The organism is Gymnodinialimonas sp. (assembly GCF_059726805.1).
The window spans coordinates 3594655-4489937 of the sequence record NZ_AP041059.1; the positions used below are offsets into that span (position 1 = coordinate 3594655).

General features: G+C 62.5%; 939 protein-coding genes, 5 tRNA genes, 1 other RNA gene, 11 pseudogenes and 1 riboswitch (2 of these 957 only partly in view). Of the genes and pseudogenes, 443 read left to right on the plus strand and 513 right to left on the minus strand.

What is annotated here, in order from left to right; all coding sequences use genetic code 11:
• Both AC6I9R_RS17410 and AC6I9R_RS17415 read right to left on the minus strand, forming a co-directional pair.
• Positions 1-387, minus strand: partial view of a hypothetical protein gene (locus tag AC6I9R_RS17410; RefSeq protein ID WP_461427209.1) — the 5' end (the start) only. It extends 3084 nt beyond the left edge of the window; the window shows 387 of its 3471 coding nt (coding positions 1-387); its start codon is at positions 385-387; its stop codon lies off the left edge, out of view.
• A 478-nt stretch (positions 388-865) separates the two neighbouring features.
• On the minus strand, positions 866-1165 hold the full coding sequence (locus AC6I9R_RS17415; protein WP_461427208.1) for a DDE-type integrase/transposase/recombinase: 300 nt from the start codon (positions 1163-1165) through the stop codon (positions 866-868).
• Positions 1166-1442: 277 nt separating this feature from the next.
• On the opposite strand from AC6I9R_RS17415, the gene AC6I9R_RS17420 reads away from it, so the two are divergent.
• From AC6I9R_RS17420 to AC6I9R_RS17445, 6 genes are all read left to right on the plus strand, one after another.
• The gene (locus AC6I9R_RS17420; protein ID WP_461427207.1) at positions 1443-2231 is read left to right on the plus strand and encodes a hypothetical protein; all 789 of its coding nucleotides are present in this window, start codon (positions 1443-1445) and stop codon (positions 2229-2231) included.
• Positions 2200-2493 (plus strand): PqqD family protein, encoded by a 294-nt coding sequence (locus AC6I9R_RS17425; protein WP_461427206.1) that lies wholly within the window; start codon positions 2200-2202, stop codon positions 2491-2493. Before AC6I9R_RS17420 ends, AC6I9R_RS17425 begins: the two co-directional genes overlap by 32 nt.
• Positions 2494-2663: 170 nt before the next feature.
• Positions 2664-4445, plus strand: coding sequence for an asparagine synthase-related protein (locus tag AC6I9R_RS17430; RefSeq protein WP_497863114.1), 1782 nt, complete (start codon positions 2664-2666; stop codon positions 4443-4445).
• A 31-nt stretch (positions 4446-4476) separates the two neighbouring features.
• On the plus strand, positions 4477-4602 hold the full coding sequence (locus AC6I9R_RS17435) for a hypothetical protein (RefSeq protein WP_461427204.1): 126 nt from the start codon (positions 4477-4479) through the stop codon (positions 4600-4602).
• A gap of 416 nt (positions 4603-5018) precedes the next feature.
• A complete protein-coding gene (locus AC6I9R_RS17440; protein WP_497863115.1) occupies positions 5019-6575 on the plus strand; it encodes an O-linked N-acetylglucosamine transferase, SPINDLY family protein in 1557 nt (518 codons plus the stop codon).
• Positions 6572-7531 (plus strand): NAD-dependent epimerase/dehydratase family protein, encoded by a 960-nt coding sequence (locus AC6I9R_RS17445; RefSeq protein ID WP_461427202.1) that lies wholly within the window; start codon positions 6572-6574, stop codon positions 7529-7531. The genes AC6I9R_RS17440 and AC6I9R_RS17445 overlap by 4 nt, the downstream gene beginning before the upstream one ends.
• 52 nt (positions 7532-7583) lie before the next feature.
• Here AC6I9R_RS17445 and AC6I9R_RS17450 read toward each other — a convergent pair.
• A pseudogene (locus AC6I9R_RS17450) lies at positions 7584-7860 on the minus strand (transposase family protein); the annotation flags it as partial.
• 539 nt (positions 7861-8399) lie between these two features.
• Between AC6I9R_RS17450 and AC6I9R_RS17455 the strand changes: the two are divergent.
• Together AC6I9R_RS17455 and AC6I9R_RS17460 are read left to right on the plus strand one after the other, a co-directional pair.
• Entirely contained in the window at positions 8400-8645 is a 246-nt protein-coding gene (locus AC6I9R_RS17455) for a hypothetical protein (protein ID WP_461427201.1), read from the plus strand.
• Positions 8638-9186, plus strand: a pseudogene (locus AC6I9R_RS17460) (IS3 family transposase); the annotation flags it as partial. The gene AC6I9R_RS17455 and the pseudogene AC6I9R_RS17460, both read left to right, overlap by 8 nt.
• A gap of 143 nt (positions 9187-9329) precedes the next feature.
• Here the strand turns inward: AC6I9R_RS17460 and AC6I9R_RS17465 are convergent.
• Positions 9330-9593 (minus strand): hypothetical protein, encoded by a 264-nt coding sequence (locus AC6I9R_RS17465; RefSeq protein WP_461427200.1) that lies wholly within the window; start codon positions 9591-9593, stop codon positions 9330-9332.
• 873 nt (positions 9594-10466) lie between these two features.
• Here AC6I9R_RS17465 and AC6I9R_RS17470 point away from each other — a divergent pair.
• Positions 10467-10748, plus strand: a complete 282-nt coding sequence (locus AC6I9R_RS17470; RefSeq protein ID WP_461427199.1) for a hypothetical protein — start codon at positions 10467-10469, stop codon at positions 10746-10748.
• Between the two features lie 201 nt (positions 10749-10949).
• Here AC6I9R_RS17470 and AC6I9R_RS17475 read toward each other — a convergent pair whose 3' ends face one another.
• The 3 genes from AC6I9R_RS17475 to AC6I9R_RS17485 all read right to left on the minus strand — a co-directional run bounded on the left by AC6I9R_RS17475 (position 10950) and on the right by AC6I9R_RS17485 (position 12587).
• Positions 10950-11648 (minus strand): sensor histidine kinase, encoded by a 699-nt coding sequence (locus AC6I9R_RS17475; RefSeq protein WP_461427198.1) that lies wholly within the window; start codon positions 11646-11648, stop codon positions 10950-10952.
• Positions 11649-11651: 3 nt separating this feature from the next.
• The gene (locus tag AC6I9R_RS17480; RefSeq protein WP_461427197.1) at positions 11652-12257 is read right to left on the minus strand and encodes a hypothetical protein; all 606 of its coding nucleotides are present in this window, start codon (positions 12255-12257) and stop codon (positions 11652-11654) included.
• A gap of 138 nt (positions 12258-12395) precedes the next feature.
• Positions 12396-12587 (minus strand): HGGxSTG domain-containing protein, encoded by a 192-nt coding sequence (locus tag AC6I9R_RS17485; RefSeq protein WP_497862970.1) that lies wholly within the window; start codon positions 12585-12587, stop codon positions 12396-12398.
• 770 nt (positions 12588-13357) lie between these two features.
• Between AC6I9R_RS17485 and AC6I9R_RS17490 the strand changes: the two genes are divergently transcribed.
• A complete protein-coding gene (locus AC6I9R_RS17490; RefSeq protein ID WP_461427196.1) occupies positions 13358-14356 on the plus strand; it encodes a Hint domain-containing protein in 999 nt (332 codons plus the stop codon).
• A gap of 401 nt (positions 14357-14757) precedes the next feature.
• Here AC6I9R_RS17490 and AC6I9R_RS17495 read toward each other — a convergent pair.
• Both AC6I9R_RS17495 and AC6I9R_RS17500 read right to left on the minus strand, forming a co-directional pair.
• Positions 14758-15825: pseudogene (locus AC6I9R_RS17495) on the minus strand (IS3 family transposase).
• Positions 15826-16077: 252 nt separating this feature from the next.
• Positions 16078-16956 carry a calcium-binding protein gene (locus AC6I9R_RS17500; protein ID WP_461427195.1) on the minus strand — a complete coding sequence of 293 codons (879 nt, stop codon included), beginning with the start codon at positions 16954-16956 and terminating at the stop codon, positions 16078-16080.
• Positions 16957-17180: 224 nt separating this feature from the next.
• Between AC6I9R_RS17500 and AC6I9R_RS17505 the strand changes: the two are divergent.
• The 3 genes and pseudogenes from AC6I9R_RS17505 to AC6I9R_RS17515 form a co-directional block, all read left to right on the plus strand.
• Positions 17181-17472, plus strand: a pseudogene (locus AC6I9R_RS17505) (transposase); the annotation flags it as partial.
• A gap of 68 nt (positions 17473-17540) precedes the next feature.
• A pseudogene (locus AC6I9R_RS17510) lies at positions 17541-18102 on the plus strand (transposase family protein); the annotation flags it as partial.
• A 155-nt stretch (positions 18103-18257) separates the two neighbouring features.
• The gene (locus tag AC6I9R_RS17515; protein WP_461427194.1) at positions 18258-18467 is read left to right on the plus strand and encodes a hypothetical protein; all 210 of its coding nucleotides are present in this window, start codon (positions 18258-18260) and stop codon (positions 18465-18467) included.
• A 1165-nt stretch (positions 18468-19632) separates the two neighbouring features.
• Here AC6I9R_RS17515 and AC6I9R_RS17520 read toward each other — a convergent pair.
• The 3 genes and pseudogenes from AC6I9R_RS17520 to AC6I9R_RS17530 all read right to left on the minus strand — a co-directional run.
• Positions 19633-20442, minus strand: a complete 810-nt coding sequence (locus AC6I9R_RS17520) for an IS3 family transposase (RefSeq protein WP_497863116.1) — start codon at positions 20440-20442, stop codon at positions 19633-19635.
• Positions 20439-20588, minus strand: a pseudogene (locus AC6I9R_RS17525) (IS3 family transposase); the annotation flags it as partial. The pseudogene AC6I9R_RS17525 and the gene AC6I9R_RS17520, both read right to left, overlap by 4 nt.
• Positions 20589-20603: 15 nt before the next feature.
• Positions 20604-20806: pseudogene (locus tag AC6I9R_RS17530) on the minus strand (IS3 family transposase); the annotation flags it as partial.
• Between the two features lie 440 nt (positions 20807-21246).
• On the opposite strand from AC6I9R_RS17530, the gene AC6I9R_RS17535 reads away from it, so the two are divergent.
• The 3 genes and pseudogenes from AC6I9R_RS17535 to AC6I9R_RS17545 all read left to right on the plus strand — a co-directional run bounded on the left by AC6I9R_RS17535 (position 21247) and on the right by AC6I9R_RS17545 (position 25552).
• Positions 21247-23874, plus strand: a complete 2628-nt coding sequence (locus AC6I9R_RS17535; RefSeq protein ID WP_461427193.1) for a calcium-binding protein — start codon at positions 21247-21249, stop codon at positions 23872-23874.
• Between the two features lie 130 nt (positions 23875-24004).
• Positions 24005-25133, plus strand: a pseudogene (locus AC6I9R_RS17540) (IS3 family transposase).
• 233 nt (positions 25134-25366) lie between these two features.
• Entirely contained in the window at positions 25367-25552 is a 186-nt protein-coding gene (locus AC6I9R_RS17545; RefSeq protein WP_461427192.1) for a hypothetical protein, read from the plus strand.
• Positions 25553-26079: 527 nt separating this feature from the next.
• Here AC6I9R_RS17545 and AC6I9R_RS17550 read toward each other — a convergent pair.
• The gene (locus tag AC6I9R_RS17550) at positions 26080-26619 is read right to left on the minus strand and encodes a hypothetical protein (RefSeq protein ID WP_461427191.1); all 540 of its coding nucleotides are present in this window, start codon (positions 26617-26619) and stop codon (positions 26080-26082) included.
• 927 nt (positions 26620-27546) lie between these two features.
• Between AC6I9R_RS17550 and AC6I9R_RS17555 the strand changes: the two genes are divergently transcribed.
• A complete protein-coding gene (locus AC6I9R_RS17555) occupies positions 27547-29505 on the plus strand; it encodes a putative bifunctional diguanylate cyclase/phosphodiesterase (protein ID WP_461427190.1) in 1959 nt (652 codons plus the stop codon).
• A gap of 94 nt (positions 29506-29599) precedes the next feature.
• A complete protein-coding gene (locus tag AC6I9R_RS17560; protein ID WP_461427189.1) occupies positions 29600-30058 on the plus strand; it encodes an STAS/SEC14 domain-containing protein in 459 nt (152 codons plus the stop codon).
• Between the two features lie 548 nt (positions 30059-30606).
• Here AC6I9R_RS17560 and AC6I9R_RS17565 read toward each other — a convergent pair.
• Positions 30607-30786 (minus strand): hypothetical protein, encoded by a 180-nt coding sequence (locus AC6I9R_RS17565; RefSeq protein WP_461427188.1) that lies wholly within the window; start codon positions 30784-30786, stop codon positions 30607-30609.
• Positions 30787-31038: 252 nt separating this feature from the next.
• Between AC6I9R_RS17565 and AC6I9R_RS17570 the strand changes: the two genes are divergently transcribed.
• A complete protein-coding gene (locus AC6I9R_RS17570; RefSeq protein WP_461427187.1) occupies positions 31039-31428 on the plus strand; it encodes a thermonuclease family protein in 390 nt (129 codons plus the stop codon).
• Between the two features lie 57 nt (positions 31429-31485).
• On the opposite strand, the gene AC6I9R_RS17575 is transcribed toward AC6I9R_RS17570, so the two are convergent.
• The 7 genes from AC6I9R_RS17575 to AC6I9R_RS17605 all read right to left on the minus strand — a co-directional run bounded on the left by AC6I9R_RS17575 (position 31486) and on the right by AC6I9R_RS17605 (position 36410).
• Positions 31486-31791, minus strand: a complete 306-nt coding sequence (locus AC6I9R_RS17575; RefSeq protein ID WP_461427186.1) for a hypothetical protein — start codon at positions 31789-31791, stop codon at positions 31486-31488.
• Positions 31792-32228: 437 nt separating this feature from the next.
• On the minus strand, positions 32229-33305 hold the full coding sequence (locus AC6I9R_RS17580) for a site-specific integrase (protein WP_461427185.1): 1077 nt from the start codon (positions 33303-33305) through the stop codon (positions 32229-32231).
• Positions 33306-33329: 24 nt separating this feature from the next.
• Positions 33330-33752, minus strand: a complete 423-nt coding sequence (locus AC6I9R_RS17585) for a helix-turn-helix domain-containing protein (RefSeq protein WP_461427184.1) — start codon at positions 33750-33752, stop codon at positions 33330-33332.
• Complete coding sequence (locus AC6I9R_RS17590; protein WP_461427183.1) at positions 33752-33961, minus strand: MerR family transcriptional regulator; 210 nt, start codon at positions 33959-33961, stop codon at positions 33752-33754. The genes AC6I9R_RS17585 and AC6I9R_RS17590 overlap by 1 nt, the downstream gene beginning before the upstream one ends.
• Positions 33962-34094: 133 nt before the next feature.
• Positions 34095-34856 (minus strand): hypothetical protein, encoded by a 762-nt coding sequence (locus AC6I9R_RS17595; protein ID WP_461427182.1) that lies wholly within the window; start codon positions 34854-34856, stop codon positions 34095-34097.
• 107 nt (positions 34857-34963) lie between these two features.
• Entirely contained in the window at positions 34964-36178 is a 1215-nt protein-coding gene (locus AC6I9R_RS17600) for a tyrosine-type recombinase/integrase (protein ID WP_461427181.1), read from the minus strand.
• Positions 36179-36320: 142 nt separating this feature from the next.
• Positions 36321-36410: transfer RNA gene (locus AC6I9R_RS17605), tRNA-Ser, on the minus strand.
• 258 nt (positions 36411-36668) lie between these two features.
• Here AC6I9R_RS17605 and AC6I9R_RS17610 point away from each other — a divergent pair.
• The 7 genes from AC6I9R_RS17610 to AC6I9R_RS17640 all read left to right on the plus strand — a co-directional run bounded on the left by AC6I9R_RS17610 (position 36669) and on the right by AC6I9R_RS17640 (position 43334).
• Entirely contained in the window at positions 36669-37553 is an 885-nt protein-coding gene (locus tag AC6I9R_RS17610) for an SPOR domain-containing protein (RefSeq protein ID WP_461427180.1), read from the plus strand.
• 6 nt (positions 37554-37559) lie between these two features.
• Positions 37560-38750, plus strand: a complete 1191-nt coding sequence (locus AC6I9R_RS17615; protein WP_461427179.1) for a D-alanyl-D-alanine carboxypeptidase family protein — start codon at positions 37560-37562, stop codon at positions 38748-38750.
• A gap of 235 nt (positions 38751-38985) precedes the next feature.
• Complete coding sequence (gene tmk, locus AC6I9R_RS17620; RefSeq protein WP_461427178.1) at positions 38986-39609, plus strand: dTMP kinase; 624 nt, start codon at positions 38986-38988, stop codon at positions 39607-39609.
• Between the two features lie 83 nt (positions 39610-39692).
• Positions 39693-40817: a DNA polymerase III subunit delta' gene (locus tag AC6I9R_RS17625; protein ID WP_461427177.1), complete on the plus strand. Its 1125-nt coding sequence runs from the start codon at positions 39693-39695 to the stop codon at positions 40815-40817.
• Between the two features lie 7 nt (positions 40818-40824).
• Positions 40825-41610, plus strand: coding sequence for a TatD family hydrolase (locus tag AC6I9R_RS17630; protein ID WP_461427176.1), 786 nt, complete (start codon positions 40825-40827; stop codon positions 41608-41610).
• Entirely contained in the window at positions 41610-42407 is a 798-nt protein-coding gene (locus tag AC6I9R_RS17635; protein WP_461427175.1) for an MBL fold metallo-hydrolase, read from the plus strand. Before AC6I9R_RS17630 ends, AC6I9R_RS17635 begins: the two co-directional genes overlap by 1 nt.
• Positions 42408-43334, plus strand: coding sequence for an AEC family transporter (locus tag AC6I9R_RS17640; protein ID WP_461427174.1), 927 nt, complete (start codon positions 42408-42410; stop codon positions 43332-43334).
• Here AC6I9R_RS17640 and AC6I9R_RS17645 read toward each other — a convergent pair.
• The 6 genes from AC6I9R_RS17645 to AC6I9R_RS17670 all read right to left on the minus strand — a co-directional run bounded on the left by AC6I9R_RS17645 (position 43331) and on the right by AC6I9R_RS17670 (position 49859).
• Positions 43331-44383 carry a Hint domain-containing protein gene (locus AC6I9R_RS17645; protein ID WP_461427173.1) on the minus strand — a complete coding sequence of 351 codons (1053 nt, stop codon included), beginning with the start codon at positions 44381-44383 and terminating at the stop codon, positions 43331-43333. The genes AC6I9R_RS17640 and AC6I9R_RS17645 overlap by 4 nt on opposite strands.
• A 166-nt stretch (positions 44384-44549) precedes the next feature.
• A complete protein-coding gene (locus AC6I9R_RS17650) occupies positions 44550-45563 on the minus strand; it encodes an ABC transporter permease (RefSeq protein WP_461427172.1) in 1014 nt (337 codons plus the stop codon).
• 4 nt (positions 45564-45567) lie between these two features.
• The gene (locus AC6I9R_RS17655) at positions 45568-47181 is read right to left on the minus strand and encodes an ABC transporter permease (RefSeq protein WP_461427171.1); all 1614 of its coding nucleotides are present in this window, start codon (positions 47179-47181) and stop codon (positions 45568-45570) included.
• A gap of 1 nt (position 47182) precedes the next feature.
• Positions 47183-47470: a DUF1330 domain-containing protein gene (locus tag AC6I9R_RS17660; protein ID WP_461427170.1), complete on the minus strand. Its 288-nt coding sequence runs from the start codon at positions 47468-47470 to the stop codon at positions 47183-47185.
• A 96-nt stretch (positions 47471-47566) separates the two neighbouring features.
• Positions 47567-48682 carry an ABC transporter substrate-binding protein gene (locus AC6I9R_RS17665; RefSeq protein ID WP_461427169.1) on the minus strand — a complete coding sequence of 372 codons (1116 nt, stop codon included), beginning with the start codon at positions 48680-48682 and terminating at the stop codon, positions 47567-47569.
• Between the two features lie 79 nt (positions 48683-48761).
• Positions 48762-49859, minus strand: a complete 1098-nt coding sequence (locus AC6I9R_RS17670) for an ABC transporter ATP-binding protein (RefSeq protein ID WP_461427168.1) — start codon at positions 49857-49859, stop codon at positions 48762-48764.
• Positions 49860-50171: 312 nt separating this feature from the next.
• Between AC6I9R_RS17670 and AC6I9R_RS17675 the strand changes: the two genes are divergently transcribed.
• Positions 50172-51944, plus strand: a complete 1773-nt coding sequence (locus AC6I9R_RS17675) for an ABC transporter ATP-binding protein (RefSeq protein ID WP_497862971.1) — start codon at positions 50172-50174, stop codon at positions 51942-51944.
• On the opposite strand, the gene AC6I9R_RS17680 is transcribed toward AC6I9R_RS17675, so the two are convergent.
• On the minus strand, positions 51941-52804 hold the full coding sequence (locus AC6I9R_RS17680; RefSeq protein ID WP_461427166.1) for a LysR family transcriptional regulator: 864 nt from the start codon (positions 52802-52804) through the stop codon (positions 51941-51943). The genes AC6I9R_RS17675 and AC6I9R_RS17680 overlap by 4 nt on opposite strands.
• 108 nt (positions 52805-52912) lie before the next feature.
• Between AC6I9R_RS17680 and acdA the strand changes: the two genes are divergently transcribed.
• A complete protein-coding gene (gene acdA / locus AC6I9R_RS17685; protein ID WP_461427165.1) occupies positions 52913-54112 on the plus strand; it encodes a 3-sulfinopropanoyl-CoA desulfinase in 1200 nt (399 codons plus the stop codon).
• On the opposite strand, the gene AC6I9R_RS17690 is transcribed toward acdA, so the two are convergent.
• Genes AC6I9R_RS17690 through AC6I9R_RS17700 form a run of 3 tightly spaced genes read right to left on the minus strand, consistent with a single transcriptional unit; the run spans position 54113 to position 58139 of the window.
• The gene (locus tag AC6I9R_RS17690) at positions 54113-54904 is read right to left on the minus strand and encodes an HvfC/BufC family peptide modification chaperone (protein ID WP_461427164.1); all 792 of its coding nucleotides are present in this window, start codon (positions 54902-54904) and stop codon (positions 54113-54115) included.
• The gene (gene bufB / locus AC6I9R_RS17695; RefSeq protein WP_461427163.1) at positions 54901-55851 is read right to left on the minus strand and encodes an MNIO family bufferin maturase; all 951 of its coding nucleotides are present in this window, start codon (positions 55849-55851) and stop codon (positions 54901-54903) included. Before bufB ends, AC6I9R_RS17690 begins: the two co-directional genes overlap by 4 nt.
• Positions 55848-58139: a ferritin-like domain-containing protein gene (locus AC6I9R_RS17700; RefSeq protein WP_461427162.1), complete on the minus strand. Its 2292-nt coding sequence runs from the start codon at positions 58137-58139 to the stop codon at positions 55848-55850. Before AC6I9R_RS17700 ends, bufB begins: the two co-directional genes overlap by 4 nt.
• A 286-nt stretch (positions 58140-58425) precedes the next feature.
• Here AC6I9R_RS17700 and AC6I9R_RS17705 point away from each other — a divergent pair, with 286 nt between their 5' ends.
• A complete protein-coding gene (locus tag AC6I9R_RS17705) occupies positions 58426-59352 on the plus strand; it encodes a relaxase/mobilization nuclease domain-containing protein (RefSeq protein WP_497862972.1) in 927 nt (308 codons plus the stop codon).
• Here AC6I9R_RS17705 and AC6I9R_RS17710 read toward each other — a convergent pair.
• The 3 genes from AC6I9R_RS17710 to AC6I9R_RS17720 form a co-directional block, all read right to left on the minus strand.
• Positions 59273-60100 carry a TIR domain-containing protein gene (locus AC6I9R_RS17710; RefSeq protein ID WP_497862973.1) on the minus strand — a complete coding sequence of 276 codons (828 nt, stop codon included), beginning with the start codon at positions 60098-60100 and terminating at the stop codon, positions 59273-59275. The genes AC6I9R_RS17705 and AC6I9R_RS17710 overlap by 80 nt on opposite strands.
• A 394-nt stretch (positions 60101-60494) precedes the next feature.
• Positions 60495-60815, minus strand: a complete 321-nt coding sequence (locus tag AC6I9R_RS17715; RefSeq protein ID WP_461427159.1) for an H-NS histone family protein — start codon at positions 60813-60815, stop codon at positions 60495-60497.
• Positions 60816-60917: 102 nt separating this feature from the next.
• Complete coding sequence (locus AC6I9R_RS17720; RefSeq protein WP_461427158.1) at positions 60918-61424, minus strand: antirestriction protein ArdA; 507 nt, start codon at positions 61422-61424, stop codon at positions 60918-60920.
• 705 nt (positions 61425-62129) lie between these two features.
• On the opposite strand from AC6I9R_RS17720, the gene AC6I9R_RS17725 reads away from it, so the two are divergent.
• From AC6I9R_RS17725 to AC6I9R_RS17740, 4 genes are all read left to right on the plus strand, one after another.
• On the plus strand, positions 62130-63287 hold the full coding sequence (locus tag AC6I9R_RS17725; protein ID WP_461427157.1) for a histidine kinase: 1158 nt from the start codon (positions 62130-62132) through the stop codon (positions 63285-63287).
• A 1-nt stretch (position 63288) separates the two neighbouring features.
• On the plus strand, positions 63289-64233 hold the full coding sequence (locus AC6I9R_RS17730; RefSeq protein WP_461427156.1) for a hypothetical protein: 945 nt from the start codon (positions 63289-63291) through the stop codon (positions 64231-64233).
• The gene (locus AC6I9R_RS17735) at positions 64223-64888 is read left to right on the plus strand and encodes a hypothetical protein (protein ID WP_461427155.1); all 666 of its coding nucleotides are present in this window, start codon (positions 64223-64225) and stop codon (positions 64886-64888) included. Before AC6I9R_RS17730 ends, AC6I9R_RS17735 begins: the two co-directional genes overlap by 11 nt.
• A 773-nt stretch (positions 64889-65661) precedes the next feature.
• Positions 65662-66591, plus strand: coding sequence for a hypothetical protein (locus AC6I9R_RS17740; RefSeq protein ID WP_461427154.1), 930 nt, complete (start codon positions 65662-65664; stop codon positions 66589-66591).
• Between the two features lie 39 nt (positions 66592-66630).
• Here AC6I9R_RS17740 and AC6I9R_RS17745 read toward each other — a convergent pair whose 3' ends face one another.
• Positions 66631-67287 (minus strand): hypothetical protein, encoded by a 657-nt coding sequence (locus tag AC6I9R_RS17745; RefSeq protein WP_461427153.1) that lies wholly within the window; start codon positions 67285-67287, stop codon positions 66631-66633.
• Positions 67288-67511: 224 nt separating this feature from the next.
• Between AC6I9R_RS17745 and AC6I9R_RS17750 the strand changes: the two genes are divergently transcribed.
• A complete protein-coding gene (locus AC6I9R_RS17750; RefSeq protein WP_461427152.1) occupies positions 67512-67841 on the plus strand; it encodes a hypothetical protein in 330 nt (109 codons plus the stop codon).
• 36 nt (positions 67842-67877) lie between these two features.
• Here the strand turns inward: AC6I9R_RS17750 and AC6I9R_RS17755 are convergent, their stop codons facing one another.
• From AC6I9R_RS17755 to AC6I9R_RS17770, 4 genes are all read right to left on the minus strand, one after another.
• Positions 67878-68549, minus strand: a complete 672-nt coding sequence (locus AC6I9R_RS17755) for a hypothetical protein (protein ID WP_461427151.1) — start codon at positions 68547-68549, stop codon at positions 67878-67880.
• 817 nt (positions 68550-69366) lie between these two features.
• Positions 69367-69453: transfer RNA gene (locus AC6I9R_RS17760), tRNA-Leu, on the minus strand.
• A gap of 168 nt (positions 69454-69621) precedes the next feature.
• Positions 69622-71034, minus strand: a complete 1413-nt coding sequence (locus tag AC6I9R_RS17765; RefSeq protein ID WP_461427150.1) for a peptidoglycan-binding domain-containing protein — start codon at positions 71032-71034, stop codon at positions 69622-69624.
• Positions 71035-71146: 112 nt separating this feature from the next.
• A complete protein-coding gene (locus AC6I9R_RS17770; RefSeq protein ID WP_461427149.1) occupies positions 71147-71650 on the minus strand; it encodes a DUF2306 domain-containing protein in 504 nt (167 codons plus the stop codon).
• On the opposite strand from AC6I9R_RS17770, the gene AC6I9R_RS17775 reads away from it, so the two are divergent.
• The 3 genes from AC6I9R_RS17775 to AC6I9R_RS17785 all read left to right on the plus strand — a co-directional run bounded on the left by AC6I9R_RS17775 (position 71644) and on the right by AC6I9R_RS17785 (position 73921).
• A complete protein-coding gene (locus tag AC6I9R_RS17775; protein WP_461427148.1) occupies positions 71644-72504 on the plus strand; it encodes a LytTR family DNA-binding domain-containing protein in 861 nt (286 codons plus the stop codon). The genes AC6I9R_RS17770 and AC6I9R_RS17775 overlap by 7 nt on opposite strands.
• Positions 72505-72534: 30 nt before the next feature.
• The gene (lipB, locus tag AC6I9R_RS17780; protein WP_461427147.1) at positions 72535-73194 is read left to right on the plus strand and encodes a lipoyl(octanoyl) transferase LipB; all 660 of its coding nucleotides are present in this window, start codon (positions 72535-72537) and stop codon (positions 73192-73194) included.
• A gap of 115 nt (positions 73195-73309) precedes the next feature.
• A complete protein-coding gene (locus AC6I9R_RS17785) occupies positions 73310-73921 on the plus strand; it encodes a class I SAM-dependent methyltransferase (RefSeq protein ID WP_461427146.1) in 612 nt (203 codons plus the stop codon).
• A gap of 137 nt (positions 73922-74058) precedes the next feature.
• On the opposite strand, the gene AC6I9R_RS17790 is transcribed toward AC6I9R_RS17785, so the two are convergent.
• The 4 genes from AC6I9R_RS17790 to AC6I9R_RS17805 all read right to left on the minus strand — a co-directional run bounded on the left by AC6I9R_RS17790 (position 74059) and on the right by AC6I9R_RS17805 (position 80100).
• Entirely contained in the window at positions 74059-75276 is a 1218-nt protein-coding gene (locus tag AC6I9R_RS17790) for an NAD(P)/FAD-dependent oxidoreductase (RefSeq protein WP_461427145.1), read from the minus strand.
• On the minus strand, positions 75276-76985 hold the full coding sequence (locus tag AC6I9R_RS17795; protein ID WP_461427144.1) for a hydantoinase B/oxoprolinase family protein: 1710 nt from the start codon (positions 76983-76985) through the stop codon (positions 75276-75278). The genes AC6I9R_RS17790 and AC6I9R_RS17795 overlap by 1 nt, the downstream gene beginning before the upstream one ends.
• On the minus strand, positions 76982-79069 hold the full coding sequence (locus AC6I9R_RS17800; RefSeq protein ID WP_461427463.1) for a hydantoinase/oxoprolinase family protein: 2088 nt from the start codon (positions 79067-79069) through the stop codon (positions 76982-76984). The genes AC6I9R_RS17795 and AC6I9R_RS17800 overlap by 4 nt, the downstream gene beginning before the upstream one ends.
• A 119-nt stretch (positions 79070-79188) precedes the next feature.
• Positions 79189-80100 carry a LysR family transcriptional regulator gene (locus AC6I9R_RS17805; protein ID WP_461427143.1) on the minus strand — a complete coding sequence of 304 codons (912 nt, stop codon included), beginning with the start codon at positions 80098-80100 and terminating at the stop codon, positions 79189-79191.
• Between the two features lie 305 nt (positions 80101-80405).
• Here AC6I9R_RS17805 and AC6I9R_RS17810 point away from each other — a divergent pair, with 305 nt between their 5' ends.
• The 3 genes from AC6I9R_RS17810 to AC6I9R_RS17820 all read left to right on the plus strand — a co-directional run bounded on the left by AC6I9R_RS17810 (position 80406) and on the right by AC6I9R_RS17820 (position 83525).
• The gene (locus AC6I9R_RS17810) at positions 80406-82295 is read left to right on the plus strand and encodes a cytochrome c oxidase subunit I (protein WP_461427142.1); all 1890 of its coding nucleotides are present in this window, start codon (positions 80406-80408) and stop codon (positions 82293-82295) included.
• Between the two features lie 74 nt (positions 82296-82369).
• Entirely contained in the window at positions 82370-82786 is a 417-nt protein-coding gene (locus AC6I9R_RS17815) for a VOC family protein (protein ID WP_461427141.1), read from the plus strand.
• Positions 82787-83030: 244 nt separating this feature from the next.
• Complete coding sequence (locus AC6I9R_RS17820; RefSeq protein WP_461427140.1) at positions 83031-83525, plus strand: DUF2244 domain-containing protein; 495 nt, start codon at positions 83031-83033, stop codon at positions 83523-83525.
• A gap of 119 nt (positions 83526-83644) precedes the next feature.
• Here AC6I9R_RS17820 and AC6I9R_RS17825 read toward each other — a convergent pair whose 3' ends face one another.
• Complete coding sequence (locus AC6I9R_RS17825) at positions 83645-84103, minus strand: GatB/YqeY domain-containing protein (protein WP_461427139.1); 459 nt, start codon at positions 84101-84103, stop codon at positions 83645-83647.
• Positions 84104-84254: 151 nt separating this feature from the next.
• On the opposite strand from AC6I9R_RS17825, the gene carA reads away from it, so the two are divergent.
• Entirely contained in the window at positions 84255-85409 is a 1155-nt protein-coding gene (gene carA, locus AC6I9R_RS17830; RefSeq protein ID WP_461427138.1) for a glutamine-hydrolyzing carbamoyl-phosphate synthase small subunit, read from the plus strand.
• Positions 85410-85526: 117 nt separating this feature from the next.
• On the plus strand, positions 85527-87473 hold the full coding sequence (locus tag AC6I9R_RS17835; RefSeq protein WP_461427137.1) for a glycosyltransferase: 1947 nt from the start codon (positions 85527-85529) through the stop codon (positions 87471-87473).
• Here AC6I9R_RS17835 and AC6I9R_RS17840 read toward each other — a convergent pair.
• Positions 87470-88105 (minus strand): GntR family transcriptional regulator, encoded by a 636-nt coding sequence (locus AC6I9R_RS17840; protein WP_461427136.1) that lies wholly within the window; start codon positions 88103-88105, stop codon positions 87470-87472. The two genes, AC6I9R_RS17835 and AC6I9R_RS17840, sit on opposite strands and share 4 nt — an antisense overlap.
• Positions 88106-88216: 111 nt before the next feature.
• Between AC6I9R_RS17840 and AC6I9R_RS17845 the strand changes: the two genes are divergently transcribed.
• Together AC6I9R_RS17845 and AC6I9R_RS17850 are read left to right on the plus strand one after the other, a co-directional pair.
• Positions 88217-88858 carry a pyrimidine 5'-nucleotidase gene (locus tag AC6I9R_RS17845; RefSeq protein WP_461427135.1) on the plus strand — a complete coding sequence of 214 codons (642 nt, stop codon included), beginning with the start codon at positions 88217-88219 and terminating at the stop codon, positions 88856-88858.
• A 136-nt stretch (positions 88859-88994) separates the two neighbouring features.
• Entirely contained in the window at positions 88995-90200 is a 1206-nt protein-coding gene (locus AC6I9R_RS17850) for a UbiH/UbiF family hydroxylase (protein WP_461427134.1), read from the plus strand.
• 3 nt (positions 90201-90203) lie between these two features.
• On the opposite strand, the gene AC6I9R_RS17855 is transcribed toward AC6I9R_RS17850, so the two are convergent.
• From AC6I9R_RS17855 to AC6I9R_RS17865, 3 genes are read right to left on the minus strand one after another with little or no spacing between them, the layout of a single operon-like run.
• Positions 90204-91334 carry an aminotransferase class V-fold PLP-dependent enzyme gene (locus AC6I9R_RS17855; RefSeq protein ID WP_461427133.1) on the minus strand — a complete coding sequence of 377 codons (1131 nt, stop codon included), beginning with the start codon at positions 91332-91334 and terminating at the stop codon, positions 90204-90206.
• 60 nt (positions 91335-91394) lie between these two features.
• Positions 91395-91850 (minus strand): Lrp/AsnC family transcriptional regulator, encoded by a 456-nt coding sequence (locus AC6I9R_RS17860; protein WP_461427132.1) that lies wholly within the window; start codon positions 91848-91850, stop codon positions 91395-91397.
• Positions 91847-92302 carry an Lrp/AsnC family transcriptional regulator gene (locus AC6I9R_RS17865; RefSeq protein ID WP_461427131.1) on the minus strand — a complete coding sequence of 152 codons (456 nt, stop codon included), beginning with the start codon at positions 92300-92302 and terminating at the stop codon, positions 91847-91849. Before AC6I9R_RS17865 ends, AC6I9R_RS17860 begins: the two co-directional genes overlap by 4 nt.
• Before the next feature lie 131 nt (positions 92303-92433).
• Here AC6I9R_RS17865 and ilvC point away from each other — a divergent pair, with 131 nt between their 5' ends.
• The 3 genes from ilvC (at position 92434) to AC6I9R_RS17880 (ending at position 95026) form a co-directional block, all read left to right on the plus strand.
• The gene (ilvC, locus tag AC6I9R_RS17870) at positions 92434-93456 is read left to right on the plus strand and encodes a ketol-acid reductoisomerase (protein ID WP_497862977.1); all 1023 of its coding nucleotides are present in this window, start codon (positions 92434-92436) and stop codon (positions 93454-93456) included.
• 96 nt (positions 93457-93552) lie between these two features.
• Positions 93553-94014, plus strand: coding sequence for a GyrI-like domain-containing protein (locus tag AC6I9R_RS17875; RefSeq protein WP_461428804.1), 462 nt, complete (start codon positions 93553-93555; stop codon positions 94012-94014).
• A gap of 88 nt (positions 94015-94102) precedes the next feature.
• Positions 94103-95026 (plus strand): DMT family transporter, encoded by a 924-nt coding sequence (locus tag AC6I9R_RS17880; protein WP_461428805.1) that lies wholly within the window; start codon positions 94103-94105, stop codon positions 95024-95026.
• Here AC6I9R_RS17880 and AC6I9R_RS17885 read toward each other — a convergent pair.
• The 4 genes from AC6I9R_RS17885 to AC6I9R_RS17900 all read right to left on the minus strand — a co-directional run bounded on the left by AC6I9R_RS17885 (position 94993) and on the right by AC6I9R_RS17900 (position 98256).
• Entirely contained in the window at positions 94993-95469 is a 477-nt protein-coding gene (locus tag AC6I9R_RS17885; protein WP_461428806.1) for a CAP domain-containing protein, read from the minus strand. The genes AC6I9R_RS17880 and AC6I9R_RS17885 overlap by 34 nt on opposite strands.
• A 192-nt stretch (positions 95470-95661) precedes the next feature.
• Complete coding sequence (locus AC6I9R_RS17890) at positions 95662-97005, minus strand: 8-oxoguanine deaminase (protein ID WP_461428807.1); 1344 nt, start codon at positions 97003-97005, stop codon at positions 95662-95664.
• Complete coding sequence (gene hisN, locus AC6I9R_RS17895) at positions 96998-97795, minus strand: histidinol-phosphatase (RefSeq protein ID WP_461428808.1); 798 nt, start codon at positions 97793-97795, stop codon at positions 96998-97000. Before hisN ends, AC6I9R_RS17890 begins: the two co-directional genes overlap by 8 nt.
• A gap of 80 nt (positions 97796-97875) precedes the next feature.
• The gene (locus tag AC6I9R_RS17900) at positions 97876-98256 is read right to left on the minus strand and encodes a helix-turn-helix domain-containing protein (RefSeq protein WP_461428809.1); all 381 of its coding nucleotides are present in this window, start codon (positions 98254-98256) and stop codon (positions 97876-97878) included.
• A 212-nt stretch (positions 98257-98468) separates the two neighbouring features.
• Between AC6I9R_RS17900 and AC6I9R_RS17905 the strand changes: the two genes are divergently transcribed.
• Complete coding sequence (locus AC6I9R_RS17905; protein WP_461428810.1) at positions 98469-99437, plus strand: NADPH:quinone oxidoreductase family protein; 969 nt, start codon at positions 98469-98471, stop codon at positions 99435-99437.
• 22 nt (positions 99438-99459) lie between these two features.
• Here AC6I9R_RS17905 and AC6I9R_RS17910 read toward each other — a convergent pair whose 3' ends face one another.
• On the minus strand, positions 99460-100314 hold the full coding sequence (locus tag AC6I9R_RS17910) for a LysR family transcriptional regulator (RefSeq protein WP_461428811.1): 855 nt from the start codon (positions 100312-100314) through the stop codon (positions 99460-99462).
• A gap of 122 nt (positions 100315-100436) precedes the next feature.
• Between AC6I9R_RS17910 and AC6I9R_RS17915 the strand changes: the two genes are divergently transcribed.
• The 4 genes from AC6I9R_RS17915 (at position 100437) to AC6I9R_RS17930 (ending at position 102554) form a co-directional block, all read left to right on the plus strand.
• Positions 100437-100673 (plus strand): DUF1127 domain-containing protein, encoded by a 237-nt coding sequence (locus AC6I9R_RS17915; RefSeq protein ID WP_461428812.1) that lies wholly within the window; start codon positions 100437-100439, stop codon positions 100671-100673.
• 145 nt (positions 100674-100818) lie between these two features.
• On the plus strand, positions 100819-101577 hold the full coding sequence (locus AC6I9R_RS17920) for a Bax inhibitor-1/YccA family protein (protein ID WP_461428813.1): 759 nt from the start codon (positions 100819-100821) through the stop codon (positions 101575-101577).
• 186 nt (positions 101578-101763) lie between these two features.
• Positions 101764-101931 (plus strand): 50S ribosomal protein L33, encoded by a 168-nt coding sequence (gene rpmG / locus AC6I9R_RS17925; RefSeq protein ID WP_068362429.1) that lies wholly within the window; start codon positions 101764-101766, stop codon positions 101929-101931.
• A 119-nt stretch (positions 101932-102050) separates the two neighbouring features.
• Entirely contained in the window at positions 102051-102554 is a 504-nt protein-coding gene (locus AC6I9R_RS17930; protein ID WP_461428814.1) for a GNAT family N-acetyltransferase, read from the plus strand.
• An 82-nt stretch (positions 102555-102636) separates the two neighbouring features.
• Here the strand turns inward: AC6I9R_RS17930 and AC6I9R_RS17935 are convergent, their stop codons facing one another.
• A complete protein-coding gene (locus AC6I9R_RS17935; RefSeq protein WP_461428815.1) occupies positions 102637-102870 on the minus strand; it encodes a hypothetical protein in 234 nt (77 codons plus the stop codon).
• A 160-nt stretch (positions 102871-103030) separates the two neighbouring features.
• Here AC6I9R_RS17935 and gatC point away from each other — a divergent pair, with 160 nt between their 5' ends.
• From gatC to rnpB, 5 genes are all read left to right on the plus strand, one after another.
• A complete protein-coding gene (gene gatC, locus AC6I9R_RS17940) occupies positions 103031-103318 on the plus strand; it encodes an Asp-tRNA(Asn)/Glu-tRNA(Gln) amidotransferase subunit GatC (RefSeq protein ID WP_461428816.1) in 288 nt (95 codons plus the stop codon).
• Positions 103318-104802: an Asp-tRNA(Asn)/Glu-tRNA(Gln) amidotransferase subunit GatA gene (gatA, locus tag AC6I9R_RS17945; RefSeq protein WP_461428817.1), complete on the plus strand. Its 1485-nt coding sequence runs from the start codon at positions 103318-103320 to the stop codon at positions 104800-104802. The genes gatC and gatA overlap by 1 nt, the downstream gene beginning before the upstream one ends.
• Before the next feature lie 35 nt (positions 104803-104837).
• Complete coding sequence (locus tag AC6I9R_RS17950) at positions 104838-105470, plus strand: hypothetical protein (protein ID WP_497862978.1); 633 nt, start codon at positions 104838-104840, stop codon at positions 105468-105470.
• Positions 105471-105521: 51 nt separating this feature from the next.
• On the plus strand, positions 105522-106193 hold the full coding sequence (locus AC6I9R_RS17955; RefSeq protein ID WP_461428819.1) for an N-acetylmuramoyl-L-alanine amidase: 672 nt from the start codon (positions 105522-105524) through the stop codon (positions 106191-106193).
• 12 nt (positions 106194-106205) lie between these two features.
• Positions 106206-106627: RNase P RNA component class A (gene rnpB / locus AC6I9R_RS17960), an RNA gene on the plus strand.
• Positions 106628-106731: 104 nt separating this feature from the next.
• Here rnpB and AC6I9R_RS17965 read toward each other — a convergent pair.
• Positions 106732-107181, minus strand: coding sequence for a nucleoside deaminase (locus AC6I9R_RS17965; protein WP_461428820.1), 450 nt, complete (start codon positions 107179-107181; stop codon positions 106732-106734).
• A gap of 51 nt (positions 107182-107232) precedes the next feature.
• On the opposite strand from AC6I9R_RS17965, the gene AC6I9R_RS17970 reads away from it, so the two are divergent.
• Entirely contained in the window at positions 107233-108096 is an 864-nt protein-coding gene (locus AC6I9R_RS17970; protein WP_461428821.1) for a pseudouridine synthase, read from the plus strand.
• Here AC6I9R_RS17970 and AC6I9R_RS17975 read toward each other — a convergent pair.
• The 3 genes from AC6I9R_RS17975 to ftsY all read right to left on the minus strand — a co-directional run bounded on the left by AC6I9R_RS17975 (position 108068) and on the right by ftsY (position 110851).
• The gene (locus AC6I9R_RS17975) at positions 108068-108673 is read right to left on the minus strand and encodes an inner membrane-spanning protein YciB (protein ID WP_461428822.1); all 606 of its coding nucleotides are present in this window, start codon (positions 108671-108673) and stop codon (positions 108068-108070) included. The two genes, AC6I9R_RS17970 and AC6I9R_RS17975, sit on opposite strands and share 29 nt — an antisense overlap.
• 63 nt (positions 108674-108736) lie before the next feature.
• Entirely contained in the window at positions 108737-109639 is a 903-nt protein-coding gene (locus AC6I9R_RS17980) for an EamA family transporter (RefSeq protein ID WP_461429028.1), read from the minus strand.
• 27 nt (positions 109640-109666) lie between these two features.
• Positions 109667-110851 (minus strand): signal recognition particle-docking protein FtsY, encoded by a 1185-nt coding sequence (gene ftsY, locus AC6I9R_RS17985; RefSeq protein WP_461428823.1) that lies wholly within the window; start codon positions 110849-110851, stop codon positions 109667-109669.
• A gap of 142 nt (positions 110852-110993) precedes the next feature.
• Between ftsY and AC6I9R_RS17990 the strand changes: the two genes are divergently transcribed.
• On the plus strand, positions 110994-112274 hold the full coding sequence (locus tag AC6I9R_RS17990; RefSeq protein WP_461428824.1) for an alkane 1-monooxygenase: 1281 nt from the start codon (positions 110994-110996) through the stop codon (positions 112272-112274).
• 65 nt (positions 112275-112339) lie between these two features.
• On the opposite strand, the gene AC6I9R_RS17995 is transcribed toward AC6I9R_RS17990, so the two are convergent.
• The 6 genes from AC6I9R_RS17995 to AC6I9R_RS18020 all read right to left on the minus strand — a co-directional run bounded on the left by AC6I9R_RS17995 (position 112340) and on the right by AC6I9R_RS18020 (position 116982).
• Entirely contained in the window at positions 112340-113185 is an 846-nt protein-coding gene (locus AC6I9R_RS17995; RefSeq protein WP_461428825.1) for an ATP-binding protein, read from the minus strand.
• A gap of 3 nt (positions 113186-113188) precedes the next feature.
• Positions 113189-114094 (minus strand): twin-arginine translocase subunit TatC, encoded by a 906-nt coding sequence (tatC, locus tag AC6I9R_RS18000; protein ID WP_461428826.1) that lies wholly within the window; start codon positions 114092-114094, stop codon positions 113189-113191.
• Positions 114091-114621, minus strand: coding sequence for a Sec-independent protein translocase protein TatB (gene tatB / locus AC6I9R_RS18005; protein WP_461428827.1), 531 nt, complete (start codon positions 114619-114621; stop codon positions 114091-114093). The genes tatC and tatB overlap by 4 nt, the downstream gene beginning before the upstream one ends.
• Before the next feature lie 34 nt (positions 114622-114655).
• Positions 114656-114889, minus strand: coding sequence for a twin-arginine translocase TatA/TatE family subunit (locus tag AC6I9R_RS18010; protein WP_461428828.1), 234 nt, complete (start codon positions 114887-114889; stop codon positions 114656-114658).
• Positions 114890-115041: 152 nt separating this feature from the next.
• A complete protein-coding gene (locus tag AC6I9R_RS18015) occupies positions 115042-116121 on the minus strand; it encodes an ABC transporter ATP-binding protein (protein ID WP_461428829.1) in 1080 nt (359 codons plus the stop codon).
• Positions 116122-116202: 81 nt separating this feature from the next.
• Positions 116203-116982: an SDR family oxidoreductase gene (locus AC6I9R_RS18020; protein WP_461428830.1), complete on the minus strand. Its 780-nt coding sequence runs from the start codon at positions 116980-116982 to the stop codon at positions 116203-116205.
• A gap of 124 nt (positions 116983-117106) precedes the next feature.
• Here AC6I9R_RS18020 and AC6I9R_RS18025 point away from each other — a divergent pair, with 124 nt between their 5' ends.
• Positions 117107-118105 (plus strand): Hint domain-containing protein, encoded by a 999-nt coding sequence (locus AC6I9R_RS18025; RefSeq protein WP_461428831.1) that lies wholly within the window; start codon positions 117107-117109, stop codon positions 118103-118105.
• Here the strand turns inward: AC6I9R_RS18025 and AC6I9R_RS18030 are convergent, their stop codons facing one another.
• Positions 118106-118474, minus strand: coding sequence for a SnoaL-like domain-containing protein (locus AC6I9R_RS18030; RefSeq protein WP_461428832.1), 369 nt, complete (start codon positions 118472-118474; stop codon positions 118106-118108).
• Between the two features lie 164 nt (positions 118475-118638).
• Between AC6I9R_RS18030 and AC6I9R_RS18035 the strand changes: the two genes are divergently transcribed.
• Complete coding sequence (locus AC6I9R_RS18035; protein ID WP_461428833.1) at positions 118639-118983, plus strand: hypothetical protein; 345 nt, start codon at positions 118639-118641, stop codon at positions 118981-118983.
• A gap of 56 nt (positions 118984-119039) precedes the next feature.
• Entirely contained in the window at positions 119040-120650 is a 1611-nt protein-coding gene (locus AC6I9R_RS18040) for a peptide chain release factor 3 (RefSeq protein ID WP_461428834.1), read from the plus strand.
• A gap of 47 nt (positions 120651-120697) precedes the next feature.
• Here AC6I9R_RS18040 and AC6I9R_RS18045 read toward each other — a convergent pair whose 3' ends face one another.
• Complete coding sequence (locus tag AC6I9R_RS18045) at positions 120698-120955, minus strand: hypothetical protein (protein ID WP_461428835.1); 258 nt, start codon at positions 120953-120955, stop codon at positions 120698-120700.
• Between the two features lie 140 nt (positions 120956-121095).
• On the opposite strand from AC6I9R_RS18045, the gene AC6I9R_RS18050 reads away from it, so the two are divergent.
• From AC6I9R_RS18050 to AC6I9R_RS18060, 3 genes are all read left to right on the plus strand, one after another.
• Positions 121096-121707 carry a hypothetical protein gene (locus tag AC6I9R_RS18050; protein WP_461428836.1) on the plus strand — a complete coding sequence of 204 codons (612 nt, stop codon included), beginning with the start codon at positions 121096-121098 and terminating at the stop codon, positions 121705-121707.
• Positions 121708-121730: 23 nt separating this feature from the next.
• Positions 121731-122210 carry a hypothetical protein gene (locus AC6I9R_RS18055; protein WP_461428837.1) on the plus strand — a complete coding sequence of 160 codons (480 nt, stop codon included), beginning with the start codon at positions 121731-121733 and terminating at the stop codon, positions 122208-122210.
• Between the two features lie 145 nt (positions 122211-122355).
• Positions 122356-124200 (plus strand): DEAD/DEAH box helicase, encoded by a 1845-nt coding sequence (locus AC6I9R_RS18060; RefSeq protein WP_461428838.1) that lies wholly within the window; start codon positions 122356-122358, stop codon positions 124198-124200.
• 76 nt (positions 124201-124276) lie between these two features.
• On the opposite strand, the gene AC6I9R_RS18065 is transcribed toward AC6I9R_RS18060, so the two are convergent.
• The 31 genes from AC6I9R_RS18065 to AC6I9R_RS18215 all read right to left on the minus strand — a co-directional run bounded on the left by AC6I9R_RS18065 (position 124277) and on the right by AC6I9R_RS18215 (position 149448).
• Positions 124277-125953 carry a ribonuclease J gene (locus tag AC6I9R_RS18065; RefSeq protein WP_461428839.1) on the minus strand — a complete coding sequence of 559 codons (1677 nt, stop codon included), beginning with the start codon at positions 125951-125953 and terminating at the stop codon, positions 124277-124279.
• Positions 125950-126729 (minus strand): type III pantothenate kinase, encoded by a 780-nt coding sequence (locus AC6I9R_RS18070; RefSeq protein ID WP_461428840.1) that lies wholly within the window; start codon positions 126727-126729, stop codon positions 125950-125952. The genes AC6I9R_RS18065 and AC6I9R_RS18070 overlap by 4 nt, the downstream gene beginning before the upstream one ends.
• Before the next feature lie 12 nt (positions 126730-126741).
• Positions 126742-127482 carry a biotin--[acetyl-CoA-carboxylase] ligase gene (locus AC6I9R_RS18075; RefSeq protein WP_461428841.1) on the minus strand — a complete coding sequence of 247 codons (741 nt, stop codon included), beginning with the start codon at positions 127480-127482 and terminating at the stop codon, positions 126742-126744.
• Positions 127483-128934 carry an NADH-quinone oxidoreductase subunit NuoN gene (gene nuoN / locus AC6I9R_RS18080; protein WP_461428842.1) on the minus strand — a complete coding sequence of 484 codons (1452 nt, stop codon included), beginning with the start codon at positions 128932-128934 and terminating at the stop codon, positions 127483-127485.
• A gap of 11 nt (positions 128935-128945) precedes the next feature.
• On the minus strand, positions 128946-130490 hold the full coding sequence (locus tag AC6I9R_RS18085; protein WP_461428843.1) for an NADH-quinone oxidoreductase subunit M: 1545 nt from the start codon (positions 130488-130490) through the stop codon (positions 128946-128948).
• 6 nt (positions 130491-130496) lie between these two features.
• A complete protein-coding gene (gene nuoL, locus AC6I9R_RS18090; protein WP_461428844.1) occupies positions 130497-132623 on the minus strand; it encodes an NADH-quinone oxidoreductase subunit L in 2127 nt (708 codons plus the stop codon).
• 6 nt (positions 132624-132629) lie between these two features.
• A complete protein-coding gene (gene nuoK, locus AC6I9R_RS18095) occupies positions 132630-132938 on the minus strand; it encodes an NADH-quinone oxidoreductase subunit NuoK (RefSeq protein ID WP_461428845.1) in 309 nt (102 codons plus the stop codon).
• 58 nt (positions 132939-132996) lie between these two features.
• Positions 132997-133611 carry an NADH-quinone oxidoreductase subunit J gene (locus tag AC6I9R_RS18100; RefSeq protein ID WP_461428846.1) on the minus strand — a complete coding sequence of 205 codons (615 nt, stop codon included), beginning with the start codon at positions 133609-133611 and terminating at the stop codon, positions 132997-132999.
• 1 nt (position 133612) lies between these two features.
• The gene (locus tag AC6I9R_RS18105; protein ID WP_461428847.1) at positions 133613-134017 is read right to left on the minus strand and encodes a carboxymuconolactone decarboxylase family protein; all 405 of its coding nucleotides are present in this window, start codon (positions 134015-134017) and stop codon (positions 133613-133615) included.
• Complete coding sequence (gene nuoI / locus AC6I9R_RS18110) at positions 134014-134508, minus strand: NADH-quinone oxidoreductase subunit NuoI (RefSeq protein WP_461428848.1); 495 nt, start codon at positions 134506-134508, stop codon at positions 134014-134016. The genes AC6I9R_RS18105 and nuoI overlap by 4 nt, the downstream gene beginning before the upstream one ends.
• Positions 134505-134726, minus strand: a complete 222-nt coding sequence (locus AC6I9R_RS18115) for a hypothetical protein (protein ID WP_461428849.1) — start codon at positions 134724-134726, stop codon at positions 134505-134507. The genes nuoI and AC6I9R_RS18115 overlap by 4 nt, the downstream gene beginning before the upstream one ends.
• A 3-nt stretch (positions 134727-134729) precedes the next feature.
• Positions 134730-135770 (minus strand): NADH-quinone oxidoreductase subunit NuoH, encoded by a 1041-nt coding sequence (gene nuoH, locus AC6I9R_RS18120; protein ID WP_461428850.1) that lies wholly within the window; start codon positions 135768-135770, stop codon positions 134730-134732.
• A gap of 10 nt (positions 135771-135780) precedes the next feature.
• Positions 135781-136203, minus strand: a complete 423-nt coding sequence (locus AC6I9R_RS18125; RefSeq protein ID WP_461428851.1) for a YNQ4 family lipoprotein — start codon at positions 136201-136203, stop codon at positions 135781-135783.
• A 6-nt stretch (positions 136204-136209) separates the two neighbouring features.
• On the minus strand, positions 136210-138234 hold the full coding sequence (nuoG, locus tag AC6I9R_RS18130; protein ID WP_461428852.1) for an NADH-quinone oxidoreductase subunit NuoG: 2025 nt from the start codon (positions 138232-138234) through the stop codon (positions 136210-136212).
• Positions 138235-138293: 59 nt separating this feature from the next.
• Positions 138294-138719: a DUF5333 domain-containing protein gene (locus tag AC6I9R_RS18135; RefSeq protein WP_461428853.1), complete on the minus strand. Its 426-nt coding sequence runs from the start codon at positions 138717-138719 to the stop codon at positions 138294-138296.
• A 121-nt stretch (positions 138720-138840) separates the two neighbouring features.
• Complete coding sequence (locus tag AC6I9R_RS18140; protein WP_461428854.1) at positions 138841-139206, minus strand: hypothetical protein; 366 nt, start codon at positions 139204-139206, stop codon at positions 138841-138843.
• Positions 139203-139460, minus strand: coding sequence for a hypothetical protein (locus AC6I9R_RS18145; RefSeq protein ID WP_461428855.1), 258 nt, complete (start codon positions 139458-139460; stop codon positions 139203-139205). Before AC6I9R_RS18145 ends, AC6I9R_RS18140 begins: the two co-directional genes overlap by 4 nt.
• 159 nt (positions 139461-139619) lie before the next feature.
• On the minus strand, positions 139620-140192 hold the full coding sequence (locus AC6I9R_RS18150; RefSeq protein ID WP_461428856.1) for a hypothetical protein: 573 nt from the start codon (positions 140190-140192) through the stop codon (positions 139620-139622).
• A gap of 86 nt (positions 140193-140278) precedes the next feature.
• On the minus strand, positions 140279-140470 hold the full coding sequence (locus AC6I9R_RS18155) for a hypothetical protein (protein WP_461428857.1): 192 nt from the start codon (positions 140468-140470) through the stop codon (positions 140279-140281).
• Between the two features lie 13 nt (positions 140471-140483).
• Complete coding sequence (locus tag AC6I9R_RS18160) at positions 140484-140933, minus strand: DUF3291 domain-containing protein (protein WP_461428858.1); 450 nt, start codon at positions 140931-140933, stop codon at positions 140484-140486.
• Entirely contained in the window at positions 140930-142225 is a 1296-nt protein-coding gene (gene nuoF, locus AC6I9R_RS18165) for an NADH-quinone oxidoreductase subunit NuoF (RefSeq protein ID WP_461428859.1), read from the minus strand. Before nuoF ends, AC6I9R_RS18160 begins: the two co-directional genes overlap by 4 nt.
• Positions 142226-142231: 6 nt before the next feature.
• Positions 142232-142543: a DUF5337 domain-containing protein gene (locus AC6I9R_RS18170; RefSeq protein WP_461428860.1), complete on the minus strand. Its 312-nt coding sequence runs from the start codon at positions 142541-142543 to the stop codon at positions 142232-142234.
• A 21-nt stretch (positions 142544-142564) separates the two neighbouring features.
• A complete protein-coding gene (locus AC6I9R_RS18175) occupies positions 142565-143341 on the minus strand; it encodes a helix-hairpin-helix domain-containing protein (RefSeq protein WP_461428861.1) in 777 nt (258 codons plus the stop codon).
• A gap of 133 nt (positions 143342-143474) precedes the next feature.
• The gene (locus tag AC6I9R_RS18180) at positions 143475-144647 is read right to left on the minus strand and encodes an NADH-quinone oxidoreductase subunit E (RefSeq protein WP_461428862.1); all 1173 of its coding nucleotides are present in this window, start codon (positions 144645-144647) and stop codon (positions 143475-143477) included.
• 120 nt (positions 144648-144767) lie between these two features.
• Entirely contained in the window at positions 144768-145586 is an 819-nt protein-coding gene (locus tag AC6I9R_RS18185; protein WP_461428863.1) for a hypothetical protein, read from the minus strand.
• A 285-nt stretch (positions 145587-145871) separates the two neighbouring features.
• Positions 145872-146213 (minus strand): hypothetical protein, encoded by a 342-nt coding sequence (locus tag AC6I9R_RS18190; RefSeq protein ID WP_461428864.1) that lies wholly within the window; start codon positions 146211-146213, stop codon positions 145872-145874.
• 113 nt (positions 146214-146326) lie between these two features.
• Positions 146327-147565, minus strand: coding sequence for an NADH-quinone oxidoreductase subunit D (locus AC6I9R_RS18195; RefSeq protein WP_461428865.1), 1239 nt, complete (start codon positions 147563-147565; stop codon positions 146327-146329).
• Positions 147562-147990: a GFA family protein gene (locus tag AC6I9R_RS18200; RefSeq protein ID WP_461428866.1), complete on the minus strand. Its 429-nt coding sequence runs from the start codon at positions 147988-147990 to the stop codon at positions 147562-147564. The genes AC6I9R_RS18195 and AC6I9R_RS18200 overlap by 4 nt, the downstream gene beginning before the upstream one ends.
• On the minus strand, positions 147987-148598 hold the full coding sequence (locus tag AC6I9R_RS18205) for an NADH-quinone oxidoreductase subunit C (protein WP_461428867.1): 612 nt from the start codon (positions 148596-148598) through the stop codon (positions 147987-147989). The genes AC6I9R_RS18200 and AC6I9R_RS18205 overlap by 4 nt, the downstream gene beginning before the upstream one ends.
• Positions 148598-148918 carry an antibiotic biosynthesis monooxygenase gene (locus AC6I9R_RS18210; RefSeq protein ID WP_461428868.1) on the minus strand — a complete coding sequence of 107 codons (321 nt, stop codon included), beginning with the start codon at positions 148916-148918 and terminating at the stop codon, positions 148598-148600. Before AC6I9R_RS18210 ends, AC6I9R_RS18205 begins: the two co-directional genes overlap by 1 nt.
• Positions 148915-149448: a NuoB/complex I 20 kDa subunit family protein gene (locus tag AC6I9R_RS18215; RefSeq protein WP_461428869.1), complete on the minus strand. Its 534-nt coding sequence runs from the start codon at positions 149446-149448 to the stop codon at positions 148915-148917. Before AC6I9R_RS18215 ends, AC6I9R_RS18210 begins: the two co-directional genes overlap by 4 nt.
• A 230-nt stretch (positions 149449-149678) precedes the next feature.
• Between AC6I9R_RS18215 and AC6I9R_RS18220 the strand changes: the two genes are divergently transcribed.
• The 3 genes from AC6I9R_RS18220 (at position 149679) to AC6I9R_RS18230 (ending at position 151871) form a co-directional block, all read left to right on the plus strand.
• A complete protein-coding gene (locus AC6I9R_RS18220; RefSeq protein ID WP_461428870.1) occupies positions 149679-150665 on the plus strand; it encodes a DUF3137 domain-containing protein in 987 nt (328 codons plus the stop codon).
• 320 nt (positions 150666-150985) lie between these two features.
• On the plus strand, positions 150986-151525 hold the full coding sequence (locus AC6I9R_RS18225; RefSeq protein ID WP_461428872.1) for an SRPBCC family protein: 540 nt from the start codon (positions 150986-150988) through the stop codon (positions 151523-151525).
• Between the two features lie 172 nt (positions 151526-151697).
• Positions 151698-151871, plus strand: a complete 174-nt coding sequence (locus tag AC6I9R_RS18230; protein WP_461428873.1) for a hypothetical protein — start codon at positions 151698-151700, stop codon at positions 151869-151871.
• A 60-nt stretch (positions 151872-151931) separates the two neighbouring features.
• Here AC6I9R_RS18230 and AC6I9R_RS18235 read toward each other — a convergent pair whose 3' ends face one another.
• The 16 genes from AC6I9R_RS18235 to AC6I9R_RS18310 form a co-directional block, all read right to left on the minus strand.
• A complete protein-coding gene (locus AC6I9R_RS18235) occupies positions 151932-152459 on the minus strand; it encodes a phytanoyl-CoA dioxygenase family protein (protein WP_461428874.1) in 528 nt (175 codons plus the stop codon).
• A 478-nt stretch (positions 152460-152937) separates the two neighbouring features.
• Positions 152938-153303, minus strand: a complete 366-nt coding sequence (locus AC6I9R_RS18240; RefSeq protein WP_461428875.1) for an NADH-quinone oxidoreductase subunit A — start codon at positions 153301-153303, stop codon at positions 152938-152940.
• A gap of 98 nt (positions 153304-153401) precedes the next feature.
• A complete protein-coding gene (locus tag AC6I9R_RS18245; protein WP_461428876.1) occupies positions 153402-154646 on the minus strand; it encodes a flavin monoamine oxidase family protein in 1245 nt (414 codons plus the stop codon).
• Positions 154643-156187 carry an AMP-binding protein gene (locus tag AC6I9R_RS18250; protein ID WP_461428877.1) on the minus strand — a complete coding sequence of 515 codons (1545 nt, stop codon included), beginning with the start codon at positions 156185-156187 and terminating at the stop codon, positions 154643-154645. The genes AC6I9R_RS18245 and AC6I9R_RS18250 overlap by 4 nt, the downstream gene beginning before the upstream one ends.
• A gap of 109 nt (positions 156188-156296) precedes the next feature.
• A complete protein-coding gene (locus AC6I9R_RS18255) occupies positions 156297-157070 on the minus strand; it encodes a crotonase/enoyl-CoA hydratase family protein (RefSeq protein ID WP_461428878.1) in 774 nt (257 codons plus the stop codon).
• The gene (locus AC6I9R_RS18260; protein WP_461428879.1) at positions 157057-157917 is read right to left on the minus strand and encodes a hydroxymethylglutaryl-CoA lyase; all 861 of its coding nucleotides are present in this window, start codon (positions 157915-157917) and stop codon (positions 157057-157059) included. Before AC6I9R_RS18260 ends, AC6I9R_RS18255 begins: the two co-directional genes overlap by 14 nt.
• Entirely contained in the window at positions 157910-158569 is a 660-nt protein-coding gene (locus tag AC6I9R_RS18265; RefSeq protein ID WP_461428880.1) for a glutathione S-transferase family protein, read from the minus strand. The genes AC6I9R_RS18260 and AC6I9R_RS18265 overlap by 8 nt, the downstream gene beginning before the upstream one ends.
• Before the next feature lie 121 nt (positions 158570-158690).
• Entirely contained in the window at positions 158691-160619 is a 1929-nt protein-coding gene (locus AC6I9R_RS18270; protein WP_461428881.1) for an acetyl/propionyl/methylcrotonyl-CoA carboxylase subunit alpha, read from the minus strand.
• Positions 160609-161145 carry a macro domain-containing protein gene (locus AC6I9R_RS18275; RefSeq protein WP_461428882.1) on the minus strand — a complete coding sequence of 179 codons (537 nt, stop codon included), beginning with the start codon at positions 161143-161145 and terminating at the stop codon, positions 160609-160611. The genes AC6I9R_RS18270 and AC6I9R_RS18275 overlap by 11 nt, the downstream gene beginning before the upstream one ends.
• Positions 161146-161175: 30 nt before the next feature.
• Positions 161176-161601: an ASCH domain-containing protein gene (locus AC6I9R_RS18280; RefSeq protein WP_461428883.1), complete on the minus strand. Its 426-nt coding sequence runs from the start codon at positions 161599-161601 to the stop codon at positions 161176-161178.
• A gap of 120 nt (positions 161602-161721) precedes the next feature.
• On the minus strand, positions 161722-163305 hold the full coding sequence (locus AC6I9R_RS18285; RefSeq protein ID WP_461429029.1) for a carboxyl transferase domain-containing protein: 1584 nt from the start codon (positions 163303-163305) through the stop codon (positions 161722-161724).
• 17 nt (positions 163306-163322) lie between these two features.
• On the minus strand, positions 163323-163877 hold the full coding sequence (locus AC6I9R_RS18290) for a hypothetical protein (protein ID WP_461428884.1): 555 nt from the start codon (positions 163875-163877) through the stop codon (positions 163323-163325).
• 2 nt (positions 163878-163879) lie between these two features.
• The gene (locus AC6I9R_RS18295) at positions 163880-164431 is read right to left on the minus strand and encodes a hypothetical protein (protein WP_461428885.1); all 552 of its coding nucleotides are present in this window, start codon (positions 164429-164431) and stop codon (positions 163880-163882) included.
• A complete protein-coding gene (locus tag AC6I9R_RS18300; RefSeq protein WP_461428886.1) occupies positions 164428-164730 on the minus strand; it encodes a hypothetical protein in 303 nt (100 codons plus the stop codon). The genes AC6I9R_RS18295 and AC6I9R_RS18300 overlap by 4 nt, the downstream gene beginning before the upstream one ends.
• A complete protein-coding gene (locus AC6I9R_RS18305) occupies positions 164727-165134 on the minus strand; it encodes a lysozyme inhibitor LprI family protein (RefSeq protein ID WP_461428887.1) in 408 nt (135 codons plus the stop codon). Before AC6I9R_RS18305 ends, AC6I9R_RS18300 begins: the two co-directional genes overlap by 4 nt.
• Before the next feature lie 37 nt (positions 165135-165171).
• Entirely contained in the window at positions 165172-166332 is a 1161-nt protein-coding gene (locus AC6I9R_RS18310) for an isovaleryl-CoA dehydrogenase (RefSeq protein WP_461428888.1), read from the minus strand.
• 275 nt (positions 166333-166607) lie between these two features.
• On the opposite strand from AC6I9R_RS18310, the gene AC6I9R_RS18315 reads away from it, so the two are divergent.
• From AC6I9R_RS18315 to AC6I9R_RS18405, 19 genes are all read left to right on the plus strand, one after another.
• On the plus strand, positions 166608-167558 hold the full coding sequence (locus tag AC6I9R_RS18315; RefSeq protein ID WP_461428889.1) for an isopenicillin N synthase family dioxygenase: 951 nt from the start codon (positions 166608-166610) through the stop codon (positions 167556-167558).
• 302 nt (positions 167559-167860) lie between these two features.
• On the plus strand, positions 167861-168805 hold the full coding sequence (locus AC6I9R_RS18320) for a PhzF family phenazine biosynthesis protein (RefSeq protein ID WP_461428890.1): 945 nt from the start codon (positions 167861-167863) through the stop codon (positions 168803-168805).
• Between the two features lie 131 nt (positions 168806-168936).
• On the plus strand, positions 168937-169377 hold the full coding sequence (locus AC6I9R_RS18325) for a tellurite resistance TerB family protein (protein WP_461428891.1): 441 nt from the start codon (positions 168937-168939) through the stop codon (positions 169375-169377).
• A gap of 24 nt (positions 169378-169401) precedes the next feature.
• The gene (locus tag AC6I9R_RS18330; RefSeq protein ID WP_461428892.1) at positions 169402-170178 is read left to right on the plus strand and encodes a phosphate/phosphite/phosphonate ABC transporter substrate-binding protein; all 777 of its coding nucleotides are present in this window, start codon (positions 169402-169404) and stop codon (positions 170176-170178) included.
• A gap of 95 nt (positions 170179-170273) precedes the next feature.
• Positions 170274-171053: an ABC transporter ATP-binding protein gene (locus AC6I9R_RS18335; RefSeq protein ID WP_461428893.1), complete on the plus strand. Its 780-nt coding sequence runs from the start codon at positions 170274-170276 to the stop codon at positions 171051-171053.
• A 4-nt stretch (positions 171054-171057) separates the two neighbouring features.
• Positions 171058-171813, plus strand: coding sequence for a substrate-binding periplasmic protein (locus tag AC6I9R_RS18340; RefSeq protein WP_497862988.1), 756 nt, complete (start codon positions 171058-171060; stop codon positions 171811-171813).
• A gap of 35 nt (positions 171814-171848) precedes the next feature.
• On the plus strand, positions 171849-172577 hold the full coding sequence (locus AC6I9R_RS18345) for a transporter substrate-binding domain-containing protein (RefSeq protein ID WP_461428895.1): 729 nt from the start codon (positions 171849-171851) through the stop codon (positions 172575-172577).
• Between the two features lie 337 nt (positions 172578-172914).
• Positions 172915-173799, plus strand: coding sequence for an ABC transporter permease (locus AC6I9R_RS18350; RefSeq protein ID WP_461428896.1), 885 nt, complete (start codon positions 172915-172917; stop codon positions 173797-173799).
• Positions 173800-173929: 130 nt separating this feature from the next.
• Complete coding sequence (locus tag AC6I9R_RS18355; protein WP_461428897.1) at positions 173930-174769, plus strand: ABC transporter permease; 840 nt, start codon at positions 173930-173932, stop codon at positions 174767-174769.
• A 74-nt stretch (positions 174770-174843) separates the two neighbouring features.
• Positions 174844-176196, plus strand: a complete 1353-nt coding sequence (locus tag AC6I9R_RS18360) for a glutamine synthetase family protein (protein WP_461428898.1) — start codon at positions 174844-174846, stop codon at positions 176194-176196.
• A 134-nt stretch (positions 176197-176330) separates the two neighbouring features.
• Positions 176331-177044 (plus strand): type 1 glutamine amidotransferase, encoded by a 714-nt coding sequence (locus tag AC6I9R_RS18365; protein ID WP_461428899.1) that lies wholly within the window; start codon positions 176331-176333, stop codon positions 177042-177044.
• Entirely contained in the window at positions 177041-178402 is a 1362-nt protein-coding gene (locus AC6I9R_RS18370; protein WP_461428900.1) for a glutamine synthetase family protein, read from the plus strand. The genes AC6I9R_RS18365 and AC6I9R_RS18370 overlap by 4 nt, the downstream gene beginning before the upstream one ends.
• Complete coding sequence (locus tag AC6I9R_RS18375; protein WP_461428901.1) at positions 178395-178586, plus strand: hypothetical protein; 192 nt, start codon at positions 178395-178397, stop codon at positions 178584-178586. The genes AC6I9R_RS18370 and AC6I9R_RS18375 overlap by 8 nt, the downstream gene beginning before the upstream one ends.
• Positions 178583-178879 (plus strand): hypothetical protein, encoded by a 297-nt coding sequence (locus tag AC6I9R_RS18380; RefSeq protein ID WP_461428902.1) that lies wholly within the window; start codon positions 178583-178585, stop codon positions 178877-178879. Before AC6I9R_RS18375 ends, AC6I9R_RS18380 begins: the two co-directional genes overlap by 4 nt.
• Positions 178876-180171, plus strand: a complete 1296-nt coding sequence (locus AC6I9R_RS18385) for an NAD(P)/FAD-dependent oxidoreductase (protein ID WP_461428903.1) — start codon at positions 178876-178878, stop codon at positions 180169-180171. Before AC6I9R_RS18380 ends, AC6I9R_RS18385 begins: the two co-directional genes overlap by 4 nt.
• Before the next feature lie 105 nt (positions 180172-180276).
• Positions 180277-181485 (plus strand): DegT/DnrJ/EryC1/StrS family aminotransferase, encoded by a 1209-nt coding sequence (locus AC6I9R_RS18390; protein WP_461428904.1) that lies wholly within the window; start codon positions 180277-180279, stop codon positions 181483-181485.
• 31 nt (positions 181486-181516) lie between these two features.
• Positions 181517-182416 carry an aminotransferase class IV gene (locus tag AC6I9R_RS18395; protein ID WP_461428905.1) on the plus strand — a complete coding sequence of 300 codons (900 nt, stop codon included), beginning with the start codon at positions 181517-181519 and terminating at the stop codon, positions 182414-182416.
• Positions 182417-182462: 46 nt separating this feature from the next.
• Entirely contained in the window at positions 182463-183824 is a 1362-nt protein-coding gene (locus tag AC6I9R_RS18400) for an aminotransferase (RefSeq protein ID WP_461428906.1), read from the plus strand.
• Positions 183821-184381: a GNAT family N-acetyltransferase gene (locus AC6I9R_RS18405; RefSeq protein WP_461428907.1), complete on the plus strand. Its 561-nt coding sequence runs from the start codon at positions 183821-183823 to the stop codon at positions 184379-184381. Before AC6I9R_RS18400 ends, AC6I9R_RS18405 begins: the two co-directional genes overlap by 4 nt.
• Here the strand turns inward: AC6I9R_RS18405 and AC6I9R_RS18410 are convergent.
• Both AC6I9R_RS18410 and phaR read right to left on the minus strand, forming a co-directional pair.
• Positions 184367-184693 (minus strand): hypothetical protein, encoded by a 327-nt coding sequence (locus AC6I9R_RS18410; protein ID WP_461428908.1) that lies wholly within the window; start codon positions 184691-184693, stop codon positions 184367-184369. The genes AC6I9R_RS18405 and AC6I9R_RS18410 overlap by 15 nt on opposite strands.
• A gap of 5 nt (positions 184694-184698) precedes the next feature.
• The gene (phaR, locus tag AC6I9R_RS18415; RefSeq protein ID WP_461428909.1) at positions 184699-185247 is read right to left on the minus strand and encodes a polyhydroxyalkanoate synthesis repressor PhaR; all 549 of its coding nucleotides are present in this window, start codon (positions 185245-185247) and stop codon (positions 184699-184701) included.
• Between the two features lie 143 nt (positions 185248-185390).
• On the opposite strand from phaR, the gene AC6I9R_RS18420 reads away from it, so the two are divergent.
• The gene (locus tag AC6I9R_RS18420; protein ID WP_461428910.1) at positions 185391-185831 is read left to right on the plus strand and encodes a GNAT family N-acetyltransferase; all 441 of its coding nucleotides are present in this window, start codon (positions 185391-185393) and stop codon (positions 185829-185831) included.
• Between the two features lie 130 nt (positions 185832-185961).
• On the opposite strand, the gene AC6I9R_RS18425 is transcribed toward AC6I9R_RS18420, so the two are convergent.
• Both AC6I9R_RS18425 and AC6I9R_RS18430 read right to left on the minus strand, forming a co-directional pair.
• Positions 185962-186417, minus strand: a complete 456-nt coding sequence (locus AC6I9R_RS18425; RefSeq protein ID WP_461428911.1) for a phasin family protein — start codon at positions 186415-186417, stop codon at positions 185962-185964.
• Between the two features lie 134 nt (positions 186418-186551).
• Positions 186552-188306, minus strand: coding sequence for a PHA/PHB synthase family protein (locus tag AC6I9R_RS18430; RefSeq protein WP_461429030.1), 1755 nt, complete (start codon positions 188304-188306; stop codon positions 186552-186554).
• A gap of 194 nt (positions 188307-188500) precedes the next feature.
• On the opposite strand from AC6I9R_RS18430, the gene phaZ reads away from it, so the two are divergent.
• On the plus strand, positions 188501-189799 hold the full coding sequence (gene phaZ / locus AC6I9R_RS18435; RefSeq protein WP_461428912.1) for a polyhydroxyalkanoate depolymerase: 1299 nt from the start codon (positions 188501-188503) through the stop codon (positions 189797-189799).
• A gap of 5 nt (positions 189800-189804) precedes the next feature.
• Positions 189805-190371 carry a DUF6151 family protein gene (locus AC6I9R_RS18440; protein ID WP_461428913.1) on the plus strand — a complete coding sequence of 189 codons (567 nt, stop codon included), beginning with the start codon at positions 189805-189807 and terminating at the stop codon, positions 190369-190371.
• A gap of 61 nt (positions 190372-190432) precedes the next feature.
• Here the strand turns inward: AC6I9R_RS18440 and AC6I9R_RS18445 are convergent, their stop codons facing one another.
• From AC6I9R_RS18445 to AC6I9R_RS18525, 17 genes are all read right to left on the minus strand, one after another.
• A complete protein-coding gene (locus AC6I9R_RS18445) occupies positions 190433-191563 on the minus strand; it encodes a cobalamin-independent methionine synthase II family protein (RefSeq protein WP_461428914.1) in 1131 nt (376 codons plus the stop codon).
• A 19-nt stretch (positions 191564-191582) separates the two neighbouring features.
• Complete coding sequence (locus AC6I9R_RS18450) at positions 191583-192551, minus strand: hypothetical protein (protein ID WP_461428915.1); 969 nt, start codon at positions 192549-192551, stop codon at positions 191583-191585.
• Positions 192548-193516 carry a cupin domain-containing protein gene (locus tag AC6I9R_RS18455; RefSeq protein ID WP_461428916.1) on the minus strand — a complete coding sequence of 323 codons (969 nt, stop codon included), beginning with the start codon at positions 193514-193516 and terminating at the stop codon, positions 192548-192550. The genes AC6I9R_RS18450 and AC6I9R_RS18455 overlap by 4 nt, the downstream gene beginning before the upstream one ends.
• The gene (locus AC6I9R_RS18460; protein ID WP_461428917.1) at positions 193513-194121 is read right to left on the minus strand and encodes a pyridoxamine 5'-phosphate oxidase family protein; all 609 of its coding nucleotides are present in this window, start codon (positions 194119-194121) and stop codon (positions 193513-193515) included. Before AC6I9R_RS18460 ends, AC6I9R_RS18455 begins: the two co-directional genes overlap by 4 nt.
• 20 nt (positions 194122-194141) lie before the next feature.
• On the minus strand, positions 194142-195125 hold the full coding sequence (locus AC6I9R_RS18465) for an ester cyclase (protein ID WP_461428918.1): 984 nt from the start codon (positions 195123-195125) through the stop codon (positions 194142-194144).
• A complete protein-coding gene (locus AC6I9R_RS18470; RefSeq protein ID WP_461428919.1) occupies positions 195122-196159 on the minus strand; it encodes a LacI family DNA-binding transcriptional regulator in 1038 nt (345 codons plus the stop codon). Before AC6I9R_RS18470 ends, AC6I9R_RS18465 begins: the two co-directional genes overlap by 4 nt.
• Complete coding sequence (locus AC6I9R_RS18475; RefSeq protein WP_461428920.1) at positions 196156-196911, minus strand: SDR family NAD(P)-dependent oxidoreductase; 756 nt, start codon at positions 196909-196911, stop codon at positions 196156-196158. The genes AC6I9R_RS18470 and AC6I9R_RS18475 overlap by 4 nt, the downstream gene beginning before the upstream one ends.
• A gap of 100 nt (positions 196912-197011) precedes the next feature.
• A complete protein-coding gene (locus tag AC6I9R_RS18480) occupies positions 197012-197962 on the minus strand; it encodes an ester cyclase (RefSeq protein ID WP_461428921.1) in 951 nt (316 codons plus the stop codon).
• Positions 197963-198122: 160 nt separating this feature from the next.
• On the minus strand, positions 198123-199448 hold the full coding sequence (gene hisD, locus AC6I9R_RS18485; RefSeq protein WP_461428922.1) for a histidinol dehydrogenase: 1326 nt from the start codon (positions 199446-199448) through the stop codon (positions 198123-198125).
• 80 nt (positions 199449-199528) lie between these two features.
• Entirely contained in the window at positions 199529-200557 is a 1029-nt protein-coding gene (locus AC6I9R_RS18490) for an ABC transporter ATP-binding protein (protein WP_461428923.1), read from the minus strand.
• Positions 200557-201843, minus strand: coding sequence for an MGH1-like glycoside hydrolase domain-containing protein (locus AC6I9R_RS18495; RefSeq protein ID WP_461428924.1), 1287 nt, complete (start codon positions 201841-201843; stop codon positions 200557-200559). Before AC6I9R_RS18495 ends, AC6I9R_RS18490 begins: the two co-directional genes overlap by 1 nt.
• Before the next feature lie 5 nt (positions 201844-201848).
• A complete protein-coding gene (locus AC6I9R_RS18500) occupies positions 201849-203063 on the minus strand; it encodes a carbohydrate ABC transporter permease (RefSeq protein ID WP_461428925.1) in 1215 nt (404 codons plus the stop codon).
• Between the two features lie 328 nt (positions 203064-203391).
• Positions 203392-204651: a carbohydrate ABC transporter permease gene (locus tag AC6I9R_RS18505; protein ID WP_461428926.1), complete on the minus strand. Its 1260-nt coding sequence runs from the start codon at positions 204649-204651 to the stop codon at positions 203392-203394.
• Positions 204652-204757: 106 nt separating this feature from the next.
• The gene (locus AC6I9R_RS18510) at positions 204758-206116 is read right to left on the minus strand and encodes an ABC transporter substrate-binding protein (protein ID WP_461428927.1); all 1359 of its coding nucleotides are present in this window, start codon (positions 206114-206116) and stop codon (positions 204758-204760) included.
• 22 nt (positions 206117-206138) lie between these two features.
• Positions 206139-207227 (minus strand): LacI family DNA-binding transcriptional regulator, encoded by a 1089-nt coding sequence (locus tag AC6I9R_RS18515; RefSeq protein ID WP_461428928.1) that lies wholly within the window; start codon positions 207225-207227, stop codon positions 206139-206141.
• 82 nt (positions 207228-207309) lie between these two features.
• Positions 207310-208296, minus strand: a complete 987-nt coding sequence (locus AC6I9R_RS18520; RefSeq protein WP_461428929.1) for an alpha/beta hydrolase — start codon at positions 208294-208296, stop codon at positions 207310-207312.
• Positions 208289-209038, minus strand: a complete 750-nt coding sequence (locus tag AC6I9R_RS18525) for an alpha/beta hydrolase (protein WP_461429031.1) — start codon at positions 209036-209038, stop codon at positions 208289-208291. The genes AC6I9R_RS18520 and AC6I9R_RS18525 overlap by 8 nt, the downstream gene beginning before the upstream one ends.
• A gap of 157 nt (positions 209039-209195) precedes the next feature.
• On the opposite strand from AC6I9R_RS18525, the gene AC6I9R_RS18530 reads away from it, so the two are divergent.
• From AC6I9R_RS18530 to AC6I9R_RS18545, 4 genes are all read left to right on the plus strand, one after another.
• Positions 209196-209951 carry an ArsR/SmtB family transcription factor gene (locus tag AC6I9R_RS18530; protein WP_461428930.1) on the plus strand — a complete coding sequence of 252 codons (756 nt, stop codon included), beginning with the start codon at positions 209196-209198 and terminating at the stop codon, positions 209949-209951.
• Entirely contained in the window at positions 209951-210361 is a 411-nt protein-coding gene (locus AC6I9R_RS18535) for an MAPEG family protein (protein ID WP_461428931.1), read from the plus strand. The genes AC6I9R_RS18530 and AC6I9R_RS18535 overlap by 1 nt, the downstream gene beginning before the upstream one ends.
• A gap of 191 nt (positions 210362-210552) precedes the next feature.
• A complete protein-coding gene (thrS, locus tag AC6I9R_RS18540; protein WP_461428932.1) occupies positions 210553-212499 on the plus strand; it encodes a threonine--tRNA ligase in 1947 nt (648 codons plus the stop codon).
• A 157-nt stretch (positions 212500-212656) separates the two neighbouring features.
• Positions 212657-213253 carry a Hint domain-containing protein gene (locus AC6I9R_RS18545; RefSeq protein ID WP_461428933.1) on the plus strand — a complete coding sequence of 199 codons (597 nt, stop codon included), beginning with the start codon at positions 212657-212659 and terminating at the stop codon, positions 213251-213253.
• 93 nt (positions 213254-213346) lie between these two features.
• Here the strand turns inward: AC6I9R_RS18545 and AC6I9R_RS18550 are convergent, their stop codons facing one another.
• A complete protein-coding gene (locus AC6I9R_RS18550) occupies positions 213347-213715 on the minus strand; it encodes a hypothetical protein (protein WP_461428934.1) in 369 nt (122 codons plus the stop codon).
• Between the two features lie 142 nt (positions 213716-213857).
• The gene (locus AC6I9R_RS18555) at positions 213858-214169 is read right to left on the minus strand and encodes an arsenate reductase family protein (RefSeq protein ID WP_461428935.1); all 312 of its coding nucleotides are present in this window, start codon (positions 214167-214169) and stop codon (positions 213858-213860) included.
• 200 nt (positions 214170-214369) lie between these two features.
• Between AC6I9R_RS18555 and AC6I9R_RS18560 the strand changes: the two genes are divergently transcribed.
• The gene (locus AC6I9R_RS18560; protein WP_461428936.1) at positions 214370-214576 is read left to right on the plus strand and encodes a cold-shock protein; all 207 of its coding nucleotides are present in this window, start codon (positions 214370-214372) and stop codon (positions 214574-214576) included.
• 179 nt (positions 214577-214755) lie between these two features.
• Entirely contained in the window at positions 214756-214986 is a 231-nt protein-coding gene (locus AC6I9R_RS18565) for a hypothetical protein (protein WP_461428937.1), read from the plus strand.
• 646 nt (positions 214987-215632) lie between these two features.
• Here the strand turns inward: AC6I9R_RS18565 and AC6I9R_RS18570 are convergent.
• Positions 215633-216844 carry a DUF4062 domain-containing protein gene (locus AC6I9R_RS18570; protein WP_461428938.1) on the minus strand — a complete coding sequence of 404 codons (1212 nt, stop codon included), beginning with the start codon at positions 216842-216844 and terminating at the stop codon, positions 215633-215635.
• Positions 216814-217734 carry an FAD-dependent thymidylate synthase gene (thyX, locus tag AC6I9R_RS18575; protein WP_461428939.1) on the minus strand — a complete coding sequence of 307 codons (921 nt, stop codon included), beginning with the start codon at positions 217732-217734 and terminating at the stop codon, positions 216814-216816. The genes AC6I9R_RS18570 and thyX overlap by 31 nt, the downstream gene beginning before the upstream one ends.
• A 93-nt stretch (positions 217735-217827) precedes the next feature.
• Between thyX and AC6I9R_RS18580 the strand changes: the two genes are divergently transcribed.
• From AC6I9R_RS18580 to AC6I9R_RS18590, 3 genes are all read left to right on the plus strand, one after another.
• Positions 217828-218673, plus strand: a complete 846-nt coding sequence (locus tag AC6I9R_RS18580; RefSeq protein WP_461428940.1) for a DUF817 domain-containing protein — start codon at positions 217828-217830, stop codon at positions 218671-218673.
• Positions 218674-218736: 63 nt separating this feature from the next.
• Complete coding sequence (locus AC6I9R_RS18585; protein WP_461428941.1) at positions 218737-219165, plus strand: VOC family protein; 429 nt, start codon at positions 218737-218739, stop codon at positions 219163-219165.
• The gene (locus AC6I9R_RS18590) at positions 219165-219890 is read left to right on the plus strand and encodes a DUF1194 domain-containing protein (RefSeq protein ID WP_461428942.1); all 726 of its coding nucleotides are present in this window, start codon (positions 219165-219167) and stop codon (positions 219888-219890) included. Before AC6I9R_RS18585 ends, AC6I9R_RS18590 begins: the two co-directional genes overlap by 1 nt.
• On the opposite strand, the gene AC6I9R_RS18595 is transcribed toward AC6I9R_RS18590, so the two are convergent.
• The 5 genes from AC6I9R_RS18595 to yajC all read right to left on the minus strand — a co-directional run bounded on the left by AC6I9R_RS18595 (position 219887) and on the right by yajC (position 224026).
• Positions 219887-220240 (minus strand): Mth938-like domain-containing protein, encoded by a 354-nt coding sequence (locus tag AC6I9R_RS18595; protein WP_461428943.1) that lies wholly within the window; start codon positions 220238-220240, stop codon positions 219887-219889. The genes AC6I9R_RS18590 and AC6I9R_RS18595 overlap by 4 nt on opposite strands.
• A gap of 62 nt (positions 220241-220302) precedes the next feature.
• A complete protein-coding gene (locus tag AC6I9R_RS18600; RefSeq protein WP_461428944.1) occupies positions 220303-221055 on the minus strand; it encodes a sulfite exporter TauE/SafE family protein in 753 nt (250 codons plus the stop codon).
• Positions 221048-222034 carry a protein translocase subunit SecF gene (gene secF / locus AC6I9R_RS18605; RefSeq protein ID WP_461428945.1) on the minus strand — a complete coding sequence of 329 codons (987 nt, stop codon included), beginning with the start codon at positions 222032-222034 and terminating at the stop codon, positions 221048-221050. Before secF ends, AC6I9R_RS18600 begins: the two co-directional genes overlap by 8 nt.
• 3 nt (positions 222035-222037) lie before the next feature.
• Complete coding sequence (secD, locus tag AC6I9R_RS18610; RefSeq protein WP_461428946.1) at positions 222038-223708, minus strand: protein translocase subunit SecD; 1671 nt, start codon at positions 223706-223708, stop codon at positions 222038-222040.
• 36 nt (positions 223709-223744) lie between these two features.
• Positions 223745-224026, minus strand: coding sequence for a preprotein translocase subunit YajC (yajC, locus tag AC6I9R_RS18615; RefSeq protein WP_461428947.1), 282 nt, complete (start codon positions 224024-224026; stop codon positions 223745-223747).
• 215 nt (positions 224027-224241) lie between these two features.
• On the opposite strand from yajC, the gene AC6I9R_RS18620 reads away from it, so the two are divergent.
• Positions 224242-225651, plus strand: a complete 1410-nt coding sequence (locus AC6I9R_RS18620) for a pentapeptide repeat-containing protein (protein WP_461428948.1) — start codon at positions 224242-224244, stop codon at positions 225649-225651.
• A 128-nt stretch (positions 225652-225779) separates the two neighbouring features.
• Here AC6I9R_RS18620 and AC6I9R_RS18625 read toward each other — a convergent pair whose 3' ends face one another.
• On the minus strand, positions 225780-226970 hold the full coding sequence (locus tag AC6I9R_RS18625) for a cytochrome P450 (RefSeq protein WP_461428949.1): 1191 nt from the start codon (positions 226968-226970) through the stop codon (positions 225780-225782).
• Positions 226971-227125: 155 nt separating this feature from the next.
• Between AC6I9R_RS18625 and serS the strand changes: the two genes are divergently transcribed.
• From serS to AC6I9R_RS18670, 9 genes are all read left to right on the plus strand, one after another.
• Positions 227126-228418 (plus strand): serine--tRNA ligase, encoded by a 1293-nt coding sequence (gene serS, locus AC6I9R_RS18630; protein ID WP_461428950.1) that lies wholly within the window; start codon positions 227126-227128, stop codon positions 228416-228418.
• 1 nt (position 228419) lies between these two features.
• Positions 228420-229148, plus strand: a complete 729-nt coding sequence (locus tag AC6I9R_RS18635) for a TspO-related membrane protein (RefSeq protein ID WP_461428951.1) — start codon at positions 228420-228422, stop codon at positions 229146-229148.
• Between the two features lie 201 nt (positions 229149-229349).
• Complete coding sequence (gene surE / locus AC6I9R_RS18640) at positions 229350-230141, plus strand: 5'/3'-nucleotidase SurE (protein ID WP_461428952.1); 792 nt, start codon at positions 229350-229352, stop codon at positions 230139-230141.
• The gene (locus AC6I9R_RS18645; protein ID WP_461428953.1) at positions 230138-230803 is read left to right on the plus strand and encodes a protein-L-isoaspartate(D-aspartate) O-methyltransferase; all 666 of its coding nucleotides are present in this window, start codon (positions 230138-230140) and stop codon (positions 230801-230803) included. Before surE ends, AC6I9R_RS18645 begins: the two co-directional genes overlap by 4 nt.
• A 63-nt stretch (positions 230804-230866) precedes the next feature.
• Positions 230867-231919 carry a COG3904 family protein gene (locus AC6I9R_RS18650; RefSeq protein WP_461428954.1) on the plus strand — a complete coding sequence of 351 codons (1053 nt, stop codon included), beginning with the start codon at positions 230867-230869 and terminating at the stop codon, positions 231917-231919.
• On the plus strand, positions 231919-232353 hold the full coding sequence (locus AC6I9R_RS18655; protein ID WP_461428955.1) for a hypothetical protein: 435 nt from the start codon (positions 231919-231921) through the stop codon (positions 232351-232353). The genes AC6I9R_RS18650 and AC6I9R_RS18655 overlap by 1 nt, the downstream gene beginning before the upstream one ends.
• A complete protein-coding gene (locus AC6I9R_RS18660; protein WP_461428956.1) occupies positions 232340-232885 on the plus strand; it encodes a hypothetical protein in 546 nt (181 codons plus the stop codon). The genes AC6I9R_RS18655 and AC6I9R_RS18660 overlap by 14 nt, the downstream gene beginning before the upstream one ends.
• 144 nt (positions 232886-233029) lie before the next feature.
• Positions 233030-234160, plus strand: a complete 1131-nt coding sequence (locus AC6I9R_RS18665; protein ID WP_461428957.1) for a peptidoglycan DD-metalloendopeptidase family protein — start codon at positions 233030-233032, stop codon at positions 234158-234160.
• 404 nt (positions 234161-234564) lie between these two features.
• Positions 234565-235803: a class I SAM-dependent methyltransferase gene (locus AC6I9R_RS18670; RefSeq protein ID WP_461428958.1), complete on the plus strand. Its 1239-nt coding sequence runs from the start codon at positions 234565-234567 to the stop codon at positions 235801-235803.
• Positions 235804-235820: 17 nt separating this feature from the next.
• Here AC6I9R_RS18670 and AC6I9R_RS18675 read toward each other — a convergent pair whose 3' ends face one another.
• Complete coding sequence (locus AC6I9R_RS18675; protein WP_461428959.1) at positions 235821-236498, minus strand: HAD-IA family hydrolase; 678 nt, start codon at positions 236496-236498, stop codon at positions 235821-235823.
• A gap of 219 nt (positions 236499-236717) precedes the next feature.
• Here AC6I9R_RS18675 and carB point away from each other — a divergent pair, with 219 nt between their 5' ends.
• Complete coding sequence (carB, locus tag AC6I9R_RS18680; RefSeq protein WP_461428960.1) at positions 236718-240092, plus strand: carbamoyl-phosphate synthase large subunit; 3375 nt, start codon at positions 236718-236720, stop codon at positions 240090-240092.
• Here the strand turns inward: carB and AC6I9R_RS18685 are convergent.
• The 3 genes from AC6I9R_RS18685 to AC6I9R_RS18695 form a co-directional block, all read right to left on the minus strand.
• Positions 240083-240514: a hypothetical protein gene (locus AC6I9R_RS18685; RefSeq protein ID WP_461428961.1), complete on the minus strand. Its 432-nt coding sequence runs from the start codon at positions 240512-240514 to the stop codon at positions 240083-240085. The genes carB and AC6I9R_RS18685 overlap by 10 nt on opposite strands.
• A gap of 20 nt (positions 240515-240534) precedes the next feature.
• Positions 240535-241452: a hypothetical protein gene (locus AC6I9R_RS18690; protein WP_461428962.1), complete on the minus strand. Its 918-nt coding sequence runs from the start codon at positions 241450-241452 to the stop codon at positions 240535-240537.
• Between the two features lie 276 nt (positions 241453-241728).
• A complete protein-coding gene (locus AC6I9R_RS18695) occupies positions 241729-242124 on the minus strand; it encodes a BrnA antitoxin family protein (protein WP_461428963.1) in 396 nt (131 codons plus the stop codon).
• A 222-nt stretch (positions 242125-242346) separates the two neighbouring features.
• Here AC6I9R_RS18695 and AC6I9R_RS18700 point away from each other — a divergent pair, with 222 nt between their 5' ends.
• Positions 242347-243552: a trypsin-like serine peptidase gene (locus tag AC6I9R_RS18700; RefSeq protein ID WP_461428964.1), complete on the plus strand. Its 1206-nt coding sequence runs from the start codon at positions 242347-242349 to the stop codon at positions 243550-243552.
• Positions 243553-243653: 101 nt separating this feature from the next.
• On the plus strand, positions 243654-244856 hold the full coding sequence (locus tag AC6I9R_RS18705) for a trypsin-like serine peptidase (RefSeq protein ID WP_461428965.1): 1203 nt from the start codon (positions 243654-243656) through the stop codon (positions 244854-244856).
• 58 nt (positions 244857-244914) lie between these two features.
• On the opposite strand, the gene AC6I9R_RS18710 is transcribed toward AC6I9R_RS18705, so the two are convergent.
• From AC6I9R_RS18710 to AC6I9R_RS18750, 9 genes are all read right to left on the minus strand, one after another.
• On the minus strand, positions 244915-245055 hold the full coding sequence (locus tag AC6I9R_RS18710) for a hypothetical protein (protein WP_461428966.1): 141 nt from the start codon (positions 245053-245055) through the stop codon (positions 244915-244917).
• A gap of 96 nt (positions 245056-245151) precedes the next feature.
• Entirely contained in the window at positions 245152-246510 is a 1359-nt protein-coding gene (proS, locus tag AC6I9R_RS18715; RefSeq protein WP_461428967.1) for a proline--tRNA ligase, read from the minus strand.
• Between the two features lie 70 nt (positions 246511-246580).
• Positions 246581-246796, minus strand: a complete 216-nt coding sequence (locus tag AC6I9R_RS18720) for a hypothetical protein (protein ID WP_461428968.1) — start codon at positions 246794-246796, stop codon at positions 246581-246583.
• A gap of 390 nt (positions 246797-247186) precedes the next feature.
• Complete coding sequence (locus AC6I9R_RS18725) at positions 247187-248743, minus strand: Ppx/GppA family phosphatase (RefSeq protein ID WP_461428969.1); 1557 nt, start codon at positions 248741-248743, stop codon at positions 247187-247189.
• Between the two features lie 69 nt (positions 248744-248812).
• Positions 248813-250987 (minus strand): RNA degradosome polyphosphate kinase, encoded by a 2175-nt coding sequence (locus AC6I9R_RS18730; protein WP_461428970.1) that lies wholly within the window; start codon positions 250985-250987, stop codon positions 248813-248815.
• A 28-nt stretch (positions 250988-251015) separates the two neighbouring features.
• On the minus strand, positions 251016-251717 hold the full coding sequence (locus AC6I9R_RS18735) for a P-loop NTPase family protein (protein ID WP_461428971.1): 702 nt from the start codon (positions 251715-251717) through the stop codon (positions 251016-251018).
• Complete coding sequence (locus AC6I9R_RS18740; RefSeq protein ID WP_461428972.1) at positions 251717-252811, minus strand: AI-2E family transporter; 1095 nt, start codon at positions 252809-252811, stop codon at positions 251717-251719. The genes AC6I9R_RS18735 and AC6I9R_RS18740 overlap by 1 nt, the downstream gene beginning before the upstream one ends.
• 163 nt (positions 252812-252974) lie before the next feature.
• Complete coding sequence (locus tag AC6I9R_RS18745; RefSeq protein ID WP_497862999.1) at positions 252975-253691, minus strand: alpha/beta fold hydrolase; 717 nt, start codon at positions 253689-253691, stop codon at positions 252975-252977.
• A gap of 56 nt (positions 253692-253747) precedes the next feature.
• Positions 253748-254347 (minus strand): 2-hydroxychromene-2-carboxylate isomerase, encoded by a 600-nt coding sequence (locus tag AC6I9R_RS18750; protein WP_461428974.1) that lies wholly within the window; start codon positions 254345-254347, stop codon positions 253748-253750.
• Positions 254348-254479: 132 nt separating this feature from the next.
• On the opposite strand from AC6I9R_RS18750, the gene AC6I9R_RS18755 reads away from it, so the two are divergent.
• On the plus strand, positions 254480-255508 hold the full coding sequence (locus AC6I9R_RS18755; RefSeq protein WP_461428975.1) for a ribose-phosphate pyrophosphokinase: 1029 nt from the start codon (positions 254480-254482) through the stop codon (positions 255506-255508).
• Here the strand turns inward: AC6I9R_RS18755 and AC6I9R_RS18760 are convergent.
• The 9 genes from AC6I9R_RS18760 to AC6I9R_RS18800 form a co-directional block, all read right to left on the minus strand.
• Complete coding sequence (locus AC6I9R_RS18760; RefSeq protein WP_461428976.1) at positions 255505-256065, minus strand: hypothetical protein; 561 nt, start codon at positions 256063-256065, stop codon at positions 255505-255507. The genes AC6I9R_RS18755 and AC6I9R_RS18760 overlap by 4 nt on opposite strands.
• Positions 256066-256148: 83 nt before the next feature.
• Positions 256149-256499: an H-type lectin domain-containing protein gene (locus tag AC6I9R_RS18765; RefSeq protein WP_461428977.1), complete on the minus strand. Its 351-nt coding sequence runs from the start codon at positions 256497-256499 to the stop codon at positions 256149-256151.
• A 148-nt stretch (positions 256500-256647) separates the two neighbouring features.
• On the minus strand, positions 256648-257046 hold the full coding sequence (locus AC6I9R_RS18770) for a F0F1 ATP synthase subunit epsilon (protein ID WP_461428978.1): 399 nt from the start codon (positions 257044-257046) through the stop codon (positions 256648-256650).
• Positions 257047-257134: 88 nt separating this feature from the next.
• Positions 257135-258559, minus strand: a complete 1425-nt coding sequence (atpD, locus tag AC6I9R_RS18775; RefSeq protein WP_461428979.1) for a F0F1 ATP synthase subunit beta — start codon at positions 258557-258559, stop codon at positions 257135-257137.
• 38 nt (positions 258560-258597) lie between these two features.
• Positions 258598-258843 (minus strand): hypothetical protein, encoded by a 246-nt coding sequence (locus AC6I9R_RS18780; RefSeq protein ID WP_461428980.1) that lies wholly within the window; start codon positions 258841-258843, stop codon positions 258598-258600.
• A gap of 4 nt (positions 258844-258847) precedes the next feature.
• On the minus strand, positions 258848-259723 hold the full coding sequence (locus tag AC6I9R_RS18785; RefSeq protein WP_461428981.1) for a F0F1 ATP synthase subunit gamma: 876 nt from the start codon (positions 259721-259723) through the stop codon (positions 258848-258850).
• A gap of 12 nt (positions 259724-259735) precedes the next feature.
• On the minus strand, positions 259736-261274 hold the full coding sequence (gene atpA, locus AC6I9R_RS18790; protein ID WP_461428982.1) for a F0F1 ATP synthase subunit alpha: 1539 nt from the start codon (positions 261272-261274) through the stop codon (positions 259736-259738).
• A complete protein-coding gene (locus tag AC6I9R_RS18795; RefSeq protein ID WP_461428983.1) occupies positions 261274-261834 on the minus strand; it encodes a F0F1 ATP synthase subunit delta in 561 nt (186 codons plus the stop codon). The genes atpA and AC6I9R_RS18795 overlap by 1 nt, the downstream gene beginning before the upstream one ends.
• A gap of 527 nt (positions 261835-262361) precedes the next feature.
• Positions 262362-263120: a methyltransferase domain-containing protein gene (locus AC6I9R_RS18800; protein ID WP_461428984.1), complete on the minus strand. Its 759-nt coding sequence runs from the start codon at positions 263118-263120 to the stop codon at positions 262362-262364.
• A gap of 76 nt (positions 263121-263196) precedes the next feature.
• Here AC6I9R_RS18800 and gloB point away from each other — a divergent pair, with 76 nt between their 5' ends.
• From gloB to AC6I9R_RS18815, 3 genes are all read left to right on the plus strand, one after another.
• On the plus strand, positions 263197-263967 hold the full coding sequence (gene gloB, locus AC6I9R_RS18805; RefSeq protein ID WP_461428985.1) for a hydroxyacylglutathione hydrolase: 771 nt from the start codon (positions 263197-263199) through the stop codon (positions 263965-263967).
• Between the two features lie 197 nt (positions 263968-264164).
• Positions 264165-266498, plus strand: coding sequence for an ATP-dependent Clp protease ATP-binding subunit ClpA (gene clpA, locus AC6I9R_RS18810; protein ID WP_461428986.1), 2334 nt, complete (start codon positions 264165-264167; stop codon positions 266496-266498).
• A gap of 171 nt (positions 266499-266669) precedes the next feature.
• Positions 266670-267617, plus strand: a complete 948-nt coding sequence (locus tag AC6I9R_RS18815; RefSeq protein ID WP_461428987.1) for a M23 family metallopeptidase — start codon at positions 266670-266672, stop codon at positions 267615-267617.
• On the opposite strand, the gene AC6I9R_RS18820 is transcribed toward AC6I9R_RS18815, so the two are convergent.
• From AC6I9R_RS18820 to AC6I9R_RS18830, 3 genes are all read right to left on the minus strand, one after another.
• Complete coding sequence (locus AC6I9R_RS18820) at positions 267614-270013, minus strand: peptidoglycan -binding protein (RefSeq protein ID WP_461428988.1); 2400 nt, start codon at positions 270011-270013, stop codon at positions 267614-267616. The two genes, AC6I9R_RS18815 and AC6I9R_RS18820, sit on opposite strands and share 4 nt — an antisense overlap.
• Positions 270014-270016: 3 nt before the next feature.
• Positions 270017-271216, minus strand: coding sequence for a biopolymer transporter ExbB (locus AC6I9R_RS18825; RefSeq protein ID WP_461428989.1), 1200 nt, complete (start codon positions 271214-271216; stop codon positions 270017-270019).
• Positions 271217-271293: 77 nt separating this feature from the next.
• Positions 271294-271836, minus strand: coding sequence for a gamma-glutamylcyclotransferase (locus AC6I9R_RS18830; RefSeq protein ID WP_461428990.1), 543 nt, complete (start codon positions 271834-271836; stop codon positions 271294-271296).
• 59 nt (positions 271837-271895) lie between these two features.
• On the opposite strand from AC6I9R_RS18830, the gene AC6I9R_RS18835 reads away from it, so the two are divergent.
• Positions 271896-272912 (plus strand): DUF2125 domain-containing protein, encoded by a 1017-nt coding sequence (locus AC6I9R_RS18835; RefSeq protein WP_461428991.1) that lies wholly within the window; start codon positions 271896-271898, stop codon positions 272910-272912.
• Positions 272913-272922: 10 nt separating this feature from the next.
• Here AC6I9R_RS18835 and AC6I9R_RS18840 read toward each other — a convergent pair whose 3' ends face one another.
• The 4 genes from AC6I9R_RS18840 to AC6I9R_RS18855 all read right to left on the minus strand — a co-directional run bounded on the left by AC6I9R_RS18840 (position 272923) and on the right by AC6I9R_RS18855 (position 278145).
• Positions 272923-273879 (minus strand): extensin-like domain-containing protein, encoded by a 957-nt coding sequence (locus AC6I9R_RS18840; protein WP_461428992.1) that lies wholly within the window; start codon positions 273877-273879, stop codon positions 272923-272925.
• The gene (locus tag AC6I9R_RS18845) at positions 273876-274808 is read right to left on the minus strand and encodes a prephenate/arogenate dehydrogenase family protein (protein WP_461428993.1); all 933 of its coding nucleotides are present in this window, start codon (positions 274806-274808) and stop codon (positions 273876-273878) included. Before AC6I9R_RS18845 ends, AC6I9R_RS18840 begins: the two co-directional genes overlap by 4 nt.
• Entirely contained in the window at positions 274805-275887 is a 1083-nt protein-coding gene (hisC, locus tag AC6I9R_RS18850) for a histidinol-phosphate transaminase (protein WP_461428994.1), read from the minus strand. Before hisC ends, AC6I9R_RS18845 begins: the two co-directional genes overlap by 4 nt.
• A gap of 68 nt (positions 275888-275955) precedes the next feature.
• Complete coding sequence (locus AC6I9R_RS18855) at positions 275956-278145, minus strand: primosomal protein N' (RefSeq protein ID WP_461428995.1); 2190 nt, start codon at positions 278143-278145, stop codon at positions 275956-275958.
• Between the two features lie 108 nt (positions 278146-278253).
• Between AC6I9R_RS18855 and fsa the strand changes: the two genes are divergently transcribed.
• From fsa to AC6I9R_RS18885, 6 genes are all read left to right on the plus strand, one after another.
• Positions 278254-278907 (plus strand): fructose-6-phosphate aldolase, encoded by a 654-nt coding sequence (gene fsa, locus AC6I9R_RS18860; protein ID WP_461428996.1) that lies wholly within the window; start codon positions 278254-278256, stop codon positions 278905-278907.
• Complete coding sequence (locus AC6I9R_RS18865; protein ID WP_461428997.1) at positions 278900-279268, plus strand: hypothetical protein; 369 nt, start codon at positions 278900-278902, stop codon at positions 279266-279268. Before fsa ends, AC6I9R_RS18865 begins: the two co-directional genes overlap by 8 nt.
• A gap of 130 nt (positions 279269-279398) precedes the next feature.
• On the plus strand, positions 279399-280088 hold the full coding sequence (locus tag AC6I9R_RS18870; RefSeq protein WP_461428998.1) for a DUF484 family protein: 690 nt from the start codon (positions 279399-279401) through the stop codon (positions 280086-280088).
• Positions 280088-281011 (plus strand): tyrosine recombinase XerC, encoded by a 924-nt coding sequence (locus tag AC6I9R_RS18875; RefSeq protein WP_461428999.1) that lies wholly within the window; start codon positions 280088-280090, stop codon positions 281009-281011. The genes AC6I9R_RS18870 and AC6I9R_RS18875 overlap by 1 nt, the downstream gene beginning before the upstream one ends.
• Positions 281012-281187: 176 nt before the next feature.
• The gene (locus AC6I9R_RS18880; RefSeq protein ID WP_461429000.1) at positions 281188-281556 is read left to right on the plus strand and encodes a YybH family protein; all 369 of its coding nucleotides are present in this window, start codon (positions 281188-281190) and stop codon (positions 281554-281556) included.
• A gap of 109 nt (positions 281557-281665) precedes the next feature.
• Positions 281666-282361, plus strand: coding sequence for a CDP-alcohol phosphatidyltransferase family protein (locus AC6I9R_RS18885; protein ID WP_461429001.1), 696 nt, complete (start codon positions 281666-281668; stop codon positions 282359-282361).
• A 50-nt stretch (positions 282362-282411) separates the two neighbouring features.
• Here the strand turns inward: AC6I9R_RS18885 and AC6I9R_RS18890 are convergent, their stop codons facing one another.
• Positions 282412-283206 carry an inositol monophosphatase family protein gene (locus tag AC6I9R_RS18890; protein ID WP_461429032.1) on the minus strand — a complete coding sequence of 265 codons (795 nt, stop codon included), beginning with the start codon at positions 283204-283206 and terminating at the stop codon, positions 282412-282414.
• Positions 283207-283319: 113 nt separating this feature from the next.
• Positions 283320-284228, minus strand: a complete 909-nt coding sequence (locus AC6I9R_RS18895) for a LysR family transcriptional regulator (RefSeq protein WP_461429002.1) — start codon at positions 284226-284228, stop codon at positions 283320-283322.
• 94 nt (positions 284229-284322) lie between these two features.
• On the opposite strand from AC6I9R_RS18895, the gene metF reads away from it, so the two are divergent.
• The 9 genes from metF to AC6I9R_RS18940 all read left to right on the plus strand — a co-directional run bounded on the left by metF (position 284323) and on the right by AC6I9R_RS18940 (position 291725).
• Positions 284323-285189 carry a methylenetetrahydrofolate reductase [NAD(P)H] gene (gene metF / locus AC6I9R_RS18900; RefSeq protein WP_461429003.1) on the plus strand — a complete coding sequence of 289 codons (867 nt, stop codon included), beginning with the start codon at positions 284323-284325 and terminating at the stop codon, positions 285187-285189.
• 294 nt (positions 285190-285483) lie between these two features.
• Positions 285484-285924 (plus strand): PaaI family thioesterase, encoded by a 441-nt coding sequence (locus AC6I9R_RS18905; protein ID WP_461429033.1) that lies wholly within the window; start codon positions 285484-285486, stop codon positions 285922-285924.
• A gap of 81 nt (positions 285925-286005) precedes the next feature.
• Positions 286006-287190: an aspartate aminotransferase family protein gene (locus AC6I9R_RS18910; RefSeq protein WP_461429034.1), complete on the plus strand. Its 1185-nt coding sequence runs from the start codon at positions 286006-286008 to the stop codon at positions 287188-287190.
• A gap of 82 nt (positions 287191-287272) precedes the next feature.
• The gene (argF, locus tag AC6I9R_RS18915; RefSeq protein WP_461429004.1) at positions 287273-288199 is read left to right on the plus strand and encodes an ornithine carbamoyltransferase; all 927 of its coding nucleotides are present in this window, start codon (positions 287273-287275) and stop codon (positions 288197-288199) included.
• Positions 288192-289169, plus strand: coding sequence for an alpha/beta hydrolase (locus AC6I9R_RS18920; protein WP_461429005.1), 978 nt, complete (start codon positions 288192-288194; stop codon positions 289167-289169). Before argF ends, AC6I9R_RS18920 begins: the two co-directional genes overlap by 8 nt.
• A 50-nt stretch (positions 289170-289219) precedes the next feature.
• Positions 289220-290065: a DMT family transporter gene (locus AC6I9R_RS18925; RefSeq protein ID WP_461429035.1), complete on the plus strand. Its 846-nt coding sequence runs from the start codon at positions 289220-289222 to the stop codon at positions 290063-290065.
• Between the two features lie 134 nt (positions 290066-290199).
• Entirely contained in the window at positions 290200-290778 is a 579-nt protein-coding gene (locus AC6I9R_RS18930) for a GcrA family cell cycle regulator (protein ID WP_461429006.1), read from the plus strand.
• Between the two features lie 20 nt (positions 290779-290798).
• Positions 290799-291155 (plus strand): glyoxalase superfamily protein, encoded by a 357-nt coding sequence (locus AC6I9R_RS18935; protein ID WP_461429007.1) that lies wholly within the window; start codon positions 290799-290801, stop codon positions 291153-291155.
• A gap of 78 nt (positions 291156-291233) precedes the next feature.
• Positions 291234-291725 carry a hypothetical protein gene (locus tag AC6I9R_RS18940; protein WP_461429008.1) on the plus strand — a complete coding sequence of 164 codons (492 nt, stop codon included), beginning with the start codon at positions 291234-291236 and terminating at the stop codon, positions 291723-291725.
• 65 nt (positions 291726-291790) lie between these two features.
• Here the strand turns inward: AC6I9R_RS18940 and AC6I9R_RS18945 are convergent, their stop codons facing one another.
• From AC6I9R_RS18945 to AC6I9R_RS18955, 3 genes are read right to left on the minus strand one after another with little or no spacing between them, the layout of a single operon-like run.
• Complete coding sequence (locus AC6I9R_RS18945) at positions 291791-293533, minus strand: hypothetical protein (RefSeq protein WP_461429009.1); 1743 nt, start codon at positions 293531-293533, stop codon at positions 291791-291793.
• 38 nt (positions 293534-293571) lie between these two features.
• Positions 293572-294078, minus strand: a complete 507-nt coding sequence (locus AC6I9R_RS18950; RefSeq protein WP_461429010.1) for a transglycosylase SLT domain-containing protein — start codon at positions 294076-294078, stop codon at positions 293572-293574.
• Between the two features lie 13 nt (positions 294079-294091).
• A complete protein-coding gene (locus AC6I9R_RS18955; RefSeq protein ID WP_461429011.1) occupies positions 294092-296056 on the minus strand; it encodes an AsmA family protein in 1965 nt (654 codons plus the stop codon).
• A gap of 139 nt (positions 296057-296195) precedes the next feature.
• Between AC6I9R_RS18955 and rimO the strand changes: the two genes are divergently transcribed.
• Entirely contained in the window at positions 296196-297578 is a 1383-nt protein-coding gene (rimO, locus tag AC6I9R_RS18960) for a 30S ribosomal protein S12 methylthiotransferase RimO (RefSeq protein WP_461429012.1), read from the plus strand.
• On the opposite strand, the gene AC6I9R_RS18965 is transcribed toward rimO, so the two are convergent.
• Positions 297575-297925: a hypothetical protein gene (locus AC6I9R_RS18965; RefSeq protein WP_461429013.1), complete on the minus strand. Its 351-nt coding sequence runs from the start codon at positions 297923-297925 to the stop codon at positions 297575-297577. The two genes, rimO and AC6I9R_RS18965, sit on opposite strands and share 4 nt — an antisense overlap.
• A gap of 93 nt (positions 297926-298018) precedes the next feature.
• Positions 298019-298720, minus strand: a complete 702-nt coding sequence (locus tag AC6I9R_RS18970) for a M48 family metallopeptidase (RefSeq protein ID WP_461429014.1) — start codon at positions 298718-298720, stop codon at positions 298019-298021.
• Between the two features lie 109 nt (positions 298721-298829).
• On the opposite strand from AC6I9R_RS18970, the gene AC6I9R_RS18975 reads away from it, so the two are divergent.
• The 3 genes from AC6I9R_RS18975 (at position 298830) to AC6I9R_RS18985 (ending at position 300672) form a co-directional block, all read left to right on the plus strand.
• Positions 298830-299216 carry a thiol-disulfide oxidoreductase DCC family protein gene (locus AC6I9R_RS18975; protein WP_461429015.1) on the plus strand — a complete coding sequence of 129 codons (387 nt, stop codon included), beginning with the start codon at positions 298830-298832 and terminating at the stop codon, positions 299214-299216.
• 10 nt (positions 299217-299226) lie between these two features.
• On the plus strand, positions 299227-299463 hold the full coding sequence (locus AC6I9R_RS18980; RefSeq protein ID WP_461429016.1) for a DUF8831 family protein: 237 nt from the start codon (positions 299227-299229) through the stop codon (positions 299461-299463).
• Between the two features lie 108 nt (positions 299464-299571).
• Positions 299572-300672, plus strand: coding sequence for a class II histone deacetylase (locus tag AC6I9R_RS18985; protein ID WP_461429017.1), 1101 nt, complete (start codon positions 299572-299574; stop codon positions 300670-300672).
• Here AC6I9R_RS18985 and AC6I9R_RS18990 read toward each other — a convergent pair.
• Positions 300669-301115 carry a MarR family winged helix-turn-helix transcriptional regulator gene (locus AC6I9R_RS18990; protein WP_461429018.1) on the minus strand — a complete coding sequence of 149 codons (447 nt, stop codon included), beginning with the start codon at positions 301113-301115 and terminating at the stop codon, positions 300669-300671. The genes AC6I9R_RS18985 and AC6I9R_RS18990 overlap by 4 nt on opposite strands.
• Before the next feature lie 99 nt (positions 301116-301214).
• On the opposite strand from AC6I9R_RS18990, the gene AC6I9R_RS18995 reads away from it, so the two are divergent.
• The 8 genes from AC6I9R_RS18995 to AC6I9R_RS19030 all read left to right on the plus strand — a co-directional run bounded on the left by AC6I9R_RS18995 (position 301215) and on the right by AC6I9R_RS19030 (position 306118).
• Positions 301215-301796, plus strand: a complete 582-nt coding sequence (locus tag AC6I9R_RS18995) for an SRPBCC family protein (RefSeq protein ID WP_461429019.1) — start codon at positions 301215-301217, stop codon at positions 301794-301796.
• A 68-nt stretch (positions 301797-301864) separates the two neighbouring features.
• Positions 301865-302560 carry a CoA transferase subunit A gene (locus AC6I9R_RS19000; protein WP_461429020.1) on the plus strand — a complete coding sequence of 232 codons (696 nt, stop codon included), beginning with the start codon at positions 301865-301867 and terminating at the stop codon, positions 302558-302560.
• A complete protein-coding gene (locus AC6I9R_RS19005; protein ID WP_461429021.1) occupies positions 302561-302956 on the plus strand; it encodes a VOC family protein in 396 nt (131 codons plus the stop codon).
• Positions 302953-304047, plus strand: coding sequence for a GSCFA domain-containing protein (locus AC6I9R_RS19010; protein WP_461429022.1), 1095 nt, complete (start codon positions 302953-302955; stop codon positions 304045-304047). Before AC6I9R_RS19005 ends, AC6I9R_RS19010 begins: the two co-directional genes overlap by 4 nt.
• On the plus strand, positions 304044-304817 hold the full coding sequence (locus tag AC6I9R_RS19015; protein ID WP_461429023.1) for a hypothetical protein: 774 nt from the start codon (positions 304044-304046) through the stop codon (positions 304815-304817). Before AC6I9R_RS19010 ends, AC6I9R_RS19015 begins: the two co-directional genes overlap by 4 nt.
• 12 nt (positions 304818-304829) lie before the next feature.
• Entirely contained in the window at positions 304830-305453 is a 624-nt protein-coding gene (locus AC6I9R_RS19020) for a 3-oxoacid CoA-transferase subunit B (RefSeq protein ID WP_461429024.1), read from the plus strand.
• On the plus strand, positions 305446-305844 hold the full coding sequence (locus tag AC6I9R_RS19025) for an acyl-CoA thioesterase (RefSeq protein ID WP_461429025.1): 399 nt from the start codon (positions 305446-305448) through the stop codon (positions 305842-305844). Before AC6I9R_RS19020 ends, AC6I9R_RS19025 begins: the two co-directional genes overlap by 8 nt.
• Positions 305837-306118, plus strand: a complete 282-nt coding sequence (locus AC6I9R_RS19030; RefSeq protein ID WP_461429026.1) for a GNAT family N-acetyltransferase — start codon at positions 305837-305839, stop codon at positions 306116-306118. Before AC6I9R_RS19025 ends, AC6I9R_RS19030 begins: the two co-directional genes overlap by 8 nt.
• Here the strand turns inward: AC6I9R_RS19030 and AC6I9R_RS19035 are convergent.
• Positions 306115-306930: a lytic transglycosylase domain-containing protein gene (locus AC6I9R_RS19035; protein ID WP_461429027.1), complete on the minus strand. Its 816-nt coding sequence runs from the start codon at positions 306928-306930 to the stop codon at positions 306115-306117. The genes AC6I9R_RS19030 and AC6I9R_RS19035 overlap by 4 nt on opposite strands.
• A gap of 245 nt (positions 306931-307175) precedes the next feature.
• On the opposite strand from AC6I9R_RS19035, the gene AC6I9R_RS19040 reads away from it, so the two are divergent.
• The 17 genes from AC6I9R_RS19040 (at position 307176) to pdeM (ending at position 324094) form a co-directional block, all read left to right on the plus strand.
• On the plus strand, positions 307176-307391 hold the full coding sequence (locus AC6I9R_RS19040; RefSeq protein WP_497863004.1) for a pilus assembly protein: 216 nt from the start codon (positions 307176-307178) through the stop codon (positions 307389-307391).
• Between the two features lie 261 nt (positions 307392-307652).
• On the plus strand, positions 307653-307868 hold the full coding sequence (locus AC6I9R_RS19045; RefSeq protein ID WP_497863004.1) for a pilus assembly protein: 216 nt from the start codon (positions 307653-307655) through the stop codon (positions 307866-307868).
• 275 nt (positions 307869-308143) lie between these two features.
• Entirely contained in the window at positions 308144-308359 is a 216-nt protein-coding gene (locus AC6I9R_RS19050; protein ID WP_497863004.1) for a pilus assembly protein, read from the plus strand.
• Positions 308360-308663: 304 nt separating this feature from the next.
• Positions 308664-308882: a hypothetical protein gene (locus tag AC6I9R_RS19055; RefSeq protein ID WP_461428560.1), complete on the plus strand. Its 219-nt coding sequence runs from the start codon at positions 308664-308666 to the stop codon at positions 308880-308882.
• 232 nt (positions 308883-309114) lie between these two features.
• Positions 309115-309939, plus strand: coding sequence for a Flp pilus assembly protein CpaB (gene cpaB / locus AC6I9R_RS19060; protein ID WP_461428559.1), 825 nt, complete (start codon positions 309115-309117; stop codon positions 309937-309939).
• Between the two features lie 225 nt (positions 309940-310164).
• Positions 310165-311568 carry a type II and III secretion system protein family protein gene (locus tag AC6I9R_RS19065; protein ID WP_461428558.1) on the plus strand — a complete coding sequence of 468 codons (1404 nt, stop codon included), beginning with the start codon at positions 310165-310167 and terminating at the stop codon, positions 311566-311568.
• A 15-nt stretch (positions 311569-311583) separates the two neighbouring features.
• Positions 311584-312234 carry an OmpA family protein gene (locus AC6I9R_RS19070; RefSeq protein ID WP_461428557.1) on the plus strand — a complete coding sequence of 217 codons (651 nt, stop codon included), beginning with the start codon at positions 311584-311586 and terminating at the stop codon, positions 312232-312234.
• A gap of 306 nt (positions 312235-312540) precedes the next feature.
• Complete coding sequence (locus AC6I9R_RS19075) at positions 312541-313800, plus strand: CpaE/TadZ family protein (protein ID WP_461428556.1); 1260 nt, start codon at positions 312541-312543, stop codon at positions 313798-313800.
• Positions 313801-313804: 4 nt separating this feature from the next.
• Positions 313805-315301 (plus strand): TadA family conjugal transfer-associated ATPase, encoded by a 1497-nt coding sequence (locus tag AC6I9R_RS19080; protein ID WP_461428555.1) that lies wholly within the window; start codon positions 313805-313807, stop codon positions 315299-315301.
• 14 nt (positions 315302-315315) lie between these two features.
• A complete protein-coding gene (locus AC6I9R_RS19085) occupies positions 315316-316284 on the plus strand; it encodes a type II secretion system F family protein (RefSeq protein WP_461428554.1) in 969 nt (322 codons plus the stop codon).
• 60 nt (positions 316285-316344) lie between these two features.
• On the plus strand, positions 316345-317319 hold the full coding sequence (locus tag AC6I9R_RS19090) for a type II secretion system F family protein (RefSeq protein WP_461428553.1): 975 nt from the start codon (positions 316345-316347) through the stop codon (positions 317317-317319).
• An 82-nt stretch (positions 317320-317401) separates the two neighbouring features.
• On the plus strand, positions 317402-317992 hold the full coding sequence (locus tag AC6I9R_RS19095) for a tetratricopeptide repeat protein (protein WP_461428552.1): 591 nt from the start codon (positions 317402-317404) through the stop codon (positions 317990-317992).
• 66 nt (positions 317993-318058) lie between these two features.
• On the plus strand, positions 318059-318901 hold the full coding sequence (locus AC6I9R_RS19100; RefSeq protein WP_461428551.1) for a tetratricopeptide repeat protein: 843 nt from the start codon (positions 318059-318061) through the stop codon (positions 318899-318901).
• Positions 318902-318916: 15 nt separating this feature from the next.
• Positions 318917-319420 (plus strand): prepilin peptidase, encoded by a 504-nt coding sequence (locus AC6I9R_RS19105; protein WP_461428550.1) that lies wholly within the window; start codon positions 318917-318919, stop codon positions 319418-319420.
• 69 nt (positions 319421-319489) lie between these two features.
• Complete coding sequence (locus tag AC6I9R_RS19110; protein ID WP_461428549.1) at positions 319490-320815, plus strand: DUF8689 domain-containing protein; 1326 nt, start codon at positions 319490-319492, stop codon at positions 320813-320815.
• Between the two features lie 114 nt (positions 320816-320929).
• Positions 320930-323356: a ligase-associated DNA damage response DEXH box helicase gene (locus AC6I9R_RS19115; RefSeq protein WP_461428548.1), complete on the plus strand. Its 2427-nt coding sequence runs from the start codon at positions 320930-320932 to the stop codon at positions 323354-323356.
• Positions 323357-323398: 42 nt separating this feature from the next.
• Positions 323399-324094, plus strand: a complete 696-nt coding sequence (gene pdeM / locus AC6I9R_RS19120) for a ligase-associated DNA damage response endonuclease PdeM (protein WP_461428547.1) — start codon at positions 323399-323401, stop codon at positions 324092-324094.
• Here pdeM and AC6I9R_RS19125 read toward each other — a convergent pair.
• The gene (locus AC6I9R_RS19125; RefSeq protein WP_461428546.1) at positions 324069-324566 is read right to left on the minus strand and encodes a LytTR family DNA-binding domain-containing protein; all 498 of its coding nucleotides are present in this window, start codon (positions 324564-324566) and stop codon (positions 324069-324071) included. The two genes, pdeM and AC6I9R_RS19125, sit on opposite strands and share 26 nt — an antisense overlap.
• A 408-nt stretch (positions 324567-324974) precedes the next feature.
• Here AC6I9R_RS19125 and AC6I9R_RS19130 point away from each other — a divergent pair, with 408 nt between their 5' ends.
• Complete coding sequence (locus AC6I9R_RS19130; RefSeq protein WP_461428545.1) at positions 324975-325391, plus strand: PaaI family thioesterase; 417 nt, start codon at positions 324975-324977, stop codon at positions 325389-325391.
• 51 nt (positions 325392-325442) lie between these two features.
• On the opposite strand, the gene folD is transcribed toward AC6I9R_RS19130, so the two are convergent.
• From folD to AC6I9R_RS19145, 3 genes are read right to left on the minus strand one after another with little or no spacing between them, the layout of a single operon-like run.
• Entirely contained in the window at positions 325443-326342 is a 900-nt protein-coding gene (folD, locus tag AC6I9R_RS19135) for a bifunctional methylenetetrahydrofolate dehydrogenase/methenyltetrahydrofolate cyclohydrolase FolD (RefSeq protein ID WP_461428544.1), read from the minus strand.
• Entirely contained in the window at positions 326339-326794 is a 456-nt protein-coding gene (locus AC6I9R_RS19140) for an OsmC family protein (protein ID WP_461428543.1), read from the minus strand. The genes folD and AC6I9R_RS19140 overlap by 4 nt, the downstream gene beginning before the upstream one ends.
• Positions 326795-326797: 3 nt before the next feature.
• Positions 326798-328474 (minus strand): formate--tetrahydrofolate ligase, encoded by a 1677-nt coding sequence (locus AC6I9R_RS19145; RefSeq protein ID WP_461428542.1) that lies wholly within the window; start codon positions 328472-328474, stop codon positions 326798-326800.
• A 378-nt stretch (positions 328475-328852) separates the two neighbouring features.
• Between AC6I9R_RS19145 and AC6I9R_RS19150 the strand changes: the two genes are divergently transcribed.
• Positions 328853-329146, plus strand: coding sequence for a sll1863 family stress response protein (locus AC6I9R_RS19150; protein ID WP_461428541.1), 294 nt, complete (start codon positions 328853-328855; stop codon positions 329144-329146).
• 132 nt (positions 329147-329278) lie between these two features.
• Here the strand turns inward: AC6I9R_RS19150 and ftsH are convergent, their stop codons facing one another.
• The 15 genes from ftsH to ruvC all read right to left on the minus strand — a co-directional run bounded on the left by ftsH (position 329279) and on the right by ruvC (position 343140).
• Positions 329279-331192 carry an ATP-dependent zinc metalloprotease FtsH gene (gene ftsH / locus AC6I9R_RS19155; protein ID WP_461428540.1) on the minus strand — a complete coding sequence of 638 codons (1914 nt, stop codon included), beginning with the start codon at positions 331190-331192 and terminating at the stop codon, positions 329279-329281.
• Between the two features lie 75 nt (positions 331193-331267).
• Positions 331268-332527, minus strand: a complete 1260-nt coding sequence (tilS, locus tag AC6I9R_RS19160; protein ID WP_461428539.1) for a tRNA lysidine(34) synthetase TilS — start codon at positions 332525-332527, stop codon at positions 331268-331270.
• Positions 332524-333357, minus strand: a complete 834-nt coding sequence (ybgF, locus tag AC6I9R_RS19165; protein WP_461428538.1) for a tol-pal system protein YbgF — start codon at positions 333355-333357, stop codon at positions 332524-332526. Before ybgF ends, tilS begins: the two co-directional genes overlap by 4 nt.
• 1 nt (position 333358) lies before the next feature.
• A complete protein-coding gene (gene pal, locus AC6I9R_RS19170; protein ID WP_461428537.1) occupies positions 333359-333877 on the minus strand; it encodes a peptidoglycan-associated lipoprotein Pal in 519 nt (172 codons plus the stop codon).
• A gap of 76 nt (positions 333878-333953) precedes the next feature.
• Positions 333954-335291, minus strand: a complete 1338-nt coding sequence (gene tolB, locus AC6I9R_RS19175) for a Tol-Pal system beta propeller repeat protein TolB (protein WP_461428536.1) — start codon at positions 335289-335291, stop codon at positions 333954-333956.
• 37 nt (positions 335292-335328) lie between these two features.
• Positions 335329-336954 (minus strand): hypothetical protein, encoded by a 1626-nt coding sequence (locus AC6I9R_RS19180; RefSeq protein ID WP_461428535.1) that lies wholly within the window; start codon positions 336952-336954, stop codon positions 335329-335331.
• Positions 336951-337406: a cell envelope integrity protein TolA gene (gene tolA / locus AC6I9R_RS19185; protein ID WP_461428534.1), complete on the minus strand. Its 456-nt coding sequence runs from the start codon at positions 337404-337406 to the stop codon at positions 336951-336953. The genes AC6I9R_RS19180 and tolA (AC6I9R_RS19185) overlap by 4 nt, the downstream gene beginning before the upstream one ends.
• Entirely contained in the window at positions 337403-338566 is a 1164-nt protein-coding gene (gene tolA, locus AC6I9R_RS19190) for a cell envelope integrity protein TolA (RefSeq protein WP_461428533.1), read from the minus strand. The genes tolA (AC6I9R_RS19185) and tolA (AC6I9R_RS19190) overlap by 4 nt, the downstream gene beginning before the upstream one ends.
• Positions 338541-339032: a protein TolR gene (gene tolR / locus AC6I9R_RS19195; protein WP_461428532.1), complete on the minus strand. Its 492-nt coding sequence runs from the start codon at positions 339030-339032 to the stop codon at positions 338541-338543. The genes tolA (AC6I9R_RS19190) and tolR overlap by 26 nt, the downstream gene beginning before the upstream one ends.
• Positions 339032-339724 carry a protein TolQ gene (gene tolQ / locus AC6I9R_RS19200; RefSeq protein WP_461428531.1) on the minus strand — a complete coding sequence of 231 codons (693 nt, stop codon included), beginning with the start codon at positions 339722-339724 and terminating at the stop codon, positions 339032-339034. Before tolQ ends, tolR begins: the two co-directional genes overlap by 1 nt.
• A 121-nt stretch (positions 339725-339845) precedes the next feature.
• Positions 339846-340256 (minus strand): tol-pal system-associated acyl-CoA thioesterase, encoded by a 411-nt coding sequence (gene ybgC / locus AC6I9R_RS19205; protein ID WP_461428530.1) that lies wholly within the window; start codon positions 340254-340256, stop codon positions 339846-339848.
• A complete protein-coding gene (locus AC6I9R_RS19210; protein ID WP_461428529.1) occupies positions 340253-340891 on the minus strand; it encodes a hypothetical protein in 639 nt (212 codons plus the stop codon). The genes ybgC and AC6I9R_RS19210 overlap by 4 nt, the downstream gene beginning before the upstream one ends.
• Before the next feature lie 39 nt (positions 340892-340930).
• Positions 340931-341944, minus strand: a complete 1014-nt coding sequence (gene ruvB / locus AC6I9R_RS19215; protein WP_461428528.1) for a Holliday junction branch migration DNA helicase RuvB — start codon at positions 341942-341944, stop codon at positions 340931-340933.
• 42 nt (positions 341945-341986) lie between these two features.
• The gene (gene ruvA / locus AC6I9R_RS19220) at positions 341987-342640 is read right to left on the minus strand and encodes a Holliday junction branch migration protein RuvA (protein WP_461428527.1); all 654 of its coding nucleotides are present in this window, start codon (positions 342638-342640) and stop codon (positions 341987-341989) included.
• Complete coding sequence (ruvC, locus tag AC6I9R_RS19225; protein WP_461428526.1) at positions 342637-343140, minus strand: crossover junction endodeoxyribonuclease RuvC; 504 nt, start codon at positions 343138-343140, stop codon at positions 342637-342639. The genes ruvA and ruvC overlap by 4 nt, the downstream gene beginning before the upstream one ends.
• Positions 343141-343510: 370 nt before the next feature.
• Between ruvC and AC6I9R_RS19230 the strand changes: the two genes are divergently transcribed.
• Complete coding sequence (locus AC6I9R_RS19230) at positions 343511-343714, plus strand: DUF1127 domain-containing protein (protein WP_461428525.1); 204 nt, start codon at positions 343511-343513, stop codon at positions 343712-343714.
• Positions 343715-343895: 181 nt separating this feature from the next.
• Here AC6I9R_RS19230 and AC6I9R_RS19235 read toward each other — a convergent pair whose 3' ends face one another.
• Both AC6I9R_RS19235 and AC6I9R_RS19240 read right to left on the minus strand, forming a co-directional pair.
• A complete protein-coding gene (locus AC6I9R_RS19235) occupies positions 343896-344285 on the minus strand; it encodes a hypothetical protein (protein WP_461428524.1) in 390 nt (129 codons plus the stop codon).
• 107 nt (positions 344286-344392) lie between these two features.
• Positions 344393-345265 carry a 50S ribosomal protein L11 methyltransferase gene (locus tag AC6I9R_RS19240; RefSeq protein WP_461428523.1) on the minus strand — a complete coding sequence of 291 codons (873 nt, stop codon included), beginning with the start codon at positions 345263-345265 and terminating at the stop codon, positions 344393-344395.
• A 148-nt stretch (positions 345266-345413) separates the two neighbouring features.
• Here AC6I9R_RS19240 and AC6I9R_RS19245 point away from each other — a divergent pair, with 148 nt between their 5' ends.
• Both AC6I9R_RS19245 and AC6I9R_RS19250 read left to right on the plus strand, forming a co-directional pair.
• On the plus strand, positions 345414-345833 hold the full coding sequence (locus AC6I9R_RS19245; RefSeq protein ID WP_461428522.1) for a hypothetical protein: 420 nt from the start codon (positions 345414-345416) through the stop codon (positions 345831-345833).
• Positions 345826-346284, plus strand: a complete 459-nt coding sequence (locus AC6I9R_RS19250; RefSeq protein WP_461428521.1) for a hypothetical protein — start codon at positions 345826-345828, stop codon at positions 346282-346284. The genes AC6I9R_RS19245 and AC6I9R_RS19250 overlap by 8 nt, the downstream gene beginning before the upstream one ends.
• A gap of 1 nt (position 346285) precedes the next feature.
• Here the strand turns inward: AC6I9R_RS19250 and AC6I9R_RS19255 are convergent, their stop codons facing one another.
• Positions 346286-347533: an MFS transporter gene (locus AC6I9R_RS19255; protein WP_461428520.1), complete on the minus strand. Its 1248-nt coding sequence runs from the start codon at positions 347531-347533 to the stop codon at positions 346286-346288.
• A 245-nt stretch (positions 347534-347778) separates the two neighbouring features.
• On the opposite strand from AC6I9R_RS19255, the gene AC6I9R_RS19260 reads away from it, so the two are divergent.
• Positions 347779-349920 carry a hypothetical protein gene (locus tag AC6I9R_RS19260; RefSeq protein ID WP_461428519.1) on the plus strand — a complete coding sequence of 714 codons (2142 nt, stop codon included), beginning with the start codon at positions 347779-347781 and terminating at the stop codon, positions 349918-349920.
• 301 nt (positions 349921-350221) lie between these two features.
• On the opposite strand, the gene AC6I9R_RS19265 is transcribed toward AC6I9R_RS19260, so the two are convergent.
• Complete coding sequence (locus tag AC6I9R_RS19265) at positions 350222-351643, minus strand: homospermidine synthase (protein ID WP_461428570.1); 1422 nt, start codon at positions 351641-351643, stop codon at positions 350222-350224.
• Positions 351644-351817: 174 nt separating this feature from the next.
• Between AC6I9R_RS19265 and AC6I9R_RS19270 the strand changes: the two genes are divergently transcribed.
• From AC6I9R_RS19270 to AC6I9R_RS19280, 3 genes are all read left to right on the plus strand, one after another.
• Positions 351818-352258 (plus strand): DUF4399 domain-containing protein, encoded by a 441-nt coding sequence (locus tag AC6I9R_RS19270; protein WP_461428518.1) that lies wholly within the window; start codon positions 351818-351820, stop codon positions 352256-352258.
• Between the two features lie 102 nt (positions 352259-352360).
• The gene (locus AC6I9R_RS19275; RefSeq protein ID WP_461428517.1) at positions 352361-353878 is read left to right on the plus strand and encodes a winged helix-turn-helix domain-containing tetratricopeptide repeat protein; all 1518 of its coding nucleotides are present in this window, start codon (positions 352361-352363) and stop codon (positions 353876-353878) included.
• A gap of 2 nt (positions 353879-353880) precedes the next feature.
• On the plus strand, positions 353881-355383 hold the full coding sequence (locus AC6I9R_RS19280) for a tetratricopeptide repeat protein (protein WP_461428516.1): 1503 nt from the start codon (positions 353881-353883) through the stop codon (positions 355381-355383).
• On the opposite strand, the gene AC6I9R_RS19285 is transcribed toward AC6I9R_RS19280, so the two are convergent.
• On the minus strand, positions 355380-355586 hold the full coding sequence (locus tag AC6I9R_RS19285) for a hypothetical protein (protein ID WP_461428515.1): 207 nt from the start codon (positions 355584-355586) through the stop codon (positions 355380-355382). The genes AC6I9R_RS19280 and AC6I9R_RS19285 overlap by 4 nt on opposite strands.
• Positions 355587-355745: 159 nt before the next feature.
• On the opposite strand from AC6I9R_RS19285, the gene AC6I9R_RS19290 reads away from it, so the two are divergent.
• The 3 genes from AC6I9R_RS19290 to AC6I9R_RS19300 all read left to right on the plus strand — a co-directional run bounded on the left by AC6I9R_RS19290 (position 355746) and on the right by AC6I9R_RS19300 (position 358435).
• On the plus strand, positions 355746-356186 hold the full coding sequence (locus AC6I9R_RS19290) for a GFA family protein (protein WP_461428514.1): 441 nt from the start codon (positions 355746-355748) through the stop codon (positions 356184-356186).
• On the plus strand, positions 356183-357163 hold the full coding sequence (locus tag AC6I9R_RS19295) for a sterol desaturase family protein (RefSeq protein WP_461428513.1): 981 nt from the start codon (positions 356183-356185) through the stop codon (positions 357161-357163). Before AC6I9R_RS19290 ends, AC6I9R_RS19295 begins: the two co-directional genes overlap by 4 nt.
• A gap of 87 nt (positions 357164-357250) precedes the next feature.
• Positions 357251-358435, plus strand: a complete 1185-nt coding sequence (locus tag AC6I9R_RS19300) for a tetratricopeptide repeat protein (protein ID WP_461428512.1) — start codon at positions 357251-357253, stop codon at positions 358433-358435.
• Positions 358436-358515: 80 nt separating this feature from the next.
• On the opposite strand, the gene rpsD is transcribed toward AC6I9R_RS19300, so the two are convergent.
• The 3 genes from rpsD to AC6I9R_RS19315 all read right to left on the minus strand — a co-directional run bounded on the left by rpsD (position 358516) and on the right by AC6I9R_RS19315 (position 361491).
• Complete coding sequence (rpsD, locus tag AC6I9R_RS19305) at positions 358516-359136, minus strand: 30S ribosomal protein S4 (RefSeq protein ID WP_461428511.1); 621 nt, start codon at positions 359134-359136, stop codon at positions 358516-358518.
• 185 nt (positions 359137-359321) lie between these two features.
• Complete coding sequence (locus AC6I9R_RS19310; protein WP_461428510.1) at positions 359322-360416, minus strand: Hint domain-containing protein; 1095 nt, start codon at positions 360414-360416, stop codon at positions 359322-359324.
• Between the two features lie 139 nt (positions 360417-360555).
• Complete coding sequence (locus AC6I9R_RS19315) at positions 360556-361491, minus strand: lipid A-modifier LpxR family protein (protein WP_461428509.1); 936 nt, start codon at positions 361489-361491, stop codon at positions 360556-360558.
• Positions 361492-361679: 188 nt separating this feature from the next.
• Here AC6I9R_RS19315 and AC6I9R_RS19320 point away from each other — a divergent pair, with 188 nt between their 5' ends.
• On the plus strand, positions 361680-361931 hold the full coding sequence (locus AC6I9R_RS19320) for a hypothetical protein (protein ID WP_461428508.1): 252 nt from the start codon (positions 361680-361682) through the stop codon (positions 361929-361931).
• 291 nt (positions 361932-362222) lie between these two features.
• Here the strand turns inward: AC6I9R_RS19320 and AC6I9R_RS19325 are convergent, their stop codons facing one another.
• On the minus strand, positions 362223-362606 hold the full coding sequence (locus AC6I9R_RS19325) for a hypothetical protein (RefSeq protein ID WP_461428507.1): 384 nt from the start codon (positions 362604-362606) through the stop codon (positions 362223-362225).
• A gap of 89 nt (positions 362607-362695) precedes the next feature.
• Between AC6I9R_RS19325 and AC6I9R_RS19330 the strand changes: the two genes are divergently transcribed.
• From AC6I9R_RS19330 to AC6I9R_RS19340, 3 genes are read left to right on the plus strand one after another with little or no spacing between them, the layout of a single operon-like run.
• The gene (locus tag AC6I9R_RS19330) at positions 362696-364252 is read left to right on the plus strand and encodes a recombinase family protein (protein WP_461428506.1); all 1557 of its coding nucleotides are present in this window, start codon (positions 362696-362698) and stop codon (positions 364250-364252) included.
• Positions 364252-365151, plus strand: a complete 900-nt coding sequence (locus AC6I9R_RS19335; protein ID WP_461428505.1) for a plasmid partitioning protein RepB C-terminal domain-containing protein — start codon at positions 364252-364254, stop codon at positions 365149-365151. Before AC6I9R_RS19330 ends, AC6I9R_RS19335 begins: the two co-directional genes overlap by 1 nt.
• On the plus strand, positions 365148-366047 hold the full coding sequence (locus tag AC6I9R_RS19340; protein WP_461428504.1) for a plasmid partitioning protein RepB C-terminal domain-containing protein: 900 nt from the start codon (positions 365148-365150) through the stop codon (positions 366045-366047). The genes AC6I9R_RS19335 and AC6I9R_RS19340 overlap by 4 nt, the downstream gene beginning before the upstream one ends.
• Positions 366048-366374: 327 nt before the next feature.
• Here AC6I9R_RS19340 and AC6I9R_RS19345 read toward each other — a convergent pair whose 3' ends face one another.
• Positions 366375-366620, minus strand: coding sequence for a type II toxin-antitoxin system Phd/YefM family antitoxin (locus AC6I9R_RS19345; RefSeq protein ID WP_461428503.1), 246 nt, complete (start codon positions 366618-366620; stop codon positions 366375-366377).
• A 344-nt stretch (positions 366621-366964) separates the two neighbouring features.
• Between AC6I9R_RS19345 and AC6I9R_RS19350 the strand changes: the two genes are divergently transcribed.
• The gene (locus AC6I9R_RS19350; RefSeq protein ID WP_461428502.1) at positions 366965-367534 is read left to right on the plus strand and encodes a metallophosphoesterase; all 570 of its coding nucleotides are present in this window, start codon (positions 366965-366967) and stop codon (positions 367532-367534) included.
• 10 nt (positions 367535-367544) lie between these two features.
• Here AC6I9R_RS19350 and AC6I9R_RS19355 read toward each other — a convergent pair whose 3' ends face one another.
• The 8 genes from AC6I9R_RS19355 to AC6I9R_RS19390 form a co-directional block, all read right to left on the minus strand.
• Positions 367545-369359, minus strand: a complete 1815-nt coding sequence (locus tag AC6I9R_RS19355) for a TniQ family protein (RefSeq protein WP_461428501.1) — start codon at positions 369357-369359, stop codon at positions 367545-367547.
• Positions 369356-370372 carry a TniB family NTP-binding protein gene (locus AC6I9R_RS19360; RefSeq protein ID WP_461428500.1) on the minus strand — a complete coding sequence of 339 codons (1017 nt, stop codon included), beginning with the start codon at positions 370370-370372 and terminating at the stop codon, positions 369356-369358. The genes AC6I9R_RS19355 and AC6I9R_RS19360 overlap by 4 nt, the downstream gene beginning before the upstream one ends.
• Complete coding sequence (locus tag AC6I9R_RS19365; RefSeq protein WP_461428499.1) at positions 370365-372500, minus strand: TnsB C-terminal domain-containing protein; 2136 nt, start codon at positions 372498-372500, stop codon at positions 370365-370367. Before AC6I9R_RS19365 ends, AC6I9R_RS19360 begins: the two co-directional genes overlap by 8 nt.
• On the minus strand, positions 372497-373195 hold the full coding sequence (locus tag AC6I9R_RS19370) for a TnsA endonuclease N-terminal domain-containing protein (protein WP_461428498.1): 699 nt from the start codon (positions 373193-373195) through the stop codon (positions 372497-372499). The genes AC6I9R_RS19365 and AC6I9R_RS19370 overlap by 4 nt, the downstream gene beginning before the upstream one ends.
• A gap of 175 nt (positions 373196-373370) precedes the next feature.
• Positions 373371-373637, minus strand: a complete 267-nt coding sequence (locus tag AC6I9R_RS19375) for a helix-turn-helix domain-containing protein (RefSeq protein WP_461428497.1) — start codon at positions 373635-373637, stop codon at positions 373371-373373.
• 440 nt (positions 373638-374077) lie between these two features.
• Positions 374078-374920, minus strand: a complete 843-nt coding sequence (locus AC6I9R_RS19380) for a protein NO VEIN domain-containing protein (RefSeq protein WP_461428496.1) — start codon at positions 374918-374920, stop codon at positions 374078-374080.
• Positions 374921-375138: 218 nt separating this feature from the next.
• A complete protein-coding gene (locus tag AC6I9R_RS19385; RefSeq protein ID WP_497863015.1) occupies positions 375139-375495 on the minus strand; it encodes a very short patch repair endonuclease in 357 nt (118 codons plus the stop codon).
• 44 nt (positions 375496-375539) lie between these two features.
• Entirely contained in the window at positions 375540-376691 is a 1152-nt protein-coding gene (locus tag AC6I9R_RS19390) for a DNA cytosine methyltransferase (protein WP_461428495.1), read from the minus strand.
• 406 nt (positions 376692-377097) lie between these two features.
• Between AC6I9R_RS19390 and AC6I9R_RS19395 the strand changes: the two genes are divergently transcribed.
• From AC6I9R_RS19395 to drmB, 4 genes are read left to right on the plus strand one after another with little or no spacing between them, the layout of a single operon-like run.
• Positions 377098-380373, plus strand: coding sequence for a DISARM anti-phage system protein DrmE domain-containing protein (locus AC6I9R_RS19395; protein ID WP_461428494.1), 3276 nt, complete (start codon positions 377098-377100; stop codon positions 380371-380373).
• Entirely contained in the window at positions 380370-382115 is a 1746-nt protein-coding gene (locus AC6I9R_RS19400) for a nuclease-related domain-containing DEAD/DEAH box helicase (protein WP_461428493.1), read from the plus strand. Before AC6I9R_RS19395 ends, AC6I9R_RS19400 begins: the two co-directional genes overlap by 4 nt.
• 2 nt (positions 382116-382117) lie before the next feature.
• Entirely contained in the window at positions 382118-385393 is a 3276-nt protein-coding gene (locus AC6I9R_RS19405) for a helicase-related protein (protein ID WP_461428492.1), read from the plus strand.
• 1 nt (position 385394) lies between these two features.
• On the plus strand, positions 385395-387254 hold the full coding sequence (gene drmB / locus AC6I9R_RS19410) for a DrmB family protein (protein WP_461428491.1): 1860 nt from the start codon (positions 385395-385397) through the stop codon (positions 387252-387254).
• Positions 387255-387799: 545 nt separating this feature from the next.
• On the opposite strand, the gene AC6I9R_RS19415 is transcribed toward drmB, so the two are convergent.
• A complete protein-coding gene (locus AC6I9R_RS19415) occupies positions 387800-390061 on the minus strand; it encodes an adenosylcobalamin-dependent ribonucleoside-diphosphate reductase (protein WP_461428490.1) in 2262 nt (753 codons plus the stop codon).
• Positions 390062-390187: 126 nt separating this feature from the next.
• On the opposite strand from AC6I9R_RS19415, the gene AC6I9R_RS19420 reads away from it, so the two are divergent.
• Positions 390188-390880 carry a phytanoyl-CoA dioxygenase family protein gene (locus AC6I9R_RS19420; protein ID WP_461428489.1) on the plus strand — a complete coding sequence of 231 codons (693 nt, stop codon included), beginning with the start codon at positions 390188-390190 and terminating at the stop codon, positions 390878-390880.
• Between the two features lie 61 nt (positions 390881-390941).
• Positions 390942-391373: a DUF1489 family protein gene (locus AC6I9R_RS19425; protein WP_461428488.1), complete on the plus strand. Its 432-nt coding sequence runs from the start codon at positions 390942-390944 to the stop codon at positions 391371-391373.
• Between the two features lie 61 nt (positions 391374-391434).
• Here AC6I9R_RS19425 and AC6I9R_RS19430 read toward each other — a convergent pair whose 3' ends face one another.
• The 4 genes from AC6I9R_RS19430 to hisS form a co-directional block, all read right to left on the minus strand.
• A complete protein-coding gene (locus tag AC6I9R_RS19430; RefSeq protein WP_461428487.1) occupies positions 391435-392418 on the minus strand; it encodes a porin in 984 nt (327 codons plus the stop codon).
• Positions 392419-392608: 190 nt separating this feature from the next.
• Complete coding sequence (hisG, locus tag AC6I9R_RS19435) at positions 392609-393307, minus strand: ATP phosphoribosyltransferase (protein ID WP_461428486.1); 699 nt, start codon at positions 393305-393307, stop codon at positions 392609-392611.
• Complete coding sequence (locus AC6I9R_RS19440; RefSeq protein ID WP_461428485.1) at positions 393304-394401, minus strand: ATP phosphoribosyltransferase regulatory subunit; 1098 nt, start codon at positions 394399-394401, stop codon at positions 393304-393306. Before AC6I9R_RS19440 ends, hisG begins: the two co-directional genes overlap by 4 nt.
• Entirely contained in the window at positions 394398-395876 is a 1479-nt protein-coding gene (hisS, locus tag AC6I9R_RS19445; protein ID WP_461428484.1) for a histidine--tRNA ligase, read from the minus strand. Before hisS ends, AC6I9R_RS19440 begins: the two co-directional genes overlap by 4 nt.
• A 69-nt stretch (positions 395877-395945) precedes the next feature.
• On the opposite strand from hisS, the gene AC6I9R_RS19450 reads away from it, so the two are divergent.
• Complete coding sequence (locus AC6I9R_RS19450) at positions 395946-396158, plus strand: SlyX family protein (RefSeq protein WP_461428483.1); 213 nt, start codon at positions 395946-395948, stop codon at positions 396156-396158.
• Positions 396159-396220: 62 nt separating this feature from the next.
• Here the strand turns inward: AC6I9R_RS19450 and AC6I9R_RS19455 are convergent, their stop codons facing one another.
• Positions 396221-397444: an MFS transporter gene (locus AC6I9R_RS19455; RefSeq protein WP_461428482.1), complete on the minus strand. Its 1224-nt coding sequence runs from the start codon at positions 397442-397444 to the stop codon at positions 396221-396223.
• Between the two features lie 149 nt (positions 397445-397593).
• Between AC6I9R_RS19455 and AC6I9R_RS19460 the strand changes: the two genes are divergently transcribed.
• Entirely contained in the window at positions 397594-398022 is a 429-nt protein-coding gene (locus tag AC6I9R_RS19460; RefSeq protein WP_461428481.1) for a hypothetical protein, read from the plus strand.
• 77 nt (positions 398023-398099) lie between these two features.
• On the opposite strand, the gene AC6I9R_RS19465 is transcribed toward AC6I9R_RS19460, so the two are convergent.
• Positions 398100-398558, minus strand: a complete 459-nt coding sequence (locus AC6I9R_RS19465) for a GFA family protein (protein ID WP_461428480.1) — start codon at positions 398556-398558, stop codon at positions 398100-398102.
• Positions 398559-398636: 78 nt separating this feature from the next.
• Positions 398637-402173: a DNA polymerase III subunit alpha gene (dnaE, locus tag AC6I9R_RS19470; protein ID WP_461428479.1), complete on the minus strand. Its 3537-nt coding sequence runs from the start codon at positions 402171-402173 to the stop codon at positions 398637-398639.
• A gap of 116 nt (positions 402174-402289) precedes the next feature.
• Here dnaE and AC6I9R_RS19475 point away from each other — a divergent pair, with 116 nt between their 5' ends.
• The 16 genes from AC6I9R_RS19475 (at position 402290) to AC6I9R_RS19550 (ending at position 418840) form a co-directional block, all read left to right on the plus strand.
• A complete protein-coding gene (locus AC6I9R_RS19475) occupies positions 402290-402610 on the plus strand; it encodes an ArsR/SmtB family transcription factor (RefSeq protein WP_461428478.1) in 321 nt (106 codons plus the stop codon).
• Complete coding sequence (locus tag AC6I9R_RS19480) at positions 402607-403050, plus strand: SRPBCC family protein (RefSeq protein WP_461428477.1); 444 nt, start codon at positions 402607-402609, stop codon at positions 403048-403050. The genes AC6I9R_RS19475 and AC6I9R_RS19480 overlap by 4 nt, the downstream gene beginning before the upstream one ends.
• A 151-nt stretch (positions 403051-403201) precedes the next feature.
• A complete protein-coding gene (xdhA, locus tag AC6I9R_RS19485; RefSeq protein WP_461428476.1) occupies positions 403202-404647 on the plus strand; it encodes a xanthine dehydrogenase small subunit in 1446 nt (481 codons plus the stop codon).
• Positions 404644-407082 (plus strand): xanthine dehydrogenase molybdopterin binding subunit, encoded by a 2439-nt coding sequence (xdhB, locus tag AC6I9R_RS19490; protein WP_461428475.1) that lies wholly within the window; start codon positions 404644-404646, stop codon positions 407080-407082. The genes xdhA and xdhB overlap by 4 nt, the downstream gene beginning before the upstream one ends.
• The gene (gene xdhC, locus AC6I9R_RS19495; protein WP_461428474.1) at positions 407079-408011 is read left to right on the plus strand and encodes a xanthine dehydrogenase accessory protein XdhC; all 933 of its coding nucleotides are present in this window, start codon (positions 407079-407081) and stop codon (positions 408009-408011) included. The genes xdhB and xdhC overlap by 4 nt, the downstream gene beginning before the upstream one ends.
• Positions 408008-409537 (plus strand): ABC transporter ATP-binding protein, encoded by a 1530-nt coding sequence (locus AC6I9R_RS19500; RefSeq protein WP_461428473.1) that lies wholly within the window; start codon positions 408008-408010, stop codon positions 409535-409537. Before xdhC ends, AC6I9R_RS19500 begins: the two co-directional genes overlap by 4 nt.
• The gene (locus AC6I9R_RS19505) at positions 409534-410619 is read left to right on the plus strand and encodes an ABC transporter permease (protein WP_461428472.1); all 1086 of its coding nucleotides are present in this window, start codon (positions 409534-409536) and stop codon (positions 410617-410619) included. Before AC6I9R_RS19500 ends, AC6I9R_RS19505 begins: the two co-directional genes overlap by 4 nt.
• On the plus strand, positions 410616-411011 hold the full coding sequence (locus AC6I9R_RS19510; RefSeq protein WP_461428471.1) for a hypothetical protein: 396 nt from the start codon (positions 410616-410618) through the stop codon (positions 411009-411011). Before AC6I9R_RS19505 ends, AC6I9R_RS19510 begins: the two co-directional genes overlap by 4 nt.
• Entirely contained in the window at positions 411008-411928 is a 921-nt protein-coding gene (locus AC6I9R_RS19515; RefSeq protein WP_461428470.1) for an ABC transporter permease, read from the plus strand. Before AC6I9R_RS19510 ends, AC6I9R_RS19515 begins: the two co-directional genes overlap by 4 nt.
• 4 nt (positions 411929-411932) lie before the next feature.
• A complete protein-coding gene (locus AC6I9R_RS19520; protein WP_461428469.1) occupies positions 411933-412682 on the plus strand; it encodes an ion transporter in 750 nt (249 codons plus the stop codon).
• Positions 412679-413761: a BMP family ABC transporter substrate-binding protein gene (locus AC6I9R_RS19525; RefSeq protein WP_461428468.1), complete on the plus strand. Its 1083-nt coding sequence runs from the start codon at positions 412679-412681 to the stop codon at positions 413759-413761. The genes AC6I9R_RS19520 and AC6I9R_RS19525 overlap by 4 nt, the downstream gene beginning before the upstream one ends.
• A 439-nt stretch (positions 413762-414200) precedes the next feature.
• Positions 414201-415277 (plus strand): NAD(P)/FAD-dependent oxidoreductase, encoded by a 1077-nt coding sequence (locus tag AC6I9R_RS19530; protein ID WP_461428467.1) that lies wholly within the window; start codon positions 414201-414203, stop codon positions 415275-415277.
• Between the two features lie 74 nt (positions 415278-415351).
• Positions 415352-415807, plus strand: a complete 456-nt coding sequence (locus tag AC6I9R_RS19535; RefSeq protein ID WP_461428466.1) for a hypothetical protein — start codon at positions 415352-415354, stop codon at positions 415805-415807.
• The gene (locus AC6I9R_RS19540; protein WP_461428465.1) at positions 415804-416256 is read left to right on the plus strand and encodes a hypothetical protein; all 453 of its coding nucleotides are present in this window, start codon (positions 415804-415806) and stop codon (positions 416254-416256) included. The genes AC6I9R_RS19535 and AC6I9R_RS19540 overlap by 4 nt, the downstream gene beginning before the upstream one ends.
• A complete protein-coding gene (locus AC6I9R_RS19545; RefSeq protein WP_461428464.1) occupies positions 416256-416933 on the plus strand; it encodes a DUF938 domain-containing protein in 678 nt (225 codons plus the stop codon). Before AC6I9R_RS19540 ends, AC6I9R_RS19545 begins: the two co-directional genes overlap by 1 nt.
• Positions 416934-417040: 107 nt before the next feature.
• Complete coding sequence (locus tag AC6I9R_RS19550; RefSeq protein WP_461428463.1) at positions 417041-418840, plus strand: patatin-like phospholipase family protein; 1800 nt, start codon at positions 417041-417043, stop codon at positions 418838-418840.
• Here the strand turns inward: AC6I9R_RS19550 and AC6I9R_RS19555 are convergent.
• On the minus strand, positions 418833-419096 hold the full coding sequence (locus AC6I9R_RS19555; protein ID WP_461428462.1) for a hypothetical protein: 264 nt from the start codon (positions 419094-419096) through the stop codon (positions 418833-418835). The genes AC6I9R_RS19550 and AC6I9R_RS19555 overlap by 8 nt on opposite strands.
• A gap of 309 nt (positions 419097-419405) precedes the next feature.
• Between AC6I9R_RS19555 and AC6I9R_RS19560 the strand changes: the two genes are divergently transcribed.
• The gene (locus tag AC6I9R_RS19560; protein ID WP_461428461.1) at positions 419406-419957 is read left to right on the plus strand and encodes a dihydrofolate reductase family protein; all 552 of its coding nucleotides are present in this window, start codon (positions 419406-419408) and stop codon (positions 419955-419957) included.
• Between the two features lie 110 nt (positions 419958-420067).
• On the opposite strand, the gene AC6I9R_RS19565 is transcribed toward AC6I9R_RS19560, so the two are convergent.
• Positions 420068-422578, minus strand: a complete 2511-nt coding sequence (locus AC6I9R_RS19565) for a GcvT family protein (RefSeq protein ID WP_461428460.1) — start codon at positions 422576-422578, stop codon at positions 420068-420070.
• A gap of 177 nt (positions 422579-422755) precedes the next feature.
• On the opposite strand from AC6I9R_RS19565, the gene AC6I9R_RS19570 reads away from it, so the two are divergent.
• Positions 422756-423391 carry an alpha/beta hydrolase family protein gene (locus AC6I9R_RS19570; protein WP_461428459.1) on the plus strand — a complete coding sequence of 212 codons (636 nt, stop codon included), beginning with the start codon at positions 422756-422758 and terminating at the stop codon, positions 423389-423391.
• On the opposite strand, the gene AC6I9R_RS19575 is transcribed toward AC6I9R_RS19570, so the two are convergent.
• Together AC6I9R_RS19575 and AC6I9R_RS19580 are read right to left on the minus strand one after the other, a co-directional pair.
• Positions 423388-424335, minus strand: a complete 948-nt coding sequence (locus AC6I9R_RS19575; RefSeq protein ID WP_461428458.1) for a hypothetical protein — start codon at positions 424333-424335, stop codon at positions 423388-423390. The two genes, AC6I9R_RS19570 and AC6I9R_RS19575, sit on opposite strands and share 4 nt — an antisense overlap.
• Complete coding sequence (locus AC6I9R_RS19580) at positions 424332-425318, minus strand: 2-hydroxyacid dehydrogenase (RefSeq protein WP_461428457.1); 987 nt, start codon at positions 425316-425318, stop codon at positions 424332-424334. The genes AC6I9R_RS19575 and AC6I9R_RS19580 overlap by 4 nt, the downstream gene beginning before the upstream one ends.
• Positions 425319-425447: 129 nt before the next feature.
• Here AC6I9R_RS19580 and AC6I9R_RS19585 point away from each other — a divergent pair, with 129 nt between their 5' ends.
• Positions 425448-425984: an SH3 domain-containing protein gene (locus AC6I9R_RS19585; RefSeq protein ID WP_461428456.1), complete on the plus strand. Its 537-nt coding sequence runs from the start codon at positions 425448-425450 to the stop codon at positions 425982-425984.
• Positions 425985-426114: 130 nt separating this feature from the next.
• On the opposite strand, the gene AC6I9R_RS19590 is transcribed toward AC6I9R_RS19585, so the two are convergent.
• The 8 genes from AC6I9R_RS19590 to AC6I9R_RS19625 all read right to left on the minus strand — a co-directional run bounded on the left by AC6I9R_RS19590 (position 426115) and on the right by AC6I9R_RS19625 (position 434541).
• Positions 426115-428133, minus strand: a complete 2019-nt coding sequence (locus AC6I9R_RS19590; protein WP_461428455.1) for a M3 family metallopeptidase — start codon at positions 428131-428133, stop codon at positions 426115-426117.
• 120 nt (positions 428134-428253) lie between these two features.
• Positions 428254-429051, minus strand: coding sequence for an amino acid ABC transporter permease (locus tag AC6I9R_RS19595; protein WP_461428454.1), 798 nt, complete (start codon positions 429049-429051; stop codon positions 428254-428256).
• A gap of 42 nt (positions 429052-429093) precedes the next feature.
• Positions 429094-429882 carry a substrate-binding periplasmic protein gene (locus AC6I9R_RS19600; RefSeq protein WP_461428453.1) on the minus strand — a complete coding sequence of 263 codons (789 nt, stop codon included), beginning with the start codon at positions 429880-429882 and terminating at the stop codon, positions 429094-429096.
• A gap of 62 nt (positions 429883-429944) precedes the next feature.
• Entirely contained in the window at positions 429945-430997 is a 1053-nt protein-coding gene (locus AC6I9R_RS19605; protein ID WP_461428452.1) for a HesA/MoeB/ThiF family protein, read from the minus strand.
• Entirely contained in the window at positions 430997-431449 is a 453-nt protein-coding gene (dut, locus tag AC6I9R_RS19610; protein WP_461428451.1) for a dUTP diphosphatase, read from the minus strand. Before dut ends, AC6I9R_RS19605 begins: the two co-directional genes overlap by 1 nt.
• A 48-nt stretch (positions 431450-431497) precedes the next feature.
• Positions 431498-432700 carry a bifunctional phosphopantothenoylcysteine decarboxylase/phosphopantothenate--cysteine ligase CoaBC gene (coaBC, locus tag AC6I9R_RS19615; protein ID WP_461428450.1) on the minus strand — a complete coding sequence of 401 codons (1203 nt, stop codon included), beginning with the start codon at positions 432698-432700 and terminating at the stop codon, positions 431498-431500.
• A 51-nt stretch (positions 432701-432751) separates the two neighbouring features.
• On the minus strand, positions 432752-433507 hold the full coding sequence (locus AC6I9R_RS19620; RefSeq protein WP_461428449.1) for a hypothetical protein: 756 nt from the start codon (positions 433505-433507) through the stop codon (positions 432752-432754).
• 152 nt (positions 433508-433659) lie between these two features.
• Positions 433660-434541: an RNA polymerase factor sigma-32 gene (locus AC6I9R_RS19625; protein ID WP_461428448.1), complete on the minus strand. Its 882-nt coding sequence runs from the start codon at positions 434539-434541 to the stop codon at positions 433660-433662.
• A gap of 102 nt (positions 434542-434643) precedes the next feature.
• Here AC6I9R_RS19625 and cobU point away from each other — a divergent pair, with 102 nt between their 5' ends.
• The 5 genes and pseudogenes from cobU (at position 434644) to AC6I9R_RS19650 (ending at position 438072) form a co-directional block, all read left to right on the plus strand.
• On the plus strand, positions 434644-435195 hold the full coding sequence (gene cobU / locus AC6I9R_RS19630; protein ID WP_461428447.1) for a bifunctional adenosylcobinamide kinase/adenosylcobinamide-phosphate guanylyltransferase: 552 nt from the start codon (positions 434644-434646) through the stop codon (positions 435193-435195).
• The gene (locus tag AC6I9R_RS19635; protein WP_461428446.1) at positions 435192-435767 is read left to right on the plus strand and encodes a histidine phosphatase family protein; all 576 of its coding nucleotides are present in this window, start codon (positions 435192-435194) and stop codon (positions 435765-435767) included. The genes cobU and AC6I9R_RS19635 overlap by 4 nt, the downstream gene beginning before the upstream one ends.
• A gap of 84 nt (positions 435768-435851) precedes the next feature.
• Positions 435852-436535, plus strand: coding sequence for a glutathione S-transferase (locus AC6I9R_RS19640; protein ID WP_461428445.1), 684 nt, complete (start codon positions 435852-435854; stop codon positions 436533-436535).
• Positions 436536-436591: 56 nt separating this feature from the next.
• Positions 436592-437533 (plus strand): annotated as a pseudogene (locus AC6I9R_RS19645) (YifB family Mg chelatase-like AAA ATPase); the annotation flags it as partial.
• 68 nt (positions 437534-437601) lie between these two features.
• Entirely contained in the window at positions 437602-438072 is a 471-nt protein-coding gene (locus AC6I9R_RS19650; RefSeq protein ID WP_461428444.1) for a hypothetical protein, read from the plus strand.
• 17 nt (positions 438073-438089) lie between these two features.
• Here AC6I9R_RS19650 and AC6I9R_RS19655 read toward each other — a convergent pair whose 3' ends face one another.
• Positions 438090-438284: a hypothetical protein gene (locus AC6I9R_RS19655; protein ID WP_461428443.1), complete on the minus strand. Its 195-nt coding sequence runs from the start codon at positions 438282-438284 to the stop codon at positions 438090-438092.
• Between the two features lie 363 nt (positions 438285-438647).
• Between AC6I9R_RS19655 and AC6I9R_RS19660 the strand changes: the two genes are divergently transcribed.
• Entirely contained in the window at positions 438648-439364 is a 717-nt protein-coding gene (locus tag AC6I9R_RS19660) for a hypothetical protein (protein ID WP_461428442.1), read from the plus strand.
• On the opposite strand, the gene AC6I9R_RS19665 is transcribed toward AC6I9R_RS19660, so the two are convergent.
• Positions 439361-440320 carry an IS1595 family transposase gene (locus AC6I9R_RS19665; protein WP_461428441.1) on the minus strand — a complete coding sequence of 320 codons (960 nt, stop codon included), beginning with the start codon at positions 440318-440320 and terminating at the stop codon, positions 439361-439363. The two genes, AC6I9R_RS19660 and AC6I9R_RS19665, sit on opposite strands and share 4 nt — an antisense overlap.
• A gap of 103 nt (positions 440321-440423) precedes the next feature.
• Here AC6I9R_RS19665 and AC6I9R_RS19670 point away from each other — a divergent pair, with 103 nt between their 5' ends.
• The gene (locus tag AC6I9R_RS19670; RefSeq protein ID WP_497863020.1) at positions 440424-440696 is read left to right on the plus strand and encodes a DUF6471 domain-containing protein; all 273 of its coding nucleotides are present in this window, start codon (positions 440424-440426) and stop codon (positions 440694-440696) included.
• Between the two features lie 742 nt (positions 440697-441438).
• Positions 441439-442050, plus strand: a pseudogene (locus AC6I9R_RS19675) (ATP-binding protein); the annotation flags it as partial.
• Here AC6I9R_RS19675 and AC6I9R_RS19680 read toward each other — a convergent pair.
• The 4 genes from AC6I9R_RS19680 to rsmI form a co-directional block, all read right to left on the minus strand.
• Positions 442027-442932 (minus strand): alpha/beta hydrolase, encoded by a 906-nt coding sequence (locus AC6I9R_RS19680; RefSeq protein ID WP_461428439.1) that lies wholly within the window; start codon positions 442930-442932, stop codon positions 442027-442029. The pseudogene AC6I9R_RS19675 and the gene AC6I9R_RS19680 sit on opposite strands and share 24 nt — an antisense overlap.
• Positions 442929-443867, minus strand: coding sequence for a glutathione synthase (gene gshB / locus AC6I9R_RS19685; RefSeq protein ID WP_461428438.1), 939 nt, complete (start codon positions 443865-443867; stop codon positions 442929-442931). The genes AC6I9R_RS19680 and gshB overlap by 4 nt, the downstream gene beginning before the upstream one ends.
• A gap of 75 nt (positions 443868-443942) precedes the next feature.
• Positions 443943-444296, minus strand: coding sequence for a YraN family protein (locus AC6I9R_RS19690; protein WP_497863117.1), 354 nt, complete (start codon positions 444294-444296; stop codon positions 443943-443945).
• The gene (rsmI, locus tag AC6I9R_RS19695) at positions 444293-445150 is read right to left on the minus strand and encodes a 16S rRNA (cytidine(1402)-2'-O)-methyltransferase (RefSeq protein WP_461428437.1); all 858 of its coding nucleotides are present in this window, start codon (positions 445148-445150) and stop codon (positions 444293-444295) included. Before rsmI ends, AC6I9R_RS19690 begins: the two co-directional genes overlap by 4 nt.
• A gap of 255 nt (positions 445151-445405) precedes the next feature.
• Here rsmI and AC6I9R_RS19700 point away from each other — a divergent pair, with 255 nt between their 5' ends.
• The 3 genes from AC6I9R_RS19700 to murJ are packed head-to-tail and all read left to right on the plus strand — an operon-like array spanning position 445406 to position 450958.
• Positions 445406-446518: a penicillin-binding protein activator gene (locus AC6I9R_RS19700; RefSeq protein WP_461428436.1), complete on the plus strand. Its 1113-nt coding sequence runs from the start codon at positions 445406-445408 to the stop codon at positions 446516-446518.
• Positions 446478-449321: a [protein-PII] uridylyltransferase gene (locus AC6I9R_RS19705; RefSeq protein WP_461428435.1), complete on the plus strand. Its 2844-nt coding sequence runs from the start codon at positions 446478-446480 to the stop codon at positions 449319-449321. The genes AC6I9R_RS19700 and AC6I9R_RS19705 overlap by 41 nt, the downstream gene beginning before the upstream one ends.
• Positions 449318-450958: a murein biosynthesis integral membrane protein MurJ gene (gene murJ / locus AC6I9R_RS19710; RefSeq protein WP_461428434.1), complete on the plus strand. Its 1641-nt coding sequence runs from the start codon at positions 449318-449320 to the stop codon at positions 450956-450958. The genes AC6I9R_RS19705 and murJ overlap by 4 nt, the downstream gene beginning before the upstream one ends.
• A gap of 4 nt (positions 450959-450962) precedes the next feature.
• Here murJ and AC6I9R_RS19715 read toward each other — a convergent pair whose 3' ends face one another.
• Entirely contained in the window at positions 450963-451382 is a 420-nt protein-coding gene (locus AC6I9R_RS19715) for a hypothetical protein (protein ID WP_461428433.1), read from the minus strand.
• An 11-nt stretch (positions 451383-451393) separates the two neighbouring features.
• Complete coding sequence (locus tag AC6I9R_RS19720; protein ID WP_461428432.1) at positions 451394-452077, minus strand: rhomboid family intramembrane serine protease; 684 nt, start codon at positions 452075-452077, stop codon at positions 451394-451396.
• Between the two features lie 95 nt (positions 452078-452172).
• Between AC6I9R_RS19720 and trpS the strand changes: the two genes are divergently transcribed.
• The 4 genes from trpS to AC6I9R_RS19740 all read left to right on the plus strand — a co-directional run bounded on the left by trpS (position 452173) and on the right by AC6I9R_RS19740 (position 455047).
• Positions 452173-453198 carry a tryptophan--tRNA ligase gene (gene trpS / locus AC6I9R_RS19725; protein ID WP_461428431.1) on the plus strand — a complete coding sequence of 342 codons (1026 nt, stop codon included), beginning with the start codon at positions 452173-452175 and terminating at the stop codon, positions 453196-453198.
• A 96-nt stretch (positions 453199-453294) separates the two neighbouring features.
• Entirely contained in the window at positions 453295-453825 is a 531-nt protein-coding gene (locus AC6I9R_RS19730; protein WP_461428430.1) for a VOC family protein, read from the plus strand.
• A gap of 115 nt (positions 453826-453940) precedes the next feature.
• Positions 453941-454141: a hypothetical protein gene (locus AC6I9R_RS19735; RefSeq protein ID WP_461428429.1), complete on the plus strand. Its 201-nt coding sequence runs from the start codon at positions 453941-453943 to the stop codon at positions 454139-454141.
• 42 nt (positions 454142-454183) lie between these two features.
• Positions 454184-455047, plus strand: coding sequence for a branched-chain amino acid aminotransferase (locus tag AC6I9R_RS19740; protein WP_461428428.1), 864 nt, complete (start codon positions 454184-454186; stop codon positions 455045-455047).
• On the opposite strand, the gene AC6I9R_RS19745 is transcribed toward AC6I9R_RS19740, so the two are convergent.
• Positions 455044-455319 (minus strand): hypothetical protein, encoded by a 276-nt coding sequence (locus AC6I9R_RS19745; protein ID WP_461428427.1) that lies wholly within the window; start codon positions 455317-455319, stop codon positions 455044-455046. The two genes, AC6I9R_RS19740 and AC6I9R_RS19745, sit on opposite strands and share 4 nt — an antisense overlap.
• Before the next feature lie 111 nt (positions 455320-455430).
• Here AC6I9R_RS19745 and AC6I9R_RS19750 point away from each other — a divergent pair, with 111 nt between their 5' ends.
• The 11 genes from AC6I9R_RS19750 to AC6I9R_RS19800 all read left to right on the plus strand — a co-directional run bounded on the left by AC6I9R_RS19750 (position 455431) and on the right by AC6I9R_RS19800 (position 464243).
• Entirely contained in the window at positions 455431-455886 is a 456-nt protein-coding gene (locus tag AC6I9R_RS19750) for a universal stress protein (protein WP_461428426.1), read from the plus strand.
• A gap of 123 nt (positions 455887-456009) precedes the next feature.
• On the plus strand, positions 456010-456573 hold the full coding sequence (locus tag AC6I9R_RS19755) for a NifU family protein (RefSeq protein ID WP_461428425.1): 564 nt from the start codon (positions 456010-456012) through the stop codon (positions 456571-456573).
• Positions 456574-456595: 22 nt separating this feature from the next.
• Entirely contained in the window at positions 456596-457015 is a 420-nt protein-coding gene (locus AC6I9R_RS19760) for a GFA family protein (protein WP_497863118.1), read from the plus strand.
• 9 nt (positions 457016-457024) lie between these two features.
• Entirely contained in the window at positions 457025-457660 is a 636-nt protein-coding gene (tsaB, locus tag AC6I9R_RS19765) for a tRNA (adenosine(37)-N6)-threonylcarbamoyltransferase complex dimerization subunit type 1 TsaB (RefSeq protein ID WP_461428424.1), read from the plus strand.
• Positions 457657-458076 (plus strand): GNAT family N-acetyltransferase, encoded by a 420-nt coding sequence (locus AC6I9R_RS19770; RefSeq protein WP_461428423.1) that lies wholly within the window; start codon positions 457657-457659, stop codon positions 458074-458076. Before tsaB ends, AC6I9R_RS19770 begins: the two co-directional genes overlap by 4 nt.
• A gap of 175 nt (positions 458077-458251) precedes the next feature.
• On the plus strand, positions 458252-459250 hold the full coding sequence (locus AC6I9R_RS19775; protein WP_461428422.1) for a BMP family lipoprotein: 999 nt from the start codon (positions 458252-458254) through the stop codon (positions 459248-459250).
• A gap of 112 nt (positions 459251-459362) precedes the next feature.
• Complete coding sequence (locus tag AC6I9R_RS19780; protein ID WP_461428421.1) at positions 459363-460910, plus strand: ABC transporter ATP-binding protein; 1548 nt, start codon at positions 459363-459365, stop codon at positions 460908-460910.
• Positions 460910-461998: an ABC transporter permease gene (locus AC6I9R_RS19785; RefSeq protein ID WP_461428420.1), complete on the plus strand. Its 1089-nt coding sequence runs from the start codon at positions 460910-460912 to the stop codon at positions 461996-461998. Before AC6I9R_RS19780 ends, AC6I9R_RS19785 begins: the two co-directional genes overlap by 1 nt.
• A 4-nt stretch (positions 461999-462002) precedes the next feature.
• Positions 462003-462638 (plus strand): LysE family translocator, encoded by a 636-nt coding sequence (locus AC6I9R_RS19790; protein ID WP_461428419.1) that lies wholly within the window; start codon positions 462003-462005, stop codon positions 462636-462638.
• Positions 462635-463261: a LysE family translocator gene (locus AC6I9R_RS19795; RefSeq protein WP_461428418.1), complete on the plus strand. Its 627-nt coding sequence runs from the start codon at positions 462635-462637 to the stop codon at positions 463259-463261. Before AC6I9R_RS19790 ends, AC6I9R_RS19795 begins: the two co-directional genes overlap by 4 nt.
• 4 nt (positions 463262-463265) lie before the next feature.
• On the plus strand, positions 463266-464243 hold the full coding sequence (locus tag AC6I9R_RS19800; RefSeq protein WP_461428417.1) for an ABC transporter permease: 978 nt from the start codon (positions 463266-463268) through the stop codon (positions 464241-464243).
• A 369-nt stretch (positions 464244-464612) separates the two neighbouring features.
• Here the strand turns inward: AC6I9R_RS19800 and AC6I9R_RS19805 are convergent, their stop codons facing one another.
• Genes AC6I9R_RS19805 through AC6I9R_RS19825 form a run of 5 tightly spaced genes read right to left on the minus strand, consistent with a single transcriptional unit; the run spans position 464613 to position 468545 of the window.
• On the minus strand, positions 464613-466214 hold the full coding sequence (locus AC6I9R_RS19805) for a polyamine aminopropyltransferase (protein WP_461428416.1): 1602 nt from the start codon (positions 466212-466214) through the stop codon (positions 464613-464615).
• The gene (locus tag AC6I9R_RS19810) at positions 466211-466429 is read right to left on the minus strand and encodes a DUF350 domain-containing protein (RefSeq protein ID WP_461428415.1); all 219 of its coding nucleotides are present in this window, start codon (positions 466427-466429) and stop codon (positions 466211-466213) included. Before AC6I9R_RS19810 ends, AC6I9R_RS19805 begins: the two co-directional genes overlap by 4 nt.
• A gap of 30 nt (positions 466430-466459) precedes the next feature.
• Entirely contained in the window at positions 466460-466639 is a 180-nt protein-coding gene (locus AC6I9R_RS19815) for a hypothetical protein (RefSeq protein ID WP_461428414.1), read from the minus strand.
• Positions 466639-467913 (minus strand): DUF4178 domain-containing protein, encoded by a 1275-nt coding sequence (locus tag AC6I9R_RS19820; protein ID WP_461428413.1) that lies wholly within the window; start codon positions 467911-467913, stop codon positions 466639-466641. Before AC6I9R_RS19820 ends, AC6I9R_RS19815 begins: the two co-directional genes overlap by 1 nt.
• Positions 467910-468545: a DUF4178 domain-containing protein gene (locus AC6I9R_RS19825; protein WP_461428412.1), complete on the minus strand. Its 636-nt coding sequence runs from the start codon at positions 468543-468545 to the stop codon at positions 467910-467912. The genes AC6I9R_RS19820 and AC6I9R_RS19825 overlap by 4 nt, the downstream gene beginning before the upstream one ends.
• 253 nt (positions 468546-468798) lie before the next feature.
• On the opposite strand from AC6I9R_RS19825, the gene AC6I9R_RS19830 reads away from it, so the two are divergent.
• Positions 468799-469332 carry a hypothetical protein gene (locus tag AC6I9R_RS19830; RefSeq protein WP_461428411.1) on the plus strand — a complete coding sequence of 178 codons (534 nt, stop codon included), beginning with the start codon at positions 468799-468801 and terminating at the stop codon, positions 469330-469332.
• 30 nt (positions 469333-469362) lie between these two features.
• Here the strand turns inward: AC6I9R_RS19830 and AC6I9R_RS19835 are convergent, their stop codons facing one another.
• Positions 469363-469884, minus strand: coding sequence for a flavodoxin domain-containing protein (locus AC6I9R_RS19835; RefSeq protein ID WP_461428410.1), 522 nt, complete (start codon positions 469882-469884; stop codon positions 469363-469365).
• Between the two features lie 114 nt (positions 469885-469998).
• A complete protein-coding gene (locus AC6I9R_RS19840; protein ID WP_461428409.1) occupies positions 469999-471369 on the minus strand; it encodes an aminotransferase class III-fold pyridoxal phosphate-dependent enzyme in 1371 nt (456 codons plus the stop codon).
• A gap of 172 nt (positions 471370-471541) precedes the next feature.
• Between AC6I9R_RS19840 and AC6I9R_RS19845 the strand changes: the two genes are divergently transcribed.
• The 6 genes from AC6I9R_RS19845 to AC6I9R_RS19870 all read left to right on the plus strand — a co-directional run bounded on the left by AC6I9R_RS19845 (position 471542) and on the right by AC6I9R_RS19870 (position 477284).
• Positions 471542-472048 carry a hypothetical protein gene (locus AC6I9R_RS19845; protein ID WP_461428408.1) on the plus strand — a complete coding sequence of 169 codons (507 nt, stop codon included), beginning with the start codon at positions 471542-471544 and terminating at the stop codon, positions 472046-472048.
• Positions 472049-472145: 97 nt separating this feature from the next.
• Positions 472146-473324: a M24 family metallopeptidase gene (locus AC6I9R_RS19850; RefSeq protein WP_461428407.1), complete on the plus strand. Its 1179-nt coding sequence runs from the start codon at positions 472146-472148 to the stop codon at positions 473322-473324.
• A gap of 61 nt (positions 473325-473385) precedes the next feature.
• Positions 473386-474378: an N-alpha-acetyl diaminobutyric acid deacetylase DoeB gene (locus AC6I9R_RS19855; protein ID WP_461428406.1), complete on the plus strand. Its 993-nt coding sequence runs from the start codon at positions 473386-473388 to the stop codon at positions 474376-474378.
• 172 nt (positions 474379-474550) lie between these two features.
• Positions 474551-474853: a hypothetical protein gene (locus tag AC6I9R_RS19860; protein ID WP_461428405.1), complete on the plus strand. Its 303-nt coding sequence runs from the start codon at positions 474551-474553 to the stop codon at positions 474851-474853.
• Positions 474854-474906: 53 nt separating this feature from the next.
• Entirely contained in the window at positions 474907-476454 is a 1548-nt protein-coding gene (locus AC6I9R_RS19865) for an ATP-dependent DNA helicase (RefSeq protein WP_461428404.1), read from the plus strand.
• A gap of 101 nt (positions 476455-476555) precedes the next feature.
• Positions 476556-477284 carry an SDR family oxidoreductase gene (locus tag AC6I9R_RS19870; RefSeq protein WP_461428403.1) on the plus strand — a complete coding sequence of 243 codons (729 nt, stop codon included), beginning with the start codon at positions 476556-476558 and terminating at the stop codon, positions 477282-477284.
• Positions 477285-477367: 83 nt separating this feature from the next.
• Here AC6I9R_RS19870 and AC6I9R_RS19875 read toward each other — a convergent pair whose 3' ends face one another.
• The 3 genes from AC6I9R_RS19875 to AC6I9R_RS19885 are packed head-to-tail and all read right to left on the minus strand — an operon-like array spanning position 477368 to position 479426.
• A complete protein-coding gene (locus AC6I9R_RS19875) occupies positions 477368-477754 on the minus strand; it encodes a nuclear transport factor 2 family protein (RefSeq protein ID WP_461428402.1) in 387 nt (128 codons plus the stop codon).
• Positions 477751-478506 (minus strand): TIGR02186 family protein, encoded by a 756-nt coding sequence (locus tag AC6I9R_RS19880; RefSeq protein ID WP_461428401.1) that lies wholly within the window; start codon positions 478504-478506, stop codon positions 477751-477753. The genes AC6I9R_RS19875 and AC6I9R_RS19880 overlap by 4 nt, the downstream gene beginning before the upstream one ends.
• Positions 478503-479426 (minus strand): sulfite exporter TauE/SafE family protein, encoded by a 924-nt coding sequence (locus tag AC6I9R_RS19885; RefSeq protein WP_461428400.1) that lies wholly within the window; start codon positions 479424-479426, stop codon positions 478503-478505. Before AC6I9R_RS19885 ends, AC6I9R_RS19880 begins: the two co-directional genes overlap by 4 nt.
• Before the next feature lie 242 nt (positions 479427-479668).
• On the opposite strand from AC6I9R_RS19885, the gene AC6I9R_RS19890 reads away from it, so the two are divergent.
• The 3 genes from AC6I9R_RS19890 to AC6I9R_RS19900 all read left to right on the plus strand — a co-directional run bounded on the left by AC6I9R_RS19890 (position 479669) and on the right by AC6I9R_RS19900 (position 483597).
• Complete coding sequence (locus tag AC6I9R_RS19890; protein ID WP_497863027.1) at positions 479669-480214, plus strand: RNA polymerase sigma factor; 546 nt, start codon at positions 479669-479671, stop codon at positions 480212-480214.
• Positions 480211-482280: a vWA domain-containing protein gene (locus AC6I9R_RS19895; protein WP_461428398.1), complete on the plus strand. Its 2070-nt coding sequence runs from the start codon at positions 480211-480213 to the stop codon at positions 482278-482280. The genes AC6I9R_RS19890 and AC6I9R_RS19895 overlap by 4 nt, the downstream gene beginning before the upstream one ends.
• A 111-nt stretch (positions 482281-482391) precedes the next feature.
• Positions 482392-483597 (plus strand): hypothetical protein, encoded by a 1206-nt coding sequence (locus tag AC6I9R_RS19900; RefSeq protein WP_461428397.1) that lies wholly within the window; start codon positions 482392-482394, stop codon positions 483595-483597.
• A gap of 286 nt (positions 483598-483883) precedes the next feature.
• Here the strand turns inward: AC6I9R_RS19900 and AC6I9R_RS19905 are convergent.
• Both AC6I9R_RS19905 and AC6I9R_RS19910 read right to left on the minus strand, forming a co-directional pair.
• Positions 483884-483959: transfer RNA gene (locus AC6I9R_RS19905), tRNA-Ala, on the minus strand.
• A gap of 92 nt (positions 483960-484051) precedes the next feature.
• Positions 484052-484387, minus strand: a complete 336-nt coding sequence (locus tag AC6I9R_RS19910) for an FYDLN acid domain-containing protein (RefSeq protein ID WP_461428396.1) — start codon at positions 484385-484387, stop codon at positions 484052-484054.
• A 113-nt stretch (positions 484388-484500) separates the two neighbouring features.
• On the opposite strand from AC6I9R_RS19910, the gene AC6I9R_RS19915 reads away from it, so the two are divergent.
• Both AC6I9R_RS19915 and AC6I9R_RS19920 read left to right on the plus strand, forming a co-directional pair.
• Positions 484501-485214, plus strand: coding sequence for a M48 family metallopeptidase (locus AC6I9R_RS19915; RefSeq protein ID WP_461428395.1), 714 nt, complete (start codon positions 484501-484503; stop codon positions 485212-485214).
• Between the two features lie 4 nt (positions 485215-485218).
• Positions 485219-485872, plus strand: coding sequence for a GntR family transcriptional regulator (locus AC6I9R_RS19920; protein WP_461428394.1), 654 nt, complete (start codon positions 485219-485221; stop codon positions 485870-485872).
• A gap of 44 nt (positions 485873-485916) precedes the next feature.
• Here AC6I9R_RS19920 and AC6I9R_RS19925 read toward each other — a convergent pair whose 3' ends face one another.
• The 22 genes from AC6I9R_RS19925 to AC6I9R_RS20030 form a co-directional block, all read right to left on the minus strand.
• A complete protein-coding gene (locus AC6I9R_RS19925; protein ID WP_461428393.1) occupies positions 485917-487923 on the minus strand; it encodes a hypothetical protein in 2007 nt (668 codons plus the stop codon).
• Positions 487924-488074: 151 nt separating this feature from the next.
• Complete coding sequence (gene lpdA, locus AC6I9R_RS19930) at positions 488075-489463, minus strand: dihydrolipoyl dehydrogenase (RefSeq protein WP_461428392.1); 1389 nt, start codon at positions 489461-489463, stop codon at positions 488075-488077.
• A 117-nt stretch (positions 489464-489580) separates the two neighbouring features.
• Positions 489581-489991, minus strand: coding sequence for an MAPEG family protein (locus tag AC6I9R_RS19935; protein ID WP_461428566.1), 411 nt, complete (start codon positions 489989-489991; stop codon positions 489581-489583).
• Positions 489992-490080: 89 nt separating this feature from the next.
• Positions 490081-490629 (minus strand): peptide-methionine (R)-S-oxide reductase, encoded by a 549-nt coding sequence (locus AC6I9R_RS19940; protein WP_461428391.1) that lies wholly within the window; start codon positions 490627-490629, stop codon positions 490081-490083.
• A 104-nt stretch (positions 490630-490733) separates the two neighbouring features.
• Positions 490734-491036, minus strand: a complete 303-nt coding sequence (locus AC6I9R_RS19945; protein WP_497863030.1) for a hypothetical protein — start codon at positions 491034-491036, stop codon at positions 490734-490736.
• A gap of 133 nt (positions 491037-491169) precedes the next feature.
• Complete coding sequence (odhB, locus tag AC6I9R_RS19950; RefSeq protein WP_461428389.1) at positions 491170-492666, minus strand: 2-oxoglutarate dehydrogenase complex dihydrolipoyllysine-residue succinyltransferase; 1497 nt, start codon at positions 492664-492666, stop codon at positions 491170-491172.
• A gap of 6 nt (positions 492667-492672) precedes the next feature.
• The gene (locus AC6I9R_RS19955) at positions 492673-495630 is read right to left on the minus strand and encodes a 2-oxoglutarate dehydrogenase E1 component (RefSeq protein ID WP_461428388.1); all 2958 of its coding nucleotides are present in this window, start codon (positions 495628-495630) and stop codon (positions 492673-492675) included.
• A 58-nt stretch (positions 495631-495688) separates the two neighbouring features.
• On the minus strand, positions 495689-496276 hold the full coding sequence (locus AC6I9R_RS19960) for a hypothetical protein (protein ID WP_461428387.1): 588 nt from the start codon (positions 496274-496276) through the stop codon (positions 495689-495691).
• A gap of 26 nt (positions 496277-496302) precedes the next feature.
• On the minus strand, positions 496303-496722 hold the full coding sequence (locus AC6I9R_RS19965) for a DUF805 domain-containing protein (protein ID WP_461428386.1): 420 nt from the start codon (positions 496720-496722) through the stop codon (positions 496303-496305).
• The gene (locus AC6I9R_RS19970) at positions 496719-497303 is read right to left on the minus strand and encodes a DUF805 domain-containing protein (protein WP_461428385.1); all 585 of its coding nucleotides are present in this window, start codon (positions 497301-497303) and stop codon (positions 496719-496721) included. Before AC6I9R_RS19970 ends, AC6I9R_RS19965 begins: the two co-directional genes overlap by 4 nt.
• A 94-nt stretch (positions 497304-497397) precedes the next feature.
• The gene (locus AC6I9R_RS19975; protein WP_461428384.1) at positions 497398-497829 is read right to left on the minus strand and encodes a hypothetical protein; all 432 of its coding nucleotides are present in this window, start codon (positions 497827-497829) and stop codon (positions 497398-497400) included.
• Positions 497830-497907: 78 nt separating this feature from the next.
• Positions 497908-498789 carry a succinate--CoA ligase subunit alpha gene (gene sucD, locus AC6I9R_RS19980; RefSeq protein WP_461428383.1) on the minus strand — a complete coding sequence of 294 codons (882 nt, stop codon included), beginning with the start codon at positions 498787-498789 and terminating at the stop codon, positions 497908-497910.
• A 156-nt stretch (positions 498790-498945) separates the two neighbouring features.
• On the minus strand, positions 498946-499497 hold the full coding sequence (locus AC6I9R_RS19985) for a succinyl-CoA synthetase subunit beta (RefSeq protein ID WP_461428382.1): 552 nt from the start codon (positions 499495-499497) through the stop codon (positions 498946-498948).
• Positions 499494-500279 (minus strand): class I SAM-dependent methyltransferase, encoded by a 786-nt coding sequence (locus AC6I9R_RS19990; RefSeq protein WP_461428381.1) that lies wholly within the window; start codon positions 500277-500279, stop codon positions 499494-499496. The genes AC6I9R_RS19985 and AC6I9R_RS19990 overlap by 4 nt, the downstream gene beginning before the upstream one ends.
• A gap of 17 nt (positions 500280-500296) precedes the next feature.
• Positions 500297-500728 carry a hypothetical protein gene (locus AC6I9R_RS19995; RefSeq protein WP_461428380.1) on the minus strand — a complete coding sequence of 144 codons (432 nt, stop codon included), beginning with the start codon at positions 500726-500728 and terminating at the stop codon, positions 500297-500299.
• A gap of 3 nt (positions 500729-500731) precedes the next feature.
• Positions 500732-501295: a hypothetical protein gene (locus tag AC6I9R_RS20000; RefSeq protein WP_461428379.1), complete on the minus strand. Its 564-nt coding sequence runs from the start codon at positions 501293-501295 to the stop codon at positions 500732-500734.
• An 86-nt stretch (positions 501296-501381) separates the two neighbouring features.
• Positions 501382-502059 carry a class I SAM-dependent methyltransferase gene (locus AC6I9R_RS20005; protein WP_461428378.1) on the minus strand — a complete coding sequence of 226 codons (678 nt, stop codon included), beginning with the start codon at positions 502057-502059 and terminating at the stop codon, positions 501382-501384.
• Positions 502060-502062: 3 nt separating this feature from the next.
• Positions 502063-503256 (minus strand): ADP-forming succinate--CoA ligase subunit beta, encoded by a 1194-nt coding sequence (gene sucC / locus AC6I9R_RS20010; RefSeq protein WP_461428377.1) that lies wholly within the window; start codon positions 503254-503256, stop codon positions 502063-502065.
• 204 nt (positions 503257-503460) lie between these two features.
• On the minus strand, positions 503461-504339 hold the full coding sequence (locus AC6I9R_RS20015; RefSeq protein WP_461428376.1) for a LicD family protein: 879 nt from the start codon (positions 504337-504339) through the stop codon (positions 503461-503463).
• 4 nt (positions 504340-504343) lie between these two features.
• On the minus strand, positions 504344-504802 hold the full coding sequence (locus AC6I9R_RS20020) for an FAD synthase family protein (RefSeq protein ID WP_461428375.1): 459 nt from the start codon (positions 504800-504802) through the stop codon (positions 504344-504346).
• A gap of 138 nt (positions 504803-504940) precedes the next feature.
• Positions 504941-505903 carry a malate dehydrogenase gene (mdh, locus tag AC6I9R_RS20025; protein WP_461428374.1) on the minus strand — a complete coding sequence of 321 codons (963 nt, stop codon included), beginning with the start codon at positions 505901-505903 and terminating at the stop codon, positions 504941-504943.
• A gap of 116 nt (positions 505904-506019) precedes the next feature.
• Positions 506020-506334, minus strand: coding sequence for a hypothetical protein (locus tag AC6I9R_RS20030; RefSeq protein WP_461428373.1), 315 nt, complete (start codon positions 506332-506334; stop codon positions 506020-506022).
• 204 nt (positions 506335-506538) lie between these two features.
• Between AC6I9R_RS20030 and AC6I9R_RS20035 the strand changes: the two genes are divergently transcribed.
• Genes AC6I9R_RS20035 through AC6I9R_RS20050 form a run of 4 tightly spaced genes read left to right on the plus strand, consistent with a single transcriptional unit; the run spans position 506539 to position 509240 of the window.
• Positions 506539-507438, plus strand: a complete 900-nt coding sequence (locus AC6I9R_RS20035; protein WP_497863033.1) for an HpcH/HpaI aldolase/citrate lyase family protein — start codon at positions 506539-506541, stop codon at positions 507436-507438.
• On the plus strand, positions 507438-508004 hold the full coding sequence (locus AC6I9R_RS20040) for an NnrU family protein (RefSeq protein ID WP_461428371.1): 567 nt from the start codon (positions 507438-507440) through the stop codon (positions 508002-508004). The genes AC6I9R_RS20035 and AC6I9R_RS20040 overlap by 1 nt, the downstream gene beginning before the upstream one ends.
• 4 nt (positions 508005-508008) lie before the next feature.
• Positions 508009-508212 carry a DUF1737 domain-containing protein gene (locus AC6I9R_RS20045; RefSeq protein ID WP_461428370.1) on the plus strand — a complete coding sequence of 68 codons (204 nt, stop codon included), beginning with the start codon at positions 508009-508011 and terminating at the stop codon, positions 508210-508212.
• Complete coding sequence (locus AC6I9R_RS20050) at positions 508212-509240, plus strand: MaoC family dehydratase (protein ID WP_461428369.1); 1029 nt, start codon at positions 508212-508214, stop codon at positions 509238-509240. The genes AC6I9R_RS20045 and AC6I9R_RS20050 overlap by 1 nt, the downstream gene beginning before the upstream one ends.
• A 15-nt stretch (positions 509241-509255) precedes the next feature.
• Here the strand turns inward: AC6I9R_RS20050 and AC6I9R_RS20055 are convergent, their stop codons facing one another.
• Positions 509256-509948, minus strand: a complete 693-nt coding sequence (locus AC6I9R_RS20055) for a hypothetical protein (RefSeq protein ID WP_461428368.1) — start codon at positions 509946-509948, stop codon at positions 509256-509258.
• A gap of 277 nt (positions 509949-510225) precedes the next feature.
• Between AC6I9R_RS20055 and sdhC the strand changes: the two genes are divergently transcribed.
• Genes sdhC through AC6I9R_RS20100 form a run of 9 tightly spaced genes read left to right on the plus strand, consistent with a single transcriptional unit; the run spans position 510226 to position 515405 of the window.
• Complete coding sequence (gene sdhC / locus AC6I9R_RS20060; RefSeq protein WP_461428367.1) at positions 510226-510609, plus strand: succinate dehydrogenase, cytochrome b556 subunit; 384 nt, start codon at positions 510226-510228, stop codon at positions 510607-510609.
• A gap of 11 nt (positions 510610-510620) precedes the next feature.
• Positions 510621-510992, plus strand: a complete 372-nt coding sequence (gene sdhD, locus AC6I9R_RS20065; protein WP_461428366.1) for a succinate dehydrogenase, hydrophobic membrane anchor protein — start codon at positions 510621-510623, stop codon at positions 510990-510992.
• Between the two features lie 10 nt (positions 510993-511002).
• Complete coding sequence (sdhA, locus tag AC6I9R_RS20070) at positions 511003-512823, plus strand: succinate dehydrogenase flavoprotein subunit (protein ID WP_461428365.1); 1821 nt, start codon at positions 511003-511005, stop codon at positions 512821-512823.
• On the plus strand, positions 512823-513104 hold the full coding sequence (locus AC6I9R_RS20075) for a hypothetical protein (RefSeq protein WP_461428364.1): 282 nt from the start codon (positions 512823-512825) through the stop codon (positions 513102-513104). Before sdhA ends, AC6I9R_RS20075 begins: the two co-directional genes overlap by 1 nt.
• Positions 513101-513283, plus strand: a complete 183-nt coding sequence (locus AC6I9R_RS20080) for a hypothetical protein (protein WP_461428363.1) — start codon at positions 513101-513103, stop codon at positions 513281-513283. Before AC6I9R_RS20075 ends, AC6I9R_RS20080 begins: the two co-directional genes overlap by 4 nt.
• Positions 513280-513612, plus strand: coding sequence for a succinate dehydrogenase (locus AC6I9R_RS20085; protein ID WP_461428362.1), 333 nt, complete (start codon positions 513280-513282; stop codon positions 513610-513612). Before AC6I9R_RS20080 ends, AC6I9R_RS20085 begins: the two co-directional genes overlap by 4 nt.
• Positions 513612-513932: a hypothetical protein gene (locus AC6I9R_RS20090; RefSeq protein ID WP_461428361.1), complete on the plus strand. Its 321-nt coding sequence runs from the start codon at positions 513612-513614 to the stop codon at positions 513930-513932. The genes AC6I9R_RS20085 and AC6I9R_RS20090 overlap by 1 nt, the downstream gene beginning before the upstream one ends.
• Positions 513933-513965: 33 nt before the next feature.
• Positions 513966-514760, plus strand: coding sequence for a succinate dehydrogenase iron-sulfur subunit (locus AC6I9R_RS20095; protein WP_461428360.1), 795 nt, complete (start codon positions 513966-513968; stop codon positions 514758-514760).
• A 12-nt stretch (positions 514761-514772) separates the two neighbouring features.
• Positions 514773-515405, plus strand: a complete 633-nt coding sequence (locus tag AC6I9R_RS20100; RefSeq protein WP_461428359.1) for a hypothetical protein — start codon at positions 514773-514775, stop codon at positions 515403-515405.
• A 52-nt stretch (positions 515406-515457) separates the two neighbouring features.
• Here the strand turns inward: AC6I9R_RS20100 and AC6I9R_RS20105 are convergent, their stop codons facing one another.
• Both AC6I9R_RS20105 and AC6I9R_RS20110 read right to left on the minus strand, forming a co-directional pair.
• Complete coding sequence (locus AC6I9R_RS20105; RefSeq protein ID WP_461428358.1) at positions 515458-516579, minus strand: Hint domain-containing protein; 1122 nt, start codon at positions 516577-516579, stop codon at positions 515458-515460.
• A gap of 173 nt (positions 516580-516752) precedes the next feature.
• Positions 516753-517436 carry a DUF1868 domain-containing protein gene (locus tag AC6I9R_RS20110; RefSeq protein ID WP_461428357.1) on the minus strand — a complete coding sequence of 228 codons (684 nt, stop codon included), beginning with the start codon at positions 517434-517436 and terminating at the stop codon, positions 516753-516755.
• Between the two features lie 55 nt (positions 517437-517491).
• Here AC6I9R_RS20110 and AC6I9R_RS20115 point away from each other — a divergent pair, with 55 nt between their 5' ends.
• A complete protein-coding gene (locus tag AC6I9R_RS20115; RefSeq protein WP_461428356.1) occupies positions 517492-518346 on the plus strand; it encodes an urea carboxylase-associated family protein in 855 nt (284 codons plus the stop codon).
• A 336-nt stretch (positions 518347-518682) separates the two neighbouring features.
• Positions 518683-519864, plus strand: coding sequence for a type III PLP-dependent enzyme (locus tag AC6I9R_RS20120; RefSeq protein ID WP_461428355.1), 1182 nt, complete (start codon positions 518683-518685; stop codon positions 519862-519864).
• Between the two features lie 85 nt (positions 519865-519949).
• Here AC6I9R_RS20120 and AC6I9R_RS20125 read toward each other — a convergent pair whose 3' ends face one another.
• From AC6I9R_RS20125 to AC6I9R_RS20140, 4 genes are all read right to left on the minus strand, one after another.
• On the minus strand, positions 519950-520921 hold the full coding sequence (locus AC6I9R_RS20125; RefSeq protein ID WP_461428354.1) for an aldo/keto reductase: 972 nt from the start codon (positions 520919-520921) through the stop codon (positions 519950-519952).
• Positions 520918-521622 carry a purine-nucleoside phosphorylase gene (gene deoD / locus AC6I9R_RS20130; protein WP_461428353.1) on the minus strand — a complete coding sequence of 235 codons (705 nt, stop codon included), beginning with the start codon at positions 521620-521622 and terminating at the stop codon, positions 520918-520920. Before deoD ends, AC6I9R_RS20125 begins: the two co-directional genes overlap by 4 nt.
• Positions 521622-521918, minus strand: a complete 297-nt coding sequence (locus AC6I9R_RS20135) for an H-NS histone family protein (protein ID WP_461428352.1) — start codon at positions 521916-521918, stop codon at positions 521622-521624. The genes deoD and AC6I9R_RS20135 overlap by 1 nt, the downstream gene beginning before the upstream one ends.
• A 137-nt stretch (positions 521919-522055) precedes the next feature.
• Positions 522056-524029, minus strand: coding sequence for a protein meaA (locus AC6I9R_RS20140; protein WP_461428351.1), 1974 nt, complete (start codon positions 524027-524029; stop codon positions 522056-522058).
• Between the two features lie 288 nt (positions 524030-524317).
• On the opposite strand from AC6I9R_RS20140, the gene AC6I9R_RS20145 reads away from it, so the two are divergent.
• From AC6I9R_RS20145 to ccrA, 3 genes are all read left to right on the plus strand, one after another.
• Positions 524318-525724 (plus strand): 1-acyl-sn-glycerol-3-phosphate acyltransferase, encoded by a 1407-nt coding sequence (locus AC6I9R_RS20145; RefSeq protein ID WP_461428350.1) that lies wholly within the window; start codon positions 524318-524320, stop codon positions 525722-525724.
• Positions 525699-526160: a hypothetical protein gene (locus tag AC6I9R_RS20150; protein ID WP_461428349.1), complete on the plus strand. Its 462-nt coding sequence runs from the start codon at positions 525699-525701 to the stop codon at positions 526158-526160. The genes AC6I9R_RS20145 and AC6I9R_RS20150 overlap by 26 nt, the downstream gene beginning before the upstream one ends.
• A 187-nt stretch (positions 526161-526347) precedes the next feature.
• Entirely contained in the window at positions 526348-527634 is a 1287-nt protein-coding gene (gene ccrA, locus AC6I9R_RS20155; protein ID WP_461428565.1) for a crotonyl-CoA carboxylase/reductase, read from the plus strand.
• A gap of 87 nt (positions 527635-527721) precedes the next feature.
• Here the strand turns inward: ccrA and AC6I9R_RS20160 are convergent, their stop codons facing one another.
• Together AC6I9R_RS20160 and AC6I9R_RS20165 are read right to left on the minus strand one after the other, a co-directional pair.
• Positions 527722-527946, minus strand: a complete 225-nt coding sequence (locus tag AC6I9R_RS20160; RefSeq protein WP_461428348.1) for a hypothetical protein — start codon at positions 527944-527946, stop codon at positions 527722-527724.
• A 127-nt stretch (positions 527947-528073) separates the two neighbouring features.
• Entirely contained in the window at positions 528074-528961 is an 888-nt protein-coding gene (locus AC6I9R_RS20165) for a sulfotransferase (protein WP_461428347.1), read from the minus strand.
• 156 nt (positions 528962-529117) lie between these two features.
• On the opposite strand from AC6I9R_RS20165, the gene AC6I9R_RS20170 reads away from it, so the two are divergent.
• Positions 529118-531007: an SLC13 family permease gene (locus tag AC6I9R_RS20170; RefSeq protein ID WP_461428346.1), complete on the plus strand. Its 1890-nt coding sequence runs from the start codon at positions 529118-529120 to the stop codon at positions 531005-531007.
• Positions 531008-531014: 7 nt separating this feature from the next.
• Here the strand turns inward: AC6I9R_RS20170 and AC6I9R_RS20175 are convergent, their stop codons facing one another.
• Positions 531015-531530, minus strand: a complete 516-nt coding sequence (locus tag AC6I9R_RS20175) for a GNAT family N-acetyltransferase (protein WP_461428345.1) — start codon at positions 531528-531530, stop codon at positions 531015-531017.
• A 213-nt stretch (positions 531531-531743) separates the two neighbouring features.
• On the opposite strand from AC6I9R_RS20175, the gene AC6I9R_RS20180 reads away from it, so the two are divergent.
• On the plus strand, positions 531744-532427 hold the full coding sequence (locus AC6I9R_RS20180) for a thermonuclease family protein (protein WP_461428564.1): 684 nt from the start codon (positions 531744-531746) through the stop codon (positions 532425-532427).
• Between the two features lie 82 nt (positions 532428-532509).
• On the opposite strand, the gene rpe is transcribed toward AC6I9R_RS20180, so the two are convergent.
• Positions 532510-533190 (minus strand): ribulose-phosphate 3-epimerase, encoded by a 681-nt coding sequence (gene rpe, locus AC6I9R_RS20185; RefSeq protein WP_461428344.1) that lies wholly within the window; start codon positions 533188-533190, stop codon positions 532510-532512.
• A 103-nt stretch (positions 533191-533293) separates the two neighbouring features.
• Between rpe and AC6I9R_RS20190 the strand changes: the two genes are divergently transcribed.
• From AC6I9R_RS20190 to AC6I9R_RS20210, 5 genes are all read left to right on the plus strand, one after another.
• Positions 533294-533740, plus strand: a complete 447-nt coding sequence (locus AC6I9R_RS20190; RefSeq protein ID WP_497863036.1) for a DMT family transporter — start codon at positions 533294-533296, stop codon at positions 533738-533740.
• Between the two features lie 74 nt (positions 533741-533814).
• The gene (gene deoC / locus AC6I9R_RS20195) at positions 533815-534813 is read left to right on the plus strand and encodes a deoxyribose-phosphate aldolase (protein ID WP_461428342.1); all 999 of its coding nucleotides are present in this window, start codon (positions 533815-533817) and stop codon (positions 534811-534813) included.
• A gap of 229 nt (positions 534814-535042) precedes the next feature.
• Positions 535043-535318, plus strand: coding sequence for a hypothetical protein (locus AC6I9R_RS20200; protein WP_461428341.1), 276 nt, complete (start codon positions 535043-535045; stop codon positions 535316-535318).
• An 18-nt stretch (positions 535319-535336) separates the two neighbouring features.
• Positions 535337-535648: a hypothetical protein gene (locus AC6I9R_RS20205; protein ID WP_461428340.1), complete on the plus strand. Its 312-nt coding sequence runs from the start codon at positions 535337-535339 to the stop codon at positions 535646-535648.
• A gap of 18 nt (positions 535649-535666) precedes the next feature.
• Complete coding sequence (locus AC6I9R_RS20210) at positions 535667-538006, plus strand: aldehyde dehydrogenase family protein (RefSeq protein ID WP_461428339.1); 2340 nt, start codon at positions 535667-535669, stop codon at positions 538004-538006.
• Positions 538007-538113: 107 nt separating this feature from the next.
• On the opposite strand, the gene AC6I9R_RS20215 is transcribed toward AC6I9R_RS20210, so the two are convergent.
• The 3 genes from AC6I9R_RS20215 to AC6I9R_RS20225 all read right to left on the minus strand — a co-directional run bounded on the left by AC6I9R_RS20215 (position 538114) and on the right by AC6I9R_RS20225 (position 539626).
• Positions 538114-538722, minus strand: coding sequence for a DUF1523 family protein (locus AC6I9R_RS20215; protein ID WP_461428338.1), 609 nt, complete (start codon positions 538720-538722; stop codon positions 538114-538116).
• Between the two features lie 13 nt (positions 538723-538735).
• On the minus strand, positions 538736-538996 hold the full coding sequence (locus tag AC6I9R_RS20220; RefSeq protein ID WP_461428337.1) for a hypothetical protein: 261 nt from the start codon (positions 538994-538996) through the stop codon (positions 538736-538738).
• Between the two features lie 438 nt (positions 538997-539434).
• Positions 539435-539626: a hypothetical protein gene (locus tag AC6I9R_RS20225; protein WP_461428336.1), complete on the minus strand. Its 192-nt coding sequence runs from the start codon at positions 539624-539626 to the stop codon at positions 539435-539437.
• A 200-nt stretch (positions 539627-539826) separates the two neighbouring features.
• Here AC6I9R_RS20225 and AC6I9R_RS20230 point away from each other — a divergent pair, with 200 nt between their 5' ends.
• The 4 genes from AC6I9R_RS20230 (at position 539827) to AC6I9R_RS20245 (ending at position 544735) form a co-directional block, all read left to right on the plus strand.
• A complete protein-coding gene (locus AC6I9R_RS20230; protein ID WP_461428335.1) occupies positions 539827-540687 on the plus strand; it encodes a sulfotransferase in 861 nt (286 codons plus the stop codon).
• Positions 540688-540754: 67 nt separating this feature from the next.
• Entirely contained in the window at positions 540755-542227 is a 1473-nt protein-coding gene (locus AC6I9R_RS20235; RefSeq protein ID WP_461428334.1) for an ABC transporter substrate-binding protein, read from the plus strand.
• A 56-nt stretch (positions 542228-542283) separates the two neighbouring features.
• Complete coding sequence (locus tag AC6I9R_RS20240) at positions 542284-543243, plus strand: hypothetical protein (RefSeq protein ID WP_461428333.1); 960 nt, start codon at positions 542284-542286, stop codon at positions 543241-543243.
• A gap of 85 nt (positions 543244-543328) precedes the next feature.
• Complete coding sequence (locus AC6I9R_RS20245) at positions 543329-544735, plus strand: right-handed parallel beta-helix repeat-containing protein (protein ID WP_461428332.1); 1407 nt, start codon at positions 543329-543331, stop codon at positions 544733-544735.
• A 137-nt stretch (positions 544736-544872) separates the two neighbouring features.
• On the opposite strand, the gene AC6I9R_RS20250 is transcribed toward AC6I9R_RS20245, so the two are convergent.
• Positions 544873-546078 (minus strand): aminopeptidase P family protein, encoded by a 1206-nt coding sequence (locus AC6I9R_RS20250; protein ID WP_497863037.1) that lies wholly within the window; start codon positions 546076-546078, stop codon positions 544873-544875.
• A gap of 123 nt (positions 546079-546201) precedes the next feature.
• Positions 546202-547212 (minus strand): Hint domain-containing protein, encoded by a 1011-nt coding sequence (locus AC6I9R_RS20255; protein ID WP_461428330.1) that lies wholly within the window; start codon positions 547210-547212, stop codon positions 546202-546204.
• Positions 547213-547423: 211 nt separating this feature from the next.
• Between AC6I9R_RS20255 and AC6I9R_RS20260 the strand changes: the two genes are divergently transcribed.
• The 10 genes from AC6I9R_RS20260 (at position 547424) to AC6I9R_RS20305 (ending at position 556119) form a co-directional block, all read left to right on the plus strand.
• Entirely contained in the window at positions 547424-548365 is a 942-nt protein-coding gene (locus tag AC6I9R_RS20260; RefSeq protein WP_461428329.1) for an ABC transporter permease, read from the plus strand.
• Positions 548362-549186 carry an ABC transporter permease gene (locus AC6I9R_RS20265; protein WP_461428328.1) on the plus strand — a complete coding sequence of 275 codons (825 nt, stop codon included), beginning with the start codon at positions 548362-548364 and terminating at the stop codon, positions 549184-549186. The genes AC6I9R_RS20260 and AC6I9R_RS20265 overlap by 4 nt, the downstream gene beginning before the upstream one ends.
• Positions 549183-550754 carry an ABC transporter ATP-binding protein gene (locus tag AC6I9R_RS20270; RefSeq protein ID WP_461428327.1) on the plus strand — a complete coding sequence of 524 codons (1572 nt, stop codon included), beginning with the start codon at positions 549183-549185 and terminating at the stop codon, positions 550752-550754. Before AC6I9R_RS20265 ends, AC6I9R_RS20270 begins: the two co-directional genes overlap by 4 nt.
• On the plus strand, positions 550708-552177 hold the full coding sequence (locus AC6I9R_RS20275) for an aldehyde dehydrogenase family protein (RefSeq protein WP_461428326.1): 1470 nt from the start codon (positions 550708-550710) through the stop codon (positions 552175-552177). Before AC6I9R_RS20270 ends, AC6I9R_RS20275 begins: the two co-directional genes overlap by 47 nt.
• Before the next feature lie 139 nt (positions 552178-552316).
• Positions 552317-552871 carry a hypothetical protein gene (locus AC6I9R_RS20280; RefSeq protein ID WP_461428325.1) on the plus strand — a complete coding sequence of 185 codons (555 nt, stop codon included), beginning with the start codon at positions 552317-552319 and terminating at the stop codon, positions 552869-552871.
• On the plus strand, positions 552861-553601 hold the full coding sequence (locus AC6I9R_RS20285; RefSeq protein ID WP_461428324.1) for a glucose 1-dehydrogenase: 741 nt from the start codon (positions 552861-552863) through the stop codon (positions 553599-553601). Before AC6I9R_RS20280 ends, AC6I9R_RS20285 begins: the two co-directional genes overlap by 11 nt.
• On the plus strand, positions 553598-553948 hold the full coding sequence (locus tag AC6I9R_RS20290; protein WP_461428323.1) for a cupin domain-containing protein: 351 nt from the start codon (positions 553598-553600) through the stop codon (positions 553946-553948). Before AC6I9R_RS20285 ends, AC6I9R_RS20290 begins: the two co-directional genes overlap by 4 nt.
• Positions 553945-554277: a hypothetical protein gene (locus tag AC6I9R_RS20295; protein WP_461428322.1), complete on the plus strand. Its 333-nt coding sequence runs from the start codon at positions 553945-553947 to the stop codon at positions 554275-554277. The genes AC6I9R_RS20290 and AC6I9R_RS20295 overlap by 4 nt, the downstream gene beginning before the upstream one ends.
• Positions 554277-555251: a P1 family peptidase gene (locus AC6I9R_RS20300; RefSeq protein WP_461428563.1), complete on the plus strand. Its 975-nt coding sequence runs from the start codon at positions 554277-554279 to the stop codon at positions 555249-555251. Before AC6I9R_RS20295 ends, AC6I9R_RS20300 begins: the two co-directional genes overlap by 1 nt.
• A gap of 310 nt (positions 555252-555561) precedes the next feature.
• Positions 555562-556119 carry a hypothetical protein gene (locus tag AC6I9R_RS20305; RefSeq protein WP_461428321.1) on the plus strand — a complete coding sequence of 186 codons (558 nt, stop codon included), beginning with the start codon at positions 555562-555564 and terminating at the stop codon, positions 556117-556119.
• Positions 556120-556200: 81 nt separating this feature from the next.
• Here AC6I9R_RS20305 and AC6I9R_RS20310 read toward each other — a convergent pair whose 3' ends face one another.
• The 5 genes from AC6I9R_RS20310 to AC6I9R_RS20330 all read right to left on the minus strand — a co-directional run bounded on the left by AC6I9R_RS20310 (position 556201) and on the right by AC6I9R_RS20330 (position 558955).
• The gene (locus AC6I9R_RS20310) at positions 556201-556764 is read right to left on the minus strand and encodes a F0F1 ATP synthase subunit B (RefSeq protein WP_461428320.1); all 564 of its coding nucleotides are present in this window, start codon (positions 556762-556764) and stop codon (positions 556201-556203) included.
• Positions 556765-556768: 4 nt separating this feature from the next.
• Positions 556769-557350, minus strand: a complete 582-nt coding sequence (locus tag AC6I9R_RS20315; protein ID WP_461428319.1) for a F0F1 ATP synthase subunit B' — start codon at positions 557348-557350, stop codon at positions 556769-556771.
• 104 nt (positions 557351-557454) lie between these two features.
• Positions 557455-557691, minus strand: a complete 237-nt coding sequence (locus AC6I9R_RS20320; RefSeq protein WP_011453893.1) for a F0F1 ATP synthase subunit C — start codon at positions 557689-557691, stop codon at positions 557455-557457.
• Positions 557692-557754: 63 nt separating this feature from the next.
• Positions 557755-558603, minus strand: a complete 849-nt coding sequence (locus AC6I9R_RS20325; RefSeq protein WP_461428318.1) for a F0F1 ATP synthase subunit A — start codon at positions 558601-558603, stop codon at positions 557755-557757.
• Positions 558593-558955, minus strand: coding sequence for an AtpZ/AtpI family protein (locus AC6I9R_RS20330; RefSeq protein ID WP_461428317.1), 363 nt, complete (start codon positions 558953-558955; stop codon positions 558593-558595). Before AC6I9R_RS20330 ends, AC6I9R_RS20325 begins: the two co-directional genes overlap by 11 nt.
• A 197-nt stretch (positions 558956-559152) precedes the next feature.
• Here AC6I9R_RS20330 and AC6I9R_RS20335 point away from each other — a divergent pair, with 197 nt between their 5' ends.
• Positions 559153-559491: an ArsR/SmtB family transcription factor gene (locus AC6I9R_RS20335; protein ID WP_461428316.1), complete on the plus strand. Its 339-nt coding sequence runs from the start codon at positions 559153-559155 to the stop codon at positions 559489-559491.
• Between the two features lie 59 nt (positions 559492-559550).
• Positions 559551-560180 carry a hypothetical protein gene (locus AC6I9R_RS20340; protein WP_461428315.1) on the plus strand — a complete coding sequence of 210 codons (630 nt, stop codon included), beginning with the start codon at positions 559551-559553 and terminating at the stop codon, positions 560178-560180.
• Here AC6I9R_RS20340 and AC6I9R_RS20345 read toward each other — a convergent pair.
• The 3 genes from AC6I9R_RS20345 to AC6I9R_RS20355 form a co-directional block, all read right to left on the minus strand.
• Positions 560177-560662: a ClbS/DfsB family four-helix bundle protein gene (locus AC6I9R_RS20345; protein ID WP_461428314.1), complete on the minus strand. Its 486-nt coding sequence runs from the start codon at positions 560660-560662 to the stop codon at positions 560177-560179. The genes AC6I9R_RS20340 and AC6I9R_RS20345 overlap by 4 nt on opposite strands.
• A gap of 149 nt (positions 560663-560811) precedes the next feature.
• Positions 560812-561657, minus strand: a complete 846-nt coding sequence (locus tag AC6I9R_RS20350; RefSeq protein ID WP_461428562.1) for a DMT family transporter — start codon at positions 561655-561657, stop codon at positions 560812-560814.
• 176 nt (positions 561658-561833) lie between these two features.
• Positions 561834-562712, minus strand: coding sequence for a LysR family transcriptional regulator (locus tag AC6I9R_RS20355; protein ID WP_461428313.1), 879 nt, complete (start codon positions 562710-562712; stop codon positions 561834-561836).
• A 186-nt stretch (positions 562713-562898) separates the two neighbouring features.
• Between AC6I9R_RS20355 and AC6I9R_RS20360 the strand changes: the two genes are divergently transcribed.
• From AC6I9R_RS20360 to rimM, 15 genes are all read left to right on the plus strand, one after another.
• Positions 562899-563477 (plus strand): FMN-dependent NADH-azoreductase, encoded by a 579-nt coding sequence (locus tag AC6I9R_RS20360; RefSeq protein WP_461428312.1) that lies wholly within the window; start codon positions 562899-562901, stop codon positions 563475-563477.
• An 18-nt stretch (positions 563478-563495) separates the two neighbouring features.
• Positions 563496-563849, plus strand: coding sequence for a DoxX family protein (locus AC6I9R_RS20365; RefSeq protein WP_461428311.1), 354 nt, complete (start codon positions 563496-563498; stop codon positions 563847-563849).
• 83 nt (positions 563850-563932) lie between these two features.
• Positions 563933-564415 carry a hypothetical protein gene (locus AC6I9R_RS20370; protein ID WP_461428310.1) on the plus strand — a complete coding sequence of 161 codons (483 nt, stop codon included), beginning with the start codon at positions 563933-563935 and terminating at the stop codon, positions 564413-564415.
• 31 nt (positions 564416-564446) lie between these two features.
• On the plus strand, positions 564447-564962 hold the full coding sequence (locus AC6I9R_RS20375) for a hypothetical protein (RefSeq protein WP_461428309.1): 516 nt from the start codon (positions 564447-564449) through the stop codon (positions 564960-564962).
• Between the two features lie 7 nt (positions 564963-564969).
• The gene (locus tag AC6I9R_RS20380; protein WP_461428308.1) at positions 564970-565479 is read left to right on the plus strand and encodes a hypothetical protein; all 510 of its coding nucleotides are present in this window, start codon (positions 564970-564972) and stop codon (positions 565477-565479) included.
• Positions 565480-565724: 245 nt separating this feature from the next.
• Positions 565725-567230 carry a signal recognition particle protein gene (gene ffh, locus AC6I9R_RS20385; protein WP_461428307.1) on the plus strand — a complete coding sequence of 502 codons (1506 nt, stop codon included), beginning with the start codon at positions 565725-565727 and terminating at the stop codon, positions 567228-567230.
• On the plus strand, positions 567227-568156 hold the full coding sequence (locus AC6I9R_RS20390; protein WP_461428306.1) for a hypothetical protein: 930 nt from the start codon (positions 567227-567229) through the stop codon (positions 568154-568156). Before ffh ends, AC6I9R_RS20390 begins: the two co-directional genes overlap by 4 nt.
• Positions 568153-568692 carry a GNAT family N-acetyltransferase gene (locus AC6I9R_RS20395; RefSeq protein ID WP_461428305.1) on the plus strand — a complete coding sequence of 180 codons (540 nt, stop codon included), beginning with the start codon at positions 568153-568155 and terminating at the stop codon, positions 568690-568692. The genes AC6I9R_RS20390 and AC6I9R_RS20395 overlap by 4 nt, the downstream gene beginning before the upstream one ends.
• Positions 568689-569213, plus strand: coding sequence for a GNAT family N-acetyltransferase (locus tag AC6I9R_RS20400; RefSeq protein WP_461428304.1), 525 nt, complete (start codon positions 568689-568691; stop codon positions 569211-569213). The genes AC6I9R_RS20395 and AC6I9R_RS20400 overlap by 4 nt, the downstream gene beginning before the upstream one ends.
• Positions 569210-569716 (plus strand): GNAT family N-acetyltransferase, encoded by a 507-nt coding sequence (locus AC6I9R_RS20405; RefSeq protein ID WP_461428303.1) that lies wholly within the window; start codon positions 569210-569212, stop codon positions 569714-569716. Before AC6I9R_RS20400 ends, AC6I9R_RS20405 begins: the two co-directional genes overlap by 4 nt.
• Positions 569713-570207 (plus strand): GNAT family N-acetyltransferase, encoded by a 495-nt coding sequence (locus tag AC6I9R_RS20410; protein WP_461428302.1) that lies wholly within the window; start codon positions 569713-569715, stop codon positions 570205-570207. Before AC6I9R_RS20405 ends, AC6I9R_RS20410 begins: the two co-directional genes overlap by 4 nt.
• A complete protein-coding gene (locus AC6I9R_RS20415) occupies positions 570204-570500 on the plus strand; it encodes a chorismate mutase (RefSeq protein WP_461428301.1) in 297 nt (98 codons plus the stop codon). The genes AC6I9R_RS20410 and AC6I9R_RS20415 overlap by 4 nt, the downstream gene beginning before the upstream one ends.
• An 87-nt stretch (positions 570501-570587) precedes the next feature.
• Positions 570588-570992, plus strand: coding sequence for a 30S ribosomal protein S16 (rpsP, locus tag AC6I9R_RS20420; RefSeq protein ID WP_461428300.1), 405 nt, complete (start codon positions 570588-570590; stop codon positions 570990-570992).
• A gap of 5 nt (positions 570993-570997) precedes the next feature.
• The gene (locus AC6I9R_RS20425; protein WP_461428299.1) at positions 570998-571204 is read left to right on the plus strand and encodes a hypothetical protein; all 207 of its coding nucleotides are present in this window, start codon (positions 570998-571000) and stop codon (positions 571202-571204) included.
• 7 nt (positions 571205-571211) lie between these two features.
• Positions 571212-571778, plus strand: a complete 567-nt coding sequence (gene rimM, locus AC6I9R_RS20430; protein ID WP_461428298.1) for a ribosome maturation factor RimM — start codon at positions 571212-571214, stop codon at positions 571776-571778.
• A 227-nt stretch (positions 571779-572005) separates the two neighbouring features.
• On the opposite strand, the gene AC6I9R_RS20435 is transcribed toward rimM, so the two are convergent.
• Positions 572006-572767: an ABC transporter permease gene (locus AC6I9R_RS20435; RefSeq protein WP_461428297.1), complete on the minus strand. Its 762-nt coding sequence runs from the start codon at positions 572765-572767 to the stop codon at positions 572006-572008.
• Entirely contained in the window at positions 572764-573699 is a 936-nt protein-coding gene (locus AC6I9R_RS20440) for an ABC transporter ATP-binding protein (protein ID WP_461428296.1), read from the minus strand. Before AC6I9R_RS20440 ends, AC6I9R_RS20435 begins: the two co-directional genes overlap by 4 nt.
• Here AC6I9R_RS20440 and AC6I9R_RS20445 point away from each other — a divergent pair.
• Together AC6I9R_RS20445 and trmD are read left to right on the plus strand one after the other, a co-directional pair.
• Complete coding sequence (locus tag AC6I9R_RS20445; RefSeq protein ID WP_461428295.1) at positions 573686-573970, plus strand: hypothetical protein; 285 nt, start codon at positions 573686-573688, stop codon at positions 573968-573970. The genes AC6I9R_RS20440 and AC6I9R_RS20445 overlap by 14 nt on opposite strands.
• A 31-nt stretch (positions 573971-574001) precedes the next feature.
• Entirely contained in the window at positions 574002-574805 is an 804-nt protein-coding gene (gene trmD / locus AC6I9R_RS20450) for a tRNA (guanosine(37)-N1)-methyltransferase TrmD (protein ID WP_461428294.1), read from the plus strand.
• A gap of 85 nt (positions 574806-574890) precedes the next feature.
• On the opposite strand, the gene AC6I9R_RS20455 is transcribed toward trmD, so the two are convergent.
• Positions 574891-575709 carry a hypothetical protein gene (locus AC6I9R_RS20455; RefSeq protein WP_461428293.1) on the minus strand — a complete coding sequence of 273 codons (819 nt, stop codon included), beginning with the start codon at positions 575707-575709 and terminating at the stop codon, positions 574891-574893.
• Positions 575696-576163 carry an ABA4-like family protein gene (locus AC6I9R_RS20460; protein WP_461428292.1) on the minus strand — a complete coding sequence of 156 codons (468 nt, stop codon included), beginning with the start codon at positions 576161-576163 and terminating at the stop codon, positions 575696-575698. Before AC6I9R_RS20460 ends, AC6I9R_RS20455 begins: the two co-directional genes overlap by 14 nt.
• 99 nt (positions 576164-576262) lie before the next feature.
• On the opposite strand from AC6I9R_RS20460, the gene AC6I9R_RS20465 reads away from it, so the two are divergent.
• Positions 576263-576910, plus strand: a complete 648-nt coding sequence (locus tag AC6I9R_RS20465) for a TetR/AcrR family transcriptional regulator (RefSeq protein WP_461428291.1) — start codon at positions 576263-576265, stop codon at positions 576908-576910.
• Between the two features lie 9 nt (positions 576911-576919).
• On the opposite strand, the gene AC6I9R_RS20470 is transcribed toward AC6I9R_RS20465, so the two are convergent.
• Entirely contained in the window at positions 576920-577939 is a 1020-nt protein-coding gene (locus AC6I9R_RS20470; RefSeq protein WP_461428290.1) for a permease, read from the minus strand.
• An 85-nt stretch (positions 577940-578024) separates the two neighbouring features.
• Between AC6I9R_RS20470 and AC6I9R_RS20475 the strand changes: the two genes are divergently transcribed.
• The 3 genes from AC6I9R_RS20475 to rpmE all read left to right on the plus strand — a co-directional run bounded on the left by AC6I9R_RS20475 (position 578025) and on the right by rpmE (position 579810).
• Positions 578025-578882, plus strand: coding sequence for a LysR family transcriptional regulator (locus AC6I9R_RS20475; RefSeq protein WP_461428289.1), 858 nt, complete (start codon positions 578025-578027; stop codon positions 578880-578882).
• Positions 578883-579194: 312 nt separating this feature from the next.
• Positions 579195-579575 (plus strand): 50S ribosomal protein L19, encoded by a 381-nt coding sequence (gene rplS, locus AC6I9R_RS20480; RefSeq protein WP_461428288.1) that lies wholly within the window; start codon positions 579195-579197, stop codon positions 579573-579575.
• A 13-nt stretch (positions 579576-579588) separates the two neighbouring features.
• On the plus strand, positions 579589-579810 hold the full coding sequence (gene rpmE / locus AC6I9R_RS20485; protein ID WP_461428287.1) for a 50S ribosomal protein L31: 222 nt from the start codon (positions 579589-579591) through the stop codon (positions 579808-579810).
• 289 nt (positions 579811-580099) lie between these two features.
• On the opposite strand, the gene AC6I9R_RS20490 is transcribed toward rpmE, so the two are convergent.
• The 4 genes from AC6I9R_RS20490 to AC6I9R_RS20505 all read right to left on the minus strand — a co-directional run bounded on the left by AC6I9R_RS20490 (position 580100) and on the right by AC6I9R_RS20505 (position 584255).
• Positions 580100-581122, minus strand: coding sequence for a hypothetical protein (locus AC6I9R_RS20490; protein WP_461428286.1), 1023 nt, complete (start codon positions 581120-581122; stop codon positions 580100-580102).
• A gap of 98 nt (positions 581123-581220) precedes the next feature.
• Positions 581221-581634 (minus strand): hypothetical protein, encoded by a 414-nt coding sequence (locus AC6I9R_RS20495; RefSeq protein WP_461428285.1) that lies wholly within the window; start codon positions 581632-581634, stop codon positions 581221-581223.
• A gap of 441 nt (positions 581635-582075) precedes the next feature.
• Entirely contained in the window at positions 582076-582978 is a 903-nt protein-coding gene (locus AC6I9R_RS20500; protein WP_461428284.1) for a homocysteine S-methyltransferase family protein, read from the minus strand.
• On the minus strand, positions 582975-584255 hold the full coding sequence (locus AC6I9R_RS20505; protein ID WP_461428283.1) for a tetratricopeptide repeat protein: 1281 nt from the start codon (positions 584253-584255) through the stop codon (positions 582975-582977). Before AC6I9R_RS20505 ends, AC6I9R_RS20500 begins: the two co-directional genes overlap by 4 nt.
• Before the next feature lie 161 nt (positions 584256-584416).
• Here AC6I9R_RS20505 and AC6I9R_RS20510 point away from each other — a divergent pair, with 161 nt between their 5' ends.
• Positions 584417-585226, plus strand: a complete 810-nt coding sequence (locus AC6I9R_RS20510; RefSeq protein WP_461428282.1) for a division plane positioning ATPase MipZ — start codon at positions 584417-584419, stop codon at positions 585224-585226.
• A 147-nt stretch (positions 585227-585373) separates the two neighbouring features.
• Here AC6I9R_RS20510 and AC6I9R_RS20515 read toward each other — a convergent pair whose 3' ends face one another.
• The 3 genes from AC6I9R_RS20515 to AC6I9R_RS20525 are packed head-to-tail and all read right to left on the minus strand — an operon-like array spanning position 585374 to position 588384.
• Positions 585374-586387 (minus strand): cytochrome d ubiquinol oxidase subunit II, encoded by a 1014-nt coding sequence (locus AC6I9R_RS20515; protein WP_461428281.1) that lies wholly within the window; start codon positions 586385-586387, stop codon positions 585374-585376.
• A 4-nt stretch (positions 586388-586391) separates the two neighbouring features.
• Positions 586392-587828 carry a cytochrome ubiquinol oxidase subunit I gene (locus tag AC6I9R_RS20520; RefSeq protein WP_461428280.1) on the minus strand — a complete coding sequence of 479 codons (1437 nt, stop codon included), beginning with the start codon at positions 587826-587828 and terminating at the stop codon, positions 586392-586394.
• A gap of 4 nt (positions 587829-587832) precedes the next feature.
• Entirely contained in the window at positions 587833-588384 is a 552-nt protein-coding gene (locus AC6I9R_RS20525; protein ID WP_461428279.1) for a GbsR/MarR family transcriptional regulator, read from the minus strand.
• Between the two features lie 223 nt (positions 588385-588607).
• Here AC6I9R_RS20525 and AC6I9R_RS20530 point away from each other — a divergent pair, with 223 nt between their 5' ends.
• Positions 588608-588784, plus strand: a complete 177-nt coding sequence (locus AC6I9R_RS20530; protein WP_461428278.1) for a hypothetical protein — start codon at positions 588608-588610, stop codon at positions 588782-588784.
• Here the strand turns inward: AC6I9R_RS20530 and AC6I9R_RS20535 are convergent.
• The 3 genes from AC6I9R_RS20535 to AC6I9R_RS20545 form a co-directional block, all read right to left on the minus strand.
• Complete coding sequence (locus tag AC6I9R_RS20535; RefSeq protein WP_461428277.1) at positions 588781-590289, minus strand: winged helix-turn-helix domain-containing protein; 1509 nt, start codon at positions 590287-590289, stop codon at positions 588781-588783. The genes AC6I9R_RS20530 and AC6I9R_RS20535 overlap by 4 nt on opposite strands.
• Before the next feature lie 59 nt (positions 590290-590348).
• Positions 590349-591590: an Hsp70 family protein gene (locus tag AC6I9R_RS20540; RefSeq protein WP_461428276.1), complete on the minus strand. Its 1242-nt coding sequence runs from the start codon at positions 591588-591590 to the stop codon at positions 590349-590351.
• 78 nt (positions 591591-591668) lie between these two features.
• On the minus strand, positions 591669-592691 hold the full coding sequence (locus tag AC6I9R_RS20545) for an alpha/beta hydrolase family protein (protein WP_461428275.1): 1023 nt from the start codon (positions 592689-592691) through the stop codon (positions 591669-591671).
• Positions 592692-592846: 155 nt separating this feature from the next.
• Between AC6I9R_RS20545 and AC6I9R_RS20550 the strand changes: the two genes are divergently transcribed.
• Positions 592847-593863: a helix-turn-helix transcriptional regulator gene (locus tag AC6I9R_RS20550; protein WP_461428274.1), complete on the plus strand. Its 1017-nt coding sequence runs from the start codon at positions 592847-592849 to the stop codon at positions 593861-593863.
• Here the strand turns inward: AC6I9R_RS20550 and AC6I9R_RS20555 are convergent.
• Positions 593860-594711: an MBL fold metallo-hydrolase gene (locus AC6I9R_RS20555; protein ID WP_461428273.1), complete on the minus strand. Its 852-nt coding sequence runs from the start codon at positions 594709-594711 to the stop codon at positions 593860-593862. The genes AC6I9R_RS20550 and AC6I9R_RS20555 overlap by 4 nt on opposite strands.
• 123 nt (positions 594712-594834) lie before the next feature.
• Here AC6I9R_RS20555 and AC6I9R_RS20560 point away from each other — a divergent pair, with 123 nt between their 5' ends.
• Positions 594835-595761: an ADP-ribosylglycohydrolase family protein gene (locus AC6I9R_RS20560; protein ID WP_461428272.1), complete on the plus strand. Its 927-nt coding sequence runs from the start codon at positions 594835-594837 to the stop codon at positions 595759-595761.
• 274 nt (positions 595762-596035) lie between these two features.
• Here AC6I9R_RS20560 and AC6I9R_RS20565 read toward each other — a convergent pair whose 3' ends face one another.
• Together AC6I9R_RS20565 and AC6I9R_RS20570 are read right to left on the minus strand one after the other, a co-directional pair.
• Positions 596036-597217 carry a hypothetical protein gene (locus tag AC6I9R_RS20565; RefSeq protein WP_461428271.1) on the minus strand — a complete coding sequence of 394 codons (1182 nt, stop codon included), beginning with the start codon at positions 597215-597217 and terminating at the stop codon, positions 596036-596038.
• Positions 597218-597392: 175 nt separating this feature from the next.
• On the minus strand, positions 597393-597788 hold the full coding sequence (locus tag AC6I9R_RS20570; RefSeq protein ID WP_461428270.1) for a RidA family protein: 396 nt from the start codon (positions 597786-597788) through the stop codon (positions 597393-597395).
• 88 nt (positions 597789-597876) lie between these two features.
• On the opposite strand from AC6I9R_RS20570, the gene AC6I9R_RS20575 reads away from it, so the two are divergent.
• Complete coding sequence (locus AC6I9R_RS20575; RefSeq protein ID WP_461428269.1) at positions 597877-598596, plus strand: helix-turn-helix transcriptional regulator; 720 nt, start codon at positions 597877-597879, stop codon at positions 598594-598596.
• Between the two features lie 175 nt (positions 598597-598771).
• Here the strand turns inward: AC6I9R_RS20575 and rpsA are convergent, their stop codons facing one another.
• Positions 598772-600448 (minus strand): 30S ribosomal protein S1, encoded by a 1677-nt coding sequence (gene rpsA / locus AC6I9R_RS20580; RefSeq protein WP_461428268.1) that lies wholly within the window; start codon positions 600446-600448, stop codon positions 598772-598774.
• 664 nt (positions 600449-601112) lie between these two features.
• Between rpsA and AC6I9R_RS20585 the strand changes: the two genes are divergently transcribed.
• Positions 601113-601748: a hypothetical protein gene (locus AC6I9R_RS20585; protein ID WP_497863038.1), complete on the plus strand. Its 636-nt coding sequence runs from the start codon at positions 601113-601115 to the stop codon at positions 601746-601748.
• A gap of 124 nt (positions 601749-601872) precedes the next feature.
• Here the strand turns inward: AC6I9R_RS20585 and AC6I9R_RS20590 are convergent, their stop codons facing one another.
• Positions 601873-602175 (minus strand): P-loop NTPase fold protein, encoded by a 303-nt coding sequence (locus AC6I9R_RS20590; protein ID WP_461428266.1) that lies wholly within the window; start codon positions 602173-602175, stop codon positions 601873-601875.
• A gap of 503 nt (positions 602176-602678) precedes the next feature.
• Here AC6I9R_RS20590 and AC6I9R_RS20595 point away from each other — a divergent pair.
• Complete coding sequence (locus tag AC6I9R_RS20595) at positions 602679-604046, plus strand: hypothetical protein (protein ID WP_461428265.1); 1368 nt, start codon at positions 602679-602681, stop codon at positions 604044-604046.
• Positions 604047-604124: 78 nt separating this feature from the next.
• Here the strand turns inward: AC6I9R_RS20595 and AC6I9R_RS20600 are convergent, their stop codons facing one another.
• Positions 604125-604565 (minus strand): hypothetical protein, encoded by a 441-nt coding sequence (locus AC6I9R_RS20600; protein WP_461428264.1) that lies wholly within the window; start codon positions 604563-604565, stop codon positions 604125-604127.
• A gap of 39 nt (positions 604566-604604) precedes the next feature.
• Here AC6I9R_RS20600 and AC6I9R_RS20605 point away from each other — a divergent pair, with 39 nt between their 5' ends.
• Complete coding sequence (locus AC6I9R_RS20605) at positions 604605-606353, plus strand: AAA family ATPase (protein WP_461428263.1); 1749 nt, start codon at positions 604605-604607, stop codon at positions 606351-606353.
• Entirely contained in the window at positions 606350-607267 is a 918-nt protein-coding gene (locus AC6I9R_RS20610; RefSeq protein WP_461428262.1) for an HNH endonuclease, read from the plus strand. The genes AC6I9R_RS20605 and AC6I9R_RS20610 overlap by 4 nt, the downstream gene beginning before the upstream one ends.
• Before the next feature lie 40 nt (positions 607268-607307).
• Here AC6I9R_RS20610 and AC6I9R_RS20615 read toward each other — a convergent pair whose 3' ends face one another.
• The 7 genes from AC6I9R_RS20615 to AC6I9R_RS20645 all read right to left on the minus strand — a co-directional run bounded on the left by AC6I9R_RS20615 (position 607308) and on the right by AC6I9R_RS20645 (position 612259).
• Positions 607308-609296 (minus strand): acyltransferase family protein, encoded by a 1989-nt coding sequence (locus AC6I9R_RS20615; RefSeq protein WP_461428261.1) that lies wholly within the window; start codon positions 609294-609296, stop codon positions 607308-607310.
• Between the two features lie 97 nt (positions 609297-609393).
• Positions 609394-609933: a hypothetical protein gene (locus tag AC6I9R_RS20620; protein WP_461428260.1), complete on the minus strand. Its 540-nt coding sequence runs from the start codon at positions 609931-609933 to the stop codon at positions 609394-609396.
• A 99-nt stretch (positions 609934-610032) separates the two neighbouring features.
• Positions 610033-610344: a hypothetical protein gene (locus AC6I9R_RS20625; protein WP_461428259.1), complete on the minus strand. Its 312-nt coding sequence runs from the start codon at positions 610342-610344 to the stop codon at positions 610033-610035.
• Positions 610341-610952, minus strand: a complete 612-nt coding sequence (locus AC6I9R_RS20630) for a (d)CMP kinase (protein WP_461428258.1) — start codon at positions 610950-610952, stop codon at positions 610341-610343. The genes AC6I9R_RS20625 and AC6I9R_RS20630 overlap by 4 nt, the downstream gene beginning before the upstream one ends.
• A complete protein-coding gene (locus tag AC6I9R_RS20635) occupies positions 610949-611440 on the minus strand; it encodes a hypothetical protein (protein WP_461428257.1) in 492 nt (163 codons plus the stop codon). Before AC6I9R_RS20635 ends, AC6I9R_RS20630 begins: the two co-directional genes overlap by 4 nt.
• Positions 611437-611847: a GFA family protein gene (locus AC6I9R_RS20640; RefSeq protein ID WP_461428256.1), complete on the minus strand. Its 411-nt coding sequence runs from the start codon at positions 611845-611847 to the stop codon at positions 611437-611439. The genes AC6I9R_RS20635 and AC6I9R_RS20640 overlap by 4 nt, the downstream gene beginning before the upstream one ends.
• 55 nt (positions 611848-611902) lie before the next feature.
• Positions 611903-612259, minus strand: coding sequence for a metalloregulator ArsR/SmtB family transcription factor (locus tag AC6I9R_RS20645; RefSeq protein ID WP_461428255.1), 357 nt, complete (start codon positions 612257-612259; stop codon positions 611903-611905).
• A 75-nt stretch (positions 612260-612334) separates the two neighbouring features.
• On the opposite strand from AC6I9R_RS20645, the gene AC6I9R_RS20650 reads away from it, so the two are divergent.
• The 4 genes from AC6I9R_RS20650 to AC6I9R_RS20665 are packed head-to-tail and all read left to right on the plus strand — an operon-like array spanning position 612335 to position 615438.
• Entirely contained in the window at positions 612335-613234 is a 900-nt protein-coding gene (locus AC6I9R_RS20650) for an acyl-CoA desaturase (protein ID WP_461428254.1), read from the plus strand.
• Positions 613231-614178, plus strand: a complete 948-nt coding sequence (locus AC6I9R_RS20655) for an acyl-CoA desaturase (protein ID WP_461428253.1) — start codon at positions 613231-613233, stop codon at positions 614176-614178. The genes AC6I9R_RS20650 and AC6I9R_RS20655 overlap by 4 nt, the downstream gene beginning before the upstream one ends.
• Positions 614168-614581: a hypothetical protein gene (locus tag AC6I9R_RS20660; protein ID WP_461428252.1), complete on the plus strand. Its 414-nt coding sequence runs from the start codon at positions 614168-614170 to the stop codon at positions 614579-614581. The genes AC6I9R_RS20655 and AC6I9R_RS20660 overlap by 11 nt, the downstream gene beginning before the upstream one ends.
• Positions 614578-615438 carry a hypothetical protein gene (locus AC6I9R_RS20665; RefSeq protein ID WP_461428251.1) on the plus strand — a complete coding sequence of 287 codons (861 nt, stop codon included), beginning with the start codon at positions 614578-614580 and terminating at the stop codon, positions 615436-615438. Before AC6I9R_RS20660 ends, AC6I9R_RS20665 begins: the two co-directional genes overlap by 4 nt.
• Here the strand turns inward: AC6I9R_RS20665 and aroA are convergent.
• The 6 genes from aroA to ybeY all read right to left on the minus strand — a co-directional run bounded on the left by aroA (position 615435) and on the right by ybeY (position 621907).
• Positions 615435-616787 carry a 3-phosphoshikimate 1-carboxyvinyltransferase gene (gene aroA / locus AC6I9R_RS20670; RefSeq protein WP_461428250.1) on the minus strand — a complete coding sequence of 451 codons (1353 nt, stop codon included), beginning with the start codon at positions 616785-616787 and terminating at the stop codon, positions 615435-615437. The two genes, AC6I9R_RS20665 and aroA, sit on opposite strands and share 4 nt — an antisense overlap.
• Positions 616788-616949: 162 nt before the next feature.
• Positions 616950-617657 (minus strand): tRNA (guanine(46)-N(7))-methyltransferase TrmB, encoded by a 708-nt coding sequence (gene trmB / locus AC6I9R_RS20675; protein WP_461428249.1) that lies wholly within the window; start codon positions 617655-617657, stop codon positions 616950-616952.
• Positions 617658-617706: 49 nt separating this feature from the next.
• Positions 617707-618888 carry a methionine adenosyltransferase gene (metK, locus tag AC6I9R_RS20680; protein WP_461428248.1) on the minus strand — a complete coding sequence of 394 codons (1182 nt, stop codon included), beginning with the start codon at positions 618886-618888 and terminating at the stop codon, positions 617707-617709.
• Positions 618889-618894: 6 nt separating this feature from the next.
• Positions 618895-618941, minus strand: a riboswitch (SAM-SAH riboswitch).
• A gap of 31 nt (positions 618942-618972) precedes the next feature.
• Positions 618973-620475 carry an apolipoprotein N-acyltransferase gene (lnt, locus tag AC6I9R_RS20685; RefSeq protein WP_461428247.1) on the minus strand — a complete coding sequence of 501 codons (1503 nt, stop codon included), beginning with the start codon at positions 620473-620475 and terminating at the stop codon, positions 618973-618975.
• Complete coding sequence (locus AC6I9R_RS20690; protein ID WP_461428246.1) at positions 620472-621380, minus strand: transporter associated domain-containing protein; 909 nt, start codon at positions 621378-621380, stop codon at positions 620472-620474. The genes lnt and AC6I9R_RS20690 overlap by 4 nt, the downstream gene beginning before the upstream one ends.
• 44 nt (positions 621381-621424) lie before the next feature.
• A complete protein-coding gene (gene ybeY, locus AC6I9R_RS20695; RefSeq protein ID WP_461428245.1) occupies positions 621425-621907 on the minus strand; it encodes an rRNA maturation RNase YbeY in 483 nt (160 codons plus the stop codon).
• A 145-nt stretch (positions 621908-622052) separates the two neighbouring features.
• Here ybeY and AC6I9R_RS20700 point away from each other — a divergent pair, with 145 nt between their 5' ends.
• Complete coding sequence (locus tag AC6I9R_RS20700; RefSeq protein WP_461428244.1) at positions 622053-622190, plus strand: hypothetical protein; 138 nt, start codon at positions 622053-622055, stop codon at positions 622188-622190.
• Positions 622191-622194: 4 nt separating this feature from the next.
• Here AC6I9R_RS20700 and AC6I9R_RS20705 read toward each other — a convergent pair whose 3' ends face one another.
• The 4 genes from AC6I9R_RS20705 to AC6I9R_RS20720 all read right to left on the minus strand — a co-directional run bounded on the left by AC6I9R_RS20705 (position 622195) and on the right by AC6I9R_RS20720 (position 625010).
• Positions 622195-622758: a YdeI/OmpD-associated family protein gene (locus AC6I9R_RS20705; RefSeq protein ID WP_461428243.1), complete on the minus strand. Its 564-nt coding sequence runs from the start codon at positions 622756-622758 to the stop codon at positions 622195-622197.
• 24 nt (positions 622759-622782) lie between these two features.
• Positions 622783-623811, minus strand: coding sequence for a PhoH family protein (locus tag AC6I9R_RS20710; RefSeq protein WP_461428242.1), 1029 nt, complete (start codon positions 623809-623811; stop codon positions 622783-622785).
• A 233-nt stretch (positions 623812-624044) separates the two neighbouring features.
• Entirely contained in the window at positions 624045-624395 is a 351-nt protein-coding gene (locus AC6I9R_RS20715; RefSeq protein ID WP_497863039.1) for a hypothetical protein, read from the minus strand.
• A 27-nt stretch (positions 624396-624422) separates the two neighbouring features.
• On the minus strand, positions 624423-625010 hold the full coding sequence (locus AC6I9R_RS20720; RefSeq protein ID WP_461428240.1) for an OmpA family protein: 588 nt from the start codon (positions 625008-625010) through the stop codon (positions 624423-624425).
• 477 nt (positions 625011-625487) lie between these two features.
• On the opposite strand from AC6I9R_RS20720, the gene AC6I9R_RS20725 reads away from it, so the two are divergent.
• Entirely contained in the window at positions 625488-625811 is a 324-nt protein-coding gene (locus tag AC6I9R_RS20725; protein WP_461428239.1) for a hypothetical protein, read from the plus strand.
• A 28-nt stretch (positions 625812-625839) separates the two neighbouring features.
• Here the strand turns inward: AC6I9R_RS20725 and miaB are convergent, their stop codons facing one another.
• Positions 625840-627141 (minus strand): tRNA (N6-isopentenyl adenosine(37)-C2)-methylthiotransferase MiaB, encoded by a 1302-nt coding sequence (miaB, locus tag AC6I9R_RS20730; RefSeq protein WP_461428238.1) that lies wholly within the window; start codon positions 627139-627141, stop codon positions 625840-625842.
• Positions 627142-627282: 141 nt separating this feature from the next.
• Between miaB and AC6I9R_RS20735 the strand changes: the two genes are divergently transcribed.
• Together AC6I9R_RS20735 and AC6I9R_RS20740 are read left to right on the plus strand one after the other, a co-directional pair.
• On the plus strand, positions 627283-628161 hold the full coding sequence (locus AC6I9R_RS20735; protein ID WP_461428237.1) for a hypothetical protein: 879 nt from the start codon (positions 627283-627285) through the stop codon (positions 628159-628161).
• A 100-nt stretch (positions 628162-628261) separates the two neighbouring features.
• Complete coding sequence (locus AC6I9R_RS20740) at positions 628262-629740, plus strand: Hint domain-containing protein (RefSeq protein ID WP_461428236.1); 1479 nt, start codon at positions 628262-628264, stop codon at positions 629738-629740.
• A gap of 49 nt (positions 629741-629789) precedes the next feature.
• On the opposite strand, the gene AC6I9R_RS20745 is transcribed toward AC6I9R_RS20740, so the two are convergent.
• The 5 genes from AC6I9R_RS20745 to AC6I9R_RS20765 form a co-directional block, all read right to left on the minus strand.
• Positions 629790-630251 (minus strand): Hsp20 family protein, encoded by a 462-nt coding sequence (locus AC6I9R_RS20745; protein WP_461428235.1) that lies wholly within the window; start codon positions 630249-630251, stop codon positions 629790-629792.
• Between the two features lie 142 nt (positions 630252-630393).
• Positions 630394-631263, minus strand: a complete 870-nt coding sequence (locus AC6I9R_RS20750; protein ID WP_461428234.1) for a trypsin-like serine peptidase — start codon at positions 631261-631263, stop codon at positions 630394-630396.
• A 137-nt stretch (positions 631264-631400) separates the two neighbouring features.
• The gene (glcF, locus tag AC6I9R_RS20755; protein WP_461428233.1) at positions 631401-632729 is read right to left on the minus strand and encodes a glycolate oxidase subunit GlcF; all 1329 of its coding nucleotides are present in this window, start codon (positions 632727-632729) and stop codon (positions 631401-631403) included.
• A gap of 1 nt (position 632730) precedes the next feature.
• The gene (locus tag AC6I9R_RS20760; protein WP_461428232.1) at positions 632731-633879 is read right to left on the minus strand and encodes an FAD-binding protein; all 1149 of its coding nucleotides are present in this window, start codon (positions 633877-633879) and stop codon (positions 632731-632733) included.
• 89 nt (positions 633880-633968) lie between these two features.
• A complete protein-coding gene (locus tag AC6I9R_RS20765) occupies positions 633969-635423 on the minus strand; it encodes an FAD-linked oxidase C-terminal domain-containing protein (RefSeq protein ID WP_461428231.1) in 1455 nt (484 codons plus the stop codon).
• A 139-nt stretch (positions 635424-635562) separates the two neighbouring features.
• Here AC6I9R_RS20765 and AC6I9R_RS20770 point away from each other — a divergent pair, with 139 nt between their 5' ends.
• Both AC6I9R_RS20770 and AC6I9R_RS20775 read left to right on the plus strand, forming a co-directional pair.
• Positions 635563-635973 (plus strand): CopD family protein, encoded by a 411-nt coding sequence (locus AC6I9R_RS20770; RefSeq protein WP_461428230.1) that lies wholly within the window; start codon positions 635563-635565, stop codon positions 635971-635973.
• Positions 635974-636026: 53 nt separating this feature from the next.
• The gene (locus AC6I9R_RS20775; RefSeq protein ID WP_461428229.1) at positions 636027-636380 is read left to right on the plus strand and encodes a hypothetical protein; all 354 of its coding nucleotides are present in this window, start codon (positions 636027-636029) and stop codon (positions 636378-636380) included.
• Between the two features lie 90 nt (positions 636381-636470).
• Here AC6I9R_RS20775 and AC6I9R_RS20780 read toward each other — a convergent pair whose 3' ends face one another.
• The 4 genes from AC6I9R_RS20780 to AC6I9R_RS20795 are packed head-to-tail and all read right to left on the minus strand — an operon-like array spanning position 636471 to position 643190.
• On the minus strand, positions 636471-638537 hold the full coding sequence (locus tag AC6I9R_RS20780; RefSeq protein WP_461428228.1) for a hypothetical protein: 2067 nt from the start codon (positions 638535-638537) through the stop codon (positions 636471-636473).
• A 2-nt stretch (positions 638538-638539) separates the two neighbouring features.
• Positions 638540-641299, minus strand: coding sequence for a DUF4159 domain-containing protein (locus AC6I9R_RS20785; protein ID WP_461428227.1), 2760 nt, complete (start codon positions 641297-641299; stop codon positions 638540-638542).
• Positions 641299-642186, minus strand: coding sequence for a DUF58 domain-containing protein (locus tag AC6I9R_RS20790; protein WP_461428226.1), 888 nt, complete (start codon positions 642184-642186; stop codon positions 641299-641301). Before AC6I9R_RS20790 ends, AC6I9R_RS20785 begins: the two co-directional genes overlap by 1 nt.
• Positions 642183-643190 (minus strand): AAA family ATPase, encoded by a 1008-nt coding sequence (locus AC6I9R_RS20795; RefSeq protein ID WP_461428225.1) that lies wholly within the window; start codon positions 643188-643190, stop codon positions 642183-642185. The genes AC6I9R_RS20790 and AC6I9R_RS20795 overlap by 4 nt, the downstream gene beginning before the upstream one ends.
• Before the next feature lie 159 nt (positions 643191-643349).
• On the opposite strand from AC6I9R_RS20795, the gene AC6I9R_RS20800 reads away from it, so the two are divergent.
• The 3 genes from AC6I9R_RS20800 to AC6I9R_RS20810 all read left to right on the plus strand — a co-directional run bounded on the left by AC6I9R_RS20800 (position 643350) and on the right by AC6I9R_RS20810 (position 645253).
• On the plus strand, positions 643350-643910 hold the full coding sequence (locus AC6I9R_RS20800; RefSeq protein ID WP_461428224.1) for a DUF1285 domain-containing protein: 561 nt from the start codon (positions 643350-643352) through the stop codon (positions 643908-643910).
• Positions 643911-643997: 87 nt separating this feature from the next.
• Entirely contained in the window at positions 643998-644369 is a 372-nt protein-coding gene (locus AC6I9R_RS20805) for a VOC family protein (RefSeq protein ID WP_461428223.1), read from the plus strand.
• A gap of 170 nt (positions 644370-644539) precedes the next feature.
• A complete protein-coding gene (locus tag AC6I9R_RS20810; protein ID WP_461428222.1) occupies positions 644540-645253 on the plus strand; it encodes a helix-turn-helix transcriptional regulator in 714 nt (237 codons plus the stop codon).
• A 78-nt stretch (positions 645254-645331) separates the two neighbouring features.
• Here the strand turns inward: AC6I9R_RS20810 and AC6I9R_RS20815 are convergent, their stop codons facing one another.
• Entirely contained in the window at positions 645332-646153 is an 822-nt protein-coding gene (locus AC6I9R_RS20815) for a cobalamin B12-binding domain-containing protein (protein WP_461428221.1), read from the minus strand.
• A 442-nt stretch (positions 646154-646595) separates the two neighbouring features.
• Between AC6I9R_RS20815 and AC6I9R_RS20820 the strand changes: the two genes are divergently transcribed.
• On the plus strand, positions 646596-647804 hold the full coding sequence (locus tag AC6I9R_RS20820; RefSeq protein WP_461428220.1) for a cytochrome P450: 1209 nt from the start codon (positions 646596-646598) through the stop codon (positions 647802-647804).
• 54 nt (positions 647805-647858) lie between these two features.
• On the opposite strand, the gene AC6I9R_RS20825 is transcribed toward AC6I9R_RS20820, so the two are convergent.
• From AC6I9R_RS20825 to AC6I9R_RS20905, 17 genes are all read right to left on the minus strand, one after another.
• Positions 647859-649922: a 3-hydroxyacyl-CoA dehydrogenase NAD-binding domain-containing protein gene (locus tag AC6I9R_RS20825; RefSeq protein ID WP_461428219.1), complete on the minus strand. Its 2064-nt coding sequence runs from the start codon at positions 649920-649922 to the stop codon at positions 647859-647861.
• Positions 649919-650812 (minus strand): helix-turn-helix transcriptional regulator, encoded by an 894-nt coding sequence (locus tag AC6I9R_RS20830; protein ID WP_461428218.1) that lies wholly within the window; start codon positions 650810-650812, stop codon positions 649919-649921. The genes AC6I9R_RS20825 and AC6I9R_RS20830 overlap by 4 nt, the downstream gene beginning before the upstream one ends.
• A gap of 3 nt (positions 650813-650815) precedes the next feature.
• Complete coding sequence (locus tag AC6I9R_RS20835) at positions 650816-651247, minus strand: acyl-CoA thioesterase (protein ID WP_461428217.1); 432 nt, start codon at positions 651245-651247, stop codon at positions 650816-650818.
• Positions 651247-651705 (minus strand): flavodoxin domain-containing protein, encoded by a 459-nt coding sequence (locus tag AC6I9R_RS20840; protein WP_461428216.1) that lies wholly within the window; start codon positions 651703-651705, stop codon positions 651247-651249. The genes AC6I9R_RS20835 and AC6I9R_RS20840 overlap by 1 nt, the downstream gene beginning before the upstream one ends.
• A 57-nt stretch (positions 651706-651762) precedes the next feature.
• Positions 651763-652083 carry a hypothetical protein gene (locus AC6I9R_RS20845; RefSeq protein WP_461428215.1) on the minus strand — a complete coding sequence of 107 codons (321 nt, stop codon included), beginning with the start codon at positions 652081-652083 and terminating at the stop codon, positions 651763-651765.
• A gap of 21 nt (positions 652084-652104) precedes the next feature.
• Positions 652105-653553, minus strand: a complete 1449-nt coding sequence (boxB, locus tag AC6I9R_RS20850) for a benzoyl-CoA 2,3-epoxidase subunit BoxB (protein ID WP_461428214.1) — start codon at positions 653551-653553, stop codon at positions 652105-652107.
• Positions 653554-653639: 86 nt separating this feature from the next.
• Complete coding sequence (gene boxC / locus AC6I9R_RS20855) at positions 653640-655283, minus strand: 2,3-epoxybenzoyl-CoA dihydrolase (protein ID WP_461428213.1); 1644 nt, start codon at positions 655281-655283, stop codon at positions 653640-653642.
• 66 nt (positions 655284-655349) lie between these two features.
• Positions 655350-656165: an alpha/beta fold hydrolase gene (locus AC6I9R_RS20860; protein ID WP_497863040.1), complete on the minus strand. Its 816-nt coding sequence runs from the start codon at positions 656163-656165 to the stop codon at positions 655350-655352.
• Positions 656162-657673: a benzoate-CoA ligase family protein gene (locus AC6I9R_RS20865; protein ID WP_461428211.1), complete on the minus strand. Its 1512-nt coding sequence runs from the start codon at positions 657671-657673 to the stop codon at positions 656162-656164. Before AC6I9R_RS20865 ends, AC6I9R_RS20860 begins: the two co-directional genes overlap by 4 nt.
• A gap of 50 nt (positions 657674-657723) precedes the next feature.
• Positions 657724-658905, minus strand: a complete 1182-nt coding sequence (locus AC6I9R_RS20870; RefSeq protein WP_461428210.1) for a thiolase family protein — start codon at positions 658903-658905, stop codon at positions 657724-657726.
• Complete coding sequence (locus AC6I9R_RS20875) at positions 658905-660587, minus strand: feruloyl-CoA synthase (RefSeq protein ID WP_461428209.1); 1683 nt, start codon at positions 660585-660587, stop codon at positions 658905-658907. The genes AC6I9R_RS20870 and AC6I9R_RS20875 overlap by 1 nt, the downstream gene beginning before the upstream one ends.
• Before the next feature lies 1 nt (position 660588).
• The gene (locus AC6I9R_RS20880; RefSeq protein ID WP_461428208.1) at positions 660589-661065 is read right to left on the minus strand and encodes a MarR family winged helix-turn-helix transcriptional regulator; all 477 of its coding nucleotides are present in this window, start codon (positions 661063-661065) and stop codon (positions 660589-660591) included.
• Positions 661062-661814, minus strand: coding sequence for a crotonase/enoyl-CoA hydratase family protein (locus AC6I9R_RS20885; RefSeq protein ID WP_461428207.1), 753 nt, complete (start codon positions 661812-661814; stop codon positions 661062-661064). Before AC6I9R_RS20885 ends, AC6I9R_RS20880 begins: the two co-directional genes overlap by 4 nt.
• Complete coding sequence (locus AC6I9R_RS20890; RefSeq protein WP_461428206.1) at positions 661811-662575, minus strand: SDR family NAD(P)-dependent oxidoreductase; 765 nt, start codon at positions 662573-662575, stop codon at positions 661811-661813. The genes AC6I9R_RS20885 and AC6I9R_RS20890 overlap by 4 nt, the downstream gene beginning before the upstream one ends.
• A 142-nt stretch (positions 662576-662717) precedes the next feature.
• On the minus strand, positions 662718-664319 hold the full coding sequence (locus AC6I9R_RS20895; RefSeq protein WP_461428205.1) for a TRAP transporter large permease: 1602 nt from the start codon (positions 664317-664319) through the stop codon (positions 662718-662720).
• A complete protein-coding gene (locus AC6I9R_RS20900) occupies positions 664316-664900 on the minus strand; it encodes a TRAP transporter small permease (RefSeq protein WP_461428204.1) in 585 nt (194 codons plus the stop codon). Before AC6I9R_RS20900 ends, AC6I9R_RS20895 begins: the two co-directional genes overlap by 4 nt.
• A gap of 71 nt (positions 664901-664971) precedes the next feature.
• Positions 664972-665997 carry a TRAP transporter substrate-binding protein gene (locus AC6I9R_RS20905; protein WP_461428203.1) on the minus strand — a complete coding sequence of 342 codons (1026 nt, stop codon included), beginning with the start codon at positions 665995-665997 and terminating at the stop codon, positions 664972-664974.
• 235 nt (positions 665998-666232) lie between these two features.
• On the opposite strand from AC6I9R_RS20905, the gene AC6I9R_RS20910 reads away from it, so the two are divergent.
• Positions 666233-666709 carry a MarR family winged helix-turn-helix transcriptional regulator gene (locus tag AC6I9R_RS20910; protein ID WP_461428202.1) on the plus strand — a complete coding sequence of 159 codons (477 nt, stop codon included), beginning with the start codon at positions 666233-666235 and terminating at the stop codon, positions 666707-666709.
• Here AC6I9R_RS20910 and AC6I9R_RS20915 read toward each other — a convergent pair.
• Both AC6I9R_RS20915 and paaZ read right to left on the minus strand, forming a co-directional pair.
• A complete protein-coding gene (locus tag AC6I9R_RS20915) occupies positions 666694-667467 on the minus strand; it encodes a hypothetical protein (protein ID WP_461428201.1) in 774 nt (257 codons plus the stop codon). The genes AC6I9R_RS20910 and AC6I9R_RS20915 overlap by 16 nt on opposite strands.
• Positions 667464-669458, minus strand: a complete 1995-nt coding sequence (gene paaZ, locus AC6I9R_RS20920; protein WP_461428200.1) for a phenylacetic acid degradation bifunctional protein PaaZ — start codon at positions 669456-669458, stop codon at positions 667464-667466. Before paaZ ends, AC6I9R_RS20915 begins: the two co-directional genes overlap by 4 nt.
• 130 nt (positions 669459-669588) lie before the next feature.
• On the opposite strand from paaZ, the gene paaI reads away from it, so the two are divergent.
• The 7 genes from paaI (at position 669589) to AC6I9R_RS20955 (ending at position 675183) form a co-directional block, all read left to right on the plus strand.
• Positions 669589-670014, plus strand: coding sequence for a hydroxyphenylacetyl-CoA thioesterase PaaI (gene paaI / locus AC6I9R_RS20925; RefSeq protein WP_461428199.1), 426 nt, complete (start codon positions 669589-669591; stop codon positions 670012-670014).
• A 3-nt stretch (positions 670015-670017) separates the two neighbouring features.
• A complete protein-coding gene (paaK, locus tag AC6I9R_RS20930) occupies positions 670018-671322 on the plus strand; it encodes a phenylacetate--CoA ligase PaaK (RefSeq protein WP_461428198.1) in 1305 nt (434 codons plus the stop codon).
• A 194-nt stretch (positions 671323-671516) separates the two neighbouring features.
• A complete protein-coding gene (gene paaA, locus AC6I9R_RS20935; RefSeq protein ID WP_461428197.1) occupies positions 671517-672494 on the plus strand; it encodes a 1,2-phenylacetyl-CoA epoxidase subunit PaaA in 978 nt (325 codons plus the stop codon).
• A 121-nt stretch (positions 672495-672615) separates the two neighbouring features.
• Positions 672616-672906, plus strand: coding sequence for a 1,2-phenylacetyl-CoA epoxidase subunit PaaB (gene paaB / locus AC6I9R_RS20940; protein WP_461428196.1), 291 nt, complete (start codon positions 672616-672618; stop codon positions 672904-672906).
• Positions 672906-673658: a 1,2-phenylacetyl-CoA epoxidase subunit PaaC gene (paaC, locus tag AC6I9R_RS20945; protein WP_461428195.1), complete on the plus strand. Its 753-nt coding sequence runs from the start codon at positions 672906-672908 to the stop codon at positions 673656-673658. The genes paaB and paaC overlap by 1 nt, the downstream gene beginning before the upstream one ends.
• A gap of 7 nt (positions 673659-673665) precedes the next feature.
• Positions 673666-674121 carry a 1,2-phenylacetyl-CoA epoxidase subunit PaaD gene (paaD, locus tag AC6I9R_RS20950; protein WP_461428194.1) on the plus strand — a complete coding sequence of 152 codons (456 nt, stop codon included), beginning with the start codon at positions 673666-673668 and terminating at the stop codon, positions 674119-674121.
• Positions 674122-675183 carry a 2Fe-2S iron-sulfur cluster-binding protein gene (locus tag AC6I9R_RS20955; protein ID WP_461428193.1) on the plus strand — a complete coding sequence of 354 codons (1062 nt, stop codon included), beginning with the start codon at positions 674122-674124 and terminating at the stop codon, positions 675181-675183.
• Between the two features lie 75 nt (positions 675184-675258).
• Here the strand turns inward: AC6I9R_RS20955 and pcaF are convergent, their stop codons facing one another.
• Positions 675259-676464, minus strand: a complete 1206-nt coding sequence (gene pcaF / locus AC6I9R_RS20960) for a 3-oxoadipyl-CoA thiolase (RefSeq protein WP_461428192.1) — start codon at positions 676462-676464, stop codon at positions 675259-675261.
• A 276-nt stretch (positions 676465-676740) separates the two neighbouring features.
• On the opposite strand from pcaF, the gene AC6I9R_RS20965 reads away from it, so the two are divergent.
• Positions 676741-678105, plus strand: a complete 1365-nt coding sequence (locus AC6I9R_RS20965; RefSeq protein WP_497863041.1) for a polysaccharide biosynthesis/export family protein — start codon at positions 676741-676743, stop codon at positions 678103-678105.
• A gap of 169 nt (positions 678106-678274) precedes the next feature.
• Here the strand turns inward: AC6I9R_RS20965 and AC6I9R_RS20970 are convergent, their stop codons facing one another.
• Positions 678275-678484 carry a hypothetical protein gene (locus AC6I9R_RS20970; protein ID WP_461429323.1) on the minus strand — a complete coding sequence of 70 codons (210 nt, stop codon included), beginning with the start codon at positions 678482-678484 and terminating at the stop codon, positions 678275-678277.
• 313 nt (positions 678485-678797) lie between these two features.
• Between AC6I9R_RS20970 and AC6I9R_RS20975 the strand changes: the two genes are divergently transcribed.
• The 3 genes from AC6I9R_RS20975 to AC6I9R_RS20985 all read left to right on the plus strand — a co-directional run bounded on the left by AC6I9R_RS20975 (position 678798) and on the right by AC6I9R_RS20985 (position 683734).
• Positions 678798-680249: a hypothetical protein gene (locus tag AC6I9R_RS20975; RefSeq protein ID WP_461429322.1), complete on the plus strand. Its 1452-nt coding sequence runs from the start codon at positions 678798-678800 to the stop codon at positions 680247-680249.
• 200 nt (positions 680250-680449) lie between these two features.
• Positions 680450-681409 carry a glycosyltransferase gene (locus AC6I9R_RS20980; protein ID WP_461429321.1) on the plus strand — a complete coding sequence of 320 codons (960 nt, stop codon included), beginning with the start codon at positions 680450-680452 and terminating at the stop codon, positions 681407-681409.
• A 24-nt stretch (positions 681410-681433) separates the two neighbouring features.
• Positions 681434-683734, plus strand: a complete 2301-nt coding sequence (locus AC6I9R_RS20985; protein WP_461429320.1) for a DUF6365 family protein — start codon at positions 681434-681436, stop codon at positions 683732-683734.
• Here the strand turns inward: AC6I9R_RS20985 and AC6I9R_RS20990 are convergent.
• The 3 genes from AC6I9R_RS20990 to AC6I9R_RS21000 are packed head-to-tail and all read right to left on the minus strand — an operon-like array spanning position 683703 to position 687164.
• Positions 683703-684851 carry a phosphotransferase family protein gene (locus AC6I9R_RS20990; RefSeq protein WP_461429319.1) on the minus strand — a complete coding sequence of 383 codons (1149 nt, stop codon included), beginning with the start codon at positions 684849-684851 and terminating at the stop codon, positions 683703-683705. The two genes, AC6I9R_RS20985 and AC6I9R_RS20990, sit on opposite strands and share 32 nt — an antisense overlap.
• 31 nt (positions 684852-684882) lie before the next feature.
• Positions 684883-686295 carry a radical SAM protein gene (locus AC6I9R_RS20995; protein ID WP_461429318.1) on the minus strand — a complete coding sequence of 471 codons (1413 nt, stop codon included), beginning with the start codon at positions 686293-686295 and terminating at the stop codon, positions 684883-684885.
• On the minus strand, positions 686292-687164 hold the full coding sequence (locus AC6I9R_RS21000; protein ID WP_461429317.1) for a radical SAM/SPASM domain-containing protein: 873 nt from the start codon (positions 687162-687164) through the stop codon (positions 686292-686294). Before AC6I9R_RS21000 ends, AC6I9R_RS20995 begins: the two co-directional genes overlap by 4 nt.
• 440 nt (positions 687165-687604) lie before the next feature.
• On the opposite strand from AC6I9R_RS21000, the gene AC6I9R_RS21005 reads away from it, so the two are divergent.
• The 6 genes from AC6I9R_RS21005 to AC6I9R_RS21030 all read left to right on the plus strand — a co-directional run bounded on the left by AC6I9R_RS21005 (position 687605) and on the right by AC6I9R_RS21030 (position 692903).
• Positions 687605-688498, plus strand: coding sequence for a glycosyltransferase family 2 protein (locus AC6I9R_RS21005; RefSeq protein WP_461429316.1), 894 nt, complete (start codon positions 687605-687607; stop codon positions 688496-688498).
• Positions 688495-689337 carry a sulfotransferase family protein gene (locus tag AC6I9R_RS21010; RefSeq protein ID WP_461429315.1) on the plus strand — a complete coding sequence of 281 codons (843 nt, stop codon included), beginning with the start codon at positions 688495-688497 and terminating at the stop codon, positions 689335-689337. Before AC6I9R_RS21005 ends, AC6I9R_RS21010 begins: the two co-directional genes overlap by 4 nt.
• Before the next feature lie 2 nt (positions 689338-689339).
• Positions 689340-690311, plus strand: coding sequence for a glycosyltransferase family 2 protein (locus tag AC6I9R_RS21015; protein ID WP_461429314.1), 972 nt, complete (start codon positions 689340-689342; stop codon positions 690309-690311).
• Positions 690312-690350: 39 nt separating this feature from the next.
• The gene (locus tag AC6I9R_RS21020) at positions 690351-690926 is read left to right on the plus strand and encodes a methyltransferase domain-containing protein (RefSeq protein WP_461429313.1); all 576 of its coding nucleotides are present in this window, start codon (positions 690351-690353) and stop codon (positions 690924-690926) included.
• Entirely contained in the window at positions 690926-691825 is a 900-nt protein-coding gene (locus tag AC6I9R_RS21025) for a class I SAM-dependent methyltransferase (RefSeq protein ID WP_461429312.1), read from the plus strand. The genes AC6I9R_RS21020 and AC6I9R_RS21025 overlap by 1 nt, the downstream gene beginning before the upstream one ends.
• A gap of 79 nt (positions 691826-691904) precedes the next feature.
• Positions 691905-692903: a hypothetical protein gene (locus AC6I9R_RS21030; RefSeq protein WP_461429311.1), complete on the plus strand. Its 999-nt coding sequence runs from the start codon at positions 691905-691907 to the stop codon at positions 692901-692903.
• Between the two features lie 84 nt (positions 692904-692987).
• Here AC6I9R_RS21030 and AC6I9R_RS21035 read toward each other — a convergent pair whose 3' ends face one another.
• The 3 genes from AC6I9R_RS21035 to AC6I9R_RS21045 all read right to left on the minus strand — a co-directional run bounded on the left by AC6I9R_RS21035 (position 692988) and on the right by AC6I9R_RS21045 (position 696773).
• Entirely contained in the window at positions 692988-694037 is a 1050-nt protein-coding gene (locus AC6I9R_RS21035; RefSeq protein WP_461429310.1) for a sulfotransferase family protein, read from the minus strand.
• Positions 694024-695694, minus strand: a complete 1671-nt coding sequence (locus AC6I9R_RS21040; RefSeq protein ID WP_461429309.1) for an ABC transporter ATP-binding protein — start codon at positions 695692-695694, stop codon at positions 694024-694026. Before AC6I9R_RS21040 ends, AC6I9R_RS21035 begins: the two co-directional genes overlap by 14 nt.
• Positions 695695-695828: 134 nt before the next feature.
• Positions 695829-696773, minus strand: a complete 945-nt coding sequence (locus AC6I9R_RS21045; protein WP_461429308.1) for a glycosyltransferase family 2 protein — start codon at positions 696771-696773, stop codon at positions 695829-695831.
• A gap of 780 nt (positions 696774-697553) precedes the next feature.
• On the opposite strand from AC6I9R_RS21045, the gene AC6I9R_RS21050 reads away from it, so the two are divergent.
• The 7 genes from AC6I9R_RS21050 to AC6I9R_RS21080 all read left to right on the plus strand — a co-directional run bounded on the left by AC6I9R_RS21050 (position 697554) and on the right by AC6I9R_RS21080 (position 704082).
• Positions 697554-698552 (plus strand): AraC family transcriptional regulator, encoded by a 999-nt coding sequence (locus tag AC6I9R_RS21050; protein ID WP_461429307.1) that lies wholly within the window; start codon positions 697554-697556, stop codon positions 698550-698552.
• A 117-nt stretch (positions 698553-698669) separates the two neighbouring features.
• Entirely contained in the window at positions 698670-698957 is a 288-nt protein-coding gene (locus AC6I9R_RS21055; RefSeq protein ID WP_461429306.1) for a DUF1330 domain-containing protein, read from the plus strand.
• Between the two features lie 186 nt (positions 698958-699143).
• Positions 699144-699971, plus strand: coding sequence for a Rossmann-fold NAD(P)-binding domain-containing protein (locus tag AC6I9R_RS21060; RefSeq protein WP_461429305.1), 828 nt, complete (start codon positions 699144-699146; stop codon positions 699969-699971).
• 66 nt (positions 699972-700037) lie between these two features.
• Positions 700038-700547, plus strand: coding sequence for an anthrone oxygenase family protein (locus AC6I9R_RS21065; protein ID WP_461429304.1), 510 nt, complete (start codon positions 700038-700040; stop codon positions 700545-700547).
• A 92-nt stretch (positions 700548-700639) separates the two neighbouring features.
• Positions 700640-701323, plus strand: coding sequence for a hypothetical protein (locus tag AC6I9R_RS21070; RefSeq protein WP_461429303.1), 684 nt, complete (start codon positions 700640-700642; stop codon positions 701321-701323).
• 607 nt (positions 701324-701930) lie between these two features.
• Positions 701931-702947 carry an AraC family transcriptional regulator gene (locus AC6I9R_RS21075; protein ID WP_461429302.1) on the plus strand — a complete coding sequence of 339 codons (1017 nt, stop codon included), beginning with the start codon at positions 701931-701933 and terminating at the stop codon, positions 702945-702947.
• A 145-nt stretch (positions 702948-703092) separates the two neighbouring features.
• A complete protein-coding gene (locus tag AC6I9R_RS21080; RefSeq protein ID WP_461429301.1) occupies positions 703093-704082 on the plus strand; it encodes an alpha/beta hydrolase in 990 nt (329 codons plus the stop codon).
• A gap of 309 nt (positions 704083-704391) precedes the next feature.
• On the opposite strand, the gene AC6I9R_RS21085 is transcribed toward AC6I9R_RS21080, so the two are convergent.
• From AC6I9R_RS21085 to AC6I9R_RS21095, 3 genes are all read right to left on the minus strand, one after another.
• Positions 704392-705426 carry a hypothetical protein gene (locus AC6I9R_RS21085; RefSeq protein ID WP_461429300.1) on the minus strand — a complete coding sequence of 345 codons (1035 nt, stop codon included), beginning with the start codon at positions 705424-705426 and terminating at the stop codon, positions 704392-704394.
• Between the two features lie 147 nt (positions 705427-705573).
• Complete coding sequence (locus tag AC6I9R_RS21090; protein ID WP_461429299.1) at positions 705574-706248, minus strand: TetR/AcrR family transcriptional regulator; 675 nt, start codon at positions 706246-706248, stop codon at positions 705574-705576.
• Positions 706245-707243, minus strand: coding sequence for an NAD(P)-dependent alcohol dehydrogenase (locus tag AC6I9R_RS21095; RefSeq protein WP_461429298.1), 999 nt, complete (start codon positions 707241-707243; stop codon positions 706245-706247). Before AC6I9R_RS21095 ends, AC6I9R_RS21090 begins: the two co-directional genes overlap by 4 nt.
• A gap of 667 nt (positions 707244-707910) precedes the next feature.
• On the opposite strand from AC6I9R_RS21095, the gene AC6I9R_RS21100 reads away from it, so the two are divergent.
• The 8 genes and pseudogenes from AC6I9R_RS21100 (at position 707911) to AC6I9R_RS21135 (ending at position 715273) form a co-directional block, all read left to right on the plus strand.
• Entirely contained in the window at positions 707911-708936 is a 1026-nt protein-coding gene (locus AC6I9R_RS21100) for an AraC family transcriptional regulator (RefSeq protein ID WP_461429297.1), read from the plus strand.
• 107 nt (positions 708937-709043) lie between these two features.
• The gene (locus AC6I9R_RS21105; protein ID WP_461429296.1) at positions 709044-709400 is read left to right on the plus strand and encodes a glycine zipper family protein; all 357 of its coding nucleotides are present in this window, start codon (positions 709044-709046) and stop codon (positions 709398-709400) included.
• Between the two features lie 10 nt (positions 709401-709410).
• Entirely contained in the window at positions 709411-710304 is an 894-nt protein-coding gene (locus tag AC6I9R_RS21110; protein WP_461429295.1) for an SDR family oxidoreductase, read from the plus strand.
• Positions 710301-710981 carry a hypothetical protein gene (locus AC6I9R_RS21115; RefSeq protein WP_461429294.1) on the plus strand — a complete coding sequence of 227 codons (681 nt, stop codon included), beginning with the start codon at positions 710301-710303 and terminating at the stop codon, positions 710979-710981. Before AC6I9R_RS21110 ends, AC6I9R_RS21115 begins: the two co-directional genes overlap by 4 nt.
• A 27-nt stretch (positions 710982-711008) precedes the next feature.
• The gene (locus AC6I9R_RS21120; RefSeq protein ID WP_461429293.1) at positions 711009-712043 is read left to right on the plus strand and encodes a serine hydrolase domain-containing protein; all 1035 of its coding nucleotides are present in this window, start codon (positions 711009-711011) and stop codon (positions 712041-712043) included.
• Positions 712040-713041, plus strand: coding sequence for an alpha/beta fold hydrolase (locus AC6I9R_RS21125; RefSeq protein ID WP_461429292.1), 1002 nt, complete (start codon positions 712040-712042; stop codon positions 713039-713041). Before AC6I9R_RS21120 ends, AC6I9R_RS21125 begins: the two co-directional genes overlap by 4 nt.
• On the plus strand, positions 713041-714108 hold the full coding sequence (locus AC6I9R_RS21130) for a serine hydrolase domain-containing protein (protein ID WP_461429291.1): 1068 nt from the start codon (positions 713041-713043) through the stop codon (positions 714106-714108). The genes AC6I9R_RS21125 and AC6I9R_RS21130 overlap by 1 nt, the downstream gene beginning before the upstream one ends.
• Before the next feature lie 532 nt (positions 714109-714640).
• Positions 714641-715273, plus strand: a pseudogene (locus tag AC6I9R_RS21135) (tyrosine-type recombinase/integrase).
• Between the two features lie 375 nt (positions 715274-715648).
• Here the strand turns inward: AC6I9R_RS21135 and AC6I9R_RS21140 are convergent.
• The 5 genes from AC6I9R_RS21140 to AC6I9R_RS21160 all read right to left on the minus strand — a co-directional run bounded on the left by AC6I9R_RS21140 (position 715649) and on the right by AC6I9R_RS21160 (position 720966).
• Positions 715649-717859, minus strand: a complete 2211-nt coding sequence (locus tag AC6I9R_RS21140; RefSeq protein WP_461429290.1) for a serine hydrolase domain-containing protein — start codon at positions 717857-717859, stop codon at positions 715649-715651.
• Between the two features lie 27 nt (positions 717860-717886).
• Positions 717887-718897: an AraC family transcriptional regulator gene (locus tag AC6I9R_RS21145; protein ID WP_461429289.1), complete on the minus strand. Its 1011-nt coding sequence runs from the start codon at positions 718895-718897 to the stop codon at positions 717887-717889.
• 342 nt (positions 718898-719239) lie between these two features.
• Complete coding sequence (locus AC6I9R_RS21150; protein ID WP_461429288.1) at positions 719240-720067, minus strand: alpha/beta fold hydrolase; 828 nt, start codon at positions 720065-720067, stop codon at positions 719240-719242.
• 36 nt (positions 720068-720103) lie between these two features.
• Positions 720104-720229 (minus strand): hypothetical protein, encoded by a 126-nt coding sequence (locus AC6I9R_RS21155; protein WP_461429287.1) that lies wholly within the window; start codon positions 720227-720229, stop codon positions 720104-720106.
• A gap of 191 nt (positions 720230-720420) precedes the next feature.
• The gene (locus AC6I9R_RS21160; protein ID WP_461429286.1) at positions 720421-720966 is read right to left on the minus strand and encodes a hypothetical protein; all 546 of its coding nucleotides are present in this window, start codon (positions 720964-720966) and stop codon (positions 720421-720423) included.
• Positions 720967-721046: 80 nt separating this feature from the next.
• Here AC6I9R_RS21160 and AC6I9R_RS21165 point away from each other — a divergent pair, with 80 nt between their 5' ends.
• Positions 721047-721622, plus strand: coding sequence for a Crp/Fnr family transcriptional regulator (locus AC6I9R_RS21165; RefSeq protein ID WP_461429285.1), 576 nt, complete (start codon positions 721047-721049; stop codon positions 721620-721622).
• 347 nt (positions 721623-721969) lie between these two features.
• On the opposite strand, the gene AC6I9R_RS21170 is transcribed toward AC6I9R_RS21165, so the two are convergent.
• The 9 genes from AC6I9R_RS21170 to AC6I9R_RS21210 form a co-directional block, all read right to left on the minus strand.
• Positions 721970-722485 (minus strand): hypothetical protein, encoded by a 516-nt coding sequence (locus tag AC6I9R_RS21170; protein ID WP_461429284.1) that lies wholly within the window; start codon positions 722483-722485, stop codon positions 721970-721972.
• 29 nt (positions 722486-722514) lie between these two features.
• A complete protein-coding gene (locus AC6I9R_RS21175; protein ID WP_497863042.1) occupies positions 722515-722934 on the minus strand; it encodes a helix-turn-helix domain-containing protein in 420 nt (139 codons plus the stop codon).
• A gap of 586 nt (positions 722935-723520) precedes the next feature.
• Positions 723521-723730 (minus strand): MerR family transcriptional regulator, encoded by a 210-nt coding sequence (locus AC6I9R_RS21180; RefSeq protein WP_461429282.1) that lies wholly within the window; start codon positions 723728-723730, stop codon positions 723521-723523.
• 212 nt (positions 723731-723942) lie between these two features.
• Positions 723943-724899: a hypothetical protein gene (locus AC6I9R_RS21185; protein ID WP_461429281.1), complete on the minus strand. Its 957-nt coding sequence runs from the start codon at positions 724897-724899 to the stop codon at positions 723943-723945.
• On the minus strand, positions 724899-726107 hold the full coding sequence (locus tag AC6I9R_RS21190) for a tyrosine-type recombinase/integrase (protein ID WP_461429280.1): 1209 nt from the start codon (positions 726105-726107) through the stop codon (positions 724899-724901). The genes AC6I9R_RS21185 and AC6I9R_RS21190 overlap by 1 nt, the downstream gene beginning before the upstream one ends.
• Positions 726108-726244: 137 nt before the next feature.
• Positions 726245-726321: transfer RNA gene (locus AC6I9R_RS21195), tRNA-Arg, on the minus strand.
• 46 nt (positions 726322-726367) lie between these two features.
• Positions 726368-727753, minus strand: coding sequence for a sensor histidine kinase (locus AC6I9R_RS21200; protein ID WP_461429279.1), 1386 nt, complete (start codon positions 727751-727753; stop codon positions 726368-726370).
• A 39-nt stretch (positions 727754-727792) separates the two neighbouring features.
• Positions 727793-729211 (minus strand): dihydrolipoyl dehydrogenase family protein, encoded by a 1419-nt coding sequence (locus AC6I9R_RS21205; protein WP_461429278.1) that lies wholly within the window; start codon positions 729209-729211, stop codon positions 727793-727795.
• A gap of 3 nt (positions 729212-729214) precedes the next feature.
• A complete protein-coding gene (locus AC6I9R_RS21210; RefSeq protein WP_461429277.1) occupies positions 729215-729949 on the minus strand; it encodes a TVP38/TMEM64 family protein in 735 nt (244 codons plus the stop codon).
• A 175-nt stretch (positions 729950-730124) separates the two neighbouring features.
• Between AC6I9R_RS21210 and AC6I9R_RS21215 the strand changes: the two genes are divergently transcribed.
• From AC6I9R_RS21215 to yidD, 4 genes are all read left to right on the plus strand, one after another.
• Complete coding sequence (locus tag AC6I9R_RS21215) at positions 730125-730628, plus strand: 2-thiouracil desulfurase family protein (protein ID WP_461429276.1); 504 nt, start codon at positions 730125-730127, stop codon at positions 730626-730628.
• 121 nt (positions 730629-730749) lie between these two features.
• Positions 730750-730887: a 50S ribosomal protein L34 gene (rpmH, locus tag AC6I9R_RS21220; RefSeq protein ID WP_011453767.1), complete on the plus strand. Its 138-nt coding sequence runs from the start codon at positions 730750-730752 to the stop codon at positions 730885-730887.
• An 11-nt stretch (positions 730888-730898) separates the two neighbouring features.
• Positions 730899-731297 (plus strand): ribonuclease P protein component, encoded by a 399-nt coding sequence (rnpA, locus tag AC6I9R_RS21225; RefSeq protein ID WP_461429275.1) that lies wholly within the window; start codon positions 730899-730901, stop codon positions 731295-731297.
• 8 nt (positions 731298-731305) lie between these two features.
• Complete coding sequence (yidD, locus tag AC6I9R_RS21230; protein WP_461429328.1) at positions 731306-731527, plus strand: membrane protein insertion efficiency factor YidD; 222 nt, start codon at positions 731306-731308, stop codon at positions 731525-731527.
• Between the two features lie 7 nt (positions 731528-731534).
• Here yidD and AC6I9R_RS21235 read toward each other — a convergent pair whose 3' ends face one another.
• Positions 731535-732062 carry a DUF3833 domain-containing protein gene (locus AC6I9R_RS21235; protein ID WP_461429274.1) on the minus strand — a complete coding sequence of 176 codons (528 nt, stop codon included), beginning with the start codon at positions 732060-732062 and terminating at the stop codon, positions 731535-731537.
• A 149-nt stretch (positions 732063-732211) separates the two neighbouring features.
• Here AC6I9R_RS21235 and AC6I9R_RS21240 point away from each other — a divergent pair, with 149 nt between their 5' ends.
• The 8 genes from AC6I9R_RS21240 (at position 732212) to AC6I9R_RS21275 (ending at position 740166) form a co-directional block, all read left to right on the plus strand.
• The gene (locus tag AC6I9R_RS21240; protein ID WP_461429273.1) at positions 732212-733765 is read left to right on the plus strand and encodes an EAL domain-containing protein; all 1554 of its coding nucleotides are present in this window, start codon (positions 732212-732214) and stop codon (positions 733763-733765) included.
• Between the two features lie 325 nt (positions 733766-734090).
• Positions 734091-735977: a membrane protein insertase YidC gene (gene yidC, locus AC6I9R_RS21245; RefSeq protein ID WP_461429272.1), complete on the plus strand. Its 1887-nt coding sequence runs from the start codon at positions 734091-734093 to the stop codon at positions 735975-735977.
• Positions 735974-736735: an MOSC domain-containing protein gene (locus tag AC6I9R_RS21250; protein ID WP_461429271.1), complete on the plus strand. Its 762-nt coding sequence runs from the start codon at positions 735974-735976 to the stop codon at positions 736733-736735. The genes yidC and AC6I9R_RS21250 overlap by 4 nt, the downstream gene beginning before the upstream one ends.
• On the plus strand, positions 736732-737376 hold the full coding sequence (locus AC6I9R_RS21255) for a CatB-related O-acetyltransferase (RefSeq protein ID WP_461429270.1): 645 nt from the start codon (positions 736732-736734) through the stop codon (positions 737374-737376). The genes AC6I9R_RS21250 and AC6I9R_RS21255 overlap by 4 nt, the downstream gene beginning before the upstream one ends.
• Entirely contained in the window at positions 737373-738029 is a 657-nt protein-coding gene (gene yihA, locus AC6I9R_RS21260; RefSeq protein WP_461429269.1) for a ribosome biogenesis GTP-binding protein YihA/YsxC, read from the plus strand. Before AC6I9R_RS21255 ends, yihA begins: the two co-directional genes overlap by 4 nt.
• Positions 738030-738146: 117 nt before the next feature.
• Positions 738147-739004: an acetylglutamate kinase gene (gene argB / locus AC6I9R_RS21265; RefSeq protein ID WP_461429268.1), complete on the plus strand. Its 858-nt coding sequence runs from the start codon at positions 738147-738149 to the stop codon at positions 739002-739004.
• 3 nt (positions 739005-739007) lie between these two features.
• Entirely contained in the window at positions 739008-739655 is a 648-nt protein-coding gene (locus tag AC6I9R_RS21270; protein WP_461429267.1) for a ferredoxin, read from the plus strand.
• Between the two features lie 13 nt (positions 739656-739668).
• Entirely contained in the window at positions 739669-740166 is a 498-nt protein-coding gene (locus AC6I9R_RS21275; RefSeq protein WP_461429266.1) for a SixA phosphatase family protein, read from the plus strand.
• 177 nt (positions 740167-740343) lie between these two features.
• Here the strand turns inward: AC6I9R_RS21275 and AC6I9R_RS21280 are convergent, their stop codons facing one another.
• The 12 genes from AC6I9R_RS21280 to AC6I9R_RS21335 form a co-directional block, all read right to left on the minus strand.
• The gene (locus tag AC6I9R_RS21280; RefSeq protein WP_461429265.1) at positions 740344-741135 is read right to left on the minus strand and encodes an amino acid ABC transporter ATP-binding protein; all 792 of its coding nucleotides are present in this window, start codon (positions 741133-741135) and stop codon (positions 740344-740346) included.
• A gap of 26 nt (positions 741136-741161) precedes the next feature.
• Positions 741162-742937: an amino acid ABC transporter permease gene (locus AC6I9R_RS21285; protein WP_461429264.1), complete on the minus strand. Its 1776-nt coding sequence runs from the start codon at positions 742935-742937 to the stop codon at positions 741162-741164.
• 1 nt (position 742938) lies between these two features.
• Positions 742939-744477, minus strand: a complete 1539-nt coding sequence (locus AC6I9R_RS21290; RefSeq protein ID WP_461429263.1) for an amino acid ABC transporter permease — start codon at positions 744475-744477, stop codon at positions 742939-742941.
• A gap of 147 nt (positions 744478-744624) precedes the next feature.
• Complete coding sequence (locus AC6I9R_RS21295) at positions 744625-745656, minus strand: amino acid ABC transporter substrate-binding protein (protein WP_461429327.1); 1032 nt, start codon at positions 745654-745656, stop codon at positions 744625-744627.
• A gap of 235 nt (positions 745657-745891) precedes the next feature.
• Positions 745892-746605 (minus strand): ATP12 family chaperone protein, encoded by a 714-nt coding sequence (locus AC6I9R_RS21300; protein ID WP_461429262.1) that lies wholly within the window; start codon positions 746603-746605, stop codon positions 745892-745894.
• Complete coding sequence (locus AC6I9R_RS21305; RefSeq protein ID WP_461429326.1) at positions 746602-747258, minus strand: HAD-IA family hydrolase; 657 nt, start codon at positions 747256-747258, stop codon at positions 746602-746604. The genes AC6I9R_RS21300 and AC6I9R_RS21305 overlap by 4 nt, the downstream gene beginning before the upstream one ends.
• Positions 747259-747263: 5 nt before the next feature.
• A complete protein-coding gene (locus AC6I9R_RS21310) occupies positions 747264-748328 on the minus strand; it encodes an RluA family pseudouridine synthase (RefSeq protein WP_461429261.1) in 1065 nt (354 codons plus the stop codon).
• On the minus strand, positions 748325-748702 hold the full coding sequence (gene crcB, locus AC6I9R_RS21315; RefSeq protein ID WP_461429260.1) for a fluoride efflux transporter CrcB: 378 nt from the start codon (positions 748700-748702) through the stop codon (positions 748325-748327). Before crcB ends, AC6I9R_RS21310 begins: the two co-directional genes overlap by 4 nt.
• A gap of 285 nt (positions 748703-748987) precedes the next feature.
• Entirely contained in the window at positions 748988-750316 is a 1329-nt protein-coding gene (locus AC6I9R_RS21320; RefSeq protein ID WP_461429259.1) for a replication-associated recombination protein A, read from the minus strand.
• Between the two features lie 49 nt (positions 750317-750365).
• Entirely contained in the window at positions 750366-751058 is a 693-nt protein-coding gene (locus tag AC6I9R_RS21325; RefSeq protein WP_461429258.1) for a hypothetical protein, read from the minus strand.
• Positions 751059-751174: 116 nt separating this feature from the next.
• Positions 751175-751756, minus strand: a complete 582-nt coding sequence (locus AC6I9R_RS21330) for an acyl-homoserine-lactone synthase (RefSeq protein ID WP_461429257.1) — start codon at positions 751754-751756, stop codon at positions 751175-751177.
• 86 nt (positions 751757-751842) lie between these two features.
• Positions 751843-752454, minus strand: coding sequence for a helix-turn-helix transcriptional regulator (locus AC6I9R_RS21335; protein WP_461429325.1), 612 nt, complete (start codon positions 752452-752454; stop codon positions 751843-751845).
• 207 nt (positions 752455-752661) lie between these two features.
• Between AC6I9R_RS21335 and AC6I9R_RS21340 the strand changes: the two genes are divergently transcribed.
• The gene (locus AC6I9R_RS21340) at positions 752662-752832 is read left to right on the plus strand and encodes a hypothetical protein (RefSeq protein ID WP_461429256.1); all 171 of its coding nucleotides are present in this window, start codon (positions 752662-752664) and stop codon (positions 752830-752832) included.
• A gap of 78 nt (positions 752833-752910) precedes the next feature.
• On the opposite strand, the gene rplQ is transcribed toward AC6I9R_RS21340, so the two are convergent.
• The 8 genes from rplQ to rplO all read right to left on the minus strand — a co-directional run bounded on the left by rplQ (position 752911) and on the right by rplO (position 758804).
• Positions 752911-753327, minus strand: coding sequence for a 50S ribosomal protein L17 (gene rplQ, locus AC6I9R_RS21345; protein ID WP_461429255.1), 417 nt, complete (start codon positions 753325-753327; stop codon positions 752911-752913).
• Positions 753328-753520: 193 nt separating this feature from the next.
• Positions 753521-754537 (minus strand): DNA-directed RNA polymerase subunit alpha, encoded by a 1017-nt coding sequence (locus tag AC6I9R_RS21350; protein ID WP_461429254.1) that lies wholly within the window; start codon positions 754535-754537, stop codon positions 753521-753523.
• A 111-nt stretch (positions 754538-754648) separates the two neighbouring features.
• The gene (gene rpsK, locus AC6I9R_RS21355) at positions 754649-755038 is read right to left on the minus strand and encodes a 30S ribosomal protein S11 (protein ID WP_461429253.1); all 390 of its coding nucleotides are present in this window, start codon (positions 755036-755038) and stop codon (positions 754649-754651) included.
• Positions 755039-755053: 15 nt separating this feature from the next.
• Positions 755054-755422, minus strand: coding sequence for a 30S ribosomal protein S13 (gene rpsM / locus AC6I9R_RS21360; protein WP_011453740.1), 369 nt, complete (start codon positions 755420-755422; stop codon positions 755054-755056).
• 180 nt (positions 755423-755602) lie between these two features.
• A complete protein-coding gene (locus AC6I9R_RS21365) occupies positions 755603-756079 on the minus strand; it encodes a DUF4760 domain-containing protein (RefSeq protein ID WP_461429252.1) in 477 nt (158 codons plus the stop codon).
• Positions 756080-756252: 173 nt separating this feature from the next.
• The gene (locus AC6I9R_RS21370) at positions 756253-756828 is read right to left on the minus strand and encodes an adenylate kinase (RefSeq protein WP_461429251.1); all 576 of its coding nucleotides are present in this window, start codon (positions 756826-756828) and stop codon (positions 756253-756255) included.
• Complete coding sequence (gene secY / locus AC6I9R_RS21375; protein ID WP_461429250.1) at positions 756825-758195, minus strand: preprotein translocase subunit SecY; 1371 nt, start codon at positions 758193-758195, stop codon at positions 756825-756827. The genes AC6I9R_RS21370 and secY overlap by 4 nt, the downstream gene beginning before the upstream one ends.
• Positions 758196-758330: 135 nt before the next feature.
• Positions 758331-758804: a 50S ribosomal protein L15 gene (gene rplO / locus AC6I9R_RS21380; RefSeq protein WP_461429249.1), complete on the minus strand. Its 474-nt coding sequence runs from the start codon at positions 758802-758804 to the stop codon at positions 758331-758333.
• Positions 758805-758947: 143 nt separating this feature from the next.
• Here rplO and AC6I9R_RS21385 point away from each other — a divergent pair, with 143 nt between their 5' ends.
• Positions 758948-759496 (plus strand): hypothetical protein, encoded by a 549-nt coding sequence (locus AC6I9R_RS21385; protein ID WP_461429248.1) that lies wholly within the window; start codon positions 758948-758950, stop codon positions 759494-759496.
• Here the strand turns inward: AC6I9R_RS21385 and AC6I9R_RS21390 are convergent.
• The 13 genes from AC6I9R_RS21390 to AC6I9R_RS21450 all read right to left on the minus strand — a co-directional run bounded on the left by AC6I9R_RS21390 (position 759493) and on the right by AC6I9R_RS21450 (position 765813).
• The gene (locus tag AC6I9R_RS21390; protein ID WP_461429247.1) at positions 759493-759957 is read right to left on the minus strand and encodes a hypothetical protein; all 465 of its coding nucleotides are present in this window, start codon (positions 759955-759957) and stop codon (positions 759493-759495) included. The genes AC6I9R_RS21385 and AC6I9R_RS21390 overlap by 4 nt on opposite strands.
• Before the next feature lie 157 nt (positions 759958-760114).
• The gene (gene rpmD / locus AC6I9R_RS21395) at positions 760115-760303 is read right to left on the minus strand and encodes a 50S ribosomal protein L30 (RefSeq protein ID WP_461429246.1); all 189 of its coding nucleotides are present in this window, start codon (positions 760301-760303) and stop codon (positions 760115-760117) included.
• 3 nt (positions 760304-760306) lie between these two features.
• Positions 760307-760888: a 30S ribosomal protein S5 gene (gene rpsE, locus AC6I9R_RS21400; protein WP_461429245.1), complete on the minus strand. Its 582-nt coding sequence runs from the start codon at positions 760886-760888 to the stop codon at positions 760307-760309.
• Positions 760889-761059: 171 nt separating this feature from the next.
• Positions 761060-761419 carry a 50S ribosomal protein L18 gene (gene rplR, locus AC6I9R_RS21405; protein WP_461429244.1) on the minus strand — a complete coding sequence of 120 codons (360 nt, stop codon included), beginning with the start codon at positions 761417-761419 and terminating at the stop codon, positions 761060-761062.
• An 11-nt stretch (positions 761420-761430) separates the two neighbouring features.
• On the minus strand, positions 761431-761964 hold the full coding sequence (gene rplF / locus AC6I9R_RS21410; protein WP_461429243.1) for a 50S ribosomal protein L6: 534 nt from the start codon (positions 761962-761964) through the stop codon (positions 761431-761433).
• A gap of 10 nt (positions 761965-761974) precedes the next feature.
• Positions 761975-762367, minus strand: a complete 393-nt coding sequence (gene rpsH, locus AC6I9R_RS21415; RefSeq protein ID WP_461429242.1) for a 30S ribosomal protein S8 — start codon at positions 762365-762367, stop codon at positions 761975-761977.
• 12 nt (positions 762368-762379) lie between these two features.
• Positions 762380-762685 (minus strand): 30S ribosomal protein S14, encoded by a 306-nt coding sequence (rpsN, locus tag AC6I9R_RS21420; protein WP_461429241.1) that lies wholly within the window; start codon positions 762683-762685, stop codon positions 762380-762382.
• Between the two features lie 18 nt (positions 762686-762703).
• Entirely contained in the window at positions 762704-763264 is a 561-nt protein-coding gene (gene rplE, locus AC6I9R_RS21425; RefSeq protein WP_461429240.1) for a 50S ribosomal protein L5, read from the minus strand.
• On the minus strand, positions 763264-763569 hold the full coding sequence (gene rplX / locus AC6I9R_RS21430) for a 50S ribosomal protein L24 (RefSeq protein WP_461429239.1): 306 nt from the start codon (positions 763567-763569) through the stop codon (positions 763264-763266). Before rplX ends, rplE begins: the two co-directional genes overlap by 1 nt.
• Before the next feature lies 1 nt (position 763570).
• Positions 763571-763939 (minus strand): 50S ribosomal protein L14, encoded by a 369-nt coding sequence (gene rplN / locus AC6I9R_RS21435; RefSeq protein ID WP_461429238.1) that lies wholly within the window; start codon positions 763937-763939, stop codon positions 763571-763573.
• A gap of 80 nt (positions 763940-764019) precedes the next feature.
• Positions 764020-764250, minus strand: coding sequence for a 30S ribosomal protein S17 (rpsQ, locus tag AC6I9R_RS21440; protein ID WP_461429237.1), 231 nt, complete (start codon positions 764248-764250; stop codon positions 764020-764022).
• A 3-nt stretch (positions 764251-764253) separates the two neighbouring features.
• Entirely contained in the window at positions 764254-764490 is a 237-nt protein-coding gene (rpmC, locus tag AC6I9R_RS21445) for a 50S ribosomal protein L29 (protein WP_461429236.1), read from the minus strand.
• Between the two features lie 120 nt (positions 764491-764610).
• Positions 764611-765813, minus strand: a complete 1203-nt coding sequence (locus AC6I9R_RS21450) for an ATP-binding protein (protein WP_497863119.1) — start codon at positions 765811-765813, stop codon at positions 764611-764613.
• A 120-nt stretch (positions 765814-765933) separates the two neighbouring features.
• Here AC6I9R_RS21450 and AC6I9R_RS21455 point away from each other — a divergent pair, with 120 nt between their 5' ends.
• Entirely contained in the window at positions 765934-766719 is a 786-nt protein-coding gene (locus tag AC6I9R_RS21455; protein WP_461429235.1) for an FkbM family methyltransferase, read from the plus strand.
• Positions 766720-766838: 119 nt separating this feature from the next.
• Here the strand turns inward: AC6I9R_RS21455 and AC6I9R_RS21460 are convergent, their stop codons facing one another.
• Positions 766839-767498 carry a class I SAM-dependent methyltransferase gene (locus tag AC6I9R_RS21460; RefSeq protein ID WP_461429234.1) on the minus strand — a complete coding sequence of 220 codons (660 nt, stop codon included), beginning with the start codon at positions 767496-767498 and terminating at the stop codon, positions 766839-766841.
• An 89-nt stretch (positions 767499-767587) separates the two neighbouring features.
• The gene (locus AC6I9R_RS21465) at positions 767588-768208 is read right to left on the minus strand and encodes a 2OG-Fe(II) oxygenase family protein (RefSeq protein WP_461429233.1); all 621 of its coding nucleotides are present in this window, start codon (positions 768206-768208) and stop codon (positions 767588-767590) included.
• Between the two features lie 94 nt (positions 768209-768302).
• Here AC6I9R_RS21465 and AC6I9R_RS21470 point away from each other — a divergent pair, with 94 nt between their 5' ends.
• Positions 768303-769061, plus strand: coding sequence for a hypothetical protein (locus tag AC6I9R_RS21470; protein ID WP_461429232.1), 759 nt, complete (start codon positions 768303-768305; stop codon positions 769059-769061).
• Positions 769062-769109: 48 nt separating this feature from the next.
• Positions 769110-769544, plus strand: coding sequence for a DUF1569 domain-containing protein (locus AC6I9R_RS21475; RefSeq protein ID WP_461429231.1), 435 nt, complete (start codon positions 769110-769112; stop codon positions 769542-769544).
• A 22-nt stretch (positions 769545-769566) separates the two neighbouring features.
• Here the strand turns inward: AC6I9R_RS21475 and AC6I9R_RS21480 are convergent, their stop codons facing one another.
• From AC6I9R_RS21480 to rpsJ, 12 genes are all read right to left on the minus strand, one after another.
• Positions 769567-769992: a hypothetical protein gene (locus AC6I9R_RS21480; RefSeq protein ID WP_461429230.1), complete on the minus strand. Its 426-nt coding sequence runs from the start codon at positions 769990-769992 to the stop codon at positions 769567-769569.
• A 119-nt stretch (positions 769993-770111) separates the two neighbouring features.
• Positions 770112-770525, minus strand: a complete 414-nt coding sequence (gene rplP / locus AC6I9R_RS21485) for a 50S ribosomal protein L16 (protein WP_461429229.1) — start codon at positions 770523-770525, stop codon at positions 770112-770114.
• 13 nt (positions 770526-770538) lie between these two features.
• Positions 770539-771282, minus strand: a complete 744-nt coding sequence (rpsC, locus tag AC6I9R_RS21490) for a 30S ribosomal protein S3 (protein ID WP_257894201.1) — start codon at positions 771280-771282, stop codon at positions 770539-770541.
• Entirely contained in the window at positions 771282-771662 is a 381-nt protein-coding gene (rplV, locus tag AC6I9R_RS21495; protein WP_461429228.1) for a 50S ribosomal protein L22, read from the minus strand. The genes rpsC and rplV overlap by 1 nt, the downstream gene beginning before the upstream one ends.
• Positions 771659-771937: a 30S ribosomal protein S19 gene (rpsS, locus tag AC6I9R_RS21500; RefSeq protein ID WP_461429227.1), complete on the minus strand. Its 279-nt coding sequence runs from the start codon at positions 771935-771937 to the stop codon at positions 771659-771661. Before rpsS ends, rplV begins: the two co-directional genes overlap by 4 nt.
• A gap of 3 nt (positions 771938-771940) precedes the next feature.
• Positions 771941-772783 carry a 50S ribosomal protein L2 gene (rplB, locus tag AC6I9R_RS21505; RefSeq protein WP_461429226.1) on the minus strand — a complete coding sequence of 281 codons (843 nt, stop codon included), beginning with the start codon at positions 772781-772783 and terminating at the stop codon, positions 771941-771943.
• 247 nt (positions 772784-773030) lie between these two features.
• Positions 773031-773489, minus strand: a complete 459-nt coding sequence (locus AC6I9R_RS21510; protein ID WP_461429225.1) for a hypothetical protein — start codon at positions 773487-773489, stop codon at positions 773031-773033.
• Between the two features lie 284 nt (positions 773490-773773).
• Entirely contained in the window at positions 773774-774451 is a 678-nt protein-coding gene (locus tag AC6I9R_RS21515; RefSeq protein ID WP_461429224.1) for a hypothetical protein, read from the minus strand.
• Between the two features lie 71 nt (positions 774452-774522).
• The gene (locus AC6I9R_RS21520; RefSeq protein WP_461429223.1) at positions 774523-774819 is read right to left on the minus strand and encodes a 50S ribosomal protein L23; all 297 of its coding nucleotides are present in this window, start codon (positions 774817-774819) and stop codon (positions 774523-774525) included.
• Positions 774816-775436 carry a 50S ribosomal protein L4 gene (gene rplD / locus AC6I9R_RS21525; RefSeq protein ID WP_461429222.1) on the minus strand — a complete coding sequence of 207 codons (621 nt, stop codon included), beginning with the start codon at positions 775434-775436 and terminating at the stop codon, positions 774816-774818. The genes AC6I9R_RS21520 and rplD overlap by 4 nt, the downstream gene beginning before the upstream one ends.
• Position 775437: 1 nt before the next feature.
• Positions 775438-776274: a 50S ribosomal protein L3 gene (gene rplC / locus AC6I9R_RS21530; protein ID WP_461429221.1), complete on the minus strand. Its 837-nt coding sequence runs from the start codon at positions 776272-776274 to the stop codon at positions 775438-775440.
• 15 nt (positions 776275-776289) lie between these two features.
• On the minus strand, positions 776290-776604 hold the full coding sequence (rpsJ, locus tag AC6I9R_RS21535) for a 30S ribosomal protein S10 (protein WP_068361016.1): 315 nt from the start codon (positions 776602-776604) through the stop codon (positions 776290-776292).
• A gap of 362 nt (positions 776605-776966) precedes the next feature.
• Between rpsJ and AC6I9R_RS21540 the strand changes: the two genes are divergently transcribed.
• From AC6I9R_RS21540 to AC6I9R_RS21550, 3 genes are all read left to right on the plus strand, one after another.
• Positions 776967-777530 carry a hypothetical protein gene (locus AC6I9R_RS21540; protein ID WP_461429220.1) on the plus strand — a complete coding sequence of 188 codons (564 nt, stop codon included), beginning with the start codon at positions 776967-776969 and terminating at the stop codon, positions 777528-777530.
• A gap of 325 nt (positions 777531-777855) precedes the next feature.
• Complete coding sequence (locus AC6I9R_RS21545) at positions 777856-779130, plus strand: ATP-grasp domain-containing protein (RefSeq protein ID WP_461429219.1); 1275 nt, start codon at positions 777856-777858, stop codon at positions 779128-779130.
• Positions 779131-779233: 103 nt separating this feature from the next.
• Positions 779234-779746 (plus strand): class I SAM-dependent methyltransferase, encoded by a 513-nt coding sequence (locus tag AC6I9R_RS21550; RefSeq protein WP_461429218.1) that lies wholly within the window; start codon positions 779234-779236, stop codon positions 779744-779746.
• Positions 779747-780214: 468 nt separating this feature from the next.
• Here AC6I9R_RS21550 and tuf (AC6I9R_RS21555) read toward each other — a convergent pair whose 3' ends face one another.
• The 9 genes from tuf (AC6I9R_RS21555) to AC6I9R_RS21595 all read right to left on the minus strand — a co-directional run bounded on the left by tuf (AC6I9R_RS21555) (position 780215) and on the right by AC6I9R_RS21595 (position 788245).
• Entirely contained in the window at positions 780215-781390 is a 1176-nt protein-coding gene (gene tuf / locus AC6I9R_RS21555; protein WP_497863043.1) for an elongation factor Tu, read from the minus strand.
• Positions 781391-781472: 82 nt separating this feature from the next.
• On the minus strand, positions 781473-783590 hold the full coding sequence (fusA, locus tag AC6I9R_RS21560) for an elongation factor G (protein WP_461429400.1): 2118 nt from the start codon (positions 783588-783590) through the stop codon (positions 781473-781475).
• A 96-nt stretch (positions 783591-783686) separates the two neighbouring features.
• On the minus strand, positions 783687-784157 hold the full coding sequence (gene rpsG, locus AC6I9R_RS21565) for a 30S ribosomal protein S7 (RefSeq protein WP_341863531.1): 471 nt from the start codon (positions 784155-784157) through the stop codon (positions 783687-783689).
• 15 nt (positions 784158-784172) lie between these two features.
• A complete protein-coding gene (gene rpsL, locus AC6I9R_RS21570) occupies positions 784173-784544 on the minus strand; it encodes a 30S ribosomal protein S12 (protein WP_461429399.1) in 372 nt (123 codons plus the stop codon).
• A 256-nt stretch (positions 784545-784800) separates the two neighbouring features.
• On the minus strand, positions 784801-785628 hold the full coding sequence (locus tag AC6I9R_RS21575) for a putative rhamnosyl transferase (RefSeq protein WP_461429398.1): 828 nt from the start codon (positions 785626-785628) through the stop codon (positions 784801-784803).
• Positions 785621-786487, minus strand: a complete 867-nt coding sequence (locus AC6I9R_RS21580; protein WP_461429397.1) for a DMT family transporter — start codon at positions 786485-786487, stop codon at positions 785621-785623. The genes AC6I9R_RS21575 and AC6I9R_RS21580 overlap by 8 nt, the downstream gene beginning before the upstream one ends.
• Positions 786484-787404, minus strand: a complete 921-nt coding sequence (locus tag AC6I9R_RS21585) for a glycosyltransferase (protein ID WP_461429396.1) — start codon at positions 787402-787404, stop codon at positions 786484-786486. The genes AC6I9R_RS21580 and AC6I9R_RS21585 overlap by 4 nt, the downstream gene beginning before the upstream one ends.
• A gap of 183 nt (positions 787405-787587) precedes the next feature.
• Positions 787588-787899, minus strand: a complete 312-nt coding sequence (locus AC6I9R_RS21590) for a DUF1801 domain-containing protein (RefSeq protein WP_461429395.1) — start codon at positions 787897-787899, stop codon at positions 787588-787590.
• The gene (locus AC6I9R_RS21595; protein ID WP_461429394.1) at positions 787892-788245 is read right to left on the minus strand and encodes a VOC family protein; all 354 of its coding nucleotides are present in this window, start codon (positions 788243-788245) and stop codon (positions 787892-787894) included. The genes AC6I9R_RS21590 and AC6I9R_RS21595 overlap by 8 nt, the downstream gene beginning before the upstream one ends.
• 150 nt (positions 788246-788395) lie before the next feature.
• On the opposite strand from AC6I9R_RS21595, the gene AC6I9R_RS21600 reads away from it, so the two are divergent.
• Complete coding sequence (locus tag AC6I9R_RS21600) at positions 788396-789052, plus strand: hypothetical protein (RefSeq protein WP_461429393.1); 657 nt, start codon at positions 788396-788398, stop codon at positions 789050-789052.
• A 61-nt stretch (positions 789053-789113) separates the two neighbouring features.
• On the opposite strand, the gene rpoC is transcribed toward AC6I9R_RS21600, so the two are convergent.
• From rpoC to AC6I9R_RS21645, 9 genes are all read right to left on the minus strand, one after another.
• Positions 789114-793325 (minus strand): DNA-directed RNA polymerase subunit beta', encoded by a 4212-nt coding sequence (rpoC, locus tag AC6I9R_RS21605; RefSeq protein WP_461429392.1) that lies wholly within the window; start codon positions 793323-793325, stop codon positions 789114-789116.
• A gap of 69 nt (positions 793326-793394) precedes the next feature.
• The gene (gene rpoB, locus AC6I9R_RS21610; RefSeq protein WP_461429391.1) at positions 793395-797552 is read right to left on the minus strand and encodes a DNA-directed RNA polymerase subunit beta; all 4158 of its coding nucleotides are present in this window, start codon (positions 797550-797552) and stop codon (positions 793395-793397) included.
• Between the two features lie 297 nt (positions 797553-797849).
• A complete protein-coding gene (gene rplL / locus AC6I9R_RS21615; RefSeq protein WP_461429390.1) occupies positions 797850-798224 on the minus strand; it encodes a 50S ribosomal protein L7/L12 in 375 nt (124 codons plus the stop codon).
• A gap of 62 nt (positions 798225-798286) precedes the next feature.
• On the minus strand, positions 798287-798799 hold the full coding sequence (gene rplJ, locus AC6I9R_RS21620) for a 50S ribosomal protein L10 (RefSeq protein ID WP_461429389.1): 513 nt from the start codon (positions 798797-798799) through the stop codon (positions 798287-798289).
• Positions 798800-799126: 327 nt separating this feature from the next.
• On the minus strand, positions 799127-799363 hold the full coding sequence (locus AC6I9R_RS21625) for a hypothetical protein (RefSeq protein ID WP_461429388.1): 237 nt from the start codon (positions 799361-799363) through the stop codon (positions 799127-799129).
• 24 nt (positions 799364-799387) lie between these two features.
• Positions 799388-800191 carry a hypothetical protein gene (locus AC6I9R_RS21630; RefSeq protein ID WP_461429387.1) on the minus strand — a complete coding sequence of 268 codons (804 nt, stop codon included), beginning with the start codon at positions 800189-800191 and terminating at the stop codon, positions 799388-799390.
• A gap of 187 nt (positions 800192-800378) precedes the next feature.
• Entirely contained in the window at positions 800379-801077 is a 699-nt protein-coding gene (gene rplA, locus AC6I9R_RS21635; protein WP_461429386.1) for a 50S ribosomal protein L1, read from the minus strand.
• A 3-nt stretch (positions 801078-801080) separates the two neighbouring features.
• Positions 801081-801533: a 50S ribosomal protein L11 gene (rplK, locus tag AC6I9R_RS21640; RefSeq protein ID WP_461429385.1), complete on the minus strand. Its 453-nt coding sequence runs from the start codon at positions 801531-801533 to the stop codon at positions 801081-801083.
• A gap of 170 nt (positions 801534-801703) precedes the next feature.
• Complete coding sequence (locus AC6I9R_RS21645) at positions 801704-802882, minus strand: hypothetical protein (RefSeq protein ID WP_461429384.1); 1179 nt, start codon at positions 802880-802882, stop codon at positions 801704-801706.
• 121 nt (positions 802883-803003) lie between these two features.
• Here AC6I9R_RS21645 and AC6I9R_RS21650 point away from each other — a divergent pair, with 121 nt between their 5' ends.
• Positions 803004-804590, plus strand: a complete 1587-nt coding sequence (locus AC6I9R_RS21650) for a hypothetical protein (protein WP_461429383.1) — start codon at positions 803004-803006, stop codon at positions 804588-804590.
• A 452-nt stretch (positions 804591-805042) separates the two neighbouring features.
• Here the strand turns inward: AC6I9R_RS21650 and nusG are convergent, their stop codons facing one another.
• Complete coding sequence (nusG, locus tag AC6I9R_RS21655) at positions 805043-805576, minus strand: transcription termination/antitermination protein NusG (RefSeq protein ID WP_461429382.1); 534 nt, start codon at positions 805574-805576, stop codon at positions 805043-805045.
• 177 nt (positions 805577-805753) lie between these two features.
• Positions 805754-805945, minus strand: coding sequence for a preprotein translocase subunit SecE (gene secE / locus AC6I9R_RS21660; RefSeq protein WP_461429381.1), 192 nt, complete (start codon positions 805943-805945; stop codon positions 805754-805756).
• Between the two features lie 74 nt (positions 805946-806019).
• Here secE and AC6I9R_RS21665 point away from each other — a divergent pair, with 74 nt between their 5' ends.
• A complete protein-coding gene (locus AC6I9R_RS21665) occupies positions 806020-806481 on the plus strand; it encodes a YdcF family protein (protein WP_461429380.1) in 462 nt (153 codons plus the stop codon).
• Here AC6I9R_RS21665 and AC6I9R_RS21670 read toward each other — a convergent pair.
• Both AC6I9R_RS21670 and AC6I9R_RS21675 read right to left on the minus strand, forming a co-directional pair.
• Positions 806478-806858, minus strand: a complete 381-nt coding sequence (locus AC6I9R_RS21670; RefSeq protein ID WP_461429379.1) for a hypothetical protein — start codon at positions 806856-806858, stop codon at positions 806478-806480. The genes AC6I9R_RS21665 and AC6I9R_RS21670 overlap by 4 nt on opposite strands.
• A gap of 79 nt (positions 806859-806937) precedes the next feature.
• Positions 806938-807013: transfer RNA gene (locus AC6I9R_RS21675), tRNA-Trp, on the minus strand.
• 127 nt (positions 807014-807140) lie between these two features.
• Between AC6I9R_RS21675 and AC6I9R_RS21680 the strand changes: the two genes are divergently transcribed.
• Positions 807141-807410, plus strand: a complete 270-nt coding sequence (locus tag AC6I9R_RS21680) for a hypothetical protein (RefSeq protein WP_497863044.1) — start codon at positions 807141-807143, stop codon at positions 807408-807410.
• Between the two features lie 67 nt (positions 807411-807477).
• Here the strand turns inward: AC6I9R_RS21680 and AC6I9R_RS21685 are convergent, their stop codons facing one another.
• Positions 807478-808155, minus strand: a complete 678-nt coding sequence (locus tag AC6I9R_RS21685; protein WP_461429377.1) for a dimethylsulfonioproprionate lyase family protein — start codon at positions 808153-808155, stop codon at positions 807478-807480.
• 234 nt (positions 808156-808389) lie between these two features.
• Here AC6I9R_RS21685 and AC6I9R_RS21690 point away from each other — a divergent pair, with 234 nt between their 5' ends.
• The gene (locus AC6I9R_RS21690; protein WP_461429376.1) at positions 808390-809202 is read left to right on the plus strand and encodes a methyltransferase domain-containing protein; all 813 of its coding nucleotides are present in this window, start codon (positions 808390-808392) and stop codon (positions 809200-809202) included.
• Between the two features lie 263 nt (positions 809203-809465).
• On the opposite strand, the gene AC6I9R_RS21695 is transcribed toward AC6I9R_RS21690, so the two are convergent.
• From AC6I9R_RS21695 to AC6I9R_RS21705, 3 genes are all read right to left on the minus strand, one after another.
• Positions 809466-809975 carry a YdeI/OmpD-associated family protein gene (locus AC6I9R_RS21695; RefSeq protein ID WP_461429375.1) on the minus strand — a complete coding sequence of 170 codons (510 nt, stop codon included), beginning with the start codon at positions 809973-809975 and terminating at the stop codon, positions 809466-809468.
• Positions 809976-810562: 587 nt separating this feature from the next.
• Positions 810563-811738 carry an elongation factor Tu gene (gene tuf, locus AC6I9R_RS21700; RefSeq protein WP_497863043.1) on the minus strand — a complete coding sequence of 392 codons (1176 nt, stop codon included), beginning with the start codon at positions 811736-811738 and terminating at the stop codon, positions 810563-810565.
• Positions 811739-811853: 115 nt separating this feature from the next.
• Positions 811854-812543 carry a hypothetical protein gene (locus tag AC6I9R_RS21705; protein WP_461428571.1) on the minus strand — a complete coding sequence of 230 codons (690 nt, stop codon included), beginning with the start codon at positions 812541-812543 and terminating at the stop codon, positions 811854-811856.
• A 145-nt stretch (positions 812544-812688) separates the two neighbouring features.
• Between AC6I9R_RS21705 and AC6I9R_RS21710 the strand changes: the two genes are divergently transcribed.
• Positions 812689-813387: a class I SAM-dependent methyltransferase gene (locus tag AC6I9R_RS21710; protein ID WP_461428572.1), complete on the plus strand. Its 699-nt coding sequence runs from the start codon at positions 812689-812691 to the stop codon at positions 813385-813387.
• A gap of 4 nt (positions 813388-813391) precedes the next feature.
• Here AC6I9R_RS21710 and parC read toward each other — a convergent pair whose 3' ends face one another.
• The gene (parC, locus tag AC6I9R_RS21715) at positions 813392-815707 is read right to left on the minus strand and encodes a DNA topoisomerase IV subunit A (RefSeq protein WP_461428573.1); all 2316 of its coding nucleotides are present in this window, start codon (positions 815705-815707) and stop codon (positions 813392-813394) included.
• 150 nt (positions 815708-815857) lie between these two features.
• Here parC and AC6I9R_RS21720 point away from each other — a divergent pair, with 150 nt between their 5' ends.
• The 4 genes from AC6I9R_RS21720 to AC6I9R_RS21735 all read left to right on the plus strand — a co-directional run bounded on the left by AC6I9R_RS21720 (position 815858) and on the right by AC6I9R_RS21735 (position 818208).
• The gene (locus tag AC6I9R_RS21720; protein WP_461428574.1) at positions 815858-816454 is read left to right on the plus strand and encodes an SH3 domain-containing protein; all 597 of its coding nucleotides are present in this window, start codon (positions 815858-815860) and stop codon (positions 816452-816454) included.
• Between the two features lie 72 nt (positions 816455-816526).
• Positions 816527-817354 carry an SDR family NAD(P)-dependent oxidoreductase gene (locus AC6I9R_RS21725; RefSeq protein WP_461428575.1) on the plus strand — a complete coding sequence of 276 codons (828 nt, stop codon included), beginning with the start codon at positions 816527-816529 and terminating at the stop codon, positions 817352-817354.
• A 67-nt stretch (positions 817355-817421) separates the two neighbouring features.
• Entirely contained in the window at positions 817422-817631 is a 210-nt protein-coding gene (locus tag AC6I9R_RS21730; protein ID WP_461428576.1) for a twin transmembrane helix small protein, read from the plus strand.
• Positions 817632-817635: 4 nt separating this feature from the next.
• Complete coding sequence (locus AC6I9R_RS21735; protein ID WP_461428577.1) at positions 817636-818208, plus strand: cob(I)yrinic acid a,c-diamide adenosyltransferase; 573 nt, start codon at positions 817636-817638, stop codon at positions 818206-818208.
• Positions 818209-818283: 75 nt separating this feature from the next.
• Here AC6I9R_RS21735 and AC6I9R_RS21740 read toward each other — a convergent pair whose 3' ends face one another.
• A complete protein-coding gene (locus AC6I9R_RS21740; protein WP_461428578.1) occupies positions 818284-819162 on the minus strand; it encodes a hypothetical protein in 879 nt (292 codons plus the stop codon).
• A 129-nt stretch (positions 819163-819291) separates the two neighbouring features.
• On the opposite strand from AC6I9R_RS21740, the gene trhA reads away from it, so the two are divergent.
• From trhA to AC6I9R_RS21755, 3 genes are all read left to right on the plus strand, one after another.
• Positions 819292-819951 (plus strand): PAQR family membrane homeostasis protein TrhA, encoded by a 660-nt coding sequence (trhA, locus tag AC6I9R_RS21745; RefSeq protein ID WP_461428579.1) that lies wholly within the window; start codon positions 819292-819294, stop codon positions 819949-819951.
• 133 nt (positions 819952-820084) lie between these two features.
• Positions 820085-820846, plus strand: coding sequence for an electron transfer flavoprotein subunit beta/FixA family protein (locus AC6I9R_RS21750; protein WP_461428580.1), 762 nt, complete (start codon positions 820085-820087; stop codon positions 820844-820846).
• On the plus strand, positions 820847-821773 hold the full coding sequence (locus tag AC6I9R_RS21755) for an electron transfer flavoprotein subunit alpha/FixB family protein (RefSeq protein ID WP_461428581.1): 927 nt from the start codon (positions 820847-820849) through the stop codon (positions 821771-821773). It abuts the gene before it with no gap.
• A gap of 67 nt (positions 821774-821840) precedes the next feature.
• Here AC6I9R_RS21755 and AC6I9R_RS21760 read toward each other — a convergent pair whose 3' ends face one another.
• Positions 821841-822659: a DUF6473 family protein gene (locus AC6I9R_RS21760; RefSeq protein ID WP_461428582.1), complete on the minus strand. Its 819-nt coding sequence runs from the start codon at positions 822657-822659 to the stop codon at positions 821841-821843.
• Between the two features lie 203 nt (positions 822660-822862).
• Between AC6I9R_RS21760 and AC6I9R_RS21765 the strand changes: the two genes are divergently transcribed.
• Positions 822863-823741 carry a 3-hydroxybutyryl-CoA dehydrogenase gene (locus AC6I9R_RS21765; RefSeq protein WP_461428583.1) on the plus strand — a complete coding sequence of 293 codons (879 nt, stop codon included), beginning with the start codon at positions 822863-822865 and terminating at the stop codon, positions 823739-823741.
• Between the two features lie 77 nt (positions 823742-823818).
• Here AC6I9R_RS21765 and AC6I9R_RS21770 read toward each other — a convergent pair whose 3' ends face one another.
• The 7 genes from AC6I9R_RS21770 to AC6I9R_RS21800 are packed head-to-tail and all read right to left on the minus strand — an operon-like array spanning position 823819 to position 829337.
• Positions 823819-824748: a lysophospholipid acyltransferase family protein gene (locus tag AC6I9R_RS21770; protein WP_461428584.1), complete on the minus strand. Its 930-nt coding sequence runs from the start codon at positions 824746-824748 to the stop codon at positions 823819-823821.
• Positions 824749-824760: 12 nt separating this feature from the next.
• Complete coding sequence (locus AC6I9R_RS21775; RefSeq protein WP_461428585.1) at positions 824761-825042, minus strand: HPr family phosphocarrier protein; 282 nt, start codon at positions 825040-825042, stop codon at positions 824761-824763.
• Positions 825043-825059: 17 nt separating this feature from the next.
• On the minus strand, positions 825060-825452 hold the full coding sequence (locus tag AC6I9R_RS21780; RefSeq protein WP_461428586.1) for a PTS sugar transporter subunit IIA: 393 nt from the start codon (positions 825450-825452) through the stop codon (positions 825060-825062).
• Complete coding sequence (gene rapZ, locus AC6I9R_RS21785; protein WP_461428587.1) at positions 825449-826399, minus strand: RNase adapter RapZ; 951 nt, start codon at positions 826397-826399, stop codon at positions 825449-825451. Before rapZ ends, AC6I9R_RS21780 begins: the two co-directional genes overlap by 4 nt.
• A gap of 16 nt (positions 826400-826415) precedes the next feature.
• Entirely contained in the window at positions 826416-826898 is a 483-nt protein-coding gene (locus AC6I9R_RS21790) for an HPr kinase/phosphorylase (protein ID WP_461428588.1), read from the minus strand.
• 3 nt (positions 826899-826901) lie between these two features.
• Positions 826902-828608: a sensor N-terminal transmembrane domain-containing protein gene (locus tag AC6I9R_RS21795; RefSeq protein WP_461428797.1), complete on the minus strand. Its 1707-nt coding sequence runs from the start codon at positions 828606-828608 to the stop codon at positions 826902-826904.
• Between the two features lie 27 nt (positions 828609-828635).
• Positions 828636-829337 (minus strand): response regulator transcription factor, encoded by a 702-nt coding sequence (locus tag AC6I9R_RS21800; RefSeq protein ID WP_011453662.1) that lies wholly within the window; start codon positions 829335-829337, stop codon positions 828636-828638.
• A 358-nt stretch (positions 829338-829695) separates the two neighbouring features.
• Between AC6I9R_RS21800 and AC6I9R_RS21805 the strand changes: the two genes are divergently transcribed.
• From AC6I9R_RS21805 to AC6I9R_RS21825, 5 genes are all read left to right on the plus strand, one after another.
• Positions 829696-831291, plus strand: coding sequence for a phosphoenolpyruvate carboxykinase (locus tag AC6I9R_RS21805; protein ID WP_461428589.1), 1596 nt, complete (start codon positions 829696-829698; stop codon positions 831289-831291).
• 1 nt (position 831292) lies between these two features.
• Positions 831293-831820, plus strand: coding sequence for a DUF3859 domain-containing protein (locus AC6I9R_RS21810; protein ID WP_461428590.1), 528 nt, complete (start codon positions 831293-831295; stop codon positions 831818-831820).
• A 142-nt stretch (positions 831821-831962) separates the two neighbouring features.
• A complete protein-coding gene (locus AC6I9R_RS21815; RefSeq protein ID WP_461428591.1) occupies positions 831963-832490 on the plus strand; it encodes a DUF3859 domain-containing protein in 528 nt (175 codons plus the stop codon).
• A gap of 16 nt (positions 832491-832506) precedes the next feature.
• Positions 832507-833061, plus strand: coding sequence for a DUF3859 domain-containing protein (locus tag AC6I9R_RS21820; RefSeq protein ID WP_461428592.1), 555 nt, complete (start codon positions 832507-832509; stop codon positions 833059-833061).
• Between the two features lie 72 nt (positions 833062-833133).
• Positions 833134-834138, plus strand: coding sequence for a hypothetical protein (locus AC6I9R_RS21825; protein WP_461428593.1), 1005 nt, complete (start codon positions 833134-833136; stop codon positions 834136-834138).
• Here AC6I9R_RS21825 and AC6I9R_RS21830 read toward each other — a convergent pair.
• Positions 834077-834850 carry a sulfite exporter TauE/SafE family protein gene (locus tag AC6I9R_RS21830; RefSeq protein ID WP_461428594.1) on the minus strand — a complete coding sequence of 258 codons (774 nt, stop codon included), beginning with the start codon at positions 834848-834850 and terminating at the stop codon, positions 834077-834079. The genes AC6I9R_RS21825 and AC6I9R_RS21830 overlap by 62 nt on opposite strands.
• Positions 834851-835013: 163 nt before the next feature.
• On the opposite strand from AC6I9R_RS21830, the gene AC6I9R_RS21835 reads away from it, so the two are divergent.
• The 3 genes from AC6I9R_RS21835 (at position 835014) to thpR (ending at position 838375) form a co-directional block, all read left to right on the plus strand.
• On the plus strand, positions 835014-836696 hold the full coding sequence (locus AC6I9R_RS21835; protein WP_461428595.1) for an acyl-CoA dehydrogenase family protein: 1683 nt from the start codon (positions 835014-835016) through the stop codon (positions 836694-836696).
• Positions 836697-836841: 145 nt separating this feature from the next.
• Entirely contained in the window at positions 836842-837837 is a 996-nt protein-coding gene (locus tag AC6I9R_RS21840; protein ID WP_461428596.1) for an NAD-dependent epimerase/dehydratase family protein, read from the plus strand.
• A gap of 1 nt (position 837838) precedes the next feature.
• Positions 837839-838375, plus strand: coding sequence for an RNA 2',3'-cyclic phosphodiesterase (gene thpR / locus AC6I9R_RS21845; RefSeq protein ID WP_461428597.1), 537 nt, complete (start codon positions 837839-837841; stop codon positions 838373-838375).
• Here thpR and recO read toward each other — a convergent pair.
• Entirely contained in the window at positions 838360-839091 is a 732-nt protein-coding gene (gene recO / locus AC6I9R_RS21850; RefSeq protein ID WP_461428798.1) for a DNA repair protein RecO, read from the minus strand. The genes thpR and recO overlap by 16 nt on opposite strands.
• Before the next feature lie 92 nt (positions 839092-839183).
• Here recO and AC6I9R_RS21855 point away from each other — a divergent pair, with 92 nt between their 5' ends.
• Positions 839184-839798 (plus strand): Pr6Pr family membrane protein, encoded by a 615-nt coding sequence (locus AC6I9R_RS21855; protein WP_461428598.1) that lies wholly within the window; start codon positions 839184-839186, stop codon positions 839796-839798.
• Between the two features lie 25 nt (positions 839799-839823).
• Here AC6I9R_RS21855 and AC6I9R_RS21860 read toward each other — a convergent pair whose 3' ends face one another.
• The 12 genes from AC6I9R_RS21860 to folK form a co-directional block, all read right to left on the minus strand.
• Positions 839824-840156 (minus strand): DUF1491 family protein, encoded by a 333-nt coding sequence (locus AC6I9R_RS21860; RefSeq protein ID WP_461428599.1) that lies wholly within the window; start codon positions 840154-840156, stop codon positions 839824-839826.
• Complete coding sequence (era, locus tag AC6I9R_RS21865; protein ID WP_461428600.1) at positions 840153-841061, minus strand: GTPase Era; 909 nt, start codon at positions 841059-841061, stop codon at positions 840153-840155. Before era ends, AC6I9R_RS21860 begins: the two co-directional genes overlap by 4 nt.
• Positions 841062-841296: 235 nt before the next feature.
• Positions 841297-841983, minus strand: coding sequence for a ribonuclease III (gene rnc, locus AC6I9R_RS21870; RefSeq protein WP_461428601.1), 687 nt, complete (start codon positions 841981-841983; stop codon positions 841297-841299).
• A gap of 4 nt (positions 841984-841987) precedes the next feature.
• Positions 841988-842767 (minus strand): signal peptidase I, encoded by a 780-nt coding sequence (lepB, locus tag AC6I9R_RS21875; RefSeq protein WP_461428602.1) that lies wholly within the window; start codon positions 842765-842767, stop codon positions 841988-841990.
• Positions 842768-842989: 222 nt separating this feature from the next.
• On the minus strand, positions 842990-843442 hold the full coding sequence (gene acpS, locus AC6I9R_RS21880; RefSeq protein WP_461428603.1) for a holo-ACP synthase: 453 nt from the start codon (positions 843440-843442) through the stop codon (positions 842990-842992).
• Positions 843439-844065 (minus strand): LysE family translocator, encoded by a 627-nt coding sequence (locus AC6I9R_RS21885; RefSeq protein ID WP_461428604.1) that lies wholly within the window; start codon positions 844063-844065, stop codon positions 843439-843441. Before AC6I9R_RS21885 ends, acpS begins: the two co-directional genes overlap by 4 nt.
• A complete protein-coding gene (locus tag AC6I9R_RS21890) occupies positions 844062-844496 on the minus strand; it encodes a hypothetical protein (protein WP_461428605.1) in 435 nt (144 codons plus the stop codon). Before AC6I9R_RS21890 ends, AC6I9R_RS21885 begins: the two co-directional genes overlap by 4 nt.
• 19 nt (positions 844497-844515) lie before the next feature.
• Entirely contained in the window at positions 844516-845256 is a 741-nt protein-coding gene (locus AC6I9R_RS21895; RefSeq protein WP_461428606.1) for a pyridoxine 5'-phosphate synthase, read from the minus strand.
• Between the two features lie 243 nt (positions 845257-845499).
• Complete coding sequence (locus tag AC6I9R_RS21900) at positions 845500-846132, minus strand: DUF2062 domain-containing protein (protein ID WP_461428607.1); 633 nt, start codon at positions 846130-846132, stop codon at positions 845500-845502.
• 62 nt (positions 846133-846194) lie between these two features.
• Positions 846195-848363: a RelA/SpoT family protein gene (locus tag AC6I9R_RS21905; protein ID WP_461428608.1), complete on the minus strand. Its 2169-nt coding sequence runs from the start codon at positions 848361-848363 to the stop codon at positions 846195-846197.
• A gap of 5 nt (positions 848364-848368) precedes the next feature.
• Positions 848369-848722 carry a DNA-directed RNA polymerase subunit omega gene (rpoZ, locus tag AC6I9R_RS21910; RefSeq protein ID WP_461428609.1) on the minus strand — a complete coding sequence of 118 codons (354 nt, stop codon included), beginning with the start codon at positions 848720-848722 and terminating at the stop codon, positions 848369-848371.
• Between the two features lie 96 nt (positions 848723-848818).
• Complete coding sequence (folK, locus tag AC6I9R_RS21915; RefSeq protein ID WP_461428610.1) at positions 848819-849421, minus strand: 2-amino-4-hydroxy-6-hydroxymethyldihydropteridine diphosphokinase; 603 nt, start codon at positions 849419-849421, stop codon at positions 848819-848821.
• A gap of 125 nt (positions 849422-849546) precedes the next feature.
• Between folK and AC6I9R_RS21920 the strand changes: the two genes are divergently transcribed.
• A complete protein-coding gene (locus AC6I9R_RS21920) occupies positions 849547-850122 on the plus strand; it encodes a LabA-like NYN domain-containing protein (protein ID WP_461428611.1) in 576 nt (191 codons plus the stop codon).
• Here the strand turns inward: AC6I9R_RS21920 and AC6I9R_RS21925 are convergent, their stop codons facing one another.
• A complete protein-coding gene (locus AC6I9R_RS21925) occupies positions 850123-850632 on the minus strand; it encodes an anthrone oxygenase family protein (protein ID WP_461428612.1) in 510 nt (169 codons plus the stop codon). It abuts the gene before it with no gap.
• Positions 850633-850738: 106 nt separating this feature from the next.
• Between AC6I9R_RS21925 and AC6I9R_RS21930 the strand changes: the two genes are divergently transcribed.
• From AC6I9R_RS21930 to AC6I9R_RS21940, 3 genes are read left to right on the plus strand one after another with little or no spacing between them, the layout of a single operon-like run.
• Entirely contained in the window at positions 850739-851314 is a 576-nt protein-coding gene (locus AC6I9R_RS21930; RefSeq protein ID WP_461428613.1) for a TetR/AcrR family transcriptional regulator, read from the plus strand.
• 32 nt (positions 851315-851346) lie between these two features.
• On the plus strand, positions 851347-851688 hold the full coding sequence (locus AC6I9R_RS21935; protein WP_461428614.1) for a hypothetical protein: 342 nt from the start codon (positions 851347-851349) through the stop codon (positions 851686-851688).
• A 19-nt stretch (positions 851689-851707) separates the two neighbouring features.
• Positions 851708-852322 carry a 4Fe-4S dicluster domain-containing protein gene (locus AC6I9R_RS21940; protein WP_461428615.1) on the plus strand — a complete coding sequence of 205 codons (615 nt, stop codon included), beginning with the start codon at positions 851708-851710 and terminating at the stop codon, positions 852320-852322.
• Between the two features lie 4 nt (positions 852323-852326).
• Here the strand turns inward: AC6I9R_RS21940 and AC6I9R_RS21945 are convergent, their stop codons facing one another.
• On the minus strand, positions 852327-852851 hold the full coding sequence (locus tag AC6I9R_RS21945; protein WP_461428616.1) for a cytochrome b: 525 nt from the start codon (positions 852849-852851) through the stop codon (positions 852327-852329).
• Positions 852852-852921: 70 nt separating this feature from the next.
• Between AC6I9R_RS21945 and AC6I9R_RS21950 the strand changes: the two genes are divergently transcribed.
• Positions 852922-853383, plus strand: coding sequence for a MarR family winged helix-turn-helix transcriptional regulator (locus tag AC6I9R_RS21950; protein ID WP_461428617.1), 462 nt, complete (start codon positions 852922-852924; stop codon positions 853381-853383).
• Positions 853384-853467: 84 nt separating this feature from the next.
• Here AC6I9R_RS21950 and AC6I9R_RS21955 read toward each other — a convergent pair whose 3' ends face one another.
• Entirely contained in the window at positions 853468-854004 is a 537-nt protein-coding gene (locus tag AC6I9R_RS21955) for a peroxiredoxin-like family protein (protein ID WP_461428618.1), read from the minus strand.
• 280 nt (positions 854005-854284) lie between these two features.
• Here AC6I9R_RS21955 and ispH point away from each other — a divergent pair, with 280 nt between their 5' ends.
• Positions 854285-855235, plus strand: coding sequence for a 4-hydroxy-3-methylbut-2-enyl diphosphate reductase (ispH, locus tag AC6I9R_RS21960; RefSeq protein ID WP_461428619.1), 951 nt, complete (start codon positions 854285-854287; stop codon positions 855233-855235).
• Between the two features lie 60 nt (positions 855236-855295).
• Here ispH and AC6I9R_RS21965 read toward each other — a convergent pair whose 3' ends face one another.
• Positions 855296-855637: a hypothetical protein gene (locus AC6I9R_RS21965; protein ID WP_461428620.1), complete on the minus strand. Its 342-nt coding sequence runs from the start codon at positions 855635-855637 to the stop codon at positions 855296-855298.
• Positions 855638-855840: 203 nt separating this feature from the next.
• Between AC6I9R_RS21965 and AC6I9R_RS21970 the strand changes: the two genes are divergently transcribed.
• From AC6I9R_RS21970 to AC6I9R_RS22000, 7 genes are all read left to right on the plus strand, one after another.
• Positions 855841-856248 (plus strand): GNAT family N-acetyltransferase, encoded by a 408-nt coding sequence (locus AC6I9R_RS21970; RefSeq protein ID WP_461428621.1) that lies wholly within the window; start codon positions 855841-855843, stop codon positions 856246-856248.
• A 617-nt stretch (positions 856249-856865) separates the two neighbouring features.
• Positions 856866-857546 (plus strand): adenylate kinase, encoded by a 681-nt coding sequence (locus tag AC6I9R_RS21975; RefSeq protein ID WP_461428622.1) that lies wholly within the window; start codon positions 856866-856868, stop codon positions 857544-857546.
• Between the two features lie 81 nt (positions 857547-857627).
• Positions 857628-857915, plus strand: coding sequence for a DUF4212 domain-containing protein (locus AC6I9R_RS21980; protein WP_461428623.1), 288 nt, complete (start codon positions 857628-857630; stop codon positions 857913-857915).
• A gap of 6 nt (positions 857916-857921) precedes the next feature.
• Positions 857922-859703, plus strand: a complete 1782-nt coding sequence (locus AC6I9R_RS21985) for a sodium:solute symporter family protein (RefSeq protein WP_461428624.1) — start codon at positions 857922-857924, stop codon at positions 859701-859703.
• Positions 859704-859781: 78 nt separating this feature from the next.
• Entirely contained in the window at positions 859782-861602 is a 1821-nt protein-coding gene (locus AC6I9R_RS21990) for a DUF294 nucleotidyltransferase-like domain-containing protein (protein WP_461428625.1), read from the plus strand.
• Entirely contained in the window at positions 861602-862120 is a 519-nt protein-coding gene (locus tag AC6I9R_RS21995; RefSeq protein WP_461428626.1) for a hypothetical protein, read from the plus strand. The genes AC6I9R_RS21990 and AC6I9R_RS21995 overlap by 1 nt, the downstream gene beginning before the upstream one ends.
• A gap of 1 nt (position 862121) precedes the next feature.
• Entirely contained in the window at positions 862122-863534 is a 1413-nt protein-coding gene (locus AC6I9R_RS22000) for a 3'-5' exonuclease (protein ID WP_461428627.1), read from the plus strand.
• 21 nt (positions 863535-863555) lie between these two features.
• On the opposite strand, the gene AC6I9R_RS22005 is transcribed toward AC6I9R_RS22000, so the two are convergent.
• The gene (locus tag AC6I9R_RS22005; protein ID WP_461428628.1) at positions 863556-863948 is read right to left on the minus strand and encodes a DUF2147 domain-containing protein; all 393 of its coding nucleotides are present in this window, start codon (positions 863946-863948) and stop codon (positions 863556-863558) included.
• Positions 863949-863959: 11 nt separating this feature from the next.
• Positions 863960-865462, minus strand: coding sequence for a sensor histidine kinase (locus AC6I9R_RS22010; protein ID WP_461428629.1), 1503 nt, complete (start codon positions 865460-865462; stop codon positions 863960-863962).
• Between the two features lie 65 nt (positions 865463-865527).
• On the opposite strand from AC6I9R_RS22010, the gene AC6I9R_RS22015 reads away from it, so the two are divergent.
• The 3 genes from AC6I9R_RS22015 (at position 865528) to AC6I9R_RS22025 (ending at position 868053) form a co-directional block, all read left to right on the plus strand.
• On the plus strand, positions 865528-866175 hold the full coding sequence (locus AC6I9R_RS22015; RefSeq protein ID WP_461428630.1) for a response regulator: 648 nt from the start codon (positions 865528-865530) through the stop codon (positions 866173-866175).
• A gap of 172 nt (positions 866176-866347) precedes the next feature.
• A complete protein-coding gene (locus tag AC6I9R_RS22020; protein ID WP_461428631.1) occupies positions 866348-866770 on the plus strand; it encodes a hypothetical protein in 423 nt (140 codons plus the stop codon).
• 146 nt (positions 866771-866916) lie between these two features.
• Positions 866917-868053, plus strand: coding sequence for an amidohydrolase (locus AC6I9R_RS22025; RefSeq protein WP_461428632.1), 1137 nt, complete (start codon positions 866917-866919; stop codon positions 868051-868053).
• 7 nt (positions 868054-868060) lie between these two features.
• Here the strand turns inward: AC6I9R_RS22025 and AC6I9R_RS22030 are convergent, their stop codons facing one another.
• Positions 868061-868924, minus strand: coding sequence for a LysR family transcriptional regulator (locus tag AC6I9R_RS22030; RefSeq protein ID WP_461428633.1), 864 nt, complete (start codon positions 868922-868924; stop codon positions 868061-868063).
• Between the two features lie 102 nt (positions 868925-869026).
• Between AC6I9R_RS22030 and AC6I9R_RS22035 the strand changes: the two genes are divergently transcribed.
• Genes AC6I9R_RS22035 through AC6I9R_RS22050 form a run of 4 tightly spaced genes read left to right on the plus strand, consistent with a single transcriptional unit; the run spans position 869027 to position 872849 of the window.
• Positions 869027-869626 (plus strand): amino acid synthesis family protein, encoded by a 600-nt coding sequence (locus AC6I9R_RS22035; RefSeq protein ID WP_461428634.1) that lies wholly within the window; start codon positions 869027-869029, stop codon positions 869624-869626.
• Complete coding sequence (locus AC6I9R_RS22040; RefSeq protein WP_461428635.1) at positions 869598-870341, plus strand: alpha/beta fold hydrolase; 744 nt, start codon at positions 869598-869600, stop codon at positions 870339-870341. Before AC6I9R_RS22035 ends, AC6I9R_RS22040 begins: the two co-directional genes overlap by 29 nt.
• Positions 870342-870344: 3 nt before the next feature.
• The gene (locus tag AC6I9R_RS22045) at positions 870345-871376 is read left to right on the plus strand and encodes an LLM class flavin-dependent oxidoreductase (RefSeq protein WP_461428636.1); all 1032 of its coding nucleotides are present in this window, start codon (positions 870345-870347) and stop codon (positions 871374-871376) included.
• A gap of 9 nt (positions 871377-871385) precedes the next feature.
• A complete protein-coding gene (locus tag AC6I9R_RS22050) occupies positions 871386-872849 on the plus strand; it encodes an aldehyde dehydrogenase (protein ID WP_461428637.1) in 1464 nt (487 codons plus the stop codon).
• On the opposite strand, the gene AC6I9R_RS22055 is transcribed toward AC6I9R_RS22050, so the two are convergent.
• Genes AC6I9R_RS22055 through AC6I9R_RS22065 form a run of 3 tightly spaced genes read right to left on the minus strand, consistent with a single transcriptional unit; the run spans position 872839 to position 875080 of the window.
• Positions 872839-873408 carry a TetR/AcrR family transcriptional regulator gene (locus AC6I9R_RS22055; protein WP_461428638.1) on the minus strand — a complete coding sequence of 190 codons (570 nt, stop codon included), beginning with the start codon at positions 873406-873408 and terminating at the stop codon, positions 872839-872841. The two genes, AC6I9R_RS22050 and AC6I9R_RS22055, sit on opposite strands and share 11 nt — an antisense overlap.
• Positions 873405-874436, minus strand: coding sequence for a flavin monoamine oxidase family protein (locus AC6I9R_RS22060; RefSeq protein WP_461428639.1), 1032 nt, complete (start codon positions 874434-874436; stop codon positions 873405-873407). The genes AC6I9R_RS22055 and AC6I9R_RS22060 overlap by 4 nt, the downstream gene beginning before the upstream one ends.
• Positions 874433-875080: a cupin domain-containing protein gene (locus AC6I9R_RS22065; RefSeq protein WP_461428640.1), complete on the minus strand. Its 648-nt coding sequence runs from the start codon at positions 875078-875080 to the stop codon at positions 874433-874435. Before AC6I9R_RS22065 ends, AC6I9R_RS22060 begins: the two co-directional genes overlap by 4 nt.
• A 131-nt stretch (positions 875081-875211) precedes the next feature.
• Here AC6I9R_RS22065 and AC6I9R_RS22070 point away from each other — a divergent pair, with 131 nt between their 5' ends.
• Positions 875212-875562, plus strand: coding sequence for a Lin0512 family protein (locus AC6I9R_RS22070; protein WP_461428641.1), 351 nt, complete (start codon positions 875212-875214; stop codon positions 875560-875562).
• Positions 875559-875906: a Lin0512 family protein gene (locus AC6I9R_RS22075; protein WP_461428642.1), complete on the plus strand. Its 348-nt coding sequence runs from the start codon at positions 875559-875561 to the stop codon at positions 875904-875906. Before AC6I9R_RS22070 ends, AC6I9R_RS22075 begins: the two co-directional genes overlap by 4 nt.
• Here AC6I9R_RS22075 and pcaQ read toward each other — a convergent pair.
• Complete coding sequence (pcaQ, locus tag AC6I9R_RS22080; protein WP_461428643.1) at positions 875903-876796, minus strand: pca operon transcription factor PcaQ; 894 nt, start codon at positions 876794-876796, stop codon at positions 875903-875905. The genes AC6I9R_RS22075 and pcaQ overlap by 4 nt on opposite strands.
• Positions 876797-876884: 88 nt before the next feature.
• Between pcaQ and pobA the strand changes: the two genes are divergently transcribed.
• The 16 genes from pobA (at position 876885) to AC6I9R_RS22160 (ending at position 892302) form a co-directional block, all read left to right on the plus strand.
• Positions 876885-878054 carry a 4-hydroxybenzoate 3-monooxygenase gene (gene pobA, locus AC6I9R_RS22085; protein ID WP_461428644.1) on the plus strand — a complete coding sequence of 390 codons (1170 nt, stop codon included), beginning with the start codon at positions 876885-876887 and terminating at the stop codon, positions 878052-878054.
• Positions 878055-878066: 12 nt separating this feature from the next.
• Positions 878067-878447 (plus strand): 4-carboxymuconolactone decarboxylase, encoded by a 381-nt coding sequence (gene pcaC, locus AC6I9R_RS22090; RefSeq protein WP_461428645.1) that lies wholly within the window; start codon positions 878067-878069, stop codon positions 878445-878447.
• Positions 878444-879160: a protocatechuate 3,4-dioxygenase subunit beta gene (gene pcaH, locus AC6I9R_RS22095; protein ID WP_461428646.1), complete on the plus strand. Its 717-nt coding sequence runs from the start codon at positions 878444-878446 to the stop codon at positions 879158-879160. Before pcaC ends, pcaH begins: the two co-directional genes overlap by 4 nt.
• Complete coding sequence (pcaG, locus tag AC6I9R_RS22100; protein WP_461428647.1) at positions 879160-879702, plus strand: protocatechuate 3,4-dioxygenase subunit alpha; 543 nt, start codon at positions 879160-879162, stop codon at positions 879700-879702. The genes pcaH and pcaG overlap by 1 nt, the downstream gene beginning before the upstream one ends.
• Positions 879695-880528: a 3-oxoadipate:acetyl-CoA acetyltransferase gene (locus AC6I9R_RS22105; protein ID WP_461428648.1), complete on the plus strand. Its 834-nt coding sequence runs from the start codon at positions 879695-879697 to the stop codon at positions 880526-880528. Before pcaG ends, AC6I9R_RS22105 begins: the two co-directional genes overlap by 8 nt.
• Positions 880529-880579: 51 nt before the next feature.
• Positions 880580-881146: a TetR/AcrR family transcriptional regulator gene (locus AC6I9R_RS22110; protein ID WP_461428649.1), complete on the plus strand. Its 567-nt coding sequence runs from the start codon at positions 880580-880582 to the stop codon at positions 881144-881146.
• 78 nt (positions 881147-881224) lie between these two features.
• Complete coding sequence (locus tag AC6I9R_RS22115) at positions 881225-881683, plus strand: (2Fe-2S)-binding protein (protein ID WP_461428650.1); 459 nt, start codon at positions 881225-881227, stop codon at positions 881681-881683.
• A 3-nt stretch (positions 881684-881686) separates the two neighbouring features.
• The gene (locus AC6I9R_RS22120) at positions 881687-883927 is read left to right on the plus strand and encodes a xanthine dehydrogenase family protein molybdopterin-binding subunit (protein WP_461428651.1); all 2241 of its coding nucleotides are present in this window, start codon (positions 881687-881689) and stop codon (positions 883925-883927) included.
• Between the two features lie 9 nt (positions 883928-883936).
• Positions 883937-884542 (plus strand): hypothetical protein, encoded by a 606-nt coding sequence (locus AC6I9R_RS22125; RefSeq protein ID WP_461428652.1) that lies wholly within the window; start codon positions 883937-883939, stop codon positions 884540-884542.
• Between the two features lie 77 nt (positions 884543-884619).
• Positions 884620-885390, plus strand: coding sequence for a sterol desaturase family protein (locus tag AC6I9R_RS22130; RefSeq protein WP_461428653.1), 771 nt, complete (start codon positions 884620-884622; stop codon positions 885388-885390).
• Complete coding sequence (locus tag AC6I9R_RS22135; RefSeq protein WP_461428654.1) at positions 885387-886361, plus strand: cyclic nucleotide-binding domain-containing protein; 975 nt, start codon at positions 885387-885389, stop codon at positions 886359-886361. The genes AC6I9R_RS22130 and AC6I9R_RS22135 overlap by 4 nt, the downstream gene beginning before the upstream one ends.
• Positions 886362-886406: 45 nt before the next feature.
• On the plus strand, positions 886407-887261 hold the full coding sequence (locus AC6I9R_RS22140; RefSeq protein ID WP_497863045.1) for a flagellar motor protein MotB: 855 nt from the start codon (positions 886407-886409) through the stop codon (positions 887259-887261).
• 120 nt (positions 887262-887381) lie between these two features.
• Positions 887382-888701, plus strand: a complete 1320-nt coding sequence (locus AC6I9R_RS22145) for a flagellar hook protein FlgE (protein WP_461428656.1) — start codon at positions 887382-887384, stop codon at positions 888699-888701.
• Positions 888702-888731: 30 nt separating this feature from the next.
• Complete coding sequence (gene flgK, locus AC6I9R_RS22150; protein WP_461428657.1) at positions 888732-890195, plus strand: flagellar hook-associated protein FlgK; 1464 nt, start codon at positions 888732-888734, stop codon at positions 890193-890195.
• Complete coding sequence (locus AC6I9R_RS22155; RefSeq protein WP_461428658.1) at positions 890192-891202, plus strand: flagellin; 1011 nt, start codon at positions 890192-890194, stop codon at positions 891200-891202. Before flgK ends, AC6I9R_RS22155 begins: the two co-directional genes overlap by 4 nt.
• A gap of 26 nt (positions 891203-891228) precedes the next feature.
• A complete protein-coding gene (locus AC6I9R_RS22160) occupies positions 891229-892302 on the plus strand; it encodes a flagellar basal body P-ring protein FlgI (protein ID WP_497863046.1) in 1074 nt (357 codons plus the stop codon).
• Between the two features lie 96 nt (positions 892303-892398).
• Here AC6I9R_RS22160 and AC6I9R_RS22165 read toward each other — a convergent pair whose 3' ends face one another.
• The 5 genes in view from AC6I9R_RS22165 to fliF are tightly spaced (at most 24 nt apart) and all read right to left on the minus strand, a layout consistent with a single transcriptional unit that may run on beyond the window.
• Positions 892399-892881, minus strand: a complete 483-nt coding sequence (locus tag AC6I9R_RS22165; protein WP_461428660.1) for a hypothetical protein — start codon at positions 892879-892881, stop codon at positions 892399-892401.
• Between the two features lie 24 nt (positions 892882-892905).
• The gene (fliP, locus tag AC6I9R_RS22170; RefSeq protein WP_461428661.1) at positions 892906-893634 is read right to left on the minus strand and encodes a flagellar type III secretion system pore protein FliP; all 729 of its coding nucleotides are present in this window, start codon (positions 893632-893634) and stop codon (positions 892906-892908) included.
• Positions 893621-893905 carry a FliM/FliN family flagellar motor switch protein gene (locus AC6I9R_RS22175; RefSeq protein ID WP_461428662.1) on the minus strand — a complete coding sequence of 95 codons (285 nt, stop codon included), beginning with the start codon at positions 893903-893905 and terminating at the stop codon, positions 893621-893623. The genes fliP and AC6I9R_RS22175 overlap by 14 nt, the downstream gene beginning before the upstream one ends.
• Positions 893905-894540: a FliH/SctL family protein gene (locus AC6I9R_RS22180; RefSeq protein WP_461428663.1), complete on the minus strand. Its 636-nt coding sequence runs from the start codon at positions 894538-894540 to the stop codon at positions 893905-893907. Before AC6I9R_RS22180 ends, AC6I9R_RS22175 begins: the two co-directional genes overlap by 1 nt.
• Positions 894537-895283, minus strand: the 3' portion of a protein-coding gene (gene fliF, locus AC6I9R_RS22185) for a flagellar basal-body MS-ring/collar protein FliF (RefSeq protein WP_461428664.1). It continues 1002 nt past the right edge of the window; the window shows 747 of its 1749 coding nt (coding positions 1003-1749); its start codon lies beyond the right edge, outside the window — the gene reads right to left on this strand; its stop codon occupies positions 894537-894539. Before fliF ends, AC6I9R_RS22180 begins: the two co-directional genes overlap by 4 nt.

An 895283-nucleotide genomic window follows, 5' to 3' on the forward strand; every position in this document is an offset into this window, starting at 1 on the left:
CGGAGACGCAAGCCTGAAATCAATGTCGACCGGCGCTCCTTCGTCGCCAAAGGAGATTTGGGTAGCAACATCCAACACACGCGGATTTCGCAACAACTGATCGATCTGTGCATCGGTCAGCGTCACATTCGACCGCAACTTAAGCTCACACTGTTGTCCCGGCTCAATTACTGTTGCGTACCTCTCGCTTCCCCGCGGATCCACCAGTATCGCACTAAGCCACTCGTATCCCTCAACTTTTTTATTGACGGTCACCGTCGCGGCAGGACCTTCGGACGGCGCTTTCAAATTGGCGACCAGGCTGATAGCATCGCGATCAACAAAAACAGCCTCAGCACCCACCGGCGTGAGTTCTTTTATGCTCGGGACCAAGGCGATGGATTTCATGGCAACTCGACACTTATTCTCTAAAATTTAGCCAACGCGACAACAACACGATTCTCTTTGCAACAGCAATCGATGAACCGAGTCCGAACAATTATTTCAAAAATCACTTCCTCTTACTTCCCCCCGACTTTCCTCTATCATTCAAGGCCCGGCTGAGTTACGCTTTGGCCTCTGGATAGGATCCGGCGTAGTGTGGGCTTCTCTTTTGCTCAGACTGATCGTGTTGGGTTTCTTCTTTTCCCAGCAAATGGACCACAGATCTTGGTTTGACGCAGAAGGCGGACCGTCAGCGCTTTTGACTGTAGAACTCAAACCAAGTTCCGACACTAGCTTCGGGCCCTGATCATTTCTCCCAAGCAAGCAGGTAGACACGTTCCTATTCCAGGCTGCGCCTTAAGGGTTCCATGAAGATGTTGTCGAGGAACCGCCCTTTTCCGTCCATCGAGATGCCTACACTGGAGCACCGCAGACGATCGGTCTAGGCGAACGACGTGGACTTGGAGCCTTGATCGGTGTTCATGACCTCGGTCGGGCCGAAACGGTGGATCGCTTTGTTCAGCGCCTTGCCGTAAAAGTCGGCCTCTATCGTCTTGGATATCCGCCAGGTCGGGACCTTGCGGGTGTGCAAGTCCATGATGGCGACCAGGTAAAGGAAGCCACGTCGCATCGGCAGATAGCCACCGCAAAGGCCGCGCCACTCGACGAGAGCAGCGGTGCGGCTACTCTTGAAATTGTCGAGCCTGTCGATGCCTTGAGGGAGGCAGGTGTTGCGAAGCATCTGTCCCCCAAAATCACATGCCCAAAGGGCGCTTGCCTCCACCGAACATCTCTTTAGGAGTCTGCTGGCATCAATGCATTGAGCTTCCATGACCCGCACAGCCAGAATCGGCGACCCGCCTCAGTTTTCCTATCGGTCATGGGGTCTTACGATCCTATCGGACCTCGAATGCCCCGAGTTGCCCGCTGCAGACGTGTCTGCCCCAGATAGGTTACGGCAGACGCCTGATGTTCATATTGAGGTAGGGCCGCCGCCAAGACCCATGGAGACTCCGCTATTGGATGATGGGTTTAGCCTAGCCGCCCCTGACCAGTATCAGTTGCGACTTCCGGACGTCGGCGATTTTGCCGTGACCAATGGGCAAAGGATCATCGTTGCGCCGCGACCCGGTTGCCGCGACGAACTCGCGCGGCTGTATCTCTGTTCGCAGTGTTTTGGCGCACTGTTTCTACAAAGACGCCAGCTCGTCTTGCACGCCAGCGCCATCGAAACAAGCAAGGGCGCTCTGATCTTCCTCGGGCCGTCCGGGGCGGGCAAATCCACGCTGGCGGCGGGGTTCGCGAACCAGGGCTACAAACTCCTGTCCGAGGACATGTGCGTGCTGAGGCGTGCGTCCAGCGGCGGATTTGAAGTGTTGCCGGGTCCCATGCAACTTCGCCTGTGGCGGGGTTCGGCAGAGCTTTTGGGGTACGATCCAAACGATATGCAGAAGGTTTGGCACCTCGAAGATAAGCTCTATGCGGTACTGCCACCTGAAGCCGACGCTCAACCTGTCCCTGTCGGCGGGCTCTACCTGCTTGGTGTCGGAGGGGTACAAGCCGTCACGCGGGCTCGGAAGTCAAAACCGGAACAGATCGCGGCTTTGCTCACTAATGTGTTCCGTGGCGAGTATGCGGCCGCGCTCGGGGCGAGGCCTGCGTTGCTTGAGGCAGCCGCGGCGCTTCTGAACGGCACCGAGGTGTTTGGTTTGTCACGGCCCGCGAAAGGGTTCACAGTGCAAGAGCAAATCGCGTTTCTCCAAAAGGTTCACGGCCATGAGCACCCCTGCCCACAAGATTTCCGTTGAAACGGTCGTCGCGCGCAAAGGCGACATTGTTGTCGCACCGTTGGGCGATGAAATCGTCACCATGAGTATGGCGACGGACAGTTACAACGTCATCAACCCGGTCGGCACCGATATCTGGCGCCTGCTTGAAGAGCCAATGTCGGTCGCCGCAATCTGCGCCGCGTTGCAAGAAGACTACGAGATTGATGACGAAACATGCTTGGAAGACACCTGTGCCTTCGTAGAGCGCCTTATCGAAGAGTCGATGATCATCGTGGTTTGATGTGTGCCGTTCGACCCAGGGATGACGACATGGCAACCATTGGCAATTGGAAGGCGCTGTAACCCGGAATGGGCGGGCTCTTTGGGATAATTGCGAAAGACGCATCTGCGATGGATCCAGATGCTCTCTCGGCCATGTCGGGGGTGATGGACCTTTGGGCGCATGTGGGAATGCACCACGCCAAAGCGGACCGCGCGCTCCTGGGCTTTGTACAGATGAAAACGGATGCCGCGCCAAGAGCCCCGAGTTACCCAACCCGGTTGGAGCCGCAGTCAGACGCTTGGATCGTAGCCGACGCCCGGCTCGACAATAGAGGCGAGCTTTGTGAACAGCTCGGGCTAGAGGCTGGCCGCCGGGACACGCTGACGAATGAGACGCTCATTCTGATGGCCTACCAGAAATGGGGAACGGCCTGTGCAGACCGGCTTCTTGGGGCATTTGCGTTCATCATTTGCGACACAGTGCGGGGACGGATCTTCTGTTGCCGCGATCACATGGGGTTTCGACCGTTCTTTTACCACAATGGTCCGGATGCCTTCGTCTTTGCCTCAGATCTCGAAGCGGTCTTGGCATGCCCCCTGGTGCCAAAGCGACGAAACATGCCCCTCGTAGCCGCTTTTCTGCAAGAGGACACGTATTACGCCGAGAAACGGCAAACGTTCTGGCAGGACATCGTCAAGATACCGCCCGCCCATCATGTGACGGTGCAGGGCAGCACAGAGGCGCTGGTACGGCATTGGTCACTGGACGACGTGGCACCCGTCCGGATGGCGCGCCATGCGGACTATGTTGACGCCCTGTCTGATATCCTGGGCAATGCCGTTGCCTGCCGACTGTCAGACGCCTTGCCTATGGGCTGTCACATCAGCGGCGGGCTGGATTCTTCGGTCGTGGCTGGCATCGCAACCGGTATTCTCGCCCCCCAGGGCCGGTCTTTGGCCGGATACTCCTGGTCTCCCGACCCAAAGACGCTGCGCGGCACAGAGCACGAGCTGATCGACCTTTTGTGCAATCACCTTTCGATAAAGTGCAACTACATCGACCTGACGCCCGAGCATTTCGCCGCGTGCTACAGCAAGGACTTCACGCGCGTTCCCCAAGAGATGATGCTGCGTGAATCGCTGGTGCAGGACCAAGCCATTGCAGATGGGACCCAGGTGATCCTGTCCGGTTGGGGCGGGGACGAATGCATCACCGGGCACGGTTGGGGGCTTGAGGCCGAACTCCTCCTGTCGGGCAAGCTTCCAACCCTTTGGTCCGAATTCATGGCGAGCAAACGGGCCAGCGCGGCTCGATTTCCGCGGACCTGGTATCAAATTTTGGGAAGGCTTTGGCGCACCATCAGTCTTCCGATGCTCCCTGACGGTGCCGCACGGTGGATCATGGGAACCACGCTTTCAAAGAATGCCATGTGTTTCCTGCAACCAGACATCATCCAACGCTATGCTGCCGATATGGAAGCGATGCGGGGCCGCACGCTGCGCCCAAGGCCCGGTGTCCAACGCAACCAATGGACATGGCTCGACAACGGCCACCTGACCCGAAGGATTGAGGCCTGGGCGATTAACGGCGCGCGTAGGGGCGTAGACTATCGCTATCCGTTGCTGGATCGGCGGGTGCTTGAGTTTGGGCTTGGCCTACCCGGGACTCAGTTCATCCGGAACGGAAAGAAACGTGCCATCATGCGGGATGTTGCGCGCCAGGTCACACCGCCGGAGTTGGTGACAAGAATATCCAAGATCGAGACCGCCGCGTTCGAGACGATCGAACACGCGTATGACGCCGGGGCCAAACAGATGGTTGCAACCTTTCTGGGCAAGAACGACCTAGAAAACATTCATGAAGTCATTGACTTGGAAGCGGTTGAAGCTGCGGCGAGGACTGAGAGCCTTGATCCGCGGTCCGCGGATAGTATCGCCATAACAATTGCGACCGCATTGACGCTGTGCTAGCAAAAACCATCACTAAATCGAGGTCGCTACGATGGAAAAGAAACTGAACAGTCAAAAGACTTGGCAAAAGCCTGCGATGGAGAAGATCGACATCAAAGATACGGCTGCCGGGTTCGCTGCTCCTGCCCCAGAGGGTGGCGCCTGCGTTCCTTCTTGAGGCGCGTTGGGCTGGCTGTTTTGTTGGTGGTATTGCCGCAGACCAACTAGAAATTCAGAGCTATACGTGCCGGTGAGCCGGTTTTCGAACGGGAATGGATGGACACGATGGAAAAGAAACAGAACGGTCAAAAGACTTGGCAAAAGCCTGCGATGGAGAAAATCGACATCAAAGATACGGCTGCCGGGCCCTTTCTTGTTAATCCAGAGACTGGCGCCTGTAGGCCGTCTTGAGGCTCGTTTGGCTGGCTGTACCTTTGGCGTCTTTGCCGCAGTTTAGCTGAAATTTCAAAGCGATACGTGCCGGTGGGTCGGTTCTCGAATGGGAATGTTTTGAAGGTGGACAGCAGTACACTTTCCACACTTTTCCAGCAGGCAGAGGCGCTTATCTCGGCACCAAGAGACCCTCGTCTGAGCGTGCTCTCATTAGGACTCTACCAACGGGCGCTTCACTTGGCGCCCGACGTACATGAAACCTACCTTCGGATGGCCCGAGCCCATGCGCGGCTTGGGCAGACAGACGAAGCGCTGGCATGTTGTGACCAGCTTCTGAGCCGGGACCCCGGGTGTCTTGCCGCACATTTTGCCGCTTGCATGATCCAATGCCCAATCCTCTACCGCGCCGATACGCAGATGCTCTGGCGACGGCACGCTTACGGGGTTGCATTGGCCAATCTCGAAGCGCGTTTGCGTGACGCGCCCGATAAAGAAGTGGCCCAGATCGCCCCTTGGGTTGGACGGTTCACGCCGTTCTATTTGATCTACCAGGGGCTCGATTGCACGGATCTCCAACGCGTCTATGGCCGAATACTGTGCCGCATTATGGCGGCGCGCTATCCGGATTGGTCCTGGGACCGTGCGCCACAGCGTCCGCCAAGCGATGGCCCCATTCGTATCGCCATCGCCTCAGCGACGTTTCGCAATCACTCGGTTTGGAAAATGGTGATGAAAGGGTGGCTGCGCACGTTGGACCCGGACAAGTTTCAGCTGTTTGGCTTCTCGTTCTCGGACCTGGAAGACGCGGAAACAGCCCAAGCGCGGGCCTCCATGACATCCTTTGTCACAGGGGCGCGTTCGGTCGAAAATTGGGCTAAGGAAATCTATGCCGTCCGGCCGCATATCCTTTTGTACCCGGAAGTGAGTATGAACCAAACCGCCATTAAACTGTCGGCTCTGCGCATCGCGCCGGTGCAATGCACAACGTGGGCGACCTATGTGACCAGTGGGTTGCCCACAATGGACTATTTTCTCAGCGGGGATGCGATGGAGGTCCCTGACGCCCAAGATCACTATAGCGAACAGCTGATACGCCTTCCGGGCCTTTCGGTGATGTTTGAGCCACCAACCGTCCAGCCAAACACCCTCGCCCGCGAAGACTTGTCCTTGCGCCCTGGAGCGGTCGTCTACCTCTGCATTCAATCCTTGTTTAAGTATCTGCCTTTCTACGATCACCTCATTGCGCGGATTGCGGAAGAAACTGGCGATTGCCAGTTCGTATTCCTCGCGGATAAGGCGGCGCATACCGTTACCCAAGCCTTCGAAAATAGACTGCGCACTGCATTTGAGGCGAAGGGACTTGTCTACACAGATCACGTTGTCGTGCTGCCCACCCTATCTGACGCGGGATTTCACAGATTGCTTCAACTCGGCGACGTCTTCCTGGACAGCATCGGCGTCGGTGGAAGCACCACGACGTTTGAGGCCTTGGCCCATGACGCACCGATTGTAACCTGCCCCGTCGAGACGCTATGCAGTCGCGTGTCTGCCGCCGCCCTCACCCGGATGGGTTTGTCCGAAACGATCGCGCGCGATCCGGACCACTTTGTTGACCTTGCCGTCGGATTGGGCAGATCGCCCCATGACAGGGATCGGATCCGAAAGCGCACAAGGGCGGCCAAATCGAGCGTTTTTTCTGACCGGAAGGTTGGGGCGAGCTTGCAAGAAGCCCTTCGGTCAATGGTCGAACGCCCGTGACCGAGACCCTCGCCGGAAAACCAGTTTTGGTCACGGGCGCAAGTGGGTTCCTTGGCGGCCATCTTTGCCGCGCTTTGGCAAACCTTGGCGCCGACGTCACGGGACTTGGCCGGCGCCCCTGCAAGCCCGAGACGTATGAATATCTCGCCCTGCCCTTCGACGCCCGTGAGTTTGAAGAATTTCTCGCCTCCCGAAGGTTCGACTATGTCTTTCACTTGGCGGGCTGGCCCTATGCGACGCAATCGGTGACGCAACCAGGTTTGGATTTTGAAAGCAACTATCTGGCCACGGCTCAACTCTTCCGCGCACTGCAGAGATCGGGCTTTGCGGGCGCTCTGGTATACGTCTCGTCTGGCGCAGTCTACGGCGAGATGGGTCCTACGCCATTCTCCGAACACGATGTGCCACGCCCAATGTCGCCATACGCGCAGAGTAAACTCCGCGCAGAACAACTCTTGCGAAGCCCGCCGAGACCCTTCCGTTTCAGAAGCGCCGTAGCACGTCTGTTTTCAGTCTATGGCCCGGGTCAGACGAAACAGGTCATTTACGATGTAATGTGCAAAGCGAGCCAAGCTGGCGAAACGATTGATCTCTTGGGCTCCGGAAAAGAAGTGCGCGACTTTCTGTATGTCGACGACGCTATCCGCGGTCTCCTGACGCTGGCGAACCACGCGAGTGAGGACACGCCGGTGTTCAACATTTGCTCTGGGCACGGTGTCGCGATCGAGGTTGTTGCGGCAAGGGTCCTCAATGCTATGGGATCAAGTCATGTGTCCGCCGTCTTCAGGGGTCAGAACCGAGAAGGCGAAGCCGCGTCTCTCATCGGCGACTGCAACAGGTTGAAGACGGTCGGTTTCTTGCCCGAGACTTCGTTTGGCGAGGGCCTTCAGAAAACCGCTGAATGGTTTTCGGAGTGCTGTCAGACGAATTTGAACCAATCTCAGCTACGACAGTGAGGCTGTCTGTTTCCAATACCTCACCTTCATGGTCCACCGTACACCACAATTAATGAAATTCTCCTCTGATTTTCACGATTACCTCGTCCAGGTGCCAACGCCATCGGCTCGATTTCAGCCCTACGATCCGCCGTTTCTTGATTTCAAACGCAAACATCGAATCGAAGCCATCAGTTTCGGACGCTCTCGTAGCTCACATCGGCACCACGCTCATGCAGCAGATCTTCGACGTTCCGAAACGACAGTGGAAAACGAACGTGCTTAATCACTGCAAGACGGATGATCACGGGACTGGTTTTGAAGTACTTGAAAAGGGGGCGTTTGGTCAGTTCTCAACGCTATGAGATCGCCCTGCTCCGCTCAATCGAAGCTCTTTTGACAATGCCCCGCACGGAACCCACGACTCCATTCTTCCTTGTTAATTCCCTGTAACCGCGAGAGTCGCACCGCGATCAATGGCCAACTGAGACGAAGCGGGTTGGGGCCGCATTCATGGCCAAGGCGGTGCGTCTCAGCCGATGAATAGCCGTGAAGCAGCTTTGATTACGCGGGATAATCACGACACAAACGGTCATCGCAAAGTGAGACCCGGGTCGCTGGCGGAGGAGGTGTCCGCCGCTCTTACTTAACAAAATATTGATAATACTTATGATTTAGAATCCAAATAAAAAACGTACCACACTTAATACCACTTAACCTTCTAGAAGGGCGGGAAACATACGTAATTGGGCTGACCCTGCACTGTGGTCGAGCTCCCGATAGACTCACAGGATAGCTGTGAACAAGGGAGACAGATCATGGAATACTATGTTGGACTAGACGTGTCACTTCGGTCGTGCGCGCTTTGCATTGTCGATGGGAAGGGAAGGTGCACCTGGAACGCGAGTTGCCGTGCGAAGTTGATGACATCGCTGATTGCCTCGCCCACTTCGGCCAATCTATTGAACGGGTCGAGTTCGAGGCAGGTGCATTGAGCCAACACTTGTTCTTCGGCATGCAGGAGAAGGGCTTCGACGTCGTCTGTTTGGAAGCCAGGCAGGTCAGCGCGGCGTTGTCAGCCATGCGGAACAAGACTGACAAAACGGATGCAAAGGGTATAGCGCATGACCGTTAGCAACCACGCCTTCAACACTGCGCCGAACCTGCTGAACCGGGACTTCCATGCGGACGGGCTCGATCAGAAATGGGCCGGAAACACTAGCTATGTTTGGACACGAGAAGGCTGGCTGTACTTGGCTGTGATCCTGGAACTGCATTCCCGTCGCGTTGTCGGCTGGGCCTTCAGCAATCGGATGCAACGCGACCTGGCGATCCGAGCATTGGAAATGGCGATTGCCTTCCGTGTGCCACCCAAAGGCTGCATGCAACACACCGCTCGTGGCGGCCAATACTGTGCGCACGATTACCGGAAGCTAATGCGCCAGCATGGCTTCCAGGTATCGATGAGCGGCAAGGGGACTTATTACGATAACTCTGCCGTCGAGACCTTCTTCACAACGATCAAGGCAGAGCTGATCTGGCGAAGGTCCTGGCACACGCGCAAGGAGGCACAATAGGCTACCTTCCAATACATCAACGGCTTTTACAAGCCGCGCCGACGGCACTCAGCACTCCGCTGGAAAAGCCCAGCCGCCTTGGAATGGAAAGTAGCCTAAACGAGCAAATGGGGCGGCACTAAGACGAGACAGGTCCATGTCCAAACTCGGCGAGATTTTAGTGCGAGACAATCTTGCTCGCTACTGGCCCAATGGTGATAATCCTTGGTACAACTGACCAAATCTACACCATCCGTTGTGGCTCAGTTTGCCCGTAAGAGATGTATATAGTCGTCCAAACGGACAACGTTGTTTTTTATCCTTCTGTGCCTTGGATCTTGGAGCATTCTCTCCACTAGGAGCGATTCAACTTCTCGCTTTGCCATCCCGCTATCGGCGCTAAGAGCAACCACGAAATCATCGAAATTCCGCAGCGCCTCCGAGGCTTCCTTAGGCTCGCCATCAAGCAAAACGTCGGCCACGACATCCAATACAAGACTGGAAATACCCACTTTGTCCTCCTTCATCCTTATCTGTCGGCAGTCAGGGTTGAACCGCTTTGGTTAACAAATCGCTAACCAGAATGAAGACTCGTCAGAGCAACGTGAACCTATGCATCACCGCGCCCATTGTGAGATGTGGGCTCATTTCGCTGAGCGCGCTGCTTTCGCGCAAAAGCCTTCAGACGCTCTTGCTCGGTTAGAATAAGACGCTCCAAGGCACGCCCTGTATGCACGTACCCTAGGTCTCTGGCAGTTTGGGCTGCGCAGGTAAGCTTGGCTAAGTGATCTGTTAAATGTGGCATGACGTTCCTTTCCCCTGTTAGGTCTTGGATCGCTAATCTTCGTTAACAAAGAGTTAAGGTCTATCTTACGTAAGCGAATTCTAGCCGATATCTGGTGCTTTTTTGTGCAGACACCCCAACCAGTTCTATTGACGTTACGTCACACATCTTGGACACACTTCAGGTGAATTAGGCCTGGATTATGCCGCTCGAATTCTCAATGATTAGCAAATTTGGTAGTTTTGACATGTCTGCTTCGAGCATCTCTAAAGCTACTCTCCGACGCGCCATTGAAGTGAGTCGAGAGGCCTGCCTAAGCGTCTTGGAGGCTGTGGTCTACGGCAGGCCCCACGACAAAACGGTGCGTCTATCCTCAAGTTCTTTTGGACCTCACCCAAAGCACGAACCGCGTAAGGCAGCGCGCGAAGGAATTATCCTTTGCGATCAAACAAGCGAGCAACATGAAGAGACCTACGAGGGGCATAGATGAGAACCTTCGAACACTCAGGTTGCGCAATGAGGAATCTCGCTAACCGAATCCTGGCAACCGCTTGGGGCGGGTGGACTCTCTGAAATCTTCCTGTGAGGCTAAGGGCAGATCATCGGGGATGCGGACATGAGTGAAGTTGAGAGGCTACGCAAAGCAATTGACGCGTCAAACGCGAAAATAAGCGCTGAGCGGTTGGTGACGAAACTAATCCTCCAAACCATGCTGGCAAGAATAGCAAGGATGGATGTTGATCCTGAGCAACACATCATGACGTTGATTGCTCCGATAGTTGAGGGGATTGATGGTTCGGAGCCGAAAGACGACTTGCAGAAGATAGTCTTTTCACATGCAACGGAATTCGCACAGGAGATTGAGGCTGCGGCTATTGCCCAACTCAAGGTGACATGACTTCGGCTCAAAAGAGTATTCGGATCGGTGCATTTGGCTCAAATCCCCCGTCACTTGGGGAAGAGACCGCGCAGTTGAGTGGCCCACAGCCCCTGTGACACTTTTGACATTGCTGTCCCAATTGTCCTTCTAAACTGTTCGTCACAGACTGAACCAAACCCTTCGATTAGAGCCCAGGTCTTCCTGCACGTGAGGAAAGCATCAAGTCTGTAGCGGAAAGATGAGTGACACGGATGTTCCAGATTTCGTGCCATCGATTTCCATCTTTCCTCCACTTTCCGTGGCGAACCCACTCACCATGGAAAGTCTAAGGCCAGTGCCTTTCCCAGGTTCCTTTGTGGTGAAGAACGGGTCCGAGACGTTACCAAGAATTTCAGGAAGAATGCCTGATCCTGTATCAAACATGTTGAAGATAGCATACTTTCCATTGCGCAGCACACTTTCACTTACGTTTGTCGGAGACTCCATTGTGTTGCTTATCGCTAGACTAACAACAATGGTGCCATTGGTTTCGATGGCATCTACTGAGTTCTTCAAGAGGTTCAGAAGCGCAGCCGACAGCTGACGATGATCGACTTCAATCATCACCGGGAACGGTAATATGGTGACTTCAAGTTGTATGCGTTCGGGAACCATCGTTCGGCCAAGGGCTGCCAATGCCTCCAATGCGTCATTGGCATCCATCTTGCGAGATTTTGAAGGTGCCTTGCCGGCGTAGATCAGTAGCTGTTCAATGACGCCCTCGGCACGCTCAGCGGCAAGTAGAGCTTCTGACATCACCTCCCGCCGCTCGCTTGCCTCATGGATCTCGTTGAACAACTCCAAATTTCCTTTGATTACCGTGAGTGCGTTGTTGAAATCATGAGCGACGCCACCTGCCAGCTTCCTAATAGCCGACATTTTCTATTCTTGTGCAAGAATGGCGGAAGCTTGAATGATTTCAAGGCGCCTATGATGGGCGCCGAGCATCGTTACCGAGATGAAAATGACGGCAAACACAGTGACCATCACGACGCCCGCTTGAACAATCGGATCTTCGCTTCTTTCGATGCATGTATATGAGATGTAGGTGAGCGAAGCTGCAAAAACGGTGATTTGTGTGACGACAAGCCACTTGGACCGGTCAGCCCGCCGAACGTGATACATTGCCGTAATTACAAAAACCATCATTCCGATCAGCATCAGACTCGGATCTTCGCCTGCGGCCAACGCAGTAGGTAACCACAAAAAAGAGATTTGCACTGCGATGAAGAGTGCACTACCGACAAGCGCATCACGCTGAGTTGCAACGTTCTTGCGCAGTGTAAGAAATGGCCACTGTACGGCGTGGACCCCTGCAAAGAGCATAGCCCAAAGAACGGTGGCAAACCATCCCGTATATAGGTGGAGAAGAAGCGCGCCCAATGGGACACAAAGTCCGCGCAATAGAATGTCAACTGGATCGCCGTACTTAGCCTGATACAATTCTTCCAGTTCTTCACACGGATCGATCAAGTCTTCGGAATGCACGTTTGTTGCAGCGTTGTTATACTCGTTGGTAGCGAGGTATGCACTTCAATCGTCGGTAAGCAAGATATTTCAAAAGGAGTTGGATCGTTCATTGATTTTCACCATTCTTTCGGCGCGCCACCTCTCCCAACGCTTTTGCTAGGCAAAGGAGATCAGGTTGCGCGCCCCTTGCGTCCTGGGGCAGGTGCTAAGGGCACCGTGAAGCCTACAACGCTTGCGCCCAGGTTCACTTTTTTCCCGGCAAGTGTGCCCCGCCCAAGTCTTGGCCCCGCACACTTTCCAGGGCTTCTCATCATCCACTTTTCGGTAGCTACGATGAGCAACAAGCACTCCCTTATCACATTGCCCTAATTGGACCCATAGATACTGACGTCAGACAAGCTCCGATTTTCGACGGGCCCACTAACACGACTGGTCAGCAGGAAATCAAACGGTAGAAAAAGAGAGACCCGGACCTGCTGCATCGTACGCGCCACGCACGAACGAAAGAAACTCTGCCTTGCAGCAGAGTTACTTTTGTTTTTGGCGAGGAATCAGAATTACCTGAAGCGTGGGTGCTGCTGACCTAACCCGATGCATTCATGACGACACCCGTTGCCACGGGAGCCCGAACAACTTCACACCGTCCGACGTCTACTTCGGCCGCGACAAAGCCATTCTACAACAAAGAGGAAGGATCGAACGAGAGACGCTTGAAGCGCAACGCTTGCATCACCGCAAACACGCCGCATAGTCAAACCAAACATATGAGCCGAACTCCCAACCAGTTTAGGCCGCTTTTGGACCCCAAAACCCTGACGACGGACACTGTAGATAGGTACTTAGTTATGGCTCGTAGCGAGTGGCGACGGCGGCTGCATTTCATTATTGGATAGTCGCACGGCAGATTCTGTTCCGCCAAACTCCACTTGATCACCGCGAGCCGCCGGTCAAGGGGCTCTCATCTAGATGTTTATTCTCTCATATTTCAGAGCCATCTTCCGCGCGTTTCTCTCAAATTTTGTTGGAATTTGGAGATAAAATCTCACTCTCTTTAACGTTAATGATTTCTTGGATTTGGCAAATTATGGCTTGGTCGACACAACCAACTTGGTGACCACATGCCGACCAGTTTCACAGACCAATTTTTCACGTTTGATCCTGCAGACCCACCGGATCCAGGAACAGTTGTAACTGCCCAACAATTCACCCTCACCGACCAAAATGATGATGGTGACATTGATGAGTTTGACGATGATGCAGTCGCAGGTCTAGATGTCACGGCTTCTTGGCCCGGGGATACCGTTACAATCTCCGTTCCTGGGGTTGGCGACGTAACGTACGTGGGCACGACAATCTACATCAGTGATGGCAGTATCATTTTCACTCCAACGGATGGACAAGTACTATCTGAAGGGGAATTCGTTTCCTCGACGTATGTGTTGACCCAAGGGCCACTCCTGACTAACCAACTTGGTCCACCATGTTTCCTTCCTGGAACTCTAATTTCCACTCCAGTTGGTTCGAGGAAAATTGAAGATCTCCGTGTTGGTGATCTTGTTTGTACACCCGGCGGTGGCGCCAAACCGATTGCCTTTGTTCGGCATCGCAGGGTCTCAACACTGCATTTGCGCAACAACCCGAGGCATGCCCCGATTAGAATACCGAGAGGGGCGTTCTCCCATACCTCCAAAAACGGGGACTTACTTGTCTCACCGCAGCACCGGATGCTGATCCGGTCAAAAATTGTCCAGAGAATGTATGGTACCCAGGAGATCCTTGCGCCAGCAGCGCAGTTAATCGGTTTCAAGGGAATACACCGCGTGGAAGCAAAAAATCCGTTCTCCTACACACACTTGCTGCTTAGTGAACATTCGATAATTGAAGCAAATGGAATCAGAACGGAAAGTCTCTTCTTGGGCCGAAGCGCTCTTGCTGACCTTAGTCGTTCAGAAATGAGAAGCATAAGGAAGACGCTCAAGTCGTCGGAAATCTTTGCTATGAAACCTGCCAGGGTCTTCGCCAATGGTAAAAAATTGAAGCAACTTCTGCTGCGGCATCAGAAGAATGGAACGTTGCTTTGCGAAGAACCCCAGCAAAAAATGCCGAACGTTGCGTAGGTTGGTATGCATTCAGGGTTGTCTCGGAGAACTGCGGTTTGGCACGAGTGATCCGAGCCTTTGTATGGATAAGGCCAGGTGCCTTCTCTATCCTCGCAACGCAATTAGTTTTCCCGTCGCACTTCGCGCCAGCAGCACTTATTTTATCGATCCACTTGTTGTTTCGCCCGTCGTTCAAACCTTCGAAAGCCGATAACAACGACTGCTACTGTAATTGCGATGAAATCCCACGCGTTGTTCATCACAAAGTTGATGATTTCGTTCATGACTTCCATACCTCAGTCAGGCCAATGTTTGCGTTCGAAGAGCCCTGCTAGCACTGTGACTCGAAGCTGAGGCACTTGACTAGAGCCTTTCTAAACGGCTTTTTCGAGAATGTTTCTAGACGAAGACTTCGTTGTTTAGCCCCCTGTGTCTGGGCCACTGATTTGGGCTTTCTCTAAAATGGTTTCTGGCACGGGCGGACGCATGTTTAGCGCCTGATGAGGGCGGGTGTGATTGCATTTCTTGAGCCAATGATTGATGACGATCTGCGCGTGCTTGGTTGTTGTGAACCATTCCGCGTTGAGAACTTCTCGGCGCAGCGTGCCATTAGACCGCTCGTTGTATGCGTTCTCCCAGGGCGATCCGGGATAGATACGGATTGGCTTGATGCTAACTCTTCGAAGCCAGTCTTGCGTTGCTTCGGCAGCAAACTTGGTGTCGTTGTCAGAGACAATTCTAGCCGGTTTGCCTTAGAGTCGGACCAGCGCATCCAGTTCCCGCGCGACACGGGCACTCAAGATGCTGGTATCGGCCATTAGACACAGGTTCTCGCGGCAGCAATCATCGTTCACAGCCAAGATGCGGAACCGGCGTGATGCCCCGAATGTGTCCGACAGGAAGTCCAGGGACCAGCCTCCATCTAGCCTCAGCGCCACCGACATCGGTGTTCGAGCCCCACGCGCCCGTTTGCGGCCCCGTCGTCGCCTGACGCCAGTTTTTCCTCACTGTACAACCGATACAGCTTCTTGTGGTTCATGATCATTCCCTTGCCCCCCAGCATCACACCGATCCGCCGGTAGCCAAACCGGCGGCGCTTGGCAGCGACGGCCTTCATCTCTGCCCTGATCTCAGGGTTGTCCGGCGGGCGTTCGCGCCGGACGGTCTTTGGATCGACCCCGACAAGTCGGCAGGCCCGGCGTTGCGAGATGTCGTGATCCCGCATCGCCCTAAGCGCTGCCTCTCGCCGCTCATTCGGCGTCGTCAGTTCTTTCCCAGCAGATCCCTCAGAACAGCATTGTCCAGCATCGTATCGGCCAGCAAGCGCTTGAGCCTAGCATTCTCGTCTTCCATCGCCCTCAACTTGGCGACTTCAGACACCTCCATGCCGCCATACTTCGATATGTATTTGTAAAACGTGCCCTGGCTTAGAGCGTGCTTGCGGCACACCTCCGCCGTCGGCATTCTAGCTCCTGCTCCTTGATCATCCCGATGATCTGTGCCTCGGTGAAACGGCTCTTTCGCGTTTGTTTGCTCCTTCAAAAGGTTGAGCAAACCCTACGTGACAATGCGGGAGATTTCGAGGGCAGGTCATCGACAATAGCGCGTGTTGGGGCAGACCCATTTTCAGCTGGACCGAACAGCCGTCATGCGTCTAGTCCAAAATACCTGGTCCCGACTCTTCAGAGGCAGATAGCGGCGCCACAATGCAGCTTCTTCAAGACTTACACAGAGCGCAGTCAATAACCCACACTTCTCGCTTGAATGTTGAGCTCCGAAACGTCTTCAACTCCTTCAAGGAAAACAACTGGTATGCCGTTCACGATCACCTCCACTCCAGCTTCGACTTGCCGTAGATCGAAATCAAGATCGCCACCCATTTGATCGTCCCTGATTTCGACCAATAGCGACTCTGTCGACGCATCGAAATCGAAAATATGCGAAATTGCGCCAGGCTCTCCATCACCGGAGAAAACGTGGAAGAAATCAATACCTTCTCCTCCAACCAGAAGGTCGTCGTTTTCCCCTATGAGGGTATCATTTCCTTCGCCACCGTGGAGCTCTGAGGCAGCAGCTTCATCTCCAAGAAACGGATTGGCGACTGCGACAACTAGATCATCTCCTTCGCCACCCCATAAAGTATCGGATCCCTGCCCACCAAAAAGAAAATCACTTCCCGCACCACCATTCACTAGGTCTGAGGAGTACCCTCCAACGAGCAAGTCGCTACCTTCCGTGCCAGCGATATTATTGTCGATGTCTTCCGCAAATTCGACTTTCACAAACGCACTCAAATCAAAGTCGTTTTCGTATGGAGCATTGGATGCGCGAGGTTGATTGAATTCCTCTCCTTCCGCATTCAAGTCAACTAGATCAGGCACAGCGGGTTCTAAATCAAGGTCAGCCGGCGCGTTCTCAGTGAACTCTTCATCGAAACCCGGCGGCACGAAGTCAAGGAGGTCAGTCTGGTCAGGTGAGCCACTAGATCCGTGATGCTTCAAGAAATCGTCATCAGGCTCAAGGTTTCCATCTGGCACCTGGGCATCGTCTTCAGCGCCATCTGGCAGCATGAAAGACACACCGATACCCATCGCCAATAATGCAAGAATACCAATCATTATCTTTCTTTCGCTAGCGAGAAAACCCTCTTTCTTGTAACATAAGAAAAGGGCTTGACGACCGATAGTTGGAAGCTTGGTTAACGCGCTTCGTAGCCTTGACAGACATGTCTGGTGGAATTGGACTAACCTTAGCCTTAGCCCCCTCTACCAATAGCCTCGCTCGTCTGAGCCTCCCCCAAAGAAGTGGTTCGCCCCATAATTTGGAATGCGGAGGACCTGAAATGGCGATTAGGAGGCTCAAGTCCGAGGGAATTGTCGCAAAGTCACGTCAGGTTGAATTTCTAATGGCGCAAGGCATGCCCCAGATTGATGCGATCCGTCAGATTGGTTTGGCTCAGCAAACCTATTACCACTAGAAGAATAAGTACGGCGGAATGGGCGCGGAACAACTGAAGGAATTGAAGCGACTACAGAAGGAGAATGAGCGCCTTCTTCGTGCCGTTTCCGATTTTACATTGGACAAGCCGATCCTCTTGGAAGCCGTACGGGAAACTTCGTAGCCCCTCGCGTCGTCCATTGCCCGGCAGGCGATTGCAAAGCAATCTACCGAGAGGGGCGCCTGCTTCAACCTGATCCGCAGCCAAATGAAGGTTTCTGAGCGACGGGTTTGCCGTGTTCTGGATCAGCACCGGTCCACACGACGGCGATTGCCCGTTGGTCGTGCTGACGAAGAACGTCTGATCGCGGACATGATCGAGCAGATGCGCTAGCATGGCGGACATAGCCATCCCCGGTTTGCTATCCTGCTTAGGACTGCGGGCTGGCAGGAGAACGACAAACGTGTCGAACGTCTGTGGCGGCGCCATGGGCCGAAGGTGCCAATGAAACGAACAAAGAAGGGGCGGTTCTGGCTTAACGGTGGATTATGTATCCGGCTTCGCCCCGAGTATTACAATCACGTCTGGTCATACGACTTTGTGCATCACAGAACGGACGATGGCCGCGCATTCAGGACATTGAACAATCTGGACGAACACAGCCCGGAAAGTCTGGCGATCCGGGAGAAGCGGAAGCTGAATTCAACCGAGATCATCGACGCGTTGACCGGCCAGTTCATCTTGCGCGGCATTCCGACCTATTTCTGTGTCAGACAATGGTCTCGAGTTCAATGCCGAGGCTATCAGAGGGTGGATTACAGCAGTTGTACGAGCGTCGTGAATGCACTTGACGGTGTCGACAAAAGTCTTTCGGCGTCGATCACTCTTCAAGTGAGCGGGCCCAATTTTGGCCAGAATTAAAGAGTTCACTAAACCTTGAGACTCGATGCGCACTATCCAAGTGTCCCAAGGAAACAGAAAATGTCGCAAGAGACCATGCTGGATGTTGTTGCTGATCTCCTTGAAGCGGCAAAGCACCACGACTTCCCAATTTCTAGTTGTTTTCAAGTTAAGCTCATCGAAGCTTTCCTGCTGGACATCGGGAAATCTGAAGAGGAAGTCAATGAGATCCTCGGCTTTCAAGCGATGAATACGCGGCGCATCGTTGCTCCAAGTGACCTGTTCTTCTGAAAAGTCCGAAGGGCATTGTCAGAAGAACTTCGCTTGAGCGGGGCAGGTCGGTCTCATAGCGTTGAGAAATGAACTAACGCTCCCCTTTCAAGTTGGACCTGTCTCGTTTTACTGCCGCCCTAGTTGCTCGTTTATCCGTTCTCCCATGCACTGCCCGTGAGGGCATCGCATGGCGATGTCCCGAGAGCGGTGACCCCGGCTCGACGAATGCTGTTTTGGCCCCAACTTGCTGTCATCCACCCACTGATAGCCTCAGGCGTCAGATTCAGATGGCCGATCACTCCGCGAGAATGGCATTACTTCAGCCGCCTCGTGTGAATAGCCTAGTGGCAGTTTCTCATTTCTCCAGCGAGGGTGATTGTTTTCAAGCGTTGTCATTCAGCGCTACGGCACTGGCAGCAAGGTCGGGGTCGAGACAAATCTTGGACCGCAACGTCCCTTTTCTCTCGGCTAGGCTGTGGCCCTGAATTTTGGGTCACGGATGTCATCCCAATGCCCCGCTAGGAAACTAGCGGTAATCTGATGCCCATGAGTCAGTTCGAGGCTGAATATGTCAGCCGACAAGACCGCGATCACACGGTAGATGTCCGGAGCCGATGGAAAGCCGGGTGCCCCATTAACACCTAGGCTGACTTCGAGGTTTGAAGCTACAGATGCGAGTGTGAAGCAGATACTGAGGGCGGGCAGGTTCGGGAAACAATCGGCTAGTTCTCGAGCAACTACACAAATGGATTTGCGACGCACGATCAAGTGCTCGGCTGCAAACGCCTCCATGAGCGTCAAATCTCGCACCGTGCTTCGCAACAAACTGGACCAACCTAGTTACCAAATAGCCGTTAACACATACTAACAAAAATGGACTAGGGATTGTTCTCGCGGAGCATCGGCCATCAAGGCGGCGGTACACGGCTGGACGGTGCAGTTGGAGGAAACTGACTTGAGCGGGGCGGGGCGTTCCCATAGCCCTACGGGATGAACAGTTGACCGCCATTCTAGTACTTCAATACGAGCCCAGTGACCTGCCCCCCGAAACACAGCCCGTTGTGTACAGGGATTGTGGTTCGTCTAGACTATTGATTCCTGTGTCAGCGTCAACGGCGCTCGAAAACGAAAGTGTCTAGCCCCCTTTTTCTGGGCCACTGATCGAGGGTTTCTCTAAAAGGGTTTACGGAACAGGCGGACGCATGTTGAGCGCCTGATGCGGCCGGATGTGATTGTACTGCTTGAGCCAGTGATTGATGACGATCTGAGCCTGGTCGGTCGTCGTGAACCACTCCGCATTGAGAACCTCTCGGCGCAGCGTGCCGTTAAACCGCTCGTAGTATGCGTTCTCCCAGGGCGATCCGGGATAGATACGGATCGGCTTGATACCAACTCTTCGAAGCCATGCTTGCATCGCTTCGGCAGCGAACTCAGGCCCGTTGTTTGATCGAAAGAACTCTGGGGTACCATGCTTCATAAGCAGTGGATAAAGCACTTCGAGGACATCGTCGGCTCCCATTCTAGTGCGCACCGTTACCGTCAAGGCTTGCCGCGTGAACTCGTCGAGAACCGTGAGCATCTTGTAGCTCCGAGCATTGCAGAACTTGTCGTGGACGAAGTCAATGGCCCAGACATGGTTCGGATGCGTGGGCCGCATTCGGATGATCGAGCTGTCCTTGTGATAGAGCCGTTTGCGCTTCTTGTGCCGTTGTGGAAGCTGCAATCCTTCCTCGCGCCACAGCCGCTCGACCTTCTTGTGATTAACCCGCCAGCCCTCAACGTGAAGCAGCTCAGTGATTTTGCGATAGCCATACCGACCGTACTGCTTCGCCAGCCGTATGATTGCTAGCCGCAGTGCATCGTCATCTCTCGGTGTCGGCCAATATTGCAGGGAGCTTCGCGCGACGCCAATCACCCGACACGCCCGCCGCTCAGACGTGGCGAACTTCTGGCGTGTGTGAATGACGGCCTGACGAAGCTCCTCTGTGGTCAGGCCCTGGGCTTTAGATGGTTCAGGCTTTCCTTGAGAATGAGCTTGTCCAGTTCGAGCTCGGCGACGATCTTCTTCAGCCGCGCGTTCTCTTTCTCCAAGCTCTTCAGTTCTGTCAACTGCGAACGTCCCATCCCACCGAACCGCTTCCGCCAGTTGTATTATGTGGCATCGCTGATCCCGACAAGTCGGCAGGCCCGGCGTTGCGAGATGTCGTGATCCCGCATCGCACTAAGCGCTGCCTCTCGCCGCTCATTCGGCGTCGTCAGTTCTTTCCCAGCAGATCCCTCAGAACGGCATTGTCCAGCATCGTATCGGTCAGCAAGCGCTTGAGCCTAGCATGCTCGTCTTCCATCGCCCTCAGCTTATGGATGGCAAGGTTCGGTTCGTCGACAACATCTCTTAGAGCGGCTGTGGCAGTCCCTGAATTACGAATGCGTCTACGTGCACACCTAGGAGTCCGGATTAGAGGTACAGGCTCCCGTCAGGAAGTGGATGTAATTCTACAATCAGAAGCGACCACATTCAGCACTTGGCGGCAAGCCACCTGCCGTCGTCTATTGGAAGCGAAACGAAACAACCAACCCCGATCAGCAAGGGCAAGAGGTAACCCAATTTACGCCAGTTCTTGTCCAAGAAATGGAGACCAGCTCACTAGTGTTACCCTTGCTCACCACCTTTAAGAAAAATTTTCAACTTAGATCTCATTTCAGCCATCTCTCATCGCTCTTCTGACAAGGTTGTGTCACGCTGAAGGCCTTCACCCCTCCCATCGTCAGCTCCAATAAGTGCATACTGGAGCTCCCGATGATCGATCTCACAATCACAAAAAAGACTCACACAGGTGGTACTCTCAACGAAGAACTCTTTAATGTGAATGTCCTTGTCGGAGCGCATACTGGCGAAACACCTTGGGGCGGAAATGAAGGAAATGAACTAGGCTTTCTAACCAACGAAGCCCTTGCCGCATTGGAAAAGCTTGGCGTCTCGTCAGTACGTTTCCCGGCCGGCCAAGACAAAGCGATCTTCTCTGAAACTGGGATGCTTGTCGACGGTGATTTACCACCGTTCTTGCGGAACTTCTTAGAACATGCTCAAGAGCTAGGAATTAGTGTGAATCTTGTTCTGCCAGTTGAATCTTTGGAGAAATTTGGCGGCCCAAACCAAGCCGAAATTCTAAATGGGATTGAGAAAATTGCTTCCATCGTGGCGCGAGATTTCCCAGACACAGTTACTGGTTACGAACTAGGCAACGAATATTGGGGTGGGCGCACTCCGGGAGACGAGTCGCGCGAGACTGCTTATGGAGAAGCCGCTGGTATGGCTGCAGTGGCGATCCACAACGGCGCTTCCGAGTTTGGCATGGATCCGCACATCATTCTTCAAGCTAGCGGCAACCTGGGCGGAGCATTCGGTAATTCCCTATCGACTGCCAATATGGCTATACAGGAAGCCTTTGCATCCGTAAATGGCGCCATGGAAACGGTCGATGGTGTGCTTCGGAACTTCTATTGGCGTGACGGTAATGCAGGTGCATTTGATAACGACTCGGGAATATTTGCAGAAGATCGCGGGCTCGACGAAAATCTGAATGGTTGGGGAAACGCAAATTGGGATACCTGGGCTGGCAAGGATCTAGAGACGTATGTGGGTGAATACAATATCACGAACCTTTTGTCCTTTTCTGAAAGTGGTTTGGATCTTGGGATACATGGTGCATCGTTTTTCCTTGAGCATCTAACAAACATGGTTGAGGCAGGTGTCGACACTGCCTTCGCGTGGCCGTTCTTACATGCAACTCGAAATTCCTTCCTGCTTCAACACGAGGACATTGAGGTCACCTCCATCCATGGAATGGAAATAATGACCAACACAACTCGAGGTGCGATGTTTGATCTTTTGCGTCAGTCCGTGGTTGGTGATGAACTCCTTGACCTTGAATGGGAAACTGACAGTTCCGTAGAAGTCACCGCATTCCAGGACGTTGCAGAATCTGTGAACGGTGTTACCGTTAACTCGTATACTCAGACTGTCTTTTTTAGCTCACGCAATGACCAGTTTGAGACGCTTGATGTCGATCTTTCTGCGCTTGTCTCAGGATATTCCCATGTTAGTGGCCTAAGCATATTTTATAATGAAGTGAACAATCATCACCGAGATGCAATTATTACTGAGGTAACAAGCATTGACAAAAACTTGGACGGAATTTTTAGTCTCGATTTGAAACCCTACGAGGTTGTCCAGCTGACCTTTCACTATGGTCACGCAATGGCTCCGGATGGGGCTATAGTGTTTACTCAAGGCTCCACCGTTCACAAAGGCACTGACGCCGACGAGAAGCTTATGCTTTACGATGGTGATGATACCATTCATGGCGGAGGCGGCGACGATTTGATTGATGGGGGGAATGGCGCCGATCTTCTTTATGGAGGCGGGGGTAACGATACGTTGGTTGGCGGCGGTTTCGCAGACACGATCTTCGGTGGACACGGCGACGATCTAATTCATGGAAACTGGGGACGCGACGTTATCTCTGGCGGTGAAGGTAATGACACCATCTACAGTGGAACTATGGATGACGCGGTGTATGGTGATGACGGCGATGATCTGGTGAAGGCTTCAAGTGGGAACGATAGTATCTGGGGAGGCAGTGGCCAAGACAGTCTTTATGGCTACGATGGAAACGATCAGATTGCAGGTGGTATTGGTGCTGATTTCATCGACGGGGGCCGCGGGAACGATTTCCTGAACGGAGGCGACCAAGAGGACTTAATCTACGGGGGAGGCGGCCGTGATGAGATCTGGGGCGGCAATCAGGGTGACACCATCTACGGCGGCGCAGGCGTGGACACCATCCGCGGCGGTCAGGGCGAGGACCTGATTTTTGGCGGCAATGAACGCGACATTATACTGGGCGACAACAGCAACGACACACTTTACGGCGAAGACGGTAACGACGTGGTACGCGGCGGCAATGGCCAAGACCTGATCTATGGCGGCGTAGGCAATGACCGTCTTTTCGGGGCCAATCACGATGACACTATCTACGCCGGCGAAGGCAATGATCTGGTGCGCGCCGGGTTCCAGTCCGATTGGGTCCATGGCGGCGCGGGGAATGACTACATAGTGGGCGGCGGTGGGTTTGACACGCTGATCGGCGGAGAGGGCAACGACACGATGGAAGGCAATTTCAACGCCGACCGCTTCGTGTTTGAGGATGGTCACGGCAACGACGTAATCCTTGATTTCGATGCCAGCAATGATGCTGAAAAAATATCCTTTAACGACTTGTCGACTATTGACACCTACGAAGATGTCATGGCGGCAGCAGTGCAGCAAAGCGAGGGCGTGCTAATCTCGACATCTGCTGACAGTAGCATTTTTTTGGTCGGCGTGAATCTACTTGATCTCGGGTCTGAAGACTTTGTGTTTTGACTATGCAGTTGCTCTTTGTAGCATCATCCTACTAGCCGCTTCGGTTTTAGTTCACTTCAATCAAAAGTGGACCTGTCTCGGTTTGATGCCGCTCCTTTGATAGCATTTACTGCAACAAAGGAGACTGACCATGGGACTGAACCGGACAGACGAATTCCGTGCTGATGCGGTGCATATTGCACTGACAAGTGGACTTACGCGTAAGCACGTGCCTGAAGATCTTGGTGTCGGCAGGTCGACACTCAACAAGTGGATCGCGGCACATCGAGACATCGATTGGGTTTCGAAAGAGAATTTGGACCTTGCCAAAGAGAACGATCGGCTTCGGCGCGAGAACCGGCTTCTCAAGGAGGAAAGGGAGACCTTAAAAAAGGCCACCCAGTTCTTCGCGGGCCTAAAACAATGAGGTTTAGCTTTGTCGAAGAACACCGAGGCCATTTCCCCGCTAACCGGTTGTGCGACGTTGTTGGCGTCAGTGCGCGTGGATTACGTGCATTCCGCAATCGCCCTGCCAGTCGAAGACAACGGTCTGATATGGTCACTCTGGAACACATCAAAGAACAGTCCCGCCTGAGCCTTGGTAGCTACGGCAGGCCGCGAATGACCGAAGAGTTGAAAGAGATCGGTGTGGATGTTGGCCATCGTCGCGTTGGCCGTTTGATGCGCCAGAACGGAATTTACGTCGTCAGAAACCGCAAACATGAGGTCACAACCGATAGCGATCAAAAGTTCAATATTGCGCCAAACCTGCTCAACCGCGACATTGCGGCTGATCTACCGAGCCAGAAGTGGGCCGGTGACATTAGCTATGTCTGGACGCGCGAAGGCTGGCTGTACTTGGCTGTGATCCTGGATTGCATTCCCGTCGCGTTGTCGGCTGGGCCGTCAGCAATCGGATAAAATGCGACCTGGCGATCCGGGTACTGAAAATGCCGTTTGCCTTCCGTGCGCCACCCAAAGGCTGCATCCACCACACGGATCGTGCGTCGCAATATTGCTCTCACGACTACCAGAAGATCTTGCGCCAGAACGGCTTCAAGGTGTCGATGAGCGGCAAAGGTAATTGTTACGGCAATACCGCTGTTGAGACCTTCTTCAAGACCATCAAAGCCGAACTGATATGGCGGCGGTGATGGGAAACGCGCAGGCAGGCCAAGTTGGCAATCTTTGAGTACATTAACGGCTTCTACAATCTGCGCCGACGGCACTCAGCACTCCGCTGGAAAAGCCCAGCCGACTTCAAACGGAAAGTAGCCTAAACGAGCAACTGGGGCGGCACTAAAACGAGACAGGTCCAAAATGATTGCTCAGGAAAAACAAGGATGCGTGCTTCGCTTCAGTTCCTAGGGGACAATCCGCCCCCTCTACGCAAAGAGTCTGAGGCAAGCTAAAGGCGCTGTTAGAAACAGTCTGCCTGAGCTCCGTGCCGAAGAATTAGCGTTTTGTTAACCTATCTCTGCGGATACCTGCTTGTCATCTTGAGGAGAAGGGCATGACATACTCTGTAGCTGTCTTCGACACGGTCGAGGCTCTGTTGGTTTCTCAAAAACCGCCGAAACAGGACAAAGCACTTCTCGGGATGGATGACTACGTCATCATGTTAAGCATGGATTGCGCGCTAGCAATGGACGACGTGCGAACTCGTTTGAAAGACCGAATGAAACTGGCGCGGGGATAATTTAACCTGCAGTTAATACTGCATCCCTAGACTCAGTTTGAGCAGTCACTAAACTTATCAACTCAAGAATCTTAAATGATTGCGTTTCCCGATGAGGGATCGCCTAGGCTATCCACTTCGACGCCGCTCCTGAAAAAGGGCGGCGTTTGTGCTGCTAGCAAGTACTGCCTGTTCTTGATCGGCATCACGTGTTCCTAGGGTGCGCTTAGGTGATCTAAAGACTTGTGAGCACTGTTAGGTGTTCAAATCCGAAATTCAGCTTTCAGAATGTCGTGGCATTCGATGCCGTTGTTACTTTGAGCCCATCGTAGCTTGGACCCAACAGAGCAGTAATTCGGATTCTCAACGTGAGCGGCAGAAAAGTCCGCGTTGCAGTCATTCATCCTTACTCCAATTGTGCTAGTTTAGCGAATGGCTGGTTCAAGGGGCTGCACCGCAGCATTAACATCAAGCGCCGGTGGTCTGATATGGGCCGCGCGTGTCGATGGTCGGTGGCAAGGCTGACTGGAGACTGGCACGCGCCCGGTTTACTGGCCTGGCAGCAGCGGTAGGGTCAGGTACGGGGCGCGACGAATGTCGTATTGCGGCTCAACGGACATGCCGTAGAGCGTGTAGGCGCAGGTGAGCTGATGAACCTGCCTTGTATCTGCATCGACCACATAGCCAACCGACAGCTCGGGGCCAAATTGCGGGGTCGGGCCGATCATGCCCTCGATCCGTTCGGTCCCATCTATATTGGCTGTGCAGGTGGCCGACAGCACGCCTTGCGCCATGCTTTGTCGCTGCGCCTCGATGCCAGCGGCGGCGTCTTCGGCATCCATCTGCCACGCCAGTGTCCAACCGCACGCGCCATCGCTGTTCCAAGCGCCGCCTTGGTAATGCAGCGTGTCGGGCTGGCCCTCCGGGCTGATCGTCTCCACAAGAAAGTGACCGTCAGGCAAGAAGGACTGCCGATAGACTTGCTCGGCCCCCGCCATTCGGTTCAAGTTCTCTGCAATATAGGGTCCATCAGCAGTCAGGTCTGTCGTCAGCAGCGTTTGCAGCCCTTGGACGCAGTCATCGGCCAACGCTGGGGCAGCGAAAGGGTGAGGAAGAGGGCAAGAAATGGGCGCATTGCAAAGGCTCAGGCAGTTAAAAGGTGCAATCACCATAACACACCTTGCACGCCTATGAGCGAGTGCGGAAATCAATAGTCGACTGCACGGCTTATTAGATGGGCGAATGGCAGCCATCCGCTGGATGACGAACCGACGGCTGCTGTGCGGGCCTCACTGCTCGTTACTAAAGATGCAGCATCGCCTCCGCGTCCACTTAGAGCCCGGCTTGTCGGCTTGCTTCGACGCAGCTAACGTCCGCTTTCGGAAGTCAGATATTTGAAGCTCACCGCGAGCGGATTAAAGTTCTCAATCCCTGAGAGGAACTGCTGCCGTCTGAAGCTGTCACGACGCAAATTGTCACGGCCAAGTGCGGCACCTGGTGCTAACAGCGCTTGGGCATTAACCATTCGTTAACCATCTGCCCTTAGGTAGTGCTCATCTGCAACGGTAGTTTTAGCGAGGAGAAATGCACGAGCTTCATAAAGTGAGACTGCGCAGAGTTGTGGTTTGTTTCTGCCGAGCCTCCAAGAGGATGCGACAGAATGCTAGTACTTCGCAGGTAAAAGTTCTTAGAAAGCAAATAGGTAAGGCGGGGCCTTTCATCAAGATCATCGACCTACAGACTGATACACTATCATGAGAAGTGGTCATCATGCGACCCGTGACGTCGCACTCAATGCAAGCGACCGAACTTTGCCAACTAAGCAGGACATCGGCCAACTTGAATTCATCACTTCGGACTTTCTAAACCCACGGTTGGATAGTCAGAGGATCTTAGCAGCCTTCCTCAGTCACCCTTCCCCCATAGCATTGTTCGACGCTCATACAAGGCTCCTAGCCTGCAACAGTGCTTACAAGTCATCCATGGCAAGGGCACCAAGTTCAATCACTCCAGGAATGACGCTCGAAGAGATCGCTAGGACAGCGCTGAGGGATGGCTTATTGAAACATGTGTCCCCTGACGGCCGAACTTCAGTCCAAGACTATCTGAAAGCATCAGACCCCTCGATACCTTTTCAAGATCTCGAATTCGAAGGGGATATCCACCACCGTGTCATACGAAGCGTCACTCCGCTTGGTGATACCATGATCACAAGGCTAGATTCTACGGCCCTAGTTCGGGAAAGGAGGAACGCCGAAAAAGCACATAGCCGGCTTCTGTCGGCATTGAATGCTTATCCATTTCCCTTTGCCATCTACGACGAAACGGATTGCATTGTCATCTGGAACGCAGCGTACGAGCATTCCATGAGTCGCACTAACGGGTTTATCAAGACTGGCATGCATCGAACCGTCATTGCCGAGCACGCAATCCGCTCAGGCCTTATCGCAGATGCCGTAGGCAATGAAGATGCCTGGTCTTCCCTCCAACACCAGGAGCAACATGTTCGCAGGCCAGTGCAGGACTTGAGGCTTGATGGCGACATTCATCACAGGCTCTATCGAACTAGAGCTCCAAACGGCGACCTTGTGATTTTGAGAGTAGACATCACGGAACTAGTAAATAAAACGCGAGAAGTGGAAGCTTACGCGAAGGACTTAGAACTCGCTAATGCTGAGATCGTGCACCAGGCCAACCATGACCAACTAACTGGACTCGCAAATCGTCGCCTGCTGAGTGCCGAAGTCGAGAAACTTAAATCGCGACCCAATAACTCACCAAGTAGAATGGCGGCGTTGGCTATCGATCTCGACCACTTCAAATTGATCAATGATAGTTTGGGTCACGCTGCCGGCGACGAGATTCTGTCTGCAGTTGGAATGGTCCTGCTTGAGGAAGCCTGTGAGGCTGATTTGGTCGCTCGAGTTGGGGGAGACGAATATATCATTCTCGTGAACCAACTCGCGGACGGTCGGCGGGCCGAAGACTTGGCGCAAAGGATTATAGGACGGCTCGAGGAAGATATAGATCTTCGTTTTGAACACTGCCGCGTCGGTGCGTCCATTGGTGTAGCTTCTGAACCATCTTCGAGTACTGGCGACCTCCTCCTGCATGCAGACGTCGCACTCAATCGCGCAAAGTCAGAAGGGCGTGGACGCGTCAACCGGTTCCATCAAAAAGATTTGGACGCGATATTGGAGCGCCGCTCGATGTGCGTTGACATGGAGCGGGCCATTCTGGGACATGAATTCCAACCATATTTTCAGCCACAGATAGATGCGAAGACAAAGCGGTTAGTGAGCGTGGAAGTATTGGCGCGCTGGGACCACCCAAGACTTGGGCTGGTCGGGCCAAGTTTTTTTCTGTCCCAGGCTGAAGAACTAGGCCTGCTAGCCAAGATTGATGGCTCAATATTTGACGCAGCGATGAGACAGGCGGCTGAGTGGTTGATCATTACCGACAGGCCGCCGAACCTATCATTCAATATTGGCTCCGAACGAATACGCATAAGCATGGGCGAGATTATTGAACGCTCAAATAATTATCCAGGCACGGTATCCCTTGAGGTGCTGGAAACTGTGTTTATCGAAGAAGAGAGCAGAAGTTTTTTTCGTTGTCTTAAACATGCTCGAGCGGCTGGGATTCAAATCGAAGTTGACGATTTCGGCAGCGGCCGAACATCAATCCTCGCGTTGCAAAAGCTGTCGCCAGATGCAGTGAAAATCGATGGTCGTATCGTAAGGCGGCTAGGAATTGACCAAAATTCCAGAGAACTATTGCGGGCCATTGTTAATATAGGCCGCATTTTCGGTGCGTGCGTAACCGCCGAAGGTGTTGAAACTGAAGCTCAGGCAGAAGCGCTAGTAGAACTGGGCTGCGACGTACTTCAAGGCTACTTCTTTGCGGCGCCGATGAATGGAGCAGAATTTACAGAGTACTTGCAGTTAGAAGAATCCAGGCGTTTCGCCTCATGAGCGTTTCCGCCTTTTTGGAGTGGCACTATCTATCTTCGAGTATAAAGGGTGAAGTGATTTGCCAGTTTCGTACAAGATTTATCGCGAACTCAGATTGAAATATGTCAAAGTTAGTGGAAGAACGGATTTGACAGAAATGAAAACTGCTGCCTTAAATTTTTTTGAAGATCCAGAATTCAGAAAAGACATTCGGTTTTTAGTCGACCTAGATGAGCTTTCTGACGCACGGGCACGCTTCAGGGATGTCTTTTCCTTGAAGGGGTTCTACCAGCGAGGCTTTGGCAAACTTGACCGCCCCGTCGACGTTGCCATTGCGGCACCGAGCGATCTTGGATACGGAATATCTCACATGTTCTACATGCTCATGTTAGATCATAAGACCATGAACGTGAGAATTTTTTCTTCCATTTCTGAGGCGTTGACTTGGCTACAAGTAGACCGCATGGAGTTTGAGTCATTCAAACGACGTGATTTTTTGGGGTCGAGAGAAAAAGACAAATCGCTCCAGGCATTGCCTTCTTTGAAACGCGAATTGCCAGTTTCCGACACCTAACGATCCTGTTTGGAAACCTCGCATTAGGCATTCTGTTTGGCATTTCTCGCCTCCTTACGCCATGCAACACAGCTACTTGGTTCGTAGTAAACTACGACATTTACAGATCGAAAAGCGGTCGTTAGAGCGTCAGCAGTCAAGGGCGGCTTCGTCCCGAACTGCTTCTCGGCGATCAATAGTTACCGGGAACGCCGAGGCTTGAACTCCACAACAGAACAGTCAGGCTCATCGAGAGCTGGCCGCCGCCGCAGCGCATTGTAGTCAACGGGAAGCATTGCTGCCAAACGAATGCGGGCTTCTTTCCTTGGCAAACCTGTGTCTAGGCTTAGAGCAATGACCAGATCTTCAAAAACCCTCATGGGATCGGCAGTTGAACTGTTCTCCGCCGAACACACAATGTCGGCTGCAACGCCGAAAACCGAATCCGAATATCCCAAGACATTCTCCCCGTTGTGACACGGTCAGTATCTGTGGATATTGGTTAACAAACACCTAACCACCAAAAATGATGAGCAAAGCGTAGTTCTGCCGAGGCATTATGCGGACATTTAACTTTCACGGGCAGCTGGTGAGGCAAAAGCGCCTCCCGGTCGCATCGTTGCTTTGAGACGCGCCTTTTCTTCTGCAATCATGCGATCCAGTGCGCGACATGTATGCACATATCCAAGGTCGCGCGCCGTGCCGGCAGCACAGGTGAGTTTTGTTAGGTGGTCTGTCAGATGGGTCATGACGTTCCTTTCCTATCGATGTCTGGAGAATCGTCAATCTTCGTTAATGAAGAGTTAATCGTTGGATCACATAAGCGGGATCTAGCCGATATCTTGTAGGGGTGGGTGCACATACCCCAAGCTAGTCCGTTGACCTTAAGTAAAGAAAGCGACCCGCTAGAAGACCTTTTCCTGCCCCCTGATTGCTTGCACATCCTCTTCGGTGGGGCCACCTTTGGCCGCTCTGAGTCAACGATAGTGGGACACCAACCGATGCGATACGCCATTGCATTCGCTCTCTTCCTCTTAGCCGTGCAAGTACAGGCGCAGGTGCAAATCCGCGATGCCGACACAATCGTTGTCTCTGGCACTCCCGTGCGCCTGAACGGAGTAGACGCTCCGGAATTGGGCACACAAGCAGGGAGAGATGCCCGTCGATGGATGGTCAATTACCTCTCTGGGCGAGCGGTGGATTGCGATCTCAATGGCGAGCGGACCCATGACCGCTGGGTGGGCGTCTGTTTCGCCGACGGCGAGGACATCGGTGCAGCGCTTATCGCTGCAGGACACGCACTGGATTGTCGCCGGTATTCGGGCGGCCGATATGCGCACCTCGAGACGGCAGCGGCTCGATCACGGATTAGGCGAGCAAACTATTGCTGAGGTGTTGCGCCGCCTAGCAACTGCGTCACGTGGGGCTGCGCTCATTGGTCTGAGTTATCAGTTTTCCAGACCATTTTTCGTATCGTGATCATGAAGGTTGATGATCGTTGATCTTTCAACGAAGCCGTTTGGAGTAATGTCATGCCGCAAAGGTGCTGTCTGGCGACCCAGCCAGAAAGGAGAGACAACCAGAAGGAAGATGAAGACCACAAACGACGCGCCGAACGACAATGACACGCAAAACAGAAGAATTGCCAAAAAAGAGTAGCCCGTCAGAACTGAAGCAACTCCCACGACAGATAAGCCAACTACCGCAGTCACTAGTAATGGACCATTTAAGACCATGTTTCGAGCTTCGTTCATCTTGGTTAAAAATTGGTAAACGCCGACTAAATGTCACTGACGGGTGCTAAGGACAGAGATGCGTTGGTCCACTTGGGGAGTTCTCTCTCAACAAAGACCGTCAGATTGCGCGCCTAACTCAGAGCTTCGTGAATCACTTCTCCCACACGACACGCTCCCTTGCGATCCAAAGGCGCTCTGGATCGGCGCTTACGCTTGATTGAGGAACGCCCGACAGCTCTGCTGCTTCCGCAGCTGTATTAGCTACCGCCCATCCCCGAACTGATGAAACTCGCCCACCGTCAGCGGGCACACTGATTTTCCAAACTTGAAGCATGGCTGTTTGTGGCACGACACGGTTAACAATCAATTACCTCAAATCCGTTCGCCAAGGTTGGCTTTGGAGACACCACGATGCTGCAAGCAGGTTACAACCAACTTCCGTTTTGGGCCGATTGCTACTTCGTTTCAGAGCTTTTCAACGATTGCCCGAGAGCAAACCCCTTCATTACCTCGCCCTGCCGCTCGCGAGTTACGGGCAGGTAGCTGTTTACCGTCGTCGCCAGATGCGAGTGCCCCATGTTCATCGACCATGCCTTGTGTTGCTCCATCGAGCTGCAAACCCCATCGCCATACCTTACCAGCGTCTTACGGAACGCATGCGGCGTGAAAGGGTGCATCTGGACCCACCGAAAAGCCGCTTTGATGATCGCGTTGAGCGGCGCGCCCGATGCATAGCCTTCTCGAGCAAACCCGACCTTGGCGAACCGCTTGTCCACCATCCCCATCGCCGCCTTGGGAAAAACGGCATCCGTATCCCCGAACAGTTCCACTTCGCGCAGATAGGTGATCCACCGCTCAAGGCATTCCCGATAGAGCGGGTCCACCGGGAAGAACCACGTGTCGATCAGCTTGCCGTTCTTCGTCGCCACATCGCGCGGGTCTTGGAACACATGCCCATCGAACAGGTTCACGTGCTTTAGAAGCAGGCTCGCCACCGCCCCATCGCGCGCGCCCGTCAGCATGAAGAAGGCAAAGAGCGCCTTGTCCCGCCGTTCGTATTGGTCGCCCTCCGGCATCGCCTGAAACGCATGCAGCGCCTGATCCATCGAAGGATACGGCACGGGCCGCGCCGCATGGGCCACGCGCCTGCACTTTCGCGAGTTGTTGAAATAGGCCGCATCCGAATGGCTGATCCGCGACTTGTACCCCGGCTGGTCCGCAAGCCATTTTACGAAGCCCTTCACATAGGCCAGCATTGCATCCACGGTAGAGGGTGACAAAGGCTTCTTCGTCCGCTTGTTCCGCGCCTTGGCGAGGTGCGCTTTGAACCTTTCCCCCCAGCCGCGATGAAACTGCTTGAAGTCCTTCCCGCCGACCGCTTTCTCAAATGCCGTCAGCGCCGCCGCGACTTTATCGAGCGTCTTTTCATCCTTGCCATCGGCCTGCTTCAGCCAGTCCAGATATTTGTGCTTTGTCCGCACGTTCGATGCGTGTTTTCCAGGCATATTCTGCGCCCCCATTGAAGTGATCATTTCAGTTGAGCCGGAAAGGTTCGCTTATGCGTATTCCTGCATGTTGGGCGCGAAACCGTATTTGACGCTCCATTTGCGCAAATCGGATCGCTTGATGATCCGCCTGGTCAGCCGTTCGCAGGTCGGGCAGATCGCCATGATCCGGTCGCGCTTGGCATCCATTGGCTCCGCATCCACAAGCCCCGGTTGCGGGGTTTGTGCAGTCTTGCAGCCCAGGCAATAGACTTCGAAGGCCTGTAAGCTGGTCTTCTTCCGGGCCAGCTTTTCGGCGTGGAATTCGTGGAAATCCTGCCCCTCGATCAGGAAAGGCCGCTTGTCGGTCAGGCAGTACAAACCACGTTTGCACCAACGCCGGACCGTGCCCACCGTCACCTCCAAAAGATCGGCAAGTTGCTGGATTGTGTAGCTGCGATGCATCTTGACCCGCCGGGCCTGCACCCGCGCCATCAGCCCCGCCCCCGTGCGGGCTCGACCCGCTTGGCATCCGCCCAGGCGTTCAGGTCTTCGCCCCGGTAGATGATCTTGCGACCAAGACGATAGAACGCGGGGCCTGTGCCCTTGTGCCTCCACTGCGCCAACTTCTCGCGTGGGCCGATGACGTCCAGTTCAGGATCGCCAAGGACGTAGTTGCGGTTTTGCTCGAAAAGGTTTGCCATGATGTGCCTCCAGGAACGTGACATGAGGCAAACAGACGACAGCCAGCCCAACTGAGAAAGGCCAACCCGAAGCCAAATTCAATGCTGAAAGAAGAGGGAAAATCCTTCGACTTTTTTGATCTGTGGCGGGCCTTCAGTCGCCGAAACTGTCACCCCGAGAAGTGGCTGGAGGCAAACCCAAAAGACCGCCAAGGAGCAGACTTGGCTTTTGAAGATCGTCTTCGGACAACTGTGTGATTGCCCAATCCGCCATATTCCGCACGTTCGCCCTAACATCGAGGATTTCGAATACCTCTTGAAGCGCGCGTGTGAAATCAGTGGAAGGATAACCTCCTTCACCTGACACGCCGGATGTCGGCATTTCACCCACCTCCTTGCAATAGTGGCGTGCAAACCGAAGAGCGATGGCGCGGGCAAAGTGATTTGGCGGTCTGGAATGTCCGCTCCAATAGTCGCGTTCTTGGTCCGCCAAGTTCTGCAAGCGGTCTGATAACGCTCGCTTAAATGCATGGAGCGCAAACGCGAGGTTCGTCGTCAACCCGTTATCAACCATGCCCTTTAAGACAAAGGTCGGGATCGTATCTGGCTTCTTCCGTTGCTGGTCCAATTGACGATTGTAGTCCACGAAACCGCATATTCTGGCTGCTGCGAGGGAGTCTGTGTGACCGTTGCCAGTGTGCCCCGAAATAAGGAGGTCAAGAATACCCTCGGAACGCTCAAGTGCAGCTTCGGTGGCAGCTTTTTCCACCAAGAATTCAGACTTTGAGTCGTGAAAGTTTGGTTTCGTAACATCAAAGGGAGCACCCATCTTGAAAGAGGACGGCTGCTTGCCCCGTGCGATAAGCATGCGGTCAACTGCATCGTGCAGGCGCTGGTCTCGCTCACTTAACTCCATGAAAAGATATCGTGACGGAGGGGCTTTTTTTGGTCAAGGGGTTTGTTTCGGTTTTGTTCACTCTTTGAAGGTGAATAAAAAGGCGAATTTTCACCGACCTTATACGCTTAGGTTTTGCGCTTTCCTCTTTGCCCAAATTGGACGATCTCCCCGCCCGCACCCGTCACATATTCCGACCACCACTCCATGAGAACCCGCCGCCGGTCAAGCAAATCACTTCGCGCATAGGCCTGCTCCACTTCAGACCCAACCTTGTGCGCAAGGCTTATTTCCGCAACCTCACGCGGCGCGCCCGCCACCTCGCCCGCCCAATCGCGGAACGTGGACCGGAAACCGTGGACCGTGACGCCCTCCACCCCCATCCGGCGTAGAAGCATCAGCATCGCCATGTTCGACAAAGGCCGGTGCCGCTTTTGCCCCTCGAACACCACTTCCGACTCCAACGCCTTCAACGGCTCCAACACTTCGATCATTGCATCCGTCAACGGAATCCGATGATCCTCGCCACCCTTCATCCGCTCCGCCGGGCAGGTCCAGAGGCGCGCGTCGAAGTCCACTTCTTCCCAGCGCATCTTCAACACCTCGCTGGTCCGCGACCCGGTCAGGCAGGTGAACATCAGCGCTTTCGCCGCCATGGCTGACCGCTCCTGCACATCCGCGCAAAAGCTCGGCACGTCCTGCCAGCGCATTGCCTTGTGATGATTCACCTTCTTCTTCACCTTCGGCAGAACATGGCCATCCCTGATTGCCACAACCGGGTTTTCGCCCTCGCGGAACCCTTTGGACCGCGCCACGTCTAAAACGGTCTTGATCCGTTGCGACAATCGCCGTGCCGTCTCGTGCTTCTCCGTCCAGATTGGCGATAGGCACATCAGCACCTCCGGCTGGCCAATGCCATCAATCGGCATTCGCCCGATCTTGGGAAAGGCGTAGTCGCGCAGGGTGTTGATCCATTGCTGGCCATGCTTTTGGTTTTTCCACGTCGGCATCCGGTCAATATGCACTTGCTGGGCGATTTCTTCGAACGTGGGAATGTCCCGCATCGCGTTGAAGCGGGGGTTGACGCCCTGCTTGGCCATTCGACGATACTCCAGCGCCCGGTCGCGCGCTTGATAGAGCGTCACCACGTCAGCGCCGCCCAAACCGAAGTCAGTGCGGAGAGGCGCGCCTTTGGCGTTCTTCTGGCCCTTCACCGTCACCCGGACGATCCACCGCCGCGCGCCTGACGGGTCCACGACGAGGTAGAGGCCACTGCCATCCCCGTGCCGACCCGGCCCAAGGTTCTCCACAAGCTTCTTCGTTAACTTACCTGTCAGCGCCATACCACATTCCATACCACACAAGATACAAAACTAGATAAGAACGAAAGAAGCCCAAGGCAATGATCGACACAAAGAAAATCCAGCAATACAAAGCAAAAGGGCCACACAAAGCGACCCGATCAAACTCACGAAAATGGTACGTTGGCGGAGGAGGTGGGATTCGAACCCACGGTACGCTTTCACGCACGCCGGTTTTCAAGACCGGTGCATTCGACCACTCTGCCACTCCTCCGGGAACGATCAGCGGGCTGATCTCCAGGGTCTGGGCACCGCGATAATGGGACGGGTGTGATTCTGAAACCCACTCTGGGCAGGGTTCTGCACAAGGCGGCTTTTCAGACGCGAATCAGTGGTGTATCATCTGTGTCAATACAGGCGTGGTCCGTCCAATCGGATCACATACCGGCAGCGACCGGTCCGGCAACGTCCGGGAACGTTAACAATCACCTGCGCGCATGACGCGTGGGGACAGAGTGCAGAGAAGAGCAGCATGACCCTAATCCGCCCCCCGTTCCACTCGTCGTCCCGAATCCGTGCGATGTCACTCGCGCTTGTTCCTGTTATCGCCCTGTCGGGCTGCGTTGGGGAAGGCGAAGGCCTCCTCAGCTCACGCGATGCCGATGCCGACGGGCCCGCCCCAATCGGCGCGACGCGGCTGGTCGAGCGCGACGTCGAAGCGCCGGAAATCTTCGAGGCCACGACCGAAGGCCTCTGGGATGGCCGCCCGTCGCTGGGTGGGGTCTGGGTGGCGCACCCCGACGTCACGGACCCCGAGCGGGTGATCATCCGCAATGACGAAAACGGACGCTTCGTGATCGGCGCGCTGTTCCGGCGCGAGCGGGATAACCCCGGGCCGGACCTGCAGATCTCGTCCGATGCCGCTGCCGCCATCGGCGCTTTGGCGGGTGATCCGACGATGCTGAACGTCACCGCCCTGCGCCGCGAAGAAGTGGCGGAGACCGCCGACGCCGCGCCTGACAGCTTCGCCCCCGGCACCGAGATCGCGGCCACGGCTGTCGCGGCCGAGATCACCTCGGCGCCGCTCGACGGGGCCGACAGCACCATCGCAGCGGCCGCCGCGGCCATCGAAGCAGCCCCCACCCCGCAGCCTGCTGTTGCCCGCGCCCCTGCCGCTGGCGCGCCTGAGCGGGCTTACGTCCAAATCGGCATCTTCTCTGTGCAAGAAAACGCCACCAACACCGGGCAGGCCTTGCGCAGCGTCGGGCTAGAGCCCACAATCTATGATCAGTCAACCAACGGTCGCCAGTTCTGGCGCGTCGTGGTGGGGCCCGCTGACAGCGAGGAAACCCGCGATGCGATCCTGGCAAATGTCCGAGAGCTTGGCTTTGATGATGCCTTTTTCGTAAGACGTTAGGACGCCATGCCCATCGCTTCTTTCTTCAAGACCGCCGCGACCCTGATCGCGGCGGTTTTCGTTTCAACCGCTGCCTTGGCGCAAGGCTACGAGACCGAGGCCCGCGCGGCCTATGTCTATGACCATGCCTCTGGCCAGGTGCTTCTGGCGCTGAATGCCGACGAAAGTCTGCCGCCTGCTTCCATGTCCAAACTGATGACGCTCCTGATGGCGTTTGAAGCCCTGCGCGACGGTCGCCTGACGCTGGAGACGCGGGTGCCCGTGTCCGCCCATGCGATGAGCTTTGGCGGGTCGACCATGTTTCTCAACACCCAGGATCGTCCGACGATTGAAGAGCTGATCCGGGGCATCGTGATCGTGTCCGGCAATGACGCGTCCGTCGCCTTGGGCGAGGCGCTCAGCCCCGATGGCACGGAAGAGGGTTTCGCCGCGCTGATGACACAGCGGGCGCGGCAGTTGGGGATGATGAATTCGACCTTCGTCAATGCCTCGGGCTGGCCCGCCGAGGGCCACCGTATGTCGATGCGCGATCTGGGCATTCTGTCGGTACGCCTGATCGAGGAGTTCCCGGAATACTACGCCTACTTCCAGGAAACCGAGTTCGACTACGAGGGCCGCAGCCCCGCCAACCGCTTCAACCGCAACCCGTTGTTAGGCCTCGGGATCGGGGCGGATGGGCTGAAGACCGGCCACACACAAGAGGCCGGGTTTGGGCTTGCAGGCTCGGCCCTTCAGGGCGACCGGCGGGTGAGTTTCGTGATCACGGGCCTGCCGTCGTCAGATGCCCGCGCGGCGGAGGCAGAGCGGATCGTGACATGGGCGTTCCGGCAATTCGTTATGCGCGACGTGGTAGAGCCCGGCGTGGAGCTGGCCCGTGTGCCGGTGTTCCTGGGCAGCGAGGAAACCGTGGGCCTCGCCCCATCAGAGGGGATCGAAATGTTGCTTCCGGCGCTGCTTGACCCAGAGATTGAGGCCAACTTGACCTACACCACGCCCCTGCCCGCGCCGATCAGCGCGGGCGATGTGGTCGGCGAATTACACGTCGTGCAAGGCGTGCATGGGTTCGAGGCCCGCGTGCCGCTGGTGGTGATGGAAGACGTGACGCGGGGCGGCCCCCTGGTGCGGATCGGCACGGCCTGGTCCGATGTCATGGGCCTGATCTCGGGCGGGGATGGGGACGGCGCGCCCGCCTCCTGAACGGCACACCCGGATTGATCCCAGGCGCTCCCGTGTTGGCGCTTTGCCCTGGCGGGCATAGCCCTGCACGTTGGGCCGGGCGCCTCGCGACCTTCGGTCGCTCGGCGGGCGCGCGCTCCCTCAGACCTTTGTGATCTTGGCAGGTCGGGGGCGCCTTTGGCCCGCGCCTTGCCCTGCCCTTCCCGCCGTGCAAAACCAGAGGGCAGACGACCCAGACCGAGAGCGCCGACCCGCGATGCCCCCCCTTTTCATCAGCCTTGAAGGCATCGACGGCTCTGGCAAATCTACGCAGGCGGCACGGCTGGTGGATTGGTTGCAGACGAAAGGACGCAACCCACTGCGCACCCGCGAGCCGGGGGGCTCGGACGGGGCCGAAGAAATCCGGCGTCTGCTGGTCGAAGGCAACCCCGACCGCTGGAGCGCGGAGACCGAGATCCTTCTGTTCACCGCCGCGCGCCGCGATCATCTGGAGCGCACGATCCGCCCCGCCCTGGCCCAGGGCCGCGACGTGGTGACGGACCGTTTCGCCGACAGCACCCGCGTCTACCAAGGCGCCACACGGGGCGAGTTGCGCGGCCTCGTGGATCGCATCCACGCCGAGGCCATCGGAGTGGAACCGGACCTGACCCTGATCCTGGACATGGATCCCGAACTGGCCCTCGCCCGCGGCCTTGCCCGCGACAGCGGTGAAGACCGGTTCGAGGATTTCGGCCTGCCGTTTCAGCAAAAGCTGCGCGCGGGGTTTCGGGCCTTGGCCCAGGAATACCCCGATCGCTGCCACCTCGTGGATGCCTCCGCTGACCCATCTACCGTCACTACGACACTCCTGCAGATCGTGGACAACCGTCTGAACGCATGACCCGCGCGCGGCCTGCCTTATTCAAATTGATATACCATTGATCTACCCTGCACCCCGCCGTCGCCCCATGCTACACCTGCGCCATGGCCGATGATCTGCTTCCCGAATCCGACCGCGAAGGCGACGCGCCGCACCCCCGCGACACCGCGCGCCTCTTCGGCCACGCCGCGCCCGAGGCTGAATTTCTGACCGCTGCCACCTCGGGTCGCCTGCCCCACGGGTGGCTGCTGACCGGACCCAAGGGCGTCGGCAAGGCCACTTTCGCCTGGCGCGCTGCACGCTTCCTGCTGGCCACGCCGCCGCCCGGCGGTGACGACATGTTTGGCACCCCACCGCCGCCGGAAACCCTTGATATCGCAGCAGATCACCCGGTGGCTCGCCGCATGGCGGCCCTCAGCGAACCGGGGCTTTTCCTGTTGCGCCGCCCGGTGGATGAGAAGGACCAAAAGAAACTCAAGACCGTCATCACCGTGGACGAAGTGCGCGGTCTCAAAGGGTTTTTTCAGATGTCGGCGGGGGATCACCGCCGCGTCGTGATCGTCGACAGCGCGGACGAGATGAATTCCTCGGCCGCCAACGCGCTGCTGAAAGAGCTGGAGGAACCGCCCGAAGGCGCGGTTCTGTTCCTGATCTCTCACCGTCCTTCAGGCCTTCTGCCGACTATTCGTTCGCGCTGCCGGACCCTGCGGTTCAACCCGCTGCAAGACGCGGATCTCGCCTCGGCGCTGATGCAGGCAGGCGCCGAGCCGCCTGAGGGCGCGGCGTTGGCGACCCTCGCCCAGGGCTCGGTCGGGGCGGCAATGTCGCTGGCCGAACAGGGCGGGCCGCAACTCTACGCCGATATCGCCAAGCTTCTGGGAACGCTGCCAAATATGGACCGACAGTTGGCCCTTCGCCTGGCCGACGCAACCGCTGGCAAGGCTAATGAGGCGCGCTTTACGCTGACCCTCTCGCTCCTCGACACAGCCCTCGCCCGGGCCGCGCGCCTGGGCGCCACCGGCCAAACGCCCGCGGAAATCACCCCGAACGAGGCCGCCACGCTGGCCCGCCTCGCCCCCTCGCCCCAGCACGCCCGCGAATGGGCGGCGCTGGCGCAATCGCTGACGGCACGCGCGCGCCGTGGCAAGGCGGTCAACCTTGACCCTGCGAGCCTGGTGTTTGATATCTTCCTGGACCTGGACCGGATGGCGGCCCGGCTGGCCGCATGAGACCTAAATGACCCCTCCCACAATCGTCGACAGCCACTGCCACCTCGATTTCGACAGCCTCGCGTCTGAACTGCCCGAGGTCGTCGCGCGCGCCCTGGAGGCAGGCGTCACACGGATGGTCACGATCTGTACACGCCTGAAGAACGCCGCCTCAGTGCAAGCGATTGCCGAGGCGCACGCGCCGGTCTTCTGGGCAGGGGGCACCCATCCGATGTCCGTCGCGGAAGAGCCGATGGCGACGCTCAACCAGCTGGAAACGCTGGCAAAACACCCCAAGTTCGTGGGTATCGGAGAGACTGGACTCGACTATCACTACACCTCGGAAAGCGCGCAGGTCCAGCAGGACAGCCTGCGCCTGCATATCGAGGCCGCGCGTCGGACGAAGTTGCCCCTGATCATCCATTCCAGGGATGCCGATGATGACATAGCCCGCATCCTGACCGAGGAATACGCGAACGGCGCCTTCACCTGCGTCATGCATTGCTTCAGCTCGTCGCCCGCGCTGGCCAAGGCCGCGCTGGACCTCGGGTTCTATTTGTCGATGTCCGGCATCACCGCCTTCCCCAAGTCCCAGCCGCTGCGCGACATCTTCGCAAGCGCGCCGCTCGACCGGATCCTGGTGGAGACCGACAGCCCCTACCTCGCCCCCCCGCCCCATCGCGGCAAACGCAATGAGCCTGCTTTCACGGCCCACACCGCACGCGTCGCGGCGGAGACGTTCGGCGTCAGCTATGAGGACTTCGCCGCCCAGACCACCTCGAACTTCGACCGCCTGTTCTGGAAGGCGGCCTGATGGCGGAGGTGCGATTCACCATCCTCGGCTGCGGCTCGTCAGGCGGCGTGCCGCGCCTGGGCGGCCATTGGGGCGACTGCGACCCGGAGAACCCGCGCAACATGCGGCGGCGGTGCTCGCTCCTAGTTGAAAAAGAAGGGGAAAACGGGACGACGACGGTTCTGATCGACACCTCCCCCGACCTGCGGGCGCAGCTGCTGGAGGCCGAAATCGGGCGGCTCGATGCGGTGCTTTACACCCATTCCCATGCCGATCACGTCCATGGCCTCGATGACCTGCGGATGATCGTTTACAACATGCGGGCGCGCCTGCCGGTCTACGCCGATGGGCCGACCACAAACGACCTTCTCAACCGCTTCGGATACGCCTTTGTGCAGCCGCCAGGCTCGGCCTATCCGCCGATCCTCGACATCCATTCGATTGACGGCGATGTCACGATTGACGGTGACGGCGGCCCGATCACCTTCACCCCGTTTGAGGTAACCCACGGCAATATCGACGCGCTGGGGTTCCGCATTGGTGATGTCGCGTATTTGCCCGATGTCTCCGATATCCCCGAGGCCGTCTGGCCCCTGCTCGACGGGCTGGACACCTGGATCCTCGACGCGCTGCGCTACACACCGCATCCCAGCCATAGCCATCTGGAAAACTCCCTGGCCTGGATCGAGCGGGCCAAGCCCCGCCGCGCCGTCCTGACAAATATGCATATTGATCTGGATTATCAGACGGTTGCCGATGAGACGCCGTGGCACGTGACCCCCGCCTACGATGGGCTGACCCTGACGTACCAGGTCTAGATGGGCGATCTACTCGCCATCGTCCTGCCCGTCTTCCTCGTTGTGGGCGCAGGCTACGTGGCGGTCTGGCGTGGGCTTTTCAAAGACAGCGCCGTGGACGGGCTGATGTCCTTCACGCAGAAATTCGCCATCCCCTGCCTGCTGTTCACCGCGATTGCCACGCTGGACATCAGCGCCGAGTTCAACCTCTGGCTGCTGGCCGCCTATTTTGGCGGCGCGGTCGCGTGTTTCATCCTCGGCATCTTCGGCGCGCGCTGGCTCTTTGCCCGCCCCTGGCCCGACTGCATCGCCATGGGCTTCACCGCGATGCTGGCCAACACGGTGCTTCTGGGCCTGCCCGTGACCGAGCGCGCCTTCGGGGTTGAGGCGCTTGGCCCCAACTACGCGATCATCCTGTTCAACGCCGGCGTCTGCTACCTGATCGGCATCACCACGATGGAGATCGTTCTGGCCAATGAGCGCGGCGGCAGGCTCGTCACCACGGTCGTAAAGGCGATGTTCCAGAACTCCCTGATGATCGGGATTGGTGCGGGGTTCATCGTCAATGTCACGGGCATTCCGGTGCCCACAGTGGCCCAGGACGCGCTGGATCTGATGATCCGCGCCGCCCTTCCCGCCGCCCTTTTCGGCCTGGGCGGCGTGCTTTACCGCTACAAGCCCGAGGGGGATGTGGGCGCGATTGCGATGCTCTGTGTGCTAACCCTTGCCATTCACCCGGCCATCACCTGGACCATCGGGACGCTCGGCGGGCTCAGCACCGGGCAGATGCGCAGCGCTGTGATCACGGCGGCCATGGCGCCGGGGATCAACACCTACATCTTCGCGGATATGTACGGCGTCGCGCGCCGCGTCGTGGCCTCCACGGTGTTGATCGGCACGGCGCTGACCGTGATCGGCGCGTCGGTCTGGCTGCTGGTCCTGCCTTAGGCCGCGAAGGCCGCGCGGGCCTCGATCGCGCGCAGGGCAAGACGAGACGTCTTGCGGTGGCTCAAGCGCTCCAACTCCGGGAACATGGCAAAAAGCTCGGCCTCCGCCGAGGCGCCCAGGTTACACAGAGCCACGTCCCCGGGGTGCAGGCTTTCGGCAGGCACACCCTCGGCAAATAGCGTGCGGTGGCCTTCCAGTAGGACGTGGAAGTAGGTGACCGTCCCGCCTTCGGCGATGCGCACGCCGGGTTGATCCAAGAAGTAGGCGGCGGGCACCCAGACGGCGTCCTCGCCAAAAAACAACTCGGCCCGCCACCCCGTCAGCAGCAGGCGGTGCTGGCGAGAGACGCGCAGGGTGCGGGTGTTGCCGATGGCGCCGGGGGCGAACTCGACCGGGGCGAAGTGCGACTTGGCGGGGAAGGTCTTGCTGCCGATCCATCGAATGGGCTCTGCCCCGTGATCGGCGGTGTCGACCATGGCACCCACTGCCAGATCCTCGACCGCGACAGGGCCGGACGGCGTGGCAATCAGCGTCCCTTCGGCAAAACAGATCGGCGTGGCATAGCTGGAGGCCGCGATGTTCGGGCCTTCCTGGTTGCTGATCACCGTGAGCCCATCGCCAATTGGCGGGAAGCCCCCTTGCGGGCCGATGAACGCCAACCCCTCCACGTCGCCGTAAGAGTTCGTGTCGCCGGACTGGCGGATGTTGAAGGCGATCAGCTGGTACTGAATGCCGTTGGAATCCTCGACGATGACGCCGTATTCGGCCTCGACAATGGAGTTGGCGGGGAAGGTCTCTCCCCCAAAACTTTCGGTGTTCACCAACCGTTGGCTGCTGTCGCTGTCACCGAAATCATCGTCGCCAGCGTTGTCGTTGATCTCGATCTCTTCCCAGGCGTTGGAATTTAGCGTGATCACGGCCCCCGGGTTGCCGTTGGCCGGCGCCAAATGCACGCCAGACCCCTGGTCCTCTCCGTCGAGGCCATTTCCCCCGTTGGTCCCGGTCACAGTGATCAGGCCTTCGGGCAGCATATAGATAGTGTAGGGCATAGATCTTCCTTGGACGCAGGGGCGCGCGCCCGGGCGTAACCAGCCGATGTGGCCGTTCCTAGGGGAAAATGTGTCAACAAGATGCAGAAGCCCGCGGGTCCGCGGGATCACGCCTTAATGCGGCGCAATTCCGCGCAATGTCAGTGTTGCGCGCTGCCGCGCACCATCAATGTGGCGCGATCCCGCGCAGGCGCTCAGAGCGTTGCCGCAACAGCTCCACCACCGTCAGCAGAATGACTGAGATCGCCACCAGCACCGTTGCTGCCGCCAGGATCGTTGGGCTGATCTGCTCTCGCAGGCCGGTGAACATCTGCCACGGCAGGGTCTGCTGCCCGGCAGAGCCCACGAAGATCACCACGACCACCTCGTCAAACGAAGTGATGAAGGCGAAGAGCCCACCCGAAATCACACCCGGCAGGATCAGGGGCATCTGGATCCGGAAGAACGTCGTCACCGGGTTTGCGCCGAGGTTCGCCGCCGCGCGCGTGAGCGAGCGGTCAAAGCCCACCAGCGTCGCCGTCACCGTGATGATCACAAACGGAATGCCCAGGGCTGCGTGGGCCAGAACGACGCCCATGAACGTGCCCTGCAGGCCGATGCGCGAATAGAAGAAGTACATCCCCGCGGCCGAGATGATCAGCGGTACGATCATCGGCGAAATCAGGATCGCCATGATCGCGCCCTTGAACGGCACGTGGCTTTGCGAGAGGCCAATCGCCGCCAGCGTCCCGAAACCCACCGACAGCAGCGTCGCGACTGGCGCAATCCGCAAGGAGTTTCGCATGGGCGTCATCCACTCCTCCCCCTCCAGGCCCGTCAGCTTGCCGACGATCAGGCCGAGGATCGCGAAGATCAGGATGGGGAAATAGTTGGTGGTTTCCTTCCAGACTTTCAGCACGACGGTGATCGCCACCCCCAACCCCAGGCCGATCAGCAGACCAATCCACGGATAGCCCCCGTCGCCAAAGAACGACCGGTAGTGCCTCAGGCTGTAGGCCTCTGGATCAAGCGCCAGCATGCCTGGCGTGAAGGTGAAGAAATCCTCGGCGTTGAAGCTGAGCGGGATGATGGTGAGGATCGGCGCGATCAGGAAGAAGAAGATCAAGCCGCAGATGACGCGGAAGCCATAGAACCAGAGGCGCTGACCGAACGTGGCATAGGGGGGGAGTTTGGTATCCATGATCTTATCCCAACTTCACGTTGTCGATGCCGACGATGCGGTCATAAAGCCAGTAGAGCGCCATCACCAATGCCAGCAGAAGCGAGCCAAGCGCCGCCGCAAGGCCCCAGTTGAGGCTTTGGCTGATGTGATAGGCGATCCGGTTGGAGATGAACGTACCGGTCCGACCGCCGACGATCTCGGGCGTGATGTAGTAGCCGATGGAGAGAATGAACACGAGGATACACCCCGCCCCGATCCCCGGAATGGACTGCGGGAAATACACGCGGCGGAACGCGGTGAAATTCGTGGCACCCAGGGATTTCGCCGCCCGCACGTAGCTGGGGGGGATGGTTTTCATCACCGAGAATAGCGGCAGGATCATGAACGGCAGCAGAATGTGCGTCATGGCAATGATCGTGCCCAATTGGTTGTTGATCAGCGCCAGCCGCGCATCATCGGCCACAAGGCCAATCCACACCAGGATGTCGTTGATCACCCCTTGCTGTTGCAGCAGCACCTTCCAGGCCGACGTCCGCACCAGAAGCGAGGTCCAGAACGGCAGCAGAACAAGGATCAGCAACAGGTTGGACGAGCGCGACGGCAGGTTCGACAGCAGATAGGCGATCGGGTAGCCCAACAGCACGCACATCAGCGTAATCATCGCCGACATGAAGATCGTGCGCCAGAACAGCAGAACGTAAATGCGCTGCTCTTCCGGTTGCGCTTCGATCCCGTCCGGCGTCAGGCGCAGGTCGACCGAGGTCAGGAAGTATCCGGCAGTGTAAGGGTCCGAGAACGCCTCGATGGTGGCCCAAACGTTGGTATCGCCCCAGTCCTCGTTGACCTCCAACCATTGCTCACGCGGGGACATGCCGGTGAAGGTGTTCACCGCGCCGTTGGCTTCGGCGACAAGGTCCGCGTGCGGCCCGGCATAGGCCGACGCGTCCAGCCGGGTTAGGTCGCGGTAAAGGGCCATGTAGACGGTGAACCACGGCTCTTCCGCCGTCGGGTTGTCGTCATCGGCCTCCTGCGCGGTACGCGCGAAGCTGCGGTAGGCGTCGGCGGTCTCGGGGAAGGATTCCCGGGCGGCGACGGACAGCTCAAACCGGGGCCCCGTGCCATCGGCGCCCATCGCGCCGGAGACCCAATCAGGCGAGCCCATGATTTCGGCCCAGACGACCGGGTCTTCCCAAGCCTCATTCAGCTCGATGAACTGATCGGCGAAATCTTCGCCGATCTCATCCACACCGCGCCCGGATTGGCGGAACAGCGACGACATCCCCGTCGTCTCGTAGTTCAGGCGAGAGCCCAGGCGCGTGTGCAGGCGACGCTCAGCCGCTTCCATGAAGTCATAGGCCAGCGCGGCGAAGGTATCATCGTCCGGCAGGTCCGCCGGGTCCCATTCCTCCAGGGCCAGGACGGTGCGCGGCAAGGTCTCGGATGTGATCTGGTTCTCGACCGAGCGGAACAGCATGTCGACGATGGGCGCAATGAAGGCGACCATGATGAAGATCAGAAGCGGCGCGATCAGCATCAGCGCGCGGAGTTTCTGGGCCCGCAACGCGCGCCCAAGGCTGCGCTTCAGCGGGGTGCCATCGGCGGCGAGGACGGGACCATCGGTCGTGGCGTCGGACATATCAGACGCCCTCCACAACCAGGATCACACTGTCGGCAGTGCGGCGGCGGATCTCGGCAACCTCTTGATATTCCGGGTCATTATAGGCAGCCATGGCGGCCTCATAACTCTCAAATTCAAAGACGACGTGGCGCTGAAACGTTTCGCCTTCCAGAACCTCGGCCTTGCCCCCACGGACAATCGGACGCGCGCCGTGGCTCAACAGGATCGGCGTGTCACGCTCGATGTATTCCTTGTAAGCCTCGGGGTCGTTCACCGTGATATGGCCGATGATATAGCCTTTGGGCATCGTGCGCCGCCTTCTTCGAAGTTGGGTTGGACGGGCCGAAAAACGGCCCGCCCTGTTACCGGCGTAGGGTGGGTGAAACCCACCACTCAGCTCAGATTACTGAGCCAGCCACGCCTGGAAGCGTGCGTCCATGTCGTCGCGGTAGTCAGCCCACCACTCGTAGTTGAACAGGAACGTCCGCTCGGAGTTGGCCGGGTCGGTCGGCATATGCGGCGCCATGTCGATGCCCAACGTGGCGTGCTGACCCACCAGCGGTGCGGAGCTTGCGCGCGCCGGACCGTAGGAGATGTAGAGGGCCTGATCCGCCAGACGCTGGGTGTCCGTGGCGAAGTAGATGAAGTCCAGCGCGCGGGCCAGACGGTCCTCGGGCAGGCCTTCAGGGATGATCCAACCGTCAAGGTCAAACACCTGCGCGTCCCACAGCATGGCGACGGGCTGGTTCTGCTCTTCGATCAGAGAGAACAGACGACCGTTGTAGGTGGAGCCCATGACAACTTCGCCATCGGCCAGCAGCTGGGGCGTGTCGGCGCCAGCGGTCCACCAGACGGTTTGGTCCTGGATGCTGTCGAGCATGGCAAGCGCCTGGGCGACACCTTCTTCCGTCTCCAGCACGTCATAGACGTCTTCCATGGCGACGCCGTCACACATCAGCGCCCATTCCAGGTTGCCGATCGGACGACGCTCCAGCGAGCGCTGGCCGGGGAAGTTTTCGGTGTCGAAGATGGCGCAAATGTCAGTCGGCACGTTGCCGTTCCACTCCGCCACGTCGGTGCGGTAACCCACGGTGGTGGAATACACGATCTGCGGGATGAAGCAGTCGGACACGATCAGATCGCCGAAGTCCTCGGACGCGGGCGTGCCATCGGGGGCGGGGGCCAGCATCTCGTCGTGGTCGATTTCCATCGCCAGACCTTCGTCGCAGAGGCGCATGGCGTCGGCGGCCACAACGTCAACGACGTCCCAGGTGATGTTGCCCGCCTCGTTCATGGCGCGCAGACGGGCCACGGCTTCGGCCGAGCTTTCGTCCCAGATCACTTCCAGGCCGTCATGCATGGCGGCATAGGGATCGGAATAGGCGTTGATTTGGCTCTGCTGGTAGGCGCCGCCCCAGGACACGAGGGTCATGGAGTTGGCCATATGGCCATCGGCCATCGCGCCGGTGGCGGCCATGCTGGCGCCGGTTGTCAGGAGCATAAGGCTCTTGAGGTTCATATTGTCTCTCCTTGGTTGAACTTCGGTCGGGGTTTGTCCCCGAGGTTTTTGCGGCAGCGCCCGTTTTGGGTGCCGGCCGTTATGCATCAAGCGCGCGGCAATCCTGCGGACGCCAGCCGATCTCGATGCTCTCCCCCGGTTTCAGCCTGCGCTGATCGGGGGCATTTCGTGTTTTGATGATGAAATCGTCGATCCCTGCCACGGCCAGCCGCGTGCGGTAGATATCGCCCATATAGACGAATTCCTTGACCTCCGCCTTCAGGGTATGGGCGCCGGGTGACAGGCGGGTCGGGTCCATCTCGACCCGCTCTGGCCGGATCGAGACTTGCGTCTTCTCGCCCACCGTCGTGACGTTCACCGGCAGCGCGTCGATGATCGAGCCATCGGCCAGCGTCACCTCGCACATGTCGCCGTCCATCTTGGAAACCGTGCCTTGCAGCGTGTTGTTCTCGCCAATGAACTGGGCCACGAAACTGTTCTGCGGCTCTTCATATAGCTCATCAGGCGGGGCCAACTGCTGAATGCGGCCATCGTCGAAAACCGCGACGCGGTCGGACATCGTCAGGGCTTCGGTCTGGTCGTGGGTCACGTAGACGGTTGTGATGCCAAGCTCATGGGCCAGGTTTGTGATCTCGAACTGCAACGTCTCGCGCAGCTGCTTGTCCAGCGCCCCCAGCGGCTCGTCCATCAGCACCAGTTCGGGCTCAAACACCAGCGCACGGCTCAGCGCGATGCGCTGTTGCTGACCGCCAGAGAGTTGAGCCGGGCGACGGTTGATGAAATCGCCCATCTGCACCATGTCGAGCGCGCGCTTGATCTTGCCCTCCCGCTCGGACTTGGCCATGCCGCGCACTTCCAGCGGAAACGACAGGTTCTCGCCGACCGTCATATGCGGGAACAGCGCGTAATTCTGGAACACCATGCCAATGCCGCGCTTGTGCGGCGGGATGTTGTTGATTGGCTTGCCGTCGAGCGTGATCTCGCCGTGGGTGGCGGTCTCGAACCCCGCCAGCATCATCAGGCAGGTGGTCTTGCCAGAGCCTGACGGCCCAAGCATCGTCAGAAACTCGCCGCGACCGATATGCAGGTTAAGATCTTTGACGACGAGGATTTCCCCGTCATAGCTTTTCTGGACGCGGTCGAACGATACGAACGCTTGCGATCCGTCTGAGGTCAAACCCCACTCCTTGTTGTATTGCTTTAGTGTCTCCGATCAGTCGACCGGGCCCAAGCTTATGGCGCGTAGCCTAGACGCAGCTTGCTCCGGGTTTCAACCATTGGGTGTCCAGATACCCAAATCAAAGGCGGATTTCCTGAGATGACCGGTCGATTCCAGCAATTTGGGCCGCCTCCGGCGCCCTAAAAGGCAGTCTGGCCAGTTCTTGTGCTGGTAACAGACTTCGCATAACCCTTGATCCGCTGCTGGACGCCTTGCGCTTTTGGCACATCCAAAGGAGGCACGCGTGCCGCACCCCGTCGCCCTGACCACTTGGAAAACACCCCTGTGACCGCCGCCGATCTGGACCAAGCCCCTACCCCGCGCCGCCTATTGCGGCGGTTGTGGCGCGACCATGTGGCGCGGTTCTGGCCCGTGATCGCGCTCGCCGTGGTTCTGATGAGCATTGAGGGCGCGGCCATCGGCGCCTTCGCCTGGCTGGTGCAGCCGCTTTTCGACACGCTGTTCACGGCCGCCTCCATGGAGGGTGTCACCTGGGTGGCGCTGGCCATCGGCGGGCTCTTCACCATCCGCGCCACGGCAGGCTTTTTGCAACGCGTCCTGATGGTCGGCGTGGGCCTCAAGGTCATCACCGAGTTGCAGACCCGGTTGGTGAGCCATTTCCTCACCCTGGACATGAGCTTTTTTCAGGCCAACGCGCCCGGCGCGTTGATCGAGCGGGTGCGCGGGGACACCACCGCCCTGCAATCACTGTCGTCCTCGGTTCTGGTCTCGCTTGGCCGCGACACCGTCACGCTGGTCTCTCTTCTGGCGGTGATGCTGTGGACGGACTGGCAATGGACGCTGTTTGCGCTGATCGGCCTGCCGGTCCTGATCCTGCCGCTGCTGGCCGTTCAGGCCTTCATCCGCCGCACCGCCGTCGCCGCGCGCGAGGCCGCCGCGCGCCTTTCGACCAGGCTGGATGAGTTGTTCCACGGCGTCCAGACCATCAAGCTCAACCGGTTGGAGACCAACGAGACGACGCGTTTCAGGGATGAGATCCGCCAGTTCCTGCGCCCCTCCATCAAGGCCCAGATCGGTGTCGCCGCGAACCCCGCGATGATCGATATCATCGCCGCCGCGGGCTTTGTCGCCGTCCTCTATTTCGGCGGTCATGACATCATCAGCGGCGAAAAGACGGTGGGCGAGTTCATGTCGTTCTTCACCGCGCTCGGTCTGCTCTTTGAACCCCTGCGCCGCCTGTCGTCCATCGCGGGCCAGGTGCAGGCCGCCAGCGCCTCGCTCGAGCGGATCTATGCGGTGTTTGAAACCGCGCCCACGATCCTGCCGCCCACCACGCCACGCCCGCTGGCCGAGGGCGACATCACCTTCGCCGATGTCAACTTCGCCTATGATGACGCGCCCGTCCTGAACGGCCTTACGTTTACGGCCAAGGCGGGCGAAACCACCGCCCTTGTTGGCGCCTCCGGCGCGGGCAAGACCACCGTTTTCGCGGCCCTCACCCGCCTTTTCGACCCCCAATCGGGCGCCATTCGCATTGGCGATGTCGCCGTGGACGAGGCCGATATCGCGGCGCTCCGCGACACCATCGCCGTTGTGGGCCAGGACACGGCGCTGTTTGATGAGACCATTGCCGCGAACATCCGCATGGGCGACCTGAAGGCCTCGGACGCCGCCGTGCGGGAGGCCGCGCGCAACGCCTCCGTGTCCGACTTCGCCCAGACCCTGCCCCAGGGCCTGGACACCGCCGTGGGCCCGCGCGGTGCCAACCTGTCGGGCGGGCAACGCCAACGTGTCGCCATCGCCCGCGCGATGCTGAAAAGCGCGCCGATCCTGCTGCTGGACGAGCCGACCTCGGCGCTGGACGCGCAATCGGAAAAGGTCGTGGGCGCCGCGCTGGACCGCCTTGCCGAAGGCCGCACGACCCTGGTCATCGCCCATCGTCTCGCCACCATCCGCAACGCCCACAAGATCGTCGTGATGGAAGCCGGGCGCGTGATCGAGGAAGGCACCCACGACGCGCTTCTTGCGCAAGGCGGTGCCTACGCTCGCCTCCATGAGCTACAGATCAACGGTCAAACCTAGTCCGTCCCGAAGAGCCCGCGCAGCGCCCCCAGGCGAGAGGCCAAAGCCCCATCGCGCTGGATCGCAAGGACCAGCTTGCGCTCAAGTCCGCTTGGTGCGGGCAAGGTCTCGACCTGCCGCGTCAGATACCGCTCCACATCCGGCACCGGCAACAGCGTGAACCCAAGTCCCGCCGCGACGCATTCCATGATCGCCTCCAGATCATCCAACACGATGGACGGCGCACCCTCGGGCCGGGCCTGATCCAGCATCGCCCGCGCGATCAGCTTGCCGATACCGGTGTCCGGCATGAAGTGAAAGAACGTCCGCCGCGCCATCAGCCCCGCCAACCCGTCGGCCATCAGATCACCGTGGGCGGCGAAAACGAACGGCTCGCGCCGCAGCAGGCTGGACGCCAATTGCGGCGGCAGCCCGTCCGCATCTGTGACCACCGCCGCATCGATCTGTCCGTTCAAGACCTTCTCTTGCAGCACCGCCGACAGGCCGGTCTCCACCTCAAACGTGGCCAGGGGCGCCGCCGTCTGCGCGGTTTTCAGGACCTCCGGCAACAGGCGCACGGCGGCCGTTGTCACGAACCCCAGTTTGTAATGCCCCACCAGGGTCTCGCTCGGGCGGCACAGCTCCACCAGGCTGTCTTCCCGGCGCAGCATCTCGCGCGCCTCGGCCACCACCGACGCGCCCACCGGCGTCAGGCGCGGCGGGCGGTGGGTGCGGTCAAACAGCGCCACCCCCAACTCGGCCTCCAGCGCTTTCATCTGCATCGACAGCGCCGAAAGCGTGATCCCCAACTGGTCCGCCGACTGCACGAAAGATCCGACAGACGCGATTTTGACCAATCCTCGAAGCGCACGTGTTTGCATAACTTCAGTAATCCTGTAGATAAGATCAAATCTTATACGATGGTAATGAACTACACGGACCCATATGGTCAAGACATCACGAACCCGTGATCGCTGCCGGAGATCTCCATGACCCACCCTCTCGTCGCCAAAGCCATTGACCTCGCCCCCACCTTCGCCAGCCGTGCCGCCCATTGGGACCGCACGCGCAGCTATTGCTGGAGCAACGTGAAGGATCTGGCGGACGCGGGCATCATGGGCATGTCGATCCCCAAGGAGTACGGCGGCCAGGGCGCCAGCTTTCTGGATGTCGCCATGGTGGTCGAGGAAATCGCCAAGGCCTGCACCCTGACCGCGCGGGTGGTGGTAGAGGCCAACATGGGCGGCATCAGCGCCGTCATGGCTTACGGGACCGAGGAGCAGAAGGCCTTCTGCGCCCCCATCGTTCTGGCCGGCGACAAGCCCGCGATCTGCATCACCGAACCCGAGGCAGGCTCTGCCGCGACGCAGATGCGGACCACGGCGCAAAAGCGCGGCGACACCTATATCCTGAACGGCACCAAGCATTGGATCACCGGCGGTGGCGTCTCCAAACTGCACCTGATCTTTGCCCAGGTGCTGGACGAAGGCGGCATGCCCCAGGGTATCGGCGGTTTCATCGTCCACGTCGACGATCACGACGCCCCGCCCAAGGGCTTCACCGTCGCGCGGCGCGAGCACACCATGGGCCTCTGCGGGATGCCCGAGGCGGAGCTGCATTTCGATGATCTGGAGGTGGACGCCAAGTGGCTGGTCACCCCACCCTCGGGCCTCAAACGCGGCTTTGCCGACCTGATGAATGCCTATAATTCCCAGCGCGTCGGCGCGGGCACCATTGCCCTGGGCGTCGCCGCAGGCGCGCTCGACCACGCCAAGCGCTACCTGAATGAACGCCACCAGTTCGGCCGCCCCCTGGCCGAGTTCCAGGGCCTGCAATGGATGGTCGCCGACATGGACACGCAAGTTCACGCCGCCCGCCTGATGCTGCACGACGCCGCCCGCTGTGACGGCGCCTTCCCCGATATGACCAAAGCCGCCCGCGCCAAGCTGTTCGCGTCCGAGATGGGGATCAAGGTGGTCAACGACGCCCTGCAAATGTTCGGCGCGCGGGGCTATGGCGATCAGGAACCGTTAGAGCGGATGTACCGCGACGTACGCATGTTCACCATCGGGGGCGGCACCGCACAGATCCTGCGCACCCAGATTGCGGGCGCGGCACTTGGCATCAAAACGCCGCAAACCCGCGACGGCTACACGCCCCCGGCCCCGCTGCAAATCGCCGCCGAATAGCTACGCCCCGCGCACCGCAAAGAACCGGTTGCCGATCCACCGCGTGCGGATCTGCGTGGCCCAGGCCGCGCGCACCTGATCCTCGGGCGCGCCCTCGCGTGCCGCCAGAAGCGCCAGGGCCGCGTCTACGTCCCCCGTCTCCTGCAGGGCGCTCAGCAGCCCGTAATGCAGGCGAGAGATCGGGAAAGATGAGGTCACGTAATCGTACCGCGCCAGCGCCACATAGCTGTCGATCATCGGCGGCAGGCTCGGCTCGGCCTGATCGGTGACGCTGTGGTAGTATTGTGCGACCGGAAAGCGGTAGGCCCCCAGCGCGAAGCACGGCTGAAGGACCAGATCGGCGTCGGGCGTATCGGGTGTTGGCCACGCCTTCCCCTCGTGCCCGGGCGCGTCGAACAGGACGAACAGCGTCCGTTCGTACCGGGCCAGATCCAGCATGAAATCCACCCAGGGCTCCGGCGCCTCGGCATCGGGGCGCGAGGCCTCCAGGAACGCGGGAAACCGACGCCCCAACTCGTAAAGCGTGTAACTGTCAGAGGGCTCCTCCGCCAAATAGACCCGCGCGAATTGATCGAACAGCGCAGGCCCCAGCGCGTGGCGCGAGGCCGGGAATTGCTCCGCCAGACAGGCGCAGAGCCGGGTGATGTAGCTGCGCTGGTAAATCCCCAACCGCTGAGCGGCGGACAATCGGTTTGACGGCACCAGCCGAGCCGCCACGTCCTCCACCTGCACCCCGCGCGGGTTGACCAGCGCGTCCTGCATCCACGCCTGCATGTCGCGCAGGGACGTCATGCGTCCAGCTTCGAATGCCCGCGCACCGAGGGTACGATGTGGTCCACCGGATTAGACACCCGCGCCGATTCATGCGCCGCAGCATCCTCGTAAAGGTGCATCGCCTTCACCGCGCCCGCCATGAAGGCCCGCGCCTTCAGGACCTCGGCGTGCAGATCCTCAAACGCAGGCACATCGCCGTCCCATTCCAACAGGGTCGAGGCCCCGCCGGTGCGCTGCCAGGCCATCCGAAACAGCTCCCACACGCCGCGCGTGACGGGTTTGTCGTGGGTATCCAGTAGGTAATCCCCGCAATGAGTATGGCCCGCCAGATGCATCTGCACCACCCGGTCGAAGGGAATTTGCTCAAGGTAATCAAGCGGATCCGTGCCGTCGTTGAAGCAGGAGACATAGACGTTATTCACATCCAGCAGCAGCCCGCAGCCCGTGGCGTCTGACAGCGCGCGCAGGAACTGCGGCTCGGGAATGTCCGAGTTCTGGAATGCGGCGTAGGTCGATGGGTTCTCCAGTATCAGGGGCCTGCCCAAGACCTCTTGGACGCGATGAACGCGCGCAATCACATGGTCCAAGGTCTCCCGGTTCAGGGGCAGTGGCAACAGATCGTGGCTGTTGACGCTCAGCACGCCGGTCCAACAGAGGTGATCGCTGACCCAACACGCCTGCACATCATCGGCCAGGACCCTCAGCTTGCGCAAATACTCTTCATTCAACGGATCCGTGCTGCCAATCGACATCGAGACACCGTGGAGCACCACCGGATAGTGCTCGGCGATCTGGCGGATCACCCAGCCGGGGCGACCGCCAGAATCCATGAAGTTTTCGGAAATCGCCTCGAACCAATCCACATCCGGGTGCCTGTCCAGGATCTGGCTGAAATGCTCATTGCGCAAGCCCACACCCAGCCCAAGTTTGGGCAGGGCGCGGACGGCATCGGCAAAGGCGCTCAAGCGCAGCTTCCCGCGCCGCTCATCCCGCTGGACCCGCAGGCCGTCATCCCCTCGCCACTGGCATTGGCGATCCACTCGATCGTGGGGCCATTGGCAAACAACTCAGGGTTGGCGGGGTAGTTTTGACCATCGCCGGGCATCTCCTGGCTGCCGTGGCCCGAGGCGTCAAGGGTCGGCCAGACCGTCGTGGCAAAGTGCGCCCGCGCCTGTTTCCACACGCTCTTGGTGCGGTTCTCCCCCTCGGTGATGAAGCGCTCGGCGTTGATCGGCGTGGCGCAGGATCCCATGGTCTGGCAGGCATTGCCGCCGGGCTCGTTCAGCTCATCCTCGGTGCCGTAAAGCCCGCAGCCGCCCTGCCCCTGACAATTGTTCTTCACGTGGCAGGTGTGGTCGGAGACGAGCGGCACCGCCGGGTTCGACGGATTGTACCCCAGCGACGTCGCGCACCAACCCTGGGCCGCGCAATCGTTATTCAACGTCCGGCCCTGGTTCTTGCACGAATTCAAGCCCATGCAGGCATGGCGCACCCAATTGCCCACCCCGGCGGCGGCATCAAGCTTGGCATCGGTCGGCGGCGTTTCCGGGAACTTCTGCGTCCCCTGATAGATGGGGTGAGAGGCATCGATGGTCGCCCCCGCCGCCGCAGGCCCTGCGTTGGCCTGGTCGGGCTTTACCTGCGGCACATCCGGCGGCGTCAGGTAGGAGGGCAGCGGGTTCGGCACGACGCCCTTGTCACAATTCCAGAACGGCGAGACATCGGGCAAAGCGGCAATGTCTGTCAGGTTCCATCCGATGGACGCATAATTCTGCATCGAAGCGGCTTGGGCCTGACACTCCACCACCAGTTCCAGCAAGGCCGCAAAGGCGGTCTCACGGGTCGTGCCGGTCGGGAACGGGTTCTCGAACGTGGGCACAATGGCCTGGCCGCGATCTTGCAAGTGCCTCATATCCTGGAAGAACTTGTCCATCACCCAGATCATCGACTGATGCATCGTCTTGTTGAAATAGAGCTTCTGCTGCGCGGGCGGGATCAGCAGGGTCGTCTCGGACATGATCAGCATGTACTGGAACAGGCCGTTGGCCACATCGACGACGGATTTGGCGGCGGTGCTATAGTCGCTCGCCTTGGGGTTCGTCGGGAAATCATAGACGAACTTCGCACCCAGATCCGTGATCTGCGGTGTCACAGCGGCCGGTGCCGCCATCCCCGCCACCTGCGGCGGCGTCTGCATCTGGGCCGGATAGCCATCCAACTGCGCGCAGAGCGACCAGAACTTGTAGTAGTGGGATTCCTCCAACTCGTCAGGCTCCACATAGCCGGTGAAATCGGCCCCCTCGCCCTGTTCACAAATGGTGTTGATGGCGGAAACCGCGTCATCGGCGCTGGCGATCACGAACAGCGCGTCCGCGCCCTCGTGGTCATGATTATCGTCATTCTCGAACTGCGCCACGGTCGAGGCCGCGACCTCGGACGGCGGGTTGGCGGTGCCGACGGGGGGCGGGTTGTCGAAGGTGAACCACTTGGCACCCGACGACAGCGTGTCGATGCTGCTGGCCGAGTAATTGTCGCTTCCAATCTGCCGCGTCCCGCCCTTCTGGAACACGGTGTCATCCATCGGGGCGCCGCTGTTGCCCAGTTGGATCAATGCCTTGGCGTAATCATAGACCTCGCCGATGGTGGCCCATTCCGGTGCTGCGGGGTCGATCACCACCGAGACGGCGTCCTTCTTGCCCGGATACTCAATCCGCATGAAATGCTGCAACTGATCGAGGCTCAGCTTGGCCAGGGGGATCTCCAGCGCGTTGCCGGTGATGTTCTCCACTGGAAGCCCGCCCGGGGTGCGTCCGGTATTCGGTGTCAGCGTGCTCAGCGCGGGCAAGACGATGCCGCCCGTGTTGCCAAACGTCAGCCCATCATAAATCTGCGGCAGGGTTTCATCGGCATCCAGCATCGAGGACAGCAGGTTCATCGCCAGTGACATGTGCAGCATTTCTTCAACTGCCACACTCATGATCACCGCGCCCGCCTCATTGCCGTAAAGCGCGCCGGGCAGGGGGAAGGCCTCGGACGGCGGCACGGGTTGGCTGGGGTCAGTGGCAGGGTCCTTGCGGCCCGGTTTCCGGCACACCGAGTAATAGGTGTAGAGGTAGATCGGGATCGTCGCCATCTCCAGCTTGACCGCCGCGCGCAGCACGGTTTTCAACTCGGCCACCGCCTCGGGCTGCGCCATCGCCTTGATCGCGGCCAGGGTTTGGGCGGGAACGGATGTGGGATCAGTTGTCGTCATGAAAAACCTCCTGAAATAACTAAACCCAGAGTTGCAGAGCCAGGGCCGCCTTGGCCAGAAATTTCCCATGCAAGGCGCGCTTGCGTGCTTCGTCCACTCCTGCGTTGCCATATTTCAGAGCAAAAGATCACGTAGCCATGCACGCCCAAGTTGCGCGAAAAGACTGATTTTGCGGGGGTTCGTGATGCCTCGGGTCAGGCATGCAGAATCGATAGGATCGCTCACCTGCCCAAGGATAGTTCACAAACGCCACAGCCCAGAGCGGGAAACGCTAAATTGCCAAGAAATGCGATCAGCCTCAAGCGGCCCAGAGGAGGTGAGCCGACCAGGCCTACGCGACGTCTCACGTGACTTGTTTCTCGATCATGGATGGGAATTGCCAAAAGGACTGCAGACCTACGGAAAGAAGAACCCACTGAACTTCACCCTAGCTGAGTGGCAACAAGCGCAAAGAACGGGTGTTGACCCGCGCGAGGTGAAGCAGTTGTTCCAAGCGGCTTGGCAGCAATCCGATGATCTCCGATCTTATCAAACTGCTCTTGAAGACAAAGGCCTGTATCTGGCCAAAGGGGACCGGCGCGGGTTTGTTGCTTTAGACGTCCAAGGCAACGTTCACGCCATCGGAAAATGGACAGGTCTGAAAGAAAAAGATGTTAAGGCACGCCTGGGAGATCCTAGCAGTCTTCCGAGCGTCGATACGGTCGCGAAAGCCCTTCGATCAAAGGTCAACGCACAGGTTCTGGGCTATGTCCGTCAGGTCAAAGCTCAACACGACGAAGAGCTAAGGCCGTATCGCGATCAACGCGACGCAATGGTTGCCTCGCAAAGAGAAGAACGCGGCAAACTTAGAGCGAAGCAAGATCAACGGTGGGATGAAGAAACCAAGGCGCGGATGTCACGGCTCAACGGCGGGTTGCGGGGGCTATTTGATCGACTGACAGGATCACATCAGGCCGCGCAGAGGCGCAATGAAACAGAAACAGTTGCCAGTGCGAAGCGCGATCAGGACCAGCGCAATCGGTTGGTCGAAGCTCAGATGGAAGACCGACTAGATCTACAGATAAGAGTGCGCAACTTAATGCTCAGACATGTTGATGAACGAAGGCACATGGCGAAAATGGTCGTGAACTACGTCAAACGCCCACAGACGCCCAAACAGGAAGACGTTGAACACCGAATTGATAAACCCCGCGCGCCAACCTTGGAGCGATAAAGGTTGAAAGCGAAAGCCTACGGATAGTGCAGCAAGATATCGCTGCATAGGGAAAGGGCATGCTTCCAACCACTGCGTTGTCCATGTCCTCCCAAACCACGCCTGCAAAGTCACTTGGGATTTCGACCGCACCCTTCTTCAGCGCGCAGACCTTGTCACGTCCAAGTTTTCCAATGAAGTATCCTAATTCGAGCAGAACATTCTGCCTTGCGCGCGGCTCTAGCTCATCCCTCGCCACCGCGCGACCCAAGTCGTCGGGAGTGAGGAGTACGATAGCAAAGCCAATTTCCGAGTTCGCCTCGACATTTTCAATTACGGTGCGCCCTTTGTTCGCTTGCTCATGCAAGATGATCGCTGAAAGACCCAACTTCTCCACAAAGCGCGCTACCGTTTCTCTGGCTTCACCGTCGTGACCATGCACGATGAAGATTTTGTTTGATTTCACTGACACCACGAGGGAGCTGTTGGGGTTGCCATTGGTTTCAACGTATTCTCGATAATAACGTGCAAAGGGGATGATGAGTTGCGCTACTAGTTGTTGCACGTCCCTCATAAACTTATTGCTATGGCTGACGTAGAAAGTCCCGGCGAATTGTATTGTCCAATCGGGATCGGCACACAAACGTTGGACTAGCAATAGTTGGGTGCCGAGTATCTCTCGTTCATCAGTTGGCCAGTCTAAAGTTGCACTTCCGACCATACTTCCTCCACTCGCGTGGCCCTTCTCCAGGAATTCTTCAATGTCCAATCCCTGGGTCAACTCAGCATTGATGGGCGCAAGATCGCTACTCGCAAGTATCCTACCGATCTTTGCAAGTGGTTTCGCAAAGTACTGGTAGTCAGATCCTTGCAAATCTAATACTGCGTTATTTAGCTGGCGAAACAGGCCCTTACTCGAGGCAATTCGAAGGGATGGTTGCTCGTGAGAATGCACAGCAGATGATGTGTGCCATTATGCCAGGTGATCGCTGCCCGGTGTCAGGCAACGTGGCCCTGATCACCTATCTCGGGCTTATTCTCGCGGGTGTGGGTGTTGTCGTGCTCGTGGCAGGTCAGCCAAAGGCGTCTGCCTAAGAGATCGTCATCGATGCAAGTTAGTATAGCAGAGCGCCGCCGCATATTATTGCGGCGGCGATTTTCGTTTAGATCGCGAAGTCATCCAATGACTTACCTGCTCCAAGCGCTTCCTTGATCCAATTGGGCTGACGGCCCCGCCCGGTCCAAGTCTTTTCGGGGTTCTCAGGATGGCGATACTTAGCAGGCCCAGACGTCTTTGCCTTCTTGCTCACCTTGCCACCGACAAGATCCGCCAGCTTATAGCCGTGCTTGGCTGCGACAGTTTCTAATTCTGCGATGGCCTCAGCGCGCTTACGATCTTCAAAGCTCGCGATGGCAGCGGCGGTTTCTTTCTGCAGATATTTGAGCTCTTCAACGGACAGCTTTTCGAGATTGGTCTGTGCCATGGTGGGGATCGTCCTTGTTAATTCCTTGTTCGCTGTAACTCCAAACCTTCTCCCCCGCAATGCGGGGGAGCGAAAAGACGTTCACCGGCCAAAACCAACCGATCACCCACATCGGTAAATCAAGCACTCATTTGCGATGATGGTTTCCGTGTAGTCCACAGACAAATCACGGGCTAGAGCCTCATAGTCAAAATAGCCTAGAAGGTTATCAGGGATATCTCCCATGATGCCCTTTTCTACAGACTCAATCGCTAGAGCTCGCATTGAGGCCAGATGGTAGATATCGACCTCCAATTCACTTGGGTCATCTTTGCCAATTTCAAAGGCATAGCCGCATTCGCCAATAGCGATGATAGCTCGGAGCTTTTCGTCTTTGCTCCATTCGTCCACAGCATCGAGATAGGCCCCCATGCTTGCTTGATACAATCCAAGCACGTCGGCCAAGGCCGCATCGATGGCCTCGCCATCAATGAACTGGATTTCGAATTCTTCAACTGGCTGCCCGTAGTCATTGCGCAGCTTTGCCGCCTTGTTTTGATACTCCTCCAGGCTCCCAAAGTAGAACCCCGTGGCTGATAGGTCATATGGTTGTGCGTGTAATTGTGTCATCTTGTTTGTCCCTTTCTGTCTGACTGGTTGCGCATGCAACCGGTCTGCCCCTCTGGCGAAGAGCGGGGGTGCAAGGGACAAAGGCGGTGTCAGCGGTTGCGGAAACCACAGAGCATTTTTTAGACGCCGGGACCGGAGCCACGCGCAGCTGCAGGGAGAGAAACGACCGAAGCGAGCATGGCGACGACCCACCCTTTGCCTCGCGCCAGGGGCAGCAGCCCCAAGCAAGGCCTCAGGGCCGTTTGAACGGAGCGTCAGCTCTTACAAGAATCTAACCAGAAAGCTCTCCGAGCAATCTCAACAATAAAAATATAGCTCTACAGTGAAACGTCATGTACGCTCCTAGTTGACAGTAACCAGCTCAGACTAAACCTACGGGGACAATGAATGATCAGCCCAGGTTGGACAAAGGGGACCGGGTTTGTACTAAAGGCGTACAGCGTTCAAGATCGCCCGTTGGCGACTACTAGATTTCAGCAAAGTCAGATTTCAGACGAAGTCTTTATTCATCTGAACGGGTTTTCTATATCCAATAGAATAGCGATATTTAATGCCACTTGGCCGACAGTCTTAGCCTGGCATCAGCTTCGCTCAAATGACGTTCGGCAGCAGATAGATGGACTCCTAGCATTCTTGTCTTCCGCCGTTGGGGATCAAAAAATATATTGGCTTGAAACTCCCAACACTGAAAGCCTCAAAAAAGGAATGAAAGCCGATAGATACTACTTACAATCTAGCCTCTCTCGCGGACAAATTAAAAATGTACCTAGAGCAGATTTTGTTGCAGCATCAAGATTGGAACGCGACGACTTTTCTTGGTTTTCGGAAAAACTTCAGCGCGGAGAATGTAACCGTAGCAGTAACCCTCCTGCGTCTGTGGATCCGTTGGCTTTGAGTATGTGTAAAATTAGCTACGATGGGCCCAATCACTTTTTTTCAGCAATTCTCGCCTATAAAGAAAGCGTCGAACTGCCAAGTATGGAATTGGAATCCTTACTGAGGGCGGTAAAAAATGGATTGGCAATATGTCATAATTATTTGGACCACGACATTGCCATTAGAGGCGCGATGCGTCATCAAATCAGCCCCGTAGCCGCTGGAATTGCAAAATCAATCGAGTTTATACGTGATAATACCTCTATATCATTACCAAAGGATGTAGAAGTTGAAAAAAAGTTCCTAGAACTTCAACGACAAAATAAGAAAATTCGCTTAAGAATAAATAGACTTGCGCGAACAACTCTGGACCATAAATGGGAGAGAGAATCTTTTGATCCCAAGTCCGAAAAAACATGGCAACTGGACGACGCTATTATTCAACCTGAACGTGAAGAGCACTCGATTCTGGAACGCATGCGTGAAGCACGAAGGTTGGCGCAAACGGACCAAAGCGCAATAATCCGCATTCGCTGTGAGCCAAAAAAACTTCAAATTCTCACTAGACTACCAAAGAGGTTTTTGACTGAGATTTATGAGGAGCTCTTGCTGAATGCTACCAAGTATAAATATCCAGATACCAATATTGTAATGTACAGCCACCTTGATCGGGTGGGGCGCCCAACAACATATGTATTAAATCAAACACCTAAAGTTCCTATCTCAGAAATCCCTAAACTCACCCGATTAGGCTTTAGGGGTGAAGAGTTCTCCGGGAGCAAGCCGGGAACAGGCTTAGGGCTGGCACGAGTTAGTGATCTATGTAGGGAATTAGGACTGAGGTTTCGAGTCAGTACCAAACCCAGTAACGAAGCCCCCTTTCTCGCAGCAAAGGAGTTAGGATTGGAGCAAGCGGATGGTATCGACTTGTTTTTTGTTAAGATTGGCTTTAACGGAGAACAAACGCTGGTTAGGGGTGGAAAATAGAATGAACAAGCACAGCCCGTTTGAGGGTGATGGTTCCGTTAAGGCGCTGTTTCCACTTCTTGAAGACGACAGCGAAACAGTTGATGCGGAAGTGGATTTTCTTTCGTCGAGGCTTGTGGCAACTGAGATACTGCAAAGTACCGAGGAGTTTGTTGACGTCGCACGCGGGTTTGGGAGCCCTAGCGACGCTACGCCACAAAGTGGGGAAGCGTTGATCGGCCTTGGAATCGACGTCAATCTTGATGGGGTCGATTACATCCAAGCCTACGATGGCTCCATGGTCGCTACGGATGGTGGTAGGCTTGCAGGCATCTTACTGGTCGAAAATCGAATTCTTCAGCACATGCAAGCGGGTGACATTCCGTGTGTTCCAATTATTTATCTAAGTGCGAATCCTGATGATAAGGTTTTCGAGTCAGTACGAAAGATTTCGGGCATTACACCTGCATTTGCATGTCTCAAGGAAATTGTTGACGGAAGTAGAGTTTCGCACTACCCTAGTAAAGTTTTGGAAAACTTTAGAGACGTTATTGATGATTTGCTACATGATGGTATTGAGCCTGGACTAGAGTTTTCTGATGGTGGCGTAGACCTAGAAATTATGGCAGATCTTGGAGAGGTATTTACGAAAGCTTGTGAATACCTAATGATTCCAAACGAAAAGAGGTCGCTAATCCTGGGTTTTAACGAATTAAGCACTCCCGTAGGTGAGTATTTCCTGGGAAATTCAAGTTTTCCAAGTCGAGATTGGCCCGACAGGCTCAGGTTATTTCTTGAACTACGTGGTAATGCTCATCAACTCCTTGGAGGAGATGAAACAACCGTTAGAGAATGGTTCTGGAACGAGAAGTTGTTTTCCGACGGACAGACGGCTGCAGATGCTTTTCTTCACGGTTCTTTAAGAACTGCTCGAGCAGTTGTTTGGCATTCAAAAAATGTCCTTTGATCCTGGTGCCGTTGTCGCTGGCGCTCCGAGTTCGTCGCGAAGTTATGTCGCTGTACGAAGTGCGTTTGTCCCAGATCGAAATGCGGGGTCGGCCGGACTACAGGTTAGTGATAAGGAAAAGGCGACCGTTGCGAATTTCTTAGCGGCGAAGAGTTCTAAGAAGACTCAATACTTCAAAAATAGAGAGCTCGCTGCTGAACATCTTGATGATGCATTTGACCTTGATCCAGCTCCAACGGAACGGTTCAACGTTAGGACTCATGCATTCTACACTTCGTTATTCGAGGAAACAGCATATGCAGAACGTGAGATGTTACTCCGTCGGCGCATGAAGAAGTATCCCAAATTAAGCCTGTACCGCTGCTCTTATGCTACCTTTGAGTACAATATTGACGGTTGCACACTTAATCTGAAGCGCTTTTTTATCAACCATCGTAAAGCTTTTGTGAGTGGCCATCGGGAATGTCAAGAAATCGGGGCTGTGGTCCAAGGTAAGCCTCTAGACAATATCCTGTTCCCATCTGCAAGATTCCATCCCGGCCTAAATCTTTGTAGTTTCTACCATTCTCAGATTAGTGCTGTTGGTATGCTTCGAAACACTACTTATGAAGTTGACGCAAGCCAAGGTTCGGTTTCAATCGTAGAACAATCATGAATAGAATACTTGCCTCGTGACCTCCTTCGATCTTTGTAACTACACTTGTATTCATCGCTTTTAACTTTTTTTCGATTTATATTGGTACGAGTTATAAAGTAGATTCAAAAATTCACTTTTTCTGATTTATTTCCGTAGTAAAAACTTATCATTCCGATTGAAAATTGCCTGCAAGCGCAATTATTGCCCTTAATGGTTCTCAAATTGGTCCATAAGGGGAGTCATGGTATTGCACCTCCTAACTAGAGATCCATCGGCAACATAACGTCGCACACCTAAGCGGCGCACGATTGGTCGGGTTTCCAAGGCGGATGACATCCAATTGGGCTATGGGTGGTTCAGGAAGGGACAGATGCCATCTCCCTTCTGGTCGCGCTGAAAGCGTCACCATGAAATGGTCTGGGGTCTTGGGAGCAGGAACGCCGCCCAAGGCGATGGGTGCAGGGAGAGCGACGTCTCCCTGCTCGGGATCAAACCACGACTGGGTTGCATGATGTGAGAGAGGCTACAGGCCGCTCTCACATCATTGGCTTGGGGGATAGAACGGGGGAGCGCAAAGACGAAGTCTTGGAGCGTCCCCCTTCTCAAGAGGTGTGGTTGGTACGACCACACACATCTTGCGATAGCGCTTAACTCGACACCTGCACCCAACTGACACCTTTCTGACCAGGGCAGTTCCAGGTCACGGTGCTTTCATGTAGACGTCAATACAAACACCCAAAGCCCATCTTGAGGACGCATTCTCAACAGCCCTCGCCCAATACGCGGAGACGATGGGCGAAGCGTTTCCGGTCATGCCGATACTCGACGTGATCGAGGATGACGGCTTCTGGGCCTTGGCGGAGATGGTCGAGGGCGATTTCATCATTCGGGTGCCAACGGGGATTGTCACGACGATTGACGGCCTCTGGCGGTCAGCAATCGGCGACCCTGATTTCGCTCATGGTATCGGGGGTGAAATCCAGGCAAGCGCCGAGGACTTAACACATGTTGGGCTAGTCTGGCTGATGCTTCATGAGCTGCATCACTACGAGATGGGACATTTCAAATTCGTTGGACGCGCCTATCTCACCGAGACTTTTTCTGCTCATCGGTTTGCCATTGCAACGCGGTCGGCTGCTCCACCGCCGACTGTTGCAAGCTTGAACCCTGAAGACGCCGCGAACGTCGAACCCTGCTTGGAGATGCAGGCTGACCATGATGCCATCGATATGTTGCTCGATGCATATTCACCTGAAGAGTGGTCATCGCTTCGCGCTCGCGTGACATCGATTGCGGCGATCATGATGCTCATAGAGTTGGCTGATGCGAAGCCACTTGGGGATGAGCCATCTTCCCACCCCAAGGCTGCCACCCGCATTTTTCAGCTCCTCGGTCACGTTGTACAGATGCCGCTGATCCAAGCGATGTTGGCTCGACGTTCCCCGGAACTAGGCATAGATCCAATGATCCCATCTAAAGAAGAGCAAGCTGCGTTTCGCAAAGAGGTCGTTATTCCATGCTTCTTGGATGCCGTAAATCTTGCCCGTGTATCTGATGCAGAGGTCATCCGCGAAGATCTGGGTGAGCCAGAGGATTTCTTTAGTGATGTCGGTATCGCGCTTAGCGATGTGTCCGGTGCACCGGTCAGTATCAAAACTGCTGGCGCTGCACAGTGGGCAAACCTAATGATGTTCAACGACAAACTATTGGGACAGCACTAGAAGAAGTTGCACACGAATTCCGTAGTTGGCTTCGAATGATCACAGTATCCCAAAGACCTCTGACGCCAAGTAGATGACCCCTAACACAATGGCAACCTTAGCAAGGCCCTTAAGAGAACCCACCAAAAGAGCGCCCAAAAAGGGTAATCCTCCCTCTCGCAAGTTCCCACCATATTCGTTCAACGTAGCCCTCGAATCTATGAACTGGGTCCGGGCTCCGTGACGGAAACCAAGAAAAGAGGCAAGGATGAAGGCAAAAGCTTCGATCCCCCATGCGACAAGCAAATATGAACCTGTAATACTGAAACCTGAATCCATCACTAGGTTTCTCGCGTCGTTGAAGATCGTGAAGCTCATTTGCTGCGAAATGGAGCGAATTTCCGCGAATACTTCCACTGGACCCGAACTAAATATCTCAATTGCGACATCGCTGCCCCAAAGGATGGAAAAGTAGGTGAACCAAATTACACTCACATTCAGGGAAACAGATGCAATACACACGCAACCACGGAAGCTCGCACTCCCCTTTTGGACAGACTGAAAAATGAAAATTGTTCCACAAGCCAAGCCTAGCGAGACCAGCGTTCCAAAGGCCAAAACTGGGATGAAGTGTGCGCCAAAAACATAGCCTGCACTCAATAGAGCACCGACAGTGAGCGCAACAAATGCCAATCCATAACTGTTTTCTACCTTCAAAGCGTTAGCCCCCTGATTAACAACTGATACTGTAATCCATCCATAAAATGGGTTGTGCGATCATGGTAAGAAATCGTCGGTATTAAAGTACTACGAATTTTTGTGCGATGTCATTAGAGGTTATGGGCAGCGTGATCGACTGTTAGGGCGATCACAACACCAACAGCGTCGCCATGTGCGTGTGCAATTTGTAATGATGTCGCGCAGTATGTTAAGATTATTGAATGAATTTAGACCCTTGGCGGGAGCACTTCGATACAGATCCGCGAGAAAAGATAGGGCGCTACGTGCCAGACACGTTCGGTAATCCCATTATCGTGCGGCTTGCGCGGATATCTTGGGCGTATCTCTATTGGCTTGATGAAAACTTCGAGCGAGACGGGGATGAATTCTTCTCGGAAAACCACCGCCTCCACGATCCCCGCGAAGAAGATTGGGATGAGTGGATGGAGGGGGCCGTGAGCAAAACCTACCTCCACCACGAAAAGCGCGGAAGCCCCCGCCCTGCATGGTGTCCACCAGCAGAGAAGTGGCAGCTCATGGGCCTCGAATGATTTCACTTAGTAGTTCGCTTATGTATGAGATGCACATTAATTGGAAATCAAGACTCGTGTTCTGTAAGTTATTACGTCGTATGTCCTTCCGTATCTGGCAATACTTGCTCGATCAACCAATGGCATTGGCCCGAATAATAGTACGAATACAAAGGTGTGAACACCTAGGTCGTCGTATTCTGCAACACCTATAGGGCTTCCGTTTGAGCTTTGAGGCACCACCACGGAGCCTTGATGAAGTTTGATCCTAATGCTGGATTCACCTTGCCCAAGCGCCAATGGATACCATTCTCCAGCGTAGCTCTCGAACGCCAACGCATAGCAAGGCTTGGGTACTTTTAGAGCAAAACCGAACTCTTGCCCCAAGCGGAATCGCATCGCCCCCCTTTTAGGTGGTGTACGACGGGCGATACCAAGCTGACCAAATGGGATAGCTGTGACGCCGCCCTCGACCAAGTGTTCTTCGATAAACTGATCCCACTCCGTTACGCGCCGATACTGGAAGAGTTCCGGCGCTTCGCTTTGCGCAAACTCAAAGTCGATGCGCGCGATCCACTCGTGATTGGCTCGGGTCTTGGTTTTGTCATAGACGCCACGCTTGATTTTGCTGAAAGGATCCGCCGTTTCAGATAACGGGCCACCCTGAGCCTCCTCAACCAGATCGTGAAACCGGCCACCAATCGTTTTGTGCAGCGCTCTCAAGGTCACCTAAAGCTGTTTCGTCGGCTTCCGCCGCTCCTCTGACGATAGCTGTATCCAGTCGATTTCTGTTTGATCCATGCTGAATAGATACCCCTCTGATGCGACTGTGCAAACGTAGATTTCATCACCCGTAATCACCCCCGCATCACCCGAGATGGCCACAGACCTACCATGCTAAGGACAGGCTAAGCGCTTTAGATCATTGCAAAATAATCTTGCGCGCACAAGAGATGTGCGTCATGTTTGTTCTTTATTTGTTCTCTTTCTGCCTGACGTGGATGGGACAGTCAGAACGAAAACATGATCCCCAAAACCAAAAGAAGAAAGGACCGCCATGTCCCAGCCATCAACAGCCGACGAAAGGATTGGTCACAATCGCCACTCGGATGTTCCAAGACGCTTGGGCGATGCGGACTGAGCAAGCCAAGGCGAAAGTTCAATCTGCTAAACGCCAAATCGCAAAGCTAGAGGCTGAGATTGATCAAATCCTGACTCGGATCGTGGAAGCGACGAACGTGACAGTCATCGGAGCTTACGAAAACAAGATCGCAAAGCTTGAACGTGACAAGGCTCGGCTCACCGAAAATATGACAAATCAGGTGCCGTCTCAGGGCGTGTTCGAAGAAAAACTAGAACTCGCCCTGCGATTCCTCTCAAACCCTTGGAAGCTCTGGGAAAGTGGCCAGGTGCGAACGCAACGATTGGTCCTCAATCTCGCGTTCCAGAGCCCTATCTCATACGACCGAAATGAGGGACCTAGAACTCCCAAAATATCCATACCCTTCAAGGCGTTAAAGGGTGTTTTGGGGAGTGATTTGAAGAATGGTGCGCTCGGCGAGACTCGAACTCGCACGGGTGTTACCCCACAGCGACCTCAACGCTGCGCGTCTACCAATTCCGCCACGAGCGCACGTGATCAGGTAGTGCGCGGTCTCTAGCGGCTTGGAGGGGCCTTGTGAAGGGGGGCAACGCGCCAGATGCAGGTTTTTTCGCGGTCCCGCAAGACGCCTCCGCGCGGATGGCAAAACGGCGGGCCCCGATGGGACCCGCCGCCTAAGTCTTGTGTCGCCAGGGTGACTTACTGGTTGACCTGGAAGGTCGGCAGCGCGCCTTGTGCGGCGGGCGCGGCCGGGGCTGCGGCGGGCACGGGCACCGGCTGGCCGCCCAGCGTCATCGCCACGGCCTGGCGGATCAGGGGCAAGCGGCCGGGGTCGGCGGGGTTGAAGACGGCGGGCGCCCCGGATTCCACGGCTGTCAGCGAGATGTCGTACCAATCGCCAGCGCTCGCGCCGTTGGCCGCGATGCCGAAGCCTTCGCGCAGGTGGTGGCCGATCAACTCGCCATAGGCAGGCTCGCCCGAGGCGACCAGCATCAGGGCCGAGCCCATGGCCATGTCCAGATCATCGGCGCCGTAGCCCACGCCCAGGCACACGCGGGCGGTTCCGGCCAGTTCGGCCTGGGGGATCCCGGTGGTGTAGGCAAACCCCTGGGCCGAGCCCATGGCCTGCTGCGGGGTCATCGTGCCGATCACGGCGGTTTGGGCTGCAATCGCCTCCGAGAAGCCCTCACACTGAACGGTGATATCGGCGAGGCTGAGGTTGGGAATGGCCTGGGTCAGATCCTGGCCCTGGCTGACGGCACTGGCGCGGGCGGCGCAGAATTGCTCGGACAGCGCGAAGCCGGGGTTGGACAGGGTGCTGAGTGTCATCGGGCCGCCATTGGCCTGGCCCTGGAGGGCCACCGCATCGCAGCGCGAGGACAGCGAGGGCGTTGTAGAGGCGCCTGCAAAGAGGTTCGGAACACCGCCACCGGATGTCGCCGCGACGACCTGAACCGGGCCGTTCGTACCCGGCGCGGGCAGGACCGTTGTGGTCCCCACGGGCGTGGGCGCGGGGTTCACGATGACCGTGGTGGTCGTGGTGGCACCGGCTGGGACCGCGCTGGGGATCGGCTGCGGCGTGGGGGGCGCCAGCGTGCCCGCCAGATGCTGCGCGTATGCCGCCAGCAAGGCCTGGCGCTGCAGGCCGGTTTGGGCGGAGCCGCCGTTGGTGGCCCACTGGTAGGCCTGGATCAGGTGGACGGCCTGGGGCTCGGGGAACGAGCGGCCGTTGACGGGGTAGTTCTGGAACGCCTGATAGCGCTCAACTGCGGCGCGGGTGGCGGGGCCGACCTGGCCATCCACAAAGCCCGCGTCAAAGCCGAAGTAGTTCAGCGCGGTCTGGACCTGACGCCCGGCTTCCGTCGCAGGGATCGCGGGGCGCACGACGCGCGGCTGGCTGGGGCGTGAGGGTTGCGCCTGGGGCTGTGCGGGCTGGGTCTGCGGCTGTTGCGGGACGATCACGCGGGTGCGCGGCTGGCTGGCTGCGCCAATCGCAACACCGATGGCACCGCCCAAAAGCAGGCCGCCGATCACGTCACGGGCGTCTTGCGCCTGGGCCGGGACCGACGCGATGGGGGTAAGGGCCACGGCAGCGACCAGGGACGATGTCATCAAATATTTGGCAAACATGAATAATTTCTCCGCAGACAAGAAGGGGGGTCTCTCACTTTCCCCGACGTTAGCAGAAGAGGATCGATTCGCTCATAGGGGAATACCCTACCTTTCAGGCGGCCCTGCCCCGCGCCCGCCCCCTCAGGCGGCTGGCGATGACCACCGCCGCCACCAGGCCCACCGCCGCGATCACCCACAGCCCCCGTTCCTCCGTGCCGTCAAACAGCACCGCATTCAACCGCCGCCCTGGCATCAGCGTCAGCAGCCCCGCAATCCCCAGCGCCTGCCAGTAAAGCGCGCGCATCACCGCCTGGTGCTTCGCCACGTCGCGGCGCAGGATCGCGGCCATCCCCTGCACCAGCGAAATCAACGCCCAGACCGAGAACAGATGGATCGGTCCAAACGGGCCCACCAGCGGCAGGACCGAGGCCTCGATAAAGAGCCCCGACACCGCCAGCACCGCCATCGCGACGACCCATAGGCGCCCCAGGACCTTGTGCAGCAGGTCGCGCCGGGGCCGGTAGAGGGCGACCGGGCCAATCAAGATCGCGCAGGCGGCGGCGACCAGATGCAGCTGGATGGCGGCGGGCGCCGTTGCGAGGGGCTCGAATGTCATGGAAGGCTCCTTACATATCGCTTGGGTTGAGCTTGCCCGACCGCTCTGGCACCCTTCCCGCAGCCCGGCGCAACCGCGTCTTCGTCAATCACCGCGAGGCCTCCGTGACCGACACCTCCCCGTCATCCGCGCTTCGTGAATGGCGACGGCATATGACCCACCCGAAGGTGGTCCTGGCGCTCTTGGGCGTCGGCGCAATCCTGGCGCTGACGGGGCCGTTCGGGACGGCGGGCACCATGCCCTGGCCCGCGCGCATCGCCTATTGGGGCGCGGTCCCGGCCCTGACCTATGGCATTGGCTACCTGATTCACACCTGCGCCTGGCCCTTCCTGGCCGCGCGCCTCACGCCCGCCCTCTCCCGCGCCGTGATCGTCATCGCCACGGGCCTTGCGATCTGCGCCACGGTCTTCGGCCTCAACGCGCTGGTCTTCGGCCTCCGCCCCGATCTGGCCAGCGCGCTTATCCTTTTCGCCATCACGCTGCTCGTCTCAGCGATGCTGGAACTGTTGCCCCGTGACACACCCGCAACCCCCGACACGCCGCCCCTTCTCGACCGTCTCCCCCTCGACAAACGCGGGCCACTCATCTCGCTGTCGGTCGAAGATCACTACGTCCGCATCCGCACCACAAAGGGGGAAGAGATGGTCTTGCTGCGCCTCTCCGACGCGATCCGCGAGGTTGGTGGCACCGAAGGTCTGCGCGTCCACCGGTCCCACTGGGTGGCGCTGGACAAGGTCACGGCCGTGGCCCGCAAGGGCGACGGCGCGCTGCTGAGCATGGCGCAAGGCCCCGACATCCCGGTCAGCCGCGCCAACATGGCCGCGATCCGCACCGCCGGGCTGCTGCCCAAATGAGCCCCACCCCCCGCAAACCCGAGCACGCCCATGGTTGAATGGATCACCTCCGACGCCCCCGTCCCCTACCCCCTCGCCGTGGGCGAGATGGAGGCGCGCGCCAACGCCATCGCGCGGGGCGAGGCGGGCGAAGCCGTGTGGCTGCTGGAACATCCGCCGCTTTACACGGCAGGCACCTCCTCCAAGCCCGCCGACCTGATCGACCCGAACCGCTTTCCGGTGTTCGAGACCCGGCGCGGCGGACAATACACCTACCACGGCCCCGGCCAGCGCGTGGCCTACGTGATGCTCAACCTCAACACGCGCGGCAAAGACGTGCGCGCTTACGTCCAGAAGCTGGAGGCCTGGGTGATCGCCGCCCTCGATGAGTTCAACGTGAAAGGCGAGATCCGTGAGGGCCGCGTCGGCGTCTGGGTCGAACGCCCCGAAAAGGCCCCGCTGCCGGACGGCACGCCACGCGAAGACAAAATCGCCGCCATCGGCGTGCGCCTGCGCAAATGGGTCAGCTTCCACGGCATCTCCCTGAACGTCGAGCCGGACCTGAGCCACTTCGACGGCATCGTTCCCTGCGGCATCGAAGGCCATGGCGTCACCAGCCTGGTGGACCTGGGCCTGCCCGTGACGATGGACGACGTGGACGTCGCCCTGAAACGTCAGTTCTTTGAGGTGTTTGGGAACGTGACGGCCTAAACGCCTTGTTCGACGTCTCCCGCTCGGGTGGGCGCTGGCGTTCGGATTTGAGACCACACCTAAGACAAGGGCACTTGATGCCCTTATACTTGGATGACAAGGCACGGGGCATGGCATGAGAAGTGACATTCTGAAGGGCTACGAGGAAGCCGCAAAAGGCGACTTCATTGCGCGGGTTGAAGCAATATCGTCAGCCGAGCTACTCGCGCCTGCAATCAAGCACATTCCAACGACCCCGTGCCGCATTCTGGATGTTGGCGCAGGAACGGGACGGGATGCGGCTTGGTTCGCCTCACTTTCTCACACGGTCAGCGCGGTCGAGCCCGTCGACGCTCTGAGGCAAGCGGGCATGGCGAAACACACGTCACCCAATATTTCATGGGTAAAGGATGCGTTGCCGGAACTCCCATACATGGTTTCAGTGGAGCAGACGTTCGACATCGTTCTCTTAAGTGCCGTGTGGCAGCACCTTGATGCTGCCGACCGTCGAATTGCACTTCCGGCTCTGCGATCTGTGACCGTCAATGGCGGCAAGGTTATCATGTCGGTCAGGCACGGGGCAGGCGCGCCGACGCGACCCGTGTTTCCGGCCAATATAGACGATACAGTGAGATGGTCGGAAGGCGTGGGGCTGTTTCTTGTGGATCAAGCAACGACCCAATCGGTACAACCCGGCAATCACAAAGCCGGCGTCACGTGGACTTGGCTGGTGCTGCAAGCCCAATGAGGCCTTAGATGTAGCGCCCAGTTGTAGCCTGCGATGGCCACAACCTCCGCCGCAAAACTCCTGCAAAGGCTATCCACAGACCAGGTTTTTCTCCCTTGCCGCAGGGGCGAGGGTAAAGGGATTTTCGGCGAGCCCCCTCAGATCACCGCCTTCTCAATGATCGGCCTGTTCGCAGGGATGCGCGCATAGTTGAACGGGCTCATGTCCAGCGCGCGGTAGGCGCCATAGGTCAGCCATTCCGCCGTGCCGCGCCCCATCGCCGGGGCCTGTTGCAGCCCGTGGCCGGAGAACCCGTTGAGGAAGATGAAATTTGTCACCTCCGTATGCGGCCCCATGATCGCGTTGTGATCAAAGGTGTTCATCGCGTAGTGCCCGGCCCATTCAGATTGCACCTTGATCGCTTCGAACTGCGGGATCCGCGTGGCCAGGATCGGCCAGACGTGGCTTTCCCAAAGGGTGAAGTCCATAGCGTAATCGTCATAATCCACCGCCGGATCGTGGTCCGCGTGCCCGCCACATTGATACGTCCCGCCGCCATTTTCGCGCACGTGAACGCCGGATGGATCAATGGTCAGCGGCAGGTCCATCTCCAACGGCGCTTCGGCCTTGAAGATCCACGAATAGCGCTTGCGCGGCTCCACCGGCACGTCGATGCCCGCCATCTGCGCCGTAGCCGCCGCACGGGGACCGGCGGCGTTCACCACCTGGCCGCAGGCGATCACCTCCCCCGATTTCAGCGTCACGCTTTCCACCTTGTCACCGCCCGCGTTGCGGGTGATCGCGACGACTTCGTTCTCCACATATTCCACACCGCGCTCGCGCGATTGCCGCCGCCACCAGTCATTGACCGCAACCGCGTCCCAATAGCCCTCGTCGACGGTATTGATGGAGCCCAGCACGATGTCGTCCACGTTGTAGAACGGATAGCGGCGCTGGATCTCATCCGGCGACAGAAGCTCGGTCGCGGCGCCATTGGCGCGTTGCACCTGCTGGCTTTCGCGCAGAACATTGGCAAAGGCCTCATCCTCGGCCAGGTACATGTAGCCGAAGTTGCGGATCGACAGCTCCGGCACGCGGTCGTCGCCGCCCATATAGCGGCGGATATTCTTGACGAAATCCGCCGCGAACTGGCTGATCCGCACGTTCAGATCGGTCGAGAACTGCTGCCGCATGCACGAATTGGTGTGGGTGGTGGAGCAGGCCTCGAACGTCAGATCACGCTCCACCACCAGGACGGAGCCGTCGAAATCGGCGTTGTCCGACAGGAACCACGCCGTCGACGCGCCCATGATCGCGCCCCCGATGATGATCACGTCGTAGCTGGAATTCGCCGGGGCCTGGGTTTGCCCGGCCATCAGATCGCCTCTCCCCGCCGCACTTTCGCCGCGACCTCGTTGATGTCCTCTGCCGACAGCCCGTAATCCCGCACCGCCGTCTCGGCCGAGATATAGCCCCGCGCAAGGTCGCGTTTGACCTGCGCCGGATCCCGCTCGGACGGCGCGCCGTAGCCCGCGCCGCCGGGAAACGCCATGAGGACCCGCGCGCCGTGGGGCACGAACTGTTTGCCCTTCACATGCATCGCCTCGCCATCGCTGCGCACGATGGTGGTGTTGGCGCCGCTCAAGCCGCCGCGACGGCCCCGCGCAGGGTGATCGCCCCGGTCAAACATCGCCTGGATGTCAAACTCATGCCCCTCCTGCGCGCCGACCTCCATGTATTGGCCCAGCCCGCCCCGGGTCTTGCCCGCGCCGCCGCTGTCGGGCCGCAGCTCTTTGCGCCAGATGATCACCGGGCCCGCATGTTCCGTGGCCTCAATCGGCATCGTCATCACGCCCGACGGAAACGCCGTGGCGTTCAAGCCATCGTGCTCAGGCCGCGCGCCGGACCCGCCGGAGTTGAACGTCAACACTTCCGAGCGCCGCGCGCCCGCGGGCGCCGGGCCATCCATGCGTGGCCGCAAGGACACCTGGAAATTGCACAAACACCCCGCCCCTTCGGCGGGCACGAGGCCCGGCACGATCTTGTCGAACGCATCGAACACCGCGTCCGGCACAAAATGCCCCACGATATGGCGCAAGGCGACCGGCGCGGGGTGCAGCGCGTTGACGATGGTGTTCTCCGGCGCCGTCACCTCGAACGGCGCCAGCGAGGCTGCATTGTTGGGGATCTCCGGCGCGATGGCCACTTTCAACGCATAACAAGCATAGGCCTTCGTGTAGACCATCGGGCAGTTGATGCCTTTCTTGTCGACGCCACTCGACCCGCTGAAATCCGACACGATCCGGTCGCCCTCCACGCTGACCCTGACCTTCAGCGTGATGGGCGTCTCAAACCCGTCCATCGTCATCTCACCCGTCGCCGATTGCTGCGGCAGGGCGGCGATGCGCTCGATGGTCGCCCGGCGAGAATTTTCCAGAATGAACCCCGCGATCCCGTCCAGATCCTCCAGCCCGAACTCTTCCATCATGTCGATCAACCGACGATGCCCAATCTCATTGCACGTCGCCAGCGCATAAATGTCCCCGATCAACTGATCGGGCTCGCGCACATTGCCGCGAATGATCCGCACCAGCGTCTGATCCACATCACCCTTCATGGCAAACTTCATGATCGGGATATAGAGCCCTTCCTCATAAACACTCTGCGCATCCGCCCCAAACCCGCGCCCGCCAATATCCACGATATGCGCGGTGCAGGCGAAAAACCCGACCAACACGCCCTTATAGAACGACGGCGTGACCATGGTGATGTCATGCAGGTGCCCCGTTCCCTCCCAGGGGTCATTGGTGATGTAGACGTCGCCGTCGAACATGTTCTGCCGCCCAATGCGGCGGATGAAATGCGCCACCGCATCGGCCATCGCGTTCACATGCCCCGGCGTGCCGGTTACCGCCTGGGCCAGCATCTGCCCATGGGTGTCATAGACCCCCGCCGACAGGTCCCCGGCTTCCCTCACAGATGTCGAGAATGCCGTGCGCACCAGCGCCTGGGCCTGCTCTTCAACGACCGAAATCAGGCGGTTCCACATGACCTGGTAGGCGACGTTTGACGGATCCTGGCTCATTGGGCGGCCCCCTTGTTCACAACGTCAATACAGCCATCCGGCTGGCGGATCGCGTCCCGGCTGGCGGGCACGATGATGGTCGTCTCTTCCTCGGTCACCGCCGCAGGGCCCGCCGCGCGCTGGCCCGCCGCCATGGCGTCGCGCAGCACCACGTCGGCGTCGAGGTATTTGGCCGAGGCCGGGTCAAACAACCGGCGGGTACTGTCTGCCATGGCCACACCCGCGCCCTCGGCCACCGCCACCCGTGCGACCTCCTCGGGCGGGGTCGTGGCATTGACCGACCAAACGGTGATCTCCACATCCATCCCCGCAACGGGCCGTCCGAAAAGCTTGGTGTAATCCTCCTCGAACCGCGCCTGAAAGACCGCCGGGTCGGGGTTCATCGCCTGATCTTCCGTCAACTCAATCGGAATCTCCCACCCCTGCCCGGTGTAGCGCATGTACACCTTGAACTCCGACAGGATCGGGCTGACCTCATCACAGGTCCGCACAAACCCCGTCGCTTCGGCCTTCAGATCGCCGAGCAAGCCCTTGATCTTCTCGCCATCAAAATCGCTCAGCTTCATATAGACGGAGCGGTTGGCCTCAAAACTGAACGGCGCGCGCAGGAACCCGATGGCGCTGCCGACGCCTGCGCCGGGCGGCACAAGGCACCGCGCGATCCCCAGTTTCTCGCAGAGCCGCCCGGCGTGCAGCGGCGCCGCGCCGCCAAAGGCGATCATCGTGTATTCGCTGAGGTCCTCGCCGTTCTCCACCGCGTGGACCCGCGCGGCATTGGCCATGTTCTCATCCACCACCTCGGCCACGCCGAACGCGGCCTCAACCGCGTCCATGTCCAGCGCAGATGCGATGACGTCCGTCAGGACGGAAGAGGATGCGGCGGCGTCCAGGGCAATCGAGCCGCCGGCGAAATTGTCAGGGTCCAACTTGCCCAGGACCAGATCCGCATCGGTCACAGCAGGCCGCGCACCACCTCGCCCGTAACACGCAGGCCCGGGCTCGGACCCCGCGCTTTCCGGCCCCACCCGGATCTGGCGCATCGCGTCCACATGCGCCAGGCTGCCACCCCCGGCCCCAATCTCCACCATATCGATCACCGGGATCGAAATCGGCATGCCAGAGCCTTTCTTGAACCGATAGGTCCGCGCCACCTCGAACACGCGAGAGGTTTTGGGCGTCTGGTTCTTGATCAGGCAAATCTTCGCCGTGGTCCCGCCCATGTCAAACGACAGCACCTTGTCGAGCCCATAGCGCCCCGCAATATGGGCGGCAAAAACCGCACCGCCTGCAGGGCCGGATTCCACCAACCGCACCGGGAACTCCGCCGCGTTCTGGATCGAGATGATGCCCCCGCCCGAATGCATCAGGAAGATGCGACACGCCACGCCTTCGGCCTTCAAACGGTCCTCCAGACGGCCCAGATAAGACGCCATCAGCGGCTTGATATAGGCGTTGGCGACGACGGTGTTGAACCGCTCATATTCGCGCATCTGCGGCGACACCTCGGAGGAAATCGACACCGACACCTCCGGCAGCTTTTCCGCCAGAACCTCGCGCACCAGCTCCTCATGGGCGGGGTTGAGGTAGGAGTGGATCAGCCCCACCGCGACGCTTTCAAACCCGGCCTCGGCGATCCGGTCCACCACGGCTTCCACCTCGGCCCGGTCGATATCGACCAGCACTGCGCCGTTGGCATCGACCCGGCCTTTCACCGTGAACCGCATCTGACGCGGCAACAGCGGGTCGGGCAGGTTCAGGTTCAGATCATACTGCTCGAACCGAGATTCCGTGCGCATCTCGATCACATCGCGAAAACCTTCGGTCGTGATCAGCGCGGTCTTGGCCCCCCGCCGCTCGATCAGCGCGTTGGTCGCCAGCGTCGTGCCATGGATGATCTGCCCAATCGCGGCGGGCGTGATCCCCGCCTTGGCGCAGACCTGATGCATGCCCTCGATAATCGCGTTTTCCGGGGCAGCGTAAGTGGTTAGGACCTTGGTCGAAAAGCTCTCACCCTGCTTTTCAAGCACCACATCGGTGAAGGTGCCACCGATATCCACGCCCATCCTGATCGAAGAAGATTTCATCATCAGCCTCTGTTTCCCTGAATGTCGAACGGCGATGCGCTTTTGGCGTTCAACGTCTCGCGCCGCAACGGTTGAGGAGGCGCGAGGAAAACGCAAATCGTTTTAGTTTTTCGACCTGATCAATTTTTTCTATGCTCGGGCGGCCTCAGGTCATGGGCAATCTCGCAGGCGCGGCGCACAAACCGCGGTGTCCGCTCGGCATCAAAGCGGGCAAAAAAGCGTAACGGATCAATGTGCCAGTCCGAGTGTTGCACCAGCAAAGCGCCCGACGTGATCTCGGCCTGCACCAGCGACCGGGGCAGCAGTCCGATCCCAAGCCCCTCGCGCGCCATCGGAATGCAGGCCGACAGCGCGTTGGAATGCACGATCCTCTCGGTATCCAGCCCCCGTTCCGCCGCCATCGCGTGCAGCGCCCGCCCCGCATCGGTGTGTTTCGCGTGGGTGAGGACGGCGGCGGCAAAGAATCGCTCGACGCTATCGCCCTTGGAAAGAGTCGCAGCAGTGGCGGCATTGGCGACCCAGACATACGCCTCGCGCGCCAGCTCGCGCGTGCCCTCCAGCTCGGATTTGAACGGCCCGTTCTGGATCGCGAGGTCCAGCTCCCCCTCTTGCAGCTGTTCGTCGATGCGCGAGGAAAGATCGACCGTCAGTTCAACCCGCAGGTTCGGGTATTCCTGTTTCAGCGCGCGCAGGAACGCCTGCAACCAGGTGCAGGCGACCAGTTCCGTCACGCCCAGGCGCAGCCGTTCCTCGATCATGTCCTGGCGCCCGGCCGCCTCAATCAACGCCTCTCCGGCGCGCAGAACCTCCCGCGTCTGCGCCAGCAGCGCCCGCCCCTTGGCCGTCAACCGGACCGAGCCCGCATCGCGGTACAGCAGCGTCACGTCCAGAACGCTCTCCAGCACCGCGATGCGCGCGGAGATGTTGGGCTGCGTTGTGCCCAACGCCGTCGCCGCCGCCCGGAAGGTCCCGGTGTCGACGACATAGGCAAAGGCCTCCAACTGCTTCAACGTCACGCAGCTTTTGATCATACGGCACCCATAGCATCACAGAAATTGATGCAGCCCGGCTACACCATCGCTCGAGCCATGAAAATGGCCCCGGCCCCGCAACACGCCCTCCCCGCCCTCCGAATGCATTATATCGCCACAACCCCGCCGCCGCCCCGGAGCTGCGCCAATTTTACCCACCATGAAACTCACATCAGCGCGAGATGTCGCGTTGCTCTGTGCCCCGTGGCGCACTACACCCCTTTCAGGACAGAGATTTTCGGCGCCGGATTCCGGGGTCGTGCGTGCATCAAGACGCGCATCAAAGACGCGAACAGGAGACGACCATGGCAGACGCCACCCTTACCGGGCATGACGGTCACGACGACCGCGGGTTCTTCACCCGCTGGTTCATGTCGACCAACCACAAAGACATCGGCATCCTCTATTTGTTCACCGCAGGCCTCGTCGGTCTGATCTCGGTGGCCTTCACCGTTTACATGCGGATGGAGCTGATGGAGCCCGGCGTTCAGTACATGTACGACGCCTTCGTGGGCTCCGCCGACGGCGTCACCGCGATGTTCGCCCGCCTGTCCGAGGCGCTTGCCGCCGCCGGGGGCGGCACCAACGCCTTCGCGGATCAACTTGCCACGATGGAAGGCGATATCCTGGCCTCGGCAAGCGGCGATGTCATTGAAATCACGGGCGGTTTGCGCGCCGACGTGGTCGCTGGCTTTGAAACCATGCTGGCCACCGCCAACCCGGCAGAGGCCCAGGCCCTCCTGGGCACGATGGACCAGCTCGACGGTAACCCCGATGGGCACCTGTGGAACGTGATGATCACGGGCCACGGCGTCCTAATGATGTTCTTTGTCGTCATCCCCGCGCTTTTCGGTGGCTTCGGCAACTACTTCATGCCGCTGATGATCGGCGCACCGGACATGGCGTTCCCGCGCCTCAACAACCTGTCCTACTGGATGTATGTCGCAGGCACCTGCCTCGCCTTCTGCTCGGTCTTCATCGACGGCGGCGCGGGCCCGGGGTGGACGTTCTATCCGCCGATCTCGGCCCAGGGGGTTGAGACCTCCCGCGCCGTGGACTTCGCGATTTTTGCTGTCCACGTCTCGGGCGCCTCATCGATCCTCGGCTCGATCAACTTCATCACCACGTTCCTCAACATGCGCGCGCCGGGCATGACGCTGCACAAAGTGCCGCTCTTTGCCTGGTCGGTGTTCGTGACCGCCTGGCTGCTTCTGTTGTCCCTGCCCGTTCTGGCAGGCGCCATCACCATGCTGCTGACGGACCGGAACTTCGGCACGACCTTCTTCGACCCGGCGGGCGGCGGTGACCCGATCCTGTTCCAGCACATCTTCTGGTTCTTCGGCCACCCCGAGGTCTACATCGTGATCCTGCCCGCCTTCGGCGTGATCTCCCACATCGTGGCGACCTTCTCCAAGAAGCCGATCTTCGGCTACCTGCCGATGGTCTACGCGCTGGTGGCGATCGGTGGTCTGGGCTTCGTCGTCTGGGCGCACCACATGTACACGGTGGGCATGACGCTGACGCAGCAGGCCTACTTCATGGTGGCCACGATGGTGATCGCGGTGCCCACGGGCATCAAGATTTTCTCCTGGGTGGCGACGATGTGGATGGGATCCATCAGCTTCAAGACGCCCATGATGTTCGCCATCGGCTTCATCTTCCTCTTCACGCTTGGCGGCACGACGGGCATCATCCTGTCCCAGGCCGGTGTGGACCGCGCCTATCACGACACCTACTACGTCGTGGCGCACTTCCACTATGTGATGAGCCTCGGCGCCGTCTTCGGCATCTTCGCCGCGGTCTACTACTGGATTGGCAAGATGTCGGGCCGCCAATACCCCGAATGGGCAGGCCAGCTGCACTTCTGGGTGTTCTTCATCGGCACCAACATCACCTTCTTCCCGCAGCACTTCCTGGGCCGCCAGGGCATGCCGCGCCGCTATATCGACTACCCCGATGCCTTCGCGCTCTGGAACTATGTGTCGTCGATCGGTGCGTTCATCTCTTTCGCGTCGTTCCTCTTCTTCATCGGCGTGGTGTTCTACACCCTGCGCGCCGGTGCCCGCGTGACCGAGCCCGCCTATTGGGGCGAGCATGCGGACACGCTGGAGTGGACCCTGCCCAACCCGCCGCCGGAGCACACGTTTGAAGAGCTGCCGACCCGCGACATGTGGGACAAGCAGCCGGGCCACTAACCGCCCGACATCTCCGAAGGGCGCCCCAACCGGGCGCCCTTTTTCCATTGCAGACCTGCCGGGAATTCGCCGCCATGAAACTGGAATTTCACCACATCAACTTCGTCTCGAAGGACGTGGACGGGATGCATGACTTCTACACCGATGTGCTGGGGCTGGCGGATATTCCCTCTGAGAACTTCCCCCGCACAGAGGCCACGGAGGACGCAGGGTTCAACGGCAAGATCCGCTTCGCGACCGATGGCGCGATGCAGATGCATCTGGCCGAGCGTGATCTGAACGTCGCCTTCCGCAACGGCAAAACGATCAACCCCGTAGACCGGGGCCACATCGCCTTTCGCACCGACGACATCGCCGCCTTCCTGGCCCTGCTCGACGCCCGCGGCATCCCCTATTCTGACTATGGCACCGCCTTCGCGGCGGAATGGCATCAGGTGTTTTTCCACGACCCCGAGGGCAATGTGATCGAGGTACACCAGCAGGTCGGCTGAGGGCGCGCCTTGTGCCGCCGCAGGGATGTCGCCGCCTGACGGCGTCGACCAAGTGGGGGGCTAGCCCCCCCTGCGACTTTTCCAAAGAAAAAGGTCACATTCCCCCCCAGAGTTTCCCTGGCAAGATGAAGGGGAGCCCTTTTGGCAAGGGATTGGCGCTACGGCCACCCTCTGCGGCGGTCCGTCCCTTGTCGGATGGGTGCAGCGCTTTATCCTGCAGGATGAGAAAGTTCCGAGACGCCCGATGCCGATAACCCAAGCCGATCCCTTTACCACCCCACGTGGCACGCCGCGCCTGTCGCTGCGTTTGACGCCGTATAAATCCCTCACGCCGGAGGGCTTCGTGTGGTTTATTGCGGTCACGGCGGGTCTGATCTCGCTGCCGCTGTTCTCGATCCTGGGAACGTCGGTGTTCTGGGCGCTTTTGCCGTTTCTGGTGGCCGCGATCTGGGGGGTCTGGGCGGCGCTGCGGCGGTCGTGGCGGGACATGGATCTTTACGAGGACGTGATGATCTGGGACGATCTGATCCGGGTGGAGCGCCACGAGCGCAAGCGCGCGCCCAAGGATTGGGAGGCCAACCCCTATTGGGTGCGCATGGTGCTGCACGACAAGGGCGGGCCAGTGCCGAATTACCTGACGCTGCAGGGCGGCCCGCGCGAGGTGGAATTGGGCGCCTTCCTGACGCCGCCCGAGCGGGTTGAGTTGAAGCGCTTGCTGGACCGTAATCTCAGGGTGTGAGGTAGGCAGAGGGCGCGGGTGGGTAGGTTAACAAACCCTTAACAAAAAAGGGAATGTGCTTTTTTATCAACAGGTTGAGTAGGGTGCTCAAGCTTGAGCACCCCCCGATCATAGCAGATTCAGCCCAGTCGATCTTTCACCAGCGGCCCGACGGTGCCGAAATCCATCCGGCCTGCATATTTGCCCTTCAGCGCGCCCATCACCCGGCCCATATCGCGGATGCTGCTCGCACCCGCCTCGGCAATCGCCGCGTCGACGGCCTTGGCGACCTCCTCCTCGGACAGCTGGCGGGGAAGGAACTCTTCGATGACGGCGATTTCCGCCTGCTCCTGCTCGGCCAACTCCAGGCGCCCGCCCTCTTCATAGACGCGCGCGCTTTCCTGGCGCTGCTTGACCATCTTGGCCATGATCGCGAGGACTTCAGCCTCGTCCACGCCGTCGGCGTTGCCCTTGGCCCGGGCGGCGATATCCTGGTCTTTCACGGCAGCATTGATCAGCCGCAGCGTCGACAGACGCACGGTATCCTTCTCGCGCATCGCGCCTTTGATGCCTTCGGTGATTTTCGTTCGCAAGCCCATGGTCGCACCCCATGTTTGAATGGTTCAAGCGGCCTAGGTAAGCGATCAGCGGGTTTGCAACAAGGTGTAGCTTGACCGCGGGACCGCCCCCCCCTACACCACCAAAAGTTTGCCCACGCGCCCGTCCCTGCCTCAACCCGGAGCCGTCCCCATGTCAGATCACCCCACCGCCTGCCTCGTCCTCGCCGATGGCACCATCTTCTACGGAAAAGGATTTGGCGCGACGGGCATGCGCGTGGCCGAGCTGTGCTTCAACACGGCGATGACCGGCTATCAAGAGATCATGACTGACCCGTCCTACGCAGGCCAGATCGTGACCTTCACCTTCCCCCACATCGGCAACACCGGCACCAACACCGACGACGACGAGACGGCAGATCCGGTGGCCGAGGGGATGGTGGTGAAGTGGGACGTGACCGAGCCGTCGAACTGGCGCGCCCAGGCGCATCTGGTGGATTGGCTGGCGCGCACGGGCCGGGTCGGCATCGGCGGCATCGACACGCGGCGGCTGACGCGCGAAATCCGCCAGCAGGGCGCGCCCCACGTGGCGCTGGCCCATGACCCCGAGGGCAACTTCGATATCGAGGCGATGGTGAAGGCCGCTCGCGAGTTCAACGGGTTGGAGGGCGTGGACCTGGCCAAGGACGTCACCTGCGCCCAGTCCTACCGCTGGGATGAGATGCGGTGGGCCTGGCCCGAGGGCTACACCCGGCGCGAAGGTCCCGCCCCCAAGGTCGTGGCCTTGGATTACGGCGCGAAACGCAACATCCTGCGGTGCCTCGCCAGCGCGGGCATGGACGTCACGGTCATGCCCGCGACGACCACCGCGGAAGAGGTTTTGGCCCAGTCGCCTGACGGGGTTTTCCTGTCCAACGGCCCGGGTGACCCTGCAGCCACCGGCGAATACGCCGTGCCTATGATCAAGGGCGTTCTGGAGGCCGAGATCCCTGTCTTCGGCATCTGCCTCGGCCACCAGATGCTGGCCCTGGCGCTTGGCGCAAAGACCGTGAAGATGAACCACGGCCACCATGGCGCCAACCATCCGGTCAAGGATCAGACCACGGGCAAGGTCGAGATCACCTCGATGAACCACGGCTTCACGGTCGATAGCCAAAGCCTGCCCGCCGGCGTGACGGAAACTCACGTCAGCCTGTTTGACGGCTCCAACTGTGGCATCGCGGTCGAGGGAAAACCGATCTTTTCGGTCCAACACCACCCCGAGGCCAGCCCCGGCCCGCAGGACAGCTTCTACCTGTTCGAGCGTTTTGCGGACGCCGTGAAGCAGCGCACAAAAACAACCGCTTAAGCACCCTCGGCCACCGCGTTGCGCCGCCCGTTTACGATTTCTTAACCTGTTCCGTCGAAAGCTGAGGGGGCGCGTTTTGCGCCCGCCTGGAAGGGCAGACGGAAGGAATTGTAACACGTGGACGGGGACCCTCCGCACGTCACCCGGCCCGAGTGGGCCCCCACGACCGAGCCTTTGGAGCCGGGCGCGCCGTCGGCGCGGCCGCATGTTGTCGACGCCCCGTCAAAACCGCCCCGGAATGAAGCCAAGGAACTGAGCCGCTTGTTGCTGATGCGCGGCCTCGTCACGGCACCGCAGATGCGGGACGCGGAAAAGGCCCTGCGCGGGACGCCTTTGTCTTTGGGGCAGGTCCTGACCACGCGGGGCGCGGTCAGCGAGGCAGAGCTTCTGTCTGCGCTGGCACAGATCTACAGCGTCGGGATTGCCGATCTTTCAAGCGACCGGCCTGACGTGTCCCTGGCCCCGCTTTTGCCCGCCCGCGCCGCTATCACGGCAGAGGCGGTGATCTGGAAGCGCGCGGGATCGGCCCTCGTGATTGCGACCGCGCGGCCCGACCGCTGCCAGGCCCTGCGCGCACTATTGCCTGACGGCCAGCGCATCGTGACGGTTCTGGCGTCGCGCAATCAGATTACCGAGGCGCACCGCAGGCTCTACGGCGCGGATCTGGCCCGCGAAGCTGAAGGCCGGGCCCCCGAACGCCACTCCTGCAGGTCATGGCGCGGCGGCGCCTTGGGCCGCTGCATCATCGCCGTCGCCGTGATCGCGTTGTTCACGGCGCTCTTGGCCCCCATCGTGCTGGCCAAGGCCTTGTTTGGAATCGCGATTGTGGTGTTCACCGCAAACTGCATCCTGAAGTTCGCGGCCTTCGCGCAATCCCTGCGCGGCGCGGCAGAGCCGCCGCCAGACCCCAGGGCAGAGGCGCACATTCTGCATAAGCCCACCGTCTCGATCATCGTGCCGCTCTTTCGCGAGCCCGAGGTCGCGGGCGCGCTGGTGGATCGCCTGCGCCGGATCGACTACCCACGCGAGCGGCTGGACCTGATCCTCGCGGTGGAAGAGGCTGACCCCCTCACCCTAGAGGCCCTGCAAGCAGGTAGCTTGCCGCCCTGGATGCGCGCGGTGATCGTGCCCACGGGCAGCCCGCAGACCAAACCGCGCGCGCTCAACTACGTGCTGAACTACGCGCGCGGCGACATTGTCGGCATCTATGATGCCGAGGACAGGCCTGAACCGGACCAGATCCACCGCGTCGTCCAACGCTTTTCCGAGGTCCCGCCCGACGTCGCCTGCCTGCAGGGGCGGCTCGATTATTACAACGCCCGCCATAATTGGCTGAGCCGCATGTTCACCGTGGAATATGCGGCGTGGTTTCGCGTGCTTCTGCCGGGAGTGCAGCGCATGGGCCTTGTGGTGCCGCTGGGTGGCACAACCCTTTTCCTGCGCCGCAACGTGTTGGAGGCCGTCGGCGCCTGGGACGCCCACAACGTGACCGAGGACGCCGAATTGGGCCTTCGGCTGGCCCGCGCCGGGTACCAGACCGAGATTGTCGAAACCACGACCTTTGAAGAGGCGAACGCCGCCGCGCTGCCCTGGATCAAACAACGCTCGCGGTGGTTGAAGGGGTATCTGATGACCTGGGGCGCTGCGATGCGCCGCCCCCGGGTCTTGCTGAATGAGTTGGGCGCCTGGCGCTTTTTCTGGTTGCAGATCCAGTTCGGCGGCGCTGTCCTCGGCTTTCTGACTGCCCCGTTGCTGTGGAGCTTCATGCTCAAGCCCTTCGGTGTCTGGCACCCCCTCGACACGGTGATGTCGCCTTTCGCCTATGGGCTTCTGGCGATGGTCATGTTGACCGGGCTCTTCGGGTCCATCGCCATTTCGCTTTACGCCTGTCGCGCCAAGCACCTGCGCCATTTGCGCCCGATCTCGCCACTGGTGGAGCCCTATTATCTGTTCGGCACCATCGCCGCCTGGATCGGATTGTTCGAGCTGATGGCAAAGCCGTTCTTCTGGGCCAAGACCGCCCATGGCCGCTATGGCGCAGCCCAGATCGAGCGGGAGGACTAGCTTCGCTGCGCTTCTTCGCGCAGTCGCACCTTGAAGGCCGTCGAAAGATGCGACTTCAAGGCGTCGGCCGCCCGGTCGCCGTCGCGCGCGGCAATCGCATCGACGATCGCCGCATGTTCGGCCATCGCGTCCTCACCCCGCCCCGCCGCCGCCAGCGACGTGCGTGCCATCAGCGCCATGGAGCGATAGACAAGGTCCAGCTGCTGGACCAGGAAACGGTTGTGGGAGGCCAGGTGGATCTGGTGATGGAAACGTCGGTTGGCGCGTGCGAGCGCTTCGGGGTCGCCCAGAAGGGCGCGGTCCTGCGCCACCATATCGTGGAGCACGGCGATCTCTTCGGTGGCTGCGTGCTGAGCGGCCAGCCGCGCGGCAAGGCCCTCTAGCTCCTGACGCACAGCGTAAAGCTCAGCCATCTGCGCATGATCGAGCGAGGCCACGATCAACGACCGCCCGTCGCGCGTCAGAAGCGATTGCGTCTCCAGCCGCTGCAACGCCTCGCGGATCGGCGTGCGGCTGACGCCGAACCTGTCGGCCAGTTCACTCTCTACCAGTCGGGACCCGGGGCGATAGACGCCGCCGTCGATGGCCTCCAGGATCATTGCATAAGCGTCTTTTTGCGCCACATCCGTCATCGCGAAATCGTCCCCTTAACAAGGACATGGACGCTAAGGGGCGGCCCGGGGCCTGTCTAGGGGCGTCTCTAGGGGATTGCGCGTCTGCACGAGGCGTCATACCCCACACCTATGGCTCAACTGACTGACATAGAAACCTGGGTGTTCGACCTCGACAACACGCTTTACCCGCCGCAGATGGCGTTGTTTCCGCAGGTGAATGCGAAGATGGCGGCCTATGTGCGCGACATGCTCGGCGTGTCCCAGGCCGAGGCTGACGCGCTGCGCCACGACTATTACACCGAGCACGGCACCACGCTGGCAGGCCTCATGGTGCACCACGATATTGACCCCGACCCCTACCTTGTCGCCGTTCATGATATTGATTTCACGGTTCTTTCGCCGGACCCGGATCTTGCAGCCGCGATCAAGGCGCTGCCCGGTCGCAAGATCATCTACACCAACGGCACCGCGCCCTATGCCGAGGCCGTGACAGCGGCGCGCGGGCTCAGCGGGCTATTCGACGCAATCTACGGCGTGGAACACGCCGATTATCACCCCAAACCCTCCGCCGAGGCCTTCCACACGGTCTTTGGCAAGGAGGCCCTTACCCCGACCCGCGCGGCGATGTTCGAGGATGAGGCCCGCAACCTGCGCGTCCCCAATGCCCTGGGCCTCACCACGGTGCATGTGGCACCCGAGCCTGCGCAGGACGACCACATCCACCACGGCACGCAAGATCTGACGCAGTTCCTGCAACGCCTGCCGCTCTGATGGCCGCTGGCCACGTGCGCGCGGGGCGATGGGCGCGGCGGGTGGGTGGGCGGGGCCGCGTCCATCGCCCCTGCAACATCTGCCCCGAGACAGAACGTCGCTTTCCCCCTGGCCTGGCGCGACATACATCTCTCCCATGACTGACGTTCAAGACACCGATATTTTCGTCTCCGGCGGCGGCGTCGCGGGCCTGGCGGCCACAATCGCCTTTGCCCAGGCCGGATCTTCCGTGGTCTGCGCCGATCCCGCCCCGCCGATCACCGCGCGTGACGTGGCGGGCGCCGATCTGCGCACCACCGCGTTCCTGCAACCGGCCCAGGCGTTTCTCGCCAAGATCGGCCTCTGGCCTGCCTTCGCGCCCCATGCCACGCCGTTGCAGGTCATGCGCATCGTCGATGCGGGCGGCGATTTGCCCGAGCCGCGGGCCTCGCACGACTTCAACGCCGCCGACATCTCGGACCTGCCGTTTGGCTGGAACCTGCCCAACTGGCTGTTGCGCCGCGAAATGGTGGCCCACATCGCCACGCTTCCCGGCGCCACCTTTCTTCCCGGCACCGGCACGGCGCACGTCCTGACCCGCCAGAAAGAGGCCCGCGTGACATTAACCGACGGCCAGCGCCTGCGCGCCAAACTGATCATCGCTGCCGATGGCCGCGCCTCTCCGGTGCGCGAGGCGGTCGGTATTCCCGTCACCACCACGCGCTATGGCCAGAAGGCGCTGGCCTTCGCTGTGACCCACGCCGCGCCGCACGACAACATTTCGACCGAGGTGCATCGCACCGGGGGGCCGTTCACGCTGGTGCCCTTGCCGGATCACGAGGGAAAGCCCTGTTCCGCGATTGTCTGGATGGATCGCGGACCCGAGATTGCGCGGCTGGCCGCCTTGCCTGAACCCGCGTTCGAGGCGGAAATGACGGAACGTTCCGCCGGCCTCTACGGTCCCTTGACCCTGGCCTCGCGCCGTACCGTGTGGCCGATCATCAGCCAGATCGCCGAGCGTATGGTCGGTGAGCGCACCGCGTTGGTTGCAGAGGCCGCCCATGTGGTCCCGCCCATCGGCGCGCAGGGGCTGAACATGAGCCTTGCCGACATCGCAACCCTTTTGGAGATCACCTCCAAACACCCACAGGACCCCGGCGCCGCAGCGGGGCTGGAGCGCTATGCCCGCGCCCGCCACCTTGAAATCAAGGCGCGGGTCACGGGTGTGGACGCGCTCAACCGCGCCTCCATGGCCGACGCGCAGGGGCTTCGCGACATGCGGTTGCGGGCGCTGAATGGGCTTTATTCCGTCGCCCCCGTCCGCCGCGTTTTGATGCGGGCGGGCCTGGGGGCCACGGGGTAGGCCCTAGCCGAAGACCTCGTCAATCGGACCTTGCAGGCGCGACAGCGCCGCGTCGACGTCATAGAGTTTGTCGAGCCCGAAGAGGCCCAGGCGGAAGGTCATGAAATCGGCGGGCTCGTCCACCTGCAGGGGCACGCCCGCCGCGATCTGCATGCCGAGGGCAGCGAATTTGGCGCCGGATTTGATCTCTGGATCCGTGGTGTAGGACACGACAACGCCGGGCGCACCGAAGCCCTCGGCAGCGACCGATTGCACGCCTTTTGCCTTGAGCATCGCACGGACGCCATTACCGAGCGCCCATTGGGCGTCCTTGAGCTTCTCGAACCCATAATCGCGGGTCTCCAGCATTGTGTCGCGGAACACGCGGAGCGCGTCGGTGGGCATCGTGGCGAGGTAGGCGTGGCCGCCGTTCTCATAGGCCAGCATGATCTTGTGCCAGGCCTTCAGGTCGCCCGCGAAGGAGTTCGAAGTGGTTTCCTCCATCCGCGCGACGGCGCGGTCCGACATCATCACCAGACCCGCGCAGGGTTGCGCAGACCAGCCCTTTTGCGGGGCGGAGATCAGCACATCGACGCCGGTATCCTTCATGTCGACCCAGGCGCAGCCGGACGCGATGCAGTCGAGGACCATCAGCGCGCCAACCTCGTGGGCGGCCTCGGATAAAGCCTTGATATAGGCGTCGGGCAGGATCACGCCGGCGGAGGTCTCCACATGGGGGGCGAAAACGATGCCGGGCTTGGCGTCGCGGATCTTGGCGGTGACCTCGTCGATCGGCGCGGGCGCATAGGGGGATTGCGACGCGTTGCCCTGGGGCCGCGCTTTCATGACCGTCACATCGCCCGCAAACCCGCCCGCGTCGAGGATCTGCGACCAGCGGAAGGAGAACCAGCCGTTGCGCACCACAAGCACGTCTTCGTTTTGGGCGAACTGACGCGCGACAGCCTCCATACCGAAGGAACCGCCGCCGGGCACAAGGGCCACGTGGTCGGCGGCATAGACCTCTTTCAACATCGACGAGACGTCGGTCATCACCGCGCGGAAACTGGCGGACATGTGGTTGAGGGAGCGGTCGGTAAAGACGACCGAATATTCCAGCAGGCCGTCGGGATCGATGGTGTCGAGCAAAGCGTTCATGGCATGTTTCCTCTTGCTGCCGTCTGGTTAAGGCGCGGGTGCGGGCGCTTCAAGCCAAGGTTATAGCGGGCCGGGGCGTTGTTCCTCGGACAAAAGCACGTTGGCCTCTACATTTCCGACGCTTGGCAGTGTCATGATCCGGCGGCGCAGGACCCGTTCGAAATCCGCTAGATCGCGGGCGACGACGCGCAGGCGGTAGTCGTAGAGGCCGAGGACATGTTCGACCGTTTGCACCTCGGGGATGGCGGTGATGGCGCGTTCGAAATCCTCCAAGCTGACGCGGGATTTGGTGGCGAGTTTGACGCCCAGAAAGACGGTCACGCCAAAGCCCAATGCCGCGGCGTCTAGGTCGAGGCGGCGGCCCGCGATGATCCCCGCCTCCGTCAGCCGTCTGATCCGGCGCCAAGCCGCGGGTTGGCTGAGGTCCACGCGGCGGCCTATCTCGGAGGCCTTCAGCGTCGCATCCTGGGACAGGAGTTTGAGGATCGCGTGGTCTTTGGCGTCAAGCTCGGTCACAGCGGGTAGCTCGTGGAGTTTTTGATCGTGGCGACCTGCATCAGCGCCTCGATATCGGCCATATGGGGCAGCGTCAGGATGGCGTTGCGGTAGACCTGCTGGTAGGCGGCGAGGTCACGGGCGATGACCTTGAGGCGCGCGTCAACGCGACCGAGGAAGGTCTGGATCTCGATGACTTCGGGCACCTCGCGGGCGGCGGCGAGGAATTCATCGAAGGCGCGGGGGTTGGTTTTGTCCAAAGTGATGCGCAGCGAGACCTCCACTTCAAACCCAAGGGCGCGCCAGTCAATCACAGCGCGCTGGCCGCGCAGAACGCCGCTGGCCTGGAGGCGTTCGAGGCGCTTGTAGGTGCTCGCCAGCGGCACGCGGGCGGCCTCGGCCAGGTCACCGATGGCTTGCGAGGGGTCGGCCTGAAGGTGGCGAAGGATGCGCCTGTCAGTGTCGTCGAGCATGTATATTTACCCCAACGGATAATGACGCATGAAATTCTCATATAGAGGCGAAATTTCTCCGAAGTAAACGGCGAAATCTCACGGTGGCTGGCCTACACAGCGGTCAGAATTCAATTCGAAGGGAGAAAGACATGCGCGTTTACTACGATCGCGATTGCGATGTGAACCTGATCAAGGACATGAAAGTGGCGATTTTGGGCTATGGCAGCCAGGGCCACGCCCACGCGCTGAACCTGCGTGACAGCGGTGCCAAGAACGTCGTCGTCGCCCTGCGCGAGGGCTCTGCGTCGAAGGCGAAGGCCGAGGGCGAAGGCCTGCAGGTCATGGAAATCGCCGAGGCCGCGGCCTGGGCCGACCTGATCATGTTCACCATGCCCGATGAACTGCAGGCCGAAACTTACAAGAAGTACGTCAAGGACAACATCCGCGACGGCGCGGCGATTGCCTTTGCCCACGGCCTCAACGTGCACTTCGGCCTGATCGAGGCCTCCGACAAGGTCGACGTCATCATGATGGCACCCAAGGGCCCCGGCCACACGGTGCGCGGCGAATACACCAAAGGTGGCGGCGTGCCCTGCCTGGTGGCGGTCCACAACGACGCGTCGGGCAAGGCTTTGGAAATCGGCCTGTCCTATTGCTCCGCCATCGGCGGCGGCCGCTCGGGCATCATCGAGACGAACTTCCGTGAGGAATGCGAAACCGACCTGTTCGGGGAGCAGGCGGTTCTGTGTGGTGGCCTCGTTGAGCTGATCCGCATGGGCTTTGAGACGCTGGTGGAAGCCGGTTACGCGCCAGAGATGGCCTACTTCGAGTGCCTGCACGAGGTGAAGCTGATCGTGGACCTGATCTACGAGGGCGGCATTGCGAACATGAACTACTCGATCTCCAACACCGCCGAGTACGGCGAGTATGTCTCCGGCCCCCGCATCCTGCCCTACGACGAGACCAAGGCGCGGATGAAAGCGGTTCTGCGCGACATCCAGACCGGCGCGTTTGTGCGGGACTTCATGCAGGAAAACGCCGCGGGTCAGCCCTACTTCAAAGGCACCCGCCGCCTGAACGACGAGCATCAGATCGAGCAAGTGGGTGAGACCCTGCGCGGCATGATGCCTTGGATCTCTGCCGGGAAGATGGTCGACAAAGCCAAGAACTAAGCGCCCTCTCAAGCGCTAAGCGGAAGGCAGGCCCATCGCGGCCTGCCTTTTTCGTTCAATCTAGGGTAGAATGGGCGGCGCAAAAGGAGCAACGCCATGGACTTCACCCGCAAAACCCTGCCCGCCCAATCCTACATCTACGTGGACCGCGAATGCCCCTACGGCCCCGAAATCGCGGAGGCCATGGGATCGGCCTTCGGGGAGGTCTTTGGCTTCGTCGGGCAGGCAGCCATCACGCCCCTATCCATGCCAATGTCGGTCTACACCGGGATGGACCCGAAAATCCTGCGCTTCAGGGGCGGCGTGATCGTCTCGGCGGAGGATGCCGCCAAAGCCTCGGGCGCGATCAAATCTGACACCCTTGCCGAAGGCGACGTCATGCATGTCATCCACAAGGGCGCCTATGACACCATGAACCTGACCCACAAAGCGCTTTGGGATCACATGGAGACCGAAGGCATCCCCGGCACGATGCCGGTCTGGGAGATCTACGTCGACGATCCCGGTGACACCGCGCCCGAGGATCTGCGGACCGAGATCTACTGTAGTATCGGCTAGATCATCGCCCGTGGTTGACGCTCCGCCTTGAGCGGGCCAAGTCATGGGGCATGAATGATTTTTTCAGCCCCCCGGTCATGGAACGCCCATGACCGCCGCCTCCCCCACCAGCCCCGGCCTGACGAATTGGCTGCTGATCATCAGCCTCGGGGTGATCTGGGGCACCGTGTTCATGGGCACGTCGCTGGCGCTTGAAGGGATCAGCATCTGGTGGGTGGCCGCCGGGCGGCTGGCGGTGGCGGCGGCGTTTCTGCTTCCGCTTGGGGCGCTCATGGGGCAAGGCCTAGGGACCATCAGGGGCGCGCGGGCCTGGGGGTTCTCGACCGTGATCGGGGTCGGCGCCTATGCGCTGCCGATGACGCTGCTGGCCTGGGGGCTGACCTATGTGCCCTCGGCCTTTGCGGGCGTCGCGATGGGGGCCATCCCGCTGATGGTGCTGCCGCTGGTGGCGATCTTTTCGCGTGAGGAAGGGATCGGCCCGCGGCGGATCATCGGCGTCTGCTTGGGCTTTATCGGCTTGGTTCTGCTGGTTGGTCCCGGCGCGCTGGAGGACGGGACGCTGACGGGGCGTCTGGCCTGCATCGGCGGCGCGGCCTGCTATGCGGCGGGCTCTATTATGACCCGGCGCGCACCGAAAATGCCGCCCGTGGCCTTTGCCGGGGCGACGCTTTTGATGGGTGCGGTGGCGATGGTGCCCCTGGCCTGGGTCATCGACGGGCCGCCGCACGTCACCCAAGCCTCTGCCGCTTGGGCGCTACTCTATACGGCCATTTTCCCCACGGCATTGGCGGCGATCCTGCGGGTGCGCGTGATCACCACGGCAGGGTCGCTGTTCATGTCGTTCACCAGCTACATGATCCCGGTCTGGGCGGTCCTTTTGGGCGTCACCTTGATGGGCGAGTCCCTACCGCCGCAGCTTTTCTGGGCGCTCGGGCTGATCCTGGCGGGCATCGGCATCAGCCAATCCCGCACGCTCCTTCAGCAACTGCGCCCAAGGACGAGGACGGAGTAGCCGCCGGCGCGCGCGAAGCCGAACTGCGTGGCCTCCACCGCCAAGATGTTACGGCGATGGCCGCTGGAGCCCATCCAATCCTCAAACACCTCTGCCGTGTTGGCTTGGCCAGCGGCGATGTTTTCGGCTGCGAAGCACGCCGAATATCCGGATGCGCGCACGCGCGACGTCAAGGTCGATCCGTTCGATCCGGTGTGGGACAGGTTGCCTGATTGGGCCATGTCATCGACATGGGCCTGGGCGGCCGCCTGCAACGCGGCGGAATGGCCGAGGGGCCGGGCCAAGCCTTGCTGTGCCCGCAGGGCCGACAGGCGCGTGCCCACCGCGGCGATGTCGACACTTTCGCCAAGGCTGAGGCGTTGGACGCCGCCTACGCCGGTCGGAGAACAGGCCGCCAGCGCCAGGGACAGGGCCAAGAGCCCACTTGCAAGATGGAACTTCATGGTCCCGATCCTTTTTGGTTTTTGCTCGATGTGCGAGAGCATGCCTGAGCCGGGCCGCCGCTTCAAGTGGGGCAGATCGCGCGGGATTTGGGTTGTGGATAAGACTGTGGATATAAATTGAATAGATTGGGAAAATGGAAGCATCCCAGGCGAGTAAAGGTACTCCAACCTCCCATGATCGCAAAAAGGCAATCAGCCTGCCTCAGCAAGTCCCCGCGCAAGGTCGCGTTGGCGCGCGATGTGCGGCGCCAGATCCAGCGATGCCATCCGACCGTCCCGGACCACAATTCGGCCCTCCACGATGAGGTCCCGCACCCGGCGCGGGCCAGCCAAGAGCAATGCGGCAGGGTCCCAACTGCCCGCCGTCTCCACCCCCGACATGTCCCAGATCGCCAGGTCCGCGCGGAACCCCGGTGCGATCTGCCCAAGCTCTGCCCCGCGTCCCAAGACCTGCGCCCCGCCTCGCGTGGCAATGCGCAACGCCTCGCGAGCAGACATGGCATCGGGTCCACGGGCGACCCGCTGTAACAGAAGCGTCTGGCGGGCCTCGTCAATCAACGATCCCGCGTCATTCGAGGCTGATCCATCGACGCCCAAACCGAGCTTCACCCCCGCATCCCGCATCGCGCGGACCGGTGCGATGCCCGACGCGAGGCGGCAGTTGGAGCAGGGACAATGGGCGACCCCGGTGCCGGAACGTGCGAACAGATCAATCTCCGCCCCGTCCAGCTTCACGCAATGGGCGTGCCAGACATCGTCGCCGGTCCAGCCCAGGTCCTCGGCGTATTGCCCGGGGCGGCAGCCGAACTTTTCCAGGGAATAGGCGATGTCCTCGTCATTCTCGGCCAGATGGGTATGCAGCATCACGCCCTTGTCGCGGGCCAGGATCGCGGCATCGCGCATCAGCTCGCGGCTGACGGAAAAGGGCGAACATGGGGCCACGCCGACCCGGCACATCGACGCCGGGGATGGATCGTGGAAGGCGTCGATCACCCGCAGGCAGTCCTCCAGGATCGCCGCCTCATCCTCGACCAGCGCATCGGGCGGCAGGCCGCCGTCCGAGACGCCGATGGACATTGCGCCGCGCGTGGGGTGGAACCGCAGGCCCACCTGCGCAGCGGCAGCGATGGAATCGTCCAATCGGGACCCGTTGGGGAACAGGTACATGTGATCGGAAGAGGTCGTGCAGCCCGACAGGGCCAGTTCCGCCAGACCGATCACGGCCGAGGTCTCCATATGGTCCGGGGTGAACCGCGACCAGATGGGGTAGAGCGTTTGCAGCCAGCCAAAGAGCGCGGCGTCTTGCGCGCCGGGCACTGCACGGGTGAGCGTCTGGAACAGGTGGTGATGGGTGTTCACAAGGCCTGGCGTCACCAGGCAGTCGCTGCAATCAAGCGACGGCGCGCCCGTCGCAAGCCCTTTCCCCACCTCAACAATCTGCCCATCCCGCAGAAGGATATCCACATCGCTAAGCTCAGTGCCCGCGTCATCCATCGTCAGGCAATGGGAGACATTGCGCAGGACCAGATCAGCCATCCAGAGCCTCTCTTACCAAAGCCATCGCCTCCGCGTGCAACGCGGCCGAGGCCGCCGCGATGACGCGCCCCCCCTCGTGGACCGACCCGCCTTCCCAATCGGTGATGACGCCGCCCGCTGCCTGGATCAGCCCCACCGGCGCCGCGATATCATAGCTTTGCAAACCCGCTTCAATCACCAGATCGATCTGACCCGCTGCCAGCAGGGCGTAGGCATAGCAATCGCAGCCATAACGGGTGAGTTGCACGCGGTCGCGCACGGCATCGAACGCCAGCCGCTCGGCTGCGGAGCCCACCTCGGGGAACGTGGTGAACAAAGTGGCCTCGGCCAGTGACGTCGCCGGGGACACAGCCAAAGGCTTCTGCCCAAGTGGCCCCGAAACCTGCGCGCGTCCAAAGCCGCCCTCAAACCGCTCGCCGATGTAGGGTTGGTCGATGATACTGTAGACGGGGCCGTCGGCGGTGCAGAGCGCGATCAACACGCCCCAGGTCGGCGTGCCAGAGACGAAGCCGCGCGTGCCATCGATGGGGTCCAGCACCCAGGTCAGGCCACTGGTGCCCGGCTGCGCGCCCTCTTCCTCGCCCAAAATCGCGTCGTCGGGGCGTCGTTCGGCCAAAATCGCCCGCATCGCCGCCTCTGACGCGCGGTCAGCGACGGTCACGGGGTCATAGCTGTCCGCTTCTTTGGAGGTCGTCCCCAAGGCCGCTTGCCGGAAATGCGGCAAGATCGCCGCGCGGGCGGCGTCTGCCATGGCGTGGGCCGTGTCCATCAACGCTTCTTGATCCACCATCACGGCCCCTCCCGATCCATTCCGGATCGGGCGTGACACGCCGCGCGCGCGCGCGTCAAGGGCGTGAAGTGCGCGGAGGCTCAGGCGGCGGCGTCCGAAAGTACCCGCGCCAGATCGAACAGGCGACGGCGCTGGTTTTCAGGGATCGCGTAATACGAGCGGACCAGTTCCAGCGCTTCACGGTCTGCCAGAAGATCGCCGGGCAAGGCCGTTCCGGGGGCGCTTTCAGCGGCTTCTTCCTCTTGACCCATACCCTCGAAGAAATAGGCCACCGGCACCTCCAGCGCCTCGCCGATATCCCACAGGCGCGAGGCCGAGACGCGGTTCATCCCGGTCTCATACTTCTGGATCTGTTGGAACTTGATACCGACGCTTTCAGCCAGTTGTTGCTGGGTCCGACCGACCATCCACCGACGATGACGGATGCGTTTGCCAACATGTACGTCCACGGGGTGTGTCATGGGCGCCTCCCTTTCAAAAGGGCGATGATCGTTGCTTCTGGGGCCGTCGGTTCAAAGCGCGATTGTCTGAGGATCACGCCGTCTTACGTAGCTTAGGGTAGTACGGGACCATAGCAGTTCAATGGCAGGTTGTGTGAAAAAGTGCAGGCATCTGGCGGCGCGGCACACAACCCGTTAGGACCATGGGACATTCTCTGCGACAGGAGGCGGACATGCGCGCATTTGTGGTACGCGAACACGGGGTGCCCCCGAAGGTTGAGGACGTGGCCGACCCCACGCCCGGGCCCGGCCAGGTGCGCATCCGCATCCATGCCTGCGGCGTCAACTTTGGCGATCTTTTGATCGTGAAAGGCACCTATCAGGACATTCCCGCCCTGCCCTTCACCTTGGGTATGGAGATTGCCGGCGTGGTGGAAGCGTTGGGCGACGGCGTCACGTCACCCGCCATTGGCACCCGCGTTGCCGTGTTCGAGGGCGCAGGCGGAATGGCGGAGGCGGGCGTTTTCTCGGCCGCGCGCTGCGTGGAGATCCCCGACACGATGCCGTTTGAGGAAGCGGCGGGGTTCATTGTTGCCTACGGAACCTCTCACCTGGCCCTGACGGACCGCGCGCGCTTGCAGAAGGGCGAGCGCTTGTTGGTCCTGGGGGCTGCGGGCGGTGTCGGACTGACGGCTGTTGAATTGGGCGCCGCGATGGGGGCCGAGGTGATCGCCGTTGCGCGCGGGGCCGACAAGCTGGCCGTCGCCAAGGCAGCGGGCGCGCCCCATGTGCTGGATAGCGACACGGTAGACCTGCGCGCCGAGGTAAAGGCGCTTGGCGGCGCGGATGTGGTCTATGACGCGGTTGGCGGCGACGGATTCAAGGCGGCGATGCGCGCCACGAACCCCGGTGGGCGGATCATTGTGATCGGGTTTGCCAGCGGCGACGTTCCGCAAATCCCCGCCAATCATCTGTTGGTCAAGAACGTCGACGCGATTGGGTTCTACTGGGGCGGCTACCTGAAATGGGCGCCCGAGCGGTTGGCCGCGAGCCTTGGCGCGCTGATGGACATGTATGAAGCCGGGCAACTGTCGCCGCATATCGGTGCGACGCGTCCCCTGGCCGAGGCTGCCGATGCGTTGGAGCTTTTGCGGTCCCGCAACGTGGCGGGCAAGGTCGTCGTGACGATGGGGGACGGGTAGACCCGGGCCGTTGCGCGTTCCTTCAGATCGCGTGATAGGCCTGCCGGATCAGCCCCACCAAGGCGTCCACCGGCTCGGACCGCGACAGGTCTGAGCGGTACATGTTGATGCGAATACGCGGCAAGCTTGGCAGGGCGCCGTTGTGCTGGATCATGGTGGTGTAGGGCGATTCCGTGCCCTCGATCACCGCATGCACGGCCAGATCGGCGCTGACCGAGGCCTCGACGGTGCGAATCGAATCCGCCTCTACCGCGATCTCCCACGACACCCCGGCGGCATCCAGCGCGGACAAGGCCGGGCCGCGAAAGATGCAGGCGTCTTCCAATGCCAAACGAAGCGGGCGTTGCTTCCAGATCTGTCCGTCCTGGGCCCCAACCCAGACCATGGGACGCTCCAGAAGGGTCTCGCCGCCCCGGTCCACGTCTTCTTCGGTGGTCAGGATCACGTCGACCTCTCCCCGCTCAAACGCGGCCTTGAGGTTGATTGTCCCCATCGACAAAAGCTGCACCCGCATCCGGGGATATGCCTTGTTGAAGCGTTGCAGAACCTCGGGGATGGCGGGGTAGACGACGTCATGGGGCACGCCGAGCAGGATCTCGCCCTCATATTCCTTGGCCGTCAGACGGCCCAGAACCTCGTCATTCAGCTCCAGCATGCGGCGCGCGTATCCCAGCATTTGCTCGCCCGCGCCGGTCAGGAGCAACTTGCGTGTCGTACGGTCAAAGAGTGCCACATCCAACGCTTCCTCCAGGCGCTTGAGCTGCATCGAGACGGCCGATTGCGTCAGGTTCAAAAAGCCCGAGGCTTTGGTGACGCCACCGGCGTCCACAACTGTCACGAACGCCCGCAAGGAGGTGAGATCAAGGTTCCGCGCCATCCATCAATTCCCGTGATGATATTCTTCAAGAACATTCACTATCAAAATGTGAAGCACTCGTCCATATATCACGTATCGGAATGACGAAGAGCATATTCGTCACAAAATCGAAAGGAAACGCCATGGCTCATCTGCCCCTCTCCCGCCCCCACCAGGCACCTCTCTCCCGTGTCGTGGCGACCTGCGCTCCCAAGGTCGAACTGACGCTGTTGCAGCGCATTTTCGGGGTTTGGCGCCAGCGCCAGCACCTTGATCGCCTGCCCGCGCACATGCGCCGCGACATCGGGTTGAGCGATGCTGAAATCGCCCATGAAGTGCAGCGCCCGATCTGGGATGTGCCGCAAACCTGGCGGTACTAGGCGACCAAAAGACCCTTCATAGGAAAAAACTATCGACCCTCGCAGCACCTGCGGGGGGTCGTTTGCTTGAAAAAGGCCCCAACCTACCCGATATTCCTACGCAAGAGGTCCGATCACCGGACCCAACAGTTATTTGGAGGTTCCCATGGCTGAATATCAGACGATGCGTTCCCAAGGCATGGCCGGCTCCGCCGCGGAGATCGACCAAGGCCTTCGGGCCCACATGAACAAGGTCTACGGCACGATGTCTGTCGGCCTGTTGATCACATTCCTTGCAGCTTGGGCAATCGGGTCAAACCCGATGCTGCTGCAATACCTGAACGACCCCGTCACGTTCCAACCCACGATCCTGGGCTGGATCGCGATGTTTGCACCCCTTGGCATGATCTTCGCGTTCGGCGCGGTCATCACCAAGGCCTCGGCCGCCGCGGCGCAGACGTTCTTCTACGCCTTCGCCGCCGTGATGGGCATCTCGATCGCCTACATCTTCGCGGTCTACACCGGCGCGTCGATCGTGCAGGCCTTCCTGGTCACGTCCGTCGCCTTCGCGGGTCTCAGCCTTTGGGGCTACACGACCGGCAAGGACATCTCTGGTTGGGGCGCGTTCCTGATCATGGGTTTGATCGGTGGCATCGTGTTGATGCTGGTCTCCTTCGCCATGTCGGCGATCTGGGGCATCGTGATCCCCGGCTTTGATCTGGCGCTTTCGGCGCTGCTTCTGTTGGTGTTCGCGGGTCTCACCGCCTACCACACGCAGATGATCAAGCAGGACTACGTGGATCACGCACAGCACGGCGACAGCGAGTGGCTGGCGAAGTCCGCGATCATGGGCGCGCTGAACCTCTACATGTCGTTCATCAACATGTTCCTGATCATCCTCAGCTTCCTGGGCAACCGCGAGTAAGCTGACGGAAACACACTTCCGGAAGGGCCGCCGATGCGCGGCCCTTTTTCGTTTAGGACAGCGCATTCCCCCGCACTGCGCATTTGAGTGTTGACTCCCCCCATGGCCGGGGTACAAGGCCCGCTCAACCACCGAACACTGCGTGAGCGGCACCAGCCCTCCGCCCCGACACTAAGGAGCCTCTCCATGGCGAAGCCAACCACGATCAAAATCCGTCTCAACTCGTCCGCGGGCACGGGTCACTTCTACGTGGCCAAAAAGAACGCGCGTACGATGACCGAGAAAATGGTGGTCCGAAAGTATGACCCCGTGGTGCGCAAGCATGTCGAGTACAAAGAAGGCAAGATCAAGTAAGTCTTCTTCGAACCAACAGACATCCAGGGCCGCGCCGAGCAATCGACGCGGCCCTTTTTCTTTGTCCGCAAGCGTCCCACGACGCGGAAGACAGCCAAGGCCAATGGAAGGATCTCGCAATGGTGCATGAAATGACGATACGGGCCACGAACACGGGCGATCTGGGCCGTGTGGATGCTCTGCTAGAGGCGAGCTACCCGGTACTTCTCAAGCCCCATTACGCGCCTTCCGTCCTGGTCACATGCCTGCCGCTGATCACCCGGGCGCAACCGGCGTTGTTGCGGTCCGGCACCTACTACATTGCCGAGGATGAGGACGGCCCGCTGGCGGCGGGCGGCTGGACCCACGGCGCGCCGCAAGGGGGTGTGGGCCCCCGCGACGTTGGGCATATCCGCCACGTCGTCACCCATCCCAAGGCCCTGCGCCGGGGGCTGGCGCGGGCGCTTTTGGAGCGGAGTTTCCGGGCCGCGCGCACCTCGGGCGTGCGCTGGATGATGTGCCAATCGACCCTCACGGCCGAGCCCTTCTATGCCACCATGGGCTTCCAGCGGCGCGGCGAGATCGACATCCGCCTTCGCCCCGGGATCAGCTTTCCTGCGGTCGAAATGATCCGGGCTTTGTGAGGCCAAGGTGGGATGACAAAGGCCTCGGTGGAATGATCCATCGAGGCCGGGTGCGGTGCGCTTTGACGTTTAGTGAAGGCGTCTATTCAGCAGGATGCATCTGCGGGGCCGAGGCCGCGCGGGGCCGCGTCAGCAGGCTGATAACCACCGCAAGAACGCCGGTGGCAGCCACGCCGATGTAGAGGTACGTCGGGAAGCTCACGCCCATGTTGATGAGTTGCGGCAGAAGAAGGAAATGAACCAAAAGGTAGGACACCGTTCCAGACAGCAACACGCGGGCCAGATCTCGCAAATCGATTTCAGATTTCGGTGTCATTTCGGTCCCATTTCTTGGCTGTGACCCAGACCGAATGCCCCCGCAATCGGACCAAACTGGGGCAAGGATGTGAAAATCGTGGGAAAGGCCCGCGCGCTGCGCTTGCGACACCCCGCACGCCCTAGTAAACCGCCCATGATTTCACGAGAGGATTTGGCCGATGTCCATCGATGTTGCGACCGCCGCAAAGGTCGCCAAGCTTGCCCGCATCAAGGTTGAAGACGACGCCCTGCCCGCCCTGGCGCAGGAGTTCAACGCGATCCTGGGGTTCATCGAACAGCTTGAGGAAGTGGACGTCGACGGCGTGGAGCCCATGGTCTCGGTCACGCCGATGGCCCTGCCCCGGCGCGCGGATGAGGTGACGGACGGCAGCCAGCAGGCCCGCGTCCTGTCCAACGCGCCGGATGCGCGCGAAGGCTTCTTCTCGGTCCCGAAGGTGGTGGAATAATGTCTAATTTGAACACCTTGACCATCGCCGCCGCCCGCGACGCCCTCCGCAATGGAGAGGTGACCTCGGTCGAGCTGACCCAGGCCTGCCTCAGCGCGATTGACGGCGCGGATGCCTTGGGCGCCTTCGCGCACAAAACACCGGAACTGGCGCTGGAGCGCGCCGCCGCCGCCGATGCGCGGATCGCCGAAGGCGAGGCGCCGGATATGTGCGGCATCCCCGTGGGCATCAAGGATTTGTTCTGTACCGAGGGCGTGGCCTCACAGGCGGCGTCGAAGATCCTCGAAGGCTTCACCCCGGAGTACGAATCCACCGTCTCGGGCAAATTGCGCGATGCGGGTGCGGTGATGCTCGGCAAGCTGAACATGGATGAATTCGCCATGGGCTCGTCGAACGAGACCTCTGTTTATGGCAACGCGGTCAACCCTTGGCGCGCGGGCAATTCCGATGCGGCGCTGACGCCGGGTGGATCCTCGGGCGGGTCGGCCACGGCGGTCGCCGCCGACTTGTGCCTGGCCGCAACGGGCACGGACACCGGCGGATCGATCCGCCAGCCTGCGGCCTTCACCGGGACCGTGGGCCTAAAGCCCACCTACGGGCGCTGTTCGCGCTGGGGCATCGTGGCCTTTGCCTCGTCGCTGGATCAGGCGGGCCCGATGACCAAAACGGTGCGCGATGCGGCGATCATGGGCCGCGCGATGATGGGCTATGACGCCAAAGACAGCACCTCGGCCAACCGCGACGTGCCGGATTTCGAGGCCATGCTGACCGGCGACATTCGCGGCAAAGTCATCGGTATTCCCAAGGAGTACCGGATGGACGGGATGCCCGACGAGATCGAGCAGCTGTGGTCTGAGGGCACCGCGATGCTGCGCGACGCGGGCGCTGAGATCCGGGATATCACCCTGCCCCACACCAAATACGCCCTGCCCGCCTACTACGTGATTGCGCCGGCCGAGGCGTCCTCGAACCTCGCGCGCTATGACGGCGTGCGGTTTGGCTACCGCGCCAAGATGGCGCCGGGCGATGGCATCACCGAGATGTATGAGAAGACCCGCGCGGAAGGCTTCGGCGCGGAAGTTCAGCGCCGCGTCATGATCGGCACCTATGTGCTGTCCGCCGGCTTCTACGACGCCTACTACAACCGCGCCCGCCGGGTGCGCGCGCTGATCAAGCGCGATTTCGATGTGGTCTTTGCCGACGGCGTCGACGCGATCCTGACCCCCGCCACCCCAAGTGCTGCGTTCGAATTGGGCAAAGAGGTCAGCGACCCGGTGGAAATGTACCTCAACGACGTGTTCACCGTGACGGTGAACCTCGCGGGTCTGCCCGGCATTGCGGTGCCCACGGGCGTTGACGCGACGGGCCTGCCCCTTGGACTGCAGTTGATTGGCAAGCCCTGGGAAGAGGGCGAATTGCTGAACACCGCCTACGCGTTGGAGAACGCGGCAGGCTTTGTGGAAAAGCCCGCGCGTTGGTGGTAAGCTGCCCGCCAACAACAAGACATGAGGCTTGAGTAATGGTTTCCTTGCGTTTTCTCGCGGTTGCGTGCCTGGCCCTTTCGGGCTGTGCGGCTGTGCCCAATGACGTGTCACCGGGGCAGCAGACGCTGGATCAGCAAGGCCTTGAGGGGCGGCAAGCGGCGCTGAACGGTCAGATCTCGACGGCAGTGATCGACACGCCAACGCCCGGTGTCGGGGTTGAGGCGGGCGCAACGGGCGATGTGACGTTCCTGGATCCGACAAGCCTTGAGGCCATCGCCGAGGGCGCGATCGCAGAATCAGAGCAAGCCGCCGCCGGGACAACCGGCGGCGTGTTCGACAACATCCAGCCGCAGCAAGCCAGTGACGTGCTGCCCCCACCGCTGATCCCCCGCGTGGCGGCGTTCGCGTTGCGCACGACGCATCTGCCCGGACAACGCCAGTGGCGGCGCAATCCGTTGCGCGCCGACGGGCAAGCCATGTGCGCGCAGTTCGAGACCCGCGACCATGCCCAGGACCGGTTCCTGCGCGATGGTGGGCCTGAGCGTGATCCCAACGGGCTCGACCCCGATGGCGACGGATTTGTCTGCGGCTTTGACCCTGCGGCGCTGCGGGCCTCGGCCAATGCGCCTGCCGAGACATTCGAGACGTTGCCCGCGATTGACGGGTAGCGCAGATCCTCTTTGGCGGGGGTGCTCAAGCTTGAGCAGGCATGTAAGAAGTTGAAAAGTAATAATTTTACTGAAAGACGTGACGGACGCACCCCGGAATTGGTCGTCCTTCACTATACGGCGATGAAGGATTGCGCGGCGGCGGCGCGGGTGTTGTGCGACCCTGAGCGCGAGGTCTCGGCCCATTATCTGATCGGGCGCGACGGGGAGGTGCTGAACCTTGTTCCCGAGGAGATGAGGGCCTGGCACGCCGGTAAGGGCGCTTGGCGGGGCAGCGGTGACGTGAATTCCCGCTCGATCGGGATTGAGTTGGATAACGACGGGCTTTCCCCTTTTTCTGAGCCCTTGATGAGGGCGCTCGAAACCCTCCTCGGCTCACGCCTCCTCGCAGCTTGGGGGATCGGGCCGGAGGGGGTGATTGGACATTCCGACATGGCGCCGGGGCGCAAGATCGATCCGGGGCGGCGGTTTGATTGGCAGCGCCTTGCGCGGCAGGGCTTGGCTGTTTGGTCGGATGCGAGAGGCGGGGCGGTGGATGCGGCGCAGTTTCGGGCCAATGCCATGGCGTTTGGCTACCCAGATGTCGAGGATGCGCTGCTGCTGGAGGTTGTGCGGATGCGGTTCCGGCCCTGGGCGCGGGGGCCGCTTGATGGCGATGATTGCGCGGTGATGGCTGATCTGGCGGCGCGCTATGGGCTTGACCGGACCGCCTGCGCGCCGTAGCGGGAGCCCTGCGTGGAGGGCTGGATGGCCGCTTTGGCATCTTTCGCTTGCGAAAGAGCCAGAGAGGAAAGTCCGGACTCCCTGAAGGAGAGGTGCCGGGTAATGCCCGGGCCTGGCTGATTTGGGCTTGCCCAAACGAGCCGGGACGGAAAGCGCCACAGAAAACAAACCGCTCCTGCGTTTGCGTCGCAAACTGCTGGAGCAAGGGTGAAACGGTGGGGTAAGAGCCCACCGGGGGGCTGGCAACAGCGCCCGCATGGCAAGCCCCACCTGGGAGCAATGCCGAATAGGGACCGCGATATGGGGCACTTCACCTCTGCGGTCCGGGTTGGCAGCTAGAGTTTGCGGGCAACCGTAGACCGAGAGGAATGGTCATCCAGGTTGGGGTTCGCGCCCCGATTGGACAGAATCCGGCTTACAGGCCCTTCACGCATTTCCCGCCGATGGCGCGCCCTGTCGGCAATTGTTGCGCCCGGTATCGGCGGCGGGATTGAGTTGTATTTGGCAAGATGAAGGGGGGAGCCGGTGTGCGCCCGGATCAGCGTTTGGCGCTGAAGAAACGCCGCAGGAGGGCGGCGGATTGGTCTTCCAAGAGGCCCGCGTAGATTTCCGGCACGTGGTGGGCTTGGGGGTGGGTGAAGATCTTGGGGCCTTGGGCGATGCCGCCGGATTTGGGATCGGCGGCCGCGTAGTAGAGGCGTTTGAGGCGCGCGGCGGAGATCATGGCGGCACAGGCCGGGCACGGCTCTAGCGTGACCCAGAGGTCGCAATCGGGCAGGCGCTGGGACTTTAGCGCGGCACACGCGGCGCGGATCGCGAGGATTTCGGCATGGGCGGAGGGGTCATGCAGTTCCCGCGTGCGGTTGCCGGCCTGGGCGACGATCTGGCCATCGCGGGTTATAACGGCCCCCACCGGCACCTCGCCGCGCGCGGCGGCGGCGCGCGCCTGCTCAAGTGCCGTTTCCATGAACGAAGTGAATTGGGTCATACCTGTTCGTTGCCGCTTTCCACGGCGCTGTCAAACTTGTAGCGGTGAGGCATGGTTGATGGTGAGCGCATAGCAAAGCGGCTGAGCCGCGCGGGGGTCGCCTCGCGCCGAGAGGCGGAGCGGATGATCGAGGCGGGCCGGGTGCGCGTGAATGGCGCGGTGATCGAGAGCCCGGCGTTGAACGTGACCGAGGCCGATGTGATCCTGGTCGACGATGCGCCGCTGCCCGAGATCGAGCGGCCGCGTGTTTGGTTGTACCACAAGCCCACGGGCCTGGTGACCAGCAATGCCGACGAAAAGGGCCGCGAGACGGTGTTCGACAAGCTGCCCGAGGGCCTGCCGCGCGTTATGTCGGTGGGGCGGCTCGACATGAACTCCGAAGGGTTGTTGTTGCTGACGAACGATGGGGGCGTGAAGCGGAAGCTGGAACTGCCCTCCACCGGCTGGTTGCGCAAGTACCGCGTGCGGATGAAGGGCGCGCCGAAGGATGAGGATTTCGCGCCGTTGCGACGGGGTATTGTCGCCGAGGGGGAGCGGTTCCAGCCGATGGACGTGACGCTCGACCGGATCCAAGGCGCCAATGCCTGGATCACCGTGGGCCTGCGCGAGGGCAAGAACCGGGAGATCCGGCGCGCTATGGCAGAGCTGGGGTTCGAGGTGAACCGGTTGATCCGCGTGTCTTACGGGCCGTTCCGCTTGGGAGAGTTGAAGCAGGGCGAAGTTGAGGAAATCCGCCCGCGCGTGTTGCGCGACCAGTTGGGTCTGGAGGCCGCAACCGAAGGCCACGCGGAACAGAAGGAGAAGCCTGCGTTCAAGGGCAAGCGCAAGAAGCGGCCCGATCCGCTGAAAAGCGGTGAGCGGCTGGCGGCCCGGCGCGGGGCAAAAACTACTCGTCCGCCTCGTCGGAAAGGCTGAAACGCTCGATCAGGGGCGCTTGCGACATGAAGACGACGAAGAGGAACGCGGGCAGCGCGAAGGTCTCGAACGTGACCCAGAATTGATCTGACTGGGTGCGCCAGACGACCTCGTTCGTGATGCCCATGGCGACAAAGGCCAGCGCGAGGCGATTGGTCATGATCATCCAGCCCTCATCGGCCATCGGCAGGCGGTCGCCCATCAGATATTTCAGGTAGGACCGTCCTTGCAGCAGGCCGATGCCAAGGGCGCCGGCAAAGAAGGCGTAGACGATGGTGGTCTTCATCTTGAAGAAGCGGTCGTCGTTGAACCAGATCGTCAGCGCGCCGAAGAATACGACAAGGATCGCGGTGAAGACCTGGATGCGGGAAATCACGCCGGTCAGCTTCCACAGGATCGCGGTAGAGGCGAGCAGGATGGGCACGAAGATTGCGGTGGCAAGGATGAAGCCGTCGTATTCGGTGCCCGCGACGGTCACGGTGCGGTCTTGCAGGCGCAGGTAGGCCACGAAGAACAGGATCGGCGGGCCGAGTTCGAGGCCGTTCTTCAGCCAGGGATTGATCTGTCGCTCAGCCATGATTGTCCTTTGATCCGCGCAGGATGATCCGAAAACCGGTATCCACTTTTCGGCCCGCGCTTTCTATCCACCTGCCTCAACTATCACCGCGCCCGCTGCGATCAAGGCCATAAGGGCGGCGCGGATCCATCCGACGTGCTCTTTCAGGAACAACCAGCCGATCAGCGCGGCGAAGACGGTGGAGGTCTCGCGCAGGACCGCGGCTTCGCCCACCTGGTCGAGGCGCGTGGCGAGCATGATGGAGCCGAAGGAGGCGAAGGCCACGAACCCGCCGAGGATGCCCCGGGCCGCGAGGGGGGCGAGCGTGGGTTTGTCGGGCATGCGCACGTAGAACCGCGCGGCAAGGACGGGGAAGAGTAGTCCGTCGATGAAGAAGAACCAGGCCAGGAACGTGAAGGGGTCCGCCGTGGCGCGGATGCCGTAGGCGTCGTAGGTGGTGTAGAGCGCCACGAAGAGGCCCGTGAGCACCGCGAAGAGAAGCGCGTTCACCAGCGTGTCGCGCGCCACCGTGACCTTCGCCATGTTGTAGGCCGCGAGGCCGTAGAGGCCCGCGAGAAGGACGATGACGCCGAGCCATTGGGTCAGGCTGAAGGTCTCGCCAAAAATCAGCCCGGCCCCAATGACGGTGAAGAGCGGCCCGGTGCCTCGCATCACCGGGTAGACCACGGTGAAGGCCCCGCGACGAAACGCGGCGAGGACGGCGAGCTTGTAGCCCGCGTGGATCACGAAGGCGCCCGCAAAGATCGGCCACATATGCGGCTCGGGCCAGGGAACAACGAAGAGCGCGATGGGCGCGGCCATTAGGCCGTAGCTCGCATCGATGGCACCCCGGGCCAGCAGCGGATCATGGCGGCCCTTTTGAAGCGCACCGAAAACGGCATGCAGAACCGCGGCGGTCAGCGCGAGGATCAGGGCGACCGTTGATCCCTCTGGCGTGCCCTCAATCGAGGTTATCCACAGGCTCAGACTATCCACAGGGGGTGTGGGTCGATGTCATGAACGGTCAAGGCCGACCAGGGCATCGGCAAATTCATCCGGGTCGAAAGGTTGCAAATCATCAATCTGCTCCCCAACACCAATCGCATGAATGGGCAGACCGAATTTATCGGCCAAAGCGACCAGCACGCCGCCCTTTGCGGTGCCGTCGAGCTTCGTCATCACCAGGCCCGAGACGTCGGCCATCTGGCCGAACAGCTCCACCTGGCGCAGGGCGTTCTGGCCGGTGGTCGCATCAAGGACCAGCAAGGTGTTATGCGGCGCGTCGGGGTCCTTCTTGCGGATGACGCGAACGATTTTGGCCAGCTCTTCCATCAGATCGGTCCGGTTCTGCAAACGGCCCGCCGTATCGATCATCAACAGATCTGCGCCGTCCGCCTCGGCCTTGACCATGGCGTCAAAGGCGAGCGCTGCGGGGTCCGAGCCTTCGGGGGCGGTCAACACGGGCACGCCCGCACGCTCGCCCCAGACCTGAAGCTGCTCGACCGCCGCCGCGCGGAATGTATCCCCGGCGGCAATCACCACCTTCTTGCCCGCGGCACGGAACTGGCTGGAAAGCTTGCCGATGGTCGTCGTCTTGCCCGAGCCATTCACGCCCACCACCAGCACCACCTGAGGCGTCTTGGGATAGATCGGCAAGGGCCGCGCAACGGGTTCCATCACGCGGGTGATCTCGGCGGACAGAAGCTCTTTGATCTCGGTTGCGGACAACAGCTTGCCATAGCGCCCTTCGGCCATGTTGGCGGTCACGCGAAGGGCAATATCGACGCCCATGTCGGAGGCAATCAACAGCTCTTCCAGCTGTTCCAGCATCTCGTCATCCAACGCGCGCTTGGGCTCGGACGTACGGCCCATGAGGCGGCCCAGAAGACCGGGTTTTTTCGGCGCGGGCTCAGGCGCCGGGACTGGCGCGGCGGGCTCTGGTGCGGGGGTTGGCGTGGCCTCAGGGGCGGGCGCCGGGGCAGGCGTTGGAGCCGGTTCGGGCGCAACCTCAGGCGCCGTTTCGGGTATGAACTCGGGCGCGACCTCTAAGGGAGCCTCCGGCGCGCCCTCCGCAACCGGCTCAGCCGCCGGGACATCAGCCGCCTCTGCGGCCCCCTCTTCAATGATCGCATCCAGCCCCTCGTCGAGTTTCGACGAGGATTTGAACATCCGTTCCTTCATTTTGCGGAAAAAGGACATGGGCACCCTATGTTTTGCCTTGCCCGTCTCACCTAATACCCAATGACGCGCTTGGAAAGGCCATGCGCCTGCGCCATGCTTTTGCCAAATTGCCCAGCTATGCTGTGCGCGACCAAAAACCGACCCGAGGACACCTGACCCCATGCCCGTCATCGCCCGCTACGCCGCGATTACACTGCCGCCGATGTTCCTGCTGTTGCTGGCGGGCACCGCGTGGGGCGGCTTTGCCTGGGTCGCGCTGCTTTGGTTAACCTTGGTCACCGCCGTCGCCGACCGCCTGCTGGAGCCGCCAACCGTTACGCCCGATGACGAAGACACCGTGCCCTGGTCTGACACGCTGTCTGTGGGGCTGGCCTGCGGGCATCTGTTGATCCTTCTGTCCACCGCCTCGGCGCTCACATCCGGCGCGCTGACGTTTGGCCAATCCATAGCCCTGTTCCTGGCGACCGCGTCCTTCTTCGGCCAGGTCAGCCATCCGAACGCCCATGAGTTGATCCACCGCGCGGCCCTGCCGCTTCGGGCCCTGGGGGCGGCGGTCTACACGTCTGTCGGCTTCGGGCACCACGTCTCGGCCCACCGGCTGGTGCATCACCGCCATGTCGGCACCGACGCAGACCCCAACACGCCTTTGCCGGGGGAAAGCTTCTGGGCCTATCTGCCCCGCGCCTGGCGCGGATCGTTTGAGGCCGGGGCCGAACAGGAGGTCGAAAGGCTGGAGCGTAAGGGGCGCGGACCCAACCACATCAGCAACCCCTATTGGATCTGGCTCGGGGGGGCGGCGGTGACGCTGGTCATCGTGACGCTGATGGCAGGGGTCGGCGGCGCCCTGGTGCTGGTGGGCCTCGCCGCCTTGACCGGTGCGCAAATCCTGATGTCGGACTACGTGCAACACTATGGGTTGCAACGACTTTTGCTACCAAGCGGTCGGTTTGAGCCCGTCGCCGCACACCACAGCTGGAACGCCCCCAAGGGCTTCTCGTCCTACCTGATGATGAACGCGCCCGCCCATTCCGAGCATCACATGCACCCCGACCGCCCCTATGAGCGCCTCGATCCAGAGGCCTCGGTCCCCACCCTGCCCTTGTCGATGCCCATGATGGCCATGGTCGCCATGGTCCCCAGCCTCTGGGCCCGGATGATGGACCGACGCGCGCTGAAGGTGATGGAGGCGGCAGAAGCGACCCATATGGCGGGCCCCGCGCCCGTCCAGGCAGCACCAACACCTCCACCCCAGCCCAAGCGCCCCAATGCGGTACGCGATCAGGTGCAAGGTCCGGCGGCCCCGGTCGTCGGGCGGGTCCCAAAGGATCAGGTTCCGCCAGCCTCCGTCGCCGCCCCCACAGCGGTCACCCCAACCGAACCCGAAGCGGTGGACGACGAAGATGAGGACCTGCTGAGAAAAATCCGCGCGGCCACGCAATAAGCACGCCGCCCGAGGCGGGGCCGCTCCTTCATCTTGCCCGAAAAACTCCCCCCGGAGGGTCCACCCTATGGGTCCAGCACCACGCCCCGGCGACCTGCGAGGTCGGTGAAGTACTGCCACGCCACCCGGCCCGAGCGTGAGCCGCGGGTTGCTTGCCATTCCACCGCCTCTGCGCGCATCTCGGCGTCAGAGATCTCCACCCCGTAAGCGTCGCAATAGCCCCGGATCATCGTCAGGTAGGCGTCCTGGTCGCAGCTGTGGAACCCGAGCCACAGGCCGAACCGGTCGGACAAAGACACCTTTTCTTCCACCGCTTCCGCCGGGTTGATCGCTGATCCCCGCTCATTCTCGATCATGTCGCGGGGCATCAGGTGGCGGCGATTGGACGTGGCGTAGAATACCACGTTGTCCGGGCGGCCCGTCACGCCGCCGTCCAGCACGGCTTTCAAAGATTTGTAGTGCTGGTCATCGTGGCTGAACGACAGGTCATCGCAATACAGGATCACCCGGGCGTCGAGCCCGCGCAGCACGGCCAGCAGACGCCCCACTGAGGGCAGATCCTCGCGTTGGATTTCCACCAGCTTCAAGCCCGCCTCTTCCGCGCAAATGGCGCCGTGGACGGCCTTGACCAGAGACGACTTCCCCATCCCCCGCGCGCCCCAGAGAAGCGCGTTGTTGGCGGGCAATCCGCGCGCGAACTGGCGGGTGTTGGCCATCAGCGTATCGCGGGCGCGGTCGATGCCGTGAAGAAGGCTCAGGTCTACGCGGTTGACCTTGGCCACCGGTTCCAAGCCGTCGGGCTCTGCGTGCCAGACAAAGGCCTCTGCGGCGGTCAGGTCGGGGATTTTAGCAGGGGGCGGGCGCAGACGCTCCAGCGCGTCGGCGATCCGGGACAGGTCGGGGTCGGACACCGCTCAGAGTTCCTCGTCTTCGCCCAGGATCCCCTCTGCGCGCAACCGCTTGTTGCGGGAATATTCGACCCAACGGACCAACTGAATGGAGATCTCGTAGAGGCCGTAGACCACCGTGAACAGGATCACCTGGGTGATCACATCGGGCGGTGTCACCAGGGCGGCGAGGGTCAGGATGCCAACAACAGCCCATTTGCGCACGTCCGCAAGACCTTGGGAGGACACCAGGCCCGCCTTGCCCATCAGGGTCAGAAGGACCGGCAGTTGGAAGCAGAGGCCAAAGGCGAAGATGAACTTCAGCGCGAGGTCAAGCGACTCGCGGACAGAGCCGAGGAAGATCGTTTGTATCTCGCTATCGCTATTGGGGTTCTCAAACGTGCCCTCGCCGGCGATCAGGTTGGCCAGCGCCGGGATCGCGTCGGAAAAGCCGATGAAGAAATTCATCGCCAGCGGTGTCACGACGTAGTGGGCGAAGGCCGCGCCGATGGTGAACAGAACGGGCGAGGCGATCAGGAAAGGCAGGATCGCGCCCTTCTCGGACTTGTAGAGGCCGGGCGCCACGAACCGCCAAAGCTGATGCGCGATGACCGGGAAAGAGACCGCGAACCCCATGATGATGGAGATGCGGATCAAGACGAAGAACTTCTCTTGCGGCGCCGTGAAGATCAGCCGCGCATCCTCGCCGCGCCCGCGCAGCACGTCCGCCAAGGGTTGCGAGATGAAATTCAGGATCGGCTCAGCCACCGTGAACATCACGATGATGCCCACAACAAACGCCAAGACAGAACGGATCAGCCGGGTGCGCAGTTCCGTCAGATGCTCCACAAGGGGGGCGGCAGAGCCTTCCAGCTCGTCGTCTTCGTCGACCTCATTGGTCCCGATTTGAGCCTGCGCGTCGGTCTGGGTCATGAACGTGTCGCCTGTGGCTCTGGCTCGGACGGCGCTTCGACATCTGCGGGGCCGGGATCGGCGTGGGCGGCTTCGGCGGGCGCGGGGTCCGCGGCGGGGGCTTCCTCGGGCTCACCGCTCAACTCGGCGGCGCGGGCGTCACGCTCGGCACGGGCCGCGCGTGCGGCGGCGGCGCGTTCCTTCGCCTCTTTCTGCGCGCTGGCCTTCTTCTCGGCGATGATGCGCGTGGCCGAGCCTTCTTCGTATTTCGACGGATCGATGTCTTCCATGACATCGCCCATCATCTCTTTCGCCATTGCCTTGGGGTTGGTGAACTTGGCCGCCGAGCGGAGGTCGCGGTTCATCTCGGACATGCCGGTATCGTCGGCGGCGGCGTTCATCGCGTTGGTGAATTCACGGCCCATGGCGCGCACGCGGGCAACCATCTGCCCGAGCTTCTTGAACATGCCGGGCAGGTCTTTCGGGCCCACGACGATCAACGCCACGATCCCGATAACCAATAGCTCCATTCCGCCGATATCAGGCATACGCCATTAACCCCTTTGCCGTCTTGTCAGGGGATCAGGCGTTGTCGCGCTCGGTGCGCTCTTCCGGCGTAACGTCGCGTGCGGCTGTCGCGTCTGCCGTGGTCGAGGCGTCCTCGATCTCGGGATCGGGCGATTTGACGCCGTCTTTGAACGCGGTGATGCCTTTGCCGACTTCGCCCATGAGGCCTGCAATTTTGCCCCGGCCAAACAGCACAAGCACGACGACAGCGATCAGGATAAGACCAGCGGGTCCGATGTTATTGAGCATGATGTTCTCCCTTGTTCAGGCGTGCGCACGCCCGATGTTCCGTAAAGCTGGTGCATAGGTATGATCTTGCAGCGCCAGATCAAAGCCCAAAAACGTAAATCCTTGTGATGCCTCACAGGATTACACAAAAATTCCGAACCCAATGTGCGATGTCAGGCCTGTTTTGGGAAGACGAAACAACGGTCGCGCCGGATCGTGAGCCACAGGGGCGTGCCGGGTTTGGGCAGAAACACGGCGGGAACGGTGGCTTTCACAATGCCGCCGTCAAAGTCCATCTTGAACTCCACCAGGCTCTCATGACCCATGAAGCGCGCGCGTTTGACGAAGCCGCGCGCGGGCACGCCGTCCTGGGGCGTGGGATTGGGGCCACGCCCGCCGCGATCGAAGTCGATCTTGACGTGTTGGGGGCGGAAGACGATGTCGACCGCGCCACCGTCCGGCACCCCGGGGGCCAGGAACTGGCCAAAGGGGGTTTCGATCAACGCGCCGTGGACCTCGCCCGTGATCACATTGATATCACTGAAAAAAGACGCGGCCGCCTTGTCGCAAGGGCTGGTGTAGATGTTGTAGGGCGCGCCGGTCTGGACCACGCCACCATCGCGCATCAGCGCGATCTGATCGGCCATGCGCATCGCCTCATCCGGCTCGTGCGTCACGAGGACCACGGCGGTGCCTTCCTCTTTCAACAGCGCCAGGGTCTCATCCCGGATGCCGTCGCGCAGGCGGTTGTCGAGGCCCGAGAACGGCTCATCCATCAACATGATGCGCGGACGCGGCGCCAGTGCGCGGGCCAGCGCGACGCGCTGCTGCTCGCCGCCCGACAACATGTGAGGCGGCGTATCGGCATAGCCCTGCAGATCCACACGCTCCAGCAACTCGTCCACCCGCGCGCGCGTTTCCGTCGCAGTGCCGCGCAGGCCAAAGGCGATGTTCTGCGCAACGCTCAGGTGCGGAAAAAGCGCGAAATCCTGGAAGATCAGCCCGATTCCCCGCGCTTCGGGCGGCAGATGGGTCTGCGGGTCTGACAGCACCTCGCCATCGGCGCGGATCGTGCCCGCGCTGGGGCGCTCGATCCCTGCGATCATGCGCAGGGTCGTGGATTTGCCGCAGCCGGAGGGGCCAAGCAGGCACAGAACCTCTCCGGCGCGCACGGTCAGGTCGATGCCGCACACGACCTCTCGCCCCTCAAAGTGGCAACAGACATGCTCTATCTGAAGGCGGGGGGCAGACATTCAGGTATTCCCGATGAATTCACTCGGGAACGGGAGGTAACAGGTTCCCCACCGCTCGCCAAGGACCCTTGAATAGGGGGCTTAGATGGTCGCGTTGGTGCCGCCACCGTCGCACAGGATGTTCTGCCCGACGATGAAGCCCGCATGGGCCGAGCACAGGAACGCACACATCGCGCCGAACTCTGCCGCCGTGCCGTAGCGGCGCGCGGGAATGGTCAACTCGCGTTTGGCCTTGGCCTCTGCCGCGCTGATCCCCTCTTTCTGGGACACCCCGCCATCCAGCTGGATCGCCCGGTCCGTGGCATGAATGCCGGGAAGCATGTTGTTCACGTTCACGCCAAATTGCGCCACCTGCCGGGCGGTGCCCGCGACATAGCCCGTCAGGCCCGTGCGCGCGGCGTTTGACAGGCCCAGGGCCGGGATCGGCGCCTTCACCGATTGCGAGGTGATGTTGACGACGCGGCCCCAGCCCTTGTCGATCATCGCGGGCATCAAGGCGGTCATCAGCGCGATGGGCGTCAGCATGTTGGCGTCCAGCGCGGCGATGAAATCATCGCGTCCCCAGTCCGACCAAAGGCCCGGAGGAGGTCCGCCCGCGTTCGTCACCAGGATGTCAACGTCGCCCGCCACTCCCAGCACCTGCGCGCGGCCAGCCTCGGACGTGATATCGGCGGCCACGGCGGTCACGGACACGCCGTAGGTCTCGCGGATCGCCTGCGCGGTTTCTTCCAAGGCCTCGGCCCCGCGGGCGTTCAGCACCAGGTCCACGCCCGCCTCGGCCAGTGCTTCGGCGCAGCCCCGGCCCAGGCCTTTTGAGCTTGCACATACCAGGGCGCGGCGGCCCTTAATCCCCAAATCCATCGTCAGATCCTCCCCGAATGTCTCTGTTTTGCCTTGCCTAGCAGCCCCTCCCGCGGGCCACCAGCCTTGACCCTCTCGCACGGCCCTTGTCTAAGCAAGGAACACACCCGCAAAGGACGCTCCGTTGTCAGCCCACCCGCCCCTGTTCCGCTTCCAGACCTACCCCAGCCGCGCGTTGCGGGTCGTCTCGGGCGCCAATATCGGCGATGGAATCGGGCTGGAGGACGACGCGTTGCCCGGTGACATCTACCGCCTGGCGACAGGCCACGGGACACGGCGGTTGGCGATTTCCGATGCCGGCGAGGGCGGACAGCCCTGCGTCGCCGATGGCTCGGAAGTGGGCGCGCCCGGGGAAGCCCTGGCCATTTCGGCCTGCCATATGCTCATGGGGCCCTCAGGCGAAGTGGTGGAGGTGCTGATCCTAACCCACCAGTCCGAGGCCGGGGCACAGTTGCACATCCTGCCGCTATCGACCGTGAAGGAAGACACCGAATATGAGTTGGTCGGCACCGAAGTCGCCAGCGCGCCCGAGCGCTTTGCGGACATCGCCAGCGTCAGCTTCCTGGCGGGCACGCATCTGACGCTGGCCAATGGCAAGCAGATCCCGGTGGAACACCTGAGCGTTGGCGATGTCGTTCTGACGCGCGAGAATGGGCCGCAGCCCGTGCGCTGGATCGGCTTCCAGACCCGCCGCGCCGTGGGGGCCGCGGCACCTGTTCGGATCAAGGAAGGCACGCTCAACACTTCCCGCGATCTGCGCCTGTCGCCGCAGCATCGCCTGTTCATCTGGCAGCGCCGCGATGAATTGGGCACGGGCCGCGCCGAGGTGATGGTCAAGGCCGAGTTATTGGTGAACGGCGACACGGTCGTGCGCGAAGAAGGTGGGCACGTTGACAGCTATCAGATCGTGTTTTCCGGCCACGAGATCATCTACGCCGAGGGGATCGCCGTCGAAAGCCTGCTGGTCACGGGCCAGACACGGGCGCTTTTGCCGCAAGATCTGGACCTGAGCGGATCCGCTGACGCCGCCGCCAGCGCCGCCGCGATGGAGCTTGGCGACGACGCCGGAGAGAACGTGGTGGAACGGCTGTCGCGCGCGTCCAAGGGTGGCAGTGACGGGTAGTTACCCGGTCCCGAAGAACTCTTCGCGCACGATCTTTCCGTCCGCGGCCGTGTAAATCGCCACTTCCGTCATATCCATCCGCTCGCCCGTGGCATTCTCGGTGCATTCGATCGAGAAGACGACCGCAAACCGGTCTTCGCCGTGCAGATAGGGGCCCTGGACGTCTCCGCCGTGGACCTCGAAGGTCTCATTCCACCAGGCGTGTTTGCCGCGTATCCCCTCCACGCCCTTGGTCTCGCGTCCCATCCCGGAATAGTCAGCCGCCTCCACGGAAACCACATCAGGGTGATAGTGGTTCTCCAATAGCGCCGCTTCGCCCTGGGTGCGGCATGCGGTGACGAGTGTCTCGGCCAATGTCTTCAGATCCATGTGATGTCTCCCTTCGTAAAGGCTCATCATGCCCCATGGAATCGATCCTGTCAGCGGGATCGGCGCCGACCCGCCGACCATGGCGGTAAACCGGCATTTAGCGCTCAGCGGCCATATCGTAATCCTTTGGCAAGGGACGCATTCTGACCCGAAGGATAGTTCATATGACGAAGTTTGCGACACTGAGCCTGCTGGCCGTTCTGGCCACCACCCCCGCCTTTGCCCAGGATACCCGAGGCGAAAACCGCCCCGGCGCAGAGAGTTTTTCTGCGGCTGAGGAAGGCGAGACGATCCGTCCCCGGATGCAGCCCACGGCCGAGCAACCGCGCCGGTCAGCCGCGCGTACCTTGCGGCTGGTGGATCAAGGTACCGGAGATCCCCTGGAAATGTCCGCGGCAGAGGCCAGCGATTGGGCTGACATGCTGTGCGAAGGCGACAGCCTCATCTGGTACGATGAAGACGAAAACGGGCAACCGGTCGATGGCACCATCGAGTTCGAATGTCTCTGACGCCGATCCCGTCAAAGGCGATTGTCCCTTGCGCCTGAGCGCCATATACCGCGCCCATGTTGGACAATCGCCCCACCCTTCCGCCCGAGATCGCCCGCAGGCGCACGTTTGCGATCATCTCGCACCCCGATGCGGGCAAAACGACCCTGACCGAGAAGTTCCTGCTTTACGGCGGCGCCATCCAGATGGCGGGCCAAGTGCGCGCCAAGGGCGAGGCGCGGCGCACGCGGTCGGACTTCATGCAGATGGAGAAGGACCGGGGGATTTCTGTCAGCGCCTCGGCCATGTCGTTCGATTTCCAGACGCCCGACGTGAACTTCCGCTTCAACCTGGTGGACACGCCCGGCCACAGCGATTTCTCCGAGGATACCTATCGCACGCTGACCGCCGTGGACGCGGCGATCATGGTGATCGACGGTGCCAAGGGCGTGGAAAGCCAGACCCAGAAGCTGTTCGAGGTCTGCCGGTTGCGCGACCTGCCGATCCTGACGTTCTGCAACAAGATGGACCGCGAAAGCCGCGATACGTTTGAGATCATTGACGAGATTCAGGAGAATCTGGCGATTGATGTGACACCGGCCTCCTGGCCCATCGGCGTCGGGCGCGATTTCCTCGGCTGTTATGACCTGATCCACGACCGGCTGGAGCTGATGGACCGCGCCGACCGCAACAAGGTCGCGGAATCGGTGAAGCTGCAGGGGCTGGACGACCCGGCGCTCGGCCAGCATGTGCCTGCCAATCTGCTCGATAAGCTGCGTGAAGAGGTTGAAATGGCGCGCGAATTGCTGCCCGCCATGGATATCGAGGCGTTCCAGCAGGGCACACTGACGCCGATTTGGTTCGGCTCTGCCATGAACTCGTTCGGCGTGAAGGAGTTGATGGACGGCATCGCCGAATACGGGCCAGAGCCGCAGATCCAGAACGCCGATCCGCGACAAGTGGCACCGGATGAGAAGAAGGTCTCGGGCTTTGTCTTCAAGGTGCAGGCCAATATGGACCCCAAGCACCGCGACCGCGTGGCGTTCGTGCGGTTGGTCTCTGGCCACTTCAACCGGGGCATGAAGCTCACGCACGTTCGGTCCAAGAAACCGATGGCGATCAGCAATCCGGTGATGTTTCTGGCCTCCGACCGGGAACTGGCGGAAGAGGCCTGGGCCGGCGATATCATCGGCATCCCCAACCACGGGCAGTTGCGCATCGGCGATGCGTTGACCGAAGGCGAAGCGCTGCGCTTCACGGGCATTCCGTCCTTCGCGCCGGAACTCTTGCAAAGCTGCCGCGCGGGCGATCCGCTGAAGGCCAAGCATCTGGACAAGGCCTTGATGCAATTCGCAGAAGAGGGCGCGGCCAAGGTGTTCAAGTCGACCTTCGGCTCGGGCTTCATTGTCGGTGTCGTCGGCGCGCTTCAGTTCGAAGTCCTCGCCAGTCGGATCGAGCTGGAATACGGCCTGCCGGTTCGGTTTGAGGCGTCACAATTCACCTCTGCCCGCTGGGTCCACGGCGAAAAGGACGCGGTGGATGCCTTTTCCAACGCCAACAAACAGCACATCGCCACCGATAACGATGGCGATCCCGTCTATCTGACGCGCCTGCAGTGGGACATCGACCGTGTGGGCCGCGATTATCCCGACATCACGCTGTCATCGACGAAAGAACTGATGGTCTGAGTGGGCCAAGGCCCCCGCCTCCCCTGAAAGATGCGGGAGCCCAGAGGTTATTTGCGGCGGGCCGACTGGGTCATGTCCATCGGCGGGGGCAAGGTGATGGGCTCACCGGAGCGTTGCCGCGCGCGCGCGGCCCGCTCACCCGAACTGCCGGACCACACAAGGAAGGCCGCACAGCCCGCCAGCAGGATCAAGCCTGCGGTCAACGGGTCTAGGTTGGCCAAATAGACCGGGATCTCGGAAATCGAGGTGGGGAAGCTGGCACTGCCGTAGGCATGGCCGCTTAGATCGCTTAGTCTCTGGGTCACTGGTTACACTTTCTGCTCTGAAAAGTTGCTTCTCTGTTTTGGTCGTTCGGATACAATCGATGCCAACTTGGCCGATTGTTCGTTAAAAAGCGTCAAATTTTGGGGAGACTTCGGCGGGGCGCGACAGATTTGAGGCACAATTGACCCTACGGAACCGTGTCCTGCCCGACGGGCGCATCGTGGCGCATCCCGCGCGTGGCACGTTCACGGGCAACCGCGGGATCCTGGTGGCGCCGGACGGCCGCATGATGGAACGTCAATGGGCCGGGAAGGCCTGGATCACCTGCCTGTTGGCGTTTCGCGGGCGCAAGCGTCCTCTCGCCCAACCCCGCACCTGGACCGAGTTGTTCTTTCTGGATGAGGCCGTGGCCTTCGCCGCTGGTCACCGTCCCTGCGCCTATTGCAGGCGTAAGGATTACCTCGCTTATCGGGACGCGTTTCCCGGCGCGCCCAAGGCCGTAGAGATGGACGCCATCCTCCATCATGAACGCCTTGAAGGGCGCGAGAAACGGCTCCATCCCGTCCACATGGATGACTTGCCCAACGGTGCGTTCATCGACCACGACGGCGCGCCGCATCTGGTGAAGGGCGGCAGCCTGTTCCGCTATGCCCCCGAAGGATATTCCCCGGCGATCCCGAGGCCCTCGGGCCCGGCGCTGGCTTTGACCCCGCCGTGCAGCCTGGCGGTCCTGTCCAACGGATATCGCCCGGTGCTGCACGCCACGGCGCGCCCGCCATTAACCGCGCCTTAACAAAGACCTTCTAGTTTGACGCGATGTTGCGCCTTCTGTGCCTTTTGACCCTTGTGGTGGCCTGCACCCCCCAAACCGGGGTGGTGCATTCATCCCATGCGGGGTTGGAAGGCGCCTATACCCGGCAGATCGTGATCTCGGACCATGCCCATCACGTTCTGATGGGGCATCTGATCGACGGCACCCAGGCCGGAGAGCGTCAGCGCATGCTGGTTATTGGCGCACGCCGCGATGGGGTCCATCGCCTCGTGATGCGGGAAGTCTGGTCCAACGGGGTCGAGCTGCCTTTCGTTCCAACAAACAGGCGCTTTGACGGCTGCACCCATGGCCATTGCCGGGACCGTGCCGTCGGGCTGATCGTCCTGTCGGACGCGCTTTTTGCCCATGCAGCACAGCATGGGCTTTCGGCAGTGCTGATCGGTTCTGCCCACAGCGTCGAGATTAACGTCCCACCCGCGTTGTTTTCCGAGTTGCCGGAATATCGCGTGTCCCTACCCGAATAAAACGTCGGTTTGACGACTCCTGATGAATGGAATAAGTGCGAGGTCAGTCCGCGATCCGCGCGGACAGCTATCGCGGAGCGCGTTGTCAGGTTGCGCTCCATCACCCCGCCGAACGGCCCTTGAGCCTCGGCAAGATTGGACGCCCATGACGACTTTCGCTGACCTCGACCTCAATCCAAAAGTGCAAAAAGCCATCGTTGAAGCGGGCTATGAAACGCCCACCCCGATCCAGGCCGGCGCGATCCCGCCGGCCCTTCTGGGCCGCGACGTTCTGGGCATCGCCCAAACCGGCACCGGCAAGACCGCCTCTTTCACGCTTCCGATGATCACCATGCTTGCCCGGGGCCGCGCCCGCGCGCGGATGCCGCGCAGCCTGGTCCTTTGCCCCACGCGCGAACTTGCCGCGCAAGTTGCTGAGAACTTTGATATTTACGCCAAACACGTGAAGCTCACCAAGGCGCTGCTGATCGGCGGCGTGTCCTTCAAGGAACAAGAGCAAGCCATCGACAAGGGCGTCGACGTGCTGATCGCCACCCCCGGCCGCCTGCTTGATCATTTTGAGCGCGGCAAACTGATCCTGAACGACGTGAAAGTCATGGTCGTCGATGAGGCTGACCGGATGCTCGACATGGGTTTCATCCCGGATATCGAGCGGATTTTCGGCCTCGTCCCCTTCACCCGCCAGACTCTGTTCTTCTCCGCCACCATGGCGCCCGAGATCGAGCGGATCACCAACACGTTCCTGTCGAACCCCGAAAAGATCGAAGTGGAACGTCAGTCCACGACGTCCGACACGATCGAGCAGCGCCTGATCGAATTCCGAGCCCCGCGTCGGGACGCCCAAGCCAAAATGAAGCGCGACATGCTGCGCGCCGCGATCACCGCTGAGGGCGACGCGTTCCGCAACGCGATCATCTTTTGCAACCGGAAGGTCGACGTGGACATCGTCGCCAAGTCCTTGAAAAAGCACGGGCTTAATGCCGAGCCGATCCACGGCGACCTGGACCAATCCCACCGTATGCGCACGCTTGCGGGCTTCCGCGACGGCTCGATCACCTTCCTTGTGGCCTCCGATGTGGCCGCTCGCGGCCTCGACATCCCGAACGTCAGCCACGTATTCAACTACGACGTCCCCTCTCACGCCGAGGACTATGTGCACCGCATCGGGCGCACGGGCCGCGCGGGCAAGACGGGCGTCGCCATCACGCTTTGCGTGCCCTCGGATGAAAAATACCTGAGCGCCATTGAAGGGCTGATCAAACAGCCCATCCCGCGCGCGGATGCGCCGATGGACGCGGGCAAAGCGCCGGAGGCGAAAGCTGGCGACGAGGAAAAGCCGCGCCGTTCCCGCCGAGGCGGACGCCGTTCGGAAGAGCCGAAGGTCGAAGAACCGAAGGCCGAGGCCGCGCCGGAACCCGCGCGCGAAGAGCCGAAGCCAGAGCCACAGCCACAGCAGCCCCGCCGCGAGCGGAGCGAGCGTGGGGGCCGAGGTCGCGGACGCGACCGGGGCGGTGACCGTGGACCGCGCGTCGTGGGTATGGGCGAATTCACCCCTGATTTCATTGGCTTGAGCTTTGATGAACGCCGGGGCGGCCCCGCCCGCGAGATGAACCTGGACGACGACGAACCGGTCATCGACGCGCCAGAGGCGGAAGCCGAGGCGCCCGCCGAAAAGCCCAAACGCCGCCTTGCGCGCAAACCGAAGGCGGAGCCTGAGGCCACCGCCGAGGCGACAGCCGAGGCACCCGAAGCCTCCGAGGAGCAGGCGGAGCCTGCACCCGAGGAGAAGCCCAAACGCCGCCGCGCGCCGCGCAAGAAGAAGACCGACGACGCCCCCGCCGCCGAGGCGGACGCCGAGGCCACCCCCTCCGCTGACGCGGATGCGGAAGCGGCCCCCGAGGAAAAGCCCAAGCGTCGCCGTGCCCCGCGCAAAAAGAAGACCGATGAGGCAGCGACCGAGCCCGCCGAAGACACGCAGGCGCCTGAGTAAACCTCAGGACTCCAGACACGGAAACGCCGCGCGAAGCTTTAGCCTCGCGCGGCGTTTTGCGTTTCAAAGCAAGGACTTACTCCGCCATCAGGCGGCTCACCAATAGCGTGACTTCCGGCTTCTTGCCGATCTCCTGAAGGCAGACCTTTCGCGCCACGCGCTTCACCGCCTCCTCCAGCTTGTCGTCGTCGTCGATGACCTTCGCATCCAGGCGCGGCAGCAGCCGGGCGATGTCATCTTCCACCAGCTCCTGCAACGGCGCGCCCGAGGATCCGACCTCTGGCAAGCCTTTCAGCTGCACCCAGGCATCCTCCAGGACTTCATCGCCCTCATCCACAATCAGCGCGACAACGACCATCCCGTTCATGGCCATCTTCATCCGCTCGCGGATGACACCGTCGTATTGACCCACGAAGGCGTCGCCATCCAGGTAGGTGCGCCCGATCTCGAAATGTTCGGTCACGCCGGGGGCGTTGCCGGTCAGTTCCACCAGCATACCATTGGCCGCGACGACCCCCGTCATGCCCTTGCCCATTGCCAGCCGGGCGTGCTCGCGCAGATGGCGGAATTCACCGTGGCAAGGCACCACGACCTGCGGTTTCAGCACCTCGTGCATGAACTCGATATCCGGCCGGTTTGCGTGGCCCGAGACGTGGTAGAAACCGGAGTGATCGTCAACAATCTCGACCCCGATCTCGGCCAAAGCGTTCTGGATGTAGCCGACAGAAACCTCGTTGCCGGGGATCGTCTTGGAGGAAAAGAGGAACGTGTCCCCCTCTTTCAACTCGTGACCCAGGTACTTGCCCCGCGACAGCGAGGCCGAGGCCGCGCGGCGTTCGCCTTGCGAGCCCGTCACGATCAGCATCAGGCTTTCGCGAGGGATATCAAGGGCTTCCTCGGGCGACACGGTAGAGGGAAAGTCGGTCAGCACGCCGGCCTCTCGGCCCGCTTTGACCATCCGCTGCATGGCGCGGCCCATCAGGCAGATCGAGCGTCCAGCGGCGATGCCCGCGTCCGCCAGGGTCTGCAATCGCGCGATGTTGGAGGCAAATGTCGTGGCCACAACCATCCCGCGCGCATTCGCCACCAGCTCGGTGATCTGCGGCGGCAGCTCGGATTCCGAGCGGCCCGGGTGGCGTGAAAACACGTTGGTCGAATCGCAGACATAGGCCAGCACGCCGTCTGCGGCGATCTGGCGCCACATGTCCTCGTCAAAGGCCTCGCCCACGACCGGGTTGCGGTCGATCTTGAAATCGCCCGAGTGGATCACCCGGCCCGCCGCCGTGTCGATCACCAGGCCCGAGGCCTCGGGGATCGAGTGCGATACCGGCGCAAAAGACACCGTGAACGGCCCCACCTCAACCACCGCCGGGTAAGCCTCCACCACATGCACATGGGTCAGGTCATGCCCGCGTTCGTCCATCTTGCGCATCGCGTGGATCGCGGTGAATTTGCGGCAATAGACAGGGGCTTCCAACCGTTCCCACAGGTGCCCTATGGCACCCACGTGGTCTTCATGGGCGTGGGTGATGAAAATGCCGTCGATCCGGTCCTTGCGGTCCTCCAGCCATTCGACGTCCGGCAGGATCAGATCCACCCCCGGCTGGCCGTCCATATCGGGAAACGCCACGCCCGTGTCGACCACGATCAACCGCTCCTGCCCCTCCGGTCCATAGCCGTAGACATAACAGTTCATCCCGATCTCCCCGGCGCCGCCGATGGGGAGGTAGATGAGGCGATTGGCACTACTCATGAGGGGTTTTTATCCTTGTTGTATTTATGGATGACGGTCAGGCCGTACATCGTCAAATCTTCTTCGATGGTGTCAAATAACAGTTCGCCCTGCGCAAACAAGGGGGCGAGGCCACCGGTGCCGATGACCTTCATCGGCTTGCCGTACTCCGCCTTGATCCGCGCGGTGATCCCCTCGATCAGGCCGACGTAGCCCCAGAACACGCCGGACTGGATGCAGCCCACGGTATTGGTGCCGATGACCTTCTCGGGCTTGGTGATGTCCACATGCGGCAGGGCTGCGGCGCCAAGCGCCAGCGCCTCCAGGCTCAGGTTCACCCCGGGCGCGATCACGCCGCCCACGTAGGCACCATCCTCGGCCACGACGTCAAAGTTCGTGGCCGTGCCGAAATCCACCACCACACAGTCGCCGCCGTGGCGGTCAAACGCCGCCGCCGCGTTGGCCAGGCGGTCCGGGCCGACGCCGGTGCCATAGTCCACGCGGGGCGGGATCGGTAGCTCGCAATCGGGCTTGCCCACGACCCAGGGCCGCAATCCGAAGAACCGGTCGCAGAAGACCCGCAGGTTGAACACGACGCGCGGGACGGTGGTGGAGATGATGACATCCTCGATCTGCGGCTCGATCCCGTAATGGGTCAGCAGCGTCGAGAACCAGGTGAAATAGGCGTCCGCCGTGCGCGAATGGTGGGTGGAGGTGCGCAGGGTGCACAGCCACTCCTCCCCGTTCCAGATGGAGAAGACAGTGTTGGTGTTGCCGCAATCGATGCAGAGGAGCATGGGGCCTCTCCCTTAGAAATAGATATCCGCCGCCGCGATGGCGCGGGTGCCATGGGCGGTGTCGAGGATCAGGTTGCCGTCCTCGTCGATGGTGCGAAAGGTGCCGGTGACCTCTTCAGTCGGCAGGCGGGCAGTGATGACCTCCCCCAGCTTTGCCGCATGGGCGAGCCACTCGGTCCGCGTGGGGCCGAAGCCGTAGGTGGCAAGACTGTGCTCGCGGGTGGCGAAGGCGGGGGCGAGCACGTCCAGCAGCGCCTCAGGGGTGACCGGCAGGCCAAGTGCTGCGGGGCGCAGGGCCTGGGGCTCCACCTGCCCCGGATCAGGGGCATGGGCCAGGTTTACGCCAATCCCGATGATCAGGTGCGCGACCCCGCCGCGCCCGTCGCCGAGGCTTTCCAGCAGGATCCCCGCCAGTTTTCCGCCCCTAAGCAGGACATCGTTGGGCCATTTCAGCGACAGATCCTCGGCCGGGCAGCCCAAAGTGATCAACGCGTCGCGCAAGGCGTTGGCCGCCACGAAAGACCGTAACGCGATCTGCGCGACATCGCCCGGGGGGCGGAAGGTCAGCGAGGCGGCGAAGTTGCCGTCAGGCATGGACCACGCCCGGCCCCGGCGGCCCTTGGCGGCGGTTTGCTGTAAGGCCAACACCCACTCCGGCCCCGCCAGCGTGGGGGCCATGCGGGCGGCCTCGGCCATGGTGCTGTCGGTCGTTGACAGGACACGACGGCCCACACCTGCGGGCCAGTCGGCCATTTAGCGGGTAAGCATCGCGGCGGCGGTTTGCGCCGGTGCCTCGATCCCGAAGAGGTTCACACCCGGCACCCAGCCCAGGCCGATGACCACGGCCATGCCGATCAGGCCGACGTAGGGCACCAGCCCCATCTTCCCGTCGAGCGCACCTTCGCCTGCCTCCCCGAAATACATCAGGTAGATGATGCGGATGTAGTAGAACGCGCCGATGACAGACGCGATGACACCAGCAACCGCAAGCCACACAAGGCCCGCATCCACGGCGGCCACCAGCACGGCGTATTTGCCGAAGAAGCCCAGAAGCGGCGGCACGCCGGCCAGCGAGAACATCAGGACCAGGATCGCCAGCGCCTTCGTCGGTTCCTTGGTGGCGAAGGCCGACAGCGACGAGATTTCCGTCACATGGCGCCCGTCCCGCTCCATCGTCAGGATGAAGGCGAAGGTCCCGATGTTCATCGCCACGTAGATCGCCATGTAGATCAGCATCGCCTCCACGCCCTGCGCGGTGCCTGCCGACAGGCCCATCAGCGCAAAGCCCATGTGGCTGATCGAGGAATAGGCCATCAGGCGCTTGATGTCCGTCTGCCCGATCGCCGCGATCGCGCCGAGGAACATGGAGACGACGGCAAGGAACGCCACGATCTGCTGCCAATCGCCGATGACACCGCCGAAGGCGTCATGGACGACGCGGGCAAAGAGCGCCATCGCGGCAACCTTGGGGGCCGTGGCGAAGAGCGCGGTGATCGGCGTCGGAGAGCCCTCGTACACGTCCGGCGTCCACATGTGGAACGGCGCGGCAGAGACCTTGAAGGCGAGGCCCGCGGTGATGAACACAAGGCCGAAGAGCAGACCCAAAGGCATGTCGCCGCCCTGTGCCGCCTCAATGATGCCCGCGAATTGCGTGGTGCCTGCGAACCCATAGGTCAGCGACGCACCATAGAGCAGCAGGCCCGACGACAATGCGCCCAGGACGAAGTACTTCAGGCCCGCTTCCGTGGACCGGACCGAGTCGCGGCGCATTGCGGCCACGACGTAAAGCGCCAGCGATTGCAGCTCCAACCCCATGTAAAGCGCGATCAGGTCTCCGGCGGAGACCATCATCATCATGCCCACGACGGCGAGGATGATCAGGACCGGGAACTCGAACCGCAGCAAATCCGCCTTCGCCATATAGTCCTGCGAAATCATCAGGATCGCGGCGGCAGACAGAAGGATGGTGATCTTGGCAAAGCGCGAGAAGGCGTCATCCACGAACATGCCGTTGAACGCCACGTTCTCGCCGCCGCCCGTCACGCCGATGTAGAACGCCATGATGATGAACAGCGCCGCCGTGCCCCAGCACATGGCGGACGCCAGCGCGTCCTTAGACGTGTAAACGGCCCCCAGAAGCCCCGCCATCGCGAACAGCGACAGGACAATCTCGGGCGTCAGAATGGCAAGATCAGCGGAGATCATGGCGCGGGTCCTTAATGGCTGGCGGCGACTTGGGTGTGGGACGCAAAGTCCGCCACGGCCAGGTCATAGTTATCAACGAGGGCGCTGACCGAGGGGCCGATGATGTCGGTCACAAGGCTCGGGTAGACGCCCAAAAGCAGGGTCATGACGATCAGCGGCGCGAAGATGGCGCGCTCGCGGGATGTCATGTCGGTGATGGATTTCAGGCTCTCCTTGATCAGGTCGCCGAAGACAACCCGGCGGTAGAGCCATAGCGCATAGGACGCCGACAGGATCACGCCGGTACAGGCCAGAAGGCCGACCCAGGTGTTGACCTGGAAGACGCCAATGAGCGTGAGGAATTCGCCGACAAACCCGGAGGTGCCCGGCAGGCCGACGTTGGCCATGGTGAAGAGCATGAAGACGGCGGCATAGGCGGGCATCCGGACGACGAGGCCGCCGTAGGCGTCGATATCGCGGGTGTGCATCCGATCGTAAATCACGCCGACGCACAGGAACAACGCGCCCGAGATGAACCCGTGGCTGATCATCTGGAAGATCGCTCCATCCACCCCATTCTGGTTTGCCGCAAAGATGCCCATGGTCACGAAACCCATGTGCGCCACAGACGAATAGGCTATCAGCTTCTTCATGTCCTCTTGGACCATCGCCACCAGCGAGGTGTAGATGATCGCAATCACGCTCAGCCACAGGATCAGCGGCGCAAAGATGTCGGAGGCGACGGGGAACATCGGCAAGCTGAAGCGCAGGAAGCCGTAGCCGCCCATCTTCAACAGGATCGCCGCCAGCACGACGGAACCCGCCGTGGGCGCCTGCACGTGCGCGTCGGGCAGCCAGGTGTGGACGGGCCACATCGGCATCTTCACCGCGAAGCTCGCGAAGAAGGCGAGGAACAGCATCGTTTGCAAGCCGCCGACGACGGTGAAGCCCGCGACTCTGAAGGTCTCCGTGCCGAAGTTGTGGTTCAGAAGCGTCGGGATGTCCGTGGTGCCCGCATCTACATACATCGCCACCATGGCGACCAGCATCAGGACGGAGCCGAGGAAGGTGTAGAGGAAGAACTTGAAGGACGCGTAGATCCGGTTCGCCCCGCCCCAGATGCCGATGATCAGGAACATCGGGATCAGGCCCGCCTCGAAGAACAGGTAGAACAGCACCATGTCGAGTGCCACGAAAACGCCGATCATCAGCGTCTCCAGGATCAGAAGCGCGATCATATACTCCTTCACGCGCGTCTTCACGCCCCAGCAGGCCGCGATGGTGATCGGCATCAGGAACGTGGTCAGCATCACGAAGAGGATCGAGATGCCATCGACGCCGACCTTGTAGGTCAGACCAAAGAGCCACGGCGCCTCTTCCACCAGTTGGAAGCCGGTGTTGGACGGATCGAACTGCACCAGCAAGAAAATCGACACCAGGAACGTCGCAGCCGTCGCGGCCAGGGCAAGGCGCTTGGCGTTCATCTGCGCGGCCTCATCCTCGCCGCGCAGGAACACGGCCATGATCAGCGCTGCCACCAGTGGCAGGAATGTGACGATGGAGATCAGGTTATCCATGATGCCTTACCCCGCGCTCAAGGTGACGAAGGTGATGAGGACAACGATCCCCACGACCATCGCAAACGCGTAATGGAAGATGTAGCCAGACTGCGCACGGCCCGCGAGGCGGGTGAAGAAGGGGATGATCCCCATCGCCAAACCGTTGATCCCGCCGTCGATGGTGTCGGTATCCCCGCGCTTCCACAGGAAGCGACCCAGCCACTGGGCGGGCTTGAGGAAGAGGAAATCATAGGCCTCGTCAAAATACCATTTGTTCAGCAGGAAGTTGTAGAGCGGCTTTTGCTGCTGCGCGAGGCGGCCCGGGATCGACGGGTTGTGGATGTAGAACAGATATGCCGTCGCAAACCCAAGCAGCATCGCGAAAAACGGCGATAGCTTGACCCAGGTCGGCACGGAGTGCGCATCGTTCAACACGTGGTTGTCAGGCGCATGGTGGATCGCGCCCTCGCCCGGGGCGCCGGTGAAGACGTAGTGCGTCTCGCCGTGGCTTTCCTCGGCATGGTCGTCGCCGTGGCCGTCATCGGCGTGCTCTTCATCACCGTGGCCCGCATCCGCATGCTCCTCATGATGCTCTTCAACCGCGTAGGGCACGCCGAAGAACTGCGCGACGTAGTTGGTTTTTCCAAAGAAGCTGCCGTACCAGACCATGCCCGCCAGCACCGCCCCCACGGCCAGCGCGCCAAGCGGCACGGTCATGGTCCAGGGGCTTTCATGGGCGTGCTCATGGGTATGCTTGTTGCCCCGCGCCTCGCCGTAGAAGGTCATGAACATCAGGCGCCAGGAGTAGAAGCTGGTGAAGAGCGCGCCGATGACCAGCGCCCAGAAAGCGAACTGGCCGAGGTCGCCGCCGAAGGCGTAAGCGCTCTCGATGACTGCGTCTTTGGACACGAAGCCCGCGAAGCCCACCGGGAAGCCGATGTAAAGGAGCGGAATACCGACACCGGTGATCGCCAGGGTTCCGATCATCATCGCGCCAAAGGTATAGGGGATCCTTTTCCGCAGCCCGCCATAGTTTCGCATATCCTGCTCGTGGTGCATCGCGTGGATGACCGAGCCCGCCCCGAGGAACAGCATCGCCTTGAAAAACGCGTGGGTCAGCAGGTGGAACATCGCGACCGAGTAGACGCCGACGCCCGCGGCCACGAACATGTAGCCAAGCTGGGACATGGTCGAATAGGCAATCACGCGTTTGATGTCGTTCTGCACCAGGCCGATAGTCGCCGCCACGAAGGCCGACAAAGCCCCCACGATGATGATGAAGTTCCCCGCCAACGGCGCGTATTCAATGATCGGCGACATGCGGCAGACGAGGAACACACCCGCCGTCACCATGGTCGCGGCGTGGATCAGCGCCGACACCGGCGTCGGGCCTTCCATCGCGTCCGGCAGCCAGACGTGCAGCAAAAGCTGCGCCGACTTGCCCATCGCACCGATGAACAGCAGGAAGGCGATGGTCTCAGCCGCATTCATCTCCCACCCCAGGAAGGTGATCGACATCTCAGCGAGCTCTGCGCCCATGCCCAGGACGACGTCGAACTGGATGCTGTCGGTCATCCAGAACAGGGCGAAAATGCCCAGAAGGAAGCCGAAATCGCCCACGCGGTTGACGATGAAGGCCTTCATCGCCGCCGCCCCAGCGGAGGGTTTGCGGAAGTAGAACCCGATCAACAGGTACGAGGCCACGCCCACGCCTTCCCAGCCGAAGAACAGCTGCAACAGGTTGTCCGCTGTGACCAGCATCAACATCGTGAAGGTGAAGAACGACAGGTAGGCGAAGAACCTCGGGCGGTAGCTTTCGCCGTCCTTGAAGTTCTCGTCATGGGCCATGTAGCCGAAGGAATAGAGGTGAACCAAGGCGGACACGGAGGTGATCACGATCAGCATGATCGCCGTCAAACGATCCACACGGATCGCCCAATCGGTGAACAGCGTCCCGCTCTCGATCCAGGTAAACAGCGACCGCGTATAGGTCTCTCCATCGAAGCCGATAAAGACGATCCACGACAGAAGGCACGACAGGAACAGGAAGCCCGTCGCCACGACACAGGCCGCTTGTTCCCCGATCAACCGCCAGGAGAAGCCGCAAATGATCGCACCGACGAGAGGCGCGAAGAGGAGGATCGTTTCCATATGCCCTTACCCCTTCATCGTCGCGACGTCTTCGACGTCGACGGTGCCGCGGTTGCGGAAGTAACACACCAGGATGGCCAGGCCGATGGCGGCCTCGGCCGCGGCGACCGTCAGGATGAACAGCGTGAACACCTGCCCCGTCAGATCGCCCAGGAACGACGAGAACGCGACCATGTTGATGTTCACCGACAGCAACATCAGTTCCAGCGACATCAGGATGATGATGACGTTTTTGCGGTTCAGGAAGATCCCGAAAATGCCGATCACAAACAGGGCCGCGGCCACCGTCAGATAATGTTCAAGACCTATGGTCATTCTCGTTGTCCCTCCGCGGTATGTCCGCGATTTGTCTCTTTGCGTCCGGGTCCGGGCCTTAGAGGCCCTGCCCCGGTTTCACATCTTTCAGTTCCATCGCCTTGGCCGGATCGCGCATCATCTGGGCCACGACATCCTGCCGCTTCACGTCCACCCGGTGGCGCAGGGTCAGCACGATTGCCCCCACCATGGCGACCAGCAGGATCAGGCCCGACAGCTGGAACACCAGGAAATACTGGTCATAGACGATCAGGCCCAGGGCCTGGGTGTTGTGGGCCACATCAAGCGGCGGCGCGGGGTTGCCCAGGCGGCTGTCCACCCCCTCGGAATAGGTCCAGGACCCGAACGCCAGGGTCAGCTGCATCAGAAGGATCACGCCAATCAGCCCGCCCAGGGGCACGTATTTGGCCATCTCCGCCTTCAACTCGGCGAAATCCACGTCCAGCATCATCACCACGAACAGGAACAAAACCGCGACCGCGCCGACGTAGACGATGATCATCAGCATCGCCACGAACTCTGCGCCCAAAAGCACGAAGAGGCCCGCCGAGGACAGGAACGCCAGGATCAGCCACAGGACCGAATGCACCGGGTTTTTCGAGGTCACGGTAAACAGCCCGCCCGCGACCACCGACAGCGCGAAGAGGTAGAAGGTGAAATCCGCAATGGTCATCTCAGTCGTCCTCTCCGTCATCGATGGCCTGTTTGGCCAGCTCCATCGCCTTGTTCATCGCGGGCATCCCGCCGAAGAGGCTGGCAAGCCCAATCGTCTCCGCAATCTCCTGCGGCGTGGCACCCACGGAAATCGCCTGGCGCACGGTCAGGCGGATCTGAGGCTCAGCCACCGCGCCCTGAATGGTCAGCCCCTGCAGGGTCAGCAACAACCGCGTCTTGGCGTCGAGCCCTTCGGGGTTGAACTGCTTGCCCAAAAACGCTTCCAGCATCTCTGCGGGAACCTCGGGCCACATCTTCTCGAACTGGCCGGATGACATGGCGGGCGCCGCCGCCTTCAGCCACGCCTCGGTCATGTCCTGGGTCTGCTTGAACAGCGCCTCGAAGGGGTTGGATGCGTCGGTCATCGGTACGGCGCGTCCAGTTCAAGGTTATGAGCAATCGCCGATTCCCAGCGCTCGCCGTTGGCCAGCAGCTTTTCCTTGTCGTAGTACAGCTCTTCGCGGGTCTCGGTCGCGAACTCGAAGTTCGGGCCTTCCACGATGGCATCCACCGGGCAGGCTTCCTGGCAAAAGCCGCAGTAGATGCACTTGGTCATGTCGATGTCGTAGCGCGTGGTGCGGCGGGACCCGTCTTCGCGCGGCTCGGCGTCAATGGTGATCGCCTGCGCCGGGCACACAGCCTCGCACAGCTTACAGGCGATGCAGCGCTCTTCCCCGTTCGGGTAGCGGCGCAAGGCATGCTCGCCGCGGAACCGAGGCGACAGAGGCCCTTTCTCGTGCGGGTAGTTGATCGTCACCTTGGGGGCGAAGAAGTACTTCATCCCCAGCTTGAAGCCCTTGAAGAAGTCCGCCAGCAGGAAGTACTTCGCGGCGCGAGTGTAGTCGATTTGGGTCATTTATCCGTCCCACTTACTACCATTTGTTTGACCTGATCCGAAGCGAAGCCCCTCAAAAACCTCGCTAGGCCAACTGGAGTCAGATCGCCTTCTTCGTCGACCTCTTGTTTCTCAAACAGCAGCTGCATTGCAGAATTGCTATAAATGTCTTCCGAAAAGGCTTGAAGCTCTTGCTCACTGGCAGAGTTCAGCGCAACCCAAATGCGGTTTACGACCATCCCTCAGCCCCCCACGGCCCAGCGGGCCCAGAAGCCGCCAAGCACTTCGTAGCGGGCCATGAAGGCCACGAAGACAACCCAGAAGAGCGAGAATGGCAGGAACACCTTCCACCCCAGGCGCATCAGCTGATCATAGCGGTAGCGCGGCACAATCGCCTTCACCATCGAGAACATGAAGAACACCGCCAGCATTTTCAGGATCATCCAGAAGACCCCATCGGGCAGGCCCGGGATCGGCGACAGCCAGCCGCCGAAGAACAACAGGACGGTCAGCGCGCACATCAAGACGACGGCGACGAGCTCTCCGATCATGAACAGCAGGAACGGGGTGGAGGAGTATTCCACCTGGTAGCCCGCGACGAGTTCGGCCTCGGCCTCGGGCAGGTCAAACGGCGGGCGGTTCGTCTCGGCGAGCGCCGAGATAAAGAACAGGAACAACATCGGGAAGTGCGGCAGGAAGTACCAGTTCAGGATGCCGTAGCTGCCATCCTGCGCGGCCACGATGGCCTCAAAGTTCATCGAGCCTGTCGAGATGATCACCCCGATGATGATCAAGCCAATCGACACCTCATAGGAAATCATCTGCGCCGCAGACCGCAAAGACCCCAGGAACGGGTACTTGGAGTTCGATGCCCATCCGCCCATGATCACGCCGTAAACCTCCAGCGAGGACACGGCGAAGACGTACAAAACGGCCACGTTCAGCGAGGACAACACCCAGCCATCGTTGAACGGAATAACCGCCCAGGCGATCAGCGCCATCACCAGGCTGACAATCGGCGCCAGGAAGTACACCGCCCGGTCCGCGCCCGCGGGCACCACGATTTCCTTGACGATATACTTCAGGAAATCCGCAAAAGACTGCAGCAGACCAAACGCGCCCACCACGTTGGGGCCCTTGCGCATCATCACCGCGGCCCAGATCTTGCGGTCGGCATACATCAGAAACGCCAAGGCCACCAACAAGGGCACAACCAGAAGCAGACACTGCAACAGGATCAGCAGGCCCATGCCCAACGTCGTCTGCGTGAAAAATTCAACCATGGGGCGTCCCTTAAACCGTCGGTATCCCTTGCTCAGCGCAATCGGCCGCAACTACTTCTGCTTCAAGGGTCTGCAACCCACGCGGGAGGTCCGGCGAGATGGTGTAAACCGCATCTGCGGCCCAAACGCCACCCTCTTCGGTGATACTTGTGCGCACATGTCGCGCAAAGGAATAACCTCGGATCAGCGTGTATTGGGCCGCCGCACATCGCGCATAGGCGTTCAGATCGGCGCGCGAGGCGACGCCCGTCATCTGGGCGCGGAAATTCACCAGATCCTCATCCAGAAGCCGCGTCTGCACCCCATCATAACTCGCCGGAGGGGCCTCTTGCAGCGTCGGGCCGTCATCGACAGGCTGACAGGCCACCAAAACGACTGCGATGACACCCGTCAGGGTGGAAGAGGGGGCGACGCGCAGCGGAGCGATCCGCACGGGACGCTACTCCGCCGCGATCTTGGCGCTACCGCGCGCCTTCGCGCCCGCGCTCAACTCGGCCATCAACTTGGAGGCCCGCGCGATGGGATTGGTCAGGTAATGGTCCGTGACCGGCGACACGAAGGCCCCCTCGCCCATCTCCGCCAACTCCAGCGCGTCGCCCTCGTTCTCGATCACCTCGTCGATCATCTTCAGATGCGGCGCATCCGCCACCATCGCCTGGCGCAGCGCGCCAATCGTGTCGAACGGCAGCGTCGCGCCAACCTCGGCCGACAGCGCCCGCAGGATCGCCCAGTTCTCACGCGCATCGCCCGGCGGGAAGCCCGCCCGCTGCGCCAATTGCACCCGGCCATCGGTGTTCACAAACGTGCCCGTCTCTTCCGTGTAGGCCGCGCCTGGCAGGATCACATCGGCGCGGTGCGCGCCCCGATCCCCGTGGGAGCCCTGGTAAACAACAAACGCGCCCGCGGGCACATCCATCTCATCGGCGCCCAGGTTGTAGACCACATCCGCGCCGTCCAACGCCGCCTCCACGCCGCCTTCGGTCACCGCGCCCACATCCATCGCGCCAACCCGGCCCGCCGCCGTGTGCAGGACCAACAGGCCGGCACCGGCCTCGGTCGCAATCCGTTGGGCCTGGGCCAGCACAGCCAAACCGTCGTCTCCGATCAGGGCACCCTGCCCCACGATAACGACGCCACGCCCCCCCTTCTGCATATTCTCAACCGCGCAATCCGCCCATTTTGCCAGGTCGCCACGGCCGGGCCCGAAATGCGCATACTCATAGGTCAGGTCGACAGCCTCGCCCACAAGGGCGACGTTGGCACCTTTGCTCCAGGCTTTTCGGATCCGAGCGTTGAAAACCGGCGCTTCCGCGCGCGGGTTCGTTCCGATCAGAAGGATGTCGCTCGCGTCATCAAGGTCTTCAATGCTCGCCGTGCCAACATAAGCGGCCCGGTTGCCCGCAGGCAGTTTCGCGCCGTCGGTGCGGCACTCAACAGCGCCACCTTGGCCCTCGACCAGCGATTTCAGCGCAAACGCCGCCTCGGTGGAGGCCAGATCACCGACCAGACCCGCCAACTTGCTGGCCCCTTTGATCTTCTCAGCCGCCAGGCCCATCGCCTCGCCCCAGGATGCAGGGCGCAGCTTGCCGTTCTCGCGCACGTAGGGCTGATCCAACCGCTGGCGCTTCAACCCGTCCCACACATACCGAGACTTGTCGCTCAGCCATTCCTCGTTCACGCCGTCATGGTTGCGCGGCAGGATGCGCATCACTTCGCGTCCCTTGGTGTCGATCCGGATGTTGGAGCCCAACGCATCCATCACGTCGATGCTCTCGGTCTTGGTCAACTCCCACGGACGGGCCGTGAAGCTGTAGGGCTTATTCGTCAAAGCCCCCACCGGGCACAGGTCCACGATATTGCCCTGCATCTCTGATTCGAGCGTCGCGCCCAGATACGAGGTGATCTCCGCATCCTCGCCCCGGCCCGTCTGGCCCATCTCGGGCATGCCCGCGACCTCGCTGATGAAGCGCACACAACGCGTGCAGGAGATGCAGCGCGTCATCGCGGTGCCCACCAGCGGCCCCAACTCCAGATTATCCACAGCGCGCTTCGGCTCGCGGAAGCGCGAGAAATCAACACCGTAGGCCATCGCCTGATCCTGCAAATCACACTCGCCACCCTGATCGCAGATCGGGCAATCGAGCGGGTGGTTGATCAGCAGAAACTCCATCACGCCCTCGCGGGCCTTCTTCACCATCGGCGAATTCGTCTTGACCACCGGCGGCGCCCCCTCGGGCCCGGGGCGCAGATCCTTCACCTGCATCGCGCAGCTTGCTGCGGGCTTGGGCGGGCCGCCCACGACCTCGACCAAGCACATGCGGCAGTTGCCGGCGATGGTCAGACGCTCGTGATAGCAGAAACGCGGGATCTCGATCCCGGCCTGCTCACAGGCCTGGATCAGGGTCATGGCGGGATCGACCTCTACCTCATTGTCGTCGATGATGATCGTGCGCAGGTCGGTCATGGGTCGGTCCCTCATATCATTCGCGCACATCCGCGCGACCGTCAGACCCGCTTCTACCCCTACCGGAGCAATCTGCCAATTGGCGTGCCTGCGGTAATTTCGTCGCGCCCTATGCGACAGACGGCCTCTGCATCGGTATGGCTGACACCGCGCGCCGCAAACCAGCCGTGCATCACCTCGCGGTAGCGCTGCTGTTCGCCGCGATCGTCAATGAATGCGTAGATGTCGCTGCGCGAAACACCCAGCTCCAGGCCCCGGTCGCCCAATCCTTCGGCGAATCCCAGCGCGCGCATCAGGCGCGGGCTGATGTCATCGCAGACGTTCTGGATATGGCGGCCCACGGCAATAACCGTCAGGCCCTGGTGGATCTCGGGGTCATCGCGCAGCACCTGCCAGCGGTCGGCTTGGGCGTGGCCCAGTGTCGTGAAAAGACCGGTCGCCAAAAGTACGCCAGCGACGGCCACAATACGGAAGGGAGTAATCATCTTTTTTTGGTTCCTTGAAGGTCTCTGCCCGTCTTCCCGACGCCTTCAATGCAGCCAAGTTCTGCGGTTATTCAATGTCACAAAGCAGTTATTGCCCGGATCGGCGCTATTCCGCCCCGGATCAGCCGCCTGCGGCACCGTCCAGCACGTCGCAGCCCGCCGCCGACCAAACGCCCGCGTCGCCCGACTCTCTCCAGCCGAAAAACAGCGGCACCTGGGGGGTCGCTTGATCGAGGCAATGGGCCTCCAGCGCCTCAAGCGCCGCGTCGCGCGCCTCAAACGGCACCGCACGGCCATTGACCGTGCGCACGACCAGCCCGCCCTGAATGGGCGTCGGCTCGATCACTGTGCCATCGGGCAAGGCCACGGGATTGAAGATCGTCACATCGGCGTCCGGGACGACGCGCAGCGGACCGATGGATGTCACATAGACCTGGGGCGTCACGCAGGCGGCCAGCACCAGCGGAGCTGCCCAGGCCAATCTCATAGCCGCACGCCCCAGAAGGTAACGATCAGCCAGACCAAAAGGGTCAGGAACAACAGCGCCAGCACGATGTAGATCGCTGATTCCATCCGCTCAGGCGTGTTGAGGACAATCGCGATGCCCGAGGCGACCATGCCGCCGACAACCGCGCCCAGAATGCCGCCCCCCAAACCCCATTGCCCATAAAAGATCGCCGCGCCCAGAACGGCGCAGGTGAGGTAGATCAATGCCAGAGAATACCAGTAAACACGCACCATCGCGCTGCCCTTTGCCCTTTACCTCGCCGGGTCAATGCGCGCACGCTCGCCCGGTCATTCTGGGGCAAATGTACGAAAATCAGGGAATCTCAGCAAGATGACGCGGATTTGGGCCGCCCGGGGGTGAGTCCGTGCGGCCACAGGCGGCCCGTATTGGCCTCAGTTGCTCGCCACGGTGGGGAAGGCGAAGAAGGCCAGGTCGATGCCGTCGCGCAGGTCGTGGTCAATTGCGCTGACCCATTCGGTCATCGGCTCATCCGCGATCAGCAGGGCCAAGGTGCCCGAAGGGTCCTCGCTGAGCATGAGGGTGCCGTCCATTTCAATATCGACCGTTTGATACGGCACTATGCCAAAATCGAATCCGTCGCCGGTTTCGTTGTCGTTGGCCGTTGCCACCAGCAGCATTTGCACCGGCTCCGAGAACAGCAGCGTGATGTTGGACCCGGTATGGATCGCGTCGTAGTCTTGGCCCAGGTCGTCGAAGCCCTGATCGTTATCCATGTTGGTGTATCCGGTGAAAATCCCGTCACCGTTGGTGGAATTGGCGATATATTCGATGCCGTTCGAGGTGCCCATGGCCTGCTCCACAAAGTTGACGCGCACAGGATCGCCCAATTGATCCAGAGTGAAGGTCAACTCGCGCTGCAACAGATCCTCAATCGATTGCGCCTGGGCGGCGGCAGACAGCGATAAAAGGGCGGCAGTGGCGGCGATGAAGGGGGAAACGCGCATAAGAACCTCTTTGAATTGGTGTTTCAATGGGCGCAAACTATCAAAGTGATTGGCGCTTTCAGCTACGGAAATCCGGAAGGCCTGAGCTAGGCCTTCACCCGCGTTTGCGTCAGCCGGGACAGGCCCGCCACAAGGCGCGCCCAGACCCCGGCCAAACCGCCCATCAGTTCCGGCGGCAGCGCGCCACTTGGGGCGGTGTCCGCCGCAGCGGCGGTCACGCGCACGCGGTCCTCCGCCTCGCGCATCAACAACTTCGCATCCAAAGAACCATGGCACATCGGCGCGCTCCCTTCAGGCTGGCACGGTCAATGAAAAGGTGCCCGGAAGCGGCGCGCCGGCGATCTGGGCCTCGTACCGGCTGCGTGCCTCGGCCATGCTCGGCAATTGGCCTGCGGGCACAGGCCACAGAACATGGCCGCGGTTTTCACTGGGCTCAAACCACGCATCGCCCCGTTTGAAGAAGGCGCCATGCACGGTCTGATAAACAAACGCCCGCAGATGCTCGACGCTTTCCCAGACAGAGAATGAGGCGATCAGGCGCGGATTTTCTTCGAAAATCGTCCACCCCGCTGCGCGCGCCACCGCGCCTTCATCGACCTGGCGCCAGACAAACCCGGGGCTGCGCTCGGCCAGGGGATTGACCTTGGGCACGGCGCTGACGAAGGGCTCCACCAGCGGGTCGCCGATGGGCGCGCGCAGGGTGGCCCAGTTGAGGTGGGCGATATGCGTATCGCCGCTCACTCCGCCGCGATCTCGACCGTGCCGCCGCGCTTGACGCGGATGCGGTCCTCGATCTCGTCGCGGAAGTTGCGGATCAGGCCCTGGATCGGCCAGGCCGCCGCGTCGCCGAGCGCGCAGATCGTGTGGCCTTCGACCTGCTTGGTGACGTCGAAGAGCATGTCGATTTCCTCAACCTGCGCCTCCCCCTTCACCAGACGCTCCATCACCCGCATCATCCAGCCGGTGCCTTCGCGGCAGGGCGTGCACTGGCCGCACGACTCGTGCTTGTAGAAGGCCGCGAGCCGCCAGATCGCCTTGATCATGTCCGTCGAGTTATCCATCACGATCACCGCCGCCGTGCCCAGGCCCGATTGCAGATCGTTGCGCAGGTAGTCGAAATCCATGATCGCGTCGCGCATGTTCTCACCGCGCACACACGGCACGGAGGAGCCACCTGGGATCACCGCCTTGAGGTTGTCCCAGCCGCCCCGGATGCCGCCGCAGTGGGTCTCGATCAGCTCTTCAAACGAGATGCTCATCGCCTCTTCCACGACGCAGGGCTGGTTTACGTGGCCGGAGATCGCGAACAGCTTCGTGCCCGCATTGTTCGGCCGGCCGAAGCCCGCAAACCACTCCGCACCGCGACGCAGGATGGTGGGGACGACGGCGATTGATTCGACGTTGTTGACCGTGGTGGGGCACCCATAGAGACCCGCGCCCGCCGGGAACGGCGGCTTCATCCGGGGCATGCCCTTGCGGCCTTCCAGCGATTCCAGAAGCGCCGTTTCCTCACCGCAGATATACGCCCCCGCGCCGTGGGCGAGGTACAGGTCAAAGTCCCAGCCGGACTTCGCGGCGTTCTTGCCAAGAAGCCCGTCCTCATAGGCCTCGTCAATCGCGGCCTGCAGCGCCTCCCGCTCGCGGATATACTCGCCGCGAATGTAGATGTAGCAAGCGTTGGCGTTCATCGCGAAGCTCGCGATCAGGCAGCCCTCGATCAGCGTGTGGGGATCATTGCGCATGATCTCCCGATCCTTACAGGTCCCGGGCTCGCTCTCGTCAGCGTTCACCACCAGATAAGCCGGGCGCCCGTCGCTTTCCTTGGGCATGAACGACCACTTCAGACCCGTCGGGAAACCCGCGCCGCCGCGACCGCGCAGGCCCGACGCCTTCATGATCTCCACGATCTTGTCGCGCCCCAGACCGATCAGATCCTTCGTGCCGTCCCAATGGCCCCGGGCCTTGGCCCCCGCAAGGGTGCGGTCGTGCATGCCGTAGATATTGGTGAAAATCCGGTCTTTATCCTGCAACATCGGCTGTCATCCCTGGTCGTCGCGCGTGCGCTTGCGTTCTCGGTACACCCAATACGTCACGACGAGCGCCCAGACCAGTGCCGCAAACGCCGCAATGTCGAAGAGGAACAGGAACCGCACCGGCCATTCCATCTCGCCACCGATGTATTGCAGACCCATCCACAGGATCATCGTGACCGCCATAACAACTGCCGCCCGCCTGATTTGGCGCACCAACGCGTGCTCACGCTCGGATGGGGGTTTGCTGTTTGGCATCGCGGGGCAGCCTACTGCGGCGGGCCATGGGGCGGGAGGGGGATGCGCGACTTGGCCGCACATCCTATCGGTGGTCGTGGCGGGTCAATAGACGTCGCCGTCGTCGACCTTCTTGGAGAACTCCGTCTCGCCGCCCGAGGCAAGAAGCTTGGCCTGATCAACCCAGGTATCGCGGGTCACGCGGCCCTTGAAGCCTTCCAGGTTCTGATCCACCCAGCGCACCTCTTCCGCGGTCCAGGCGGCGATTTGATCAAAGTGGTAGAAGCCCAAGGAGTTGCACAGCTTCTCCATCTTCGGGCCCACGCCCTTGATCCGCTTGAGGTCATCCGCCGTGCCGCCACGCGGGCCGTCCAGGGCCTCGGGACGGGTGCCTTCGCCCCCGGCATCCGCCTCATCCGCAGCGGCAGGCGTAGCGGCGGCGCTGGCTGCGGCAGCAGCGGCGGCATCGGCCTCCGCCTTGGCGGCGGCATCGGCTTCGGCTTTTGCCGCGGCAGCGGCCCGGTCAGCTTCCGCTTTCGCCGCAGCCGCATCAGCCGCAGAGGTATCGGCGGCAGGTGCTGCCGCAGGTGCCGGTGCCGGTGCTGGAGTGGATGCCAGAGTGGATGCCGGTGCAGCCGCAGCCGTCGCCCCGGCGGATCCATTCACGCCCGCCGATCCCGCCTGGACCGGCCCCGCGGACCCTCGGCACATCATCAACGTCAGCAGGGCACCCAGGATCAGGAAACACAAAACGCCCATGAAAGCGCCCTGCATGAAGCTCCAGCCGCCCAGGCCCCACAGGGCCGCCGCCGCAAAACAGCCCACCAGAAGGGCAATGCCCCACGTCCACGCCAGGCATTCCACCCCATTGGATTTGTTCATGATTTGACCCCCAAGTTCGCCAATCGTTATTTGTCGAACACGACACTAGCGCACGATGGCGCGGGAGTCTTCCACCGAGTTGACATTTTGCCGCAGGCCCTGTGGGCGCTTGGGCACACCTATGAGCCGGCGCTCAGGCCTCGGCCGCGAACGCCGCCGCCTGGCTGACCCAATCGTCGCGCTCGATCCGGCCCTTGAACTTCAGGCGCGCATCAACCCAGGCGATTTCCGAGGGGCCCCAGGCCGCGATCTGGTCGAAGTGGTAGAAGCCCAACTCATTGAGCACGCCCTCCAGCTTCGGCCCAACGCCCGAGATCCGCTTGAGGTCATCGGCCCCGCCCGCGCGGGCCTCCGTCAACAACTCCGGCGCCTGCTCTTCCACCTCAGCCGCAGGGGCAGGCGCCGCCTTGGGCGTCGCGGCAGCCTTGGGCTTGGCGGCGGCCTTTGTTGCGGCGTCAGGCTCGGATTTCGACACCGGCTTTGCCGCTGATTTGGCCGGGGCCTCGGCCTTCGTCGCCCCCGTTGCATCCGCCGGGCGGTCCTTGGCGCGGTTTGCGGGCGTGGGGCGCTCTGCCACCTCCGGCAAGCCGTCGCCCGACTGCCGCCCCCAGGGCGCCAGCAACGGCACCTCTGTCCCGTCGATGCGCTTGATCGTATCGCCCAAGTCTTCCGCCATCCGCGCCGAGATGTTCAACGCGTCGCGCCCGGCCTCATGCTCGGTCAAAGATGTCAGCCCGCCCTCAGGCTCCGAGGCATAGCGCCCGTTCTGCGGCCCCGGTGTCGGCACCTCACCGCGCGCCATGGCGTCGATGATCCCGGCGAAGCTTTCCGCCGTCAGATCCTCATAGTAATCCTTGCCGATCTGGGCCATCGGCGCGTTGGAACACGCCCCCAGACACTCGACCTCTTCCCAGCTGAACTTGCCGTCCGCGCTGATCTGATGGGGCTTGGCGGCGATCTTCTCCTTCGCCACCGCCACCAGGTCCTCGGCCCCGCAGATCATGCACGACAGGGTCCCGCAGATCTGGATATGCGCCACCGCGCCCACGGGCGCGAGCTGGAACATGAAGTAGAACGTCGCCACCTCCAGCGCACGAATATGCGCGAGGTCCAGCATGTCGGCCACGGTTTCAATCGCCGGACGGGTCAACCACCCCTCCTGCTCCTGCGCACGCCACAACAGAGGAATGATCGCCGAGGCCTGGCGCCCCTCGGGATACTTGGTGATCTGAGCCTCCGCCCAAGCCTGATTTTCAGGCGTGAAAGCAAAGCTATCGGGTTGCTCGGGGTGGAGGCGTCGCAGCATCTTTGTCGTCCCTGGCGGTCAGTCGTCGGGGATGGTTTCGCGCAAACGCGCCGGGATGTCCATGCGCGCCGCAGCCGCAGGCGCGCAGATTGCGCGGGAACGGCCCGGCCGTGCCGCGCCTCAGGGCAGTGCCGCCACCATCTCCCGCCGTTCCGCGGCTGTGGCCGCGCACACGGCCTCGGGGGCGACAAAGACCTGGCCGACCAACTCGATCAGACCCGCATCAACCAAAGGCGTCTCGACGCTGGCGAAGGGATCTTCCAGTTCCAGGTCAAAAAGGCCCCGCAAAAGGTCGTCGGTCAGCGCCTGACACTCCCGACCCACAACCGCCTCCAGCATCAGCACCCGCGCGCCCGTCAGGTTTACGATGAAATCCAGACGGTTCAGCCTGCCAAGCTCCAGCATATCCGGCACCTGCGACGCAAACCGGACCAGGGTCGGGTCGGTGGCGTTACACACCCGGTCCGAGGCGACAACGCCGCCCAAGTCGCCGATAATGCGTACGAAATGCAGCTCATCAAGCGTCGCAAGATGCCCCATGATCTCGGCCCTAGGGCCCAGCGGCTCCAGCAGGTCATCGGCCTGCACCTCGCTGATCATGCAACCGTTGTCGCGGATCGCAGTCATCGTGGCCACCAGGCTTGGCGAGGCCTCCGGCAGATCCGCCACCTGATCGGCGCAAGATCCCCCGGTGATCACCAGGCTGTTGCCCGCAAGCTGGATCAGCCCGGCGTTCAGCAATTCGTCGCCCACCGCATTGGCCGTCAACCCGCGCGCCTCAATGGCCGCCAGAAACTCCGCCTCCCGGTCCTGGGTCACGACGCAGCCCCCCTCGGCCAATTCTTCCATAATCTCCAGCGCGGCCGCCGATTGGGCCTGCGCCAGGGAAGGGAGGAGGCCAGCACAAAGCAGCCCGGCAAAAACAGAAGCAAATCGCATGGAAGGGGAACCTTTTGGGAAAACAGTAGTCGCAAAATAAGTAGGGCGTCTTTCTTGACGCAATGCAAGAAAGACGCCCTCGCCCGGGCCGGACCCCTTCTTTCCGCCGGGCTAACGGGGGCGAACCTTTCGGGACGTCGGAAGAGGTGCCGCCGCAAACCGTAACCGCTTATGGCGGGGGCTTGCGGGAAGGGGATGGCGCTTCCGGATCGTCGTCAGGCTCGGGTATCTCTGGGTCCAATCTGACCGCAGCGGGCCCCGCCCACAACTAAGGGATTCCGTAGCTTACTCGGCCTGGGCCGGCGTGGTCTCATCCCCCGGTTGCGCGTCCAGCGCCGCGCCGGTGCACAGCCCCCACCCCGTCAGGGTCATCGTCCCCTCCCCGCTCGGGCGCAGATAGCCGTCGCGCATCAGCGGCACCGCCATCTGCGGAAACTGAGCATTCTCCAGCCCCGCCGCTTCCAACAACGGGTTCACATCGTCCTGGTGCAGCACACAGCCCTGCGCGGCGATGGCCTCGGCCAGCACGAAACCGGGATGATCCGCGGGCACCACGGCCTGGGCGCTAACAGCAAACGGAGCACCTGCGAGGAGCGCAGCGAGGAGGGGGTGAAAAAATCGGGTCAAAGCGAGGCGTCCTTCATCTGGGGTCGCGCCAACTCTACCACGCCGCCCCAATAGCAAAAGGGCAGGCAACCCTCCGGTCCCCTGCCCTTCTAAATCACAAAGCCGTAAGGCACTTACCTGTCGACTTCCCCAAACACGATGTCGAGCGAGCCCAACACAGCCGACACATCCGCCAGCTGGTGCCCTTTGCACAGGTGATCCATCGCCTGCAGATGCGCGAACCCCGGCGCGCGCAGCTTGGCGCGGTAGGGCTTGTTGGTGCCATCGGCCACCAGGAACACGCCGAACTCGCCCTTGGGCGCTTCGACACAGGCGTAGATCTCGCCCTCGGGCACGTGGAAGCCTTCGGTATAAAGCTTGAAGTGGTGGATCAGCGCCTCCATCGAGGTCTTCATGTCCCCCCGCGTCGGCGGCGACATCTTGCCCCGCGCCATCACCTCGCCGGGCTCATTGCGCAGCTTTTCCACCGCCTGATGGATGATCTTCGTCGATTCGCGCATCTCCGCCATCCGGCAGAGGTAGCGGTCATAACAATCGCCGTTCTTGCCCACCGGGATCTGGAACTCGAACTCGTCATAGCACTCATAGGGCTGCGCGCGGCGCAGGTCCCAGGCAAAGCCCGAGCCGCGCACCATCACGCCCGAGAACCCCCAGTTCTGGATGTCTTCCTCCGTCACCACGCCGATATCAACGTTGCGCTGCTTGAAGATCCGGTTCTCCGAGAGCAGCCCGTCGATATCGTCGAGCATCTGCGGAAATTCCGTGGCCCAGGTATCGATGTCCTCGATCAACTCGGGCGGCAGGTCACGATGCACGCCGCCGGGCCGGAAATACGCCGCGTGCAGACGCGCGCCGGAGGCCCGCTCGTAGAACACCATCAGCTTCTCACGCTCTTCAAAGCCCCAAAGCGGCGGCGTCAGCGCGCCCACGTCGAGCGCCTGTGTCGTCACGTTCAGCAGGTGGTTCAGGATCCGCCCGATCTCGCAATAGAGCACCCGGATCAATTGCGCGCGGCGCGGCACCTCGGTGCCCGTCATCCGCTCAATCGCCAGACACCAGGCATGCTCCTGGTTCATCGTGCCCACGTAATCCAGCCGGTCGAAATACGGCAGGTTCTGCAGATACGTCCGGCTCTCCATCAACTTCTCGGTGCCCCGGTGCAGCAGCCCGATGTGCGGATCACAGCGCTCGCAAATCTCACCGTCCAGCTCCAGCACCAGACGCAACACGCCATGGGCGGCGGGGTGCTGGGGGCCGAAGTTGATGTTGAAGTTGCGGATCTTCTGTTCGCCGGTCTCAAAATCAGTCGAGCCGTCGTCATAGGTGTTCGTGCGGATATCGCCGTCCATCATGTCGCATCCTCCTGCGGGGCGAACATGGCGAACACCTCCGCTTCGGTCATGGTTTTGCGCTGGCCCTCCAGCGCATAATTCGAAGGCTTCCGGTCGATAAAGACCTCGATGCCGATATTGAATTGAGATGGGTCTTCAAAGCATTGGATCGACACATGCTGGTTCGCGCCGTCCTGCGTCTGCCACAGCATGGAGGAGCCGCATTCGCCGCAGAACAGCCGCTCGCCCCATTCGCTGCCCTTGTAGCTCTTGACCGGTGTCCCTTCGGCAAATTGCACGCTATCGGCGCAATCGACCGACAGGTAGATGCCGCCGGTCCACTTCCGGCACATGCCGCAGTGGCACGCGCCCGCCCCCATGGGCCCGAGCGTGGCGGTGAAACGACACGCGCCGCACATGCAGCTGCCTGTCAGCGTCTCGCTCACGCCTTTTCCTCCGCCTTCTCGTCACCCGGCAGCACGTATTGCGCGCCCTCCCAGGGCGACATGAAATCAAACTGGCGGTACTCCTGCACCAGCGACACCGGCTCATAGACCACGCGCTTGAGTTCCTCGTCGTAGCGCACCTCGGTGTAGCCCGTCGTCGGGAAATCCTTGCGCAGCGGGTGGCCGCGGAAGCCGTAGTCCGTCAGCAGGCGGCGCAGGTCGGCGTGGCCGGTGAAGAGGATCCCGAACATGTCGTAGACCTCCCGCTCGTACCAACCGGCCCCGGGGTGCACGCCCGAGATCGACGGCAACGTGTCCTCTTCTCGGATCGCCGCGCGCACGCGGATCCGGTGGTTCTGGTACATGCTCAGGAAGTGGTAGACGACGTCAAACCGCCGGTCACGGCTTGGGTAATCCACCCCGGTGATGTCGATGAGCGTCGAGAACCGGCAGGTGCGGTCAGTCTTCAGGAAGTCGACAAACTCCACCATCTGCGCGGGCGCCACGGTGACGCTCAACTCGCCCATGGCGTTGATGTCGGTGGACACCACGTCGTCAGGGCGTTTCTCCGTCAGGTACTCGGCCAGTTCTTGCAGGGCTTGGGTCATCAGGCTGTCTCCAGCAACAATCGGTCATGGAACGTGGCGCGGGCGTCATGGGTGGCAAAGAACGGCACCATGAAATCCGGCAGGACAGTCTTGGCCGGATCCTCGCCCGCGAAACGGCGGATCGCGTCCATGCTCTCCCAGGTCATCAAAACGGTCACGCGGCAGGGATCGGCCTCGCGCTCGGCCAGGAACGTCACGTCGCGAAACCCCTCGACGCGGCGCACCGCCTCCAGGACGCGGGCGCGGTACGTCTGCACCCATTGCGCCAGGTTGGCCCGCGCCACGGTCGCTTCCCATTTGCGCACCACGACGTCGCTCATCGCGCAATCGTCCCGGTGCGGCGGATCTTCCGCTGCAACTGCAGGATGCCGTAAAGCAGCGCCTCTGCCGTCGGCGGGCAGCCGGGCACATAGATGTCCACCGGCACGATCCGGTCGCAGCCCCGCACGACGCTGTAGCTGTAGTGATAATACCCGCCGCCATTCGCGCAGGACCCCATGGAGATCACGTAGCGCGGCTCGGGCATCTGGTCGTAAACCTTGCGCAGCGCGGGTGCCATCTTGTTGGTCAGCGTGCCCGCCACGATCATCACGTCCGACTGACGAGGAGAGGCACGCGGCGCGATCCCAAACCGCTCGGCGTCGTAGCGGGGCATCGACGTGTGCATCATCTCCACCGCGCAACACGCCAGACCAAAGGTCATCCAGTGCAAGGATCCCGTGCGCGCCCAGTTGATGATGTCCTCGGACGAGGTCACCAGGAACCCCTTGTCCTGAAGCTCTGCGTTCAGGGCCTGGGTGGCGACCTCACGGTCAGCCCCTGCGGTGTTCGGAGTGGTTGCTACGCCCATCGTGGCTCATCCCTCAGTATCATTCGCTAAAGGGGATACGGCTGCAGCGCCCCGGGGTCAACGAGAGGCGGGCCTTTGGGCGGCGTGACCTTGTCGCACCCATGCCGCGATCCACTGCGGGAAACCCTGCCTTTGCCCCGCGTCCAAATCTGCGCAAACATCGCCCTATTCCCAACGGGCGGGTCCCCCTTCGCCCTTCACATCCCCCCGTTTTCCCAAGGCATCTTTCCATGAATTTCACCGAACGCAGCCCGCTGGAGCAGGGCTTCGCCCAAGTCTTCGCCGATGACGTCCAACCCACGCTCAACGAATTCGAGTTCGAGCGGAAGGCCGTCCTGAAAAAGACCTACCTCACCCTGGCCGCGATCTTTCTGCTCGCCGTGGCCGCCGTGGGCCTCGCCTATGTGATCTGGCAAGACCGCTACGTCGTCCCCGCCGTGCTGCTTTCGGCGATCTTCGGCGGGGCTGCGATGGTGGCCTCCTGGGGGCAGGCAGGCGGCACCTGGGGCGCGAAGATCAAGGACGTCGTCATGCCCGCGATCTGCACCCATGTGGGTGATCTGACCTACACGGCAGGCGGCAGCGCATTTTCCCTGCACACGATGAAGGACCTGCGCCTTCTGCCCAAACACGACAAAGCCGCGCTGCGCAGCCTTCTGCAAGGCACCCACAATGGCACCGGGTTCGAGATGGTCCACGCCACCCTCACCAGCACCTACACCGATCACAACGACCGCCGCCGCACGACCACCGACTTCCAGGGCCTGCTCTTTCGGATCGATCTGCCGGAACGCGCCCCCGGCCGCATCGCCCTGATGCGCGACCGCGGCGCCATCGGCAACAAACTGGCCGAAAAACTGGCCTTCGGCTCCACCCGCTCGCTTCCCAAAGTCACCTTCGACCACGCCGCTTTCGAGGCCGCATTCGAAGTTTACGCAGACGAGCCGGACGCCGCGAAAACCTTCCTCCCGGATCCCATGCTCGACGCGCTCCTGCAGATCGGCGACGCCCACGGACAGGGCCTCGGCGCAAAATCCTACGTCGCCGGGTTCCAGGGCCACTCCTTCTACATGGCCCTGCAACGGCAAGGCAGCTTCATGAAAATGGGCCGCCTGACCGAACCCGTGGACGAGATCGAGGACGACCTGCACGGCATCTTCGACGACATCGCCCTCGGCCACCAAATCATCGACCGCCTGACCCTAGCGGGGGCTTGAGGGGCAAAACACCCATCACACTCACCAGAAGCCCGTACCCCAAAGAAAGCGCGCGACGTATGATGCGGCGTCGGTGACGGCTATGCGGGACAAAACTGCCGTTCACTCTGGCGGCGGCGAACATGTGTCTCGCAAAGAATTTCATATCGTATGCCGATTGCCAGGATCTGACATGAGCACCGGGATCGGATCGCTGGTCAAACACCAATGGCAACTGCCCTATGCAAATCGGGATCTAGACCATATTACTAGGGTGTTTGAACCCGTCGCCTTGCCCGGGAACTGGCAATGGCGCGCAGTTTTGAAAGGTCAGTTCGGCCATGCGTGAGCAGTCAGATCAGCGCTCAGAAAGCGTGGATTTCGACATGACGACGGAATGGACCTTTCGGGTGGAGCCCGAAGAACTGACGGCAATTGTTCTCGACCCGGAGCGGCTCGATCAGTGGTGTTCCAGAGTTTTCCTGAAAGCTGACGTGATCGAGAAGGGGCGCCCGGACGGATTGGGCATGAAGATGCATCTGCATGCGAAAGGGAAGTTGCCATTTTCTTTCGATTTTTTTGCAGAGATCACCGAACTGGTTCGCCACAAGTCCATGACAATCACACTGAACGGTGACTTCGAAGGCGTGGGCGAATCCCGCAGCGAGCCTATTGGCGACGGATTGTGCATTTCAAAAATGCGTTGGAAAGTGGATGTGCACCAACGGCAAATCAAACCCTTCCTTTTCATTCTGAAGCCGATCGGCAGACTAAATCACGATTGGGCTGTTCGGCGTGTCTGTATGCAACTTCAGAAAGAAATCGACAGGCGACGCGACGAATCGAAACTGCTCGAAAGAACGGAAGCGACGTCTCCTTAAGGTCATCCGAACTTTCGGCAATTCTGATGAACGGCCGCCTATGCAAAGTCAGCGCCGAACTTAGTTTGCGAGAACGAGACCAATCCACAGTTCTCGGTTGCTGTGGGCTCCAACCTAACATTCGACACTTCCTTCGGCTTACAGTGCCGACGCATCCTAAGGAGCAAAAAACATGGGCGAATTGCACGACCATCTGGCGGAAGTGGCCATGTCCCAGACCGGATACAACCATGAGCAGGCCTTTGCGTCGCTCATCCTGGCGGCAAAGGCAGTTGCGCGGGATAACAGGTTACCGCCCAGGCAGATGGTGCAGCTAGCCGCGAGAATAATCGACGAGAGTTCGTGACTGGAGCGCTGGGGGCAGCTCTGCGCGACGGATCCGCCGCTCCGCTTTCGGCCGCGGATATCAGACCTCGGCAGCCTGCCCGAGCCACGACAATGGGTGCGGCAACTCGGAACAAGAAAAATCAACCCGCAACACTCTTCGGCCGGACTGTCTTTGGGCAGGCTTGGAGCAATGCAGGGTAAGCATTTTGAGGATCAGCACATCCCCGCGTTTGGCCTCACATATCTCGGTTGGATAGGAATTGGCCGCGCTTTCTGCTTTCGCAGAAGGAACGACGCCACCCGCATGGCTTCCAAGGGCAATCTCCATCGCGCCATTTGATCGATCAGTGTCGTCGAGGTGGACGCGCACGAACAGCATCTGGTCCAAGACAGACTGCGGGGGTTCACAGTGCCAAGTGCCTGATTTCTTGGTCCAATTGTGATAGCCTGTGACATCTGACCGCTCGGCAACAGCGATGACCCGGTCCTGATGCCAGGGCACGCCCCAATTCGCACTTTCTGATTTATTGAATGCAACCACACGCACCGGCATCGCCCCGGGCGCTTGCTGCCGGATGGCGCGGACCAAGGAGCCGTCGGCGGACATCGCAGTATTCAATGCGGCTGAATTCTCAAGTCTTTGCCCCGGTTTGGAGGGGTCGGCTACAGCGCGATCAAGCAGCGCAAGGTCGCTACCCGAGATGGCGCCTCTCAGCCAAATCCGACCGCTCCTTTCAAACTCATGGTTTGGTGATTGATCGGACAAGATCCATACCTGCTCTCAACTTAGCCCATGAAACAGACCCTAGCTGCGTCGCCGAATGATGTCACTCTGGGCTCAAACCTGTTCCCTGCAATCGGATGCGCCTTGGCGCTCCGCCTCTCTGGGGCCAGCATGCGAAAGGCGGATCGCCCCATGCAGCGGCTTGGTCACGCGCTGTTAGGACGTTGGGGTGGGACCGGTTGCGACCCGGGGGCAGCGCGCAAATAAGGGGTTAACAAAGTGTAAACGAAATCGGCTTTATCGTTTTTGATCAATCACATAACGACTATGCTCAAGCTTGAGCACCCCGTCCGGGACAGGGCTACTCCCAGTCCAGCGCGCCCTTTTTCCACTCGTAGGCGAAGCCGATGGTCAGCACGCCCAGGAAGACCATCATCGACCAGAACGCGAGGTCGCTGAGGTCCGGGAAGGCGGTGGCCCAGGGGAACAGGAAGGCGATTTCCAGGTCGAAGATGATGAACAGGATCGCCACCAGATAGAACCGCACGTCAAACTTCATCCGCGCGTCGTCGAAGGCGTTGAACCCGCATTCGTAGGCGCTGACCTTTTCCGGGTCCGGATTGCTCACCGCCACGACCACCGCCGCCAGGATCAGCACCAGCGACAGGCCGATGGCCAGCCCGAGGAAGATCAGGATCGGGGCGTATTCAGTCAGCAGATCAGTCATGGTCGCTCCATGGAGGTGGTCTGAGCAACGGTTTACGCCGCGCGCCCGGGGCGGTCAACGGGCCGGGCTGCGGCAAAACACGCCCCCGGCACGGTCCGTCAAGCGGGATAGGCCCGGTCCAGCACGGCCACGGCACGCGCCAAGACCTCATCGTCCGGCAAGGCGGCGAGATCTCGCGCCGGCCTCGCGCCGTTGAAGGCCATCAAGACCGGGACGCCCAGAACCTTGTAGAGGTTCAGCCACTGATTGAACTGCCCCCGCGCCAGCCCGGTATCCGGCGTGATGATCCACGTCGTGTCGTCCCAGAACCGGGCCTCGAACCGCAGGAAGACCTTGTCCAACAGCCCCATCCCCAAACGATCCACCGCCCCCTGGTGCGCCTCGGGCAGCGGCGGATCGAAGGCAATCCGCCCGGCCTGCAACACCCCAAGGGGCACCGTCACGATGACCGCATCATATCGGTCGAAACCGCCCCCCGCATAGTCGATCCGCACGCCGCCGTCGCGCAGGGCGATCCCCGAGACTTCTGCGTTGAGGTAGATGTCCAGATCCTGCGCCAGATGCGTGATCAGCGGCCCGTAGCCCCCGGCCAGAACCGCGTCCGCGCCGCCGTAGTCGCCTTGGGCGAAATAGGCATTGCCGTTGATCTGCGCCCGATCCGCCCCCGCCGAATGCTGCACCTCGACGACATCGCGCACCCAATCGGGCATCTCGGCCCAGGCCATCACCCGCCCGGCGCCGCGCGGGGTGGCATCGTCATCGGTCACGACCAAGTCCATGCCAAGCCTGTCGGTCAGTTCGGTCAGCGGATTGCCCCTGAGCCCGTGTACCCACGATGCCCCCAAATCGAGCGGCATCCCGAGCGCGTCGCTGGTCCAGATCCGCCCGCCCAAACGCCCGCGCGCCTCGATCACATCAACCGGCACGCCCTCGGCCCCCAGCGCCTGCGCCGTGGCCAGGCCCGAGATCCCGGCGCCGATCACCGCCACCTCCCAGGCGCCGCTTTCCAACACCGCCTCTGCGGCGATGGCGCCGGTCTCGTAGGCGGCGTGGACGGTGGAATTGTAGTTCGGATGCGTGGCCTCTCCGGCGAAGAAAATGCGCCCGTCGATGGGTGCTGCCAGGGCCCGGCTATCGCGCCGGCGCGCGCCGTTGGCGACAAAGGAATAGGACCCCAGCGTGAAGGGATCGCGGCTCCAATTCGTGCGCAGATATCCGGTGGGCTGCCGCAGCCCCTGGGCGCGCGCGGGCACGGGCTGGAGCCCTGCCAATCCTGCTGCGAGCCCTCCCGCCAAAAGCGCGCGGCGCGCGACCCGCGTGGAAGGATCGTCGCCGTCCGTCACAAAGCGTCGCGCAGCTCGCGGCGCAGGATCTTGCCGCTGGCGGATTTCGGCACCGATGCGACGAAGCGGTATTCCACCGGGTGCTTGTAATGGGCGAGGCAGCCCTCGCAGTGGGCGCGCAGGGCGGCTTCATCGGCGCCGGGGGCGACGACGAAGGCAATCGGAACCTCCCCCGCTTCCGGATCGTTGCGGCCAATGACGGCGGCATCCGTGACGCCTTCGCAGGAACAAAGCGCCGCTTCCACCTCGGCGGGTGCAACCTGGAAACCCTTGTATTTGATCAACTCTTTCAGCCGGTCGCGGATGAACATGAAGCCATCCTCGTCGATCTCGGCCAAATCCCCCGTCCGTAGCCAGCCGCCCTCGGCCATGGTCTCGGCGGTCGCCTCGGGGTTGTTCAGATAGCCCTTCATCACCTGCGGGCCGCGGATCCACAGCTCTCCCTCCAGGCCTGCGGGCAGGTCCTCCAGCGTCTCTGGGTCCACGATCCGGCATTCGGTCGAGGGCACCGCCTGCCCGCTGGAGCCGTGGCGCATGTCATCGGCGCCGGTCAAATGGCTGATCGGGCTCAACTCGGTCATGCCGTAGGCCTGAACCGATTGCGCCCCGAACCGCGTGCCCGCGGCGGTCTCGATCTCGGCCCCCAAGGGCGCCGCGCCCGAGATGATCTGCTGGACGGAAGACACGTCATACTCCTCCACCATCGGGTGCTTGGCCAAGGCCAGCGCCACCGGGGGCACGATGTAGAGCCGTGTGGCCCGATGCTCCTGGATCAGGCGCAGATACATCTCCAGATCAAAACGCGGCATGGTGATGATCGTCGCGCGCTGGTTCAGGAACAGGTTCATCAGCACGGTCATGCCGTAAATGTGGAAGAACGGCAGGAAGGCGATGGCCTTGTCGTCCGGCGTGATCCCCGACACGGCGGCCCCTTGCGTGACATTGGCCACGAGGTTGCGGTGGGTCAGCATCACCCCCTTGGGCCGCCCGGTTGTGCCGCTGGAATACGGCAGGACGACCACGTCATTGGCCCAATCGCCGGGCACCTGCGCGGGCAGTTCCTCGCCCATGACGTCCGCCATGCCAAGCGCGCCATTGCCGCCGCCGTCCAGCACCACGAGGTCCTTGCACCCGGTGCCCTCCATGGCCGTGCGCGCCGCCTCTTCAAACATCGAGATCGTGATCAGCATCACCGCGCCTGCGTCCTGCAACTGGTGCTGGATTTCCGGCGCGGTGTAGGTGGGGTTGATCGTCGTCACCGTGCCGCCGCCCCAGGCCACGCCGTGGAAGACCACCGGATATTCGGGGATATTCGGGGCGAGGATCGCGATGGTGCCCCCGGGCAACACGCCGCGCGCGGTCAGCCCGCCGGCCAGCGCCTTGATCTGAGACATCAAGTCACCCGCCGTCATGGTCCGCCCCGAGGGTCCGTCGACGATGGCCACCTGGTCTTCACGCCCCAGCAGGCCCTCAAAAAGGGTTTGCGTCACCGAGGTGTCCGGCGCCGTAATCGGGGCGCGGGTGCTTTCGAAAATCGCCATGAGGTCTCTCCCTGATCCGGCAGCTCTGACGGCGCCGATAAGGGCCTACGATGGGCGAAATGCCTGCATGCTGTCCATAGGGATCGCGCGCTGCAACGCGGCATGGGCCTTAGGGCTTGGACTTGCGCTTATTCAGGAACGCAGCGATGCCCGCGGCGGCCTCATCACTTTCCCAACGCGTGACCAGCGCCTGGATTGTCAGGTCCACGTCCGCCTCCGACACCGGCTTGGCGAGTGCCGCGACAAGCGCCTTAGCCTCGGCCACGGCCCCCGGGGCCGCTGCCAGGTAGGGGGCGATCTCGGATTGCACCGCGTCATCGAGCGCCTCCGCCGGGACAGCCTTGGCCAAGAGGCCAAGCTCCACCGCCTCCGCCGCGTCGAATACCCGACCCGAGAAAAACACCCGCCGCGCCCGTGCCGCGCCCATTCGCGCCACGACATAGGGCCCGATGGTGGCCGGGATCAGCCCCAGCCGCACCTCTGTCAGCCCGAACTTTGCGCCCTCGACCCCCACGGCCACATCGCAGACCGACATCAGCCCGACGCCGCCCCCGAACGCCTGCCCCTGGATGCGCCCGATCAGCGGTTTGGGCATCCTGTCCAGCGCCCCCAACATCGCCGCCAGTGCCCGCGCCTCACGCGCCCGCGCGCTGCCATCGGCCTCCATCTGCGCCTGCATCCAGCCCAGATCGCCGCCCGCACAAAAGCTGGCGTCCGTTCCGGTCAACACCACGGCCCGCACCGCCGGGTCGCGACCCAGCTGGCCCGCGGCTGCCGTCAGCTCTGCAATCATCGCGGCATCCATGGCGTTGTGGACCTCGGGGCGGTTCAGCCGCAGGGTGGCCACGCCGCGCGCATCGACGCTCAGATCAATCGTTTCCATTCACCAGCTCCCGTGCCAATTGCGCCGCCTGCGCCAGAACGCCCGCGTCCAACCCCGTCTCAAACCCCCGCATCCGCAGATGCGCGTCCAGCGCCTCGGTCGCGACATTGCCCTCTGCCCCCGGCGCATAGGGGCAACCGCCCAACCCGCCCACCGCCGCGTCGAACACGCGCACCCCGCGCGCGAGCGCCACGTCCACGTTTTCCAACGCGCGCCCGGCGGTGTTGTGGAAATGCCCGGCCAACATGTCCGCCCCGGCAACGTTCAGAACCGCGTCCAGCATCGCGTCGACGGCCTCGGGCCGACCGCGCCCGATGGTGTCGCCCAGGCTGATCTCATAGCAGCCCATCGCCTTGAGCGCGCTGGCCACCACGGCCACCTGGGCGGGCGGGGTCGGGCCGTCAAAAGGACAATCGGTGACGCAAGAGATATAGCCCCGCACGCGCATCCCATCGGCTTTTGCCGCCTGAACCACGTCCCAAAAGCGCCCAAGGCTGTCGAGGACGGAGGCATTCAGATTGGCTTTGGAGAACCCCTCAGAGGCCGAGGCGAAGACCGCAATCTCATCGGCCCTGGCCGCTTTGGCGCCAAGGTAGCCGCGCATGTTGGGGGTCAGCGCCGCGTAGGACAGACCCGGCGCGCGGGTGATGCCCGCCAGAACCTCGGCACCATCGGCCATCTGGGGAACCCACTTGGGGCTGACAAAGGACGCCACCTCGATCCGGGCAAACCCTGCCGTCGACAGAAGGTCCACCAAGGCGATCTTGTCAGCCGCGGCGATCATCCGCGCCTCATTCTGCAATCCGTCCCGGGGTCCGACCTCGAAAATCTCGACCCGCTCAGCCATCCTCGGGCACCTCGTAGAAGTCCTTGGCGTAGAAACCCTGCGGCCCCTCGATCTCTGCTGCCGCCTTGTAGGCGGGCCGCGCCTGCAGCCGGGCGCGATAGGCCTGCAGGTTCGGCCAGGGATCAAGCCGGACGTAGTAGGGCGCGGCAAACAGGTTGAACCCCAGCATCGCATCGGCGGCGGAAAAGCCCGACGGCAACAGGTACTCGCCCGTGATCATCCCGTCCAACGCGCGCAACGTGTCAGCCAAACGCAGGGTGTTGAGCTTGATCACAACGGCCGAGGGCTTGGCGGGCGGGCGCAGGAACAGGTGGTTGAGGTTGAGCTGTTCGATCAGCGACGCCATCGTCTCGGCAAACCCCAGGGCCTCCAGATAGGCCACCCGGTCGGGGTGGCCGGGCGGGCGGCCAAACCCATGCTCCGGACGGCTTTCGCAGAGGTACTGCAGGATCGCGGCGCTCTCGAAAACGGTGATGCCGTCGATCTCCAGGGCCGGGATCCGACCGGCGGGGGAGTGCGCCAGAAACTCCGGCGCGCGCATGCCCTTGGTGCCGATCTGATAATGTGCGATTTCCGGGGTGATCCCCATCTCCTGCAAAAGCCACAGGACCCGGAACGACCGCCCCCAGGGGACATGGTGCAACCGGATCATGGCGCGACCTTTCGGGGGCGGGCCAAATTCCTTGCAAGGAATTTGCCAGAGCCTTGCAAGGCTCTGGAAGCGCGCTTGCGCAAGCGCGCGCGCAGACTTTTGCAAAAGTCTGATCCCCGGCTCATCGCTCGTCCTCCAACACAATCAGGGGCGCTCCGGCATCGACCTGGGCGCCTGCCACCGCCAGCACCTCGGCCACGACCCCGTCGCGTCCCGCCGTCAGCCCATGCTCCATCTTCATCGCCTCCAGTACCGCCAAACGGTCCCCTGCGGCCACCTTGTCGCCTGTTGCGACAAAAACGGCCTTCACCAAACCCGGCATCGGCGCCACGATCCGGCCAGCCGAAACACCCGGTCCCACCGCCACATCGAGCGGGTCCGGCACGGTGAAATGGTAATTGTTCCCCCAGAACACCGAAAGACCCGCCGCGTGCTCCACGACCTCCGCCCCGACAGCAACGCCATCGACGCTCCACTTTTGCTCCGTAAATGTCACCTCATGGGTCCCCGCAGCGCCGCGCACCACGGCGGCCCCGGGCCCCGTTACCGCCACCTTCAAAACCTCAACCGCGTCGCCGTGCCCCAAGGCAACCGAGCGCTCCAACGGCGCCCAAAGGCTGAACCCGTCCACATCGGAGCCCGCCAGGCCCATCGCGCCCACCGCCGCGATGGCGCGGCAGCGCGAACAGGGCACCGGGCTCTGCGACAAGGTCTCCACCTCGCGGTCGATCAACCCCGTGTCGACCTCGCCGCGCCCGAACCCGGCGTGCCGGGCCAGGGCGCGCAGAAACGCAAGGTTCGTGACCGAACCCGCAACTTGCGTGCTGGACAGGGCCTGGTCCAACCGCGCCAAGGCGATCTCTCGCGTCGGCCCGTGGACGATCAGCTTGGCAATCATCGGGTCATACCAGGGGCTGATCTCATCGCCCGCCCGCACGCCCGTATCAGCCCGCGCGCCCCGCGGGAACGCCAGATGCGCCAGCCTTCCAGTGGCTGGCAAAAAACCTTTCGGCACATCCTCGGCATAGAGCCGCGCCTCAAAGGAATGCCCCTCAATCGACAGGTCTTCCTGGCCCATCGGCAGCGGCTCACCGCTGGCCACCCGCAGCTGCCATGCCACCAGATCAACCCCGGTGATCGCCTCCGTCACCGGATGCTCCACCTGCAGGCGCGTGTTCATCTCCATGAAATAGAACCGATCCGCGCGCAGTCCGTCGGAGGCGTCCACGATGAACTCCACCGTCCCCGCGCCCTTGTAGCCGATGGCCTCGGCCGCCCGAACGGCGGCCTGCCCCATGGCCTCGCGCATCTCTGGCGTCATGCCCGGCGCGGGCGCCTCTTCGATGACCTTCTGGTGGCGCCGCTGAAGCGAGCAATCGCGCTCGAACAGATGCACCGCACGCTGGCCGTCCCCAAACACCTGCACCTCGATGTGGCGCGGGGTGGAGACATATTTCTCGATCAGAACCGCATCGTTGCCGAAAGCCGTCAGAGCCTCGCCCTGCGCGCTCGCCAGCGCCTCCTCAAAGCCCTCCGCCGCCTCGACCCGCCGCATCCCCTTGCCGCCGCCGCCCGCCACGGCCTTGATCAGCACCGGATAGCCAATCTCACTCGCGCGCGCGGCCAAGCCGTCTTGCGACGCGCCATGGTATCCCGGCACCACCGGCACGCCCGCTTCTTCCATCAACGCCTTGGCGGCGTCCTTCAGCCCCATCGCGCGGATCGCCTGGGCGCTCGGGCCGATGAACACCAATCCCGCCGCCTCCACGGCCTCCACAAATTCGGGGTTCTCGCTTAGAAAGCCGTAGCCCGGATGTACCGCCTCCGCGCCCTTTTCCAGCGCCGCCGCGATGATCACCTCGCCGCGCAAGTAGCTCTCTGCGGGGGCGGAGCCGCCAATCCACACCGCCTCGTCCGCCATCGCCACATGGCGCGCGCCCGCGTCGGCGTCGGAATAGACCGCCACCGTCCGCACGCCCAACGCGCGGGCCGTCTCGATCACCCTGCAGGCAATCTCGCCGCGATTGGCAATCAGGATCTTACGAAACATCCAAACCCACCCTCTTTGCTGCGCGCCGCAGGACGCCAGCGGCCTTTGCATCAATCGCGGCCATGATGATCAGTTGCACAGAACGAAGCCCTGGCCGCGCTTCCGCAATCGCCCCAAATGCCACCTCCGAGGCCGCGTCGGCCGGATAGCTGTAAGCCCCGGTGGATAGCATCGGGAAGGCGATGCTTTCGGCCCCCTTGGCCTCGGCCAACTCAAGCGCACGTCCATAACACCGCGCCAAAAGTGCCGCCTCCTGCGCCTTGCCGCCGCGCCAGATCGGGCCGACCGCATGGACAATCCAACGCGCATTCAAACCATAGGCCCCGGTGATCTTGGCATCACCGGTGTCACACCCGCCCAGCCCCTTACACTCCAACAAAAGGTCAGGTCCCGCCGCGCGATGGATCACCCCATCGACGCCTCCTCCGCCCATCAAGGACCGGTTGGCGGCATTCACCACGACTTCAGCACCGGTCTTGGCGATGCTCATCTGCCGGATGTGGATCTGACAAAGGCCTACCTCCATGGCGCCGGCCTCCCTGCACGACCCATTGGCTCACCCCAAGTCATCCAAAGCCCCCAAATCTTGCACCACCTCAAACCGCTCCCAAATCAACTCCATCTCCCAATCAAACACACCCAACCGCCGGTAGTACCGCTCATGCCCCGCGCGCCATCCCTCCAGCGTCTCATCCTCGCCCTCCGCCAAGGCCATCGCTTCCGTCATGTCGCAAAACCGCACCAACCTCAGCTCCACCGTCCGGTTCACCAACGCCGGCCGTCCGTCAAACGTGGTCGCCACATCGCAGCGCCCGATCTGCGGCAGCGCCTCTCCGCGCGCCACCTCGGCCATGCTCAAACACGTCGCCCGCTTGCGCCCCTCGCGCACCAACCCCAGCAACTGCGCCGACAACGCCGCGCTATCGCCAAACACATAGGCCTCCGCACCCGGATACCGGGCCCTCACTTCATCCAATGTCACCACCTGCCCCTTTCCCCGTTCTCCAAATATCCCGGGGGTGTGGGGGCTGGCCCCCACTGGAACGTGTGTGGGGGGGCCAGCCCCCACGAATAGCCATGTATGGGAGCCACCCCCAACACCTCACATCCGGAAGACGCCAAAGCGCGTCTCCTCAATCGGCGCATTCAAAGCCGCCGCCAGGCTCAACCCCAACACCTCGCGCGACTTCCTCGGGTCCACCACCCCGTCATCCCAAAGCCGCGCCGAGGCGTACAATGGATGCGACTGCGCCTCGAACATGTCGATCGTGGGCTGCTTGAAGGCCGCCTCCGCCTCGGAGGACCATTCCTCTCCGGCACGCTCCAGCGCATCGCGCTTGACCGTCGCCAGGACCCCCGCCGCCTGGGCTCCGCCCATGACCGAGATCCGAGAATTCGGCCAGGCCCACAGGAACCGCGGCGAATAGGCCCGCCCTGCCATCCCGTAGTTCCCGGCCCCGAAAGAGCCGCCGACCAGCATCGTCACCTTAGGCACCGCCGTCGTCGCCACCGCCGTCACCATCTTGGCGCCGTGGCGCGCGATCCCCTCATTCTCGTACTTCCGCCCGACCATGAACCCGGTGATGTTCTGCAAGAACACCAGCGGGATCTTCCGCGAGGAACAGAGCTCCACAAAATGCGCCGCCTTCTGCGCGGCCTCGGAAAACAACACGCCGTTGTTGGCGATGATCCCCACCGGCAGCCCCATGACCTCCGCAAAGCCGCAAACAATCGTCTCGCCAAACCGCGCCTTGAACTCGTCGAAATAACTGTCGTCCACGACCCGCGCGATCACCTCCCGGATGTCGTAGGGCGTGGTGAGCGACGCGGGCACGACCCCCAGCAACTCCTCCGGGTCATAGGCCGGGGCCCGCCCGCCGAGCGTCACGCCAGACCGCGCGCCCACCCCCGCCAAAGAGGCCACGGCGCGGCGCGCCAGCGCCAGGGCATGGGCGTCGTCTTCGGCCAGGTAATCCGCCACGCCCGACAGGCGCGTGTGGACATCGCCGCCGCCCAGATCCTCGGCGCTCACCACTTCCCCGGTCGCCGCCTTCACCAACGGCGGCCCCGCCAGAAAGATCGTCCCCTGCTCCTTCACGATGATCGAGACATCGGCCATCGCCGGCACATAAGCCCCCCCGGCGGTGCACGATCCCATCACGACGGCGATCTGCGCGATCCCCTTGGCGCTCATCTGCGCCTGGTTATAGAAGATGCGCCCGAAATGGTCGCGATCGGGGAACACCTCGTCCTGATTGGGCAGGTTCGCCCCGCCGCTGTCGACCAGATAGACACAGGGCAGCCCGCATTGCTCCGCAATCTCCTGGGCGCGCAGGTGCTTTTTCACGGTGATCGGATAATAGGTGCCGCCCTTCACCGTCGCATCATTGCACACCACCATGACCTCGCGCCCATGGACGCGGCCCACCCCGGCGATCATCCCGCCACAGGGCGCCGCGCCGTCATACATCCCGTGCCCCGCCAGCGCGCCCACCTCCAGAAACGGCGAGCCGGGGTCCAGCAGGTTCGCCACCCGCTCGCGCGGCAACATCTTGCCGCGGCTCACATGCCGCTCGCGGGAGCGTTCGCCGCCGCCCAGGGCCGCCGCGTCCGCCACTTCGCGCACGACCCGCAAGGCCTCCAGATGCGCCGCGCGGTTGGCGCGCGCGTCCTCGGAGCCCGCCATATGGGTTGATTTCAATCTCACCTGAGTATCTCCAAATCCACAGGGGCGTGGCCCTCCAGGGGCACTGCCCCCTCCTGCCGCGCCAACCGCCAGGCGACGTAGGCATCCTCCAGCGCCAGACCTTCCGAGACCACGACACAATACCGCGTGCGCTCCGCCTCGGTCATCTCGGAACAACTGGCCTCGCTGGCCGGGGCGGCGGCATATTCCAGCGCGCGCGCAAAGCCCTCGGCGCGCTCTGGCGCATCGTTTTCCAACGCCTCCGGCAGGTCGGCCACGATGGCGGCCCGCGCCTCCCGCGTCCAGGTCGCCAGATCGGCCAGACAGGCCGCCCCGTCGCCCTGCCCCTCACAGATCTCCATCGCCAGGCCAAGGCATTCGAACGTCGCCACGCTGAACACGCCTTCCAGCACGCCGCGATCCGCCTCGCTTACGCCATCGCCCAGGGATTGCTCGAAGGCCGCGTCCCCTTGGCTCAAACACATCTCCGCAACCGTGATGGCGGCACTTTGCGCCAGCGCGGAAGTCGCGCCCACCAGACAACAGCCGAAAGCAAGCCACGCGCCGCGCATCCTCACTCCTCCCCCAGATCGGCCATCTCGGCCCAATCCAGCGGCCCCATGACCCCCATCAGCCGCGCGACCTGCCAGGCCCAGACCGCTTCCTCAAACTTCAGCGCCGACTGGAACGAGGCGCACCAAAGCTGGCGCCGATAGGTCTCTCCTGCGCAATCATCGCCCGCGTTGGAGCCTTGGGCCAGCGCGTAAACCCTCGCGTACAAAGGCGCCAAAGCACCCTCCACCGTGTCCGGCGCGGGAAGCAAGGCGCGCATCTCTGCGGCCCGGTCCACGAAAGCCGCGCGTAAGCGGCGCTGACAGATCAATGAGTTGTCCGAGACCTCGCAGATCCCCATCGCCAGATAGCCGCAGTGCTGCACCCAGTGGACGTTGAACGCATCCACCTGCCAATCCGCCCCATATCCCGGCGTCAGCAATGCCGCCTCGAACGCGTCCATCTGCTCGGGCAGGCAGACCTCGAACCTCGGCACATCGGGCGCGCCGTCGCCCCAGCTTTGCGCCGCCAAGGGCCCCGAAACCAGGGCAAGAAGCATAGCCAGAACCCTCACGTCGCGTCCTCCCCGAAGACCAAGGCGTCATCCACCACCTCTCCGCGCGCGTCCACGGCGCGGTACCAGGCTTCCGAGCCCTCGGCCTCGCAAATCACGATCATCCGCACCCCTTCGACGCCCGCAGGCACCGCGTAGCAATCGGTCCGCGCGCCGCCGGTCTCCGCCACATAGGCCGCCGCATACCGCTCGATGATCTCGCTCTCGCTCACCGGGGCCGAAGCGAGGCCCAAATACAGCCCAAACAACCCCGCCACGGCCAGGATCAGCGCAAGCGGCAAGGCGATCTGACGCATCATTCCAACACCTCCAGCCAATGCTCCAACCGCAATGCATGGGCGGCGGTCAGGGCCATCCGGCACTCGGCCCAGGCCTCGCCGGACCCGCTCATGCCGGGCCAAAGCACGCCCGCTGCCTCGCACGTCGCGGCGCGGTGCGCCTCGAACGCGCCCGCCACCGCGTCGAGATCTGCAGCACCGCTGGCCCCGGGCGGCACCTGGGCCAGCGCGTCCATCGCCATGGCGATCCGCGCCTCCCACGCTTGCGTCTCTTGCCCGAAACACACGCCGGCGCTGTGATGGTCCACGACGCCGTCCACTTCCATACAGGCCCGCGCCTGCGCACCGACAGACACATCCTCCGCCAAGGCCTGCACCGCCATCGGACCTGCGAGAGCCCACGCCAGAACCAGGCTCCCTTTCATCTTGCTAAAAAAACTCAAATCCGACCCCAACCCAGCGTCACATCATCCCCATCAACTCGCGTCCGACCAGCATACGCCGAATTTCGCTCGTGCCCGCCCCAATTTCCATCAGTTTCGCATCCCGAAACATCCGCGACACCGCAGAATCGTTCATGAACCCTGCCCCGCCCATCGCCTGCACCGCCTGGTGGGCCACTTTCATGCCCTCCTCACTGGCATAGAGCACGCAAGCCGCCGCGTCTTGCCGCGTGACCTGCCCCCGGTCGCAGGCCTTGGCGACCTCATAGGCATAGGCGCGCGCCGAGTTCATCGAGGTATACATATCCGCGATCTTGCCCTGCATCAGTTGGAAATCCCCAATCGGCTGCCCGAACTGCTTGCGCTCCTTGAGGTAGGGCATCACCTCGTCCAGACAGCCCGCCATGATGCCGATGTTCACGCCGCTAAGCACCACGCGCTCATAGTCCAGCCCGCTCATCAACACGCGCACCCCGCGCCCCTCTTCGCCCAGCACGTTCTCGAACGGTACTTCCACGTCCTCGAAGATCAGCTCCGCCGTGTTCGACCCGCGCATCCCCATTTTGTCGAAATGGGGCGAGGTGCTGAACCCGACCATTTCTTTTTCTATAAGAAAGGCGGTGATCCCCTTGCTGCCCGCCTCCGGGTCGGTCTTGGCATAGACCACCAGCGTATCGGCGTCCGGTCCGTTGGTGATCCAGTATTTCGTCCCGTTCAACACGTAGCGGTCATTGCGCTTCTCGGCCCGCAAAGACATCGACACCACGTCTGATCCGGCGCTGGCCTCAGACATCGCCAAGGCACCCACATGCGCGCCACTGACAAGACGCGGCAAATATTTTGCCTTCTGCTCCGGCGTGCCGTTCAGCTTGATCTGATTGACGCAGAGGTTGGAATGCGCCCCGTAGCTCAGCCCGACTGAGGCCGAGACGCGGCTGATCTCTTCCACCGCCACCAGATGCGCCAGGTAGCCCATCCCCGCGCCGCCATATTCCTCATCCACTGTGACGCCCAGCAGGCCCAGCTCTCCCATCTCGGGCCACAGCTCGTTGGGAAAGGCGTTGTTCCGGTCGACCTCAGCGGCCAGGGGCTTCACCCGCTCCTGTGCCCAGCCATGCACCATATCGCGCAGGGCGGCGACGTCTTCGCCCAGATCAAACCCCATCGAGCCCAGAAACATCGCCGCGCCTCCCCTTAATTGAACACTTGTTCATTTAACGGAGAGTGCGGCCTGAGTCAAAACCGTTCTTACGCGGCCCCATGCGCACGTGTGATTTGGCGCGGCTCTTGACAGGCAGGCCCCGCGCGCCGCCTACTCCGCCCATGATCGTCACGCCAAAATTTCTCCACCTGGTCGTGCTGGAGCGTCACAGCGCGCATCGGCGCAAGCGGTTTGCCGGATAGCCGGGGCCCCGCCTCGCCCTTCCCCCAAACCTGACCCTTCGGAGATTTCCCATGACGGATTTCACACAGATCCCCGTGCTTGACGTGTCCCCGCTGATCGCGGGCCAACCCACTGCCGCCCTCGCCACCGCCTTTGCCAAAGCCTATGGCGGTACCGGATTTGCCTATATCGTGGGCCATGGCATCGCCCCCGCCCTGCGCGCCGCGGTCTTTGATGCCTCCCGCCGCTTCCACGCCCTGCCGGAGACCATGAAACAAGCCATCGCGCTCAATGACATCCACCGCGGCTACATCGCGATCAACACCTCCACGGACGTGAATTCGGATCTGGCCGAGGTCACAAGGCCAAACCAATCCGCCTCCTTCATGGCCATGCGGGAGGATGCGCAGGCCGATCCCGCCACTTACCTGTCGGGTCCCAATCAATGGCCCGACCTGCCCGGATTTCGGGACGCCTGTGAGGCCTATGTCACCGCGATGACCAGCCTGGGGCGCGCCCTCATGGGCCTGGCGCTCGACGCCATCGGCGCCACGGATCGCACTTTTTTGAATGCCTTCGACACCCCCACCACCTGGCTGCGGCTGCTGCATTACCCGCCGCAATCGCCGCAGGCCCCGTCCGATCTCTACGGCTCCGCCCCGCACAAGGATTTCGGGTGCCTGACGCTTTTGGCCCAGGACGACGTCGGCGGGCTGCAGGTACAAACCCCGGGCGGCGCCTGGGTCGACGCGCCCCCCATGGCGGACGCTTTCATCGTCAACGTGGGCGACATGCTGCACCGCCTGTCCAACGGGCGCCTGCTGTCGACGCCCCACCGCGTGATCAACGCCACGGGGCGGGAGAGGTATTCGGTGCCGTTCTTTTTCGACCCCCATGTCTCTGCGTCGATTGCGCCCCTGCCCGGCACCGGGGCACCCCGGTTCGCGCCGCTCAACTTCGGTGACTTCCTGCGCGCCGTGCTGGAGGCTGGCTACGACGCCCATAAGCCCCCAGCCCCCTAGCGCGCGCATGTTCGGCGATTCGCGCAACACCCCCCATAACCGCGCTATACCCTTGCCTCGATGATCATCAATCGCCCGACGTGACCCCTCAAAAGGCACCTTGGGCAAAGCCAGACGGATGCGTCGGACGCCTCAGACCACCTCCTCAAAAGGTGCAGGTTCCCGGCAGGATCGCGCAAAATACCCTGCCCCCGGCCTATCAACCCGGCGGGCTGCACTCCCGTTGTCCCAAGCGGCGCCGCTTACCTTAACTCCGGCCCCTTTCGACACGCCCAAGATCACGGGCCGCAGCATGGCCCATCATGGATCTTCATGGCCCGCCCCTTGCCCTCGCGGCGCGGGCGCGCAACCCTGTTTGCAAACACGCAAACGGGGCCGAAATGCTGACCTTCCACATCTATGACGTCTTCACCGACACGCCCTTCACCGGCAACCCCCTGGCGATTGTCGAAGGGGCGGACGCGCTCAGCACCGCGCAGATGCAAACCATCGCGCGGCAGTTCAACCTGTCCGAGACGATCTTCGTGCAAACCCCCGATGATCCCGCCCACACGGCAAAGGTCCGCATCTTTTTTCCGACGGCCGAAATCCCCTTCGCGGGCCACCCCACCATCGGCTGCGCCCTGCATCTGGCCAAAGGCGCGGCGCAGGTGACGCTTGAAGAAGTCGCGGGCCTCGTACCCGTGACGATTTCCGAGGGCACCGCCGAGTTCACCGCCCCCGTGCTGCCCAAACCCCTGCCCGATGTCCCCACTGCGGCCAAGATCGCAGCGGCCATTGGGCTCTCGCCCGCGCAGCTGACCCAGACCCCCATCGGTAATTTCAAAGGCGGCCCCAGCTTCCTCTTTGCCGAGGTCACCAGCCTGGAGGCCCTGGCCGAGACGCGGCTCAGCGAGCCTGCGTTCACCCAAGCCACCGATGCCGCCGGGCCGACCGATGCGATCTACGCCTATGTGATGACCGGCGCACGCACGGCCCAGGCGCGGATGTTCGCCCCCCACGCCGGCATCGGCGAAGACCCGGCCACGGGCTCTGCCACCGCGATCTTCGCCGCACAGCTGAATGCCACGGGGCACCTGCCACTGGACGGGACCACGACACTGGACCTGAAACAGGGGGTGGAGATGGGCCGCCCCTCGGCCCTACGCCTGAGCATCGACACCGAAGGCGGCGCGCTGACGGCGATCCGCGTGGCGGGCCGGGCCGTTCCCGTGGCCAACGGCCAGATCCGCGTGCCCCGGCCCTGAGCGGCGCGCCAAATCCTTGCAAGGATTTGACCAGAGCCTTGAAAGGCTCTGACGCCCTTCCTCACAGAGGAAGGGCGCAAGGCTTTTGCAAAAGCCTTCCCCTGCCCCGAGCAAGCCCTTATATCACTTCCATGATTGCAGATATCCTCAAACGCCTCTCCGCGCCCGCCCCCGAACCCCTGACCCCCGCCGACGCGCGTCTGGCGCTGGCCGCCCTTCTGGTGCGCATCGCGCGCTCCGATGGCGACTATGCCGCGGTCGAGATTTCGCGCATCGACGCGCTTCTGGCCGACCGCTACGGGTTGTTGCCGGGCCAGGCCAAGACCCTGCGCGCCCAGGCCGAAGCGCTGGAGGCCCAGGCGCCGGACACGGTCCGCTTCACCCGCGCCATCAAGGATGCCGTCGACCATGACGACCGCCTCGATGTGGTCGAGGCGCTTTGGCACGTGGTCCTGGCCGATGGCGAACGCGACGAGGATGAGGACGCGCTGATGCGCCTTGTGGCACCGATGCTCGGGATCAACGACCGCGACAGCAATCTGGCCCGCCAGCGGGTTGAGGCAAACCTCTAACACCCCGCCGGGTAAGGCCTTTTCATGCTCGCCACCCTGCCGATGTACCTGCGTGCCGAGACGCGGGCCGCCCACGATGCGCTCTGGGTCCTGACCCGCGATGCCCTGCGCGATCATGGCCACGCGGCACCCGATGCGCTCGATCACACCACGCCGCACCACACCACCTGGACCCGGCCGGATCTTCTGCTGGGGCAGATCTGCAATCTGCCCTACCGCGCCCTTGCCCACGCCGCGACGCAGCGCATCGGCACATGCAACTACGGCCTGCAGGACTGTGCGCCGGGCCACTACTTTTCCCACTTCGTCATCCGCGCCGACGACCCGCGCGCGGTGCCCGCCGCCTTCGCCACCGCGCGCCTGGCAGTCAACGAAGTCGACAGCCACTCCGGCTGGGGCGCGGCCTGGACCTACGCCCGCGCCCAGGGCTTTGCCTTCACCAACGCCATCCTCACCGGCTCCCACAGCGCCTCGGCCCGCGCCATCGCCGAAGGCCGGGCCGACATCGCCGCCATCGACGCGATCAGCTGGCAGCTGATCCAGCGCTATGATCCTGCTGCGCGCCACCTCCGCGTCATTGCCCGCACCGCGGCCTCTCCCGGGCAGACGCTGATCACCGCCAAAACCAACGACCCCGCCCCTCTGCGCCGCGCCGTCGCCCAAGCGCTCACCGCCCTGCCGCGCGCGCATCAGGACACGCTTCTGCTGCGTACGATCACCGACTTGCCGGACGCCGCCTATTTTGATCTTCCCCTGCCCGATCCCGCGCCAATCGCTCAAATCCAGCCCAAAATCGCCTGATCTGCCCGCTTTCCCTTGCGGAAGCGGCACCTTGACCGTTGCAATCGCGCGCCGCTTCGGCACAACTCTCCCGAACATTTTAGGGAACTGCCCCCGTGACCAACGCCACCCCTCCCGTGATCGAGATCACTGGCCTGCACAAAAGCTTCGGCGCGCTGGAGGTGCTGAAAGGCGTTGATCTGACCGCGCGGGCGGGCGACGTCGTGGCGCTGATCGGCTCGTCGGGCTCGGGCAAATCCACGCTCCTGCGCTGCGCCAATCTTCTGGAGGACAGCCAGCAGGGCGAGATCATATTTGAGGGCGATCCGATCCGCTGGAAGGGCACAGGCCACGCCCGTCGCCCCGCCGATGCAGAACAAATCCGCCTGATCCGCACCAACCTGTCGATGGTGTTCCAAAGCTTCAACCTCTGGTCGCACATGACGATCCTGCAAAACGTCATGGAGGCGCCGGTCACGGTTCTGGGCGAAGAAAAGGCGCTTGTCGAAGATCGCGCCCGCGCCCTTCTCGACAAGGTCGGCATCGGCGCGAAATGCGACGCCTGGCCGTCCGAGCTGTCGGGCGGCCAACAGCAGCGCGCCGCCATCGCCCGCGCGCTCTGCATGGAGCCGCGCGCGCTTTTGTTTGATGAGCCGACCTCGGCCCTCGATCCAGAGCTGGAGCAGGAAGTGATCCAGGTCATCCGCGGTCTGGCCGAGGAGGGCCGCACGATGATTCTCGTGACCCACGACATGCGCATGGCCCGCGATCTCTCGACCCACACGATCTTCCTGCACCAGGGCCTTATCGAGGAACAGGGCCCCCCCGCGCAGCTCTTCGGCCATGCCGAAAGCGCCCGTCTGCGTCAGTTCCTTAGCCACTCCGGCACCGGGTGACGCGATGCGGGCCGTTGTCCTTGCGCTTCTTTGTGCCTCTGCCGTGCCGGCCACAGCCCAACAGGTGGTCATCGGCACCTCCGCCTCCTACCCGCCGATTATCATCCACGACGGCGCTGCCCCGGTCAGCGGCCTTGAGGGCGATCTGATGGCGCAGATCTGCGCCCGCGCGGCATGGAGCTGCACCTGGGAATTCATGCCCTTCGACATGATCTTCGCCGCCCTTGAAGCGGGCCGCATCGACATCGCCGCCAATTCCCTTGGCCACACAGCCGAACGGGCCGCGCGGGTCCATATGACCTGCCCCTACCGCCCCATTGCGCCCGGCGACATGCGCGGCACGTTCTTCACCCTCGACCCTTCGCACGCCCCCCGCTCGGGCCCGATTGCCGTGCTGCGCGGGACGATCCACCACACGGCCCTGGTCGAAGCCGGGCTGGACGCGCGGCTTTTTTCCGAGGATCGGGCGGCGCTCGACGCCGTTCTGGCGGGCGATCTTCCAGCCTATTTCGGCCCGGCCCCGGCGGTGGAAAACCACCCCTCCGCCCCGTCATTTGCGCGCGCGGGCGAGATGGAGATCCAAAGCGGCGGCACCGCCCTGGCCGTATCCCCCCACCGCCCCGACCTTGCCGACGCCCTTGCGATCCAGCTCGTGGCCCTGTCGCGCGACGGGACAATCACCGCACTGACCCGCCAGTGGATCGGCGAGGGCGTAGACGACCCAATCGCACTGTGCGAAACAAGCCCACCGATAAGCTAAACGACCCAAAGACTAACCAACGGGAGAGACCCAAAATGAAAAAACTGATCCTTGCCACCACCGCCCTGACGCTCACCGCAGGCATGGCCCTGGCCGATGGCCACTCCGTCGTGCGCATGGGCACCGAAGGCGCCTATGAGCCCTATAACTTCATCAACGACGCCGGCGAAGTCGACGGGTTCGAGCGCGACCTGGGCGATGAGCTGTGCGCCCGAGCCGAGCTGACCTGCGAGTGGGTGACCAACGATTGGGACAGCATCATCCCCAACCTCACCTCCGGCAACTACGACACCATCATCGCGGGCATGTCGATCACCGACGAGCGTGACGAAGTCATCGACTTCACCCAGGCCTACTACCCGCCCTCGGCCTCGCTGTTCATGGGCACCGATGAGGATATGTCCCTCGACGGCGCGGTGATCGCGGCCCAGACCAACACGATCCAGGCGGGCCACGTCGCCTCGCTGGAAGGCGTGACCCTGGTCGAATTCGCCACCCCCGATGAGACCGTCGCCGCCGTACGCAACGGCGAAGCCGATGCGGTCCTGGCCGACAGCGACTTCCTGCTGCAGATCGCGGCCGATGACGCCGACCTGATGATCGTGATGGATCCCGTGCCCCTGGGCGGCGGCATCGGCATGGGCCTGCGCGAAGGCGACGAGCTGATCGCGACGTTCGACGCGGCGATCACCTCGATGAAGGAAGACGGCACGCTCAACGCGCTGATCGTCGAGTGGTTCGGCGACGACGCCGCAACCTGGTAAAGCGGTGACGGAACCCTGGAAGCGCGGGCTGCTGAAAGCCTGGCTCGCGCTTTCACTCCTTTGGGCGGTGGCTTTCACCCTTTTCGTTGTCGTGGGCTCTCTCGGAGTGTTCGAGAATGCACCACGTTGGCAGACTAGGGGCATTGCTACCGCAACCATACTGCTATTTGCGCTTCCCCTCGCCGCCCTGCCACCGCTGCTTATCCTCGCCTTGGGATCGCTTATCGTCTGGATCATCGACCGCTACACCTCCCGTACCGCCGACGAGTAAACGCCACCGCTCCCCCCTTCATCTTGCCAAATACAACTCAACCCTTAGGCCCGCCACAAACACCCCATGTTCAGCTTCTGTGAAGACCCCTCCACCCTCGCCACCTTCCAATGGTTCAGCTGCTACCTGACCAATGGCGTGCATATGCTGTTCTACCAAAGCTTCCTGACGGTCGCCCTGCTGCTCGCCATCGCGGCCCCCCTGTCACTGGCAATGGGTTTTGCCGCGGCCACCGCCTCGCGCGCCCGCACGTTGCCCCTGCGCCTGATCGGCAAGGGCTACACGTCGATGGTCCGCGGCATCCCCGACATCGTTTTCTTCCTGTTCTTCGTCCTCGTCCTGGATCAGGGCATCGAGTTCATCCGCCACACCATCGCCTGTCCCGATTGGGACGAGCCAATCCGCCAGGGCGCCAACTTCCTGGTCTGCGACGCCGCCCGCACGCCCCAGGGCAACGCCCCGCAATGGGTGCACGAGGCCTATAACTTCAGCCTCGCCGCCTTCACCTATGCCATTGTTTTCGGAGCCTTTTGCGGAAATGTCCTCTTTGGCGCCATGAACGCCGTGCCCAAACCCCAGCTGGAAACCGCGGCCGCCTACGGCATGTCCCAGCGCCAGATCTTCTGGCGCATCCTGGTGCCGCAGATGTGGGTCTACGCGCTGCCGGGCCTCAGCAACATCTGGATGATCCTGATCAAGGCGACGCCGCTTCTGTTCCTTCTGGGGATTGAGGATATCGTCTACTGGGCCCGCGAAATCGGCGGCTCGCGCAATTCCCGTTTCGCCTACCCGCACCCCGATTGGCGCTTCTGGTACTTCCTGGGTCTCCTGATCTTCTACCTCGCCTTCACCCGCGTATCCGAAATCGTGCTCGCCCGCCTCACCCGCCGCCTGTCGCGCGGGCAAGCCACCGCAGGCGGCATGGCGCAACGTGCGGAGGCCCCGACATGAGCCTCCTCATCATTTTCCATCACCCCACCCCCATTTCCCCGTTCTCCAAATATCCCGGGGGGCAAGGGGGCAGAGCCCCCAAAGGGGCGGGTGGGTGGGCCCACCCGCCCCTACAAAAAAGAACGCACCCATGAGCTGCGCGGAAACCATCCAATCCTACGCCCTGCGCTCGCTCGGCATCGGCGAGCGGGCGCTGCCCCAGGGCGAGGTCACGCTCTGCGAACAGATCGTCCTCATCGGCTCGGGCATGATCTGGAACGTCTACTTCGGCGTGCTCGCCCTGTCGCTCGGGTTCTTCTTCGCCGTCTCACTCGCCGTGGCCAAAGCCTCGCCCCGGCGCCTCCTGCGCAAACCGGCCGAATGGTTCATCTTCCTCTTCCGCGGCTCGCCGCTCTTCATCCAGTTCTTCATGGCCTACGAGGCCTTCGTCATGCTGCCGCGCCTCGGCTATGAGTTCGAGCTCTTCGGCATAGCGATCGAGGCAGAGACCCGCTGGCTCGCCCGCGCCTGGCTCGGCGCTTTGATCGTGCTGTTCCTCAACACCTCCGCCTATGCCGCCGAGATCTTCTACGGCGCGCTGCGCTCAGTGCCCAAGGGCGATCTGGAAGCAGCCGACGCCTATGGCCTCACCGGTTGGAAGAAGTTCCGCCGCATCATTTTTCCCACCACAATGCGCCTGGCCTGGCCCGCCTATACCAACGAGGCGATCTTCATGTTCCACGCCACGGCACTTGTCTTTTTCAGCTCTTTCCCCGCGTTCCAACAACGCGGCGACGCGCTTTATTACGCGTCCTATTTCGCAGATCGAACCTATAACCCGTTTATCCCCTACCCCATCGTGGCGGTCTATTTCGTCATCCTGACCCTCTGCGTGATCACCCTCTTCGGGCTGATCAACCGCCGCCTGAACCGGCATCTGCCGTCCGACCAACGCCGCCGCCTGCGCATCCGCCCCAACCTCATCCGATAGCAAACGCCGCTTGCGAGGCCCCGCGCACGGGCGTATGGCGAATGCAGCGCAACCCTTCTCAACCCGTGTGTCCCATGACCGCTTCCCAGTCGCCCGCCGACTACCTCCACGACAACCCGCAAATCAAATCCATCCGCATGGTCGCCTCTGACCTCAACGGCCAGGCGCGGGGCAAACGCATCGCCCGCCGCTTCGCGGGCAAGGCGATCAAGGACGGCACGCGGTTCCCCTATTCCGTCCTCAACCTCGACATCTGGGGCGAAGATATCGACGACAGCCCCCTGGTGTTTGAGGCGGGCGATCCCGACGGCATCCTCTATCCGACCGAGCGCGGGCTCGTCCCGGTGCCCTGGCTCGACACGCCCACAGCGATCCTGCCGATCTGGATGTTCCACGACGATGGCACGCCCTACATGGGCGACCCGCGCCACGCGCTCGCCCGCGTGGTCGACCGCTACAGGGCCCGCGGCCTGACGCCCGTCGTCGCCACCGAGCTGGAATTCTACATAATCGATGACCGCGGCCGCGAATTGCGCGTGCCGCCCTCGCCCCGCTCCGGCATCCGTCGCCAACAGGCCGAGATCCTGGCGCTGCGCCAGCTCGATGCGTTTGATACCTTCCTCACCGCGCTCTATGACGCCTGCGAGGCGATGGACATCCCCGCCGATACGATGATCTCGGAAGCGGGCCCCGGCCAGTTCGAGATCAACATGGACCACCAACCGGATGCCCTGAAAGCCGCCGACGACGCCTGGCTCTTCAAGGTGCTGACCCGCGGCCTCGCCCGCTCCCACGGCTTCGCGGCCAGCTTCATGGCCAAACCCTACCCCGACTATGCGGGCAACGGGTTGCACACCCACTTCTCCGTCCTCGACCAGGACGGGCAGAACATCTTCGACAACGACACGGCGGAAGGCTCCCAAACCCTGCACCACGCCATCGCCGGATGCCTCCAGGCGATGCCCGGCTCCATGCTGATCTTCGCCCCCCATGCCACGTCCTACGACCGCTTCGTGGAAGGCGCCCATGCGCCGACCGCCGCCGCCTGGGCCTACGAGAACCGCACCACCGCGCTGCGCATCCCCGCCGGAAACCCCGCCGCGCGCCGCATCGAACACCGCGTGGCGGGCGGCGATATCAACCCCTACCTCTTCCTCGCCGCCGTCCTGGGCGCGGCACTCGACGGGATCGAACAGGGCCAAGCCCCCGCGCCGGCCATCACCGGCAGCGCCTATGGCGCCGATCTGCCGCAACTCCCGCTCACCTGGGCCGACGCCATCGACGCCTTCGACCAAAGCCCCGAGATCGCGCGCATCTTCGCCCCCGAATTGCGCGAGACCCTCCTGGCCACCAAACGCCAGGAACTGCGCTACATGGCCGAGCTGTCGCCCGAGGAACAACAGGAACTCTACCTCGACACGGTCTGACCGCCACGCCCCACCGCCGCCGCCAAGACCCGCTCCCCCTCATTCCCCGTTCTTAAAATATCCCGGGGGGCTTGGGGGGCTGGCCCCCCAAATGCTACATCATTGCCACGACACCTCCGCCCGAAAGGCACCCCATGCACCTCGGCATCCTGCAAACCGGCCACGTCCCCGCTGAAGTCGCCGCCACCGACGGCCCCTATGGCACGCTCTTTGCCAACCTCTTCGCGCACCGGGGCTACACCCAAACGCTCTGGTCCGTGGTCGACGGTGAATTCCCCGACAGCGTGCATGCCGCCGATGCCTGGCTGGTGACCGGCTCCAAACACGGCGCCTATGAGGATCACGCCTGGATCCCGCCGCTGGAGGCATTCATCCGCGCGATCCGCGATGCCGACATCCCCCTTGTCGGCTCTTGCTTCGGGCACCAGATCATCGCCCAGGCCCTGGGCGGCACGGTCGAAAAGTTCGAGAACGGCTGGTCCGTCGGCCACACGGAATACAAGGTCGGCGAGCGCAGTCTGGCGCTGAATGCCTGGCACCAGGATCAGGTCACGCGGCTGCCTAAGGGTGCGACGGTCCATGCCACCTCGGACTTCTGCGCCAATGCGATCATCGCCATTGGCCCGCGCATCCTCAGCACGCAGCCGCATCCTGAGTTTGAAAACTCGGTGATCGAAACCCTCATTTCCATCAAAGGCGACCTCGTGGAGCCCGACCGCGTCGCGCAGGCACAAAAGCAGCTGACCCAGCCCAACGACAACCGGCTGATCGCCGATTGGCTGGCCGATGTGCTGGAAGGCGCGGACGCGACGCAGCCGCCCGCCTTTGCGCGAAAGGCCTCCGCATGATCCCGCCCGAGTTCCACGCCAAACTGCCCGACATCGCCCGCGCCTACCTGGACGGGCGCACGCTGGATGAGGTGGAATGCATCGTGTCCGACCTGGCAGGCGTGGCGCGGGGCAAGGCGATGCCCGGCGCGAAGTTCGCGCGCCAGGCGCAATTCTATCTGCCAAACTCGATCTTTTTCCAAACCATTACAGGGGATTGGGCCGACGACGTGGGCGATGGCTTCACCGAGCCCGACATGACCCTGACCCCTGATTTTGACACCGCGCTCCCCGCGCCCTGGACCGCCGATTGGACGCTTCAGGTGATCCACGACATCCATGACCAGAACGGCGACCCGGTCAGCTTTGCGCCGCGCAATGTCCTCAAACGCTTGGTCGACCTCTATAACGCGCGGGGCTGGAAACCGATCGTGGCGCCCGAGATGGAGTTCTACCTGGTCGCCCCCAACACCGACCCCGCGCGCGAGATCGAGCCGCCGATGGGACGCTCGGGCAGGCGCGCCGCCGCGCGGCAGGCGTATTCGATGTCTGCGGTGGACGAATACGGCCAAGTCATTGACGACATTTACGATTTCGCCGACGCCATGGGGCTTGAGATTGACGGCATCCTGCAAGAAGGCGGCGCGGGGCAGATCGAGTTGAACCTGCGCCACGGCGATCCGGTGAAACTGGCTGACGAGATGTTCTACTTCAAACGGATGATCCGAGAGGCCGCGCTGCGCCACGACATGTACGCGACGTTCATGGCAAAACCCATCGCCGGAGAGCCCGGCAGCGCCATGCACATCCACCATTCCGTCGTGGATGCGAACACGGGGCAAAACATCTTCTCGGACCCAAGCGGCGCCGAGACGCCCGCGTTCCTGCATTTCATCGGCGGCATGCAGCGCCACATGCCCGCCGTGATCGCGCTGCTGGCCCCTTACGTGAACAGCTACCGCCGCTATGTGCCTGATTTCGCAGCGCCTATTAACCTGGAATGGGGGCGGGATAACCGCACCACGGGGCTGCGCGTGCCGGTCAGCGACGCCAGCGCACGGCGGGTCGAAAACCGCCTGCCGGGGATGGATTGCAACCCCTATCTGGGCATCGCCGCGAGCCTTGCGACGGGCTATCTGGGCCTGATGGAGGGCGAAGGCCCCTCCGACGAATTCAAGGGCGACGCCTATTCCGCCGAGTCCGGCGTGCCCCGCGGATTGGGCGACGCGCTGGGGCTATTGGAGACGAACCTGGGCGTGCAGCAGGTGCTGGGGGAAGACTTCTGCCGCGTCTATACCGCCGTCAAGCAATTGGAATATAATGAGTTTCTCCATGTCATCAGCCCCTGGGAACGGGAGCATTTGTTGCTGAATGTCTGAGCCGCAGACAAAACGCTGGTGGGCCGTAACCCTGGGCATTCCCGTCCTGGGCCTGGCGCTGGTCTATGAGATCAACAGCGCCCGCAGCGACGTCGTCGACCCGCGCGAGGCCATAGCCGCCATCGCGCAAAGCGCGATTTGGGAGACGACGGGCGACGGCGGACGGCGGGGCACGGCCCCATGAGGCGCGCAGTGCCCGGCTCGCTCCGCTGGTGGCAGGACACGGCCCTGATCACGCTGGCGGGCGTGGCGCTGGCGGTGTGGCTCTGGGACGGTTGGCCGTTTGCATTCGTCTGGATCGATACCGCCGTGGCCGATCCGCCTCAGGTGGATCTGGGCGATTACTTCGACGCGGGCTGCCTGACAGCCGAGAACCTGCGCGCGATGGCCGAGGGGCAAGCCACCCGCGTGCGCTGCCCCGATACGCGCGTCCTTGAAACGGTCGACGGCCCGCCGCAAAACAGGCTGTTCCCATGAGCGCGCTTTATCGCAACGACCGCCCCGGCCACCACGCGCCGTCTGTCTATGCGGCGGAACTGGAGACGCCGGATCACAGGCCGCTGACCGGGTCCGTGAAGGCCGATGTGGCCGTGATCGGCGCCGGGTTCACCGGGCTTTGGGCGGCGCTGACCCTCGCCGAGGCGGGGCGGTCTGTGGTGGTTCTGGATGCGCACCGCGTGGGCTTCGGCGCCTCGGGGCGCAACGGCGGGCAGGTGCATTCGGGGTTCAACATGGGGCAGCGGAAGCTGGAAGAGCGCTTGGGCCGCGACCGCGCCCGGGCGCTGTGGGATCTGGCGGAGGAGGGCAAGGCGCAACTGCGCGCGGTCTGCGACGCCGCGCCCGAGACGCATTATCGCCCAGGCATCGCCCATGGCGAATATTCCGCGCTGGACCTCGCCGATGCGCGGTTCGAGGTGGAGCATATGGCGCGCCACTACGACGTTGACATCGAGGTCATGGGCCAGGCCGCCTTCGCCGATCTGGTCAAAGCACCCGCCTATGTGGGCGGCACGTTGGACGAAAGCGGCGGGCATTTGCAGCCAATGGCCTATGCCATGGCGCTTCTGCGCCGGGCCGAAGCGGCGGGCGCCGTGATCCATGGGCGGACCGAGGTGACAGAGGTCGTGCTTGGCACCCGCGCGGTCCTTCACACCCCGCGCGGGCGCGTCGATGCGGGCCATGTGATCGTGGCGGGCAACGGGTATCTGCCAAATATCCTGCCGCAAGTGAACCGGCGGGTGATGCCGATTAACTCTTTCATCGCCGCGACCGAGCCCCTGCCCGAGCGTTGGCAAGAGGTTCTGGCCCGCGATATCGCGGTGGCCGACAGCAAGTTCGTGGTGAATTACTACCGCTTCGACCACGCGAAACGGTTCCTGTTCGGCGGGCGCGAAAGCTATGGGATCGGCTTTCCAAGCGACATCAAGACCGCGCTTGTGGCGCGGATGGAGCGGCTGTTTCCGCAGCTCGCGGGCGTGCGGGTGGATTATGTTTGGGGCGGGTCCCTGGGCATCACGCCGCCGCGCCTGCCCCATGTGGCGCGGGTGGCGCCCAACGTGCTGTCGGGGGCCGGATTCTCGGGCCAGGGTGTCGCGTTGAGCGGTATGGCGGGCCGGGTGATGGCCGAGGCGGTTCTGGGCCAGGACAACGGCGTGACCACGTTTGAGGCCCTGAAAATCCCTGCGTTTCCAGGGGGAACGGCGCTGCGCGCGCCGATCCTGACCCTCGCGATGTCGTGGTTCGCGTTGCGCGACCGCATCGGTTTTTAGGCGAAATTCCGTCAGATCCGGCCAGCCGCGCGGTTGTCACTTTTCTGTGACCTCCTTCTGACTTAATAAGCAAAACAAAATGTCAGATTTTGAAATGGTGAATCTATGAACGTCTCATCCGCTCCGAATGTCTATGATGCCGAGCCTATCCCCGCAGCCGCCCGCGCCGAGATCGACCGGTTGCTGCAAAGCGGTGACCTGTTCCGCTACACCGCGCCGGAAGACGCGCCCGTGGCCCTGTTGGAGCGTGAATTCGCCGCGATGATGGGCGTGAAATACGCCCTCGCAGTCTCCAGCTGCTCCGCCGCGCTGTTCCTGTCGCTGGAGGCCCTGGGCCTGCCCAAGGGCGCGAAGATCATGATCCCCGCGTTTACCTTTGCCGCGGTGCCTTCATCGATTGTTCATGCGGGCATGCAGCCGGTCCTGTGCGAAGTGGCCGAGAACTACCGCGTGGATATGGTTGATTTCATGGCGAAATTGCCCGGCGTCGATGCGGTATTGATCAGCCACATGCGCGGCCATACCTCGGACATGGACGCGATTGCGGCGGCCTGTGAGGCGGCGGGCGTGCCGCTGATCGAGGACGCGGCGCATTCGCTGGGGACCGAATGGCACGGACGCAAGATCGGTACGATCGGGCGCGTCGGGTGCTTCAGTTTCCAGTCCTACAAGCTGGTGAACGCGGGCGAAGGCGGCATTCTGATCACCGATGACGCGGATCTGGTGGCGCGCGCCGTGATCATGTCGGGCGCCTATGAGCATACCTGGAAAAAGCACAAGGGCGCGGGGCTGGAGGCGGCCTTTGCGCGCTGGCAGAACCAGCTGCCGCTCTACAATCTGCGGATGCAGAACCTGAGCGCCGCCGTCATCCGCCCGCAACTGGGCGAAGTGGCCCGCCGGGTGCGCGACGGGCGTGCGAACCACGATTATGTGGCGGGCCAGCTGAACACCTCGACCTGGCTGACGGTGCCCGACCCGCTGGGGCCGGAAGAACGCGCGCCGGATTCGATCCAGTTCAACCTGCAGGGGTTCGACAGTGACGCCGAGGCGCGCGCCTTTGCCGATGCCGCCTCCGCGCGCGGAGTGAAGGTGCAGATCTTCGGGCTGTCGACGGACAACGCCCGCGCGTTCTGGAATTGGCAGTTCATCCCCGGTGAGGTGCCCGATCTGCCCCAGACCCGCGCCATGCTGATGCGCGCTTGCGACGTGCGCCTGCCCGCGCGGCTGACCCGCGAAGATCTAGATTACATCGCAGGAGCGCTTCTGGCCGCCGCCGATGAGGTGAAAGCCGAGCAGCGCGCCTACGGCACTTGAACCGCCGCGGGGCCTGGGCCACCCTCGCCCGATGAGCGATTTATCAAACGGCGCGGCCTGGATAGAGGGCCGTGTGATCCCGATCTCCGACGCCGCGATCCCGGTCACCGACTGGGGTGTGACGCATTCGGACATCGCCTATGACGTGGTGCCGGTCTGGCAAGGCGCGTTCTTCCGGCTGGACGATTACGTGACGCGGTTCATGGCCTCGGTCGCTGCGTTGCGGATGGACATCGACCGGGACGCGGATGGCGTGAAAGCGGCGCTGGCGCAGATGGTCGCGGCCAGCGGGTTGCAGGACGCCTACGTTGCCATGGTCGCGGCGCGCGGGCGCAACCCGGTGCCGGGATCGCGCGACCCCAGGGATTGTGCGAACCACTTCTACGCCTGGGCCGTGCCCTATGTGCATATCGTGAAGCCGGAGGCGGCGATGGCGGGCACGTCGGTGTGGGTGGCCAAACGGGTGCGGCGCATTCCGGCCGATAGCGTTGATCCTAAAGTGAAAAACTACCATTGGGGCGACTTCACCGGCGGGCTGTTCGAGGCCAAGGACAACGGGTTCGAGACGGTCCTGCTGCTGGATCACGAGGGGAATGTGACCGAGGGGCCGGGGTTCAACGTGTTTGCGGTCTTCGGCGACCGGATCGTGACGTCGGACCACGGGGTGTTGCACGGAATCTCTCGCAAGACCGTGTTGGAGATGGCGGTAGAGGCGGGCTTGCGGGTAGAGACGCGGGCCCTGCCGCTGGACGAATTTCTGGAGGCCGATGAGGTGTTCCTGTCGTCGTCCGGCGGCGGCGTGATCCCGGTTGCGCGGGTGGATGAGCGCCGGTTCTCCAATGGCGCGGTGGGGCCCGTCGCTTTGGACCTGCGGGCGCGGTATTTTGACTGGATCACCCGGCCCGAGCACCGGACCCAGATCGCCTATTGAGAGGCGCCCGGCGCGGGCGTAGCGTGGGGCGGAACGGAGGTCCCACATGAACACGCATCAGCCCAATTCCTGGGAGGCCCGGGCCGAGGAATTCTCGCTTTACGGCTTCACCGATCTGCCCTCGGTCAAGGAGCGGGGGACGGTTGTCGTAACCCATGGCGAGGGGCCGTATATCTTTGATACGAATGGGAAAAAGTACCTGGATTCCAATTCGGGTCTTTGGAACATGGTGGCGGGATTTGACCACAAGGGCCTGGCCGAGGCCGCCAAGGCGCAATACGACCGCTTCCCCGGCTACCACGCGTTTTTCGGGCGGATGTCGGACCAGACGGTTGAGCTTTCGGAGCGGTTGATTGACGTCTCGCCCTGGGACCGGGGGAAGGTCTTCTACACGAACTCGGGCTCTGAGGCGAATGACACCATGGTTAAGATGCTGTGGTTCATGGGCCGCGCGGAAGGGGCGCCGGGGAAGCGCAAGATCCTGACGCGGGGCAATGCGTATCACGGGGTGACGGCGGTGGCCGCCTCGATGACCGCGAAGCCTTACAATGAGGTGTTCGGGCTGCCGATGGAGGGGTTCATCCACCTGACCTGCCCGCACTATTGGCGCGAGGGGCGCGCGGGGGAGAGTGAGGCGGACTTCACGGCGCGGCTGGCGGCGGAATTGGAAGACGTCATCGCGCGCGAGGGGGCTGAGACGATTGCGGGGTTCTTTGCGGAGCCGGTGCTTGGTGCGGGCGGGGTGATCCCGCCGCCCGAGGGGTATTTTCAGGCGATGCAGGCGGTGCTTCGGAAGCACGGGATTCCGTTGATTTCCGACGAGGTGATCTGCGGGTTCGGGCGCACGGGGAACACCTGGGGGTGTGAGACCTATGACTTCGTGCCGGACGCCATCATCTCCTCCAAGGCCTTGACGGCAGGGTATTTTCCCATGGGTGCGGTGATGTTGGGGCCGGAGATGACGGACCGGTTGCAGGCCGCGATTGACCCGATTGAGGAGTTCCCCCACGGCTTCACCGCCTCGGGCCATCCGGTGGGCTGCGCGGTGGCGTTGAAGGCCATCGACGTGGTGCTGGACGAGGGGCTGTTGGACCGCGTGCGCGCGGGGGCGGGACGGATGGAGGCAGGTTTGTCCGAAGTCGCAAAGCACCCCAACATCGGCGAGTTGCGCGGCGTGGGATACATGTGGGCGCTGGAGGCGGTGCGCGAGGCGAAGGTGCCGTTTGAGGGGCATTTGTCCGTCAGCGAGCGGATCGCCAACACCTGCACGGACCACGGGTTGATCTGCCGCCCGCTGGGGCAATCGGTGGTGCTGTGCCCGGCGTTCACGCTGACGGACGGGCAGATGGACGAGATGTGCGAGAAGCTCGATGCCGCGTTGCGGCAAGTGTTTTCAGAGATCACATGAGCGACGCCCGCGCGCTGCCCGGTGGCTTTGACGTCATCCCGCTGGAGAGCGAGAGCTTGCACCTGCGCCCAATGGGTGCGGGGGATTTCGCGGCCCTGACGATGGCCGCCAGCGACCCTGGGATCTGGGCCGGGCATCCGTCTACGGACCGCTATAAGCCAGAGGTGTTTCGCCCGTATTTTGAGGCGCTTCTGGCCGCCGGGGGCACCTTGATTGCGCAAGGCCCTGACGGGCAAGCCATTGGAATGTCGCGCTATTATGCCTCTGCCGATGCGCCTGGGGGGATTGGGATTGGCTTTACGTTTCTGGTGCGCGCCCACTGGGGCGGGCAGACGAATTTCGAGATGAAGCGCCTGATGCTTGACCATTTGTTTGGGGCGGTGGAGGAGGCGTGGTTTCACATCGCACCCACAAACATCCGGTCGCAGAAGGCGACGGGCAAACTGGGGGCTGAGCGGATGGATGACCGGGTTCTGGACCTGGGGACGGGGCCCGCGGATTGGGTGCGGATGCGCCTGACGCGGCCGCAATGGCAGGCGCGTTTAGCGAGCCGATAGCACCGCTTGGCAGCGATCATGGGCGGCGACGACGCGGTCCATTTCGTAGAAATGGTCCGGGTTGGACGGCTGATCGACGGCGGACATGGTGCCCGCGGCGGCCGCCAGGCGGGCAGCGGCGGCGGCACGCTCGGACGCGCTGGGGGCCGTTTCACAGAGCGAAAAATCCGCCATCGCCGCCTGGTAGGGGCTGGCATCCTCGGCCCTATCGCCAAAACCACCGCCGCCAAAAAGCGGCGCCAGGATCGAACAGGAGGCGGTCGTGGAAACCACGAGAGCGGCGGAGAGAACGGCGGTCAGACTACGGGGCACGGCAATCACATCTTACTGAGTTTGTTCTGTAATTCTGCAAGCTGACGCTTGATGGCGTCAAGCTCTTCCGCCGGGGCGGTGTCGCCCTCGGGCGGATCAGCGTCGCCGGATTGCGCGCCCATGCCGCCGGTCATGGCGTTGAAAAACGCCTGTTGCTGCGCGCGCATCGCCTCAAACCCGGGCATGGAGGCCATGGGGTGGATGGCGGCCATATTGTCCATCATCTTGGATTGGCCCTGCTGCAACATCTCGAAGCTGGAGGCCAGGAATTCGGGCACCACCGACTGGGCCTGGGTCGTGTAGCTGCGCACCAGATCGGTCAGCACGGCAATCGGCAGCACCGATTCCCCGCGCGATTCGTGGTCGGCCACGATCTGCAGAAGGTATTGCCGCGTCAGGTCATCGCCGGATTTCAGATCGACGATCTGCACTTCGCGCCCGTCGCGGATGAAGCCCGCGATATCCTCCAGCGTCACGTAATCAGAGGTTTCCGTGTTATACAGCCTACGGCTGGCATAGCGCTTGATGAGAAGCGGCTGGGGTGTGTCGGTCATCGCGCTGGCCCTCCTCTGACGCCCTCACACGGGCTTTTGCGGTGCAGCATTGGTAGCCTACGCTGCTTGTGCAGAAAAGCAAACGGGCGTTTTCTTTCAACAGATCGAGCCGGTGCAGAAATCTTCTAAAAGAAAGTGATGCGATGGAGTTTGAAACTGAAAGACTTAGGGTCCGCCCCTGGTCCAGCGCCCATTCCAGTGAGGCCTTGGCCGCGGTTCTGACACCTGCGGTTCTGGCGCCTTTGCCGCCGCCGTTGCAGAAGATGGATCCAGAGGCCTGGATCGCTGAGCGCCTGGCCGAAAGCGATGTCTATGCGGTGGAGGCCGAGGGGCGTTTGATTGGGGTGATGCTGCTGGCGCCGTTGGAGGTGCCGCATCTGGGCTACCTGTTGGCAGAGCACGCCTGGGGCAAGGGCTATGCCACGGAACTGGTGCGCGGCGTGGCGGCCGCGATCCCCGGCGGCGCGCTGAGGGCGGGTGTGGCGCGGGACAATCCGGCTTCCATCCGGGTGCTGGAGAAGGCGGGGTTCACCCCGTGCGATGCGGGGCCAGAACGGCTGATGTTTGAGTTGACCCGCCCGTGACACAGCAAAAAAGGCGGACCGAAGTTCATCGATCCGCCTTTTCAAAGGTCCGCGACGGTCCGGTGGGGAGGGCCCCGCCGTCGCGGTATGAGAAAGCCTTCGCGCCTATGGAGGCAGACGCGATCCGCGCTTACTTGGCGGTTGCGGCTTTCTTGGCAGCGGTCGTCACGTCAGCGGTTGCTTTCTTGACGGCGGCGGTTGCTTCCTCGGACGCTTCTTTGCCGGCAGCCATCATCAGCTCGACCGTTTCCATCTGCACTTTTTTCGCGATCTCGGCGAAGGCAGCCATGTTCTCGGCGGCCATCTCGGCCTGAGCGGAGGCGAAGTCGGTCATGGATTTGGTGTAGTCGGCGGGCTCGTCCTTGGCAGCGGAGACGTCGCCAACTTTGGCGATGGTGTCTTTGGTCCACTTGGAGGAAATCTCGGTGGATTTCTCAGCGGCTTCGAGAACCACTTTGGACATCTTCTCGGACACGGCGGCCTGAGTTTTGAACGCGTCGTTCATGGCGGACATGTCCATGGGGAACGATGCCATCATTTCGGTCATGTACTTCGAGAAGTCGGGGGTTGCAGCTGCTTTAGCCATTGGAAGTCTCCGGTTTGTGTTACCCGTGTCGGGCGGTGTGTTGATGAGGGATATATGAATGCTGCAGTGCAGAAAGTCAATGCTTTTTCTGCACTGCAGCATAAATCACCCTCAAACCGGAAAGGCCAATAATATCAGTGTTCTTTGCCCTCTTTGACGTAGGTGCCGGGGGCCGGTGCCAGAATGTCGCGCCCCCCCTGGCCTGGTGCACGTGCAGCAATCTGCGCGCCAGAGCGCTTGGAAAGCCAGGCGTCCCAGCGGGGCCACCATGACCCTTCGTGGTAATCGGCCCCCTCCAGCCAGGCCGGGGCGTCACCTTTGACGTCGGGGTTGGTGAAGTGGCCGTATTTCTTTTTCGACGGCGGGTTCACGATGCCCGCGATGTGGCCCGACTCCGACAGGATGAAGGTCTTGTTGCGCGAGCCCATCTTGGTCACGCCCCGGAAGCAATCGACCCATGGGGCAATATGGTCCGTCTTGCAGGCCACGGCGCAGAGCGGCACGGTCACGTCCTTGAGCGACAGGCTTTCGCCGCACAGTTCAAACCCGTCATCCGCCAGAAGGTTCCCCTGACACAGGCCGCGCAGATATTGCTTGGTCATCTTGCCGGGCAGGTTCGTGCTGTCGCCGTTCCAGTAGAGCAGGTCGAAGGCGGGCGGCGCCTCGCCCATCATGTAGGAACGCACGGCGGGGCCATAGATTAGATCCTTAGAGCGCAGGAACGACATGGTCTTGGACATGAAGTAGCTGTTGAGCACGCCGTCCTGATCGATCTGGCGTTCGATGGCATCGACGAAATCGTCCTGCAGGAAAGGCGTGAACTCTCCCTGCTGCGAGAAGTCGGTGAGGGTGGTGAAGAAGGTGGCCGATTTGATCGACTTGTCGCCGCGCTTTTTCATCAGCGCGAGGGTCAGATTGAGCGTGGTGCCCGCGATGCAATAGCCCACCGCGTTGACTTGCTTTTCGCCGGTGATTTCCTTCACCTGGTTGACGGCGGTCAGGTAGCCATCCTCGATGTAATCCTCCAGCCCGATGTCGGCATAGGTTTCATCGGGGTTCTTCCAGCTGACCACGAACAGGGTGTAGCCCTGATCGACCGCCCATTTGATCAGGCTGTTTTGCGGTTTGAGATCAAGGATATAGAACTTGTTGATCCAAGGCGGGAAGATCACCAGCGGGGTCTTGTGGACCGTTTCGGTGGTCGGGGCGTATTGGATCAGCTCCATCATGTGGTTGCGGTAGACGACGCTGCCCACCGAGGTGCCGATATTGGTGCCGACCTCGAACGCCTCGGGATCGGCGAGGGTTGGCAGAAGCTCTCCGCCATGGGCTTCGATGTCGCGCACCAGGTTTTCCAGCCCGTGGACGAGGCTTTCGCCTTCCGTCTCGACGGCCTTTTCCAGGGCATCGGGGTTGGTGGCAAAGTAGTTGGTGGGCGAGAACAGCTCGATCACCTGCGAGGCGAAGAATTCGACGCGCTGCTTGTCCTTGTCCTCCAGCCCCTCCAGCTCGGACACCGCTTTGCGGATCGCGTCCGAGCCCATGACGTATTGGTGGCGCACGAAGTTGAAATAGGGATGGGTGCGCCAAAGCGGGTTGGCGAAGCGTTTGTCGTCGGGCAGGTCGTCGTCATCCACAAGCGGCATCTTCCCGGTGGTGATCGCGTCCTGCATCTCCATGAACTGGGTCATGGCCTGGGCCCAGTATTGTGTCTGCTGTTCCAGAAGCTTGGTCGGGTTGGCGATGGCGTCGGCCCAATAGGCCGCGCCCGCCTTCATGTAGAGATCTTGGCTGGGACCGGAGAGGCCCTGATCGGCCGGCGTGCGCTGGCCCATCGCGGCCACAAGGCGCTTGGACAACCCCTCAACTTTGGCGAGGTTTGCGTTCATTCTGGCAAGGGCTTCCGCGCCGTCGGGGGCTGTTGCCTCCGCGTTAACTTCTTTGTCGGACTTATCTGGCACCTTGATTTCCCCGGCTCAATGCTGCATCTGCATAATGACTATGTTTACGGGGACCAGGGTGAGGCGGTCCACGCGACGAAATGATCCGGGCCGTATGGCTGGGACCGACGCTTGGAGTACTTATGCGACAGCTTCTCACCTATGACCTAATGGAATCGCTACGGGTTACCAACCAATGGATGGGCGCCTCAGCCCGCGCGATGTGCAGCTACCCCCAGTTGGGCCTTGCTGCGAACCCCTTCATCCAGCTGACAGCCGCCTGGGGCGAAGTGACGGAACGCAGCTTTGCGCGCATGGCCGCCAAGCCCGATTGGGGCATCACGTCGATCCCCGGCACCGATGGCCGCGACCATGTCATCAGCATCGAGACGGTGGTGGAGCGTCCGTTCGGCGACCTGATCCGCTTTGACGTTCAGGGGCGCGAGCCCACAGGCCGCAAGATCCTGCTGGTCGCGCCGATGTCAGGCCACTACGCGACGCTGCTGCGCAAAACGGTGCTGTCGCTGCTGCCCGATGCCGACGTCTACATCACCGATTGGCACAACGCGCGCGACATTCCTGTCAGCGTGGGCAAGTTCGATATCGAGGATTACACCCATTACCTGGTCGACTTCATGCGCGAGATGGGGCCCGACACCAACGTGATCGCCGTGTGCCAGCCCGCGCCCCTGGCGCTGGCCGCCACGGCCTATCTGGCCGAGGAAGACCCCAAGGCACAGCCGCGCACGCTGACCCTGATCGGCGGGCCGATTGACCCCGACGCCGCCGCCACCGACGTGACCGACTTCGGGCGTCGCGTGACCATGGGGCATCTGGAAAAGTTCGTCATTCAGCGCGTCGGCTTCAAATACGCGGGCGCGGGGCGTCTGGTCTATCCCGGCATCCAACAGCTCGCCTCGTTCATGGCGATGAACGCCGAGACCCACGCGAAGGCGTTCAGCGACCAGGTCGTTGCCGTCTCGAAGGGGGAGGCCAGCGACCACGACAAGCACAACGTGTTCTACGATGAATACCTGGCTGTTATGGACATGACGTCCGAGTTCTACCTGACGACCGTGGAGCGGATCTTCAAGAACCGCGAGATTGCCAAGAACATCTTCGTGGTGGACGGCAAGCAGGTGGATATCGGCAAGATCACCACGGTGGCCGTGAAGACGGTTGAAGGCGGCAAGGACGACATCTCGGCCCCCGGCCAATGCGTCGCCGCTTTGGACATGTTGACGGGCCTGCCGGACGCCAAGAAGGCGTCGTACCTGGAGCCCGAGGCCGGGCACTATGGCATCTTCGCGGGCAAGTCCTGGCGCAACAATATCCGGCCCCTTGTGCTGGAATTCATCGACGCCAACGCGGGCGACAAAACCGCCAAGCGCGCGAAGCCGACGCTGGTCGAAGACCCGCCCGTCGACAACGTCGCGGTCTAGCCGCCTTGGCCGCCGCGACAGCCCTGCCATGGTCGTGCCGGTGCGGGGCGGTCCATGGCGTACTGGCGGTGGAACACGGCTCGGGAACCCCGATCATCTGCCACTGCGACAGCTGCGTGCGGGCACAGCGCCACTTCGGCGTGGAGGCGAACCAGGCCGAGGGCGTCGCCCTTTTCCAGACCACGCCGGACCGGTTCTCCATTGAGGCAGGCGCCGAACATTTGGGCCTCGCCCGGCTATCGCCCAAGGGCACCTATCGATGGTTCACGCGGTGCTGCAATACGCAGCTTGGTGTCTCGTCCACCACGCCGAAGTTCGCCTTCTTCAGCCCCATCCAGACGATCTTTGCGGACGCAAAACCACTGGGTCGCGTCCGCACCCATACCTTCGTGCCGCAACCCGGCGGGGCCGACAAGAACAAGCGTCTGGCGCCTGCGGTCGTGGCGCTTTTGGCGCGCAGCGTGGCAGCGCTTGTGTCTGGCCGGTGGCGCGAAACGCCGTTCTTCGACAGCGCCACGGGGCAGCCGGTGGCAACGCCCGAGGTCTTGCCCCGTGACGCCGGGCGCGGCTAGCACTTACCTTTAAGCGATATACTCACAGGCTTATCCACAGAAATGGCCGGGATTCCTTGACTTATCCCCGCGTATTGGCCAGGGCTGTGCCTTGCGACAGCGCCTCCAATTTGGCGTAGGCGATGCTGGGATCAACGGCGCCGAACCCGGCGAATGTGCCGAACCCGCAGTCACTTCCCGCGATCACCCGGTCGGCCCCGACGATGTTCGTGAACTTGGCAATACGCTCGGCCACGAGTTCGGGATGCTCCACGAAATTGGTCGTCGTATCGACGACGCCGGGCACCAGGATCTTGTCATCGGGGATCTCACCGGCGCGGTCGCGGAACGTGGTCCATTCGTGGGCATGGCGGGGGTTCGACGTCTCGAACAACAGCTGGTTAGCGCCCACCGACATGAAGGTGGAAAACACCGTATCCATCGGCACGTCGCAGACGTGCGGCCCCTCGTAGTTGCCCCAGCAGATGTGGACGCGCACGCGGGCCGGGTCGATGCCTGTCAGCGCGTGGTTCAGCGCCTCGACATGGCTGTTGGCGATCTTGAGGAACTCGTCATCGCTCAGATCATTGAACAGCATGTGGCGGCTCAGCGCGAGGTCGGGGCAGTCGAGTTGCAGCAAGAGGCCCGCATCGACGATGGTGCGATATTCCTCGGCCATGGCATCGGCAAGTGCGGCCAGATAGGCGTCGCGCGTGGGGTAGAAATCGTTCTGCAGGAACAGCGAAATCACGCCCGGCGAGGCGGCGTTCATGAATCCCTCAGCCGCGCCGTGTTTGGCCATGGCGGCCTTGAGATTGTCGATGTCTTTCTGAAGCTCTCCCTGGCCTTTCGACCGCACCTCTCCGGTACACATGGGGCGCGCGTATTGCGGCGTGCCGCCGTCGTCGGCCAGCCGCTTCAGGAACGAGGGGAACTTCTTCAGATCCGCCGGCGCATTGCGCGGGCTGTCGCCGGAAAAGCCGGTGTAGCGGTCCTTCACATAGGTCGCGTAGGAGATCTTCGACGTCTCGCCATCCGAGACGATATCGACGCCTGCCGCCACCTGTTTGGCCACGGTGTCGTCCACCGCCGCCGTCATGGCCGCATCAAAGGCGGCGGGGTCGTAGGCTTCCGCATTCTCGCGGGCGAAGATGAAATCCACGACCTCTTGGGTGCGGGGCAGAGAGCCGACGTGGGTGGTTTTGATCGTCATATCAGAAGTCCAATTCAGATTACGGAGAGGGGACAAGGGCGAATTCGGAGCCATTCCAGACCTGCGGGCCGGGGCAGAGCCCGGTTTCGCCACAGAGCGAAAACGTGCCAGCAATCTGGACACCCGTGCGCCCATCGGCGAGGGGCACGATCCCGGCGCTGATCCCCAGAAACTCGCGCGGTTGCTGGTAGCCGAGCGTCGAAAGGTACACGTCGATCGAGCAATTGGCCGCGCCGCAGAAGCCGCTTCTGCCGTCGGTGCAGGTCACGGCGCCGTGGTTGAGGATGAAGTCTTCCTGCCCGTCCCCGTCAAAATCGGCGGTTTCCAGATCCTGGCGGGTGATCGTTCCGGTCCCGTTCATGCAGGACCCGGCTGCGCGTTGCACGATCGACGGCGGCAGGGGCGCGGCAATCGACGGCGCGAGGGCGGGCGCGCCGCCCATGGCAGCGGCAAGCGCGGGGGGCATGGCATTGCCCAGTTCCATCCACCGGGCGTTGCAATAGCCAAACGCCTCGCGCAGCGCATCGGCCAGACCGTCCACCGGATAGGCATAGGCGGTGCCCTGCCCGGTATCGAAGGTCAGGCTTTGGGCCGTGAACAGGGACAGGATGAACGGATCCGTCATCGGCATGTAGATGGCCGAGCCCTGAAGCTCGTTCAACTCCATCGGCGGCATCTGGTAAGAGACGTCGTCGACGGTCACAACGATGCCGCTGATCCGGTAGGGCGCGGTCCATTCGAACAGCGGCTCGAAGAAACCAACGGTGGTCTCGAACGCGCCGGTCCTGTGGCTTTCGTGGCTTCCAGTCTCGATCAGCGGGCGGTTTTCAGGCGCGGGCGCGGTGCATCCGAAGGCCATCGAGGGCGCGGGCGGCCCGACACCGGCGAAGAGAAGCGAGCCATTCGCAAAGGTGTTCGCCGTCCAAGTCTGGGCGTGGATCGGCGTCGCGGCGAGGGCTGCGAGAAGGGCGAAAGCGAGGGTTTTCACGGCGCGCTCCAGGTCGGGCCTGCCGGGTCATCGGTGGCGACGATATGGTAAAGTGCTGCGTCCCCAGTCATCGAGGGGACCGCGCTGTGATCCAGGTCCGCAGGCACCGACATCGTGTCACCGGGCGCCAGCGTTGCTGCGCCGCCGGTCCATGTCACCCGCCAATGGCCGGTGACGGGCATCAGGACGGATTGGCGATCATGGCGGTGCATCTTGGCGCTGGCCGAGGCGCGGGTGAACAGATCAATCTCGAACCCTGGCTTGTCGCGCAGCATGCCGTTTTCGCCGATGACCTTGGCCGGTGTGCGATCCGCCAGGGCGACCATATCCCAATAGCGGGCCACGTGATTGGGGATGACATCGGCGGGGGCGGGCGCGGGGTAGGCATCGGCCTCGGCGTCCGACATTGGGGCCATCGGCTTGACACCTTCAGGCAGGGCCTCGCCCTTCTTGGTGTCGTAAAGCTTGCCTGTCTCGGCCAGCACCAGCCCGTGATCGGCGGCATCCTGGATCACCTGGGGCGCCCAGATCACGCCGCCGCCCGCGTCATCACCGCCCAGGACCGCCATGATCATCCCGTAATCGGTGCCGATATTCTCGAACCCGCGAAAAATGCCGGTGGGGATGTTGAAAATATCCCCCTCCTCCAGCGTCACTTCGCCCGCGTGACCGTAGCGGCCCCAGAAAAACCGCCAGCGGCCTTTGAGCACGAAGAACACTTCCGCCGTGCGGTGGGAATGGAGCGAGTTGCGGCACTTCGGCGGCTGGCCCGCCGCGCCGATGTTGAAGCCATGCGCCTCGTTGATATGGACGTGCTGATCGGGCGACTCGCTGACGCCGCCGCCGATGATGGTGAAGTTCTCCTTCTGGTCGCTGCCGGGCGTATGGGCATCGATGAAGGCAGTTTTGCAGGGCATCAGATCGCCATAGCGGACGATCCGGGATTCCATTTCGGCGGGGGTCATTCTGGGGATCTCCATCCGGGGTCGACCGCGTCAAGGCGCGCCTCTAGGGCGGCGATGTGATCGGTCAGGGGTTTGAGTTTGGGGGCGAGGGCCGCGTTGATCTCGGGCTCGGTCAGGCGGGGGGTGATGTATTTGGGGCAGTTCCAGTCGATCGCCGTGAGGTCGATGGTGATCAGGCGTTCGGCGGGGGCGGCGCCTTCAGTTTGGAGCATGTCCGTGAGCGCAGGATTGTCTGCCGCTTCCTCGACCGTTGCATGGCCGATCAGCTTCAGGCGCGCCCGGCGCGGGTAATCCATCAGGATCAGCGACACCCGGGCATCCCCGGCGATATTTCCCTTTGAGATGAACTGCTTGTTGCCCACATAGTCGGCAAAACCGATGCGTTCCGGCCCAAGCACCTTGAGGAAGCCCAACGGCCCACCGCGATGCTGGACGTAGGGCCAGCCGGTCTCGGACACCGACGCCATGTAGAAGGTTTCCCGCGTCTCGATGAAAGCGCGGGCGTCGGCATCCAGCGGGTCGCGCAGGCGGTTTTCATAGGTCTTGGCGTACCGTTCCCCCATGCCGACACGGTCCTGCTCGACCCGGACGCGAGGGGTAAACATATGGGTGGCGAAACTATCCATCACGCGGTTTGCAGCAGGATCTGCTTCCAAACGGCGGTCTCATCAAAGAGTGTGTATTCGCGGCGCAGCTTCGGCTCGGGCGTGCCGACCTGACCGAACTCTGCATGGGTGATGCCGACGATATAGACCATCGCGCCAGTGGGTTGGCCGAACCCGCCCCAGCCTTCGTGCTTGCCGTGAAGGCTCCACCGGACAGCGGCGCGGGGCGGCATGTGGGGGTCATCGCGGCCGATCTGGTGGTCGATGGTGAACTCGGCATTCGGGAAGGCGGCGCGCAGCGACATCCAGAACTTGTCGGCGGCCGCCGGGCCATGGGCGGTGACGTGGCCGGGATATTCCAGGTGGCAGGCGCGGTCGTAAACCTCCGGTATGGCGGCCATATCAGCGCCCATCACCCGCGTCAGCACGTCGGCAAGCTGTTGCCCCCAGGGGTTGTCATTGCCGCGCCCTTTGTAGGGGCCGGGCCGGTCCGTTTCGGGCGTGAGCGGTTTCACGCAGGCCTCCGGCCCGCCTTCCCGCTCGATCAGATCGGCGGCGAAATCGCGCGGCGTCGTGCCCATCTGTTGCACGATCGCGGTCTGGTCCCGGATCAGCCATTCATCGTCAATCGCGTTGTCCTTGGCGTGGCAATCGGCAAGGATCCGGTACTGATACGTCTTGCCCGTGGCCGCGCCGTACATACCGTTGCCCGTGTGGGTCGCTTGGCTGATGATGCGGTGCGAGGACAGCATCCCCTCCTCCGGGGAACCGGACCAGATCACATCTTCCCCCAGCAAAACACGGTCCGGAAACTCGGCCAGCGTTGCCATCGTCGCAGCGATGACATCCTGGTTGCCCACCACGACCGACGCCGGAGAGCGCACGACGATATCCTCGGCGTAATACTGGTGCAGGGTCGCGATGCCGCGATCCTCCCAGATCTCTTTGGTGATGCCGATGATGTAATCCGGGAAGTCCCGGAATTTGTTGGAAAAGCCTCTCATGTCGGTGATCCTTTGGGAAGGCGGGCCGAGGTGCGAAGGATCAACTTCCCCTCGATCTCGATCCGCGTGCCGGGCGCGCGCCCGGTTTCAATTTCATCCAGCAGCGTGTCAATCGTGGCCTCCACCATCCGGTTCAGCGGCTGGCGGAGGGTGGTTAATGCGTAAGATGGCCAGGCGGCCATGGGCACGTCATCATAGCCGATGATCGAGACATCGCCGGGCACATCAACGCCCATCTCATGGCGCAGGGTGTCCACGACCGACATGGCCATATGGTCGTTGCCCACGAAGATCGCATCGGGCGGCACGGCGCTATCCATCATCTCGCGCGCCTTTTCGGCGGCAGTGTCGCGGTTGAACATGCCATCGGCCTCGGCGTGCAACGTGGCACCGCGCGCGTGTAGGGCCGCGACAAACCCATCGCGCCGGTCGCGCCCGGTCGAGGCGCCCATCCAGCCCGAGATCGTGGCGATCCTCTCGTGCCCGGCATCCAGCAGGGCGTGGGCGACCGTGGCCCCGCCGACCTGGTTGGCCGAAGTCACGGCGCTGAGGCCCGAGCCTTCGATGCCCCGGTTGAACAGCACCACCGGCAGGCCCGCCGCGCGGCAACGGTCCGTCAATTCGCCGCTGAGGTTGATCGAGGCCGTGATGATCCCGTCCACCTGATAATCCATCAGATCATGGATCACGCCGTCGACGTCATCGCCCGAGTTTCCGGCCATGAAGATCAGGATGTGGTAGCCCTTCGCCTGCAAGGCGGCGCTGAGTTTTTCCAGGGCATCCGGGTAGAAAGAGTTGTCGAGGTAGGCCACCACAAGGCCAATGATGCGCGACCGCCCGGTGATCAGGGACCGCGCCAGCACGTTGGGCCGATAGCCCAGATCATCGGCGGCCTCGCGCACCCGCGCCGCCATCTTCTTGGACACGCTCGCACCCGGCGTGAAGACCCGGCTGACGGCGGATTGGCTGACGCCCGCGCGCTGCGCGACGTCGATGGACGTGACCTTTCCGCTGACGGGCGCGCGCTCGGTCATCCTGCGGTCCAGCCGCCATCGACGAGGATCGACGTGCCGGTCACCATGGCGCTCGCGTCGGAGGCCAGGAACAGAACCGCCCCCATGATGTCTTCGACCTCGGCCACGCGCGGCAGTTTGATCTTGGCCTCAATCCAGGCGCGTTTTTCCGGGTCCGCGAAGGTGGGCGCGGTCAGGGGCGTGCGGATGAATGTCGGGCAGAGCGTGTTGACGCGGATGTTGCGGGGGCCCCATTCAATGGCCATGGCCTTGGTGAAGCCTTCCACCGCGTGTTTGGTCGCGCAATAGACCGCCCGGTCGATGCCCCCCACATGGCCCATCTGGCTGGAGACCTGAATGATCGAGCCGCCGGCGCCCATCGCCGCCGCCGCCGCCTGCGCCAGGAAAAACGCGGCGCGCACGTTGATGTTGGAGACGGCGTCGTAGTCCTCGGGCGTGGTTTCAGCCGCCGGGCTGTGGCGCGCAAGACCGGCAGAGTTGCACAGGATATCGAGCCGCCCGATCGACTTGATCGCAGCGCGCGTGGCCGCGATATCGGTGATGTCGAGGGCAAGGCCTTCGGCCGAAAACCCGGCCTCCGTCATCTGCGCCACGGCACCGTCAACCGCCTCTTGCCCGCGCGCGGCAATCACCACATGGGCGCCGGCCTCGGCCAGCGCCACGGCGCATCCCAAGCCGATGCCGCGCGATCCGCCGGGGACAAAAGCGCGTTTTCCGGCCAGGGAAAGCGAGGGGGTCCGGGGGAGAGTCATATCGCCGCTCCTTCAGTGAAAGGTTCGATTTGTGTGCCATTTGCGGAAAAGGCTGTGGATAAGCCTATGAGTAGAAGGCATCTGTGCAACGTGGCGTCAGTCATCCCGCAATCTCCCGCATCCGCGCCAGCACATCGACACCCAGTTGGTCATAGACGTGCAGCAGGTCAACAAGCACCCAGTTCTCGGCGATCTTGCCGCCCTCCACGCGCCAGAAATCGAGGCTGCGCATGGTAATCTCCTGCCCCGCCCCCGCGATGCCCAACCAGGTGCCACCGGTCAAGGTGCAGGCCATGCCGGGCCAGGCGGTGAAGCCCACGTAGTCGCCTTCGCCAAAGAAATGCCCCGCCTCCACATAAGCGCGCCGGTCTGGCATCGCGCCAAGAAACGGCGCCTGATGATGCTTGCGAAACCCGTCGATCCCACGCGCCGTGCCGATGCCCGAGGGACCATACCACGAGCATCCCTCATGCCAGAACCGGGCCATCACCTCGCGCGGGGTGCCCGCCGGGTCGTTGCCAAGACCGGCCAGCATATCGCCAACGACTCCCAGCGCCGCCGCACCGTCACCCACAACCCGCAACCCGTCCTGGGTCGCCGGTCCCGGCACATGCCATTCGCGCCCCAATGACGGCGACAGAGGCCACACCCCCGCCTGCATCATCAGCTCAGGCAGATCCCAAAGCGATTGCATCTCCACCACGCGACCGTCTTCGACCCGGACAAAGTCATGGAACCGCATCGCCGCCATCCGCCCCATGGGCGGGATGCCCTCGAACGGCGCCGCGAAGGTGCCGCACCAATAGCCGCACTGCCCAACCCAGATCTGCCCGTGGTCATCGAGCCCCGCGACCTCAATCGTCACGCGCCGCTCCAGATCCGGGAACGCCACCGCCAGCTGGTCCAACACCCCGTGATAGCCCGCAACGTCCAAGGTCTCGAACGGATGCGCCAGATGCACGGCGCAGCCTACACCCGCCAACCCCTCCAATCGCCCATCCCGGCGAAACGACGCCACCGCATCTTTGGCCATATTGCTCGCATCAACCATGGGCCTGCCCCCTCATTCCCCGTTCTTCAAATATCCCGGGGGTGTGGGGGCTGGCCCCCACTAATAGCTGCGTGTGGGGGCCAGCCCCCACAAAAAAGGGGTGGGCGAGTACCTACGCGGCATAGCCGCTTAACGGGCGATCCCGCCCACCCCAAAAAACCTACTCCGCCGCGTCCCGGTAAGGCGCGCCCTCACCGTAGGGCACGTTCACCCCACCGTAGCGCCGGACGCGGACATTGCACTGCTCTGCATGGCCCACGAAGCCCTCCAACATGCACAGCCGCGAGCCGTATTCGCCCACCAGGGTCGCCGCCTCGTCGCTGACCACCTTCTGATAGGAATGCGTCTTCAGGAACTTGCCGACCCACAGCCCCCCGGTGTAGCGGCCCGCTTTCTTGGTGGGCAAGGTGTGATTGGTCCCGATCACCTTGTCGCCGTTGGCCACATTGGTGCGCGGCCCCAGGAACAGCGCGCCGTAATTGGTCATGTTCTCCAGGAACCAATCGTCGCGGTCGGTCATCACCTGGATATGCTCGGACGCGATGTCCTCGGACACCGCCAGCATCTCGTCATAGCTGTCGCAGACGATCACCTCGCCATATTCCTCCCAACTGACCCGCGCCGTCTCGGCTGTGGGCAGGATCTGCAGGATCCGGTCAATCTCGGACAGTGTCTCCTCGGCCAGTTTGCGCGAATTGGTGATCAGGACGGCGGGCGAGTTATAGCCGTGCTCCGCCTGCCCCAGCAGATCGGTGGCGCACATCTCGCCGTCCACGGTGTCATCGGCGATCACACAGGTTTCTGTCGGTCCGGCGAACAGGTCGATCCCGACCCGGCCAAAAAGCTGCCGCTTGGCTTCCGCCACAAAGGCGTTGCCGGGGCCTACCAGCATATCGACGGGCTTCACGCTTTCGGTGCCAATGGCCATCGCGCCCACGGCCTGCACGCCGCCCAGCACCAGGATCTCGTCCGCGCCGCCTTCATGCATCGCCGCCACAATCGCCGGGTGCGGCTTGCCGCCCACCGGCGGTGCCGAGGCGACGATGCGTTTCACTCCCGCCACCTTGGCCGTCAGCACCGACATATGGGCCGAGGCGACCATCGGGAACTTGCCGCCGGGCACGTAGCAACCCACTGAATTCACCGGGATATTCTTGTGGCCCAGGATCACGCCGGGCATCGTTTCAATTTCCACATCGGTCATCGAGGCGCGCTGCGCCTCGGCAAAACGGCGGATCTGGGTCTGGGCGAAGCGAACATCCTCCATCTCGCGGGTCGAGACCTGCTGCATCGCCGCCTCGATCTCGGACGGCGTCAGGCGAAATGCATCGGGCGAATAGCCATCGAACTTGGCGCTCAGATCGCGCACCGCCGCGTCGCCGCGTGCCTCGATGTCGCCCAGGATGCCTTCCACGGTGCTGCGCACCTTGGCGTCGTCTTCCGCCCGTTCATCTGCCGGTTTGCCGCGTTTGAGATATTCAGCCATAGCCCATCCTCCCCCATCTCTGGATGCAAGGATACTAGGGCCTCAACCCGCTTCAAGGAAAATCTGCATACGATTGCAAATCAACCGGGACGGATCGCCAACCCCTCGCCGTTGAAGAAGTGGCGTTTCTCGGGCGTGAAGCTGAGGCCGACCTCGGCCCCAGGGCGCAGATCGCTTTCGCCATCGGTGCGCACGGTCAGCTTGCCCGCCGCGCCGCAATCGACGATCAGGAAGATGTCCGCGCCCAGGTATTCGGCCACGTCCACGACGCCGTCGATGGCCCCTTCCCCCTTGGCGCCGATCCCAATCGCTTCAGGCCGAACCCCCAGATGCGCCGCGCCCGACGGCGCACCGTCGAGGCGCAGGCCTTCGCAGGGCAGGTCGATCACGTTCATCTTGGGAGAGCCGATGAATTGCGCCACGAACAGGTTATCGGGATGATCGTAAAGGGTTTTGGGAGAGCCCACCTGCTCGATCCGGCCCGCCGACAACACAACGATCCGGTCGGCCAGCGTCATCGCTTCCACCTGGTCGTGGGTCACATAGACCATCGTCGCGTCCAGCTGCTGGTGCAGCTTGGCGATCTCGTAGCGCATCTCAACCCGCAAGCTGGCGTCGAGGTTTGACAGCGGCTCATCAAACAAAAACGCCGTGGGGTCGCGCACAATCGAGCGTCCGATGGCCACCCGCTGCCGCTGTCCGCCAGAAAGGTCCTTGGGCCGGCGGTCCATGTAGTCTTCCAGCCGCAGGGCTCGGGCGGCCTCGGCCACCTTCTCGTCCTGCTCGGCCTTCGAGGCACCCGCGGTTTTCAGGGAAAACCCCATGTTTTCAGCCACCGACATGTGCGGATAAAGGGCGTAGCTTTGGAACACCATCGCCAACCCGCGCTTGGAGGGCGGCTCCGCCGTCGCATCGCGCCCGTCGATCAGGATCTGCCCGCGGGAGGTTTCTTCCAGACCGGCGATCATCCGCAGCAGCGTGGATTTCCCGCAGCCCGAGGGGCCCACGAAAATCACGAACTCTCCGTCCCGAATGTCCAGATCCACGCCCTTGATGACCTGGACCTCGCCAAACCACTTCTCAACGGCTTTCAGTTCAATCGCACCCATTATCCATGCCCTCCTGCCGAGGGTGAGGCCCAAGCCAGCCACACCGCCGCCGTCCATGTGAAAGTTCCCCCGCCCGCCGGTGTCCCGTCGATTGGGTCAAAATATTCCGCAAAGCCGCGTTCCGCGATCACCCGCGCCGTGTCATTGCGCACGCGGTTCGCAAGTTCGGCGTGGCCCGCATCCGCCAGACCGCGCCCCGCCATATAGTTCATGATTGCCCAGACCGGCCCGCGCCAATACCGCAGGCTGTCAAACTGCGGCCCCGCCGGGTCATAGCTGGGAATGGCGTAGGTGGCCCGGTCCAACACATCGCGCAGCACCGGCAGCGGGCGGTCGTCACGCAGCCCGCTCCACCATGCCAGGAAGCCCGCGTTCGACACCGATCCGGTGCGGTTTCCCGTCGCCAGATTGATCGCATCGTAGGTCTGCGTGGCGTCATTCCAAAGCGTCGCCGCGCCGTCCTCCAGGCGCGTGATCCAGGTGTCGATCTCGGCCCGGTCTTCTCCTAGAAGATCCGCCATCTGCGCCAGATCCCGGGTGGAGCGCAAAGCGGTGAAGGTCATCGTCGGATCCGCCACGCGAAACGGACTTTCGGTGGCAATCGCCGCGTCGTCCCATTTGCGGTCGCGCCCGAATTGTACCAGCCAGATATAGCGGTCGTAGTCGTCCTTGGTGGGCCGCATCCGCGCGTCCACATGGCCGGTGTCGCGCCGCGTGTAGGGCTGCACGCCCACCGGGTCGATGCCCGCCATCGCCTCATCCCAGTCCGGCGCATTGTCTCGGCCCGCCTCCCAGGGGTGGGTGATCACTACGGCCCCGGTCTCGGCGCGCGCTGCCATCACCCAGCGGTGGAAGGCCACCAGCTTGGGGAAAAGCGCGCGCAGCCGCGCCTCTCCGGCGGCGGGATCCTTGCGGTACACTTCCCACGCCAGCGACGCCGCAACCGGCGGCTGCGAGACGCCCGAGGACGGCAGGGAACACGCCCCGCGCCCCATGGCATCCATCGTCCCCCAGGTATCCGGGCCCGGGAAATACCCGGCGTCCTCCACATGGAACAGGATATGGGGCACCATGCCGTTGTCCCACTGGCCGCTGAACAGCGTCTCCAGCTCGACCCAGGCGCGGTCGATGTCGAAGGTGGCAAAGCCCACGGCGGCAAAGGCGCTGTCCCAGTTCCACTGGTAGGGATAAAGTCCCGCCGTGGGCACCGTGTACCCGCCCTTGTCGTTCAACTGCAGGATCCGCCGCGCCTCGGTATCCAGCGCGGCAATGTCGATGTCTGACATGTCTCTCATCCTTTTACCGAGCCCGCCGTCAGGCCCTTGGTCATGAATTTCTCCAGGCCCAGGAACAGGATCATCACAGGCAGCGTGGCGATCACGGCGCCCGCCATCAGGTGCTGTCTCGGGATCTCGGAAGAGTTCAGCGAGGCGATACCGCGCGTCAGCGTAAAGATCGATGGGTCATCCAACAGCATGAAGGCAAGCAGGAACTCGTTCCAGGCGATCATGAAGACATAGAGGCTGACCGAGACCATCGCCGGAAGCGACAGGGGAAGCGTGATCTTCCAGATCACCTGAAGGCGGTTCAACCCGTCCATCAGCCCTGCCTCTTCCACTTCCGCCGGAAGGCCACGGAAGTACCCTTGCAACATGTAAAGCGCCACGGGGATGGTCGTGACCGGGTAGATCATCACGATCCCGATGATCGTGTTGCGCAGGCCGGTCATCGAGAAGACGATGTAGATCGGCAGCGCCAGAACGATCATCGGCACCATGTAGACCAGCAGGATCGACCGCGATAACGCCTTCTGCCCCTTGAACCGCAACCGCGCCACCGCATAGGCCCCGGGGACCGAGAACAGCAGCGTCACCAACACCGTGATCACCGAGATATAGAAGCTCGTCCACATGTAGCGGCCAAAGTTGAACTCCCCAAACAGCTCGGCGTAGCTGCGGAACAGCGCCCACCCCTGGCTGAGGTCGATGGAGTAATCCAGCGGGTTGGCCAACAACTCCCCTTGGGTCTTCAGGGACGTCATCACCATCACGTAGAACGGAATGGCCACGGCGGCGGTGAAGAAGATGAAGCCAAAGCCGGTCAAAAACCGGATCACCGCCTCCTCCCACTCGTGCCGGGTCATCTCACCGCTTGGCGCATCCCGCAGGATGATCGCCATGGGCCAAGCCAGCGCGAAGGCAAAAATCGCCGCCATGCTGCCATGGGCGCCCACGCCCAGGGCCTCGCCGATATGAACCGGGCTGATCACGGTGAAACTCAATAGCCCGGCCAACACCGCCGCCAAGGCTCCCAACACCAGGCTGGAGCGCACCCAAAACGCCGCCACTCCGATCGCCGCACCAATCAGCACACAGCCGATCAATCCGGGCCGAAACGCCTCCCCGGTCGAGAAAGACAAAAGCACCGCCACCGTGGTCGCCACGATCAACGCCCAAAGAACGCCGATCACGGGTCCCGTCACATATCCATTGCGCACAAAGGTCATAGCACCGCCCCCTCATTCCCCGTTCCAAAAATATCCCGGGGAGCGCGAGGGGCTGGCCCCTCGTCCCGGGGGGAGTGTGAGGGGGGCAGCGCCCCCTCGCAAAGGTGGGGGGAGCGCGAGGGGGGCTTGCCCCCCTCGCATTGGTCGACCTGGCCTGCCCTTGGGCAGGCTGGGGCGAAACCCCTCATCATCACCCGCGGCTCCGCCCGTTTTTGGCTCGACACGTCCACTGGACGTTTCATTTGCTTCGCAAAACCGCCATGCCGGGGCTCCGCCCGCTGTTCGCTCGAAACGTCCACTGGACGTTTCGTTTGCTTTGCAAAACCGCTCACAGCCCCTCCTCCTTCGACATGAACCGGAAGAAGGCCCAGGAGAACACCAGCAAGCAGCACAGGATCACCACGGCCACTGCCGCACCCGCGCCGATGTTCGAAACCGCGAAGGCCTGCTCGTAGACATTCACCGTCAGCGTCCGCGTGCCCGCGTTGCCGCCCGTCAGCAGGAAAATGTCGTCGAACTTGTTGAAGGTCCAAATGAACCGCAGCAGGAACAGGACGCTCAAGATCCCCATCAGCATCGGCAGCGACAGGTAGCGGAACTTCTGGAACGGCGTCGCGCCGTCCACATCCGCGGCCTCATACATATCCGTGTCGATGCTCTGCATCCGCGCCAGGATGAACAGGAACGACAGCGGGAAGTAGCGCCAGATCTCGAACACCGTCACCATGATCAGCGCCAGAGGCCTTGTGCCGAAGAAGTTGATCGGGCTGTCGACCACGCCCATCTGCACCAGCAGTGCATTTATCGAGCCCGAGCTTGGATCCAGCAGGATCACCCAGGAGAACGCAACCGCAATCACAGGCGCCACGTAAGGGAACAGGTAAAGCCCGCGCAGCAGGCCCTGCCCCTTGAAACTCTTGTTCAAGAGCAGCGCCGCGAAAAGCCCCACCACCAGCGCGCCGATGGTGCCCACGACGGTGTAAAAGAGCGTCGCCCAGATCACCGTCCAGAACTCCCGCGCGGAGAAGACATCGCGGAAGTTCTCCAGTGTAAACTCGCCCGAGGTCAGCACATTCGTGGCCTCGCCGGTGATCTGCACCGGCGTGTCGTCCTCCAGCGCGTCCTCCAGGTCGCCGTCCAACGCGATGGGGATCTCCAGGGTCAGACGCTCCCCTGCGGGCAGCTCGCCGATGGTGCAGGTCAGATCCGCACCCGAGACAGCGCAGATCTCGGGCAGTTCAGACAACACCGCGCCCTGGGGCAGCACATCCGTCATCACGACCTCGAAGATCGAATCTGTCTGGCTGGAGTTTCGGATTCGGTAGCGGATCAACTGATCCGGCTCGCCCGCGTTGCGCAGATCCTCGCGCGCCACGGGGGCGGCGGGGCGCAGATCGGCCAGGCTGACGGGCTTGAACGAGATCCAGATGATCCCGATCAGCGGCAGCATCACGACCAGCATGACGGCGGTCAGCGTCGGCAGCAGCAGGCCCCAGGCCAGGCGCGCTTCGCGTTTGGCGAGCGGTCCGGTCGCCTTGGGGGGGCCCAGATTGTCGGGTCCATTTGGCGGTGTCGCGGTGGTCGTCATGGCCTCGCTCCGGTCAAAACTCAGGGGGTCGGGGCCGCCAGATCAAGGCGATCCCGTTGATTGAGAGGGGACGCCCCCGTGCGGGGGGCGTCCGATCATGGGCAGTTTACTCGATCCCGCCGAGTTCTTCATTCATCAGCGCCACCGTCTCAGACGCGCCGCGCACGCCGTCGATGTATTCGCGCACCAGACGGTTGATGATTTGGCTGTTGATGATCCGGGAGGCGAGCGCCAGCTGACCCTCTTCCACACCCCAACGCTGAGCGACATCCAGACCACCGACAATCTCATCGATCATCGACTGCTCATAGAGCTCACCCAAAGGCGCACGGCGATCTACACCCACGTCAAGCGCGGCCCAGGCTTCCACGAACTCGGTCGGGTTATCCTCGGTGCCCCGGCGCACGGGGAACTTGCCCTCGGGCGCGATGGCCAGCGTCTGGGTGTAGCCGTCGGACATGGAGTATTCGACGAACGCCATCGCGTTGTCCGTGTCCGCGTCTGCGGTGATGCCGAAGTAACGCACGTCGCCCCAGGCCGCCCCATCGGGGTTCGAGGGGCCGGCGAAGTTGGTCACGATGCCCGTGGCCGCCGCCAGATCACGCGTCTGCGGATCGTCGTTGATGGTGGGCGGGGCGCTGTCGCGCAGACCGGCCAATTCGTCCAGGATGAACGGCGACCAGATGATCATCGCCGCATTGCCCGAGAAGTAGAGCGTGCGGGACTGGTCCCAATAAAGCTCCCCGTCAGGAGAGGCTTCCACGATGGCACGGTAGAATTCCAGCACCTCGACGGTCGCCGCCTCATCAAAGCCCGCGAACCCATCGGCATCCACCGGGGTGGCGCCATTGGCGAGGAACACATGCTCCAACACCTGAGACATGAAGTTTTCGTCCACCTTGGTGGGGGCGACGAAGCCAAACATCTCGGGCGGATTGTGCAGCGCCTCAACGGCGGCCAGCACGTTGGCGTAGCTGTTGGGCGGCTCCAGGCCCGCTTCCGCGAACAGGTCCGCGCGGTAAACCAGCATCTGGGTCCAGCCATCAACGGGAACAGCAGCATAGCCCCCGTCAACGGCAGCCATCGACAAGGGGCCAGAGGCGAAGGTGTCGTCGCCCAGGTTCTCGATCACGTCCGTCGCGGCGTCGCTGTCTAGAAGTCCAGATTCAAACCACGGCAGAGCATACTGCAGCGGGTGGTAGATCACGTCGGGCAGATCGCCCGCGGCAAAGGCCGCCGTGGCGCGCGTGCCGAGGTCAGATTCCGTGACCGGGATCACCTCAACCTCGATGCCCGAGGCGGCGGTGAAATCCGCGGCCATGGCCTCTTGCAGGGCCAGACGCTCGGGCTGTTCTTCCGTGGTCCAGAAGCGGATGCTGTCTTGCGCAGCGGCCGCGCTGGCGAGTGCCAGGCTGGACACAGCGGCCAGTAGGGCCGCCTTTTTTGCGTTGATAACGATACTCATGCCAATCCTCCCATAGATTTGTTTAGGCGCGTGTATTTGCTTGCGCGGGCGGTGCCTGCGCAGGGTCGAAATCGGGCAATTGATCCGAGGCCCTCTCGATCAGGCGCGCAGGCGCCAGCTCTCGAAGATGACTCGGGTCGGTGCCCCGAATGCGGGCGATCAACAACTTCGCCAGGCGTTCGCCTGCGGCGCGGTTATCAACCGAAAACGTGCTGAGCGGCGGCGTGGCCGTGGCCGCCTCGGGGATGCCGTCGTAGGCGATCACGGCAAGGTCTTTGCCCACCGTCCGCCCGAGTGCCGCGGCCGCGCGGTAAAGGCCGAGGGCCGCAAGATCCAAAGCACAGACCACCGCCGTGGGGCCATGGGCCAGCACGGCACGCCCCGCCGCTTCGCCTGCGGCAATATCAAGGACCCCTTCGGCCATCAGGTCCGGGTCCGCCGTCAGCCCCGCCGCCGCCATGCCCGCCAGAAACCCGTCGTGGCGTAGATGCGCATAGGTGTAATCGCGCGATCCATTGATGAAGCCGATGCGGCGGTGCCCGAAGCCCGCCAACCGCGTCACGGCGCGGGTCATCGCATCCTCGCCCGAGATATCGAACCAGGCACAATCCGTGCTGTCGCCGGTGCGCCCATAAAGGATGAACGGCACGCCGCGCGCCCGGCACAGGGCGACGCGGGGGTCATCCCACATCGCGCGCGGCAGGATAAAGCCATCGGCCTTGCGGTCATCGATCAGCCGCGCCATGGAGGCGACTTCGTCGTCGGTTCCATTGGCGGTGGCCACGGTCAGCGTCCAGGTCTCGTCCGAGGCCGCGCGGCTGATGCCATCGAGGAAGTCGGTCAGAAACGGGCGGTGCAGATCGGCGTTACCCGTATTGAGGATCAAGCCCAAGGACCGCGCCCGCCCGGTGCGGATCGCCTGGGCCTGGGCCAGCGGGCGATACCCCATCCGCTCTGCCGTGCGACTGACCCGCAGGCGCGTCGCTTCGGCGATATCGGGATAGCCATTCAACGCCCGGCTCACGGTGCCTTTTGCCAGGCCCAACGTGCGCGCAAGGTCGTTGATGGTGACGCGGGTTGCCCCCGTCGATGATGCGTCCGTGCGGTGCATCTTCCTCCTCCTCGAATCTCAAACTCATTTCCGAAACCGGTTTCGGCAAGAGAAATCTTTGCACATGCATCGAATGAAGGGGTCAGTTCAGGGTTTCACGCAGCCATTGGGTGACTTCATCCACCACTCTGTTGGTCAGCGCGGGGCTCAGAATATCGCCTGCAATCACATGGTTGAACGGATCACCGCCAACCTCGGGCACGGCTACGGGGATCAGCGTCGTAGGCCCGCCCCAGCCTTCGGCAAATTCGCGCACGGCGGGGGCTGAGATCACCTGATCGGCGTCGGAAAACAGGAACAGAGCGGGGATCGTGAGCCTGCTGTAGTCCCGCGCCCGCGTGGTGCGCAGCAGCGTGCCGAGCGCCACCGTGGCCGACGTCGGATAGCGGGTGGTCCAATAGGAGTTGTGGCCCGCGTTGATCGGATCAAACCGCCGCTCGCGCCCGGCCACCAAGGGCACCCAAAGCCGTGCAAAGGGCATCTCCAGCATCCGGCCCGCCGGATGGGCCAGCTCGTAATTGGGCGAGATCAGCACGAGTGCCGCCACGTCGCGGGCCATCTCAGGCTCACTCGCCGCATAAGAGGCCAGCGTGGCGCCGGTGGAGGTGCCGATGATCACCACTCTGTCGCCAATCCCGCGCGCCAGCCGCAGCATGCTGTCGGTGTCATCGCGCCAATCGCCCGCCCTCGGCTCGGCCATCGCGTCGCCCGAGCGTCCGTGCCCCGGCAACCGTGCGAAGATCAGGTTGGCCCCCAGCGCGGCGGCCACGCGGTCGGGGACCGGGCGGATTTCCTCGGACGTGGCCGAGAAGCCGTGCAGGTAAAGCACCACGATGTCGCTCGCCGCGCCCTCTTCCCCCGCCCAGATGATCCGCGCCTCTGCGCCCGGGGTGATATCGTCAAAGCGCGCCTCGCGCGCAGCCAGCCAGGCGGCGGGCGCCTCCAGATTGGGGTCCTCGACCGCCCGGAACCGCGCCATCTGCTCGCGCGGCACGAAGTAGATCAATGTGACGACGACGATGGCCGCAAAGGCAACGGCCCGCAGAAGACGGGCCACCAGCCTAGCCATGGGCTAGAACTTCCTCCACCGCGCGGGTGATCGTGGCCAGGCACGCATCGTCCGAGAACCTGTGATCGGCGTCTTTCACCAACTCCAGCCGCACATCAGGCCCCTCCAGATGGTCCAACAGCCCCAGCGCCACATCCATCGTCACATCCACATCCGCCGTGCCCTGCAACATCCGCACCGGCGCGTCGATGCGCAGGGGCTCCGTCAGTACCAGATGATCGCGCCCGTCCTCAATCAGCCGCTTGGTGATGATCATCGCGTCGCCGTACTCGGACGGCAGGGCAACGTGGCCCTCCTCCATCAGCGTCTTGCGCTTGGCCTCGTCCCAGACCTTCCAATAGCCGTTTTCCGTGAAGTCCGGTGCGGCGGCAATCGTCACCAGACCCGCCAGTCGGTCCGGGCGGTGCTTGGCCATCAACAGGCTGATCCAGCCGCCCATACTTGAGCCTACGATCACCTGCGGCCCCTCGGTCAGCGCATCGATCGCGGCCATGGCGTCCTCGGCCCAATCGCCGATGCAGCCTTCGGTGAACTCCCCCGAGGATTCCCCGTGGCCCGAGTAGTCGAACCGCAGAAACTCGCGGCCCGACCTGCGTGCCCAGGCCTCCAGATGCAGCGCCTTGGACCCGCTCATGTCAGACCGCAGCCCCCCCAGAAACACCACGCCCGTCCGGCGGCCCGAGAACTTGTGATACGCCAAACGGCGTCCGGCGTCGGTCTCAAGATACTGCATTTCGCCCATCGATTTGTCTTCCAACTCTCTGCTCAATTCCGTCGCCGCGACCCTGCCCGTCTGCGTCCCTCCCCGCAATCCTGCGCGCGCGCCATGGGCGGAGCCTTGCTCTTTTTTACGTTACCATCTTGTCACGTGACTATTTAATCACCTATAAGCGATTCCCATGGATACCCTGTTCAAAGCCCTCTCCGACCCTGCCCGCCGCGCGATCCTTGACAGTTTGCGCGCACAAGACGGCCAGTCCCTTTCTGATCTGGAGCCGCAGTTCGACATGACCCGCTTCGGCGTCATGAAGCACCTGAAGCTGCTGGAGGACGCGGGCCTGATCGTCACCAAACGCCAGGGCCGGTTCAAATATCACTACCTCAACCCGATGCCCCTGCAGGAAATGCTCGACCGCTGGGTCGCGCCGTTCCTGCAACCGCAGACCAAACAGATCGCAACCCTCAAAGCAAAACTCGAAAGGAGCCACCTTATGGGCAAACCCGATTTCATGATGCAGACGTTCATCCGCTGCACCCAGGACGCGCTGTGGGATGCGCTCACGCAAGCAGACCAGATCGCCGCCTTTCACGTGTTCTGCGACGAGATCCGTGGCGATGCCGCCGTCGGCAACGTGACCGAATTCATCAAACCCGACGGCGACCCGATGCTGCGCCAGGTCACCACGGAACTGGACCCGAAATCTCGCATCGCCCAGACGTTTGAGCCGCTTTTCTTCGGCCCGGACGCGCCGCATTCGCACATGGTCTACCTCATCGAGCCCCAGGGCGAGGCCTGTAAGCTGACGATCGAGCACTACGACATTGCCCCCGGCCAAGACGGTTTCGCCGAAGGGTGGGCGCGCTTGGCCTCGTCGCTCAAATCCTACCTGGAAACGGGCAAAGCGCTCAAAGTCACCATGGAAGGGGCCGCCTGATGTCGAGCCTTCCCACCGAACTTGGCGTGCTCACCTGCCTTATGCTGCTGGCCGCCTCCCTCTGGATCCCCTACATCGTGGGCGTCAACAAATATGAGCGCGAAGGCATCAATCCCTTCCAGCGCCCCCCCGGCTACGAGGGCCTGCCCGATTGGGTCGCCCGCGCCCACCGCGCCCACCTCAACCTGCTGGAACAGGCTCTGCCGTTTGCGGTCATCGTCCTGATCCTGCACATCGCCGACGGCTTCACCGCGCTGACCTACTGGACCGCCATCGCGTTTCTCGGACTGCGCCTGGCCCATGCGGTCGGCATGATCACCGGGTTCGCCCAAATGCCCCTGCGCCCGTTGATCTTCACGGCAGGCTGGGTCTGCATCGTGATCCTGGGCGTGGCGATTTTCACCGCCTGACCCAAGGGCATCGGGGGCCGGCAATGCGCGTGGCCCCCTTTCATCTTGCCAGAAAAACTCCCCGCGGAGCGTCCCGCCGCCGCCCCACGCGCCGCCCGGTTGACATCTTCCGGCGCCAGCGCGACAAGGCCACAAGACCCATACCCGCAACCGGGCGTTCTGTAGGCGCCAAACCGACGAGGAGCCTTTTGATGGCCCAAATCTCCCTTACCTTCCCCGATGGCAATGCGCGCGACTATGACGCCGGAATCACTCCCGCGGAAGTGGCCGCAGGCATCTCCAATTCGCTGGCCAAGAAGGCCATCTCGGCCACCGTCAATGGCGAACACCACGACCTGCAGTGGCCCATCGACACCGACGCCTCCATCGCCATCCACACCCTCAAGGATGACGAGCAGGCGCTTGAGCTGATCCGCCACGACTGCGCCCACATCATGGCCCGCGCGGTGCAGGAGCTGTTTCCCGACGTCAAAGTCACCATCGGCCCGGTGCGCGACCAGGGCTGGTTCTACGACTTTGATCGGGGGGAGCCCTTCACGCCGGAAGACCTCGGCGCCATCGAGGCGAAGATGAAGGAAATCATCAACGCCCGCGACGCTGTGCGCACGGAAATTTGGGACCGTGAAAAAGTCCGCGCCCATTACGAGGCCACCGAAGAGCCCTATAAAATCGAACTCCTCGACCGCATCCCGGGCGATGAGCCGATCCGCATGTATTGGCATGGCGACTGGCAAGACATGTGCCGCGGGCCCCATTTGCAGCACACCGGACAGGTCCCCGCTGACGCCTTCAAGCTGATGTCGGTGGCCGCCGCCTATTGGCTCGGCGACAACACCCGCCCGATGCTGCAACGCATCTACGGCGTGGCGTTCAAGAACCGCGATGACCTCAAGAAGCACCTGCATTTCCTGGAGGAAGCTGAAAAGCGCGACCACCGTCGCCTGGGCCGTGAGATGGACCTCTTTCACATGCAGGAAGAGGCGCCGGGCCAGGTCTTCTGGCACGCAAACGGCTGGACCATCTACACCACCTTGCAGAATTACATGCGCCGCAAGCAGCGCGCCGATGGCTATGTGGAGGTCAACACCCCGCAGCTGGTCAACCGGTCGCTGTGGGAGAAATCCGGCCATTGGGACAAGTACCAGGAGCATATGTTTATCGTCGAAGTCGACGAGGATCACGCGCGCGACAAGGCGATCAATGCTTTGAAGCCGATGAACTGCCCGTGCCATGTGCAGGTGTTTAACCAGGGCCTGAAATCCTACCGCGACCTGCCCCTGCGCATGGCAGAGTTCGGGTCCTGCTCGCGGTACGAGCCCTCGGGCGCGCTTCACGGCATCATGCGGGTGCGTGGCTTTACCCAGGATGACGCCCACATCTTCTGCACCGAGGACCAGATCGAGGCGGAATGCGCCAAGTTCATCACCTTCCTCGCAGGCGTCTACAAGGACCTGGGCTTTGCCGAGTTCGAGATCGCCTTCGCCACCCGCCCCGAAAAGCGCGTGGGCTCTGACGAAAGCTGGGACTACGTCGAAGGTGCGCTGGAAGCGGCGATTAAGTCCACCGGCAACGCCTACCGGCTGGAAGAAGGCGACGGCGCCTTCTATGGCCCCAAGCTGGACTTCTACCTGACCGACGCCATCGGCCGGGTCTGGCAGTGTGGCACGTTCCAGGTGGACCCCAACCTGCCCGACCGCCTCGACGCCTCCTACATCGGTGCGGACGGCGACAAGCACCGCCCGCTGATGCTGCATCGCGCCTGCCTGGGTAGTTTTGAGCGGTTCATCGGCATCCTGATCGAGAACTCCGAAGGCAAGCTGCCCTTCTGGCTCGCGCCTCGGCAGGTGGTCGTCGCCTCCATCGTGTCAGACGCCGATGATTTCGTTGAAGAAACCGTCGCCGCCCTGCGCGCCGAAGGGGTCCGGGCCGAGGCCGACACCCGCAACGAGAAGATCAACTTCAAGGTGCGCGAGCATTCCGTGGGCAAGGTCCCCGTGATCCTCGCCGTGGGCCGCCAGGAAGTCGAGAACCGCACCGTCACCCTGCGCCGCCTGGGCGAAAAGCAAACCCAGGTGCTGCCCATGGACGATGTGGTCAAAACGCTCTCAGCCGAGGCGATCGCGCCCGATCAGCGGTAAAGCAATCCTGTCGCTCGCCCCCTCACCGGGGCGGACGACATTAACACTTTCGCAACACTCTTTCCCGGAAATGCCACATTTCGGCCCGCATGCGGTCCAATGTGACCCTGTATACAGCTTCCAACGTCGAAATAACGGCGAGTAGTAGGTATCGAGTATGCAGCCACATAGCACTTTAGTACGACCGCTTGAGGTCCCGCCCGCGTCTCCGGCGGATGAGACGGAAACACCCCCCGCCATCGTGGCAGCCCGGCATTCCTTCGCAGCGCCCACGCTGATCCAAACCCCCGGTGGTAAACAACGCCTTGATACGCTGGAGGTCGGCCAGCACGTCTTGACCCGCGCCAGCGCATTTGCGCAGATCACCGGGATTGACCACACCCGCTTCACCAAGCGCGACCTGCAAGACAACCCGGACTTCGCCCCGATCCGCTTCGACGCTGGCGCTCTGCCCGGCGTGCCAGAGGACGGAGCCGCCCTCGTCTCGCCGGACTGCCTGATCAACTGGGCCGAGGACCCCGATGGCATCGACCGGTTTGCCGCCAATTCCTTTTGTGACGGCGGGTTGATCCGCCGGGTGATCCCGGAAGACGGGATACACTACATTCGTCTGCACTTTGAAGGCCCGCAGCAACTGTGCATCGGCGGGATCTGGGTGGAGCTTGGCCCGGACACATGCCCTGCCCTCGACATGCCGCGCCGGGCCCCGAAACTCGTCCAGGAAATCCGCATCTTCAGACCGCTCCGGCACTAACCAACAGCCGCCCGCCCCCGGTTACCCGGGGGTCCTGTCTGCCTATGGGGGGAGGACAGCGGCCTGGCCCGCGCGGACCCCTTGGCGATCGTTTCAGAAGTGGGCCCGTTCCTCGTCCGGGCGCCCTGCGGCGATCGCCAAGACCCCACCCAAACCGCACATGGCGATGGGGAACATGGTAAACACCCCGAAGCCAAACGCATAAAGCATCCCGCCCGCCGCCAGCAGCATCAGGATGCCGCCCCAAAGCGCACGCGCCTTGGCCATGGCGCCGCCCGCAATCGCCAGAAGCGGCGAGACAAACGCCATCGTCCGGTAAAGCTCTGGGTTATCAACCTGATACGCCAGGTCCGGGATCTCTCCGAACCAGTCGATGAAGACCGTGTAGCCGTAGACAAAGAAGCCCACCACCATGGCGAGCGTGCCGCCGATAAGGCCAAGGACAAGGGCTGCGTTGCGCATTTGGGTCTCCGAAGTTGGTTGCGTTAGCTGTCAGATGGGGCGTCCCGCCCCGGGACACGAGGGTGAAATCCCCTCGCCTTTTCCCCGCATTCTATAGCGCGCAATGCATTCCCAAAACCGGTTCCCACTTTTTGGATTGCGCTTAAATGCCGTACTGCGCCTGCACATCCTTCGTCCAGCCTAGCGTCAACGCGCCGTCCTTCTCGATCACCGGGCGCTTCATCACAGCCGGATGAGCTGCGATCAGCGCCACCGGGTCCATCGCCCGCTCGGCCTCGGACAATTCCCGCCAGGTGGTCGACCGGGTGTTGATCAGCGCTGCCCCGAACGCCGCCTCAAAGGCCGCGACCTGTGTGGCCTCCAGCGGCGTTGCACGGATATCCACCAACTCCGCCCCCAGCGCCTTGGCCGCCTTGCGGCAGGTGTCACAAGCTTTCAATCCGTAGATGCGCATTTCTTAACCCTTCTGCCACGTCTGGCCCCGATTCCGGCTCAAGTCATAGGCAAACTCATGCCAAGGCGCCACAACCATGATGACGACGCTTGAGTTCCCCCCATTTCCCCCCATCTTTTTCCCTATGCGCTGGCACGCAATCGCGCATCGCACCGCCGCAACGTCTGTGGGCGGGACACTAAATGGAAAGACACGGGAATATGCCAACCGGCACTGTTAAATGGTTCAATACCACCAAAGGATTTGGGTTCATCGCACCGGATGAGGGCGGCAAAGACGTCTTCGTCCACATCTCCGCCGTCGAGCGCGCGGGGTGGAGCGATCTGCCCGACGACACCAAGCTCAGCTACGAATTGCGCGAGGGCCGCGATGGCCGCGAAAGCGCGGTGGAGTTGGTGAAACTCTGAACGGCCTATCGGTTGAATTCGGGACGACCCCGCAGCCACTGTGTGGTGCGGGATACGGCTGTGTGCGCCCACGCCGCGCGCCTTTTCGATCCCGCAGAGCGCTGAACATACGAAATTATTTGCCTCACGCGGCGGTCATCTGGTTATCTTCGGGGACATTCTACCCGAAAGGCCCATTCATGCTCCTTGATGAAATCAGACGAAACGACAGCCGCTATAACTACCGCTTTTACCTCACCCACCCGGTGCCGATTAACGGCCCCCTGCGCAGCCACGTCTCCGGCCGCATCCGCGAAGTCGGCGACAGCTTCGTCCGCATCCGCATTCGCAACGGCTACCGAGAGGCCGACGATTTGCTGATCCCGCTCCATTCGATTGTGGCGATCAAAGAGCTGTATTCGGCGGAGTAACGGCGGGCGCATAGTCCGTGAGGATTGCACCCCAGCGTAGAGCGGGACTTGTCCCGTCGCGCACCGAAGGCCGCAGTGCGGTGATCCAACGCCTGCACACCTCCCTTTAAACCAGACCAGTTTGCGCGCCGCCTGTCCGTCGCGCCAAACGTCACAAAACCGTCGAGCCGTCTCTCCCCACCGCGCCCCCAACCGAGCAAGCCGCGCATCGACGGGCCGCGGTGCGGCGATCCAACGCCTGATCCCCTCACTTTATGCTAGCCGTGGTAGCTCGACGTATCTTCGTCGCGTCAAACGTGACCAAACCGCCGAGCCGTCTCTCCCCACCACGCAAGCCGCGCAGCGACTGGCCGCGGTGCCGCGAACCAACACCTGCTCACCTCACTTTATGCTGGCCGTGGTAGCTCGACGTATCTTCATCGCCCCAAGCGTCACCAAACCGCCGTGCCGTCTCTCCCCACCGCGCCCCCAACCGCGCAAGCCGCGCATCGACGGGCCGCGGTGGGGCGATCCAACGCCTGATCACCTCACTTTATGCTCGCCGTGGTAGCTCGACGTATCTTCGTCGCGCCAAGCGTCACCAAATCGCCGTGCCGGGGGGCGGCCCGTCGATGCGCGGCGGCCTACGGCCTTGATTCCGCGCCCACTACAGCGGCTGGTTTGGCAGTTTTCTTGACGACAACGCCTGTGCCACAACGTCAATTGCGTCAGTTCCCCGCGAAATGAAATCACGGAAATCAGAGACAACCGCATCCAAGGTCAATCGGCTTACCTCCCAACGATGGCCAAGTTCTGGCACATCTGGCATCGCAAGTTCGACAAACGCGTTGGATGTCGATTGCATTGATAACTTAAGGGAGTCCAGCGTGCCCAACAGTTCAGCAAGTGCCTTTTGATCTTCTTCTGAAAGGTTCGTGGCTATCTCAGCAGCCCGGTGAAAGCTGGAAATAGAGTCAGAAAAATTCTTGTCCAAAGCAGGGGTTTCCGACGCAAAAGCACGAAGAAGACTTTCGATGCCCTCGTAGAGATCCACCAGGTGCTTAGTTACCATTTTTTCCTTCCTTTTTCCCCTCTGCAGATCGGCTGCTGACCTAGTAAATTTGGTCGCTTTACGGCCAACCTCGCTCAATTTTCTTGTAATTTTTTCGAGTGCCATCTGGGAGCTCTGCATTGAAGTCGCGCCAGCATGAGCCAAAAAGTTAATTGCAGCTTCCGGTCGCTCCTGCATCAACTTGTCTAAGGCCTTCATATTTCCGTACGGGTTTAGCGTGCGGTACGCAGCAGATGCAGTTTCACGACTTCGCTCCTCCGGTTTTTCAAGAAACCTATAGACGTCGGCGATCAAAGCGGAGCGGACACGGGCTTCCAAAACCTTCAAATCCGTGAAAGTGTCGAAGAGAACACCGTCACGACCCACCGCCTCACGAAATTCGCGGACCTTTTTGACCTGGTCTAAATCTAGAAGGTTGGCGTCAACCTTTGCTGCCGAAAAATAGAACTGAATAAACTCAAGTCTCTTTTCATTCCAATTCTTTAGAGCGAGTGTGTACTCTTCCTCAGTACCACTTCCAAAGTCGCCAGTCGGGGTTCCAAAATAGAACCCCATTAGACCAAGAAATATCTCAAATTCATCAAATGCAGCAGAGATTGACTCTTGCGGGCGCCTACTAATGCGAGACGACAAGTCTTCCCACATGAGGCACTCAAGCCTAAAGGAATGAATAGTACCAAGGTCGGAATTAATCTCTCCTACGACCTTTCTTACTAGATCTCGTTCAATGGATAGATCCCCAGGAGAAGAGACGAATACCCGGATAAGTGATACTTTCACCCGAACACCCCCGCAAAGTCGCGCCATTCCCCCTTACTCATCCCCGACGTCTCCTGCGTCACCTCTTCCCCCGCAAGCCGACGCTTCAACACCTCAACCCCCTTCCCGCTCAGCTGCACGCCGCCCATCCGGTAGTCTTCGAACGCGCTATACGCCGCCGGGACCCAATCCTTCACCATCTCGCATATCGCATCCGCATAGACGCGGATCTCGTATTGGGCATGGCTGTCGGCCCGCAGGCGGAGGAAGTGGAACAGGTTGTGCAAATCCACCTTCCAGTACCACTGGGTGTAGATGTTGGCGGGCAGGTTCATGCGGGCCAGTTCCCGCGCCAGACCCTGCTGGCCTCCACCTTCAGAATTCGTGTCGGAAATCATCTCTTCATAATGGTCATAGGCCCGCCCGGCGTCGTCCTTGAGGTAGCGCAGCACGCGTTCCGCTTCCTCGCCGGTCAGTGCCTCGCCCCGGCCCTGGTTGTTGACGACGGATTGCGCCGCGAGGTCCTCGGCGCGGGGGATGTAGAACTCGCGGTCCAGGATCGAATAGCGCGCCGAGTATTCGTTCACATTCGCCGTACGGTGGCGGATCCATTGGCGGGCCACAAAGACGGGCAATTTGACGTGCAGCTTGATCTCACACATCTCGAACGGCGTCGAATGCCAGTGCCGCATCAGGTAGCGGATCAGCCCCTCGTCGTTCGAGACATGCTTGGTGCCCGCGCCGTAAGACACCCGCGCGGCCTGCACGATGGCGCCGTCGTCGCCCATATAGTCGATGACGCGCACAAAACCGTGGTCGAGGACGGGCTTGGCCTCGTAAAGGTGCTTCTCCATCCCTGGGGACACCGCGCGCAGGGTTGGCTGCGGATTGGCGCGGGAGGCCTGGATATCCTCCAGTTGTTCAGGGGTCAGGGGCATGGCAAGGGTCCTACTGCTACGGAATCGGTCGGGCGCGGGGTGAGGCCACATATTGCCCCACTGGGCGGCATAACCGCAAGATGATGAGGGGACATGGCGGACCAGATTGCAGACAGGGGCGTTGCCAAACTGGAACGGATCACGGCGCGGGCGCCGGGTTTCGTCGTGTTTTTCGCCAAACTGCTTTGGGCGGCGCTGTTCGGGGTGATGATCCTGGCGGCGCTGATCCTCACCAGCCTGATCTGGGACCAAGACTGGGCCCTCGCGCGCTACGACGCGCTGGTGATCTTCGCGGTGCTCACCCAAATCGTCTTCATCTGGCGGGGGTTGGAGACCTGGGAGGAAGCGAAAGTCATCCTGATTTTCCACATCACCGGCACGGTGATGGAGGTCTTCAAGCTCGCGCAGGGGTCCTGGGATTACCCGGACCAAGGCATTCTGGAGATCGGCGGCGTGCCCCTATTCTCAGGCTTCATGTACGCCAGTGTCGGCAGCTTCATCGCGCGGTCGATCCGTCTGTTCCACATCCAATTCGCGCCCTATCCGCCATTCTGGGCGACCTACCTGCTGGCCGTGGCGATCTACGTGAATTTCTACACCCACCACTACACGTACGACATCCGTTGGGTCCTGTTCGCGGCGACGCTGCTGTTGTTCTGGCGCACGCGGATCTGGTTCTTCATCCGGGACACCCCCCTCTCCCTCCGCCTGCCGGTGGGTGCCTTCCTGTCGGCATGGCTTTTGTGGATCGCGGAGAATGTGGGCACCTTCACCCGGACCTGGAGCTATGAGGTTCAGGGCGACACCGGGCTGGTCGATATCGGCAAATTCGGGTCCTGGTATTTGCTGCTGTTCGTGGCCTTTGTCACCGTCACCCTTGTGGTGCGTGACGCGATGCATCCCACCCCGATCAGCCCGCGCAAACGCGAAATTGAGTGACAGACGGCTGGTCAACCCCGCGCACGGCGTTAAGCTACGCTCCAACCTCGGGGAGATCGAAAGATGACAATACAATACCTGCACACGATGGTGCGCGTGAAGGACCTGGACGCCTCGATCGCGTTCTACAAACTTCTCGGCCTGGAAGAGACGCGGCGGATGGACAGTGAGGGCGGGCGCTTCACTCTGGTGTTCATGACCCCGCCGGGCCAGGAGAATGCCCATGTGGAGCTGACGTATAATTGGGACGGCGACGAAGGCCTGCCAAGCGACAGCCGCCATTTTGGGCACCTCGCCTACCGGGTCGATGACATCTATGGGATGTGTCAGCACCTGATGGATAACGGCGTGACCATCAATCGCCCGCCCCGCGACGGACATATGGCGTTTGTGCGCTCGCCCGACAATGTCTCGATCGAGTTGTTGCAGGCCGGTGAAGCGCTGGCCCCGGCAGAGCCTTGGGCGTCGATGGAAAATACGGGCCACTGGTAATGGCTCGGCCCCTCCTCGCTTGTGCCCTTGCAGGGCAAACGCTCCTCGCAGCCGCCCCGGTTGCGGCGCAGGATCAGTGCCGTTTGGCGTTGCAATTGGGGCTGGACGTCTCGGCCTCGGTCGATCAGGCCGAGTATCGCTTGCAGGTAGACGGCCTGGCGGCGGCCCTGCTGGACCCGATTGTGTCCGAGGCGTTCCTGAACGGACCCGGCCCCGTGGCGCTTTCGATTTTCGAGTGGTCCGGGCGGTTCCAGCAGGACGTCATCGTGGACTGGACCATGGTCACGTCCGAGGCTGACCTTTTGGCCATCGCCGAGCGGGTGGCCGCATCCACCCGCGGCAGTCAGGATTTCCCGACAGCGCTTGGCTACGCCCTGGGCTTTGCCGCCACCCGGTTCCGCGAAGCGCCGGTGTGCCTGTTCCAGACCCTCGATATCTCGGGCGACGGGCAGAACAACGACGGGTTCCCCCCGGTCGCGGCGTTCGAGCATTTCGACTTTGACGGCATCACCGTCAACGGCCTCGCCATTGGCGGCGCGTCGCGGGAGATCGAGGATTACTACGCCGCCGAGGTCATCCATGGCCCCGGCGCGTTTGTGGAATATGCGTTGAACCACGACACATTCGGCGAGGCGATGCGGCGCAAGTTGGAGCGAGAGTTGCGCGCGATGATTTTCGGCGACGTGATTTTGGACGAGCTCGCTCTGCCTCCGACACGTCCCTAGACCGTCAGCATCGCCGCGCCCACGCGGCGCCCCTCGGCCAGCAGCACATTGTAGGTGCGGCAGGCGGCGGAAGAGGCCATGACCTCTAGCCCCAATCCGGCCGCCTCCACGGCGCGGCGCAATGCGGCGGGCGGATGCGCGATCTCGGCTCCGGTGCCCAGAAGCAGGACGTCAACCTCTCCGGCGGCGGCCACAAGGGCGGCTTCGTCACTGAGCCCGCCCCACAGCGCGGGGCCCTTGGGCAGCAGCAGGACGGCGCCGTTGTACACCTCTCCGCCGATGCGGAAGAACCCGGGGCCATAGCCGTCCACGGGTTTGCTGTCGTCGAACTGCACTTCGTTCATTCTCATGTATTGCTCCCGCAATAGGGCATTCGCATCTGTCGCTCCCGCAATCGGGCATTCGCATCCCGTCATCCCCAAACCGGCAGGCCCGCAACGCCGGCCACGCCGATCAAGACATAGGCCACGGCCTTGTAAATGCCCGCGCGCTCGGGCCGGAACATCTGCACCCCCAGATATCCGCCCAGGGCATAGGGCCCCAACAGGATCAGCCCCAGGAAGAATGCGCGCGCGTCCACGAGGCCCTGGATCCACATCATCGGCATCATGAAGAGCGAGTTCAACGTCAGAAAACACGCCAGGTTGCCGCGCGTCACGGCCACGGGTTGGTCGGTGCCCAGGTTGAACAGGATCACCGGTGGGCCGTTCAAACCCGTTGATCCCCCGGTGATCCCGGCAAGGGCGCCAACACCCAATTGCAACCCGCGCCCGCCGCGCAAGGGCACTTTCCATCCCGCCACCAGGGCGGCCAGGGTCACCAATGTCAGCACGCAGACGGCGGTGCGGATCGTGACCTCGGGCGCGACGCGCAGAAGGAAAATACCCACCGGCATGAAGACGATGGACATCGCCACGATCATCAGGGTCGCGCGCTTGTCCGCTGATTTCCATGCGCCCGGGAAGACGGTGAAAAGCGACCCTAGCGCCGAAAGCGAGAACGCCGCGATGGCCAGCGGTGGGGACCAGAAGATCGTGGCCAGGGGCAGGAAGATCAGGGCCGAGCCAAAGCCCGCAAATCCGTAGACCAGCGCCGCCAGAACGGCAGCGGCGATCACCCACGCAAGCCCCGGCGTCTCAAGCGCCAGGGACAGGGCCTCAGGCATCGACGTTGGCGAATTGCGTGCCGCCCGGGCCACCCGCGCCGCCATCGGACGGCTTGGACCAATCGCGCTTTACCCCGATCATCAGGACCACGTTCTTAGCCACGTAGATCGAGGAATAGGTGCCGACGATCACGCCCCAGGCGATGGCGAAGACGAACCCGCGGATCACATCGCCCCCCAGAACCAACAGCGCGATCAGCGCGACCAGCGTGGTGCCCGAGGTCATCAAGGTGCGCGACAGCGTCTCATTCGCCGACAGGTTCATCACGTCGCGCAGGGCCTTCTGCTTGTACTTGATCAGGTTCTCGCGCAGGCGGTCGAAGATCACCACAGTATCGTTGATCGAATAACCCACGATGGTCAGAAGGGCCGCGATGGTGGCCAGATCAAAGCGGATCTGGAACAGGCTGAAGACGCCGATGGTCAGGATCACGTCATGGATCAAGGCGGCCACAGCCCCGACCGAGAACTGCCATTCGAACCGCAGCCAGATGTAGATCAGGATCGCGCCGAGCGACGCCAGAACCGCTAGGATCGCGGTCTGGATCAGCTCACCAGATACCTTGGGCCCCACGGATTCAACGCTGGGGAAGGTCATCTCGGGGTCAATCGATTCAAGCAGGGCGGTCTCAATCGCCATGATGATCTCGGGCGTAACGGATTCCGCGCCCTCCTGGGCCTGGATGCGCACCGTCACGACGTGTTGGTCATCGGCGAAGTTCGGGTCGAACACCTCGGAAATCACCACATCGCCGAGGCCCAAAGGCTCCAGCGCGGCGCGATATTCGGCCACTTCCACCTGCACTGTCGCATCCGTGCGGATCGTCGTGCCGCCCAGAAAGTCGATGCCGAAGTTCAGGCCAACGCTGAACCAGATCACCAGCGAGGCGATGACCGCCACGATGGACGCGCCGAAGGTCGCGCGGGCGTATTTGAAGAAATCGAAGCGGGTCTCTTGCGGAACTAGACGAAGACGCATCGGTTAAACCTCGATTGTTTTCGGGCGCTTACGCTCGAACCAGAAGACCAGCAGAAGGCGCGTCACGTAGATCGCGGTGAAGACCGATGTCACGATCCCGATCCCCAGCGTGACCGAGAAGCCCCGCACGGGGCCGGAGCCCAGGACAAACAGGATCGTCGCGATGATGAAGGTCGTGATGTTGGCGTCGATGATGGCCGACAGCGCCCGTTCATAGCCCAACTCGATGGCCCGCGCCGGGCCCTTTGCCGTCTTCAGCTCTTCGCGGATCCGCTCGAACACCAGCACATTGGCGTCCACCGCCATACCGATGGTCAACACGATCCCCGCGATGCCCGGCAGGGTCAGCGTCGCCCCGATCAGCGACAGCACGCCAAAGATGAGCCCCACGTTGAGGACCAGCGCCACGCTGGCGAAGACGCCGAACAACCCGTAGCTGGCGATCATGAAGATCAGCACAGCGGCGAACGCGATCAGCGCCGCCGTTTGCCCCGCCGCGACGCTGTCCGCGCCCAGTTCCGGCCCGATGGTCCGCTCCTCCAGGAAGGTCAGTTCCGCCGGCAAGGCCCCTGCCCGCAGCAGGATCGCCAGCTCAGTGGAGCTTTCGACCGAGAAGTTGCCGCTGATCTGCCCCGCCCCGCCGGTGATCGCCGACCGGATCACGGGGGCCGAGACCACCTCGTCATCCAGCACAATCGCAAACGGCGCGCCGATGTTGGCGGCGGTGAAATCCCCGAACGCCCGCGCGCCCGAGGGGTTGAAGCGGAACGTCACAATCGCCTCGCCGGTCTGCTGGTCAAAGCCAGGCTGGCTGTCCACCAGGTCATCGCCCGATACCACGGGCGTCGCTTCCAGAATGTAATACCCGCCGCCCTCTTCAATCGACGGCAGAAGCAGCTGGCGGCTTTCCACGTCCTCATCGGGCCCGCTGGCGCGCCCCACAACGGGGTGGAACGTCAGCCGCGCGGTCGTCCCGATCAGCTCTTTCAACTCCTGCGCGCTGCCAATCCCCGGCACCTGGATCAGGATCCGGTCCGCGCCCTGGCGCTGAATGGTCGGCTCCCGCGTGCCCGCCTCATCGACGCGGCGGCGCACGATCTCAATCGATTGCTGCAACGTCCGGTCATTCGTCGCTGCCTCTTCCGCATCGCTCAACCTCACCGTGATAATGTCGCCCGAGCCGCTGACATCCAGCGTTGTCTCGCCGAACCCGCCTGTCAGGCTGACCACCGGCTGGCCCAACTCGCGCACCGCGGCCAGCGCACTTGGCATGCCTGACGCATCCTCGATGCGGACCTGCAACAGACCCGGCTCCGCGTCGATCCGGCGAATACCACCCACGACCGACCGCAACTCCCGCAGCGCATCACGCACTTCGGGCCAAAGCGAGTCCATCCGCTGCACGTAGACGTCCTCAACGCGCACTTCCGCCAACAGATGCGCGCCGCCCCTCAGGTCCAGCCCGAGGTTCACCAGCGTTGCGGGCAAGAACGATGGCCAGGCCGCCACATCCGCCGTCTGCTCGGGCGTCTCGATGCCCGTCCGCTCGATCTCGGCCAGCGCATCATTGTGCCGCTCCACCGTGCCGTAGAAAAAGTTCGGCATCGCGAAACTCAGGCCCACAAGAACCGTCAGAACAATGAACAGCCGGTTCCAGAGAGGGATCTGCAGCATGGAGGATCTTCCTTAACGTCGCGCAGGCACGCGGGTTTAGTCGTTGGCGGGCTCGGTCTTGGAGCGGACCTGCGCAATCGTCGGGCGCACCACGCGGATCTTCACATCCTTGGCGATCTCCACCTCAACCTCGGTCTCGTCCTTGACCTTGGTGATCTTGCCGATCAGCCCGCCCTGCGTGACAACCTCATCCCCCCGCCGCAACGCCTCGACCATCGCCTGATGCTCTTTCACCTTCTTTTGCTGCGGGCGAATGAGGAAGAAATACATGATCACCAGGATCAGGATCAGCGGAACAACCTGGCCGAAGGCTTCCATGGGCGGGGTCCTTTGCGTTGAGATGGCCACCGTGTCGGGGCAGCCCTGTTTGAAAGTTGCGGCACCCTAAGGGCGCGGTGGGGCGAGTGCAACGGGTGCTATAAGGGCAGATGGGCGCGTCGGGCGAAGGTCGCAAGGGTTTGCGGCGCGTGGGGGTTGGAAAGGGGGGCGAAAGCGGGTTTGGTGGCGGGAGTTTTGACGAGGGACCATCTGCGGTGAGCGACGACAAGAAACCACCCGACCTACTCGATTGGCTGGGGCTGCGCAGGCAGATCGATTTTCGCAAGGCGCGGCCCTTGGGCTATACACTCGGGTTCGTCGCCGTGGCCGTCGTCTTGTTCCTGGTTGCCATGCTCGCCGCCACAATGTGGGACTTCATGCGCGCAGCCCTGGGCATGGGTCCCTACGAGGGCGACCCAACCGGAGAGGCCATCCGAAATATCGGCCTCGTCCTCGCCGCGTTCTTCGGTGCCCCGTTTCTGGTCTGGCGCACATGGGTCGCCGCGCGGCAGACGGCGCTGCAAGACGAGGCGCTCTTCAACGACAAAATCAACGCCGCCGCCACCGATCTGGCGGCCCGCAGGCAAGTCACGCGTGTTCTCCATAAAGGAACCGAAAAGGAATGCATCGCCCTCGAATGGGAAGACGACCTCGTCACCCGCGCCGCTGCGATTGACCGGCTGGAGGGATTGGCACAGGAAGCGATGGACCGAGGTGACTTCGCACCCGCCCAACGCATCGCGCGGATGCTGTCGATCTATGTGCAGGAGTTGAGCCGGGAGTTTCCAGCAGTCGAAAGCCCGAAGGACATCTGGGACCGGGAAACCAACGGCTCGGAACACGCACCACCCAAATCCCCCGAAGAAATGCGCAAAGAATTCGGCCTGGAGGAGCGCGACACAGAGCCTGGAGCGCTCCGGGAGTGGGCTCAAACCCTCACCCCAATCCGCCCCGACATGGAACGCGCCGTGCAAAGCCTTGGGCGTATCAACCCTGTCAACCTTTCCGCCCGCACAGCCTTCGACCCGAGCCTCATCGACTTGCACAGCTGCAATCTGCAGGGCTTCAACCTCTCTGGAATGAACTTCCAAGGCACCCAAATGGCGGCGGCATCAATGCAGGGTGCCGACTTCGTACGGACGGAGTTTCAACGGGCGAACCTTATTGAGGCAAGGTTACAAGGGGCGAACCTCAGTTGGGCGAATTTGCAGAGAGCGCACTTAAGATCAGGCGAGGCTTCCGAAGGCGCGAAGTTGCAGGGTGCGGTCCTAGTCGGGGCCCAGTTGCGCGGAGCGGAGTTCCTTGATGCACAGTTGCAGGGGGCGAACCTTAGTTGGGCGAACTTGCAGCGGGCGGATCTCAGGGAGGCTAAAATCTCGATGGGGACCAACCTAACAAAAGCTAACCTTCGAGGTGCCGCTGTGACTTTAGAGGATGAAAGGCCTTTGATGTTTTACAAACCCCATTGGGCAGATATCTTCTATGCCGCGCGGTCCCTTCCCGAGGGTCATCCACCCCACTGGATCGCAGAAGACCTTTTCGACGAGGATTTCATAGACGCCTGGCTCGCTTGGGCCGCCACCCTCGATCCACCCGTCACCATCGCCCCCGGCTACAACCCGTAGACCGGGCCTCGAGCCGGGCCCCAAACGCAACAAAAACGCAGCAAAATCCGCGTCAATCCCGCGCAAAACGTGTAATTACGAAAAACTAAATAGGGCTACAGACAATTGTGCCCGCTCAGCCCCCCACTTTACTCCAACACCCCCACCAACCGCGTCACCGATGTAAACATCGGCGAATGCACGAACGCGGCCTCCTCCACCCGCAGCCCCGGATACTCAGCGGCTAAGCGCGCGACCACCTGCTCCACCTCCATCGTCACCGCATAGCGTCCAATGCACGAGAAAATCCCGCCGCCGAAATTCAGGTGCGGCGGCTCTTCCATCCGGTCGATGTCAAACACCTCTGGCGAAGCATAATACCGCGCGTCCCAATGCGTCGCGCCGATGTTGGCGAAGACCGGCGTGCCCTTCGGCACCAAAACGCCCGCGATCTCCATGTCCTCCATCGCCTCGCGCGACGTGGAAATCGAGCGCGGATGATACCGCATCACCTCGCGCACCGCTGCGGGCACCAGCGAGGGGTCTTGCCCCAGCCGCGCCCAGACCTCCGGGCGCGAGGCCAGTTCGATCACCGCAATCGCGATCTGGTGCGAGGAATTGTCGGTGTTCGCCTCCGCCAGTTTGATCACCCAATTGCGCAGGTCATCGCCGCTCAACTGCCCCGCCTCCTCCGCCGCGATCAGATCGCTCAGCAGGTTGTCCCCCGGCGCCGCGCGACACGCCGCGATGCGCGCCTCGGCGTAGTCGATCAGCGCCTCGAACGCCGTGATGATCTCCTCCGCGAAAGCAGGGTTGCGCGTGTGGACCTTCTGCACCGAGTGCGAGGTCCGCGCCACGAACGCCGCATCCTCAAACGGCGCGCCCATCCAATAGCAGTAGACGGCGGACGGCGTCGGGTCACAGAGCGTCTCGATCAGATCCACCGGCGCGCCCACAGGGATCGCCTCGATCACGCGGGCGACCACGCCGTCGACCTCTGCGCGAAACCGCTCCGTCCCCTCCGGCCCCATCAAGCGCGTCAACGGCAGCCGCAGATCCCGCCGCCGTGCGCCGCGATTGTGGAACGAGATGGAGTTGCGCTTGTACTCCAGCGGGCGCCCCTCCGGCAGGCCCAGCACGTTCATCAGCTTCGGGTGCCCGGTGCCCAACTTCCGGTCCAGCACCGCCTTGCGGCACAGGTCATAGTCCAACAACTCCACTCCGCGCACCGACCGCGCCACCTGCCACTGCTGCGCGTAGCCCGCCAGTGTCGCGAAGGGGGCGGCGGCGTAGGCGGGCGAGCTGAAATCCAGCTCCGGCAGGTCAGATATCTGGCGCATGGGGCCCTCGTGGCTGGAACGGGTCGACACGCCCGACAGTACCCCACGCAGCCCCGAAGGAAAGCCACCGCGCACAACGCACTTCCCCCCCGCGCTGCTTTCCGGCATACCGCCGCCACACATCAGATGCCACATATCAATAACGGAGGCTCCCCATGCATGACATCCGCGCAATCCGCGAGAACCCTGCTGCTTTTGACGCCGCTTTGGCGCTTCGGGGTCTGTCTCCTGCCTCCTCCGAGATCCTGGCCATCGACGCGGCACGGCGTGCCGCGATCACCCAGGCCGAGACGGCGCAAGCAGACCGCAACGCCGCCTCCAAGGAGGTTGGCAAAGCCAAGGCCTCGGGCGATGAGGCCGAGTTCGAGCGTCTGCGCGCGCTCGTCGCGGCCAAAAAGGACGAGATCGCCCGGCTGGACGACGAAGCCAAGGCCAAGGACGCCGAGCTGACCGCGATCCTGGAGGCTTTGCCCAACCTGCCCGCCTCCGACGTGCCCGAAGGCGCGGATGAGGCCGACAATGTCGAGCTGCACCGCCGCGGCACCCCGCGCACCTTCGACTTCACCCCGGTGGAGCATTTCGACATCCCGGCCGTGAAACCGTCGATGGATTTCGAGACCGCCGCCAAACTCTCCGGCGCGCGTTTCGTGCTGCTCAGCGGTGCTGTCGCCCGCGTCCACCGGGCGCTGGCGCAGTTCATGCTCGACACCCATACCGAGGAAAACGGCCTGATTGAGGTCAACGCGCCCGTGCTGGTCCGCGACGAGACGATGTATGGCACGGGTCAGCTTCCGAAGTTCGCCGAGGACAGCTACCAGACAACCAATGGCTGGTGGCTGATCCCCACCTCCGAGGTGTCGCTGACCAACATCGCCGCCGGGCACACGATCGACGAAAGCTACCTGCCACGCCGCTACACGGCCCATTCGCTGTGCTTCCGTTCCGAGGCCGGCAGCGCCGGCCGCGACACGTCTGGCATGCTGCGCCAGCACCAGTTCGAGAAGGTCGAGATGGTCTCGGTCACCCACCCCGACCACTCCGACGCGGAACAGCAACGCATGCTGGACTGCGCCGAAGGCATCCTCGACAAGCTGGAGATCCCCTACCGCACCGTCCTGCTCTGCGCCGGTGACATGGGCTTTGGCGCCACGCGCACGTACGATATCGAGGCCTGGTTGCCCGGCCAGAACACCTACCGAGAGATCTCCTCGGTCTCCACCTGCGGCGCCTTCCAGGCCCGCCGGATGAACGCCCGCTTCAAGCCCGAGGGCGGCGGCAAGCCCGAGTTCGTGCACACCCTCAACGGCTCCGGCCTCGCCGTGGGGCGCTGCCTGATCGCGGTGCTGGAAAACGGCCAGAACGCCGACGGCTCCGTCACCCTGCCCGCCGCGCTGCACCCCTGGCTCGGCGGCAAAACACAGATCACGGCAGAAGGCGCCCTTCAGTAAAATGTCCTTGCCTGATCTTAACCCGAAATGGATGGCGGCCCTCGTCCTGCTGGCCGCCATCGCCTTCGCCGTATCGCCCGTCTTCACCGCGCCCTTCACCGGCTTTGACCCGGCACAATTGCCCCGCCCGGTGGAAAACCTGCCGATCCAACCGGCAGGCTATGCCTTCGCAATCTGGGGCGTCATCTACCTCTGGCTCATTGTCGGCGCAGGCTACGGCCTGCTCAAACGCGCCGCGACGCCCGAGTGGCAGGCCATGCGCCCGGCGTTGCTCGTCTCCCTCGTCATCGGCGCTAGCTGGATCCCGGTGGCCCTCACAGCCCCCGTCCCCGCAACGCTCCTGATCATCGCCATGCTGATCACCGCGCTCATCGCCCTTTTCCGCGCGCCCAAACCCGAGGTCGCCTTCGCCGCCGCCCCCATCGCGCTCTACGCAGGCTGGCTCTCGGCCGCCTCCCTCGTGGCCAGCGCCACCGTCATCGCCGCCTACACCGGCTTTGACACGACGGTGATCTCCATCGCGGGCCTGATCCTCGTGGGTGTCGTGGCAGGCCTCGTCATCCGCCATACGGCCCACCCCCTGCCCTACGCCGCCGCGGTGATCTGGGCGCTCGTGGGCGTCGTCGTCGCCAATGCCGCCAGCGACACGGCCCTGGTCCTGGGTGCCGCCATCGGCATCATCGCGGTCCTGGCCTTCCGCACCATCCAACGCCTGCGCCAACCCGCCTGAGCCGGGCCTCCCTTTCATCTTGCCCAAAAAACTCAATCCAACCGCCGCCAAAAGCGCCGTCCCCCGCCACTGACACGCAACACCCGCCCCACCGGGCGGAGGGCGCGGGGCGGGCGGGTGGGCGCGGCCTCCGCCCGGTCCCGCCGCCTGCCGCCCACACCACCGCTTGCCGCCCTTGCAGGCACAAGCTACACCCGCGACATGCGTATTCTCATCACCAACGACGACGGCATCAACGCCCCCGGCCTTGAGGTCCTCCACACCATCGCCAGTGATCTCGCAGGCGCCTCGGGCGAGGTCTGGACGGTCGCGCCCGCGTTCGAGCAATCGGGCGTCGGCCACTGCATTTCCTACACCCATCCCACGATGATTTCCGAGTTCGGGCCAAAGCGCTTCGCCGCCGAGGGCTCGCCCGCCGATTGCGTCATCGCCGCGCTGCACGACGTGATGAAGGACGCGCCGCCCGATCTGATCCTGTCGGGCGTGAACAAGGGCAACAATTCGGCGGAAAACACGCTCTACTCCGGCACCATCGGCGCCGCGATCGAGGCCGCGATCCAGGGTTTTCCCGCCATCGCCCTGTCGCAATACTACGGGCCCGGCAACATCGGCCTGACCAACCAGTTCGAGGCCGCCGCCACCCACGGCGCCGATACGATCCGCAAGATCCTCGCCGCGCCCCAGGCCTTCACCAGCGCCCCCTACAAGCTGTTTTACAACGTCAATTTCCCCCCCGTTCCGGCAGACGCGGTCAAAGGCATCCGCGCCGTGGCCCAGGGCTTCCGCGAGGGCGGCACCGGCATGGGCATGAAGGCCGACGTCGCGCCCAACGGGCGCAAGTTCCTCTGGATCACCGGCAGCGCGCAGAACGTGCCCTCGGGCGCGGACACCGACGCGACCGCCAACCTGGATGGCTACATTTCCGTCACGCCGATGCGCGCCGATCTGACCGCCTATGACCGGCTCTCCGCGCTGAAAGCTGCCGTGGAATGACAGGCGACGCCCCTGAAGACGCGGGCTTCGACCCGGAACGCAAGATGCAGTTCCTCTATCATCTGCGCCAGAAGGGCGTGATGGACAAACGCACGCTGATCGCGATGGAACGGGTCGACCGCGGCGCCTTCGTGCGCGGCCATTTCGCCGCCCGCGCCTACGAGGATATGCCGCTCCCGATCAGCTCGGGCCAGACCATCAGCCAGCCCTCCGTGGTCGGCCTGATGACCCAGGCGCTCGATGTCCAACCCCGCGATACGGTGCTAGAGATCGGCACCGGCTCCGGCTACCAGGCCGCGATCCTCAGCCAACTCGCCCGCCGCGTCTACACCATCGACCGCCACCGCAACCTGACCCGCGAGGCGGAAATCATCTTCACCAAGTTGGGCCTGGTCAACATCACGGTCCTGACCCGCGACGGCTCCTTCGGGCTGCCGGACCAGGGCCCCTTTGACCGCATTCTCGTGACAGCCGCCGCCGAAGACCCCCCCGGCCCGCTTCTACAGCAGTTGAAAGTCGGCGGCGTGATGGTCGTCCCGGTGGGCCAATCCGATACCGTACAAAGCCTGATCAAAGTGACGCGGCTCGAGACCGGCTTTGACTATGAAGAACTGATGCCCGTCCGCTTCGTCCCCCTGATCGAAGGCACCGCACGCGAGTGAGCGTAGGCGCCACGGCAAAACCAGTTGACCCTGCATCGTTGAGGCGCTCTTACTGAAGGCGTTATGAACACGGTCCCCCGTCCTTCCCGTACACGTCCCCTCGCCGTTCTGGCGATGTCTTTGGCGCTCTTTCTGGCCGGCCCCGACCCGGCGCTTGCGGTCGAGATCGAGCGGACGGGCCCGCCGCAAACGGACGTGGCAGCGGGATGTTCTCTGACCCTCACTGGCCCGATCAATCCCGGGGATGCTGCCCGGGTCGAGGCGGCACTTGATCCGCTGATCGCGGAGTTGTTCAACTACCCGTCACACTTGCTGAACGAACAAGTGGTGGTCTGCCTGGAAAGCGACGGCGGCGATTTCCTGGAAGGTCTGCGCCTGGCGCAGCTGTTCCATGAGCGCACCGTGACAACCCGGGTGTCCCCCAACAGCAGCTGCATTTCCGCCTGCGCCTTGGCGTTTATGGGCGGACGTTACGACTCCCGCTCCGGCGTCGGGTTTTCCCCTAGCCGCTACCTGCACCCTACTTCGCGGCTTGGCTTCCATGCTCCGCGCCTGATCCTGGGCGATGGAGAGGTCAACCGCGAAAGCGTCCAGCAATCCTATACCGCCGCGATCTTGTCGATCGGTTTGCTGGCGCAGAACGCACAAACCTTTGGCATTTCTACGCGGCTGATCCGCAACATCGTGCTCAACACCGGGCAATCGGTCCACTACGTGACAACGATTGATGACGTGTCCGACTACGGCCTGCGCCTTTACGGCTACGCCCCGCCGCCCCTTACGGAACAGGCACAGATCGCGGGCTGCTGGAACTCATTCCGATGGGAGTTTCGGCCCAATCAAGACCGCGAAACCCTGGATGAATTCTGGAGCTACGTCTCTCACGCCAGCCTCACACCGCAACAGTTGGTCGAGTATTACCCGTTCGACGGATCCATGTATTGCGCGCATACCGTGCAGCAATTCGGCGGCGGGTTCGCAGACAGCTTCGTGCAATCCGAAAGCTCGAACCTGGTGGACCCAAGGATCCGCATGTACCGCCCGTCCTGGGCGCGCCTGCCGGGGCCCTCGCCGATCACGGACCTTCGGCCCGGTGTCCAAAGGGACTTCTTCTGATGGCTTGGTCAAACGGCACGGTGATACGCAACGCGGCCGTTGGCACGTTGCTGACAATCCTCGCCCCCATTTCCACCGCCCACGCCCAATCCCCGCAAACCGTCCAGATGCAGGCCCTGACGTGCTTTGCCACTCACTTTGAATCATTCCGCGCCGCCACCCCGATCGACAGCATCGTTGTCGTCGATTTTGCTGCTTGCCCCGAAGTCCCCGACACCGCCACTATTCTGGAGACGATCCTGGCCCTCATGGACGCAGGCGTCGTCAACAGCCTTGGCACCATCACCTTTGCCGATGACGCCCCCAGTGATCAGCAAGTCATGGGCTTTCCCGTCGCCCAAGCTACCTGTCTGCGCGACCTAGTGGTCGCAGGATCCTTCGAGGGACAAGACGCCGTCGATCTGTCAGGCCTGAGCTGTTTTGTCGGAGACTAGCAACAAGAACCGCTCCACCTGGGAGGCGTTACTGCTGCTTTTGCTCGGCGGATTGTTGGGCGGGATCGTTGAAGAAGTGGTCGACCACCAACGCGAACTGCGCGAAAATACCCAAAGCTTCGTTGTCACCTTCAACGGTAGCTACTACGGCGCCCACCGTGACAACCTGCACCGCTTTTTCGTCTCTCCCGACACGCTGGCCGCCACCGGTGGCCAATTGACCCGAAGCCAATACGCAGACTGGATCAACGCTCAGGTCCTTGCCGACCCGGATCTGTCGGCCTCTGTCTTTGCCATTTCGGAGTTCTACCGCACACTCAACGCCTGCGCCCAAGAGCGGCGGTGTCGGCGCAGCAGCGTGGTTGATGCGTTCCAGCCCTACGCCGGCATTTACTACAACGTCTTCCATCTGGCCTTACGGCGTGCCGATTGTGATCGCGGCTTTCCGGATACTGAAACCGCAACCGCCGATATCGCGGGCCTGAGTGTGGCACCGCCCGCGCGCTGTGACAGTATCGAGCCGTTTAGCTAGGCGGTTGACGCCGCCGTGCCTAGCCAAACGGTAAGCAAGACCCCGCCAATTCTGCGCACCCCCTTTTTTTGCACGGCAATCGCGTGTATCGTGCCCCGCAAAGAGAGCGGAACGCTCCGGGTATTTGAGGAAGGTTCGAGCGCCATGCGCCTGATCACACAGTGTTTTTCCGTCCGCAGGCTGCCCCTGCTGGCGCCTTTGGTTCTTGCGGCTTGCGTCGGCGCGCCCTCGGAATGGGATTTTGACTTCCGCCCCAATGCCCCGCGCGGTGACGTGACTGTGGCCGACCGGCCAGACCCCGACAGCCGCGGGCTCATTTCCTACGACAGCTACCAAGTGGCCGTCGCGCGCCGGGGCGATACCGTTGCCGATGTGGCCACGCGGATCGGCCTGCCAGCGACAGAGCTGGCCGCGTTCAATGGCCGGACCGCGACGGATGAGTTGCGCGTGGGCGAAGTCCTCGCCCTGCCGCGCCGTGTTGATGGCGGCACGCCCGCGACGGGCAGCGGCACCGACATCGCCTCTATCGCGGGCGCCGCGATCGACCGCGCGGGCGCCACAAGCCCGGCGGCCACCGGCCCGCAATTGCCCGACGGGCAAGAGCCCGTGCGCCACCGCATCGCCCGGGGCGAAACCGCCTATTCCGTGGCCCGCCTCTATGGCGTCTCGGTGCGGAGCCTGGCGGAATGGAACGGGCTGGGGCCGGATCTGGCGGTGCGCGAAGGCCAGTTCCTGCTGATCCCCATCGTGATCGAAACGGTGGAAGCCGCCGATGACAGCCGACCCGGCGACAGTGTCGCGCCGCTGCCGCCGTCGGCTGCCAACCCGCTGCCCGGCAGCATCGAAACGGCCGCCCTGCCGGACCTGCAAGGGGCCGGCACCGGAACCCCCGCCCCCGCCCCGGCGGCGGTGACCCCGGCGCAAAGCTCGGCACCGTTGATCCGGCCCGTGGAAGGCGCCGTCGTGCGCGGCTATGGGTCCGGCAACGAGGGCATCGATATCGGGGCCTCGGCGGGCACGCCCGTGCGCGCGGCAGCCGATGGCACCGTCGCGGCGATCACCCAGGATACGGATCAGGTGCCGATCCTGGTGATCCGTCATTCGGGCGGGTTGCTGACGGTCTACGCCAACATCCAGAACATCGCCGTGTCGCGCGGGGATCGGATCAGCCAGGGCCAGACCGTGGCGCAAGTGGGCGGCGGCGACCCGTCGTTCCTGCATTTCGAGGTCCGGCGCGGGTTTGAGGCGGTCAATCCGGCAGAGTTTCTGCCATAAGACCCTGCGGGTCCGTTCCCGGTCGCTGCGCTCCCTCGGGCCGGCAGAGTTTCTGCCGTAAGACCCTGCGGGCCTGTGCGCGGTCGCTGCGCTCCCTCGGGCCGGCAGAGTTTCTGCCGTAAGACCCTGCGGGCCTGTGCGCGGTCGCTGCGCTCCCTCGGGCCGGCAGAGTTCCTGCCGTAAGACCCTGCGGGTCCGCGCCCGGTCGCTGCGCTCCCTCACGCTGGCGCGCCCGCCTTCGGCGCGCGCGCGGTGGCCCCTTCGGGGCCCAGTGCCGCAAGATCCAGGCCCGGCTTTTTCCTGCCGATGTCTGCGCCGGATCAATGCGTCCTTTTGCCAATTGTGCCAGCATTGGGCATACTCACAACGCAAAATCGATGCGTAGATCGTCAGGGAGACCGTTCATGTGGGACTGGATTCTAGACAGAATGATGCGGGATTTCGTACAGCGCGGGACGCTGTCGCTGACCTTTCCCGATGGGACACGCCGCACTTACGGCGGTGGAGAGGCCCCTCAAATCGACGTCACATTCCATGACAAGGCGATCCCCCGGCGCCTTGTGATCAACACCGACCTCGCCGTCGGCGAAAGCTATATGGACGGCACCCTGACCATCGCCGATGACGATCTGGAGGGGTTCCTGCGCCTTGCCACGATGAACGCCGCGCTCGGCGACACCGTCTGGTGGCGCGCCCTGTCGGCGCGGCTCTTCAAGGCGCGCCGCCTGTTTGATCAGTGGAACCCGATCCACAAGGCGCGCGCCAATGTGGCGCATCATTACGACCTGTCCTCAGACCTCTATGATCTGTTCCTGGACGAAGACCGCCAGTATTCCTGCGCCTACTTCAGCGATCCTGACCTGAGCCTCGACGCCGCCCAGGAGGCCAAGAAGCACCACATCGCGCGCAAGCTGCTGCTCAAGCCCGGCATGCGCGTGCTGGAGATCGGCTGCGGCTGGGGCGGCATGGCGCTCACGCTGGCGCGCGACTACGACGTCCATGTTCTGGGCGTCACCCTCAGCGAGGAACAGCACCGCTCCGCGACTCAGCGCGCCGAAGCCGCGGGCCTGCAGGACCGCGTCACCTTCCGCCTGCAGGATTACCGCGATGTCACCGGGCAGTTTGACCGCGTCGTCTCCATCGGGATGTTCGAACACGTCGGCACGCCGCATTTCCGCGAGTATTTCCGCAACGTCCACGACCGGCTGACAGACGACGGCGTGGCCCTGATCCATTCCATCGGCCGCGCCTATCCGCCCGGCCACACCAGCCCTTGGATCCAGAAATACATCTTCCCCGGCGGCTATTGCCCGTCCCTGTCAGAAATGGCCGCGGCGGTGGAGAAGGAAGACCTCTACCCCACGGATATCGAGGTCTGGCGGCTGCACTACGCCGAAACCCTGCGCCACTGGCATGACCGTTTCACCGCCCGCGAAGCCGAGGCCGAGGCGCTTTTTGACGCCCGCTTCTGCCGCATGTGGCGCTACTACCTGAAGGCCGCCGAAACCACCTTCCGCCACAATCGCCAATGCGTGTTCCAGTTCCAGATGGCGCGCCGACAAGACGCCGTGCCCCTGACGCGCGACTACCTCTACGCCGACCGCGACCCTAGCCGCACCCAAGACGACGTCGCCGCCCAGTAACCCCCCGCGCGCAACGCCTAGCCCGCGCGGCCCAGCCCAAAGAACGCGGGCTCCAACCGCTCCACCACGCGGACCTCTGCCGGAAACCTCCGGCCGATGGCCTCCGCGCCCACGAACCCCACGCAGGCCACGCCCGCAGCCAAGGCGGCCTCTGCGCTCTCGGGCGTATCCTCAATCGCAATGGCCTCGTCGGGCGATAGCCCAAGCTGGCTTAAGGCCACCTGGTAGATCTCTGGATCAGGCTTGCTGTGCGCCACCAACCCGCGATTGCCGATGAAGGCAAAGGCCTCCTCTCGCAAGGCCTCTCCCAACCCCTCAAACAGCAGATCAACCGTCTCTGCCCCGGTGGAGGTCGCAAAGCCCAGCGCCACCCCCTCTGCCCTTGCGCAGGCCACCACGGCCTCCACGCCGGGGCGCAACTCCAACCCCTCTGCCAGCGCGCGCGCCCGGAAATGCGCGACCTTGGCCTCGTGGATCAACGCCGCATCCACCTCCTGCCCCTTGTCGCGCGCATAATCTTCAATCCGCCGCGCCCCGCCGGGGGTGCGCAACAACCGCGCATAGTCTTCCCTCCCCCACTCCCAATCCAACCCCGCATCCTCAAAGGCCGCATTAAACGACCTGCGCTGCATGTCAGAGGTTTCAACAAGCGTGCCGATGGCACCAAACAAAATGGCCTTGGGGGGCGTGGTCATGGGAAACTCCGCAGGTCAGGGGTATGTCGTGGCAGTCAAACGTAGGCCGATGCCGCCCGGTTCCCAAAAAACCTCCCCCTGGCCGTGCATCGCCCCGGCCCAAAGTTTGCGCGTCCCGCCCCTTCCGCCCTTGCGCCCCACGGCCTCCCGACTATAACGCCACAAGTTTGTCCGAGCGCCCCTTCGGGGCGACAGTTTGCGCACATGTTGGGGGCTACCATGCCAAAAAGATCAGACATCAACTCGATCATGATCATCGGTGCGGGGCCCATTGTCATCGGGCAGGCCTGCGAATTTGACTACTCCGGCGCGCAAGCCTGTAAAGCGCTGCGGGAAGAGGGCTACCGGGTGATCCTCGTCAACTCCAACCCCGCCACCATCATGACGGACCCGGAACTGGCCGACGCCACCTACATTGAGCCCATCACCCCCGAAGTTGTCGCCAAGATTATCGAGAAGGAACGCCCCGATGCGCTGCTCCCCACCATGGGCGGGCAGACCGGGCTGAACACGTCCCTGGCGCTCGAAGAAATGGGCGTTTTGGAAAAATTCGGGGTCGAGATGATCGGCGCCAAGCGTCCCGCCATCGAGATGGCCGAGGATCGCAAACTGTTCCGCGAGGCGATGGACCGGATTGGCTTGGAAAACCCCAAAGCCACCATCATCACCGCCCCCAAGGGCGAGGACGGCAAGTTCGACATCAACGCCGGTCTGCAAGAGGCCATCGCCGCCATCGAATACGTGGGCCTGCCCGCCATCATCCGCCCCGCCTTTACCCTCGGCGGCACCGGCGGCGGCGTGGCCTACAACCGCGAGCAGTATGAATTCTTCTGCCGCTCGGGCATGGAAGCCTCCCCCATGGCGCAGATCCTGGTGGATGAATCGCTTCTGGGCTGGAAAGAGTTTGAGATGGAGGTGGTGCGCGACAAGGCCGACAACGCCATCATCGTCTGCGCCATTGAGAACGTGGACCCGATGGGCGTCCACACGGGCGACAGCATCACCGTGGCCCCCGCGCTCACGCTCACCGACAAGGAATACCAGATCATGCGCAACGGCTCGATTGCCGTGTTGCGTGAGATCGGCGTCGAGACCGGCGGCTCCAACGTCCAATGGGCGATGAACCCCGCCGATGGCCGTATGGTCGTGATCGAGATGAACCCCCGTGTCTCTCGTTCCTCCGCGCTGGCCTCCAAGGCCACCGGCTTCCCCATCGCCAAGATCGCCGCGAAGCTGGCCGTGGGCTACACGCTGGACGAGCTGGACAACGACATCACCAAGGTCACGCCCGCCTCCTTTGAGCCCACAATCGACTACGTCGTCACCAAAATCCCCCGCTTCGCGTTCGAGAAATTCCCAGGGTCTGAACCGCACCTGACCACCGCGATGAAATCCGTGGGCGAGGCCATGGCCATTGGCCGCTCCTTCCACGAGTCGATGCAAAAGGCGCTGGCGTCGATGGAAACCGGCCTGACCGGCTTTGACGAAATCGAGATCCCCGGCGTGTCTGCCGATCTCTGGTCGAAGGCCGCCGACGAAGACACCGCCTCGATCACCAAGGCCCTCGCCCTGCAAACCCCCGACCGCATCCGCGTCATCGCCCAGGCGATGCGCCACGGGTTGAGCGACGATGCCATCCACGCGTCGACCCGCTTTGACCCCTGGTTCCTCGCCCGCATCCGCGAGATCGTCGACGAAGAAGCCCGCATCCGCGCGCGCGGCATGTTGGCCACCGAGGCAGAGTTCCGGCACGTCAAGATGATGGGCTTCACCGACGCCCGCCTCGCCACCCTGACCGGCCTCAAGGAACACGAGATCCGTCGCGCCCGCATCGGCGCGGGCGTCGTGGCCCAGTTCAAGCGCATCGACACCTGCGCCGCCGAGTTCGAGGCGCAGACCCCCTACATGTATTCCACCTACGAGACGCCCGTGATGGGCGAGGCGGAATGCGAAGCGCGCCCGTCAGATGCCAAAAAGGTCGTCATCCTCGGCGGTGGCCCCAACCGCATCGGCCAGGGCATCGAGTTCGACTATTGCTGTTGCCACGCCTGCTTCGCGCTATCGGACGCGGGCTATGAGACCATCATGGTCAACTGCAACCCCGAGACGGTCTCCACCGACTACGACACCTCGGACCGCCTCTATTTCGAGCCGCTCTCGCTGGAGCACACGCTGGAAATCCTGCGCGTGGAGCAGGAACGCGGCACGCTCCACGGTGTCATCGTCCAATTCGGCGGCCAGACGCCCCTCAAACTCGCCAACGCGCTGGAAGAGGCCGGGATCCCGATCCTCGGCACCACGCCCGACGCCATCGACCTCGCCGAAGATCGCGAGCGTTTCCAACAGCTTGTCCAGCGCCTGGGCCTCAAGCAGCCCGACAACGCCATCGCCACAACCGACGAAGAAGCCAAGCAAGCCGCCGAGGCGCTCGGCTACCCGCTGGTCATCCGCCCCTCCTACGTGCTGGGGGGCCGCGCGATGGAAATCGTCAGCGACGCGGCACAGTTGAACCGCTACATCCGCGACGCCGTGGTCGTCTCGGGCGACAGCCCGGTGCTCCTCGACAGCTACCTCGACGGCGCCACAGAAGTGGACGTCGACGCGCTCTGTGACGGTGACGCCGTCCACGTCGCGGGCATCATGCAGCACATCGAAGAGGCGGGCGTGCATTCCGGCGACAGCGCCTGCTCGCTCCCGCCCCACACCCTCTCGGCTGACGTGCAAAACCGCATCATCGCCCAGACCGAGGCCTTGGCGAAGGCGCTCAACGTTGTCGGCCTGATGAACATCCAGTTCGCGGTCAAAACCAACGTGGACGGCGGCGACGACATCTACCTGATCGAGGTGAACCCCCGCGCCTCGCGCACCGTGCCGTTCGTGGCGAAGGCCACCGATTCCGCCATCGCCTCCATCGCCGCGCGGCTGATGGCGGGCGAAAAACTGGCCGACTTCCCCACCGCAACGCCCCATGTGCCGGTGGACGAGGACACGCCGATCATCCCCGGCGACCCCATGGCGCTGGCCGATTTCCGCACGCCCTGGTTCTCGGTGAAAGAGGCCGTCCTGCCCTTTGCCCGCTTCCCCGGCGTCGACACACTTCTGTCGCCCGAAATGCGCTCCACCGGCGAGGTCATGGGCTGGGACCGCACCTTCCCCCGCGCGTTCCTCAAGGCGCAACTGGGCGCAGGCGTGTCCCTGCCCGAAACCGGCACGGCGTTTCTCTCGATCAAGGAGGCCGACAAAACGGTCGAACTGGTGGAGACGGCGCAAATGCTCAAAACCCTCGGCTTCCACATCCTAGCCACCTCCGGCACCGCCCGTTTCCTGGCGGACGCGGGCATCGAAAGCGAGCTGGTCAACAAACAATACGAGGGCGGAAGGACCATCGTCGACATCCTCAAGGACGGCGGCGTGCAGCTGGTGATGAACACGACTGAGGGCGCCCAGGCCGTCGAGGACTCGCGGAGCATGCGGTCGGTGACCCTGATGGACAAGATCCCGTACTTCACGACCTTGGCAGGGTCCCACGCGGCGGCCCAGGCGATGGTGAGCGCACGGGAAGGCGAGACTGTTGTGCGGGCACTTCAGGGTTGAGGCGATGTTCTTACCAGCAGCAGCAGCAACCTTGCAACCACAGCTAAGGCGCCTTGAAACGCAGCAAGCAACAGCAAATAGAACCATATGAAGTCCCAATTCTGCATATTTGAAATTAGGGTCCGCCCCCAAGCGAACATACCAAATGTTAGGAATAAGATAACTAGAGCTCGTGACGTCAAATAACGACGAGCACGATCACCCAACACAATTCTCTTCTCACCCTCGATCGGCTCATCTAAAGATTTAGCAATTGGAACCAATAAGAGATCAACCAAAAGAATGGAAACAATCGGAATACCGAGCATTATGGCCGTAGGCATGTGCTGTACCCAGGAGGTTTCTGAAAAAGTAGGCATCATCCATTTGAACGGATAAACGATTAAGGCACTTAACACGTAAGCTAAAGCAGTGCGCAACATCTTATCTTACCTTATTGATTCTAAAAAAAGGTAACCCCAATTCGAGTTGCTTCAATGACTACATCGCCATCAAGAACGAATAATGATACTTGAGATGGAGCGCCAAATACCAACGAAAAATTAAAGAACCCAGGCTCAATTTCAGATGTTTCATCGAGCAGAATAATTGCATAGCGACCGCTATCAATTTCGGGTTCAAAGTCAGCGACATTTAGACTTAGATCGCTGCTGAGATCTTGCAGCGCAAACACCGGCTGTTCTAGTAAATCATTGGATAAGTGTCGAACTATTGGTTCATCTGAACTTTCCAACAAACTTACTAGCAGCAAAATCTCAGAACTCCCTTCACCTGAAGAAACAGTGAAGTCCCACCCGGTAGAGCCCATTTCTGCGACGAGAGTCGTGGCGTAATCCTGAACGCTACCGTCTACTCCCCGACTGCGCCCGATGCGAAAAAGATAGTAACCGCGGGCCAGCCAATCAAGAAACCTGTTTTCGCATTGATCATACCAACCCTGGTCGCAAAATACCTCGGTAGGAATCCGGCGATTTATTACTGTTCGATTAAATTCGATTCGTGACGCAAGGGTAGTGCGAGGCATATCCACCGCCGGCTGACCTGTGCCGCGGAAAAACACCTCTTCACGAAAAATGCATTTTCCTCCCTCAAGCGGCCGGCTCTCGCCAGAGCCAAAGCGAATTGCAGACCAAATAACTACCGACGGTTCATCGGAACTATTGCAAATTTGGTGGTACAATCCATTTGGAGAACTCCTTAGGTATGTATCGAACTCATGTCCGGGCACCTCCGCTGGTTGATACGTTGGTGTCAGTTGCTGCCAACCTTCAGGTAGAGACTGCGCGACTACGGCACCGGAAACGACTAAGAACAGACATACTGATGGTGCTATCTTTAAGTTTCGTTCTGGAAATTTCAATGTGACTAACCCCAAGGATGATTACTTTTGACAACGAGAGCATAGTTTAAAGTATCCCACTCTCCAACCCGAGCGCCGTCCCGCGCCCATCGCGCAATGCAATGCGTACAGCTGTTATCCCCCAATGACTTGACGTGCTCCACTGCGGTACTTTTTGTGGTCCGCATAGTAATCAAAAAAACAAATGGGGTCAGCATCGGCAGAACCAAGCATTCACGCTAGCCTACGATCGTTACCAGAAAAAATTCTCATCGACAGCCTCTTTTCAGCTGTTCTTCAACCCTCCCCCCGCGCCCGCGCCATGTCTCCCCACTGGGGCTTGTCGCGCCCCTCAAACATCGGGTCGCGAAACATGTCTAGCGTATCGTCTCCCTGCAGCAGCCCCATCAGTTTGGCGTGCATGAACGACCGCAGCACCGCGTTCATCCTCGGTTGATACCCCGGCCCCATCGAGCGGAACCACTTCACCACGTCCGTATCCAGCCGCACGGTCACGCGGGTCGTCCCGGCCTCTCGCTTGGTCGAAAGGTCGTGCCAGGCCAGCGGCACGCGGCCGTTCAAAGCGATGGCGTTGTGCATGTCGTATTCAAACCGGCGCATGGCATCGACCATGTAGAAGTGGTGAAAGCGCTCGGTCTTGGTGGGGGACTTGTCGGTGAATTTCGGTCGCATCTGTCTGGTCCATGAAGCTTCGGGTCCGGGCAGGTTCCCACAAATCTCTTAAAATTTGATGGATGCGGTGGCGGTGTACGGGCTGTGTACAGGCTGTGTACGGATGTCACTGGAGGTTTTCCCGTCCCCGTTTCGCCAACATTCCCCGCAAACCCTACCTTGCCCCAACGCCCCCCGAGCCCCTACCTTTACCTCCAGACCCACCCAATCGGAGGCCCCTTCATGCGCCACCTCACCCTTGCCGCCGCCCTCATCGCGGCCCCTCTCGCCCCTGCCGTGGCCCAAGACACGTCCCTGAACCCGACGTTCGGGATCCAGGACCTGCAGGCCGGCTTCGCCAATGATCCCAACTGGATTTACCTGCTGGCAGGCGGTGACGTGCAGCGCTCGTTCACCGATGCGATTTCGGGCGATGTGTGCCGGGGCTTTTTTGCCAATGCCCCCGATTATCGCATGGTCTATCAGGCCAATGGCGATCCCCTGTCGATCACGGCTGAGTCCCACGATGATCCCGTGCTGCTGATCAACGGCCCCGACGGGCGCTGGTATTGCAACGATGATACCCATGGCCTCGACAGCGCGGTGACCTTCGCCAATGCCCAAAGCGGGACCTATGACATCTGGGTCGGCACCTATGGCGATCCCCAGGGCGACTATCCGGGCGCGCAGCTGTCGTTCACGGCGTTGGAACCGTTCGAGGCGCAGATCCGCCGTTCGTTCTTTGGCAATGACGACCGGCTGGTCATGGACGTCACGCAGGCGCCCTGGAACATGATCGGCTATGTAGAGATGCAATCGGGCAGCTGCACGGGCACGCTGATCGGGCCCAATATCGTGCTGACGGGCGGGCATTGCATTGCCAACCTGGGCGAGCAGGACAATCCGCCGATCCGCTTCAGCGCCGGGTATCAGAACGGGGCCTCCGTCGCCTCGGCGGGCGTGACCAGCTACCATGTGCCCGAGCTGTGGCGCCTGGCCGAGCAGGAGGGGATGGACTTCGCCTTCTTCTACCTCGACCAACCCCTGGGCGACCGTCTGGGCTGGATGAACATCGGCACGCTCACACCGCAGGAGATCGCGGGATACGCCAATGGCACGGGGCCGGACATCCTGCAGGCGGGCTATAGCGCCGACCGCCCCGGCATCCTGACGGGCAACCTCAGCTGCCCGTTTGTGGAGCTGGGTCGCCAGAACACCCTTGTGCATCAATGTGATACGGTGCAGGGCGACAGCGGCTCGCCGCTGTTTGTCCAGGACCCGAACGGCTACCGGATCATCGGCGTGGAATCCTACACCGACTTCCGCCCCGAGCTGGAGTTCGACATCAACGTCGCGATGTATATCGGCAATATCGTGGCCGAGTATCAGGCCCTGACCAACACCGCCCCGGCGGCCACCGCGGCCGTGCCCGCCCCGGTGACGAAGTAACGCCCGGCTGCGGCGGGTCGATTGATCTGCCGCAGCCCCTTGCCGCGTTCCGCCGCTGTGCTTAGCCTCCCCCGGGCACAAGCCATTTGACGGACAACCCCATGCATTCCTCACTTTTCATCGCTCTGCCCACTGCCGTTTTCCTGACAACGGCCCTCGCCGCACAGGCGCAGGACGCGAACCTGCCCCCCACCTTTGGCGAGATTGCCTTGGTGACGAACTTCCAACCGGACCCGCACCGCACGACGCTTCAGGCGGGGGGGACGAACCAGGGCCAGTTCACCGACAGCCGCACCGGCGACACCTGCCGGGGCTTCTTTGCCGAGGCCCCTGACCTGCGACTGCAATTCACCGATGGGGACTTCGGCTTTCCCTTGTCGATCTATGTGGAGGCCGGGGCCGACACGGTCATGCTGATCAACGGCCCCGACGGCGCCTGGCATTGCAACGATGACACCGTCAACCTGAACCCCGCGATCAACTTTGAAACGCCGCTCGGCGGTCAGTACGACATCTGGATCGGCACCTACGAGAATACGGCCCCCAATTACCCAACCGCCGACGTGTTGATCACCGAACTGGGCCCGCCGGAAGTCAACTTCGACCGCGCGTTCTTCGGCAACGACGACCGCGTCATCATCGATGCCGCCACCGCGCCCTGGAACATGATTGGTTTCGTGGACCTGTCGGAAGCCAGCTGCACCGGCACCCTGATCGGCCCCTCCCTGATCCTGACCTCGGCCCATTGCATCATCGAGGAAGGCGTCGTCGACACGCTGCCGGTTGAATTCCTCGCCGGGTTCCAGAACGGCGCCCATGTCGCGCGCTCCGGCGTGACCGGCTTCTATGCGGCAGAGGGGTACATCAACGGCGAGCAGGAAGGCACGGACTACGCCTTTATCGCGCTGTCGCAGCCTTTGGGCGGTCAACTGGGCTGGATGGACGTGGGCCTTTTGACCCCGCAGCAAGTCGCCGAAATGTCCCAGGGGCGCGGCCCGGCCATCATGCAGGCGGGCTACAGCTATGACCAGCAGGGCGTGATGACCGGCAACCTTGCCTGCCCATTCATCGAGCTTGCACCCGAAAATGTCCTGGAACATGAATGCGATACGCTGCAAGGCGACAGCGGCTCGCCGCTGTTCATCGAGAATGGGGGCAGGTTCCAGATCATCGGTGTGGAAAGCCGCACCGACCCGCAGCCCGAAGAGGACTTCGACCGCAACGTCGCGATGTATGTGGATTATGTGCTGAGGGATCTGGCGCGCCTGCAATCGGGCGAGATTTTCCTGACGCCCGTGCCGTGACGGAAAACGGCGCCGAACGAAGGCTCGGCGCCGGAAATGTCAGACCGAAGAAGCGGCCTCAGTTGGTGCAGATGACCTGCCCGTAGGCGTCGTAAGAGCAATGGGCCGGAAGGTCGTAGACGTCCGGTTGCACCGGCGCCACGGGAACACACGCCGAGAGGACGGCAAGCAAAGCGAGGGGAATGAGAAGTTTTGTCATAAGGGGTCCTTTGTTGAATAACGAAAACGTTACCCGCCCCTCTTCGATTCTCAAAGTCCGGATTTCCCAACCTTTTTCAACGGCTTGCCGCCGGGTTTAGACGCCCGCATTCACCGGCTTATGGGCCGCGTAGATCTCTGCCACGCGGGCCACGGCGGCCTCCGGCGTCATCTCTTCGCTGTCGCCCGTGCGGCGGCTGGTCAGCTCCACCACGCCGTTCTTCAGGCCGCGCGGCCCCACGGTGATCCGCCACGGCAGGCCGATCAGGTCCATCGTGGCGAACTTGCCGCCCGCCCGCTCATTCCGGTCATCGTAAAGCGGCTCCAGCCCGGCGGCTTCCAGCGCTTTTTCCAGGGCCTCACAGGCGGCATCGGCCTCCGCATCGCCCTGCTTGAGGTTGACGATCCCGCAATGGAACGGCGTCACGCCTTCGGGCCAGATGATGCCCTTATCATCATGGGACGCCTCGATGATCGCGCCCAACAGACGGCTCACGCCAATCCCGTGGGATCCCATGTGCAGCGGCACGCGCTCGCCCTCGTCGTTCTGGACATGGGCGCCCATCTTCTCGGAATACTCGGTGCCGAAATAGAAGATCTGACCCACCTCGATTCCCCGGGCAGAGCGCTGGCGATCTGCGGGCACGGCGGCAAACTCTGCCTCATCGTGGGTCTCGTCGGTGCGGGCATAGCGCGAGGTGAACTCGGTCAGCACCTCGGCGCATTGGTCCCAATTGTCATAGTCGATCTCGCGATCGCCGAACTTCAGATCGGTGATCTCGGCGTCATAGAACACCTCCGACTCGCCGGTCTCGGCCAACACAAGGAACTCGTGCGTGTAATCGCCGCCAATGGGGCCAGAGTCCGCCCGCATCGGGATCGCCTGCAGGCCCATCCGCTCGTACGTGCGCAGGTAGGACACCAGGTGGCGGTTGTAGGCGTGCAGCGCCGCCTCTTTCGTCAGGTCAAAGTTGTAGCCGTCCTTCATCAGGAACTCGCGGCCCCGCATCACGCCAAACCGGGGGCGCACCTCGTCGCGGAACTTCCACTGGATGTGGTAGAGCGTCAGCGGCAGCGATTTGTAGGACGTCACGAAGGTGCCCACCATGTCGGTGATCATCTCTTCATTGGTGGGACCGTAGAGCATATCGCGGTCATGGCGGTCCTTGAGGCGCAGCATCTCGGGGCCATAGGCGTCATAGCGCCCGGATTTCTGCCACAACTCGGCCGATTGCAGGGTCGGCATCAGCATCGGGATGTGACCCGCGCGGATCTGCTCCTCGTGGACGATCCGTTCGATGTTTTTCAGAACTTTGTAGCCCAACGGCAGCCAGGAATAGATCCCCGCGCTGGACTGCTTGATCATGCCCGCGCGCAGCATCAAGCGATGGCTGACGATCTGCGCCTCGGCGGGCGTTTCTTTGAGGACGGGCAGGAAGTAGCGGCTGAGGCGCATGGGATGGGACCTTGGGAAAAGACTGGTCCCGACGGTCTACGCCAAAGGGTTTTGCCTCACAAGCGCGGGATCAGATGTCGTGCTCGCCTTCGGCGGTGCCCACGAAAGGCGAGCGAACCGGCCCCGAAACGATGTCGTTGACCGGGCGTTCAACGGTGCGCAGGTCGGTGCCCGCGGTGCCGTTGCGCGTCTCGGCCTGGGCCGAGCGGACGCCGATGACAGCGGCCATGATGCAGGCAAGGATAAGGACGATCAGGGTGACGGACAGCATGTTCATGGTGGACATTGGGCAGCTCCTTCTCTCTCTCATGAGATCACGCTATCGGCATCTGTGGCGGCAAAACATGGGGGCATTCCCTACCTTTGCCGCGCCGGATCACACCTGCCCCAAAAAAAGACGGCCCCCCGAAGGGGGCCGCAAAAGGCAGTGAACAAGGGAGGGGTCGGTGCAGCGGGACAAGGGACAAAGCCCGCCGCACCTTGGGGACGTTTCGCGCTAGAACACGGCCGCAGAGACGGGGGCAGCTACCATGACCGAGAACACCACGAGGATCAGCAGGACGGCTGAGCAGGCGATGGCGTTCAGGGCGGTCATGGGTGTCTCTCCGGGCTTGTCGCTCTGTTGCGATGACCCATACCTAGGCCATCCAGGCGGCCCGCGCGATGGAGGGAATCCCTACCCCTTCCGCCCTTTCGTCAGACCCTTCACGATCGGCTCTACCCCCATGGCGCTGGCCAGCGCGTTGAAACGCGCGGCGGCGACCTCGCCAAAAAGGCTCCGCCCCGCGTCAGAGGTCAGCGTCAGGATCAACTCCTTGCGCTGCGGGCGATACTTCAGCCGCCCGTGATCGACGGGGTTGGCAGTGGCGAACATGGCGCCAAAGCGCATGGCGCGGCCCAGGTTCTCGGCCTCTTGCACGCGGGCCTCTGACAGCAGGTCCAACAGACCCGCATCAAAGCCTGTGCCCGCGCGGTTGGACTTGTAGCGGTGCAACAGCGCCAGCCCGAGGTAAATCCGCTCGCCATGGGTCAACCCGCCCAGGTTGGCGCGGGTGGCGTTATCAAAACAGACCTCGGCGCGGTAATCGGGATGGGCGCGCCAGCTGACGTCGTGCAGCAGGCAGGCGGCGCGCACCAGGCGCTTCTTCTCGGGCCGCGCGCCCGCAAACAGCGGTTCCACAAACCGGTAAAGCGCGCGCCCAAATCCGGGCTGCCGGGCGGAGGAGGCCTCCGCATGGCGCGCCGCTTCGATCAGCGGATCGCGGTGGCGCAAGGCCGGGGACATCTGGTCGTAAAGCAGCCCCTCGCGGATCCCGTAGCTGGAGATCGCGACCTCGCGCGGCTTCACCTGCCGGACCAGCTCTTTCAGAACCAGGGAGGCGATGGGCACCAGCCGCATCCGCTCGGCCGAGGTTCCGGTCTCGGACCGCAACGCCTCAGGGTCGACGGTAGCGATGTGTTTGATCGTGTTCATGATCGCCTTGGGCGTCATGCGATATTCATGCAGCACCCGCAGCGGGTAGTCGCGGCGCACCATGTCGACGCGGGCAATCGCCCGCCACGAGCCGCCAACCAGGAACAGCCGTTTGGGCTTGGTGGGAAACTCCGCCACCAAGGCTTCCACGCGCTCCTTGATGTGCTTGCGCATGGCCTTCTTGCCGCCCTTGATCCCCATCAGCTTCAGAGGCCCCAGGTCCGACGTGCGCCGCGCGCCGACGACACCGTCGCCCATCAGTTCGGCCAGCTCCATCGACGATCCGCCGATGTCACAGATCAACCCCTCCGCCCCGGGCCACCCCAGCAACACGCCTTGGGCCGACAGCCGCGCCTCTTCCGCGCCGTCAAGGATGCGGATCTCCAGACCTGTTTGTTGCAGAACATCGGCCCGGAATTCCGGGCCATCCTCGGCGTCGCGCACCGCTGCCGTGGCCACCGTCAGCAAGGGCTTTACGCCCATCTCCCGCGACAACACCTCAAACCGCTTCAACGCGGCCAGCGCGCGCGCGCGGCCTTCTACGTTCAAGCGCCCAGTCTCGGCAAATCCCGCGCCCAATCCGCAGAGGATCTTTTCGTTGAAATAATACGCCGGAGAGCGTGCTGCGCCGTCAAAGACCACGAACCGGACCGAGTTCGATCCGATGTCGATCACGCCTACCCGCGCCAGCGACCGCGCCTCGGGGCCGTTGAACAGCGGCAGGCCAAAGGGGCCGAAATCGGGGTCATGGTCGTTCATCGGCAGGCCCCTGATGGTAGTCGATTTGGCAGGCAACGCTTTAGGTTTGACACGGGCGCGCCGCCCCGGTCAATCATCGCTGTGGGTCAGCTCCGGCACATCCTTGGCGCCCGCGCTACCACGCCCGGACAGCGACGGGTTTTCCATGAAAAACCTGTGGCAGTTGAACGGGTTGTCGATCTCGCTCAGGTCCGGGCGCTGGAAGGTGCCGTCGGACTGCAAAACCCAGCTTTGCGCCACATCGGCCAGGTTCGCGGCCATGATCTGGCTCACTATCTGCGCCTTCACCGTGGGGTTGGTACATTCGACCAGCGTTTCCACCCGGCGGTTCAGGTTGCGGCCCATCCAATCGGCGGAACTGATGTAGACCCGTGCCTTCTTGGCGGGCAACCCGTGGCCGTTGCCGAAACATACGATGCGTGAATGCTCCAGAAAACGGCCGACGATGGACTTCACCCGGATGGTGTCGGACAGGCCCTTGATGCCCGGCCGCAACCCGCAAATGCCCCGGATCACCAGGTCAATCTGCACGCCCGCCTGGGACGCTTCATACAGAGCGTCGATCACATCCGGCTCGATCAGCGAATTCATCTTCGCCCAGATCATCGCGGGCTTGCCCGCGCGCGCGTGTTCCGCCTCGGCTTTGATGCCCTCAATCAGGGTCTTCTTCATCATCAGGGGCGAGATGGAGAGGTTTTCCAACACCTCCGGCTCCGCATATCCGCCGATATAGTTGAACACCTTGGTGGCATCGCGCCCGAGCGCTGCGTCATTGGTGAAAAGGCTCAGGTCCGTGTAAATCCGCGCGGTAATGGGATGGTAGTTGCCGGTGCCATAGTGCGTATAGGTCACCAGCTTGTCGCCCTCCCGCCGGACGACGGTGCTGATCTTGGCGTGGGTTTTGTAGTTGATGAAGCCGTAGACAACATGCGCGCCGGAGCGTTCCAGCTTGCGCGATTGGCGGATATTGGCGGCCTCGTCAAAGCGTGCTTTCAGCTCCACCAGGGCGGTGACGGATTTGCCGTTTTCGGCGGCCTCGCACAGCGCCTCCACGATCGGGGACTCATTGGACGTCCGGTAGAGCGTCTGCCGGATCGCCACCACATTGGGATCGCGCGCGGCCTGGGCCAGGAAGCGGATCACCATATCGAAGGTCTCATAGGGGTGGTGCAGCAGCATGTCCTTTTGGGAGATCGCGTTGAACATGTCGCCGTCATGGTCCTGCACCCGTTCAGGCACGCGCGGCGTGAAACTGCGCCACAGAAGGTCAGGCCGGTCATCGCGAACCAGCTCTTTCAGGGAGACAAGGCCCACCATGCCGCGCACCTCCACCACCTCATCGCCGGTGACGTGCAATTCTTCGATGATCTCAGCGGCCAGTTTGTCGGGTGCGTCGGCGCTGATTTGCAGGCGCACGACTTCGCCGCGGCGGCGGCGCTTCAGGGCGGTCTCAAACTCCCGCACCAGGTCTTCGGCTTCTTCCTCCACCTCCAGGTCACTGTCGCGCAGCACGCGGAACATGCACGATCCGGTCAGCTTGTAGCCGGGAAACAGCTCTGTAATGTTAAGCAGCAGCAGTTCTTCCAGCGGCAGAAAGCGCACGGTGCCTGCCTCTGCGGGTAGGGAGACGAAGCGGTCGATTTGCCCCGGGATCGGCAAGAGCGCCTGCAAGACGCGCCCGTCGCGGTCGCGCTTGAGCTGCACGGCCAGCGCGATGCCCTCGTTCGGGATGAAGGGGAAGGGATGCGCCGGGTCGATGGCCAGCGGCGACAGGACCGGGAAGACCTGGGACAGGAACACGTCGGACAGGTGCTTGATGTCGGCCTTGCTCAGGTCGTCGCGGGTGACGACGGTGATCCCCTCTGCCTCCAGCTCGGCGCGGACATCGACCCAGGCGGCTTGCTGTTGCATCATCAGCGCGCGGGCGTCGGCGTTGATCAGCTTGAGCTGTTCGGCGGGGGAGCGGCCATCGGCGGCGGGGGTCAGGTTGCCCTCCTGGGCCAGCTCCCGCAGGCCCGCGACGCGGACGGTATAGAACTCATCGAGGTTGCCCGCCGAGATCGAGATGAAGCGCACCCGTTCCAGAAGCGGCACACGGGGGTTCACCGCTTCCTCCAGCACGCGCCAGTTGAAGGCCAGCCAGCTAAGCTCGCGGTTGAAGAAGCGGGCGGGGCCGGTGACCTCCTCCTCGGGCAGATCGACCGGGGCGGGACAGGGGGCGTTGAGGAAATCTGCAAAACTCATAGGGTTGGCCTAGCTGCAAGATGTGGCGTCACGATGACGGATCATAGCTTTGCTGCGCAAGGGCCGCTTTGACATGGGCCAAGGTAGGTTTGCGCTTTTCGCTGAGCGCCAGGGCATCGACGCGGGCGATGAAGGCATCAGCGGCCTGGAAGGAGCGTTCCAGCCGCGGGGCGGCGTAGGTCAGCATCTTGGGCTTGAGCGGCAGTTTGCGGTCAACGGCGCGTTTCATCATGACCGCCATCAGCAGCGCGTCGTCCGGCGCGTCCAGTTTGGCGAGGCCCGCCTGCGCCATGCGGCTGGCCAGATCCGGCAGCCCGATGCCCCAACGGGACGGCGGCGCCTTGGCGGTGATCAGGAGCGGCGCGCCGCGGTGGGCCAGGGCGTTGTGCAGGTGAAACAACCCCTCCTCCCTATCGCCCCTTTGGGGCGAACGGTCCTCGCAGATTTTGTCTGCGTCCTCCACCACCAGGGCGGGCGCCTCAGATAGGGTTTCGAGCTGTGCGGTGATATCGAGGGCCGCCACGATCTGCGCGCCGGTCGCCGCCGCCCAGACATGGGCGAGGTGGGTCTTGCCGGAGCCCGAGGGGCCGCAAAGCACTAGCTTGGCCGAGGGCCAGTCTTCCCAGTCGTCGATCTGCGCCACGGCGGCGGCATTGGCGTTGGAGACGTAGAAATCATCCCGCCCCATCGCGGGGCGGAGGGGCAGGTCCAGGGTCAGTTGCTGCGCCATCAGTCTTGCGCGTCGCCCGACACGTCATTCGTGGCGTCCTGGGCCGCGACGCCCTGATAGAGCAGACCGCCCTGATATTGCTCGACGAAGTAGCGCACCAGCACGCCGATCACGGCGGCAACCGGGACGGCGACCAGCATGCCGACGAAGCCAAAGACGGTGCCAAAGGCCGACAGCGCAAAGATCAGCCAGACCGGGTGCAGCCCGACGGAGGACCCGACAAGCTTGGGCGTCAGCACGTTGCCCTCAGCCACTTGTCCGGCCTGGAAGATCAATGCCACGATCACGATGCTCCACCAATCGCCCCAGAACTGGAACAGCGCGAGCCCAATGGCCAGCGCGCCGCCCACCAGGGCGCCGACGTAGGGGATGAAGGTCAAGAGCCCCGCGATCAGGCCCACCACGAGGCCGAATTGCAGGCCCACGATCATCAGCGCCACCGCGTAAAACGTCCCCAGGATCAGACAGACGGTGCCCTGGCCGCGCACGAAGCTGGCCAGCGTCCGGTCGATCTGGTGGGCGAGCTTGCGGATGACGGGGGCATGGTCGCGGGGCAGGAGCTGATCGATGCGGGCGACCATGCGGTCCCAGTCCAGCAGCATGTAGAAGGCGACGACCGGGGCGACGACCAGAAAGACGATGACATTGACCACGCCCGCAGCCGAGCTGAGCACCGTCTGCAACAGCTCGGCCCCGCGCGATTGGATGGTTGCGCCTAGATTGGCGAGGCTTTCCTGCACCGGAGAGCCCTCGTCGAAAGCGTCCGGGAACCGCTCCAACAGGAACACGCGCAGGTTCTCGAAGATGCCGGGGGCGGCCTCGATCAGGCCAGAGGTCTGCTGGATCAACACCGGAATGACCATGAAGGCAAAGATCACGACCACCAGGATCAACATGACGAATATGAGCGAGGTCGCCACGGCCCGCGAACAGCCCAAACGCTCCAGCCGGTCGGCGACGGGATCAAGGAAATAGGCAATCGCCCCGCCGACGATGAAGGGCATGATCACACTGCCCAGGACCCACAGCAGGAGCAGAAAGACCGCCGCCGCCAGGGACCAATAAAGCGCTTGTTGCCGTGCAGGCAGGGCCATGAAGATGCCTTTCGTGTTGCCCTCAATAGATGCGGTACTGGGCGGCGCTGTGCAAGAGGGGCGCTGGGGTCAGGGGCAGGCCAAACCTGTGGACCGCCTGCGCCCTGGGGCCTCTGGCGGTCCAGAAGATGAGTTTTTTGGGCAAGATGAAAGGGAGGCAGTGTCAGAGCTGGTCCAGAAACCCCAGGATCGCGCGGGCGGTTGCGGCAGGATGGGTGAGCGGCGCCATATGGGCGGCACCGTCCAGAACCTGGGCCTGGCTGTTGGGGATGTCTGAACTGAGGCGGGCGATGATCTCGGGGATGACCGGCGGCGACAGGGCGCCGTGGAGCAGCAGGGTTGGCGTGGGCAGTTGCGGCAAACGTGGCAGGATCCGGGCGCGGTCGTCCAGAAGCGCGGGCTCTGTCGCGGCGGGGATCCAGATGCGGTCGGTGATATAGGCCTGGCGCGCGGGCGGCATCCCGTCAAAGGGCTCCGCGCCCCAAAGGCCCAGAAAACACCGCGCGGCGCGGGCTCTGTCCCCTTCGGCAAGCGCCTGGGGGACGCCCGCCACATAGGCATCATGGGCGGCGCGGCCGGGGCCATGGGCGGCGCAGAACAGAACCGGTTCGATCAGGGTAAGGCTTTTGACCCGCTCTGGCTGATCGAGCGCCAGGCGCAGGGCGATCGTGGCGCCAAAAGAATGGCCGATCAGATGCATGCCAGGGGTAAGGTGGCGCGCCGCCGCCTCTGTGGCCTGATCGTGGAAATCACGGGTCGGGTCAAAGGCGTGACCGTCACCGTGGGCCAGAAGATCAGGCGCCACCAGGGTCAGCCGCCCGCGCAAATGCCGCGCCAAACTGGCCCAAGCACCGCCATTTGCCAAGGTGCAGTGGAGCATCAGGGCCGCTTCCGCCCCGGGTTCTTCGGGGGCTTCCGGGCCCCAATGCTTGACGCTCACAGCTTGCCGGACAGAAACAGATCCAGATCCTCGACCCGGTCCTGCCCCCAGAAATGCTCGGACCCGTCGACGATGTAGAACGGCGCGCCGAAGGCGCCTGCGGTCTCGGCGTCTTCCAGGTTGCGGGCATATTCCTCGGCACCCGCCAACATGCCGCTGTTGACCAGGTCTCCGTCGAAGCCCGCGCCCTCCAGCGCTTCGCGGATCACGTCATCCTCGGCGATATTGCGCTCTTCCGCCCAGACGGCGCGCGTGATGCCGTGAACCAAGGCGCCCAGATCACCGCCACCGGCCTTTTGGGCCGCGATCAGCGCATAGGACGAGGGCGCGGGATTGGTCGGAAAGAACATCGGTTGCACGTTGATGGGCAGGCCCTGCTTGGCCGCTTGACGACGCAGTTCCTGCAGCCGGTAGGCCTGGCGGCTGGGGTGGCGCTGGCCCGGGGGCAGACCTCCGGTTCGGCCAAAGAGCGCTACGGTATCCAGCGGCTTGTAGGTGATCGTGGCGCCATGGCGAGCCGCCACGGCCTCCATCCGGGTGGCCGCCAGGTAAACGTTGGGCGAACTGGTCGAGAGATAGTAGTCGATATGTGCCATGGCGGCCCCTTCTGGCGATGCGTGCCCATTTGGGCTTTCCCGGACCGTGGGCTGAGTGTTAGGGGGTGTCAACTGCACTGGGGTGGCCGCGTGGGGACGGGCCTTTGCCCCGCATCTCGGGGACTAGACGTCATGCCTGCACAAGATCCGAAACTCATTTCCGGTAACGCGAACAAGGGCTTGGCCGACGCCATCGCGCGCCGCATGTCGATGCACCGGGGCCTGAAAGTGGGCCTTGTCGACGCCCGGGTGGAGCGTTTCAACGACGGTGAGATTTTTGTCGAGGTCTATGAGAACGTCCGCGGTGAGGACATGTTCATCATCCAGCCGACGTCCAAGCCCGCCAACGACAACCTGATGGAGCTTTTGGTGATGGCCGACGCGCTGCGCCGATCCTCGGCCAGCCGCGTGACCGCCGTGATCCCCTATTTCGGCTATGCCCGCCAGGACCGTAGGACCAAGGCGCGCACGCCGATCACCGCCAAGCTGGTCGCCAACATGATCGCCTCCGGCGGGATCGAGCGGGTTCTGACGATGGATCTGCACGCGGCCCAGATCCAGGGTTTCTTCGACATGCCCGTGGACAACCTCTATGCCTCGCCGATCTTTGCGTTGGACATCCTGCACCAGTTCGATGGCGACATGAGTGACGTGATGGTCGTCTCGCCCGACGTGGGCGGCGTGGCCCGCGCGCGCGAGTTGGCGACCCGCATCGGTGTGCCGCTGTCGATCGTGGACAAGCGCCGCGAGAAGGCGGGCGAGGTCTCGGACATGACCGTGATCGGCGACGTGACGGGCAAGAAATGCGTGATCATCGACGACATCGTCGATACCGCCGGAACGCTCTGCAAGGCCGCTGAGGTCCTGACCGAGGCGGGCGCGACAGAGGTCCATTCCTACATCACCCACGGGGTGATGTCCGGCCCGGCGGTGGAACGGGTGAGCAATTCGGCGATGAAATCCCTAGTGATCACCGACACGATCGAGGCCACCGAGGCGGTCGCAAACTGTCCGCAGATCCGCGTCGTGCCCACCGCGCCGATGTTCGCCCAGTCGATCCTGAACATCTGGCACGGCACCTCGGTGTCGTCGCTGTTTGATACTGCGTCCCTGGTGCCGATCTACGAAAGCTCTTATCCCAACGGCATGTGGGGGCGTTAAACCCGCCGCGATAGGGCAAAAACGCTCAGGAAAATCAGCTGCCAGCCGACGTAGAGCGTGGCCAGCCCCGGCACCTCCAGCGCCGCATCGCCGCTGAACGTGAAACCTACCCCCATGGCCCAGAGCGTCGGCAGCGCCGTCGCCAGGCCAATCGTGCCCCAAGGCTGCGCGAACGGCCCAAAGAAGGCGAAGGGCACTGCCAGGATCAAGGCGCCCACCGGGCTGCCCGCTGCGTAGGGCCATAGGAAGCTGGCCTCGGCATTGTTGTATGACAATGCGGCCACATAGACCGCCGCCGCGATCCCCAGCATCGACATTACCAAGAAAGCCGCGCCCGCCAGGGGACGCACCCGCATCCGCCACAGAGCCACCGCGCCGCCGCAGAGGCCGAAGGCGAGGCCCGCAGACAGGGCGAAGGGGACCAGAAGACCGGGGAGGTCGCCAAGATCCAGCGTTTCAATCACCTCCCCGATGGGCTCCAGCGTGAAAGCCGAGAAGGCACCTGACAAAAGGGTGGCAGCAATGGTGATAAGCAACGTCAGTCGAGTCTCGGACATCGGGTGTTTCCTCGGATTACATCCAGAAACATGAACGTCATTCATTTTTGAACGCCGTTCAATAGTGACCTGACGTCAGCCCCCTACCCGACGTCCCAGGCGTCCTCGTCGGGCACTTCGCCAATTGCCATCCAATCGGCCCGGATCCGCGCCACACGGCTGTCGCCCCAGGTGCGGAACACCAGCTTGCAACCGGTGCGCGTAATCTTCTCGGCCCGCAGGTCAGCGCGCTGGTTGGTATCACCGCCGGTATCCCACATCGAGATCGAGACATGGACCATCGGCGGCTCAAGATACGCCTCCCCAAACTCAACCTGCGTCACCGCCTCACGCGGCCCATCGCCGGACCACATCGGCCCGTTGTTGGCAAAGTCCGAGAACATGACGCTCGACCCTTGGTCGACAGCGATAAGGTTGTTTTTAAAGCGTTTCATTGCACTTACGTCGTTACCCGCGCAGTGTTTACGCCGAATTCTAAAGAAATGCTGAACAAAAAGTGCGCAAGGTCACGTTTTTTGGGCATCTGATACAAAAACGCCCCCGGCGGTGGAGCCGGGGGCGCTTGGTCAGGTCTGGCGCGCCTTAGCGGCCGACAATCGCGTCGAGGGTCGAGGTCAGATCGGCGTGGTACTTGGCCGCCACATCCACCGCGCTGCCCGTCGCGGAAGACACCCGCGCCTCGGAGGCCGAGATCAGCTCTTCCACCATCGAGGCTTCGACTTCTTCGATCGGCAGCGCCATTTCGGCCAGGATCGTGGCCGAGGGGCCCGCGATATCGGCGAAACCACCGGTGACGAAGTAGGATTTCTCCCCCTCCGCGCCCGACACTTTCAACACGCCGGGGCGCAGGGTTGTGATCATCGGCGAATGGTCTGCCATTGCCGTCAAATCACCGTCCGCGCCGGGGATCTGCACCTCGGTCACTTCCATGGACGCCAGGCGGCGCTCGGGAGAGACGAGATCGAATTGCATGGTTGCCATATCATGGCTCCTTACCTGCGGTGATGGTGGGTTCCACCCACCCTACGGGCACAGCGCCTCTCGTAGGGTGGGTGAAACCCACCGATCGTTATGCGGCTTCTGCAGCCATCTTTTCGGCCTTGGCGATCACTTCGTCGATGCCGCCGACCATGTAGAAGGCGCCCTCGGGCAGGTGATCGTATTCGCCAGCCACAACCGCCTTGAAGGACGAAATCGTGTCTTCCAGCTGCACCTGAACGCCGTCAGAGCCGGTGAAGACCTTCGCCACGTCGAACGGCTGGGACAGGAAGCGCTGGATCTTCCGGGCGCGGGCCACGGTCAGCTTGTCCTCTTCCGACAACTCGTCCATGCCCAGAATGGCGATGATGTCCTGCAGCGACTTGTAGCGCTGAAGGATCCCCTGGACGTCACGGGCGACCTGGTAGTGCTCATCGCCCACAATCGTCGGGTCCATCAGACGCGAGGTGGAATCGAGCGGGTCCACAGCCGGGTAAATCCCCAGCTCGGAGATGGCGCGCGACAGAACCGTCGTGGCGTCGAGGTGCGCAAAGGTCGTGGCAGGCGCCGGGTCGGTCAGGTCGTCCGCAGGCACGTAAACGGCCTGAATGGACGTGATCGAGCCACGCTTGGTGGACGTAATCCGCTCCTGCATGGTGCCCATGTCGGTGGCCAGCGTCGGCTGGTAACCCACGGCAGAGGGGATACGACCCAGAAGCGCCGAAACCTCGGAACCGGCCTGGGTGAAGCGGAAGATGTTGTCGATGAAGAACAACACGTCCGCGCCCGTCGCATCACGGAACTGCTCGGCCAGGGTCAGGCCGGACAGGGCGATCCGCATCCGCGCACCGGGAGGCTCGTTCATCTGGCCGTAAACCAGGGCGATCTTCGACTCCGACAGGTTGTCGGGAACAATAACGCCGGATTCGATCATCTCGTGGTAAAGGTCGTTGCCCTCCCGGGTCCGTTCGCCCACACCGGCGAACACGGACACACCCGAGTGCACCTTCGCGATGTTGTTGATCAGCTCCATGATCAGAACCGTCTTGCCCACACCGGCACCGCCGAAGAGGCCAATCTTACCGCCCTTGGAATAGGGCGCCAGCAGGTCCACAACCTTGATACCGGTCACGAGGATTTCCGCCTCGGTCGACTGGTCGGAGAATTCCGGCGCGTCCTGGTGGATGCCGCGACGCTCTTCCGCCTCAACCGGGCCGCCTTCGTCCACGGGCTCGCCCACGACGTTCAGGATACGACCCAGGGTGCCGGGACCGACGGGAACCGTGATCGGGCCGTCGGTGTCAGTCACCTCTTGGCCGCGAACGAGGCCTTCCGAGGAATCCATGGCGATGGTCCGCACGGTGCCTTCGCCCAGGTGCTGAGCCACTTCTAGGACCAGACGCTTACCGTCGTTGGTGGTTTCCAGGGCGTTCAGAATCTCCGGCAGGTGATCGTTGAACTGCACGTCAACGACAGCGCCGATGACCTGCGTGATTTTACCGACTGCATTAGCCATGTGTCGTGTCTCCGGTTTATGGGCCTGTCGCCCGTCTTTCACTGTGCGGCGGTATCGTTCAAGTCGAGCCGCCGCTCTATGCGTTCAATTCGGTCATCCATGCGATCCATGCGACCGTTCAACTGACCCATCTGGGTCTGAAGCTGGCCAATCTGGACCTCGACGTTGGACATCCGAACCTTTGTGTCTCGCACGTCTTCCTTGATCGTCGCGACATCACCTTGAATGCGTTTCAGCAATTCAAAGGTCATGATCGCCAGATCGGAAGGGTCGTGCTCTGCCATTGCTCTATAGCGCCTCCGCGCCCGAGATAATTTCGATCAGCTCGCTGGTGATGACGGCCTGACGCGAGCGGTTGTACTCGATGGTCAGCCGCTCGATCATGTCGCCTGCGTTCCGGGTGGCGTTGTCCATGGCGGACATCCGCGCCCCTTGTTCAGACGCGCCGTTCTCCAGCAGAGCGGTGAAGATCTGTGTGGCGATGCCGCGGGGAAGAAGGTCTTCCAACACGGCTTCTTCCGAAGGCTCGTATTCGTAAAGCGTGGCCGCTTCCGCTTCCTCGGACTCTTCGAACTGCGCGGGGATGATCTGGGTTGCCGTCGGCACCTGAGAGATCACCGACACGAAGCGGTTGTAGAAGATCGTGGCGACGTCGAATTCATCGGCGTCAAAGCGGTTGAGGATATCGGTCGCGATGTCGGCGGCGTTGGCATAGCCAAGGCGTTTGACCTCGGACAGATCGACATGGCCGACCATCATGTCGGCATAGTCGCGCTTGATCTGCTCACGGCCCTTTTTGCCGACGGTCAGGATCTTGATCGTCTTGCCAGCGGCCAGAAGCTCGGCCGCATGGGCGCGGGCCTTGCGCACGATGGTCGAGTTGAAGCCCCCGCAAAGGCCGCGCTCGGCCGTCATGACGACCAGCAAGTGCACCTGATCCTTGCCGTTGCCCGCCAGAAGACGCGGCGCGCCTTCCGCGTTGCCAACAGCCGATGCGAGGCCACTCATCACGGCCTCCATCTTTTCCGCATAGGGACGCGCCATCTCCGCCGCTTCCTGCGCCCGGCGCAGCTTCGCGGCGGCGACCATTTGCATCGCCTTGGTGATCTTGCGGGTCGATTTGACCGACGCGATCCGGTTTTTTAGGTCCTTGAGATTGGGCATGCCAAATCTCCCTTACGCGAAATCGGCGGCGAATTCTTCGATAGCAGCCTTCAGTTTGTCGGCGGCATCACCCTTGATCTTGGGATCTTCGTTGGTGATCCAATCCAGAACGTCCGACTTGTTGGCGCGCATGTGGTTCAGAAGACCTTCCTCGAAGCGGCCCACGTCACCCACAGGCAGCTTGTCCAGGAAGCCGTTGGTACCCGCAAAGATCATCGTGACAATCTCGGCGTTGGTCAGCGGCGAATACTGGGGCTGTTTCATCATTTCGGTCAGACGGGCACCACGGGCCAGCAACTGCTGGGTGGAGGCGTCGAGGTCCGAGCCGAACTGAGCGAACGCGGCCATCTCACGGTACTGGGCGAGCGACAGCTTCACCGGGCCTGCGACCGAGGACATCGCCTTGGTTTGCGCCGAAGAACCCACACGCGACACCGACAGACCGGTGTTCACAGCGGGGCGGATGCCCTGGAAGAACAGTTCCGTTTCGAGGAAGATCTGACCGTCGGTGATGGAGATCACGTTGGTCGGGATAAACGCCGACACGTCGCCGCCCTGGGTCTCGATGACGGGCAGCGCCGTCAAGGAGCCGCCGCCATTGTCCTCGTTCAACTTCGAGGAGCGCTCCAGCAGGCGGGAGTGCAGGTAGAAAACGTCGCCAGGATAGGCTTCACGGCCCGGCGGGCGACGCAGAAGCAGGGACATCTGGCGGTAAGACACGGCCTGCTTGGACAGGTCATCGTACACGATCAGCGCGTGGCGGCCGTTGTCGCGGAAGAACTCCGCCATGGCGGTCGCCGCATAGGGTGCCAGGAACTGCATCGGCGCGGGGTCGGAGGCGGTGGCGGCCACGACGGTCGTGTATTCAATCGCACCCGTCTCTTCCAGCTTCTTCACCAGCTGCGCCACGGTGGAACGCTTCTGGCCGACGGCCACGTAGATGCAATAGAGCTTCTTGCTCTCATCATCGCCCGCGGCATCGTTGTACGACTTCTGGTTCAGGATGGTGTCCAGCGCCACGGCGGTCTTACCCGTCTGACGGTCGCCAATGATCAGCTCTCGCTGGCCACGGCCAACGGGGATCATCGCGTCAATGGCTTTCAGGCCCGTCGCCATCGGCTCGTGCACCGACTTGCGCGGGATAATGCCGGGTGCCTTGCTGTCCGCGATCCGACGCTCGGACGCGTTGATCGGGCCCTTGCCGTCCAGCGGGTTGCCCAGACCGTCCACAACACGCCCCAGCATCTCGTTGCCCGCAGGCACGTCCACGATGGAGTTCGTGCGCTTGACCGTGTCGCCTTCTTTAATGTCCCGGTCAGAGCCGAAGATCACGACACCCACGTTGTCGGCTTCCAGGTTCAGGGCCATGCCCTGAATGCCGCCGGGGAATTCGACCATCTCACCGGCCTGCACGTTGTCGAGGCCGTAGACGCGGGCAATACCGTCGCCCACGGACAGAACCCGACCAACCTCTGCCACCTGGGCGTCCTGCCCAAAGCTCTTGATCTGGTCTTTGAGGATCTGAGAAATCTCAGCTGCTTGGATAGCCATTATCCGACCTCTTTCATGGTATTCTGGAGTGCGTTCAGCTTGGAGCGGACCGACGTATCGATCATCTTCGAGCCAATTTTTACAACAAGACCGCCGATGATGCTCTCATCCACGGTCTCTTTCACGTTCACGGTCTTGCCGACCTGCTCTTTGAGCGATTTCGTCAGCTTGTCCAATTGGGTCTTCGTCAGCGCCTTGGCCGAGGTCACTTCGGCGGTCACTTCGCCCTTGTGATCGGCAATGCGCGCGCGCAGCTCGGACAGCAGCGCAGGCAGCACGAACAGGCGGCGCTTGTCGGCCATCAGGCGCAGCGTGTTGCCGGTCATCGCTTGCAGCTTCATCGCGTCCGCGACACCGCCGATGGCGGCAGATGCCTCATCGCGGCCATAGATCGGCGAATGGATCAAGTCGCGCAGGTCTGCGCTTTCCGCCAGTGCCGCATCCAGCGCGTCTACGTCTTTTTCCAATGCAGGAAGCGCCTTGGCCTCCTCGGCCAGTTCAAACATCGCGGTCGCGTAGCGCGCGGCGATGCCGGTCGAGATTGAAGCAGATTCGCTCACATCAACCCTTTCAGTTGCACGACTTGTGTTGGAGCAGCCGATATGCCGTTCCAATGTGTCGTGTCAGAGCGGCCCACGTCCGCCCGTTCCCCGGTAAATCGAGCGCGGTGTAGCAGAGGGTTTGGAATGCTGCAACCATCCTCAATCGCCGCCGCTCTGGTTGAAATTCACGTAATTTCAGAGGGTTACAGAGTTTTTTCTGCGATGCGGCGGTTTGCCCCCGATTTTTGAGACCTTAATCCGTGCGATTCTTGGGCTCAGCAGGGCTCGTACCTCTCATTTTCGCACAGAGTCATGCTCGATACGCCGCGACAGCGCGAATGTGCGGCCTCATGCCATTCGCCAAGATCTCGGGCCAGTAGCATGGCAGCCAATGTTGTCACGTAGGGCAGCCCCCGGTCGCCGGGTGGGGGAGAAGCCCCGGCACAACGCCACAAATCCGATAGACAGTTGAGACGCACTCCGATGGATGTCCGCGCAAATGGGCAAATCCCATCGCGATGGTGCGAAAATCGTCAGGGCACCGATTACGCAGGGTCGCGGCCCTGGATCCCGGCGGGCTGCGGACTGCCCTCCAGCACCCGCAACGGGCGGCGCACCCGCTCGGCCAAGCCCGGCTTTCGGCGCGCCGGGATGCGCTTGGACGCCTCGATCAGGATCACCCCGCCCGCCCGGTTGCGCGACAGCTTGGTGCCCAACCGCTCCACCATATCCGCCGATTTCAACCAGAACCCCTTGGGCGAGGGCGGCGCGAACAAGGCCGCCGCGTGGCGCTCGGGAATGAAGTCGAAGTCTTCCAGCTGCGCTTCCAGCTGACCCAGCGAATAGGGCCGCCCAAAACCAAAGGGCGTCCCGTCGCGCCGCGCCCATAGGCCCATCCGGTTGGGCACGATGAACATCGCCCGCCCGCCGGGCGCCAGCACCCGTTGGCATTCGTCCAACACGCTTGCCGGGTGCTCGGATGTCTCCAGCCCATGCAGGCAAATCAACTTGTCCGCCTGCCCCGTCTGCACCGGCCATAGGCCCTCGCGACACAGAAGCGAGACATTGTCCAACCCCGCAGGCCAGGGCATCACCCCCTGCTCGGCAGGCATCACCCCGATGACCCGCTTCGCCTCCGCCAGATAGGGCCGCATCAGCGGCACCGCAAAGCCGAACCCCACTACAGTCTCCCCTCGCGCGCTCGGCCACATCTCCAGCATCCGTTCGCGCACCGCCTTCTGGGCGATCCGCCCCAGACGCGTGCGGTAATAGAACTGGCGCAAGTCTATGACATCCAGATGCATCCGACTTCCCGAGTTGCAAACGCCCAGACAACGGCGCAGGCTTTCACCTAAAGTAATCACTAAAGGCGCGAACACCATGGCCGATCCGCAGATCATCACCATCCCCTGCCTCAGGGACAATTACGCCTTTTTGCTGCACGACGGTGACACCGGCACGACGGTTTGCATCGACGTCCCCGAAGGCGGGCCGATCCAGGCCGAATTGTCGGCGCGGGGTTGGACCCTGTCGACCATCCTGATCACCCACCACCATTGGGACCATATCAAAGACGTAGAGGCGCTGGCAAAGCAGACCGGCGCGCAGGTCTGGGGCTGCGGCGCCGATGCGGAGCGTCTGCCCCCCCTCGACAGGACTTTGGCGGAGGGCGATGCGTTTGACGTGGGCTCCCTGCGGGTCGAGGTGCTTGATACCTCGGGCCATTGCGACAACCACCTCTCCTTCTATGTGCCCGGCGCGGGCGCGGTCTTTACCGCCGACAGCCTGATGGCGCTGGGGTGCGGCAGGCTCTTTGAGGGCACCCCCGCCCAGATGTACGAGAGCCTCGGCAAACTCGCGGCCCTCCCGCCCGAGACGCTGGTTTGTTCGGGCCATGAGTATACGGCGGCAAACGCGCGGTTTGCGTTAACCATTGAACCGGACAATTCAGACCTTATCTCACGGGTATCCGCGATCACCGCTGCCCGGGGCGCGGATCAACCCACTGTCCCCTCAACCCTGGCCGAGGAATTGGCTACCAACCCCTTCTTGCGCGCCCATTTGGCAGCCGTGGCCGAGGGGCTCGGCATGGCCGGCGCGGCGCCGGTGGATGTCTTTGCCCACATCCGCGCTCAAAAAGACAGCTTTTGAGCGTTAACCACGAAAAAGCCGCGATGTCAGGGGCTTAGCCTTCTGCTCAAGCTTGAGCACCCCGCACATCGGGGGAAAACACGGGCACTTGATGCGAATTTGCTTGAAACCTGTGCGTGGAAAGCAAAATTTAACTTTATGAGGCCACGATCGAGTAAGGGGCTGCCCCCCTCGATGCAGACGAAAGGAGCACGCACGTGCCGTCTTTTTCGAACACACTGGAACAGGCCATCCACGCCGCCTTGGCAAACGCCAACGCGCGTCGTCACGAACTGGCGACCCTGGAACACCTGCTTCTCGCACTGATTGATGAACCCGATGCGCAGAAGGTCATGAAGGCCTGCTCCGTCGATATCGAGGTTCTGCGGGATACACTGTCGAAGTTCATCGATGATGACCTCTCGACCTTGGAAACCGACGTTGAAGGCTCCGAAGCCGTGCCCACGGCCGCCTTCCAGCGCGTCATCCAACGGGCGGCGATCCACGTGCAGTCCTCGGGCCGCACCGAAGTGACGGGCGCCAACGTGCTGGTCGCAATCTTCGCGGAACGCGAAAGTAACGCCGCGTATTTCCTGCAAGAACAGGACATGACGCGCTATGACGCCGTCAACTTCATCGCCCACGGCGTCGCCAAAGATCCCTCCTACGGCGAAGCCCGCCCGGTCACCGGCGCGGAAGATGAGGAAAATGAAGCCCCCAGCATTCAGGACGACGCCGGGGGGGAGGAAAAGGAATCCGCCCTCTCCAAGTATTGCGTCGACCTCAACGCCAAGGCCACGAAAGGCGACGTCGATCCCCTGATCGGCCGCTCGGCCGAGGTGGAGCGGTGCATCCAGGTGCTTTGCCGCCGTCGCAAGAACAACCCGCTTCTGGTGGGCGATCCCGGCGTCGGCAAGACCGCCATCGCAGAGGGTCTCGCCAAGAAAATCGTCGAAGGCGAAACGCCCGAGGTGCTGCAAAACGCCACGATCTACTCGCTCGACATGGGCGCGCTTCTGGCCGGCACCCGTTACCGCGGCGACTTTGAAGAGCGTCTGAAGGCCGTCGTGAAAGAGCTGGAAGACCACCCCGATGCCGTCCTCTTCATCGATGAGATCCACACCGTGATCGGTGCGGGCGCGACTTCGGGCGGCGCGATGGATGCCTCCAATCTCCTGAAGCCCGCGCTGCAAGGCGGCGGCCTGCGCTGCATGGGCTCCACCACGTATAAGGAGTTCCGCCAACACTTCGAAAAGGACCGCGCCCTGTCCCGGCGCTTCCAGAAGATCGACGTGGCCGAGCCCTCGGTCGATGACGCGGTCAAGATCCTCAAGGGCCTCAAGCCCTATTTTGAGGATCACCACGGCGTCAAATACACCGCCGACGCGATCAAAACCTCGGTCGAGTTGGCGTCTCGCTACATCAATGACCGCAAACTACCGGACTCTGCCATCGACGTGATCGATGAGGCCGGTGCCGCGCAGCACCTGGTCGTGGAAAGCAAGCGTCGCAAGACCATCGGCACCAAGGAAGTAGAAGATGTGGTCGCCAAGATCGCCCGCATCCCGCCGAAAAACGTCTCCAAGGACGATGCCGTGGTGCTGAAAGACCTTGAGGTATCCCTCAAGCGCGTCGTCTTCGGTCAGGATGCCGCGATTGAAGCGCTGTCGTCGTCGATCAAGCTGGCCCGCGCCGGCCTGCGGGAGCCTGAGAAGCCCATCGGCAACTACCTCTTCGCCGGTCCCACCGGTGTGGGCAAGACCGAGGTCGCCAAGCAATTGGCCGACACCCTGGGCGTGGAGCTGATCCGCTTCGACATGTCGGAGTATATGGAGAAACACGCGGTGTCCCGCCTCATCGGTGCGCCTCCGGGCTACGTGGGCTTTGACCAGGGCGGCCTCCTGACCGACGGCATCGACCAGCACCCGCACTGCGTGTTGCTGCTTGATGAGATCGAAAAAGCGCACCCGGATGTCTTCAACATCCTTTTGCAGGTGATGGACCACGGCACGCTGACCGATCACAACGGTCGCTCCGTCGATTTCCGCAATGTGGTGTTGATCATGACCTCCAACGCGGGCGCGGCAGAGATGTCGAAAGCGGCCATCGGCTTTGGCCGCGACCGTCGCGAAGGCGAGGACACCGCCGCGATTGAGCGGACGTTCACGCCCGAGTTCCGCAACCGTCTGGACTCGGTCATTTCCTTCGGCGCCCTGCCCAAGGATGTGATCCTGCAGGTGGTCGAAAAGTTCGTGCTGCAACTCGAAGCGCAACTGATGGACCGCAACGTCACGATCGAGCTCACCAAGCCTGCCGCCGAATGGCTGGCCGACAAGGGCTACGACGACCGCATGGGCGCGCGTCCCTTGGGCCGCGTGATCCAAGAGCACATCAAAAAGCCCCTCGCGGAAGAGCTTCTGTTCGGCAAGCTGGCCAAGGGCGGCAACGTCCAGGTTGGCGTCAAGGACGGCAAGATCGACCTGCGCGTGGAAGAGGCCGGCAGCCCCCGCCTCTCGCCCAAGAAGAAGCCTCCGCTTCTGACCGCCGATTGATCGCGCAATGCTAATGCGATTTGGAAACGGGCCGGGGAGATCTTCCCCGGCCCTTTTTCGTGCCCGCCCGGCGCATCGTCGCCCATTTCGCGGCGAGGAAACACCGGCACTGCCAATTGAAACGCGTTAGATATCTGATGAAGCTTTCTAATCGTCTCAAAAGGCCCCCCCATGCGCACGTTGTTTCTTCTGCTCCTCACACCCACCGCCGCCACCGCGCAAGAGGCCCCGTTTCTCGCTTTTCCCGTCGATTGCGCGTTGGGTGAGACCTGCATGATCCAACAACTCGTGGACCATGACCCCGGCCCCGGCGCGCAAGATTTCCTTTGTGGCCCCATGAGTTACGACGGCCACCAAGGCACAGACATCCGCGTCCCGGATATGGAAGCGCTGGCGCGTGGCGTCCCCATCCTTGCCGCCGCGCCGGGTCGTGTGCTTGGGACCCGCAACTCGGTGCCTGATACCGGCATCGGCGGCTTCCCCGAGGGTCAGGACTGCGGCAATGGTGTACTGATCGAACACGAAAACGGCTGGCAGACCCAGTATTGCCACCTGGCGCAGGGCTCTGTTTCCGTGGCGCAGGGGGAGGATGTCACGACAGGCCAACCAATTGGAACCATGGGATTTTCCGGCAACACGGAGTTCCCGCATCTGCACATGACTGTCCGCCAAGATGGCGCCGTCGTCGACCCCTTCGCGCCTGCGGGCGCCGAGACGTGCGGCCCAGTTGAGACCACGCTTTGGACCGATGACATCCCCGTCCCGCCCGGTGGCATCCTGAGCACCGGTTTCGCCCCGGCCATTCCAACCTATGAGGCCATCCAAGCCGGAACTGCCGATGCTGAAACGCTATCGGCGACCGGAGAAGCCATTGTTCTCTGGGGGTTTTTCCATGGGGGGCGCGCGGGTGACGTGGTGAGTGCCACGATCACAGACCCAGAGGGCGCCGTCTATCACACCCAGGAAATCACGCTTGAGCGTACCCAAGCACAGCTTTTCCGCGCCACCGGGCGCCGCATCCGCAATGCGCTGCCGGCGGGGGACTACAGGGGCAGGATCGCCCTCACCCGCGACGGTGTTCTGCTGGATGAGGAAACGACCGTTATTTCAGTGCGTTAGCGCTCGGTCAGCTTCAACTCGATGCGCCGGTTTGCGGCCTGGCCCTCATCCGTATCGTTAGGGGCAATCGGGCGATGCTCGCCAAACCCCGTTGCCGCCAAGCGGCGCGGCGGGATCCCCAATTCTTCGCTCATGTAAAGCACCACCGCCAGCGCGCGCGCCTGGCTCAGCTCCCAATTGTTGGCGAAAGTCGCGCCGACGCGCAGTTGCTGGTCGTCGGTGTGGCCGTCCACGCGGATGATCCAATCGATGGCCTCGGGGATGTCTTCGGCGATCTCCAACAGCAGCTCCGCCACGTTTTCGATCTGGGCCAAGCCCTCCGCCGCCAGGTCGGCCGAGCCGACCTCGAACAGCACTTCCGAGGAGAAGACGAAGCGATCCCCCTCGATCCGGACCCCTTCGCGGCCCTCCAGCAACTCCCGCAAACGTCCGAAGAACTCCGAGCGGTAGCGCTCCAATTCCTGCGCTTCTGCCGCCAGCCGCTCGACCTCGGCGGCCTCCAGTTCGGCCCGCGCGCTGGCCTCCGCCGCCAGTTGCGCCAGCGCCGTGTTCAACCGCGATCCCAGCGCCTGAATCTGGATCTGCGCCTCTTCATCGCGGTCCTCCGACAGGGTGAGCAGCGACTGCAAAGAGCCCAATTGCGCCCGCAACGCGGCGACCTGCTCGTTCAAGAGGGTCACCTGCCGGGCCGATTCCGCCGATTGCGCCTCGGCCCGTTCCAACTCCGCATTGGCCTGGGCCAGCAACGTGGCGCGGGTGTCCGCCTCCGACAAGGCTTCCGCCAGCGCGGCATCTGTCGTTTGCCGCGCGGCGAGGGCGGCGGCCAGTTGCGCCTCCAGCACCGATAGTTCTGCGGTGACGGCGGCGGCTTCCGAGGCCTGCTGCTCAGAGGCCGCAATCGTAGCTTCCAACTCGGCCAGACGCGCGGCTGCGCTGGCCTCTGCGCTTTCCAGCCGAGAGAGGACGAGGGCCAATTGTTGTTCCAGTTCAGTAAGTTCGCCGGATTGCGTGGAAAGTGCCGCCGTTGCGCGCTCCAGTTCCAACTCGGCCGCGGCAAGGGCGTCGGCGAGCGACGCCGCCTCCCCCTGGCCGCTTTCGGCCCGGGCCACGGCCCCGGCAAGCCGCGTCGCAAGATCCTCGCGCGCGGCATCGGCGGCGGCGAGCAGGGTCAGCGTTTCCTCGGCCCTTTGACGCTGCTCTTCCAGGGCCAGCGACATCGCGGTCAGTTCCGCGTCGGCGTCTTGCAAACGCCGCCGTAGGGCTTCTGCCGCCGCCGCCTCGGCCAGGCGGGCGGCTTCCTCTTCCGACAGGGCGGCACTCGTGGCGTCGAGTTGCGTGCGCAAGGCCGCCGCCGCCGCCGCTTCGGCCAGGCGCGCGGCTTCCTCTTCCGACAGCGCCGCCTCCACGTCACCCAAACGGGCGCGAAGCGCTTCGGCTGCGGCGAGTTCCGCCAGACGCGCGGCCTCTTCCTCAGACAGCGCCGTTTCGACCTCGGCCAAGCGCACCCTCAAGGCCTCTGCCGCCGCTGCCTCTGCAAGGCTGGCGGCCTCTGCCTCGGTCAATTCTGCTTCAACCCCTTGAAGTCGCGAGAGGAGTTCTTCCGCGCGGGCATCCCCGCTGGCCAAAGCCGCCAGGGCCGCGGTCAGGGATTGATCGCGCTCAATCAAATTGCCCGCCAGCTGCGCGTTACGGGTCTCGGCCTGGGCCAGAGCCGTCAAAGCCTGGGTCAGCGCGGTCTGGCGCGCCTCCAGTTCGGTGGACGATGCCGCCAGCGCCGCCAAGGCATCGGACAGCGACGCGTCCCGCGCCGCGCCGTCCGCCTCAAGATCTGCGATCAACGCCTCCAGCGCCTCGCGACGCGCGGCGGCCAAACGCGCCGCCTCGGACGCTTCATCAATCTCGGACCGCGCGGTGGCCAGCGCCAGGTTCAACGCCTCCGCCTCGGTCAGGGCCTCGGCCAATTCCGCCTCGGTCTCGGCCCGCCCCGAAGCCAGTTCCGAGTTTTGCGCCAAAAGCCCCGCGACCTGCTCTTCGAAGGCGACAATCCGCGCCGATTGCGCCGCACTTTCCGCCGTCAGCGTGGCGATCAAGGCCTCCTGCGCGGCGGCCTGTTCTTCGGCGGCGGATAGGGAGCCAGACAGCGTCGCAACCCGCGCCTCCAGCTGCCCGGCGCGGGCCTCTTCCAGACCCAGGGCCTGGGCCAGTTGGTTGACCTGCGCGGTCAGGGAATTCAGCTCATCATCCTGGGTGCTGATCTCTTCGGACAGCACGTATTGCATGACCATGAAGATGGTCAGCACGAAGATCATCACCATCAACAGCGCGGTGATTGCGTCCACGAAACCGGGCCAGATCGCCCCGGACATGCCCTGTTTCGCTTTGCGGTGAAAGGCCATCGCCTAGCCGTCCCCGCGTTGCCGCGCGCGGGCCTCGGCGGGCGCGCGGGCGGCCTGGGTCAGGGCTTGCAACGCCTCGGTCAATTGCGCCATGTCGCCCCGCAGCCCCATGACTTCGGCGTCGCGGTTGGTGCCGATTTCCTCGGCCATCTTGAACAATTGCACGTCGATGGAGCGTAAGCGGTTGCGGGATTCGTCATCCAGACCCTGCTCGGCGGCCATGCCGTCCAAGGCCGCGGCCAAACGGTCCTGCGCCGTCGCCAGCCGTTCGGTGGCCGAGACCTGCCCCGGCCCCAGGCGCTCGGTCAACCCTTCGATGCTTTGCGCCAGGGTCAGCACCCGTTGTTCGGTGGCCGCGCGGCGTGTCTCGGACTGTGCAAACAGCGATTGCAGCGTATCCATCTGGTCGACCATGTGGTCGAGCACGGTCGCAATCGCCGCCTTGTCAATCGCCCCGTCCCCATCGCCCGAGAACGACACCCGGGTGATCGACGCGAGCCATTCTTCCAACTCGCGGTAGAACCGGTTCTGCCCGTGGCCCGCGTAAAGCTCCAACAGGCCCACGACCAGCGATCCGGCAAGACCCAGAAGGGAGGAGGCAAACGCCGTTCCCATGCCGCCAAGCTGGTCATCAAGGCCGTCCATCAGGCGCCCGAAGACCGCCAAACCCTCTTCCCCCTCGGTCGGTTGCAGTGAGCGGATGGTTTCCACCACCGCCGGAACCGTCGTGGCGAGGCCAAAGAACGTGCCCAAAAGGCCCAGGAAAATCAGCAGGTTGGCGATATACCGCGTGATGTCGCGGCTTTCTTCCATCCGCGCGCCAACACTGTCGAGCACCGATTTCGCCGACGCGGGCGTCACCTGAACGCGCCCGCCCCGCAACCGCGCCACGCCCGAGATTGCCGCCAGAAGACGCGGCGGCCTCTCGTCCGCGTCCGCCTGAGCGCCGCCGGCCAATTGCTCGATCCAGGCAACGGAAGAGAACAGCTGGATCACCTGAAAGAAGGTCGCGAAGACGCCTACCACGAAGACGAGGCCGATGGTGCCGTTCAGATAGGGCGAGGTCAGGAACACATCCTGGACCCGGGGCCACACCAAAACGCCCCCAGTCACCACCAGTGCAAGGATGATCAGCATCAGAACGATCTGCTGCGTGGGTCGTGTGAATCGGGCCGCGCCTGCGCCCTCTCTGCTGCTCGCCATGGGGTTTGTCTCAACCGCTCTTTTGACTTGTCTGGCGCGACCATACACGGTTGCGGGCCGTCACGCCAACAAAAGCCTTAGGGGGCTGCTTTCAGGGCGCGGACCATGGACACAAGCGCCTCCAGATCGGCATCGCCGATGCCCAGTTCGCTCAAGTGTGCGGCAGTGTTGTAGAGATATTCATCGTTCGGCCCGCGCCCGCCAACGGCGCCTGCGATGATGCGGGCCTGGTCCTCCAACGGGTGCTGGCAGTATTGCACGTGGTTGGGGTTGATCACGTAGGTCAGCACGTCGCCCTGGGTGCCGCCATCGTGGAACGACACCGTTGTGCGCGTCTCGATATAGGCCGAGGAGATCAACTCGCGTTCCCGCAAGTAGGCAATCGTCGCATCCTCGGTCCCCGGCTCCGCCCGCAGGGCCAGGCCATCGCAGCAGGCCCCTTCCAGGGCGTCGAGCGCCAGGACAAGGCCCGGATCCGTCTCGGTCCCGCGGTGGTGGATCGAGGACATGCAAAACGACCGATGCCAATCCGCCAGCCGCGCGATGCGGGTCTCGGCCACGGGAAAGCCGGGATCCCACAGAAGCGAGCCATAGCCAAAAATCCAAAGCGGTGCTGTCATCGGGTCGTCCTTGTCGTACCCCGCCGCTATAGGCGATAGAGGGACAGAAGGGGAGAGCGATGAAGCGGCTTTTGATCGGGATTGTTGCGGTGGCGGCCTTGGGCGGCATTGCCTGGGGCGTGGGCGCCATGATTTCGCAAACCGCCGCGACCCGCTGGCTTGAGGATCGCCAGGCCGACGGCTGGGTGGCCGAGGCCTCTGACATCGCGGTCGGGGGCTTCCCGCTACAATTCGTGACGGAATTGCGCGACCTGGAACTGGCGGACCCGGAAACCGGCCTCGCGTGGTCCGTGGCGTCGCTGGAGTTCCGCCAGGACGTCTTGCGCCTGGACCGGATCGAGGCGCGCTGGCCCGCGGTTCAGACCATCGCCTCTCCGTTCGAGAGGTTGACCGTGTCGGATCTGGACGTGGAGGGCCTGCACCTGCTTGCCGCCCTGGACGTGCAGCCAACCAACCGCTTCGCGCTCGATTACGCGCAGGCCGACACCGGGCCGTTGTTGGTGACTTCAAGCGAGGGGTGGCAGACCCAATGGGAGCAGGGCAGCCTGATCTTGCAACGGGTGGAAAATACCGAGACGACCTACGACATTTTCGCGCTCGCCACCCAGATGGCCCCGCCCGAGGCTTGGCGCACCCGGTTGGACCCCGCAGGCGTGCTGCCCGCGATCATGGACCGGGCCGAGGTGCGCGCGACGGCGACCTTCGATGCGCCGTGGGACATGGACGCGATTGAGGTCGCCCGCCCGCAATTCACCGATCTGCAGATCGATGAGCTAAGCCTGCGTTGGGGCGACATGCTGTTCCGGGCCACGGGCGATCTGAACGTCACCGCCGGTGGTGTCCCGGAAGGAGAGCTTTCCGTGCGCGCCGAGAACTGGCGCGCGATGGTGGATCTGGCCAGCAACGCGGGCATGGTGCCGGAACGGCTGCGCGGCACGGCAGAGGCGATGTTGGAGGTGCTGGCAGGCCTCTCGGGCAGCGCAGAGAACATCGACGCGACGCTGTCGTTTTCCAACGGGCGGGTGTTTTTGGGCCCGCTGCCCATCGGCCCGGCCCCCAGCCTGCGCCTGCGGTAGCCAGGGCGCGTCAGCGGCAGTAGGCGCCTGAGCGGTAAGAGGCCACGTCGAAGTGGAAGTGATCCTGGTGGAACCGGTCGGATTCCGGCCCCAGGACCGTCCCGAAGGTGCCGCAAGCGGCCTGATGCAGGCCCCGCATGATCGATGAATTGCCGCTGCGCCAATCGCTCAACACGCTGAGTTCGTTGCCATTGCGCAGCCCGATCCCGGCAATGTCGACGGCATTGCCCGTCGCATGTTCCGACAGCCGCGCGCCTGCGCGCGAATTGCGCGTGCGGCACGCGTAAGAGGCCACGACGCGCAGGTTGGCCATGCCGCCCCCGGTGTTGCCGATGATATCCTCGGCATCCAGCACCCATTGGCTCAGCGATTGCGCCGTCGTGCAGTTGATCGTCGCGGGCGACGTCAGAGTGATCCCGTGCACCGTCCGCAGCCGCACGGCACTGGGGATGCCACAGCCATTGATCCGGCCCGTGACCGGGGCGATCTCTTCCCCCTGCAGCCCAACAACCCCGCAAAGCGTGCCCGTGTTCCGGCCCGGCTGCGCCACGGCGGACGGGATGTTGCGCGTTGCCGCCGCGCGCACCCGCTCTTCCAGGCCGCTGGGGCGCAATTCCGGGCGCAGGGATTGTGCAATGGCGAGCGACGACCCACCACCCACAGCGCCCGAGGCGGCGGGCGTCTCGCCGCGCGGCCTGAACAAGGCGGCAAGGCCCCGGGGGCGCGCCGGGGCCGGCGCTTCAGCCGCCGGAGCCGCACCGATGGCTTCCCCAACCGCCGCGCCAATCGCGCCGGGGCTGACGCTGGAGGGCACGGGCGTTCCACCGGGCCGCGCGACGGGGCGCAGAGACTCCCCCGGCGCCAGCGCGGTGGCCGAGATGATGCGGATCTCGGGCGCCTGACCAAGCACGCTGACCGGCACGGCAACGGCAAGGGCTGCAATGCATAGGCCTGCGCGCAGCTTCATGGCGTGTCTCCCTTCGTCCCCGCCGCGCGCCCGAAGTTCGGCGCGTCGGTGTCTTGGCCCGCCTCGATGATGCCCCGCCGGATGGCACGGGTGCGGGTGAAATAATCATGCAAATGCGCCCCGTCACCGGTCCGGATCGCCCGTTGCAATGCGAACAATTCTTCCGTGAACCGCCCCAGAATTTCAAGCGTGGCGTCCTTGTTGGACAGGAACACGTCGCGCCACATCGTCGGGTCCGAGGCCGCGATGCGGGTGAAATCCCGAAAGCCCGCCGCCGAATATTTGATCACCTCACTATCGGTCACGCGGCGCAGGTCATCGGCCACCCCCACCATCGTGTAGGCGATCAGGTGCGGCGTGTGGGAGGTGACCGCAAGGACCAGGTCATGGTGATCCGGGTCCATTTCCTCCACAAGCGCTCCACAGCCAATCCACAGGTTTTTCAACCGTGCGGTGGCGGCGGGATCAGCGCCATCGGTCGGCGTCAGCAGGGTGTAGCGGTTGTCGAACAGCTCTGCGAAGCCAGAGCGTGGCCCGGAATGCTCGGTGCCTGCCAGCGGGTGGCCCGGCACGAAATCCACGTAATCCGGCAGATGCGGGCCGACCTGCGCGATCACCTCGCGCTTGACGGAGCCGACGTCTGTCACCGTCGCGCCCGCCGCCAGATGCGGCGCGATCTCTACCGCCACCGCCGCCATCGCGCCCACCGGCACGGCCAGCACGACCAAATCCGCGCCCGCCACGGCCTCTGCGGTCGTATCGGTGATCCGATCACAAAGGTTGATCTCCGCCGCGACCGCCCGCGTCTCGGCTGAACGCGCGGTGCCAACAATCTCACCCGCCAAGCCACCGCGCCGCATCGCATGGGCCATGGAGCCCGCGATCAGGCCCAGGCCGATCAGGGCAACGCGCTTGTAAAGCACGCTCACGCCGCCACCAAGGCGGTCAGCGAGGCGAGGACGCGGCTGTTGTCCTCGGGGCGTCCCACCGTGATCCGCAAGCAATCGGGCAAGCCGTAGGATTTGGGCGCCCGCACGATGATGCCGTCCGCTTTCAAATGCGCATCGGCGGCGTCGGCGGCGGCTTCATCTGCAAAGCGCGCAAGGACGAAATTGGCGAAACTGTCGTCACAGGCCAGGCCCAACTGCCGCAATCCACCCGCCAGGCGTGCCCGCTCGTCTGCGTTCACCGCCAGGCATTCCGCCACCCAATCCACGTCGCGCACCGCCGCCTCCGCGCCCGCCAAAGCGACGGCAGACAGGTTGAACGGCCCCCGGATCCGGTTCAGCGTGTCGATCACATGGCGCGGGCCGTAACCGTAGCCGACCCGCAGGCCGCCCAGGCCGTAGACCTTCGAAAACGTGCGCGTCATCACCACATTCTCGCGCGCCTCCACCAGCGCCTTGCTGCCATCATAGCCTTCGGCAAACTCCACATAAGCGCCGTCCAGGATCAACAGGCATTGATCCGGCAGCGCGTCCGCCAGCCGCGTGATCTCACCGCTTTCGATCATCGTGGCGCAGGGGTTGGAAGGGTTGGCGATGAAGATCAGCCGCGTTTTGTCAGTGATGCCCGCGATGAGGGTGTCCACGTCGACGTGACGCGCGACCTCGGCCACTTGCACGGGCGTCGCGCCCGCGGCCTTCGCAGCAATCGGGTACATGCCGAACCCATGCTGGGTATACAGCACCTCGTCGCCGGGACCGGCGTAGCATTGGCAGAGGAAGTGGATGATTTCATCACTGCCGACACCGCAGATGATGTTATCCGCCGCCAGCCCGTGGACGTCGGCAATCGCGCGGCGCAGATCCGCGTGGTCCGTGGCGGGATAGCGATGCGCATCCGCCACCGCCTCGGCCATGGCCTGAACGGCAGCGGGCGAGGGCCCAAAGGGATTCTCATTGGACGACAGCTTCAACGGATCCGCATGGCCCGCGATCTTGGAGGCCCCGCCCTGGTACAGGGCGATGTCGAGGATGCCGGGTTGCGGGCGAATGGGGGCGGTCATGTCAGGCGCTTCCGAAGATCTGATTGTTCAGGGGTTCTAGCGCGCAGGTGCGGGCGGGGGAACCGCTTTCAGAAGAAGTTTTGCGGGTCGATGTCGATGGATAGCCGCAGATGGCCGGGCAGCTTTAGGCCATGGATCCAACGGCTTAGGGCCGGTTGCAGCGCGACGCCCTTAGGCGCCTTGACCAGAAGCCGCACCCGGTGGCGGCCGCGCACCCGCGCGATGGGTGCGGGCGCAGGGCCGTAGACCACGCCGCCCGCCTCCCGGATCGGGCCGTCGTTGCGCGCCAGATGGGTGCCGAGGTCAAAGGCGGCGGCGGCTTCGGTGCTGGAAATTATCACCCCGGCCAGCCGCCCGTAAGGCGGCATCCCCGCCGCCTCGCGCTCCGCCGCTTCCGTGCGCCAGAAGCCTTCTTCATCGCCCGACAGGATCGCGCGGATCACCGGGTGATCGGGCTGGAACGTCTGCAACAGCGCTTGGCCCGGCTTGTCCGCGCGCCCCGCACGGCCTGCGACCTGCCGCATCAATTGAAACGTCCGTTCCGCCGCGCGCAGATCGCTGCCTTGCAGGCCCAGGTCCGCGTCCACCACGCCCACCAGGGTCAGGCGCGGAAAGTTGTGCCCTTTGGCCACCAGTTGCGTGCCGATGATCAGGTCGGTGTCGCCGTGGGCCAGCTCTTCAATCTGTTGCTTCAGTGCGCGCGCAGACCCGAAGAGGTCCGACGACAGGATCGCCGTTTTCGCGTCCGGGAAAGCCAGCGCCGCCTCCTCCGCGATCCGCTCCACCCCCGGGCCGACGGCGGCCATTTTGCCTTCCACCCCGCAGGATGGACAGGCCTCCGGCAGCGGTTTCGTTTCGCCGCATTGATGGCAGATCAGGCGCTTCTGAAAACGGTGCTCGACCATGCGCGCGTCGCAGTGATCGCAGCCGACCATCTCTCCGCAGGCCCGGCACAGGGTGACCGGCGCGTAGCCGCGACGGTTGAGGAACAAGAGCGCCTGCTCCGCCGCCTGCAACCGCGCGCCGACGGCGCTTTGCAACGTGGGCGACAACCAGGCCGAGCCCGGCAGATCCTCCACCCGCATGTCGATCGACGCCATATCCGGCAGGTCTTGCGGCCCGAACCGCGACACCAGATCGAGCCGCGTGTACTTGCCCGCCTGCGTGTTGGCCCAGGTCTCCAGCGAGGGCGTGGCCGAGGCCAGCACCACCTGCGCATCATTCAGCGAGGCGCGCAGAACGGCCATATCGCGGGCGTTGTAACTCGCCCCCTCGTCCTGCTTGTAGGAGGTGTCGTGTTCCTCATCGACGACGATCAGGCCGAGGTCCCGGTAGGGCAGGAACAGGGCAGAGCGCGCGCCGACGACCAGCTGCGCCTCGCCCACGCCGACCATCCGCCAGCAGCGGCGGCGCTCGGTCATGGTCACGCCCGAATGCCACTCCGCCGGGTCCGCGCCGAACCGCGCCTTGACGCGGGTCAGAAACTCAGACGTCAGCGCGATCTCCGGCAAAAGCACCAACGCCTGCCGCCCCTGGCGCAAGCATTCGGCGACCGCTTCCAGGTAGACCTCTGTCTTGCCGGACCCCGTCACGCCCTTCAGCAAGACCGTCCCGTAGCGCCGCGCCCGCAACCCCTCTTGCAGGCGCCCCGCTGCCACGGCCTGGTCCGCCGTCAGCTCCTTTCCCGGCAAGCCCGGGTCCAGCGTCAGATACGGCGCGTCGCGCGGCGTGTCGGCCTCTTCCACCACACCCTGCTTCGCCAAGCCTTTGACGACCGACGAGGTGACGCCCGCCAATTCGCTCAGCTCTTTCAGCGTGAACCCAAGCCCGCCGTATTCCACCAACGTCTCGATCACGCGGGTCCGGGCGGGGGTCACCCGGTCCGGCGTCCCCTGCCCCAACCGGTAAACCTTGCGCATCGATGGCGGATCGCTGAGCCCCGGCGCCCGGGTCGCCAACCGCAGCATCAGCGACATCGGCGTCAGCGTGTAAGCCCCCGCTTTCTCCAGAAATTCCCGCATCTCCGCGCGCATCGGCGCCACGTCCAGCACCCGGTTGACGCGGCGCACCTTGGCGATGTCCCAATCGCCGCGCCCCGGCCCCCAGACCACGCCCAGAACCTTGCGCGGACCCAGCGGCACCTCCACAAACGCCCCCAGCCAGCACCCTCCCGCCGGTGCCTTGTAGTCGAGCACGCGGTCCAGGGGCTCTGCCGTCAGAACCCCCACCAGATCGCCTTCGTCGAAATGCTCGTCCATCAAGGCCTCTTTGCGGATCAAGGTCCCTTTAGGGGGTTTCCGTTAGCGCTAACAAGCGATATGCCTGCGCCAAACCATCACGATATCTCCCCGAAAGGAACCTCGCCGATGAAATTCTTTGTGGATACTGCCGATATTGATGCGATCCGTGAGCTGCATGAGCTTGGCATGGTGGATGGCGTCACGACCAACCCGTCGCTGATCATGAAATCGGGCCGCGACATCAAGGAAGTCACGGCTGAGATCTGTGAGCTGGTCGGCGGGCCTGTGTCCGCCGAGACCGTCGCGCTGGACGCGGACGGCATGATCAACGAAGGGCGCGAGCTGGCCAAGATCGCCGAGAACATCACCATCAAGGTGCCGCTCACCTGGGCCGGTCTTCAGGCCTGCAAGGTGCTGTCGGGCGAGGGCCGCATGGTCAACGTGACGCTCTGCTTCTCGGCCAACCAGGCGCTTCTGGCGGCCAAGGCGGGGGCGACGTTCATCTCTCCCTTCGTCGGGCGACTGGATGATATCAACATCGACGGCATGGATCTGATCGCGGAAATCCGCCAGATCTACGACAATTACTCCTTCGACACCGAAATCCTCGTGGCCTCCATCCGCTCGGCCAACCACATGAAGGACGCCGCGCTGATCGGCGCCGATGTCGCCACCGCGCCTCCCGGCGTGATCAAGGCGATGGCCAGCCACGTGCTGACCGACAAGGGCCTGGACGCGTTCATGGCCGATTGGGCCAAAACCGGGCAGAGCATTGTCTGACACGCTGGACGCCGAGGCAGTCAAGCAGTTCAACCTGCTCACCGCCTCGCCCACCTTTGCGATTTCCGTCGGCGCGGATGGCGTGCACCGCCTTAAGACGCCCGCGGTGATCGAAACGGGCCTCTGGCTGGTGGGCGGGACGTCCCATCTGCCGAGCGGGGACACCATCGCATCCGTCTTCGAGGTCAACGCAGACAGCACCGACGCCATCGCGCGGGTCTACTGGCAGACGCCGCTCGGGTGGTGCGACACCAGCGCCCGGCCGCAGCTTCTGGCGTGGATGGGCCGCGAGGATGACACCCTCTTCCCCTGCCGGTTTGAGACATCAATACCACTGGCCCCCGGCCTCTCTTCCGCCTGAACGGCAAAATTTCTAGCCCGCTCCGGCCCTTATATGCTATGCGCCTCTCAACGATAAAAAAGTTGAGGCAGTGACGATGAGCAGCACCGAGGCGGGAGCCCCGCTCGATTCCCTTGAAAACAGCCCCGAAATGGACTGGCGTGACCGCGCCCTGGCCGACCCAGAGCTGATCCTTGAAGACCGCGATCTGATGCGTGCGCTGATCGCCGCCAATGATCGCCAGATGGGCGGCAACATCGTCGACATGCGCGGCATCGCGATGGAGCGGCTGCAAAACCGGCTCGACCGGCTGGAAGATACCCACCGCTCGGTCATCGCCGCCGCCTATGAAAACCTGGCTGGCACCAACCAGATCCACCGCTCGATCATTCGGATGCTCGACGCCAAGGAATTCACCGAATTCCTGACCACCCTCGGCACCGATGTGGCTGGCATCTTGCGCGTCGACCGCGTGCGCCTGGTGCTGGAAAGCGCGGAGGCGACCGAGACGGAAGCCCCCAAGGTGCAAAAGCTGGAAGACGTGCTGACCGTCGTCGCACCGGGCTTCGTGAAAGACTATGTGACCGGCGGGCGCGACGTGCCCCACAGGCAGGTCAGCCTGCGCCAGGTGGGCGGCGATGCGGAGCGTATTTTCGGCGAAGCCTCCCGCTGGATCCATTCGGAGGCCTGCTTGACGCTCGACCTCGGCGAAGGGCGCCTGCCCGGGCTTCTGGTCATGGGCGCAGAAGACCCGCACCAGTTCCGCCCCTCCCAGGGCACCGATCTGTTGACCTTCTTTGCGGGCGTGTTCGAGCGGTTGATGCGCGGCTGGCTCGACTGATGTCGCTGTCCCTGACCCCAGCCGTCCGGGACCTTCTTCAAGACTGGCTTACCCACCTGCGCGGCGTGCGCGGGCGGGCAGAGGCGACGTTGACGGCGTACGGCGCCGATGTGACCGAGTTCCTGACCTTCCAAGCCGCGCACCTGGGCGGCGCGCCCGGCCCGGACGGGTTGCGGGGCTTGCAAACGCGCGATTTACGCGCGTGGATGGCGTCCCAACGCGCCCGCGATGTGGGCGCACGGTCGCTCGCCCGTCGCCTGTCAGCCGTGAAAGCGTTCTACAAATGGTGGGCCGTGCGGGATGGCTTTGACGCCACGCCCGTGCTGTCGATGCGCGCCCCCAAACACATCCGCCGCTTGCCCCGCCCCCTGTCGGAGGGCGGCGCAAAAGACATGATCGCGGGCGTCGCCGACCAGGATGATCGCGATTGGGTACAGGCCCGCGACATGGCCGTGGTCACCCTGCTCTACGGCTGCGGCTTGCGGATTTCCGAGGCGCTTGGCCTCGACGCCCGTCACGCCGCGCTGCCGCAAGTCCTGCGCATCACGGGCAAGGGCGGCAAGGAACGCGAGGTTCCGGTCCTGCCCGCCGCGATCGAGGCCTGCGCCCGCTACGCGCGCCTCTGCCCCCATGACCTCGCGCCCGGCACGCCGCTGTTCCGCGCCATCCGTGGCGGCGCCCTCGGCCCCCGCGCCGTGGCAAAGGTGATGGAGAAAACCCGGATGCAGCTTGGCCTGCCCGCCAGCGCCACCCCCCATGCCATGCGCCACTCCTTCGCGACGCATCTCCTGGACGCAGGCGGCGACCTCCGCGCGATCCAAGAGCTTCTGGGCCACGCCTCGCTGTCGACCACCCAAGCCTATACCGCCGTCGACACCGCGCGCCTGATGGAGGTCTACAACGCCGCGCATCCCAAGGCGTAAGCACCCGACTGCGCCGTTGCGATCCGCAAGATTTCTGACGCGGGCCCCTGCCCGCATCTTTCCCACCTGAAGGCCCCACCAATCGGCTTTCACCTATAGGCGGGCAGTCCCCGGCTCCCTTTCAGCAGCAAAAGATGTAGAATTGAGCCCCTCAGGTTTCGTTAGGGAACACCATCATGACGCCCAGAGATTTCATCAGACACTACGAATCCGCCCTAGGAACCCAGGACTGGTCCGTGGTCGCCCCGTTGATCAGCGATGACGCCAGCGTCGTGTTCTCCAACGGATCAATTCATGCGGGCGAACACGCCATCCGCACCGCCTACGAGCGCAACTTCGCCTCGATCCAGAACGAGACTTTCCGGGTCCAGAACGTCCACTGGCTTTCAGAAACGCTGGATTTTGCAGCCTACATGTTCGATTTCTCCTGGACCGGGGTGATCAACGGCAAAGCCGCGTCCGGATCCGGACGCGGCACGGCGGTACTGGCCCGCGAGGGTGAGCGCTGGGTTCTCGTGGGCGAGCAACTCGGACCGAAGTCCTAGCGCACCGCGCCACACCGCCCTCCCGCCGTCCGGGCACCGCCCCCTCGGCGCAAGACCGCCTGTCACAGACCTGTTGCAAATCGCACAGTTAACAGGCATCCCGGCGGTCATGCGTTTCAGAGCCTACTCCGTCCATCTCTTCACCGCCGCCGGTGCCTCGCTTGCCATGCTGGCCCTTTTGGAGGCCGCCCAGCAGGACTGGGCGATGATGACGATCTGGCTGACAATCGCCTTCATCGTCGACGGCATCGACGGCCCCCTCGCGCGCCGCTATGACGTCACCACGAACGCCCCGGTGATCGACGGCGTGCTTCTGGACCTGATCATCGACTTCCTCACCTACGTGATGATCCCCGCCTACGCGCTCTATGGCTCGGGCCTGATGCCCGGCTGGTCCGGCTGGCTCGTGGTGCTGCTGATCCCCTTCGCCTCATCGCTCTACTTCGCGGACACGCGTATGAAGACGGCGGACAAATCATTCCGGGGCTTCCCCGGCTGCTGGAACATGGTCGCCCTAGCGATGCTGGTGATCGAGCCGCCCTGGTGGGTGATCCTGGCGCTGGTGCTGGCGCTCGCGGCCGCACAATTCCTGAACCTGAAATTCGTCCACCCCGTGCGCACCGCGCGCTGGCGCCTCATATCGCTGCCCGTCGCAATCCTGTGGGTCGCCGCCATCGCCTTTGCCGCCTGGACGGGCTTCGCGCCAAACCCGGTGCTGACCACCGTCGTGATGCTGACGTCAATCTACCTCGCCACCGCAGGGATCGCGCAACAGGTCATCTACGACCGCGGCTACGCAAGGTAACGCTGCGAGGAAAGCCGTCAGGCTTGAGGAGGGGCGGCGCCCCCGGCCCGTCAGTCGCGGGTGCGGATGACCTTGGCGAACGGCTCAAAAATCGCCTCCGTGCCACAGATCAAATGGCCGTCTTCCAAAAGCGATTGATCCTCCCGGATCGGCTCCACAAACGCGCCCGCCTCGCGCGCGATCAGGATGCCCGCGGCAATGTCCCAGGGCTTCAGGTTGTATTCCCAGTACCCCTCAAACCGCCCCGCCGCGACCCAGGCCAGATCCAGCGACGCCGCCCCGTTGCGCCGCATGCCCGAACACATCGGCATCAGCCGCGCCAGATCGCGCAGCACGGCGGGCAGGTACTTGCCGCCATCGGGCGGGAACCCGGCCGAAAACACCGCCTCCGACATCTTCTTGCGCGCCGACACGCGCAGCCGCTGGCTGTCGTTCAACCACGCGCCCGCACCCTTCTCGGCAAAGAACATCTCGTCCTTGGCCGGGTCATAGACGACGCCCGCCACGATCTCACCCTTGTGCTCCAGGGCGATGGAAATCGCCCAATGGGGCATCGCGTGCAGGAAATTCGTGGTGCCATCCAGCGGGTCCACGATCCACCGGCGCGTCGGGTCCTTGCCGATGATCTCGGCCTCTTCCTCGCCCAGGAACCCGTAGTTGGGCCGCGCCTCCATCAGGTCGTCCTTGATGATCTGCTGCGCCGCCCGGTCCGCGCGGCTGACGAAATCGCCGGGGCCCTTGGAAGACACCTGCAACTGCTCCACCTCGCGGAAGTCCTTTTGCAGCGACCGCGCCGCTTTGCGCGCAGCCTTGATCATCACGTTGAGGTTGGCAGAGCCTTGCATCGGAAATCCCTTCAGGTCAGGCGCGCCGTATAGACGGGGCAATGCCCCCTGCCAAGAGGCACCCCAAACTCTTGCAAGAGTTTGTCCCGATCCTTCCAAGGATCGGGCTCCGCCTAGCCCCGCCGTTGCAGCTTCAACGGCTCAGTCCGGCTCAGCTTCAACACGTGGGACATGAACGGTTTCGCGGTATCTTCCGTCCGGCTCGCCCCAAAAAGCCGCCGCGTCAGCCCTTTTTCCGTCAGCGATTTCGTCAGGATCGACTGGTTGACCCCCACATCGCGCACCACCCAATCCGGCAGGACCGAGACACCGCGCCCCGATGCCACCAGCAGCAGAATCACCGCCGACAGCTCCACCTGCCGGATCGCCTTGGGCTCAACGCCCGCGGGGTTCAGAAGCTGGCTGAACACATCCAGCCGCGACCGCTCCACCGGGTAGGTGATCAACGTCTGATCGGCGAAATCCTTCGCCTCGATGAACGGCTTGGAGGCCAGCGGATGATCGGCGGCGCAAACAAACACCGGCTCATAATCAAAAAGCGGGGTGAAATCGATCCCGGCCAGGTCTTCGGGATCGCTGGAAATCACCAGGTCCACGTCCTGACGGTTCAGCGCGGGCAAGGCCTCGAATTGCAGGCCGGGGCGGATGTCCACGTCCACATCGGGCCAGGTCTTGCGAAAGGCTTCCAGCACCGGCAACAGCCAGTCAAAACAGGCGTGGCACTCAATCGCAATGTGCAGACGGCCCGATTTGCCCGCCCGCAGGCCCGAGAAATCCTCCTCCAGCGCCGCCACGCGCGGCAGCACCTCTTCCGCCAGCCGCAGCATCTTCATCCCCGCAGGCGACAGGCGCATCGGCTTGGACCGGCGGATGAACAGCTCCAGCCCTGCCTGATCCTCCAGCCCCTTGATCTGGTGGCTCAGCGCCGATTGCGTGATGTGCAGGCTGTCGGCCGCCTTGGCCAATCCGCCCTCCTCGTAGATGGCCTTGATCGTGCGCAGGTGGCGGAACTCGATATGCATACGAACCTCATGTTCATGATGAGAGTTATGAATTTGTTTGGCGGTGCCCTTCTATGCGATATCCATTCGCGACATATCAAGGGCCCGTTCCGTCATGCACACGCCAAACGTCTCGTTCGAATTTTTCCCACCGAAATCGCTGGAAGGCTCCTTCCGGCTTTGGGAAACCCTCGGTGCCCTGGCGCCGCTCGACCCGAAATTCGTGTCCGTGACTTACGGCGCAGGCGGCACGACGCGCAAACTGACCCATGAGGCGGTGACCGCCATCCACGGCAACTTCGGCGTGCCCGTCGCCGCCCATCTGACCTGCGTGGATGCCACCCGGTCCGAGACCCTGGAAATCGCCGAGCAATATGCCGAGGCGGGAATCACCCAGATCGTCGCCCTGCGCGGCGACCCGCCGAAAGGCTCCAACGGATTTACGGCGCACGCCGACGGCTTTGCGTCGTCGGTTGATCTGGTCGCCGCACTGGCCAAAACGGGCAAGTTCGACATCCGCGTCGGCGCCTACCCCGATCCGCACCCCGAGGCCGCGTCGATGCAGGCCTGCGTCGACTACCTCAAGCGCAAGATCGATGCGGGCGCGACGTCGGCGATCACCCAGTTTTTCTTCGAGGCCGAGACGTTCTTCCGCTTCCGCGACGCCTGCGCGGATGCCAGCATTACCGCGCCGATCCTGCCCGGCATTCTGCCGATTGAAGACTGGTCCCGCGCCCGCCGCTTCGCCAGCGCCTGCGGCGCGGTCATCCCGACCTGGATGGATGAGGCCTATGCCAGTGCCACGCGCGACGGTCGCGAAGACCTGCTCTCCACCGCGATCTGCACCGAGTTGTGCACGGACCTGATCGAGGGCGGCGTCGAAGATCTGCACTTCTACACCCTCAACCGACCCGAGTTGACCCGCGACGTCTGCGCCGCACTTGGCGTCGCGCCAAAGGTCGCCCTGGCAGAGGTGGCCTGATCGCCCAAGACGGCTTGGCAGCGGGCAGAATGGCCCGCTGGAAGGTCCGTAAAACGCGCGCGAAATAGGTTAACCAAAGGTTAACGAAATCTGCGTTCTGAATATTTTCCAATGACTTAGGTAGGGTGCTCAAGCTTGAGCAACCCCACCCAAGCGGCAATTCAACCTTGTTTCCCCGGCCACAATCAGGCCTTCTTTGCGGCATCCGCAGCCTGATCCGAAGGACCGACAGTGACACCCCCTCTCTACGCCGCCGATGCCTCCGGGCTCGCTTCGCCCGACGTTCTCACCTCCATGTCCGGCTTCGATTTCATGCGCGGCATCCTCGACGGCAGCCTGCCGCAACCCCCCATCGGTGAGACCCTGGGGTACGTCCTCGACACGGTGGAAGACGGGCGCGTGACCTTCCGGGGCACGCCTACTTTCGGCACGCTCAACCCAACCGGCACGGTCCACGGCGGCTGGTACGGCACCCTTCTAGACAGCGCCATGGCCTGCGCGGTGATGACCAAGGTGCCAAAGGGAAGCACCTACACGACGCTTGAATACAAGGTGAACATCACCCGCTCGATCCCCATCGGCACCGAGATCATCGCGGAAGGAACCGTCTCCCACGCCGGCCGCAGCACGGGGGTGGCAGAGGGCACGATCCGCGACGCCGCCACCGGGAAACTTTTCGCCACCGGCTCCACCACCTGCATCATTATGGCCGCTGCGATCAAACCCGGTGCTTGACCCCATCAGTATCGGTGAATTGACTACGCCTCGGCCCCGGTGCAACAGGGTGCCTTGTCTTACCCCATGGAGCCCGAGCCGATGATCTCGCCTGTCCTACCCAGCTATTCCCGCGCAAACCTGTCCTTCGTGAAAGGCGAAGGATCCTGGCTCGTGGAAGCGGACGGGCGACGCTTTCTGGATTTCGCCAGCGGCATCGCGGTGATGTCCCTGGGCCACGGCCACCCGAAAGTCGTGGGCGCGCTGATGGATCAGGCGAACGCGCTCTGGCACACCTCCAACCTCTACGAGGTGCCGCAGCAAAAGGCCCTTGCCGAACGGCTGGTCGACCACACCTTCGCGGACACGGTCTTCTTCTGCAATTCCGGCACCGAAGCGGCGGAGCTGGCCATCAAGATGGCCCGCAAATACCGCACGGAAACCGGCGCGCCCGAGCGGATGAAAATCCTGACGTTCGAGGGCTGCTTTCACGGCCGCTCCACCGGTGCCATTTCCGCCTCCGGCTCCGAGAAGCTGACCAAGGGCTTCGGCCCGCTCCTCGACGGGTTCCAAACCCTGCCCTTCGGCGATCACGACGCGCTCCGCGAAGCCGCGAGCGCCCCGGACGTCGGCGCCATCATGATCGAGCCGATTCAGGGCGAAGGCGGCATCCGTCCCGTGCCCGATCAATGCCTTAAAGGCCTGCGCGATCTCTGTGATGAGCACGGCCTGCTTTTGATCATGGATGAGATCCAGTGCGGCGTCGGCCGCACCGGCAAGCTGTTCGCCCACGAATGGGCGGGCATCACGCCCGACATCATGCTGGTCGCCAAAGGCATCGGCAGCGGCTTCCCCCTCGGCGCGCTTCTGGCCACGGAGGAGGCCGCCAAAGGCATGACGGCGGGCACCCACGGCTCCACCTATGGCGGCAATCCCCTGGGCTGCGCCGTGGGCGGCGCGGTGATGGACGTGATCACCGAGGACGGCTTCCTCGATGCCGTTAACGCCAAGGCAGGCTTCCTGCGCCAGAAGCTGGAAGGCCTCGTCGCCGCCCACCCCACCATCTTCGAGGGCGTGCGCGGCCAGGGCCTGATCCTCGGCCTCAAATGCAAGGTCGCACCCATCGACGTGGTGACCGAGGGCTATAACCACGACGTCCTCACAGTGCCCGCCGCAGACAACACCGTCCGCGTCCTGCCTGCGCTCACGATCACGGAAGAGGAAATCGCCAACGGCATCGACCGCCTCGATGCCACCGCCACGGCGCTTGAGGCCAAAGCCGCCTAGCCCTTTCCCCGTTCCATAAATATCCCGGGGGGTGCAGGGGGGCTGGCCCCCCGCTCCCGCCACCAATCAAAAAGAACACCCGATGCCCAACTTCCTCGACATCCACACCACAGACCCCACAGCCCTCCGCGACATCCTTGCGGTGGCCAATGAAATGAAAACCGCGCGCGGCACCCGCCCCAAGGGCACGCAGGACGATGATCTGCCGCTTGAAGGCCGTGTCGTCGCGCTGATTTTCGAGAAGCCCTCCACCCGCACCCGGGTCAGCTTCGACGTTGGCGTGCGGCAGATGGGGGGCACCTCCTTGGTGCTTTCGGGCACCGAAATGCAACTGGGGCACGGCGAAACCATCGCCGATACCGCCCGCGTTCTGTCGCGCTACGTTGACCTGATCATGATCCGCACCTTCGGCGAGGATATCCTGCACGAGATGGCTGAACATGCGACGGTCCCGGTGATCAACGGGCTCACGGATGCGTCGCACCCCTGCCAGATCATGGCCGACGTGATGACGTTCGAGGAACACCGTGGCTCCATCAAGGGCAAGCGCGTGGCGTGGATGGGCGATGGCAATAACGTCGCCCAAAGCTTCATGCATGCCGCCGCAAGCTTCGGGTTCGATTTCACCTTTTCCGGCCCCGCGCAACTCGACCCGCGCGACGATCTGATCGGCGCTATCCGCAAGGCAGGCCAGGACTTCCGGATCGAGCGTGACCCGCTCAAAGCCGTTGTCGACGCCGACTTGGTCGTCACCGATACCTGGGTCTCCATGGGGGATGCGGAAAGCTCGCGCCAGCGCCGCCACAATCTTCTGCGTCCCTATCAAGTCAATGAGCGTCTGCTGGACGCCTCCCCGGATCACGCCATGGTCATGCATTGCCTGCCCGCCCATCGCGGCGAAGAGATCACCGATGCCATCCTCGACGGCCCCCGCTCGGTCGTGTTTGACGAGGCCGAAAACCGCCTGCACGCTCAAAAGGCGATCATGCGGTGGTGCCTGGGTGCCTAGGGTCAGCGCCCCTTTCCTGGCGGGCCTGATCGGTTTCGCTATTGCCACCTCCGCCCTGGCTGAGCCGGTGGACCTCACCATTGACCGCGACGGGGTGACCCTGGCCGGGACGTTGGAATTGCCCGAAACCGCCGCACCCGTCGCGGCGCTGATCCTGCCGGGCTCTGGCCCGACGGATCGCAATGGCAACAGCGCCCTGGGGATTTCGTCGGACAGCTACCGGCTTCTGGCCGAGGCCCTGGCAGAGGCGGGCATTGCCACCGCGCGGATCGACAAGCGCGGCGTCGGCGGCAGCGGCGGCGATGGAAACGCCGTCTCGCTTGAGCTTTACCGCGTCGATACCGCAGCCTGGATCGATGAATTGCGCGCGCAGACAGACGCGACCTGCGTCTGGCTGATCGGGCATAGCGAGGGCGCAATCATCGCGCTTTTCTCTGCCGACTTGCCCAACCTGTGCGGCCTCATCCTGCTGACCCCACCCGGGCGCCCCTTGGGCGATTTGATGCTTGACCAAATGGCATTGAACCCGGCGCTCGCGACGTTCTTGCCCGCCATTGAGGCCGCGATTGCGGCGGTGGTGGCCGGGCAAGCCCCCGATCTTTCTGCCCTGCCACCGCCCTTGGCGGCGCTGTTCGATGGCCCCGCAAGCGCCTATCTGGCCGAGTTGTTGCGCACATCCCCCGCGACGCTTTTGGCAGCAACAGATCTTCCCACCCTGATCGTCCACGGCGACGCGGATATCCAGGTTCCCCCGTCCGAGGCTGCCGCCCTTTCCGACGCGCGCGCCACCGCGCAGTTTCTCGTCCTCTCCGGCCTCACACACCTGTTGAAAACCGCGACGCCCCTCGCCGATGCCGCTACGCCTGAGGCCTATGTGTCCGAAAGCCTGGCGACCTATTCGGCGCCTGACATGCCCCTTCACGCCGCCCTTGTGCCCGCCTTGCTGGATTTCATGGGACACGCTGAGTGAGCGTGCCCGCACGCGCGACGCTCCCATCCCAGGGGCAGGCCATCGCGTTCATGCTGTGTGCCACGGCCTTCATCGCCGCCACCTCGCTGCTGGCCAAGGCGCTGGGAACGGACACGCTTGGACCGGCCCTGCATCCGGTGCAAGTCAGCCACGGTCGGTTCCTGTTCGCCTGGATCACCATCGCCTGCGTCGTCGCCGTGCTGCGCCCGCAGTTTTTCCGGCCCAACTGGGGGCTCCATATCGGGCGCACGGTCACGGGTTTTGGCGGCGTCACTTGCATGTTCGCCGCCGCCGCCCTGATCCCGCTGGCCGATGCCACGGCGATCACCTTCCTCAACCCCGTCTTCGGGATGATCCTGGCCATTCCCGCGCTGGGGGAGAAGGTCGGCAAATGGCGCTGGCTTGCCGCCGCCATCGCCTTCACCGGCGCCCTGATCCTGATCCGCCCCGGCGCGGGCGCCGTTGCCCCCGGTGCGCTCCTGGCGCTCGCGGCTGCGCTTGCCTTCGGTCTGGAGCTGACCTTCATCAAGCGCCTCGCGGGCCGCGAGCGCCCGTTGCAGATCCTGTTCTTCAACAACTCCCTCGGCGTGGTGATCGCCACCGCCGCTGTCATCGCGGTCTGGCAACCGCCGACGCCCCTGCAATGGGCCGCGCTCGCCGCACTTGGCACCCTGATGGCGGCGGCCCAGGCCTGTTTCGTCAACTCCGTCGCCCGCGCCGACGCCAGCTTCGTGGCGCCGTTCTCCTACCTCACGCTGGTCTTCGCCGCGCTTTATGATTTCGCCATCTTCGGCGTCACGCCCACCGGGTTGTCCTACCTCGGCGCCGCAACGATCATCGCCGGTGCCGCGCTCCTGGCTTGGCGCGAGGCGCGCGCCAAGGCTTATCCCGGCTAAATCGCCGCGCCCACCTTGCCCTTGCCCGCGCGGAGCCTCACAATAGGCCTTCCATTCGCGGGCCGACCGCACCATATACCCATGCTGACACATGAACGCCGCGTGCGGCGGAACGAAAGCCGGAAGGTACATCCATGTCCTGGACCGATGAACGGGTCGAAACACTGAAGAAAATGTGGGGCGAGGGCCAGTCGGCCAGCCAGATCGCCAAGGAACTGGGCGGTGTGACCCGCAATGCCGTCATCGGCAAGGTCCATCGCCTGGGCCTGTCCAACCGCTCGGGCGGCGGTGCCTCTGCACCATCCAAGCCCGCCCCTGCCGCCAAGGAAGCGCCCGCCGCCAAACCCGCGCCCGCGCCCAAGCCAGCGCCTGAAACCAAAGCGGCAGAGCCCGCGCCCGCCCCCGCGCCGCGCACCAACATCATGCCGCTGCGCAAACCCATCGCGCCCGCAGGCCAGCCCCTGCCGCCGCAGCCGTCCGCCAATGAGATCAGCCCCGAGGCGCTCGCCAAGGTGTCCGAGGTTGAGAAGCACGCCAAGAAGATCAGCCTGATGGAGCTGACCGAGCGGGTCTGCAAATGGCCCATCGGTGATCCCGCGACCGAGGATTTCTACTTCTGCGGCCTGCCGGTTCAACAGGGTAAACCCTACTGCGATGCCCACGTCGGCGTGGCGTTCCAGCCGATGTCGTCGCGCCGCGACCGCCGCCGTTGATCTGTTTGGGGGCCTGATCCATGCAAGCCCCCATCCCCATCCTGCGCAGCTTTTCCGAGGCCGAGGCCAAGGCGTTCTACGTCGATTACCTCGGCTTTGAGGTCACGTTCGAGCATCGCTTCCACGCAACAGCCCCCCTCTACTTCGAGGTCCTGCGCGGAGCGTGCCGCCTGCACATCTCCGAGCACCACGGCGACGCCGCCCCGGGCCAGGCGCTGCGCATCGGCATCGCGGATGTCGACGCGTTCCATGCCGAGATCACAGCCCGCGCGCACAAACGCCTGAACCCCGGCATCAACGAGGTCCCTTGGGGTTTCCGAGAGGTCAGCCTGCAAGACCCCTTCTACAACCGCCTGATCTTCTGCCAACGGATCTGATCCCCAGGCCATCTCGCCTTTGTGATTGGCCGCGCCCTGCCCCCTGCCCCTAGGCTGGGCCAAACGATGGGGGGCCCGATGAAGAAACAGCGCAAGAAGACGAACGCCAAACGCAAAGGCCCCGCAGCCCCCCCGCCCGAGGCCCCGCCGACCCGGCGCAGGGTGCTGCTGCACCTGCGCAATGCGGCCATCGCCGTGCCTGTCGTGGGCGTTGCGGGCTACTTCACCGCCCAAAGGGTGCAAGCCTCGATCTGCGAGCTGGACCTCTCCAAGATCGGCGACGGGACGCCCGCCGTGGTTCAGGTCCATGACCCCCAATGCAGCCTCTGCGTGACACTACAGCGCCAGACCCGCCGCGCCCTGCGCGCCTATGGCGACGACAGCCACCACTTCCTGGTGGCCAACATCGCCACGACCCAGGGCGAGTTCTTCGCCCGCCGCCACGGGGTTGGCAACGTCACGCTGGTTCTGCTGGATGGTGCCGGGCAACAGACGGGCGTGGTGCGCGGCCCGATCTCATCGGAGGCGCTGTCCGACGCGCTGCAAGCCCACCTCGGCCCCAGCGCGTAGACGGGACGGCGGGCGGGGCGCCTCTGCCCCCGCCAGGGGGCGGACAGCGCCGCACACCGTCCCGCTCAATCGCGTCGCCCGACGACACCGGTCAACACGGCCGCCCCCATCGCCGCAATCACGATGCCCGCGATCTGGAAGAACCAGCGGCTGTAGAACGCCACCTCGCCCAATGCGCCCCGCCCCGTCGTGGCCCGCCACGCCTCCTCCTGCCCCAAGGCATCGAGCGGCAGGAACAGGTCGAGCCCGTAGAGCATCGCATTGAACGTCTCATAATCCTGCGCCGCCGGGCTCTGCAGCCAGGCGACCAACGGAAACCCCGCGTCCCCCGCCTCCGCCACGGCCCCCAGCCAATCGTCCGAGGTCAAAACCACATCCGAATTCGGCGCAAACTGCCCGTTGTGGTAGGCTGCACAATTCAACCCCGCCGCGATGACGATCAGAAAGAGCGAGGCAAGCAACGCCCGAACCGGCTTGTGGCCATAGCCAAACACCAGCCCGAACACCAAATCCCAAACCCGCAACCAAGCGCAGGTCAGCCATGCCAAAAGCCCCTGCGGGCTTGTATTGCGCGCCCAAACCCGCGCCCGCTCCGCCGCCCTCTGCCGCTTCTCCCGGTCCACCAGAACCCGCGCGGCCCCCTCTCGGTTGCCCTGCGCCCGCAGCACGCTCGCCAATTGCACATGGGGCTGCGGGTCAAATCCAGGGCCGACTTCCACCGGCCGATCCATCGCCTCGCACGCGCGGCCCAACCACGCCAAACGATCCGTTACAGACATGGACCCTTCCACGCGGTCATAGTGAAACCCGTCCAGCTTCAGTTCTCCAACCCTGTCCCAAGCCGCCCAATCATCCCGCAAGGACCCTACCTTCGCCTCGGTCAAATCCACCGCGCGTCGCGCGCCCGTCACGGATTTCCAGAAGAAGCCGCCACCGATTCTCGCGCCTGCTAGGGCAATCCCTTCCTCCAGAGTGGGCGCCTCCCCTCTCTGCGGCACGACCATCAAATTCCCAACGACAACCGCGCGGGTAAAATCCACCAATTGCGTTGCCGAGAACGTTCCACGCAAAAGCACATCCGCGCCAATCTCTGCCGCCTGGCAACTGAGTGCCAGCCCCTTGGTTGCCTTGAACGCCCCGTCCTCGCAAGCCAGCTGCCCCCCAATCCGCGCACGCATTAAATTCACCTCTCCAAGGGCTTCAAACCCGTCGCTCAAAAACACACTCGCGCCAACCTCTGCCGCATCGCAATTGAGCGCCCGCCCCTCGGTCGCCTTGAACGCCCCGCCGTCGCAACCCAACTGCCCCCCAATCTGCGCGCCCCCCAGGTCCACGGGCCCGTCGGATTGAAACCCGCCTCGCAAGTGTACATCCCGAATTGTCGTCAGGCGGTGAAGGTCCAACCCCTTCGCACCATGACAGCCGGGCAAATACAGCCCCCCAACTTGCGCATCATGCAGCGTGACCGCCTCCGGCAAGCGGCATTTCTCTAACGTCAGATCAATCGAGGCGACGCAGGCCTCTAGATCCAGCTTCCCTTCGATCCAAGCCCCCCGAATCCAAACTCCCTTAGGATGGGGCCGCGTTCCGCCCTCCTCTTCCGATCCGCCCCACATCAGGTAGCGGATGAACGTCGCCCGCACTCGGCGATCCGGGTCTTCGCAATCCTCTGGCAGGTCCTCTTTGCCCGCCAACACCGCAATCCGCCCAAGCCGACATTCCTTCCACAGGTCCTTCTCCAGCGCGCTCCAGTCGTCGCGCGGGCCTAGGTCTTTAACGGTGGGCTGATACGTTGGGGTTCTGTTCATCCCCTATAGGTAGGCCTCCCCCCGCCTCGCCGCAACGATCAGCGGCAGTGACGCGCCACCTCGCGGGTGCGCAGGCCCGTCGCCACCAGCAGGCAGCGGTCGCGCGCCTCGTAGTAATAGCCCCGCGCGTACCAGCCGACGGCCTCGTCGATGTTCCCGTCGCTCACCAGCCACGCGCCGCGCAGGTAGCGGCCCGCGTATTCCAGGTTCGTGCGCGCATCGAGCAATTCACTCGGCGGGCCGTCGTGGCCCATCTGCCCCGCCGTTTCCGGCAGGATCTGCATCAGCCCCCAATAGGGCCCGTTGCGCGCATCCGCGCGGTAGTCGCTTTCGCGTTGGATCACCCGGTGCAAGAGCGCGACGGGGATGTCGTGGCGGGTCGCGTATTCATTGACCAGCGCCCGCATCTGGGGCGTCTCACCGGGGTACAAGTCCGGCTGGCCGCGCGGCACGGCGGCCTCATCTCGGCCACCGCCGAACCCCAGGATCCCACCGCCGCAGCCCGCCAACAGCACGCACAGTGCCATCACACCAAATACTCTCATTCCCACTACACCTTCATTCCGTCGGGGCTTGATTGCCAAAGATCAGTTGCTGGACGCCGTTGATCAACTCGTCTGTCAGCTGTTGTTCGATCTCTTCGGGGGTATCCCCGGCCTCGATCTCGGTTCCCAGCAGCTCATTCGCCCGGTCGCGGGCCAGGCCTTCCAGCCGGTCCTCTTCGGCTTCCAGCGCCGCGCGCGCCTCGGCCTCCAGCCGCGCGCGTTCTTCGGCCAGTTCAATCTCGGCCAGCAGCGCCAGGTCCGGGCCGATCTGTGGCGCGGACCACGGGCCCGTCACCGCAATCGGCACCCGCACCTCTGCGACGCCCTCCGCGCCGCGGAACACGCCCGGCACCAGCGTGTAATCCACGGTCATCGCGGCGAGGTCAGCCTCGCCCGCGCCGCGCACTTCGCCCCAGGGGGCGTCCAGGAACAGGTCTTCGTTGCGCAGGATGCCATCGCGCACGATGAAATCGGCGGTCACCCGGTCATAGACCGTGCGCTGACCCTCGCCCTGGAACGAGGCGTCGAAGTTGCGCAGCATACCGCCGAGGTCGAGGCCGATGATCGCCCCCTGTCCCAGCGCAATATCACCCTCTGCCTCCAACCCGTCCATGATCGTGTAGAGGTCATTGCCGACGCCCAGAAACTCGACCGAGGCCGAGCCTGTGCCCTCCAGCCGCTCATATCCCGCCATCGCCGCCATCAGCGGCTGCAACGCGACATTGGCCAGGATCAAATCGCCGCCCACCGACAAGCCGCCGCGCCCGTTGATCACGAATTGCCCGGCCAACTGGCCCTCATAAGTGCGGATGGAGGCGATGTCGAAGACCAGCCGCCCCCGGTTCACCGTGGCGCGCAGGTCGATGTCGCTCAGCGCCACCGCGCCCAGATCAAGGCTTTGCGCGCGCACCGTCAGGTCCGCGTCGCTGGTAAAAAGACCCGAGACATCAATGACATCGCGCGGCCAGCCTTCCGTGGCTGCGCTGTCGCTGGCCAAAAGGCCCGGCAGCGCGATCTCACCGCCCGTGATCGTCCCGCGCAGCATCGGGCGATCTTCGCCCGGCACAAGATCAGCGGCGACGTTCAGCATAGTCTCATCCAGCCGCAGCACGCCGCCGCGCAGATGGACTGAGCCTTCTTGCGCCAAACGCACGTCCCCGGTCACCGCGATGCGGTCCCGCCCGAGGCCCTGGGGCAGGTCCGGCATCACGCCGCCTGCGACCGCCACAAGCGGTGCCAGGTCCTCTGCCGTCAGGTCCATCGCGCCTTCTGCCGTGGCATCGAGGCCCAACTCCCCGTCGAACGCGACGGAGCCGCCTTGCCACCGCAGCGTCGCAACCACGGGCCGCGCGTCTCCGGCCAGAAGATCCGCGACGCCGTCGATGATCGTGTCCAGCACCAGCGGCACGCCGTTGACCTGGGCGTTGCCCTCGATCTCGACCGCGCCGCCTGCCTCGGGCAGGCGCACGGTCGCGTCCATCTGCGCCACGTCCCAATCGGCCCCCGCTTCGCGGTCGAGGTAGCGCACGCGAGCGTTGCGGATGATCGCCTCGTCAAAGCCCACCTGTACTTGCGTTTCGGCCTCGCCGCTGCTGCCGCCCATGTCCCAGGAGGTACGCCCATCGGCGGCGCGCACCAGCATGATTGTGGCGCCTTCCAGCACCGCCCGCTCCACCCGGATATCGCCCGAGAACAACCCGTTCCACGCCACGCCCACGTTCACCCGCTCGGCCTCGATCATCGGGGCGTCGCCTGCCCAAGCGGGGTTGCCGACCCGAAGGCCCTCAATGGTGATGCCCAGGTCGGGCCACAGGGTCGGCCGCGCCTCTCCGGTGATTGTGACGGGGCGGCCCGTGGCTTGGGTGATCCGCTCGCTGGCGATCGCTGCGATGCGCTCGGCCGGGATCAACAGGATCACGCCCAACGCCAGAAACAACAGGACGACGATTGCGCCCAATACTCGAAAAATCCACCGCATTTCCTGCGCCTTTTGTCCTCAATACGCGCAGCTTATCGCGGTTCCCGGCCCGCGCACATCCAAAACGTGGGAAAGCGGCGAGGGATTGCCGAGCTTTCGGCCCCTTTCCATGGGTCCTGACAGCCGCTATCTGCTGCCCATGAGCCAGAACCCACTCCTCCTCCGCCCCGATCTTGCCCGCGCGCAGGTGCCCGACGACAGCCGCAACGGGGCCGCGCGCCCCGGTCAGCCCCGCATCGGCATGGTGTCGCTTGGGTGCCCGAAAGCGCTGGTCGACAGCGAACGGATCCTCACCCGCCTGCGGGCCGAGGGCTATGCAATCAGCCCTGACTATACCGGCGCCGAAGCGGTGATCGTGAACACCTGCGGGTTCCTGGACTCCGCCAAGTTGGAAAGCCTCGACGCGATTGGCGAGGCGCTGGAGGCCAACGGCAAGGTCATCGTGACGGGATGTCTGGGCGCGGAGCCCGAGTACATCACCGGCGCGCATCCCAAGGTTCTCGCCGTCACCGGCCCTCAGCAATACGAACAGGTGCTGGACGCCGTCCACACCGCCGTGCCCCCCGCACCGGACCCGTTCATTGACCTTTTGCCGCCCGCAGGCGTCAAGCTGACGCCCCGCCATTATGCCTATCTAAAGATCGCCGAGGGTTGCGATCACAAGTGCAAGTTCTGCATCATCCCCGATATGCGCGGCAAGCTCGCCAGCCGCCCCCAGGCCGCCGTGATGCGCGAGGCTGAGAAGCTGGTGGAAAGCGGTGTCCAGGAAATCCTGATCATCTCCCAAGACACGTCGGCTTACGGCACGGACTGGAAAGGCCGGGACGAGAAGTTTCCGATCCTCAATCTATCCCGTGACTTATCCACATTGGGTGCCTGGATTCGCTTGCACTACGTCTACCCCTATCCCCATGTCCGCGAGTTAATCCCCCTGATGGCAGATCCGGCCAATGGCCTGCTGCCCTACCTCGATATCCCGTTCCAGCACGCCCACCCGGACGTCCTGAAACGCATGGCGCGCCCCGCCGCCGCCTCGCGCACCCTGGATGAAATCCGAGCCTGGCGCGCTGACTGCCCGGACATCACCCTGCGCTCCACCTTCATCGTCGGCTACCCCGGCGAGACAGAGGCCGAGTTCCAGACCCTGCTCGATTGGCTGGACGAAGCGCAGCTCGACCGGATCGGCTGCTTCCAGTACGAAAACGTCGACGGCGCGCGGTCCAACGCGCTGCCGGATCACGTCGCGCCCGAGGTCAAGCAAGACCGCTGGGACCGGTTCATGGAGAAGGCCCAAGCCATCTCCGAGGCGAAGCTGCAGGCCAAGGTGGGCCGCACTCTGCAGGTGCTCGTCGACACAGTCGACGCCGAGGGCGCGACCTGCCGCACCATGGCAGACGCGCCCGAGATCGACGGCAACCTCTTCATCGATGAAGGGTTCGAGGGGCTCACCCCGGGCGACCGGGTTACCGTCGAGGTCGATGAGGCCAGTGACTATGACCTCTGGGGCAAACTCACGACTTAGCGCGGGCTGCGGGTCAGAAGCTCCAGCCCTTCGCCGTCCCCCCAGGTGCCGTGCAACTCGCCGTCGGGCATGACCAGATAGAAGGCCGGGTGCTGCGCGCCCCATTCCACGGTCAAGACGTCGCCGTTCAGGACACCGACACCGGAATAGGTGCTGCCAACGCTCCAGTTGACGGTGACCGTGCCGTTGGAATTGCCCGAGATCGCGACGGTGCCGCTATAGGCCGACCCGTCCGCGTTGCGGCCATAAGCATAGTAATCGCCCAGAATGTTCTGTTGCGCTTGGGCGATGGGGGCCACCGCCGTCACGGCGGCCATGGCGAGGGGAAGGGCTGAAAAACGGATCATGATGAAATCTCCAAAGGAAGGGACAGGGGTCGCAGTCTGCCACGCCCCCGCCTCTGCGTCATCTGGAGGTTTCCCTGCCTAAACGTGGCTGGCCTAAGGGCACAGCTCCGCCGCCGTTTCCTGCACGATCCGCACCCGCGCGGCGTTGGGCGGGTGGGTGCTGAACACGCCTGCCTCCGGGTCCGGGATCTGCGCGAAGAACTGCGCGCCGACGATCGGGTCAAAACCCGCAGCACAGGTAATCAGCGTGCCCAGGCTGTCGGCCTCCAGCTCTGCCCGTTGGCTGAACTGCCGCGACCCCACAAACGCCCCTTGTTGCGCCGCTGCGATGATCTCTTGCCGCGTCGCCCCCTGCTGCTGCGCCGTCGCGCCGAAGATCTGCGCGCCGGCGCGCGCCGCCGCCTCTTGCTCGCCAAGATGTTGGGCGATGTGGTGGGCCGTCTCATGGCCGATCACGAAGGCCAGCTCGTCGGCGTTGCGCACCGACCGGATCAGGCCCACGGTCAGGATGATCACCGGGCGGCCCGTCTCGGGGTTGAAGGTCTGGAACGCATTGATCCCGCCGCGCGGATCGCGGTTCACCAGAAACTCGAAATCGCAATTCTGTCGCGGGGTCTCATTGCGGCAGATCTGCTCGGCCACGGGTTCCATCCGGCGCGTGACCTCGATGGCGCGCGAGACCGAGACGGGGATCGTCTCGGGCACGACAGTCGTCGGTTGCGGGGCGACCGTCGGGGTGGGCGCCACGCAGGCCCCGAGGGCGAGGGCTGACAACAGGGGAATGAGGATGCGCATCGCGGGCTCCGTCAGGGATGAAGCAACAGTAACCCGGCGCGCGCAGGCGTCCAGACCGATCCGATCACGAGCCTGTGGGCAAACCGCGCGAAAGGCCTAACTCTGCCCCATGAAACCGACCCGAGTTCTCTATAATGGCCGCTGCCCGATCTGCCGCGCCGAGATTTCCCAATACGCCCGCCGCGCCGCCGCGCTCGGCGCGCCGCTGGTGTTCGAAGACCTGCACGAGGCGCCGCTGGACGCCTGGAACCTGACGCCCGACGCCGCAAAGCGCCGCTTGCACGCGCGGCTTCCGGACGGCGCCCAGGTCTCGGGCATTGCCGCTTTCGCCGCGATCTGGGACCATCTTCCAAACCTGCGTTGGCTGGCGCGGGCCGTGCGATTGCCCGGCCTCTGCGTGCTGACGCGCCTGGCCTATGACCACATCGCCGCCCCGGTCCTCTACCATCTGCACCGCCGCAGAGAGAGGCTTGGCAACCGTCCCCCACGTCCCTAACCTCGCGCCCATGTTTACCATCGAGCATGAATTCGACGCCACCATCGTGACCCTCGTGGACGAGGGGGAGCTGCCCCTGCAAGAGGACGTGATTGTCTCCGCGTTCGAGGAATGCGTGACCCTGCAACAGGCCGATCCGCGCACCGATCAGATGCGCACGATCACGCTGTCGCTGGACCAGGTCCGCGACCTTGCCGCCGCCCTTGATCTGCCGGAAGGGGCTTATCAGCTACAGCAGGATCCGTAGCGCGCCTTTAGCTAGTGCCATCTATCCACAAGTAATCTGGGGATAGTTTGGCCCGAAGCTGTCACAAAGTTAACCTTGCTTCCTCCCCCAAACCAACGGAGCGCCCCCATGACCACAGGATTTTTCTGGGACGAACGCTGCTTCTGGCATTCGGGCGGAAACTACGCGGGCCTCTTGCAGGTGGGCGGGCTGATCCAACCCGGCGGTGGCCTGCCAGAGAACCCTGAAACCAAGCGCCGCCTTGTGAACCTGATGCGCGTCACCGGCCTTTGGGACGCGTTGGCAACCCGGCAGGCCGCCCCCGCCTCCGACGAGGACCTTCTGCGCATTCACCCGCCCGAATACCTCGCCAGCTTCAAGGCCAAGTCCGCCGAGGGCGGAGGAGAGTTGGGCCTGCGCACGCCGTTCGGCCCCGACGGATACGACATCGCCTGCGTCTCGGCGGGCCTGGCCAAGGCCGCACTTTTCGCGACCCTCAAAGGCGACGTGCAAAACGCCTATGCCCTGTCGCGCCCGCCGGGGCATCATTGCCTGCCGGATTTCCCCAACGGCTTCTGCCTGCTCGCCAACATCGCCATCGCGATTGAGGCCGCCCAGACCCACAAGCTGACCGACCGCGTCGCCGTCATCGATTGGGACGTGCACCACGGCAACGGGACGGAAGCCATCTTCTACGACCGTGACGACGTGCTGACGATTTCCCTGCACCAGGAACGCAACTACCCGCTGGACTCCGGCGACTTCACCGACCGTGGCTCGGACGGCGGCGCGGGCTTCAACCTCAACATCCCGCTTCCCCCCGGCACCGGCCACGCGGGCTATTTGGAGGCGTTCGAGCGCCTGGTGATCCCACAGCTCCACGCCTTCCAGCCCGACGCGATCATCGTCGCCTGCGGCTATGACGCCTCCCTCGTCGACCCGCTGTCGCGCATGCTGGCGGGCGGCGACACGTTCCGCGCGATGACGGATATGACGATGGAAGCCGCCGCCGACCTCTGCGACGGGCGCCTAACGGTCGTCCATGAAGGCGGCTATTCCGAAGTCCACGTGCCCTTCCTGGGCCACGGCGTCCTGGAATCCATGGCCCAAAGCGACATCCACGCCCCCGACCCGTTCCAATACAAGTTCGAGGGCCAGCAGCCGTCCGAGCGCTTCAACCGCTACGTCTCCACCCTGATCGCCGAGATGGAGGACGCCCTCGGCCTCTAGCTTTCCGCCGCCGCCTCTGCCACGCGCTCTGCGACGCGCGTCATCATCTCGACGAACTGCGCCTGCTCTGGCGCGCTGAGCGCCGACAGCATGACCTCCATGTTCCGCATGTCCTGGCGGCGGATGGCGGCGAACAGATCCTCGCCCTCTGCGGTGAGGTATAGCGCCAAGGCGCGCCCGTCCTCGGGATGCCTGCGCTTCTCGACCACACCGCGCCCCACCAGCCGCGTAATCAGGCTGGACGCCGTCGTTGCGGTCAACCCCAGGAACTCCGCCAAATCCGTCGCCCGCGCGCCCGGCGTCCCGGCGATAAATCCCAACGCCGCAAACACGTGGGGCGAATAGGGGATCTGCCCCTCGGCACTGGGAAACGCACGCTCATTCACGTGGAATTCGCGCAACAGCGTGCCGACGGCGATCAAAAGGGTCTCGGGGTGGGACATGGGTCTTTTTCGCTGACCCCCCTTGAAGGCACAAGCAGGCAACCCACTTACTACGACAATTGCATTACTTACTGCGATATTCGTACTAATGGAGATCCCATGCGCCTGATCCTGTTGACCGCCGTCCTCGCCCTCGCAGCCCTCGCCGCACCCGTCCTGATGCCCCGCGCAGACGGGCCGCCTGCCCTCCGCGACCCGGGGGGCTACCTCGTCACCACCCAAACCGCGACATTCAACGGCCCGCCCGAGGCCGTTCGCGCGGCGCTGCAAGACGCCGAAACCGGCGTCCTCGCCTTCGTGGAGCCCACGGACCGCATTCCGGCAATCTCCGGCCTCACCCCGATCGAGGGACACTTCCCCAACCAGGACGCCATCCGACGGGTCGAGCTTGCGACCGGCGACCATGTGACCGAGCGGGTGCTGATCAATGACGCCACCACTTTCGCCTATCAGATCTGGGGCTTCACCGCCGCCAACGCTCGCCCGCTGGACCACATCCGAGGGCAGTTCACCTACGTCCCTACAGGCGACGGCCAGACCCTGGTGTCCTGGGATTACGCCGTGGCACCCCGGGTGTTCTGGGCGCGGCCCTTCGTGCGCAGCTTCCTTGAAAACGACTTCGCCCCCTTCATGGCCGCAGGCCTTGCTGGGGCCGCCAATGCCTTCAACGCCGCCCGTTAGCCCGCGTTGACTTCACGACGCCTCTCGGCCAATTTGCGCTGCAACGCGGCACCAAGGGGATTTGCACGATGAAAAAGGTCTATGGCTCGGCAGCAGAGGCCCTCGACGGGGTACTTTTCGACGGCATGCTGATTGCGGCGGGCGGCTTTGGCCTCTGCGGCATTCCTGAGCTGCTGATCGACGGCATCGTCGAGGCCGGGACCAAGGATATCACCATCGCGTCCAACAACTGCGGCATTGACGGCTTCGGCCTCGGCAAACTGTTGGAAACCAAGCAGATCAAGAAGATGATGAGCTCTTACGTCGGCGAAAACGCCGAGTTCATGCGCCAGTATCTGTCGGGCGAGCTGGAGTTGGAGTTCAACCCCCAAGGCACCCTGGCCGAGCGTATGCGCGCCGGCGGCGCGGGCATCCCCGGCTTCTACACCAAGACCGGCGTCGGCACGGTGATCGCCGAGGGGAAAGAGGTGAAGAACTGGCACGGTCAGGACTACATCCTCGAAGAAGGCATCTTCGCCGACCTCGCCATCGTCAAGGCCTGGAAGGCCGACGCCACCGGCAACGCCGTCTTCCGCAAGACCGCGCGCAACTTCAACCCGCCTGCCGCCATGTGCGGCAAGATCTGCATCCTGGAGGTCGAGGAGATCGTGGAAACCGGCAGCCTCGATGGCGACGCCATCCACCTGCCCGGCATCTACGTGCACCGCATGATCCAGGGCGAGCACGAAAAGCGGATCGAGCAGCGGACTACGCGGGCCGCTTGAATGTATCCCACGCCGCAAGTCCCCGGCGTCTCTCCGGTGGTACCCGTCTCGGACATGGGCGCCACGCTGGCCTTCTTCACAGACGTCATGGGCTTCACCCATGAGGTCGGCAGCGTCGACTATGGGTACTGCCTGGTGCGGCGCGGCCCGGTGATGGTCGCCATGGTCAACGCCGCCGACGCGCAAGCGCTGCGCGCCACGGCTAACAACATCTCTGCCCAGTTCTGGATCGATGATCTGGAGGACTACTGGGCCGAAATCGCCCCGCGCGTCGCCACGCTGCCGGAAGGCCGGGCCCGCGCGCCGTTCACGCAAAGCTACGGCACCCGCGAGTTTCACATCAAAGACCCCGATGGCTTTCTGATGCTGTTCACCCAGTTACAGATTGCTCCATGACCCGCTCCCCCTACTCCGGCCTGCCCCAGCGCGCCTTCTGGCGCGGCGGGGTCGCGGGGGCCCCGGCCTTCCCGCCTGACATCTACCGCCCCAAGTTCCCCGTCACCAAAGACACGAAGGTCTTCACCGCAGGCTCCTGCTTTGCCCAACACGTGGGCGCGGCGATGAAAGCGGCGGGCATCAGCGTCATCGATGCTGAACCCGCCCGGCGCGGCCTGCCGCCGGAAACCGCCAAACGCTTCGGCTACGGCGTCTATTCCGCGCGGTTCGGCAACATCTACACGGTCAAACAATTCCGCCAGTTGGTCGAGGAAATGGGCGGTGCCGCGCCCGCCCTGCCCGTCTGGGAACGGGACGGCCGCTTCTGGGATGCCCAACGCCCCGGGGTCGAGCCCGAAGGCCTCGCCACCCCCGAAATCGTGCAGGAAATGCGCGCCGCCCACCTCGCAGCCCTCGCCCGCGCGCTGCAAGAGGCCGACGTGATCGTCTTCACCCTCGGCCTGACCGAAGCGTGGGAGCATAGGGCAACCGGCACCGTCTACCCGACCGCGCCCGGCACCATCGCAGGCGATTTCGACCCGGATGTCTTCCACTTCGCCAACTACGGCGTCGCCGACATCCTGGATGACTTCTCGGCCGTGGAAGAGGCGCTCGCCTCCATCAACCCGGATCTCAAGTGGCTTCTCACCGTCTCCCCCGTGCCGCTCGCGGCGACAGCCAGCCCCCAACACGTGCTGCCCGCCACCATGCGTTCCAAAGCCACCCTCCGCGTGGTCTGCGACATGCTGGCCGACAGCTCGGACCGGATTGATTACTTCCCCAGCTATGAGCTCGTGACCTCCCCCGCCCATCCCCAGGGCGCCTTCGCCGAGGATCTCCGCTCAGTCCGGCCCGAGATCGTCGCGCAAATCATGGACACCTTCCTCACGTCCCACGGCCTCAAAGACAGCTGCGAGGAGAGCGCGTTAGCGCTCGAGGAGGGGCTGGACTCCAACGCCAACAACGGAGCCAACCCCGCAGATGACGCCATCTGCGAAGACATCCTGCTCGACGCTTTCGCGCCCGACGCCCCCGGGAAAGACGCGCCATGAAAGTCGCCGTGATCGGAACCTCCAACATCGGCGCGGTCAAATATGCCGCCGACCGCATCGCCGCCGCGCATCCCAACCTCAGCCTCACCTGTTACGGCCTGCCCGGCGGTAAATTTGATGAAGCAAAGGTTAACGCCGATGGGATTTTCCAGCCTTCTCAAGAGGATAGCAAGTTGCTCAAGCTTGCGCACCGCATCAACGGCACCACCGGCATCGATTTGGGCGCCTTCGCCCACACCCTCGTCATCGGCGATACCCTCGGCATGCCGCACACGCTCTGGACCGCGCTGAACTACGATATCGCCGATTGGCCCGCCCGCACCGGGCGCGACCTCCTGTCCCTACCCGCTTTCCACGCCACCATGGCCGAGGCCATCTCCCTGCGCGCCGATCACCTCCGCAGCCAGTTCGCGGACCACAAGATCCACGTCGCCCTCGCCCCCTACCCGACCACCGCCGTCGTCCCCAAAGGCCCCCACCACCAGCAACCCTACGCGGGCATGGCCACCCATCCGCAGGCCGACACCATCCACACCCTCTACCGCGCCGCCCTGACCCAGGCGCTCATTGCCCGCAACATGACCTTCATCCCCCAACCCGCCGAGACCATCGCCGCGCCCTTCCTGACCAGGGAGCGTTACGGCCACGGCTCCCTCGATTTCCGCAACGAGGGCAAGCAGCTCAACGATCACCGCCACATGAACGCCGATTTCGGCGCTTCGCTTTTCGACGCCTTTGCGATAGCAATCGGCGCAACACCTCACGCTTAAGGAGACACGCTTATGTGGGACCGCAACCAGATGGCCGCCCGGGCCGCTCAGGAACTTCAGGACGGCTGGTATGTGAACCTCGGTATCGGCATCCCGACCCTCGTCTCCAACTACATCCCCGAGGGCATCGAAGTGACGCTCCAGTCCGAGAACGGGATGCTCGGCATGGGCCCCTTCCCGATTGAGGGCGAAGAAGACGCGGACCTGATCAACGCCGGCAAGCAGACGATCACCGAACTGCCCCACACCTCTTACTTCGACAGCAGCCAGTCCTTCGGCATGATCCGCGGCGGCAAGATCGCCATGGCGATCCTCGGCGCCATGGAAGTAGCCGAGAACGGAGACCTCGCCAACTGGATGATCCCAGGCAAGCTCGTCAAAGGCATGGGCGGCGCCATGGATCTGGTGGCAGGCGTTGGCCGGGTGGTCGTGGTCATGGATCACACCAACAAACACGGCGACAGCAAGGTCTTGAAGGAATGCACCCTGCCCCTGACCGGTAAGGGCGTCGTCGACCGCATCATCACCAACCTGGGCGTTCTGGATGTCGTCGAGGGTGGCCTGAAGATCGTCGAGACCGCCGAAGGCGTGACCGAAGATGATCTACGCGCCGCCACGCAAGCCACAATTGTCTGATCCCCGCATCCCCAAGGGCGAGCTGACCCTGCAAACCGTCCCCATGCCCGGCGACACCAACGCCGGTGGGGACGTCTTTGGCGGCTGGGTCGTCAGCCAGATGGACATCGCCGCGGGCACCACTGCAATCGACCGCGCCCAGGGCCGCTGCGCCACCGTCGCGATCGAGGCCCTGCGGTTTCACGCGCCGGTGCTCGTGGGGGACCTGTTCTCTGTCTTCTCTCACATCACCCGCACCGGGCGCACGTCGATCACCATGCATATCGAAGCCTGGGTGCGCCGCCAGCGCACCGGAGAGCAGATTCTGGTGACCGAAGGTGACTTCACCTTCGTGGCGATCTCTGATTCCGGCATAACCCGTCCCCTCCCTGAGCAGACCGCCCATGGCTGACATCACCCGCCACGTCACCGACACCAAAGGCCGCTATGTGCTGGTGCAAGACGGCATCGAGGCCGAACTGACGTATTCCATCGCCTCGCCCACCCTGATCATCGCCGATCACACGGGCGTCCCCGACAGCCTGCGGGGCACCGGGGCGGGCCTCGCCCTGGCAGAACGATTGGTCACAGACGCCCGCGCGGAAGGCGTGAAGATCATCGCGCTTTGCCCGTTCGTGAAGGCGCAGGCCAAGCGGAACCCCGACTGGTCGGACGTGATCTCTTAATTCATCATCTGGAAAACGCAGCCGTCCGACACCAGATCCGGCGGCGTGTTGCACAGCCCGCGTGCCATGACCCAGGCCGACAGCACCCTCGGCACATAGGTCCGTGTCTCGTCATAGTTCGGCACGCCGCCCGCGCGCGTCACCGCGCCCTCGCCCGCATTATAGGCGGCAAGCACCAGGATCGGGTCGCGGTCGAACTCCCCCATCAGCCAATCGAGGTAAGCGACACCGCCCGCGATATTCTGGGCCGGGTCCATCGCGTCCTCCACCCCGAACCGCTCGGCCGTTGCCGGGATCAACTGCATCAACCCTTGGGCGCCCGCGCCGCTGATGGCATCGGCCCGCCCCGCGCTTTCCGCCGCGATCACCGCCAGGGCAAACGCTGGAGAGACCTGGGTGCCAATCGTTGCGGCCAGGATCTCGCGCCCATGGGCCTCGGCAATCCGGCTGACGGTATCGAGGCGCGGCGCGCCCAACCCGCTGGCCTCGGGCGCGATGGCCAAATGCTCCTGCGCCGCCCAGAAGCGCGCGGGGTCGGCGGGCATCTGGCTGGGGATCTCAGCCCAGAACCAGGCCGACGCGCCATCTGACGCGGGCGTGGCCGAGGGTGCAACCGCCGCCAAGGGCGCATCGTCCGCGACAGCAGGCGCGCCTTGCCGCAGCATGTCTTCTTCCGTGATCTGAATGGTGATGCGCGGGCCCGTTTGTCCGGCCTCAGGCGCCCTCACAAAGCGAATTCCGCTTTCCTGCGCCACGACAGGACCGCTCAAAAAGACCGCAACCGCGGCCATACCCAACATCCGTCTGGTCATGGATCACCTGTAAAACTGCTCGCGGCGCTTTGTTTTACTGGTCTTTGCCAGTTCTTTTTGCGCCGATTGGGTAAATCATGCCTGTGCAGCCGCCACAAAACAACCCGCGACAATTCTTATTCATTTCACGCACCCGCCCCATTCGCGCCGCGTTTAACCGTCAAACATGTCTCATCCCAAGGGCAGCGGCCCATGAACGGGACCGCAACCTGGAACTGAATACTTATATCAAACTGGAGACTACCATGACCAACCTCATCAAAAACTTCGCATCCAACGAATCCGGCGCCGTGACTGTCGACTGGGTCGTTCTGACCGCCGCCCTCGTGGGCCTGGGCCTGGCCGTCATGGCCGTCGTGTCCGGCGGTGTTGAGAACCTGGCAGGCGACATCGACACGCAGCTCGTCGGCCAAGGCATCGACACCACGTTCGACACCGAAGGCGCCCTGCGCACCAACTAAGCTTTCCGGCCCCAGGGCCAGAATGAACGCAGCCGCGATGCCCCCAGCATCGCGGCTGTTTGCTGTTTCGGAAGGCCACGCTGGCCCATTGCCGGGTCACCGGTGCCGCCGCGAAAAGAGACGAATTAAATCAAACTCATTTCACGCACCCGCCCCATTCGCGCCGCGTTTAACCGTCAAACATGTCTCATCCCAAGGGCAGCGGCCCATGAACGGGACCGCAACCTGGAACTGAACACATAAATCAAACTGGAGACTACCATGACCAACCTCATCAAAAACTTCGCATCCAACGAATCCGGCGCCGTGACTGTCGACTGGGTCGTTCTGACCGCCGCCCTCGTGGGCCTGGGCCTGGCCGTGATGGCCGTCGTGTCCGGCGGTGTTGAGAACCTGGCAGGCGACATCGACACGCAGCTCGTCGGCCAAGGCATCGACACCACGTTCGACACCGAAGGCGCCCTGCGCACCAACTAAGCTTTCCGGCCCCAGGGCCAGAATGAACGCAGCCGCGATGCCCCCAGCATCGCGGCTGTTTGCTGTTTCGGAAGGCCACGCTGGCCCATTGCCGGGTCACCGGTGCCGCCGCGAAAAGAGACGAATTAAATCAAACTCATTTCACGCACCCGCCCCATTCGCGCCGCGTTTAACCGCCAAACCTGTCTCATCCCAAGGGCAGCGGCCCAATAACGGGCCAAACGCTCAAACGAGCAACCCTGGAACTGAACACATATATCAAACTGGAGACTACCATGACCAACCTCATCAAAAACTTCGCATCCAACGAATCCGGCGCCGTGACTGTCGACTGGGTCGTTCTGACCGCCGCCCTCGTGGGCCTGGGCCTGGCCGTCATGGCCGTCGTGTCCGGCGGTGTTGAGAACCTGGCAGGCGACATCGACACGCAGCTCGTCGGCCAAGGCATCGACACCACGTTCGACACCGAAGGCGCCCTGCGCACCAACTAAGCTTTCCGGCCCCAGGGCCAGAATGAACGCAGCCGCGATGCCCCCAGCATCGCGGCTGTTTGCTGTTGAGCCCCGGATCAATGCCCGCGTCTGCCGCCCAAGAATTGGCCTCAGACTCAGTAAAACTTGAATAAAGCCTGATGGAAACGGGCCGCGCGGGTCGTGGCCGTGCCACATTCTTGCCCCCACTTCCCGGTCAAACAATCCCTGCGCTCCATAGAGAGGCGCCGGTGCAGAACGCGCCTCGGTCCGATCACATGACGCGGATCGATTACCTTTACACCGACTAATGGGAGTTCCAAAAATGGCTCTGTCGCATATCAAACACTTCGCATCCAACGAATCCGGCGCCGTCACGGTCGACTGGGTTGTTCTCACCGCGGCCCTCGTGGGCCTGGGACTGGCCGTCATGGCCGTCGTGTCCGGCGGCGTCGAGAACCTGGCAGGCGACATCGACACGCAGTTGGTCGGCCAAGGCATCGACACCACGTTCGACACCGAAGGCGCCCTGCGCACCAACTAACAAGATGCGCCCGGCCCTTGGCCGGACGACAAGCGCCGTGCCACCGCCTCGGGGGTCCTTCGGGCCACCCGGGGTTGGAGCCCGGTGCACCACATAGCAAAATCACCCGCGCCACCGTCATACCGTGGCACGACCATGATTTCGCCAGAATTCCCCGCGACAAAGACGGGGTGTAGCCAGCTTTGTTGCCGAGATCCTCTCGGCACGGGCAGTAATTTACGAGGTGGGCAACATGCGTATCGTATTCATTCTAGTCCTGGCCGTCGGCGTGGGTTTGGCGGGTTTTGCCGTCTCCATCGCCAAGGACCGCTTTGATCAATATCAGACCGCGCTGGCCGAACAGCGCGATGCAATCCTTCCGACCGTCGAGATCGTCGTTGCCAGCGGACAGGTCCGCTATGGGCAACGCCTGACTCCGGGCGATGTGCAAGTGATCCGGTGGCCCGCGGAACATGTGCCCTTTGGCGCGTTCACCTCTCTGGAAGAGCTTTTTCCGGAAGGGGAGGAAGAACCGCGCACCGTTATTCGCATGATGGAACAGCACGAGCCGATCCTGCTGGCCAAAGTCACCGCCCCGGGCGAGGACGCTGGCGTGGCGTCGCGCCTGGAAGAAGGTATGCGCGCCATTGCCCTGCGCGTGGACGTCAGCTCTGGCGTGTCCGGCTTCTTGCGCCCGGGTGACCGGGTCGATGTTTACTGGACGGGTCAGGGTCGCAGCGGCGATACCGTCACGCGCCTGATCCGCGCCAACGTGCAGTTGATCGCGATCGACCAGATCGCGGACGAGCAGCGCAACAACCCGACCATCGCGCGCACCATTACCGTCACCGCGCGCCCCGAGGATGTGGCCGCGCTGACCCAGGCCCAGGGCTCCGGCTCTTTGACACTGGCCCTTGTGGGTGTCGGCGATATGACCGAGCAGGGCGAAGTGGAGGTCTCGACCTCGCAACTGCTGGGGGAGGTCGAAGAAGTCGCCAACGAAGGCCCCCGCGTTTGCACTGTTCGCAACCGCCGCGGTGCCGATGTGATCGTCACGCAGGTGCCTTGCGTGAACTGAGCGCGCAGTAACGCTCCACAGAAATATCCACAGAATTTCAAGGGCGCCCCGGGTCTTCCGCAGGCGCCCTTGCCTGTGGATAAAACCTCGCACCGTTGTGGATATGGCACATGAAGAACGCCTCACAACACCATGATTCTTGCACGAAAAGGCGAACTAGGGCATCTTGCGCCAAAGGGTGATCAAAAAATAACGCCCAACACCGTGGCATAGAGGCAGGTCACAATGAGCATGACTAACATTTTGCGCGCGTGCCTATTGGGTGCGGCAACACTTCTTATCCAACCGATTTCCGTGGCGCAGGCACAAGGTCTGCGCGTGGTCGAGGGCGAAAGCACCGGCACCTTGCGTGTGCCGATGAACCGCGCCGTGGTGGTCGAAGCCGAGATGCTCTTTGCAGAGCTGTCGGTCGCCAACCCCGCCATCGCGGATATCGCCACCTTGTCAGAACGCTCCATCTACGTGTTGGGCCGCGCGCCCGGTCGGACGACGATGACGCTTCTGGGTGCCGACGGCTCCCTTATCGCCAATGTCGAGATCCAGGTTGTCCCCGATGTGGCCGAGCTGCGCGAACGACTTCGCGAGATCATTCCCGGTGAAGGTGTCGAAGTTCGCACCGCCAACGACGGGATCGTCCTGTCGGGCACCGTCGGTTCTTCTATCGCTATCGACCGCGCCCTTGAGCTGGCCGAGCGCTACGCGCCGGGCCGCGTTTCCAACCTGATGATGGTGGGCGGCCAGCAACAAGTGATGTTGCAGGTCCGCTTTGCCGAGATGCAGCGCACGGTTCGGCAAGAGCTTTCCGCCTCCCTCGGGATCGGCGCCACAAGTGGCGATTTCGGCACCAGCGTGGGCGCGGGCAACCTGAGCGGCGGCCTTGCCCTGGGCAATGGCGTCAACGTGCCCGCAGGACTTGAAGGGCGCAACGGCGGCCTTGGCGTCAGCTTCGCCGCTGGGGGCTTGCAGCTTTCGGTCCTGCTGGAAGCGCTGGAATCCAACGGCATGGTCCGCACCCTCGCAGAACCCAACCTGACCGCCCTGTCCGGGGCCACGGCCTCTTTCCTGGCGGGCGGGCAGTTCCCCGTCCCCACCGAATCTGAAAGCGGCGGTACCACTGTCGAGTTCGTCGACTTCGGCGTGCAGCTGAACTTCACGCCCACGGTTGTGGGTGATGCGATCATCAACCTCGCCCTGGATGCAGAGATCTCGTCGATCGGTGAGATCATCGCCGCCACCGGCGCGCCGGCGATCAACACGCGCCAGGCCTCCACCGTGGTCGAGATGCGGGACGGCGACAGCTTCGCAATCGCCGGTCTGCTGCAGGACGACTTCACCAACTCGGTGGCCGAAGTGCCCTGGCTTGGCGATCTGCCGGTTCTGGGCGCGCTCTTCCGGTCCGCCTCCTACAGCCGGTCGCAGTCTGAACTGGTGATCATCATCACCGCCCATCTGGTCAGCCCGGTCAACGGCGAGGCTTTGGCCCTGCCCACAGACCGCGTCCGCATCCCAACCGAGAACGAATTGTTCTTCCGGGGTCAGGTCGAAGGCAGTGCGCCTGTGGCAGGCACGGGGGCCGGTGAAGTCGCGCAGCAGGACTTCTCGGGGTCCTATGGCTACGTGCTGGATTGAGAGAGGGACATGACAATGACCAAGCAAATCCACTCCCGCCGCACAGTCCTTGCAGGCCTTGGCTCGACCCTCGCGCTTAGCGCCTGCGGATCGACCTTTGTCGAGACCGGGCGCCCCTTGGGCGCGCATTTGGACGAAGGCAACTTCGGGGCGCCGACGCGCAACAATATCGGCGTGCACAACGGTGACATCCAATGGGCCGCCATCCTGGGCGAGCGCTTTGCCAGTACCGTGCCCACCACGATCAACTTCGCCTTCAACTCGGCCGAGTTGGACGCAGAAGCCCGCAGTATCCTGAGCCAGCAAGCGGCCTTCATCCGCAACTTCCCTGAAGTGCGCTTCTCGGTCTATGGCCACACCGATGCGGTCGGCTCCAACGCCTACAACCAGCGCCTGGGTCGTCGTCGCGCCCGGGCCGCCGTGAACTTCCTGGTGTCGCAAGGCATCAACCGGCATCGCCTTGCCGCGCTGGTGTCCCTGGGCGAGACACAGCCCGTCGTGGCGACCGATGGCGAAGAACGCCGCAACCGCCGGACCGTCACGGAAGTGACGGGATTCATGGAAAACAACCCCCTGGTCCTGGATGGCCGCTACGCGGAGATCATCTACCGCAACTACCGTGAAGGTGGCGGCGCGGGCGGTGGCGCAGGCGGCGCACCTGGTTAACCTCTGTGGCGGCCGGGTGGTCCAAAACACCTAAAATCTAACGAAAAACCGCGCCAAGATCCCCTCTTCGGCGCGGTTTTCTGTTTGTGAACAAACCCATGATAGCCCGCGAATTGTAAACGTATTCCCTCATTTGTGTCCAATTCCTGCCGTTTTCTGCGGTCAAATTCATCTTTGAGAAGGTCCCATGCGCGACAGTGCGATTGGGCCGGAAGGAAGTCACGGCAGGCGAGGTCGAGCAGACCGTTACGCGCCGCCGACGTCATGAACGATCCGGGAACTCCGGGCATATGTGGGAATTGAGGAATGAGCAGCGGATTGGCACTACACTCTGAACCGGCCCCGATTGTGGCCTGTACAGTGTCCAGCAAAGTACATCACTTCGGCCTTTTGATCGAAGATATGGAGAATGAGCTTGGTGAAGCCTGGGGCGACCTGGGATTTGACGAGGCGCGTGAATTCATCGGTGCGCTCGACGTGGGCACGCTGGAGTTCATCGCCCTGGCCGTGCGCGAAGAGGATGAGGCAGATCTTGGCCGCGTCGGAGAGGTGATCAACGCCGCCCGCGCCAAAGAAGTCGCCGTGATTCTGATCCCTGAAAACCTGTCGACCGCGGGCCTGCGCGAATTGTTGCGCCTGGGCGCAGACGACTTCGTCCCCTACCCCCTGGCCGAGGGCGCGCTTCACGACGCGATCGAGAAGATTGCGCGCGCCAAAAACCCGCCCCCTGCCGCAGTTACCCCGCTGCCTGTGCCTGAGGCGCCAGCCATGGGGCAGCAAATGGGCGGCAAATCCGCCGTCTTCGCCGTTCAGAACCTGGCAGGTGGCACCGGTGCCACGACCCTGGCCGTAAACCTGGCGTGGGAGTTGAAACACGCCGACAAGAAGGCGCCGCCCTCGGTCTGTTTGCTAGATCTCGATCTGCAATATGGCTCGGTCGGGACGTATCTCGACCTGCCGCGCCGCGATATCGTGCTGGAGCTGTTGCAGGACGCCACCACCATGGACACCGACGGCTTCAAACAGGCGTTGGTCACCTATGGTGAGAGCCTCTCGGTGTTCACCACGCCCGCCGAAATCGTGCCCCTCGACCTGATCGGCCCTGAAGAGGTGACAGCCCTCATCGATCTTGCGGCACAGTGCTTCGACATCGTCGTGATCGATATGCCGCGCACCATGGTCATGTGGACCGACACCGTGCTGAACCGCGCTGACGTCTACTTCGCCACGCTAGAGCTGGACCTGCGGTCCGCCCAAAACGCGATGCGCTTCATCAAGGCGTGCCGGTCCGAGGATCTGCCGCTTGAGAAGATGCACTATGTGCTCAACCGCGCGCCGGGTCTGACCGACCTGAACGGCAAGAACCGGATGAAGAAGATGGCCGACAGCCTTGGCGTGTCATTCTCCACCCATCTGCCTGACGGGGGCCGCGCCGTCATGCAAGCGGGTGACAACGGGGAAACCCTGGCTGATTCAGCGCGGAAAAACCCGCTGCGCAAGGAAATCATGAAACTCAGCGATGGGCTTTACAAGGCCATGGCGTCTGACGCGAAGGCGAAGGGGTAAGATCATGTTCTCCAAATACAAAAAGGCAGGCAAGGGCGGCGGCGTCGCCCCCCTGGCTGAGGTTTCCCAGGCTTCAAAAGCCGCAGCGCCGGAAGCGCCCGCACCGGCTGCGGCCCCGGCTGCTACGGCATCGGCAGCCCCTGCCCCCAAGATCGCGCGCAAGCCCGGCCCCAAGGCCGTCGCCCCAACACCCGAGGCCGTGTCCGGCGAGGATAAAGACCGCAAGCGCCGTCTGCGTCTGGATGAAATCAAGACAGAGATGCATCACCGTCTGCTGGACAACCTCAACCTGTCCGCTTTGGAAACCGCAAAGGAAGCCGACCTTCGGTCCGAGATCACCTCCATCACCAGCGAACAGCTGGGGGAAATGGGCGTGGTCCTGAACCGCGAAGATCGCCAGACCCTGAATGTGGAGCTGTTTGACGAAGTCACGGGCCTGGGCCCGTTGGAGCCTTTGCTGAAAGACGACACCGTTAACGATATTCTCGTCAACGGCCCCAACCGCGTGTTCGTGGAACGCGCCGGTAAGCTGGAACTCTCGGAGGTGCGCTTCAAAGACGAACGCCACCTGCTGCGGATCATCGACAAGATCGTTTCCGCCGTGGGTCGGCGCGTGGACGAATCCAACCCCTATGTGGACGCCCGCCTGAAAGACGGCTCGCGTTTCAACGCCATGGTTCCGCCGGTGGCCGTTGACGGCAGCCTGGTTTCCATTCGTAAGTTCAAGAAAGAAAAGCTCGGCATCGATGACCTGGTGAAGTTTGGCGCCTTCTCGGAAGAGATGGCCGCCTACATCCAGGCCGCCGTGGCCTGCCGCCTGAACGTTGTCGTCTCGGGCGGTACGGGTTCGGGTAAAACAACCACGCTCAACGCGCTGTCGAGCTTCATCGACAATTCTGAACGCATCCTCACGATTGAGGATACGGCGGAACTTCAACTTCAGCAGGTCCACGTGGGCCGGATGGAATCCCGCCCCCCCAACGTCGAAGGCAAAGGCGCGGTGACCCAGCGCGATTGTCTCAGGAACGCCCTGCGGATGCGCCCGGATCGGATCATCGTGGGGGAGACCCGGGGCGAAGAAGTCATCGACATGCTCCAGGCGATGAACACCGGCCACGACGGATCAATGACCACGATCCACGCCAACAACGCCCGCGATGCCTGTTCGCGCCTTGAAAACATGGTCGCCATGGCCGGGATTGAGATGCCGCTTAAGGCCGTGCGCGCTCAGATCGCGGCGGCTGTGCACCTGATCGTGCAGGCCTCGCGCCTGCAAGACGGCTCACGTCGCATGGTCTCCATCACCGAGGTGACGGGGATGGAGGGTGAAGTGATCTCGATGCAGGAAGTGTTCCGCTTCCAACGCACCGGGCTTCTGCCCGACGGCAAGATCCAAGGCCATTTCACCGCCTGCGGTGTGCGGTCCCATTATTCCGAGCGGTTCCGGCAGTGGGGCTACGATTTGCCCGCGTCGATCTATGAACCCATGGCCGCCCAGTAAGGAGCACGCCCCAAATGGAACTCTCAATCGAACCGCTCATCTATATCGGCATCTTTGTCGGTGTGATCATGCTGGTAAACGGCATCTACCTGTTGGTGTTTGGCAAATCGATCAGCCTGAACGCGCGGGTGAACCGGCGTTTGACGTTGCTGGAAAGCGGCTCCTCTCGCGAGGATGTTCTGGAACAGCTGCGCAAACAGATGGACCAGCACAAGGGCGGCATCAAACTGCCCTTCTACACGCTGATCGCCGACAAGGCGCAGAAGGCGAATATCGCCTTCACACCGCCGCAGCTGATGCTGGTGATGTTGGGTGCCGCGGTAGCCGCGTTCCTACTGTTGCAGATCCTGACGTCCGCGTCGCTTCCGATCAGCTTCGTTGCGGCCGTCGGTATGGGCGTGGGCGGCGTGTTCCTTTGGGTCAGCAAGACCGCCAAGAAGCGGATTTCCCTGCTGGAAGAACAGCTTCCCGATGCCGTTGAACTGATGGTGCGCTCGCTTCGCGTGGGCCACCCCTTCGTGTCCTCGATCAACACCGTCAGCCGTGAGATGTCGGATCCCATCGCGTCCGAATTGGGCGTGATCGCGGACGAGGCCGCCTATGGCCGTGACATCGCCGAATCGATCCGTGCCATGGCTGACCGCCTTGATATCCAGGATCTCCGCTTCCTCGCGGTGGCCGTGGGCATCCAGCAAACCTCGGGTGGTAACCTAGCCGAGATCCTGTCGGGCCTGGCCGATGTGATGCGCGCGCGGTTCAAACTGTTCCGCAAAGTTCGCGTGATCACGGCCGAGGCGCGCGGCTCTGGCAACTTCCTGTCGGTCTTCCCGATCCTCGCGCTGATCGGCATCAACGTGGCGCAGCCCGATTACTACGCCGAGGTCGTTGATACCCCCGTCTTCATCCCCGCCTGTGCGGGCGTGGTCGTGGCCTTGGCGATGAACTGGGTCATCATGCGCATGCTTGTGAACATCAAAGTCTGAACAAACCCAAATAAGGGGCGAACGCGAAACCTAACGCCCCAACCGTGAAAGAGCAGTCCGATGGAATTCTTCAAGAACCTCTTCAACAAGGCCAACGCCTTCCTGGTGGATCAGTTGGGTGAACTGGGGCCTCTGATCGCGGTCGGTGCCCTTGGGGTGTTGTTGTGCCTCGTGGCGCTGCCGACACTGATGAAGAAGCAGAAAGACCCCTACAAGAAGCTGCGCGAAAGCCGTGATGAGACCAAATCGGTCAAATCCGGCGGCCTGCGCCTGGGCGGCAAGAACGAGAAGTTGGAGCGGTTTGCCCAATATCTTGAGCCCCAGGACGAAGAAGAACTGTCGGCCACGCAGCTGCAGATGATCCGCGCAGGCTACCGCGCGAAATCCTCGATCCAGATGTTCAACTTCGCCAAGCTTGCGCTCGGCCTTGGCGGTCTGCTTCTGGGAACACTTTATGTGCTGATCACCGGTGGTGGCGGCTCGGCCCAGAACTCCGTTCTGATCGTGCTGATCCCTGGCGTCGTGGGCTACTACGCGCCGAAGTATTGGATCACCAAGCGGATGCAAACGCGGGAAGAGCAGATCAACGCGGGCTTCCCCGACGCCCTCGACCTGATGCTGGTCTGCGTGGAAGCGGGCCAGTCCTTGGATCAGGCGATCATCAAGGTGGCCCGGGAAATCAAAACCTCCTACCCGCCCCTCGCGGAAGAATTCGAGATTGTCGCCTACGAGATGAAGGCCGGTAAGGACAAAACCAAGGTACTGCGCGACATGGGCGAACGGGTGGGCATTCAGGACGTGAACTCGTTCATCACCACCCTGATCCAGTCCGCAACGTTTGGTACCTCGGTGGCCGAGGCCTTGAAGGTCTACTCGGACGAGATGCGCGATAAGCGGATCAGCCGCGCCGAGGAAAAGGCCAACAAACTGCCCACCAAGCTGACGCTTTTCACGATGCTGTTCTGTGTGCCTCCGCTGCTGGTGATCCTGATCGGCCCGTCGATCTACGGCATCGCCACCGACCTGGCGCGCTGACCTGAGCTTCAGCCAAAAGGGTTAAGAAAAGTTTAGCCAAGGGGCGCCGCCATCCCTATGGTGGCGCCTGAGCAGTTTAACCATGAGGCAGACAGTGCTTAAGCACGCGCGCCCCGCCCTGACCGTCACCGCCGCCGCGATGATCACGCTGACCGCGTGCAATTTCACCCCGCGCCTCGACGCGGGCGACAACGACGTGACAGCACCCGCCAGTGTTGGACAGTTGGACAGCAGCCTCGACAGCCTGATCACCGGCGACCGCCTGATGGAGGCCGGTGAATACGAGCTGGCCCTGCGCGCCTACTACCGCGCGGGCGTCGAAGATGGCCTCAGCGTCGATGTGATCACCGCCATCGGCGCCGCTAACCTCGCTTTGGGCCGTCTTGGCCAAGCGGAAGAGCAATTCCGCGCCGCCCTCCAGCGACAACAAGATTTTGTGCCTGCTCTCAACAACTTGGGGGCGGTGCTGATCGAACAAGGCGAATATGGGGAGGCGCGACGCCTTTTGGAGCAAGCCTTCGCGCTCGATAGTGGCAGTTCGGAAACGATTCGCGAGAACCTGCGCCTCGCTATCGCGCGAATGGAAAATCAGGTATACGTTGAACAAGAGCATAACAGGCCGGGGCTGATCCGGCGCGGCGGCGGGCGTTACACACTCCAATCCGCGCTTTAGAGGCACCACGGTCAACCAAGAATGAAGGCGCGGCAATAGACCTGCGTCCATGAAATGAGGCAGAGCATGATCCGAACCCTCCGGTTAATACCGGCGGCTGTCGCCGTCGCGGCCGTCGCTGCGTGCAACACCACCGACGCCGATGTCGAACGGGCCCTCGACCCGCTCAACGTCATCGATGAAACCAACCTTGCCGACATCATGCTCAGCGCCGCCTCGCCCAACGAGGCCGTCGATTATTTCCGCCGGGCCGCGCAAGAAGACCCCGACCGTGTCGATCTGCAGCGCGGATTGGCCACAAGTCTGGTGCGCGCGGGCCGCGCAGCCGAGTCGTTGACGGTTTGGCAACAGGTTATCGAGCATGATGGCGCCATGGACCAGGACCGCGTAGATTTTGCCGATGCCTTGATCCGCACCGGCGATTGGGACGGGGCGCAGGTCCAGCTTGACGCCACCCCGCCCACATTCGAGACCTACGAGCGTTACCGGCTGGAGGCGATGATCGCCGACAGTGAAGAGGAATGGGACCGCGCCGACAGCTTCTATGAGACCGCCGCAGGCCTGACGACCCGCCCCGCCAACGTCTACAACAACTGGGGCTATTCGCACCTGACCCGCGGCGATTATCCCGGCGCGGAAGAGCTTTTCGTGCGCGCCATCTCCTACGATCCTGAGCTGTTTACCGCCAAGAACAACCTCGTCCTCGCCCGTGCCGCCCAAGGCAACTACGCCCTGCCGCTGATCAACATGACCCAGATCGAGCGGGCGCAATTGCTGCACACCGCCGCCCTTTCGGCCATTCGCCGCGGCGATGTCGACGAAGGCCGTGGCCTGCTGAACGAAGCAATCGATACACACCCGCAGCACTTTGAAGCTGCCGTTGAAGCGCTGCGCGCGCTCAACGCCTAAGCACTGGAGGCCCCCATGACCCTCACCCTGACAACCCTTGAAGCCATGTGGTTTCTCCCCCTCGCCTTCCCGATCTGCATCTGGGTCGCGCTGTCGGACCTGCGCCAGATGCGCATCCCTAACGTGGCCGTGCTGGCCCTGACCGGCGTGTTCCTGGTCACCGGCCTTTTCGCGCTGCCGATGGACGCCTACCTCTGGCGCCTCGCGGCCCTTGGCATCGTGCTCTTGGCGGGCTTCATCGTGACGTCCCTGGGCCTTGTGGGCGCGGGTGACAGCAAGTTCGCCGCCGCCATGGCACCGTTCATCGCCCCCGGGGACTACCTGTTTTTCCTGGCCCTTTTCAGCCTGGTGCTGATCGGATCCTGGATCACCCATCGTTCCGCCGGCCGTGTCCCTGCCGTGCGCCGCGCCACCGCCCATTGGTCCAGCTGGGAACAGGGCAAATTGTTCCCCATGGGGGTCGCGCTCGCCGGGGCCCTGGTCATCTACCTGGCCATGGGATTCGCCGCTGGCGTCTAAAAAAAGCCCGTTTGTGCGCCCATACTGCGCGCAAACCTTCCACGCGTATCGTACGAGGTCAGTAGCCCCATGAACATGCAAGCTCCCGCCGCTGAAACCAGTTTCGCCCCGCCCGCCCTGCGCATGCTCAAGGATACCGGGCTGACCCCGGTGATGATGCGGGACATCTTGCTCAAGACAATCTTCCGAAAGAACGTGGAACAGGCCTCTGATATCGCCAAAGCGATCTGCCTGCCGATCCCGCTTGCCACGCAACTCATTGATATGTTGCGGGATATGAACTTCCTGCAAGCCACCGGGACGATGCACGCCACCTCCAGCAGCGAGATGGGCTTTCAGCTGACCGACGCCGGAAAGGCGCGCGCCCTCGATGCGCTGTCGCAGTCCGAATACTACGGCGCGATGCCCGTGCCGCTTGACGACTACAAGGTGCAAGTGAAGCGCCAGTCGATCCGCGACATCAACCTGACCCGCCCGATGCTGGAGGCCTCGATGGGCCACCTGATCCTGCCGGACGGGTTGATCGACCAGCTTGGACCGGCCGTGGGCTCCGGCCGTTCCGTCCTGATGTACGGCCCCCCCGGCAACGGTAAATCCTCCATCGCCGAAGGCATTCGCGCGGCGATGGGCGACAACATCTACATCCCCCATGCGCTGAGCTACGCGGGCCAGGTCATCACGCTTTTTGACCCCATCGTCCACACCCCCGTCGCCACCACGACAGAAACCGAAGGCCAAAGCCCGCTGCGCAAGAACGCCGCGCGTTTTGACACGCGCTACCTGCTTTGCACCCGCCCCACGGTCATGACCGGCGGCGAATTGAAGCTGTCGATGTTGGATCTGAACTACAACGCCGTGTCGCGGACCTATCAGGCCTCGATGCAGCTGAAATCCACCGGCGGCGTCTTCATCGTCGACGACCTTGGCCGCCAGGCCGAGCCGCCCCAGACGCTGATCAACCGCTGGATTGTCCCGATGGAGGTCAACTACGACATCCTCGCGCTCCAGTCCGGTGAAAAGTTCGAGGTGCCCTTCGACACGCTCGTCGTCTTCTCTACCAACTTCCACCCGAACGAGATCTTCGACCAAGCCGCCCTGCGCCGGATCTTCTTCAAGGTGAAAATCGACGGCCCCAACCAGGAACAATTCCTGAAGATCTTCGCCATGGTGGCCAAGAAGAAGGGCATTCCGCTGGACGAGAAATCGCTGATCCACATGCTCAAGGTCCGCTACCCGACGATCGACAATGTCTATGCCAACTACCACCCGGTGTTCTTGTGCGATCAGATCAAGGCGATCTGCGACTTCGAAGGGCAGCCCTATCACATGACGCCCGAGTACATCGACCGCGCATGGGAAAACCTCTACGTCCGCGAAGAGAAGATCGTTCACTGACGCGGCCCACGGGACGGCGGGCGGGGCGCCTTTGGCCAAAGGCCAAACAGCGTCGCCCCCGTCATTCACCACCCCCCGGGTTCTTTACCCCGAAAATTGTCCTATCTCTCCCCTATGGACAGCCCCGCCCCCCTTCCGCCACAGATCGAAGACTGGTTCGCAGCTCGTGGCTGGTCGATCCACCCCCACCAGCGCGACATGCTCGCGCTCGCAGATCAGCCCTGCCAACTGCTCATCGCGCCCACCGGCGGCGGCAAGACCATGGCCGGATTTCTGCCCACCCTGGCCGAGCTGGCAGACGGCACACACCAAGGCCTCCACACGCTTTATATCAGCCCTCTCAAAGCCTTGGCCGCCGACATCAAGCGCAACCTTTCGGGTCCGGTCGAGGAAATGGGCCTGCCCATCCGCATTGAGGATCGCACCGGTGATACGCCGAGCAGCCGCAAACGCCGCCAGCGCGCCGACCCGCCCCACATCCTGCTGACCACGCCCGAAAGCCTCGCGCTCCTCACGTCCTACGAGGATGCGGGTCGCACCTTCAAAGGCCTCCAACGCGTCATCGTTGATGAAATCCATGCGCTGAGCGAAAGCAAACGCGGCGACCAGCTGATGCTCGCCCTCTCACGCCTCTCCACCCTCGCCCCCGGCCTGCGCCGCGTGGGCCTCTCGGCCACGGTCGAAGATCCCGCCGCCATCGCCCGCATCCTTGCCAAAAACCCAGATCCCTGCGCCATCCTGCAAGCCGATCCCGGCCCCGATCCCGATATCGCCATGCTGACCACCGACACCCCGCCGCCCTGGTCCGGCGGCGGCGGCAATTACGCGATGGACGCGGTGCTGAACCAGGTGAAGGCGCACAACACCACCCTCATTTTCCACAACACCCGCGCCCAGGCCGAGATCTTTTTTCATCATCTCTGGCTCGCCAACGAAGACCAGATCCCCATCGGCATCCACCACGGTGCCCTTTCGCGAGAGCAGCGCGAAAAGGTCGAACAGGCCATGGTCGCGGGCCAACTCAAGGCCATCGTCTGCACCGGCTCGCTTGATCTCGGCATCGACTGGGGCGACGTGGATCTCGTGATTCAGGTCGGCGCCCCCAAGAACGTCAAACGCCTCGTCCAGCGCATCGGGCGTGCCAATCACCGCTACAACGCGCCGTCCAAGGCCTTGATCGTGCCCGCTAATCGGTTCGAAGTCATCGAATGCGTCGCGGCCCTTCAGGCCGTCCGCGACCGCACGCTGGACGGAGACACTGACCACACTGGGCCCCTCGACGTGCTCTGCCAGCACATTCTGATCCGCGCCTGCGCCGGGCCCTTCACCGCCAATGACCTTTTCCAAGAGGTCAAAACCGCCGGCGCCTACACCGATCTGCCCCGCACCACGTTTGATCGCTGCCTGGATTTCGTGGCCACCGGCGGCTATGCGCTGCGCGCCTACGATCAATGGCAACGCCTCATCGAGGCCCAGGGCGAATATCGCCTCCGCGACCCCCGCGCCACGACGCGCATTCGCATGAACATCGGCACCATCGTGGACGCCGACAAGATGTCCGTCCGCATGCAAAAAACCCGCGGTGGCAAGCCTTTAGGAGAGGTGGAGGAATACTTTGCCTCCACCCTGCGCAAGGGCGATACCTTCCTGATCGGCGGCAAGATCGTGCGCTATGAGGGCATGCGAGAGATGACGGTAGAGGTCTCCAGAACCTCGTACCAGAAGCCCAAGATCGCCACTTTCATGGGCACCAAATTCGCCACCTCCACGCAGCTTTCCGACCGTATCCTGACCATGTTCCGCCAGGATGATTGGCCCGATCTGCCCCGCCATACCCGCGACTGGCTGCACCTCCAGCGTGAGGTCTCGCAACTTCCCGAGCGCGAGCGCCTGCTGGTCGAGACCTTCCCCCACGACGGGCGCGAACACCTAGTGGCCTACGGTTTTGCGGGCAAGAACGCGCAGCAGACCCTTGGCCTCTTGCTGACCCAACGGATGGAGGCCCAGGACCTCAACCCGATGGGCTTTGTGTCCACCGACTATGCCACGATGATCTGGGGGCTGGACCAAGTCACTGATCCGCAACCGCTTTTCAGCCGCGACAACCTGCTGGAAACGATGGAAACCTGGCTGGCAGATAACGCGGTGATGAAAAAGACCTTCAAAGGCAGCGCGATCATTGCGGGCCTCGTGGACCGCGCCATGCCCGGCGGAAAGCGCAAGACCGGGCGGCAGGCCGCCTTTTCCACCGATATCCTCTACGACACCCTGCGCAAATATGACCCCGATCACGTGATGCTAGACATCACCCGTCAAGAAGCGATGCGCGGCCTAGTGGACTTCGGCCGGATCGAGGGGATGCTGGCGCGCATCGGTGATCGGATCGATCACCGCCCCCTCACCCGTGTCAGCCCGCTGGCGGCACCCCTGTTCCTGGAAGCCGGGCGCGTTCCCGTCCAGGGCCTCGCCAATGAACGGCTGTTGGAGGAAGAGACACAGCGCCTGATGGCAACCGCCGGTCTCGACTTCGGGCCCGGCTAATAGCCCTTGTCCAGACGCCCTCCGCACAGATATGAACGAACCATGAACGCGCTTCCCTTCACCTTTTGCGGTGCCGCCCTGCACGCGCGCCCGTCCGGCGCGCTCCATTGGCCCGAGCAAAACACCCTCGTGGTCAGCGATCTGCACCTGGGAAAGGCCGAGCGTATGGCCCGTCGCGGCGGGCCGATCCTGCCGCCCTATGAGGTGATCGAGACCCTGGATCGCCTGCTCGATGACATCGCCAAGACCCAGCCGCGCACCGTCATTTGCCTTGGCGACAGCTTCGACGATCTGGCCGCCGCGCGCGCCACCCAAAGCGCCGTGTCCGAGCGTCTGGCCCCTGCCCTCGCCGGACGGCGATGGGTGTGGATCGAGGGCAACCACGACCCCGGCCCCGTGGACCTGAGTGGAGAGCATTTGGGCGAGATCACCATCGGTCCCCTGACCTTCCGACATATCGCTCAACCTACCGCGCCGGGCGAAATCTCGGGCCACTACCATCCGAAAGCCAGGGTACGCCTGAAGGGGCGCACCATCACGCGGCGGTGCATTCTGGTGGACGACATGCGGATGATCCTACCGGCCTATGGCACCTATACCGGCGGCCTGTTCAGCCATGAGCCCGTGTTGACTGACCTCATGAACCCCAACGCCCGCGCCATCCTGATGGGGCCTGTCCCGACGGCCCTGCCGATGCCGCGTGCGGCACGGTCTAGTTGGGCCGCCCCGCTACACTGACGCCCGCTTCTTGCAGCGCCCTCAACCCATTCTGACTGACGGGCAGTTCGGACCCGCAACTCAGACGGACGGTGTGACGCCGCCCGTCGGGGACAATCGCGACGATTGAATCGTAGGCCACCCAATGGGACCTGTGAATGCGCGTGCCGTCGAAATCGGTCAGTTCTTCCAAGGCATCCCCGAAGCGTAACCGCAACTTGGACCCGCCTCGATCCGTCCAGACGTCCACCTGGTGGTTGTCGGCCGAAACCCGCATGACGTAGCCGCGCTTGTCCGGGTCCAACCGCCGCAGAAAGGCGGTCTGCGCCTCTGTCATGACCGGCTGTTCGATCACGGCGGACCCGGCCTCTGCCCGGATCTCATCCATATACATCCGCGCATAGGCGCGCAGGGCCACCGGCACCAGACACACCAGCAGGGCGATGGCGATATGTTCCAGAAAAAACAGCGGCGTGGCCAGGTCAAAACCCATATAGAAATAGTTTATGGCCCAGACCACGGGGCCAATCACAAGTGACACCGCGCCCGCTGCGACAAGGTCCCGCTTTAACGGAGAACCCGAAGAAAATCGATATACGGCATTTCGTACGAAATGCGCCGGCAAAAGCACGACGAAGATCATCCCGCCCCAATAGATTAAGCGCTCAGCAAATGAAAAATGCTCATAGGTCGCGAATGGACCGACGATGGCAACGATCACAGTTGCAAAGCATGCAACCGAAAGGCGAATAACCCAATCGCGCTGCGCCGCAATAGCCTCACCCGTTGCAGTTGTTTTCATTGATCTTTTAGGCTCTTGGCAGCATCGTGGTTATTGAAGGTATACGGTTAAGGCGATCATGATCAAGCCCGTTCTGGATATAGATTGGAATTAGCGCCAATGGACGAGACAAAACGCCAGAGAATTGAAGACAGCTTCGCCCGCCAAGGATTAATGAATACATTAGCCTGCAGAATTGACCATTTGGAAAAAGGGCGCGTGGTCCTGGAATTACCGATCTCCCCTATGGTCAGCCAGCAGCACGGCGTGGCGCACGCGGGTGCGACCTTTGCCATTGGCGACAGCGCGTCGGGCTATGCCGCACTTTCCGTGATGGATGACGATGCCGAGGTGATGACGGTGGAGATGAAGATCAACCTCATCGCACCCGCCGCAGGCAAGCGCCTTTTGGCGACGGGCGAGGTTGTGAAGGCCGGCCGCAGGCTTGTGGTTACCCGCTGCACGGTGCAGGCGGAGGCCGAGGATGGCAGCCTCCGCGATGTCGCGTTGCTTCAGGGCACGATGATACCGGTCTGATGCCCCGTCGCGGGCAAGACCCCCCGTCACAGAGATCAGATGTCCCGTGGTTTAGGCGGTAAGCCCCTCGGGCTCGTCCAGCCCATGAGCCCGGCAGCAGGCCGTCACCGTATTGGCCAAAAGGCACGCGATGGTCATCGGCCCAACGCCACCCGGCACCGGCGTGATCGCACCGGCGACCTCGGTGGCCTCGGCGAAATCGACGTCGCCCAGAAGCTTGGACTTGCCCGGCTTGTCGGGGTGCGGAATGCGGGTGATGCCCACGTCGATCACCGTCGCGCCCGGTTTGACCCAATCGCCCTTCACCATTTCGGCGCGGCCCACGGCAGCCACCAGGATATCGGCGCGCGCGCAGACCTCAGCCAAGTCCTGCGTGCGGGAATGGGCGATGGTCACCGTGCAGTTTTCCTGCAGCAACAACTGCCCCATCGGCTTGCCAAAAAGGTTCGAGCGGCCAATCACCACGGCGTTCTTGCCGGACATATTGCCGACCTCTTCGCGCAACAGCATGAGGCAGCCAAGCGGCGTGCAGGACACCAGCCCCTTCTCGCCGCTCGCCAAAAGGCCCGCGTTCACCACGCTCAACCCGTCCACGTCTTTGGACGGGTCAATCCGCGCGACCACGCGCCGCTCATCCAGATGATCGGGCACGGGGAACTGACACAGAATGCCAGAGACGTTTGGGTCCGCGTTCAACTGGTCAATCAGCGCGAACAGATCCTCTTCCGAGACGTCCGCTGGCAGCTTGTGCTCGAAAGAGGCCATGCCGACCTCGACTGTCTGCTTGTGCTTTGCGGCGACATAGACCTCAGACGCGGGATCCTCGCCCACCAGCACGACGGCCAGGCCCGGCGTGATCCCGTGGTCCGATTTAAGGCGCTCTACATGGCCCGCAACCTGAGCGCGCACTTCAGCCGCATAGGCCTTTCCGTCGATGATTTTCGCCGTCATGGGGCGTCCTCCAATAGGTTAACGACGATCTCCGATCTGACGGAGTTCGCGATGAAACAGGCGTGATGCGCCTTGTCGTGCAGGGCTTTGTGGGTCGTGGCATCGGGCACCTCGGCCCATGTGACCGCTATGTTCAGGTCGACGCGGGGGATCCACGTCTTGCCGTCCTGGCGCTTCAATTCCCCCGTGGCGCGGTCCTCATAGCGCGTCGGCTCCAACCCCGCTTGCCGGGCGAAATCCAGGAACCACAGCATGTGACAGGACGAGATCGAGGCGATGAACGCCTCTTCCGGGTCCACGGCACTTGCATCAGACATCGGCTCCGGCACGACGGACGGAGAGGCCGAGGCCGCAACCTCCAGCCCCCCGTCAAAGCGCCACATGTGCCCGCGCGTGTAGCGGTTGGCGGCGAAATCGCCGCTCGACTGCCAGATCACGCGGGCCTCATGCATGGCTCAGAACAGCCCTTCGATCTCGCCCGCGTCGTTGAGGTGGATCGCCTCGGCAGACGGCTTCCGGGGCAGGCCCGGCATGGTCATGATCTCGCCGCAGACGGCGACGATGAAGCCCGCGCCCGCGGACAGGCGCACCTCCCGCACGGGGATGGAGAAACCGGTGGGCGCGCCGCGCTCATTGGGGTCCGTGGTGAAGGAGTATTGGGTTTTCGCCATGCAAACCGGCAGGTTGCCGTATCCCTGTTCCTCCCACAGCTTCAGCTGATCAAGGATCTTCTTGTCCATCACCGCCTCATCGGCGCGGTAGATGCCTTTGCAGACCGCCTGGATCTTCTCGGCCAGGGGCATGTCGTCAGGGTAGAGGGTATTGAAGTTCGCCTCGCCCTTCTCGATGACCTCAACCACCTTCTCGGCCAACGGTGCAGAGCCTTCGCTGCCCAACTCCCAGTGACGGCTGAGGACAGCTTCTGCGCCTTGCGAGGCGACGTAGTCCTTCACCGCCTGCACTTCCGCGTCGGTGTCAGTGACGAAGTGGTTAATCGCGACCACGACCGGCACCCCGAAGCCCTTCACGTTCTCGATATGACGGCCGAGGTTGGCGCAACCGCTGTTGACCGCCTCCACGTTCTCCGCGCCCAGGTCCGCTTTCGCGACCCCGCCGTTCATCTTCATGGCGCGCACTGTGGCGACCACGACCACAACCGACGGCGCGAGGCCCGCCTTGCGGCACTTGATGTTCATGAACTTCTCGGCACCCAGGTCGGCGCCAAAGCCCGCTTCGGTGACCACATAATCACAGAGCTTCAACGCCGTGGACGTCGCGATGACCGAGTTACAGCCGTGGGCGATGTTCGCAAACGGCCCGCCGTGGACGAACGCCGGGTTGTTTTCCAGCGTCTGCACCAGGTTCGGCTGCATCGCGTCCTTCAGCAGCACCGTCATCGCGCCGTCGGCCTTGATGTCGCGCGCGTAAACGGGGCTCCGGTCGCGGCGGTAGGCCACGATCATCGCGCCCAAGCGCTCTTGCAGGTCCTTCAGGTCCTTGGCGAGGCACAGGATCGCCATGACCTCGGAGGCCACGGTGATGTCAAAGCCCGCCTCACGCGGGAAACCGTTGGCCACACCGCCGAGCGACGCCGTGATCTGCCGCAGCGCGCGGTCGTTCATGTCCACAACGCGGCGCCAGACGACCCGGCGCACGTCGATCTCCAGCTCATTGCCCCAGTAGATGTGGTTGTCGATCATCGCCGACAGAAGGGAATGGGCCGAGGTGATGGCGTGGAAGTCGCCGGTGAAATGGAGGTTCATCTCCTCCATCGGAACAACCTGCGCGTAGCCCCCGCCAGCGGCCCCGCCCTTCATGCCGAAGTTCGGCCCAAGGGACGCCTCGCGGATACAGACCATCGCGTTCTTGCCAATGCGGTTCAGGCCGTCGCCCAACCCCACGGTCGTCGTTGTTTTCCCCTCGCCCGCAGGCGTCGGGTTGATAGCGGTCACCAGAATCAGGTGGCCGTTGTCACGATCCTGGACGGAATTGATGAACGATTGGCTAACCTTGGCCTTATCATGGCCGTAGGGCAGCAGATCGGCGCTTTCGATGCCAATCTTGCCGCCGATCTCTTGAATCGGGCGTTTGGACGCCTCACGAGCGATTTCGATGTCTGTTTTGTAACCCATGGCGCGCACTCCCCGTCGCGAAATTGCGGTGCTTCACTCGCCTATAACGGGCAAGGTCCTGCGGGATAGTGCCAATTCCGACATTTCGACAGGGCATCCCGCCATCGGGTCCGAGTTAGGTTTCCGAAAGGAAAGCAGCGACCACTTTGGAACTTTTCGGACGCGTCAACCGTTTCTTAAGGGAACCCAGCGAGGGTAAGAGTTGACCGAACAGAATTGGACCAAACCATGCGTATCCCCACCATCAGCCTCATGATCTACACCGGCCTGGCCCTTGGCATGTCCGCAGGCATTGCCGTGATTGCCGCAGCGTAAATCACCCCAAGCTTTTCTGTGGACGCTCGTGTAAGCTTCTCCCGATCACAAGGAGAAGACACGATGACGGACCCAAAAGAGTTCATGGCGCAGGCGAAGGCACAAATGGAGGCCTGGGGCGCAGAGATGACGAAGATGCAGGCCAAGATGCAGGAGGCCGGCGAAGCGGGCCAGGCGCAGATGGTCAAGCAGTTCGAAGCGCTGAACGAGCAGCGCAAGCATGCCGAGAAGCAGATGGAAGAGCTTGGCAAAGCCAACATGGAAGCCGCCAAAGATGTGCAGGCGACCATGCAGAAGGCGTGGAAGGACATGGAAGCGCAGATGGAAGAGGCGCGGAAGAAGATGATGGGCCAATAGGCCCTCGACGCCCTTCAAAAGCGCAAGTGCGGCTGAGGTCGCCCGACCAAAACGCTGCACCGACCAGATAACAAAAAGCCCCCGAACCACTGCGGTCCGGGGGCTTTCTTCATTCTTAATGACAGACCGATGTCATCCAGTCGGCTCAGGCTCCATGTCGCCCGAGGGCTTGGACTTGGGTTTCAGCTTCGGGATCGCGGTGACCGACGGTGTGCCGCCCGATGTCGGCGCCTCGTCATCGTCATCGCCCCGGTTAAGCGGCTCGCCCGCGATCACCTTGGTGATCTCTTTGCCGGTCAGGGTCTCATACTCCAGCAGGCCCTGGGCCAGACGCTCCAGGTCATCGCGCTGCTCTGTGAGGATCCGCTTGGCGGTCTGATAGCCTTCTTCCACCAACTCCTTCACCTTGTCGTCGATGATCTTCTGGGTATCGGCCGAGTGGCTGGTGCCGCCGCCGTACGCGCCCAGATGGGACTGCTGCTCGTTGGCGTAGTCCACATAGCCAAGCTCTTCCGCGTAGCCGAATTGCGTGACCATCGCGCGCGCAATTCGCGTGACTTGCTGGATGTCCGAAGACGCGCCCGAGGTGATGTGCTCTTTTCCGAACACCAGCTCTTCCGCCACACGGCCCCCCATCGCCATGGCGATTTTGGAGGTGTATTTGCGGTAGGACACGCTCAACTGATCCCGCTCCGGCAAGGACAAAACCAAGCCCAACGCGCGCCCGCGCGGGATGATCGTCGCCTTATGGATCGGGTCGTGATCCGGCACGTTAAGGCCCACGACAGCGTGGCCCGCCTCATGATAGGCGGTCAGTTTCTTCTCATCCTCGGTCATCACCATGGAACGGCGCTCGCTGCCCATCATGACCTTGTCCTTGGCGGATTCAAAATCCTCCATCGTCACGAAACGACGCCCGATGCGCGCTGCCATCAGCGCGGATTCATTGACCAGGTTCGCCAGATCCGCGCCCGAGAAACCGGGCGTGCCGCGCGCGATGATGCGCAGATCCACGTCCGGACCCAGCGGCACCTTGCGGGCGTGGACGCCCAGAATGCGCTCGCGGCCCTTGATGTCGGGGTTGGGCACCTGCACCTGGCGGTCGAAACGACCCGGGCGCAGCAGCGCGGGGTCGAGAACGTCGGGGCGGTTGGTGGCGGCCACGATGATGACGCCCTCGTTGGCCTCAAAACCGTCCATCTCCACCAGCAACTGGTTCAGCGTCTGCTCCCGCTCGTCATTGCCGCCGCCGTAGCCCGCGCCACGGGACCGGCCCACGGCGTCGATCTCATCGATGAACACAATGCACGGCGCGTTTTTCTTGGCCTGCTCGAACATGTCGCGCACACGGGACGCACCCACACCCACGAACATCTCCACGAAGTCAGAGCCCGAGATGGTGAAAAACGGCACGCCCGCCTCGCCCGCAATCGCGCGCGCCAGCAGCGTCTTACCGGTGCCCGGAGGTCCCACCAGCAGCGCACCCTTGGGGATCTTGCCGCCCAGGCGCGAGAATTTCTGCGGGTTGCGCAGGAATTCGACGATTTCCTCAAGCTCTTCCTTGGCCTCGTCGATGCCCGCCACGTCGTCAAACGTCACACGCCCGTGCTTTTCGGTCAGTAGCTTGGCCTTCGATTTACCGAAGCCCATCGCCCCGCCTTTTCCGCCGCCCTGCATCCGGTTCATGAAGAAAATCCAGATGCCGATCAGCACAAGGACCGGAAGCCACAGCGATAGCACGCTCAGGAAGCCCGACTGCTGCTGCGCGCGCGCCTCGATGCGGACGTCGTTGGCCAGCAGTGTATTCGTCGTCTCGGAATCGGCGGGCGCGATGGTGCTGAACGAGCCTTCGCCGGTGGTGAACTGCACGTTCTCCCCATCCAGCGTAGCCGACAAAACCGCCCCGCTTTCAACCTGTTGCACGAATTCCGAATAGGCCACGGTGCGGCTGTTCACTTGCGTCTGTCCGCCTGAAAACAGGTTGAACAAAGCCAGGATCAGCAGGAACAGAATGACCCAAAATGCGATATTTCTCGCGTTGCCCAAGGCAGATCTCCTCACACGGGAAAGCGCGGGCCCGGCCCGCGTGTTAGGACTAAGATAAGCGTTGCCGCTTCGAGTTCAACGCGAAAGCAACGATGCGATGAAAGATGGCGCTTTGGGCCGCAGGGTGGCGGTGAACGCAAGCCCCGTTGTGGTCGCCGCGCAGGCGACCAAACGCGGGCCCTCAAATAGCGCGGGACGCGCGATCGCGGCATCGTGCGGCGCGCCATCGCCGGGCCGTTCGGGCAGTTGCTGCCACCCGTCCGGACCCAGAGCGCGCAGGGTCAGACCGCGGGTGTTGGACGCGACTTGCCAGCGGTTGTCCCATGTCGCGGTGCCGGCCAAGGCAAGGCTGTGATCGCGCACGGCGGCATATTCCCGGCAGACCCGCGCCTGCGTTGACGTGACGATCACCTGAGCCCCGTGCAGCGTACCGCCGCCGCCCGAAAGGACCCGGTCCAGCAGGGCGTCCAGCGCGCGGGCGCGGGGCCGGTAGGGCGCGGAAGAAACCCACTGCAAACCCGCTGCGAGCAGGCGCAATTGGGTGTCGCGCTCAATCCCCGCGAAGGCGTCCCGGTCGATCAAGATATCCCCGGTGGGCGCGCCGCCCGGGGCGTCCTCGGTGATGCAACCCCGTGCCACGTCCACGGCGCGCGCCACCAGCGCGTCCCGCGCGCGGCTCATCCTATGGGCCGTTTCCGCCAGCGCGCCGAGGTCCAGGCCCAGGTTCGAGATCACCTTGCGGGCACGCACCCGCTCGTAGGCCGTATCCTCGTTGGAAGGGTCGTCCACATAGGGCAGCTTCAGGACATCCGCGTAGTGGCGCAGGTCGGCGCGGGTCTCTTGCAGCAAAGGACGGATGATCTGCCAGCCGCCCATATCGCGGGTCTCGGCCATGGACGACAGCCCTTCAACGCCCGAGCCACGGGCCAGCCGCATCACCAGCGTCTCGGCCTGATCATCCTGGGTGTGGGCAAAAAGCACACGGGCGATGTCGCCGCGCCATTCGTCAATCAGCCGCAACCGCGCGCGGCGCGCCGCGTCCTGCAGGTTGCCGGTGCCGTCCCATTGCCATTTTAGCGTGGTGTGCGGGTGCCCCAGCGCCGCACACTCCTCGGCCACTTTCGCGGCCTCCTCGCAGCTTTCCGGTCGTAGCCCGTGATCGACGGTGACCACATGCAGGCCAACGCCGTAGACGCGCGCCCATTCGTGGGCCAGCGCCAGCATCGCCATGCTGTCGCCGCCACCGCTGACGGCCAGTGCGATTTGGGTCGGGAAATCGGGGCCCAACAGCCGGCCCATCTGGCCGGCAAAGCGCTGCGACAGGGTCGCGGTCACTGGCAGCCCAGGCGCCCCATCTCGGATTGCGCTTCAGCGACCGAGGGCGTGCCGGGGTAGCGCACGGCGACTTCGGCCAGGGTCAGACAGGCCTCTTCCCGCTGGCCGATCTGTGCCAGGGACACCCCAAGCGAGGTCAGCGCAATCGGCGCGCGCGGCCCTTCAGGCGCGGCAGAGAACGCCGCGAGGAACGCCCGTGCGGCCGGGTTCCAGCGGCCCAGGTTGGCCTCGGCCTCGCCGCGCAAGTAATGCGCGTCCGCCGACAGGGGGGAGCCGGGATAGGTGTCCACGAAGGTCTGGAACGCGACAGCGGCATCGGCGAAACTGCCCGCTTCAAAGGCCGCGTTGGCGCGGTCGAAATCGCCCTGCTCGGCCACCGCCAAGCCGGAGGGTTGCGGCGTCGTGGGCGCCACGGACGCCGCAGGCGCGGCACCGGTGGTGCCCGCACTGGACGGCGTCACGCCGCCCAACGACGGCGTTTCACCCAGCGAACTGATGTCGCAGGCCGGTTCCAATTCGCACAGGCGGAACTCCAGATCACCGATCCGGTTGGTCCCGTCGCGCACGACGCTGTCCACGTCCAGCTGCAACCGCTCGGTCAGGGCGGTCAGCCGCGTGACCTCCGCCTCGATGGCATTGACCCGGTCCAGGGTGGAGCCGCTCGCGCCCGAGCCTGTCGCGCCGCCGGTGGTGTTCAACTCCCCCCGAAGGCGCTGGATTTCGACGTAAAGCACCGACAGTTCCTGCCGGATATCCGCCAAGGTTTCCGCGTTCTGGGCCGAGACCGGCCCCGCAATCAACGCGCAACACACTGCCAGGGCCAGCCGCATCTTAGGCCCCCAAACCGGCAGAGATCACCGTGACGGCCCGGCGGTTCTGGCTATAGCACGCCTCGTCCGAGCAGATTTGCAGCGGACGCTCCTTGCCGTAGGAGATCGTGCGCAACCGCGCGTCCGGCACACCCTGGCTCACCAGATATTCCCGCACCGCTGCCGCGCGGCGCGCGCCAAGCGCGAGGTTGTACTCGCGCGTGCCTTGCTCATCCGCGTGACCCTCGATCAGGGCGGTGAACTCGGGGTTGGCCAGCAGCCATTGGGCCTGGGCGGCGATCACCGCTTGGGCCTCGGACGACAGCGTCGATTGATCGACCGCGAACAGCACCCGGTCGCCGACGACCTCGTTGAAATACGCGGGGCTTGTCGGATCACCGACACCGCCCGCGCCGATCCCACCGGCGCCTGCGCCACCTGCGCCGCCCGCTGCGTCACTGCCGTTCAGGCCCCCTTGCGAACAGGCCGCCAGGGCCAGGGTCGCCACCAGAAGGGCCGGTTTGATGAAAGAAAATGTCATGTGCTCTGATCCTCGGATCTATGTTTTTTACCTGTATAGCATGGGCACCGTGCCCCCGCCAATTGTGTTGGGCCAATCACGTTTGCAGTGGCGACCACGCCGGGTCCGATGCCATCCCGGGCGTTGCCACCCGTTGCAGGTTCCGCCCCGAGATGTCGACCGAATAGACCGCTGGCGCGCCGTCGTCGCCGGGCGTCTCGCGGGTGAACATGATGACGCGCCCGTTCGGCGCCCAGGTCGGGCCTTCGTCCAGGAAGGACGAGGTCAGCAACCGCTCCTCTGAACCATCCACGCGCATCACACCGATGTGGAACCGGCCGTTTTCCTGCTTGGTGAACGCGATGTAATCGCCCCGGGGCGACCACACCGGCGTGCCATAGCGCCCGGTCCCGGCCGAGATCCGGCGCGCATCGCCGCCGCCGGATCCCATGATGTAGATCTGCTGCCCGCCGGATCGGTCGCTTTCAAACACGATCTGCGACCCATCGGGCGAGAACGACGGCGCCGTCTCGATCGAGGGGGCTTGGGTCAGCCGCGTGCGCGTGCCCGTGGCCAGATCCAGCGAATAGATGTCGGTATTCGACCCATCCACCAGGCTGAACACCACCGATTGCCCATTCGGATGGAAGCGCGGCGAGAAGGTCATGGTTTCCGCCGGGATCGCCTCCAATGGGCGGCGCTGCACCGTGGCCACATCCATGATGTAGACCTGCGGGAAGCCGCTCTCATAGCTGGTGTAAAGGATCCGGTCGCCCTGGGGCGAGAAGCGCGGGGCCAGCACGATGGCGCGGCTGTCCGTGAGGAACTGCACATTCGCGCCGTCGTAATCCATGATCGCCAACCGCTTGAGCCGTGCGTTCTTCGGCCCCTCCTCGGCGATAAACGCCACGCGGGTGTCGAAATACCCGCCCTCCCCGGTGATCCGGCTATAGACCTGATCGGCGACCGTATGGGCCATCCGCCGCCAGCTGTCGGCTGGGCCGACAAACTGCAAGCCCTCGCCCAAGGGCGCCTGGCTGAACACGTCGAACAGGCGGAACCGCACCACCAATTGACCATCCGCGCGCGCCTCAACCTGGCCGGTGATCAGCGCCTGCGCATTGATCGCCTGCCAGTCGGGGTAGGCCACCGGGGCGCTGAAATTCGTCACCTGGCTGATGTAGGCGTCCTGAGGGATCTGCCGGAACAGCCCGGTGCCGCGCAGATCGGCGGCGATCACGCGGCTGACGTCGGCGGCCACATCGCCCGCGTTGCCCTCGGGCAGGAACGTCGGCAGGGCAAAGGGCAAGGGCTCGATCACCCCTTCGGTGATCTCCAGGCGCAGCGGGTCGGATTGCGCGAAGGCATAGCCGGGCAGCGCGGTCGAGGCCGCAAGCGCCGAGGTGGCGTGGATAAAACGACGGCGGTTCAACATGTGAAACCTCCTCTAAAAGGGGCGGGAAACTGGCGCGTCATTGCAACCGAACCCCGCTGCGATCAAAAACAAGGGTGGTGGATGCGGTGACCGGCTCATAGGCCGTCGCCTCCGCACATCCCATCAGGGCCGCATGGGCGGCGCGGTACGCGTCTTCCGCAGCGCCCGAGACGACACGGGCAAACCCCGTCAGCCGAATCGATTGCGCCGAGGGCATGTTGGTCTCGTCGAGCGCCACGTCGACCGACAGCCGCGCCCATTGCGCCTCCGGTCCCAGGTTGGCCATGCGCCAGCAGATCATCGCGTCGTCCATCATCCGCGCAATCGCGCCCGCATCCGGGGCCGGTAATTCCACCGCCGCGTCGGGGTCCGTGACCGGCGTGTCGAAGGCAGGCGTTGTGGAAGGGAGCAACACCGGCATCCGCACCGGGATGATTGTCGGCTGGCCCGTCAGGACCGCCGCATTGGCCTCGGCAAAGGGGAACGGCGGCTGGATCGTGCGGGTCAGGCTTGCGGGGCCTGGCGGCAATTCAGATGGTGGCAGGGCCGACATCGGGAACAGGTCGTGGGCCGGCGCCGGCGCACGGGCCAGGCGCGGCACAGGGGCCGAGCGTGCGGCAACGGACGGCAGCAACACCGCAGACAGGGGCGCGGTTCTGACGGCGGCAAAATGCGGAACCGCCTCCAACGCCGCGGGGCCCGAGGGGTGAAGACGCGGCAGGATCGGCGCGCGCTCCAGGGGCGGCATGACAAAGGCCACGGGCTGCGCGACAGGCCGCGACAACGGCGCGGGCGCGGGCAGCAGCACCGCCGACATGGCTGCAGGCTCCTGAGCCCGCACGGTGCGTGCAAAGGCCATGGCCACCATCGGTTCGACCGAAGGCGGGGTCAGTTCCCGCACCGGCGCGGGCGTCCGTGCCGCAGGCGCGGGCACGGCACTTGGCTGGACGGGTTGCTGTGGCGACGCTTCGCCCTGGTCTAAGTTGAGGGCCAGCACCTCGGACGGCGCAACTCCATCAGCGCGGGGCAACTCGCGCGGGGCGGCGACCATGATCGCATGGGCCTCTGCCGCGATCTGCGCCGCCAGGGCTTCAGCCAGTGCGACCGTCGCGGCGGTTTCAGGGCGCGGCACCGGACGCGCGGAGGGTGCCACAGGTGATGGCACAGGCAGCGCGGCGGCGACCTCGATGGTGGTGGGTGCAACGGGTTCGGGGTCAACAGCGGCGGGTGCGACGGCGACGGTCCCAACAGGCGCGGGCGCGACAGCTTCCACGGGCGCAGGCAGTTCTGCCACCGCAACGGGCTCGAGCGCCACTACCGCCACTTCGGTCGCCTCCGGCGCAGGGGCCTCAACTGCCCCTACCGCAATCAAGTCGCTCGGGCGCGGCACCGGGCGGGTGTCAGGCGCGGAGGGAGGCGCCGTCACCAAAGCAGGCTCCGGCGGGGTCAGCAACACACGTGGTGCCGACGTGCCGGTGATCAACGGGCCCGCGCTCGGGGCTTCCAGCACCACGCCGCGCGTCTCGGGCGCGGCCACAACCGGCGCCTGCGATTGCGGCACGGAAATCCACATCCCTGGGCGGTCGCTCAACGCCGTTTGCGCCGCCGCGGGTGTCGCCAACGCGGCGAAAATTACACAGTACTGGAACACAAAACGGATCATCGCGCAGCCATACTCCCCGCGTCAAAGGTCATCTCGACCCGCTGCCAGATCGGGTGGGTTTCAACCGGCAGATCCAGCCCGTCGTTGCCGCAGCGCATGATCGCGGCGAAGGCCTGCACCAGCGCCTCTTCGGCGGCATCCTGGGTGCCGTTGGTGTAATCCACCATCTCGATGCTCTCGCGGATCACCTGGCCGTCGGGTGTCGTGTCAAAGCCCAGGCGGATGCGCACCGCCGTGGCCTCTTCCGACAGACCGCCGACATTCCAGCAGGCGCGAATGGCTTCGCTGATCTGTGCCGCAATCGCGGCGCGGTCCGGCACGGCGGTCTCGACTTCTGCCGCCGCTTCCGCCGCCTGCGCGCGCGCCACAAGGCCCTCTGGGCGCGGCACCGGCACGGTTTCCGCCAACACAGGCGTGGCAAGCAGGCTTAGGGTCAAAGCAAGTCGGATCATCTCAGGCGCATTCCTTCCGGGTTGAAGACCAGCTCGATCTGGCTCCAACGGTCATAACTTTCCAGCGGCAGGTCGAATCCGTTCGCCCCGCAGCGAATGATCGCCCGGCGCGCCGCTTCATAGGCCTGGTTGGCCGCACCCTGGCTGCCGCCCGAGAACTCGATCATCCGGATCGTGCCCGCATCGGGCCGCGCGTCGCGGGCCATGTCGAAGGCGACCACCACCGTGGTCCCCAGCGCTTCCGTCGACAGCGCGCCGACGTTCCAGCACGCCTGCACCGCCACCCGGAAGCCATCGCGCACGCCCTGGGACAGCGGCGGGCCCGAGGGGGCTACGGGCGTCTGCGTGGGTGTTTCCACCGCATCCGCCACCGCCGAAGCGATGGCCGCGGCCAGGGGATCAACCTCCTCCGTCGGTGCCTCGACCACAGCTTCCTCGGCGGCAGCCACCTCTACAGGCTCCTCCACCGGGGCAGGCCGCGAGGGACGCGCCGTGGGACGGACCGAGGATGTCGGCCCAAGCGGTGCCGCCGCAGGCTCTTCCGCCTCGGTCACGATCTCTGTCGTGGCCTCTTCCGGGGCCGTTTCGGGCGTCTCTTCCACCGGGGCCTCTTCGGCCAGCTCCGGCTCCGTTGGCTGTTCCAACACTTCAGGCGCGGTCTCTACGTCCGGCTCGGGCAAGGGCGCGGCCACCGGGGCCACGCGCGGGGCACTGTCGGGGCGCGGCGTGGGGGCCACAGCCGCATCGGGCGCGCCCGGCGGCGGGGCCAGGGCGGCAACCTCGTCGGTCACTTGCGTATCGGGGATGGGATCGACGGGCACCGGCGTCTGTTCCGGCGGCGGTGCCTCGCTTTCAACCGGGGCCTCTTGCGCAGGCGGCGGCGCTTCGGCGGCCGGCACCTCCACCTGCTCCGGCAGGCTCGGCTGCTCCAACGCGACAGGCGTCGGGTCCACCAGCGGCGTGGGCATCGCGCCGGTCAGCGCCTCGAACTCGGACACCGACATCAACGTCACGCCCGTGACCTCAAATTCCACCTCTGGGCTGCGATCAAACAACATACCGCCGAAGGCCACCCATAACAGGAGGCCCGCGTGCAAGGATCCAGAAGCGTAGAGGGACCGGCGCATCGCGGCATCACTCCCCGGTCTCGGCGGTGCCATCCAGACGCGGCCCGCCGGCGTCTGTCACCAGTCCAATTTCCCGGAAGCCGCCCGCGTTCAACGCGCCCATGACCTCCATCACCTGCTCATAAGGAATGCCGCCATCGGCGCGCACGAAGATGCGCGGGCTGTCCCGCTCCGCCGCAATCGCCTGCAGGCGCGGGATGATATCCTCACGCGCCACTTCCGTGGTCTGCAACATCACCCGGCCGTCCGCCGTCAACGTTACGGTCAACGGCTCTTCCTGCTCGGACGGCAGGGACTCGGCCGAGGTGTCGGGCAGGTCAATCGGCACGCCGACCGTCATCAATGGCGCGGCCACCATGAAGATAATCAACAGACACAACATGACGTCCACGAAGGGCGTCACGTTGATCTCGGACATAGGCCTTGCGCCGCCGCGCCGGGACCTGCCCCGCCTACGACCGCCGCCCCCGCCGCCGCGTTGTGCCAGCGACGCGCCCATCAGTCCAACTGCCTGCTTAACAAAGTGGAGAATTCGTCGGCAAAACTTTCATACGTGCCCACGATCTGATCCGCATCGCCCGACAGCTTGTTATAGAGAATAACCGCCGGGATCGCCGCCAACAGGCCCAGGCCGGTGGCCAAAAGCGCCTCCGCGATGCCCGGTGCCACGACCGCCAGGGACGATTGCCCGGAAATCGCGATCTCCTGGAAGGATCGCATGATGCCCCAGACCGTCCCGAAGAGGCCGACGAACGGCGCGGTGGATCCGGTCGTGGCCAGGAACGTCAAGCCATTGGTCAGGCGCGTGGATTCGCGGTTGATCGACACATCCATGCTGCGGTCCACCCGCTGCTGCACGCCGGGGATCAACGCGCCGTCATCGCGCAAACTGCGCCGCCACTCGGTCATGCCCGCCACGAACACCCGCTCGGACGCGGAACGCGGCGCATCGGCCACCTTGTCATAGAACTCGTCCAGCGGCTCGCCGGACCAGAACGACGTGTCAAACTCTGCCGCGTTCGCGCGCGCACGGCGGAACATGGCGAATTTGGAGAAGGCAATCGCCCAAACCCAGACAGAGGCGACGATCAATCCGATCATCACCAGCTGAACGATCAGGCTTGCACGAAAGAAAAGCGCGATGAGGGTAAAATCCGCCTCATTCGCCAACGCGAGCGTTTCCGTTTCCATTAGTCTTCTGCTGTCCTCTGCCCCGGCCTCAACACCGTATGTCCATACGCGGGCGCTGTTTTCGCGCCTCATTTGTGCCTTAGTTTAACAGGACGGAAGGGCTATGGCGAACACTTCTGCGTCACAAGCTGTCACTTGCCGTGATCGCTGTGACTTTTGCGCGAATATCCGCCGGAAGACGCGCCGCACGGCCTTGTGAATTAAGGATGACGACCTTGATCCGCGCCTCCAGCAACACCTCGTCGCTGCGCAGAACCCGCTGCGGCATGTCAAAACTGGCGCCTTTCAACTGGTCCAGCCGGGTCTCGACCACCAGTTCGTCATCGTAATTGGCGGGTTTCAGGTAATCCGCCTCCACCCGGCGCACCGCAAAGACCAGCCCCGCAGCCTTCATGTCGAGTTGCGAGATCCCGGCCTCCCGCACCATCTCGGACCGTCCTCGCTCCAGATATTTCAGGTAATTGGCGTAGTAGACGATCCCCGCCAGGTCGACGTCTTCATAATACACGCGCAGGGGCCAGTGGTGGATCATTGGGCGTGTCCTATCCGCGCGAAAAGGCGCAGGGCATGGGATTTGTCCGTGGCCGCAACCGGCAGCACCGGGTCATAGGCGGCGCGGATCACGTCGGCAATCTCGGGCTTGAGGACTGCCGGCCCGTCGTCCTTCAGCACCGCCAGCGGCGAGGTGCCCAGAAACGCCGTGTCACTCCACAGCAGGATCGTCTGGACGATCTGGCTCAGCGCAATCGTGTCGGCACTGGCCTCTGCCATCGCGGCGTCCATGCGGATGAAGACGAAAGCCGCCTTGATGCCGCCGTCCGCGTCAAAGCGGAAACTGCGGTATTGGTTGGCGCTTGCCGCCTCTAGCCGTTCCACCAACGGGGCGAGGTCGGGGATCAAACGATCCAGGTTCGGTGTCGCCGTCAGCTCCGCCCAGTCGCGCAGGAAGAAGACCATCAGGTTCGCGCCCAGTTCCGGGTCCGTCTCGGCCATCTTGTGGTCGGCCAGGGCCACCACAGCCTCAATCGCGCCCTTGAAGACGCTGATCGTGGCGTCCTCCACCCCGAACACAATCGGCGCAATGGGCCGCCCCCAGCGGGCGAACAAGAACTGCCCGTCGGCGCGGGTGAACAGGGCTTCGATGCTTTCAGGTGTCGGCGCGCTCAAGTCGGTCCTCCGAATCCGGGGCTGTCATGGGATGGCGGTTCAGAGGAACCCCTCGTCGCGTTGCGGTTGCGGCAGGCCCAAATGGCTCCAGCCCTTGTGCGCCAGCATTCGCCCGCGCGGGGTGCGGGCGATCAGGCCCTGCTGCAGCAGGAACGGCTCGATCACCTCTTCCAGCGAGTCGCGCGGCTCGGCCAGGGCCGCCGCCACGGTCTCGATCCCCACCGGGCCGCCGTGGTAATTCTCGGCGATCAGCGAAAGATACCTCCGGTCCGCCCCGTCGAGCCCCAGCGCATCCACCCCCAGCCGCGTCAGCGCGCTGTCGGCGATGTCCTGCGTCAGCCGCCCGTCGCCTTCGACGACCGCAAAATCAATCACCCGCCGCAAGAGCCGCCCCGCGATCCGAGGCGTCCCGCGCGCGCGTTTGGCGATCTCCAGAGTGCCCTTCGGATCGGCCTGAATACCCGCCAGCCGCGCGCCCCGCGCGACGATCTGGTCAAGCTCTGCAATGGTGTAAAAGTTCAACCGCGTCGGGATTCCAAACCGGTCGCGCAGGGGCGTCGTCAGCAACCCCAGCCGTGTCGTTGCGCCGACGAGCGTAAACGGCTGCAACTCGATCCGCACCGTCCGTGCCGCAGGCCCCTCGCCGATCACCAAATCCAGCTCAAAATCCTCCAGCGCCGGGTACAACACCTCTTCCACCGCCGGGTTCAGGCGGTGGATCTCGTCGATGAATAAGACGTCCTTAGCCTCAAGATTGGTCAGGATCGCCGCCAGATCCCCGGCCTTGGCCAGCACGGGGCCGGAGGTCATCCGAAACCCAACCCCCAGCTCTTTCGCCATGATCTGCGCCAGGGTCGTTTTCCCCAACCCCGGCGGCCCGTGGAACAGCACGTGATCCATCGCCTCCCCGCGCCGTCGCGCGCTTTCGATGAACACCCGCAGGTTCGCGCGCGCCTCTTCCTGCCCGGTGAAGTCATCGAGCGTTTGCGGACGCAACGCGCGGTCATCCTCGGGCAGGCGGTCGGGGCGCAGGGTGGGGTCAGGCTCTGTCATCTTGGGTCTTTATGACCGACGCAAAAGGGGCAGACCATCCCCCTAATCCTTCGGCGCCAACAGCCGCAATGCGGCGCGGATCAGGTCCGCCGTGTCCGAGGCCCCTTCGGCAGCCTGCGCCACGGCCTGCGCCGCATCGGACGGGCCATAACCCAGGTTTTGCAACGCCGACAGCGCCTCCGCCTGGGCCCCCGACCCCTGACGCGCGACAGGGGCAGACGCCACCGCCACCGGCGCAGCATCCTCCACAACCGCACCCATCTCGTCGCTCAAAGACCCGCCCATCGCCATCACCGCAGGCGCTTTGTCCTTCAACTCCATCACCACCCGTTGCGCCAGCTTCGGCCCGACACCGGGCGCCGCCTTGATCGCCGTGGCATCCCCCAACGTGATCGCGCGGCCCGCGCCATCGGCCCCCAGGGTGCCCAGAATGGCCATCGAGGCCTTCGCCCCAACACCCTGAACCGAGGTCAACAAACGGTGCCACTCCTTCTCGTGCGGGGTCAGGAACCCGAACAGCTGCAACAGGTCCTCGCGCACCAGCAGCTCCGTATAAAGCGACACCACCTCGCCGCGCCCGGGCAAGGCCGCCAGCGTCCGGTCCGAGCAATGGACGACATAGCCCACGCCGCCGACATCAATCAGCGCATGGTCCGACCCGCGATAATCCAGCCGCCCCGTCAGTTTCCCAATCATCGGCCCGCCCCGATCGCCGCCGCCAGCCGCCCCGCGGTCGCCACGTGGAACGAGTGGCAAATCGCAATCGCCAGCGCATCCGCCGCGTCCGGGCCGACCGGCGCGCAGCCGGGCAATTGCAGCTTCACCATATGCTCCACCTGTTTCTTGTCCGCATGACCCACGCCCACGACGGCCTTCTTGACCGCATTGGGCGCATATTCCCCCACGTCCAGCCCCGCCTGCGCCGGGACCAGCAGCGCAATCCCCCGCGCCTGCCCCAGCTTCAGCGTGCCCGCCCCGTCGCGGTTCACGAAGGTCTGCTCTACCGCTGCGGCGTCCGGCGCATGAAGCGCCAGAACCGCGCTCAACTGACGGTGCAATGACAACAACCGCTGCGCCAGATCGCGCCCTTCGGTCTTGCATTGCCCGTTAGCCACGTGACTGAGTCGCCCGTTTTGGGCCTCAATCACCCCCCATCCAAGGGATCTGAGCCCCGGATCAATTCCAATGATACGCATGACCGCCTGCCCGCCCTCTGATCACGGCCGTTATTCGGCCTTTTAATCGCATTAGCACGAAACGCGAACATCGCCAAGCCATGGCATTACCGGGGACCGGATTCGACATTTACTGATCCGTTTTCGACACGCACCCGCCCTTTGCGACAGAGCCGACATTCCACCGCTCAAATCCGACACACAAAAACGGCATTTTCTGTAACATTTACGGTGGGTTAACCACGACTTGAGCTATGCAGAAAACGCATGGAACCCATGCAAAAATATCGTCTTGTGACAGCGATTTTCCCCTACTAGATGCGGTCCATCGGCGGCACGGAGTAAGCCACCGCCGGAACCGATGAAACACAAACTGGAAAGGATGAGACCCATGGCCTCGATCACCAACCGTCCCCTCGGCGCAGGCTTCAATGCAACGCGCGCTCTCTCCAATCTGGTTGCCCAGATTGCCATCTGGAACGACGCCCGCATCACGCGCAAAGCCCTGTCGGCGCTGTCCAACCGCGAACTCGATGACCTCGGCCTGAACCGTGGCGACATCGACGACATCGCAGCCGGCAACGCCTACCGCTAAGGCTGGCCCTTCAAACGACAAAAAAGCGGCTCGGGGATGATCCCCGGGCCGCTTTTTCGTGGCGCACTCGCACCCCCCCGAACAGGCGGGTATGGATACGCGCGGAACATCCCCGATCCGCGCGCGGTTCCCTACGCCGGGGCCCTTGTGCAAGGGCCCCTCGCCGCAGATGCTTCAGCTGTTAGGCAGGCTCGCCCGCTGCCAGTCCAGCTTGCACAAACGCGTAGATGTCCTCGTAGCGCTCGACCACCCAGGCCGACAGGGCGTCGGGCATCAGGATCATCGCGGCGGCTTGCTCGAACGCGGCGCCGGTGACGAGGGTTTGGACCTCAAGCGCGTAGACGTCGGTACCAAGGAACCACATCAGGTACGCCTTGACGGCGACCGCAATCATCAGGCCCAGCAGCACACCCTTCAAAGGGAAGCCAAAGCGCAGACGGGAAGAGGGTTTTCCGATCGGGGCGACAACGCCATCGGGATGAACGACAAAGCCCATTCCGCCGCGGTTGCGACGACGGCCCCGCTGAATGCGGTTCAGGCGTTCGTTGAAGTGTTCTGTTTCGTTTACCATTGGGCAGCTCTACTCATAAACTGCCCCCACCGAGGATGAACATAGCGAACTTGGAACCAAAATGCGACAAGTTTTAGGCGAACTTGGGCCGACTTTGATCAAGCTGGTTAATGCACCTTCCGCAACGTCAATGTCGTCCATTCTCCGATCTCGTCGCGGCCATGCAACGCCAGGTCCTGGGCCTTGTAGGCGGCAATGACATCCTCGGCCTGGGCGTTGAGAATGCCCGACAGGATAACATAGCCCCCGGCCTTCGTGTGGGTGGCGACATCGGGCGCAAGCTCCACCAGCGGACCCTTTAAAATGTTTGCAAAAACAAGGTCATAGGGGCCGATTTCCGCAATCGTCGGATGGTCGAACCCCGCCGCCTCCACGCAGGAAACCAGCTCGGACACGCCGTTGGCGGCGACATTTACCAGCGCCACATCCACGGCCTGCGGATCGATGTCCGAGGCCATGACAGGCAGGTGCAGAACCTTCGCCGCGGCGATGGCCAGCACGGCCGTGCCACAGCCGATATCGGCCACAGAATGTGGCGAGAACCCGTCTGTAAACAGTTTGTCCACGGCTTCGAGACAGCCCTTTGTGGTCCCATGGTGCCCCGTTCCGAACGCCATTGCCGCCTCGATCAGCAGGGGAATCGCACCCTCGGGCACCTTGTCTGCGTCGTGGCTGCCGTAAACAAAGAAACGCCCGGCCTCCACGGGGTGCAGCTCGCGGCGCACATGGGCGACCCAGTCGGTTTCCGGGATCTCAGAGACGGCGAAATCCTTGGCGCCATAGGCCGCCGCCAGGATCGCCAAGGCCACCTCATCAGGCCGCTCGATGAAGTAGGCGCCCACTTCATAGAGGCCCGATCCGTCCTCCATCTCGAAGACCCCCACGCCGGTGGGGGCCGGGTCCAGCTGTTCCAGGGCCTCGCCCAAGGCCTCGGCGGGCGGCTTGAGCGGCAAGGTGGTCAGGGCGGTCCAGGTGGGCATGGGATCTCCGGAGTGCAGTGTGTCGCCCGTCGGTATCCGCTTCTGGACGCCTTGGCAAACCCGCGCGGTACTGCTGGATTTCCGTAGATCGCGCGGGGGCGGCGTTTGTGGCATGGTGAGCGGCGAAAACAACCGATGAGGACACGTTATGTTTAAAGGACCCCGCGGCCTGCTGGTCACCCTTCTGGGCGCTGCCGTCGTCATCGCCGGCGCCTTCTACTTCGGCTTCCAGGGTCAGAAGGACGATGCCGAGACCTCCCGGCTGTTCCTGACCCACGTCGCCGCCGGTGAAACCGCCGAGGCCCACGCCCTGCTTCATGCTTCCATCACCGAGCGTCACAGCGTCGAAGATATCGCCGAGCTGCTCGCCGGGATGGAGGCCTATACCCAGATCGACTTCCCCGCCTTCAGCTTCTCCTCCTCCAACGGCCAGCGCTCCAGCGAGCTGGAGGGCACCGGCACAACCGACAGCGGCTGCGAAAGCACCCTGCAGTTCCACCTGCTGAACGGAGAGATCACCTTCTTCGACATCACGCCCCTGTGCAGGACCCCCGCCTCCGATGCCTGACCCGGACGGCGCCCTGCCCCACACCCAAAGCGCGTTCCGCCGCGCCGTCGTGCCCATTACCCTGGGCCTCGGCAGCCTCGCCCTCCTCGGCTGGCTGTTCTGGTCCGTGTTCGAGGGGCAGCGCGAAGATGTCGCCACCGCCCGCGCCTTCCTCACCCATATCGCCGCCGAGCAGCACACCCAGGCCCGCGCCCTGATGACCCCCGCCCTCGCCCAGCAGATCGGCGCGGGCGGCCTCAACCGCATCTTCGGCCAGATCGAGCCCTGGGATCACATCGGCTTTTCCTCGCGCAGCTCCAACGGCGCGGGCCCCGCCCGCATCACTGATCTCTTGGGCGTGGGCGACACAGTGTCAGGCTGTGAAAGCGTACTGTCCATCCAGTTGATCGGCGGGCAGGTCGACGCCTTCAACGTCACGCCCCTCTGCCCCCGCGCCGGAACGGACGTCTGACCTATTCCGCCGGATGCGCGTTCAGGCGCGCCACCGTCGTCTCATACCCCGCCACCGGATGCCTCGGCACCAGGAACGACAGCCCCAGCGACACCAGCGCCATCCCCGCCGCCGCGATGAACACCGACGTGGGCGAGGTCAGCCACAAATACCCCAACCCCGCCGGCAGAAACACCGCCGCGATATGGTTGATCGTGAAGGCCACCGCAGCCGTCGGCGCGATATCCTCAGGTGCGGCGATCTTCTGGAAGTAGGTCTTGATCGCCAACGCCAGCGCAAAGAACAGATGGTTCGCGATATACAGCCCCGCCGCCAGCCCCGCGCCCCAATCGAACACGTAAAGCCCCGCGTAGAGCACAAAGATCATCGCGAGCCCGGTATACTCGATGATCAGCGCCAGCCGCTCTCCGAACCGCCCCACAAGGCCCCCCAGGAACGGCGCCACCACCATATTCGCCAGCAGCGTCACCATATAAAGCGCCGTAATATGGTGCACCTCGTACCCGTACCGCTCCACCATCATGAAGCCCGCGAACACCATGAAAATCTGTCGCCGCGCGCCTGACATGAACTGCAGCGCGTAATAGAGCCAGTACCGTCGGCGCAGTACCATCTTCTTGGTCTGCGGTGTCGGGCTCTCGAATTGCGGATAGAGCAGCAACGACACCAACGCCAAAACCGCCGTCACCCCGCCCGAGACCCAGTAGACGAAATCATAGCTCAGGTCATACGTCCGCCACGTCACCACGATCAGCAGATACGTCAACAGCGTCGCGCCCGAGCCCACGCTCATCAACCACCCCAACGTCTGCGGCGCGCGTTTCTTGTCGATCCACTGCAATTGCAGCGACTGGTTCACCGTCTCGTAATAATGAAACCCGATTGACGAGAAGAGCGTCACGAACAACAACCCACCCAGGCTCGGGAACTGAGCCGTCATCGCCGTCGCCGCCCCCATCAGGATCAACGAAACAAGGCCCAAGACCTGCTCTCGGATGAAGATGATCAAAAAGATCACCCCAATGGCCAGAAACCCCGGGATCTCCCGCACCGTATGCAACCACCCGATGTCCGACCCATCGAAGCTGGCCACCTCGACAACGAAGTTGTTGAGAAGCGCCGACCAAGTCGCGAAAGCAATCGGCATGGCGAAGGACATGACAGCGAGCAACGCCACCGGCCTGCGCCAGACGGGCAGAGCGTTGCCCTCTTCCAGGGTGATCGTGTTGAGGGAGTCTCCAAGTGCCATGCACAGGCTTTACGCCCATCGCGCGGGGATGGCGAGGGGGGGAGAATGCGCGCTCCGCAACGAAGGTCCGGTTTGAGCTCATTTCTACCATGCGTTCATTTGTATGCCTGACGGGAACGACGCAACCAAACATGCTGGGTTTGCTGTGCGAGCCGTTGCCGAAGTTCGCATAGGCAATTTTGTTTCAGTTTTTTTCTCCGTACTGTATAGTTAACAATACTGGATCGTTTTTAGGTATTCATATTATGTCAGATTCCTTGTCAGAAGAACTCACTGAACTTCTCGCAGACCTAGCCAAAGAATATGCGCCGGCACCATGGGGCGGCCTGTCATCGGTACTAATCAATCGATATGGAAAAAAGCCAATACAGTATTTCATTCCTGGAGAAGAGAGCGCTACCGAACAGGACGGTCAAACCCCAGATGTTCAACCAGACTTTGCGGTCATTGGCATGGGGCGATGCGGCTCTCATGTGGCGGTAGCATTACATAAGATGGTAACCTCGGAAGCTTCGAAACAGATTACAGGACAAGCGGATAAATCTAACGCAAGTAAAGCAATTTCTTCATGGGTTAGGAAGTTAAGTAGATCAAACGGTGAACAGCCACTAGAATTCAAGCCTGTGATGTTGGTGGGCGATACCGATGAAACGACATTTAAGGATGTTCAAGGATTAACAGTAGACAACGAAACCGGCACATCTGAAGAAGATGCAGAACAAGATGCTACGGATTTCCTCAAGCTTTCTTATGAACCTTTGGCAGACAGAGGAGTGGGGCACAATCCATCAATTTCACAGTTTTTGACCCGCGCGCTGCTTGTTGCCCCGGATAATTTGTCCATCAAAACCGAGTTGGGTTGGCAAAATGCAAAGAGATTTTTGCTTTCTGTGGAAAATATAGGCGATGGCAGTGGAAAAAAGTCCCCTCCTAGGTTGGCCTTCTACGTTTTCAGTTCTGGGGGAGGAACCGGTTGTGGGGCCGCCGCAGAGATCCTAAAAGCTCAACAATTTGCAACCGTAAAGGCTACTGGGAACTCACTTACGTATTATTGTGCAGTTGCAGTACTTCCGGAGGCATCTGAAGTCGAAACAAAACGGCATCTCAATACTGGACGCTTCATCATACAGTATTTGGCAGATCAGTTTATCAAACTCAGCGACCCAGATGATTATACCAAAGTTCCAGTTTATCGGGGCGCATCGGGAATCGCTCCAATTCAAACTCAAGACGGCGCGACAAGCGTTGATAGGAATAGATACGCTCCCGTTCCAACGAGCTCCTGGAATTCAGTTCTTTTTGTGTCAAATGAAATTATGAATCCAGTCGCGGAAGATAGATCAATCGATAAGGCGATTGAGCTGAGCAATCAATATATTGCACAACAACTTTTCAATCTAGCTGGCCCACAAATTTCTGCGAGCACACTAACACCAGAAGATAGCACTCTGTCCTCGAAGAACTTTGAGGCTATTCGTTTAGACTCCATGGACTTGAGGGGCAGCTTGCGTGGTCCTTGTGCATGCTGCTTTGCAGCAGCCGCCGCAAAGGAAGTCCAGCGCGGGTCGGGGGAGCCGCTTGACTGGGTGCGAAACCTTGTGCGCCGAGCAATCTCGATCCCCACAATGAGAGAAGAAGTTGGTCTTATCGAAGGGATTTCAGTCTGCCCTGATCTAGAAGATGATTATGGAGAACTGATGAAATCTTCTAGTATTGATGAACTCGCAACTGATCTGTCGAAACTAGATTTTTTTAGCAAGGCCGCATCAATTGTGTTTTCGATTACGGCGCCACAAAAAGAAGACGTCCTCCAAGTTGAGATTGATGAAATAATCAGAATACTTGGTTTGTTGTTTCCAAATTTACACGAAGTTCGATATTCTGTAATCTACGGCACTACTGAGCACTTCACGATCTCTGTTTATGTTGAGGGTTCCGTTGTTTTCGCGCCGGAGGTTTTTGATGCGGTCTATGATTACGTGAATTTCTGTTGGCCCAAAGCTCGAAAGATGTCTGATGAAGAGTTTTCGAATTGGTGGGACGAAACTCTGGCTCGGAACCCGCCTCTATCGGGCTCAGATATTCACGATGCCCTTGGTGCTGAGGAAGATCTAGTGCCGGATTATCCGAATCTGAAGACTTTCGAGAAAACTGCACTTGGTAGTTGGCACAAACTATTGGAAAATGTCGACGAGCCAGATCAATCAAAGTTTCTTTCTGAACATGTCTCTTTTGATGACTTATCAGTCACCTCAGCGGAACTCGCCTCGGCGTTAAGCTTTTACAACTATTTTTCCAATCGCCGGAAGCGGGAACGGGCCTCAGCAGCTCGTCGCAGACGATCAACGGAGAAAACGGACTTGCAAACCTCGAATTCTAAAAAATAGTCAGTTGCAATCAGAAAACTACAAAAGCCGCCGTAGGGGCAGCTGTGGCGAATGCGCACTTTGCCCTGAACAGACGACTTATACGCTGTAATCCCAAGCATCGCACGCGAAGCATAAAGAAAAACCGCCGACTGCGGCCCGCCGATACCCAGCGCGCAAATTGCCCACCCTCTGCCGTAGTGTGAGTGAAACCCACCACCCGGACCGCCCAAAACCCTTAACAAAACGTTAAGCGCAAACCCAATACGTCACGAAATCAATACCTTACCCAGATGCTCAAGCTTGAGCACCCTTGCGCGCCTCAAGTCGCCAGAACGTTCCGGAACGCCCAGGGCTCGTCCAGATCCAGGTCCTCATCGAACAGCTCCCACCGCCCTTCCAGCGGCGTCCAGTCCGTATAATGGGCCTCCACCGGGCCCAGATACGGCCGCTGAACCTCCAGGCAGCGGGCGTGGTCCATTTCGTCGGATTCCACGATGCCTGCGCCCGGATTTTCCAGCGCCCAGACCATGCCCGCCAGCACGGCGCTCGTCACCTGAAGCCCCGTCGCGTTCTGGTACGGGGCGAGCCCCTTGGCCTCCTCATTCGACAGGCGGGACCCGAACCACAGCGCGTTCTTTTCGTGGCCGTAAAGCAGCACGCCCAGCTCGTCGATGCCCGCCACGATCTCATCCTCGCCCAGGATGTGATGGGCGGTCTGGGTGACCCCGCTGCCGAACATCTCGTGCAGCGAAAGCACCGCGTCGTCGCAGGGATGGTAGGCGTAGTGGCAGGTCGGGCGGTAGTCGGGATGATGCCCCTCGCCCACGGTATAATAGTCGCTGATCGAGACCGCCTCATTATGCGTCACCAGGTAGCCGAACTGCGGCCCCGGCGTCGGGCACCAGGTGTGGACGCGGGTGACGGCGCCGGGGCGCTCCAGCCAGATCGCGGCTTTGCAGCCCGTCTCTTGGCGGTGGCCATTCTCGGGGAACCACGGCTCATGGGTGCCCCAGCCCAGCTCGGCGGGCTGGAACCCTTCCGAGATGAAGCCCTCCACCGACCAGGTATTCACAAAGACATCGCGCAGGCGCGGTTCCAGCCGGACCTGGGTGTCGCGCTCGGCGATGTGGACGCCTTTCACGCCGAGGCGCTGCATCAGCTTCGCCCACTCCGCGCGACTGGTCGGCGGCTCGACCGAAAGGCCCGTGTCCTTGGCCAGGGTCAGCAAGCCCTCCTTGACGAACCACGACACCATCCCCGGGTTCGCGCCGCAGCAGGACACTGCGGTCGTGCCACCCGGATTGGCTGCCTTCTCATCGCGCACCGCCTGGCGCAGCGCATAATTGGTGCGGGCGGCGTTGTCCGTGGTTCCGAAGTAGTAGCCCGCCCAGGGCTCCACCACCGTATCGATGTAAGGAACCCCGATCTCGCGGCAGAAGCGCATCAGGTCGAGCGAGGAGGTATCCACGCTCAGGTTCACGCAGAAGCCTTTGCCGGGCTCCAGCAACCGGCCCAGGACCTCGCGATAATTCTCGGGCGTCAGGGCCACGTCCTCGAACGCCAATCCGTTCTCGCGCAGGAAATCGTGCTGGCGGGCGTCTGGCTCGATCACGGTGAACCGTGCGCGGTCATAGTCGAAATGCCGCTCGATCAGCGGCCAGGTGCCTTTGCCGATGGAACCAAAGCCGATCATCACAATCGGGCCGTCAATCTTCGCGTAAACCGGATGCGCCTGGGCCATGAAATCCTCCTGAAAGTCCATCGGTGTCATAGGGCGCTCGCCCGGAAAAGAAAACCGATGGGGAAGGGCGAGGCCGTTCCCAGAAAGGTGAAGCCTGCCTGTGAGGACTTTCCGGCTTTCCATGTTACGCTAGGTCATGGGTCACAAACTGACGCATTCTATTGGGAGGATACCATGTCGTTTAAACATTTCATTGCCGCAGCCCTGCTGAGCTTGCCCACGTTGGCAATGGCGCAGGACACCCCGTCCGTTGAGGGCGCGGAGGTCTATTTCGTCAATCTGGAGGACGGCGCGACGATCTCGTCTCCGGCCACCATCGTCTTCGGGCTCAGCGGTATGGGCGTCGCGCCCGCCGGGGTCGAGCGGGAGGGGACCGGCCACCACCACCTGTTCCTCAACCGCCCGCCGCTCGGCGAGGGGGAGGAAGGCGCTGAAGAGCTTCTGTACGGCATCCCCGCGGACGAGAACCACATGCACTTCGGCGGTGGCCAGACCCAGGTGACGCTGGAACTGCCCGCCGGCACCCACACGATGCAGCTTGTGTTGGGCGATCTGAACCACGTCCCCCATGTGCCGCCGGTGGCATCCGACGTGATCACGATCACCGTCGAATAGGCCCTTCGGCGCCGCGGGTCCCGGACCTGCGGCGCGCGGCCCATTCCGCTCCGCCTGCTTTGCGTCTACGGTCGTCCTGACACCCGAAACCGCAGGCAACCCTTGACCGACATCCCCCCCTTTGAAGTCCGCGCCAGTCAGCGCGATGTGCTGGTCGCGGGCCAGCCCGTGCCCCTGGGCGCGCGGGCCTTTGACGTACTGGCCTACCTTGCTGCGCATCGGGGCCGCGTGGTCAGCAAGAAAGAGCTGCTTGATGCCGTCTGGGGCGGGCTGGTGGTGGAGGAAGGCAACCTCTCGGTCCAGATCTCGGCCCTGCGCAAGGTGTTGGGGGCGCGCGCGATCTCGACCGTGCCAGGCGTCGGCTATCAATTGGCGACGGACGACGCGCCCGACGTCCCTGCCGTGCGCCCCGCGCCGCCGCTTCCCGACAGGCCTTCCCTCGCCGTGTTGCCCTTTGCGAATATGACCGGGCAGGACGACACCGATTACCTGGTGGACGGCATTGTGACGGACCTGATCGCGGTGCTGACGCGGGTGCCGGGGCTGTTCGTGATCGCCGCGACGTCCAGCTTCAAATACAAGGGGCGCGCGGTGGATCTGGCGGATGTCGGCCGCGAGTTGGGCGTGCGGTACGTGCTGGAAGGCTCCATCCAGCAGGCAGGCAAGACGCTGCGGATCACCCCGCAACTGGTGGAGGCCGCCAGCGGCCACGCCATCTGGTCCGAGCGGTTTGTCGGCACCATCGACGATGTGTTCGAGCTGCAGGATACGATCACCGAACACGTCGCCGCTGCCATCGAGCCGACGCTGCGCGCCGCCGAGGCCGTGCGGTCCCGCGACAAGCCCCCGCAGGATCTGCTCGCCTATGATCTGTGCCTGCGCGCCGAGCCGATCACGCGCATGACCGCCAAGCCCGAGGATTTCCGCCGCGCCTTTGCCCTGCTTGATGAGGCGGTGGCCTTGGACCCAGACTATGCCCTCGCCCGCGCGATGCGGTGTTGGGCCTACACGGCAGCGGCGGGCGGGCGGTTCATTGCCGTGCGCGATTGCGGCGTCGCGGTGCGCGACGCGCGCGCGCTTTTGACCTCTGAAACCAAAGATCCATTGGTTCTGACCTATGCGGGCCATTCGCTGGCGTATTTGGATCGCGGCGCGGAAGAGGGGTTGGTCGCCCTGCGAAGGGCCAAGGCCCTGAACCCGAACTCGGTCACGGTCCTCGCGTCTTCGGGGTGGCTACATGCCTACATCGGCCAATTCGACACGGCGCTTGCGGATATCGAACGCGCGCTTCGGCTCAACCCGCTGGACCCTAACACAGGCTTCGTGCGCAGTGCGCTGGGTCCCATCCTTCTGGGCCTTGGGCGTGTGGAGGAGGCCATCGCCATGTCGGAGTTGGCCTTCAATGAGGGGCCAAGTTACGGCTCGACCATTGTGAACCTGATCATGGCCTATTTCCGCGCCGGGCGGATGGACGAAAGCCAGGCCATGGCGCACCGCCTTCTGGCCATCAAGCCCGATCTGACGGTGAGCGAAACTGTATCCGTGAGCCCGTTCAAACACGAGCCGCATCTGAAACTGATGGGCGACGCGTTGCGCGCCTGCGGCGTGCCGGAGGGTTGAGCGTGGACGACCGTCCCTTCACCCTGCGCCCCGACAGGCGCGATATCCTGATCAACGGCGCCCCTGCGCCGCTGGGTGCGCGCGCCTTCGACGTCTTGGCCTATCTTGACGCCCATTCCGACCGCGTCGTTTCCAAGCGCGAGTTGTTGGAGCAGGTCTGGGGCGGGCTGGCGGTGGAGGAGGGCAACCTGTCGGTGCAGATCAGCACGTTGCGCAAAGTGCTGGGGTCCCGCGCCATCGCGACGGTGCCCGGCGTCGGCTATAAACTGGCTGGGGGCGCGCCGGTGCCGCCCGCCTCGGGCCCCGCGCTGCCCGACAAGCCCTCGCTGGCCGTGCTGCCGTTCGCCAACCTCACGGGGGACCCGGCGAATGACTATCTGGTCGATGGCATCGTTACTGATCTGATCAGCAGCCTCAGCCGCATTTCCGGGATCTTCGTGATCGCCGCCACGTCGAGTTTCGCGCTGAAGGGTCAGGTGGTGCAATTGCGCGACGTCGGCACCAGCCTGGGCGTGCGCTATGTGCTGGAAGGCTCCATCCAGAAGGCGGCGGGGACGTTTCGGATCGCGGTGCAATTGGTCGAGGCCGAGAGCAGCCGCACCATCTGGTCACAGCGCTTCACCGGGTCCGAGGCGGAGATTTTCGAGCTACAGGACCGCATCACAGAAGAGGTCGCGGCGGCCGTAGAGCCCGAGGTTCTGCGGGCAGAATCCGGTCGCGCCGCGATCAAGCCCACCGATGATCTACAGGCCTATGACCTGTGTATGCAGGCGTTTCCCTATGTGCAGCGCCTGACAACGCCTGACGACTTTGAGACGGCCAAGGCCCTTCTGACCCGCGCCCTAGAGCGCGACCCGGGCTACGCGCAGGCCAAAGCGCTGATCTGCAGGATCACGATGGTGGCGCGGTCGGCCCGCTGGCTGACCATCGACAAGGCCCGAGCCACCCTGCCCCTTGCCGAAAGCGTGCTGACCGATCCGCGCAACGACGCGCTTGCGTTGGCCTTTGCGGGCCATGCGATTGCGTTCATGGGCAGCGATCCGGCACGGGCCAAGCGCATTCTGGATCAGGCCTATGCGTTGAACCCCAATTCCAGCCATGTCCTGAACGCTGCGGGCTGGGTTCATGTCTATGCAGACGACTACGAGACAGCGATTGACCGGTTCAGCCGGTCCATTCGGATCAACCCCCTCGACCCGATCATCGGACAGGCCCGTTGCGGCTTGGGAATCGCCTTGGTGCAAGCGGAACGGGTAGCCGAAGCCATCGTTGTTCTGGAACAGGCCTACGCAGAAGCGCCGGAATATCCGACGGTCTTCACGGCGCTGGTTTGGGCGTACTGGCTGGAAGGGCGGCTGGAGCAGGTCGAGCACTTTGGCCGCAAGATGCTGGCCTGCGATCCGGGCATGACGATCTCTGGCCATTTCAACTCGATCCCCTTTGTGATGACGCCGCGCTTGCGCACCATTGAGGGCGCGTTTCGGCATCTAGGCATCCCGGATTAACGCAGCAGGTTGTCGACAGCGCGGCGGGCGGCTTCGCGACGCTCGGCCTTGGCGATGGCCTCCTCGGGATCCACCGCGCGGCGGGTGAACAGGGCGGGCAGGCCGCTCAGCAGGCGCCAGACCTGATGCTCGGCGGCCTCGCGGGTCTTGGCCAGCTGCCGGCCACGGGCGTTGAGGTCGGTGTTGGTGTTGAAAGTGGTCATGGGTGTGGCTCCGAGGATTGGGATGTCATTTGTTGATCCCAATCTGCCCACGGCGCGCTTAAACGTCCTGTAGGCGCGCCTTAATCGACCTTAAACGTTCCAAAACGGGCGGGGTTTATGGGGATGATCAGGGTCTTGCGCGGCGGCGTCCCTGCGCCCATGCTTCGTGCGTCATGGTTCAAGGAAGGCATGCCGATGCAAGTGGATGGAAGATGCCTGTGCGGTGCGATCACCTATGACGCCGTGATTGATCCCCAGCGCTGTGCGATCTGCCATTGCTCGGACTGCCAACTGAATTCCGGGACCGCTTTCGGAACCATCGTCCAGGTCCAGGACCGCCAATTTCACCTGCGCAGCGGGAGGTTAAAGGTCTACGAGAAGATCGCCGACAGCGGACGCACACGACATCTGAGCTTTTGCCCTGACTGCGGCACGCGCCTGCATGCGCAAACCCCGTCCGAGCCCGATGGTTTCTTTGGCTTGCGCGTGGGCACGATCACCCAACGCGCGGCCCTGCGCCCGCGGCGACAGGTCTGGTGCGGCTCGGCGCTGCCTTGGGTGTTCGATCTGACCGATATCCCGAGGAAGGCCGCGCAATGACCCAAACGCCCCTCAAAGGCTGGCACCATGCCCCCGATGTGCCACTGCAAATCTCGCCGCTGTTCCGCTGGCCTCTGCGCCCGTGGGAGGTGCTGCGCTGGTTCTGGGATTCGTGGTTTCTGATCTCGGAGCGGCTGATTTTGGTGGCGGTGGCGTTCATCTCCTGGACCTGGCTGCAGCCGCCGATGGAGGCGATGGCGACCCTCAGCGTTGGGCCGATCGCCTTGATGCTGCTGCGAAACCTGGCGTTGATGACGCTGGTGGCGGGCGGGCTGCACCTGTGGTTCTACACGTACACCAAACAAGGACAGCGCCTGAAATTCGACCCGCGCCCGCTGATGGTGAACGGGCGGCAATTCACGCTGGGTGGCCAGATCCGGGACAACATGTTCTGGACGCTCGCCTCGGGCGTCACGATCTGGACCGCCTATGAGGTGCTGCTTCTGTGGGCCATGGCCAACGGCTACGCGCCCTGGCTGACCTGGGCGGCAAACCCGATCTGGTTCGTCGCGCTCTTCTTCCTGATCCCGATCTGGGAGAGCTTCTATTTCTACTGGATTCACCGGGCGTTACACATCCCGTTCCTCTACAAACACGTCCACGCCCTGCACCATCGCAACATCAATGTGGGCCCCTGGTCGGGCCTGTCGATGCACCCGGTGGAGCATGTGATCTTCCTCGGCTCGGTCCTGATCCACTTTGTCGTTGCGGCCCATCCGGTCCACATCCTGTTCCACCTGCAGTATTACGCGCTGACGGCTGCCACGACCCACACAGGCTTCGAGGGGATGGTGATCCGCGACCGCAACCGCCTGAAGCTCGGCACTTTTCACCACCAGATGCACCACCGCTATTTCGAGTGTAACTACGGCAGTCTGGAGATCCCCTGGGACAAGCTGTTCGGGTCATTCCACGATGGCACCCAGGCCGCGCAAGAGCGCATTACCGCGCGGCGCAAGCGGATGCACGGGCGGTAGTGCTACGGAAAACCTCCGCTTTGTCAGGCTTGCCACGAGCCCCCTGATCCGAACACACTGGGCGCACCCTTCTAACACGAGATTTCCATGAGACTTTTTCCCTTTACCCTTGCCCTTCTGCTTCCCTGTTCCGCGGCCTTCGGTGATGAGCTGGCGACCGCGCAGGCCGAATGCTTTGACGACACATTACCGGCGGAGACCATGATCGGCGCATGCGCTGCGGCGATGCTCTATGCAACGGAAGACACCGATATCGCCGAAGCCGCCAATCAGCGCGGGGCCCTACGACAGGTGCAGGGCAACCTCGAGGGTGCCATTCAGGACTACGAGGTGGCCGCAGAGCTTGCTCCGCAAGACATGGTGCCGCACTACAACCTTTTCCTCGTCCATGATGAGCTTGATAATACCGACGCGGCCCTTGCCAGCGCCCAGGCCGCCATCATGGCGCAGCCTGACCGCCCGCTGTCCTATTCCCCGATGATGGCCCTTTCGGTGCGCAACAACGACGCCGAGCAATGCGCGCCGATCATGACTGCCGTGTTGGACCTGGTCCCCGATCCTGCCGGGTGGGGAGAGGCCGCAGAGGGCGACTATTGGTTCATGACCAATCTGGGCGACTGCCTGTATTTTCACGAGCGTGACGAACTGGCCATGGCCGCTTATGAGACTGCCGTCGCCTTGGGCCATGACGATGCATACGTCTATTTGTCCATGGCGCTGACGCACTTCTACCTGGGGCAAATGGATGAAGTAGAAAGCGATGCCCGTGCTGCCCTGGACCGCGACCCGACCTATTTGTATCCGCTTGACCCGCTGGTGAACGCGTATCTTGCGGAAGGCCGGTATGAGGATGTCACCGCAGTGCTTGCCGAATTTGCGCCTGCCCTGGATGCCAGCGACAACGACGTGGAGGTCCGCAATAACATGGCCTGGCGGATGTTCGTGAATGGCGAGGTCGACATGGCGATACCAATCATGGAGGCTTGGTTGGCCTGGGCTGAACCGCGCATGGACGACCAACCCTACCCCTTTGGAAATTCCTTCGACACGATTGCGCACTTGCGGGCCGCGACCGGGGATACTGAAGGAGCGGCCGAGGCCTTCCGCCTCGCGTTTGAGCACTACGAAAGCCCCGAGGCCGCACGTGCCAACTATCGCCCGACGCTGGCCGCCCTCGGCTATGAGGTAGGCGAGGGTGACGCCGCGATTCTGGAGGCGTTGGACGCTTGCGCAGCCACCGGCCCCGCCTGTCGCCTGATCCCGGAGGGCTAAAGACATGGGCCCAAGGGGCGCAGAACGAAAAAGGCCGCCCGGGTGGGGCGGCCTTTCTGAATTCTGAGGGTCGGCGAAGATCAGTTCTTCGCGTAGAATTCCACGACCAGGTTCGGTTCCATCACGACCGGGTAGGGCACGTCGCCCAGACCGGGGGTGCGCACGAAGGTGGCGGTCATCTTGGAGTGATCGGCGTCGATGTAGTCAGGCACATCACGCTCGGCCAATTGCACGGCTTCCAGCACGACGACGAGTTGCTTGGACTTGTCGCGCACGGCGATCACGTCGCCTTCTTTCACCCGGTAGGAGGGGATGTTGACACGCTGGCCGTTCACGGTGACGTGGCCATGGTTCACGAACTGACGTGAGGCAAAGACGGTTGGCACGAACTTGGCGCGGTAGACGACGGCGTCCAGGCGACGCTCCAGCAGGCCGATCAGGAATTCACCGGTGTCACCGCGCAGACGCTCGGCTTCGGCGTAGATGCGGCGGAACTGCTTCTCGGTCAGGTCGCCGTAGTAGCCCTTCAGCTTCTGCTTGGCGCGCAGCTGCAGACCGAAGTCCGACAGCTTGCCCTTGCGGCGCTGACCGTGCTGGCCGGGGCCATATTCGCGGCGGTTGACAGGGGACTTCGGACGGCCCCAGATGTTCTCGCCCATGCGGCGGTCGAGTTTGTATTTGGCAGACGTGCGTTTGGTCACGGCTGATCTCCTTCGGTTTTACGCCACTCCTCAGGTCTGACGACCTTCCTCGCAGCAGATTTGAAGGGCGTTGTCCTTTGTCTTGCGACTGACAGGCATTCCCTTGCGGGGGCCACCAACACCAATAAAAACCCTGGCATCGCTGCCGGGATCTGGGCGGTCTTTAGAGAGGGTTCAGGAGGCTGTCAATGAGCCGCATACATGGAGCGTGCCGCAATCGGTTTGGTCGGCGCGCCATTGATCAGGATCGCGGCCTCGGCCCTTGTCAGCATACGGCGCACGGGGGCGCCATAGGCGTGAGGGTTCTGCGCCAGTTCCGGGCGCAACTCCAACATGGAAGAGCGTTGCAGGTTGGTCAGATGATCAAGGCCCATGAAGCCGGGGTGGAAGCTTTCGACTTCCATGCCATTGGCCCAGACCACCTCGTGGCGGTCGAGCATCAGGTGGATATAAAACGTCTCCCGCAGGGAATGGTCGACAGTAATGCGGCTGTCGCCCACCAGATCGGCGGCGCGCACCAGAACCTCGGCCTCGCCCCACAGATCCATCGCAGCGCGGCCGGTGACCAACACGCGATGTTCGGGCGAGACGATCAGATCGGCATCGGGGCGGTCGATCCCGAGGGCCCCTGCGCGCATGCGGATCGGGCGTTGGTCTGGCATCGCGAAGAGGCGCGCGCCGGACATGCGACGGTGGCCGGACCACAGCACTTCTTGCGGGCCGTTATCGCGGGTCAACACGCGGTCCCCGGTGCCCAGTTCTTCAATTGCGACGTCTCCACCCTCCGTCCGGATGCGGGTGCCGGGCGTGAAACAGATCACCGAGGGGGCGTCAGACGGCGTGGGGGTCAGGGTTTCCTCGTTGCGGTGAACGATCGTCAACTCGCGCCCCGAGGGGGGCGGGTGGCCCACAAAAAGCAGGAGCGGTGCGGCGCCATCTTCCAGAAGGATCGGCACAATCGTGTGAAACTTGGCACCATCGCTGACGATGAAGGCACCGCGAAACAGCGGGTCGGCATCAGAGGCGGCAAATTCGGCGGGGCCCGGCGCGGGGTGCTGCAGGAGTTTGCGCACGACCCGCGCCGCACGGGCACGAAGCTCATCCTGATCCCGGCTGGCCGTTAGGAGCAGGGCCGCCGGATCGCCCTCCAGCGGCATCAGCTGGCCATGCCAGCTCCAACTCATCCCTTCAACCAGTTCTATTTCTGGTTCTGCCGGAAATCCCTCAATGCAGGTCTGCGCCCATGCGATCACGAACGCGCCCTGAAAGCCCGTACCCATAGTGTATGCCCTTGCCTCGCCGGTTTTTGGCGTAACCCGGTGGTTGATCCCCGGGCCTTGGACGGGACGCTAGCAGAGGTGATTCGCTCAAATCAATAGGGTGATTCGCGAAATCGTCCTGGGGTGAGTCGTGAAAGCCTCAGAACCGCAGCATCAGGGAGGCGGTGCCCACAAGCTGGCCTTCCTCCTGACCTTCGAATTCCTCGGACAGGTAGGTGATGCCGTAGAAGAAATCGACGGGGCCGAAGCCCTGGGCGACGCCGCCGCGCAGGCGGAAGCGCATATCCTCGGGCGCGGGGCCGTTGGAGGGCAGGAACACCGAATTCTGGACATAGGCGATATCGCCGCCGAGCGCGAAGCTCCACCCGCCGACGCTGTCGCCGGGAATTGCGACGATGCGCTGGCCCGTGGACACGTCGCGGATCAGGAAGGACTCTGGGTCATAATTGCCAAGGCGCACGTCCGCACCGACGCGTACCAGCGTTTCCACGCCAGCCTGTGCTTCCACAAAGGGACGCACGCTGGCAGTGCCGACGGTAAACGCGCGCCCGGCCTCGACCGTCGCGTTGAGGTAGGTGCCGTCCTCGATCATGAAGTTGCGCAGGTCCACGTCAGAGCCGCCGAAGGTGCGGTGAATGCCATCATGCAGGTTCATCAGCCCGGTCTGTTCACCGGTCAGAACCAGATCCAAACCCGCAGAGACCTCCAGCCCGCGATAGTCGAAGTGGGTCGCCGCCCCGAAATAGAGCGCCGGGGCATAGCGGCGGTCCCCGGGGGCCGGGGCCGCGAGGTTATCGGGCGCGATGATCTCGCCCCGGAAACGGAATTCGATCAACGCGAAAGGCTCGTAGGGCAACGCGCCGTCCCATTCATCGCGGCCCCAAAGGCCGCTGACCTGGTAAGAGCCCGTGCGCCAGCGATCGTAGCGGTCGCCGATGGGCATGCCGAACCAGTCGTTGGAAAAGATCTGCGTGAAGCCAAGGTGCGTGAAACCGCTGTCCTGCGCAGCGGCAGGCCCGCCAAAAGACGCGACCAAAAGGGAGAAGGCCAAAGCCCTGCGTGTTGAGAATGTCATTACAACTGCCCGTATGTTTTTTTCTTTCCGACAGCGGTGTCGGTGATTTGTGGCGAATTTAGCACCGATTGTGGGCAGTCTGCGGGAAATGTGCTGAAGGGGGGCTTAACGTGCCCGGCTGAGGCATCGGGGTGACACCCAAAGGGCAGCCATGGTGTTGCGGACTGCGAGAAGAGGGCTTTCTGAGGATGATCAAATTGCCCAATTTGCACCGCCGGATCGGCGCGGCGCTACTCGCGTTCATGGGGCTTTTCTTCGGCCTGATGGCCTGGGTTGAGGCCCCCTTCATTTTGCGCCCCCATGGAGAGCGTTACGCCGTGGCTGGAACTATGGATTGGATGATCGACACGCTCAGCCCCAGCGGTGCAGCCTTGGCCTTCGCGGTCTTGGGCGTGTTGGCGGCTGTAGTTTTCTGGCGCTTAACTGTCTCGAGCGACTGAGGGCGGATCAAAGAGGTCCCGCAGGGCGGCGGCTTCGCGTCTCAGAGGCTCGGGGATCCGGGCCCAATGGCCGCGCCGCCACAGCAGGCGACCGGAGGCGGTCGTGATCAGATGATCCTCCACCCGCCGGAACCGCATCTTAGCGCCCTGCCCTGTAGATTGCCCCATAGAATTGCCATTTCACTTTTGTAAGCCTTTGAATTCATTCAATCCGAATTTCGGCATTGTAAGACACTTTGCCATTCATGACCCCATAAAACTGCCATTCAAGGGCAAAATCTGAAATTTTAGTCACTTCCGTGTTCTCACCAGGTGTCCCTGCTCTTGAAGCGTACCAATCGCCTTCAGGATTGTTTCGAGTTCTGCTCTAACCACTTCCAGGCTGGCAAACACATGCGCTTCACTGCGTCCCGCGAGAGAAAGCACTGCTAAGAACACCGCATCAGAGTTTCTCATCAGTTCGACCAGATGTTCTCCTGCGGGCGCATGGGTGCCAGAAATCCAGTTTCTCGCGGTCCGTTCGCTTACGCCTGTCCACCGCATCGCCGTCTTGGTCGCCTGATGTGTGCCTCCCAACTCACTCGTTAGTGCCCTCCAAACCGCGTCACGGTATTCTATCGGCCCGTTCTCTTTTGCGCTTCCATTTTGAAAAGTGTTGCCTGTCTTCGGAAACATCTTGCCGCCCTTCCCATGCTAAAAATGGAACAAGGAATCGCAAACGAACTGCGCGGATTTAAGAATTTGAATGACGGAGGGCAGCAGCATTGGGCTGGCCAGAAGATGATCATGAACAGGACGAACGTCGCAAAGCAGCGCAGTACGTCCGCATGTCGACCGAGCATCAGCGCTATTCGACGGCAAACCAGGCGGATGCGATCCAACGATATGCTAATGAGCGCGGCCATCAGATCATCAAGACCTATTCAGATGCGGGAAAGAGTGGTCTGCGCATTCAAGGCCGCGCTGGTCTTACCCAATTGATCGAAGATATCGAAGGTGGCCAAGCTGATTTCCGGACTGTGTTAGTGTACGATGTCAGCCGTTGGGGTCGTTTCCAAGACGCCGACGAAAGCGCCTACTACGAGTATGCCTGCAAGCGCGCGGGCATTTCAGTCGAATACTGCGCCGAACAGTTCGAAAATGACGGCAGTACGATGTCAACGGTCGTCAAAGGCCTGAAGCGCGCGATGGCTGGTGAATACAGCAGAGAGCTGTCGCAAAAGGTTTTCGCAGGTCAGTCCCGCCTTATTGAACTGGGCTACCGTCAAGGTGGTGCGCCGGGATTTGGTCTAAGGCGCATGCTGATTGATGAAGCCGGCAACGCGAAAGGCATCCTATCCCGCGGTGAACATAAGAGCATTCAGACTGATCGTGTGACGCTCGTACCAGGGCCGGAAAACGAGATCGCCGTTGTAAATCAGATCTTCCAGGAATTCGTTCGAGATGGTCAATCTGAGGCCGAAATCGCCGCGGACCTCAATGCGCGCGGGATCAAGACCGATCTGGATCGGAGCTGGACGCCAACCGTCGTGCGGCAAATCCTCACCAACGAAAAGTACATCGGCAACAACATCTGGAACCGCAACTCATTCAAACTGAAGAAGCGTCATGTCCGCAATGATCCCAGCTATTGGGTACGCGCGGTTGGTGCCTTTGAAGCTATCGTCAGTACAGACCTTTTCGAGGCTGCGGGTGCAATTATCGTTGCCCGCTCTCAACGGATGTCCGACGAGGAAATGCTGGAAGGTCTGAAAGAAACGCTGGAACAACACGGATTTCTCTCCGGTTTCGTGATCAACGAGGCCGCTGGTCTGCCGTCGAGTGGCGCGTATCAAAGCCGGTTCGGCAGTTTGCTGCGGGCCTATAGTCTTGTCGGGTTCAAATCAGATCGCGACTATCGCTATATCGAAATCAACAAACGCCTGCGGGGCGTTCATGCTGATATCATTCGTGATGTTGTCGCCGGCGTCGACGCGGTCGGTGGAACGGCTGATCGCGATGCGCAAACAGACCTCATAACCATCAATGACGAGTTCACAGTGTCCATCGTGATCGCGCGTTGCATGCAGACAGGTGCTGGTGCGTTTCGCTGGAACATTCGCCTCGATACCGGGCACTTGCCCGATATGACAATCGTTGTCCGGATGGGGCAAATGAACGAATTGCCACTGGACTACTATTTGCTCCCAACCTTCGAAATCACCCAATCGAAGTTGCGCCTGTCAGAGAACAATGGTCTCTCGCTTGACGCATTCCGTTTTGATGACCTGTCGCATTTCTTCGCGATGGCGGCGCGCGCACCGCTTCTGGAGGTGGCGTGATGAGCGACACTGATCTCAAACAGACGGTACTTGTTCCGGTCGACGCGATCACCGTCGTTAATCCGAGGGTTCGCAATCAAAAGGTCTTCGAAGAGATCAAGGCGAATATCGCTGAACTTGGGTTAAAGCGACCGATCACAGTTGCGGCACGCGAGACCGCGGGGCGATCTGAACCAAGCTATGAACTTGTGTGCGGTCAGGGGCGGATGGAGGCGTTCAAAGCCCTCGGCAAATCCGAAATCCCAGCGATTGTCATCAACGCTAGCAGCGAAGACTGTCTTGTGATGAGCCTCGTCGAAAACTTGGCGCGCCGTCAGCATCATTCGCTCGATTTGCTAAGAGACATCCGGCGTCTCAAAGAAAGCGGATATTCAGAACGGGAGATCGCCGCCAAAACACAGCTTTCCACAAAATATGTGCATGGCGTCATCAAGCTTTTAGAAAGCCATGAACATCGCCTGTTACGCGCAGTTGAAAGTGGAAAGATCCCGGTCAGCGTGGCGGTAGACATCGCCGACGCGCAGGACGTCGAAGTACAGTCAATTCTCAGGCAGGCCTATGAGAAAAAGCTTCTCCGGGGTGGCCGGCTTTTGGCGGCGAAACGTCTTGTCGAAGCCCGTCAGAAGCACGGGAAAGGGCGAGCATCGTCTGATGGCCGTTCCCGCAAGAACCTGTCGGTTGAGAGCCTACTGAAGACCTATGAGAACGATGTTGAAAAGAAGAAGATGCTGTTGCGTAAGGCGCATGCCACACGCAGCGAAATGCTCTTTCTCCTGCAATCGCTCAAAACACTGATGGCTGACGAGAACTTCGTCACGCTGCTGCGTGCTGAAGGATTGGCCAGCCTGCCAAAGACGATTACCGATCGGCTTTCGCATGCGGAAAGTGCGCCGACATGACCACAAACTCCAGCGAAAAAGAGGTCGTCGCTGCCTTCGAACGGGAGCTACTGACGGTTCGCTTTGATCAGATTGCCCCTCTTTACATTGTCGCACCGCAAAAGAAGTCGAGTACAAAGTACAAACAGATCGTCGCCTCGATTCACGAAATTGGTCTTGTCGAACCCATCGTCGTGGCACCAGACAAACATGAGCCGAACCAATACACATTGCTGGATGGCCATCTGCGCCTGGAGGTGCTGAAAGATCACGGCCATTCCGAGACGCAATGCTTGATCTCAACCGACGATGAAGCCTTTACGTACAACAAGCGGATCAATCGTCTTGCGACCATTCAAGAGCACAAGATGATCTTGCGGGCGCTGTCCTTGGGCGTCCCCGAGGAGCGCCTGGCCAGTGCGTTGAATGTGAACATCAAAACGATCAAAGAGAAGCGCCGCTTGCTCGACGGTATCTGCGATGAGGCTGCCGATCTGTTGAAAGACAAGCAGGTCGCGCTGACCAGCTTTCAGATTCTCAAGAAGATGAAACCCATGCGCCAGATCGAAGCGGCGCAGCTTATGGTCGCTATGAATAAATTTACGATCAATTACGCCCGGTCTCTTTTGGCAGCGACAGCGGAAAACATGTTGGTATCCGCTGCCACGCCGAAGAAGATCAAAGGGATTTCGCGCGAACAGCTTGAATTAATGGAACGCGAGTCCGCTAACCTGGAACGAGAGGTTCGGCTCGTCGAAGACAGTTACGGTGCGGACCATCTCGATCTCGTTCTGGCACGCGGATACATATCAAAGCTGATGAGCAGTGATCGGGTCGCGCGATATCTGTCGATGCATCACCAAGAATTTTTGCCCGCATTTGAGAAGATCACCGAAACGGAGGCCTTTGCTTCCTGATTGCCAACGTCGGCCATGACGATTTGGGGACCCGGACCCATGAAGCGCGGGGACCGCAGGAGACGCCGCACTGTGGGGCGGATCAAGCGCGGTGATGGGGATGGCGGCGAACCTGTCTGGGCCCATCGCGCCGCGCCATATGCCCGGCCAATTCTGTTCCAGCCCGTCTGCGCGTGCTCATCATTTTGCGAGTACGCGCAGACAACCCCTGGCAGAAACCATGTGTCGTAACGAACCGTGAACGTCGCTGAACGGGTGTTATGTAAACCGCCTTCAGGTTGAGTGCGGTCACGGACGTTCATCCCAACAGAATGGTATGATTTGGTTTCATAGCTCTTCGATGCTCATATTTGCGGGCAGCTCACTGGCGCGTGTTCGAGCAATCTCAACAAGGTCAAGGTCGTCCAACCGATCCAGCATTGCCTCATATGTCGCCGCTGGCACGAGGTAGGCCATCACCCGGTTGTGGTTTAATATTGCGACGGGACTACCCTCAGCGTCATCTATGACCGCAGTAGGGCTTTTCTTGAGCTCCGATACGCTCGCCGCGATGCTTGCGTCTATCTTTTGCACCTTAGTCTCCCTCGGTCAATTTTGGGCAAGTCCGTGAACGAAAACCGACGGCCATCTGCTGTCATCGTAATAAAATAGTCAATAAGCACGACAAGCGTTCACTTCAATGGATGTGCAGCATTGCCCTGCTATAGCCTCACCTCGAATGCGAACTTCTAATCATGGATAGCCAAACACACCAAAACCCGCTAGGAGACCTAGCATGATGAAATTGCGCAAACATAATACCCATACTTAGCGCCCGAATTAATAGTAGGCGGCTTCGCGCTGTTCGCCTATGATGATCATCATCCCCGCATCCATCCGTCGCCGCCCGCGTAACCAACGCACGACGGAGAACACACATGACCAACTGGTATACTGCCGATACCCATTTCGGGCATGAGAATGTCATTGGATTCTGCAATCGCCCCTTTCGCAACTCGGGACAAATGGATGCCATTATGATCGAGAACCTATGGGCAAAGGTGAACCCTGATGATGACCTTTGGATCGTCGGAGACTTCGCCTTTGGCCCAAAGGCCAAAGAGCTGTCCTATCTCACCGAGATCTTCGGCCAGTTGCCGGGTGCCCACAAGCACTTGGTCGTCGGGAACCATGATCTGGAGCCGACGCTGGCGTTGCCTTGGGATAGCATTTCACACCTCGCCGAGGTCCGGGATGGCCCAAAAGACCAAATGCATACGCTCTACCATTACCCAATGATCACATGGAACCACGCTCGTCGCGAGGCGCTTCAACTCTTCGGTCATGTTCATAACAATTGGAAAGGCTCAAACAACAGCGTGAATGTCGGCGTCGATGTCTGGGGTTTCATGCCAGTGCGGTTTGAAGACGTCGCCCGCCGAGCCCGATCTCTGCCCGCCAACAAGCACTGGGCAGATGTCGAGCACAACGCAAAGGAACTGGAATGATCCTTCGTATCTAGGCCAACATGTCCGGCAAGAGCTTCCTTGTTTCATAGATCGTGCCCACGCACCCTTCAGGCATCCCGAGCGGCGCGATCCCGAGCTTTCTCATCCTCGCCATTACTGATCTGGGCGTGGTGCCATGCATTTCAGCCAGACGCTTTGCGGGGATAAATTGGTCCAGGAACAATGCGTAGTCATTTGGTAAAACAACAGCCGCCGCTTTGCGTGTCACAGGATTGCGTGAAGCCGTGGCGCTTAAATACCCGGCTTCGATCAGAAACTTCACGGCCGGATCGTTGATGCTCAACAACTGCTTGAGCTTCGCCTTTGTATAGCCTTCCACACCGACGCCAGCCAGCTTGCCAGCGAGTTCCGAAACACTCAACCGTACTGCCAAGTAACCTTCGGCCCTCTTTTCCTGAGCGATAACATCCAATTGGTTACGTACGATCAGTTCCACAATCTCTGCCGCACCGCATACCAGTTTGCGGCAGGCGGTCTGAATGTCGACGAGGTAAGTTGGCAGATCACCGATGCATCGTTCTTGGGTCAGCTTTTCCAAGAGCAATATGACATCTGATCTGGCATAGTATGGTGTAATTTCGCCGAGCCCTGGCATCGGCTGCAAAATACGTCCTGAAAGAAGCGCATCAAATTGCGCGCGCGGAATGTTCAGCTGCTTTATGGCCATCCGACGCGTGATGCCGCCGTTCAACTTATCAAGCACCGGCTGTGATGCTTGCGCACAGAAGACTTGACTGATGGGATTGTCACTCGTTGCAATTGATGACCTCAAGAACCCGGCCGCAACAAGAGCTTGTCGAGAACGCTTCGTGGATACGCGGCAATCCCGCGCAAACGTCGATAGATTATGGACGCGGCGTTGTTCGACTATTTGCCCAAAGACGGTTTCCCCGGGGCCAACAGGAAAAGTCTCAACGATGTAGTCACGGATTAGGTCTTTGAGGGGGTCGTATTGCACATCCAGGGCTGAACGGCTGAGCCACTGATACAGGCTGCCCAAATGTGCTTGAGCCTTCGATTTCACCCTGGGTCGAGGCAACTCTCTAAGAGCTTCTACGACGTCCTTGGTGCCGCCAGAGGTTATGCGGTATCCAATATCACCAACCTGCCTCCGTTCGTCATTTGTCAAGGCGCTGATACCGACATCGGCTCCCCGATCCACCAACAATCCAAGAAGCTCACAGAAGTATGCGGCAGCATTGCATTCAAGCGCATCGATCCAACGGGGCAAAGGAGCTCCCATTGCTCGTGCCTCAATATAACTTGAAAGCCCAGATGGCGCAGAGACGGTTGCATCCTCAGCGGCGCGCATAATGTCCCATCTCTGCTCGAGGCACCTCTTTGTAAAATCGTGAACTGACCCCGCATACCCAACGCGCTCAAAGCTCCTGAGAAGTACCCCGTGCTGCGGACATTGGCGCATGAACGGAATGTGCCAAGTCGCTTGACCAACGATACCTTCATCATCTGGATGCATCGTCTGTGCCACGCAACACGGGCAAAGACGCAGAGATGTTCGTACGATCCAACGCCTCTCGATGAGCTGGTTGGCGATACGATACTGCGTGTTCTTCAGTTTTTCGATTGACCAGCGAAATATCTCATCGGATGTCAGCCCTCCGAGGTGGCCGAGTTTCTGAAGCATCCAAGGGTTACCGTCAGCAATACCTTGCATGTCGAGGTCTTGATCGACGCAAAATTCGTGCGCTCCAGACAGGCCATTTTCACATGCGAGGCGGGACACATAGGATGCCGGCGTCTCAAGGCGTGCCAGCGTGGTGCGAATTGGTAATGGCCCTCTCATTTGCCCACCTTCTTCCAGCGTGAGACCGCGCGTTGAATGGTCGTGCCATGCGCATCAGGGCCGAGTGCGGGCAACAAGCGCTGGACGTCCAAATCGTCAAACTTGGGTGCGAGGAACGGGTTTAAACCATCTGGTGCTCCGTTGCGCTTCCCGTAATAGGCTGCGAAATGCGCAACTGTTAAGTGCGTGTCACGTCGGTAGAGACAAACACGAATGGCCTTCTTCACGAACTCAAAGACCAGCCCTTGTTCATACGCGGCAGCATGGAAAAGCCGCATCACAAAATCTGAGGTCTGCACTTCCTCAGATAAGCCCAATGAGACGGCCCCAGCGAGATGCTCAAGCACCATGGGAACACCACCACCTTCTGTGGCGAATGAAACTTTCGGAATTTCGATTGGCTCAACGCGACGTACCAGTTGATTGTCCAAATTGACGAGCTCAACCAGTTCGTGTGTCCCTGTCATGACCACATTAACCGGCCATGTCAGGTTGTTCATCAAGGACTTCATCGCACTCAATGCAAGGCGGATTTCTCGACCGTTTTGATTGAAGATCAGATCCTGGCATTCATCCAAGCAGACAAACTTAATCTCCCGTTTGCGAAGTTGTTTCGCCACAACTTCCCAAACTTCATCCGATTTACCGCTTTTGCGTTTGCCATATCCGACATCTTCTAAGATGCGTTGACCAATCTCCATCACCGTGGTCGTCCCGGGCACGCGCACCAATATGATGTCTAGCTGTCGGTCAGCGGTGTTTCGGCGAATGTCTGGAAGTGACTTAACGACATTTTTCAACAACCACGTCTTTCCGCTACCTGGTGCTCCCGCGAGCAATATGCCCTCGGTTTCTGTGTCCAAATCTGCCTGCGCTTCCGCGCGGCGCTTATACAGCAGCTCTTGGAATTGCGTCTTAAACTGCGAGTAGGTTCGGGTCTTAACGAATACTTGTTCCAATCGCGCGCATTGCGCGGCAACCCATTTATGATAATCCTCGGAAATCTCATTCATAATCGATACTCCAGGAAGTGCCGGGCAGTTCATCATCTGGAGACAACTGGACGTCTTGCCCAGTTTCGCCCGATGGTTCGACTGCTTTGGGGTCGTCATCATCGGGAACAATCAATTCGCCGAACAAGCCATCCGGATCATCGACAACAGGGTCGAACTCGACTGAGACCCCTAGATTGGTTTTCTGCTCTTCCCACGCGATCTGCGCTTGAGTGATATAGTGCTCGGTCAAACTTTGACGGATGTTTGCCTTGCGATCGATCGTTGTGATTTTCAGTAATGAGTTGTCGACTATGCTCTGCACCATGAGTGCTTCACTCCGAAATTTGGTTCGGAAAGCTGTAAGCTGGGCCTGCCAATCCTGCCAAGCCACTCCTTCAAAACCCCGCTTCACACATTTGGAGGGATACCATCTGTCGCCGACCTCGATCGACACGTAACCGATATCCAGCGGATCAACTCGAACGCGAAATTCACGGTCCCAGCTGTGTTTGACGTATTCTCGAAGTTCGTCACAGACGTAGTCTAGACAGGCAAACCTAACCCCTCGGTTGCCAAGCTTGCTGTTGATTTCCAGTCCAAAAATGGCCCGTCGGGTTATTTGATCCACCGGCACCGCAGTGCGGGTTTCAGACAACCGTTTCCAGCAGTTTGCAGGTGTTTCTCCATGCAATCCACCGTGCTCTCGGTTATGATAAACGTCCACGATAAACAGGACTAATATTTGGGTCAGCTCATCATCGGTTAGAGCGGCATGCTTCCCTGGGTCAAAGCCACCTTTCTCCGCGATCGATCCAAAAGTGCGCGCGGTCAGGAGCGGCATTAACTCTGTACCAAACGCGCGGAAAATGCGTTCAACGCGACTGCGCAACCTTGCAACGCCAGCTGGAGTAGTCGTTTTTTCCGCACCTAGATCATTCGTCACTCGCCGCACATCCGGCGCAATTAATGCATTGCCATTATCGTGTACAATCTCGTGCGGATTGCCTCCCATAGGCCAGGCACATGCACAGCCGAACGCTTCTGCGATATCCGTCTTGTCACGCGTCAGCTGTTCGATCACCTGAACGACGCTACCCGCTTGCGGCTCCGCACTTATTTTGACGCCAACGACACACCGCGTCGCGCAGTCCAAAGCCAAAGTCAGCCAGCGACGTCCCTTAGGAATTTTCTTACGAAGATCGTCATCCATCATCTCCACGACAGCTGTGGTTTCAAAAAGCGTTGAAACATCAATTTTCCATTCGTCGATTTCGATGCGTTGCATTGGAAATTCGGCACGCACACCGTCATCGGCAAGGGAAAAGTAATTATTTGCGGCATCGAGCCCAAACCGTCGAGCATATGCAGCAAACGGATCAATACGTTTGACTGCATTCTCAACGGCCTTGCGGCCAGGAACACGCAAAGGGCGTTGGCCTTCAGCCTTTCGCAACCTGTTCTGTTCTCGAAACATCCTTTTGGCATGATTGAGCACATTGGCGGGTGAAGGCTTACGTGTTGTCGTAAATTCCATCGTCGCCTTGTTCAAAAGGAGTCGCGCTTCAACGGCAAGGCGGAGTGTACGATTTCCGCACTTGCGCCATCGAGGAATGAGGGCCGATGCTCGTTTGCCGCATTCCAAGTATGCGTTTGCGAGGTCTCGCGCCCGGCGCGCCCTCGGCACCTTGTAGGCCTTTAGATCGGCAGCCCCCGGATTGTCTCGACCGTATTCTGCAAAGTACTTCTTACAATATTTTCGAACGCGACGTTTTATCTTCTTACGATGTTCCTCATAACTGCGATCTGTTTTCTTCATTCTCCCATCAGCATAAAACTCTAGATAAACACCGCAGAAATAGGCGCGAACAGAGCCTTCAAAGCGCTCACGCGGTGTACAAAGGCTCATCATCAGGTCCAGCTCACGCGCTCGAAGTGTGTCATTCACCTGACTGAAATAGTGTCTTTCGTGCCGCCAGTGTTGGGATTTGAATCTTTCTGCGATCTCATCGTGAGGCAAGGTTATGGTGATGTCGTTTGCATCCAAGCGCTGAAATACAATTCCTTCTTTTGTGGACCGAAGAGGACGGAGATGAATCCCATGATCTGTAACCCGGTCCATCATGTCTAATACGAAGTGGAAGCTCATGATAAGGCTCCCTTCGTAACAACCGAACTTAGTTCAAGGTAGCCCTTGCAGATCTGCTTCAAAGCTCCTTGAAACACGGCCCGGACCACTGCGGCGAAGCTGCGACCAACCAAGCCGATAAGCTTGCAAAGGTTCTCAATAGACACATGTCCGATAAGGGTACTCAGAACATCTTGGAGAGCACTATCTGCGTCATGGTCTGGGGAGTTGGTGAACGCGTGGGAAAGGTCAGCATTGTAAGCTTGTTCCCGCGTAAAACTGCGGTCGGTCACCAACATGAATTTGTCGGCATAACCTTTGGGCATTTGATCCGCCAACCTGCGTAACTCACGCCGATACTCAGCTTTTGCGCGCTCCTCCGGCCGATAGGCAACAGCAACCTTCTTGCCGCAAATCAATGTCAGCAAGAAATCCGGTGTGTGGTGTCGTGTCTTTCCGTCTGAGTCATAGGAAAGCCGATTGGGCTGCTCCCAGATGTCATAAACATTCGGCATGGCCGCATAAAGCAAAAGGCAGTTTCGTTCGCCCCGGCTATGTGTATAGAAGACCCTGTCCTGGCCGTCCGCTTTTGTCCGCAACACAAGCGAACTGCGAAAGCTCCCTCTGGATCTGGCAGGTGGAAGCAAAGTTGCTTTGCTTGGAAGTGGGGATTTGAAACCGTTGATTTCGGCGTCTTGTAGTCTGCTCGTTGTCATTGTCCATCTCTCTGTCAATTTTGTTGATTGAACACAGCGCGAACGGCAGCGCGGCCCACGCTGTGCTTGACTTTTTAGTCCTTTGAAGAGATGCTAGAGACATGTGGTAGGACTGCCTATCTGAAGCGGACCCCTTTGCACTTTGCCGAGTGCGGGGGTCTCTTCTATTTCTGGGTTAGCTGGCTTTACGTGGGTCACCTTCCTTTCGTTCGCAGTCTATCGAAACAAGCGCATCCCGGAACTCTAAGTGCCAGAGTTGTTCCACCGGAACTCCCAAGGTATCTGCAACGAAATGCTGAACGTCAGCATTTTTTCTTTGTTTCTTAAGGGTTTTGCTTACAAGACTCGTAGAAACACCGACCTGGCCCGCGATGTCTGCGAGCGTGAGGCTTTTTTTCTTCAGCTCGAAACGCAAGCTGGCGGCATAGGATTCAGAGTCCACGTCAAAAACACCCCACGGTCTGCATCCAATCGGACACAACATGATGTGTCCATGATTGGACACTACACTAACCGAATCACCAGGGCAAACAATTTATCTTTCCTTATCAATTAGTTAGTTATCATTTTGACTGTTAACTTTAGTTTGCAAAATCTGAACGTTGTTTCACGAACGGCTTCTCCTCTAAACCCGCCAGCATGCGCGGATTGTACGGGATTGGGTGACATTGTCGGTCGAGAGACGAGCGCTTACGGTACGTGTTCGATGCGGGGGACCAAAATCACCCAGATTAACAAAAAAGACCGGTAAACTGCGTCGCCAAGAAAAGTATGGCGGCCAACTTAACTGCGTACTCCCCCGAATTAAACCTAGGGATTGGTTCTCGCTGTTGGCATATTATGCCGCATTCGAGCCAATTCATCTACCAATCATTTGTCAGCTCAATTTGAGTCATAATGGAAGTTGGCCTGAAAGCTTGTGGCGGTTAGTGCCACGTGGGCCTCTAAGGGAGGATGCAATTCGAATGCCCTCGGTTCCCGAGAGAAATTCCAGAGTCTGAAAAGGGTCCAAGTGTCGTGGTTATCCTCTGCGACCGCCAGTTCATTTCGGGAGATGTGAAACGGTGTGCGTTCCCAACCGTTAGTCGTTTTCACTTCAAGCAGGCGGCTGTTTCCTTCGGGTGTGAAGCTCGAAATGTCATATCCTGCACCATCGCCGTCTTCTTGGCTGACCCACCGCACTTTCTTTGCAAGGTCATGTCGGCCCACACTGGTGAGAATGGCACGTTCATGCTGAAGGACGCGCTTCTCTCCAGCCCTTCCCATAGATCTGTTTCTCTCATCTCGACCCGCCACATCAAATTCTCGGGCCACGGCCTGCATTTGTTCTAATTCGTCCGGTGGTGGCGTATTCTGCGTGGTGGGCGGAGTGCCAATCCAGATAGCCCCTGGAGGCTCCGATGCTTCCATTTTGGGTGTTGTTCTCAGTGCAGGCCAGCCACCATGCTGCTGGAGACACCGAGCAACAGCATCCTCCAGGAATTTCTGAAAATTGAAGGCGGGCTTGTATCCGCTGATCCAGGTTTCACCCAGCCCCTTAAGAACCGCCGAGATATTTTGGTGTTTGAATTCGATCGAACCCTTGGAGCGGCCAATCAACACTTGCAGGGCACGGTTGTGAGCCGCTTTGTTGTACCTCGTGCCCGACAACTCATCAATGAGCATGGAAAAATAGTCCGCAACAATGGCGTCATTCTCCCAATCTGACCATTCCTCACCACTCATGCCGCCAGGCTATGCGAAGGGATTTCCGATGTCACGTACTGGAACCGCCGAGCTTGGTAGAGGGTGGCCAAAGGAAGGGGTTTAAAGGAGAAAAGTGCATTGTTTTCTCGATTAAATTTCCCTCTGGTCGTCAGGACAGACGCGTCATTTCCCGTCAAGAAATCTAACCAGCCTCTCTCTAAGCAAGAATTTCTTTCTTGTCTCGCACTCCCAGATTATCAGAACTGCCATCCAAGAGCACAAAGCTCCGAAATTTGCCGTTCATCCCGACCAACATTTTTGGCAAATTTCTTCTCCCAAAACGCAGTACGTGTTTTGGGCATGGTTGTTCGAGAGCAGTTTGCATGTCTGTGCCAGAAGCACCCATGCACAAATACGATTTTCTTGAGACGCGAGAATACTAGATCGGGAGATCCAGGAAGAGTTTTGACATGAAGCCGATACCGATACCCAAGCGAGTGGCATATGCGACGAACTATCATTTCGGGTTTCGTCCCCCGTTGTCCAATTGATGCCATCATCTTGGACCGCTGAGGGTCAACTGGCTCCTGAAAGTCGGGTTTCGCTTTGGCCATATCTCAAAAGGATTTTTCGCGTCTGGAGAGGGGCGTTTTCTCACTTATACGTCAGATCTATGAATAGGCTGTAGTTCAGAGGCACAATCAACGGCCGCGTCCAAACCGGAAAGCCATTCGGCGATTGGTTTCAATAGCGCCGCTGCAAGGTCAACAGGGACAGCGTTGCCTATCTGACGGCCCGCGGCAGTGAGACCACCCGAAAAGACAAAATCATCAGGAAAGGTTTGCATTCGAGCGGCCTGCCGAACCGTGATCCCATGATGTTCCGTCGGGTGGACAAACCGCCCCTTGGACGGATTGATGCAGGCAGTTGTCATCGTCGGCCCCGGTCGGTCGGGGTCAATTCTTCCATACACGTCTTTATGACCGTCGTGTTTCTTGTGGCACGGCAGAATCCTACCCGAGTCCTTGCGCGACCCGCCGTTGGGAGGTGTATTTCGAAACGCTTCGACCAATTCACGTCCATGTTTCATGTGTATGTCGTTGGAATCTTGATCAGGGGGCGATCGGAACACCTCCTTGCAATCCATCCAAGGCGACAGACCGTCATCATAATTGGAGTGACTCGGTGCTGGAGGCCATAAAAATGAGGACGTCGAAATATCAAGTCGCGTTCCTAATATGAACACCCGCTTGCGTCTTTGTGGAACGCCAAAGTCTCTTGCGTCCAAAACAGCAGGAGAGAAAACTCTGTAGCCAGCCTCGTTGGCTCGCGAGTTGAACTCATCCAAGAATTTTTCGTGGCGCGGCCACAATATCCCAGGAACGTTCTCCATAAGAAACGCACGGGGCTGCAGGGCTTCGACGAAATTGAAGTAGCTGAGGATAAGTCTGTTTCTTGGATCGTCAACTCCGGCATCGTTGATGCGATGAGTAGAAAAACCTTGGCAAGGCGGGCCTCCAAGAACGATATCGCATCCGGACTTGGAGAAGTGCTTCTCTACAAGGCATTCAGGCTTCAAATCATTGATGCTGTCATCGTAAAGCGTCGTTCTTAGCTGTCGCTTCTCGATGAAGTTTTCCCGGTAGGTCTCGACAGCATACTTATCGTTCTCAACCGCAAATTCCACATGGAACCCGGCCTTGAAGGCTGCTAGGGAAAATCCTCCAGCTCCACAGAACAAGTCCACTGCCTGCAGCTGGTTGACAGAGTTGTCCCCAGGGACCCGATGTAGGTTGTTTCCTCCGTCCAACCGGGACCCTCCCTTTGATGACTTGATTGTCAATAGCTCATTGCAAACAGTTTTTTATGATCTTAGGGCGTTTAGCGTGATTTTCAAGAAAATGACGGGCGGGGTGGTACTGTGCGCCCACACTTCCGAACAATAATGCAGAAAGAGACCATCGCCACCTCAGTTCCGGTAACTTCTTGGCAGCAACCCGCGACCGGTTGGATGGCTTGCCTGCTTTGAGACGTCGTTTTTCTGGAGGGTAACTCTCAGAGAAGCAACAACAAACAAAATCAATTGAGGGTGTTCGCAACGATGCGTTGAAGGAAGCGCATTCGCAATCAAAAATTGATCGACATTTCCCCAGCAGCGCTTAGAGTTGCTGATAAGTTGATGGGCTGTGCATGCTAGCACCGGTGGGATCACGCAGGTGAGCAGTCTTTTCAGAGAGGTGAAGAAAGTGAATCCCGGCCCCTTTGGCCAATTTGAATGCGACTATCCGTCAAGAAATCGTATTGAGGCAATAAGCATCGAGATTGACGACATTTCCAAGTCAATCGGAGAGAAGATAAATGGGTGGGAGAGCATCCTGCCCGGCATCTCTGCATGTTTGGAGGCATTTGCGGAACTACCAGTCAGCAATGGCTATCAAGTCCTTGGATGGTTACGCCTCGCTGCGGTTTTCAGACGTAAAGCGATAGAGGGCGATGGCACTGCCCGTGACGCATTTGCTGCTCTGTATTTCCTCAACCAAACAAGGAAATCCTGGCAAAAAGAAGAGAAGTTGCGCGAATTGAACTGGGTCCAGGACCGTGCTCTTGATCAACTGGGGATGAACTTCGAAGGCGGCTGGATATACAACGCCATCACAAAAGCAGAAATGCACTCCATCCAACAGACTGTGCTCAAAACTGCCGAGATTGACACGCGACGTGTCGGAGAAATCGCCAACAAGATTTCCGCTCAAGTCAAGACTATACGAGGTCTAAAGATCATCGCGGATATCACCGATTTTGATCAGAAATTGGAAGCATTGATCGAAGCGGCGGGGGGAGATGGCGTTGGATCCAGTTTAGCTCGGGCTGCGCTCGTATATCTTGCGGAAACTGAAGACGTCATACCGGACGGCCTGGGGATATTGGGGCTTCTTGATGATCTCTATGTCATTGAATGGGCCTATGCCACCGTTGAAGAGCAAGCATATGGCCTCCCGCATTTAAGCAGTTTGCAACAACGAATTCCCCAATTGGAAAGCTCATATCTCACAGCGGGCGGTATGATGCTGGATCGCTTCGGCCAGTATGTCGTCGGAAATGCACAAGCAGTGCTTGAAAGCACGCAAAATAACCATATTGCTTTGCGGGATGCAGAAGTCTTTCTTGTGCCTGTAGTCGGGGCAGTCACACTTGCCTCTATGCGCGAAAATGCTCAGACCGGTGCAAGCGCACGATGGGAAGAAGGTGCTATCATCAATCTGCTGAACTTCGGTCAGCGCCCAGAGCGTGTGCGATACTTAGGTAATCAAGTCATCGCAGGTGACGAGAAGATCGTTGTGGAAGTGAGTTCATCTGGACGGTTGTATCTGCCTACAATCCTAGGGGCCTGCATGGAGACATCGCCTCGGCAAGATTACAAAACCTTGTCGAGCGGGCCCGCCGTTTCCGCATGGCAGAAACACCACTCTATCGATCCACTACATTTTCTTTTGAAAGGACGGCCCCGAAGCGATGCGCGGCGTGCCGTACTTGTCGTGGCCCCTCGAAACTTGTTGGAATACTACCTACCTTCCCTGCATTGTCGCGGAGAGGCAATTTCGAAAGTAGTCGGTGCCACTTGGGTAAGCGGAACCGAGCGTGAAGAACCCATGTCACAAAGCGTTATTGAACGAGCGATGATCTACGCATGCGGGTCCGCGATGGTCGCGAGAAATCTGATCGAAAATCCCCCTGCGGGAGTGGTCGGGTTCGATTTGATAGCTTTCGGTTCACAGACCTACCGCGAGATAAATGCCGAATTCGTTGGTCGAGAAGTTCCATCCCTACGGATGCTTTGTTTAGCGGACATTTCGGAAGTACCTGGTCCACCCCGGGATGCCTTGATCATGGAGGATGACATAGTTTTACCCTGGTCACTGAGGCCACGAGGTTTCAGGCAAACTGATCCTTTGGCACGCGGGCTGAAGCGGCAATACAATCATTGGATCGTTGATCGACGCATTCAGGTTTTCCCCAGCCCTGCACTGGCTACAATCAACGAGTTCTTGCAAAATCGACATGATGATCCGGAAGATGACTTCTCTCCGATTGTGCAGCAACTAAGAAGCTTCCTCTCCGATGCGGGCAAGATGCCGCGTCCGGGCAGCTCCGTGGCGGCCAAACTACAAGAACGGGCCTTAGCTCTGTCGAGGGCAGCAAAGGCGGAGGCACTTTATGACCAGTCTCTAGTTGGTGTCGCACACGCGCTTGATGATCTCTCCGAGAATGGTGGATTTTCCCCTGATATCTTTAGTGAAGCAATCGCAAATGAGGGCAAACCGGTTACAATCCTCTGCCGGTCCCAACAGGAAGCCAAAGAAACCACGGCCCTGTTGAACGAGAACGGTTTCTACGGTGCAGGCCTTACCGCGCCAGAATTATTTCGCGTTGCTCCCGTTGAGCATTTGGTCGTCCCCGGCTGGCACGGTGCAGAAACAATGCGCCGGCTCGATACAATCGTTCCCGCAACAAAGTTGGACTATCTTATGTTCAACTTTCAAAATGAATGGCTCGAAAGAGTGACGGATGGTGTGCGCAGGCGCGTCCGCTCTTTCAAAACTCCTATCGAACACTCAAACGAAGGACGCATGCCCATCGGAGATGGAGAGCAGTTGATATGGCCCAGCCCAAAGAGATCCAAACCCACGCCAAGCGACGACCTATCAGAGTTTATCCCACCCACCGAGAAGCGCCCCGACCTTGATCGGCTGTTCAAACGCATCCACCGAACCGCAAATTACGGGAGCGATGCAATGGTCAGTGGAACCCCTGTTATCCTCGACGACTACTCAGCTTACATGTTCTTGCCTCCTCATGCTGACCTGGTTCTCTTGAATAGAGACGCCTCACGGCCAGAAGATGCCTGTATACCCGTCAGCCAATTAGGAGAAGGTGATGTTTTTGTGCTGAAGGATGGCTCTCACCGAGAGCTCTTCCAAGAACTCGCTCCCAACTATTTGAGGGATCCCAGAACTACATTGAAAATGGCCAACCTTTGGAGGCAACCTATGAAGAAAGCCTATGCTGCCGGGTCTGTTCCATGGAGCAATTTTTGCAAACGGTTGGCTGCTGCAGGGTTGCGTCGATCGGATATGGCGTATCGAAACTGGATCAGCGGGCAAACCGTCGCGCCAATGAACTATCGTGCAGTCATTCCGAAAATTTGTGCCCTATCCGATGATCCGGAAATTCAAAAGTCTGGCGAAGCTTCGGCACAGGCCGTTTCAGCGCTGTATGGAGCCCGCTATGAAGCCGCAGATCACATTTTTGAGCAACTTGTAAAAGGAACGGCTGATCAAACCACAGGAAAATTGCGGATAGAAGTGGGAAGCACTTGCATCGACCTCAATATCCACCGCGTGGAGTATGTTGGTCAGGTTGCGACTTGTGCTGGCTCGCTTCTGTGGCAACTGCAGGGGCTTGATCACAGTGCGGCAGCGAGGTTGTCATGACCGTTCACATGATACCTCCCATTTGCAGCCCGAATGCCACCTTTACCGAGCAGCAGATTTTCAACGAAATCAAAAGTATGAAGGCCAAGGAAGAGGTATACTGCTTCCAGTCAGTCGGATTAGAAAGACATGGCACCAAGGAACATGCCGAATGCGACTTCGTTTTGATGACCCCACGTGGAGTTTTCTGCCTTGAGGTTAAGGGGGGCGCAATTCAGCGGAAAAATGGGATTTGGACGATCGGATCTGGGGAGCGTTCGTACACCACCACCGAGGGGCCATTTAAACAAGCCGAAGGTTGTCGATGGGCAGTCTTGAAACATCTTCAGGAACAGCGAGTTCTGTCCCGCAAGGACGCTCTTTTCGGCTGGGGAGTAGTCCTGCCATCCGTCGTTTTCGAATACCAAGACGCGGAATGGAGCCAGGACGTAGTTTATGATCTCCGCGATCAGAAAAATCCATTTTCTGCATACCTGAAAAGACTGGAGGCTTACTTCGCGCACAAGCGGAAAGAGAAGGGTGGAAGAACCATCTCTCCTCTCTCCTCGGAAAAGTTGCGAGTTTGTGCTGACGCTATGCGCCCCGACTTTGAAACCGGGTTGACCGTTTTGGGTCTCGTGATCGCAAGCCAGCGAGAAGCGCCTGCTCTAAGCCGGGAACAATTCCGAGTACTAGACCTTGTCTTGAGTCCACAAAACCCGAGACTGATTTGTTCCGGAGGGCCTGGAACGGGTAAAACAGTACTGGCGTTGGAAGCCGCCCGCCGGATTTCGGCAGAACGACAGAACGTACTCTATCTTTGCTTCAACACCGAACTGGCCGCCCATCTCCCGGTGGAACGCGGCGACGCAAAATACAAGATCGCAACGCTCCACAAATTCATGCACGACATCATCCGCCGTGCTGGTTTGTCACCGGCGGTTCCCATCGGAACTTCAGAAAAGGAGCACTTCTCAACGGTTTACCCAGCACTTTTTGAAGACGCTTGTGAAATCCTATTCGAGACCGATGAGCTTCCACAGTATGACGCGCTGATTGTGGATGAAGCCCAAGATATTCTAAACGAAAGAAATCTTGCTTGTCTGACGTTGATCCTGAGCGGCGGTCTGAAGGGACGCTGGGCCATCTTCTTGGACCAAGGCGATCAGGCAAACGTTTATTCACGCTTCGAAAAACATGCTTTCGACACCCTCATAGAAGCCGGAGCTGTATCAGTTGAATTGAGGGAAAACTTCAGAAACCCTCCGAAGACTTCTGCCGAAGCGTACTTTTTTTCGAAGGCGGCCGCGCCGGAATGCCGCCGTCAGCTCAATTCGCCCGTGAAGTATATCGGCGTCACAACCGACAAGGAGGCTGCTGCCAAGCTGCGCGCCCTTCTTGTAGAATTAATCCGCGACGGCGTTTGTCCTGCGGACATTGCAATACTGTCATGGCGAAGGGCTGGGCAGCGGCTTGTGGACCGCTTTCCACCAAACGTTGGCAAACCATTGGCTGCGCCTCGAGAGGCCCAACCTGATAGGCAACAGATACTTTCCACTGGAGTAGCAGCATTCAAGGGACTGGAATCAGAGATCGTAATCGTCACCGATGTTCCAGATAGCCTCGAAGATGAATGGCAGACCAGCCTTTTACTCGTTTCTCTCACACGTACGCGCACGAAATGCTACGCCATTGTTCCTAACTCCTTCATTCAATGGCGAGCAATTGAAATGCTGAAATCTCAAAAGTGCATTAAGGACTAAACATGAGCACCCTACCGAATGATTTCAGGGAAATGCGTGCAGCAATGGTTGAGGATTTGCAGACCAAGCTCTTTGGCCCGCTGGATCCTATGGATACCAGCTCAATCCGTCTTAATCCGTTGCAACTCTACGCGACAGGAGTCTTGTTTCCTCAACGTATCCTGATGGCCGAGGTGGAAGTTGCCGAAAGCGATGACACTGCTCCTCTTGTTGACGGGGACACATCAGATTCCGGCATATCAGCGGCAGGAAGCTCTGAAACAGATAGAACAGACCACTCATCAGATGCCACAGAACCCTTGAACCTCGCGAATGAGTTCAGCCCTGCTGCCATGGGCCTGACCTTTAGAGTTAAATCAGGAACCGAGTTAAACTGCAGGGTTTGCGCAGCTACCTATAGGTCAGAACCAGATCCTGACAGAGCAAACCGCCAGTGCTATATTAGAGAGCCAATCGACGAGTTAGTCACGATCCAAACAAACCAGTTTGGTGTGTTGGAGCCCGTCCGGGTGCCTACTTTGCGGGGAGATCTCTCGTTCGAGCTCATTATACGAGAGAACGACGGCAGTTCGATTGTATCGGCAATGTTGGTCAACAAAAGAACCAACAGTGAACGATCCGCAAGGTATGATGCCTGCTTCTTCCAGGTTGGTCTCGAAGTGAGTTCGGCAGATGGCGAAGCGGTATTTGAGCCGATAGATCGCCAGGATGGAGGGGTGCGCGAAGACGAATTGGATCAGCTCGAGCTACTTTATCGGCATCGCCGCGCTTTTGCATTGGGACACGGGGTAGCTGCGGACTGGAATCGGAATTCAGTTGCCTCGGAAGATGGGCGCTGCAATTTGGTACGTACGGCCGCACTACCTCAGTATGAAGTGCAACCGGTTGAACCGCGATCAAGACACTATCGAGACGGTTCTACCTTCAATCTTTCCATGGGGTTTCTTTACGCCGGCGACGAGTCTGCTGATCCAGAAGTAGCCATTTTGAAGGTTCTTTCGGGGCTTGTGGACGATTATGCCGCTTGGATTGATGACCTGACACACGAAGCCATTCCAAGTCATTTGCGCTCGGCGTCACAGAGCAACATATCGAAATGTGAAATTTGCCTTGGTCGAATGCGTGAGGGAATAGAAAAGCTGCGCACGGACAAAAATGCAGTGGTCGCATTCCGCTTGATGAACCGAGCCATGTTCACGCAGCAGCAGCGGTCCCGTCTCAAGCCCCGGAAACTTGGTGGAAAGGAGGTCAGTCAGGTTGACTCCGGTTTGGAGAATAAGTGGCGTGCATTCCAGCTTGGCTTCATCTTGATGAACCTGTCCTCAGCCACCAACCCTGATCACCGCGACCGGAAATTGGTCGAGCTGATTTGGTTTCCGACTGGCGGCGGCAAGACCGAGGCATATTTAGGTCTGGCTGCGTTCAGCATTCTAATGCGACGCCTAAGAAACGAAGGCGGTGGAACGGCTGTCTTGATGCGTTACACTCTTCGCCTTCTAACGCGTCAGCAATTTGATCGAGCTTCCGCTTTGATTTTCGCACTGGAGCAACTGCGGCGGGAAAGTGCGATGGGCATAGACTTGGGCGATGAACCAATCACCATCGGAATGTGGGTTGGGACGAGCTTGACGCCCAACCGCAGGAGTGATGCATGCGGGAAGCTAAGAAGCCTGAAAACCAAGCCCTATCAATCAAACCCGTTCCAAATACTACAATGTCCATGGTGTAGGACTGATCTCACGGAAAATAGCTTTCAAGGTTACCGGCAAGAGAACAATCACGATGGGGAAAAGACAGTTCGCTTTCACTGCCCCGAACCGGATTGTGAATTTCACTCCGAACACTTGCCCATTCTCGTAATCGACGACGACATTTACGATGCCCCGCCCACTCTGGTCATTGGCACTGTGGACAAGTTCGCGCAACTTGCTTGGGAGGATCGTACCCGCAACCTCTTTGGCGGTGATGATGGCGTCGCACCTTCACTCATCATCCAGGATGAGCTTCATCTCATTTCTGGGCCGCTTGGTACAATGGTGGGCCTATACGAGACTCTAATCGACAAGCTATGTTCCCGTGATGGCGTTCCTCCAAAAATTGTCGCGTCAACCGCTACGATTAGGCGAGCAGCGGACCAATGCAATGCACTCTATAATCGCGAAGCCTTCGAGTATCCCCCGCAGGGCAACCAAGCCAACGATAGTTACTTTGCGCAGCAAAATGACGATGCGCCAGGGCGTTTATACATTGGCTTTCTCGGCAGCGCTCTTTCCTCGCATCAAACAGCTTTGGTGCGTGTTACAGGGCCGCTATTGCAATTCCCCAACCGTTTTGATCCCAGCAACGAAAAGACAGCCGAACATCTCAATCCCTACGGAACCATGGTATGGTATTTTAATACGCTGCGCGAACTTGGCCATGCTGCAACCCTGTGTGCTGGCGACATTCCGGAATACCTAAAACAGCTATGTGGCCTTGAAAACATCCCTCCTGAGCATCGCCGAATGCTCGATGAACCCGCAGAACTGACCAGCCGCCGCAAAGCTGAGGAGATTCCGGAAATTCTTGACCAGCTGGCATTAGATTGGCGTCGAGGTCAAAGAAACCCTGCCCCGGTGGATATTCTACTCGCAACGAACATGATTGCGGTAGGCGTTGATATCGACCGGCTCGGTCTCATGCTTGTGAACGGCCAGCCAAAAGGAACGTCGGAGTACATCCAGGCCACCTCACGGGTTGGTCGCAAACATCCTGGCTTGGTCGTCGTCGCGTATACTCAGACAAAGAACCGAGATCGGTCACACTACGAGCGTTTCGTCGGGTACCACCAAAGCCTCTATCGCCATGTTGAGCCGACCAGTGTCACGCCTTTCTCACCGCAGGCTCGTAGCCGCGGGATGCGAGGTCTCTTGGTCGCTGTTGCGAGGCACTTGTGCGGTTTTGAAAGTCCAAAAGACATTCAAAACTCCACCAAGGCTTTGAAGCTGGACAACGAGCTTAATTGGATCCTTGACCGGATTGAAGACATCAACGGAGACGAGTGCGAGGATGCCAGGCATGAGCTGCAAGACTGGGTCCGAGATTGGCGGCAATATGCGCCACCTGCCTGGGGGAAAATGGCCGGAAATGTTGAAGAGGCATCCCTAATGTTGCCATTTGGCGCTCCGGCGGATGATCAACTGTTACAAGCCGCATGGCCGGTGATGACCTCAATGCGAAATGTGGACGGTAGCAGTTCGGCCAGCGTTCTTTCGATTTACCCGGAGCCGGATAGATAAAATGGCCAAGAATGAATTCAGAACGTCCCAAGGGATCGTCCCGTTTGGAGTCGGTGCAATCGTTGATTTTCTTGATGACACACTGATGATGGCGGGCCTTGATGCTTGGCCCGTCGCGCAACCCGGTGCTGCTCTCGACCTGGAAAGAGCGACGAAAGTGGTGGACAGTCGCTTGGCGCAACGGTTGAGCGCTGAAATGGGGCGCAAGATTTCTCACTTCCACACACCATCGCTTGCTCGCGAAACTAACGCTGGAGGCATGGCGCCGCAGGAAGACCGCGCACCGATGCCATTTGTTCGATTTCCGCGCTGGCACTATTGCCCCCGTTGCAGGCGTATGAAGGAGCTCGATTGGAATTCCCAATCAAAAGACGAAAACATGCGATGCAGAAACACGGAACGACTTGCAGGAGGACGGGGCAAGACCTGTGGGGAGTTGCACAAGAACGCACGCCCACGATTGATACCGGTCCGCTTCGTGGTCGCCTGCGAAAGTGGTCATGTTTTTGATTTTCCATGGGAACGATGGGTTCACCGGGGTCACAACTGTTCCGAAGGAGCAGCGGAGCTCTACTTCACATCCACAACCCAACCTGGCACCGCTGGTATCCGCATTGTCTGTCGGACTTGTGGGGAACGGAGGTCTATGGTTGGAGCCTTCAATCGCGTGGTATTGGCTGACACCATGAGCGAGGGCTGCCCGGGTGAGCGCCCATGGCTTGGTCCCGACAGCGCAGAGACCTGCCAGCATAGTGCAATGCAAACTATCCAACGCGGTGCCGCAAACGCGTATTTCGCCAAAGTGGCGAAATCAATCCTTATCCCTCCCCATTCTCAACGTGTGATGAAGGTGTTGTCTGAAAAGGGGGTATACAATATCCTCGAAGCGCTTCTACCGGATCCGCCACAACCAACCTTGGTGTACTTGGCCAAGGAGAACGGTATTGAGCCAGATGAACTCCTGAAAGGAGCGCTGGCGTTGAAGGACGGAGAATCGGGTACAAGTGTTGTAACGGAACGCGCCTTTCGCCGAGCCGAGTATGATGCATTTACTGGCCCAAGACCTTCGCCCAGGGATCGGGAAGATTTCGACCTTCGTCCGGTTCAGTTAGAGGATTATGGCACTTGGTTTGAAGATCATTTTGATGAGGTTGCTCTCGTAACCCGCCTCAGAGAAACACGAGTCTTGCAAGGGTTCACCCGATTGCTTCCGCCAGGCGCAAATGAGAATGACCTCGCTCCATTGTCCCTTGGAAGACCAGATTGGCTGCCAGGTGTTTCAGTTCGCGGAGAAGGCATTTTTCTACGGTTTCGGAAAAGCCGGCTTGAAGATTGGGCCGCGAGTGAAATAGTGCAGGAACGATTTGAACAGCTCCGCGTTGCCCATGGGGCGATTGAAGTAGGAATGGCGAGGGTTGATTTGGAAGGAGGTGTGACCAAGGTACTGCTGCATAGTTTTGCCCACCTCCTCATTAGGCAGCTTGCCTTCGACTCTGGTTACGACAGTTCCAGCATATGTGAACGAATCTATGCATCGGATGGGTCCGATGGCATGGCAGGGGTGCTGCTCTATACCGCAAGTGGAGACTCGGAAGGAACACTTGGGGGGCTTGTTCGACAAGGGCGTCCTGAGTACTTACCTTCAACGGTCTCTGCGGCATTGGAAAATGGACGGTATTGTTCATCCGACCCGCTATGTATGGAGAGTACTGGACAAGGGCTCAATTCACTGAATTTGGCGGCTTGCCATGCTTGCTCGCTGTTGCCTGAAACAAGCTGTGAAATGTCGAACATGTTGCTCGACCGCTCGCTTGTTATCGGTCATCCCGGCATTCCCAAATTGGCCTATTTCGAAAGGTAGGGTCAGTCTGAATCCAGGGGCATGTCGAAGATTCTCTGAAAACAATAGCCCCGGGCTTCTAAAGGTTGCGAGCAAAGTAAGTTACTGGGCCGGATGCAATTGTGCAGCTGGTTCATAGGGGCGCGGACGAGAAGCCGAAGCGTTCTAAGGCCAGATGCTGCACCTCAAGGATGAACTGGCTTTACTTAATCGCAAAGCTGACGCTGTACTCTCGGAAGATCGGTTCGCGTTGGCTTGTTGATACCTGCCATATGCTTGGTCTTCTCCTCTTTGATGAGATCCTCTTGTGATCAGATTGAGAAACCCCAATCGTCAAATAGGTGAGCAAGAAAAAATGCGCGGGTCTATCAGGTCGATATCAACATTTGCCAAACGCGCCATCGCCACGCGAGCGGCTTCGTCCTTCCGCAGTGCCTGTAGTGGGCACCGCTGATTGGAACTCCCATGCTTTGGACTTCGATGGCAAAACTATCGGGCCAAAATGGCAATCCCTGGGGTCAAAGTGGCAAGACTATGGGAGCGTCCACACGCCCTCAAGACGAACCTCAACCGCACTTGGAATATCCGCAGTTGGCGCAGGTCAGGCACCCCTCCATCATGCGCAAATCGTATTGCCCGCAGGAGGGGCACGCGGGCCCGGACTTGTGGCCCAGGTTGACGACATCGGCCTGGGGATCGGACTTCAAGCCGAGGCCCTCGCCTGCCAAAAAGCCGGTGGCGATCATGTGTTTCTCGATCACGCCACCGATGGCCGCCAGAATGGAGGGCACGTATTTGCCCTGCATCCAGGCCCCGCCGCGCGGATCAAAAACGGCCTTGAGTTCCTCCACCACGAAAGACACGTCCCCCCCACGCCGGAACACCGCCGAGATCATCCGCGTCAGCGCCACGGTCCAGGCGAAATGCTCCATGTTCTTGGAGTTGATGAAGACCTCAAACGGGCGGCGGTGGCCTTGCAGGACGATGTCGTTGATCGTAATGTAAAGCGCGTGCTCACTATCGGGCCATTTGACCTTGTAGGTATGGCCTTCCAGGTCGTTGGGGCGGTGCAGCGGCTCGGACATATAGACGACCTCACCGGAGGTGGCCTCTGCCGTAACAGGTTTATCCTCGGCCTCGGATACCGAAAGGACCGAGCCCGTCACATCATTGGGCCGATACGTCGTGCAGCCCTTGCAGCCCGTCGCGTAGGCCTCGGCGTAGACGTCCTTGAACGCCTCAAAACTGATGTCGGCGGGGACGTTGATAGTCTTGGAGATACTGCTGTCGATCCACGGCTGCGCGGCGGCCTGCATGCGGACGTGGTCGAGCGGGGCCAACGTCTGCGCGTTAACGAAGTATTCCGGCAGGGGCGTGTCGCCATGCAACTCTCGCCATTTGGCGACGGCGAAGTCGACGACTTCTTCCTCCGTGCGCGAGCCGTCGGTTTGAAGGACCTTGCGGGTGTAGGCGTTGGCGAAGATCGGCTCGATCCCAGACGAGACGTTCCCCGCGAAAAGTGAAATCGTTCCCGTGGGGGCGATGGAGGTCAGCAGCGCGTTGCGCAACCCGTGTTGGGCGATCAGCGCCTGGACGTCCGCGTCCAAGCGGCGGACCATTGGGGCCTTCGCGTACTCATCGGCGTCAAAAAGCGGGAAGGCGCCCTTCTCGGCGGCCAATTCAGCCGAGGCGCGGTAGGCGGCGTTGGCGATCAGCGCCATCCACTCCTCGGTCCGCTGCGCGGCCTCCTCGCTGCCGTACCGAAGCCCGCACATGGCCAGCGCATCGGCAAGGCCGGTGACACCAAGGCCGATACGACGCTTCGCTTTCGCCTCTTGCGCCTGGGCTTCCAGAGGGAAGCGGGAGGCATCGACGACGTTGTCCATCATGCGGATGGCTGTTGCGGTCAGATCAGCCAGACGTTCGGCATGCAGCGTGCCGCCATCGAAGGGGTTTTCCACCAGCTGCGCCAGGTTCACTGAGCCTAGCAGACAGGCGCCATAGGGCGGCAGGGGCTGCTCGCCGCAAGGGTTCGTGGCGGCGATGGTCTCGGCGTAGTTGAGGTTGTTCTCTGCATTAATTCGGTCGATGAAGATCACGCCCGGTTCGGCATAATCATAGGTCGCGCGCATGATCTTGTTCCACAGATCGCGGGCCTGCACGGTCCGGAAGACCTTGTCGCCGAAGACCAGCTCCCATGGGCCGTCGGCCTCGACCGCTGCCATGAACGGATCGGTCGCCAGCACGGACATGTTGAACATCCGCAGGCGGGCGGGGTCTTGTTTGGCGGCGATGAAATCCTCGACATCAGGGTGGTCGCAGCGCATCGTGGCCATCATCGCGCCGCGCCGCGAGCCAGCCGACATGATCGTGCGACACATGGCGTCCCAGACATCCATGAAGCTGAGCGGGCCAGAGGCATCCGCCGCCACGCCCTTCACATCCGCGCCCTTGGGGCGAATGGTCGAGAAGTCGTAACCGATGCCGCCCCCTTGCTGCATCGTCAGCGCGGCCTCCTTGAGCATGTCAAAGATGCCGCCCATGGAATCCGGCACCGTGCCCATGACAAAACAGTTGAACAACGTCACGCTGCGCGCCGTGCCAGCGCCCGCGACGATGCGGCCTGCGGGCAGGTATTTGAAATCCTCCAGCGCGGTGTAGAAGGTTTCTTCCCACTGCGCGGCGTCGTCTTCCACAGAGGCCAAGGCGCGGGCGATGCGACGCCAGGTATCCTCGACCGAGCCATCAATCGGCGTGCCGTCGGCCTGCTTCAGGCGGTACTTCATATCCCAGATTTGTTCGGCAATGGGGGCAGCAAATCGGGTCACAGGCACTAGTCCTTGGGTAGGGAATGTGGGGGTCTACAAGGGCTGCTATATGCCACAATTGTCGTTAATTAGCCAGCCGCCTGTCGCGAATCCTATCATCTTGGTCGGGCAAAGGGAGGATTTGCCATGAGTGTTCAAACCGATTTCCAACGTCGCGGCTATGCCGTGCTGCCAGATCCCATTGACGCCAGCGCGCTTGCTGCCTTGAGAGCGGCGGCGGACGCGCTGATCGCCGAACCCGCTGCAGCGGAGGGCGGAAACCATGACATCAACAAGGGCGCGGATCGGCAGTTCCTGCATAAACGCCACGAGGATTTCCCTCAGGTCGCGGGTTTCCTGTTCTCGGACATGATGCGCGACGTGACCTCCATCGCGCTGGAGGACCCGCATTTGTTTAACGAGCAATTCGTCGTGAAAGGCCCGCGCACAGGGGCCTCTTTCGCCTGGCACCAGGACGGCGCCTATGTGCCCTTTGCCCACAAACCCTACCTGTCGGTCTGGATTGCCCTGGATGATGCCACGCTGGAGAATGGTTCCTTGTCCTGTCTGCCGCGCGATCTGAAAACCCAAGGGCATATCGACCCACACCATTGGGACGATGTCGGCAAGGAAAAGGTCGGCTACGAGGGCCCTGATGAGGGCGAGGCCCTGCCCTGCCCCGCTGGCACGATTGTCATATTCTCCTCCCTGACCCTCCACCGCTCGGGCGCGAATACGACGGACACCGCGCGGCGTGCCTACCTGGCGCAATATTCGGACGGGCCGATCCTTGATCCATCCACAGGAAACCCGCGCAACTTCGCCAAACCACTGACCTGAAGACTTGCCCACGGACTGCGACGTGTTACCTTGCCCTCTACATCATCTTGGGGGATGAGCCGTGGCTGCTACTACACACATGCTAAAACTCTGCGTTGGGGCAACCTGTGTCGAGGATCTTCTGGACTGGCAGGCAAGCCCCCGCGCCAAAGGGGCCGACGGGCTGCCGCGCCACGTCACGCGGATGTGGCCCAAGCGCGCGGAAGAGGTGCTGAACGGCGGATCTTTGTATTGGGTGTTCAAGGGCGTGATCCTCGCGCGCCAACCGATTGTGCGGTTTGATCCCGTGGACCGGGGCGACGGCATCAACCGCTGCGGCATCGTGCTCGACCCCAACGTCACCCGCGTGGCCGCCACGCCCAAGCGGGCGTTTCAGGGATGGCGCTATCTGCAGCCGGGCGATGCGCCCCGGGATTTGCGCGCGGGCACCAAGCAGCAAGAGGCACTGCCGCCTCAATTGGAAAGCGCTTTGGCCGAGATTGGTGTGCTTTAAGCGCACGAGATAAGGCCGGACACCTTTCGATGCCCGGCCCAAGATTTCCTGCGTCACCCGCTTAGAACGAGTTGAACACCGCTGCCACCGCTGAGCGATACTCGCCCCGCGCCACGCGCGTGTTGGAGTTCAGCGCAGAACCCGAGCCGTTACCGATCGGGATCGTCAGGCCCAAAGCGAACCGGTCGATGGTAGGATCAGTCGTCAGACCCAGCACCGACAGATCCAGGTTGGTGCGCGAGTACTCGGCGCTCACATACATCGGGATCGACGCCGCATTGGTCAGGTCATAGGACGCGCCAAGCGTCAGGCCCGTGGCGGTGATGTCATCGGGCGCCCCGATCGCGCTCAGGTCGATGATCGTCTGGCCGACAGAGCCATAGACCGCCAACTCGGGCGTGACGTCATATTCCGCACCGACAGAGAAGGCCGTGAAGTGCAGCTCGGTGCCGCCGGCATCAAGCGTCGTGCGCATAACGCTGCCGAAGATGTCCAACTCAGGCATCGCCTGATAGGAGGCCGAGATGCCGTAGTCCGTGACGTCCACGTCGCCCAATCCGCCCAGAAGCGCGTTTTCGGTGAAATCGGACATGCCGTAGAAGACCTCCACATGGCCCTGGCCGAAATCATAGCCACCGAAGATCCCGTATTGCGAGGTATCCAGGCCAATCGTCACCGGGCCGACAAGGGCCACGTCCAGGTCACCCATGCGGTAGTAGGCACCGACATAGGCCCCGCTGCTGAAGCGGTAGACAGGCTCGACCGACAGGCTGAGAAGGTCGATGTTGACCTCATTGGGCAAGCCATTCACGTCCAAGTTGCTGGACCCGAAGCTGAAGCCAAGGCCGACGCTGAATTCATCGCTGAACCCAAGGTCGCCGTCGAAGTCGAGCGAGCCGCCGTTCAGCGTGATATCGGTGCCAAGATCGTTGATGGTGTTGAAACTGTACCCGAGGGTCACGGCGCCGTCGAAGGTAATGCCCTGAGCAAGGGAAACGGAAGGGAGTGCTGCCAGCACCCCCACTAATATGGCAGGTCTGATCATTTTGCGTGTCCTTTGACCCCAAAACGGGTCTGATGATAAAAAGTAATTGCGGGAGGCAGCTCCCGTTTAAGGTGTGTGCCGTTAACATAACTTAACGAATGGTTAACCCTCAACTGCGGGATTCCAGACCGGCGCTATCGGTCGATTTTTAGGAGGCCGTCGCATTGCGGCCACGTCGGCAGAACTTGGCCTACGCCGCGCCGTGAGCCTCCAGGCGCGCCGTGATGGCGGCAAAACCCGCCCGTTCTGCGTCGCCCCAGGGCGCGATCCGCGACCGGAACAGCGTCGCCTCAGACCGGTGGATCAGCCCGTCGCGCAGAATTGCCAAGTGATTGGCGCGCAAGGTTTCTCCGGTCGACGTGATGTCGGCAATCGCCTCGGCCGTGCCATGTGCGACGGTGCCTTCGGTTGCCCCCTGGCTGTCCACAAGCCGGTAGTCAGCCACACCCTTTTCGCGCAGGAAATCGCGCACAAGGCGGTGGTACTTCGTGGCGATCCGCAACCGATGGCCGTGGGTTGCGCGGAAATCCGCTGATACCGCGTCCAGATCGTCCAGACTGGTGACATCGACCCACCAGGCCGGGACCGCGATGATCAGATCGGCATGACCGAATCCCATCTCGGCAACGACGTCGACGGCTTGATCCCAGGCCGGGATCCGCTCTTGCACCAGGTCACTGCCTGTCACGCCCAGATGGATGCGCCCTGCGGCCAGCTCCCTTGGGATTTCGCCTGCCGCCAGAAGGCGCAGGGCGACGGGGAGATCTGCGATCTCGGCCCCATAATCCCGATCCGAGCCAGTCCGGCGCATCTCGATGCCCCGGTCGGCGAACCACTGAAACGTTTTTTCCATCAACCGGCCTTTGGACGGCACCCCAAGCGTGATCATGCGGCGGCCTCCCTTTCAGCAAGGACTAGTTCCGGCCGGATAACGCCGCCCACGGCGGGGATCTCGCGCCCGCCGCCCAACACGCGGGTCAGCGCGTCGTAGCGCCCGCCCGTGGCAAGCGGCGGCTGGCCCGGCGTCGCCGACAGGATGCCGAAGACGAAGCCGTCGTAATATTCCATCTGGGTGCGCCCGTAGGACGCCTCGAACGGCAGGGTCTCCACGGCGATGCCCGCCTCAGACAGCGCCTCGACCCGGGCGGCGAAACGGTCGACCGCGCCCTGCATGCCCGGCAAGTCCACGGCATAATTCGAGAGCACGGCGCTGGCGTCCGCGAGGGGTGCCTTCAACGACAACAGCTCGGTCAAGACCTCGGCCTCTGCGCTGTCGATAGGCGGCGCATCGGCGTCCGCTTCCAGGCGCTTAAGGCGGGCGGTCATCTCATCGGTGGTGCGCAGGCCGATGGGCGGACCTGCCTGGGCGATCATCGCCGCAAGGCCCGTGTCGCGGGCCGCGTTAAGGTAGGCGTCGCGGCCATGGGGCGCGGGCGCGGCGCCGGTGTAGCGGTCCAGCAACGCCCGGAAACGGCGCGGGCGCCAGACATGGCGGCGCAGCGCCGCCTTGCGCGCGTCGGTTGTTGTCAGCGCTTCAATCGCGGCCAGAAGCACGCCGATGTCGCCTGTGACGGCGCGCGTCGGGATATTGGCAAGCGCCTTGGAGAACAGCGTGAAAACCTCCGCATCGGCCTGCAACGGAGCCGCACGGTCGAAGACCTCGTAGCCCACCTGCAGATATTCCGACGGCAGGCCCGCCCCGGCGCTTTGCATCCGGAAGACTTCGCCCAGATAAGTGTAGCGCGCGGGCTCCGCGCCGCCCTGCATGTGCATTTCCACGACGGGCACCGTGAAGTCGGGGCGCAACATCATCTCGCCGCGGTCCGGGTCGTGGGTGGTGAAGGCGCGCGCGCGGATATCCTCGCCGTACAAGTCCAGCAGCGTGTCGGCGCTGACCAACATCGGCGCATCCACCGGAACGGCGTCGCTGAAGGTGGCCTGAAGCGCCTCTGCCTCGGCCCGTATGGCGGCTTTGGAGGTCACTGGTGGCGGGCGATGATGGCTTGGACTTGGGCGACCAGATCATCCGTGGCGACCTCGGTCTGGGCGGGTTGGGATTTCCATTCTTCCAGCGTCGCGTCCTGCGCCAGCTTCGCGCCAAGGATCAGGTCCTTCAGCTGCACCACGCCGCGCTCGGCCTCATCCGAGCCCTGAATGATAGCCACCGGGCTGCGGCGCTTGTCGGCGTATTTCAACTGGTTACCGAAGTTCTTCGGATTGCCGAGGTAGACCTCGGCCCGGATGCCCGCTTGGCGCAGGGTCGAGGCCATGGCCTGATACTCCGCCATCCGGTCGCGATCCATGACCGTCACGATCACCGGGCCCGCGTCTTCGCCCTTGAGTTTTCCGGTGGCATGAAGCGCCGCCGACAAGCGGTCGACGCCAATGGAGACGCCCGTCGCGGGCACCTCCTGGCCGGTGAAGCGCTTGACCAGATCGTCATAACGCCCGCCGCCTGCGACGGAGCCGAACTGGACCGTCTGGCCCTTTTCGTTCTGGACGTCGAAGGTGAGTTCGGCCTCGTAGACCGGGCCGGTGTAGTAGCCGAGACCACGGACCACAGAAGGGTCGATGACGATACGGTCGGGGCCGTAGCCTTGGGCGGCCAGCAGGTCGGCGATCTGTTCGAGTTCGGCGACGCCGTGGGTGCCAATATCTGATCCCACAGTCAAAGCCTGAAGGTTGCCAATCGTCGTTGCGTTATCCCCAGCGGTTGCTTGCACGAATGCGATGATCTTATCCGCATCCGCCGCACTTATCCCCGCGCCCTTGGTGAAATCCCCGCTTTCATCCTTGCGGCCTTCGCCGAGCAGGTCGCGCACGCCCTGCTCTCCTAGTCGGTCAATCTTATCAATCGCACGCAAGACGATCCCGCGCTCGGCTTCCTTGTCGTCGCCCGCCAGCCCCGCGACCTCCATGACGCCGTTCAAAACCTTGCGGTTGTTCACGCGCACCATGTAGTTGCCGCGCTCGATGCCCACGGCCTCCAGACAATCGGCCAGCATCGCGCAGATTTCGGCATCGGCCGCCACGCTTCCCGCCCCCACGGTATCCGCGTCGCACTGATAAAACTGCCGGAACCGCCCCGGCCCCGGCTTCTCGTTCCGCCAGACCGGCCCCATGGTGTAGCGCCGGTAGGGCGCGGGCAGATCGTTGCGGTACTGCGCCGCGACGCGGGCCAAGGGCGCGGTCATGTCGTAGCGCAGCGCCAGCCACTTGTCGTCTTCCTCAAACGCGAAGACGCCCTCGTTCGGGCGGTCCACATCGGGCAGGAACTTGCCCAACGCCTCCACCGTCTCAACGGCGCTCGTCTCCAGCGGATCGAAACCGTAGCGGTGGTAGACCTCGGCGATTTTGGCGAGCATCGCCTGCCGCTCCACGACCTCGGCACCGAAATAGTCACGGAAGCCCTTGGGCGTCTCGGCCTTGGGACGGGGCTGTTTTTTCTGCTTGGCCATGGGCTGGAATGCCTTCAAATCGCGTCGCGCACCGTCTAACGGGTGGGACCAGCCGGGGCAAGGAGGCCAATGGAGATGTCAAAGACCCTAGAGATGGAAGAGCAACTGGCGCATTTGGCCAAGGCGGTGGAAGAGATGTCCGACGTGGTCGCCCGCCAGGATGTCGAGATCGCGCTTCTGACCCGCCGGGTGGAGATGCTGATGTCGCGCGAGGCTGAGCGGGAAGTGGACGGCAACCCCGGCTCGATCCCCTTGGCGGATCAGAAGCCGCCCCATTGGTGATCGTCCTTCGCGGCGACGCGCCCAGAGCCTTCGAAGGCTCTGGCGAAACTCTTTGAAGAGTTTCAGGCCGCGCTGGGGCGGGCCTCGGTGCGGGGACGGGACCGTAGCAGGATGTAGATCATCAGCCCCACATTCACGGCGTTAAACGCGATGCCGTTCAGGAATGCCCATTGGTACGACCCTGTCAGGTCGTAAATGACGCCCGACAGCCAGCCCCCCAAAGCCATCCCGACAATCGTCGACATGATCACGAAGCCCACCCGCGCACCGGCTTCGCGGGCGGGAAGATACTCGCGCACGATCACCGCATAGGACGGCACGATCCCGCCCTGGCTGAGGCCGAAGACCATCGACACCAGGTAAAGCGAGGTCAGCCCCGAGGCGGGCAGGTACAAGAGCAGGGCCAGCATCTGCAGGGTTGACCCAATCAACAGCGTCGCCACGCCCCCCAGTTTGTCCGCCATCACGCCCGACACCAGCCGGGATGCGACACCGAACAACAGCATCAGCGACAGCATCTCGGCGCCCACGGCGGGCCCGTAGCCGAGGTCCACGCAATAGGCGACGATGTGGACCTGGGGCATCGACATGGCCACGCAACACCCGATCCCGGCGACGGCCAACAGCGCGGTCAGCGCCCTCGGGCTCAGCCCCGTGGTCCGCGCGCGGGCCTGGGCGGCGGCTTCCGAGGTCGCCATCGCGCTTTCGGGGATGCGGCGGCGCAACAGCCAGCATGACGGCAGCATCACCATCACGCAGCTGATCGCGAGGATCACATAGCTCGCGCGCCATCCGTCTGTTGCCAGCGTGCCGGCCAGAAGCATCGGCCAGAGCGCGCCCGACAGGTAGTTTCCCGACGCCGCAATCGCGACCGCCAGGCCGCGCCGTTTCAAAAACCATTGCGAGACGTCGGCGATCAATGGGCCGAAACTGGCCGCTGATCCGAAGCCGATGAAGAACTGCGCCAGGGTCAGAAGCGCAATCGAGGGCGCCGCGAAGGCCGCCCCATAGCCCGCCCCCATCAGCACCGCAGAGGCGGCCAGCGACCACGCGAGGCCGTAGCGGTCCACCGCGCGTCCGATCAGGAAATTTCCGAGCGCAAAGCCCATCATCGTCGCCGCATAGGGCAGCGACGCCCCCGCCCGGCTGACGCCGAATTCCGCCTGCACATCGGGCAGGATCAGGATGATCGCCCACATCCCCGCGTTGCCGATCAGTGACACCAAGAGCGCCAGAGACAGACGCCCCCAGGACGCGCGGGTGTCGAGGATGCTCGAAGCGGTCATTGCGGGACCCTAGAACGCGCGCCCCGGCTGGGGAACTGCAATTCGTGCCGCCCCCCAAAGCGCAAGGTGTTTGCGCGAAATCCCGGCCACAGGCCAGCCGTCGAAAATGGTGAATTGACATGGGCCGGACGCCGCGCTCAAAAAGCGCTATGGATACCAAACGCATTACCCCCGCCCTCGCCCTTCCCTTGGCCCTTTTCCTCGCGGCCCCCGCGATGGCCGAGCCCGACTGTTCCGGTGGGGGCTACGCAGCCGACGCGCTGGTCGTGCCGATGCCGGAAATCGGCGAGATCGAGGTTTCGACCCAATACGCCTGGGACGGCGGCGGCCGCTTGGTGGAGGTCTGCAACCTGCTGACCGAGGGCGGCGATTTCTTCGCCACTTGGTCGCTGTTCTCGGGTGAGATCGACGCCGTCTACCCCGGCATCTGCGTGTCGCTGACCAGCACCCAGGGCGTCGAGTGGTTCTCTTGCGCCACCGCCGACGTCGTTGCCGCCGCCTTCGCCGCCGCGCCTCAGACGGAAGCGGGCATCATCCGGTTCGAGGATTGGCTGCCGCAGGCGCCTACGCTGCAATAAGCTCATTCACAAATGAATGGGTCTTCGGTGGCAACGCCGAGGCCCTAGTCATTCGTGTTGCGTGTTAACCCGCCGGTTCACGCGCCCTTGGTGGGCGCGGTGAACCGGTCAATCAGGTCATCGAAGCTTTCGGGCTCCTGCGCGTAACACATTGTCGGGTCCAAAAGGCTAAGCACCCAAGGCTGCGCACTTCGTGTCCAGATATGCGCGACGGGGCGAAAGCCGTTGATGTCGTCCAATGTCCCCCCCTTCATGCTGAGCATGTCGGGCTCGTCTATCGCGACATTGTAGATCCGGGACCCGCAGGTCGCACAAAAGGCGCAGGTCTTGGGCGAACCGCTGCTGCCTCGTGTGACAAAGACGGCCAATTCTCCGGCCGTAACCGTAAACCGGTCGGCGGGAAACCAAACCGACATGCCGAACGCGCTGCTGGATTGCTTCTGGCAATCCAGGCAATGGCAGCAATAGGCGACGACGGGGTCCGCGTCGATTGCGTAGGTGAGTTGGCCACATTGGCAGCCACCGGTGTACGGCATCGATTCAACCTCCGGTTGGAAAGCACAAATATCTTCGGCAGATTTCGCCGCCCGGTCTTTCAATGGTAGGTCGCACCCTCAAACCTCTTCCACCATCACCACGCCCTCAAGGCTGCGCAATGCGCCTTTGATTTGCGGCGATACCGGGAAGCCGTCGCCCAGGATCACTTCGACCTCGCCGGGCAAATCCGGCGCCATCAAGCACAGGTGGATCGGCCCCTTCGCGGCCTTTGCCTCTTCTTCCGCGGTACGTTGCAACAGCGATTCCACCGAGACGATCCCGGCCTCGTCCTCGATGAAGACCCGCAAGCCGTTGGCCTCCCCCGCAATTGCACCATCCACCGGTTGGATGTTGCGCCCGAGCAGTTTCAGCTGATCCGCCTCCAGCGTCGCCTCGGCCTGGATGATCACGTTGTTGCCCGTCTCCAGGAACGCGCGGGATGCCTCCAGCGTGTCCGAAAAGATGGTAATCTCGTAGAGCCCCGTCGGGTCGGAGAGGGAGACGAAGGCGAAGCGGTTGCCCTTCTGGCTCTTGCGCTCTTGCTTGACGCTGACCGCGCCCGCCATCTTGGCGACGAACGGGCCTTGCTGAACCCGGGCCTCTACTTCGGCCAGGGTCATCACCTTTCGGCGCTTCAGGGCGGGCATGTAATCATCCAGCGGGTGGCCGGAGAAATAGAAGCCCACCGCCTGATGCTCTGCCGCCAACCGCTCGTTCGGCAGCCAATCGGGGGCGGACGACAGGCGCGGTTCGGGCAGGTCATCGCCCGCGTCGCCAAAGAGTGACACCTGGTTCGAGTTCGCCTGATCGTGGATCGCGGCAGAGTACGCCGTCAGCCCGTCCAGACTGTCGAGGATCCGGCGGCGGTTGCGGTCCAGCGCGTCGAACGCGCCCGCCCGGCACAGCATCTCCAACGACCGCTTGCCGACGCGTTTCAGATCCACCCTGCGGGCGAGATCAAAGAGCGTGGCGTAGGGTTTCACGCCCTGATCGGTTTTGCGCCCTTCAACGATCATCTTCATCGCCTCAACGCCCACGTTCTTCAACGCGCCGAGGGCATAGAGGATCTTGCCATCTTCCACCGTGAACGTAGCGCTCGACCGGTTCACGCAAGGCGCGACCGTCTCAATCTGCATCCGGTCAACCTCTTGTTTGTAAACGGCAAGCTTGTCGGTGAGGTGGATATCGCAGTTCATCACGGCCGCCATGAACTCGACCGGGTGGTTGGCTTTCAGCCAGGCTGTTTGGTAGGACACGACAGCATAGGCGGCGGCGTGGGACTTGTTGAAACCGTAGTTGGCGAACTTGTCCAGAAGGTTCCAAACCTCGATGGCCGTCGCCTCATCCACATCGTTCTCAGCCGCCCCGGCCAAGAATTTCGGGCGCTCCGCATCCATCGCTTCCTGGATCTTCTTGCCCATGGCACGACGCAAAACGTCGGCGCCGCCAAGGGAATAGCCCGCCATCTCCCGCGCGATCTCCATCACCTGTTCCTGGTAAACGATGATGCCCTGGGTCTCGTCGAGGATATGGTCGATGGTCGGGTGCAGCAATTCCCGCTCGCTCAGCCCGTTCTTCACCTCGCAGAACTTCGGAATGTTTTCCATTGGACCGGGCCGGTAAAGCGCCACCAGCGCGATGATATCCTCGATGCAGTCGGGCTTCATGCGTCTCAGCGCATCCATCATGCCCGAACTTTCCACCTGGAACACCGCGACCGTCTTGGCCGAGGCGTAGAGATCATAAGAGGCCTTGTCGTCCAATGGGATCAGGTTGATCTGGTTCTCTGTCCCCTCCGCGGGCTCATAAAGCCGCGTCCCATCGGCGCCCTCATGCAATTGCCGTCCCGAGGCATGGATCAACTCGATCGCGTTCTGGATCACGGTCAGGGTTTTCAATCCGAGGAAGTCGAACTTCACCAGCCCCGCAGGCTCTACCCACTTCATGTTGAACTGGGTGGCGGGCATGTCCGAGCGGGGGTCGCGGTAAAGCGGCACCAGCTCATCCAACGGACGGTCGCCAATCACCACGCCCGCGGCGTGGGTGGAGGCATTCCGCAACAGCCCCTCGATCTTCTCCGCATAATCCATCAGGCGACGGGTCGGATTCACGCGCCCATCGCGCTTGTCCTGTTCGCTCTCGCGCATTTCTTCCAGGAACCGCGGCTCATCCTTGATCGCCTGGGCAATGCCCACGGGCTTCACGCCCTCCACCGGGATCATCTTGCTTAGGCGGTCCACCTGCCCGAACGGCATCTGCAACACGCGACCCACGTCGCGCACGGCGGCCTTACTCAGCAACGCACCGAAGGTGATGATCTGCCCCACCCGGTCGCGGCCGTATTTCTCCTGCACATAGCGGATCACCTCTTCCCGGCGGTCCATGCAGAAGTCGATGTCGAAGTCCGGCATCGAGATCCGCTCGGGGTTCAGGAACCGTTCAAACAGAAGGCTGTAGCGCAGAGGGTCAAGGTCCGTGATCGTCAGCGCATAGGCCACGAGCGAGCCCGCGCCCGACCCGCGCCCCGGACCCACGGGAATGTCCTGATCCTTCGACCATTGGATAAAGTCGGCCACGATCAGGAAATAGCCGGGAAAACCCATGCCTTCGATGATCTCCAGCTCGAAATCGAGCCGTGCCTGGTATTCTTCAACGCTGGCAGCATGGGGGATCACCGCCAAACGCTCTTGCAGACCCATGTTGGCCATGCGCCGTAATTCAGCGACCTCATCGTCGGCGAATTTCGGCAGGATCGGATCGTGCATCTCGGCCCGGAAGGCACAGCGCTGCGCGATTTCAACGGTGTTCTCCAATGCCTCGGGCAGGTCCGCGAACAGCGCCGCCATTTCTTCCGGCGATTTGAAATAGTGTTGCGGCGTCAGGCGGCGGCGCGGCTCGGACTGGTCGACATAGGCGCCCTGGGCCACGCAAAGCATCGCATCATGCGCCTCGAACAGATCGGGCTTGGGGAAGTAGACATCGTTGGTGGCAACCAGCGGGATATCCTGCGCGTAGGCCGTCTCGACAAACCAACGCTCCGTCAGGCGGCTAGCTTCGCTGGCCGTCGCGTCGTCGCGCGGGTGGCGCTGTAATTCCATGTAGAGCCTGTCGCCAAATGCCGCTTGCATCCGGTTGAGCAACGCCATCGCCTTGGGCGCCTGGGTCGAATGCAGCAGACACCCCAGCGGACCAAGCGGGCCGCCTGTCAGGCAAATCAGACCGTCGGCATGGGCCTCCAACTCGGGCAGGGTCACATGGGGCAGCGTGCCGTCCCCCCGCAGGTATAGCGCGGAGTTCAACTTCATCAGGTTCTCGTACCCGGCCCGGTTCTGCGCCAGCAACACCAGCGGCGCGGGCGCGCGCGGCTTCTCACCGGGCGCCGCGACCTCATATTCGACGTCGACCTGGCAGCCCACGATGGGCTGCACCCCCGCCTTTTTAGCCATCTCCGAGAATTCGAGCGCGCAGAACATGTTGTTCGTATCGGTCACGGCGACGGCTGGCATGCCCGCTTCGGCCACCATGGCGGGCATCTTCTTCACCTTCATCGCCCCTTCCAGCAACGAATATTCGGTGTGAAGGCGCAGATGGACGAACTTGGGTGCTTTGGTCATGGCGCGACGCTACCCCACCCCCTTGCGGCATTCCAGCGCCCAGACACCAGATCCTGTGGATAAAAAAACTTAGCCCCAAGGCTATCTTTTCCCGATTGCCTATGTTACTTACCCATATGGCTAACAATCTTGACCACCTCTTCACCGCTCTCGCCGATCCCACCCGCCGCGCCGTCATTGCGCAATTGGCGGACGGCGAAGCACCGGTCAAAACCCTCGCCCACCCCCACGCCATGGCCTTGCCGAGTTTCCTCAAACATCTCGCGCAACTGGAGCGTGCGGGGCTGGTGAGCTCTCGCAAAGTGGGCCGCACCCGGATCTGCACGCTGCACCCCGAAGCGCTCGACACCGTGGATACATGGCTGGCAGGTCAACGGGCGCTCTGGTCCGGCAAGCTGGACCGGCTTGAAGCATTTCTAAAGAAAGACTCGCAATGACTGACACGAAAACCCTCACCTTCACCCGGACCCTGCCCGCAGACGCGGCCCGCGTCGCCCGTGCGCTCACCAGCGCCCAGGCGCGCATGGAATGGGGCCCGCCCGATGCTGACATGGTCGTGCTGATCGAAGACCAACCCGATCCCGCCCCGGGAGTGCGTGAGATCTCAACCTGCGGACCAAAGGAAAACCCCTACGTCACCGTGCGCACCGATTGGATCCAGATCACGCCCGCGCGCATCAGCTATGCCGAAACACTGGAAGCCGAGGGGGAGCCCTTCGCCACCTCGCTCGGCATCTTCGATCTGACCGAGGCCGAGGGGTCCACGGACCTGAAAGTTACCATCTTCGTGGCCAGCTTCGCAGGCGAAGAGGTTTTACCCGAGGTCGAAGGCGGCTGGACCCACGCGTTGGAAAACCTCACCCGCCACCTGTCCTAGCCCTACGCGCCCACGCAAGAACACCGCTTGATTATTGCCCGGAAATGGTTTGTCCTACCCAGCAGGTCAGACAATCTGGGCCCGCCCTCTACGCCGCATCGAGGGCCGGATGACCGCCCCACACATCCAGTAACGCGGTGGGCATTGCCATATGACGACCCGGTTCCTTCTGAACGGAGAGCCGCAGACGGTAGAGGCCGCGCCGACGCGCACGCTGCTCGACTGGCTGCGCGAAGACGCCCATCTGACCGGGACAAAGGAAGGCTGCAACGAGGGCGACTGCGGCGCCTGCACCGTGATGGTGACCGACGCCGACGGAACGGCTCGCGCGCTGAACGCCTGCATCCTGTTCCTGCCGCAACTCGAAGGCCGCGCCGTGCGCACGGTAGAGGGCATCGCCGCGCCCGACGGCACCCTGCACCCGGTGCAGCAGGCGATCGTCGACCACCACGGCAGCCAATGCGGCTTCTGCACGCCGGGCTTCATCGCCTCCATGGCCACCGCCCACTTCAACGGCGCCACCGACCATGAAGACCAGATCGCCGGCAACCTCTGCCGCTGCACCGGCTATGCCCCGATCCTGCGCGCCGCCCGCGCCGCCGAAACCGCGCCCGTGCCCGCCCACATGCACGACGCCGCAGCACTAACTCCCCCCTCCTTCCCCGTTCCCGAAAAATCCCAGGGGGAGTCCGCAGGACGGGGGACAGCGTCCCCCCGCCCCGCCCCGGCGGGGCCACAAAAAACCCCCTTCCTCCCAACACACTCCGACGAGCTGGCCCCCTGGTACGCCGCCCACCCCGATGCCACGCTGATCGCCGGAGCGACCGACGTGGGCCTTTGGGTGACCAAACAACACCGGGACCTGGGTGAGGTTGCCTTCCTGAACCAATGTGCGGACCTGAAAGGGATTGTTGCCGATTCTGATACAATCCGCATCGGCGCGATGACCAACATGACGGATGTCCTCGCGGCCCTCGCCCCAAGCCACCCCAGCTATGCCGAGATGATCCGCCGCTACGGCTCGGTTCAGGTCCGCAACGCCGCCACGATCGGCGGTAACATCGCCAACGGCTCGCCCATTGGCGACAACCCTCCGGCGCTCATCGCGCTGAGTGCCACGCTACACCTGCGCCATGGCGACAGCCGTCGCGATCTGCCGCTGGAAGACTTCTTCCTCACCTACGGCAAACAGGACCGCGCACCGGGCGAGTTTGTGGAGGCCATCAGCATCCCGGTGCAACCCGACACCCTGCGGGTCTACAAGCTGTCGAAGCGGTTTGATCAGGACATCTCCGCCGTCTGCGGTGCGTTCAATCTGGTCGCGGAGGGCGGTGTGATCACCAGCGCGCGCATCGCCTTTGGCGGCATGGCCGGCACGCCGAAACGCGCCACGGCGGTCGAACAAGCGCTCCTCGGCAAACCCGCCTCGCTGCAATCGGCAACGGAGGCCCAGCCTGCTTTCGCGCAAGACTTCGCGCCCCTCTCGGACATGCGCGCCTCCTCTGAATACCGCCTGCAAACCGCGCAGAACATGCTGCTGCGGTACATGGCCGAGATGTCAGGCCAAGCCACCGACGTGTTGGAGGTCCGGCCATGAGCGTGCATAAATCCCTGCCCCATGACGCCGCGCGTCTGCATGTGACGGGCGCCGCGCGGTACGTCGACGATATCCCGACACCCGCCGATTGCCTGCATTTGGCCTTCGGTCTTTCGACCATCGCCAGGGGCCATGTCGTTGACATGGACCTCACCGCCACACGCGCAGCGCCAGGCGTCGTCACCGTTGTGGCCGGGGCTGATCTTGCGCAAATCCCCGATTGCTCGCCCTCAAACCATGACGAGCCGCTGCTCTCAGACGGCACGATCCACTACGCGGGCCAGCCCCTGTTCATGGTCGCCGCCCGAAGCCATCTTGAGGCGCGCCGCGCCGCCGCCTTGGCACATGTGGAGCTGCGAGAAGAGGTGCCCTGCCTGACCATCGAAGAGGCGCAGGCCGCCAACAGCCGGTTCGAGGAAGGCCCGCGCGTCTACAGCAAGGGCGATGTGGATGCTGCCTTGGAAAGCGCCGCTCATCTCGTCGAAGGCACCCTCGACATCGGCGGGCAGGAGCACTTCTACCTGGAAGGCCAGTCCGCCCTCGCCCTGCCGCAAGAGGGCGGCGATATGGTTGTGCATTCCTCCTCCCAGCACCCGACCGAGATCCAACACAAGGTGGCCGACGCCTTGGGTCTCCCGATGCACAGCGTGCGCGTGGAGGTCCGCCGCATGGGCGGCGGTTTTGGCGGCAAGGAAAGTCAGGGCAACCACCTCGCCATCGCCTGTGCCCTGGTCGCGGCCCAGACCGGCCGCCCCTGCAAGATGCGATACGACCGGGATGATGATTTCATCATCACCGGCAAGCGCCATGATGCGCGGGTGGCATACCGCGCGGGCTTCGACACCGACGGCCGCCTGCTTGGGGTCGACTTCATTCAGCACATCCGCTGCGGTTGGGCCATGGATCTGTCCCTGCCCGTGGCCGACCGCGCCATGCTGCACGCCGACAATGCCTACCTTTTGCCAGCCGCCCGGATCACCTCGCACCGCTGGAAGACCAACACGCAATCCGCCACGGCCTTTCGCGGGTTCGGCGGCCCCCAGGGCATGGTCGGGATCGAGCGGGTGATTGACCACGCCGCCCATCAGTTGGGGCTGGACCCGCTGGAGCTGCGGCGCTTGAATTATTACCGGGAGGCGCCTGTGGCGGCCGAGGGACGCTCCGCGGGGAGTTTTTCTGGCAAGATGAAGAGAGCGCGATTGGAGACCGCTGATCTGGAGGGGCGCGGCTCGGTGCAAGTGGCCCGCAGCGGCGGGGCCAAGCGGTTCGGCGGCGCGCATTCGCCGGTGGCGGGCGGGGAGGCGCCCAATACCACGCCCTATGGGATGGATGTTGAGGATTTCATCCTCCGTGACCTGCAAGACCAGTTATCCACAAACTGTGAGTTCGAAAATCGTAAGCAAGCTGTGGAGAAATGGAACGCGGAGCATTCGATCCTGAAACGCGGTATCGCGCTGACGCCGGTGAAGTTTGGGATTTCGTTTACGCTCACGCACCTCAACCAGGCGGGCGCGTTGGTGCATGTGTACCAGGACGGCTCGATCCACATGAACCATGGCGGGACCGAGATGGGCCAGGGCCTGTTCCAGAAGGTGGCGCAGGTCGCCGCAAGCCGTTTCGGTGTGGCGGTGGACCGCGTCAAGATCACCGCCACGGACACCGGCAAGGTGCCCAACACCTCCGCCACCGCGGCGTCCTCGGGCACGGATCTGAACGGAATGGCTGTTAAGGCCGCCTGCGATAAGATCCGGGATCGGATCGCAGAGGAGGTGGCCGGCGCGTTGCAGGCGGAGCCTGCGGACGTGGTGTTCGAGGACGGGATGGTCCGCGCGGGCACTGCCGAAATGACGTTTGAGGAGGCCGTGAAGCGGGTCTACATGGCGCGCGTCTCTCTGTCGGCGACGGGCTTCTACAAGACCCCGAAAATCGAATGGGATCGCATCGCGGGCCAAGGCCGCCCGTTCCTTTATTTCGCCTATGGCGCCGCCTGTTCCGAGGTCGTGATCGACACGCTCACCGGCGAAAACCGCATCCTGCGCACGGATATTTTGCATGACGCGGGCGCCTCCCTAAACCCGGCGCTCGACATTGGCCAGATTGAGGGCGGCTTCGTCCAGGGCGCCGGATGGCTGACGATGGAGGAACTGGTCTGGGACGCACGCGGCGCCCTCAAGACCCATGCGCCGTCGACCTACAAGATCCCCTGCGCCTCCGACGCGCCCGACGTCTTCAACGTCGCTCTCTACGATGCGCCGAACCGCGAGGACACAATCTATCGCTCCAAGGCGGTGGGCGAGCCGCCCTTCATGCTCGGGATCAGCGTGTTCTCGGCCCTCGGTCACGCCTGCGCCGCTTGCGGCCCCGAGTTCCCGGACCTGCAAGCCCCCGCCACACCCGAGGCTATCCTGGCCGCCGTCACCCGGGCCCGGGGATGAGCTTTGATCTCGACAGCCTGCAGCAGGCCATCTTGTCCCATGGCCCGACCTGCCGTGTGGTGATTGCGGAGACGCGTGGCTCAACCCCGAGGGAGGTTGGCGCGGCGATGCTCGTCTGGGCGGACGGTCAAAGCGGAACCATCGGCGGCGGGCGTCTGGAGTTTGATGCCGTCAAAATGGCGCGCAAGAACATTGAGCGGCAGATCGTGAGCTCCGCAAAATCCGTGCCCCTCGGGCCTGAGCTTGGCCAATGCTGCGGCGGGGCCGTCACGCTGTCGTTCGAGCTTTTCAGCGATCCGGCGTTGACCTTGAGCTTTCCCTACGCCCATCCCGTGATGGCCGCCCTTTCCCCCTCGGCGGCAGTTGAGGAGGTGATCGCGCGCGGCGTCACGGCGCCAACCCTTGTGGATGATTGGCTGGTGGAGCCGCGCACGGCGCCTTCGCAAAAGCTCTGGATCTGGGGCGCGGGTCATGTGGGGCGCGCACTTGTCCACATCCTCTCCCCAGTCCAAGATATTGAAATCACGTGGATTGACACTGCCGCGGATCGTTTTCCACAGGACGTGCCGGGCACTGTCCAGCAGGCCATCGCCGCTGACCCGCCGCGCCTGATGCCCCATGCACCGTCCGTTGCCCATCACCTGATTGTCACCTATTCCCACGAAATCGACCTGGCGCTCTGCCATGCCGCGCTGAGCCACAGCTTCCAGACCTGCGGTCTGATCGGATCAGCCACCAAATGGGCGCGGTTCCGCAAACGCCTCCAGCAGCTTGGCCATTCGGACGCCCAAATTTCACGCATAATGTGCCCAATCGGCGACCCTGCCTTGGGCAAACACCCCCAAGCCATTGCGATCGGCGTGGCCGCGCGGCTACTTGATAGTCAAACGCTGAAAGAATCAGCAAACATAGCGTCCGGGGGGACATGACCGCACCGCTGCTCGATATATCCGGCTTGACCAAAGCCTACCCCGGTGTCGTGGCGAATGACGACGTGTCCTTCGCGATCCAACCCGGCGAGGTCCATGCCCTTCTGGGCGAGAACGGCGCGGGCAAATCGACATTGGTGAAGATGATCTACGGCCTTGTGTCCCCGGACAGCGGCACCATGACCTTGAACGGCGCACCCTACACCCCGGCAGAGCCGCGCGCCGCGCGCCTTTCCGGCGTCGCCATGGTGTTTCAGCACTTCTCTTTGTTCGAGGCGCTCTCGGTGGCGGAAAACATCGCGCTCGGCATGGAAGACCCGCCCCAGCCGCGCGACCTCAGCGCCCGGATCACCGACGTCAGCGCCGCTTACGGCCTGCCGCTGGACCCTGAAAGCCTTGTTGGAAACCTTTCGGCGGGTGAACGCCAGCGGGTCGAGATTATCCGCTGCCTGCTGCAGGATCCCAAGCTGCTCATCATGGATGAGCCGACCTCGGTTCTGACCCCGCAAGAGGTGGAAATCCTGTTTCACACCCTGCGCAAACTCAGCGCCGAGGGCACCGCGATCCTCTACATCTCCCACAAGCTGGAGGAAATCCGCGCCCTCTGCGATGCCGCCACGATCCTGCGCCTCGGCAAGAAAGTGGGCGAGTGCGACCCGAAAGAGACCTCTGCCGCGCAGATGGCTGAACTGATGGTGGGCAAGTCCCTGGCCGTGCCCGCACGCGCCTCGGCGGAACCCGGTGAGACGTTACTGGCGCTCAATTCCCTGAGCCTCACCGCCACCAACCCCTTCGGCACATCGCTCAAGGACATCTCGCTAGAGGTGCGGGTGGGCGAAGTCCTTGGCATCGGCGGGGTGGCAGGTAATGGCCAGGACGAATTGCTCGCCGTCTTGTCCGGCGAACGCCCGACGCCCCCCGGCACGCTCACCTTTGAGGGCCGTGACGTCAGCGAGGACGGCCCCAACGCGCGCCGCGCCAGTGGTCTGTTGTCGGCCCCGGAAGAGCGGTTGGGCCATGCCGCGGCACCAGACATGTCGCTGACCGAAAACGCTGTGCTGACCGGGCAAGCCCGCAAGGGGCTGGCCAAGAACGGCTTCATCTCCTGGCCCGCCTCGCGCGCCTTTGCCGATGATATTATCGCGAAATTCGACGTCCGCACCCCTGGCAATGGCACCGCCGCGCGAGCCCTTTCGGGCGGCAATCTGCAGAAGTTCGTGATCGGGCGCGAGATCCTGCAAGACCCGAAAATCCTTGTCGTGAACCAGCCCACCTGGGGCGTTGACGCCTCTGCCGCCGCCGACATCCGGCAGGCGCTTTTGAACCTCGCCGAAGGGGGCGCGGGGGTTATCGTAATCAGCCAGGACCTCGATGAGCTTCTGGAAATCTCGGACCGCTTCTGCGCGTTGAACGAGGGCACGCTGTCCGCGCCGCGCCCGGCGCGCGGATTGTCGATGGAGGAAATCGGCCTGATGCTCGGGGGCGCCCACGGGATGGAAGACGCCAAGCCGGAGGCGCACCTATGATCCGCCTCGAAAAGCGCCCGACGCCGTCGCGGTTCTGGTCGCTGTCGACCCCGGTGGTCGCGGTTATCCTCACGATGATCGCAGGCGGGCTGATGTTCGCGGCCCTGGGCCAGGACCCGCTGGAGGTCATCCGCGTGATTTTCTGGGATCCGCTGTTTCACGAACGCTTCGCCGCCTTCTCGCGCCCACAACTGCTGGTCAAGGCAGGCCCCCTGATCCTGATCGCGATCGGCCTGTCCCTGGGCTTCCGCGCAGGCATCTGGAACATCGGGGCAGAGGGGCAATACATCATCGGGGCTCTCTTTGGCGCTGCGTTTGGCCTCGCCCTCTACCCGTCGGAATCGCCGCTGATCTTCCCCGGCATGATCCTTGCCGCGCTGATCGGGGGCACGCTTTGGGCGATGATCCCGGCGCTCCTCAAGGTGAAGGCCAACACCAACGAGATCCTCGTGTCGCTTCTGTTGGTCTACGTGGCCGAGGCCATTCTGGCCTCTGCGGCCACCAACTGGCTTCGCAATCCCGATGGTCAGGGCTTCCCCGGCTCGCGCATGCTGTCGCGCCACCCCGGCACCGACAACCCCGAGCTGATCGCGGGTACTGGCATGCACATGGGCGTTCTGGCGGCCTTCATCGCCGTGATCGCGGCCTATGTGTTGTTCCAGAAACACCTGCTCGGCTACCAGATCAAACTCGCAGGGCAAGCCCCCCGCGCGGCGCGGTTTTCGGGCGTCAGCCCGACGCGGATGGTGGTGCTCTGCCTCGGCGTCTCGGGTGCCATGGCAGGGGCGGCGGGCCTCTTTGAGGCATCGGGCCCCCAGGGTTCCATCACCATCGACTTCAACGTGGGCTACGGCTTCACCGCGATCATCGTTGCCTTCCTGGGCCGTTTGCACCCCATCGGCATCCTTTTCGCGGGCCTCCTGATGGCGCTGACCTATATCGGCGGCGAGCTGGCGCAACTGATGCTGCAAGTCCCCTCCCCCGCGATCCAGGCCTTCCAGGGCATGCTCCTTTTCTTCCTCCTGGCGCTGGACGTGCTGTCAAACTACCGCATCCGCGTCGGACGGGAGGCCAAGGCATGACCGCCACCCGCCCGCCTTTCAGCACGCGCGACCTTCCCGCCACCTTGTTGCTGAGCGCCATCGGCGCGTTCCTCGGCTTCGGCGCCTCGATCCTCGTCTTTCTGACCGCAGATGGGCTGGGGATGATCCTTTGGCTGCTGATCCCCATCGCGATCTACCAGATCGTGGGCATTGGCATCGTGCATCTGATCGTCTGGGCCTGCGCCGCCTCGTGGGCGCTGATCCGGGGCCGCGACCTACCCCCGCGCCCGCCCTCACTACCCGCGCCACACCCCAGGGGGTCGCAACCCTGGCTGAAGGACTATGCGATGCCCATCGCCTTCGCGGTCTCCCTCACGCTGATTGTCCTGAACGCCTGGCGCAACGGCATCTTCACGGAGGGTTTCTTGTGATTGATCCCGTCACCCTCATCGTTGCCCTGATCACTATCTCCACCCCCGTGCTTCTGGCGGCGTTGGGCGAGTTGGTGGTCGAGAAATCTGGCGTCCTCAATCTGGGCGTGGAGGGGATGATGATCATGGGCGCGGTCTGTGGCTACATCATTGCCAACCAGACGGGCTCGCCCACGCTGGCGTTCATCGGCGGCATGGCGGGCGGCGCGGCGTTGTCGCTGATCTTTGCGGTCGTCACGCAATTCCTGATGGCGAACCAGGTGGCATCGGGGCTTGCGCTGACACTCTTCGGCTTGGGCCTCGCGGCGCTTCTGGGCGTCGGGTATGAGGGCCAGCCGATCCCCGAAGTCGCCAAACCCCTGCCCGAGATGCTGCGCGAGATCCCTGTCGTCGGCCCCGTTCTTCTAAGCCATGACATTGTCACTTACCTGGCGATCGCCATGGTCTTCGTGCTCTGGTACGTGCTCAAACACACCCGCATGGGCCTGATCATCCGCGCGGTCGGCGAAAGCCACGACGCGGCCCATGCGCTGGGGTACAAGGTGATCCGCATCCGCTGTGCTGCAATCGTCTTTGGTGGCGCCATGGCGGGCCTGGGCGGCGCGTTCCTGTCGGTGGTTTATGTGGAGAACTGGGTGCAGGGCATGACCGCAGGCGCGGGCTGGATCGCCCTGGCCCTTGTGGTCTTCGCAGCGTGGAAGCCGGGCCGCGTGCTTTTCGGCGCCTGGCTTTTCGGTGGCATCGCGGCGTTGCAGTTGCGCCTGCAAGCGGCCGAGGTGCCAGTGCCCGTCGCCCTGCTGGACGCCTCGCCGTACCTCGTGACCATCGCCGTTCTGGTCCTGATGTCCTCGGACCGGGCCAAGGCTGCGATCAACGCCCCCGCCGCCCTCGGCAAGACATTCCACGCCAGCGGGTAAGCCGATGAAACGGTCTGATATCATCGACATCATGGACGGCACCCACCCCCGCGTCGGGCGCGGCGTGGCGCTGGCGATCTACGCACTGATCTGCGCCTCGGCGGTTGTCATCGCGCTGGAGACGATGCCGGACCTCTCGCCTCGGATGAACGCCTTCCTCGTCGGCGCAGAGATCGCGATCCTGTCGCTTTTCGTGGTGGAATACGGCCTGCGCCTGACCTGTTCCGAGCATCCGCTGAAATATGCCTTCAGCTTCTGGGGCATTGTGGATTTCCTGGCCATTGTGCCCGCGCTGGTGTTCCTGCTGCCGGACTTCGCCACCATCCGCGCCATCCGGCTTTTGCGCATCCTGCGGCTGTTGAAACTGTTCAAGGCCAACCGCGCGCTCGACCGCATCGCCCGTGCCCTGAACCAGGCCAAGGCGGAATTCGCCATCTTCTTCTTTATTGCCTGCGTCGCCCTTTATCTGGCCGCCGTGGGCATCTACCATTTCGAGCATGAAGCCCAACCCGAGGGCTTTTCCTCGATCCCGGAAAGCCTGTGGTGGGCAATCGCGACGTTCACCACCGTGGGCTACGGCGACGTCTATCCGATCACGGCAGGGGGGCGGATCTTCACCGGCCTCGTGATGTTGATCGGCATCGGCATCATCGCCGTGCCCGCAGGCCTTGTGACGGCGGCCCTGACCGAGGCCCGCCCCGCAGACGGCACAAACCAAGACACTGAAAATCCAACAACAGGGGATGAAACATGAAACTGACAACCAAACTTCTGACCAGCGCCGCGCTGGCCGTGGGCCTTGCGGGCTCTGCTATGGCCCAGGACGACCCGTTCCAGGTCGGCTTTGTCTACGTCGGTCCCATAGGCGACTATGGCTGGACCTGGACCCATGACCAGGGCCGTCTTGCCGTGGAAGAGGCTTACGGCGACGACGTCGAGACGGTGTTTGCCGAAAGCGTGCCCGAGGGTGCGGATGCCGAGCGTGTGATCCAGCAGATGGTCCTGGGCGGCGCCGATATGATCTTCACCACGTCCTTCGGTTACGGCGAAGCGACGAATGCCGTCGCGGGCCAGTTCCCCGATGTCTATTTCGAGCATGCGACGGGCTACCTGCGCGAGCATGAGAACGTGTCGACGTATTCCGCGCGCTTCTACCAGGGCCGCGCCGTCATCGGCCACATCGCGGGCCACATGACCGAAAGCAACATCGTGGGCTACATCGCCTCTTATCCGATCCCCGAGGTTATCCGCGGCATCAACTCCGCCTACCTGCACGCGCGCGAAGTGAACCCCGATGTCGAATTCCGCGTCGTCTGGGTCTACACTTGGTTCGACCCGGCGGAAGAAGCGGCTGCTGCTCAGGCGCTGATCGATGCGGGCGCAGACGTGATCATGCAGCACACGGATTCGACCGCGCCCCAGGCGGCGGCTCAGGAAGCGGGCAATGTGTACACGTTTGGCCAAGCCTCCGACATGATCCAGTTCGCGCCCGCGCCCCGGATCTCGTCCATCATCGACAACTGGGGGCCTTACTATGTGCGCCGCGTCGGTGAGGCGATGGAGGGCACCTGGGAGCAGTCCGATACCTGGGAAGGCATGACCGAAGGCATGGTCCTGATCGGCGAGATGACCGACGCGATCCCCGAAGAGGTCCGCGCCTCTGCGACGGCGCTGATGGAAGGCATGCAGACCGGCGACTACCACCCGTTCACCGGCCCGATCAACCGCCAGGACGGCACCGCCTGGCTCGGCGACGGCGAAGTGGCCGATGACGGCACATTGGCGGGGATGGACTTCTATGTCGAAGGCATCACCGGCGAAGTCCCTAACTGATCTTCGGAATGTCGAACATCGAAGAGCCCGCCCTCCGGCGGGCTCTTCTCGTCCGAGAGGGAAATGGCCGGGCTCAAGCCCCGTTGGGGCCCTCGCCCGGCCATGCTGCCGCGCGCGGGAGGCGACGGCGGCGTGTGAGATCTTGGGTTGGTCTCAGGGGCAGCCTTTCTAGGGGCTCTGCCCCTAACCCCGGAGTTGTACGGGCAAGATGAAGGCACCCCGTCCACGCTCCATGTTTCATCTTGCCAAGAAAACTCAAATCCGTGGTCGGCCCTAGGAATACCAGCTTGGGTGTGAGGCAGAACCGCAGCCAAGCCCTGCGCCCGAGGGCCGCGCAGCGGGCCGAGGGCGCCCCCGCCGCCGAGGCAAAGACGCGCGGCAGCGCGTCGTGCGAGGCGGCCCCTTGTCGGGCCAGGCTCTGCGTGCCACCTCTTGGCCCATGACCTACGATTTCCTCATCATCGGCGGTGGCATCGCGGGCGCTTCCGCCGGAGCCCGCCTTTCATCGCTCGGCACGACCTGCCTCCTGGAAGCCGAACCGGCGCTGGCCTATCACGCCTCGGGCCGATCTGCCGCGCTGTTTGAGGCCAATTATGGCCATCCCGTCACCGTCGCCCTAAGCAAAGCCTCGGCCCAGGACCACAATACGCTCGATGGCGGTCTGCTGTCGCCGCGGGGCCTTCTTATGCTCGCAGGCCCGGGCGAGGATGACGCCATGGCGCGCGACATTGCCGCCATGGATCTGGAAGAGATCACGCCCGCCGAGGCGCAATCCTTTGTCCCCATCCTCGACACCGCGCATATCACCCGGGCCGCCCACCATGAGGCCGCCTGGGACATCGACACCGACCGCATGGTGCAGCATTTCGCCCGCGCCATTCGCGCCAAGGGCGCGGTGCACACAGGTCAAACTGTCACGGCCATCACCCGCACCCCTGACGGGTGGGAGGTCACGACGCTCACCCAAACGCTCCACGCCCGCCACATCGTCAACGCCGCTGGTGCCTGGGCCGACCAGATCGCGTCGTTCGCGGGCGTCGCTCCCCTTGGCCTCACGCCCCTCCGCCGCTCCATGGCGCGGATGCCTGCGCCCGGCGGGCACGACGTTTCCGCCTGGCCGATGCTCATCGGAGCTGGTGAGACGTGGTATGCCAAGCCTGACGCGGGCGCCTGGTTGGTATCTCCGGCTGAAGAGGACCCCACAACGCCCCATGACGCTTTTGCCGACGACATGGTGCTGGCCGAGGGCATCGCGCGCTACCAGCCCTTCGTGACCGAAGAGGTCACGCGCGTCACGGCAACCTGGGCAGGCCTCAGAACCTTTTCGCCCGACCGCTGCCTTGTGATCGGCCCCGATGCCGCAGAGCCCACCTTCCTGTGGTTTGCGGGCCAGGGCGGTTACGGCTTCCAGACCGCGCCCGCCGCCAGCCAACTTCTGGCAGACCTGGTCGCTGGCGCGCCGTCGCCGCTGGACAGGGCCACCATCCAAGCGCTAGCGCCGTCACGTTTTCGATAGGTCAGGAAACCCCGAACTTGGAACTTAGCCGCAACGGCCCTATCCTTGCCCCAACGCATAACCCGGAGAACCCCATGTCTCGACCCTTCCTCGCGGCGGGCCTTGCCTGCACGTTGATGATTCTACCTTTCGCCGCCTCTGCCCAATCACAACTCGACCGGTTTGAAGCGTTGAGCGAGCAGATGACGACCCTCACCTACCAGGGCCTCGCCGCCCAATATCCCGTGTTGCAGGGCATCCTGCCCTCGGCCGATTGGGGCCGGCCTGAGCGGCGCGCAGGCCGCTGCGCGCTGCGTGACTATGAACGCGCCGTGGGCGAAGACGGCGTTGAAGCGATGCTGGTGGAGTTTGAGACCGCCATTGCCCGCGCCCGCCCCTCGGACCTTCTGGACGGCACCTTCAGCGCGGGCGTGCCCCAGGGCCTGACCGCCGCCCAGGTCCAGCAGATCAACACCGAATGCGGCCTGTTGGAGCTGCAGATGCAGCGCCTGGCCGAATCCGGCGCCATGCAAGCGTTGCAAAGCCAATGATCCGCACCACCACGGCTCTGGCCACCGCCGTCACCTTTTTGGCCCTTCCAGTCGCAGCTCAATCGACGTTCGAGCGGCTGGAAGCCGTTGCCGTCACCATGAACGGCATGATGTTCGACGCCATGGTCGCCCAGACCCCGGCGCTAGAGGGCAATATGCCTTCTGCCGAATGGTCCGACGGCCTGCGCACCGCCTACCAGTGTATGTACGACGGCTTCGTCGACCGCGTGGGAGAGCCCGCGATGGCGGACATGGTTTCGCAGATGGAAGCACAGCTCGACACCATCACGGCGGAAGAGGTCTTGATGGGCGGCGGCGACATCGAAAACCCTGAAGGCCTCACCGATGAGCAAGCCCAGGAGATCGTGGCCAATTGCGGCATGATGGACGCGTTCATGGCACATATGTCGGCATCTGGCGCGCTTCAGATCCTGATGCAGGACGACTGATGGCCCACCAAGCTGCGGGCGAACCTTCTGCCTACGCTTCTGCGCCCTCTTACGACGACGGGCGCCTTAGTGCGCCCGCCGCCCTGCGCAACCGGGATGCCTTGACGGCGGCGCTTGCGGGAATCGCTCCCGCCACAGGCACGGCCCTAGAGATCGCCTCGGGCACGGGCGAGCATGTGATCCGCTTTGCCCCGGCGATGCCCGGCCTGCACTGGAACCCCACGGATCCGGACCCGGCGCGCCGTGCCTCCATTGCGGCCTGGATGGCGGCGGAACCCTCCCCCAACATCGCCGCGCCGATGCACCTGGATGCCAGCACCGCGGGATGGGCGGCCAAGCACGGGCCCCATGACCTGATCTGCCTCGCCAACCTTCTGCACCTTGTCCCCGATGACGCGGCCAGAACCTGCCTGTTGGAAATGGCCCGTGCCCTGCGCCCGGGCGGGCGCGCTGTCGTCTACGGGCCGTTCCTGCGGGACGGCCAGACAACGTCCCAAGGCGACGCGGCGTTCAATGCCCGCCTTAAGGTCGAAAACCCCGGCGCAGGCTACAAGGATGTCGCTTGGGTGCTGGGACATTGGCAAAACGCAGGCCTCATTGCCGATGCCCCGCAGGAGATGCCTGCCAATAACCTCCTGCTGACGGCCACCAGGACAGAGGCAAACGACGCAACGTAAAGTTACGTTTCGCTTTTATCTAATCCCGTGTTTAGTATCGTTAAATTCCCGCACCGCGCCTTTGCCTGCGCCCTGCCCCTTATTGCTGCGACCCGGAAAGACACTTGATGCAAAGCGATTTTGCGCCCGAAGGCCTGTTTGACCTGCTGCAAGGCCCCGCACTGGCGCGGCTGTCTCAGACGCCGGTGGAACGCGGGGACAGGCTTATCGCCTCGGGCTCCCCCGCCGAGGCGATGTACCTCGTGTTTTCCGGTCGTTTTCGGGTAGAGCGCGACGGCGTGGACCTGGCCGAGATCGGCGCAGGCTCGGTGATCGGGGAGATCGCGTTTCTGACCGGATCGTTGCGCACGGCGGATGTCGTAGCCGCGCGCGACAGCATCGTCTACCGCATCGACCGCCCCACCTATGACGCCCTTTGTGCAGAGGTCGACGGGCTGCCCCAGGCCATCGCGGCGGAACTGGCCGCGCGCCTCGCCGCCACCTCGGCCCGGGTCACCCCTGATCCGGGCCGCCCGCCCGCGCGCACCTTCTGCATTCTGCCCGCCGCCGACGCCCCGCTGCCCGAGCGTTTCGTGCCAGACCTGACCAAAGCGATTGAGGCCCATCACTCCGTCGCCCTCGTCACCGAGGCCGCGTTCACAGAGGCCATGGGCGCTCAGGCCGACCCCACCACGCCCGAGGCTATCGCCTGGCTCAACGCCCAGGAACAGAACGCCCAGATCGTGCTTTTCGTGGCCAATCCTGACGCCAGCCCTTGGTCCAAGGCGGCGTTGAAACAGGCCGACCAAGCCGTGATCGTGGCCCAAGCCATCAACTACCGCGACCCGTCCGATTTGGAGGCCTTCGCCCTAGAGATTCTGCCCGACAGCCAGCGCCGTCTGGTCCTGCTGCACCCACACCGCATGCAGCGCGCACCGGGCACCGGGCGGTGGCTCGATACCCGGCCCGTGTTCCTGCACCACCATGTGGCTTTGACCGGCGGCGATGCCGACATCGCGCGTTTGGGCCGGTTCCTGGCCGGGCGCGCCGTGGGTCTTGTGCTGTCCGGGGGCGGCGCCTTTGGCGTGGCCCATGTGGGCGTCTACCGCGCGATGAGTGAGTTGGGCCTGCCCGTCGACATCGTCGGCGGCACCTCCGTCGGCTCTGCCATGGGCGGCGCGATCGCGCTCGGGGTTCCGGCGGAAGAGATTGGTCCAAGGGTCGAGCAGATCTTCGTGCGCTCCGGCGCGATGCGCAAAATCACCGTGCCGAAATTCGCGTTCCTCGATCACAAGGTGCTGGATGCGGCCCTGCTGGAACACTACGGCGACGAGCCCATCGAAGACCTCTGGATGCCCTATTACGCCGTGGCCGCAGATCTTTCCGCGATGGACAAGACCGTGATCACCCGCGGCCCGCTGTGGGAGGCGATCCGCGCCTCGTCGGCCATTCCCGGCGTGCTGCCCCCGTTCTTTGCCCGCGACGGGCGGATGCTGGTGGACGGCGGATGCATCGACAACATGCCGTTTCGCACCATGCATGGGTTCAAGACGGGCCCCAACGTGGTGGTCAACGTCCAGCGGGCCACCAACAAGGTCATCCATGTGGATTACGCGCGGCTGCCGGGGCGGGGGCAGCTTTTGCGCCAAACGCTCAACCCCTTTGCGAAAACGCCGCCCCGCGTGCCCGGCGTGATCCCAACGGTCATGCGCTCGTTGCTGGTGGGTCAATCCGATATGCTGTCCGACCTGAACCCCACAGATCTGATGATCCGCCCGCCCGGCCTGAAAGGCGCGGGCTTTCTGGCCTGGAGCCAGCACAAGTTGTTCTACGAGATGGCGTACAAACACGCGCTTGAGGTGTTCGCGGCGGAAGACGCAGACGGCTCAACTGCCATGGCCGCCCTCCGCCGCGCAGTGGTCAGTTAACCGCCACAACCGTCGTTTCGGTATCGGGATCCGTTGTCGGCTCGGGCTCAGGCTCCGGCGTCACCTCGACTTCGATGGTGCCGCCGGGGTTGTCGGGATCAGGCTCGGTCGTGGTCAAGGTCGTGGTCTCTTCCATCACGGCCTCGCAGTCACCATCTGCGCCGATGGTAAAGCCGGTTTCACAGGCGGTCTGCGCAAAGGTTGGGCCGCCAAGCGCCAACAAAAGCGCGGCCAGGGTCAGGCTGGATCGTTTCATTTTCGTGTCCTTTGAGTTGCTCGTTCTTGGGATGCCCCGTTGCAAGAACACTTGGTAAGCGCTGCCCCGCCCCCGGCCTAGCAGCACCCGGAGTTTGCGGGATTAGCGGCAAAAGCTGTCCGGCGGATTTGCTCAAAAAAGTGGCACTGGCGACGTGGACGCTGCGGCACAGCTCTGGACAGCCCCGCCAGAGCCTTGTATTGTTGGAATTCTTCTCTCAGAGGGACTACGCCGATGAACAAGTCTGCCTAAGCAAAAATCCGCACGCCGAACCCGCGTGCCCAGGCATTCTTTTTTCGGAGCATTTCCATGCAACCCATCATATATGACGTGGCGGTTTCCGCCGACGGCTTCATTGCGGGCCCCAACTCGGACGTTTCCGCCTTCCCCCATTCCGGCCAGATCGTCGAAGACTACCTCGCGCGCCTTGCCAGCTACACCACGGTCCTCATGGGCCGTGCGACCTATGAGTTCGGGCTCAGCCAGGGCCTTCCCCTGGGCGCAAACCCCTATCCCCAGATGCGCGCCATCGTCGTCTCTTCCAGCCTGTCCCTGCCTGGGACCGACGTTGAGGTCTGGCGGGACCTGAGCAGCCTGGACGCCCTGCGCACAACCGCGCCCGGTCCGATCTACCTCTGCGGTGGCGGGCGGTTGGCTAGTACCGTCGCGGCCTCGGGCCACCTCACCCACCTATCGTTGAAACGGGCACCGGTGGTCCTCGGCTCCGGGGTGCCCCTCTTCTCTGACACCGTGCCCCAAGGGGCCATGACGCTGATGTCACAAACCGACTACGGCGGCGGGCTGCTGTTCCAGGCCTTCAGCTTCGCTGAGGCCGATCGGGCTCGCGCAACCTCCTCTTAGCTGCTCCATCGCGACCTGAAAAATCGCGCGCCTACGGGACGGTGGGAGGGGCGAGGTTTGTGTCTTTTGCCATGCAAAAGATCGCAGACCAGCGTCTCCCCCGTCCCCAGTCACATGCCCGGCGCGTTCACCCGGATCCTTGCGTTGCTCGGATCGTAGGGGCTGTCTTCCACGACCACCGCGTCGAATAACTGCCGGAACATGCGCACCTGCACCTTGGTCCCCACCTCCGCCAGATCTGGCCGCACATAGCCCATGCCAATCTGCTTGCCGAAGGCGACTGAATACCCGCCCGACGTCAACCGGCCGACCTTTTCGCCATCCACAACCAGTGCCTCGCGCCCCCAAGGGTCCGCATCGGCGGGGCCGTCGATCAACAGGGTCACACACTTGCTCCGGATGCCCTTGGCAAGCATCTCATCCTTGCCGTGGAAGTCTTTGCCAAGGTCCACAAACCGGTCCAACCCCGCCTCCAGCGGCGTCGCGTCGCGGCCCAACTCGGTCCCGAACGCGCGGTAGGACTTCTCCTGCCGCAACCAGTTCTGCGCCCGCGCACCGACCAATTTCAGCCCGTGCGCCTCTCCGGCCGCCATCAACTGATCGAACAGGTAGTTCTGCATCTCCATCGGGTGATGCAGCTCCCACCCCAACTCACCCGTATAGGCCACGCGGATCGCATTGACCGGGCACATCTTCAGCTCCAGCTTGCGCGCGGACAGCCAAGGAAACCGCTTGTTGCTGAGCACGCTTTCCGGTTCCGCATCGCGCACCAACTCCTGCAACACGGCGCGAGAGTTTGGCCCCGCAATCGCGAACACCCCGTGCTGGCCGGTGCAATCATCCAGCCACATCGGCCCGAACCGATGCACATTGTCATTGATCGCCTGGGCTAGGAAATCGCTGTCATAGGCCTGCCAAGCGCCCGCACTCACCAGGTAGAACGTGTCCTCTGCCAGCCGCACAATCGTGTATTCCGTCCGTGTCGTGCCCGCCGCCGTCAGCGCATAGGTCAGGTTGATCCGCCCGACCTTGGGCAGCTTGTTGGTGGTGAACCAATCCAGGAACGCCTCCGCCCCCGGCCCGCGCAGTTTGTGTTTGGTAAACGCCGTCGCATCAATCAGACCCGCCGCATTGCGCACCGCCTCGGCCTCGGCCTTGGCATATTCCCACCAGGCCCCGCGCCGGAAACTGCGCGCCTCCTCATCGAAGTTCGACGGCGCATCGAGCGGCCCGAAGTAATTCGGCCGCTCCCACCCGTTCACGCAGCCAAATTGCGCGCCGCGTGCCTTCATCCGGTCATAGGACGGCGCGGTTTTCAGGGGGCGGCAAGCGGGCCGCTCCTCATCGGGGTGGTGCAGGATATAGACGTGGTCATAGCACTCCTCGTTTTTCCGAGCGGCATATTCCGTTGTCATCCAATCGCCGTACCGCCGCGGGTCGAGGGAGGCCATGTCGATCTCGGCCTCGCCCTCCACCATCATCTGCGCCAGGTAATAGCCAGTGCCACCGGCGGCGGTGATCCCAAAGCTGAACCCCTCGGCCAGCCACATGTTCTTCATCCGCGGCGCGGGGCCCACCAGCGGGTTGCCGTCGGGCGTATAACAAATCGGGCCGTTGAAATCGTCCTTCAGCCCGCTCTCTTCACAAGACGGAATGCGGTGAATCATCGCCATGTACTGCGCTTCGATCCGCTCCAGATCGAGCGGGAAGAGATCGGCCCGGAAACTATCGGGCACGCCGTATTCAAACCGGGCCGGCGCGTTCTTCTCGTAGACGCCCAGGATCCAACCGCCGCGCTCCTCGCGCACGTAGCTTTGCGCATCGGCATCGCGGATCACCGGATGCTCGCCATTGCCCTCTCCGCGCCACGCAACCAGCGCCGGATCCTGATCCATGACGATGAACTGATGCTCCACCGGGATCGCGGGGATCTTGATCCCCAGCATCTGCGCCGTGCGCTGCGCGTGGTTGCCGCTGGCCGTCACTACATGCTCGGCGGTGATGACAATCTGCTCGTCCGACGGTACCAGGTTCCCGCCCTTCTCCACCATCTTGGTGCAGGTCACCTCCCACGCGGAGCCGTTCCACGCGAAAGCATCGGCTTGCCATTTCCGCTCAATCGCAACACCCCGCTGCCGCGCGCCTTTGGCCATCGCCATGGTAACATCGGCGGGGTTAATGTAGCCGTCCGTGGCATGATAAAGCGCCCCTTTCAAATCCTCCGTCCGGATCAGGGGCCAACGTTCCTTGATCTCTTCCGGGGTGAGAAATTCGAACGGCACACCCACCGTCTCGGCGGTCGAGGCATAGAGCATGTATTCATCCATGCGCGCGTCAGTCTGGGCCATGCGCAGGTTGCCCACCACTGCGAAGCCCGCGTTCAGGCCGGTTTCGGCCTCCAGCTCTTTGTAGAACTTGACCGAGTAGTCGTGGATATGCGTCGTGGCGAAGGACATGTTGAACAGCGGCAGCAACCCCGCCGCGTGCCAGGTCGAGCCGCTGGTCAACTCATCCCGCTCCAGCAGCACCACGTCGTCCCACCCCGCCTTCGCCAGATGATACGCGATCGAGGTTCCAACGGCGCCGCCGCCAACAACAAGGGCTTTCACATTGGTCTTCATGGCGCGCGCTCCGGCTCAGATGGAATCCTATCCCTACCTGCCTTACCGCAACCCAAAACGCCTCGCCCAGCCGACCGAAAGCCGCAAGAAAGCGACATTCAACGCCCAAGCGTGCCGCTGGACAGGTCCCCTAACCGCCGCCATGATGCCTGCACCGCAGACAAAAAGGCCCCTTTGATGGATATTCTGGCCGAAACCGCCCGCATGGCGCCGATCTACGAGACGGGCCACCCCCTCCACGGGGCCACTGATGTGATCAACACCCAAGGCGTGCAGGCCTACATCATGTCCGATCACTCCCTTCTAATCCCCGGCACCAACGCCAAAAACGATTGGTGGAGCTTCAATCTGCAATTCGGCACCGTTCTGGGCTCGCAAATAGGCTGGGCCGAGTTGGAGAGTTCCGTCGGCACCGCCAAGTGGTATCGCGGTTTCGCCAAACACGCGCGCATCCTTTATCTTGCGCTCAACGGCTGGAAACCCAAGCGCATCATCGGCCATTCCCTGGGCGGCGCATCGGCGCAAATCCTCGGCGCGTTTTACGGTGTGCCGACCCTTTCACTGGCCGCGCCGCGCCCGCGCAAAGGCTCTGCCAAGCTCAAGAAAGAGGGATGGGTGCTCAACATCACCTATGAGAAAGACCTCATTCAGGCCGCGCCCCCCTATGAGTTCGGCTACCGCTATGTCGGCTCGTCCCGGATCATGAAGGCCGTGGCCGGATCGTCAAAGGCGTTGCATTCGCCCACCGACTATTACCCCATCGTCCAGCGCGACATTGCCTCGGGGCGTCTTCCCGCCCAATGGCCGCCTTAGCCCACGCTCTTGCGCAGCATCGCCATGACGGACCACAGCAGTAGCGCGGGCAGCACCAGCGTGCGCAGAACGAAGATCCCGATGATCGTCAGGGTCGCGCTGAACAGCGCGTCGGCCTGCTGAGTGAACACCCCGGCCGCCTCAACGTAGTTTTGCACCGATGTCGTCGCGTCGGTCAGCGCGGTCAGGAAGCCCGAGAACAAGCCGCCATCCTCTGGGTCAGCCAGCAGTTCCTCCTCGCCCGCGCCGATCAGCACCCGCGCCTCGCCGGTCACCTGTTCCAACTGCGCCATCGCCGCGTCCCATTGCGGCGCGGTCGCGCGCTCTCCCAGCCAGACGCCGCCTGCAAAGACCAGCGGCAAGACCAATCCCAGGGCCGCGCCCAGCCGTACGGCCCGCAAGCTTGCCGCCGCGACGGAGCCTTGGCCCATCACCGCCGCGCCACCCATGCCCAAAAGGCCCACGCCCAGCACGACCAGGCCAATCGCCGCCACGGGCTCCAGCCCGACCGTCGCCAAAGCAGCACCCGCCGCCACGGCAAAGACCACGTCGGCCACCCGCTCCACAGTGTCATCGACCGGCTCCAGCACCTTCAACGGCTGCAGCGAGGCCTGCGCGCCGATGGAAGCCCCAATCTCGACCTCCTGCGCCGCCGACAGGGCTGCGTTGATCGCGCGGAGTGATACGTAGACCCCGGCCGTGACCACGGCGATGTCTTCCGCCGCGCTGACCGCCGGTGGAAGGGCGGGGTTCACCCCGCCGCCCCGCGCCAGATCCAGCAGGCCGATTGCCAGACAGATGATGCCCGCAACGGCAAACAACATACCCCGGAGGGCGGGGTTCACCCCGCCGCGCGTCTTGTCGCCTCCCCGCCGCTCGCCCTGCAACACGGGGCGTTCAGGCGCGGGCGGCGCGCGCAGCGGCGGCTCTTCGCGCCCGCTCACAGCATACTCGGCACCACCAGATCAGGTGGCCGATGCCCATCGGCGAAGGTCTTGATATTGATCAAGACTTTCTCTCCCATTTCAGCCCGCCCCTCGCGGGTTGCGGACCCCATATGCGGCAGAAGCACCGCGTTTGACAGCTCTCGCAGGCGCGGGTTCACCTCACGCCCCTTCTCGAAGACATCCAGGCCTGCGCCCGCGATCTCCCCGCCACGCAGCATCCGCGTCAGCGCATTCTCGTCGATCACCTCACCGCGCGAGGTGTTCACGATCACCGCCTCCGGCTTCATCAGTTTCAACCGCCGCGCATTCATCAAATGGAACGTGCTCGGCGTATGGGGGCAGTTCACGCTTACCACATCCATGCGCGCGATCATCTGGTCGAGGCTTTCCCAATAGGTCGCCTCCAGCGCGCCCTCGATATCCTCATGGAGCCTGCGGCGGTTGTGGTAATGCACCTGCATCCCGAAGGCTCCCGCCCGCTTTGCGACCGCCTGGCCGATACGGCCCATGCCCAGAATGCCCAATCGCTTGCCGCCAACGCGCCCGCCCATGAAGGCCGTGGGCGCCCATCCGGCCCAATTGCCTTCCTGCATCACCGCCATGCCCTCGGGCACGCGGCGCAGCACGCCGAGGATCAGCGCCATGACCATATCCGCCGTGTCGTCCGTCATCACCCCCGGCGTGTTGCTGACCAAAACGCCCCGCTGCCGCGCCGTAGAGACATCCACATGGTCCACCCCCGCGCCGTAATTGGCGATCAACTTCAGCCGCTCGCCCGCCTGGGCCAGCATGCTGCCGTCGATCACGTCGGTGATGCAGGGCACCAGAACATCGGCGTGTTTCATCGCCGCGACCAGCTCTTCCCGGGTCATCGGGCGGTCATCTTCGCGCAATTCCACGTCGAACAACTCGCTCATCCGCGTCTCCACCGCTTCGGGCAACCGTCGCGTAACGACAACACTTAATCGCTGAGATGGCATCTGTGGGCTCCGCCTTGTGGATTTTCACCTGTCCTCGTGACACTCTCCCATCGTTACCCGAGGCGCAAGATCGCGGGAACAATTGAGGACACCCCGGGGACACTTCCCCCCAGGATCGAGGCAGCACCCATGCGGATCATTCTGATCGGCCTTTTCACCTTGTTCGCGGCCCTCGCCGCGCCCGCCATCGCCCAGACCGAGGCGCCCTCCGAGGTGCCCGATGCCGCGTCCCAGGCGCGGGTCGGGCCCGTCACCGGCTTTCCCTTGCCCCGCTACGTCACCATGCGCGCGACCGAGGGCAACGCCCGGCGCGGTCCGTCACGGTCGCACCGCATTGACTGGGTCTTCACGCGCCGTCACATGCCAATGATGATCGTCGCCGAACACGGCCATTGGCGCCGCGTGGTGGATCGCGATGGCGCGGGCGGTTGGATGCATTACTCGCTTCTGTCCGGCGCGCGGTCGGCGATTGTCGAGGCCGACATGCTACCGCTTTACGCGCGCCCCGACACCGGCTCCAACATCCGCGCCCATGCCGAGGTTGGCGTCACCGGACGGCTGGAGGAATGCATGCCCGGTTGGTGCCGAATGGAAGTCGGCGGGTTCGAGGGCTGGGTCGACGCCTCCGCCCTCTGGGGGGTGGAACCGGGCGAGACCTTCGACTGACCTCGCCCGAGGCCTTTTTCAAATTGATTTACGATTGATATACCCGCGGCGGCACCGGCGGTGCGCAGAATTGATATATCATTGATATACCCCGAGCCTCTGTAGACCGGGCTTCAACCCACCGCACGCCTCACGCTACGCGGTCCAGCCCACGGCCTTTCAGAAGAGCCTTCACCCCCGGCATCCGGCCCCGAAACGCCTTGTAAAGCACATCCGCCTCCTGGCTGCCGCCCGCAGAAAGAATGTTCGTTTCCAACGACTTGGCAAGGGTTGGGTCGAAGGCGCTCCCCGCCTCCTCAAAGGCAGCAAAGGCATCTGCGTCCATCACCTCAGACCACATGTAGCTGTAATACCCACTGGAATAGCCATCGCCCGCGAAGACATGGGCGAATTGCGGCGTGCGGTGCCGCATCTCAATCGCGCGCGGCATCCCCAAGCGCTCCAGTGTTTTCTTCTGCGATTCCATCGGGTTACCCGGCGCGTTCCCGTCGTGGAAATCCAGATCTACCAGCGCAGAGGCGACATATTCCACCGTCGAGAAGCCCATATCATAGGTCTGCGCGGCCAACAGGCGGTCCAGCAAGGCCTTCGGCATCGGCTCTCCGGTTTCGACGTGAACCGCGAATTCCTCAAGAACTTCAGGCACTTCCAGCCAATGCTCGTAAAGCTGGCTTGGCAATTCCACAAAATCCCGTGCCACGGAGGTGCCGGAAATCGACCCATAGGTCACATCTGAAAGCATCTGGTGCAGCGCGTGACCAAACTCATGAAACAACGTCCGCGCATCGTCATAAGACAACAAAGCCGGGTCGCCCTTGGCGAAGTTGCAGACGTTCACCACAATGGGCCGCGTATCGCCACCCAGCTTCTTTTGCGACCGCATGGCCGAGCACCACGCGCCAGAGCGTTTGGACCCGCGCGCGAAGTAATCCCCAATGAAAACAGCCACATGCTGCCCGCCCCGCGTGACCTCCCAGGCCCGCGCATCGGTATGGTAAAGCGGGATGTCGAGCGCCGTGAACTCCAACCCGAACAGCCGGCTCGCGCAGGCAAACGCCGCCGCGATCATCCCGTCCAACGACAGATACGGCTTCAGCGCCGTCTCATCCAGGTCATGCTCGGCCTTGCGGCGCTTCTCGGAATAATAGCGCCAATCCCATGGCTCCAACGGGCCATTCACCCCATCGTCAGCCATCATCGCGGCCAGTTTTTCGGCATCCGCCTCCGCCTGCGCCTTCGCGGGCTCCCACACGGCCATCAGCAGATCGCGGACGTTATCCGCCGATCCGGCCATCTCAGTCTCCAGCTTGTAGGCCGCAAAATCCTTGTAACCCAACAGCTTGGCGCGCTCTTCCCGCAACGCGAGCGTCTCCGCCGCGATCCCCAAGTTGTCGGTTTCACCGCCATTGGCCCCGCGCGCGGCCCAGGCCTTATAGGCCTTCTCACGCAAATCCCGACGGGGCGAAAACTGCAGGAACGGCACGATCAAGGACCGCGACAGTGTCACCACCGGGGCGCCTGCGCCCTTCTCCTCTCCCGCCGCGCGGGCCGCATCAACGACGAAGTCCGGCAAGCCCTCCAGATCGCCCTCCGCTAATTCCATGAACCACGCGCGCTCGTCGGCCAGAAGGTTCTGCATGAACGCCGTGCCCAATACCGCCAACCGAGACTTCACCTCCGTCAACCGCGCGCCCTCGGCCCCCTCAAGGGCCGCGCCCGAGCGCACGAAGGACCGGTGCGTCAGATGAAGCACCCGGGCCTGCTCAGCCGTCAATCCCAGCGTGTCCCGGCGCTCCCACAGATCATCAATCCGAGCGAACAGCTTGGTATTATTGGTGATTTCCGAGGAATACGCCGCAAACTTTGGCGCATAGTCCCGTTGCAAAGCCTCGCGCTCCGGCGTCGCATCGGCGCCCGCCAGGTTGAAAAACACCCCCGCAACCCGGTCCAACAAGGCATCCGCCAGCTCCAGCGCCTCGACCGTATTCTCAAACGTCGGCGCCGCATCCTGATCCGCAATCGCCGCGATCCGCGCGCGCCCCTCGTCCAGCGCAGCGTCGAGCGCGGGCGCGAAATCCGCGTCACCGATCCGCTCAAACGGCGGCATCTCGAAAGGCGTATCCCAGGTTTCCAACAGCGCATTTGTCATGGCGAAATCTCCTTTGCACCCACACATAGGGCCAATCGGGCGCGCCCACACCCCTTCCCCGTTCTCAAATATCCCAGAGAGCGCGAGAGACAGCGTCTCTCGCTTGCGCCGCAGGCGCAACTACCGCCGCTCCCCCTGCCGCATCCGCTGCTCCATCCGCCGCAGCAGGATCGACAACGTCACGGTGATCGACAGATAGATCAGCGCCACCACATTATAGGTCTCGAAATACCGGAAGTTCGACGCCGCCGTCACCTTGCCAAGCTGCGTCACGTCCAACACCCCCAGGACCGAGACCAGCGAGGAATCCTTCACCATCGCCACGAAATCATTGCCCAAGGGAGGCAAGATCGTACGGATCGCTTGGGGAAAGATGATGTGCCTGAACCGGTTCCACCGGTTCAACCCCAAGGCATTCGCGGCCTCGATCTGGCCCGGATCGACCGATTGCAACCCGGCCCGAAAGACCTCGGCGATGAAAGCGGAATACCCCACCGCCAAAGCGATCACCGCGCGCCACAGAAGAGGGAAATCCCTCGTCCGGATTGTCTCCAAGCCCACCGCCTCTGCCATCCAATTATAGGCCACGACCATACCCGGCGCGAATACGAAGGCGACGTAGAGCAACAAGACAATGATCGGCACGCCCCGTACGACCTCGATATAGAACCGCGCGATCTGGCGCAGGATCAGGCTACGTGACAGGCTCATCAGCGCCAGGCCCAGGCCCATCAGGCTGGCCGTCGCAAACCCCACCAATGTCACGATCACGGTGATCCAGATGCCCCGTCGCAACGTCGTAAGCACCTGCCAGTAGATCTCGCTGGTCCACAATTGCCAGACGGCATAGAGCGCAAAGCCCGCCAACGCGACGAGCCACCACGGGAAATCCTTGTCCTGGGGGGAGCGGGAGAGCATCAGGGGCGGCGCGCCAGAACCATCCGGCGCGCCAGATTTTCGTTATTGACCAAGGGCGTAGTCGACAAACCAGCGCTGATCCAATTCAGCCAGCGTCCCATCCTCGCGCATGCTTTCAAGGCCCGCGTCGATGGCGGCAACCAGCTCACTGTCGTTGGGGAAGATGAAGCCGAACTCTTCGGTCCCCAAGGGCTCACCAATCATTTGCAGGCGGTCGGGGTTGGCGCTGACATAGCCCTGCCCCCCGGCGCTATCGGCCAGCACCATGTCCACATCGCCGGTCATCAGCGCCTGGATCGCGGCGGGGATCGTCTCCAGCAGCACCAGGCGTGGGTTCGCCTCGTCGCCATCCAGCACATCGTAGACGCCCACGTAGAACGGCGTCGTGCCGGCTTGCGTGCCGATCAGCAGGTCTTCGTCAGCGGCAAAGCTTTCAGCATCGGTGAAGCGCGTTTCATCGGCGGCGACCAGCATCCGCATCTGGCTGACCATGTAAGGCACGGAGAAATCGACCAATTCATCGCGATCCTCGCGGATTGTGATCCCGGTCATGCCCATGTCGTACTGCCCGCCGGACACCGCAGGGATCATCGCATCCCAGCTGATGTTCTCGATCACCGGCGTGAAGTTCAGCCGCTCTGCCAGGATCTCCAGCGCGTCATATTCCCACCCGATGGCGAGGCCCGAGACCGGGTCGATGAACTGCAGTGGCGGGTAGGCGTTTTCCGTCACCACGACAATTTCCTGGCCGCCCAGGTCGGGCAGATGCCCGTCGGCGGCGGCGGTCAGCGGCATCATGGCAACCAAGGCTGCGGCGATAAAACGAGTCATAGCAAGCTCCCTATTGATTGCGGCCAGTATGGCGTGCCCGGGCGCGCCGTCCAGCCCCGAGCTTAATCGCCGCCACAAACCGCGCAATCGGCGCGGCGCTGCACGGCAATCACGCGGGTTTCCACGTGGAGTGCGTCGTAAATCAGCATCCGACCGCGCAGGCCCTCTCCAGCGCTTGTGATCTCCTTGATGACCTCCAGCGCCATCATCGACCCGATGATGCCCGGCAGCGCGCCGACCACGCCCGCCTCGGCGCAGGTCGCCGACAGTCCGGGCGCGGGCGCGTCCGGGAAAATGCAGGCCATACAGGGCGCGCCGCCTGCGGGATCATATAGGGTCACCTGCCCCTCCCATGCCGAAATCGCGCCCGCAATCAAGGGCCGTCCCGCCGCCACGGCGGCGCGGTTCACCATCTCGCGCACGGCGAAACTGTCGGTGCCGTCGACGATCAGGTCATATTCCGCGAACAGCCCTTCCGCGATATCTGCCGTCAGGGCCCGGTTGTAGGGCCGCACCTCGACATGGGGGTTCAGCGCTTTCATCGCGATTTCCGCCGAGAAGACCTTGGCCATGTCACTGCGCGCGTCGGTGTGGATCACTTGACGCTGCAGGTTCGACAGGCTGACCGTATCGTCATCAATCACCCCGATCCGCCCGACCCCCGCCGCCGCCAGGTACAACAACACCGGAGAGCCGAGGCCACCCGCCCCAATCACCAGCACGCTCGCGTTCTTCAGTGCCAACTGCCCGTCGCCACCGATGTCTGGCAGGGTGATGTGGCGCGCATAGCGCTCCAACTCCACGTCAAGGAAGGGGCCAGAGGGCGCCGGCGCTTCCGCCTCTCGCGCGGCCTCGATCCCCTCGGCGCGGCCCCGCAGGCGCACCAGCAGCGCGCGATAGGCCAGGACCAGCACCAAGGCGCCGCCCAACAGCAACCACAATGCGACCGAGCCGCCGGTCATTTCGCGCAACGGATGCCCGTCAGGCAACGCCAGTTGCACGGCCAGAACGGCCACGTAGAGGAGCCCCAGCATGTTCAGACGCGCCGCCACCGGCACCTTCATCACGTGGCCGATGCCCCAAAGGACCCCGGCAAGGATCAGAACGAATAGCATCAGCGCGTCCCCGTCGAGCCGAAGCCCCCCGCGCCCCGGTCCGTGGCATCCAAGGCGTCGACGACGTCAAATTCAGCCTGCACCACAGGTGCCACAACCGCCTGGGCAATCCGTGCGCCGTGGACGATCGCAAAAGGCTCCTGCCCCAGGTTGATCAGGATCACACCCAACGGACCGCGGTAATCTGCGTCGATGGTGCCGGGCGCATTGGCCAATGTCACACCATGCTTCAAAGCCAGGCCAGAGCGCGGCCTGATCTGCATCTCATACCCCTCCGGGATCGCCACACGCAGACCGGTCGGCACCAGAACCCGCGCGCCAGGCGCCAAAACGACCTCTTCGCGATGCTCAAAATTGGCACGCAGATCAGCCCCAGCCGCGCCCGCCGTGGCATAATTCGGCAGGGCAACCTCCGTGTCGGCCCATTCTTCTCGCATCACTTCGATCCGCACGCGCCGCTTCCTCTTTCATCTTGCCAGGAAAACTCAATCCCAACGCTATCAACCCGCACCAATCGTCTCCGCGATGCGCAGCGCCAGCCGCCGGGCGACCTCTTCCTTCGGCAATCTAGGCCACACGTCCGCGCCGTCATCATCAATCAGCACAATCGCGTTCTCTTGCCCGCCCATGATCCCCGTCGCGGCGGAGACATCATTGGCCACGATCCAGTCGCATCCCTTCCGCGCCCGCTTGGCAGTCGCGTTAGCGATCACGTCATCGGTTTCCGCAGCAAAGCCCACGACCAACCGGGGCCGCCCCTCGCCCATCTGCGACACCCCCGCCAAGATGTCCGGGTTCTCCGCGAACTCCAAAGCGGGCGCATTGCCCGAGCCATCCTTCTTCATCTTCGAGCCGCTGGCATTTTCCACCCGCCAATCGGCCACCGCAGCAGCAAAGACGGCCGCATCGGCGGGATGTGCAGCCTGAACCGCCGCCTGCATCTCACGCGCTGTCTCAACCTTCACGACGGCGACCCCCGCTGGGGGCGGAACATCCGCTGGTCCCGTCACAAACGTCACCCGTGCGCCCAGATCACGCAGCGCCGCTGCCATCGCCGTCCCCTGAGCCCCGGACGAGCGGTTCGCGATGTAGCGCACCGGATCAATCGGCTCATGGGTCGGGCCGGAGGTTACAATCACATGACGCCCCTTCAACGGGCCGTCACCCAATGCCGCCCCAATGGCGCCAATGATATCAGGCACCTCAGACATCCGGCCGGGGCCAAATTCGCCGCAGGCCATATTGCCCTCATCCGGACCTGCGACCATCACGCCATCGCCCTGCAACGCCGCGAGGTTTCTTTGGGTCGCCGGATGTTCCCACATCCGCACATTCATCGAGGGCGCAATCAGCACGCGTTTGTCGGTGGCCATCAGCAGCGTTGAGGCCAGATCGTTCGCATGCCCCCCCGCCATCTTGGCCATCAGATCCGCCGTCGCAGGCGCAACCACGACCAGATCCGCCGCGCGCGACAGTTCGATATGCCCCATCTCGGCTTCGTCAGTCAGGTCAAACAGATCGCGGTAGACCTTCTGCGCCGCCAAAGCAGACACCGACAGCGGCGTCACGAACTCCTCCGCCGCTTTCGTCAGCACCGGCACGACCACAGCCCCCTCATCGCGCAGACGCCGGATCAGGTCCAAAGACTTGAAGGCCGCGATCCCGCCGCCGATGATCAGAAGTATCCGCTTGCCTGTCAGCATGTCCGTCCCCGCGCTAAAGCGCCCACACGGTAGGCGCGCCGCCCGCGCCCTTCAATCGGAAAAGGCGGGCGGCAGTGTCATGCAACTGCGCGGGTCGCGCATCGGCGCGTTCAGATGCAGGAGGCGCTCCATCGTCATGCCGGGTTGGGCCAGAACCATCGTGACGCAGGCCCGTTCGATGGGGTAGGAACCGAAGCGGTCCCGCGGCAAGGCTTCGCCCGCCATCGCAGCCGCCATCAACGCAGGCTCGGCCAGGCCCAGGGCGGCGACATCCGGCATGCCTTCCCGCACCCAATGCGGCGTGCGCAGGAACCGGATCCGGCCCAGTTCCTCTGCGTGGCGCAAATGGGTCATTTCGTGCACAAGGTAATAGGTCAAATCGCGCGGATCTGGGATCGGGCCTTCGCTGCCGATAAGTCGCCCGGCCTCCAGGTCGACGTCACGCAGAAACATCATCTGCGTCGACAGGATCGGATAGGTCAAACCGCCGGCCCAAAGAGCGGGCCGGAAGAACACCTGGTGCCGCCATCCGCGGCCCCCGGTCACATACACGTCGATCTGGTGGTCCGGCTGCCCAAACGGCGTGTCCTGCATGGCGGCCCAGGCCTCGGCGCCCGCGCGCAGGGCGGCCTCTTGGGACAGGGGTTCCGTGGCGTGGAACATGATCCGCCCGTCCCCGGCGGAATGGGCAAAGGCAAGCTGCGGCGCGGACATCAGCGTTGAGATCGCCGCCACGACGAACACGCAGACGCCCCCGACCAGAAGGGCGAGGGCGTTGACGATCTTGTTGGTTTTCCGCGATGCCATCCCGTCCATGTGGGACGGCTTGGTCCCAGTGTGAAGGGGTTATTCGGACACAATCATGCTGGACATCCTTTCGACCGACGCGCCGGAGGGCGGCGAAACCATCAGCGTGACGACAAAAAGACCGGCCAGAAGCGCCAGGGGCGCGTGGTAAATCAAACGGCGAGGAATGACCGAACCTCCTTCGATTGAGCTTCCAGCGTCTTGCGCATTTTGGCGAAGGCGGCGGCCTCAAGCTGGCGCACACGCTCTTTCGAGAGGCCCAGTTCCGTGCCCAGGCTTTCCAGCGTCCGGGGATCTTCGCGCAGCTTCCGCTCGCGGACGATGAAACGCTCGCGCTCGTTGAGGGCATTCATCGAAGCAATCAACCATTCGCGCAACTGCGCGGTGTCATGGGAGTGCTCCACGATGTGTTCGGCCTGCTCGCCGTCATCTTCCAGCGTGTCGATCCATTCGCGGCCTTCGTCCTCGGCAGATTGGGTGGCGTTGAGCGAATAGTCCGACCCCGACAGGCGGCCTTCCATCATCTCCACATCATGCAGCGGCACGCCCACTTCGGTGGCGATCATCTGGCGCAACTGATGCTTGTCCAGCGTCTCGCCGGTCTTCATCGCTTCGCGCTCCAGCCGGGCCTGAACACGGCGCATGTTGAAGAAGAGGGACTTCTGGGAAGACGTGGATCCAGTGCGCACCATCGACCAGTTGCGCATCACATGGTCCTGGATGCTCGCCTTGATCCACCACACGGCATAGGTCGAAAAGCGCACGCCACGGTCCGGGTCAAACTTGTCGGCGGCCTTCATCAGGCCAAGGCCTGCTTCCTGGATCAGGTCGTTCATCGGCGCGCCGTAACGCTTGAACTTTGCCGCCATCGAAATGGCCAACCGCATGTAGGCCGTCACGAGGCGGTGCAGGCTTTCCTCGCACCGTTCGTCGCGCCAGGCATAGGCCAGCCGCAACTCCGTTTCTGCATCCAACAACTCCGCCTTCATCGCGCGACGTGACAGGTTGTGTTCTCCACCCATATCAAATGCCATAACGACCCCCGGTTTTCTTACTCTGTTTCGAGACGCGTTTACCGCGCGTTCATATGTGTTACGCAGGGTTCAACCGTTTGGATCACACGTAGGGACATAAAATTGCGCCTGCCCCCCCTCAGCCTTGTTCTTGGTGGTGCCTCCAGCGGCAAATCCGCCTTTGCCGAACGCATGGTGCGCCAGTGTGGCTTGGCCAAAGTCTACATCGCCACCGCCGAGGCCCATGACGGCGAGATGAATGAGAAAATTGCCGCGCACCGTGCGAAACGTTCAGGTCACGGGTGGCGCACCATGGAAGCGCCCCATGAAACCGCCAACGCCTTGGCCAGGATTGAGGCCGGAGAGGTCGTGCTGCTGGATTGCATCTCCTTCTGGCTGACAAACCTGATGATCGACGACGGTGATTGGGATGAAGAGCTGGAGACCTTGCTGGATGTGCTGATCCAGATGCGCGCCCCGGTTGTGCTGGTCAGCAACGACGTATCGGGCGGTGTCGTGCCCGAGAACGCGCTGGCCCGCGCGTTTCAACGCGCCCAGGGCGAGGTGAACCAACGGCTCGCGGCGCAAGCCGATCTTGTGGTCCATGTGACAGCCGGTCTGCCCCATGTGCTGAAGGGGAAACCGCAGCTTGATGATGTGGATGACCCTTGGTGAGACGCCTCTTCCTGATCCGCCACGGGCCGACCCACCAGACGGTCTTCACCGGCTGGCGCGATGTTCCTGCGGACCTGTCGGACACCGCCGCCGTGGCGCGGATGCGGGATCACCTGCCGCTCGGCGCGCCAATCGTCTCGTCCGACTTGATCCGCTGCGTTGCCACCGCAGATGCCATCGCCGGGGACCGCCCGCGCCTGCCCCACGACGCCGACCTGCGCGAGTTCGATTTCGGGGTTTGGGACGGCATGGGGTTCGAGGCCGTGGGCGAGCGCGACCCGATCCTGAGCCGCGCCTTCTGGGATGATCCCGGCGACGTGACACCGCCGGGCGGTGAAAGTTGGAACGACGTGGCAAGACGCGTGGGGGCCGCGATTGCGCGTCATATGGCGGCGCAGCAGGGTGATCTGATCGTCGTGGCGCATTTTGGCACGATCCTCTGCCAGATCGGTGCGCTGATCGGACAGGACCCCAAAGCAATGATCGCCCAGAAGATTGACCCGCTTTCGGTGTCCGAGCTGCACTTCGACGGGGCGGAATGGGCGTTGGCGTCCGTCAACCATAACCCGTGATCAAGGACGTTGATCAGCGGCCTTGATCTCCTCCATCAGAGCCTTTCAATTGACGCCGCCAGCGCCCCGCGCCTAACTGCCGCCATGACATATGATCTTCTTATCGGACAGCAGTCCTACTCCAGCTGGTCCCTGCGCGGCTGGCTGTGCTTCGCCCCTTTCGACATCCCGGTAGACCTCCACAAGGTGGAGATCTATGGCGACACGTTCTACGAGGACGTCGCAGCCTTCGGCGCGGCGCGCACCGTGCCCGCCGCACGCACGCCTGAGGGCGGGATGCTGACGGATTCCATGGCCATCCTTTGGCATGTGTCGCAAACCTTCGCGGATCGGGGCGTCATGCCTGCGGATGCCGTGGAGAAGGCAGAAGCCATGTCGATCATCGCCGAGATGCATGATGGTTTCAAAGCCCTGCGCGCCGCCTGCCCCGTGAACCTGCGCACCGCCTGGGCCGGGTTTGAGCCCTCCGATGCCGTCCTGGCCGACGTCGCCCGGTTTGAGGATATCATGGCGCGTGCCATTAACCGCTCCGGCGGGCCGTTCCTCTACGGCAACTTCACGCTCGCCGATGCCTTCTACGCGCCCCTGGCCACGCGGCTTTTGACCTATGGGCTGCCGATGTCTGACACCGCGCAGGCCTATGCCAAGGCCATCGTGACCCACCCGTCCTTCGTCGAATGGCGCACCGCGGGCATGAAGGAAACGCAAGAAATCGCCAAGTACGACCAAGCGCCCTTAAAGCGGGTCCCGTTTCCGACCTTTGATTAGCATTTTCCGGGTGCCGTTAACCATTCGCTAACCGTTATGGCGACAGGGTTGGTTGCATGTTTGAAGCTGCCAGCCCAGATGCCCTCGCCCTGACCCACACCGTGGCGTTCGAGGGCCTTGATGCCCGCCGGGTCGAGGTGCAATGCGCCGTCACCGCAGGCTTGCCGGGCTTCGCCATCGTCGGCCTGCCCGACAAGGCCGTGTCCGAGGCGCGCGAGCGGGTGCGCACGGCCTTGCAAGCCATGGCCATCGCTCTTCCGTCGCGCCGGATCACCGTGAACCTGTCACCGGCCGATATCCCGAAGGAGGGATCTCACTTCGATCTGCCGATTGCCTTGGCCCTGTTGGCGGCCCTTGGGATCTTACCGAAAGAGCGGGTGGAGGGCGCGTTGTCCCTGGGCGAGCTATCCCTCAACGGGCGTTTGGTATCCGTTCTGGGCGCGTTACCTGCGGCTTTGGCGGCGGGAGAGGACAACCGCACGCTGCTCTGCCCGTTGGGCTGCGGCGCCGAGGCGGCCTGGGTCGGGGCCACGCCCGTCTTTGCAGCGGCGTCCCTGGGCGATCTGATCGCGCACCTCACTGATCGCGCACCGCTTGAGCCTGCAAAACCCGGCGAGGTTGCCGCCGACCCCGGCCCGAAATGCCTGTCAGAAGTGCGCGGCCAGGAACGGGCGAAACGGGCAATGGAGATTGCAGCGGCGGGGCGGCACCACCTGCTGATGGTGGGCTCGCCGGGCTCCGGCAAATCGATGCTGGCCGCTCGGTTACCCGGCATCCTGCCGGCTCTGTCGGCCGCAGAGGCGCTAGAGACGTCGATGATCCATTCCCTTTCGGGCCTTCTGGACGAAGGCGGCATTTCGCGGACGCGGCCCTACCGGGCGCCCCACCATACGGCGTCCATGCCCGCAATCGTCGGCGGCGGACGCGGCGCGAAACCTGGAGAGATCAGCCTGGCCCACAACGGCGTTCTGTTCCTGGATGAGCTGCCAGAATACCCCGGCATTATGGAGCAAGCTCACCAAATAAGGTTATAGACTAACCGCATATGGTGATGTACTTTCACGCCATGAAAGATTGTATCGAATACGAACGCCCGAACACTGTATCGGGCCTTGTCGCAAAGCACGCTGAGCTATCCGCGCTGCGCGACCGCTACAAGGCTGAGATTAAGAAGCTGACGGTGGACATAGACCACCTGGACGCCTCTATCCGACTGTTTGATCCAGACGCCGACACTTACGCCATAAAGGAATATGTGGTGAAGCACCGCGCCCAGAAGGGAAGTGTTAAGCGTTTTGTTCTAGGGTGTTTCCGCGACAGTGCGAAGCCGCTCACGTCTCGCCAGATTACTGAGGCGTGGGCGGCTGACAGGGGCCTTGCGGTTGACGAGGCCACCCTGAGCATACTGCGTAAGCGCATTGGGGCCTGTATAAAGTCCTGCGTGAACCAAGGTCTGATCGAAGACGTGGGCTGGACCAAAGATCACGGCGAGAACGGGCCGTACAAACTGTGGAAATTGAAAGAGGGCGACCAATGAGCCGCCCTCTCCATTTCTTACGCCGCTACCGGGAAGTCGTCCGGCAAGTCGTTTGCAGGCGGCACGTTCGGGTGCAAGCGCCCCTTCATCACGTCCGCGATGCGGCCTTGGTTAATCACCAGATAGCTGGCGATAATCGAGTAGTTGATCTTCAAAGCTCTTGCGAGTTTGATGATCGCTGCCATTTCGGCAGTCACTTTTCGGTCTTTCATAGCCTTATTTCCTTGGCTGTGACCGATCTGCGGTTGACGGATTCACCGAAATGAACCATCGTTCAATTGTTGTATTGTCCGCATCACGGTCAATGAATGTTGAGAGACCGGGGCGACTGCCCCGATCCCCTTAAGCCCCATCTGCTCGACGCTCGAACGCCTTGCAGATGGGCACCTCTATATTTGCCCCATCTTCATAACCCCCGCTGGTTGGCCCAAATGTTGTGGGTCTGGCAGTGAGTTACACCATAGGCGATTCCAATCGACGGTCAAGCATCTGATTGCCCCAATGCGCTATCTAATTGCTTGCGGTGAATGCTCGTGATACGAGTGCAGAAGAAGCATTCATGGTGGAGCGCAGCAATGACCCAGAAACATAGTCCGGCCTATCCAAATTTTCCGCTTGAGAAAGCCATCCAAATGGCATCACAAGTATTTGAAAAAGATAGAAAAAATGAGATCGATCGAGAAGTTGCCGCGCAACACATCGGGTACAGTGGGCTAAGCGGCGCGGCGGGAAAGAGTTTGGCGACGCTTGCTCACTACGGACTTGTTGAAAAGGCTGGCAAGGGGCAACTTCGTGTAACGCAAGTGCTGGTGGATATCCTTCATCCAGATAGCGAAGATGATCGCCGGGAGGCCCTCAGAACGGCGGGCTTGCAGCCTGTTGTGTTTCAGCAGATCAGAGACCGATTCCCGGACGGAACGCCATCCGAGGCCGCTCTAAAATCATGGCTAATGAGAGAGGAGTTTCTCGATCGCGCTATCAATCCGGTCGCAAAGGCTTACTTAGAAACCGCGCGATACATGGAGCATTCCGGCGCATTCGAAAGTGATGGCGTCCATGGCCCAGATGGCCCAGAATCGGAGGTGAAGATTGAAAATATGGAGAATAATCAAGTGATTGCCTCACATTCAACCACCATTCAGCCCGCCGCTGCGCCAGTTCCTGACGAGTTGAACAAGATCAATGCTCAAATCACAGGAGATACCGTTCAGGTTTCCGCCCTATTGGACCTTGAGGGTCTTACTAAGCTTGAGAAGAAGATTGCCGCTCTTAAAGACTTTCTTTCAAGTTAGGCTCGCCGCTGCCAGTACCCGCACCAGCGGCGTGACTGAGGCGCGGCGGCTACAGCGCCCATCACCATCGCGAATTGGTGGCCATTGGCCTCACGACGGCAATCTTCACGCCATGCCATTTCAGAGGCGTAGAGGTCCAGATACTTGCCCGCGATGTGGTGGTGAGTCCCAACCTCAGCGCGGCGCAGGCGGCTAAAGAAGCTTTCCGCCATGTTGGTGCAGGCTCCGTCCTTGGAATACGCCTCTTGGTGGTTGATGCGCTTTATCGGGAAGTAAGCGGCCAGCTTATCCCAATGGGAGGCTTCATCAGCGTGAACCGTTGCACCATGTTCAACGTTGGCTGCGACGTGTGCCACGCCTTCCGCTTCCGTTGCGGTGATGTAGGTGCGGGTGATGCCACCACGCTCACGGGTGACGATAACGCTTTGGCGCTTGCCGGACTGGTGGGCTTTCTTTCGGCGGTCCTTGCGATCTTTCTTTTCGTTGGCAGGCTTCACGTAGCCACCAAAGTAGGCCCCATCTACCTCAACATTGCCAGACAGCGCGCCCTTGTCGCGGGCAAGCTCTATGCTTTCACGCACCTTATGCAGAAGCACGAACGCGGTCTTATAATCGACTGCAAGATCACGAGATAGTTGCAGAGCGCTGTAGCCCTTCGCGCCATTTATGAAGATCGCGATCGCTGCGAGAATGTCGCGTACTGCCAGCTTGCGGCTGGCGAAGATCGTGCCGGACGTGATGCTGTATTGCTTGGAGCAACCCTTACACTTGTAAACTTGGCGGGTCGCCAGGTCATAGGCGTCCATGCAGCCACACTTGGGGCAATAAGGCTCACCATCGGTATCGGCCCAACGGATATTGCGGAACGCCGCCCGTGCTTCATCGTCGGACATGCGCATAACCTTGACTAGCGAGAGGGTCTTGGCGGCAGGTGAGAGTAGGAAGTGTTGAGACATGATACTAACCTTATTTGGTGAGTATGTTATGCCAGTGGACAGAATCTCCGTCAACACTTATATTCACCATATACGGTGAAACAATAGGTGCCGAATGAATGTTATGGATAAGGCCTCGCGGCCTGCCCCGCCAAAACCGACCCCCCGTAAGGAAAGTCCAGTAAACAAGGCGTTTCAAGACAAAGCCAAGGATCTGGTTCGCTCGGCTATGGCTGATCAAGGGGTGACTGTAGAAGAGCTTACGCGTCGTCTCTCGGCCATAGGTGTGGATATGAGCTCAGGCGGCGTGGCGAACAAGATAAGCCGTGGTGGCTTTAGCGCTGCATTCTTGCTTCAATGCATGAAGGCATTAGGCGTGGAGATCACACTCCAGTAGCCTCAACTTGCAAAGCAAGGTTCTTGTTTCTACTTGAGCACAGTTAAGTAAAATTTTACACATCAGTTGATGAAATGAGTCGGAATTGACCAAAAAAGCCATATTTGTTTACCAAATGTGACGTAATTGACAAGACAATGGGAGTATGGATGTGAGACTAGCCCTTGATACATACCGAGACGTTATTTCCGGTGACCCTGACCGGAGAACGCATGCAGTATTCACTTTTGTGATCTGGTTTGCCGCCGGGGGTTTTCTGCTGTCCTCACTTAGCTCGTACGTTGATTTGCTGGAATCCACTGCTTCAACAGTCGTGGGTGCCGCTGCTGTGTCCGCAATAGTTGCCGCTATCAAACTAAGTTAAGCAACTAGAAGTGCTGGAAGGGCCTTGGGCTTGGGTCGCATGCATCGAGGCGTCTATCGCTGTTGCGGCCATCGCAATAATTTTTCTGGTTAAGAAGGGCTACCATCGCGACACGAAAGGCGCGATCACGCGACGAAGGCTGGCTAGCGTTTTAGGCCTAGCGGCCTCGTCATACACATTCATGGTATGCGTTGTCGCACAGCTGTTGTTCCGCGGCGAGCCTGGAGTTTCAGACCTGATCAGGAATGGATTTGGCGATGAACGCATAGCGTGGTTGCTGTTTCTCGTGACGGCGGACCAGGTCTTTCGCCTGTGGGATGAGTATCGGCCAATTAACGGTTAGTCTATAACCTTATTTGGTGAGCTTGCTCCATAATGCCGGAATACCCTCGCGCGGTGCTGGAAACCCTGCGCCAGCCGATTGAGACGTGCGATGTCGTGGTCGCGCGCGCCAATGCCCATGTGACCTACCCGTGCCGCTTCCTGCTGATCGCCGCGGCAAACCCCTGCCGTTGTGGCAACCTTTACGACGCGGACGCCGCGTGCAATCGCGCGCCGATCTGCGGACAGGATTACATGGGCAAGATCTCCGGCCCCCTTATGGACCGCTTCGATCTGCGGCTCGAAGTGCCCCCGGTGGCCTATTCGGATCTCGACCTGCCGGCCTCTGGCGAGACCAGCGCGGTGATCGCAACGCGTGTTGCACGGGCGCGCGAGGTGCAGGCGGCGCGCTTCTCTGCGCTTGGTGTGCCCGCGCGGGTCAATGCCGATGCGGAAGGCGCGTTGCTGGATGAAATCGCAACGCCCGATGCCGAAGGCAAGGCCCTGCTCCTGCAAGCGGCCGACAGGTTCAAGCTGACGGCGCGGGGGTATCACCGCGTTCTGCGTCTCGCCCGCACCATTGCGGATCTTGAAGGGGATGAGACCGTAAGCACCCCGCACATTGCCGAGGCCGTCGGGTATCGCCTAATCGGCGCGCGCGAGGTCTAGGGCAGCGCGGATAAACACCGCCGCTTTAGCGATCGCCTCACGGGATTCGGGCACGGCGGCGCCGAACACCTGCCAGGTATGCGGCGCGTGGGGCCAGCTTTGCACCTCCACCCTGCCTCCAGCGCTGCGTAACACCTGGACCATGCGCAGGGCGTCGTCGCGCAGAATTTCGGTTTCGGCGAATTGGATCAGCGTTGGCGCTGGGTCCTCGAAGGTCGCGAAAAGCGGCGACAGGCGCGGGTCGGTCAGGTCAGCGTCGCCTGCTGCGAAGCCGATCAGATCCGGCAAGCGTTCCGCGGGCAACAGGACGTCGCGACGCGCGTTCTCGACCATCGACGCGCCGGACCCGGTCAAATCGGTCCAGGGGCAGAAGGCAACGCAGGCCGCCGGGCGCAAGCCCTCGGCGCCCAGTTCGGCCATCAACGACAGCGCCATGCCTCCGCCCGCGCTGTCACCGGCCAGGACGATGTCTGACGGGGCAAGGTCCTCGGTGATCAATTGATCCCAGGCGCGGCGGGCATCATCTTGGGCCGCAGGCAGTAAAAACTCTGGCCCCAAGGCGTAGTCCGGCACCACGACGCGACAGCCTGAGCGGCGACACAGCGTTCGGATCAACGCGATATGGGATTGCGGCGAGCCCACGATGAAGCCGCCGCCGTGGAAGTAGAGCACCACGCCCTTGCCGCCCGCCTCGGGCGCCACGATCCGGCGGGGCGGCGTGCCGGGCTCATCCCGCTGGATCAGCCCACGCCCGCGGCCCCCAAACAACGTGCCGACGATTTCAAAATCCTTACGCTGGCTGCCGGGTTTCTGGACATAGCGCAGCCGCGTTTTGCCGATCATCCGGCACCCGAAGTTCAGCAGCAACAGCCGCAGGCTCATGCCTTGGCTTTCGCTTCAATCGCCTCCCAGATCTTGGCGGCGATGTTGACGCCGTCGAACCGCTCCAGCTCTTGGATGCCGGTGGGCGAGGTCACATTGATCTCGGTCAGCCAACCGCCGATCACGTCGATGCCCACAAAAATCTGGCCCATTTCCTTGAGGCGCGGGCCGATGATGGCGCAAATCTCACGCTCGCGCTCGGTCAAGGCCGTCGGCTCCGGGCGCCCGCCCACGTGCATGTTCGAGCGGACTTCGCCTTTGGCGGGCACACGGTTGATGCCGCCAACGGGCTCTCCATCCACCAGGATCACCCGTTTGTCGCCCGCGGAGACATCGGGCAGGAATTTCTGCATGATCAACGGCTCTCGATTAATGCCGGTGAACAGCTCATGCAGCGAGTTGAGGTTGCGATCCTCCCGCGTCAGACGAAACACGCCCGCACCGCCGTTGCCGTAAAGCGGCTTTAGAATGACGTCGCCGTGGTCTTCCTTGAACGTCTTCAGTATGTCGATGTCGCGGGCAATCATTGTGGGCGGCGTGAGGTCGGGATAGTCGAGGACCATCAGTTTCTCGGGCACATTGCGGACCCAAAACGAGTCGTTCACGATCAAAACCTGCCCGCGCAACCGGTCAAGCAGATGGGTGGTGGTGATGTAGCCCATGTCAAAAGGCGGGTCTTGGCGCAGCCAGATGGCGTCAACACTGGCCAAATCCACGATCTCGGGCGCCTGCGCTGTCACGTGATCGCCCTTGACCCGCTGCACCGTGATCCGCCGCGCCCGGGCGTAAACCTTGTCTTCGCGGTAAAACAGATCATCCGGGGTGTAGACGATCAGTTCGTGGCCCCGCGCTTGGGCTTCTTCCGCCAGGCGGAAAGACGAATCCGCATCGATATCCACGTCCTCGATCGGATCCATTTGAAATGCGATCAGCATGTCTGCCCCTCCGGTTCTGTTCTCTCCACTACTTGGCGTGGCAAACCTTCCGGTGCAATGGCAGATCGGAGCTGTTCAGGCGGCGAGGGCGTTCACGATCACGTCGAACCGGCCCTGGCCATCAATCAGCGCCACGTCGAACCGCATGGGCGTCGCAAGACCCTTCGGGAAAGAGCCAAGGCAGTGCTCCGCCGAGCGCAAGAGCCGTCCAATTTGTCGCTTCGAGAGGGCTGCTGCCGCCTGCGCATGGGTGCGAGAGGCTTTCACTTCCACGAAAATCACCTCGCCGTCCTTTTCCATGACAAGATCGATTTCGCCCGCAGGGCCGCGCCAGCGGCGCGCCACGAGCCTGTGGCCGTGATCAAGGTAGACGCGCAGCGCGCAATCCTCGGCGGCCTTGCCCTTCAGGTAAGAAAGTTGTCCTTTCAGCCGCCGTTTTTCAGCTGAAGGCCCAGTTGATACACGTCCCGCTTGGACATCCCCAGCGCGTCCGCCACCTGGGCAGAGGCCGCCTTCAGGGGCATCGTGTCCATCGCCGTTCGCAGGGCCGCTTCCACGTCCTGCGCCGAGGGTGCCTGGGCTACGGCGCGGCCAATCACCACCACGATTTCGCCCTTCAAGACCCTGTCCTGCAGTTGGTCGCGGACCTGCCCACAGGTTCCGCGAACCACCTCTTCGAAACGTTTGGTCAATTCCCGGCAAATCGCCACCTCTCGGTCATCCCCCAACATCTCGCACAATTCACCTAACAATCGGTGAACGCGTTTCGGGCTTTCATAGGCGATCACTGTGGCACCTGCCGCATCAAGCCCGGTGATCCACTTCGCCCGTGCCCCCGCCTGGCTTGGCGCAAAACCCACGAACAGGAAGCGGTCCGAGGCAAGGCCTGAAACGGTGAGGGCCGCCAGTGCCGCCGAGGGGCCAGGGGCCGAGAACACCGCGAAGCCTGCGTCAATCGCCGCGCGCCCCAATTGGTAACCGGGATCGGCCACCAAGGGCGTGCCGGCCTCGGACACATAGGCGACCGACAGGCCCTTTTCCAAAGCGCCGAGGATACGGGGCCGGGCCTCGGCGCCGTTATGGTCGTGATAGGGGATCATCGGGCGCCCGTTCACGGGAACCCCGTGGATTTCCATCAGCTTGCGTGCGGTGCGGGTGTCTTCTGCGGCGATCACATCTGCCGACCGCAAGACATCCAGGGCCCGCAGGGTGATATCGCGGGCCGAGCCGATTGGCGTGGCCACAAAATGTAGGCCCGGCGCCACTGAATGCGCCACGCTCATGGGCGTGCCTCCGCCGGAGCTGACGTTTGCGTGATCTGCGCCATTGCCTTGCGAGGGCAATCCGGTCCATTAGCCGTGCCGAGGGCAAATCGGCTCTGGCTGCCACGTTTACTTGAACGGTTAATCGCCGTAGCGTGCATTCGCGGGCCTCCCGCCACGTCTATCTATGTTACGCCTCAAGGGGAGGGCCTACGTTCTATGGTTTCCGGTTTCAGCATTCTTCGCAACCCAGCTCGTATTCTGACGGCCCTTCTTTTGTCTCTGGTCCTGACAGCTTGCCAGATCGGCGGTGGCCCGATCGGCCTGGGTGCCGGTCCCCGTGTCGGCCAAACCGTTCAGGTCGCCATGCTTCTGCCCGTCAGCGGCTCGGGCGGGGACGCGCTTTTGTCCCGCAGCCTGGAGAACGCGGCGCGGCTCGCGGCGTCAGACGTCGCGGCCAATGCAACGATTGAAATCACCGTCTACGACACCGCGGGCAATGCCGCGACCGCTGCCACGCGCGCGCAAGAGGCCGTCTCGGCCGGGGCTGACGTCATTGTCGGGCCACTGCGCTCGGACGCTGCGGCTGCCGTGGGCGTTGCCGTCGCAAACTCCAACGTGGCGGTGCTCAGCTTCTCCAACAACACCGAGATTGCGGGCGGCAACGTGCTGGTTCTGGGCTATACGTTCGCCAATACCGCCAACCGCATCGTCGGCTATTCGGCCAGCCAGGGCCGGGGAAATATCGTTCTGGTTCATGCCAGCAACCTTGCCGGTGAAGTCGCCCGCGACGCCGTGCGCACGGCCGCTGCCCGTTCGGGCGCGACGATTGCCGCCACCATCCCTTACGAGTTCAGCCAGATCGGCGTTGTGAACGTCGTGCCGGACGTCACCTCTGCCGTGCGCTCGGGCGGTGCAAATGCTGTGTTGCTGACATCCGACAGTGCCGGCGCCCTGCCGCTTTTCGCGCAACTGCTGCCAGAGAACGGGCTCAACACCTCGGCGGTGCAGTTGATGGGTCTGACCCGCTGGGACGTGCCCCCGGCGACACTGGAATTCTCCGGCCTGCAAGGTGGGTGGTTCACCCTGCCTGATCCCGCCGCCGCCACTGCCTTCAACAGCCGCTATGCTGCCGTCAACGGGGGCGCGCCCCATGCCCTTGGCGGGCTGGGATACGACGCGATCCGTGCGATTGCCGCCGCTGCCCCCTCGGGTCGCATGGGCACCGTCGACCTGGTCGCAGCGGGCCAGATCGACGGCGCGGGCGGTGCGTTCCGCTTCCTCAACGATGGCACAATCGAGCGTGCTTTGGCCGTGGCCGAGATCGTCAACCAACAGGTGAGTGTCATTGACCCTGCCCCAAGACGTCTTGGCGGTGTCGGTTTCTGACCGCGCACCTGCCCAAAACCAAAACCCCAGCCTCTCTGCCGCGTCTTCCCCGGGCACGCTTCTGCTGCCCGGCGACGCGATCATTGATCAAGCGGCCCTGGCCGCGCGGCTAGACGCAGCCTGCACCCAGGCCAGCGGTTCCGCCGCGATCCGCGCCGCAGCCGTTGCGGAACTCTCCAAAGCGCAAGAACACGGCCGTGCCGCCCTGGCAGAGGCTGTCGCGGCGCAACCCCTCGCCGCACGCCGCGCGACCCGGTCCTATGCCTTCTTGACCGATGCCCTTGTGATCGAGGTCTTGCGCGTCGCCCAAACCTACCTGCACCCCACCAACATCCAGTCCGAGGCCGAGCGGATTGCTGTCATGGCCGTCGGCGGCTATGGCCGCGCCGAAATGGCGCCGTCCTCTGACGTGGATCTGCTGTTTCTGTGTCCTTGGAAAGTCACGGGCAAAGTCGAGTCGATCATCGAATCCACGCTCTACATGTTGTGGGATCTGCGCCTGAAGGTCGGGCATTCCTCGCGCACCATCAAGGATTGCCTGCGCCTGGGGCGCGAAGATTACACCATCCGCACCACCTTCCTGGAGATGCGCCACCTCAGCGGCGACGCCGCGCTGGCGGCTGAATTGCAGGACACCCTGCGCGCACAGCTTTTCAATGGCACCATCGGCGAATTCATCGAGGCGAAACTGGAAGAGCGCGCCAATCGCCACAAGAAACAGGGCGGCCAGCGCTACATGCTGGAGCCTAACGTGAAGGAAGGCAAAGGCGGCTTGCGGGACCTGCAAACGCTGTACTGGATCGCCAAATATGAACATGGCGTGGTGAAAGCGGGCGAGTTGGTCGAGCTCAATGTCTTCCGGCCAGAGGAATTTGCCGCCTTTGACGCCGCCGAACGCTTTGTCTGGGCCGTGCGCTGCCACCTGCACCTGATCGCCGGGCGCGCACAGGACTTGCTGTCCTTCGACATGCAGGTCGAAGTGGCGCAGCGGCTCGGATATGAGGACCACTCGGGTCGCCGCGCGGTCGAACACTTCATGCAGGATTACTTCCGCCACGCCACCATGGTCGGTGAGTTGACGCGGATCTTTTTGACAGGGCTGGAGGCGCGCCACGTCAAACAAGCCCCTGCCATCTTCGGGTTCCTGCGCGGACGCTCGCGCCGCAAGAAGTTGAAACCGGGGTATGTCGTGTCACAAAACCGGCTCGACATTGCCGAGCCAGAGACGTTCTTTGACGATTCCCTCAACATCCTGCGCCTGTTCGAAGAGGGCCTGCGCACCGGTTATTTGATCCACCCCAATGCGATGCGAGAGGTCTCGGCAAGGCTGGACCTGATCGACGACGCAATGCGCACGGACCGCGAGGCCAACCGCATCTTCCTTGACGTGATGCTGAAGCACGGCAACCCGGAACGCGGCCTGCGGCGGATGAACGAATTGGGCGTTCTGGCCGCCTTCCTGCCGGAATTCGCGCCCATCGTGGCGATGATGCAGTTCAACATGTATCACAGCTACACGGTGGATGAGCACACCATTCAGGTCGTCTCCACCCTCGCGCAGATCGAGCGGGAAGAGCTGCTGGAAGAACTGCCGCTGGTCTCGGGCATCCTCAAGCGCGGCGTGAACCGCAAGGTGCTGTTCCTCGCCTGCCTGTTGCACGACATCGGCAAGGGCCGGAACGAGGATCACTCCATTCTGGGCGCCCGCATGGCACGTACGATTTGCCCGCGACTTGGCCTGAAGCCAGCGGAATGCGAGACTGTTGAATGGCTCGTGCGCTACCACCTTCTGATGTCCGACATGGCCCAGAAGCGGGATATCGCGGACCCGCGCACGGTGCGGGACTTCGCTAAGGCCGTGAAAACCCGCGAGCGGCTGGACCTGCTCTGCGTGCTGACGGTCTGCGACATTCGCGGCGTCGGCCCAAACACCTGGAACAACTGGAAGGCGACGCTTCTGCGCTCGCTCCACCGGTCCACCGCCATGGCGCTGGAGACGGGCCTTGAGGATCTCAACCGCGGGCAGTTGGAGGGTGAGGCCAAGAAGCGTCTGCGCGAGGCGCTCAGCGATTGGACGAAACCCGCGATCAAGGCCGAAGTCGACCGCCACTACGGCCCCTATTGGCAGGGCCTCGACCTCGGCACTCAGGTGGCCTTCGCCAAGATGCTGAGCGGCCTCAAAGATGATGAGATCAAGATCGACACCAAGCAGGATGAAGACCGCGACGCCACGCGAGTTTGCTTCGCACTGGCCGATCACCCGGGCATCCTCACCCGCCTGTCGGGCGCCCTGTCGCTGGTTGGCGCCAACGTCGTTGACGCGCGCACCTACACCTCCAAGGACGGCTACGCCACGGCGGTGTTCTGGGTGCAGGACCGTGAGGGCGCCCCGTTCGAGAAGGCACGCCTGCCGCGCCTGACGACGATGATCCGCAAAACCCTGAAGGGGGAGGTCGTCGCCTCGGAAGCGATGGAGAAGCGCGACAAGATCAAAAAGCGCGAGCGTCCCTTTAACGTGCCGACCACGATCACCTTCGACAACGACGGGTCCGAGATCTACACGATCATCGAGGTTGATACCCGCGACCGTCCGGGCCTGCTGTATGACCTGACGAAAACCCTGGCCGCGTCGAATATCTACATCGCCTCGGCCACCATCGCGACCTACGGTGTGCAGGTCGTGGACACCTTCTACGTCAAGGATATGTTCGGCCTGAAACTGCATTCCGAGGGCAAGCGCGATGCGCTGGAACGCAAGCTGCGCGACGCCATCGCGCGGGTCGCGGAACGGGCCGGAGCATGAGCGAGACCGACCCCTTCCACGTCCCGCCTCGGCCCCCCGGCGGCCCAAAATCGACCGCGCCAAAGCCGATCCGCCTGATTGCGGGCTTCTTCACGGTCGGCTTCTGGACCATGGCCAGCCGCATACTGGGCTTCGTGCGCGATATCCTGATTGCGGCGTTCCTGGGATCCGGCCCCGTGGCGCAGGCCTTTCTGGTGGCGTTTTCCCTGCCCAACATGTTCCGCCGGTTCTTCGCCGAGGGGGCCTTCAACACCGCCTTCGTGCCGCTGTTCTCCAAAAAGGTGGAGGGCGGCGATGACGCGCAGGGCTTTGCGCAGGATGCCTTTTCCGGGCTCGCCTCCATCCTGATCCTGCTCACGGTTGTTGCCATGGTCGCAATGCCCGCGCTGGTCCTGGCCATGGCCAGCGGCTTTGTGGGGGACGCGCGGTTCACGCTGGCGGTGGACTTCGGGCGGATCGCCTTTGTCTACATCGTGTTCATCTCATTGGCGGCGCTGTTCTCGGGCATGCTCAACGCGATTGGCCGTTTCGCCGCCGCCGCTGCCGCGCCGATCCTGCTCAACATCATCCTCGTGGGCGTGATGCTGGCCGTCTACTGGACGGCCCCGGACGGCAAGATGACCAATATCACCGACCCGGCCGAGGCCTATGGCCGGGCCCTGTCCTGGGGCGTGCCAATTGCGGGCGTGGCGCAAATGGCGCTGGTGTGGTTCGCGGTCACGCGCGCGGGCTACAAGATCAGGCCCCGCCTGCCGCGCCTGACGCCGGACATGCGCAAACTGGCCGTGATCGCCTTGCCCGCCATGCTGGCGGGCGGTGTCGTGCAGGTGAACTTGCTGGTGGGCCGCCAGGTCGCAAGCTTCTTTGACGGCGCGATCGCCTGGCTCAGCTTCGCGGACCGGCTTTATCAACTGCCGCTTGGCGTTGTTGGCATCGCCATTGGCATCGTGCTGCTCCCCGATCTGTCGCGCCGCCTGCGCGCGGGCGATACTGAAGGCGGCCGCCACGCCCTGTCGCGCGCCGGAGAGCTGGCGATGGCCCTGACCATTCCCGCCGCCGTGGCCCTGATGGTGATCCCGGTGCCGTTGATCTCGGTCCTGTTTCAGCGCGGTGAGTTCACCGCAGACGACACCGCCGCCACCGCTCTGGCCCTGACGGTCTACGCGATGGGATTGCCCGCGTTCGTGCTGCAAAAGGTGCTGCAACCGGTCTATTTTGCCCGCGAAGACACGCGCAGCCCGTTCCGCTTTGCGCTGGTGGCCATGGTCGTCAACGCGGTGGTGGCCATTGGGCTCGCCTCGGCCATCGGGTTCCTGGGGGCCGCCATCGGCACTACGGTCGCCGCCTGGATCATGGTGGGCCTTCTGTCGCGGGGCCGCGCGGGCCTGGGCGATGTGGCGCAGTTCGATGACCGTTTCCGCGCCCGGATCTGGCGCATCTGCGCCGCAGCCATCGCCATGGGCATCGTGCTTGTCGGCGCCGAGCTGTTGATCGGCCCCTTCCTGGGCGAGCCGGGCCTGCGCTACCTGGCCTTGGCGCTTCTGGTGGCGCTTGGCATCGTCAGCTACTTCGGTTTTGCGCGCCTTTTCGGGGCGTTCAGCCTAAGCGAGCTGCGCGGCACCATGCGCGGGCGCTGAGCGCTCACATCGGTCGCAACGTGCCCGAGTAGCGATCCAGGTTCCCCGTGGAGCCGTAGAAATTCAGCCCCACTGAAGTGCCGCGCACGGCAATGTCGAGGCAATCTTCCTCGTCCGCCGCGCGCAGCGCACCGCCCGCATCGGGGATGGCAAAGGTCGTGCAGAACTGCCCCTGCGGGCTGACGCGCCAAAGCACCCAATTCTCTTGCACTTCGTCGCCCTCAAACGCGTTGAACCGGATCCGCGCCGCGCCACTGTCGAAAAGGTGCAGGGTCACGGTTTCCCCGGTCGGGGTCTGGGCATCATCGTAGCCGCGCAGGCTCATCACCTGGCCTGTCAGCTGCGCGCGCAGCTCGTCTGCGCTTTGCGCCGCAACTGGCCCCGCCAGAAGCGCGGCCAATGCCGCCCATACCAAGTGTTTCATGTTCTTTCCTCTCACCGCTGCCGCATCCGGGCCAGCACTCTGCTCCAACCCCCGGGGCTGACGACAAACGACAAGACAAGGCCCGTCACAAACCCCGAGAAATCCGCTACGACGTTGCCGAACTCACCGTTCAGAAGGCCGAACAGCAGTTGAATAGCCAATAGCGCCCCGATCAAGGCGAAGGCGCGGAATTGGCCCGAGCCCTGGGCCTCGGCCCGCATCCACATCAAAAACGTGAACGCGCCGATCAGCCCGTAGACGCCGGGATAGCCGCCCACCAATGGATACTCACTGTCCATCAGGACGACAAACCCCAGGGCGCCCATGATGGCCGAGATCCAGAAGACAGCAAGGAAGGCCAGCACGGAGTAAACCTCTGCCACCATCTTGCCGAGGGCAAGGATGAACACGACCACGAAAGCGGCATGGACAAAGCTGCCGTGGATCAACGGATAGGCGATGAAGCGCACCAAATGCTCTGTCGGGAATTGACCGGTGTCGATCATCCAGTCCCACACGGCGTTCAGAACGGAATAATCCTGGATCGCGGCCAGACGCCAGCCGATCCCGCCTTGTCCGCCAAGCATGCCTGCCGTGGCGGCCTGGAACATCATCTCCAGCCCGAAAATCACGACCGCCAGGGCAATGACCACCGGCGGAAGCGCGTTGAATGGCGAGACGTTGTGCTGATCCATGGACGCGGGCCTTTGGTTGACGATCCTGGTCCCCATGGGTAAGCCCGTCGGCGCTAAATGGCCAGTGGGGCCAGCGCATTTCAAGGACCAAGCCAATGGCCGAGACCCAGTTCACCCCCCGCGTTTTCTCGGGCATTCAACCCTCGGGCGGATTGACCCTCGGCAACTATCTGGGCGCCATCAAGCGGTTCGTGGAGATGCAGGATGCAGGCACCCACGAGACGGTCTATTGCATGGTCGATCTTCATGCGATCACGGCACGCCTGCTGCCACCAGAGGAGCTGCGCAACAACACCCGCGAGCTATGCGCAGGTTTCATCGCAAGCGGGATCGACCCCGAGAAATCCATCCTGATCAACCAGTCCCAAGTGCCCGAGCACGCGCAGTTGGCGTGGATCTTCAACTGTATCGCGCGGATGGGTTGGATGGGCCGCATGACCCAGTGGAAGGACAAATCCGGCAAGGACGCGGAAGGCGCGTCCCTGGGCCTCTTCGCCTATCCTGCCCTGATGGCTGCCGATATCCTGCTCTACCACGCCACCCATGTGCCGGTCGGCGATGACCAGAAGCAGCATCTGGAGCTGACCCGCGACATCGCTGCGAAGTTCAACCACGACTACGGCGTGGACTTCTTCCCGATCACCGAACCGGTGATCGAAGGTGCCGCCACACGGGTGATGAACCTGCAAGACGGCACCAAGAAGATGTCGAAGTCCGACCCGGTGGAAAAGACGCGCATCAACATGACCGATGACGCCGATGCCATCGCGAAGAAGATCCGCAAGGCCAAGACAGACCCCGACCCCTTGCCTGACGCGGTCGACGGGCTGGCGGAGCGTCCGGACGCCCGCAACCTGGTGAACATTTATGCCGCGCTGGGGGATATCACGCCGCAAGCGGTGCTAGATGAGCATGCAGGCGCGATGTTTGGTCACTTCAAGGTCGCCCTGGCGGACCTGGCCGTGGCCAAGCTGGCACCGATCTCGGGCGAGATGTCCCGCCTGATGGACGACCCGGCCGAAATTGATCGCATCTTGGGCCGCGGCGCAGAGCGCGCGCGGGAGATCACCGTGCCGATTCTGGAGCAGACCTACGACATCATCGGTATGCTGCGCAGCTGATCTGAATTGAGCGCAAAAGCGCACATCTCTGTGCGTCGGTGCGATATTGTGCTGATGCGCACAGAGACATAGGTGACGCTCCTAAGGAGTTTTACCATGTCTACCAACATCGCATCTCCGCGCGCCGACGCCACCCAAACCCCACGCTTCAAGGCGGATCCCGGCCTCTCGATCGGGCATGTCCACCTGAAGGTCTCTGACCTCGACCGTTCCGTCGCCTTCTACCGGGACGTTCTGGGGCTGGAGGTGATGGAGCATCTGGGCGACCGCGCCGCGTTCCTGTCGGCGGGCGGCTACCACCATCATCTGGGCCTGAATACCTGGCACAGCAAAGGCGGCCCGCGTCCTGCGCAGAACGCCGTGGGCCTCTTCCACACGGCGTTCCTCTACCCCTCACGCGGTGCCTTGGCCCGTGCGCTGCAGAACGTTCTCGATCACGATGTGACCCTTGAGGGGGCCGCAGACCATGGAGTGTCCGAGGCGATCTACTTCAGCGACCCGGACGGCAATGGAATCGAGATCTACCGCGACCGCCCGCGAGCGGAATGGCCACTGCGGTCAGACGGCTCCTTGAGCCTTGAAAGCGACCGGCTGGACCTTGATGCATTGCTCGCAGAGGCCCCATGAAAATTCCGTTTGCGTCATGCTAACGTCGCAAACGGGCATTAACTGGACATTAACCCGCTCCTCGGTATACAAGGACACAGAAACCACACATCGCGATCCATTTAGGGGGAACTGTATGAACAGGCGTCTCGATACACGTGTCGACTCCATCCGCGCGGACAACCGCGTCCTTGCAACTCCAACCTCCGCCCGCGCCAAGCAGCCCAAATGCGCGCGGACCGATCACAAGACCACCCGGGCGCCCCTGCGCGTTGCCAAGCCGAAGGCGGCCAGCATGGACTACCAGATGGGCTTCACCTCTGGACCTTCGGTCTAACCTACGCCACCCTTCCCCCTGACGCTTCAAAGGGGGAAGACCATGGCCAATGGCACCAACATCAAAACGTACTTTGACGGCGCATGGCATGATGCAGACGTCCCCGTCATGCGTGCCGCCGACCATGGGACCTTCCAGGGCACGACGGTCTTTGACGGGGCGCGCTATGTCTACGGCCTGGCGCCGGATCTACAGGCTCATTGCGAACGAGTTGTGCGGTCCGCGCGGGCCTTGTCGCTCAACCCCGGGAAAACCGGGGAGGAGATCTTTGACATCGTGTGGGAGGGTCTGAACCGCTACCCGAAGGAGACGCCAGTCTATATCCGGCCCAACTTCTTCGGCATCGACGGCGGCGCCTACGGCATCATCCCCGCCGAGACAGAGGCCGGGTTCTACGTGGTGTTGGAAGAGGTCCCCATCGGCGCGCCCGATGCGGCCTCCACTCTGACAACCACACGCTTTCACCGCCCGACGCTGAGCACCGCTGTACTCGACGCCAAGGCGGGCTGCCTCTATCCCAACAACGCGCGCATGCTGATGGAGGCACGCGCCAAGGGCTACGACAATGCGCTGGTGACGGATGCGATGGGCAACGTGGCTGAAACCGCCACGGCCAACATCTTTATGGTGCGCGACGGTCAGGCGTTTACGCCGATCCCAAACGGCACTTTCCTCAACGGCATCACCCGCCAGCGCCACATCTCCAACCTGCGCGCGGACGGCATGACTGTCACGGAAACGGTGCTGACCTTCGACGATTTCCGGCAAGCGGATGAGGTGTTCATGACCGGCAACCTCAACAAGGTCACGCCAGTGCTGGAGTTCGATGGCACCCATTACCAGCACGGCCCCGTCACGAAACGTGCGCGCGAGCTATACTGGGATTGGGCGGCCTCAGCGGCCTAACCGCGTGGCAGGGTGCGCGCTTCAATGAACGGGATGGCAACGAGGCCCACAAGGGCAAACCAGGCGAATACCAGCACAAGTACGATCAGTAGGCGGATCCCGTGGGCGCGCATGAAGCGGATCCGGCGCGGCCCGTCGAGCGACATGGCATCCGCCCAATCCTGCCGTCCCATTCGGCGTCTGACATACCACAGGGCCAGCGCGCCAGCACCAATCAGCCCCCCAAGCATCAACGCCGCGATCAAGGCGTCTGCGGTTCCCGGCTCCAACAAATCAACACTCCCCTTGCTTTCCCACACAACGCGCAACGCGCCCGGATCATTCGATGGTAGACAGACCGGCGCGCCTCCGTCATCCTCTGCCTTCGGAAAAGGGACAAACCGATGCGCAAATTTCTGGTCATTCTAGACGACACCCGCGAATGCCTTAACGCCATGCGGTTCGCCGCCATGCGCGCCCACAATACCGGCGGCGGGGTCGAGATTCTCTCGGTGATTCCACCCGACGAATTCAACCATTGGATCGGCGTGGGGGACATCATGCGCGCCGAGGCCCGCGAGCGGATCGAGGCGCATTACAACGTCTTTGCCAAGTGGATGAAGGACAAGCAAGAGATCGACGCGACCCTTGTGATCCGCGAGGGCGTGCCAGAGGAACAGATCCTCGCCCATATCGCGGAGAATGACGAGATTGGCGTGTTGGTCCTTGGGGCGAACTCGGGCAAGGGCGGGCCCGGGCCGCTGGTGACGGCGATGACCAAATCTGCGGGCAACCTTCCAGTGCCGCTGACGATCGTGCCGGTCGAGTTGAGCAAGGAGCAGTTGGAAGCGATCACGTGAGCGTTCAGCCCCTCCTCGCTTCGCTCCTCGCAGCTGCCCCTTTTAGTTTAGAACGATTCCAGTTCACTTGACTCTTTCCGCCTGCGGTCGCATATCTGAGTGAACCAGTAAGGATATGCCGCCATGTTCATCCAGACCGAATCCACGCCCAACCCCGCGACCCTGAAGTTCCTGCCCGGCCAGAGTGTGCTGGAAGTGGGCACTGCTGATTTCCCCTCTGCCGAGACGTCCGAGAAATCGCCCCTTGCGGCGCGGATCTTCGCGGTCGAAGGCGTCACGGGCGTGTTCTTCGGCATCGATTTTGTCACCGTGACCAAGGCCGACGCGGTGGAATGGGACCATGTGAAACCCGCCATCCTCGGCGCGATCATGGAGCATTACCAATCCGGCGATCCGGTGATGGACGAGGGCCATAAGGCCAGCAGCGGCCACGCCGAGCATACCGGTGAAGACGGCGAGATTGTGGGTCAGATCAAGAGCTTGCTGGACACGCGCGTGCGTCCTGCGGTGGCGCAAGATGGCGGTGACATCACGTTCCACGGCTTTGATCGCGGCGTGGTTTACCTGCATATGCAAGGCGCTTGCGCCGGGTGCCCCTCGTCCACATTGACGCTGAAGATGGGGATCGAGAACCTGCTGCGCCACTACATCCCCGAGGTGGTCGAGGTGCGTCCTGTCAACACCTGACGCGACACCGGCCTCGGGACCAATCACCGGCCGCTGTTACTGCGGCGCGGTGCGGATGAGCGCCACCGCGCGACCCCAAACGGTCACCTATTGCCACTGCTCGGACTGCCGCCGCCTTTCTGGCGCGCCGGTGGCTGCGTTTGCCGCGTTTTCCATCGCCGATCCCACGTTTGACCCGCCCCTGGGGGCGCCGAATTTCCGCCGCGCTGGGGTCGCGCGCTGGTCCTGCCGCACCTGCGGCACGCAGCTTGCGGCGACCTACGCGTATTTGCCGGATCAGGTCTATGTGCCCCTCGGGCTGTTGGATCAGGCCGATACCCTTGCACCCGAGGGCCATGGCCACACCGACAGCGCGCTGCCCTGGTTGCACATCGAAGACGATCTGCCCCGCGATGGCGCCTCGGCCCGGGCGCGCTTGCAAGACGCCGGCCCAAAGGGCTAAGCCCGCCCCATGATCCTCGGTTTCGATACCTCCGGCGCCTATGTCGGCACGGCCCTGTGGCGCGACGGCGACGTCCGCGCGGCGCATTACGTCGACATGGCGCGCGGACAGGCAGAGCATCTGATGCCCCTGATCGAGCAGACGCTTGACGACGCGACAGCCAGCTTGGCGGATCTGAACGCCATCGGCGTGGGCATCGGGCCGGGGAACTTCACCGGCATCCGGATCAGCGTTTCGGCGGCGCGCGGGTTGGCGCTGGCGCTTGGGGTTCCGGCGATTGGGATCTCACTGCTGGACGGCTTGGCGCTGGATGCGAAGGGGCCAACGCTGACGTGCCTGAAAGCCCCGCGCGGGGCGTTCTACCTGCAACGCCAAGGCGGGGGCCTTGACCGCGCCGCCGCGCTGGTCGCGCAGGAAGATCTAAGCGCATGGGGCGCGCCCGGCGTGACGGTGATTGGCCAAGACAGCGCCGCGCTGGCTGATCGCCTGGGCCTCAAGAACGCCCCATCCGCCTATGCGCCCGCCTCTGCCATCGCGCGCCTGGCCGCGATGCGCGCGGACACGCCCCAGCCACGACCGGCACCTCTCTACATCAAACCCGCCGACGCGGCCCCCTCACGCGAACAAGGCCCGACGATCCTGTGACACTGGCCGAGACCCTTGCCGCTCTGCACGCCGCCAGCTTCCCACGGGGTTGGTCTGCCCATGAATTCGAGGCGCTGCTTGCCAACCCCACGACCCATGCCGTCACCTCGCCCCACGGCTTTGCGCTGATGCAGATCATCGCGCCGGAGGCCGAGTTGATAACCATATCGATCCTGCCCACGGCGCGCGGGCAAGGACATGGCCGCGCGCTTCTCGGGCAAGCCATCCAAGCCGCGCAAAAACACGGCGCCACCACGATGTACCTGGAGGTCGAGGCCGATAACACCGCTGCCCTGGCGCTTTACACCGCCGCGGGTTTCGAGACGACCGGTCGGCGCGCGGGCTACTATGCTTACCCGGATCAAGATGCGGTCGATGCGATCACCATGGCCTGCGCCCTTCAAAGCGGCACGTAGCGTCACCCAAACCCTCAAGGCCCGCCAAAACATCGGAATCGGGTTGACCCCCCGCCTGCCCTTTGCCCTTATTCCCCATGAGGATTCCGTTCACGCACGGGATTTCACGCGTTTGGGGACGCACGGCCACCATAAGGCCAAGACCTGCGCCCCGTATTCAACCGGGAGACTACCTATGACTATGATGAAAACCCTGCTCGGCGCTGCTGCCACGCTGGCCTTCTCTGCCGCTGGTGCGCTGGCCGATGGCCCCGCCGTGATCTTCGACCTCGGCGGCAAGTTTGACCGCTCGTTCAACGAAAGCGCCTTTAACGGGGCTGAGCGTTGGGCCGAAGAGACCGGCGGCACCTACCGCGAGATCGAGCTTCAGAACGACGCGCAGCGCGAGCAGGCGATGCGCCGCCTCGCCGAAGCCGGCTCCAACCCCATCGTGATGGCGGGCTTCAGCCAGGCCTCTGCCCTGGAAGTTGTGGCGCCCGATTATCCTGATACGATGTTCGTGATCATCGACGGCGTGGTGGATGCGCCCAACGTGCAATCCATCATCTTTTCCGAGCATGAGGGCTCCTATCTGGTCGGCATGATGGCCGCGATGGCGTCCGAGACGGGCACCGTTTCGTTTGTGGGCGGCATGGATATCCCGCTGATCTCGCGCTTTGCCTGCGGCTATGCCCAGGGTGCGGTCGCGGTGAACCCCGATGCCACCGTCATCGCCAACATGACCGGCACGACGCCCGCCGCCTGGAACGACCCCGTGCGCGGTGGTGAGTTGACGCGCGGCCAGATCGGCCAGGGCTCCGACGTGGTCTTCGCGGCCGCGGGCGGCACCGGCCTCGGCGTTCTGCAAACCGCCGCCGATGAGGGCATTCTGTCCATCGGCGTGGACGCCAACCAGAACTACCTGCACCCCGGCTCGGTTCTGACGTCGATGATCAAGCGCGTTGACGTGGCGGTCTATGACAGCTTCACCAACGCCGATGAGATCGAGGCAGGCATCTTCGTCTACGGTCTCGCCGAACAGGGTGTTGGTTTTGCCCTGGACGAATTCAACGCCGAACTGGTCACCGAAGACATGGTCGCCGCAGTGGAGGCCGCGCAGGCCGAGATCATCGCCGGTACGCTTTCGGTGCACAACTTCACCGACGACGGCTCCTGCCCCGTCGCGATGCAGTAAGACCCACGACATGCCGGGCCGCTTCCTTTGATCTGGGGCCCGGCAGACACGCACTCGGGCCGCGCCCCTTACCCGGTCGCGGCCCGTTTCATATCCTCTCAAGGACATGACCATGACGACGGCGCCTGCCCCCGCAATTGAACTCAAAGGCATCTCCAAGGCCTTCGGCCCGGTTCAGGCCAACAAAGACATCTCGATCTCGGTTACCAAGGGCACGATCCACGGCATCGTGGGCGAAAACGGCGCGGGCAAGTCGACCCTGATGTCGATCCTCTACGGCTTCTACAAAGCCGACGCCGGTGAGATCTGGATCAACGGCACCCAAACGCCAATCCCCGACAGCCAGGCGGCGATCCGCGCCGGTATCGGGATGGTGCACCAACACTTCAAACTGGTCGAGAATTTCACCGTCGTCGAGAATGTCATCCTCGGCGCCGAAGACGGCGCGCTGATCCGCCCCTCGGTTGCAAAGGCCCGCAAACTGCTGCTGGAGCTAGAGAAGGAATACGGGCTGGAGGTGAACCCCGACGCCGTGGTTGAAGACCTCTCCGTCGGGCATCAGCAACGCGTCGAAATCCTGAAACAGCTCTACCGTCAGGCCGAGATTCTGATCCTTGATGAGCCCACGGGCGTACTGACCCCGTCCGAGGCCGATCAATTGTTCCGCATCCTTGCCCGCCTGAAGGAAGAGGGAAAAACCATAATCCTGATCACGCACAAACTGCGCGAAATCATGTATGTGACCGACACCGTCAGCGTCATGCGGCGTGGCGAGATGACGGCCACCGTCAAGACGGCAGAGACCTCGCCTGCGGGCTTGGCCGAGCTGATGGTCGGCCGCAAGGTGCTGCTGCAGGTCGACAAGGCCCCCGCCAACCCCGGCGAGGTCGTGCTTGATGTGAAGAACCTGCGCGTCGTCGACGGCACAGGGGTGGAGCGGGTCAAAAGCATCTCTTTCCAGATCCGCGCGGGCGAAATCCTTGGCATCGCGGGGGTGGCGGGCAACGGTCAATCAGAACTGCTGGAGGTTCTGGGCGGCATGATCCCCGCAACCTCCGGCGACATCAACCTCCATGGCGAACCCATCGACATCACCGGGCGCGAAAGTGACGGCCAGTCCCGCCGCGCGCGCGGCATCGGCCATGTGCCCGAGGATCGTCAGGTCGAGGGTCTGATCATGCCCTATGAGGCCTGGGAAAACGTGGCCTTCGGCTACCACCACGACGGCAAATACCAATCCGGCATCCTGATGAACAACGCCGCCATCAAGGCCGATTGCGCCGAGAAGATGGAGCGCTATGACGTCCGCCCCCCCAACCCGCGCCTGCCCGCGCGGAATTTCTCGGGCGGGAACCAGCAGAAGATCGTCGTGGCCCGCGAGATGGACCGCACGCCCGAGCTTCTGTTGATCGGCCAGCCCACCCGCGGCGTCGATATCGGCGCGATCGAGTTCATCCACAAACAGATCATCGCCCTGCGCGATGCGGGCAAGGCGGTGCTGCTGGTCTCCGTCGAACTGGACGAGATCCTGGGCCTTTCAGACCGCATCGCCGTCATGTTTGACGGCTCGATCAGCGGCGAACGGCTGCCCGAGAATACCAACGAAGGTGATCTGGGTCTGCTGATGGCAGGCGTCACCGAAACGCAGGGGGCCGCATAATGGACAAGATGCCAAAATGGGCCGACGTCATCCTGATCCCGCTGATCAGCGTGATCCTTGCGCTCTTCGCCTCGGGCGTTGTCGTGGCCTTGATCGGTGAGGACCCGTTCCGCGCCATGGCGATCATGGTCAACGGCGCGTTTGGTTCGGCCTACGGTTGGGGCTACACGCTGTTCTACACCACGAACTTTATCTTCACCGGCCTCGGTGTGGCCGTGGCCTTCCACGCCCGGCTGTTCAATATCGGCGGCGAGGGGCAGGCCTATGTCGCGGGCCTGGGCGCCGCCATCGTCTGCCTGCTGATCCCCTGGCCGCATTGGTCCCTGGCCCTGGTGGCCACGACGATCCTGGCCGCGGTCTTCGGCGCCGGATGGGCCGCGATCCCCGCCTACCTACAAGCCAAACGCGGCAGCCACATCGTCATCACCACCATCATGTTCAACTTCATCGCGGCCTCGCTGATGATCTACATGCTCAACAACGTCTTCACGATCCCCGGCTCCGCCGAGACCGCCTCCATCCGTTTCCCCGAGACGACGCATCTGCCCAACGCCGGAGAGTTCGCGGGCTTCCTGGGCTTCCGCGCCTCGACGCCGCTGAACGTCAGCTTTTTCCTCGCGCTTCTGGCGGCGGTCGGTGTGTGGGTTCTGATCTGGCGTACCCGTCTGGGGTACGAGATCCGCGCCTTCGGCCATTCTGAGACGGCCGCCGTCTACGCGGGCATCAGCCCGGTGAAAATCACCATGATCGCGATGCTGATCTCGGGCGCATTGGTCGGCCTGATGGCGGTGAATGCGGTGCAGGGTGAAAGCGAGCAACTGCGCCTCGATTTCGTCGGCGGCGCGGGTTTTGTCGGCATCGCCGTGGCCCTCATGGGCCGCTCGCATCCGGTCGGTGTCTGCCTCGCGGCGCTTTTGTTCGGGATGCTCTACCAGGGCGGCGCAGAGCTGGCGTTCGAGATGCCCGCCGTCTCGCGCGAGATGATCCTGGTGATCCAAGCTCTGGTGATCCTCTTCACCGGCGCGCTCGACAATATGGTGCGTATGCCCATCGAGAAACTGTTCCTGTCGCTCCGGCGGGAGGGATAACGCCATGGAAACGCTACTCCCCTTCCTGCCCGCCTTCGCCATCGCCTACGGCATCCTTCTGGTCGGCGCGTCCTCGCCCGGCCCCGCCGTGGCCATGCTCATGGGCATCTCTGTCAGCCAGGGCCGCAGCGCCGGTCTGATCGCCTGCGCGGGGATCGCAACGGGCTCGGCCACGATCAACCTGCTGACGATCCTGGGCGTCGGGTTGATCCTGTCTCAAGCCGCCTGGGCGATGATGATCCTGAAAGTCGCAGGCTCCGCCTATTTGGCCTACCTCGCCTACGGCGCCTTTAAAAAGGCGCTGGACCCGCCGAGGATTGCCGCTCAAACCGTCGCGCGGCAAAGCTTTTCGGCGCTGTTCACCAAGGGCTACCTGCTGCAGGTGACCAACCCCAAGGCCATTGCCTTCTGGCTCGCCATCGCGGGCGTGGGCGCAACGGCCAATGCGCCGCTTTGGGTGATCGGGCTGTTCATGGTGTCAATGTGGGTGATCTCTTTCGGTTGCCACGCGGCCTGGGCGCTGGCCTTGTCGGCCGCCCCGGTGCGCTCCGCCTACCACCGCACGCGCCGCTACATCGAAGGCGCCCTGGGCGCGTTCTTCGCCTTCGCGGCCTTCAAATTGATCACGGCGCGCACATGATCGGCGCGCATCTCCCCGATCTCCTCGCAGCCCTCAGCCTCTTTCTTCTGGGGTGTCTCGTCATCGGGCCCAACATCGCGGCGATCATGGCCACCTCGATGCATCAGGGCCGCGCCAGCGGGCTGCGCCTGGCCCTTGGCGTCGGGCTTGGTACGGGCATCTGGGCGTCCCTGACGGTGGCCGGGTTGGCGTCCTTGCTGACGGCCTATGCCGGTGCCGTTCTAGCCCTGAAGCTCTTTGGCGCCGTGTTCCTCCTGTGGTTGGCCTTCAAGGCGTTCCGCTCTGCCCTGCGTGCCGATGCGCCCCTGCCCGAGGCCCGCGCCATCCCGGCGCGCAACCTGTTCCTCACCGGCCTGACAATCCAATTGACCAACCCCAAGGCGGCCCTGCAGTGGATCGCCATCGCCGCCGTGGCGATGAACGGCGACGCGCCCTGGACCATTGGGATGCTGTTGATCGTCAGCGCGACGGCGCTCTCGGTCCTGTGCCACAGCGCCTATGCGATGACCTTTTCCGCCGCGCCCATCGTGGCCGCCTACGCCCGAGCGCGGCGTTGGATCGACGGGGCGCTGGGGCTGTTTTTCACCGCCGCCGCCTTCAAACTCGTGACCACTCGGAGCTGAGCCCATGGATTTCATGACCATCCTGCAATTGCTCGACTCAACGGTCCGCCTCGCGACGCCGCTTCTTCTGGCCTGCCTCGCCGGGTTGTTTTCCGAGCGCGCGGGGATCTTCGACATCGGGTTGGAGGGCAAGATGCTGGCGGCGGCCTTCTTCTCGGCGGCCATTGCGTTTGTGTCCGGTAACGTCTGGATCGGCCTGGGGGCCGGCGTGTTGGCCTCCATCGTCCTGTCACTGTTGCACGGCGTGGCCTCGATCACCTTCCGCGGCAACCAGTTGATTTCCGGCGTGGCGATCAATTTCCTTGCAGCTGGCCTGACCGTGGTCATCGCCCAGACCTGGTTCAGCCAGGGCGGGCGCACGCCGCCCCTGACAGGCGACGCGCGCTTCAACGAAATTGTCCTGCCCGGCGCCGCCTCGCGCATCCGCGACATCGCGCAGCAAGATCCGCTGATGCAGATCTATTCCGAGCTGATCTCCGGCCATTCCATCCTCGTCTACATCTCCCTCCTGATCGTGCCGCTCAGCTGGTGGGTCCTCTACCGCACCCGCTTCGGCCTGCGCCTGCGCGCGGTGGGCGAGAATCCGGGCGCCGTGGACACGGCGGGCATCTCGGTGGTGGCCCTGCGCTTTGCAGCGGTGATCATCTGCGGCGTGCTCTGCGGGTTGGCAGGCGCCTACCTGGCGACGGGCCTCTCGGCCGGTTTCGTGAAGGACATGAGCGCCGGGCGCGGGTTCATCGCACTGGCCGCGCTGATCTTTGCCAAATGGCGCCCCTGGTACGCGCTCTATGCCTGCCTGTTGTTTGGCTTGCTGGACGCCGTCGGCAACCGCTTCCAGAACATCGAGGTCTTTGCCGTCACCGTGCCTGTGCAATTCATGCAGGCCTTGCCCTACATCCTGACGGTGATCATCCTCGCAGGCTTCGTCGGCCGCGCCATCCCGCCCCGCGCAGGCGGTGAGCCGTATGTGAAAGAGCGCTAAGGCCTGCGCGCGCGCCCCTTCTCCAACGCCCGTACACTTGGCCGAAGGCAGGTTTGAGTTGTATTTGGCAAGATGAAGGGGGGAGCGGCGCACCCAGAGCCCCCAAGGCAAGCTCCGCCCCGGCCAGGGCTTTTCCGGGTTGGCTACCGGGGTGTCCGAGGTCCGGGGCTTCACCTTGCACGCCGCTTCACTCTCCAGCTATCGGCGCAGGCTCACCCTAGCGCGTTAACCTTAACGAACGGTTGACCCAGGGGGGATCCGGTCGAACAACTCACAGGCTCCCGTCTTCATCTTGCCAGATACACCTCCGGGGGAGGCCACGCGCCAAAGGCGCGGGGACGGGGGCAGAGCCCCCCGAACACCCCCAGCCTAGCGAAACCAGAACTCCCACCCGCGCTGGTAGGCCGCCACAAGCGGATGGCCCTGGATCGTGTTCACCGGCACCGCCTCTGGCCGCGCCTGGTCCGCGCCGAAGACCTGGGACGCGGTCCAAACATCTGCCGTCATGTAACGCAATCCATCCGGCAACTCGGGCACCCGCGCCTCATCCGGCAGAACCTGGCCCGCCATCACAAACCCCCAATTGCCGAAGCTCGGCAGGTAAGTCTGATAGGCGATGGTCTGCAAGCTCCCTCCCGGCGCCACCGGGTTGCGGGTTGCCGCCAGGGTCGCCTCGGTGATCCAGAACGCCTCGGTCGCAAAGGTCGGCGAGCCCGCTTGCGTCACCAGCAATCCGTGGCTCGACAACCGCTCCATCAGCATGCCGTAGAACTCCACCGAGTAAAGCTTCGACAGTGCGATGCTCTTGGGGTCCGGCAGGTCGGCGATGATCACATCGAAGGGCGCCGCGTCGGCTTCCGCCGCCCAGACCCAGGCGTCGGTGTTCACCACCTCTACCCGCTCGTCCAGCAATGCCCCCCCGTTCAAAGCCACCAGATCCGCGTTCGTCGCAAACAGTTCCGTCACCCGCGGGTCCAGATCCACCAGCGTGACATGCTCCACCCCCTCGTGGCGCAACACCTCGCGCACCGCCATGCCGTCGCCGCCGCCCAGAACCAGCACCCGCCGAGCACCCGCGACCAAGCCCATCGCCGGATGCACCAGCGCCTCGTGATAGCGGTGCTCGTCCAATGAATCGAACTGGATCGAGTGATCCAGGAACAGCCGGTAGCGCTCGTCAAACCGGGTGATCACGATGGACTGGTAAGACGTCGTCTCGGACAAGATCACTTCGTCCTGAAACAGCCGCGCATCGACGGCAGAGACCATCCGCTCAGACATGCCAAATGCGAGGAGCGTAGCGAGGAGGAGCGCGGCCCAGGGCAGCCACAGCCCGCGCCCCAACCGGTCGCGGAACAGATAGATCGAGAACCCCGCCACCAGCAGGTTCAAAAGCCCAAAGGCCAAAGACGCGCTCATCAGCGGCAGGTTCGGGACGATCAACAACGGGAAGGCCAAAGACGCCGCGAGCGCGCCGATGTAGTCGGCGGTCAGCACATTCTCGAACCGGAACTCCGCCGCGCCGATCTCTTTCATTACCCGGCTGATCAGCGGGATCTCCATCCCCGACAGGACCCCGATGGCAATCAATCCGCCATACAAGGGCAGCCCCACCGCGCCGTAGATCGCGTAGCTGAAAAACAGCACCGGCCCCAGCGCGCCGCCAATGGCGCCAAGGGCGATCTGCGCCCGCACAAAGCCAGACAGCGCGTCGCCGACAAAACGCGACGCCCAGGCGCCGACGCCCATGGCGCTCAGGAACACACCGATGACGAAGGAAAACTGGCGGATTGAATCGCCGAGCAAGTACGAGGATATCGTGGCGGCGATCAGCTCGTAGATCAGGCCAGCCACGGCCACGATGAACGTGGCGGCCAGCAGCCAGGCGACCTTCGCCTCAACCTTGGAGGCTCCGCCCCCGGGTGGGGTCAGCTCAGGGCCCGCGTCGCCGGCCCCTTCGGTCGAATTCACGAAAGGATAACAGCCGCGATGATGATCGCCATGGACATGAACACCGACCCGATCAGGATCGCGAGGGACGTGTTCTGATCCTCTTCGATCTCTTTGACGATCGGGAACGGCGAGAGGATTTCGATGATCTTGTAGGCGGCATACATCAGGATCATGCCGATGACGCTGTAGAACAGCATCGAGATCAGTTCAGCGAGGATGATTTGGTCAAACATGGCGCAGAGGCTCCTGTTGCAGAAATGCTGTTACTTGATCCGACCGAAAGCGAAAAAGCCTCCGCCCGAACCGGTTGATCCTGTGCGCACCGACGGCGCGCTGGCGGTCAGGTCGCGGGTCTCGCGGCCCACCCCGTAGTAGCTGAGGTAGCCTGCGCCCAGAAGGGCGATCACGGCGCCACCGATGATGACAAGGCGAATAGGTCCCATCAGTCGTTCCAATCCGAGCCGGAGAACCGGAGTTTAGAGTGCATCGCCCGGCGTCCCGTCAACAACAGCCAGCCCAATCCGGCAATGACGGCCAGCGCCATCAACCAGAAGGCCGTGGGCTTGCCTTCGGAAATCCGCAACGCAACATCGCCCACCGTGGTGCTGGAACCTTGCGTGACCGCCAGCGATGCCGTGTAGGTCCCGGCCTCTGAGGGTCGGAACAGGATATCGCCGCTGCGGTTGCCCTCAGACCAGCTTTCCCCGCCCGAGCGGCCGGAATAATAGGAAATTGTCCGTTCTGCTGTCAGCACGACGTCCCCATTGGGCCCGCGCACCTCGGTGCCGAAGGTGTTCCATTGGTTGTTGATCGTGGTGTCGAACCGCAGCCGCACCAATTGTGCGGTATCCTCGATTTGGAACTCGAAGGTCTGCGGCAGGCTTGGGAGCGGCATCGCATCCGTCACAAGGACTTCCCGGCCAATGTTGATGTAGAACAGCCCGCCCAGGATCAGCGCACAGATCGCAACCACGGCGCACACTTTGCGCAGCAACCCCTCTTCGGGCAGCGGCGTGTAGGGGGCCAGCGGGTGTTTCTTGCGGACCGAGCCCAGGGCGCTTTCGTCAAACCCCAGGTCTTTCGCGGTCTCGGCGCGCGGCAGAAGGCGCGTCAGCTCGACCTCGCGCTCGGTCTGGGATTTGACCAGCGACAGCATCGCGTCGGGGCCCAGAAGGTTCACGACGTTCTTCTTCTCGCCCAGTTTCGGGACCCAGTTGAACTCGCCCTCCATGAAGTCGATCTGCGTGACCGACATGTCATAGTAGCGGTATTTCTCGCCCTGATACTGCCGCGTCGGCGGCACTTCCGAGCGTTCGACGGTCGAGGCGCTTAACCAATGGCCCATGTTGAAATCGCGCACCTTGCGCGAGTAGGTCAGCTGGCCGTCTTCCACGTTCAGCCACAGATACCCGTGGGTGGGTGAGAAAATCTGATGCTCCACCCATTTCCAGGTCTGCCCGCCATAGCGCTCCACGATACCCAGGGTGCCGATGACCGTGAACTCCACCCCTTCCAGGGTCAGCGTCTGGCCGATCTGCACCGGGCTGTCGGGGTGGTTGCGCTTGCCGATATTGTCGACTTCTTTGTAGTTGTCCTGGGCATCCAGCACGGCACCACAATAGCCGCAGACGTGGGACAACACGCGCCCGCCGCCCAGAACCGACAGGCCCGCGCCGCAAGACGTGCAATTGACAGAACCCAGCGCTGCGCCAGTCATCGCCCACTGCTCCCGTCCTGGCGATCCACCTTTACGGTGAACGGATCAAGCCACGTGCCCTCGTACCATTGGTGCCCGCCTTCCCAGAACTCGCCGGATAGAAGCTGACCCGAGGGGCCGGAGGCGTTGATGAAGTAATGCTCATCGTCGACTTGAACCAGTTCCGGAAACTGTCCGCGCACCGCGATGCACTTGGCGGTATCCGCCTCGGTCACGGTGTAGTCGGTCCCGGAATATCCGAAGGTGTCGCCCACCGCGGGCGGCTCCGTCCGGCGGGGGCCAGCGTTGCCTTCGTAGGGGTATTGGACGACCACATCGCCCTCATCGATAGAGATCCAGGCGCCCTTGCCGTCGCCCGCCTCGCCGTACATCTCATCCCAGGTGCCGCGCCCGTAGTCGTAGCGCGCGTGCCCAACGATGGTGTATTTGACGCCCTCAGCCGTGACAGCGTCGCCCAGGCCAAACAGCATCGGATAGTCGTGCATTTCGCCGTTGTTGCCCATCGGCGCCAGCTGGTCTTCGTCCCGGAACACCGTGGTGCCGCAGGCGGGACAATCAAACATCCGCGTGGATTTACGCAGGTTTTCAAATCCGTAGCCGCAATTGGGGCAGGAGACGTGGGTGTCAGCCATAAAGGTAAACGGTCCAAAATCGGGTTAATCAAGAATAGTTGATACTAGTCAAACCTTTGGCACCGCGTAAAGGGGGAAGCGCCAGTCAAGCTTCCCCGCCTTGCCCCTGGCGGGGCCGGGTCCATCAGGCGCGGGGCCATAGACTCGGGGCCATAGACTCGGGGCCATAGACTCGGGGCCATAGACTCGGGGCCCGTTATCGCCAGAATGGGCGAAACCCTCCTTTCCGCGACATCAGACAGGGGCAAACGACATGAAACTGGTGAGTTCCTTTCTGCTGGTGATGGGTCTTCTGACCGGCGCCGTGACGCTCTTTGAATGGGTGATGGCCGACCGCGCCTTGCCTATCTTGAGCGATCAGAGCGCCGCCTTTCCAGCCGCCCTCCAGACGGACCGCGGCGCGAGCCCAGTGTTCCTCGATGTCACCTTCAACGCCGCGCACATCCCGCCCCCGGCCTGGGCAGACTACGCCGAGACCTATGTGCAATACCTGTACCCAGGCGCAGAGGGGGCCTTCCCGGTCCGGGTCTTCCTCCCGCTGCTCGATGACAGCCAACTCATGGATGTCACGGACGAACGCGCAGAGGATCAGGCGCTTTACCTGGAAGGGGCCGCCCTCATCCGCATCTCGTCAGAAGAAGGCATCGACTACGTCGAAATCCGACCGGCTGCCTTTTCCGAACAGCTACGCCGCCAGGTCACCTGTTCTACCGCACTTGCCGGCACCAGCGGCGTCCCCAGGGTCACCGCCTATGTCAGGACCTGCATGTTGGGGCTTTCGACGTAAGCCCCTGGCCTCAACCCGGGCGTTCCCCGTCTATTCCTTCAAAAACCCCTCCACGGCTTTGGCCAGGGCATCCCAATCGGTAAACTCATGTTCCTCAGCCGTGCGGTCATAGTCCCGGCCCCGCATGACGACGTGCTGCACCACCTGTTTGGCGAAGTAATCATACTCGCTCGTGCGCACTGCGCCCGCGACCAACACCTCGGCGTCCGGCGCAAGGCCCGTGCGCATCTTCATCTCCAGCACATAGTCTTCCGCCTCCTCCCGGCCCTCGGGGAAGGCCGCGTTCAGGCTGACCGACAGCATCAGCACCTTGCGCTCGGCCAGGTCATCCTTGCGCGCGCTCAGCAGCGCCTCGAAATTCCGGGGGTGGCGCCTTTGGTGGACCGAGGCCGCCAGGATCACGGCGTCCGTGCCCTCAATCGGCAGCTGCACCGGGTCATCGGCATTGGCCAGCGTCGCCCCGTGCCCCAGCTCTTCCACCCGTTGCTTGACGAACCGCGCGATCTTGGCGGTTTGCCCCTCGACACTTCCATAAAGGATCAGAACGTTCATTTTCGCCTCCTATCCCAATCGCGCCAACCGCCAATTGGCGGCCAGGTCCGCCCCCCTGCATAGCAGGCGCCGCGACCCCGGGGCCTTGTTCTGGATCAAGGCTGTTTGCAGGCGTTACCCCAGAACCTCGGCCACCGCCTCGGCGGTGACACCGACGATGGTGTCGGCCTCGGCATGGGTCAGGCACAGGGGCGGAGAGAAGCCGACGATATCGGCCTGGGGCATGGCGCGCGCGATCACGCCGCGCTTAGCCATGGCTGCCACGATCTGCGGCACCACCTTGGCGGCAGGGTCAAACCCCTCCCGCGTCCCGGGCCGCGCCACCAGCTCCAGCGCCGTCAACATGCCCACACCCCGGATCTCGCCCAGATGATCATGGCCGCCCAGCGCCGCGCGCATCTGCGCCGTCAGGTAGGGGCCGACGTCGGCGGCATTGTCCACCAAACCCAGCGAGTCCAGCAGCTTCAAGTTCGCCACCCCCGCCGCCGCCCCGATGGGATGGGCCGAATAGGTCCAGCCGTGGCCCAACGGTCCGTTTTCATCGGTGCCGCGGGCCAGGACCTCAAACACCCGATCATGGACGATGGAGCCCGAAAGCGGCGCATAAGCGCTCGTCAGCCCCTTGGCGATCGTCATGATGTCAGGCTCCAGGCCGTAAAGCGGCGCGCCGAACATGCTGCCCAACCGCCCGAAGCCGGTAATCACCTCATCGACGATCAACAGGATGTCGTGCTTTTTCAGGATCGGCTGGATCGCCGCCCAATAGCCCTCCGGCGGCGGCACGATGCCACCCGTCCCAATCACCGGCTCTGCGATGAAGGCCGCGATGGTCTCCGCTCCCTCACGCGCGATCATCTCTTCCAGGTCGGCGGCGCACATCGCCACAAACGCCGCCTCGCTCTGCGCCTCATCCCTGCGCTGGAAGTAATACGGCGCGGTGGTGTGGCGCACGGTACCCAGCGGCAGGTCGAACTTCTTGTGGAACAGGCTCAGCCCCGTCAGGCTCCCACTCATCAGCCCCGACCCGTGATACCCCCGCCAGCGCGAGATGATCTTCTTCTTCTCAGGCCGCCCCAGGATGTTGTTGTAATACCAGACTAGTTTGATGTTGGTCTCATTGGCATCCGATCCGCCCTGACCGAAATAGACCCGGTTCATCCCCTCGGGCGCGCGGTCCGTAACCATCTTGGCCAACGTGATGGAGGCCTCGGTGCCATTGCCCACGTAGGAATGGTAATAGGCCAGCTCCCGGGCCTGCGCGGCGATGGCTTCCGCCACCTCCTGCCGCCCATAGCCGATGTTGACGCAGTAAAGCCCCGCGAAAGCGTCCAGCATCCTGTTGCCGTTGCGATCCGTGACGTGGCATCCCTCGGCCGATTTCACGATCATCCCCGACGCCTCGCCGCGCGCATGGGCGCCCAGCGCCGTGGAGGGATGGAAGAAGTGGTCCTGATCCCACTGGCTCAATTGGTCATTGGTCAGCATCTGCACGTCCCCCAGCCTGTTCCGTCTGCGCCACCTCAAGGCAACGGCGGTGCCTTTGCAAGCGACAACGCGTGATATCAAGTTTCACAGAATTTGACCTAAATGCCCGCGTCTTGGCCACAATTCGTTTCTAGCAAGAGCCTAACGAAGAGTTTTTCAAGGAGTAACGCGTATGACGCTCAAAACATTCATCCAGTCCGATAGCGGTGCCGTCACCGTTGATTGGGTTGTTCTCACCGCCGCCCTCGTGGGTCTGGGCCTTGCCACCACCGCTGTTGTGTCAGGGGGCGTGTCCGCGCTTTCCAGCGACATGGATGACCAGCTGGTCAACCAGGGCATCATCACCGAATTCGCCGCCGCCGTCGCGGCGATGGATTGGGCAAGCTACGATTACCTCGCCGCCCAGCACGGCCCCTCCTGGGGCACGGACGCCGAGGGGCGCGGGTGGGCCGAACACACCTACGCCCAATGGTCTGACCCGAACATCCTCAGCGATGCAGAGCTGATGGCGCAATATCAGACCCACTACGCCTATGCGACGACCGGCTCGCCCACCTCGATGGAGACCCAGACCCGGGCCGACTACATCGCCATTCAAGAGCAGATCATGTTGGAGCGGGGCCTCGAAATCCCCGAGGGCAACCAATCCGCCGAAGAAGTGCGCGAGCGGTTCTCCTAAGCCACGCCTCTCGTCCCGCCCCCGCGCGATGTCGCAAAGGGGCTGGACCGCCACCCGACTTACGGACCACTCTCCCCTCAGACTGGGGGGAGAGGCCATGCCTGACCGAATTCCGAATTTTTCCCATGGCGAATACGCCGCGCGTCTGGCCAAGACCCGTGCCGCGATGGCGGCGCGCGATCTGGATTGGTTGATCGTCACCGATCCGTCCAACATGGCCTGGCTCACGGGCTATGACGGCTGGTCGTTCTACGTGCATCAGGCGGTGGTCGTCGGCCCCTCGGGCCTTCCGCTTTGGTGGGGCCGCGCGATGGACGGCCTCGGCGCGCTGCGCACGGTTTACATGCCCGACGATCACGTCGTGGGCTATGACGATACCTACGTCCAGAACCCATCGAAGCACCCCCACGCAACGCTCGCGTCGCTGATCGCCGAGCGCGGCGGCGCCTCGGCGTCCATCGGCGTGGAGCTGGACAATTACTACTATTCCGCCGCCGCCCACGCCGCCCTTCAGGCCGGTCTGCCGCACGCGCAGTTGCACGACGCCACGGGCCTGGTGAACTGGCAGCGCGCCGTGAAATCCCCCGCCGAGATCGCGCGCATGCGCAAAGCGGCCTCCATTGTAGAGGCGATGCACACCCGCATCCTGGAGGTCGCGGAACCCGGCCTGCCCAAGCACCACCTGGTGGCCGAAATCCTGCGCACCTCGGTTCTGGGCACGGATGACGCCTGGGGCGATTATCCCGCCATCGTGCCGCTGACGCCCTCGGGCATGGACGCCACCGCCCCGCATCTGACCTGGGACGACAAGCCGATGCAGGAAGGCGAGGCGACGTTCTTCGAGATCGCCGGCGTCTACCGCCGCTACCATTGCCCCCAGTCCCGCACGCTGTTCCTTGGCACCATGCCCGACGCCTACAAACGCGCCGAAGACGCGGTGCTGGAGGCCAGCGCCAAGGCCCTCACCGCCGCCAAGCCCGGCAACACTTGCGAAGACATCGCGAACGCCTTCAACACCACCCTCAATGCGCGCGGATACGAAAAAGACAGCCGCTGCGGCTACGCCATCGGCCTCAGCTACCCCCCCGATTGGGGCGAACGCACCATGTCCTTCCGCGCCGGGGACACCACTGTTCTGGAACCCGGCATGACCTTCCACTTCATGCCAGCCCTCTGGCTCGACGACGGCGGCATTGAGATTACCGAGCCGATCCTGATCACCGAGACCGGCGCAGACTGCCTCTCCTCCCTGCCGCGCAAGGTCTTCGTCAAATGACCGCTGCGAGGAGGGTCCAAAGGACCCGAGGAGGGGCCGAACCCGCACAAAGGTCGCAACCATGACCCTCACTATCCCCCTCGACCGCCCCGGCAAGCACTACGGCCACATCCGCATCCCCCATTCCGCCGATGACAGCGCCTGGGGCCACATCATGGTGCCCCTCTGCATCGTCAACGGCACCCGTGTGGGCGCCACCGCGCTGATCACCGGCGGCAATCACGGAGACGAATATGAGGGCCCCATCGCCATCCGCCACCTGATGAGCCATGTGGACCCCTCCGACATCACCGGCCGCCTGATCCTGATCCCGTCCCTCAACCACCCCGCCTTCCTGGCCGCGACCCGCAATTCCCCCATCGACGGCGTCAACATGAACCGCGCCTTCCCCGGCAACCCGGCAGGCACGCTCACCCAGAAGATCGCGGCCTTCTACAATGACGTGCTGATCCCCGAAGCCGATCTGGTGATCGACTTCCATTCCGGCGGCAAAACCCTCGATTTCCTGCCCATGGCGATCAGCCACATCCTCGATGACCCCGACCAGGACGCGAGCTGCGCCGCCGCCGCCCGCGCGTTCTCCGCCCCCTACACGGCCCGCCTGCGCGAGATTGACGACACCGGCATGCTCGACGGCGCGGTTGAGCGGGCGGGAAAGACCTTCGTCACGACCGAGATCGGCGGCGCCGGCACATCCACGCCCCAGTCAGCCGAGATTGCCATCTCGGGCCTGCGCCGCGCCCTGGCCTTCCACGGCATCTACGACGCCCCCGCAAGGCCGGTCCCGTCCCGGGCCCTCGATCTGTCAGATCCGCAAGGCTTCCACTTCGCCACCCACGGCGGCCTCTTCCACCCCCAGGTGGCCCTCGGCGACACCGTCGAAGAAGGCCAACGCCTGGCCCATATCTACGACCCGCAAGACCTCACGGCAGCGCCCAAGGTGCTCACCGCCCAACGCGCAGGCCTGCTGGCCGCGCGCCATGTGCCCGGCCTGATCAAGCCCGGCGATTGCGCCTTCGTCATCGGCACCGACGGCGGGCCGCTCCCCGCCTGAAAAGTTAACCAAATCCCTAAAATTGTCTGTTTCCAAACCCGCGCTTGTCCGCATCCCCGCGCGCGGCTAGGTGCGTTGTGCTCACCAAAGCAGACGCCGATGAAACCGGCCACCTTGCGGGAGAACCCCGGTCACCCTTCCTTCTGAAATGGACGGCCTTGACCGAACTCCCATGCGCAAAGACACCGAGACCCTTCTGGAACACGTCCTGGCCGCCGTCATGGCGCCCGACAACGACGCCCTCACCCTTGCCACCACCCTGCGCAGCGCCGTGCCCGATGCGCCCGCCATCTCGGTCATCCGCGCGCTTCTCGCAGCCGACCGGGTGATCATCGAGACGTTCAACGGCAATGCGCCGGCCCGCGTCGATGCGCAACTGGCCCGGTCGCTTGCGTTAACCTTGGCCGAGGCCACCGACGACCTCTCCGATGCCCGCGACGCGTCCCCGATCTTGTTGGCGGATGTGTTGCTCTAGGATCAGCGCCCTAGCCCCTACCCCTCCCCCACCGGCGCAGGTAGGGTCCGCCCATGAATGTACCCGCCCCCACCTTCTCCGAGGATCAGGCCCAGGCCCACGACCGCATCGCCGAGGTGCTGCGCGACATGGGCGTGGATATCGACGACGACACGCTGGTGCCCGCCAAGGACACCGCCGGGGCCGTCCTTGCGGTGACCGGAAAGGCGGGCTCGGGCAAGACGTTGCTGCTGGCGGAACTGGTCAAAGCGCTGGAGCGTACCGGCGTCGAAATCGTCTCCGGCGATTGGGAGGGCAAGCGCCGCAAGGAACGCCGCACCGTCGCCGTGCTCGCGCCCACCAACAAGGCCGCCAGCGTCCTGCGCAGCCGCGGCGTGCCCGCCACGACAATCCACCGCATCCTCTACACGCCCGTCTATGACCCGGAGTTTGAGAAGGTCGCCGAATGGATGGCAGGCCAGGGCGAACGCCCGGTGATCGAAGCCCTGACCGATGCCGCGCTCGACCGCGCGAAAGAGGTCTATGACACCACCAAATCCGTGCCCGCGGCGCTGGCGTCCGCAGGCCTGCGCGGGTCCGATTTTATCACCGGCTGGAAGCGCCGCGAAGATGGTTTGGACATCGGGCTGGTCGACGAATCCTCCATGCTCGACGACAAGCAGTTCCAGGACCTGAAAGAGATTTTCCCGACACTCATCCTCTTCGGTGACCCGGCGCAGCTCGCACCCGTGGGCCAAAGCGGTGAGATGATCTTCGACCGCTTCAAGGGCGACAACCTCCTGCACCTGGGCCGCGTCCACCGCCAGGATGCCGACAACCCGATCCTCGATCTCGCCCACGCCCTCGGCGATCCAGAGCTGGAGTTCCGTGATTTCGAGCGGATGATTGAAGACGCCGCCGCCCGCGACGACCGCGTTGTCGTCTCCCCCCGTGCGAACTCCGATATGATGGCGCGCAGCCCGGTGCTGGTCTGGCGCAACGCCACCCGCATCCGCCTCATCGCCGCCTTCCGCGCCGCCTTCGGCGCAGGCGACGACGAAATCCTGCCGGGAGAGCCGCTGATCTGCGACGGCATCGAGCTGCCCCTCAAGCATCGCAAGAAGCGCATCGACCTGGAAGCGCGCGGGTTGATCAAGGGCGCCCCCGTCGTCTACCTCGGCCCCGGCAACAAACCGGGGTTCTCACGCCTCCACGTGTTGGGCGCCGAAACCCCCCGCTTTTCCGCCGCCTCGATCGTGAAGATCGAAAAACCCGGCGAGGAAGAACCCTTCCTCCCCTACGCCGCCCGCATGGGGGCCGCGTTCCTCCACGGCGCGGCGGTGACGATGCACAAGGCCCAGGGCTCCCAATGGCCCGAGGTGCAGGTCTTTGCGCCCGATCTCTACGCCGCCTCGCGCGCGGGCCGGATGGAGGCGGGCCAGGCGCTGTGGAAACGCCTCGCCTATGTCGCCATCACCCGCGCGGAAGAGCGGTTGATCTGGGTCACCCGCTACATGCTGTCCCGGCCCACGGGCGATCTCGGCACCGACGATCTGGTGGCCAGGGCCGCCCCCCTGACCCTGGAAGCAGAAGACACCGCCGAGGGTCCGCCCCCCGGCTGAGACAAACACCCTTCGGTGTACAGGTTGTGTACGCCTTGTGTACGGATGTCACAGCCCCCGTTCAGGCCCGGATCAGACCCGTTTCACGCAGGAGACCCCCCATGAAAACCATCCTCATCACTGGCGCCAGCTCCGGCATTGGCCGCGCCACTGCAGACGCGTTTTTGGCGGACGGCTGGAACGTGGCCCTCCTCGCACGCCGAAGCGCGCTCCTCGCAGAGGTGGCCTCCGGCCATGACAATGCACTCGCCCTACCGGGCGATGTCACCCAGTTGGACGCGGTCGAAACCGCCGTAAAAGAAGTCGTCTCCAAATGGGGCAGGCTAGACGCCGTGTTCAACAACGCGGGCATTTTCACGCCCCAAGGCACCATCGACGAGATTGACGTAAACGACTGGCATCAAAGCCTTTCTGTGAACCTGACCGGCATGTTCAACGTGGCCCGCGTGGCCTTCGCCCAGATGCGCGCCCAGGACCCGCAAGGGGGCCGGATCATCAACAACGGCTCATTGTCGGCCCATTCCCCGCGCGAAGGCTCGGTCTGCTACACGACCACGAAACACGGGATCACCGGCCTGACAAAAACCCTCAGCCTCGATGGCCGCCCCTTCAAGATCGCGGCCGGTCAGATCGACATCGGCAACGCCCGCACCGATCTGGTGGACGCCCTGAACGCGCGTCGCATCGCAGACGGTAAGCCGTTGATGGATATGATGAATGTGACTGAGGCCGCAGCATCGGTCCTGCATATGGCCAACATGCCGCTTTCCGCCAACGTCCTGTTCCAAACGGTGCTGGCCACCAACATGCCCTACGTCGGGCGGGGCTGACTTCATCTTGCCCGAAAAACTCCGGGGGTGAGCGCCTCCTTCAGGAGGCGCAGAGGGGGCAGAGCCCCCTGCAACGCCAATCCCTAGCGGCCCGGCACCCGAACCCAGGGAGCCCGCCACGTCGGCGCTTCAAACGGATCGGGCCAGAACTCCCGTTGCAAGGCGATCAAGTCGCCCCGCACCGTGTGAAACGTCAACGCGGTCGCCCGGATGACGCCGTCACTGACGCCCACCTCGGTCACGATCTGATCGCCTTCTCCCACGATCCGGCGCAAATCAAATGTCCATTTCCCCTGCGCAGGATACGCTGAATTGAGCGCCGCGAAGTTCTCACGCCCCTCGATCATCTCGTCGGACTGAGGCCACTGAAGGCGAAAATCTTCGGTTAAACAGAGGCTTGCGGCGTGGAAATCATTGGTGGCCATCACCTGCCAGAACCTGCGCACGACCTTCTGCGCGGCCGCACTCACGCGCGAATGTAGCGGAATACGGCAGAGGCCAACCACCCCGCCAGAATGGCGATGGTCAGCGACAGAATGCCGTAAACCAAGGGCCTCTCGTGGGCGAGATTGTAGATGAACCGTTCCAAACCGACTTTCCGCACCGCAATATCTTGCTCATAAACGTCGAGGACTTCCCCCCCACGGGTCAAGAATATGCGGGTCCGGTAGTCACCTTCAACCAGGTTTGCGGGTAATTGGATGGATGTGTCGAACAAGGTTTCGTTACGAAGGGTCACGTCACCCTCGTTCAACTGGTACAAATCCTCGGACGAGCGGATCCGGATCAAGGCGTCCGTGAAAGATTCCCCATCCGCTACGCCGATACCTACAGCCCTGATTGCATTGGGAATTGAGACGTGGTGGCGCAAGTCTTCCGTGGCCGAGATCACGTCCCCGAACGCCGACGTGGTCGAAATCGCATAGAACGACGGCGCGGCGTCGACCTCAATCGCATCGGTATTAACCCAAATCCCGAAACGGCGGTCTTTTCGGCGGACGGCCACGGGCAAAGAGGGCCCTTCGATGGTAACGATCACCTCGAGGTCGCCCTCGGGCGCGGGCGCCACCCGGCTGACGGCGCCGAAAATCAGGATCTCCGATCCCTCAAAGTTCGCCGTGATGTTGATCGCATCCTGGGAGAGACCCGCAACGACCTCTTCGGCGGCAGCCGCAGTGACCCCTGCGAGGAGCGTAGCGAGGAGGAGCGCGAGGCGTCTCAATGCCCTGCCCCCGCGCCAATGGAGTAAAGCTCCGACGGCATCACCAGCAGATCAAACGCCAGCTTGCCACAGACCGCGAGGACCATGATCGCCAGCAAGATCCGCAACTGCTCGGCCTTCATCTTCACGCCAATCCGCGCCCCGATCTGCGCGCCGATCACACCGCCCACCAGCAGCAGAACCGCCAGCACCATGTCCACGGTGTAGTTCGTCGTCGCATGCATCAGCGTCGCGAAACCGGTCACGAAAATGATCTGGAACAGCGAGGTTCCGACCACCACCTTCGTGGGCATGCCCAGAAGGTAGATCATCGCGGGCACCATGATGAAGCCGCCACCCACACCCATGATCGCCGCCAAAACGCCCACGAAAAGGCCCACTACCAGCGGCGGGATGGCCGAGATATAGAGCCCCGAGGTGCGGAAACGCATTTTGAACGGCAGCGCGTGGATCCACCCGCGTTGGCGCCGCTTGGGCGGCACCACGCCACCGGCACTGCGCGCCTTGCGGATGGCGTTGAGGCTTTCGACGAACATCAGCGCGCCGATAATCCCCAGGAAAATAACGTAGCAAAGCTTCACCAGCAGATCGACCTGGCCGATCGCCGTAAGCATCGCAAAGACCTGCACCCCGATGGCAGCCCCAATCAAACCGCCGATCAACAGGACGGTGCCCATCTTCAAATCAACGGTTTTTCGCTTCAGGTGCGCGAGCACGCCCGAAAAGGACGAAGCGACGATCTGGTTCGCCTCGGTCGCGACCGCAACCGCCGGGGGAATGCCGATGAAGAACAAAAGCGGCGTCATCAGAAAACCGCCGCCGACCCCGAACATACCCGACAGAATGCCGACGAGCCCGCCCAATCCCAGCAGAAGGAACGCATTCACGCTCACCTCGGCAATGGGTAGGTAGATTTGCATGTCGGACGGGCCTCTGAGTCGCGGTGATTGCGTGTAACCTGCCTATGCCCACGAGCGCCAGTGCGACACTTGCGGCGAATGACCGAAACGCAACAAGGCCCTGCTTTGGCCCCCGCGCCCCCTTGAGGTCAAGCTGTTTTTGAGAACATCGGTCTCAATTTCGACCTTCCCTTGAAAAACCTCAGAAATTTTTCGGATCCGCACCCAAGGATCGCCAGCCCCGCCCCGTCATAGGGTATGAGATGCGCATGAATGTGAGTGATGAAGACCTGGCCCTTGCGGCAGCAGGCGGCGATGGGGCGGCGTACCAGCTGCTGTTGACCCGCGTCTATGACCGTCTGTTTGGCCTGTGTTTCCGCCTGACCGGCAGTCGCGCCGAGGCCGAGGATCTGACTCAGGACATCTGCCTCGCCCTGCCCGGCAAGCTTGCCGGGTACCGCGCGCAGGCGAAGGTCACGACCTGGCTCTACCGGGTGGCCGTGAACGCGGCCACAGACCGGCGCAGGCGGCAGGCCAGCTACACGCGCGCCACCGACGGGTGGGCCGATTGGGAAGTGGACCGCCAGCAAACGGCGGCAGAAGCCGCAGATGGCGCGGCGTGGCTTTACGGCGCGATGGCGCGGCTGTCGCCGTCGCTGCGCGACACGCTGGCCTTGGTGCTGGATGACGTCACCCACGGCGATGCGGCAGAGATCCTGGGCGTGTCCGAGGGCACCATTTCGTGGCGTGTGGCCGAGGCCAAGAAGAAGCTGCGAGAGATGAAACAAGAGGAGGAGAAGACCACATGACCTCCAACGAATTCAACGATCTGGACGACCTGAAGCGCGCCATGGCCGAGGCGACGCCCGCGCCGGATGCTGCGCGCAAGGGCGAGTCGATGGCACGTTCAATGGAGATTTTCAACGCCGCCCAAGGATCGCTGCAAGCGGCGCGTCAAAGCTCTGAGACCCCGAAAAACCGGGGCTTTTTCAAAGGAGCTTTTGATATGTTGATTACAAAAACCACCGGCGCCCAAAAGGGTATGCTGACCGCCACCACAGCCCTCGTCGCCGTGGGCTTCCTGTACCTCAGCCCCCAGGGCCAACAGATGTTGCAGGGCCCCGCCCCAGTGATGGAAGTCCCGGTGGTGGAAGCCCCTGTGACAGAGGCCTTTCCATTGAGCGTAGGCGAGACGGGAGAAGCCGAACCAGCCCCGATCATGCCCGCGCCCGCGCCGCTTTTCGCCGATGCAGAAGACCTCGGCACCCGTGCGCCTGCGCCCACGGACCTGGGCATCCTCGACATGATAGTTGCGGATGGCGAGGCCGGGGTTGGGAATACGTCAACTTTGGGCCGCGTTGCCCCGACGGGCAGGTTCAACACCGGCGTGGTCGCGCAACACGGCGCGGGCAACACCGCCTCGGTGCTTGTCGCGCCCAGTGAACAGGTGCTGCGGCCCGCGCCGCTCCGCGAGGAGTTCGCCAACGCCGATGCCAACCCGCTCCAGATCGTGGCGGAAGACCCTGTCTCGACCTTCTCGATTGACGTCGATACGGCGTCCTATGCGCTGCTGCGCTCGACCCTGAACCGCGGCGCCTTGCCCGCGCCCGACGCCGTGCGGATCGAGGAAATGGTGAACTATTTCCCCTACGACTACCCGGCGCCGACCGCGGATGACATCAGCCCGTTCCGCCCCACGGTGCAGGTGTTCCAGACCCCCTGGAACCCCGACACGCAGCTTTTGCACATCGGCATCCAGGGCGAGATGCCTTTGGTGGAGGATCGCCCGCCCCTGAATCTGGTGTTCCTGATCGACACCAGCGGCTCGATGAATGACCCCGCGAAACTGCCCCTTCTGATCCAATCGTTCCGCCTCATGCTCGACCGTCTGAACCCCGACGATGAAGTCGCCATCGTGACCTATGCCGGCAGCGCCGGTGTGGCGTTGGAGCCCACGGCGGCGAGCGATTTGGCGACGATTTCCGCAGCACTCACGGCGCTGCAAGCAGGCGGCTCCACCAATGGCGTCGGGGGCCTGGAAGAGGCCTACCGCCTCGCTGCCGAGATGACCGAGGAAGGCGACGTTTCCCGCGTGCTGCTGGCCACCGACGGTGATTTCAACGTCGGCCTGTCAGACCCGAATGCGTTGGAGGATTACATCGCCGACCAGCGCGAAACGGGCATCTACCTGAGCGTCCTCGGTTTCGGGCGCGGCAACCTGCAGGACGACACGATGCAGGCGCTGGCCCAGAACGGAAACGGGACGGCGGCCTATATCGACACGCTGCACGAGGCGCAGCGCGTGCTTGTGGACCAGATGGCGGGCGCGCTCTTCCCCATCGCTGACGACCTGAAGGTGCAGGTGGAGTTTAACCCTGAGGTCATCGCCGAATACCGCCTGATCGGCTATGAGACCCGCGCGCTGGCCCGCGAAGACTTCGCCAATGACGCAGTGGATGCGGGCGACATCGGCGCGGGCCATTCCGTCACCGCGATCTACGAGATCACGCCCGTTGGCTCTCCGGCCATCTTAGTGGCACCCCTGCGCTATGCGGCGGACGCGGGCGAACAGGCCGAGGCCGCGTTCAGTGACGAATTGGGCTTCATCTCGCTGCGTTGGAAAGAGCCGGGCGCGGAGGACAGCCAACTGATCGATTTTCCCATCGCGACAGCCATCGCTGATCCCGGCACAGACGCGAGTTTCGCCGCCGCCATTGCGGGCTTTGGCCAGCTTCTGCGCGGATCGGACTTTCTGGGCGATTGGGACTACGCGGACGCCATCGCCCTGGCCAATGCCAACCGTGGCGACGATGAGTTCGGCTACCGGACCGAGGCCATACAGCTGATGCGGCTGGCCGAAAGCCTGGCGCAGTAGTCACCCAACGGACCCGCCGCGCCAAGTATTGTGGCGCGGCGGGCTTGCACCGCCGCGCGACATCGGCCTGAGTGACGCACCCGTGCCCTTTCCCACCAAGGCCCCCCCTCCATGCCCGCCGTGTTCCAGCGCTTCAGCGCGATCCAATACTACCTCGCCCACGCCCGTAATTCCGTCCATGCGATTGCCGAGGTCGACCACGCGGTGTCCGAGGACGCGTTCCGGTCATTGGTGGCCGATATCGTCGCTGCCGCGCCGCAACTTCTTTGGCGCGAGTCGTTGAAGGAGAGCGGCCATTTCAAAGCCACCGATGTCGATTGGGGCGCGCAATGCGCCTTCAGCACCCCAACCTCTGGAGCCGAGGCCGCGTCTGAGCTGCACAAGACGCTTTCCACCCCGCTCCATGACACGGATCGCCCGGCATTCCGCGCGCTTTGTCAGACCCTCTCGGGCCACCAGGCGCCGAAGGCGCGGATTGTGATCGTGACCACCCACGCCTTGATGGAAGGGGGTGACGTGGCTGACCTTCTGCGCGGTCGCAACAGCGAGCACGCCGCCCGCCCCGTGACAGACGCGGGCCTGCCCCTGGGCGCGCGGCTTGGCGCGCTGGCTATCTCTCCGCTGTTGTGGGCGCTCAACCTTGCTGCGGCACGCTTTGAGACAAAGGACCGGGCGGCATTCGGGTTTGCCGCGCTGCGGTTTGACCGTGCGGACCTGCGCCGCGTGGCGCGGTCCCTGAACATGGGACAGCGCGATTTGGCCTTTGCCCTCGTGTCGTACCACCGGGGCCAGCTGCCCAAACCAAAGGCCAAACTGCACGCCGCCTATTCCTCCCGCCCCCATGCGCGCGTTCGGCTGTGCGACGACGAAGTGCTGAGCCTGCGGATGGATGAAATCACCGTCGCCCATGCCGAGGGCTTCCCGACTTTTGCCACCCGGATGCGCGATGCCCTGACCCGGCGCGGGCCAGAGCCGATGTTCGTCCAGACCTGGCACCGCAGGCTGAACCAGATCCACCGCTTCCTGCACCCGCGTGTGCCGTGGCTGTACCCAAAGGCCCTGTTCGGTTTCGCCCCCTATGACGTCGTGCTGTCCCTTCTGCCGCCCGTTCAAACCAAGAGCGCAGCCTTGGACGGCGCCGTGATCTATGCGGGCAGCGACACGGGTACGGCAGAAAGCTGCATTTTCGCGGCATGTGCGCAGTCCTTCACCGTCACCCTGTGGAGCGGCGCGGAGCGAGCCGGTCACGTGGCAGAGATCGAGCGGACGGCGCAGGCGATGGGGATCAGGGTGTCGCGAGCTTGGGGACGCTTGTGAACTGGCGACATTGTTCTGAGCACTGAGGGTACCCTCTCGGGACATTTTCTTTCAGAAAATACCCAGCTGGGCCTTCGCTCTTTGCTTTGCAAAGAGCTTTTGGTGGAGCCTAGCGGGATCGAACCGCTGACCCACGCGCGTTTCGCAGAAACCGCAAGGGTCATGCGTTTAGCCAAGGCTAGGACGATTGGGTGTCGCGGAACGCGGTAGATTTGTGCCCTTTCGGGACATTTTCTTGCAGAAAATACCCTGTCGGGCCTTCGCTCTTTGCTTTGCAAAGAGCTTTTGGTGGAGCCTAGCGGGATCGAACCGCTGACCTCCTGCATGCCATGCAGGCGCTCTCCCAGCTGAGCTAAGGCCCCATTGGCGGGCGGTGTAAGGCCGGGCTGCGGGCCGTGCAAGCGAAAAATCCGCTTGGCCCCGACAGATCCCCGGCCTGACCCCTACCCTTTGGTCATTCGTCGTCGTTGGCTGCGACGTCGGCAATATCGTCCAGCGCGACGGTGTCCTCGTCATCATCGTCGAGCACATCGTCATCGGGCAGATCCGCGTCATCGTCATCATCGATGTCGATGTCGTCGTCCAGCACCAGATCCTCGTCGGCATCCTCGGCGTCTTTGGCTTTGGTCGCGGCCTTGTCGGCCACCAGGCTTTGGGCGCCGCCCTTGCCGGTTTCCAGCACCACAACCTCGCCCGTGTAGGGGCTGACAATCGGGCTTGCGCCCAGGTCATAGAACCGTTTTCCAGTGGTCGGGCAGACGCGCTTAACGCCCCATTCCTCTTTAGGCATGACAGCCCCTTCAATTCATCGGTATCGCGGGAACTCGCGCTCTGCCATAGTGACAAAGGACTGTCAAAGCCTTTCACGGCCGCTGCGCATTCTCGCTGTTTGGAGCTTCACATTTGGTCGCCAGATCGCCCGTTTCAACCCATACCCTGCCCGGCGACCCGCCGGTAGAGGTCTTGCTGCGCCGCAACGCACGGGCCAAGCGATTCTCCTTGCGGGTCAGCCGGGCGGACGGGCGGGTCTCGCTGAGCCTGCCGACCTGGGCGCCGGAAGCCGAGGCGCTGGCCTTTCTGCGGGCGCGCGAAGACTGGGTGCGCGAACATCTGGACCGGGCGCCGGGGGTGAAACGGGCCAAGATCGGGGCCGAGATCCCAGTCTGCGGCACCCCGCGCCCTATCGTGGCGGGCACAGGCCGGGCCGCCCGCTTTGAGGACGGCACGCTGCGCGTTCCAGAGGGCCCCCGCGAAGGGCCCCGGATCAAGGCGCTTCTGACCGCCATGGCGCGCGAACGTCTGGCCCAATCCGTCGCGGTGCATGCGGGCGCCATCGGCAAACGCTACGGCAAAATCACCCTGCGCGATCCGCGCTCACGCTGGGGCAGCTGCTCGTCCAAGGGTGATCTGATGTTCTCCTGGCGGCTGATCATGGCCCCGCCGGAGGTGCTGGACTACGTGGCCGCGCACGAGGTCGCGCATCTGGTGGAGATGAACCATTCCGCCCGGTTTTGGGCGCTTTGCAAGCAGCTTTGCCCAACGACGGACCAGCACCGCCGCTGGATGCGCGCCAATGGGGCCGAGCTACAGGCGTGGCGATTCGAGGCCACGGAGTGATCGCATGTTGATGAACCCCCGCCCCACTGAGACCGGCGCCGCCGTGGCCCATGACCGGGTCTACCGCGCTTTGCGCTCGCGCATCATGTACGGCGAGGTTGGCCCCGGAGAGGCGATGACCCTACGCGGTGTGGGGCGCGAATTCGGCGTCTCGATGACCCCCGCGCGCGAAGCTGTGCGGCGTCTGGTCAGCGAAGGCGCGCTGTTTTTGTCGGTCTCGGGCCGGGTCTCGACGCCGGAACTGTCGAATGAGCGCATTGAAGAGCTGGCCTCGATCCGAGCGCTGCTGGAGCCGGAACTGGCGTCCCGTGCGCTCCCCCGCGCGCACCCGGCGCTGATCGAGCGGATGGAGGCGATCAACGCCCAAATCGCCCAGGTAATCGCGAAGCGCGATGCGGTGGGCTACATCCGCTCGAACCTCGAATTCCACCGCACGCTCTATCTGCGCGCCCAAGCGCCCGCGATGCTGGCCCTAGCAGAGACGGTCTGGCTGCAGATGGGGCCGACGATGCGGGCACTCTACGGGCGCCTCGGCCGCACCGAATCCCCACCACATCACAAGTTGATCTTGGCCGCGCTGAAGGCGGGGGATGAACCGGGGTTGCGGCTGGCTTTGCGCGCGGATGTTACCCAAGGGCTGCGTCTACTAGCGAATTAGCGGGACGCGCGGTGAGTATGTGACACCCGACGGCTGTCGCCTGTTCAAATCGGCAAAATGAAACTCACGACGAACCGCATGATCCCGGCGCTCGTAGAGGACCCCCGTTTTTCAGAACTGTCCCAGACCACGCTATCGGGCGGGGATTTCTTGATGACATATCCACTCAGGAACGTGTCGACGACATTCATTTCCGCGCCGACAAGGAAACTCGTGTTTGAGCCAAAGGCCACAAGCTTTGGCACCGCCGTGGGCTGATTTGCAGCCGTGCTGGGGCTGATCCTGGCGGCCGCGCGGGTGCGAAGCAGCAAGGTGCCCGGGCCCTCGGCCACGTAGAAAATCATGCGACCCAGGATCATGGTCGAGATGCTCAGGCTAACCACCCTTTCCAATCGCAAGCCCTCCGACATCCCCACGAAATCGTCGAACGTGAACACCGCACGCTCCTTGCTGCGCAAGGTCCACGAGACGATCTCGGCGGGTTGATCCACCTCGACCACGGCGGAATGATGGTCCGGCCCTCGGCGCGGTTGCTCCACAAAATCCGCGTACCAGCGGCGGTGAATGAGACGCGCCAAAGGCAGCCGCCACCCGCAAAGCGACCGCCGACGGGGCGGCACGCCAGACAAACTGACCCCGCGACGCGTGATCATGAACGACGTCGTGGAATCCTTCCGAATGGTCATCTTCTGTTTGTGCGATTTCATCGTCACGCTGCCGCGTGGCTTACGATCCATCTGAAACTTTGCCGCGACAGATTGCTCGGTTCTGATGTTGAACAAGATGCGAGACCAGGCGATCAAAAAGGTCTTGATCAGAATAATGACCGAATAGATGATCATCGCCCGCGACATCCAGTTATACGTGGCGTCGATCCGATGAACCGTGGCATTGGTCTGCTGGTTCAGGTCAGCCACCATGGTTGTGACTTCGCGATTAACCTGCGCCGCGATATCTGTGGCTTTGGTCAAGCCGCTTTCCTCCAGCCTGTTGGCCTCTTCGCTCAAACTCGACAGCATGCTGCGGCGGGTGGATTGATAAACGCTCCACGCGGTCGATTTCATGGCGTTCATGACCAGACAGCCAATATCAAAGAACCCGCAGCGCTGGGTTTGCAGCGACGCCGGGCGCTGACCGGTCAGCTCATCCACCTTGGCAACAAGCTCATCCGCTGTCCCGTCGTTGGCGAGGACCTCGTTGCGCGCCGCGAAGATCTGAGCGGTTGCGTAGGTTTGCAACACTGCAAACTCGTGATCAGCGCGCAGTTGAAGGGCCTGCCGGATCGTGTCAGGCGGCTGCCCCGCCACCCGAAGCGGCGCGGCGTTCTCGCGTTGGGTGACGCCCGTGATGACCGCATCTTTCATATAGACAGACAGAAGCACGGCCCAAAACACGCTGAACGCGATGAAAATCAGGGGCATTGGGAACCAGATCTTGACGGCACCCCAAAGTGTCTTGCGCAGAACCTTACCTGACAGGCTGGCGATCAAAGCGCGATTGTCGCGGAAAGCGAGCAAGATCATTTTCAGCATTACCGCGAATGCACCCAACAGGATCGTTGTCGGCAGGGACGGAATGTAATTGTCGAAAAGAAGCCCCATGGCATTGAGCTGACTTCCCGCCCTGTCCCCAAGGCTCAGCGCCCAAACCGTGATCGCGTCAAAAGACAGGACCATCAAAAAGATCGCAAAAGGCACCGATAAAAGGTGCCCGCGCAAAAGATACAATAGGATCGATACGCCCGCGACCGCGCAATACCCGGCAAACAGGCCGGTTTGGAGCATCGTTAAGTCTGCTGAGCCGTTGTATTGGTAAGAAAATGACGCAAGAAGCGGGGCCGGCACCGCCAGCAACCACCCCCATTTGCGCAGCGAAAGGGCCAGCACCGCCATCAAAAGCGCAATGATTGAAAACGTCCCCACCAATGGGTGGTAGAAATAGCGCTGCTCCAGCATTTCAAGGACGGGTTGACTGTCTGATACCAGCCCAAAAGGGGCGAATATCGCATCGAGCGAAAATGACAGACTGTGGCTGAATGGCAGAATAGACAAAAGAAGCAGCCCCCAAAAGGACTGTTCAAAGGCTGCGCGCTTTCCGGACGATTTCACTCTGTAAATCAACTAAACTAGTAAGTTCCCTCACGTCACTGTGAGTTTTGATCCGTCAGAAGTCCAGTGCTGCATTTTCCCTATTCGCAAAGGCTTAGGCGTGGATCGCGCCATCCCCACAGGCCAGTGCTGCTTCGCGCACTGCCTCCGAATACGTCGGGTGGGCGTGGCACGTCATCGCCAGATCCTGGGCGGAGGCGCCAAACTCCATCGCCACACAGATCTCATGAATCAGATCCCCCGCCATGGGGCCAATGATATGCGCCCCCAGGATGCGGTCTGTCTCGGCATCGGCAAGGATTTTCACAAACCCATCGCCTGCGAAATTCGCCTTCGCGCGGCCATTGCCCATGAAGCTGAACTTGCCGACCTTGTAGGCGCGGCCCGCCTCTTTCAGATCCTCTTCCGAGGCGCCCACATTTGACACCTCCGGGTGTGTGTAGATCACGCCGGGGATCACACCGTAATTCACATGGCCATGCTTGCCTGCAGCGACCTCCGCCGCAGCCATGCCCTCGTCTTCGGCCTTATGCGCAAGCATCGGCCCCGCGACCGCATCGCCGATGGCCAAGATGCCCGGCACGTTCGTGCGGTACTGACCGTCAATCTCAATCTGGCCGCGGTCGGACATCTTCACACCCAAGGCCTCCAGACCCAGCCCGTCCGTGTAGGGTTTCCGCCCCGTGGCAACCAGCACCACATCGGCGTCGACCGTGACCTCGGACTCGTCCTTGCGCAGCTTGTACGTCACCTTGGCCTTGGTCTTGGTCGTGGCCACGCTTTGCACCGCCGCGCCAAGCGTGAACCCGATGCCCTGCTTCTTCAGGGTGCGTTGGAACACCTTGGAGATCTCTGCGTCCATCCCCGGCGTGATGTGGTCGAGGAATTCGATCACCTCCACCTCTGACCCCAAGCGGCCGTAAACCGAGCCCAGTTCCAACCCGATCACGCCCGCGCCGATCACCACCATTTTCTTGGGCACCTTCGGCAGGCTCAACGCGCCTTCGCTATCCACGACAACTTTCTGGTCAATCTCGATCCCCGGCAGCGACGACGGCTCGGACCCGGAGGCCACGATGATCGTCTTGGCCTCATGCACATCGTCCCCGACCTTGACCTTGCCGGCCTCGGGGATGCTACCCCAACCTTTCAGCCAATCGACCTTGTTTTTCTTGAACAGAAACTCGATGCCCTTGGTGTTTTGTCCAATCACATCAGTCTTGTAGCTCTGCATCTGGGCCCAATCGACGGAAGGGCTTTTGCCCTTCAAACCCATGGCGGCGAAGTTATGTTCGGCCTCATGCAGCATATGCGAGGCGTGCAGCAGCGCCTTGGAGGGGATGCACCCGATGTTCAGGCAGGTCCCGCCCAGGGTCTCTCGCCCCTCCACGCAGGCCGTCTTCAGGCCGAGTTGCGCGCAGCGGATGGCGCAGACATAGCCGCCGGGGCCGGAGCCGATTACGATAACATCATAGCTGGACATGGGATCTCCATCGGGGTCAGTCGTTTCCCGCACGATAAGCCCGCACCCCCGGCCACACAACCGCAGCTTGTACCCGGATCAAGCGCCTTTTGTCACTGTTAGCGCCCCCTTTCGGGGTCACACCAACGCTGCGATGACCATCGCTGCCGTCGCCACGAAGCCCACGGCCCAGATCAAGCTTCGCCACGGCGTCCAGCCGAACGCATAGGCCGGCACATACAGCACCCGCGCGCCGAGGTAGACCCAGGCACAAGTGGCCGTAAACGGCGTCGATTGCTGCGATAGTGTCACGACGACCACGGCGATGGTGAACAGGATCAGTGCCTCAAAGTGGTTGTCCATCGCCCGTTTCAGCCGCGCCGTGCGGGGGCTGAGTTGCTCTTCCAGCGACCCACCCAACCGGTCCCGGTCGCGCGGCGACAGGGTCTTGCCGGTGCCCACCTCCAGGTTCGCGGGCACGGCCATCAGAACGAATTGCACCCCCTGCAACAGCGCCGCGAGGGCAAGGACCGTTAACTCTGGTGTCATATGCGCCTCATCGGGGTTGGTCGCCCGACTCAATCAAATCGCGCGCGCAGAGGCAACTGCGCGCGCGATGTGACCCAAGGTCAGGGAGATCAGGCGGCGTCCAATTCGAACCGCAGCGCCGCGCCATTGATGCAGTGGCGCGTTTTGCCCTCGACTGTCAGGATATGGCCCAGATGGCTGCCACACCGTCGGCAATGGGTTTCCATCAGGGCGGGTGTCGTCGCCATTTCTTCGGTGCCGCCGTATTCGGCGGGCAGAATGTCGATGCCCGTCATCGTGGCATTGACGAAAGAATGGTCGAAGAAGACCCAGCCCACAAACAGGACCTCTTTGTAGGTGTTGTCATAGACCGGCAGGTCGCAGCCGCGGCAAAAATAGGTGCCGTCACGCTCTTCTTCCCACAGCTCCGAGCTGAACCGCGCTTCGGTCCCGACCTCGCGCAGAATGCGGTATTCCTCGTCCGTCAACATGGCGCGCCACTCCGCCTCGGTGCGCTGGATCTCATAGGTGTAATTGTCCGATGTGATGATCGCCTGCGCCTCTGCCGTTCGGGCGAATTGCGTCACGCCCAGGGCAGCGACGGCAGCACTGCCGAGGAAAGCCCTTCGGCTTGTCGTGTGGTTCGATTGATCTGTCATTTCCCGTTCTCCTTGTCCTGCCGGGACACTGGCACGGGCAAGCGATCACTGGGAAAACACGAGGGTGAGAGGGAACGGGAGTGTGAAGGTTATGTCAGACCACGTCAGGCACCAGGCCATTCAACGTCACGCTCCAGAGAAAATTCAACGATATCGGAGGCCATATCTTTTGGGTCGCCGAGGATCGCCGAAACGGACGCCTCGTTGATCCAATCAGTCTCAAGGATCACAAGCTTCACGGCCTCGAAGATCGCCTTCGCGTTGGGTCCGTAGAGGAACACGAAAGCATCGGCCCCGCTCAATTCAATCTCGTGGCCACCAACTTCCCCAATCGGAGGGCGCCCCAAAGCGGCACTCAGACGATGCTCAAGCATATCCATATCGCTGAGCGATGCGGGCGCGGGCACGACCCTGAAGGTCAAAGACTGGATTTCGCTCTGTTCAGGCGCGATAGGGGCGGGAGCGGATGTGTTCACCCGCTCCCCCAATCCAACTAGCCGTTTCAGCATACTGAACACGCCCGCCCCTTCTCTGCTTCCCTCACAAATCCATCAGCAACCGCCGCGGATCCTCCAGCGCCTCTTTCACGCGGACAAGGAACGTCACCGCCCCTTTGCCGTCGACGATCCGGTGGTCATAGGACAGCGCCAGATACATCATCGGACGGATCACGACCTGCCCGCTAATCGCCATCGGACGGTCCTGGATCTTGTGCATCCCCAAGATGCCGGACTGCGGCGGGTTCAGGATCGGCGACGACATCAGCGAGCCGTAGACCCCTCCATTGGAAATCGTGAAGGTCCCGCCTTGCATCTCGGCCATCGACAGCTTGCCGTCGCGGGCGCGGGCGCCCTTCTCCCCGATCGCTTTCTCGATATCGGCAAAACCCATCTGATCCACGTCACGGATCACGGGTACCACGAGGCCCTGGGGCGTGCCCGCGGCGATGCCCATGTGAACGAAGTTCTTATAGACGATGTCAGTCCCATCGATCTCGGCGTTCACCTCTGGCACCTCACGCAAAGCGTGGACGCAGGCCTTGGTGAAGAACGACATGAAGCCAAGCTTCACCCCATGCTTCTTCAGGAACAGATCCTTGTATTCACTCCGCAGCGCCATGACCTCGGTCATGTCGACCTCGTTGAACGTCGTCAGGATCGCCGCCGTGTTCTGGGCGTCCTTCAGACGCCGGGCGATGGTCTGGCGCAGGCGGGTCATCTTGACCCGCTCTTCGCGCGCCTCGTCACTGGCCGCCACGGGTGCGCGTGGTGCAACGGCTGCGGGCGCAGGCGCTGCCACGGGGGCCACCGCCGCCTTCATCACGTCTTCCTTCATGATCCGCCCATCACGGCCCGTACCGGTCACCTGATCCGCAGACAACCCTTTGTCCGCCATCATTTTCTCCGCCGACGGCGCATTCGACACGTCCTTGCCTCCGGACCCCTGCGAGGAGGGCGCGGCAGCGTCCGAGGAGGGGGCGGAAGCCGCCACGACCGCGCCGCCGATCACCGCCAGCTTGGCCGAGGCTTCCACCGTCGTGCCTTCCGCTGCCAGGATCTCGCTCAACACCCCGGCCGCAGGCGCGGGCACCTCGACCGAGACCTTGTCGGTCTCCAACTCACACAGCATCTCGTCCTGGGCGACCGTGTCGCCCACAGCCTTGAACCAGGTCGATACCGTCGCTTCGGTCACCGACTCGCCCAAGGTCGGCACCATGACATCTACCGCATCACCCGACGGCTCAGCCGCCGCAGGCGCTGCTGCCGGGGCTGCCGGAGCCGCCGCCGGGGCGGCGCCTTCCCCGGCGCTCAACGTTGCCAAAAGCGCATCCACGCCCACGGTCTCGCCTTCTGCGGCAACGATCTCTCCCAAGGTGCCAGCGGCGGGTGAAGGCACTTCAACCGTCACCTTGTCGGTCTCCAACTCGCAGAGCATCTCGTCAACGGCCACGGCATCGCCCGGCTTCTTGAACCAGGTCGCCACGGTCGCCTCGGTCACGGATTCGCCTAAGGTCGGCACTCGAACTTCTACAGACATCTTCTCTTACCCTTCGATGGTCAGCGCACTGTCGATGAGTGCTGCTTGTTGGGATTTATGGGCGGAGGCCAGGCCCGTCGCGGGCGAGGCCGAGGCATTGCGACCCGCATAACGGGGGCGGGTTGTGGTGGCGCCGATGCGTGTCAGCACCCACTCCAGGTTGGGTTCAATGAACGACCAGGCGCCCTGGTTCTTGGGCTCTTCCTGGCACCAGACGATCTTGGCCTGCTTGAAGCGCTCCAATTCCTTGGTCAAAGCCAGGGCCGGGAACGGGTAGAACTGCTCCAGTCGCAGCAGGTAGACGTCATCGATCCCGCGTGCGTCGCGCTCTTCCAGCAGGTCGTAATAGACCTTGCCCGAGCAGATCACGACCTGCTTGATCTTGTCATCCGCCACCAACTCGGTGTCCGAGTTGCCCTTCTCCGCATCGTCCCAGAGGCAGCGGTGGAAGCTGGACCCGGTTGTGAAATCCTCCATCTCTGAAATCGCTAGCTTGTGACGCAGCAGAGATTTCGGCGTCATCAACACCAGCGGCTTACGGAAATCCCGGTGGATCTGACGGCGCAGGATGTGGAAGTAATTTGCCGGGGTCGTGCAATTGGCGACGATCCAGTTGTCCTCGGCGCACATCTGCAGGAACCGCTCCAGCCGTGCCGACGAATGCTCGGGCCCCTGCCCCTCGAACCCGTGGGGCAGCAGCATCACCAAACCGCTCATCCGCAGCCACTTGCGCTCGCCCGAGCTGATGAACTGGTCAAACATGATCTGCGCGCCGTTGGCGAAATCACCAAATTGCGCCTCCCACAGCGTCAGCGCGTTGGGCTCGGCCAGCGTGTAACCATACTCGAACCCCAGCACGGCATATTCCGACAGCATCGAGTCGATGACCTCGTAATGCGCCTGCCCGTCCCGGATATGGTTCAGCGGGTAATACCGATCTTCCGTGACCTGATCGATAAGGCCCGAATGGCGTTGGCTGAAGGTGCCGCGCGTGCTGTCTTGCCCCGACAATCGGACCGGGTAGCCCTCGGTCAGAAGTGAGCCGAAAGCCAGCGCCTCACCGGTCGCCCAGTCAAAGCCCTTGCCGGTCTCGAACATCTTGGCCTTGCTCTCCAACAAGCGCCCCACCGTCTTGTGCAGGTTTACGTCGTCCGGCGCCGTGCTCAGCGCCTTTCCGATCTCTGCGAAGGTCTCTGGCTTGATCGCCGTGGCGCCGCGCTCATAGACGGACTCGTCTTTGCGATCGAGGTGCGACCAGCGGCCGTCGAGCCAATCGGCTTTGTTGGGCTTGAAGTCTTTCCCAGCCTCAAACTCTTCATTCAGGTAGGACTGGAACGCCGCCTTCATATCCTCGATCTCACCCTCGGGGATCAGACCGTCCTTCACCAACCGTTCGGTGTAAAGCGCCAGGGTCGTCTTCTGGGATTTGATCTTCTTATACATGATCGGGTTGGTGAACATGGGCTCATCGCCCTCGTTGTGGCCAAACCGGCGGTAGCAGAAGATATCGAGCACCACGTCCTTGCCGAACTTCTGCCGGAACTCCGTCGCCACGCGGGCGGCGTGAACCACAGCCTCGGGGTCATCGCCGTTCACGTGGAAAATCGGCGCTTCCACCATCAGCGCGATGTCCGTGGGATAGGGGGAAGAGCGCGAGAAGTGCGGCGCGGTCGTAAACCCGATCTGGTTATTCACCACGATATGGATCGTGCCGCCGGTCTTGTGCCCGCGCAGGCCCGACAGGCCGAAGCCCTCAGCCACCACGCCCTGGCCCGCAAAGGCCGCGTCACCGTGCAAGAGCACGCCCATAACCTTGGTCCGCTCGGTATCGTTCTTCTGGTCCTGCTTGGCGCGGACCTTGCCCAAAACCACCGGGTTCACCGCCTCAAGGTGGCTGGGGTTGGCGGTCAGCGACAGGTGAACGGAATTGCCATCAAACTCCCGGTCGGATGAGGCGCCCAGGTGGTATTTCACGTCGCCCGACCCATCCACATCCTCGGGCTTGAAACTGCCGCCCTGAAACTCGTTGAAAATCGCGCGGTACGGCTTGGCCATCACATTGGCCAGCACCGACAAGCGGCCCCGGTGCGGCATGCCGACGATGATCTCTTCGATCCCCAACGCGCCACCGCGCTTGATGATCTGCTCCATCGCTGGGATCAGGCTTTCGCCACCATCCAAGCCAAACCGCTTGGTGCCCATGTATTTGACGTGGAGGAATTTCTCGAACCCCTCCGCCTCGACCATCTTGTTGAGGATCGCCTTGCGCCCCTCCTTGGTGAAGGCGATTTCCTTGCCGTAGCCCTCGATCCGTTCCTTCAGCCAGGAGGCCTCAACGGGGTTGGAGATATGCATGTACTGCAGCGCGAAGGTGCCGCAATACGTCCGCCGCACGATCTCCACGATCTGCCGCATGGAGGCCATTTGCAGCCCCAGCACGTTGTCGATGAAGATCGGGCGGTCCATGTCGGCTTCGGTGAAGCCATAGGAGGCCGGGTCCAGTTCCGGGTGCGGGGTCTGGTCGCGCATCCCCAGCGGGTCCAGATCGGCCACCAGATGGCCCCGGATCCGGTAGGCGCGGATGATCATCAGCGCGCGGATGCTGTCCAACACGGCGCGCTGGATCTGGTCATCGGTCAGCTCAACGCCCTTCTCCTCGGCCTTGGCCTTGATCTTCTTGCCCGCTTCCTTGCCCTCAGCCGCGACCGGGTACTCTCCCGTCAGGGCCGCCGTCAGGTCATCGCCCGGAACCGGCGGCCAATCGGTCCGCGCCCAGGACGGCCCGGCGGCAGGCGCCAGGGCGTCCGCGGCATCCCCCAGCTGCGCAAAGAAATCAGCCCAGGCCGCATCCACCGCGCCGGGGTCCTTGGCGTATTGGGCATAAAGCTGTTCCAGATACTCAGCATTGTGCCCCTGCATGAAGCTGGAGGCATGGAACGTATCGTTGGGAGATTGGTCATTCATCGGTAAATTCCTCGGGTTTGAGGGGGATACGGGAGACATTTGGAACGGGAACGGCGGGTCATTGCGGGGCCTCGTAGCGGTAGGAAACACCGATCCCTTCACGCACGGAAAGCGGTGCAAGCACCGCCGCATCGCCGGTAAAACGGATCGCGGTGACGGTCAGTCTGGTGGCTTTCTCGGGCAGCGCCACATCCGCCGCGCCGATCGACACGGCCAGGTCGTCGATGACGGAATCGGCGTCGAACATGGCATCGGCCCCCGGCACCTCCATGCCCGCGAAGCTGCAAAGGACACCCATCTGGCCGGGCTCATATTCCACCGCCGACAGCGAGGCCGAAACCCCATCGCGGGTGAAAACTTGCACGAACTGCACATCCTGCGCGTACCATTCCGCCGCGCGCGCCGCAAAAGCCTGGGCGTCGCGCGCGCTGCCGAACTGGCTTGGGAGAGAGGTGCTGCCCGCCTCATATTCCGCCAGCGCAGCCGTCACGTCGACGGTCAGCGCAGCTTGGGGCACGTGGGCCCAGCCCGCCGCCTCCATCGCGCTGATGTAAGGATCGACGTTGCCGAATTCTTCGGGCGCGGCGAACTGCGCCAGACAGGGCGCATAGATCGCCTCATCCTGGGCCAGCGCGGGCGCGGTCATGACAAAAAGAGCAAGGATGGCGTGCCTCATTGCAACGGATCCTCCCCAAATCGGTTGGCGCGCGGTGTGCCCTTGGTCGCCCAAAAGACGATGTTGAGGATGCACAGGGCGCCCGTGACGATGAACAACCCCAGGGGCAGCGGCGGGATGCCCGCGCCAAAGGGCACGCCCGTCATGATCGCGAAGCCTGCGATCAACGGGACCAGGGGAACCAATGTCCAGGCGCCGGTGCGGTCGATGTCGTGCAAGCGCCGCCAGGCCACGGCGGCATAGGGAAGGATGGTGCCGAGGTTCCAGATCCCCGACGCAATGTCCGAGACAAAGGACAGGACCAGATCCACAATCGCCAGAAACAGCGCGAACCACCAGAACTCGGACCGACGCGCGCGGCCCGAGAAGGTGGCATATTTGCTGAAGCAGGTGCTGATGGAGTCTCCGAACGTCATGCCAGCGGATCCTCCCCGTATTGGTTCGGCCCATCCGTGCCCTTGCTGGCCATCCAGATGATGATCAGCAGGCTCGGCAATGTCTGGATGCCCGACAGGATCGAGGACGTGCGGTTCAGCTGATCCACCTGCGCCAGCATCGCGTTGACCTCGGCCATCGACGGGTTGGGATCGAAGGCGATCATCATCATTTCCGCCGACTGCGGACCCACGACCTGGAACACGACGACGGACATGATCGTCACGAAGATCACGGTGGCGATGAACCACCAGGCGGGGCGGTCGCAATCATGCATCCGGCGCACGCCGACGGCCAGCATCGGCAGGTAGTTGAGCAGATACCAGAACGTCGTGATCGGCATCACGTTGATGTAGAAATCACTGATCGACCCGAAGCTTTCCACCAGGAACGGCCCCATCAGGTCCAGCGAGGGCCAGAAGATCATGAAGTCGAGGATGAAGGTCACAATCGAGCCCAGGGTGATGAACAGGATGTACCACCAATAGGCCGAGCGCGGCGCGCGGCCCTTGAAGTTGAGGCATTCTACGATGTTGGTGCGGATGGCTTCAGAAAACGTCATGGCAAAGGCTCCGAATTGCATTGGGGCAAATGCGGAGAGTGTGCCGCGAAGTCAGTGCGCGGGGATAGGTCAGGAAAGGCGTAGGTCAGCCGGTTCATGGGGATCTCCACCACGCCAGAGTCGTCTCGGCGCAGGCCTGCAACTCGGTCCAAGTCGCGTCGATATAGGTCTGCGCAGCCTCCAGATCGGTCGCGCGGCGGCTCAGCTGGCGCGCCTCGCTCAACACGTTCTCATGAAGGTCACCGGAATTCGGCACGCCGTAGGTGATATCCAGCATCATTGCCGCAAGGTCGGTGCGGGTGCTGTCCAGTTCGTCGGCAAACGACGGCTCGGGCAGGTCGTCCGGGGCATACCTCAAGAAGTACTCCGTGAAGGCCTGGCTTTGCGCGGCGCAGACAATGGCGGGCCGGGTCATCGGGTCAGATGCCGTCTCTGTGTCGGTGTTCAAAAAGGTGCCGAACCCGATCAGGGCCGCCCCGGCGAGGACGGCAAGCCAGACCTTGGGTTGCAGAAGACTATCAAACATGACGCCCTCCCCTGCAGGACGGAAAGGCCGCCCCCTGGGCAGCCTCCCGTAACGCATATGCAACCCGTGCCGGGTGCATCAGCCGATGGCTTCCAGCACAGCCTCACCCAGGGTCGCCGGGCTGTCGGCCACGATGATGCCCGCGGACTTCATCGCTTCGATCTTGTCTTCGGCACCGCCCTTGCCACCGGCGACAATCGCGCCCGCGTGGCCCATGCGACGGCCCGGAGGGGCCGTGCGGCCGGCGATGAAACCCGCCGTCGGCTTCCAACGGCCCTTCTTCTTCTCATCGGCCAGGAACTGCGCGGCTTCTTCCTCGGCGGAGCCGCCAATCTCACCGATCATGATGATCGACTGCGTCTCATCATCGGCCAGGAACCATTCCAGCACGTCGATATGCTCGGTCCCCTTGATCGGGTCGCCGCCGATGCCCACGCAGGTCGACTGACCCAGACCCACGTCGGTCGTCTGCTTCACGGCCTCGTAGGTCAGCGTGCCAGAGCGGCTGACAACGCCGCAGGACCCGCGCTTGTGGATGTGACCCGGCATGATGCCGATCTTGCAGGCGTCCGGCGTGATCACGCCGGGGCAGTTGGGGCCGACCAGCTTTGACGAGGACCCTTCCAGCGCCCGCTTCACGCGCATCATGTCGAGCACCGGGATGCCTTCGGTGATGCAGATGATCAGCTCCATCTCGGCGTCAATTGCCTCAAGGATCGAGTCGGCAGCGAAGGGCGGCGGCACGTAGATCACCGACGCGTTCGCCTCGGTCACATGCTTGGCCTCATGGACCGAGTTGAAAACGGGCAGGTCCAGGTGGGTCATGCCGCCTTTGCCGGGCGTCACGCCGCCCACCATCTTGGTGCCGTACTCAATCGCCTGTTCCGAGTGGAACGTGCCTTGAGATCCGGTGAAGCCTTGGCAAATCACCTTGGTGTTTTCATCAACGAGTACGGCCATCGGGGCCTCCTGTGGTCGTTTGGGTAAAGTGGGTCATGGATCGGGCTGCAACGCAGGTCCGCCATGGGCGATTGAGTATCGGTGCAACAGAGCGCTGACCTCTGAGATCGGCAGCACGTGGCTTGTATCGATCGGCACAGATGTCATCCCGCCCCCTCATTCGACCGGCTCCAGCGGGGTCATCCGCTCGACCAGCATGAAGGTCTCGATGCCGTTGGGGCCGGGGCGCGTGCCCACATGCACAACGGCGACGCGGCGGGGGTTCAGGCGGCGCGCGGCCAGCAATTCCGTGCCATCGGTCCGCTCATAGCGATCCGGCACGGGCGAGGTCTGATCGATCCCCTCCATCTCCAACCCCGCGACGGCAGCACTTGCCGCCAGCCGCGCGTGATCGCCGTCAAAGGCAACCTCGCAACGACGGTCCGTGCCCGGGGTCGCGGCACGGCCCGTGACCGGGCTGGGATCAGCGCTGGAAAAGGGGTCAAGGTCGTAAAAATCCACCCGCACACCGGGAGAGGCCAAGACCTCCTGCGCGCGCTCTGCCGTCATGAAGGGGCTGAAACAATGGGACGCGAAGGCCGCGCTGCCGGTATGTGGCACGGCGACCTCATCAGCCTCCACCCGACAGCCCGCCATGGCCATCAGCCCGACGGCGGCGATCAGCTGTACCGCGCCCCAGAGGGCACTTTTGCGGTTCGGGCGTGTCATGCGGCGCGCCTCTCGAAAAGGGCGTTGATGTTGTCGTCCATCGGCAGGCGCAAAGGGTTCAGCAAGCGCACGGTGAACCCGGTCCGCGCCGCCAGATCGCGCAGGGTGGCCAGGGTGAAATACTGCACATGGTCCGGATACCGCAGCCCGACCCAATTGCGCCCGAAGATCCGCTTGCCAAGGCTGCCGAAGTTCGGCACCCGCACATAGGCGCGGCCCCCGGGCTTGAGGATGCGGGCGGCTTGCTCCAGCACCGGGCGGGGGTGTTCCTCATGCTCCAGGTAGGAACGCAGGATGATCCCGTCGAACATCTCATCGGGGAACTCCCGGATCGCCTGCGCGCCCGGCCCGTGGACGCAATAGCCGCCGTGGGGGGCGAGGTTGGTGTTCGCCAGTTCGGCCAGTTCTGCCGAAATCTCGATCCCGTATTGGGTGAAGCCCGGGAATTGCGCATGGGCGCCCGCGCAGCCGACGTTCAGCAGATTGCCGCTGCCAAACCACTCCGCATAGCGCACCGCGTCGGGCTTGCGCCCGATCTTGTGCCGCCAGCGCGTCGCCAGATCCGCGCGCTGCATCAGGGGGCGGGCCTCCAGCCGCGCGGCCTTCTCGGACGCCCAGGTTTTCTCCCAGGCGAAATCCTCCACCAGCGCTTCATAGCCCGGGGGGTTCAACAGATAGACCAAGTCGCACACGCGGCATTGCCCCATGCGCCATTCATCGCGGTGCAGGTCCGGGTAATCGGCCGGGTCCTCTGCCGCGCAGTTGGGACAGGGTCGCGTCATCTGAAGGGCGGGAGCGTTCACCACGACACCTCGATCCGCGCACGCACGTAGCTTTCCCCACCGCTTTCGCGCACGTTCATCGAGAACGTCGGCACCTGCGCCCCGTGGGTCTGAACCATTGACGCCTCGAACGCGGCCATCGCCGCGTCGTCCTCGAGATCCGTGACAAACACCATCGAGCAGCCGCCCCCTGTCGGGTTCACCGACAGATCGAAGAGCTGATGGAAATATGTCCCCGTCTCAGGGTTGGGGACCATGCCGACCTCTTGCAAGCTCGCCTCCACCCCGGCGCCATCGGTGGCGGCGACGCAGACATTCGCGAACATCCGCCCCAGCACCGTCGGATCAGCGATGACCGACCCGACCGACGGCGTTTGCGCGGCCATGGGACCCGCGAAAGCAAGGAAGGCCCCTGCAGTTCCCGTCACGATATGCTGCGCAAATCCCATCGCCTAACGCCCCCGATGGACCAAATCGAGCTCCCAGATCGCGCCTCTGTAGGGCGCGATGCGGGGGCCGAAGGCGATGCCAGCGTCGATCGTGTCATGCTGCAACCAGATCGTGCCATGCCAAGCGGGACCCGTGCCCGCGACAAGCACTCTGCGGAAGGCATCTTCGGGCACGAACTGCGGGTTCAATTGTTCCAGGATCTGGTACGCGACGCCCAGAACGCGGTCTTCTTCGGACAAGGGCACGCCCAGGATCGCAATCTCGCACTGGCGGTTGGTTAGCCGCACGGTCATCGACAAGGCGTCATCGTCGGGCACTGCTGCCGTTCCGGCGGTGGAGCCGCTGTAATTGACCCGCCACGTCCGGCGATCCCCGCGCGGCTGCGCCAGAACGTCCACCGTGCCGAAGTCGGTCAGGGGCACCTGAAACCCATAGGCCTGCGCCAACTGATCCCGGTCCGCCCCGCCCGCCAGCACCTGCGCGCAATACGACAGACCCCGTACCGCAGGCCCGTTCGACGCATAAAGCACATCACGCGCCGACTGTGCCGCACCGGGTGTCGCCAAGGTGGCCGTCCATACCGCGGCACAGGCCGCAAGAACGAACCGCGCCGCCACGCCGCGAGCGATACGGAAAACTGGGCACGCATCCATCACGGAGAAGGCCTGCCTTCCAACACGGCACCCAATTGCTCATGGCTCCACAAGCCCATCGTGCGCCGACGCTTCCACGGCCCCACGCCTGCGTCGGTGACGTCCTTGTCGAGGTCCAGCTCGTCGTGAGACTCGGGGATATGCTGTATCGGCTTGGGGAAATTGAACGGCGCCATCATCGGGTTGAAGTTGGCGTGCTGGCCGTTTTCAGACAGGGGACGGTTTTCATCGACCAGATCCACTGTCAGCAACAGATACGGGATCTTCGCCTTGTAAATGTTCTCGATCACCTTCCACCGGTTCACATCGGTCAGGTGAATGAGACACTCCCGCACCATGATCAGCTCGCACTTGGGCAGCTTGTCTGTCGCCAGATCCAGATGAACAAAGCGCCGACCGGGACCGCCGTGTTTTGCCTTCACTTCGTCGATCAGCTCTTTGGAGATCTCGCCGCCGATATATTTGACGCCGCTCAGATCGACCTCGACCATCCAGTTCCAGTCACCGCAGGGTGCATCCAGGAAGGTCTTCACCTCCAGATCCCGCAGCAGACCAGGCAAGGCCCGGCGCAACCGCCGCGTACTGCGCACGGTTGACCCCGAACCGCTGCGCGGCTTGCCTTTGGCTTCATCCGCCCAGGTCTTGGTCTCGAAGGCGTCCTGCAGAGCGCGATCCATGGCTCAGCCCTTCACAGCCTTCACGATCTTCTGCGCGCCGTCTTTCAGATCATCAGCGGCGATCACGTCGAGGCCGGAGGAGTTGATGATCTCTTTGCCCTTCTCCACGTTGGTGCCTTCCAGACGCACGACCAGCGGCATCTGCAGACCCACCTCTTTCACCGCCGCGATCACGCCTTCTGCGATGATATCGCAGCGCATGATGCCGCCGAAGATGTTGACGAAAATGCCCTTCACCTGCGGGTCGGAGGTGATGATCTTGAACGCCTCGGTCACCTTTTCCTTCGTGGCGCCACCGCCCACGTCGAGGAAGTTGGCAGGCTCGGCCCCATACAGCTTGATGATGTCCATCGTCGCCATCGCCAGACCCGCGCCGTTGACCATGCAGCCAATCTCGCCATCCAAGGCAATGTAATTGAGGTCGAACTTGGAGGCCGCCAATTCCTTGGCGTCTTCTTCCGTCTCGTCGCGCAGGCTTGCCACATCGGCGTGGCGGTAGACGGCGTTGCCGTCGAAGCTTACCTTCGCGTCGAGCACTTTGAGGTTGCCCTCATCTGTGACGATCAGCGGGTTGATCTCCAGCATCTCCATGTCCTTCTCCTGGAAGGCATTGAAAAGCTGGCCCATCAGCTTGACGCATTGCTTTACCTGCTGGCCCTCAAGCCCCAGCGAGAACGCGACGCGGCGCCCGTGATAGGGCTGGTAGCCCGTGGCCGGATCGACGGAGAACGACAAGATCTTCTCAGGCGTCGCGGCGGCGACTTCCTCGATGTCCATGCCGCCCTCGGTCGAGCAGACGTAGCTGATCCGGCTGGTCTGGCGATCGACCAGAAGCGCCAGGTACATCTCGGTCTCGATACCGCTGCCATCTTCGATGTATATACGGTTGACCTGCTTGCCCGCAGGCCCGGTCTGGTGCGTCACCAGCGTGCGGCCAAGCATCTTCTTGGCCTCGTCGGCCGCTTCCTGCGCCGATTTCGCCAGGCGCACGCCGCCCGCCTCACCGGCATCGGCTTCCTTGAACTTGCCCTTGCCGCGTCCACCGGCGTGGATCTGTGCTTTCACGACCCAAAGCGGCCCGTCCATTTCGCCCGCAGCGGTTTTGGCGTCTTCCGCCTTCAAAACGACGCGTCCGTCAGACACCGGAGCGCCATATTGCGCCAGGAGGGCTTTTGCTTGGTACTCATGAATGTTCATGAAAAAGGTCCGTTCTTTGGGTCATGTTCAAGCGACGTAAACACAACCCATGCGAGCAATGGAACGGTAAATTGCCCTATTCCATAGGATTAGCCACAAAATCCGACATTTGTGATCACAGATATTTTTTGTGTGATCACAAATTTTCTTCCCCGGTGAGACCAGAGCCGACTCACACCCCGTCCTGCGCCCGATGAGGGGCGTTCAGCCGCCCGCTGCCTCAACCGCTGTTAGGAAATCCGCGAAGTTCACATTGGCGCTCTTCCAGCCAAAGGTCCAACCCGCGTTGGGCACCCGCCAATCGGCCCCGTAGTTGCACACCAACATCGCCTCTGCATCGGCGGGAAGGGACAGGCCCGTGGCCGCGTGGCGGGTGTAGGGCAGCAGTTGATCGCGCGTCATCGCGCCGTAGGTGTGGGGGTAGACGAACAGCTTGTCGTCGGCATCGATCCAGGCCGGGAAAAGATCCACCCCGAAGATGCCGATCTTCTGCATCTTCAAGGTCACCTTGCTCCAGGAACTGCGCTGCACCGCGACGCCGTCGGCGATCAACCGGTCACACAGCGCCAGCCACTCCGCCGCGGCATCCTTCTCGTTGCGCGCCTCCAGCAGCACGCCCAGGTCGACGTCGTTGTCATGCTCCAGCAGAGTGCCTTCGCGAATAATCCCCAAGAGCGTGCCGGAGTTCGCGAAAACCTCCAGATCCAGCGCCGCCAACCGTTCCGCCAGCTCCTTGGTCCCGCCGATGACCGCGTCCACATCCGCCGTGCGAAAACTCTCGGTGTAGGCGCTGCCGTTGGGCAGGTAGAAGCCCAAGTCGTCCTGTAGATGGCGCAGAAACTCGTTGAATTCGTCCATCGTGCCGAGCTTCAGGCACTGCTTGGAATACCGCGACATCAGCCGTTGCGTCGCAAAAGCCTTCTGCCGCGTGGCGCAATTCAGCGCGATCCACGCCTGGATCCACTTGGGGTCGCGCGGGTCGCGCACCGCTTCCAGCGCGTCGTGCATTTCCTGGAAATCGGCCTTGGGGATCTTGTCGCCCCGGACCCGCTCCCACACCCGCTCAATCAACTGGCTATCCATCGCGCTACAGCCCCGCTGCTTTGACGTTCAACGTCTCGATCAAATGCTTGACCTCTTTCAGCTGCTCATCGCGCAGCGCCTCCATGAACGCCTTGAGAGAGGTTGAGGACACATCCTCGGTGCGCGGCAGGTAGAAGACCTCGCACAGGTCGCTGAGGTCGTTGAACTTGCCGCTCCAATCGTCGCCCATGGCGAAAATGTCGATCTTCTCGCGCACGATATCGTCGCGTTTCTGCGCCCAGTCGTTCTCGGGCAGCACGTTGTCGACATAGCGGCAGGCTGCCACGATCTCAGCGCGCTGATCATAGGGGATCACCGTCTTCTTGCCCTTGATCGCGTTGAATTCGTCCGAGGACACGCAGACCGTCAGGTGATCGCCCAACGCCGCCAGCCGCTTGAGAAGCCGCACATGGCCGATGTGAAACAGATCGAACGTGCCGTAGGTGATGATCCGCTTGCCCAATGCTCCGCCTCTCGTGCGTTGTTTTGCGCGATTGAATCAACTTCGCTTGGCCCCCGCAAGGCTTTTCTGGGCCGGGGTCAGCGCACAAAAAAAGGGCCGGATCCACAGATCCGACCCCCTATTTCGCGTTTGAAGGCTTTAGCCCAACGTCTCGTCAATTGCCTTGCAGGCATCGACCAGGCCGTTCACGGCGGCGACGGAATTGTCAAACATCGCCTGCTCTTCCTTGTTCATTTTGATGTCGACCACACGCTCCACGCCGCCAGCGCCGATCACGGTGGGCACGCCCACATACATGCCTTTCAGGCCCAGGGCGCCGTCGACGTAGGCCGCACAGGGCAGCACACGCTTCTGGTCCTTGAGGAAGGCTTCCGCCATCTCAATCGCGGAGGTTGCGGGGGCGTAGAAGGCGGAGCCCGTCTTCAGCAGGCCCACGATCTCGGCACCGCCATCGCGGGTGCGCTGAACGATGGCGTCCATCTTTTCCTGGGTGGTCCAGCCCATCTCGACCAGGTCAGGCAGCGGGATACCGGCAACGGTGGAATAGCGTGTCAGCGGCACCATGGTGTCGCCGTGGCCGCCCAGAACGAAGGCGGTGACGTCCTTCATGGAAACGTTGAATTCCTCGGCCAGGAAGTGGCGGAAGCGGGCCGAGTCCAGCACGCCCGCCATGCCGCAGACCTTGTGGTGCGGCAGGCCCGAGAACTCGCGCAGCGCCCAAACCATGGCGTCCAGCGGGTTGGTGATGCAGATCACGAACGCGTCCGGCGCGTGGTCGCGGATGCCTTCACCAACCGATTTCATGACTTTCAGGTTGATGCCCAACAGGTCGTCGCGGCTCATCCCCGGCTTGCGGGCGACGCCCGCAGTGACGATGCACACATCCGCGCCAGCGATGTCAGCGTAGTCGCTGGTGCCGCGCAGGGACACGTCAAACCGCTCGGACGGGCCCGATTCCGCGATGTCCAGCGCCTTGCCCTGGGGCAAACCATCCGCGATGTCGAAGAGGACGACGTCCCCCAGTTCCTTAACCGCCGCAAGGTGGGCGAGCGTGCCCCCGATGTTGCCTGCGCCGATCAGTGCAATTTTGGGTCTGGCCATAACCTTTGGTCCTCGAATGTGGTGTTCAGTCGGGCGGAGGGGTAGCCCCAGCACGGCGCGCGTGCAAGGCACACGTGCGCGACCGATAGCCCCAACATCACAGTTCAAGGTTGTTTTTACAGGTCTTCGCCAGGGATCTCAGGCGCCATTTGCGCGAAATGCTGGCCCGCTGCCATCAGGCATGTGGTGCCATCGGCCGAGGTCACGGTGATCGTCCAAGACCCTGTTTCCTCAGACACATAGACCTCCACAATGCGATTCTGATGCGCCAGGCCCATGCCGTGAACCTGCTCTCCATAGCGGCCGGTCAACTCGCCCACGATGATGCTACGATCCGCGCAGAGCATCTGGAGGCCACGATTTTGGGCATTTGCGGGCAGGACCGTCAAAACGGTCAACACCACCCAGGCGCAAAGTGCGATTCTTTTCATAGCGATCGTCCCTTTTCCATTCGGGACGCCAAACGCAATCGAAGCGACCCGGTCCAAGTGGACCTCCCTCCAATCACGCCGCACCTCTCGCGGGTGCCTGCTACTCGACATTGCGCGATTGTCATTAAGATATGGTAAAACTGTGGCGAAATTATGTTGCGTGGCTTTCTGCATTGCAGCAAGACCCTTGCTTTCGGGTCCGCTATGTGGTCCCAAAAGGGCGATATTCACCAAACCGCGATGACCATGATCCAACCCAGCCGTTCCGTCCTCTACATCCCCGCCTCCCGCACCCGCGCGTTGGAGAAGGCGAAAACCATCCCGACCGATGCGATCATTTTCGATCTGGAGGACGCCGTCGCCGCCGATGAAAAGCCCGCCGCGCGCGAGACGCTGAAGACCGCGCTGCAAGACGGCGGCTACGGGCCCCGCCTGCAGATCACCCGGATCAACGGCTTCGACACCCCCTGGGGCGCCGATGATCTGGCCACCATCGCCGAGGCCGCGCCGCAGGCCGTCCTGCTGCCCAAGGTGGGCAGCGCCAAGGATATCGAGGCGCTCGCCGCCCGGCTCGACGCCCACCCCAAGACGCACGACACCCAGATCTGGGCGATGATGGAAACGCCCCAAGGCATCCTCAACGCCGCCGAGATCGCCAGTGCCCCGCGCATGGCCGGTTTCATCATGGGCACCAACGATCTGGCCAAGGACCTGAACGCACGCACCCGCGACGCAATGCTGACCTCGCTCCAGCTTTGTGTACTGGCCGCGCGCACCCATGGCATCCTCTGCATCGACGGGGTCTATAACGCCTTCAAGGACGAAGACGGGCTCCGGGCAGAATGCCAGCAGGGCCGCGATTTCGGCTTTGACGGCAAGACCCTGATCCACCCCGCACAGGTGGCCAGCGCCAATGCGGCGTTTGGACCCACGGCAGAGGATATCGACCTCGCCCGCCGCCAGATCGCGGCCTACACCGAGGCGCTCGCCAAGGGCGAAGCGGTCGCCGTGGTGGACGGCAAAATCGTCGAGAACCTGCACGTTGAAACCGCCCGCGCCACCCTCGCCAAGTCCGAGGCCATCGCCGCATTGGAGGCCGCATGATGTCCTGGATCCTTCTGATCGCAGGGCTCGCCCTTTGGTACGGTGCCCACTTCTGGAAACGCCTCGCCCCGGCCTCTCGCGCGCGCATGGGCGATCCGGGCAAGGGCCTCGTGGCGGTCCTCGTCGTGCTGTCGATCGTGCTGATGGTGCTCGGCTATCGCGGCGCCTTTGGCCCGGTCTGGTGGGGCCGCAGCGGCGCTTTGGTGGGGATCAACAACCTGCTGATGATCCTGGCCTTCTACATCTACGCCAGCGGCGCGACCCCGCCCGGCCGCCCGCGCAACACCGTCGGCACCAAACTGCGCCACCCACAATTGGTGGGCTTCTCGATCTGGGCCGCGGCCCACCTGATCCCCAACGGCGACCTCGCCTCCTACATGCTCTTCGGCGGCTTGCTGATCTGGGCGCTGATGGAGATGGCGCTGATCAACCGGTCCGAGCCCGCCTGGCAGCCCCCGGCATGGGGCGGACGCGCCTCCGAGATCAAGATCGCCGTCATCGGCCTTGTCGCCCTGATCGTCACCATGCTGATCCACTACTGGCTCGGCGTCACGCCCTGGGGGTAAGCCGATGCAAATCTACCGTTTGCTGACCGAGGATGACACCTCGGCCTTCTGCCACAAGGTGTCAGAGGCACTGTCCAAAGGCTGGGTCCTGCACGGCGACCCCACCATGGCCTTCGACGCGGCCCGCGGCGTGATACGCTGCGGCCAGGCCGTCACCAAGGACATCGACACGCCCTATTCGCCTGACATGAAACTGGGACAGCAATAATGTCGAAGACCAACGCCGGGTATTTCTTCGAGGATTACCACGTCGGCCAAATCCTCACCCATGCCACGCCGCGCACCCTGACCGAGGGCGATAAGTCCCTCTACACCGCGCTTTACCCCACGCGGTTCTCCATGACGTCGTCCCAGATGGTGGCCGAGCGCGCCGGTTTCCAAGGCGCGCTCTACGACGACCTGATCACGTTCCACACCGTCTTCGGCAAGACCGTCCCCGATATTTCCCTGAACGCCGTCGCCAATCTAGGCTACGCCGAGGGGCAGTTCTTCAAGCGCCTCTCCGGCAATCCGACCCTCTCCGCCACCTCCGAGGTTATTGGCCTGAAGGAGAACTCCAACGGCAAGACCGGCATCGTCTGGGTGCGCACCACGGGCCGGGATGAGGACGGCGATACCGTCGTCTCCTACGTCCGTTGGGTCATGGTCCGCAAAGGCGACGCCTCTGCCCCCGCGCCGGACCCGGTGGTGCCCGACCTCGCCAAAGCCGTCTCCGCCGACGCGCTGCACATCCCCGATTGGCTCGACTGGTCCACCTACGACGTCGCCGCCTCGGGCGAGCCGCACCGCTTTGGCGACTATGCGGTGGGCGAGATCATCGACCACGTCGACGGCGTGACGCTGACGGACCCCGAGCACATGATGGCCACCCGCCTCTGGCAGAACACGGCGAAGGTCCACTTCGACACCTCCGCGCGGCCCGACGGCAAGCGCCTGATCTACGGCGGCCACATCATCTCCATGGCCCGCGCCCTGTCCTTTAATGGCCTCGCCAACGCACAACTCCTGGCAGGCATCAACGCCGGCGCCCACGCCAACCCGGCGATGGCGGGCGACACCGTCTACGCCTGGTCCGAGGTTCTGGACACGGCCGAAACGAGCAACCCCCACGTCGGCGCGCTACGTCTGCGGCTGGTGGCAACGAAGGGCAAGGCTGGGGCGTTGCGGGGCGACGACGGCAAGTATCTGCCGGAGGTTCTGCTGGACTTGGATTACTGGGCGCTGATGCCGAGGTAGCCTCTTTTCGCACGACTAGATTTCCGCGGGGAACGACGGAAACTCATCAAGAATCAACCGCGTAAACGCAACGATTTCGCTGATCGCTATGTGTACGTTGTCTTGGTGCGTCGCACCTTGCGTATTTCGCAGCGTCCACGTCGGAAGCGCCAAGAGCTTATTGTACTTAATATCGATAAGCTTGCGTGTTTTTGTGTGGACTGAAAGGTTGGCCGTTAGGGGCGAGTGGAAGTCGGGGCTCGTTCGAAAACTGAACCTTACCGTTGGTCCTCCGGCTGAAATGTCCAAGACGGCAAGGCCCGTAAACCAAACGGAAGCGTAGCGTTCTACGGCGAACCTCCAATCCAACGGGAGGCCAGCTTGTTGCGAGGCTTCTTGAACAATTTCAGCGAAGCTATCCGTCGACATGTGGCGATCCGCAAGGGCTTGGCACATGTCATAAGTCGCCGCAAAATCTTTCCAGTGTGCACTATATGCGGAAACGAAATCGTACCACAGATCGCCGGGCTTCCTGGGTGGGACGTGTGGCCCCGCAAGCACTTGATTGATGCAGAAATCCACCGGATGACAGTCCAACTGCCTTTGCTCGATTATGCTTGCTGCGATATCCAGCGCGACTTTTGGGCTTCTGAAATTCGCGATGGCTGGCTCTTGGTATGCCTTCGACATGAATCGTCGAACCCAAGGTTGGAGTTCCTTTAAGATCATGTCGCGCGTCCACGTGTTTGCTTTCCTCGACGCTGACTGGATGCCGCCTTTCCGTCAAGTCGGTCAAAAGGCGAACACCCACGCAGCAGGTTGCAAGCATTGTGATCACACTCTCCAATCCTGTGATCACAACGCCCCATTCTGCGGCGTTAAGCCCCACACTTCCTTCGAAAAATACAACCCTAGCGCGTGACTACGCGCGAAAATCCCCTTACTTCTGTTCAGAACGACCGGAACCAGCCCGACCCGACGGCAATCTTTAAGGGGGACTCCAGCCATGGCCGACGTCAACCGCGGCAATCGCCCGCTTTCACCTCATCTGACGATCTATAAACCGCAGCTGAACTCCATCACCTCGATCCTCGTGCGGATCACCGGCAACGCGATGCTGGTCTCGGCGATCCTGGTGGTCTGGTGGTTGATGGCCGCGGCCTCGGGGCCTGCATATTTCGCCACGATCGACGGGCTGATCACCTCCTTCCTCGGCGATATCGTCATGTCGCTCTCCGTCCTCGGCCTCTGGTTCCACGCGCTTGGCGGCGTGCGCCACCTGGTGTGGGACGCGGGCTACGGGCTTGATCCAGAGACGGGCGACAAGATGGGCTGGGGCATGATCATCGGCTCCGTCGCGCTCACCTTCCTGACGCTCATCGCAATCTGAGGAGACGCAAGATGGCTTATGTAACCGACCGCAAACGCGTCTCTGGCCTGGGTTCCGCCAAGGGCGGCACGGCGCAGCATTGGACGATGACCGTCACCTCGGTGGCGCTTTTGATCCTGACGCCGTTCTTTCTGGGCATCATCGGCTCTGCGCTGGGGACCGAGCACGCGAGTGTTGTGGCCACCCTCGGCAAGCCCGTGCCTGCGCTGATCGTCGCAGCCTACCTTGTCGTTGGCATGCACCACCTACGTTTTGGGATGCAGACCCTGCTGGAAGACTACACCCATGGGCTGACCAAAAAGGTCTCGATCATCGCGACCACCATTATCGCCTACGGGCTGGCCGCTGGCGGCCTTGTGGCCCTGATGCAAATCGCGCTTTGAGGAGCTGACGATGAAAGACACTCAATCCCCCGCCTACGCGCTGACCCACCACACCTATGACGTTGTCGTCGTGGGGGCTGGCGGCTCTGGCCTGCGCGCGACCCTCGGCATGGCCGAACAAGGCCTGAAAACGGCCTGCATATCCAAGGTGTTCCCGACGCGCTCCCACACCGTGGCCGCGCAAGGCGGCATCGCCGCGTCGCTCGGCAACATGGGGCCGGACCATTGGCACTGGCATATGTACGACACCGTTAAGGGCTCGGACTGGCTCGGCGACACCGATGCGATGGAATACCTCGCGCGCGAAGCCCCCAAGGCGGTCTATGAGCTGGAACATTACGGCGTGCCCTTCTCGCGCACCGAGGAAGGCAAGATCTACCAGCGGCCCTTCGGCGGCCACACGACCGAGTTCGGCGAAGGCCCCCCCGTGCAGCGCACCTGTGCCGCCGCCGACCGGACGGGCCATGCCATTCTCCATACGCTCTACGGCCAGAGCCTCAAGAACGACGCGGAATTCTTCATCGAATACTTCGCCACAGATCTGCTGATGGATGACGAGGGCCAATGCGTCGGCGTCGTCGCCTGGAAGTTGGACGACGGCACGATGCACGTCTTCCACTCCAAGATGTGCGTGCTGGCGACCGGCGGCTATGGCCGGGCCTATTTCTCCGCCACCTCCGCCCACACCTGCACCGGTGACGGCGGCGGCATGGTCGCGCGGGCGGGTCTGCCCCTGCAAGACATGGAGTTCGTGCAGTTCCACCCCACCGGGATCTTCGGCGCTGGTTGCCTGATCACCGAGGGCGCGCGGGGCGAGGGCGGCTACCTCACCAACTCCGAAGGCGAGCGGTTCATGGAACGCTACGCCCCCACCTACAAGGACCTCGCGTCGCGCGATGTGGTGTCCCGCTGCATGACGATGGAGATTCGCGAAGGGCGCGGTGTGGGGGCGGACAAGGACCACATCCACCTGCACCTGAACCACCTGCCCAAGGAAACCCTGGACCTGCGCCTGCCGGGCATCTCGGAATCCGCGCGCATCTTTGCGGGCGTGGACCTGACGAAAGAACCGATCCCGGTGCTGCCCACGGTCCACTACAACATGGGCGGTATCCCCACCAACTACCTGGGCGAAGTGCTGAACCCCACCGCAGATGACCCGATGAAGATCGTGCCCGGCCTGATGGCCGTTGGGGAAGCGGGCTGTGCCTCCGTCCATGGCGCCAACCGCCTCGGCTCCAACTCGCTCATCGACCTCGTGGTCTTTGGCCGCGCCGCCGCGATCAAGGCGGGTGAGGTTGTGGACCCGAACTCCAAGAACCCCGACGTGCCGCAAAGCCAAATCGACAAGGCGCTGGCGCGGTTCGACGATGTGCGCCACGCCTCTGGCGCGGTGCCCACGGCGGAACTGCGGTTGGAGATGCAGAAAACCATGCAGGCCGACGCCGCCGTCTTCCGCACCGACAAGACCCTGGCCGAAGGGCTGGAGAAGATGGTCGGCGTGGCGGGCAAGATGGACGATGTGGCCGTCACCGACCGGTCGATGGTCTGGAACTCGGACCTGATGGAAACGCTGGAGCTGACCAACCTGATGCCCAACGCGCTGGCCACGATTGCGGGCGCAGAGGCGCGCAAAGAAAGCCGTGGCGCCCATGCGCACGAGGATCACCCTGACCGCGACGACGAGAACTGGCGCAAGCATTCGCTGGCGACGGTGGATGGCAACAAGGTCGACCTCGACTACCGCGCCGTGGGCCTGTCGCCGCTGATCGGCCATAACGAGGGCGGCATCGACATGGACAAGATCAAGCCGAAGGCGCGGGTCTACTGATGCGACTGGCGCTTCTGATTTCTCTGCTCCTTGCCGCTTTCCCGGCCCTTGCCGACACGTCGGTCGAGCAACTGCACGGCCAGATCGTGACCGACACAGTGGGGGCGGGCTTTACGGAGGCGCAGGCCCAAGCCATCGCGACCTGCTTCACCTCTCGGATGACTGAGGCAGAGGCAGAAGCCGTTCTTGCAGATTCGGAGCTGGAAGCGCAGCAACAGGCATTGGCCCAGATGGCCGACTATGACCAAGCCCTGGCCTGCACAGTGGAGACCCTAGGATGACCCGAGCCCTCTTTTGCACCCTCAGCTGCCTCGCCCTTGCGGGGTGTTTCTCGTCCAACGAAACGCGCGTCATCGTGCCCCAACCGGCAGCGGGCGCGTATGAACCTGCGGCGGGCTGCGTGGACGGCTTTGGCGCGATCCAGTCCGGGACATCGATCTGCGTGGGCGCGTCTGGATGAAGACGAGCGCGGTGATCCTGGGCCTCGCTCTGCCCCTGACGGCCTGCGTCGGGTTCCAGGACGTGGCCGATCAACTGGCACGCCAGCAAGCGCGGACGTTCGTGAATGCCGAGGTCGAGCAGCGCTTTCCCGGCGTGGATGCCACGCCGATCACCAATTGCGTCATCGACAACGCCTCGGCCCAGGAGATCGTGACCATTGCGGGCGGCATTGCCCTCGGCAATACCGAAGCCGCGTCCAACACTGTCAGCACCATCCTGCAACGTCCCGCAACGCTGCAATGTACCGCCGGAAACTACCTCGACGGCCTGTTCCGGGGGCTGTCGTGATGCGTGCTGCCGCACCCCTCCTCGCGTCTGCGACGCTCCTCGCAGCCTGCGGGCCCGGGCAGGCGCCATCACAAGCAACGGCCGAGCGGTTGTGCGCCCAGGAGGCGCGGCAAGCCGATGGCATTTCCGGCAGCATCGGCGTGGCAGGCGGCACCGGCGGCCCCTCGGCCTCGGGCCGCGTGACCATCACATCAGACATCCTGAACCCAAGATCCGAGGCCGACGCGCTGGCCGACTGCGTCGCCCGCCGGATGGGCGGGCAACCTTCGCCCCGCGGCGGCGGCCTGACCGTCGGCATTTCAGCCGGTGGCAGCCTATGACACATCAGAACACCCCCCGAGGAGACATCCCAAATGGTTGAACTCACCCTCCCCAAGAACTCCCGCATCACCCGCGGCAAGACCTGGCCCAAACCCGAAGGTGCCACGAACCTGCGCAAGTTCCAGATCTACCGCTGGAACCCAGATGACGGAAAGAACCCTTCCATCGACACCTATTGGGTCGATATGGACACCTGCGGCCCGATGGTTCTGGACGCGCTGATCAAGATCAAGAACGAGATTGACCCGACGCTGACCTTCCGCCGCTCTTGCCGCGAAGGCATCTGCGGCTCCTGCGCAATGAACATCGGCGGCGTGAAGTCCAAGGGCACCAATACTTTGGCCTGCATCTACGGCATGGACGAAGTGCAGGGCGACATCGCCATCTACCCCCTGCCTCACATGCCCGTGGTCAAGGACCTGATCCCCGACCTCACGCATTTCTACGCGCAACACGCCTCCATCATGCCCTGGCTGGAGACGAAGACCCGTAGGCCCGAGAAGGAGTGGAAGCAATCCGTGGAAGACCGCGAGAAGCTCGACGGCCTTTATGAATGCGTCATGTGCGCCTGCTGCTCCACCTCCTGCCCGTCCTACTGGTGGAACGGCGACCGCTACCTCGGCCCCGCCGCCCTGCTCCACGCCTACCGCTGGATCATCGACAGCCGTGATGAGGCCACGGGTGAGCGCCTGGATGAGCTGGAAGATCCCTTCAAGCTCTACCGCTGCCACACGATCATGAATTGCACCAAGACCTGCCCCAAGGGCCTGAACCCGGCCAAGGCGATTGCGTCAATCAAGAAGATGATGGTCGAGCGGACCCACTAGGGCGCCCCGCCATTGGGGGCCATCCTCGCGATTTTGGGCTTGGCTTGCGTGCCCGGCCTCTGGGCCATCTGGCTGCTCGCCTTGCGCCGCGCGCCGCGCCCCTGGGCGCTGCGCCTCGCCTTGGGCTGCTTGTTCATGACGGGCGCGGCCCTTGGGCTGACGATCCTGTCCGGCGGCTTTGGGCATCCGTTGGAATTCGTGTTCTCAAGCCTTGCCGCACCAGTGCTTTTCCTGGTTGGTTTACTGGAAGCTACCTTCGTTGGCGCTTTCGTGTCGTGCACAATTGGCGCCATAGCACTCGCCGTGTGGCTGACCTTCTGTACCCGGCTGCCCCGCCCCGCCGCCATCGTTGCGGCACCGGTCCTCGGCGCGCTCACGACGATGGGGGCAATAACGTTGGAAGACAGGGTTCAAGCGGCGCGTATCACAAATAGCGCACAGGACAGGGGCGCCACCTGCTTCGTGCTTCGTCAAAGCTTTTCCGAGGCCTTGGCCCGCCAGTGGCAGGATTTATTCCTGACACGTGTCATCCCCTACGCGCACGCGGCGGCAACGATCGACGGCGTCGACCATATCTGGAGCTATCGCGAGGGCCGTTTCGTTCCCCAGCACCGCGGCTCCCCATGCCAGGCCCCAAGGAACTGAACCCGGCCAGGGCGCTTGCGTCAATCAAGAAGATGATGGTCAAGCGGACCCGCTAGGGGCGCGTGCTGGAGAACATCGGTTTGTTGTTGGTCCGGTGCCGCTGGACCAACCGCCGCACCCGCTTTCCCTTCTCGGGAATATGGCGCGCCGGAGGGGCCAGAAAGGTGGCCTCGCCCATCTGCGGGAACAGCATGTTCAGCTCTCCGCGCGCCTCGGGCGACACGGCTTTCAAGGCTTCCGGCCCGGTGTAAAGGCTCTCGGTGGGCATGCCGTTTGACCAGATGATCTGGTGGCTGTCGCATAGGAAATGCCAGTACTGCACGCCGGTACCGTCATCGCGCAGCACCTCCACCCCGTCGAGGGGCAGCAACTTGTTGGCCGCGATCAGCACCTCCTTGCGCCCGAACATCCGCATCGCCACGGCAGACGACACCAACACCCGGTGCTGCGGTGAAACGACAAGGTCCTGCCGCGGGAAGCCGGGCCCCAGGGCATCGGCGCGGATCAGGATCGGTCTGAGCCTGGGGTTCGCCCGCAATTGCGCCACGCCCACATCGCAGGACCCAATCCAGAGGATCGGCTTGAACGCCTCCTCCAGGGTGCGCACCTTGTCGCCAATGCGCAGGTGTTCCACGCGCACCAGCCCGCTTTCGGTGTCGATCAGCGTGCCCGCCGCAAAACAGATCACATCCTCAAAGTCCCCCGCCGCATTCGTCGGCCCGGTGACCTTCTGCCCCATGGTGATCGTATTGGTGCCCGGATCGTTCCAGGCGGCCGCAACGGCGGCGGTGTTCACCGTCATCCCATTGAACACTTCCAACGGCACCAACGGCCCGTTGGTGGTCTTGACGCCCCAAAGCAGGATCGTCCCGTCGGGATTGATCTCCAGCCGGACAATCGGCTCTCCGTTGGTGTTGCCCTGTTGCCAGATCTCTTGCGTGTCGACGGCGTAGATATCGCCATCGGCAAAGCGCACGGTCTGGCCCGTGGTGCCGCTGGTCTGAAACTCCAGCTCGTTTTCCGAGCCCGCGGGCCCGCCCACGAACAATTGCACGCCGTTGATTTGAATGTTGAAACTGTTGTCGAGGCTGTCGAAATCGATGACCACCCCGGTGCCGGGTGTCGTGTCGGAAAAGCTGGCCGTGCTGCCACTGGCCGTCGAAAAACTTGGCATACTTGGGTCTCTTGAACAGGATGCCTCGGTCCTTCAACGGGTCACGCCCTGTGCAAGCGTGGCCCATCAACATCCCCAAAGCCTAAGGCTCAGGTCGTCCCACGCGGGGACGTTCAAAATGCGGCAACACTTTGAATAGATTCTGATCGAGCTCCGGCACGGCGCAGAAGGGCTTACCCCAGCCCCACCAACTCCTCAAACCAGGTCATATCCGCAAACTCGCAGAACGCAGGCGCGCGCAACGGCAACGCCTCCGTGCCCAATTCCGCCTCGATCTCAGCCAAGGCCTCGCGCCACAGGGGGACCAACGCGTCGGGCAGCCAGCTGATCGGATAGGCGAAGGTCAGGTGGTGTTTGTAGGCGTCATGGGCGGCCTGGCAATACCCGAACACGCCGCTCAACGCCTCCCGCCAGGCCAATAGCGCCGCCGCATCCGCGCGCGTCGCCCCGCACAGCTCCAGCCCACCGGGGCGCACCGCCTTCACGCGCACCTCAAACGCGCCGGGCGCGTCAAACCCCGCCAACCGCTCCCGCATTTCCGCCGTCACCGCCGCCACCGAGGCATCGCGCGCCATGAATGCAGGCCAGGCATCCGCCGTCCGCCGCGCGTCCAGCACGCCCTCAAACACCGTCATGTGCAGGCTTTCGACCGGCGTGAACAGCAAGTGTTCCGCCCCCGGCAACCCCATGATCCGCTCCCGCGCGCGGACGACAGCCCTGCCGCCAGGCGTGTCCAACTCCAAGTGACAGACCACCGTGTTTCCGGGATCCGGCAGAAACCGCTCCGCATCATGGCGCTGCCCCAGCCGCATCGGGGGGGCCGCCTGCGCCGAGGCTGCAAATTGCTCCAGATCCATCGCCTTGCACCTCCGTGACCTGCCCCTATCCTAGCGCCACCGAACGGAGACGCCCATGCCCAACCGCCGCCCCAAGCAATCCCCCGCGCCCTCCGATGCCGAGGCGCGGCGCGCCATAAAACCCGTCGTCTGCTATCCGCCCGACACCCTGCCCGAGCCGCCAAACCTCGGCCCCACCACGCCTTTGGGCCCCATCGCCACAAGCATCGCCGCCCCGCGCGAGGCGGCAAGCTTCCACGCACGCGCCGGCCAGACCATCCGCATCACCTCCGTCGACGGCCCCCAAGTCGGCGATCTGAACCTCTGGAACGCCCACGACCTGACCGAGCGCTTCTTCTCCGGCAAAACCCGCGCGCTGCACGGCACCCATGTCACCACCGGCGACACGCTCTGGTCCAACCTGCCCCACCTGCGTGCCATGGCCACCGTCACCCACGACAGCCTGGATTGGTACGGCATCGACGCCTACGGAGGCGCCGTCCACGACGTCATCGGCACCCGCTGCGACCCCTATACCAACGCGCTCCTCAACAGCGGCGACCAATACCACCACTGCTGCCACTCCAACCTGACCCGAGCCCTCGCCGACGCCGCGCAAATCCCGCTGCACGCGGCCGAGCCGCACGTCCACGACGTCCTCAACGTCTTCATGTGCACCGGCTTCACCCGCGACACGGGGCAATATTTCATGAAAGCCTCCCCGGTCCGCCCCGGCGATACCCTTGAATTCCGCGCCGAAATCGACCTCCTCGGCGCCCTCTCCGCCTGCCCCGGCGGCGACTGCGGGGCGGAACACAGCTCCGACACCACCCCCTGCTACCCCCTCCAGATCGAGGTCTTCAACACCGTCCACACGAGCCTCCACACCAAGCCTCAACCCAACCCCTACAACCGCACCCACGGCCGCTAGTCCCACGCTCCGGCTCCCCTTTCATCTTGCCAGAACAACTCCGGGGGAGCGGCGCATTCTCCTAATGCGCTGCGGGGGGCAGAGCCCCCAAAACCCCGCCCCCAGAAAAAAGAAACCACACCGCAAAAAAACGTCTTGATCCGAATCCCAAACTGCCCCATCTGCGCTCCATAGACGCCAACGCACGCGCCTCTGTCACGGGTGGTAAGCTTGTCATGTTTCAAGGTCTTGAAACAGACACGGGATAACCATCGCAGTTACGTAGCGACGGTAACGTCTCCCTCTGTCCGCAACGCGTCCCCTTTAATGGGGCGTTCCGTCCACTTGGAGAACGTGATGACCGCTACCCTGACCGCCCTCACCGGGGCGCCCGTTTCCGTATCCCGCACCGAAACCTTCGCCCGCGCCCATACGTTCGAGCGTCCGACGCTGATCCTCGACGTCGACCACGTCGCGCAACAATACCGCGCGCTCGCCGCGGGCCTGGGCACCAATCAAGGCGGGGCCCACATCCACTACGCCGTCAAAGCCAACCCCGCGCCCGAAATCCTGGCACGCCTGGTGTCCGAGGGCTCCGGCTTCGACGCCGCCTCCCGCGTGGAAATCCAGATGTGCCTCGACGCAGGCGCCGCCCCCTCGCACATCTCCTTCGGCAATACCGTCAAGAAACCCTCCGACATCGCCTTCGCCCATGCCGTCGGCGTTGACGTTTTCGCCGCCGACGCGGCGGAAGAACTGGACAAAATCGCCGAGCATGCCCCCGGCGCGCAGGTTTACATCCGCCTGCTGGTGGAAGCCTCCGGCGCGGACTGGCCGCTGACCCGCAAGTTCGGCACCACCAAAGCCAACGCGCTGTCCCTCATGGCCCACGCCAAAGCGCTCCACCTGCGCCCCGTCGGCCTCAGCTTCCACGTCGGCTCCCAAACCCGCGACCCCGCCATGTGGGCGCCGGTGCTGGACGGCATCGCCGACGTCTGGACCGCCGCGCAAGCCGCAGGCTTTCCCCTTGACCTGCTGAACATCGGCGGCGGTTTCCCGGCGTTCTACGGCGACGACATCCCCCACCCCACGACCTATGCTGCAAAGGTGATGGATCTCGTCCACGCCCGCTTCGGCAATGTCCCCCGCGTAATGGCCGAACCCGGCCGCTCCATGGTGGCCGAGGCCGGCATGATCGCCGCCGAGGTCCTGCTCGTGTCTCGCAAATCCCCCGACGACCTGCACCGCTGGGTCTACCTCGACATCGGCAAATTCTCGGGCCTGGCTGAGACGATGGACGAAGCGATCCGGTACCAATTCGCCACCGACCGCGACCATGAGGCCACCGGCCCCTGCATCCTTGCCGGGCCCTCCTGCGACAGCGCCGATGTTCTCTATGAAAAACGCCCGGTCGCGATGCCCCTCGGCCTCAAAGCCGGGGACCGGATCTGGATCCGCAACTGCGGCGCCTACACGACAACCTATGCCTCCATCGGCTTCAACGGCTTCCCGCCGCTCGACGTCGTGATCCTGGACTAACCCCTACGGGACGGCGGGAGGGGCGAAGTTCATGCTCTTTGCTCAGGCAAAGAGCAGGGGCTAGCGTCTCCCCGCCGTCCCCTCCTCACCCGTAAATCTCAATCCCCGGCCAGGTCGTCCCGCCATACCGCGCCCCATGGGCAAACCCCACCGGCAACAACCGCTCGATCTGCGCCAAATCATCCGCGCTCAATTCAATCTCCAAAGCGCCCACCAGCTCCGCCAAATGCGCCGCCGACCGCGTCCCGGGGATCGGCAAAATATGCGCCCCCTGCGCCAAAACCCACGCTAAAGCTACCGCAGACGCAGCCCACCCCCGCCCCGCACACCACTCCTTGAACCCGCCAATCGCCGCCATATTCGCCTGATAATTCGGGTCCGAGAACCTGGGCGAGCCCTTCCGGAAATCCCCATCGGCAAAGGCCTCCCGCCCAGGGAACCCATCGCTTAACATCCCCCGCGCCAGCGGCGAGAACGCCACAAACGCCGCGCCCAACTCCGCACAGGCCTGCAGCATCCCCAATTCCGGCTGCCGCACCCACAGCGAATACTCCGACTGCACCGCCGCAACCGGGCCAACAGCCGCCGCCCGCCTCAACGTAAACGGCGCGATCTCCGAAAACCCGATCCCGCCGATCAGACCTTCCTCCATGAAGCCGACCATGGTCTCCATGACCCGCTCGACCTCAATCGAATGGTCCCGCCTGTGCACATAATACAACTCAACCGACGACCGCCCGAGACGCTCCAATGAGCCCTCCAAAGACGCCCGCAACCGATCCTTCGCATTACTGAAATGCCGTTCCGGCAAGCGGTAAATCCCGCCCTTCGTGGCCAGCGTCACATCCGCCCCGGTCTCGGCCAAAAACTTGCCAATCACCGTCTCGGAAACACCGTCCCCGTAGACCTCGGCCACATCCCAATGGGTGACCCCAAGATCAAGCGCCGCCTGCATGCAGGCGAAGCTCTCTTCTTCATCGGTGGCACCATAGATGCCCCCGAAACTCATGCAGCCCAGGCCAATCGGCCCAACGTCATGCCCGGCCAAAAGCCTCACGAAAACGCCGCCTCCAGCGCGATCTCCACCATGTCCGAGAAGCTCGACTGACGGTCCGCCGAAGGCAAAGCCTCTTCCGTCAGCAAGTGGTCCGACACGGTCAAAACCGCCAAAGCGCGGGCCCCGTGGCGCGCGGCCAGCGTGTACAACTCCGCCGCTTCCATCTCCACAGCCAACACGCCGTGGCGCACCATCTGCTCGTTCAGGTCCGGGCGCTCGTCATAGAACACATCGGACGAATAAATCCCGCCCACATGGATCGGAGATCCCTTCCCCTCAGCCGCCCTATAGGCTGCCTGCAACAGACCGTAATCCGCACAGGGTGCATAATTCAGCTCTCGGAAAATGCCCGAAGATGGGGTCGACAAGGTCGACGCCGTCATCGCCAGGATCACGTCGCGCAGCTTCACAGAGTTCTGCATCGCCCCGCACGAGCCGATCCGGATCAACGTCTTTGCCCCGTAATCGCGAAGCAATTCGTTGGCGTAGATCGACAGGCTTGGCATTCCCATGCCCGAGCCGTGGATGGTGACGCGATTACCGCGCCACTCCCCCGTGAACCCCAGCATGCCCCGAACTTCATTGACGCAGACCGGATTTTCCAGAAACCGCTCTGCCGCCCATTTCGCCCGAAGCGGATCGCCCGGCATCAATACCGTTTCCGCGATATCGCCTGCTGCAGCCCCAATATGGACCGTCATCAGATCGCGAACTCGTCCAATGATTTGCCAGCGGCCAGCGCGGACTTGATCCAATTGGGCTGACGCCCACGCCCGGTCCAGGTCTGGCTTTGATCTGCCGGGTTGGCGTATTTCGCCACGCCCTTGGGCCCGGATTTCGAGGCGGATTTGCCGCCCGTGAAATCATCGAGAGAAAACCCGTGCTTCTTTGCGACGGCTTTCAATTCCGCGAGGCACTCGGACCTGCGCTTCTTTTCATAACCTTTGATGGTAGCCTCCACGTCCCGCTGATGGGCTTGGAGCTCTTCCAGGCTCATTTTTTCCAGTGATGATGTTGCCAAAACGAATTCCCCTTCACTTATGGCGTCTAGTATTTAGGCACATGCAGAAAAGACACACCAAAGGCAAGTGCCCTTTTAGACATGTCCTTTTTTCGGCGTGAAAAGGCTTAGTGTTATTCTGCGGCAATTGCCGTAGGGTCAACCAACTCGACAATATCCATCATGATCCGGTTCAACTCGAAATCTTTTGGCGTATAAACACGGGCCACCCCGTATCCCAAAAGCGTTGTCCGATCCTCGTCGGGAATAATTCCCCCCACCATTACCGGAATATCCAGCTCTTCGGCCCTAATCAACGCCATGACTTCCTTGATAAGCGGAACATGGCTGCCCGACAGGATCGAAAGGCCAATAACATGGGCATTCTCGGCTTTCGCTGCGGCAACGATTTCCGTGGGTGTCAGGCGAATGCCCTCATAGCTGATGTCCATGCCGCAATCGCGCGCCCGGAAGGCAATTTGCTCGGCGCCATTGGAATGGCCATCGAGGCCCGGCTTACCGACCAGGAATTTCAGGCGGCGGCCCAGTTTGTCGCTCACCAGATCAACCGCCTCGCGGATCTCCTCCAGCCCCTCGGTCTTGTTGGACACAGCGCCCGAGACGCCCGTGGGCCCCCGGTATTCCCCATGGACGGCGCGCATGACCCCGGCCCATTCGCCGGTGGTGACGCCCGCCTTGGCGGCGGCGATGGAGGCGGGCATGATATTGCGCCCCTCGCCCGCCGCTTCGCGCAACTCCGCCAGGGCCGCCGTCACAGCGTCTGCGTCGCGTCCCTCGCGCCACTGATCCAATCGCGCGATCTGGTCCTGCTCCACCGCCGGGTCAACGACCATGATCCCGCCGTCCTCCCCCAAAAGCGGCGATGGTTCCGAGGCAGTGTATTTATTCACCCCCACAACCACCGTTTCGCCCCGCTCAATCCGGTTCACCCGGTCGGCGTTGCTCTCCACCAAACGGCCCTTCATGTAATCAATCGCCGCAATCGCGCCGCCCATCCCCTCCAGGCCCGCCAATTCCGCCCTTGCGCCCTCTTTCAATTCTTCCACCTTGGCATCCACCACCGGATTGCCATCGAACAAATCGCCGTATTCCAGAAGGTCCGTCTCGAACGCCATGATCTGCTGCATCCGCATCGACCATTGCTGATCCCAGGGGCGCGGCAGGCCCAACGCCTCATTCCACGCAGGCAATTGCACCGCGCGCGCGCGCGCCTTTTTGGAAAGCGTCACGGCGAGCATCTCGATCAAGATGCGATAAACGTTGTTCTCCGGCTGCTGCTCTGTCAGACCAAGGGAGTTCACCTGCACGCCATACCGGAACCGCCGAAACTTCAGATCGGTGACGCCATAGCGCTCTTCACAAATCTCGTCCCAAAGATCGACAAAGGCGCGCATCTTGCACATCTCGGTCACGAACCGAATGCCCGCATTCACAAAGAACGAGATCCGCCCCACCAGCGTTGGAAAATCCTCAACAGGGACCCGAGGCCGCAATTCATCCAGGACCGAGACAGCCGTCGCCAGCGCAAACGCCAATTCCTGCTCCGGCGTCGCGCCTGCCTCCTGCAAATGATACGAGCACACGTTCATCGGGTTCCATTTTGGAACCTCCTTGTAGCAATACTCCGCCACATCCGCGATCATCGCCATGGAGGGCTTCGGCGGGCAAATATACGTGCCCCGCGACAGGTATTCCTTCATCAAATCGTTCTGCACCGTGCCCTGCAGCTTGGAGACATCGGCCCCCTGCTCCTCGGCCACAGCAATATACAATGCCAACAACCAAGGCGCCGTCGCGTTGATCGTCATCGAGGTGTTCATCTGCTCCAGCGGGATGTCCCGGAACAACGTGCGCATATCGCCCAGATGCGAAACCGGCACGCCAACCTTGCCCACCTCGCCGCGCGCCAGCACATGATCGCTGTCATAGCCTGTTTGGGTCGGCAGATCGAAGGCCACCGAAAGACCGGTCTGCCCCTTCGCCAGATTGCCCCGATAAAGCGCGTTCGAGGCCTCTGCCGTCGAATGTCCCGCATAGGTGCGGATCAACCAGGGCCGATCTTTCTGGGCGGACGTCGCATCTGTCATGGGGGGCTCCGACTCAATTTCAGCAATATCGTTTCGTCAAAACGCATCTACGCGGAATAATAATACCCTGTCAATTCGCTGCACCCGCAAAGCCGCACCGCAGCACGACCCAATACCCCGATGCCCCCCATTTCCCCGTTCTCCAAATATCCCGGGGGGCAAGGGGGCAGAGCCCCCAATAGGGGTGGGAGGGTGGGCCCTCCCACCCCTTCAAAAATAGCAACCTCGTCAGCAGCACGCTCCCCCAAAAAAATTGCACCGCCCCCCATTTCCTGACACCAATCCCCCATGACGACGCCCATCACCCTGCCGCTCTGGCTCTTTATCCTGATCCTGCTCTTTGCAGCCGTCACCTTCGCGTCGCACTTCCTCTTCCCCTCGGTCCGCTGGTTCCTGCGCCGCCGCCTGGAACACGCCGTGGCCGAACTCAACAAACGCCTCAAAACCCCGATCCAGCCGTTCAAGCTGGCCCGCCGCATGGATACCGTCCGCCGCCTCGTCTATGACCCAGAGGTTGCCGCCGCCATCGTCGAGCACGCGAAATCCAACAACATCCGCGAGGACGTCGCCGCACAGACGGCCGAGCGCTATGCCCGCGAGATTGTCCCGGGTTTTTCCGCCTTCACCTATTTCTCCTTCGCCATGCGCGCCTCGCGCATCCTCAGCCAGTCGCTCTACCGGGTGCGGCTGACCAACCCCAACAACGATGCGCTCGAAGCCATCCCCGATGACGACACCGTCATCTTCGTGATGAACCACCGCTCCAACATGGATTACGTGCTGGTCACCTGGCTCGTGGCCGAACGCTCTGCGCTGGCCTACGCGGTGGGCGAATGGGCCCGCGTCTGGCCGCTGCGCGCCCTCGTGCGTGCGCTCGGGGGCTACTTCATCCGCCGCCGCCACAACAACCCGCTCTACCGCAAGGTGCTCGCGCGCTACGTCCAGATGGCGACCGAGGCGGGCCTGACCCAGGCCGTCTTCCCCGAAGGCGGCCTTTCGCGCACCGGGGGCCTGGGCAAACCGAAACTCGGCCTCATCTCCTATATCCTCGACGGCTTTCAACCCGGCAAATCGCGCAACGTCACCTTCGTGCCGGTCGCACTCAACTATGATCGCGTCATGGAAGACCGCAACCTGATCGCCGCCCAAACCGGGGGCACGGCGGGGTTCAGGTTCACCCTCCTGCCGATCTACCGCTACCTGCGCCGCCAGATCTGGCACCGGATCACCGGCAAATTCCACCGCTACGGCTATGCCGCCGTGTCCTTCGGCGATCCCCTCTCGCTGAGTGATTTCCTCACCACCCCGCACACCGACAGCGCCGAGGCTTTGGGCGAGGCGCTGATGGCGCGCATCGCCGCCGCCACGCCTGTTGTCCCCGTCCCCCTCGTGGCCCATGCCCTGCAAGGGGGCGCCCGCACGTCGCAAGACCTCAAGGCCGCCGTCCAGACCCGCATCACGCTTGCCGAGACCGAGGGCGTCGGCATTCACCTCGCTCGGGACGATCTGGACTACACGATCGAGGCCGGCCTGCGCGCGCTGGAAGAACGCGGCTTCATCGACCGCGAGGCCGAGGCGTTGACCGTGACCGAGCGGGGGGAATCCGTAGTCGCCTACTACGCCGCCTCGGTGCATCATTTGCTCAAATCAGCACCTGAGACGCCCGCCCATGAAGATCCTCTCCAACACCCCTGACCGTCTGGTCCTCAGCCAGAAACCCGGCTTCACCCTCCCCATCGCCTTCTGCGCGATCTTCTTCGCGCTGATCGTCCTTTTCGTCCTCTATCCAGAGGTCGCGGACGGCGAGTTCGTCGCCTATGGCCTCGGCTCCACCGCCTTCATCACCGTCATGACCCTCGTGATGGCACGCCGCGCGGCCCACTCCGAAATCATCTTCGACCGCACCGAAGACACCCTGACCATCAACTGGCACCGCAGGCAGGGCACCGAAACCCAAACCGTGCCGCTCTCCACGGTCACACGCGCCCACCGCAGCAGCCTGGATCGGTCCTACCGGATCGAGATCCGGGTCGAGGATGGCCGCACCCTGCCCCTGACCCCGCTCGACCGGGACGGCAATCAACTTCGCGCCATCAACCGCATCAACGACTGGCTGACAGCCGACCGCTGAGCGCTGAATGATCCGCCCCGCCTCCGCCGGCGACGGCTCACACACCCCAGACGACATAAAATTACCCAAACCGCCACTCAAGGGTTGCAATCTTGCGCACCCGCCCATATCCCTCGCAGCAGCAGCATTTGATTCCGCACCGCGGCATCACCGCCCGCGAAGGACACGTAACATGACGGAGAGCACCATGGCCCTAGATGCCCCCACCGCCGCCTACGACGCCCCGATGAAAGACCTCTACGAGATGGGCGAAATGCCCCCGATGGGCTACGTCCCGCCCAAGATGTATGCCTGGACCATCCGTCGCGAACGCCATGGCGAGCCGGACCAGGCCTTCAAGGTCGAAGTGGTGGATACGCCGGTGCTCGACAGCCACGAAGTGCTGGTCCTCGTGATGGCCGCAGGCGTCAACTACAACGGTGTCTGGGCGGGCCTCGGCCAGCCGATCAGCCCGTTTGACGGCCACGGGGCCGACTACCACATCGCGGGTTCCGACGCCTCGGGCATCGTTTGGGCCGTGGGCTCGGCGGTGAAGCGCTGGAAGGTCGGCGATGAGGTCGTCATCCACTGCAACCAGGACGACGGCGATGATGAGCATTGCAACGGCGGCGACCCGATGTTCTCCACCTCGCAGCGGATCTGGGGCTACGAGACGCCCGATGGCTCCTTCGCGCAATTCACCAACGTCCAGGCGCAGCAGCTCATGCCGCGCCCCAAGCACCTGACCTGGGAAGAGGCCGCGTGCTACACCCTTACGCTCGCCACCGCCTACCGGATGCTGTTCGGCCACGAGCCCCACGACCTCAAGCCGGGCCAGAACGTGCTGGTCTGGGGCGCCTCCGGCGGCCTCGGCTCCTACGCGATCCAGCTGGCCAATACCGCAGGCGCCAACGCGATTGCGGTGATCAGCGATGAGAGCAAACGCGACTTCGTCCTCTCCCTCGGGGCCAAGGGCGTGATCAACCGCAAGGACTTCAAGTGCTGGGGCCAACTCCCCACCGTGAACACCCCCGAATACGCCGAATGGTTCAAGGAAGCCCGCAAGTTCGGCAAGGCGATCTGGGACATCACCGGCAAGGGCGTCAACGTCGACATGGTCTTCGAGCACCCCGGTGAAGCGACCTTCCCGGTCTCCACGCTGGTCTGCAAAAAAGGCGGCATGGTCGTGATCTGCGCGGGCACCACCGGCTTCAACTGCACCTTCGACGTGCGCTACATGTGGATGCACCAAAAGCGCCTGCAGGGCTCTCACTTCGCGCACCTCAAGCAGGCCAGCGCCGCCAACGACCTCATGGTCCAGCAGCGCCTCGATCCCTGCATGTCCGAGGTTTTCCCCTGGGATGAGCTGCCCGGTGCCCACACCAAGATGCTGCGGAATGAGCATAAGCCCGGCAACATGTCCGTTCTGGTCCAGGCCCCGCGCACGGGCCTGCGGACCTTGGCCGATGTGCTGGAGGCCGGACCCGCAGCCTGATCAACCAGGCTGCAATCACATGAAAAGCCCCGCGCCAGGACACCGGCGCGGGGCTTTTTCGTGGGAAACGTCTTGGCGCAGGGCGGCCTAGAACATGAAGTCCGCGCCTTCGGCGAAGCCGACCTCGAACTGGTCGTCGGGCGATTGCATCGCCTTGACCTCGACAATGCCGGGCGCTTTGGTCTGGTTCATCCCGCCAAAGCCCACGTCCTGCATCAGCTTCTGCGCGGCATCGCGGGCGGCGTCGTCTTCATCCTTGAAAATCATCTCGTCGAAATCGCCAAAACGAAAGCCTCTCATATCATCGGCCATGGGGTGCTCCTTTCAATCAGATGGGTTGACTAAATTAGGTGATCAAATGTCGTAAAATGCGTCTTAAATTGCAGGGTCATTACACCATCTGCGCGGCGTCCTGTCAGGTACGGGAATCCCGAAGCGGTCAGGCGTGCCAGCTTGCGGGCACAGCCTCGCCAAAACGCTCCCGGCAGAAGGCGTATTGCCCTGCCAACACCTCCCGAAACGCCGCCTTCGCGTCGTCTGGCAACGGGGTGTCGACCCGCGTGCGGTTCTGGCGCTGGTCCGTGTCGCCGGGCTGATAAGGCACATCGGCAAAGGCACATAGGCGCTGCAGTGCGGGCACGGTGAACAGGTCCTCATAGAACAAGTAGAGGACGTCATCAGGCGGAAACGTGATCTCCAGATCGTCAATCGTGCCCGCGTAATCGGCGCGCGCCAGAACCGAGGGCGACCGGATCGCCTCCGCCCACCGCGTCGTCGCGGCGCTGGCGGGATTGACCTCTTGCAGGTGGCGCAATTGCGACCACAGCCGATCCACCGGGTCGCGCAGAATGTAGACCAGACGCAACCGCAGATCAGGCTGCGTGGCAAAGAAATCACGCATATACGTGAACCCGTTCAAGCCCAGAACCGAATAGGCCGGGGTCACATCGCACAGCGTCCGCGTTGCGGGCCCGGACAGCCGGGCGAAATGGCTGAAATAGGCGTTGTCGTCATAGATCATCTGCATCCGGTCAACGCTGGCCTGATAATCCGCACTCTTCAGCAGCGTTTCGACTGGGTTGCCGTCCCGGTTCAGGTGCAATCCCACCCGCTTGATGGCCAGCGCTTCCATGTCGCCCATCGCATGGGCACCGAACTTGGCGTTGAAAAAATGCAGCTCTTTCAGCGGCGAGACCGCCATTCCGGGCAAACCGGCAAAATAGCTGTGCAGCCAGCTGGTGCCGCATTTCGCCGCCCCGATGCAGACCAGAAAGGTCTTGCCCGCCAGCGCATCGACGGTCTGCAGAACCGGTTCATTCTGCGGCATGTCCCCTCTCCCCTCGTCGCGGGCCCGGCGCGCACGGCACCTGACCCGCAGCCTACATCAGCGGTCATGTCACGCGGAAGCCCATGGCGGCGGCATTTGCCAGGAACAGACTAGGCGCAGCAGGGATAACTTGGTAGCGTCCCAGCAGGAGAGACGATGGACGCTACCGTATTGACGTTTGAAATGACCGCAGTCCTTGTGCTGCTGGCGTTCACGGTTTTCCTATTTGTCTCCGAAATTATCCGCATCGATCTTGCCGCGATCCTGGTGATGTTGATCCTGGGGGGGCTCAGCACCCTGCCGGGGCTTGGCAACCTCGCCAATGGGGCCGAGCTGTTTTCGGGGTTCTCGTCCAACGCCGTGATCTCGATCATCGCGGTGATGATCATCGGGGCGGGCCTGGATAAAACCGGCCTGATGTCCAAGGTTGCCGGCCTGATCCTGAAACGCGGCGGCACGACCGAGGCGCGGATCATTCCGATCGTCTCGGGCACCGTGGGGGTCATCAGCTCGTTCATGCAAAACGTCGGGGCCGCCGCCCTGTTCCTGCCCGTAATCAGCCGCATCTCTGCGCGCACCGAAATCCCGATGAGCCGCCTGGCCATGCCGATGGGCTTCTGCGCCATCCTGGGCGGCACGATCACCATGGTCGGCTCCTCGCCGCTGATCCTGCTCAATGACCTGTTGATCTCGGCCAATCAGACCCTGCCCGATGATCAACAGATGGAGACGTTCGGCCTGTTCTCCGTCACGCCCATCGGCGTGATGCTGGTCCTGACCGGGGTGCTCTACTTCGTCCTTCTGGGCCGCTGGATCCTGCCCGTGCAGCGCGGGCGCGGGGCGGACGCGGGCGCGGGCCGCTCGATGCAGAGCTTTGTTGAGAATACCTACGGGTTGCGGGCGGACCTCTTTGAAGTGCGGGTGCCCGAAGGCTCGATCCTGGTCGGCCATACGCTGTCGGACATCATGGTCGCCCACCACATCTACATCCTGGGCACCTCCTACCGGGGCCACAAGGTCATCGCGCCAATGGCCGATACGGTGATCGAGGCGCCCGCGAGGCTGGCCGTCCTGGGCCTGCGCCGGGTGCTTCAGGATGAGTTCGCCGACCCCTACGGGCTGGAGATTCTGCCGGCCCTCGACGTCTTCGCCGACGATTTCGCCACCACGGAATCCGGCGTGGCCGAGGTCGTGATCCCGCCCGGATCCGCCGTCATCGGCCAATCCCCGATGGAGCTTCGCTTGCGCCAGACCCATGGTCTGTCGATCCTCGCCATCCACCGCGGCGAAGAAACCATGAGCCATGTGGAGACCGAGGATCATCAAGCCACCCATATCGGCGTCGTGCCCTTACAGGCGGGCGATACCTTGGTCGTCCATGTCCAATGGGAAAGGTTGACGCGGCTCAAGAACGATCAGGATTTCGTCGTCGTGACGTCCGATTTCCCGCAAGAGGAACTGCGCCCCCACAAGGTGAACTGGGCGCTGGGGTTCTTCGTGATGACCCTTGGGCTGATCCTGTTCACGGACCTGTTGTTGTCGCTGTGCCTCCTGGCGGGCGCCGTGGGGATGCTTCTGTCACGCGTCCTGTCGGTGGATGAGGCCTACGCCGCCGTCAGTTGGAGCACGGTGTTCCTTCTGGCCTCCCTCATTCCCCTGGGCCAGGCGGTGCAGAATACCGGCACCGCCGCCTGGATCGCAGAGCAGATCCTGTCTCTGCTCAATGGCTGGCCCCTTTGGTCCCTGCAGGTGGGTCTCGCGATCCTGGCCACGATTTTCACGCTGGTGATGTCCAACGTCGGGGCGACGGTCCTGCTGGTGCCGCTTGCCGTCTCCATCGCGATCACCGCAGGCGGCGACCCGGCGGTCTTTGCGCTGACGGTTGCGATTTCCACGTCGAATTCGTTCCTGATCCCCACCCATCAGGTCAACGCGCTGATCATGGGGCCTGCGGGCTACCGGGTTGTGGATTTCGTCCGATCCGGCGGGATCATGACCGTCCTGTTCCTGGTCGTCTCGATGATCGGGCTCAACCTGTTCATTTAGGACGCGCTCACGGCGCGGCGTGAACCCAGACCTCGGCCTCCGGCTCATGGGACGCGCGGGTGCCGTCCGTTGCCGCGCCCAGCCTGCGCGCCACGGCCTGGGACTTCGTGTTCGTCACATCGATGTAGCTGTGCAGCTGGTCCAGCCCAAGCGCCTCAAACGCCCATGCCTTCACGGCCCGCGCCGCTTCCGTCGCAAGGCCCTTGCCCTCTGCCCCCTCAAACAAATGCCACGCCAGTTCTTCGCTCGGCCAATCGGAATGCTTCAGCAAGCCGACCCGCCCCACGGGCAGCCCCGTCCGCCGCTCCACAACCGTGAAGAACCCGAAACCGTGCCATTGCCAATGGCCGATGCCCACAAGAAACCCGAACCAGGCCTGCTCTGCCGTAATCGTCTCGCCCTGCGCGATCATCGAGGGGGCGCTGGTCATGAACCGGGTAAAGGCCTCAAGGTCATCGCGCTGGGGTCCGCGCAAGATCAACCGTTCGGTCGTCAATGTCGGTGCGTTTGAGAGGTCTTGCATAGGGTGCCTTTCCCGGGGGGCATGCTTGAGGTGTTGGATCACTCTAGCGCCCAGTCCCGCGCGACCGAAAGGCATCACTCAGACGGGGGCGTTGCCACGCCTCTTGACGCACGACAGCCTTAGGGCCTTGATAAACCTGTAAAAGACGGCAGGAGACGGAAAATCGAGGCATTAGCAGGACTCTTGGCCTTCGGGGTGATCGTCGTCTTGGCAGTGGCGGTCTTTCGGCGTGGCAGCCAGCCGCCCCTGGATCAAGACTGGCAGAAGCGCACCAAACGCCCGCCGCCGCCTGCACATAAGCCCCCGATCCGTCCCGTGGAAAAGCGCCCCCGCCGCCCCGCACAAACGAACCGCGTGCCCGAGCGCATATCGACCCCTGCGGGCGCGGCCTATGACCAACGCAATGGACGCGCCTGCGCGTCGCCGCCCACCTCCTTCGATCCCGAAACCGCCAGCCCGCCGCAGCACGTCCGCACCTTGCGCGGTCGCGCCTATGTGGTCGACGGCTACACCCTCAAGATCCAGAAAACCCAGATCCGCCTGTTCGGCGTCGACGCGCCCGAGATGAACCACCCCTTCGGCAAGCGGGCCAAATGGGCGATGTTTGAACTCTGCAAAGGTCAGATGGTGACGGCAGAGGTGCTGGAGGTCGACGACCACGGGCGCACGGTTGCCAAATGTATGCTGGACGACGGGCGCGATCTCTCGGCAGAGCTTGTGAAGCAGGGCCTGGCGCTGGATTGGCCGAAGTATTCGGGCGGCGTCTACCACCACCTGGAAACGCCCAATGCCCGCAAGAAACTGTGGCTCGCCGCCGCGCGGCAGAGGGGCCATATGCATGTCTGGGACAAGTTCGACGCCCAGCAAAAGGCCAAGGCGTCGAACGGGTCACGGTGACCGGCAACACCTGCCCGATTGGCGGTGTGCGCACACCTCGTTAACTATTTTTTCTTTATGTATGAGGGGTTTAACCCCTTGCTCAAGCTTGAGCAGCCCCCCGGATCGCTCGGATGTTCTCACCATAAGGTGCCGGATCATCCACCGATCCGCCCCGGAACACCGCCGATCCCGCCACCAGAACATCCGCCCCCGCTTGGGCGACCAGCGGCGCCGTGCCCACGTCGACGCCGCCGTCGATCTCGATATGCACCTCCCGGTCGCCGATCATCTCGCGCAGCGCCCGGACCTTGCCGGTCATGTCGATGAAGGACTGCCCACCGAACCCGGGGTTCACCGTCATCACGCAGACCAAATCGCAGAGGTCCAGCACCTCCGCCACAGCGCTCGCCGGGGTGCCGGGGTTCAGCGCCACGCCCGCCTTCATCCCCGCGCCTCGGATCGCCTGCAACGTGCGGTGAATATGCGGCCCGGCCTCCACATGCGCCGTCAGCACATCGGCGCCCGCGTCGGCATAGGCGTCGATATAGGCATCGACCGGAGAGATCATCAGATGCACGTCCATCACCGTGCTGACGTGTTTGCGGAGCGCCTTCACCATCGGCGGGCCGAACGTCAGGTTCGGCACGAAATGCCCGTCCATCACATCGATATGGATCCAGTCCGCGCCCTGCCCCTCAACGGCGCGCACCTCGGCCCCGAAGTTGGCGAAATCGGCGGCGAGGATCGACGGGGCGATCTTGATGGAACGGTCAAACGGCATGGCAGCACCTCCTCTGTGCGGGTCTGTTAGCCCCTGCCCCGCCCCTTGGCAAACCGAACCGTCGCGCGCAGACTTCGCCTCGCCCAACCCGGAAGGCTCGCCCATGACCGCGCAATACCTCACCGCCCTGATCCTCGTGACAATCGGCGGGGCCTGCATCGCCACCCAGGCGGTGATCAACGGACGCCTCAGCACCCACGTGGGCGACCCGGTGACGGCGGCAGCGATCTCCTTCATTGTCGCCGCCGTTCTGTTGAGCGTCATCGTCGTGGCGCGCGGCGCCGTGCCCTCGGGCGAGACACTGGCCAGCGCGCCCTGGTGGGCATGGGTCGGCGGGGCCTTGGGCGCGTTCTATGTCTGGTCTGCGGTGGCCTCCGTCGGCACGCTGGGGGTGCTGACGCTGATGGCAACGCTGGTGTTCGGGCAACTCATCGCGGCGCTGATCCTCGACGCCATCGGCGCGTTCGGCCTGCAGCTGCGCGAGATCTCGTGGACACGGATCGCCGCCGTGGCGATGGTGGCGGGCGGGCTGTTCCTGTCGCGGATCTGATTTTTGACCGTTTGGTCAACCTTGCCTTTTCGTGCCACCCATGGGACCGTGCGGAAACATCCGGAAATCGCCCCATGACCGTGACAACACAAACCACGTCCCTGCAAACCGACCAGCTGCCCCAGGTCCACCTGCCCCGCAACGCGGGGCTCGATCTGGACATGGACTGGGTCGCCCGCGTTCAGGCCAATACCTCGGCGATTGAACGCCGCGCGGCGACCCTGCCGGGGCGGCGGACGGTGAAGAAGACCCACCAGGCGGCGTGGCTGGCAAAGGCCATCACCTGCATCGACCTCACGACGCTCAGCGGCGACGACACGCCGGGCCGCGTCCGGCGGCTCTGCGCCAAGGCCCGCCAGCCCGTCCGCGCCGATATCCTCGACGCGCTTGGCCTGCCCGCGATCACCACGGGCGCGGTCTGCGTCTATCACGAGATGATCGAAACGGCGGTTGAGGCGCTGGAGGGCACCGGCATCCCCGTCGCCGCCGTCTCCACCGGGTTTCCCGCGGGCCTCTCGCCGTTCCACCTGCGTGTCGCCGAGATCGAAGAGAGCGTGAAGGCAGGCGCCGCCGAGATCGATATCGTCATCTCCCGCCGCCATGTTTTGACGGGGAACTGGCAGGCGCTCTACGATGAAATGCGCGAATTCCGCGCCGCTTGTGGCGAGGCCCACGTCAAGGCGATCCTCGCTACGGGAGAGTTGGGGACGCTGCGCAACGTCGCCCGTGCCTCACTAGTCTGCATGATGGCGGGCGCCGATTTCATCAAGACCTCCACCGGCAAGGAAAGCGTCAACGCGACGCTGCCCGTCTCGCTCACCATGCTGCGCGCGATTCGTGAATATGAGGCGCGCACGGGCTACAAGGTCGGCTACAAACCGGCGGGGGGGATTTCCAAGGCGAAGGACTCGCTGGTGTACCTGAGCCTGATGAAGGAAGAACTCGGCCACCGCTGGCTCCAGCCCGACCTCTTCCGCTTCGGCGCATCATCGCTTCTGGGCGACATCGAACGCCAGTTGGAGCACCACGTGACCGGGCAATATTCGGCTGGTTACAGGCATGGGATCGGGTGACGCCATGATCTCCTTTGGTGGTGCTTTCATCCTTATGTGGGCCGCTTTGGCCAATGGCGTGTTTTTATTCAGTTTCCTCGTCGCACTTACCATGCCAGCCTCTTCTCCCGGCAATCAAGATGACCTTCGGCCGTTGAAAAGACTCCTCAAGATCGCGCGGATCCTATGCGTCATCATCTTCATACTAACTATGCCTGCATGGCTGTTTTTGGGACCTTAGAGCTGTAGAATGCCCTTCAATCTCATCCTCCTGATCATCGTCGTGGGCTTCTGCCTCTGGATCATGATGCGTGTCTCGCGTCCGTTGCGCGAGGAATCCATGAAGCTGACCGTGGACCAGGCGCGCACCTTCAACAAAAAGTACCGCAACAAGGCCAACCGCGCCGACATGCCGCCCGAGTTGCAACGGGTGGCCGAGGCCAGCGACCGCGCGCGGCCTGTCACCTATGCGGCCTGTGCCGCCAGTGCGGCCTCCATCGCCGCCTACATCCTGATCGGGGGATAGACAGTGACTGCGCCCTTCATGCCCCTCTCTGACCCGCCCGACGTGACGGCCTTTCTCCCGATGGCAGAGCCCTTGGTCACGACCTATACGGACGGCCGCATCGACGCTGGCTATTGCCCCTACCTCTACGCCGCCTCCGAGCGTCGCATGACCCCCGATGGAACAGCGCTTCTGATCGGAAGCGCAGGCATGGATGGGGTGGAGTTCGCTCTCAAACGCGGCGAGCCAGGCGTCTGGATCTACCATCCATACGATGACGCCTGGACCACAATCGCCCCCGATATCGCCACTTTCGAAACCCTTTGGCTCGCGGGTCAGATCACCGTCTGACCGCGCCGGGAGACCCCCATGACAACCGCTGAAATCTTCGAGACCATGGACTACGGCCCCGCCCCCGAATCCAGCGCCGAGGCGCTGCAATGGCTGGCGGACCGGGGTGGCATCGCGGGGCCATTTGTGAATGGAACCTGGGGGCCGCTCCGCGATGATTTCGCTTCCAACAACCCGGCGACCGGGGAAAAGCTGGCAGGCGTGACCAAATGCACGGCCGATGAGGTCGCCGCTGCCGTCAAAGCCGCCCGCAAGGCGCAGGGGGCCTGGGCCAAGGACCACCACAAACGCGCCCGCGTGCTCTATGCCATTGCGCGGCTGATGCAGAAGCATTCACGCCTTCTGGCGACGATGGAAACGCTCGATAACGGCAAGCCGATCCGGGAGAGCCGCGATATCGATGTGCCGCTGGCGATCCGCCATTTCTACTATCACGCGGGCCTGGCACAGCTGCTGCCCACGGAAATGCCGGGGCATTCTGCGCTGGGTGTGTGCGGCCAGATCATCCCGTGGAACTTCCCGCTGCTGATGCTGGCCTGGAAAATCGCGCCCGCGCTCGCGGCAGGCAATACCGTGGTGCTCAAACCCGCCGAATACACAACGCTCTCGGCCATGGTCTTCGCCGAGATCTGCGTGGAGGCGGGCGTGCCGCCCGGCGTGGTCAACATCGTGACGGGCGACGGCGACACAGGCGCGGCCTTGGTGGCGTCCGATGTCGACAAAATCGCTTTCACCGGCTCGACCTCCGTCGGCCGCCTGATCCGGGAACAGACGGCAGGCACCGGCAAACGGCTGACGTTGGAACTTGGCGGCAAGTCCCCCTACATCGTCTTCGACGACGCCGATATTGACAGCGCCATCGAAGGCCTGGTGGACGCCATCTGGTTCAACCAGGGCCAGGTCTGCTGTGCGGGATCGCGGCTGTTGGTGCAGGAAAACATCGCCGAGGATTTCCACGCCCGCCTGAAGGCCCGCATGGCCAGCCTGCGCGTGGGCGACCCGATGGACAAATGCATCGACGTGGGCGCCATCGTGGACCCGGTCCAGCACGCGACGATCACCCGGCTGGTGGCCGCCTCGGACGGTGACATCTACCACGCCCCCGGCCCGATGCCTGAGGGCGGATGCTTCTACCCGCCGACGCTGATCACCGGGCTGCACACGGCCTCGCCCCTGATGCAGGAAGAGATCTTCGGACCGGTGCTCGTCTCCACCACCTTCCGCACGCCCGCGGAGGCCGTGGAAGTGGCCAACAACACGCGCTATGGGCTGGCCGCGACGCTCTGGACAGAGAACGTGAACCTGGCGTTGGACATTGCGCCCAAGCTGGTGGCGGGCGTGGTCTGGGTGAATGCGACGAACCTCTTTGATGCCGCCGCCCCCTTTGGCGGCGTGCGGGAATCCGGCTTTGGGCGCGAGGGCGGATGGGAGGGCCTCGGGGCCTATCTGAAGGCCGATACCAAGCCCCTACCCACCAAGCCCCTGACCTTGCCGAATGCGCCAGACACCCCCGCCACGGCAGAGCTCGACCGGACCGCGAAGATGTATATCGGCGGCAAGCAGGCGCGGGCCGATGGCGGCTATTCGACGGGTCATTATTCGCGCAAGGGCGCGCTTTTAGGGCATACGGGCAACGGTAACCGCAAGGACATCCGCAACGCGGTGGAAGCCGCGCGCGGGGCCGCGAAGTGGGGCAAAAGCACCGGGCATCTGCGGGCGCAGATCCTGTATTACCTGGCCGAGAACCTGTCGGCGCGCGCAGAAGAATTCGCCGGGCGCATCGGCGCGTGCCTGGGCACGTCGGGCGGCAAAGCCTCGGCCGAGGTCGACGCCGCCATCGCCACGCTTTTCACCGCCGCCGCCTGGGCCGACAAGTTCGACGGCACCGCCAAGGGCGTGCCGCTACGCGGCGTGGCGCTGGCGATGAAAGAGCCGGTGGGGATCATCGGTGCACTCGCGCCCGATGACGCGCCCCTCCTCGCGTCTACGACGCTCCTCGCAGCGGCCCTGGCGATGGGCAACCGCATCGTCCTGACGCCCTCTCAAGCCGCGCCGCTGGTGATGACGGACTTCTACCAGGTGCTGGAAACCTCGGACGTGCCGGCAGGCGTGGTCAACATCGTGACCGGGGCGCATGCGGACCTCGCGCCGACGCTGGCGGGTCATATGGAGGTTGATGCGCTGTGGTCGTTCTCGCCCCATGCGGACCCCGCGGCCTTGGAAAAGGCCTCTGCCACGAACCTCAAACGCAGCTGGACCAACACCGGCGGCAATCCCGATTGGACCTCGCCCAACCTGCGCCCGTTCCTGGAGGCCGCGACCGAGACGAAAACCGTCTGGATCCCCTACGGCGAATAGCGCGCGCGGCCTCCCCTCCGGGCGCAGCTCCCCCCTTCATCTTGCCAGAAAAACTCCCGCCGGAGGCTCCGTATTTCGCATCCCGCGCTTTCAATCGAAAGTTGAGATCACCGCCCGCCAAGGCGATCCTTCAGCTTCGCCCACCGCACCGCGAGCCCGTCAGTGATCGGGTTGATCACCCGATCCTCAAACCGTTCCCACATCCGCCAGATCATCAGCCCGATCGCCAAAAGCACCAGCAGCACCGCGATCGCGGGCCAGGGGATCAGCGTGACATCGGGGCCGTCGACCTGCCGGATCGACAGCGCATTTGGGTAGGACGACAGGATGTTGTTGCGCCAGCCATAATGCGTGACCGCAACCCAGATCGGCGCGTCGCGGGTCGAGCGCAGGTCCTGCGCCTCGGTCTGCAGATCCTGGCTGTCGATCTTGAAATAGGGCGGCCAGCCGAAGATCCCGGTGTCTTCATTGCGGAAATCGAGCGGGCTGCCATCGGGGCGCACGGTGCTGATGATGCGCACGTCGCGCTGCACGGATGTGCCCGCCGCGCCGCTGTCGGATTGGGCGTAAAACCACGCGCTCCACCCCGAGATCTCGGTCAGTTGCAGCTGCGTGTCGGTGATCCGCACGACCTCGCGTTGGGGCAGCGTGTAATGGGCGAAGGCGCCCAGGATCGACAAGACGATCAGCAGAATGATTATCCGGGGCCAGCGCATGGGTCGTGTTCCTTCAGTTGCTCAGCCAGACAAAGGCCACCAATCCAACCAAAGGCATGACATAGACGCCGAGCACCAGCCAGACCCTTATGCGAGAGACTTTCGGCCCGATCCGCTCATTTATCCAGGCGTCCCGGTCGCCGGGGCGCCCCTCTCGCACCCAGTCCTCTTCCAGCGTCATCCGCGCGCCCGAGCGCAGGTAGAAAAACATGCAGACGTAAACGACGGTCAGCGCCACCATCATGACGATCGCAACCCGGCCCAATCCCAGCATCCTCGGTGTCTCCCGTTTTCGCGTTTTGCTACATATAGGTCATGGGGGCGGCGAATGGCAGGGCTTGCGGCGACATCGCGCGGGGGCGGTGAGGTCGAGAGGGTCCGCGCCGTTCCGAGGTGGCTGCGCTGTGCGGAGTTCTGCAGAAGGTCAAAGCGCCAACGCCCGACTTCCAGTGCGGGTTGGAAGAGCTGTGGAGCGGATCCCCCAAAATGACAGTTCGTGATGCGACCGGGGGGACACCGATCGAGGCCGCAGCGTCCAAGACATTGAAAAAGGGGGCAGAATTCGTGGCGCTTCGGAGCCTACAGGTCAGGAATCCTTGACCTCGTCCAATGGCCAAACCAATGGGCGAGCGTCCAAAGCAGGCAAGACTGCGCCAACATCACAGCGCTGTCGCTGGCGGAACTTCTTCTATAAGAGGGCAGCCGTATCGCCCTAGGCGTATTCGGGAAAGCCCAGATGCTGCAACGCGCGCGAGGCGCGTTGGCTGGCGGCGGCGTCGCCGGTGATCAATAGCTCATTCAGATGCTTGACCAGCGCGCTCAGGGTCTTGGCCGAGGCCTGATCCTGAATGAACGCTGCAACCTTGGTTCTGTCGATCGACAGAATGTCTTCCGGACTTGGCATGGGTATCCCCTCCCCAACAAAGTGGCCGTCGCGCTAGAGAAAATATTAACCCGATTCTCCCCCTCCGTCTTCGGTTTCGTAACAGTTTTGAAACGAATTTGACTTACCCACAGGCGGTGCTCAATTTCCGGGCAACTTGTGTCGCCCCGGCTTTGACCGCTAAGCTTCTGGGGTGCAAAAAGAATTGGATCACCGCCGCGATGTCAGAGCCCAAGACCTTCGATCATCTGCTGCTGGGTGTGGGCGCGATGAAAGCGGGCACGACGTGGATTTTTGACGCGCTGCACCGCCATCCCGACATCTATTTTTGCCGCGAGAAGGAGATTCACTACCTTTATGCGCGCCACGTAAACCCCGGCATGTTGTCAGACAAGAACCGCATGCGGCGCGCGCGAGATTATCTGTATTTCGACCCCGAAGTCTCGTCCAAGCCGGTGCTGCAAAAGCGCGTGCAATGGGTGGCCCATTGGCTGAACGGGCCAGTGGACGACGCCTGGTTCAACAGCCTGTTCGAGCAGAAGGGCGGCGCCACCTGGGTGGCGGATTTCTCCAACATGAACGCGCTTGTTCCCGAGGAAGGATGGGCCGCCCTTCACGCGCGCACGGAAAAACTGCGCGTCCTCTACACCCTGCGCGAGCCGTTGGATCGGTTGTGGAGCCATGTGAGGTTTCACCTGAAAATGCAGGGCGCGACGGAGAAGCTGGACGAATGGACGTTGGACGAGCTGGAAGACCATGTGCGCCACGGCGCCGATTACCTGACCCACAACGATTATGCCGCCGCCATCGCCCGGATGCAGGCCGCCCTGCCCGCCGAATGCCTGCACGTCGACTTTTTCGACCGGATTTCCCGCGAACCCCGCGCTTTCATTGCCGATGTTGAGCAGTTTCTGGACGTGGCCCCCCATGACTTGCCCGACGGGATCGTTACCCGCGTCGTCAACCCCTCCCCTCCGCGCCCGATGCCAGCGGGCTTCGCCGACAGGTTCGCACCCGACATCGCGCAGCAGATCGACGCGCTGAAAGGCCTGGGTATCGCGGTGCCGGACAGTTGGGGGTAACTTTTCGGTAGGCGTCCCGCATTCGCTGCGGCACACTGGGACCAAACCAGACGTCAGGGAGAGAGACATGACCAAAACGTTGACCATGGGTGCCGCTGTGCTGGCGCTGACCGCAGGCGCCGCGATGGCGCAGCAGACCTCCATCACCATCGGGATGCAGCTTGAGCCGCCGATGCTGGACCCCACGGGCGGTGCCGCCGCCGCGATTGACGAGGTGGTTTATTCGAACGTTTTCGAGGGTCTGACACGGTTTGCCGCCGACGGCTCTGTCGTGCCGGGCCTGGCCGAAAGCTGGGAGATTTCCGAGGACGGCACGGTCTATACGTTCAACCTGCGCGAAGGCGTCAGCTTCCATGACGGCGCAGCGATGACGGCAGAGGATGTTGTGTTCTCGCTCGACCGCGCCCGCGCGGAGGGCTCCACCAACGCGCAGGCCGCACTTTTTGCCAATATCGTCAGCGCAGAAGCCGTGGATGACACGACGGTCGCCGTCACCCTGGACGGGCCGGACGGCGCGTTCCTGTTTGACATGGCCTGGGGCGACGCGGTGATCGTGGACCCGGCCAGCGCCGAGACCAACGCGACCAACCCTGTGGGCACCGGCGCGTTTACCTTTGGCGAATGGCGCCAGGGCGACAGCGTGACGCTGACCCGCAACGACGCCTATTGGGGCGAGCCCGCCGCGCTGACGGACGTGACCTTCCGCTTCATCAGCGACCCCAACGCGGCGCTGGCCGCGATGATGGCGGGCGACGTGGATGCCTTCCCGGTCTTCCCCGCGCCCGAAAACCTGGCCCAGTTCGAGGCCGATCCCCGCTTCAACGTCATCGTCGGCTCTACCGAGGGGGAGACGATCCTGTCGATGAACAACGGCTCCGAGGCGCTCTCCAACCCGTTGATCCGGCAGGCGATTTCCCACGCGATCAACCGTCAGGACATCATCGACGGCGCGATGTTCGGCTATGGCACCCCCATCGGCACCCACTTCGCGCCCCACAACCCGGACTACGTGGACCTCACCGCACAATCGGCGTTTGACCCCGACCGCGCCCGCGAGCTGCTGGCCGAGGCGGGGGCCGAGGACCTGACCCTGCGCCTGATGCTGCCGCCGCCCTCCTACGCGCGCCGTGGTGGAGAGATCATCGCCAGCCAGCTGCGCGACGTGGGGATCAACACGGAAATCACCAACCTCGAATGGGCCGGTTGGCTGGAGCAGGTGTTCCGCGGCTATGATTTCGACCTGACCATCGTCAGCCACACAGAGCCCGCCGACATCAACATCTACGCCCGGCCCGACTATTACTTCCAATACGACAGCGCCGAGTTCCAGGCCCTGATGGAGGAGCTTGCCGTCACCACGGACCCGGCAGAGCGCACGCGGATCAACCGGGCAGCACAGCAGATGATCGCAGACGATTACGTCAACGGCTACCTGTTCCAACTGGCGAAAACCGGCGTGGCGAACGCCAATATCGAGGGCCTGTGGGAAAATGCGCCGACCCAGGCCAACGACCTGACGGCAGTACGCTGGACGCAATAAAGCACCGGGCGCCGGGGGGCCATCACCCCCCGGACACCCTGCCCAAAGGCTCAACCATGCGCCTGACCCTGATCACTGCAGCCCTACTGCTTGCCAACCCCACCGCCGCCGACACGCTGCCGCAAGGCCGCTTCATGTTGGGCAGCTACATCTGGCCCGAAGGGGCGATCCCGTACAACGCGACCCTGCAGATCGAGGGGGCGGGCATCGCGATCTCCCTCAGCTCAGCGCGCGCGTTGAACCTATCGGAATGTGACGCCACCGGTGATTGCATCTACACGCTGCCCATCGCGACGGCGCAGGGCAGCAGCGACAGCCTCTCATTGACGTTAAGCGATGTCGCGCTGATGCCCACGCCCGAAAGCCTCTGGTCCGACAGCATGCCCACAAGCGTCTACGCCGACCAATTGATAAGCGCCTTGCACGACACGGCCATCCTGACGGAAGACCACGGCTTTTCCGTCCTGTCGTCTTTCGGTCCGCTCCACTTCTACAACGTGGACACAGGCGGGCAGGAGGCGATCAACGCCTACCCCCTCCACATGGAGATGTCGCGCCGGGATCTGGCCCATTGCGACGTGCGCCAGATCGCGCCGCTGTTCACCCGAAGCGACCTGTCACCGGGAGAGGTCGCGTTCCGCGACGCCCTGCGCGGCATGGCCTACAGGTGGGCGCTGTCGGCCAAGATCGACACGCTGGTGCCGCTTTACGACACATTGGGGCCTGCGGTCCTGGAGGAAACGGACGCGCTGGCCCAGGCCGCTCTGCTGCCTGTCCTGCTCGCGCTGGAGCCTGAGGGTCCCACTGTCATCGAGCAGTTCTGGGAAGGCCCGGGCCGCGCGCGGCTGGATGATCAGCGGCCCGCCTATGACGCAATGGTCGCGCAATATGGCGGCACGTTGGTGCCCCTGGCCGACTTCCTGCGGCATCTGGCGCAGAACGACGCACCACGCCGGGTGCAACCGCCCTGTGATGATCTCAGCTTCGGGTACATCGCGGCACGAAACGGCGGCTGAGGGCCGTGCGAAAGTGCTTTGTCATCGGGATGTCATAGGGGAAGATTAACGCTGCGGATGCACGCAATTTGACCAAGGGATTTCCATGACGCTCTTCTCTCGCCTCTCCGCCAGCGCCGCCACGGCGCTGTGCCTGACCGCCCCGGCCTTCGCAGAAACCTTGATGGTGACGAACTTCAACGCCACGGGCGAGGGATCGCTGCAAGCGGCGCTGGATGCGGCGGGGGCCTCGAACGCGCGGTCCGTGATCTTGGTGGCAGAGGCCGACGGCACGATCACCACGGACACCGGCCTGCGCTATGAGGGGGCCGCGCCCGTCGTGATCATGGGCAATGGTGTCACCATCGCCTCGCCCAACGACGTGACGCTTTTGACCGCCATCGGCCCGCAGGTTCTGGCGATCACCGGCGCGCGGTTCTCCGGGCCGGGGGGCTTTTCGATCACAGAACAAGGCACTACGGCGGGCAAGGGGATATTCCTCGACGTCGCCGAAGACGCGGAGGGCGTCGTCAGCCTGGTGCTGACCAACGTCGCCGTCTCGGGCGTGGCCGGGCACGGCATCCACGTCTCCGACTGCACATTGGCCGATGAATGCGGCGGCGGAGAGGGCGGCGCGGGCGAAGGCTCGGGCGCGTCGATCCAGGTGGAGCTGAGCCGCGTGGTGATCAGCGACGTGGGTCAGGGCAGCTTTGACGCCGACGGTTTGCGCGTCGACGAACGGGGCCCGGGCGACATCAACCTGACGGGCATGATCGTGGAGGCCACGGGCGTGGGCGCCGACGGGATGGAGCTGGATGAGGGGCAGGAGGGCGACGTGATCGTCGACCTGATCCGTGCCAATTTCATCGAGAACGGCGATTATTGTGACCCGGCGGTTCTCAGCGCCTTCCTGCCGGAAGAGGACGAGGGGGAATTCGATGCCGGGCTGCTGGCCATGGCGGACGTCCCGCAACCCGCCGACGACACCCCCGACATGAGCTGTTTTGAGCTGGAGGTGGACACCTATGAGGACGGCAGCGTCGAGGCCTATGAATACGGTATCGACGTGGACGACGGGTTGGACATCGACGAGGCGGGCCCCGGCAGCATCATCGGGACGTTCTCGGTCGGGCAGATGCTTGGCAATTTCGACGAGGGCTACGACTTCGACGAAGCGGGCCCCGGCGACATCGACGTGGTGTTCACCGGCATCATCGGCAACGGCAACACCGACGACGCCATCAAGCTGAGCGAGGCGGGCATGGGCTCGGTCTACCTGACGGCCACGGCGGTGGAGGCCTCGTCCAACGGCGGTGTCGGCATCGTGGCCGAGGAAGAGGATCGCGGCGATGTCTTCGTGGCGCTGATCAGCGTCGCCACCGCCGGGAACGACGGCGGCGAGTTGGGCGTCGAAGCAGTCCAGGAGGACGAAGGCGAGGGCAACGTCTACGTCATCGACAGCGAGATCGCCGACGGGATCGAAACCGACGGCGCGACGCTGGACGCGGACTAGCCCTCACCCCGCGCGCGCCCCCTGAGGACAAGATCACCCCAGGGGACGCATGCTCCCCCCTTCATCTTGCCAAATACACCTCCGGGGGAGGCCGCGCGCCATAGGCGCGGGGGCGGGGGCAGAGCCCCCTTCCCCCCTCAGCCGACCACGTTGAACGCAGGCCCATAGGGATAGCCGGTGATATTCTCGGCCCCCTCCTCGGTCACGATCAGAATGTCGTGCTCGCGGTAGCCGCCCGCGCCGGGCTGCCCGTCGGGGATCGTCAGCATCGGCTCCATCGAAATCACCATACCGGGTTCCAGCACCGTGTCGATGTCCTCGCGCAGCTCCAGCCCCGCCTCGCGCCCGTAGTAATGGCTGAGGATCCCGAAGGAGTGGCCGTAGCCGAAACTCCGGTATTGCAGCAGGTCCCGCTCCGCAAAAAACCCGTTCACCCCGGCGGTAATCTCGGCACAGGAGGCACCGGGTTTGATCAGGGAAATCCCCAACTCATGGGCGGCGACATTGGCCTCCCAGATCTTGAGCGACGCCGGGTCGACCTCTTCCACGAACAGCGTGCGTTCCAGCGCCGTGTAGTAGCCCGAGATCATCGGGAAGGTGTTAAGCGACAGGATATCGCCGCGCTGCAGGGTCCGCGCGGTGACGGGATTATGGGCGCCGTCAGTATTGAGGCCGGATTGGAACCACACCCAGGTGTCGCGGTATTCCGCGTCGGGGAAGTTCTCGGCGATGTGCAATTCCATCGCGTCGCGACCCGCCATGGCGATGTCGATCTCGCGCGCACCGGTGCGAATGGCCTCGCGGATCGCATAGCCGCCGACGTCCGCCGTGGCGGCGCCTGCGCGGATCAAGTCGCGCTCGGCGTCGGATTTCATCATCCGCTGACGCATCGTGGCGGGCGCGATATCGACCATGCGCGCGGGCTTCAGGAAAGTGTCCAACAGCGCGTGTTGCGCGAGCGTCAGGTGATCGCCCTCAAACCCCACCACGCGGCCTTCGCCCGCCACGTGGCGGATCGTGCGCCAGTAATTGTCGCGCTCCCAATCGGTATAGGTCAGCGCTTCGTGGGCGCATCGGCGCCAGGGCTGGCCCGCGTCGATACCTGCGGAAATGACGACGGAGCGGTCTGCCGTGACAACCAACCCATAAGGCCGCCCGAACGCGCAGTAGAGAAAGCCCGAATAATAGGCGACGTTGTGCATCGAGGTCAGCACCGCAACCTCCACCCCCTCGCGCGCCATCGCAGCGCGCAGGCCCTTCAGGCGGGTGTCGTATTCGGCCAGATCGAACGGCAGCGCCGCTTTGGACCCATTGTGCATTTCGTAGAATTGGGGGCGTGACATGCGCGACCCTCCTTTGACAGAAGGCCCCGGCGTTCAGGGCAGAACGGCCTATGAGGGTGACGCCATCACCTCGGCACTCATGTTGCATTAGCCGAGCGCCCCGCCCTCTGGCAAGTCCCTGGATCAGGCAACGCGGGCGGGCAGAACCGCGTCGAATCGCGGCCTGTAGGCGCTGAGGTCGGCCAAGGCCACGCGCGCCTCGTGCCTGCTGGCCACCGGCAGGCAGGTCCTGCCAAGGGCACTGCCATCGCGGGTGAGATCGGGGAACAGACCGGCGATCTCGTTATGGGCTGCGTCAGAAAGATCGCCCAGGGTCGTGTCGCCCAGAAACAGCGTCTCCGACCACAGACCTGCGGCGCATACGAGGCCGTGATCCTCCAGCAGGATATGGATGTAGCTCACCTGCCGGGCCCGCGCGTCGACACTGACGCCCGCGCGCGGGGTCAGGTGACAGGCCGCCACCAGCACGGCAGAGGCCCCGAGCGCGATGCCGCTGGCACCGGTCGCTAGGGCCAAGCGGTGTTGGGGGGACACCCGGACGGCACGCGAGGGCACGCCGGGCCCAAACGTGCCCGGCGCGATCACGACAGGGCGCAGGTGCGGGTTCCGGGCCAGCGCACGGGCATCCAGATGCCGCTGGCCGATCCATTTGATCGGCTGCGCGTGCCCCTCAGCGGTCAGCACCAGATCGCCCGGTTTCAGCCGGTCGATCACCCGGGGGCCCGTTGGGGTTTCAATCAGCGTGTCGCCCGTGAAACAGACGTAATCCGGCAGGGTGTCATAGGTCGTGGACGGCGCGGTGACGATCGTGCTGCCGGTGCCGGTGATCGTGTCCCCGACATCGAATGTGCCCTGGGTGGCAATGATCAGCGTCGGTGTGGAAAACTGGATCAGCGTGAAAGACACCGGCGTCGCGCCGATATTGCCGCTGTAGGTCTCGAACACCTGAAAGTTGGTGGAATCGCCAATGAACCCCGGCGGAAGATCCGCGGCATCCAGCTGCGCGCCCGAGCCGTCGCTCCATTCCAGCAGGGTATCATCGTCGGTGACATCGACGATGTATTCCTCCAGCACCGTCACATCCGACGTGCTGAGGGGGTCTGCGTTAATCCGGTAGACGACGAGTGTCGGCATGGGTCCAGTCTTGCTGCGCTGCCTCGGGCCGGAGGGGCCCCGAGGACGGTTTCCTACAGTTTGAGAAGACCTTGAGACTTTGCCGTTTATTGGCCCGTCCTGTGATGAAATTCAGAAACCTGCGCGCCATTGTCCACAGGGGCGACACAATCGCGCCGAGGCAGACCAACGCCCTATGGCACCGCGCGGGAACTCGGCTTAACGTCGGCCCATGGCCCGCTACCTCCTTACCCGAGCGCTTTCCCTGAGCCTCAGCCTGATCGTGGCCAGCGCCGTGATCTTCGCGGTGATCGAGGTTATTCCCGGCGATCCCGCCGCCTTCATGTTGGGCCTGAATGCCACGGACGAGGCCATCGCCAACCTGCGTGCGGAGCTTGGGTTGGAGGGCAGCCTGATCCAGCGGTATTTCAACTGGGTCACCGGCATGGTGCAGGGCGATTTCGGCACGTCGTATAACTACCGCGTGCCAGTGGCCGAGTTGATCGCGGACCGGATCTGGGTCTCGGTCCCGCTGGCGGTGCTGGCGCTGATCCTGTCGACGCTGATCGCGGTGCCGGTGGGCGTTCTGGCCGCCGCAAACCGGGGCCGTGTGGGCGATTACATGACCATGGGAGTCACGCAATTGGGCATCGCAGTGCCGAACTTCTGGTTCGCGATGTTCCTGGTGTTGCTCTTCGCCGTGCAGCGGCAGTGGTTCCCCTCGGGCGGGTTTCCGGGCTGGGAAGAACCCGGCGCGGCGCTGCGGTCCCTGACCCTGCCCGCCATCGCGCTGGCCCTGCCCCAGGCGGCGATCCTGGCGCGGGTGATGCGCTCCGCCCTGATCGAAACGCTGGACCAGGACTATATCCGCACCGCCCGCGCCAAGGGCCTCAGCCCGCGCCAATCGGTCCTGCGCCACGCCCTGCGCAACGCGCTGATCCCGGTTCTGACCATCATCGGGCTGCAGTTCAGCTTCCTGTTGGCCGGCGCGATCATCATCGAGAATGTGTTCTACATTCCGGGCCTCGGGCGGCTGATTTTCCAAGGCATCACCCAGCGTGATCTGATCGTGGTGGAAAGCGTCACCATGCTGCTGGTCTTCGCGGTGATCGTGGTGACGTTCCTCGTGGACGTTGCCTATGCCCTTGTCGACCCGAGGCTGCGCCGCGCATGAAACACTTGCCTGCCTCCCTGATCTTCGGTGCGATCATCACCGCGTTTTTCATCGCCACGGCCCTTCTGTCGCTGGTCTGGACGCCCTACGACACCGCCAGCCTGTCGATCGCCGACCGGCTGCAACCCCGCTCTGCCGCCCATTGGTTCGGCACCGATCAGTTCGGGCGCGATCTGGTCTCGATGCTGATGGAAGGCACCCAGACCTCCATCGCCGTGGCGCTGATTGCGGTGGGCATCGGTGTGGTTGTCGGCGTGCCGTTGGGCCTTGCGGCGGCGGCCTCTCGCGGGTCATTGCTGGACGAGTTGATCATGCGCGGCAACGACCTGATCTTCGCCTTCCCCTCGCTGGTGATCGCGATCCTGATCACCGCGATCTACGGCCCCTCGGCCACCAATGCGATCCTGGCGATCGGCATTTTCAACATCCCCGTCTTCGCCCGCGTGGCGCGCGGCGGCGCGCTGCCGATCTGGACGCTGGACTACATCCTGGCCGCGCGCACTGCGGGAAAGACCCACGCGCGCATCAGTTTCGAACATATCCTGCCCAACATCGCCAATCTGCTGATCGTGCAGGCCACGATCCAGTTTTCACTGGGGATCCTGGCCGAGGCCGGGCTGTCCTACGTGGGCCTCGGCGCGCAGCCACCCACCGCGTCGCTTGGCAAGATGTTGGCCGACGCGCAGACGATGATCTATTCCCACGCCCATCTGGCGCTACTGCCGGGCCTGTCGATTGTGGTGCTGGTCCTGGGCCTCAACCTGATGGGCGACGGGCTGCGCGACGCGCTGGACCCGCGCCTGCGGAGGGCCCGGGAATGATCGAGGTTTCGGGGCTAGGGCTGGAGATCGGGCACACGCGCATCCTGGAGGATGTGGCGTTCTCCATCCCGGCGCGACAGATCTTCGGGTTGGTGGGCGAAAGCGGCTCGGGCAAGTCGATGACGGCGCTTGCGATGATGGGCCTGCTGCCGCGCCGCGCCGTCACCCGAGGGGCTGCGCTGCTGGACGGGGTGGACATGCTGGCGCTGGAGGAGGCGCAGCTGCAAAAGCTGCGCGGCAACGACATCGCGATGATTTTTCAAGAGCCGATGACAGCGCTCAACCCGGTGCAGACCATCGGCGATCAGGTGGCCGAGACGCTGCTGATCCACACCGAAACCAGTCGCGCCAACGCGCTGGCCGTCGCCCGTGACCGGCTGGACCGCGTGGGCCTGAAGCACATCGCGCTCGACCGTTACCCCCATGAGCTGTCCGGCGGGCAACGTCAGCGGGTCTGCATCGCCGCCGCCATTGCCCTGCACCCCCGCCTGTTGATCGCGGATGAGCCGACGACAGCGCTGGATGTCACCACCCAGGCGCAAATCCTTGATCTGCTGAAAGAGCTGGTGGCCGAGGAAGGGATGTCGCTGCTGCTGATCACCCACGATCTGGCCGTCGTATCCGACATGGCCGATCATATCGCGGTGATGCAGAAGGGGCGCATTGTCGAACAGGGGGCGACGGCGCAGGTGCTGCGCGACCAGGCCCATCCCTACACCCGCGCGCTCTTTGCCGCGTCCTCCCATCAGCCGGACCGCGCGGCAGAGGCGGCTTCCGATGCGATCTTGGACGTCGCAGACGTCCACCGCCACTACCCCGGCCCGCGCCAGGGATTCCGGCGCGGCCCGCCGGTGCGCGCCGTGAACGGCGTGTCTTTCGCGCTGCAAAGGGGCGAAAGCCTGGGGCTGGTGGGCGAGTCGGGCTGTGGCAAGTCCACCCTGACCCGCGCGATCCTGGGCCTTGATCCGGTAACCTCGGGGGCAATCACGCTCAACGGCCACGCCGTCTCGCCGCAGATGCCGCGCAGCCTGCGCGCGGATGTGCAGGTGGTGTTCCAGGACCCCTACGGCAGCTTCAACCCGCGCTGGCGCGTCGACCGCATCGTGAGCGAGCCGTTCCACCTGCTCGACACCAAACCCGAACGGGCCTCCGCCGTGGCCGAGGCCCTGCACGCCGTGCGCCTGTCGCCTGAGGATGCGCACAAGTACCCGCATGAGTTCTCGGGCGGTCAGCGTCAGCGCATCGCCATCGCCCGCGCGCTGATCACAAGGCCCAAGCTACTGGTCCTCGATGAGGCCGTCAGCGCGCTGGATGTCTCCGTGCGGGCGCAGATCCTTGATCTGCTGGCGGATCTCCAGACGGAATTCGGCCTGTCCTACCTGTTAATTTCTCACGACCTGACCGTCGTGCGCGCCATCACTGACCGCGTGCTGGTGATGCAGGCCGGTGAAATCGTCGAACAGGGCGCGACGGAGGCTGTGTTCACCGCGCCGCAGCACCCCTATACACAGACGCTTCTGAATGCCGCGCCCACCTTACCCGGAGACCTCGATGCAGCTTTGGTTTGACCCCTCGCTCATGTTCATCGGCGGCGCATGGCGCCCCGCCACAGACACGCTGCCCGTCCTCAACCCGTCCAACTGCGAGGAGATCGCGCGCATCGCGCGCGGTCGAGGAGGGGACGTGGACGCCGCCGTCAAAGCCGCGCAAGCGGCGCTGGAGGGGGCCTGGGGCGCCCTGACCGCCGCCGAGCGCGGGCGCATCCTTCTGCGCCTGGGGCAGTTGGTCCTCGACCACGCGAACGCACTGGCCGAGATGGAGGCCACGGATGTCGGCAAGCCCCTCACCCAGGCCCGCGCCGATGTCACCGCGCTCGCGCGTTACTGCGAGTTCTACGGCGGTGCCGCCGATAAGCTGACCGGCGAAACCCTGCCCTTCAACGCGGGCTACACCGTCTACACCCTGCGCGAGCCCCATGGCGTGACAGGCCATATCATCCCGTGGAACTACCCGATGCAGATCATCGGGCGGTCCATCGGCGCGGCGCTGGCCACGGGCAACGCCTGCGTGCTGAAACCCGCCGAGGACGCCTGCCTGACAGCGCTCGCCTTCGCCGACCTCGCCCATCAGGCGGGCCTGCCCGCGGGCGCGCTGAACGTGGTGCCGGGCCTGGGGGCAGAAGCCGGCGCGGCGCTGACCGCGCACCCGGGCGTGCGGCATCTGTCGTTCACTGGATCGGTCGCCACCGGCAAGCGCGTGCAGATCGCCGCAGCCGAGAACATCGTGCCGGTGACGTTGGAGCTGGGGGGCAAGTCGCCGCAATTGGTCTTTGCCGATGCGGACCTCGACAAAGCGCTGCCGTTCCTGGTGAACGCAGGCATCCAGAACGCGGGCCAGACCTGCTCGGCGGGCTCACGGATCTTGGTGCAGCGAGAAATCCATGACGAGTTGGCCACGCGCCTTGCCGCCGAGATCAACGCCCTCACCGTTGGCCCGGCCATGGAAGACGCACGCCTGGGCCCGCTGGTCTCGGCGCGCCAGAAGGGGATTGTCGACGGCTTCCTGGCGCAAGCCGCGCCGGATCAAATCCTGGCCCAGGCCCCCCTGCCCGAGGGCCTGCCGGAGGGGGGCAACTACGTGTCGCCCACCTTGATCGGGAACATCGCCCCGGACCATCCGCTGGCCCAGGACGAGATCTTCGGCCCGGTCCAGGTGTTGATCCCGTTCGAGGATGAAGACGACGCCGTGCGCATCGCCAATGGCACGAAATACGGCCTGGTCGCCAGCGTCTGGAGCGCCGACGGCGGGCGGCAGATGCGGCTGGCCAAGCGGCTGCACGCGGGGCAGGTGTTCCTCAACAACTACGGCGCGGCGGGGGGTGTTGAGCTGCCCTTTGGCGGCGTCGGGCATTCGGGCCACGGGCGCGAGAAGGGGTTTGAGGCGATGTATGCTTTCACGACGCTGAAGACGGTGGCGGCGCATCACGGCTGAGCGCGGAGCCCGTGGCAGACCGACCCTCCGGGGGGAGGTGTTTTTGGCAAGATGAAAGGGAGGCCGCGCGCCCGGATCAGCCATAGACGGGGTGGAGGGGCACGGTTAACCTTGATGGGGAGTTAAGGGGGCCGCACCGATGGGAAAATTTCCGACGTTCTTTCTGCTGTTGGGGGTGGCGGCTTTGGCGGCGGCGCTTTTTGGCGCGTTGCACAACCAGTTGAGCTACACGGTTGGGGCCACCTATTTCACCGAATTCAAGTTCCAGCAATTTGCCATTGGGGAGGGCGTCCCAAACCGGCTTGGCGCGGCTTTGGTGGGCGTGCAGGCCAGTTGGTGGATGGGGCCGATCATTGGCCTGCCCGCGTTCATCTACGGGCTATTCGCCGTCCCCACCGCGCGCAGCTATTTGGCGGCGGGGTTGGGATCTGTCTTTGTTGTCATTCTGCTGGCGACTTTTGGCGCGCTCGCGGGACTTCTGGGCGGCTTGGTCGCGGACAGCACGGGGTTGCTCGATGAGATGATCACCTTCCCCACGGGCCCGACCCGGCAGGATCTGCTGCGCGCGGGCTTCATGCATGATGCAAGCTATATCGCAGGCGCGCTGGGGCTTCTGGCGGCCTTCATCCCGATGCGCCACGCGCGCAAGATCGACACCGCCCTGGCCCGGAAGGAGGCCGCCCATGCGGCTTGAGGGGAAGACCGCCATTGTGACCGGAGCGGGATCGGGCTTTGGGGCTGGCATCGCCCGGATCTTCGCGCGGGAAGGCGCAGAGGTGCTGGTGGGCGACGTCAACGGCGACGCGGCCAACACAATTGCCGAAGAGGTCGGCGGCGTGGCGATCTGCACCGATGTGTCCAAGGGCGCGGATGTGGCGGCCATGGCGCGCGCGGCGATGGAGCAATGGGGGCGCATCGATATCGTGGTGAACAACGCGGGCATCACCCATGTGCCGACGCCTCTGGAAGATGTCAGCGAAGAGGAGTTCGACCGCGTCCTGGCCGTCAACGCCAAATCCGTCTACCTAACCGCGCGCGAGATTGTGCCCGCCATGAAGACGGCGGGCGCGGGTGCGATCCTCAACATCGCCTCGACCGCCGGGCTCAGCCCGCGCCCGAACCTGAATTGGTACAACGCCTCAAAGGGCTGGATGATCACCGCCACCAAGACCATGGCGGTCGAGCTGGCGCCCTTCGGCATCCGGGTCAACGCGCTCTGCCCCGTGGCGGGCGAAACGCCGCTGCTGGCGAGCTTCATGGGCGAGGATACGCCCGAGATCCGCGCGAAGTTCCTGGCCACGATCCCCCTGGGCCGCTTCAGCCAGCCCGAGGATATGGGGGAGGCGGCGGCGTTCCTCTGCTCGGACGCGGCCTCGATGATCACCGGCACGGCGCTGGAAGTGGACGGGGGGCGCTGCATATGAGCGCGATCAACCTGGCTGACAAACTGGCGCAGTTCAGCGACCACTGGAGCCCCAAGGTCGTGGGCGGCTTCAACGGCCACGACCTGATGGTCGTGAAGGTGGAGGGCGAATTCGTCTGGCATTCCCACCCAGACACGGACGACTTCTTCATGGTGCTGAAGGGAGAGATCGACATCGAGATGCGAGAGCGCACGGTAACCCTTCGCGAGGGCGAGGTATTCGTCGTGCCCGCGGGCGTGGAGCATCGCCCCGTCGCGCGGGCCGAGGCGCATCTGTTGTTGATCGAGCCCGCGGGCACGCCCAACACGGGCGATCCCGAAACGGCGGCGGTCAAGGTGGCGCTGTGACCGCCTACACCCGCACCAATCTGCCCGCCGATATCGCCGTTTTTGCGGGCGATTTCGCCAGCCAACCCCTGGTGTTCGCGCATTTGCTGGACGTGGCGCCCGGCTTGGACCTGACCCATGTGGAGGTGATCCAGAACGGCCACGGCGCACGGTTGGGGGTGTATTTTGAGGCCGACGTGGCAGCGCGGCTGGCCGACGGGGCCAAGACGCTGGTGCTGGTCCTGCCGGCGGCGCATCCTGGGCTCGATTGTCCTGTGCCAGAGACGGCGCATTTGGTGCCTCTGGGGGTGCAGCGCGGCACCGTTCCCCACCTGAGCCCGCAGCCATGATGGTGCCGGGGCCGCGCAATCTGATCACCGATGTGGCGGGCCTGCGGGTCGGCAACGCCCAGAACGATGTGATCAAAACCGGGGCAACGGTGTTGGTGGGCGACGCGCCTTTCGTGGCGGGTGTCCAAGTCATGGGCGGCGCGCCGGGCACGCGAGAGACGGACCTGCTGGCGCCGGACAAGACGGTGCAAAGCGCGGACGCGCTGGTGCTGTCGGGGGGCTCGGCCTTTGGCCTCGACGCGGCATCCGGCGTGGCGGACGCTCTGCGCGCGCAGGGGCGCGGCTTTGCCGTGGGGGACCAGGTGGTGCCGATTGTGCCTGCGGCGATCCTGTTTGATCTGATCAACGGCGGCGACAAAGGCTGGGACGCGAACCCCTACGGGGCGTTGGGACGCGACGCCTTGGCGGCGGCGGAGACAGACTTCGCTCTCGGCTCGGTCGGGGCGGGCACGGGCGCGTTGATCGCGGATCTGAAGGGCGGATTGGGCTCTGCATCCTTGCGCGTGGGGGCCCATACCGTGGGCGCTTTGGTGGCAGTGAACGCGCTGGGGCGGGTCACAGTCGGCGACAGCAAGCATTTCTGGGCGGCGCCCTTCGAGATGGCGGGGGAGTTCGGCGGCCATGGGCCCGCCCCGGCCTTCGACCCGCAGGCACTGCCCCCAGTCAAAGGCGGAGCACAGAACACGACGATTGCGATTGTTGCCACGGACGCGGCCCTGACCCAGGCGCAGGCCACGCGCCTGGCGGTGGCGGCCCACGACGGGATGGCGCGCGCGATCTACCCCAGCCACACGCCGATGGACGGGGACCTCGTGTTCGCCGCCGCCACGGGTGCGGTTGAGGGCGAGGCCGACACCTTGTTGTTGGGGCACGCGGCGGCGCTGTGCCTGTCGCGCGCGATTGCACGGGGCGTCTTTGAGGCGACGACGGCGGAGGGGGATGTGATGCAAACCTACCGAGATAAGTTCGGGTGAAGCCCGAGGGGGACCCACAAAGAGAGCCGTTTTTGCCGCTCCGATCCTCTGGGTGAGCGCGCCATTTGCCGTGGCGCAATAGATTAGCACGGAGCGGCTTGTCGTGCCGCAGCCCGCCCCAATTCCGATGCAGCGGTTGTTCTCTATTTGCTCAAAGGCGGCACCATGGGTGACATGATGACCCTCAGCAGAGGCACCCGATCCCCTTAACCTGCTGCAATCGCATGATATCTGGCGCGCCAAGGCACTGGCTTGGCTCATTGAAAGCCTGCGCCTATCATTGCGGCATTCAAACCACCGGAGATTTGCCATGCGTGCCCTTCTTGTTTCAGCCCTCCTTCTTGCCCCCCTGCCCGCCGCTGCCGACGACATCACCGACGCCCTGAGCGCCGCGATTGACGCCTATGAAGAGGGGGAGATCGGGGATGCCCTGGGCGAAATCGCCTATGCCACTCAGCTTCTGAACGCGCTGCAAGCCCAGGGCTTCACCGCGTATCTGCCCGAGCCGATGCCCGGCTGGACCCGCGAAATCAGTGACGATATCGGCGCGTCACTTGGCTTTGTGGGCGGGGGCACCGCCGCCGAGGCGACGTATACGGGGCCCTCGGGCCGTTTCACCATCACCATGATGGCCGACAATCCCATGGTCATGTCGATGGCGGCGATGCTGGGGAACTCTGCCCTGATGGCCTCGATGGGTCAGATTGAGCGGATTAATCGAGAGAACTTCCTGAACGACAATGGCGATCTGTCGGGCCTGATCGGCGGGCGGATCCTGATCCAGGCGGAGGGGGGCAACAACCTCGATGATATGGTCGCCCATCTGGAGCAGATCGACTTCGATGCCTTGGAAGACTTCGGGCGCTAAATCGGCCTTCAGGTTCTGACCAAACAAAAAGACCCCGCCGGGTGTGGCGGGGTCTAAGGAATGGGGTGTCGCGGGCGACGCTTAGTGCAGCTGGCGCCCGACTTCATCGATGGCTTCGTCGATCATCTTGTTCTGGTCGGCGGCACTGGTGCCCCCGGCGATGACCTCTGCCGCTGCGGCGACGGCTGCGGAGGCGGCGCTGTCGCGCACGGCACGGCTGGCTTTCGCCTCGGCCGAGGCGATCTGATCTTCGGCGGCGGCCAGACGGCGGGTGATGGAACGGGCGATCTCGGCCTTGGCTTGCTCGGCCGCGGTTTCGGCGTTCACCCGGGCCTCAGACACGATACGGGCCGATTGCTCTTCCACTTCGCGGGCCTTGCGCTCGTAGGAGGCGAGAAGTGTTTGCGCTTCTTCGCGCAGGGCGCGGGCTTCATCAAGCTCCGAGCGGATGCCATCGGCGCGCTTGTCCAGCATGCCGCCAAGCATGCCGGGCACGCCGAAGTAGAACAGGATCGCAAGGAACAGCATGAAGCCGATCATCACCACCCAGTCGGTGTTGAAGAGCGATACGAGCCCGTAATCACCGGCGGCGAAGGCCGGGGATGCGATCAGGGCGAAGGCGGACAGGAGGGTCAGTTTTTTCATCGGCTTATCCCCTCACCCGGTTGGCAACGGCGCTGGCAATCGCGGCGGTGTCCACATCCTTGCCCGGCCCGAGGGCACGGACGATCTCGGTGGCGACGTCGCGGGCGACTTCTTCCGCCGTGGCCATGGCGCCTGCTTCGATCTCGGCGATGCGGGCTTCGCCTTCTTCGGCGCGGGCCGCAATCTCGGCGTCGGCCTTGTCAATCTCGACCTGCAGCTGCGCCTGGATTTCCTCGCGGGTTTCCTGGGCGATCTTGGAGGCCTCGGCGCGGGCGTTGGCCAGCGCAGTGTTGTAGCTTTCCTCGGCCTCGGCGGCCTGACGCTTGAGGTCTTCGGCCGTGGCGAGGTCATTGGTCAGCGTTCCCTGACGCTCGGCGATCACTGAAGATATTCGAGGCAGGGCAATCTTGGACAGCACGAAGTAAATCGCCAGAAGCGTCAGAACCAGCCAGAAGATCTGGTTGGGGAACGTGGCGAAATCGAGCTGCGGCATCCCCGGAGAGCTCGCGTAGGCAGCATCTGCTGCGCCATGAGCGGCATCGGCAGCGCCGTGGGCTGCGTCTGTGGTTTCGGCTTCATCAGCCATGGTCATCCTCCGGAGCGGGGTATGGGGTATTTCGGGGCTACGGTGGCGCGCTGCTTTGACAACAGCGCGCCGAACGTAAGGATCTTATGTCAGCTGTCTGGGTCTTAGACAGCGAACATCAGCAGCAGGGCAACGAGGAAGGCGAAGATGCCCAGGGCCTCGGCGAATGCGATGCCGATGAAGAGGGTTGCGGTCTGGCCAGCAGCCGCAGAGGGGTTGCGCAGGGCGCCGGCGAGGAAGTTGCCAGCCACGTGGCCCACACCGATAGCGGCGGCACCAGAACCGATGGCGGCCAGGCCGGCACCGATGAATTGACCCATTTGTGCGATATCGCCTTCCATGATGTATCTCCTTACGATTTGGAAGTTAGTCCGTAGGGTGCACATTCATTGTGCACCTTAACTTTAGTGAGCGGGATGCAGCGCGTCCTTCAGGTAGACACACGTCAGAATGGTGAACACGTAGGCCTGGATGGCCGACACGAGGACTTCGAGCCCGTAGATCGCGACCACACCGACGATCGGCGCGATCCCCGCGAGGCCCAGGGCACCGGCGAACCCGGCGAAGACCTTGAGAACCGCGTGGCCTGCCATGACGTTGCCTGCCAGACGAATGGAATGGCTGACGGGGCGCACGAAGTAGGAAATCAGCTCGATGATGGCCAGGATCGGCCGCAGAACCAGCGGCGCGGAGGACACCCAGAAGAGGCTCAGGAATCCGGCGCCGTTCTTGACGAAGCCCAGGATCGTCACCGTCAGGAACACGCCCATCGCCAGAACCGCCGTCACCGCGATATGCGAGGTGCTGGTGAAGCTGCCGGGGATCAGGCCCAGGAAATTGGCGAAGAGGATGTAGAGGAACAGTGTGAAGATGTAAGGGAAATAGGGCAGCGCGTCCTTGCCGGCCACGTCTTCCACCATCTGCCGCACGAAGCCGTAGGCTAATTCCGCCACCGACTGGCTGCGCGAGGGGATCACGGCGCGCCCGCGGGTGCCGAAGACCATCAGCGCGATGACGCTAAGAACCGCCAGCCCCATCCAGACCGTGGAGTTGGTGATAGTAAACAGCCCCACCTCGGATCCGCCGAAAAGCGGCGAGATCAGGAACTGATCCATCGGCTTGATCGACATCTCACCGGCGTAATCATCGAGGTAGCCCGCGACAAACGCAATCGCGGCCAGGCCGATCAGAACGAAGGCGATCATGCGGCTGGTGCCGCTTTTGGCCTCGGTGTTGGTGCTGTCAGTCGCCATCCTGCGTCCCCGTTTCCTCTGCCCCGCCGGGGCGGGTTGCTGTCTTCTCGCGCGCCAGCGCGTCTCGCTGAAGCTCATTGGCCGAGCGGATCATCGTTTTGACCCCGGCGATAAGCCCCAGAATAACAAACACGACCATCAGCCACGGGGTGGTGCCCAACAACGTGTCGAGCCCGTAGCCTATGCCGAAGCCGATGCCCAAACCGGCCACCAACTCGATCACCATCCGCCACGCCAGTTGCGCTTGAGAGTGGTGTTCCTCCACCTTGGACCGCTCTGGACTGGCCCGGGACTTTGCCGCCGCAATCCGCGCTTCCAGCGCTTTCATGCGGTCTTCGTCGCTCGAAGCCATAGCCATACCGCCTTGGTGGACAGGTTGCGCGGAAGCTAGGCGGCGCGTGCAGCAGAGTCAACGCGGATGAACGCGCGCTATCCTACTGTTATTACTACGCTTTCTCTCAATGCGACAATCCCGTCCGGCGCAATGCGGCCCTGCAGCATATTCAACCAAATGGTTGACGATCACGCCCCAAGCGCCCTACTGGCCCCATGCCCCGCGCTCTGCACCCCTCGCTCGACACCATCTTCGCCGCCCTTGCGGACCCGACGCGGCGGGCGATCCTGTCAATGCTGCTGGAAGATGACATGGCCGTCACCGACGTGGCAGAGCCCTTCGACATGAGCCTCGCGGCGATCTCCAAGCACCTCGTCGTGCTGAGCAATGCGGGGCTGATCACCCAGGAAAAGCGCGGGCGGGTGAAGTGGTGCAAGCTGGAACCGGACGCCCTGAAGGGGGCGTCGGTCTGGATGCAGGGGTTCGGGCAGTTCGAGCCGGTGAACCTGGACGCGTTCGAGGCGTTTCTGGAGGCAGAGCTGGGTGGGGAATAGCCTACCCGACAGGCCGCGCCCCTTCTGCTAGGGTAGGGGCCGCCGAAAGGATTTTTCCCATGCGCCACGCCCCTGCCATCGCTGCCCTCCTCGCTCCGCTCCTCGCAGCAGCCCCTGTGTTTTCGCAGGCCACCTGCACCGCGCCCACGGGACCCATCGAGACCTGTCTTGTCGGCGCCTGGGTCGGTTCCTCCACCATCCCCGAGGCCTTGCAGGCCGCGATGAATTCCATGCCCGACGCCGTGCGCGCCAACTTCAGTTCCCTCGGTGCGCCAGTGGGCATGATCATCTACGACGACGGCTTCTTTCAGACCTTCCCCCTGGGCGCGGAGGGCGCGGCCCAGTTCCAGGACGCTGAAGGCGACCTGACCACGTTCGAGATGACCGGGCAGACGGTGACGACGGCGGGCTACATCAGCGCCATGGGCAGCACGCTGGACCTCTGCTACCTGCCCGCCGCCCAGGGCAACCTGACCGGAGAGATGACGGTGACCTCCGACGGCACCAGCACCACCGTGCCGCTTTTTGCGATCCCCGAGAACACCTTCAACCCGGTGATCACCTATTCCTGCATGGGCGACGTGATGCAGCAGGACGTCGCCCTGCCCGCGCCCATCGGCACAATCACCTACACGCTGGTCCGCGTGCCGCTGGAGGCTTTCGACGAGATCCGGCGCGACGGGGGTTAACCCGCCGCCTTCAAGACGCTGCGGATGTATTTCGCGGCGCTGCGATAATGGCTCGGCCCCGCCGCCTCCGCATAGCGCCCCGGCGTCCAGCCCGTGCCGCCAGGCATCGGTTCACCGTAAAGCGCGGCGTCGTCGCTCTGCGCGATCCAATCGCGCAGCCGCCCGTGGGCTTCTGTCAAACCGGCCCGCGCCGCGTCCCATGTCACATCGGCATAGCGGTCCCGCAGTCCGGCGTTGTAGGCCTTCAACTCGTTCCACTTCACCCCATGATCCGGCATCTGCGCCGCAGCGCCCTCTTCCAGCCACTGGAAAAAGAGCCCAATCCAATGGGCGCGGTGGGTGAGAATATCCTTGATGCAGGTGTCATCGGCGTCTTTCGTCTCCGCGAGGTCACCCGGCACCTTTTCCAACAGCGCGTTGAGCTTGGTCCATTCGCGGTCGGTCACCGTCATAAGGTCGGCCTTGGTTGTGGCAGCAGGCATGGGCGGGTCCTCCTCCCCATCAGGTTAGACTGAGCCCAAACCCCGCGCTTTGACGCGCATCAAGGGGTTAACAAATCGTAAACAAAAATGGCTTTTGCTGATATTTCATAGGCTTAACCTCCTGCTCAAGCTTGAGCAAAGCCGCGTTCTCAATCTTTCAACAACAACGCCAGCGCCCCCACCGTCAGCCCAACCCCCACCAACACCAGCGCCGCAGGCACAGGCTGACCGAGGGCGATCTCCCACAGGATCACCCAGGACGGCGTCAGGTAGGTATAGGCCATGACCTTGCTCGACGGCAGCCTGAGCGAGGCGAATTGGATCAGGAATACCGTCGCAGCGCTGGCGAAAATGGCGGTGTAGGCAATCGCGATCCAGACCATGGGGCGCAGGCCCGCCCAATCGGCCGCCGCAATATCGCCCAGGCCCCAGACGGTGATCACGCCCGCGCAGGCCAACAGCGTGAGGAACGAGAACGCCAGCACAGGCTCGCCCCGGTTCAGCACCCGCACCAGCGGCGTGTAAAGCGCGTGGCCGATGCAACCGATGAAGTAGATCACCTCGCCCCGGCCCACCTCAAACGCCAGAAGCGCCGACAGATCCGCGCGGAAAATGACCCAGGCCGCCCCCGTCGCCCCGATCGCCAGCGCCGCCGCGATGCGAGAGCTGACGACCTGACGCAGCAGGATCCAGCCGAAAAGCGCGCTCATCACCGGGGTCAACGTGAACACCGCCGCGGCCGAGACCGGGGGCGCGGTCTTCAACCCCTCGAACATCAGCACGAAGTAGAAAGCGAAGATCCCGCCCAACACCAAATAGCGCCAGGGCGCCGCCAGGGCCGCGCGCGGCACCCCGCCCCGCGCATAAACCACGGCGCCCATGATCACCGCCGCGATCCCGAAGCGCACCGCGTTCAACGCCGTGGGTGCCAATTCGTCCGCCACCTGCCCGCCAAGCGAGAACGACCCCGCCACCAGCGCCGAGAACGCCAGCATCGCGATATGCCCTGCCCGGGCCGAGCCGACAGCTTCCCTCACATCAACCCCGCAAGACCGCGCCCCTGTTTCCCCGTTCTTGAAATATCCCGGGGGGCGGCGGCCTTTTTGCTCGCAAAAAGACGCTGGGGGGGCGGCCCCCCCCGTGGCACGGCCTTAACCAAAAGCGCAAAGCGTCACTCCACGGCCCAGGTCTTCACCTGCTCTTTGAGATGCCGCACGAAGGTCTGCACCTTGGCGGTGCGATGCAGGTCCATGTGGGTGACAAGCCAGATCTTTGCGGTCCAATCCTCCAGCGGGGGCAGGATCTCCACCAAATCCTCGGTCCGGTCCTGATCCCACGACGCCACGAAACCGATGCCGATGCCCGCCAGAACCGCCTCTTTCGCGGCCACCATGGAGGAGGCGCGGAAATAGATCGTGGAGGACGGCACTGTGTCGGCCAACCACTTGAAGTAGGGCGCGCGGGGCGTCTCGTCGGTGGAGCCGACAAAGCGGTGATCGCCCACGTTGTCGCCGGTAAGCGGCCCGAACCGCTCCACGTAACTCTTGCTCGCGACGAGCTTCAGGGTCTGGGTGAAGAACGGCTGCACGATGTTGTCGGGCTGATCGGGCAGCTTGCCGGCGCGGATCGCCACATGGGCCTCACCATACTCCAGGCGGAACAGACGCGCATCGCTGACCAGACGCACCCGCAGATCAGGGTGGCGCTCCTGGAACAGCGCAATCGTGGGCACCAGCAGGGGCGACAGCGCACCTAGGGACGTTACGATCAACTCGCCCGTCACCTCATCGCCGCGGCCCTTGATCCGGCCTGCAAGCTGGGTGAACTGATCATCGGTCTGGCCCGCGACGGCCAGCAGGTCCTGGCCCGCCTCGGTCGCCGTGTAGCCGCGCGCGTGGCGTTGGAACAGCTTCGCGCCCAGGCGCGCCTCCAGCGCGTCGATATGGCGGATCACCGTGGCGTGGTGAACGCCCAATGCCTCTGCCGCGCCAGACACGGTACCGACTTTGGCGACCTGAAAGGCGGTGCGCACTTCATCCCAATTATCCATCGGCTTTCTGTGCGCTCCCTCACCAACCTTCGCCTTGTGGTCACAATGCGTGCAGGGGGTCGCAAAAGCAATGGCTCGGCTTTCTGTGCATTCACGCGCATAAACCCCGCAGGATCGCAGATTGTGTGAGGTGATGCTAAGCCAACATAAGGGTGCATCTTTCATGCTTCCCAAGAGGACCCGACCATGACCCACATTCTTCGCATCGACGCCTCCGCCCGCCGCACAGGCTCTGTCTCCCGCGATCTGACCGACAGGATCATCGCGCAGATGGCGCCCGCCCAGGTCACCACCCGCGACCTTGCCGATGGCGTCCCGCTGCTGTCCGAGGACTGGGTTGGTGCCAATTTCACCCCCGCTGGTCAACGCTCCGCCGATCAGGCCGACACGCTGGCGCTTTCCGATACGCTGGTGGCCGAGGTCAAGGCCGCCGATACGCTGGTGATCGGTGTGCCGATCTACAATTTCGGCGTGCCTGCTGCCCTGAAAGCCTGGGTCGACCAGGTCGCGCGTGCAGGCGTCACCTTCCATTACACCGAGACCGGCCCAAAAGGCCTGCTGGAGGGCAAGCGCGCCGTGCTGGTCATCGCGTCGGGCGGCACGGAATCCGGGTCCGAGATCGACTTTGCCACCAACTACATGCGCCATGTCCTTGGCTTCATCGGCATCACGGACGTCCACGTCGTGACCGCCGACCGCCTGATGGTCAACGCGGACGCCTCAATGAAGGTGGCCAACGATCAGATCGCGGCGCTGGCCGCTTGAACCCCAGGAGAATGACCCATGGATAACCTGCAAAAATACGGCCTTCTGGCGATCAAGGCGCTGTTGACCCTCGCGTTTGGTGCGGCGGGAGCTGCCAAGCTGATCGGGGCCGAGATGATGGTCGCCACCTTTGAGGCCATCGGATGGGGCCAATGGTTCCGCTATGTCACCGGCACGATCGAGGTGGCGGCGGCCGTGCTCTTGTGGGTGCCGGGCCGGCAGGCGATTGGCGCTGGGCTGCTAACCGCCACGATGATCGCGGCGGTGGTGTTCCACTTGCTGGTGCTCGGGCCCTCGGCCCTACCCGCGCTGGTTCTTGGTGTGCTCAGCGCAGCCGTCCTCTACACCCATCGCCGGCAATTGATCGGCTGACGCAAATGCCCCCCCGCCCCAGCGGCGGGGGGCAAGGAAACCCCGAATAGACAAGGCGCAGAATCTGCGCCAACTTCTTCCCTATGAAGGTTATTTCCAACTCCCCCGACCGCCTTGTCATGGGCAAAACGAACCTTGTCGGCGGCCTCATCTGCCTCGCGATGACGCCGCTTACCGGGTTCCTTGGCGTCATGATGATCCTTGACGAGCCGCCTGCCCTGGGGTGGGCGCTGATCGTGTTGACCGTGCTTATGGTGGGTCTCGCGATCCTGGCGATGCAAAGCAAAGTGCGCCTTGTGCTGGACCGGTCAGAAGACATCGTGCGGCTTAGCCATATTGCCCCTTGGCGCCGCACCCACGAGGAAACCGCCCTGTCCGGCACGGCGGGCGTGTCCCTGGTTCAAGATGCCAGTGGACGCACAGGCAACGTGGAGGTTGTCCTCGTGCCCGCAGAGGGCCGCGATCAACCCCCTTTCCGTGTCGGCTATTTCGCCGCCAACGGCCCGGCCGAGGCTCAGGCCGATCACATCCGGCAATGGCTTGGCCAACCCACGCCCGAGGTTTGAGACGGCACTTGGAATGTGCTAGCGTCTCGCCATGCTTCGACTGATCAGCCTTTTTGCGGCCCTTCTCGGCCTCTCCGCCCCCGCCACCGCACAGACCTGCCGGATCGACTTCACCGTCGAGGTCACCCAGGGCGTGGGCTTCATCCGGCCCGGCACGCAATTGCCCGGCACGGCGGAGTTCGTCACCAGCGGCCAAACCTTCCGGCAGGAAGGCGGCACCATGGCCCATTATGCGACGGGGCAAATGACCATCGGCGACGGCATCACCGGCCTGATCTGGACGCTGATCACAACGTCCCGCGGGTCCGCCGCTGATCTGGTCGGCGTCTACGCCAACGACGTCGAGGGGTTCTCTTTCGCCGGAGAGGATTATGAGGGCCCAATGGCCCTGACATTGTTCGGAGAGCCCGGCACGCGCCCGACCACAGCGCCCCCGATGACGCAGGTGGAGTGGGACGAGATGAACCTGCGCCGAGCGTTCTCGCTCCATGCCGATGGCGACATGCTGTCCGGTGAGGTGGTCGACCTGACGGTCGAATGCACCTGAGCGCGCCATGCAGATCACCAAGAAGACAGACACGCGCCTTGTCCTGAAGCAGAACAAGGCTGAGAAGCGCATTGTGGCCGCGTTGGGCGCGGTCGGATGCCTGGGAATGGGTGCGTTCTTTCTGTTCAGCGGCGACGCCGAGGCTGCGATCTTCGGCTACATCTTCGGCGCCATTGGCGTGCTTTTCCTGGTGTTGCTGTTCATGCCCACGGTGACCGAGACGCTGATCCTCGATACCGAGGAGGCGCTTCTGACTCTGCGCCTGCCAAGGGGCCGAGGGCGGCGCGTGATCACCGTGCCTTTCGACCAGATCGCAGGCGTCAGCCTGAACGAGCGGGGCAACCACTCCACGGGCTTCTACCAGCAGGTTGATTTTGAGATGACAGAGGCGTCTGGCAAGCCCGCCCTGCGCCTGCCCGTCGCGATTTCGGGCATGTCGCAGGAAACCATCCATGGCACCATTGCCGCCTGGGCCCGGCGCAACGGCGCCTTTCCCGTCGCTACCGCGTCTGATTGATTGACTCCCCAGCCGTTTCTGCCTATCCCCCGCCGCAGTAGCCGGAAAGCCAAGCTTCCCGGTCCCGCGCGCGTTCGTAGGATCGCCCCCCGTCAGCGAGTTTCGCCCACGGGGGCAAAACCCGTTTGGGTGTTGCCCCCGCCTGAAATGAACACTTGGGGTCGCAGTGCATTGGGACTTGGGTTTGTAAGGTACGCCCTTATCTTCAGGGGGAGATTTCCGGGATCGCGAAAGGGGCCAGGCCCATGTTTGAGAATCTATCCGAGCGCCTTGGTGGCGTCTTTGACCGCCTCACCAAACAGGGTGCGCTGTCCGAGGATGACGTCCGCACCGCCTTGCGCGAAGTGCGGGTCGCCTTGCTGGAGGCTGACGTCTCCCTGCCCGTCGCGCGGAGCTTCATCAAAAACGTGGAGAAGAAGGCGACGGGTGCTGCCGTCACCAAGTCGATCACGCCGGGCCAGCAGGTCATCAAGATCGTCCATGACGAGCTGATCGCGACGCTCCGCGGCGACGCGGACCCCGGCGTTCTGAAGATCGACAACCCGCCCGCCCCGATCCTGATGGTGGGCCTCCAGGGCTCGGGTAAGACGACGACGACGGCGAAACTCGCCAAGCGGTTGAAGGACCGCGAGGGCAAGAAGGTGCTGATGGCTTCGCTTGACACCAACCGCCCGGCAGCCATGGAGCAGCTGGCGATCCTCGGCACGCAAATTGGCGTGGACACCCTGCCGATTGTGCCCGGTGAAGACCCCGTCCAAATCGCCAAGCGCGCGAAGACCCAGGCCTCGCTCGCAGGCTACGACGTCTACATGCTCGACACTGCCGGCCGGTTGCACATCGACGCAGAGCTGATCGCGCAAGCCGCCGCCGTGCGCGACGTCGCCAACCCGCGTGAGACGCTGCTGGTGGTCGACGGCCTTACCGGTCAGGACGCCGTAAACGTCGCCACGGAATTCGACGACAAGATCGGCGTCAGCGGCGTCGTCCTCACCCGGATGGATGGCGACGGGCGCGGCGGTGCGGCGCTGTCGATGCGCGAGATCACCGGCAAGCCCATTCGCTTCGTGGGCCTCGGCGAGAAGATGGACGCGATCGAGACGTTCGAGCCTGAGCGGATCGCGGGCCGCATCCTTGGCATGGGCGACATCGTGGCGCTGGTCGAGAAGGCGCAGGAAACGCTAGAGGCCGAACAGGCCGAGCGCATGATGAAGCGCTTCCAGAAGGGTCAGTTCAACATGAACGACCTGATGGGCCAGTTGCAGCAGATGCAGAAGATGGGCGGCATGCAGGGCATGATGGGCATGATGCCCGGCATGGCCAAGATGTCGAAACAGATCGAAGAGGCTGGGTTCGACGACAAGGTGATCACGCGGCAAGTGGCGCTGATCCAGTCGATGACCAAGCGCGAACGCGCCAATCCTGCGCTGCTGCAGGCCTCCCGCAAGAAGCGCATCGCGCGCGGTGCTGGCCAGGAGGTCAGCGACCTCAACAAGCTTCTGAAGATGCACCGCCAGATGGCGGATGCGATGAAGAAGATGGGCAAAATGGGCAAGAAAGGCCTGATGCGCGGCGGTCTCGGCGCGCTGATGGGCAAAGGCGGCGGCATGCCAGCGGGCATGGACGCAGGCGGCATGGGCGGCATGGACCCCAAAGCGCTGGAGCGCGCCGCCAAACAGATGGGCGCGGGCGGCGGTGGCCTGCCGGGCCTGGGTGGCATGGGTGATCTGAGCGGGCTTGGGAAGAAAAAGTGACCCAGGTTGAGTTCGCACAACTGACCGAGCTTCCCCTCAGAGAGGCATGGAAGCACGAAGCCTTGGAATTCACTCCATGGCTTGCGGAGAATATTGGTTATTTGTCGGACGTGGTCGGCATGCACTTGGAGCTGACTGGCACGGAAATCGCAGTGGATTCATTTTCGGCGGATATTCTCGCACGCGATGCCCAGGATGGAACGATCGTGCTGATCGAGAACCAGCTAGAAACCACCGATCATACCCATCTCGGGCAAATCATGACCTATCTGGCGGGTTTGGACGCCCAAAGCGTGATCTGGATCGCGCCACGCTTTCGCGATGCTCACCTGTCGGCGATCCGCTGGCTCAACGACAACACCGACGAAGGCCTCTCATTCTTTGCCGTCAAGGCCAAGGTTGTTCGCATCGGCAACAGTCCTTTTGCACCGGTGTTTGAAGTCGTCGAGAAACCCGATCTTTGGGAGCGGTCCTTCTCAGGCAAAAAGGCCGCCATGTCAGGGGCAAGCGACGCCCTATCCCTGACACGCGGCGAGTTCTGGGCATTCTATGCCGCTGAACACCCCCAAGCCGTTGACGCTGGCCTGAAGCCGACGACGGGATGGAACACCTACTACCCCACGCTTGACGGTGCGGTTCAGGTCTCACTGTGGATCGGCGAAAAGAACAGCGGTATCTATGTTCGCGGAGGCAGCGGGCCCAAGAAGTATTCAGCACGTGATTTGCTGAACCCAATAGCCGATGTCATTGCCGCTCGACTCTCCGTCCCATGGCATGGCGATAACCTGATGGGTCACGTTCTGTCCGAGCAGCAGGCACTTGGTTATAAGGATCGAGGCAATTGGCCAGACATGGTCAGGTGGATGGAGGCTCGTCGCCTCGCCTACCTTGATGTAATCCAATCTGTCTACGGGGCTTCGCAATGACCCCGCATCTGGCCCATATCCCGGCGCAGGAGACCGAGCGCCTGACATTCCGCGCGCCCGAGGCGCAGGACTTTGAGGCGTTCAAAGCCTTCGCCCTGTCCGAGCGGGCCGACTTCGTCGGTGGCGGGCCGGACAAGGACGTGGGCCATGCCTGGCGGATGCTGGCGGTGATCACCGGCCACTGGCAGTTGCGTGGCTACGGCTGCTTTGCCGTCCTGCGCAAGGACACCGGAGCCATCATCGGCACCATGGGGCCGTGGCATCCGGAGCCCACCCCGCAGCAAGAGCTGAGCTGGACCATTTGGGACCCGGCGTCCGAGGGCAAGGGCTACGCCTTTGAGGCCGTCACCGAGATCCGCCGTCATGTCTATGCCGACCTCGGCTGGACCACCGCCGTCAGCTTCATCGACGCCGAAAATACCCGCTCTGCCGCTTTGGCCACGCGCCTTGGCTGCGTCATCGATGAGGCCACGAAAGGCCCGCACCCCGACGATATCGTCTACCGCCATCCCTCGGCGGCGGAGGTGCTGGCATGATGATCATCCCGACCCTCCTGTCCGAACGCCTGACGCTGCGCGCACCGTCGCTCGGGGATTTTGAGGCCATCGCCGAATTCCGCGCCTCCGACCGGGCGCGCTTTGTGGGCGGCCCCTCGACCGAGGCGCAAAGCTGGCAATACCTCGCGGCGCTGATCGGCCATTGGCAGATGCGCGGCTATGGCCGCTGGATCGTGGCCGAGACCGGCGCGGAAGACGTGGCCCTTGGCATTGTCGGCCCGCTTTTCCCCGTCGATTGGCCCGAGCCCGAGATCGCCTGGACCCTGTTCGAGGCCGCCGAAGGCAAGGGCTATGCCTATGAGGCCACGCGCCTGGCCCGCGACTACGCCTATCAGACGCTGGAATGGACGACCGCCGCCAGCTTCGTGAACCCCGCCAACACCCGCTCTGTCGCGCTGGCCCAGAAACTCGGCTGCACGCCCGATGGCAGTTTTGAGCACGGCGTGTTCGGCACGATGCACATCTGGCGCCACCCCTCGCCCGAGGAGGTGCTGGCATGATCCCGGTTCTGCACACAGACCGCCTGACCCTGCGCGGCCCCGAGGCCCGCGACTGGCCCGCGTTCCGCGACTTCTTTGCCACCGACCGCGCCGCCTACACGGGCGGGCCCAAAGACGCGAAGTCCGCGTGGATCCTGTTCGCCGCAGAGCTTGGCCATTGGCAATTGAACGGCTTTGGCATGTGGACCGTGGAACACGCGGGCGTGCCCATCGGACTGGTCGGCTGCTGGTATCCCGATACCTGGCCCGAGAAGGAGCTCGGCTGGCTGATCTGGGACGGCTACGAGGGCCAAGGTTTCGCCTTTGAGGCCGCCGTCGCCGCCCGCGCCCAGTGCTACGGGCCCTTCGGCTGGCCCACCGCCGTCAGCTACATCCACCGCGACAACGCGCGCTCCATCGCGCTGGCCGAACGGCTCGGCTGTGTCCGTGACGCGGGCGCCGTCCACCCCAACGCCGATGCGCTGGTCTTCCGCCATCCCTCACCGGAGGCATTGGCCGCATGACCGAGCTGAAAACAACCCGGCTGACCCTGCGCCTGCCCACGCTGGACGACTGGCCCGCCTACCGCGACTTCTACATGTCCGAGGCGAGCGCGTCCGTTGGCGGGCCGCTGCCCCTGAAAGAGGCCTGGACCCTGTTCGCCAGCGACGCGGGCCACTGGGCGCTGCACGGCTACGGCTGGTTCGTGCTGCACGACGCCACCGGCCCCGTCGGCACCTGCGGCATCCACTTTCCGCCCCGCCACGCCGATGTGGAAATCGGCTGGAACACCTTTGCGTCCGGCCAGGGCAAGGGCTACGCCACCGAAGCCGCGCACGCGGTGTTGGACTGGGCGCCCTCGGTGATCGGCGATCAGCCCATCGTCAGCTACATCGGCCGCGACAACGCGGCGTCACGTCGGGTGGCGGAAAAGCTTGGGGCCACCGACAGCGGCAAAGCCCCCGCCCACAACGACGATTGCACCGTCTGGATCCACAAAGGAGGCCGCCCATGAGCGACGCCGTGACCCGCGCCGCAGAGGTCCTCAAAGGCCACCGCGAAAGCATCGACCGCCTCGATGCCATCCTCATCTACACCCTGGGCGAGCGCTTCAAGCACACCCAGGCCGTCGGCGCGCTCAAGGCGCAACACGACCTTCCCCCGAGCGATCCCGCGCGTGAAGCCACGCAGATCGCCCGGTTAGAAGACTTGTCACAACGGGCCGATCTGGACCCCGATTTTGCCAAGAAACTCATGCGCTTCGTCATCGACGAAGTCATCCGTCACCACGAACAACATCAATCGTAGGGTGGGTGAAACCCACCTTTCCCAAGACAAACTAAGCGCCCTCAAGCAACGAAGTGATAGGGCACAAAAACCTAAGGATACTACACAATGGCTATGAAAATTCGTCTCGCCCGCGGCGGCTCCAAAAAGCGCCCCTTCTATCGCATCGTCGCCTCCGACAGCCGCATGCCCCGCGACGGCCGCTTCATCGAGAAGCTCGGCACTTACAACCCGCTCCTGCCCAAGGACAGCGAAGAGCGCGTGAAAATGGACATGGAGCGTGTGCAGCACTGGCTCGACCAGGGCGCGCAACCCACCGACCGCGTGTCCCGCTTCCTGGAAGCCGCCGGCGTCACACCTAAGAAAGAGCGTGCCAACATGAAGAAGGCGCAGCCCGGCAAGAAAGCCGTGGAACGCGCGGAAGAGAAAGCCTCCAAAGCCGCAGCCGCCGCTGAGGCCGCCGCCGCCCCGGCGGAAGAGCCCGCAGCCGAAGAAGCTGCCGCAGAAGAGTAAGACCCATGTTGGGGGCGCTCCTTGTCGTCGCGCTGGCAGGCCTTGGCTTGCTGGTCGCGGCGCGGCGCGCGGCCCTGCGATGGCTGGGGGCAGGGCTGATGGTCCTGTCCCTGCTCACCCTGGGGTGGATCATCGCGCTCCTGCGCGCCGACGGTCCCCCCGATCCCCTGCCCGAAGTCCACCGGGTCCCTGCCCTCCCCTTCAACGCCTGAGACCAAGATGACCAAACCGGACCATACCTGCGTTGGCGCGATCTCTGGCTCCTTCGGCGTGCGCGGCGAAGTGCGCCTGAAAAGCTTCTGCGCCGAGCCCTCGGATATCGGCGCCTACGGCCCGCTCTGGACCGAGGATGGCACGCAAAGCTTCACGATCACCCTGACCCGCCCGGTCAAATCCGGCTACGCGGCGATGCTCTCGGGCATCGGCACCAAGGAACAGGCCGACGCCCTGCGCGGCACCCGCCTCTATGCACCGCGCTCCGCCTTGCCGTCCCTGCCCGATGATGAATTCTACCACGCCGATCTGGTCGGCCTCACCGTGCTCGACACCGGCGGTGAGACCCTCGGCAAAATCGCCTCGGTCGCCAACCACGGCGCGGGTGATATCCTTGAAATCAACGGCCCCGGCCTGCCCCAGGGCCTGCTGATCCCCTTCACCTTGGCGGTCGTCCCCACCGTGGACCTCGCGGCGGGCCGGGTGATCGTCGACATGCCTGAAGGCCTCATCGGCGGCGACAAACCGGACACGCCCGATCACAACACCCCCCTGGGCCAGGACTTCGACTAACGCCAAATACCGCGCGCGGCTCCCCCTTCATCTTGCCCGAAAAACTCTGGGGGTATGCGGCCTTTTCCGTCAGGAAAAGACGCGTAGGGGGCTAGCCCCCTTCCCACACCCACCCCCAAGTGCCACCTCGCAGAATGGATACCCCGCCGAGCGCGCCGCAGGCGCGCGAGGCCCCCGGGCGACCCTGCGTTGCCCCCGCAAGGGGGCAAACGCTTGGGCGCAAACCCTCAGGCGCGGATGCGCCAGCCGGTCTTGAAGATCCACCCGATCACCAGGATGCAGGTGCCCGTGAAGCCGAGGATCGCGAAAATCGACCAACCCAGTGCCACATCGGCGACCCCAAAGAAGCTCCACCGAAAGCCCGAGATCAGGTAGACCACCGGGTTGAACAGCGTCACCGTCTGCCAGCTCTCGGGCAGCATCGAGATCGAGTAGAACGCGCCGCCCAGGAACACCAGGGGCGTCACCGCCAGCAGCGGGATCAGCTGCAATTGCTCAAAGTTCTGCGCCCAGATGCCGATGATGAAGCCGAACAGCGAGAACGACAGACATGTCAGAACCAGAAACGTCAGCATCCAGATCGGATGCAAGATCTGCAGATCCACGAAGAAAAACGCGGTGCCCAGGATGATCAACCCGATCACGAAGCTCTTCGTCGCCGCCGCCAGCACGTAGCCTGCGGTGATCTCCAGGAACGAGGCGGGCGCGGACAGCAGCTCGTAGATTGTGCCGATGAACTTCGGGAAATAGATCCCGAAGCTGGCGTTGGAAATCGACTGGGTCAGCACCGTCAGCATGATCAGGCCCGGCACGATGAACGCGCCGTAGCTCACCCCTTCCACCTGATCGATCCGCGAGCCAATCGCCGTGCCGAACACGATGAAATAAAGCGACGTCGACAAGACCGGCGACACGATGGATTGCGCCAGGGTGCGGAACGTGCGCGCCATCTCGAAGACGTAGATCGACTTGACCGCTTGAAGGTTCATGCCTCTTCTCCTTCGCTCACAAGGCCCACGAAAATCTCTTCCAGGCTGCTCTGCTTGGTTTCCACATCGGCGACTACCAGCCCCTCGGCCTGCAGGGCGGACAGCAGCCGCACGATCCCCGTGCGCTCGGCTCGCGTGTCATAACGGTAGACGAGGCGTTTGCCGCCCTCCTCCAGTTCCAGATCCTTGTCCGCAAGCGCGTCCGGCACCGCGTCAATCTGGCTTGCCAGGTCAATGCGCAGCTCTTTCTGGCCCATCCGGGCCATCAGCGCGCTCTTTTCCTCCACCAGCAGGATCTTTCCGCCCGCAATCACGCCTACGCGGTCGGCCATGGCCTCGGCTTCCTCGATATAATGCGTCGTGAGGATGATCGTGACACCGCTGTCGCTCAGCTCGCGCACGATCTCCCACATGTCACGGCGCAGCTCCACGTCCACGCCTGCCGTCGGCTCATCCAGGAACAGCACGCGCGGCTCATGGCTCAGCGCCTTGGCGATCAGAACCCGCCGCTTCATGCCCCCTGACAGCGTGCGGATCGCGTCGTCCTTCTTGTCCCACAGCGACAACTGCCGCAGGATCTTTTCCAGATAGGCATCATCTCGCGGCTTCCCGAACAGCCCGCGTGAAAAGCGCACCGTGTTGATCACCTTCTCAAACGGCTCAAGGTTGATCTCTTGCGGCACCAGCCCGATCAGCTTACGCGCCTCGCGGTAGTCGGCCTGAGTATCGTGCCCGCCCACGGCGACGTTGCCCGACGTCGGCTGTACGATCCCGCAGATCGTTGAAATCAGAGTGGTTTTCCCGGCACCATTGGGCCCCAGAAGCGCCAGGATCTCGCCTTCCGCGATCTCCAGCGACACGGCATCGAGCGCTGTGAACCCGCCCTCATAGGTTTTGGTCAAGTGCTCAACTGTCAGGATGGGCGATGTCATGGGGATCTCCTTGCCGAAGGCCCAACCTATGTCTGTGTGCGGCGGGTCACAAGGTGCGCGCACGCATGCTCCTGACATCATCCTGCGCGACTTTGCCTGGGTGGGCCTGGGGGTTTCCCACCGTTTTGCGTCGCAAAAGTTCCAGCTAGACAAGCCCATCCCGCCCCCCCTTCAAAGGAAGCCGCCCATGTTCTTCGTTTATGCCGCCCTTGGCGCTGTTGTCGCCGTCATCACCCTCGCCATCATGCGCGCGCGTAAGTCCGACGATTGATCCGCCCCGCCGCCCCGCGTAGACGGGCGGCATGATGAAGCCCACCAAATCCCACGGACGCCTCTCGCAATCGGCAAGCCTGAAACCGCGAGAGTTGATCACCGACCGCCCGCGTCTGGCAAAAGCCTGGTGCGCCAAGGTCATCACCCTGTTCCCCGAGACATTCCCCGGGGTCCTCGGTGCGTCGCTCACGGGCAAGGCCCTGCAAAAGGGCCTCTGGGCGCTGGAGCCCATCGACCTGCGCACCTTCGGCACCGGCAAGCACCGCCAAGTGGACGACACCCCCGCCGGTGGCGGCGCGGGGCTTGTGTTGAAACCCGATGTCATGGCCCGCGCCCTGGACATGGCGGCGGCAGGCACGTCCGAAGATCGCGCTGAATGGCCCCTCGTTTACCTGACGCCGCGCGGCAAACCTTTCACCCAGCGCGACGCCGAACGGTTTTCGCGTGCCAGGGGCATGACGCTGGTGTGCGGCAGGTTCGAGGGCCTCGACCAGCGGGTGATCGATCACTACGCGATGGAAGAGGTCTGCGTTGGCGATGCCGTCCTGACGGGCGGCGAGATTGCCGCGCAACTGGTGCTGGACGCCACGACACGGTTGATCCCCGGCGTGCTGGGAAACGCGGAATCGACCCAGGAAGAGAGTTTTTCCGAGGGCCTGCTGGAGCATCCCCAATTCACCAAACCCGCCGATTGGCGGGGGAATGCGATACCGCCGGTCCTGTTGTCCGGGGACCACGGCAAAGTGGCGGAATGGCGCAAGCAGCAGGCCGAGGCTCTGACGCAGGAGCGGCGGGCGGATCTGTGGGCGGCTTACCGGGCGGGTCGCGAGTAGCCCTAGGCGAGGCAACCGGCGCGCCTTGCCATCGCAAACCCCGTCGTCGGATCGCGCGCACCGAGGCGCGCGACCCGGTCGCTCTCTACCCCAAGGGGATCAGCGGCAGACCCAGCAGAGCCTGGGCAAAGACCGCAAGCGTAACCGCCGCATAGCCCATGCTCGCCCAACGGATCGTTGTCACAGATCCAACTTGCCCGCCGCGCTCCAGCCAAAGGGCCAGCAGCGGCAGCGCCTGCATGGCGTGCAGCGACGCGAAATGCGCCGGGCGCAAGTCGCCCGTGACGCCGGACCAGCCGACCAAAGGCAGGGTCGGCGCGCCTTCTGGATGGACGCCCACGAAACGGGTGCTGCCCGAACTCATGTAGCCCGCCACGATCATGGTGAGCACAAAGGTCAGCAAGAAGCCGAGCCAGATCGCCTCGCGCAGGGCCGGGCTCAGATCCGCGTCCTTGTCGCGTTTGGCCAGCCAGCCGATGACGCCCACGCCAACCACCAGCGCCACCGCGCCTGCCGCCATCACGACGGAGTACATGAACTCATTGAACGGCGTGGAAAGGTTGAAGTGCGAGGCCTCGGACCGGCCGCCCTGGTACATCATGTAGGCCATCTCGGACAGGAAGGCGGCTGCCATGACCCAGCCGGTGATGCGCAGCGTCCAGCCATTGCGCACCGCGCTCGACAGGCGCGTTTCAAGCAGGGCAATCGTCGCGAAGAGCGCGGCAAAACTCAGCGAGAATTTCAGCGGCTTCATCCAGACAGGGACACCCTGGATCATGCGGGGGTCGACCAGGCCCCACATCCCCGACAGGGCGATCAGAACAAGGGCCACGACGGTGAGGGTAACGAACTGGGACGGGGGCGTGTCGCGGATGGCGGGTACATTGGCATCAAGCAAAGACATCGGTTTTTCCTTTCAGAAAAGCGGTTTGGGTGGGGATTTTGCGGGCGCGCAGCCCCAATTCGGTCAGGCCCGCGATCAGGAACCCAAGCGGGCCAAGCATGAAGGTTGCGCCCAGGATCGGGGCCTGAACCAACCGGCCCACGCCGACGCGGTCCATGCGCGCGGCCATGACCGCGCCCACGAACAGATCGAAGGCCAGAAAGTGGACCCATCCGGCCAGCAAGGCCCAGTCGTTCGACATCAGGATCGCGACATTGGCCAGGCTGTCGAACCCGCCGCCGATGCCGGAAAACCGGCTGAAGATCAGCGCGCCATAGACGGCGGATAGGCCTGCGGGAATGATCCAGAGCGGGATCGCGTTGACCCAGCCAAACCGGCGCGGGCCAAGTACAAGCAGGGTCCAGCCGATCATCGCCGCAGTGCCGACGTGAGAGAAGACTATCTCAGGGGTCATCATATATCTCCACTGTAAATTTCCACTGGTAACTTACTGAGCGCGGCAGCTTGCAAAGTCCAGAAGAAAAATTTACACTGGAAATATAAAGGTGCCAAAATGCTGAAAAAGAACGAAAAAAAGTATCACCACGGTGACCTGAAGAAGGCTTTGATCGATGCCGGGTTGGCCGAGATCGAAGAACAGGGGCTCGAATCCCTGTCGCTGCGGTCGATCGCGGCGCGCGTGGGTGTCAGCCACACGGCGCCCAAAAACCACTTCAACGGGTTGCGCGGCCTGCTGACCGCAATCGCCACGGTCGGTTTTGAACGACATGCCGCCGAGATGCGCAAAGATGTCGAAGATCATCCGCCGGGCAAGGCGCGGATGGATGCGGCGTGCAACGGCTACCTGCGCTTTGCGCTGCAGCATCCAGAGCTGTTCAAGCTGATGTTTTCCAACACGCTCTGCGATGCCGATGATCCGCAGCTGAAGCAAGCGGCCTGGGGCAGCTATGACGTTCTGCGCGGCATTGCCCATGGGCTGGATTGGGACAAGGCCGACCTGCCGGGCGGCCCCTGGCGGACCGAGTGGATGCTGTGGAGCATGGTCCACGGCTACGCGATGTTGTTGATCGAAGGACAACTCGCCCGTGAAGAGGACGGAACGCCTATGTTCGGCATGAGTGAGCTGATGCCAGACTTCGCGTATAAACCCGACGCCGCCGCCACACGGCCCAAGCCTTTTGCGGGCCGCGACGGCGCCTGACGAGGGGCCCTACATAACCCATCCAAAGACATATCCCGCCGCCAAAGAGCCGGTCACCGCAAGCAGCAGGTAAAGCAGAAACGGCCTCAGCTTCAGGACCGGCGCGATTGCCATCGCGCCCCAGATGCTGACCACGCCGCCCGACACCAGGAACGCCATGGCAGCGCCCTGGGACATGCCGTTGTCGATCAGCCCACGGGTCAGCGGAAGCGCGGCGTAGCCGTCAATGTATGCAGGCGCGCCAACGAAAACCGCTGCGGGAATGGCCCACCATTGATCCTCGCCCACATAGGCCGCAAGCGACCCGGGGGTCAGCGCCGCGTTCAGGGCGTATTCGGCGGCAAAGGCCGGGATCAGGCAGATCAGGATCAACCGCGCCGTGGCCCGGAATTGAGCGCCAAAGGCGGCCCGTCGCTCCGTTGTGCGCCAGACCCAGGGGTCAAACGTGCGATCCTGGCCGCACCGCGCCGCGCTCAACCGCCGCGCCAACCCATTGTCGCGCAGCGCGCCCAGGGCCCAGGGGCTTTTGGCAAAAAGCCCGGTCACCGCGCCGCCAAACAGACCCAACCCAAAGGCCGCAACCGTCTTGCCCACCGCAAAGCTCACCCCAAGGGTTGCAGCAGTCGTGGCAAGCATCGCGGGGTCGGTGATGGGCGAGGACAGCCAGAACGCCATGATCGGCGCCAGGGGCACGCCCGCCGCCAGAAGCCCCGCCATCAAGGGCAGCACCGTTACGCCACAGACCGGCGTGATCGCCCCGATCAGCGAGGCCGCGACCACCGTGCGCAGCGTCCGTCCCTCAAACGCGCGGGCCACATGGGCATCGGCACCGCTTGCGATGATCCACGCCGCCAGCACGATGCCCGGGATGACGATGGGCGCGACGGTAACCAAGCCCCACAGGACAAACTCTGCCGCGCCAACCGCGTGGCCCGGCCAGATCACGATGCATCCGAGGATCAGAAGGCAGATCCCCGCAAGGACATACCGTTTCCCGTTGCTGGGGCGCTGTGCTGTCTGATCGGTCATGGGACCCTCCTGTGAGGTTGAAATCTAGATCCCCGCAAGGCATGTGTGAAACGAATAGGATGAATATCAGGTATTGGAAAAACAGATGCAAAGCCTCGACAGTGACCTGCTGCGCACCTTCGTCGCCGTGTCCGAGGCCGGCAGCGTCACGGACGGCGCGGCCCGCATTTTCCGCTCACAATCGGCGGCAAGCCTGCAGATCAAACGGCTGGAGGCCATTCTGGGCCAGCCGGTGTTCGAGCGGCACGGGCGCGGGGTGATCCTCAGCGACGCGGGACGTCGCCTGTTGCCCGTTGCCCAGGACGTCACCGCCCGCCTCGACGCCGCGCTGCGCGACATTTCACAGACCACGGTCACCGGAAAACTGCGCCTTGGCGTGCCGGATGACCATGGCCGCGCCAAGCTTGCCGGCATCATCGCCACCTTCACCCGTCATCACCCGCAGGTCGAACTTGATGTCACCTGCGCGCTAAGCACCGGGTTCCCGGAGGCGTTGGAGAAAGGCGCCCTCGACCTCGCGGTCTATGAGGTTGAACACCCCAAGGGCCGTGAAGAGCTGTTGTTTGAAGACCCGACCTGCTGGGTCGCATCCTCCCACCGCACATTCGCACCCGATGACTGCCTGCCGGTCGCCCTGTTCGATCACGCCTGCTGGTGGCGCAGTGCGGCAATCGCCTCGCTCCAACGGCGCGGCAAGCCTTACCGGGTGGTCTACTCCAGCCAAAGCGTTGCGGGCGTGATCGCCGCCGTGGACGCCGGGATCGCCGTGGGCCTCTTAGGGCGCTCCTCGCTGCACGCGGGTCTTTCCAACGTCGGCGAAAGCCTTGGCTTCGCGGCAACGCCCACGTCAAAACTGGTCATGGCCGCGCGGGGGGCGGAAGACACGGGCCCGCAGACCGCGATGAAAGAGGTGATCCGCGCGGCATTTCTGGCGAACCGATAACGGTGAGGCTGCGGCGCGCCGCCAGCCCCGCGTCCTCCCGCCTCTTCACCCCCCAAAATGCCTTGATCCCTTGGCCCCGCCCCCTTATACGCCTGCCATCCGGGGCCGGAATCGGCCAACTGGATTGCTTTGCATTGCCTATGGCCAAACTTTCGGGGCCAACAGCGGGCCGCAGAGCCACGAAAAAATGAACGCATGTGCGTATCTCTGGCGGGCGCCCCCGAATGGGACCAAGGCGGACCCGGTCGAAGACCAGAGCTCTGGGACGGCAATATCCGCGGGCAAACCGCGCCAGAAAAAGGAGCGTTTCAGATGAACCTGATCGCACAATTGGAAGCCGAGCAAGTCGCCGCACTTGCCAAGGACATTCCGGATTTCAAAGCGGGCGACACCGTCCGCGTGGGTTTCCGGGTGACGGAAGGCACACGCACCCGTGTGCAGAACTACGAAGGCGTCTGCATCGCGCGCAAGAACGGCCACGGCATCGCCGGGTCCTTCACCGTCCGCAAGATCTCCTTCGGTGAGGGCGTGGAGCGTGTGTTCCCCCTCCACTCGACCAACATCGACAGCATCACTGTCGTGCGCCGTGGCCGCGTGCGTCGCTCCAAGCTGTACTACCTCCGCTCGCGTCGCGGTAAGTCCGCGCGTATCGCCGAGGATACCCGTTACAAGCCGCTCAAAGCCAAAGCCTGAAGGAGATCACGAGATGAAAAAGGACCTGCATCCCGAGTACCACGTGATCAACGTGAAGATGACCAACGGCGATATCGTTGAGATGCGTTCCGCCTGGGGCGCCGAGGGCGACACCCTCGCGCTCGACATCGACCCCACCGTTCACCCCGCCTGGACCGGCGGCGGCGCCCGCCTGCTCGACACCGGCGGCCGCGTGTCGAAGTTCAAGAAAAAATACGAAGGCCTGGGTTTCTAAGATCCCGCCTTTGCTATGGTTTAAGCGCCGCTCCCCCGGGGGCGGCGTTTTTCGTTTAAGGGGCCTGACATGCGCTTTCGGCTACGCTCAATGCGCTCGGCCGGCCCGCCCCGAAGGCAGAGACCCGTACAACAAAATCTTGACCGAGTGATCTGCGTGAGCGACCCTCTCGGGACGCAGTATCGCGTATCCATAGCTTTCGCCTAAAGGAGTAGACCATGAAGAAGCCCACGCTCATTCAACAGAAGCCACGTCCCTCTATCGGTGCAGGACGGCTTCCTGTGAAACTTCAGAAGTGATCGATTTTCCGGGGCCGCCCAACAAGCCCCGGAAACAACAAGGCCAAGCCGACCGGCCCTATGATGGCCAGCGGCCACCAGATGAACGTCTGGTCGGACGGCAGCAGCCCGAGGGCCGCAAAACCTGCCAGGCTGCCCAACTGGATCATGAAGAACATCCACGTTTTCTGACGTAGGCTCATCAACCTCCCGTGCCGTCCAAGCAGCATGGCGACGAATGCGTTGATCCCGATCTCCAGAACCGCAAAGACAAGGACGCTTGGCGCAATCACCACCAACCCGCTTGCCGCCCCAAGACAGCCCGCACTGAGGATGGCAGAGCGCAGGGTTTCGGCGGTCTTCATCATGCGGCTCAGCCGATACAAAACCACCGCCGCGATCAATTTCCCCAAGCCCATCTGCAGCAGCGTCTTGTCTGCGGACTGGTGGTCGATCATCGCTGGCAAGATCGAGACAAACGGCAAAAACACCGCGAAGAACAGCAAGACGGACAGGAAGGCCGCGTACGGCGACGGCGCGCTCGCCTCAGCGCGATCTGGATTGGCACTCTGCCGGTCCGACGCATCAGCTTGCATGGGTTTGACAATGAACCACACGGCCAAGGTGCTGAGCAGAAGCAGGCCGGTGATCCCATATTTCAGGGCGTCATAGCCAGTTTCGACCCAGATGGCAGAGGTTGCGATGATGGCTCCGGACACGGCGAGGGACAACGACAGCCGCAATTGTGAGGCTTGCTCGGGCGCGTCGTCGATGACTGCGAACGTAGTCCCGAAATATTGCAGCATTCCCGCCGCGACCCCGATACCGCACCAACACACCAAAGACAGCGGGCCCGGATAGATCGAGCTGACCAAGAAGAGCAGCGCGAAGGCGACCGCAACCGCCAGGGCCGTCGTTGGCTTGAACTTGTCGCCAAGGGCCAGCGGACAGAGCGCGCCCGCAAGAAGCTCCCCAACCGTGAGCGCGATCGCGATCATCGCCAGGGTTTCAGCGGCATCCAGCCCGGCGGCCATGGCCGTGCCCGCGATACTCGGCAGGATCAGAAACGGCAGGGCGCCCATCGCCGACAGCAAGCCATAGGCCCAAATCGCGCGGCGCCCCGAGCGCATCGCTATTTCCGCCGCTTACGGACGCCCGTCCCGTATTGCCCGGCCGGGATCCGCTGTCCGGCCTGCCGGCGCAGGGTTTGCGTCAAACCCTCCTTCGGGAAATCGTCATCGAAGACAGAGCCCGACCCGGCCTCACGGTTGAGCGACAGGATCGAACTCGGCACGCATGACACCTGAAACAGGGGAAACTCGCTCGGGAAATAGATCTCGCTATTTGTGCGCGTCAGATGAATGTTCACGAAAAGCGGCATAGGCGTGAAGCTGTCGGTCTCCACGATACCCTCATAGCACCAGTAAGAGCTTTTCACGTGGATATTGACCAAGGGCCGAATATGACACCACGCGCCGGGGGATGAGGACACGAACAAGCCGGTGAAGACCTGGACAATTCCGGTGTCCGTGAAGTCCGTCAACATGCTGGGGCAAGGCCCATATGACGCTTCATACCGCGTTGACCAATCTGCCTCATACTCGGCTGGCAGCGGTTCCGTTCGCAGGGCACGCCACTCCCCATCATCGGCAATGAAGACTTCTTTCCCGTCGAAATAAAGGCTGAACTCGGTCGGGGGAAACACATACCATCCCAGCGCCGACGCGGTGCGCAGAGCCTCACAATACTGGAAGGCCGAGATTGGGAGGCGCCCCAACGCGGCAGTATCCGCGCGCACCGGCTGACGGATATCGGGATGGATGGCATGGAACGTTAACAGGGCCGTAATCCTCCGGAAATCGTCGAAGCCGCTGGCCGAGCATACAGCGTCCGACAGGCAAATGAAGATGGGTGTTGTGACGGGGAATCGCAGCCTACACGTCGCGAAACGGGGTTCGCCGGGCCACCGGCCCACTGTCTGAAACCCTCAAGAAGCCGCAATCGCCCGCATGTGCCGCATATCCGTGCCGCAGCACCCGCCCAACACCCGGATCTGTGGGAACCGCGCCCGCAACCCAGCCAACTGCTGTCCCAACTCCTCCGGGTTGCCGTCGTCCAGCACCTCGGCCTCATCCAGCTCCGCATGGCTGCAGCGCGAGGCATTGGCGACCAGCCCGCCGAGGCGGTTCATCCAGGCGCCCCCGTCCAACACGCCCTCGAAGTGGTCGGGGTGGGCGCAGTTGATCATGTAATACGCAGGGTAAGCGCCCGTCTGGGCATCGACCTCGGCGATGGCATCGGCCACGGACATGCCGGTCGGCAGGCACCCGTCCAGCTCCACCGTGAAGGCAATCACAACCGGCAAACCGCAAGCCTTGGCGGCCCGCGCGATCCCTGCGGCCTCGGCGGCATAGGTCAGCGTATAGCCGCTGATCACGTCGACGCCGCGCAGGGCAGACACCTGTTCCAAATGGTAGGCCTCGGCCTCCGCCACGCTCATCTGCTCGGTCGGCGCATAGGCATCGGCGCGGGGCCCGATGTTGGCGCTCAGCACGACCGGAACGCCCGCCGCTCCCTCCCGTACCTCCTTCATCAGGCCGACGGCGGCCGCGTTCAATGCCCCCAGCCGCTCTGCCGCATATCCAATCGCGGCACCCCGATCGCGGTGCGCCACCCAGGTGGGGCTTTCCAGGATCACGCCCGTCCCGGCCTCACGGCCCAGGTCAATCATCGCGGTGAAATAGGACTGCAGCAGGCGCTGCCCCTTGATCGTCTCCATCAACGGGTAAGAGGCGAACCCCGGCAATTCCATCCCATGGGTGAAGATCAAATCGGTTTCCATTCCGGCATAAGCCAAGAACAGATCCGGACTGTCGGGAAGCAGCGTCACGCCGCAAACCCCTGCACCGGCGCGCCTTGGGCAAAGACCGGGCGCCGCGTGGCAATGGCGCGCGCGGCCTCGTCCCGCGCGCCCGTGCGCATCAGGCACAACAGCCACGTCAGCTCCAACAGATCCCGCTGCGCCCGCGATCCCCCAAGCCGCGCATGATCCGCCATCACCGGCGTCAACGCCGCCAGGGCGCCCTCGAAGTCCTCTCGCGCCACCGCCCCCCAGGCCCGGGCCACCGGCGCGACAAGATCGGCGGCGAACCCTTTTGAGGCCTCCGCAATCCGCGCCAGGGCGGCACCGTCGCCCGCCATGGCATGGGCCAGGGAGGTGTGATAATCGGCAAAACTCTGCCCGGGATCCGGGAAATACCGGGTCGCATAGGCGCTCAGCCTCTGCCAATCCTCTCGCGGGACATCGAACCCGGCCAATTCCGCGCGCCACAAAAGCGCCGCCGCGTCCGAGACGGTGTTGATCGGCAGCGCGAACCCTGACCCCGGCGCGATCGCGCCGCGGTAATGGGCCCACATCGCGTCTTCGTCGCCCTGCTCCAACGCCCAAAGCGCCTGGTGCCAGCTAAGGTGACCATGCAGGACGGCCTCGGGCTTAAAGCCCACCATCCAGGCATCAAGGTAGGTCCGCCCCTCCACCGTGCGCCCCTGTTCGTAAAGCGCATGGGCCTTGAAGTGAGAGCCATTGGCGTTGCCATTGTTGCGCTCAAGCGCCGCCTCCATCAGTTCAAGCGACGCGTCGGTCGCGCCGACCTCGCACAGCGACAAGGCATGCATCGACATCATCCACCAGTCGTCGCCATAATGCGGCAGCAAGGACCCGGTATAGGCCAGCAAAGCCGCTTCGCGCCCGGGCGCGCCGGACATGGCGATCAGCCCAAGAATATTGGTGCACAGCTGCGCGATAATCGCATCCCGGGGGTAGTCGCGCACATGGGCCTCCACCGCCGCGCGCGCTTGAACGGGTTTGCCCGACAGCAAAAGACCGTAGATGGCCACATGGGCCTGTTCCCGCTCAGACGCTCCCGCAACGCGCCTTTGCGCCTGCGCCAGCGCCGCCTGCGCCGCCGCCATATCGCCCGCGTACATCGCAGCCCGAGCCGCCCCGATATGGGCCAGCGCAAAGCCCTCGTCCTCGGCTATGGCCTGCGCGAAGGCCTCAGCGCCCCCGGCACTGCCTTCCAGAATATGGTCCACACCCGCATCGTAAGCTGCCGCCGCCACGGCGCTATCTGTCGCCAAAGCGTTCCCATACCGGTCCCGTTGCATCCACGCGCCCTCCCTGCCGTTGCGACAAAAGGGTCGCACGGGCCGTGCGATCCGTCCAGCATCATGGGCTTTGCGCTTAACAACGCGCCCTCCCAAGCCCTATATTGCGCAGGAGCGGCCCGCGTGAAATGAGGCTGCAACGGGCAAAAGGCGGATCGGGCATGGCGCATATCATTGTTCTGGGGAACGAAAAGGGCGGATCAGGCAAATCCACCACCTCCATGCATATCGCGACGGCACTGGCCCGGATGGGCCACGTCGTCGGCGGCCTCGATCTGGACCTGCGCCAGCGCAGCTTCCACCGCTACCTCGACAACCGCCGCGCCACGGCCGATCGCAAGGGCCTTGATCTGGCCTGCCCGATCATCCTCGACCTGCCCGACGCCAACCCCGAGGATATCCCCGAGGGCGTGAATATCTACGACCACCGCCTCTCCGCCGCCGTGGCCGATCAAGAAAACCGCTGCGACTTCATCGTCATCGACTGCCCCGGCAGCCACACGCGCCTCTCCCAGGTCGCCCATTCCCTCGCCGATACGCTGGTCACGCCCCTCAACGACAGCTTCGTGGACTTCGACCTGCTAGCCAAAGTCGACCCCGAAACCATGGCCCTCAAAGGCCCCTCTGTGTATTCCGAGATGGTCTGGCACGCCCGCCAACTCCGCGCGAAAGCGGGCCTGCAGCCCACCGATTGGGTGGTCGTGCGCAACCGCCTGCCCGCCCAACAAATGCACAACAAAGCCAAGATGGGCCGCGCGCTCGAGGAGCTTTCCAAACGCATCGGCTTCCGCGTCGCCCCGGGCTTCTCGGAACGCGTCATCTTCCGCGAGCTCTTCCCCACCGGCATGACGCTGCTGGACCTGCGCGACATGGGCGTAGAACGGATGAACATCTCCAACCTCGCCGCCCGCCAGGAACTCCGCGATTTGATCACCGCCCTCAACCTTCCGGGCGTCACGGCAGATTTCTGAGCCCTCCCCCCAAATTCCCCGTTCCAAAAATATCCTGGGGGTGAGCGCTCTTTTCCCAAGGGAAAAGAGCGCAGAGGGGGCAAAGCCCCCTCCCCCTTAACAAAAAGAATGCGCGCTCGCGCGCTCCTTTCTGAACGGGCCGGGCGGTCAGTCGTAGCGCAGCTCCGTCGCCTTGCCCCGGAAGATCGTGTAGGCAAGGATCGAATAGCCGCCGATCACCGGCACCACGACACAAGCGCCGACGAAAATGATCAGCAGGCTGTGGGCGTCCGATGCGGCCTCATAAATCGTCAACCGCTCCGGCACCACGTAGGGGTAGAAGCTGTACGCCAGGCCCACATAGGCCAGCGAAAAGAGCCCCGTCGCCACCGCAAAGGGTTGCCACGACCGCGCGTCGCCCGCGTAGGGCATCACCCGCACCATGCGCCACAGCCACAGGACCAACAGGCCCGAGATGATCGGGATCGGCGCCAGCCACAACGCCTCTGGGAACTGCAACCACCGGTCAAAGATCCGCGTGGACACCAAAGGCGTCGCCAGCGACACCGCGCCAATGCCCAGGATCACGCCCCACAGGCTCTCGCGCGCCCATTGCACGGATTTCAGCTGCAACCCGCCCTCCGTCTTGTGGATCAGCCAGGTCGCGCCGATGAAGCTATAGCCCACCGTCAGGAACACGGCCGTCAGCGCGGCGAAACCATAGGTCGCCCAGGTCTGCTCCAACCCCATGATGTAAAGGCCCAACATGAAGCCCTGGCTCAGCGCCGTCAGGGTGGAGCCCGCAAAGAACAGGTTGTTCCAAAGATTCTTGTGCTTGGCGTGCGCCTTGGCGCGGAATTCGAACGCCACGCCGCGCAGGATCAACCCGATCAGCATGATGAACACCGGCAGATAAAGCGCCGTCAGGATCATCCCGTGGGCGCTCGGGAAAGCCACCAGAAGCAGCCCCACCGCCAGCACCAACCAGGTCTCGTTGGCGTCCCAGAACGGCCCGATAGAGCCGATCATCCGGTCCTTCTCGGCATCCTCCGCGAAGGGAAACAGGATGCCGACGCCCAGGTCGAACCCGTCCAGCACCACGTAAACGAGGATTGAAAACCCCATCAGCGAGGCAAAGGCCCAGGGCAGCCACTCGGCGGGGTTTGCGAAATCAGGGAACATCAGATCACTCCGCCGGTTGCAGCAGTTCGACCTGCGCCTTGCCCGAATGGGCCATGTCATTGGCTCGCCCGTCCTCGCCCCGCGCGGCCTTGCGCGCGAGGTAGACGATGACGCTGATGTAGGCGAACAGCAGCAGGCCGTAGACCACCAGGTAGCCCACCAGCGTGCCGGCCACCATCGGCGCGGGCACGTCGGCCACGGCCATCTCGGTCGTCATGACACCCTGCACCAACCACGGCTGGCGCCCGATTTCGGTCGTGTACCAGCCCGCCAGCGTCGCGACCCAGCCGCTGAACGCCATCGGCACCAGCGCCCAGAAGACCGGCTTGGGCAGGCCTTCCACGGCCAGCCAATGGCCCGCCTGGGCATCCACGTGCATCCGGCGTCGTTTCCACATCAGGAACACCGTGGCCCAGGATAACAGCAACATCGCCATGCCCGTGCCCACCATCACGCGGAAGCTGTAGAACACCGGGGCCACGGGCGGGTGCATCACCGTGCCATCCTCCGCCACGAAGTCGTTGAGGCCCGTCAGCTCTCCGTCCCACGAATGGGTCAGGATCAGCGAGGCAAGGCCCGGAATGGCCACCTCCATGCTGTTCTCCCGCGCCTCTTCATCGGGGATTGCGAACAGGATCAGCGGCACGTTGGTGCCCGTTTCCCACAGGCCCTCCATCGCCGCGACCTTCGCGGGCTGGTACTCCTTGGTGTTGAGCCCGTGCAAGTCGCCCAGGAAGATCTGCACCGGGATCAGGCAGGCACCAATCGAGATGCCCACTTTCAACGCCGTGCGCACATCGCGCGAGCGATCACCCAGCAACCAGCGGAATGCCGAGACACCGGCGATCAGGAAGGCCACCGTCAAGCCGCTTGCAATCCACATATGGGCGAAGCGGTAGGGCATCGACGGGTTGAAGATGATCGCCCACCAGTCTGTCGCGAACGCCACACCGTCAATCATTTCAAAGCCCTGCGGCGTGTGCATCCAGGAGTTCAGCACAATGATCCAGAACGCCGACACGGTCGTGCCGAACGCCACCAGGAACGTCGCCAGCATGTGCAACCAGCCGGGCACACGGCTGAACCCGAACAGCATGATGCCGATGAATACCGCCTCCAGGAAGAAGGCCGTCAGCACCTCATAGGCCAACAATGGCCCCGCGATATTGCCCACGGTTTCCATGAAGCCCGGCCAGTTGGTACCGAACTGGAACGACATGGTAATGCCGCTCACCACACCCATCGCGAAGGACAAGGCAAAGATCTTCACCCAGAAGCGATAGATGTTCATCCACTTCTCGTCGCCCGTCTGGGCAAAGCGAACGCGGAAAAACAACAACACCCAGCCCAAGGCGATCGTGATCGTCGGGAACAGGATGTGGAATGAGATATTGGCCGCAAACTGAATGCGGCTCAGGATTAATGTGTCGAGACCTTCCATCGGTCTAACCCTTTCGTTTCGTTAGGGAAAGCGCGCCACTGGTCTTGTCGATCAACCCGGCGATCTTGCTTCCCAAAGTCATCATTTTCACAAGCCGTTCTGTCTCCAGCTTCTCCATGTCGTCATAGAAGCCGGTCATCAGCTCAATCATCTCTCGCAACTCGGCGATACGCGCTTCGGCGTAGTCATCGCCCTTGGGCCCGGCCATTTCCAACTCGCGCAGCTTGGTCAGGGTCGGGTCGATTTCGCGCTTCTTGCGTTCTGCTATAAGAATCCGAGTGATCTCCCACAGATCCTCGGGCGTGGTGAAATAGTCGCGCCTATCCCCGGGGACATGGCGCAACCGCACCAGATTCCAAGCCTGAAGTTCCTTCAGCCCCATCGAGGTGTTGGATCGGCTGACCCCAAGCCCGTCGGTGATCTGCTCCGCATTCAGCGGGGCAGAGGACAGAAACAGCAGCGCATAGATCTGCCCCACGGTGCGGTTGATCCCCCACCGGCTGCCCATTTCTCCGAAATGCAGGACAAACTCCTGCTGTAGGTTTGTAAGGTTCATCTCAGTCCCGTTCGCGCAAAAGACCAGGCATGCCTGTGATTTCAGTAATTTCTGAAATTGATATAAAGCTTGTCGCTGCAAAGGCAACGCAGTCGGGTGCGACATGGTGGCTTGGGCCGATTTAGGCGGGCTTAAGATCGTTTAAGGCGTGGCTAAAGGACGTTTTATGCGGCTCTACGGCACAAAGGATGCATCAGATCACACCCGATAAGGACCGCATCCCATGGCCGCTTTCACCACCAACACCACCGTCCCCGCATCTTCCCTCACGACCGTGGCGAAGGCCGTCCTGAGCCACCTGGCCGCCCTGCGCCCCACGCCCAAATCGCCCGAAGATCACCTTGCCGCCCAACAGCGCCGGGACGCCGCCCGCGCCCGCGTCGACACCCTGCTGCGCTAATCTCCCGCGCTGGTCTCAGGAAAGCCGAGATCGCGCATCGCCTGAACGGTCAGGTCGACATAATTCTTGCTAGACAGCTTGAGGTGGGTCCGAAAGCTCTCGATCGTTAAATCTGGAGCCCGCTCGCGGTATGCGCGGGCCAGCTCCGCCGCCTCATCCAGACGTCCCAGCGCGTGGTAGGCCGTCATCAGCCCTTGGGTCGAGGTCATGAATTCCGGGTATTCCGCCAATGCCTGCTCAAAATACGCTGCCGCTTCTTCAAGCTGCTCCCGCTCCAACGCCACAGCGCCGAAACCGGCCGTCATGACGCCGATGTTCGGATGCAGCGGGCTCAACCGTTTGGCCCGTGTCAGGCAGGCAGTCGCTTGGTCGGTCTCGTTTCGGTAGAAATGCACCCACCCTTTCAACATGGCTGTCGTGGCTGAGTTCGGGTTGATCCGCTCGGCCTTGGCCAGTGCCGTCACAGCTTCGGTGTAGCGGTGGTGCACATAGGCCAGGTAGTGGCCCGCGTAGGTGAGGGCGACGGGGTCATCTTCAGACAAATTCACCACATCCAGCGCATGGTCCAGCGCCATGCTGCCCTTCTCAAAGCTCCAATACCGGGTCGCAACCGCCGCAGTGCAGCCATAGCAGATCGTCGCTTTGGCCAGGTTGTAGTCGGGGTCCAACGCCAACGCCTGCTGCAACAGGCCCATCCCCTCCTCCAGCCGCGTCAGTGAATCCAACCGCGCCACCATGGGAATGGCCTTCAGGCAAAGATCATAGGCGCTGAGGCTGTCGGTCGGCTTGGCCCGCGCGCGTGCGGCCTCGGCCCAGACCAGCTTCGGCTCCAACGCGCCCGCCACATGTTCAGCCACCCGGTCTTGCAGATCAAAGATCTCGCCCATCTCGCCGTCAAACCGGTCCTGCCAGATCATCCGCCCCGTTTCGGCCTCCACCAGTTGCGTGAAGATGCGGATCCGCTCACCGGCCGCCTGGATGGAGCCTTCCAGCACATACCGCACCCCCAATTCGCGGCCCACCTCCGCCAGATCCACCGCGCGGCCCTTGTAGGTGAAGGTGGAGGTCGAGGATGTCACGAAGAACGACCCCACCCGCCCCAACGCGCCGATGATCTCGGTCACGATCCCGTCCACCAGATACTCACGCTCTGCGCTGCCCGTCAGGTTCGCGAAGGGCAACACGGCGAGCGAGGGGACGTCGGGCACCGCTGGCCCCTCCACGATCACCGGGGCGGCGCCCACCGTCAGGCGGTAGCCCACGCCCGGCACCGTCTTGATCGCCTCGCGCCCCAGGGCCTTGCGCAGCCCCGTGATCTGCACGGCAAGGTTGCCCTCTTCCACCACCATGCCCTGCCAGACATGGTCCAACAGCTCTGCCTTTGACACCACGCGGTCCGCGTGGGCGTGCAGGTAAACCAGCACGTCCAACGCCCGCGCGCCAAGGCTCAGCGGCGCGCCGTCAAGGGTGACACGGCGTTGATCAATCTCGATATTCAGGTCCAAGGGGCGCGCACTCCGCTGCTGCTGCAATAGCGATGCACGCCCGGCGCGGGCCTGTCAAATCAGGCCGCCGCCAGGGCCAATCCGTCCACTACCGCGGTAAACGCGTTCGACCGCAACACCTGCGCGTCGGGGCACATGCCCTGCGCCTCCTCGGCCACGAAGCCCATCAGGCTGGAGCCGCCCACCAGGATGATCCGCCCGATATCCGGCCCCGCGACGCCCGCTTGTTGCAACGTTTCTGCCATGGCTACGCGCAGCAGGCCGCGCGTCGGTTCAAGCACCGCCTCCAGCCCGCCCGCATCCAGCGCCACGCGTAACCCGCGCTCTACCATGCCCATGTCAATCGCGGCCCCCACCGCCCCGTCATTGGCCGCGATCTTGCCCCGCTCCACCGCGAAGGCCAGCTCGTGGCCCAACTCCATCTCCAACACCTCGGCAAAGCGTTCCATGGCGGGCGTGTCGACCGCGTGGCGCACCATGTCGGCGACCATCCGGCGGGTGTCCTGGGTGTAGAGGAACGGGATCTTCGCCCAGGTCGACAGCTCCACATAGGGCGCGCGCGGCACCGGCAGCAGGCCGGCCCCCAGGGTGCGCCGCAACTGGCCGCCCAGGCCCAGAACCGGCATCGCATGGGCCATAGAGACGGCATGGTCAAAATCCGTGCCCCCCAGCCGGATGCCGTGGCTGGCGCGGATGCGAAACCCCGTCGCCCCGCTCTCAAACACCGAGAAATCCGAGGTGCCGCCGCCGATATCCACGATCAGCCCCAGATCCGCCTGCGCGCCCATCCCCTGACAAGCCAGGGCGGCGGCCTCGGGCTCGGGCAAAAAGTCCACATGCTCGTACCCAGCCGCCTCATAGCACCCGCGCAAATCCGCCTCCGCCTGGGCATCACGGGCCGGGTCCGCGCTGTGGAACCGCACCGGGCGGCCCGACAGCGCGCGGGTGATGGCGCCCCCGGTCTGCGCCTCGGCCTTCGTGCGGATCACCGTCAGGAAGGCGGTAATCACCTCGGCCACGCTGCGCCTGCGCCCGCTGATCAACCGCCTCTCGTGCAGCAGCGGCAGCCCGAGGATGCTTTTGAGGGCGCGCATATACCGACCCTCTTCCCCCGCCACCAAGGACTGCGCGGCGCGGGTGCCGATCTGCATCGGCCCGCCATCCGCCGGGAAGAACACCGCCGTCGGCAGGGTCTCTGCCCCGTCCTCCACCGCGATGCGCACCAGCGCGCCGTCCCTCATCACGGCAGCGGCAGAGTTGGAGGTTCCGAAATCCACGGCGATGGTGTCGGTCTGGGTCACGGGTGCGGCTCGGGCAAAGAATGGGCAAGGGTTGGGCGACGTACCCGAGTTTCCCCAAGCCCGCAACCCGGCGCCCGTTCAGTGCGCCTCGAAGAACGCGATCACCTCGGCGGCAATCATCGCGTGCTCTGCCGCACGCGCCGCGCCGCCGTCTTCGCAGATGAAGGCATCGTCGGGCTCTTCCTCCTGCAATATCGCCAGCCCCTGCGCCGTGCAAAGGCCGAGGAAGTCGAAATGCGCCAGCGTTTCGGGCTCAAGATACGGCGTGCCCTCCGGCAGCATCTCCACCAAGGCGCGCGACTCCAGATCAATGTTCAGGCCCGAGTTCGCAATCGGCGCGCCGATCACCAGCATCGGCGTGTCGATCGCCCCATAGCTTTCGGGCGCAAAGGCCTGCGTGCCGCCCAGGTCAAACACCGCGATCCCGGCCAGGCGCGAGTCAGACCAATCCTGCGCGATGGTCTCCCGGTCCGCCTCGGACACGGCCACGTCCCACATCGCGAGGATCCCGCAGACGAGGTCATCCAGACCCTCGGCACAGAACCCGTCGATCCGTGCCGGATCATAGCGCGCGCCGGCCAGCATCACCGCCGTCAGACCACCCAGGGAGTGCCCGGCCATGTAGATCCGGTCCGGGTCCACCCGCACGTCGTCGCGCGCCAGCAGATGGTCGATGGTGCGCGAGATATCCCGGGGCCGCTCCCACATCTCGCGCGCATCGTCGGGGTCGCGCAGGAAGGTGGAGGTCCCGGGGTGGTCAATCGCGGCCACGATATAGCCCGCCTTGGTCAGTTCGGCGGCCAGCCAGGCCTGATTGCGGGCGTTGCCGTACATGCCATGGGACAGCACGACCAACGGGCGCGCGCCGCCCGCAGGCGCCGCATAGGGGATCACGCGAATGGCCTCCCACACCGCATTGCCATGCGCCCGGACCGAGGCGTCGTCGGTCTGCGTCGGATACCACAGGAAGCCCTCCAACGGGCGGGTGTCATGGGCGATGTCCAACTCTACCATTCCGGTGCGATAGGTCTCGGTAGCGGACGCGACACTGGTCAGGGCCAGAAGGGCTATGGCGGCGATGATTGGCGTTTGGCGTTGCATTGGGTACTCTCCTGCAATGGGATGTGCGATGGCCTTGGATGTCACCACAAACGCCTTGAAAACAACGGGTTGCACCCCCACTTCCCGTCCTTGATCGTGATGCAGGACAAAGCCCGCGCGATAAAGGACAGCCGCGCGCGCGATAAAGGACGAACATGCAGGCCCTGCCGCTTCCCATCCTCAGCTTCATCCTGTCCGCCGCCGCCTGCGTGATGGTCTGGCGGCTGGAGGTCGGCAGCGCGTTGGCCCGCGCGCTGTTCACCACCGTCTTCGCCCTGATCGCCGCCACGACGCTTCTGACGGGCATCCGCTTCGGCTACGGGGTAGAGGGTTTCGCGCCGATCCAGCGGATCATCCCGCTCTTCATCGGGCCACTGATCTACCTTGGCTTTCTCAGCTATAGCCGCCCGCCTGCGCAGATGCGCCGCCCCATCGCGTTGCACCTTTCGTTCTGGGCCGTCATCGCTGTGCTGCCGCAGGTCATCCCCAGCGTGCGCGTCGCCTATGACGCGGCCATCGGGGCCAGCTATCTGATCGCTGGCGTCGGACTTCTGCTGTTGTGGCGGCGCGGCGCAGACGCGCTCGCCCTCGCGCCACTGCACCTGACCCGCGGCCTGCGGGTCTGGATGCTGGTAGCCGCCGCCATGCTTCTGGTGATGCTGGTCTTTGACGCGGCCATCGCCGTCAGCTTTGCCACCGGCCAGCGCGACGATGCGCTGACCCTGATCTCGGCGGGCTCTGTCGTCACCGCCCTTGGCCTTCTGGCCGCGATCATCAGCTTCTCCAACCGCCGCGCGCCTTCGTCCGCGCCCGCCCTGCCCGCCAGCCCCACCGGCGAAGCGGCAGAGCTGGAACAGCGCACCGCCGCCCTGCTGAGTGAGACGCAGCTGTTCCTCGACACCGATCTGACGCTCGACCGCCTCGCCAAACGCCTCCACGTACCCGCCCGCGCCTTGTCCGAGGCGATCAACCAGACCCAGGGTATCAACGTCTCGCAATATGTGAACGGCTTCCGCCTGACCCATGCGGCCCACCTGCTGGAGACGACGGAGCTACCCGTCACCCAAGTGACCGAGCAATCGGGCTTCCTCACCCGCTCTAACTTCTACCGCGAGTTTGAACGGGTCTTCGCCATGTCCCCAACCGCCTACCGCCGCAGCAAACGGCCCTAATCCGCCACCCATTCAAAGGCATCGCCCTTGGCGCGGATGCGACCAATCGACGGCAGTTGAAAATGCGTCCCCAGAACCCGCGCGCCACTCCCCGCCACAGTCTCCAGCAGATGCCTGCGGGACGTCACGGCGGTTTCCGCATCGGCGTCGTAGATGAAATGCCATTCGGGATTCTGGCACTGCGGCGTCACATGCAGCGCGTCCCCGGTGATCACCGCCTCTTTGCCCTGGGACCTGATCCGCACGCTGACGTGGCCCGGGGTATGGCCCGGCGTCGGGATCAGATCGATCAGATCGCCCAGGGTGTGATCCACCGTCACCTCCTCCGCCTGCCCCGCCTCGATCACCGGCAAAATGCTTTCCACATAGGACGGATGCGGGTCGTCCAGGGCCTCATACATCGCGATATCCGCGCCGGGCATCAGGTAGCGCGCATTGGGAAAGGTCGGCACCCAGCGCCCGTCCAGCTTCTGCGTATTCCAGCCGATGTGATCGACATGCAGGTGCGTACACATGACGTAATCGACGTCCTCTGGCGTGATCCCGGCCGCACTCAGCGCGGCCATGAAGCGCCCGTCTTCGCGCATGTGCCAATTCGGGAAGCTCGCCGTCTTGTGGTTGCCCACGCAGGCATCGACCAGCACGACGGCATCGGGCGTCTTCAGCAGGAACCCCTGCACCGGCAGGATCACCCGGCCCGTGCCCGCCTCGATCACGCCGGGATCCAGCGCCTCGATCACCTCCGCCACATCCGTGCCCGCGTTGGGAAACAGCGTCGTGGCCTCGCGGAACGGGCCGTTCATCTCCAGAATGCGCCAGACTTCAACGTCTCCGATCTTGCACAGCATCCACATTCTCCTTCACGAATGCCCCCAGGCTACAGCGGATTGACCCGGTGACAAGGGATCGCCTTCCCCCCGCGCGCGCCCTATAATCCGCCGCGCCACCCTAACCACAAGGACCCACCGCCCATGTCGCTTCATCCCCTCACGTTGGGCGCCCTTGTCGCCGATGCCGCCGCCATGGGCCTGCACTGGATCTACGACCAGCGCCACATCGCCCTCGTCGCCCCGCATGAGCCCGTGTTCTTCCATCCCTCTCCCGCCAATTACGACAACACCCAAGGCTACTACGCTCACCCCCACCGCACCTCCGGTGACCAATCCCAATACGGAGAGCAGGTGCTCGTCATGCACCGCGCGCTCGAAAACGGCGGCCTCAAGAACGGCACCTACTACCCCGCCGCCTACGCCCGCGCCTTCCACGCCCATTTCGGCTATGGCGGCGCCTACGTCGGCTACATCGACCGCGCCACCCGCGACAGCCTCAACAACGCCATCGGGGTCGAGGATCTGACCCAGGCCAAAGGCTCGGACGACGTGCAACTGCCCGCCATCGCCAAGCTGCCCCCCCTTGTCGCGGCCCTCCTGGAGGCCGAAGACGACGCGTTCTTCAAAGCGGTCGACGCCGCCGTCGCCGTCACCAACGACAACGACATCTCACGCGAATACGGCCGCATCTCCGCCGCGATGATGCGCGCCGCCGCCCGCGGTGCCTCGGCAGCAGAGGCCGTCGCCGCAGGCCGCGCCCACGCCAGCCCAGAGGCCGCCGCCCTCATCGACGAGGCCGCGACGATGGCAACCCAAACCCACAACAACGCCGCCGCCGCCCACTTCGGCATGGCCTGCCACCTGACCTCCGGCATCCCGGTGGCCGTGCACAACATCCTGCTGTCCCAAACCTACCCCGAAGCCATCCGCCGCAACATCTACGCCGGCGGCGACACCTGCGGCCGCGCCATCCTCATTGGAGCAGTCATGGGCGCACTGCACGGCGAGGGCAGCGAGACGGGAATCCCGAAGGTTTGGGTGGGATATCTGACTGAAGATCTGGACTGAGTTTCCTTTTCAGCTGTTCAGGTTAACCGCGAGCAAGGCACGGCGCACGCTGAGACCATGCAATACTGGCACAAGATTGGATGAGATGCAGACTGCAAGGCTTCCCAAGGCCAGTGGCATGAGCAGCATGTCGTGCCGCTAAAAGAAGTGGCGCCAATCCGAGCACTCAAAGCGCCTGAACGACTGTAACTTTCAAGCGTTCTTCAGATCTTGCGAAGTCGTGCAGTTACCGTTGCCATGCAGGCCCTTCACCCCGTCTAGGCCGCGCGCGGCCTTAGGATGGCGGAGCACCAAAGTGCCAATAGCATCCATCCTCAACACTCAGATTGTAGGTGGTCTCGCCATTACTCTTTGCGATCAGCCACTTGTCCTCATGCCACGCGTAGACGGTGTACAGCGTTTCTCTGGATGCTTCGACTGGAATAAGCCGCCATTGCGCGCCAGAGTTCCCGGCTTCGATGCCGCCCACCGTGAGGGAAGGGATGTTAAATCCGCCGTAGACGACAGCGACATACTGCTTGTCCCCCCCATTTCCCTCAACATCATAATAGAGCCGCACCTCCCCACCATCAGTCCAAAGAAAGACGGTCTGGTCGACCGGGTTGCCCTCCTGCTTGGCCATGAACGGCACGGCCATGTTTCCAGAATAGCTCATAAACTGCCGATCAGACCCAGACATCGAGAAACTGGAGTTGAGCATGGCCGTTGGCGTTACGGTGGCGCTGACCAGGTATTGTGCAATGCTGGGGACCAAGTCCTTCAGCATCTGGTTTTGCAGATCCAGTGCATTGGTCAGGTTCTCCAATGCGATCTTAATCTGTGCCTTAACATGTTCGGGATCGCTTGCCTTGCTGCCCGTGGCCTTCATGGACAGATAGCCGTTGACGATCATCATCGTGCCATTGATCTGAAGCGCAAACAGCCGCGTCATGTACGCGTTGGAAGCATAATAAAGATCCTGAACGACATAGCTTCCCGTCGGATTGTCGCGAATGTAGTCTACAAACTTCGAGACGTATTGACCGATGACCGTGTCACTGGGAACCGGTTTGTCCGATGGTGAGAACGGCTGATTTCCAAGGATTGCTCGCCCGAAAGTCTTCAATGTGTCGGGCATTTTTTTGCAGATTTCTTCGTATTGTGCTTCCAGGCCCTTGGGATCGTTCGCGTTCTGCTTAAGATCGACGACCTTGTTGGTGATGTAATTCCAACTGTCCCAACCCTCGATATTGCTGGTGGAAAACTGAATCTCTGCCTCGATATCCGCCAACAATCCCACGATTTCTTCTTCCAAGGCGATGATCTGTGCATTCTGGTCGTCGCCGCCGGAGAAGCCCAATGCGCTGAAGAGCGCATCAACAATCTCGTCCTCGGCCTTATCGATCACCTTTTCGAGGATATCGGTCAGGATTTTCTCCGGAGCAATAATATCGTCAAGTGAGTTGGAATCCGCCATTGTTTTATCCCCTCCGCATAATTCGCTATATCATTAACGAAAATCTGCCGCCTTACGTCACGTAAGTCCAGAAGACTCGCGCACCTGCCAGAATATGCTTCGGTGCTTCTTTGGCATCAGGGTAACAAAAAGACCCCGCCGTCCCCGGCAGGGCCTCTTTTCCATCACAGCGCGCTCAGTCTGCCGCCGTTGCCTCGATCTCGAACATCAAGCCCGGGATTGCCAGCCGTTGGACGCCCAGCAACGTCATCGGTGGCGCGCTTTGTTTGGGGCCGAACCGCATGCCCATCAGGTCAAAGTTCTGCAGCGCCGCGTCCACGTCCGTGGCGTAGACGCCCAGCCGCGTGATGTTGCTCAGGTCCATGCCCGCACCCGCCAAGACGGCCTCCAGGTTGTCCAGCGCCAGGGCGATCTGCGCCCTCATGTCGTCCGGGTGCTGGGGGGCGCCGGTCTCGTCCACGGCGGTTTGACCCGCGACGGTGACCTGGCGCTTGGCGCCGGTGATGACCTCGGCCTGGTTGTATCCCAGCTTCAAAGACCAGTCCCAGGGGTTAACAGCTTTGCGTTCCATCGTTTCAACTCCTTGTTTTCATGTTGCTGAAATCGGTATAGATCTTATTGGTGCCAAAAAATGGCACTATTAATGCTAAGGTGGCAAAATGAATGTCAGAACCAGACAGGACGCCATCGTCCGCAGCCTTCGCCGCAACGGAACCAGCACCGTTGATCTTCTAGCCGATGAAGTCGGCGCGTCCCGCCGGACCGTGCTGCGCGATATCTGCGCGCTGCGCGATGAGGGGTTCGTGATCCATTCCGACGTCGGGCGCGGCGGTGGCCTACAGCTTGATCCGCAGTCGATGCAAACCACTGCGCGGCTCTCGGTGGCGGAGGTCTTTGCCCTGCTGATCTCCGTCGCTGCCGTCCGCGCCGCCGGCAATCTGCCCTTTGCAGAGCTCGCCGATGCGGGCCTCGCCAAGATCGAGCGCGCCCTGCCGTCCGACAAGGTGCGCGACCTGCGCGCCTTCCTCGATTGTCTGCACATCGGCCAGCTGTCGCCGCTGCAAGACCTTTCGGATCTGGGCACCATGGACGCAGAGCTGCTGCCCGCGTTTGAGGCCGCCTTTCTGGGGCGGCATCTGCTGCGTTTTGATTACCGCGACGCCAAGGGCCGCGTGACGCGCCGAGAGGTTGAGCCGCAGGCGATGCTGATCCTGCAGCCGCTCTGGTATCTGGTCGCCTGGGACCCCGCGCGGGACGACTTCCGGCATTTCCGCATGGACCGCATCAGCGCGCCGTCAGGCGTGGAAGGCACCCGGTTCCGCCGCCGCCATGTGCCGTTCGAGGAGGACGTCTGCCCCTACAGCCAGCTGGTTACGTGACGGTGCACGCGCGGTGGAAAAAGGGTTAATCGAAGGTTAACAGAATCCAGTTTTTGTTTTTTGTCAGTGGTTTAGATCCCTGCTCAAGCTTGAGCACCCTTGATCACACCGTCCCGCGACGAAAAAAGGCCCCGCCGTTTCCAGCGGGGCCTTCTTCAAATCTCAGCCGACAGGATCAGTCGTCCTGCTTCAGCGCCGCGCCCAGGATATCGCCCAGCGATGCACCCGAGTCGGACGAGCCGAACTGTTCCACGGCCTCTTTCTCCTCCGCGATCTCCCGCGCCTTGATCGACAGGCCCAGACGACGCGATTTCGCGTCGATGTTGGTGACACGGACGTCCAGCTTGTCGCCCACGCCGAAACGCTCAGGACGCTGCTCGGAACGGTCACGCGACAGGTCAGAGCGGCGGATGAAGGACTTCATGCCCTCGTAGTCCACCTCGATGCCGCCATCCTCAATCGCCGTCACTTCCACGGTGATGATCGAGCCGCGCTTCACGCCTTCGATGGTCTCGCCGAAGGGATCGCCGTCAACTGCCTTGATGGACAGGCTGATACGCTCCTTGTCGGTGTCGACCTCGGTGACGACGGCCTTCACGATGTCGCCCTTGCGGAACTCACCGATGATGTCCTCGCCCCGGCCTTCCCAGGTCAGGTCGGACAGGTGCACCATGCCGTCGATCTCGCCTTCAAGACCCACGAACAGACCGAATTCGGTGATGTTCTTGACTTCACCCTCGACCTGCGTGCCCTCGGGGTGGCTCTCGGCGAACACTTCCCATGGGTTGCGCATGGTCTGCTTGAGGCCAAGGGAGACGCGACGCTTCACGGTGTCGATCTCCAGCACCATCACTTCGACCTCTTGCGAGGTGGAAACGATCTTGCCCGGATGCACGTTCTTCTTCGTCCAGGACATCTCGGACACGTGGACCAGACCCTCAACACCGGCTTCCAGCTCAACAAACGCACCGTAATCGGTGATGTTTGTCACGCGGCCCGTGTGGACAGTGTCCAGAGCGTATTTGGCGGCCACGGCATCCCACGGATCTTCCTGCAGCTGCTTCATGCCAAGGCTGATACGGTGCGTCTCTTTGTTGACCTTGATCACCTGCACCTTGACGGTCTCGCCAATGGTCAGGATCTCTTTAGGGTCGTTGACGCGGCGCCAGGCCATGTCGGTGACGTGCAGCAGGCCGTCCACACCGCCCAGGTCGACGAATGCGCCGTACTCGGTGATGTTCTTGACCACGCCGTCCACAACGTCGCCCTCGTTCAGCTTGCCGATCACCTCGGCGCGCTGCTCGGCACGGGACTCTTCCAGGATCGCGCGGCGCGAGACAACGATGTTGCCACGGCGACGGTCCATCTTCAGGATCTGGAACGGCTGCTTGAGACCCATCAGCGGGCCCGCATCGCGCACGGGGCGCACATCCACCTGAGAGCCGGGCAAAAACGCAACCGCGCCGCCAAGATCCACGGTGAAGCCACCCTTCACACGGCCAAAGATCGCGCCTTCGACACGCTCTTCCGCGGCATAGGCCTTTTCCAGACGATCCCAGGCGGCCTCACGGCGGGCCATCTCGTGCGACAGCACGGCCTCGCCCCGAGCGTTCTCGACGTTGCGCAGGTAGACTTCCACCTGATCGCCAACGGCAATCGAGGGCGCCTCACCGGGATTCGCGAATTCTTTAAGTTCGACACGGCCTTCCATTTTGTAGCCGACGTCGATGATGGCTTGGCCCGCTTCAATCGCGATGACCTTGCCCATGACCACCGAGCCTTCGTCCGGCGTGTCAATTTCGAAGCTTTCGTTCAGGAGGGCTTCGAATTCCTCCATCGATGCTGTTGCCATGTGGCGTCTGTTTCCTATCAATTTGATGCTGGCCGCGCGGTTGTCTCCGCCGGTCTTGATTTGTTTTGCGCTACCGCCCTTCGGGCTACTTGAGCGCGGTTGTTCCGTCCATTCTTCCACGACAATGACCCGAAAACGAAAGAAGGCGGGACGTATCCCACCTGCCTGTACCTTCGCCCCCGATTTATACATCGCCTTGGACAGGCGCGCGTATAGCTGGGGTTTGCCTTATGTGCAAGGCCCGCCCTGCAATCCCGTAGGGTGGGTGAAACCCACCGCTCCGCCCTCCCCACTAAGCCGGTCCATCGCCGTCACGCCGGGGTGGCGATCCAACACCATTCACCTCACTTTATGCCAGCCAAGGAAGCGCGCCGCCCCTTCGTCGCACCCAACTTCAACAAATCGCCGCCCCGAGGGGGCGTGACGGCGATGGACCGGCGGCCTACGGCCTTGATTCCGGTCCGGGTGCAAATCAACGGTATCATTTGCGATTGGTTTATCGCTCCCCTACCCTCTTCCTAACGCCTCCTCAGACCCAAGGCATCCAATGCGAACATCATTTTTCAAGGCTCACGTCGCAGACTCGGTCCTTGGGCGGACAGGAACAACGATGGACTGGCCCAGATCGCTACCCGAATACGATTTTCCGGGCTGGGGCAATTTTATGAACCAGCCTCCCAGGGATTGGGCTTGGCAAGATGTTCTCAAGGCAGGCTCAACGCTCATCGCCCGAAACGCCGTAAAGCCGTTCGCGCTGTTCTTTGAAAGCAACTGCAATTTGATCTTGATGTCCGAGGATCTGTTTCAATCCGTCCCCGATTGGTCCGACACTTTGGAAGATGTTGTCACAGGCGAAATCTCATTCGGTAAACGGACCAAACCCTACCGGTTCGCCTGCCTCGTCTCCAACGACATCCTGACTGCCCCACCGCTCTCCCCCAACAGCAAGTTTGCCATTGTTGACAATAGCAAACTTCACATCCACGGCACGCAATTGATGCGTGGCCAAGAGACGACGGTCCAATTTCCGGAACCCTTTGCATCAGGTCTCACCTTCGCAAGTTACGATGACTTTCTAGAGACCGAGCGTTCCGAGACAATGAGCCTGAAATGGTTGCTTCCCACGCACCTCGACCTTCGCACTGAACGCAGGCCTTTGCTGTTCTCTTTAAGCGTCGATTTATATGCGCAGAACGATCTGGCCGGCGTGATCCAGGAACAGAAAACGCCCGGAATTGGCTTTCCATTTCCGCCGGTCACCGTCGATCTTATGGGCGGGCATACGGGACCCCCAATCTGAGAAGCCGATCCCACCCGCTGAAAGTCTCCCGCGACTGGCAGTCCACTCCAAATTGACCTCCGACACTCCCGGGGATGAAAACTCTTGTCGGGTCGCTTACCCGCTAACCGTTTTGACAACGTGCTCAGCCGCACTCACTAAAGGCCCGCGTACCGTTAGGCTCCCCCAATGCCCCCACCAGCGCCCCGATGAACGTCACCACCGGATCGCCGGAATGGTCGGACTGGCGCGCGTCAATCTCCACGACGACCTCTCCTGCGTCGCGCAATTGCCCGGCCCAGCGTTCGCGAAAGAACGTCTTTCCCCGCCCGAACCCGGCCTCGATGGAGATCACCTTTGGCCCCTCCATCGACTGCACCAGCTTGGTAAACGTCGCGCCGAGGGTCTCGAACCCCAGGTGGTCATCCTTGAATGTCTTCTCGGCCACAGCGCGCCTCGCGTGTCGTCTGAATGGCCGTTGAACGTAGCGAGCCTCCGGCTCCGAAAGCAAGCGCACTTGCCCGCGGACCCACGGTCAAGTGCTTAACAAAACGTTAAGGAAAAACTGAATATGTAAATATATCAATGTCTTAACATAGGTGCTCAAGCTTGAGCATTCACCTAAGATTTGTGCACCGCCCTAGCCCCGCACGCGTAAACCGGCGCGGGTCTTGCATCGGGTCCCACTTAAGACCCCGACGGACCGATCATGCCGACCCGAAAACGGAGACTTGCATATTTCCAGATGAGATCGCGAAAAAATCTGGTACGTTTTGCTCATTGATGACCTTCGCGCCCTAATTCCTGAGACCGCCAATTGCCCTCTAAGGAACAAAACCCCGCATAGGCACCCCTTGCCTTAAGAAAGCCCCAGCCCATTCCAGATCTCCTGCCTTTTCAAACCTCTCAATCGGAGCCCTCTTGAAACAAGCCATCGTCATATTGCACGGCATGGGCGAACAGATCCCGATGCAAACGCTCAACGCCTTCGTGAAGTCCGTTTGGACCACTGATAGCAGCCTCGTTGACCCCGCGCGGCCCGACCCGGATACCGGCGGGCGGCGAACGGGCAATGCGTCCTGGGCCAAGCCGGATCAGCGCAACAGCTCGACCGAGCTCAGGCGGATCACGACGGAGGCGGACAGCGCCGGCAATTATACGGATTTCTACGAGTATTACTGGGCTCATATGATGCAGGGCACCACGTGGGAGCATGTGACCACCTGGATCCGCGATCTGCTGCTGCGCGACCCGCGCACGCAGGTGCCGCGACGGATTTTCCACGCCTGGGTGGTGCTCTGGATCATCGCTCTGGTCGTCCTTGCGGTCTGGATCTGGGGCCTGTGGCCAAGGCCTGCGGAAACCCGGCCCTGGGTCATCATCGGCGCCGCCGTCTTCGGCCTCGCGGTCTCGGCCTTCGTGTCGAATGTGCTGATCAAACGCTTCGGCGACGTGGCCCGCTACGTGAAGGCCTGGCCGCCCAATGTGGCGAAGCGCCATATCATCCGACAGACCGGCGTCGACCTGTTGGATCGTTTGATCCAGTCCAAGGAGTACGACAGGATCGTCGTCGTCGCCCATTCGCTTGGCACAATCGTGGCCTATGACATCCTCGCCATGCTGTTCGCCAAGTACAACACTGTGCTCAAGGACGGCACACCGTCCGAGATGCCCCAACCCGAGCGGAACCGGCTGGAGGAGATGATCCGCGAGGCCGAGGCCAGCGGCGGTGCGCTGGACCTCGATGCCTACCAGGCCCAACAGGCGCTGGCGTTGGAGGAGGCCAAGGATCAGGGCGCCAAGTGGAACGTCAGTGATTTCATCACCCTCGGCTCGCCCCTGACCCATGCGGAGTTTCTGATGGCCGAAAGCCACGACGACCTGCGTGCGCGCCAAGCCCGGCGGTTGCTGCCGACCTGCCCGCCGACCCTGGAATTCGACGGCACGACCCAGCTGTCGCATTTCACCTACGCCCGCCACAAAGGCCGCGTGCCGCTGGACCGCCGCGTGCCGCATCACGCGGCCCTTTTCGCCTACACCCGCTGGACCAACCTCTATTCCGAGGAGAAGGGGTTATTGACCGGCGATCTGGTGTCCGGCCCGGTCGCGGAGGTCTTTGGGCTGAATTCAGGAGTGACGGGCATTAGGGACATCGCGGTCCTGCCCAAGCTGGAAGACGGCGCCGTGGCGAAGGGGCACAAGCGGAGCTTCTTTTCGCACAACAACTATTGGAAGCTCCACGAGGGTACCGAGACGGGCCCGGTCGACACCCCGCATCACATCGCAGAGCTGCGCAAAGCTCTGCAGATCTTGCAATAGGAGGCGACGGCCATGCGCTTCATCAACCGCAGCACCATGCAACCGCCCGAGATCCTGTTCAGCAAACGGGCAGAGGAATCACGGGGTGAGGTCGAGGCCTTTATCAGCGAGGCCGGGATGAAGGGCGAGACGCGACGCCTGCCAGACAACAGTTGGCTGGATGAGGATGACGCCTTCAGGGGCGAGATGGAGAAGAATTTCCAAGGGATCTGTGCTTATTGCGAGGAGGGGACCACCAATAGAACGATCAAAAGCAAGCCGTCCTACCTCGGCAGGACCGACGCGGTCATTGGCCGCCACCGCCCGGAAGCGTTGGCTCAGGATGAGGAAGGTCATACCGCTTTCCTGGCATATGCTTGGCTTTCCAGTGACTGGGAAAATCTGCTTTGGATCTGTCCAACTTGCAAACGGAATAAGGGCAATCGGTTCTACGTCGAAGGCCCGCGCGGGGAGGTTTTCGCGGGGATAGAGGATCTTCGGCGGACCGAGCAGGAATTGCTGATTGATCCCTGCTTTCATGATCCTAGGGATCATCTGTCGTTTCGTCTGGACGGATCCGTGAATTGGACAAGCTCTGCGGGGCACGCAACTGTTGAAGTGCTGGACCTGAACCGCGAGCAGCTAATCAATGGGCGGAAAGCGGCCATCTTCGGATTGGCGGTCAGCCTTGAGGCAAAAAACGCGCAAGCCTTCGTTTCAGACGGCGCGCCCGCGTACTTGTGCGCACGCGGCGCTAATCTTGGCCCCGATCCCCATTGCGGCGCGGCCACGCAAGCTGTGCTGTCCTTTGCGAATTACCGCGGCATGGAGGTGGATACGGCTGAGAGCTTCCTTAAACTGCTCTACGGTTTACCCGGCGACGACTTCCGCGCATTCCTTGGTGACATGGCCGCGCAGTTCGAAACCGTGGCAGCACAAGAACAACCGGTCATTCATGCGGACTTCGAGGCGCTGGCCCAACCCAAACCCACCCGCATACCCGACGTCCAGACCCTCCCCAACGCCCTGCGCCCAATCACGCGCGTGGAAATCTCCAACTTCAAGGCCCTGCGCACGATCTCTTTCGATCTGCCGGAAACCGTCGAAGACCCCGAGCAATCGCCCTGCATGTTGCTGCTGGGGGAGAATGCGACGGGCAAATCATCGGTGCTAGAGGCGATGGCGCTGGCCATTATCGGTGTCAAGGAAACCGCCGCGCTCGACGCGCTGGTTGATGACACGACGATCACACCCAACGGTCTGATCCACCGGCCTGATCCGTCGGAATGGTCCGAAACGATGGATGCCGTTCGGGTCAACCTGTCGTTCCTCGATGCACATACCCCCGTCACCCTCCACGGCCCCGCCGAGGCGACTGCGTTTGAGGGCAATGAGACCTGCGCCAAGGTCATCCTCGGGTACGGTCCGCGTCGGTTTTTCACCTCTCGCAAGTCCCGCCGCCTGCGGGCGCCTGCGCATCGGGTCAAATCCATGTTCGACCCGCTCGATGTGATCGCCAACCCGATCCACTGGCTGTCCACCCTGCCCGACCCGCAGTTCTACGCCGCCGCGCGTGCGTTGCGCGAGATCCTGATGCTCGACCGGGACGATGATTTTGAGCGGGAAGACGACCCCGATGAGCCTCGCATCTACATCCGCCAGGGCGGACAGCGGGTGGCGATGAAGGACCTCTCCGTTGGGTTCAAATCCATCATCGCCATGACCTGCGATATCATTCGCGAGATGCTGTACCATTTCGACAACCTCGAATTTGCCAGCGCGGTCGTTTTCATCGACGAGATCGAGACCCACCTGCATCCGCGTTGGAAAATGCAGATCATGACGCTTCTGCGCCGGGCCTTCCCCAAGATCCAGTTCATCGTGACGACCCATGATCCGCTGTGCCTGCGGGGCATGTATGACGGTGAGGTTTTCGTGCTTCACCGCGCGGGCGAGACGGATCTTGTGGAGCGGGTCGAAGATCTGCCCTCGATCCGGGGCATGCGGGCCGAACAGATCCTGACGTCGGAGTTCTTTGGCCTGGGCTCGACCGACCCCGAGACCGACGCGCGCCTGATCCGCTTCAACCGCCTTGCGGCGCGGATCGAAGACCTGTCGCCCTCTGAACATGACGAGATGCAGAGCCTCAGCGCGGAACTTGACGATGGTTTGGTGATCGGCACGACGTTGCGCGAACAGGCCTATGCGGAGGCGCTGAAAGACAAGGCCAAAAGCCGCACCGTTGCGCCGACGAAAGCGCCATCGCCGCGGCGGGCAGAGTTGAAGTCTGAGTTTGCGAACCTCTTCGCGCGGCGAGATGACGGATGATCAAGGTCGAGCGTACCCCCTGCCCCCCGTCCCTTGACCCCGCCGACCCCAACGCGGCGGGCCCGCGCGAATTGCGCCGTGTGGCCGAGATGATCGAACGGGGCGAAACCGTGGGCAGCGACGAGTTTCAGGCCTACCGCGACCGCGATGTGCGCGAAGCCCTGCGCGAGATGTTCAAAGGCAAATGCGCTTACTGCGAAAGCAAGATCGCCGGAAGCCAGGACACCGATATCGAGCATTACCGCCCCAAGAGGGGCGTGTCAGAGGCCAAGAAGGCCGGTGTCGATCACCCGGGTTACTGGTGGTTGGCGATGGTGTGGGAGAACCTGGTGTTGTCGTGCCAGCACTGCAATCAGGTCCGATCCTCGCTGGTGATCATCCCCGACGATGTGAAAACCCAGGCCGAACTGGTCGCGTTTCTGCAGGACCCGCCGCTGAGCCGGGCAGGCAAACTCAATGCCTTCCCGACCGAAGGCGATATCTGGATTACGGACGCCGGCGGCGATCTGGCGGATGAGGTGCCCCTGATCCTGAACCCGGTGGACGTGGACCCGGAGCCGCACCTGGATTGGGTGTTGTTCCAAGGCGCCGCGACCGTGCGGGCCAAGAACGAAAGCCCGGCGGGGGAGGCGACGCGCACCATCCTTGGCCTCAACCGCCGCTGGCTGGAAGAGGACCGGCGCATTCATCTTCTGGAGATGCGCGAAGACCGCAACGACATCATCCAAGCGATTAATAATTGGCTGGAAACCGAAGACCCGGTGGACCAGCAGCGCTGGAAAGACTTCGCCGATCGCGCGATTGAGCGGCTGTGGCGTCGGACAGGCGGTGGCCAGCCTTTCTCGGGCATGGCCAAGGCGTTTCTGACGCTCGTTCAGCGGGAAGTCGAAGACATGATGGTGCCCCAGGGCTGAGCGCCGCACCAAGCCTTCCGGTTCCGCGCGGCGCTACGTCTCAGCGCGCGCATGGCCCGTCCGAGCGGCCCTCGCAGGCCGCTTCCAGAACCGGCGCGAGCCAATCCGTGGCCACGATCCGCTCGGCGATCAACGCCGCGCCGGAGAGTGTCCAATGGCCGTAATCGTAAAGCGTCTTGCCGCCACCCGGCAGGCGCAGGGTGCACACCTGCGCCTCGTTGGAACACAGCAGCGCGCGGCGCGACAGGTAGTGAACGCCGCGCGCCTCTGCGATCTGGCGGAGCGATTGGTTCAACGGATCAACGCGGGGGTTTTGGGCCTGAAATGCGATTGAATTTATGGCGTCCATGGGCCCCAACTCGGCTCCGCCGCGCGCGATGTAGTCGAACAGGGGCACCTGCCCGGGCGTCTCGAATTCCGCCGTATTCCCAACCAGAACCACGGTCTTGCCCGCGTCCAACAGGTCATCAATCAGCGCGTTCATCGCCGCGTCCAACCCCTGATCGTTGTAGCGGGAGGCGATCATGACCACATCCGCCGCTGCGAAATTGGGCGTGGCCAGCATCTCGGCGCGCTGGAAGTCAGGGAAGAGGGTCAACATTCCGAAGCGCGCGACCTCAATCTGAGGGATCTGTTCCGCCACGATATCCATGGCGTTGAACATGTCGCGGGAATGGGAATTGCCGATCACCAGAATATTGAGGGCGGAGGGGTCTTCAAACCACAGCCTCTGGATCTCATCATCGGACGGGCGGCGCGCATTGGGCCCGCGTGCGCCCTCGGTCTGCTCTGCCAAAGCGTTAAGCCGGTCCCAGGTTTGGGCGTCGAGAACCTCATTGTCGTAGAAGTCCCCGCCGTAGATCTCGCTCAGTTGCGCGGCCCGGTGGGCGCTTAGGACCTCGGTCCGTGTGCCCAGAAAAAACACCGAAGTTACCGCGATCAACCCGCCGCAAAGGCTCAGCATGACAATACGTTGGTCGAGTTTGTGCCGGAACGGGCGCTCCACCACGTAGTACCCCGCCACGGACAGAAACAGCGTCAGGATCAGCCAAACCGCCATGTCCGCCGCACCGACGACCTCTACCGTCGACAGCCTGCCGTAGGCGAAGACCGGGAAGTGCCAGAGGTAGAGGGAGTAAGACAGCCGCCCGATGAAAACGAATGGCCCGGTGGACAGCACCCGTGTCGTGACCTCCAGGCCGCCCGCGCTCCACAGGATCGCGACGGTTGCAAGGACCACGGGCGCTGTGACCAGCCCGGGATGCGCGACGGCGTCGAGATCGATCACCACCATGCTTATGACCAGCACCGCTACGCCCAGTTTGGGCAGGACCATGCGCAGGATCGGGGGTGGAGAGGCCCGTTGTGGGAAATGCGTCAAAGCCAGCGCCAGCAATGCGCCCGCCAGCATTTCCCACGCACGGCTGAGCGGAGAGTAGAAGGACATCGGCTGCAGGAAGGCAGTCGTCCGCTCTGCCGCCACGAGGGACGCAATCAATAGCACGACCAGCACCACGGCAGCCATGACAGGCCAGCGGGAAGGCTTGATGAGCAGCAAGACAAGGGGGAAGACGAGGTAGAACTGCTCTTCAATCGCGAGGCTCCAGGTGTGCAGCAATGGCTGTAGCAGGCCGACTGGGGCGCCGTAGCTTTCCAGCTCGAAGAACCAGTAGCCGTTGCTGACAAACAGAAGCGCCGCCATGGCAGACTCGGTCAGGCGGGCCATCTCGGTCGGTGTGAGGATGAAGATGCCTGCAATGACAGAGGCGAAGATCACGAGAAACAGCGCCGGCAGGATGCGGCGCGCGCGGCGGATGTAGAAGTTCGACAGGCTGAAGCGGCCTGTGCGGGTCATCTCTTCAAGGATGATCTTGGTGATCAGGAAGCCCGAGAGAACGAAGAAAACATCGACGCCCAGGAAGCCGCCCGGCAGCACATAGCCGTCACCGAGCGGTATCTTCAGGTGATAGATCACCACTGGCACAACCGCGAGTGTCCGCAAACCGTCGATTTCGCGCCTGTATTCCATGGGGACTGTCTAGGGCGGGGGCGGGCGTGTGGGAATCCTCAACCACGCCCGTGCGGCCAACGGGCGACGGCATGTTGCGCCAAATCCACGAGGGTGCCTAAAGCTCTTCGCCCAACTGTTGCAGGCCCTCGATCAGGCTGCGCGTGTCCCCGCCCTGAAACATGATCGCGCCAGAGGTGTAGGTGTCCCCATAGGTCTGGGCCAAGGTGACGGTCTGTGCCAGGCCCGAGATCAGTTGATCCGTCTGCAGCTCGGCCAGCGGGTGGATGAAGGTGGACCAAAGGCGACCGTGGGCGACGGCATAGCGCGCATCCAAGGCGGTGTCGAAATTGGCCTGCATCAGGCGCATCAGGTCTTCCTCGGAAAGCCCCGCAGAGGAAGAGATCGGCACCAGAACCCGCATCCGATTGGCGCGCGGGTCCACCACGACGGTCACCGGGATACCCGCGATGGTTAGCGTGATGCCCTGCGCCTCGACGGTGGCGTTCTCGTCAATCGCGGTGAGGATCGAGGCCATGCGGGGCAAGGTCATGGGGCCTTCCACTTCCGCTTCTATTTCCGGCGGTGTGACCTGTTGCGCATGGGCGGGGGCCACCACGGCAAGGGTCAGCATAACAAGGGCAAGGGCGCGCAGCATGGGGACCTCCGGCGGCATGGGCTTTGTCCCAGGCTAGCCGCAACCGGGCGCAGGACCTAGAGTGGATTGGATCACCCGCGGTCACGCCTGCGTGGGGGCCTAGACCAGGCGCAGGGTCAGGTAGGAGTTGCGGCCCGCCGTGATCGCATAGTCCGACCGCATCGCGCCATGGGTGTTGAAGACTTCGACGCGAACCGTCTCATCCGCGCGGGCCTCGATCACGATGGGCTGCGCGCGGGTCCAGTCGATCCGGGCCCCGATCACATGTTGGCCGATGGGGATGGTCAGGTGCAGCTCGCTGTTGCGCTTGATCCGACCCATCTCGATGTCATCGACAAGAATACGGTAGGCGCGCAGGTAATCTGCGTATCCGCCGGCGCGGGTCACGATCAGTTGCGCCGTCTCACTCACCCGCGCTTGGCCTCCACGGCTGCAATCGCCACGGCAATCGCGGCCTCGGCGGACATCTCGCTGGTGTCGAGTGTCAGGGCATCTTCGGCAGCGAGCATCGGGGAAGTCGCGCGATCCGTATCACGGGCATCGCGCGCGCGGACGTCTGCCAGGACCTGATCGTAGTCGGCTTCAATGCCCCGGTTCGCAAGCTCATCCATGCGGCGCTTGGCGCGGATCTCGGCACTGGCGGTCACAAACAGCTTCACCTCGGCCCGGGGGCAGATGGTTGTGCCGATATCGCGCCCGTCCAGGACGGCGCCGCCGATGCGGTGGGCGAAGGCGCGCTGAAACTCCAGCAGGGCGGCGCGCACCTCGGGGATCACTGCGACCTTAGAGGCCGCCTGCGCCGCATCAGGGGTGCGCAGCACGTGGGCGTCGGCCAGATCCTCCGGCGTAAGGGCAAGTGCTGCCTCTTCCGCCCGCTCGCCACGCAAAACGCGCGCACCCACGGCGCGGTACAACAGCCCCGTATCGAGGTGTGCGAACCCGAAATGATCCGCTACCGCGCGGCCAATCGTTCCCTTGCCCGCCGCAGCGGGCCCATCAATGGCAACCGTAAATCTCATGGCCGCTTGGTTGTCACAAACACCGCCCCCAGTGCAATCACGGTGACTATCAAAAATCCGTATTTCGCCACGGTTGCCTGGCTGGCGGCCTCGATCATCTGATCGGTGGGCGCGGCGTGCAGCAGGATGGCGGCCACGCGGGCGTTCTCCAGCAAATCCGCCCCGAGGTAGGCGATGGGCAGCACCGCCAAGGCCCCCCAAGGGCCGGGTGCCAGACGGACCAGGAGCCAGCCCAGAAGGGCCGCAAGGCTGATGGGAAAGATCGTATCGAGCATGCGCACGTCGTTCAGGTAGACCTGACGCGCTTCGTCACTGAGGGCCGCAAGATAGGCCTGCCCCTCTGCCGCCGTATAGCCGAAAAACCGCGAGTCGAAGGGTTGCAGGCCGCCCGCGCCGGGGATCAGCTCCACATACCAAAGCCACGCGAGGCCGCTGTAAAGCATGGCGGTCAGCATCGCGAGGCCCTTGATCGCCCGCGCCGCGTTCAAGGGTTGACCTGGGTGGTCAGCACGGGATCGTAGCCGCCGACCTGGGGGACATCGTCGGCAATCGAGTAATAGCTGCCCTTGTCATCACAGAAGATATGGGCGGCCAGTGTCAGCCCCGGATCGCCGTCAAACGTGCCTGCGAAGATGGACATGTTCACCCCCGCCCCGTCCCAGAAAAGGTTCGAGCCACAGATGCCGCAGAACCCGCGCCGCGCTGTCGGCGAGGACACATACCATGTGACCTCCCCCTCGATCTGCAGGTCATCCCGCGCCACGGACGTTGCGGCAACGTGATGGCCCGAGGTCTTGCGGCATTGGGTGCAATGGCAGGCGATCACGGGCCGCAGGGGGCCCGTCGTCGTGTAGGTCACTGCCCCGCACAGGCATGATCCGGTGTGTTTGGTCATAAGCGACGCTCCCGTCTTTCCCTCAGGGTGACCCTGAGAGGCTATGTGGGACGCGTCAAGGAGCGGTGGGATCAGGCGCAGAGGCGACATCCGGGGCGTCTGCAGCCTCCATTTCTTCACGCACCTCACGGCGCAGCGCACGCGATGGCGGGCAGACTTCCTGCATGAAGGTCCACAGGTGACCGGCCAGTTGGTCCTGCTCCATCCCATACAAAATGAACTGACCCTCACGCTTGCGCCAGATCAGCCCCGCCGATTCGAGGATCGACAGATGCTTGGAAACCGCCGGCTTCGACATCTCGAACCGATCCGCGATGGCACCGGCGTGCAGGGGCCTATCCCGCAGATATGCAAGGATTTTTCGGCGCGTGGTCGAGGACAGGGCTTCGAAGACTTTATCAGGGCTTGACATATTTCACCAATTAACTCACCAGTTAAATAGAGATTTCACTTATTAATTAAATGATGAAGGGTGGAGATGCAAGTGATGACCTTGAGACAGACGGATCGTGTAACCCCCCTTCCCGACAGCTCTGCCACCCAGGGCCGCGTGGTCTGGGCGCCTGCGAAATCCTTGTGGTTCAGTGGCATGGCACTGGCAGGCCTTATCGGCGTCGTTTTCTTCCCCTCCTGGGAAGCCGCGGGCGTCACCTTCGCGCTGATGCTTCTGACGCTGTGCCTCGGCCATTCCGTGGGCATGCATCGCCTGCTCATCCATCGCAGTTTCAGCGCGCCCTTGTGGCTGGAACATGTGCTCGTCTACCTCGGGACCCTCGTCGGCATGGCGGGCCCCATCGGCATGTTCCACATCCACGAGATCCGCGATTGGCAACAGCAGCAGCCTGACTGCCATTCCTTCGCCAAGCACGACGTGGGCCTGTGGCGCGACGCCCTCTGGCAGATGCATTGTGAGCAGCGCCTCGACCATCCCCCCGCCCTGCATATCGAGCCGCGCGTGACCGAAGATCGGTTCTACCGCTGGCTGGAGGCCACCTGGCGCTGGCAGCAACTGCCCCTTGCCCTCGCGCTATTCGCGGTGGGTGGCATCGGGTTTGTCCTTTGGGGCATCGGCCTGCGCATCGCTGTGTCCCTGGCGGGACATTGGGTGACGGTTCACTTCGCGCATACCAGCGGCGAGCGCCCGTTCGTCCAGGACGACATCGCCATCGACGGGCGCAACCTGCCGTTCTGGGGCCTCTTCACCTTCGGCGAGGCGTTCCACAACAATCACCACGCCTTTCCCCGGTCGGCCCGGATGGGCCACCACGCGGGCCAGATCGACTCCGGCTGGTGGGTGATCCGCGGGCTCGCAGCCCTGGGGCTGGCCTGGGAAATCCGCACGCCGGACGGCGCGCATTACGCTCAGCCACAAGGAGCCCTGCAATGAGCCTGATCGACACAGACCGCGTCTTCGCGCGCGCCGAGACCTCCGCCACGCAAGGACGCATCCTCTGGTCCCCGGCAAAATCGCTTTGGCTCTTTGCGCATATGGCCGGCGGGGTGGCCGCGCTGACCGTGTTCCCGTCCTGGGGCGGGGTCGCGGCCTTCCTGATCCTGTCTGCGATCACGCTCTGCGCGGGCCATTCCGTCGGCATGCATCGCTTGCTGATCCACCGCAGCTTCACCGCGCCCAAGGGGTTGGAGCGGCTTCTGGTTTGGCTCGGCACACTTGTCGGCATGGCGGGCCCCTTCGGGATGATCCGCGCCCACGACATGCGCGATTGGCACCAAAGGCAGACAGAATGCCCGCCGCACCCCTCCCACGGCGCGGGGCCGCTGCGCGATGCCTGGTGGCAGATGCATTGCGAGTTTCGCCTGACCCACCCGCCCCGGTTTGAGATCGAAGACGAAATCGCCAATGACCCCGTCTACCAATGGATGGAGCGTCACTGGATGGCGCAGCAGCTGATCCCGTCGCTGGTCTTGTTCGTCCTCGGCGGCATCGGTCTGGTCCTGTGGGGCGTGTCCCTGCGTATCGCGGTCTCATTGATCGGCCATTGGGCCGTGGGCCACGCCGCCCACAAGGGCGGTCATCAGGGGTGGGAGGTGCGCGGCCTGCCCGTTCAAGGCTACAACCTGCGCGGCCTTGGGCTTCTCAGCTTCGGGGAGAGCTTCCACGGCAACCACCACGCCTTCCCCCATTCCGCCCAACTAGGCGTGGAACAGGGACAAGTTGACCCCGGTTTCTGGTTCATCCGTGCGCTTGAACGGCTTGGCCTGGCATGGGACATTAAGGGGCCGTCCTCGGAACCCGCTCGCGAGGGCCTTGCCCGATGTGACACCGGGCCCGCGCACCGCCCTGTTGAGGAGCGTTTGATCCATGCAAGCTAAAGACATCCTGCGCGGTGCGCTTCAGGCCTATCTGGCGGGCCTGGCCCTCCATATCCTGGGCCTCGTGGTGCTGACAGGCCTCTGGTCCGAGCCGCAGGCCATCGTGTCCTTCACGTTCGCCTTTGCCGTCGTCGGCGCGGGCGTCGCCATCCTGTTCACGGGCGCCTCCTTCACGCTTCTGGCCCTGCTGAAGTCCCGTGTGCGCAGCTTGCCCTGGTGGTCCGCCCCCCTCACCACCACCACCTTGAGCCTCCTGTGCGTCATGCCGTTTTTCGTGGGCGATCCAGAGTGGTTCATTGGCCTGGCCTACGGCGTCCTTGTCGGCCTGGTCACAAGCCTCGCGTTCTGGCACGGGGCGGTCGGGTGGTCTCGCACGCTCATCTTCGCGGAGCCCGCGGGTTGATCCGCCGCCTCGCCCTTCTCGCCGCCCTTGCGCTGGCCCCGGCACCGTCTACGGCCCAGACCCATTTTGGCTATGTCGGCATCCTCTGCGGGCTGGAGGCGAAGGGAGAGGATTTTGCCGCCGAGGTCGCGCCGTTCACCAACATCGCCCATGTCTGCCCCTCGGGCGATATCGCCACCGATGCCGCGCGTCTGGCCCGCGCCTGGGAACTGGGCATGACCCCGCTCTACCATGTGGAGCCGTTCTTCTTCCGCCGCACGGAGACTTCGCTGCGCCGGTTGCGCAGCTATGACCTGTGGCAGCAGGCCCTCCTTGCGATTGCCCAAAGCGGTGTTCCGACGGAGGCGTTGATCCTTTACGTCGCCGACGAGCCATCGCTGGTGCGGGCCGACACCTGGAACATCTACAACGTCACCCAACGCATCCAGGCCGATTTGCCCGGCGCGCGGACCATGGTGATCGACGCCTACCGCGAGCGGTTCCGTCCCCAAATCGCCTGGGGCGTCGATTACTGGGGGTTCAACCGGTACCTGGTTAGGGACCCGGCGAATGACCCGGTGTTCATGGATTACCTGAGATCCGTCATCAACAACACGCCCAACTACATCGAATTGGTCCTGGTGATGGACAGCACCCACACCGAATACCACGCGGAGGCCGGGATCACCTCCGAGGACATGGCCGAGGTTGCACGCAACTACGCAGCGCTTGCCGCCGCGACGGATCGGGTGGGGATCCTTATGGCCTATGCCTGGCCAAGCGACATCGATGGCACCCGAGAGCGCGGCGCCCGCGATCTGCCCGCCGCCGTGCGCGCCGCCCATGAAGAGATCGGGCGCGCGATCACTGGCCGCTAAGCTTTCGCAAGATCCAAGTGCGCCCCAAGGGTCCGCATCAACGGCTCGAAAATCGGGAAGGACGTAGCGATGGGCCCGGCATCGTCGATGGTGATGCCCTGCTGGCTGGCAAAGCCCGCGCAAAGGAACGACATCGCGATGCGGTGGTCGAGGTGCGTGGCGACCATCGCCCCGCCCTTGATGCCGCCGGGACCGCGCCCGTGGACGATCCACCAATCGGGGCCGTCCTCAACCTCTATCCCGTTTAAGCGCAGCCCGTCCGCCATGGCGGCAATCCGGTCGCTTTCTTTCACCCGCAGCTCCTTCACGCCGCGCATCACCGTTGCGCCCTCGGCATTGGCCGCGACGACGGAGAGGATCGGATATTCGTCAATCATGCTGGCGGCGCGTTCCGGCGGAACCTCGATACCGCGCATGTTGGGCGAGAAGCGCGCGCGCAGGTCGGCGACGGGTTCGCCGCCCTCTTCGCGCGGGTTCTCATAGGTCAGATCCGCGCCCATATCGCGCAGGGTCTCGAACAGGCCCGCACGCGTGGGGTTGAGGCCAATGTTGGGTACCAACACGTCCGATCCTTCGGTGATGAGCGCGGCACAGACGGGGAAGGCCGCCGAGGACGGGTCACGGGGCACGGCAATGGTCTGGGGCCTCAGCTCTGGCTGGCCTTGCAGCGTGATCACCCGGCCCTCGTCTGTCACCTCTGTGCGGATCGTCGCACCAAAGCCTGCCAGCATCCGCTCTGAATGATCGCGCGTGGCTTCGGCCTCGATCACCACGGTTTCACCCGGCGCATTCAGCCCCGCCAAGAGCACCGCAGATTTCACCTGCGCCGAGGGCACGGGCGTCGTGTAGCGGACAGGCATCGGCTCTGCCGCGCCCACCAGCGTCATCGGCAAGCGCCCTTGCGCCCGCCCGTAGGCCTGCGTGCCGAACAAAGCCAGCGGATCCGTCACCCGCGCCATAGGCCGAGAGCGCAACGAGGCGTCTCCGGTAAACGTCACACTGATCGGCGTCGTCGCCATCGCCCCCATCAACAACCGCACCCCGGTGCCCGAGTTGCCGCAATCCAACACGTCCTCAGGCTCCGCAAAGCCGCCTACGCCCACGCCGTGAATGGACCAGGTACCGCCTTCTTCCCGCGTGACCTCTGCCCCGAACGCCCGCATGGCAGAGGCCGTGTCCAAGACATCCTGCCCCTCCAACAAGCCCGTCACCCGGGTCTCCCCCACGGCCATGGCGCCGAAGATCAACGAGCGGTGCGAGATCGATTTGTCGCCCGGCACCTCCGCCGTGCCCTTCAAGGCACCGCCCTTGCGGGCCGTCATCGGTTTGGGGTCGCCGTGTGCAGACATCTACGTAGCCTCTCGGTCAGGGTCGCGGCAGAGATAGACGCAGGCCTCGCGGGCGTCCACTCCCCAAACGCGCGGACCCTCCCCTTTCATCTTGCTAGAAAAACTCCGGGGGTGGGCGCATCCCAAAGGATGCGCAGAGGGGGCTGGCCCCCTCAGCAACGCTTACCGCTTGCGGAACGTCATGTAATGAGGCACCCGGCCCTCGCGCAGCGCCTTCTGCTCGTACCGCGTCGATAGCCAGTCGCCCCAAGGCTGTCGCCAATCCGAAGCACTCTCGGCCATCCACTCGAACCCAGCCTTCGGAACCTCCTCCATCGTCTGCCGCACGTAGTCTTTGATGTCTGTTGCGACGCGAAACTCGGCGCCGTCCTTCAGCGCCCGATGAAGCGGCGCCAGGTGCTCCGGCGTCACGAAGCGGCGTCGGTGGTGACGCGCTTTTGGCCAGGGGTCGGGATAAAGAAGAAACGCCTTCGCGACAGAACCCTCGGGCAGCACATCGAACAAATCCCGCGCATCGCCAGGATAAACCGCGAGGTTGCTGACCCCCGCGGCGCGGATCTTGCCGAGCAGCATGGCAACGCCGTTGATATAGGGCTCGCACCCGATGATCGCGATGTCGGGGTTGCGGGCGGCCTGATGCACCAAGTGCTCTCCGCCGCCAAAACCCACTTCCAGCCAGACGTCCCTCCCGCCGAACCGCTCCGCCAAATCCAGCGGCACGCGGTCGGGGTTCACGTCCCAATCGACCGCCCCGGGCGACAAACGCGCCAGATCCTCCGCCAGGTAGCGTTCCTGGCTATCGCGCAGGTCATGGCCCTTGCGGCGGCCATAGAAGTTGCGGTGGGGACGGTTTGGGTGGGGATCTGTCATGACACAGAATGTGCCGCCCCTCCGACATCGCGGAGGGGCGAGACGCGTTTTACAGCGCCGCTTTGATCGCGTCGGCCAGGTCGGTCTTCTCCCACGAGAAGCCGCCGTCGGCCTCCGGCGCGCGGCCAAAGTGGCCGTAGGCTGCGGTGCGGGCATAGATCGGGCGGTTCATGCCCAGGTGCGTGCGGATGCCGCGGGGCGTCAGGTCCATGACCTGCTCCAACGCGCGCTCGATCTCGGCCTCGTGGACCTGGCCCGTCTGATGCGTGTCGCAATAGATCGACAGCGGCTTGGCCACGCCGATGGCGTAGCTGAGTTGGATCGTACAGCGATGGGCCAGACCCGCAGCCACAACGTTTTTCGCCAGATAGCGCGAGGCATAGGCCGCCGAGCGGTCCACCTTGGTGGGATCTTTGCCCGAAAACGCGCCGCCGCCGTGGGGGGCCGCGCCACCGTAGGTGTCCACGATGATCTTGCGACCCGTCAGGCCCGCGTCGCCATCGGGCCCGCCGATGACGAACTTGCCGGTCGGGTTCACGTGCCATTCGGTCTCGGCAGAAATCCAGCCCTCGGGCAGTTCGCCGCGAATATAGGGCTCAACAATCGCGCGCACGTCGTCAGAGGACAGCGACGCGTCAAGGTGCTGGGTCGACAACACGATCGACGTCACGCCAACAGGCTTGCCGTCTTCATAACGCACCGACAGCTGCGACTTGGCGTCGGGGCCAAGCACGGCCTGCTCGCCGGATTTACGCACCTCGGCCAGGCGCTTCAGGATCGCGTGTGCATAGTGGATGGGGGCGGGCATCAACTCGGGCGTTTCAGCCACGGCGTAGCCGAACATGATGCCTTGGTCGCCGGCGCCTTCGTCCTTGTCTTCGGCCGCATCCACGCCCTGGGCGATATGGGCGGATTGTTCGTGCAGCAGGTTGGTGATTTCCACGGTCTCGTGGTGGAACTTGTCCTGCTCGTAGCCGATGTCCTTGATGCAGGCCCGCACGATGGGATCAACCTTGCCCATGTATTCGGCCAGCTTGTCCTGATCGCTCAGGCCGACTTCGCCGCCGATCACGACGCGGTTGGTGGTGGCGAAAGTCTCGCACGCCACGCGTGCCTCGGGCTCTTCCGACAGAAACGCGTCCAGGATCGCGTCAGAGATCCGGTCGCAGACTTTATCGGGGTGGCCCTCGGAAACGGATTCCGAAGTGAACAGGTAGTTATTACGCGCCATGGGAAGTGCTCCATTGAAGTTTCCCCCACGCCAGGAAGCCGTTGTGGGGAGATTGACGCCGCTTACGCCGCTTTCGAGCCGGGTTCAATGGGGGGTAAGCCGCCGCGCAAAGGCAATTCCGACTAATGTGGCAAAAACCGCAAAAAGAAGCGCGGGCAGGTCGCCTGTGCGCGTATAAAGCGTGGGCGGCAAGGCCTGCGGCAGGCGCGCGTCGAGCACGCCTTGGGTGTCCATCGGCAAGGCGTGGGTCACGGTGCCCCGTGCATCGATCACCGCCGAAACGCCGGTGTTCGCCGCCCGGATCAGCGGGAGCCCCTGTTCGGCTGCACGAAGCCGCGCCAGCGCGAGGTGCTGATAGGGCATGGCGAAGCTGCCAAACCACGCATCATTGGTGACTTGCACCATCCAGTCGGGGCGCGCGACGTCGCGGATGTAGTGCGGAAAGATCGCCTCGTAACAGATCATCGGGAAGGCTTGGCCAAACGCCCCCAGATCGATCAGCGTGGGGCCGTCGCCAGGCCGGTAGCCGCCCGATAGCTGCTGCGCGAGGCCTTGCAGGCCAAGCTGATCCGCCAATCCCCGCAAGGGCATATATTCGCCAAACGGCACGAGGTGATGTTTGTCATACAGGCTGGCAATGCCGCCGTTCGGGTCCAGATGCGCCAATATGTTGCGCGGCTCCAGCCCGGCATAGCGTTGCGCGCCGATCAACACGTCAGCCGCGCCGGCGGCCTCACTGATACGAGCGCGTGCGTCGTCAGATCGGCCAAGGAGGGTGGGCAGACTGGTCTCGGGCCAGATGATCAGGTCCGGCGGGCCGAGGGGGCCCGGCGCGCTGGCCGTGAGGGTCAGGCCCCGGTCGAAGAACACCGGGATCATGTCGCTTTGCCATTTCAGATGTTGCGGCGCGTTGATCTGCACGATGCGCACAACGGGCGCGTCTTGTGCGGGGACTGCGATGGTGGTGGGCACTGCCAAAGAAAACGACCCTGCGGCCAAGCCGATGACCAGCGGGACACAGGCCCAAGCCGCTCTTTGCAAAACGAACAATGCGGCGGTTGCAGCAGACAGCGTCAGCACCAGCAAAGTCAGGCCGTGTGACCCGCCGTAAGCCGAAAACGCAAGCGCTTCGCTCCCTACAAGCCCATGGCCGGGCTGCGCCCAAGGCAGGCCCGTGAAGATGTGGCCGCGCAAGGCCTCGGTCAGGGTCAGGAGCCCCGCGAAGACCAGCGTGCGCCATGGGCCATTGGCGAGCCGGGCAGAGAGCCATCCAGCCAGTCCCCAGAACAGCGCCAGACCACCCGCCAGCAGGATCAGCGCAAATGGCGCCATCCAACCTGTCACGGCGGCATCCACGAAGAACGGCTGCACAATCCAATGCATGGAGACGGCGAACCACCCGGCGCCCGCCGCCCAGGCCCGAAGGGCCGCCGCCCGGGCATCCGGCGCCGTGGCCACCAGGGCCGAGACCAACGCAAACGCCGGAAAAATCGCAAACCAGGCGTCAAAGGGCGGCAAAGCAAGCGCTGCAGCGCCCCCCGCGAAGGCCGCCAGCGCCCGAGCCTGCCAGCGCCCGAGTGATGTCACTCAGCGGCCTCGGACGGCAGGCGAACGCGCAATCGTTTGATGCGGCGGGGGTCGGCATCGATCACCTCGAACTCCACGCCCGAAGGATGCGGCACCACTTCGCCGCGCGCGGGGACACGGCCCGTCAAAAGGAAGACCAAACCACCCAGTGTATCGACCTCTTCTTCTTCCTCCTCATCGACCAATTCCATGCCGATCTCGGATTCGAAATCATCCAGCGGGGCGCGTGCGAGCGCCAGGAACGCGCCATCCTCTTCCCGGACCCAAGGCTGCGCCTCTTCGATGTCGTGTTCATCTTCGATCTCGCCGATGACCTGCTCGATTAGGTCTTCGATGGTCAGCAAGCCGTCCACACCGCCATATTCATCGATCACCAACGCCATGTGGGTCCGGTCCGCCTGCATCTTGGTCAATAACACGCCAATGGGCATCGACGGTGGCACATAGAGGACCGGACGCAGGGACTCGGACAGGGTGAAGGGCTCATCGTCACCGTTGAACCCATACCGAAGGGCGATATCCTTGAGGTGGACGAGGCCAATGGGCTCGTCCAGCGTGCCGTCGTAAACGGGCAACCGCGTGAGGCCACTGTCGCGGAACACCTGCACAAGATCGGGCAGGTTGGTGTCGCTGGCCACCGATGTGATCTCGGCCCTCGGGATTGCCACATCCTCAACCCGCATGCGCCGAAGGTTGGAGATGCCCGGCAGCCGGGGGCCTATGGTTTGGGGGCTGGAGGTGTCACTGGTCAGAACATCAGCATCGGGGTTGGGTCCCGACGCGTCTGCGCCAAAAATGCGGGCAAAGAACCCGGGCCTTTGGGCCGGGGCTTCTTCGTCGGTCTCAAACTCGTTTGAGGGCGCGCCACGCGCCGCGGGAGACGACGGATCAGGGTTTGAGCTCATGGCTCCTTTCCAACAGAAAACCGGGCCGGAATTGCCCGTTGGTCCTAATATGGGTCAGGGACCCCCAGTCTGGCAAGTATCCGCGTTTCCGTCGCCTCCATTAGATCGGCGTCCGCGTCGGTTTCATGATCAAATCCAAGGCAATGGAGTAGGCCATGCACCAGCAAATGGCTCAGATGATGGGCCAGCGGTTTACCGCCGTCCCGCGCCTCGCGCGCGCAGGTTTCGAAGGCAAGGGCAAGGTCCCCCAGCTCATTTGGCAGGTCTTCAAGGTCGGGCATCGCGCCGGGCGTGTCAGGCGCGCGGTCCTCTGCGGGCCAGCTGAGCACGTTGGTGGGCGTGGGCTTGGCGCGGAAATCGCCGTTCAGGGTGGCGATGCGCGCGTCATCGCAGGCGAGGATTGAAAGGGAAAAATCGGTGGGGTTCAGGGACAGATCCCGCAGCGCAGCAATGCACGCGGCCTGGGCCAACCCCTCAAGGTCCAACGCGTCCCACTCCGGCGCCTCAATCAGCACATCGATCTCCATGGCGCGGGCTTAGGATGCGCGGGCCGCCAAAGCAACGTTCGTGACGGAACCGCTGGCCTTGCCCCCGAAACAAACGCCCCAATTTAACCACATTGTTTCGACACCCTGTAGCTCGTCCGAGAATCACAACAGGTAAGGCAGGCCAATGCAAAATACGGGTTCCCTGATCAACATCAGCAGCGCGATCGCCGATTTTCAGCACCTTGAACTTGGCCTGGCGCTCACCTTCATCGGGTGGATCACAGTCTCCTGGCTGCTGCGCAAACGCGAGACCGACGGCTAAACGCCTAGTACTGCGGCACCTTCTCGCCCCGCGCGGCGTGATCGGCGATGATGCCGATGCGTTTAGCCCGTGTCTCTGCCCGCTTTGCGCCCGCCATGAAGCGCAGCACATTTCGCCGGTACGACGGCGCAGACGCATCAAACCAGGGGCTGGCGCGACGTTCATCAAGTGCAGCACGCAGATCCTCGGGGACTTCCAAATCATCAATCCCGTCCGAGGCGGACCAAAGCCCGCTGGCTTTGGCGGCTTCCAACGCCGCCAGGCCCGGTGCCCGCATTCGGCCCTCTGCGATCAACCGCTCGGCCCGGTCCTTGTAGGTCCGCGCCCAGACCTGCGCCGCGCGCGGCGCGATCAACTGCATGGTCCTTTCGTCATCAAGCTTCATCCGCCGCCCGTCGATCCAGCCGTGGGCGATCAACGCATCCAAGACTTGTGACCGGCTCAGATACTTGCCCGGATGTGCTGCTTTCCACGTCACAAGCCAGACAGAGGGGCCCGAGTGGTTGGCCGCCATCCAATCCCACAAGGCCTGTTCAGATGTCACTTCAACTTGGTCGATCTGCGCCATGCGCGACACATAGGTCGCGCGGCGCTACCCGACAGGGCCGTCCTTGTCGTAGGCTTGGATGATCTTGGCAACCATATGGTGGCGGACGACATCTTTGGCGGTGAAGTAATTGAAACTGATGCCTGAGACGTCCTTCAGGATCCGCTCCGCGTCAGACAGACCCGAGGTGACACCGCGCGGCAGGTCGACCTGGGTGCGGTCACCGGTGATCACCATGCGCGATCCCTGCCCCAACCGGGTCAGGAACATCTTCATCTGCATGGACGTGGCATTCTGCGCCTCGTCCAGTACCACGTAGGCATTCGACAGCGTCCGCCCGCGCATGAAGGCCAGCGGCGCGATCTCGATGGTCTTTTCCTCGATTAGTTTCGCGAGCTGTTTGCCCGGCAGGAAATCATTCAGCGCGTCATAAAGCGGCTGCATGTAAGGATCGACCTTGTCCTTCATGTCGCCGGGCAGAAAGCCCAGGCGTTCGCCCGCTTCCACCGCAGGGCGGCTGAGGATGATCTTGTCAACATGGCCGGACATCATCTGGTTCACCGCAACGGCCACGGCGATGTAGGTCTTGCCGGTGCCTGCTGGGCCGATCCCGAAGGCCAGCTCGTTGCTGTAGAGCGCGCGGACATAGTCCTGCTGTGCCTGGGTGCGCGGCTCGACCGTCTTCTTGCGGGTGCCGATTTCCAGCGTGCCGCCTTTGAACATCTCGATCTGGTCGCCGTCGCGCACGCCGGTGCCGTCGGCCGATCCGCCCATGCGGACGGCCGCGTCGATGTCACCGGGTTCGACCGTTTTTCCCTGCTCCAGCCGCTCATAGAGGCCCTGAAGGATCGCCGCCGCGCGGTCGCGCGCCTCGCCCAAGATCGCGAGGAGGTTGCCGCGTCGGTTGATCTGGACCGAGAGCAACTGCTCGACCTGCGCAAGGTTGCGGTCGTACTCTCCGCATAGCTCGATCAGCAGGCGATTGTCGGAAAACTCAATGGTGCGTTCCAGAGATTCGGGGGCAACAGAGGGGGCGCTGGACGGGTCCGAGGGGGGCAGCGTGTTGATTGCCAAAGACTTCTCCGGTGGGGCTGATGCGTCCCGGACCACCCGAGGCGCCTGTTACGTTCGATTCTGGCGTTGAGCAAACGCGTTGTCCACATCACAAACGGGCTTGGCTCCAATATTTTGTGTGTGCGGGGCATTCGGCACGCCATACCTGCCCATTTCCAGTGCAAATGTGCCGACAAAAAAAACGGGCGACCCAAGAGCCGCCCGACTGTTTCGATCATCCGTTGGACGCGCCGTTAACGGACGCGCGGCACGAAGTCCGGGATGCCGGGGCTGCCCGAGCTGTAATCGCCAATGACCGACCCGCGCGGCGCGGGCTCGGTGCAGACCGGCAGACCCGAGCGGGGGTCCAGGCGGCGCGACCAGTAGCCTTCGAGGCCGTCGTCGATCATCCAGATGTGGCAGCCATCGGGGTCGATGTAGATCCCCGCCTCAAGCCGCGAGAGCGAGCCGGAATCGCGGCCCCGGTCTTCGCCGATGGCAATCACCGGCGGCTCACCGTTGGGACCCGTGCGGGCCGGACCAACGCCTTCCACGCAGCCCATCAGGGCGAGCGGGAAAGCCATCAGCAAAGGAAGTTTAAACATGTTCATCTTGTAGTCCCTTCCTCCGCCTCAGCGGTAGCACACGATTTCAACGCGACGGTTGCGCTGCATGTTTGCAGCCGAGTTGTTCGGCGCAACCGGACGACGCTCGCCGTAGCCGATCTCACGGGCGACACGGGCACCGACGGAACGGGCAACGTTCGCGACGGCGGCGGCGCGACGCTCGCTCAGACGCATGTTGTATTCGTCCGATGCGCGGCTGTCGGTGTGGCCGTAGATGGCATAGGCATAGGCGCCGGCCTGGGTGAAGAATTGCTGCAGGTACTGACGGCCCGAGCCGGTCAGACGCGCACTGTCGGTGTGAAACATCGTATCGGTGTTCGCGACGCCGCAGGCGTTCACATCCAGACACACAGGCATGCCGTTGTGCGGGTTCACGCGGCCTTCCATGTAGCCCTCGATGCCGCCGTCGGCGACCCAGTGCAGACACCCATCGGGGTCCACCCACAGGCCCGGCTGAACCGTGCCACTTACGATAATCTGCTGTTGAGCCGCTGCCGGCGTCGAGGTGGCAATGAACGCCCCCGCAACCAGGGCAGTGACGCCAAGCGTGCTAGTCAGTCCCCGCGTCAAACCGCGTGTCAGAGCGTCAATCACTCGTGCATCCCCCTTAGTTCCGAACCCAAGAGGCGCCTGATGCGCCCAAGGCTTCGATCAAATGATTCCTGCATTGTTCCGGTCAGCTTGCAGCGCCGATTCAGAAAACGCGTAGATTTCAGAAGGATAGCAACTTATCCCCAGTTGGGAAGAGCTTTATTCGCGCTTGGGTTGCGGATTCGGAAACAGCAGGGGAACGATTCGGCCATTTTTGCCTGTTGGCGAACGGAAGCCCCTAAATGTAGTCCCCCCTTGCTCAAAATAATTGCCACACTGTTCCCGGTTTCGCGACGATCCGGCGAATCGGTCGGGTTTGTTTCCGCGATTTCCGAATCTTAACCAGCCCTGAAAATGTGATGGCGGCCAAGCGTTAACGTTGTGTTAACCTCTTGGCACATTCGGAGTCGGATCTTGGATCTCTGCACTTGGGTTTTGGCCCTTGGATCTACGCGGCTTCGGTAAATCTGGGGAATAGAAATGAAAAACAAAATCGCATTTGCCGCCCTTGGGGGCGCACTTCTGCTTGCTTCCGTCGCACCGGCGGCGGCGACCGGCTACCACTACCCGACCGTCGTCAACACGGTCCAAGTCACCGTAAGCTGCTTCCGGGGTCCGTGGAGCGAAGTCATCTGGGACCGGCCCAATCCGATCTTCATCGATAGCCTCGTGAGCGTCGGCTACACTTTCCCTGAAGCCCACGCCATCGGCGAGCGTGTCTGCCGCGACGCCAGCACGGTCGACCGCCCGGACCGCGCCGTGCAGGTGATGCATCAGATCATCGCGCAGAACCCGCCGCGCTAAGGCAGGGGGGCGGGCGCTTTGCCCGCCCTTAGACCAGCCGCCCGGTCAGGGAGTTGGTCTTGCTTTCCACAATCTCGACCTCGGCGATCTGCCCGCGCAGATCCTCGGGGCCGTCGACATGGACGGAGTGCAGGTAGTCGGACTTGCCGATCATCTGTCCCGGATTGCGGCCCGGCTTCTCAAACAGCACCTTCACGCGGCGTCCGACCATGGCGTCCTGCGCGGCGCACTGCTGCTTTGTCAGAAGCGCTTGCAGCCGTTGTAGCCGTTCACTGGCCTCAGCTTCGCTAACCTGCCCTTTGCGCTCTGCCGCCGGGGTGCCGGGGCGGGCGGAGTACTTGAAGGAATAGGCCGTGCCATAGCCAACGGTTTCGACCAGATCGAGCGTGGCCTGGAAATCCGCCTCCGTTTCGCCAGGGAAACCGACGATGAAATCGCCTGAAAGGTGCAGGTCCGAGCGCGCGGCGCGGATGCGTTCGATCAGGCGGATATACTCCTCGGCCGTGTGCTTTCGGTTCATCGCCTTCAGGACCGTGTCGGACCCCGCCTGTACGGGCAGATGCAAGTAGGGCATCAGTTCGGGGCAATCGCCGTGGGCGGCGATCAGATCATCTTCCATGTCGTTGGGATGGGATGTGGTGAACCGCAACCGGTCCAGCCCGTCGATCTCCGCCATCTCGCGGATCAACCGCGCAAGGCCGTAGTCGCCGTTGCGATAGGCATTCACGTTCTGACCCAGAAGCGTGATCTCGCGCACGCCGCGCGCCACTAGGTCCCGCGCCTCCCCCATCAACCGATCCGCGGGGCGCGAAACCTCGGCGCCGCGCGTGTAAGGCACCACGCAGAACGCGCAGAACTTATCGCAGCCTTCCTGCACCGTCAGAAATGCCGTCGGGCCGCGTGTGGCGCGCGCCTTGGGGAGCTTGGTGAATTTGTCTTCTTCGGGGAAGTCTGTGTCGAGGGCCTTTTCGCCCGCGTTCACCGCTTCCATCATTTTCGGCAACCGGTGGTAGGTCTGTGGCCCCACGACCAGATCCACCAACGGCTGGCGGCGCATGATCTCTTCACCCTCGGCCTGGGCCACGCAGCCCGCCACGCCGATCTTCAGATCCGGGTTGGCATCGCGCAGGGGGCGCAGGCGCCCCAGCTCCGAATACATCTTCTCTGCCGCCTTCTCGCGGATGTGGCAGGTGTTGAGCAGGATCATGTCAGCGCCGTCGGGGCTGGCGACCTGTTCATACCCCTCGCCGCCCAAAGCCTCGGCCATGCGCTCACTGTCATAGACGTTCATCTGACAGCCATAGGTCTTCACGAACAGCTTCTTGGTCATCGGGGCGCCTCACGCAGGATCAAGGAAATCGCAACGGATGGGGTGTATCGTGCGGATGCTTGCGGTTCAACCAACGGCGCAATTGCAAAATCAGGACGGCGCAGGCATCTTGTCGCCAAAAGCACCGAGCAGCTGACACCCATGAATTTCGAGACTCTTTCCAGCTTCAAGGCCGCCCCCGCAACGACGTTCGGCAAAGGGCCTTTCGCCGTGCTGATTGCGGAGGACAGGGTAGAGCTTGCCTCAAGCCTGGATCATCTGCACTCGCTGGCGTTCAAAGGGATCTTCATCCTCGCCCCGGAAGAGGTAGAGGTGCCCGATGCCCCCAAAAACACGAAATGCCTGCAATACGTCATCCGCCACCCCTCGCGCCAGCCGGGCGCGACACAGGACATCGTGAATGCGCTGATCGAGAAAGCGCCGGGCGAGTGGATCCACTACTGCTATAACGGCGAATACCTTTTCTTCCCGTTCTGCGAAGACCGGACGATCGGCGAATTGGTCACCTGGGTGATGGAAGAACGGCGCGAGTCTGTGCTGACCTACGTGGTTGACCTCTACGCGGGCGATTTGTCCGCGCATCCCAACGCCGTTGATCTAGACGGCGCGTTGCTGGACAGCTCCGGCTATTACGCCGAAACTCGGCGCGGCGGGCCCGAGCAAGACGAGGTCATGGACCGCCAGTTGAATTTCTATGGCGGCCTGCGGTGGCGGTTCGAAGAACACGTCGCCAAACCCAAGCGCAAGATTGACCGCGTGGGCCTGTTCCGCGCAGCGCCGGGCCTCACTCTGCGCGAAGACCACACCCTGTCCGATGAAGAGCTGAACACCTATTCCTGCCCCTGGCACCATTCCCTTTCGGCGACGATCTGTTCGTTCCGGGTGGCCAAGGCGCTGCGGACCAACCCCGGGTCTCGCCACGACATCCCTGACTTCCGCTGGCACAAATCGGTCCAGTTCCACTGGTCCTCCATGCAATTGATGGAACTGGGCCTGATGGAGCCCGGCCAGTGGTTTTGAGTCAAATTCGCTGCATTTAGACGCCCCATTTTAAGACAGTTTTAGATCGTTACCCCGCTTCTGTTGCCCAAGTTCAGAACGCACAGCGGGACCTTTCGGCATGGCCACGATCAATGGCGACAACAACGGCAACAACCTCGACGGCACCGACAACGACGACACCATCAATGGCGAAGGTGGCAATGATCAGCTTGACGGTAAAAAGGGCAACGACAGCATCGACGGCGGGTCTGGCAATGACACGCTGAAAGGCGACGAAGGCAACGACAGCATGGATGGCGGCCTCGGCGACGACCAGCTCGAGGGGGGGAAGGGTGATGACACCCTGATCGACGACCACGGCAACAGCACCATGCAGGGCGGCGAAGGCAACGACGAGATGTATGCCAACGGCGACGCCAGCTCGCTCGATGGCGGAGAGGGCGACGACTACATCGCCGCCAGCAGCGGCGACGACACCATTGAAGGTGACAAAGGCGCCGATACGATCTTCGCCAACGAGGGCAACGATTCCGTCAGAGCGGGTGAAGACAACGACGAAGTCTACGGCGGCGGCGGAAACGACACCATCGACGCAGGCGAAGGAAACGACACAGTTTCCGGCGGGGACGGCGACGACACGATCTTCGGCGACAAAGGCGCCGACGTCATCTACGGCGGCGAGGGCAATGATACCATCGACGGCGGGGAAGATAACGATGCGCTGAGCGGCGGCGCGGGCAACGATTCCATCACCGCAGGCAAAGGCAACGATACCATCGAGGGCGGCGAAGGCGACGATACGATGCGCGCCGGCGAGGGAACCGATACCTTCGTCATCCGCGACGGGCACGGCAGTGACCGCATCCTGAATTTCAGCTCTAACGACATCATCGCCTTTGATATGGCCGAAATCACCAGCTACCAGGATGTGCTGGACCGAATGTCAGGCGACGACACGACCGTCATCACCTTCGACAATGGCGACACCCTGCGGTTAGTGGATTTCGAGCGGGAAGACATCGGCCCCTCCAACTTTGCCTATTCCGCCGGCCCGGTCTGCGTTCTGGAAGGCACGCCGATCCGCACCGAACGCGGTGACGTCGCGATTGAAGATCTGCGCCCCGATGATATCATATGGACCAAGGACAACGGGTGGCAGGCGATCCGCCTTCTTGTGCGCGAAACCATCCACTTTTCGCACCGCGACGATCCCGGCAAACCCATCCTGATCCCCGCCGGCGCTTTGGGCGACAACCTTCCGGCGGAGCCGCTGATCACCTCCCCCCAACACCGCGTCCTGCAAAGCATTCCCCACACCGAGGAAGAGGTTCTGGTCCCCGCGGTAAAGCTGATCGGGTCCAACGGGATCCGACGTATGCGGGGGCGCAAATCCGCCAGCTACTATAACGTGGTGATGGAACGGCACTCGATCATCCAAGCCGCCGGGTGCTGGGTTGAAAGCATGCTGGTGACCACCCAAAGCCTGTCGCGCCAACATGCTGCCGCGCGCCGATTGCTGGATCACTGCCTGGGAATGGAGCCCGCCCGTCGCATCGAACGCAAAGGCACCCGCCCCCGGCGCTTGAAGCTGGCATGAAAAAGGGCGACCCAAACGGATCGCCCCCCACTTCTTTGCGTGCAGTAAATCAGGCTTCGACGGTGTCGCCCTCAATCGCCTTGGCGCCGCTGGTCCCGATCTCGATCCGGCGCGGCTTCAGCGCCTCGGGCACCTCGCGCACGAGGTCGATGTGCAGCATCCCGTGCTCGGCCACCGCACCCGTCACGCGGACATGGTCGGCCAGTTGGAAGCGCTTTTCAAACGCGCGCGTGGCGATGCCACGGTGCAGATAGGTGCGGGCGTCCTCGTCCTTCTCACGCTTGGCCGAGACGACAAGCTGATGCTCGCGCTGCTCCACGTTCAGATCGGCGTCCGAAAACCCAGCCACGGCGACAGAGATCCGGTAAGAATTCTCGTCCAGCTTTTCGATGTTGTAGGGCGGGTAGGTCGACTGCGTGGAATCCTGCGTCAGAACGCGGTCCAGCATGTCCGCCACGCGGTCAAAGCCGACGGTGGCACGGTAGAGGGGGGAAAAATCATAGGTTCGCATGGGTCATCCTCCATTGAGCGATAACGATAATTTGGGCTGCCCTGATGGTCAGGCGCAGGCCCGGTTACGGGTATCGGCCCGCTTGGCGGCACCGACAGGACTGATTTGGGAAGGCGGAAATCGGGTTTCAAGACCCCTTCGACTAGGGCCGAATAAATCGAGCACCGATGTTGTCCCGCGCATCCGCCCCCTGAAGGACGAACGACGGCGTACCGCCAAGGGCGGTCACGGCGGCAGGGGCCGATGCGCCACGCTGATACTGTGCCATGAGCGTATCAAGATGCCCCTCCAGCATCACCGCAAGGGAAATGTCGCCGTCATGGTTCTGGGCGCTGGCCGAAATCACCGCCACAACCTCTGCCCGCCCCTGATTGACCCGCAGAACCGGCGAGCCGGACGAGCCGGAGACAACCTCACAGGTCAGGGAGCGGACCGACTCCTGGCGTTGCAGGATTTCGCAACCTTCCTCAATCGAGGCATATCCTTCCCGCTCGCGGCCATATGACACCACGGTCACACGGCCCTCTCGCCACGGAGTTCGCGCCACGGAGATCGGCACGATAGACGCCATAGAGACGGGAGCTGACAGCTCCAGCAGCGCGATGTCGCGACCGATCATGTCAAAGTCGGGACCCTGCTCGGGGCGGTAATCGGGCAGAACCATGATGCGGCGCACCCGCCGGATGGCTTCCGCATGGCCGTTGCGAAGGCCCGCGAAGAACGTCAGATCCTCCGGCGCAAAGGCGCGCGATGTCTGGGGATGGTACACGCAATGGGCGGCGGTCAGGACCAGATCTTCGCGGATCAGCGTGGCCGAACAGAACGATGCGCCAGTGTCCAGCCGCCCCACGGCACGCCACAGCTGAACCTCCGTGCCGCTGTTCAAAGCGCGCAGATTGCCGTGGCCCTCTGTCAACTGCACCTGCGGCAGACCTTGCGCTTGCACGCCGTTCAGGCCGCCAAAGGCAAGACCCAATGCACATAGAAACCCTGCGAAAAACGTCCGCTTCATGGACGACCCTCCTGACATGATGCCAAGGGCATACCGAGGAAGCTGGGCGAGAATATGGCCGTTTCATCGCCCCCATCTGCCATTCAGGCGCGGAGGCGGGCGGGGGCGGGTCGGTGGGACGCCCGCCTCCGCGCCTGTTAGCGCAGCATCGGCACCGCAGGCTCGTCGCGGTTGCGATCCAGCGCAGCGGGACGCGGCCCGCCTGTGGCCCAATCCAGAAGCTCGACCGTGTGGACAATCGGCACATCGGTCCCGCCCCCGATCTGCATCATGCAGCCGATATTGCCGGCCGAGATGATGTCGGGCCGCGTGGCCTCCAGTGTCTGCACCTTACGCTCTTTCAAATGGCCCGAAATCTCTGGCTGCATCAGGTTGTACGTCCCCGCCGATCCGCAGCACAGGTGGCTGTCGGCAGGCTCCAGCACCTTGAACCCGGCGCGTTTCAACAGGTCCTTGGGGTAGGTCTTGATCTGCTGCCCATGCTGGAGCGAACAAGCCGCGTGATAGGCCACGCGGATGCCGTCGCCGTTTTTTTGCACCACATCTTCAGGCATCAGGTCGATCAGCACCTCGCTGATGTCCTTGGCCAAACCTGCAACGGCCGCCGCGTCCTCGGCCAGTTTTGCGTCTTCTCGGAACATGTGACCGTAGTCCTTCACCGTCGTGCCACAGCCGCTGGTATTGATCACAATCGCGTCCAAGCCCTCACCGCGCATCTCCGCCGCCCAGGCGCGGATGTTCTTTGCCGCCGTTCCGTGGCTTTCCTCGGTTTTGCCCATGTGATGGGTCAGCGCCCCGCAGCATCCGGCACCCTCGGCCACCACAACCTCCGCCCCCAAGCGGGTCAGCACCCGGATCGTCGCGTCGTTGATATCGGTGTTGAGCGCTTTCTGCGCGCAACCCGTCATCAGTGCCACGCGCATCTTCTTCTGGGTCGCAGGAAACGTCTGGGGGTCGTCATTGCGACTTACCGGAGGGATGTAATCCGGCGCCATCTCCAGCATTGCGCGCAGGCGCGCGTCAGGCATCAGGCGCGCAAAGGGCCGCCCGATCTTGGCGCCCAGAAGGGCCAGGCGGAACCGCATGGGATAAGGCAGGATCTGCGCCAGGGTCCAGCGCAGCACCCGCTCGAACCAAGGTCGCTTATAGGTCTGCTCAATGTACTCGCGCGCGTGATCGACCAGGTGCATGTAATGCACACCCGATGGACAAGTTGTCATGCAAGCCAGGCAGGACAGGCAGCGGTCGATGTGCTTCACCGTCTTCTCATCGGCCGGGCGATTGTTTTCCAGCATATCCTTGATCAGATAGATCCGCCCCCGCGGACTATCGAGTTCATCCCCCAAGACTTGATAGGTCGGGCAGGTCGCCGTGCAAAAACCACAGTGGACGCAGGTCCGCAGGATCTTGTTGGAACGGGCGATCGCCGGGTCTTTCAACTGCTCGGGCGTGAAGGTGGTTTGCATATTAGGCGGCTCCCATCAGGCCCGGGTTGAGAATGCCGCGAGGGTCGAATTTCGCGCGCAACCCTTTCGACAAAATGGCAACGCCGGGCTCCTCCGGCTGGAAAACGCTGACACGCGCCAAAACGGTCTCGGGTGCCTTGAACAGGGTCGCATGGCCGCCCCCGTGGGTAACGACGCCGGATTGAATGGCATCGTGCATTTCCACGATTTGCGCGTCATCTGCCGCCGCGCCCATCCGCAACCATGCGAGACCCCCGGCCCAATCGTATTGCACGTCCAAACCACTGCCGAGCGCGGGCACCAGACCGGACATTAAATCGGACGGCTTCATCGAAACGCGCCACACCGCGCTGGACCCATCGGCGAAATCCGTCACATCGCGCATCCGTTTCCACAACGCGGCTGAGGCACCGGGGTCCGAGATCACGTCGATCTCTCCCATTTTGCCCAGAAGCGCGCGCAGTTTTTCGGTGCGGTACTGGACCGAAACCTCAAGCCCTTCCAACCGAAGGAACACCCCCTCACCCGGCACCGAGGCGGCGCCCGATACTTCAAACGGCGACATCATCGCTTCGGTCATCACCGCAAGCGCGTTCGCGTCGCGCACAACCACCGTGGCGCCATCGAGTTTCGGAAGCACTTTCAAAGCGACCTCTGACATGACGCCCAAGGTGCCATAGGACCCTGCTATCAGCTTCACCAGGTCGTAGCCGGTCACGTTCTTCATCACACGGCCCCCGTTTTTCAGCACGTCCCCGCGCCCATCAACGAACCGCACGCCCAAAAGCGCATCGCGGCAGGCGCCAGCCAGCAATCGACGCGGGCCCGAGGCATTCGCCGCCACGACGCCGCCAATGGTGGATGCCCCATCGCGGCCCAAAAGGCTGCGCATGTCAGCGGGTTCAAACGCCAGCATCTGCCCCTCGGATGCCAAGGCCGCTTCGATGTCGTCCAGCGGCGTGCCCGCCTTGGTCACCAGCGTCAGCGCGCCGGGGTCATACATCTCGATCCCCACAAGCTCTGACAACGACAGAACCTCGCCTGCCCCTGCCGCCCCGATGGACCGCGTTCCGCCGCCCACGACCCGCAGAGGGCCCGTTGCCCCGGCCACCGCGTCGCTTAATTCGGCCTCGCTCACAGGGCTCAACATCGGGCCCGCTCCTTCATCTTGCCAGAAAAACTCTCAGGGGGGGTCTGGGGGGATGAAATCCCCCCAGCGCGGTCGGCCTGGCCCGCGCGTCAAGCGCTGGCTTGGGCGAGTTCACTTTCGCGGCGGGTGCGCGACGTCTCCAATGGGAACACCTTTGCGGGGTTCAGCAGCCATGCGGGGTCAAAGACGTCCTTCACTCGCATCTGCGCCTCCATATCCGCGTCCGTGAATTGCGCGCCCATCAGGTCACGCTTCTCCACGCCCACGCCGTGCTCACCTGTCAGACATCCGCCCACCTCAACACACAGCGTCAGAATGTCTGCGCCACATTGCTCGCACAGCTCCAGATCGCCAGGCTTGTTGGCGTCGAACATGATCAACGGATGCATGTTGCCGTCGCCTGCATGAAACACGTTGCCGACCTTCAAGCCGTATTTGTCGCCGATGTCCTTGATGCCCTTCAGCACGCGCGGCAGCTCGCCCACCGGGATCGTCCCATCCAGGCACATATAATCCGCGACCTGTCCCACCGCCCCAAACGCGGATTTACGACCCAGCCAGATGCGCGTCGCTTCTTCCGCCGTCTCAGCCTCGCGCAGCTCCACCGGGTTATGGGACCGCGCAATCTGCTTGATCAGGCCAAGCTGCGCGTCAATTTCAGCCGGAGAGCCCTCCACCTCCACGATCAACACTGCCTCGCAATCGGGGTAGCCCGCCTTGGCGTAGTTCTCGGCGATCTCCAGGATCGGACGGTCCATGAACTCGATGGCGACGGGCAGGACGCCTGCCTTGATGATGTCGCTGACGCATGCGCCTGCGACCTCATTGCTGTCGAAGCCAATCAGAACGGGTCGTGCGCCCTCGGGCTTGCGCAGGATGCGCAGGGTGGCTTCCGTCACCACGCCCAACTGCCCCTCGCTGCCGCAGATCAGGCCCAGAAGATCATAGCCACCACTATCAAGGTGCGCGCCGCCGATCTCGACCACCTCGCCTTTCATTGTCACCATGGTGACACCCAGAAGGTTGTTCGTCGTCACGCCGTACTTCAGGCAATGGGCCCCGCCCGAGTTCATCGCAATGTTGCCTGCGATGGCACAGGCCAACTGGCTGGAGGGATCCGGGGCGTAGAAGAAATCCTCGGATTCCACGGCTCCCGTCACCGACAGGTTCGTGCGGCCCGATTGCACCCGGATGATGCGGTTCTCGTAGTCCGTCTCCAGCACCTGGTTCAGCCGTGCAACGCCCAGGATCACGCTGTCTGCGGTGGGCAACGCGCCCCCCGCCAGCGATGTGCCCGAGCCCCGGGGGACGACCGGCACCCCTTCTTCATGGCAAATCTTCAAGGCCGCCGCGACTTCTTCCGTGGTCGCTGGAAGCACGACGGCGAGCGGAGGGCATTTGTAGGCGGTAAGCGCGTCGCATTCGTAGGCTTTTGTCTGCGACGGATCATGGATCACGGCCGTCTTCGGGAGCACGCTCGACAACCGCTCTACAATCCGTGCCTTGCGGCTTAGAATTCCAGCGTTCGGTGTTGGCATCTGCATCAGCATGTCCTCCCATCTGGCGGGCAACCCCGCGAATTGGTAAACTAATATAACCAATATCCGCATTAGGCAATTGTTTTTGCTCAGGGGCAATGTGGCATCTTGCGGCGCATCCTGTTCCTGACCAGAAGGTGTCGCCATGGAATGGGTCAAAGTCTTGCATCTGTTGTGCGTTTTGGGGTGGATGACCGGCATCTTCGCCGCCCCGCGCGCAATCATCTTCTGGAAGCGCGAATGGGAGGCCCAGGGCACCTTCGGCCCGACCGGGGATCTGACGATCCGCATCTACCGCTTTTCCCTTGGTCTGGGTGTTATCGCGATTCTCTCGGGCCTTTACCTCGCGCACCTCTGGGGCTGGCCCAAGTGGTCTTTGCTCAAGATCTGCGTCGTTCTGGCCCTGGCCGTGCACTACGGTTGGACCGGTCGATTGGTCCTGCGCGCCCGCAAGGGCATCTTTACGGAATCCGACCGCTGGTTGCGCGTTTACAATGAGATCAGCGTTTTCGGTACCATCGGCGTGTTGATCCTTGTGGTTTACAAACCGTTTTAAGGCCTCACGCAATCGTGGCTGGCACGCCGCGCAGCGGCGCGTATCGTGTCCCCATGAAGTATATCATTCCTTTCTTGCTCGCCGCCACGCCTGCTTGGGCGGATCCCGCACAGGTCGTTGGCATCGACGCCACGCCCGGCGCGAACGGTTGGCGATTTGACGTGACCATTGCCCATGGCGATACGGGGTGGGACGATTATGCCGACGGCTGGCGGGTCGAACTGGCCGATGGCACGATCATCGGTAACCGACCGCTCGCGCATCCCCATGTCGAAGAGCAGCCGTTCACGCGGTCTACCTCAGGCGTAGAGGTTCCGGACGATACGACCGAAGTCTTCATCCGCGCCCGTACGAATGTTGAGGGATGGGCCGACACCACGACAGCGTTTACCGTTCCAACCAACTAGCGCGCCGCATGATCAAAGTGCTGGTGGGGGGGAGCGCGAGGGGGTTTCCCCCTCGCCACAGTCGCGCCTGCGGCACGCAGGGCGAAACTGCTACTGGCGCCCTTCGCGCAACCAACCGGCCAGCATGAGGCCCGCAGCCAGCAACAGGAACACCCAGGCCTGGATGAACGGCGTCACCGTCACATCAGTCGTCACGTAAGCCTCCCGCGCGGTCAGGCCGAGCCAGCCGCGCCCATGGGCCGTGCGCCCCTCCGCCACGCGGCGCAGGTCCGGAAGACCGTCTTCCAATCGGACAGACCTCCCCCCCTCGGCGTCAAGAAGCGGGTCAATCTGATCCGTCCCCGCAATGGTCACTTCAAACTCTCGCGGGGCCGCGGGCCCAAGCGCGATGACGCGCTCCAGATCGCCTTCAACCAAACGGTAAAGCCCCTGCTCCTCGCCTTCGATTTCTGCCGTGAACGCACCTGGTGCCGTTTCTTCCAACAGCACCTCCAGATGTTCTCCATCGGGCGTCGTCACCACGACAGAGCCGGTCTGATCGGCGAGCGTGCGGCGCGTGATGTTGATCGTCTGCCCATCAACCTCCGCGACCAATGCCTCTTCCTCCAGGTCCGGCTCGCCCATCATCCAGTGGGCGAGGCGACGCAGCAGCTCCAACTGCGGGCCACCGCCTTCATAACCGCGATCCCAAAGCCAGGCGTGATCTGACGCCAGAAGCGCCACGCGCCCCTGCCCCACGCGGTCCAGCATCAACAAGGGCGCGCCATTGGCCCCCTGCATGACGGTCTGCCCGCCCTGCTCCGTCAGTTCAATCTGACGCAACCACCGACCCCAGGGATCGTCGCTGCCAAGCAGTGGCGTGTGCTCGCCCTCCAGCCCCGTCGTCACCGGGTGCCGTTCGCCCAGGGTGCTGATCATCGGCACATAGGGTTCTTCAATCACCCGCGCGGTGGGGCGGCCCGGCAAGATGTCCGACAGGGGCGTGCGATAAAGCGACGAGGCGCCCGCGAAGTCGGGTCCTGCAGCAAGCAACAGCGCACCGCCATCTTCGACGTAGCGGCGGATATTGTCGATGTAGACCATCGGCAGGATGCCCCGGCGTTGGTAGCGGTCGAAGATGATCAAGTCGAAGTCATCCACCCGCTCCATAAACAATTCCCGTGTGGGGAAGGCGATCAGGGATAGCTCAGACACCGGCACGCCGTCCTGACGGTCGGGCGGACGCAGGATGGTGAAATGCACCAGATCGACCGAGGGGTCCGACTTCAACAGGTTGCGCCAGGTGCGCTGGCCTGGATGTGGCTCTCCCGACACCAGCAGCACCCGCAGACGGTCGCGGATGCCATTGATCTGCACCACGGCGGCGTTGTTGCGCGTGGTCAGTTCGCCCAATGCTTCGGGCACGGTGAACTGGATCACGTTCTGCCCCGCATGCTCCAGGGTCAGGGGCAATTCCAGGCTTTCACCGACGGGCACCGTGTAGGTCTGAGGCGGGCCGCCATCGACCGCGATCACGATCTGCGAGCGGCCTTCCTGCCCGGCGGGCACGGCGCCTTGGTCTTCCAGCCGGATCGTGAGCAAAAGTTCCTCGCCGATGATCCCGAAAGCGGGCGCCGTTTCGACCACAAGGCGGCGGTCCCAATCTGTCGCGCGCCCGGTGATCAGCGCATGGATCGGCGCGGGCATGTCCGGGACCAGTTCAGGATCATGGAGCCGTCCGTCGGTGATTACCAAGGCCCCGGCGATGCGCGCGCGCGGCTCTTCCGCCATCAGGCGTTGCAACTCTGACATCAGAAGCGTGCCAGAGTTGTCATCGGCATCCCCGACGCGCGCTATGCGCGTTTCCATCCCTAACGCCTCAACCTCGGCCTCCAATGTGGATAAAGCTTCCGCCGTTTGCTCGGGCCGGTCCGCGATCCGTTGACTGGCGCTTTCGTCGACAACCAACAGAACGATGTCGGACAGAGGTTCCCTGTCCTCGGTCTGAAGCGAAGGATTGATCAGCGCCGCCAGAAGCGCCGCACCTGCCAGCAGGCGGTAGGGCCACCCGGTCAGGCCACGCCAGATCGACAGCGCGATGATCAGGATCAGCGCGGCCGCGAGGCCGTAAATCATGGGCCATGCAAGATGCGGATCGAACAGGATTTGGCTCGCCATGTTCATTGCCCCAACCGATCCAAAAGCGCGGGCACGTGGACCTGATCGGACTTATAATTGCCGCTCAGCACATGCATCACCAGGTTGACGCCAAACCGCAGCGCGATCTCGCGCTGACGCTCTCCGGTCTGACCACGGCCCACGGGGTAGAGCGGTCGCCCGCGTTCATCCTGCGCCCAGGCCGCGGCCCAATCGTTGCCGCCAATCAGCACCGGCGTGACACCGTCGTTGAGGTTGCGGAACGGCATGCCTTCGATCTGCTCCGCATCGGGCGGCGCGGCCTCGACCCAAACGTCGCGCGACAGGTGCCGCCCAGGGAAGTCCTGCAATAGATAGAATGTCCGCGTCAGCACGTGATCCTCGGGGATCGGCTCAAGCGGCGGGATATCTAGCGGTGCTGCGATGATCTGCAAACGGCGCCCCTCCGGCGTGCCGGATCCGAAGCCGCCCACATGGGCATCCCTTGTGTCAAACACGATCATGCCGCCGCCGCGCAGATAGTCGTTGAGGCGACGATAGGCATTGGCCGAGGGGATCTCTTGGCCCGGCGTGATCGGCCAGTAGATCATCGGGAAGAACGCTAGTTCGTCGAGTTCAAGGTCCACCCCGATGGGCGGTGCGGGCTCCACCGACGTGCGCTGGAACAATGTATTCGACAGGCCCTGAAGCCCGGCGTGAGAGGTCTCGTCCACCTCCGCGTCTCCGGTCAACACATAGGCGAGCGTCGCCTCGGACGTCGCCAATAGCGCCAGTTCTTCGGCGGGCGTCATCTGTGCCTCGGCCTGGGGCGCGATCATCATCGCGGCGGCGAGAACGGCCGCGCTGCGGGTCAGCCCGCCCAAGCGCCCGGCCAGCCACAGCGCTGCGATCGCGTCGAGCAACAGAAGCACCAAGGCACCGGTCAGGAAGCTGGCCATCAGGTACGTCGGCAGCGTCACGGACATCCCCTCCACCGGCACGTCGGCGGGCCATTCCGCCGCTACCAGCCCCGCGTCCTGCGCCATCACATTGCGCGCCAAGCGGCGGTCCTCGCCCGAGTAAAGCCCCGGCAAGATCTGTGCTGACAGCGGTGCCGAGGCCAATTCTTCCCCCGCTACACCTGGCCGGGTGCCTGCGTCGCGCAGCACGCCGAAACCGTCCAAGACCTCTTCCGGGATCCAGATCGTGCCCTCCAGATCCTCTGCGTCCGGCGCCACAGGGCGGGTCGAAATCGCCAACCGCTCCAGCATCTGCACGAAGAGGCCCGAGAGGGGCAGTGTCGACCATTCAGCATTGGCCGTGACGTGGAACAGGATCACCGACCCTTGCCCGAGGTTTGCCCGGGTGACCAAAGGCGTGCCGTCCGACAGCGACGCAATCGTGCGTTCCCCCAGAGTTGGGTCGGGCTGCGCCACGACCTGGCTGGTCACTTGCACGTCGCCCGGGATCGCAAGGCCGAAGAAGGGTGAGCCTTCCTCAAACGGGCTAAGCTCTTTCGGCTCGCCCCAGGACATGGCACCGCCAACGGTCCGTCCGCCCACGCGCAGGCGCACGGGCATCAGGGGCCCGGCCTCATCACGCGCGATGTCCGAGCCTGCCATGCGCGGCCCCGCGAAGCGGACCAAGAGGCCGCCGTTTTCCACCCAAGCCGTCAGTCCTTCCTCCTCCTCCGGGGAGAGGGTGGCGATGTCGGCCAGCATGATGACGTCAGGGCTGGCGACGAGGATATCGCTGAGCGCGCCTTCCATCAAATCCGCCGTGGGTTCCAAGGCCTGGCGCAAGTAATGCAACGGTGACAAAAGCGCCTGCTGCTCGTCATCCGCGCCCGCTGCGATCAGCGCAACCTGGCGGCGCTGCAGGGCGTCATCGGTCAGGGCAATCGCGCCCGCGTGGCGCTCACCGGACAGTTCGAACCGCGTGATCCGGTTGCGAAGCTCTGGCGGCAGGTCGAATTCCACCTGTGCGACCATCTCACCGGCATCAAACGTTGCGGTGGCTTGCGCGAGGGCGCGGGGAAGACCCGCGGGGTCGAGGCCATGGGCAACGACCGTCACATCGCGCGGTGTCTCGGCGCCAAGGCGCGAGAGGTCGCCTCGCACCATGCCATCCTCGAACCGGGGGGGCGCCAGCGCGATAAGGTCGCGGTCGCCCTGGAAGACCGATAGCGGGCCAAGATCTGCAAAGGCATCTGCCACGTCCTCGCGGTCGACATAGGCAACACCGTCCGAGAACCAGAAGACTTCGACGGGCCCTTCCAGCGTGTCGGCCCAATCTGCGGCTGCCGTCATGTCGGGGCCGTAGGGTGCGGGTTCCAACGTCGGCACACGCGGGGCCCAGGCGTTTGCCGCTTGGAACAGGGGCGCGCCCGGCGGCAGGTTCGTCAGTTGCACCAAGGCAACCTCTCGCCCCGCACGGGCCGCATCGTCCATAAGAACGGCGACGCGGTCCAGCCGCGCGGGCCAGTCCCGTGCCGAGGCCCAGGAGCCATCCATCACGATCAAAAGCGGGCCGTCGCCCGCCGCCCGCTGCTCTTGCGGGTTCAAGACCGGTCCCGCGAAGCCGATGATCGCCGCGGCGATGGCTGCCATGCGCAGCAGCAACAGCCACCACGGCGTCTTGTCGGTCTGGCTTTCGTCGTCATTGAGCCCCAACAGCAGCGCGATACCGGGGAACCGCCGCTTGATCGGCGCAGGTGGGACCGCGCGCAACAACCACCACAAAAGCGGCAGCGCGATCAGCGCCAGCAGAAGAAGCGGCGTGGCAAAACCGAGGGTGCCAAACATCAACGACGCTCCAGCGCTTGATAGAGCCACAGGAGCGTCGGCTCGGCCGGTTGATCCGTGTGATGGACGTGGAAGCGCCAGCCCGTGCGCCGGGTCATGTCGCGCAGGGCATCTTTGCGGGCTGCCAGCCGCGCCAGGTATTCCTCGCGCAGGGATTTGGCCTTGAGCGTTTCAAACCGGATGGTGCCGGACATGCTTTCAAACAGGGTACGCCCGTCGAAGGGAAAGGCCTCTTCATCGGGATCGAGGATCTGGACCAAGGCGCCTTGCACCCCGCGATCTGCCGCGCGGCCAAGGACAGATTCAATCGCCGCCGGATCACCGAGGAAATCGCTGAAGAACACGGCGCGTGCGCCTGCAGGCATCACTTGCGGCTTGGGCGCGCCGTATTCCGGGCGGTCCACACCGTCCATCAGCGCCGCAGCCATCCGCATCAGTTGTGCCTGACCGCCGCGGGGCGGCTCTGCCAAATGGGTCAGGCCCACGCGCTCTCCGCCGCGCACGGCGATCACGGCCAAGGCCATCGCCAGGGTTTGCGCCCGACGCAGCTTGGAGGGGCGGGATTTAGCGCCCGCATAGGTCATCGACGCGGCATCATCGACACCGATCATCACTGATTGGGCCGCCTGCCATTCCGTCTGCCGCAGGAAATGCCCATCGGACCGCGCAGAGCGGCGCCAGTCGATGGACCGGTAGCTATCGCCCTGCTCTGCCGGGCGATACTGCCAGAACTCATCCCCCGTGCCCGCCCGTTTGCGGCCATGCACCCCCAAAAGCACCGTCGCGGCCAGATGCTGCGCATCGGCCATCAGCGGGGGGAGCGAGGCCGCAACAGCCTCGGACCGGGATCGCAGCGACTCCGGCGTGTGGAGGGTGAGTTCGCTCAAGCTGCAGCCTCGATCCGGGTGACGCGGGCCGTGACTTCGTCAATCACTTGCTCCAGCACTGCCCCTTCCGCGCGGGCAGAGAACGACAGCGCCATCCGGTGGCCCAGAACCGGCCGGGCTAGTGCCGCAACATCATCAACCGAGGGCGCAAGTCGACCATCCAACAAGGCCCGCGCGCGCGCTGTCAACATCAGCGACTGCGCGGCACGGGGACCGGGCCCCCAGGCCACGGTGCGCTTCACGATATCCGGCGCGTCGCCCTCCTCCGGGCGGCAGGCGCGGACCAGATCAAGGATCACTTCGACAATCGCCTCGCCCACCGGCATCTGTCGCACCACTTGCTGTGCGCGCATCAACTCGTTTGGCGTGAACACCTCTGTCGATGTCGCCTGTTCCGTACCGGTGGTGGCGATCAGGATGCCACGCTCTGTGTCGCGGTCTGGATAAGGCACATCGATTTTCACAAGGAACCGGTCCAACTGCGCTTCGGGCAAGGGATACGTCCCCTCCTGCTCGATCGGGTTCTGCGTCGCGAGCACGTGGAACGGCGCAGGCAGCGCCCGGTGTTCGCCCGCAATCGTCACTTCCTTTTCCTGCATCGCCTGCAACAGCGCCGATTGCGTCCTGGGCGAGGCGCGGTTGATCTCATCGGCCATCAGAAGCTGGCAAAAAATCGGCCCTTCCAGAAAGCGGAAATTGCGCGAGCCGTCGTCCCCTGTCTCCAAAACTTCCGAGCCCAGGATATCCGCCGGCATCAGGTCCGGCGTGAACTGCACGCGGTTGGCTGACAGGCCCATGACCGTCGAAAGCGTATCGACCAACAGCGTCTTGCCCAGGCCCGGCAGACCCATCAGAAGCGCGTGACCGCCCGACAACATCGCCGACAACGCCAGTTCCACCACCTCGTCCTGGCCGATGATCCGCTGCGCGATAGAGGCCTTCGCCTCACCCAGTTTCGCGCCTAACGCTTCAATCTCAGCGACGAGTTGTTCGGGCTCAGTCATGGCAATGCTCCGCGTGGGTGTTAAATATAGCTACAACAGGTAACAGACCTATTCCTCGGACCACAAATGGCAAAAGGGAATGGGGGACAAATCATCGTGACTACCGGCATGCGGTGCACAAAAAACCGGACCGTATAGGGCCCAGAGGACAGATAAAGAATGACACCCGCCACCGATCAGCTGCTCAAAGCCGCCCAAGATGCCGCGAAACAGGGCAAACTGCCGCCAGTGCACCTGTGGAACCCCGATTTCTGCGGCGACCTGGATATGGAGATCCGCCGCGACGGGACGTGGTTCTACGAAGGCACGCCAATTGGCCGAAAACCGCTGGTGCGGCTGTTCTCGACGATCCTGAAGCTGGAAGACGGCAAATATTTCCTTGTGACCCCGGTCGAAAAGGTCGGCATCCGTGTTGTAGACGCGCCGTTCGTGGCGGTGGATATCGAGCAATCTGAGGCAGGGATCACCTTCACCACCAATGTCGGCGATACCGTCACGGCTGGCGACGGCCATGCGATCCGCGTGGAACGCGACGCGGACGGAGAGCCGTCGCCCTACGTTCATGTCCGCGCGGGCCTGGAGGCGTTGATCGATCGCAAAAGCTTCTACCGTATGGTGGATATGGGCGAGGCCCACACCGTTGAAGGCACGCCCACGTTCGGCGTCTGGTCGCGCGGCACGTTCTTCCCGATCATCCCCATGGCTGAGTTGGAGCTCTAATTCAGCGGCCCTGACACGCTCCTGACACGACGCTGTCAGGAGGGGGGTGCTAGACCTCCCTTCATCAACAGATGAAAGAACATCCCCATGACGACACAAGCACAAAACTGCGCCTGCTGGTTCGAAATCGCGGTCAGCGATCTGGACGCCTCGATGGCCTTCTACGGCTCGGTCCTGCAACAGGAGTTGAGCATCGACAACTCCGGTCCGAACCCGATGGTCATGCTGCCCTTCAACGATAACACCCCCGGGATCGGCGGCCATCTCTACCCCGGTAAGCCGTCCCGCGAAGGCTCGACCATCCACCTGGTCGTCGATAACCTGGATGCCGCGCGCGAGCGGATCGCCGCCGCCGGGGGCGAGATTGAAAGCCCCGACATCCAGATCCCGCCGGGCCACTTCTTCTATGCCCGCGATATCGACGGCAACTCTTTGGGCATGTTCAAGTTCAACGGCTGATGCGACGGGGCCGGGGCGTTGCCACAAGTACCCCGGTCTCCAATCACGCGCGCCTCCCCAATTCCCCGTTCCCCAAATATCCCCGCCGGAGGCTCCCATCGCGGGCCCCAGGCACCGCCCTCGTCGATCCATCTCTTCCCCCCACATCACGCCCAAGGTAGCCTTTCCCCATGCGCCGCGCAGATCGCCTTTTCCGCCTCATTGACCGCTTGCGCCCCGGCAAGCTCACAACCGCCCGCGCCCTGGCGGAGGCGATGGAGGTGTCCGAGCGCACGATCTACCGGGACATCGCCCATCTTCAGGGGTCCGGCGTGCCCATCGATGGCGAAGCGGGCCTGGGGTACATGATGCGCGACGGCTACAACCTGCCGCCGCTGATGTTCACCGATGAAGAGATCGTCGCGCTCAGCGTCGGTGCACGCATGTTGCAGACCTGGGGCGGCACCTCGATGGCCCGCGGCGCCGATAGTGCGCTCGACAAGATCACTTCCGTACTGCCGGACGCCACCCGAACCCGGGCCGAGCGGTTGCGCTTTGAGGCCTGGACGACAAATCCGCTCGACGCCAAAACCCGAGCAACCATTGATACCGTCGAGGCCGCGATCCAGGCGCCAGAGCGTTTGGCCATCGATTACCGAGACGACAAAGGGGCCACCACCGAACGTATTCTGCGCCCTTTGGGTCTGTGGTTCTGGGGCTCTGTCTGGACCCTCGTGGCGTGGTGTGAATTGCGGCAAGCCTTCCGCATGTTCAGGCTCGACCGGATCCTGGACGCCCGAAATCTGGGAACCTATACGCCCGAGCCAGACCAGACACTGGAACAATTCTACGCCACGGAATTCGACCGCGGCTATCGCAGCGCCGCTGACTTCAAGCGGGCGTGAAAGGGCCTGAGTCTCTCTGCATTTGTGAGCTAGGAACTCCTTGAACGGCCTCACAAAGCCAAGGGGCCGGAAGGCGCGTTAGCCGTTCGCGAAAGCGGGCTCGACAAGTCCCTGCAAGACCTGTTCAGCGGACGCCAACCCGTCCACGACGCCGTCGACATCGGGCAGTTTTTCCATTACTTCGCGGTCGTTCAGGACGTTGCCCGACAGCACAATGCGCATGTCCGGGCGGAGGCGGCGCACCTCTTCCACCAGCATATGCAAAGCATCAGACGAATGACGGCCTGCACAACTGAGCGCCAGCAATGTGCGGTCATCACGACGGATCTTTTTGCACATCTCACCGTGCTCCATTCCGATCAACAGCCCCACATCCCACCCCATGCGGCGGAAATGATCAGCGGCCATGATGACGCCCAAGGTATGAGTCTCTCCGGGGACCGCCGCGAACAGCGCCCCCTTGGCAGAGGTTTGGGTTGCCGCCAGGCGCGGGGCCGGGACATTGCGCAGGATGGATTGGATGCGCGACGTCGCCATGGTGACATCCGCGAAATGCATCGCATCCCGTTCCCACCGCTCACCCAATTCGCGGGCCGCAGGGGCAAGATGATCGAGGCACAGATCTTGGACGCCGACGCCGGACCTCAGCAGATCCGAGATCCTGGCCTCGGCCCTCGTATGATCGACGTCGGAGAGGACATTGGCCATTTCCGCAACATGGGGCGCGGGCGATTGTCCTTCAGCCTGTTGGCGTGCCACGGCATCGCGCGACTCCGCCACGACCTGTGACATCGCCTGGCTTGCAAGATGCAGGATCGGATCGACCGCCAGCCTTTCTCGGACAGCAGAGGACAATTCCTCGACCGCCGGGGCATTCTCGCTGTTGGCTTGATTGGTCACGGTTCATCCCCTCAACCACACCGCATAGCAGGTCTAATGCTATTGGGACATGCATCCCCGTGTGGTCCACCAATGTATACCACAGCTTTCACTCAAAGTGTCAAACAAAGTTTACACTTTTCCTGGTTCGCTATTGACCGACCCCGTGAGCGGCGCTGACCTTGGGCTGTCGATATCAGGGCATGCACGACACGCGCAACAACACCATGATACCTATGGCATTTCCCAATGCCTTAGGGTTGCCCTATCGCCAATTGCATTTGGCGCGTTGCAGTGCGGCGCTGAGCTGACGCGCCACATGCAAGCCTTAGACATTTTGACGCGTCTGCTTCCCTGCGCGCCGCCTCACAAAGGCCGCGCCGAATCGAAGGACGCCGCCGTTGCCCCCCTTGCAGCGCACGATGCAGAGCCCAATAGTGGTACAGCCAGGGGAGGTCATCACATGACGGACGTTTCGGGATTTGATCTCAATAAAATCGATGCCGCCTTCATCGAAGACCCCTACCCGACGCTCAAGGCGCTGCGCCAATCTGCCCCTGTGCATCGCAACGCGGACGGCTCTGTCTATCTCACCCGTCACGACGATTGCCTCGCCACGTACCGCGCGCGCGATATGCTGTCGGACAAGACAGAAGCGTTTGGCAAGAAGTTCGGCGAATGCCCCCTCAAGGTCCATCATACGACATCGCTGATTTTCAACGACCCGCCCTACCACACTGTCGTGCGCAAGTTGATCTCGGGCGCGTTCACGCCGCGCAAGCTGAAAGAGATGGAGCGCGCGATCGAGCGGATCGTGTCACGTCTGCTGGACCGTGTTGAAGACCTTGGCGAGTTGGACCTGATCGCCGATTTCGCGATGATGCTGCCGACGGAAATCATCTCGATCATGCTCGGCGTGCCCGAGGCCTACAGGGCGCAACTGCGCGGCTATTCTACCGCTATTCTCGGCGCGCTGGATCCCGTGGTATCGCCGGAACAAATGGCGGCAGGCAACGCCGCCGTGGAGGAATTCGGCGCCGTATTGGACGAGTTGATCAACCACCGCCGCGCGCACCCCGATGCCGCCGCCGAAGGAGAAGTGCTGGAGGCGCTGATTTTCGGCGAACACGAGGGGCGGCGGCTGAGCCAGGAAGAGCTGGTCCAAAACTGCATCTTCCTGCTCAACGCGGGCCACGAGACAACAACATCTTTTGTCGGCAATGCCATTTCACTGTTGCTCAACAATCCCGGCGAACATCAGAAGCTGATCGAGGACCCGTCGCTGATCGGGACGGCAGTGGAAGAGACCCTGCGCATGGAAAGCCCATTGCAGATCGGCAATCGTCTGGCGGGAGAGGACATCACCCTGCCGTCCGGTGCGTTGGTGGAGAAAGGGACCTACATCCACACGTCAATTGCCGCCGCCAATCGCGACCCGGCTGTCTTTGATGATGCGGATCGGTTGGATATCACTCGCAAGCCCAATCCCCATATCGCCTTCATCACCGGCATCCACGTTTGCCTTGGTGCGTCGCTGGCGCGGATGGAAGGGAAGATCGCCCTTGGCGGTTTCGTGCAGCGGTTCCCGAAGCTGGCGGCGGACGGGCCCGGAGAACGGCTGGGTCTTGCGCGGTTTCGCGGCTGGACATCCCTGCCCATCCGCGTGGGCTGACGCCAGAGCCTTCGAAGGCTCTGACGAATTCCTTCGAAGGAATTCGCGCCCCTGTCAGGGGCCGGGCTTCCAGTCGGCGAGGGCAAGGCCCTTTTGCGCGCATTCCGCCAGCACCGGGCTGACCGCCCAGATGATCGGATCCTGGGCCTCCAACGCGCGCAGCTTGTCCACGATCTCTGCCACGCCCCAGGTATCTGCGTAGTGCATCAAACCGCCCCGCCACCGGGGAAAGCCGTAGCCAAAAACGGTAACCAGATCGATGTCCGCAGCGGAGCGGGCAATGCCCTCGCCCAGAATGTCAGCCGCCTCATTGATCATCGCCAAAAGCAACCGTTCCCGCACGACATCATCCGGGATGTCTTCACGGGTGACGCCGGCAAAATGCGCCTCCTCCGCGATCAGATCTTCGATGAGGGGGTCGACGACCTTGCCGCCGCCGCCGGGGTATCGATACCAACCGACGCTGGTTTTTCGCCCCAAACGTCCCTCATTTACCATCCGGTCGGCAATCGGAACATAGCGTCGGTTGGGGTCACGCGTCGCGTCTTCCCTGCGTCGTTTCGCGAAGCCGATGTCGAGCCCCGACAAATCGCCGACCTCATAGGGACCCATGGCATACCCAAAGGCTTCCATCGCCTCGTCGACCTCCCACGGGACGGCGCCATCCATCAGCAGGAAGTCCGCCTCTTCCTTGTAGCGGCTGAAGATACGGTTGCCGATGAAGCCGTCGCAGACGCCCGCCAGCACGGGCACTTTCTTGAGAATTTTGGCCAGCCCGAACCCCATCGCCAAGGCTCTGTCGCCCGTTTGCGCGCCTCGCACGACCTCGAGCAGGCGCATGACATGGGCGGGCGCAAAGAAGTGCAGGCCCAACACACGCGACGGATCGCGGGTGCCCGCAGCGATCTCATCCACGTCGAGGTAAGAGGTGTTGGTGGCCAGAACGGCGTCTGCTGGCAAGGCGGCATCAAGCTTGGAGAAAATCTCTTTCTTCACCTCCATCGCCTCGAATGCCGCTTCAATGGCGAGGGTTGCCTCGGACGCCGCGCCGTAATCGTCACTGATCACCAGCCGCGCGCGCAGGGCCTCGGCCCCGCTGTCGTCCAACCGACCGCGCTTGATGCCTTGGCCGATCAATCGCTCGATATTCTCGGACGCACGCGTAACCGCCTCTGCATCTGTTTCCAACAGGACAACCGGCAGGCCGATTGAAAGGCAGGCATAGGCGATGCCCGCGCCCATCGTGCCGCCGCCGACGACGGCCACCTGAGCGATCTCGGGTGACGTCGGCAGGTCTGCGGGTGCCTTCGCGGCCCGTTCACTGAAAAACATGTGGCGCAGAGCGCGCGATTGATCGCCGCCTTTTAGCTCCAGAAACGTGGCGCGTTCCAAGGCCATCGCCTCGGCGAACTCCAGGGAGAGGCTGGTTTCGACCACGTCCACGGCGCGTTGCGGGGCGATCTGCCCGGGCGTGCGCCTTTCCAACATCTCCCGAATTGTCGCGAATGCTGCGGCGTCAGGATCCGGCGCAGGCAATTCCCAAGTTGGAACAACACATAACAGCTCTTCGGTGTTCACCATATCGGCGGCGTCTACCGGATCGTCTTCCACCGCGTGCACAAGTCCCGACGCCAAAGCGGCCTGTGCGCCCAGGGGTTTGCCGAAGGCAATCATCTCCAACGCCGTTTCCAACCCGCAAAGCCGCATTGCCCGCTGCGTGCCGCCTGCGCCGGGGATCACGCCAAGCGTCACCTCGGGCAAGCCGATCTGCGCGCGCAGCCCCATGATCCGCATCCGACATGCCAGCGCAATCTCGGCCCCGCCGCCCAGGGCCACGCCATTGATCGCCGCAATCCAAGGGACGAACGACCGCTCAATCGCGTCCATGACGTCGGGCAAAAAGGGCTCCATCGCCGCGCCATCGAATTCCTTTGCGTCTGCCCCCGCCGCGAAAGCGCGCCCCGCGCCGGTGACGATGACGCGGTCGAGGTTCAGCCCCTCGGCCCAAGCCACCGCGTCCACCAAGCCTTGGCGCATCGCGCGACCAATGGCGTTGACGGGCGGGTTGTCGAGGGTGACGAAGCCGGTCAGGCCGTCCTGGGTGCAGGTGACGCTCATAGAATGTCCTTTGGGATGAAGCCGTTGCGCTCGATCAACGCCAAAAGGGCCTTCAGCGATGTGGAAACCCTTTGGCCGCCCGTGTCCAACACGGCGTCGGCGCGGGCATATTCCGCCTCTCGGCTGGTCAGGATCAGGCGCAGCTGCGCCATGGCCTGGGGGTTGCCTTCCATCGGGCGGGTGTCGCCCTGGGCGCGGACGCGGGCCATGTGTTCCTCGGGGGAGGCCTTGATCCAGACCGTGTGGAACCGGTCCAGCAGACGATCAAAGGTCTGCACTTCCCCCACAATGCCACCTGCCACCGCGACAACGGCGCGGTCCTGCTCGGCCACGATCTTGTCGAGCGCGTCGGCCTCTAACTGGCGGTACCCCTCAGGGCCGTAAAGGCCCATGATCTCGCTGATCGGCATGCCACCTGCCGCCTCGATGGCGCGGTTCAACTCGATGAAGGGCGCATCCAGCGCCTTGGCGGCGGCCGCGCCCAGGGTCGATTTTCCCGCCCCACGCAGGCCAATCAGGCAGACCCGCCCCGCTTTGGTCGCGGTCCCGGACAACAGTGTGCGCACCTGGGCCTGTGTATCGGCGTCGGCCCCTGCGAAGGCTTCGGCCATGCGACGCGCCTCAGCCGTCAGATCGTGGGGAGAGATCAGCATTTCCATCGACACGCCCAGGGCTTCGGCCACCCGAAACAGCAACCCGATAGAGATGTTTCCCTCACCCCCCTCCAGCTGCGCCAGATAGCGGGGCGAGACGCCGGACACCTCTGACAACACCCGGCGCGACATGCCACGAACGGTTCGCGCGCCGCGCACGCGGTCGCCGACGCGCCCCTGCAGGGCGAGGATCGCGGCGTCTAGCGCAACAGGGGGATGGCGATCTTCGCTCGACATGGTTCAGGCCGGAATATGGGGTTCGATCAGCGCGCGCAGGTGATCCGGCGCGGCCTGGGATTTGAACTGATCTGCAATGATGAATACGCAGGTGAATGCGCCCTCAAAACAGGTGACGCCATCCTGCACGCCGTCCACCCGAAAGGTGATCGACTTGGTGCCAAGCTTCGACGGCCATGTGTGGCACTTCAGCATGTGACGCGGTGTGACTGGAGATTTGAAATCCATTTCGAGACGCACGAAGGGCGTTCCCACGTTGGTGTCCAGTTCCAGATGGAACCACCCGCCGGGGCCGTGAAACTCTGACCACCACGCGTCAATCGCGTCCAGCGCGAACCAGGGCAGCCGCGCGGTGTAGGCGATCCGTGCCGGATCGCAATCGCCCCATGTGACGCGAACGTCATGGACAAAAGCCGTTTCGGGGCGCGGTTGCATCAGGCCGCGCGCGCTTTGAGTTGCGAGATCACATCATGCGCCCAGGGAATGCCCAGATCTTCCGGCAAATCCGGCGAGGATGCATCGTGAATGCAGCGCTCGCCCACCATCGTGGCGCCCTGTTCCAACAGTTTCTCCATCAGGATCTTGGAGCCAAAGGCAAAGGTCTCGGCAAAGACCATATCGCCGAGGCCAAAGACCGCGAAGCGCACATGGGACAGGTCCACGCCCTTCTCGACAATGGCGTCATAAAACGGCTGCGCGGTGACAGGCAGATCACCATTTCCGTAGGTGGAGGAGACGAAGAAGTAGAAGGTATCGCCGTCCAGCGTCGCCGGGTCGACGTCACCCAGCGAGGTGATTTCGCACTCAAATCCCTCGCCCAGATCGTCGCGGATATCCTCGCACAGCATCTCGGCAGAGCCCGTCTCGGTGCCGAACAGAAAGTGGATGTTCATAGGTCTTGATCCTTTTTTCGGGGGTCCAGCCCCTTATCATTGGCTCTTTCAAGAGCGCTAAACGAAGGGCGTTGCCGCCCAATCATATTCAAAGCACCGTTCTTGTTCGGCCCGCAGTGCAGACTCGTCCATGTTGTGTTTCGCGTAGAAGCCCGCGTCCGGCGATGGCAAGGTTGACCCCTTCGTGACGACAAGTACCGGTAGGAGCGGCAAGCCATTTTCGGCGAGACGTTCGCACATCGCACTGAGCTGGGGGCCACACTGATTGGGCAATCCGAATTCCGCGGCAAAAACTCCGTAGGTGACAGTTTCCCGCTGCCTAGCAATTTGGACAAGGTAGCGGGCTTCGTCCGGAACGAACCGTGTTGATTTCGGCATCCCTTGCCTCCCATTTCAGCGCTACGCCATGTGCAGTTTCACGTACTCGAAGTCGCCGGGTTTGTTGTCGATGCCGACCTTGGGGGGCGCGATCCAGCCCGCGAATTTTCCGGGCTCAAAGCACGGCACCATCAGCGAGGTGATGAAGGCCGCGTCGTCCGTCGTCGGCAGCCATTCATGGGCATTTGCGTCCCAATCGGCCTGGCTGATCAGGTTGCCCTCAGGGTCCGCCTTGATCGCTGCGAAGACGCCGATCTGGCGGTGGAAGGCCTGGTCCGGCAACTTAAGCTCGAACTCGATCCCGGTGCGCTGGATCATCTTGTTCCAACGGCGCAGGCCCCCGCTGGCGTCGCGAATGTAGTCATCGCGCAGGCGCATGTTGATCGCGGTCAGGGCGGGCACTTCCTTGTCGAGGATCTTGCCGTCCTCAATCAGCTTCACGGTGTACGTCGCGTCGGTCAGCTTATGATCATCGTCGATCCGCATCTCCATATACCGGCCCTTGACGCCCGCGTTGAAGGCGTTGGCAGCATTGGTGGAGACCTCTTGCCCGAACAGATCGAGTGACAGCGAATAGTGCATGTTCAACTTCTTCTGAATCGTCGGCAGGTCGATCACACCAAGATCCCGAACGCGCCCCACGTCGTAGGGGTCGCTGATGCCCGCCTCGACCATCGCTTCACAGGTGCGCTGCACGATCCGGCCCACGCCGGTCTCGCCCACAAACATGTGGTGCGCTTCCTCGGTCAGCATGAAACGGCAGGTGCGGCTGAGCGGGTCGAACCCGGATTGCGCGAGGCTTTCCAGCTGCATCTTGCCGTCCCGGTCGGTGAAATAGGTGAACATGAAAAAGGACAGCCAATCGGGCGTTTCTTCGTTGAACGCCCCAAGCATCCGCGGCGCTTCATCGCTGCCTGAGGAGCGGCGCAGCATATCGTCCGCCTCTTCCCGACCATCCTTGCCGAAATACTTCTGCAGCAGGTAGACCATCGCCCAAAGGTGGCGGCCTTCTTCTACATTAACCTGGAAAAGGTTGCGCATATCGTAGAGCGACGGTGCGGTCAGGCCGAGGAAGCGCTGCTGCTCGACCGAGCCGGGCTCCGTGTCGCCCTGGATCACGATCAGGCGCTTGAGCATGTTGCGGTATTCGCCCGGCACCTCTTGCCACGCGAGCTGACCGGCGTGCTCGCCGCAGGGGATGGTACGGCCTTCGATTTCAGGGGCCAGCAAGACACCCCAACGGTATTCGGGCATCTTTACGTAGTCGAACTTCGCCCATCCTTTGGGATCCACGGACACGGCAGTGCGTAGGTATACCATGCTTTCCTGGAAATTCTGCGGGATCAGCTTGTTCCACCAATCCAGGTAGCCGGGGTGCCATTTCTCAAGCGCCTTCAGAACCTTACGGTCCTGGCCAAGGCCCACATTATTGGGGATCTGCGTGTCGTATTCTACGTCCATTGCGGTCATGTGTCGTCTCCCAAATGGTGCGCACCAAGGGCGCACCCTACGGTTGCAATGTAGGGTGCGCATTCAGTGCGCACCGTGATGTGGGCCTACACCCGTTCCATGTTGTATTCGCCTCGGATACCGCTGCCGTAGCGTTGCAGCGCACCGTTTTCGCCGACCGCATTTGGCCGATTGAAAATCCAGTTCTGCCAGGCCGTCAGCCGCCCGAAGATCCGCGTTTCCATCGTCTCGGGCCCGGCAAATCGCAGATTTGCCTCCATTCCCGTCATCGCATCCGGCGAGAAGCTTGCACGTTCTTCTAGAATAATGCGGATCTCATCTTCCCAGTCGATGTCGTCCATGATCATCGTCACAAGGCCATGCTCCTGCGCATCTTCCGCTTCCATGGCCTCGCCAACAGGCAGCCCCTCCACAACTTCCGGTGCTCCAAGAAACCGCGTCTGCAAGCGCGTCAGCCCGTTGCCCATGGGGTAGGTTCCAAAGTTGCCTTCGGTAAGCGTGATCGTCGCCATCGGCCGGTTATCGCCCTCGAACTCATCTTCCATCATGTAACTGCGGTCGGCAGCCCAGATCAGCTCGGCTAGGACACCCGCAAAACAACTGCCGTGCTCAACCAACGTGACGAGGCTGCGGGACGTCACGTCCAACCGCTTCAACGTCCGCTTCCAGTAGGTGCGGATCTCAGCCGCCAGCCAATGGTCTTCCGCCAAAACCGCCTCATGGGCAGCGAGCAACTCGGGATCGCCCTGGGTGCGCAGGGTCCACAAGCCGCATTCCATTTCGTTCAAGCGCAGATGCAGGATCGCGTCCTCAAACTCACGCGCCAGGCGCAGCATGTAGGCCTGATCGCCCTGCTTCTGAAGCGCGGTCATGTCGCTGGGGGCGGGCTCTGACGGCCCCTTCAGGGTGATGACGGCGGTCCGCGCCTCGCGGTCCACGGACACTTCGACGAACCCGTAAGAGACGGACCCGTCGTCGGAGATGCTCCGCTCCAGGGGCCCCAACGTGATGCCCTTCACGTCACGAGGATTTGCGGCGGCAAACTCCGCCGCGCGCTCTGCCACAACCTCGTCAAACCGAGAATTCGGGACGACTTCATCCACCAAACGCCAATCCGCCGCCCGCTTGCCCTTCACGCCCTCTTCCGTAGCGCAGAACACGTCGGCCAGATCCCGGCGCACCTTCCGCTTGTCCGTCACCCGCGTCAGCCCGCCGGTGCCAGGCAAGACCGCCAACAAAGGGACCTCCGGCAGTGAGACCGAGGACGCCGCGTCATCGACCAGCATGATGTGATTGCACGCAAGGGCGAGCTCGTAGCCGCCCCCCGCGCACGCGCCCTTGATCGCGGCGACGTACTTCTGACCGCTCTCGGCCTCCGCCGCTTCATAGGCGTTCCGCGTTTCATTCGTGAACTTGCAGAAGTTCACCTTGTGGCTATGCGCAGCGCGCCCCAGCATGCGGATGTTCGCGCCCGCGCAAAACACCTTATCCTTGCCCGATTGCATGATGACAACGCGCACCTCGGGGTGTTCAAACCGCATCCGCTGCACGATGTCGTTCAGCTCGATATCCACGCCCAAATCGTAGGAGTTCAGCTTCAGCTGGTAGCCCTCGAACAACCCGCCATCCTCGTCGACATCCATCGTCAGCGTGGCAACAGGGCCGTCGTACGTGACCGACCAATGGCGGTATTTCGACGGATCCGTCCGGAAATCGATAACCTTGCCCATGCGCGCGCTCTCCCCTTGGGTCGGTGCAGGATAGCGCAGAGAGCGGTTCAGGCAAGCGGTATAATGCTATTTCCTAGGCACATCATCGTGTAGAATTGCATTATCATGCAAAATACTCACGATCTCCGACAGAACCGCTTCCGGTTTCTCCAGATGAGGGACGTGTCGGCAGTCTTCCAGAATCACCGCCCGCGCGCCCGGCACGCGGTCCGTCACCGCCGCCACTTGTTCCAGGGTGCCGTACTGGTCGTTCTTCCCCTGGATCACCAGCACCGGCGCCGTGATGCCGTCCAGCACAGCTTCCACATTCCACGCCAGAAACCCCTCGGACAGCCAGGCATCGGCCCAACCCCGAAACGTCGCAACGGGATCGCGATGATACTTCCCCATCCGTGCCGCCAGACCCGCCGCCTCAAACCCCGCATCGGCCCGCGCGATTTCGGCCAGACCCATTTCCTCTGTGAAGAAATGCGGCGCCATCAAGACAACTGCGAGGACCGTTCGCCCCGACGGGGCGATAGGGAGGAGGGGCTGGCCCGCCGCGATAGCGGCAATCGTCGCCCCGTCCGAATGTCCCACCAACACCACACGGATCAGGTCGAGCGCCGACAAGACCTCACCCAGCACGGCGGCTTCGCGTGTCATCCAGTCCAACGGACGCGGCAGGTCATCGGGGTCCGATCCCCCGTACCCCGCCCGAGAATACGCGAGGACCGGCAAACCAGTGGCGCGGTGCAACGCCTCTGGAAAATCCTTCCACAGAGCCACGCAGCCCAAGCCTTCGTGTAGTAGAACAAGGGTCGCCCCCGGGGCATTGCGCGCCCAAAAGCGGTATTCCAACCGTTTCCTGCCCGCGCAAACGAAGCCGTCTTCAACTTTCATCCGCGCAGCTTGAACCGCTGGATCTTGCCTGTCGCTGTCTTTGGCAGATCCTCCACGACAGTCACCCATCGCGGATACTTCCACATCCCGATCTTGTCCTTCACGAAGTCCTTCAGCGCCTCCGCATCCGGCAAGTCCGCGCCGTCTTTCAACACCACGAACGCGGCGGGCTTGTCCAAACCAGACTCATCGGCGCGCGCGACAACGGCGGCTTCCAACACGCTGGGATGGTCGATCAGCGCAGATTCCACCTCAAACGGCGACACCCAAATGCCCGAGACCTTGAACATGTCATCCGTCCGCCCGCAGTAGGTGTAGCGCCCGTCTTTGCGCTCGTATTTGTCACCCGTCCGCGTCCACATCCCCTCGAACGTCGCCTGAGATTTCTCGCGCCGGTTCCAATAGCCCTCCGCACTCGAAGGCCCGCGCACCAACAATTCGCCCACCTCGCCGTCGGCGACTTCTTCGTCATGCTCATCGACCAGCCGTAGGTCATAGCCCGGCACCGCTTCACCGCTGGTGCCGTAAACGCATCCTCCGGGGCGGTTTGACAGGAAGATGTGCAGCATTTCGGTTGAACCGACGCCGTCCACAATCTCGACCCCCGTCAACTGTTCCCAACCCTCGCCCACATCGCGGGGCAAGGCCTCACCGGCAGACGTACACACGCGAAGACCATTCTCGGGAGGACCATCCGCGGCTTGAACCATCGCGGCGAATAGCGTCGGCACGGCGCAGAGGATGCTTGGCCGGTGTTGCGCCATGATCCCGTAGACCGCCCCCGGCGTGGGCCGTCCGCCAAACAGCAGCGTTGTGGCGCCGACGGATTGCGGGAACGACACCGCATTCCCAAGCCCATAAGCGAAGAACATCTTCGCGACCGAATAGACCACGTCATCCTCGCGGATCCCGAGCACCTGGTCTCCAAACGTGTCGCACGTCGCCTTTAGCGCGCCATGGACGTGGCGCACGCCCTTGGGTTGGCCCGTGGAGCCCGATGAATACAACCAGAACGCCAATTCGTCATCATGGGCCGCCACCGTCTCCAACACCGGCGCGCCCGCGGTGAAGTCGCGGTAACTTTCCGTCATCTCGGGCGCGTCGCCGATCACCAGGATCGCCCGCAAGAACGCGTTCTCGCGGGTGGCTGGCTCCACGACGTCCCACATCTCTTCACTGACCACGAGGATGGAGGCTCTGCTGTCCGCGAGAATGGTCTCATAGACATCCGCGCTCAGCAAAGTGTTGAGCGGCACCGGAATAGCCCCGGCCTTCATCGCGCCCCAAAACACCACCGGCCACTCGATCTGATCGCGGACTATCATCGCAATCCGCTCTTCCCGCCGCACCCCGTGCCGTCCCAGCGCCCCGCCAAAGCGCCCGGCCTCCTCATATAGCTGACCATAGGTCAGGGTCCGTTGCTTGCCGTCGGCCTCAACGAACGCAGGCTTCTCCCCGCGCCCCTCCGCGATATGTCGATCCACGAAAAACTCTGCCGCATTCGTCATTTCAAATCCCCCAAAACCCTCGTTTCCCCCTCGTTTCGCCGCCGTGCGGGCTAGCCGACCCGCAGCACCACAGCCATAGCCGAGTCCCCCGCCGCGCAGCCCTGGAAAAGCCCCACGCCACCGCCCTTTTGCGCCAATTCTTCTATAAGTTCTATCATCGCCCGCAGCCCGGTCGGCCCCTGTGGATGTCCCCAGATCAATGAGGACCCATAGTTATTCATGCTCCGCCAATCGATCCCGAACGCCCGCGCAAATGCGATATCGTTCACCGCAAACGGATTGTGAGATTTGATTGCGTCAACGCGCTCAATCCCAAGACCCGCTCGCACCAAAGCAACCGCTGCCGCCTTGATCGGGGCCGCAGGCATGAACCCCTTCTCTTCGCGGGCCTGACCCGCGGAGAGCACCTCCACCACAGGGCCGTCATTGATCTCCAAGGCCCGGGCCCGCTCGGCCACGACAACCATTCCCGCGTTGCCATCGGCCGGGTGGGTTTGCCCGGCGAACGTGATGGTTCCACCCGGAACCACGGGCTTCAACCGCGCTAATTTATCGGGGTCCAGCGGCTCCACGCCTTCGTCCGTCTCCAACCGCGACAGCACCTTGCGGAACCGCGCGTCCGGCACCTCAAGGACAGGCATGTAGCGGCGTTGAAACGCCCGATCGTTGGCCAAAGCATCCTCATATTGGGCTCGTCGCTGCACGACCAGATCGTGCTGTTCTTCCGTGCTGATCGCCTCTCGTTTCGCCACATTCTCCCCGGTCTGGATCATCGCGTTGCAGGCCCAGGGGTCGTGGCCAAAGTTGTCCATCACGACGTCTTCATGGGTGCCCGTTCCCCCCGGCCCGCTTGGCGCAGGGAAATACACATGCGGCCCGTTTGATGTCCGGTCCCCGGACACGATCAACGCCTGCTGGGTGCCCTGTGCGATTTCTCCCACCGCTGTCGACACCAGGCGCGCACCCGTGGCGCAGGCCTGGCTTACCATCGGCGCCGCCAACCCCTCTGCCCCCAATAATGCGGTGAACCAGGGCCCGCCGAAAAAGCTGCCCTTCTGGATGACGGTCTGTCCGAAAGCCGCGAAATCGAAGCTGTCGGCTTCCAACCCCATCCGCGCAAGCTCTGCGCGTCCGACGTGGGCGGCAAACTCAACCGAGTTCAAATGCGCCAACGCCCCCTGCCAACGCGCAAACGGGGTGGACCAATAGGCCCCATACGGAATGAACGCCATCAGCTCTCTCCCACTAAAAACACACCCTCACCATCCGCATAAAGCCGCTCGATCAATGCTGCGCGGCGCGCCTTGATCCGCGCGAAATTCAGATTTCCTTTCGCGGTAATTTCACCGTCCGCGAGGCTCGGAGGCTCTGCCATCACCATGACCCGCGCGACCCGCGCGGCAGATCCGCCTTCTAGCGCGCCCAACCGCTCCGCTGCTTGTTCCGCCGCGTCCGCGCAATCGGGTAATGGCACGATCAACGCCCCAACTTCACTGTGCCCCTCGCCCACCAGAACGACGTCCTGGGCGAGGCCCTTAAGCCGATCCAGCACCGCCAACCGCAACGCCGCTGCCCGCACCCAAATGCCGGTCATCAGCTTGAAGTCCTCGCCAATCCGACCGTCGAACTTCAGCCCTAGGTTTACATTATCCGGATCCACGAACGCCATAGCATCGCCGGTGCGAAAGAAGCCCTTTTCGTCAAAGGCCTCTGCGGTCTTCGCCGGATCGCCCAGATACTCCTTGAAGATCGACGGCCCCTTTACCCGCACCTCGTAGCGGTCCTCCACCGGGATCAGCTTCACGTCAACGCCCGGCAACGGCACGCCGACCACACCCGACCGATCCGTCGGCTCGTGCTGGAGAAGCGCTGCGGGTGCCGTCTCGGTCAGTCCCCAGCTTGAGGTGAATAGTGGCAAATCCTCTCGCACGTCCAACGCCATCGCCTCCAGATCCGCCCAGACATCCTGTGGGAGCGACGCGCCCGCATAAAACAGCATGTCCAGATCCTCGAAGAACGCCCGCGCAAAGCCCTTATCCGCCTTCATCGCGTCACGCAGCGCTGCAAATCCCACCGGCACGTTGAACGAAATCGTGCCCTGCTTCAGCCGATTGTTTTCAATCGTCTTTCCCACCAGCGCCGGCACCGGCTTGCCCCCGTCGATATACAGCGAACCGCCATTGGCCAGAACCAGATTGAAGTTGTGCGAGCCGCCGAACACGTGGTTCCAAGGCAGCCAATCCACCAATACCGGAGGGCGCTCGCGCAGGAACGGCAGGCACGCGGCGATCTGCGCCTGATTGGTGCACAACATCCGATGCGTCGTCAAAACGCCCTTGGGCGCCGTGGTGCTGCCGGACGTCATCAGGATCTTGGCGACGGTTTCTGGCCCCACCTCCGCGTCCAAATCTCCGCCCACGCGCGCCAGCGCGTCCAGCGACTGCCCCGTCAGGGGCCGCGCGCCGCGTAATGCTTCGCGTTCAAACACATCCGGCATCGGAGATGCTGCGAAGACAGCCGCAGGCTGGATGAGGGCCGCGATCTGATCCAGTTGCCCGCGCGCCGCAGGCAGCGCCGCATATTGCTCGGCCACTGGCACCACAGGCACGCCCGCATAGAAGCACGCCAGCGCCAGAAGCCCATGGGCGACCGAATTGCCGCTGATCACCATCAAGGGCCGTTCCGACCCCAACCCCATGTCCAGAAGCCCCGCCGCCATTGCCCGCGCCTGATCCCGGGCAGCGCCGTAGCTGACCTCGCGCCAGCCTAGGCCATCCCGTTCCGCTAGGAACACTGCCTCTGGCGTGGCCTCTGCCCAATGGTCCAACCAATCCGTCACTCGTTCTACCACCGGACCCAGTTCGGCCCGCGCGCGCAACACGATGGCGCCGTCGTCCCGGTCTTGCCGGATCACGTCATGTGGTTGATATTTCCCCAACGTCCCGGCCCTCCCAAGCCACTGCGCCATTCTCTTCCACCCGCCGCAGCGCGGCGATGAACGCCGCTCGCTCTGCCGCTGAAAAACCTTCCGTGAGCCGAGCGTCATAGGCGCGCAAGACCTCTCCCGCCTGCGCCACCCGCGCCAATCCGGCCTCTGTCGCCGTCAGCAGATAGACCCGCCTGTCTGCCCCGTCGCGCGCTCGCTCGATCCACCCGGCGCGCTGCAACTCGTCAAGGATCTGCACAAGGTTGGGCCGCTCGATGGCGAGCACATCCGCCAATTCAGACTGCCGGATCCCCGCATTGCCCGCGATCACCGACAGCGCCGAGAACGTCGTGCGCCGCAACCCGAACCGGCCCAACAGCCGCTCCACCTCACCCATCACAGCCGAGTTCGCACGCTTCACGCCGTAGCCCACCAACGCCCGCAATTCCGCGTCGCGCTCTGTCATCCGAAATCCGGCGCGCGCTTTTCAAGGAAAGCGCGGAACCCCTCTTTCGCATCCGGTGAGGTCTGCGCCATTGCGCTGCAGAGCGCCTCGGTAAAGAACCCCTCCTCTGGCGCCATCGCGGCAATTTTTGCCACGCCATGGATCGCGAAGTAATTCGACATCTGCGCGTTTTCCGCGATCTGCTCGGCCAATTGCCGCGCCCGCGCGAGCGGGTCTTCCGCGATGTAATGCGACAGGCCCAAGGCCAACCCGTCGTCAGTGCCATAGCTGCGGCCCGTCAGCATCATCTCTGTCAACCGATCCGGCCCGATGATCCGCCCGACGCGCACGGTCGCCCCGCCGCCCACAAAGAACCCGCGCTGCCCCTCGGGCAGCTGATAGCGCACATCAGGGCCAGCCACGCGCACGTGACACGCGGTGGCCACCTCTAGCCCGCCACCAATCACGGCACCGCTCATCGCGGCGACCACCGGCAATCCGCCGAACTGCACCCGCTCCAACGCACGGTGCCAGCTGCGCGAATGGGCCATTGCCTCGCTCGTGTCCCGGTCATGCTGCTCCGCCAGATCTAGCCCTGCGCAAAAGTGCCCGTCCGCCCCGGTCAGGACTATCACGCGCACGCCCTCAGGCGGCGCATCGCAAAACGCGGCCAGCTCCGCCATCAGCGCATCATTCATCGCGTTGCGCTTCTCCGGGCGGTTCAGCGTCAGCGTCGCGACGCGGCCCTCAATGTCCACCAACAGGCTCATTTCGGCGGCAACCGCGTTGCGCCGTCCAGCCGGATCACTTCGCCGTTCAAATACGGGTTCTCGATGATCGACGCGACCATTTGGCCAAACTCAGCCGGGTGCCCTAAGCGCGCGGGAAATGGCACGTTCGCCACAATCGCCGCCGTGGTTTCCTCGGGCAAGCTCTCCATCATCGGGGTGTTGAACAAGCCAGGCGCAATCGCGTTCACCCGGATCCCGGGCCGCGCCAATTCGCGGGCCAGCGGCAGGCACATCGAGGCAATGGCGCCCTTGCTGGCCGCATAGGCCGATTGCCCCACTTGCCCGTCCTGATACGCCGCGCTGGCCGTGTTGATGACCACGCCCCGCTCGCCCGTTTCCAGCGGCGGCAGGTCCATCATCGCCTGCACCGCATAGGTCATTATGTTGTAGGTGCCGATCAGGTTGACCTCGATCACCTTGCGAAACGTATCGAGCGAGGTCTTCCCCTCCCGCCCCACGATCCGCGCGGCCAGTCCAACACCCGCACAATTCACACAGATCCGTGCCGCTTGCCCGAAGCGCGCCATGACGCTGGTCACGGCGGTAGCCGCGTGTTCGGCGTCCGTCACATCGCACTGCTGGGAGTACCCGCCGATCTCGGCTGCGACGTCTCGCGCGCGATCTCCGTTGTGATCCAGAACAGCCACATCGCAGCCCTTCGCTGCAAGATACCGCGCCGTGGCCTCCCCCAACCCGCTGGCGCCACCGGTGACGATGGCCACCTGTCCCTCAAGCTGCATGAATGATCCTCCCAAATCGATTCTGCAAAATCGTTATATCACATAATCAATTTTCTTGTCGCGCATTCGTTTACGCCAAAGTTATCTCATTAGAGCGAAGGGCTGCCCCCGGCCGCCGGGTGGAACTGGACCCAGCCCACCGTCACCACGTAATGAACATCAAGGTAATCACCGGGAACGCCACCAACAGCACCACGCGCAGCAGGTCTGAGGCGACGAAGAACATCACCGCCTTGTAGGTCTCAGTCATCTTTGTCGTCTTCTCCATCGCGTTGATGATGAACAGGTTCATCCCGACGGGCGGCGTGATCAGACCGACTTCGACGACGATCAGCACCAGAATGCCGAACCAGATCGCCACCATTTCCGAGTTGATCCGGTTCAGCGCACCCTGGTTGACCCGCCGCAGCTCCAGCGCGCGGGTTTGATCACGGGTCAATTCCTCACCCGCAGCCAGCGTCTGCAACGCGCCGTCGAGCGCTACGATGTCGGCATCAAAATGCGTCCGGATAGCATCGAAATGGACCGTTTGCGCGAGGGTCAGCTCCACGCCCTCGCGGTAGGACGCAATCAGCCCGTCGATGATCGGCGCCGTCATGTCGGGCACCGCCAGAAGCGCCTCCATCGCGCGGGCGCTGTGCAAATCGACCATCGTGACGAAGCCAAAGTCCAAGCCCTGCATGACCGGCCAGAAGATCGGGATCGTCAAAAGGATCATCGATAGGCTGTCCATGAAACAACCCAGGATCAGGTAGAAAATCAGGATCATGATCAGGATCGTGTAGGGGCTGAAGCCGCTGGTCCCGACCCATTCCGCAATGCCCTGGGGCACTTGCGTCAGCGCAAGGAACCCGTTGTAGAACGCCGCGCCAAGGATGATGAAGAAGATCATCGCGGTGGAGCGTGCCGTGACCGTGAAGCTTTCCACCAGTGTCACACGGGTCAGACCGCCGTTGGCCCAGGCAATAAGCCCGGTGCCAAGGGCGCCCACCGCCGCCCCTTCCGTGGGCGTGAACCAGCCCGCGTAGATGCCGCCGACAACAGCCCCGAAGACCACCAGGACGGGCCAGATCTTGACCAACGCCCCGAAGCGCTCACCGTAAGGGACACGGGGCATGGTGCCGCCACGCTCTGGGAACAGGCGCACGTAGATCGAGATCGCCAACACGTATCCCAGCGCCGCGATGATCCCGGGGATGAAGGCCGCCAGGAACAGCTTGGCGATATTTTGCTCCACCAGGATGGCGTAGATCACCAGCACGATGGAGGGTGGGATCAGGATGCCGAGCGTGCCGCCTGCCGCCAGAACCGCTGTCGAGAAGCCGCCGTCATAGCCGTAGCGCCGCATCTCAGGCAGGGCCACACGGCCCATGGTGGCCGCCGTCGCCAAGGACGAGCCACAGATCGCTCCGAACCCGGCACACGCCCCGACGGCCGCCATCGCCACACCACCTTTGCGGTGGCCAAGCCAGCCCTCGGCGGCCTTGAAAAGTGCCTGAGACATGCCGCCAAGCGTCGCGAAATGGCCCATCAGCAGAAACATCGGGATGATCGACAGCGAATAGCTGGAGAACGTCGTGAACGTCTCGGACTTGAGCCGCCCGAACGGCACCTGCGTGCCGTCTGTCACCAGGATCAACCCGATCAGGCCGGTAACGAACATCGACAGGCCAATCGGCACCCGCAGGAAAATCATCGTCAGAAGGACAGGGAACGACAGGATCCCGATCAGTTGGTCGCTCAATGCTCTGCCCCCAGATCGGCGGGCAGGCGCTGTTGTCCCGTCACCATCTCAATCAACCGCACCAACGCCAGGTAGATCGAAACGACCGCCGCCAAAGCCGCCCCCGCCAGGCCAATCGCGTAGGAGTACCAGACCGGGAATTGCAGCTCTAACGTGGTCTGGCCGCTGTTGAATTTCGTCAGAAGCCCGCCGTAAAGCTGCACCGCGATCAGCACCAGAACGGCGGCAAAGACCACCTCGGTGATCCCGCGCAAAACGCGGTTCGTGCGCTCGGACATGGCCGAGGTGAAGATATCCACCGTCGCATGGCCGCCGGTGATCTGGCAGATCGGCAGGAAGGCGAAGATGACGAAGCCGATGCCTGCTTCGATCAACTCGAATGTTCCCAGGATGGGCCCGACGCCCGCGTCGATCAGGCTTTGGCCAAGGCGCGCCATCACGTCGGCCTCCACCATCCAGTGGAACAGCCGGTCCAAAAGCCGCATCACGATGCCGAAGACCGTCAGCAGGATGACCGCCGACAGCATGACACCGCCCAGGATCGCCATCAGGCGGGCAAGAAAGGTTAAAGCGCGGTGCATGACCCCTCCCCGGGCGCTGCAAGTCAAAGGGCCGCGGCAGTTGCCCGCCGCGGCCCGTGTCGATCAGGGGATTACTGGGCGCAATCGCCCGCCATCAACTCGCGCGCGCGGTCGATCAGCGCTTGGCCGTCCAGCCCGCTGCCCGCCACATCGGCGATCCAGGTGTCATAGATCGGCCCGACAACGGGTAGCCACTCGGATTCTGCGGTAGCTTCATCGATCATGATGATGTTGTTGCCCGCATCCACCGCCAGCTCCCGCGCGGGGCCGTCGGCATCGGCCTGGGTGCCGCCCGCGAAGATGGAGAAGTCGAGGCCCGAGTTATCGTCGAGGATCTGCTGCAGATCTTCGGGCATCGCATCGTAGGCGTCGTTGTTCATCGCCAGGACAAAGGTCAGCGTGTAAAGGCCATTGCCCTCAAACCCGGTGTGGTTCTCGACGAGTTCCGGCACGCGCAAGGCGGCGGTAACTTCCCAGGGGATCGTGGTGCCATCAATCGTGCCACGCGACAGCGCTTCCGGCACGGCGGGCACGGGCATGCCCACGGGCGTCGCACCCGTCAGCTCCAGCAATTGGTTCACAAGGCGCGAGCCGCCACGGATCTGCATCCCCTCAAGGTCACTGGGGACCTCAACCGGATCGGCGGTGTGGAACATGCCGGGGCCGTGGACCCAAGTGCCGAGCAGGTGCACGGCAGAGAATTCTTCCTGCATGCCTTCTTCATACATCGTCCAGTAGGCGCAGGACGCAGCGCGGGCGTCGGCGACCATGAACGGCAGCTCGAACACTTCCGTGCTGGGGAAGCGGCCTGGCGTGTAGCCGACCACGGTCCAGACGATATCGGCCACGCCATCGATGGCCTGGTCCATCAACTCGGGCGGGGAGCCGCCAAGCTGCATCGACGGATAGCGCTCAATCTCGATGCGCCCACCGGATGCTTCCTCGACCTGGTCGGCCCAGACATCAAGGACCAGCGCGGGCACGTTGGCCTGCGCGGGCAGGAACTGGTGCAGGCGCAGCGTCACCTCTTGGGCCATTGCGCCGGTGGCAAGCATGGCGCCCGCAGCGACCGTCGTCATCAAAAGTTTCGTCTTCATGTTGATCTTCCTCCCAGTGGTTTTTCGGTGGCGGTTGCGCCGCCTTATCTCCGAAATGTTTGCAGCCGCATTTCTGGAACACAACCGCAAGATGAATAGATATGGAGCATAACTATTATGTCATGTCACCAGTTTTCGCTCGATCCTCCCGATCTGCGCGCCCCCTTTGCAAAAAGAAAGCGCACTTATCATTCCCATGGTTGCCGCAGTGATAGGACCGGGTAGAATCACTTCCATGACTGAAATCTACACGATGCCCGGCCATCTGATACGGCGTTTGCAACAAATCTCTATCTCGGTGTTTTCGGACCGGATGCGCGCCTTGGGCCACGATCTGACCGCGCCGCAATTTGCGACACTGGCCGTGTTGGCGCGCGCGCCCGGCATTGATCAGGCGACGATGGCAGGCCTGATTGCCCACGACCGCCCCACCATTGGCGGCGTGGTGGAGCGGTTGGAGGCCAAAGGCCTGGTCACCCGACACCAGAACGAAAAAGACCGCCGCGCCAAGGTCTTGGCGCTGACCGAAGCGGGCGCCACCCTGCTCGACGCGCTGCTGCCCCACGTACGAGAGATCCAGGCCGATATCCTCCCCGGCCTGTCTGAGGCCGAGCGTGCCGAGTTCATTCGCCTCGCCGCCAAAGTGGCCGAGGCCGGCAATGCGACGGCCCGCGCGCCGCTGATCACAAAACCTGTTCATGGCACACCCTGAAGGAATTCGGGCGCGACCGGGCCCAGCCTGTCCAGCATCGCGTGGACCCGCGCGCGGCACCGCGTCTCGGCCCGCGTGTCGCCCAGGGCGGCCTCCGCCGCCGGGTTGGACCTCAGGGCCAAACGGCGCCATCCGTGCAGCACCAGGACCCGCAGGGCAAAGCGTTCGGTCGGATCGTCAGGCAGCACGTCAATCGCCGCAATCGCCTCCTCAAGCGCCATGAACTCGCTCTCGCATCCGGCCTCGGCCAGGACGTCGCGCACCCAGGCCGGCAATCCGCGCGGCCCCGGTGCGGTCACCAGCCAGGCCTCGGGCATGTCCTCCACCGGCCCGAACGCCAGCGCAAAACTGCGCGAGATTGCCACGGCCGAGACGCTATCGGGCAACACCGACAGGCCATCGGGCATGTCCGGTGGCATGCCCACCAGATGCCATTCGTCTGACCCGGCTGCGGGCCCATAAATGCGCTCTGCCACGCGCCAGGTCTGTGCCAAGGCGGTCTCTGACAGGCGGTGAAATCCCACGCGCCCGTCGCGGCGGCTTTCGACCCATCCATCCCGTTTCAACCGATGTAGCGCCACCCGCATCGCCTGCGGCTGCAAGCCGACCCGCTCCACTAGGGCGGACAGCGCGATTCCCGACACTTCGACCGAGCCGTCCCGGCTCACGTCCCCCAGGCAGGACACCAACACGGACCACAGCTTCAGCGGTGCCTCCGCGTTCAACGCCTCTGCCAATTGGCGGACCGGGTCGCTCACTTTGCAACCATCGTCAGCAACTCATATTCCGCCACGGCCTCGCCCTCCTGATTGGTGACCCTCGCATGCCACCGCACCTCGCCGTACACCTCGTTGCGCGATTTGCGGTCCATCACCGTAAGGTCGACAACTATGCTGTCGCCCGGCACCACAGGCTTAAGGAACCGCAGGTTGTCGAGCCCCGTGTTCGCGAGAACAGGCCCCTCAGCAGGTTCCACGAACAGCCCCGCAGCAAACGAAAGGATCAGGTAGCCATGGGCCACGCGCCCCGGAAAGAACGGGTTTCGCTCCGCCGCCGCGTCATCCATATGGGCGTAGAACGTGTCCCCGGTGAAATGGGCGAAGTGTTCCACATCCTCCAGCGTGATCACGCGCGTCTCGGTCCTGAGCGTTCGGCCCAGCGCGAGGTCCCCAAACTTTACCCGGAACGGATGGACATCCACCGCGGTCTTCGCCGCCCCCGGCACCCACCGCCCCGTCACAGCACTCAGCATTGAAGGCGAGCCCTGAACCGCCACCCGCTGCATGTAGTGCTTCACCGCGCGGATGCCGCCAAGTTCCTCGCCACCGCCAGCCCGCCCCGGCCCGCCGTGGGTCAAATGCGGCATCGGCGCGCCGTGGCCCGTGGCCTCGCGCCCGGTGTCGCGATCGTTGATGTAGACGCGCCCATGCCAGGCCCCAATCCCCAGAGCGACCTCGCGCGCCACATCGCCGCTATGGGTGAACAGGGAGGCCACCAGCGATCCCTGGCCTTTGTTGGCCAAGCTGACGGAGTGATCCAGATCGCGGTATCCCATGATGGTTGAGACAGGCCCGAAGGCCTCCGTCCCATGCACAGCCTCCGCCCCATCGGGATCGGCGCAATGGAACAGTTTGGGCGACACAAACGCCCCCCGTTCCATCCCATGCTCGCCCTCAAGCACGCATTCCGCCTCCGCGCCGATGGCCGCCGCCTTCTCCAAAACATCGCGCTTTTGCGAGGCTGACACGACAGGCCCCATCCGCGTCCCCTCGTCCCTCGGGTCGCCCACCACAACCCGGGACAGCTGCGAGGACAGCCGCTCAACGAGCGGTTGGAGGAGGGGCTGAGGCACCATCACCCGCCGAATGGCCGTGCATTTCTGCCCCGCCTTGGTGGTCATCTCGCGGACCACCTCCTTGACCATCAATTCGAACTCGGGGGCCTCCACCGTCACATCCGGCCCCATGATCGACGCGTTGAGCGAGTCCTGTTCCGCCGTGAACGGCACGCCGCGTGGCAAGGCCCCCTGCACGATCCCCGCCGTCGCGGCGGATCCGGTGAACGTCACCGCATCCTGCGGCCCCAGATGCGCCAAGCCATTGCCCACACCGCCACAGATCAGCTGCAACGCGCCGTCCGGCAACACGCCGGCGTCCAGCATCAACCTGACGCACAGCTCTGTCACATGGCACGTCGCCGTCGCCGGTTTCACAATGCTCGGGACGCCCGCCAGAAGGGCCGGGGCGATCTTTTCCAGCATGCCCCAGACCGGGAAATTGAACGCATTGATATGCAGTGCCACGCCGAGGCGCGGCGTGTAGATGTGCTGCCCCCCAAACGCGCCCGTGCGCCCCAACGGCTCAAACCCGCCGTCGATCAACACATGCCCCTCCGGCATTTCTCGCCGCCCCTTGGAGGCGAAAACAAACAGCGTCCCGATCCCGCCATCGACATCAAATCCGTGGTCCGCCTGGGTCGCCCCTGTGGTGAACGACAGATCGTAGAGAGCCTGCTTGTGGGCGTTCAAATGCAACGCCAACGCCTTGAGCATGCGCGCGCGATCATGGAAATCGAGCGCCCGCAGGCCCGGCCCGCCGACATCCCGCGCGTAGGCGATCATTCCTTCCACGTCGAGATTATCGTTCCCCGCCAAGGCGATAACCTGCCCCGTCGCAGCATCCGCAACTTCTCGTGCGCCCGCGCCCGCAGAAATCCAGCCGCCTTTGGCGAAGCTCCCAACGTGTTGCATGATTTCTCCCTCCCGAAAAATCTTGTAACACTTTGCGCGATGCGGCAGGGTGCCGCAAGGGAGAAGTTTCGCATCCTGTCGGGGAGGGGCACATGCGTTTAGATCGCCAATCATTCACGCGAGCGGCTCGATGACGCCGAAAGAGCGCGCAGAGCGCAGCGCGGCGGCGATGTGGAAAGGCGACAAGGCCTCCGCCTGGGTCGGCATGGAAATCACCCATGTCGATGAGGGCACTGCGACCCTCACGCTCAAGATCCGCGAAGATCACTGTAACGGCCATGGCATTGGCCACGGCGGCGTCACTTTCATGCTGGCTGACTCAGCCTTTGCCTTCGCCTGCAACTCTCGCAACATCTCCACCGTGGCCCAGCACAACACCATCAGCTTCCTGGCGCCGGTCCGTCTGGGTGACACAATCACCGCCACAGCAGTTGAGACGACGCTGAAGGGCCGCTCCGGCATCACCGACGTCACCGTCACCAATCAGTCCGGCGAGACCATCGCCCTGTTCCGCGGCGCCTCTCGCGCCATCGGCGGGCACCTGTTCGAGGAATAATCCATGCGCGACCTGACACCCCCCCGTGACACCCTCGACCCGATCGAGACCGCCTCTCGCGACGAAATTGCAGCCCTGCAGCTGAGCCGCCTAAAGTGGTCCTTGCAACACGCCTACGACAACGTCCCCTTCTACCGGGCGCAATTCGACGCCGTGGGCGTCCACCCCTCGGATCTGCAGAGCCTTGCAGACCTCTCCAAGTTTCCCTTCACGGTGAAATCGGACCTGCGCGACAATTACCCCTTCGGCATGTTCGCCGTCCCGCGCGACCAGATTACCCGCATCCACGCGTCGTCCGGGACCACCGGCAAGCCCACCGTCGTGGGCTACACAGCGAGCGACATCGACATGTGGTCGAACATGGTCGCCCGCTCCATGCGCGCCTCGGGCACCGCGCCGGGTGATATGGTGCACATCGCCTATGGCTACGGGCTCTTCACCGGCGGCCTCGGGGCGCATTACGGGGCCGAAAGGCTCGGCTGCACCGTTGTGCCGGTGTCAGGCGGCATGACCGCGCGGCAAGTCACTCTTATAGAAGATTTTAAGCCGACCACGATCATGGTCACGCCCTCCTACATGCTCAACCTGCTGGAGGAATATCACCGCCAGGGAATTGATCCCCGCGCCAGTAGCCTGGAAGTAGGCATTTTCGGCGCAGAGCCCTGGACCAACAAGATGCGGTCCGAGGTCGAGGCCGCGTTTGATATGCACGCTGTAGATATTTACGGCCTCAGCGAAGTTATGGGCCCCGGCGTCGCCAACGAATGCGTGGAAACAAAGGACGGCCTGCACATCTGGGAGGACAATTTCTACCCCGAGATCATCGATCCCGTCACTGGCGACCCTGTTCCCGATGGTGAAATGGGCGAGTTGGTCTTCACCACGCTCACCAAGGAAGGCATGCCGATCATCCGCTACCGCACGCGCGACCTGACCCGCCTTCTGCCCGGCACCGCGCGGAGCATGCGGCGGATGGAGAAGATCACCGGACGCTCCGACGACATGATCATCCTGCGCGGCGTCAACGTCTTCCCAACCCAGATCGAGGAACAAGTCCTCACCGTTGAGGGCCTCGCGCCCTATTACCAGATCGAGTTGATCAAGGACGGCCAGATGGACGCCATGCGTGTCCACGTTGAAAGCCTCCCCCATCATGGTGATGGGGAGGCCCGGGCGGTCCAGGCCGCGACCCTGGCCCATCGCATCAAGGAAGTGGTCGGGATCTCCACTCAGGTGATCGTCGCCGATCCAGGCACGGTGGAGCGCAGCCAAGGCAAGGCACGTCGCGTGATTGACAACCGCAGTTGAGGGGTTTCGCCCCGGCTTGCGCCGGGTCGACCAATGCGAGGGGCCCTGCCCCTCGCGCTCCCCGGGATATTTCGGGAACGGGGAAAGGGCTACATTGTGTTACAGGTTTTCCGAGTTTTGCGAGTTTCGGTAACATTACGTTGGACGGGCAGTCGAGAATCTGGTAGGCACAGACGTAAGAGGGAGTGAAGTATATGTACGCTCAAATGGTGAAATCCGAGGCGAGCTCCGACGATCCGGAGAAGCTGGCCGCCTTTCAGGCTCGCATCGATGCGGGCGAGAAGATTGAGCCCAAGGATTGGATGCCGGAAGGCTATCGCAAGACCCTGATCCGTCAGATCGGCCAGCATGCGCATTCCGAGATTGTCGGCCAATTGCCCGAGGGCAACTGGGTCACCCGCGCGCCGACGCTGGAGCGCAAGGCGATCCTGCTCGCCAAGGTGCAAGACGAGGCCGGCCATGGCCTCTACCTCTATTGTGCTGCGGAAACGCTTGGCGTTTCGCGCGATGAAATGACGGAAATGCTGCTGGATGGGCGGATGAAGTATTCGTCGATCTTTGCCTATCCGACGCTGACCTGGGCCGACATGGGCGCGGTGGGCTGGCTGGTTGATGGCGCCGCGATCATGAACCAGGTGCCGCTGCAACGGACGTCGTTTGGGCCCTATTCACGGGCGATGATCCGGGTGTGCAAGGAAGAAAGCTTCCATCAGCGCCAGGGCTTCGACATCATGATGAAGATGTGCGCGGGATCTGAGGCGCAAAAGCGGATGGCGCAGGACGCGCTCAATCGGCTTTGGTTCCCGTCCCTGATGATGTTCGGCCCCAGCGACAAGGACAGCGTCCATTCCAGCCAGTCCATGGCTTGGAAGATCAAGATGAACACCAATGACGAGTTGCGCCAGAAGTTCGTCGACCAGACGGTCCCGCAAGCCGAATACCTCGGCCTGACGATCCCGGACGAGACGCTGAAATGGAATGACGAAAAACAGGGCTATGACTTCGCCGAGCCCGATTGGGATGAGTTCTTTGACGTTTTGAAGGGCAACGGCCCCTGTTCGGTCGACCGCATCGCCACCCGCAAGAAGGCATGGGACGACGGGGCCTGGGTACGCGACGCAATGGTCGCCCACGCCGACAAGAAAGCTGCCAGGAAAGGTGCGGCGGCGTGACGCAAACTCTTGCAAGAGTTTGCCGCGACCCTTTGAAGGGTCGCCCGGCCGGACGTCCTTCGAAGGACGTCGCAAGGCTCTTGCAAGAGCCTTGCCCGGCCCCAACCCCACGGAGGACCCCATGACAGATAAACGCGAGTGGCCCCTGTGGGAGATCTTCATTCGCGGCCAGCACGGCGCGTCCCACCGCCATGTTGGCTCGCTCCACGCGCCGGATGCCGAGATGGCGATCCTGAACGCGCGCGATGTCTACACGCGCCGCAAGGAAGGCGTCTCGATCTGGGCCGTTCCGGCCAGTGCCATCGCCGCTTCCAGCCCCTCTAAGAAGGGCCCGCTGTTCGACCCGGCCGAGGACAAGGCCTACCGCCACCCGACGTTCTTCCCGATCCCCAAAGAAGTGGGCCCAATGTGATGCAACAGGACGCGGAAAACACTCTGTTCGAGTTCCTCCTGCGCATGGGCGACACCACTCTGGTTCTCGGTCATCGTCTGTCTGAATGGTGCGGCAAGGCGCCGATCCTGGAGGAAGACATCGCCCTGGCCAACACGGCGTTGGATTTCATTGGCCAGACGCAGATGTGGCTCGGCCTGGCGGGAGAGGTCGAGGGGGAGGGCCGCAGTGCCGACGATTTGGCGATGCTCCGCGATGCCTGGGACTTTCGCTGCTGCCTGTTGGTGCAGCAGCCCAACGGTGACTTTGCCCAAACGATCATGCGGCAGTTCCTGTTTGATCACTGGCATTTGGCTATGTTGCGCAAGCTTTCAAACTCTGAGCATGACCAGATCGCTGCCATCGCCGCCAAGGCTTCCAAGGAAGTCACCTACCACGCCGAGCGCTCCACTGATCTGGTGATCCGCCTTGGCGATGGGACCGAGGAAAGCCACGGCCGCATGCAGCGCGCCCTCGACCTTCTCTATCCTTTCGTGGGGGAGCTCTTCGCCCCCGACACCACCCTGCCCGGCATCGCTGAAAGCCCTGCCGATCTGCGCCCGGCCTACGACGATACCATCGGCGCGATCCTGTCTGAGGCCACGCTTAGGGTCCCTGAAAGCCGCTTCGCGCACCACGGCGGCCTGACCGGCGCTCGGCATTCCGAGCATCTGGGCCACCTTCTGACGCAGATGCAATGGCTTCAACGCGCCTACCCCGGCGCCCAATGGTAAGCGCACCGTGAGGCCCTCCACCGATCAAATCTGGACCTGGCTCGACGCCGTTCCCGACCCGGAAATTCCCGTGATCTCCGTGGTTGATCTTGGCATCGTCCGCGACGTCGCGTGGCAAGGCGACACGCTGGAAATCACCCTCACGCCCACCTATTCCGGCTGCCCGGCCACCGCCGTGATTGAGCTGAGCGTCCTTGAGGCGCTTCAAGCCAAGGGCACCGCCCCTCAGATCAAGCGCCAGATCGCGCCGCCCTGGACGACGGACTGGCTGTCGGACAAAGGCCGCGCGAAACTCGAAGAATACGGCATTGCCCCGCCCAATCCCGCGGGCGGCCCGGCGCAGTGCCCCCGCTGCCAGTCCACGAACCTCGAACGGATCAGCCAATTCGGCTCCACCCCCTGCAAGGCGCAATGGCGCTGCATGGATTGTCTGGAACCCTTCGACTATTTCAAGTGCATCTGAATGGCCAAGTTCATCCCCCTGACCGTCACCGCGATCCACCGCACGACGTCTGACGCCGTGTCGGTTCAACTGGTCCCGCAAGACGGCTCCACCTTGCCGTTCATCCAGGGCCAATACCTGACCTTCCGGCAAGTCATCGACGGCGTGGAGCTTCGCCGCGCCTATTCTATCAGCGCGGGCGTTACCGATGGCACGCTGGAGGTCGGGATCAAGAAAGTTGCGGGTGGCGCGTTCTCTACCTGGGCGAATGACACCCTTGCCGTTGGGGACACAATCGAAGCGCTGTCCCCGATGGGCAGCTTCCACACGCCGCTCAACCCCGATGCGAAGAACCACTACCTGGGGTTCGCCATCGGCTCTGGCATCACGCCCATTCTGTCGATCCTGCGCAGCACGCTGGCGGTGGAACCCGGTAGCCGCTTCACCCTGATCTACGCCAACCGAACCGCGCGTGATGTGATGTTCCGAGAAGAGCTGGAGGACCTCAAGAACGAGAACCTCACCCGCCTCAACATCATCCACATCCTCAAGAACGACCCGACGGGCATCGACCTGTTCACGGGGCGCGTGGACGCCACCAAACTGGACGCGATGTTCACCCAATGGATTGACGTTGAGACGGCCGACGCCGCGTTCATCTGCGGGCCGGAACCCGCGATGGAGACCATCGCCGACCGCCTCGCCCACCACGGTATGGCGAAGGCCGCCATCAAGTACGAACTCTTCGCCGCGACCCAGCAGGGCCAGCTCCCGCAGAGCCATGCCCCCGATGAGAGCGCCACCCAAGCGACCGCCACGATCATCGTTGACGGCACCGCCCAGGAGGTTGCCGTTGACCCCGGCGAGACGATCCTCGCCGCCGCCCTGCGCGCCGGTCTCGACGCGCCCTATGCGTGCCGTGCGGGGGTCTGCTCTACCTGCATGTGCAAGGTCACAGCGGGTGAGGCGCAGATGATCACGAACCACGCGCTGGAAGACTATGAGGTCGCGCGCGGCATGGTTCTTAGCTGTCAGGCATTGCCCTCAACGGACAAGATCACGGTGGAGTATCAAGACCATTGAGGGGGGTGCTCAAGCTTGAGCAGGGTAGTCAAGATACTGATTTATAAAGATATCGTTGTTATTGTATAAGAATTTTCAGGTGGCTTCCAGCGCTACCGCAATGCCCTGCCCGACGCCAATGCACATGGTGGCCAGGGCCCGCTTACCCCCGCGCAGGCGCATTTCCAGCGCCGCTGTTCCGGTGATCCGCGCGCCTGACATGCCCAGGGGATGCCCCAGCGCAATCGCGCCGCCGTTGGGGTTCACGCGTGGATCGTCGTCGGCGATCCCCAGGCCCCGCGTCACGGCGAGACCCTGTGCTGCGAAAGCCTCATTCAACTCGATCACGTCGAAGTCGGCGATCCCAAGCCCCAGCCGCGCCATCAGCTTTTGCGAGGCGGGCAAAGGGCCGATCCCCATCACGCGCGGGGCAACCCCCGCAACGGCACCGCCCATGATCCGCGCGATGGGCGTCAAGCCGTGCTTCACCGCCGCCGCCTCGGACGCGATGATCAGCGCCGCCGCTCCGTCGTTGACACCCGAGGCGTTGCCCGCCGTCACGCTGCCGCCCTCCCGGAACGGGGCGCGCAGCTTGGCCAGCGCCGCCGCGTCGGTATCAGGGCGCGGGTGTTCATCCTGCGCAACCACTACCGGCTCTCTTTTACGGCGCGGGATGCTGACCGGCGTGATCTCTTCCGCCAATCGGCCCGAGGCCATCGCGGCCCCCGCCCTTGCCTGAGAGCGTGCGGCGAAGGCGTCCTGATCTTCGCGCGACACGGCGTAGTCCTCGGCCACATTCTCTGCCGTTTCGGGCATTGAATCGATCCCGTACTGCGCCTTCATCACCGGGTTCACGAAGCGCCAGCCGATGGTGGTGTCAAAGATCTCGGCCTTGCGAGAGAAGGCCGCATCGGCCTTTGGCATGACGAACGGGGCGCGCGACATGCTTTCGACGCCACCGGCCAACATAAGCTCTGCCTCGCCCGCCTTGATGGCACGCGCCGCCGCAATCACCGCATCCATACCTGAACCGCAGAGCCGGTTGATCGTGGTGCCCGGCACCGCTTCCGGCAGGCCCGCCAGAAGCGCCGACATGCGCGCGACGTTGCGGTTGTCTTCGCCCGCCTGGTTGGCGCATCCAAAATAGATGTCCTCAACAGCGGACCAATCGACGCCAGCGTTCCGCGCCATCAGGGCCGCCAAAGGCACAGCCCCCAGATCATCCGCCCGCACCCCGGACAAAGCCCCACCGAAGCGCCCGATGGGCGTGCGGATGTAGTCGCAAATAAAAGCCTCAGCCATGGCGTCTCTCCCCATTGAACGCCTCAGGGTAGCAGGCGCCAGAGGGGGAGGAAAGCGTTACGCCTACAGGGTGGGCAGGCGCAGGTGCGTAACGTAAAAACCGGAAAGGACACTCCCGCCGCCATGACCGTGACGCGAATGCATCGTCGCGAAACAAAGTGTTCGGATTTTTTCGACAATAGCCCCGTGGGCGGTGTCACGGGCGTCGGGATCTGTGTAGGAAGTGCGTAAGCAAAGGCCTGATCGAACCTCCGAAAGGGCCGCAGGGGGAAATTGATGATGAAGCTACTACGCGCGGTGATGGCGGGCTTGGGGATGTTGGGCTTGTCGGCGTGTGGGTCGGCGTATGTGTCGCCGGATGTGTCGGAGTTTGGCGGTGAGGACGGGGTTCGGGTGGTTGAGTTGTCGCCGGCGGTGGTGACCCATGCGAACCGTTCGGCCTATCAGCCCCAGGATCTGCCGGCGGCGTTTTCCAGGATTGCCGGTGGCGGCAGCGGCCCGCGCGGCGGCGCGCGGTTGCCGGACCCGGTGTTTGACGCCCAGGCGCGCCCCGGCGCGTTGGAGCTGCGGGTGCCGCCCCAGGTCAACCCCGGCTCGTACCGGATCGGCGTGGGCGATGTGCTGCTGCTGGCCACGCCGCGCGGCGAATCGACCGTTGAAGAGCTGGCCGGGCTCGTGGCCGCCCAGAACCAGCGCCAGGGCTATACCGTGCAGGACGACGGCGACATCGCCATTCCCGATGTCGGCCGGATCACCGTAGGCGACATGACGCTGGCCGAGGCCGAGGACGCGATCTTCGAGCGTCTGATCGCCGCGCGCATCGACCCCTCGTTCAGCCTGGAAGTGGCCGAGTTCAACTCGCAGCGGATCTCGGTCGGCGGCGCGGTGCGCAGCCCGGGCGTGGTGCCCGTGGGCATGACGCCGGTCTATCTGGCCGAGGTTCTGGCCTCGGCGGGGGGCCTGGACATCAGCTCGGACGATTTCGCGGTGATCCGCATTTACCGCGACGGCAACCTCTACCAGATCCCGACCCAGGACCTCTATTCCAACCAGGGGCTGCAGCGGGTCCGGCTGATTGACGGCGACAGCCTGTTCGTCGACACCGCCTATGATTTCGAGCAGGCCCAGGCCTATTTCGAAGAGGTCATCGCGCGCGCCCAATACACCCAAAGCGCCCGGGCCAATGCCATCGCCGAGCTGCAGACCGAGGTCTCGATCCGCCGCGGCGCGCTGGACGAGAGCCGCCAGAACTTCCGCGACCGGCTGGAGTTCGGGGCCGAGGGCGGTGAGTACGTCTATATCGCGGGCGAAGTGACCTCGCCGGGCCGCTTCGAGTTGCCGTTCGAGAACCGCGCGGTTCTGGCCGATGCGCTCTTTGATGCGGGCGGCTGGAGTGCGAGCACCGGCAACCCGTCGCAGATCTACCTGATGCGCGCCCAGGAGAATTCGTCCTACGCCAGCTCGGTCACGGCCTATCAGCTGGACGGCTCGAACGCGGCCAACCTGGTGCTGGCCACCCGGCTGGAGCTGCGCCCGGGCGACGTGATTTTCGTGGCCGAACAGCCGGTGACGCGCTGGAACCGGGTGATCAACCAGATCACGCCGACGATCCTCAACCTCGGCGCGACGGCGGTGAACTGAGGCCACAAGCGCGGCCCCAAAAGTGGGCACCGGTTTTGGGACAAGCTGCGCGGTAAAAAAGGCCGCAGCCACCTGAAGCAAAAGCACACAAAAAAGCCCCGCCCGGATCACAACCCGGGCGGGGCTTTTTCAATTATACGGGCGCTGATCGCGCAGGCGCGGCCGCCGCTTAGTTACTGCCGTCGGAGGATGACACGGCCGCAATCGCGATTATGGCCGCAACCCCGACCGTCGCAGCGATCAGCCCAGCATCGCCCAAGCCCTGAGTGCCCACGGTGACATCCGTTGTTGGGGCGTTGGTCACGGGCGCAATGCCCTGCGCCACAGCGGTCGAGCCAAGCGCGGCAATCAGGGCGGTCGACAGAAGGACCTTTTTCATGGCAGTTCTCCAAATGAATTAAGCAGATTGGAAATAAAAATAACTCAAGATCAGCCCCATGACAACGCAGATAAACGCTGCCTCAAATGTGACTACGCAAATGGCGAATTGACCTTAACGCGCGTTTCTCAATCCCGGGCGCAACGGGTGCGTCCTGCTATAATATTGCTTCCACCCGACAATTTGAACAACGCCTCCCCATGAACAGCTCCGAAGGAAAGACTCGCTTTTCACAGAGCTTCGGTGCAACACTACCCATGACGTATTGTTTTTGTTTTCGTCTCGTTCCCTTTCTCCATTTGACTGGAATACCATGGCTTCCAACTATCTTGCGCTTAGCGCAGGCGACGACGGGTCCGCTCAGACCTTCATCGACACCCTCGGCCAGACCCCCACGCTTTCAGCGGAGCTTTCTGCCAATCTCACGAAAGTTAAGGACGACCTTGCCGAGATCATCAAGGTCCTGACCTACCCGAAGACCGTTGCCACGGACCTGGGCAAACTGTCCAAGGTGATCGACACGATCGATCCCGTCTTGACGGCGGTTTCGATCATTCCGGAGATCGGAAGTGAGGTCAAAGTCATCCAGGAGGCTTTGAAGACGATCAAGACGGAGGTGGATCAAGCCAAATCCGTCGCCGACAAGATCGAAGCCCGCGTCAAGCCGATCCGCGAAGGGCTGCAGAAGCTGCAGCCCCTGCTGGCCGATGCGATTACGGCCACGAACAAGATCAACACCACCTCGACGTCGTTCCTGGCGCATTTCAAGGAGATCAACACCTGCGTGAACTCCTTGCCGGATGGCCCGCCGAAGACCGCAGGCCTGCAGTTCATCGCGGCCTTTGCGGCCAATACCACGCCGCTGGTCGCCGATTTGAACAGCGCGCTTTCCACCACGAATGATGAGATCAACAAGTTCTACGCGGCGATCAACGACCTGAAAAACAAGCTGAACTTCCTGTCCGAGATCTCGGATGCGGTCTCCAGCCTGCTCAACGACCTGTCGCCGTTGCTTGGGCCGTTATCGAACCTGATGTCGGCGCTGAACTTCAAGATCACCATTCCGACGCCGGTGCCATTTTATGGCGTTCACGTCAGCATCAAGGACATCCTGGACCAGTTCAAAGCCTTCACGGATCTGGCGATGGAAATCCTCAATCCGATCCTCGCGCCGATCCTCGACCCGCTCAAAGAATTGGCGGCAAGTATCCTCAACGAGATCCCCGGCATCAAACAATTGCTCGCGCTGGCCGATATTCCGGTGCCATCGCTGCCGGATTTCGCGTCGATCTTCAGCGCGCTGGAGGCCTTGGCGCAAAAGCTGGAGGCGGCCATTCCGACGTTCACCCTGGAATGCCCCCCAAGTGCTGCCCAAAGCACCTTCTCGGAGGCGTTCAAATCGCAACTCGGCGATGTTGCGAGCAGCTTCGTGGGCGGGCCGAATTTCCACATCCTGGCGGCGGAAAACGCCTACCTCATCGGGCAAGGCACCCGCCTGACAATCGTAGAGGGCGTCGGACCGGGGAACGAGACCGCTTTTGCCGTCACGCTGGATGCAAGCCGCCGCGTGGTGATTCAATCGGCGCATGGGCGCCACATTTCGGTCACCAAAGGAGCGGGCGCCATGGTGCCGGGCCCGGTGACGAAAGCGTGCCATCTGGTCGTGGAGCCTGCCGCCGATGACGCTTTCAAGCTGATTGGCCCGGACGGCGTCGCGTTGTCCGTAGACGGAATGGACACGTTCAAATCGGTTTCGATCACATAGTGACGCTGAGCCAACTGGACCAATTCAAGGATCCCGCTTGCAGATCTGGCACGTCAGATCGCAAGCGGGTTCTTTTTTTCTACATGGGCGGGGTCATGGGCCATATGGTCCGCGTTATGGCCCTTGCCGAAGCCGTTGCCCGGGAAGGGCACGACACCTTCTTGGCGACATCAGATCCGGACAGCCCCTTGATCAGGGCAATGGATCCCGCCGTGCAACGGGTGGCGACGGTGCAAAGCGCGGCGCACCAAGCGGCTGGGTCACGGATTGCATCCTTTGACCCGGGCCTTGCCGCTGATCGCGCCAATCTAGCGGGGCTTGGGCCATCTGACCCCGGTGAACTGACGGCCTTGGCCGAAGATATGGCCGAAATGGCCGCTTCGGATGCCAAAGTTATCGAGACGGTGCAGCCCGACGTCATTGTCTGCGATCATCGTCACATCGTGGGTTCCGCCCGCAAAATGCACGCGGGAAAGATCCTGCATATCGCGAACCTTATCGGTATCGCATCAATCCATCGCCGTGCGACGGGGAAGCTTCCCTACCCCCTCGACGATGCGCCCCTTCTGGTGCCGGGCATCGCGGAGATTGAGGCCCTTGGCGGGACCGAGCCCTCACGCCCCGTCCACATGTGCGGCCCGGTCCAATGGCAGGGCTGGTCCCGATTGAAGGCCTCCCGCACGCCTGATTTGCGCAAAAAGGACGTCTGCGTCTTTTTTGGCAGCACCGGCAATGGCTCGGAAAACCTGCCCCTGCTGGAAGACCGGCTTTCGGGACACCTGAGTTTCAGCCGGGTGGACCTGCGCGACGTCGATCTTGCAACGGGCCTCGCGCATGCCTCCTGCCTTTTGTGCCACGGCGGGCATGGCACCGTGATGGCGGCTTTGGGTCACGGCGTGCCTGTTATCGTCTTCCCCACCAATCCTGAGCAACTGGAGATTGGCCGCCGCCTTCAAGCCCTCAATCTGGGGCGTTTGGTGATCGAGCCTTTGGATGGGATCACGGGGCCCGACCTTGCCGCGTTGGTCCACGAATTGCGGGGCGACCCGAGGGTCAAGACTGCCTTAGACTGGATAAAGACGGCTCTGGACCGCGAGGGCGACGGCGCGGAACATGCCGCGAAAATCATCTTGCGTTATGCCTCGGTCGATGTAGCCTAACCCTCTATAAAAAAAGAATATTACGTGGACATCGCTTTCTACTTTCAGCCCACCGGGGTGCCAAGCTACGGCGAAATGCAACAGGCCATCGGGTTTTCCCGGGACCTGACGGCGGCTGGATATCGGTGCTGGTTCGTAGCGCCGGAACGGCTGTCGGGCCAATTGGCGTTGGCCCGGTTGAGCGTGGTGACCTTTGACAGCATGGAACTGGCGGAGGAGGTGATCGAAGACCTCGACCCAGCCCTTATTATTGCCTGCGAAATCTTCGGCATGAGCGACGAGACGGTGGCCTTCCTGGATGGCCTCGGGCGACCGCTCGCGACCATTGATGGCACGGGCATGGGGCGCGAGATCGCCTCGGATCCCTTTCATCTGCCCAAATACGCCCGGCCCCTGGGCCTGCCTGCGGGGCTGAAATATCTGCGCGTCTGCCCGGTCCATGATCAACAGCCCAACACCGACCAGCTGTTCCATTGGGCCGGATACCCCGGGGCCGCGCGGTCCGAAAAATCAGCCGAGAAATACGAGGCGATGGGGCTCGACCCGGAGCGCAAGACGGTCCTTTTGGCGATTGCCTCCTGGGCGCATCACTTCGCCGATCTGCCCGAGCCGCCGTTCGACAGCCTGGTTGGCTACCACGACGCATTGGTGACGCGGCTGGCCGAGGCGTTTGAGGCCTGGGAAACGCCGGTGCAGCTGGCCGTCGTGTCCCACAAATTGCCGATGGTATTTTTCGACGGCGAGGTCTCGGTCAAAGGGTTGGGGATCCTGCACTACGATCTGTTCGACCACCTGCTTGCCAGCTGCGACTTGATCGTATCCGACAACATCATTCAGGCCTCCGTCACCCGGGCCATTGTCGCGGGCACGCCGCATCTGATCGTGGAAAACAAGGCGGCGGACCGGTTGCCCTACCCCTCCAACGTGTTCCCCCTGGCCCAGGTTTTTCCCGATGACCGCGCTTACACGAAGACCATCGACCGGGTTGAACTGACCGATGACGCGGGGCTGCGTCACGCGGTGCGTCAGATCGCCGAAAAGGGCTTTGCGGACCCGGAATGCGCTGCGGCCAGGGCGCGGTATGTGGAGGGGCTTGCCGCGCTCGACAAGCCTGCGGACATCGTAAGAGCCATCGTTGGACAGGCGGAGCCTTTGACGCTGGAGCCGCGCGACCTTGGCCGCCCGAACCGCGACGTGGTCTTCTATATCGAGATCTGGTTCAGTTTCGGCGAGCGGGAGCATGCCCTATCCCTCGCGCGCTACTTGCAGTCCGCCGGATACCGCCCGCGCTTTGTGGTGCATCACAAGATCGCCGAGCACATCCGTTCCGCCGGGTTTGAGCCGGTGCCGTTCTACTCTCCGCTGCTTGGCGTCCAGCGGGTCCGCCAGATCGCGCCTGCGCTGATCATCGGATGCGAGCTGTTCAATCTGACCGATCTGTCGATGAAGGGCCTGTCGGCCTTGGACATCCCGATTGCGACGATTGATGGCACGTCGCTGGGGGTGGAGATCAACACCGATCCCTTCCTGCACCCCAAGCTGACGCGCGACCTGAACCTGCCCTCGGAATTGCCCCGTTTCAGACCCGCGCCTGTCAATGACGTGCAGGGGGCGGACCCGCTGAACTGTCATTTCAACCTGTTCCCGGACATCGCCCCTCAGCCCAAGGACGCGGAGATCTACCGTGACCTCGGCCTCGATCCGAGCCGAAAGACGATCCTTCTGCCGATTGCGCTTTGGGCCGTGACGGGCTCGATGCTATTCGAGTTGGTCCATTACCACAAACTGCTGGTGGACCGCGTCGTGCAGGCGCTGGACAAGATCGAGATCGGCGTCGACCTGCTGGTCGTCGGCCTGCAAGATGAAGGGGTGGAGGCGCAGGGTTGCGTCGCGCAGCATGTGTTTCCCCTGCTACCCTACCCCCAGTTCGACCACGTCCTGATGAGCTGTGATCTCGTTATCTCGGACAACATTATTCAGACCAGCGTCTCGAAGGCGTTCGCGATGAACAAACCCCATCTGGTGCTGCAAAACCTCGACCCGTCCGAAGTGCCGTTTCAAAGCAACATCTTTCCTCTGAAGCTCTTGTTTCCGGCAGATCGCGAATACGCGCAGGCGGTGGAGGTTGCGGAGTTTGGCGACGTGGACGAGATCGAAGAAAGGCTGCGCGATATCCTGACCAAAGGCTACAGCGACAGCGCCAGGAAGGCCCGTCGGGAGGCGTACCTGGAACGGCTGGCGCAACTGCCGTCCCCGGCGGGGGTCGTGGATCATATCATCGGCGCGCAGGGGGCTACGTCGCCGTCGCGCAAATCCTCAACATGAGGTTTCGGATCAAATCCCCGCGTTGACCGAGCAGATAAGTCTGGGCTTCCGGCGTCGGTTGATCCGCAATCGCATGGCCCCAAAGCGACAGCTGATAGTGGACAAGGTTTTCCAGAAGACGGTGCCAATCGATAGAGTGATGGGCGCCGTAGGTCGCAAAAAATGGATTGCGGCGAACCTGGTCCAGCGCGGCCCCCTCAATCCCCGCCGTCTCAAGCGCCCATAGCGCGCCTTGCGGGCAAAGCTGACTGGCCAAATCGACGTTGGGGCTGCGGTAGCAAACCCATTCCAGATCGCACACATGGGCAAGACGCCAGCCGTCCCCCTCTGGCTGGAAAAGTAAATCAGCGTCCATGAAACAGAGCGCCGGATCAGCGCACTGCAAACTCGGGCTGTTCTGGAGCGCTGCGATCACCTCCGCTACCAGGGCCGGGTCCACGAGGTCCGCATGCCGGGCCGCCACCTCCTGTAGTCTGTAGATGCCAAAGAGCACTTGACGCTCCTCTGCCCGGCCGTCGCTTTGGGGCTTTCTGGCGCGGTGGAGATCGGCGAAAAACTGGCCTGTGTCGCGATGGATGTCAGCCTTCTGGGCGTCGGTCACTTCGGGATTGTCCGGGTGGGTCAGGAAACCCGCAAGCTCTCCGGTGATGTGTTCCATCACCATGAATTCCGTGGGCGCAAGGCGCAGGCTTCGATCCACGTGCAGCACATCTGGCCCCCGCACGCCCGTCGCCGCCCGCACATCCGCGTAGTTCTGCTGTTCCTGCACGAACACGTCCTGACGCAGGCCCCGGTTGAACCGCACCACAATGGGGGAAGCCTCGGTCGACAGGGTGAGTTTGTAGATCAGGTTGCCGGTAAATCCGCCACGTCGCGCCAGACCGTGGCGCGTGACGGGCCCCAAGCGCTGAGCGTCGGTGATCCTGGTGGCCGCGCCGAAGACGTCCCGCGCGATCTCTGCCAGTACGTCCCGGGGGATCTTTGTCACCTCGACGCTTTTCTCAGGCGCCGCGATGCCCAGGATGCGGTCAATCTCAGCACCGCTCATCCCCTGCTGCGCCAGTTGCAACGCCCGGTCCACGGTCGGCGCAGTTGGCGTGGCGCGCTTGCCTGACATGTCTGCCCCCCTGCTTACCGTGTCATGGCACCTACTGCTGCGGCGGACCGAAGCTTTGCTCATGCAAAGCCGTTTCCCAAAGCGCCGTTCCGGGGGCAAAAACGTTCCGCTCCACCACCACATCACCGCGCCAAATGACCTTCGCAGGCTTCAGATCACAGGCATTGCACGTGTCGCATATCCTGGGCTTCGCACCGACCCGGTCCATCATCAGATCGGGCAATTGATCCACGGGGATATCGGTGAACGTCCCATAAGACGTTTCGCCCGCGAAATCGTGCATGCAATGGGTCAGCTGGCCGTGGACATCAATCGATAGGAAGTTCACCGGCACGCGGCACTGGAAGGCGCCGGTTTGTTTGACGCCAAAATTGCAGGAATTGAACGAAACCCAGGCGTCGTTCTGTTCCGCCGCCATACGCGCCGATAGATCATCAATGTCCGCGTAATGAAGCGCGGCATAATCCTGCAGGAAGCCGCTTTTGTTGGAGCATTCGTTGAAGGTGAAAACGCGCACGCCCAGGTTCGCCCAATAATCCACAAGGCCCGGCAATTCGTGCTGGTTCCTGGCTGTGATGACCCCCTGCAAGGACACCGCCTCGGGCTTGATCTTCAAAACCTCTTTCAGGTTACGCGTGACCTTGTCGCGATCAAGGTACTTCATATGCTCTTCATAGACGCCGTTGGAGGTGCCGTTGATGCTGACGTTGACCATCGACAGACCGGCATCCAGAAGCTCTTCAAAGCGCGCGCCGGTCAGAAGCTGGCCGTTGGTGTTCACCCCCACCGGGCAGCCCACCTCGGTCGAGACGCGGCGCACGACGTCGACCAGCTTCTTGTAAAGAAGCGGCTCACCCACGCCGCAGAGGTACACGAGCGAGGTATCGAGTTGCGCAATACGCTCCAGGATCCGGTCAAGAACCTCGTCGGACATCGTGTTGCCCAGGCGATCCATGTCCTGGATCGGGCAGAAGTTGCAGCGCGCGTTGCAGCGCGAGATCAACTCAAGCTCAAAATTCAAAGGAATATCAGACGGCTGGATGCGGCCCTGGATGGTGTCGACCTCAATGGGAACGAATGCGCCCAGAGGTTGCGACCATTCCGCGTCGGGCATCATGACGCTGTGGATCATGATCGGCTTAGCGGATTTGGCAGCCACCAGGTTTTGGACCGACGCGAGCAGGCTGTCGCCCGGCGACGACGACACCAGGATCATGTCCGGCGTCGCATCGTCCCACGCAGTGGCCAATTCCTCAAGGCTCTCGACAACATCGAAGTTCCGGTAGCCCTTGTTCACCATACCCCAGCGCAGGTTGTAATACTGCTCTGGCGTGCGGGCGACGACCAGGATCCGCGCGAAGAGTTTAGCCGAGATATCTCGCGGCAGCGCGGTTTGCAGGCCGGGCCCGGAAGCGGGGCGTCCCGTCAGCTCTAATGTGGTCAAAGCGCATGCTCCTGCGAAGGGGGAGGTTCAAATAATCCAGCGGCCGACAGCTCAAAATCCGTGCATTTAGTGCAGATCTCGTAGCCTTTGAAATCACCGGCTTGCAGCTTCTGTTTCTCTGCAATGATTTCCTTCAGCGGGGTTGTGCGGCAGTCGCCGACGACATGTTCAGACCGCACGTCGTGGCAACATGACAGCACCTTGCCGTCGCTGGAAATGAACGTGATCAGGTTGAAGATGCCACAGCCTTTGAACTGCCGATACGCGCCACGGTAGGCGCGGGGATCGTCCAGATGCCCGCCGCGGCTGTGCAGCGGGCGCGACGTCACCTCGACCCCGCGGTCGGACCAATAGGCCACAAAGCGCGCGTGCTCTTGCCTGTCCTCTTCGCGGTCAAACTCGATGGATCTGATGTAGACCTTGCCCGGCATCGCCTTGGCCATTGCGGTGATATTCTCGACCACAGGCGCGTGTTTCAGGCCGTAGACTTCCTCATATTTGTCGGGGTCCATGCCGGTGATGCTGACCTGTATGCCGTCCAAACGGCGGAAGGCGTCATTCTCCAGCAGATCAGGCGTCAGCCGCGCGCCGTTGGTCACCAGCGTCGTCGTCACCGCGCCATCTGAAAAGCGCTCCAGATTCTCCAACGCGCGAAAGAGCAGAGGTTTGCGCAAAAGGTTTTCGCCCATGCCGCAGAAGACGGCGTGCACCGTCTCGTCACGGGCCATATCGCCGATTTCCCGGGTGATGTTGTCCAGCAGCGCTGCGTCGATGAAGGGCGTGTCCCGTTTGACGCCAAACCAGTTTTGGGGACAGAAGCTACAGCTCGCGTTGCAAGGGCTTGCCAATTCCAGATCAAATATCTTCACGAAAAATTCCCAAAAGTGTGGGATCTCTGGTGCCGCAGAGGATCCCCTGCCGTCACCATTTTTCCCTGCCTTAGGGGTAACATGGGATATCAGAATTCTCTAACGAATTGTGATGGTTCAAGGCATTGGCCCAGCGCCGTTTGGCGCTGGCCCTTGCACACCGCACAGGACGTGCCATCTGGAACCAACCGATAGGGACGATGCCGGCGGCACGCATCCACACACGAAGGGCATGAAATGGCGGATTGGGGAATCACTCCCGGGTTTAACGGAAAGCCCCCTCGTTCTTTTGCCACGCTTCGCCCGTCATATGCGTCCTATGGACCTGAATCTGGTTGTCAGTTAAGCAAAGTTTGGTCTGTTGGCTTGGGTCACTTTGCTGCGCCACGCGTTGGAAGCTTAAGCTGGTGTGAAATGGGGGCTCGCAATTGAAATTGGTCATGACCTTGCTCGTCCGAGATGAGGCCGACATTGTCCGTGAGAATATCGAGTTTCACCTGTCGCAAGGCGTCGACTACATAGTTGCCATCGATAATGGCTCGCAAGACGGCACCAGGGACATCCTGAATGAATACGAGCGGCTTGGCGTGCTGCATCTTTTGGACGAGAAGGGGCGGGATTACGCGCAGTCCAAATGGGTTACGAAGGCAGCCTTGCTTGCGCGTGAGGAGTTCGGGGCGGACTGGATCTTGAACAACGATGCGGATGAGTTCTGGTGCCCTTCTGGCGGAAACTTCAAGGCCGTGCTGCAAGACCGGACAGCGGCAATCCTGAAGTGTCAAAGGTTCAACATGATCCAAGCCTATGACGGGCCCGAAGACACACCCTGGTTTGAGCGCCTCACCTATCGGGCAGCGCAACCCGTTACGCCTCCGAAGTTGGATGACTGGTATTCGAGCCCACTACCTTGCCCTTATTTCTACTTGGACTTGCCCCCGAAAGCGCTTGTGCGGGCAAAGAAGCTCACGAAAGTGACGCAGGGCAATCACGATGCGCGTTTCAGCGGATGGATACGGAAAATCAGGACCGAAGATCGGATCACGATCTTTCACTTTCCGTTTCGCTCAAGAGAACAATTCGAGCGCAAGATCGTTAACGGCGGGCAAGCCTATATGGCTAATTTGGAGCTGACAGAAGCGTCTGGATGGCACTGGCGCCGGTGGTATCGCCTGATTGTCGAACAGGGGCTGGACGCAGCATTGGCAGACGCCTTGCCGAGCCAGGAAGAATTGCGGGAACACCTGCGCGCTGGTCGCGCCCTCGAAGACGCCCGTTTCCGCGAACTCCGGAACACCATCGCCCCGCTCTCTGCCGCACAGGGCGCGGCGCCATGAAACTATGTATCGTTGGCACCGGACGCTGTGGCACCACGTTGCTTTGGCGCATGCTGAACGATCATCCGGACCTGTTCGTCTTCAAGGAAACCCATTGGCTACCAGCCCTGCACGAGAGTTTCGGCACCCTCGTCGCAGACACATCGGAGATGCTCGGGATCGTCAATCGGACGCACTTCGTCACGGGGCAACCAACCACCGATCTGGACGTGGACGCATACCGGAGGAGTCCCCTTTATTCTCCTACCATGACGGTGCCTGAATTCGCCGATTCACTCGGAAGGTTCTTCGCACGTGCCCAAGGGAAACCGGGTTGGGCCGACAAGACGCCCGATTACGGGTATTTCTTGTCAACAATTCAGATGTATTGGCCGGGCTGCAGGATCGTCCACGTCATTCGAGACGGGGTTCGCACCGCAACGTCGATGTCGCGCCATCCCGGCTACCAGGCGCTTGCTGCAATGGGGCGCACCCATTGGTCTCCGCTGGCGCTGGACTACCAGCCCCCCGTGCGTCCTTTCGCGAAGGCGCCAGCCGGGGCGTATTCGAAACTCTGGTATGATCGTCTCATGCGGATCCGTGACGAGGCAACGCGCCTGCGGCCCGGCAGCTATATCGAAGTACGCTACGAGGATCTTCAGAAGGCACCGAAGGAAGAACTTTCCCGGATCGCGCGTTTCGCGGACCTTCGGGAAGATAAGGCCTGGCTGAGGAAGGCTGCCGGTCAAGTCCGCACCCGAACCGCGGCGCCTCGCAGGGTCGACGACGGGATGCGTGATTTCTTCGAAGCGTCCCATCTCAGGCTTCTGGAAGACCTTGGCTACAGTATAGAAACCTGAACTTGGATCATCTCCAACATATCTCGGGCAATCCTCAGGTCTCGGACAGCGCAATCCTCGCGGTCGCTTGTGTGCGCAACGAAGCACTTCGCTTGCCGGATTTCCTGGCCCACCACCGACGGCTTGGCGTTGACCGCTTCTTTATTGTCGACAACGCGTCTGAAGACGGAAGTGCCGCCTACCTCGAAAGTCAGCCCGACGTTTGCCTGTTCCATACGAGCGCACCCTACTCAACAAGCAATTGCGGCATTGACTGGTTAAACGACGTGCTGCTTGCGCACGCCGTCGGACATTGGACGTTGATCCTGGATGCGGACGAGTTGTTCGTGTTTCCTGGATACGAGACGATCCCATTGGCGGATTTCCTGTCATGGGCCGAGAGCCGACGGGCCGATGCCGTGGCCGCGCCCATGCTGGATATGTATCCCGAAGGACCCCTGAACGCGCTTGAATACCTGCCAGGTGACCGCCTGATCGACGCGTGCCCGATGTTCGACGGAAGCGGCTACAACACGCTTCGCGTAGGCCCACGACATCGGGTCATCAATCGCGGTGGCCCGCGGGCGCGGCTGTTTTGGGACGAAAGAGACCTTGGCTATCCGCCCCCAATGCTGTTCAAGATCCCGTTAATCAAGTGGACCGCCGCAAGGAAACTAACGGCGTCGACACATAATCTGACTGGCGCGCGGCTCGCTCCCGCGAACGGGCTTTTGCTGCATTTCAAGTTCCTGCAGGACTTTGCCGCAGAGGCCGCACAAGAGGCGATGCGTAAGGAGCATTTCATGGGTGCCAGACAGTATGATGCCTACAACGCCGTTCTTTCGACTGTTTCCGATTTTACGGCAGCGTTCGAAGGCTCCATTCGGTATCGAGACAGCTGGCAGTTGGTGGAAATGGAGTTGATGCGGGTTCCCAGGCGCAGTTCCTTCTGGTCGACCGCCATCCGTGCCTACGCTACTCAGGGACGAAACTAGGGGTTAACGCGCATGATGGGAAATTGGAAAGACTTCTTCGTGGTCAGTGACCGCCAGAAGGATCTGGGTGGCAACCTGCGGCACGGGGACGGCAAAACGATTACGCCGCTTCTCTGGCAGGCGCTGATCGATCGGTTTGCGCCAAAGTCGATGCTCGACGTTGGCGCGGGCGAGGGTCACGCGGTGGCGTTCTTTGCGCGCAGGGGGGTTATCGCCCACGGTTTCGATGGCCTCGAAGACAACGTCTTGAACGCCCTCTACCCGATCGCTTTGCACGACCTCAAACGCGGTCCCTACATCTACCCTTGCGACCTCGTCTTTTGCACCGAAGTCGTTGAACACATCGCACCGAAATATCTCGACAATCTTCTTACTACGCTTAGCAACGCGCCCGTGGTCGTGATGACCCATGGTTTGCCAGGCCAGAAAGGGCACCATCATGTTAACCTTCAGACCCAGGATTATTGGGTCGGAAAGTTCGCGCAACGTGGGTACAGGCCTTCCATGGACACCCAACATTTCCGGGACATGGCCCGCGCCGAGCGCGCGGACAGCTTCTTTGCAGAGACCGGGCTTGTGTTCCTGAAGTCCGTTGGAACGGGGGAGAACGCATAATGACCGAACGAGACGACAAATCGGCCTATGCCGAGACGTGGGACCGATATGTGAAGGAGGACTTCGTTCGTATCCAGAGCGACCGTCCAAAGACGCCCCGCGATTTGCAGCGATGGCAGGTGCTCAATACTTCCGACGACAGCTATGCCTGGCCGGGCGATGAATGGGGGGACGCTGCGGCTGTCGACCACATACTAAAGACCTGTGTGTTTGACCCGATCGGACAGGAAACGCCCGTTCATATCTGCGAGCTGGCAAGCGGCGCCGGACGCTTCACCGTGCCGGTTCTTTCCCGATGGCCTGACGTCAAGATAGACTGCTTCGACGTCTCGCAGGCGTTTCTCGACCAGATGCATCTCCGTTTCGAAGGACCCATCGCTGACGGGCGTTTGGAAACGCATCTGCTGGGCTCGAACCCGACGGGCATGTTTGAAACCCTGGCGAACAAGCGGCTTACACGTCGGGTCGACGCGGTATTTTCCTTCGACGCCATGGTTCACGTCGAGTTGCATTCGCTTGCCGTATACATGCTGACTGCCGCTTTCGCGCTGCGGCCAGGCGGCCTGCTTGCCATGAATGTTGCCGACGCAACCAATGCCAATGGCCTTGAAAAGCTGCTGTGCAACGCGCCCGTTGGATTCCAGCTTGGCGGGAGCGTTGGTCCACAGTTCCAGTTCACCTCGCCCGAGATTGTCAGCAAGCTTCTCCACAGCATGGGATTCGAGCACACGTTCCACGATTTGAACGGGCGCGACCTGTTCATTGTCGCACACTTGCGGGACGTCGATGCCGCACAGCAAAGCCTGAGGAGCGCGGGCGCCAACTGGTGGCCTACGGGCAAGTGGCGGCGTCGGGCGCAGACCTTGATGTCAAAGTTTGGAAGAGAGGAACCCAGCTGAGATGCCGGGCGCCCGAGTATTGCGCCGTCTGCGGCCGGACAGAGTTCTCTCCCGGCTGTCGGCACTTTGGACAGAGCGGGTGATCGGTAAGAACAGACTTGGCGTTCCCGAGACGGAATTGGCCACAATGCGGGCCGATATATTGGAACGTCGGGCTTTGATGGACCCGGCCTATCTGGCAACCCGCTATCGCGCGATGGGTTTACGCGTGATTACAGACCCATTTGATCGCGAAATTGTCGTGCCCGTCATTGCCGCGCTTCAAGCAGGAGAACCCTACCTGCTTGTCCGGTTGGGCGATCGCGAGATGAACCTGTTTTCCTATGGTGCCGATCCCGGAACCCCTGTTCTGGACTCTGTGGCCATGGAGCAGGCCGTCATGATGTGTGCGGATCGGTTTCGTGTGACGGACGGGCAGGCTTTGCGGGTGCGCGACGCAATGGTGGCATCGGTCGAGGCCGCGGACTCAGTCGGGGTCGTCGGACTATGGCGTGCCCGTCCGGCCAGCGTTGACGATATGACCGAACACGCCGTTAGGACCCTGCACAAATCGGTAAGAGCGACTTCGGGGCATTGGCGCGGAATAGCGCAGATGCTCAACTACGCCGAGGCGGGCGCCCTCGCCGGCAAACTGATCTGTTCGGCGCACGCCTACTTTGGCGTTTCGCACTTTCTGCCGGATCTGATGGCCGCTGCCCGGAAGGTTCTGTGCATATGCAACCGCCCAGAAGCTGTTGGGCGCCTTCGTGCCCTTTTCCCTGACGCGCTGGTGGATCTTATTGAGCTGAACGCTGACCAGATACCGGAGGCACAGCTTGCCGACACTCCGTTTTTCCTAAGCGCGGTCGAGGCGAGATTGAACGCTGATCTGTCGGGAACCCTCGTTCTGCTCGGCGCCGGGCCCTGGGCTGAAATCTACGGCGAAATGGTGCGGCGGCGCGGGGGCGTTGCGGTCGACATCGGCAGCGCTTTTGATCTTCTCAACGGCAATCGTTCGCGTCGTATTCACAGCCATTATCTGGACGACCGTGGCCTCGATTCCTTGGACTTGTTCGGAGCGGATCGCACCCTCCCCTAAACCGACCGGCATTTCCCCCATGACACCACATAGGCCACCGCCAGTATCGCTTTGAGTGTATTCCGGCCGATTGGGCGCTTTCGTTTAGCAGCGCAACATCCGAGCAATTCTGGCCTTCAGGCTTGTTGGCAAGGCACGCAGGAAGGGCATCCAGCGTATTGCGGCGCGCGCGGTGTGATAGAGGGATCGACGTAGCGAGAATGGCTGCCGCGCGCGGCTCAATGCGAGGTTGAGACTGTCAATATGCCTGAGGGTTGGTGTCAGCCGATCAACCTCTGTCGCCCAGTCTTCCACGAGTTGCTGATCGAGTGTCCGGGAGGCGGAGGCCACGCCGACCAGGTGAGAGTACATTTCTTGCACGATTTCGGGACACTCGGCATCCTCCCTCAATTGCTCATCTGTAAATTCAGTGTGCCTAAGCTCGGGGTCTAGAATGCTGCTGAGGAATTGCGCGCGTTCGTCGGTGTCGACGCTCAACTCAAGAGTTCTTGCAATGCGATCAAACTCTTGCTCGGGCGACTGGATCATCCGGTCGTAGGCGACGACGACGTGCCTCCTTCCAACGGACATCTGGGCTGCCGCAAGAACATGGGTCATCCAAAGTAGGTAACTCTGTCTGACGGGCATTGCGTTGCGTCGTTCCAATGACCGCGCAACGCTGAGCGGATGGCGCACCGTCAGAACCGCGTCAACGGCACCCCCCATCTCGGTTAAGGCCCGGTCCCAGAATGGCTTGAGCCGCAGCATCCTGGGGTTCTTCACCGCCACGATATCAGCCTCATCCAGTTTCCCAGATAACAGCGATGTGGCAGCAGCCAGAAAACCAAGGTCGATAAGCCTGTCGAGGTCGCTATCCGTGATTGGTGCAAGGCTGTCCCACGTTGTGCCAATGGCAGCCAAGGCATCGACGTTCAGGGCGTGGACGCTGGTATCTTCCCAATATCCCGTCGGGTTGGCCCAATTGGGCCGCGCCATGTCTTCGCCAAGTTGCGCGCCCAGCACCTGCAGGGACCGCGTCACCAGACTGGTGCCGGATCGGTGCATCCCGAGGACGGCGATCAAACGCGGTGCCCCGCCGACGGTTGCCGAAGCGGATGTCACGAGAGGAATACACCTTGCGTCATAGATCGCCACTCCGTTCGACAATACGTCCGTCGCGCACGTGGACCGTCCGGTCGCACATCGCAATCGCGCCGGGACTGTGCCCAATGATGATAATGGTCATGTCCTCGTCCAGATTTCTAATCGAGTCCATGACGTCAGCCTCTGTCTGATTGTCCAGCGCGCTGGTTGCCTCGTCGAGGATCAGGACATCCGCGTGCCGATAGATTGCCCTCGCGATCCCTACGCGCTGCCTCTGGCCTCCGGAAAAACGAATGCCACGCTCGTTGATGATCGTATCATAGCCCTCGGGAAGGGTTTCGATAAACTCCGACAGCGCCGCCAGTTTTGCCGCGTGCCGCACGAGCGCCCAGTCTATTTCTTCCGGTGGCACACCAAACGCGATGTTTTCGGCCAGAGAGGCGTCGGTAAAAAAGACATCCTGCGCCACATGGGCAATGTGTGCCTGCCATGCGCTTCGGTTGCTGTGGTCTATAACTTGGCCGTCGACAGAAACGGCTCCGGAAGTCGGCTCCAACACGCCGATGATCAAATCAGCAATCGTACTTTTTCCGCTTCCGGTCTTGCCTACGAGGGCCAGACGTTCGCCTTTCCCAACTACAAGATTGATATCGGACAGCACCACTGGCGAATTCTCGCTGTATCGAAACCCGACATTTGTCATACGAATTTCTTGATTGAAGGCGAGGGCCTCAACGGTCGCAGCCGTTTCCACAGGCGCATCAATCAAATTCACAATATCCCGAAGGTGGTCGTGGTTGGATTTGACGTGGACCCAGGCAAAATAAAGCCGATGAATCGCTGGCAGAATACGTTGCGCCGCGAGGGCGAAGGCCCCCAAGATCGGAATCGTCGAGGCTGGTTCTTCGGCGCGAAGCGCGAATATCAGGGCAATCAGCATCATGACAATAATGCTCAGCGCTTCAATTGCGTAGCGGGGCGCAGTGCCCGTAAAATTGCTACGCACCATTGCAGTGCGCAGCTCATGATCAAACCGGACGAAACGCGCGATATGAGAAGACTGAGATCGCGCCACGATCACGTCGCGAATACTGCCCAACCCTTCCTGTACTGCTTGGGTTCGAAGTATGAGCTTCTTGGACATCGTCTTACTATAGGTTTCCAATCTGGTTTTCGAGATAGCCACCAAAAGTGCGTAGCCCATACCAAAAAGGAAGCCGATAATTACGAGAAACGTAGTATCAATAATAAATAGGCCGATAATCAGGGCAATCGCGATCGTCGAACTAATGACGGCATAGATCAAAGGAGAAATTACCTTTGTTGCAACGATATGCGCCTTGTTAACGCCCTCGATAATCTCGCTGGTGTTGGTCGTGACGTGGTAAAGATACGGGCGGTGCAATGCGGATCGGTAAACCGAAACAGCAAGGTCATGCCCCAGACCGAAGACGAACCTATTCCCGCTCCATTCGGTTATGATCCGGATGACCCCTGCCAAAAGCACAGCGCTACTAAACACGGCTGCCAATGCCAAAACCCTCTGAGTCGAGTCTGCCGGACCTAGCCTATTTAGCGCATCCTGGACGAGGGGGTGCGACGGAACCCAGCCAGGGTCGAACACCAGCGCCAGGAAGGGGATGATGGACCCCAGGGTGACGAGTTCCGCAAGCGCAGACAGAAACACCAGAACGATAAAGGTGTACATCTGGCGCTTCCGAACGGGCGCCATGGTTCTCAACACCCATTTCAGGGAGGCTCTGACACTTGGACTGCTTTGCACTCCGTCCCCCGTTGCTCCCTTTGCAGTGCTGTGATCCTTGATGGACACCGGCAAGACCGTCAGGTTACGCGGAACAAGCAATCAACGTGCATTGCCACATTGCTGCGAAAAGTCCGCGCATACACACCAGACTTCTTGAGCGCCCGGATGCGCTTAAAGACCGAGGCGCCGTTTCGGGACGCTTTGTATTCTTTCAATACCAAGCGCGCCTCGGGCGTCAGGTGGTCGATGCAACTCTCCAAGGCCGTGATTTTCTTGTCGATGGCCTGCCGCATGCCTGCCCGTTGTCGTTCACTCAGCCGCCACATCCACGAGGTAAGCGGCGTTGGGACACCTGAAACGCTTGCATTGTGCTGGCGGTAGGAGACGCTGGCCTCATCCGAAAAGTGAAAAATGCCTCCAGCCCCTGTCACGATCAGGTACAGCCATCCATCGTGGCTTACAGGCCCGACACTTTCCGCGGTCTTGCGGAACAACTTCATGGCGGCCTGATTCATCACCATCGTGTTCCCGCCCGCGATTGTTTGCACGAGGGCGTTCGCAAAGCTTGGTTCTCGTCCGAACGCATGTGAAATACGTAAAAACTTGCCGCTCTCATCGATCCAACGGGTGCGAGATGAATAGACTTGAGGGATTTCGGGGTCGAACTTTGCGCTCCAGCGCAAGGCGCGTTCCAGCTTGTCGGCATCCCAGATGTCGTCTTGATCGCAGAAGGCATAATAGTCTGAATTCAGATCGCAGCGCAGCGCAATAGAGCGGAAATTCGACCGATAGCCCACACCGGGCCCTGAGCGGATGTGGAATTCCCCTTTGTCCCAGTTGGTTTGCGCCTCTTGCAGCACTTCAAGTGTTTGGTCCGTCGAACCATCGTCTGAAGCAAAGATGCTAATGTCCGGGACACTTTGATCATAGAGAGACCGAATCTGCTCTCCCAGGAACCGCGCACCCTGATAGGTTGCAAGGAGGATCATGACCGAGCGGCTTACCGGGGGCGGGATGGCCACGTCCGTCCCATCGCTACTGATTGATTCCAGGGGCATTTCAGTAAGCTTCTTCGTTCAAGGCCAGCTTCGTACTAAGTGCCGAGATGCCTACAGCAACAGGCAGTCTCTCGACTTTGCTCAAAGCCCACAAGCGATCCGGGCCGCTCACAAACTTGACCCGCCCTACAGTTGTTGTCGGATGAAGTCGAGCCAGTCTTGGCCAGGACAGCGCGCTGGCCTTGGATTTGGCAAAAGGACCCGCACCCCGCGCTGGCTCACGCGATCAGTCGGCATCCGCCCAAGGCAACCCGCTTAGTTTTCGAGAAAGTGGTAAGTGGCGGACTGGGGATCCGCAAAACAATTCCCCCAAGTAACTGTTTTAGTTTGTTTATTTGGTCACTCTATTTGTTTCATACCACAAAAAATACCACCCAAGGCTTTAGAAATAGGGATTCGGAGGGGGTGAATGTAACGCGGATGAGCGTCGCTGCATTTTTGATAGCCGAATCCACACCGCAAAGCCATTCACATAGTTGAGCTACTTTTTCCCTTCAAAGTGACGGCGTAGAAAAACCGGGAACCTGCGCGGTCCCGCCCGCCATCCAACCTACTTTGTGCCACCCCCTCCCCTCGTATTGGGCGACGCACAAAGTGGGAGGGCTGAGCCAAGTGCTGACATTCACCGCAGGATGCACAAAGGTCCGCTGTGCGGACCAAGCCGACGTCCATCGTTGCAAGAGGAATGACAGCTTTGACGCCGCGAGGCTTGGCTGGTGGTTTCGACTGAACTAGCCTGATTGCATGGGTCAGGTCACTTCTCTCTTTGCTCGGAAAGTGGTTGGCATTGCGGGTGATGCCATCGATGCACGCGCTGTGCTGGCATCTGTTGGCGTGGATGCAGACGATCCATGGGACCCTAAGCTCATGCTGGATGAAGGTGACTATTACGGCATGATCGAGTTGATGGCCGATCAGATGGATATTACGCGCTTGCCCCTCATCGTGGGGGAAGCGATGCGCCCTGATGAATACGGCGCACTCGGCCTTGCATGGAAAGCCGCGCCGAACCTCCTCGGCTCGCTTTCTCGGGTGGTGCGATATTGGCGGCTATGGACCAGCGTAACGCAATATGAGTTGGAAGAGACTGAGAGCGGCATCCTCTATATCCAGCATCGCGAAGGCAGCCGGCGGCTGGGCATGCGCATCTCGATCGAGGCCACCGCAGCCAGTACCGTATCGCTTAGCCGGCAAGTGTCGCCGAGGCCATTCGACCCGATCGAGGTGACTTTCAAACACGCCGCGCCGAAAACGATCGAGCATCATGAAGCGTTCTTCGGCTGTCCTGTGCTGTTTGGAGCCGATCGGGATGCGATGCTTCTATCCCACCAGTCTATTCAGCAGGCCAATCTCCTGGGCGACGACGGCATTACCCAATTCCTCGTCTCCCATCTTGATCGTGAGCTGGCCCAGATCGACGACACTCCCGCCTTGCGCGCGCAGACTAAAGACGAGATCGCTCGCGCGCTCAGTGAGGGCTTGCCGAATATGGCCGACATTGCGCGGCGGTTGGGGTTGAGCGCCCGTTCTCTTCATCGACGTCTTGCCGATCATGGCCTCAGCTTTCAGACACTCACCGAAGAGACCCGCCGGGAAATCGCAATCGGCATGCTTCAAGACGAAGCGTACGCCTTGTCTGAAATCGCGTTCCTCACAGGGTATTCAGAACAAAGTGCCTTTAATCGCGCGTTCAAACGATGGATGGGTGTCACGCCAGCAACTTACCGGAAATCTCTCAAGTGAAGGTCTGCGGCCAGCGGCATTGGCAGCGAATGTCAAAACCTCGGCGAGAGCAGTCAATACCCGCGCCCACCGGTCTTTCTAAACCTTGGTCATCAACTTGACCCAAGGAGACTGAAAATGACTGCACTTATTGTTGCACGCTTCGACGTAAAAGACGCCGAGAGAATGGATGCCTACGCCACCGCGGCAGGCCCGGCTGTGCTGGCCTACGGTGGTGAGTTTGTCGCGATCGGCGAGAAGGTCGCCGCCCTCGTCGGGGAAAACGCGATGCAGTCCATTGCGATTGTGCGCTTTCCGGATGTCGCATCGGCCAAGACCTGGTTTGCCTCGCCGGAATATACCGCCTGCAAGCCGCTACGCGAAGAAGCCGCGGAGATGCAATTCACACTCTACGAAGCAGAATAACCAAATTAGGCAACTCAGACCGAGACGGACGGCGTAGGACATTCCGGCGCCGTCCTTCGTTTTGCGGTAGGCCTCATGCCAAACCGGATTGGCAGCGGATGTCAAAACGCTGGCAAGTGCGGTCAATACCGGCGCGGCTATCTCCTTCTAATCCTTGGTCATCAACTTTAACCAAGGAGACAGACCATGACCCATCACCCCATCCTCGTCATCGGCGCCACCGGCAAGACCGGCTCTCGCGTTGTCGCCAAACTCGAAGCCAAGGGCGTCGCCGTGCGGCGCGGTGCCCGGCGGTCGGAGACCCCGTTCGATTGGGAAGTCCCGGCAACCTGGGCACCCGCACTCAGCGACGTTTCAAAAGCCTATGTGACCTATTTCCCTGATCTCGCCTTCCCCGGCGCAGTCGAGAAACTTGAGGCCTTCACCAAGGTTGCTCTCGATACCGGGCTCAAGCACATCGTCCTGTTATCCGGCCGCGGTGAGCATTTCGCCAGCATGGGCGAGGACATCGTCCGCAATTCCGGCTTGCCCTTCACAATCGTACGCGCGGCGTGGTTCGCGCAGAACTTCAGCGAAGGCTACCTTCGTGATCCGATCCTGGGTGGCGTTCTTCCGATGCCCGGCGGTGATATGCCCGAGCCGATCATCGACATTGACGACATCGCGGATGTCGTGGTCGCTGCCCTGACCGAAGATGGCCATATCGGCGAACGCTACGAGGTCACGGGCCCGCGCCTGATGACGTTCGCAGAGATGGCCGCCGTGCTGACGACGGTACTGGGCCGTCCGATCCAGCATATCCCGATCACGTTCGAGGACTTTCACGCCAATGTCGCTGCCTCGGGCGGTGACTTCGTGGCCGAGGTGTTCACGCAGATCGCCCGTGAGACGCTGGATGGCCGCAACGCGTACACAAGCGACGGTGTAGAGCGCGCCCTGGGCCGCAAACCGCGCGACTTCGCGGCGTTCGCCAAGACCGCCATGGCCGCAGGCGTCTGGTCAACCGCCGCTTGATCCCAATCAAAGCGGCAGGAGGCTCGCGCTTTGCCGCCGCATCGTCCCCAATCTGGAGTACCGACAATGTCGACCGCTTTCTTCCTTCTCATGCAACTTGCAATCATCGCCTATGCCCTTGTGGGTGGCGTGTTTCTCGCCTTTTCCGACTTCATCATGCGGTCTCTCGCATTGACTGGCGGCCATGGCGGCGTCGAGGCCATGCAGGTCATCAACCGCGAGGTGTTTCGCTGGGTGTTCATGGCGCTGTTTCTCGGCATGGCCGCCGTTTCGCTGGTTGTGGCGGGCTATGGTGCGTTTGGCGTCTCCGGCCCTGCGGGAACGCTGATCATGATGGCCGGGCTGGTCTATCTGATTGGCACTTTCGCGGTCACAGTCTTCTTCAACGTGCCCATGAACGAGGCCCTTGCGGGGATGGAAATGTCATCAGGCGCCACGCGCGATTACTGGCTCCAGACGTATGTGCCGAGGTGGACGTTCTGGAACTCGGTGCGGACCTTCGCAAGTGCCGCGTCCGCTGCGCTGCTTCTTTTTGGGCTTGTGTGGATGACCCAAAGCCAGTCGCAGTCAGTCTGAGGCGCGGTCACGTAAGGGCGGTGCGTCACCTCCGCGCACCGCCCGTCTCACCAAACCGCAGGTCAGTCCGAAAGTGTGAAGGCACCAACGTCATGAACATCTTTGAAAAAGTGAACATCCTCATATTGCTGGTCACGATTTCGTACATGATGGCACTCAGCAATCTGCTTACCAACATCGAAGACATCCAACCCACGGTCAGATGGCTGATCACGGTCCTTACCAGCGTTGGGCTTTTTCGATTGTTAATCCTGCTGGTCTACTGGCTGATCCATCGCTTGGACGTCCTGCTTGCACTGTATCACCGCGGCAAGTTCGTGAAAGGCCTTTGGACCTACAGTTATGAGGCAAACGGCAAGCGTCACCTTGGCATTTGGCGCATCTCCCAGGACGTCGCTTCGCTGTCCATCACCGGGTATGGGGTAGACGAGGACGGAAAGATGGACTCGCACTTTCGCAGCATCACCCAACCCTTCGAACATCAAGGCGTGGACGAGATCATGTTCGCCAGAACGGACATCGAAAGCGGAGATGAGCACTATTCCAAATCGACGCTCTACATCGATCCGCTGAGCCGCCGCACATGGTTGTGCGGCCCAACAGACATCAGAGCCCAGTCGGTTCTTTATGGATACGATGAAGATGGCGTTCGGCATGCGGAGCTTGTCTTGAAACGCGCGGGAAAGGGTTTGAGCGAACGCGAGATCGTCGAAGACCTGAGAACCGAAGCCCAGAAGCTCATCCTGAAAGCACGAGAAGGCGTTGATGCGCGTTGAAGCCAAAATGGAGAAACGTTGGCGATGCGGATCGCAGCGCCTATTGCAGAGCCCGCGGGTTGGTCATTCGCTGCATCGCAGTACTTGGGCAAAATTGGGCTCAGAGCGGTCGAACAGAGAGCTCGACTCTTAGCTGTGTTGCGGGCTGATTGGGGCACCCTGCATCATCGCAAATTCATCTAAGTTTCCCCTTCAGAACCTCTCAATGATGAAGTAATGACTCCTGAAGGCCTCTCAAAAACGTTCGTTTTCAAAAGGCTAGATGTACAGGCCGTTCGGAGAGGATCTGAGTTCAGTTCGGATTTCGATAGGCAGCGATGAACCACCTCCATCAACGGATCGCTTCCAACAACCATCGGATGAGTTGATCATTCGACGCCTCCGGCAAATACCGGCCGCCCCAATGCAAGCCTAGCGGACAAAACTACCCGTCTCACACGTCCTCTTCTGTCCTTTTCGACGGTGTCCTCCTTCTGATCGAGCCTTAGGATGCTCGGACGGAAAATGTGGGATGGATGCCTGCGCATCAGCGCAGGTAAGGTGTTTCGATAGAGCGTCATCCGGCTGCGGCGTTTTGAAATGGCAACATCGAAGGGACCCGAAGGCGATGGAGATGACGATCGCGGCTAGCCTGGCCGCCTCCTTCGTAGATTTTGCGGAAGAGCGCGGCGTTGACCGGGGTGAAATGCTCTCCACTGCGTCACTATCGGAAGCGGACCTACGTGACCCCGATGGGCGCATCTCTGCGGACGCCTATGGTGCGGTTCTTGACGTAGCGATCAAGCTGACAGGCGACACAGGTTTGCCCATGCGACACGCGGCTGATCGGCGCTTGGATCATCTTTCGATTGTCGGGTTGATCGTAGCGACCGCTGGACCACTTTCAGAAGTCATTCCGCAACTCAATCGCTACGTACGGCTGGTTGCTGACATTCCATTGCGCCACACGGATCACCGCTTCGAACTGGCGCAATCCGGTGCTGAGACATGGCTCGTGGATACGCTCCCGGTCGATCTGGCCGGCGCCGATGCAATCGAGGCAACCTTTGCCGGCTTTGTGTCCAGCTACCGCAAAGCGGAGCCAGCTATCCCACTGGCCGTCGAAGTCACTTTGACCTACGACCGCCCGCTCCACGCCGAGCTCTACGAAGATATCTTCCGGGTCCCAGTAAAATTCCGTGCAGATCGCAATGCGCTGCGCATTCACCCCCATTGGGTAAACGTCACTGACCGCGACGCGAAACCCTATGCGCTCAATCTCTTCATCGACCATGCCGAGACTCTTCTGGCGTCGCTGCAAGAGACAGCGACGTTCCGGGCCCGCGTTGAGGAGCAGATCCTGCGGGAGCTGCATCGTGGGCCCGTCGCCCGAGAACGCGTCGCGCGTGATCTAGCCGTAAGCGAACGGACCCTACACCGGCGCCTCAAGGACGAAAGCCTGACCTACGCTGAGGTTTATGACGGCGTTCGAGACAGGATGGCGCGCGAATACCTGAAATCAGACAGAGCTACAGTGGCTGAAGTAGCCTTTCTGCTGGGGTTTTCTGAGACCTCGGCATTTGTGCGCGCCTTCCGTCGCTGGACCGGATTGAGCCCCTCGGACTTCCGCCAAACTCTGATTTAGGGCTCCAGCGGCCAACTTGGCCTCATCGGTCAGCAGGTTGGCCGGAACGGTCATCCCGGCGCGCTGCCGGCTTGGCTACCCCATCTCCATCGACACACTCGGGCCGCAAGGCCACGACGGATCAAAACCGATGGAGAGAATTCACATGAAGACGTTCATTCGATGCGTAGCCAAGCTCACCGCCGCTCTCATCCTGCTCATTGCTGCTGGACCATTTTTGTTGGTGGCGTCCGATTGGCCCGAGCAGGAGTTCGCGGCAGCAGGCGAAACTCTGATGTTTCATCGCACGGATCTTGGAGCCACCTCGGTAGAGCTTGAGACATGGACCGCTCCGGATGGATCAGACTTGTCGCTGCGCCGGTATCCGACAGAAAACCCGAACGCCCCACTTATGGTGATGGTCCACGGCTCCGGTATGCATAGTGGGCAGTTTGAGCAGCTCGCCACCACACTCGCCGCAGAAGGTGTTGCCAATGTTCTGGTACCAGCTCTTCGAGGGCACGGGACATCGCCGGAACGAAGGGGCGATGTGGATTATGTGGGCCAGCTTGAAGACGACCTCGCTTCGCTGATCGAAGCCGAGGCTGGCCCTAGTCAAGAGGCCATTCTTCTCGGTCATTCCTCTGGTGGGGGCCTTGTCGTGCGCTTCGCTGGTGGCGCTCATGGAGCAATGCTAGATCGCGCCATCTTGTTGGCACCCTATCTGGGCCATGACGCGCCCACGACGCATCCCAATGCTGGCGGTTGGGCGCATCCGCTCTTGCGACGCTACATTGGTCTTGAAATCCTTAACGGCTTCGGTGTGACGGCTCTCAACGGACTGACAGTGGTACAACTCAATTTACCCGATGCTTTGCGCGCGGATGCTGACGCTGGGCCTATGACGGACGCCTACTCTTACCGCCTCAACACCTCTTACCACCCGCGGCCCGAGTTGGGAGCGGACATCTCCAACCTGCCCGAAACGCTTCTGATCGCTGGGGCGGACGATGAGGCCTTTGTTGCAAACCTGTACCAGCCAACTATGGAGGTCTTCACGTCGCTCGGGACCTACCACGTTCTGCCGGATCTCCAGCACATGGATGTGGTCGACGCACAAAGCACGGCAGCGTTGATCGTTGACTGGTTGCGGTGATAGTTTTGGCAGAGATGGGCCGGTGGCAAGGCGTAACTGGCTAAGTGCCAGTATCGACCGCTTTGGGCTCTGAGCTGGCGACCAGACCGCTCAACTCTTAGCTGTGTTACGAGCTGATTAGGGTGCTCAGGAGCCCAGAGTGTAGGATGCTGGGCGTTGGATTAATGTCAGCTTTCCCAACAAGCGGGACCTAATCTATACGGCTAGTAGCAGCGCATTGCATTGCGGTTCGATTCACTGAAGTCGACCAAAACGCGTAGAGGCAATTGTCTGGAAACTACACACTCAAGAAACTCTGATAGCATTTTTTTAGTCAGTCAAATTCATCAAGTAATCGGCCGCTGCAGCACTCATCGCTCGGTAGTCATGTCCAATCCCGTCGATGATCTGGATCTGCCAACGAAATGTACCCTCGATCCTCTCCGCTTCGTCACTAGCATGCTGGAAAAAGCTTAGTCCCCGATCAAGACGCCCCAAGCCCTGCGATTGATCGATAAGAGGTGTGTGCAGCAACGTCCCGCCAGCTTGGTCGCTGTTGTCTAGGGCACCCAGCAACAGGATAAGGTGTGCGCCAAAAGCGTGCGATAAGTCAGTCTCTGTCAAGCCTGTACCCTGTAGCCCATTGGGCAACGCCTGTGAAAGGTCGGGAAATGTATAGAACCCCGAATTTGCGGCGATGATAACGCGGGCCCGGGACCGTGGCGCGAAAATCGCGAAGCGATGCAGAATTTGACCGCCGGCGGAATGCCCAAAAATATCGTATGTTTCTGCCTCGGAACCCGTAGTCTGAACCAGTTGCTCAAAGACGCGATCAAACTCATCGAAAATCCAGTCCGGGCGGTTCGTCACCACATCAAACTGAATGTCGGCATCGTCTAGCGTGAGTGTTGTTGCGGTCTCGGATACACGGGAAAAACTTGGGTTATCGAATTGCAAGTTGGAGATTGTGCCGCCCATGTTATATGCGGTGAAGTCATAGTCCTCTTCCGAATACCCTAGGGCTGCCACGAATGTCCCCGAGGCACAGGCCGCGTCGATCCATGCGTCTCTATAGTCGTCACTGTTGCGTCCAGCACCGGGAAGGACGAGCACAATCGCAGAAGAAGAAAAACTCTGTGGGCGCACGTATTGCACAGTGAGACCGGCTGCTCCAATATCTGGCAAGTGGAAAGAACCTACACCTTCAGGCACGATCTCTGGGTTTTCGCCGAAAGCGTGACTAGCCGGAGCATTGCCGTCAAAGCAAGAATTGGCGTCCTGTCCAAGCGCAAGGCTTGGCGTGAACAAGAGAGCCATCGCGAGGCGCATTGAACGACCCAGGAGCTTTCGCAATTCTTTGGTCATGGCGACCTCCTTCCTTATTTGATTGACCGCCAGGGCTCAGTGCATCCTGGCAAGTAAAACACTTCTGATTAACCTATCGAGGCTCCGTTCTAGTGCTGCTCGTATCTCGCTCTCAGCGCTTCATTGCAAGTTCGAGGAGACCACAGCCTACCCATTTGCTTGCGGTAATGCCTGCGTGACCTGCTCTCTTAGGAGGCCTTCGAGTCCGTCGAGCACTAGACGGAGGCCCAGTTCGAAGTCGCGGACACCGTCGTGGCGACGCTCGGCAACCGCTCGGGTCATCTCGGTGAAGTGCGGGAGAGCTTCAGCGTCAAGCGAAGGCAAATAGGCAGCAGCGGTGTCCGCATACTCGTCCTGGTCGAGAGGGAAGTCGAGCTCCTGCAAAACGAAGCCGTAGAGATAACTATCCAAGATGCCCCAAGCCTGGTCAGCCATTGAGATGGAAAAGCCACCCCCGCGAAGCGCGCCGATGGTAGCGTCGACGTAGCGGATCATGTTGGGCCCGGCATTGAAGCGCGACATGAGCAGGCCCGCGAGCCAGCGATGCGCGAGCAATACTTCGCGAGCGCTGCGACACCGGGCTTCCACGGCGGGCCGCCAAGACAGCTCTGGGTCAGGCACTTCGATTTCTGCAACCACAAGATCCACGACTCCATCGAGTATCGCGTCCTTGTTCGCGACGTGGTTATAGAGCGACATCGCCTTCACGCCGAGTTCACTCCCGAGCCGACGCATCGAGAGCGCGCCGAGCCCTTCGATGTCAGCAAGCTCGACGGCTTTGCGCAGCACCTGCTCGCGCGTAAGCTGAGCTCGACGGCTCATTTGGCTCGCACCGAGATAACGCGTTTGCCCCTCGATCCCCCGGCTTGCTGGTGGGCAAGCGCCTGAGGAACCTCGCTCAGGTCGTAAGTTCGCTGGACCACTGGCCGAAGCTCGCCACGCTCTACGAGCTCTGTGAGTTGCTGCAGGCTCTCGGCGCTTGGAGTGGCGACGAAGCTGACGAACTTAGCGTCTCGGCCGATGTTTCCCGCGTTCATTGCGATCATACGCGGCAGTGGTCCTAGCCAGTCGCCGCCGTGACCGGCACTCACTGCCACCCACCGTCCGCCTGGTCGCAGCATGTTGCGGGCCGCAGATATTGGGACCTTACCAGCGGTGTCGATGACGACGTCGTAGGTGGCAATCGCCTCCGTGATGTCGTCTCGTCGATAGTCGATCACGCGGGCGGCTCCCAGCTCTAGAGCAAGGTCGGCGTTCTTCCCGCTGCAAACCGCATCTGCCTCAGCGCCATTCGCAACGGCGATTTGAAGCGCAAAATGACCGACACCGCCTGTCGCACCGATAACCAGCACGCGCTCACCAGCGGCGACACGCCCATGCTTGCGCACGGCCTCGCGCGCCGTCATTCCTGAGGTGGGCATGGCTGCGGCCTCACCAAAGCTCAAGCCAGCGGGCATCTTCGCCAGCAGTGCTTCGGGTCCAACCACGAAGTCGGCGAAGGAACCTCGCTTCAGCTCCCCATAGACCGCGTCGCCTACCTTCAAGCGACCTACGCCCTCTCCGACCTCGTCAATCACCCCCGCAACGTCCAAGCCAGGAAGGCCATGCTTTGGCTTTAAGATGCCAAAGCCTGCTAACCGCATCAGATAAGGGCGTCCGGTCACCATGTGTACGTCCCCGGCCGCGACCGACGATGCGTAAACGCGCACACGGACTTCGCCATGCCCAGGGCTCGGGATCGGCTCCGCCTCACTCAGCGACAGCGTCTCGGGACCTCCATACTCGCGCTGGACAATCGCGCGCATCGTTTCGGTCATCGTCTCGGCCGGGTCTACAGTTGGCGCTTGCGTCATCGTTTTCCACCGATAGCTGGGGCTGAACTTACATTGTAAGTTTTCGAGTCGAAGTGATACTTACGTTGTAAGTTTAAGTCAAGTCGGACCCAACATCTTCTCCGAAAATCACGCGGTATCCTCACCAACAGATCGCCTATCCGGCCTCACGCTAGCCTTTGACCAGCAGATTCTCGGTCCGAAGGCCTTTGGAGTACGCTAGCGTAGCGACTGACCGCGAAGCGGATTACGAATTCGGGACTCAGGGGGTGGCCTCAATGTCAGCTCTCTAGGGCAAACCTGTCATTCACCAAGATGAGGCAAACGGCTGGTTCGTGCCCCACGGCGGCCACTGCTCTATCGGCAATCCAAGTTGGGCAAAGCGGACTTTGTTTCTTTGGCCTTCGCTGACGCGGCATTGGGTTACATTTGCGGCATCAAATGTGTTGTGTTGCCGCGATAGTCGTCAGAGAGTTGGTTCGAACCACCGCCAACCGCTCTAAACCAAGGTGCGCGTTCGCCCCATTTGCGGCATGGCATCCGATCCATTGGACCCAATTAAACAGCGACGTAGCTTGCGTCGCCGTTCGTCTGTTCGAAATCGGAACCAGAGCCTATGCTGACGTCACAGGGCCGGATTGGGACGATGCACATGACGGAACAAACGATGGCGGCCGGCTTTGCCGCTTCATTTTTGGACTATGCCAGCGACAAAGGCGCAAGTCGCGAAGCTCTGTTGGCTGAAAGCGGCCTGACGGAGGACGATCTGTCAGACCAGGACAACCGCATTCCGAGGTCCGGATATCAGACGATGATCGGCGCTGCGATCAGGCAAACCGGCGATACGGCGTTGTTGCTGCGGCACGCGCTGGACTCGAAGCTGGAGACGATGTCGGTCGTCGGCCAGATCGTTCATTCGTCGTCCTCGCTGCGTCACTCGTTTGAGCAACTCAACCGCTATCTGCATCTGATGGGCGATGTGGAGCTACCAAGAGGGGTCGATCGGTACGAATTGCTAAGTACCGCGGACGGTCTTTGGATTATTGACCATCTCGTCTTGCCGCCAGAGATGTCATACTGGTCGGAGGTGTCCTTTGCGCGGTTTATCAGTGAATTCCGCCGATCCTTCCCGGGCGCGACTTTTGAAATTGCGATGGAGGTCACCTATCCGCCGCCACCCCACGCGGACGAATACCCCGAGTTGTTCCGTGTGCCGGTGAAGTTCAATGCCAAACGCAACGCGCTTGAGATCCATCCGGTTTGGGACAGCCCTGAGACCCAATTCGAGCCAGGAAACGCGTACGCTTTCGGCATTTTCACGCGCCATGCGGATGAGATGCTTGCAAAGCTGCAGGCCGACACATCCATCCGCGCGCAAATTGAAGCGCACATCCTGCCGAAACTGCACGAAGGCACGATCTCGATGGATAAGGTGGCGAGTGACCTCGCGATGAGCCGTCAGACTCTCTACCGGCGCCTGAAAGAAGAAGAGATCACGTTCGCGGAAATCCATGACGATCTGCGCCGGCGAATGGCCATGGAGTATTTGGACGGTCAAAAGGTCACCGTGAACGAAACCGCATACCTTCTGGGGTTTTCTGAAGCCTCTTCATTCGTGCGCGCCTTCAAGCGCTGGACTAGTCTGAGCCCGACGGCCTACCTCAATCAGGCCGCTTGACCGCATAGTTGTTACGAAGTGTCAAATCGTTGAAACCTGCGGTCATGCTGTAACCGCAACAGACCGGCTATGTGCTTTCTCGAAACTTTGACGAGAAAGGTCAGATAATGAAAACGCAACTTGCTTTATCCGTTGCAGGTTTGGTCATGGTGGCGGCTTGCTCCGACAGCGGTGCGAACTACCAGCCCATCCTCGATGGGACACCAACGCCAGAATACGAGGCCGACCTGACCGAATGTCAGACCTTGGCCCAAGACCAATTCGAACATGAAACGCTTGGCGCAACCGTGCTGGGCGCGGGCGCGGGCGCCGCGTTGGGTGAAGTGGACAGCGGTGACGCCATGGGAGGTGCGATCGCCGGAGCGTTGGCAGGCGGTGTCGCGAGTGCCGTTGACGTCAGTGAACGGCGCCAATCCATTGTCATCGAATGCCTGCGCGGCCGTGGCCACCGGGTTGTTGGGTGAGGACGCGGCCATGAAACGGGTCTTCATTGCAGGGGCAACCGGTTATCTTGGGCGGTTTCTGTGCGCCGAGTTTCAGCAGCGGGGCTGGTATGTGATCGCGCTTGTTCGCAACTCGGGACAGGCCAAGCCCATCGCGGCGGACCAACTGATCGAAGCGCAGGCGACCAACTATGACTCGATCACGGGCGTCATGGCGGGAATCGATCTGGTTGTGTCCAGTCTGGGCATCACCCGGCAAACCGATGGGTTGGACTACTGGGACGTTGACTATCAGGCCAATCGCAACCTCCTGCGAGAGGCCGAGCGGGCAGGTGTCGGCCGGTTTGCTTATGTTCATGTGCTGCGTGCGGCCAAGATGGCGCACGTCCCGATGGTCGCGGCAAAATCTGCCTTTGTGGCGGAGTTGCAGCGCGCGGGCGTTGAAAGCACGATCATTGCGCCCTCGGGATACTTCTCGGACATGAGCGATTTCCTTTCGATGGCGCGGTCCGGGCGGGTCTGGTTGTTTGGCGACGGAACCAAACGGATCAACCCCATCCACGGGGCGGATTTGGCTGCGGCGACAGTCGAGGCGATTGAGGACGGTGTCGCTTGGCTGGATGTAGGCGGGCCTGACATTTTTGAACAGAAGGACTTGGCCGAACTGGCATTTGCCAGCTTGGGCAAGGCTTCGCGGGTGACCTTCCTGCCGGATATGCTGCGGAGGATCGCGCTGCGCCTTCTGCCGCTCGTCACGCCTCAGCGCGTCAGCGGGCCTGCTCGCTTTTTCCTGAGCGCGTTGGCCCTGGACATGGTCGGCGACCAGCATGGCACGCGGCATCTGAGAGATCATTTTGAAGACAGCCTCGCCACGACGCGCACGGCGAGCATCCACAAACTTCCAACGGAAAGGAAGAAATCATGACGATGCAACGTATTGGCGGAGTTGCCGCCCTGGCCTGTGCGGCCACTTATCTTTTTGGCTTTGCTCTGCTTGTCAGCGTGATGGCGGAGATGGGGTTCGGCACAAACGCAATCGATGCGGCCACTGTAGTCAGCGCCACGGTGGAAAATCCGGCGCTTATGATCACCTGGAACACCGTTATCTATATCGTCAATGCATTAACGCTGACGTTGCTGGTCGTTGCACTGGCAAGCCGGTTGAAGCGGATATCGCCGGAATGGGGCACGACCTCGCTGGCCTTCGGTCTTATCTGGACCACACTGGTCCTGGGCGCGGGCATGATCGCAAACGTCGCTACGGAACGGGTGATGGCCTTGGCGCCGACGGATTTCGACGCGGCTGTTCGGATTTGGGAAGCCCTGCACGCGGTTGAACTTGGACTTGGTGGCGGCAATGAAATTGCCGGCGGTGTCTGGATCTTCTGCGTCAGCCTTGCGGGCCTTTTGCAACGTGCGTTTGGCAGGATTGTCACCGGGCTTGGCCTGCTCACCGGTTTGGGTGGACTTCTGACAATTCTACCGCCGCTGGGCGAAGTTGCCGGTGCGGTTTTCGGTCTTGGTGCAATTGCCTGGTTTATTGCGGTCGGCCTCGCACTTTTTCTCAAGGGCGAGGCGGTGTCGGCCCAGCAGCCCAACTAAGTGGAACTGGCTCAAAGGAGAGACCCGATGACGCTTTCCCAAAGCTTGCAGGCCCTGATCGACAGGGAAGCGGGCAAGTCAAACACCCATGGGATCATCTTGCGGGTCGTCTCCGGCGACGGTCAGGTGGATTTCAAAGGCAGCGCGGGGGCTGCCGTGCCCGACACGCGGTTCCCAATTGCGAGCATCACCAAGATGTACACAGCGGCGCTGATCATGCAGCTTGTTGACGAAGGACAGGTCAAACTGGACCAAACCGTGCAGAGCCTTTTGCCCGTCGTAGACCTTACAGGACTACACGTGGTGAAAGGGGTCGATTACGGGTCAGCGTTGACGGTGCGGCATCTGCTGCACCAGACTTCCGGTCTGGCGGATTACTATGAAAGCGATCTTGCCAATGATCTGAAACAGGGCAAGGACTGCAGCTACGATCTAGTGGACGTGCTGCGGATGACAAAGGCCCTGCCGCCACCGGCTGCGCCCGAAAGTGGCAGGTCCCATTACTCCGACACCAACTACCAGCTTCTTGGTGCGGTGATCGAGGCTGTGACTGGTCAGACATATGATCAGGCGCTGCAAGACCGGATCTGTGGGCCGCTGGGGCTCACGCAAACCGGTGTGTTGCAGGGAACCGACATCGGCATGCCACTCTACCACAAAGACCAGCGGCTGGACGTTCCTTTGATCCTGACAAGCATGGCGTCGGATGGCGGTATCATCTCGACGCTGGACGAGTTGCTGGTTTTTCTGCGTGCCTTCATGGACGGGCGGCTGTTCAACCCCGAGAACGCCGCGCAGATGCGTCAGTGGAACCGATTATTTTTTCCGATCCAATACGGCTACGGCCTGATGCGGATAAAGCTCCCCCGTTGGATGACGCTATTCCGCACGACGCCAGAGTTGATCGGCCATTCCGGGGCGAGCGGGTCCTTTGCCTTTTATGCGCCCGATAGGGACATCTATATTTTGGGCAGCTTCAACCAAACCGACGCGCCGCGACGTCCGATCGGTTTCATGCTGAAAGCGCTGGCGATGGTCGCGAAACATGAGGGTGCGAAATGAAGAGGGGGCTCAAATGGATCGCGTTGATTTTCGTTTGTTTGATCGGCGCCTTTCTGTCTCTGTTTATCGGAACACGCGGCGACTACCCGGTGGCCCGACTTGTCACCGACGACCCGACGCTGCCGTCTGAAACAATTGCCGGTGTCCAACTGCACATGCGGGTTCATGGCGGGCCGGCGGATGCGCCCGTGATCATCGTTCTGCATGGTGGTCCGGGTGGCGATTTCCGCTCGCTTGGGGCATTGGCGCGTTTGTCGGATAACTTCACGATTGTCTTCTACGATCAGCGTGGTGCGGGCCTGTCCGAACGGGTTCCGGCAGAAATGCTGACGCTTGACGGATATCTCGCGGAACTGTCTGCGATTGCTGAGACCGTTTCGCCTGACGCGCCTCCAATCCTGATTGGACACTCCTGGGGGGCAATGCTGGCAACCGCCTACCTCGGCCGGAACCCCGGTGGTGCAAAAGCTGCGGTTCTCATCGAGCCTGGCTATCTTGATGAGGCTGGCTTTGCGGCTTGGCAGGCAGAAAGCCAACGGTATCTAGCCGGCCCCGCATATTGGCGAGAGGCGCTTGTGACAGGGTTTCGGGCCCAGCATGTCGAAGGGTCGGACGCAGCAGCACAAAATGACTTTCTGATCGGGCATATGGTCGGTGTTTTCACGAACCATCCGGACAATCCTTATCACTGCGGTGATGGATATACGGCTCCGAGCTGGCGCTTTGGGTCCTTATCCAGCGATACCTGGGGCGTTGCACAGATGGCAGACTTTGAGCGCTTTACGTCTGGTGCAAGCGCGTTTGCCGGACCCGTCCTTTTGATGGCTGGTGAATGCAACAGTTGGACCGGCCCGGCGCTGCAAGAGCGGCACCAGGTTTTTTTTCACAACGCAGACCTCAGCGTGATCGCCGAAGCCGGTCATGATGTGATCTGGGACAATCCTGAGGCGTCGCTCAGCACCATGCGCGCATTCCTAACGGCCGGGACCGAAGAGTGATGGCAGATCGGGACGCACAGACAAAGCTGATTCGGTCCATGATGAGGCCGTACGAGAGCCCGCACCATGCGGTTGTCGCATTCTGGCTTCAGGATGGAGAAGTGACCTATTACCAATCCGGTCCGCAGATCTCAGACGCGCGTCACGAGGATTGGATTTTCGAGATTGCATCGATCACCAAGGTGTTCACGGCGATCCTGCTCTGTCGGCTTATCGAAGAAGGCAAGATCGACCCCAAGGCCCCGGTGCGGGAGATGTCAGACGCTTTGAAGGATGTACCCGCCTGGATCACGCCAGAGCGTTTGACCGCACATACCAGTGGACTGCCGAACTACTATATGCCGCTTTGGAAAGCCGTGTTTCGAGAGACACGGGATGGGCCGTACGCGGATTTCTCGCGCTCGGATCTGCTTGCGTGGTGTCGACAGCAGGGCGATCAATCGCCGCCATCCGTGCACCGCCATCTTTATTCCAACCTTGGTGTCGGCCTCTTGGGAGAGGCGATGGCCATCATGGAAGGCCAGTCTTTTTCCGACCTTCTTGCCGCCAAAGTGACGGGGCCTCTCGGGCTCAAGGACACGACAGATCGACTGAGCGAGGCCCAGATAGGCCGCTTCGCGCAACCAAGGGCACCAAGCGGCAAAGCCGTTTCGCCCTGGATCTTTCAAAGCCTCGCAGCGGCCGGATGCTTGCGTTCGTCGGCGCAAGACCTCGCTTGTCTTGCAAAGGCTGTCATCCGTGCGGAGAGCTCACCTCAGACCGTGCTGGATAGGGCGATTGTCCGATCGGTCATCCCGATCGTCGGCTTGGGACGAGGAGGAGCCCAGATACCAACAGCACAATGCTCTGGCTGGCTTCAGGTGACACTGGATTCGCATGCGCCGGGCTACGTCTTTCACAATGGTGGGACTGCCGGGTCTTCTTGCGCCTTGTATGTCTCTCCCGAGCGGCAAACTGCCTTTGGAATTTTATCTAACAACGGGGTCGCCGGCAATCTTTGGGGAGCGACAAAGCTGAACTGGTCCAATCCCATGCAGAAGGCACATGACCTGTTGGCGTTGGTTTGACTTTGGGCGCTAGGAAAGCCGTCTCAAGGGCGGCAGGAAGCGACAAAGCGGAACATCGTCTCGCAAATTCATCCTTTAGGTGTGTTTAGGGGCGAGCTGGACGCATCTTGTTGTGTCTCAGTCCCTAACGTCTCGACAACTTCCTTTGCGCTTAAACCACTCGCGGCGCGTCTCAAGACCACCTCGGCATGGCGTGCACCATCTTCGTCGTAACTGTAGAGGATCGATTGCGCGCGAATACCGGTCGGCCGGAAAGTCACGACCGGCGGCTGAGAGGATCGATATATAGCGTCGACTTGTATTAGTGTTCTTTGCCGCTGGCAGTGTCCGTCCGGGCGAACATGACGTCATCCACACCTTGATGTTTGCAGATTTGGCTTATGCTGCTGAAAGCCGGCAACCATCCAACGAGCAGCCTTCGCCACTCTGGGCTCATACCTAACCTCAGATGCAGCGCGGCATTGTATGATATCCTTGTCCTGTCAACGTCGGGTTGTCATTGTGGAGAGCATGGCGGATCGGAGGATCGGCCATGGAAACACCAAACCTACCAGCCATTCGTGCACTTCGTCCGGCATGGAATAAGGGCCGCATCGTCCGTCAGAAGCGACCGCTGAAACCAAAGCATGTTTGGGCGATCCGCGTTCGACTTGAGTTGCCCGAAAATCATCGCGACCTCGCTCTCTTCAACATGGGAATCGACAGCAATCTTCGTGGTTGCGATTTGGTTAAGATGAAGGTCGTCGACGGTATGGCATCTGGCCGGATCAAAGAACGTGCATAGGTGTTGCAAAGCAAGACGCAGAAACCAGTGCGTTTTGAGATTTCCGAAGGCACTCGGGCCTCGGTCGTGAAGTGGATGGAAAACGAACTCATGGTCGGTTCCGAATACCTGTGGCCGGGCCGATTTCATGAGCGCCTGCACATCTCGATCCGACAATATGCGCGGATCGTTCGGGATTGGGTAACTTCGATCGGCCTCGAGGTGAGCGCATTTGGCACGCATTCGATGAGACGCACAAAGGTGACGCAGATCTACAAGAAGACAGGCAACCTGCCCGCTGTTCAGCTCCTACTGGGCCACACCAAGATGGATAGTACGGTCAGATATCTTGGGGTCGACCTTGAGGATGCGCTCGCCATCGCTGAAGCCATTGAAATCTAGGGCAGATGGGTCGCATACACAGGCGGCACACTACGGACCTTCGCCGACGGACCAAGCGCTGCAGTGCAGTTTCTCAAAAGGGGACATTGGTCGATGGGGCAGCGATTTTGAGGTTTGAAGGACCGCAACGCGGGACAAAGCTGCTATTCTGCTTGCCGGTCCGAAGGTCCACTTTCTGAGCTTCTCGTTCGCAGAAAAAGACCCAAGACGCCGGTGAGGACTTTGCAAGGCCCCTCAAATCGCGGGCACGCTAGCAGAAGAGTTGGACGGTGAATGGTTCCAAAAACAAAGCTCCACTATTACCGCCCCAGGACGGCACCGGGCCCATCACTAGACCTCTGTGCTGTCCTAGGACAGTCGAGATTTTGCACACTGTCAAAGATAGTACGTCAGCAGATTTCCGTTCCACATTATGAAACACCAAGCGATCAGAGGCAGTAGAGCAAGAGTGCCTGCAACTCGAGCTATCGGGTGCTCTGTCTCGGCTGCCCATGCCCTTAGCAGAAACGCAGCACCACTAACCGTGAGCACCGCCGATAAAAGCGGCAGAATGAAGAAGGGGTTCAGCCCGAGATCGTCCAACCCGTAGCTGAGATTGATCGGGCGGGTCGTGAAGAGAACGTAGAAGAACCCCCCCAAAAAGATCAAACCGAACAAGGCAGCCCCAAAGATCGATAGAACGAGCGGCCTGCGAAATTCGGAGCTATTGGGGTTTGTGGCGCTTGGCTGCGCTTTGCGTTTACGAAACGCGCGATACATCGCGCTTGCAGGCATCGAAAGGACGATCAGAAGCATGCCTCCGGCCGCAAAGGCCATGAGCACCATGAAGTTCGACGTGGACTTCCAGAATGGAATGCGTGTGAGGGTGATCGAGTGGTTCTGCACGCTGGTCGAAAGCGCGTTGAAATCTCCGTTTTCGTCTTCATGGAACACCAGATAATCGACCAGCAGTTCGGGTATCCCGCCATCGCCTTCCTGACCGACCCGGCGAAACAGTGTCTCGCTCACGGGGGCGTAGATGGCCGTGCCCCCGGAAAAGAAGAACGAAGGGGACGATAGCGCAATCCGACCATCCTCGCGCGCTTCAACTTCAAATTGGCCCATCAGTGGGAACACCACCTGCATGGGAGTCGCTTCGTCATAGCGGAAGTTTGTGTAGGTTCCCGCATACGCGCTCAGGTCATCTGCAGATAGCTCCAGAACTGCGACTTCCTCCGTTTGGCGTGGGAAGGCCTCGTCGAACAGAAGGTTGATAAACTCCCGGTAAAACGTGTCATTGTCGCCGGTATAGGTCACGAAGAAGCCAAAGTCGTACTCGGGCAGAAACATCATGGTGGAGTCATTGCCGCGGTAATCCCCGGAATGGCCGTAATAGACCACACCGTTGCGCTGACCTTCTTTGAAACTGATCCTATAGCCGGGGATCAGCTCGTGATTGCTGCCTTGGTGGCTGTGCATCTCATGGGCCGAGGGCTCGGTCAGGTAAGATTGGCCGTCAAACATGCCTCCGCCCAAATGCATCGCCATGTAGTTGCCCATTGCTTCGGCGGAGACCGCAACGGAGCTCGCCGGGTACACATTGCGTATGAACAGGTCTTGCGCTTCGAAGGCGCCCGTTTCGTCATCAAAGAAATAAGGCGTCACGAGATGATCGGCGAACACAGTAGCTCGCGGATTTCCGGGAATGAGGAGCGTCGCGAAGTCCATGCCGAGCGGATCAAAGACCTCCTGTTGCAGATAGTCCTCGTAGGCCAAGCCGGTTTGATCTTCGATCACGACAGCAGCCATCGAGATGCAGATGTTGCAATAGTAGTAGTAGGTACCGGCCGGAACCGCCTGAGGTTCCAGGTAACGGGGAATGGCATCCCGGACGCGCTCCCACGCCCCAGCGTCCGGTGCTGTCCCGTTCATAAGGATGTCGCGAAAACCGCTTCGATGGGTCAGAACATCGCGCAACGTTACGGGACGCTCAGGAAAGCGAATGAATGCGTCGAGCCCAAGCGACGGGGCAATTTCGGCAAGTTCGTCATCAAGCGACACAACGCCCTGATCAACCAGCCGCATGATAGCGGTGCCAAGAAAGGTCTTCGAGATCGAGGCCACGTGGAACATCGACGTTTCGATGGCGACAGGCACGCCGGTTTCGATGTCAGAGACGCCATAGGCACGCGAAAACAGGACTTCACCGCCCCGGATCGCAACAAACGCGCCGCCCGCGATGTTCTCTTCCTCAAACTGGCCTCCGAAATGCGTGTCGACAAATGCTGCAAGCAGGTCTGGGTCCGCAATGAGCGACGGAACCGGTTCTGCGTCGGGCCGAGCGATTGTGTCGCCGGGCAGCTCAAGAACCTGTGGAGCCTCCTGAGCCTTCAAGCTGAGGCTCAAAAAGAGAACGGCAAAAATGGTGCCTAGGATTGTGCAGCGCGATGGCCCTTTGAGCGTTCTGGCGACGTGAGCGATCCATTTCTGTGACATTTGTTTTATCTCCGGTTTCACCAAGGCCTCGAGACCAATGGTCGTGTCGGAGGGGGATTTAGGTAACGTACGCATCGCCGTATTGGCCCGCTCTGCCAACGGCTTGGCCAAGTCTGCCAAAGGGGCGGAACGACCCGGTCAAGCGACCTGTGATTGACGCCTGAAAATTGCTGGTGGAGTGCCAACCCATCGCTTGAAGGCTCGGCTGAAGGTTGCTTGTTCTGAGAACCCGGTGAGGAACGCCACCTCGGCAATCGAACAATCGTTGCGGGACAAGAGTTCTTCCGCCAGTCCCTTTTGCACCTGCTGCACGACGCCCTGATATGTGAGCCCAGACGCCGACAGGCGGCGGTAGAACGTGCGTTCGCTCATCCCAAGCTGCCGCGCGACTTCTGCCGCCGGAGGGACCCCTGTGCTGAGCGCGCGCGAGAGCTGCCGGTGCAACTCGGCCTCTAGTGTGTCCTTCGGTTCCAACGCCGCCAACGCGGTTTCAAGATGGGAGATGATGAAATCCGACACAGCTGGATCGCCGAGTTGATTGGGAAGGTCCAAAGTTCCCGGCGCAAAAACTATGGCGTCTTGATGTGCGTCGAACCGAGTGGGACAACCAAAAAAATCATCATATCGCTTCGCTTCGCCCCGACACGGATGGCGGAACCAAACCTCCCGCAACGCAAGGGACGGTCCTACGAAACGCTCCATGCACATGCGAAAGCCGGCAACACCTCCTTCAATGCGTAGGGCTGCTGCTGGACCTTCGGGAAAATCGTTCTCGAATTGGAAGATGGCCTCATCGCCATCCTCGATCAACCGGTAGACCATGCTGTTGGTTACAAGGCGGCCGTATCGTTCGAACCGCTTCAGGCTGTCCCGCAGGCGTGGCGCGGTCTTGAATGCCAGCCCCAACGCGCCGACTGCGTCCAGATTGATGCTTTTGCCGTAGGTGAAGACCAAGCCTGGCAGGTCATCGACATTGCGACTGAGCCAATCGAACAGCGCGACATAATCGGCATGCGGGACAAAGCCATCTGCAGTTTGCTGCACGCGATACACCACCTGCCCGCCTAATCGCATCGCGCCATCGTCGCACAGTTCATAACCGGCGGCTTCGGCAAGTGTGCGAGCAAAAACGACTGTAGATCCTTTCATGTAGCAACCCTAGCATCTTTCGATCGCAAGAAAGAGGCCATCAGCGGACTGCACGTGAACGCACCCATGCTTGCTTGCGACTGTTAGTCTACATTGGAGAGAAACGTAGCTTTTGGTGGGTATGGTCTCCAAGGAGACCTTCGCGGCATCAACGAGTATCCTCTCGCGGTCTCCCTTTCTCGAGAAGGTCTGGTTGGCGGGACAAAGCTACCCTTCACTGTGTCCATCCAAATGGCGGCTTTCGGCCAGCCGTGCATTGATTGTGGTTGGGAATCGCCTACTCAACCTCATCCATTGACCAGCAACACGACGCAAAGGATGCAAGTCAGACCGCCTAAGAAATTAGTTCTGAAAGAACTGTCGGATGACATCCAATGTCACTTCTGGTTGATCGTAGAAGACAAAGTGCCCGGCATCTTCGATGACTTCGAGGCGCGCATTCTGAAAAAAGGGCAAATGTCTTTCCTGGTATACGGCGCCGTAGACCGTGTTGCATGTCGTCCCGATTAAGAGCGTCTCACCTTCGAACCTGTGCGCATCGGAAATGAAGTCCAGTTCTGGAAGGAGTTCTGGATCGTTTACATAGGTGAGCACGGTATCATTCAGCGTCTTCATGCTGGCGCGCCACCCTTCGAAAGCCTCGGGAACGACATCGCCGCAATGAACGCCGGCGCCGGGCATGGCGGGGAAAGCGGTGCTCAGGATGTAGTCCTCGCGGGCAAGCGGGTCCTCCTCGGTATTTACGCGCCAAGAATTGAGCCAGATCCACGCCAGCGTGGGATAGGCACTCCAACCCGGGCCGGATTGCCCCTCGAAGTATGGCTGTGCGAGGTCTGGACGCATGAGGCCCGGTTCGATCAGCACGAGCCGGTCGACCTTTTCGGGGAACCGGCTCGCGTATTCTGACGCCAGCATGGCGCCCCAACTGTGGCCGAGCAGCGTGACCGGGCGCCCCGCACCGAAGTGCTCGACAAAGAGGTCGAGGTCCGTGAAGAAGCTTTCGAGGTCGAGAACGCCATCGAAGTCTCGCGATGAAAGACCGGTCATCCGTTGACCGTAGAAGACCAGATAGTTGTCGTCTGAGAGTGGCGCGATCGGCAGCAGGTTCCGGTAGTCCCCTCCGGGGCCACCGTGCAGAGCAATCACGACGGGGTTGTCAGGGTTGCCCATCGTTTCGGAGTGAAAGGTATAGCCGCCTAGGGTGATCTAAGGCAGGTCCGGGTCAAGATCGACAGTGGGAGAAAAAGTGATCGGCCGCAAAATGGTGTTGGCGAGAAACAGCACCACAAAGACTGTTGCTGCCGACAGGGTGTAGATTGCAAAGCGTTTCATCGTGTTTCCTTTGTCTTGCAAGACACCATTGGGCTGCGAAGGTTTTGCCCAAGGCTGTTCCGGGTTCTTCCGTTCGTCGCCAACCAGCCCAGGAGCGCATCCGTGGTGTCTTGTGGCATTTCCTGCTGAATCCAGTGGCCGCATTCGAGGCTGACCAAGTCTCCATGCGGGGCGAAGCGGGCACTACTCGTTTAGGCAGCAGCGTCAGCTTTGGGCAGGCGAGCCCAGATGATCCCCGCCGCGAGTACGAGCATCACAGCCAGTGTTGTCATAACGGATTTGGCGATTGTCGCTGTGCTGGCGGCGTAGACCAACGATCTCGACACATCTGGCCAACCAAAGATCATCGCCACTATCCCAAGGTTCTCGATATAGTCGAACAGCGCACTGCCGACCGCGAGGGCAACGCCAAGATGGACAAGTCTTTTGTTGGGCATTCGGCGCCCAAACCAGCAGATGGCGCTGCTCAGTGTCAGCGCGAGCAAAGCCGGATAGAGCGTATCCAGAGGAATCTGGCGGCTGAGATAATACTGGCGCCCTTCTGCACCTAACGCTTCAAGAAGCGTCGCGGCATCCGAGGGACCATACCCGAAGGGCCGCATGTCGAAGGGCACCTGCCCCGAGACAAATTCGAGATGCGCGAGTGTGGCGCCGACCATTGCGATGTAAACTGATGTCGCGAGCAACGCTGCGCTAATCGCGATCTTTCCGTAGTGCTGTGATAGGGTTCTGTGCATGACTTGTGTCCTCCTTGACCTCTGCCACGAATGCCAAAGAACGCGATCACCCACATTATCATTTGATAAGGCCCGCTAAGATGGACCTGAGAACTTTTCTGACGCGGTCGCCTGAGCTGGCAAATGTCGCTTGCGCGGAGGACTTTGCAGCTCATTGGACACCGATGCGCCTAAGCAAGGGAGCCCATGCGAACCAGCAGGGACAACCCGAAAGGAACGAGTACATCGTCTTGGACGGGTGCCTGACGAGCACGATTTGCGACCAGGACGGCAAGGAAGTCTGCGTCGGGTTCTATGTGGGGCCCTGCGTCGTCACACCGAATATCGCGAGAACTCGGGAGGGAATGTCGCTTGTATCCGTTGCGGCAACGACTGATGCGTCCCTTGTCAGGATCGACACGGACCTGCTCACGGAACTGATGGTCTCTGCGCAACCCATTCGGAATTGGGGGAACGCGGTCATGCGGGACACATTGGCGGAAAAGGCGGAAAGAGAATGGTGCCTTGCAGCTCTAGGAGGGGCAGACCGACTTCAATGGTTTCGCGAAGCATTCCCAGGCTACGAGACCAAGTTTGCCCATTCCCTTATTGCATCGTTCTTGGGTATCACACCCGTCACGTTGAGCCGCCTGCGCGCTCGCGACAAGAACATGTAGCAAGCGGACATTCGTGCAAGGCGCAGCATCCGTCAAAATGGGCTCAGACTTGCCGTTCGCTGCGCTGACTTCCAATGTCTACTATCTCGAGTCTTGGGCGGATTGCGCCAGTTCACGGACAAGCGCCCGAACACGCTTCATCTCAACCGTCCTCAAACCATGCCGATAATTCGGATGCGCCTGCCCACGTGAAGCGCCACCACCAGCGCCGTGCAAGCGGCACACGGTCCAATTCTGCTTAGAAGGGTTCCGGCACCTCTTGCCAGTGCTCTTCGCCCTAGCAGCGCACCTCCGCGCCTCTCTGAGGCGTTTGGTAGGGTCTATGGGGTTACCGTCGCTTTCCGGCATTACCGCCCCCCCGCTCCGTTCACATTGCCAACGATAGCCTGACCGCCCTCTTCGACCGTCACACGCTCCACACGGACCACCTGTTGCGCTTTGGCCCGGTATTTCTTGAGCGCCTCCATCTGCGCCAAGTACGTCCGGCTCAGGCGCGTGATTGACCGCTCGTAACTCTCGCGCACCTGATACGATGCCTGTGCAAATAGCCGCTCTGATAATACTGTCATTGCGACGTGCGTGGCGGTCATCTGCGCGATCAACATCGCCTCTGCGGCATCGCGCGGCTCAAGCTCTGCGAAGTTGGCAGAGGCCATCGACCCATATCGCTCCGCCTGCGTTCCCAAAGCTCCGATAGCTGTCAGGTAGACGCCATTGGCCGCCTCGGTCGTCTTCATGCCCATCAGGGCTGGCATGCTCATACCCTCAGGCGCTTCTGCGTCGAATTCTTGCTCACTGATCTTCTTGATCAATGGAAACGCGCGCACCTCGTCTTGTTCCATCAGTTTGCCTGTGTCTGTCATCTGCCTGCCTTCCTTGGGAGTGGTTAGTATTAGTGTTCCGATCCAGAACCGTGAGACTTGCCCGAAATCGCTCTGACGGGTTCCAATTCGGAACCAGAAGCGCCGCTTGGGTTCTCAAATGGAACCACGGAACTTGCCGACGGTTCCGAACTAGAACCGCGTTCTGTTTTTTTGGGGCCCCGGTATGAGCGCCAATCGTTCGTCGCCAACTGCTTGCCCTTCACCTTTTGCACGGGTTTCGTGGTCAATCGCCATTCGTGCGCGCGGCGATGATACCAGTCGCCTTCCTTCTCAAGTGCGATGAAGCCTTTCTCCATCAACTCTGAATAGGCCCGCTGGACCGTCGCTTTACCTATTCCCAACGCCTCGCCAGCCTCCGCATAGGACAGGGTCAACTTGCCGTTGTTCCCGCCATTGAACCGCGTGTGCAGCTCAAGCCAGAGCTTCACCGCCGCCCCCGAGAGGCTACGCCAAGCCGCGCTCTTTAGCTGGGCGTATGGGAGGGGCACATACTGCCCCTCTCCGCTGTTTCTAGCCCTACCCATCGGCGGTGCCATCCATGCGCCCCTGAGCAGCCCCGATTGCGTCACGGACGCCAATGGCAGAGGGTGGGAACCTGAGCGCCTGCCAGACAAATCCTGGACTCAAGCGATAGTGCGCCACGCGCTCCGGCCCTTTAAATTCCGTCTGAATGGGCCAGCCGTACCTCCGGCGCAGGTTGTGGATGATTGCGCCTAGACGCCAGCCGCGCACTTCGCCAATCTCATCCAAGTGGGTGATGGTGCGCCCATCCGTGAGCGCTTTACAGGTCCAGAATGCCTGCGTCGGTTTGCTATGCCAGTTTTCAGACATCGGTGACACATCGTTTGCGAAGGGCAAGCGGTTGGACTGAGTTGCTACGCGCGCACCAGCGAAACCGTTTCTCAAAGTGGGTTGCGAGGGGAAGGCCCGATGTGGCATCACCTGAACTGTTCAGTGTGGCAGATGATGTCACTCGAAAAGCCCCGACCCCGCACATAGGGTTGGGGGTTTTCATTACGCGGCCTCCCCATTGGGATCGACACGCTGGGTTTGCAGGTAGGCGTTCAAATCCGCGCCGTGGTAGCCAATCCTGCGTCCGATACGGATAAAGGCAGGTCCGGTCATCCGGTGCCGCCATTGTGCGAGCTTTTCGCGGTCGCCTAGAACGCGAAGCTCAGGGTCTTCTGGAAAGTAGATACGGTCGTCGTCATAGATTTTCGCCATCGGTCATATCCCTTGGGATGGTTTCAGATAGGCGAGATTTGATTGGTTTGTGCGCACTGCGATAGATAGGCAAGTTTCGAAAACTAACCCGTTGGACGCGCGCATAGGACCAACGCATATGGCGCTCTTGAGTCGCAAAAATTACAGGCAGAGAGTTATCTCTCACAATTTCAATGGCCTAGCACCTACCCCAAGTTGCGCCTTAGCTATTCCTAGAAGGGGATTTCGGAGCCATCATCATCGATATCGAGACCGCTCCCAAAGCCGCCACTCTTGTCCGGTCCAGCGACTTGTTCAAAGTTCTGTATTGGCTCGTCAGAACTTAGGTCAGGTTCTTCTAAACCACTATGGGTTGGCGTTGCGCCGCCAGCGGTTTGCCAATTTGCAATCTTGGCGACTTCATCGGCCACAGTCGGACTAACAACTTGCCTTTCGTTGCCGAGACCATGGGCAACCCCGTTGCTCACAATCCAATCTATAAGTGATTGCTTCGGACTTTTTTTGGGGGCTGGCCTTTTAACGGCCTCCCAAGCAGCGACGGCGGCAGAGAGCTTTGGAGAATATCTCGGGTGGGAGACGTCGCGAAATCCGTCTGCGGCTCCGTCGGGGAAAAAAAACGGCGGAAAAAAGTTACGGCTCTTAAACCATGACTTTAGGTCATCGAGTTCGATTGTCGTGCGCATCCAGTCTGGTTCTTTCAGGATATACAGCGTGCGTTCATCCAGCGGGCCAGTCGTGAGAATACTATCAGCATTGCTAAAAACGGTTGGGATACCGCGCGACAGAGCGAACCCATAGTTGCGCTCATCTTCATCTCCCAAGGCAGGTATGATGAAGCTATCACCAGCAAAGTGCTTTCTTTCCGGCTTTCTAGCCCAGTTGACAATTCGAGCCCGCAGCTTGTTCGAAATGACTGCTTGCCTGAGCGCTTTGAAGACTGCACGAAAATCCCCCGGGACCAGAAGAAACTCTCGGTCTTCGTTCTCATACCGGTCAATGTCGTCCTTGTGGAAACCAGTCACAACCCTAATCTCACTGAGGTGAGGGCTGTGAGGTGAGACAAGTTCAAAGTCCCCCGGCTCCAACCCGATAGCCAAAAAAGTAGCATCGACAAGCGTTAACTCGTCCGATAGCCGCCAGTAGTCCAATCCAGAAAATCCACTCGTCATTAGCCCTCTCCGTCAATCTTAGAGTGGATATTGGGTTCGACCCAACCACACCACAATCTGGCAAGCTCTCCCCGCCGCTCCAACAAATCCGACCGCGCATAGGCGCGCTCCACATCGGACCCGACTTGGTGCGCCAACGCGGCCTCCGCGACCTCACGCGGCGCGCCTGCCTCCTCGGAGGCCCAATCGCGGAAAGAGCTACGGAACCCGTGGACGGTGAACCCATCGCGCCCCATGCGGCGCAAGAGCATCAGCATCGACATGTTGGACAACGGCCTGTGCCGCTTCTGCCCCTCAAACACATAGTCAGACGCCATCGCCTTGAGCGGCTCAAGAATTGTCAGCATCTCGTCTGTGAGCGGAACCCGGTGCGCCTTGCCGCCCTTCATCCGCTCCGCTGGCACGGTCCATAGGCGCGCGTCGAAATCGACCTCCGGCCATCGCATCTCCAACACCTCAGACGTGCGGGCAGCGGTTAGGATGGTGAACTGCAACGCCCTCGCGGCCATTGCGCTCCGCTCCGCAAGCTCCGCGTAGAAGGCAGGCACATCGCCCCACGGCATTGCGTCATGGTGGTCCACCTTCGCTTTCACCTTGGGCAGAACCCCCGCCTCTTTCACGGCGGTCACGGGGTTCTCGCCAGATCGAAACCCTTTCGACTTAGCCACGTCCAAAACCACCTTCATCCGCTGAGCGAGGCGCTTGGCGGTTTCGTGTTTGTCCGTCCAGATAGGCGAGAGGCACATCATCACCTCAGGCTCGCCAATGCTATCCACGGGCATCCGGCCAATTTTGGGAAAGGCATAGTCGCGCAAGGTGTGCAGCCATTGCTGTCCGTGCTTGGCGTTTTTCCATGTGGGCAGACGGTCGATGTGGACTTGCTGGCTAAATTCCTCAAACGTCGGGATATCGCGCTTGGCATTGTAGCGCGGATTCAGGCCCGTCTTAGCCATCCGCCGATATTCCAACGCCCGTTCTCGCGCTTGGTTCAAGGTGACGATGTCAGCGCCGCCCAGCCCGAAATCCGTGCGAAGCGGCGCACCCTTGCTATTGCGCTGTCCCTTGACGGTCACACGAACAATCCACCGCCGCGCGCCTGAGGGATCGACGACAAGATAAAGCCCAGCACCATCGCCATGACGGCCCGGACCCAGGTTCTCCACCAGCTTCTTGGTAAGTTTGCCGTTCAGCGCCGCCACGAATACCACACTCCATACCACACAAAGATAGTATACGGGTGCAATCGAGTGAAACCCAGCAAAATCAGGTGCAGGGGATAAACCCTTGTAAATCAGCCCCCAAAAAAGCCCAAAGCGATCTGCAACGGTGTCATGAAAAGTGTAAGTGGCGGACTGGGGAGGATTCGAACCCCCGACCCCTTGATTCGTAGTCAAGTACTCTATCCAGCTGAGCTACCAATCCGCGTGGGGAGCATGTAACCCCGCCACTTCGCCAGTGCAAGGGGCAATCAAGCTGCCATGCCGCCGGGGAGGAACAGGGCGAAGGTCGTGCCCTCGGGTCCGGTGCTCAGCAGCTTCAACTGGCCACCGTGACCGCGGAGGATCTCGGCGCAGATCGCCAGGCCCAGGCCCGTGCCGCCGACCTTGTCGGTGGAGGAGAACGGTTTGAACAACCCCTCTTGCGCGCCCGCGGGCAGGCCTGGGCCGGTGTCGATGACTTCGATGCACCACCCGCCTTCATGCTCGCCGCCGCGAATTGTGACCTCTCCGGGCATGTTGGTCGCGGTGATCGCCTGGCGCGCGTTGCGCACCAGGTTGGACAGTACGCGGTGCAATTGCTCGGGGTCGGCGCGCACGACCATGCCGGGTGCGATATCGGCATCGTAGCTGACCTCGCCGTCGCCCTGGGCCAGGTTGTCGTTGTCCAGAACGTCATCCACCAGGGGCTCCAGCGCCACACGGTCCAGCTTGGGCGCGGGCTCCTCGGCGCGGCCGAAGGCCAGCGTGGCCTCGGTCAGGTTGATGGCGCGCGACAGCGAGTTGATCAGCTTGGGCGCGATGCGCTTCACGGTGGGGTCCTGCACCGTTTCCAGCCGGTCGGCGACCAGCGTGGCGACCGACAGCATGTTGCGCAGGTCGTGGCTGATCTTGGCCACGGCCTCGCCCAACTGCGCCAAACGCTCGCGCTGTCGCAACAGCGACGTCAGCTGGGTTTGCATGGCGTGCAGGGCATCTTCAGCGTCGCGCAATTCGCGCACCGACCCTCTCGGCTGGATGATGCGGTTCGCATCCTCGGGCGCCTCGGCATAGGTCATCATCGACCCTACGACGCGTTTGATCGGGTTCACCATCAGCATCCGCACGGCCACAAACAGCAAGATCGCCGTGAAGATGGAGATCACCGCAGACAGCGCCAGAACCCGCATTCCATAATCGATCATCGCCATCCGCAACGGCGCTGTCGCCATGGTGATTTCGATCAGCAGACCTGCCTCCCGCACCGGCTCGCCAATGACACGGATGTTCTGATCTTCGGTCTCGAATATCCGAATGGAGGCGTCGCGGATCAGCTCCCACGCGGGCGCATCGCGCAGGTCGTAAGAGCCCGAGATCGGCTCCATCCCATCGGTGGACAGGATCAACTGCCGCACCGCATCGCGACGCAACACGACGTTGAGGACCTCTGCGTTTTCCAGCAGTTCATACTCCAAATCGTCGTCGATCATCCCGTCCGTCGCCAGCAGGGCCAGCGAGGCGATCTGGGCCCGTTCCAGCCGGGCCAGCAGGTATTCCTCCCGGAACCGCGCGATGGAGGGGACGAAAATGAAGACCTCGGCCAGCATCACGAAGATGACGGTCAGGATCAGGAATCGCCCGGATAGTGTGTTTGCCACGAAGGGCTCCCTCTTGCGCGTGCAGGCCGATAACCCCTTTTAGAGCCTACCAAACTTTTGCACAAACCCGACGACCTTCTTCACCATCGGGCTGTCGAACAGCTTGGGTGTGAAATAGGCCGATGCCGCGCGTTTGTTGATTTCCCCCAGGGTCGGATAGGGGGCGATCATGTTGGCAACGGCACTCATCTTCAGCTTGTTTGCAATGGCCAGCGACCAAATGCCAATCAACTCTCCGGCCTGGGGGCCAACGATGGTGGCGCCCACGGGTTTTCCCTTCACGACCATGACCTTGACGAAGCCCTGGGTCTGACCTGTGGCGATGCCCCGGTCGTTGTGCTCGAACTCGGCGCGGGCGATGAAAACCTTATCGCCGTGCTCTTTCTTCGCCTCGTCCTCCGTCAGGCCGACTTGCGCCAGTTCGGGCGAGGTATACGTCGCCCAGGGGATGTGATCGGTGCGCGCCTTCGCAGGCAGGCCGAACAGCATCGGGCGGATGATCACGCCCGCATGGTAGCCCGCGACATGGGTGAATTGCGCGCCACCGGCGGCATCGCCAACTGCATAGATCCGCGCATTGGTGGAGCGTAGGTCCGGCCCCACCGTGACGCCGCCGCGTTCAAACGCGACGCCCGCCTTGTGCAGATCCAGCTTGTCCACGTTCACTTGTCGACCAACCGCCACCAGAAGGTGAGAACCTTCGTAGCGCGCGCCATCCTTCGTCTCGACCGTGATCGCGCCGTCCGTGCCGCTGATCTGGGAGGCAAGCGCGCCCTCGACAATCTCGATGCCCTCGGCACGAAGTTTACCCAGCACCAGCGCGGCGGCCTCCGGGTCATCCTTGCCCATCGCCTTTGCGCCTTCCAGCACGGTCACCTGGCTACCCAGACGCCGATGCGCCTGCGCCATTTCCATGCCGATGGGACCACCGCCGATGATGATCAGATGGTCGGGCCGCTCGCGCAGGTCAAAGATCGTCTCGTTAGTGTGGTGCGGCACACTATCGAGGCCGGGGATCGGCGGCACAAAGGGGCGCGAGCCCGTGGCGATCACGAAGCGGCGCGCCTTGATCGTATGCTCGCCTGCCTGCACTTCGTGGTGCGAGATGAACTTGCCGAACTCGCGGATGACGTGGACGCCGAAGCCCTCGAACCGTTCCTGCGAATCGACCGGGGCGATTTCGTCGATGACGGCGCGCACATGGTCCTTTGCGGCGGCATAGTCCGGTGCGGGCGCGTGACCGGCCACACCAAAGGCGGCCTCGGACGTTTCATGGGCCTTGTGACCAGCGGCCAGCAGCGCCTTAGAGGGCACACAGCCGAAGTTCAGGCAATCGCCGCCCATCAGGTGGCCTTCCAGAAGGACAACCTTCGCCCCCATCTGCGACGCACCCGCCGCAACGGACAAGCCGCCAGAGCCCGCGCCGATGACGCAGATATCAGTCTCGATCGTAGCCATGGTTCAGAGGCCTTTCTTGCCGCGCACGGCCTTGAGGATGATCGGCAGCGTTGCCAGCGCACAGAGGCCCAGGATAGGCAACAGGATCTGCGGCTCAAAGATGATGCCAAGGTTCGGGGTCTCGCCCCGGGCAAAGACCTCGCCCAGTCCCGCGCCCACCGAGGTATAGACCACGGCGCCGGGCAGGATGCCCAGGAAGGTCGAGATCACGTAGCGGCGCAGAGGCACCTCGAAGAAGGCGGGCAAGAGGTTGGCGATGAAGAACGGGACGGCGGGGACAAGGCGCAAAAGGAACAGGGCGGACCACTGATTCTCGTCAATCGCGTCCTTGAACTTCTTGGTGACGCCTTCCGAGCCTTCCAGTTTCGCGCCCAACTTCGCGCCGAAGCTGGTTTGGGCCGCAAGGAAGATCGCCGTGGCCCCCATCGTTGCGCCAAAGACGTTGAAGAAGGCACCGGGGAACGTGGCAAAGAGGAACCCGCCCGTCAGCGTCGCGATGGTTGCGCCGGGCAAGGAGAACGCCACGATCAAGGCGTAGGCCAGCACGAACAAGGCGGCGGTCAACACGTAATTGGCGTCGCGAAAGGCGATCAGCGCCTCACGGTTATCGGCCAGCGCCTGGAAGCTGAGGTAGTCGCGAAACAGCCACCAGCCGACCGCCGCGCCGAGGATGACGGCGATCAGCGGAAGGTAGCGGGTGATCTGGGCGTTCTGTGGCTGGTTCACGCTGTCCGACATGATTTAGGTCCCTTGTCCTTGAGTTGGACCCTAATTGCGTCATCTTGGCGACAGGGGATATCCCTCCTCACGGTTGCTTGATAGGGCGTGACGCAAGTAAGGGTTTTCGTGACCCAGCGGGCGGTGTTCCGTAACAATCGCAGGTCAAAGTGTTTCAGATACGGGCTGTCTTGCCATGGAAAAGATCTTTGTCAGCGCCTGTTTGATGGGCGCCCGGGTGCGCTACGACGGCCAGGCCAAGACCCTGGAAGACCAGCTTCTGGCCACCTGGCGGGCCGAGGGGCGTTTGCTGGCGCTTTGCCCGGAAATGGCCGCCGGCCTACCCTCGCCCCGCCCCCCGGCCGAGATTGCGCCGGGCGCCACCGCCGAGGCCGTGCTGAACGGGCGCGCGGGCATCTTTGATAAAGACGGTCTCGACATGACCCACGAATTCACGACCGGCGCGGATCTGGCGCTGGAGCTGGCGCAATCGCACCGGTGCCGCTTTGCCCTTCTGGCAGATGGCAGCCCGTCGTGCGGGTCGACCTACGTGCATTCCGGCAATTTCGACGGCCAGCGCCATGAGGGTCAGGGCGTGGTCGCGGCCCGCCTGCGTGCCGCAGGCGTCGCCGTCTATGCCCCCTCGCAACTGCGCGATCTGGCGCGCGCCTTGGAAGAGGCCGAAAATACCTCGGCCTAAGCACGCTCCGTTTGTTGACAGCGGCGTCGCACTTGCCTATCCCGCAGGCTTCAAGACAGATTCCCGCCGTATGAGGCGCGCGTGACAGCGCCCTCCGGCCAAGATTGACGGAGCGAGACCCATGTCGAAGCGGACATTCCAACCCTCGAACCTCGTGCGCAAGCACCGCCACGGGTTCCGTGCGCGTATGGCCACCAAGGCTGGTCGCAAGATCCTGAACGCCCGCCGCGCCCGCGGTCGGAAGTCGCTCAGCGCCTGATTGCATTGCCCATGGCACTGAAAACGCCTCCGCCGAGCGAAGCCTCGACGGGGGCTTTTTGTGATGCGCGGCCCCTCGTGACGCTGACCAAACGGGCTGATTTCCTGGCTGCCGCCCGAGCGGCACGCGTGCCGACGCCCGCGTTCCTGCTGCAAGCCCGCAAGCGCACGGAGGATGAGGGGCCAGACGCGATTCGCGTGGGCTTCACCTGCTCCAAGAAAGTGGGCAACGCCGTCGCCCGTAACCGCGCCAAGCGCCGCCTGCGAGAGATTGCGCGCGCCGTGCTTCCGGCAGAGGGCAAAGCGGGCTGGGACTATGTGCTGATCGGCCGAAAAGACGCCACCGCCACCCATGATTTCCTGGCGATGCAGGCGGATCTATCGCGCGCCTTGCGCAAGGCGCACCGATGAGCGCCCGGATGAACCCAGCCGCGTTCCTGATCTCGCTGCCGATCCGGTTCTACCGGCTGGTGATCTCGCCGATGATCGCCTCCAACTGCCGCTACACGCCCACATGCTCGACCTACGCCATGGAAGCCCTGCGCAAACACGGCGCGATCAAGGGCTCATGGTTGGCGGCACGGCGCATCTCCCGCTGCCACCCCTGGGGCGGCTCGGGCATCGATAACGTGCCGGATTAGGGGCGCATCAGTCGCGCTCGAAGGTGATGATCACTTCGCCAATCGGAACGCCCAGACGGCTCATGTAGGCGCGGTTCAGCACGCGGTCCTCGCTCAGCATCCACATCCAATCATCGAAGGTAACGCGCAGTGGATCCCGGTCTGGCAACGGCAGATCGATGGTGTACTGCCAGTTGAAGGTATCGCCCACCTCCTGGCCCGTGGCCACGCCAATCACGCCCGGCGCCGTACCCTGCCAGCCGCCGTTTCCAGTCTGCTGCAAACTCCAGATGCGCTGCTCGGTCGATCCGTCGTCGTAGCGAAAATCCTCAACTAACCTAAGGGTTTGCCCGTCCCAGGTGCCGCGAATGTCGACCTCGAAGCGGCGGCGGACCTCGCCGAAGACATCCTGGAATTGGCCATAGGCCGAAAGGTTTCCGTGGAAGAATTCCTCAAGGTTCAAATCGCGGCCCGACAAGGTCGGGTCCGTCAACGATGGGCGCCCACATGCTGCAAGGGCGACCAGCGCGCAAAGGATCAACAGGCGTCTTATCATGCACGGGAAGTAACGCGGGCCAGCGATCCGGCAAGCCCTTGGGTTCTGGGGCCAATGATCGATGACTGCGGTAGAGTTAACCTCCTGTTTGGAGTCCTTGGGCTACCCCTAATGCAAGGGCCGATGGACCAACGGAGTTGAAGGGCGACATGGCAGACATCAGGGCAAATGGCGCACCGGAGACGTCCCGGGGCACACTTCACAGGGTCGCACAGCGCATCCGCCTGGCCCTCAGCCGGGTTGAAGTCCTGGCGCTTTTTCCCTTGATCGCGCTCAGTGCCACCTGGTTCGGCTTCGACAACCTCGCGCTTGTCACTGCGGTTGGTCTTTCCACGCTTCTGGCGATTGGCGGACTCAGTGCCCGCGCCGGTCCTCACGGCGCAAACGCTCAAACCGCCGTCACAAGCGGACGGGGGGCACTGGTCGCGATGCTGGACCGGGTCTCGGATCTGGCGGGCCGCGATACCGCCTGCATCCTGGTGCAGATCGACGATTGGTCCGTCCTGCACGACCGCTGGGGGCACGATACATGTGAAGATCTGGCGGGCCGCATCGAAGAACGGCTACAAGCGGCGCTGCGCAATGGGGATTTGCTGACCCGCTTGGGAGATGCCCGGTTTGGCATCGTCCTGTCACCGCTGGCGTCCGCGCGCCTGGGGCTGCGCGACACGATTGCGGCGCGCCTGGCGGGCACCATCACTGACCCGTTGCCGATGCGCGGGACGGCTCTGCGGCTGACGGCGTCCATTGGTCATGCCGCGATGATCCAGCAGGGCGTTGATCCCGCCGACGCCACCTTCAAGGCCGCCGAAGCCGCCCTGGCCGAAGCCGTGTTGAACGGCCCCAGCGCGATCCGGGCCTACGCGCCTGGCATGGGCCGCGCGCGGGCGCTGCAATCGAGCCTCAGCGAAGAGGTGGAGGCCGCCATCCACGACGGTGCCATCACCGCCTGGTTCCAACCCCAGATCCATGCCCGTACCGGCGCAGTGACGGGGATGGAAACGCTCGCCCGTTGGCAGCACCCCAAGCACGGGCTGCTGGGCCCGAAAGAGTTCTTTCCCGCCGTTCAGGCCTCGGGCCACATGCCGTTGCTGGGGCAGACCATCTTGCACCAGGCGCTGAAAGCGCTTCTGGACTGGGATGCCGTGAATGCGCATATCCCTCTGATCTCCATCAATTTTTCAGCCATAGAGCTGCGCGATACCGGCCTTGCCGCAAGTCTGGCCGGTGAAGTGGCGCGCTACGGTTTGGCCCCGGACCGCGTCGTGGTCGAGATCCTCGAAGACGTCGCCACTCAGGTGGAGGACGATGCGATTGTGGCCACCCTGCAGGCGATGCGGGATGCGGGCCATCGGTTGGATCTGGAAGGCTTCGGCCTCGGCGCGGCCTCCTTGCCGATGTTGCAGAAGTTGGGCGTGACCCGCGTGAAAATTGACCAAAGCTTTGTCCTCGATGTCGACGTCGATCACAGCAAACGCCAAACCGTCTCCGCGATCATCGCCATGGCCAAAGCCCTGGGGATCGAGACGCTGGCGAATGGGGTCGAAACCTCGAACGAGAAAGAAGCGATGGCAGCGCTCGGGTGCGACTACCTGCAAGGCTTTGGCGTGGCGCACCCCATGGGCCTGAACAACGTGCCGGACTGGGCCCGCGCCCATGGCGCTGCCGGCAAGACCATTCGCTTGGATGACCGCCGCGCGTAGAGCGTCGTGCAGTTTCGCAAGATCGGATATGTATAAACCACAGCGCCATCGCCCGTCGCGCAGGATGCGGCAGCAACGCACCTAGCAACGGCCCCGAGACCACCTCTGACCCGTCGATCACGTTGGACGCCCTTGCGTGCTCCCCCAACCGTCCCCATCTGTTGCAAAATCAACGGACTCACCAGGTAACCCCACCGCCCCGCGCCCATTTCGCCTCTTGACCTTTCAACCCTCAGTCTGTTGAACCCCCATGGATTGGCCACACCGTTCGCGCCCGGTGTTTGCGCCTTATTCGTAAGGACCCTGACAGAGGAAGACCGCCAAGATGGACGATCAGAGCAGAAACCTGATCCTGGCCACCGGCCTTAGCTTTGTTGTTATTCTCGTTTGGTTCCTCCTCTTCCCGCCGCCAGAGGTGGTGCAGGACCCCAACGCCGTCCCCCCCGCGGCCGAGACCGGCGGTGTCGTGACCGACACCGACATCGCGCTGACCCCGCCCGTCACCGAAACCGGCGCCCCCACCGGGGCCGGGGCCGAGAACACCTCGCCCACCGAAGTGGCCCTGTCGGAAGCCGCGCGGATCACCATCGAGACGCCCGCCGTCGAAGGCTCCATCTCGCTTCTGGGCGGGCGCATCGATGACCTGTCCCTTCGCAACTACACCACCGAGGTCGACGGCGACGAGATCGTGCGCCTGCTCTCGCCCGTGGGCTCCGATGACCCTTACTACGCGCTCTACGGTTGGACCCCCTCTGGCGATCTCGGCTACGCGGATGTCCCCACCTCCGACACCCCGTGGGAGCTGGAATCCGGCACCACGCTGACCCCCGACACGCCGATCACGCTGGCCTGGGACAATGGCAGCGGCCTGATTTTCCGCCGCACCATCGAAATCGATGACCGCTTCATGTTCCAGGTCACCCAATCGGTCGAGAACACCGGCGCGGCGGACGTGAACCTGGCCCCCTACGGCATCGTCGCCCGCCACGGCCTGCCCTCGGATCTGCAGAACTTTTTCATCCTGCACGAAGGCGTGGTGCGCAAAGTCGATGGCGAATTGTCCGAGGTCGATTACTCCGACCTCCCCGACCTCGACGTGATCGCCCGCGAAGGCGTCCCCGCCGAGGTGATCGAGGTGGAGGCGAACGGTTGGATCGGCTTCACCGACAAATACTGGATGACCACCCTGATCCCCGGCGAAGACCAGCCCTTCGTCTCGGTGATCAAATACGTCCCCTCCGCCGACATCTACCAGACCGAAGCGCGCCTGCCCTACATGGCCATCGCCGCGGGCGAAACGGTCGAAGTCACCACACAGCTTTTCGCAGGCGCCAAGGAAGCCGAGGCGATCCGCGACTATGAGAACGCCGAACCGGGCTTCATTCGCGCCATGTTCGGCGCCGAACAGGACCCCACGCGCGGCGAAGTCTCACGCTTTGTCGACAGCATCGACTGGGGCTGGTTCTACTTCCTGACCAAGCCGCTGTTCTGGCTTCTGCATTGGCTGAACCTGATGATCGGCAACATGGGCCTCGCGATCATCGCGCTGACCGTCATCGTGAAGGCGATCCTGTTCCCGCTCGCCTACCGCTCCTACGTGTCGATGGCGAAGATGAAGGAGCTTCAGCCCGAGATGGAGAAGCTCAAGGAATCCGCTGGTGATGACCGGGAGAAGCTCCAAAAGGGCATGATGGAGCTTTACAAAAAGAACAAGGTGAACCCGGCGGGCGGCTGCCTGCCGATCCTGCTGCAAATCCCGATCTTCTTCTCGCTCTACAAGGTGATCTTCGTCACGCTGGAACTGCGCCACGCGCCGTTCTTCGGCTGGCTCAATGACCTGTCGGCCCCCGACAGCTCGTCGATCATCAACCTCTACGGCCTCCTGCCCAATGCCGCACCCGAGCCGGAATCGATCATGGCGCTGATCTTCATCGGCATCCTGCCGCTCCTGCTCGGCATCTCCATGTGGCTGCAGCAGAAGCTGAACCCGGCGCCTACGGATCCGATGCAGGCACAGATCTTCGCCTGGCTGCCCTGGGTCTTCATGTTCATGCTGGGCAGCTTCGCGAGCGGTTTGCTGGTCTACTGGATCGCCAACAACACGATCACCTTCGCGCAGCAGTACCTGATCATGCGCAGCCAGGGCTTCAAACCAGACGTCTTCGGCAACATCCGCTCGAGCTTCAAGAAGAAGCCCAAGGCCGAGAAATGACGTACACGCTGGATCAGATCTGGCGCTATCCGATCAAGGGCATCGGGGCCGAGCGGCTGCGCGCCATTGATCTGGCGCCGGGCCTGCCCCTGCCGCTCGACCGCGCCTGGGCGGTGCTGGAAGACGGCGGCGATGCCTCCGACGGCTGGCGGTCCTGCCGCAACTTCCTGCGCGGGGCCAAGGGCCCCTCGCTGATGGCCGTAACCTGCCGCGTGGATGGTGACGTCATCCACCTCAGCCATCCCGACCGCGACGACATCAGCGTTACCCCCGGCGGCGACATGGGTGCCTTCTTCGACTGGCTAACCCCGATCTACCCGGAAAACCGCCCTAAGCCCGTAGCGCTCGTGGCCTCCCCGCCCGAGGGGATGTCGGACGCGCCCTTCGCTTCCATCAGCATCCTCAACCCATCATCCCTACGCGCCCTCGGCCAGAAACTCGGCCAAGAGCTCGACGTGCGGCGGTTCCGCGGCAACCTCTGGATCGACGGCCTCGCCCCCTGGGAAGAGTTCGACCTCGTCGGCAAAACGCTGGCGATACGCTCCCCGCGCTCAAGTAGCGAAGCGGTAGCGCATTTGGAGGTCGTCGAACGCATCACCCGCTGCCGCGCGACCGAGGCGAACCCCGCCACCGGCAAGCGCGACGCCAACACGCTGCGCGCCCTGGAGGACGGCTGGGGCCATCAGGATTTCGGCGTCTACGCCATGGTGCGCCAGGGCGGGCAGATCAAAGCGGGCGACACCGTCACGGTCCAATGACGGGCCCCGATCCCACCACCCTCGCGCCCATGCTGCCCGCCTATGCGGGCACCGTGTTCCTCAAGCCCCTGGCCGAAGGGCGCAGCAACGTCACCGTGGGCGATTACACCTACTACGATGATCAGGACGAGAGCCGCGATTTCTTCACCCGCAACGTCCTTCACCACTACGACTTTATCGGCGATCACCTCCACATCGGCCCCTTCTGCGCAATCGCCCACAACGTGCGCATCTTCATGAACGGCGGCACCCACGCGATGGACGGATTTTCCACCTTCCCCTTCAACATCTTCGGCCACGGCTGGGAAGAGGGCTTCGACCCCGCCACCTGGACCGCCGTCCAGAAAGGCGACACCGTGATCGGCCCCGACGTCTGGATCGGCAATTCCGCCACGATCATGCCCGGCGTGACCATCGGCGCGGGCGCCATCATCGCCGCCAATGCAACCGTCACGAAAGACCTCCCCCCCTACACCATCGCCGCCGGAAACCCCGCGCAGCCCGTCAAACAGCGCTTCGACGCGGCCACGATCGCGCAGCTCCTCGCCATCGCCTGGTGGGACTGGCCCGCCGACAAGATCACCCGTAACCTGAACGCGATCCGCGGCGCCGACCTGCCCGCGCTGGAGGCCGCGACATGACTACCCTGCCCTTCCCCCTGGCCGGGGCCCCCGACGCCACCACCGAGGAACGCGGCCGCAAACTCTTTGCGGGCAATACCGACTTCCTCAAAGGCGTCGTCGCCATGGATGGCCTGCCCCCGGCAGACCGGATCGAGGTCTGCTTCGCAGGCCGCTCCAACGTCGGCAAATCCACCCTGATCAACGCGCTCACAGGCCGTAAGGGCCTCGCCCGCGCCTCCAACACGCCGGGCCGCACCCAGGAAATCAACTACTTCACCCTGCTCGACAGCCACTACCTCGTCGACCTGCCCGGCTACGGCTACGCCGAGGCGCCCCTGCACGTGGTCCAGCAATGGCAAGCGCTCCTGAAGTCCTACCTGCAAGGCCGCGCCACCCTGCGCCGCGCCTTCGTGCTGATCGACGCGCGCCATGGCGTGAAAGCCGTGGACGAGGAAATCATGAAACTCCTCGACATCGCCGCCGTTCCCTTCCAGACCGTCCTGACCAAATCCGACAAGGTGAAGGCGAAAGACCGCGACGCCTCCCTCGCCCGGACCCGCAAGGCGCTCAGCCTCCACCCCGCCGCCTACCCGGAAATCATCCTGACGTCTTCCGAGAAGGGCGATGGCATCCCGACCCTGCGCGCCACCATCGCGTCGATCGAGGCTTAGCCCTCCTTCCCTGTTCCAAAAATATCCCGGGGGTTTGGGGGCTGGCCCCCAATGCGCTTCACACCCGCGCGCCCACCCCCTAACGTGGCGCCACCTGTCACACCGACCCCAAGCGCCATGAAAACCCAAATGACCCGCGACTACCTCGCCACCGCCCGCACCCTTTCCGAGGCGCTGCCCTACCTGCAACGCTTCAACGACGCCATTGTCGTGGTGAAGTTCGGCGGCAACGCCATGGGCGACGATGCCGAAATGGCCTCCTTCGCCCGCGACATGGTGCTCTTGCGCCAGGTCGGCGTGAACCCCGTCGTGGTCCACGGCGGCGGGCCGATGATCAACGACATGCTCGCCAAGCTGGGTATCGAAAGCACCTTCAAGGGCGGCAAACGCGTCACCGACGCCGCCACGGTGGAAGTCGTCGAGATGGTCCTCTCGGGCCGCGTCAACAAGCGCATCGTCCAGGCCATCAATGCCGAGGGCGGCAAGGCCGTGGGCCTGTCGGGCAAGGACGCCAATCTAATCACCTGCGTGCCCGCCGACCCCGAACTTGGCTTCGTGGGGGAGCCGTCGCACGTAGACCCCTCCGTGATCACCAACCTCTTCGAGGATGACATGATCCCGGTCATCGCCCCTCTGGGTCAGGGCAGGAACGGCGAGACCTACAACATCAACGGCGACACCGCCGCCGGTGCCATCGCCGCCGCGCTCCAGGCAGACCGCCTCCTGTTGCTCACCAATGTCTCGGGCGTCAAGAACGCCCAGGGCGACGTCGTCACCGAACTCACCACCGCCGACATCGACACCATGACGACCGAGGGCACCATCGCCGGCGGCATGATCCCCAAGACCGAAACCGCCGTTGCCGCTGTGCGCGCCGGCGTGCGCGCCTGCACCATCGTTGACGGGCGCGTTGCCAATGCCGTTCTGCTGGAACTCTTTACCGAGCATGGCGCCGGTTCCATGATAAGGGCCTGAGCCGTGGATTATGAGACGATCACTGCCGCCGCCGCCCCTCACCACCTCGGCATCGTCGGTGCCTTCCACCCCGCGCCGGGTGACCTCGCGCCTGAGGGCACCGGCACCCTCGTACTCCTCGCGCCGCGCGACCCTGATTTCTGGAGCTTCTTCCAATCCCAGGACGAGGCTCAGGATGGCGCGCCCGACCCGCTCGACCGCTGGTCCACCCGCGCCGTCACGGACATCGCCGAAACCCTCAACGCGACGCCGCTCTTCCCCTTCGGCGGCCCGCCGTGGCATCCGTTCATCTCCTGGGCGAAGAAATCGGGCAGCATCCACGCCAGCCCCGTCACCTTGTTGGTCCACAACGACCAGGGCCTGATGATCTCGTTTCGCGGCGCGCTGGCGCTGAAGGAAACCATCTCGCTCACGCCGCCGCGCCTCACGCCTTGCCTGCTCTGCGCCGCCCCGTGCGAAACCGCCTGCCCCGTCAATGCGCTCACCGAGGAAGGCTACGATACCGCCGCCTGCCACAGCTTCCTTGACACACCAGCAGGCGCCGATTGCATGACAAACGGCTGCAAAGCCCGCCGCGCCTGCCCGGTCAGCCAGGACTTCGCGCGCGACCCGGCGCAATCGGCCTACCACATGCGCCAGTTCCATAAATGAGGCCGATCCCCACATGAGCCAGACGGTCATCCTCATCCGCCACTGCAAGTCCGACTGGGACGGCAGCACCGGTGACCACGCCCGCCCGCTCAGCGCGCGCGGCTTTCGCTCGGCCCCGCGCATCGGCGCGTTCCTCGCACAACACAATCTGATCCCGGACGTGGTGCTTTGCTCCGACGCCATGCGCACGCGGCAGACCTGGGCGGGCATCGCCGACCATCTGCCCGGCGCGCCCCAGGCAACCCTCGACCCAAACCTCTACCTGGCCGAGCCCGAGCGGATGCTGAAGGCCCTCCAAGCCACCACAGCACCCCTCGTGGCGATGATCGCCCACAACCCCGGCACGGCGGCGCTGGCCTGGGCCCTGGCCCAAACCCCGCCGCCCGATGAGCGCTTTGGTGCTTATCCCACCGGCGCCACCACCGTGCTCCGCTTTGACGGCGCGATCACGCCCGGCGCGGGCACTGTCCTGCACTTCACCACCCCGCGCGACCTCCCCGATCCGCGCTGAGCCTCCCCTTCATCTTGCCAAATACAACTCAAAAAAACCGCCCGCATCAAACGATACGGGCGGAAATTTCTCGTGGGGCAGGGTTCACCCCGCCACCCGCGCTCAAGCGGCGCGAAGCGCAGTAGCGCATCCCCCGCGCTCAAGTAGCGCGAAGCGCGGTAGCGCATAAAAAAGAATCTAATGCCCCAGGATCTGGCTCAGGAACAGCTGCGTCCGCTCGGATTTGGGGTTCGTGAAGAACTCCTCCGGCTCGTTCTGCTCCACGATCTGGCCCGCATCCATGAAGATCACCCGGTTGGCGACCTGACGGGCAAAGCCCATCTCGTGGGTCACGCAGATCATCGTCATGCCCTCTTCGGCCAGCTGGATCATCGTATCCAGCACCTCCTTGATCATCTCCGGGTCAAGGGCCGAGGTCGGCTCGTCAAACAGCATGATGCGCGGCCGCATGCACAGCGACCGGGCAATCGCCACACGCTGCTGCTGACCGCCGGACAACTGGCCGGGGTACTTGTCGGCCTGCTCGGGGATCTTCACCTTTTCCAGGAAATGCATCGCCGTCTCTTCGGCTTCCTTCTTGGGCGTTTTGCGCACCCAGATCGGCGCCAGCGTGCAGTTTTCCAGGATCGTCAGATGCGGGAACAGGTTGAAGTGCTGGAAGCACATGCCCACCTCGGACCGGATCTTGTCGATGTTCTTGAGGTCGTTGGACAACAGCGTGCCGTCCACAACGATGGAGCCCTGCTGATGCTCTTCCAGCGCGTTGATGCACCGGATCAGCGTCGACTTGCCCGAACCCGAGGGGCCGCAGACCACGATCCGCTCGCCGCGGTTCACGGTCAGGTTGATGTCCTTGAGAACGTGGAACGTGCCGTACCACTTGTTCATCCCGTCGATCTCAATCGCCACCTCGTCCGAGACCTTCATTTGAGAACGGTCGATTGCACGATCTTCTGCAGTGTTAGACATGAGTTTTCTCCTCAGCGATGGCCCGATTAACGGTGACCGGTAGCGAGCTTACGCTCAAGATATTGCGAGTATTGGGACATGCCGTAGCAAAAGACGAAGAAACACGCCCCGATGAAGATGAAGATTTCCCAGTAGACGCCGTTCCAGTCCGTGTCCGCCCGGATCGAGTTGGAGAACCCGATGGGATCCAGCAGACCGATGAACACCACCAGAACCGTGTCCTTGAAGAGACCGATGAAGGTGGACACGATGCCGGGGATGGAGATCTTCAGCGCCTGCGGCAGAACGATCAGGCGCATCGATTGGGAGTAGTTCAGGCCCAGACTGTCCGCGCCCTCGTACTGACCCCGCGGAAGCGCCGCAAGGCCGCCCCGGATCACCTCGGCCATATAGGCCGACGCAAACAGCGTCACCATGATCACCACCCGCAGAACCAGGTCGAAGGTCGTGCCCGGCGGCAGGAAGTAGTTCAACAGCAGCGATGCGGTGATCAGCCAGACGATCAAGGGCACGCCCCGGATCACCTCGATGAAGCCAACCGACACCATCTTCAAAAGGATCAGGTCCGATTGCCGCCCCAGCGCCAGCAGGATGCCAAGCGGGAACGACAGGACAATGCCCGAGACGCCGAGGATGAAGGCAAGCAGGAAGCCCCCGATCTCGCGGCTCTGGACGGGTGGAAGCCCGACGCGGCCCAGGACCGAATAGATCGAGTCGATGCGCTCCTGCGCCCCGGACAAGGCCGCTTCGGCCGCCGCGACGTCATCGCCCTGCGCATTCGCCACATTTTCACGCAGCTCTGGCAGGGATTCCAGCAGGGCCGGTAGCGTCAGATATTGGTCCAACAGGCGCTGCCCATCGCTCAACTCGGCGTTCACGACGGTCAGCGCGCGTGCGGCCTCGGATTGCCGATTGCGCACATCTGTCAACGTGCGCTGGTAGGCCAGCAGTTCGTCCTGCAGCTCCGGCACATTGCTGGCGCCTTCCATGATCTGGGACACGGTGGCATCGCGGTCGGCGATCACCTCGGCTTCTTCCGCCGCGATGCTCTCAACGAGGGCTTCTGCGGTGGCGACTTCCTCTGGCAGAGCCGCCAGACGGGCTTCCAGCTCGGCAACCGCGCTGTCATAGCGCGGGGCGCCGACGGCGGCGTTGATCCGGGAATCGATGGCCCCCACGGCAAACGCCCACCATAAGAACGTGGCGACGATGGCCAGGCCCACGGCCAGGCCGGTGAACACCACGGTCGCGGCCAGGCGGTAGACAAGATAGCCCACGCCAAAGCTGGCCACGACCAGCATCGGCACCCAGACAGATCCGCCCCAGATCAACCAGACGGCGACGAAGGGGAACAGGACCGAGAAGATCATCAACTGGCGCGGCACCCAATCCGAGAACAGGATCGGCGCAAGGGCGACCCCCAGAAGCACGAAGGTCAGGACCGGGCGCCAGTAGTATTCCTGCGGGTAGAACCCGAAGACCAGCTGGCGCCAGCGATCTTCGATCACGGCCCAGCAGGCGCCGGAATGGCCGTCACCGCCAAAGGCCCCCAGAACCGTCCGGCATTCCGCGAGGGATCCCGCGTTCCAGACACCGCCAAACATCCACGGCATGATGCCGATCAGAACGTAAGCGATGAAGGCGACCGACAGGATCGTCATGATGGAATTGCCGATGGACGAGAACAGGTTCTCGCGGATCCATTTGACAGCGCCCGTCTGCGACACCGGCGCTGGCTGTTCTGACAGCATCTCGGTGCGGACATAGGCTTGCGTGGCGGTTTCGGAATGGGTCTCGCTCATTTCACCGCTCCTGCAATTTGACTGAGTTGTTGTAGAGGTTCATCACCGCTGAAATCAGCAACGACAGGGCAAGGTAGAAAAGGCCCATCAGCAGGATGCCCTCCAGCTCCCTCCCCGTCTGGTTGATGGTAATGCCGCCAAGGGTGGCGCGCACATCCATGTAGCCCACGGCGATCGCGAGGGAGGAGTTTTTCGTCAGGTTCAGGAACTGCGAAATCAGCGGCGGGATGATCACCCGCAGGGCTTGCGGCAGGATCACCAGGTTCATCGTCCGGTTCGGACGCAGACCCAGGGCGAAGGCCGCCTCGGTCTGACCCCGGGACACCGACAGAATGCCGGCGCGCACGATCTCGGCGATGAAGGCGCCCGTATAAAGCGACAGCGCGAACCACAAGGCGATCAGCGAGTTGCGCAGCTGCACGCCGCCTTCAAAGTTGAAACCCGCCAGTTGCGGACGCTCGAACTGCAGCGGGCGACCCCGGTCAACGGTATCGCTCAGGGCAACCATCTCGATGCCATCCAGCGTGCCCGGGAAGCTTTCGGCCAGCTCGGGCGACACGGTGGCCAGGATGCAATCGCCGGATTGCACGGCCTCCAGCAACTCCGCCTCGGTCGAGACGCGGGTGATGCTGGCGCGTTCCCCAAGGGCGCGCAGGGCGCTCGACAGGTTCACACCGGCGGTCGAGGGCAAGGCGCAGATCGACGGGTTGCCGTTATCGGCCACATAACTTTCCAGCGTCACGCCCTGCTCGGCGCCGACAGCGAGGATCGGGTATTGATCCCGCGCGATGGCCGCCGAATAGGCAAAATAGACCACCAGGACCGGGACGAAAAACAGGCCCATCGACACCCAGAAGACCGGCAGGATATCCCCCGTCGCCTCCTGGCGTTTGCGGGCATAGCGGCGGAACGCCCAGATGCCGACCAGGGACGCGATGAACACGCCCACCAGCAGAAGTGCCCCGTCGCCCCAGACAGGCGCGGGAATGAAAATACCCCGGTTGGTGATGGCCACAGACTCGCCCAGAAGCATCGACGCTTCGGGGTCAGCGCCGCGGAAATCGCGCGGCCCGGGCGTGCTTTCGGTCATGATCGCGAAGATCACGATGATCCACAATAGCAGGGGCACATTACGGAAGCCCTCGACGTAAACGGACATCAGGCGCGAGACGATCCAGTTCTTCGACAGACGCAGAACACCCGCGATCACGCCCAGGATCGTGGCGACGATACAGCCCAGGAAGGCGACCAGCAGGGTGTTCAGAATGCCGACAATCGCGGCGCGCCCATGGGTGGATTCGTTGGAATACTCGATAAGGCGCTGGTTGATGTCATAGCCCGCGCGGCTGCCCAGGAACCCGAAATCAAAGTCCTTCCCAAGCGCGCTGAGGTTAATAACAACGTTGCGCGCCAGAAAGACGAACGCGGCCATGATCAGGATGAACGCAATCACCTGGATCGTAATGGAGCGGTAGCGCGTATCATACAGCAGCTGGCTGAGATGAAACGACTCGCGCGGCGGATCGGAAAGCGTCGCCATTTTTGTCCCCTGTCGGAAGGATACACGCTGTCTCTAGGGGGCGGCCCAGTTATGTCGGGTCCTGCCTTGGTCGGTCTGAGAGATGCGCGGAATAAGGTGGATATGGAAAGGGCGCGAACTTTCGTTCGCGCCCCCCAAGGTCAGGATTTAGCGGAAGGGCGGGCTGTAGAGCAGGCCGCCGTCGGTCCACTGAGCGTTCAGGCCGCGGGCCAGACCGATTGGCGTGGACTCGCCGATGTTGCCTTCGAAGATCTCGCCGTAGTTACCACCGACCGCGATGGCGTTGGCGGCCCAGTCAGCCTCCAGGCCGAGCATTGCGCCCAGCTCACCTTCGGTGCCCAGAAGGCGACGGATCTCGGGGTTCTCGGTGGTGCCACCGATTTCGCCGACGTTGGCCGAGGTCACACCCAGCTCTTCAGCCGAGATCAGCGCGTTCAGCGTCCAGCGGACGATATCGCCCCACTCGTTGTCGCCGTGACGGACCAGCGGGCCGAGCGGCTCTTTGGACACGATCTCGGGCAGAACGACGTGTGCCGAGGGATCTTCGAACGTGGCGCGCGTTGCGGCCAGGCCCGAGGCGTCCGTGGTGTAAACGTCGCAGGCACCGGCAAGGTACTGCTGCTGTGCTTCTGCGTTGGTCTCGATCGGCACGGGCTCGTAGCTCATGTTGTTCGAGGCGAAGAAGTCAGCCAGGTTCAGTTCGGTGGTCGTACCGGTCTGGATGCAGACGGTCGCGCCGTCCAGTTCCAGTGCCGAGGACACGCCCAGCTCACGGGGGACCATGAAGCCCTGACCGTCGTAGTAGTTCACGCCGACGAATTCGAACGCAAGGTCGACATCGCGCGAGAAGGTCCAGGTGGTGTTACGGGCCAGCATGTCGATCTCGCCCGAGGCCAGCGCGGTGAAGCGGGTCTGGCCAGTGGTCGGAACGAACTCAACGGCGTTGCCGTCGCCCAGAACGGCGGCTGCGACTGCGCGGCAGACGCCGACGTCAAAGCCCTGCCATTCGCCATTGGCGTCGGGTGCGGCGAAGCCGGTCAGGCCGGTCGTCACGCCACAGTTCAGCGTGCCGCGCTCTTGGACCTGAGCCAGCGTACCGGATGCGTGACCGTCAGCGGCCGCAAAACCTGCCGCAGTACCTGCGACGGCGAGCGTGCCGAGAAATACGGATTTTTTCATGTTTACCTCTTCCTGTGGAACCGCCCGGCAGATCATCTTTGCGCGACCTGTCGAGCATTGGCATATGCCACGAGGGCCTGTTGAACCCTCGTATGCGTCAAAATGGGCAAATCTTGTACACAAGGTCAAGGGCAAGACGGTGGGAAAGGGGGGCAGAAACGGATCGTTTTCGCCCATCCGTTCAGCAAATGCCGCCAAAATGCGCAATACATGCGGGGGATAGGCGCACAAGCAATCACTTATCGAAGCAGAGGGCCCAAAATGCTTCCGCGTGCAACAATTGGGCCTCTTTGATCGCTGCGGCCTCTTCTGCTTCCGCGTCAGCGCCCCATTGTTCGATCTGCCAGGTCTCATCGATTCGGCTCAAACGCCAAGCTTCCTTGGCCGAAATGTGCCCTTTTGCGACGGCAAGACCCAGGATCAGCGACCCCGTCAGCGTGACCAGATCGTGCATCGCCGTCATCGGAAAAGGGGTGATCTGGCGCAGGGTGCGGTCCAGCGCCTCCACTGATGTGGCAGGTTGGCTGACCCACATCACGCCCGCACGCGGCTCCAGCCGCGCGTCCAGCGCCTCGGCGGCCCAGTCGAGCATCGGATCCCATTCCGCAGCCTGACGTTGCGTCAGCTCGTCCGGCCCCTCGGCGCGGTAGCACAAAACATCCGTCTCGGCGTATTCCAGCAGCATATCCGTGACCTCGGTCCACTGCGGCGTGACTCGCTCAATCGCCGAATTGGCGGACCGCGTGTGCGGCATCGTCAGGGGCTTGATCTCGTCTTCCTGGGCGTTCCATTCCGCCGCCACGGCCTCTGCCATCGCGCGGGTGGGCATGACCAAGGGCAGCTTGCCCGGCGTGTTCACGCCGCGCCCGTCCAGCATCACGCGAAAGCCCCCCTCGGCCTCGGCAACGCTCGCCTCTTTCCAGAACCGTTTCGCTTTCCACTCGGTCATGGGACCTCCCACAAGGTTGCCAGCGCGCCCGGCATCTCGTCGAACCCGCGCAGGATCCGCACCGCGCCCGCGCCGGTCAGGGCGGCGTCGGCGTGGTAGCCCCAGCTGACGCCCAAGCCCCGCACGCCCGCCCCGCGCGCCATCTCCATATCGTAACTGGTGTCGCCCACCATGACGGCATCGGCGGGTTCTACCCCGGTTTCGGCCAGGCAGGTCTCCACCATCGACGGATGCGGTTTGGAGGGGTGATGATCGGCCACCTGAAGCGTCTGAAACAGCCGCTCCCACCCATTCACCTCGATCAGATGATCGAGGCCGCGCCGAGATTTCCCCGTCGCCACGCCCAGGACCACATCATCGCGCGCCGCCAGCTCCGCCAGCACCTCCGCCGCGCCCGGGTAAAGCGGCGAATGCGCCTGCCCCGTCTTGCGCAGGTCCATGAACGTGTCCTTGTAGGCCTGCGTCAGGCTATCACGTTTGTCCGCATGGTCCGGCACCAGCCGCACAAACGCCTCGGGCAGCGAGAGCCCAACGATGGAAAGCACCGCCTCGCGTCCCGGAGACGTCAGCCCATGGGCCGCAAACGCCCCCTCCATCGAGGCCAGGATATGGCCCTGGCTGTCCACCAACGTGCCATCCACATCGAAGATCACCAGCTTCAAAACGGCTCATCCTCGAACGGGTCGGCGAGCACATCGCGCGGGTCCCAGCCCAGCGTCGCCCAGGTCTTTTCCATATGCGACGGCAGCGGCGCCACGAGGTTGATCTGCGCGCCCGTCATCGGGTGCCGGAAGCTCAGGCTGCGCGCGTGCAGGTGCAACTTGCGGCTGATGTCGCCGCCCAACTGCGCGCCCCAGCCATCACCCAGGTTTTCCTGACCGCTGCCCCCATACTTGCCGTCACCGATGATCGGATGCCCGATCTCGGCCATATGCGCGCGCAGCTGGTGCGTTCGGCCGGTGATCGGCACCAGCGCGCACCAACATACGCGCCCGCCGAGGTTCGACAGCACGGCGTAATCCGTCTCGGCCCGCTTGGCGCCCTCCACGTGGGGGATCTCATCCACCGGCACGGCGCGCATCTTCTCATTCTCGCCGCCGCGCCCGTGGCCGGGCGCTTTCACCAGACCCAGCTTGATCGTGCCCATCCGCGGCAGGGGTGAGCCCGCCACAGCCGCCCAATAGATCTTCCGCGTACTGCGCAGCCGGAACGCGTCGGTCAGCGCCTTGGCCCCCATCCGGGTGCGCGCCAGCAGCAACACGCCCGAGGTGTCCTTGTCGAGCCGATGCACCAGCCTCGGCTTCTCGTCGAAACCAAACGTCAGCGCCTCGGCCAGGCCGTCGACATGGCGCGCCTGGCCGGTGCCGCCTTGGGTCGGCAGCCCGGCGGGCTTGTTGAGCGCAATGATATGGTCGTCGCGGTAGATCACCGCGGCGCGGATCATCTTCTCATCGGCCTCGCTGATCCGCCTGGGCTGTACCGATTGCGCCCCGCGCACCTTCTCCATCTGCTCGGCATCGGGCAGGGGCGGGATGCGCACCATCTGCCCCACTTCCAGACGGGTGTTGGATTTCACCCGTCCGCCATCGACGCGGATCTCGCCCTTGCGGCACATCTTCTCGATCCGCCCCTGGGGGACATGGGGGAAGATGCGGCGGAACCAACGGTCCAACCGCTGATCGCCCTCGTCCGGGCCGATTTCAAGCGTCTGCACACCACTCATGCGAAGATCCCCCGCGCGACCCACAGGCCCGCCATTAACCCGACGATCGACAGCCCCACCGAGAGCGCCACGTAAAGCGCCGCCTGCCCCAGATCGCCCCGCTCATAAAGCGTGACGGTCTCTAGCGAGAAGGCGGAGAACGTGGTGAACCCGCCCAGGAACCCGGTCATCACCAGGGGCGACAGATGCGTCAGGCCCCGGTGCGCGGCGTAGACGACGAAGACGCCCATCAGGAACGAGCCCACGACGTTGACGGTCAGGATCGGCAGCGGAAACGCGCCATGGCCCAAGGCGCGCAGCATCGCGACACCGGTGAGGTAGCGCAGCACCGAGCCGAGGGCACCGCCGAGGGCAACTTGTAGGACAGCAATCATGGGCGTGGGATGGAATGCCGCGACGGGGATGTCAACGATAGCTGGACGCCCCAAGCGGGTTAACAGCGGCGCAGCCGCCCCGCTATCGACGGGCCGCCCCCCGGCACGGCGATTTGTCTGATCTTGGTGCGTCGTTCCTTCTGAACGATGACTTGGCAACCATAAAGCGATCCAGAATGTCCGTAAGTTCGCCGCACCGCGGCCCGTCGAGGGCGGGGCTCGGCACAACCAGGCCGCCCCTCCTCGGGCCTCCGCCTCTGGCGAGGCGCACCCCCTCCTCGCAGCTTACTTTTTGCGCTTCTTGCGCAGGCCTTCAAACCATTCCACCCGCTTCTTCAGGTCCCTCTCGAACCCTCGCTCTTTTGGGTCGTAGAATTTCGGGCGCGACATCGTTTCCGGGAAGTAATTCGCGCCGGAAAACCCGTCTTCGCTGTCATGGTCGTACTCGTAGCCCTTCCCGTACCCCTGATCCTTCATCATCGACGTCGGCGCATTCAGGATGTTCTTGGGCGGCATCGCCGAGCCGGTGGATTTGGCGGAGGCGCGCGCGGCCTTGTAGGCCACGTAGGAGGCGTTGGATTTAGGCGCCAGCGCCAGGTAGGTCACGGCCTGGGACAGCGCCAATTCGCCCTCCGGGCTACCTAACCGTTCATAGATCTCCCAGGCCTCCAGGCAGAACCGTTGCGCCTGGGGGTCGGCCAAGCCAATGTCCTCGACCGCCATCCGTGTGATCCGGCGCGCCAGGTAGCGGGGGTCTTCGCCCCCCTCCAACATCCGGGCGAACCAGTACAAAGCGGCGTCCGGATCCGAGCCGCGCACCGATTTGTGCAGGGCCGAGATCAGGTTGTAATGGGCCTCACCCGACTTGTCATATTGCGCCGCACGCCGCTGCAAGCGGGTGCCCAACTCTTCCACGCTCAACTGCTTGTCGACCTTCCAGGCCGCCACCTGTTCGGCCAGGTTCAGCATGGCGCGCCCGTCGCCGTCGGCCATGTCGCGCAGGGCCTGCCGCGCCTCGGGGCGCAGCGGTAGCGGGTGGTGCAACTCCAGCTCCGCATGGGCGAGGATCTGTTCAAGCGCCGCGTCGTCCAGCCGTTCCAGCACCATGACTTGAGAGCGGGACATGACAGCGGCGTTCAACTCGAACGAGGGGTTTTCCGTCGTGGCGCCCACCAGAAGGATCGTGCCGTCCTCCATATGGGGCAGGAACCCATCCTGTTGCGCCTTGTTGAAGCGGTGGATTTCATCGACGAACAACAGCGTGCCCTGCCCGTTGGCGTGGCGGATCTTGGCCTGCTCGAAGACCTTGCGCAGGTCCGGCATGCCGGTGAAAATCGCGCTGATCTGGACGAAGTTCAGCGATGTCTCGTCAGCCAGAAGCCGGGCGATGGTGGTCTTGCCCACACCCGGCGGGCCCCAAAAGATCAGCGAGGTCAGCGCGCCGCTGTCCAGCATCACCCGCAACGCACCCTCGGGGCCCAGCAGATGATCCTGCCCGATGACATCCTCCAGCGACCGGGGCCGCAGCCGATCCGCCAAAGGGCGCGGGCCCTTGGGCGTGTCGCTTCCGGCGGTAGCGCCGGGGGTTGCTGGCGTGTCGAACAGGTCAGGCATGGGCACAGACTACGCCCCTGCCCGCCCGGACGCCAGATCGGCTACCTGTCTAAAGGGGCGGTAAACAGACCCCGCGATAGCCGCGCCCCGTCACATTGCCCCAGCGCGAGGGGCGGTCTGGCGGGCGGCAGGCCACCACGGTCAAGCCGCCGGGGTTGCCCGGCGCGCTCGACAGGCGCGCGGTGCCGGGGTCCAGCATTGTGGTTTCGCCGGGGGCCAGGCGATGGGATTGCGCGCAGGGGTTGGGGTTTACCTCCCCCGGCAGGCAGAGGCCCACGGTGATCGGCGTGTCGCAGGTGTTGGTGACCGCGCGCGGCTGCACCTGCCCCAACATGCCGTCGGTGCAGTGGTTCACATCCGCGTGCAGGGATGCGTTTTGGTAGGTGCCTGTGGCCCGGTCGAGCAGCAGGGGCACCCCGTAGGCCGTGGCAAACAGGGTGATCACACCCACGCCCGCCCGGCCCCAGCCGCCAAGCCGTCCCTTGGGCAGAAGGGCCACGACCAGAAGCGCGCACCAAAGCCCGATGAAGATCGCGTCGCCGGTCAAATGCGGCAGGCCCGTCGCGGCCCAGGCCCGGGTGAGGGCGGGGCCTGTAAGCGGGAGGGCGTAAGCCGCCCCGACCCCAAGGGCGAGCGCCACAGGCACGAAGATCTGCCGCCCCCAAAGGCGCCGGGCCAGGACGGAAAAGGTGAAGCCCAACACGATCCCCAACAGGATCGTTGCGGTTGTGATCTCCGGCACGGCGCGGTTTCTCTGCTTGGAACGGGGTTAAGAAAAGGTTAACGAAAAAGCGTTTTTCGTTCTGTTGCAATGGGTTGACCAGGGTGCTCAAGCTTGAGCACCCCAGCCTCGCGCGCCTAGTGCATCTTGGAGGCCATAGTCACGAAGTAGCAGCGATGGGCCACGCCCCCGATTTTCATGACCGGCCCGCCGGGCTCCATATCGATCCCAAGACGACGACCCAGCCGCGGGATCCCGATGGGCAGAAGACCCAGAAGCGTGGTCGCCCCCAACTCGCGGGCCGAGCGGACCATATGACCCATCAGGGACAGCTGAACCTCGCGGCGGATGTCCGTCTCGACGCCCTCGGCGACGAACAGGCGGTTGGCGTCCCAGATGTGGCTGGCAATCGGTGCGTCCTCATCCAGCAGGTTCGCCGGGATCGCATCCAGCAGACCCCGCTGCGCGTCGCGCACCATGTAGCTGTAGATCCCGCACGACGCCGTCGTCGGCGTCAACCGCACGCCCGCCAGCACGCGGCTACCATCGTGGACGCAGACCCAGCGGCTTTGGGCGGTGTCGTATTGATCGAACTCCATGTTACCCTCGGACGGGATTTCCCAGCCCATCTCCTCGATAAAGGTGCGGTGGCGGGCTTTGAGCATATTGGTGAAGAGTGGGCCGTGGGTGTGGAAGTTCTCGAATGAGAGAGTCGTCATTTGCATAGAAGGCTCCTGTGAGGTGAGTCAGTTCAACTGGACACACCGCTTCAAGGTCTCTCATGCGGGCGCTGCGGCCCTTCCCCTCAAATCAATCCGTACTCCTTGGCCCTCTGCACGGCTTCTGCCGTGGTTCGCGCCATCAGTTTTTGACGTGCAGACGTCAGACGCGCTTTGAAAGCGCTTTCGGATATGCCGAGTTTCGCGGCAGCAGCAGCATGGCGGTCCCCCTCCGCGATGCACTTTAGGGCGTCGGCTTGCGCCTTACTCAGACGGGCCGGCGGTTCCGACAGATCGTGCATGCGGTGCACGATCCGGTAGACAAGCTCCATCTCGTCGTCGCCAAACTCGCGATCCGCGCGGCTGGCCCCTGCGATGGTGCGAGAAGACATAGGTCCGATGGATGCGATCATCCCGTATTTGAGGCCGTATTCAGCGGATTCTTGCAGGATCCCAAAGGGATCTGGCAGGCCGATCTGGCTCCAACGTCGGGTTCCCGTATGGCTTAGCCCCCAGGCAAGCGTCGGGTCTCGCAGACCATAGAGTTTAGACGTGTACACCTCCTGCCAGACATCTGGATATGTGTTCACCATGATCAATGGCGAGACGTAGCGAATGTGGAGACCAACGGCGAAACCAGCAGGTGCTGCCAACGAAAGCTCGTGCAGCAACAAGTCGAGAACCGGCGCTTTTGTCATGGACCCCACCAAATAGACATGTCCATTTAGATAGGTTGCCTCAAGGGTGGTCAAGATTGATTATCAATCGGTTACGGCGTTTCAAGACAAACCTGAGACACCCGCTTGTCCCGGAACGCGCGCAGCATCCAATCGTCATGGGCGGTTCGACTTGATCTGCTACCGCAGGTTCAAACCGAAACGCTCCAGCAAGCAGGCGAGACTATTATGGACAAACGGATCGAGCCCGATCTTTTTGCGCGTCTCATGAGGCTTTCCCCCGATACGCGCACCGATCTATTGGAATTCATCGGCCAGACGCCTTTGGCGGCTGACGAAATCCTGCGTCTGTCCGAGGCCGCGCCCGCCAACACCCCCACGCGCGCGCGCAAGTCCTGAACACCCCGGATTTAAAACGAAAAAGCCCCCCGCCGGTGCGAGGGGCCCTTGGTTTTTCGTGCGCGAAAGGCGCGCGGATTACTCCGCGTCGGCCTCGGCCTCCACGCGGGCGCGGTCTGCCGCACCCTTGGCGTCGATGTCGCGGTCGACGAACTCGATGATCGCCATCGGCGCCATGTCACCATAGCGGAAACCCGCCTTCATGATGCGCACGTAGCCGCCCTGACGCTCCGCGTAGCGGGGGCCAAGAACCTCGAACAGCTTGGCAACGTCCTTGTCCTGCTTCAGCTGCGAGGCGGCCTGACGGCGCGCGTGCAGGTCGCCGCGCTTGGCGAGCGTGATCATCTTCTCGATGATCGGACGCAGTTCCTTGGCTTTGGGCAGGGTGGTCTTGATCTGCTCATGTTCAATGAGCGAGCCGCACATGTTCGAGAACATCGCTTTGCGGTGTTCATGGGTCCGGTTCAGGCGGCGGTATCCGCGGGCGTGACGCATGTCATCTCTCCAATTTGGTGCCCTCTACGGGCGATTTTGCTTTGTCTGGGCCCCCATGCGTTGCGGTGGCCTCTCCTTGGGGCGGAGCGGTGCACAATGAATGTGCACCCTACACCCGGGTCGTCGTAGGGTGCACATTCATTGCGCACCGCACGTTTTCGTAGGGTGCGCATTCATTGCGCACCCTAGGGGTTCAAAAGTTGTCTTCGTACTTCTTGGCCAACTCTTCGATGTTGTCGGGCGGCCAATCGACGATGTCCATGCCCAGGTGCAGGCCCATGCCCGACAGCACTTCCTTGATCTCGTTCAAGGACTTGCGACCGAAGTTCGGCGTGCGCAGCATCTCGGCTTCGGTCTTCTGGATCAGATCCCCGATGTAGACGATGTTGTCGTTCTTCAGGCAGTTGGCCGAGCGGACAGACAGTTCCAGCTCATCAACCTTCTTCAGCAGAAGCGGGTTGAATTCCAGATCATCCTCATCGTCCTGACGGGTCGCGGACTCGGGCTCATCGAAGTTCACGAAGATCGACAGCTGGTCCTGGATGATCCGCGCGGCATAGGCCACGGCATCGTCCGGCGTCAGCGAGCCGTCGGTTTCCAGCTTCAGCGTCAGCTTGTCGTAGTCCAGCACCTGGCCCTCACGGGTGGGCTGCACGTCGTAGGACACCTTCTTGACCGGAGAGTAAATGGCATCGATCGGCATCAGGCCAATCGGCGCATCCTCGGGCCGGTTCTTGTCGGCGGCGACATAGCCTTTGCCGGTGTTGACCGTCAACTCGATGTAGAGATCCGCGCCATCGTCGAGGTGGCAGATCACGTGGTCCTTGTTCAGGACGTCGATGCCTGCGCTCTCGCTGATGTCACCGGCGGTGACAACACGTGGGCCTTTGGCCGAGATCGACACGCGCTTGGGGCCTTCGGCGTCCATGCGGATCGCCACACCCTTGAGGTTCAGCACGATGTCGGTCACGTCTTCACGCACGCCAGCGACGCTGGAGAACTCGTGCAGAACGCCGTCGATTTGCACCGACGTGATCGCCGCGCCTTGCAGCGAGGACATCAGAACACGCCGCAGCGCGTTACCAAGGGTCAGGCCAAACCCACGCTCAAGCGGCTCGGCAACCACGGTTGCTTTACGCGCAGGATCATTGCCCGGCTGGACAACCAGCTGGGTGGGTTTGATCAGCTCTTGCCAATTTTTATGGATCATACGTCCCTCCATTCTTGTGTCGGTGGGATCCGAAGTCCGACACGCTCGAGGTTCAAAATGACGTCACCCCGCGCCGTTCGGAACGACGCGAGGGGAAGTAGAGAAATCAGCTTAGACGCGGCGGCGCTTGGGCGGACGGCAGCCGTTGTGCGCCATGGGCGTCACGTCGCGGATGGACGAGATCTGGAAACCCAGAGCGGCCAGGGCACGCAGCGCGCTTTCACGGCCAGAGCCGGGGCCCTGCACTTCGACTTCCAGCGTGCGCACGCCGTGGTCTTGCGCCTTCTTGCCCGCGTCTTCTGCGGCCATCTGGGCGGCAAACGGCGTGGATTTCCGCGAGCCCTTGAAGCCCATCGTACCGGCGGACGACCAGGAAATGGCGTTGCCTTGCACGTCGGAAATCAGGATCTTGGTGTTGTTGAACGAAGAGTTCACATGAGCAACGCCTGCGGCGATGTTCTTGGAGACCTTCTTCTTTGCGGGGCGACGATCGCGAGCCATGCTATCAGCCCTCCCTTATTTCTTCTTGCCGGCAATGGCCTTTGCGGGGCCTTTGCGCGTGCGAGCGTTGGTGTGGGTGCGCTGACCGCGAACAGGCAGGTTGCGGCGGTGACGCAGGCCACGGTAGCAACCGAGGTCCATCAGACGCTTGATGTTCATCTGGGTCTCTCGACGCAGGTCACCCTCAACAGCATAGTTGGCGTCGATGTGCTCGCGGATGGCGAGAACTTCGGCGTCAGACAGCTCGTTCACGCGGCGCGTGACGTCAATGCCAACGGCTTCGCAGATCGCGGCAGCAGAGGTGTGGCCAATTCCGGTGACATAGGTCAGCGCGATCGGAACGCGCTTGGCGGTGGGGATGTTAACCCCGGCAATACGTGCCATGTGTGGCATATCCTTTTCGTTGCGAGCCCGTCATGCCAGGCCCTTTTTTCACAACGTAAGCCCGGGCATTGCGCGCCGGGCTTGCGAGGTAATCTGTCGGGGTCAAATGCGCATCTGATTCCCGGTAAGATGCGGGATGTATGCCCCATTGGATGAAAGGTCAATAGGCCGCGTCCCCCGTCAGGAAAGGCGCCTTTTCCGCTCTTCCGGGGTCTCCCATTTCAGGGCCAGCGCTTCGAATTTTTCGAACGCTTTCGGCGCCCGGCTATCGGGCGTGTCAGACCGCAGATGGGTCACGAATTCTTCGGCCCGCGCCCAGTGGCGGACAACCGTTCCCCGCATGAAATCGCGGTAGAGGCTTTCGTCCAAAATCCCCTGCTCGATCCCGATGGCGACCAACTCGTAATGGTTGAGAAAGGCGATGACCTTGCGGCGCTGTTCCATCACGGCGGGCATGGTGGGGTCCTTGATCTGCTCGAACCCTGCGTTGCTGGCCAGGACCTCTTTGAAGGCGGCGTAGACGGACAAATAGAAATCTGTGGATTCCGAGCGTTCGATCAGGTCAAGCGTCGCCCGTTTGCGCGCGATATCCTGATTGGCGCGGATCGTGCGGTTCGACACCCAGAAGGCCGTGATACCCGACACGACAGCGGCCAATAGCGGGACCCATAAAAAACGAAACGCCGCGGGAATTCCTTCCGCGGCGCCAGCTATTTGGAAACCCAAAAGAAAGGGTTCAGTCACGGTATCCTTCACGTGCGATCATCAGGTCGCCTCCATAAAGTTACGTCCACGCCCTTAATATAGGCGCAAAACGCGTTTCAAACAAGTTAAGCGTCCAGAATGCCCGCGATCCCAGCCGAAACCTCATCGATCTCACCCAGGCCCGGAACCCAGCGCAGCTGGCCCTTCGCGTGGTAATATCCCAGCAGTGGAGAGGTCTTCTTGTAGTATTCCATCAGACGGATCTTGAGGCTTTCCTCATTATCGTCCGCGCGCACGGGCTCGCCTGCGGCAGCGGCTTCCTTGGCGCGGTTGACGATGCGACCCACCAGGGCCTCGTCGTTCACTTCCATCGCGATGACGTGGTCCAGCGTTTCGCCAACCTCTGCCAGCAGATCCGCCAGCGCATCGGCCTGCGCCAACGTCCGGGGGAAGCCGTCGAAGATGAAGCCAGAGCCACCCTTTTCCAGCTGCTCGCGGATCAGGCCGATGACGATCTCATCGGTCACAAGCTCTCCACGATCCATGACGCCCGCCACAAGATTACCCATCTCGGTCCCGCTGGTGCGGGCGGCGCGTAGCATGTCGCCCGTCGAAAGTTGAACCATGCCGCGTTTCTCAACGAGTATTCCGGCTTGCGTTCCTTTTCCCGCACCCGGCGGTCCTAGTAGAATAATGTTCATCTGCGCGCGGGTCCCTTCCGAGGTTTCTTGCCCCCACCCTTGCGACCGCGCAGCTGCGATTTCTCCAGCAGGCCCTCGTATTGGTGAGCCAGCAGATGAGACTGGATTTGTTGCACCGTGTCCATCCCCACCGACACAATGATCAGGATCGAGGTGCCGCCGAAGTAGGCCGTAATGGAAAGGTTGGTGCGCACGATTTCAGGCATCATGCAGACCAACGCCAGGTAGCCAGAGCCCAAAACCAGGATGCGCCGCACCACATATTCCAGGTATTCCGCCGTCCGCGCGCCGGGGCGGATGCCTGGAATGAAGCCGTTCTGGTTCTTCAGGTTGTCGGCCACATCCTCGGTCTTGAACGACACGTTGAGGGTGTAGAAATACGTGAAGAACACGATCATCGAGGCAAAGAAGATCAGGTAAAGCGGCTGGCCGGGCCCGAAGTTCGCCAGGATCCAGCTGAGCACCGGGCCATTGCCCTCCGCCCCGCCGAAGGTCGTCAGCGTGGTGGGCAGAAGCAACAGCGACGAGGCGAAGATCGCCGGGATCACGCCCGCCGGGTTCACCTTGATCGGCAAGTGGCTGGAGCCGCCGTCATAGACCTTCATGCCAACCTGACGGCGTGGGTACTGGATGTGTATTTTCCGCAGAGACCGCTCCATGAAGACGACGAAGAACAACGTCGCGATCAGCATCACGATCACGCCCAGGATCGCGGGCGTGCTCAGCGCGCCGGAACGGCCCGTCTCGAAGAACTGTGCCAGGGCGGCGGGAAGCTCGGCGATGATGCCGACGAAAATGATAAGCGAGATACCGTTACCGATGCCGCGCTGGGTGATCTGCTCGCCCAACCACATCAGGAACATGGTGCCGCCGACCAGCGTGATCACGCAGGCCGCGCGGAAGAACCAGCCGGGATCGGTGGCCAGGCCGCCCGATTCCATCGATACCGCAAGGCCGTAAGCCTGCGCCGTGGCCAGCGCCACCGTGCCGTAGCGGGTGTATTGGTTGATCTTCTTGCGCCCGGCCTCACCCTCTTTCTTCAACGCCTCCAGTGACGGCACCATCGCCGTCATCAGCTGCACGATGATCGAGGCCGAGATGTAGGGCATGATCCCCAGCGCAAAGACGCCCATCCGGGACAGCGCACCGCCGGTGAACATGTTCAGCACGCCCCCCAGGCCCGCTGCCGCGCTGTCGAAGAAGGCGCGCAGCTCGATCGGGTCGATGCCGGGCACCGGAATGTAGGTTCCGATCCGGTAAATGATCAGAAGGCCCAGAGTGAACCAGATGCGCTGTTTCAGCTCGGTTGCCTTACCGAACGCTTTCCAGCTCATGTTGGCGGCCATTTGCTCCGCTGCTGATGACATGCTGTTCCACCCAATATGCGCAAAACCGCATGACCCCGGTGTGGGAGCCTGCGGCGCGAGAAAACCTTAAGAAGTGATGTAGGCGGAGAGGTCCCCGCCCACAACCGTTACCCGGGCCAAAAAACCCGTGATGGGTTACTCAGCCGCAGCGGGGGCCGCCACAGTCAGCGCGCCACCGGCGGCTGCAACGGCGTCAATCGCCGCTTTGGAAGCGCCCGTGACCGAGATGTTCAGCTTGCCCGAAACTTCACCCTTGGCCAGCACGCGGATGCCGTCCAGCTTGCGGCGCACGAGACCCGAGGCGACCAGCGCGTCCTCGGTGATGTCAGCCTTGCCGTCCAGCTTGCCCGCGTCGATGAACTTCTGGATCAGGCCCAGGTTCACCACGGCAAACTTCTTGCGGTTGGGCTTGTTGAAGCCGCGCTTCGGCAGACGCTGGTAGAGGGGCATTTGGCCACCCTCATAGGCGTTGATCGCCACACCCGAGCGGGACTTTTGACCTTTGATACCCCGGCCACCCATCTTACCGGTGCCGGAACCGGGACCACGGCCAACGCGCTTGCGTTTCTTGATGGCGCCTGGATTATCACTGAGTTCATGCAGTTTCATGTCGCTTCTCCTTTGCCGGATGCGGCCCCCAGCGACGGGAGCGGCCGACCACGGCGTTTGCAATGTTGTCTGTAGCCCCGGATTGGGCCACCGTGGGCGTATAAGCGCGAGTCACATCTGGCGCAACATGTTTTGGAGCTTCCATGATCCGCCGTCTTTTGACCGCCGCAGCCATTCTGTTCTCGGGTGCGGCAACCGCGCAGGACATTGCCATTCCGGTGGGTCAGATCGGCGAAGGGTCAGTGGTGACGGTGCGCAACAGCCAAGGCGCCGTCTACACGCACCTGATGCTGGGGATCAACACGCCGGGCCTCTTTGTTTACGAGACCTACAACGGCGCGCAGCCGTCGGGGCAGTTGCTGTTTACCGACTACACGGATCACGACGGCAACCTGATGCGCCGCGTGCGCCCCAATGTCGGCACCGACACCTGGACCCCGCACCGCTGCAACCGCACCATGGGGCGCTGCACCTATACGGAGGTTCTGGCCAACGGTACCCGAAGCGAGCTGATCCGCACCACCACGCCGATACCGGGGGGCTTTGCCTTTACCATCACCGATACGGGCGGGCGGACGATTCTTAGTGGTGATGCGGTGCTGATGCCCCAGGGCTGGATGCAGACGGGCTCGTACCAGTTCGGCAATGGCACGCGGGTGACGTCCGAGGCGATCTCGGTCGAGTTCCGCTAAGGGCTGTCCTGATCCGGGTTTGGGGTTGGCGGGTGAAACCCGTGGCTTTCACGCAGGGCCTTCAGCGAGGGGCCCGGCAGGTTCAGATGCGCCATCGCCGTCGCCTCGTCCCGGAAGACCGCCACCTGGATCCCATCCGCGTTCTCGGCCAGGGATTGATACATCCGCGCCAGGCCGTAGTGGGTCTCGTTGGGCGCGTAAATCACACAGGTCGTCTTCACAGGCTCGCCGCCGGTCTGGGCGTTGACCATGGTCAGGATCGACCAAATGCGGGCGAAATCGGCGTCCAGCTCTTGCACGTCGGACAGGTCACAGATCTCGGGACGGCCGACCTGATAGTTCTCGTCGCGCAGATAGGCGGCGAACAACTCTCGATACTCGCCAATCTCGACGTCACCCCACCACCGGGCGAGCATGACATTCAGCTCGGTCGATATTGCGTATTCGATGGGCAACGGCACGAATCCGAAAAAGAAACAATTTGGAAACCAATTAAAATGGAATTGTGTCGAAGTTTTGCCGTTACGCCGGAAATGAAAATACCCCGGCCAAAAGACCGGGGTATTAAAACTTTGATCGGGAAATGGCGCAGCCTAGCTGCGTTTTTCGCCGGGGGACTTAGCCACGCTCTTCAATGATTTCCACCAGATGCGGGATCTTGTTGACCATGCCGCGCACGGAGGGGGTATCCTCCAGCTCGCGGGTCTTGTGCATCTTGTTCAGGCCCAGGCCGATCAGCGTCTTGCGCTGGATCTCGGGGCGGCGGATCGGCGAGCCGATCTGCTTGACGACGATTGTCTTTGCCATGGTTTAGGCCTCCTCGGTTGCCGCGTCAGCGGCGGGGGCGTCATCACGCTTGGGCAGGATGTCGGCAACTTTCTTGCCACGACGCGAGGCCACCTGACGGGGGCTCGACTCGTTGCGCAGACCGTCCAGCGTGGCACGGATCATGTTGTAGGGGTTCTGGGAGCCGGTCGATTTGGACACAACGTCCTTCACGCCCAACATCTCGAACACGGCACGCATCGGACCACCGGCGATGATCCCGGTCCCTTCAGGCGCGGTGCGCATCACGACCTTGCCGGCACCGTGGTGACCTTTGACGTCGTGGTGCAGCGTGCGGCCTTCTTTCAGCGGCACACGGATCAGCTGGCGCTTGGCCTGCTCGGTCGCCTTGCGGATCGCCTCGGGCACCTCTTTGGCCTTACCCTTGCCGAAGCCCACACGGCCACGCTGGTCGCCCACAACCACGAGGGCTGCGAAACCAAAGCGCTTACCGCCTTTTACGGTCTTGGACACACGGTTGATCGCGACCAGACGGTCTGCAAATTCCGGTGTTTCTTCTTCGCGGTTACGGCCACGGCCGCGTCCCCGGTTCTCACGTTCTGCCATGTGGCAAATCCTTCGTATTTACAGACGCCTTGTTGCGTCGATTGTCTCAATCCAAGTCCAGCGCATCCTTGGATGCGAAAGCCGGATCATCGAGGGTGCACAATGAATGTGCACCCTACAGGTTTCGCGTTTCGCGTAGGGTGCACATTCATTGTGCACCGCCACGCTGTCTTAGAACTTCAGGCCACCCTCACGCGCGGCGTCGGCCAAAGCCTTCACACGCCCGTGGAACAGGAAGCCGCCGCGGTCGAAGTAGCATTCCTCGACGCCGGCCTTCTTTGCCCGCTCGGCAATCGCAACGCCGATCTTGGCCGACGCCTCGACGTTGTTCTTGCCAACCACACCCAGCGACGGCTCCAGCGAAGAGGCCGAAGCCAGGGTCACGCCGTTGAGGTCGTCGATCAGTTGGACAGAGATGTTCTTGTTCGAACGATGCACCGACAGACGCGGACGTCCGTTGGCCATCTTCCGCATTTTGTTCCGGTTGCGCAGGCGGCGCTTCTGGAACAGCTCTCGTTTGCTTAGTGCCATTATGCCAGCCCTTACTTCTTCTTGCCTTCCTTACGGAAGATATACTCGCCCTTGTAGCGGATGCCCTTGCCCTTATAGGGCTCCGGCGCGCGCCACTCGCGAATGTTTGCTGCGACCTGACCAACGACCTGCTGGTCGTTGCCCTCGATGATGACTTCGGTGTTCTTGGGGCAAGTCACGGTGATGCCCTCGGGAACGGTGAAGTCGACGTCGTGGGAATACCCCAGCGACAGCTTCAGGACATTGCCCTGCATCTGCGCGCGATAACCCACACCCTGGATCTCAAGCTCTTTCTTGAAGCCGTCGGACACGCCGGTGACGAGGTTCTGCACCATGGTACGGGACATGCCCCACTGCTGACGCGCACGCTTGGACTTGCCACGCGGCGTCACAGAGATGGCATTATCCTCGATCGCCAGCGAGACGTCGTCGGTTGCCTTGAAGCTGCGGGTCCCCTTGGGGCCCTTCACTTCGATGGTCTGACCTGACACGGAGGCTTCGACACCCCCGGGCAGCTCGACCGGTTTTTTACCAATACGAGACATTCAGGCCTCCTTAGAAGATGGTGCAGAGCACTTCGCCGCCAACATTGTTGGTGCGAGCACTTGCATCGGACATAACGCCCTTGGAGGTGGAGACGATCGAGACGCCCAGGCCTTGGCGGACCTGCGGGATCTCGCCCACACCCATGTAGACGCGACGGCCAGGTTTGGACACGCGCTTCAGCTCACGGATAACCGGGGTACCTTCATAGTACTTCAGGCTGATTTCGAAAGCCGGGTGGCCGTCTTTACCAGTCGTGGCCTCATAGCCGCGGATGTAGCCTTCGTCCGCAAGCACATCCAGAACGCGGGCGCGCTGCTTGGAGGCCGGGGTCTCGACTGTGGACTTTCCGCGCATCTGGGAGTTCCGGATGCGGGTCAGCATATCACCGATGGGATCATTCATATCTTTGCTCCCTTACCAGCTGGACTTGACCATGCCGGGGATCTGACCAACAGAGGCCAGATCACGCAGCTTGATCCGCGACATTTTCAGCTTGCGGTAGTACGCCTTCGGGCGCCCGGTCAGCTGGCAACGGTTGTGAAGACGGGTGGCCGAGCTATCGCGGGGCAATTTCGCCAGTTTCAGGCGTGCCTTGAAGCGCTCTTCCATCGGCTTCGATTCATCGGTTGCGATCTCTTTGAGCGCAGCGCGTTTGGTGGCGTATTTTGCCACAAGACGCTGACGCTTAAGCTCGCGTTGGACCATGGAGACTTTTGCCATGTGTTCGTTCCTTTCGCGTCAGGCGTTGAAGGGCATGTTGAAGTGCTTCAGAAGCGACTTCGCCTCGGCGTCGGTATTCGCCGTTGTGACAATGATGATATCCATGCCCCAGTTCACATCGACCTTGTCGAAGTTGATCTCGGGGAACACGATATGCTCCTTCATGCCCATGGCGAAGTTGCCACGACCATCGAAGGACGGCTTCACACCCCGGAAGTCCCGGATACGGGGCATCGCGATGGTGGTCAGACGATCAAGGAAATCATACATGCGGTCGCCGCGCAGGGTCACTTTCGCGCCCACGGGGTGATCTTCACGCAGACGGAAGCCAGCGATGGACTTCTTGGCCTTCGTGACGACGGCGTGCTGACCGGCGATGGCGGTCAGGTCTTCCTGGGCCGACTTCGCTTTCTTGGTGTCACGCACCGACTCGGCACCGGATCCGATGTTGAGAACGATCTTCTCAAGACGCGGGATCTGCATGTCGTTCTTATAGCCGAATTCCTCTTTCAGCGCAGCTTTGATGCTGTCGGCGAATTTGGCTTTCAGGCGCGGGGTATAATTGGCTGTGTCCAACATTAGATCACGTCCCCCGTGGTCTTGGCGAAACGCACCTTCTTGCCGTCTTCCATCTTGAAGCCGACGCGGGTCGCTTTGCCGTTTGCATCCAGAAGCGCCAGGTTGCTCAGCTGGATCGGCATCGCTTGCGGGATGCGGCCCCCCTGGCTGGACTGGCTTTGCTTGGTGTGGCGGATGGCGATGTTCACGCCGTCCACGATGGCTTTGCCGGCCGCCGGCATCACAGACGAAATCTCGCCCTGCTTGCCCTTGTCCTTGCCCGCCAACACGACGACCTTGTCGCCCTTTTTCAGTTTAGCAGCCATCTTACAGCACCTCCGGGGCGAGCGAGATGATTTTCATGAAGTTCTTGGCGCGCAGCTCGCGAACAACCGGCCCGAAGATACGGGTGCCCATGGGCTCGTTGTTGTTGTTGAGGATCACGGCGGCGTTGCTGTCGAAGCTGATGGTCGTGCCGTCGTCGCGACGAACTTGTTTGGCGGTGCGCACGACAACGGCCTTACGGACGTCGCCTTTCTTCACGCGACCACGCGGGATGGCTTCCTTCACCGAGACGACGATCACGTCGCCGACGGAGGCGTACTTACGCTTGGAACCACCCAGAACCTTGATGCACTGAACACGGCGTGCGCCGCTGTTGTCAGCAACATCCAGATTAGTCTGCATCTGGATCATTTGGTTTCTCCCGACGTCCCGAACCGGCCTTTGAGGGGCACATTGGTCCGGGGGTTTCGATTAGTTTGAGAGGGGGCCGCCTAGTTGGCGATCACCTCCCAGCGTTTGGATTTGGAGACAGGCGCGCATTCCTGAATGCGCACGGTGTCGCCCACCTTGAAGGTGTTCTGCGGATCGTGAGCCCGGTACTTCTTGGACTTACGGATCGTCTTCTGCATGACCGGATGCTTGAAGCGACGCTCCACGGAGACGGTCACGGTTTGCTCGTTGGCGTCGCTGGTCACGGTGCCGGACAGGATGCGTTTGGGCATATCTTAGGCCTCCGTCGCGCCAGAGGCGCGCTGATCGTTAGAATTTGCGGCAGCGGCCGCTTTTTCGTTCAGAATGGTCTTAACACGCGCCGCGTCACGGCGAACCTGACGCATCCGGGCGGTGTTTTCGATTTGGCCAGTGGCCTGTTGGAAACGCAGGTTAAACGCTTCCTTCTTCAGAGCCGTCAGTTCATCACGAAGCTGATCCGGCGTCTTGTCACGCAGTTCTTGGGCGCTCATGCGCTGTTCCTTTCAACATCACCAGACAGCCCCTTGCAGTGTGGTCGCAGGGTCACCGTGATTCTGGTGGAGTTCGGTGAATGAAAGTGGCGTATAGGGGCCAAACGAGCTCTGCACAAGTCAAAGGTGGGTTCGCTGCAGAAAATCCTCAAACAACGGAACTGTAAACGCAATCTCCCCGTAAGAAGGCGCGTAAATCATCCCCTTTTTGATGATGCTCGCACGTCTTGGCCCTAAAGACTTTGGCTGCATCCCCAGAGCCTTCGCAACATCGTTGACCTTGTATGGCCCAACTCCTAGCTGCGCCATCGCTTTGACATAGTCGACTTCGGCCTTGGTCAAACGGTCGAACCGCACCCTGAAAAACCCATCATCCAAACGAGCTAACGCTTTTTCGTTCGCGACTTCAACGTCGGCCACGGTAATTGGACTACTATCTGCAGCGTTCCAAGCATGGTGTCCCCACTCTTGCAGAAAAAACGGATATCCTTGAGTTCGCAAGATAATGGTATCTAGAGCCTCGCCCTCAATTTCTGCTTCCTCTTCCGCGAGTGGCTTCGTTATTGCATTCGCAGCTTCGATAGCGTCAAGGGGCCCGACACTAGGAAAAACAAACAGCCGTTCCGCATAGCTTTTTGCGTCGCCCGAGAGCTTTGCGATCTGAGGCAAACCACCAGCAAAGACACGCACTGGCAAGTTGCGTTGCGACATTCGATGTACCGCTACAATAATTGCAGCGAGTTCTTCTTCCTGTAAATATTGCACCTCGTCGATCAGCAGCGCCCAACCGCGACCAGCTGCTTTTGCGGCTCGTCCAATCGCTTCGAACATCTCGGCAAGATCAATCTCTAGGTTACCACTGTCCGCAACTCCAGGCTCCGGCTCCACCCCAATTTCGACTGCTCCTGCGGAAATCTTGAACACACTGGCAAAGCCACGCAATGCCCGTAGACCTCCCACAGCCAATTGCTTTGCTCCCTCTGCTGCTGAAAGCTTGCGCAAGACCTGCCGCATGGAGGGATAAAGCAACTCTGTTAATGGCTTATCTTCTGGCGCCTCCACGAAGGAAGTAAGGTAGTTGCTGCTTTCAGCTTGGTCTAACACTTCATTAAGTAGAACGGTCTTTCCCGTGCCACGCAGCCCCAGGAAAATCTGGCTTTGAGAGTTTCTACCCAGAAGGGCGCGTTTCAACGCGATCTCGGAAGCTTCGACGATCTCCTCACGGCCTGCGAGCTCAGGAGGTCGTGAGGTCGTGAGCCCGCACCTGGCGAAAATGGATTTCTTAAAGGATCCACGGGAACATCCTATGCGTCGTTCAACTATCGAGTACTAACCATAACTAACCAGTAATTGATAGTTCTTATTAGTTCTCGTTAGCACTCAACCCTTCCCTTCCCCGCCCCCCCACGCCACACTCTCCCCATCCCCGGCGAGAGGCTCCCCATGGACGACCCCAAAACCCACAAGAAGCTCGACGCCCTCATCCGGCACACCCGCCAAAACACCCAGATGACCGAGCGCCTCCTCGCCCATCAGGTCTTCCAATCCCTGCCCGACGACAAGACCGTCACCTTCCCCCACCGGGGCGAACAGATCCGCTTCCATGTCCCCGACGGCTGGCTCGATGCCGTCCAGCGCGTCATCATGCTGTCGCGCACCTTCTATGAGGCCGCCCTTCTGGAACGCATCCGCGAGCGGATCTCGCCCGGAAAAACCTTCGTCGATGCAGGCGCCAATATCGGCAACCACAGCGTCTATTTCGCCAAGCTCTGCCGGGCCGCCCAAGTCCATGCTTTCGAGCCGATGCCCCATATGCAGGCCATCCTGCAGCGCAACGCCGACCTCAACGGGCCGGATCAGATCACCGTGCATCCCGTGGGCCTCGGCGCCACGGACACCACGGCGGATGTGGAGATCTTCAATCCCGCCAACCTCGGCTCCACCACCCTGCGCGCCAGCCTCAGCGAAGGCTCGGATGGCGCCATTCCCATCCGCCCGCTCGACAGCTTCGACCTGACCGACATCGACTTCATCAAGATCGATGTGGAGGGGATGCAGGACGCCGTCCTATCGGGTGCGCGCGACACCATTGCGCGCTGCCAGCCGCATCTGGTGATCGAGGCCTTCCAGCGCGGGGATGAGCGGGAGCGGACGCAAGACCTCCTCTCCGATATGGGCTACCAGGTGGACGAGGTCATCGGGCACAACATCTGGGCCGTGCCCGCCTAAAGCGTCCCGCCTTTAACCTGAGACATCAGATAGAGGAGGGGCGCACGTGCAACGATCAAGCCTTGCACTACGCTCCCCCAAAAGCTGTGGTTCAGGTTTCTGGCGGAACGCTTTAACCGTCACTTCGGCTTGCGCAGCATCTCGATGGCGACAGACTCGGTCGAAAAGCAGATGTAGCGATAATCGGCCTCGTTCAGCGTCTCTTGCAACGCCTTGTATTCGTGGTGCTTCCAGCCGGGATAGCCGTACAACTCATCAAACAGGATGACCGTCCCTTTGCGCAGCCGCGACTTGATCGCCGCCATGGCGTAGGCCGTGGGCGTGTAGGTATCCATATCCATATGCACGAAGGCGAACGGCGCCTTGCCCGTGTCTTCCAGATACCCGGGCAGCGTGTCCTGAACCCAGCCTTTGACCAGCGTGACATTGTCGGGCACCTTCGGCAGCTCTCCGGCCTGGGTGAAGGCGCCGACTTCGCGGCCCGACTGCATGCCGGTCCAATCCTCTTCCAGCCCCTCGAAACTGTCGAAACCGGTCATCTCCAACCCGTGCGGCTTCAGCATGTTGCCGAACAAACGACACCCGTCGCCACCCGCAACCCCAAGCTCTACGTACAAGCCATCGGCCACCTCATTGCCGATGGCCCGCTTGATCGCATACTCGCGGTTCTTGTCCTTGTTCCGGAACAGCATCGACTGTTCCATATGCTCTTTGAAATGCTCAAAGCTCTCCACCTTGGAGGCTTCCGTGAGATATCCAATGGGGTTTCCGCCCGCCATTTGCCTGCTCCGCCTGATATGCGGGTTCGCGCCCGCGTTTTGGTTGCGGCGCAGTCAACACGCAGATGGGCGCGCAATCAAGGGCGATGCTATTCCCAACGGTAATTGAAGCTGACGCTGATGCGGTCGTCCTCGTCCATGTTCATCGGCACCTCGTGGCGCAGCCAGCTTTCCCACAGCAGCACGTCGCCCGCCTCGGGGCCAGGGTAGACGAAGGCGCGCAGTTGTTCGCGGGCGTCGGGCCTGCGCGTGGGTGCGGCCATCATCATCGCGTGGCGCGGGTCTTCCAGCTTGATCGAGCGTGCGCCGGGCGGGACCTGCACATAGGTCGTGCCGGAGATCACCGAATGGGGGTGGATGTGGCTGGAATGCGTCCCGCCCTCGGGCAGGATGTTGATCCAGATGTCCTCCAGCACCAGCTTGCGCCCGTCCAGATCGAACTCCAGATCTTCCGCGAAGGCCACCACATGGGCGTCGAGCGCTGTGACGACATCAGCGAAGATCGGAAAGCGCCAGGGCAGATCGGTGAGCGAGGCATAAGACGTATAGCCCGGAAATCCGTTCTCCTCGCACCAGTCCTGGCCCGCGCTGTCGTCCTCGGCGACCGAGATGCAGCTATCGGCCAGTTCTTCGGCGTCGATGGCGGGGCCAAGCTCGGCCAGCTTGGCGTGGTAAAGGCGGGTCACGAAGAGGGATTTGATCTGGGCCATGGCGCGGGTTGTAGGGCGGCGCTCGGCCCGCCGCAACGGTTTGGAAAGGAATGTGCGGTAGGCCTCTGCTATCTGACGATGGGTAGAGGCCAGAATGGCGCGATTGATCCTTCGGGCATTTGCCCTTTGCCTTGCCCTTGCAGGCATGGCCCAGGCAGACGTCACCCCCTTGGCCTCCCTGACGGCCAGGCCCCTGCTCGGCGGTGCCACCGCCCCCACGGCGCTGTCAGTTGAAACGTCGTCTGTCGGGGCCTCACCTGTTGCAACGTCGTCTTCGGGCTCCCTTTTCGCAGGCGACGGCACGGGGTTCTTTGCCCCCCTGCCGCCCCGTGCCCGCGCCGCCCCTTCCGTACCCCGCGCGCTCGGCGCCCAGGGCCCCGTCGCGCAACTCCTCTCCCTGATCGCACGCGTCGAAGCCGGATCGGCTGGCTATGACGCCGTCCAACACGGCGCCCGCATCCACCCACCCCGCGCGCCCACCCAGATGACCCTTGGCGAGATTCACGCCTGGATCGCTGCCACCCCCGGTCAGCCCCACGCCATTGGCCGCTACCAGTTTATCCCCCAGACCCTGCGCCGCGTCGCAGGCCTCCGCGGATACGGCCCAGAGACCCGCTTCACGCCCCAGGTGCAGGACAGCCTCGCCCTGATCCTGCTGGAAGACGCGGGCCTGCGCGCGTTCGAGGCCGGGCAAATGCCCCGGACCCGCTTCATGCATAACCTCGCCCGCATCTGGGCGGGCCTGCCCCTGCCCAATGGCCGCTCGTATTACGAAGGCTACGCGGGCAACAGCGCCGCGATGACCTGGGCCGAGTTTGAAGGCGGCCTCGCCCGGATCTGGCCCAATGGCTAAGGGTTTGCACTGGACAGGCCCCGGCCCGGTGCGGTTAACCTTCCCGCTATGTCCCAAGATCCCCTCGACACCGCCTTTCGCCGCCTGGAGGACCTCGACCTCTCCGCGATCCAATCCACCGGCGACTGGGGCCTTGGCCGCACCTTCAGCCACCTGGCCCAGGGGGTGGAGTTCTCGCTGTCCGGCTACCCGCAGGAGAAGCCCAAGCTGTTCCAATGGACCGCCGGAAAAATCGCCTTCGCCGTCTTCAACCACCGGGGCCAGATGAGCCACGGATTGGACGAGCCGATCCCCGGCGAGGTCGTCGCAGAGGCCTCCGCCGAAGACGGCCTGCAACGGCTCTGGGTCTCGCTAGAGGCCTTCCGCAAATTCGAAGGCCCCCTAAAACCCCACTTCGCTTTCGGGCGGCTCGGCAAGGATCAATTCGCCAAAGCGCACCTGATGCATATCGAGAACCATCTGGATGAGGTTCGGGAGGTGTGACACTTGCGCGATCACCCGATCCCTAGCCATCAAAGTGCGCTAGCCTTTTGTCTCCAAGCAAAACTGAATCGAACACGGCAAAGACCTGCTTCGCAAGATCCGTTCCTACAACGTCTTCGCGCATCAACGCAGTCGACACGAGATTACTGCTCGCCACGGGACGATCTTTGGCATTGATCACCATGACACCCTGGCGACCCGCTTCTTCATAGTAAATGAGCGAGATGGCACATCTATCATCGCTGCCCGTGCCCTCACCCCAGCGCCCAAAAATCAAGTCGAAATTGGCTGGATGGCTGTCGAATGGCATCTCGACGGTCCACTGCATGGTGTAATGCGCAAGTGTGTCGCCATTGCTCTCATGGACAAATCCCATAATTGCGTGGGTACGGTTGCCACAACAATCACAAATGCTCTGAGTCTCTTTTGTCGGCTCAACCTCAAACACTGAATTTCCTCGCAGAAACTTGCAAAAGTACCGGGAGCTCAGTCAAAATCGCGCCTTTAACGACAAAGCCCCCGCCGATTGCTCGGCAGGAGCTCTAATCTCACTCAGATCTTACGATCTTACCAGTCTTCACGCACGATCGTGCGGGTCTTGACCGGCAGCTTCATCGCGGCCAGGCGCAGGGCCTCACGGGCGATGGGCTCGGCCACACCGTCGATCTCGAACATGATCCGGCCCGGCTTCACTTTGCAGGCCCAGAAGTCGACCGAGCCCTTACCCTTACCCATACGCACTTCGACGGGCTTGGAGGTCACCGGCGTGTCCGGGAAGATCCGGATCCAGACGCGACCCTGACGCTTCATGTGACGCGTCATGGCCCGACGGGCGGCTTCGATCTGGCGCGCAGTCACGCGCTCGGGCTGCAGAGCCTTCAAGCCATAAGTGCCGAACGTCAGGTCCGATCCGCCCTTGGCTTCGCCGCGAATACGGCCCTTCTGCATCTTGCGGAACTTAGTCCGTTTTGGTTGCAACATTGCTCAAGCCCTCTCAGCGATCACGGCGCGGGCGCGAGGCCCCACCGCTTTCCTGAAGCTCCTGCTGGCGACGGTCATGGGCCGACGGATCGTGCTCCATGATTTCACCTTTGAAGATCCAGGTCTTGATTCCGATGATGCCGTAAGCGGTCTTGGCTTCGGCATGTGCATAGTCGATGTCGGCCCGCAGGGTGTGAAGCGGCACGCGGCCCTCACGATACCATTCGGTCCGTGCGATCTCGGCGCCGCCAAGACGACCCGCGACGTTCACCCGGATCCCGAGCGAACCCATCCGCATGGCGTTCTGAACCGCCCGCTTCATGGCACGACGGAACGACACACGACGCTCCAACTGCTGCGCAATGCTCTCGGCAACGAGACGCGCGTCCAGCTCGGGCTTGCGGATCTCAACGATGTTGAGGTGCAATTCGCTGTCCGTGATCTCGGACAGAGCTTTGCGCAGGCCTTCGATGTCTGCACCCTTCTTGCCGATGATCACACCCGGACGTGCCGAATGAATGGTCACGCGGCACTTCTTGTGCGGACGCTCGATGATGATCTTCGAAATACCAGCATCGCCAGCCGGACGTTTGTCGCGCTTCGCGACAAAATCCCACCAACCATTCTTGATGTAATCGCGGATCTTGATGTCTTCCAGCAGCAGGTCACCGTAGTCCTTGGTGTCTGCGTACCAGCGGCTGTCCCAGGTCCGGTTGACCTGGAGACGCATCCCGATGGGGTTAACCTTATGTCCCATTACGAAGTCTCCTCGACCTGGCGAACCTTGATCGTCAATTCAGCGAACGGCTTGAGAATTTTGCCAAACCGGCCACGAGCCCGCGGGCGTCCGCGCTTCATGGTCAGGTTCTTGCCAACCCAGGCTTCCACGACGACCAACTCATCGACGTCCAACCCGTGGTTGTTCTCGGCGTTTGCGATGGCCGACTGAAGGCATTTCTTCACGTCAACCGCGATGCGCTTCTTGGAGAAGGTCAGGTCCGTCAGGGCCTTTTCAACCTTCTGGCCACGGATGAGGCCAGCAACAAGGTTCAGCTTCTGCGGGCTGGTCTTCAGCATCCGCAGCTTGGCCATCGCCTCATTGTCCGCGACGCGGCGGGGGTTCTTTTCCTTGCTCATTTGCGCTTCGCCTTCTTGTCGGCGGCGTGACCGTAGTAGGTCCGCGTGGGCGAGTATTCCCCGAACTTCTGACCGATCATGTCTTCGGTGACGTTCACCGGCACGTGCTTGCGGCCGTTGTAGACACCGAACGTCAGACCGACGAACTGCGGGAGGATGGTGGAGCGGCGCGACCAGATCTTGATGACCTCGTTGCGACCGGACTCTTTGGACTTTTCGGCCTTCTTGAGGACATAGCTGTCGACAAAAGGACCTTTCCAGACTGAGCGGCTCATATCTTAGCGGCCTTTCTTCTTGGCGTGACGCGAGCGGATGATCAGCTTCTGCGACGCCTTGTTCTTGTCGCGGGTGCGACGGCCCTTGGTGTCCTTACCCCAGGGGGTAACCGGCGTACGACCGCCAGAGGTCCGGCCTTCACCACCACCGTGGGGGTGGTCGATCGGGTTCATGGCAACACCACGCACCGACGGACGCTTGCCCATGTGGCGGACACGGCCCGCTTTACCAAGGTTCTGGTTCGAGTTGTCGGGGTTCGACACGGCACCAACGGTGGCCATGCATTCCTGACGCACCAGGCGCAGCTCGCCCGAGGACAGGCGGATCTGAGCGTAACCGCCGTCCCGACCCACAAACTGAGCATAGGTGCCAGCAGCGCGGGCAATCTGCCCCCCCTTGCCGGGCTTCAGCTCGATGTTATGGACGATCGTGCCGATCGGCAGGCCCGAGAAGGGCATCGCGTTGCCCGGCTTGATGTCGGCCTTCGCGCTTGCGATCACCTTGTCACCAACGCCCAGGCGCTGGGGGGCAAGAATGTAGTTCAGCTCGCCATCATCATAGCGCACCAGCGCGATGAAGGCGGTCCGGTTCGGGTCATACTCGATCCGCTCGACCGTGGCCGAGACGTCGAATTTCTTCCGCTTGAAGTCCACGATGCGGTAAAGGCGCTTTGCCCCACCCCCAATGCGACGTGCCGTGATCCGTCCGGTGTTGTTCCGACCGCCCTTCTTCGTCAAACCCTGCGTAAGGGTCTTGACGGGACGTCCTTTCCAAAGCTCCGAACGGTCGATCAGTACCAGCCCACGCTGGCCCGGCGTCGTCGGCTTATACGACTTGAGTGCCATGTTCACTGTCTTCCGTTTGCTATAGCGGCCCCACATGTGGCGAGACCGGATGATGTAGGCCCCCGTAGGTGCCCGGTTAAAGACGGTTGTTTGGTAAGACCAAACGACCAAAAACAGAGCCCCGGACGAATCCGGGGCTGTGCCGATAGGGTCTGTTAGGAGGTTGGGGTGTGGGGGTCAAGACGGTACGGAAGCAATTCGCCTGATGCCCAAACCTTGCCAAGGGTAAACGCCTGCTCGGCCCGCCTCAAGGCAGTGTAATCGTTCCCACCAGATGCGTTTGCCTCAATGGCATCGCTCGAAACAATATCTCAGCGCCACTGGTAGCGACACCCTCGCCGCTTGCGCCGTCAAACGTGCCGGTTCCAGCAACGACACTCCAATCGTTAGACAATCCCATATCACCCGGCGCCCACCTGATGGTGAAGGTGTTCTCGCCCTCGCCGATGATGCAAATGCCCTCGACCGAATTTACGCCGCCGCCCGCGAAGCCACTTCCCATACAACGAACGGCACCACCCTCAAGCGGACCCTCAACCACTTCCGAATAGCCCAGATTGTCCTGAGTAAAATACACCCCATCGTTCAGTTGAAAGGTTTCCTGGTTCAGCGGATAGATGAAATTCAACTCGATCCGCTCCTGCGCGCTCGCCGCACTGGAAACAACCGCACCAACAATAATGGCCGAACACACGATCCTGAGCATCGATCTCTCCCCCAAGTTGATTCTAAGACGACACTACAGAAATCTTCAGCGAGGTAGATATATTTACCGGAGGGCGCGGCCTGCACAATTTCGTGTTCCGCACGATCCACTAACAAAAACAGAGCCCCGGACGAATCCGGGGCTGTGCCGATGGGGTCTGTCAGGGGGTGTGGGGGTGGGGGTGGGGGTCAAGAAAGATGTCGAGGTGCTTTATGCAACCACCCACAAAAATGCATCGCTTGGCCTAGCGGAGCAATCGAAAAACTCTGTGTTCCGTGAGTGCCCTACTGCGCAACTCTCGAGACATCACAACCGCCGTGTCGGTGTGCCTCGTGTTGGACGCCATCCAACGAGCGATACGTTACACAGACCATGGTAGACGCTACAAGGTCCTGGAAAAGTCGGCGGTACTCTTCTCTCCATTCCGGACTGCGATCAAGAACGTCTGAAATCGTAAAGAACGGCGCACCCTCGCCAACAGCGTATGCTGCGTTGGGCCGCGGAATTCCCATCAGGGCAGGCTCAAAATCTTCAAAGCGCCTGTTGTGTGCGGCAATGCGCAAAAACTCCTCGATATCGTGGTATCCGGTCTCCTCAGTATAGTGAAGAACCGCTACCGATCCGGAAGTCGTTGGTCGTGCTAAGTGAACGCTTTCGATGATGGCCGGGCCGAAGCCAATATTGATGAACGCAACCTCTTCGGTTGGGCCGCGACTGGATGTGATTTGAATCAGTGGCTGAATTCTAGCACTCTCAAAGTCGGCGACCTGATTTATCGCACTTTGCCCCAAGAAAACGCCGTATGCGCCAATTAATGTGCTTGAGATTAACGTTAGAATTGTCGCGGTAGCGCTAGCCTTTTCCCAATCCAAATTCACCCCTCCCGATAGCCGTTTCTGATGAACGAATAGCCAAAAATATGCACCTGTCAGAATATCATACAATAGGACGAAGATACCCATAGCAGTCAAAAAAACCCCGACCGCCTCTCCAGCAGCCGGGGCTCTCAATCTCTCAACCGTAAACGCGAAGCTTACAGCCCAGTGCTCACGTCAATCGTGTTGCCCTCTTCGAGCGTCACGTAGGCCTTCTTCACGTCCTTGCGGGTGCCCAACTGGCCCCGGAAACGCTTGACCTTGCCTTTGGTGATGGTCGTGTTCACGGCCTTCACCTTCACGCCAAAGACGGCCTCAACGGCCTCTTTGATCTGCGGCTTGTTGCTGTCGATGGCCACTTCGAACGCCACGACGCCGTTCTCGGACGCCATCGTGGTTTTCTCGGTGATCAGCGGCTTGCGGATCACGTCGTAGTGCTTTGCGTCTGCGCTCATTTCAACCGAGCCTCCAGTGCTTCGACACCCGCTTTCGTGATCACCAGGGTGTCACGCTTGAGGATGTCATAGACGTTGGCGCCCATGGACGGCAGCACATCGAGACCCTCGATGTTGCGCGCGGCCTGGGCGAAGTTTGCGTCCACGTCCGACCCGTCGATGATCAGCGCCCGCTTCCAACCCATCTCCTTCACCTGTTTGGCGAGGGCAGAGGTCTTGGCGTCGTCCATCGCGATGGACTCGATCACCACCAGGCGGCCTTCTGCGGCCTTGGCCGACAGCGCGTGCTTCAGACCCAGCTTGCGGAACTTCTTCGTCAGCTCGTGACCGTGGCTACGTGGCGTTGGGCCCTTGTAGACACCACCCCCGCGGAAGATCGGAGCCGAGCGTGCGCCGTGGCGTGCGCCGCCGGTGCCCTTCTGGCGATAGATCTTCTTGGTGGAGTAGCTGACCTCACGGCGCGTTTTCACCTTGTGGGTGCCGGCCTGCGCATTGTTGCGCTGCCAACGGACGACACGGTGCAGGATGTCGGCGCGCGGCTCAAGGCCGAACAGGGCCTCGTCCAGGTCGACCGAGCCGGCTTTGCCGCCGTCAAGTTTGATTACGTCGACTTTCATCTTATTCACCGTCCTTCTGTTCTGCATCGCCCTCAGGCGCGTCGGCCTCGGCGGCCTCCATCGCTGCTTGCTCTGCGGCGGCTGCTTCTGCGGCGGCGGCTTCTGCCTCTGCTGCTGCGGCGGCGGCGGCCTCTTCAGCGGCTTTCGCGGCTTCAGCGGCGGCGGATGCCAGGGCGGCGGGCAGAATGGCGTTCTCGGGGAACGGCTTCTTGACCGCATCCTTGACCGTCACCCAACCCCCTTTGGAGCCTGGAACAGCGCCTTTGATCATGATCAGACCGCGATCCGTGTCGGTGCGCACAACCTGCAGGTTCTGCGTGGTGACACGCGCCGCACCCATGTGACCTGCCATCTTCTTACCTTTGAAGACGCGGCCGGGGTCCTGACACTGACCGGTGGAGCCGTGGGAGCGGTGCGAGATCGACACACCGTGCGTTGCGCGCAGACCGCCGAAGTTGTGCCGCTTCATGGCACCGGCGAAACCCTTACCGATCGAGGTGCCCGTGACGTCCACGAACTGGCCCTCAAAGTAATGGTCGGCGATGATTTCCTCGCCCACTTCAATGAGGTTGTCGGGGTCGACGCGGAATTCCACAAGCTTGCGCTTGGGCTCTACGTTGGCCTTTGCGAAGTGACCGCGCATCGGCGCCGTGGTCCGCTTTGCCTTGGCTGTGCCCGCCCCCAACTGAACAGCCGAATAGCCGTCAGAGTCGGTGGTCTTCTTGGCCACAACCTGAACTTTTTCCATCTGAAGAACGGTTACAGGGATCTGCTTGCCGTCTTCCATGAAGAGGCGGGTCATCCCGACCTTCTTCGCGATTACACCAGAGCGCAACATGATCAGTAGCCCTCCTTAAACCTTGATCTCGACATCCACGCCAGCCGCGAGGTCGAGCTTCATCAGCGCGTCCACGGTCTGGGGGGTCGGATCGACAATGTCCAACAGACGCTTGTGCGTCCGGATTTCCCACTGATCGCGGGACTTCTTGTCCACGTGCGGGCCACGGAGAACCGTGAACTTCTCGATCTTGTTGGGAAGCGGGATGGGCCCGCGAACCTGTGCGCCTGTGCGCTTTGCGGTGTTCACGATTTCCTGTGTGGAAGCGTCGAGAACCCGGTAGTCAAACGCCTTCAGGCGAATGCGGATATTCTGGCTAGCAACTGCCATTCTATCACCCTTTTAAGAGGGCCTAGATCGGAGAGGAGGATGGGCGCTCATCGCACACCCTCATCGCGTCTTTATTTTCTGCGCCACTGTGGGCGCGTTGGTCCAACAAAGAAGGGCGCGCGAATGGCGCACCCGTCTGGACATGCGCGCGTATAGGCGGAGTCGCGGAGGCTGGCAAGGGGGCAGTTCACCGATATCCCCGGGGGTTAGATCATCGAGGTCCGATCGTCTGGGCCCGGCGGAGGTTTCCCGCAGTTGGCCCAAGTTGGCCCATGCGTCAAGACAGCGACAAGGCGCTGGACCGACACGACTGTTTTTTGGCTCCGACACATAAAAATTGAATTGAATTAAGGAATTTAAAGATGGCCAGCACAGACTCCGGCTCCAGGAACGGAACCTTCCATACGGACGTTGACGGCGACACCGGCGCCTGGACGACAACCACGTCCTCCACGACCAGCGATAGCTCTGGCCAAACGGTCTATTCCAGCCACACGGTGACCTGCTCGGAGGGAGAGGGCAAAGGTCAGGAGACGAGTTCGACCCACACGGAATACAATCCCGACGGCTCGGTGAAAACCAAGCGCATGGAAACCTCTGTCACCGACGCGGAGGGAAACACCGTGGAAGCCTCCACGATGACCAAACACGAAGACGGCTCGACGACCACGCAAACCGTTGATGCCGATGGCAACGTCACGACCGTCAAGAAGGACAAGGACGGCAACGTGATTTCCGAAGAGACCTTGGATCCCGACGGCAAAACGATTGAGCAGGAGAAGACCGAATTCTGGGATGCCGATCTGATCTACGGCGATCACTCCGATCCGTTCCAGGGCAAGGACATGACCGAGGATATGAAGATGCTGATAGAGCTCGATCCCTCGGCAGAGATGTACGTCGACCATTTCGACTTCATCATGTGACCCCGCACCACCCGCGACGTGCTGCAGAGGCCCGGAGGTTTCTCCGGGCCTCTTGCGTGCGGGTGTCCCTCGTCCCTCGCCCTCACCCCCTCCTCGGGCATCGCGCGTCTTGGACGCGCAACGCCCTCCTCGCAGCTTTGAGGAGGTTTGTGGGAGGTTAATAATGGGTTAACGGGAATCGGGTTTTCGTTTGTTAACAGATAGTTGACCTGGGTGCTCAAGCTTGAGCAAGCCTGCCTTGGGACGGTGCGGCCCAAAACGCGAAGCCCTACACCAAACCTTAAGGAACCTCGGCGAGGCTGGAGCGATCACAACAGGAGCCAGAATGGAACCTCAGACACGCCTCGGGACCGCCCTCTTGACCAAATTCGCCTACGGTGGCGTGGATCTTACCGCCTTCCGGGAGGAGCTTTCCGTGCTCTGCCAGCACCGCGCCACGCGGGCGGGCGCGCTGATGGATCTCTCGACAATCGATCAATTGCAGGGGGACCTGCACGGCGGGCTCGCGCGCCAGGCCGAAGCGCTGGAAATCTGCGCCGCCTACCGCACCCACGGTCACCCAAATGCGCCGCTGACCCTGCTCGTCTTTGCCGCGCCGATCCACATGGGCGGCAATACGCCGGTCGAGTTCCTGCTGCCGGGCAAAGGCGTCACGATCATCACCCTCTACCTGCCCCACGATCCTGCTGATGATGCCACCCTCACCCTGCCCGCGCACGACGTCGCCTTCTGCGCCGCCCCCGCTGATGCAGCCGACGCCCATAAAACCTTCGACCGCGTTCGCGCCCTCAGCCAGGCCTCCGACGCGCCGGTCCTCAACCTCCCCGCCCGCCTGATCAAGCCGGAGCGGGACAGGCTCCCCGCGCTCCTCGGCGCCGTCCCTGGCCTGCGTTTGCCCAAGACTGTCAGCGTGGATCGCGCGGACCTGTGCGCGGCATTACAAGACGGGTGGGAAGCGGCGTTTCTGCACGGCGCGGGCCCCTATCCCTATGTCGTCCGGCCCGCAGGCTCCCACGCCGGTCAGGGTTTGCAAAAAATCACCTCACGCGCGGACTTCCTCGACTACCTTGACGCCCGCGAGGAGCCCACGTTTTTCGTCAGCGAGTTCATCAACTACGCCGGACCAGGCGACGGCTTGTTTCGCAAATACCGCGTCATCCTGGTCGATGGCGTCCCCTACCCCTGCCACATGGCCATCTCGGACCACTGGGACGTCTGGTACATGAACGCCGACATGTCCGGCTCGGCCGCAAAACGCGCCGAGGAAGCCGCCTTCATGGCGGGTTTCGCGGACGATTTCGCCCCCCGCCACGCGCGCGCCTTCGAGGCCCTCTACCAAAGCCTCGGGCTCGACTACGTCGGCGTGGACTGCGCGGAGGATGCAGAGGGTAATCTGGTGGTATTCGAGGCCGACAACGCCCTCATCGTCCACGACATGGATTGCACAGAGACCTTCCCCTATAAGACCGCCCCAATGCAGCAGATCTTCGCGGCATTCGCGCGGATGCTGCGGACAAAATGTGACGCGCCATCGACGACAACCCTGCACCAAGTCCCGCCCTTGCACGCAGATCCGAGGCAGACTGCAGCCTTCGGGTAGGCGCCATCTCGGCGCTCGCAACGGCGGCTCTGTGAAGTAGCGACGTCGATTGCTGGGTCGTTTTACTTAGCCATCCAGTCGCCAATCCATTAGCGCTGATCCCATGGCATACGATTACGACAAACTCTACGGCGAGACCCGAGACGCCCTGGGGGAGCCCACTCCCATCTTCACCGATTTCTTTGATCGGTTTGAAAAGCAAAACGCCCGCATCCTGGACGTCGGTTGCGGACAGGGGCGCGATGCGATTTTCATCGCCAGGAAAGGCCACCGCGTGGTCGGCGTGGATCTATCCGCCAATGGGATCCGTGACCTGCAGCGCGTCGCCAAGAAAGAAGGTCTGTCTATTGAGGGCATCGTAGCGGATATCGCGACCTTCACGCCGAATGGTGTCTTCAATGTCGTTTTGATCGACCGGACGTTGCACATGCTGGACGGCCCGTCGCGGCGCGCGGTTCTCGGAAAGATGCTCGATCATGTGGCGAAAGGCGGTTGGCTCCTCATCGCAGATGAAGCTTCCAATGTGGAGGCCTGCAAGACGGTCGCAGCGGAGCATGAAGTCCAATGGCAGGTAGAGGTGTCGAGGCGTGGCTACCTATTCCTGCGCCACGGCTAGGAACTATTTGGGGTGACCGATCGCGCGGGCCTCACGCCCCTTCTTATTCTTCTACTATAATGTGAAAAATATTCTTGGTGGGGGTTTGACCCTCTGGTGCAAGTTTGCACAAGCTCTGCACGCTTTGAGGCAGGGCAAGCAAAAAGGCCGCCCGGGTGGGGCGGCGGTAGGTGCGCGGTTAACAGCAGGTTAACGCGGTTTTTTTATCGTTTTATATCAGTATATTATAAGACTGCTCAAGCTTGAGCAGGTTTGAGCAGTCACAAAAAGGCCACCCCGAAGAATGGCCTTTCCTGAGTTTCTTCAATCGCTAGATCGATTACCCTCTCATGACAAAGGCCGCCCCAAGAGGCGGCCTTTCCTTGAGTTGCAGCCGGGTGCTGCCTTGGGCTCTCGTGCGGTTTGGCTTCGCCAAACAACACTGCCACCCAAGGCCCACTGGCCAGCGTTTCCTATGGAAACGCGACCTTACTCGATGATCTTTGCCACAACACCAGCACCGACGGTGCGGCCGCCTTCGCGGATGGCGAAGCGCAGGCCGTCTTCCATCGCGATCGGTGCGATCAGCTCGACGTTGAACTTCAGGTTGTCGCCCGGCATCACCATCTCCGTGCCCGCGGGCAGCTCGACCGTGCCCGTCACATCCGTCGTGCGGAAGTAGAACTGCGGACGGTAGTTGGCGAAGAACGGCGTGTGGCGGCCACCCTCGTCTTTGGTCAGGATATAGGCCTCGGCCTCGAACTTGGTGTGCGGCGTCACGGAGCCGGGCTTGCAGAGAACCTGCCCGCGCTCGATCCCGTCACGGTCCACACCGCGCAGAAGCGCGCCGATGTTGTCGCCCGCCTCACCGCGATCCAGCAGTTTGCGGAACATTTCCACGCCCGTGCAGGTCGTCTTCGACGTGTCGCGGATGCCCACGATCTCGATCTCGTCGCCGACGTTGATCACGCCACGCTCGACGCGACCGGTCACAACCGTACCACGACCCGAGATCGAGAACACGTCCTCGATCGGCATCAGGAACGGCTGGTCCACGGCGCGCGCGGGCGTCGGGATGTACTCGTCCACGGCCGCCATCAGCGCGTCGATGGAATCCTTGCCGATGTTGTCGTCGCGGCCTTCCAGAGCGGCGAGCGCCGAGCCGGGAATGACGGGGATGTCGTCGCCGGGGTACTCGTAGGAGGACAGCAGCTCGCGGATCTCCATCTCCACCAGTTCCAGCAGCTCCTCGTCGTCGACCTGGTCCACCTTGTTCATGTAGACGACCATGTAGGGGATGCCGACCTGGCGACCGAGCAGGATGTGCTCGCGGGTCTGGGGCATCGGGCCGTCAGCGGCGTTCACCACCAGGATCGCGCCGTCCATCTGGGCGGCACCGGTGATCATGTTCTTCACATAGTCGGCGTGGCCGGGGCAGTCGACGTGGGCGTAGTGGCGGTTCTCGGTCTCATACTCCACGTGCGCCGTCGAGATCGTGATCCCCCGTGCCCGCTCTTCCGGAGCCGAGTCAATCGACGCGTAGTCCTGAAAATCGCCAAACTGCTTCGTAATCGCCGCCGTCAGCGTCGTCTTGCCGTGGTCAACGTGCCCAATCGTGCCGATGTTCACATGCGGCTTAGAGCGTTCAAACTTTTCCTTTGCCATGAGATGGCCTCCTTTATGTGGTGTCGGATGCGCGATGAATGCGCACCCTACGGGGGGTCGGCGGGGGCCGTGGCCCCCCCGGTTAGGCGTATTTCGCTTGGATCTCGTCCGAGATGTTCTGCGGAACGGGCTCGTAGTGGTCGAACTGCATCGAGAACTGCGCGCGGCCCGAAGACATGGAGCGCAGCGTGTTGATGTAGCCGAACATGTTGGCCAGCGGCACGAAGGCGTCGATCGCGATGGCGTTGCCGCGCGTATCCTGACCCTGCACCTGACCGCGACGGGACGTGAGGTCGCCGATGATGCCACCGGTGTAATCCTCGGGCGTGATCACCTCGACCTTCATGATCGGCTCCAGCAGCTTGGCGCCGGCCTTCCGCATCCCTTCACGCATGCCCATGCGGGATGCGATCTCGAACGCGAGGACCGAGGAGTCCACGTCGTGGAACTTGCCGTCCAGCAGCTGAACCTTGAAGTCGATCACGGGGAAGCCCGCAAGCGGACCGCTGTCCATGACGGACTTAATGCCCTTCTCGACGCCCGGAATGTATTCCTTCGGCACCGCACCACCGACGATTTTGGACTCGAACGAGTAGCCTTCGCCCGGCTCCGTCGGCTGGATGAGCAGCTTGACTTCGGCGTATTGGCCCGAACCACCCGACTGCTTCTTGTGGGTGTAGGTATGCTCCACCTCGTGACCGATGGTCTCGCGGTAGGCCACCTGGGGGGCACCGATGTTAGCTTCAACCTTGAACTCGCGCTTCATGCGGTCGACGAGGATGTCGAGGTGCAATTCGCCCATGCCACGCATGATGGTCTGGCCGGACTCGAGGTCCGTTTCCACGCGGAACGAGGGATCTTCCGCCGACAGACGCTGCAGCGCCATCGCCATCTTCTCCTGGTCCGCCTTTGTCTTGGGCTCGACCGCGATCTCGATCACCGGCTCGGGGAACGTCATGGTTTCAAGAACGACGGGGTCGTTCTTGTCGCAGAGCGTATCACCGGTCGTGGTGTTCTTCAGGCCACCCAGCGCGATGATGTCGCCGGCGAAGGCTTCATCGATCTCTTCGCGGTTGTTGGAGTGCATCATCATCATCCGACCAACACGCTCGTTGTTCTGCTTGGTCGAGTTGATCATGTTGTCGCCCTTGCGCAGCTGGCCGGAGTAGATCCGGACAAACGTCAAGGAGCCCACGAAGGGGTCGTTCATGATTTTGAACGCGAGGCCAGAGAAGGCCATGTCGTCGTCGGCGCGGCGCGCGATGTTCCGGGTTTCCGTCTCGTCACCGGGTTTGAAGCCCATGTAGTCCACCACGTCGAGCGGGCTCGGCAGGTAGTCGACCACAGCGTTCAGCAGCGGCTGCACGCCTTTGTTCTTGAACGCGGAACCGCCCAGGACCGGCACGAAGGCCATGTCCAGCGTGCCCTTGCGCAGCAGTTTGCGCAGGGTCGGCACATCAGGCTCGTTGCCTTCCAGGTATTCCATCATGGCGTCGTCGTCCATTTCGACGGCCGCCTCGATCATCTTGCCGCGCCATTCGTCAGCCATGTCCTTCAGGCTGTCGCGGATCGGAGCCTTGATCCAGGACGCGCCCAGATCTTCGCCCTGCCACAGCCACTCTTCCATGGTGACGAGGTCGATCAGACCCTCAAGCTCGGTCTCTGCGCCGATCGGGATACCGATGGGCACAGCGCGCGCGCCGGTGCGGTCTTCAATCATGTGGACGCAGTTGAAGAAGTCTGCGCCGATCTTGTCCATCTTGTTGACGAACACCATCCGCGGAACCTTGTAGCGGTCGGCCTGACGCCACACCGTTTCGGTCTGCGGCTCCACGCCCGCGTTGGCGTCAAGCACGCAAACGGCACCGTCAAGAACAGCCAGCGAACGCTCGACTTCAATGGTGAAGTCCACGTGGCCGGGGGTGTCGATGATGTTCAGGCGGTGCTTTTCGGAATCGGGCTCTGTGCCGTTTTCGGTCCGCTCCCAGAAGGTGGTGGTGGCAGCCGAGGTGATCGTGATGCCACGCTCCTGCTCCTGCTCCATCCAGTCCATCGTGGCCGCACCGTCGTGCACTTCGCCGATGTTGTGGGATTTGCCGGTGTAATACAGGATCCGCTCGGAGCAGGTGGTCTTACCTGCGTCGATGTGGGCCATGATGCCGAAGTTGCGGTAGCGCTCCAGGGGATAATCGCGTGCCATGGGGGTGTCCTAAGACTAAAGTTTAAACGGGGAAGCGGCCCCCGGACGGGGCCGCCTGATCGCTTGTGGACGCCGAGATAACCCGGCGCCAAGAAATTACCAGCGGTAGTGGCTGAACGCGCGGTTGGCGTCGGCCATCTTGTGGGTGTCTTCGCGCTTCTTGACGGCGGAACCACGCATGTTGACGGCATCGACCAGCTCACCGGCCAGACGCTCTTCCATGGTGTTCTCGTTGCGGGCGCGGCTGGCGTTGATCAACCAGCGGATCGCCAAAGCTTCGCGGCGCTCGGGGCGCACATCGACGGGCACCTGGTAGGTAGCACCCCCCACACGGCGGGAGCGGACTTCCACGGCGGGTTTGATGTTTTCCAGCGCTTCGTGGAACACTTCCACGGGCGCGCGCTTCAGCTTGCCTTCGACGCGGTCAAAGGCGTTGTAAACAATCCGCTCAGCGACGGATTTCTTGCCGTCGATCATCAGGTTGTTCATGAATTTGGTCAGGACCATATCGCCAAACTTGGCGTCGGGCAGGACCTGGCGTTTCTCGGCGGCGTGACGACGCGACATCGCTCAATCCTCTTCTTATTTGGGGCGCTTGGCGCCGTACTTCGAACGACGCTGGCGACGGTCTTTGACGCCTTGCGTATCGAGAACACCGCGCAGGATGTGATACCGCACACCGGGAAGGTCTTTCACACGACCGCCACGGATCAGAACAACCGAGTGCTCTTGCAGGTTGTGGCTTTCACCGGGGATGTAGCTGATGACCTCAAAACCATTGGTCAGGCGCACCTTGGCGACTTTCCGCATGGCCGAGTTCGGCTTCTTGGGCGTGGTGGTGTAGACGCGCGTGCAGACGCCGCGCTTCTGCGGGCAGCCTTCCATGTGCTGGGACTTGGAGCGCTTAATTTTAGGCTGCCGCGGTTTGCGGATCAGCTGTTGGATCGTTGGCATGGGGTCTCCCCGGTTTGCTCATTTTCATCTTTGGCGCCCCATGCGTGGCCAAACCGCACGGACAACACCAAAACCGCGAGTGTCCCTTCCCTACCTGGAGGACGCCGCGGTCGAATTTCCAGAGGATCAAAGCGATAAAAGTGCTCGGATCGTGGCCACTCAGAACTGTAGTTTGGCATTGCGGGACAAAGCGATGTCCTAGCCAGATGCGCGCCGTATAGGCGGAGTCCCTAGGGCTGTCAACAGCCGCCCCCGCCTATCGCGTCAACGCCTGCCATTCCGCTTGGAATGCAGCGAAATCAATGGCGAAACGGCGTTGGATCATCGGCGCGATATCCTCGGGTTTGAACGGGATCGGCTGGCCCGCGCCAAAGGGCGTCTTCGCGTCGTTGTGGGCGTGATCGCCGCGGATGAACATCACGCTGTCGGTGAGGTTCACGAAGGGCACTCGCGCCCAGATCTTGTGATGGGGGAAGTCCATCACGATGGCCTCGTCATCGGGCTTGAGGTAAATCGCGAGCCCCGCCGACCAGCAATGGGTGTTGAGAAGATGCGGCGTGATCGACCCGTCGTCTTGGGCCTCCAGCACCATGCCCTTGCCGTGATCCAGCGCCACGCGCCCGTGGAAATTCGCCAGCTTTGCCATTTTGCCCCAGCCCCGGCGCAGCTGTTGGACGTAGTCCACCGCCACGGCGTCGTCGTCATCCAGCCGGAACTCTGCCACCACGGCGCGGTTCAGATCACGCCCGCCCCACATGACATCCCGGCAAATGGCGCGGTGATCGCCGGGCTCGCGCCAATGGGCCTGAACCTGGGGGATGTCTGCGATGGCGGCCTCTACGCGGCTGCGCCAAGGGTCGGGGAAGTCTTCGCCAAGTAGCAGGTGCAGGGTGAAATCCTTGTCCGTCTGCGCGCGCAGCGGGGGCAGGAAAATATGCTCGAACCACAACGTCCGTTCGTCCAGCCGCTTGGGCGCGTAAAGCGCGGCGCGGCGTTCTTCCAGGCTTTCGTGATACTTCTTGAACCCGCCCGTGCAGGGGAACGAGAACCGGCACAGGCCTTGGATCAGCACACCCTCAGCCATGTTTGACCTGCCTTTCCCGGATCAACGTGAACACTCCCGTTGCCACCACAATCAATGCCCCCGTCAGCGCCAGCGCGTTCGGGAACTCGGCGAAGATCAGCCAGCCCGCGATCAGCGCGAATACCAGCGAGGTATAGCGGAATGGGGCGGTCACCGCGACCTCTCCGACGCGCATCACGAGGATGGAGAAGACGTAGCCGCCGATGATGAAGCAGGAGGCGAGCGCCAGAAGCGCCAGGTTGGTGGGGCTGACGGCCACCCATTCTTCGGTCACCGACATGACGCCGCCGAACAGGCAGATCGCGAGCGCCGTGATGACCGCAACGGTCATTGACGGCAATCCGTCCGAGAAGCTGCGGGTCACCAGATCGCGGCCTGCGACCAGCGCCACCGTGGCCAAGGCCAGCAGAGAGTAGACGTTGAAGCCCTCTGCGCCCGGCTGCACGATCAGCAACACGCCAAACGCGCCCACGCAGATTGCGCTGAGGCGGCGCCAGCCGACGGGTTCGTTGAATAGCAGCGCCGCGCCCAGGGTCACCGCCAGAGGCAGGGCCGAAAGGATCGCGGTCGCATTGGCGATCTGCATGTTGATCAGCGCGGTGAGGAACGTGACCATGGCCACCACCTCAAAGAACGTGCGCAGGGCCAGCTTGCCCCGATCACCGCGCGGGATGTGGAAGCTCAGCTTGCCGAATGCCGCCACCGTCGCCGTAAGCATCACTGTCGTCAGAAGCCCGCGCAGGAACACAATCTGGAACAGGGGCAAATCGTCGGCCAGCAGTTTCACGACCGTGTCGTTCAACGTAAACGCCGCCATGGATCCCATCATGAAGAGGGACCCCTTGAGGTTGGGGGTCATTCCGCCTCGCCGTCCGGGCCATCGGAGCCGTCGTCCATGTCGGCCCGCGCTTCTGCCGCCAACTGACGCGCCATGCCCGAGCCTTCTTCCTGCAGTTTCTTCATCATCGGCAGCAGCCGCTTCGGGTTGAGGCCGAAGCGTTCCCGGAACAGCTTGCGCGCCTGCCAATCGGGCAGGGCCCGCGCGCCCGGTGGGATGGAGCGGTCAGAGTCATTATGCCCGTGCAGCGTGCGGACGAACATGTATTCGTGCGGGTCGATCCAGCAGCGCGCGTTGCACGCCAGCTTGCGGTGGTTCCAGCGGTAGATGTTGTGCTGGCTGTCGGGGTGGTGGATCATCGCAGAGGCAAGCCCCAGCGGCTGCGGTTCCGAGTAGTCCCAAAACTGCTCTTCATCCCGCTTCATGTCCCAGTAGATGCCGCGGTGAAAACACACGGCGGCGGGCACGTCCTTGGTGGCCCAATTCAGCTTGATCAGGTTGTCAGAAATCTCGCGCGTCCGCTCGATATAATCCATGCCCACGGCGTCGTCATCATCCAGCCGGAAGCCGGTGATGAAATCCGCCTCCTCCTCGTCCAGCCCGCGCCGAAACGCGCGGCGGGTGGAATTCAGCGGCCCGGCGGCCTCCAGCGTGGCGACGCGCAGAAACGGGTATTTGTCGGCCAGCCGCTTGAGGCGTTTGCGGAAATGGAACGGCATCGTGTCACCAATCAGTGCCACCAGCACGAAATCCGGGTCCGTCTGCACGGCCAGCGAGGGCAGGCAGATGTTCTCAAAATACGCAAACCGGCGCTGCATCCGGCCCGGCGCATAAAGCACCTTCGCCGCTTCCTCGGCCCCGCCCTTCAGGGTGCGAAAGCCCGCGTCGCCCAGGTACGAGAAACGGCACACGCCAATGATCTTGTTCACAGCACTCATGGGACGCCTCTACCGGGTCGGTTGGGCAAAAGTTAGGCGAAATGGCCCGGTTGGGGAATCCCCCTTGGGTTAAAGCGTCCCGCCTTTAACCTGAGACATCAGATAGAGGCGGGGCGCGTGCAACGATTAAACCGTGCACGGCGCTCCCCCAAAAGCTGTTCCTCAGGTTTTTGGCGGAACGCCTTAGGTCAGGACTTGGCGCAGGACCGCGGCAAGATCCTTGCCGTCGATGTCTGAGAGCGTGTGCAGTTTCACGTGCCGCCGCGCCTTGCCCTTGCCTTCCAGATGGCCGCCGGGATCGTCGAGGGTCGCGCCTTGCGAAAACTCGACCGAGACGTGATCTTTGTAGAGGAATACGCCGCCCACGAAGGCCTTGGGGTTGGCAGGGTCGGGCACGAAGACCTCTCCGCCGTACTTGGGCACCAGCGCCATACCGGGCGCGATGTCCGAGGCGAGGGCTTTCGCCGCAGCGGCGATGTCGCTTAGCTCATCCATCGGTATCGACCGTGGTCCAAACCGCCATCTCGGTGCCGCCGGGTTCTTTGAATTGGAACCTGCGCCCGCCGGGAAAGGCGAAAATCTCCTGCGTGATCTCGGCGCCCGCCGCTTTCACGCGGTCCAGCATGGCCTCCAGATCGTCGGTCCGCACCACCGGCAAAGGCGCGCGCAAGGCCCCACGTTCAATCCCGCCGCCAAGGCCTGCGCCCTGGATGTCTTTGTAATCGGGGCCATAATCGATGTAGCTCCACCCGAAGGCCTCGGTGAAAAAGGCCTGGGTCGCCTCCACGTCGGGGGACGTGAACTCAAGGTAGTCGAGGGCAGGATTGGCGTCAGATGTCATGGCACTCTCGCTTGCGGTGGGACCTTGACGGTAGCGGAGGCGGCAGGAACTGCAAGGGCTTGGCTGGCCCCATTTCCGCTAGGCAGGTGCCCTGCTTTCGCCCCATCCGGCCCGTAGCCTTCGGCTGACCGATAACCGGAGGACCCAAGCATGTTGGACAAAAGCGATATGCCGTTGCTGTTTTGCGGCGTGATGTTCGCGGGCGTCCTGTCGCTGGCTGCCGGCAGCCAAGAGCCGCCGCTTGAAACGCCGATCACGGTGGACATGGCGCAATTGCCCGCGACCCCACTGGGCCGCGCGCCAGACGGCGCGCCCCTGCAAACCGCCGTTCCCGCGCAGATCGTGGATGTGGCCGACGGGTTCCAGGCCGAATTGCTCTATGCCTATGCGATTGATGGCCTCGTCGTGTCCCGGCGCGCCTTTCGGGGACGCGGCGCGAACCAGATCTCGCCGCTTGATCTGGGCATCGTCTGGGGAGCGATGGCCGAGGACGGTATGACCAACCACATGCGGTTCACCGCCGGGCGGCGGGTCCTGAACTTGCGCATCGACGATGTCAGCAGCCTGCCCCGGAACTGGCAACATCAGATCACCAACAACCACCTGATCCCCGCCTCGGACGCCGCACGGGAAGCATTGTTGGCCGTGGAGGTCGGGCAGCGGGTGCGGATCGTCGGCTATTTGGTCAACGTCACGGGCGACACGATGGGCCCCTGGCGGTCTTCCACATCGCGCACCGACGGCTCCATCGTCAGTGGCTGCGAGATCATCCTTGTGCGCGGGGTTGAGGTTTTGCCGACGGCGTAGGCCCAAACGAAAACGCCCCGCTGTTTCCAACGGGGCGTTTCCAATTCACAGGCGCGGCGCCTTATTCAGCAGCGTCGCCCGAAGCTTCTTCTTCCATCACCGGAGCGGCCAGAGCCGCCGCAGCTTCCGCCTCGGCCTGGGCCGCGTCGATGACGACCTGGTCACGGGACTTGGCGATGCGCTCCACATCATGGGTGGCCCCACCCGTGCCCGCCGGGATCAGGCGGCCCACGATGACGTTCTCTTTCAGACCAACCAGCTTGTCCTTCTTGCCCTGAACAGACGCCTCGGTGAGGACGCGCGTCGTCTCCTGGAAGGAGGCGGCAGAGATGAAGCTGCGGGTCTGCAGCGACGCCTTGGTGATGCCAAGCAAGATCGGCTCACCCTGAGCGGGGCGACGACCGTCACGGACAGCCTTGGCGTTGGCGGCATCGAACTCGGCCTTATCCACGTGCTCGCCTTTGAGCAGCGTGGTCTCGCCCGAATCCTGGATCTCCCACTTCTGGAGCATTTGACGCACGATAACCTCGATGTGCTTATCGTTGATCTTCACGCCCTGAAGACGGTAGACGTCCTGCACCTCGGCGATCATGTAATCGGCCAGAGCCTCAACCCCCAACACCGCGAGGATGTCGTGGGGCGCGGGGTTGCCGTCCATGATGTAGTCACCAACCTGAACGAAGTCGCCTTCGGCCACAGGAATGTGCTTGCCCTTGGGCACCATGTATTCGACGGGCTCCAGGCTTTCGTCCGCAGGAACAATGCCGATCCGGCGCTTGTTCTTGAAGTCACGGCCGAATTTCACGTAGCCATCGATTTCCGCGATGATCGCGTGGTCCTTGGGACGACGCGCCTCGAAGAGTTCGGCCACACGCGGCAGACCACCGGTGATGTCCTTCGTCTTCGCCCCTTCCCGCGGGATCCGCGCGATCACGTCACCTGCCTGAACACTATTGCCTTCCTCGATGGAAAGAATCGCATCCACGGACATCGTGTAGGTGACCGGGTTGCCCTGATCGTTGCGCATCGGCTCTCCGTCTTCGCCCGCGATGATGATCTCGGGCTTCAGCTCATTGCCTTTGGGGGCCGTGCGCCAATCCGCGACGATCTTCTGGGTCATGCCGGTGGCATCGTCCGTCTCATCCCGGATCGAGATGCCCGAGACGAGGTCCACGAACTTTGCCGTGCCCGCCGCTTCGGCGATGATCGGCAAGGTGTAAGGATCCCATTCGAACAGGCGATCGCCCCGGGTCACTTTGGCCGCATCCTCGACAAGGACGTTGGTACCGTACCCCAGCTTGAACGACGCACGCTCCGAGCCCTGGTCGTCCATGATCGCCAGAACCATGTTCCGGCCCATGACGACGTTTTCGCCATTGGCATTCCGCAGCATGTTGGCGTTGCGGAATTCGACCGTACCGTCGACGTTGACCTCCTGGAAGGACTGCTGACCACCCTGGGCCACGCCGCCGATGTGGAACGTCCGCATCGTCAGCTGTGTGCCGGGCTCACCAATCGACTGAGCCGCGATGATGCCCACGGCTTCGCCGGTGTTCACCTTCGTGCCGCGTGCCAGGTCACGACCGTAGCAAGTCGCACAAACACCCTCTTCCGCCTCACAGGTCAGCGGAGAGCGCATCTGCATCGTGGTCACGCCAGCGGCTTCCACCGCGTCGGCTTTACGCTCGTCGATCAACTCGCCGCGCGAAACGATGATCTCGTCCGTGCCGGGGATGAAGACATCTTCACCCGCGGTCCGGCCCAGAATACGCTCGGCCAGCGAGGCCACGACTTCACCATCGTTCACGGCCGCTTCGGCCTTGATCGTGTTGCTGGTGCCGCAATCGTCCATCCGCACGATGCAGTCCTGTGCCACGTCGACCAAACGACGCGTCAGATAACCCGAGTTCGCCGTTTTCAACGCCGTGTCCGACAGACCTTTCCGGGCACCGTGGGTAGAGTTGAAGTACTCAAGAACGGTCAGACCTTCCTTGAAGTTCGAGATGATCGGCGTCTCGATGATTTCGCCGTTCGGCTTGGCCATCAGGCCGCGCATGCCGCCCAACTGCTTCATCTGCGTGACCGAGCCACGGGCACCGGAGTGGGCCATCATGTAGACCGAGTTCGGCTCCATCTCGGCATCGTTCTCGTCCCGCTTGGAGGCCGAGATCGTGCCCATCATGGCGTCCGTCACCTTGTCGTTCGCTTTCGACCAGGCATCGATGACCTTGTTGTACTTTTCGCCCTGGGTGATCAGGCCATCCATGTATTGCTGTTCGAACTCTTTCACCTGGCCGCGGGTGTCTTCCACCAGCTCCCACTTGTCGTCGGGGATGACCATGTCGTCCTTGCCGAAGGAGATGCCCGCTTTGAACGCCTCCTTAAAGCCCATGGACATGATCTGGTCGCAGAAGATGACCGACTCTTTCTGACCGCAATAGCGGTAGACGGTGTCGATGACCTGCTGCACCTCTTTCTTGCGCAGAAGACGGTTCACCAGATCAAAGGGCGCCTTCGCGTTCAGCGGCAAAAGCGCGCCCAACATCACGCGACCGGGCGTGGTTTCAAACCGCACCATGATCTCGTTACCTTCCTCGTCGATCTGCGGCAGGCGGGCCGTGATCTTGGAGTGCAGGTGGATTTCACCGGCGTCGAGCGCGTGACGCACTTCGTCCACGTCGGCGAAGATCATGCCTTCGCCTTTCATGCCCTCACGGGCCAGGGTCACGTAGTAGAGGCCAAGGATCATGTCCTGCGAGGGAACAATGATCGGCGCGCCGTTGGCTGGCGACAGAACGTTGTTCGTGGACATCATCAGAACGCGGGCTTCCAGCTGAGCTTCCAGCGAAAGCGGCACGTGCACGGCCATCTGGTCGCCGTCGAAGTCAGCGTTAAACGCGGAACAGACCAGCGGGTGAAGCTGGATCGCCTTGCCTTCGATCAGAACCGGCTCGAACGCTTGGATGCCAAGACGGTGCAGCGTGGGCGCGCGGTTCAGCAGAACCGGGTGCTCTCGGATCACCTCGTCGAGGATATCCCAAACCTCGGGGCGCTCTTTCTCGACCAGCTTCTTGGCCTGCTTCACGGTGGAAGACAGGCCTTTAGCCTCAAGCCGCGAGTAGATGAACGGCTTGAACAGCTCCAACGCCATCTTCTTCGGCAGGCCGCACTGGTGCAGCTTCAACTCCGGACCCGTCACAATCACCGAACGACCCGAGAAGTCGACGCGTTTCCCCAAAAGGTTCTGGCGGAAACGACCCTGCTTGCCTTTCAGCATGTCCGACAGCGATTTCAGCGGGCGCTTGTTGGCGCCCGTGATCACGCGGCCACGGCGGCCGTTATCGAACAGCGCGTCGACGGATTCCTGCAACATCCGCTTTTCGTTGCGGATGATGATGTCCGGCGCACGAAGCTCGATCAGGCGCTTCAGGCGATTATTCCGGTTGATCACGCGGCGATACAGATCGTTGAGGTCGGACGTCGCGAAACGACCCCCGTCCAGCGGCACCAGCGGGCGCAGCTCTGGCGGGATCACGGGCACAACGGTCATGACCATCCACTCGGGCCGGTTTCCGGACTCGAGGAAGCTCTCAACGATCTTCAGACGCTTGATGATCTTCTTCGGCTTCAGCTCACCCGTGGCCTCTTTGAGGTCCTCGCGCAGCTGGTTGGCCTCGGACTCAAGGTCGATCTGGGACAGCATCTCGCGGATGGCTTCCGCACCGATGTTGGCCTGGAACGCGTCGGCGCCGTAGGCGTCCTGGGCGTCCATGAACTCTTCCTCGCCCATCAACTGACCGTATTGCAGGTCCGTCAGGCCGGGCTCGATCACCACGTAGTTCTCGAAATAGAGGATCCGCTCCAGATCGCGCAGGGTCATGTCCAGCATCAGGCCGATGCGGGACGGCAGCGACTTGAGGAACCAGATGTGCGCGACGGGGGCGGCCAGTTCGATGTGGCCCATGCGCTCACGGCGGACCTTTTGCAGCGTAACTTCCACACCGCATTTCTCGCAGACAACGCCGCGATACTTCATCCGCTTGTATTTGCCGCAGAGGCATTCGTAGTCCTTGATCGGCCCGAAGATACGGGCACAGAACAGACCGTCCCGCTCGGGCTTGAACGTGCGGTAGTTGATCGTCTCGGGCTTCTTGATCTCACCGTAGGACCAGCTGAGGATCCGCTCGGGGCTTGCGAGCGAGACCTTGATCTCATCAAATGCCTTGGGGGGCGTCAGCGGGTTAAACGGGTTGTTAGTCAGTTCCTGGTTCATTTCGAATCCTTGAAATTAAGGGCGCGTAAGGGACGGGGGCGATCTTCCGACCGCCCCGGGGGCACCGGCTTATTCAGCCGCGATGCCGCCTTCGTCGTCCTCCGCATCCAGGAGTTCCATGTTGAGGCCCAATCCGCGGACCTCTTTGACGAGAACGTTGAACGATTCCGGTACGCCGGCTTCGAAGTTGTCCTCGCCCTTCACGATGCTCTCGTAGACCTTGGTCCGGCCCGCGACGTCATCCGACTTCACTGTCAGCATTTCCTGCAAGGTGTAGGCGGCGCCGTAAGCTTCAAGCGCCCAGACCTCCATCTCACCGAAGCGCTGACCACCGAACTGCGCCTTACCACCCAGCGGCTGCTGCGTGACGAGGGAGTACGGGCCCGTGGACCGGGCGTGGATCTTGTCGTCGACAAGGTGGTGCAGTTTCAGCAGGTATTTGACACCCACCGTCACCTCACGGGCGAACTGTTCACCGGTACGACCGTCGAACAGCTTCGACTGACCGGAGGTGGAGAAACCCGCGCGGATCAGCGCATCGTTCACATCCGCTTCCTTCGCGCCGTCAAAGACGGGCGTTGCAATCGGCACACCTTTGGTCACGTTACCCGCAGCCTCCAGCAAAGACTCCTCATCGCGGCCCGCGAAAGCGTCGTCGTAGACGTCGTCACCGTAGGCGATTTTCAGGGCATCGCGCACCGGGGTCATGTCGCCCGATCGACGATATTCGTCCAGCGCTTCGTCGATCTGCAGACCCATGCCGCGTGCGGCCCAACCCATGTGGGTTTCCAGGATCTGACCCACGTTCATGCGCGAAGGCACACCCAGCGGGTTCAGCACGAAATCAACCGGCGTGCCGTCCGCAAGGAACGGCATGTCCTCCATCGGGACAACCTTCGAGATCACACCCTTGTTGCCGTGACGACCGGCCATCTTGTCGCCGGGCTGCAACTTGCGCTTCACGGCGATGAAGACCTTTACCATCTTCATCACACCCGGGGGCAGATCGTCGCCGCGACGGACCTTTTCGACCTTATCCTCAAACCGGTGATCGAGCGCGCGTTTCTGCGTGTCGAACTGCTGGTTCAGGGCTTCGATGTGGGCCGCGTCCTGCTCATCTTCCAGGGCCAACTGCCACCACTGACCGCGGGACAGTTGATCGTCCAGCAGCTCGTCGGTGATGACCGTGTTCGGCTTCACGCCTTTCGGACCTTTGACAGCCGTCTTGCCCATGATCATGCCGCGCAGACGGGCGTAGATGTTCCGCTCCAGGATCACCAACTCGTCGTCGCGGTCGCGGGCGAGGCGTTCCACCTCTTCCCGCTCGATCTGGAGGGCACGTTCGTCCTTCTCCACACCGTGGCGGTTGAAGACGCGGACTTCCACGATCGTGCCGTAGTCGCCGGGCTTCACCCGCAGCGATGTGTCACGAACGTCCGAGGCTTTCTCACCAAAGATGGCGCGCAGAAGCTTTTCCTCCGGCGTCATCGGGCTTTCGCCCTTTGGCGTGATCTTACCCACAAGGATATCGCCCGGCTCCACTTCGGCGCCGATGTAGACGATGCCCGCTTCGTCAAGGTTGCGCAGCGCTTCCTCACCGACGTTGGGGATGTCACGGGTGATCTCTTCCGGCCCAAGCTTCGTGTCACGGGCGGCGACTTCAAACTCCTCGATGTGGATCGAGGTGAAGACGTCATCGCGCGAAATCCGCTCAGAGATCAGGATCGAGTCCTCATAGTTGTAGCCGTTCCACGGCATGAACGCGACGATCACGTTCTTACCCAGCGCCAGTTCACCGATATCGGTGGACGGACCATCGGCGATCACTTCGCCCTTGCCGATCCGATCGCCCACCTTCACCAGCGGACGCTGGTTGATGCAGGTGTTCTGGTTCGAGCGCTGGAACTTGCGCAGGCGGTAGATGTCCACGCCCGCGTCGCCCAACTCCAGATCTTCCGTCGCCCGGATCACGATCCGCTGTGCATCAACCTGGTCGATGACACCGCCACGCTTGGCCATAATGGCCGCGCCGGAGTCCTTGGCCACGACGGCCTCGATCCCGGTGCCCACGAAAGGCGCGTCCGCTTGCAAAAGCGGAACCGCCTGGCGTTGCATGTTCGATCCCATCAACGCGCGGTTGGCGTCGTCGTTCTCAAGGAACGGGATCAGCGATGCAGCGACGGACACCAACTGCTTGGGCGACACGTCGATCAGGTCAATCGCTTCACGGGGGTTCAGCGTGTATTCGCCGGACATCCGTGTGTTGACCATGTCGTTGACGAAACGACCGCCCTCATCAAGGTTTGCGTTCGCCTGCGCCACGGTGTGGCGCATTTCCTCGGTCGCGGACATATAGACCACGTCGTCGGTGACTTTCGCGTCCTCAACCCGGCGATATGGCGTCTCGATGAAGCCGTACTTGTTGACTCGCGCGTAAGTGGCGAGCGAGTTGATCAGGCCGATGTTCGGGCCTTCCGGCGTCTCAATCGGGCACATGCGACCGTAGTGGGTCGGGTGCACGTCGCGCACCTCAAAGCCCGCACGCTCGCGTGTCAGACCACCCGGCCCAAGCGCCGACAGGCGGCGCTTGTGCGTCACTTCAGACAGCGGGTTGGTTTGGTCCATGAACTGCGACAGCTGCGAAGAACCGAAGAATTCACGCACGGCAGCGGCTGCTGGCTTGGCGTTGATCAGGTCCTGCGGCATCACGGTGTCGATCTCGACCGAGGACATACGCTCCTTGATCGCGCGCTCCATCCGCAGAAGGCCCACGCGGTACTGGTTCTCCATCAACTCACCGACCGAGCGCACCCGGCGGTTGCCGAGGTGGTCGATGTCGTCAATGTCGCCGCGACCATCGCGCAGCTCCACCAGCGCCTTGATGCAGGCGATGATGTCTTCCTTGCGGAGCGTCCGCATGGTGTCTTCCGCGTCCAGATCCAGACGCATGTTCATCTTCACCCGGCCGACGGCGGACAGGTCATAACGCTCGCTGTCGAAGAACAACTGGTCAAACAGGTTCGACGCGGCCTCCACGGTGGGCGGCTCGCCCGGGCGCATGACGCGGTAGATGTCCATCAACGCGCCTTCGCGGTTGAGGTTTTTGTCCACAGCCAAAGTGTTGCGCATGTAGGGGCCGACGTTGACGTTATCGATGTCGAGCGTCGGGATCTCGGTGATGCCCGCATCGATCAGCTCTTTCAGGGTCCCGCCGCTGACTTCGCCGTCTTTGCCGATTTCCCAGGTCAACTCGTCGCCGGCTTCGACGTAGATCGCCCCGGTTTCCTCGTTGATGATGTCCTTGGCGGCAAAACGCCCGATAATACCGTCAAACGGCACCAGCAGATTCTCGATGAACCCTTCGTCGATCCACTTCTTGACCGCGCGCGGCGTCACCTTCTTGCCCGCCTCGGCGATGACTTCGCCGGTTTTGGCGTCCACCAGATCGCTGACGGGGCGCGTCCCACGCACGCGTTCCGGGAAGAACTTCGTGGACCAGCCTTTGTTCTTCACCATCTTGTAGGTGACGGTGTCGTAATAGGCATCCATGATGCCTTCCTGGTCCAGACCCAACGCATAAAGCAGGGTGGTCACAGGCAGCTTACGACGGCGGTCGATGCGCGAGAAGACGATGTCTTTGGCGTCAAACTCGAAATCCAGCCACGACCCGCGATAGGGAATGATGCGGCAGGCGAACAGAAGCTTGCCCGAGGAATGGGTCTTGCCCTTGTCATGGTCAAAGAACACGCCGGGAGAGCGGTGCATCTGGGATACGATCACACGCTCGGTGCCGTTCACAACGAACGTCCCGTTGGGCGTCATCAGGGGCATGTCGCCCATGAACACGTCTTGCTCTTTGATGTCCTTGACGGACTTCGCGCCGGTATCCTCGTCGATATCAAACACGATCAGCCGCAGCGTCACCTTGAGGGGCGCGGCGTAGGTGAGGTCGCGCTGCTGACACTCTTCGACGTCGAATTTAGGCTGCTCAAGCTCGTATTTCACGAACTCAAGAATGGCGGTTTCGTTGAAATCCTTGATCGGGAAGACCGACTGGAAGACACCTTTGATGCCCTCGCCGTCCATCGGCTCTTGCTGATCGCCTGACTTCAGGAACAGGTCGTAGGACGACTTCTGCACCTCGATCAGGTTCGGCATCTCCAGCACTTCGCGGATTTTGCCATAGAATTTGCGGATACGTTTCTGGCCTGCGTAGGTTTGCGGCATGTGCGTTCGCACCTTTCTCTCTCGCGCGGCACCCTCGCCGCCGGGACCTCGGCGGAGCGCTCGCAAGAATATAAGACGTAGCGGATCAATCTGTCTGCCGTCCCACCGGCAAAGCACGATCCTTTTGCTATCGCCTTGGAAAACGCCTTCACCTGAAACGAAGGCCCTTTCCAAGACGTAAGCTGGACCCCGGATTTCTCCAGGATCCAGCCATTGTTCCGTGGTGCACCATGAATGTGCACCCTACGCACCCGCGATCCGGGCCCGCGTAGGGTGCACCCTTGGTGTGCACCTGCCTTAGGCCAGCTCGACCTCGGCGCCAGCTGCTTCCAGCTTGGCTTTGACTTCTTCGGCTTCCGCCTTGTCGACGCCTTCTTTGATCTTGCCACCGGCTTCGACCAGGTCTTTTGCTTCTTTCAGGCCCAGGCCCGTGATGCCGCGAACTTCCTTGATCACGTTGATCTTGGAGGCGCCGGGGCTTTTCAGCACGACGTCGAATTCGGTCTGCTCTTCAGCGGCAGCACCGCCACCGTCAGCAGGACCCGCCATCATGACAGCGCCGCCAGCGGCGGGCTCGATGCCGTATTCGTCTTTCAGGATGGTCTTCAGTTCCTGGGCTTCCAGGAGGGTCAGACCAACGATCTCTTCTGCGAGTTTCTTCAGATCAGCCATTTGCTTTTTCCGTATTTAAGTATGTGTTCCAACGCCACAAGGGGCGGGTTCTCAACGGGTGCTTACGCCGCCTTCTCTTCGATGGTCGAAAGGATGGAAGCGATATTCGAGGCAGGCGCGCCAATGGCACCGGCGATGTTGGCGGCGGGCGCGCCGATGCAACCAACGATGGAAGCAATAAGCTCCTCGCGGGAAGGCATCTTTGCGACAGCTTTCACACCATCGGCATCCAGGATGTTTTCGCCCATCGCACCGCCAAGGATGACGTAGTTGTCATTCTCTTTGGCAAACTCGTCCGCAGCCTTGGCAGCTGCGACCGGGTCTTCCGAATAGGCAAGAACAGTCATGCCCGTCATCAGGTCCGAGATGCCAGCGACATCCGTTCCATCAAGGGCAATCTTGGCGAGCTTGTTCTTGGCAACACGCACGGCCCCGCCTGCGTCGCGAACGCGACCGCGCAGATCTTGCATGTTAGCAACCGTGAGGCCCTGGTAGTGTGCAACTACCACGACGCCAGAGCTTTCAAAGATCTGGCCGAGTTCCTCGACCACTTTCTCTTTCTGGGCTCTATCCACAGGTTTTCTCCAACTTGGCGGCCCCATGTTTGGGGTTACGCCGCTCTATTAACCGGATCGCTCCGGCGGTTTTTGGTCCGCTTAGGCAACGGAACCGAACACCGCCAAGCGCTCAACGGGTTGAGCGTTCAACATCTGTCTGATCCCATCTCAGGCAGGAATTATTGGGGCTTTGGGCCCCGACCCACCGTCTCGGACGAAACGCAAAAGAGCGTCCGACGAATCGCACGCTCTGCTGCAAGGGGGTGACTAAACTGATCGGTCTGATTTGCCAAGCCTCAAGGGTGATTTATTCACCCTCCAGCCCAGGGCCCAAGCCCTATGGACTCACTCGTCGGTGCCAGCACCCGTGGCTGCACAGCCGAGGATGCAGCGCCGCGCGCGGCCCGGGTTGCTATAGGCGTTGCGAAGGGTGCTCACCACGCCGGACCCGGTCGTGGTCGCCGTCGTGCCCTGGGGCGGGATCGTCGGCCCGGTGTCGACCGAGCTGCCGCCCGCCATCGCACCCGTTGCCACCACTGCCGCAAACGCCGTGGAAATCGTGAGAAGCTTGAACTGTCGCATGGAATTCTTGCCTTTCTCAGAAAATCAGAAGCTGAACGCTGCGGTCAGGGAAACCTGCTGGCGGTTGGTCAAATCGGTCACGTCATAGACGCCGCCCGACAGGCTGAAGCCCGGCACGGCATCGAAGGTCACCGTACCGCCCAGGTTATACTGGGTCTCGGTTCCCGATACGCTCAACGACATATTGGGGCTGACGCCAAGGCCGATGCCATAGAAGAAGCCCTCGTCGATCTGGCCAGAGCCATCGGTCGCCCGCTCGATGTGGTCGCTGTAGCCCACGGTCACCTGGATCGGCATCCGCGACGCGCCCAGGCCGACATCGGTCAGGTGCGAGATATAGAGGCTGTAGGCCTCCTCATCGACGGTCGCTGTGCCAAACGCCCCAATGCCGCCCGCCGATGCGCCAATGAAGGTCATTGCCGTATCGCTGACCTGAATGGCCCGCGCGATGCTGAGGTCGAAGTTGCCGCTGTCGCCCAAAGGCTCGAGCCCGGTGATATTTGCGCCGATCGAGAACGAGAGCCCATCGATCGGATTGCCGAAGGTGTAGCCGATCGAAATCTCGCCATCGCTATCGGCCCCGGGAATACCCTCCCGCGGGTTGACGTAGGTGCCTGCGATATAGCCCGTGCCGCCCACGGGCGGGATGGCCGAGTTCACGCCGAAGACCGACGGAAAGGCCCGATCTGGCACGGGCGCCACGTAAACGGGATCCCGGGGGGCAGGCACGTTGATGCCGTTGGCAGACGCCGTCGGGGCGGACGCAACAAAAGCCGTCGCCACAAGCGGAAGGGCGGCCAAGGCGCGGGTAAAGGTCGATGCGGGCATGGGGATTGTCCAAACCATGGGATGTTTTCTTAGGTATCAAGCATTAAGTGGGGCAACTCTACCCCAAAGACCACTCTCGTTTCAATTCGGCGGTGGCCTGTGGCACAGCTACAATAAAAAAGCGGGTCCCGCAGGACCCGCCTTATGGAAAAATCTGACCTCAGCCCTCGGGCCGGGATCGGATCATTCAGTTGCCGGTGGCGTTTTCCACACTCAAAGACACGCCCGGCCCCATGGTGGAGGTCAGGTTGATCTTCTGCATGTAGGTGCCTTTGGCGCCCGTGGGCTTGGCTTTGGCGACCGCATCCACGAACGCGCGGATGTTCTCAACCAGTTTGGCCTCGTCAAACGACGCCTTGCCAACACCGGCGTGAACCACACCGGCCTTCTCGGCTTTGAACTGGACCTGACCACCCTTGGCGGCTTCAACGGCCTCTTTGACGTCCATGGTCACGGTGCCGATCTTCGGGTTCGGCATCAGGTTGCGCGGACCCAGCACTTTACCCAGACGACCCACGATGGGCATCATGTCGGGCGTGGCGATACAGCGATCAAATTCGATGGTGCCGCCCTGGACGGTTTCCATCAGATCCTCGGCGCCGACGATGTCTGCGCCCGCTGCGGTGGCTTCCTCGGCCTTGGGGCCACGGGCGAATACAGCCACGCGGACCGACTTGCCGGTGCCGTTGGGCAGGTTGACCGTGCCGCGGACCATCTGGTCCGCATGGCGCGGGTCCACACCCAGCTTCATCGCGATCTCGATGGTCTCATCGAATTTGGTCTTGGAGTTGCCCTTCAAGAGCGCGACGGCTTCTTCGACGGACAGGTTCTCTTTGCCTTCAACGGCTGCTTTTGCAGCGGCGAAGCGTTTTCCCATTTTACCCATGGTTTAGCCTTTCACCTCGATGCCCATCGACTTGGCGGAACCAAGGATGATTTTCATTGCGGCTTCCACATCGTTTGCGGACAGGTCGACCATCTTGGCTTCCGCGATCTCGCGCAGTTGCTTGGGGGTGATCGAGGCCACGGTCTCACGACCGGGCGTCTCGGCACCGCGCGGACGGTTGCGCTTGCCCACGGGCTTCAGGCCAGCAGCTTTCTTGAGGTAGTAGGACGCGGGCGGCGTCTTGATGTCCATGGTGAAGGACTTGTCCTGGTAATACGTGATTACCGTGGGACAGGGCGCGCCTTGCTCCATTTCCTGCGTCTTGGCGTTGAACGCCTTGCAGAATTCCATGATGTTGATGCCGCGCTGACCCAGGGCAGGACCCACGGGCGGCGAGGGGTTGGCTTGACCTGCAGGGATCTGCAGCTTCATCGAGCCGACGAGTTTCTTGGCCATCTGGCCTCTCCTTTATACCAACAGCTGTCCCACGCGTGGAACGGCCTATGTGGCCGTGGTCTGGTCTGGCAATCGCGATTGCCGCGCCTCCCACGGGTTTGACGGATGGGGCATGCCCCACCTGCGAACGGCGCCTGATACGGCGATTGCCCCGAGAGATCAAATGGAATCTACGCAGGCGTCTCGTTGCGGCGGATGAAGTCCCGCGCGGCCTGAGCCAACTCGGTCTGCCCGGCGGCAATCCGGTCCAGGATGGGACGGACAAGCTCCAGTTCCGCCCCTTCGGTGGCGCACATATAGGCCACCCAGTCGTTCCCTGCATCCAAGAGGCGGTGCATGAACGCCACGTCGCGCCAGTAAAACTCATGGACCGGGAACCAGAACGCCTGGGTGCCCGGCACATAAGGCTCCGGCGTCGGGTGAGCGAGAATTGCCAACACCCAGGCGTCCAGATCAAAGCCCTCTCCCGCCTCACGCTGCACTTCGGTGAAGCCATCGAAGGCCTCCACAAACCCGCCCGCCACGGCGCGGCGGCAGCCTTTGACGTTTGCAAGAACGTCCAGAAACTCCCGCAAGGGCGGCGGTGTGCTGCGCACGATCCGCTCGGCCCCGTGGCCCATCAACATGCCAATGAATGCGCCCGCATTGGCCGCCACCATCGGGTGCGGGTCCTCCAGCTTGGGCAAAACCTCGGCCTTGACTGTGTCCCAATGCAGGTGCTGGCGCCCCTCCCGCGCCAGGGTCGACAGCGCCATGGCGGTGCGCAGGGCGGGCAGGCTGTTTCCGCTGCCCAGGCCGCGCGCGTCGATATCCGCCAGCCAGCGCTCAAACACCGCATCAAAGGGCGTCACCGGGCGGCGCAAGGCATTCCACGCCAGTTTCAGATGCGAATAGGGCTGCTTCGCTATGCCCTCTTCCAGCATCGCCAGATAAGGCGCGGCCAACGCATGGGCCTCTTCCTCGTCCAGCGGCATGTGGACGTGGGGCGGCGCGGGCCTCGGGGTATCCTCCCCATGGTGAAGGCCGTAGACGTGGAACCTGTTCACACTGGTTTGCATGAAACTGCGGTGACGCGCGCCCTCGTCGGTGAATGTCTCCTCGATCAACCCCACGCATTGCCAATACATCCGGAACCCCTGGCCTGGCGCGCTGCGAACCTCGTCCGTGTAAGGCCACCGCTCCAGCGCCGCATAGCAATGGGCAAACATCCGTTTCAGATCCTGCGCCGCGGGCCGGGGCGCGCGGTTTTGGCGCAGTTGCGTGAACGCGGCACTCACCGCAGCCGCATCGGGCGCGGCCTTGGCCATAAGGCTATCCAAGGTATCCAGCGCGGCGCGAAACGCGTCCATCAGGTCTCTCCTGCTTCAAGCCGTCGCCGCCACCCGGTCTGGCCTGTCTCTGCCGATGCGTCTACAACATGCCCACCCGCCGTCCAATCCGACAGGCCAACAGGGAAGCGCATTGGCCACAATGGAACATCAGACACCGACGCCAGATCTGGGGACAGTCCTGCTTTCTTTCTATGAGTGCCTGACAGACCCTGCTCAGCTTGATGCGCTGATGGAAATGTTGACGTCCTGGCTGGATGACGACGACGGCGCGCTGGTGTCCCCGAAGCTCGACTACCACGCCGATCAGGCCTGGCGCCTGCTTGGCGAATTGTCCGAGCCCGATGCCCCAACCGCTGTCCCGGGCGACGCGTTGGAGACGTCGCACTTTGAAGATGCCCAGGCGGTCGTGGCAGCGGTCCAAGGTCAGATTCGCCCGGAAGACCTTGTGCGGCTGCAAGGCTGGCTGGCCACCGACACCGATGCTGAGACCGGCGCCCTCCTGCTACGCCTGTTCGAGAAGAACGCCACCGAACTCGTCATCCTGTCGCGCGATGCCACCACCGGCGCATTCCAGACCAAGCGCACCGGCGAGAACTTTCAGGCCGTCATCTCCAAATTCGTGGCCGACAGCTTTGAGCTGTCCCACGCCGAGTTCCTCTTGCTGCAGGAACTGCTTCTGGGCGGCACCCTGCGCGAGATCTCGGATCGGTTGGGCAAATCCTGGGAGACGACGCGCAGCCAGGTCAAAACGCTGACCAACAAGCTCGGCGTCAGCTCGCAGGCGGACATCCTGCGAATGGCCAACCAGGCCGCGACCCTGATGCCGGCGCGACCCTCTGGCGCCGCACCTGCCGCGCGCGCCACCCTGCACAAGCTGGAACGCCCCGATGGCCGCACGCTTGTTTATGAGATCGACGGCCCCCCGTCGGACAAGACCCTGGTGTTCCTGCATGGGATGACCCAGGGCCGTCACTGGCCCGAGAATGGGCGCAAACAGGCCCGCGCGCGCGGCTGGCGGGTGATCCGCATCAGTCGCGCGGGGCGCGGCGGCTCTTCACTGAACCCCAAGGAAGGGGAGCCGCTTCTGGAAGATCACATCGCGGACGTGATGGCGATCATGAACCATGAAGCGATTGAGACGTTCTCGGTCTTCTCGGCCGCCGATGGCTTTGCGCTCGGCTACTCGATTGCCCTGCGCTACCCCGAACGGGTGCAGATGATCATCGGGCTGGAAATCGTCCCGCCCATCGTATCGCGCAAGGTGATCAACGGCTTTGGCAGCAAGATGAAAACCTTCGGCCTGGCCTGCCTCTACGCCCCGAAAACCGTGAAATACATGTTCGGGCTGGCGTTCCATCAATTGGAACGGATGGAGGACCGGACCGCCGGGATACACCCGCTTCTGGGGGTGGAGCTGCGGAAGGTGGAAGACGCCGATGGCCTGCGCGCGGACGAGTTGAATTTTCAGGACATCGCGGCCCACCGGGCCGAGGGGATATGGCGCGACGCCAGCTATTCCTGCGTGGATTGGGCCTTCATTCCGCCCGACAGCAATATTCGCCCGAAGGCGGTGCTGATCCATAGCGGCAACTCGATGACAAAATCTCCGGGATATCTGGACGAATTCGCGCATCAGATCGGCGCGCCGATCCATCGGATCGACTCCTATTTCCCGTATTTGTCGACCTCGCTGCCCCTGGCCCTCGACGTTCTGGAGCCTCTTTAGACGCGCGCACACCCGTCCCTTGAAGCCCCGGGAAACCAAGGCAATTCTGTGTCATTCGACGATTTCACCCGTTCGGGTGATTGGCGCATCCCGCGCAATTTCGTACCACTTGGCCCATAGAATGTGCGATGCAAAGTCGCCGTAGCAGGCACCTTTTTTTGAACCATTTAGCGTGTGGGCCGCGTTGGCTAGGCACAGGCATGTTCTCCGATCTACCTGTCCTGGGCACGGTTAATGATTGTGTTGAGTACCCGAGTAAGGTGTCGAGGCAGGTGGCGAGTTTCCCAAGGCCGCACCACGCGTGGCGTTGGGAAACTCTGGAATTTCAGGATTCAAGGCTTTCGTGTGGCCTTTGCACGAAGATCCTTGAGCTGGGGCCGCCCCTTGCGCCCCGTAACTCAAAAGGCCGCCCCAATGGGAGCGGCCTTTTTTTTGCGTCCGGATATCAGGGCTCAGACCTGCTTGGTCACCTGGGTGAATTCCAGCTCCACCGGGGTGGCGCGGCCGAAGATCGACACCGTCACCTTCAGGCGCTGGTTCTCTTCGTCCACTTCCTCGACCATGCCGTCGAAATCCTCGAACGGGCCGTCGGACACTTTAACCTTCTCACCCACATCGTAGGTGATGGTGGAGCGTGGCGAGGCTTCGCCCTCTTCCACGCGGTTGAGGATCGAGTTCACTTCTTCATCGCGCATCGGCATCGGGCGACCTTGCGGACCCAGGAAGCCGGTGACCCGCTGGATGGACGAGATCACGTGGTAGCCCACGTCCGTCATTTCCATGCGCACCAGTACATAGCCGGGCATGAAGCGGCGGGGCACAGTGACTTTCTTGCCGCGACGGATCTCGATCACGTCCTCTTCAGGGACCAGCACCTCTTCGATCACGTCCTCCAGGCCCTTTTCGGCCACAGCGGTCCTGATCTGCTCGGCGATGCGTTTTTCAAAGTTCGACAGGACCGAGACCGAGTACCAGCGCTTCGCCATGGGTGCGTTTCCGTTTTCTAGCGGGCCCCGCGTGGGGCCGAATGTTGCAACCGGGCCAGAATCGGCCCTCTCCCCATTACCACATCCCAGCGGTGCGCGCTGTCGGATGCTTCAAGCTTTGGGAATGCAGGCGAATTACGCGCCCAACCGGGGGAAATCAAGCCCCGGCAGACCAAGTTAGCCGAAAGAGGTCAACAACAGCTCCAGCGCCGTGCGGATCACGAAATCAACGCCGAAAAAGAAGATCGCCGCGACAAGGGCCAGAATGAAGACCATCGCCGTGGTTGTCAGCACCTCACGGCGGCCCGGCCAGACGACTTTCGCCACTTCAGAGCGGGTCTGCTGCAAAAACTGGAACGGATTGGTCATGGGCAGGGTCACTTCCTTGGATCAGCATGGCATATACGCATCGCAGCGGACGCATGCAAGGAGGCTAAAGCCAAGTGACAGCGATCCTGATCCTGGGCGCCGCCGTGTGGCGGGACGGCCCCTCGCCCACGTTGATGCGGCGCACGCTCCATGGCGCGGCGCTGTTCCACGCCGGGCGTGGTGACGTCGTGATCCCCTGCGGCGGGCTTGGGCGCTTTCCGCCCTCTGAGGCGAAGGCAATGGCTGACGTCCTGCGCCAGGCCGGCGTGCCGGACAGCGCGATCCGCCTGGAGGATACTTCGACCAACACTGTGCAGAACATCCGCAACGCCCTGCCCTTGCTTGGCGACACCCGCGACGTGGTGATCGTCTCAGACGCCTACCACCTGCCCCGCGCCCGCCTGATCGCCCGCCGCGAAGGCCTGCGCGTCACCACCAGCGCCCCCCCGCTCAACGGCGCGCGCCTCTGGCCACAAGTGAAAGGCTGGTTGCGGGAGATCCCCGGCGTAATCGCGGTCCTGCTGCGGCTGCGCTAGGGCAGGACGTCCACCTCTACCCGCTGCCCGCCCTCAAAGACGCGGACGATCACGGTCGATCCGCCGCGCATGATGTCGTCGGACGCCTCCGACGAGATGTAGCCCCGCTGCAACGCGGCCTCCATCCGGCCCCGCGCCTCAAAGTCATCGAAGATCGGGTCCCATTCGTCACCGGGCTGGCGCAAGCCGAAGCGATGGTAATTCGCCCGGTCCTGCCGCAGGACCTGCCATGGGAACGTCAACCGCACCCCGACCGAGCTGTAAAGGTCCTGCTCCCCGATGAAGGCGGTGTATTCCACCATCGACGTCTGCGCGGCAATTGGCGCGGGCAGCAGAACCGCCACGAGTGCTAGGGCAGAAAGGCGGACATTCATCATGGCAGCACAACCTTGTGAGGGGCACGGACCCCCAACTTGGCGCGCGGCCAGACGAATCACAAGATGCGAGAGGGTGGTCTGGCAGGGGCGGAGAGACTCGAACTCCCGACCGTCGGATTTGGAATCCGGTGCTCTACCAACTGAGCTACGCCCCTAGACCGAGGCATCCCCTAGGCCGGATTCCCGTCCATGTCCAGATATCGCTTACGGAAATCCCTACTCGTACCTCTGAAATTTCCCGTGTTAGGCTAAACGTCGATACCCCTTCTGGAGAAACCCCTTATGCGATCCCTTGTTTTGACCCTTTCCCTTGCCCTTACCCTGCCGATGATGGCCACCACCGCCTCGGCCGACGGCCACAGCTGCACCCAGCTGCGCCAGGGCGTGATCAACAACGTGCCCGTCACGGTCCGCAACCTGCCCTACCACGCGCTCGATTGCGCTGCTGTGGGCGAGCTGCACCTGCTGATCAGCCGCTCCCATGACTACTCGCGCAGCTACCTGACCCAGCGGATCGAAGCCGTGTTCCGCCGTGAAGGCCTGATCCAGTAACCTGCCACACAAACGGCAACGCCAAGGCCGCCCTCCGGGGCGGCCTTTTTCATGGGCACCCGCCCATTCAGCTGTCCTTGGCCACCCGCTTCCGGGTCAGCTTCATGCCCGGGTTCGCCAGACGCGCGGGCGGCCCGGCCCAGGCATAGGCCAACAGGCACGGATCCAGATCGCCCGTGGTGATCCGATGCTCATCGCCCGAGCGGTTCAAGATCAACGACCCCGGCGCAAACACCGCCGCATTGTTCTCGGACCACGCCCCCGAGACCGAGATATAGCTCTCCTCAATATCTTTGTGGGAATGCTGCGGATAGGTCGTCTGCGGCGCGAACAGCACGAAGCCCAGGATCAAATCGTCGCTCGGCACCGGCCCCTTGGGGCCCAACACCTCGCAATAGGCGTATTTCTGGCTCAACGTGCGGGAAATCTTCTCATACCCGTATTCCCAGGTCAGATCGTCCCGCACCTCGCGCAGCGCCCGCGCCATCCCCTGCATTGCGGCCCTCTCGCCCAGATCCAACGCGCGCGCAAAATGCACCGTGACCGGCTTCACCGCGCTCTCTCGGTCGGTCAGCACCGGATTGCCCCCAATCACCGTCGACAACCTGTCGCGCACCTTCTTGCGATGCGCCCGGATCGCGGGGCTCCCCCCGGCTGAGCCATAGCGATAGAGCGCATCAAACTCACGCAGCAGGTAAAGCCAATTGGGCTTGTCCTTCAGGCGCGGGGGTGTGGGTTCGGTCATGGGCAGGCTCTCGTTTGGATGTGCGGGCGTTGCGGGCGGTTTAGCAGGGATTACAGGCGGGGCGAGTGGTGAAATCACGGGGTTAGCCCGCGCCGAAGGTCAAGGGACCCCGCGCACAGAAACTGCCGCGAACAGGGCGATTGCCCAATCCGTAATCCCCACTCCGTGCGTTCTTTGGGATTTTGGAACCTTAACGTATGATGCTCTGGCACGTCCCAACGAAGGTTTGACCCAATGTCTGATCCCTATTCTGATCTCGCCGCTCAAGACGCGGCCCTTCAGGAAAGAATTGCCGCCGCGATGGAGGCCCGATGCCTGGAACCCGCACAGATCGCAATTCGGCAAGCCTATCTGGGCAACCTCGACCTTCCCGAGAATGCGCGGGCCGTGGAGCTTGGCTCTGGCACGGGTCATGTGACCAAGGATCTGTTGGACATTGCCGGCGCAGCTACGGCTCACGGGATCGAGCCGTCGCCGGTCATGGTATCCCGCGCCCAGAATAGCTTCGCGAATGATGATCGGTTGAGCTTTGAAATCGGGGACGCCAAGAACACCGGGCTTGCGGATGAGGCCTTCGATCTGGTCCTGATGCACACCTTGCTGTGCCACGTCCCCGGCCCGGAAGAGGTCGTGAACGAGGCGTTCCGCATCCTGAAGCCAGGCGGCGTCCTGGCCGTATGTGATGGGGACTACAGCACGGCGACCGCGCAGATTGCGGCGTTCGATCCGCTGGATCAGCTTATCCGCTACATGATCAACCAGAATGTCACCAACCTTTGGATCATGCGCCAGATCTCGGGCATCCTGGCAGACGCGGGTTTTGAGTTGGGCGCGCGCACCGGCCACGGCTACGTCGCGGAGGGCGAAGCGGCCTACTTCCTGACGGTCATCGACAGGGGCGCGGACCGAATGGCCGAGGACAAACTGCTCTTCCCCGCCACGGCGGAGGCCCTGAAAGCAGAGGCCCGGCAACGGGTATCTGCCAACACGTTCTTTGGTTTCATGTCCTACGTCAGCCAGATCGCGGTGAAGCCTGCACGCGGGTGATTTGGTAGGAAGGGCGCTTGTATCAGGGCAGCACGTCTGAATGAGGCCACCCAGCCAGCCGAGCGGTGCTCCGCTATGTCTTGGAGAGTGATGTTAACCTTCGGAATGTCGCCCGGCTTCACCGCTTCCATAATCCCGGGACGAAGCTGCTGAACGCAGCGCGCATCGGCTTCTGAAAAAAGTACTGAGGTCGGGGCTCGTGAACCCCAAACCTTCGCCATGAACAGATCTGCTTCGAAAGCGCTGGCGTAGACCAAGGCCCACTACTTGCGCTTCTGAAGATCTCGCAGAGTAATCCCCTCCGCGATGGCCGTCAGCGCCTCGCTCACCCGGCGCGCTTGGGTGGGCGGCGTTTTGGCCGAGGCGACGTGATTGGTGAACATCCGTTTCTTACCCGCCGTCAGCTTTTCCCACTGCTCCTTGGCGTGGGCATCCGCCTCGATGGCCGCATCCAGCGCCTCGGGGACCTCCACAAAGTCCTGATCATCGATGCGAAAGCGCATCTCAACCACGTCACCAACGTCCGCACCGGTGTTGGCCTTGATCGCGGGCGAAACGATGAAATACCGCCGCCCGTCCCCCACCGGCATCCAAGCGCCACGCACGGGCACGTCGGCGATTTCGCCCTCTACCCTCAGCCTGGGATAGGTCTTGAACGGCAACTCGGCCTCAAATTGCGGTGGCATGAACAGCACTTTGTAGGTGATGACGCGGGATTTTCCGACACCATGCAACGCGACTGTGTCGCTGAACGCGTGGGGGAAATAGCTCATGTCTCAGGTTGCCTGGCTAGATTTCTGCAGTGTCAGTAACCCTGAAACAGGGATCGGGTGCAACGGGCCAAGTGACGAGCGTGCCAGCACCTAACCGGCCCCGAGGACCCGAGCTTTCAGACGTCAGCCTGACCGATCGCGCGAGCCTCACGCCCCTTTTCCCGTTCTTCTACTATAATGAGTTTATTGTTTTGTGGTGGGGGTTTGACCCTCTGGTGCAAGTTTGCACAAGCTCTGCACGCTTTGAGGCAGGGCAAGCAAAAAGGCCGCCCGGGTGGGGCGGCGGTAGGTGCGCGGTTAACAGCAGGTTAACGCGGTTTTTTTATCGTTTTATATCAGTATATTATAAGACTGCTCAAGCTTGAGCAGGTTTGAGCAGTCACAAAAAGGCCACCCCGAAGAATGGCCTTTCCTGAGTTTCTTCAATCGCTAGATCGATTACCCTCTCATGACAAAGGCCGCCCCAAGAGGCGGCCTTTCCTTGAGTTGCAGCCGGGTGCTGCCTTGGGCTCTCGTGCGGTTTGGCTTCGCCAAACAACACTGCCACCCAAGGCCCACTGGCCAGCGTTTCCTATGGAAACGCGACCTTACTCGATGATCTTTGCCACAACACCAGCACCGACGGTGCGGCCGCCTTCGCGGATGGCGAAGCGCAGGCCGTCTTCCATCGCGATCGGTGCGATCAGCTCGACGTTGAACTTCAGGTTGTCGCCCGGCATCACCATCTCCGTGCCCGCGGGCAGCTCGACCGTGCCCGTCACATCCGTCGTGCGGAAGTAGAACTGCGGACGGTAGTTGGCGAAGAACGGCGTGTGGCGGCCACCCTCGTCTTTGGTCAGGATATAGGCCTCGGCCTCGAACTTGGTGTGCGGCGTCACGGAGCCGGGCTTGCAGAGAACCTGCCCGCGCTCGATCCCGTCACGGTCCACACCGCGCAGAAGCGCGCCGATGTTGTCGCCCGCCTCACCGCGATCCAGCAGTTTGCGGAACATTTCCACGCCCGTGCAGGTCGTCTTCGACGTGTCGCGGATGCCCACGATCTCGATCTCGTCGCCGACGTTGATCACGCCACGCTCGACGCGACCGGTCACAACCGTACCACGACCCGAGATCGAGAACACGTCCTCGATCGGCATCAGGAACGGCTGGTCCACGGCGCGCGCGGGCGTCGGGATGTACTCGTCCACGGCCGCCATCAGCGCGTCGATGGAATCCTTGCCGATGTTGTCGTCGCGGCCTTCCAGAGCGGCGAGCGCCGAGCCGGGAATGACGGGGATGTCGTCGCCGGGGTACTCGTAGGAGGACAGCAGCTCGCGGATCTCCATCTCCACCAGTTCCAGCAGCTCCTCGTCGTCGACCTGGTCCACCTTGTTCATGTAGACGACCATGTAGGGGATGCCGACCTGGCGACCGAGCAGGATGTGCTCGCGGGTCTGGGGCATCGGGCCGTCAGCGGCGTTCACCACCAGGATCGCGCCGTCCATCTGGGCGGCACCGGTGATCATGTTCTTCACATAGTCGGCGTGGCCGGGGCAGTCGACGTGGGCGTAGTGGCGGTTCTCGGTCTCATACTCCACGTGCGCCGTCGAGATCGTGATCCCCCGTGCCCGCTCTTCCGGAGCCGAGTCAATCGACGCGTAGTCCTGAAAATCGCCAAACTGCTTCGTAATCGCCGCCGTCAGCGTCGTCTTGCCGTGGTCAACGTGCCCAATCGTGCCGATGTTCACATGCGGCTTAGAGCGTTCAAACTTTTCCTTTGCCATGAGATGGCACCTCGCCTTGGGGTCCACACCCCCAACCTGGGGCACAGACGCGTTTCATCATCGCGGGCGAGGTATGCGGGTTGGGCCCGAAAATCAAGCCACCAAAATCAAGCGATCAGTTGCCCGCGACCTCTGGGCAAGGGGCCGTGGCGGTTGGGACACATTCGGCGGCGGCCGCTTCAATCGCGGCTTCGGCTTCGGCGGCCTCGGCCAGGGCTTCCACACCGCTGACAGCGGCGGCAGCCTCGGCAGCCGAGATGTCGAACCATTCCGGGTTTTCCAGCATGAATAGCTGGATCCGCCGCGCGGCGTTGCGCGCCAGGATCTGCATCTGCTCGGACCGGTTGCGCGCAATGCCAGAGCCCACCAACAGAGTCTCGGGCGAGGAGCCTTCGAACACGATGATCTGCTCGGCCTCGTCGTGCAGTTTACGGCCCAATTCGTCGTCCCAGATGTTCACCGACAACACCAGGATCGAGCGCGGGCTAAGGACAATCGGGATACCCGGAGGCGCCAGGGCATAGCCGTCCACTGCGACGCCGATATGATAGAGACGGTCGCCCTCATAACCCCGGAAGCGGCGGTCGATCTCGGATTCCAGGATCGCCTGCCATTCCTCGGGCGTGGCGTTCCGCGACGGCGGGACCTGCTGCATGTTTTCAGCCACGACGATGTTGTGGGCGAGGCGGAAATTGCCCATCGGCGGCAGCTCTTCGTCCAGCGGATCCCCGGCGGCGCAGGCCACGAGGGTGGCAATCAGGGCGAGGGGCGTGAAACGGGACAAAATGCGGGCCGGGCGAAACATCGGTCGGTCTCCTGAAGAATTCGATTTCGCCAGAACCTAGGGTTGGCGGACAGGTTGGTAAAGGCGTTGGTTGACCGGATGGGGCGAAGTGTTACTAAAAGGCCCGCTCGGCGACTTTCCGCCTTGATCCGTTGAAAGCAGCCCCATGTCCGCGCGCCTTCCCGATCCGCAATCGATCCCGGCCATGTCGGGCTATGAGATTGGCGCGTATCTGCGCGCTGTGGCGGCAAAGGTGAAGGCGCCCCAATGCATTGTCGAGATCGGCCCCTGGCTTGGCGCGAACACCGCGCAGATGGGGGCGGGCACAATGGACGCCGAGGCCCCCGCCACGATCCACGCCTATGATCTGTTTCAGGCCCGCAGTGACGAGGTCCGCAAAGCCGCGGCCTTGGGGATCGAGATCGCGCAGGGGGAAGACACGCGCCCGCTGGTCCGCCAGTTGATCGCGCCCTTCGGGGGCAAGGTCGCGCTGCACAAGGGCGACATCATGGACATCACCTGGGACGGGGCGCCCGTGGGCCTTTACGTCGATGACGCGGCCAAGACGCCAACGCATTTCTACAACATGATGGCGACCTTCGCGCCGTCCTTTGTGCCCGGTGAGACCATCGTTGTGCTGATGGATTACCACTTCTGGGAGGATCGCCCGACCTGGCGGGCGCGAAAACGGTTTCGGGTGCAGCGGAACCTGGTGGAGAGGTTCCCGGACTCGTTTGAAGAGATCAAGAACGACGTGTTCGAAGGCTCGGTCATGGCCGCGTTCCGGTTCGTGAAGCCGTTCCCGATGGGAATGATCAAGGCGCAGGCGCGGATCCGGCGGGCGTTGGATGGACTGCCGTTCTAGACCGTCAGGTGAAGCGGTTATCCCGTGGAAACCCGCGCGGCGCCATGCGCCCGGCAGAAGCGCGTTTTGCCGTCCACTCCGTCAGCGCCGTCTCGGTCCGGGTGCGGCCTGCGGGGTCGAGCCACGTCAACCCGTCCTCCAACCGGAAGGTGCGCGCATCAGACAATCCTCCGTCCTTGAATTTCTGCAACCGGACGCCCTTGCCCCGCCCCATTTCAGGCAGCTCTTCCAAGGGGAATACCAGCAGCTTGCGGTTTTCACCCACGACGGCGACGTGGTCGTCCGTGGCGGCAACCGCCCGGCACACGAGCGCTGTGATGCCGTCTTTCACGTTCAGCACCTGCTTGCCCGAGCGGGTCTGGGCGAGGATGTCTTCCTCGGCCACGAGGAAGCCATCGCCCGCGCTGGAGGCCATGAGGCGTTTGGCACCGGGCTTGTGGACGAACAGATCGACAATCTGCACCTCATTGGGCAGGTCAACCATCAGGCGCAAAGGCTCACCCAGGCCGCGCCCGCCGGGCAATCCGTTGGCGCCAAGGGTATAGACACGGCCAGTGGAGCCAAGGATCAGCAGCTTGTCCGTCGTCTCGGCGTGGATCGCGAACCGCGGGCCGTCGCCGTCGCGGAACTTCATGTCGGACGCCAGGTCCACATGGCCCTTCATCGCGCGAATCCAGCCCATCTGACTGCACACGATCGTAACCGGCTCCCGCTCGATCATCGCCTCAAGCGAGACCTCTTCGACGCTACCGGCGTCGGCAAACTGCGTGCGCCGCGCCCCGCCGTCGGCCTTGGCGCCGAACTTCTTGCGCACCTCGCGCAGTTCCTCGGCGATCTTCGCCCATTGCAGGTCATCCTCGGCCAACAGGTCTTCGAGGTTGGCGCGTTCCTCCATCAAGCGATCACGCTCGGCCTGCAGCTCCATCTCTTCCAGACGCCGCAGGGACCGCAGGCGCATGTTGAGAATGGCCTCGACCTGCACTTCGGTCAGCTCGCCCTCGCCCGGGCCGGGGGTCTTGTAGTCGGCCTCGGACGTCGCACGCACGAAATCCTGGCCCCAATCCTCGCGCATCAGCGCGGCCTTGGGGCTGTCGTCGTAGCGGATGATATCGATCACGCGGTCGAGGTTGAGGAAGGCGATCAGGAAGCCTTCAAGCACCTCCAGCCGGTGATCGATCTGCGCCATCCGGTGGCGCGAGCGGCGCAGCAGCACATCCTGGCGGTGGTCGAGGAAGGCGCGCAGCACCTCTTTCAGTGAGCAGACCTTGGGCGTGCGCCCGTCGATCAGCACGTTCATGTTGAGGCTGAAGCGGTTCTCCAGGTCTGACTGCCGGAACAGGGCCGCCATCAGGACGTCGGGGTCCACGGTCTTGGCACGGGGTTCCAGAACGATGCGGATGTCGTCGGCGGACTCATCCCTCACATCGGCCAGGATCGGCATTTTCTTCAGCTGGATCAGCTCGGCCAGTTTCTCGATCAGTTTGGACTTTTGGACCTGATACGGGATCTCGGTCACGACAATCTGCCACTGCCCGCGCCCGAGGTCTTCGATCTCGTATTTCGCCCGGACGCGAAAGCCGCCTTTGCCGGTCCGGTAGGTCTCGGCCATGCTTTCGCGCGGCTCCACAATGACGCCGCCGGTGGGGAAATCGGGGCCCTGGACGTAGTTCAGCAGCGTCTCGTCACGGGCATCGGGCGTTTTGATCAGATGCAGGCAGGCGGCGATCAACTCGTCCAGATTGTGGGGCGGGATGTTCGTGGCCATGCCCACGGCGATGCCGCTGGAGCCATTGGCGAGGAGGTTCGGGACCTGGGCAGGCAGAACCTCGGGCTCTTGCAAGGTGCCGTCGTAATTGTCGCGGAAATTCACCGCGTCCTCCGACAGGCCTTCCAGAAGCGCCTCGGCCATCGCCGTCATGCGCGCCTCGGTATAACGGGCAGCGGCGGGGTTATCGCCGTCGATGTTGCCGAAGTTGCCCTGTCCGTCCACAAGCGGATAGCGAATGACGAAATCCTGGGCGAGGCGCGCCATGGCGTCATAGATCGCGGCATCGCCGTGGGGGTGGTAGTTGCCCATCACATCGCCGCTGATCTTGGCGGATTTCCGAAATCCGCCGTTGGAGGCCAGCCGCAGCTCCCGCATCGCGTAAAGGATCCGCCGGTGCACCGGTTTCAACCCGTCGCGGGCGTCCGGCAGGGCGCGGTGCATGATGGTCGACAGCGCATACTGAAGATAGCGCGAGCCGATTGCGCGGCTCAACGGCTCCGAGACGTTACGCTGCTCGGGGCTGGCATCTTGTGTGTCATCATCACTGCTCATCTAGATCATGTGCTTAAACGGCGGTGGACTGCCTGCCAAGGAACAAAAGTCACGATTAACCAGTTGTTTTAAGCGAATCGGGTATTTTCGAATCGGGGAATTGCCTAAGCCCCTGACTCTCTGGGGGCATTGATAGACGAGGGGGGCGAGATGATCCGCCTGACCGTCACGTTGATCGTGGCCATATACGTTGTGTTGATTGTCGTGCCGCCCGCGGACCACGGCGAGAATGTCACCGTGACCCGGAACTCCGGGCAGAACTGGCTTGTGGCAATGATCTCGGACGCCGAGGCCGGCGCACAACGCCCGCCCCGCGACCGAGAGCCTTCGGCACGCGCCCTGCGCGCTTCCTTGACCGATGGCCTGATCGAAACCTCCGATGGCTTTGTCATGGAAACCGCGGACGGTGAGTGGCTGGAGATTTCCGCTGTGATCAACCCCGTTGAACTGCTGCCCGACGTTAGAACAACGCAACCAGTGGTCGCCAGCGTCACCGTCGCGACCCCCGTCGCGGGTGAGACCGTGGCGGAAGCACCCGCCGCGCCCGCTGAGCTGTGGCGCGTCGCGGCCAGTGCGGTGAATTTCCGCGAAGGCCCCTCCACCAACACCCGGATTCTGACGTCACTCAGCCGGGGGGAACAGGTCGAATTCCTTGCCGAAGCACCGGACAATTGGGCTCACTTGCGGGTCGTTGGCAGCGGGATCGAAGGCTACATGGCCGCGCAGTTTCTGGAACCGGTGAACTGATCCGCTTGCGCGCCCCCTTGCACGGGGTCCCTCCCCTGTCCTAGGCACGCTGCGACACGCAAGGGGGTTCTCGTGACACGATCCATCCTGATCACCGGCAGCTCTTCCGGCATCGGCCACGTTGCCGCCCACACGCTCCATGCGCGCGGCTGGCGGGTGTTTGCCTGCGTGCGCCGCGACGAAGACCGCACGCGGCTGGAGGCCGAGGGGCTGGAGAGCGGCATCCTCGACATGAGCGACACCGCCAGCATCGAGGCCGGGCTGGCCGAGGTACTTGAACGAACCGGCGGCACCCTGGACGCGCTGTTCAATAACGCGGGTTTCGGGCTGCCCGGCGCCGTTGAAGACCTGCCCACAGACGCCCTGCGCGCCACGTTTGAAACCAACGTGTTCGGCCTGCATCACCTGACCCGCGCCGTGATCCCGACCATGCGCACGCAAGGGCACGGGCGCATCGTCCAGCACTCGTCCGGCTTCGGACGGCATGTGATGAAATGGCGGGGCGCCTACAACGCCTCCAAACACGCGTTGGAGGGGCTGACAGACACCCTGCGGCTGGAGATGCGGGGGACCGGCATTCATATCTCTACCCTCAACACCGGGCCGGTCACCTCAAAATTCCGCGTCAATTCGATCCCGCATTTTGAGAAGTGGATTGACTGGGAAGCCTCTGCCAACCCTGGCGCCTACAAGCGCGAGCTTCTGCGCCATCTCTATGAAGACATGGGCCCCGCCCCGTTCCAGCGCGAGCCTGACGCCGTCGTGAAACGCCTGATCCACGCCATCGAAGCGCCCAACCCGCGCCCGCGCTATCACATCACCCCCGCCGTCCATATTGCCGAGGGCCTGCGCCGCGCGCTGCCGCAGCGGATGGTCGACGCCATCGCCGCGCGCCTTTAAGGCCGGACGCTATAGCCTTTCACGCCAACCCTGCTACTTCCCTTCGAGGAATTGACCCGGAGACGACATGACAAACGACCCCCTTCTTATCGCCGGTATGGTGGCTTGCCTCGCCGTTCTGGTGATCCTGCTTCTGGGCATCAACTCGTTCCGCAAAGGCGGGGCTGACGGTGCCAAGAGATCCAACAAGATGATGCAATGGCGCCTGGGCATGCAGTTGGTGGCGATCGTACTGCTGCTGGCCTTCGTCTATTTCCGCCGACAGTCTGGAGCGTAAGCCTATGGTAGTTCTGAACAAAATCTACACCCGCACGGGGGATGCCGGGGAAACCGCCCTGGGCGACGGCAGCCGTGTCGCGAAGCATTCGCAGCGGGTTGAGGCCTATGGCACGGTCGACGAGTTGAACGCGACCCTGGGCGTTGCGCGCCTGCACGCTGAGGGGCAGATGGCCGAGCGCATCGCGATGATCCAGAACGACCTGTTCGATCTGGGCGCGGACCTGTGCACGCCCAACATGGAGATGGACGCAGACCGCGAGTATCCGCCGTTGCGCATGGCCGACGCCCAGGTGGAACGCCTTGAGGCCGAAATTGACGAGATGAACCCGAACCTTGAGCCGCTGCGCTCGTTCATTCTGCCCGGCGGCTCGCCCCTCGCGTCCCATCTGCATATCTGCCGCACCGTCTGTCGCCGCGCCGAGCGGTTGTCGGTGGAACTGGGCGGCGTGGAATCGGTCAACCCGGCGGGGGTGAAATACCTCAACCGCTTGTCCGATTGGTTCTTCGTCGCGGGCCGGATCGCCAACAACAACGGCAAAGACGATATCTTGTGGGTTCCCGGAGCGAACCGCTGAAAGCGGCGAAAGCACTGCTTTCGGCGAAGGGAAGAGCGAACCGGTAAGGGCAAGCGAAGGCTTGGCTTTGCCCCCTCACTCCAGCACCTCATCGCGATAGTCTGAAAACCGCGTCGCCAAAACTGACCTGTCGCGCCATTCCAACAGCCGCGACAGGTACAGCATCCACCCCTCATCCCGCGCCGCCAGGGCATAGCGCGTGATCAGCGCCTCGACCTCATCCGAGGCCAAGGCATCCAACAAGCGCAGGCGCGCCGCGATGGGCATCGCGTTGCACGACAGGTGAATGTCCCACCGCGCCTGGCGCGTCATCTCGGGGTGGCTCGACACGGACCCAACTGCCAGCGTCGTCCAGAACCGGAGGTACCGCCGGGGCGGGCCGATGCGAAACTTCTCCAACACATCAGGCAAGGCGTTCGTCACCATCGCCAGATAGGTCAGCGCGTCGCCAAGCCGGGCAGAGCCCGTGGCGACGGCATGGGTGACAACATCGATCAGGAAGACGCGGTATTGGGCCGCGACCTCATGGGGGAGCGTGTCGAGGAATCCGGTCCGTAAAAGCGGAAGGATCCAGTAATTCGGCTCGATAAAGGATTCCTCGCGGCGATGTACCCTTTCCTGCGTGCGCGGGCGGCACACCGCCGCGCCGAGGTGCGCCAGCACGTGGGTGAAAATCACCCGCGCCTCCAGCTGCGCGGAGGCATCGGTTTCGACCTCCAACACCCCTGCCCCGCCGAAGTACTGCCGGATCATCGCGGTGGTCATGTGCGGCGGCGGGGTGCGGATCAACTGCCCGTAAGCCTCCGCGTCGATGCACATGCTGCAGCCGCAGACCAGCTCCAACGCCTGCAACGGCCGCTGCGGCAACTCGGCCACCATCGCGGCCGCTTGCGCCTTGATCCGAGCAGCCTGCGCAGCGTTTTCCGCTTTGGTGTATCCGGTTTTCACAGCCATCCTGCGGCCAAGTCTGCCCCCGCCCTGCCCCCTGCGGCAAGTCGCAAACATGCCACGCTCACGCAGTGGTAACAGTTTGTTTTCATAACCTTCTGGGTTTGTTAACCATTTTGCGGGTAGACTGGCCCAATGGCACATCTCAGGTCCAATCGAGCCTACAGCCAGGCCGAGTTTTTCTCGGACGCTGTGGTGCACGGCTTGGGCATAGTCGGCGCGCTGATCGCCGGACCTGTCCTGATCACACTCGCTGCGGTCTGGATCGGGGACCCGACATTGACGGGCGCGCTGACGATTTACACCGTCACACTGCTGGCAATGTGGGTCTGCTCGGCGCTTTACAACCTTGTGCAAAGCGAGCATCTGACGCCGCGTTTCCGGCGCTTTGATCAATCGGCGATCTACTTCAAGATCGCAGGCACCTACACGCCGTTCATCGCCTTGGCCTCAGGCTCTGCCGGGTTTTTCGCGGGGATCTGGACGGTGGCCCTGGCCGGAGCCTCAATGATCCTATTCTCCAAACGCCGCTACATCTGGCTGGCCATCGCGCTCTACCTCAGCCTCGGGTGGGCGGGCGCCGTTGCCGGGGGGCCGCTTCTGTCGGGCATCACGCCCTTGGCGATGTCGCTCCTGATCGCAGGCGGGCTTTTCTATTCGTTCGGGATCATCTTCCTGATGTGGCACAGGCTGCCGTTTCACAACACGATCTGGCACATCTTCGTGCTCGTCGGCACCTCGATCTGCTACGCCGCCATCGTTGCAGAAATCCTCCACACCTCTCATATCGCGTAACGCGGCGTCGCTGACGTCCCCCGCGTCGATTTTGGCCTATTTTCCGATCCCAGTTGGGGCTATCTGTTCACGCAATTATGTTGCTTGGGTGCCGGTTGAATTCGGAATGCCCAACGAGGCTTAGGAGAACGCCATGAAGGTCTTAGTGCCCGTTAAGCGCGTGATCGACTACAACGTGAAGGTTCGCGTGAAAGCGGACGGATCCGGGGTCGATCTTGCCAACGTCAAAATGTCGATGAACCCGTTCGACGAGATTGCCGTCGAAGAGGCGATCCGCCTGAAAGAAGCGGGCAAGGCCGAAGAGGTCATCGCCGTTTCCATCGGTGTGAAGCAGTCGCAGGAAACCCTGCGGACGGCGCTGGCGATGGGCGCGGACCGCGCGATCCTTGTCGTCGCTGCCGATGATGTTCACCAGGATATCGAGCCGCTAGCCGTCGCCAAGATCCTCAAGGCGATCATCGATGAAGAGCAGCCGGGCCTCGTGCTGGCAGGCAAGCAGGCCATCGACAACGACATGAACGCGACGGGCCAGATGCTGTCGGCGCTTCTGGGCTGGTCGCAAGGCACTTTCGCCTCGGACCTCCAGATCGAAGGCGATCTCGCCCAGGTGACGCGCGAAGTGGACGGCGGTCTGCAGACCATCGAGGTGCGGATGCCTGCCATCGTCACCGTTGATCTGCGCATGAACGAGCCGCGCTATGCCTCGCTTCCCAACATCATGAAGGCGAAGAAGAAGCCTTTGGATGAGAAAACCGCCGCCGATTACGGCGTCGACGTCACGCCGCGCCTCGCCGTTGTGACCACGACCGAGCCCGAAGCCCGCGCCGCTGGCGTCAAGGTCGCCTCGGTGGATGAGCTGCTGACGAAACTCAAAGATGAAGCGGGGGTCCTGTAAATGGCTGTTCTTCTCCTTGCCGAAGTAACCGACGGCGCGCTGGCAATGGACGCCACGGCCAAGGCCGTGACCGCTGCCGCGATGTTGGGCGATGTGACCGTGCTGTGCTGCGGCGCCTCGGCCAAAGCTGCCGCCGATGAGGCCGCAACGATCGCGGGCGTGTCCAAGGTGCTCTGCGCCGAGGATGCTACCCTGGGCCACCGTCTGGCGGAACCCACGGCGGCGCTGATCGTATCGCTGGCGGGCGACTATTCGCACATCGTGGCGCCCGCCACGACCGACGCGAAAAACGTCATGCCCCGCGTCGCGGCTCTGCTGGATGTGATGGTGATTTCCGACGCCTCCGCCGTCGTCGATGCCGACACGTTCGAGCGTCCGATCTACGCGGGCAACGCGATCCAGACGGTGAAATCGGCGGATGACGTGAAGGTCGTGACCTTCCGGACCTCCACCTTTGACGCCGCCGCAACCGGGGGATCCGCCCCCGTCGAGATGATCGACGCCGCGGGCAACCCGGACCTGTCGTCCTGGGTGGAAGACAAGGTCGCCGCCTCTGACCGGCCCGAGCTGACGTCCGCCGGGATCGTCGTATCCGGGGGCCGTGGTGTGGGCTCGGAAGAGCAGTTCGCGTTGATCGAAGGCCTTGCCGACAAGCTCGGCGCCGCTGTCGGGGCCTCCCGCGCGGCGGTCGATTCGGGCTATGCGCCGAACGATTGGCAGGTGGGCCAGACCGGTAAGGTCGTGGCGCCGGATCTCTACGTTGCCGTTGGCATCTCGGGCGCGATCCAGCACCTGGCCGGCATGAAGGACTCCAAAGTCATCGTGGCGATCAACAAGGACGAAGAAGCGCCGATCTTCCAGGTGGCTGACTACGGCCTTGTCGCCGACCTGTTCGACGCGGTGCCGGAGCTGACTGGAAAGCTCTGATCCCGTCCCACAGCTAACACCGAGAGCCCCGCCGGATCTTTCCGCTGCGGGGCTTTTTCATCCTGTCCTACACGTCCAGATGCATGAGCAGGCTTTTCACCGCCATCGCGTGAAGCTCGGGCCCCGGCAGCAGACGCGCGGCGGCCTCTTCCCTGGGTCCATACGTCTTGCCTTCAACGGCCTCCGCCCCCTCGGTCGCCCCGGGGGCGGCAATCGTCAGTGAGGCCGCATCGGGGCGGACTTCGTCCAGCATCTTGGACGTCACGAACAAGGGATATTGCGCCAGATCCGCGTCTTCCGGCGCGTCGGGTTTGTGGTTCGACAGCCACAACAAGTGCACCGGCACCGCCAGGCTTTTGAGGTAGCGCCGCATGCGCGCCACCCAGGCCTGCTCCAACTCGGCACGGACAATCTCAAACCGATCTGCCGAGGCCTCGCGTAAATGGCTAAGCAGATGCCGCGTGAAATGGAACTCGGTGAAATCGACCTGGGGGTAGATCGTGCGTAGCATCGCGCTGGCCGAGACGAACCGATCATTGCGTCGGGGGTGCACCGAATAGAACCGGTTCGTCATGTTGTGCGCGCTGGTGATCTGCATCACCACGGCTTCCGCTTCGGCCACGGCAGCGGCAATGGCCGGGTCGTTCATCATCACGTCCAGCCCCGCGTTCACCACGCCCAGGTTTAAGACCGGGATATCCAGCGCTTGGTCCAATTGCGCCGCAAAAGGCGCGTCGATGAAGCGGCCAAACGTCTCGGACGACCCGATACAGACGACCGACGGCCCGGAATCGGCGTTCAGGGGCCCGCGAAACCGCAGGGCCGATCCCGGCAGCGTCGATGGTTGATAGTCCAGGGGCATCCGCCCGCGTTGAATAAAACTCATGATCCTCGCTCCAGTTACAGAGACTCACCCGGAGCCACTGTAGGCGCCAGAAAGTTGATCAATTCCTAACCTGCTGTTTTATAACAGTTTTGCCTAAAATTCCGCGCGCCGGCATGTGGCAGTGCGCCCTGCGGCTTTGGCTTGTGCCCACCCTTCGGCCAAGCCTATTCTACCGCCAATCAACCGCGCCGGAGGGGCACCCCATGGAGATCGAAAGCATCGGAATCGTCGGCGCGGGCCAGATGGGCAATGGCATCGCCCATGTCTGCGCCCTGGCGGGCTATGACGTGATCATGTCGGATGTCAGCCAGGAAGCGCTGGACAAGGCCGTCGCGCTGATCGACCGAAATCTCGAACGTCAGGTCAGCCGCGAAAAGATCAGCCAGGCCGACAAAGATACCGCCATGGGGCGGATCGGCACCACTTTGACCCTCTCGGATATCGGCCCCACCGACCTGATCATCGAAGCCGCAACCGAGCGGGAGACGGTCAAGCAGGCGATCTTCGAAGACCTGCTGCCGCACATCAAACCCAATACGATCCTGACATCGAACACCTCGTCGATCTCCATCACCCGCCTCGCCTCGCGCACCGACCGGCCCGAGAAGTTCATGGGCTTCCACTTCATGAACCCCGTCCCCGTCATGCAACTGGTGGAACTGATCCGCGGCATCGCCACCGATGAGCCAACGTTCAAGGCCTGCAAATCCGTCGTCGACCGCCTCGGCAAGACCGCCGCCACGGCCGAGGATTTCCCGGCCTTCATCGTCAACCGCATCCTGATGCCGATGATCAACGAGGCCGTCTATACGCTCTATGAGGGCGTCGGAAACGTCACCTCCATCGACATGGCGATGAAGCTCGGCACCAACCACCCGATGGGTCCGCTGGAGCTGGCCGATTTCATCGGCCTCGACACTTGCCTGGCAATCATGAACGTGTTGCACGACGGCTTGGCCGACACCAAGTACCGGCCCTGCCCTCTGCTCACCAAATACGTCGAAGCCGGCTGGCTCGGCCGAAAATCCCAACGCGGCTTCTACGATTACCGGGGCGAGGGCGATCCGATCCCAACGCGCTGACGCACCGGGCTTGTTTCGGGCTTCATCTTGCCAAATACTACTCAAACCCACAGCAAGCCACGGGCACCAAGCCGTTGTTATTGGTCGGGATTGTCGCCCAAAGACAGCGTCCGTTCGCGCAACCACGCCATGAACTCGCGCGGCTTGCCGATGCGGTCGGCCCATTCGTCGGGCGTGATCGGGTTTCCGATCACCGGGGCTTGGGGCTTGTCGAAGCTCTTTACCACCTCGTGGATCAGCAGCCCCTGACGGATCACCGGGCTGATGCGGTTGGCGATCTGATAAGCGCGGCTGTTCTGCCCGGTGAAAAAGCACGGCACGATGGTCGCACCGGAATTGCGGATCATCTTAGCGGTGAACACATTCCACTCGCCCTCAATCGGCTGGCCCATCATGCGGTCCGCCACAGCGACGGCCCCGGACGGGAACAGAGAAATCAAGCCACCGGCCTTCAGATGTTCCATCGCAGCGGCGCGCATATCCAGCATCTTCTGCTGCGCGTCCGCCTCATGCGGGAACGGAACCGAGATCATGTAGCCCGACGCCGCCTCATCTATCCCCGTCAGCAAAGCCCGCGTCAGGATGCGGTAGTCATCGCGGCGGCGGCCGATCAGATCCGCAAGGATCATGCCATCGACCAACCCATGCGGATGGTTGGCCACGAAAACCACCGGTCCCTCTTTCGGGATTCGGTCGAGCTGGCTATCGGGCGTCTGCAGGTCGATGCCCATCACCCGCATCGTCGCGGGCCAGAAGGCCTGGCCCTTGAACTCACCCAGGCTCTCGAACTGGCGGATGCGGCGGATCACGGTGATCTTGCCGGTCATCCACTCGATGGATTTGATCGTGAAACGCACGAAGGGGCTGGGGAACGAGTTGGCGTAGGTCAGCGACCGACGATCATAGGTGCCGTCAGGGCCTGTCCCGCGTGTCGGCGCGGGGGCCGATACATTTCGTGTCGTCAAATCCGTCACGTGCCCTCGTCTTCCGCCATCCATCAAAGCCATTGTCCTGACCCCTCAGGTATCCTCGCCAAACCGGTCGGCGACCAGAGCGTCCAGCGCGTCTGCTAGGGCGTCGGCCTCGGCTCCACTGGTTTCGACCTCAATAGAGGTTCCCATGGAAGCTGCCAACATTAAAAGGCCCATGATGCTGTCACCGGCAGCACTCAGCCCATCGCGCCGGACCGTGGCCTCGGCGTCAAACTGCTCCACAACCTCAACAAATCGGGCCGAGGCGCGGGCGTGCAGGCCTTTGACATTCACGATCTTCAAATGCCGCGTGATGCTTGTATCGCTCATCTCGGGCCTCCCCCCTGCTATTCCGGCGCCCCGTCGAAGCTGTTGATGTAGCGCCGGCCCGCCTCGGCGGCGCGCGACACGGCCTCTTCCACCCCCAACTGGCGCGACTTCGCCAGCTTTACCAGCATCGGCAAATTCACCCCGGTCAGGATCTTGCGGTTGGCCGGGCGGCACGCGCGCAACGACAGGTTCGAGGGAGAGCCGCCGTACATATCCGTCACAACCACCACACCGTCGCCGCTGTCCACCGCATCGGCGGCATCGCAGATCTCTCGCGTGCGGGTGGAACGGTCATCCTCGGGTCCGATGGAAATCGCCACCATCGACGGCTGCGCACCCACGACATGTTCTGTCGCGCGCTTCATCTCACCCGCCAGGCCGCCATGGGCGACGATCACGATGCCGATCACGGTTGTTGCGCCTCTCCATCCCCATGCGAGGCAGGCACCCAGGTAATCGGGCCCCGCTCTCGGTCACTGTCTTTGGTCGCGTCCTTGTCCACGTCCCGGTGCCTTTTAGACACTTGCCAGCCCTCTTCTGCAAGGCGACGCGCGGTGATCTCGGCCAGCGTGACCGAGCGGTGCCGCCCGCCAGTGCAACCGAATGCAACGGTCAGGTGGCTTTTGCCCTCTTCCTTGAAGGCCGGGATCAGCAGGGCGAGCATATCGTTGATCTGGGCACGGAACGTCTCAAACCGCGCGTCGGCGGTGACATAATCCTGCACCTCTGCGCTGCGGCCATCCTTGCCGCGCAGGTCCGGGTCCCAATGGGGGTTGCGCAGGAAACGGCAGTCAAACACCAGATCCGCGCCGATGGGCAGTGCGCGCCGATACGAGAAGGACATGATCTGGATCGCCATGCCCGGCGCACGGTCATTTGCGAAGAACCGCACGACCTCGTCCCGCGTGCGGTGCACCGTCAGGTTCGTGGTGTCGATCAACACATCTGCGTGGCCGCGCAGCGGCGCCAGCATCTCGCGCTCCATCGCGATGCCATCGGCAGGGTCGGCATCGGGGGCAAGGGGGTGACGGCGCCGGGTTTCAGAATAGCGCCGCTGCAACGTGGCAGGCTCGCAATCGATATAGAGAAGATCGGCAGTGTAGGCCGGATCCTGCCCCAGCTTTTCATGGGCGCGGATCAGGTCCCGCGCGTCGAAATCGCGGGTACGCGGGTCAATCCCAAGGGCCAGCGGACGGTCGGGCGGCGCGCCTTCCAGAAGGCGGGGCAACAGGCTGAGGGGCAGGTTATCAATCGCCTCGAACCCCAGGTCCTCCAGCGCGTTGATCACCGTGCTGCGCCCCGCGCCGGAGGGACCGGTGACGAAGACCACATGGGCAAGGGGCGGGGTCGGTGGCATCGCGAGGGGGATCCGGTCAGTTGATGTCGGGGTCGGCCCTGCCATGGCGCAGCAGGTGAATAAGGCTTGCTGCCAACGTCGTCTGTCCTGCGGCCAGGATCAACTCAACTCTTTGGTCCTGGACAGAGACCATGCGTCGCGGCGGAAGACGCTTGGGTTCAGCGCGCGAGAGGTCGACGACCAGTGACAGAGGGGCTTGCGGGCGGATCGGCCCGGCAAAAAGCAACCCCACGCCGCGCGCTTCGATCAGGTCCGGGGCCTTGTCGGGGCGGTGCAATTGGCCGTCCTTCAGCCAGACGCCGTCATCACAAATCAGCTTGGTCCCCTGCGCCAGAAGCGCTAGCGCGAGGGTTGATTTGCCGCTACCCGAGGGGCCGAGGATCAGCACGCCCTTGTCCTCCAGCGCGACGGCGCTGGCGTGAAAGAACAACCTATCGCCGTCGCGGGAGCTGGCCCGGTCGGCCAGGGCCTCGGGCGGGGCCTCGGGCGGCGGCGTCATGGCTCAGATCGGCAGGCCGACGACGAAACGCGCGCCCAGGGGTTCCGAGGTCACATCGGCCTCCGTCGGGCGAATGTTCTCGGCCCAGATGACGCCGCCATGGGCCTCTACGATCTGTTTGGAGATCGCCAGTCCAAGGCCCGAATTGTTGCCAAACTGATTTGCCGGACGCTCGCTATAGAAGCGGTTGAACACTTTGGTCAGCGCCTCCTCCGGAATACCCGGTCCAGTATCTTCGACCACGATCAACACGCGGTTCTCCCGCCGGCGGGTCCAGAGCCGCACCGCGTCCCCTTCTTCACAGAACGAGATCGCGTTGCTCAGCAGGTTCACGAAGACCTGCGCCAAGCGTCCTTCAAGACCGGCGATATCGATCCGCTCGGTGGGCAGATCGGTAATGAACTCAACCCCTTGCTTGCTCGCTTCTTCCGCGTGGAACTGCGAGATGTTCTCCAGGGTGTGGACCAGGTCGAACTCTTCCTCTTCCTCTTTCACCAGCTCACTGTCGAGCCGCGAGGCGTTGGAAATGTCGCTGACCAGCCGGTCCAGGCGGTGCACATCATGCTCGATCACGTCGATCAGCCGCTTGCGCTGCTCATCGGTCTTGGCGAACTCCAGCGTGCCAACGGCAGAGCGCAGGGAGGCAAGGGGGTTCTTGATCTCGTGACTGACATCTGCCGCAAATTGCTCGTTGCTGTCGATGCGATCATAGAGTGCGGCGACCATGCCCCTGAGCGCGCCGGACAATCGCCCGATCTCATCGGGACGGCCCGTCAGATCCGGGATCCGCACGCGGGTGGGGGACATCTTGCGGGCGTTCTTGTCGCGGCCAAGTTCGGCCGCGGCCGACAGATCTGCAAGCGGGTTGGCAATGGTCGAGGCCAGCACCAGCGACAAAACGATGGACACCAGCAGCGCCACCACGAACATCTGCAGCAGCTGTTCCTGCTCCACGCGGACCAGCTGATCAATCTCTCCCGCGGCGGTGGTCACCACAAGGACACCGATGATCCCGCCCGCGCCTTCAATCGGCGAGGCGGCGGCGTAGATGGTTCCCGACGCATTCGAGCCGCTTTGTAGGATGGTCGCGCCACCCAGGGCGGCGGTCACAAGATCGGCATGGGCCTCCGGCCCCGTCTCGACCGGCGCGGGTGCCGCCCCGTCGCCCAGAACACCCGATAGCCCCTCGTAGATGGAGACAAGGAAATCCGTGATCAGCAACGTCTCGCGCGGCTGACCCTGCAGCCCTTGGACCGGGCGCACGCCCGAGCGTGCGATATCGCGAGTGGAAATCACCGGCACACCGTCGGCGGCGAAAAGGAAAACCTCCATCCCGTCGGGCACACCGATGCGCGACAGAACACCCTCAGGATCAATGCCATCACCGGTCACCAGGTTGGCGGGGGCAGACGCGGGCAGATTGGCCTCGAAGATATCGGACATCAGCTGCGCTTCGGTCGCAAGCGCCCGTTCACGCTGCACCACAAGACTGTCATGTACCGGGTTCAACCACAGGAACACCACGCCCAGAACCATGATGGCGATCAAGTTGAACAGGATGATCTTGCGCGCAAGCGGCGAGGAGTTCAGCGAAATCAGGGATCGCCGCGACCTTGCGGCGCGCAGCTCGGATTCCACACCGGATTGGGGACGGTCCCAATCCTCCCCCAACACGATATCAGCCCGCTCCGCGGCGTGGCGGTTGGTCATCGAGACGTCAGCTGGCACGATCCGCCCCTATTCTTCGTTGTAGCGGTAACCAATGCCGTAAAGCGTCTCGATCGCCGAGAAGTCGTTATCGACCGAGCGCATCTTCTTGCGCAGACGCTTGATGTGGCTGTCGATGGTGCGGTCGTCGACGTAGACCTGCTCATCATAGGCGACATCCATCAGCTGATCGCGGGACTTCACAAAGCCCGGGCGCTGTGCCAGCGCCTGCAACAGCAGAAATTCGGTGACCGTCAGGGTCACATCGCGGCCCTTCCAAGTCACCGCGTGACGCAGCGGATCCATCTGCAGATCGCCCCGGTCCAGCACCGTGCTTTCCTCGGGCGCGCCGGCGGCATCAGACGCAATCGCGTCCTGGCGGCGCAGGATGGAGCGGATGCGTTCGACCAGAAGGCGCTGCGAGAACGGCTTGCGCACGTAGTCGTCCGCGCCCATGCGCAGGCCCATCAGCTCGTCAATCTCATCATCCTTGGAGGTCAGGAAGATCACCGGCATCTGCGACTTGGTTCGCAGGCGTTGCAGCAGATCCATCCCGTCCATGCGCGGCATCTTGATGTCGAAGACACCCAGATCCGGCAATTTGCGGTTGAAGGCGTCCAATGCGGACTGCCCATCATTGTATGTTTCAACGTCAAAACCCTCTGCCTCAAGGGTCATGGATACAGACGTCAGGATATTCCTGTCGTCATCGACAAGTGCGATACGCGCCATCGGCTATGTCCTCAGATTACTGCTCGGTGCTTTTATATTTTCGGGCAGTGTCCAGTTTTCACACCAGAGAATCAATGAAAATCACGCCATTGGCCTCTGGGCTCCAGAAGACTGTGGCCAAATTGCGTTAATGTCCGGTGAAGGAATATGGCAGGAATGCGGCAAACTTGCCTTATTTCCCGCAGGAAGGCGGAATCCAGCCGCGCGCAAGAAAATTTCACTGTGGTTGCGCTAACTGTGCCCCCACGTCCTGTTCAGTCTCAAAAACGTCATGTTATAGCGGGGCCACGACGTGGCACTTAGGCGGCGTCGTCACACCAAAATAGGGCCCAAGACCGCCCGACAGGAGCCTGACGCCATGACCCATGGACGCGTGAACCCCGCACATACGCTTGATCAACAAGGTATCACGGGGCTCGGCTCGGTCTATTATAACATGCTGGAACCCGCCCTGATGCAGGCCGCCGTGGAACGCGGCGAGGGTCGCATTGGCAAGGGCGGCACGTTCCTGGTTTCCACCGGCAAGTTCACCGGACGCTCGCCCAACGACAAATTCGTCGTTCGCACGCCCGAGGTTGAAGACACCATCTGGTGGGACAACAACGCGCCCATGGCGCCCGAGGCTTTCGATATCCTCTATGCCGATATGCTGGCCCACATGGAGGGCGGCGATTACTTCGTGCAGGACCTCTATGGCGGCGCCGACCCCGAACATCGCCTCGACGTCCGCGTCGTCAGCGAATTGGCCTGGCATAACCTCTTTATCCGCCACCTCCTGCGCCGTCCCGGCGCGGACGAACTGGCGACCTTCGTGCCTGAGTTCACGATCATCAACTGCCCGACCTTCAAGGCCGACCCCGCCCGCCACGGCTGCCGCACCGACACCGTGATCGCGTTGAATTTCGAGAAGAAGATCATCCTGATCGGTGGCACGGAATATGCCGGCGAGAACAAGAAGTCGGTCTTCACTTTGCTCAACTACATCCTGCCCGGCAAAGGTGTGATGGCGATGCATTGCTCGGCCAACCACGCCATCGGCAACCCCGACGATAGCGCCGTCTTCTTCGGGCTTTCCGGCACCGGCAAGACGACCCTTTCCGCAGACCCCGGTCGCACGCTGATCGGCGATGATGAGCATGGCTGGTCCGACAACGGCATCTTCAATTTCGAGGGTGGCTGCTACGCCAAGACGATCAACCTGCGCCAGGAGGCAGAGCCCGAGATTTACGCCACGACCTCCAAATTCTCGACCGTCATTGAGAACATGGTCTACGACGAGGACACGCTGGAGCTGGACTTCGACGACGACAGCCTGACGGCCAACATGCGCTGCGCCTACCCGATCGACATGATCTCCAACGCCTCGGCCACCGGCCTGGGTGGCGCGCCCAAGAATATCGTCATGCTCACCTGCGATGCCTTTGGCGTCCTGCCCCCCATCGCGCGGCTGACGCCCGCCCAGGCGATGTATCACTTCCTCAGCGGCTTCACTGCCAAGGTCGCCGGCACCGAGCGGGGCGTGACCGAGCCCACGCCCACCTTCTCCACCTGCTTCGGCGCTCCCTTCATGCCGCGTCGCCCGGAAATCTACGGAGAGCTTTTGCGCGACAAGATCGCCCGACATGGCGCGACCTGCTGGCTGGTGAACACCGGATGGACCGGTGGGGCCTTCGGCACCGGATCGCGTATGCCGATCCGCGCAACCCGCGCCCTTCTGACAGCGGCGCTGGACGGCACGCTCAACAAAGGTGAGTTCCGCCGCGATGCCAACTTCGGCTTCGACGTCCCGCTGCATTGCGCGGGCGTTGCCGACCTGCTGCTCGACCCCCGCCGCACCTGGGACCGCCCCGACAGCTATGACCGCCAGGCCCAACGCCTGGTCGACATGTTCGCCGACAATTTCGCGCAATACGTCGATCACATCGACGAGGATGTGAAAGCAGCGGCGATCTAGGGTGGGGCGGCCCGCCGCTTTCGCGCTTCTTCTATCGGCGGGCACGGCTGCGGCGCAGTCGGGCCTGCCCGACCCACTGCTTTCGGTAGACCTGACAGAGGTCGTCACTGGCATCTACTGCGCGGACCCGGCGTCGCGACCGGCAGACCCGGACGTGACGGGCAATGAAGATACGCTGTACCTCTCGCGTACCCCCGATATCATCTCGACGGAAAGACAGGTGCCCGCGCGGGTCGGCATGGGGTTCGGGATTGTATACCGCCTTACACCCGGTGGCGTCGACGCACCCTTCGACATATCGATGACCCACCCGCCCTTGCCTGGATCTGACGGCACGGTAACCCGTTGGCAATCGGTCTATGACATCGACGGCGTCCGCACCGACGGTTGGTCGTTTGAGACCCCGGACGCCGCGCAGCCGGGCCTTTGGACGCTGCGGGGCGCGCATGAGGGGCGACAGCTCTTTGAGGTGACGTTCGAGGTTGTGCCAGCAGCCCAGCGTCCCGACCTGGCCACCGCCTGCCCCTAAGCTACCACGACCACCCCGGCCCCCTGTTGCCCAGACCCGCCGCGCGCAAAGCGCCGCACGACTCCAGGACAGGGAAACCGGAAGTAGGCAGGCTGGGTTTCGCGCGTTAACATCATGCAACGATCACCCGTCGGAGACCCCCATGCGCCTTCTTCCCTTCGCCCTTCTCGCCCTCGCCACACCGCTCCACGCCCAAAGCGCCGCGATCTATGCCTCGCCCGAGCTGGAAAGCTTCCACTACGGCATCATGTGCTATTACGACAACGACAACCCGAACGTGCCCCTGACCCGGGCCCAGATCGATGAGATCAATGCCACAACGGCGTTCTTTGACGATGTACGCACCGACGGCTCCACCAAGATCCCTGTCGGCGCAGGCGTTACCTTTGGCGTTCTGTCGAACTATCCGGCCGGCGTGTCCCACAACGTGACCTCCACCATCACACATATCGCCCGCGACGGCACCGTGACCGAGGATACGGTGTCGCTGATCTTCGACGAAGTGCTGGAGATTGACGGTTGGACCTTCGATTCCCCGACCCCCGGCAACCTCGGCATTTACCGGTTCCAGACCTTCCGCGATGGCCAGGTCATCTATGACCTGTCTTTTGACGTCGTCTCTGCCGAAGAATTCGCAGGCACGCTGCCGCCCTGCGTGACCCTGCCGTAAGATCTGGATCCCCGAAATGCGCGCTGCGATCTCGCTTCTTTGCACGGCCTTCCTCTGCGCGCTGTTGCTCGCCGTGCCCGCCACGGCGCAGCAGACCAACCCCCGCGTCAGCCCCCTGCTGGCAGATCTGATCTACGGCCTTTACTGCGCGCAAGAGCCCGACCGCCGCGATCCGGCGCCGGGCACGGCCTCGGGCGTGATCAACCTGGTGCCCCTGATCCCCGATTTTCAGTTCCGCCAGAAGCTTGTCCCCGCCGAAATCGGGATCGGCTTCGGCGTCCTGGCCACCGCGCCCCCGGGCGTGCTGCATGATCCCGTCACCGTGACCGTCACCCACCCGCCCTATCCCGACAGCGGCATCGAGGTAGAGACCTGGGTGACCGACATCGACGATGGCCTGAACCTGATCGGCTTCAGCTTCGATCACGCGCACGAGTTGGTGTTGGGCGAATGGACCTTCTCGGCCCAAACCCTGGACGGCGAGGAGCTGTTCCACATCGCCTTCGAGGTCATCGCGCCCGAGTTGATGCCGCAGGTCATCAGCGCCTGTTTCGGGTCATTCATGTCGTAGGCGCGGCGGTCTTGCGAACTATTTCGTAACCTTCTTTGCCCATGCTCACCCCTGTTCAGAATGTACAAACAGGTGAGTCTCGACATGGTGAAACGGGTGATTATGCATGTGGGCCTTGGCCAGACAGGAACCCGCACGATCCAGACCACCCTCGCCTCGAACCGCCGCACGCTGGCCGGGTTGGGCGCCGTCTATCCCGGGGACGCCGACGCGCACCACGACCTTCTGGCGCTGATCCACCCCAAGGGCACCCGGCACGCCTGGTACAAACGGCAAAGCATCTCGCCCGAGGCCGCGCAATGCCTGGCGGATCGGCAGATGTCTGCGATCCGGGCGGCGGCAGCCACCGATGCCTCGGTCATTCTTTTGTCGAGCGAGTTTTTCCAATCCCTCCGCGCGCCGCAATTCACCCGCCTCGATCACCAGATCGCGGCCCTTGGCTATCAGCTGGAAACGCTCTGCTATATCCGCGAGCCGCTGGCCCACACCGCCTGCCGCATCGAACAGGGCGTACGCCAGGGATCAGCGCGGATCGCCCAGATGATGGACCGCCCCTATCCGCCGCTGGCCCGCGACCACTGCGAAGCCGCGCTGACGGCCCTTGGCCGCGACCGGGTCCACCTGCGCCGGATGGAGGACGCGGCAGAACATGGGCTGACCATCGACATGCTGTCGGTGGCCGGGCTGCACCCTGCGCCATTCACCATGCTCGATATCCCGGATGACGCGCGCCTCTGCCACGACGCCGTCTATCTGCTGGATGCGATTAACGGCGACGATGCGGCCTTCAGCGGTCGCAGGGAGCTGTTTCACCACCACGCGGACGAGCTATTCGCCATGCAAGGTCAGCCCTTCACCCTGCCCCACGACGTGGCGCGCCGCGTACAGACCCAGTCTCGGCCGGAACAGGACTGGCTGTTTCGCCACTTCCACGTCCGCTACCCCCTGCAGGTCCTGGCCGATGTCCCCTCCCATTGGCAGGAAATCGAATGGGCCGCAGACGCGCTTTTCGCGGTCAGCCAAGCAGACCCCGCCGCACAAGATTGGCACCTGCCACAACAAGCAGCAACAGCGTAAGCCTGCGGAACAATTCCGCATCCAGCCTGTCTCCGACCCAGAACCCGATTTTCATCCCGATGAAAATGGGGATCAGCAACAGCGCCGAAAACGGGATCGTCGCGGCGTTCATCACCCCCGATTGCAGGTGCCCCACCAGCAGCGCCACGGCCCCCAGGCTGTAGACAACGCCCTGCACCAACAGCTGCCGCATCTTCGGCGTGTCCAGCGCGATCAGGTACAGCACCGTCAGCGGCCCCCAGGACCCGGTGAAGCCGCCCAATACCCCCGTCATCGCTCCAATCCCCCATTCGGCGGCGCGACGCCGGGCCTCAGGGATGCGCATCCGCACGCCCGCCAGTTGCACCACCGACAGGACGATCACCGGCACACCCAGGATCAGGAAGAACACCCGCTCAGGCACGAAGACGACAAATTGCGTCACCACCAGAATCAGCGCGCAGACCACAGCGATGTAGCGCCAATGCTCCTGCACCGCGTCGATGATTTCCGCCTTCGGATGGCGGATCACCTGGACGACGTTCGAGATTACGGCGGGCAAAACCAGCCCCGCCACGGCCAGCAACGGGTCCAGAAACATTGCAAGGCCCGACAGGATGATCAGCGGCACGCCAAACCCAATCGCGCCCTTCACGATGCCCGCAAATAGCGTCACGCCGAAGGCAGCCGCGAAGGCCCAAAGGGGCATTAATTCCAGCAGGTCCTGAATCATAGCGCCGTTCTATGCCGCATTTCCGCTGCCCGCACTCGCAATCAGTCGCGACATTTTTGTGCGTTTTTTGACGCGGTGCAGCATTTTTGTTGCGCTGCACCTGCAAACGCCCTACCTCTCCCCCGAGTTTAGAAGAGCGACCCGAGTTCAGGAGAATGATACCATGCCCCGCGACGCCCATTTGCAAAACGAGACATCCGTGATTCTCTCTGATCTTCTTGCCCTCACCGCCGCCGCCGTTCCGCCTGCCGAGGCGCTTTTGAACACGGCCAAGGCCCACCTGCGCGCGGAATTGTCCGAGGATGGCCGGATCTCTGCCACCCTGATCGAGCAGAACCAGACCGCCGCCCACGGCCTCGCCTGGCTTGCAACTTACGTCGAATCCCTGCGCCAGATGCAGGGATGGGCCGAGCGTCTGGACGCCGAGGGCAAGCTTGGTGAGATCGAGCAGCTGATCCTGCAGATCACCTTCGGCGAATACCTCTGGCAGCTTTACGGCGGCATCCCGATGAGCCAGGGCGAAATCCTGCGCCTGCAGGACATTGGCCTGTCCCAGGACGACCAGCGCGCCTTGATGGACGACGCGGTCATGACACTGACCCAATCGGGCAACACCCAGGCCGCCCGTACCCGCCTGGTGGAGCTGATGCAGGAACGCGCCGCAGAGGCGACAGTCGGGCATTGCGGCCTCGATGAAGAGCTCGACATGATCCGCGAGCAATTCCGCCGCTACGCCGTCGACCGCGTCATCCCCGACGCCCACGAATGGCACCTCAACGACGAGCTGATCCCGATGGAGATCATCGAGGAACTGTCCGAGATGGGCGTTTTCGGCCTGACCATCCCGGAGGAACACGGCGGCCTCGGCATGTCCAAGGCGTCGATGTGCGTCGTGTCCGAAGAGCTCTCGCGCGGCTACATCGGCGTGGGCTCGCTGGCGACGCGCTCTGAGATCGCAGCCGAACTGATCCTCGCAGGCGGCACCGACGCGCAGAAGGAAAAGTGGCTGCCCGGTCTGTCGTCCGGAGAGATCTTGCCCACCGCCGTCTTCACCGAGCCCAACACCGGCTCCGACCTCGGCTCGCTGCGGACCAAGGCCACCAAGGAAGGTGAGGATTGGGTCATCAACGGCAACAAAACCTGGATCACCCACGCCGCCCGTACCCATGTCATGACCGTTCTGGCCCGCACCATCCCCGACACCGACGACTACAAGGGCCTGTCGATGTTCCTGGCCGAAAAGACCCCCGGCACCGACGAGGCGCCCTGGCAGGACGCAGGCATCTCCGGCGGTGAGATTGAGGTTCTGGGCTATCGCGGTATGAAGGAATACACCGTCAATTTCGACGACTTCAAAGTGAAGGGCGAAAACCTTTTGGGCGGGCAGGAAGGCCAGGGCTTCAAGCAGCTTATGCAAACCTTTGAGAGCGCGCGCATCCAGACCGCTGCGCGTGCCATCGGCGTGGCGCAATCCGCGCTCGACGCCGGGATGCAATACGCCCAGGATCGCAAGCAGTTCGGCAAAAGCCTGATCAACTTCCCCCGCGTCTCCGGCAAGCTGGCGATGATGGCGGTCGAGATCATGGTCGCCCGTCAGTTGACGTATTTCTCTGCCCGCGAGAAGGACAACGACCGCCGCTGTGACCTGGAGGCCGGCATGGCCAAACTCCTCGGCGCCCGCGTCGCCTGGGCCGCCGCCGACAACGCCCTGCAGATCCACGGCGGCAACGGCTTCGCCCTGGAATACGGCATCAGCCGCATCCTCTGTGATGCCCGCATCCTGAATATCTTTGAGGGCGCAGCGGAGATTCAAGCGCAGGTGATTGCACGTAGGTTGCTGGCCTAGGAATTTGCGGCGAACGTCCAGTGGACGTTCGCCATCCGCACAGCGCGCGGAAATTCAGGCACAGGTCATTGCGAGACGCCTCCTCGCCTGACAATCGACCCCAAACGCCCTACCTATGGGGAAACCAGCCACCAAAGGTTTCCCCATGCCCCACGTCTTCCTCACCGGCGTCACCGGTTTTATCGCCAAGCGCATCGCGCTGGATCTGTTGAACGCGGGGCATACCGTTACGGGCTCGCTGCGCAGCGCCACCCGCGCGGATGAGGTGCGTGAGGCTGTCCGCCCACACCTCAGCGACGCCAGCGCGCTGGAGCGGCTCACCTTCACAGAACTTGACCTCAACAAAGACGACGGCTGGACCGACGCGATGCAGGGCTGCGATGTGCTCATGCACACCGCCTCGCCGTTCCCGCTGTCTTCGCCCAAGGACGAGGCCGACGTCATCCGCCCCGCCGTGGACGGCACCCTTCGGGCGCTGAACGCGGCCCAAAATGCAGGCTTCAATCGCGTCATCCTCACCTCTTCGGTCGTGGCGATTGAGGCCAACGATCTGCCCAACCCGCAGACCCCCGCCAATTGGACCGACCTCACCCACCCCCGCGCTACGCCCTACTACAAGTCCAAGACGTTGGCCGAACAGGCCGCCTGGGACTTCGTGAAACAACACCCGGAAATGCAGCTGACCACCATCCACCCGTCCCTCGTGCTCGGCACGCCGCTCGACGCGCACTACGGCACGTCGCTGTCACTGATGGAGCGGATCATGGCCGGGAAGGACCCGCTGATGCCGCCCTTTGGCTTCGGCATCGTCGATGTGGAAGACGTCTCGGCAATGCATATCGCGGCCATGGACCGCCCGGAAAGCGCCGGGAACCGCTACATCGCCTCGGGCGGGTCGATGATGATGGCGGCGATCAGCACCCATCTGAAATCCGTTTACCCAGACCGCAAGCTCGCCACCCGCCAGGCCCCAGCCTGGCTGATGAAGGTGCTGGCGCTCTTTGATCCATCGATCCGCATGATCGTCCCGCAACTGGGCCATATGCCCGAGTTCGATACCTCGGCCAGCATCCGCGATCTCGGGATCACCTTCACCCCCGCAAAAGCGGCGCTGGAGCGGGCCGCTGCCGCCGTCGCTTAAGTTGCGCGCCTTCATTGCCCTGCCCCTGGCCGAGCCCGCCGTCGACGCCCTGGTGAGGGTGCAATCCCTGCTGCCCACCGGGCGCCCGGTGCCCGAGGATAACCTGCACCTGACCCTCGCCTATCTGGGCGACGTGCCCGCCGACGTGCTGGAGCCGCTCCATGATCTTCTGCAAGCCGCCCGCCTGCCCGCGCCACAGATCGCGTTCCAAGGCCTCGGCACCTTCGCCGAGATGGAGCAAGGCCTGACCTTCGCCGCCGTCACACCCTCGGATACCCTCTCGGCCCTGCACGCCAAGGTCGCCGTGGCCGCCCGCCAGTCGGGCGCCGATCTGCCCCGCCGACGGTTCCGCCCCCATGTCACGCTGACCCGCGCCAACCGCCAGCCCAAGGGGCCCGCGCGGGACCGCCTGGCCGAGGCGATGGGCACGCCCCTCAACATCCCCGGTTTCACGGCGCACGAGATGTGCCTCTACCAATCCCACCTGTCCGAACACGGGGCCCGGCACGAGGTGCTGGCGTCCTACCCGCTGGCTTGAGCGGCCCGCTCTAACACATCCACCAACCGCTGGCGCGCAGCAGGCAAGGGACGCGTGCCCAAGCTGGGGGCCAGATGCGTCTCCAGGAAATGGCCTGTCACCCGCAGCCCGGCGATCACGTCGTCCAACCCGGTTCCCAGCCCCTCCAGCGCCGGGGACAACGGCAATAACTTGTCCGCCCATTCCCCTGCCGCCGCCCGCGACACGGCGCGTCCGGTGCGTGGAGAGATATAGGCCAGATCCTGCGTGACCCCGCTGACCGCGCATTCGCTCAGGTCCAGGCCAAAGCCCATCTCCGTCAGCAACGCCATCTCCCAGCCCAGGTAGGCCTCCGCCCACCGCTCGGCACCCAAACCGTCCAGAACGGCGAGAGTCCGCGCATAAAGCGCGGGATACGGCGCGCGTTCGGGCAAGGTAAAAGACAATAAGGCGCAGACAGACGACAGCCCGGCCAGCGCAATGCGGTCGCCCATCGCCTCTGCCGCGCGGCCCTTGCGCACCTCAACAGTATAGGTGCCGATATGATCGGACAGCCGCGCGCGCCAGGTCGCATCCAGTTGCGCGCCCACTTGCAGGATCGGGGCCATCTTGCGCCCCGCCCCGCCGCGAATGACGCCCGCATGGCGGCCCTGCTCGGCCGTGAACAGCTCCACAATCGCCGAGGTTTCGCCGTGTCGCCGCACGTTCAAAAGAATGCCATCTGCCCGCCAGTCCATGGCAGTGACTATCGCGGCACGCATCCCACAGCGCACGGGAAAAACGCGGCCACCCGGTAGAAATGCACGCAAGCCCATGGCAATCACAACGCATGTTTCCGGCCCTGCCCTTCCATGCCCGCTTCTTCGCCGCCGTCATCGCGGTGACGGCGCTCGCGTCGGTGGTGGCCCGCTACATCTACGACCAAAGCCTGGGTGATGAGCCGCCGTTGGAGACGATCTGGTCCCTCGCCCGTTTCTTCACGCTGCTGACCAACACTCTCGTCGCCGTGACGTTTGCCTTCATCGCGTTTCGCCGCGATGGCGTCTCGCCGCCCTGGATCGCGGCGCTGACCCTGTCGATCATGCTGGTGGGCGCGGTCTATCACACGCTTCTGGCGGGCCTTGTGACCTTCACGGGCCTCGGGGTCTGGGCGGATCAGGGCCTACACACCGCCGTGCCGATTGCCTGTTTCCTGTGGTGGGTGTTCTGCGCGCCAAAACGCACCCTGCAATTCCGCGACCTGCCGATGTTCATCGTCTGGCCCTGCGTCTACGTCGCCTACGCGCTCGCGCGCGGGGCGCAGGATGGGGTCTACCCCTACCCGTTCATGAGCCTGGCGACCCGCGACGCCGCGACGGTGGCCACGAACCTCTTCGGTCTCGTCCTCGTGTTGCTGATCGGCGGGGTGATTTTCGTGCTTATCGGACGCTTCGCGGACCGTTGAGCGCCCGCCCGCTAGTCCCGGCCCGCTAGTCCAGCCCCGGTTCGTCCAGCAGATGCCGCCCGTCGCGATCCTCCACCTCGATCACCCAAAGATCTGGGTCAAAGCCCCGTTGACGCGCAATCGCGGCGTCCACATCCGCCTCGGGGCCTTCGCTCAGCACCATCCACTGACGCGCGCCGGTCATCGGATCGAACGAGCGTTGATAGAGCGTCGCGGTTCCATCCAGGGGCGACTGCTTGACCAGTACCGCCCCCGCCGTCCCGTCGCCCCGCGCGACGATGAACACCGGGATATCGGCGCCCCGCAGGCGCGCCAGGTAGGCCGCCACCCAGAAATCCGCTGTCAGGCGCGGGGTCATGCGTTCCCGTCTTTGAAGTTGAGGCCCATTTCCGAGTAACGCTCGGATTCCTCCAGCCAGCCGGGCCGGACTTTCACTTGCAGGAACAGATGTACCGGGTGGCCGACAAATTCCGCGATCTCTTCGCGCGCGGCCTTGGAGACGGATTTGATCGTCTCGCCGCCCTTGCCCAGCAGAATGCCCTTATGGCCATCGCGGGCGACATAGATGATCTGGTCGATCTTGGCGGAGCCGTCCTTGCGCGCCTCCCAGGTCTCCGTCTCGACGGTCAGCTGGTAAGGCAGCTCCTGATGCAGGCGCAGGGTCAGTTTTTCGCGGGTCATCTCCGCGGCGATCATGCGCAGGGGCAGATCGGCGATCTGGTCCTCTGGGTAAAGCCACGGCCCCTCGGGCATCTCGGCGGCGAGCCAGGCCCGCATGTGATCCACCCCGTGGCCCTTCTCGGCCGAGATCATGAAGGTCTCGTCAAATGGGTAGGCGGCGTTCAGGGTTTCGGTCAATTTCAGCAGCACCGGCGGGTCCACTCGGTCGATCTTGTTGATCGCCAGCGCCACCTTCCGCTCTCCGGTGCGCTCCTTCAGGCCATCGAGGATGGCCTGCACCCCTTCGGTCAGGCCCCGCGTCGCCTCCACCAGCAGGACCACGACATCGGCGTCCGCCGCTCCGGTCCAGGCGGCGGCGACCATGGCGCGATCCAGGCGCCGTTTGGGCCGGAAAAGGCCCGGCGTATCGACAAAAACCAGCTGGCTCTCGCCCTCCATCGCCACCCCCCGCAGCCGCGCGCGCGTGGTCTGCACCTTATGGGTCACGATCGAGACCTTTGCCCCCACCATCCGGTTGAGGAGCGTAGATTTTCCGGCGTTGGGCTCTCCGATCAGGGCAATAAAACCGGCGCGTGTGGGCATGGGGCGATCCTTTGGGTGCGATGGAGGGGCCATAGCGGGAATTTTGGCGCAACGCAAAGGGGCCGCCGCCTCGGACGACGCCTGCGGCGTCTCTGCCTCGCCGGTCATGGCACCCGTGCGCCCCTCCGGGGCGCGTGGGTGCGGGTGCTTTACGGGCGGCGTTGGTGAGGGAGGCAGGGGGCCGGAGCCTCCGGCGGGAGTTGTATCTGGCAAGATGAAGCAGGAGCGCGGTGTGTTATGGCGCGCCTTGCACCTGGTCCAGAAGGGTCTTGGCGGCTTGCTGTTCGGCCTGGCGTTTGGCCTTGGCTTCGGCTTCAGCGCTTTGGCCCGAGGACAGCGTGACCCGGACGCGGAACACCGGCGCGTGGTCGGGGCCCGAACGCGCGACCTCGGTGTAGGCGGGGGGCTCCATGCGGCGGGCCTGGGCCCATTCCTGCAGCGCGGTTTTCGCATCGCGCGCGTCATCCTCGACGCTTTCGACCCTTTTGGCCCAGAGCCTGGTGATCAGATCGCGCGCGGCGCTGAACCCGCCGTCGAGGTAGACGGCGGCGATCACCGCCTCCATCGCGTCGCCCAGAAGCGCCATGCGGCGCCGACCGCCCGCGCTCATCTCGGATTTGCCCAGGCGCATCGCGGCGCCCAGGTCGATCTGGCGGGCGACGTCGGCGCAGGCCTCCTTGCGGACCAGCGCGTTGAAGCGCGGCGCCAGGGTGCCCTCAGGGGCCGTCTCATCCGCCGCGAGGACCGCCTCGGCCATCACCAGGCCCAGGACCCGGTCGCCCAGGAATTCCAGCCGCTGGTTGTCGCCGCGCGTGGGCGAGGACAGCGAGGAGTGGGTCAGCGCGCGCGCGAGCAAGGCGGGGTCGTTGAAGACGTACCCCAAACGGTCCATGAAGGCCGAAAGCTCCCGCGAGGGCTTCATCGGGCTACTCGATGGCCCGGAAGAACCGATCCGAGCGCCAGGTCCAGAAGTAGACCATTCGCTGCCCGGCGGACGAGAAGATCACCCGGTCAGCCCGGCCCAGAAGGTTCTCGGCGGGCACGAAGCCGACGCCGCCAATAGACTGCGGGAAGCGACTGTCGATGGAGTTATCGCGGTTGTCGCCCATCACGAAGAACTGCCCCTCCGGCACGACGAACTCTGGCGTGTTGTCGCCGCGCGTCCCGTCCTGGATGTTCAGGATGGAATGCGTGACACCCCCCGGCAGCTCCTCCGTCGCGCGCTCCTTGGCGCAGAGGCCGCCTGCGCCCACGGGCGCATTGGCACAGCGCGGCATGTGGCCCTGGGGCCCCTGCGCCTCGGCCACCTCTTCAAACGGCTCTTCTGGCGTCAGGCGCACCGGCTCACCGTTCAGGTGCAGCACGCCGTCAATCATCTGCACGCGGTCGCCCGGCAGGCCAATCACGCGCTTGATGAAGTCGGTGCCATTGGTCGGATGGCGGAACACTACCACATCGCCGCGCTCGGGGTCTGACCCAAAGATCCTCCCCTCGAACGGGCACATGGAGAACGGGCAGGAATGGCGCGAATAGCCGTAGGCCATCTTGTTGACGAACAGGAAATCACCAATCAGCAGCGTGTCCTTCATCGACCCCGATGGGATCCAGAACGGCTGAAAAAACAGCGTGCGGAAGACGCCCGCAATCACCAGCGCCCAGACGACGGTCTTGACCGTCTCCATGATGCCGCCCTCAGAATCTGCCATGGGGCTGCCCTTCCTTGCTATACATTATGCCTCCGGGCGTTCTTGCCCGCGTCACGCCGGACAAGTCAAGCAACCGTCCCCTGCTTCCCCGTTCTTCAAATATCCCGGGGGGTCTGGGGGGCTGGCCCCCCAGCGTGGGTCGTGGTCTGGGGGGCTGGCCCCCCAGCGTGGGTCGTGGTCTGGGGGGCCAGCCCACCAGCGACCGGCCAAATCGCACCAAACTCAACTCATCGTCCGCCGCGCGCCTTTGCCTAACACCGGACGCAACTCCTCTTCCTCCGGCGTCAGCGCTTCAATCACCACCATCGCCTGCGCCCAAGGGTGGTCGTCGGTCAGCGTCACATGGATCACCGCGCCGTAGCCCTCGGGCGTCATCTGCTCCAGCCGTTCCCGCGCCCAGCCCGTCACTTCCATCACCGGCTGACCCGTGGGCAGGTTGCGCACTGACATGTCCTTCCACGCGATACCCATCCGCAGCCCTGTGCCCAGCGCCTTGGAGCACGCCTCCTTCGCCGCCCACCGTTTGGCATAGACCGCCGCGGGCTCCGGCTTCCGCTCGGCCCGGGCCTGCTCCCGCTCGGTGAACACACGGTTGCGAAAGCGGTCGCCGAAGCGCGCCAGAGTACCCTCGATCCGCTCGATATTGGCCAGATCCGTGCCGATGCCCAGGATCATCGCGCCAGCGCCGAGCGGATCAGGCCAAACCCGGCCCCCGCAAAGAGCGCCGCCACCGTGCCATCGATCCACCGCCGGGCGCGGCGATAGCGCGCCATGATCCCGGGGAAAGAGAACACCCAGGCGTGGCCCGTCGCATTGATCAACCCGATCACCGCGCACATCACCGTCGCCCCGATCACCGCGCCCGTGCCATCGGACGGGTCAAGCCCCACCGACAGCGCCGCCATCCAGGCAAACACCGCCTTGGGGTTCGACAGGTTCAACAAAAGCCCGCGCCAGAACCATCGCCCGCCGCCTTGGGGGGCCGCGGACGCATCGCTCGGGCCCCGGCGCATCGCGCTTTTGCCAGATTGCCAGGCCAGCCACAAAAGATAGGCCCCGCCCAGGATCTTCAGCACCAGCAAGGCAGTCGCCGATTGGCTCAGGATCGCACCCAAGCCCACCGCCGCCAACACGCCCCAGAACGCCAGCCCAACCGACAGCCCCAGCGCAAAGACAAGCCCCACGCGGCGGCCATTGGCCATTGCCACGGTCGCCGCCGCCAGGTTTGCCGGCCCGGGGGAGGACGCGACAACGACAAACGCGCCGCCAATCGCCAAAAGTGTCGTCAGATCGCTCATAGAATGCTCACCACGCCGGTCGCCTGATTGACCGCAAAGCGCAGCATCACCGGGCCGTCATGGCCCGCATGCGCCACCGGCAAGGTGATGATCAACCCGAGAGAGGCGTCATAAACCGCCGTCGCATCGGCCACAAAGGCCTGGGCGAAAAAGCGGAATTCATGGCTTTGATAGATCGCGGTGCAGATGCGGTATTCCTCTCCCTCGCCTGCGGGATGCAGGATGCCCAACGCGGCGCCAGAGGCGACGTTGGGGTCGATGAAGATCTCGAAAATGCGGATCACGCCATTGGCGAAGGTCCGGGTGTTTTCCTCCCAGGGCTCGGTGATGGTGTTCGGCGTGAATTCTGGCCCGCAAGGGGCAGTCACGAAGGCCTGGGCGGGGGCCGCAAGGGCCAGGGTGGCGGCAATCGCAAGGGGGGGTAATCGCATGAATAATCTCCTCAAAGAATTAGGCGCGCGCCGCGTCCATGCGGGCGCGCATCTCAGCCATGGCCGTGTCGAGGCCCACAAAAACGGCCTCACCGATCAAAAAATGCCCGATGTTCAACTCGGCCACCTCGGGCAGGGCCGCGATGGGGGCGACCGTATCATAGTTGAGGCCATGGCCCATATGGACCTCCAGCCCCAGCTCCACCCCCAGCTTGGCGCCTGCAATCAGGCGTTCCAGCTCAGCATCGCGGGCGGCGACGTCGCCCTCGGCGTCGTAGTCACAATAGGCGCCGGTGTGCAGCTCGATCACCGGCGCGCCGATGCGCGCGGCGGCCTCGATCTGCGAGCGCTCGGCCGCGATGAACAGCGACACCCGAATGCCCGCATCGCGCAGGGGCGCGATGTAGTGTGCCAAACGGTTGTCATCGCCCGCCACCTCCAGCCCGCCCTCGGTCGTGCGTTCTTCCCGGCGTTCCGGCACGATGCAGGCGGCGTGAGGCAGATGACCCAGGGCGATTTCCTGCATCTCATCGGTGGCGGCCATCTCGAAGTTCAACGGGACGGTAATGGCCTCCATGATCGCCGCGATATCCGCGTCGCGGATATGGCGACGGTCTTCGCGAAGATGTGCCGTGATGCCATCGGCGCCCGCCTGCTCGGCCAGAACAGCCGCGCGCACCGGGTCCGGCAAGGCCCCGCCCCGCGCGTTGCGCAGGGTCGCCACGTGGTCGATGTTCACACCCAATCTCAGCTTGTCCATCATGGTTCCTTTTTATGCGCTACCGCGCTTCTTTATGCGCTACCGCGCTTCGCGCTACTTGAGCGCGGGGAGTCTTCTATGCGCTACCGCGCTTCGCGCTACTTGAGCGCGGGGAGTCTTCTATGCGCTACCGCCCTTCGGGCTACTTGAGCGCGGGGTTCCTTCTTTGCGCTACCGCGCTTCGCGCCGCTTAAGCGCGGGATTCTTTATTTGCGCTACCGCCCTCGGCACACCCAAAACGCGTTACTCCGCCGCCTCCGCCTGCTTGCGCAGCTTGTCCATTTTCTTGCGCAGCCGCGCCGCGCGGCTTTTCTGGTAGGCCCGCACGACGGGCACTGTCAGGTAATAGCAGACGATCCCGGTGATCAGACCGGGCAGGATACCCCCCACGGTCCAGGGCCAGACGACCGTGTCCCAGAAGATCTGCAGCTCGTGCCAATGGGCGCGCTCATCGGTGAAAATCGCCTTGATGTTGTGCCAAAGATCCCGCGACGCGCCGCCAAAGCGGCGGAAAAGGCTGTCGTTGACCCCGATGGTGGGCCGCGATCCCAGCATGAAGTGCCCCAGGTTCAGCGAGATCGCGGCAATCGGCACATAGGTCAGCGGGTTGCCGATGAACGTCGCCAGCAGCGCCGCGAAGATCGACCCGCGCATGGCGCGCGCCAGAAGGGCGGCGATCACGAAATGCAGGCCGAAGTAAGGGGTGAAGACCGTCACCGCGCCCGCAAAGACACCGCGCGCGATCTGTTCCGGCGTGCCGGGCAGACGTCGCATCCGGTGCTGCACGTATTGCGCAGCCCGCAGCCATCCCCCCCGAGGCCAGAGGACCTCCAGGATGATGCGATACCACGGTCTGTAATCCCGACGTCTGAACACGCGAGCCAAAACTCCTCTCGCCGGGTCTCTCTTACCGGCGCTCTGGGATAGATATGGACTTCTTAGGGGCTCCGGTCCAGATCGCGGAAGCGATCTAGGGTCGCAACATCGGAATCCGCCTCCACGGCCATCATCACCGCATGCAGATGTTCGGCGTCGCGCACGTCCATATCAATGAGAAGGCGGAAGAAATCCGGCTTGCGGTCGATGAAGTGCAGGTCCGAGATATTGGCGTTCTGCTCGCCGATCAAGGTACAGATCCGCCCCAGCACGCCGATCCCGTTGGACAGCGTGATCTCGGCCGTCACATTGTGCTCGGGCGCGTGGCGTCCCTCGGTCCAATGCAGGTCGATCCAACGGTCGGGCTGGTCGTCGAAATCGGCCAGGGCGGGGCAATCGATGGCATGCACGATGGGGCCCTTGCCGTGGTAAGTGATCCCGACAATACGCTCTCCGGGGACGGGCTGGCAGCATTGCGCGCGCAGGGTCCGCGCGCCGGGCGGCAGACCGATGACCGCGCGGGTGCCCTCGATCGCGGCGGCCTCGTCGGGGTTGGCCAGCTCCGGATACAGCTCTGCCACCACCTGCCGCGCGCTTAACTCGGCCGAGCCGATGCGCGCCAGCACCTCATCCCCGTCGCTCAGCGCCAGGGCCTTGGCCGCCGTGGTCAGCGCCTTGTCGGTGGATTTCTTGCCAATCTGCTCAAACGCCACCCGCGCCAGTTCACGTCCCAGCTTGATGTAGCGATCCCGGTCGACCTCTCGCAACGACCGCCGGATCGCCGCCTTGGCGCGGCCCGTCGTGGCAATGTCGATCCAGGTGGCCTGGGGCGATTGCCCCTCGGCGGTGATGATATCGACCGATTGTCCGTTCTTCAGCCGCGTCCACAGCGGCACGCGCATCCCATCCACCTTGGCGCCCACACAGGCATGGCCGATCCGCGTGTGGATCGAATAGGCGAAATCAATCGGCGTGGCACCCCTTGGCAGCTTCACCACATCGCCCTTGGGCGTGAAGCAAAACACCTGGTCCGAGTACATTTCCAGCTTCACATGTTCCAGAAATTCGTCGTGATCCTCGGCGTTCTCGAACCGCTCGGTCAGGCTTTCAAGCCATTTGGCCGGATCCACCGCAAAGGGGTTCTGCACCCGCACCCCGTCGCGGTAAGCCCAATGGGCGGCCACGCCGGCCTCGGCCACTTCGTGCATCTGGCGGGTGCGGATCTGCACCTCCACCCGCTTGCCGTCGCGCCCGCTGACCGTGGTGTGGATCGAGCGATAGCCGTTCGACTTCGGCTGACTGATGTAATCCTTGAACCGCCCCGGCACCGACTTCCAGCGGCGGTGAATGGCGCCCAACGCGCGGTAACAATCGTCTTCCGTCTCAAGGATCACCCGGAAGCCGTAGATGTCCGACAGCCGCGAAAACGCCAGCTTCTTGTCCTGCATCTTGCGCCAGATCGAGTAGGGCTTCTTCGCGCGCCCATAGACCCGGGCCTCGATGCCGATCTTCTGTAGAACCGACTGGATGTCGTCGGTGATCTTCGGGATCACATCGCCCGTTTCGCGCTGTAGCGAGATGAAGCGGCGCAGGATGGATGAACGCGCGTCGGGGTTGAGGACCCGAAACGACAGGTCCTCCAACTCTTCGCGCATCCAATGCATCCCCATCCGCCCGGCCAGCGGCGCGTACAGGTCCATCGTCTCCTGCGACTTCTGCTTCTGCTTTTCCGGGCGCATGTGACGGATCGTGCGCATGTTGTGCAGACGGTCGGCCAGCTTCACCAGAATGACCCGCAGGTCCTTGGACATCGCCATGAACAGCTTGCGGAAATTCTCGGCCTGCTTGCTTTCGCGGTTGCTCAGCTGCAGGTTCGTCAGCTTGGTCACACCGTCGATCAGCTCGGCGATCTCCGGGCCGAACCGCTCGGCCACCTCGCCATAGGTCGACCGCGTGTCTTCGATGGTGTCGTGCAGCAGCGCCGTGACGATGGTGGCATCGTCCAACTGACGTTCCGTCAGAAGCGCGGCCACCGCGACAGGGTGGGTGAAATACGGCTCACCGGAATGACGCGTCTGCCCCTCGTGCATCTGCGCCCCATAGGCGAAGGCATCGCGGATCAGCCTTTCTCGGGTCTTCGGGTTGTACGCACGGACGAGGTCTAACAAGTCATCGACGCTGATCGCCTTGTCAGCGACGGTGTCGTCTGTTGGGCGACCATCGGCAGCCACAAGGCTTACTTCTGGCCCTGGGCTTCCATAAGCGCGCGCAGCATCTGCTCTTCGCTCATGTCATCCTGGGCCGGGCGGTCCTGCTCCACACCCTGCAGAAGCGCCATGGCGTCTTCTTCCGGCTCGTCCACCTCGATCTGGGTCTGGTGGCTTTCGATCAGACGCTCACGCAGGTCATCGGCACCCTGGGTCTCATCCGCAATCTCGCGCAGGGACACGACGGGGTTCTTGTCGTTGTCGCGGTCGATCGTCAGCGGATCGCCCGAGGCAATCTCGCGCGCCCGGTGGGCGGCAAGCATCACCAATTCGAACCGGTTAGGAACCTTATCGACGCAATCTTCAACCGTGACGCGGGCCATGGGACACTCCAGAGGCTAGATACCGTAAAGGGCTAAAGGCGCTACATAAGCGCGGCGAACCCCGTTGACAACCAGATTCGCCGCCGATTTCCGGGCCTATTCCGCGGCGACAGGGACCGGTCGGATCTCGGCCAATTCCGCCTTCGGGCGGGCGGCGAGCATCTGCGCCACCGAAAGTCCGGTGGCAGGGTCGACCCATTCCGGCGCCACATCGGCCAGCGGAACCAGCACAAATCCGCGCTCTTCCAGGCGCGGATGGGGCAGAATCAGCTGATCCGGCACCACCTGGGCGGCGCGCTCGGGCGGCAGGTTCGCCCAATTGGCACGGGTCGCGGCATCGGGCAGAATCGCATCCCCCAGCCCGATCAGATCCAGGTCCATCACGCGGGCTTCCCAGCGGTGGGCGCGGGTGCGGCCGAATTCTTCTTCAATTTCATGGAGCTGTGCCAGCAATTCCCCGGCAGAGCCGCGCCATTCAATCCGCACGGCGGCATTCACGAATTGCGGACCGGACCCGGGCGGAAAGGCGGGCGTATGAAACAGGCGGCTCATGATACAGTCGCTGCCGCCCGATTGGGTCACTTTTTCCACCAGGCGCGCCATGGCGCGGGGCACGCTGATTTCAGGCGATAATCCGCCGGATGGCAGGTTTGCGCCCAGCGCAATAAGGCCTGTCCTTGCGTCAGTTGTATACTTCACTACTTGCACCTGTCATCTTCGCGTTACATATAAGCTTGCCAGCCAGCGCTGGATGCCCCCGGTCGATTTTCCGGATTTTCAAGGCAGCCGGTGCAATACACACACTCACGGGCATTGGACACAACATGTTTTACCGAGACGAACGTCTTGCGCTGTTTATCGACGGCTCGAACCTGTATGCGGCCGCCAAGGCACTTGGTTTTGACATCGATTACAAGCTCTTGCGGTCGGAGTTCATGCAGCGCGGCAAATTGCTGCGCGCGAATTATTATACCGCCCTTCTGGAGAATGACGACTATTCTCCGATCCGCCCGCTGGTCGATTGGCTGCACTACAATGGCTTCAATATGGTGACCAAGCCCGCCAAGGAATTCACCGACAGCCAGGGCCGCCGCAAGGTAAAGGGCAACATGGATATCGAGCTTGCCGTCGACGCGATGGAAGCCGCCCCCCATGTGGATCACATCGTGATCTTCTCGGGCGACGGCGACTTCAAGCCGCTGGTCGAGGCGTTGCAGCGCAATGGCTGCCGGGTGTCGGTTGTGTCCACGATCCGCAGCCAGCCGCCGATGATCGCCGACGACCTGCGCCGCCAGTGCGACAACTTCATCGAGCTGATGGACCTCAAGGACGCCATCGGCCGCCCCCCGCGCGAACCCCGCCCCGAGGCGATGACCCCGGTCGAGGTTGACGCGGACTGATCACGCCGCCCTGGGCTGCGATGCCTCGGTGCGGCCAAGGCTCCACAGCCCCAACCCCGCCAAAAGAAGCGCCACGCCCGACGCCACGGTGCGGGCGACGTTGAACACCTGCCAGCGCGGGGAATACTCCGCCCAAATCGCGCGGGCCGCGTCGATGTCCTGTGGCACCTCGACCACAGCCAGCGCCTCGTTCATCGGCACGTTGACGACCATGGTCAGGATCAAGCCGCCGAACAGGTAGACCACGCCGCCCCCGGCAAAGAACCCGCGCGCCGCGCCTTGCGTCACAACCGCCGTCCCCAGCAGCACCACCGGCGTCAGAAAGAACGCCGGGAAAAAGACGGCGTTGCGCACGCTGGCGTTCATCGCCTGCATCGCGGCAATGGCCACGCGCGGGTCGGCCGCGTCCAGTCCCCACATGGTGGAGCAGACCCAGGCGTAGAAAAACCCAAAGATCGCGCCCGCAAACAGGACCGACGCCGTTCCCATTCCAATCCCAACCCTACGCATCCCGCGCCTCCTTTTCCGATCTGGATTCTCACCTACCGTAATCACAGTTACGGCATTGCGATGATCCGTAATCCATATTACGGTCCACCGTCAAGGGAGGATCCCGATGGACAGCGAAACCAAAGACGCCCGGCGCCTGCAGATCGAGGATGCCGCCTACCAAATGCTGGAACAGAAGGGCTACGCGGGCACCTCCATGCAGGGGATCGCGCGGGCGGCCAAAGCCTCGAACGAGACGCTCTATCGCTGGTACGGTGACAAGAAGGGGCTGATGGCCGCGCTCATTGCGCGCAACACCGACAGCATTCGCACCGCGCTTGACGCCGATGCCAACACACCGCCGCTCGACCGCCTGCGCCACGCAGGCCCCACGCTGCTCGCCACCGTCCTGGGCCCCCGCGCCGTCGCGCTCAACCGCGCCGCCGCCGCCGACCCCACCGGCGATCTGGGCCGGGCCATCGCCGCAGGCGGGCGCGAAACCGTGGCCCCACTGGTCCGCGATATCATCGCCGCAAGTCCCCTCACCGGCGACGCCGACACCCTCACCCAGCTCTACCTGACGCTCCTGATCGGCGATCTCCAGATCCGCCGCGTCATCGGTGCGATGGACCCGCCACCCCCCACCTTCTGCGCCACCCGCGCGGCCGAGGCGCTCACCACCCTCCAACGCCTCGCCGTTTGACAGGTCCGCCGCCGCCCGGGCATCCTCACTAAATGCCCCGCGACAACCCGCACCGCCCCTACACGCCTGACCCGGACCAGATGGTCCGCAAACCGGACATCGCGGGCAACACCATCAACGGCCTGGGCGAACCAACGAAGCGCCGCCCCGACATGGTCTATTGGGCGCCCGACCCCGCCGACATCCCCCACGGCGACATGCAGCGTTGGTTCTACACCACCCGCCCCGATGACGCCCGTTTCCAAGCCATGGCCGAGTGGCGCGCGGGCATCTACGACGCCCCCCCTGCCCCCGGTCACGGGGCCGCCCGCGCAGCACACGCCCGAGGCCTGGACCACCTCCCTCATCCAGTTCATCGACGATGGATCCTGTGAGAAGATCGGCGTCGCCGACATGGACCCGGATTGGACCTACGCAGGCCACACCATCGCGCAATCCAAGGTCATCGTGCTCGGCGTTCACCACGATTACGACGCCATCGCCCAGGCCCCCGACCATACCGCCGCCCTCGAAGTCCTGCGCCAATATGGCCGCGCCGCGAAGGCCGCCAAGGACATCACCGCCTGGCTCCGCACGCTCGGCCATGATGCCGAGCCTGTGACCGGCCCCATGACCGGCGCGCTCACCCTGATCCCGCCCGCGCTCGCCTGCGGGTTTGGAGAGCTTGGCAAGCACGGCTCCCTCATCACGCCAGAATTCGGCTCGTCCTTCCGCCTCTCCGCCGTCCTTACCGACGCGCCCTTCGCCGCGACGCCCCAACAAACCCACGGCATCGACGCCTTCTGCGCCAACTGCCGCATCTGCGAAGATGCCTGCCCGCCCGAAGCCATCGCGCCCGCCAAACAAACCGTGCGCGGCAAAGAAAAGTGGTACGTCGATTTCGACGCCTGCCTGCCCTACTTCAACGAGAACCAAGGCTGCGCGATCTGCATCGCCGTCTGCCCCTGGTCCCGCCCCGGCGTCGGCCTCAACCTCGCGGCAAAGCTCGAACGCCGGGCGCAAAGGTAGCGCGCTACCGCGAAAACCACATCCGCCGCAGGGTCGCGTCCTTAACCACTAAGTGATGGAACAACGCCGCGCCTGAGTGCAGTGCCACGGCGATCACCAGCACCCGCGCGCCAAACCCATGCCCCATGCGCGGCGGCAACTCGGCCAGCTCCGGCATCGGCGCCCCGCCGAACAGCGCATCCGGCAGCCCGCTCATCACCGACATCGCGATCCCGCTCGCCAGTAGCAGCAGCAGTAACCCGTAAAGCGCGCGGTGCGTCCACACCGCCGCCGCCTCCTGCCACCGGGGCGAATTCCCCAAGGGCGCCGGTTTGGCATCAAAGCGCCACCACCAGACCAGCCGGAAAACCGTGATCAGCAACACAATTCCCGCCACGGGCACATGTACCGTCAACGCCGCGCGCTTCACCTCTGGATTCACCGCAAAGCCGGACCGAAAGCCACTGATCAGCAGCACCAGAACCAACAGAGCACTCCCCCAATGGATCGCCCTGGCGACCCCGCCATATCTCGTGTCCGAGCTTTTCATCTCTGTTCTCCTGAAGATCGTTTCCTTAGGATAAGATAACGTAGTAATAACTTACATGGCAACTATTAATATGGAACCCAAAATCCTGTCTGCGCCGCGGTCCGTCGGGCGTCAGCTGACGTTCGCGGGCTCCGTCGCCTCTGCCGTGGCCAATCGGCTGTTAGAGCCCCACGGCCTGACCCTCGCGCAATGGGCGGTCTTGTCGTCGATCTGGAGGAATGGCGATCTGAGCGTGAAAGAGATCGCGGAGCTGACGGGCAACGCGCCGCCCGCCGCCTCGCGGATCGTGGATCGGATGGTCTCGGGGGGGCTTCTGGTGCGTCAGCAAAGCGACAGGGACCGCCGCGCCGTGACCGTGGCGGCCTCGGACAAGGGAGACAGCCTGCGGCATCTGGCGGGCATGTTCGAGCAGGTCAACGACGTGCTCCTGGCAGATCTCGACCCTGAGGAGGTCGAGACCCTGTTCACCCTTCTGGCCCGTGTTGAGGCCTCGGGCCGCGCCTGGTTGGCCGCAACACCAACCCCGCCCTGATTTCTTAACAAAAGGTAAACGAAAACGCCGTTTTTCAGCGTTTTCAGATGCTTAACCCATGTGCTCAAGCTTGAGCAACCCTGCTCAGACGGCCCCGGTATACTCACCGCGCGCCGGATAGCTCTTCTCGATCGCGAAATCGACGGCGCCCAGAAGCTCCCGGAAATGGGGCCGCACGAAGGGCATCGTCTGGACGGACATATAATAGAGCGTGTTGTCGGGATTGATCAGGAAAAGCCCCGGCTCCGCAAACAGCGCGGGCTCTTCGATCCCGATGGAGGTCTTACCCCGCGAGGTCGAGATATAGAGCCCCCATTCCCGCGCCCTTTCCAGCGACAGATCATAGCCGAACCGCAGCTTGTCGGCCCCGATCTTGTCAGCCATCCCCTGCGCCCGCTCTTGCCCGTCGCTGGAAATCGCGACGGTCCCCACGCCCCGCTCGGCGAAGTCACCGGCCAGCTTCTCGAACTCCGTCAGATAGGTCGCGCAAAGCGGGCAATGTAGGCCCCGGTAGAAGCAGACAACGGTGCCGCGCGGGCTGTCTTCCGAGGCCAGATCAAAGGTTCCCCCGCCCAGCAGCGGAACGGACAGGGCGGGAACGGCTTGGCGGGGCATCAACATCAAAGGTCTCCTTTTGGATGGGTCGCGCCGTCCAAACCACGCCCCGCGCCCGAGGTCCATCCGGCAGGGGCGCACGAAAGACGGTGCAAATCTGCGCAATAGGCCCCCTCGCAGGCGCTTGGCCAAGGGGATCCGGCGTCGCGGGTTGGTAGGCCCTCGTCATTGGAAGGTCTCAATTATTTGGAGGCAGTTCACAGAAGCAAGGCACCCCCTGCGCCGATGCATCCCTTTACGACCGCCCACCCACAGCTTACCTAAATGGCGACAGGAGAGACCGACCATGACCAAGCCGCCCCTCACGATCTACCTCGCCGCCCCGCGCGGCTTTTGCGCCGGCGTGGACCGTGCCATCAAGATCGTTGAAATGGCCTTGGGCAAATGGGGCGCACCAGTCTACGTGCGCCATGAGATCGTCCACAACAAATACGTGGTCGATGATCTGAAAGCCAAGGGCGCGGTGTTCGTGGAGGAGCTGTCGGAATGCCCCGATGACCGCCCGGTCATCTTCTCGGCCCACGGCGTGCCGAAATCGGTGCCGCAAGCCGCCGCCGCGCGCCAGATGGTCTATGTCGACGCCACCTGCCCGCTGGTCTCCAAGGTCCATATCGAGGCGCAGCGCCACGCCGACAACGGCTTGCAGATGATCATGATCGGCCACGAAGGCCACCCCGAGACGGTCGGCACCATGGGCCAATTGCCCGAGGGTGAGGTCCTGCTGGTCGAGACCGTCGACGACGTCGCGAAGGTCGAGGTCCGCGACCCCAGCAAACTAGCCTTCGTCACGCAAACCACCCTATCCGTCGACGACACCGCAGACATCGTCGCCGCGCTGCAGGCCCGCTTCCCCGCCATCGTCGGGCCCCACAAGGAAGACATCTGCTACGCGACGACGAACCGCCAGGAGGCGGTCAAAGCGATGGCGCCGAAAGCTGAGGCGATGCTGGTCGTCGGCGCGCCCAACTCGTCGAACTCCAAGCGGTTGGTCGAGGTCGGCTCTCGCGCGGGATGCAGTTACAGCCAGCTGGTCCAGCGCGCCACAGATATTGACTGGCGGGCGCTGGACGGGATCAAGACGCTGGGGATCACCGCAGGCGCCTCGGCCCCCGAAGTGCTGATCGAGGAGGTCATTCAGGCTTTCGAGGATCGTTTCGACGTGACGAGAGAGATGGTGGAGACCGCCGTCGAGAACGTCGAATTCAAGGTCCCCCGCGTGCTGCGCGAGACGGCGTAGGGGCGCGGGTCCCGGTTAACCGGTCGTGTCTTGGGGCAGCGTCGCCTGCCCTGCACGCTATCAGATCTTCGCCAGCCTTTCTTCCATGCGCGCTGCCATTTCCTCACCGGCTTTGTGGACCCATTCAGGCTCGTAATTCCTGATGGTGATCCAGAAGAGCGCCCCCTGGGGCCAGTACGTCACGTCCAAACAGCCCTTGGTCTTGAGGTCCTGTTTGAAATGCCAGTGACGGTTGTTGGGGTATTTCTTCCGACTCAGGGTCGTGATGTGCGTCAGGATCAACCCGAGCCCTTTCCCTACGTCGATCAACACCGCTTCCATTGCGTCCAGGCTCATGTCGCCTGTGACAGTCACTTGAATATTGCGCGACTTATCCGTGTTTTTGATCACCCGTTCGGCCATGGCAGGACCCTTTCATTCCAGAGGCGATGACACACCGAACGGACTTTGGTGAAAGCACAAGAGCGGTGACGCGCGCTGCCGCATCCACGGCGTTATCAAGCCGAAAGCCGCGATCCTGCACGTCGCGACGTCGTTTAAAACGGGCGAAGAATGGGTCCTCCGTCCTCTTGTCTCCGCGCCACGGGCACGCCACGCTGCGGGCCATGCACAGCCTCTCAAATACGCCTCCTTCCCCCGCGCAGTTCAATGCGCTGCGCACCGCCTGCGGGTGGGCTTATATCGCGCCCGAGCGGGCCGCGCGGGCGCTTGCGGCGTCTACGCTTCACGTCACCGCCCATGATGGCAGCGAGGTGGTGGCCATGGGTCGCGTTGTCGGCGACGGGGTGATGTATTTCCATTTGCAGGATATCGTCGTGGCCCCGTCGCATCGAGGCCAGGGTCTGGGCCGTGCGATTGTGGACCGACTGCTGGCCGATCTTGCGCCGCTGGCGAAACCGGGCAGCACCATCGGGCTGATGGCGGCCCACGGGGTCGAGCCGCTTTATGCCGGTGCCGGGTTTACCGAGCGCCCGACGGCGACCCTTGGCGCCGGGATGACACTCTTTCCCTGAACGGAGCCGCCGATGGGTGGGGCCAGCTGGCATTTTCTGACCGATTGGATCTGCGAGAATCGGGCCCTGAACCGGGGCGGAATCGGTTAGATCCAGACACGTTTTCGTCGGCGGGCGGGTGTGAAAAACCCGAAGCTCTCCGCGCCGTGGCAAGATTGCGTGACGGTTTGACGCGGGCACTCCGCGACGATTTCACGCTCTTTGCTGCATACCTCGGCATACCAGGCCGGTTTTTCCGGTCGAACGGCACTTTCGATACGCCCTTGAAAAACAGGAAAAGCCGCCGCGGAAATCCAACTACTTTACGAACTTCAACCTTTTTCTGTAAATTCCTTAACAAACTGGCCCATCCTTGTCTTGGATCAAACGGCCAAGCGGCGGCACCTGTGTACATTCGCTCCTAAGCCACCACGCCGAGGCAGTTTTCTCGGTGCGATGCACGGGAGGAAGCATCATGAGCGCCACAGTCGAAATCCCATCAACGCGCCCTGAAACCGCCCCCGTCGCCCCTTTCGACGCCGTCGGATGCGTCCGTCGTGGGTGAGCTTATCGAAAACCGCATGGTCCGCGCGGGCATCGGCGGCGGCGGGGCCGCGCAAGAGTAGGAGGGCCGACACATGGACGGCACGACACACCCAACAACCACTCCGATCCTGATCCTTCTGGGGCCTCCCGGGTCTGGCAAAGGGACGCAAGCGCGCAAGCTGGAAGAGAATTTCGGCTTCGTCCAGCTGTCGACCGGTGACCTGCTGCGCGCCGCGGTGGCGGCGGGCACGGAGGCCGGGAAAGCCGCCGATGCGGTGATGAAATCCGGCGGCTTGGTGAGCGATGAGATCGTGCTGGCGATCCTGACCGACCGCCTGGCCCAGGACGATTGCAAAAAGGGCGTTGTGCTGGACGGGTTCCCGCGCACGACCGTGCAGGCCAAGGCCCTGGACGCGATGCTGGCAGAGCGCGGCGAACGCATCCGCGCGGTCATTTCGCTGGAGGTCGACGACATCGAGATGGTCAAGCGCGTGGCCGGTCGCATGACCTGTGGCGATTGCGGCGAGGGCTTTCACGACCACTTCAAGCCGCCCGCCCGGGAAGGCATCTGCGACGCCTGCGGCGCGCAGAACATGACCCGCCGCGCCGACGATACCGCCGCCACCGCGATCTCGCGGCTGGAGGCCTATGCCGAACAGACCGCGCCGCTGGTCGCGCATTACGGCGCCCAGGGCGCGCTTCACACGGTCGATGCCATGCAGGCCATCGACACCATTCAAAACAACATCGCGCAGATCGTCAGATCCGCCTGAGATCCCGCGCGCGCTGGCACCCAGGGCGCGCCGGGCGAAGACCCCAACCACCGAACGCCGCAATGCCACAGGAGGAACAGCATGGCAGACCAAACGAACGAAACGCCACAGACGGCTACCGAGGATGACTCCGTCTACTGGAAAACCAACATCCGTATCATCACCATCTGCCTGGTCATCTGGGCGCTTGTCTCGTTCGGTTTCGGCATCGTGCTGCGTCCGATGCTTTCGGGCATCGCCGTCGGCGGCACCGACCTGGGCTTCTGGTTCGCGCAGCAAGGCTCGATCATCGTCTTCCTGGCGCTGATCTTCTTCTACGCCTGGCGGATGAACAAGCTCGACAAGCAATACGGCGTGGACGAGGAGTAATCAGCCATGGACCAATTTACCCTTAACCTGCTGTTTGTGGGCGCATCCTTCGCGCTCTACATCGGCATCGCGATCTGGGCCCGGGCGGGTTCCACATCGGAGTTCTACGCCGCCGGTCGCGGCGTTCACCCCGTCACCAACGGCATGGCCACGGCGGCAGACTGGATGTCTGCGGCCTCGTTCATTTCAATGGCCGGTCTCATCGCTTTCACCGGCTACGACAACTCGTCCTTCCTGATGGGTTGGACGGGCGGCTACGTGCTGCTGGCCCTGCTGCTGGCGCCTTACCTGCGCAAGTTCGGCAAGTTCACTGTGTCCGAGTTTATCGGTGATCGCTTCTACAGCTCCACCGCGCGGATGGTCGCTGTGATCTGCCTTCTGGTCGCCTCGATCACTTACGTGATTGGCCAGATGCAGGGTGTGGGCATCGCCTTTGGCCGCTTCCTTGAGATCGACGCCTTCTGGGGTCTGCTCATCGGGGCCTGTGTGGTGTTCGCCTACGCCGTTTTCGGCGGCATGAAGGGCGTGACCTACACCCAGGTGGCGCAGTACTGCGTGCTGATCACCGCCTACACGATCCCGGCGGTCTTCATCTCGCTGCAACTGACGGGCAACCCGATCCCTGCCCTGGGCCTCTTCGGCAATACCGCAGATGGGGAGCCGCTTCTGGCGACGCTGAACCAGATCGTCACCGATCTTGGCTTCAACGAATACACGGCCGCCCATGGATCAACGATCAACATGGTGCTCTTCACCCTGTCGTTGATGATCGGTACCGCGGGTCTGCCCCACGTCATCATGCGTTTCTTCACGGTTCCCAAGGTGTCTGACGCCCGCTGGTCGGCCGGTTGGACCCTGGTGTTCATCGCCCTGCTGTACCTGACGGCCCCTGCCGTTGGTGCGATGGCGCGCCTGAACATCTCGGACCTGATGTGGCCCAATGGGACGCAAGGCGAAGCCGTGAGCCTGGAGCAGATCGAAAACGATCCCGAGTATGCCTGGATGGCAACGTGGCAGGCCACGGGTCTGCTGGGTTGGGAAGATCTGAACGGTGACGGTCGGATCCAGTACTACAACGACGGCAATGCCGAGTTGCAGGAACGCGCCGAGGCAAACGGTTGGGAAGGCAATGAGCTGACCAACTTCAACCGTGACATTCTGGTCCTGGCCAACCCCGAGATCGCGAGCCTTCCGGGCTGGGTGATCGGCCTTGTGGCAGCGGGCGGCCTTGCGGCGGCTCTGTCCACGGCGGCGGGTCTGTTGTTGGCAATCTCTTCGGCGGTCTCGCACGACCTTCTGAAGGGGCAGCTGACGCCCAACATGTCCGAGAAGTCCGAGCTGCTGGCAGCGCGGATTTCGATGGCAGCGGCGATTGTCGTGGCGGTCCTATTGGGTCTGAACCCGCCAGGATTTGCGGCGCAAACCGTGGCCTTGGCCTTCGGACTTGCGGCGGCCTCGATCTTCCCGGCACTGATGATGGGCATCTTCTCGAAGCGCATCAACAACACGGGCGCGGTTGCGGGCATGCTGGCAGGCCTGGTGGTGACACTGGTCTACATCTTCCTGCACAAGGGCTGGCTGTTCATCCCGGACACCAATTCGTTCACGGATGCCAACCCGCTGCTGGGGCCGATCAAGTCGACATCGTTCGGTGCGATCGGCGCGGCCATCAACTTCGCCGTTGCCTACTTCGTGTCGGGCATGACGAAAGAGACGCCGCAGCACATCAAGGACCTGGTCGAAAGCGTGCGCATTCCGCGTGGCGCAGGCGGTGCCGTCGATCACTAACGACGGCCCCTAGAAAACTGTCCTGCCCGTGCCCCTTCCTTGGGTGCGGGCAGGATCCCTCACCGCGAAGGCACCTTCATGTCCCTTTCCGCCCAACTGACCCAGTTTCTTGCTTCGGTGCATCCCTATGACACCCTGGCCGAGGCCGATCTTGCCGCACTGGCCGAGGTTTGCACGGACACGCAAGCGCCCAAGGGTCAGACGCTTTACACCGTCGGTGACCGGATCGACGGGCTTTTCATTCTCGTCAGCGGCGAGGTTGAGATTACCGACGCCAGCGGCGCACAGCTTTCCCTTCTGGGCCCCCGAAATTCCTTTGGCGAGCGCGCGCTTTTGCGCGGCGATGACGCCACCCGCACCGCCACCACGCTGAGCGATGCAACGCTGATCGTGATGCCCGCAGACACGCTGTTTGCCCTGATCCGCGCCCACGACGCCGTGGCGACATTCTTTGACCGCAAGCGCCCGACGCAAGACAAACGCAATGACCTGGGCGCGATGGTCGTGGCCGATCTGATGACCCGAGATCCCGTGGCCTGCGCGCCCGACACGCCGATCCGCACGGTGGCGACGGAGATGCATACGCGGCGCATTTCCTCCATCTGCATCGAGGAGGGCGGGCAGTTCGACGGCATCGTCACCCTGCGCGACCTCAACGGGCGGGTGATTGTCGAAGGGGCGGACCCGGAAAGCCCCGTCTCAACCATCATGACCCGCGCGCCCTTGGCCCTTGGGCCCACAGCGCTGGTGACGGACGTGCTGCACCTGATGGTGGAACGCGGCATCGGCCATGTGCCCATCGTGGAGGCGGGCCGCCTTGTCGGCATCGTCACCCAAACGGATCTGACCCGTGCGCAAGCAATGACCTCGGCTGATCTGGTGGGCCGCGTGGCCAAAGCGACCTCGGCCCCAGAAATGGCGCGCGCCACGCAGGAGATCCCGCAGCTTCTGTTGCAACTGGTCAACAGCGGCAGCCGCCATGAGGTGATCACACGCCTGATCACCGACATCGCAGACACCGCGACGCGACGCCTGCTGGCCCTGGCCGAGGCAGAGCTTGGCGCGCCACCCGTCCCCTACCTGTGGCTCGCGTGCGGCAGTCAGGGGCGGCAGGAGCAAACCGGCGTGTCGGATCAGGACAATTGCCTGATCCTCTCCGATGACATGACCGAGGCCGACAGGCCCTATTTTGAGGCGCTGGCCAAGTCTGTCTGTGACGGCCTCAACACCATCGGCTACGTCTATTGCCCCGGTGACATGATGGCGACGAACCCGCGCTGGTGTCAGCCCGTCAGCGTCTGGCGCGGCTACTTCCGCAACTGGATCGCCAAGCCGGATAATGAGGCGCAGATGCTGGCGTCTGTCATGTTCGATCTCCGCGCGATTGGCGGCGACGAAAGCCTGTTCGACGGACTCCAGCAAGAGACGCTTAACGCCGCGGCGGGCAATTCCATTTTCACCGCCCACATGATCGCGAACTCGCTCAAGCACCAGCCGCCTCTGGGCCTGCTGCGCGGTTTGGCGACGATCCGGTCGGGCGACCACCGCAACCAGTTGGACCTGAAGCACAATGGCGTGGTGCCGATCACCGATCTGGGCCGGGTCTACGCCCTGCAGGGCCGTCTGACGCCGGTCAACACGCGCGCGCGGCTTGACGCCGCGATTGACGCGGGCGTCCTGTCAACCTCGGGCGGGGCGGATCTTCTGGATGCCTACGACATGATCGCCACCGCGCGGTTGGAGCATCAGGCCGCGCAGGTCAAGGCGGGCAAGAGCCCGAACAATTATCTGGATCCCTCCGCCCTGTCGGATTTTGAACGGAGCCATCTGCGCGACGCTTTCGTTGTGGTAAAGACGATGCAATCGGCCGCTGGGTCCGGCAAGGGAGCACTTTCATAATGTTCATTGAACTGATCGGCACGGTCTTTGCGGGGCTCGCCTGCGCAGGTATCGCGATGTTGCTGAACCACGCCACAGGCAAGCGCTTGCCGCGCTGGGTCACGCCGGTTGCCGCGGGTCTGGGCATGATCGCCATGACCATTTCCAACGAATACACTTGGTTCGACCGCACCGCCGAGCAACTGCCAGAGGGCGTTGAGATTGCCATGACGGTCGATGAGCAAAGCTGGTTCCGCCCCTGGACACAGCTTGCCCCCTACACCAAACGCTTCGTGGCCGTCGATGTCGGCACCGCGCGGACCAATGCCGCCCTGCCCGATCAACGGCTGGCGGATCTGTACTTCTTCGGGCGTTGGTCGCCGGTCAATCAGGCGCCGATGCTGTTTGATTGCGGCGGTGCCCGCTCCGCCCTGCTGATCGACGGTGCCGAGTTTGGTGAAGACGGCGAAATCACCGACGCCGATTGGCAGAACATGCCCGCCGATGACCCGATCCTTGCCCTGGTTTGCGAGACGTAACATGTTGTCGAGCCTCTCCCTGCGCTTGCGCATCTTCCTGTTCTTCGGCCTTCTGGCCTTTGGCGGGGTGGCGCTGGCGGCGGGGGCGCTGGCGTTTGGCTGGTCGCGGGCAGAGGCCCCGCTTCCGACCGGGCCTTTCGTGACGTCTTTGATCCTTTTCGGATTTCTCAACACCGGGCTGATCCTGGGCATCTGGCTTTTGTTCGACGAGAACGTCGCCAAACCCATTGCACGTGTGTCGGCGCAGCTTCGGCTGCGCGCCCATTCCGGAGTCGACGCCGGTGTCGATGCCGACGACGCCAAGCACCTGGGCGATCTGGCGCCCGCCGCCAACGCGCTGTCGCAGACCCTTGGCAATACGCTCACCGATACAGCGGCGCGAGTGGCGACGGCCACCCAACGGCTGCAGAGCGAGTCCGAGCAGCTCACCGCGTTGCTCAGCGAGATCCCCATCGCTACGATCTTGCTGAACCCGTCCCGGGAGATCGTGCTTTATGACAGTCAGGCGGCTGAGGTTCTGGCGCAGATCGCGCCGCCGCGGCTCAAGGCGCAGCTGTCGGATTACTTCGACCTGTCCGGATTTGACGCGGCGGCGCAAGGCCTGGCCGAGGGCGCGGCAGAGGTTCCCCTACACCTCACCGATGCCAGCAACACCCACGGGTTTGAAGCCCGGCTGAAATCCCTGGGCGACGGCGGCCACATGATCCTGATCGACGTGCCCGAAGGGCGGGCACCCCAGATCGACGCGCGTCCGCTGGTCTATAATTTCGACTTCCTGAACCCATCCTACGGCAAGACCACGGATGAGACCCCCCTGTCCGAGCAGTGTTTCGTGGCCTTCGATACGGAGACCACCGGGCTGTCGGTGCAAGACGACGAGATCGTCCAGATCGGCGCGGTGCGGATCCTTGGTGGGCGCATTGTCGAAGGCGAGGTGATCGACACCTATGTCGATCCCGAACGCCCGATCCCGCCCGCCTCCACCCGAATCCACGGCGTCACTGACGCCGACGTGGCCGGCGCGCCTGATATCGGCGAAGCGGGCCGGGCACTCCATGATTTCGCGCGGGACGCTGTTCTGGTCGCGCATAATGCGCCGTTCGACATTGGCCTTCTGCGCAAGAGCCGCTCGCGCACCGGGGCCGATTGGACTCATCCGGTGTTGGACACGGTGCTTTTGTCCGCCGTTGTTTTCGGCACCAATGAAGAACACACGCTCGACGCGCTGTGTGAGCGCCTGTCTGTCGAGATCCCGGAAGAACGACGCCATACCGCCTTGGGCGATGCGCAGGCCACCGGAGAGGTTTTGGTGCGGTTGCTGCCGCTGCTCGATGGCCGCGGCATCAAGACCATGGGGCATCTGCTGTCAGAGACGCGCAAACATGGGCGTCTTCTGCGGGACATGAACGCCTGAAAGCCGCGCGCGGTTGTGGTGCTATTGGCGGGTCCAGGTTTGGCCGCCGCAGATCAACCCGCCCAGAACACAGCCCGAGATGCGCAGGCTGTTGGCCCCGCGAAACCGCATCCGCGAGATGTAGACGCGGCCCGTTTCCACATCCAGCAAGCGCCCGCCGTCGAACTCGGACCCCGTCCATTGCATGCCTGTCACCAGAACGGTGCCGAAATATTGCGGGTTCACGTTTTGCCCGCCGCCATCGACCAGCGTCCCGCAATAGGCCGCGCCACATGGTGCAAAACGGACGTAGCCCCAGGACCCGCCCCGCGCGCCGGTTTGCCAGAGGCCGTCGAGCGCATAGGGCGGCTGTGCGGATTGGCTGAGCGCCATGGAGGGCAGACAAAGGAGCAAAGCGAATAGGGCGCGGATCATGGAAGACTCTCCTAAGCGGGGGCAGGAAGGGTGACGCTGACACAGGTACGGTCCGGGGCGCAATCGGGGGTGGCGAGGACCAGACCGGCCCTTGTCGCCTGCTCCTGCACGATGGCGAGGCCAAGGCCGCTGCCCTCAGATGCGTCGCCCTTGTTCCAGGCGCCGAAGTCCAGGGAGGCCGCTCCGGGGTTGCTGACGGTGAAGGTGTAGCCGGGGGCCTCCGCATGGCCCTCAAGGCGCAGGGTGCCCGGCGTTCCATGGGCAATCGCGTTTGACATCAGGTTGCAGAGCACCCGCATGAGCGCGAGGGGCTGGGTATCGAGCGGCGCGGGGGTGATGCCGACCTGCAGTGTCAGATCACGCGCGGCGGCGTCGTCTTCAAACATGCGCTGAAGTGTGGCCCCGATTTGCTCGGCCCGCACCTGTTCATCGGTGTCGGGGTCGGGGGCTGCATCGCCATGACCGTGATGAGCCTCGGAAAACGTGCTGGCCTCGCTGACGTAGCTGGAGGCCAGCTCGTCCAGGTAATCGAGTGATTGTTGCAGATGGCTGCGGGTATCCTCGGGCATATCGCGGGCCAGCGCCGCAAAGGACGTGCGCAGCGACGACAGCGGTTGCCGGATATCATGGGACGCGGTGGCCAGGCGCAGCGTGCGGGCGTGGGCCACTTCGACCGCCTCGTTGTAGCTGTCTTTGGCGGCAAGGAGTTCCTCGCTGATGCGGGCCTGTTCCACGGCGCGTTCCAGCGCTTCTTGCACGGCGAGTTCACGGTCGGACTTCAGTACGAAGATGTTGCGGATGAAAAGCCCGCCGAACGCGATAGTGATCGCGGCGATGAGAACGCGGTTGATGATGACGGTCAGGTCCTGCCCCTCAAACGCACCCGCGATCACGAAGGTCCCGCCGATCAACACGCAGACCAAGAGACCCCAGATCAGGTTGCGGATGATGATGTCGTAACCACCCCGCAGCTTGGTGAAGGTCGACACCGGAAAGAAATGCGCAATCGCGACGGTGCAGCCCGTGATGCTGAAAAGCAGATATCCAACCTCGACCGGGGCCGTGCGCCCCAAGGCCCAGATCCCCCAAATCCCCACGGCAGCGACACAAAACGGGGTCTTGAGCCAGGCCCAACGGTGGTCGGTGGGAAGCGTGTAGGCAGCCACAAGGTAGTTGATCGACAGCATCGCATAGCCGCCTGCGATCAGGCCTTGGGCACTGACATCCATGCCGGACCAGACGATCCCGGTGATGTTCTGCTCGAAGAGCGCGATGTAGAGCAAGCCAAGAAAGACCAGCAGGGTATAGAGCGCCCAGATCCAGTAGCGCAGGCAAAGGGCGATGAGGATCAGGATCGCGACGGCCGCGAAATTGGCGAGGAAGAAAGCCGCGGCCGAGACGGCACCCTCCGCCACATCCCCCAGGGCCTGCGCCGGGACGTCAAAGGTGACGGCATGGCCCGCGCCCGCCCAGAGGCACATGACGGCTGCAAGAAGGATAAACGGCTTTGTCATGGGCGTCTCGTCGGATAGATCATTGGTGGGACACGCATAAATTCGCGCCAGGGCAGAAACCGATCATGAAACGTTACACCGGAATGCTTGCCGATGATCACAAGATCGTCCGAATGGGGCTGAAATCTGCGCTGGAGCATGATGCTACGATGCTGGACACGCAGGTGCAGATCGTGGCCGAGGCCGAGGACGGCTTGCAAACCATCGAGGGGGTCAAGGCGCACAGGCCCGATCTGTTGATCCTCGACGTCTCGATGCCCGTCGCCTCGGGGGCGGAGATCGTCGTGGACGTGCAACGCTGGAGCCCCGACACCAAGATCGTCGTCTGTAGCGGCGTAACCTCGCCGGGCCTGCTGGCGCATTTGATTGAGGCCGGGGTGCACGGTCTGTTTGCCAAAGGGTCTGACGCGTCTGACATGTTGGCGGCGGTGCCCCTGATCCTGCGCGGTGGTCGCAAGATCGACACCGCGATCCTGGACATCGTGCGCGGGGCAGGCACGCCTGCGCAACTGACCGCGCGGGAGCGTCAGACGCTCAACATGGTGCTGGCGGGACGGACGAATGCCGAAGTCGCCAAACTGATGGGGATCAGCCCGAAAACCGCCGAGAAGCACCGCGCGTCGATGATGGCCAAGCTGGAGGTCCGCACCCTGGCGGAGTTGATGGCCAAAGCGTTGCAGGATGGTTTGATCGAGCAGCACGGCTTGATGTGACGGCATTGCGGGTCTCCCACGGTTGATGATCCCAACCTAGAGAGACGGCGCGCCGGGTCATATGGGTATTCCTCCCCATATTGAGGAAGGCTTGGGGTTGGTAGGTCTGGCTCATCGGTCACACGACGTGACCATGACCCAACCAAAGACCTAAACCCAAAGGATTATTTCAATGAGCCCTTCGATCACCAAGACCCTTCGCACCGCCGCCACGGCCGCTGTCCTTGCCGTTGCAACCCTTGCCGCCAATGCTCAGTCGTTTGATGCCGGATACATCCAGACGCTGGATGTGACCTCCACCCGGGGCGGCAGCCAGATGCACCAGATCTTCAACGAAGGCACGACGGGCAACCAGGCGATTACGCACCTCTGCCTCGCCAATTATGGCAACGTCACGCGCGCCTTCACCCATACAGCGCCCGGCATCAATGCGCTGGTGGCGCAGCCCGGCAGCCAAAGCTGTGCCAACTTCCAGGCCAACAGCCGGGTCGTCTTCGGGATGGTGGACGGCAACCAGCCCGCCCAGGCGAGCCGTGGGATGGGTATGAACATGAGCGCCTTTGCCGGCGGGACCGTCAGCTTCATCTGGCAGTAAACAGCCTTCATCGCTTGGAAAGGCGGCGCCATCGATCGGCAGGCCCAACCGGGCGCGCCGATTGGTGGCTTTACCGCGTGGGCAGCTTTGCATTGCTCGCCCACGGGCCTCTGTGTTTGTCTGATGCCACCGCCAGGGAGACGCCATTGACCGACCAGGACCTGATCGCGCTGCGCCGCGCGCTGCACCAATCGCCTGAGCTTGGCTTTGCCGAGCACGCGACCAAGGCAAAGATCGCTGATCTGTTGCGGGGGTTCGGTCTGGACGTGCACGAAGGCGTGGGGGTCGTCGGCGTGTTGAAACGCGGGACCGGCAACCGCGCTATCGGGCTGCGGGCGGACATGGACGCCTTGCCGATCCAGGAGACCAGCACGCACGATTATGCCTCCAGCGCCCCTGGCGTGATGCATGCCTGCGGTCACGACGGCCATATGGCAATGCTGCTGGGGGCTGCCGCTGACTTGGCGCGAAGCGGCGATTTTGACGGAACCATAGTGTTCCTGTTCCAACCGAATGAAGAGCACGGGCTTGGCGCGCGGGCGATGATAGACGAAGGCGTGCTAGAGCGGTTTCCGGTAGAAGAAGTCTACGCCATCCATAACCTGCCCGGCGCGCCTGTGGGCCAGGTCTCGACCCGCGTGGGACAGATCTGCGCCAGCGAGAGCCTGTTCGAGATTGAGATCAGCGGCCAGGGCGGCCATGCCTCCATGCCCCATGTCGGACGCGACGCGATCACCGTGGGGGCCGAGATCGTGCAGGCGTTGCAAACCATCGTGTCACGCAAATTGGCCCCCGGCTCGGGCGCGGTCGTGTCGGTGACCGAGTTTGTCACCGATGGTCAGCGCAACGTGCTGCCGGGGACAGCAACCCTGAAAGGCGACGTGCGGGCACGGGTGCCTGAGGATCGCGAAGCAATCGCGCGGATGATGGCGCAAATCACCCAAGGCATCGGCGCGGCCCACGGTGTGACGGTGACAATGAGCTTCACCACCGAGTTCATGGAAACGATCAACGCGCCGGGTCCCACGCAAGCCGTTATCAAGGCTGCCCGCGCCCAGGCGTTAGAGATCATCGACGCCTGCGAGCCGATGAGCTTTTCCGAGGATTTCGCCCATTTCAACGCCATGGTGCCGGGGTGTTTTCTGCTGCTCGGCAATGGCACGAACGGCGCCCATGGGCAGCCGCTTCATGCGTCAGACTACGACTTCAATGACGCGCTTCTTCCCATTGGTCGGAAGTTCTGGGCTCAGCTAGCGCGCGACCGTTTGCCTGTCGCCGACTAGGCGCTGGCTAGGGCGACGGCGCGCTTTCCTGCACACACCCCCGAACCCAATCCCCAAATGCGCGGGCAGCGGGCGACGGTTGGGTGACCGCCAAATGATAGCCCTGGGCGCTTGGGATTGACGTGCCGTGAACGCGGACAAGAGAGCCGTCCTTGAGGGCACCCGCGGCCAGAAGCGACGACGTCAGGGCGACGCCTGCCCCGCCCATCGCCAGATCCAGCGCCGCCCCATGGGAATCCACGAACAATGAAGGCTCGGGCAGCTTGGTGACGCCGCTGACCTTCGCCCAATCGCGCCACCCCTCTGCCATGCCCACCGCTTCGATCAGGGGATAGGTTTGCAACGGCTTGACCAGGGGGGCCGCCGCGACCACGATCAAGGTGTCCGGGCCAAGGCGATCCGCCCCACGGCCCACCTGCTTGTCGGACCCAAATCGAACCTCGACGTCCGCCAAAGCCGCCTTGAACTCATCGGGCCAGATCGTGCCCAGAAGCCGGATGCGCAGATCCGGGCGCAGCGCTGTGAATTCGGCCAGACGCGGGGCGATGATCCACCGCACCACGCTGACGGAGGCCGCGACGGTCAGAAGGCCTGCGGTCGGAACGGTTTCAAACTCCGCCGTGGCCGTGGCCAATTGATCCAAGGACGCGCTGACCTTGGGCATCAGCTTGCGCCCGTCATCGGTCAGCACAAGCCCCCGGGGCTTGCGCACGAACAGCGCGACGCCCAGGCGCAGCTCCAGCGATCTGACCTGTTGGCTGATGGCCGATTGCGTAAGGCCCAACTCATCCGCGGCGGCGGTGAAGCTGAGGGTTCGGGCAGAGGCCTCAAACGACCGGAACCAGGTGAGGGGCGGCAGCGCACGGGCCATATGAGCAATCCTGACATTAGTGTTGTTAATGGCAATGGCGTGCAATTGCTCGTTTGTCAAAGGCCCCGTCAGGCGGGACCTTGGCGGCGGGAGGAGCCGTTCGTGCAACCAGAGATTCGCAAGATCGTCACCTATGATGAAGAGGTCCTGATTGAAGGATTCCGCAAGGCCGACACGCCTTGGCGCCTGTTCGCCGTGGCCGCCGTTGTGCGGAACCCCTGGGCGGGGCGCTTCGTGGAAGATCTGAAGCCCGAGATCATGGCCTATGGTCCTGTGCTTGGGGAGATGATGACGGGTCGGATGATCGCCCTGGCGGGCAGCGGCGGAGCGATTGAGGCCTACGGAAAGGCCGCTGTCGTCGGCGTGGATGGAGAGGTGGAGCATGCCTCTGGCCTGATCCACACGCTGCGGTTCGGCAACTTCTACCGCGAGGCCGTCGGCGCGAAATCCTACCTTGCCTTCACCAACACGCGCGGCGGGCCGAATGCGCCGATCATGGTGCCATTGATGGATAAGAACGACGCCGGGCGGCGGTCGCACTACCTGACGATCCAGTTTGCCATCCCCGACGCCCCGCGTGCCGATGAGATCGTGGTGGTCCTGGGCGCGGCCACCTCTGGCCGCCCGCACCACCGCATCGGGGACCGTTACCAAGACCTGAAGGACCTGGGCCATGACCTGGACAACCCGGCCGCGGTCTGAGTTCGGCACGCTCCGTGCCGTGCGCGAAGGCACGGGACCCTGCGTGGTTCTGTTGCATGGCGTTGGCCTGCGGGCCGAGGCCTGGGGTGCCCAGATTGATGATCTGTCCCGCGACTTCGCCGTGATCGCCCCGGATATGGCGGGCGGCGCTGCCCTGGCGGATTATGTGGACCCATTGGCCGAAGCGCTGGAACAACCCGCCTGGGTTGTGGGCCACTCCATGGGCGCGCTCATGGCGCTGGACTTGGCGATAAGGTTTCCCGCCAAGGTCAGGGGCGTCGTCGCCCTGAATGCGATCTACCGGCGCTCACCTGAAGCGGCGCAAGCCGTGCAAGCGCGCGCCGCATCGCTTGACGGGAAGACCGTCCCGGACCCGGAACCGACCCTGCGTCGTTGGTTCCCGGACAAGGCATCACCTGAACGCACCGCTTGTGAAGAATGGCTGCGCGCCGCTGACCCGCGGACCTACCGCGATGCCTACACTGTCTTCGCCCATGAAGACGGGCCCGAGGCGCTTCCCACGCTTTCCTGCCAGGCCCTCTTCATGACCGGCGCGGCGGAGCCAAACTCCACCCCCGCCATGTCGCACGCCATGACCGCCGCCGCCCCGCAGGGCCGCGCCGTCATCATCGAGGGTGCCGCTCACATGATGCCGATGACCCACGCCACCGCCGTCAACGCCCACCTCCGCACCTTTTTCAGCCAAGGAGCTTGATCCATGGATTTCTCCCTCTTCGCGCATATGGAGCGCCTAACCCCGGACCAACCCCACGACATCTTGCGCGAGGATTTCCTGAACCTCGCCAAGTTGGCTGATGACGGCGGGATGCGCGCGATCTGGACTGGGGAGCATCACGGGATGGAGTTTACCATCGCCCCGAACCCGTTTCTGTCGATCCTTGATCTGGCCCATCACACCAAGAACGTTCGGCTGGGGACCGGGACGGTCGTGGCGCCTTTCTGGCACCCGATCAAGCTGGCCGGAGAGGCGGCGGCCACCGATCTGATGACCGGCGGGCGGCTGGAAATGGGGATCGCGCGGGGCGCCTACTCTTATGAATACGAGCGCCTGATGCCTGGTATGGACGCATGGGAGGCGGGTCAGCGGATGCGCGAGACGACGCCATTGCTGCGGCAACTCTGGAACGGGGATTGCGCCCATGAAGGCGAATTCTTCAGCTTTCCCGCCAGCACCTCTGCCCCCAAACCGGTGCAGGACGGCGGACCACCCATCTGGATCGCCGCGCGCGACCCCAACAGTTTCGAGTTTGCGATCGAGGGCGATTACAACGTTCAGGTCACGCCGCTCTGGCAAGGCATGGAAGAGATCGAGACGCTGATGACCCGTTTCAACACCGCCTGTGACGCGGCGGCGAAGCGGCCCAAAGTCATGCTGCTGCACCATACGTATGTGGGCAGTGATGCGGGTGACGTCAGCCTCGCCGCCGAGGAGCTTAGCCGTTTCTACTGCTACTTCGGCGCCTGGTTTCAGAACAAGCGCCCGGTCCGTCAAGGTCTTATAGAAGAACTTACGGAGGATGAGATCAAGGCCAACCCGATGATGACGCCCGAGAACATGGCCCGTGACCTTACCATCGGCACCGCGCAAGAGGTCATTGACCAGATCAAGCGATATGAGGACCTTGGGTACGACGAATATTCGTTCTGGATCGACAGCGGCATGAGCGCGGAGCGCAAGCACGCGTCCTTGTCCCGGTTCATCGACGACGTCATGCCGGCATTCCAATAGGGGGTCCCGATGGATCATTTCCAACTTTACATCGACGGTGCCTTTTGTGAGGGCAGCGTCACCATGGAAACCCTGAATCCCGCAACGGGCGCGCCCTGGGCCACGTTCGCCTGCACCGCGCCGGACGATGTGAACCGCGCCGTGGCCGCTGCCGCCCGCGCGCTGGAGGATCCCGCGTGGCGCGATATGACCCAGACTGCGCGGGGGAAGTTTATCTCTAAACTGGCGGATCTGGTGGAGCGGGACGCGGTTGAGTTGGGACGGTTGGAGACGACCGATAGTGGCAAACTGCTGGCCGAGACCTCCAGCCAGACCGCCTATGTTGCCGACTACTATCGCTATTTTGCGGGGCTTGCCGACAAGATCGAAGGGGCCGTCCTGCCCATCGACAAGCCCGACATGCACGTCTTCACCACCCGCGAGCCCATTGGCGTCGTTGCCGCCATCGTGCCGTGGAACGCGCAGATGTTCCTGACGGCCACGAAGCTCGGTCCCGCGCTGGCGGCGGGATGCACGGTGGTCATCAAAGCCTCGGAAATCGCGCCCACACCGATGCTCGCCTTCGCACGGCTGATTGACGAGGCGGGCTTTCCGCCCGGCGTCGTGTCGATCATCACTGGCGATGCGGAAGGCTGCGCCATCCCGCTTACCCGGCACCCGCGCGTGGATCGGATCGCGTTCACCGGCGGCCCTGAGACCGCCCGCCATGTGGTGCGCAATTCAGCCGAAAACTTCGCGGTGACATCGCTGGAGTTGGGCGGAAAGTCCCCCATCCTCGTGTTCGATGACGCGGACCTCAGCAGCGCGGCGAACGGTCTGATCGCAGGAAATTTCGGCGCGTCGGGGCAGTCCTGCGTTGCGGGGTCTCGCGGGTTGGTGCATCGCCCCGTCTTGAATGAAGTTGCCACTCTTATAGAAGAACGCGCGAAAGGGATCGTCGTGGGGGACCCCCTCGATGCGGCGACCCATGTGGGGCCGCTGTGCACGCAGGCGCAGATCACCAAGATCGAGAGCACGTTGGCCGCCGCCACTGCCCAAGGCGCGACGGTCCGCTTCGGCGGCGCGCGTGTGGGTGACCACGGAAACTACATGGCCCCGACCCTCGTGGAATGCGTCGATGCGGACACCGAAACCCTGAAGGTCGAGATGTTCGGCCCGGTCATGTCGCTTCTGCCCTTCGACACGGAGGAAGAGGCGATCGCGCTGGCCAATGCCTCTGACTTTGGCCTCGGTTCGGGCATCTTCACCCAGAACGTGGCCCGCGCGCATCGCGTCTCGAAACGGCTGAAGGCAGGCATCTGCTGGGTCAACACCTACCGCGCGATCTCGCCCATTGCGCCGTTCGGGGGCTTCAATCAATCGGGCTACGGGCGAGAGGCCGGGATGGACTCGATCCTCGATTACACACGCACCAAGACGACGTGGATCAACACGTCGACAGACCCGATGGCCAACCCTTTCGTCATGCGCTGAGGCGCGCGCGAAGAAGCGCCACCGCCGTGTCGAACTGCGCAACGTTCTCCGTGGCCCGCGCCGCAAGCTGCGCGCCTTCTAGCAGTGCCAACGCCGCCGCAGCCTCGGCCTGTACGTCCTGGACGTTGGCGATGGAGCCATCCGTCTGACTTGAGGAGAACGCCGCCGCGAGCCAGTCAATGACCATCGCGCGGAAGGCCGCGAGGCTTTCTGGCAGATCATCGGGAAGGCTCTCGCGAGAGACGCTGAGTGCTACGCACAGACACAGGCTCTGCCCATCGTTCAGCGCAACGCGGTAGACGTTAAGCATGGCATGGACGCGGCTGCCGCCTGTTTCGCACTTGAGGTCGATCTGGCGGCAAGTACGCGCCATCTCGTCGTGATAGCGCGCGATCAGAGCGGACGCCAAGGCGGCCTTGGTGGGGAAGTGGTAGTGGATCGACGCCTTTCTGATCCCCACCTCTTGCGAGAGCACGGCGTAGCTGAAGCCGTCAAATCCCCGGGCGCGGGCTGCCCGCTCGGCCGAGTCCAAGATGGCGGTGCGCGTGCTTCCGGTCATTGCCCCTCCAACACGCGCAGCGCGGCTTCCGCCGCCTCTAACGCGCCCTCCAGGAACCCGCCAAACTGTGGCGCGGTTTCCGTCCCCGACAAGATTAATCGACCGTCCCAAAGCGACTGCACAGCGGGCGGGAGGCCATAGGCAGGATGTGCCATCAATGGGGCCGCGTCGGCGGGCGTGGCAGTGAAGGGATCTGCGGCCCAATCCTGGATGCGCAACGATGTGGGGGGCTCGCCCTCGAAGAGGCGGCTGAACTGTGCGCGCATGGCTATGCGCAGGGCCACCTCGTCCCGTCGCGCTGCAGGCGGGACGCCGATGAACCCGAAGAGCGCGCCATAGCTGGCATCCTCGGGCGAGGCATCGTGGACCTCGACCATTGGTCCCATACGGCTCATCGCGTCCCCCGACAGGCCCGCCTCCCGCCAGAATGGCGTGGGGTAGATGGCCACGGCCTTGGCCTGACCGGCCATCCACGTCGGCACGTCCGCCAGCGTGGCGCGGACCGCGTCTGGCAGCGGTGGGTTGAAGGCCAGGCTAGCTGCAATGCGCGGCGGCAAGGCGAGAGCCACTCGACGCGCAAGGATCGCGGGTCTGTCCGCGAACTCCACGCGCACGCCTTTTTCCTCGTACTGCATCCCCACGACGGCTGCCTTCAGGTGAACGCGCGCGGCAGGCAATTGCGCGGCCAGCGCGTCCGTCAGGGCCGCCATGCCCCCGGCGATCCGCCACGACCCCTCCATCGATGCGAACCCTCGGCCCCGCTGCACGGCGCCGTCTTGATCCTCAAACGTTAATGCGCCGGTGGCGAACTGGTCGAACCGACGCAGCCCGAGACGTTTGACCAACGCGGCCATGCGCGGCTGACCTGGCCAGAACCATGAGGGCCCCAGATCAACGGGGGCCGACAGGATCCGCCCGCCAACCCGGTTCCGGCCCTCAACCAGCAGGTAATCGTGCCCCGCCTTCTCCAGCGCCTCGGCCAGAGAAAGGCCACATAGGCCCGCACCAATGATCAGCGTGTCGGTCATACGGCGGGTGGCTTCGCGTGGGGCAGATGGCCGGTCTTCATCCAGACAACCGCGCCTTCTGCGCCCGCTTTCGCCCGCAATTCCATGTCTTCTGGCAACCGCAACCAGCCACCCACGCTCAGCATGTCTTCACTTTCAGTCAGGCTCCCATCCAGCACCAAAAGTTCGGCCCCGCCGATGGCCGGGTCCTCCAACGTCGTACCCGCGGACAGGCGGTGATAGGTGACTTCCTCAAACGCATCGCGGTGAAGCACCGCGTGGTCACCCTGCGCGGCCATGTCCAAGCGAAACTGGTTACGGTCCTCCATGTCGAACTGCCACAGCTTCACCAGGATCGTGCAGCCCGCCTCGGAGCCGGGCGTATGGGACGTTGTGGGCGGATTGCGCACATAGGTGCCCGTTGGATAATCGCCATGTTCATCCTGGAAGACGCCGTCGAGAACCACGAATTCTTCCCCGCCGGTATGGGTATGGGCAGAGAACTTGGACCCCGGCGCATAGCGCACGATAGAGGTCGCCCGCGCGACCTCCCCGCCGATGCGATCCAGCATCCGGCGGTCCACGCCGGGCATCGGAGAGGCGATCCAATCGAGCTGCTCCGAGTGTACGACCACCCGCTTTGAGAAATCAGCGTTCAGGTCCATGGCGATATCCCTTTTTTAGGTCACAGACATTCACCTACCATTAGGTAGGCAAATCTTCAATGCACGACTTTGCGTTGCGCTACTGATGGGACTGCCGCAAACAGGGCGCACAACTTGATGAGGGGGAAAACATGGCGGTGAAACGGTTGCTGACAGAGTTCGGCATGGGCAGTTCGCTCAGGCGGCAAGACTATACCCAGGCCGCAGAGCGGGCCGTGAAGGACGCGTTGTGGCACAATTCGATCAATCTGGCCGAGCTGTTCGGTAAGCAGAAGGAAGAGATGCAGATCACGGTGGAAGTCGGCGTGCAGAACCCCGACGCGCTGGATGCCGACAAGATCGCGGCGATCTTTCCCTATGGCCAGATCACCGTGGAGCCGCGCAAGGGCGGGCTTAACTTGCCGCGCAATGACGGCGGCAATCCGACGGTCATCGCCAATGTGGCGATCTCTGTTGCGCTGGATCTGGAGGCACCCGCATGAACGATCAACGTTTCATTATCGAAATGGGCATGGGTAACGACCAGTACGGCCAGGATTACACCAAGGCCGCCGCCCGCGCGATTGAGGATGCCATCCGCCATTCCGCCATCCTGATGTTCGAGGCCACAGGCCTTTCCCATGACCAGATGCGCGTGCAGGTCACCATCGGCGTGCAAGAGCCGGACCGCGTCGATTGCGCGGCGCTGGCCGAGAAACTGCCGCGCGGCAAGGCGACAGTGACCGCCGTGTTCGGCGGGTTGGACGTGACCAACCCGGATACCGGCAAAACATTGGTTATCGCTTCGGCAGCGGTAGAGGCCTTCCTGCCCCGCCTGGCTGGCTAGGCCTCCGTCAGGATCTTTACGAAGGCCCGGGCGGCGCTGGTGGCACTGTCGTCGGCGCGGCTCATCACGCCGACGGCGCCCGCGGTTTGTTCCAACAGCACGTCAAGCGCCACAAGCGTTCCGGCGTCCAGATCTGGCTGCACGACACCACGACTGATGAACCAGATGGTGTTGGGATCCTCCGCCAGGATCGCGCGCGCGACCGGGGCCGATGTCGTCTCGATCCGGGACGCAAACAGCGGCTGCCCCGCTGCAATCATGGCGCGGGCCACGAGGGGACGGATGGCAGAGTGTTGCGGCGGATAAAGCACGCGACATTGGGCCAGATCATCCAATGAAGTGATCCCGACAGCCGCGCTGTCGGGCGCGGCGACGACAATCACTGGCTCCGTATACAGCTGCCGAAATGTCAGGCCCACCATGCTGTCCGGGCGCCCCAACCGCCCGACAACCAGATCCAGCGCCCCGCTCCGCAAAAGCGCGGTCAGGTCGTGATGTTGGCCGTCCTGGACTTCCACCAAGGTGTCCGGCGCGCGGGCGGTGAAGCGCAGGACCGCGCGCGGCACCAGGGTGCCCGCAACACTCGGCAGCGCGCCGATGCGCAGACGGCCCGACAACTCTCCGCCCCCCTGCAGGCTGCGCAATCCGTGGCGCAGGGCGGCGGTGCTTTGCTCGGCGAATTGCAGAAAGACCTCTCCGGCGGGGGTGAGGCGCACCCCGGCTCGGCTGCGATCCATCAGGCGCGCGCCGGTGATGTCCTCCAGCTCTTTCAGGGTCTTGGATATCGCGGGCTGCGTCAGGTTCAACTGATCCGCCGCGCGTTTCAAACTGCCTGCCCGCGCGATGGCGCTAAAGGCGTCGAGGTGACGAAACTTGATCCTGCGGTCCATTACTTACCCAAATCGATAATTAAATAGCGTGATACTTCATTTTTAATTGCCATTCCAGTAGGGCAACATGGGCCAAACGGGAGGAAGCATGAAGACCCAAGTTGCGATCATTGGTGGCGGGCCGTCGGGACTGTTGTTGGCTCAACTGCTGCATACGCAGGGCATCGACAGCATCGTGCTGGAGCGCAAGACCAAGGAGTATGTCCTGGGGCGGATCCGCGCGGGTGTGTTGGAACAGGGGCTTGTCGGCTTGCTGGAACAGGCGGGCTGTGCGGACAGATTGCACGCGGAAGGCTTCATCCACGACGGCACATTGGTCGCCTATGGCGATCAGATGTTCCGCGTAGATTTTACAGAGCATGTCGGCAAACCGGTGGTCGTTTATGGCCAGACGGAAGTGACCCGGGACCTCTATGATGCGCGCGAGGCTGCAGGGGGCCAGATCGTCTACAACGTCGAGGATGTCGTGATCCACGACGCCAAAACCGATGCGCCCCATGTCACGTATTCCGTCGACGGCGAGGCACAGCGGATCGATTGCGATTTCGTGGCAGGGTGCGATGGGTTCCACGGGGTCAGCCGCAAGACCATCCCCGAGGACGCGCGCCAGGAATATGAGAAGATCTACCCCTTCGGCTGGCTTGGCATCCTGTCAGAAACGCCCCCCGTCAATCACGAGCTTATCTACGCCAACCACCCGCGCGGCTTCGCGCTCTGTTCCATGCGGAACGCGCAACTCAGCCGGTATTACATCCAGTGCAGCTTGGATGATCATCCGCGAAACTGGAGTGACGACGCGTTCTGGGCAGAGCTCAAGCGCCGCATCCCGCCGGATCAGGCGGACGCGCTGATCACAGGCCCCAGCATCGAAAAGTCCATCGCGCCTCTGCGGTCCTTTGTGACCGAGCCGATGCGTTGGGGGCGGCTGTTCCTCTGCGGTGATGCCGCTCACATCGTACCGCCCACGGGTGCCAAGGGGCTGAACACAGCGGCGTCAGACGTCCATTACTTGTTTGAGGGCTTGAAGGCCTACTACGCCAACGGGTCCGCGGAGGGTATTGATGCCTACTCCCAAAAGGCGCTGGCGCGGGTGTGGAAGGCGGAACGGTTCTCGTGGTGGTTCACCTCGATGATGCACCGGTTCCCGGATCAGACGGCGTTCGATTTGAAAATGCAGGTCGCCGATCTGGAGTTCCTGCGCGGGTCTGCCAGCGCCCAGAAAGCAATGGCCGAGAACTATGTCGGCCTGCCCTACTGATGGAGACGTCGAATGACTGAGCGATACGACACCGGCATGGCCACCCGCCGCGCGGTTCTGGGCGACGCCCATGTGGACCGGGCCGAGGCCGCGCGCACGCCGTTGGACGATCCGTTCCAGCAGATGATCACCGAAGGCGCCTGGGGCACGCTGTGGTCGGACGACACGATTTCCCGGCGCGACCGGTCTCTGCTGACCCTGGCACTTCTGGCGGCGACGGGGAACTTTGAGGAGATCCCGATGCATATCCGCGCCACGGCCAATACCGGGGCCAGCGCCGATGAGGTGATCCAGGCCTTCCTGCATGTAGCCGTTTACGCCGGCGTGCCCAAGGCCAACCACGCCATCAAGCTGGCAAAACAGACTTACGCCGAGATGGAGGAGACCCCATGACCCACCACGCCGCCCGCGATTTGTCTCGCCACCCCGCCGCTTTCACCGAGCGTTACCGAAGCTCGATCCTGCGTTCCCCTAAGCAAGAACTGATCGCGCTGCCTGATGGGCCCGCGGACCGCTTTGGTCCGACGTTTGGGCACGGGCGTATTGGCGCGTTGGATCATGACCTGATAAAGAACTTCGCCCAGGACGGCGCGCCGGTGGGCGAGCGTGTCATTATCCACGGGCGGGTGCTGGATGAGGCCGCCCGGCCCGTGCCCAACACGCTGGTAGAGGTTTGGCAGGCCAATGCCTCAGGCCGGTATCGGCACAAGAAAGATACGTTCATGGGCGCGATGGACCCGAACTTCGGCGGTTGCGGGCGGACGCTGACCGACGACAACGGCTATTATCGGTTCAACACCATCAAGCCCGGCGCTTACCCCTGGCCCAATGGCGGCAACAACTGGCGGCCTGCGCATATCCATTTCAGCATCTTTGGCGCCGCGTTCTGCCAGCGGCTTATTACGCAGCTGTATTTTGAAGGCGATCCCCTGATCCCAATCTGTGACATCCTGCAGACCGTCCCCCACCCCGGCGATATCGACATGTTGGTGGCCAAACTGGATATGGACACAACGGTCGCCTTTGACAGCGTGGCCTACAGCTTTGACATCGTGTTGCGCGGGCCCCGTTCGACCCCGTTTGAAAACCGGAAGGAGGGGAACTGATGGCTGATCTGAAAGAAAGCCCGTCGCAAACCGCAGGCCCCTATGTCCACATCGGGCTAGCGACGGAGGCCGCAGGGTTCACCACCTTCCCGGCATTCGGAACCGAGATTTTCGGCCCCGACGCCCTCGGCACGCGCATCCGTGTTGAGGGCCATGTCCTGGATGGCGAGGGCGCGCCGATGACCGACGCGTTGCTGGAGGTCTGGCAGGCCGATGCCGCTGGGGAATACGTGGCCGACGCGGGCTTTGGCCGTGTGGTGCCGAACTTCGAGACCGGGCAGTTCGCGTTCGACACGATCAAGCCCGGCGCCAGAGACGGCGCGCCGTGCCTGCACCTGTGGCTCGTGGCACGGGGGATCAACCTTGGCCTGCACTCTCGGCTCTACTTCAGCGACGAAGAGACCGCCAATGCAACCGATCCTGTGCTAAGCAAGCTTGACCCGGCCCGCCGCGCGACGCTTATCGCGGAACGTGACGGTGACACATACAAGCTCGACATTCGGGTGCAGGGCGACAACGAAATGGTGTTCTTTGATGTCTGAAAACAAGCCCTGCATCATCTGCGTGGCCATCACCGGATCGGTCCCGACAAAGGCCGCGAACCCCGCCGTGCCGATCACCGTCGCCGAGCAGGTGGAGTCCACCCACGCCGCGTTCGAGGCAGGCGCCGCCATCTGCCACGCCCATGTGCGAAATGATGATGAGACGCCATCCAGCGACCCTGAGAAATTCGCGCGCCTCAAGGAGGGCGTGGAAAAGCACTGCCCCGGGATGATCGTGCAGCTTTCCACCGGGGGGCGGTCTGGTGCAGGCCAGGAACGCGGCGGCATGCTGCCGCTGCGCCCCGATATGGCCTCGCTGTCGGTGGGCTCGAACAACTTTCCCACCCGGGTCTATGAGAACCCGCCTGACCTGGTCGATTGGCTGGCCGCCGAGATGCTGACCTACGACATCAAGCCCGAGATTGAGGCCTTCGACCTGAGCCACATTCATCACGCCGCCCTCATGCATCGGCGCGGGCAGTTGGCCGATCACCCCTATGTGCAGTTTGTCATGGGCGTGAAGAACGCCATGCCTGCGGATCGCGAGACGTTTGATTTCTACGTCGCTACGATGAAGCGTCTGCTGCCTGCGTCTGAGTGGTGCGCGGCTGGCGTTGGCCCCAATCAGGTGATCCTCAATGACTGGGCGATTGCCGCAGGTGGCCATGCCCGCACTGGATTGGAGGATAACGTGCGGTGGGATAAAACCACCCTTGCGCCGTCGAACGCTGCTCTGGTGGAGCGCACCGTTGAGATCTGCGGCAAGCACAAACGCCCCGTCGCCACGACCGCGCAAGCGAGGGAGATCCTGGGCCTGCGGGCATAAGTTGCCCACCCTCGCGTTGACAGGACGACATCCCCCGTGAATATGTCGCCCATGACCGAACAGTCCGAGAAAGAGCGCCAGATTGCCGCCGCTGCCCTGCGCGTGTTCTCTCGCTATGGGCTAAAACGGGCGACGATGAATGACATCGCCGAAGAAGCGGGCGTCGTCCGGCAGACCCTCTACAACGTTTTCGCCAACAAGGATGAAGTCATCCACGGCACGCTGCTATTCTACACCGCTGCCCTGCGCGAGAGCGTGCGCGACGCGTGGGCCGGGCAGGATGATCTGGCGACACGGCTGGATCTTTTATTCGAGCACTACGTCATCGCCTCCTGGGATGCCGTGCGTGCCACACCCGATGCGGGCGCGTTGGAAGAGGGCACCCATGCCGCCGCAAATAGCGCCATGGTGCACGCCGAAGCGGCCATGGTCGCGATGCTGGTGGAGTTGTTCGCACCCTATGAAGCGCAGCTGAAGCGAAACGGGCACGGGTTGCACGCGTTTGCGGAATACCTGTCGGCGACGCTCATGGCGCTCAAGCATCAGACCGGGGATCGGGACGCCCTGATCCGGCACCTTGGCACGTTGAAATCCATGACCTTGATGGCGGCGACTTAGTTTCTCATTTGGACAGACATTGACTATCTGTCCAATCTCACGGATAAAGGTGCCAACGCACTGCTAGGGAGCCTGATCATGCGACTGACCGTGAATGGAGAGGACCGAGAGGTCGATGTTTCCCCCGACATGCCGCTTCTGTGGGTTCTACGCGAAGAGCTGAACCTTCCCGGCACGCGCTATGGCTGCGGCGTGGCGCAATGCGGCGCTTGCACGGTGCATATTGATGGCCAGGCCGCGCGGTCGTGTCAGACGCGCATCGGCGATCTGGACGGCGCGCAGGTCACGACGGTCGAAGGGCTTGGCCAAGAAACCAGCCTGCACGCGGTGCAACAGGCTTGGGTAGAGCATCAGGTGGCACAATGCGGCTACTGCCAAAGTGGTCAGATCATGCAGGCGGCAGCGCTCTTGGACACAAACCCCAACCCCACCGACGAAGACATCGACTTCGTGATGTCCGGCAACCTCTGCCGCTGCGGCACCTATCCCCGCATTCGCGAGGCGATCCACGCCGCTGCCCGCGCGATGGAGGGTTGAGGGATGAGCAAGCTGAGAACCTTCACCCGTCGCGCGTTTTTTGTGGGCGCTGCCGCTGTTGCAGGGGGCGTGGCCTTTGGAACCTATCTGGTCGTGCGCAACCCGGAGAACCCGAATTTGCAGGACCTGACCGATGGCGCGGCCTCGTTCAACCCGTGGGTCCGCATCGATGCCTCGGGCATCACGCTGATCACGCCCCACGCCGATATCGGACAAGGGGTGGCCTCCATGCAGGCGGCCCTTATCGCGGAAGAGATGGACCTGGAGTGGGCGGATTTCGAGATTGACTTTGGTCGCCCTGCCCCCGCCTATTGGAACACCGCCATGGCGGGCGAAGGCGCGCCGGTTCTGCCTTGGGACAACAGCTTTGGGGCGCGGGCGATGCGTGCGTCAATGGGTAGTCTGATCAAGGTGCTGGGGATGCAGGGGACCGGGGGATCGACCTCCACCCCAGACAGCTACGTGAAACTGCGCGAAGCGGGTGCCATGGCGCGGGAGACGTTGAAGCTGGCGGCGTCACAGAGAACCGGTGTGGCGGTTGCAGACCTGACGACAGAGGGCGGCGCGGTGCATCTGCCTGACGGCACGTCGATTGCCTACACCGAACTGGCCGCCGAGGCCGCAGGCCTCGACCCGGTCCAAGGCACGCCCCTGCGCGATCCCGCAACCTGGCGGCTGGTTGGCAAGGATATGCCGCGCCTTGATATCATGGCCAAGTCAACGGGCGCACCGGTCTACAGCATCGATCTGGAACTACCCGGTATGGCGCGGGCCTCTGTGCGCATGAACCCCCGCAAGGGTGGCGCATTGAACGGGTTTGATGCCTCCGCCGCCGAGGGGATGCCGGGCGTGGAGCGCATTCTTGAAATCCCCGGCGGCGTCGCGGTCGTCGCGACGAACACCTGGTATGCGATCCAGGCGCTTGACGCGATTGAGTACGATTGGGGTGATGCCCCCTATGTGCCCGAGCAAGCCGACCATTGGGCCGTGCTGGAGGCCAGTTTCACCGAGGAAAATCTCGATAGCGAATGGCTCAACATCGGCGATGTGGAGGCTGAGACGCCCGGCGCGCAGGTGCTGGAGGCCGAATACCGCGTGCCCTATGTCGCGCACCAACCGCTGGAGCCGCTCAACGCAATCGTGCAGGTGGACGACGACGGCGTGCAGGTCTGGACCGGGCATCAGATGCCCCGGTTCCTGCAACAGCAAGTCGCCGCGATCACCGGCCATGACGCAGAGCAGGTGACGTTGCACAATCAATATTCAGGTGGCTCGTTCGGGCATCGGCTGGAGTTCGAACAGATCAAGCAAACCGTTGAAATCGCCATGCAAATGCGTGGCACGCCGGTGAAGATGACCTACAGTCGCGAAGAAGACTTCGCCCAGGATTTCCCCCGCCAGATCACCCTGGGACGCGCACGCGGCGCGGTGCAGGACGGTCGCGTCATCAGCTATGACACGCAGATTGCCTCGCCTTCTGTCATCCGCTCGCAAATGGGGCGGATGGGGCAGAGTGTGCCAGGCCCCGACAGCCAGATTGCCGCCGGGATCTGGCAGCAACCCTATGGGTTTGAGAACGTCCGCATGCGCGCCTACGCGGTGGAAGGGTTGTCGCCGGTCTCGTCCTGGCGCTCGGTCGGCGCATCGGCCAATGGATTCGTGGGCGAGGGTTTTCTGGATGAGTTGATCCACGCTGCCGGGGCCGACCCGCTGGAAGAGCGCATCCGGCTCTGCACCCTTGATGATATCAGTCGCGGCGTTCTGGAAGCGGTGGGCGAGATGTCAAACTGGGGCGAGGCCCTGCCCGAGGGCACCGGGCGCGGTGTCGCGCTTGTCCATGCCTTTGGCGTCCCCTGCGCCGAGGTGGTGGAGGTCACGATGACCGACGCGGGCATCCGGCTGAATAAGGTCTGGGTCGCCGCAGATGTGGGCCGCGTCGTGGACCCGGTCAATTTCGATAACCTCGTCAAAGGCGGCGTGATCTGGGGCCTCGGCCATGCGATCAACTCGGAAATCACCTACACCGATGGCGTGGCCGATCAGACCAATTTCCACGCCCACGAAGGGATGCGGATGCACCAGACGCCCGAGATCTTCGTGCGCGGCCTGGAAAACGGCCACGTGCGCGGGATCGGAGAACCCCCGGTTCCCCCTGCCGCTCCGGCTCTGGCGAACGCCATTTTTGCGGCCACCGGGCAGCGCATCCGCGAGATGCCGTTCTGGAACCACATTGATTTCGTGTAGGGGGCGCAGATGAAACGCTTTTTTGTTCTGGGCGCGGCCCTTATCGGTGCCGCCACCATCGCTTTCGCTGAAGATGTAGTGATTGAGCCGCCCGCCGAAGTCTCTCTCGCGGACGGCCTCGCCGCGTTTGACCGCATCTATGAAGTCACCTCGCATCCCCGGTGTTCTAACTGCCATGTCGGCGCGGATAACCGCCCGATGTGGTCGGGGCCAAGTTACGGGCGCACGCGGCCCCACGGGATGAATGTGAACGCGGGCGAAAGCCGGATTGGCGCCGAGTATGTGACTTGCAACGCTTGTCACGCTTACCGCGAGGACGGGGCCAATGATGCGCCGCACATGGCGCCTCAGGTCTCCATGACGTGGCAATTGCCGCCCGTAGAGGCCGAGTGGTTCGGGCGCACGGCAAACGAGATTTGCGCGCAATTGCGTGATCCAGAGCGCAACGGTGACCGCGACTACATCGCGCTTGCGGGGCATCTGGAGCACGATTTGATCCTGCACTGGGCCTGGACACCCGGCGGCGGGCGCGAACCCGCGCCCTATTCGTTGCAGGAACACGTGAACGACATCCTGGCCTGGGGCGTCGCAGGATACCCCTGCCCCGACGACTAAATCCCAAGCACCCCAGACCCTTTGCGCGAATCGACTTGTCTGCAAAGCTGACATCCTTGGGTTAAGGGGGATGATGAGTGACAGCGGGCGAGGCGGCAATTCTGTGTGTGGTGGCCGTGATCGGCCATCTCATGGCGCTGTTCTGGCTGTGCGTGGAAGACTACGAAGTCGACCTGTCCCGCGACCAGATCTACGATCTGCCGATCAAAGACCCTCAGGTGCGGCGCGAGTTGAAGAACTCGCTCCATACCCCGATGCATGCGGTGATGCTGCTTTTCGCGCTCCTCGCAGGCCTTTTTGAGGCGCGCGGCTTCGGCGCTTTCCTATGGACGCTGGTGCTGACTGCGATCTGGGCCGAGATCTGGCACTACGCCTCGCACCGCGCCTTCCACCTGAAGGCGCTGCATTGGATCCATGCCGAACATCACAGAAGCCGCCTCTCCAGCCCCTTCACCGCGTTGTCATTCTCGTTCACCGAGAAACTGATCTTCGACATCGGCATGATTGGCGGCATGGCGCTTGTTGGATTGTTCATCGAGCTGAACTTCTACGGCCTGGCGACCTGGTTTGTGGGCTATCTGATCATCAATTCCTACGGCCATGCCAATTATGAGATCCGAGGGGCGGCCTTCATGACGCTCAAGGGCACGGTTCTGACCTCTACCGTCTATCACGCGCTGCACCACAGCCGGTACACGGGCAATTACGGGCTGGGGACGCGGGTCTTAGATCGTCTGTTCGGCACCGAATGGCCCGACGCGGTGGCGGTCTTTGATAAGGTTGTCGTGCAAAAGACACCGCTTCGCGCGTTGCGCGAAACCGTGGAGCAGGCGGAGCCCAACCCATGACGCCCGAGATGCGCGATGCGCTGCAGAACGCCGGCCGGGAGGTGAGCTTCGCCGATGGCGAGGTGCTGCGCCACAAGGGAGCCTTCGCCCCCGACATGTTGCTGATCACGCGCGGTGAGGTGGATTGCGTCCTTTCTGAGGATGACGACGTACACCTGACCCTTGGCCCTGACACAATCGTTGGCGAGATCGGTTTTTTGACCGGCAAGGGCGCCACCGCAACCCTGCGCGCCATCGGACCCGTGGACGCCCTGTCACTGGATTCCGCCGCGCTGCAACAGTTGCAACGGGACACGCCCGCGATTGCCGCCGACGTGCTGCGCCACCTCGCGCGGCTGATGTCCGACCGCCAGGAGCAGAATGAAGAGCTGTTGGCGGAAAGCGATGACGGCAGGGCGTCGGACTTTGAGATCATCCGTTGTTCGACACTGGACCAGCTGCGCGCGGCGCAGCGGCTGCGCTATGATGTCTATTGCATCGAGTTGGGGCGAAGCTCTCCCTACTCGGACGCAGAAGAGGGAATTCTGGTCGACGATCTCGACCAGCATGGCGCGTCCTTCATCGCAGTGGAGGCGGGTCAGGTGATCGGCACGGCGCGAGTCAATCTGGGCCGGGACGGGGCGCTTGGGGTTTTGCCGGACCTCTATGGTATCGCGACGTCCCGATTTGCGCTGGAAGACAGCGCGATCATCACGAAATACGCGATCCGCGACAGCCACAGGGGCGGGTTCACCTATCTGCGGCTCTTCAGTGCCATCGGGACCTATGTGAAGGCGGCGGGCGTCGGCGCGATATTTATCGATTGCGTGCCGAAGCTGGCGCGATTCTACACCAGCGTGGGGTTCGAGCGCTCGGCTGAGGATTTCGTGCATTATGAAAACGGCGTTTCAGTACCCATGGTGTTGGATCTGAACGCTTATTTCGAACGGATGCCCCTTGAAGAACGCCTGCGCCGCGGACGTGCTTTCTGAGCGTTAAGCGTTCTTTCACCCACAGCCAGTAGTGAAGTCCGGTGAATGGTCCGCGAAAGGGCGCCAATGGCCGAGAATGAGCTTCGTCCAATCATCATCAAGAAAAAGAAGGTGATCAGCGGTGGTGGCCACCATGGCGGCGCCTGGAAGGTGGCCTATGCCGACTTCGTGACCGCGATGATGGCATTCTTCATGCTGATGTGGCTTTTGAACGCGACGACCGAAAGCCAGCGCAAGGGGCTGGCCGATTACTTCAGCCCCTCGATCCCGGTCGCACGAATCTCCGGCGGTGGCGATGGCGCCTTTGGCGGCGAAAGCCCATTCTCGGAAGAGGTTTTGTCTCAGGAAGGGACTGGCGCGACCAGTCTGCGCCCGACAGAGGGGCGGCAGGCCCTTGGGTTGGAAGGCAATGAACACGACGCCGAGGAAGAGGCGGCCAATCTGGCAGAGATTGAGGGGTCTTTGACCGGCGATGGCGGTGACAGCATCATCAGCGATCTCGCCCGCCCCCACATTGAGACGCGGCTGACAGACGAAGGCCTGGTGATTGAAGTCTTCTCGCGCCCGGGTCAGCCGATCTTCAACCCCGACACCGGCATGCCGCAGCCTTGGTTGGCGGATTTGGCGGTTTCCATGGCTGATCTGTTCGGGACCGTCACCAACGGTGTCGCCGTTGAGGCCCATATCGCAGCAGAGCCGTTGGTGCGTGCCACGGAAAGCGGCTGGCAACGCACGACCGAGCGCGCGCAGATGTTCCGCGCTCTGCTGGAAGGCGGTGGCCTGGATGCGCAGCGCATCGCGCGCGTTACTGGCCATTCGGACCGGGAGACAACCGTTCAACCGCCGATTTCGCCCCGCAATGACCGGATCGAGGTCATTCTGCTGCGCACCCGCTTCTAGATCCCGGCCTCGGGGTCGAGCCCCGGTAGAAAATGCGTCGCATTTTATTCGTTAGGACGACCTTAAGCCCTCGGCCCGCACTGTAGGACCAATTCCAGATGCAGCAGAAAGGCGCATGTGATGACAATTTCTTCCTCGCTCAACGCGGGTGTGGCGGGCCTCTCGGTCAATGCCAGCCGTTTGGCCACGATTGCCGACAACATCGCGAACTCAGGAACCCACGGGTACAAGAAAGCGGTTGCGGATTTCTCCTCCATGGTGATCGACCAGGGCAGCGGGATCTACTCCGCCGGGGGCGTCCGCGTCACCACGCAGCGGTTGATTGACGAATCGGGTGCCCTTGGGACCACCAATAACCCCACCGACCTCGCGGTGCGCGGTCGCGGATTTCTTCCCGTCACCACAAGTGCCGCAGTGAATGCCGCTGAAGGCGCTGACCTGCCGCTCTATCTCGCGACCACCGGATCGTTCCGCACCGACGCCGATGGCTACCTTGTGACCCCATCAGGTGTGACCCTCATGGGATGGCCGGCCGAGACGGACGGGACGATCCCCAGCTTCCCGCGCGACACAAGCGCGGGCCTGCAACCCGTCCAGGTCAACGTCAATCAGTTCACGTCCGAGCCGACCACGAAGATCTCCCTCGGGGTCAATCTGCCGGGCACCGACACAACCGCCGGGTCGGCGGGCGACACGCGCCAATTGTCCGTCGAATACTTCGACAACCTCGGCACCTCGCAATCCATCGACGCTTACTTCACGCCAACGGTCCCCAACACCGGGGATCCCGCGTCCAATACCTGGACGATGGTGCTGCGCGACAGTGCCTCTAACGATGCCATCATCGGCGAATACACCGTCGTCTTCGATGATAGTCGGACGGGTGGTGGAACGATCCAAAGCGTCGCCCAAGGCGTGCCCCCCGTGGGCGGCACCTGGAACGCAACCACCGGCGCGTTTACCGTCGACGTGCTTGGCGGACCGATCGAGATCAACATCGGGGCGCAGGGGTCCGGCGCCGGCCTGACCCAACTCTCAGACAGCTTCGCCCCCACGGCCATTTCAAAGGACGGCTCCCCGGTCGGTAACCTGGTCTCGGTTGAGGTTGACGCCAATGGCTACGTTCACGCCAATTTCGACGTTGGCATCACCCGAACGGTTTACCAGATCCCCCTCATCGACCTGCCCAACCCCAACGGGCTGATGTCCCACGACAATCAACTCTATTCCACCTCTGCGGAAAGCGGCAGCTTCTTTCTGTGGGATGCGGGTGACGGCCCCACAGGCGACGTTGTCTCTTACGCGTTGGAAGAATCTACCACGGATGTCGCCGCTGAACTGACCCAGCTGATCCAAACGCAGCGGGCCTATTCGTCGAATGCGAAGATCATTCAGACCGTGGACGAGATGCTGCAGGAGACCACGAATATCATCCGCTAACCTGGCGATGGCATTCGGGTCTGAAATCCCATGAGCATCTCTTCCACTCTCTCAAGTGCCTTGAGCGGCCTGACCGCGTCGTCGCGCGCGGCAGACGTGGTGTCATCCAATATCGCCAATGCGATGACGGAGGGGTATGGCGTCCGCCGTCTAGATGTGGCGGCCCGGCAAATCGGCAACGACGGCTCGGGCGTGCGCACGATTGGGGTCACCCGGCAAGAAGACAGCGTGTTGATCAGTCAACGCCGCTCTGCCGGTGCAGACCTTGGGGCGCGCCAGACCGCCGCTGATTTCGCGGCGCGTCTTGAAACGTTGATCGGCGCGCCTGACGAACCCGGCAGCCTGTCGGCGCGCATGGCCGATTTCGAAGGCAAACTTATCTCGGCGGCCAACGCGCCCTGGAACGCGACCCACCTTGGCGGCGCCGTTCAAGCCGCCGAAGCCGTCGCCGAGACCCTCCATTCGCTCAGCAACGGCGTTCAGGCTGAACGCAAACGCGCGGACGCCGGGATTGCGCAGGCGGTCGACCAAATCAACGCTGCCCTGGAAGGCCTTGAAGAGCTGAACGTTCGCATCCTTTCCGTGAATGCTGGCGGCGGAGAAATCGCGTCGCTGATGGACGCACAGAACCAGCTAGTGGACCAGATCGCGCCGTTCATCCCGTTGCAATCGCGCCGGGACAACAACGGCAAACTCAGCATCTACAGCGACGACGGCCATGTCTTGCTGAGCCATCGCGCGGCGACCTTGGGATTTCAGCCATCTGCGGGCATGGATCCCTACCTATCCCTGGACAATGCCACGCTCTCCGGCCTAACAATCGATGGCCGGGCGATGCGCATGGATGGGTCCTACCCTGCCTTCGATGGCGGCCAGTTGAGCGCCCTTTTTGACGTGCGCGACACACTTGCGCCCGAAGCTCAGGGCCGCCTCGACGGCATCGCTAGGGACCTCGCAGAGCGGTTTGACAGCCCCGGTATGGATCCAAGCCTGTCCGCCGGGGCACCGGGCCTTTACACCGATGCGGGCAGCCTCGTCGATGGGGTCAACGAAGTCGGCCTTGCCGCAAGGCTGCGCGTTAACGCCGCCGTCCTCCCGGACGAAGGCGGCGCCGTTTGGCGGCTTCGCGACGGCATGGGCGCATCGACAGAAGGCCCAACGGGCAACGCGACGTTTCTGACGGCACAGATCGATGCCTTGGCCATGTCGCAAGCGACGGGGTCTGCCGCATTCTCCACCACTGGACGCTCCATGTCAGGGTTGATCGCTGAAAACCTGTCGATCGCAGGGCTGGCCCGCTCCAATGCCGATATGACGCTGAGCCGATCCTCTGCCCAACACTCCGCGCTTGAGACGGCAGAACTTGCAGGCGGCGTCGATTCCGATGCCGAGTTGCAGCACCTTCTGCGGATCGAACAGATGTATGCCGCCAATGCCCGCGTGGTAAGCGTTGCCGAACAGCTCATGGATGAGCTGATGAGGATCGCGGGATGAGCATTACCTCCTACAGTGACGCGGCCCATTTCAGCCTATTGCGCCGCGACTCTGCGCAACAGAGGGCTGATCTCACGCGCCTCACATCCGAGCTTTCGTCGGGACGGATTGCGGATCTGGGCCAGGCCTTGGGGGGTGATTTCTCGACCCTCGCGGACATCTCCCGTGGCATGCGTTTGAACGCCACTTTCGCGGCCTCGGTGACGGAAGCCGCGATTGCGGCGGAGGGACGGCAAAGCGCCTTGGGGCGCATCTCGGCTGAGCTTGACGGTTTCGCACCCTCCCTCTTGGCAATCACCGGCGGTGGCAGCCTCTCGAACCTTCAATTGAAGCTGGCGGACAGCAGCGACCGATTTGAGCAGGCCGTCAACGTTCTGAACACGCGGTTCGCCGGGCGCAGCCTTTTCTCCGCCGATGCCCCCGATGCGACCCCGCTGATCAGCGCCGAGGACATGATGGTCGAATTGAGAACGCTTGTAAGCGGCGCCCCGGACGCCGCAACGGCCTTGGCCGATGTGAACGCCTGGTTCACGGACGCCGGGGGCGGTTACGAGACATTGGCCTGGCAAGGCGGGACGGGCGATGCACCCTCCGTTCTGATCGGTGAAGGGCAAACGGCGGAAACCGGCGTGACCGCGCTGGACCCGGCGTTGCGTGAGGCTCTGGCCGGGTTAGCGCTCGCCTCCCTCGCATCTGAACAGGCGCCGGGCCTCCCTGAGGATGAACAACGCGCCTTCATCACCAGTGCGGCGCATCTGATGTTGGATTCTGAAGATGGCTTGATCGCCTTGCGGGCGCGCCTGGGGGCTGAGGAAGCGCGCATCGAAGATGCAAAAGTGGCCGCCGAAACCGCGCGCAGCAGTCTTCAAATCGAATACGGGCGTCTGGTCGAGGCGGACCCTTACGACACGGCAACCGAATTGGAGGCCGTCTCACTGAGATTGGAAAGCCTCTACATCCTGACCGCGCGCCTGTCGCGCCTGAGCCTTACGGAGTACCTGAGGTGACCCGATTTCTTGCTCTCTTGTTGCTGGTGACCACGCTTGCAATCCCGGCCTTGGCCACACCCATCCGGATCAAGGATCTTGTCGAATTCGACGGGGTTCGCGGCAACGATCTGGTCGGATACGGCCTGATCGTCGGCCTGAACGGGACCGGCGACGGGCTGCGCAATGCGCCTTTTACAGAAGAAATCATGGTAAACGTGCTGGAGCGTTTGGGGGTCAACGTCACGGGTGAGCAGTTTCGCCCGCAGAACGTCGCGGCAGTGATCGTGACGGCCACATTGCCCCCGTTCTCACGACAAGGCGGACAGATCGATATCACCGTTTCTGCTATTGGCGACGCCGACAGCCTGCTGGGTGGCACACTGGTCATGACCCCTCTGACGGCTGCCGATGGCGAGATCTATGCCGTGGCCCAGGGCGCGGTTATCGCCGGAGGGGCCTCTGCCGAGGGTGACGGCGCGGAAGTGGTCCAAGGGGTCCCAACGGCCGGTGTCATTCCGGCCGGCGCGCGGGTTGAACGAGAGGTCGAGTTCGATTTCACCGGCATGTCTCAGATCCGGCTTGCCTTGCGGTCGCCGGACTTCACGACCGCGGCAAGGATCGAAGTCGCGATCAACACGGAATTCGGGCGCGGCGTTGCGGCGATGCTGGATGCCGGCACCGTTCTTCTGGACATTGGCGCGACGCGCGCTCCCTCACCCGCCCATGCCATCACGCGGGTCGAGAACATTCTGGTCCAGCCCGAGACCCGCGCGCGTGTGGTCGTGGACCAACGCTCCGGAACGATTGTCATGGGAGAAGACGTGAGGATCAGCCGGGTGGCCGTGGCCCAAGGAAACCTGACGCTGCGCATCCAGGAAGAGCCTCTGGTCGTTCAACCAAACCCCTTTGCTGAGGGTCAGACCGTTGTCCTCCCGCGCACCGACGCGGATCTCGTTGAGGAAACGGGTACTGGGCTGGCGGAAATTCCGGGTGGCACATCACTGTCTGAAGTCGTTGGGGCACTTAATGCTTTGGGCGTTTCTCCTCGGGACATGATTGATATCTTGTCGAGCATCGAGGCCGCTGGCGCGCTCCACGCGGAATTCATTGTAAGGTAGAACGAGCAGCCATAGCGACAGAGCACGCCCTGCAAAAGAAAAAGCCCCGGCCGTTGAGCTGGGGCTTTTTCTTGGGCTGCCTTGGGTCGCGCCAGATTACCGAAGTCGTCTGACGATAGACCGGGCGACTGGACCGGGGAGTGCTTTCAGGGCCTCGACCCGCTCGTCCCGCGGCAAGCCTTTGACGAGGCGAGCGATGATCGCCGGGTGTTCATGACCCAAAGTCGCGATGTCAGAGATCTTCGCCAAACGTGCATCCAGATGCTTGTTCTCTGCGGCCAAGGCCCGTTGGTCGACCGGTTTCTCCAGAGGGGGCGTACTACGCCCCTCCCTGGTTTGGGCGACGTCAGGTACCTTGCCACCCCCTTGATGGCGCAGCCGCTCCAGCAACCTATTGCGCTGCCAGGCCGCGCGTTCGGCATCAACCGGCGACGGCGATTTGCCAGCCTCGGTGGGCGCGTCCGGTTGCCCGTCGCGCAGTCTGGCCATCGCGTCCGGTCCCAACATGGTGGACAGAAGGCTGAGTTTTTCGGCACGGGACATGGGCCCCTGTGCAGCGGTGTCGGAGGGGTTTGTCATGAAGTCTCCTTTGGGTTGGGACGGTCAAAAATAGCTTCGAACCAAAGCGCCGGTGATCAGCACCCACCCATCTGCCACCACAAAGAATGCCAGTTTGAAGGGCAACGAGACGATCGCGGGCGGCACCATCATCATGCCCATCGACATGAGGATCGCGGCAACGACGAGGTCGATGATGAGGAACGGGAGGAAGACCAGAAAGCCGATCTGGAACGCCCGTTCCACTTCGCTCAACATGAACGACGGGATCAAGACCGAGGCGTCTGGATCGACGGCATCTGCCCCGGGGCGAAGCTCGGCCAAGCTGGCCAGTGTCGACATGTCGACGCGGTTGAGCATGAACGTGCGGAAGGGTTCGTAGATGACGGGGATCGCCGTCTCAGGTGTCAAATCGCCTGCGATTAGCGGCGCGATTCCCGTCGTATAGGCCTGCTCGAACACCGGGGCCATGACGAAGTACGTCAAGAAAAGCGCCAGGCTGACGATCAGCATGTTCGGGGGCGATTGTTGCAGACCGATGGCTTGTCGCAAGATCGACAGGACCGTGACCACAAAGGGGAAACAGGTGATCATCACGGCGAGGCCGGGGGCCAAGCTGAGCACCGTGATCAGGGCGATAAGTTGGAATGACCGTGCCGTCAGGCTGCTGCTGTCCCCCAGATCAAGCGTGATTTCCTGCGCCATCGCGCTGCCGGGCGACACCAGCACAAAGGCGACCAGCGCCAGGAAGAGGATTGGCTCAAGCCGCAGCATCGCCATGGTCCATGAGGGCAACGATGCGCACGGCCAGTTGCCCGGCCCTATCTCCATCCAGCTCAACCAGATCGCCCTCGGCGATCATCTTGTCACCGACCCAAAGACTGACTTTGTCTTCGATGCGGCTGTCGAGCGGTAGAACGGTCTCGGGCTCCATTGCCAACATGTCAGACAGGCGAGGCCGCGCTTTTCCGACACAGACCCTGATTTCGATCGGAACCGAGTGGAGGGCTGCGGCGCGTGCATTGGGTGTCTTCGGCTCAGACATCAGGCGACTCCTTTGGAAGGGGTTTGGGCATCAAACTGGGAAGATTGGGCGGCGAAGTCTGCAACGGCGTCTGCGATCCGATTTGCCGCGCTGGCCATGTCGAGATCTCTTTGTTCCGAGCCTACGCGGATCGAAACCTGCCCTTCCGCAAACGCGGGCTCCGGGCGTACGGTGAGACCGGAGAGTTGCTCAGTTTCCCCCAACCGCTCCAACGCCGCGCAGGCCGAGGGGGCGGCGCGAATCTCGATCTCCGCCTCGGTCTGGTCTTCCGCCAATGCGCCAAGTTCGGCCAGGACAGTCGGCGCCAAGGCCGCTGATGCGATCTTCGGCAAAAGCGTAGCGGCGACGTCGGCAAAGAAGGGCCCAAGGGCTGCTATGACGTCGCGGCGCGCCGTCTCGTAGGTGAGCTGCGCCTCCGAAAGGTTCTTTGCGAGGTCAGCCCCAATGGCCGTTCGCTCGTCAACCTCGGCAGCGGCACAATCAGCCCACCCGCATTTGTACCCGGCATCGTAGGATTCCAACGCATCCGTCTCGTCCTGGAGTTGGTCCGCCGGCGGCACCTCAGCCTCCATGGAATGAAGGCTCTGGGTCGTGTACGGTGACGCGAAGTCTTTCAGGATGAGGCTCCGCGTCATCCTGCCGCCTCCTCATCTTCGTTCATCCAGTTGCGCAGAATCTGGACCGTCTCTTCTTCACGTTCCTGGATCAGGAGGCGGAGGCGATCCACAGGATCCATATCTTCGAGGTTCTGTTCGAGTTCTTCGGTCAACGCGCCGGCCATCATCATCGGTAAGGCATCATCAAAGGCCAGTCCCATTTGCGACAACGCCGGGACTGGCGGCTTCGACTCCTCTGCTTCATCGGCCATGCGCAGCTCTGGGCGGTCGGACGCCGCCATCGGCAGCGCGGACGGGTCGAATTCCGCGTCGGTATTGGGGGAAGGCAAGCTTCCAGCGGGGTCGAGCGGCGGAAGGGTATTCAGGCCGCCTGGCGCACCACGGGAAAGCAGCGGACGCAGCAGACCGAATGCAATCGCCAAGGCGACAAGGGCCAGCACGAGAGTTTGGATGATCTGGCCAATGTCGAGGTTCAGACGATCCGCGAAGCCAGCCTCCGTCAAATCTGTGATCGCCGCCGCATCAAAGGCCATGGACTGGATCGTAACCAAGTCGCCCCGAGATTCACTGTAGCCGACGGCGGACCTGACAAGCTCTGTGAGGGCTTCCACTTCCGCATCGGGTCGCGGAACGGTCTCGGCGGTGCCGTTGCCGTTGACCTCTTCGATCCCGTTGAGAAGCACCGCGACAGTGATCCGGCGGATATCGCCAGGCTCCCGCTCTACCTCACGCTGCAGTTCGGACATGTCGAAGGTTACGCG

Coding starts and splice junctions, on each gene's coding strand:
- AC6I9R_RS17415 (WP_461427208.1), bottom strand. CDS start 1,165: ATGCTTCGCAACACCTGCCTCCCTCAAGGCATCGACAGGCTCGACAAT.
- AC6I9R_RS17425 (WP_461427206.1), top strand. CDS start 2,200: ATGAGCACCCCTGCCCACAAGATTTCCGTTGAAACGGTCGTCGCGCGC.
- AC6I9R_RS17430 (WP_497863114.1), top strand. CDS start 2,664: ATGCACCACGCCAAAGCGGACCGCGCGCTCCTGGGCTTTGTACAGATG.
- AC6I9R_RS17435 (WP_461427204.1), top strand. CDS start 4,477: ATGGAAAAGAAACTGAACAGTCAAAAGACTTGGCAAAAGCCTGCGATG.
- AC6I9R_RS17465 (WP_461427200.1), bottom strand. CDS start 9,593: ATGAAGGAGGACAAAGTGGGTATTTCCAGTCTTGTATTGGATGTCGTG.
- AC6I9R_RS17470 (WP_461427199.1), top strand. CDS start 10,467: ATGAGTGAAGTTGAGAGGCTACGCAAAGCAATTGACGCGTCAAACGCG.
- AC6I9R_RS17475 (WP_461427198.1), bottom strand. CDS start 11,648: ATGTCGGCTATTAGGAAGCTGGCAGGTGGCGTCGCTCATGATTTCAAC.
- AC6I9R_RS17490 (WP_461427196.1), top strand. CDS start 13,358: ATGCCGACCAGTTTCACAGACCAATTTTTCACGTTTGATCCTGCAGAC.
- AC6I9R_RS17500 (WP_461427195.1), bottom strand. CDS start 16,956: ATGATTGGTATTCTTGCATTATTGGCGATGGGTATCGGTGTGTCTTTC.
- AC6I9R_RS17515 (WP_461427194.1), top strand. CDS start 18,258: ATGTCGCAAGAGACCATGCTGGATGTTGTTGCTGATCTCCTTGAAGCG.
- AC6I9R_RS17535 (WP_461427193.1), top strand. CDS start 21,247: ATGATCGATCTCACAATCACAAAAAAGACTCACACAGGTGGTACTCTC.
- AC6I9R_RS17545 (WP_461427192.1), top strand. CDS start 25,367: ATGACATACTCTGTAGCTGTCTTCGACACGGTCGAGGCTCTGTTGGTT.
- AC6I9R_RS17555 (WP_461427190.1), top strand. CDS start 27,547: ATGACGCTCGAAGAGATCGCTAGGACAGCGCTGAGGGATGGCTTATTG.
- AC6I9R_RS17565 (WP_461427188.1), bottom strand. CDS start 30,786: ATGACCCATCTGACAGACCACCTAACAAAACTCACCTGTGCTGCCGGC.
- AC6I9R_RS17570 (WP_461427187.1), top strand. CDS start 31,039: ATGCGATACGCCATTGCATTCGCTCTCTTCCTCTTAGCCGTGCAAGTA.
- AC6I9R_RS17575 (WP_461427186.1), bottom strand. CDS start 31,791: ATGAACGAAGCTCGAAACATGGTCTTAAATGGTCCATTACTAGTGACT.
- AC6I9R_RS17580 (WP_461427185.1), bottom strand. CDS start 33,305: ATGATCACTTCAATGGGGGCGCAGAATATGCCTGGAAAACACGCATCG.
- AC6I9R_RS17585 (WP_461427184.1), bottom strand. CDS start 33,752: ATGGCGCGGGTGCAGGCCCGGCGGGTCAAGATGCATCGCAGCTACACA.
- AC6I9R_RS17590 (WP_461427183.1), bottom strand. CDS start 33,961: ATGGCAAACCTTTTCGAGCAAAACCGCAACTACGTCCTTGGCGATCCT.
- AC6I9R_RS17595 (WP_461427182.1), bottom strand. CDS start 34,856: ATGGAGTTAAGTGAGCGAGACCAGCGCCTGCACGATGCAGTTGACCGC.
- AC6I9R_RS17600 (WP_461427181.1), bottom strand. CDS start 36,178: ATGGCGCTGACAGGTAAGTTAACGAAGAAGCTTGTGGAGAACCTTGGG.
- AC6I9R_RS17610 (WP_461427180.1), top strand. CDS start 36,669: ATGACCCTAATCCGCCCCCCGTTCCACTCGTCGTCCCGAATCCGTGCG.
- AC6I9R_RS17615 (WP_461427179.1), top strand. CDS start 37,560: ATGCCCATCGCTTCTTTCTTCAAGACCGCCGCGACCCTGATCGCGGCG.
- tmk (WP_461427178.1), top strand. CDS start 38,986: ATGCCCCCCCTTTTCATCAGCCTTGAAGGCATCGACGGCTCTGGCAAA.
- AC6I9R_RS17625 (WP_461427177.1), top strand. CDS start 39,693: ATGGCCGATGATCTGCTTCCCGAATCCGACCGCGAAGGCGACGCGCCG.
- AC6I9R_RS17630 (WP_461427176.1), top strand. CDS start 40,825: ATGACCCCTCCCACAATCGTCGACAGCCACTGCCACCTCGATTTCGAC.
- AC6I9R_RS17635 (WP_461427175.1), top strand. CDS start 41,610: ATGGCGGAGGTGCGATTCACCATCCTCGGCTGCGGCTCGTCAGGCGGC.
- AC6I9R_RS17640 (WP_461427174.1), top strand. CDS start 42,408: ATGGGCGATCTACTCGCCATCGTCCTGCCCGTCTTCCTCGTTGTGGGC.
- AC6I9R_RS17645 (WP_461427173.1), bottom strand. CDS start 44,383: ATGCCCTACACTATCTATATGCTGCCCGAAGGCCTGATCACTGTGACC.
- AC6I9R_RS17650 (WP_461427172.1), bottom strand. CDS start 45,563: ATGGATACCAAACTCCCCCCCTATGCCACGTTCGGTCAGCGCCTCTGG.
- AC6I9R_RS17655 (WP_461427171.1), bottom strand. CDS start 47,181: ATGTCCGACGCCACGACCGATGGTCCCGTCCTCGCCGCCGATGGCACC.
- AC6I9R_RS17660 (WP_461427170.1), bottom strand. CDS start 47,470: ATGCCCAAAGGCTATATCATCGGCCATATCACGGTGAACGACCCCGAG.
- AC6I9R_RS17665 (WP_461427169.1), bottom strand. CDS start 48,682: ATGAACCTCAAGAGCCTTATGCTCCTGACAACCGGCGCCAGCATGGCC.
- AC6I9R_RS17680 (WP_461427166.1), bottom strand. CDS start 52,804: ATGCAAACACGTGCGCTTCGAGGATTGGTCAAAATCGCGTCTGTCGGA.
- acdA (WP_461427165.1), top strand. CDS start 52,913: ATGACCCACCCTCTCGTCGCCAAAGCCATTGACCTCGCCCCCACCTTC.
- AC6I9R_RS17690 (WP_461427164.1), bottom strand. CDS start 54,904: ATGACGTCCCTGCGCGACATGCAGGCGTGGATGCAGGACGCGCTGGTC.
- AC6I9R_RS17700 (WP_461427162.1), bottom strand. CDS start 58,139: ATGACGACAACTGATCCCACATCCGTTCCCGCCCAAACCCTGGCCGCG.
- AC6I9R_RS17705 (WP_497862972.1), top strand. CDS start 58,426: ATGCGATCAGCCTCAAGCGGCCCAGAGGAGGTGAGCCGACCAGGCCTA.
- AC6I9R_RS17715 (WP_461427159.1), bottom strand. CDS start 60,815: ATGGCACAGACCAATCTCGAAAAGCTGTCCGTTGAAGAGCTCAAATAT.
- AC6I9R_RS17720 (WP_461427158.1), bottom strand. CDS start 61,424: ATGACACAATTACACGCACAACCATATGACCTATCAGCCACGGGGTTC.
- AC6I9R_RS17725 (WP_461427157.1), top strand. CDS start 62,130: ATGAAAGCCGATAGATACTACTTACAATCTAGCCTCTCTCGCGGACAA.
- AC6I9R_RS17730 (WP_461427156.1), top strand. CDS start 63,289: ATGAACAAGCACAGCCCGTTTGAGGGTGATGGTTCCGTTAAGGCGCTG.
- AC6I9R_RS17735 (WP_461427155.1), top strand. CDS start 64,223: ATGTCCTTTGATCCTGGTGCCGTTGTCGCTGGCGCTCCGAGTTCGTCG.
- AC6I9R_RS17740 (WP_461427154.1), top strand. CDS start 65,662: ATGGGCGAAGCGTTTCCGGTCATGCCGATACTCGACGTGATCGAGGAT.
- AC6I9R_RS17750 (WP_461427152.1), top strand. CDS start 67,512: ATGAATTTAGACCCTTGGCGGGAGCACTTCGATACAGATCCGCGAGAA.
- AC6I9R_RS17765 (WP_461427150.1), bottom strand. CDS start 71,034: ATGACATCGTCCCTGGTCGCTGCCGTGGCCCTTACCCCCATCGCGTCG.
- AC6I9R_RS17775 (WP_461427148.1), top strand. CDS start 71,644: ATGTCATGGAAGGCTCCTTACATATCGCTTGGGTTGAGCTTGCCCGAC.
- AC6I9R_RS17770 (WP_461427149.1), bottom strand. CDS start 71,650: ATGACATTCGAGCCCCTCGCAACGGCGCCCGCCGCCATCCAGCTGCAT.
- lipB (WP_461427147.1), top strand. CDS start 72,535: ATGGTTGAATGGATCACCTCCGACGCCCCCGTCCCCTACCCCCTCGCC.
- AC6I9R_RS17785 (WP_461427146.1), top strand. CDS start 73,310: ATGAGAAGTGACATTCTGAAGGGCTACGAGGAAGCCGCAAAAGGCGAC.
- AC6I9R_RS17790 (WP_461427145.1), bottom strand. CDS start 75,276: ATGGCCGGGCAAACCCAGGCCCCGGCGAATTCCAGCTACGACGTGATC.
- AC6I9R_RS17795 (WP_461427144.1), bottom strand. CDS start 76,985: ATGAGCCAGGATCCGTCAAACGTCGCCTACCAGGTCATGTGGAACCGC.
- AC6I9R_RS17800 (WP_461427463.1), bottom strand. CDS start 79,069: ATGAAATCTTCTTCGATCAGGATGGGCGTGGATATCGGTGGCACCTTC.
- AC6I9R_RS17805 (WP_461427143.1), bottom strand. CDS start 80,100: ATGATCAAAAGCTGCGTGACGTTGAAGCAGTTGGAGGCCTTTGCCTAT.
- AC6I9R_RS17810 (WP_461427142.1), top strand. CDS start 80,406: ATGGCAGACGCCACCCTTACCGGGCATGACGGTCACGACGACCGCGGG.
- AC6I9R_RS17815 (WP_461427141.1), top strand. CDS start 82,370: ATGAAACTGGAATTTCACCACATCAACTTCGTCTCGAAGGACGTGGAC.
- AC6I9R_RS17820 (WP_461427140.1), top strand. CDS start 83,031: ATGCCGATAACCCAAGCCGATCCCTTTACCACCCCACGTGGCACGCCG.
- AC6I9R_RS17825 (WP_461427139.1), bottom strand. CDS start 84,103: ATGGGCTTGCGAACGAAAATCACCGAAGGCATCAAAGGCGCGATGCGC.
- carA (WP_461427138.1), top strand. CDS start 84,255: ATGTCAGATCACCCCACCGCCTGCCTCGTCCTCGCCGATGGCACCATC.
- AC6I9R_RS17840 (WP_461427136.1), bottom strand. CDS start 88,105: ATGACGGATGTGGCGCAAAAAGACGCTTATGCAATGATCCTGGAGGCC.
- AC6I9R_RS17845 (WP_461427135.1), top strand. CDS start 88,217: ATGGCTCAACTGACTGACATAGAAACCTGGGTGTTCGACCTCGACAAC.
- AC6I9R_RS17850 (WP_461427134.1), top strand. CDS start 88,995: ATGACTGACGTTCAAGACACCGATATTTTCGTCTCCGGCGGCGGCGTC.
- AC6I9R_RS17855 (WP_461427133.1), bottom strand. CDS start 91,334: ATGAACGCTTTGCTCGACACCATCGATCCCGACGGCCTGCTGGAATAT.
- AC6I9R_RS17865 (WP_461427131.1), bottom strand. CDS start 92,302: ATGCTCGACGACACTGACAGGCGCATCCTTCGCCACCTTCAGGCCGAC.
- ilvC (WP_497862977.1), top strand. CDS start 92,434: ATGCGCGTTTACTACGATCGCGATTGCGATGTGAACCTGATCAAGGAC.
- AC6I9R_RS17875 (WP_461428804.1), top strand. CDS start 93,553: ATGGACTTCACCCGCAAAACCCTGCCCGCCCAATCCTACATCTACGTG.
- AC6I9R_RS17880 (WP_461428805.1), top strand. CDS start 94,103: ATGACCGCCGCCTCCCCCACCAGCCCCGGCCTGACGAATTGGCTGCTG.
- AC6I9R_RS17885 (WP_461428806.1), bottom strand. CDS start 95,469: ATGAAGTTCCATCTTGCAAGTGGGCTCTTGGCCCTGTCCCTGGCGCTG.
- AC6I9R_RS17890 (WP_461428807.1), bottom strand. CDS start 97,005: ATGGCTGATCTGGTCCTGCGCAATGTCTCCCATTGCCTGACGATGGAT.
- hisN (WP_461428808.1), bottom strand. CDS start 97,795: ATGGTGGATCAAGAAGCGTTGATGGACACGGCCCACGCCATGGCAGAC.
- AC6I9R_RS17900 (WP_461428809.1), bottom strand. CDS start 98,256: ATGACACACCCCGTGGACGTACATGTTGGCAAACGCATCCGTCATCGT.
- AC6I9R_RS17905 (WP_461428810.1), top strand. CDS start 98,469: ATGCGCGCATTTGTGGTACGCGAACACGGGGTGCCCCCGAAGGTTGAG.
- AC6I9R_RS17910 (WP_461428811.1), bottom strand. CDS start 100,314: ATGGCGCGGAACCTTGATCTCACCTCCTTGCGGGCGTTCGTGACAGTT.
- AC6I9R_RS17915 (WP_461428812.1), top strand. CDS start 100,437: ATGGCTCATCTGCCCCTCTCCCGCCCCCACCAGGCACCTCTCTCCCGT.
- AC6I9R_RS17920 (WP_461428813.1), top strand. CDS start 100,819: ATGGCTGAATATCAGACGATGCGTTCCCAAGGCATGGCCGGCTCCGCC.
- rpmG (WP_068362429.1), top strand. CDS start 101,764: ATGGCGAAGCCAACCACGATCAAAATCCGTCTCAACTCGTCCGCGGGC.
- AC6I9R_RS17930 (WP_461428814.1), top strand. CDS start 102,051: ATGGTGCATGAAATGACGATACGGGCCACGAACACGGGCGATCTGGGC.
- AC6I9R_RS17935 (WP_461428815.1), bottom strand. CDS start 102,870: ATGACACCGAAATCTGAAATCGATTTGCGAGATCTGGCCCGCGTGTTG.
- gatC (WP_461428816.1), top strand. CDS start 103,031: ATGTCCATCGATGTTGCGACCGCCGCAAAGGTCGCCAAGCTTGCCCGC.
- gatA (WP_461428817.1), top strand. CDS start 103,318: ATGTCTAATTTGAACACCTTGACCATCGCCGCCGCCCGCGACGCCCTC.
- AC6I9R_RS17950 (WP_497862978.1), top strand. CDS start 104,838: ATGGTTTCCTTGCGTTTTCTCGCGGTTGCGTGCCTGGCCCTTTCGGGC.
- AC6I9R_RS17965 (WP_461428820.1), bottom strand. CDS start 107,181: ATGACCCAATTCACTTCGTTCATGGAAACGGCACTTGAGCAGGCGCGC.
- AC6I9R_RS17970 (WP_461428821.1), top strand. CDS start 107,233: ATGGTTGATGGTGAGCGCATAGCAAAGCGGCTGAGCCGCGCGGGGGTC.
- AC6I9R_RS17975 (WP_461428822.1), bottom strand. CDS start 108,673: ATGGCTGAGCGACAGATCAATCCCTGGCTGAAGAACGGCCTCGAACTC.
- ftsY (WP_461428823.1), bottom strand. CDS start 110,851: ATGTCCTTTTTCCGCAAAATGAAGGAACGGATGTTCAAATCCTCGTCG.
- AC6I9R_RS17990 (WP_461428824.1), top strand. CDS start 110,994: ATGCCCGTCATCGCCCGCTACGCCGCGATTACACTGCCGCCGATGTTC.
- tatC (WP_461428826.1), bottom strand. CDS start 114,094: ATGACCCAGACCGACGCGCAGGCTCAAATCGGGACCAATGAGGTCGAC.
- tatB (WP_461428827.1), bottom strand. CDS start 114,621: ATGCCTGATATCGGCGGAATGGAGCTATTGGTTATCGGGATCGTGGCG.
- AC6I9R_RS18010 (WP_461428828.1), bottom strand. CDS start 114,889: ATGCTCAATAACATCGGACCCGCTGGTCTTATCCTGATCGCTGTCGTC.
- AC6I9R_RS18015 (WP_461428829.1), bottom strand. CDS start 116,121: ATGTCTGCCCCCCGCCTTCAGATAGAGCATGTCTGTTGCCACTTTGAG.
- AC6I9R_RS18020 (WP_461428830.1), bottom strand. CDS start 116,982: ATGGATTTGGGGATTAAGGGCCGCCGCGCCCTGGTATGTGCAAGCTCA.
- AC6I9R_RS18030 (WP_461428832.1), bottom strand. CDS start 118,474: ATGGATCTGAAGACATTGGCCGAGACACTCGTCACCGCATGCCGCACC.
- AC6I9R_RS18035 (WP_461428833.1), top strand. CDS start 118,639: ATGACGAAGTTTGCGACACTGAGCCTGCTGGCCGTTCTGGCCACCACC.
- AC6I9R_RS18040 (WP_461428834.1), top strand. CDS start 119,040: ATGTTGGACAATCGCCCCACCCTTCCGCCCGAGATCGCCCGCAGGCGC.
- AC6I9R_RS18055 (WP_461428837.1), top strand. CDS start 121,731: ATGTTGCGCCTTCTGTGCCTTTTGACCCTTGTGGTGGCCTGCACCCCC.
- AC6I9R_RS18060 (WP_461428838.1), top strand. CDS start 122,356: ATGACGACTTTCGCTGACCTCGACCTCAATCCAAAAGTGCAAAAAGCC.
- AC6I9R_RS18065 (WP_461428839.1), bottom strand. CDS start 125,953: ATGAGTAGTGCCAATCGCCTCATCTACCTCCCCATCGGCGGCGCCGGG.
- AC6I9R_RS18070 (WP_461428840.1), bottom strand. CDS start 126,729: ATGCTCCTCTGCATCGATTGCGGCAACACCAACACTGTCTTCTCCATC.
- AC6I9R_RS18075 (WP_461428841.1), bottom strand. CDS start 127,482: ATGGCCGACTGGCCCGCAGGTGTGGGCCGTCGTGTCCTGTCAACGACC.
- nuoN (WP_461428842.1), bottom strand. CDS start 128,934: ATGATCTCCGCTGATCTTGCCATTCTGACGCCCGAGATTGTCCTGTCG.
- AC6I9R_RS18085 (WP_461428843.1), bottom strand. CDS start 130,490: ATGGATAACCTGATCTCCATCGTCACATTCCTGCCACTGGTGGCAGCG.
- nuoL (WP_461428844.1), bottom strand. CDS start 132,623: ATGGAAACGATCCTCCTCTTCGCGCCTCTCGTCGGTGCGATCATTTGC.
- nuoK (WP_461428845.1), bottom strand. CDS start 132,938: ATGACCATAGGTCTTGAACATTATCTGACGGTGGCCGCGGCCCTGTTT.
- AC6I9R_RS18100 (WP_461428846.1), bottom strand. CDS start 133,611: ATGACCATTGCGGATTTCACCTTCTACCTCTTCGCGCTGTCGGTGGTC.
- AC6I9R_RS18105 (WP_461428847.1), bottom strand. CDS start 134,017: ATGACCGACGCATCCAACCCCTTCGAGGCGCTGTTCAAGCAGACCCAG.
- nuoI (WP_461428848.1), bottom strand. CDS start 134,508: ATGACCCAAATCGACTACACTCGCGCCGCGAAGTACTTCCTGCTGGCG.
- AC6I9R_RS18115 (WP_461428849.1), bottom strand. CDS start 134,726: ATGGTCGTAAACCGCATTTGGGTTGCGCTGAACTCTGCCAGTGAGCAA.
- nuoH (WP_461428850.1), bottom strand. CDS start 135,770: ATGGTTGAATTTTTCACGCAGACGACGTTGGGCATGGGCCTGCTGATC.
- nuoG (WP_461428852.1), bottom strand. CDS start 138,234: ATGACCGACCTGCGCACGATCATCATCGACGACAATGAGGTAGAGGTC.
- AC6I9R_RS18135 (WP_461428853.1), bottom strand. CDS start 138,719: ATGATTACTCCCTTCCGTATTGTGGCCGTCGCTGGCGTACTTTTGGCG.
- AC6I9R_RS18140 (WP_461428854.1), bottom strand. CDS start 139,206: ATGAGATTGGCCTGGGCAGCTCCGCTGGTGCTGGCCGCCTGCGTGACG.
- AC6I9R_RS18145 (WP_461428855.1), bottom strand. CDS start 139,460: ATGGTGCGTGTTTACTGGTATTCTCTGGCATTGATCTACCTCACCTGC.
- AC6I9R_RS18150 (WP_461428856.1), bottom strand. CDS start 140,192: ATGCGCGTTTCCCCCTTCATCGCCGCCACTGCCGCCCTTTTATCGCTG.
- AC6I9R_RS18155 (WP_461428857.1), bottom strand. CDS start 140,470: ATGTGCCATGGTTCTTTGGATGCGAAGTTGTTGATGCGCGAGGCGGAG.
- nuoF (WP_461428859.1), bottom strand. CDS start 142,225: ATGTTGCAGGATAAAGACCGGATTTTCACCAATATCTACGGCATGCAC.
- AC6I9R_RS18170 (WP_461428860.1), bottom strand. CDS start 142,543: ATGTGCGGCCAAGTCGCGCATCCCCCTCCCGCCCCATGGCCCGCCGCA.
- AC6I9R_RS18175 (WP_461428861.1), bottom strand. CDS start 143,341: ATGAACAAATCCAATGGGGTGGAATGCCTGGCGTGGACGTGGGGCATT.
- AC6I9R_RS18180 (WP_461428862.1), bottom strand. CDS start 144,647: ATGCTGCGACGCCTCCACCCCGAGCAACCCGATAGCTTTGCTTTCACG.
- AC6I9R_RS18185 (WP_461428863.1), bottom strand. CDS start 145,586: ATGCGATTTGCTTCTGTTTTTGCCGGGCTGCTTTGTGCTGGCCTCCTC.
- AC6I9R_RS18195 (WP_461428865.1), bottom strand. CDS start 147,565: ATGATGGACGGCGATATCCGCACGAACACCTATGACGACGGCTCGACT.
- AC6I9R_RS18205 (WP_461428867.1), bottom strand. CDS start 148,598: ATGACCCAAGCCCTGCAAGAACTGGCCGAGTACCTGACGGAGAAACGC.
- AC6I9R_RS18210 (WP_461428868.1), bottom strand. CDS start 148,918: ATGAGCGACGTCGTGGTGCGCAAATGGGAAGCGACCGTGGCGCGGGCC.
- AC6I9R_RS18215 (WP_461428869.1), bottom strand. CDS start 149,448: ATGGGCGTAGCAACCACTCCGAACACCGCAGGGGCTGACCGTGAGGTC.
- AC6I9R_RS18220 (WP_461428870.1), top strand. CDS start 149,679: ATGAATTTCACCGAACGCAGCCCGCTGGAGCAGGGCTTCGCCCAAGTC.
- AC6I9R_RS18225 (WP_461428872.1), top strand. CDS start 150,986: ATGCGTGAGCAGTCAGATCAGCGCTCAGAAAGCGTGGATTTCGACATG.
- AC6I9R_RS18230 (WP_461428873.1), top strand. CDS start 151,698: ATGGGCGAATTGCACGACCATCTGGCGGAAGTGGCCATGTCCCAGACC.
- AC6I9R_RS18235 (WP_461428874.1), bottom strand. CDS start 152,459: ATGTCCGCCGACGGCTCCTTGGTCCGCGCCATCCGGCAGCAAGCGCCC.
- AC6I9R_RS18240 (WP_461428875.1), bottom strand. CDS start 153,303: ATGACTGATCTGCTGACTGAATACGCCCCGATCCTGATCTTCCTCGGG.
- AC6I9R_RS18250 (WP_461428877.1), bottom strand. CDS start 156,187: ATGGCGATTTTCGAAAGCACCCGCGCCCCGATTACGGCGCCGGACACC.
- AC6I9R_RS18255 (WP_461428878.1), bottom strand. CDS start 157,070: ATGGAAACGATTGATCTGAGCGTCGATGCGCGCGGCGTGGCCACCCTG.
- AC6I9R_RS18260 (WP_461428879.1), bottom strand. CDS start 157,917: ATGGCTGAGCGGGTCGAGATTTTCGAGGTCGGACCCCGGGACGGATTG.
- AC6I9R_RS18265 (WP_461428880.1), bottom strand. CDS start 158,569: ATGATCCGGTTGCACCATGTCCCCTGGGGGCGGTCGTTCCGGGTCCTG.
- AC6I9R_RS18270 (WP_461428881.1), bottom strand. CDS start 160,619: ATGTTTCGTAAGATCCTGATTGCCAATCGCGGCGAGATTGCCTGCAGG.
- AC6I9R_RS18275 (WP_461428882.1), bottom strand. CDS start 161,145: ATGGAGGTAGGCCTTTGTCAGATCCACATCCGGCAGATGAGCATCGCC.
- AC6I9R_RS18285 (WP_461429029.1), bottom strand. CDS start 163,305: ATGGCGGGCTCCGAGGACGCGCGCGCCAACCGCGCGGCGCATCTGGAG.
- AC6I9R_RS18290 (WP_461428884.1), bottom strand. CDS start 163,877: ATGCGCGGCGCGTGGCTTGCTTTCGGCTGTTGTCTGGTGGGCGCGACT.
- AC6I9R_RS18300 (WP_461428886.1), bottom strand. CDS start 164,730: ATGATGCGTCAGATCGCCTTGCCGCTTGCGCTGATCCTGGCCGTGGCG.
- AC6I9R_RS18305 (WP_461428887.1), bottom strand. CDS start 165,134: ATGAAAGGGAGCCTGGTTCTGGCGTGGGCTCTCGCAGGTCCGATGGCG.
- AC6I9R_RS18310 (WP_461428888.1), bottom strand. CDS start 166,332: ATGTTTCTGGGCTCGATGGGGTTTGATCTGGGCGAAGACGTCGCCGCC.
- AC6I9R_RS18315 (WP_461428889.1), top strand. CDS start 166,608: ATGACGGATTTCACACAGATCCCCGTGCTTGACGTGTCCCCGCTGATC.
- AC6I9R_RS18320 (WP_461428890.1), top strand. CDS start 167,861: ATGGATCTTCATGGCCCGCCCCTTGCCCTCGCGGCGCGGGCGCGCAAC.
- AC6I9R_RS18325 (WP_461428891.1), top strand. CDS start 168,937: ATGATTGCAGATATCCTCAAACGCCTCTCCGCGCCCGCCCCCGAACCC.
- AC6I9R_RS18330 (WP_461428892.1), top strand. CDS start 169,402: ATGCTCGCCACCCTGCCGATGTACCTGCGTGCCGAGACGCGGGCCGCC.
- AC6I9R_RS18340 (WP_497862988.1), top strand. CDS start 171,058: ATGCGGGCCGTTGTCCTTGCGCTTCTTTGTGCCTCTGCCGTGCCGGCC.
- AC6I9R_RS18345 (WP_461428895.1), top strand. CDS start 171,849: ATGAAAAAACTGATCCTTGCCACCACCGCCCTGACGCTCACCGCAGGC.
- AC6I9R_RS18350 (WP_461428896.1), top strand. CDS start 172,915: ATGTTCAGCTTCTGTGAAGACCCCTCCACCCTCGCCACCTTCCAATGG.
- AC6I9R_RS18355 (WP_461428897.1), top strand. CDS start 173,930: ATGAGCTGCGCGGAAACCATCCAATCCTACGCCCTGCGCTCGCTCGGC.
- AC6I9R_RS18360 (WP_461428898.1), top strand. CDS start 174,844: ATGACCGCTTCCCAGTCGCCCGCCGACTACCTCCACGACAACCCGCAA.
- AC6I9R_RS18365 (WP_461428899.1), top strand. CDS start 176,331: ATGCACCTCGGCATCCTGCAAACCGGCCACGTCCCCGCTGAAGTCGCC.
- AC6I9R_RS18370 (WP_461428900.1), top strand. CDS start 177,041: ATGATCCCGCCCGAGTTCCACGCCAAACTGCCCGACATCGCCCGCGCC.
- AC6I9R_RS18375 (WP_461428901.1), top strand. CDS start 178,395: ATGTCTGAGCCGCAGACAAAACGCTGGTGGGCCGTAACCCTGGGCATT.
- AC6I9R_RS18380 (WP_461428902.1), top strand. CDS start 178,583: ATGAGGCGCGCAGTGCCCGGCTCGCTCCGCTGGTGGCAGGACACGGCC.
- AC6I9R_RS18385 (WP_461428903.1), top strand. CDS start 178,876: ATGAGCGCGCTTTATCGCAACGACCGCCCCGGCCACCACGCGCCGTCT.
- AC6I9R_RS18390 (WP_461428904.1), top strand. CDS start 180,277: ATGAACGTCTCATCCGCTCCGAATGTCTATGATGCCGAGCCTATCCCC.
- AC6I9R_RS18395 (WP_461428905.1), top strand. CDS start 181,517: ATGAGCGATTTATCAAACGGCGCGGCCTGGATAGAGGGCCGTGTGATC.
- AC6I9R_RS18400 (WP_461428906.1), top strand. CDS start 182,463: ATGAACACGCATCAGCCCAATTCCTGGGAGGCCCGGGCCGAGGAATTC.
- AC6I9R_RS18405 (WP_461428907.1), top strand. CDS start 183,821: ATGAGCGACGCCCGCGCGCTGCCCGGTGGCTTTGACGTCATCCCGCTG.
- phaR (WP_461428909.1), bottom strand. CDS start 185,247: ATGACCGACACACCCCAGCCGCTTCTCATCAAGCGCTATGCCAGCCGT.
- AC6I9R_RS18420 (WP_461428910.1), top strand. CDS start 185,391: ATGGAGTTTGAAACTGAAAGACTTAGGGTCCGCCCCTGGTCCAGCGCC.
- AC6I9R_RS18425 (WP_461428911.1), bottom strand. CDS start 186,417: ATGGCTAAAGCAGCTGCAACCCCCGACTTCTCGAAGTACATGACCGAA.
- AC6I9R_RS18430 (WP_461429030.1), bottom strand. CDS start 188,306: ATGAACGCAAACCTCGCCAAAGTTGAGGGGTTGTCCAAGCGCCTTGTG.
- phaZ (WP_461428912.1), top strand. CDS start 188,501: ATGCGACAGCTTCTCACCTATGACCTAATGGAATCGCTACGGGTTACC.
- AC6I9R_RS18445 (WP_461428914.1), bottom strand. CDS start 191,563: ATGACGATCAAAACCACCCACGTCGGCTCTCTGCCCCGCACCCAAGAG.
- AC6I9R_RS18455 (WP_461428916.1), bottom strand. CDS start 193,516: ATGACCCCCGCCGAAATGGAATCCCGGATCGTCCGCTATGGCGATCTG.
- AC6I9R_RS18460 (WP_461428917.1), bottom strand. CDS start 194,121: ATGTTTACCCCTCGCGTCCGGGTCGAGCAGGACCGTGTCGGCATGGGG.
- AC6I9R_RS18465 (WP_461428918.1), bottom strand. CDS start 195,125: ATGAGAGGCTTTTCCAACAAATTCCGGGACTTCCCGGATTACATCATC.
- AC6I9R_RS18470 (WP_461428919.1), bottom strand. CDS start 196,159: ATGACCGAGCGCGCGCCCGTCAGCGGAAAGGTCACGTCCATCGACGTC.
- AC6I9R_RS18475 (WP_461428920.1), bottom strand. CDS start 196,911: ATGACTCTCCCCCGGACCCCCTCGCTTTCCCTGGCCGGAAAACGCGCT.
- AC6I9R_RS18480 (WP_461428921.1), bottom strand. CDS start 197,962: ATGGTTGATGCGAGCAATATGGCCAAAGATGCGGTGGCGTCGTTTCGC.
- hisD (WP_461428922.1), bottom strand. CDS start 199,448: ATGGCTGAATATCTCAAACGCGGCAAACCGGCAGATGAACGGGCGGAA.
- AC6I9R_RS18490 (WP_461428923.1), bottom strand. CDS start 200,557: ATGGGTGCGATTGAACTGAAAGCCGTTGAGAAGTGGTTTGGCGAGGTC.
- AC6I9R_RS18495 (WP_461428924.1), bottom strand. CDS start 201,843: ATGTCAGACATCGACATTGCCGCGCTGGATACCGAGGCGCGGCGGATC.
- AC6I9R_RS18500 (WP_461428925.1), bottom strand. CDS start 203,063: ATGACCTTTGTGCGCAATGGATATGTGACGGGACCCGTGATCGGCGTT.
- AC6I9R_RS18505 (WP_461428926.1), bottom strand. CDS start 204,651: ATGACGACCACCGCGACACCGCCAAATGGACCCGACAATCTGGGCCCC.
- AC6I9R_RS18510 (WP_461428927.1), bottom strand. CDS start 206,116: ATGAGTATCGTTATCAACGCAAAAAAGGCGGCCCTACTGGCCGCTGTG.
- AC6I9R_RS18515 (WP_461428928.1), bottom strand. CDS start 207,227: ATGCACCGCACGGACGCATCATCGACGGGGGCAACCCGCGTCACCATC.
- AC6I9R_RS18520 (WP_461428929.1), bottom strand. CDS start 208,296: ATGGCTAGGCTGGTGGCCCGTCTTCTGCGGGCCGTTGCCTTTGCGGCC.
- AC6I9R_RS18525 (WP_461429031.1), bottom strand. CDS start 209,038: ATGGGCGAAATGCAGTATCTTGAGACCGACGCCGGACGCCGTTTGGCG.
- AC6I9R_RS18530 (WP_461428930.1), top strand. CDS start 209,196: ATGGATACCCTGTTCAAAGCCCTCTCCGACCCTGCCCGCCGCGCGATC.
- AC6I9R_RS18535 (WP_461428931.1), top strand. CDS start 209,951: ATGTCGAGCCTTCCCACCGAACTTGGCGTGCTCACCTGCCTTATGCTG.
- thrS (WP_461428932.1), top strand. CDS start 210,553: ATGGCCCAAATCTCCCTTACCTTCCCCGATGGCAATGCGCGCGACTAT.
- AC6I9R_RS18545 (WP_461428933.1), top strand. CDS start 212,657: ATGCAGCCACATAGCACTTTAGTACGACCGCTTGAGGTCCCGCCCGCG.
- AC6I9R_RS18550 (WP_461428934.1), bottom strand. CDS start 213,715: ATGCGCAACGCAGCCCTTGTCCTTGGCCTTATCGGCGGCACGCTCGCC.
- AC6I9R_RS18555 (WP_461428935.1), bottom strand. CDS start 214,169: ATGCGCATCTACGGATTGAAAGCTTGTGACACCTGCCGCAAGGCGGCC.
- AC6I9R_RS18560 (WP_461428936.1), top strand. CDS start 214,370: ATGCCAACCGGCACTGTTAAATGGTTCAATACCACCAAAGGATTTGGG.
- AC6I9R_RS18565 (WP_461428937.1), top strand. CDS start 214,756: ATGCTCCTTGATGAAATCAGACGAAACGACAGCCGCTATAACTACCGC.
- AC6I9R_RS18570 (WP_461428938.1), bottom strand. CDS start 216,844: ATGGCGCGACTTTGCGGGGGTGTTCGGGTGAAAGTATCACTTATCCGG.
- thyX (WP_461428939.1), bottom strand. CDS start 217,734: ATGCCCCTGACCCCTGAACAACTGGAGGATATCCAGGCCTCCCGCGCC.
- AC6I9R_RS18580 (WP_461428940.1), top strand. CDS start 217,828: ATGGCGGACCAGATTGCAGACAGGGGCGTTGCCAAACTGGAACGGATC.
- AC6I9R_RS18585 (WP_461428941.1), top strand. CDS start 218,737: ATGACAATACAATACCTGCACACGATGGTGCGCGTGAAGGACCTGGAC.
- AC6I9R_RS18590 (WP_461428942.1), top strand. CDS start 219,165: ATGGCTCGGCCCCTCCTCGCTTGTGCCCTTGCAGGGCAAACGCTCCTC.
- AC6I9R_RS18595 (WP_461428943.1), bottom strand. CDS start 220,240: ATGAGAATGAACGAAGTGCAGTTCGACGACAGCAAACCCGTGGACGGC.
- AC6I9R_RS18600 (WP_461428944.1), bottom strand. CDS start 221,055: ATGCCTGAGGCCCTGTCCCTGGCGCTTGAGACGCCGGGGCTTGCGTGG.
- secF (WP_461428945.1), bottom strand. CDS start 222,034: ATGCGTCTTCGTCTAGTTCCGCAAGAGACCCGCTTCGATTTCTTCAAA.
- secD (WP_461428946.1), bottom strand. CDS start 223,708: ATGCTGCAGATCCCTCTCTGGAACCGGCTGTTCATTGTTCTGACGGTT.
- yajC (WP_461428947.1), bottom strand. CDS start 224,026: ATGGAAGCCTTCGGCCAGGTTGTTCCGCTGATCCTGATCCTGGTGATC.
- AC6I9R_RS18625 (WP_461428949.1), bottom strand. CDS start 226,970: ATGCGCCAGATATCTGACCTGCCGGAGCTGGATTTCAGCTCGCCCGCC.
- serS (WP_461428950.1), top strand. CDS start 227,126: ATGCATGACATCCGCGCAATCCGCGAGAACCCTGCTGCTTTTGACGCC.
- AC6I9R_RS18635 (WP_461428951.1), top strand. CDS start 228,420: ATGTCCTTGCCTGATCTTAACCCGAAATGGATGGCGGCCCTCGTCCTG.
- surE (WP_461428952.1), top strand. CDS start 229,350: ATGCGTATTCTCATCACCAACGACGACGGCATCAACGCCCCCGGCCTT.
- AC6I9R_RS18645 (WP_461428953.1), top strand. CDS start 230,138: ATGACAGGCGACGCCCCTGAAGACGCGGGCTTCGACCCGGAACGCAAG.
- AC6I9R_RS18650 (WP_461428954.1), top strand. CDS start 230,867: ATGAACACGGTCCCCCGTCCTTCCCGTACACGTCCCCTCGCCGTTCTG.
- AC6I9R_RS18655 (WP_461428955.1), top strand. CDS start 231,919: ATGGCTTGGTCAAACGGCACGGTGATACGCAACGCGGCCGTTGGCACG.
- AC6I9R_RS18665 (WP_461428957.1), top strand. CDS start 233,030: ATGCGCCTGATCACACAGTGTTTTTCCGTCCGCAGGCTGCCCCTGCTG.
- AC6I9R_RS18670 (WP_461428958.1), top strand. CDS start 234,565: ATGTGGGACTGGATTCTAGACAGAATGATGCGGGATTTCGTACAGCGC.
- AC6I9R_RS18675 (WP_461428959.1), bottom strand. CDS start 236,498: ATGACCACGCCCCCCAAGGCCATTTTGTTTGGTGCCATCGGCACGCTT.
- carB (WP_461428960.1), top strand. CDS start 236,718: ATGCCAAAAAGATCAGACATCAACTCGATCATGATCATCGGTGCGGGG.
- AC6I9R_RS18685 (WP_461428961.1), bottom strand. CDS start 240,514: ATGTTGCGCACTGCTTTAGCTTACGTGTTAAGTGCCTTAATCGTTTAT.
- AC6I9R_RS18695 (WP_461428963.1), bottom strand. CDS start 242,124: ATGCGACCGAAATTCACCGACAAGTCCCCCACCAAGACCGAGCGCTTT.
- AC6I9R_RS18700 (WP_461428964.1), top strand. CDS start 242,347: ATGCGCCACCTCACCCTTGCCGCCGCCCTCATCGCGGCCCCTCTCGCC.
- AC6I9R_RS18705 (WP_461428965.1), top strand. CDS start 243,654: ATGCATTCCTCACTTTTCATCGCTCTGCCCACTGCCGTTTTCCTGACA.
- AC6I9R_RS18710 (WP_461428966.1), bottom strand. CDS start 245,055: ATGACAAAACTTCTCATTCCCCTCGCTTTGCTTGCCGTCCTCTCGGCG.
- proS (WP_461428967.1), bottom strand. CDS start 246,510: ATGCGCCTCAGCCGCTACTTCCTGCCCGTCCTCAAAGAAACGCCCGCC.
- AC6I9R_RS18720 (WP_461428968.1), bottom strand. CDS start 246,796: ATGTCCACCATGAACATGCTGTCCGTCACCCTGATCGTCCTTATCCTT.
- AC6I9R_RS18725 (WP_461428969.1), bottom strand. CDS start 248,743: ATGAACGACCATGACCCCGATTTCGGCCCCTTTGGCCTGCCGCTGTTC.
- AC6I9R_RS18730 (WP_461428970.1), bottom strand. CDS start 250,987: ATGAGTTTTGCAGATTTCCTCAACGCCCCCTGTCCCGCCCCGGTCGAT.
- AC6I9R_RS18735 (WP_461428971.1), bottom strand. CDS start 251,717: ATGGCGCAGCAACTGACCCTGGACCTGCCCCTCCGCCCCGCGATGGGG.
- AC6I9R_RS18740 (WP_461428972.1), bottom strand. CDS start 252,811: ATGGCCCTGCCTGCACGGCAACAAGCGCTTTATTGGTCCCTGGCGGCG.
- AC6I9R_RS18745 (WP_497862999.1), bottom strand. CDS start 253,691: ATGCTCCACTGCACCTTGGCAAATGGCGGTGCTTGGGCCAGTTTGGCG.
- AC6I9R_RS18750 (WP_461428974.1), bottom strand. CDS start 254,347: ATGGCACATATCGACTACTATCTCTCGACCAGTTCGCCCAACGTTTAC.
- AC6I9R_RS18755 (WP_461428975.1), top strand. CDS start 254,480: ATGCCTGCACAAGATCCGAAACTCATTTCCGGTAACGCGAACAAGGGC.
- AC6I9R_RS18760 (WP_461428976.1), bottom strand. CDS start 256,065: ATGTCCGAGACTCGACTGACGTTGCTTATCACCATTGCTGCCACCCTT.
- AC6I9R_RS18765 (WP_461428977.1), bottom strand. CDS start 256,499: ATGAAACGCTTTAAAAACAACCTTATCGCTGTCGACCAAGGGTCGAGC.
- AC6I9R_RS18770 (WP_461428978.1), bottom strand. CDS start 257,046: ATGGCAACCATGCAATTCGATCTCGTCTCTCCCGAGCGCCGCCTGGCG.
- atpD (WP_461428979.1), bottom strand. CDS start 258,559: ATGGCTAATGCAGTCGGTAAAATCACGCAGGTCATCGGCGCTGTCGTT.
- AC6I9R_RS18780 (WP_461428980.1), bottom strand. CDS start 258,843: ATGGCAGAGCACGACCCTTCCGATCTGGCGATCATGACCTTTGAATTG.
- AC6I9R_RS18785 (WP_461428981.1), bottom strand. CDS start 259,723: ATGCCCAATCTCAAGGACCTAAAAAACCGGATCGCGTCGGTCAAATCG.
- atpA (WP_461428982.1), bottom strand. CDS start 261,274: ATGGCTATCCAAGCAGCTGAGATTTCTCAGATCCTCAAAGACCAGATC.
- AC6I9R_RS18800 (WP_461428984.1), bottom strand. CDS start 263,120: ATGCATCTGGATGTCATAGACTTGCGCCAGTTCTATTACCGCACGCGT.
- gloB (WP_461428985.1), top strand. CDS start 263,197: ATGGCCGATCCGCAGATCATCACCATCCCCTGCCTCAGGGACAATTAC.
- AC6I9R_RS18815 (WP_461428987.1), top strand. CDS start 266,670: ATGCGCACGTTGTTTCTTCTGCTCCTCACACCCACCGCCGCCACCGCG.
- AC6I9R_RS18820 (WP_461428988.1), bottom strand. CDS start 270,013: ATGGCCTTTCACCGCAAAGCGAAACAGGGCATGTCCGGGGCGATCTGG.
- AC6I9R_RS18825 (WP_461428989.1), bottom strand. CDS start 271,216: ATGGCGAGCAGCAGAGAGGGCGCAGGCGCGGCCCGATTCACACGACCC.
- AC6I9R_RS18830 (WP_461428990.1), bottom strand. CDS start 271,836: ATGACAGCACCGCTTTGGATTTTTGGCTATGGCTCGCTTCTGTGGGAT.
- AC6I9R_RS18835 (WP_461428991.1), top strand. CDS start 271,896: ATGAAGCGGCTTTTGATCGGGATTGTTGCGGTGGCGGCCTTGGGCGGC.
- AC6I9R_RS18840 (WP_461428992.1), bottom strand. CDS start 273,879: ATGAAGCTGCGCGCAGGCCTATGCATTGCAGCCCTTGCCGTTGCCGTG.
- hisC (WP_461428994.1), bottom strand. CDS start 275,887: ATGACCGCCCCCATTCGCCCGCAACCCGGCATCCTCGACATCGCCCTG.
- AC6I9R_RS18855 (WP_461428995.1), bottom strand. CDS start 278,145: ATGGACGAGCATTTCGACGAAGGCGATCTGGTGGGGGTTCTGACGGCA.
- fsa (WP_461428996.1), top strand. CDS start 278,254: ATGAAATTCTTTGTGGATACTGCCGATATTGATGCGATCCGTGAGCTG.
- AC6I9R_RS18870 (WP_461428998.1), top strand. CDS start 279,399: ATGGACTGGCGTGACCGCGCCCTGGCCGACCCAGAGCTGATCCTTGAA.
- AC6I9R_RS18875 (WP_461428999.1), top strand. CDS start 280,088: ATGTCGCTGTCCCTGACCCCAGCCGTCCGGGACCTTCTTCAAGACTGG.
- AC6I9R_RS18880 (WP_461429000.1), top strand. CDS start 281,188: ATGACGCCCAGAGATTTCATCAGACACTACGAATCCGCCCTAGGAACC.
- AC6I9R_RS18885 (WP_461429001.1), top strand. CDS start 281,666: ATGCGTTTCAGAGCCTACTCCGTCCATCTCTTCACCGCCGCCGGTGCC.
- AC6I9R_RS18890 (WP_461429032.1), bottom strand. CDS start 283,206: ATGCAAGGCTCTGCCAACCTCAACGTGATGATCAAGGCTGCGCGCAAA.
- AC6I9R_RS18895 (WP_461429002.1), bottom strand. CDS start 284,228: ATGCATATCGAGTTCCGCCACCTGCGCACGATCAAGGCCATCTACGAG.
- metF (WP_461429003.1), top strand. CDS start 284,323: ATGCACACGCCAAACGTCTCGTTCGAATTTTTCCCACCGAAATCGCTG.
- AC6I9R_RS18905 (WP_461429033.1), top strand. CDS start 285,484: ATGTCCGGCTTCGATTTCATGCGCGGCATCCTCGACGGCAGCCTGCCG.
- AC6I9R_RS18910 (WP_461429034.1), top strand. CDS start 286,006: ATGATCTCGCCTGTCCTACCCAGCTATTCCCGCGCAAACCTGTCCTTC.
- argF (WP_461429004.1), top strand. CDS start 287,273: ATGCCCAACTTCCTCGACATCCACACCACAGACCCCACAGCCCTCCGC.
- AC6I9R_RS18925 (WP_461429035.1), top strand. CDS start 289,220: ATGCTGTGTGCCACGGCCTTCATCGCCGCCACCTCGCTGCTGGCCAAG.
- AC6I9R_RS18930 (WP_461429006.1), top strand. CDS start 290,200: ATGTCCTGGACCGATGAACGGGTCGAAACACTGAAGAAAATGTGGGGC.
- AC6I9R_RS18935 (WP_461429007.1), top strand. CDS start 290,799: ATGCAAGCCCCCATCCCCATCCTGCGCAGCTTTTCCGAGGCCGAGGCC.
- AC6I9R_RS18940 (WP_461429008.1), top strand. CDS start 291,234: ATGAAGAAACAGCGCAAGAAGACGAACGCCAAACGCAAAGGCCCCGCA.
- AC6I9R_RS18945 (WP_461429009.1), bottom strand. CDS start 293,533: ATGAACAGAACCCCAACGTATCAGCCCACCGTTAAAGACCTAGGCCCG.
- AC6I9R_RS18950 (WP_461429010.1), bottom strand. CDS start 294,078: ATGAGAGTATTTGGTGTGATGGCACTGTGCGTGCTGTTGGCGGGCTGC.
- AC6I9R_RS18955 (WP_461429011.1), bottom strand. CDS start 296,056: ATGCGGTGGATTTTTCGAGTATTGGGCGCAATCGTCGTCCTGTTGTTT.
- rimO (WP_461429012.1), top strand. CDS start 296,196: ATGAGCCAGAACCCACTCCTCCTCCGCCCCGATCTTGCCCGCGCGCAG.
- AC6I9R_RS18965 (WP_461429013.1), bottom strand. CDS start 297,925: ATGATCCGTTTTTCAGCCCTTCCCCTCGCCATGGCCGCCGTGACGGCG.
- AC6I9R_RS18970 (WP_461429014.1), bottom strand. CDS start 298,720: ATGCGCATCCTCATTCCCCTGTTGTCAGCCCTCGCCCTCGGGGCCTGC.
- AC6I9R_RS18975 (WP_461429015.1), top strand. CDS start 298,830: ATGAAACCGACCCGAGTTCTCTATAATGGCCGCTGCCCGATCTGCCGC.
- AC6I9R_RS18980 (WP_461429016.1), top strand. CDS start 299,227: ATGTTTACCATCGAGCATGAATTCGACGCCACCATCGTGACCCTCGTG.
- AC6I9R_RS18985 (WP_461429017.1), top strand. CDS start 299,572: ATGACCACAGGATTTTTCTGGGACGAACGCTGCTTCTGGCATTCGGGC.
- AC6I9R_RS18990 (WP_461429018.1), bottom strand. CDS start 301,115: ATGTCCCACCCCGAGACCCTTTTGATCGCCGTCGGCACGCTGTTGCGC.
- AC6I9R_RS18995 (WP_461429019.1), top strand. CDS start 301,215: ATGCGCCTGATCCTGTTGACCGCCGTCCTCGCCCTCGCAGCCCTCGCC.
- AC6I9R_RS19000 (WP_461429020.1), top strand. CDS start 301,865: ATGAAAAAGGTCTATGGCTCGGCAGCAGAGGCCCTCGACGGGGTACTT.
- AC6I9R_RS19005 (WP_461429021.1), top strand. CDS start 302,561: ATGTATCCCACGCCGCAAGTCCCCGGCGTCTCTCCGGTGGTACCCGTC.
- AC6I9R_RS19010 (WP_461429022.1), top strand. CDS start 302,953: ATGACCCGCTCCCCCTACTCCGGCCTGCCCCAGCGCGCCTTCTGGCGC.
- AC6I9R_RS19015 (WP_461429023.1), top strand. CDS start 304,044: ATGAAAGTCGCCGTGATCGGAACCTCCAACATCGGCGCGGTCAAATAT.
- AC6I9R_RS19020 (WP_461429024.1), top strand. CDS start 304,830: ATGTGGGACCGCAACCAGATGGCCGCCCGGGCCGCTCAGGAACTTCAG.
- AC6I9R_RS19030 (WP_461429026.1), top strand. CDS start 305,837: ATGGCTGACATCACCCGCCACGTCACCGACACCAAAGGCCGCTATGTG.
- AC6I9R_RS19035 (WP_461429027.1), bottom strand. CDS start 306,930: ATGACCAGACGGATGTTGGGTATGGCCGCGGTTGCGGTCTTTTTGAGC.
- AC6I9R_RS19040 (WP_497863004.1), top strand. CDS start 307,176: ATGACCAACCTCATCAAAAACTTCGCATCCAACGAATCCGGCGCCGTG.
- AC6I9R_RS19045 (WP_497863004.1), top strand. CDS start 307,653: ATGACCAACCTCATCAAAAACTTCGCATCCAACGAATCCGGCGCCGTG.
- AC6I9R_RS19050 (WP_497863004.1), top strand. CDS start 308,144: ATGACCAACCTCATCAAAAACTTCGCATCCAACGAATCCGGCGCCGTG.
- AC6I9R_RS19055 (WP_461428560.1), top strand. CDS start 308,664: ATGGCTCTGTCGCATATCAAACACTTCGCATCCAACGAATCCGGCGCC.
- cpaB (WP_461428559.1), top strand. CDS start 309,115: ATGCGTATCGTATTCATTCTAGTCCTGGCCGTCGGCGTGGGTTTGGCG.
- AC6I9R_RS19065 (WP_461428558.1), top strand. CDS start 310,165: ATGAGCATGACTAACATTTTGCGCGCGTGCCTATTGGGTGCGGCAACA.
- AC6I9R_RS19070 (WP_461428557.1), top strand. CDS start 311,584: ATGACCAAGCAAATCCACTCCCGCCGCACAGTCCTTGCAGGCCTTGGC.
- AC6I9R_RS19075 (WP_461428556.1), top strand. CDS start 312,541: ATGAGCAGCGGATTGGCACTACACTCTGAACCGGCCCCGATTGTGGCC.
- AC6I9R_RS19080 (WP_461428555.1), top strand. CDS start 313,805: ATGTTCTCCAAATACAAAAAGGCAGGCAAGGGCGGCGGCGTCGCCCCC.
- AC6I9R_RS19085 (WP_461428554.1), top strand. CDS start 315,316: ATGGAACTCTCAATCGAACCGCTCATCTATATCGGCATCTTTGTCGGT.
- AC6I9R_RS19090 (WP_461428553.1), top strand. CDS start 316,345: ATGGAATTCTTCAAGAACCTCTTCAACAAGGCCAACGCCTTCCTGGTG.
- AC6I9R_RS19095 (WP_461428552.1), top strand. CDS start 317,402: ATGAGGCAGACAGTGCTTAAGCACGCGCGCCCCGCCCTGACCGTCACC.
- AC6I9R_RS19100 (WP_461428551.1), top strand. CDS start 318,059: ATGATCCGAACCCTCCGGTTAATACCGGCGGCTGTCGCCGTCGCGGCC.
- AC6I9R_RS19105 (WP_461428550.1), top strand. CDS start 318,917: ATGACCCTCACCCTGACAACCCTTGAAGCCATGTGGTTTCTCCCCCTC.
- AC6I9R_RS19110 (WP_461428549.1), top strand. CDS start 319,490: ATGAACATGCAAGCTCCCGCCGCTGAAACCAGTTTCGCCCCGCCCGCC.
- AC6I9R_RS19115 (WP_461428548.1), top strand. CDS start 320,930: ATGGACAGCCCCGCCCCCCTTCCGCCACAGATCGAAGACTGGTTCGCA.
- pdeM (WP_461428547.1), top strand. CDS start 323,399: ATGAACGCGCTTCCCTTCACCTTTTGCGGTGCCGCCCTGCACGCGCGC.
- AC6I9R_RS19125 (WP_461428546.1), bottom strand. CDS start 324,566: ATGGGTTTTGACCTGGCCACGCCGCTGTTTTTTCTGGAACATATCGCC.
- AC6I9R_RS19130 (WP_461428545.1), top strand. CDS start 324,975: ATGGACGAGACAAAACGCCAGAGAATTGAAGACAGCTTCGCCCGCCAA.
- folD (WP_461428544.1), bottom strand. CDS start 326,342: ATGACGGCGAAAATCATCGACGGAAAGGCCTATGCGGCTGAAGTGCGC.
- AC6I9R_RS19140 (WP_461428543.1), bottom strand. CDS start 326,794: ATGCATGAGGCCCGCGTGATCTGGCAGTCGAGCGGCGATTTCGCCGCC.
- AC6I9R_RS19145 (WP_461428542.1), bottom strand. CDS start 328,474: ATGGGTTACAAAACAGACATCGAAATCGCTCGTGAGGCGTCCAAACGC.
- AC6I9R_RS19150 (WP_461428541.1), top strand. CDS start 328,853: ATGACGGACCCAAAAGAGTTCATGGCGCAGGCGAAGGCACAAATGGAG.
- ybgF (WP_461428538.1), bottom strand. CDS start 333,357: ATGCGGCTGGCCCTGGCAGTGTGTTGCGCGTTGATTGCGGGGCCGGTC.
- pal (WP_461428537.1), bottom strand. CDS start 333,877: ATGACATTTTCTTTCATCAAACCGGCCCTTCTGGTGGCGACCCTGGCC.
- tolB (WP_461428536.1), bottom strand. CDS start 335,291: ATGTTGAACCGCCGTCGTTTTATCCACGCCACCTCGGCGCTTGCGGCC.
- AC6I9R_RS19180 (WP_461428535.1), bottom strand. CDS start 336,954: ATGATCCGTTTTGTGTTCCAGTACTGTGTAATTTTCGCCGCGTTGGCG.
- tolA (WP_461428534.1), bottom strand. CDS start 337,406: ATGATCCGACTTGCTTTGACCCTAAGCCTGCTTGCCACGCCTGTGTTG.
- tolA (WP_461428533.1), bottom strand. CDS start 338,566: ATGGCACCGCCGAGACCGGGGAGTGATGCCGCGATGCGCCGGTCCCTC.
- tolR (WP_461428532.1), bottom strand. CDS start 339,032: ATGGGCGCGTCGCTGGCACAACGCGGCGGCGGGGGCGGCGGTCGTAGG.
- tolQ (WP_461428531.1), bottom strand. CDS start 339,724: ATGGAAACGGAAACGCTCGCGTTGGCGAATGAGGCGGATTTTACCCTC.
- ybgC (WP_461428530.1), bottom strand. CDS start 340,256: ATGATCCACCACTGGCCCCTGCGCGTGTATTATGAAGACGTCGACCTG.
- ruvB (WP_461428528.1), bottom strand. CDS start 341,944: ATGACAGAGCCTGACCCCACCCTGCGCCCCGACCGCCTGCCCGAGGAT.
- ruvA (WP_461428527.1), bottom strand. CDS start 342,640: ATGATTGGGAAACTGACGGGGCGGCTGGATTATCGCGGGTCGGACCAT.
- ruvC (WP_461428526.1), bottom strand. CDS start 343,140: ATGCGTATCATTGGAATTGATCCGGGGCTCAGATCCCTTGGATGGGGG.
- AC6I9R_RS19230 (WP_461428525.1), top strand. CDS start 343,511: ATGGCCTCGATCACCAACCGTCCCCTCGGCGCAGGCTTCAATGCAACG.
- AC6I9R_RS19235 (WP_461428524.1), bottom strand. CDS start 344,285: ATGGTAAACGAAACAGAACACTTCAACGAACGCCTGAACCGCATTCAG.
- AC6I9R_RS19240 (WP_461428523.1), bottom strand. CDS start 345,265: ATGCCCACCTGGACCGCCCTGACCACCTTGCCGCTCAAGCCGCCCGCC.
- AC6I9R_RS19245 (WP_461428522.1), top strand. CDS start 345,414: ATGTTTAAAGGACCCCGCGGCCTGCTGGTCACCCTTCTGGGCGCTGCC.
- AC6I9R_RS19250 (WP_461428521.1), top strand. CDS start 345,826: ATGCCTGACCCGGACGGCGCCCTGCCCCACACCCAAAGCGCGTTCCGC.
- AC6I9R_RS19255 (WP_461428520.1), bottom strand. CDS start 347,533: ATGGCACTTGGAGACTCCCTCAACACGATCACCCTGGAAGAGGGCAAC.
- AC6I9R_RS19260 (WP_461428519.1), top strand. CDS start 347,779: ATGTCAGATTCCTTGTCAGAAGAACTCACTGAACTTCTCGCAGACCTA.
- AC6I9R_RS19265 (WP_461428570.1), bottom strand. CDS start 351,643: ATGGCCCAGGCGCATCCGGTTTACGCGAAGATTGACGGCCCGATTGTG.
- AC6I9R_RS19270 (WP_461428518.1), top strand. CDS start 351,818: ATGTCGTTTAAACATTTCATTGCCGCAGCCCTGCTGAGCTTGCCCACG.
- AC6I9R_RS19285 (WP_461428515.1), bottom strand. CDS start 355,586: ATGACCACTTTCAACACCAACACCGACCTCAACGCCCGTGGCCGGCAG.
- AC6I9R_RS19290 (WP_461428514.1), top strand. CDS start 355,746: ATGCTTCGTGCGTCATGGTTCAAGGAAGGCATGCCGATGCAAGTGGAT.
- AC6I9R_RS19295 (WP_461428513.1), top strand. CDS start 356,183: ATGACCCAAACGCCCCTCAAAGGCTGGCACCATGCCCCCGATGTGCCA.
- AC6I9R_RS19300 (WP_461428512.1), top strand. CDS start 357,251: ATGAGACTTTTTCCCTTTACCCTTGCCCTTCTGCTTCCCTGTTCCGCG.
- AC6I9R_RS19310 (WP_461428510.1), bottom strand. CDS start 360,416: ATGGGTACGGGCTTTCAGGGCGCGTTCGTGATCGCATGGGCGCAGACC.
- AC6I9R_RS19315 (WP_461428509.1), bottom strand. CDS start 361,491: ATGACATTCTCAACACGCAGGGCTTTGGCCTTCTCCCTTTTGGTCGCG.
- AC6I9R_RS19320 (WP_461428508.1), top strand. CDS start 361,680: ATGATCAAATTGCCCAATTTGCACCGCCGGATCGGCGCGGCGCTACTC.
- AC6I9R_RS19325 (WP_461428507.1), bottom strand. CDS start 362,606: ATGTTTCCGAAGACAGGCAACACTTTTCAAAATGGAAGCGCAAAAGAG.
- AC6I9R_RS19335 (WP_461428505.1), top strand. CDS start 364,252: ATGAGCGACACTGATCTCAAACAGACGGTACTTGTTCCGGTCGACGCG.
- AC6I9R_RS19340 (WP_461428504.1), top strand. CDS start 365,148: ATGACCACAAACTCCAGCGAAAAAGAGGTCGTCGCTGCCTTCGAACGG.
- AC6I9R_RS19350 (WP_461428502.1), top strand. CDS start 366,965: ATGACCAACTGGTATACTGCCGATACCCATTTCGGGCATGAGAATGTC.
- AC6I9R_RS19355 (WP_461428501.1), bottom strand. CDS start 369,359: ATGAGAGGGCCATTACCAATTCGCACCACGCTGGCACGCCTTGAGACG.
- AC6I9R_RS19360 (WP_461428500.1), bottom strand. CDS start 370,372: ATGAATGAGATTTCCGAGGATTATCATAAATGGGTTGCCGCGCAATGC.
- AC6I9R_RS19365 (WP_461428499.1), bottom strand. CDS start 372,500: ATGAGCTTCCACTTCGTATTAGACATGATGGACCGGGTTACAGATCAT.
- AC6I9R_RS19370 (WP_461428498.1), bottom strand. CDS start 373,195: ATGACAACGAGCAGACTACAAGACGCCGAAATCAACGGTTTCAAATCC.
- AC6I9R_RS19380 (WP_461428496.1), bottom strand. CDS start 374,920: ATGAGTGGTGAGGAATGGTCAGATTGGGAGAATGACGCCATTGTTGCG.
- AC6I9R_RS19385 (WP_497863015.1), bottom strand. CDS start 375,495: ATGGCCAAAGCGAAACCCGACTTTCAGGAGCCAGTTGACCCTCAGCGG.
- AC6I9R_RS19400 (WP_461428493.1), top strand. CDS start 380,370: ATGACCGTTCACATGATACCTCCCATTTGCAGCCCGAATGCCACCTTT.
- AC6I9R_RS19405 (WP_461428492.1), top strand. CDS start 382,118: ATGAGCACCCTACCGAATGATTTCAGGGAAATGCGTGCAGCAATGGTT.
- drmB (WP_461428491.1), top strand. CDS start 385,395: ATGGCCAAGAATGAATTCAGAACGTCCCAAGGGATCGTCCCGTTTGGA.
- AC6I9R_RS19420 (WP_461428489.1), top strand. CDS start 390,188: ATGAGTGTTCAAACCGATTTCCAACGTCGCGGCTATGCCGTGCTGCCA.
- AC6I9R_RS19430 (WP_461428487.1), bottom strand. CDS start 392,418: ATGATCAGACCTGCCATATTAGTGGGGGTGCTGGCAGCACTCCCTTCC.
- hisG (WP_461428486.1), bottom strand. CDS start 393,307: ATGATCACGCTTGGGGTGCCGTCCAAAGGCCGGTTGATGGAAAAAACG.
- hisS (WP_461428484.1), bottom strand. CDS start 395,876: ATGGCCAAGCAGAAAAAACAGCCCCGTCCCAAGGCCGAGACGCCCAAG.
- AC6I9R_RS19450 (WP_461428483.1), top strand. CDS start 395,946: ATGGAGATGTCAAAGACCCTAGAGATGGAAGAGCAACTGGCGCATTTG.
- AC6I9R_RS19455 (WP_461428482.1), bottom strand. CDS start 397,444: ATGACCGCTTCGAGCATCCTCGACACCCGCGCGTCCTGGGGGCGTCTG.
- AC6I9R_RS19460 (WP_461428481.1), top strand. CDS start 397,594: ATGGATACCAAACGCATTACCCCCGCCCTCGCCCTTCCCTTGGCCCTT.
- AC6I9R_RS19465 (WP_461428480.1), bottom strand. CDS start 398,558: ATGCCGTACACCGGTGGCTGCCAATGTGGCCAACTCACCTACGCAATC.
- dnaE (WP_461428479.1), bottom strand. CDS start 402,173: ATGACCAAAGCACCCAAGTTCGTCCATCTGCGCCTTCACACCGAATAT.
- AC6I9R_RS19475 (WP_461428478.1), top strand. CDS start 402,290: ATGGCTAACAATCTTGACCACCTCTTCACCGCTCTCGCCGATCCCACC.
- AC6I9R_RS19480 (WP_461428477.1), top strand. CDS start 402,607: ATGACTGACACGAAAACCCTCACCTTCACCCGGACCCTGCCCGCAGAC.
- xdhA (WP_461428476.1), top strand. CDS start 403,202: ATGACGACCCGGTTCCTTCTGAACGGAGAGCCGCAGACGGTAGAGGCC.
- xdhB (WP_461428475.1), top strand. CDS start 404,644: ATGAGCGTGCATAAATCCCTGCCCCATGACGCCGCGCGTCTGCATGTG.
- xdhC (WP_461428474.1), top strand. CDS start 407,079: ATGAGCTTTGATCTCGACAGCCTGCAGCAGGCCATCTTGTCCCATGGC.
- AC6I9R_RS19500 (WP_461428473.1), top strand. CDS start 408,008: ATGACCGCACCGCTGCTCGATATATCCGGCTTGACCAAAGCCTACCCC.
- AC6I9R_RS19505 (WP_461428472.1), top strand. CDS start 409,534: ATGATCCGCCTCGAAAAGCGCCCGACGCCGTCGCGGTTCTGGTCGCTG.
- AC6I9R_RS19510 (WP_461428471.1), top strand. CDS start 410,616: ATGACCGCCACCCGCCCGCCTTTCAGCACGCGCGACCTTCCCGCCACC.
- AC6I9R_RS19520 (WP_461428469.1), top strand. CDS start 411,933: ATGAAACGGTCTGATATCATCGACATCATGGACGGCACCCACCCCCGC.
- AC6I9R_RS19525 (WP_461428468.1), top strand. CDS start 412,679: ATGAAACTGACAACCAAACTTCTGACCAGCGCCGCGCTGGCCGTGGGC.
- AC6I9R_RS19530 (WP_461428467.1), top strand. CDS start 414,201: ATGACCTACGATTTCCTCATCATCGGCGGTGGCATCGCGGGCGCTTCC.
- AC6I9R_RS19535 (WP_461428466.1), top strand. CDS start 415,352: ATGTCTCGACCCTTCCTCGCGGCGGGCCTTGCCTGCACGTTGATGATT.
- AC6I9R_RS19540 (WP_461428465.1), top strand. CDS start 415,804: ATGATCCGCACCACCACGGCTCTGGCCACCGCCGTCACCTTTTTGGCC.
- AC6I9R_RS19545 (WP_461428464.1), top strand. CDS start 416,256: ATGGCCCACCAAGCTGCGGGCGAACCTTCTGCCTACGCTTCTGCGCCC.
- AC6I9R_RS19550 (WP_461428463.1), top strand. CDS start 417,041: ATGCAAAGCGATTTTGCGCCCGAAGGCCTGTTTGACCTGCTGCAAGGC.
- AC6I9R_RS19555 (WP_461428462.1), bottom strand. CDS start 419,096: ATGAAACGATCCAGCCTGACCCTGGCCGCGCTTTTGTTGGCGCTTGGC.
- AC6I9R_RS19560 (WP_461428461.1), top strand. CDS start 419,406: ATGCAACCCATCATATATGACGTGGCGGTTTCCGCCGACGGCTTCATT.
- AC6I9R_RS19565 (WP_461428460.1), bottom strand. CDS start 422,578: ATGAAGACCAATGTGAAAGCCCTTGTTGTTGGCGGCGGCGCCGTTGGA.
- AC6I9R_RS19570 (WP_461428459.1), top strand. CDS start 422,756: ATGGATATTCTGGCCGAAACCGCCCGCATGGCGCCGATCTACGAGACG.
- AC6I9R_RS19580 (WP_461428457.1), bottom strand. CDS start 425,318: ATGCCATCTCAGCGATTAAGTGTTGTCGTTACGCGACGGTTGCCCGAA.
- AC6I9R_RS19585 (WP_461428456.1), top strand. CDS start 425,448: ATGCGGATCATTCTGATCGGCCTTTTCACCTTGTTCGCGGCCCTCGCC.
- AC6I9R_RS19590 (WP_461428455.1), bottom strand. CDS start 428,133: ATGACAAATGCGCTGTTGGAAACCTGGGATACGCCTTTCGAGATGCCG.
- AC6I9R_RS19595 (WP_461428454.1), bottom strand. CDS start 429,051: ATGCTCTCCCGCTCCCCCCAGGACAAGGATTTCCCGTGGTGGCTCGTC.
- AC6I9R_RS19600 (WP_461428453.1), bottom strand. CDS start 429,882: ATGACTCGTTTTATCGCCGCAGCCTTGGTTGCCATGATGCCGCTGACC.
- AC6I9R_RS19605 (WP_461428452.1), bottom strand. CDS start 430,997: ATGCTATTCGTTCTGATCCTTGCCGGGGTCCTTTGGGGCATCGGCCAC.
- coaBC (WP_461428450.1), bottom strand. CDS start 432,700: ATGCTGACAGGCAAGCGGATACTTCTGATCATCGGCGGCGGGATCGCG.
- AC6I9R_RS19620 (WP_461428449.1), bottom strand. CDS start 433,507: ATGGCATCGCGGAAAACCAACAAGATCGTCAACGCCCTCGCCCTTCTG.
- AC6I9R_RS19625 (WP_461428448.1), bottom strand. CDS start 434,541: ATGGCATTTGATATGGGTGGAGAACACAACCTGTCACGTCGCGCGATG.
- AC6I9R_RS19640 (WP_461428445.1), top strand. CDS start 435,852: ATGACATATGATCTTCTTATCGGACAGCAGTCCTACTCCAGCTGGTCC.
- AC6I9R_RS19650 (WP_461428444.1), top strand. CDS start 437,602: ATGAAAGATTGTATCGAATACGAACGCCCGAACACTGTATCGGGCCTT.
- AC6I9R_RS19655 (WP_461428443.1), bottom strand. CDS start 438,284: ATGAAAGACCGAAAAGTGACTGCCGAAATGGCAGCGATCATCAAACTC.
- AC6I9R_RS19660 (WP_461428442.1), top strand. CDS start 438,648: ATGACCCAGAAACATAGTCCGGCCTATCCAAATTTTCCGCTTGAGAAA.
- AC6I9R_RS19665 (WP_461428441.1), bottom strand. CDS start 440,320: ATGTCTCAACACTTCCTACTCTCACCTGCCGCCAAGACCCTCTCGCTA.
- AC6I9R_RS19670 (WP_497863020.1), top strand. CDS start 440,424: ATGGATAAGGCCTCGCGGCCTGCCCCGCCAAAACCGACCCCCCGTAAG.
- AC6I9R_RS19680 (WP_461428439.1), bottom strand. CDS start 442,932: ATGAGCCTGCGGCTGTTGCTGCTGAACTTCGGGTGCCGGATGATCGGC.
- gshB (WP_461428438.1), bottom strand. CDS start 443,867: ATGCTGATCGCATTTCAAATGGATCCGATCGAGGACGTGGATATCGAT.
- rsmI (WP_461428437.1), bottom strand. CDS start 445,150: ATGAGCGTGGCGCATTCAGTGGCGCCGGGCCTACATTTTGTGGCCACG.
- murJ (WP_461428434.1), top strand. CDS start 449,318: ATGAGCGAGACCGACCCCTTCCACGTCCCGCCTCGGCCCCCCGGCGGC.
- AC6I9R_RS19715 (WP_461428433.1), bottom strand. CDS start 451,382: ATGAAACACTTGGTATGGGCGGCATTGGCCGCGCTTCTGGCGGGGCCA.
- AC6I9R_RS19720 (WP_461428432.1), bottom strand. CDS start 452,077: ATGGATCAGCACAACGTCTCGCCATTCAACGCGCTTCCGCCGGTGGTC.
- trpS (WP_461428431.1), top strand. CDS start 452,173: ATGGCCGAGACCCAGTTCACCCCCCGCGTTTTCTCGGGCATTCAACCC.
- AC6I9R_RS19730 (WP_461428430.1), top strand. CDS start 453,295: ATGTCTACCAACATCGCATCTCCGCGCGCCGACGCCACCCAAACCCCA.
- AC6I9R_RS19735 (WP_461428429.1), top strand. CDS start 453,941: ATGAACAGGCGTCTCGATACACGTGTCGACTCCATCCGCGCGGACAAC.
- AC6I9R_RS19740 (WP_461428428.1), top strand. CDS start 454,184: ATGGCCAATGGCACCAACATCAAAACGTACTTTGACGGCGCATGGCAT.
- AC6I9R_RS19750 (WP_461428426.1), top strand. CDS start 455,431: ATGCGCAAATTTCTGGTCATTCTAGACGACACCCGCGAATGCCTTAAC.
- AC6I9R_RS19755 (WP_461428425.1), top strand. CDS start 456,010: ATGTTCATCCAGACCGAATCCACGCCCAACCCCGCGACCCTGAAGTTC.
- tsaB (WP_461428424.1), top strand. CDS start 457,025: ATGATCCTCGGTTTCGATACCTCCGGCGCCTATGTCGGCACGGCCCTG.
- AC6I9R_RS19775 (WP_461428422.1), top strand. CDS start 458,252: ATGACTATGATGAAAACCCTGCTCGGCGCTGCTGCCACGCTGGCCTTC.
- AC6I9R_RS19780 (WP_461428421.1), top strand. CDS start 459,363: ATGACGACGGCGCCTGCCCCCGCAATTGAACTCAAAGGCATCTCCAAG.
- AC6I9R_RS19785 (WP_461428420.1), top strand. CDS start 460,910: ATGGACAAGATGCCAAAATGGGCCGACGTCATCCTGATCCCGCTGATC.
- AC6I9R_RS19790 (WP_461428419.1), top strand. CDS start 462,003: ATGGAAACGCTACTCCCCTTCCTGCCCGCCTTCGCCATCGCCTACGGC.
- AC6I9R_RS19795 (WP_461428418.1), top strand. CDS start 462,635: ATGATCGGCGCGCATCTCCCCGATCTCCTCGCAGCCCTCAGCCTCTTT.
- AC6I9R_RS19800 (WP_461428417.1), top strand. CDS start 463,266: ATGGATTTCATGACCATCCTGCAATTGCTCGACTCAACGGTCCGCCTC.
- AC6I9R_RS19810 (WP_461428415.1), bottom strand. CDS start 466,429: ATGTTTGACCAAATCATCCTCGCTGAACTGATCTCGATGCTGTTCTAC.
- AC6I9R_RS19815 (WP_461428414.1), bottom strand. CDS start 466,639: ATGGGACCTATTCGCCTTGTCATCATCGGTGGCGCCGTGATCGCCCTT.
- AC6I9R_RS19820 (WP_461428413.1), bottom strand. CDS start 467,913: ATGACTGGCGCAGCGCTGGGTTCTGTCAATTGCACGTCTTGCGGCGCG.
- AC6I9R_RS19825 (WP_461428412.1), bottom strand. CDS start 468,545: ATGGCTGACACCCACGTCTCCTGCCCCAATTGCGGCTACGGATTTGAA.
- AC6I9R_RS19830 (WP_461428411.1), top strand. CDS start 468,799: ATGAAACTGGTGAGTTCCTTTCTGCTGGTGATGGGTCTTCTGACCGGC.
- AC6I9R_RS19835 (WP_461428410.1), bottom strand. CDS start 469,884: ATGAACGTTCTGATCCTTTATGGAAGTGTCGAGGGGCAAACCGCCAAG.
- AC6I9R_RS19840 (WP_461428409.1), bottom strand. CDS start 471,369: ATGCTGACCAATGACCAATTGAGCCAGTGGGATCAGGACCACTTCTTC.
- AC6I9R_RS19845 (WP_461428408.1), top strand. CDS start 471,542: ATGACGCTCAAAACATTCATCCAGTCCGATAGCGGTGCCGTCACCGTT.
- AC6I9R_RS19850 (WP_461428407.1), top strand. CDS start 472,146: ATGCCTGACCGAATTCCGAATTTTTCCCATGGCGAATACGCCGCGCGT.
- AC6I9R_RS19855 (WP_461428406.1), top strand. CDS start 473,386: ATGACCCTCACTATCCCCCTCGACCGCCCCGGCAAGCACTACGGCCAC.
- AC6I9R_RS19860 (WP_461428405.1), top strand. CDS start 474,551: ATGCGCAAAGACACCGAGACCCTTCTGGAACACGTCCTGGCCGCCGTC.
- AC6I9R_RS19865 (WP_461428404.1), top strand. CDS start 474,907: ATGAATGTACCCGCCCCCACCTTCTCCGAGGATCAGGCCCAGGCCCAC.
- AC6I9R_RS19870 (WP_461428403.1), top strand. CDS start 476,556: ATGAAAACCATCCTCATCACTGGCGCCAGCTCCGGCATTGGCCGCGCC.
- AC6I9R_RS19885 (WP_461428400.1), bottom strand. CDS start 479,426: ATGCAAATCTACCTACCCATTGCCGAGGTGAGCGTGAATGCGTTCCTT.
- AC6I9R_RS19890 (WP_497863027.1), top strand. CDS start 479,669: ATGCGCATGAATGTGAGTGATGAAGACCTGGCCCTTGCGGCAGCAGGC.
- AC6I9R_RS19895 (WP_461428398.1), top strand. CDS start 480,211: ATGACCTCCAACGAATTCAACGATCTGGACGACCTGAAGCGCGCCATG.
- AC6I9R_RS19900 (WP_461428397.1), top strand. CDS start 482,392: ATGCCCGCCGTGTTCCAGCGCTTCAGCGCGATCCAATACTACCTCGCC.
- AC6I9R_RS19910 (WP_461428396.1), bottom strand. CDS start 484,387: ATGCCTAAAGAGGAATGGGGCGTTAAGCGCGTCTGCCCGACCACTGGA.
- AC6I9R_RS19920 (WP_461428394.1), top strand. CDS start 485,219: ATGTTGATGAACCCCCGCCCCACTGAGACCGGCGCCGCCGTGGCCCAT.
- lpdA (WP_461428392.1), bottom strand. CDS start 489,463: ATGTCCAGCTATGATGTTATCGTAATCGGCTCCGGCCCCGGCGGCTAT.
- AC6I9R_RS19935 (WP_461428566.1), bottom strand. CDS start 489,991: ATGACACCAGAGTTAACGGTCCTTGCCCTCGCGGCGCTGTTGCAGGGG.
- AC6I9R_RS19940 (WP_461428391.1), bottom strand. CDS start 490,629: ATGACAGATCAATCGAACCACACGACAAGCCGAAGGGCTTTCCTCGGC.
- odhB (WP_461428389.1), bottom strand. CDS start 492,666: ATGTCTGTAGAAGTTCGAGTGCCGACCTTAGGCGAATCCGTGACCGAG.
- AC6I9R_RS19955 (WP_461428388.1), bottom strand. CDS start 495,630: ATGAATGACCAATCTCCCAACGATACGTTCCATGCCTCCAGCTTCATG.
- AC6I9R_RS19960 (WP_461428387.1), bottom strand. CDS start 496,276: ATGACCGCGCCCGCGCTGGCCCAGGATGAGGCGATCTATGCGCCCTGT.
- AC6I9R_RS19965 (WP_461428386.1), bottom strand. CDS start 496,722: ATGACGTTCGGAGACTCCATCAGCACCTGCTTCAGCAAATATGCCACC.
- AC6I9R_RS19970 (WP_461428385.1), bottom strand. CDS start 497,303: ATGACGTTTTCTGAAGCCATCCGCACCAACATCGTAGAATGCCTCAAC.
- AC6I9R_RS19975 (WP_461428384.1), bottom strand. CDS start 497,829: ATGTTTGATAGTCTTCTGCAACCCAAGGTCTGGCTTGCCGTCCTCGCC.
- sucD (WP_461428383.1), bottom strand. CDS start 498,789: ATGGCCGTACTCGTTGATGAAAACACCAAGGTGATTTGCCAAGGCTTC.
- AC6I9R_RS19985 (WP_461428382.1), bottom strand. CDS start 499,497: ATGACACGCCCGAACCGCAAAAGTGCCCTCTGGGGCGCGGTACAGCTG.
- AC6I9R_RS19990 (WP_461428381.1), bottom strand. CDS start 500,279: ATGACGCGACCCTGTCCCAACTGCGCGGCAGAGGACCCGGCCGATTAC.
- AC6I9R_RS19995 (WP_461428380.1), bottom strand. CDS start 500,728: ATGGGATTTGCGCAGCATATCGTGACGGGAACTGCAGGGGCCTTCCTT.
- AC6I9R_RS20005 (WP_461428378.1), bottom strand. CDS start 502,059: ATGGATCGCGCTCTGCAGGACGCCTTCGAGACCAAGACCTGGGCGGAT.
- sucC (WP_461428377.1), bottom strand. CDS start 503,256: ATGAACATTCATGAGTACCAAGCAAAAGCCCTCCTGGCGCAATATGGC.
- AC6I9R_RS20015 (WP_461428376.1), bottom strand. CDS start 504,339: ATGGATAGCCAGTTGATTGAGCGGGTGTGGGAGCGGGTCCGGGGCGAC.
- mdh (WP_461428374.1), bottom strand. CDS start 505,903: ATGGCCAGACCCAAAATTGCACTGATCGGCGCAGGCAACATCGGGGGC.
- AC6I9R_RS20030 (WP_461428373.1), bottom strand. CDS start 506,334: ATGAAAAGAATCGCACTTTGCGCCTGGGTGGTGTTGACCGTTTTGACG.
- AC6I9R_RS20035 (WP_497863033.1), top strand. CDS start 506,539: ATGTGGTCCCAAAAGGGCGATATTCACCAAACCGCGATGACCATGATC.
- AC6I9R_RS20040 (WP_461428371.1), top strand. CDS start 507,438: ATGTCCTGGATCCTTCTGATCGCAGGGCTCGCCCTTTGGTACGGTGCC.
- AC6I9R_RS20045 (WP_461428370.1), top strand. CDS start 508,009: ATGCAAATCTACCGTTTGCTGACCGAGGATGACACCTCGGCCTTCTGC.
- AC6I9R_RS20050 (WP_461428369.1), top strand. CDS start 508,212: ATGTCGAAGACCAACGCCGGGTATTTCTTCGAGGATTACCACGTCGGC.
- AC6I9R_RS20055 (WP_461428368.1), bottom strand. CDS start 509,948: ATGATCTTAAAGGAACTCCAACCTTGGGTTCGACGATTCATGTCGAAG.
- sdhC (WP_461428367.1), top strand. CDS start 510,226: ATGGCCGACGTCAACCGCGGCAATCGCCCGCTTTCACCTCATCTGACG.
- sdhD (WP_461428366.1), top strand. CDS start 510,621: ATGGCTTATGTAACCGACCGCAAACGCGTCTCTGGCCTGGGTTCCGCC.
- sdhA (WP_461428365.1), top strand. CDS start 511,003: ATGAAAGACACTCAATCCCCCGCCTACGCGCTGACCCACCACACCTAT.
- AC6I9R_RS20075 (WP_461428364.1), top strand. CDS start 512,823: ATGCGACTGGCGCTTCTGATTTCTCTGCTCCTTGCCGCTTTCCCGGCC.
- AC6I9R_RS20080 (WP_461428363.1), top strand. CDS start 513,101: ATGACCCGAGCCCTCTTTTGCACCCTCAGCTGCCTCGCCCTTGCGGGG.
- AC6I9R_RS20085 (WP_461428362.1), top strand. CDS start 513,280: ATGAAGACGAGCGCGGTGATCCTGGGCCTCGCTCTGCCCCTGACGGCC.
- AC6I9R_RS20090 (WP_461428361.1), top strand. CDS start 513,612: ATGCGTGCTGCCGCACCCCTCCTCGCGTCTGCGACGCTCCTCGCAGCC.
- AC6I9R_RS20095 (WP_461428360.1), top strand. CDS start 513,966: ATGGTTGAACTCACCCTCCCCAAGAACTCCCGCATCACCCGCGGCAAG.
- AC6I9R_RS20105 (WP_461428358.1), bottom strand. CDS start 516,579: ATGCCAAGTTTTTCGACGGCCAGTGGCAGCACGGCCAGCTTTTCCGAC.
- AC6I9R_RS20110 (WP_461428357.1), bottom strand. CDS start 517,436: ATGGATCTGGAGCAATTTGCAGCCTCGGCGCAGGCGGCCCCCCCGATG.
- AC6I9R_RS20115 (WP_461428356.1), top strand. CDS start 517,492: ATGCCCAACCGCCGCCCCAAGCAATCCCCCGCGCCCTCCGATGCCGAG.
- AC6I9R_RS20120 (WP_461428355.1), top strand. CDS start 518,683: ATGACCGCTACCCTGACCGCCCTCACCGGGGCGCCCGTTTCCGTATCC.
- deoD (WP_461428353.1), bottom strand. CDS start 521,622: ATGACGGTCCATATTGGGGCTGCAGCAGGCGATATCGCGGAAACGGTA.
- AC6I9R_RS20135 (WP_461428352.1), bottom strand. CDS start 521,918: ATGAGCCTGGAAGAGCTCCAAGCCCATCAGCGGGACGTGGAGGCTACC.
- AC6I9R_RS20140 (WP_461428351.1), bottom strand. CDS start 524,029: ATGACAGATGCGACGTCCGCCCAGAAAGATCGGCCCTGGTTGATCCGC.
- AC6I9R_RS20145 (WP_461428350.1), top strand. CDS start 524,318: ATGACGACGCCCATCACCCTGCCGCTCTGGCTCTTTATCCTGATCCTG.
- AC6I9R_RS20150 (WP_461428349.1), top strand. CDS start 525,699: ATGAAGATCCTCTCCAACACCCCTGACCGTCTGGTCCTCAGCCAGAAA.
- ccrA (WP_461428565.1), top strand. CDS start 526,348: ATGGCCCTAGATGCCCCCACCGCCGCCTACGACGCCCCGATGAAAGAC.
- AC6I9R_RS20160 (WP_461428348.1), bottom strand. CDS start 527,946: ATGGCCGATGATATGAGAGGCTTTCGTTTTGGCGATTTCGACGAGATG.
- AC6I9R_RS20165 (WP_461428347.1), bottom strand. CDS start 528,961: ATGCCGCAGAATGAACCGGTTCTGCAGACCGTCGATGCGCTGGCGGGC.
- AC6I9R_RS20170 (WP_461428346.1), top strand. CDS start 529,118: ATGGACGCTACCGTATTGACGTTTGAAATGACCGCAGTCCTTGTGCTG.
- AC6I9R_RS20175 (WP_461428345.1), bottom strand. CDS start 531,530: ATGCAAGACCTCTCAAACGCACCGACATTGACGACCGAACGGTTGATC.
- rpe (WP_461428344.1), bottom strand. CDS start 533,190: ATGCCGTTTGACCGTTCCATCAAGATCGCCCCGTCGATCCTCGCCGCC.
- AC6I9R_RS20190 (WP_497863036.1), top strand. CDS start 533,294: ATGACCGCGCAATACCTCACCGCCCTGATCCTCGTGACAATCGGCGGG.
- deoC (WP_461428342.1), top strand. CDS start 533,815: ATGACCGTGACAACACAAACCACGTCCCTGCAAACCGACCAGCTGCCC.
- AC6I9R_RS20200 (WP_461428341.1), top strand. CDS start 535,043: ATGCCCTTCAATCTCATCCTCCTGATCATCGTCGTGGGCTTCTGCCTC.
- AC6I9R_RS20205 (WP_461428340.1), top strand. CDS start 535,337: ATGCCCCTCTCTGACCCGCCCGACGTGACGGCCTTTCTCCCGATGGCA.
- AC6I9R_RS20210 (WP_461428339.1), top strand. CDS start 535,667: ATGACAACCGCTGAAATCTTCGAGACCATGGACTACGGCCCCGCCCCC.
- AC6I9R_RS20215 (WP_461428338.1), bottom strand. CDS start 538,722: ATGCGCTGGCCCCGGATAATCATTCTGCTGATCGTCTTGTCGATCCTG.
- AC6I9R_RS20220 (WP_461428337.1), bottom strand. CDS start 538,996: ATGCTGGGATTGGGCCGGGTTGCGATCGTCATGATGGTGGCGCTGACC.
- AC6I9R_RS20225 (WP_461428336.1), bottom strand. CDS start 539,626: ATGCCAAGTCCGGAAGACATTCTGTCGATCGACAGAACCAAGGTTGCA.
- AC6I9R_RS20230 (WP_461428335.1), top strand. CDS start 539,827: ATGTCAGAGCCCAAGACCTTCGATCATCTGCTGCTGGGTGTGGGCGCG.
- AC6I9R_RS20235 (WP_461428334.1), top strand. CDS start 540,755: ATGACCAAAACGTTGACCATGGGTGCCGCTGTGCTGGCGCTGACCGCA.
- AC6I9R_RS20240 (WP_461428333.1), top strand. CDS start 542,284: ATGCGCCTGACCCTGATCACTGCAGCCCTACTGCTTGCCAACCCCACC.
- AC6I9R_RS20245 (WP_461428332.1), top strand. CDS start 543,329: ATGACGCTCTTCTCTCGCCTCTCCGCCAGCGCCGCCACGGCGCTGTGC.
- AC6I9R_RS20250 (WP_497863037.1), bottom strand. CDS start 546,078: ATGTCACGCCCCCAATTCTACGAAATGCACAATGGGTCCAAAGCGGCG.
- AC6I9R_RS20255 (WP_461428330.1), bottom strand. CDS start 547,212: ATGCCGACACTCGTCGTCTACCGGATTAACGCAGACCCCCTCAGCACG.
- AC6I9R_RS20260 (WP_461428329.1), top strand. CDS start 547,424: ATGGCCCGCTACCTCCTTACCCGAGCGCTTTCCCTGAGCCTCAGCCTG.
- AC6I9R_RS20265 (WP_461428328.1), top strand. CDS start 548,362: ATGAAACACTTGCCTGCCTCCCTGATCTTCGGTGCGATCATCACCGCG.
- AC6I9R_RS20270 (WP_461428327.1), top strand. CDS start 549,183: ATGATCGAGGTTTCGGGGCTAGGGCTGGAGATCGGGCACACGCGCATC.
- AC6I9R_RS20275 (WP_461428326.1), top strand. CDS start 550,708: ATGCCGCGCCCACCTTACCCGGAGACCTCGATGCAGCTTTGGTTTGAC.
- AC6I9R_RS20280 (WP_461428325.1), top strand. CDS start 552,317: ATGGGAAAATTTCCGACGTTCTTTCTGCTGTTGGGGGTGGCGGCTTTG.
- AC6I9R_RS20285 (WP_461428324.1), top strand. CDS start 552,861: ATGCGGCTTGAGGGGAAGACCGCCATTGTGACCGGAGCGGGATCGGGC.
- AC6I9R_RS20290 (WP_461428323.1), top strand. CDS start 553,598: ATGAGCGCGATCAACCTGGCTGACAAACTGGCGCAGTTCAGCGACCAC.
- AC6I9R_RS20300 (WP_461428563.1), top strand. CDS start 554,277: ATGGTGCCGGGGCCGCGCAATCTGATCACCGATGTGGCGGGCCTGCGG.
- AC6I9R_RS20305 (WP_461428321.1), top strand. CDS start 555,562: ATGCGTGCCCTTCTTGTTTCAGCCCTCCTTCTTGCCCCCCTGCCCGCC.
- AC6I9R_RS20310 (WP_461428320.1), bottom strand. CDS start 556,764: ATGAAAAAACTGACCCTCCTGTCCGCCTTCGCCCTGATCGCATCCCCG.
- AC6I9R_RS20315 (WP_461428319.1), bottom strand. CDS start 557,350: ATGGCTGATGAAGCCGAAACCACAGACGCAGCCCACGGCGCTGCCGAT.
- AC6I9R_RS20320 (WP_011453893.1), bottom strand. CDS start 557,691: ATGGAAGGCGATATCGCACAAATGGGTCAATTCATCGGTGCCGGCCTG.
- AC6I9R_RS20325 (WP_461428318.1), bottom strand. CDS start 558,603: ATGGCGACTGACAGCACCAACACCGAGGCCAAAAGCGGCACCAGCCGC.
- AC6I9R_RS20330 (WP_461428317.1), bottom strand. CDS start 558,955: ATGGCTTCGAGCGACGAAGACCGCATGAAAGCGCTGGAAGCGCGGATT.
- AC6I9R_RS20335 (WP_461428316.1), top strand. CDS start 559,153: ATGCCCCGCGCTCTGCACCCCTCGCTCGACACCATCTTCGCCGCCCTT.
- AC6I9R_RS20340 (WP_461428315.1), top strand. CDS start 559,551: ATGCGCCACGCCCCTGCCATCGCTGCCCTCCTCGCTCCGCTCCTCGCA.
- AC6I9R_RS20345 (WP_461428314.1), bottom strand. CDS start 560,662: ATGCCTGCTGCCACAACCAAGGCCGACCTTATGACGGTGACCGACCGC.
- AC6I9R_RS20350 (WP_461428562.1), bottom strand. CDS start 561,657: ATGCTGGCGTTCTCGGCGCTGGTGGCGGGGTCGTTCTCGCTTGGCGGG.
- AC6I9R_RS20355 (WP_461428313.1), bottom strand. CDS start 562,712: ATGGATAATTGGGATGAAGTGCGCACCGCCTTTCAGGTCGCCAAAGTC.
- AC6I9R_RS20360 (WP_461428312.1), top strand. CDS start 562,899: ATGACCCACATTCTTCGCATCGACGCCTCCGCCCGCCGCACAGGCTCT.
- AC6I9R_RS20365 (WP_461428311.1), top strand. CDS start 563,496: ATGGATAACCTGCAAAAATACGGCCTTCTGGCGATCAAGGCGCTGTTG.
- AC6I9R_RS20370 (WP_461428310.1), top strand. CDS start 563,933: ATGAAGGTTATTTCCAACTCCCCCGACCGCCTTGTCATGGGCAAAACG.
- AC6I9R_RS20375 (WP_461428309.1), top strand. CDS start 564,447: ATGCTTCGACTGATCAGCCTTTTTGCGGCCCTTCTCGGCCTCTCCGCC.
- AC6I9R_RS20380 (WP_461428308.1), top strand. CDS start 564,970: ATGCAGATCACCAAGAAGACAGACACGCGCCTTGTCCTGAAGCAGAAC.
- ffh (WP_461428307.1), top strand. CDS start 565,725: ATGTTTGAGAATCTATCCGAGCGCCTTGGTGGCGTCTTTGACCGCCTC.
- AC6I9R_RS20395 (WP_461428305.1), top strand. CDS start 568,153: ATGACCCCGCATCTGGCCCATATCCCGGCGCAGGAGACCGAGCGCCTG.
- AC6I9R_RS20400 (WP_461428304.1), top strand. CDS start 568,689: ATGATGATCATCCCGACCCTCCTGTCCGAACGCCTGACGCTGCGCGCA.
- AC6I9R_RS20405 (WP_461428303.1), top strand. CDS start 569,210: ATGATCCCGGTTCTGCACACAGACCGCCTGACCCTGCGCGGCCCCGAG.
- AC6I9R_RS20410 (WP_461428302.1), top strand. CDS start 569,713: ATGACCGAGCTGAAAACAACCCGGCTGACCCTGCGCCTGCCCACGCTG.
- AC6I9R_RS20415 (WP_461428301.1), top strand. CDS start 570,204: ATGAGCGACGCCGTGACCCGCGCCGCAGAGGTCCTCAAAGGCCACCGC.
- rpsP (WP_461428300.1), top strand. CDS start 570,588: ATGGCTATGAAAATTCGTCTCGCCCGCGGCGGCTCCAAAAAGCGCCCC.
- AC6I9R_RS20425 (WP_461428299.1), top strand. CDS start 570,998: ATGTTGGGGGCGCTCCTTGTCGTCGCGCTGGCAGGCCTTGGCTTGCTG.
- rimM (WP_461428298.1), top strand. CDS start 571,212: ATGACCAAACCGGACCATACCTGCGTTGGCGCGATCTCTGGCTCCTTC.
- AC6I9R_RS20435 (WP_461428297.1), bottom strand. CDS start 572,767: ATGAACCTTCAAGCGGTCAAGTCGATCTACGTCTTCGAGATGGCGCGC.
- AC6I9R_RS20445 (WP_461428295.1), top strand. CDS start 573,686: ATGGGCGATGTCATGGGGATCTCCTTGCCGAAGGCCCAACCTATGTCT.
- AC6I9R_RS20440 (WP_461428296.1), bottom strand. CDS start 573,699: ATGACATCGCCCATCCTGACAGTTGAGCACTTGACCAAAACCTATGAG.
- trmD (WP_461428294.1), top strand. CDS start 574,002: ATGATGAAGCCCACCAAATCCCACGGACGCCTCTCGCAATCGGCAAGC.
- AC6I9R_RS20455 (WP_461428293.1), bottom strand. CDS start 575,709: ATGTCTTTGCTTGATGCCAATGTACCCGCCATCCGCGACACGCCCCCG.
- AC6I9R_RS20460 (WP_461428292.1), bottom strand. CDS start 576,163: ATGACCCCTGAGATAGTCTTCTCTCACGTCGGCACTGCGGCGATGATC.
- AC6I9R_RS20465 (WP_461428291.1), top strand. CDS start 576,263: ATGCTGAAAAAGAACGAAAAAAAGTATCACCACGGTGACCTGAAGAAG.
- AC6I9R_RS20470 (WP_461428290.1), bottom strand. CDS start 577,939: ATGACCGATCAGACAGCACAGCGCCCCAGCAACGGGAAACGGTATGTC.
- AC6I9R_RS20475 (WP_461428289.1), top strand. CDS start 578,025: ATGCAAAGCCTCGACAGTGACCTGCTGCGCACCTTCGTCGCCGTGTCC.
- rplS (WP_461428288.1), top strand. CDS start 579,195: ATGAACCTGATCGCACAATTGGAAGCCGAGCAAGTCGCCGCACTTGCC.
- rpmE (WP_461428287.1), top strand. CDS start 579,589: ATGAAAAAGGACCTGCATCCCGAGTACCACGTGATCAACGTGAAGATG.
- AC6I9R_RS20490 (WP_461428286.1), bottom strand. CDS start 581,122: ATGGCCGCCGGGCTGGATGCCGCTGAAACCCTGGCGATGATCGCGATC.
- AC6I9R_RS20495 (WP_461428285.1), bottom strand. CDS start 581,634: ATGTTGACGGACTTCACGGACACCGGAATTGTCCAGGTCTTCACCGGC.
- AC6I9R_RS20505 (WP_461428283.1), bottom strand. CDS start 584,255: ATGCAACGGGACCGGTATGGGAACGCTTTGGCGACAGATAGCGCCGTG.
- AC6I9R_RS20510 (WP_461428282.1), top strand. CDS start 584,417: ATGGCGCATATCATTGTTCTGGGGAACGAAAAGGGCGGATCAGGCAAA.
- AC6I9R_RS20515 (WP_461428281.1), bottom strand. CDS start 586,387: ATGTTCCCTGATTTCGCAAACCCCGCCGAGTGGCTGCCCTGGGCCTTT.
- AC6I9R_RS20520 (WP_461428280.1), bottom strand. CDS start 587,828: ATGGAAGGTCTCGACACATTAATCCTGAGCCGCATTCAGTTTGCGGCC.
- AC6I9R_RS20525 (WP_461428279.1), bottom strand. CDS start 588,384: ATGAACCTTACAAACCTACAGCAGGAGTTTGTCCTGCATTTCGGAGAA.
- AC6I9R_RS20530 (WP_461428278.1), top strand. CDS start 588,608: ATGGCCGCTTTCACCACCAACACCACCGTCCCCGCATCTTCCCTCACG.
- AC6I9R_RS20545 (WP_461428275.1), bottom strand. CDS start 592,691: ATGCAACGCCAAACGCCAATCATCGCCGCCATAGCCCTTCTGGCCCTG.
- AC6I9R_RS20550 (WP_461428274.1), top strand. CDS start 592,847: ATGCAGGCCCTGCCGCTTCCCATCCTCAGCTTCATCCTGTCCGCCGCC.
- AC6I9R_RS20555 (WP_461428273.1), bottom strand. CDS start 594,711: ATGCTGTGCAAGATCGGAGACGTTGAAGTCTGGCGCATTCTGGAGATG.
- AC6I9R_RS20560 (WP_461428272.1), top strand. CDS start 594,835: ATGTCGCTTCATCCCCTCACGTTGGGCGCCCTTGTCGCCGATGCCGCC.
- AC6I9R_RS20565 (WP_461428271.1), bottom strand. CDS start 597,217: ATGGCGGATTCCAACTCACTTGACGATATTATTGCTCCGGAGAAAATC.
- AC6I9R_RS20570 (WP_461428270.1), bottom strand. CDS start 597,788: ATGGAACGCAAAGCTGTTAACCCCTGGGACTGGTCTTTGAAGCTGGGA.
- AC6I9R_RS20575 (WP_461428269.1), top strand. CDS start 597,877: ATGAATGTCAGAACCAGACAGGACGCCATCGTCCGCAGCCTTCGCCGC.
- rpsA (WP_461428268.1), bottom strand. CDS start 600,448: ATGGCAACAGCATCGATGGAGGAATTCGAAGCCCTCCTGAACGAAAGC.
- AC6I9R_RS20585 (WP_497863038.1), top strand. CDS start 601,113: ATGAACCAGCCTCCCAGGGATTGGGCTTGGCAAGATGTTCTCAAGGCA.
- AC6I9R_RS20595 (WP_461428265.1), top strand. CDS start 602,679: ATGGGCGAACAGATCCCGATGCAAACGCTCAACGCCTTCGTGAAGTCC.
- AC6I9R_RS20600 (WP_461428264.1), bottom strand. CDS start 604,565: ATGAAAGCAGGGATCAATCAGCAATTCCTGCTCGGTCCGCCGAAGATC.
- AC6I9R_RS20610 (WP_461428262.1), top strand. CDS start 606,350: ATGATCAAGGTCGAGCGTACCCCCTGCCCCCCGTCCCTTGACCCCGCC.
- AC6I9R_RS20615 (WP_461428261.1), bottom strand. CDS start 609,296: ATGGAATACAGGCGCGAAATCGACGGTTTGCGGACACTCGCGGTTGTG.
- AC6I9R_RS20620 (WP_461428260.1), bottom strand. CDS start 609,933: ATGCTGCGCGCCCTTGCCCTTGTTATGCTGACCCTTGCCGTGGTGGCC.
- AC6I9R_RS20630 (WP_461428258.1), bottom strand. CDS start 610,952: ATGAGATTTACGGTTGCCATTGATGGGCCCGCTGCGGCGGGCAAGGGA.
- AC6I9R_RS20640 (WP_461428256.1), bottom strand. CDS start 611,847: ATGACCAAACACACCGGATCATGCCTGTGCGGGGCAGTGACCTACACG.
- AC6I9R_RS20645 (WP_461428255.1), bottom strand. CDS start 612,259: ATGTCAAGCCCTGATAAAGTCTTCGAAGCCCTGTCCTCGACCACGCGC.
- AC6I9R_RS20650 (WP_461428254.1), top strand. CDS start 612,335: ATGACCTTGAGACAGACGGATCGTGTAACCCCCCTTCCCGACAGCTCT.
- AC6I9R_RS20655 (WP_461428253.1), top strand. CDS start 613,231: ATGAGCCTGATCGACACAGACCGCGTCTTCGCGCGCGCCGAGACCTCC.
- AC6I9R_RS20660 (WP_461428252.1), top strand. CDS start 614,168: ATGCAAGCTAAAGACATCCTGCGCGGTGCGCTTCAGGCCTATCTGGCG.
- aroA (WP_461428250.1), bottom strand. CDS start 616,787: ATGTCTGCACACGGCGACCCCAAACCGATGACGGCCCGCAAGGGCGGT.
- trmB (WP_461428249.1), bottom strand. CDS start 617,657: ATGACAGATCCCCACCCAAACCGTCCCCACCGCAACTTCTATGGCCGC.
- metK (WP_461428248.1), bottom strand. CDS start 618,888: ATGGCGCGTAATAACTACCTGTTCACTTCGGAATCCGTTTCCGAGGGC.
- AC6I9R_RS20690 (WP_461428246.1), bottom strand. CDS start 621,380: ATGAGCTCAAACCCTGATCCGTCGTCTCCCGCGGCGCGTGGCGCGCCC.
- ybeY (WP_461428245.1), bottom strand. CDS start 621,907: ATGGAGATCGATGTGCTGATTGAGGCGCCGGAGTGGGACGCGTTGGAC.
- AC6I9R_RS20700 (WP_461428244.1), top strand. CDS start 622,053: ATGCAAAATACGGGTTCCCTGATCAACATCAGCAGCGCGATCGCCGAT.
- AC6I9R_RS20705 (WP_461428243.1), bottom strand. CDS start 622,758: ATGGCGCAGATCGACCAAGTTGAAGTGACATCTGAACAGGCCTTGTGG.
- AC6I9R_RS20715 (WP_497863039.1), bottom strand. CDS start 624,395: ATGTTTAAACTTCCTTTGCTGATGGCTTTCCCGCTCGCCCTGATGGGC.
- AC6I9R_RS20725 (WP_461428239.1), top strand. CDS start 625,488: ATGAAAAACAAAATCGCATTTGCCGCCCTTGGGGGCGCACTTCTGCTT.
- miaB (WP_461428238.1), bottom strand. CDS start 627,141: ATGACCAAGAAGCTGTTCGTGAAGACCTATGGCTGTCAGATGAACGTC.
- AC6I9R_RS20735 (WP_461428237.1), top strand. CDS start 627,283: ATGAATTTCGAGACTCTTTCCAGCTTCAAGGCCGCCCCCGCAACGACG.
- AC6I9R_RS20740 (WP_461428236.1), top strand. CDS start 628,262: ATGGCCACGATCAATGGCGACAACAACGGCAACAACCTCGACGGCACC.
- AC6I9R_RS20745 (WP_461428235.1), bottom strand. CDS start 630,251: ATGCGAACCTATGATTTTTCCCCCCTCTACCGTGCCACCGTCGGCTTT.
- AC6I9R_RS20750 (WP_461428234.1), bottom strand. CDS start 631,263: ATGAAGCGGACGTTTTTCGCAGGGTTTCTATGTGCATTGGGTCTTGCC.
- glcF (WP_461428233.1), bottom strand. CDS start 632,729: ATGCAAACCACCTTCACGCCCGAGCAGTTGAAAGACCCGGCGATCGCC.
- AC6I9R_RS20760 (WP_461428232.1), bottom strand. CDS start 633,879: ATGTTGAGCCCTGTGAGCGAGGCCGAATTAAGCGACGCGGTGGCCGGG.
- AC6I9R_RS20765 (WP_461428231.1), bottom strand. CDS start 635,423: ATGCAGATGCCAACACCGAACGCTGGAATTCTAAGCCGCAAGGCACGG.
- AC6I9R_RS20770 (WP_461428230.1), top strand. CDS start 635,563: ATGGAATGGGTCAAAGTCTTGCATCTGTTGTGCGTTTTGGGGTGGATG.
- AC6I9R_RS20775 (WP_461428229.1), top strand. CDS start 636,027: ATGAAGTATATCATTCCTTTCTTGCTCGCCGCCACGCCTGCTTGGGCG.
- AC6I9R_RS20780 (WP_461428228.1), bottom strand. CDS start 638,537: ATGGCGAGCCAAATCCTGTTCGATCCGCATCTTGCATGGCCCATGATT.
- AC6I9R_RS20785 (WP_461428227.1), bottom strand. CDS start 641,299: ATGTTTGGCACCCTCGGTTTTGCCACGCCGCTTCTTCTGCTGGCGCTG.
- AC6I9R_RS20795 (WP_461428225.1), bottom strand. CDS start 643,190: ATGACTGAGCCCGAACAACTCGTCGCTGAGATTGAAGCGTTAGGCGCG.
- AC6I9R_RS20800 (WP_461428224.1), top strand. CDS start 643,350: ATGACACCCGCCACCGATCAGCTGCTCAAAGCCGCCCAAGATGCCGCG.
- AC6I9R_RS20805 (WP_461428223.1), top strand. CDS start 643,998: ATGACGACACAAGCACAAAACTGCGCCTGCTGGTTCGAAATCGCGGTC.
- AC6I9R_RS20810 (WP_461428222.1), top strand. CDS start 644,540: ATGCGCCGCGCAGATCGCCTTTTCCGCCTCATTGACCGCTTGCGCCCC.
- AC6I9R_RS20820 (WP_461428220.1), top strand. CDS start 646,596: ATGACGGACGTTTCGGGATTTGATCTCAATAAAATCGATGCCGCCTTC.
- AC6I9R_RS20825 (WP_461428219.1), bottom strand. CDS start 649,922: ATGAGCGTCACCTGCACCCAGGACGGCCTGACCGGCTTCGTCACCCTC.
- AC6I9R_RS20830 (WP_461428218.1), bottom strand. CDS start 650,812: ATGTCGAGCGAAGATCGCCATCCCCCTGTTGCGCTAGACGCCGCGATC.
- AC6I9R_RS20835 (WP_461428217.1), bottom strand. CDS start 651,247: ATGCAACCGCGCCCCGAAACGGCTTTTGTCCATGACGTTCGCGTCACA.
- AC6I9R_RS20840 (WP_461428216.1), bottom strand. CDS start 651,705: ATGAACATCCACTTTCTGTTCGGCACCGAGACGGGCTCTGCCGAGATG.
- AC6I9R_RS20845 (WP_461428215.1), bottom strand. CDS start 652,083: ATGCCGAAATCAACACGGTTCGTTCCGGACGAAGCCCGCTACCTTGTC.
- boxB (WP_461428214.1), bottom strand. CDS start 653,553: ATGACCGCAATGGACGTAGAATACGACACGCAGATCCCCAATAATGTG.
- boxC (WP_461428213.1), bottom strand. CDS start 655,283: ATGGGCAAGGTTATCGATTTCCGGACGGATCCGTCGAAATACCGCCAT.
- AC6I9R_RS20860 (WP_497863040.1), bottom strand. CDS start 656,165: ATGAAAGTTGAAGACGGCTTCGTTTGCGCGGGCAGGAAACGGTTGGAA.
- AC6I9R_RS20865 (WP_461428211.1), bottom strand. CDS start 657,673: ATGACGAATGCGGCAGAGTTTTTCGTGGATCGACATATCGCGGAGGGG.
- AC6I9R_RS20870 (WP_461428210.1), bottom strand. CDS start 658,905: ATGGCGTTCATTCCGTATGGGGCCTATTGGTCCACCCCGTTTGCGCGT.
- AC6I9R_RS20880 (WP_461428208.1), bottom strand. CDS start 661,065: ATGACAGAGCGCGACGCGGAATTGCGGGCGTTGGTGGGCTACGGCGTG.
- AC6I9R_RS20885 (WP_461428207.1), bottom strand. CDS start 661,814: ATGAGCCTGTTGGTGGACATTGAGGGCCGCGTCGCGACGCTGACGCTG.
- AC6I9R_RS20890 (WP_461428206.1), bottom strand. CDS start 662,575: ATGCAGCTTGAGGGACAGGTGGCCATCGTCACCGGTGGCGCCAGCGGG.
- AC6I9R_RS20900 (WP_461428204.1), bottom strand. CDS start 664,900: ATGCACCGCGCTTTAACCTTTCTTGCCCGCCTGATGGCGATCCTGGGC.
- AC6I9R_RS20905 (WP_461428203.1), bottom strand. CDS start 665,997: ATGAAGACGAAACTTTTGATGACGACGGTCGCTGCGGGCGCCATGCTT.
- AC6I9R_RS20910 (WP_461428202.1), top strand. CDS start 666,233: ATGACTGAAATCTACACGATGCCCGGCCATCTGATACGGCGTTTGCAA.
- paaZ (WP_461428200.1), bottom strand. CDS start 669,458: ATGCAACACGTTGGGAGCTTCGCCAAAGGCGGCTGGATTTCTGCGGGC.
- paaI (WP_461428199.1), top strand. CDS start 669,589: ATGACGCCGAAAGAGCGCGCAGAGCGCAGCGCGGCGGCGATGTGGAAA.
- paaK (WP_461428198.1), top strand. CDS start 670,018: ATGCGCGACCTGACACCCCCCCGTGACACCCTCGACCCGATCGAGACC.
- paaA (WP_461428197.1), top strand. CDS start 671,517: ATGTACGCTCAAATGGTGAAATCCGAGGCGAGCTCCGACGATCCGGAG.
- paaB (WP_461428196.1), top strand. CDS start 672,616: ATGACAGATAAACGCGAGTGGCCCCTGTGGGAGATCTTCATTCGCGGC.
- paaC (WP_461428195.1), top strand. CDS start 672,906: ATGCAACAGGACGCGGAAAACACTCTGTTCGAGTTCCTCCTGCGCATG.
- AC6I9R_RS20955 (WP_461428193.1), top strand. CDS start 674,122: ATGGCCAAGTTCATCCCCCTGACCGTCACCGCGATCCACCGCACGACG.
- pcaF (WP_461428192.1), bottom strand. CDS start 676,464: ATGGCTGAGGCTTTTATTTGCGACTACATCCGCACGCCCATCGGGCGC.
- AC6I9R_RS20965 (WP_497863041.1), top strand. CDS start 676,741: ATGATGAAGCTACTACGCGCGGTGATGGCGGGCTTGGGGATGTTGGGC.
- AC6I9R_RS20970 (WP_461429323.1), bottom strand. CDS start 678,484: ATGAAAAAGGTCCTTCTGTCGACCGCCCTGATTGCCGCGCTTGGCTCG.
- AC6I9R_RS20975 (WP_461429322.1), top strand. CDS start 678,798: ATGGCTTCCAACTATCTTGCGCTTAGCGCAGGCGACGACGGGTCCGCT.
- AC6I9R_RS20980 (WP_461429321.1), top strand. CDS start 680,450: ATGGATCCCGCCGTGCAACGGGTGGCGACGGTGCAAAGCGCGGCGCAC.
- AC6I9R_RS20990 (WP_461429319.1), bottom strand. CDS start 684,851: ATGTCAGGCAAGCGCGCCACGCCAACTGCGCCGACCGTGGACCGGGCG.
- AC6I9R_RS21005 (WP_461429316.1), top strand. CDS start 687,605: ATGACCTTGCTCGTCCGAGATGAGGCCGACATTGTCCGTGAGAATATC.
- AC6I9R_RS21010 (WP_461429315.1), top strand. CDS start 688,495: ATGAAACTATGTATCGTTGGCACCGGACGCTGTGGCACCACGTTGCTT.
- AC6I9R_RS21025 (WP_461429312.1), top strand. CDS start 690,926: ATGACCGAACGAGACGACAAATCGGCCTATGCCGAGACGTGGGACCGA.
- AC6I9R_RS21040 (WP_461429309.1), bottom strand. CDS start 695,694: ATGTACACCTTTATCGTTCTGGTGTTTCTGTCTGCGCTTGCGGAACTC.
- AC6I9R_RS21050 (WP_461429307.1), top strand. CDS start 697,554: ATGGGTCAGGTCACTTCTCTCTTTGCTCGGAAAGTGGTTGGCATTGCG.
- AC6I9R_RS21055 (WP_461429306.1), top strand. CDS start 698,670: ATGACTGCACTTATTGTTGCACGCTTCGACGTAAAAGACGCCGAGAGA.
- AC6I9R_RS21060 (WP_461429305.1), top strand. CDS start 699,144: ATGACCCATCACCCCATCCTCGTCATCGGCGCCACCGGCAAGACCGGC.
- AC6I9R_RS21065 (WP_461429304.1), top strand. CDS start 700,038: ATGTCGACCGCTTTCTTCCTTCTCATGCAACTTGCAATCATCGCCTAT.
- AC6I9R_RS21070 (WP_461429303.1), top strand. CDS start 700,640: ATGAACATCTTTGAAAAAGTGAACATCCTCATATTGCTGGTCACGATT.
- AC6I9R_RS21075 (WP_461429302.1), top strand. CDS start 701,931: ATGGAGATGACGATCGCGGCTAGCCTGGCCGCCTCCTTCGTAGATTTT.
- AC6I9R_RS21080 (WP_461429301.1), top strand. CDS start 703,093: ATGAAGACGTTCATTCGATGCGTAGCCAAGCTCACCGCCGCTCTCATC.
- AC6I9R_RS21085 (WP_461429300.1), bottom strand. CDS start 705,426: ATGACCAAAGAATTGCGAAAGCTCCTGGGTCGTTCAATGCGCCTCGCG.
- AC6I9R_RS21090 (WP_461429299.1), bottom strand. CDS start 706,248: ATGAGCCGTCGAGCTCAGCTTACGCGCGAGCAGGTGCTGCGCAAAGCC.
- AC6I9R_RS21095 (WP_461429298.1), bottom strand. CDS start 707,243: ATGACCGAAACGATGCGCGCGATTGTCCAGCGCGAGTATGGAGGTCCC.
- AC6I9R_RS21100 (WP_461429297.1), top strand. CDS start 707,911: ATGACGGAACAAACGATGGCGGCCGGCTTTGCCGCTTCATTTTTGGAC.
- AC6I9R_RS21105 (WP_461429296.1), top strand. CDS start 709,044: ATGAAAACGCAACTTGCTTTATCCGTTGCAGGTTTGGTCATGGTGGCG.
- AC6I9R_RS21110 (WP_461429295.1), top strand. CDS start 709,411: ATGAAACGGGTCTTCATTGCAGGGGCAACCGGTTATCTTGGGCGGTTT.
- AC6I9R_RS21115 (WP_461429294.1), top strand. CDS start 710,301: ATGACGATGCAACGTATTGGCGGAGTTGCCGCCCTGGCCTGTGCGGCC.
- AC6I9R_RS21120 (WP_461429293.1), top strand. CDS start 711,009: ATGACGCTTTCCCAAAGCTTGCAGGCCCTGATCGACAGGGAAGCGGGC.
- AC6I9R_RS21125 (WP_461429292.1), top strand. CDS start 712,040: ATGAAGAGGGGGCTCAAATGGATCGCGTTGATTTTCGTTTGTTTGATC.
- AC6I9R_RS21130 (WP_461429291.1), top strand. CDS start 713,041: ATGGCAGATCGGGACGCACAGACAAAGCTGATTCGGTCCATGATGAGG.
- AC6I9R_RS21145 (WP_461429289.1), bottom strand. CDS start 718,897: ATGAAAGGATCTACAGTCGTTTTTGCTCGCACACTTGCCGAAGCCGCC.
- AC6I9R_RS21150 (WP_461429288.1), bottom strand. CDS start 720,067: ATGGGCAACCCTGACAACCCCGTCGTGATTGCTCTGCACGGTGGCCCC.
- AC6I9R_RS21155 (WP_461429287.1), bottom strand. CDS start 720,229: ATGAAACGCTTTGCAATCTACACCCTGTCGGCAGCAACAGTCTTTGTG.
- AC6I9R_RS21160 (WP_461429286.1), bottom strand. CDS start 720,966: ATGCACAGAACCCTATCACAGCACTACGGAAAGATCGCGATTAGCGCA.
- AC6I9R_RS21165 (WP_461429285.1), top strand. CDS start 721,047: ATGGACCTGAGAACTTTTCTGACGCGGTCGCCTGAGCTGGCAAATGTC.
- AC6I9R_RS21170 (WP_461429284.1), bottom strand. CDS start 722,485: ATGACAGACACAGGCAAACTGATGGAACAAGACGAGGTGCGCGCGTTT.
- AC6I9R_RS21180 (WP_461429282.1), bottom strand. CDS start 723,730: ATGGCGAAAATCTATGACGACGACCGTATCTACTTTCCAGAAGACCCT.
- AC6I9R_RS21185 (WP_461429281.1), bottom strand. CDS start 724,899: ATGACGAGTGGATTTTCTGGATTGGACTACTGGCGGCTATCGGACGAG.
- AC6I9R_RS21205 (WP_461429278.1), bottom strand. CDS start 729,211: ATGGCTACGATCGAGACTGATATCTGCGTCATCGGCGCGGGCTCTGGC.
- AC6I9R_RS21210 (WP_461429277.1), bottom strand. CDS start 729,949: ATGTCGGACAGCGTGAACCAGCCACAGAACGCCCAGATCACCCGCTAC.
- AC6I9R_RS21215 (WP_461429276.1), top strand. CDS start 730,125: ATGGAAAAGATCTTTGTCAGCGCCTGTTTGATGGGCGCCCGGGTGCGC.
- rpmH (WP_011453767.1), top strand. CDS start 730,750: ATGTCGAAGCGGACATTCCAACCCTCGAACCTCGTGCGCAAGCACCGC.
- rnpA (WP_461429275.1), top strand. CDS start 730,899: ATGGCACTGAAAACGCCTCCGCCGAGCGAAGCCTCGACGGGGGCTTTT.
- yidD (WP_461429328.1), top strand. CDS start 731,306: ATGAACCCAGCCGCGTTCCTGATCTCGCTGCCGATCCGGTTCTACCGG.
- AC6I9R_RS21235 (WP_461429274.1), bottom strand. CDS start 732,062: ATGATAAGACGCCTGTTGATCCTTTGCGCGCTGGTCGCCCTTGCAGCA.
- AC6I9R_RS21240 (WP_461429273.1), top strand. CDS start 732,212: ATGGCAGACATCAGGGCAAATGGCGCACCGGAGACGTCCCGGGGCACA.
- yidC (WP_461429272.1), top strand. CDS start 734,091: ATGGACGATCAGAGCAGAAACCTGATCCTGGCCACCGGCCTTAGCTTT.
- AC6I9R_RS21250 (WP_461429271.1), top strand. CDS start 735,974: ATGACGTACACGCTGGATCAGATCTGGCGCTATCCGATCAAGGGCATC.
- AC6I9R_RS21255 (WP_461429270.1), top strand. CDS start 736,732: ATGACGGGCCCCGATCCCACCACCCTCGCGCCCATGCTGCCCGCCTAT.
- yihA (WP_461429269.1), top strand. CDS start 737,373: ATGACTACCCTGCCCTTCCCCCTGGCCGGGGCCCCCGACGCCACCACC.
- argB (WP_461429268.1), top strand. CDS start 738,147: ATGAAAACCCAAATGACCCGCGACTACCTCGCCACCGCCCGCACCCTT.
- AC6I9R_RS21275 (WP_461429266.1), top strand. CDS start 739,669: ATGAGCCAGACGGTCATCCTCATCCGCCACTGCAAGTCCGACTGGGAC.
- AC6I9R_RS21280 (WP_461429265.1), bottom strand. CDS start 741,135: ATGTCTAACACTGCAGAAGATCGTGCAATCGACCGTTCTCAAATGAAG.
- AC6I9R_RS21285 (WP_461429264.1), bottom strand. CDS start 742,937: ATGAGCGAGACCCATTCCGAAACCGCCACGCAAGCCTATGTCCGCACC.
- AC6I9R_RS21290 (WP_461429263.1), bottom strand. CDS start 744,477: ATGGCGACGCTTTCCGATCCGCCGCGCGAGTCGTTTCATCTCAGCCAG.
- AC6I9R_RS21295 (WP_461429327.1), bottom strand. CDS start 745,656: ATGAAAAAATCCGTATTTCTCGGCACGCTCGCCGTCGCAGGTACTGCG.
- AC6I9R_RS21300 (WP_461429262.1), bottom strand. CDS start 746,605: ATGACCGAGTGGAAAGCGAAACGGTTCTGGAAAGAGGCGAGCGTTGCC.
- AC6I9R_RS21310 (WP_461429261.1), bottom strand. CDS start 748,328: ATGAGTGGTGTGCAGACGCTTGAAATCGGCCCGGACGAGGGCGATCAG.
- crcB (WP_461429260.1), bottom strand. CDS start 748,702: ATGATTGCTGTCCTACAAGTTGCCCTCGGCGGTGCCCTCGGCTCGGTG.
- AC6I9R_RS21320 (WP_461429259.1), bottom strand. CDS start 750,316: ATGCCTGACCTGTTCGACACGCCAGCAACCCCCGGCGCTACCGCCGGA.
- AC6I9R_RS21330 (WP_461429257.1), bottom strand. CDS start 751,756: ATGACGACTCTCTCATTCGAGAACTTCCACACCCACGGCCCACTCTTC.
- AC6I9R_RS21335 (WP_461429325.1), bottom strand. CDS start 752,454: ATGACAAAAGCGCCGGTTCTCGACTTGTTGCTGCACGAGCTTTCGTTG.
- AC6I9R_RS21340 (WP_461429256.1), top strand. CDS start 752,662: ATGGACAAACGGATCGAGCCCGATCTTTTTGCGCGTCTCATGAGGCTT.
- rplQ (WP_461429255.1), bottom strand. CDS start 753,327: ATGCGTCACGCCCGCGGATACCGCCGCCTGAACCGGACCCATGAACAC.
- AC6I9R_RS21350 (WP_461429254.1), bottom strand. CDS start 754,537: ATGATCCATAAAAATTGGCAAGAGCTGATCAAACCCACCCAGCTGGTT.
- rpsK (WP_461429253.1), bottom strand. CDS start 755,038: ATGGCTCGCGATCGTCGCCCCGCAAAGAAGAAGGTCTCCAAGAACATC.
- rpsM (WP_011453740.1), bottom strand. CDS start 755,422: ATGGCACGTATTGCCGGGGTTAACATCCCCACCGCCAAGCGCGTTCCG.
- AC6I9R_RS21370 (WP_461429251.1), bottom strand. CDS start 756,828: ATGAACATTATTCTACTAGGACCGCCGGGTGCGGGAAAAGGAACGCAA.
- secY (WP_461429250.1), bottom strand. CDS start 758,195: ATGTCATCAGCAGCGGAGCAAATGGCCGCCAACATGAGCTGGAAAGCG.
- rplO (WP_461429249.1), bottom strand. CDS start 758,804: ATGAAACTGCATGAACTCAGTGATAATCCAGGCGCCATCAAGAAACGC.
- AC6I9R_RS21385 (WP_461429248.1), top strand. CDS start 758,948: ATGATCCGCCGTCTTTTGACCGCCGCAGCCATTCTGTTCTCGGGTGCG.
- rpmD (WP_461429246.1), bottom strand. CDS start 760,303: ATGGCAAAGACAATCGTCGTCAAGCAGATCGGCTCGCCGATCCGCCGC.
- rpsE (WP_461429245.1), bottom strand. CDS start 760,888: ATGGCAGAACGTGAGAACCGGGGACGCGGCCGTGGCCGTAACCGCGAA.
- rplR (WP_461429244.1), bottom strand. CDS start 761,419: ATGGCACTAAGCAAACGAGAGCTGTTCCAGAAGCGCCGCCTGCGCAAC.
- rplF (WP_461429243.1), bottom strand. CDS start 761,964: ATGTCTCGTATTGGTAAAAAACCGGTCGAGCTGCCCGGGGGTGTCGAA.
- rpsH (WP_461429242.1), bottom strand. CDS start 762,367: ATGAATGATCCCATCGGTGATATGCTGACCCGCATCCGGAACTCCCAG.
- rpsN (WP_461429241.1), bottom strand. CDS start 762,685: ATGGCAAAAGTCTCCATGGTCCAACGCGAGCTTAAGCGTCAGCGTCTT.
- rplE (WP_461429240.1), bottom strand. CDS start 763,264: ATGTTGGACACAGCCAATTATACCCCGCGCCTGAAAGCCAAATTCGCC.
- rplX (WP_461429239.1), bottom strand. CDS start 763,569: ATGGCTGCTAAACTGAAAAAGGGCGACAAGGTCGTCGTGTTGGCGGGC.
- rplN (WP_461429238.1), bottom strand. CDS start 763,939: ATGATCCAGATGCAGACTAATCTGGATGTTGCTGACAACAGCGGCGCA.
- rpsQ (WP_461429237.1), bottom strand. CDS start 764,250: ATGCCCAAACGCATCCTGTCCGGCACCGTGACCAGCGACGCCAACGAG.
- rpmC (WP_461429236.1), bottom strand. CDS start 764,490: ATGAGCGCCCAAGAACTGCGTGACAAGACGCCGGATCAGCTTCGTGAT.
- AC6I9R_RS21455 (WP_461429235.1), top strand. CDS start 765,934: ATGGACGACCCCAAAACCCACAAGAAGCTCGACGCCCTCATCCGGCAC.
- AC6I9R_RS21460 (WP_461429234.1), bottom strand. CDS start 767,498: ATGGCGGGCGGAAACCCCATTGGATATCTCACGGAAGCCTCCAAGGTG.
- AC6I9R_RS21465 (WP_461429233.1), bottom strand. CDS start 768,208: ATGGCCCAGATCAAATCCCTCTTCGTGACCCGCCTTTACCACGCCAAG.
- AC6I9R_RS21470 (WP_461429232.1), top strand. CDS start 768,303: ATGGCGCGATTGATCCTTCGGGCATTTGCCCTTTGCCTTGCCCTTGCA.
- AC6I9R_RS21475 (WP_461429231.1), top strand. CDS start 769,110: ATGTCCCAAGATCCCCTCGACACCGCCTTTCGCCGCCTGGAGGACCTC.
- rplP (WP_461429229.1), bottom strand. CDS start 770,525: ATGTTGCAACCAAAACGGACTAAGTTCCGCAAGATGCAGAAGGGCCGT.
- rpsC (WP_257894201.1), bottom strand. CDS start 771,282: ATGGGACATAAGGTTAACCCCATCGGGATGCGTCTCCAGGTCAACCGG.
- rplV (WP_461429228.1), bottom strand. CDS start 771,662: ATGAGCAAGGAAAAGAACCCCCGCCGCGTCGCGGACAATGAGGCGATG.
- rpsS (WP_461429227.1), bottom strand. CDS start 771,937: ATGAGCCGCTCAGTCTGGAAAGGTCCTTTTGTCGACAGCTATGTCCTC.
- rplB (WP_461429226.1), bottom strand. CDS start 772,783: ATGGCACTCAAGTCGTATAAGCCGACGACGCCGGGCCAGCGTGGGCTG.
- AC6I9R_RS21510 (WP_461429225.1), bottom strand. CDS start 773,489: ATGCTCAGGATCGTGTGTTCGGCCATTATTGTTGGTGCGGTTGTTTCC.
- AC6I9R_RS21515 (WP_461429224.1), bottom strand. CDS start 774,451: ATGGGTATCTTCGTCCTATTGTATGATATTCTGACAGGTGCATATTTT.
- AC6I9R_RS21520 (WP_461429223.1), bottom strand. CDS start 774,819: ATGAGCGCAGACGCAAAGCACTACGACGTGATCCGCAAGCCGCTGATC.
- rplD (WP_461429222.1), bottom strand. CDS start 775,436: ATGAAAGTCGACGTAATCAAACTTGACGGCGGCAAAGCCGGCTCGGTC.
- rplC (WP_461429221.1), bottom strand. CDS start 776,274: ATGTTGCGCTCTGGTGTAATCGCGAAGAAGGTCGGGATGACCCGCCTC.
- rpsJ (WP_068361016.1), bottom strand. CDS start 776,604: ATGGCAGTTGCTAGCCAGAATATCCGCATTCGCCTGAAGGCGTTTGAC.
- AC6I9R_RS21540 (WP_461429220.1), top strand. CDS start 776,967: ATGGCCAGCACAGACTCCGGCTCCAGGAACGGAACCTTCCATACGGAC.
- AC6I9R_RS21545 (WP_461429219.1), top strand. CDS start 777,856: ATGGAACCTCAGACACGCCTCGGGACCGCCCTCTTGACCAAATTCGCC.
- AC6I9R_RS21550 (WP_461429218.1), top strand. CDS start 779,234: ATGGCATACGATTACGACAAACTCTACGGCGAGACCCGAGACGCCCTG.
- tuf (WP_497863043.1), bottom strand. CDS start 781,390: ATGGCAAAGGAAAAGTTTGAACGCTCTAAGCCGCATGTGAACATCGGC.
- fusA (WP_461429400.1), bottom strand. CDS start 783,590: ATGGCACGCGATTATCCCCTGGAGCGCTACCGCAACTTCGGCATCATG.
- rpsG (WP_341863531.1), bottom strand. CDS start 784,157: ATGTCGCGTCGTCACGCCGCCGAGAAACGCCAGGTCCTGCCCGACGCC.
- rpsL (WP_461429399.1), bottom strand. CDS start 784,544: ATGCCAACGATCCAACAGCTGATCCGCAAACCGCGGCAGCCTAAAATT.
- AC6I9R_RS21575 (WP_461429398.1), bottom strand. CDS start 785,628: ATGGCTGAGGGTGTGCTGATCCAAGGCCTGTGCCGGTTCTCGTTCCCC.
- AC6I9R_RS21580 (WP_461429397.1), bottom strand. CDS start 786,487: ATGACCCCCAACCTCAAGGGGTCCCTCTTCATGATGGGATCCATGGCG.
- AC6I9R_RS21585 (WP_461429396.1), bottom strand. CDS start 787,404: ATGAGTGCTGTGAACAAGATCATTGGCGTGTGCCGTTTCTCGTACCTG.
- AC6I9R_RS21590 (WP_461429395.1), bottom strand. CDS start 787,899: ATGGATGAGCTAAGCGACATCGCCGCTGCGGCGAAAGCCCTCGCCTCG.
- AC6I9R_RS21595 (WP_461429394.1), bottom strand. CDS start 788,245: ATGACATCTGACGCCAATCCTGCCCTCGACTACCTTGAGTTCACGTCC.
- AC6I9R_RS21600 (WP_461429393.1), top strand. CDS start 788,396: ATGTTGGACAAAAGCGATATGCCGTTGCTGTTTTGCGGCGTGATGTTC.
- rpoC (WP_461429392.1), bottom strand. CDS start 793,325: ATGAACCAGGAACTGACTAACAACCCGTTTAACCCGCTGACGCCCCCC.
- rpoB (WP_461429391.1), bottom strand. CDS start 797,552: ATGCCGCAAACCTACGCAGGCCAGAAACGTATCCGCAAATTCTATGGC.
- rplL (WP_461429390.1), bottom strand. CDS start 798,224: ATGGCTGATCTGAAGAAACTCGCAGAAGAGATCGTTGGTCTGACCCTC.
- AC6I9R_RS21625 (WP_461429388.1), bottom strand. CDS start 799,363: ATGCGACAGTTCAAGCTTCTCACGATTTCCACGGCGTTTGCGGCAGTG.
- AC6I9R_RS21630 (WP_461429387.1), bottom strand. CDS start 800,191: ATGCCCGCATCGACCTTTACCCGCGCCTTGGCCGCCCTTCCGCTTGTG.
- rplA (WP_461429386.1), bottom strand. CDS start 801,077: ATGGGTAAAATGGGAAAACGCTTCGCCGCTGCAAAAGCAGCCGTTGAA.
- rplK (WP_461429385.1), bottom strand. CDS start 801,533: ATGGCCAAGAAACTCGTCGGCTCGATGAAGCTGCAGATCCCTGCAGGT.
- AC6I9R_RS21645 (WP_461429384.1), bottom strand. CDS start 802,882: ATGGACGCGTTTCGCGCCGCGCTGGATACCTTGGATAGCCTTATGGCC.
- AC6I9R_RS21650 (WP_461429383.1), top strand. CDS start 803,004: ATGGAACATCAGACACCGACGCCAGATCTGGGGACAGTCCTGCTTTCT.
- nusG (WP_461429382.1), bottom strand. CDS start 805,576: ATGGCGAAGCGCTGGTACTCGGTCTCGGTCCTGTCGAACTTTGAAAAA.
- secE (WP_461429381.1), bottom strand. CDS start 805,945: ATGACCAATCCGTTCCAGTTTTTGCAGCAGACCCGCTCTGAAGTGGCG.
- AC6I9R_RS21670 (WP_461429379.1), bottom strand. CDS start 806,858: ATGATGAATGTCCGCCTTTCTGCCCTAGCACTCGTGGCGGTTCTGCTG.
- AC6I9R_RS21680 (WP_497863044.1), top strand. CDS start 807,141: ATGCGATCCCTTGTTTTGACCCTTTCCCTTGCCCTTACCCTGCCGATG.
- AC6I9R_RS21685 (WP_461429377.1), bottom strand. CDS start 808,155: ATGACCGAACCCACACCCCCGCGCCTGAAGGACAAGCCCAATTGGCTT.
- AC6I9R_RS21690 (WP_461429376.1), top strand. CDS start 808,390: ATGTCTGATCCCTATTCTGATCTCGCCGCTCAAGACGCGGCCCTTCAG.
- AC6I9R_RS21695 (WP_461429375.1), bottom strand. CDS start 809,975: ATGAGCTATTTCCCCCACGCGTTCAGCGACACAGTCGCGTTGCATGGT.
- tuf (WP_497863043.1), bottom strand. CDS start 811,738: ATGGCAAAGGAAAAGTTTGAACGCTCTAAGCCGCATGTGAACATCGGC.
- AC6I9R_RS21705 (WP_461428571.1), bottom strand. CDS start 812,543: ATGTTTCGCCCGGCCCGCATTTTGTCCCGTTTCACGCCCCTCGCCCTG.
- AC6I9R_RS21710 (WP_461428572.1), top strand. CDS start 812,689: ATGTCCGCGCGCCTTCCCGATCCGCAATCGATCCCGGCCATGTCGGGC.
- parC (WP_461428573.1), bottom strand. CDS start 815,707: ATGAGCAGTGATGATGACACACAAGATGCCAGCCCCGAGCAGCGTAAC.
- AC6I9R_RS21720 (WP_461428574.1), top strand. CDS start 815,858: ATGATCCGCCTGACCGTCACGTTGATCGTGGCCATATACGTTGTGTTG.
- AC6I9R_RS21730 (WP_461428576.1), top strand. CDS start 817,422: ATGACAAACGACCCCCTTCTTATCGCCGGTATGGTGGCTTGCCTCGCC.
- AC6I9R_RS21735 (WP_461428577.1), top strand. CDS start 817,636: ATGGTAGTTCTGAACAAAATCTACACCCGCACGGGGGATGCCGGGGAA.
- AC6I9R_RS21740 (WP_461428578.1), bottom strand. CDS start 819,162: ATGGCTGTGAAAACCGGATACACCAAAGCGGAAAACGCTGCGCAGGCT.
- trhA (WP_461428579.1), top strand. CDS start 819,292: ATGGCACATCTCAGGTCCAATCGAGCCTACAGCCAGGCCGAGTTTTTC.
- AC6I9R_RS21750 (WP_461428580.1), top strand. CDS start 820,085: ATGAAGGTCTTAGTGCCCGTTAAGCGCGTGATCGACTACAACGTGAAG.
- AC6I9R_RS21755 (WP_461428581.1), top strand. CDS start 820,847: ATGGCTGTTCTTCTCCTTGCCGAAGTAACCGACGGCGCGCTGGCAATG.
- AC6I9R_RS21760 (WP_461428582.1), bottom strand. CDS start 822,659: ATGAGTTTTATTCAACGCGGGCGGATGCCCCTGGACTATCAACCATCG.
- AC6I9R_RS21765 (WP_461428583.1), top strand. CDS start 822,863: ATGGAGATCGAAAGCATCGGAATCGTCGGCGCGGGCCAGATGGGCAAT.
- AC6I9R_RS21770 (WP_461428584.1), bottom strand. CDS start 824,748: ATGGCTTTGATGGATGGCGGAAGACGAGGGCACGTGACGGATTTGACG.
- AC6I9R_RS21775 (WP_461428585.1), bottom strand. CDS start 825,042: ATGAGCGATACAAGCATCACGCGGCATTTGAAGATCGTGAATGTCAAA.
- rapZ (WP_461428587.1), bottom strand. CDS start 826,399: ATGCCACCGACCCCGCCCCTTGCCCATGTGGTCTTCGTCACCGGTCCC.
- AC6I9R_RS21790 (WP_461428588.1), bottom strand. CDS start 826,898: ATGACGCCGCCGCCCGAGGCCCCGCCCGAGGCCCTGGCCGACCGGGCC.
- AC6I9R_RS21795 (WP_461428797.1), bottom strand. CDS start 828,608: ATGACCAACCGCCACGCCGCGGAGCGGGCTGATATCGTGTTGGGGGAG.
- AC6I9R_RS21800 (WP_011453662.1), bottom strand. CDS start 829,337: ATGGCGCGTATCGCACTTGTCGATGACGACAGGAATATCCTGACGTCT.
- AC6I9R_RS21805 (WP_461428589.1), top strand. CDS start 829,696: ATGACCCATGGACGCGTGAACCCCGCACATACGCTTGATCAACAAGGT.
- AC6I9R_RS21815 (WP_461428591.1), top strand. CDS start 831,963: ATGCGCCTTCTTCCCTTCGCCCTTCTCGCCCTCGCCACACCGCTCCAC.
- AC6I9R_RS21820 (WP_461428592.1), top strand. CDS start 832,507: ATGCGCGCTGCGATCTCGCTTCTTTGCACGGCCTTCCTCTGCGCGCTG.
- AC6I9R_RS21830 (WP_461428594.1), bottom strand. CDS start 834,850: ATGATTCAGGACCTGCTGGAATTAATGCCCCTTTGGGCCTTCGCGGCT.
- AC6I9R_RS21835 (WP_461428595.1), top strand. CDS start 835,014: ATGCCCCGCGACGCCCATTTGCAAAACGAGACATCCGTGATTCTCTCT.
- AC6I9R_RS21840 (WP_461428596.1), top strand. CDS start 836,842: ATGCCCCACGTCTTCCTCACCGGCGTCACCGGTTTTATCGCCAAGCGC.
- recO (WP_461428798.1), bottom strand. CDS start 839,091: ATGGACTGGCGGGCAGATGGCATTCTTTTGAACGTGCGGCGACACGGC.
- AC6I9R_RS21855 (WP_461428598.1), top strand. CDS start 839,184: ATGTTTCCGGCCCTGCCCTTCCATGCCCGCTTCTTCGCCGCCGTCATC.
- AC6I9R_RS21860 (WP_461428599.1), bottom strand. CDS start 840,156: ATGACCCCGCGCCTGACAGCGGATTTCTGGGTGGCGGCCTACCTGGCG.
- era (WP_461428600.1), bottom strand. CDS start 841,061: ATGCCCACACGCGCCGGTTTTATTGCCCTGATCGGAGAGCCCAACGCC.
- rnc (WP_461428601.1), bottom strand. CDS start 841,983: ATGAAGCCCTCGCGGGAGCTTTCGGCCTTCATGGACCGTTTGGGGTAC.
- lepB (WP_461428602.1), bottom strand. CDS start 842,767: ATGGCAGATTCTGAGGGCGGCATCATGGAGACGGTCAAGACCGTCGTC.
- acpS (WP_461428603.1), bottom strand. CDS start 843,442: ATGATCCTGGGCATCGGCACGGATCTGGCCAATATCGAGCGGATCGAG.
- AC6I9R_RS21885 (WP_461428604.1), bottom strand. CDS start 844,065: ATGAGCGATCTGACGACACTTTTGGCGATTGGCGGCGCGTTTGTCGTT.
- AC6I9R_RS21890 (WP_461428605.1), bottom strand. CDS start 844,496: ATGCGATTACCCCCCCTTGCGATTGCCGCCACCCTGGCCCTTGCGGCC.
- AC6I9R_RS21895 (WP_461428606.1), bottom strand. CDS start 845,256: ATGGACAAGCTGAGATTGGGTGTGAACATCGACCACGTGGCGACCCTG.
- rpoZ (WP_461428609.1), bottom strand. CDS start 848,722: ATGGCCCGCGTCACGGTTGAAGATTGCGTCGATAAGGTTCCTAACCGG.
- AC6I9R_RS21920 (WP_461428611.1), top strand. CDS start 849,547: ATGTTTTACCGAGACGAACGTCTTGCGCTGTTTATCGACGGCTCGAAC.
- AC6I9R_RS21925 (WP_461428612.1), bottom strand. CDS start 850,632: ATGCGTAGGGTTGGGATTGGAATGGGAACGGCGTCGGTCCTGTTTGCG.
- AC6I9R_RS21930 (WP_461428613.1), top strand. CDS start 850,739: ATGGACAGCGAAACCAAAGACGCCCGGCGCCTGCAGATCGAGGATGCC.
- AC6I9R_RS21935 (WP_461428614.1), top strand. CDS start 851,347: ATGCCCCGCGACAACCCGCACCGCCCCTACACGCCTGACCCGGACCAG.
- AC6I9R_RS21940 (WP_461428615.1), top strand. CDS start 851,708: ATGGACCCGGATTGGACCTACGCAGGCCACACCATCGCGCAATCCAAG.
- AC6I9R_RS21945 (WP_461428616.1), bottom strand. CDS start 852,851: ATGAAAAGCTCGGACACGAGATATGGCGGGGTCGCCAGGGCGATCCAT.
- AC6I9R_RS21950 (WP_461428617.1), top strand. CDS start 852,922: ATGGAACCCAAAATCCTGTCTGCGCCGCGGTCCGTCGGGCGTCAGCTG.
- AC6I9R_RS21955 (WP_461428618.1), bottom strand. CDS start 854,004: ATGTTGATGCCCCGCCAAGCCGTTCCCGCCCTGTCCGTTCCGCTGCTG.
- ispH (WP_461428619.1), top strand. CDS start 854,285: ATGACCAAGCCGCCCCTCACGATCTACCTCGCCGCCCCGCGCGGCTTT.
- AC6I9R_RS21965 (WP_461428620.1), bottom strand. CDS start 855,637: ATGGCCGAACGGGTGATCAAAAACACGGATAAGTCGCGCAATATTCAA.
- AC6I9R_RS21970 (WP_461428621.1), top strand. CDS start 855,841: ATGCACAGCCTCTCAAATACGCCTCCTTCCCCCGCGCAGTTCAATGCG.
- AC6I9R_RS21975 (WP_461428622.1), top strand. CDS start 856,866: ATGGACGGCACGACACACCCAACAACCACTCCGATCCTGATCCTTCTG.
- AC6I9R_RS21980 (WP_461428623.1), top strand. CDS start 857,628: ATGGCAGACCAAACGAACGAAACGCCACAGACGGCTACCGAGGATGAC.
- AC6I9R_RS21985 (WP_461428624.1), top strand. CDS start 857,922: ATGGACCAATTTACCCTTAACCTGCTGTTTGTGGGCGCATCCTTCGCG.
- AC6I9R_RS21990 (WP_461428625.1), top strand. CDS start 859,782: ATGTCCCTTTCCGCCCAACTGACCCAGTTTCTTGCTTCGGTGCATCCC.
- AC6I9R_RS21995 (WP_461428626.1), top strand. CDS start 861,602: ATGTTCATTGAACTGATCGGCACGGTCTTTGCGGGGCTCGCCTGCGCA.
- AC6I9R_RS22000 (WP_461428627.1), top strand. CDS start 862,122: ATGTTGTCGAGCCTCTCCCTGCGCTTGCGCATCTTCCTGTTCTTCGGC.
- AC6I9R_RS22005 (WP_461428628.1), bottom strand. CDS start 863,948: ATGATCCGCGCCCTATTCGCTTTGCTCCTTTGTCTGCCCTCCATGGCG.
- AC6I9R_RS22010 (WP_461428629.1), bottom strand. CDS start 865,462: ATGACAAAGCCGTTTATCCTTCTTGCAGCCGTCATGTGCCTCTGGGCG.
- AC6I9R_RS22015 (WP_461428630.1), top strand. CDS start 865,528: ATGAAACGTTACACCGGAATGCTTGCCGATGATCACAAGATCGTCCGA.
- AC6I9R_RS22020 (WP_461428631.1), top strand. CDS start 866,348: ATGAGCCCTTCGATCACCAAGACCCTTCGCACCGCCGCCACGGCCGCT.
- AC6I9R_RS22030 (WP_461428633.1), bottom strand. CDS start 868,924: ATGGCCCGTGCGCTGCCGCCCCTCACCTGGTTCCGGTCGTTTGAGGCC.
- AC6I9R_RS22040 (WP_461428635.1), top strand. CDS start 869,598: ATGACCTGGACAACCCGGCCGCGGTCTGAGTTCGGCACGCTCCGTGCC.
- AC6I9R_RS22045 (WP_461428636.1), top strand. CDS start 870,345: ATGGATTTCTCCCTCTTCGCGCATATGGAGCGCCTAACCCCGGACCAA.
- AC6I9R_RS22050 (WP_461428637.1), top strand. CDS start 871,386: ATGGATCATTTCCAACTTTACATCGACGGTGCCTTTTGTGAGGGCAGC.
- AC6I9R_RS22055 (WP_461428638.1), bottom strand. CDS start 873,408: ATGACCGGAAGCACGCGCACCGCCATCTTGGACTCGGCCGAGCGGGCA.
- AC6I9R_RS22060 (WP_461428639.1), bottom strand. CDS start 874,436: ATGACCGACACGCTGATCATTGGTGCGGGCCTATGTGGCCTTTCTCTG.
- AC6I9R_RS22065 (WP_461428640.1), bottom strand. CDS start 875,080: ATGGACCTGAACGCTGATTTCTCAAAGCGGGTGGTCGTACACTCGGAG.
- AC6I9R_RS22070 (WP_461428641.1), top strand. CDS start 875,212: ATGGCGGTGAAACGGTTGCTGACAGAGTTCGGCATGGGCAGTTCGCTC.
- AC6I9R_RS22075 (WP_461428642.1), top strand. CDS start 875,559: ATGAACGATCAACGTTTCATTATCGAAATGGGCATGGGTAACGACCAG.
- pcaQ (WP_461428643.1), bottom strand. CDS start 876,796: ATGGACCGCAGGATCAAGTTTCGTCACCTCGACGCCTTTAGCGCCATC.
- pobA (WP_461428644.1), top strand. CDS start 876,885: ATGAAGACCCAAGTTGCGATCATTGGTGGCGGGCCGTCGGGACTGTTG.
- pcaC (WP_461428645.1), top strand. CDS start 878,067: ATGACTGAGCGATACGACACCGGCATGGCCACCCGCCGCGCGGTTCTG.
- pcaH (WP_461428646.1), top strand. CDS start 878,444: ATGACCCACCACGCCGCCCGCGATTTGTCTCGCCACCCCGCCGCTTTC.
- pcaG (WP_461428647.1), top strand. CDS start 879,160: ATGGCTGATCTGAAAGAAAGCCCGTCGCAAACCGCAGGCCCCTATGTC.
- AC6I9R_RS22105 (WP_461428648.1), top strand. CDS start 879,695: ATGTCTGAAAACAAGCCCTGCATCATCTGCGTGGCCATCACCGGATCG.
- AC6I9R_RS22110 (WP_461428649.1), top strand. CDS start 880,580: ATGACCGAACAGTCCGAGAAAGAGCGCCAGATTGCCGCCGCTGCCCTG.
- AC6I9R_RS22115 (WP_461428650.1), top strand. CDS start 881,225: ATGCGACTGACCGTGAATGGAGAGGACCGAGAGGTCGATGTTTCCCCC.
- AC6I9R_RS22120 (WP_461428651.1), top strand. CDS start 881,687: ATGAGCAAGCTGAGAACCTTCACCCGTCGCGCGTTTTTTGTGGGCGCT.
- AC6I9R_RS22125 (WP_461428652.1), top strand. CDS start 883,937: ATGAAACGCTTTTTTGTTCTGGGCGCGGCCCTTATCGGTGCCGCCACC.
- AC6I9R_RS22135 (WP_461428654.1), top strand. CDS start 885,387: ATGACGCCCGAGATGCGCGATGCGCTGCAGAACGCCGGCCGGGAGGTG.
- AC6I9R_RS22140 (WP_497863045.1), top strand. CDS start 886,407: ATGGTCCGCGAAAGGGCGCCAATGGCCGAGAATGAGCTTCGTCCAATC.
- AC6I9R_RS22145 (WP_461428656.1), top strand. CDS start 887,382: ATGACAATTTCTTCCTCGCTCAACGCGGGTGTGGCGGGCCTCTCGGTC.
- flgK (WP_461428657.1), top strand. CDS start 888,732: ATGAGCATCTCTTCCACTCTCTCAAGTGCCTTGAGCGGCCTGACCGCG.
- AC6I9R_RS22155 (WP_461428658.1), top strand. CDS start 890,192: ATGAGCATTACCTCCTACAGTGACGCGGCCCATTTCAGCCTATTGCGC.
- AC6I9R_RS22165 (WP_461428660.1), bottom strand. CDS start 892,881: ATGACAAACCCCTCCGACACCGCTGCACAGGGGCCCATGTCCCGTGCC.
- fliP (WP_461428661.1), bottom strand. CDS start 893,634: ATGCTGCGGCTTGAGCCAATCCTCTTCCTGGCGCTGGTCGCCTTTGTG.
- AC6I9R_RS22175 (WP_461428662.1), bottom strand. CDS start 893,905: ATGTCTGAGCCGAAGACACCCAATGCACGCGCCGCAGCCCTCCACTCG.
- AC6I9R_RS22180 (WP_461428663.1), bottom strand. CDS start 894,540: ATGACGCGGAGCCTCATCCTGAAAGACTTCGCGTCACCGTACACGACC.